Raw genomic sequence first — 807,346 nt, forward strand, 5'->3', positions numbered from 1 at the left:
TGCACCTCACGGGAGCGGCTGCGCTCCTCGAGGGGCTCCATGGCGAAAGCGCCGGAGTAGTAGTCCGACATCGTCTCGAGGTCGCCGACCCGCAGGGTGACCGCGCCCATCGAGGTATCGGCGTTGAGGCTCAGCTCGTTCAGGTCGACACTCATGATTTGGCTCCCGGTTGTGGTGGATGAAGGTATTGCTTGTAACTACAACCATATCAGAGATGCTTGTAGCTGCAATCAATAACGTCGGCGGCTGGCGTTCGCCCGGAATAGGGCGCGGCCGAGGGTGGTTGTCTTGATACGAACGCATGCAGTTCAACGCTGTGCGAAGTACATCTATACAGATCAGATTGGAAGTGGTTGTCATGACCAGGTTCGAGAACAAGGTAGCGATCGTCACCGGCGGCGGAAGCGGTATCGGCGCGGAAATCTCCCGGGAGCTTGCCGCCGAGGGTGCCTCGGTCGTGGTCACCGACATCAACCTCGAGGCCGCGCAGACCGTCGTCGATGAGATCATCGCGGCCGGCGGCACCGCCGCCGCGTTCACTCAGAACACCGCGAAGTGGGAAGACTCGGAAGCGGCCGTCCTGTTCGCCCAGGAGAAGTTCGGCGCCCTGCACCTGGCCGTGAACAACGCCGGCATCGGGGCCGCTCCGCAGAAGATCGGCGACTACGACATCGCCGCGTGGGACCGCGTGCGTGCGGTGGACCTCGACGGCGTCTTCTATGGACTCAAGTTCCAGCTCCCCGCCATCGTGGCCGCCGGCGGCGGCGCCGTGGTGAACATGGCCTCGGTGCTCGGCTCGGTCGGCATCGCCGAGAACGCTGCCTATGTCACCAGCAAGCACGCCCTGATCGGCCTCACCAAGGTCGCCGCGCTCGAGTACACGGCGGATGGCGTGCGCACGAACGCCGTCGGACCCGGCTTCATCGACACCCCGCTGGTGCGTTCGAGCCTGTCCCCCGAGGCCCTGACCGCGCTCGAGGCCCAGCACGCCTCCCGCCGCCTCGGCACCGACAAGGAGGTCGCCGCGCTCACCCTGTTCCTGCTCAGCGACGCCGCGTCGTTTATCTCCGGCAGCTACCACCTCGTCGACGGCGGCTACTCCGCGCAGTAGTCCCCGGCGCGAGTCCCCGTTGCGGACGAGTTGCCCCACCACGGCGGGGCAACTCGTTCGCACAGCGTCTATCGGTTGTCATAACCCGCGGCGCAGGATCAGGTTCATCATCACCTGGGACATGACCGGCTCACCGGCCTGGTTGTGCACCTCGATCCGAGTGCGCACGAGGCCCTGATCGGGCTTGGACGCCGACACCCGCGCCGACAGTACGGTGAACCGGGCCGAAAGCATGTCGCCAGAGCGCACCGGACGAAGCCAGCGCAGGTCGTCCACTCCCGGCGATCCCAGACTCGTTCGTTCATTCAGGTAGTTGTTCACCATGATCCGCATCATCACGGCAGTGGTATGCCAGCCGCTGGCGATGAGACCGCCGAACGGGCCGGCGAGCGCGGCGACGGGATCTACATGCATCAGGTGGGGATCGAACGCGGCGGCGAAGGCCACGATGCTCGCTTCGCTGACCTCGACCGTGCCGTATTCCACCACAACGCCGGGCTGATAGTCCTCGAAATAGCGGTCGGCAAGCGGTACGGCCAAGAAATCATCCATAGGCTGCCACTGTACGCACCGAGCCGAGTCCCGCGGTTCACGGCGTCGACCGCAATGAGGGCACCCCTGCCCATCGTGCCCGACGGCACCTCTGTCGTACCGTGAACCATGATCGTCTGGACCCGCTGGGGCATTCTCGTCTTCGTCTTCTTCGGCCTGTCGGTGGGGCTCGGATTCGCCCTCAAGGGCGTGTTCGCCCCTGCCGTCGGTTCGAACGAGCCGGCCACGAACACGTTCCTTGGCACCGGCTTCGTTCTCGGCGCAGCGGCCTTGTGGGCCTTCTCGACGTACGTGTTGCCGCGCCTCGACAGGGCCCGGCCGTCGTTCGTCTACCAGCAGCTGCCCGAACCCGCGCTCAACGAGCGTGGTGTGAAAGTCACCCACCGACCGGTGGCCGTGGTGAACCAGGAGACCGGCCAGCAGATCTGGACGCGTCCGTCATCGACATTCTTCTTCATCCCAATGCGCTTCTGGCCTTACCCGATCGCCGCGATCGGGGTCGTCAACCTGATCATCGGCATGATCGGACGGGGCTGAGCTAACCGCTCATCGGTTCCGCGAGGGTTACTCGGCGTCGATGGGGAGCAGGATGCCCTTCACTGTGGGATCGGTGGCCAGGAACTCCTGCACCGCCGGGTCCCTGAAAGCGGCGACGAGGTTCTTGATGTTCTCGGTGTCGGCGAAGTCGCTGCCGATGGTGAGCTGGCCGGCGAACTCGTCGGGCGCGGCCGGGGCGAAGATCTGCTGTTCGATCGGGATGCTCGCGGCCAGGTAGTACTCGGTGTAGCCGGCCGCGAGGTCGAGGTCGGGCAGGGCGCGGGACTGCGCCGCGAAATCGAGCAGCGTGAACGTCAGGTTCTTCGGGTTGGTGGCGATGTCGTCCTGGGTGGCGGTGCCGGCGGTGGTGCCGTCCTTCAACGTGATGAGTCCGGCCTCCTGCAGCAGCCACAGCCCTTGGGCCTCGTTGGCGGGATCGGAGTACAGCGACACGGTGCCGCCGTCGGGCACCTGGTCGACGCTGGTGTACTTGTCGCTCCACAGCCCGAAGCCCCAGCGGAACACCGGGGTGGCGGCGGTCTCCTTGAAGTCGGGGTTGGACTCGAGAACCTGGCTGAGCCAGAGCTTGTGCTGGTAGACCGTGCCGGCCACCTCGCCCTCGCTCACGGCGCGGTTGATGGTGTTGCTGTCGGAGAGGCCCTTGAACTTCACGGTGATGCCGTACTTGGGAGCCACCTCCTCTGCGACGAAGTTGACCAGCGCCTGCTCGGCGGCGTTGCCCTCGGCGGTGGCCACGATGAGGGTGGCACCCTCGGTGGCGTTGGCGGAGGTGGGCGGGTTCAGCAGCGGGACGGTGATCGCCGCGGCGGCGCCGACGACCACAACGGCGATACCGGCGACCCAGGGCCAGCGGCGGCGCTTCTTGAGAGCAAAGCCGTGCGGCTCGGCGGCGGGCGTAGAGGAGGTGGAAGTAGACATGGGGTTCCTTCGGAGTGGTCTGCGTGCTGTGCAGGGGTGCGGGGTGGGGAAAACGGGTGAGGAAAGCGCGGGCGGGTGCGGGAAGCGCGCGCAGGCGAGCGCCGGCCCACGGGGTGGCGCGGGTCAGCTGAGAGCGGGCGAGTCGGGCCGGTTGCTCAGAAAAAGTGCATCAGGCCGGACAGCTCGCCCCGGGCATTCGGTGCGGCGAGACGGCGGGCATCCGCGGCGTCACGGCAGCCGGCCGGGTCATACCAGGCTCGCTTCGCGGCGGGCGGCCCGCGGGGCGCGGGGCGCGGTGCGGGCGTGCGGGGTGGTCAGGCGTACCAGGCGGTCGCCGATCAGCTGCACCGACGCCACCGTGGCCACGAGGATCACGATCGTGGCGAGCATCACGGTGTTGTCGAAGCGCTGGTAGCCGTAGGTGACCGCGACGTAGCCGATGCCGCCGGCGCCGATGGTGCCGGCGATCGCGGAGTACTCGATCATGGCGATGGTGTTGATGGTGAGGCCGCCGATGATCGACGGCAGGGCCTCGCTGAGCTGGGCGGTGCGGATGATCTGCAGCGGCGAGGCCCCTGAGGCCTTGGCCACCCGCACCAGGGTGGGCGGCACGCCGCGCAGGGAGTTCTCCACGATGCGGGTGAAGAACGCGATTCCGGCGATCGACATGGGTACGACGGCTGCCATGATGCCGATGTTGGTGCCGGTGATGAACCGCGTGAACGGCACGATCGCGGCCATCAGGATGAGGAACGGCAGTGACCGGCCGATGCTCACGATCCAGCTGAGGGCGGTGTGCAGGGCGGGATTCTCGAACAGGCCGCCGGGAGCGAGGTTGTGCACCAGGGCGCCGAGCGGGATGCCGACGAGCACGACGATCGCCATGACGATGCCGACCATGATCAGGGTGTCGAGCAGCGCGGGGAAGACCAGCGCGGGGATCTCGGCCAGCGGCACGTTGTTGTTCAGGTGCACGCTGTTCAGGTGCACGGCAGCGTTCAGGATGCTCATGCGACCTGCTCCAGGAGCTCCGCCGGGCGAGACTCCCCGGCCGGCCCCGGGCGGGCGTCGAGCCCCAGGCTGCGAGCCACCGTGATGAGGTGCTCCCGGTCGGCGCCGGTGACGCCGATGCTGGCGTGCCCCACCGTGGCGCCGTCGACGGTCTCGATGGAGGCGCCGAGCAGCGACACTGTGGTGCCGAGCTGGTCGGCGAGCCGGGTGAGCCAGTCGGCCGGCACGTGCGCGGAGGTGTAGCTGACGAACCACTCGGTGGCGTCGGCGGCCGCGCTCTCGTGCGAGCGCGCCGGGCGCAGGGCCCGGCCGAGCCCCGACGCTGGATCGCGCAGCAGCTCGACGATGCGACCGCTCTCCACGATGCGGCCGTGGTCGAGGCGCGCGACGGAGTCGGCGACCTGCAGCACGGTGTCCATCTCGTGGGTGATGAAGAGGATGGACAGGCCCAGGTCGTCGCGGAGCTCCTTGAGCAACGCCACGATCGACCGGGTGGAGTCGGGGTCGAGGCCCGAGGTGGCTTCGTCGCTGAGCAGCACACTGGGGCGGAGGGCCAATGCGCGGGCGATGCCCACCCGCTGCCGTTGGCCGCCGGAGAGCTGGTGCGGGTAGTGCTCGGCCTTGTTCGAGAGCCCGACGCGGTCGAGCAGTTCGGCCACCCGGGCGCGGGTCTCCGCGGCGGTCACACCGAGGTACTCCAACGGCAGCGACACGTTCGCAGCGGCGGTGCGCCGCGAGTAGAGGCCATCCGACTGGAAGATGGTGCCAATGCGGCGGCGCGCCACCCGCAGCGCCTTCTCACTGAGCTGGGAGAGGTTCTCGCCGTTCACCAGCACCGACCCGCTGGTGGGCCGTTCGAGCAGGTTGACGCACTGTGCCAGGGTGCTCTTGCCGGCCCCGCTCGGGCCGACGACGGCGAAGATCTCGCCGGCGTCGACGCTGAAGTCGAGGCGGTCGAGCACCACGGTTTTCAGCGTCCCGTGGCCGTAGACCTTGGTCAGCTGTTCGAGGCTGATCATGCGGGGCTCCTGTCGAGCGGTTGGGTGGGCTGGCGGAAGGGACGGTCAGACGACGGGCACGCCGACGCGGTAGTTCGCGCCGCGGTGCTCGTCGGGGAGGCGGTCGCCGCGGCCGTGCAGCTTCTGCCGCAGCGTGCCCTCGGTGTACTCGGTGGGGTACACGCCGCGCTTCTGCAGCTCGGGCACCACCCAGGTGACCACGTCTTCAAAGGTGCCGGGCGTGATGGCGTAGGCCAGATTGAACCCGTCCACATCGGTCTCCTCGGCCCACTCCTCGAGCTGGTCGGCGATCTCGCTGCCGGAGCCGACGATGAACGGTCCGAGCCCGCCGATGGCGCCGGCCCGGGCGATGTCCCCCACCGTCCACTCGGAGCCGTCGTGGTTCGCGGCCTGGAAGTTGGCAACGGTGGACTGGATGGCGTTGCTCTTGACGTTGCCGATCGGCTCGTCGAGCGCGTAGCCGGAGAGGTCAACGCCCATCCAGCCGGACATGAAGACCAGGGCGCCTTCTTCGCTGGCGTAGCTGAGGTAGTCGTGGTACTTGGCCGCAGCCTTCTCGCTGGTCTCGTCGGTGATGATCGTGAGCAACGTGTAGATCTTGGCCGAGTAGCGGTCGCGACCGGCTGCTTCGAGGGCGTCGCGCAGCTTGGTGACGGTGTCCTTGAGCACGTGTTTGGTCGACGCGGCCACGAAGATCGCCTCGGCGTTGCCGGCGGCGAACGCGATGCCGCGGCTGGAGGCGCCGGCCTGGTAGATCACGGGCGAGCGCTGCGGCGAGGGCTCGGAGAGGTGGATGCCGGGCACCTGGAAGTGCTTGCCGGAGTGGCCGATGGAGTGCACCTTGCTCGGGTCGGTGAAGACACCGGTCTCGGTGTCGCGCACCACGGCGTCGTCTTCCCAGGAGCCTTCCCACAGCTTGTAGAGCACCTCGAGGTATTCGTCGGCGTAGTCGTAGCGGTCGTCGTGCTCGAGTTGGTCGTCTTGGCCCATGTTGCGCGCGGCGGAGGGCAGGTAGCCGGTCACGACGTTCCAGCCGACCCGGCCCTTGGTGAGGTGGTCGAGCGTGGACATGCGCCGGGCGAACGGGTACGGGTGCTCGTAGGCGGTGCCGGCGGTGACGCCGAACCCGAGGTGCTCGGTGACGTAGGCCATCGCGGGAATGACGAGGAGCGGGTCGGCGACGGGGATCTGCGCACCGTTGCGGATCGCCGCCTCGTTGGTACCGCCGTAGACGTCGTAGGTGCCCAGCACGTCGGCGAGGAAGATGCCGTCGAAGAGGCCCTTCTCGAGCAGCTTGGCGAGTTCGGTCCAGTAGGCGAGGTCGGTGTAGCTCTGCGACCTGTCGTCGGGGTGGCGCCACAGACCGGAGGACTGGTGGGCGACGCAGTTCATGTCGAAGGCATTGAAGCGGATCTGTCTGGGCATGCAACCTATGCTCACGTTTTCCGGCCGCGGGCACATCCCCTCATGAAACACGGCGTCACACACGCTGCGTCGAAGCATCTGCGTTCAACCACAGTTCGAGAGCCAACGGATGCAAGATCCTACGGAATCGAGCTGCAGGCACCCCCCTGCGGCACCTGCCTTTTTGCCCGGCCAGGTGCCATACTGGCCGAGAAATGTCTCGCCTGCGGTGCTGCGGGGAACCGCTTCACCGGCACGAGTCCGTGTACAGAAGAGGAACCAGATGACTTTCCATCCGCTCGACCCGCTCAGTTCCGCCGAGTTCACCCAGGCCGCCGCCATTCTCGCCCGGGAGCACGGAGTGGGCGAGGGCTGGCGCTTCGCCTCCATCGAACTCGTCGAACCCACCAAGGCCGCCGTGGCCGCGTTCGAGGCGACGGGGGTGACGCCCGAGCGGCGCGCGCGCCTCGTGGTGTTGAACCGCGCGGAGAACCGAACCTGGGTGGCCGTGGTCTCGCTGGACACCGATGCGCTTCTGGACTGGGCGGATGTTCCCGGCGTGCAGGCCAACTTCACGGTCGACGAGTGGGAGGAGGCGGATGCCGCACTGCGGGCGCATCCGGAGGTCGTGGCGGCCCTGGCCAAACGCGGCATCACCGACCTCACCAACGTCTTCATCGACACCTGGACCTACGGCGACGCCGTGATCCCCGAGGTCTACCGGGGGCTGCGGCTCGGCTGGGCGGATGTCTGGGTGCGCGCCCAGGCGGGGGCCAACCCCTACGCCGGACCGGTCAGCGGGCTGCACTTCGTGATCGATGTCAACACCATGAACCTGCTCGAGATCGAGGACACCTTCGCGGTTGATCCGCCGAACGGGATGGGCGAGTACGTGCCCCACCTGGTGCCCGAACGCATCCGCCAGGCGAGTACCCGGCCGAAGCTGTTGCCGCTGGACATCGTGCAACCCGAGGGTCCGAGCTTCACCGTGGACGGCAACCTGGTGCGCTGGCAGAACTGGTCGCTGCGGGTGGGCTTCAACTACCGCGAGGGCATGACGCTGCACCGGGTGTCCTACACGGATGCCGGCCGCGAGCGCACGGTCGCCAACCGGTTGTCGTTCGCCGAGATGGTGGTGCCGTACCGCGACCCGAGCGTCGACCACTTCCGCCGCACGGCGTTCGATATCGGCGAGTGGGGCCTGGGCTTCATGACCACCTCGCTTGAGCTCGGCTGCGACTGCCTGGGCGAGATCCGGTACCTCGACGCCGTGCTGCACAACAGCGCCGGAGAGCCGTACTCGATCCCCAACGCGTTCTGCATCCACGAGGAGGACAACGCGGTGCTGTGGAAGCACGTCGACCACGACGGCGGTGCCGAGGTGCGCCGGATGCGGCGGCTGGTGGTGTCCTTCCACGTGACGGTGGCCAACTACGAGTACCTCGTCTATTGGCGGTTCTACCAGGACGGCAACATCGAGTGCGAGGTGCGCGCCACCGGGATCATGGTGGTCACCCACCTCGAACCCGGCCAGCCGCATCCCCACGGCACCCTGGTCGACGAGCGCACCTATGCGCCGTTCCACCAGCACTTCATCGTGGCGCGGATGGACCTGGACATCGACGGCCCGGCCAACACGGTGTACCGCAGCGAGACCCGCGTCGAACCCATCGACGCCGGCAACCCGCTCGGGCTGGCGCTCACCCAGCAGAACACCCCGATCGAGACCGAGGGCTTCGACGACTTCGACTGGAACACCCAGCGGGCCTGGAAGGTGGTGAACGAGCAGACCCTGAACGGGCTCGGCACCCCGGTGTCGTACAAGCTCGTGCCGGGCGGCGCGATCCCCTCGTTCTTCCACCCCACGGCGCCCGCGCTGCTCCGCGCGCAGGTGATCGGCCACACGGTGTGGGTCACCCCCAACGATGAGAGCGAACGCTGGCCCTGCGGCGAGTTCGTCAACCAGAGCGGCGTCGACCACGGCCTGCCCGAGTGGATCACGGCGGGCCGGTCGGTGCGTGACACCGATGTGGTGCTCTGGTACACCTTCGGCATCCACCACATCACCCGGCCAGAGGAGTGGCCGGTGATGCCGGCCGACATCGTGTCGTTCTGGCTGAAGCCCGTGGGTTTCTTCGACCGCAACCCGTCGCTCGACGTGGAGCCGAGCCCGGCGCACTGCGCACCGGGAATGGAGCACGCCGGGCATGAGCACGGCGAACACGAGCACGCCGGGCACGAGCACGCCGAGCACGAGCACGGCGAGCACAAGCACGGCAGCCATGAGCCGGATGCGCCCGGCACCGAACCGAGGAGAACAGCGTGACCCGCACACCGAACTACGTGGTGGCCTACGAGGCCACCGCCCACGGCCGCGACGCCCTCGAGCTGGGCATCGCCATGGCCCGGCTCACCGCGGCGGAGTTGCGCATCTGCCTGGTGCTGCAACGGGTCACTGTCGCTCCGGCGAAGATCCACGCCGCGAGCAGCGACTACGAGGTGCTGCTGACCAATCAGGCACAGGAGTGGTTGGCAGAGGCCGCCGGCTGGGTTCCCGGTGACGTCACCGCGAGCACCCACCTACTCTGGGCGGACTCCACCTCGGAGGGCCTGATCCAGGCCGCCGACGACCTCGACTCCGACCGGATCGTGGTGGGCGCCGCCCGCGGCGGCATCCTGAACCGGTTCACCATCGGCAGTGTCGCGAACGCGCTGCTGCACGCCTCCCCGGTACCCGTCGCGCTCGCCCCCTACGGTTACCGCGCCCCCGCGCGGCTCAGCCGGATCACCTGCGCCATCGGCACCCGGCCCGGCTGGGAGGCGCTGCTGGACTCGCTCGTGTCATTCACCGAGAACCTCGACGTGAGCCTGCGGTTCGTCACCCTGGTGGAGGTGGACGCCAGCCGCGAGAAGCAGTCCCCGGCCGCGGCCGGCAGCACCGCTCACCTCGACGCCGTTCTGGCGTACTACGAACGGCACTCCCGCAGCCACGGCACCATCACCACCGAGGTCGGCACCGGCAAGAACGTGGAGGACGCCGTGGAGGCGCTGGACTGGCGCACCGACGAGATCGCCTTCGTGGGCTCCAGCCGGTTGGCGGCGCCGCGCACGATCTTCCTCGGCATCACCGCGCACCGCATGCTGCATGCCCTGCCGGTTCCGCTCGTCGTCGTTCCGACTGCGCTGCGCAGCTGACCCGAACCCCTTCGATCCGAACAAAGGACGAGACCATGGCCCAGTCATCCGCTTCGAATGCCACGCCCGCGGCGGCTCAGAGCGCCGGCGGTCTCTCCGCCAAGGGGCTCAGCGCCGGTTCGGTGGGTCTGCTCGGCGCCACCGTCATCGGCATCTCCTGCATTGCCCCGGCCTACACTCTCACGGCCTCGCTCGGCCCAACTGTCGCGGCGGTGGGCACCCAGATGCCGGGCATCTTCATGGTCGGGTTCATCCCGATGCTGCTCGTGGCGCTCGGCTACCGAGAGCTCAACAACGCCATGCCGGATGCCGGCACCTCCTTCACCTGGGCGACCCGCGCGTTCGGCCCCTGGCTGGGCTGGATGGGCGGCTGGGGCCTGATCGTGGCGACCGTGGTGGTGCTCTCCAACCTGGCCGGGGTGGCGGTGGACTTCTTCTACCTCATGCTCGCCCAGCTGTTCGGCAACCCGGGTCTGGCCGATCTGGCCGCGAACGTGTGGATCAACATCTTCACCTGTCTGGTCTTCATGGTGTTGGCCTGTTATGTCTCCTATCGCGGCATGGAGACCACCAAGATGGTGCAGTACGTGCTGGTGGCGTTCCAACTGATCGTGCTGATCTGGTTCAGCGTGGCCGCGTTGGTGCATTTCGCCGACGGCACCGCCTTCGACGCGCTCGGCTTCAGCGCCAGCTGGTTCAACCCGTTCCTCACCCCGTCGTTCTCGGCGTTCGCCGCCGGGGTGTCGCTGTCGATCTTCATCTACTGGGGCTGGGACGTGACCCTCACCATGAACGAGGAGACCAAGGACCCGGAGCGCACCCCTGGACGGGCGGCCACCCTCACGGTGGGCATCATCTTCGTGCTGTACATCCTGGTCTCGGTCTCGGCGCTGATGTTCTCCGGCGTCGGAACCGGCGAGCTGGGCCTCGGGAACGAGGACATCCAGGGCAACGTCTTCGCGGCGCTGGCCGGGCCGGTGATGGGCCCGTTCGCGATCCTGATGTCTCTGGCCGTGCTGTCCAGCTCGGCCGCGTCGCTGCAGTCCACCTTCGTGGGGCCGGCGCGCACCATGCTCTCGATGGGCCACTACCGGGCATTCCCCAAGCGCTTCGCGGCGATCAGCCCGCGGTTCAAGTCGCCGGGCTTCGCCACGGTGATCGCCGGGGTCGTGGCGTGGGCCTTCTACGCGGTGATGCGGGTGCTCAGCACCGATGTGCTCACCGACACCATCCTCACCCTGGGCATCATGATCTGCTTCTACTACGGCGTCACGGCGTTCGCCTGCGTCTGGTTCTTCCGTCGCGAGGTGTTCTCCAGCACCCGGGCATTCCTGCTCAAACTGCTTGCGCCGCTCATCGGCGGTGTCATTCTGGCCGTGATCTTCGCGACCACCCTGATCGACAGCACCAACCCCGAGTACGGCAGCGGCTCGGAGATCGGCGGCGTCGGCCTGGTCTTCATCCTGGCGATGGTCCTGTTCATCGCCGGTATCGTGCTGATGTTCATCATGCGGGCCGTCGACCCCGCGTTCTTCCAGGGCAAGACTCTCACCAAGGGCACCTCCCGCGACACCTAGTGTGGCCCGCCGGCAGCCTCGACCATGACGGCGGCCTGAATGCACTCTCAGGCGCAAAACCCATCCGGACAGCTTCTCGTCGTTTCGCTTTCACCTGAAGTTCGTACACTCCGAAGTGATCCGCCCCATGCGGGTCGACATGTCGAGCCTCCTCGGCTGGGAAAGCGACGTCCAGAATGTCCTACTTTGTAGAGCTTGTCGATCAACGGCTGATCACCCACCTCACCCCGGCTCGACGGGCCTGGTTGCGGAGCCCGCGCACGCTCCTCCTCGGCTTCCTCGGCCTGCACACGCTCTTCCTCTTCGCCCTGCTGCCCACGATCCTCACGGGTCGGGTACTCGGCGACCTCCCCCTGTACCGGGTCTGGGCGGAGCAGGCCCTGCGGAACGGGGTCTGGCAGGGCATCGACGTGGAATGGGTCTATCCCATCGGCGCGCTCGTGCCCGTGGTGCTGGCGGATGTCGCGGGCCCGCTGCTGTATCAACTGCTCTGGTTCCTGATGACGATGGCGCTCAACGCCACAGCCATCGGCATCCTCACCGACTGGGGCCGCAACCGCGGCGGCTACAAGGCGGCCTGGTTCTGGCTGGCCTTCAGCCTGGTGCTCAGCCCCGTGGGGCTGCTGCGGTTGGAGGGGCTCAGCGCCCCACTGGTGATCATGGGGCTGGTCCTGCTGGCCCGGCGCCCAGTGATCGCGGCGGCGCTGCTCACCGTTGCCACCTGGATCAAGGTCTGGCCTGCCGCGGTGTTCCTCGCTGTCGTGGCGGTCAGCCGCCGCCGGATCACCGTGATCGTCACGGGCGCCGCTCTCTCGGCGGGTATCGCCGTGGCCGTCTGGGCGGCGGGCGGGCTGCGGTACCTCACGGGATTCGTCACCATGCAGTCCGACCGAGCGCTGCAGCTCGAGGCACCCGTGACGACCCCGTGGGTGTGGCTGGCGGCCATGGGGCAGCACGGCACCACCATCTACCAGAACCATGCCATCGCCACCCGCGAGGTGAGCGGGCCCGGCACGACCCTCATGGCCGCGCTCATGACACCCGCGATGTTCCTGGTGATGGCGGCCATTTCCGTGCTCCTGCTGCTCGCTCTGCGACGTAGCCGCGACAACGCCCAGCTTGTACTGATGGGCGCACTGGCCCTGGTCAGCACGTTCGTGGTGCTCAACAAGGTGGGCTCTCCGCAATACATGCTCTGGATCGCGCCGGTCGTGGCTGTGGGTGTGGCGCACGACTGGGCCAGGTGGCGGGTTCCGGCCTACCTGATGCTCGGAATCGGTGGGCTGACCACGCTGATCTTCCCCATCTTCTACCTCCCGCTCGTGCACGGTGACGCGGGGGCCCTACTGCTGCTCACCCTGCGCAACGGGCTTCTCGTGGTGATGCTCGGCTGGTCGGTGCTGGGGCTGTGGCGGACGGCCAGGGCGGGCTCGCCCGCATCCGTTTCGGTGCGGCATACCGCCGCATCGCGCGGCCTGGCGGCCAACTGACACCCCCTCACGTGGGGTGGCCCGGCCGCGCACGGCAGAATAGGGGAGTGACTGCTACAACGACCTTCGCCCTCGTCCGCCACGGCCAGACCGATTGGAACGCCGCCGGGCGCATCCAGGGGGCAACTGACGTGCCCCTCAACGACGTGGGCCGGGGCCAGGCGACGGATGCCGTCGCACCGCTCTCCGACTACGCCTGGGACTTCGTCGTGTCGTCGCCGCTGTCGCGCGCCGCCGAGACCGCCGACATCATCGCGACCGATCTGGGCCTCGAGGTCACGCGCCACCTGCCCGGCCTGGTGGAGCGCAACTACGGTCCGGCCGAGGGACTCTCCGCTGGTCCGAAGCTCGAGGCCCTGCGGGTGGACGGCAGCTACGGCAGCTTCCGCGGGTCCGAGTCCGAGGTGAGCGTGGCGACCCGTGGGCTCGGCGCTCTCCTGCAGCTGGCCGAGGACTACCCGGGCGCCCGCATCATCGTGGTCTGCCACGGCACCCTGATTCGGCTGAGCCTGTCGGCCGCCCTCGAGGTGGAGATCCCCCCGATCCTGAACGCCGCGATCTCGGTGGTGCAGTTCAGCCCGGAGGCCGGCTGGACCGCGTCGGTGATCAACAACGAGGCGCTCGAAGACGACGCCCTGGACGCCGTCGCCGCCCTCTAAGCCCACACGCTGGTTGAGCCTGTGGAAACCAACTGACCTGCGTCGAGAAACCGGGTCAGCGGCGGGTGGAGACCGTCACGGTGAACTTCGTGTTGCGGGCCACCTGGTGGGTCGGCCCCACGAGGCGGGTGAGCGCCGGGCGGTAGCCGAGGTGCGTGTTCCACACCGTCCAGAGCTCCCCGCCGGGGCACAGCACCCGGGCGGCGTCCTCGAAGAGCTTGAGCGCGATGCCCGCGTGCACCGACGAGCCGATGTGGAACGGCGGGTTGAGCACGATCAGCTCGGCCGACGCATCCGGCTGGGCGTTCAGCGCGTCATCGCGCCGCACCCGCACCCGGTCGGCGACCCCGTTGGCCCGCATGGTGGCCGTGGCGGATGCGACGGCGGCGGCAGACTGGTCGGTCGCCAGCACCTGCAGCCCGGGCCGGCGCTGGGCGAGGGCCGCGGCGAGCACTCCGGTGCCGCAGCCGAGGTCGATCGCGGTGGTCGCATCCGGCTTCATCCGGTCGACGAAGTCGAGCAGGAACCGGGTGCCGATGTCAATGGTGGTGCCGGCGAACGCGGCGCCGTGCGCGCAGACGGTGAGGCCCAGGTCGGGGTGCACGACCGACCGGGGCCAGGTCTCCGCGGAGGCGTCGCCCTGGAGCGGCCGGCTGGCTACCAGCACCCGGGACTTCTGCCGGGCCGGGGTCACGGTGAGCTCGCCGAAGTGCCGGCGCACGACCTCGTTCATGGCCACGGTCATGTGCTTGATTCGGCCGCCGGCCACGAGGGTCACGTCCGGTGCGGCGAAACGGGCGATGGTGCCGGTCAGCTCATCGAGGGCGGCGAGGCTCCGCGGCAGCTGAAGCAGCACGAGACGGGCGCCGGTGAGAAGCTCAGCCCCGAGCGGCAGGTGCCGGTACGACCCGACGATGTCCACGAGCTCGGGCACCGAACCGGCCAGGTCGGCCGCGTTGAGATCGAGCGCCGTCTCGCCGGAGAGCGCGTCCTGATACACGCGGATGTCCGCCCAGGCGCCCACCCGGGCGGCGGCGGCGAGCGTCAACGCGCCGTAGTGGTCCTCGAGGACCACCACCTCGCCGGGCGCGGCCACGGCCAGCGCCGCGGCGGCCTCGTCGAGGATCAACCGGTCGCTGGCATCGACCGCGAAGAGGTTGGCGGCCTCCACGTCGGGCCGGCGGCGCAGGCTCTCGAACGGAAACTCAGGCATCCGCTCAGAATAGCCGTCCGGCGGCCGGGAACTCGCGCGGCTCGGGGAGGTCGGTGCGGCGTGGGACAATGAGAGACCCCTGTTCACCGAACCGTCACGGACACCGCACCTTATGGCCCACAACCTCAGCGATCTGCAGATCGCGCGCCTCGTCGGGCCACAGGCGTACTCGCGCGGGGTGCGCTACGCCAAGGAGGGCCGGGTCGAGGATCAGGTCTGGCAGCTGGGCGGAAGCCGTCTGCTGGGAACCGTGGGTGGTACTCAGGCGCGACCCTACGACGTGGTGGTCACCTTCCAGCAGGACGCAAGCGGCACCGTCGTACGCGCGTCCGGCACCTGCAGCTGCCCGATGGCCATCAACTGCAAACACGTCGTGGCCCTGCTCCTGGCCAGCCGGTCCAGCGCCGCCGACCTGGCCCGCGCGCCGCGTGCGGCGGATTCCCAGCGAAGCGTCACGGCCGCGCCCGCGACCTGGCAGAGCGCCCTGGCCCCGCTCACCCGGGCCCCGGAGGCCGAACCGAGTACGGGCACCGCCCTCGCGCTGCAATTCGAGTTGCTACCGCCGCCCCGGGCCACCCGGATCGCCGCCCCCGCCGTGTCGCTGGCCCGCCTGGGCGTGCGCCCGATGGTGCGCGGCAAGAAGGGCAAGTGGATCCGCGGCAACCTCACCTGGGACAACCTCGCCTACTCCCGCGGCATGCTCAACCGCACCCAGCTGCGCGTGCTCACGGCCCTGTTCGAGCTGTACTCCGCCGGCCAGCGCTACCATGTGGTCACCGACCCCTGGCTGCACCTGGACGGCTTCGCCAACCGGGCGCTCTGGGGGTTGCTCGGCGAAGCGCGCGAGGCCGGCATCCCGTTCATCGGCACCACCTCGGCCCAGCATGCGGTGACCGTGTCGACGGAGGCCGCCGAACTCGCCCTCGACATCAGCCGCGACGACGACGGCCTCACCCTCTCCCCCACCGTTTCCCTCGACGGCCGCGTGCTCGACCGGGCCGCGCTCGGCTACATCGGCGACCCGGCGCACGGCCTGTTCACCTGGACCACGCACGGCACCGAGGTGCGCCTCACCGTTGCGCCGCTGGCCCGCCAGCTCGGCCGGGACCTGCGGGTGCTCGCGTCGGCGCACGAACCCATCACCGTGCCGCCCGACGAAGAGAACGTCTTCCTGGCCGACTTCTACCCGTTCCTGCGCGGCCAGCTCACTCTCACCAGTACCGACGAGTCGTTCGACCTGCCCGACACCGCCCGGCCGGTGCTCGCACTGTCGATCAGCGCCCAGGCGGATGCGCGCATCACGCTGCACTGGGACTGGCACTACACGGGTGGACCCGGCACCGCAGGCCCGGCCGTCGCGCCGCTGCGCGGACCGGCCACCGAGGACGCCCCGGCCGGCTACCGGGACACCGCCGACGAGGGCCGCATCCTGCATGCCCTGAATGGCATATTCGCGGCGTTCCCCGCACACCTACCGTCGTTGTACGCGGCGAACCCGTCCGACACGGCCCAGATGCCCGACCCCGCCGGCTCCCCGGGCACCCTCCGCGCCGACGCCACGCTCGACGGCGCCCGCATGATCGAGTTCCTCGACACCGTGCTTCCAGTGCTGGAACAGGCCGACGACATCCTCGTGCAGTTCGTCGGTGACGCCCCGGAGTACCGGGAGGCCGCCGAGCCGCCCACGCTCACCTTCGCCACCACGGCGCGTGCCGAGAGCCGGGACTGGTTCGACCTGTCGGTGCGGGTCACGGTCGACGGCGAAGACGTGCCCTTCGACGAGGTCTTCCGTGCCCTGGCCACCGGGCAGGAGCTGATGATCCTCGCCGACGGCACCTACTTCAGCCTGGACCGGCCCGAGTTGCAGCAACTGCGCAACCTCATCGAGGAGGCGCGCGGCCTGCAAGACTCCCCGAACGACTCCCTGCGCATCAACCGCGCCCAGTCCGACCTCTGGGAAGAGCTGCAGGACCTCGGCAGCGCCGAGGCCGAAGCCGCCGCCTGGCGGGACACCCTCGCCGGACTCGCCGAGGGCGCCGAGATCGCGCACCGGGCACTGCCCGGCGCGGTCAACGCCTCGCTGCGGCCCTACCAGCAGACCGGTTACGACTGGCTCGGCTTCCTCTTCGACACCGGCCTGGGTGGCGTCCTCGCCGACGATATGGGACTCGGCAAGACCCTGCAGGCCATCGCTCTCATCGTCGATGCCCGGGAACGCCAGACCGACCGCAAACCGTTCCTCGTCGTGGCGCCCACCAGTGTTGTGCACAACTGGGCCACCGAGTGCGCCCGGTTCGCGCCCGGCCTCAACGTGGCGGCGATCACCGAGACCACGGCCAAACGCGGCGCCTCCCTCTCGCACGCCGTGGCCACGGCGGATGTCGTGATCACCTCGTACACGCTGTTCCGGCTTGACTTCGACGAGTACGACGCCGTCAGCTGGGCCGGGCTGCTGCTCGACGAGGCCCAGTTCGTGAAGAACCACAAGTCCCGCGCCCACCACTGCGCCAAGCGGTTGCAGGCCCCGTTCAAGCTCGCTATCACCGGCACCCCGCTCGAGAACAACCTGATGGAACTGTGGTCGCTGCTCTCGATCACCGCCCCGGGTCTGTTCCCCAGCGCCGCCCGGTTCGCCGAGTACTACCAACGGCCCATCGAGACCCAGGCCGACGGCGACCGGCTCAGCCAGCTGCGACGACGCATCCGCCCGTTCATGCTCCGCCGCACCAAGGACCAGGTGGCCAGCGACCTGCCGGCCAAGCAGGAGCAGGTGCTGCAGCTCGAACTGCACCCCCGGCACCGCAGGGTCTACCAGACCCACCTGCAGCGGGAGCGCCAGAAGGTGCTCGGCCTGCTCGGCGACCTCAACCAGAACCGGTTCGAGATCTTCCGGTCGATCACCATGCTGCGCCAGCTCAGCCTGGATGCCTCGCTCTACGACGACAAGTACGCCGACATCCCCTCGAGCAAGCTGGATGTGCTCATGGAGCTGCTCGAAGACGTGGTCGCCGAGGGGCACCGCACCCTGATCTTCAGCCAGTTCACCGGCTACCTCGCCAAGGTGCGCGCCCGCCTCGACGGCGCCGGGGTGAGCTACTCCTACCTCGACGGGCGCACCCGCAACCGGGCGGCGGCCATCGACGGGTTCAAGAACGGCGACACCTCGGTGTTCCTGATCAGCCTCAAGGCCGGCGGGTTCGGCCTCAACCTCACCGAGGCCGACTACTGCATCCTGCTCGACCCGTGGTGGAACCCGGCCGCCGAGGCGCAGGCCGTGGACCGCGCACACCGGATCGGGCAGACCAAGAACGTCATGGTGTACCGGCTGGTGGCCACCGACACCATCGAGGAGAAGGTGATGGCGCTCAAGGCCGTCAAGGCCAAACTCTTCGACAACGTGATGACCGACGGCGGCGGTGCCCAGGGCGCCGGCCAGGGGCTCACGGCGTCCGACATCCGCGAACTGCTCGAGTAAGCGGTGACCGACCTGTCCGCCGAACCGGCGGCGGACCGTGCCGACGAGGCCCGCGAGCGCGTGAAGCAGGCCGCTCAACGCGCCCACCGCAACCGGTCGGTGCGCGCCTCCGCGCGACTCGGCCTGTTGGCCAACGGCCTGGTGCACGCCCTCATCGGCGGCACCGCCCTGGGGGTCGCGAACGGCGGCACCGGCGAGGCCGACCAGCTCGGCGCCCTCACGGCCATCTCCACCGGGCCCGGCGGCATCGTGGTGCTCTGGCTGTCCACCATCGCCCTGTGGGGCCTGGCGCTCTGGCAGGGCACCAACGCCGCGTTCAGCGTCGCGCCCAACCGGCGGGTCCTGGTGTTCCGCCGCTCCCTCAACGTGGGCAAGGCGCTGGGCTTCGCGCTGCTCGGCCTGGTCACCTTCGCCGTGGCGCTCGGCGCGCGCACCGGAGGTAGCGAGGTGGTGCGGGAGGCCGATGCCGCCATTGTCGAGAGCCCCGTGGGCCTGTTCCTACTGCTCGTGGTGGGCACCACGGTGGGCATCATCGGCGGCGGACTGGTCTGGCGCGGTGTGCGGCGCAACTTCCGTGAGGAGCTGCGCTACCTCTGGGGTCCGACCAAGATTGTGGTGCTCACCCTCGGCGTCTTCGGGCACGTCGCCAAGGGCGTGGCGTTCCTCGTCACCGGCGCCTTGCTGGTGGCCGCGGCCGTGTTCGCCGACTCCCGCTGGGTGGGCGGGCTCGACGCCGGGTTGCGTTACCTGCTCACCCTGCAGTCCGGCCCGGTACTGCTGAACGTGGTGGCCGCCGGCCTCATCGCGTTCGGCCTCTACCTGGTGGCCAGGGCGGCGTTCCTCCGGCACTGACGTGCCCGCTCGACCCGCCAACCGGTGTAGCTCCTGCTCAGGCTGGGAGTTGGATGCGGACCGGGCCATCTGCTTCAATTTCGAAGTACTCTGTGGGCATGAACATTCGCGAGATCCCGCTCACCGCCGCCGACGGCTCCACCACGTCGCTGGCCGCGTACGCCGACAAGGTGGTGCTCGTCGTCAACGTGGCCTCCCGCTGCGGCCTCACCCCTCAGTACGAGACCCTCGAGCAGTTGCAGCGCACCTACGCCGACCAGGGCTTCACCGTCCTGGGCTTCCCGTGCAACCAGTTCGGCCTCGGTGAAACCGGCAGCGCCGAGAAGATCGAAGCGTTCTGCTCCACCACCTACGGCGTGACCTTTCCGTTGATGGAGAAGACGAAGGTGAACGGCGGCTCGCAGCATCCGCTCTACGCCGAGCTCACCCAGACGCCGGATGGCGCGGGCAAGGCCGGCAAGGTCAAGTGGAACTTCGAGAAGTTCGTTATCTCGCCCGCTGGCGCGGTCTCTCGCTTCCGCCCGACCACGCTGCCCGACTCCCCCGAGGTCATCGCCGCCATCGAGTCCGGCCTGGCCGAGCTCAACCCCGCCGCCTAACGGGTCCCCGAGCGGACATCTGCACCCGGCACACCGGGTGCAGATGTCCGCTTCGGCACCAGTTGGCGCCGCTGCCGGCAGCTCGCTACCAGCCCACCTCCACGCCGGGCACGGAGGTGATCTCGATGTCGAACCCCGGATACAATTCGGGTCGGATGCGGTCCTCCAGCCGCTTGATGGCCGCGGCATCCAACTCGGTGGAATCGGTGCCGGCGTCCGACCCGGGGTAGAGCTCAACCTCGACGGTGACCGTGAAGACATTCGCAGCGGCCATGAAGCTCTGCTTCCCGACCGCATCCTTGATGATCGCGCTCACCCTCTCGAGCTGCGGTTGGATGTTGACCTCGGTGAAGCCGACATTCTCGTGCAGGTCATAGGGGCGACCGGCGGCGTCCAGGATCGCCAGCGCCTCGGGAGGCGCCGTGCCCATGAAGCTGATGCCGAAGCCCTCATCGGTGATGTAGCCATAGGCGTAGTCGTCGGGAAACGTCGTGCGGACCGCGTCGACGGCACTGCCCCACGGGCCCTCCCTCTGGCCGATCTCCATTTCGTGCTCCACCGAGTAATCCCCCGCCCAGGCATCGCGGGGAGGAGGCTCCGGGACCGGGGTAGCGGAAACAACCGGTGTGGCGGAAGCTCCGGGTGTGGGGGCGTCGGCGGCGCCAGCTTCGGCCGAGGCCAGCAGCAGCGGCACTGCGACCACGGCGATCCCCACCACTCCCAGCACGAGGGCTGCCGTGATCAGCAGGTGCATCCGCGTCCTGCCTGCCATCCGAACCCCCATCGTCTGAAGCCGACGCTACTCCAGGATCGCCGAACATCGCTGGCCCCCGTTCCCTCCCCCGCACCATCGACCAACTGGTCCCGATGCGGACTTCTGCACCCGGCGCACCGGGTGCAGAAGTCCGCGCGGGGAACAGTTGCGCCAGAACCAACGGGGTTGAGCCTGTCGAAACCGGGACCCGCTCGACCCGCGAGAGACGGCGGGTCAGTCGGCGAAGGCCAGGGAGGCGCCGGCGTACGTGGCGGCCACGGTCGTGACCTCGGTGACGGCCTTGGGCGGGGCCGTGGGGCCGGCCGGAACGCTGTCGTAGCGGATCACCGGCTGGGCGCCAACGGGCTCGCCGGCGGTCCAGGCCGGCCAGGCGGGGTCTTCGCCGCCGATGAACGCCACCGCGGAACCGTGCACCTCGTCGGCCAGGCGCTGCGACGGCGCGGGGCCGGTGAGCACCTGGACCCGTGGGGCGTCGAGCGCGTCGAAGAAGAACGGCAGGTCGAGGCAGTGCAGCGCCCCGCCGAGCGTGGGCGAGCGCCAGGCGAACGCCCAGAGCCAGGTGGGGGCGGCCCCGGCTGCGGCCGAAGCGGCCCTCGCCTCGGCGACCCGCAGCATCACGCCGCGGATGGCGCGGTCGGAGGCGAACTGGCCGAGGAGGTCGGCGGTGCCGCGCTGGTCGTGCGCCGCGGTGTAGGCGCTCGCGGCCGTGGCGGGGACGCCGAGCCGGGCGAGCATCTCGGCGGCGTCCTCCCCGGCGAGCTCGTCGGTGAGGTCGTTCATGGCGAAGTTGAACTCGTGGTCGGTGCTGCCCAGCATCAGCGGCTTGTCGGCGCCGATCCCGGCGCGCACGGCATCGAGGGTGGCCAGCGGCACGAGGTCCCCGTCGATCACCGGCCCGAATGGCAGCCCGCCGACGAGGGTGTTCGCGATCTCGCCGAGCGGCCCGGCCGGGCTGCCGGCGGGCAACGCCGTGGCCAGTGGCTGCTGGGCCAGGATCTGGTGTTCGGTCAGCGCTCCGAGACCTGCCCGCGTCGGCGCCACCCCGGCCAGCTCGGCGACGCGCCGACCGGTCTGCTCGGCCCGGTCCGCGGTGAGATGGGTGGCCACCCCGGAGATGCTGATCGCCCGGGCGAACAGCGGCTGCGCCCGCGGCGAGCCGAGCAGGGTGAGCACCGCACCGCCGCCGGCGGACTGCCCCGCGATGGTGACCCGGGCCGGGTCGCCGCCGAAGAAGCGGATGTTGTCGCGCACCCACTCGAGCGCCAGCAGCCAGTCGAGCACGCCCCGGTTCAGCGGCGCATCCTCGATCCAGCCGAAGCCGTCGAAGCCGAGCCGGTACGACACGTTCACGGTGACCACACCGTGCCGGTTGAAACCCGCCCCGTCGTACCACGGGCTAGCGGCCGATCCGGAGGTGTAGCCGCCGCCGTGGATGTAGACCAGCACCGGCAGCCCGGCACCGGCCGGCGCAGGGGCCGGGTCGGGCGTGAACACGCTCACGTTCAGCGTGGACTCACCGGGGAAGCTGGGCTCGGGCACCAGGGTGGTGTCGCCGCCGTCGATGCGCTGCGGGGTGGCGCCGGGGCTGCCCGCATCCAGCACGCCCGACCACGGCGGATGCGGCACGGGAGCCGCGAAGCGCAGCTCGCCCACCGGCGCGGCCGCGTACGGGATACCGAGGAAGGCCGCGGAGCCGGGCCTCCGGCGGCCGCGGACGACCCCGGCTGTGGTGCTGACGTCGACGGTGTCCATCGGTGGCCTTCCTGCGGAGGAGTGGAGTGTGCTGTGCTGTGCTGTGCTGTGCTGTGCGAAGGCGACCAGATTACCCGAGGCAGGCACGCCATTCATGAGTAGGTCCCCGAAACCAGACGGGGCTGGCCTCAGCGGGGGCACGGCGAGCAGAATGGATGCGCCACGCCGCGGTGAGCACCTCACCGGGGTCGGCATCACCGCGGGAGGAGCACACGCATGGGCGTTCTGATCTGCACGGGCATCACCTCACTCGACGGCTACGTGGCCGACGAGTCGGGCAACTTCGACTGGAGCGTGCCCAGCGAGGAGGTGCACACCTTCGTCAACGACCTGGAGCGGTCGGTCGGCACCTACCTCTACGGGCGGCGGCTGTACGAGGTGATGGTGGCGTGGGAGAGCATGCACCTCAACGACGACGACCAGCCCGCCGTGATGCGCGACTACACCGCGATCTGGCAGGCCGCCGACAAGATCGTCTACTCCAGCACTCTGGCCGAGGCGTCCAGCCGACGCACCCGGATCGAGCGCAGCTTCGACCCTGAGGAGGTGCGGGAGCTCAAACGCACCGCATCCGGCAACCTGTCGGTGGGCGGTTCGAACCTGGCCGCGCAGGCGTTCGCGGCGGGGCTGGTCGACGAGGTGCAGCTGTTCGTGTCGCCCGTGGTGGTGGGCGGTGGCACGAGGTTCCTGCCCGACCATCTGTCGCTGTCGCTCGAGTTGAAGGACGACTACACCTTCCGCAACGGCGTGGTGTACCTCGGCTACCGGGTGCGCCGGTAGCGCCGGGCGCTATCCTGGGGCTCCCGCCGAAGCCCCGGCGTCCCGGCCCCGCACACAGCACCGCCCCGCAGACCACCGACAGGACCAGCCGATGACGCCTGACCGTTCGCTCCCCGCCACCACCCGCGCCCTCGTGATCGGGGAGGCCCTGATCGACATCGTGCGGCGGCCCGGCGCCGAGCCGGTGAGCCACGCCGGCGGCAGTCCGATGAACGTGGCGTACGGGCTCGGCCGGCTGGGCGTGCCCACCACCCTGGTCACCCAGATCGGCGCCGACGCGTTCGGCGACCTCATCGCCGAGCACCTGCGCGCCGCCGGCGTCGACCTACTGCCCGGGTCGGTCACGGCGAGCGCCACCTCCAGCGCCACCGCCATCCTCGACGCCACCGGTGCCGCCACGTACGACTTCGACCTGCGCTGGGAACTGCCGGAGGTGGCGCTGCCGGCTCCGTATACCCTCATCCACACCGGTTCGATCGCCGCGATCCTGCAGCCCGGCTCCCGGGCGGTGCTCAGCGCGTTCACGAGCGCCCCGGCCGGCACCCTGCTCAGCTACGACCCCAATGTGCGGCCGGGCATCATGGGCAGCCGCGACGAGGTGATGCGGGCCGTCGAGGAGCTGGCCGCCGCCGCCCACGTGGTGAAGATGAGCGACGAGGATGCCGCGTGGCTGTACCCGGGCCGCGACCTGGACCAGATCACGCGGGACTACGTGGCGGCGGGGGTGGCCCTGGTCGCCATCACCCGCGGCGGCGACGGGGCGATGCTACGCGCCGGCGGGGCCACGGCCGAGCTGGCGGCGCATCCGGTGGCCGTGATCGACACTATCGGTGCGGGTGACTCGTTCATGTCGGGCCTGCTCTACGCGATTCTCGCCGGCGGGGCCACCGAGGCCGTGCTGCAGAACGCGCTGGGTGCCAGCGACCTCGGCCAGCTGGGCCAGACCGCCCTGGCCAGCGCCGCGGTCACGGTCTCACGCGCCGGCGCGAACCCGCCCACAGTGGCGGAGCTCGCGGCACGCTGACCGGACTGCCACCGGACTTCCGCAGCAGACCGTACCGGGCAAGTCAATCCCCTTGAACGTGGGGCGAAGCCTGGCTTTACTGTGCGTACGTTGTCCCAGTCTTACGGGTCTCTGCTCGTGGCGGGTCTCTGACAGCGGGACACAGGAAGTCTGGTGCGACATGGCGGTCACAACAACCGACACCGCGGTGCAAGTCTCGGTCGAACTCACCCCCACGGATGGTGTGGTGATCGAAGGCAATTCGCTGGGGGTCACAATCCGGATCACCGCGCTCCGCTCCGCGATGATCGACCACGCCGAGATCTCGCTGATCCGCAAGGTCAACTACACCTACGGCCGCGGCAACATCTACGGCGGCGTCTTCCCCGCCCGGGAACGCAACACCGAGGTGCTCGCGACGATCTCGGTGCCGGCGCCCGGCGCGATCCCGGCCGGCCAGTCTCGGGTGCTCACCGGCAGGCTCAACATCCCCAGCGACGGCCCGGCCTCCGTGCGCGGCGACCTCATCGACGTGGGCTGGTCCGTGCGGTGCGTGCTTCGGGCCGCCGGCGGGCAGATCATCAAGCGCGAGCGCCTCATCGACGTGCAGTCCTGGGGCCAGACCAGCGCCGCCGACATCGGCCACCCGCCGGTCGGAAAGAACTTGGGCCACGTCGCCCTCGAGTTCATCGCGCTCTCCTCCCGCGTGCTCGAACCCGGCACCCCACTCACCGGGGTCCTGCGTCTCCGTGCCCACGACGCCATCGCCACCCGGGGCGTACGGGTGCATCTCGTGCGCTGCGAGGAGGTCTGGGGCGGGCCCGGCCAGGACGCGAACCCGGACGCGAGCGCATCCGAGGGATACCGGCACTCCGAGGCGGTGATGGCCGCCGTCGCGCTGGCTCCCGCGGGGCCCCTGGCCCCCGGCACCGTGGTGGACCTGCCCTTCGCGGTCGAGACGCCCGTCGGGCTGCCGGCCCCGTCGCTTTCGATCGGCAACCTGCACGTGCGCTGGGAGATTCGGTCGGTCGTCGACCTGCCGCTGCGGCTGGACCCGCGGCTGTCGCTGGACCTGCTCGCGGTCACGGCCACCCGCCAACCCACCGCACACCCCACCGCACACCCCGCCGAACACCCGCGATCGGGCAGCCTCGACACCGACTGACCGGCCCACCCCCGCACCACGTCGTGCCCGATTCGTCCGATTGAGAAGCCGGACTGCTGGATGGCATCCGGTTCTCCTGTTGGACAGCGACGCGGCGCGAGGAGCAGCCTGAGGGTATGGAATACACACACCTCGGCCGTTCCGGCCTGTCGGTCTCGCGTCTCTGCCTGGGCACCATGAACTTCGGACCGGAGACCGACGAGCCCACCTCGTTCGGCATCATGGACGCCGCCCGCGCGGCGGGCATCAACTTCTTCGACACCGCCAACGTCTACGGCTCCAAGCTGGGCCGCGGCGCCACCGAGAGCATCCTCGGCCGGTGGTTCGCGCAGGGCGGCGCGCGCCGCGAGGACACCGTGCTGGCCACGAAGGTCTACGGCACCATGTCCGACCGTCCCAACGACGGCAAACTGTCGGCGCTCAACATCCGCCGTTCGCTCGATGAGAGCCTGAAGCGGCTGCAGACCGACCACATCGACCTGTTCCAGTTCCACCACGTGGACCGGGACACCCCCTGGGACGAGATCTGGCAGGCCATGGAAACCGCCGTGGCACAGGGCAAGATCCTCTACGCCGGCAGCAGCAACTTCGCCGGCTGGCACATCGCCACCGCTCAGGCCGAGGCCCGCAAGCGCAATTTCACCGGGCTGGTCAGCGAGCAGTCGCTGTACAACCTGCTCAAGCGCGACATCGAACGTGAGGTCATCCCGGCGGCGCAGGCCAACGGAATGGGCATCCTGCCCTGGTCGCCGCTGGAAGGCGGCCTGCTCGGCGGGGTGCTGCGCAAAGAGCGCGACGGCAGCCGTCGGGCCTCTGGTGCCAACGCGGAGAAGCTCGAGAAGAACCGGGACGCCATCGGCGCCTACGAGGACTTCGCCGCCGAACTCGGCACCGAGCCCGGCGATCTCGGCCTGGCCTGGCTGATGCACCAGAAGGCCGTGACCGCACCGATCATCGGCCCGCGCACCATGGACCAGCTCGAGGCCGGCCTGCGCGCCGTGGACGTGAAGCTCGACCAGGCCGCGCTGACCCGGCTCGATGAGATCTTCCCCGGTTACAAGACCGCGCCGGAAGACTACGCCTGGTGAGCGTCGCACTGACCGTTCTATTCATCGGCGGCAGCGGCGTCATCAGCGCCGCCGCCGCGGAGCTGGCCGTGGCCCGTGGGAACCGGCTCACCGTGCTCAACCGGGGCCAGTCCGACCTGCGGGCCGTGCCCGCCGCCGCCGAGCTGCTGACCGCGGACGTGCGGGATGCCGCCGCAGTGCGGGCCGCCCTCGGCGAGCGCCACTTCGACGTGGTCGTGGACTTCGTCGCGTTCACCCCCGAGCACGTGCGGGCCGACATCGACCAGTTCACCGATCGATGCGGCCAGTACGTCTTCATCAGCTCGGCCTCGGCGTATCAGAAGCCGCCGGCCGCCCTACCGATCCGGGAGTCCACACCGCTGCAGAACCCCTTCTGGCAGTACTCCCGCGACAAGATCGCCTGCGAAGACGTGCTGCTGGACGCCTACCGCGATCAGGGTTTCCCGGTCACGATCATCCGCCCGTCGCACACCTACGACCGCACCCAGATCACGCTGCTGAACGGCTGGACCGACATCCACCGGATGCGCACCGGGCAGCCGGTGGTGGTGCACGGCGACGGCACCTCGCTCTGGACGCTCACGCACAGCACCGACTTCGCCAAGGCCCTGGTCGGCCTGTTCGGCCGCTCGCAGGCGATGGGCGACAGCTTCACGATCACCTCGGACGAGTACCTGCCGTGGGATGCCCTCTACGCGGAGTATGCGCGCGCCGCCGGCGCCCCCGCGCCCGAGATCGTGCACGTGGCCAGCGACACCATGGCCGCCGAGAACCCGGAGTGGAGCGGGCCGCTGCTGGGCGACCGCTCGCACTCGGTGATCTTCGACAACACCAAGGTGAAGGCGCTCGTGCCCGACTTCGTCTGCACCACCCCCGTCGCCCTCGGCTTCCGCGAGGCGATCGCCTGGTACGACGCGCATCCGGAGCAGCAGGTGGTGGACGCCGACCTGAACGCCACCCTCGACAGGCTCGCCGCGACGCACTCCACCCGTTCCTAGACTCAGTGACCGCTCGGGCCGACGCTGCCTGAGCATCCGTTCCCCCAGATTGGACACCCTATGAAGACCCGCCAGCTCGGCGACCGCACCGTCAGCTCCATCGGCCTGGGCGGCATGCCCATGTCGATCGAGGGCCGGCCAGATGAGGCCCGCTCCATCGCCACCATCCACGCCGCCCTCGAGGAGGGCGTGACCTTGATCGACACGGCGGATGCGTACCACCTGCACGCCGATGAGGTCGGCCACAACGAGTCGCTCATCGCGAAGGCCCTCGCTTCCTGGGGCGGCGACACCTCCCAGGTTGTCGTGGCCACCAAGGGCGGACACCTGCGCCCCGGCGACGGCAGCTGGTACGTCGACGGCCGTCCCGAGTACCTCAAGGAGGCCGCGAAGGCGTCCCTGCAGCGGCTCGGCGGCGACGCCATCGACCTGTACCACCACCACCGGCCCGACCCCGCTGTGCCCTACGCGGACTCCATCGGCGCCATCCGCGACCTGCTCGACGAGGGTGTCATCCGTCTGGCCGGCATCTCCAACGCCACCCCGGAGCAGATCCGCGAGGCCTACGAGATCCTCGGCGGCCGGCTCGCCAGCGTGCAGAACCAGTACTCGCCGGCGTTCCGCAGCAGCCAGCCCGAGCTCGATCTGTGCACCGAACTCGGTGTGGCGTTCCTGTCCTGGAGCCCGCTGGGCGGGATCAAGTCGGCCGCCGACCTGGGCACCCGGTTCGCGCCGTTCCAGCAGGTAGCGGATGCCCGCGGCGTGAGCCCGCAGGTCGTCACGCTGGCCTGGCACCTGGCCGCTTCCCCCCGGGTGATCCCCATCCCGGGGGCGAGCCGGCCGGAGAGCATCCGCGATTCGGCCCAGGCAACCGACCTCACCCTGTCGGCCGAGGAACTGGCCGCGCTCAACGCCGCCTGAGCCGCATCCTCGCGCTCTCACCGCACGACCAACACGGCGGCCGGGAATTCTCTCCCGGCCGCCGTGTTGTCTGTCAGTACAACCGAAACTGGAGCACCCATGACCGCCACCGTTCACCTCGCCCTGCAGCTCGACCCGAACGCGCTCGATCGCGCCGCGGCGGTGCTCACCGAGACCCTCACCGCCACCCGCGCCTGGCCCGGCAACGAGGGACTCGAGGTGATCGTCGACGACGCCGACCCGACACACGTGATGGTGGTCGAGTCCTGGGCCACCGCGGCCGACCACGCCGCCTACGCCGAGTGGCGCACCACCCCGGAAGGCGTCAGCCGGCTCGGCGAGATCCTCGCGGCCCCGCCCGTGAAGACGGTCTTCTCCGAGCGGATCCCGCTGGGCCTTTAGCCCCAGCCGTTGGCTCAGGCCGCCGTGCCCACCCGGTCGCCTGCTGCACCGAGAACCTCGGCACCGGTCCGCGCGGCGGCGACGTCTTCGAGCAGTTGCTCGAGGAACGCCGACGCGGCCGGGCTCGGCTCGTCGGCCACCGCGACGGCCACGGTCCACTCGGGAACGCTGGCCGGCAGCGGCACGGCCACGAGGTCGTCGGGCCGCTTCTGCGCGAAGCTCGTGGGCACGATGGCCACGCCGAGGTTGTAGCCCACCAGGTCGAGCAGCGGATGCACGTCGTTGACCTCCAGCGCCGCCCGGTACTCGAAGCCGGCCGCGGCGAACGCGCGCCGGGCGAGCATGTGCGCGCCCCAGCCAGCCTGGAAGCCGACCAACGGCTCGGCCCGGAGGGTCTCCAGGTCCACCTCGGCGAGGGACGCAACGGGGTGATCGGGGTGGCAGAGCACCACCATCTTCTGGCTGCTCAACGGGTGCAGGCGCACCCCGGGCGGGGTGTCCCCGGTGACCACAACCAGGGCCACGTCGGTCGTGCCACTTGCCACTCCCTCGATGAGCTCAACGGAGCCCACCTGACGCAGCCGCACCTCCACACCTTGGTTGGAGGTACGGAAGCGGGCGAGCTCGGCGGGCAGGTCCACGGAGCCCAGGCACGGCTCGGCGCCCACGGTGAGGCGGCCGCGCATCAGGCCGCGCACCGCGGCGACAGCGTTCTGGGCCGCGGCGGCACTCGCGAGCGTGCGCAGCGCATCCGCCAGCAGGGCCTGGCCGGCGGCCGTGAGCTCGACCCGACGGGTGCTGCGGATGAACAGCGAGGTGCCCAGCTCGATCTCGAGCGCCCGAATGGACGCGGAGAGCCCCGACTGGGAGATGTGCAGCAGCTCGGCTGCCCGGGTGAAGTGACGTTCGTCGGCGACCGTCACGAAGTGCTCAAGCTGGCGCAATTCCATTGTGCAAGTCTATGACTGAGTCCCTCTCTGCTCAGAACCTCCCGCTCTGACCCCACGCGGGCCCACCCCATCCGCGAACCGTGAGAAAAGCACCCAAAAACGCCCCCGGGAGGTGCTTAACTCACAGTTCGCGGGCCTGGAGAGGGCCTCAGTAGTCGATGCGACCGGCTCTGTTATGGAACTCGCCGGTGGGGCCGGACGGGCTCACGAGGGCTAGCGCCACCGTCGCATCCGTGCCCTCGGTGACGGTTTGGTGCCCACCGTGGTTATTGAAGTCCGTAGCGGTGTACCCGGGGTCGCTCACGTTGATACGGAAGGAGGGCAGGTTCTTCGCATACTGCACGGTGAGCGCGATGACGGCGGCCTTTGAGGCCGCGTACGGGATGGCGGGCACCGGGAACTCGTCATGTCCCTCGGTGGAGAGAAAACGCGGCCACCCGACTCCCGACGCGACATTAACGATCACCGGATGCGCCGAGCGGCGGAGCGCGGGCAGCGCGGCCTGGGTGACGCGCACGATCCCCAGCACGTTCGTGTCGAACACGTCGGCCATCTTCTCGGTCGTGAGGTCGTCGACACCGAAGGAAGTGCCCAGGATGCCGGCGTTGTTGACCAGCACGTCCAGGTCGGGCAGGGAGGCGAACAGGGCGTCGACGCTCGCCTGGTCGGTAACGTCCAGCTGAACGGGGTGGGCGCCCAGGTCGCGGGCGGCATCCCCGTTCGCGAGGTCTCGCATGCCGGCGTAGACGGTGTGACCGGCCTCGACGAGGCGGCGGGCGGTTTCGAGGCCGAGGCTTTTGTTTGCCCCGGTGATGAGTGTGAGTGTCATAGGTCAATGCTCTTGCCCGCACCGGGTTTCTCCCAGGCCCCACTCGACGGTGGGACTGCGAGTACCACGATGAATCACCCGGCCGCGGGCAGAATGGGGCCATGAGTGAATTCGCCGAGGTACTGCGAGCGTGGCGCGACCGGGTGCGGCCGGCGGATGTCGGGTTACCGTCCGGCGCGGGCCGGCGAACCACCGGGCTCCGCCGCGAAGAGCTCGCCGCCCTTGCCGGCGTGAGCGTGGACTACATAGTGCGACTGGAGCAGGGCCGGGCAGTCAATCCCAGCCCGCAGATGCTGGGTGCCCTGGCCCTCGCCCTGCGCGTGACCCCGACCGAACGCGATCACCTCTTCAGAGTCGCCGGCGTCGCGCCGCCTGCCCGCGGAACCGTTCCTCAGCACGTGACCGCCGGTGTGCAACGGATCATCGACAGGCTCGGGGACGTGCCGATGGCCGTGTTCACCGCGTCGCACGACATCCTGCTGTGGAATCCGCTCTGGGCAGCGCTGACCGGTGATCCGTCGCGTTACGTGGGTATCGAACGCAATCTGGTCTGGCGGCATTTCATGTGGGGCCACGAGGGAGTCGAGTTCGACGCCCAACACGAAGAGGACTTCGCCAGCGACCTCGCCGCTGACCTGCGCACGGCGGTGGGCCGGTACCCGCACGACGGCGCTCTGGCGCAGCTGGTGGCCCGGCTGCGCGCCGCGTCGGACGAGTTTGAACACCGCTGGGGCGAGGCGCGGGTGGCCGAGCATCGCTCGAGCCGGAAGACCGTGACCCGCACAGCGGTCGGCCCGATCAGCGTCGACTGCGACGTGCTGACGGTTCCCGGCGGCGACCTGCGCATCGTCGTCTACACCGTCGTTCCCGGCAGCGTAGACGAGCAGAAACTCGACCTACTACGGGTCACCGGCCTGCAATCGCTCACCACAGCCCCGCTGAGCGGGTAAGCGGATGGGCCGCGAAGCGAGCGCGCCCACCCGACCACGAACCGTGAGAAAAGCACCCAAAACACCCCCGGGAGGTGCTTAACTCACAGTTCGCGGGATCGGGAGGGGCTACCTGTCGAGGGGGCGCCAGATCACGATCTGGTTGGAGCGGCGGGTGCGGGTTCCCGCGCGCATCGAGATGACCTCACCGGCTGAACCGGCCGCGAAGACCCGGCGGCCCGGCCGGTTGAGCAGTTCATCGGCCAGGGCAGCTTCGAGGTTGCCGACGCGGTTTTGCAGTGAGCGCACGGTGTCCTCGAGCGCGAGAATGCGGCGGATGCCCTCCAGGCTCACGCCCTCTGCACCCAGGTCGGCGATCTCCCGCAGCCGGGCCACGTCGCGCATGGAATAGCGGCGCGAGCGGCCCGGCGTGCGGTCGGGGCTGACGAGGCCCAGGCGGTCGTATTGCCGCAGGGTTTGCGGGTGCATCCCGGCAAGCTCTGCGGCGGTACTGATCACGAAGACCCGGGTGTTCTCATCCATCGACGTTCATTACCCCTTGGCCCGGGCGATGAGCTCGTCGCGCGGGTTCTCCTTGGGCAGGGCCTCGTTGAAGGCGAGGAGTTTCTCCTCGGCGTCCTTCGACAGGTGTGACGGCACGGCCACCTGCACCACGGCGAGCAAGTCGCCGGTGCCCTTCTGGGTGACAACACCGCGGCCCTTGACGCGGAGAACGCGGCCGCTGGGGGTGCCGGGTGCCACGCGCAGCTTCACCGGGGGTCCGCCCAGGGTGGGCACCTCGATGGTGGCGCCCAGAGCGGCTTCGACGAAGGTCACCGGCACGTTCACGCGCAGGTTGAGACCCTCGCGCTCGAAGACCGGATGCTTGCGCACGGTCACGGTGAGCACGATGTCGCCGGGCTCGCCGCCATCCGGGCTGGGTTGCCCCTGCCCGCGCAGCTTGATCTTCTGGCCGTCGGCAACGCCCGCGGGGATCTTGACCTTGATCGGCCGGCCCTCCTGCGTCTGCAGGGTGATCTGATCGCCGTGGGTGGCCGTGATGAAGTCGACCGTGGTGGACGCGATGACGTCGCGGCCCTTACTGGGGCCGCCGAAACCACGGTAGCCGCCGCTCGGCGTGCCGAACCGGCCGCCGGCAGCGCCGGCGCCCTGTCCGCCACGGCCGAACATGCCACCGAGGATGTCGTCGAATCCGGCCTGCTCATAGGAGTAGCCCTGTTGCCGGGCTCCCCCGCCGAACATGCCGCCGAAGACGTCGTCGAACCCACCCTGCTGGCCGCCCTGGCCAGGGGCGGTGAAGCGAGCTCCACCGCCCATGGCACGCACGGCGTCGTACTCCTTGCGCTGTTCAGGGTCGCCGATCACCGAGTGGGCCTCGCTGATCTCCTTGAACTTCGCCTCCGCTGCGGGGTTACCCGGGTTGGAGTCGGGGTGGTACTTCCGCGCGAGCTTGCGGTACGCCTTCTTCAGGTCGGCGGCGGAGACGTCTTTCGAGACCCCGAGAACCTTGTAGAAGTCCTTGTCGAACCAGTCCTGGCTAGCCATCGCTCGGTACCTGCACGACGACCTTGGCTGCCCGCAGGAGCGAGGAACCGAGGTAGTAGCCGGTCTCGACGACATCGCCGACGGTTTCCACCTCGACGTCCGGGCTGGGCTGCTGGAAGATGGCCTCGTGCACGGTGGGATCGAAGACGTCGCCGACCGAACCGTACGGCTTGAGGCCGATGCGCTCGGTGCTGGCGCGCAGCTTCGCGGCGATGGTCGCGAAGGCGGTGTCGCCCTCGAGGTCGCCGTGCTTCTCCGCCCGGTACAGGTCGTCGAGCACCGGCAGCAACACCTTGACGACCTCTCCGGTGACGCGCTCGCGCTCGATCTCGCGGTTCGCCTCGGTGCGCTTGCGGTAGTTCGCGTACTCGGCGGTGACCCGCTTGAGGTCGGCGAGGTGCTCGTTCGAGGGGTCGTTGGCTTCGAGGGTGGCCGCATCCAGGATGTCCTGCACGGTCAACTCGTCCTCTTCGATGCCCTCGGCACTCGCGGCGTCAGGGGTTTCGCCCTGCTTCACCTCGGATGCCTCGGTCGCGCCGACCGCGGCGGCCAGCTCGGCCTCCGCGTCCGTTGCGGCATAGGACCCGCCCGCCGCGGGGGCGCCCGATTCGGGCGCTCCCGCAGCAGAGGCGGATTCTTCTTCGGGACGGTTCTCGTCCGGGCGCTTGGAGTCGCCCATTACTTCTTCGCTTCGTCCTCGTCGTCGACAACCTCGGCGTCGACAACGTCTTCGTCGGTCTTGCCGGCGTCGGCGGGCTCAGCGTTCTCGGACGCGCCGGACGCGGCATCCGCCTGGCTGGAGGCGTAGATGGCCTCGCCGAGCTTGCCCTGGCTCTCGTTGAGCTTGTCGAACGCGGTCTTCACCGCGTCGTCGTCGTCACCGGCGAGAGCCGACTTGAGAGCGTCGACGTCGCCCTGCACCTCGGTCTTGACCTCCTCGGGAAGCTTGTCGTCGTTCTCCTTGATCAGCTTCTCGATCGAGTAGGCGAGCTGCTCGGCCGTGTTGCGGGTCTCGGCGGCCTCGCGGCGGCGCTTGTCCTCTGCCGCGTGCTCTTCACCCTCACGAACCATGCGCTCGATGTCTTCCTTGCCGAGCGCCGTGCCGCCGGTGATGGTCATCGACTGCTCCTTGCCGGTGCCCTTGTCCTTGGCGGACACGTGCACGATGCCGTTGGCGTCGAGGTCGAAGGTGACCTCCACCTGCGGGACGCCGCGCGGCGCCGGCGCAATGCCGGTGAGCTCGAAGGTGCCCAGGTTCTTGTTGTCGCGGGTGAACTCGCGCTCGCCCTGGAAGACCTGGATGGCCACGGACGGCTGGTTGTCATCGGCCGTGGTGAAGGTCTCACTGCGCTTGGTGGGGATGGCCGTGTTGCGCTCGATGAGGCGCGTCATGATGCCGCCCTTGGTCTCGATGCCGAGGCTCAGCGGGGTGACGTCGATGAGCAGAACGTCCTTGCGCTCGCCCTTCAGCACGCCGGCCTGCAGCGCGGCGCCGACGGCGACGACCTCGTCGGGGTTGACACCCTTGTTCGGGTCCTTGCCACCGGTCTCGGCCTTGACGAGCTCGTACACGGCGGGCATACGGGTGGAGCCACCGACGAGAACGACGTGCGCGATGTCTTCGACCTTAACGCCGGCCTCACGGATGACGTCCTGGAACGGCTTCTTGGTGCGGTCGAGCAGGTCCTCGGTCATCTTCTCGAACTGGGCGCGGGTGAGCGTCTCGTCGAGGTTGGCCGGGCCGTTCTCCGTGAGGGAGAGGTAGGGCAGCTGGATGCTGGTGGACATGCTCGAGGACAGTTCCTTCTTGGCCTGCTCCGCGGCTTCCTTGAGGCGCTGCTTGGCGATCTTGTCCTTGGAGACGTCGACGCCGGTGGTTTCCTTGAACTTCTTGATCAGGTGGTCCACGATGCGCTGGTCCCAGTCGTCGCCGCCGAGGCGGTTGTCACCGGCGGTCGAACGCACCTGGATGGTGGAGAACTCGTCGTCCTTGCCCACTTCGAGGAGGGACACGTCGAAGGTTCCGCCACCGAGGTCGAAGACCAGGATGAGCTCGTCTTCCTTACCGCGGTCCAGGCCGTAGGCCAGGGCGGCCGCGGTGGGCTCGTTGATGATGCGCAGCACGTTGAGGCCGGCGATCTCGCCGGCTTCCTTCGTGGCCTGACGCTCGGCGTCGTTGAAGTAGGCGGGAACGGTGATGACGGCATCCGTCACCTTGTCGCCCAGGTACTGCTCGGCGTCGCGCTTGAGCTTGGCCAGGATGCGGGCGGAGATCTCCTGCGGGGTGTACTTCTTGTCGTCGATGCCGACGGTCCAGTTGGTGCCGACGTGGCGCTTGACCGACGAAATGGTGCGGTCAACGTTGGTGACTGCCTGGCGCTTGGCGGTCTCACCGACGAGTACCTCGCCGTCCTTGGTGAATGCGACCACCGAAGGGGTGGTGCGGAAACCTTCAGCGTTTGCGATGACGGTGGGTTCTCCACCCTCGAGAACGGCCACCACCGAGTTAGTGGTTCCGAGGTCAATGCCGACTGCACGAGCCATGTGAGAGTATCTCCTTCAAAAGATGGGGTTCAAGGCGTATTTCTAAGACTTGAGTGTTGCTGACTCAAGTGTGGCACCGGCGGAAAATCTCGTCAAGTTGATGCGGTCAAACTTGAGTCACAGAGGCTCAACTCTCAGCATCTTCACAACCTCAGGACCCCGGATGCCCCCGTGGGAGGCACTCCCAGGCGAATCCTGAGACAATATCGTGTGCCAGCCTTGCCCCCGCCCGACCCGATTGCGGACTCCGTGCGCCGGCGCGCCGTGCTCGCCAAGCTTCCGCGCATCTCCCGGCTCGACGGAACGGCCATCCGGGTTCTGCTCGTCGATGACGAAGACACCCTCACCACACTGGTGAGCCTTGCGCTCAGTTATGAGGGCTGGTTGGTGGATGTGGCGCACACCGGTCAGGATGCGCTGCGCGCGTACCGCGCCAACCGGCCGGACGTGATCATCCTCGACATCATGCTGCCGGACACCGACGGGCTGAGCGTGCTGCGGCACCTGCGCGACAATGGATCGAGCACTCCCACCCTCTTCTTGACCGCTCGGGACTCCGTGGACGACCGCATCATCGGTCTCACGGCCGGCGGCGACGATTACATGACCAAGCCGTTCAACCTGGAGGAGCTCGTGGCCCGGCTGCGCGGGCTGCTGCGCCGCGCCGTGCAGGCCGCGCCCGACGACGGCTCCCGGCTCGTGGTCGGCGATCTCAGCCTCGACGAGACCAGCTACCAGGTGCGGCGCGGCGAAACCGACATCATGCTCACCACGACGGAGTTCGACCTGCTGCGCTACTTCATGCGCAATCCGATGCGGGTGCTCAGCCGCGCGCAGATCCTCGACGAGGTGTGGAACTACGACTTCGCCGGCAAGGCGAGCATCGTGGACCTCTACGTGTCCTACCTGCGCAAGAAGATCGACGCCGACCGCGCGCCGATGCTGCAGACCGTACGCGGCGTGGGGTACCTGCTGCGGGCCGCCGAGTGACCACCCGCTGGAGCCTCCGGCGCCGCCTCGTGGTGGGCATCGCGGGTGTCGTGGCCAGCATGATGCTCGCCTCGGGCATCCTGAGCATTGTGGCGCTGGGTACCTCGACGATCACGGTGGCGGATGCGCAACTGACGGCCTCGATCTCGGCGTTGAGCCGTTCGGTCGACAAGTTCGGTCACAGCCCTGGCGCCGCCACGGATGGGATCGACCACAGCCGGGCGGGGCACAGCGGGGACGGTGACGCCGGAGGCGGCTACACCGACAAGGGCTACACCGGCGTCAGCCCGGGCGCCGATCAGCCGGACACCGCCGCCCGCGAGACCGGCGAGGTGCGTACCAAATCCCTCGTCGACTTCGTCGGGCACGGGCGCGGCAGCGTCATCGCCATCCTCTGGCGTGGCGATGTGGTCGACTCCGCCCTGTTCTCCGATACCGGAGCCGTGGTGCTCACCACGGATGTGGCCGCAGACATCGCTCGGTCGGTCGAGGCCTCAGGCGGCACGGCACCCAACCGCACCCTGGAGTTGGGCGAGCTGGGTCGCTACCGACTGGCCACGGTGGTCAACGACGGCGACGTGCTCGTGGCCGCCGTGCCCCTGGCCGCGGCCGACCAGGCGCAGCTGCGCCAGGGTGTGGCCATCGCCATTCTGACCGTGCTCGCCCTGATCGGAACCATCGTGGGCACGATCGTGGTGGTGCGACTGGCGCTCCGCCCGCTCGGCCGGGTGGTCGACACGGCCGTGGCGGTCACTTCGCTCAAGCTCGACGCGGGCGACCACGGCATCGCGCCCCGTGTCGCGCCCGCCGACACCGACCCCCGCACCGAGGCTGGCCAGGTGGGTGAAGCCCTCAACCAACTGCTCGACCACGTCGACACGGCGCTGAGTGTGCGGGCGGCGACCGACCGGCGCATGCGCCGGTTCGTCACAGATGCCTCGCACGAACTGCGCACTCCGCTCGCCGCCATCCAGGGCTATGCCGAGCTCACCCGGCAGGACAGCGCGGAGCTGCCCGAGGTGACCGAGTACTCACTCGCGCGCATCGAGTCAGAGGCCCGGCGGATGAGCTCGCTCGTGGCCGACCTGCTGCTGCTCGCCCGCCTGGACGAGGGACAGGACCTCCACGTCGACGACGTTGACCTCGCTGACCTGCTCCTCACCGCGGTCAACGACGCCCGCGCCTCTGCACCGGGGCACACCTGGATCGCAGAGGTGCCGGACATGGCGGTCGTCGTGCGCGGCGACCGGGAACGGCTGCACCAGCTGCTGGTGAACCTGCTCTCCAACGCGCAGGGGCACACTCCGGCGGGCAGCATCGTGACCACCGCGCTGCGCGTGGGCGACCCGGGTCTGCCGGTGCAGCTGAGCGTGCGGGACAATGGCCCGGGCATCGACGCCGATCTGCTCCCGGTGATCTTCGAGCGGTTCGCCCGCGGCGACGCCTCACGGACCACGGGGTCGGTCGGCATCCGCAGCACGGGCCTCGGCCTGGCAATCGCCCAGTCGATCGCCGAGGCGCACGGTGGCACCATCCGGGCGTTCTCCTCCCCCGCCGGCACCACCTTCACGGTCGCTCTCCCCCTCCCGCCCGCGCCCTCCCGCCCCTCCCGCCCCTCCCGCGAACTGTGAGCTAAGCCCCGAAAATCCCCGGATTTTGGGGCTTAAGTCACAGCTCGCGTAACGTTTGGGCATGCCTCGCCTCGTTGTCGTGCTCCCGCTGGCGCCGCTGACGGTCGGCGCGAGCTTCGCCGTGGCCGAGTGGCCGCTGCACGTCACGGTCCTGGCGCCCTTCCAGACGGATGCCGCCCCCGCCGCCATCGGCGACGCCCTCCGTGCGGCCGTGGTCGGCCGGCCACCCCTCGCCCTCGTCGCCGGAGCCGACGAGCTGTTCGGGCGGAGCCACAACATCCCCGTCACGCTGCTCCTGGCGCACGCCGGGCTCGTCCGGCTGCGCGGCGCCGTGGTCGACGCCATCCGCCCGTTCGCCGCGGACCCCGACGAACCGGCCTTCGCCGGCCCGGACTTCCGCGCCCACGTGACGCACAAACCTCCTGCCAGGCTGCACCCCGGCGACACGCTCACGCTGAGCCAGATCGCCCTGGTCGACATGCTCCCGCGCGCGCACGCCGCCGGCCGCACGGTCCTGGCCGCCCACCCCCTCCGCGCCCCCACCATCACCCCTCGCGAACTGTGACTTAAGCACCTATAAACGCGGTTCTCCGGGGCTTAAGTCACAGTTCGCGGTGGACGGGTACCTCAGACCAGCCAGGCCTCCCGCCCGGTCAACGGCACCGGCTCGGGCCGCTCTGCAGTGGTCGTCAGGTCGATCCGTCGCCCCTCGGCAGCCGACTGCAGCAGGGCCGTCATCACGTCGAGGGAGTGCAGGGCCAGCTCGCCGGTGGCGCGGGCCGGCCGCATCGGGCTGGCCGTGACGAAGTCCAGCAGGCCCACCCCGCGGGCGCCCTCCCGGTAGCCGGCCGCGGCGGGCAGTGCGCGCCACTCGGTGGCACCCACCTCGAAGAGCCCGGTCTCGCCGTCGAACCGGTTGGGGTCGGGCACCGAGAGGGTGCCGGTCTCGCCGTGCACCTCGATCGGCGCCGAGCGGGTGGCCACCACATCGAAACTCGTCGTGATCGTGGACAGCACCCCGCTCTCGTGCTCCAGCACCCCCGACACATGCGTGTCGATGGTGACCGGGATCACCGTGCCGGCCCGCGGGCCGCTCTCAATGGTGCGTTCAGGGCGCAGCCGGCTGGACGCCCCGGTCACCGACCGCACCGGCCCGAGCAGGTGCACGAGTGCGGCCACGTAGTACGGGCCCATGTCCAGCAGCGGCCCGCCGCCGGCCTGGTAGTAGAAGTCGGGGTTGGGGTGCCAGCGCTCGTGACCGGGGGTCATCATGACGGCGGATGCGGCGAGCGGGCGGCCGATCAGACCGGCGTCCACGGCGTGCCGTGCGGTCTGTAGCCCCTCCCCGAGCACGGTGTCGGGCGCGCTGCCCAGGCGGACGCCGGCGGCGAGCGCGGCGGTCACCATGGCGCGGGCATCCGTCATCGTTGCGGCCAAGGGTTTCTCGCCGTAGACGTTCTTGCCCGCCTTGATGGCGGCCAGAGCGATCTCGGCGTGCGCGGCCGGGATGGTGAGGTTGAGCACGGTATCGACCTCGTCGCTGGCCAGAAGCTCTGCCACGGTGAGCGCCCGCGCGTGCGGCAGGGTTCCCGCGACAGCCCGGGCACGCTCGGCGTCGAGGTCGGCGACCGCCGTGATCTGCAACTGCGAGCTGCCCACGAGAGTCTCGAGGTAGGCGGTCGAGATGTTGCCGAGTCCGACGATTCCTAGGCGGTGCGGGTGGCCCACAGCATGCCCCTCTCGATGATGGTGCGCACGGACGGGTCGGCGAGAATATCCGGGCTGTGCCCAGGTGTCGTGACGACCAGGCGGCCTGCTCCCCAGAGCCGCGTCCACACCGCGGGTGAGGTGATCGGGCGGTGCCAGGGTTCCCAGGCGGGCGCCGGATGCGTGGTGGTGGCGAGCACGTCGATGAGATCGTCGTGCAGCACCCAGTACTGCTCCGTGGTGAGGTCGAAGTCGGCCAGCCCCGCGGTGATCGGGTGTTCGCGGCCGAGCGGGGTGATCTCCACGGTGTAGTCGAGGTAGTTGTTCTCCTGGGCGCCGTCGACGCGTTCCGCCGGCGGACGGCCCGGATGCGTGGCGAACTGGCCGCCGATCAGCTGCAGGTAGTCGGCCGAGGCGCGGAAGGAGTCGGCGATGCCGCCGTGCCAGCCGGTCAGGCCCGTTCCGGCCTCGACGGCGGCGCGGAGGCCGGCGACCTGTTCCCCCGTGATCTCGGACATGGTCACGCTCTGCACGATGAGGTCGACGCCGGCCATGGTGGCGGCGTCGGCGTAGACCTCTGGGGACTCCTCGATCTGCACGGCGTAGCCGTTGTCGGCCAGGAACGGCAGGAACATCTCGGTGGCGGCGACGGGATGGTGGCCGTCCCAGCCTCCGCGCACGATCAGGGCGCTCTTGTCGGTCATGATGCCTTCCGTTCCACTGTGGTCATTCGGGATGCGGCGCCCGCGCTGGCCTCGACGGCGTCGAGCACCCGCTGCACGTCCAGCGCCTCGCCGAAGCTCGGCGACGGCGCGGTTCCGGCGCCGATGGCGGTGACGAAGTCCACCACCTGGTGGGTGAACAGGTGCTCGTAGCCCAGCCCGTGCCCGGTCGGCCACCAGTTGGCGACGTACGGGTGCACCGGGTCGGTCACGACGATGCGGCGAAATCCCTCCGCCTCGGGGTCGGTGCCACGGCCGTCGAAGTACTCGAGTTCATTCATCCGTTCGAAGTCGAACGCGATCGACCCGGTCTCACCGTTGATCTCGATGCGGTTGGCGTTGCGGCGCCCGGTGGCCATGCGGGTGGCCTCGAAGACGCCCAGGGCGCCGCCGGAGAAGGCGGCGGTGAACGCCACGGCGTCGTCCACCGTGACCGGCCCACGGGCGGCCTGCTCGTCGGCGACGCCGCCGAGCCCGGCCGCGGCAGCGCGTTGCGGCCGTTCGGTGACGAAGGTGCGCATGGTCGCGGAGACCGAGGTGATGCTCTCGCCGATGAGCCACTGCGCGGTGTCGATGCTGTGCGCCCCGATGTCGCCCAACGCTCCCGAACCGGCCAGGGCTTTGTCGAGCCGCCAGCTGAGCGGGGCGTCGGGGTCGCGCAGCCAGTCCTGCAGGTAGCTGGCGCGCACATGACGGATGCCGCCCAACCGCCCCTCGGCGATGAACCGCCGCGCCAGGGCCAGCGCCGGTGTGCGCCGGTAGCTGAACCCGCACATCGAGAGCACCCCGTCGGCGGCGGCCTGCTCGGCGGCGGCGGTCATCCGTTCGGCGTCGGCCACCGAATTGGCCAGCGGCTTCTCGCAGAGCACGTGCTTGCCGGCCGCGAGGGCGGCCAGTGCGATCTCGGCGTGGCTGTCGCCCGGGGTGCAGATGTCGATCACGTCGATGTCGTCGCGGGCCACCGCCTCGCGCCAATCGGTGGACCAGTCCTGCCAGCCCAGGGTACCGGCGCGCGCGGCGGTGGTCTCCGGCGAGCGGCCCACCAACAGGGCAAGCTCGGGCTCGCACGGCAGGTCGAAGAACCGCGGCGCCGTGCGCCAGGCCTGCGAATGGGCCGCGCCCATGAACGCCGTTCCGATCAACGCCACCCGCAAGGGGTTCTTCCCGGCCATGCGCGCTCCTTCATTCGACAGCATCGTCCAACGGTTGTTCCCATCGAGAATGCCAGGGCGCCGCGCCGGAGGCATCTTTTTGCGCAAAAATAGGCACTGGAGAGGTGGTGCGGATGGCCGACACGACGAGGGTGACCCTTGGCGACGTTGCGGGGCGGGCGGGCGTCTCGATCACCACGGCGTCCCGCGCCCTGGCCGGCCGCGGCGACCTGGGCCGAGCCACCCGGGAACGGGTGCTCGCCGCAGCCGTTGCGCTCGGCTACGACCGGCGCACCTCGGCCCGAGGTAGGCCCAGCACGCACGACCCGCGCCTGATCGAGCTGGTGCTCGGGTCCTTCGGCAACGATGCGTGGACCGATGAGGTCACCGCCGGCGCCCGGCGCAGTGCCTTCGAGCACGGCTACGACCTCGTGCTCACCCTCGAGCGCGACAATCCAGCCGACGACTGGCCCGCCCGGGTCGCCACCCGACGACCCTCGGGGTGGTGCTCGGTCTGATCCGGCCCACCCGCCGGCAGCTCACCGAGCTCCGGGGACTCAGCATCCCGCTCGTGCTGCTCGACCCGCGCTCGGATCCGGGCGGCGAGCTGGCCAGCGTGGGCACCACCGACGACCAGGGCGGCTACGACGCCGGCGCACACCTGGCCGGCACGGGCCTGGGCCGGTTCGCCGTGATCAGGGGCACGCCGCGGTTCCGGTTCGGCAAGGCCCGTGAGGAGGGGTTCCGCCGGGCGATCGCCGAGCACGCACCCGGTGCCCCGGTCACCCGGCTGGACCTCGGCTGGGGCGGCGGGGACCTCAACGCCACGATCGCCGAGCTGTTTGCCACCGACCGGGCGCCGTTGGGCGTCTTCGCGTGCAACGACGCCATGGCCCTCTCCGTCTACCCTGCGGCGCGGCGGGCCGGTTTGCGCATCCCCCACGACATCAGCGTGGTGGGCTTCGACGATGACCCGCGCGCGGCCGTAGCCTCACCGCCGCTGACCAGCGTGCACCAACCGTTGGGCCAGATGGCCGCCCGCGCCGTGGCCCTGGTGCAGGAGCTGCGGGCCAGAGGCGGCGAGCACTTCGACCGCGTAGAGCTCCCCACCCGCCTCGTCGTGCGAAACTCCACCCTCCCCTCCCCCTCCCCCCTCCCCCCTCCGCGAACTGTGACTTAAGCCCCAAAAATCCCCGAATTTCGGGGCTTAACTCACAGTTCGCGAGCCGAAACGTCCCGCCGAAGACGGACTCGTTGTGCGGCTGCCGAGCTCGACCTTCTGGCATTGACCTGCTCCCAGCTCCACCCCGCCTGGGCAGGACCAGGAGGAGCATGACAATCCCCGGCGCGGCAACCGAACCGTCACCGTCTGGCGCGCAGGGGCTCGCCCACGGCGGGGCTCAGCCGGAGGTGGTCGCCTGTGGTTGTGGCAATCCCTCGAACGGTTCAATCCGATCGAGGAAGGCGGCTCGGTCCTCCGACCCCAAGGTCGTGGCACCGTACGAGATCTGGACCGACCGAGCGTTCCAGCCATTGTCGACCCCTATCTCACCTGCCGCTTTGCCGGACCGATCCCGGTCGATGTCGTTCATGGACACCGACACCCACTGCGAATCCCCGAATGCGGTGCCGAACCATTGCCATTGTGCGGCCGGGTCGTCTGATCCAGACCGCTCGGCGCTCTCGGCCGAACGGTCGGGATCGATGCTTTCACGCTCCAGTGCGCCCAGGCCGTACGCGCTGGTGACATCGGAGATGAGCTGCATGATGCGAGTCCAGTCCTCCGCACGTGAGGGGATGCTCAAGCTCTCGCGTCCGGCCGAGTTGAACGTGACGTACAACGAATCCCCGCCGTAGCCGTTGCCCTCCTGCGGGAAAAACGTGCCCTCGCCGCCAGAGGGCCCGTCTTCCCATTCGAGCCTGAATTCATCGCTGAGGCGAGCCTCGATCTCCCCCAGGATGCTGGCCGACACCGTCCTGATCTCCTCGGCAGGGGGAGCTCGCAGCACGTCCTCGGCATCCATACCGTCGTGTCCCGGATAGTCGGACCAGTCCACAGTGACCGTTTCCCCGCTGTCGGCCCGGTAGGTCGTCGTCGGCGACGGGGCGCAGGAGGTCAGGGTGATCGCGAGGGTCAGCGCCGCAAGCATGCCGGCAACGGCACGTCCTGCGACGGATGGTCTACCCATAGTGACAACGTATCGTGCGCTCGGTGCAGCAACCCACCGCCGTCGCGACCTGTGACCTAAGCACCCAAAATCCCCGAATTTCGGGGCTTAACTCACAGATCGCGAGGTGACGTGGCCCTGTCGACCGACCGAGAACGCCTTGCCGCGGGAGTCAGGTGCCCTGGGCCCTGCCGGCCGGCTCGCCGGCTCCGCAGCGGACCGGTAAGCCATAAAGACCCGGTGGCGACGCCGTCGCTTTCGTAACCGCAGGTATCAAGGGTGCACTCCGACTGACACTCGGGGCGGTACGGTGCCGTTGTTCGAGGGACCGGCCCCACGCGGTGCCGGCGAGGATGAGGGCGATGCCGAGGACACCGGCAAGGCCCACGGCGTCACGAGCGAGCGTGATTCCCGCGATGGCGGCCCAGATCGGCTCGGTGCCGAGGAGCAGGCTCACCCGCGAGGGTGAGGTGCGCCGCACCGCCCAGGTTTGCACGAGGAACGCGAACACCGTGCAGGCCAGGACCAGATAGAGGAACAGGCCCCAGCGCCCCGGGTCGAGATGGCCAAGGAAGTGCGGGATGGAGTCGCCGTAGAACAGGGACGCCACCGAGAAGAGCACCGCGCAGGTGGCCAGCTGCACAGTGGTGAGGTGCAGCGAGTTCATCGGCCTCGTGCCGGATAGGGCGAACATCGAGGTGACGTGTACAGCACGGATGATCGCTGCGATCAGGATGAGCGCATCCCCCAGACTCGGCGCCTGGAAGACGCCGTTACTGGCCAGCAGCGCGACGCCCAGGATGGCGATCGTGGCAGCGACCAAGAACCGGCCGGGCAGTCGGCGCCCGGACACCGCCGAGTCGAGGAGCGGGGTGAACACGATAGTCAGGCTGATGATCAGCCCGGCGTTCGTGGCCGAGGTGTGGGCGATCCCGAAGGTTTCGAACACGAACACGGCAGCCAGCACCACGCCGAGAAGCATTCCCACCCGCAGTTCGCTCGCGGTGATGCGGCGCCGCTGCCCGGCCACGATTGCGGCCATGACCGCGGCGGCCAACAGCATCCGGACCGCGAGGAGTGCGACCACGGATTGGGGTGTGACGAGTTCTTTGCCGACGAGGTACGTCGATCCCCAGCTGGCGGCGACCAGGAGCAGGAGCAGGTCGACGCGGAATCGGCTGAGAAGGGCGGGCATGTCACCATCGTCGGGGATGAACTCAACTAAGACAAGACAGGGGTTTTGTGCTTAATACGTTAGTTTGACCTTATGGAACTGGGTCAGTTGCGAGCGTTGCGAGAGTTGGGCGACCGCGGCAGCATTGCCGCCGTCGCCGCGGCGTTGTACGTGACACCCTCGTCGGTATCGCAACAGATCAGCGCCCTGCAGCGCACCTCGGCCGTTCCGTTGACGGCCAGAGACGGTCGCCGCACGGTGCTCACCGACGCCGGGCGGGCGCTGGCGCTGGCGGCGATCGACGTGGAAGTGGCGTTGGAACGCGCCGGACAGGCAGTGGCTCGCTTCCAGGGTGACCAGCTGGGCACGGTATCGGTGGCGGCCTTCCACAGCGTGGGGCTGGCCGTCTTCGCACCGTTGATCGCCGCCAGCCTGAGCCACGACCGGCCCGATGTGCAGGTGAGCGACTTCGACGTGGCCCAGGAGGACTTCCCCCTCCTCACCACCGATCACGATCTGGTTCTCGCCCACCGGATGGTCGGCAGCCCGCGGTGGCCGACATCGGTGCGGGTCGAGCCGCTCCTGTACGAGCCGCTCGATATCGCTGTCCGCCGCGATCACCCACTCGCCGCCAGGGCCGCGATCGAGCCCGCGGATCTCCACGACGAGGCCTGGGTTGCCGTGCACGAAGGGTTCCCGCTCCGGCAAGCCCTGTCGGTGATCGCGGGCATCGGCGGCCGCGAGGCACGCGTGCTGCACCAGATCAACGAGTTCGCCGTTGCGGCCTCGGTGGTCGAGACGAGCGGATGCGTCGCACTGATGCCCCGATACACGACCGACCTGCGCGACCATCCGAACCTGGTTCTTCGCCCGCTCGCCCGCACCGACCTAGGCCGGCACATCGACTGCCTGGCGCGACCGGAAACCTTGGAGCGTGCCAACGCGAAGGCGGTCCTGTCGCAGATCAGGACCATCGCCGAGGCCCTCGCCCGATGATTATTCGATCTGTTTTCGTTGGCTCTCTGGCGGGCCCTTCCTCTATGTCGACCAGTCAACGAACCAATGGTCAGCTCAGTGGATCGGAACCGCAAGGCGAGGAGGGCCGGCCGGATCTCAACGTGGCCAAAGGGGTCGAACCAACCGCGACCCCTCCCGCACAGGCTCGGCATCGAAACGCGTGACCGTCTCCGCGATCCCCCGCTCGGCCCATTCGACGCCGATCAGGAGTTCGCCCTGAGGCGGCGTCGGCCAGATCCAGAAGTCTCGCGACCAGGAGTCCATGAACACCTGAGGACGGTCGGTGCCCTCGATCACGGGGCCCTCTCCGGCGAGCGTCTCGATCTCCCCGGTACCGGCCCACGGTGACTCACTCTGGGTGGAAACCATCCGCCCGTCACTGTATTGGATGCCCCACCGCAGCCCATCGGGCTGGAACTGCTGATCCATGTGGCCGCGACCGTGTGCCCGGTTCAGGTACGCGAAGACTCGTTGACGCGCCTGCACTCCGACCTCATTGATACGGATGTTCAGCCGCAGCAGGAATCCCTCGCTGAAGCAGCGGAGCCCGTCGACCAGTATCACCGTGGAGTCGGACCGGCCCAGCTCTTCCGGCGTTCCGACGGACACGGGCATCTCGTGCCAGCCCGGCCCCATCCACCCGGCAACATCGAACGGTGTCAAGTCGTCGTCGTCGGTATACGAACGGGCGGGAATCTCGGGAAAGAACGAGTCGGTCATCTGTGAACCTCTGGTCTCGACGGAGCTGTGCGGAGCAGGTGCGTTTGCGGGAGGGATATGCGCGTTCGTGCGTCACCCGAGGCTATCGAGCGAACGTTTCTTGGGACAACGGAAGCAAAACAGGATGCGGAGAGCGCTTCTATCCTTCTCAAGTCACTTTTTCCCAAGAACGAGCTCGCGCAACGGATGTCGCGTGGTCGCCCCGTTTACCGGCCGATCTCGTCGAGCTCGGCGAGGTCTTCGGCAGACAACGCCAGGGCCGCGCCGGCCACGTTCTCGCGCAGGTGCGCGACCGAGGAGGTGCCGGGGATCAGCAGGATGTTCGGTGAGCGCTGCAGCAGCCAGGCCAGTGCCACCGACATCGGCGTGGCCTCGAGCCGTGCGGCCACTGCGGAGAGCGCCGTGGACTGCAGCGGCGTGAAGCCGCCGAGCGGGAAGAACGGCACATACGCGATGCCCGCCGCGGCCAGGGTGTCGATCAGCTCGTCGTCGTGCCGGAACGCCAGGTTGTACATGTTCTGCACGCTCACGATGGGGGCGATCGCTCGAGCCTCGGCCACCTGCTCCCCCGTCGCGTTGCTCACCCCGAGCTGACGGATCAGCCCCTCGTGCTGGAGCTCGACCAAGGCGCCGAACGCCTCGGCGATCGATTCGGCCACAGGGCCCTCGGCGTTGCCCAGCCGCAGGTTGACGACATCGAGAACCTCGAGCCCCAGGGTCTCCAGGTTCTCGTGCACGGAACGACGCAGGTCGCCGGGCTGACGGGCCGTGGGCCATCCGCCCTCTGCATCGCGGTTGGCGCCGACCTTGGTGACGACGTGCAGCGACTCCGCATAGGGGTGCAGCGCCTCGCGGATCAGTTGGTTGGTGATGTGCGGGCCATAGGCCTGGCTGGTGTCGATGTGGGTGATGCCCAGGTCGACGGCTTCCCGGAGCACCGCGATGGCGCCGTCGTGGTCGGCGGGCGGGCCCATGACCCAGGGTCCGGCGAGCTGCATGGCGCCATAGCCGAACCGGGTGACGGTGAGGTCGCCCAAGTTCCAGGTGGCTCCGGGAAGCGAGATGGTGGACGTGTTCATGGGGTGGCCTTCCGATCAGGTTGGTTGGGTGCTGGTGGTTCCCAACGGATACTTGCCCCAGTATTGTGAAGTAACTTCCCGCTGAGAAGACGGCACTTTGGAGTGCCTAAGTCACCCGAACTGTCCCAGACACCCACTGAAGGAGCGCCGAATGTCGACGTCGACCGCCGCGCAACGCCGAGAAGAAGCCCGGGCCAGGTACAACGCCTTCCTGGCGGTGTGCCCCAGCCGAAAGCTGCTGGATCGGATTTCCGACAAATGGGTGACGCTGATCCTCGCCGCACTCGGCAGCGGCCCCGACTGCGACGGTGACCCGCGTCCCATGCGCTTTTCAGAACTCTCCCGGCTTCTGGCTGGGGTCAGCCAGAAGATGCTCACCCAGACGCTGCGATCCCTCGAGCGCGATGGCCTGATCACCCGCACCGCCACCGCCACGGTGCCCGTCACGGTCACCTACGAGCTGACCGCCCTGGGCCTTTCCCTGCACGAGCTGATGCGCGGCCTCAAGTCCTGGGCGGAAATGAACATGGATGACGTCCTCACCAACCGCGCCGCACACGACACCCAGGTCGCCTGAGCCGAGCTCGCGGCCGCTGCGCCACTGGCTTCTCGACGTGGCGGCCCCAGCGACCCGGTAATTTAGGGGGATGGAAATTCGGGAAGCACGCGCGGACGACTGGGTCCAGATCTGGCCGTTCCTGCGCGACGTCGTGGCGGCCGGCGAGACGTACTGCTGGCCGCGCGACACCACCGAGGAGGCTGCCCACACCTGGTGGATGGCCAAGCCGGGCGGGCGCGTGTTCGTGGCTGACGACAACGGCCAGGTGCTCGGCACCGCCGAGCTGCACCCCAACCAGCCCGCGGCCGGCGGCCATGTCTCCAACGCCGGCTTCATGGTGGCCCCGCAGGCCGCCGGCCGCGGCATCGGCCGAGCCCTGGCCGAGCACGTGCTGGTGCAGGCCGCTAACGCGGGCTTCCACGCCATGCAGTTCAACGCCGTGGTCGAAACCAACCACAACGCGGTGAGCCTGTGGAAGTCGCTGGGTTTCACCGTGCTGGCCACGGTTCCCGCCGCATTCCGGCACCCGGTCAACGGCCCGGTGGGCCTGCACGTGATGTACCGCTCCCTCGAGACGCCCCCGCCGGTCTGAGCCCGGCCGGAATCTGATCGTGGGCGCGGGCACATCCGTCGCCCGCTGTTCACCGTGCGGCCTTAGTCTGGCCTCATGACCGAGACACTCGACGGCGCCACCTCCAGCCCGGCCGGCCCCACCCCCACCCGCGCCGCCGTGCTCGCCTGGAGCCTGTGGGACTGGGGGTCGGCCGCGTTCAACGCCGTGGTCACCACCTTCGTCTTCGCCGTGTACCTCACCGGCTCGTCGTTCGGCGACAAAGACGTCATCGCCGCCCAGCTGGGCTGGGCGCTGGCCATCGCGGGCTTCCTCATCGCGGTACTGGCCCCCGTCACCGGCGCCCGCTCGGACTCCTCCGGCCGGCGCAAGTACTGGCTCGGCGTGAACACCTTCATCGTGGTCGCCCTCACCGCCGCCATGTTCTTCGTGCAAGCCTCCCCCGACTACCTGCTCCTGGGCCTGGTGCTGCTCGCCGCGGGCAATGTGTTCTTCGAGCTGGCCGGGGTGAGTTACAACGCCATGCTCGCCCAGGTATCCACCCCGCGCACCATCGGCAAGGTCAGCGGCTTCGGCTGGGGCATGGGCTACATCGGCGGCATCGTGCTGCTGCTCATCGTGTACTTCGGCTTCATCAACCCCGAGGTGGGCCTGTTCGGCGTCACCAGCGAGAACGGTCTGTCGGTGCGGGTGACCATGCTCATCGCCGCGGCCTGGTTCGGCCTGTTCGCGCTGCCGCTGCTGCTACGGGTGCCCGAGTACCAGGCTCCGGATGCCGAACGGCGCGCCAAGGTGGGCTTCCTGCAGTCCTACGTGGAGCTCGGCCACGACGTGGCCCGGCTCTGGCGCACCAGCCGCCAGACCGTGTACTTCCTCGTGGCGAGCGCCGTGTTCCGGGACGGCCTGGCCGGGGTGTTCACGTTCGGCGGGGTGCTCGCCGCCTCGGCGTTCGGATTCTCGCCCGGCGAGGTGATCATCTTCGCCATCGCCGCCAACGTGGTCGCCGGCATCGCCACCATCAGCGTGGGTGTGCTCGACGACAAGCTCGGCGCCAAGCCCGTGATCATCACGGCCCTGGTCGGCCTGATCGTCAGCGGCAGCCTGGTGTTCCTACTGCACGACGGCGGCCAGATCGTCTTCTGGACGGCCGGACTCGCCCTCTGCCTGTTCGTCGGCCCGGCCCAGTCCGCCAGCCGCACGTTCCTGGCCCGCATCATCCCGGCCGGCCGGGAGGGCGAGGTGTTCGGCCTGTACGCCACCACCGGCCGGGCCGCCAGCTTCCTGGCGCCCACCGCGTTCGCGCTCATGGTGACGCTGTTCGGCGAAACCTATTGGGGCATCCTGGGCATCGTGCTCGTGCTGCTGGTGGGGCTGCTCCTGCTGCTGCCGGTGCGTGCCAAGCCCAGCCGGATGGCCTGAGCCGATCTAGCCGCCGGGGAGGGTCGCGATGACGGCGGCCCAGAGCACCGGATCGGTTCCGGTGCCGACCGAATTCAGCGTGGCCCCCGTATTGACCATGGTGAAGGGCACCGACTGTATGGTCTCGTCGCAAGACGCGGTGACCTCGGTGGGTTCGACACCCGGGGATGACGCGGTGATGGTGATCGAGTTGTCGTCGCCGCCCTGACAGGCCAGTCGCAGTTCGTAGCTGCCCGGAGCGACGTCGGCCGCGACGCCGGACCCGCTGTCCTGGGCGGCCGTGACCTGGCTGTTCGTGTAGAAGACGTACTGGTCGGTTCCGGTGATCGGGAATACCTCGCCAGCGAATTTCGCCGACGCGTCGGCGTTCCAGGTAGCGACTGGTGTCGGGGTGGGTGCTGCCGTCGGGGTGCGTGCTGCCGTCGGAGTGGCCGAGGCACTGGGAACCGACGCGGGGGTGCCGCCGGCCGCCGGTCCGCCGGCGCTGCTGCACGCCGTCAGTCCCACCGTCGCGGTCAGAATTCCCAGGGCGCCGATGAGGGTGCGCGAACGTCTCTGCGCGCGACTCATGGCATCACCCTTCCGCACCGGGCAGCAACTCGGTGACAGCGAGAGCCCATTCCACGGGCGCTTCGCTGTCGCTGAGCAGGGTGAATTCCGTACCATCGCTGGTGGTGGAGAACGTCATGCCCGAGGACACGTCGGAGCATCCGCTGGTCAGCGTCGTGCCGACGTCGTTGTTCGCGCTGAGGGTCACGGTGGTGTCCGCGTCGCCTCGGCACGCCAGATACACCGAGTAGCTGCCGGCCGGCAGGGTCGACGCCGTGAGGGAGAACGACCCCGGCGCATCACCCTGGAATCGTCCGTTCTGGGCCAGCTTGAATCCGTCCGAACCGCTGGTGGGCACGGCGCCGGCGGCCCAGGCGGCGGTTTCGGCTGGATCGATGAAGGCCGTCGGAGTGGGCGTGGCCGTCACGGCGGGAGAGGCGCTGGACGCGTCCGGAGCGCTGGCGGTGGGCTCGGGTTGACCGGGCGTGCAGGCGGCCAATCCAGCCGCGAGGGTGATTCCCCCCAGAGCGATCAAGACGGTTCGACAGGTGTTCCGCGTGTTCCCCATCGATTCAGTCAACCGCAGTCGAGGCCCCGATGACAGGCACGATCGCTCCCGGGCGTGTTGAATCGGGGCCGGTCCGGCCGGATTTCGACAGGCCCGGGCGCCGGCTGTCGACCCGATCGAACCCTCGTGCGTGGGGCCGAATTGCATACTATTTCGGCGAAAGGGTGAATGTCAGTACTCGAGGTCATCCGCGGCGAGCCACGGAAAGTCGACCTCACCTGTCACGGCGGCCGCCAGTTCCACGTCGTGGATTTCCAGCACCACGCACACGCCCGGCGACACGAGAACCGCCACCGCGACGTCTCCGGCAACGGGCAGCGAGACCATTCCGCCGCCGTCTCGCACCGCGCTGGTGAGTGCCGTCGCGAGTTCGGCCACATCGCACGACCTCTGCAACCGGAACGGGCGATCGCCGACCGTGAGGGTATACACCTGCATCACGCCTCCTCGATCGACACCTCAGAGTAGGCCCCTGGGAACGAACGTGTATACCGCTTGACAGGCCCGGCCGCGCGTGGGTGAACCGGGCGGCTCGCGGGTGCGGTCTCGCAGGTACGGTGGAGCGATGGAACATCTCACGGGCTTGCAGCTGGCGACGCGGGACTTTTTCGCCCGCGACTCGCTCGAGGTGGGGCCCGCGCTGTTGGGCTGTGTGCTGCAACGGTCGGATGCGCACGGCACCGTAGCCATCCGCCTCACCGAGGTGGAGGCGTACGGCGGCGAGCGCGACCCGGGTGCCCACGCCTACCGGGGCAAGACGGCCCGCACCGCGAGCATGTTCGGCGAGCCTGGGCACCTCTACTGCTATTTCACCTACGGGATGCACCACGCGATCAACCTCGTCACCGGCCAGGCCGGTCAACCCTATGGCTGCCTGATCCGCGCCGGTGAGGTGATGGCGGGTGTCGACCTCGCCCGCGCCCGGCGCCTGAAGAAGCCGCGCAGCAGCCTGCTCCGCGACTGGGAGCTGGCCCGCGGCCCGGCGTGCGTGGCGCAGAGTCTGGCGGCCACCCGGGAGAACGACGGCGACGACCTGTTCGGCGGGCAGTGGAGCGTCTGGGTGCCCGAGCATCCGGTCGCCGTGCCGCACCTCACCGGGCCACGCGTGGGCCTCAGCGGCCCGAGCGGCACCGAGAACTTCCCCTGGCGGTACTGGCTGCCCGGCGAGCCATCTGTCTCCGCCTACAAGAAGGCCCGCCCTCCGCGGCATCCTGACGGTTCGCTGAACGAAGCCTGACCATTGCGTCTCGGTCCGAAATCCACCGGCACCGGCGCGGGCGGTCGGGGCAGACTGGTGCGATGACCAACTCACTCATCCAGAAGGCCGAACTCCTCAACGCTCTGCACGTGCCCGGCACGCCGCTCGTCGTGACCAACGTGTGGGACGCCATCACGGCGAAGATCGTCTCCGAAGCCCCCGGCGTGAAGGCCCTGGCCAGCGCCTCGCACTCCGTGTCCAACGTACGCGGACTGCAGGATGGCGAGGGCCTGAGCGTGGACGAGGCCATCATCGCCGCCCGCATCATCACGGGTGCCACCGATCTGCCGGTCTCGATCGACTTCGAGAAGGGCTACGCAGCGGATACCGCTGGCGTGACCCGGAATGTGCGTCGCCTCATCGAGGAGGCGGGTGCCGCGGGCATCAACCTCGAGGACTCGGTCGGTGCGCCGAAGGCTCCGCAGTTCGATATCGCCACCGCCGCAGCGCGCGTGGCAGCCGCCCGCGCGGGTGCCGAGGAGGCCGGCGTTCCCCTGGTGATCAACGCCCGGGTGGACACCCTGGCCGGCGGCGGCGAGTGGGCCGAAGCCGTTCAGCGCGCCAACGCCTACCTCGATGCCGGCGCCGACGTGGTCTTCTTCCTCGGCCTCGGCGATGAAGACAAGGTCAAGCGCGCCCTCGACGAGGTGAACGGGCGCCTCTCGGTGATCGGCCACCCCGGCGCCGTGCCGCTACCCCGGCTGGCCGAACTCGGCGTCTCCCGGGTGAGCTTCGGCCCCGGCACCCTGGGCCTCGCCCTCGCCGCGCTGCAGAGGGCCGCCACCCAGCTCACGGCCCTCGGCGACTACCCCGACGACCTCGGCTTCCCCTTCGAGATCTAACCGGTGCCGCCTCCCCCGGCCGACGCGCGACGCGGCCGGGGCTGGGCGGCCCGTTTCCCTCGTGACCGGTCGGTGTCAGGATGCTGCTGCCTGGTCCGTCTCGTGCACCTCGGTTCGAGCGGCGGGCATGCCGATCTCTCGAGGGGGAAGCATGACGACCTTTGGTGTGGAGGAGGAGTACTTCCTCATCGACCCGCACACCCTCCGGCCGGTCGGTGCGGCGGACGCGGTTCTGGGCGAGCTGGAACCGGAGACGACCACGACCGGCCTCGTCACACACGAGTTCCTCACCTCGCAGGTGGAACGGGCCACCCCCGTCTTCACCGGTCTCGACGAGGCCGAGGCCGACCTGGCCCGGTTTCGCGGCCGCCTCACCTCCGCGGCCCGATCGCACGGTGTGCTGGCCGTCGCAACGGGCACCCCGTTCGACGCCGAGGCCGAGGCCGACCTGGCCCGGTTTCGCGGCCGCCTCACCTCCGCGGCCCGATCGCACGGTGTGCTGGCCGTCGCAACGGGCACCCCGTTCGACGCCGAGGCCGTGACGGCCGTCACGCGGTCGAGCCGGTACCAGCAGATCCGGGCCGGCCTGGGCGATATCGTGCGGGACCACCAGATCTGCGCCACCCATGTGCACGTGGGCGTGCCCGACCGGGAGGCCGGGGTGCAGGCACTCAACCACGTGCGGGTCTGGCTGCCCACCCTGATGGCACTCAGCGGCAACTCGCCCTTCTGGCGGGGCCGTGACACCGGGTTCGAGTCCTGGCGGGCCGTGATCATGCGGCGGTGGGCCACGACCGGATGCCCGCCCGCGTTCGCGGATGCGGCCGACTACGACCGGCGCATCCGTCGGCTGGTCGGCGTGGCCGGCACCGTGGACACGGCCACCGTGGCCTGGTACGCCCGGTTGTCGGAACGGTATCCCACCCTGGAGGTGCGGGTCGCCGACGCCCAGCTCGACCCCGGCTCAGCGGCGCTCCTGGCGGCGCTTGTTCGGGGCCTGGTCATCACCGGCCTGGCCAGCGCCGTCCGGGGTGCGCCGCCGCCGGAGCTGGAGCCGGAGTTGCTGGACGCGTCGCTCTTTCACGCCTCCAGGGACGGTATCGGCGGCCGGCTGCTCCATCCCGTAACCCGGGAGCTGGCACCGGCACGCACGGTGGTGGACGGCCTGCTGCACCAGGTGGATGATGCCCTGACCATCGCCGGGGACCAGCTGCGGGTCGCCGCACTGCTCGATCGGCTCTGGGTGTCGGGCACCGGCGCCCAAGCGCAGCGACACGCACTGCAGAGCGATGGTCTCGCCGGGCTGCGCGGGCTGTACGACCCGGCGCGCACCTGATGCGGGGTGCCTACCCGGCGGCCAGGACCTCGGACACGAACCCGGCCGAGCGGGTGCGGAGCATGGCCATACGCTCCAGGCGGGCGGCGTCCACGTCGAAGCCGATATAGGCCATCGAGGGCAGCTTGCGCACGTTGACGGAACACTGGAACTCGGCGCAGACCCAGGTGGCGATGGTGTTGCCGTTGCGGCCGGAGGACCCGGCGCGTTGAGCGCTGAAGAGCACCACCTCGTTGGGTAGCTTCACGTCCCGGCACCAGGAGCACTGGGCGCGGCGGGCCGGCGATGCATCCGCCTGCCGGAGCACGATGCCGACGGGCTCGCCGTCGTCGACGGGAACGACCACGTAGGCGCGGCGTTTCATCTTGGGATCGGTCCAGCCGAGGAAGTCCTGAGCGGGCCAGTCGATCTCGTCGAAACTCTTCGGCAGGGTGATGTCCGCGACGACCTTGCGGGAGGCGTTCACGAAGGAGGCCTTGATGGCGGTGGGGGTGAGGGGGAACATGCGGATCTCAATCAATGGTGGGGTCGAGGGAGTGTGCGGGCCAGTTGCGGAGCGACGTATCGACGGCGTCGAGCACTCGCGCCCAGCTCTCGGCGGCCGGCGGGGTCGAGTGCTCGAAGCCGCCGCCGGCCTCGAGCGCGACGAAACCGTTGATGGCGCTGCCGATGAGGCGCACGGCGTGCACCTCGTCGTCGGGCGTCAGGCCGTAGCCGCTCACGATTCCGCGGGCCGCCCGGGCGATCCGGCCGCCGGCGGCGGCGGCCACGGTATCGGGGGCGGCGCGGCGTTGCGCGACCTGCCACCGGCCGGGGTGGGCGCGGGCGTAGTCGCGGTGCGCGTCGGCGAACGCGAAGAGGGCGTCCCGGCCGGCCTTTCCCGGCAGGGTCTCGGCCAGCCGGTCGCCGAGCTCTCCGAGCGCGAAGGCCGCGGTCGCATCAAGTAGGGCGTCGAGCCCTGCGGTGTGCGAGTAGACGCTGGCCGGCCGCACGTCGAACCGGCGGGCGAGTGCCGACACCGTCACCGCCGGCAGCCCGCTGGCGTCCGCCAGCTCGGCGGCGGCCTCGACGAGTCGCGCTTCGGTCAGTCCCGGTCGTTGCATACCGAACTCCTATGGGGTGTAGTGGATTAACTACACCCTATAGGAACGGTTGCGGTTCAGTCGAGTTTCGCGTCGCCGACTTCCGCCAGCAGCCGGAACTGAGCGCGGCCCGAGGCCACCCCGTTCACCTGAATCTCGAGCGCGTGCTCGCCCGGGTAGTAGCGCCGGGTGGTGATGGCTCGGAACGAGTGGGTGCGCCGGAGTTCCACCCGCTCGCCCGGCGCCAGGGTCACCGTGGTGAGCTTGAAGGTCTTGCCGGCCAGCGTGCCGTTGGCCTTCTGGTGGTGCACGACGTAGTCCACCGCGAGTCGGGACGACTCTGCGCCGGCGTTGCGGATGCTCACGGTGAATCCGATTGTGCCGCCGAAGTCCACGTCCGTGGCATCCAACTCCGGCCCGTGCACCTCCACCTCGGCGGGGTGGAAGCCGAGCTGGGCCAACGCCTGCGGGTTGCCCGTCTTGACCAGGGTGCGCAGCGCGTGCCGCACGAGCTGCGCGGTGTTCTCGTCTGGGGCGGCCAGCCAGGCGGCCGTGGTGGCGGTGACCAGGTCGGGCTGGTGCCGGCTGAGGTCGTTGAGGTGGTTGGCCACCGACCGGCGCACCACCTCGTCGTCGTCCCGGTAGAGCGCGTGCAGCACGGGCAGGGTGGCGGTGGGGTCGTTCAGCAGGGCCGGCACCCGGACGGCCCAGGGCAGGAACGGCCGGGTGCCCTCGGAGGCCAGCCGGCGCACGGCCGGGTCGGCGGAACCTGTCCAGTCGAGCACGATCGGCAGGGCCCGGGCGAGGTCGTGGGCGAGCAGCAAGCGAATGGCGAACTCGGCCGTGAGCCGCGGGGTGAGGGCGGCGAGCATCCGCATGCCGTCGTCGAACGCCACCCCGGTGCCGGCGTCGATGGCCTTTCGGGCGATGGCGGTGGTGACCGGCCAGATCAGCCAGCCATCGAAGGGCAGCGGGCCGGCGGCCGCGCCGCGGATGGTGCCGGCAAAGCTGTCGTAATCGCCGGGCAGGTCAGCCAGCAGGGCATCACGCAGCAGGTCACTGCGCTCCCGCAGCGACAGTGGCCCGAGCGCGTCGGCCGCGTCGTGCAGGGTGGGCAGCTCGGCGCGCGGGGCGGCGGCCTGGATCGCCGCGGCGAGCGCCCGGGCGGTGGAGACTCCGATGAGTTCGTCGGCGAAGGGCATGCGGCTCCATTTGGGGACGGGGTTGCCCCTATGTTTTTGTCGAGCGGTGAGTCGGTGGTCGGTTTTGTAGAGGGTACCGTTTCGGAGCATGGTGTGGAGGAACGTCGCAGCGTCCTCGGGTGAGGGCGATTGGAGCCTGGTTGTGGGCGTTTACGTTGGGCCGTTTTGCGCTCGGGTATGGTGAGCACACGAGGACGAGGTGCATCGTCGGGAGGAGCAGGCGCGGGTGACCGACACTCACTCATTTCGATTGGCCGGCAAGGTACGAGTCTTTCAGGTTCTCTGGATTGTTGGCTTCCTGATCGGCACCAGCACACACGCCGCCGACTTGCTGTTGGGCGGTGCGAACGTCTATGAGTCCTTCCCCGCTCCGCTTCGCCTGTTCTGGATCTCGTTGGCGGTGGTGGATCCCCTCGTCGTTGTTCTCCTCCTGTTGAAGAAGCAGGCCGGCGTCATCCTCGGTGTCGTCGTCATTGTGATCGATGTCGGCGTGAATTCCACGGTCTATGCCACGATAGGCGGCCTTTCGCTCTGTGGCGTGGTGAGCCAGACGCTCTTCGGCGTTCTGATTCTCCTCACGACTCGACCGCTGTCCGTCTGGTTCACCGCCATCAAACGCTCACGATAGTTGCCACGTCAGTGCCACCCTCTGGTCAATCAGAGGGCCGCGAGGCGGTTGCCGTCACGGGGCTCACGCCCAGGTCGACGCTGGAGAGTGGGCCCGGTCCCACCGACTGCCGCTCCGGCCGGCGCAGCCGAAAACGTCGGCTAGATGAACCCTTCGGTGCACCATGCCCCGCCCAACGAGGCATCCCACAACAGAGCCTCCCTCTGGCCCGGCCGGGGTTCTACGGTGGAGTCATGACTGATTTCATCACTCTCAACAACGACGTCCGGATGCCTGCCCTCGGGCTCGGTGTCTTCCAAAGTTCCGCAGAGGACACGGCCGCGGCCGTCGAGTCCGCCCTGCGCACGGGGTACCGGCACATCGACACGGCGGCGGCCTACCTGAATGAGCGGCAGGTCGGCGAGGGGATCCGCGCATCCGGGGTGAACCGCGACGAGATCTTTATCGAAACAAAGGTGTGGATCAGCCAGTACGGCTATGACGAGACCCTGCACGCGTTCGACGTGAGCACCCGCAAGCTCGGCGTCGACACCCTCGACCTGCTGATCCTGCACCAGCCGGCCCCGTGGCAGTTCGACAGCACCCTCGCGGCCTACCGGGCGCTCGAGACCCTGCTGGGCGACGGCCGGGTGCGTGCGATCGGGGTCAGCAACTTCACCGGGACCCACCTGGAGCGGTTGATGGCGGAGCGCACCGTGGTGCCGGCCGTGAACCAGATCGAGTTGCACCCCTACTTCGCCCAGCAGGAGAACGAGGCGGCGAACACCGCCCTCGGCATCGTCACGCAGGCGTGGTCCCCTATCGGCGGCATCACCTTCTACCCGGGCAACTGGAACGACGGAACGGCCAAGAACCCGCTCAACGACCCGGTGATCAAAGCGATCGGCGGAGAACACGGCAAGAGCAACGCCCAGGTAATGCTGCGCTGGCACGTGCAGCAGGGGCGCAGCGCCATCCCCAAGTCCGTGCGTCCCGAGCGCATCGCTGAGAACTTCGACATTTTCGACTTCGAACTCAGCACCGACCAACTCGCACAGATCGATGCGCTGGACCTGGGCGTGCGCAGCGGCCCCGACCCTGACGCGGTGCGCCCGCCCGGCCAGTTCAGCATCCCCGAGAACTGAGCCGTCCATCAGCGTGCCCGACACGCTGATGATTTGGCAGCCGATTAACGAGAGATAGTGAGCTTTCTAGGACGCAATTGCCGAAAGCATCCTTGCAATCTCACTTTTGCCTTTTTGGGTGCGAGCCCGGGCAGTCGTTCCAGGCGACCTCGTGCCCGCCTACGCGCGGCGGCTGCCCGCCTGAGTCGGCGCTGCGGCCCCTCTTGCGGGCGGGCTGCACGCTAGTAGCGTGACAACAGACACTGCTGGCACGGAAGGGAAACGCCAATGGACACGTTCCGGGAACTCCACAACGCTGACGCCCCGCTGCTGCTGCCCAATGCCTGGGATGTCGGTTCCGCCCTGGCCTTCGAGGCGGCAGGTTTTCCTGCCATCGGCACCACCAGCTTCGGCATCGCGGCCAGCACCGGCCTGCCCGACGGCGGTGGGTCCACCCGTGCTGCAACCATGGCCCTCGCGGCGCTCCTGTGCCGCCTTCCGGTGCACATCACCGCCGACATCGAAGACGGCTATTCCGACGATCCGACCGAGGTCGTGGACGTCGTGTCCGACCTGGCCGACCTGGGGGTTGTCGGAGTCAATCTGGAGGACAGCAGGGACGGGCACCTGGTCGATCCCGCGGTGCTTGCGGCCAAGGTCGCCGCGATCAAGCGACACCGCCCCGACGTGTTCGTGAATGCCCGGGTGGACAACTTCTGGTTCGACGAGGAGGCCACGGTGCAGGCTGTCCTGCTCCGCGCGCTTGCCTACGCCGACGCAGGCGCCGACGGGATCTTCGTGCCCGGCGTGACGGACCCGGTGGACATTCGCAGCATCACCGCCGGCATCGACCTGCCGGTCAACGTACTGGCCCACCCCACCCTGACGGTGGCCGAACTCGGCGCCCTGGGCATCCGCCGGGTGAGTTCGGGCTCACTGCCCTACCGCGCAGCCGTGGATGCTGCGGTGAACGTCGCCACGGCGCTCCGCGACAACCAGCGGACGCCGGCCGCGACGTCCTACTGGGAGATGCAGTCGCGCCTCGAGGCATTCAGCGACTGACGAAGCGTTACCGCATAGGGTCGAGGAAATCGGAATCTCGACGTTTGGAGTCCCAGTGAGCACGGTTACCGGCCCGATGCACTTTTCCTTCACCGCTCCCATCGGGGTGCTGGTGAAGGGCGATCTGTGGTCCTGCGTCGAGATTCCGGGCTCCGTGAAGCTGTTCGGTACCGGGAAGGCCGTCCGCGTGGTCGCCCAGGTGGACGAGGAGCCGGTGACGGCCGGGTTGATGCCCACGGGGTCGGGTGGACACATGCTCTCGATCAGCGCCAAACTGCGCAAGAAGCTGGGCAAGGATCTCGGGGACAACGTGACCGTGCTGCTGTCGGAACGCTTGACCTGACCGGGCCCGACCGGTGTAGCGTGAGCAACTGAGGTAAAAACGCATCCCAGCCGTGCTGGCCTTGCGCATACACGCGGCATCGAACGAGTCGCCACTTCTTCACTAAGAAGGAGTGTGCACCTTGACGCCCGACCAGCCACGACTCGACGCACGAGCGTCCACGGCCGAATCCGACCCGGCCCGAACATTGCGGGGCGCCTGGCTTGCCCTCGCCGGTCTGTCGGCCGTGTTCCTCATCGAGATGCTCGACAACTCGATCCTCAATGTGGCGCTGCCCACCATCGGCAGAGAGCTGCACGCGTCGACGACGGCCCTGCAGTGGGTCACCGGCGCGTACGCCGTCGTGTTCGGTGGGTTGATGTTGGTGTTCGGCGCGATCGCCGACCGGTTCGGCCGCCGCCGGATCATGCTCATCGGGCTGGTCCTGCTGGGAGCGGCGAGTCTGGCCACCGGGTTCGTCACGACCGCGGACCAGCTGATCTGGGTGCGAGCGGCCATGGGTGTTGCCGCAGCCATGACGACCCCCGGGTCGATGGCATTGGCCTTCCGGCTGTTCGACACGGATGACCTGCGCGTCCGCGCGCTCACGCTCATTTCCACCGCCGGGCTTGTCGGGCTCGCGGTCGGCCCGACCGTGGGTGGGTTGGCGCTCGCGGTCGCTCCCTGGCAGGTGCTGCTCCTGGTGAACGTGCCCATCGCCGCGCTCGCCTTCGTCGGCATCCGCCTCGGTATCGCTGCCGACCTGGCGGCGGAGCTCCACCACGATCCGATCGACAGTGTGGGAGCCGTTCTCGGCACGGCGACGATAGTGCTCGCTCTCGTCACTCCGACTCTGTACGTCGACGAGGGGTCCGGCTCCTGGGTGCCGTGGACCGGCGCCGGCGCCACGGTCGTTCTGGCGATCGCCTTCGTGGTGCGGGAACGTTCCGCCCGGGCACCACTACTCGATCTGCGTCTCCTCGCGTTGCCGCTGGTCTCCACCGGACTCGCGTACAAGGCGGCGGCCGGGCTGGCGGTGGCCGGCCTCGGCTACCTGGTGACCCTGCAGCTGCAGTTCGCCTGGGGCTGGTCGCCGGCCCTGGCGGCGGTGGGGATGCTGCCGCAGGTGGTGGTGCTGCTCGCCGGCGGTCGGTTCGTGGGGCCGGTGGTGCAGAGGCTCGGCCTGGGCCGTGCCGCGTGGATCAGCGCCGCCGCAGTGGTGCTCGGTCTCGCCGTCTTCGCCCTGTTCGGCCGGCTCGGGTACGGCGGGGTATTCATCGCGCTCGTACTTGTCGCCGCGGGGATGCGCGTGGTCGGTGTGGTCGCAGGCACCAGCGTGCTGCAGGGGCTGCCGGTCAGCCGCACCTCGATGGGCGCGGCACTGGTGGACACCTCGAGTGAGCTCGCCACGGCTATGGGCATCACCATCACCGGCACGATCCTCGCCGCGCTCTTCACCGGGAGCATCGCTACGGTGAACTGGTCCGCCGACCAGAGCTCCCAATTCCAGACGGCGGTCACCGTGGCGGGCCTCACACTCACCATCATCGCCGCGGCGCTCGTCGCCGTCGCCGGCACCCGTTCCCGGAAGACGGCAGTCAACCCGGCCCGGTGATGCTCGCACCCGCCGGCGTTGTGGGGCTAACCCGACTCAGCTGGCGATGGCGGGGATGATGGCGCCGGAGAACACCTGCCAGGCCAGCGCAGTCTTGGCCACGAGGCTCAGCGTGATGTACGTGCGTTCGCCCTGCAGATAGCTCTTCCACTTGCCCACCTGCTTGTACTGCAGCCACTGGTTGATAGCGAAGGTGTTGAAGAACACGAACAGCGAGATCACGATGCCGACAACGAAGCCGGGGGCCGCAACGTCGCTGGCGCTGCCCGGGCGCAGGAAGTAGATCAGGATCAGGATCCACGGAACGATGCCGACCATAGAACCGAAGATGAAGGGCAACAACCGGCCAGTACCGGGCTGTTCGTACTTCTCCTGAAGTGCGCCGAACATGATCATGGCCGCGTTGACGGCGAAGACGGCGCACAGCGCGCCGATGTCGGTGACACCGTTGATCGCCAGGATCAGCCAGATCATGATGGACGAGCTCAGGGAGTACTCGACCCACCGGAAGTAGTTGTGATTGTTCAGCAGCCCGGTCTTGTAGCGGTCGAAGAACCAAGGACTCGAGATGAGGAAGTGGAAAAGAGCGCTCAGCGCGAGGAAGGCGACGACACCGACACCGATGTTCACCTCGAAGAGCGTGACTCGCTCCGGCGGGATCGGGACCCCGGGCGGGCCGGCCAGGTAGTCCGCCGTCACGGAGAACAGAACCTGCGAGCTCAGCAGTGTGAGGATCACCGCAAAACCAATTGCCTGAACCAGGTGCAGGCTCCCGGCGACGACGTTGTAGATACGCAGCCGATCGATCTGCTGGTCCGGTGTGTAGTCCTTCTTGGCCATGGGCCGACTCCTTTGCATCCGGCGGGCGTGAGCCGCCCGTGTGGTCATCTTGGCAGTTCCCTGGGGCTAGCGGGGCCGCCGGGCGAGCACCGGGCTGAGGCTGGCCACCTCGTCCGGTGTGGCATCGCGGAACATCTGGGCTCCGGTCGGCTCAACAGCTCGCCGCCCTTGCCCGCGGGTGGCGATGAGACTGGCGCCTACCGCGGCGGCGAGGATCACAATGATGACGGCCAGCGAGACGGTGGTGGGGACCTTGACCAGGTCGTGCAGCGCCATTTTGACGCCAACCCAGATAAGGATGGCCGCCAACCCGATCTTGAGGTAAATGAAGCGGTGGATCAGATCGGCCAGGAGGAAGTACATGGCGCGCAACCCCAGGATAGCGAAGGCGTTCGCGGTGAACACCAGGAACGCCTCGTCGGTGACGGCGAAGATCGCGGGGATCGAGTCGATGGCGAAAATGATGTCGGTGAACTCGATGAGCACCAGCACCGCCAAGAGGGGTGTCGCCACGAGTACCCCGCCGGCTCGCACGACGAGCCGCTGCCCGTAGAAGACGTCGGTCGTAGGGACGACGCGGCGGAAGGCGCGGTAGATGCGCGATTGGGTGGGGTCGGCGTGTTCGTTGCGGCGGCGCAGCATCTGGATGCCTGTGACCACCAGGAGGGCGGCGAAGACGTAGAGAATCCATCCGAACCTCTCGATGAGCGTGGCGCCCGCGGCGATGAAGATGCCACGGAACACCAACGCACCCACTACGCCGAGGAAGAGGATGCGGTGCTGGTACTTGGCCGGCACACCGAAGCTGGCGAAGATGATGGCCCATACGAACACGTTGTCGATGGCCAGAGACTTCTCGATGAGGAAGCCGGCGAAATACTGCTGACCCAGCTCGCCGCCGAAGAGCCGCCAGATGATCACGCCGAAGCTGATCCCCGAGGCAACCCAGAAGATCGACCACCCGGCCGCTTCCCTCACACCGATCACATGGGCGGTGCGGTGGGCCACGAGGTCGATGGCCAGCATGACGACGATGACGGCACAGACGGACAGCCACGCCCAGAGCGGAACGTTCACGGTAAGCACCCTTCCGAGAGGACGCACGGTGCGTCGTCTCGGAGGTCTTTCCCGCTCGGGTCGAGCCCACATCACCGAGCCGTGGGGCCGTACTGGCGACGATGCGATTGGGGGATACTCCCCTCCTGGCAACTATCAGATCATGGGATTTGCCGACCCGTCAAGAGGTCAAGATCAGAGTTTGCCGAGCGCCGCCGGCACCGTGTCCAGCCTGACGGTCACGGAACCGGCACCGGCCTCCAGGTCCACCTCCGCAGACCCGGCCGGGGTGTCGATGAGGTACCGGCCGGCGAAGCCCCGCACCAACACGACACCGTCGGCATCCGTCGCCGTGCGCGTCTCGGGGTGCCACCACTCGCCGCGCACCAGCGCGTGCAGGGCATCGTAGGCGGGCTTCCTGGTGCCGTCCCGCCGGATCAGCCCAGACGGTGCGCCGAGCCAGGCCCCGTGATCGGTGATCCCCCAGTAGGTCAGCGACTCCACCGCGGGGTGCGACACCACAGTTCGGTAGTGGCGCACGATCTCGTCAGCCTGGCGGGCCTCCCCTGCGGGAGTCGACGGCCACGACTCCGGCTGGTAGTCGTTGAGGTCCACGATGTGTGCGGGCATCAAATCGCCCGACAGCAGCGTCGTTTCGGTCAGCTGCAGCGGCAGCCCGAACCGGGCGAACCGTTCCAGGATCCCCCACACCTGCTCCTCGCCCCGGTACCCCTGGTGCATGTGGGTCTGCAGTCCGATCGCGTCGATCCGGATGCCCGCCGACAGGCAGTCGTCGATCAGCCTCTCGTAATCGGCGGAGAGGTCGAAGTCGTTGAGTACCAGCCGGGCGTCCGGGTTCGCGGCCCGCGCCTCCTCGAACGCCAACCGCACCATTCCCACTCGGCCCAGGCGCTGGGCGAGCCGGGTCACGGCGTTGTCCTCCGCGGTGAAGACCGGCAAGATCACCACCTCGTTGATCGCGTCCCACAGGTCCACAACACCCGCGAAGTCGGTGACCTCGCGGCGGATTCGCTCACGGATAGCCTCTTCGACCCCCGTGTCGCTGAGCTCGAGCAGCCACTCCGGGGCCAGGGTGTGCCAGAGCAGCGGGTGCCCCTTGACGGTGACCCCGCGCGCAGCGAACCACTCGGCCGTGCGGCGGAGACGCTCGGTGTCAGGCCGGCCGCGTTCCGGCTCGAAGCCGCGCCAGTAGAAGGGCAGCGTCATGGTGTTGAACAGGCCCAGCCAGTCTTCAGCCAGGGCGGCCGGGTCCGGCGCCGGCTGGCCACCGAACACGTCCGACGGCCGTGCCTGACCAGAACGCGAGGGTCCGCCGAGCCAGTCGATGAAGTCGAAGCCGATGTTGCCGAATCCGAACGCCTGCCGGGTCTGTTCGACCGAAACCGTGCTGTCGGCAACAGGCCGACCCCACGAATCGAGCAGGCGAACGCGTGCATCCGCACAGCGGTGGGTGAGTTCAGGCACGACGGTGTCCTTCGATACGGGGCGATCTCCCTGAAACCTACCGGCCGGTGCCCGAGCAGCCCAGGCTTTTCGGCGCACTTTCGAGGTGTGGGTGCTGTCTCGGGCGACTACCGGCGCACCGGGCGCGAGCGCTAGATCAGCGGGCGCTTCTCCACCTGCTCGTAGCTCCGGCTGGCGTCGACCCGGGCCGCCCAGAGCACGGTCTGCCCGGTGGCTAAGGACTTCTGTACGTCGATGATGCGCTGGTTGCTGCTGCCCCGGAACTGCAGGCGCAGGTCCTTCCGCGCCTCATCGAAGGGCCCGTCCACGAGTACGTCGATCAGGCCGAGCAGCTCGAGCTTGTCGGGGCTGTCGAGCAGCAGCTCCTCGAAGACGTACCCCGTCCACGACCAGATGTCCTTGGCACCGCCGAACTCTGCGCGCACCCTGCGCACGAGCGACAGGCACACCCGGTGTTCAGGAACGGCTCGCCGCCGAGCAGGGTGAGGCCCTGCACGTACGGCTGGGCCAGGTCGGAGAGGATCCGGTCTTCGAGCTCGGCCGTGTACGGGGTGCCGTAGCGAAAATTCCAGGTGGCCCGGTTGAAGCAGCCCTCGCAGGCGAACAGGCATCCGCTCACGTAGAGGCTGCAGCGCACACCCTCGCCGTCGACGAACATGAACGGTTTGTAGTCGCCGACGAAGCCCTGGCTGAGCTTGTCGGCGAGCCATTCCCCGGGCTGCGGATGCCGCATCCTAGAGCGAGCCGCTTGACCCGGTGGCGCCGGCCATGTGCTTGACCCTGGAGACGATCTCCTGGTGGCGGCCGTGCACCATCGGGCGGGCCTGCGGGTTGCCGAGGTAGCCGCAGGTGCGCTTGACCACATCGCAGCTGGCCGGGTCGTCGTTACCGCAGTCGGGGCAGGCGAAACCACGATCGGTCGGGGTGAAGTCGCCGGCGAAATCGCATTTGTAGCAGCGGTCGATGGGGGTATTGGTGCCCAGGTAACCCACCCGGTCGTAGGCGTAGTCCCAGACCGCCTCGAGGGCCTTGGGGTTCTGCTGCAGCACCGGGTACTCGCAGTAGTGGATGAAGCCGCCGGAGGAGAACACCGGGTAGTCCTTCTCGAAGTCGAGCTTCTCGAACGGGGTCGGGTTCTTGCGCACGTCGTAGTGGAAGCTGTTCGTGTAGTAATCCTTGTCGGTGATGTTCTCCACCGAACCGAACTTGGCCTTGTCGAGGCGGGAGAACCGGTCGGTCAGGCTCTCACTCGGAGTCGAATAGACGCTGAACTGGTAGCCGTACTCGGCGGTCCACGCCTTGGTGTGCGCGTCGAGGGACTTGAGGATGTCAAGCGTGAACGCCTTCGCCTCGGCGTCGCCCTCCCAGGCGCCGCCGAAGAAGGCCGCGGCCACCTCGTAGAGGCCGATGTAGCCCAGCGAGACCGTGGAGCGGCCGTCCTTGAAGAGGGTGTCGACCGAGTCGGTGCGGGCCAACTGCTGGCCGAACGCTCCGTAGACGTAGAGGATCGGGGCGTTGGCGGGGGTCGCCTGCTTGCACCGTTCGATGCGGTAGACGAGCGCGTCACGGGTGATGGCCAGGCGCTCCTCGAGGATACTCCAGAACTTCGCTTGGTCGCCGGCGGCCTCCAGGGCGATGCGGGGCAGGTTCACCGTGACCACGCCCAGGTTCATCCGCCCCTCGGAGACGTCGTTGCCGTCGGCGTCTCTCCAGCCCTGCAGGAAGGAGCGGCAGCCCATCGGCACCTTGAAGCTGCCGGTGATGTCGATGAGCTTGTCGTAGCTGAGCACATCCGGGTACATGCGTTTGGTCGAGCACTCCAGGGCGAGCTGTTTGATGTCGTAGTTCGGGTCGCCCTCGGCGAGGTTGAGGCCGCGTTTAAGGGTGAAGATGAGCTTGGGGAAGATGGCGGTGCGCTTCTCGCTGCCGAGCCCGTCGATGCGGATCTGCAGGATCGCCCGCTGGATCTCCCGCTCGAACCAGTCGGTTCCCAGCCCGAAACCGAGAGAGACGAACGGGGTCTGTCCGTTGGAGGTGAACAGGGTGTTGATCTCGTACTCGAGGCTCTGCATCGCGTCGTAGATGTCCTTGCGGGTCTTCTCCTCGGCGTAGGCGGTGTGCTGGGACTCGTCGGCGATCCACGTGTGGGCGTCGGCGAGGTGCTTGGCGTAGTTGGCCCGGGCGTAGGGGGCCAGGAGTTCGTCGGTGCGGTTGGCGGAGCATCCGCCGTACTGGCTGGACGCCACGTTGGCGATGATCTGCGAGATCTGCGCGGTAGCGGTCTGGATGGAGCGGGGCGGCTCAACGTCGGCGTTGCCGATCCGGAAACCACGGCTGAGCATGCCCGTGAAGTCGATCAGGCAGCAGTTGGTCATGGGCGCGTAGGGGCTGTAGTCCAGGTCGTGAAAGTGGATGTCGCCCTTCTGGTGCGCGTTGGAGACGTGGGAGGGCAGCATCTTGTGGCCGATGGCCTTGCCCACAGCGCCGGCGGTGAGGTCGCGCTGGGTGTTGAAGACGTCGCTGTCTTTGTTGGCGTTCTCGTTCACCACGCTCGAGTCTTTGCTGAGCAGGTTGATGATCGAGTGGTTGATGTCGGTGGACTTGCTGCGGGCGAAATCACGCTGGGTGCGGTAACCGATGTACTTCTCGGCCAGGTCGTATTCGTGGCTTTCGAGCAGCGCGTGCTCCACGATGTTCTGCACCTCGTAGATCTTGATGTCGGTGGTGAACCGGCCAGCGATCTCCCGGTCGACCGCGGCGACGATGTCGACGATCGCCCGGTGCACCAGCGGGTTCATGTCACGGTGGATCTCCACGGCCGCCTTGACCAGGGCCTCGTACACCTTGGTGTTGTCGAAGGGCACCCGGCGACCGTCGCGTTTGACGACCTGGATGGCGTTCAGCACCGGCGCGGCGAGCGTGTGGGCGACGGCGTCGTCGCGGGTGGCAGTGGTCTGGGCCGGGGCGCTGATGGGTGAATTCACGCTCTCAGCATAGGGACGGCGACGCCGCAAAATCACTATATTTGGGTGCCGTTGGTCCCTAGCGCCGCTACATGTAGTGGTCGGGTTGTCGAGATGGCCGGAAACACGCCGTGCGATCCGGCCGCGGATTCCGGTGCACATGTGTGCATCTCACACGCCTCGGCGTGTCTCGAATCCGCAAACATTGAGGGTTCGATAAACGCGTCTTCCGGCGCAGGAGCGGCAAGGATGGAAGGGGCGGATGCTGGCCGCACAACTCACCGTGGCCGACGCATCCCGCACCACCGGCTGAACGGAAAGGAACCGATCCCATGACCCGCACCACCCCGGCTGTGATCGTCTTCGATGTCAACGAAACGCTTTCGGATATGTCGGCCATGAAGGCCCGGTTCGTGCAGGTCGGCGCGCCCGCTCACCTCGCCTCGGCGTGGTTCGCGGCGCTGCTGCGGGACGGTTTCGCCCTCGCTGCGGCGGGCGGCACGGCGCCGTTCTCGGTGATCGGGTCCGAGCTGCTGCGCCAGGTGCTGCGCGATGTGCCTCTCATGCGCGAGCCCGACGAGGCTGTGGAGCACATCATGGCCGGGTTCGGTCTGCTCAAGCTGCACTCCGATGTGCCCGAGGGTGTGCGCGCGTTGACGGGCACCGGGATGCGCCTGGTGACGCTGTCGAACGGGTCCGCCGAGGTCGCCAGGTCGCTGCTGGCCGCGGCCGGGCTCGAGGGCCACTTCGACGCGCTGCTCAGCGTCGAGGAGGCCGGGGCGTGGAAGCCGATGCGGGCCGCGTACGACTACGCGGCCGAAGCCTGCGGCGTGCGCCCGGCCGAGCTGTTGCTCGTGGCGGTGCACCCGTGGGACATCCATGGGGCCGCCGAGGCCGGCCTGGCCACCGCCTGGCTGAACCGCGGCGGCGACACCTACCCGAGCTACTTCACGGCCCCCGACTATACGGTCACCCGCCTGGCGGAGCTGGCCACAGTGCTGGCGGATGCGCCGGACGCGGCAGGCGCGGACCCGTCTCCGGACACCGCCCCCGACGCGCCCGACTCGCCTGCCGAGGCCGACCCGGCCGCTTCAGCCGACCCGACCGAGGGCCTCGTCGTCGTGACCGAGAGCGGCACGGGCGGCTACGCCCAGCAGATCACAGTTGGCCCGCACCGGCTCACCGCCGATGAGCCCAGGCCCATCGGCACCGACACCGGGCCGTCCCCCTACGACCTGGTGCTGGCCGGCCTCGGCGCCTGCACCTCGATGACGGTGCGCATGTACGCCGAACGCAAGAAGTGGCCGTTGGCGAAGGTAACGGTCACCCTTCGGCACACGCGGGTGCACGCGAAAGACTGCGCCGACTGCGAGACCGTGGTCGGTCAGATCGACCACATCGAGCGCCTCCTCCATTTCGAGGGCGACCTCGACGCCGAGCAGCGTCAGAAACTGGCCGAGATCGCCGACAAATGCCCCGTGCACCGCACTCTGCACTCGGAGATCATCGTGCACACCACGGTGCAGGACGCGGCCCCCGCACGGCCCTGAGGAGTCACGCGCGTGCGGACTCGAGTCGCCTCACGGTGTCGGTCAGTACCGATGTGACCGTGGGGGTGGTGGCGACGGCCGCGAGACGTTCGGCCAGTCCGAGCGCAGCCCTGACCACCAGTGGATGGTCCAAGCCGTACGTTTCCACGCCACCGAAAACATCTCCGATCAGGTCCTCCGGCGTGGGCCAGTGCAGCAGCACGCGTAGGTGTCCGGCGTCGTCCGTGAGGCCGGTCGCGGCCGGCTCGCGACTGAGCACGGGCACGAGTGCGGTGGCGGCCAAGTCCAGAGCGGTCACGGCCGTGTAGGGGTCGTTGGAGCCGGAGGCCAGTCCGCGCACCGCCACCTCGACCAGCTGCTGCATGGCGAACCGCACGTCCTGATGCGGGGTGCGCGCGACCCCGAGGGTGAAGGCGGCGCGCACGGCGTCGGCCATCTCCTCGGCGGGACGGCCCGGTGACACGCGCACGAGATCCTCGCCGGCGATCCTGTGCACACCCGGCATGGCGACGACATCGATCACGCAGTCGTGGGCCCGAGCGATCTCGCAGAGAGCAGCCAGGTCGACCCTCTCCACGTAGCCGTGGGTCGAGGCCGGCACGGCCTCCGGCGACAGCACGGGCGGCACGGCGGCCTGCACACTGCTCGCCGCGGGATCCGCGGGATAGATCAGGTCGACCGCTCGGGTGAGGTCGGTTTGCACCCGACGCTGCAGGGTGGTGATCTGCACCGAGTCGGCGATGTGGTGGATGAAGAACACCAGAACCGCCACATTGAGGATGCCCAACAACACCGCGACATTGGTCGAGATCACGGGCACGAAGTCGTTGCCGCCGTCTTCGACGGTTCGCACCGAGCGAAGAACCACGAGAGCGTAAAGGAAGGTGGCGGTGAAAGACGCCAGCACCAGCTGGTTCGCCCGGTCGGCGAGAAAATTGCGCACCAGGCGCGGCCCGTACGTCGACGACGTCGTTGCCAAGACCGAAATGGTGATCGAGAACGATGTCGCGGCCACCGTCAGCATGGAGGTGCCGATGATCTCGAGGATGGCCCGGCCACCGCTGGCGCTGAGCACGTCGAGGAAGAGGACCTGACCGTCCCCCTCGGCGAGCAAGAACCTGTCGAGCGCCACGAGGGCTTCGGCCAGCACGATCGCGGTGAGGCCGAGCACACCCGGTAGAAACCAGAAGGACTCCCGGCTGCGGAGTATGAAGGAGCGCATCAGGGCCACGACTTTCTTGACGGACGAATGAGGTCCGTTCAGGTTAGCCGAGCGCTACCTCGCCGGGCTCAGTGCACGCGCACGGCCTCGTTGTGTTCCACGAGGTGCCAGGTGGCGCCTTCGTCGTCGCTGACCCAGCCTTCCCAGGTGTAGCCGTCTTCGGTGATCGAGGTGAAGTTCCAGCGCACCGGGCGGCCGTCGGTGCCGGTGCCGTCCTGTCGCAGGCCGTTACGGTACGGGGTGGCGATGAGGTGGCAGTACTCGCCGAGGGTCGGGGCGAAGTAGCTCACCCGCCAGGCACCGGCCAACTGGTCGTAGACCCGAACGGCGGTCGCCACGGTCTCAAAGCCCGACGGATGCGTGTCGCTGGCCACGACCTCCACGTCCTGCACGGCGCGGCCGTCGAGGATGAACTGCACGATCCAGGTGAAGTCCCGTTCGGTCCACTCTCCCGTGGCCTCGTCGAGCCGGCTGCCGTGCGCCGCCCAGGTGCCCACGAGCTGGCCGAAGCGGCGCATACGCCCGGGGTATTCCGGGGTCGGACCGTCGGCGATCAGCGCCTCGGCAAAACGGGACTCTGAGTCGGTCATGCCCCCGATTTTACTGCCCCGCCCAACACCCCGCCCAACCCACCATGTAACGCCCGCGTGAACAGCACGTTCCACCACCCGCGAACTGTGACTTAAGCACCCAAAACGCCCCCGGAAGGGGCTTTTCTCTCAGTTCGCGAGGGGGTTCGCGAGGGGTTTAGCCGCCGAGGCTGCCGGCATCCGTTGCGGTGGTGTCGGTGCGGTGAAAGTTGAGGTGCGAGCGGGACGCGGTCGGGCCGCGCTGGCCCTGATACCGGGAGAGGTAGGAGGCCGAGCCGTAGGGCTTCTCGGCCGGTGAGCTGAGCTGGAAGAAGCACAGCTGGCCGATCTTCATGCCCGGCCAGAGCTTGATCGGCAGGGTGGCCACGTTGCTGAGTTCGAGGGTGACGTGCCCGGTGAACCCGGGGTCGATGAACCCGGCGGTGGAGTGGGTGAGCAGGCCCAACCTGCCCAGCGAGCTCTTGCCCTCGAGCCGGGCGGCCACGTCGTCGGGCAGGGTGACGGACTCGAAGGTGGCGCCGAGCACGAATTCGCCCGGGTGCAGGATGAAGGGTTCGTCGCCCTTGGCTTCGATCAGCCGGGTGAGTTCGGGCTGGTCTTCGGCCGGGTCGATGAACGGATACTTGTGGTTATCGAAGAGCCGGAAGAACCGGTCCAGCCGCACGTCGATGCTCGACGGCTGGATCATGTCCGGGTCGTAGGGGGCGAGCGCGATTCGTTCCGCGTCGATCTGGGCCTTGATGTCACGATCCGAGAGAAGCACGCTGCCAGCCTATCGGCACAAGTCTTGATAGGCTGGCACGGTTCCATGCGGCTTCGGCGGCCTGGACGCGCGGATGTAGTTCAATGGTAGAACTTCAGCTTCCCAAGCTGATAGCGCGGGTTCGATTCCCGTCATCCGCTCCATCGCACGAACCTGATCCGCAGTCGGCTGTCACCACCGCTTGATGTTGTACCAAGCACCCCGATCTTAATCATCAACAGTCCAGCGGGAGCGAGGACGTAGCTCATAGTGACAGGTCGCCTGCCTGTCGTCGCCATGGGGGATGATCGGAACCATGACACCACCCCTGCAATCCAGCACCGTCAACCATGACGGCTAGCGGAACCGAGCGCCTGCTGCTGAGGACGTGGCAGAGCGGCGACGCCGCGTTTCACCGTCAGCTCTGGGCGGAGCGGGACCCTCGCGTCCCCGCTCACCGTCGACTCACTCACGATGGCCATCCGAGCCTCACCGAGATGGAGGATTGGATACGCAGCTACGAGCACGAGCCGGCGCCCGGACTGCTCGTCGTGCAGCGCAGAGGGTCTGGAACTGTTCTCGGGTACTGCGGCCTCATCGAGAACAGCGTCAGCAGCACTGAGGATCCTGAGCTCGCGTTCGACTTCCTCCGCGCGTTCTGGAATCACGGGTACGCGACCGAGGCGGCCAGCGAGGTCATCAATCGCTCACGAGCGCTTGGCTACCGGCACCTTTCGTCGACCGTCCGGGCGTGGAACACGGCGTCGCTGCGAGTCCTCGCGAAACTGGGCTTCGTAGATACAGGCGAGCAGGAGAACGACGACGTGCACGGAGATTTGCTTCTGCTGAGAAAGACGCTCTGACGGATGTGGAACCCGGCCTTGACGGTCGGCGCTCATACCCCTGGTCATGTCAGAACTCCTTTCCGGACAGTGATCCTGACCAGTTGCGTCGGCGGCGGACGAACGACAGCGACCGGGTTGCGGCCCCGATGAGCGGTATCGCTAGCATGGGCCGATGATCGTATGGCTGAATGGCACCCATGGTGTGGGAAAGACGACCACAGCCGCCCTCGTGCAGCAGTTGATACCCAATTCCCGAGTGTTCGACGCTGAGAAGGTCGGCGAAACACTTATGGACGTCAGCCCCGGGCTACCGAAAACAGATAACTTCCAGCACTGGCCTCCGTGGCGGCCGCTCGTCGTCGAGACGGCTCGCCGCATCCTCGACTACACCGGCGGCATCCTTGTGATGCCGATGACTGTGCTGCTCGAGCCGTACTGGCGGGAAATCAGCCACGGCTTCGCCTCCTTCGACGTTCTCGTGCACCACTTCGTGCTCCACGCCGATCAAGAAACCCTCAGGGGACGAATTCAGAACGACTCCGTGATGGGTCCCTCCTCATTTCGGTTCGGCCATCTCCTGCCCTACGCCGAGGCCTTCCAATCTTGGTTGGGGACAGAAGCGCACGTCATTGAAACCTCGGCGCTCACGCCTGCTCAGGCCGCGTCGGAGATCGCGCAGAAGGTCAACAACTACCCGCATCCGTTCTCTGAGTGACCATTCAGCCAGGAATTCCGCGCCGCGGAAGGGCGTTCCCACTAGACACGCGATCGAAAGGAACATGCCATGGCTAAGACCTGGTTCATCACCGGAGCATCGAAGGGCTTCGGCCGCGAATGGGCGGAAGCGGCCTTGGAGCGCGGAGACTCCGTCGCCGGGACCGCACGGAAGCTGGAAACGCTTGACCATCTGCGGGATGCGTACCCTGAGACGTTCCTGCCACTCCGTCTGGACGTGACGGACAGGGATGCCGATTTCGCGGCGGTCCAGCGGGCCGCCGAGCACTTCGGGCGGCTCGACGTTGTTGTCAACAATGCCGGCTATGGCCATTTCGGCATGGTGGAAGAACTGGCAGAGGGCGAGGCGCGCGCCCAGCTTGAAACCAATCTGTTCGGTGCGCTCTGGGTCACCCAGGCCGCGGTTCCCATCATGCGTGAGCAAGGCTCCGGGCACATCATCCAGGTGTCCAGCATCGGCGGAATCAGCGCCTTCCCCTCCGTGGGGATCTATCACGCATCCAAGTGGGCGCTTGAGGGCCTCTCTCAGGCGCTCGCCCAGGAAGTCGCGGGTTTCGGCATCCACGTGACTCTGGTGGAACCCGGTGGGTTCTCCACCGATTGGTCTGGACCGTCGGCCTCCCACAGCGAACAGCTGCCCGAGTACGCCGAGGTGCGGAAGGCTGCCGCGAGTCGTCCGTCCGCGATGGACCCCGGCGACCCCACGGCCACCCGAAGCGCGATCCTCAAAGTCGTCGACGCCGAGACACCGCCCCTGCGCATCTTTTTCGGGCGCGCACCGCTTGCGATTGCGACGAAGGACTACGAATCCCGCCTGGCCACGTGGAATGAATGGCAGCCGGTCTCCATCGAGGCTCACGGCAACTGAGCACCCGGGTGCGGGTCTCACGGATCGGCCGCGGTGGGCTGAACCCGCACCCCTGCGACGAGGTGCCTCCGTCCCTGCTATCGAGAGCGACCAGGGATGCTACCGATAGTGGCGTCAGCCGTTCCAGGCGCGCAGGAACGCGGCGTCGCGGGCGTAGTCCTCGGCTTCGTCCAGCAGGTGTGGCTTGCCCAACTCGTCGGCCTTCACCCTCGACATGTCGGCCAGGTCGTGCAGGCGGATGACCGCGACCCGCAGCACATCCGCCCACGACGCATCCGACCCGTAGGCATCGAGGATCAGCTGGGTGCGCCGCCGGGCGTGCTCCATGCCGGGCGCGCTCGGCGGGGTGACCCCGGTGAGCGGCACCGCCCGCGTGGCGAAGTACGCGATGTCCCAGAGGCGCGGTCCGGGTGAGCACATGTCGAAGTCAATCGCGCCGGTGAGGTGGCCGTCGGTGAACGCGAGGTTGTGCGGGGCGAAGTCGTTGTGGCAGATCACCTCGCTGGGCACCTTCGCGCGGGACTGCCACACACGGTCGTCCAGGGCGAAGCCGATGCTCGCGTCGTGCAGCTGGCGGAGCAACCGGGCGCCATCGGTGAGCACGCTCTCCGCCCACACCCAGTCGGGCAGCGGGTACACCGGAACATCGCCATCGATGAAAGTCAACCGCTCGCGGTCGCCCTCGACGCCGAGGGGCCTCGGCGCCCAGTCCACACCCGCCATGGCGAGGTAGTCGAGGTACGCGTGCACGGTCGGGGTCCACGGGCCGCCGGTGCGCAGCACAGTATCGCCGTCGCGGTGGACCTCGTTCATGTTGCCGCCGGCCAGAACTGTGGTCGAAGGCTCCGGGTTCATTGGCGCAGGGTTCATCCGCTCAGGCTACGCGACGGCACGCCCGCGTCGCGGCGTGAGCCGACTCACTCGGCGCGGAGCGTGTCCGGTGCGGGAGAGGGCCGCCGGTAGCGGTCGCTGTCGGCGCCCACCGCGGACGCGGCGCCGTACTCGTCGGCCACCACGGCGATCCCGTCACCACTCGCTTCACGGATGCGCACGGGTCGTTCGGTGCCGTCCGGCAGCGACGGGTACCGATCGGCCAGGAAGCCGATCCCCAGGTCCTCCAGAATCTCCTCAGCCTCCAGCCAGTCGACCGGCCCCGCAGTCACCCAACGCCCCAGGCGATCCGGGCACAGCCCCCTCGTGCGCTCAGGCCGCTGGCGCAGGTCCGGCCGAGGGAGTGGCATCGGGTATCGGCAGCAAGCCGAGCCTCTCGAGTGCGTCGTTGGTCAGACCCTCCTCGAAGGCATCTTCAGCACCTTCCAGGCGATCAGCAGCGGATTCGGCAGACGCCTCGGACACGCGCACGTTCGAGCCGTTCGACGCCGTCGACATGGCAGGAACCAGAAAACTGCTGTCGTGGCGTTTTTGGCCTGGTTGCGCGTCCTTCCAGCTCGGCTTTCTGAACTGGTAGATCAACAGCGCCGCCCCCACGAAGACCACGAGTCCGCCGGCCACCAGGCTGACGTAGGTGACGGGGTTGCCGATGGGCAGCTGGGTGGGCGGGAAGAACGAGACAAGCAGCGAAAATGCCACCGCGATGAATCCGATTCCCGCGACGATCCACATGCCTGCGTTCCCACCGGGGATCTTGAAGTCGCGCGGGAGGTTGGGCTGGGTGTAGCGCAACCGGATCGCGGCGGCGTACATGAATAGATACATCACGATGTACAGGCTGACGGTCACCGTGGAGATCAGGAAGAACGCTGCGCTGACATCGGCTGTGAACAGGTAAATCGATGAGACAACCGTGACGATGATGGCCTGCAGAATCAGGATGTTCCGCTGGATACCCACACTGTTGGTCTTCTGCAGAATCGGCGGCAGCAGCCCGTCGTGTGCGGTGGCGAGCATCGCCCGGCTGGGCGCCGAGATCCAGGCCAGGGCGCCGCTGAGCGCCCCGTAGCAGACCAGTGCTGCCAGGATCTGCAGGAGCCAACTCATGTTCCACAGCCCGACGATCACAGTGCCCATCGCGTCGAAAACACCCGTCTGCAGCACGATGTCGTCGTACGGCACCAGACCGGCGACGGCGATGGATCCGAAGAGGAACACGACGACCGCGATCAATGAGGCGAGAAGCATCGCCAGGGGGAATCCACGTCGCGGGCTCTTCATTTCACGCACATGCACCGCCTGCACCTCGACGCCGGCGAAGAGCAACATGATGTTGCCGAGAAATGCGAGCGAACCGAGGCCCGTCAGCAGGGGAAGAACTCGGGGTGTGGTTTCTCCGCCGGCGGTGATGGCGACTGCCGGGTCGGTGGCTCCCGACCATCCCATGGCGTGGCCGGTTGCCGCCCAATAGATGAACAGTCCGAGCAGCACAGCGCCGGGAACAACGGTTCCGACCAGGAAGCCGTATTTGGCGACCTTCGCCAGGACCGCGTTTCCGCGGAAGGCGAGCAGGGTGGCCAACCAGTAGGTGGCGATGCAGAACAGCCCCACATAGATGTGCGCATCCGCCAGGCCAGCGCTGTTCAGGGCATAGGCCGCGGCCGCGGCGGCGAAGGCCAGGCCGGTGGGGTACCAGACGACGTTCTGGGCCCACTGCAACCAGATTCCGACGAAGCCCCAACGCTGTCCGAATGCCTCGCCGATCCAGGTGTAGACGCCGCCCCGGCGGTCGGCGAAGGCGCTTCCGAGTTCCGCGGAGATCAGTGCGGCGGGAACAAGGAAGAGAATCGTGGCGAAGCCGATGTAGACGAACATCGTGAGTTCTTCTTTGGCCATGATCGGCAGGCCTCGAAGACTGGTCACCACGGCGGCCGCGGTGAGAAATGCCACTGTCGGCACAGTCATCACGGCCGCCGGGCCCTTCGTCTTCACGGTGGCTCTGGTGCCGAGTTTGTCGGTCATGAGCGCGCACCGACCACAGGGACTGCCGCGCTGCCGGAGTGGTTGAAACTTGTGGCTTCTGCATCGGTGAGCGGGCGGGACGGCGGCCGGTTGTCGAGCTTAGCGATGGCGTTGCCGAGGTCGGTCAGCAGAAGATCTGCCATATCGATGCTCACGCCGTGGCGCACGATGATGCGCTGCACGGTCACTATCTCCTGCGCCGGCGGTAGCGTGTAGGCGGGAACGAGCCAGCCGCGAGTGCGCAGCTCTTCGGCCAGATCAAAGAGATTGAACCCGGAGGCGGTGTCGTTCAGCTTCCAGGTGACGGCCGGGATGCCGTGCTGGGGATCTCCATCGAAGACAATGTCAAAACGGCCTGTGGCACGAATCCCCTCGCTGAGGTGCTTCGCTACCGAGTACGTCGCCGACTGGACTTTCCGGTAGCCCTCTTTTCCGAGCCGGAGGAAGTTGTAGTACGAACACACAACTTGACCGCCCGGACGGGAGAAGTTCAGGTTGAAGGTCGGCATCTGCCCGCCCAGGTAGTTGACGTTGAAGATCAGCTCTTGGGGCAGGTCAGCGGCTTCCCGCCAGATCACCCATCCGCTTCCCAGCGGAGCGAGCCCAGTCTTGTGGCCGGACACGTTCAGCGACTTCACTCGAGGAAGGAGAAAGTCCCACCGAATGTTCGGGGCGCAAAACGGTGCGACAAAGCCGCCACTGGCAGCATCCACGTGGATGTCGATGTCGAGCCCGGTTCTGCTCTGCAGTTCGTCCAGCGCCGCGCTGATCGCGTCGACGTCTTCGAACTTGCCCGTGAACGTCTGGCCGAAGGTGACCACGACACCGATGGTGTTCTCGTCGCACAGGGCCACGGCTTCCGCCGGCGTCATGATGTTGCCGGCGTTCATTGGCGCCTGCCGCAGTTCTACATCGAAGTAGCGGGCGAACTTGTCCCAGCACACCTGCACCGGCCCGCATACCAGGTTCGGCCGGGTGGTGTCCTGGCCCGCGGCACGTCGGCGAGCTAGCCATCGCCACTTCGCCGCCAGACCGCCGAGCATCGCTGCCTCACTCGAGCCCGTGGTGGAAGTGCCGACCGTGGTTGCGGCCTCCGGCGAGTGGAAGAGATCGGCGAGCATGTGGATGCATCGTGATTCGAGCTCGGCAGTCTGCGGGTATTCGTCCTTGTCGATGATGTTCTTGTCGATGGAGTCGTCCATCAACTGGCGCACCTCCGGCTCTACCCAGGTGGTGCAGAACGTGGCGAGGTTCATGCGTGCGACACCGTCGAGCATGAGTTCGTCTTTCACCAGCTGGTACACATCCCTCGGTTCCTGTTCGATCTCCGGGAAGCGGGTTCTGGGCGCGCGGGTCGTCATCGGCGTTGTGGCGAAGATGTCGTCCATCTCGTTGTTGACGACCGCAGCGGGCCTGGTGAGTGTCATTGGATTCTCTTTTCGATTGTTCAGTTGTGAAATGTGGGGGTCGGTTGAGCGACATGGATGGCGGGCGGCCACCTGCGTGCGAGGCGGCCAAGCCGGGAGCGCCGACGCTCGAACGTCGGCTCTGCAGAGGCCGATGGGTGCGCCAACCGAACCAGCGGCGCGGACCCGTCACAGTGCTCGCGGAAACACATCACGCGGAGCTGGAGACGGGGAGAAGTCATTGCGGTCCTTGGTGTCAACGGAGTGAATTCCGTTACCGAGGATCAGAGCAACAACTCGAGCGTAGCACCGCGCATGGCCTGCCCAGCCGCGGGCCGGCGGCATCCGACCGGTCGAAGGCAGATTGAACCTGGGAGCCCGCTGAGAGAACTGTCAGAGGCGCACGCACAGGAATATGGTTCAAACAGTTGCTCCAATCCTCGGCAGCGGAATCATCTCCGCCCAGACCAAGGATCTCGATGACCAACCTCCCCGTCGCACTCCCCCTCGAGGCGTGCCCGAGCGGCCCACCGGGCGCAGCTCGTCAGCGGGCCGGCTTGCCCAGGACTGTGCCGAACCCTTCGGCCGGCCTCCGGCGGCCTCAGCGCCCCGACCCCGATGAGCAAGCTCCCGGCACCTGAATCGCCGAATCGCTTTTCGCTGAGCGCAACCCGCGTTCATCATTGAACAGAAAGAGCTGACCAGATGACAATAACCACAGCAGTTCGCAAGGATCACGAACTCCAAACTTCCGTTCAGGACGAGCTTGAGTGGGATCCGTCGCTCAACGCCGCCCGCATCGGCGTCGCTGTCGATGACGGCGCCGTGTTGCTCTCGGGCCAAGTCGGCAATTACCTCGAAAAGGTTCAGGCCAACCGGGCGGCGCTCCGAGTGCGTGGGGTCGGCACGGTTGTCAACGACCTGGTCGTTCACAATCCGTCCACAGCACCCACCGAGATCGACCTGGCCAAATCGATCACGGAAGCTCTTCGCTGGTCGGCCAACGTGCCCGACAGCGTGAAGGCCGAAGTGCACGGGAACACCGTGACATTGCTCGGCGACGTTCAGTGGAACTTCGAACGCAATGGCGCGCGCCGCGCGATCGAGTGGGTACACGGCGTCGACCACATCGACAACCGGATCACCCTTCGCGCTCGTCCCACAGCGGATGACGCCGCAGCCCGTATCCGTGCGGCGCTGGTGCGGAACGCAGCGCTCGACGCCGACAAGATCCAGGTGCAGATCGAGGGCAATCACGCCACGTTGACCGGCAGCGTGCAGTCGTGGGCCGAACGTCATGAAGCCGAGGCCGCCGCGTGGTCCTCCCCCCACATCACTCAGCTGAAGAACGAGATCCTGGTCAAGCCCCTCCGAGGCTGACTGTTCCGAACGGCTCGTCGTCTACCGGCGAGCCGCTCCGCTCGCCCGGGTCAAGCAGAGCGGAGAAACGGCGACGCGACCTCGTCGACGCTCACCCGAAGGTGGCTCACGCTCTCGGCCACAGCGCCAATGGTCAGATTGCGATCTCTCGCGTATTTCCGGAGCAGGATGAACGCGTCGTCCATACTGAGCGACAGCTGGTTGGCGATCATGCCTTTGGCTTGCTCGATCAGAATGCGGCTCTCCAGCGCCCTGCGCAGCTGATCCTCCATCTGGTGGCCTTCGCGAAGCGCCCGCTCGTGCATAATCCCAATGGTTGCGACGTCGGCAAGGGCCTGGGCCAGCGCCTCATCACGCACGCTGACGTCCACCGGCGCCGCCCGGAACAGATTCATCGTGCCGATCACGGTGCCGCGCAGCTTCATCGGCGTGGCCACCGCCGAGTGGAAACCACGGTCCAGGGCAGCCCGCCTGAACGCCGGCCACGATTCAGATCGCCCTATGTCGTTGACGGCCACGGACCTGCCCGTGCGAAATGAATCGATGCACGGGCCCGCCCCAGCATCGAGCTGGACAGTCTCCACAAACCCCACTGCCTCGCTGATTGACGTCATGACCCGGAGACTTCCCGTGCCATCGACCAACACCAGCCCTCCGGCCTGCATGTCGAGAATCTCGGTGCAGCCGTGCACGAGAGTGTGGATGAGGTCGATCATGTGGTGCGTGGTGGTCAATGCGTCTGAGACCGCCACGAACGCGGCACTGATCTGCGCTTCCCGAGACATGCCATTCATGGGTTTCTGTTTCTATCGGATGATCTGGCGGCGGAGGATCTGGCAACCCAAAACAGGTTCCCCGTAGAGGCCACGGACAACGTGAGATGAAGATAGGCGGCAGCCCCACTCTGGGCGAGAATCGCAGCGTCTCACTGGCTCGGAGGACGAGGCCTACGGGCACAGCATGCGGTTGTTCTGAAGCCTATCTAGTCAAGGTCACCTGGTGCGGGTATCTGGAAGTCGGATACCCCCGGCGCCGTGACACTACCGACCAGTCCTGACTGCTCCCGACCGTCTAACCGGCGGCGTTCGGCAGTTGCTCGGGGCAGTCCCCGCCCGGCTCCGTTGCAAGTTCGAAGTGCCACATCTCGTTGGCGTAGGTCTGACAGAGCCCGTAGTCAGCACCGTGCTGGCTCAGCCAGCTGTCCGCATCCGTTCGCCCGATGTCGACGGCCTCGCCGGTGACGTGCCTGGACTGCTCGGGCGAGAGCACGAACTCCCCCGCCGCCTCCAGGCTGCCGTACTCGATCACCGCGGCGTCGAGCAGGGACTGCTGGTACGCGGCGCTCCGCCATCCGCTGGTCACGACGAAATCGATCTCGTCGGCGATGGCGTCGCGGGCGGCATTCTGCATGGCAGCGCGTAGATCGGGGTCGAGATTGGTGATCGCGGGCAGATCGTCGGCAAAGGGCGACACCGCCTCACCTTCCTCGATCAGGCCGTCTGCGGCGCCCATGACGTGGGTGTCCGCGGTCCACTGCCCCCCACTGGCGGAGGCGCCATCACGCGGCAGTACTGCCAGAACCGCCCCTGCGGCCGCCAAGGCGCCGACCACCACCAGGCTCAGAATCGTGAGTGTTTTCGTCTTCGACGCGGATGCGTCTCCTTCTTATCGATCGGAGACATCAGTCCACCAGCGCAGCCGTTGCCGCTGCGTTGCGGAAAGCGCATACGCTCCCGATACACCGCCAGTCATCAGCACCGGTCGGCAGCCGGTCACCCTCCGGCGTTGGTAGCGGTGGGCCCCGGGAACCGCACTGTCACGGTGAGTCCGCCAGAGGGGCGCGCCGCGATGTCGAGCCCCGCGTTGTGCACGTCGACCACCCGGGCGACGAGGGCGAGGCCGAGGCCGCTGCCCACCGGCGCACGGCCCGGCCCTGCCGAGCGCGTGCCGACGCGGGCGACCCCACGAACGAACGGCTCGGTGAGGCTGCCAAGCAGCTCGGCGGCCACGGCCGGGCCGGAGTTGCTCACCGTGAGCTGAACGGACCCGTCGGCCACGGTCTCGGTGCGTACCTCGAGCCAGCCGGGCGGCACCGTGTTGTGGCGGATGCCGTTGAGGATCAGGTTCGCCGTCACCTGCCGCACGAGCGTGCCGCTGCCGTCGAAGTCCCCCTCGCCGAGCTCGCTGCTCAGGGAGACACCGGCTTCGTCGGCCAACGGGCGGAGTTCCCTGATCACGTCGCCCGCGATCTCGGCCAGGTCGAGCGGGGTGCGGGTGATCGCGCGACCCTCGTCGATGGTCGCCAGGGCCAGCAGCGCCTCCACCACCTCGATGCCGCGCCGGTTCGTCTCGTCCAGCCGACGCAGCAGCTTGTCGATGTCGAGGCCGGTCGGGTCGGCCAGCGCGACATCGAGCATCGACCGTTCGATCGCGTAGGGGGTGCGCAGCTCGTGCGCGGCGTTCGCGGCGGACCGGCGCTGGTCGTCGAATGAGGCCTGCAGTCGGTCGAGCATCGAGTCGAACGTGTCGGCGAGTTCGTGGAACTCGTCCTGCGCGCCGCCCAGGTGCACCCGGTGGTCGAACGAGCCCGCGGCGACGCGCCGGGCGACCCCGTTGATCTGCTGAAGCGGGCGCAGCATCCGCCCGGCCAGGAACCAGCCGCCGCCGAACCCGATCACCAGGAGCACAATGAGCACCTGCCAGGTGCGCGGCCAGAGCGCGGCGAGCAGGTCGCTGCGACTGGGCACGAATGGGCCGCCGTTGTCGATGTTGCCGTCGGGCACGAAGCGGAGGATGTAGAACACCAGCGCCAAGAGTGCGATGCCCGCCACGAGCAGAAAGCCGGCGTAACTCAGGGTGAGTCGCAGCCGGGCGCTCACGAGTGTCCCTGAGCGGCATCCGCGGCGTCAAGCCGGTACCCGACACCGGCGACGGTGTGGATGAGCCAGGGGTCGCCGAGCCGTTTGCGCAGCGACGAGATGGTGATGCGCACCGCGTTCGTGAACGGGTCGGCGTTTTCGTCCCAGGCTCGTTCGAGCAGAGTTTCGGCGCTGATCACTCCGCCGCGGGCGGCCAGGAGAACCTCGAGCACGGCGAACTGCTTGCGGGTGAGGGCTACGTAGCGCCCGTCGCGGTAGACCTCCCGCCGAAGGGTGTCGAGTCTGAGCCCGGCGTACTCCTGTACCGGAGGCGCACCCTCGGCCGGGCGCCGGCCCAGGGCCCGCAGGCGCATGACGAGCTCCCGCAGTTCGAACGGCTTGGTGACGTAGTCGTCGGCGCCGATCTCGAAGCCGCGGATCTTCTCGTCGAGCAGGTCGGCCGCAGTCAGCATGAGGATGCGGCAGGGCAGCCCGGTCGTGATGATCCAGCGAGCGACGTCGTCGCCGTGGGTGCCGGGAATGTCCCGATCGAGGATGACGGCGTCGTACTCGTTCACGGCCAGGTACTCGAGCGCGGTGTCGCCGTCGCCGACGATGTCCGAGGCAATGGCCTCCAGTCGGAGACCGTCGCGGATCGCCTCGGCCAGATAGGGCTCGTCTTCGACGATCAGTACGCGCATCCCCTCATCGTAGGCAACGGAGGTTATCGTCCGCGTATGCGGGCGCGCCGGTTGAGGCTGGGACGGCGAGGCCGATGAGGTGCACGGCCCTACGACGCCTGAACGTCCAGCGCTACTACGGACTCGGCGAGGAACTCCATCCCTCCCGGCTCTCGCAGGTCGACGAAGAGTGGTACCGGTAGCGCCGCCGGCCGGCCGCCGTTCTAGCCGCTGCAGGAAACGGAAGTCGCCAGGGTCAGCCGCGGACGGCCGGAGCGGGAGATCCGGCGGCCTGCCACTCCTGCAGGGTGACGGGGCGGTTCATGCCGGGGCCGGCGTACCAGATCGTGGAGTTGCCGCGGTAGGAGTAGAAGGTGTCTCCGGGCATCCGCTGCACCGACCGGGGTGTGGGAAAGGCCTCCGCCTGCCATTCGGCGTAACCGAGCGGGCGGCCGGCGCCGGTCCTCAGGTCGAGCATACGGGCGAACTCGGGAGCCCAGCTCAGCTTGAGATAACCCTCGTTGCTTCGCTGCACCGGGGTGCGGAAGCCGGAAGCGGCCCACTCGTTGTAACTGAGCTTGTGGTTCACGCCGTCGGCGCCTTCCACGAAGATCTCCGCTGAGGTGCCCCACTGGTAGTAGTAGCTGTCCTTGATCCACCCGGCGGTGCGCGGGGCCGGTTGGCCTGCGGTGAGCCACTGCGGGAAGGACAGCGGCGTCCACATCCACGTGCTCTCGCCGCCGGGCCAGAACGTGACCGCGTACACGGTCGGCGACCACGGATACTTCACGAAGTCGGTCGACGCCGGTGTCGGCGTGCGAAGCCTGTAGACGTCGCGCCACTTGGCGAAGCTCAGGGGGACCGCCGTCTCGCTGCCGTCGGCGCCGGTCACGATCTCGAAGATCGTCGAGTCGTAGACGACTTTGGAGAGCGTGACAGCGTCGGCCGCCGCGGTGTCTCCAGCGGGGGCGGGCGGGGTCGCCGTGCGGTCGGCGGGGTAACCGGCGAAGATCTGCACCCAGAGGTTCTGGCTGGGGTCGTAGCCCACGCCGATGCGGGTGTAGCGGTCGTTCACGATGTTCGCGTAGTGGCCGGGGGATGCGATCCACCCCGCCGTCACCTGGCTGGCATCACGGTAGCCCTGGGCGATGTTCTCGCCGTTGGTGTCCCAGCCGGGCGTCAGGCGATCCGAGCGCCAGGTGTTGTCGCTATGCCTGTAGCCCGACACGGCCATCTCGTCGGCCCAGGCCTGAGCCACCCGGTTGAGTTCGTCGCTCTCGACGAGCGGGACGCCACCGTCGCGTGTGCGGGTCTCGTTGGTGAGCCGCACCACCGCGGACCGTTCGTCGGCGGGGGCCGCGTTCGCCGCTCCCGCTCCCCCAGCAAGAATCGACAGGGCAACAAGCACGGCGCCGAGCTTCAGCGTGAGTCTGGTGCGCATGATTCTCCCAGGGCTTCATGCCTGGACACCATCGCGGCACCGGGCCCCCGAGCTTGACACAGTACGGGTCGGCCACGCCAGGAAGCGGCGGGAACCGGGCTAGGTCGCGTTGACCACATCGACGCTGTCGACGGCGGCAGTCATCGACTCCAGGAATTCACGCACAAGGGCGGCGTCTTCGGGCCCGAGGGCTTTGACAGCGTCGATCATGCGCGCATGCATGCCACCGAGGGTCTGGCGCACCTCGTCCTCGGAACCGACTGTGGCGGTGACCATATTGCTGCGCCGGTTGGTCGGGTGCGGGGTGCGCTGCACGTGCCCGCTCTTCGTCAACCTGTCGAGCAAAGCGGTGACGGATGCGCTGGTCATGCCCAGATGATCGGCCAGAACCCGGCCGGAGACGATGCGCTGCTCGCTTTCGGCCTTGATGAGGAACCGGAGAGCCTGGAGATCTCTCGTGCCCATGTGCAGGGCATCCCGGGTGCGCACACTCATGGCCTGTTCTGCTGCGCGATACTCCAGCAGGGAGGCGATCACTTCGTCGGCGTGTGGCGTGATCACCGGTTCAGCTACGCCCTCCGATGGGGAGGGTACGTTTTCCATCCTGTCAGCCTATGGCTTGACGGGCCCGGACCGAGCTGGTGGGACCTCCGTGCCCACCTGGGCATCGATCTCGTCCACGGCCGCACGCATGCTCTTCAGGAAATCGATGACGACCTTCGCCTGCGCGGGGTTCAGTCGATTGGCCACCTCGACCATGCGTTCCGGCACGTCGCCGAGGGCGGCCTGCATCTCGGCATCCGTCGTGGCGGTCGGAATCAGAATGAGCGCACGACGATCGAACGGGCTGTGCTCCCGGCGTACCTGCCCGGAGCGCTCGAGACGGTCGAGCAGGGCTGTGGTGGACGCGCTCGTGATCCCCAGATACGCAGTCAGTTCCTTGGGGCCGATGGAGCGGCCCTGCTGCTTCGCGGTCACCAGATACCGCAGGGCGAGGAGGTCGTTCTCTCCCAAGCCCATGGAGCGCTGAGTCCGGCTGCGCATGGCAGACTCCGCCGCTCGATAGGTTCTCATCGCCTCGAGAACTGCCACACTTCGCTCGCGCTGGGCGTCGTCGGAGTACGAGTAATGCGTTGCCGCGTCCTGCACCGAATAAACCATCTATAAATACTAGGTCAACTAACAAGATCCTGGCTGAGCATCTCCCGGGTGAATCCGGGCCCCGCCGATAGTGGCGAAACAGGTGATTTGCGAAATGTTTTCCTTCGTGTACTTTATTACTAGGTAGACGAACTAATAGAACTCCTAGCTAAAGGCACTGTCATGACGATCCCCTTCACCCGGTCCCGCACGGATGCGCCGACCGTCGACATTGCCTGGTACAACCCCGAAATCAACCTGTGGGTCGCCGCGGCCAACGGTGAGCACGCGGGCATGGTCGAGTTCGTCGACGGGCACTTCACGGTGCGCAGCAGCACCGGTTCCATCATCGCGGAAGCAAGCAGCATCCCGGCCGCCCAGGCGGCCCTCGCTCGGCACATCGAGACCCCCACCGCTGTGGAGCCACGCCCCTTCAACAAGCGCGACCCGCGCCCCTTCTACCTGCGCCACGCGGCCTGACCCTCTTCTTTTCTTCCCCCCTTATCAGCACCACCCTTTCCCGCACCACCGCCACCAGTTCCCTCATCAGAAAGTAGACACACTCATGGGCTTTTTCGGATTCCTCCTCCTCGGCCTCCTCGCCGGAGCCATCGCCAAGCTCATCCTCCCCGGTAAGAACGGCGGCGGATGGCTGATCACCCTCGTGCTCGGCGTCGTCGGCGCACTGCTCGGCGGATTCCTCGGCAGCCTCCTCTTCAACGCTCCGCTGGAGGACTTCTTCTCCATCCAGACCTGGCTCCTGGCCATCGGTGGCTCGATCATCGTGCTCGTGATCTACGGCGCGCTCACCGGACGCCGCCGCTAGGCAGCACCCCGCAACCACGCACTGCACGACGCGGCACCGGCCCCACGGGGTCGGTGCCGCGTCAGTTAACCTGCACGCCCGCGCTGGCCACCGCACTGCCCCTGCCCGCTCCCCGGCACTGGAGCTGACCCGAGCCCGCTCACGGCACCCATTGCCGGTTGCCGTTTCCTGGTTACTATCGAGGGGCAGGTTGGGGCCATCGCCCGCCCCCGGCGAGCATCCTGAGCGGGAGAGCATAAGGAGCCCCCATGTCTCGCACCTATCTCGTCACCGGCGCCGCTTCCGGCATCGGCCAGGCCACCGCCGAACGCCTCCGCAGCCAGGGTGACCGCGTCATCGGCGCCGACCTCCACGACGCCGATATCCAGGTCGATCTGTCCACCGCGGCGGGCCGGGAGGAGCTCATCGCCCGGGCCGGCGAGCTGAGCGGCGGCACCCTCGACGGCGTCGCGGCGATCGCCGGTCTCGCCGCCCCTATCGCGGCCACCGTGGCGGTGAACTATTTCGGCGCCATCGGCACCCTCACGGGCGCCCGGCCGCTACTGGCCACCTCCTCGGCGCCGCGGGCGGTCGCCGTCTCCTCGATCTCCTCACTGCAGCCGGCCGATACCGTCCTGGTGGACCTGATGCTGGCCGGAGACGAACCCCGCGCCCTGGCGCGGGCCGAAGAGCTGGCCGCGGGCACGGATGCGCATCAGATCTACGCGTCCTCCAAGCAGGCCCTCTCCCGATGGCTGCGCCGCACGGCCCCGACAGCGAATTGGGCCGGCGCCAAAATAGCGCTGAACGCAGTGGGCCCCGGCGTGGTGATCACGCCGATGACCCGCGAGCTGATGGCGACCCCGGAGTCCGTCGCCGGCCTGCTGGAGATGGTGCCGATGCCGCTGAATGGTCCGGTGCAGCCGACCGAGGTCGCCGACCTGCTCTGCTGGCTGCTCAGCGAGGGCAACTCCCACGTGACCGGGCAGATCGTCTTCATCGACGGCGGCTATGACGCGATGACCCGCTCCGACACGGTCTGGTAACCGACCTTCGGGCGCATCCGGGACGCCCGTCGAAGGCTGGCCGGCGGGCCTCGGATGCAACCGGTTGACTCCAACCGGACACCGGACGTTCACGTCCAGGCAGTTCACTCGTGGGTGTCATGGAATTTCGTCACCTTGAAGCCTTTCGCGTCATCGCCGAGGAGTTGCACTTCGGTCGTGCGGCGCAGCGGCTCTTCCTCGCCCAACCCTCGGTGAGCCAGATGCTGCAGAAGCTGGAAGGCGATGTCGGCGTCCTTCTTGTGCATCGCAGCTCCCGGAGCGTGCAGCTGACCCCGGCCGGAACGGTGTTCCTGGCCGAGATCGACAGGGTCTTCACCGCAGCCGACCGGGCCGTGGCGCTGGCCCAACAAGCCGCGGGGCGGGGCGGGGCCCTGCGAATCGCCACCAATTACCCGGCCAGCCGGCTGCTGCTTCTGCCGCTTCTGGAAGACCTGCGCAAGCGCGAGCCCGACACCACCACAATCCTGCGGGAGATGGGCTCCCCCGCGCAGCTGCACGCTCTGGCCCGCGGCGACCTCGATCTGGGCCTGGTCTACGGGCCCATCACCGAGCCGGGGATCACGAGCAGGTACCTTCTCAGCGTGCCCGTTGTCGCGCTGGTGCGTAAGGGGCATCTGCTCGCCGGAACCGCTGAGGTCAGCTTCGAACAGATCGCCCGCTTTCCCTACCTGACCGGCATAGTGTCGGCCAGCCCGATTGTCGAGGGGTCGATTCTGGCGGCGGCGCGAGCCCAGGGTGTGCCGCTGCGGGCGGCCAACTCAAGCACCGATCACGCCAGCTATCAACTTGAGGTGGAAACCACCGACAGCATCGGCTTCAGCTCGCTGCCGCGAGCGGAACAGAGCAAAGCCAACGGGCTGCACATTCTGCGCCTTACCCCGGTCGAACCCGTCGTGGAGATCCACGTGGCGTGGAACCAACTGAATCGTGAAGCCTCGGTGAACTCTGTCATCGAGAGCCTCATCGAGCTTGCCGAGACGCTGCGTTTTGCCCAATAGTGCCCCCTTTCAGCGATTGTGCAGAGCAATCGAACGTTCGGATTCTGGTCGTTGATGCCCGTCGCCGCAGCAGACACGATGGTGCACGACCGGCCCTGAGATCCTGCGGCCGCCAACGAAAGTGACCCATGCAACTCACCCCACTCGGCGTCCTTGCGGGAATGCCCAGCTCCGGCCAGGGCAGCTCCGGCTACCTCGTGCAGACCTCCGCTTCATCGCTGCTACTGGATGCCGGACCCGGCACCGCACTCACGCTCAGCAGCCACCTCGATGACCGGCCGCTCGACGCGGTGTTCATCAGCCACCAGCACAGCGACCACATCTACGACCTGCTGCCACTGGGCAAGATGCTGCTCGGCCGGCGCCTGCACCGCGACGAGCGCACCGGCGAGCTCACGGTCAACGAGGCCGTCGCCGCCGTGCCGCTGTTCGTGCCGCGCGGCGCACTCGCGGCCCTGGTCACCTTGGCGCAGTTGTTCCCGGTGACGACGCATCCGCTGCTGGACCGCTCCTTCGACCTGGCGTTCGACGTGCACGAGTACGAGCCGGGCGAGACGCACACCGTCAACGACCTGGCGCTGCGTTTCGAGCTGCTGCAGCATGTCACGCCCAACTGCGGCATCCGCGTCGAGGCCGGCGACGACAGCCTCGTCTACACCGGCGACACCGGCGTCACGGATGCGCTGCCCGCCCTGGCCGAGGGCGCCGGCACCCTGCTCAGCGAGAGCACGCTGCGCGAAACCGACCGGAGCGGCCACGGCCACCTCACCGCTACCGAAGCCGCGGACGCCGCGCGCGCCGCCGGCGTGGCAGAGCTGGTGCTCACCCATTTCAGCAGCACCGACCCCGCCGACCACGCCTGGCACCGCGACCGGGCCGCCGGTATCTTCGCCGGTCCAGTTGCCATCGCCCAGCCCACCATTCCCCTCACCGTCGCCCCCACCCAGAAGAAGGTTTCCGCATGAACGTGTTCCGCCCGTCCCGCTCAGCGCCGTCGTTCTCAGCGCCGTCGTCACACCCAGCTCGTCGCCGGCTCGCCGCCCTCCTCGCGGTCGGCTCGGTGCTGACTGTCACCGGATGCGCCGCCGCCGCCGAGGCCGGCCCCGCCGAAGACGTCACCATCACCTTCAGTTCCTACAACTACGGCACCGCCGGTGCGGCCGGTGAGGGCACCCAGGCCCTGCTCGACGCGTTCGCCGACCAACACCCGAACATCACCGTGGTCCCCGAAGCCGTTCCGGTGGCGGATGTTCTCACCAAGACCAAGACCGCCGTGGCGGCAGGCATCGCGCCGGACGTGGTGCAGCTGGGCTATAGCAAGCTCGCCGAGGCGCTGGAGACCCTGCCGATCCAGTCGATCGAAGACATCGCCGGCGACGAGTGGACCGAACACGCCGAGGGCATCAACCAGGCCCTGATCGAGACCGGCGAACGCGACGGTACCGCGCATGCCCTGCCCTACACGGTGTCGATCCCCACGGTGTTCTATAACGCCGACCTCTTTCGGGCCGCCGGGCTCGACCCCGAATCGCCGCCCACAAGCATCGAGGAGGTAGCGGCGGCCGCCGAAGCCATCACCTCCACGGACCACTACGGTGTCTACTTCGGCGCCGTCGACACCGGCAAGTCCGACTACCTCACCCAGTCGGTCATCAACAGCGCCGGCGGTGCGATCGTGAACGCCGACGGCGACATCACCCTCGATTCCCGCGAGGCCATCGCGGGCCTCACCGCCGTGCAGGACCTCACCATGCAGGGCCTGCAGCCCGCCGTGGCCGTAGATGATGCGGTCGCCGCGTTCTCCTCCGGTGACCTGGGCATGCTCGTGATGACCACGGCGGTGCTCGGAAACATCAGTGCGGCAGCCGAGGGCAACTTCGAGCTGCGCACGAGCGGCTTCCCCACCTTCTCCGACGATCAGGAGGCCCGACCCACGCATTCCGGCGCGAGCCTCGTGGTCCTCAGCGACGACGCAGCCAAGCAGCAGGCCGCCTGGGAGTTCGTGAAGTTCCTCACCAGCAAGGAGGGCTACACGATGATCACCGAGAACATCGGCTACCTCCCCTTGCGCGCTGACCTCGCTGACGACCCCGAGTACCTGGCCGACTACTTCGCCGAGAACAAGCTGCTGGTGCCCGCCCTCGACCAGCTGGCCACCCTGGCGCCATACCTGTCCTTCCCCTCAAACAAGGCCAACCAGGCCACCGTGCTCTTCCAGGACAACGCGGTCTCACCCATCGTGTTGCGCGACGCCGACGTGAAGACAACGCTCACCGAGGTGGCCGACCGCATCCGCGATCTCGTCGGCGCTCCGTGACGGTAATGCTCTCTCCGGCCCCGGGAGCGGTCTCCGCCGCGCCCCGGGGCCGCGGGCCCCACCGCCCCAGCCCGCGAGCCGGCCGCGCCTGGCCGTACCTCACTCCGTTGCTGGTACTGCTGTTCGCCTGGGTGTACGGGCCGGCTCTGTTCACCGGCGTCCTGTCGTTCCTGGAGTGGAACCTCACGGGTGCTCCCGGCGGGTTCGTGGGCCTGGAGAACTACGCCCGCCTGCTGCGCGAGCCCGAGTTCGGGCGGGCGGCGGGCCAGACCATGCTCTACGCGGTGGCCCTCCTGCCGTTCTCCACCATCGTTCCGATGTTCCTGGCGATCATGCTGTGGCAGCGGCCCGGCCGGGCCAGCACCGTTTATCGTTCGTTGCTCTTCCTGCCCGTCATGGTCGCTCCGGTTGCGGTGGCGGTGTCCTGGCGATTCCTCCTCAATCCGCTGCAGGGCCTGGTCAACGAGGTCATCGGTGTCGTCGGTCTGCCGCCGATGAACTGGCTGGGCAACCCGGCGAGCGCCCTCATAGTGATCGTGCTGGTGACCGCGGCCAAGGTCACCGCGTTCAACATGCTGCTCTACAGCGCCGCCCTCTCTACGCTGGACCGGCGCACCCTGCAGGCCGCCCGGCTCGAATCCGCCAGCGCCTGGGAGACGACGCGGTTCATCGTGATTCCGCAGCTGCACAAGACCACGATTCTGCTGGGCCTACTCAGCATCGTTCTGGCCGGGCAATGGGTCTTCACCAATGTCTCGGTGCTCACCCAGGGCGGTCCAGACGGGGTCACCGACAACGTCTACTACCGCATCTACACCCTCGGGTTTGAATTCTTCGAGACCGGGATGGCGTCGGCCGCGGCAGCGATCGTGCTGCTGTTCTTCGCACTCGCCAGCCTCGGCTGGGTACTGCTGACTCGATCGAACCTGAGGAGATCCAGTGCCAACCGCTGACCGCGCGCGTACCGGCGCCTGGCATGTCGTGCTCATCGGGGTGATCCTGATCATGACCTTCCCGGTGCTCTGGGGCATCCTCACCTCGTTCAAACCGGCGAACGACATCCACTCCCTCTCCCCGTTCTCGGCCCACCCCACCCTCGACCACTACGTGCACGCGATCACGGCCTGGCCGGTGGGGCTGCTGCTCGGCAACACCTTCGTGATGGCGGCCGGTGTGGTGATCGGACAGGTTCTCATTGCCGTTCTCGGGGCGTTCGCCCTGGCCTACTTCGCACCCCGGTACCGCAATCTGGTGCTCACCCTGCTCACCATCTCGCTCGCCATCCCGCCGCAGGCGCTGATCATTCCGCAGTTCCTCATGACGGCCAAGCTCGGCTGGCTGAACACCGACGTGGGCCTGATCGTGCCGCAACTGGGCTCATCCGCCCTGGCCGTGCTCCTTCTCCTGCAGCACGTGGACGGGCTCCCCGGTTCGCTGCTGAACGCGGCCAAGCTCGACGGCGCCCGCCCTGTCGAGGTGCTGTGGAGCATCGTGCTGCCGGCGCTGCGCCCGGCGATCGCGGCGGTCAGCATCCTGGTGTTCATCACCACCTGGAACGAGTACCTCTGGCCGTTGCTCGTAGCACCCCGCCAGATCGATACCACCGTGCAGATCGGCCTGCGGCAGTTCGAGACCGCGGAAGGCACCAACTTCGGCGGTCTGCTCGCGGCCGCCACCCTCACCAGCCTGCCCATCCTCATCGTCTACCTCGTCGCGTCGCGGCGCATCACGGACGCCTTCCTCCAGTCGGGACTCAAATGACCCTCAGCACCCTCGCCGGCGACATTCAACTCGTCGGCCTCAGCAAAACCTACGGGAGTGCCACCGCGCTCGACGCCATCGACCTGCACATCCCCGCCGGCTCTCTCACCGTCATTGTCGGACCATCGGGGTGCGGCAAGTCCACCCTGCTGCGGGTGCTGTCCGGGCTGGAGACCGCGAGCACCGGCGACCTACTCCTCGGTGGCGTTGCCCTCACCGACCAACGCGCCGGTGACCGCGACGTGGCCATGGTCTTCCAGGACTACGCCCTGTACCCGCACATGTCTGTCGCCGCGAACCTGTCGTTCGGCCTCCGCCTGCAGGCCCGACATGACCGCCGCACCGGACCGTCCAAGGACGAGATCACCCGCCGCGTGTCGGATGTCGCCAGCCTGCTCGGGCTCGACGCCCTGCTTGAGCGCAAGCCGTCCCAGCTCAGCGGCGGGCAGCGGCAACGGGTGGCTCTGGGCCGGGCGATCATCCGCCGGCCCCAGGTGCTTCTTCTGGACGAACCGCTCTCTGCGCTCGATTCGCAGCTGCGCGCCAGTGCTCGGGCGGAGATCCTGCGGCTGCACCGCGAGATCGGCGCCACTCTGGTGCTTGTCACGCACGACCAGCATGAGGCCTTGTCCATGGCCACGCACCTCGTGGTGATTGACGCCGGCCGGGTGGCGCAGTCCGGTACGGCAGAAGAGCTGTTTCACCGGCCGGCGACGGAGTTCGTCGCGACCTTCGTCGGCTCCCCTGCCATGAATCTGCAGCCGGAGCAGAACGACGATGGCCGCGTCGGCTGGCGTGCCACCGATGCCGCCGTGCTTGGGGATGTGCGTCACTCGGCGTCGGTGACGGCATCCGGCGATCTGGTGGTCTCCGGAACCACCGAGCTCTGTGAATTCACCGGGGACGGCCAACAGGTGCTCGTGCGAAACGACGAGCGCAGCTTCACCATCACCCAGCTGGAGGGCGACTCCTGGCTCCGCCCGGGCGAACCCATGCACGCCATCATTCCCGCCTCCCGCCTGCACCACTTCGATTCGAACGGACGCCGTCGTAATGCCAGTTGACCTCTCCCCCTCCCTACCCGCTTCGACCACCCTCGACATCGTCTGGTGCGACTTCGGCGGCGTGCTCACCCCCCACCTCGACGGGGCCGTCGGGCACATCGTCGACGCCAGCGGCGTGGCCTGGAGCGTGCTGATGGATGCGGCGGCACACGTGGCGGAAGACCTCGGCGTCACCGGGCTTGGCCCGCTGGAGCTCGGCCTGATCAGCCAGGCGGAATGGGGCGCCCGCATGGAGGACGCGCTGCCGGCGGATGTGGCGAGCCTGGTAAACCTCGGCCGCTGGGACGAGTACTGGTACCGGAATCGCCCGGTGAACACCGAACTCCTCGCCGAACTGAACCGGCTGAGCGCCGCCGGCGTGCGCATCGGCATGCTCACCAACAGCGTCGCCGAGTGGGAACCGCACCGGGCGCGGATGCTGGCCGGCGTCGACGTCTTCGACGCCTTCGTGCGCTCGCACGAAATCGGGCTCGCCAAGCCCGAACCGCGGATCTTCGCGCACGCCGACCTCCAGCTGCACCCGGAAGGTGGTCGGGTGGTGCTCATCGACGACATCGTCGCGAACTGCGAGGCGGCAGACGCTCACGGCTGGACGGGCATTCACCATGTGTCGACGAAGGCCACCGTCGCCACCCTGCGCGCACTGATACCGATGGAGTGAAGCCGACGTAGTGAGGTCTGTGGTGACGACGGCCCCCATCGTGGGGCAGAATGGGCAGACGAGTTCCAATGGAGGACAGCATGAGCGGCGACACCCAGGACGAACCGATTCAGGACCAGCACAGCTTCACCGATGACGACATGGTGGCGGGTATTCTGGTGCAGCACGAGGCCGACTTGGCCGGCCACGACGAGGCCGAGGTTCTGGATGCGCTGCGCGAACGTCTCGCCGACGGCGGTCACGACATGACCAACGAGGTTCTCAGCGAGCACGCGCATCGCATTGCCGGGCTCACTCCGAACAAGTTCTCCCAGCAGTAACCCGCGCGTTCCCGTCTCGGTGCGAGGGCTTCCTCAGACGGCGCAGCCGGTGGCGATGTACAGCGCGCTCAGGGCGCCCCGCGCGGTGATGGCAACGTTCTGCGGGTAGTCACTGAGAACCGGAGGCCGGCGCAACCCGTCTTTCGGGCTCCAGCCCCAGACCGAGTGCCGACCGATGTCGAGCAGCATGGCCGCGGTCGCCTCAGAGACGGATGCCCACAGGTCGGTCACGACGAAGTACACCTTCCACGGCTTTCCGCGGGCCACAACCGCCTCCAACGTTGGGCACGGGCGGGCGCCCCTGAGCATCGTGTGGTGGTCTGTGCGGCATCGATCAGGGAAGTCGGGGTGGGTCGGTGGCGCCGGCCTATGTCGTTTCGCGGGCACGGGCGGTTGCCACCAAAAGCTGGGGCAGCGAGGGCACCCCGGCCGCACGGAAAACCTCGCGGCCGTCGGCATCACGGATGATGGTCGTCGGGGTGTGCTCGATGTTCAGCGACTCGGCACGTTGCGGGTCGCCGGCCACATCGAATTCGACCAGCGTCGACCCCGGTACGAGTTGGAGGATCCGGTTCAGGGCCATCCGTGTGGTGCGGCAGGCGCCGCAGAACGAGGTGGAGAACAACTCGAAGTGCACGGCTGGGTCCGCGGTGAGCGGGCGTGGAGCTGTGGGCATTGCGGGCTTCCTGCCGCAGCGAAATCGGCATCACCGCGGTACTGGATGCAACGCCTCGACACCTCGCCTATTCCGCCTCTCGGTCACTCCTCAGCGTGCCTCGGGCGGCCCGGCCGAGCGCCAGATCGAAGATCAACAGCCCGATGCCCGCGACCGTGACGGCAACCCCGGCCAGCGTGACCTCCACGAAGCGGTTGGACCGCAACTGGAACACCGCTGCCAGCAGGAAGCCCGTAAGAATCTGGGAACCGGCCTGGATGACGCGCACCTCCTGCAGCAACTCGTTCCAGTTGCGGTCCAACCGTTCGGTGACGGTTTCGTCGCGGCCGTCGTGGGCCGCGTCAGGCTCCTCCGGAAGCGGAGAAAGGGAATCGGTCATCGGTGAACCCCTTCCGAGGCGGCGCTTCGCGTTGGGGAGAATCGACCTAGCGTCACCCGATCGAATTCACCATACCCAGGGCCCGCACCAACGGCCCGGCCAGAATCTGGAGTTTTCATGCCCCAGATTTCGTCCACGGCGCGGTTTGTTGCCGGGTCGCGCATCCGCCACATTTTCGAGATCGCCGCCGACCTGCTCGACTTCGCCGCCCGGCACGACCTCTGGGTGCTCAGCGCCGTGGGCCGAGGAGTTTGTGCTCAACCCTCGGGGTGGCGGTGGCGCCCGGCTCGGCCTTCGGCGCCTGCGGGGAGGGCTGGATCAGGATCTGCGCCGCCGGCCAGCGGAAACCGCTGCTCACCGCGCTGTCCCGGCTGCCCGCCGTCTAGGCACCAGAGTGGACATCCGCCCCGAAAGCCGCCCCGTATGGCGGGCGATCAGACGGTCGGCACCACGTCGGCGCGGGTGCGTGCGAACACCGTCTTCAGCGACACCCGGCTGGTGTACTGGATCGACCCGTACCGGAAGAGCCGCACGGCCAGCTGGAGCACGAGCGCGGCGAGCAGGAACAGCTCGACGATGATCACTGCCGCCTCCCACCCGTTCAGGGTGCCGAACGCGTTCCGCAGCATCGCGGTGAGCGGCGCCGAATAGGGGAAGTAGGTGAACACCTGCACCACGAAGCTGTGCGGACTCGAGACGATCGAGGAGACCGCGTACAACGGCATGACCAGCAGGATGATCAGCACCGCGGACAGGCTGCCCGCGTCTTTGGCCGTGGGCATGATCGCCCCGATGGCCACCAGCGTGCCGGTGAACAGGGCGAACCCGCCGATGGCCAGCAACGCTCCCACGATCATCTGCACCGGGTCGAAGGTGAGCGCCGAGAAGTCCAGCTCCGGGATGTTGAGCGAGTCGCGGAAAAAGACGTAGGCGATGGCGACGGGCGCGAGGAACACGAGCACTTGGGTGAACCCCACGATGAAGAGCGAGATGATCTTGCCCGTGATCAGCGTGGTGGGGTTGAGGGTGGTGAGGATCATCTCGGTGACCCGATTCTCCTTCTCCTCCAGCGTGCTCGTGAGCATCTGGTTCGAGAGCAGAGTGAACACGAGGAAGAAGACCACCACGTAGATCAGCGGCGGGATCACGCCCATGAAACCGGCGGCCTTTTCACCGTCGGCGTATGTGGTGGCGTCCACCGAGACGTTGCCCCGGGCCAGCTCGGCCAACGCCGGATCCCCAATCTCGTTCTGTGCGCTCAGGACGAGCAGCTGCGTGGCCACGGCGTCGTAGGCGCCGTTGCCGAAGAGTCCCTTGTCGACGCCGGACACCTGCACAGCGGCGGTACTCGGGTCGGCCGGGTACACGAAGTGGGCGTCTTCGGTGCCCGCCTTCACGGCGGCGATCGCGGCCGCGTCATCCGTCACGGCCGTGCCGCCCATCTTCGACGCCACGGCCGGGTCGACATAGCCGGATGCGTCGCTGTAGGTGAACGTGATCGCGGCGTCGGCCTGGGCATCCACGGTGCTCGCGGCCGACGTATTGCCGATGATCATGAGGGCCATCACGATGGCGATACCGACCGGCACCAGCAGGGTGGTGATCCAGAACCGTCGTTTGCTGAGCGTGCGGCCGACCTCGAATCCGATGACCGTTTGGAGGTTGTGCCGGGCCATTAGCGTGCCGCCATTTCGTTCTGTTCGCCGTAGACGCTCACGAAGATCTCGTCCAGCGAGAGCTTGCTGGTGGCGAAGCTGCGCACCAGCACTCCGGCGTCGACCAGGTCGCGCAGGATCAGGGCTTCGTCGGTGCTGTCGGTGAGGGTGAGTTCGGCGTAGTTGCGGTCACGGGTGCTGACCTCGTAGTGCGCCGATGGCGGGATATCACCGGAGTAGCTCATCCGGATCATGGTTCCGCCGTACTGGTTCTGCACCTCGGGGATCGTGCCGTAGGCCTCCGCGCGCCCGTTCTTGAGCAGGATTACGCGGTCGCAGAGGCGCTCCACCTCCTCCATCTGGTGCGTGACCATGAGCACGGTGGCACCGTTACGTTTCTGTTCCTCGATGATGTCCATGAGCAGACGCCGGTTGACCGGATCGAACCCCTTGGTGGGTTCGTCGAGGATGAGCAGTTCGGGGTCGTTCATGATCGTGACGCCCAACTGCACCTTCTGCTGTTGCCCGCCCGAGAGCTTGTCGACCCGGGTCTTGGCCTTGTCGGCCAGACCGACCCGCTCGAGGTAGTCCATCGACCAGGCGGTCGCCGCCTTCTTGCTCAGGCCTTTGAGAGCGCCGAAGTACGCCATCACGGCGATCACGGACTCCTTCTTATACAGTCCGCGTTCCTCGGGGAGGTAGCCCAGTCGACTGCCGGCCTCCGGGGTGAACGGGCGGCCGTCGATGTGCAGCACCCCTGCACTGGGGAGATAGATTCCGAGCAGCGCACGCAGGGTGGTCGTCTTTCCCGACCCGTTGGAGCCGAGAAACCCGAACGTCTCGCCGCGGCGCACATCGAAGGAGAGGTCCTCGATGACAGTGGTGCTGGCGAAGTCCATCCGAAAATGCTCGATGTGAACAAGAGGCTCTTCATGAAGCGTCATGCCCACACCCTAACGCTGTGGTGGATGCGGCCGACACGAGCGTGCGAGCCAACGCTGGTGCGGTTTAGACTTCCGCACGTCAACCAGGAAGGGGAATCATGAGTGCTGAACCGATACCGTTCGAGGTGCACGAGTCCGGTGCGCTGTTCCACGGCACCAAGGCAGAGCTGGCGGTGGGTGACCTCCTGCAGCCGGGCCGGCAGTCGAATTTCGGCGTGGGGCGCATCGCGAATCACGTCTATGTGACCGGGACCCTGGATGCGGCGACCTGGGGCGCCGAACTGGCCGCCGGTGAGGGCCGCGGCCACATCTATATCGTCGAACCGCTCGGCGCCGTCGAAGACGACCCCAATGTGACCGACAAGAAGTTTCCCGGCAACCCGACGCGGTCCTACCGCACCCGCGAGCCCGTGAAGGTGATCGGCGAGCTCACGGACTGGGTGGGACACACACCCGCTCAGCTGCAGGCGATGCGGGACGGCCTCGCCGCGCTCGCGCGCAACGGCGGCGCGGTCATCTACGACTGACTCCCCGGACTAACCTGCAATGATCGCCATCCCTTCCACCGAGGAGTTCCAGATGCCTACCGAGAGCACTGTGCGAGCGCGGCTGCTCCTTCTGGAAGATGACCCGAAGCTCGGTCCCCTGATCTCCCAGGTGCTGTCGGAAACCTACGATGTCACCGCGGCGGTGGATGGTGCCGCCGGGCTCCGCGTGGGCCTGGAGGGCGAGTTCGAGGTCATGGTCATCGACCGGCGGTTACCGTCCTTGGATGGTCTTGCCGTGGTCGAGGCGCTCCGCGCTCACCGGATCACGACTCCGATTCTGCTGCTGACGGCCCTGGGCACCACGAGAGACAAGGTCGATGGACTCGACATCGGTGCGAACGACTACCTCGTGAAGCCGTTCGAGTTCGACGAACTCCTTGCCAGGCTCAGGGCTATCCGCCGGGTCTTCACGGGTGAGGGCCGCGCACTGCCGATAGGAGATTGGGAGTATTACCCCGACAGCCGTACCATTTACTCTCCCTACGATGATCGGGTGCTGCTGACAGCGAAAGAGAACGAGCTGCTCTCGCTTCTGGCCCAGGCACCGCAGCGCACGTTCACCCGCCAACAGATTCTCAACGTCGTATTCAACGCCGATGACACCGCCGGAACGGTGGATACCTACGTGCACTACCTGCGACGCAAGACCGATACCGGCATCGTGCTCACCGTGCGCGGCGAGGGTTATCGCCTCGGCCAACTATGACCAAGCCCGTCGACAGCGACGCCCTCGCCATCCGCCGTGCCTCGCGACTGGTCGGCACTCGCATTGCGCTGGCCTGCGCAGGGGTAGTGATCGCCGTCATCCTGGGGATGTTCCTCTACATCCTGTCGGAGATCTCTCCCGCCGAGCTGTTCGAGCCCGTGCCGGATACCGACAACCTCAGGGTCAGCGCCGTCAACCTGCTGCGCGCCGCCTCGGTTCTCGGGGCCGTCCTGATCTTCCTGGCCGGTGGGCTGAGCTGGCTGGTCACGCGTGGAGCAGTGCGGCCGCTCGGCGACGCCCTGCGCATCCAACGCTCCTTCGTCGCGGATGCCAGCCATGAGCTGCGCACACCGCTGGCCGTGCTCGATGCACGACTGCAGATTCTGCAGCGCACCCTGCCCGCCGGCGATCCATCTGCCGAGGTCGTCGCCGAACTTCGCGGCGACGCCGCCGACCTGATCCGGATTGTCAATGATCTACTCGAGTCGGCCGAGGCCGGCGGTGCGGCCGCCACCGCCGAGGTCGTTGAGATGACCGGCGCCGTCCGTGCCGCAGTGGAGTCGATGCGGCTCATTGCGGAGGCGAAGAACATCACTATCGCTCTGGATACCTCATCGGAGGCGGCCACACGCGTGCCCGCCACGAGTCTCACGCGCTGCGTCGTGGCCCTTCTCGACAACGCGCTGCGTTTCGCTCCTCCGGGATCGACCGTCTCGGTGACCGTGACGGCCACCAAGAAGACCGTGGCGCTCACCGTGCGCGATCAGGGTCAGGGCATCCAGGGCATCGACCCGGCCCGCATCTTCGATCGGTTCGCACACGCCGGGCCCGCCGTCGGTGGCGGCGGCGATACCCGCACGGGCTTCGGCATCGGCCTGTCCCTGGTGCGCGACATCGCGGTGCGGCACGGCGGCTCGGTCACCGTGGTCGAGAGCAGCGGCGCGGGCACCGCCATCCGGTTCGAGGTCCCCCGCGACACCCGGCCCCCGGCGGAATCGGCTGCGGCAGTCTGAGAGAAGTCTTAGACCCGGTGCGGTGGGCTGGGATTTCCCCAGCCCAGCAGAACCCCGTCGAAGGAGCACCGTCTCATGGCCTCATCCCGACCAGCCCCCGCGTCGCGCTCCAGGCACATGCTCAACAAGGTGCCAGAGGCAACCCTCGTCTTTTGGGTGATCAAGGTGCTCGCCACGACGGTAGGAGAGACGGCCGCCGATTTCCTGAACGCCGACCTCGGGCTGGGTCTCCTCCTGACGTCCCTGGTCATGGCGGTGCTGCTGTGTGCCGCGCTCGCGGTTCAGGTCCGGCTGCGCCGTTACCTCCCGGCCGTGTACTGGCTGGCCGTTGTGCTGATCAGTGTGGTGGGCACCCTCATCACCGACAACCTCACCGACAACCTCGGGGTGCCCCTCTGGCTCACCACGCTCGTGTTCGCCGTGGCTTTGGTGCTCACCTTCGCCGTGTGGGCGGCGTCGGAGAAGACGCTTTCCATTCACTCGATCGTCACGACCCGCCGGGAGGCTTTCTACTGGCTGGCCGTGCTGTTCACCTTCGCACTGGGTACCGCGGCGGGTGACCTCGTGGCGGAGGGACTGGGTCTCGGCTTCCTGGTGGCGCTGCTGGTCTTCGCCGGGATGATCGCCCTGGTCGCCGTCGCCTACCGTCTATTCCACCTCAACGCCGTCTTCGCCTTCTGGACCGCCTACGTGCTCACCCGGCCGCTCGGCGCCTCCCTGGGCGATCTGCTCTCCCAGCCCACCGCTGACGGAGGCCTAGGACTCGGTACCACGGCGACCAGCGCACTTTTCCTGGCGGTGATCCTCACTCTGGTGATCGTGCTCAGCCTGCGCGCGACCGATCCGGCCGAGCCGAAGGATGAAGCGGCATCGGTTCGATTCTCGGCGATTTCTTAGAACCGAGCGCGCAGACTCGGCACCATGCTTCTCACCGCCTTATCCGCTCCCGCCGTGCATGCTGCCGGCGTGCTCGATCCGCAGTCGATCATCGCCGGCGCCGGACTCTGGGGACTGGCCGTGGTGTGCGCCATCGTGTTTGTGGAGACCGGCCTGTTGGTCGGCTTCTTCCTTCCGGGCGACACTCTGCTGTTCTTCACCGGCGTGCTGGCGCTCAGCGGTGTCATCAGCCAGCCGCTGTGGGTCGTCATCCCTGCCATTGCCGTGTCGGCGGCGCTGGGCGATCAGGTGGGCTATCTCATCGGTCGCACGACCGGCCCCCGGATCTTCGATCGGCGCGAGTCCGGCCTGTTCAGTCGCCGTAGTGTCGCGAGGACCCAGGGTTTCTTCGATCGATTCGGTCCCGCGGCCGTCACGGTCGCCCGTTTCGTTCCCGTCGTGCGCACCTTCGCGCCCGTCGCCGCCGGTGTGGGGAGGATGCCGCGGCGCCTCTTCACGATCTTCAACGCCGTGGGCGCAATCCTGTGGTGCACGGCCATCGTGTTGCTCGGTTTCGGGCTGGCTCACATTCCCGGCGTCGCCGATTTCGCTGCCCGGTACATCGACCTGGTGCTCCTGGGGATTGTCGTGTTGTCCGTCGTCCCCCTGCTCATCCGGGCCGTGGCCAGTCGACGGCGCACGCCGGAAGCCAGTTCGGACACCGCCGGATAGCGCAAACGCGGACGAGTCACCCGAGAACATCGAGCAACTCGTCCGCGTTCAGACGCCGTGCGCCGGGTTAGGCCTGCTGGCGACGACGCAGGAACAGGGCGCCGGCTCCCGCGGCCAGTAGCGCCAAGGCGCCGCCCAGCATCGGGGTGAGGAATCCGACGCCGGTACTGGCCAGGGTCGCCCCTGAGCCAGCCGCGACCACCGTGAAGGCGATCTCGGCGCTGTCACCGTTGGCGGCGGTCACCACGATGCGGTGCGCGCCGGCTTCCGTGTTCGCCGGGATGGTGACCTGGCTGGCGTAGGCGCCATCCGCAGCGCTCGTGATCGTGGCGAGGCGCAGCGGGGTGGAGTGCAGCGTCACCGTGAGTGCGGTGTTGGCCGCGAAGCCGCGCCCGGAGATGCCGACGGCGCTGCCCGCGGTGACCCGCAGGTCGGCGTCGCCCAGCACCACGGAAGGTGCGGTGCCGGTGTTGGTCGGTGCGGGGGACGGTACGGCTGTGCCGGTCGGGGTGGGGGTCGGCGACACGGTCGGAGTTGCCGTCGGGGTCGCGGTCGGCACGGTGGTCGGGGTCGCGGTCGGCACGGTGGTGGGCGTCGCGGTGGGCGTCGCGGTCGGCTCCGCAGTCGGCGGAACGGTCGGCTCGGTCGTGGGCGGGACGGTGGGAGTGCCGGTCGGAGTGCCGGTCGGCGTCGGGTCCGGCGTCGGTGCCACGAGACCGAAGACATCAGCCGCCGTGCCCAGCTTGAGGAACACGGTCTCGCCGGTGGCGTCCTTCAGGCCGTCGTTGTCGGTGACCGCGTAGACGTTCTTGTCGGCGCCGATGGTGAGGCCCTCGAGCTTCTCCTGGGTCCAGCCGTTGGTGGCCTGGAGGTCGGGCAGCACGTCGTAGGCCAGCTTCTTGGGCAGGATCGGCAGCGTGCCTGCAGCCGGGTCGGTAGACGGCACGGTGACCGTGTAGATGCGCTTGACGGCCGCGGCCGGGCCGTTGAGCTTGTCCCGCTCGATCACGGCGAGGGTGTTCTCGTCCACGGCCACGATTTCGGACAGGCCCATCCAGTCGCTTCCTCCGGCGTCGGCCTCCAGCTGGTAACCGAACCAGGTCCAGGTCTTCTCGGTCACGTCGTACCGGCCGATGCGGGTCACGCCATTGCCGTCCACCGTGGCGGTGGGGTCGGCCGGGTCGGTCCACAGCGGGCGCTGGATCGCGACATAGAGCTGCTCGTTTCCGGCCGCATCCGTCGTCGCGGTGACGCCCTCGTAACCCCACTTGGAGATGTGCGCGGAGATGTCGGAGGGCAGGGCCACGGTCTCCTGAACGGCACCGGCGGCATCCGTGCGGTACAGCAGGTTGCCGGCACCGGTGACGCCCTCGGCGGCGAGCCAGAAGCCGCCCTGCTCGCGGGCGTGCAGGCCCTCGATGTCGAAGACGGCCGGCTTGCCGTTCTCGGTGACGACCAGGCTGGAGTCGATGCGCGCGGGGGTTTTCGTGACGTCGACCGTGAAGATGGTGCTGGGCGAGAGGGCCGAGTCGCTGGCCGTGTAGATTCGCTCGGTGTCGCCGGGCTTGGCGCTCAGCGCGCCGAGCGCCTGCCAGCCGATCGGCAGGCCCGCGACGTCGTTGGAGACGATGCTCGGCTGGCCCGCCGTGCTGCCGCCGTCGCCGAGCTCGTATAGGGCGACGGATGCGCGCACGCCGACGCTCGCGTCGTCGGTCTCGCTCGAGGCGACCAGCAGGTTGCGGCTGGGCACGGCGAGCAGGCCCTCGGGCCCGTTGGTGGCGAAGACCATCTGCTGGTAGACCGGGTTCACCGGGTCGGTGAGGTCGTAGACGGCCACGAAGTTGCTGCGCTCGGAGGCGACGAATCCGTAGCGGGTGCCGTCGATGGTGGAGACCATCAGGCCCTCGGGTTCGCTGCCCTTCTTGTCGGCACGGCTGTCGGCGTAGAGGCCGCCGGCCACGGCGAGGTGCTCGAAGGAGTTGCCGGCATCCCAAGCCACGGCGCCCGTCGTGGCGTCGAAGATGGTCCAGCCTCGGCTGCCGCCCTTCCAGTCGCCCTCGTTGGCGGTGGCCAGGTGAGTGTCGTCCACCCAGGCGATGGAGTCGGGTTCGCGCGGAACGTTGGTGATCGTGCCGGTGAGGTTGATCACCTTGTCTTTCTTGGTGTCGATACCGGTCACGGTGGCGGTGCCGGCGCTGAAGACCTTGGTGATGGCCTTGCTGGGCAGGTCGACGAGCACGATGCCGTTGTTCTCCTGCAGGGTGACCGCCAGCTGGTTCGCGCTGTTGATGGTCACGTATTCGGGCTCGGGGTCCGTGGGCGAGTCGAGGCCGGCCGCCGTGAACGAGGGCAGCGCCGAGCCGTCGGAGGCCACGAAAGGAACCGGGGTGCTCACCCAGGTGGTGGGGTCGGCGTTGAGGTCGATCACCTGAACGAACCCGGCGGGCAGCTGGGGCAGGTCGCCCTTCTTGCCGCCGGTCGGGGTGGCCGACTCGTCGCGCTGGTTCTCGATGGCGATGGCCGCGTAGGCGTGGTCTTTGCTGATGGCGATCGAGTCGGGCTGGCCGGCCAGGTCGATGCTCGTGACCAGGGTGCGGTCGCTGATGCGGATGACGTCGAGGCGGCCGGAGGGCGAGACGAAGTCGCCGCCGCTCTCGTCGATGACGACGAGCACGAAGTCGCCGTACACGGCGACCGAGGTGGGCTGGTCGTCGGCGTGGCCGAGGTCGGCCAGGGAGATGCTGCCGGCGCCGACGGGCTTGTTCACATCGGAGATGTCGAGGAAGCCGATGCGCTTGCCCGGGGCATCCGTGTAGATGACGGTCTTGCCGTCGTCGGTGACGCCGGAGATCTCGGCGGCGGTGGTGTCGGCCGGGCTGACGCCGGCGGGCGCGTTGAGGTAGACCGGGTACGTGGCGGTGCGGTGGAACGCCGAGGTGGTCGGGGCAGGAGCCGCGGCGAGCGCCGGGGCGACGACCACGCAGCTGGCCATGACAGCGGCCGCGGCGATGAAGGTGATGCGGCGGGCTGGTCTCGAAAATGTCATGGGTTCCCTTGTCGCGAGCGTTACCTGTGCGAGTTCACAGGTACTCGTCGAGCGTGCTGGTCGCCGGGAACGTCGGGGTGGCCTGGGAGGGTCCGAGAGGCGACGGCAAGATGTACGACAGGCAAACGGGTCTGCGCAGCGGCTATTCCGGTGCGCTGTTCGATGTGGCAGGATTCCTGCCGTGACCACTCAACCCCCACGCCGGATGCTGCTCGATACCGCCGCCCTCTATTTCCGTGCTTTCCACGGGGTGCCCGACACCGTCGTCGCGCCGGGCGGCGAGCCCGTGAACGCCGTGCGCGGACTGCTCGACATGATCGCCCGGCTCACCACCGAGTTCCAGCCCACCGAGATCGTGGCCTGCTGGGACGACGACTGGCGCCCCCAGTGGCGGGTCGATCTGATCCCCACCTACAAGACCCACCGGGTGGCCGCTGCGCCCGCCGATGCCGATCCGGCGACGGATGCCGCCACCGCGATCGAGACCGTGCCCGACCTGCTCAGCCCGCAGGTGCCGGTCATCCGTGAGGTGCTCGCCGCGCTCGGCATCCCGGTGGTCGGCGCCGCGCACCACGAGGCCGATGACGTGATCGGCACTCTGGCCTCGCACTCCGAGATCCCGGTGGATGTGGTCACCGGCGACCGCGACCTGTTCCAGCTCGTCGATGACAGCCGCGACGTGCGGGTGATCTACACCGGCCGTGGCATGGCCCGGCTGGAGCTTCTCACGGATGCGTCGTTGACGGCCAAGACCGGGGTCACCCCGGCGCAGTACGCCGACTTCGCGGCCATGCGCGGCGACGCGTCCGATGGGCTGCCCGGTGTGGCCGGGGTGGGCGAGAAGACCGCGGCGACGCTGCTGGCCGAGTTCGGTGACCTCGACGGTATCGTCGCGGCGGCGGCAGACCCCGAGGTGAAGCTGAGCGCGTCGGTGCGGGCGAAGATCGTGGCGGCCGCGGACTACCTGCTTGTGGCACCGAAGGTCGTGAATGTGGTGCGCGACCTGGAGTTGCCGGCGTTCGACGCCCGCATCCGCCCGGCGACGCCCGAGCAACTGGCCGACCTCGAGCGCCTCGACGCCCGCTGGGGCCTGGGTTCCTCCCTCACCCGAGCCCGCGAGGCCCTCGCCGCCTCCTCCTCCTCCTCCTCCCGCGAACTGTGACTTAAGCACCGGAATTCCGGGATTTTCGGGGCTTTACTCACAGTTCGCGGATGCGTGTGCCGGGTGTACCCGGCGGCGGGAGACACCGCGGGAGACATATCGGGACCGTCTCGAAAACTCTCTACGGTGTCGCAACAGCCACGCCGGTTGGCTGGTGTGTACCGGCGATGTGAACGCCGTTTCTCACCAGAAGGACACCACCATGAAACTGCTTCCCACCCACCTGTCCCGTACTCTGGCCGGCTTCGCGGCCACGGCAGCGATTCTGGTCACCCTTGCGGGATGCTCCGCGCCGGCCGAAACCAACGGTCCTACCAGCGCATCCGGCGGAGACGGAGCGGTCAGCGACGCAGCGTTCCAGGCCGCTCGTGACGCCTACGACCTCAAGCTGGCGCAGTGCCTGCGCGACAAGGGGCTGGACGTGAAGGATCCGGAGCCCGGTCAGGGGATCCAGGAGAGCAGCCCCGAGATCAACGAGGCCGCTTCCACCTGCATGACGGAGATCGGCGATCCGCCCACCTTCGCATCGTCGATGAGTGACGCTGAGGCCCTCACTCTTCACCTCAAGTGGGCGGACTGCTTCCGGAAGGCCGGTTTCGGCGTCACCGAGCCCACCAGCGGCCAGGCCTTCGTGATCCCCAACGACGCCTCGGACGAGGTCGTGGCGGCCTGCACGGATCTGACCCTGTGAACGACATCTCCGATGAGAACGCTGCTCCCGTGCCAAACGCACCGGTGACGACTCGCCGCGGCAGGCGCCGCTGGGGAGTCGCAACCGCCGGCGTCGCCTTCGCCGCCCTCGTCGCCGGATACGCCATCTGGGCTCCCGGCGAAAAGGACCAAGCTCCTCCGCCTCTCGCGGTATCCACGGCAGCGGTCACCACGGGCAGCATGGCATCCGAGACGAAGGTCGCCGGCGCTGTGCAGTACGCGAGCACTCTGCCGATCACCTCCGGACTGGCCGGCGTGGTCACGGAACTACCCGCTCCTGGTGCAACTCTCGGCACTGGTGCGGTCGTCTACCGAGTGGACACCCGCCCGGTCATCATGCTCTCCGGCACCGTGCCGGCCTGGCGCGACTTCTCCTCGGACATGTCCGACGGGGAGGACGTGCGCCAATTGGAGCAGAACCTCCGCGCCCTGGGTGTCTTCAGCGGCGAACCGGACAACCGTTTCACCTGGGACACGACTGTCGCCATCCGCGCCTGGCAGAAGTCTCTCGGCGTGGAGCGCACCGGCACGCTGGAGCGGTCCATGGTCCTGATCTCGGACCAGGATCTGCGGGTGGACACCGTGGAGAGCCGCGTCGGCGCGCAGGTGGACGCGGGATCCTCGCTGTACCGGGCCACGACCCGGCAACTGGTCGTGGAGGTCAACGTCAAGTCGCCCGACCGGCAGGTCGCCGTCGTCGGCGGCACCGTCACGGTGGCCCTGCCGACGGGGGTGACCGCCGACGGCATCATCGAATCCGTCGCCGCGCCGGTGAACAAGCCGGATGCCGACGGCTCGGGAAGCAGCATCGTCGTGCCCGTGCGCATCACGGTGGCCGATCAGGCCGCGGTGGCCGACCTGGCCCTGTCCGGTGTCACCGTGAGCTTTGCCGGCGCGGTGACAGACGACGTGCTCACGGTTCCGGTGGATGCCCTCGTTCCGATCAGCGACACCCAGTTCGCCGTCGAGGTGCCCCGGAAGAATCCCGATGCCGAACGCACGCTCATCCCCGTCACCGTGGGTGAGTTCGCATCGGGGCTGGTGGAAATCTCCGGCGCGAAGATCGTCGACGGGCTGTCCGTCGTGGTGCCCGCGCGATGACGGCGCTGATCCAGCTCACGGATGTGGTTCGCAGCTACGGCTCCCCGCCCGTCACGGCCCTCGCGGGCGTGAACCTGACCATCGAGGAGGGTGAGTTCGTCGCCATCGTCGGGGCCAGCGGGTCGGGTAAGTCGACGCTTCTCAACCTCATCGGCACTCTTGACCGGCCCACCGCGGGCAGCATCCGTATCGGCGGCCTGGACACCGGCACTCTCTCCGACGCCGAGCTCTCCGCACTGCGCTCGAGGCGCATCGGGTTCGTCTTCCAGCAGTTCCACCTGCGGGACGGCGTCACCGCTCTGGAGAATGTCGCCGACGGCCTCCTCTATACCGGCACCCCGCGTGAAGAACGCCGGGAGCGCGCCCGGACCGCACTGGAGCGGGTGGGGTTGAGCCACCGGCTCACTCATCTGCCGCACCAACTGTCCGGCGGTGAACGGCAACGCGTGGCGATCGCCCGAGCGGTGATCGGCGATCCGCCGCTCCTGCTGGCCGACGAGCCCACCGGCAACCTCGACTCAAGTTCCGGCGAGAGCATCGTCGAACTCCTGCATTCCCTTCACACCCTGGGCACCAGCATCGTCGTGATCACCCACGACGTGGCTCTCGCGGCCCGCCTGCCTCGACGGGTAGCGATCCGCGATGGCGTTGTCCTCTCCGATTCCAGTTCCGGAGCCCTCGTATGAGCGCGTCACGCTTTCGCCGGTCCACCCACCAACCGCCTGCCACCGCCCGCTCCCGGCTGCGCCCGGCCGACCTGCTCGCACTCGGCTCGTCGGGGCTGCGCGCCAAGCCGGCACGCGCCATCCTCTCGGCGTTGGGGATCGCCATCGGTGTGGCCGCCATGGTGGCCGTTCTCGGCATCTCGGCTTCCAGCCAGGCCGGCCTGAACGCCCGGCTCACCGCCCTCGGCACCAACCTGTTGACCGCCACCGTCGCCCCTCCATCGTCGGGCGATCCGATCCCGCTGCCGGTGAACGCAACCGCCCGTCTCGCCCGTCTGCCCGGGATCGAGGACACATCCGCTATCGCCGATCTGCCGGACGTGCACGTATACCGCAGCTCGTACAGCGATCCCGACCGCACCGGCGGGCTCACGGTCACCGCCGCCGAACTGAATCTGCTCGACACCGTCGCCGGCAGCGTGCGGGCCGGGGGCTGGTTGAATCGCACCACCGCCGCGTTCCCCACCACGGTGCTGGGCGCCACCGCGGCCATGCGCCTCGGGGTCACCGAACCCGGCACCCTCGTCTGGCTCGGCGGGCAGAACACCACTGTCGTCGGCATCCTCGATCCCGTTTCTCTGGCGCCCGAGCTGGATGTCGCAGCCCTCATCGGCGTACCCGTCGCCACCGTCGAGCACGCGTTTGCGGGCAACCCGACGAAGCTCTATCAACGAGTTGATGACTCCGCCGTCGAGCAGGTGCGCGCGCTCATCGGCCCCGCGGTGCAACCGGCCGCACCGGCCGCCGTGGCGGTGTCACGCCCCTCGGATGCCCTCGCCGCCATAAACGCCGTCGACGAGAGCTTCACCGGCATGCTGGTCGGCATCGGATCGATTGCCCTCCTCGTGGGCGCCATCGGGGTGGCCAACACCATGGTCATCTCGGTTATCGAACGACGACGTGAGATCGGCCTCCGGCGCGCCCTCGGGGCCACCCGCCGCCACATTAGGCTGCAGTTCCTCACCGAGGCCCTCGTGCTCTCCGCGATGGGCGGGGTCGCCGGCGCCGGAATCGGGTACATCGTGACCTGGGGTGTCGCCCTGGCGAGCGGCTGGCCACCGGTCGTGCCGCCCCTGGTGCTGATCGTCGGTGCCGCATCCACTCTCGTGGTCGGGGCCGTCGCGGGGCTCTACCCGGCCATCCGTGCTGCCCGAACCCCGCCGACGGCCGCCCTGAACAGCTGACCCGCCCCTCCCCCTCGCGAACTGTGACTTAAGCACCTAAATCCCGGGATTTCCGGGGCTTAACTCACGGTTCGCGGGACCTCCTGGGCCCGACGAGACGGGGTTCCGTACACTCGGATGCATGTCCCCGATGAACGCAGAGTACGAGATCCGTCGGTTTGAGCCGGCAGCACCCGGCGAGCCCGGATACCCCGAAGCGACAGCCTGGGATAGCGCGGTGTCGTTCGGCTTCCATGAGGAACGCAGCACCGACGAGCGCGTTCAGGAGTCCATCGCCAGGAGCCGTGTGGACGGCGCCGTCTACACGGGTGCCTACCAAACCGGGCAGCCGGCCCCGTACTCGCTGGGCAGCGAGGTGCCGGTGGCCACGTTCGGGTCCCAGCCGAGCACACTCAACATCGGCTTCGGCAGGTTGCTGGATGCGCATCTCATCACCGGCGTCACCGTGCGCACCTCGCACCGGCGTCGCGGGCTGCTCCGCCGGATGATGACCGAGGATCTCACCCTGGCCAAGGGCAACGGCATCGCGATCGCCGCACTTACAGCGTCGGAAGCCTCGATCTACGGTCGGTTCGGCTTCGGCGTGGCCACCACGGAGCAGAGCATCACGGTCGACACCTCCGCGAAGTTCCAGCTCAACAACACTCCGGTGGGAACCGTGGAGGTCGCCGACCCCACAGTGCTTCTGGAGCTGGCCCCGCAGGTCTTCGCCCGGCTGCACAACGAACAGCCGGGGTCCATCGGTCGGCAGGAGTTCTACCGTCAGCTGGCCGCCGGGGCGACGAGCCGCGAGGGCGGCCCCGACGCCAAGGTGAAAGCGGCGCTGCACTATGCGCTTGATGGCACCGTCGACGGCTACGTGTCCTACCGATTCGGCGGCTGGGACAAGACGCCCGCAACCATGGAGATCGTTGATCTGGTGGCGGCCACCCCGGCCGCTTACCTGGAGCTCTGGCAGTATCTGGCTGCCATCGACCTGGTGGAGCGCATCACCTGGAACGAGGCGCCGGTGGACAACCCGCTCACCTGGGCCCTGACCGACCCGCGCTGCGTCGCCGCGGCCAACCCCCGAGACCTACTCTGGCTGCGCATCCTCGATGTGCGTCAGGCGTTGGAAGCGCGCGCCTTCGCCGCCGACGGCACGCTGGTGCTCCGGGTCGCAGACGGCCTGGGGCTCACCGCGGGCACGTTCACGATCGAGGTGCGCGATGGAGCCGCACAGGTGAGCGCATCCACCGCGGCACCCGACCTCGAACTGGATATCACCGCGCTGTCGTCGATCTACCTGGGCGCGGTGAACCCGGTCTCGCTGGCGGCGGCGGGCCGGGTGCAGGAGCACACCGAGGGCGCGGCGTTCCTGGCCGCGAGGCTCTTCGCCCTCGAGCGCCCCGCGCACTGCCTGACGCACTTCTAGAACGGCGCTGCGGCGCTGGTGGGACGGAAAAATCGGGGATTCGTCACGCCTCTGACGCAAGCCTGGAGATACGTCCAGGGTGCTTGAAATCCGTGTTCTGCTGCATAAGGCTGGTCAGATTCGCCCCAGCCGGGCACGCCTGACAATCCGGCCCGAACGCACCAAGAAGAGGACCCCGTGAAAGCACTTACCTGGCAGAACACCAAAAAGGTCGAGGTCAAGACCGTCGCCGATCCCGTCATCCAGAAGCCCACGGATGTGGTCATCCGCGTCACCTCCGCCGCCATTTGTGGTTCTGACCTGCACCTGTTCAACGTGATGGGGCCTTTCCTGGCCCAGGATGACGTGCTCGGCCACGAGACCATGGGCGTCGTGGAGCAGGTCGGCGGCGAGGTCAGCAAGCTGAGCGTGGGCGACCGCGTGGTCATCCCCTTCGTGATTGCCTGCGGCGACTGCTTCATGTGCAACCAGGGACTCACCTCCCAGTGCGAGACCACCCAGAACCGTGACTCCGGTACCGGAGCAAGCCTCTACGGATTCAGCGAGCTCTACGGCTCGGTTCCCGGTGGCCAGGCCGAGAAGCTGCGCGTGCCGTACGCCGACTTCAACGCGGTCAAGGTCGGCGCCGACCTGCCCGACGAGCGCTACCTGTTCCTCAGCGACATCCTGCCCACGGCCTGGCAGGGGGTGCAGTACGCGGACGTGCCCGAGGGTGGAACCCTTGCCGTTCTGGGTCTCGGCCCGGTCGGTCAGTTCGCCAGCCGCATCGGCGTGCACCTGGGCTTCCGCGTGCTCGGCGTCGACCCGGAGCCCGAGCGCCGCGAAATGGCGGCCCGCCACGGCGTGGAGGTCTTCGACCTCGACGACGACCTGCTCGCCACCCTGCGCGAAGCCACCGATGGCCGCGGACCGGATTCCGTGGTCGACGCCGTCGGCATGGAGGCACACGGAAACCCTGGAGCATCCTTCGTGCAGCAGGCGGCCGGTCTGTTGCCGGATGCCGTGGCCAAGAAGGTCTTCACCACGGTGGGCGTCGACCGCCTCGCCGCCCTGCACATGGCGCTCGACCTCGTGCGCCGCGGCGGAACCGTCTCTGTGAGCGGCGTGTACTCGGGGGTCGCCGACCCGATGCCGCTGATGAACATGTTCGACAAGCAGATCCAGCTGCGGATGGGCCAGTGCAACGTGCAGCGCTGGATCGACGACCTGCTCCCCCTGGTCGAGGACCCGGCCGACCCGCTCGGTGTCGAAGACCTCGTCACCCACGAGGTGCCGTTGGACCGCGCCCCGGAGATGTACGAGACCTTCAGCGCCAAGGACGACGGCTGTATCAAGGTCGTACTCAAGCCCTAGCGGCACTTTGCCCCTGATGCCGAGCGGCCTCAGAATCCCGAGACCGCTCGGCATTTCCCTCCCGCGAACTGTGACTTAAGCACCGGTAAATCGGGATTTTGGGTGCTTAACTCACAGTTCGCGGATGCGTGTGTCGGGTGCCTTTGTGGACCGCTCGAATGTCAGTGGTAGGTGAGACGATCTCACTATGAGTAGCCCAGACCAGGCACCACCGCCCACCCCGGACGATGACGACTACTCTCCGGAGTCCGCTCCACCTGGCACCGCCCCGACCGCCGTGACCCCAACCGCTGCAACCCCGACCGCACCCGCCGCGCCAGCATCGCCCGACGATGGGCCAGCTGAGCCCGACGCACCGCCCAAGCCCGCCGCGGCTGCCGACCTGCCCGTGCCGGCACATCCGGCCGACCTCGTCGAGCTGGCTGAGGGCGCCACTCCGGCCCCTCCCGGCGAGCCCACCGAGTCTGCCGAGCCCACCGAGGGCAGCAAGGCCACCGACCGAGCCGAGCCCGTCGAGCCGACGCCGCCCGATGAACCGGCGGTGCCAGACGAGGACGAGCCCTACGCGCCTAACGTGGCTCGGGATGAGTTCGTGCGCACCGAGTTGACCCGCCGCACCGAACTGGTCGCGGCCGAGGCGCGCCTCATCGCCCAAGCGCAGGCCCGGCAGGCCGAGCACCTCGCTGACCTGCAGTGCTGGAGCGAGGACCCGCACGTCTCCTCCCGCCTGCACAACGACCCGGACAGCATCCGGACGGCCGACCGGAACACGGCGACCCTGACCGTGTACCAAGCCCGCGCCGCCGCGTACTCCCGGTGGGAGGACGGGGAGGTGGCCCGCCGCACCATCGTGAGCGAACTCGCCTGCCTGCTCAAGCTCGCCGAACGGGCCGTGGAGCGACTGCTGGACCAGTCCCTCTGGTTGCTCTCGACCCCTGCCGCGTTTCAGGCTCTCTCCGCCGGTGAGATCAGCTACCGCCACGCGACCGTGCTCATCGACCAGATGCGCACCCTCCCGGACGAGGACCAGGCCGCGTTTGTGGAAGCGGTCCTCCCGGCCGCGAGGGCATTGCCCGTGGGACGCTTCAACGACAGAGCCCGCCGGGTGCGGGAGCGACAGCACCCGGAGTCGATCGCGACACGCAACAAGAACGCTTTCGCCGACCGCCGCAGCTACTGGGAAGCCGCACCCGACGGGATGGGCTGGCTGCACTGGTACGGCACCGCCCACGACACCAAAGCCGCCTACGACCGCATCGACTCGATGGCCGTCAGCTTGAAAAGACCGACAACTCAACCGCAGCGGATGCGACAGCAGGCGCGAACACGGGCCCGGGCATTAGTTTGGGCACGGCCGCGATGAGGGACGAGGAAGAGAAACGGCGCACTCGCGACCAGTTGCGCGCCGACATCACCCGTGCCCTGCTGTTGGACGGCATCACCCCCGACGGGATGGGCGCCGGGATCCGCGGCAAGGTCATGATCACCGTTCCCGTCCTCACCCTCCTGGGCCTGGACGACGAACCCGCCACCCTCGAAGGCTACGGACCCATCTCACCCGAGACCGCCCGCGAGATCGCCGGAAACGCACCGGGCTTCACCCGGCTGCTCACCCACCCGGAGTCCGGGGTCGTGCTCTCCTTGGGCAAAACCCAGTACAAGAAAACCAAAGCCATGGGCAAGTGGCTCCGGATACGCGACGAAACCTGCCGCTTCCCCGGCTGCTCCCGCCCCGCGGTCAAGAGCGACGTGGACCACACCGACCCCTGGGCCGGCGACGGACTCACCGACAGCGACAACCTCGCTCACCTCTGTGAACCCCACCACCGACTCAAACACCTCTCCCAGTGGCGAGTCACCCAGGAGCCCGGCGGGATTCTGCTCTGGACATCCCCCGGACAACGCAGCTACCGCACCGACCCCGCCAACCCCGTGGCACCACCGCGGCCCCTGCCCCCGACCACCGGCACGAAGACCCGGACACGCCCCGCCGGCGACAGCTACCTGCAACCCACGCGCCGCCCCGCAGCCCCGGTCCCCGAAAACCCACCGTTCTGACAGGGACTGAAGGTGAGCGCGGCAACGTGAACACGAAGGCGCGAGGGCGCAAGAGCGGCCAAGTGGTCACCTCAGAATAGTGAGGTGACCAAAAGACCGCCTTCGCGAGAATGTGCGGTGCGATTACTCGCTCCTGGAAAGCTCCCACGAGTCGGCATCCCGTGGGTGGCGCCACTCCTGACGTGTTGCCGCATCGTGAGTGACCTCACACAGCCAGTGGGTGGCGTCCGGGTCCCATCCGGCGAGCACGGTTGACCGCTCGTCGTCGACGGGAATGGCGACGCCGGCCGTGGCGAGGTAACCCGCGACCGACAGATGTACGGCATCGAAGTCGCGCTGCACCTGCGCCCAGTTGGGGAGAACCCATGTGCCCGCACGCCCCGTCGTGAGGTACCAGACCTGCCGCCGGGCTGCCGTGACCTGCAGCGGGTATCGACGGTTCAGCTCTGCCCACGCGTCGGGACCGTCGATCTCGTAGACCCGGGCGCCGTCGGGCACACGCACCCGCTGGGTCGTGGCGTCCTCCCAGCCAAGCCCGTCCTCCACGAACGACAGTCCCACGGGAACCCCGCCGGGCAGCATCCCGGGTCGATTTCGTCAGCGCGTTAGGCGGTTTCGACCACCAAGGACCGCCGAAATTAGCCGCGGGATCCGCCGGCCAGTCTCGCTGTGCCAGCGCTTCCTCCACAGTCTGAGCGGTCTCCCACGCCCCGAGGGCCTCCCGGGCGGTGCGCACAGGCACAGGTGCCGAGCCGGTCGTATCGACGAAGCTGACCGCCCACTGCTCGCGCCGGTCCACGGGCTCCGCCCACCAGGCGGCTGCGGGCAGAGCGGCAACGGATGCGGCCACTCGCGCGAGCCCCGCGCGCATCTCCGGCGAAGCGGCCAGCACATCCTCCCCATCCGGATCCTGCCAATACATGGCCCGGTCGACGGCAGTCTGGAGCGCGAGCAACAGGGTGCGTTCGTCGCAGGAGGGCAACGGCACGTCATCGAGCAACCGCGCCACCTCCTGCGGCGACGGCGCGGGCGGCGGCCCGGTCCGTTCATCCACGCCCGGCCCAAAGAGCACCCGCGACGTCCCGCGCCCCGGGTCGAGGCCGTAGACGGCGTAAAACGCGGCCGACCGGAGCGCCTCGGTAGCCGCGCTCTCGGAGGTGCGCTGGCTGAGCGCCAGCTCGAGACACAACCGCCGCCCGCGCGGGCCGCCCAGCAGGTCGTCGGCGCTCAGCCCCATGGGCTCAGGCCTGCCGGTCGAGCACCACGTAGGTGTACGCGGCGATCGTCGCCGCATCCACAATCTCGCCTTCGCGGATCATGCGCACGAAGTCGGCCTCGCTGAACCAGCGGTGCACCATGTCCTGCTCGGTGCTCTCACGCTCCGGGGCGCCCTCGGTGAGCGAGGTGGCCAGGTAGAGATCGCACCCCTGGCTGCTGTGGCCGTAGGCACTGTAGAAGTGCGCAAGGTGGCGCACATCCGCGGCCCGCAAACCGGTCTCCTCCTGCAGCTCCGCCCGGGCCAAGTCCTCCTGGCTGCCGCCCTTGTCGTCCGGCCACGAACCCTGCGGAAACTCCCACGCCCGGCGCCCCACCGGGTAGCGGAACTGCTCCACCAGCCAGAAGCCGCCGTCGGAATACGGCACGACAATGGCGAAGTCGGGCTTGTCGACCACCCCGTAGAGACCCGTCGAGCCGTCCTCCCTGCGCACGACGTCCTCGCGCACGGTCATCCAGGCATTGCGGTAAGCCTCCCGCGTTGACAGGGCTTCGATCATGGGCACCGCCTTTCGGTCCCATCCAACCACGCCCCGCTGGCGCGCTACTCGGAACGCAGCCCGTAACTGAGGATGGTGTTGCCCGCGCTGGTCACCCGGGAGTTCTGCAGGCTGAGCCGGGTGACGGGGTCGGTGGGTTCGAAGAGATGCCGGCCCTGCCCCGCGATCACCGGGTGCATCATGAGGGTCAGCGAGTCCAGCAGCCCGGCGAACAGAAGTTGCCGCACCAGCGAGATACTGGCCATGACGCTGATCTCGCCGCCCTCGGTCTGCTTGAGCGCGGTGACGAAGTCTTCCAGCGGCGCATCCATCAGCCGGGAGTTCTGCCACTCGAGATCGCCGGTGAGCGTGCGGGACGCGACGAACTTCTGCACCGGGTTGATGAAACCGCCGAACGCATCGTCGACACCGGCGCTCGGCCAGTAGCCCGACCACTCCTGATAGCCCGTTCGCCCGAGCAAGACCGTGTCGACGCGACTCATCACCGCGCCCATCTCCTCGCCCATCTCGGCATCGAAGCTGTCGAACTGCCAGAAGTTCGGCGACTCCACCACTCCGTCAACGGAGTAGAAGAGGCCTGCAGTGAGTGTGCGCATAACGGACTCCAATTCGGCGAGGCTGATCGGTTCACCCTCCCATCGAACCGTGTGGGAGACAAGACATCCCGGGTCTCAAGACGTTCGCTCTTGCCGATTTAGCAAGTCAACTCGCCTCTCGCGCATTGCTCTGCCATGCTCGGCCAAGACCGCACTGCCCCGGACGCGTGGCCGACCAAGAAAGAGACCCGCAACTATGCACTCGTTCGACAAGGCCTACTGGGAAGAGCACTGGGACCAGGCTTCTCCGCTCAGCGGCAGCACGCCCGCGAATCCGTACGTGCTCGCTCAGACCCACGATCTGCCCCGGGGCCGAGCGCTGGATGCCGGCTGCGGCACGGGCGCCGAGGCACTGGTACTGGCCGCCGACGGGTGGCAGGTCACCGGCGCCGACATCTCCGCCGCCGCTCTGGCGGTGGCCGCCGACCGCACCCACGTGGAAGACCTGTCGGGCTCGGTGACCTGGCTCGAGGCGGATCTGACCCACTGGACCCCGATGGAGAGCTGGGATCTGGTCATGACCAACTACGCGCATCCGGCCATGCCTCAGCTCGCGTTCTACGACCACATCGCCACCTGGGTGGCTCCCGGAGGAACCCTCCTTATCGTCGGGCACCTGCACGAACCCGCTCCTGCTCCGAGCGCCGCCGCAGCCGAGCACGACCACCACCCGCCCCACGAGGCCACGGTCACCCTCGCGGACATCATCGCCGGCTTTGACACCGCCCTCTGGACCGTCGACGCGGGCGAAACCCACACCCGCTCGATGGGCGGTCACGGCGTGCAGTTGCGGGATGTCGTCGTGCGCGCCACCCGCCGTGCTGTCACCATTCTCGCGTCGCCGCCAGCTCATCCATGAGCGCATAGCTCCCCGCACCCAGCCAGGAGTCGATCTGGACGGGGAATGCGCCTGCCCGCTCAGCCGGCCGCTCGACGCCAGCCGAGCTCGTCGACGCCGAGTCGAAGCACGTCTGATCGAGCAGCTTCGAGCGCCGCGGACACCGCACCAGTCGCAACCGCGGATGCGCCCAGCAGCGACTGCCTCAGATCAGGAGTCGGGAGGTCCAACTCCGTCGGCAGGCGCGTACGCGCCACCTCGAGAACCTCGGCGAGCCCATCCGCTACGGCGCCCGAAACGATCACACGTTCGGGATCGTAGAGGCTGACGAAGACCGCCGTGACGCGGGCCAACAAGGCGCCGGCCCGTTCAACGAGCCCTCTCGACCACGCGTCTCCCTCCCGGGCCAGATCAAGCACGGCACGCCCATCGAGACGGTCGGCGGGCACCTCGGTCAGGGGATGCCCCGGTGGGATCTGCCCCGACTCGGCGGCCTGCACCACCCAGTCGGTGAGTTTCAGGCCGATCCCCGTGGCCGACTCGACGCCGAAAACAAAGTCGAACGCCTTCATCTCACCGACACCGCCGTGAGCGCCCCGCAGCAGATGCCCGTCGATCACAACGCCGGCGCCCAAGCGGTCTCCGGCCAGCAGAACCACGAAATTCTCCAGCCCCACGGCTGCTCCTGTCGCACCCTCCGCCACCGCGGCGAGGGAGGCATCGTTTTCCAGGCGCACAATCGGCACCCACTGCTCAAGCAGCTCGCGCAGGTCCGGGTTCATTCGGCGCCAGAAGCCGTCGCGTTGCTCGGGGATCTGCCGCGTGAGTCCACCGGGGCCGGCACCCCGATACACGCGGCGAGCACCTCGGTGCGAGAACGCCCCGCTGCCAGCAGGGCGGAGTCGATGGCCGCAACCACGGCAGCTCGGCGCACCTGTGGGTCTTCCTTCTGGGCGCCCAGCTCAACGATTTCTTGAGCGAGCACCTTTCCTCGCAGGTCGGCCACCGTTGTGGTGAGGTGCGATCGACCGGCATCCATACCGATGACCACGGCGGCTTCGGGCCGCAGCTCGAATCGGCGCGCCGGGCGCCCCTTGCTGTATTGGCCGACGGCGCGGGCGTTCGGTAGCTCGCGCAGCAGACCGAAATTGATGAGTTCGTCGAGGGCGGCGATGGCTGTCGATCGAGTGAGTCCGGTCGCCTCCATGGCATCGGTACTCACGAATGCCTCTGCGTCCCAGGCGAAGTCGAGCATGGCGTGCAAACTGGCGCGTGACTCGGGGACTGCGTTCAACATTCTGAGTAGACCTCTTGACTCTCATATTCCTTTGTTGCATTATTGTCGCAGTTCAATTGATTTGATAGCTAAATCTAATAGTCGAACTAATTCCTCATAACCAATGACGGTTTTTGAAAGGACGATGACGTGCCCCGAACCACTCGCCGCACACCCCGGATGCTGGCGGCCTCCCTCAGTCTCCTGTTGGCCGGTGCCGCGCTCACCGGTTGCGCGGCAGGCGATGCTCCAGCGACTGTGAGCTTTCACCTCAGCAAACCCGAGGCGATCCCGTACTTCCGGGAACTCATCACGGAGTACAACGCCTCCCAGGACGACGTCAGAGTTGTGCTCGATTCGTCGTCGAATCTGCAGGCCGGATTCCTTCGTGGCAACCCGCCCGACCTGGGGCTGCTCAACTACAACATGGAGATGGCCCGCTTCATGGAGCGTGGCGCTCTGAGCGACCTATCCGACATGCCCGAGGCCGACCGCATCCTTCCCGAGGTGCAAGATCTTGTCGGCCAGTACGCCAACTATCCCGGCCGCACCAGCGTGCTGCCGTACTCCGTGATGGCGGCATCCGTCATTTACAACACGGAGATGTTCGAGGAGCAGGGCCTGGAGGTGCCCGAGACCTACGACGAGCTGATCGCCGTGTGCGACCAGCTCGTGGCCGCTGGGATCACGCCGTTCTACGGCACCTTCAAGGATCCGTGGACCGTGGCGCAGGGCTGGTTCGATTACACGGTCGGCGGCGAGGTCGACGTGGCCGACTTCTACGCCCAGATGAACGACTTAGGCACCGAGGTAGGCCCCGACTCCCCGGTCTCGTTCCAGAGGACGTTCGCTGACCCGGTGGATCGCATGAAGCTACTCATCGACAACTATGCGAATGCGGATGCGGCGAGCAAGGGATACGGCGACGGCAACCTCGCCTTCGCCAATGGAGAAGCGGCCATGTACTTGCAGGGCCCGTGGGCGCTCGGCGAGATCGCGAAGACCTCCCCCGACCTGGAACTCGGCACCTTCCCGCTGCCCATGACCGACGACCCGGACGACCTCGAGGTGCGGGTGAACATCGACCTCGCCGCGTGGATCCCGGAGGCATCCGACCAGAAGGAAGGCGCCCGCGAATTCCTGAGCTACCTCTTTCAACAAGACGTGATGGATGCCTACAACTCGGCTCAGCTCGGCTACGGCACCACGACCGATGCTGCGCCGGTCACCGACCCGCGCATCGTCGGCATGAAGGAGTACTACGAGGCCGCCGACTTCTACCAGGGCGCGTCACGAGCGATCCCACTCACCATTCCCACTGAGAACTACCTGCAGGGCATCGCCCTGGGCAGCAGCGTGGAGAGCACCCTCAAAACCCTCGACGCCGACTGGGCGCGACTAGCGCTCCGCCGCTAGCCGACAGATAAGGAACTGGCCATGACAACGACGACTGTGCCCCGCCGCCCGAGGCGCAAGGTTGAAGGCATCTACTACGCCTTCCTGGTGCCGAGCCTTCTGCTCTTCACTCTCGCTATCACGGTGCCGGCCATCATCGGCATTTTCTTCAGCTTCACCAACTCGATCGGTTTCGGCGAGTGGGAGATCGTTGGGCTGATCAACTACATCGCGATGTTCTCCGATCCCGCCATCCTGTCGAGCTACCTCTTCACCTTCGGCTTCGCCGCCGTCACCGTGGTGCTCGTGAATGCGATCGCTTTTCTCCTCGCGGTCGGCCTGACGGCGAAGATCAGGCTGAAGACAGCGCTCCGCACGGTATTCGTGATCCCCATGGTGGTGTCGGGCATCATCATCGCCTACGTCTTCAACTTTCTCTTCTCCAATTCGCTCCCGGCGTTCGGGCAAGCGACCGGAATCGGCGTGCTGAGCGAGAGCATCCTCGCCAACCCGGACCTGGCCTGGATCGGTATCGTCATCGTCACCGCCTGGCAGGCGATCCCCGGCACACTGCTCATCTACATCGCGGGGCTTCTGGCCGTGCCCGGGGACGTCTACGAGGCCGCCGATCTGGACGGCGCGACCAAGTGGCAGCAGCTGCTGCGGATCACCCTTCCGCTCGTGGTGGGGTACGTGATCATCAACGTGCTGCTTGGCTTCAAGAACTTTCTCAACGCCTACGACGTGATTGTCGGCCTCACCAACGGCGGTCCGGGAACCGCCACCCGCAGCATCCCGATGACCATCGTCACGGGCTTCACCGGAGGTGACTACGCCTACCAGATGGCCAACGCAACGATGTTCTTCGTCATCGTCGTGGTCATCTCACTGCTCCAGCTCCGGATCACGCGTGGAAGGAACGCAATCTAATGTCAATGCAACCGGCCCTCATCGTCGAGGGCGCCGACGCCACCGCCACACTCGAGACCGGCCAAGCACGCCGCCAGCCGGCCCGCACTTCCCGGAGCCGCGGCAACAAGCCCAGCATGTCCCTCATGATCGTGCTGCTTCTGTGCGCCATCACGGTCGTCGTGCCGCTCTACGTGACCATCTCGATGGCGTTCAAGACCCAGGCACAAGCGGTCGACGGCAATGCCTTCTCGCTTCCTGCCCCGTTCAGTGTGGAGGGATTCGTCACCGCCTGGAACCTCACGAACTTCCCCGCAGCATTCGGCGTTTCCGTGATGATCACGGCGGGGACCGTCATCGGAACGGTCATCCTCGGCGCTCTGGCCTCGTACGCGATCTCCCGCAACTGGGAACGCAAACTGTTTCGCTATTCGTTCTTCTACCTCCTGGCGGCGATGTTCATCCCTTTCCCGGTGGTGGCGCTTCCGCAGATTCAGTTGACCGGGTTGCTCGGGCTCGACAACCCCGTCGGGGTCACGATCCTGCACATCATGTTCCAGCTGAGCTTCAGCATCCTGCTGTTCACGGCGTTCCTCCGCTCGATCCCCGCCGAACTGGAAGAAAGCGCTCGCCTGGACGGCGCCACCACCTGGCAGACCTTCTGGCGACTGATCTTCCCCCTGCTGGCACCGATGAGTGCCACGGTCGGCATCTTCGCCTTCCTGGCCTCCTGGAACGACTTCATGATGCCGTCGCTGATCACCTCCAACCCTGCGCTGCAGACGCTGCCGGTGGTGCAGAGCATCTTCCAGACCCAGTTCAGCAACAACTACAACGTGTCCTTCGCCTCGTACCTGATGGCGATGGCTCCCGCCATCATCGTCTACCTCTTCACCCAGCGCTGGGTGATGGAAGGCGTCACCCAGGGCGCGGTGAAGGGCTGACGGCCCGCGCTGAACAATCCCCATCAGTCCTCGACCACCCCTCGACCACAAGGAGATCCATTCCCGTGAGCATTGTCGACGTTGCACAGGCGCCCGCCCAGCATCCGATCACCGAACCAGCACCCTGGTGGCGCCAGGCCGCCGTTTACCAGATCTATCCCCGCAGCTTTGCCGACGCCAACGGCGACGGCCTGGGTGACATCCCCGGCATCACCGCCAAGGCCGACTACCTGCAGGAGCTCGGCATCGACGCGGTGTGGCTGAGCCCGTTCTACCCGTCGGCGCTGGCGGACGGCGGATACGACGTGGCCGATTACCGAGACGTCGATCCGCGACTGGGCACCCTGGCCGACTTCGACCGGATGCTCGACGCCCTGCACGCGCGCGGCATCCGTGTCGTCGTCGACATCGTGCCCAATCACACCTCTGATCAGCACGTCTGGTTCCAGGAAGCACTGGCCGCAGGCCGCGCATCAGCCGCCCGCGAACGCTACATCTTCCGCGAGGGCAGCGGACCGGACGGCTCGCTTCCGCCCACGGACTGGGTCGCCGCGTTCGGCGGGTCGTCCTGGGAACGAGTCGCCGACGGCCAGTGGTACCTGCACAACTTCGCCATCGAGCAGCCGGACCTCAACTGGGCCAACCCCGAGGTGCACGCGGACTTCCTGGCCACCCTGCGGTTCTGGTCGGACCGCGGTGTGGACGGGTTCCGGATCGATGTGGCCCACATGCTCACCAAGGACCTCACCGAGCCGTTGCCGTCGCAGGCGCAGCTGGATGCGCTCCCCAAGGACGGCATGCATCCCATGATCGACCGTGACGATGTGCACGAGATCTACGCCGAGTGGCGCACGGTGTTCAACTCTTACGACCCGCCGCGCACGGCGGTGGCGGAGGCCTGGGTGGACAAGGCGCGGGTGCCGCTCTATGCCAGCCCCACGGGCCTCGGCCAGGCCTTCAACTTCGACCTGCTCGAGGCGGACTTCGACGCCGGCCAGTTTGAGACCGTGGTGCGCGACAACCTCACCCTGGCCGAGACCTCGGGTTCGTCGAGCACCTGGGTGCTGTCGAACCACGATGTCGTGCGGCACGCGACCCGGTACGGGCTCCCGCAGCCCGAGCGTGACGCCTCGGGGCGTCCGGCCCGCAAGCACGGTGTGGACTGGGTGATCTCCGGCGGGGTATCGCCGGTGCTCGATCGGCCGGCCGGTGAGCGCCGCGCGCGCGCCGCGACCCTGTTCATGCTGGGCCTGCCTGGCTCCAGCTACCTGTACCAGGGCGAGGAACTGAGCCTGCACGAAGTCGCCGAGATCCCGGCCGACCAGAGGCAGGACCCCACCTTCTTCCGCAGCGCCGGCACCGACCTCGGGCGCGACGGCTGCCGCGTTCCCCTCCCGTGGGAATCCGGAGCCGCATCCGCGTTCGGCTTCGGCGCCGGCGGGTCGCACCTGCCCCAGCCGGCGTGGTTCGCGGACTACTCGGTGGCCGCCCAGAGCGACGACCCGACCTCGTCGCTCGAGCTCTACCGCCAAGCCCTCGCGCTGCGGCGCACCCTGCAGACCGACGAACACCTGGAGTGGGTTCCCACCGGCCGTGCCGATGTTCTGCACTACCGTCGGCCCAGCGGGTGGGAGATCGTGACCAACTTCGGCACCGAGCCGTACCCACTCGACCGCTCCGATGTGATGCTGGCCAGCCGCACGCTCGAGGCGGGAGCGCTGCCGGGCGAGGCCACGGTGTGGCTCGGGGGTCACGGGGTGGAGTGACCCCACCGTCTAGGTGATCGTGCGGGCAGGCGGTGCTCACCGTCTGCCCGCACGGTCATCGTTGGAGTGACCCTGGATGACCCGATCCGCACCCCGCCGCACCCCGCCGGGTGGCGCTGATCGCCGAGGTGCTGCAGTGGATGGAGCGCGACACCACCACCGCGGCCTGCTCGCCGCCGCCGGCGCCGCCTGGCACCTGATGGCCTTGCTCGCCTCCGACCGCGCCGCCGAAGACCTGCACACCCACATCGACGACCAAGTGAGCGTCGCCGAACTCGCCGCCATGTCGCGCTTGAGCGGCTCCCACTTCGCCGCCCTCTTCAAGAGCCGCATCGGCTACCCCGCCCTGCAATACCAAACCCAGCTCCGGATGGCCCGGGCCCGCGAACTCCTGGACACCACCGACCGATCCATCGCCCCGGTCGCCGCCGCCACCGGCTACCCCGACAGCTTCTACTTCGCCCGCCAATTCAAGAAGGTGCACGGGGTGACGCCGTTCGGGTACCGGGGGCAGCGGAAGGGGTGACCGCTTTTAGCGAGCAACACCTCGGAGGCACCAAGACATGTAAAGAATTGGGCGATTTCTTTAAACGTCACGAGATTGTGTAAGCCTGCTTAACACGTCTTCTCCCACCTTCACCATGTATCTCGCAGGCGGTGATCATCGTGTGCGCCAAGGGCAGCGGATGGCGCGAAACCCCGGCAGGCCGGTTTCCGGTGACCGCCGGCCAGGTGATCATTCTGCCGCCAGGGCAACCGCACTCATACGGCTCCAACGAAGACACCCCATGGACGCTCTGGCGGCTGCACGTGACCGGCCGCGACCTGCGCGAGTTTCTCAGTTCCTGAGCGGTCAAAGCTGTCGCCGAGTGCATGACACGCTGGCGCATGAGTCAGCCTCAAAATCAGACTCGAGGCATGGCAGCTTGATCGCTCATGGCCGAGCTCCGGTCATTGACCACGCGCAAACACATTTGACAGAAATTACCCCCGGGGTGGTTTTGCCTCTATAGTGGCATGGTGACCAACGAAGAAGCCGAGACGGCTAATAGATACGGAGACTACGCGAGTGGCCTCCGCGTCGAACGCACGCTCGCATACCTAGACTCCATTCCGGACCCCCGTCAGCGAATCCGAGAATGTGAAATTGCGTCTGAGCAAGCACGTTCCATCCAAAGCAAAATCGCCACCATTCGGCGGAAGGCCGTGTATGAATTGACGCTGCGCCCTGGCTCATCTGGTGAGTCCGTGGCCGTGGAACTAGGCGTGAGTCCAAAAGCAGTCTCGGCTGCAATCAGCGAGGCACGAAAAACAGACCTACATCTTCTTCGCGCGGCGTTGGAACTGTACCAATCCATAGCCTGGACTGACCTCTCGGGCCAGGAGATCGCCGCTGCTCATTCCACTCGAGATGTACTGTTCGCAGCTCGTACTGTTCTTCGTGCCGGGGCCACTCGACATCTGGACAACGAGTCGAATGCGACGTTCGAAATCTTGGAGGATGCCCAACGGCGCGCCACCGCTCTTGCCTCAGCGGGAAAGGTGGAAGTCCCTTCACCGCTATGGGTGCGCCGTCCCATCGGTCAGACGCCTCCCGATTACAGCAGCGTGCCATCGAAGTATCTGCCGCTAGCGCGAGTACTGAACGCCCTCCCGCAGGTGATCGGTTGGGTGGCTGACAGCAAGCTCGACGAGAGCTGGATGCTGTCCTGGCAAATTCGACCCGCAGAGCCCTACTCGACAGTATTTGACGCCGGCCCTCATCGGGATGGATGGGCCACGTCAGAATGGCTGGTTTGGCTTCTGCGTGACTACGAACGCAGTGGTTACGCCATGCACCACTACATGGCCAGCCCTCCCCCGTTCCTGAACGAACCCGGAGAATCCTTGAGTTTCGTGGTCACTTTTCCCAAACACAGCGACGAGAAAATCGTTGACCCCAACGCCCTGGCCGCCTGGGTGAAAACAACTTGGGACAAGACGGGCTACGCAACCATCACATGGCCCGAAGAGGAACACTCATGACGTTTGTCGCCTTCGTCGATGAGTCAGAGTCTCGACAAGATATTGACGCAGGCACATATATCCTCTGCGCGACAATCATGGATGAAAGGGACACCGCTTGGCGAGTAGCCCGAGTAGGTACCTCTAGTCCGTCGAAGTGGTATCGGTTTCTGGCTAGGTGGTACTGGCGGCGAGTTGTGGCCCGCCGCCAGCACGGCCGGGTGCGTTTACTCCCAGTGGTCTTTGTCGGCGCGGGCGTGATCGTCACGGAGCTTGCGCATGTCGACTCGGCCGAGGTTGATCGTTCTGGAATGGTTCGCGAGTCGGTTCACGATGGAGTCTGCTGCAACGCGGTCCGGGAGTGCTTCGACCCAGTAGCTGGGCCCGGATTGAGACGCGATTACGGTGGGCAGGCGGTGTTCTCGGTTCGCGAGGACGGCGAACAGATCGCTTGCGGCGTCGCTGTCGATGCCGACGGTGAGGAAGTCATCGATGATGAGCAGATCGACGTCGGAGAGCTCGTTGAGCAGTTTCTGGTGGGCGATGCCGTCGCTGCGGGTGATGATCAGACGCCGGGCGAGGTCGTCCATCCGCGTGTAGGTCACGGTGTGTTCGGTCAGGCAGGCGCTGATCCCGATCGCGCAGGCGAGGTAGGTTTTCCCGCCGCCGGTGGGCGAGATGATCAGCAGATTCGTAGGGTCGGTCCGCCAGGCGTGGGCGGCGTAGCGGCGCATTCGGACTCCGGTGATGCCGCGGCCGTCGCGGTAGTCGAGTTCAGCGATTGACGCGTGTGGGATCGGGAATCTGGCCTGTCGGATCAGTTTCTCGACCCGGCTGTGACGGCGCTGCTCGAGCGCGTCGTCGACCGCAGTCAGGAACAGTTGTTCCGGGGTGAGGGTGTCGTTGGTTTCGTCTTGGATGAGTTCTTCGAACCGGGTGGCGACGTGGGTCACGCGCAGGGCCCGGAACTTGTCGTAGTCGATGCCGGTGAACATCACTTGGCCTCCTCGTCGCGGGCGTAGTGGGAGGCGTCACGGACGTAAACGTCCGGGATGGTGTCGTGGAAAGTGACGGTGCTGACTCGTTTGCGCGTCGAAGCTGCCGGGGTGAGCGGGCGGGGCCGCTTGCTGTCGGTGTCGATCGCGGCCATCGTGCGTTTCAGTGTCGTATAGGTCGCGTGACCGCGCTGGTTGATCAGCTCCTGGCAGGTGGCCTCCAACCGGCCGCGGTTTCTTTTCCCGAGCCCGTCGAGGATGTTCTGGCAGTCCAAATATCCCTGCGCCTCGATGGAGTGCCGGTCGAGGATCTGCTCAATCACGCTCACTGTCGCCGGGCCGAAGGACCGCGCCCGGTCCACGAACCACCGCCTCGACCACAACCCGTCAACGTCGCGGTATTGAGCGGGAACGTGCTCGGGCAGGGTGGAGTATTGGCCCTTCCGGCCTCGCAGGCGAGCATGTTCGCAGAGGATCGTTTGACCGTCGAAGACCGTCACCCGCGACGACGTCAGCCGAACCCGCAGCAGTTGGCCCGCATAGCCAAACGGGACGGAGTACTGCTGGGAGTCGCAGCTGAGATGGTAGTTGCGGCCGACCTTGAGCTCTTTCCACTCGACTTCCTCGAACCGGTCTGCTGGCAGCGGCGCGAGGTGGGCTGCTTCTTCGGCTTCGAAGAGTTCCCACCTGGTCGTGTCGTTGGCTCGGCGGATGTCGTGGTTAATCTCCCGCACCCGCAGGATGATCTCAGCGTTGAGCTCGCTGATGCTGGTGAAGACGTCCTCGGCGAGGTAGCCGATCACGCGTTTGTTCACAACATTCACTGCTGATTCCACCGCCGCTTTATCTCGGGGCTTGCGCACCCGGGCGGGAACAACGGCCGTCCCGTAGTGGTCGGCGAGCTGCTGGTAGCGGGCGTTGACGATCCGTTCTCCATCGCCGGCGGTGCGCCGGTGGGTGGAGGTGGTGGGATTGTCGGGCACGAGGATCTGGGTCACGCCGCCAAAGAACGAGAACGCACGAACGTGAGCGTCAAGCCACGCCTCGGACTTCATATTCGTCGTGGCATGACAAAACAGGGCGCCCGAGAACGGCAACACCGCGACGAACAAATACGCCCGCGTGATCTGGCCCGTGATCGCGTCGGCCAAGTCGATCGTGTCGCCGGCCCAGTCGATCAGCATCGCCCGGCCAGGCTCGTGCTGCAGGGTCGCGACCAAATCATTCACCCGTAAGTGTTCGCCGAAGAGGTGGCAGTACTGCGCGTACCCATACTTCTTGGCCCGCCCGCCGGCGCTGACATACTTCCGCCAGCCCTGCTGCAAAGTGAAGTGCCGGTTGGCTTTCATCGACCTCAGCACCGCAGCAAAATCCGGCGCTTCGTACTCATCAGACACCCGTTTGCGACCGTCCGGGAACAACGTCTGAACGTCGGTATCGGTCATCGACTCGACGGTCCCGGCCGTGATGCCTCTCGCTGTGATCGTCTTCTTCACCGTCGACACGTCGCGCCGGGAACACCCCACGGTCTGAACGATGTCGTTATAGCTGCGGCCATCGAGCACCAGCTCCATGATCTTCCGGTAGTTGGCCATACCCACTCCTTCTAGTTCGAAGCAGTGACACCCACGTGCCACCGCTGCGTCTAGAAAAGCGGAGACTTCACACCAGTACCAACAACCCAGAACAAGGGGTACCAAGTACGTGGTGTGTAATCGCATCACGTTGTTTACACACGTTCTCACCTCCTTGTTTACAACCGCTCTCACGACGTTGTTTACAACCGGTGTCGCCACGTTGTTTACAACCAATCGCACGACGTTGATTACAGCCGGCGGAACTGGTTAGCCGACGAAGTCGGCATGGACGTGTAGTCACGATCTGGCGGAAAATGCTCCTTCTCGTAGGTTTGATGTTTGTGAAGCCAGGCCGGTTTCGGGTCGCGGATTTTCGCTCCCGCGATTTGCCAGAGCGGGAAGGGTTCTTGGGCGGCGTCGGTGCGCATGGGCAGTGGAAAGTAGATGCTCTCGACTCCACTGAGCGCGTCGAACATGGCGAATTCGGTCTCGGTGGTCACGACCTGGTAGGTCCCAACCAGCGTCGTCGGGACCTTGATTCGGAGGCCGTGGAAGTAGAACTGCGGGTTGGCTCGCGTGATGACGACGTGGTCCGAGGAATCGCGCAGCCGGCCGCCATGCGGCACCCGCTGCGCGCCAGGCTCGGCGGGAATCGTGGTCTGCCTCAGATCGACAGCTCCGCCCGACTGATCGGCGAGGGATTTGTCCCGGTACGAGTCCGCTCGCGCCTGAAGCACGTCGTGGCTGATCGGGGTGCCATCGGCGGGGCGGTGTTCCGCGGCGCCCCAGGCCTGCCCGGGTGTCATCGATCCGGGCAGCGCCTGGTGCCGTCGGCGGTAGTTGTAATAGGCGCGGTAATCAATGATCAGGGCGGTGAGCTGCTCCAGGGTATCGGGGGCGTTGGCATCGAGGAACCGCAAGATCGTTTGGTGGCTGCGTTCGTTCTTCCCCTGGGTCTGGGGGTGGCTGCCGCGCCCGGTGATGCCCAGACAGCCCCGGTCGGCGAGGAACCGTTCGGTGGCGGAGATGTTGCCGCGTCGGGCCTGGTTGAACGCGGTCCCGTTGTCGCTGAGCAGCTCTTTCGGTACCCCGTGGTCGGTGAAGGCGGAACGGAGCGTGGTGATGGCGTCGGTGCCGTTCTCCGGAGTGGCGAAGCACATCGTGCCGACGTCGAAGCGGGTGGAGTCATCCAGCAGCTGGTAGACGGTGACCTTGGTGCCCAGCACATTCGGGTCCCGCGCGTCGGCGAGACGGTACTCGAACGCGTCCAGCTGCCACATCTCCATCGCCGCGGCACGGGAGAACCGAAGCCAGGCCGCCCGTGGACGTTTCCGCGGGTTCGCGATCGTGACGCCGGATGAAGCGAGGATGCGGGCGATCGTCGCCACCGACGGGATGGGAGAAACGAATTCGCCGGTATCGATCCCGGTGAACCAGATTGATTTGGGCCCGTTGTCCCAACCTTCCTTCTTCAGCCGGGCGCGGATCCTCAGAACGATCTCGGTAGTCTTCTGGTCAAAGGTCCGTACCGGGTTCAGTGGCGCTGACGAGCGCGGATTCAGCGCCGTGTTGCCCTCGCGGAGGAATCGTCGCCGGATGTTGTAAAACGACGGCCGGCTGATGTTCAGTCGTTGGCAGAACTCGGTAACGCTGGGCCCGTCGGCGGCAAGCGGGTCGTATTCAATGATCTGGCGGCGGACGGAGGGAGAAAGGGATCTAGGCACCCCCAATTATCAAAACCGCGATCAGGGCGTGCTTCCTTGAACGCCGAACCTGTAATCAGGGTCGTGAGACATCCCGTAAACAAGGTGCTGAGACATGGTGACAACAACGTCGTGAGACAGGTCGTAAACACAGAGCTGAGACAGCACAGTACCAAGTACGTGGACTAGAGGTACCAACACCGGCTACTCGCCAACCGCTCTCGCCCGAGAGCAAATGGTTGTTCTCAAACCAGCCTCCCGAAAGAAGCTCCACTGGCATGACAACAACACACCTGCAGGCCGCACGAAGCTCGTTGGGCACGTGTCAGGCATCGGCGCCGAGCACCTTGTCGTGATCCGATTAGGAAGCACCCATGCACCTGCAGAACGTCGACGGCGAATGTGCATCGAACGGCTGACATTCGAGCTGCAGCTGCTGGGAGTTACTCGCGTGATCTTCGAATCACGGGGACCCGGAGACAAGTCTGATCTTGCACTCCTCCAGGGACTTCGCTCTAAACGGATCATCGATCCTTCGCTGCGTTTCTACCACCTGCCCGGTCCAGCCGAGCCCCTCTTGTGGATCTCAGACATTGTCTGCGGAGCTGTCACACAAGACCGGATCGGAAACCCTGCGATGCTGGACCCCATCCGGGATTCCATTACGTTTCACGAAATCCACCAAGGTTAAAACGCAAAACCCTGGGCCCCGCCATGCGAGATCTCCCAGGGTTTACTTTCACAGTTACCGCGATAACTGGACAATTCAAGTGTGACACAAAGCGGCCGGCAATGGTAACCCCCGCAATCATTCCCTGAATATCCTGCCTCATGTCCCATCGCAACAACACTGAGGCTCGCGGGTGCTGCTCCAATACATTATTCGAATTCGGTTCCGGTGAGCGGGGTCATGTGAGGCTACCCACCTGAGGGAGGTGCTGATCGGTTGGGCGCGGGTGTCCACGAATTCTCAGGGCCTAATGGCGCAGCGCGACGCACTGCCCGGCCTAGGAAGGGACAAACCCGCGGCCTCACGTCTCCGCGGGTTCGTATTCAGACCTTGACATCCACAAAAACGTTTATGTAAGCTCTCACCCACATCAACAAAAACGTTTTTGGGAATGGGTTCAATGATGAGCAAGCGTGTGGGTATTCGAGAGGTCGCGGCCGCGGCCGGCGTCTCCGTGACGACCGTGTCGCACTCGCTCAGCGGTGGCGGACAGCTCAGCGACGCCACCCGGGAACGCGTCAAGTCAGTGGCCGAGGGCCTCAACTACGCACCCAACCGGCTCGCCAGCGGCCTGCGCAGCAAGCGCTCGCAGATCATCGGCTTCGTCAGCGACGAGATCTCCACCACTCCCTATGCCGGCAACGTGCTGCTCGGAGCGCAGGAGGCTGCCGCCGCCAACGACCAGGTGCTCATGGTCGTCAACTCCAACCGCAACTCCAAGGTCGAAGACCTCGGCATCGAAGCGCTGCTGCAGCATCGTGTGGATGGGATCATCTACGCCCGTATGTACCACCAGGCTGTTGAGCTTCCCGCGGCATTGAGTGGCATCCCCACCGTGCTGCTCGACGCATCCAGCGACCGCACCGACCTGTCCTCGGTGGTGCCCGACGAAGAGGGCGCCGCCCGCACCGCGATGGCGCACCTGCTCGAGGCCGGACACCGGCGCATCGGCTACCTGGGCAACATCGACGACATCCCCGCCACCCGCGGCCGCCTGGCCGGGTACCGTGCCGCTCTGGCCGAACAGGGCATCGCCTACGACGAGTCCCTCGTCACCGCGAGCGAGTCGATGACCGGGCCGGGCCGCGACGCCGCCAGCCGGCTGCTGGCCCTGGCCGACCGGCCCACCGCGCTGTTCTGCTTCAACGACCGCATCGCCATGGGCGCCTACCAGGCGGCACACCTGGCCGGCCTGGAGATCCCCGGGGACCTGAGCATCGTGAGCATCGACAACTTCGAGGTGCTGGCCGACGCGCTGCTGCCCGGGCTCACCTCTATCGCACTGCCGCACTACGAGATGGGCCGCTGGGCCATCGAGCGGCTCGCCGCCGAACTGGCCGACGACGCCGATTCGGCACCGCAGCAGATTCAGATGCCCTGCCCGCTGGTGCTACGGCAGTCAGTCGGCCCGCCTCCGCGCTAACGCGGCGACGAGCCAACCCACACACTTCGCGTCCGCTGGAACGAACGCGACGATCGGCGCCTCCGCCGAGAAACTCTCCACCCAACCGAATAGAAGGAATGAAGATGAGACACGCAAAGAAGCGCCTGATCGTTGCGAGTTTACTTGCCACGAGTCTCGTTGCCAGCATGGCTGGCTGCGCCAACGGCACCGCCGCCGCCGGCTCCGACGGCAAGAACGGTGAACTGACCATTTGGACCCACAACGGCGGCAACACCGAAGAGCTCGCCGCCGTACAAGCCATCGTGGACGGTTACAACTCCAGCCAGGACAAGACCACGGTGAAGCTGCAGGCGTTCCCGCAGGCCTCCTACAACGACTCGGTGATCGCGGCCGCGGCATCCGGCAAGCTGCCCTGCATCGTCGACATCGACGGCCCCAACGTGCCCAACTGGGCCTGGGCCAAGTACCTCACCCCGCTGGATCTCAGCGTGGACCTGGGCGAGAACCTGCCCAGCACGCTGGGCATCTGGAACGGCCAGACCTACTCGGTGGGCTACTACGACGTGGCGCTGGCGATGTTCGCCCGCAAGTCCGTGCTCGCCGAGAACGGCATCCGCCAGGCCACCATCGACCAGCCGTGGACGCAGGCCGAGTTCGACGACGCGCTCGCGAAGCTCAAGGCGACCGGCACCTGGAAGAACCCGCTCGACATCGGCACGGGTGACGTGGGCGAGTGGTACCCCTACGCGTACTCGCCGCTGCTGCAGTCCTTCGGCGGCGACCTCATCGACCGCAGCGACTACCAGTCGGCCGAGGGCGCGCTCAACGGACCCGATGCCCTCAAGTGGGCAGAGTGGATGCAGTCCCTGGCAGCCGACGGTTACATCGCCACCAAGAGCGGCGCGGACTCGGCCCTCGACTTCCAGAACAACGTCACCGCCATCCAGTACGGCGGCAGCTGGGCGGCCGCCAACAACGCCGCCGCTCTCGGCGACGACCTGGCCGTGATGCCCTCCGTCGACCTCGGCGAAGGCACCAAGATCGGCGGCGGCTCCTGGCAGTGGGGCGTGACCACCGGCTGCGCCAACCCCGAAGCAGCCATGGACTACCTCTCCTACTCGCTCTCCCCGAGAACATCGCCGCGGTCGCGGTGGCCACGGCCACCATCCCCGCCACGGATGCCGCCGCCGCCCTGGTGCCCGGCTTCGAGGAGGGCGGCAACCTCGCCATCTTCCGCGAGTTCTCGGCGAACAGTGCGGTGCTTCGCCCCGAGACCCCGGCGTACCCGTTCATCGCGACGGAGTTCACCAAGGCCACGCAGGACATCATCAACGGCGGTGACCCGCAGGGCACCCTCGACGCGGCGGTCAAGGCCATCGACGCCAACATCAAGTCCAACGGCGGTTACACGCAGAAGTAGTCGACCGCGGGGGTGCGGTCTCAGCGTCACAGCTGACGGCCGCACCCCCGCCCTCGCTCAGGGAGACTCTCATGACCACCACGATCGAACGACCCCCGGCGGCACCCGCCGCCGGCGGCCCGGCTCGGCCCGGCCGCACCAAGCGCGACCGCACCAGCAAGAGCGAGGAACGCGCAGGGCTGGCCATGCTGGCCCCCGCCGTGCTGTTGCTGGCCCTCTTCATCTTCGTCCCGGCGATCCTCGCGTTCGGGCTCGCCTTCACCAACGCCCGGCTCATCTCGCCCTACCCGGCGGTGTTCGTCGGCCTCGACAACTTCGTGCGACTGTTCGCGGATGCCGCCTTCTTCCGCGCGCTTCTCAACGTGGGCTATTTTGCCGTGGTCGTCGTGCCACTCCAGGCCGGCCTCGCCCTGGTGATGGCGATCCTGGTGAACAAGAAGGTGCGGGGCACCACCTTCTTCCGCACGGTGTACTTCCTGCCGGTGGTCACCTCCATGGTGGTCGTCTCGCTGCTCTGGCTGTTCATGTACCGCCAAGACGGCCTGATCAACGTGATCATCGAACGGGTCACGATGGGCCTGGTCACCGGACCGGACTGGCTGAACAACACCGCCACCTCGATGCCGGCGATCATCCTCATGTCCGTCTGGCAGGGCGTGGGCTTCCACATGATCATCTGGCTCTCCGGGCTGCAGACCATCCCCGCCGACCTTTACGAAGCCGCCGACCTCGACGGCGTCACCGCCTGGCAGCGCTTCCGCTACATCACCTGGCCGGGCCTATCTGCCACCCGCAGCCTCATTCTGGTGACCATCACCATCCAGGCGCTCAGCCTCTTCACCCAGATCAGCGTGATGACCCAGGGCGGCCCGCTGAACTCCACCACCACCGTGGTCTACGAAGCCGTGCGCAGCGGCTTCGCCCAACAGGAGACCGGCTACGCCTCGGCGATCTCCCTCGTATTCTTCGTCATCGTGCTGCTGATCTCGGTCGTGCAGCGCTTCCTCAGCAGAGAGAAGGCCTGATCATGGCGATCTCAGATGTGGCTGTCGCAACGACCGCCCCGCACGTCGTGCTCGGTGCGACGAGGGCCAAGAAGAAGCGCGTCATCGGCGTCGGCGGCTGGATCCTCCGCATTGCCCTGACCGTGCTGTTCCTCTTCCCGATCCTGTTCATGTTCGTGTCGTCGCTGAAGCCCGACCAGCAGATCTTCGGCGACCTGTCGTCGATCGCCGCGTTCCTGCCCATCGGCAACATCTCGATGGACAACTACGCGGCGGTGTTCGACCGGGTGCCGGCCGCCCGGTTCCTGGTCAACTCCATCGGCATCTCGGCCATCACCGTGGTCGCCGGCATCCTGGTGAACAGCCTGGCCGCGTTCGCGCTCTCGCGGATGCGCATCCGCGGCAAGACAGTCATCCTCACCCTCATCATCGCCACCCTGATCGTGCCGTTCGAGACCCTCGCGCTGCCGCTGGTGTGGTGGGTCAACCAGCTGCCCTCCTTCGAGCTGACCGACATGGGGTTCCTCTTCACCAAGGGCTGGATCGACACCTACCAGGTGCAGATCATCCCGTTCGTGGCCAACGCCTTCTCGATCTACCTGTTCCACCAGTACTTCGAGTCGATCCCCAAGGAGCTCGACGAGGCCGCCCGCATGGACGGCGCCGGCTGGTTCCGCATCTACCGCCAGGTGGTCATGCCGCTCTCCGGCCCGGCCATCGCCACCGTCGCCATCCTCACGTTCCTACCCGCCTGGAACTCCTACCTCTGGCCACTCATGGTGGTGCAAACCGAGGAGCTCCGCCCGGTCATGGTGGGCGTGCAGTACTTCTTCCAGCTCAACGTCTCCTGGGGCGAGGTGATGGCGTACTCCACGCTGATCACCCTGCCCGTGGTGGCCCTGTTCATCGCGTTCCAACGCTCATTCGTCAACAGCATCGCGTCCAGCGGTGTGAAAGGTTAGGCCCGGTTATGTCGCTCCAACTGCCCGATAAGTGGATCTGGGACTCCTGGTACGTACAGGTCGACGGCGTCACCCACGCCTTCTACCTGCACGCCAGCAAGGCCCTCGGCAACCCCGACCGGCGGCACCGGCATCCGATCGTGGGTCACGCCGTGAGCACCGATCTGACCAACTGGACGGTCGTGCAGGATGCCCTGATCATCTCGGATGCGCCCGCCTTCGACGACGGCACCACTTGGACCGGTTCGGTGGTGCAGGATGACGACGGCCTCTGGTGGATGTTCTACACCGGCACCTCCCGCGCCGAGGACACCATGGTGCAGCGGGTGGGTGCGGCCACCTCGCCCGACCTGCTCACCTGGACCAAGGTCTCGACCGAACCGCTCGTGGAGGCGGACCCCGCCTGGTACGAGAAGCTCGATCTCTCGGTCTGGCACGACGAGGCCTGGCGCGACCCGTGGGTGTTCCGGTTCCCCGGCGAGAGCACCTGGCAGATGCTGATCACCGCCCGCGCCGCGACCGGCGACCCGCGGGTGCGTGGTGTGCTCGGCCACGCCACCAGCGACGACCTGCGCAACTGGACGGTGCAGCCGCCGCTCAGCCAGCCCGGCCAGGGCTTCGGCCAGCTGGAGGTGTTCCAGTTCGAGATCGTCGACGGCGTACCCGTGTTGTTGTTCTGCTGCGGCGTGAGCGAGCTCTCCCCCGAACGCCAAGCGTTGGGCGAGGTGGGCGGCGTGTACAGCGTGGCCGTGGACGCCCGGCTGGAGCAGGTGGACTTCACCGGCGCGGTGCTCTTCGACCGCACCGACCTCTACGCCTCCCGACTGCTGAAGGATGCCGACGGGGGCTGGGTGCTGCTCGGCTTCATCAACATCGTCGACGGCGAGTTCGTCGGCACACTGAGCGACCCGATTCCGGTCACGGCGGATCCGGTGCGGGGGCTCGTGCATCGCACGGGCGCAGTTTCCGCTGTCGCCGACCACGCTCTCGCCGCAGCCGCACTGTGAGCGGGGATGAGCGTGGCCAGCGCCAGGTACTCGTGGTGGGCGAAGCGCTGGTGGATCTCGTACAGCGGACCGACGGCTCCCGGCACGAGGCGCCCGGCGGCAGCCCGGCCAACGTTGCGCTGACGCTGGGGCGGTTGGGGCGGCATCCGCAGCTGCTCACGCACCTGGGTGACGACGACCGCGGCCGAGTTGTCCGCGGCTGGCTGGAGGAGTCGCATGTGCGGGTCACGGCGAGCGCCGCCGGGTCGACCTCCACGGCCACCGCGGTGCTGGATGCGACCGGTGCCGCCAGCTATGAGTTCGATCTGGCCTGGTCGGTGGATGCCTCACTGGCCGGCCCGGCCGATCTGGTGCACATCGGGTCGGTCGCCACGGTGATCGAGCCGGGCGCCTCCGAGGTGGCCCGTCTCGTTGCAGACCGGCGCGCGACGGCCACGATCAGCTTCGACCCGAACGTGCGCCCGGCGCTGATCGACGATGCCGACGCGGCCCGCGCCCAAGTGGAACATCTCGTGGGGCTGGCCGATGTGGTGAAGGTCAGCGATGAGGACCTGCGCTGGCTGCAGCCCGACCTGAGCCTGACCGACGCAGCGGCCGCGTGGCTGGCGGCCGGGCCATCCGTTGTGGTGGTCACCCTCGGCGGCAACGGTGCCTTTGCGCTCACGCCTGCCGGCCGGGTTGCGATCGTCGCGCCGCTCGTGAGAGTGGTCGACACCGTCGGCGCCGGCGACACCTTCATGGGCGCGCTCATCGACGGGCTGCTCGAGGCCGACCTCGTGGGCGCCGACCGCCGCGACGCCCTGCGCGAGCTGCCCCTCGGGCTGCTCGAGCAGATCATGCGGAAAAGCGCGGATGCGGCGGCCATCACGGTCTCCCGCCCCGGCGCCGACCCGCCCACCCGGAGGGAGCTGGCGGCCGCCTGACCCACACGCGGGATGGTGACTTGCCAGTTGAGGCCCCTTCGCAGCATGCCAATGGGCCCCAACTGCCATCTCACCCGCGAGCAGCGCTGCGAGATGGCAGCTGACGCCCATTGCGAGCCCGGGAGAGGGCGTCAAGTGGCAACTCGGTGCGCGCTCGGCGTCAGGATCGGCCCACAGCACTCGCGCGGTCGAACCGCTATGCACGCCTGCCCAGCGGAGTCACTGACGGGCGGAGTTACTGACGGGGGAGTTGCTCACTTGCTCACTTGCTGAGTTGCTGACTTGCCAGTTGAGGCCCCTCCGCAGCACGCCAATGGGCCCCACCTGGCAACTCACCCACCGACAGCGGCGTGAGATGGCAGTTGAGGCCCATTGCGAGCCCGGGAGAGGGCGTCAAGTGGCAACTCAGTCCTAGCATCAGCATCAGCCCGCAACACTTGCGCAGCCGGGCCGCCCGCCCGACCGCCGTGGGGCTACCCGCCCGGCGGCCCTCAGGGGATTACTCGGTGAGGCTGTCGACCCACTCGCGGTTGTCCGCGATCCAGGCGGCGACGGGCTTGTCGTAGTCGTCACCGGTGTAGTCCACCAGCAGAGCGGACTCGAGCGAGGTCAGCGTGGGCAGGTCGATCTCGAACTTCGAGAGCCACTCGGCCGCCTGCGGGGAGTCCTTCTCGAAGTCCATCCGCGAGAAGCTGGTCATGTCCTCGCTGCCACCCATGGCGCCCTTGGGGTCGTCGAGGTTCTTCAGGTCGAAGGAGTCGTAGGCCCAGTGCGGCTGCCACAGGGTGACAACGATGTTCTCGCCGGCATCCGTCGCCGCCTGCAACTGGGTGAGCATGGCCGGTGACGATGAGATGACGAAGTCCATGTCCTCCAGCCCGTACTGCGGAATCGCGTTCTCCTCGGTCATCTTGGTCAGACCCGCGCCGGGGTCGGTGCCCACAATGCGGTTGTCGAAGAGGTCGGCGTTCGCGGCGAGTTCCTCGAGCGAGTCGATCGGGGCATCCGCGTTCACCGCGATGGTGTTGCGGCCCTCGGAGTTCCAGACGCCCAGCTCGGTGATGTCGTCGCCGTACTGCTCGATGTAGGCCTCGTGGGTGTTGGGCAGCCACGAGTCCATGAAGACATCGAAGTCTCCGGTCGAAAGCCCCACGAAGGCTGGCCCGATATCGGCGTAGTCGAGGGAGACGTCGTAGCCCTTTTCCTCCAGGATCGCCTCCCAGAGAACGGAGACGGCGATGCCCTCGTCCCAACCGTAGACGACGGCGATGGAAAGGTCTTTGGCTTCGCCGTCTGCTCCTGAGGAGCCGTCGGAACCGGAGTCGGCGCTGCATCCGGCGAGAACCAGGCTGCCGACAGCGGCGATGGAGAGCGCGGCGATATGTCGTGACTTCATGTGATTGGTGTCCGTTTCTGGCCGCACGGGTGCGTGCGGCCGAGAAAGCACCCCGCGGGCAAGCCCGGGCGCGGCGCTCTCTTCGTGGACGGGTGGATCGCGTGGGCCGCTCCCCCGGTCACGCGTGGAGAGGGTCCCGATTCGGAGCCCGAATGGCCCCGATTGCCACCGCACCGTACGCGTTCAGGCGGGGGCTGTGAGGCCCCGTCCTGCACTCGCGTCCTAGCTGTGTTGGCCATTTCGACCTGTGCAACCGTAGCCAAGCGCGCGGGCGCGGCGCGAATTCGACCAATGGTGCGACTACCGCTACAGGCGGGAGGCCGTGGATTGGCGGCCCCCGCATCCTGCGGCGTCGGCGACCTGCTCCATACTTGGATGGATGGGCAGCCGCCCGCCACGATTCACGAAAGATGAGACCGGTGTCTGACCCCAGCCTTCGCCTGCCCAACACGCAGTTCTGCGCGGTGCTCAACCTGGGCATTCTTCCCCTGGTGGCGCCTCCCCTGCCGCCCCGCTTCGCGTACCCGGTGCTGGATGCGCAGTGGCTGGAAGACGGCGCCGCGGTCTACATCGGCTTCGAAGAGGGCGAGCTGCACTTCGATGTGACCGAGCGGGGCATCGAGCACCACTTCCACAACGCCGACGGCGTCGACAGCGACATCAGCCCGTGGCCGCGCGCCGACACCGCGAAGCTGCTGGCCTGGGCCGTGCCGTTCGTCAACCATGTAAGCGAACTGCTCGAAGAACTCACCATGGATGCCGCCGAAGCCGCCGAGTGGAGCGCCCTGGGCCTCACCGTCTACGCGACCAGCCCGGAGGAACCCGTGCAGCTGGAGGTCGTGGACCTCGAGCTGGAGGGCGAACAGCTGATGCTGCCGTGGCTCGGCGCCGGACACGTGGGCCACGACCACATCGACGGACCCAACCACCCGATCGCGCTGCTCTGGAACGCCGAGCACGATGAGCCCGACCTGCCCCTGGCCTCCGCCTGGACCGACCCGACCAATGGCCAGCCTGCCGTGCTCGCCCGGCCCGGGGTGGACTGGGACGCCGTTGGACTGCCTGAGGCCGAGGTACTCGAGTGGCTGGAGGGGCTCTACCTCAACCACCACCTGCTCGCCGACCCCGAGGAGCTCATCCTGCGTGCCGGCCTGGAGCGCATCGCCGGCATCCGCTAGCCGGGTCCCGTTTCGCCTCATCGAGAAGGAGCTTTCATGACAAACCGCCGCTACGCACACGAATCCGCAGCACACGCATCCACCCCGCCCGCAGCCAAGGCACGCACCGCGGCCCGAATCGTGCTCGGCGCGATCCTCGTGCTGGCCGGCACGAGCCACCTCACCTTTGCGCGGGACGACTTTCGCGCCCAGGTGCCCGAGTTCGTGCCACTGAAGGAAGACACCACGGTGTTGCTCTCCGGCGTGGCCGAGATCTCGCTCGGGAGCGCACTGCTGTTCGCCCCGACCAGCCTGCGCGGCAAGGTGGGGCTGCTCGCCGCCACCTTCTTCACCGCGATCTTCCCCGGCAACATCGCCCAGGCCGTGCACCACAAGGATGCGTTCGGGCTGGACACCGACGCCAAGCGCATCGGCCGCTTGTTCGGCCAGCCGCTGCTGGTGGCCTGGGCGCTGTGGAGCACCGCGGCCCTGGTGCGGCGCGCGAAATAGCGGCGGAAGCCACGCTGATTGAGCCTGCCGAAACCAAGCGACACGACCCACGAATCGAGGCCAGCTCACGGGGTCTGGGCAAGCTCGACCAACGAACTGGTCCCACCCACACGCTGGTTGAGCCTGCCGAAACCAGGCGACCCAACCTCGGGATCTGGGCGAAGCCGGAGACGGGAACGGCTAGGAGGCGGACACGCCCTGGCGGGGACGGCTCCAGGTGACGAGCGGATGCAGCAGTGAGATCAGCTGGAGGCCGGACGGGGTCAGGTTGTAGCTGATCGACACCGGGGTGGTGGGCCGAACATCGCGTTCGATCAGGCCCTCCTGCTCCAGCTCCTTGAGCCGGGCGGCGAGCAACCGATCGGAGATACCCTCCACGAGGGCGCGGTACTCCGAGAACCGGCGAGCGCCGCGGGCGCCGGCCATGAGGATCGCGGCGCTCCACTTGCGGCCAGCCAACTCCACGGAGATCTGGAACCGGCGGCACTCTTCCTCGTCGAGGGCGAAGGTCGAGTCGCTCACGCTGCCGGTGACATCACGGTCTGCGACGGCGTGCTCCGCGGGCTGGATCACAACAATCTCCTACTCACTAACTATTGATTAGCAGCTTACCACCGGTTGGCGCTCAGCCGCGAGGTTTGCCATCGTTGAATATCGGCGTTCGCACTCGGGCGCAAGCGTTCCTGCAGAAAGGCCCCCATGGTCACCACGATCGGCATACTCGGAGCGGGCCGCGTCGGCTCCGCTATCGCCCGCACCGCCCTGGCCTCCGGCTACGTCGCGCACATCGCCGGCTCCGGCCCCGCCGCCGACATCCAGCTGATCGTCGACATCGTCACCCCGGGCGCCGTGGCAATGACCGCCGCCGAGGTCGCCGCTACCTCCGACCTGGTGGTGCTCGCCGTACCGATGCACAAGTTCCGCAGCGTCGACCCAGCCACCCTCGTGGGTAAGATCGTGCTCGACACCATGAACTACTGGCAGCCCATCGACGGCCAGCTCGACGAGTTCGCGGGCGACCCGCGCGGTAGCAGCGAGATCGTCGCCGAGTACTTCGCCGGCACCCGCCTGGTGAAGACGCTCAACCACATCGGGTACCACGACCTGGAGACCGACGCCCGGCCCGCCGGCGCCGCCGACCGGCACGCGCTGGCCATCGCCGGTGACGCGGATGCCGCATCCGTCGTCGCCGGGGTCATCGAACGCTTCGGCTTCGACGCCGTCTACGCCGGCCCGCTCGAGGCCGGCGTGGCGTTCGAGCCGGGCTCGCCGGTCTTCGGCGGCAGGCACACCGCGGCCGAACTCACCGCCGAGCTGGAGCTCTCCGCTGGACCGGCGCTGGCCGCCCGGGAGACAACCGAAGCCGCCTAACTGGCCCCGATCCGGACAATTGCACCCGGCACATCGGGACCAGTTGTCCGGTTCGAGAGCAGTTACACGGGTGTTCGCGCACATCACGCTCCAACCGGACCAGCTCCGCCACATCACGCTCCGCTACAGACACACTCCGCCACAGACACACTCCACAGACAGAGGACAGACTCATGGAAATCGGCGCCTACAGCTTCGGCGACACCCCGTTGAACCCCGACGGCAGCCCGCGGAGCACGGCAGAGGGCATCCGCAATCTCTTCGGTGCCATCGTGGCGGCTGACCGGACCGGATTGGACTACTTCGGCATCGGCGAGCACCACACCGTGAGCATGCCGGCATCCTCCCCCGGCGCCGTGATCGCCGCGGCGGCCGCGGCCACCAGTCAGATCATCCTGGGCAGTGCGGCGAGCATCATCAGCACGGATGACCCGGTGCGGGTGTTCCAGCAGCTCGCCACCGCCGACGCCATCTCCGGCGGCGGCCGGGTGGAGATCACCGCGGGCCGGGGCTCCTCCGTCGAGACGTTCCCCCTGTTCGGCTATGACCTGGCCGAGTACGACCGGCTCTACGCGGAGAAGCTAGACCTGCTGATGACCATAAACAACAGCCCCACCGAGACGGTGAGCTGGTCGGGCACCGTGCGCCCCACGCTCGACGAGTTGGCCGTGGTGCCCCGTCCGGTCGCCGGCCGGCTACCGATCTGGCTGGCCACCGGCGGCAACGCGGCATCGTCGGCCCGGGCCGGCAAGCTGGGGCTACCGGTGTCGTACGGCATCATCGGCGGCGAGCCGCACCGGTTCGCTCCGCTGACCGAGCTATACCGACGGTCGGCCGCGCAGGCCGGGCACACCGAGAACCTCAAGGTGTCGGTGGCCACCTCCGGCCTGGTCGCGCCGACGAAGCAGGAGGCGCTGGACCGGTTCTACCCGGGCTGGTACAACCTCAACGTGGAGATGGGCCGACTGCGCGGCTGGGGTGCCCCCGACCGCCGGCAGTACCTGGCCCAGAGCCACGCACCGGGCGCGTACTACGTGGGCGACCCCGACGACGTCGCGGAGCGCATCGTGCACCTGCACGGCTACCTCGGCCACATGCGGCACTTCCTGCAGGGTGACCTGGGCGGCCTACCGCACGAGCACCTGCTGGAGTCGATCACCCTGCTCGCCACAGAGGTAAAGCCCCGCGTGGCCCGGCTGCTCGCCGCGAAATAGGCCTACGGCCTCCGCGAACCGTGAGTTAGGCCCCGAAAAGTCGCTCATCCTGGTGCTTTTGTCTCAGTTCGGTAGCGTGGAGTGCATGGCGGATGCAGCACTGATCGGCAGGGTGACCGCACCCGATCTGCACGTGATGACCTTCAACATCCGTCGCCGGCTGCCCACCCTGCGACCGGGCAGCCCCGACCGGTGGGACGGCCGCAAGGCACTGGTGGGGCGCCTGCTCACGACAGAGCAGCCCAGCCTGATCGGTGTGCAGGAGGCGCTGCCCGACCAGGTCGAGTTCCTCTCCGACGTCCTCGGGGCCGGCTATGACTGGGTGGGCCGAGGCCGGCACCCCGCCGGACACGACGAGCACAACCCGATCTTCTACGACTCCGCACGTCTGCACCTGAACGAGTGGCGCCAGCACGCACTCTCGGACACTCCCAACGAGCACGGGTCACGCTCGTGGGGCAACCTCGTGCGACGCATCGCCGTGTCGGCCGCCTTCACCGACACCGCCACCGGGGCCTCCGTGCTGGCGATCAACACGCACTTCGACCACCTCTCCCGCCGCTCCCGGCTGCGCTCGGCCGGGTTCATCCTCACCCTGGTGCGCGACGCGTACCGCCTCGACCCCGCCACCACGGTCGCGGTCACCGGCGATCTCAACACCTCGGTGAACTCGGAGGTCTACCGTCGGTTGACCGCGCCGGGCCGGCTCCGGGACAGCTGGGCTGCGGCATCCGATCGGCTGACGCCGGAGTGGGGTACCTTCTCGAACTACCGGCAGCCGCGTCCGGGCGGCACCCGCATCGACTTCGTCCTGGTGGGACCCGGCGTCGACGTGCTGAGCGCGGGCATCAACGCCGCCCGGTTCGACGGCCGAGCGGCGTCCGACCACGAACCAGTGCAGGCCGTGCTGCGCTCCGCGGCCGCCGCGGATCGACCCCACGCCGTTCGGCCCCACATCGACTAGTGCGCTGCCCATGATCCAGACATTGCTTCGGCGCCCGTCGGGAATCGCAGAGACAACGGCCGATGTGCTGCGCTCGCTGGCCGTGGTGGGCATCGTCGTGGCGAGCGTCGGGTGGGGCCCGCTTTCCGGGGTGAGTCTGACCGTCGTGGCGGTGGGGATGCTGGTGCCGCGGCTGCTGGGGCTGCGGCCGAGCGTGGACATCGCGTTCGGTATCGTCGTGCTCGTGGCCGTGTGGAGCAGCGTCCTAGACATCTACATCACCACCCGCTGGTGGGATCTGCCGGTGCACTTCGTCACCAACGGCCTCTGCGCCGCGCTGCTCTACATCGTGCTGGTGCAGCTGCGGATCGTCGCCGACCCGGACACCCTGCCCCGGCCGATGCTGTCGACCGTCGTGGTGACCACGGCGCTCGGGCTCGGCCTCGGCGTGATCTGGGAGGTGTTCGAGTGGATCGGCCACACCTTCATCAACCAGGCCATTTTCGTGGGCTACACCGACTCGATCGGCGACTTGGTCTGGGGCGGCGCCGGGGCGCTCGTCGCCGGCTGCTGCATGACCTACCTCACCGACGGGGCCGTCAGCGTGACGACCCCGCACGACAGCCTCACCGACTCCGGGGCGTGACCGGCCGGTCGAACCGCCCCGGGCGGCGCATCCGCTCGTCTAGCTGCGCACCGGCTCTTCGTCGCGGGAGAGCTCGATACCGGCGAAGGTGGGGTCGTCGTCGAAGGACTTCATGCGGGCCACCTGGTAGATGATCAGCCCGTAGACGGCCTTGGCGAGGATGTCGGCCACGGAGTACCCCACCTGCTTGTAGACCCAGGCGTCGGATCCGGCGATGTTGAGCAGCGGCAGCAGGTAGGCGATCGGGTAGACGCCCCAGCTCAGCAGCAGCAGATAACGCAGCCGCCCCAGCGTGGCGCGCACGCTCTTCGGCTGCCGGTCGAGCGACTTGCTCAGCTGCACGAACAGAACGTAGAGGATGTAGAGGAACGGGATGGTGGACAACAGGCCGAACAGCCCGCGCACCCCGTTATCTCCGCTGATCTCACCCGGGTAGCCGAGGATGATCATGAGCGCGGCGGCCGGAACCAGCCCGCGCAAGAGCCGGGTCTGCACCGAGCGTGCGAGCGCCAGCACGGCGATCAGCTCCACAAGCAGCAGCGGCACGGTGAGCAACCAGTCCACGTACCGGTAGCCCTCGTTGAACCCCACACCGGCTGCCTGCGCGTAGTCGCCCTGCCCGCCGGCCGCCTCGGTGACGAACGCCGCCTTGAACGAGTCGAAGATGCGGAAGTAGTGATACGCGGCGATGCCGCAGACCACGATGGCCACCGTGATCGCGGCCCGGTAGCGCGGCAGGATGCGAGGCAGGGAGATAAGCAGGAACACCGCGGTGAAGAGCTGCGCAGCAATCACCAGGGACAGGAAGTTGTAGACGGTGTCGTATTGCCCGGGGGACAGGATGTCGGGAATCATGATGCACTCCTTTGTGAGGAACTGCGTGAGTTATGTGAGGAACTGCGTGAGAGAAACGGGTGCAGGAACAGGTGACAACCACCCGCAAAATGCGATGGCAGGATCATTGAACCGTTAAGTGACTTACTAAGTCAACTATTAAGTGAACTTCTTTGCCGGGAGTGTCGATAGACTGCTTTCACCCGCCGCGACCCAGCAGGCTCGCCGCTCCAGCCGGAGGAGACATGCACAATCCCGATCGGGCGTCGCACACGCTCACCGGCTTTCCGGCCGCAGCATCCGCTTTCGTCAGCGCCCTCGAGGGCAATCGGCGCCGAATCGCGGAGGACGCCGGCCTGTCCGGAACCGAGCTTCGCGCGCTGTTCCGGGTGGCCCAGGCCGTGAGCATCACGCCCAAGGATCTGGCCGCCCACCTCGGCCTCACAACTGGCGCCGTCACCGCGATCGCCCGGCGCCTCGTCGACGCCGGTTTCGTCACCCGCACCGACCATCCCGGCGACCGCCGCAGCCTCTACCTGGAGCTCACGCCGGACGGTCATGCGATCATGGGGCAGATCCACCACGACTTCGCGGAGATGCTCTCGGACTCCACCTCGAGCCTGAGCGCCGACCAGCTGGCGGACTTCACCGCTGCGCTCACCTCGGTCGCTGCCGAGGTGCGCACCCGCTCCGGGCGCCCCTGACCCACCCTCCCGGAGTTCACCCATTGCCACGCGGTTATATATCTGATAGATATATGAAGGACAGAACGGAGCTGACGATGTCGGTGTCAGATCAAACCCAGATGGCCGTGCTCGGTGGGCTCAGCCTTGCTCCGATGACCGGGTACGCCCTGCGGGAACAGATCCGCGACACCCTCGGACAGTTCTGGTCCGAGAGCTTCGGTCAGATCTATCCCGCACTCACGCTCCTGGAACGCGACGGCCTGATCGAGCGCCGGGAGTCGCTGCGCTCCGGGTCGTCCATCTTCGCCGTGACACCCAGCGGAGTGCAGCGGCTGCGCGAGCTGCTGGCCGAGGCCCCTGCCCGGGAAAAGCCACGTAATGGCCTGTTGCTCCGGCTGTTCTTCGGGCGCCAGCTGGGCCCGGACGCATGCCGGCGCCTCGTGCAGGACGCCCGGAGTCGAGCCGAAGCCGAACTGGCCGGGCTGAGCGCCATCCGCGCCGAGGTCGAGGCCGACGACAGCGCGGATGCCCCCTACATCCTGCTCACGGTCATGGCCGGCGAGCACGCTGCCCGGGCCACCCTCGCCTGGGCCCACGACGCGTTGGACGTTCTCGACGGCCAGGCCACAGCCGCCCAGAGGTCGCAATGAGCGCGGGCCTGGTGACGGGAGCGGCCCTGCTCTTCAGCGCGCTGATGGCCGGGCTGATCGTCTTCCAGACCGCGCTGATCGCCGGCGCCCGCTCGGCCACTTCGCTTGGGGAGGGCAGGACCGGGTGCTGCCCGTGCAGAAGCGGCTGGGCAGCGCCATCTCGATCGGGCTCTACCTCATCTTCGCGGTGCTGGTGCTGCAGCGGGCCGGCCTGGCCACCGTGCTGCCCTGGCCGGTGTGGTGGCCGTGGCGGTCTGGGTGCTGGCGGGGTACTTCGCGCTCGGGATCGTGATGAACGCGGCCTCCCGGTCGCGGCCGGAGCGGTGGACCATGGCGCCGCTCTGCGCGCTGCTCGCGGCGCTCACCGTGGTGGTCGCGCTGGGCTGAGCCCGGCGAGGTTCACCGCGAGGGACGAGCTGGTCGTGACTAATACGTTGATCGAGCTTGTCGAGATCCCGGGAGGCGAATGCGTTGGCGACATCACACAGGGGGCTCCATTCCGCGACATGGTCGACCTCGCCGTGCAGGCCGAGAACCCGGCGTGTTCAGGAAATTTCCGGGCCGGCCGGATTAGGGTTTTTTCATGGGTTTCACCGCGCCGCAGCCGCCGAGTGGCGCCGCCGAGACGTTCGCCGACGCCCTCAGGGCTCTCGCACTCGTGGGAATCGTGGTTGCCGGGGTGGGCTGGGGGCCGGTAGCCGGGGTGAGCGTGTCTCTCGTGGCCGGCGGCATGGTGCTGTCCCGTCTGGCACAGGTGCGTCCGAGCGTCGACATCGCCTTCGGTGTGGTGCTGCTCGTGGCCGTGTGGAGCAGCGTGCTTGACCTCTATGTCACCGTGCGCTGGTGGGACATCCCCATGCATTTCCTCACGAACGGCCTCTGCGCCGTCCTGCTGTACCTCGTACTCGTGCGCCTCGGGGTGTTGTCCGACACCTCGGCCCTCCCCCGCCCCGTCGCATCCGCCGTGACCATGACCACGGCGCTCGGCTTCTCCCTCGGATTCGTGTGGGAGATTTTCGAGTGGCTCGGGCATACCTTCGTCGACGACGCCATCTATGTGGGCTACACCGACACCATCGGCGACCTCGTCTGGGGCGGTGCCGGCTCGATGCTCGCGGGCTTCACCCTGGTGTACCTCGCGGCGACGCCGCGGCGGCCGGCTGGCGACAGTTCTCCACACGCCGTCGAGGCACTCGAGCGGCGCTGAATCGCCGCGGCCGCGTCGGTTTGGTAGTCCGAGACATGCCGGGGCACAGACCTGCAGTACGGTGAAACACATCCGCACGCCCCGTCGAGAGGTCACCGCATGACCGGGTCCGCCGTCGTCACGCCGATCGCACCGCGCCTCCAGGCCGACCGCTACCTCGTGCCCGATGTGGCGCGCGGCGTCGCGATCATGGCGATGCTCGTCGCGCACGCGGGGCCGGTCATGGCCACCCAACCGGCCGCCACCCTCTTCCTGCAGGGGCAGCTCAATGACGTCGCCTCGCCGCTGTTCGCCACCACGATGGGCGCCGCGGCGGCGATCGTGCTGGCCAAGGCTGGAAACAGTCGCGGGGCGGTGCGTTCCGTACTCGTACAGAACATCATCCGCGGCGCCATCCTGGTGGGGCTGGGCCTGTGGCTGGCCAGTTGGGGCAGCTGGATCGCGGTCGTGTTGTCGTTTCTGGGCATCGTGCTCGCCATCGGCACTCCGCTGGTGCTGCTCCGCACCCGGGCGTTGATCGCCGCGTTGGCGGTGGTCCTGGTTTTGGGCGCCCCGCTCAACGACCTGATGCTGGCCGCCACCGGCCCGCTCATCACGGTGGGCGAGCGCACCCCGGCGAGCTTCCTGCTCGAGTGGGTCTTCCTCAGCCCGCACTACCGGGTGACCAACCTGCTGCCCTGGTTCCTGTTCGGTGCGCTGCTGTTCCGCATCCGTTTCGGCGGCCGCACCGCCGGGTGGGTGCTGCTGGCGATCGCCGTGCCCGCGTGGTTCGCCGACCCGCTGATCCGAAGCGTCACCGGAGCCGAGTTCAGCCCCACAGGCAGCTACCTCGACACCCTGCACGACACCGGGCTGGTGCTGCTGGCGCTCGGCCTCATCATGCTGCTCAACTCGATCCGCCAGAGACCCGCCGCGACCGTCGTGCGCGCGGTCTTCCTGCCTCTACGGGCGATCGGCTCGATCTCGCTGTCGCTCTATGTGTTCCAGGTGGGGTGGTGGCGCTGATGTACAAGAACGGCATCCGCTTCGGCAGCACCGACCCGGTGGCTTGGCTGGTTCTCGTCGTGGGCGTGCCCATCGTAGGCATCCTCTGGTGGCGGTTCGTGGGCCGTGGGCCGATCGAATGGCTAATCGGCGTGGTCAGCGGCCGGTACCACCCCGGCTTCTTCCGGCGCCCGCGAGAACGGTGAAAGTGCCGCTTCACGGCGCTGATGTAGCCACCCCCTCGCTCTCGCGGAGCGTTATGGCGCGTGCTACCGTCGGGGCATGACCCCGCAGGAGCTCGAGAATCTGGTGTGCCTGCGCCGCGCGCGTGACCTCATCGACCGGGACTACGCCCAACCGCTGGACGTGCCCACCATCGCCCGGCGCGCGCTGATGTCGCCCGCGCATTTCTCCCGGCAGTTCCGTGCGGCCTACGGCGAAACGCCCTACAACTACCTGATGACCCGCCGCATCGAGCGGGCGATGCAGCTGTTGCGGGCCGGTGCGACCGTGACGGATGCGTGCATGGCGGTCGGCTGCACCTCGCTCGGCTCGTTCAGTTCCCGGTTCACCGAGATCGTGGGCGAGAGCCCGAGCGCGTACCGCCGCCATGAGCACGGCGCGGTCAAGGCCATGCCGGCCTGTGTGGCGATGGCACACACGCGTCCGGCACGCACTGGCGCATCCGGCTCGTCGAGCGGTCCCGTGTCGAGCCGTCCCGCTTCGAGCAGGATCGAAGAAGCCGGCTGCGCGGCGGCGGCCTAAAGTCGCCGGTATGACAATCTCACTGCAGTACTGCAACATCACCGTGAACGACGTCGATGAGGCCATCGCCTTCTACAGCGGCGCCCTCGGCCTGCAGGTGCGAAGCGATGTGCCTTCGGGCAGGTACCGCTGGGTCACCCTGGGCAGCGACGCGCAGCCTGGGCTCGAGATCGTGCTCTCCGAACCGCACGCCGGACGCTCGCCGGCCGACGGCGACGCGATGCAGGAGCTGCTCACCAAGGGCGTGCTGCCGATGCTCGTCTTCCGCTCCGACGACGTCGACGCGACCTTCGAGACCCTCCGCGCCTCGGGCGCCGAGGTGCTGCAGGAACCGATCGACCAGCCCTGGGGCCCGCGCGACTGCGCCTTCCGCGACCCGTCGGGCAACACCGTGCGCATCGCTCAGGCGCCGGCCGACTAGGCATCGCGCTGTCGGCGAGACCCTAGGCGTCGGCGGGCGGCGAGGACGGAACCCGGCGGTCGGCGAGGGCCGCCTGGTGCAGCGGCTCCAGCGCGGAGTCGAGGGCCGCTTCGAGCGGCCAGGCCGAGTGCATCGGCTGGCTGAGCACGAGCCCGCCCTGGATGGCGGCGAGGATCACCACGGCAATGCGCTGGGGGTCGACCTCCCGGTCGATCTGACCGGCGGCCTGCATTTTTGTCACGCCCACTGCCAGCAAGTCCCGCCAGTCAGCCATGCTGGCGCCCAGGAATGCCTCCAGGTCGGGATCGGTCATGGCGGCCTGCGTGGCCAGCGACCCGATCGGGCACGCCCAGCGCCCCAGGCCCAGGTAGTACTCCACCAGGGCGGCACGCCACTGGTTCCAGGACTCCCAGGTGCTCAGGTCGTGGACGAATGGCTCCTGGGCCTCGAGGAGCTGCTGACCCTCCCAGGTTGCGACCTCGCGCACGAGCTCGGTCTTGCCGCCGGGAAAGTAGTGGAAGAGCTGGCTCTTGCTAGTGAGCGTGGCCGCACGCACGGTGTCCAGAGTGGTGCCGCCGATCCCCGCGGCGAGGATCTGCTCGCCGGTGGCCTCGATGATCCGCTGCCGAGTGGCCCGGCCGCGGGCTGTGATCTTCTTCTCCTCCATTTTTCGATCGTAGCTCACTGGACCGCTTGGTCCATACTGTGGTACGAATGGACCATGAAGTCCACTCCTGAAGATCGCCGGTCCCTCGTCGCCGACTCCCATCGCGCCGCCTTCGGGGCCGAGTCGACCGCCCTCGAGGTGGTGGAGGGGGTCGACCTGACCGGTCGCTCCGCTCTCGTCACCGGGGCGAGCTCCGGCATCGGGGTGGAGACCGCCCGAGCTCTGGCCGCCGCCGGTGCGGGCGTCACTCTCGCCGTTCGGGACCTCGCGGCCGGCGCCCGCACGGCCGCGGACATCCGTGCGACTACCGGAAGCGACATCGTGCGGGTGGTCCACCTCGACCTGGCCGACCTCGGCTCGGTGCGAGACTTGGCCGCGAGCTGGACCGGGCCGCTGCACATCCTGGTGAACAACGCGGGGATCATGCACACCCCCGAACTGCGCACCCCGGCCGGTTGGGAGCTGCAGTTCGCGGTGAACCACCTGGGCCACTTCGCCCTCGCGACGGCGCTGCATCCGGCCCTCTCCGCGGCCGGCAACGCCCGGATCGTGGCGGTGAGTTCGAGCGGGCACGGGTCCAGCGGTATCCGGTTCGACGACCTGTTCTTCGAGCGGGATGCCTACGACTCGGGCCTCGCGTACGGCCAGTCGAAGACCGCGAACGTGCTGTTCGCCCTCGAGGCCACCCGGCGGTGGGCGGACGACGGCATCACCGCGGCCGCCCTGATGCCCGGAGGTATCTGGACGAACCTGCAGCGGCACTGGGATCCGGAGATGCTGGCCGGGATGAAGCGCCGCTATCCGGGGAAGAGTGCGGCGCAGGGGGCCGCGACCTCGGTGTTCGTGGCCACCCGGGCGACGCTCGGCGTGGGGACGCCCGGGTACTACGAAGATTGCCACCCGGCCCAGGTAGTGCCGGCGATCGAGGACGGGATCCACGGTGTGGTGCCGCACGCGCTCGATGCGCAGGCCGCCCGCCGGTTGTGGGAGGTCTCGGCCGGGTTGGTCACCTCGGCCTGACGGCTCACGGGGACTCGACAGGCTCGACCAGCGCGTGGTCGCGACCATCAGACCGACTCACGGGGACTCGACAGGCTCGACCGACGGACGGGCGCGACCTGCGAACCAGGTCACCGGGTCTCGACGAGCTCGACCGACGACGGGGGCGCGACCGACGATGGGGGCGGACGGGCCGCCCGGCCGCGGATGAGCCGGGGCATACTGGCGGCAAGCGCGCGACGCTCCTCGACCTCCGGCTGCGGGGCAGCGCGCATCGGGAGGGACCAGCGTGAGCTTCTGGATCTGCGCGACCTGCGGCGTCGAGCACGCCGACAACGCCGGGGTGTGCGCCATCTGCGCCGACGAACGACAGTGGGTACCGGCGGCGGGCCAGCAGTGGACGACCCTGTACGACCTGCACGAGGCCGGCACCCAGGCCAGGCTGCTCGACCTCGAGCCGGATCTGTTCGGCATCGAGAGCACGCCCGCCGTGGGCATCGGCCAGCAGGCCAAACTACTCTGCACGCCCTCCGGCACGGTGCTCTGGGACCCGATCGGGTTCGTCGACAACGACATCGCCACCCAGGTGCTCGAGCACGGGCCGGTGCGGGCGGTCGTGGCGAGTCACCCGCACATGTTCGGCGTTCAGGTGGAGTGGAGCCGGGCGCTCGGGCATCCTCCGGTGCTCGTGGCCGAAGTCGACCTGGCCTGGTTGGCCCGGCGCGACCCGGTCATCCAGCCCTGGTCCAGCGAGGTGCACCTACTGCCGGGCGTGACGCTCGTGCAGGTGGGCGGGCATTTCCCCGGCAGCGCCGTCATCCACTGGGCAGACGGCGCCGGCGGCCGGGGAGTGCTGCTCAGCGGCGACACCGTGTTCGCCAACCCCGACCGCAGCTCGGTGAGTTTCATGCGCAGCTACCCCAACCGGCTGCCCCTCTCGGGCCCGGTCGTGGAGCGCATCGCGCGCACGCTGGAGCGATTCGAGTTCGACCGGCTGTACGGCAACTTCGACAACATGATCGCGGCGGATGCCCGGGCGATCGTGCGCCGGTCGGCCGACCGGCACTGGGACTGGGTGCGCGGCGACTTCGACCACCTCACCTGAGGCGCGGCTCGACACAGCAGGCGGCCCGGGCCACACAGCCCGGCCAGGCAGCGGGGTCAGGTAGCCGGGCCCAGTAGCCGAGTCACGTGGTCCGCAGGGGCCGGTCGGGCGGTTCGGGCAGCATACGTAGACCCACGGGCGTGTTGGCCACCTGCACGAGTTCGTCGATCCAGGCCGCGGTCAGGTCGCCGGGCGCGCCCCCAGGGCCCGCTCTGCTGCCGACCCCTCGGGCAGCACGAGGTCGAAGGTCGCCTCGCCCAGCCGCACGGTGACCACCACGGCAGCGAGGTATTTCGGATGCGGCGCCACGGTGACCCGGTCGATCGCACCGAGCGGAATCGTGCTGTGCGAGCGGGACAGATCGGGGGTGTTGCCGCGCACCAGCCAGGCCTTCCGCCCCAGGATGTGCAGCTCGGTTTCGGTGCGGCAGAGCACGGCGCCGTGCAGCGTCATCGGGTAGAGGGCGTGCACGGCCCGGGTGAGCAGGCCGCCGCGCGGGATGAGCCCCGCACGCCCGTGGGCGGCGAGCAGGCTCGCACCGAAGTGGTGGCGCAACAGGTCGAAGTACGAGGTGACCAGGCCCACGTCCTGCTTGCCGAGGTCGAGCAGGTCGAGCGCCGGCGGCGCATCCGTTGCGGGCAGGGTCGCGGCGCCGGCTCGCGGGGCCGCGCGGGTCAGCTCGCCCAGCACGTCGATGAGTCGGGTGATCACTTCCTGGGACGACCCGTTGTACGGCACGGCGAGCGTGTCGCCCGCGCGCGTGAGGATGCTCAGCCGGCCGTCGACGAGGTCGACGGTGTCGGTGATCGCCACGATGTCGGCGTAGCCGAGGGCGCGCTCGGTGAAGCTGCCGCCCGTGCGGCTGAGCACGATGAGCGCGGCCGGGGCCACGATGATGAGGTGGTCGTAGAGGTCCATCGTGGGCAGCGCGTCCCGGCGGCTGATGTTGCGGGGCACCTTGAGCACTAGGCGACTGACAGCGAAGTCCACCGGGTAGTCCCGGTAGAGGCCGGGCACCTCGGCGGCATTTCGCACCTGGTCCACCCAGGGGCCGAACGCGTCGAACTCCGCCGATCGGGTCATATCCGTCGCACTCACTGGCTGCCTTCTGCGAGCCCGCTCCGGTGCGCGCCCGCTCACGGCCGCTGTGCCGCTGATGATCAGGCTAGACCGTGAGGACCGTACGGGCCGACCGGTCAGAGCGGTGTGCGAACCGAACGGATGAGCCGACGAAGCCATCTTCGATACTGTTAGCACGATCGGGCCCGCCACCGGTCGCGCCGCGCCGACGCCCTCACGACAGACTGCACAGCGCTGTCCCCAGGTTATCCACATGACAATCCACAGCCTGTGAGTAGTCAGGGCGGGGATTTCCACACCCTGTGCACAGATTTATCCACAGGTGTGAACACGAATGCAGGTTCGAAACTCTGCGGCCTGCCCTCGGGATGGGCCTAGAGCGTTGAAGGGATGCGGGCTACGCTCCCCCGCATGCAGACCCAACATTATGAACTCACGGTGCACGCGCCGGCCGAGGTGGTGTGGGAAACGATGCTGGACGATGCGACCTACCGCCTCTGGGCGAGCGCGTTCCATCCCGGCTCCTACTTCGAGGGCTCCTGGCTGCAGGGCAGCGAGATCCTCTTCCTGGGGGACAACGAAGACGGCACGGCGAGCGGCATGGTGGGGGTGATCGCCGAACACCGCCCGCACGAGTTCGTCTCGATCGAATACCGCGGGCAGATCGTGAACGGCGTCGAGGACACCACGAGCGACGGTGCCCGCGCCATCGCCGGCACACACGAGAATTACACCTTCATCGAAGCCGATGGGGTCACCACCGTCACGGTGGACATCGACGTGGACGACCAGTACGCCGACATGTTCGCCGAGATGTGGCCCCGTGCCCTCATCGCGCTCCGGGATCTCTCCGAGGCCGAGGCCCACACCCGCGGGCAGCATCCGGCCGACCGGGAGGGCTGACCGGGGTGCGGGCATCCGTCACCCCGTCTCGGGCCCTGGAGACAGGGGGATGCCGGAGCTACACTCACGCCATGGAATCCCAGCAATTCTTGATCCAGGTGCACGCGTCGGCGGTCGTCGTCTGGCAGACCATGTTCGACGACACGACCTACCGCCAGTGGACGAGTGTGTTCAACCCGGGTTCCAACTTCGAGGGCAACTGGTTGCCCGGCAGCGAGATCCGATTCCTGGGCAGCAACCCGGATGGTACCCACGGCGGCCTGACCGGGATGTTCGGCGTGATCACCGAGAACCGCCCCTACGAATTCGTTCTCATCGAGTATCAGGGTCAAATCGTCAACGATGTCGACGACACCACCAGTCGCGAGGCACGGCAGCTGATCGGAGCTCGGGAGTCCTACTCTCTCAACGAGGTCGATGGGGTCACGACCGTCACCGTCGACGTGGACACGGCGGATACCTACGCCGAACTCTTCGGCGAGCTATGGCCGCAGGGACTGGCCAAGCTCAAGGAACTGGCCGAGGACCGGTCGAATCGTCAACAACGTCGATGACACCAGCAGCCGCGAGGCATGGCAGCTGATTAGGGCCCGCAAGAACCGATACGCCCTAGGGACGCCGGGCGCGAATGGCGCCATAGCCGCGCATGAGTTGGGGCACGACGAGGTACACGGCGACAGGCACCACCACGACGGACAGCACGAAGGCGCGCAGTACCGGGTTCCAGTCGCCGGCGAAGGGAGCGATGGCGAAGAATCCGAGGGTGACCAGCGGGAAAATCGCGATCCAGGTGATGACGGCACGGACATGCACCGACGGCGGCCCAACGGTGGCGCGGGGAGGGTGAGAAAACGACATGGAGTGATCCTTTCGACTGGCGGGACGGCTGTCCCGGCGGGTACGAACCGCGAGCGGCCCGTCTGCCTCTACGGTGCCGTGATCTCCCTCCCTACTGAAACAATCATTGCCAAAATTGGGACAGAGTGCTTGGCTGATTTCATGAGCAGCGCACCCCGGATCGTTGAAGAACTCACCCAGATCGCTCCGCGCCTGCGACGTGCCAGGGAGAAGAAGAACGTGACCCTGGCGGAGCTCGCCGCGGCGACCGGGATCTCCAAGAGCACGCTCTCCCGGCTCGAGTCCGGGCAGCGCAAGCCCAATCTCGAACTCCTCTTGCCCATCGTGGCGGCGCTGGCGGTACCGTTCGAAGACATCGTCAACCCGCCGCGGGTGGAGGACCCGCGGGTGCCGCAGAAATCGACCCGATCCGACGGACGCACCCTCACCCCGCTGTCGCAGCATCAGGGGGAGCCGCAGGCGTTCAAGATCGTCATCCCCGCCACCGACCGGGAACCAGCACCACGCAGCCACACCGGCTACGAGTGGATCTACGTGCTCTCCGGACGGCTACGGCTGATTCTTGGCGAACACGACGTCGTCCTCGGCACGGGTGAGGCCGCGGAGTTCGACACCCGCAATCCGCACTGGTTCGGCTCCGCCGGCACGGATTCGGTGGAGATCCTGAGCATGTTCGGCAAACAGGGCGAGCGCATCCACCTGCGCGCCCGGTCCACGCCGGCCACATCGAGCTGACCGATCATGACGATGCCGGTACTGGCCACAAAACTGTTCGTCCCCGTTCCCAGACCCCACGCCATCGCCCGGCGCCGGCTCATCGACAAGCTGAACGACGGGCTCCACTGCGGCCGCAAGCTGACGCTGGTGTCGGCGCCAGCCGGGTTCGGCAAGACCACTCTGCTCAGCGGGTGGCTGGCCGATGCCCGCCGGCAGAACGCCCTGCTGCGAGTGGCCTGGATTTCGCTCGACGAAGGCGACAACGACCCGACCCGGTTTCTCGAGTACCTCATCAGCGCCCTGCATCAGGCGGACCCCACGCTCGACGTGGAGGCGGCGGGCCTGCTGGGATCTGTCGAGCTGACGTTGACGGCACTCATCAACGCCGTCGCGACGACTAGCCACCCGATAGTCCTGGTGCTCGACGATTTCCAGGCCATCGAGGCGCAACCCGTCCGTGATGCCGTCTTGTTCCTGATCGACCACCAGCCGTCCACTCTGCACGTGGCCCTGGCCAGCCGATCCGATCCGCTCCTCCCGGTGGCACGGCTGCGCGCCGGCGGCGAACTCACCGAGATGCGGGCAGCCGACCTGCGCTTCGCCCCGGCCGAGGCGGCCGAATTCCTCAACGAGATGATGGGGCTGAACCTGTCCGCCACGGATGTCGCGGTGCTCGACGCCCGCACGGAGGGATGGATCGTCGGGCTCCAGCTGGCCGCCCTGTCGCTGCGGGAGCGTGACGACGTGTCGGGTTTCATCTCGGGCTTCGCCGGCAGCAACCGGTTCGTCCTCGACTATCTCGTGGAGGAGGTGCTGCAGCGCCAACCCGCGACGGTGCGCGACTTCCTGCTGCGGACCTCCGTCCTGGACGGTCTGAACGGCGCGCTCTGCGACGCGGTCACCGGACTCACCGGCGGCAGCGAGATGCTGTCCGCCTTGGAACGGGACAACCTGTTCGTGGTTCCGCTGGACGACCGGCGGGAGTGGTACCGCTACCACCCCCTGTTCGCCGACGTGCTCCGGGCCCGGCTGGCCGGCCAGGATCCCGGCCCGCGTGTTCTGCATACCCGCGCGAGCGAGTGGTACGAACGCCACGACCTCATCGAGAACGCCGTGACACACGCGCTGGCGGCCGACGACGTCGAGCGGGCGGCCCGGCTGATCGAGCTCGCCGTTCCGGCCGTGCGGCTGAGCCGGCACGACGCCACCCTGCTGCGCTGGCTGGCGCTGTTGCCGGCACCCGTCATCCGTCGCCGGCCGGTTCTGGGCGTCTATCGCGCGTGGTCTTCGCTCGTCGCCGGCGATGTGGAGGCCGTTGAACCACAGCTGGCCGCCGCGGAAAGCTCCCTGGCCACCCGGGATGCCGCGGGGCGGCCGGCGCACGACTCGGCGCCGAGCGAAGAACTGCGCACCCTGCCCGTGACGATCGCCGTGTACCGGGCCGCGGTGGCGCAGGCCCGCGGAGACCTGGCCGGCATGAGAACCCACGCGCAACGGGCCCTGGACCTCACCGAACCCGGCGACCATCTGGGCCGGGGTGCGGCGGCGGGGTTCCTCGGCTCGCCGCGTGGGCCACCGGCGACCTCGACGCCGGGGTGCGGGCGTTCGGCGAGGTCCGCATCAGCCTGCGGCGGGCCGGCAACCTGGCGGATGCGCTCAGCACGACCATCCCCACCGCCGACATGCTTCTGGGCCAAGGCCGACTGCGGGATGCCCAGCGTCTCTATGAGGACGCACTCGGGGAGGCGCTCCGGCTGACCGTCGCGGACGGTACTCCCCCGCAGTCCACCGGCGACCTGGAGGTGGGGCTCAGCGAGATCCTGCGGGAGCAGAACGACCTGCCCGCTGCCCTGGCCCACCTGGCCGCGAGCGAGGCGCTGGGCGAACCGGCTCATTCGCACGAGAATCGGTACCGCTGGTTCGTGTCGATGGCACGCATCCGGCAGGCGGAGGGAGACCCCGAGGCCGCGCTCGAGCTGCTCGGCACGGCGGAGCAGGACTACCGACGCGGGTTCCTGCCGGAACTGCGCCCGATCGACGCGCAGACGGCTCGAGTCTGGATCGGCCAGGGACGCCTGGACGAGGCTACCGCGTGGGTGACCGCGCGGGGCCTGTCGAGCACGGATGCCCCGGTCTACCTGCGCGAATTCGAGCACCTCACCCTGGCCCGGCTGCTGATCGCCGCACACCGGGCCGCCCCCGGCACGGGCCGGCTCCGCGAGGCCCTGCACCTGCTGGGCCGGCTGCTCGCGACCGCCGAGACCGGGCACCGCTGGGGCAGCGTGACCGAGATCCAGCTACTGCAGGCGCTCGCGCACGCGGCGAACGGCGACACCATCCGGGCGCTCGAATCCCTGGAGCAGGCCCTCCGGCGCGCGGAGCCGGAGGGGTACTGCCGGCTGTTCCTCGACGAGGGCGAACCGCTGGTGGCACTGCTGCGGAACGCCTCGGCAGCCGGCATCAGTCCCGCGGTCGTCCAACGCCTGAGCAACACCATCGCGCCGGATGAGGGTGCGCTGCCGTTGGGTGAGAGCGCGGCCCCGGCGGGCGGGCTCGCCGAGCCGCTGAGCGAGCGCGAACGGCAGGTGCTGCGGTTGCTGGCCAGCGAACTGAGCGGACCCGACATCGCCCGGGAGCTTTACATCTCGCTGAACACCCTGCGCACCCACACCCGGCACATCTTCGGCAAGCTCGACGTGAACAGCCGCCCCGCGGCCGTGCGCCGGGCCGAGGCGCTGGGCCTGCTCTAGCCGTTGAGTTGCAGCCGCGGAGCTGCACAATCACCATCTCGATCACCATGCCGGGTGATGCCGCGTCACCAGGTCCCTCCGTAGATTCGCCAGCATCCTCAGGTTTCCGCCGAGGTGTACCCGGATCAAGGAGAACAGCCATGAGCATCTCGACCACCACACTGACCCGCGCCGCCGGCGCATCCGCCGCCCTGGCCGGACTGATCTATATCGTCATTCAGTTCATCCATCCCCGTGACGTCATCGCCTCGATCACCACCCCGATGTGGCTGGTCGTGCACCTGCTCAGTATGAGCATGGCCGTGCTGGCGCTGATCGGGCTGGCGGGCCTGTACCTCAGCCAGGTGCGCCGGCTCGGGGTGCTCGGCCTGATCGGCTACCTCATGTTCAGCCTCTTCTTCATCCTGCAGTCGGCCTTCAACTTCGCCGAGGCGCTCATCGCACCCCTGCTCACGGATGCCGCGCCCCAGTTCGCCACGGACTTCGTCGGCCTGTTCGGCCGTTACGCCAGCACGACCGATCTCGGGCCGCTGGCCCTGGTGGTGCCCGTGGGCAGCGCCCTCTATATCGTCGGCGCCCTCATGTTCGGCATCGCGCTCCTCCGTGCCCGGGTCCTGTCCCGCGGGGCGAGCATCCTGCTCATCGTCGCGGCCGCGCTGACGCCCGTGGCCGGTCTGCTTCCGCACACCGTCGAACGGATGGCCGCGATTCCGATGGGTCTGGCGCTGATCTGGCTCGGCTACTCGCTGTGGTCGACCCAGCGCCGGGCGGTGCAGCAGCCCACCGAAGGTGCCGAGGGCACCACGGGCACCGAACGAGGCATCCGCCGTGCCACCCAGACTCGCTGACCCGCACCGCTTCGAGATCCGCATCCAGGGACAGCTGGATGTGGGCTGGAGCGATTGGTTCGACGGCTTCGAGCTGACCGATTGCCGAGACGGAACCACCATCCTGACCGGCGCGGTCACCGACCAGGCCGCCCTGCACGGGATCCTGCGGCGCATCGGCGACGTGGGACTCACCCTCCTCTCGGTCAACCCAATGCCGTCCCGTCCCTAGGAGCTCACGCAGATGAACGACGCACAGATCACCCACCCGCTCCCCAACCTGCGCTCGCGCCCCCGCTCGTCGTGGCTGGTGCCGGCCGGGCTGATTCTGCTCAGCCTCATCCCGGTGCTCGCCGGCGCCGCCCGGCTCGGCGAACTGACCGGAGGAGCCGTGCCGACCGTGCACAACGCCCGGTTCCTCGATTCCCCGGTTCCGGTGCTGGCACATATCGTGGGTGCCACGATCTTCAGCCTGATCGGAGCCTTCCAGTTCGTACCGGCCCTGCGCCGCGGCCGCGGCGGCTGGCACCGGGTCGCGGGCCGCATCCTCCTCCTTCCGGCCGGGCTAGTCGCGGCCCTGTCCGGCATGTGGATGGCGGCGTTCTACCCGCATCCGCCCGGCGACGGCCTGATCATGTCGCTGCTTCGCCTCTTCTTCGGGGCCGCGATGGTGGCCAGCCTCGCCCTGGGCATCCGCGCAATTTCGAGCCGCGACCTCGTCGGCCACGGCAGCTGGATGACCCGGGCTTACGCGATCGGGGTGGCAGCCGGCACCCAGGCGCTCCTGCTCATCCCCGGAGCCATCCTGTTCGGGCCCACCGATGAGCCCTCCCGAACGGTGATCATGGGCGCGGCCTGGTTGCTGAACCTGGCGGTGGCCGAAGTGATCATCCGGCGCCGCGCCCGGCCCGGCGCTCGGCCGGTTCGCACGGTTCGGTGAGCACGGTTCGGTGAGCACGGTTCGGTGAGCACGGTTCGGCCCCGTCAGTGCGGGTCGCTGGATCTGGCGGCCTCCCGGGCAGTCCGGTCGGGCGGTCGAGTCCGGCCGGCACCCCGCGCGAGCCGGGGCGCTGCGACCAGCAGCAGCGCGAGCGCGATGACCGCTGCGACGAGGAAACCGAGCTGCGGATCGGCCACGTCGACCACGGCGCCGACCGCGATAGCGGCCCCCGCCGCACACGCATTGACGGCCGTGTTGATCCAGCTGGAGGCCTCGGTGCGCACCTCGACCGCCGTGAGTTCGTCGGCGGTGAGGTAGCCCGCGATCAGCGCGGGCGCCAGGAAAAAGCCGACCAGGGCGAGCACGGCGGCGAAGGCGAGCAGCCCGGACACCAACGCGAGGGCCGCGCACAGCACACTTATCGTCGTGCCGGTGACCAGCAGCCGCACTCCGAGGGAGGCCCGCCAGACGCGTTGCCCGTAGAGCAGCCCGCCGATCGCACTGCCCGCTGCGAAGGCGGCCAGCAGCATCCCCGCCACCTGTACCGAATCGACCTGCACCCAGCCCACCTGTACCGAATCGACCTGCACCCAGCCGACCTGCACCGACCCCGCCTGCACCGAACCCGCCCGCTCGGCCACGGCCGGGGCGGCCACCTCGACGGTGCCGAGCACGCATCCCACCGCCACGAGGGCCATCAGCACCAGGGCGAAGCCGGGTTGCCGCAGCGGACGCAGGGCCGGCGGCGCCGGGGTGCGGCGGGCGCCGCGCTGCCGGGAGGCGCTGCCACCGGTCATGCCGAGGGTGCCGAGCACCGCGATACCGCCCGTCGCCAGCAGCGCCGTCGCGGGGCTGGTCAGCGCGATGATCGCCGCGGCGATCAACGGCCCGGTGGTGAACAGCACCTCTTCGCACACGGCGTCGATGCTGTACGCGCGGGTGCGCTGCGGGCCCGAAGCGGTGAGAGACCCCCGGATCACCCGCATGGCGGCGCCGAGCGGAGGCGGGAAGAGGCCGGTGATGGCGGCGATGCCGACCACGAGCCCGACGGGTATGTCGGGCCGGGTCGTCGCCCACGCCACGCCGCCGAGGCCGAGCGCGAACAGGATGCTCATGGCGCCCAGCGCCACGCGTTGGCCGACCCGGTCGACGATCCGCGCGCGGTAGGGCGAGGCGATCACGTTGGCCAGCCCGAACGCCCCCGTGGCGGCGCCGGCCGCGGCGAAGGATCCGGTGCTGGTCTGCACGCTGTAAAGCAGGGCGAGCGTCACCATGGCGAATGACAGCCGCCCCAGGAGGGCGGGTAGGAAGACCCGGAGAGCTCCCGGTGTGCGGAGCGCCTGCAGGTAGCCGGCGATCACTCCGCGCCGGGATCGGAGGAGAGCGGGGCTTGAGCGGCCGGCGCGTCGGAGGCCGGGGCTTCAGAGGCCGGGGGCACGGGGCTGAGGGTCGCAGGGGTGAGGGGCGCGCGGCTGAGGGTCGCAGGGGTGAGGGGCGCGGGGCTGACGGGCGCAGGGGTGAGGGGCGCGGAGACAGGGGTCTCGGTGGCCGGGGTCGCGGGGCTCGGGGCCGCGAGGGCCGGGGCGACCGGGAAGAGGGCCACCATGGCGGCCACGCGCACGGCACCGGGAGTGCCGGCGGCCACGGCCTCGTCGTGGAGGAGCCGGCCCAGTTCACGCCCGAGGTCGCGCACCCGCTGCCACGCCTCGGCGGGCAGCGAAACCTCGGCGTCGGTGAAGACGATCGGCGCCCCCGGTTCGTAGCGGGCACTGCGCTGCACCAGCTCGGCCGCCATGGCCGACATCAACGCCCGGTGTTCGTCCGCGTCCCCGCTGGCGAGGGCCTCGCCCGACGCCGGATCGTGCCGGTAGCGCTTGGCGACACCGCCACGCACCCGGGCCTCCTCGACCAGCTGCACGAGACCCGCCTGGGCCAACCGGCGCAGGTGGTAGCTCACGTTCGCCTGGCTCTCGCCGAGAACCCGGGCGGCCTCGGCGGCGCTCAGGCTCTCGGCCGTGAGCAGGGAGAGCAGTTTGAGCCGGAGAGGATGGGCCACCACACGCAGGCCCTCGAGGTCGTGGGGAGTGGGCATGGGTCCAGGCTAGACATCCGTTCACCCACTGTCAAACATCTCTTTGAGGGTCTGTGCCGGGGCAACTGGTGCCGCACCGGACAAATGGTCCCGGCGCACCGGGTGCATTTGTCCGCTGCGGGTGCACTTGAGTGCGGGCCAGCGCGCCGGTGAGGCAACGCAGGGCCTCAGAGCAGACCCGTCAGCGCCGCCCACTGCAGCAGGATGACGGTCTTGCCGTCGACGATGCGGCCGTCGGCAACCATAAGCAGAGCGTCGTCGGTCGGGATCTCGAGCACCTCGATGTCCTCGCCCTCCTCGGCCAGGCCACCGCCCGGAGCAACCCGATCGGCGGGCGCGTAGGCGGCCACGTAGAAGTGCACCCGCTCGGTGACGGACCCGGGGCTCATATAGAGGTCGAAGACGTGCCGCAGCTCCCCCACGTCGACGCCGAGCTCCTCGCCCGTCTCGCGGCGGATCGCCACCTCGGGGGCCTCGTCGTCAAGCAGCCCGGCGGCGGTCTCGATGAGCATGCCGTCGGGGTGCCCGTTGGCGTAGGCGGGGTAGCGGAACTGGCGCGTGAGCAACACCGTGCGGCGCACCGGGTCGTAGAGCAGGATGGTCGCTCCGTTGCCGCGGTCATAGGTCTCGCGCTGCTCCCGCACCACGCGGCCGTCGCGGCGCCGGTAGTCGAACGTGGTGCGACGCAGCACGTGCCAACCGTCGCTGGTCACCTCGACCTGGCCCACCGTGACGTCCGGATTGCCGTGCGGCCCGGTCGCGGCCAGGTGCAGCCCGGTGCGGCCGCGGCCGTCGGGCCGGTCCATGCCGGGCCGGCCGGTGGGGGTGCTGCCGACTGCGGCGGTCACGACTGCGGCAGGGGCGCACCGACGCCGGGCACCTCGTCCAGGCTCGTGTACACGGGGATGCCCAGGCGGCGGGCGATGACCACATCCTGGTCGGCCCCCTGGGACTCGCCGGGGAGCCTCAGCACGCCGTCGCACCGCTCGAGCAGGCGCTCGGCGGTGGGGTACATGACGTCGGCGGCCAACGGATGCGCGACATCCGTCACCCCGGCGCTGGCGAGCACGGGCAGCGCCACCCACTCGCCGATCATCGGCAGGTGGCCGGCGCGGAAGATCGGCCAGGCCGCCTCCTCGAGCCGGTCAAGGTTCTGGCGGAGCAGCACGGGGTCGTCGCCCGTGCCCGAGCGGTACGGGCCGGCGATCAGGATCATCAGGGATGCGGCCATATCCGCTAGAGTAATACAACGTGCATAAACATGCACAACTCGGAAGGAACGCGCAATGCTGGCAGCGGAACGACAGGCCCTCCTCCTCGCTCGACTGGCCCGCGACGGCAAGGTGGTGGCCAAGGAGATCGCGGCCGAACTGGGCCTGTCCGACGACAGCGTGCGCCGCGACCTGCGCGAACTCGCGGCCGCTGGCCTCTGCCAGCGCGTCTACGGCGGGGCGCTGCCCGTGTCGGCGGCCCTCGCGCAGTACGCGGACCGCACCCTCGTGCAGCCAGCCAGCAAGGACCGGATCGCCACACGCGCGGCCCAACTGATCACTCCGGGCAGCACCGTCATCCTCGACGGCGGCACGACAACCCTCGCCGTGGTGCGCGCGCTCCCCGCCGAGCTGGTCTGCACCGTCATCACCCACAGCCCCACCATTGCCGCCGCCCTGGTGCCGCACGCGGGCGTGGAGGTCTACCTGATCGGCGGGCGCCTGTTCAAGCACTCGGCGGTCGCCTGCGGAGCCGCCGCGGTCGAGGCCGCCCAGGCGGTGTCGGCCGACCTCTTCCTCCTCGGCGTGACGGGCGTGCACGCCACCGCGGGGCTCACCACCGGAGACGTGGAGGAAGCCGCGATGAAGCGCGCGCTTGCCGGGCGGGCCGCCGACACCTATGTGCTGGCGAGCGCGGAGAAGGTCGGCGCAGCCTCCCCCTACCGGGTGCTGCCGCTCGGCGACGTCGCGGGCATCGTCACCGACACCGCCGCGGACCACCCGGCGCTGGTCGACCTGCGCGACGCCGGCGTCGCCATCCTGGCTGCCTGACTGCCTGCCCTGTTCCCGCGCGCTGTTCCCGCCCGTTCCACGCCCCCGCGCGGCACAACTATGCCCGAAACGGACATTTGCACCCGGTAGGCGGGGTGCAATTGTCCGCTTTGGGCGCAGTTACGGCACCTGGGACGGGGCGGGCCGCTATGGCGGCTACTCGCGCAGGCCGAAGCGGGCGTGGATGGGCGCGGTCCAGCGCGGCGCCCACCAGAGGATGCGCTCGAGCGAGGTCATCACCGCCGGCACCAGCACGATGCGCACCAGCGTCGCATCCAGCAGCACCGCCACCGCCAGGGCCGTGCCGATCTGCTTCATCTGCATGAGCTCGCCCGTGGCGAAGCCCGCGAAGACCAGCACGATGATCAGCGCCGCCGAAGTGATGATGCGCCCCGAACTCTGCAGTCCGGTCTCGATCGCCCTCCGGGTGCTCTCGCCCCTGTCGTGGTGTTCCTTGATCCGGGCCAGCAGGAACATCTCGTAGTCCATCGCCAGTCCGAACCCGAAGGTGAGCACGAGGGTGAGCACGAGCGCGTCGACTCCGGAGATGGTGTCGGGGTCGAAATTCAGCACCCCCGACAGGTTGCCCTCCTGGAACCCCCAGACCAGCACCCCGGCCGCAGCCCCCAACGAGATGGCGCTGATCACCAGGGCGGTCAGCGGGATGACGGCCGACCCGGTCATGAGGAACAGCAAGACGAAGGTGGCCACGGCGATGATGAGCACCGCCAAGGGCGCTCCCTGCGCGAGGGAATCGAGGTAGTCGACGGCCTGCGCTTCGACCCCGCCGACCCAATTCTCGAAGTCCGGCCGGTCACCCCGGATCTCCCGCACCACCTCGGCGCCCTGATGGGTCTCTACCTCGACCCGGGACACCCAGTAGCCGTTCTGGTCGACCGGCGGCGAGACATCCGTCACCCCGGGCAGAGCGGCGACGTCGTCGGCCCACCCGACCGCGGCCGCCTGGTCGGTGCGCGACACCAGGTGCACCCGCGGCGCGGTGGCGAGCGGGAACTCCTCGGAAAGCGTGGTGAGGAAGTCGTATTGGGTGGACGACGGCGGGATGGCGTCGTCGGCACTGTTCGACACCGTCATCGACAGCACCGGGCTGCCGAGCAACAGCAGCACGGCGGAGGCGGCCAGCGCGATCAGCACCGGGGCCCGCTGCACGCCGCGGGCCAGCCGGGAGAACACGCCGTCCTCGGGGGCGATGTCGCCGAACCGGGTGAGCCAGCGGCCCAGGCCCGGGATGCGGGTGAGCAGGCCGGGTTGCAACAAACGGTCGCCCAGGTAGCCGAGCAGGGCCGGCACCAGAACCAGAGCGGTGAGGATGGCGATGAGCACCACGCAGATGGCGCCGATCGCGATGGCCCGGATGATGGACGGTTCGAACACGAGCAGGCCCGCCGTGGCGATCGCAAAGGTCAACCCCGAGTAGAGCACCGTGCGCCCGGCCGTGTTCACCGTGCCGCCCACCGCCTGCAGCATGAGCTCGTGCCGGCTGTGCCGGTGGTGCGTCAGGGTCAACAGCTCGCCGGTGGCCAGCTCGGTTGCCTCGGCGACCGGCGGGCCCGGCCGTCCTGCCGGGGCACCCGGACCCTCGCCACCCACCCGGGCCCGAAACTCCTCCCGAAACCGGCTGACCATGAGCAGGCCGTAGTCGATCGACAGGCCCAGCCCGATCACGGTGATCACGTTCATCACGGTGATGCCGATGTCCATCACGAAGGTGAAGGCGTAGAGCATCCCGAGCGCCCCGATGATCGACGCGATGGCGCCCACGAGCGGGATGCCGGCAGCGAGGAAGCCGCCGAAGATCACCAGCATCACGAGTAGCGCGATGGGCAGGGCGATCAGTTCGCCCTTCTGCAGGTCGGACTCGGCCACGGCGACGAGCGACTCGACCACGAGGGGGGCCCCGCCCACCTCCACCTGGGCGTTGGGATCGAGCTGGCTGACCTCATCGGCCGCCACGTCGAGCCTTTGTTCCACCGAGGTGAGCAGCGCGTCGCTGACGGTGCCGTTGGTGGACTCCATTTCCGCGGTGAAAAGGAGGCCCTCGCCGTCGGCGGAGAGCAGCGGCGCGGCAGCCGGGTTGGGTGTGCCGTCAGGCAGCGGCGGGATGGCGAGGGGGTTGATCACCTGGGTCACCCCGTCGACCTGCTGGAGCCGCAGGGTGGCGGAGTCGAGGATGGCCGCCAGGTCGGGCGAGCTGAGATCGGTGGGGTGCACGAGCAGGGACAGCGACTCGGTCTGCTGTCCGGATGGGCCGGCGAGGCGGTCGGCAGCGTCCTGCGCCTCGCCCTGCACCGAGGGCCCGGCGCTGGAGAGGCGCTGGAAGAGGCTGTCCCCGGTGACGCCGAACAGGGCCGTGGCCGCGCAGGCGGCGAGCGCCACCGCCCAACAGAGCACTGAGATGAGCCGGTGCCGGGCGACGCTCACGCCCCATTTACGCAACATGACGGGTCATCCCTCGGTGTCCCTCCTCGGTGTCCCTCGGCATCCCCTGGCCTTCCTCGGCTGGTGAACGCGTATCCCCACGTTCCCGCTGACCGTCGTACCGCGGCCAAACTACTCCCGTCGGCGCACTCCCGCCCGGCATCGGGTCGACCGGGCTACCCTGCTGCACATGACCACCGTCAGCAAACCCATCCCGCTCGAGCAGTTCTTCGCGGGGCGCGATCCGCTGGCCCGCCCGCTTTTCGACGCCGTGCGCTCGGCCATCCTCCGGATCGGGCCGACCGAGATGCGCGTCACCAAGAGTCAAGTGGCGTTCCGCCGCAACCGGTCGTTCGCCTGGACCTGGTTGCCCGGTCAGTACCTTTCCGGCGCGGTCGCCCCGCTCGTGCTCACCATCGACCTGGACCGGTTCGACACATCACCGCGCTGGAAGGAAGTGGTGGAACCTACCCTCAACCACTTCATGCACCACCTCGAGCTGCGCCGGATGTCGGACCTCGAACCGGGCGTGCTGGGCTGCCTGCGGGAGGCCTGGGCCTCGGCCGGCTGATCCGCGTCGCATTCACCACGCCGTGCGGTGCCGACGCTACAACGTGGTGGCGCCGGGATTCACCAGGAGGAATTCGGTGAGCTGCACCCAACCGTCTGAGGCGGGGTAGGTCACCGTGTCGGCGGAGATGCGGGCACTGCCGATCCCGATGCCGGAGATCGCCAGGCCGCTCTCGTTGCCGGTGCACGAGGCCACGAAGTAGTCGACCTGATCAACAGTTCCGACGAGCCGGCTCGAGCCAGCGTCGATCTCGATGTCTGCGGCGCCTGCGGGCCACGCGTCCTCCGCCTCCCGGGGAGTGTCCAGCACGGCACCGATATGGGGATTGGCAGCGCCTGCGGCACATCCCGAGAGCGCCACGGCCACTCCGGCGATCAGCAGCCCCGCCACCCAGGCCGGTCCGATCTTGGTCCTGCGTTGCATGAGAGCCCCCGCTCGTCGCCACCCGTGGTCGTGGCCGAAATCTAGCACGCACGAGTGCCCGGCTCGCAGCTGACGGCCGTCTCAGCGCAGGATGCGTCCTCGCCGGTGACGCGCGTGAGCACAGTCTGGACCCGGGCGGCAGCCGCCGTTTGTCAGGAGATCGGTCGAAAAAGAGGACGTTTTGGCTAATTCCGTCCCTGTAAAGTCACTTTCTCCCCTTAACGAGGTGCGGCACAGGAAAAGGGGCCGCACAGTGTGCGGCCCCTTTCCGATATGCGCGTGCGACTAGATCTGCACCTCGCCGCGCCAGCCGTCGTTCTGGTTGGCCGGGTTCTCAACGAACTCCTTGAAGTTCTTGAGGTCCTTCTTGATCACGTGGTCGTCCACGCCGAAGACGGCGCCGACCTTCTCGAGAAAGCCCTCCGCCTCCCAGTCCAGCTGCACGGTGACCCTGGAGGTCGTGTCGCTGAGCTTGTGGAAGGTGACCACGCCGGCGTGGTTCTCCTCGCCGGAGGTGCTGTTCCAGGCCACCCGCTCATCGGGGTGCTGCTCGGTGATCACGGCGTCGAACTCTCGTTCGGCTCCGGCGATCTTCACCACCCAGTGCGTGTGCGTGTCGTCGACCTGCTTGATCGACTGCACGAAGTCCAGGAAGTGCGGGAACGACTCGAACTGGGTCCACTGGTTGTACGCGGTGCGTACGGGAACGTCGACGTCGATGGTTTCGATTACTTGGGTCATCGTCTTCCTCTGTCCTCTTCGAGCGGCGGATATTCGCCGCAAGGGAGATTCCGCGATGTCACGGTCTCAGCCATTGGGTGCGCAGCTATTGGAATCACAGTTGCTGCGTTCGTAGTTGTGACGGTCGCACGAGGCGATTCGTCATGCTGACCGGCCGAATTGGTGCGAAATCGCCCAATCGCTTACGCCGTGGCCTTGCCGGTCGGCCTCGTGGAGTCCTTCGCGGTGGGCTTCCGGGGCTTCCGGTCTTCCGCACTGACCATCCAGATGTACTGTTCGAGCTTCAGAATGAAGCCGTTCAGGATGTCGGCGCTGGCCGGGTCCGCCTCGTCGACGGACTCGTGAATCTCGCGGATGTTGTCCACCGTTGCGGTCAGCATCGCCGTGACCAAGGTCACGGTTTCGGTGGTGTCGACCTCGCCGGCGGGGAACTTGGCGAGGTGGGTGGTCTTGGTGACCGTCTCGGTGCGTCCGTCGGGCAGGGCGTCGAGCGCACGCATCCGCTCGGCCAGCTCATCGGTGAAGAGGCGGGCGTCGTCGATGATCTCGTCGAGCTGCAGGTGCAGGTCACGGAAGTTATGCCCTACGACGCTCCAGTGGGCCTGCTTGCCCTGAATGTGAAGCTCGATCAAGTCGACGAGCACGGACTGGAGGTTGCTGCCGAGCTCTGCGGATGCCTTCATGGGATTCCCTTCGTCACCAGCGGGAACGGTGACGGCCGAGGGTTCAGCCGACGTCCCGCCTGTTTCAGACAGCACATTAGCAGCGTCCCCCGACAGGGAAGGGACTCAGGTTTTTCTCAGTTTCGCCGCCGACCCGCCGGATATCGTTTCCACTCTCTCGCACCTTCGTGCGAATAATTTCAGACCGAAAGAGCATCATGACCACCGCCGCGCCCCGTTCCCTGCCCTACCCGTTGGGTGCCACCCTCGTCGATGGAGGCGTCGACATGGCGGTGTACTCCGAGACGGCCGACAGCATCGAGTTCTGCGTTTTCGACGAGAACGGCACCGAGACGCGCACGACGCTGGACCAGCGCACCGGCCACGTTTTCCACGGCATCGTGCCCGGCGCCGGGTGGGCACCCGGTACGGCCTGCGGGTGCACGGACCCTGGGATCCCGCCAACGGCCTGCGGCACAACCCGAACAAACTGCTGCTCGACCCGCACGCCACCGCCGTCTCAGGTGAGTACACCTGGGGCCAAGAAGTTTTCGGCCACGACCAGCAAAATCCTGAGCAGCTGGACGAGAGCGACTCCGCCGGCCGCACCCCGCTGTGTGTGATCACCGACCCGGCATTCGACTGGGCCGACGACACCGCCCCGGCGACCCCGCTGGCCGACTCGGTCATCTACGAGGTACACGTCAAGGGCTTCACCAAGACCCACCCCGACGTGCCCGAGGACATCCGCGGCACCTACGCCGGGCTGGCCAGCCCGGCCGCCATCAAGCACTTCACCGACCTCGGCGTGACCGCCGTGGAGCTCATCCCGGTGCAGCAGTTCGTGCAGGACAGCCACCTCGAAGAAAAGGGCCTGCGCAACTACTGGGGCTACAACACCATCGGGTTCTTCGCCCCGCACGGCGACTACGCCGCGGCCGGTGACACCGGCGCCCAGGTGAACGAATTCAAGGAGATGGTCAAGGCGCTGCACGCCGCCGGCCTCGAGGTGATCCTCGACGTGGTCTACAACCACACCGCCGAGGGCAACCACATGGGCCCCACCCTCTCGTTCAAGGGCATCGACAACGAGGCCTACTACCGCCTGGTCGAGGGTGACCGGGGCAACTACTTCGACACCACCGGCACCGGCAACAGCGTGAACGTGAGCCACCCGGCCGCGCTCGGCCTGATCATGGATTCACTGCGCTACTGGGTCACCGAGATGCACGTCGACGGTTTCCGCTTCGACCTGGCCACCACCCTCACCCGGCAAGGCGGCGACGCCGACCTGCACAGCGCCTTCCTCACCCTCATCCAGCAAGACCCGGTGCTCGCGCCGGTCAAGATGATCGCTGAGCCCTGGGACACCGCCGGGTACCAGGTCGGCGGCTTCCCGGCCGACTGGTCGGAGTGGAACGGCAAGTTCCGCGACGACGTGCGCGGCTTCTGGCACGGTAACGCCTCCCTGCTCAGCACCCTGTCGCAGCGAGTGCTCGGCAGCCCCGACGTCTACGAGGCCGACCGCCGCTCGCCGCTGTCCAGCGTCAACTTCGTGACCGCGCACGACGGCTTCACCCTGGCCGACCTCACCATGTACGACGAGAAGCACAACGAGGCCAACGGCGAAGACAACAACGACGGCGAGAGCGACAACCAGTCCACCAACAACGGCATCGAGGGTCCCACCGACGACGCCGAGGTGAACGAGCGCCGCGACCGGATGCGCCGCAACCTCATGGCCACCCTGCTGCTGTCCGCGGGTGTGCCGATGATCCTCGGCGGCGACGAACTCGGCCGCAGCCAGGGCGGCAACAACAACGCCTACTGCCAGGACGACGAGATCTCCTGGTTCGACTGGGCCAACACCGATGACGATCTGCTGGACTTCACCCGCACGCTGCTCGAGCTGCGCCGCGAGAACCCAGCGCTCCGCCCCGACTGGTTCCGGCAGGCACCCAGTGCCCAGTCGACAGACACCGTGCGGGTGCTACGGGCGGATGCCGAGGAGTTCACCGACGAGGACTGGACCGACGACGACGCCCACGCCATCACCTTCGTGCTGGAACATGCCGGGGAGGACGCGTTCGCCCTGCTGCTGAACGCGGCCGCGAACGGGGTGGAATTCAGCATCCCCGCCGCGCCGAACACCGAGTGGGAACTAGCGGCGTCAAGCGACCCCGGCCAGCAGGTGACGGCACCCGTGAGCACCCTCATCGTGCGGGACGGCTCGTTCACGCTGCTGCGGTCGCGCCGCTGAGCCGGCGGCGGCCGGCCTGAGGCCGGCCGCCGCTCAGGCGCCCTCAGGCGCTTGCGCTTTTGTTTCGAATTCGGCCAATATAGAAACGCCGCCAGCGCCAATTTTTGGGGTTCGAGCGCCGGCGTGCAGTTCTCAGCACCGTCTCGGCACGCCTGGACCCGCGTGCCGTCGATAGCGCCCGCATCCATTCGAAAGGCACTTCCATGTCCCGCACCACGTCCCGTTTGAGGGTCATCATCGCCGCCGCCGTCTTCTCGGTGGGCGCCCTCACCCTGTCGGGCTGCAGCGCGATCACCGACCTGTTCCCCAAGGAAGCCGCCCGCGACGCCGAGACCCAGGAGATCAGCGAGGCCGGTAAGGCCGACGTCTTCACCCTGGCCGTCGGCGACTGCTTCAACGACCAGGATGCCGAGCAGATCGACAGCGTCCAGGCGATTCCCTGCACCGACGCCCACGACTACGAGGCCTACTTCGCCTTCGACGTGAGCGACGACGAGGCTTACCCCGGTGAGGACGCCATCACGACCGTGGCGGAGGAGCGTTGTATGACCGAGTTCGAGACCTTCGTGGGCTCGGACTACGAGGCGTCCACCCTGGACTTCAACTACCTTTCCCCCACCGAGGGCAGCTGGGAGAACGGCGACCACGAGATCCTCTGCATCGTGATGGGCCCCGACAAGACCACCGGTTCACTGGCCGGGGTGGCTCTCTGAGCCTCGCCCGCCACACCACGGCGCAGGACACAATGTGTCGGATCACAAACACATAGAGGATTCTTAGAGTCTGAACACCCTCTTCGCAGGTCTGAGGGCGTACCGTAGTACTCGGAGTTCCCCCACTCCAAACATCGGCCCCGGCGCCCGCTCCCTTTCCCCCAAAGCGTGAGCGGCACCGGGGCTTTTCGCTGCTCTGAACCGGCTGGCGCAGCGGCGCTCCATCCAGTGATCGGGTGCGGCCACGGTGTCGAAACCGAACTTGGCGTAGAGCCCGTGGGCGGTGGAGGTGGCCAGCGCCACGCGCCGGAGGTTCAGCCCGTCGAGCACCGCGGCGACATTCTCGATAAGCACCACGCCTACGCCGTTGCCGCGTTCGGCCGGGTCCACGAACACATCGCAGAGCCAGGCGAAGGTGACCGAGTCGGTGACCAGGCGCGCGTAGGCGACCTGGCGGCCCGTGAGCGCGTCGAACATGCCGAAGTTCACGGATGCGTCCATCGCGGCATCCTGCACGGCTCGCGTGCGACCCAGCGCCCAGTACGCCTCGGTGCTCAGCCAGGCGTGCACGAGGGCGCGGTCCATCTCGGCGGTGTCTGAAGAAAAGCGGTAGTCGGCATCCGTCATGCGATCACTCAACCGGACCCGACCGCGCAAGCGCAAACCCGCTCCCGCGAACCGCGTCGGATGGGAGGCGTTAGGGGTTCGTGAGGATTCCGGTGACCGGTTCACGGCGGGTGTTTACTCAGTTCGTGCTCGTGCGGAGCACACGTGCCGGCCGCCAGAACGACGGCCCATGAATGGAGTGAACGCATGCTCGACATCGTCTACGTGCTCGGCGTCATCGCCGTGTTCGCGCTCATCGGCCTGGTGGCCTGGGGGGTGGCCAAACTGTGATCGTCTTCAACGTCGTCGCCGCGGTGCTCGCCGTAGCCGCCATCGGCTACCTGGTCTTCGCCCTCGTGAAGCCGGAGCGGTTCTAGTGCCGGTCTGGCTGGGCATCCTGCAGGCCCTCACTCTCGTGGCCGTGCTCGCGGTCATCTACCGTCCGCTCGGTGACTACATGGCCACCATCTACTCCTCACGCAAGCACCTCGCCGTCGAGCGCGGTTTCTATCGGCTGATCGGGGTGGATCCCCGCGGCGAGCAGACCTGGTCTGCCTACCTGCGCGGCGTTCTCGCGTTCTCGCTCGTGGGGGTGCTGGTCGTCTACGCGATCCAGCGCGCCCAGGCCGTCCTGCCGTATTCGCTGGGGTTCCCCGCGGTGCCTGAGGGGCTCTCGTTCAACACCGCGGCGTCGTTCGTCACCAACACCAACTGGCAGTCGTACTCCCCCGATGTGACCCTGGGCTACACGGTGCAGCTCACCGGGCTCGCGGTGCAGAACTTCGTCTCGGCCGCCGTGGGCCTGGCCGTGGCCATCGCCCTCGTGCGCGGCCTGATGCTGCGCCGCTCCGGCACCATCGGCAACTTCTGGGTGGACCTCACCCGTGGGGTGCTGCGCCTGCTCCTGCCGCTGGCGGTCATCGGCGCGATCGTGCTGCTGGCCGGCGGGGTGATCCAGAACGTCACCGGATTCACCGATGTGAGCACCCTCACCGGTGCCACCCAGTCGATCCCGGGCGGTCCGGTGGCCTCCCAGGAGGCGATCAAGGAGCTCGGCACCAACGGTGGCGGTTTCTTCAACGCCAACTCGTCGCATCCATTCGAGAACCCGACCGCCTGGACCAGCCTGTTCCAGATCGTGCTGATGCTGGCGATCCCGTTCAGCCTGCCGCGCACCTTCGGCACCCTGGTGGGCGACAAACGTCAGGGCTACGCGATCCTGGCCACCATGGTCACGATCTTCGTGGTCTCACTCACGGCGCTCACTCTTTTCGAACTGGGCGGGGCCGGCACCGCGCCGGGCCTGGCCGGCGGCGCCATGGAGGGCAAGGAGACCCGGTTCGGCATCTGGGGGTCGACCCTGTTCGCCACGACCTCCACCCTCACCTCCACCGGAGCGGTCAACTCCATGCACGACTCCTACACGGCGCTGGGCGGCATGATGCCGATGCTCAACATGATGCTCGGCGAGGTCGCCCCCGGCGGCGTCGGCTCCGGCCTCTACGGCATGCTGATCCTGGCCGTGATCGCGGTCTTCGTGGCCGGCCTGCTGGTGGGCCGCACCCCGGAGTACCTGGGCAAGAAGATCGGCCCGCGCGAGATCAAGCTCGCCAGCCTGTACATCCTGATCACACCGACCCTGGTGCTGCTCGGCACCGCGCTGTCCTTCGCCATTCCGGCGATCCGAGCGGATGTGGAGACCACGTCGATCTGGAATCCCGGCCTGCACGGCTTCTCCGAGGTGTTGTACGCCTTCACCTCCGCGGCCAACAACAACGGCTCGGCGTTCGCCGGGCTCACCGCCAACACGCCCTGGCTCAACACGGCGCTCGGTGTGGTGATGCTGCTCGGCCGATTCCTGCCGATGGTGTTCGTGCTGGCCCTGGCCGGCTCCTTCGCCGCACAGGACCGGGTGCCGGCCACCGTGGGCACCCTGCCCACCAACCGGCCCCAGTTCGTGGGCCTGCTCATCGGCGTGACGCTCATCATCACCGCCCTCACCTATTTCCCCGTACTCGCGCTGGGTCCCCTGGCGGAAGGGCTGCAGTAAGCCATGACCACTCTCGTTGACACTCCCACCGCCCCCACCGGCGGCCACCGCCCGCAACCGGCGAAGACGATCAGCGCCGCGCAACTGCTGGCCGCGCTGCCCGGCGCCGCGCAGAAGCTCGACCCACGCCTGATGTGGCGCAACCCTGTGATGTTCATCGTCGAGATCGGGGCGGTGCTCACCACCCTGCTCGCCGTGGCCGAGCCGTTCCTCGGCGGCCCGGGCGAGTCCGGCGGCTCCGCCGTGCCCGGCTCGTTCACCGTGGGCATCGCGGTGTGGCTCTGGCTCACCGTCATCTTCGCCAACCTGGCCGAGTCCGTGGCCGAGGGGCGCGGCAAGGCCCAGGCCGACAGCCTGCGCCAGACCCGCACGAGCACCAGCGCCACCCAGGTGCTCGACTACCAGGCCGAGACCAACCCCGGCGCGGAAGGCGCGTCGGTGCGCACGATCTCCTCGGCCGACCTCACCCTGGGCGACACGGTCATCGTCGTCGCCGGTGAACTGGTCCCCGGCGACGGGGACATCGTCTGGGGCATCGCCTCGATCGACGAATCCGCGATCACGGGCGAATCCGCCCCCGTCTTGCGGGAGTCCGGCGGCGACCGCAGTGCCGTCACCGGCGGCACCCGGGTGCTCTCCGACCGCATCGTGGTGCGCATCACGAGCAAACCCGGCGAAACCTTCGTCGACCGCATGATCGCCCTCGTCGAGGGAGCCGCCCGGCAGAAGACCCCCAACGAGTTGGCGCTGAACATCCTGCTGGCCAGCCTGTCGATCGTCTTCCTCGTCGTGGTGCTCACCCTCAACCCGATCGCCAGCTACTCCGCGGCGACGGTGAGCCTGCCCGTGCTCGTGGCCCTGCTGGTCTGCCTGATCCCCACCACGATCGGTGCGCTGCTCTCGGCCATCGGTATCGCCGGCATGGACCGGCTCGTGCAGCGGAACGTGCTGGCCATGTCGGGACGCGCGGTCGAGGCGGCCGGTGACGTCACCATCCTGCTGCTCGACAAGACCGGCACCATCACTTACGGCAACCGGCAGGCCCGCGAATTCGCCCCGCTGGCCGGCGTGACCGAGGCCGAGCTGGTGCGCGCCGCGGCGCTCTCGTCGCTGAGCGACCCCACCCCGGAAGGCAAGTCCATCGTGGACCTGGCCGCGGAGCGGGGCTTCCACCGGCCCGACAGCCTGGCCGGCGACATCGTGCCGTTCACCGCGCAGACCCGCATGAGCGGCATCGAGCTGGCCGCAGGCGGCCAGATCCGCAAGGGAGCCGGCTCGGCCGTGCTGGCCTGGGTCGGCGAGACGGGGCCCGTGGCCGACACCGTGCTGACCGAGCTCACCGCCGAGGTGGAACGCATCTCCCGGCTGGGCGGCACGCCGCTGGTCGTGGCGACCGGCACGTCCGTTGCGGCCGGCACGGATGCCGCCGACCTCGGTGAGCGCACCGTGCTCGGCGTGGTCTACCTCAAGGACATCGTCAAGGAGGGCATCAAGGAGCGCTTCGCCGAGCTCCGCTCGATGGGCATCCGCACGATCATGGTCACCGGCGACAACGCCCTCACCGCCACCACCATCGCGGCCGAGGCCGGTGTCGACGACTTCCTCGCCGAGGCCACCCCGGAGGACAAGCTCGCGCTGATCCGCCGGGAACAGGAGGGCGGCAACCTCGTGGCGATGACCGGCGACGGCACCAACGATGCCCCGGCGCTGGCGCAGGCCGACGTGGGGGTGGCGATGAACACCGGCACCTCCGCCGCCAAGGAGGCCGGCAACATGGTCGACCTCGACTCCGACCCCACCAAGCTCATCGACATCGTGCGGATCGGCAAGCAACTGCTGATCACCCGCGGGGCGCTCACCACGTTCTCGATCGCCAACGACGTGGCCAAGTACTTCGCCATCATCCCGGCCATGTTCGCCGGGGTGTTCCCCGGGCTCGCGGTGCTCAACATCATGCAGCTGAACTCACCGGCGTCGGCGATCCTCTCGGCGATCATCTTCAACGCCATCATCATCGTGGCGCTGATCCCGCTGGCCCTGCGCGGGGTGCGCTATCGCCCGGCGAGCGCGTCGAGCATCCTGGGCCGCAACCTGCTCATCTACGGTCTCGGCGGGGTGATCGCCCCGTTCCTGGGCATCAAGCTCATCGACCTCGTCGTGTCGCTGATCCCCGGGTTCTAGGGCCATGACCTCCTTCCCGCTTCCTCTCCCCGTGCGCACACCCCTCGAACGCCACACAGAACGGACCCTGCTCCCATGAACGCCTCCCGCCCCCGCACCGGCCCCCTCACCCGGCCCTACTGGGTGGCCCTCAAGGCCATGCTGGTCTTCACGGTCGTGCTCGGCATCGCCTACCCGCTGGTCATCACGGTGGTGGGCCAGGTGGCCCTGCCCGCGCAGGCCAACGGGTCCCTCGTGCAGAGCGCCGACGGCACGGTCGTGGGCTCGAGCCTGATCGGGCAGTCTTTCACGGATGCCGACGGGAACGCCCTGCCCGAGTGGTTCCAGTCCCGTCCCTCCGCGGCCGGCGACGGCTATGACGCCGCGGCGTCCAGCGGCAGCAACTGGGGGCCGGAGAACCCCGACCTGATCCAGGCCATCGGCGACCGGCAGGCCGCGATCGAGAAGCTCGACGGCGTCAGCCGGTCGGAGATCCCCGCCGACGGGGTCACCGCATCCGCCTCGGGCCTCGACCCGCAGATCAGCCCGGAGTACGCCCGCCTGCAGGTGGCCAGGGTCGCGGCAGCCCGCGACCTGCCCGAGGCCGAGGTGAGCGCACTCGTCGACTCGCTCGTTCAGGGACGCGACCTCGGTTATCTCGGCGAACCGACCGTGAATGTGCTCAACTTGAACCTCGAGCTGGCCAGGCTCGACTCCACGGTGAGGTAACCCATGAAACGCGGTCGATTGCGTGTGCTGCTCGGCGCCGCCCCCGGCGTCGGCAAGACCTACAGCATGCTCGAGGAGGGCCGCCGGCTGCGGGACGAGGGCAAGGACGTGGTCGTCGCGGTGGTGGAGACCCACGGCCGCGCCGCCACCGCGCTCATGTCGGAGGGTCTCGAGCTGGTGCCACGGATGCGGGTACAACACCGCGGCATCGAGCTGAGCGAACTCGACCTCGCGGCCGTGCTGGACCGCCGCCCCCAGATCGCGCTGGTAGACGAACTCGCGCACAGCAACGCCCCCGGGTCGACGCACACCAAGCGCTACCAGGACGTGGAGGCGCTGCTCGCGGCGGGCATCGACGTCATCTCCACCGTCAACATCCAGCACATCGACTCGCTGGCCGACGTGGTGCGGCAGATCACCGGGGTGCCCCAGCGGGAGACACTGCCGGATGCCGTGCTGCGCGGCGCCGACCAGGTGGAGGTCGTGGACCTGGCCCCGCAGGCGCTGAGGGATCGGCTCGCCGAGGGCAACGTCTACCCGGCGGCGCGCATCGACGCGGCGCTGTCGAACTACTTTCGCCTGGGCAACCTCACGGCGCTGCGCGAGCTGGCGCTGCTCTGGCTGGCCGACGAGGTCGACACGGCGCTGCAGACCTACCGGGCCGAGCACGGCATCCAGGACAAATGGGAGGCCAGGGAACGCGTGGTCGTGGCGCTCACCGGCGGCCCGGAGGGCGACACCTTGATTCGCCGGGGCGCCCGCATCGCGGCCCGGTCGGCCGGAGGCGAGCTCATCGCGGCGCACGTGATCAGCCAGGACGGCCTGGCCACGCCGCATCCGGGCGCCCTGGCCGCGCAGCGGGCGCTCGTGGAGGAACTCGGCGGCAGCTACCACCAGGTCGTCGGCGACGACATCCCGCGGGCGCTCGTGGACTTCGCCCGCGCCGCCAACGCCACCCAACTCGTGATCGGCGTCAGCCGGCGCAACCGGTTCACCGCCGCGCTGTCCGGGCCGGGGATCGGCAACACCATCACGCGCGAGTCCGGCGACATCGACGTGCATATCGTCACGCACTCCGCGGCTGGCGGCGGCCTCGCGTTGCCCCGGCTGGGCGGAGCGCTCACGGTACGCCGCCGGCTCGCCGGCTTCGCACTCGCCCTGGCCGGCGGCCCACTGCTCACTTGGCTTCTCGTCACCTTCCGAAGCGAGGAGTCCATCACCAGCGATGTGCTCAGCTACCAGCTTCTCGTGGTGGTGGTCGCGCTCGTCGGCGGCCTCTGGCCGGCGGTGTTCGCGGCCCTCTTGTCCGGACTCACCCTGGACTATTTCCTGGTGCAGCCGCTCTACACGATCACCGTGGCCGAGCCGCTGCACCTCTTCGCGCTCACGCTCTACCTGGTGAATGCGGTGCTGGTGAGCTATGTCGTGGACCAGGCGGCCCGGCGCAGCCGCTCGGCCCGCCGCGCTGCGGCCGAGTCCGAACTGCTGGCCACCACCGCCGGCAGCGTGCTGCGCGGCGAGGACGCCCTGCAGGCCCTCGTCGCCCGCACCCGCGAGGCGTTCGGGCTGAGCCGGGTGCGACTCGTCTCTGCGGGCGCCGTGCTGGTCGAGGCGGATGCGGGCGAAGCGGGCGCCGGACAAGCGGGCGCGGGTGAAGCGGGCGCGCCCAACCCCGGCACGACCATCTCGATCGGCAGCCGCGCCACCCTGGAGCTGTACGGACCGGTTCTGGCCGCATCCGAGCGCCGGCTGCTCACCGTGATCGTGAGCCAGATCGACGCGGCCCTTGAGCACAGCGCCCTGGAGCAGACCGCCAGCGAAATTGGCCCGCTCGCCGAGGCCGACCGCATGCGCAGCGCGCTGCTCGCCGCCGTCGGCCACGACCTGCGCCGCCCGCTGGCCGCCGCGACCACCGCGATCAGCGGCCTGCGCTCCCCCGACATCACCCTCTCTCCGGCCGACCGCACCGAACTTCTCGCCACCGCCGGCGAGAGCCTCGACACCCTCTCCGACCTGGTGACGAACCTGCTCGATGTGAGCCGCCTGCAGGCCGGTGCCCTCGCGGTGGCGCTCGGCCCCGTGGACCTGGCCGACGTGGTGCTGCCCGCCCTGGACGAACTCGGCCTGGGGCCGGCCGCCGTCGAGCTCGACCTGCCGGGTGAGTTGTCCCCGGTGCTTGCCGACCCCGGGCTGCTGCAACGCGCCGTGGTGAACCTGCTCAGCAACGCCATCCGCTTCTCGCCGCACGCCGAGCGGGTGCGGGTATCGGCCAGTCTGTTCGCCGGAACCGTGCAGCTGCGCATCATGGACCGCGGCCCGGGCATTCCGCCCGACCGCCGCGAGGACGTCTTCGTGCCGTTCCAACGGTTGGGCGACACCGACAACACCACCGGGCTCGGCCTCGGGTTGGCCCTGTCGAAGGGCTTCGTAGAGGGGATGGGCGGCACGCTCGAGGCCGAGGACACCCCGGGCGGCGGGCTCACCATGGTCGTGTCGCTGGACGCGGTCACGGACGGCGCCGATGGTGCGGGCTCCGCCGTCGAGGATTTCGCTGTCCAAGACCCCGCGGCCCACGTCCCGCCCTCGAAGACACCGCCCTCGAGGACACCGCCGCAGAGGGCCCCGCCACCCCCAGCACACGCCGGGCCGCCAACCCGGGCACCGATGAGGACACCGTATGAGAATCCTGATCGCCGACGACGACCCGCAGATTCTGCGCGCCCTGCGCATCACCCTGGGCGCTCGCGGCTACGAGATCATCACCGCGCACGACGGCGTCAGCGCCCTGGCCGCGGTGGTGGAGTACCACCCGGACCTGGTCATGCTCGACCTCGGCATGCCCAACCTCGACGGGCTCACCGTCATCGACTCCCTGCGCGCCTGGAACAGCGTGCCGATCCTGGTGGTGAGCGGGCGAAGCGGAGCCTCCGACAAGGTGGAGGCACTGGACCGCGGCGCCGACGACTACGTCACCAAGCCGTTCTCGATCGACGAGCTGCTGGCACGCATCCGGGCGCTCACCCGCCGGTTGTCCGGGCCTGGGGACGAACCCGTCATCACGTTCGGCGACCTCACGGTTGACCTGCCGGCCAAGACCGTGGTGCGCGCCGGGCCGGCCGGGCCGCAGCCCGTGCGGCTGACCCCCACCGAATGGCAGATCCTGGAGCTTTTGCTGCGCAGCCGGGAAAGCTGGTGAGCCGGCAGGCCCTCTACGCGGAGGTGTGGGGACAGGTGCGGATGACCGACACGGGCTACCTGCGGCTCTACCTCGCCCAGTTGCGCAAGAAGCTCGAGGCAGACCCCTCGCACCCGCGCTACCTGCTCACCGAGGCCGGCATGGGCTACCGTTTCGCACCCGACCCGCCCGCCGCGCCCGCCGCGCCCGCCTGACCCGACCGGATGCGCGTTGCGCGGGTCACACGCCGGTGCGCGCCCGGCGCGCCACTCGCGAAGCGGCGCCGCGCCCGCGCAACCCGCCCGCCCGAGCCGCTACTCGGCCAGGGCGGGTTCCTCGGCGAGTGCCGGCTCTTCGGGCCGGGCCCGCACGGGAAAGAGCGGGCTGAGCAGCAGGAACACCACGATGAGGCCACCCTGCACGAGCAGCGCGGTGCGGAAGCCCTGGCCGGGGTCGCCCGCATCCAGGCCGGCGAAGAAGACCGACCCGAGAACGGCCACGCTCACTGCGCCGCCTGATCGTGGCCGCCACGGATGACTCGGTGCGACTCGCGTACGGCCACGTGCTGCCCCTGATCAACGGGCTCGAAGCGGTGGTCGCGTCGATGGCCGACGACGAGCGCGCGGCGGCGAGCGCCTTTCTCGACAAAGTGATCGCCGCCTACGACGACGCCATGGCCTGATTCCGTCACTCGGATGCCCGGATCGACCGTCACTGCGCCCCCTGTGGCTGGATGCGCCACCTATAGCGGGCGCATCCAGCCATACGGGGCGGGGCGAACGGCCCGTCGGGCCAGCGGGGGGCGGCGGAGCTAGGCCACGGCCACCCGAGGCGCGTCATAGCGTGCGGGGTGCGCGAGCAGGGCGCTGACATCGCCGTCGATTTCGCGCGGCAACTGTCCGCGCTCGAACAGGATGGCCGGCCGATCGGAGAGCGGATTGGCCGGCGCCCCGCCGATCACGGCCAGGGCGCAGGCGTCGGTGGACGTAATGCTGAGGTGCGCGCCTTCGCGCAACCCCACCACAAGCACGTCGTTCTCATCGAGGAACTCGGTGATGCGAGTGGCCCGGGATTCGCCTTTGTGCACACAGGCCGGGTCGGCGTCGAGGTAGTGCGGGTTGATCTGGAACGGCACCAGCCCCAGCGCCTCGAACGACTCCGGCTGCACGATGGGCATGTCGTTGGTCGTGCGGATGCTGGGCGCCGTGATGTTCGTGCCGGCGCTGGCGCCCAGGTAGGGCAGGCCGCTCTGCACCCGGGCGCGGATGACCGGCACCAGGCCGCGACGCTGCAGGGTGGCCAGCAGCCGGAAGGTGTTGCCGCCGCCGACGAAGAGCGCCTGCGCGGAGGCCACCGCGGCCACCGGGTCGACAGCCTCGTGCAGGCCGCGCACGGCGATGCCGTGCGGCGCGAAGGCGTCGCGCACCGAGGCCGTGTACGCGTCGTGGTCACCGCCCGCGAAAGGCACGAAGGTGAGTTCGGTCACCCCGTCGAGGAACGCGAGCACCTCGGGGAGGGCGTGTTCGAGGTAACCCCGGCCGTGGTTGGTGGAGTTGGACAACAGGAGCAGGTGCATGGCGATCCTTCGGGTCTGCTGGAGGGGCTGGGCGCTGGTGCGCGTGGGGCGGGTGGTTCTGGTGGGGCGGTTAGGCGGTGGGGGCACGGTAAGTGTGGCCCCTGCGGACTAATGCACCCGGCGCGCCGGGTGCATATGTCCGATTGGGGAACAGTCCGCCCATTTTGTGACACGAACGGGACGGGCGGAAGGGGCGTTGGGCCTGGAGTCAGGACTTGGGCGCGATGGACAGGCCCGACGCCCCAGCGTGGCCGCCCTGGCACAGGCTTCCTAGGATGGGAGTACGTCCATCGATCCTGGAGGCACCATGTCCGCCGTTCCCAGCACGCTCGAGCTTCCGTCCTCCGTCGAACTCGGCCAGGGGCAGGGCGGCCTGGCCATCGCTCGGGTCTTCGCCCCCACCGGCACCGCCGAGGTGTACCTGCGCGGCGCGCACGTGAGCGCCTGGACACCCGCCGGGGGCACCCCCGTGATCTGGATGAGCGAGCAGAGCGAGTACGCGACCGGCGTCCCGCTGCGCGGCGGCGTGCCGATCTGCTTCCCCTGGTTCGCCGCCCACCCCACGGATGCCACGGCCCCGTCACACGGATTCGCCCGCCTGGCCGACTGGCAGCTGGTCGAGGCACACGAGGCCGGCGACGACGTCGCTCTCGTCTTCGTACTCACCGACACCGACGCCAGCCGGGCCTCGGCCTGGCCGCACCGGTTCGAGGCGCGCTACACGGTCACCGTGGGAGCCCGGCTCACCCTCGCGCTCGAGGTGACGAACCGCGACACCGAAACGGTGAGCTTCGAGGAGGCCCTGCACACCTACCTTGCCGTCGCCGATATCTGCCAGACCGAGGTCGCCGGTCTCGAGGGCGCTCCGTTCACCGACCGGCTATCCGGCCCGCGCCCCGCGGAGAGCACGCCGGTGCGCTTCGACGCCGAGACCGACCGCATCTACCTGAACACCCCGGCCACCACCACAGTGACGGATGCGTCCACGGGCCGGGTCATCACCGTCGCCAAGCAGGGCTCCGCCAGCACCGTCGTCTGGAACCCCTGGATCGACAAGGCCGCCGCCATGGCGGACTTCGGCGACACCGAGTACACCGGCATGGTGTGCGTGGAGACCTGCAACATCCGGGACAACACGATCACCCTGGCGCCCGGGGAAAGCCACGAGATCAGCGCGAGCTACTCGGTGGCCTGACCTGCGCAGTGGCGTGATCTGCGCGGTGGGCTGAGCTCCGCAGCGGGCCCGGGCCCGGATGCGACGCGCGGGTCAGGCGCCGCTACGCGCGTGGCGCGCCAGCAGCGAAACGGCGCGGCACCCGCGCACCTCCTCGCGACCGTAAGCACGGCCCGGCGCTCAACCCAAGCGGGCCCAAGCGGGCCCAAGCGAGGCCATGCGGGTCAGCCCTTGCGCCGCCCAGGCGTGGCGTAGCCGCCGGCGCTGGCCGGACCGCCGAAGGCGATCGCCACCCCGATCATGAAGCCGAAGTTGTACCAGTTGCCGTCGTTGTGCACCTCGTAGATGTTCACGTCCGGGTTGAACAACGACACGAGGAACGTGATCGGGCTGATGAAGCCCTGCCACAGCCCGAGCCAGAACCCGGCCTGCGCCTCGGGCGGTGTGATCGCCCCCACGTCGTTGGGTCCGGGGGCGCATCCAGTGAGCACGAGGGCCGTGAGCACTGCCACGACCGCGAGCGTCGCGACTCCGACCTGCCGGTCCTCGGCCCGCCCGTCCTCGACCTGCGCATGGTTCCTCCGCTCCACCCGGTGGCACATTCAGCGGTCACGGTAGGCGGGCCGTGCAGCGCGCGCACGGGCACCTAAAATCGGAGGATCGCCGCCTCCACCCCCACCACCATGACGGAGGACTACCTCAAGGTCATCTGGAAATCGCACGAGTGGTCCGACGAGGGCATCACCACCAACGAGATCGCCGCCACGCTCGGCGTGGCCGCATCCTCGGTGTCGGGCAACCTCAACAAGCTCGCGCGTGACGGCTACATCCTGCACGAGCCGTATGACCGCATCCTGCTCAGCGACGCCGGGCGCAGCATCGCCGTGCAGATGGTGCGCCGACACCGCATCATCGAGACCTACCTCGTGGAACAGTGCGGTTACGGCTGGGACGAGGCGCACGAGGAGGCCGAGGTGCTCGAGCACGCGGTGTCCGACCGGCTGCTGGAGATCTGGGACGACGAGCTCGGCAACCCGCTGCAGGACCCGCACGGCGACCCCATCCCCCGCAAAGACGGCACGGTCGCCCGTCCCGACGGTCGCCGTCTGCACGAGCTTGCCGAGCACGAGACCGGCACCGTGCTGCGGGTCTCCGACCACGACCCCGCGCTGCTGCGCTACCTGCACTCGCTGGGCATCACCGTGGGCAGCACCCTGCGCGTGCACGCCCGCCGCGACTACGCCGGGTCGATGGCGATCAGCCTGGTCGACGACAGTGCGACAACGGATGCCGCCACCGCGGTCGAACCCGCCATGGTCGAACTGGCCACGGTGGCCGCCAACGCGATCTGGGTCACCACGGCCTGATCCCGCGGGGCAGCCGGGCCAGCCGGTCTGGACCGCCATCGCGGCAAAGCACAACCTCGTCGAAGCGGACCTCTCCCGGCTGGCGTCCTGGTGGCACACCGACGCCGACCTCGGCCGCACCATGGAGGTCTTCGCCGACATGGGCCGCAGCCGCGCCGCGGGTTTCACGGGCTACCGCAACACGGAGCAGGCCTTCCTCGACCTGTTCGAGCGCTACCGGGCCGAGCGGCTCACCCCGTAGCCCGATAGTCTCCAGGCATGCTCATCTCCGCACTAGTCCTGATGGTCGCCGGAATCCTGGTCGTGGTGGTCAGCGAGCGAGCGGCCAGCGGGCGCCTGGGAATCAACTCGCTGGCGGGCATCCGTACCAGCGCGCTGATGGCCTCCGAGGCGGCCTGGACCGCCGGACACCGGGCCGCCCGGATCCCCATGGACCTGGCCGGACTCGTGCTGTTCCTGGCTGGAGCCGTCGCTGTGGCGTTTCGCCTGGGCGAGCCCGCCACCGGAGCGATCGTGCTGTCGGCAGCCGTCGCCTCGGTGGTTCTCATCGTGATCGGGGCCGTCGTTGCGACCCCGGCCGCCACCCGCGCCCTGGTGCTCGAACTGGACGACTCGCCCTCCTGACAGCGACACGCGGCCGGACCGACTCACATCACTGCGCCCGCAGCAGCTCCAGGAACTCGTCGGCCATGGCAAGCTGACTGCGCAGTTTCTCCCGGCGTTCGGCCGCCTCCGCGACGAAGACATCCAGCCTCCGGTGCAGGTCGGCTGCCGCCTCGGTGTCGGGCTTCGCTGCCAGCGCGTCGATGATGCTCAGCAGGTCCGCCATCTCTTCGAGGCTGAACCCGAGGGGTTTCATGCGCCGGATGAGGATCAGACGGTCATGATCGGCTTGGGTGTAGAGCCTGAAGCCGCCTTCGGTGCGTCCCGATGCGGAGACCAGCCCCACTTCGTCGTAGTGCCGCAGGGTGCGCAGCGACAGGCCGGTCTTCTCGGCGAGCTCGCCGATATGCATCGTGTCCGCATCCGTCATGTCACACCACTCTCGTCTTAACCCTTACGTTAGGGTAGAGTTAATCGGGTCGGTCGGGTAACCCGCCGACACAACTCCTACCCACCATTCTCCCCGCTGTAGAGCGGGTCGCACGATGGCGAGCGCCGCGGCGCCGGGTCCCCCCTTCTTTTCCCACCGGATCGCCCAGCGCGCGGTCCCTTCCCTCGAGGAGCCTTCATTGGCCACTGCCGACAAGACCGCCCACGCCGGTCGCTACGCCGCGGACCCGTCCATGCTCACCGCTCTCCGCACCCCGAAACTGCTCACCCGGGAGGTGCTGGCCGGCCTCGTCGTGGCGCTGGCGCTCATCCCCGAGGCCATCTCCTTCTCGATCATCGCCGGCGTCGACCCGCGGGTCGGACTGTTCTCCTCGTTCGTGATGGCCGTCTCCATCGCGTTCCTGGGCGGGCGACCGGCGATGATCACCGCAGCCACGGGCGCCATCGCCCTGGTCATCGCACCCGTCGCCCGCGATTACGGCCTGGACTACTTCATCGCCACCGTCATCCTCGGTGGTGTTTTCCAGGTGATTCTCGCCATCCTCGGCGTCGCCAAGATGATGCGCTTCATCCCCCGAAGCGTGATGGTGGGCTTCGTGAACGCGCTGGCCATCTTGATCTTCACCGCCCAGCTGCCACACCTCATCGGGGTGCCGTGGCTGGTCTACCCGCTCGTGGCCGCCGGCGTCATCGTCATGGTTCTGATGCCTCGGCTCACCAAAATCGTTCCCGCGCCCCTGGTGGCCATCGTGCTGCTCACCGCGGTGACCATCGTCACCGCGCTGAATGTGCCCACCGTGGGCGACCAGGGCGAACTGCCGCGGAGCCTGCCCGAACTGTTCTTCCCGCAGGTTCCGCTCACCTGGGAGACCTTGCAGATCATCGCCCCGTACGCCCTGGCGATGGCCCTGGTGGGCCTGCTCGAATCGCTCATGACGGCCAAACTGGTCGATGAGATCACCGACACCCACTCCCGCAAGACCCGCGAGGCCTGGGCTCAGGGCGCGGCCAACATGCTCTCGGGCTTCTTCGGCGGCATGGGCGGCTGCGCCATGATCGGCCAGACGATGATCAACGTGAAGGCCTCCGGCGCCCGCACCCGCATCTCCACCTTCCTCGCCGGCGTCTTCCTGCTGGTGCTCGTCGTGGGCCTGGGTGACCTCGTCTCGATCATCCCCATGGCGGCACTGGTCGCGGTCATGATCATGGTGTCGGTCGCCACGTTCGACTGGCACAGCATCCGCCCCGCCACCCTCAAACGGATGCCGGTGGGCGAGACCATTGTCATGGTCGCCACGGTCGCCGTGGTCGTGGCCACCCACAACCTGGCCATCGGCGTGATCGTGGGGGTGCTCGCCGCCATGATCGTCTTCACGCGCCGGGTGGCCCACTTCGCCACTGTGGAGCGCACGCTCGATCTGGACGCCCCCGCGCCCACGGCTTTCTACACAGTGACCGGCGAGTTGTTCTTCGCTTCGAGCAACGACCTCACCACTCAGTTCGAGTACGCCGACGACCCCGAGCGCATCGTGATCGACCTCACGGGATCGCACGTGTGGGATGCGTCGACCGTCGCAGCGCTGGACTCGATTGCCACCAAGTACCACCGGCTGGGCAAGCACGTCGTCATCGAGGGCATGAACGAGGCCAGCACCCGCATGCACGGCCGACTGGCCGGCACCCTCGGCGGCGGGCACTAGGCGGTCACTGGTCGGCGCGAGGTGAAGGCCGGGGCTGCTGTCGCGGCAGCACCCACCGTGCCACGCCCATGACACGGTCAGGCGCCTCCGGTAGAATTACGTCAAGGTGAGCTGGGAAGTCTGGTCAGCACTCGTACGACCGACCCCAAACCTCAGGAGTGCCATGTCCGGCGACACCCCTCTTTCCCCCTCCCCACACACCTCATCCGCGCAGAGCGTTCCCTCCAGAGGCAGCTACCGCGAGAAACTCCGCATCGGCGAGATCCTCCGTCGTGAGACCGTCGGCGGGTTCTTGCTGGTCTTTGCCGCTGCTGTGGCGCTGATCTGGGCCAACTCACCCGCATCGGAGAGCTACTTCGCCCTGCGCGACTTCCGCATCGGCTACGAACCGTGGCACCTGGAGCTGAGCCTGGGCGCCTGGGCGGCCGACGGGCTGCTGGCGATCTTCTTCTTCCTGGTGGGCCTGGAGCTCAAGAAGGAGTTCGTGGCCGGGGACCTGCGCAACCCCTCCCGGGCGATCGTGCCGGTGGCCGCCGCCATGGGTGGCGTGGCCGTGCCCGCCCTGTTCTACGCGGGCGTCAACCTGGTCAGCCCCGAGACCCTGCGCGGCTGGGCCATCCCCACCGCCACCGACATCGCGTTCGCGGTCGCGGTGCTCGCCATCGTGGGCTCGCACCTGCCCAGCGCCCTGCGCATCTTCCTACTCACCCTGGCCGTGGTCGACGACCTGCTCGCCATCTCGATCATCGCGATCTTCTACTCCGACGACGTGCAGTTCAGCCCGCTGCTACTGGCGCTGATCCCCCTGGCGCTGTACACGTTCCTGGCGCAGAAGTACCGGCGCTTCTTCGCCGAGTCGGCGTGGGCCGCCTGGCTGATCCTGCTACCCCTGGGCTTCGCGGTGTGGGCGCTTGTGCACGCCGGCGGCATCCACGCTACCGTCGCGGGGGTGCTACTCGGCTTCGCCGTGCCGGTTCTGCACGGTCGCAACCGCCCGGATGCGCCCCCGGTAGCCGGGCCGGGCCTGTCGGAGAACTTCGAGCACCGGTTCCGCCCGCTCTCGGCCGGCTTCGCCGTGCCGGTCTTCGCGTTCTTCTCCGCCGGCGTCACCGTGGGCGGCTGGAACGGCCTGATCGGCGCAATCACCGACCCCGTCGCGATCGGCATCATCGTGGGGCTGGTGCTCGGCAAGCCCGTCGGCATCGTGGGCACCACCTGGCTGATGACCAAGCTCACCCCACTACGCCTGGACCCGACGCTGCGCTGGATCGACCTGATCGGCGTCGCGATCCTCGCCGGCATCGGTTTCACGGTGTCGCTACTCATCGCCGACCTCAGCTTCGGCGCCGGGTCGCTGGCCAATGACCACGCCAAGGTGGGCATCCTGGTGGCATCGCTCACGGCGGCGCTGCTCGCCTCGGTGATCCTGCGCACCCGCAACCGGCTCTACCGCCGCATCGAGCAGGCCGATGCGGTGGATGCCGACGGTGACGGCATCCCCGACGTCTACCAGCAGCAGGACACCCGGCAGACTCCCGTGGGCGGGGCCGAGATGACGCCCGGAGCCTGACCGGCGCCTGCCCGGCGCCTGACCGGCCTGAGCGGCCTCAGCAACACCTCCCCGCGCTCTCCTGTCACGGCACCTCCCCGCGCATTCCCCTCGTGGCGCAGGTTGAACCTCGTGGCGCAGGAAAGAGTGCCACCTTTCCTGCGCCACGACACTTTTCCCGCGCCGCGGCGCTCGCCCCCGCTCAGGCATCCGTCACAGTGCATACCCGGATGCCGCGCGGCACGCGAGAACACTCGGGGCACGCGCAAGTGCTCGCGGCACGCGAAGATGCTCGCGGCACGCGCAAGTGCTCGCGGCGGGTGATAGTGCGCTGCTTTCCGCACGCCGCGAGCCTTTTTGCACGCTGCGAGCACGAACCCCCGCGACGAGACCAAGGGTTCGCACGCACGAGGGCCCTACGTGTCAGGGTTGGGTGAGGCCAGTAGCTCAGAGCAAGTCCGCCGTTTGATGTAGGGCGAGAACCAGGAAGTCCCCGATCATGTCCAGCCCATCGTTGATCGTCGTGCGCGACGATAGTTCCATGAGTAACCGAAGTCCCGGCCCAAGGTCCGGCGGTCCCACGCCCCGCCGGTCCTACACGCCCGCGCAGAAGCTTGAGCATCTAGCCGCCTATGACGATGCCATCACCCGTAACGAGGGCGGCGCGTATTTGCGCGAGCAGGGCATCTATTCCTCGCAGATCACGGAGTGGCGAAAGCTCCGCGACGCGGGCGTTCTTGAGGGTAAACAGCCGGGCGAGAAGATCGGCCGGTTGAGCGCGGAGCAAGCCGAGATCGCGAAGTTGCGCCGGCAACTGTCGCAGGCTGAGCAGCGGTTGGCGACCACGGAAGTAGCGCTGACGATCATGGGAAAAGCACACGAGCTCTTGGAGCAGTTGTCCAAGAGCTCGCGGGACGAACCCCCGCACACGAAATCCTGATGGCCGCCTACCGCGACCTCACCGCCGCAAACGTCCCGACCCGCACCGCGGCCCGGCTGGCCGGAGTATCTCGGGCCACCGCAACGCGAACACCGGTCCAAACCCCGACACGGCGGGTCTCGGCGGTGCCAGTGAACAAGCTCAGCGAGGCCGAGCGAGCCCAGATCCTGACGTTGGTTCTATCGCCCGAGCTGGTGGATCTGGCGCCGATCCAGATCTATGCCCGCCTGCTGGATCAGGGCGTGTATCTGGCGTCGATCTCCACGATTTACCGGGTGTTGGCGACGAACAAGCTCGTCAAGGAACGCCGCCGTCTGGCCCGCCACCCTGCCCGGGCGATCCCGGAACTGGTCGCGACCGGGCCCGGCCAGGTCTACTCGTGGGACATCACCAAGCTCGCCGGGCCCGTCAAAGGCCGCTACTTCGACTGCTACGTCATGATCGATATCTACTCCCGCTACATCGTCGGCGCCTACGTTCACGCCTCAGAATCCGGCCAGCTCGCGGTCGAGATGATGAAGGAAACCTTCGGCATCCACGGCGTTCCCCACGTCGTTCACGCCGACCGCGGCACGTCGATGACATCGAAAACCGTGGCCGCGCTGCTCTCGACCTGGAGGTCACGAAGTCGCATTCGCGGCCTCGGGTCAGCAACGACAACCCGTACTCCGAGGCGTGGTTCAAGACGCTGAAGTTCGCCCCGGTGTTCCCGGAACGCTTCGGCACTCTCGGCGAAGCACGCCTCTTCATGAACCGATTCGTCGAGGACTACAACCACACCCACCACCACACCGGCATCGGGTTGAACACGCCCGCCGACGTCCACTACGGCCTCGCCGCCGGCCGCGCCATCGAACGCGGCAAGGTCCTCGCCGCCGCCCGAGCACAGAACCCGGAACGCTTCAGCAGCAGTGCCCCACCGAAGATCCTCGCCCTACCCGGGCCAGCCTGGATCAACCAACCAGCCGAACCAGCCGTCGTGGAGGCCGAACGGAAACTAGCCGCCTAAACTCACGCTGGCCTCATTCGGGACTGCCCCGAGTTCAGTTGACTCAATGGGTTAGTGGTTTCACGCGGCTTTGAGGGCCACGTTTATTGTCTCAAACTCGATGGGGGTGAGCTTGCCAAGGCGGCGTTGCCGGCGCTTGCGGTGGTAGGTCCGCTCGATCCAGACAACGATCGCGAGGCGTAGTTCATCCCTCGTCGCCCATCGCTGCCGATCGAGGACGTTCTTCTGTAGCAGCGCGAAGAATGACTCCATCGCGGCGTTGTCACCGCATGCGCCGACGCGGCCCATCGAGCCGGTGATGCCGTTGTTCTTCAGCACCCGCACGAAGGCGTTCGAGCGGAATTGAGAGCCACGATCGGAGTGCAGGATCGTGCCTGCGATGGTGCGCTGGCCGATCGCATTGCGGGCAGCGGCGACGGCCAGAGAGGCTTTCATTCTGGAGTCGATGGAGTAGCCGACGATCTTGTTCGAGTAGACGTCCTTGATCGCGCAGAGGTAGAGCTTGCCCTCGTCCGTGCGGTGCTCGGTGATGTCGGTCAGCCAAAGCTGGTTCGGGCGTGTCGCGGTGAATTTCCGCTCGACGAGATCGTCGTGCACGGGCGGGCCCGCCTTGCGCGTGAGGCCACGTTTCTTCGCAAACACGCTCCAGAGCCGCTGCTGGGAGCAGATCCGCCAGACCCGGTTCTCGCCCGCGGTGAGGCCGGCTTGGTGGAGTTCGTCGGCGATGAAGCGGTAGCCGAACGCGGGGTCATCGTGGTGGGCGTCCCAGGCAGCGTTGGTGAGGTGGGCGTCGTCCCAATCGCGCTGCGAGACGGGGTTGCGCTTCCATTGGTAGAACGCTTGTTTAGAGAAGCGCAAGACCCGGCAGGTCACCGTGACGGGAACACCGTCGACGGCCAGTTCGAGGACCAGCGGGTACATCATTTTGGGTTGACGTCCCGGGACAGGTAGGCCACAGCGCGGCGCATGACCTCGGCTTCCTGCTCGAGCAGTCGAATGCGTTTCTTCGCTTCTCGCAGCTCGGCGGATTCCTTCTCGGTCACGCCCGGCTTGACGCCTTCTTCGACGTCGGCTTTCTTCAGCCAGTTCGCCAGGCAGGATTCGGAGATTCCGAAGTCCTTCGCGATCTGTTTCAGCGGTGCTTCGTTCTTCCGGGCGACCGCAACGACGTCACGGCGGAACTCGGGTGGGTAGGGCTTGGGCATGTTGACATCTTTCCAGCGAAGACGAATCTCCACAGGTTAGGAGTCAACTAAACCGGGGGCAGTCCCTTCACCTTGACAAATTCCGGGGCGAGCCGCACACACATACACGCACACGCACACACACACACACACCCGTATACACGAAACAGAGGGTGCGCCACCGGCACACCCTCTGTCAGAACCGGCCCGGAAGGCCAGCGGAACTACTCGTAGCGGAGCGACTCGATCGGGTCCTGGCGGGCGGCGCGCAGGGCCGGGATGGTGCCGGCCAGGAAGGCCAGTCCCATCACGGTGAGCACGATCGTGGCCAGGGCCGCCGGATCGAAGGCCACCAGGGTGAGCCCCGGCAGATCGGCCAGCAGGGTGTCGGCAAGCAGGGCGTTGGCAGCCGTGCCGGCCAGCATGCCCACGGCCACACCGATGGCGCTACCGAGGAATCCGATGAAGACGGCCTCGAGGCTGAACAGGCCGAAGATCTTGCCGCCGCCCAAGCCCATGGCCTTCATCAGGCCGATCTCCCGGGTACGTTCCTGCACGCTCATCAGCAGAGTGTTGACGATGCCGAAGCCGGCGGCCAGCAGGGCGATCACGGCGAAGGCGTTGAGGACCAGCACGATGCCGTCGATGACGGCCTTGAAGGCGCCGATCGCGTCCTGCACGGTGGTGCCGGTGTAGCCCAGGTCACTCAGCGACGTCTTGAGGGCGCTGAGGTCCGCATCCGTACCGGTGGGGTCGAACCGCACGATGGCCTGCGCGTAGCTGTCCTTGCCCGCGTCGGAGAGGCCGATGCTCTGGGTGTCGTAGAGGGTCTGGGTCAGTGCCTCGTTCGCGGTGAACGCGGTCGAACCCACCAGGCCCTCCTCCGCTACGCCCACGATGGTGGCGGTGACCTGCGACTGCGTGCCCTGCACATCCGTCACGCCGAAGGTCAGCGTCTGTCCAACCGCGGCATCCGCATCGGAGAACCCGAGGGCGTCGACGTAGGAGACCGGGATGGCGACCTCGTTGGCGGTGCTGGCAGAGTCGGGTTCGGCGCCGGCGGCCAGGTCCAGGGCCATGCCGGGAATGAAGCTGCCGACGGTGGCCTCATAGGCGGTGCCGTCGCCGACCTGCACGTAGTCCGGGCTCACCCGCAGCTGCGGTTCGACCGAGAGCACACCGTCGACACCTTCGATGGCGGTGAGGTCGGTGGAGGTGAGGGCCACGACGGTGGAGCCGGGGCGGCCCGTCGCGGCGGCGACGGCCTTGGCGTCGGGGTCGTACTCGACCGGGCCATCCGTCGTGTCTTCGGCGGCCTTGGTGACCGTGATCACGTCGTCGGCGCCGATCGAGGCCACCGTGGTGTCGATGTACTGGTTGATGCCGGTGCCGACCCCGCTGGTGAGGGTGAGGGTGAACGCGCCGATGAAGATGGCGAGCACGGTGAGGGTGGTGCGGGTCTTGCTGCGCAGGCTGTTCTTCACGGCCGTGCGGATCAGGTCGAAGACGTTCACGCGCGTGCCTCCCCGGTGATCGGTGCGGACGTCGGGGCCGCGACCGCGGTCGGCTCCCCGTGCAGACTGTCGGTGATGAGACCGTCGCGGATGTACACCCGGCGGTCGCACCGGGCGGCGAGGTCCTCGTCGTGGGTCACGATGATCAGCGTGATGCCCTTCTCCTTCTGCAGCGAGAAGAGGATGTCCTCCACGACCTTGCCGGTGGCGGAGTCGAGGTTGCCCGTGGGCTCGTCGGCGAAGATCACGCTGGGGTTGTTCACCAGCGCCCGGGCGATCACCACACGCTGCTTCTGGCCGCCGGAGAGGTCGGTGGCCTTGTTCTTCGCCTTGTCGGCCAGTTCCAGCTGCTCCAGCGCCGCCATGCCGCGGCGCTTGCGTTCGGCCCCGCTCACGCCGGCGATCTGCAGCGGCAGCGTCACGTTGTCGAGCACGCTCGTATTGGGGGTGAGGAAGAACTGCTGGAAGACGAACCCGAAGGTCTCGTTGCGGGTCTGGTTGACGACGCGGCCGCTCAGCGAGCCGGCATCGCGTCCACTCAGCTCCACGGCCCCGGTGGTGGGGTTGTCGAGCAGCGCGAGCAGGTGCATGAGCGTGGACTTGCCCGATCCGCTCTTGCCCACGATGGCGATGGACTCGCCCTGCTGAATGTCGAGGGAGACGCCCTTGAGGGCGTCGAACCGGGTGGCGCCGCGACCGTACGACTTGTGAATGTCGCGGGCGGCGAGAATGGGCACGGTCATGGGGTGGCTCTCCTGAAAAATGCGTCGGTGATGCGGATGCGGATGGTGCGACTGCGGCCGGTGCAAGTCAGCGTGTGCGGCGGTTCGGCTGCGGTCTGGGCTGCGTTGGCGTGCCTGCCGGGCCGGCCCACCAACGAACCGGCCCAACGGCACTCCCCAGTCTCGCGGGGCGGGCCGAGCCGGGCGTCCTCCCGGCGTAGCAACCTGGCCTACCGCCAACGGTGTCGGCGGAGCATGGTTCGGCGGCAGCGTACCGCGATCGTGGTACGCCCAGCACCCACGCCCGCGGGCAGACGCGGCCCCGGTTCGGTTGGCACAATGGGACGAGCCCGATTACCGGGCGGGAGGACAGCATGCCGAACTCGCGCGAAACCGCCGCATCGCAGCATCCTTCCCGCGCGCCTTTTCGCCGGCCGACGCCTGCGGTGACCGATCCCGAACCGTTCGAGCGGTCCTTTTCGCCGCTGTCCCGGTTGCCCGCCTGGCTGCGGGACCTCATCGTGGCGCTGTTCGTGCTCGGCCCGAGCCTTGCCCCGCACAGCCTCGGCGGCGCGGCCACCTCGAGCGTCGCCGCCGCCATTCTGGTGTTGGTCTCGGCCGGCTCGGTACTGTTGCGCCGCCGCGCACCGCTGGTGGGGGCATCCGCGGCCGTCGTCGCCTGCGTGCTGGGGCTCGCCGTCGACGGACCGATCGTGTCGTACCTGATTGCGGTGTTGATCGGGATTTTCGCGGTGGCCCGCTGGCAGCCGCGACGCACCTCGCTGCTGTTCTCCGCCGCCACGGTGGTTCTCCTGGCCGCCGCCACCGTCGCGTTCCTCGAGACCCCGTGGAACGACGCCCGGGCGATGTTGCAGCTGGCGGCCTTTGTCGGCTTCGCGACCGCGGCCGGTGACGCCAACAAGTCGCATTCCGCCTATATCCGCGGCATCACCGAGCGCGCCCGCCGCGCCGAGGAGACCAAGGAGTCCGAGGCGCTGCGCCGGGTGGCCGAGGAACGCCTGCGGATCGCCCGCGACCTGCACGACCTCCTCGCGCACCAGATCGCGGTGATCAATCTGCACTCGAGCGTCGCCTCCCAGGCGCTGCCCGACCGGCCCGCCGACGCCGAGAAGTCGCTGGCCACCATCCGTGAGGCCGCACGCACCGTGCTCGGCGAGATCGGCAGCCTGCTCAACGTGCTGCGGGCGCCGGATGCCGCCGCCCTCGACGAGTCCACGGCGCCCGTCGCCGGGCTCGCCGACCTCGAGCCGCTTCTGCTGGACTTCGAACGGAGTGGCCTGCGGGTGGAACACCGGGTGGTCGGCATGCCCCGGCCGCTGCCCGGCGCCGTCGACAGTGTCGCTTTCCGCGTCGCGCAGGAGGCGCTCACCAACGCGCACAAGCACGGCGCGGACCGCTCCTGCCTGCTGCACCTGGACTACCAGCCAACGGGCATCGAGATCACGGTGACCAACACCGTTACGACACCGCAGCGCGCAGCAGCGGCGGGCACGGATGCGGCGAGCGCCACGGCCGGCGCCGCCGGGCACGGGCTGCTCGGCGCGCGCGAACGGGTGAGCGCTGTGGACGGCACCCTCACCGCCGTGCGGGGTCCGGGGCCGGTGTTCCGGTTCACCGCGTGGCTCCCCACCGACCTGCCCGCCTCCTCCCGACCGAATGGTGCCTCATGATCTCCGTGGTCCTCGCCGATGACCAGACTCTGATCCGCACGGCCGTGGCCGAACTCGTCTCGCACGAAGACGGGTTCACCGTGGCCGGGCAGGCCGCCAACGGGCGCGAAGCCGTCGACCTGGTTCGCGAGACGCGTCCGGACATCGTGCTCATGGACATCCGGATACCCGTCATGGACGGCATCCAGGCCACCGCGGCCATCTGCGCCGACCCGCTGCTGGCGGCGACCCGGATCATCGTGCTCACCACGTTCGAGGAGGACGAGTACGTGCTGCAGGCCCTGCGCGCCGGGGCAAGTGGTTTCGTGGGTAAGGGCACGGAGGCGCCCGACCTGATGAACGCCATCCGCACCGTGCACGGCGGCGACGCGCTGCTGTCACCGCGCGCCACCAAGGCCCTGATCGACCGCTACACCGCCCCCGACGCGCCGACCGCCCTCGTGGTGCCGGCCGCTCTGGCGTCGCTCACCGAGCGGGAGCGCGAGATTCTGCTGCTGGTGGGCAGCGGCCACGCCAACGGTGACATCGCCGCCGAACTGGTGATCAGCCCGCACACCGCCAAGACCCACGTGAACCGCATGATGACCAAGCTCGGCGCCCACGACCGGGCCCAGCTGGTGATCATCGCCTACGAGTCCGGCCTGTTGGTTCCCGGCGCCCAAGCCTGACGGGGGCGTCGGTCCTCCAGGCCTCAGCGGTAGTGCAGCTCGCCCCGCGCGGCCTTCTCCACCACGTCACGGATGCGCGCCGCCCGCACCGCGGGCGTCTTGATGCTGCCGAGCCTGAAGTAGATGCGGAAGCGCTCCACCTTCGTCAGCCCGGCCAGGAACGCGGCGGCGGCCGGGTCGGCGTCCAGTGCTGCCTGCAGGTCATCCGGGGGCACGGCATCCTTCTGCCGGTAGGCCGCGTCCCACCGTCCGTCGGCCTGGGCGCGTTCCACCTCGGCGAGCCCGGCCGGCTGCATCCGCCCCTGGGCGATGAGCCGGGCCACGTGCTCCCGGTTCACCTGGGACCAGGGGCTGTTCGTGCGGCGCGGGGAGAAGCCTGTGAGCGTGTAGTCCTCATCGAGCCGGTTGGTCTGGCCGTCGATCCAGCCGTAGCAGAGCGCCACATCCAGGGCCTCTGACCAGGTCATCCCCGCAGCCGACGAGTTCTTCTTGCGCAGCTTCAGGCGCACCCCACCGTGGTCGGGCGTGCCGCGCAGGTAGGCCTCCCATTCCGCGACGGTGACGTCAAGCGTCACCCTGTCCTTCATGCCCACCATGGGGCCATTTTACGGTGGGTGCGGTTGCCGGCCGAGGCTCGTCAGGACACCGTTTCCAGCGCTCCGCCCGCGGCTGCCGTGCCGCAACACCGTGACGAATCGGCCTCGGGCTCCGACATAGCTGTACCACCCATCCAGCTCAGCCAAGAAAACCGGGAGACCCATGTTCCTCAGATATCTCATGCCCCTCCTGCTCGGCTTCGCCGCCAAGCAGCTCAAGAAGAAGAACTCCGCATCCACCAGCCGAACCCGTCGGCGCTAGTCGTCCGACCGCGACGGATCCCGGGCAGAACCGAGGTCAGATCGTGACGATACTGATGCGGCTCGAACCGTGTGCCAGCACGTTGCACAGGGTGTGCACCGCCACCGGCTGACCGGTGGTGAGCCGTGCGCTGTGGTCGGCGTGGTTCCAGACCCACAGCGTCTCCGGGAGGGCGTCGTAGGGCAGAGCGTCGTTCGGGTCGGCCTGGTCGGCCGGCCCGAGCAGCGCGATCCCGATCCATCCGCCGGTGGTCGCGCGCACCACGATGCCGTCGCTCCACTGGCTCGGGGTGGCGTATATCAGCCGCGCCTGCATGGGGCGGATCTCGTGTCCGGCACCCGTGGTTCACACAGTTGTCCTGGCCCGTGTGATTACAGCGCAGCATGTGCAGCGGTTGGGTGATCATGTCAACGTCCTCCACGGGGGATGCTTGGTCGGGTTCACCGAGTCTAGATAGGCCGTTTCGGCGCTGTCGCCGCGTCCCGTCACAGTGTGAAACAGTGCTCGCCTGCATAGCGGGCGCCTCAGCGGCGGATTCCGGGCACCAACCGGGGCAACAGTCGCACCAGGATCACCATGCCCAGCAGCTCGACGAGGGTCTGGGTCACCACGGCCAGCGGGGCGAGCTGCAGCGAGGCCGGCAAGGCGAGGGCCAGCGGCAGCACCACCAGCGAGTTGCGGGTGGCGCCGCTGAACACCAGGGCGCGGGCCGCCGGGGCGTCGAGGCGCCAGACCTGGGCCGCGAGCACCCCGACGGCCACCATGACCACCAGGAAGGCCAGGTAGACCGGCACCAGTCCCACCAGCGCCGCCGCCTGGGCGCCCACGGCGGAGACCTGCGAGCCGACGACCACCGCGAGGGTGATCATCATCAGCGGCACCATGAGCGCGCTCATGAGTGACGCCGTGGCGCGCGCGGCGCCCGCGGTGCGCGGTATCCGGGAGCCCGTCTGCACCAACCCGGCGGCGGCCACGGGCAGCACGATGAGCAGCAGGAACGCCCGGGCGAAGGGGCCCACCTCGATCAGCCCGGTGGCCGCCGGGCCGGCGAAGAGCAGCAGGTAGACCGGCAGCAGCAGGATCTGCAGCAGCATCAGCACGGGCGTCGCGGCAAGCAGCCGGTCGCGGGCTCCCCCGGCGAGGCCGGTGAACACGATCACGTAGTCCACACAGGGCGTGAGGAGCACGAGCAGCGCGCCGAGCAGCAGGGCACGGTCACCGGCGATGACCCGGGTCAGGGCGAACGCCACCACCGGCACGATCGCGAAGTTCAGCACGAGCACGGCGCCGAGAAAGCGGATGTCGCGCACGGACCGGCGCATGTCCGCCAGTGGAACGCCCAGGAAGGTGGCGAACAGCAGTAGGCCGAGTGCCGGGGTGATCATGGTGGTGAACACCGGCGCGACGGCCGGAACCAGCCACCCGGCGAGCGCCCCGGCGGCGATGGCGGCCAGGTACAGCACAACCTGCAGGCGCTCCAGCCGCTGCACGATGCCCGTCATCGTCCCACCTTACGGGCGCACGGAGGCCGCCCGTCGAGCCTGTCGGACGTTGGTCGAGCCTGTCGAACGTTGGTCGAGCCTGTCGAGACCCGGTGCGCGGATCTCGAGACACGTCACCAGGTCTACTTCGACAGGCTCAGCACGGCGTCGACAGGCTCGACCAACGACGGGGCGCGACATGCACGCACGTCACGAGGTCAGCTCCCGGGGTCCTGGGGCTTGGCGTTCCGCCGCAGGTGCACATCCGTGATCGTCACGTTCACCGCCACGATGTTCAGCTCGGTGTGGTGCAACAGCGACGTGGTGATGGCGTCGCGCAGCCGCTGCGCGGTCTGCGGCATCCGCTCGCCCCAGAACACGCTGGCCTCGACGTTGACGGTGACCGGGCTGCCCGGCGTCGCCACATCGCCCTCGAGCCGGCACTTGCCGATGAAGGTACCGGCCACGCCGTCACCGGCCGAGCGGATCAGGCCTCTGACGGCGCCTTCGGTGAGGCTGAGGCTGGCCTTCGGTGACGGGTGCGACACCGGGATGGTGCGCCCGGCGCGTGCTTCCCGGTGGATGTTGTTGAGGATCCCGGTCACCCAGCTGTCGTCCCTGGCCGGTTCGGCCGAGACGTCGTCGGCCAGAATGTTGCCGGCCAGGGTGCGGAAGCGGGTGAGCGCGTCGTAGGCGATCCGGTGCTCCGGAGCCTCGCTGAGGAAGTCGTCCGGCGGGGTCTGGCCGCGGTCGAGGTAGTCGCTGAGGTGGGCGATGAGGTCGCGGCTCGCGTCGTCGTGAGGGAGTGTCATCGCCATTCCTCCATCTCTTGCATGAGCTTCTGCCTGGCCCGGGCGAGGAGCCCCCGCACCGTAGACGGCGGCACGTCAAGCTCCTCGGCGATCTCGGCATAACTATGCCCGCCGATCTCCCGTAACGTCCAGCATTGCCGCTGCGATTCGCTCAGAGTACCGAGTGCACGTGTGAGTCGCTCCCTTTGTGACGCAGCTTCGGCCTGATGGTGGGGAGATTCTGATTCTGGCGCAGCCACATCCCAGTCCGCCAGAGGCTGATCCTGGCGCCGTGAACGGATGCGGTCGATCGCCTTGCGACTGGTGATCCGCATGAGCCACGCCTTCGTCGCCGCGGGGTCCTGCAGCTCGGGCAGGCGCTCCCACGCTGTGATGAAGGTTTCCTGCACCACGTCGTCGGAATCGCTGGTCGAACCCAAAATACGGGTGGCGTAGGCACGCATCAACGGACCATGCCGTCGCACGATCACCTCGAACGCTCGCACATCACCGTCGGCTGCACGTGCGGCGAGGATCGCGTCGGTGGCGTCGCCGAGCGGCGACCGCTCATCTGACCCCGTGGTTGTCACCGGAGACCTCTCTCTACTCAAGCCCGCTCTCGTGGCAAATACTCGGAGTTCGTGACGAACAGTCCGCGAGACGCGTCTGAACAGTATCAATGAGTTTCGGAGAGAAAAAATCACCCGCCGCCCCCGCTGCGTGCAGCATAGTGGCTAACTGGATATCCCACAGGCCCTCACTGCTTTTCTCCGAACTACCGACACAGGAGTACGACTCATGACGAACCTCACCCCGGACAGCACCGTCCTCGGCTCCAGCCCGATTCTTCCTGATGGCACCAGCGCTCCCAAGAAGACCACGGGCGGCGAGTCGCGCGGCAGGACCGTGATCAACGACGCTGTCGTGGCCAAGATCGCCGGACTCGCGCTGCGCGATGTGGCCGGACTGCACGCGCTCGGTGGCGGGGCCGCACGCGCGCTCGGCGCCATCCGTGACGCTCTCAAGAGCACCGATCACACGCAGGGCGTCAGCGTGGAGGTGGGTGAGGGCCAGGTCGCCATCGACGTCACGCTCGTCGCCGCCTACCCCGTGCCGCTGCAGCAGGTCGCCGAAGACGCCCGCACCGCCATCATCGAAGCCATCGAGAGCCTCGTGGGCCTGCACGTCACCGAGGTGAATGTCACCATCGCCGACGTCCACCTGCCCGAGGAGACCGACGAAGCCGACGAGGCAGACGCCCTGTGACCCCCGCCACGGTGATTCCGCACCCACGCGGGAGCACCCGCATCACCACACGGGCCATGACCCGGGTGGTCTCGGCGGTGGCGGCGGATGCGCTCGGCGTGCGACCCAGCCAGGTCTCCGTGCGCCTGGCCGACGCCGACGGCGGGCTCAACCTCACGGTGCGCGCCCCGATCCGGGTCGTCCCCCTTCACGACTCCCCCCTCGACACCGCAGCTGACACCCCTGCGGACGGCACCATCCTCGCCCGCACCGACCGGGCCCAGCACCAGATCCGGGGAATGGTGGCCGACCTCACCGGGGCCCAGATCGCCGGGGTGGTCGTGCGGCTGACCGGCGCACGCATCCGCCGCCCCGACCGGGTCGACTGACCTTCTCACCACCAGTTCCACCTAACGAACGGCACACCATGAACGGCAGCAGCACCACATCGGCACCGGGCACCCTGCCCCGGCGCCAGGCCGTCACGGTGCCACATCTGCGCCCCGCCAGCCGGGCGCACCGGTCGACCTACAAACGGCTGCTGCGACGCGAGACACACTCACCGCGCACGGTGGCCGCCGTCTCGGTGGCCTCGGTGATCATTGCCGGATGCCTGTACGGCGGCACCGAAGTGGTGCTCGCGCTGCTCGACCGGCCGGCTCTGCTCGTCGCGCCCGCCGATGCAGTGGCGTACGTCAGCCAGGTCAACCGGCTCGCGCCGGCCATCCTGCTCACGGTCGGCATCCTCGCCGGGCTTGCCGGCATCGCGCTCGTCCTGGTGGCCCTGCTGCCTGGCCGCCGGGCCCGGCACGAGGTCGACTCCGACCGCGCCGCCGTCGTGGTGGACGACGACGTGATCGCGGCGTCGCTGGAGCGTCGGGCATCCATCGCGGCCCACGTCGCCCCCGACAAGGTGGACGTCACTGTGTCCAGGCGGAGCGCAACCGTGCGCCTCACCCCCGAGCCCGGCGTGCTGCCCAACCGGTTCACCGCGGAGAAGGCCATCGCTGAGGCGATCGCCTACGACGCGTTGCGACCGGCCATCGAGCCCACCGTGGTGATCACCCCGGCCGGACGGGTGGACGCATGAACGGCACGAACCGGCTTCTCAACCGGGCCTTGGTTCTGGTGATCGGACTGCTGGCCGTGGCTCTGGGTGCCGCCGCGGTGGCCCTGGTCGCCGTTCCCGACTTCATGCGGGCCTGGGCCCGAACCGCCCCCGACGTCACCGCCGGGCTCACCGAGCTCCTCGCCGGCACCGCCGTCGGCGACACGGGCGCCAGCTGGGTGCCGTTCGCGGCCCTGCTCATCGCCGTGCTCGTCACCGCGGGGCTGGTCCTGTTCATCGCGAGGCAGGGCCGCGGCCACACCGAACGGCTGATCGAAGCGGACCCGACCGCGGACGGGGCCACCATCGTGGACGCCGCGGTGGCCGAAGAGATGCTCACCGCGGCCCTGCATGACCGCCCCGAGTTCAGGGCGGTGACCGTCTCGACCTACCCCGTGCACGGCTCGCCCGTGCTCAAGATCTCGGCCACCGTGCGACGCGGAGTCTCCCCACGGGATGCGATCACGGTGATCGAGACCGCCGTGCACGGACTCGACACGGTCCTCGGCGCCGAGGTTCCGGTGCTCGTTCGGCTCGGCGGCGGACTGCAGAGCCGGCTCACCGGCCGCGCCCGACTGCGACCCACCGGCACGGCCCGGCCGGCACCCGGCCCCCAGACCCATCCGACGACCCACAACCACCCCCTAGAGAAAGAGAGAACACCATGAGTGGATCCGACAAGATCGAGAACGCCGGCCAGGACCTCGCTGGTAAGGCGAAGGAAGCCTTCGGCAAGGCCACCAACGACGACTCCAAGGTCGCCGAGGGCAAGTCCGACCAGGCTCAGGCAGACCTCAAGAAGGCCGGCGAGAACGTCAAGGACGCGTTCAAGAAGTAACCCGACAGGTCACCCGGCCGGCGCTGCCTGATCCGCGGCGCCGGCCGGGCAGACCGCCGCGGCACGCACATCCGTCTCGGCCTCCCGCGCCGTCCAGGGCAGCGTCACCGCGGTCGTTGTGCCGTCGGCGGGCTGGGCACCCTCGGCTTGTGCAGAGGCTTGTGCAGCAGCCTGGGCATCGGCCTGGGCATCGGCGGCGAGCACGGCCAACCACCGGGCCAGGGCCAGGATGAATTCCTCCCCGCCGCTGGAATTGTTGACCGAAACCACCACCACCAGCCCGCTCACCGGATCGGCGAGCGCGGCCGACAGAAACCCGGGAATCTTTCCAGCACCGCCCCGCAGCGGGCCAATCTGCTCAGCCCCCAGCCCCTGCCTGCGCCACCTGGACGCACCATCCTCCGGCACGCTCGTCCACAGCTCTCCCGCCGTGTCCGGCTCCAGCAGGCTCCCCGTGGCCAGCGCCACTGACCAGGTCCTGAGGTCCTCAAGGGTGGAGACCACCCCACCAGCCACCCCGGTCATCGACGGCGACAGCTGCGTCACGTCCTGCATCGTGGCGCAGTCGGGCGAGCCGTCCGGCCCGCCCGCGGCGGCCCATCCGTGCGGGTGGTCGAGCGCCGGCTCGAGGTCGGCCGGCCCGGGGTACGCCGTGGAATCGAGCCCCAACGGGTCGAAGATGTAGCGCCGGTAGAGGTCCGCCCACTGCTCACCCGTCGCCGCCTGCAGGGCCTGACCGAGCAGCTGGACACCCACATCGGAACGGTTCCACTCCCGGCCGGGTTGACCGGCCCGCACAGAGCCCATTCCCCCCGAAATCAGCTCCATCGGAGCCCACTGCCGGGTCGGGTTGGCGATGAACTGCGGGTCGAGCGTGGGTTGACCGAGCCCGGAGGTGTGCTGGCACAGCTGCCGCAGCGTGATGCCGTCCAGCCCCGGCGGGCGCGTCAGGTAGGTGGCGACCGGGTCATCCAGGCCTACCCGGCCCTCGTCGACAAGGCGGAGTAGAACCGTGCAGGTCATGGCGGTGGTCAGGGTGCCGATCCGGAACTGCATGCCGGCGTTCACCGCGGCACCGCCGGCCGGTCGGCCGGTGGCGACCTCGAGCTGCGTGCCGATCCGGCCCGGGCTGGCCAGCCAACGCCCCACCCCCGGCACCCAGACGCCGGCGATCGCCCCGGATGCGCCGGCCAGCAGAAGGCCCTCGGCCAGCGCCTCATCGAGGTCGGCGGCCGTGGCCGGCGCCAGGGTCCCGGATGACTGCTCGGGCCCGATCGGAATCGAGCTCCGGGTCTCGGCGCATCCGTTGAGGAGAAGCGCCAGACTTGCCAGGGCCAGAGCCGCTGCCGTTGTCCACCGGCGCCGCGCCCGCGCGTGCGTTCGCGCCTCGGGAGGTGTCGGCAGGGGGCCCATGCCGCGCAGTGTACCCAGAGTGCAGTGGACCGTGGCCGGGGCATCCGCCGTTCGTCGCCGCCCTGTTCCCCGGCTCGGGCGGTGCAATACTGTGCACATGATCCACTCCACGCAGGGTCGCCCGCGGCGATCGGCGGCGTCTCGGCTGTGCGGCACACTTCTGGTGATGGCCGCCGGCACGCTCACGCTGTCCGCCTGCGGAGTGCCGCTGATCCCGACCCTCGAGCCCTCTGCCACGCCGTCGGGAAGTAGCCCTGCCACACCCACGCCCACGGCGGCTCCCCCCACCGCGCCGCCCACGGGCCCCTCCTCCGGTCCCGCCCCCCAGCCCTCGCAGACGACCACTCCCCAACCGTCGAGCAAACCCCCGCCGCCGACACCGGCCGCCTGCAGCACCGACCAACTCACCTTCGGGCTGCAAAGCCGCCCGTTCGACAGCGGCATGAGCAGCTTCTTCTGGGATCTGAGCGCCACCAACGCCGGGACGCAACCCTGCACGGTGAACGGATACCCCACGGTGCTGCTGGTCTCGTCCGGACAGCCCGTCGGGGCCGCCTCCGGGTTGGAGCCCCGCGCACAGCCCTCGCTCGTGCGACTGGACCCGGGCCAGTCGGCCTTCAGTCTCCTGCACCTCACTCAGGCCGGTGCCCACGGCTGCCCGATCGTGCCCGTCACCGAACTGGCCGTGACCCCGCCCAACAACGACCAGTCCACCCGAGTGGCCACCCCCAACCCCATCGACGGCTGCAACGACGCCACCACCCAGCTCGTGAGCACCGGAGCCTTCGCCCCCGCCCCCGTAGCCTTCTAGCCCGCCCCGTCCCTCTCCTCTCCTCCCGCGAACTGTGACTTAAGCACCGAAAAAGCCCCAAATCCGGGGCTTTTCTCACAGTTCGCGGAGGGGGAGGGGGGTGCCCCTAGGAGACTGCTGATTTAGATGGCTGCGGTGGGCCCGGCGAGTCGGGGGCCCGTTTTTTGAGTCGGGTGTGGTCGTGTTTGGGCTGCTTGCGGGATCGATTCGGTGTCGCGAGTCTGGCCAGTAGAAGGTGGTCGTCGGGGTCGGTGTGAGGGCTGGGGTGTCTGCCCTGCCTGGGGTCTTCAGCCAAGTGCCCAAACCCCGTTCTGGCTGGTGAGGCCAAGGCTCAGGAGTCGTTTCAGGTTGATCGCGGCGGCGCGGTTGTTCCACCAGGCGTGGTTCTTCACGACGCCGCGGTAAGGGACTCGTCTCGCGCCGCGAGTCATCCATGCGATCGAGCGTTCAACCATCGGCCGGTGCTGCCGGTAGACGGCTTGAAAGTCAGGGTCCAGCGCGCGTGCGCGGTGCTCGCGTTGGATCTGCTGCTGCGGATGCAAAACCATTTTGCGACCGTCGACGGCGCTCGTGCACTGGGCTCGGAGCGGGCAGCTCGCGCAAACGGCGCCAAATGTGACATTACGTTTCACGGTGATCGGTCGGGTGTTCCCCGCAGGACACGTCACCGTGCGCTTAGCTTCGTCGATGCTGAAGTCATCGATTGTGAATCCGCCCGGAACCGCCCGACTCAACGGCATCGGTTTGATGATCGGAACATGCCCGGCCGCGGTGACCTCGGCGAGGAGGTCCCCGCTGCCGTAGGCAGAATCACCGAGGACCTCGACCGTGTCCGAGCCGATGCTCGTGTCAGCGGCCACCAGGGCCGCGCCGCGGGCCGCGTCACTGTTCTTGGGCCCGGACGCTTTCGTCAACACGGCCGCGGTCACCAGACCCGTATCGGGCTCGATCGCGATGTGGGCTTTGAAACCGTCTTGCTTCTTCTCCCGGCTCTTGTGCGCGTGGCGGGCGTCCGGGTCAACGGTCGAGATCACCCGGTCCGGCGCGACCTTCCGCGCGATCCGCCACCGCCCATCCGAGCCATCGGACCCCTCAGCCGGCTCGACGTCCTGGCCCGCGACGAGGGCGAGCAACGCGACCGTCTCCTGCTGCGAGTCGGTCAATGACGTCGTGTCGATTGCCGCAAGCAACGCCAGGGCGTCGGTCACGAGGCGGGAAACGAGTTCGTCCCTGGCCGCCTTGTCGTCCCAGGCGATGTCGGGCTTGCCGGGCTTCTCGTAGTCATGGCCGGGCAGGCCGGCCACGATCATGTCGGCGCCGGGGATCTCCCGACCGACCCGGCGGATCTGCGCGACCAACTGCGTCACCGTGTCCTGGCGGGCGACCGCGTCATCCAAAATCGTGGAGTCCAACGCCCGCCGCTTCCGACCCGACAACGCCCCAGAACCGGCAATAACCTCGGCGACGGCGTCGAAAATTCGGTGCGGGCGGGTGCTTGCCGCGAGGCGGCGTCGCCAATACGTCAACACCGTCGGGTGGAACGATGTTTCCGTCAACCCGAACCCGCAGGCCGCTTTCCACCGCAGATCAAACGTGACGGCTTCCGCGGTTTCCCGGTCCGATAACGAGTGCAGGGTCTGCAGCACCATCACCGATGCGATCACGTCCGCGGGCGTCGAGGGCCGGCCACGACCCGACGGAAACAGGTCCGCGAACGCGTCATCCGGGAACAACTCGTGCCGGTGCTCAGCGAGAAAAGCGAACACCGACCCCGCCGGCAACATGTGCCCAGCGAACACACCGACATCCAACAACTGACGCTGACCATCATCACGACCCTGCATGAATCAAGTCTTAAACACCTCCGCCGAAACCAACAAAGGCGCGCCTTAAACGCCCCGATAAATCAGCAGTCTCCTAGCGCTCGATGGGGGCGTGACGCGCAGGCCCTCCATGAAACGGAGGACGTTCTCGTCCACGATGATGTCACTGGGACGCAGAGGCCGGGTGAGGTAGAGCCCGTTCAGGCTGGTGAGCCGGCTCAGGGCCACGTAGGTCTGCCCCGGGCTGAACACCCGCGTGCCCAGGTCCACGATTGCCCGCTCGTAGGTGGCGCCCTGGGACTTGTGAATGGTGACCGCCCAGGCCAGCCGAAGCGGGAACTGGGTGAACTCGGCCACGACATCCTTGCTGAGTTTTTTCGTGGCCGCGTTGTAGGTGTATTTGAACTTCTCCCACACCGTGGGCTCCACCTCGTGGGTGGTGCCGTCGATGTCCACGTAGACGGTGGAATCGACCCGTGTCACGGTGCCGATGGTGCCGTTCACCCAACGCGGACCGCCGTCCAGCGGGTTGTCGTTACGCAGGAACATCACCTGGGCGCCCACCTTGAGCTCGAGGACCTCGTCGGCCGGGTAGGTACGCCCGCCGAAGTCGCCGGTCACCTCGGCCTTGGCCGAGAGCGACTTGCCGGAGAGTCGTTTGAGCGCGGCCGCGTTGATGCGGTTCACCGCATCGTTGCGGGTCGCCAGCGTGATGACGCCCTCGGACGGCGGCGTGCGGGCCCCCGCGCCGTTGAGCGCGCCGCCGATCTCAGGGGTCACCTGGCCGTATCGCACGGCATTGAGCATGGTCTTGAATCCGGCGTCGTGCTGGCGGTGGATCTCGGTGAGCTCGAAGATCTTCAACTCGGCGCTCTGCCACACCTTCGCGTCGAAGAACCACATCGAACGGTAGGTGTCGGCGAAGTAGGCGCGCTCCTCCGGGTCGCCCGGCACCGGCGCCAGCTGGTACGGGTCACCGAAGAGCACGATCTGCACGCCGCCGAAGGTGTCGTGCGGGCGCTGTCTTGCCTGCCGCAGGCTGCGGTCGATGGCGTCCATCAGGTCGGCGTTGACCATGGAGACCTCGTCGATCACCACGGTGTCGATGGTGTTGAGGAGCTTCCGCAGCTGGTCGTTCTGGTCGATGGCGTGGTCGGCGATCACACCGATCGGCAACCGGAACAGCGAGTGCAGGGTCTGACCGCCCACGTTGAGCGCGGCGACACCGGTGGGCGCCGCGATGACGATCTGCTTGCTGGTGTTCCAGGAGAGGTGGTTGAGCAGCGTCGACTTACCGGTTCCGGCGCGGCCGGTGACGAAGACGTTCTGTTTTGTGCCCTCGATGGCAGCGAATACCTCGGCCTGTTCGCGTGAAAGCGGAATCTCGTTCGGAAGCGCGGTCACGGGGTACTTTCGGTGGGATGGGGAGGCGGTGCGAGGGATGGCTCGAGGGCGGTCGATGAGCACTTCCACTGTAACCGCCCGGCCGCGGCCGCCCCACTCCCCGCCCGGCCAGTGGATAACTTCGGTTGCCGCCGCTCATTGCACCAGCAACTGCACCGGGAAGTCGTACTGTTCGCTGCCGTCCTTCAGGCTGTTGTCGAAGCCGACCAGGTCGTAGAACCCGGCGGAGAGTCCGGCCGGAATATCCAGCGTGGCGCTGAAGTCCGACTCCTGGGTCCCGTCCGCCGCCATCACGTCCTGGGTGAGCACCGCGGCACCGGACGCGTCGCGCAGCTCCAGGGTGAACTGTGCCTCCGGCACCAGGGCCCGGCCCACCACGGTCAGCGTGCCGCCCGGAGCGACGGTGTCGCCGCATCCGGGTGAGGTGATGATGATCGGCGGGCGCTCCGCGGTGAGGGTGAGCGGACGCTCGACGATGTTTTCAGCGCTGCCATCGGCGGCGCTCTGCGTATAGGCCCGCAGCGTGACGTCCTGCTCCGCATCCGGAGGCTCGAACGCCAGGTCGGTCTGCCAGGTGGCGGAGGAGCCGGAACCCGGCGTGGCGGTGATGTGCCGCACACAGAGGGGCTGACCGTCGGCATCCAGCAGGTCGACCACGAGCTTCGAGTCGGCGGTGCTCGCAGTGCCCTTGATCGTGACGGGAACGGTCACCGGGGCGTCGGCCATGGGGCTGTCCAGGGTGATGGTCGCTGCCGGTGCGGGCGTGCCGGCGGCCGTCGTGGACGGCGTCGATGTGGCGGATGCGCTCCCCGACGATTCCGGTCGGGGGCCGGGCGCACAGGCGGCCAGCACACAAACCAGCAGGGCGGCCACGGCGAGAACCCGCCGCTTCCGCCCGGCTCGCGGGGCCGATCGAGCGCTGCGCAGAACCATTTTCCACTCCTCTCGATGAGGGGAGCATAGCCTGGCCGTCCGCCGCCGGGCAGCCCGAGTCGAACGCCGCCACGGCCGGTGTGAGCCCATGCCGCGAAGCCTCCCCGTAGGATATGGAGGTGAGCTATGGGGTCGGGAACGCGGTACCACGGGGGCGCTATCTGCGTGCCGTGATCGCCGTCTGCCTGGTTGTAGTGCTTCTCGCCGCCGCCCTGGTCGCCACCATCGGTTCGCTCAACCGCGATCTGTACAGCGCCGGCGGGTTTGTGCGCCAGTACCTCTCCGCCCTGGCCGCGCACGACACCGACGCTGCCCTGGCCCTGCCGGGCACCGAACCCACGGATGCCGAACTCGAGGCCGCCGGCCTGCCCCAGGACCTGCCGCGCACGTTGCTGCGGCCCTCGGTGCTCGGGTCGATCACCGACATCGAACTGGTCAGCGACAAGCCCAGCGCCGCCGCAACCGGCGAGGCCCAGAAGAGCCAGCACACCGTCGTGTACGACTTCACCCTCGACGGCGCCACGACGTCGATGGAGTTCACGGTCAAGCGCCTCGGCACCGTCGCGGGCCTCTTCACCACCTGGGGATTCGCCACCAGCCCGCTGGCGGTGCTGCAGGTGACCGTGCTGCACGATGCCGGGTTCACGGTGAACGGCCTCACCCTCGACACCCGGGCGCACGCCGCCGCCGCCGCGCCGGCCACCTTCTCCAACCAGGGCGCCTACCTGGCCTTCGCCCCCACCGTCTACGACGTCTCCCACGATTCGTCGCTGCTGACGGCTCCCGTGCAGAGTGTGCCCGTCGTCACGTCCGGCGCCACCGACATCACGGTGGATGCGATGCCGAACGACACCTTCACCGAGCAGGTGCAGACCAAGCTCAACGAATACCTCGACGAGTGCGCCACCCAGCAGGTGCTGCAGCCGTCCAGCTGCCCCTTCGGGATCGAGATCGATGACAGGGTCACCTCGGCCCCGGTCTGGTCGATCGCCGAATACCCCGAGGTGGCCCTCACCGGCGGCGACAGCTCGTTCGACATGCCGGACACCATCGGCCAGGCCCATATCGTGGTCGACGTGCAGTCCCTCTATGACGGCGACCGCACCACCCGTGACGAGGACGTGCCGTTCTCCCTGGGTATCAGCGTCACGATCCAGCCGGACGGCGCCCTGGCCATTCAGCTGCGCTGACCCAGCCGCCGATCCAGCCTCGCGTCGGAGATGCGGCCGGCTGATCAGCGGTCGTGCGCAGCCAGCCGGGCCAGGCGGTCGTTGTACTCGTTGAGTTCGGCTTCATTCGTGCGGTCCGCGTTGCGGTCGCGACGTTTGGTTTCCTTGTCGTCGCTGCGGCCCCACTGGATGGCCACGATGATGGCCAGAGCGATGGTGGGGATCTCGCCCACGCTCCAGGCGATGCCACCGCCGGCCTGCTGGTCGGCCAGGGCGCTGATGCCCCAGTCCCGGCCCATGGCGCCGTACCAGTCCGCCAGGAGCAGGCCGGTGCCGGTCATCAGGGCCAGGCCGAAGAACGCGTGGAAGGCCATGGTGCCCAGCAGCAGCAGCAGCCGGAAGGTGTACGGCAGGCGGTACGGCACCGGGTCGATGCCGATCAGCGACTGCACGAACAGGTACCCGGTGATCAGGAAGTGCACGATCATCCACTGGTGGCCGATGTGGTCGGTCGTCGCCCAGCTGAACAGGGAGGTGTAGTAGAACACCCAGAGCGAGCCGGCGAAGAGCACCGCGGCCACGAGTGGGTTGGAGATGATGCCGGCGAACTTGGAGTGCACGGCCAGCAGGATCCACTCGCGTGGGCCTCGGCTGCCGTCGCGGCGCATCCGGATGGCGCGGGCCGCGAGAGTGACCGGAGCGCCAGGCACCAGCAGCACCGGCACGAGCATCGTCAGGGCCATGTGGGCGAGCATGTGCGTGGAGAAGAGGTACTTCTCGTACACGTTGACGCCGCCGTTGGTGATGTAGAACAGGGTGATCAGCCCGGCCACCCAGAGGATGGTGCGGTGCAGGGGCCACGTGTCGCCACGCCGACGCAGCCGCACCACACCGGCGAGATAGAAGAAGATGCCGAAGGCGCAGAACAACACCCAGGCGAGGTCGAAATTCCACTCGGTGAAGTACCGGGCGAACGTGAGCTCGGGCGGCAGCACCTCACCCGTGAGGATCTGTGCGGGCGTGGCCGTGGGGATGGCCGTGGTGACCACCTGCGCCACCGGGGTGGCGGTCTTGGCCAGGGCGGCGGCGACCCCGCTGGCCAGGCCCATAAACGCGATCTCGCCCACCACGAGCCACCAGAACCAGGGGTCGACGGTGCCGGTGACGGTGCGCATCCGGCGGAGTAGGTAGCGGCGCTGCAGAACGCCGAAGCCGCCCAGCACCAGCAGCACGGCGACCTTGGCCAGCACCAGGACGCCGTAGCCGGTGAGCAGTTTGTCCCAGCTGCCCACGCGCAGTTCGGCGCTGACGTATCCGGACGCCGCAACGACGACGAAGCTCACCAGGGCGAGGGTGGAGTAGCGGCCCATGACTTCGCGCAGGCGCACTGGGCTCAGCTGACGCTGCAGCAGGATGACCGTGAGCAGGCCACCCAGCCAGACGGCGGCGAAGACCAGGTGCAGTCCGAGCGCCGTGATCGCGGCGTCGTGGCCCTCCGCGCCCGCGGAGTGGCCCTGCTGGGCCATCGGCAGCAACGACAGCAACGCCAGCACCGTGACGAAGACCAGGGCGGTCTGGTTGCGCACGGCGAAGCACAGCACGGTCACGGCCGCGGCGATGAGCGTGGTGGTGAGCCAAGCCTGTCCAATGGCGATCTGGCTGAAGAATTGGCCCACCGTGGCGCTGAACCTGTCGTCGAGGCTCACGGTGACGTTGGTCACCTGCAGGAAGGTGAGGAAGCCGGTGAGCGCGGAAGCGATGGTGAGGAACGCGGCCGACGCGGCGGCAAGGTCGATCGCGGTGCCGAACTCCCGTTCCCGCGGGCTCAGGGCGAAACAGGTGAGCACCAGGGCGCCGATGGTGCCGGCCGCGCCGAGGTTGACCAGGAGCTTGGCCACCGGCAGCCCCCAGCGCACGACGGCGCCTGGGTCGGCGAGGAGTTGGGCGTCCGCCCCACCGCCGTAGGCGAGTCCCGCCAGAGTCGCCAGAATGGCGACCAGCAGCAGCGCTGCCGGCCCGATGATACGAACGTAACGGGGCACCACTCCAGCTTAACCGGCGGCGGATGCCTATCGGTCCGGCGGCCCGGCCCTGCCAGGGTTCGGGGAGCAGGAACACCAGGGCACAGACAATGGGCGCCGACCGAAGTCGACGCCCATTGGTACTACGAAGCTTGCAACCTACTTGGCGGCAGCCTTGAGCTTGCTGCCAGCGGTCAGCTTGACGCGGTGGCCGGCAGCAATGGCGATCTCTTCGCCGGTCTGCGGGTTGCGGCCGGTGCGAGCAGCCGTCGCGGTGCGCTCGACGCCGAGCCATCCCGGGATGGTGACCTTGCCGTCGTTAGCAACGGTGTCGGCGAGGGTTGCAAAGAAAGCGTTCAGAACGCCGTCGACAGCAGCCTGGCTCTGGCCAGAGTCTGCGGCAACCTTGGCAACGAGCTCGGTCTTGTTCAGCGACTTGTCAGCCATTGAGTGTCCTCCTCGGACCTTCGTCTGTAAAAAACAGGTATTCACGTGAAGCGGGCGACGTTGTGACAACGCCTCCGTTGGTCGGTTCGACCGCGTTGAATCTAGCATTGATCCGCGGAAATCCGCGGATTTACGGCGTTTCGAGCCGCTTTGCCCGGCTAATTGACTGCCTTTGCGCTGTGCGCGAACCGATGTGGGGTCCCGGGCCCCCCGATCAGGGTGGAGGGCCGAGCGGCACGCCCGGGTACGCGACAGGGGATGCCCGACCGAAGTCGGGCATCCCCTGTGGTGTGCCTGGATCGCTGACGCGATCAGGAGCTGGTTACCAGCTGGACTTGGTGATGCCGGGCAGCTCGCCGCGGTGCGCCATGTCGCGGAAACGTACGCGCGAGATGCCGAACTTGGAGAGGTGGCCACGGGGACGACCGTCAACCGCGTCGCGGTTGCGCAGGCGAACCGGCGAGGCGTTGCGGGGCAGCTTCTGGAGGCCCTTGCGAGCCTCTTCGCGGGACTCGTCGGTGCCGGCCGGGTCGACAAGAGCCTTCTTCAGCTCGAGGCGCTTCGCGGCGTAACGCTCAACGATGACCTTGCGCTGGTTGTTCTTGGCAATCATGCTCTTCTTCGCCATTTTTAGCGCTCCTCACGGAAGTCAACGTGCTTGCGCACTACGGGGTCGTACTTCTTGAGCACGAGTCGGTCGGGGTTGTTGCGACGGTTCTTCTTGGTCACGTAGGTGTAACCGGTTCCTGCCGTCGAACGCAGCTTGATGATCGGACGTACGTCCTGAGCCTTAGCCATTAGATTTTCTCCCCACGTGCGAGCAGGTCCTTGACAACCGACTCGATGCCGCGAGCATCAATAACCTTGATGCCCTTTGCCGAGAGGGTCAGCGTGACGTTGCGGCGAAGCGACGGCACGAAGTACTTCTTGGTCTGCACGTTCGGGTCGAAGCGACGCTTGGTGCGCCGGTGCGAGTGCGAAATGTTGTGTCCAAAGCCGGGAACGGCTCCGGTCACCTGGCAGGTTGCTGCCATGGTTTTCCTCCAATACCGAAGGGCGAATGCCCTTCCCAAGATCTCTTGTCGGCCGGCTCGCGTTGGATTCCGCCCGGAAACGGCCGGCCGAAACGTGAGTTCCGGCGGCTGATTCGATGGGAGGAAAAGACACGAACAAGCAATGCACGCACAGATATGCGCAGCAGCTACCTAGCCTACGGGTTCGGGCGCACCGATGCAAGCGCAGTGCAGGCGGCGCAGAGGCCGAAGACATCCACGACGTGCGCGGCCTCGGTGAAGCCGTGTTCGGCGGCCACAGCGGTGGCCCAGTTCTCGATGGCGTCCACCTCGATCTCGACCGTGAGCCCGCAGTTGCGGCAGATCAGGTGGTGGTGGTGCTCGGTGGTGGTGCAGGCCCGGTAGAGGCTCTCGCCGTCGGGGGATTGCAGGGAGTCGGCGTCGCCCTCCACGGCGAGGTCGCCCAGGGCGCGGTAGACCGTGGCGAGGCCGATCGGAGATCCGGTGGCGTGCAGGGCGGCGTGTAGACCCTGGGCGCTGACGAAGCCCTCGGCCCGGCCGAGCTCGGTGCGCACGGCCTCTCGCTGCCAGGTGTTTCGCTTCATGAGTCCAACCGTAGCCCGGCCCGGGCCGGCTGGTGAACTCCGCTGCGCCGCGTGACCAGTGCGCGGGCCCCCAGGGCAAGGAGGAAGCACGCGGCCGCGGTGAGTGCGATGGCCGGGCCGGCGGCCACGTCCAGGGCCCGGGAGAGCAGCACTCCGACGATGCCTGAGCCGGCGCCGATGACCGGGGCCAGCAGCGCAATGTGCGCGGCACTGTGCACCAGAAGGCGGGCCGCAGCGGCGGGGGCGGCGATCAGCGCGATAGCCAGGATGGCGCCGACGGCGGGCATCACCGAGACCACGGTGGCCGCGATCAGCACCAGGGCGAGCGCCTCGATGGCCCATTCCCGGTACCCGGCCGCCCGGTAGCCGGTGCGGTCGAAGGTCGAGAAGAGGATCTCCTTGCCCAGGAACACCGCCGCGAGAACGGCCACGGCCAGCACGGTTCCGGCGAGGATCACATCGCCGTCGGTCACGGTGAGGATCGAGCCCACCAGGTAGGACTCCACGTGCACGGGCAGCGACGGATTGAGTGCCTGCAGCAGCACGCCGAGCGCGAAGCCGGCGGTGAGCATGATCCCGGAGGCCACCTGGCTGCCCTGGCGGCGCACCCGGCCGAGCGCGGTCATGATGCCCACGATGAGGGCGCTGGCCACCGCGGCACCGAGGGGGATGCTGATGCCCAGCATCGCCGCGGCGACCGCTCCGGGGAAGGTGGCGTGGGTGAGCGCCTGGGCGAAGAACGTGCGTCGGCGCAGCACCACGAGAGTGCCGACGAGGCCGCTGAGCGCGCCGATGAGCACGGCGGCGAGGAGGGCCTTCTCGAAGTAGCCCATCAGGCGCGCACCGTCTGGGGCGCTGACTCGGCGGCATCGGCGTCGGCGGGGCGTCGCATCCGGTCGGCCAGGACCCGCACCAGCAGCACCAGCAGGTACCCGGCCACGAGGACCAGCACGACGGTGGCGCCGCTGGGCAGGTCGATGCCGGCGGCGACCGAGGCTTCGAAGCCGAGCGCCAGGCCCACCCAGGAGCACAGCGCGGCGAAGCCCGCCGCGAGCGGGAAGAGCAGCCAGAGCCGCACGGTGATCAGCCGGGCCACGGCGCCGGGCACGATGAGCACGGCGAGCACCAGGAGGTTACCGACGGCGCTGGAGGCGGCCACGACGACCAGGGCGATGGCGACGTTGAGCAGCAGGTCGAGCAGCAGCGGCCGGTAGCCCGCCGCGGCCACGGCGGTGGGGTCGAAGGCGCGGTAGACCTGCTGCTTGAGGGTGAGGCCCACCAGGAGCAGGGCGAGCGCGCAGATCACCAGAGTCTGCGTGACCTCGGTGGGGGTGACCGTGAGCAGCCGGCCGAAGAGCAGTTGTTCCAGCTGGCCGGCGTAATTGGTCTGCCGGGAGACCACGAGGATGCCGATGCTGAACATCGCCGTGAACACGATCGCGATGGCGGCGTCGCCGGAGACCGCGCGCCGGGTGATCAGGGTGAGCACCACGGCCGCGAGGATCGCGGCGATCATGGCCCCGAGGAACAGACCGTCGCGGCCGCCCCAGACGAAGCCGATCGCGATGCCGGGGAAGATCGAGTGGGTGAGCCCGTCGCTGATGAACTCGAGGCTGCGCAGGTTGACCAGCACCCCCACGATGCCGGCTACGAGGCTGAGTGCGAGCAGCACCACGAGCGCCCGCGCCATGAACGGGAGCGAGAACGCGGTGAAAAGCGGGCCGAGCAGGTCGATCATTCAGTGACCCTCGTGGCCGGGGATGACCAGGGTGTGCTGGTCCATTTCGACGCCCACCTCGTGGAAGGTGCGCTGCACGTTCTCGAGGGTGAGAACGCTCTCGCGCGGTCCGAACGCCACCTGAGTTCCGTTGAGCAGCAGCACGCGTTCGCAGACCGCACGGGCGAGTTCGAGGTCGTGGGTGGAGACCAGCACTGCCACGCCGTCGGCCTTGAGCCTCTCGACGGTGCCCACGAGGGCGTCACGGTTGGACTGGTCGAGCCCGTTGAACGGCTCGTCGAGCAGCAACAGCCGGGGGCCGGCGGCCACGGCGCGGGCGAGCAGTCCACGCTGCTGCTGACCGCCGGAGAGTTCCCCGAACCGGGTCTTGGCGCGATGGGCCAGCCCCACGGTCTCCAGCGCGGCGGCCACGGCTGTGCGGTCTTTCTTTCCCGGTAGCCGCAGCCAGCCGAGTTGGCGGTAGCGGCCCATCATGACGACCTGCTCGAGCGTCACCGGGAACTCCGGGTCCAGTTCGTCGGTCTGCGGCACGTAGCCGATGCTGCCGGCCGGCGCGGTGTCCTGGCCGAGCACCTCGACGGTGCCGCTGGTGCGGTGGATCAGGCCCAGGATGCCCTTGAGCAGCGTGGACTTGCCCGACCCGTTCGGGCCGATCAGAGCGATGGCCTCACCGGCAATCAGGTCGAAGTCCAGGCCGGTGAGGGCGGGAGTATGCGCGTACGCGAACGAGGCCCCGGAGACTCGGAGGGCGAGCGGAGCGGGCATCCGCTGCTGAGAAGGGTTCTCGTTCACTCGTCAACTATTGCAGGTCGGCGGGCACGGCGGTGGGCGTCACACCCCAGGATTCGAGGATCAGGCGCACATTGTGCAGCTGAGAGGTGATGTAGGTGGCGCCGTCGCTGTCCGCAGGGCCGAGGGAGTCACCGTAGAGCGCGTCGTCACCGGAGTAGACCGTGACGCCGGCCTCGCTCGCGATGGTGTCAGCGGCCTTGGGGTTGATGGAGGCCTCGGAGAAGACGGCCTTGACGCCGGTGGCCTTGATCGCGGCCACCAGGGTGTCGATCTCGGCGGCGCTCGGTTCGGCGTTGTCGTCGAAGCTCGGGATGACACTGCCGACGTAGGTGATGCCGTAGGCGGCGGTGAAGTAGCCGAACGCGTCGTGGTTGCTCACGAGCAGGCGCTCGGCGGCGGGCACCGCGTCGATGTTCTCCCGGATCCAGCCGTCCAGCTCGGCGAGCTGCCCGGTGTAGGCGGTCGCGTTGGTTTCGAACGCGGCGGCGTGGGTGCTGCTGGCGGCAGCGAGACCGTTGGCGATGGTGCCGGCCATGGCCTCGGCGTTGCTCACGTCGGTCCAAATGTGCGGATTGCCGCCGGCGTGGTCGTGCTCGGCATCGTCGCTGGGAGCCGCGGTGGACCCCTCGTCCTCGTGGCCGGCCTCGCCGTCGAGGATGCTGATGCCCTCGTCGGAATCGATGGTCACGCCGTCGAAGCCGGACGCGGCAATAGCGTCATCGAGCCATTCCTCCAGTCCCACTCCGTTGATCACGAGCACGTCGGCAGCGCCGAGGGCCGTGAGGTCGGCGACCGACGGGTCGTAGCTGTGCGCGCTCTGGTTGGGCTGGATCAGCTGCGTGACCGTGACACCGTCGGTGTCGCCGACGATGTTGCGGGTGAGGTCGGCGATCTGGGTCGTGGTAGCGACGACCTTGAGGTCGCCGTCCGCCCCGGCGGAGGCTGCGGGGGTCGAGGCGGAGCAGCCGGCCAGCACGAGGACGGCCGAGACGGCCAGGGCGGGGAGGAGGAGTTTGGGGGTCTTCACGTGGGAAACGGTACGCCTAATGATAATGATTGTCAAAACCAATAGAGCTGGTCAGAGATGCCGCAGATACCGCTCCGGCGCGTCGAGGAAGCTGGCCCAGTTGCTGACCAGATCGAGGTCCCGCCAGGCCGTCTCGCGCAGCCCCCAGTCGCCCACCTCGAGAATCCGTGCGCCGGGCAAGGCGGCGAGCAGCGGAGAGTGGGTCGACATGATCACCTGCGATCCGCCCGCCGCGAGCAGGTCCTTCAGGTGCCCGAGCAGGGCGAGGCAGCCCGAGAAGGAGAGGGCGGACTCGGGTTCGTCGAGCACCCAGAGGCCACGGCCGCGGAACCTGTCGATGGCCAGCTCGAGGAACGATTCACCGTGAGAGATCTCGTGGAAGCGCGGTTCCGGCCGGCCGCCCGGATTCTGCTCGAGATAGGTGAAGAAGCCGTGCATCGTCTCGGCGCGCAGGAAGTAGCCGTGTCGGGTGGCGCCGCCGGTGCGCACCAGGCGCAGGTGGTCGTGCAGGGCAGACTCGCTCGGCCGGGTGGAGTTGCGGGCCCCGGTGGAGCCGCCCTCCGGTGAGAGTCCCCAGGCTAGTGCGATGGCCTCCACGAGGGTGGACTTGCCGGCGCCGTTCTCGCCCACGAAGACCGTGGCCGCGCCCAAGTCGAGGCCGTCCGCCAGCAGCTGAGTGACGGGCGGCAGCGTGGCCGGCCACACCGTCCGGTCCAGCGGATGCTGTGGATCCTCCTCGACCCGGCGCAGCGGGGTTGTCTCAAAGGCCATGCCCCATCCTCCCGCGCCGGGCGGCGATCCGGGCCGTGAGTTGCCATTTGAGGCCCATTGCCCGCCGCTGAGAGGGCTCCAACAGGCAATTCGCAGTCACACACTGTGCCGACTTGCCACTTCGAGCCGCTTCGTGCCGCCTGAAGCGGCGCCAACTGGCGACTCGCGGTGGCCAGGCGCGGGCTCTACTCTGTTGCAATGGGAGTACGGGCCGGGAAGGCCGGCACCACGTGGGCCGGGTGCCTGCCCACGCCCGCCGGCTCGGGTCTCGCCCGCAAGGCCAGGCAAATGGCGCAAGCCGCTCCGGCGGCGGTGCTGCGACCGTGGCGCATCGATGACGCCGTCGACCTGCAACGGGCCTTCGTCGTCAGCGGCGACCTCGCCGCGCAACTCGGCGCCGTCGAGCTGTCCACCCTGGCCCGCTGCCAGAGCTTCATCGCCGACAACCTCGCCACCGGCACGGTGTCCCGGCAGAACTTCGCCATCACCCTCGACGGCATCGCGGTGGGCAATGTCGGGGTCGGCAGCATGGAGCACCGGCACGGCACCGGCTGGGTCTACTACTGGGTCTCCGCCGAGGCGCGCGGGCGGGGCCTGGCGACCCTCGCGCTGGTGTCCATCGCCGACTGGGCCTTCACCGAGCAGGGATTGCACCGGCTCGAGCTGGGCCACCGCACCAACAACCCGGCGTCCTGCCGGGTTGCCACCAAGGCCGGGTTCGCTACCGAGGGCATCGAGCGGCAGAAGCTGAAATACGGCACCGAACGCTTCGACGTCGAGACCCACGCCAGGCTCCGCACGGATGCGCCCCCACAGCTGCGCCCGCTGCCCACGTACACGACCTAGGACGGGTCCATGCCGCTCGACTCCCGCGCCGCCCCGGCACGCCGGCCGCACACCCTGGCGGACTGACCGATGGCGCGACGCGTGGCACCTCCTGCCGACATCGTCGACCGGCTGCGGACGGCCGGCTGCGTGTTCGCCGAGGAGGAGGCCGGGCTCCTCGCGGCGGCGGCCGGCACGCCCGCCGAACTGGACGCGCTGGTGGCGAGACGGGTGTCGGGCCTGCCACTCGAACAGGTGCTCGGCTGGGCGGAGTTCTCCGGGCTCCGCATCATCCTGCGCCCCGGGGTGTTCGTGCCGCGGCGTCGAACGGGCCTGCTGGTACGGGAAGCGGCCCGGCTGGCGCGCCCACACGGCCTGGTGCTCGACGTCTGTTGTGGATCCGGCGCCGTCGGCGCCGCCCTGCTCGCCGGCGAGCCGTCACTGCGGCTGTTCGCGGTCGACATCGACCCGGCCGCCACCGCCTGCGCCCGCCTGAACGTGACCCCGCGGGGCGGTGAGGTGCTCACCGGCGACCTGTTCGACCCGCTCCCGGCCGAGTTACGCGGCCAAGTCGACCTCGTCGTGGCCAACGCGCCGTACGTGCCCACCGAGGCCATCGAGCGGATGCCGCCGGAGGCCCGCCTGCACGAGCCGCGGGGCGCGCTGGACGGCGGGGCCGACGGCCTCGAGGTGCAGGGCCGGATCGCCGCTGCCGCGCCCGACTGGCTGGCACCCGGCGGCCACCTGCTCGTGGAGACCAGTGCCGCCCAGGCGCCGCACACCGCGGCGCTGATCAGCCGGCACGGCTTGCGAGCGCGGATCCGCCGGTCGGCGGCGCTGGACGCCACCGTCGTGATCGGCACGACGCCCGCCTGAGACCGGCGCGACCGGTGGGCGCTGGCCCCCAGTCGAGGACCGTACAGTCCAACCCGCGGAACAAACCAGAGTCCTCGACGCCGCGCCGAACCCCGTCAGGGAGCGGGGGTGCGGGCCGCCACCGTGCTCTGCACCAGGGCCAGGACCGCAGCCTCGCCGACCGGCTCGTAGAGCAACTGGCCGGCCAGCCCCGCGGCGAATACCACTACCGCCCGGGCCAGGCTCTCGCCGTCGACCCGGGGTGCAGCCCGCCCTCGTGCCGGGCCCGACCGGCCGGTCTCGCGAGGTTGCCGCGCTGGCGTCCACCGGCGGCGCGCACTCCACCCGCGACGGTCCCCGCGCATCACTGCACCTCGGATGGCCGGATGCGCCAGCTATAGCTGGTGCACGACGCCATACGAGGGGCATCGAGCGTTCCGGGGGCTACTCCAGGAGCAGCGCCGGCTCTTCGATGATGCTCGCCACGTCGGCGAGGAACCGACTGGCCACATCCCCGTCGACGACGCGGTGGTCGAAGCTCGCGCCGATGGTGGTCACGAAGCGCGGGCGCACCTCACCGTCGACCACCCAGGGCTTCTGCTTGATCGTGCCCAGAGCCACGATGCCGGCCTCGCCGGCGTTGAGGATCGGGGTGCCGGTGTCCATGCCGAAGACGCCGATGTTGGTGATCGTGATGGTGCCGTTGGACATCTCGGCGGGGCTGGTCTTGCCGTCTCGAGCCGTGATGGTGAGCTTCTCGAGGGCGCCGGCCAGCTCGAGCAGGCTCATGTCCTGGGCCTCCTTGATGTTCGGCACGATGAGGCCGCGCGGGGTGGCCGCCGCGATGCCGAGGTTCACGTAGTGCTTGATCACGATCTCCTCGTCGGTGAAAACCGAGTTGACCGTGGGGTTGCGCCGCACGGCCCAGATCATGGCCTTCGCCATGATGAGCAGCGGCGACACCTTGACGCCGGCGAAGTCCGTGGAGACCTTCAGCCGCTTGACGAACTCCATGGTGCGGGTGGCATCCACGTCGACGAACAGGCTCACGTGCGGCGCGGTGAAGGCGCTCTTCACCATGGTCTGCGCGATGACCTTGCGCACGCCCTTGACCGGGATGTGCTCCTCGCGGTCGGTGGGCCACTCCGGGGTCTGGATGTTGCGGAACACGCTGGCCTGGGTGGCCTCGCGCAGCACGTCCTCCCGGGTGACGTCACCGAACCGTCCGGTCGGCTCCACCTGGGTGAGGTCCACGCCAAGGTCCTTGGCCAGCTTGCGGATCGGCGGCTTGGTGATGACGGGACCGGTCGCTCGGGGCGACGCGGCAGGCTGGGCGGATGCGGCGGGCGCGCCTACGCCTGCGCCACGCGTGGGCGGGGCGGGCGGGGCGGTGCGGGCCGGGCCGGTCGACGCGGTGTTCGTGCGCGGACCGGACGCTGCGGGTCCGCTCTGCGGGGGCGCGGTGGGGGCCGAGGCGAGGACCTCGTGCGCGGCGGCGGGCACCACGTGGCGGCGACGGCGAGTGGGCATGGACGCCGCGGCGCCCCGGCCGACCAGCACCTGCGGGGACTCCTCTGCGGGTTCCTGCGAAATAGTGCCGCCGGCATCCTGCGCGGCCGCGACGAGTTCATCGTCGGCCGGGGCGGCGGCATTCGGTGCGGCGGGCGCGTCGACCGGGGCGGCGTCGGTGGCGCCGGCCTCGGAGAGGATGGTGATGATGACCGTGCCCACATCGACCGTGGTGCCTGGTTCGATCAGGATCTCACCGACCACGCCAACGTACGGCGAGGGCAGTTCGACGAGGGACTTGGCCGTTTCGATCTCGACGAGCACCTGGTTGATAGCGATGGTGTCGCCGGGGGCGACCTTCCACTCGACGATCTCGGCCTCGGTCAGGCCCTCGCCCACATCGGGGAGGGTGAATCGGGAGACGCTCATGGGGTGCCTTTCGCAGCAGGGGGACGGTTAGTAGGCGAGGGAGCGGTCGACGGCTTCGAGAACCCGGTCGGGGCTGGGCAGGAAGTGCGTCTCCACCGCGGCGGGCGGGAACGGGGTGTCGAAGCCGGACACCCGCAACACCGGCGCCTCGAGCGAGTAGAACGCCCGCTCGGTGACGGTGGCGGCGATCTCGGAGCCGACGCTGACGAAGCCGGCGGCCTCCTGCGCCACAACGAGGTGGCCGGTCTTGTGCACGGATTCGAGAATCGGCGCGTAGTCGATCGGCGAGATCGAGCGCAGGTCGATGACCTCGAGGTGGATGCCCTCGACGGCGGCCAGGTCGGCAGCCTGCAGCAGCACGCTCACCATGGCGCCGTGCCCGACGACCGTGACGCTCGTTCCGGTGCGCACCACCTTGGCGGCGTGCAGCGCTGTGCCGGCGCCGGTGAAGTCCACCTCGCTCTTGGGCCAGTAGCGGCTCTTGGGTTCGAAGAAGATCACCGGGTCGTTCGAGGCGATCGCTTCGCGCATCATCCAGTACGCGTCGTGCGAGTTGGACGGGCTCACCACGCGCAGACCCGGGGTGTGCGCGAAGTACGCCTCGGGACTCTCCTGGTGGTGTTCGATCGAACCGATGTGGCCGCCGTAGGGGATCCGCACGACGACGGGCATGGTGACGCCGCCCTCGTGGCGGTTGCGCATCCGGGCCAGCTGGCTGGTGATCTGGTCGAAGCCGGGGAAGACGAAACCGTCGAACTGGATCTCGCAGACCGGCCGGTAGCCGCGCAGGGCCAGGCCGATGGCGGTGCCGATGATGCCGGATTCGGCCAGCGGGGTGTCGAGCACCCGCTTCTCGCCGAATTCGGCGTGCAGCCCCTCGGTGACCCGGAAGACGCCGCCGAGCGGGCCGATGTCCTCACCCATCATGAGCACCTTGGGGTCGTCGAGCATCGCCTGGCGCAGGCCCTGGTTCAGGGCCTTCGCCATCGGCAGGTTCGCGCTCGTGGGCGCGGCAGTGGTGACAGTGTCCTGCGTGGTCATCAGGACTCACTCCCGTCGAACGAGGTTTCGTAGGCGTCGAGCCAGGCCTTCTGCTCGACCACCAGCGGATGCGGTTCGGCGTAGACATTGTCGAAGATCACCGAGCGGTCGGGAGCGGTGATCTCGAGGGCGCGACGGCGCACATCCGCGGCGTAGTCTGCGGCTTCTTCGTCGACGGAGTCGAGGAACTCCTGCTCGACGCCGAGGCCCTGCAGGTAGCTGCGGAAGCGCACGATCGGGTCGCGGGCGACCCAGTAGGCGAGTTCTTCGGGGTCGCGGTACTTGGTGGGGTCGTCGGCCGTGGTGTGCGCGCCGACGCGGTAGGTGAGCGCCTCGATGAGTGACGGGCCGTGGCCGGCGCGGGCGTCGTCCATGGCTTTGGCGGTGACGGCGTAGCTGGCCAGCACGTCGTTGCCGTCGACCTGCACGCCGGGCATGCCGAAGCCGCCGGCCCGCAGGTAGAGCGGGGAACGGGACTGGCGGGAGACCGGCACCGAGATGGCCCAGTGGTTGTTCTGCATGAAGAACACCTGCGGGGTCTGGTAGCTCGCCGCGAAGACCAGGGCCTCGTTGGCGTCGCCCTGCGAGGAGGCGCCGTCGCCGTAGTACACGATCACGGCCGCATCGGTCTCGGGGTTGCCGGTGGCCGTGGCGCCGTCGAGCTGCATGCCCATGGCGTAGCCGGTGGCGTGCAGGGTCTGCGAGGCGAGCACGAGCGTATAGAGGTGGAAGTTGCCGTGCTCCTCTGGGGTCCAGCCGCCGAGCGTCACACCGCGCAGCATCCGCAGAATGTCGACCATGTCGAGACCGCGGATCATGCCCACGACGTGCTCGCGGTAGGAGGGGAACACGTGGTCCTGCGCGCGGGTGGCGTAGGCGGAGCCGACCTGGGCGGCCTCCTGGCCGTGGCTGGGCACCCACAGGGCCAGCTGGCCCTGACGTTGCAGGTTGGCCGCTTCGGTGTCGAACTTCCGCACGACGACCATGTCGCGGTAGAACTTCCGGTAGTCGGCCTCGGTCAGCCGCTCGAAGTAGGGCAGGAATTCCGCCGCGGAATCGGACGGGGAGAAGGTCCCGTCGGCGGAGAGGAGTTGCACGGTGGGAGACGCAGCGGTGAGTACGGGTGCGTCGTTCGAGGTCACTGGCACCGTACTAACCTAGCCGCCGGGCCGGATGCCCCGTTGGTAGATCCTGCACAATCTCAGCGCTGATCCGTAGGAGTGTCGCCACAGATTCCTCCTCGCCAATCGAGACCCGGATGCCCTCCGGGTGGAAGGGCCGGACGACGAGCCCGGCATCGGTGAAACGTTCGGTGGCCGCCGCGGTGGCCTCGCCCAGGGGAAGCCAGACGAAGTTCGCCTGTGACGACGGGCTGCGCAGACCGGCAACGGCCAGGGCCTGCTGGATGCCGTCGCGACGGGCGGCGATGACGCCCACGCGGGCCAGCAGTTCGGCTTCGGCGTCGAGCGAGGCCAGCGCCGCAGCGGAGGCCTGACCGGTGACGGAGAGCGGGATGGCGGTGGCGCGGGCCGCGTCGAGGATGCCGACCGGGCCGATGCCGTAGCCGACCCGGAGTCCGGCCAGGCCGTAGGCCTTGGAGAAGGTGCGCAGCACCACGAGGTTGGGGTAGCGGCCCAGCAGTGTGGTGCCGTCGACGGCGGTCGGGTCGGTGACGAATTCGGCGTATGCCTCATCGAGAATGACCAGTAGGTCGGCGGGGACCTGGTCCATGAAGGCCGCGAACTCGTCGGCCGTGACGACCACCCCGGTGGGGTTGTTCGGGCTGCAGACGAGCACGACGCGGGTGCGCGGGGTGATCATGGCGGCCATCGCGGGCAGGTCGTGGCCGTGGTCGGCGCGGTTCGGCACCGTCACGCTCGTGGCTCCGGACACCGTGACAAGGCTCGGGTAGGCCTCGAAGGAGCGCCAGGAGTAGAGCACCTCGTCGCCGGGACCGGCGGCGGCCGTGATCAGCTGGGCCAGCAGGGCGACCGAGCCGGCGCCGATGTGCACCTCGTCGGAGGCCACGCCGTAGCGGGCGGCCAGCCGTTCGCGCAGGGCGAGGGCGGACGCATCCGGGTACCGGTTGAAGGCGGAGACGGCGTTGACGGCGTCGACGACCCCGGGCAGCGGGTCGAACGGGTTCTCATTGCTCGACAGCTTGAAGGCAGATGCGTTGGCCGCCTTGCCCTGCCGGTACGCCGGCAGCGCAACGATCTCGGGGCGCAGGCGGACTGATGGCTGGTCAGAAGGGCTCACTCCGCGAGTCTACGCCGCGACATATTCGCACTGCCGCATGCTCCATACGACCGGCTTGGCCCGGATCGGCCGGGCCTGACCGCAAAACGCGCCGCTTCGACTGTCATAGTGGAGGTATGGGACGCTTCCTGCTCAAGCTCATTGTCAACGCCGTCGCCCTCTGGCTGACCACGCTCATCGTCGCGGGGGTTCGGGTCGATCCCTATGCGCCTGACACCACGGCCGTGGTGCTCACCTACCTGCTCATCTCGCTGATCTTCGGCTTCGTCAACGGCTTCATCGGCGGTTTCGTGCGCATCGTCGCCTTCCCGCTCTACGTGCTCACGCTCGGACTGCTCTCGTTCATCGTGAACGGCCTGCTCCTGATGCTGGTGGCCTGGTTCTCCGGACTGCTCGGCTTCGGCCTGGTTGTCGACTCGTTCTGGTGGGGAGTGCTCGGCGCGTTCGTGCTGGGCATCTTCAGTTGGCTGTTCGGTGTGCTCGTGCGGCCGCTGAACAACTCAAGCTCCTAGCCGGAAGCGCCCTAGTGCCGGAGGCGGCCCGGTGCACCTCCTATGTGCCACCGCGCCCGCTATAGCGGGCGCGGCCACCGATAAGAGGTGCAGCGAACGACTGACCCGGCTCAGCCGACCCGTTCGGCGTGCCAGACGGTCTGCGCGCCCGGCTCGGTGCCCACCAGGTCGGCGAGGGTCTTCCGGAACGCCAACAGCCGGGGCTCCTCCGACTCGTCGACGAGCCGGGCGGTGTCCTGGTAGGCCGTCATCTGGTGTGCCGGCAGGGTTGCGTCCGCGGGCACCGGCTGGTTCGCGAAGAGCTCCCGGCGCACGTACAGCCGCCCGTCGTCGTCGGCCGGGGCGCCACCGGTGGAGGGGATGATGTCGTCGGAGTGCTCGATCGCGATCGCCGGAAGGCCCTCGGGCAGCGCGGCCGGCACCGCCGGCGCCCCGAAGGTGACCAGGCCCACCACGTTCGCATCGCCGCGTGCGGCCAGCTCCACCGCGAGGAGCCCGCCCTGGGAGTGCGCCACGGGCAGCACCGGGTCTGACGGTGCCACGCCCGCCGCCTGCATCGCCTGAAGCACCGCCGCGTAGGAACCGGACTCCTGGCCGGCCACCGCGGTGACGTTCGAGGTCATGTCCCACGGCTCGGTGGAGCCGGTCGGGCTCCACTCCAGGGTGCCGCCGAGGTAGACGACCCACGACGGATGCGCCGCATCGCCGTACCGCTCCACCCGCACCTGGCCGCCGTCGCCCCTGGTGGGGATGCGGTCGGCGAGATCGGCGAACCCCGTGGGCGGCCGAGGCGCGGCCAGTACGGCACGAGGAACCGCGACCGGCACCGGGCCTGCCGTCGGTGAGCCTGTCGCCGCGGCTCCCCGCAGCGGCACAGCCAGCGGACCCGCCGGAGGGCCGCCCACCGGGCTCCGCACCTTGCTCGTCCACGGCGCCGAGAACGGGAGCCCGGGCGCACCCGGCCGCCCCGCCCGGCCACCGGCCGCAGCACCGGCGCCGGCCACACCCGCCTCCCCGGCCACATCCTTCTCCGGAAACGCCCGGGTCGTCGCAGTGCTCGGTATCCCGGCGCCCGCCGACGCGCCCACCGGGGTCACCCGCACCGGTGTGTCGCGCAGCATCCCGGCCGCCCGGCCCGCCACGAGCAGCCCCAGGGCCGAGGACGCCGCGCCGAGCAGACCGGCCCCGCCGTCGCCCAACAGTGCGGCCACCGGGAACGGCACCCCGGCCCGGCCCAGCGCCGCATCGTCGGCCGAGGAGGCCAGGGTGCGCACCAGTGCCACGGTGAGCGGGCTGGTGAGCAGCTGCGGGTTCGCGCTCATCCAGTCCGTGAGCGCGGGCGGGACCACCGTGGGCGTGCGGCCGGACAGGGTGCTGGTCAGGAGTGACCCCAGGGCCAGGTACGCCAGCGGCGTGGCGGCCGACAGGGCGATCAGCGGTCCAAGCGCGCCCAGCGTGTAGCCGAGCCAGGAGCCCGTGATCCGCAGCATCCCCGCCAGGCCGCCCTCGAGACGGCCATAGTCCTCGGCGGTCGCGGCCAGCGCGTCGGCGAGGGCGCGGCTGCGCTCGGCGACGTCGTCGATCGCCGCCAGCGCCCCGAAGACACATGCCCCCAGGTCGTTCGGCCGCCAGCCCGGCGCCGGGCCCACGCCGAGCGCCGACACCCGCCCGAGCCGGGCGTGCCAGCCTTCGGCGTCATCCTGCACGAGCCGCAGCGCCGCCATCTCGGCGAAAACCACATCCGTGGCCACCAGGGTGCTACCGCCGCCGGAGATGGTGAGGTCACCGGGCCGGTCGTCCGGGCCGGTCTGGCCGCCCGCACCCGTCACAGCGACGCCTTCACCCGGGAGATGGCCTCGTCCACGGCCCACAACGCGTCGTCCAGGGCCCGCCAGGCGCCTTGCAGCGTTCCGGCCAGCTCGGTCAGGCGGTCCTCGAACGCCCGCTGAGCCGGCGATCGCCAGCCGGAAACGGCCGGCCGGGCCGTCAACCGGCGCCCCGTCGCCTCCACGCCGTCACGCACCTGCCGCAGCTGCCAGCGCTGTTCGCGCAACCGGGCCAACGCTTCAGCGGCCGGCTGGCCGTCCACGTTCGGCAGGATGCTGCCACCCGCACTATTCATCACACCTCCTCGTCGAGCCCCAGACTGTGCCACCCTGAAGGGCGCTGTCGAACGGGAGCGGGAACCGGGAGAAGTCGCCGAACCGGGCGGGTGTGGAGGAGGGGAATGTGGAACACAATGGACTCATGAATTTCGCCGCGCTCAGTCCAGATGAGGCGACGCCGTTCCGGATCATCTTCGTCTGCACCGGAAACATCTGCCGGTCTCCCATGGCCGAGGTGATGCTGCGCGACCTGGTGACCCGTTCCGGCCTCGGCCGACTCATCACGACCAGTTCGGCGGGCACCGGGGACTGGCATGTGGGCGAGCAGGCCGACACCCGCGCCATCGCCGCCATGGCCAAGCGCGGCTACGACGGCAGCCACCACCGGGCCCGGCAGTTCGATGCCGGCTGGTTCGACGACCTCGACCTCGTGGTGGTGCTGGACCGCTCGCAGGAACGCATCCTGCGTAACTGGGCGCCCACCGAACGTGACCGTAACAAGGTGCGCCTGCTGCTCAGCTTCGACCGGGACCAGGCCGCCCTGCGCGATGTGCCCGACCCGTACTATTCCGACGATGCACTGTTTGACTCCGTTTTAGGCATGATTGAGAGAGCAAATATCGCGCTGTTCGCGCAGCTCGCACCCGCAATCAGACAGGGAGTCCGATGAGTCCACTACCCCCGCAGGTCCTCAGTCCACTAGACGGCCGCTACCGCGCCGCCGTCACCGAACTGGGCGAGCACCTGTCTGAGGCCGGACTCAACCGGGCACGGGTCAAGGTCGAGGTGGAGTGGCTGATCACCCTCACCGATCGCAGCCTGTTCGGCTCCGTCCCGCTCAGCTCCGAGCAGAAGAGCGGACTCCGCGCCCTGGTCACCGACTTCGGCCAGGCCGAGATCGATGAGCTCGCCACCCTGGAGGCCGTGACCCGGCACGACGTGAAGGCCGTGGAGTACCTCGTACGCCGACGCCTGGTTCCGCTGGGCCTCGAGTCGATCAGCGAGCTCACCCACTTCGCCGCCACCAGCGAAGACATCAACAACCTCGCCTACGCCCTCACTGTCTCGGAGGCCGTGCGCGAGGTGTGGCTGCCCAAGCTGCGCGCGCTCATCGGAGTGCTCCGCGGCCTGGCCACCGACTACCGGGCCGACGCCATGCTCGCCCGCACGCACGGTCAGCCGGCCACGCCCACCACCATGGGCAAGGAGCTGGCGGTCTTCGTCTACCGGCTCGAGCGCATCCAGAAGCAGGTCGAGGCCAACGAGTTCCTCGGTAAGTTCAGCGGCGCCACCGGCACTTTCGCCGCGCACGTCGCCGCCGACCCCGATGTGGACTGGCCCGCGGTATCGCGCGAGTTCGTCGAGGGTCTCGGTCTGGGCTGGAACCCGCTGACCACGCAGATCGAGTCGCACGACTGGCAGGCCGAGCTGTACGGCAAGGTCTCGCACGCCAACCGGGTGCTGCACAACCTCGCCACCGACATCTGGACCTACATCTCGATCGGCTACTTCCGCCAGGTTCCGCAGGCCGGCGCCACCGGCTCGTCGACCATGCCGCACAAGATCAACCCGATCCGGTTCGAGAACGCTGAGGCGAACCTCGAGCTCTCCAGCGCCATCCTGGACTCGCTGGCCGCCACCCTGGTCACCTCTCGGTTGCAGCGCGACCTCACCGACTCCACCACCCAGCGCAACATCGGCGTCGGCTTCGGCCACTCGCTTCTCGCGCTGGACAACCTGCTGCGCGGGCTCGGCGAGATCGACCTGGACCGGGACCTTCTCGCGCACGACCTGGACACCAACTGGGAGATCCTCGGCGAGGCCATCCAGACCGTCATCCGTTCCGAGGTCAGCGCCGGTCGCTCGACGATCGCCGACCCGTACGCCCTGCTCAAGGAACTCACCCGCGGCAAGCGCATCAACCGCGCCGACCTGGTGGCGTTCGTGCAGGAGCTCGAGATCGGCGACGCAGCCAAGGAGCGCCTGCTCGGGCTCACCCCGGCCGGCTATGTCGGTCTGGCCGACCCGCTGGTCGACTACCTGGGCTGATCCCGCGCTGCGCCGGTTCGGGCTGAACCGGCGCGGCACCACCCTGAGTGGGGTGCGCAGCTGCTGCAATACCCACCAAGCGAGGTACCGGACGCCGCACTATCGCGAAAGTATGCCCGTCCGGACGAATTCTGCAGGAGTTGCGGCCGCCGCAGCCGGGCCGGCCGGCCGCTCGGAGGGGTGCCGTGGCCGACGTCCGGGGTGGGCGACGGTCTGCTCTAGTGCCCCGGGCCCTTGCTGCCCTTGTTCTGCTCGTCCAGGTCGTCTTTCTCGGCCGGGGTGGGCTTCATGCCCAGCGCGAGCATGGCGATGACCACGAGGGCCACGATGAACGTGATACCCAGCGCGATCGAGGACAGCACCAGGTTGCGAGTGGCCAGCAGGATCGTCAGTCCCACGAAAAGCGCCATGACGGCGGAGATGCCCACGAGCTCGACGGGCTTGAGGATCTCGGACCTGGTGGGCTTGTGCGGGGTGTTCTGGGTCACTGGGTGTCCGAATCTGTGGAGGAGTGGGCCAGGCCGCGCTGCGCATCCGTGTGCGCCCACGACAGGGAAAGACCCGCGATGACGAGGTAGACGCCGACGATCACCAGGTAGGCGCCGAACAGCCCCACCGAGACAACCGCGTGCGGCGGGAGAAGCAGGAAGGCCAGCGACAGTACGGCGGTGAACACTCCGACGATCAGCCAGTCCCTCGTGACCGGGCCGCGACCGCGCACCCGGATGCCCGTGTAAAGCTCCAGGACTCCCGTGACAGCCGCCCAGACAGTGACGAGGTAGAGGAAGAAACCCAGCCCACCGGCGTGCAGGGCCAGGGCGAGGGCTCCGGCGACGACGCCCACCGCGCCCTGCACGACGAAGAGCGTGCGGTCGCGGGGGTCGAGTACGGTGCGCCAGCTGAGCAGTGCGGTGACCAGGCCCGTGGCGAGGGCGAAGGCGCCGAAGACGAGCAGTCCGAATCGGGCGGAGTGGTCGGCGTTGAACGTGATCACGGCCGCCGGCACGAACGCCACCACGGCGCGCGCGATGGGTACGGTCCAGTACCGGGTGCCGATGACGGCTGCTGCCGGGGCGTTCGCCACGCGGGGACCTCTTTCGTCGCAGGGAGTGGGTCCAGTCTACGCGGCGCACCCGGGCCCGGTCGGTGCCGCCGGCACCCACGGCCCGGCACGGCGTTGCGCCAGGGCGGCGGGGAGACTACGGTCGGCGAAATAGGGGGTCATCATGGGCGATCCACGCACACCGGCCAGCGCTGCGGCCAACGCAGCACCGGGCACCGCCGCACGCCCAGACCCGGCCGACCACCTCGCGACGCTGAGCGAGTTGTTCGCCCGCGACCCGGATGCCGTTCCCGGCTACCTGAACAGCCGGTCCGGACTGCCGGGCCCGCGGGCCAACCTGCCGCTCGCCGACGCCTTCGCCGCAACGGCCCCCGCCGACCTGATCTGGCGCCTGGCCGATTCGGCCGAGGAGTACCTCGCCTTCTGCGGAACGGAGGGACTCGGCCGGCTGGCCCTCGACCCAGCGGACCGCCCCGGCGCCCTCGCCGCCCTCCGCCGTGCCGCCGCCGACGAACGCTGGCGGGTGCGGGAAGGTGCGGCCAGGGCCCTGCAGCTGGTCGGTGACGCCGACCCGGAGGTGATGCACGGGGTCGTCGACGAGTGGTCGAACGCGGCGGATGCCTGGCTCGCGCGCGCCGCCCTGGCCTCGATCTGCGAACCTCGGCTGCTACAGACCGGCCCGGCCCAGGAACTGGCGCTGCGCACCTGCGACCGTGCCACCGCCCTGCTGCTCGGCAGCGGGCCGATCGTGACCGACCCGACCAGGGCCAGGGAGGCGTACCGGGTGCTGCGCCAGGCGCTCGGCTACGGCTGGAGCGTGGCCATCGCGGCCAGCCCCGAGGAGGGCCTCGCCGCATTCCGCACGCTGTCCGTCAGCGAGAACCCGGATGCCCGCTGGATCGTACGCTCCAACCTCACCAAGGCCCGGCTGCGCACGGTGCTCGCCGAACACAACCTCTGGGGCGCCCTGGGTTGAGTGCCCTCAGCGTGACGTGCCGGGTTAGAGGGCGTTGACGGCGCCGAGCACCTTGGTGAGGGAGTCCTTGGCGTCACCGAAGAGAAGCGTGGTCTTCGGGTCGAAGAGCAGCTCGTTCTCGATGCCCGCGAACCCGGGGCGCATGGACCGCTTGAGGAAGACGATCTGGCGGGCGTCCTCCACCTCGAGGATCGGCATCCCGTAGATGGGCGAACCCGGCGAGGTCTTGGCGGCCGGGTTGACCACGTCGTTGGCACCCACAACGAGCACCACGTCGGTGTTCTTGAACTCGGGGTTGACCTCGGCCATCTCTTTGAGCGACTCGTAGGGCACATTGGCCTCGGCGAGCAGCACGTTCATGTGCCCGGGCATGCGGCCGGCCACCGGATGGATCGCGAAGGCCACATCCACACCGCGTGCCTCGAGGGTCGTCGCGAGCTCGGCGATGGTGTGCTGGCCCTGCGCCACGGCCAGGCCGTAGCCGGGCACGATCACGACGCGCTGGGCGTAGGCGAGCATCACGGCCACGTCCTCGGCGTTGGAGGAGCGCACCGGCCGGTTGGACTGCACGGTGGAGCCGGCGGTGGAGCCGCCGCGGAACGCGCCGAACATGATGCCACTCACGCCGCGGCCCATGGCGGAGGCCATAGCGCGGGTGAGGATGGTGCCGCTGGCTCCCACGAGGGTGCCGGCGACCACGAGCAGCACGTTGTCCAGCACCACGCCGGAGGCGGCGACCGCGAGGCCGGTGAAGGCGTTGAGCAGGGAGATGACGATGGGCACATCCGCACCGCCCACCGGGAGCACCAGCAGCAACCCGACGGCCAGGCCGATCACGAGCAGCAGCAGCGCCCAACCGGTGGACCCGGTGGCCACGACGACCCCGCCGATGACGACGGCCGCGACGGCCGCGAGGCTCATGACCCACTTCATGCCGGGGAAGACCACCGGGCGGGTGGTGATGAGTTCCTGCAGCTTGGCCACCGTGATCGCGGAGCCGGCGAACGACACCGCGCCGACGAGCATGGTGAAGACCACCGCGACGAGCACCCAGGGGCCGTCACTGTGACCCAGTTCGAGCATCGCCACGAGCGCGGCGGCGCCGCCGCCGACGCCGTTGAACAGCGCCACCAGTTGCGGCATCTGGGTCATCTGCACCCGGCGGGAGATCGGGGCCGCGATCGCCGAGCCCACGGCGATGGCGAGCAGGATGTACGGGATGTTGTCGAGCTTGGCGGAGAGGAACACCGTGATCACGGCGACCGTGGCACCGGCGGCGCCGATCAGGTTGCCCCGGCGTGCGGTCTTCGGCGAGCTCAGGCCCTTGAGGGCGAGGATGAAGCAGACGGCGGCGGCCAGGTAGAGCAGAGCGGTCCACTCGGCGGACAGGAGGCTCATTTGGTGGTGTCCTTCGTGGTGGCGGCGGGCTTGCGGCCGCGGAACATGCCCAGCATGCGGTCGGTGACGACGAAGCCGCCCACGAGGTTCGCGGTGGCCAGGGCCACGGCGAGGAGCGCGACGGCCAGTAGCCACGGGTCGTCGAGCTGGCCGGCGACGATGATCGCGCCGATCAGGATGATGCCGTGGATGGCGTTGGCGCCGCTCATCAGCGGGGTGTGCAGGGTGCTGGACACCTTGGAAACCACCTCGAAGCCGACGAAGACGGTCAACACAATGACCGTCAGGAGGGTGATCGGATCCATCAGTTCTTTCCTTCCAACGCGGCCGCGGTGGGTGCGTGACGCACCTCGCCGCCGGAGGTGAGACAGGCGCCTGCGACGACCTCGTCGGCGAAGTCGGGAACGACCTGGCCGTCGGTCGTCATGAGCGCGAGCAGGTTGGCGACGTTCTTGGCGTACAGCCGGGATGCGTCGGACGCCATCGCACTGGCGGCGTCCCGCATTCCCACCAGGGTGACGACCCCGTCGCCGGCACTGGTGGGAACCAGCTGGTCCTCGCCGGGCAGCACGCCCTCGACGTTGCCGCCGGTTTCTGCGGCCAGGTCGACCACAACGGAGCCGGCCGGCATGGCGGCGACCATCTCCCGGGTGACCAGGAGCGGGGCAGGCCGGCCGGGGATCGCGGCGGTGGTGATGAGCACATCCGCCTTGGCGACGAAGGGGGCGAGCAGCTCGCGCTGACGCACGGCCCGGTCCTCCGCGAGTTCGGTGGCGTAACCGCCGGCGCCCTCCACGGCATCCAGGTCGAGGGAGATGAAGGTTCCGCCCATCGAGGTGACCTCGTCGGCCGAGGCCGGGCGCACGTCGTAGGCGGAGACCCGGGCGCCGAGCCGCTTGGCGGTTCCGATGGCCTGCAGCCCGGCCACGCCGGCGCCGAGCACAAGCACCCGGGCCGGCGGGATGGTGCCGGCCGCCGTCATGTAGAGCGGGAAGAAGCGGGGGAAGCGGATGGTGGCCTCGAGCACCGCTCGATAGCCGGCGACGAGGGCTTGGGAGGTGAGGGCATCCATCGACTGGGCGCGGGAGATGCGCGGCACCAGCTCGAGGGCGAAGGAGGTGACCTGGGCGGCGGCGAGGGCGGCCACGGTGGGCAGCTCGGATGCCGGGGAGGCCAGCCCCACGGTGATGGTGCCGGCGGGCAGGGTGGCGGCGAGTTCGGGGCTCAGCGGACGCACGTGGCAGAGCACGTCGAACGTGGCGGCATCGAAGACGGGTGCGAGGTGCGCCCCGGCCTTCTCGTAGGCGGCGTCGGAGTAGCCGGAGGCCAGTCCGGCGCCGGACTCGACGGTGACGTCCACACCCAGCGCGGTGAGTTGGAGCACCGTTTCCGGTGTCGCTGCGACACGTTTTTCGCCGTCTCGGCGTTCACGCCCAATGCCAACCTTCACGAGCAACCACTCCTTTGACGCATCTGCCACCGGACGAGCGTAAACGGGGTCGTTCGCTTGTCCCAGGGCGATCTCACTTCGTAGCGTACCGTCGTCGATTCCCCGCTCACGGCGATTTTCCGGGCCCTAAGACCCTGCCCATGGACCTGCCCGGTTAGCCAAGGACCGCTCGCACGATCTAAGGTGGAGGGTTGGCCGCGCCGTATTCGGCGCCCGCCCCTTCTCGAATCGCACGATCTTCCCGCACTGCCGCCGGCGCCCCCGCCCGAGCAGCGCTCGGTCCCGGGACGCCCCGACTCGATTGGTTGCCCGTTATCAGTTCCACCGAACCCGACGCCGACGCGCGCACTCCCAGCGCGACTCCGGCCCCGTTGATCCCTCCCACTTCAGCCGCTTCGACAACCCGGCGCCGCCGTTTCGGCGTGCATGTGGCCGCGCCGAGAATCTTCTTTCCCGCGCTGGCCATCATCGTCGCAGTGGTTCTCATCAGCATCCTCTTCCCTGTCCGCACAGGCGCCGTTCTGGCGCAACTGCAGACCCTGGTCGTTGCGGGCCTCGGCCCGTACTACGTGGTGCTGGTCGCATTCTTCGTCATCTTCGCGGTGTGGATGGGCCTCAGCCGGTTCGGTGACATCAAGCTCGGCCAAGACGACGACGCGCCGGAGTTCGGGCTGATGTCCTGGTTCGCGATGCTCTTCGCTGCCGGAATGGGCATCGGCCTGGTCTTCTGGGGCGCCGCCGAGCCGCTCACCTACTTCTTGGAGCCCAAGCCCGGCGTACACGGCAGCAAGCCGGAGCTGGCGGCGGCGGCCATGTCGCAGACGTTCCTGCACTGGGGCTTCCACGCCTGGGCGGTCTACGCCGTTGTCGGACTCTCGCTGGCCTACGCGATTCACCGCAAGGGCCGACCGGTGTCGATCCGGTGGGCCCTGGAGCCGTTGCTCGGCGACAAGGTCAAGGGTCGTCTCGGCGACGCGATCGACGTCACCGCGATCGTGGGCACCCTGTTCGGTGTGGCCACCTCGCTCGGGCTCGGCGTCAAGCAGATTGCCGCGGGGCTGCGCCATCTGGGCGTCGTCGACTCGGTCAGCAACACCCTGCTCGTGGTCCTGATCGTGATCATCACCCTGATCGCCATCGCCAGCGTCGTCAGCGGCGTGGGCAAGGGCATCAAGTGGCTCTCCAACATCAACCTCGGTGCTGCTGCGCTATTCCTCGTCGCCGTTCTGCTGCTCGGACCCACGATGTACCTGCTGCGCGTCTTCGTGCAGTCCCTCGGCGGGTACTTCCAGAACATCGTCGGTCTCACCTTCGATGCGAGCGCCTTCACCGGTTCGGCCGGACTGGACTGGCAGGGCAGTTGGACCGTCTTCTACTGGGGCTGGTGGATCTCCTGGGCACCGTTCGTCGGGGTGTTCATCGCCCGTATCTCCCGTGGCCGCACCGTGCGGGAGTTCGTCGCCGGTGTGCTCCTGGTTCCCACGCTCGTCACCTTCCTCTGGTTCGCCGTCATGGGTGGCAGCGTGATCAAGCAGGTCTGGGAGAACCCCGCCGCCCTCGTCGACCCCGAGGTGGGGATCGTGCCGGAGAACGTGCTCTTCGATTTCCTGGCCCAGCTTCCCCTCGGCCCGGTCCTGGCGGTGCTGGCCGTGGCCATCGTGGCGATCTTCTTCATCACCTCGGCGGACTCGGGCTCCCTCGTCATCGACATGCTCGCCTCCGGCGGCGAGACGGATCCGCCCAAGTGGAGCCGTATTCTGTGGGCGAGCATGGTTGGCGTCGTCGCGATCGCGCTGCTGCTGGCCGGCGGGCTGAGCGCGCTGCAAACCGGTGCCATCCTCACGGCGATCCCCGTCAGTGTGGTGATGATCGGTATGTGCATCGCCACCTACCGCGCGTTCCGCGCCGAACACCAGGTGCTGGTCCAGGTGGAACGCCGGGTGCGCCGGGAAGAGATGGCTCGCCGGATCAGCAAGAGCGTCACCAACCATTTGGAGAGCAACTTCGACGAGCACTTCGGCGACCAGATGGACGGCCGAATCACCGCCGCGATCACCGATGCAGCCGGCAACGTGTCCCTGCAGACGCGAGAACGGCGCTCCTTCTGGCCGCGCCGGGGGCGCGCAGCCACGCTCCCGGACGATAGCCCGGACCTGGGCGACCTGACCCCGCAGGATGTGGAGGGCATGCAGGACCTGGGCGACCTGATGCCGCAGGATGCGCCCACCACGGCCCACGCGTCTCCGTCGGAGGAGCCGCTGGCAGCGGAACCCGCTGAGCCAGCGCATGAGGGTACGTCGAATGCGTCGGACGCAGACGAGGACCCCACGCGCACGCAGTGATTCGTCGCCGGCAGCAGGCCGGCCGGGCGGATGCCCCGCGCAACGAGAGGGCCTGACGGCCGGGGATGAGCCCCGCTGTCAGGCCCTGTGGCGTCCTGGCTGGCGTCGCGGCTGGCGTCGGGGTATCAGGCCCCCGGCACCATGTCCGCGAAGCGGGAGTAGTGGCCGTGGAAGGCCACCGTCACGGTGCGGGTGGGACCGTTGCGGTGCTTGGCCACGATCAGGTCGGCCTCGCCGGCGCGCGGGTTGTCCTTTTCGTAGGCGCTCTCACGGTGCAGCAGGATGACCATGTCGGCGTCCTGCTCCAGCGAACCGGATTCCCGGAGGTCGGAGATGGCCGGCATCTTATCGGCGCGCTGCTCGGGACCACGGTTCAGCTGGGACAGCGCGATCACGGGGACCTGCAGTTCCTTGGCCAGGAGCTTGAGCGCCCGGGAGAACTCACTGACCTCCTGCTGGCGGGATTCGACCTTCTTACCCGAGGTCATCAGCTGCAGGTAGTCGATCACGACGAGCTTGAGACCGACGCGCTGCTTGAGTCGGCGGCACTTTGCACGGATCTCGACCAGCGTCATGTTGGGGCTGTCGTCAATGTAGAGCGGCGCGTCGTTGATGCGTCCGCGGGTGGCGGCGATGGTGGTCCAGTCGCGGGCCTCGACGTTGCCCTTGCGCATGCTCTGCAGGGGCACGGAGGCCTCGGCGGCGAGTAGGCGCATGGCGATCTCGCTGCGTCCCATTTCCAAGGAGAAGAAGATGCTGGGCATGTCGTGGTGGATGGACGCGGCGCGGGCGAAGTCGAGCGCGAGGGTGGACTTACCCAAAGCGGGTCGCGCGGCCACGATGATGAGCTGGCCGCCGTGGAACCCGTTGGTGAGCTCGTCGAGGTCGGCGAAGCCCGTGGGTACACCGGTGAACTGACCGTCTTTGAGCTTGGCCGCTTCGATGTCCTCGATGGCCGCCGTCACGGCGTCGGTGAGGGGAACGTAGTCTTCGGTCTCGGTGCTGCCGGTGATGGAGTAGATCTCGGCCTGCGCCGTGTTGACCAGGTCGAGCACCTCGCCTTCACCCGCGTAGCCCATCTGGGCGATCCGTGTGCCGGCATCCACGAGCTTTCGCAGCATGGACCGTTCGGCGACGATGGTGGCGTAAAAACCGGCGTTGGCGGCCGTGGGCACCAGGCTGGTGAGCGTGTGCAGGTAGTCGGCGCCGCCGGCCCGGGAGATCTCGCCGAGCTTGGTCAGTTCGTCGGTGACCGTGATGACGTCGGTGGGCTCACCCTGCGCGTACAACGAGAGGATGGCGTCGAAGATGATCTCGTGCTTGGGCACATAGAAGTCGGCAGCGCGCACCGTCTCGACGACGTCGGCGACGGCATCCTTGCTCAGCATCATGCCGCCGAGGGCGCTCTGCTCGGCCAGCAGGTCATGCGGCGGGGTGCGCTCGGAGTGGCGAGGTTCGGAGGTGCTCCGGTACTCGGAGCCGCGGTCGGATCCGCGCTGATCGGATCCGCGCTGGTCTGCGTAACCCAGGTGAGCTATCGACACGCCGGGCCTCCTCTGTTGGTTGGTTCAGGTCTATCAGGAGCCGCTGACACCAGCCGCCCGGCACGCAGGCGCATCCGGTGATCGACCCGCTTGCCTACCCTAGAGAGGCTTGCCTCACCAGCCAAACCGCCCTGTGGATAACCCTGTGGGGAATCTGCGTGAAACGCCGCCACGCTTGTGCACAAGCTGTGCACTCACCTGTGGACAACTCACGAGTATTAAATCAAAAATCGAATTTGATCAGGTATTTATTCTATTCACAGATGTGTGGAAAAACTTGTTTCAACGGTCCCTTGAATGTTGATGAAATAGGTGGGCGCCTGTGCACAAAGGGGTGGAAAACACGGCCGGAATTGTGCCACCAACGGGGGAAGGGTGGCGGCGTTAAAGAGGTGTAGCGGTGGCCCCCGAAGGAACCACCGCTACACCCGTACAGACGCTTACTTAGCGGCTACCACCTGAAGGGTGATGGTCGCGCTGAGCTCGTCGCGCAGACGAACCGTCGCGGTGTGCTCGCCGGTCGCCTTGATCGGGCTGAGCTCAATCTTGCGCTTGTCGACGGCACCGAGACCGGCAGCGGCAACCGCTTCGGCCACGTCGGTGGTCTTGACGGAGCCGAAGAGGCGTCCGCCGGCGCCGGCCTTGACGACCAGCTTGACCTTGGTGCTCTCAAGGGCGACCTTGAGGGCCTGGGCCTCTTCGAGGGTGGCGTGCTCGCGGGCTACGCGGGCGGCCTTGATCTGCTCGATCTGCTTTTCGCCACCGCGGGTCCACGCAACAGCGAAGCCCTGGGGGAGAAGGTAGTTGCGAGCGAACCCGTTCTTGACATCAACGATGTCACCGGGGGTGCCGAGGCCGGAGACCTCGTGCGTCAGAATCAGTTTCGACATGTGAGGGCTCCTTACCGGCCTGAGCCGGCGTAGGGCAGCAAGGCCATTTCGCGGGCGTTCTTGACGGCACGCGCGATCAGGCGCTGCTCCTGGACGGAGACGCCGGTGATGCGGCGGGCGCGGATCTTTCCACGCTCTGAGATGAACTTCCGAAGAGTGGGGACATCTTTGTAATCGATGACACCAACCCGGATCGACTTCGCGGGGGCGGCGTTCTTGCCACCCTTAGCACCGCGGAGCGGCTTGCGGCGGTCGCCGCTCGACTTTCCAGCCATGATTTCCTTACTTTCTTAAACGTGTGTGCAGCCGTCAACCGTGAGGTTCGGCTTAGAAGGGGGTCTCGTCGCTGAAGTTGCCCGGGGTGTTCCAGACATCTCCGCCGCCGGTGTTGGCGGCGGGGGCGCTGGGTGCCCAGGGCTCGTCGTTGCCCTGCTGCTGCGCGACAGGCGCGCCGCCGCGAGGAGCGGACGAGGACTGCGCACGCGTGAGAGAGGCGGTGGCGTAGCGCAGCGAAGGACCGATTTCGTCGATCTCGAGCTCCATGCTCGTGCGCTTTTCACCTTCCTTGGTCTCATACGAACGCTGCTTGAGACGCCCGGAAGCGATGACACGGGAACCCTTGGTCAGTGAACCGGCCACGTGTTCGGCGAATTCACGCCAAACGCTCGCGCGCAGGAACAGTGCCTCGCCATCTTTCCACTCGTTGGCCGCGCGATCGAAATTGCGCGGAGTGGAGGCAATGGTGAAGTTGGCTACCGCCAGCCCGTTCTGCGTGTAACGCAGTTCCGGATCGCTGGTGAGGTTGCCCACCACGGTGATTACGGTCTCGCCGGCCATGGGCTACTTGTCGCTTGCCTTGTCGGCGTCTGCCTCGGCAGGAGCGTCCACGGCGACCGGAGCTGCCGGGGCAGCTGCGGGCTTCGCGGAAGCGGCGACCTTGGCAGCGGGAGCTGCGGCAGGAGCGTCGGCCTTGACCGGAGCAGCAGCAGCCTTCGGGTTGGCAGCCTTGCGGGCGGCCTTCTCGGCGGCAAGCTTGCTTGCGACGGCAACCTGGGCGATGCCCTCTTCGGCGCGGAGAACCTTGGTGCGCATGACGGCTTCCGACAGCTTCAGCTGGCGGTCGAGCTCGGCAGTTGCTGAAGCGTTCGCGGTGAAGTCGACGACGGCGTAGATGCCCTCGGCCTTCTTGTTGATCTCGTATGCGAGACGGCGGCGACCCCAAACGTCAACCTTGTCAATGGTTCCACCATCGTTGCGAACAACGTTGAGGAACTTGTCAAGGCTGGGAGCTACGGTGCGCTCATCGATCTCGGGATCGAGGATAACCATCAACTCGTACTGATGCATGACTAACCCACCTCCTTCGGACTAAAACGGCTGCAGTATTTCTGCAACAGGAGGGTTGTGCATGTGTTGAAGGTGGAGGCCGGGACTCCGGCACACAGACAACCTGCCAAGACTACCCGAACGGCGAGCCAAGCGCCACCGTTCGGGTTCGGTGCCCTCCACACCGCGATTCCGGCCCATCGCCGGGTGCCCGGCGGCCCGCGGCCGAGCATCAGGGCTCCGGCCTGAGCCCCGCGCCCTCCAGGACCTCGCGCAACCGGCCCGGGTGCAGGGCATCCGCCCAGCGCCACCGGGCCAGGATGCGCCCGGATGCCTGCAGTCGCGCCTCGCGCGACCGGTCGCCGGGCCGGTTCACCTCACAGTCGAATTCGCCGAGCAGCGTGCGACGTTTCACGTGGAACCTGGCGTCCCAGCGGAAGTCGATCTGCTCCTCTCCTTCTGGGTGAGGGCAGGCCGCGCGCAACTCGGGCAGCGGGACCCGGGCGAGGTACATGCTCGCCCGGCTGAGCGATTGCCCCCTCGAACCGGACCGCGGGTCGGCGAACCGGGCCGCCAGCCGGGCGCGCGCGGCACCGCGCTCCGCGCCCAGGCCCAGCACGCGCTCGAGTAGGCGGTCGCGGGAGACGGCGGGGGCCAGCGTGCCCGGCGGCAGCACGAACCGGGGCTGCAACCCCGCGTCGAGGCTGATCACCGCCGAGCGGAACGGCTGGCTGCGGGCCAGGTCCACCATCGTGCGGAGCCGTGTTGTGGCGAGCAGGCCGCCGATCTCGGTGATGTCCGCGTCGGCAAGGTACTCCCGGTGCCAGGTGATGCCCGGCGCGTCGGCCAAGTCGCGCCGGCCGCCCTGCAGGTGCACGGTCCGCGGCCAGGGTCCGAGGATCGGCAACCCCCAGACCCGCGCCGCGGACAGGTGGGTCAGCACCGGGCGGGAGCGTCGGCCCAGCGCGGTGGCGTAGATCCGCATCAGGTAGCGCGCATCCCGGTCTGCCCGCAGCCAGACATCGGTAGAGAGGTCCGGGTGGCTGCCCGGTTCGAGTTCGGTGAGGAGCGCTTGGGTGGTTTCCATGCCCCGACAGTGACCGACTGCGGCGCCGATGCCGCCCGCGCGGGCACGGGTGTGCAGATCGGCACCACGGGACGGGGCTGTGGAGGAGGGGCTCAGTCTGGGAGGGTCAGGCCTCGCGCGCGGCCCACCAGGCCAGGAGCCGTCGGGTGGCTTCCTCGGTGCCGAGCGGGCCGTCGTCCAGGCGCTGCTCCAGTAGGTAACGGTAGGCCTCGCCGACCTCGCGTCCGGGCGTGAGAGCGAGCACCGCCATGATCTCCTCACCGTCGAGGTCGGGGCGCACCGCTTCCATCTCTTCCTGCGCGGCGAGCTCGCTGATGCGCTGCTCGAGGTCGTCGTAGGCGAAGCCCAGCCGGTCGGCCTTGCGGCGGTTACGGGTGGTCACGTCGGCGCGCGTGAGGATGTGCAGCCGTTCCAGCTGGTCCCCGGCGTCGCGCACGTACCGGCGCACCGCCGAGTCGGTCCAGGCGCCCTCGGTGTAGCCGAAGAACCGCAGATGCAGTTCGACCAGCCGGGAGACGGCCGAGATCGTGTCGTTGTCGAAGCGCAGCGCGCGCAGTCGCTTCTTAGCCAGCTTCGAACCGACCACATCGTGGTGGTAGAAGCTCACCACGCCGCCGGGCTCGAGGCGGCGGGTCGCCGGCTTGCCGATGTCGTGCAGCAGCGCAGCCAGCCGTACCACGAGGTCTGGCTCGGCAAGGTTCTTGCGCGATCTCTCGTATCCGATGGCCTGGTCGAGCACCGTGAGGGTGTGCTGATAGACATCCTTGTGATGGTGATGCTCATCCACCTCGAGGCGCAGGTCGGGGATCTCGGGCAACACGATCGCGGCCAGGCCCGACTCCACGAGCAGCTCGATGCCGGCCCGCGGATTGTGCGCCCGCAGCAGTTTGCCGAGCTCGTCGCCGACCCGTTCCGCCGAGATGATGTCGATGCTCGACGCCATGGCCGCCATGGCGACGGCCGTCTCCAGCTCCAGGGTGAAGCCGAGCTGCGCGGTGAACCGCGCGGCCCGCATCATCCGCAGCGGGTCGTCACCGAAGGAGATCTCGGGCGAAGTGGGCGTGCGCAGCACTGCGTTGAGGAGGTCATCGATCCCGTTGGACGGGTCGACGAGAACCACCTGCGGCAGCCGCAACGCCAGGGCGTTGACCGTGAAGTCGCGGCGCAACAGGTCGTCTTCGAGGCTGGAGCCGAACACCACGTCGGGGCGACGGGTCTGACCGTCGTAGCTGTCGGCGCGGTAAGTGGTGATCTCCACCTTCTCGCCGGCGATCTGGGCGCCGATGGTGCCGAAGGCCCGGCCGATGTCCCAGTGCGCCTCGGCGATCGGCTTCACGATCGCGAGGATCTGGTCCGGGGTGGCGTCAGTGGTGAAGTCGAGGTCGTTGGTGACCCTGTCCAGGAACGCGTCGCGCACGGGGCCGCCGACCAGGGCCAGCTCGAAGCCGGCGTCGGCGAACGCATCCGCCAGTCGGGAAATGGTGGGGGAGGCAGCCAGGTCGCCCAGTCTTGCGAGGGCTGCCGCGACGCTCTGCATGCCCCCATGGTACTGGCTCGCCCCGCGCCGCCGCGTGCCGCCCAGCCCACGCGGAGGGTTCTGCGCTGCGTACGCCGTAGAATCCCGTACATGGTGGCCGATCGGAATAACGCGCGTCGGCCCGCGCTCCCCAGAACACGGCGCCGTCTTCTCGCCCTGCTGCTCTCTGCCCCCCTGGTGTTGTTTCCCGCCCTGGCAGCGGGCCAGTCCGCTGTGGCCGCGCCGGCTCTGGTCGCCACGGCGGCAACGAATACGGTTCCCCTGGCGACGGAAGACGACTCCGTCACCCTGTCTCTCTCGCCGAGCGCCTCGTCGATCCTGCACATCAACGAGGATCTGCGCCTGACCGTCAGCGTCACCAACGATTCGGCCTCCCCGCTGTCCTCCGCAACGGTCGAGGTCTACCTGGCCGAGCGCGCCCTCACCACACGCACCGCCCTGAACGACTGGCTCGAGCCCGACGACGACCGCGACTCCGGCGAGCTGATGCTGAGCGTGCCGCTGACCGCGCCGGTGCAACCGCACAGCACAGTCAATCTCGACGTCACCGTGCCCAACGCATCGCTCGGGCTGTTCGAGTGGAGCCCGTGGGGACCACGCGGCATCGCCGCGACGCTGAGCACTGACGACACCGTGCGGGCGGCCGGCCAGTCCACCTTCGTCTGGTACCCGGACACGTCGACGACCCAGGTCCCCACGGTCACCCCGGTCAACCTCGCCGTGGCGATGCCCATCACCACACCGGCCGGAAGCACCGGCATCATCGGTTCGGACGACCTTGCCGCGTACACCGCATCCTCGGGGATCCTCACCCGGCAGCTCGACGGCGTCCTCAACAAGCCCGTCGCCATAGCCATCGACCCCATGATCATCGCGTCCATCCGCCTGCTGGGCAGCGCCGCGCCGCCCACCGCGGTCGACTGGCTGTCCCGCCTCGACCAGGCCGAGAACGATATATTCCCGCTCGGGTATGCGGATGCCGACCCGTCACTGGCCGTGCAAGCCGGCGCGTCGGGCGTGCCGGCGCCGATCTCGCTGGACTTCGCCCTCGACCCGAACCTGTTCGCCGCGACCGATCAGGTGACTCCGCCGGCTGGGCAGTCCGAGACCACGGATCCCGCCACCCCCGTGCCGACGGCCACCCCCGAGTCGCCGACGAGCACAGTACCCACCCTGGAGCAGCTGCTCGCCTGGGACTACACCTCCACGACGATCGCCTGGCCCGCCGACAACGTCGTCGCGCAGGGCGACCTGGCCGCCTTCGCCGCCGCGGGGCTGTCCACCACGATCCTCGCCGCCGGCAACGTCACGCAGTCCGACGAGGACGCCACGGCAAGCACCACCGCCGCTCTGGGCTCGGACGAGCTCGGCCTGGTCGCCGACGCCGGTATCTCGGCGGCGCTGCGCACCGCAGCGACCGCCACGACCGACGACGCCTGGCGCGCCGCGATGGCCGAGGTCTCCTCACAGATCGCCGTGGTCGCCGCCGCCAACCCCACCGCAGCGCGCACCCTCCTCGCCACCATGGACCGGGGCTGGCCGCCTACCGCCGCACGCCTCGCGCAGACCATCCAGGCCCTGAACGAGCTGCCCTGGTACACGCCCACCACCCTGACCACGGCCACCGCCACCCCCGTCTCGACAGGCGTCAGCTTCGCCGCGCAGGCCGAACCCACCGGAACCCTGGACCTGGCCGCCCGCCTCATCGACCGGGAGACCGAAATCAACGACTTCTCCACGGCCCTCGCCGACCCCGTCGCCGTCACGGCACCGAACCGGCTCGCTCTGCTCGCCCTCCTGGCGCCCGCCTGGCAGTCCGACACCACCGCGTGGCGCACCGCCGTTGGAGACAATCTGGCGGCCTCCCACGAGGTGCTGCGGTCGATCACGGTCACGACCACCGGGCCCATCAACGTCGTCGGCAGCAAGGTCGACATCCCCATCACCCTCAACAACGCCCTCGGCCAGGCCGTCACTGTGCGCGTGCAGGTGGTGCCGTCGAACGGCCGCCTGGTGGTGGGCAACGACGTCGAGGCCGTCCTCGACGCCAGCTCCGCCAAGACCGTCTCCATCCCGGTCACGGCCGCGGTCGGGAACGGTGCGGTGTCCCTGCGGGTCTCGCTCTTCACCCCGTCCGGCGCCGCGATAGACCAGCCGTCGCTGATCTCCGTGAACGTCCGCGCCGACTGGGAAGGCATCGGATCGCGGATCTTCGCCGCACTCGTGGTGCTGTTCTTCGGCTTCGGCGTCTGGCGCAACATCGTGCACCGTCGCCGCGACCGGGCCCTCACTGCCCGCACCGAGGCCGACCCGGATGCCGAGTCCGGCGCCGACGCCGCGCCCCTCGCCTCCGCTGAGCCGGCCACCGACTCGGCGCCCGCCGTCGACCCTGAGCCGACCACCGAGCCCGACGACCTGCCGACGGCTCCCCGTGGCTAATACGGGCGGCATTGGCCGCGCCAGCGCGATCCTGGCCTCCGGCACCATGGTCTCCCGGCTCCTCGGGTTCCTCAAGGTGATCGTGTTCGCCCGCGTGATCGGGCAGTTCGGCCAGAGCGCCGACGCCTTCGCCCTGGCCAACCAGCTGCCCAACACGGTCTACACGATCGTGGCCGGTGGCGTGCTCACCGCGGTGCTCGTTCCGCAGATCGTGCGCGCCAGCCTGCACGACGACGGCGGCACGGCCTATATCAACAAGCTCGTCACCCTCGCCCTGGGCATCCTGGCCATCACGACCCTGGTCGCCAGTCTGCTGGCGCCCGTCATCACCCGCTTCATCGGGCCGGGCTACTCCCCAGAACAGCTGTCCCTGGCCATCGCTTTCGCCTACTGGTGCCTGCCACAGATCTTCTTCTACGGCCTGTACACGGTGCTGGGCGAGGTGCTCAACGCCCGCAAGTCCTTCGGCCCGTTCACCTGGGTCCCGGTTCTCAACAACATCATCGCAATCGCCGGATTGCTCGTCTTCATGGCCCTGTTCGGCGCCGACCCGCTGGGCCAGCGACTGGCCACCGACTTCAGCCCCGGCATGATCGCCCTGCTGGCCGGCAGCGCCACGCTGGGCGTCGTGTTGCAGGCCGTGGTGCTCTACTACTTCTGGCACCGCATCGGCTTGCGTTACCGGCCCGACTTCACGTTCCGTGGCGTCGGCCTCGGCGCGGCCGGCAAGATGGCCAGTTGGACCTTCGGCATGCTGTTGCTCACCACCGCAGCCGGAATCGTCGAGACCCAGGTCGTGTCCGGCGCCTCCGGTGAGGACGCCTCGACGGCCGTGCTCAGCACCGCCTGGCTGATCTTCATGCTGCCGCACTCGATCATCACGGTCTCGGTCGCCACCGCATACTTCACCCGGATGAGCGAGCACGCCTCCCGCGGCGACACCGCCCGGCTCCGAACGGATGCGTCCTCCGCCATCCGCGGCACCACCCTGCTGATCGTGCTCGCCAGCGCCGTCATCATGGTGTGCGCGTACCCGTTCGCGGCCGTGTTCGTGCACCAGAGCTTCAGCCAGACCCAGGCCATCGGCAACGTCATCATCGCCTACCTGCTTGGCCTGGTGGCCTTCTGCGTGCTCTTCGTCGTGCAGCGCACCTTCTACGCCCTCGGCGACACCCGCACGCCGTTCTTCTTCACGCTCTTCCAGGTCGTCCTCGTCGTGGTCGGCGTGCTCGGCTGCCTTCTGCTCCCCCGGGAATGGACCGCGTTCGGGATCGCCCTCGTCGTGACGGTGTCCGGTACGCTGCAGGCCCTCCTGGCCGCCTGGCTGCTGCGTAAACGCCTCGGCGGTATCGACGGTCGCCGGATTCTCCGCAGCCTGGTGACGTACCTCGTCGCGGCCGTCGTGCCCGTGGCCGCGGGGCTTGCCCTCCTCGTGACGCTCGGCGGCACCCGCGCCGACGGTTTCGCCGTGTCGGGCATCGCCCCGGCGATCATCAGCATGGTCATCATCGGAATGGTCATGTCCGGTCTCTACTTCGGGCTGCTGCTGCTCATGCGCAGCAGCGAGCTGCATGGTTTCGTGGCCCCGTTGAAGGCCCGTTTCCGCCGCTGATGCGGTGACCGGTTTACTGAGCGCCTGCTGTGCGCTGGGGCTCCAGGCCGGACGGCGCGGAATAGCATCCGATTAGGATGTGTTGTACCCGAAAGTGAGGCGCCGAAGGGCGTCTCTCCCACTGATTTCAAGGAGTCTACGCGTGCGTCAGATCATCATCATCGGTTCGGGCCCTGCCGGGTTCACGGCCGCCATTTACGCTGCGCGGGCGAACATGAAGCCGCTCCTGATCGCTAGCTCAGTCGAGGCCGGCGGTGAACTGATGAACACCACCGACGTGGAGAACTTCCCCGGCTTCGCCGACGGCATCCAGGGTCCCGAGCTGATGGCCAAGATGCAGGAGCAGGCCGAGAAGTTCGGCACCGAGGTCATCTACGACGACGTCACCAAGCTGGAATTCGGCGACACCGTGAAGTCGGTGACCCTGGGCAACGGCGAGACGCACGAGGCCCTCTCGGTGATCTTCGCCACCGGCTCCGCCTACCGCAAGTTGGGCATCCACGATGAAGAGCGTCTGAGCGGCCGGGGTGTCTCCTGGTGCGCCACCTGCGACGGGTTCTTCTTCAAGGAGAAGGTCATCGCCGTCGTCGGCGGCGGCGACTCCGCCATGGAGGAGGCCACCTTCCTCACCCGCTTCGCCAGCAAGGTCTACATCATCCACCGCAAGGACACCCTGCGGGCGTCCAAGATCATGCAGGAGCGCGCCAAGTCGCACCCGAAGATCGAGTTCGTCTGGAACACCGAGGTCGTCGGCATCGATGGTGAAGACGCCGTGGAGGGCCTGCGCCTGCGCGACACCGTCACGGGCGCCGAAAGCAACCTCCCGATCGGCGGCCTGTTCGTGGCGATCGGCAACGACCCGCGTACCCACCTCGTGCACAACCTGCTCGACCTCACCAGCGACGGCACCATCGCGGTCGCCGGACGGTCCTCCAAGACCAGCCAGGCGGGCGTGTTCGCCGCGGGAGACGTCATTGACCCCACGTACCGCCAGGCCGTCACCGCGGCCGCCAGCGGCACCGTGGCGGCTCTGGACGCCGAACACTACCTGGCTACCCTTCCCGAGGATCTGCTGGCTCAGGCCGGCGACCCCGAATTTGCAAGCGTCACCAACTAAGGAGCACCACATGTCAGCACGCGCCGTTACCGACGCCACCTTCGAGTCGGAAGTCATCAACAACGAGAAGACCGTCCTGGTGGACTTCTGGGCCGAGTGGTGTGGCCCGTGTCGCGCCGTCAGCCCGATCCTCGACCAGATCGCCGCTGAGAACTCCGACAAGATCGACATCGTCAAGCTGAACGTCGACGACCACCCAGCCCTCGCCGCGAAGTACATGATCACCTCCATCCCCGCGATGAAGGTCTTCCAGAAGGGCGAGGTCGTCAAGACCGTCATCGGCGCCAAGCCGAAGCCCGCCCTCGAAGCCGACCTGGCCGCCTACCTCAAGTAGCCGCCGGACGGTTCCTCGCGAACCCCACCACCCGCCCGGCACACGCCGGGCGGGTGTTTTTGCGTATTCACGCGGGCATCCGTCGGCTTATGCGGACACCGCGCGTGGCACCCCATACGATTAAGGCCTCACCAGAACGGACATGACGTGACAGCGATAGGCACCCCCCAGGCCGGCAACAACCTCGACCCGTGGTACCACCACTACGCCGAGCGAGCCGCCGCCCTGCGCGCCTCCGAGGTGCGCGCCCTGTTCGCCGTCGCGTCCCGCCCCGAGGTCGTCTCCCTGGCCGGCGGCATGCCCTACGTTGCCGCACTGCCGCACGACCTCGTCATGAGCGCGCTCGAGAACGTTATGCGCAAACAAGGTCCCGTGGCCCTGCAATATGGCTCTGGTCAGGGATTTCCCTTGTTCCGTGAGCAGATTCTCGAGGTGATGGCCCTCGAGGGAATCCGGGCGAATGCCGACGATGTCGTGGTCACCACGGGGTCGCAGCACGCCCTCGAACTGGTCAGCAAGCTCTTCCTCGACCCGGGTGACGTCGTCATCTCGGAGGGGCCGAGCTACGTCACCGCGATGGTGATCTTCAAGTCATACCAGGCGGACGTGGACCACGTTCCGATGGACGACCAGGGCATGATCCCTGAGGCCCTGCGCGAGCACATCGCCCGACTGAAGGCCGCCGGCCGCACCATCAAGTTCCTCTACACGATTCCCAGCTTTCACAATCCTGCTGGTGTCACGCTCAGCTGGGCGCGTCGCCTGGAGATCCTCGAGATCGCCAGGGAGAACCAGATCCTGGTTCTCGAGGACAACCCCTACGGGCTGCTCTACTTCGACCAGAAGGCACCGGATGCGATGCGTTCGGTCGAACGGGACGGCGTCATCTATCTTGGCACCTTCTCCAAGACCCTGGCACCCGGGTTCCGGGTGGGCTGGGCCCTGGCGCCGCACGCCATCCGCGAGAAGCTGGTGCTGGCCAATGAAGCCGCCGTGCTCTCCCCCAGCTCGTTCAGCCAGCTCGTCATCTCCGAGTACCTGGCCACGGCAGACTGGAAAGGCCAGATCAACACCTTCCGCGGGGTCTACCGGGAACGCAAGAACGCCATGCTCTCCGCCCTCGCTGAATACCTGCCGGAGCTCACCTGGACCAACCCCAACGGTGGCTTCTACGTGTGGCTGAACCTGCCCGAGACCCTGGACTCCAAGGCAATGCTGCCCCGTGCGGTGAAGGAGCTGGTGGCTTACACCCCCGGCACCGCGTTCTTCGCCGACGGCCAGGGCCGCCAGAACATCCGGTTGTCGTTCTGCTATCCGACACCCGAACACATCCGTCTCGGCATCCGCCGCTTGGCCACCGTCGTGCGCGACGAACTGGAGCTGCTCGACACCTTCGCCGGCACCGGCTCTCTGTCGCCCGCCCACGACGGTCGCCGTTTCGGCGCCCCGCCGCCCGACATCAACTGACGCGACACACCTGACCCGCTGTCACCCAACCACAGTGATACCAACCACAGTGACATCACCCGCAGAGACCGGCCCAACAAAAGGAAAAACCCAGATCATGAGCGAATCCGAGTTCCTTGACGTAGTGGTTCTCGCGGGCGGCATCTCGCACGAGCGTGACGTCTCCATCCGCAGTGGCCGACGCGTCGCCGACGAGTTGACCAATCTGGGCCACCGGGTCACCCTGCTCGACCCGCAAGCCGGACTGCTCACCGAACTCGCCGAGCGCCGGCCGGACGTCATTTGGCCAGTGCTCCACGGTGCCACCGGCGAAGACGGCGCCCTGCTGTCTCTGCTGGAGACCACCGGGATCCCGCACGTGGGACCTCGGGGAACCGCGGCCGGCCTGGCCTGGTCCAAGCCCACCGCTAAGGAACTCGTGCGCCGGGCCGGGTACTCCACTCCGGCCTGGATCGCCCTCTCCCGCGAGACCTTCCGCGACCTGGGTGCGGCCAGCGTACTCGAACACCTCGTCACCGCGCTCGGCACCCCGCTGGTGGTCAAGCCGGCCCAGGGCGGCTCGGCCCAGGGTGTCACCATAGTCGAGACCGCCGCAGGTCTTCCCCGCGCCATGGTGGATGCCTACACGTACGCCGACACCGCGCTCGTGGAGGCCAAGATCGAAGGAACCGAGCTCGCGGTGACCGTCATCGATACCGGCGACGGCCCCCAGGCCCTTCCGGCGGTGGAGATCGTGCCCGTCAGCGGTGTTTTCAGCTTCGAGGCACGCTATAACGCCGGTGAGACGCTGTTTTTCACTCCCGCACGCATCGCGCCGGAGGTTGCCGCCACGGTCGCGGACACCGCGGTGGCGATCCACCGTCTGCTCGGCCTGGCCCAGCTGTCCCGTATCGACCTGATGGTGGATGCCGATGGTGTCGCTTGGTTCCTGGAAGCGAATGTTCTCCCCGGCCTCACCGAGACGTCGCTCGCACCCCAGTCGATCGAGGCATCCGGCGAGACACTCGGAGCCGTGTACGCCGCCCTGGCCCGAGCCGCCTCGGTCAGCCTGCGCTGAATGCATCCGTGTTTCACGTGAAACACTGAACCTGGCGTACGGACCGACCCCTCCCCCGCTCCTGAAGACCACGCCGGCCGTCGGGGTCGCCGGCCGCTGGCAGCTCTGGTCGATCCCAAGCCAGCACGCTCGTCAGCCCTTCAGAGATTGGTTGCGAGCGAAAAGATGATCACCCACCCGGACCTCGGACCGTTTCACGTGAAACATTGACCTCGGCGCGCTGGGCTGGTGCACGTCGTCTCGATCGGACGCTGGTTGAGCCTGTCGAAACCAGGCTCGTGCACATTCCCACGGTTAGACCTTAGGTGGAGTGAGACCTGGCTCGAGGTCACGGGCGATGCTTGCACCGCAAGTACCAGCTCCACTCAGATCACGTTCGACAGTTTCACGTGAAACATCGACGAACAACGCCAATCTCAGCTCCTCATCTGTGCCAGCGGCGAGGTCAACCCAACCGCATCGGCGGACTCAAGCGAAATGATCCACATGTTTCACGTGAAACGGTCAATTTCGACGCAGCGAGAGGCATTCTACGCTCGCGTTTTCGACAGGGTTCCGCTGCCGATCCGGCTATTTCGGTGCAGAGGCACGCCCAGAGCGTCCGAATTTCGACGAAGACAGTGGTCCATATGAGGATTTGGTTCGGAATTCGAGCGCGCCCTTGGTCCCGACGAGCTCGATCACCGGGTGAATACGTGTCTTGGCCGTCACGCGACGCGAGCAGTAGGTCAGAAAAGTCGTCATAATATCTGGCCCGTTTCACGTGAAACACACCTATATGCACGGGCGGGGTCTCTTCGGTGTCGAGTACTTCGACGAGTACGCAGGTGTTTGGCCGAAGTGGTCTCGACAGGCTCGACCAACGGATCTGGTTTTGACAGACTCGACCGACGGATCTGGTTTCGACGGGCTCGACCACCGTGTTGTTGCGGGTCTCCACTCGTCACGATCTGCACGGGATTTGCATGGAGGTGGCGCGCCTCGTCAGCCTGACCGAACGAGAACGTTTCACGTGAAACATTCACATTGCAACAGAATCCGAGCAGCTCGATAGGCTTTGACAGCAGGATTCAACTCGGCAGATGCGCTTGAAGCGCGGATGTTTCACGTGAAACGTCTGAAAATCAATTCGATCCGAAGCCGGGTTCACCGAGGACACCGAGGATGCGGTTCAGGTCACCAATTGTCGCAAAATCTACTGTGATCTGGCCTTTTCTTGCTCCCAGGCTGATCTTCACGCGGGTATCCAGGCGATCACCGAGGTGTTCGGCGATCTCATTGAGGTGTCCCTGGCGCTTTCCGGACGACGGCTTCACGACCACGGGCTTCGGACCCGCCGCCGCCGCGGCCTCAGCCGCTCGCACTGACAGGTCCTCGTTCACGATCTTGTCAGCCAAGCGCAGCATGCCGTCGTGGTCCCCCACCGACAGCACAGCACGTGCGTGACCGGCCGACAGAACGCCGGCCGCCACGCGCAGCTGAACCGCTTCGGGTAGCTTGAGCAGCCGGAGGGTGTTCGTGATCTGGGGGCGTGACCGTCCGATTCGGCTGGCCAGTTCTTCCTGAGTGATCTCGAAATCGGACAGCAGTTGCTGGTACGCCGACGCCTCTTCCAACGGGTTAAGCTGGGCTCGGTGCAGGTTCTCCAGCAGTGCATCGCGGAGCATGTCGATGTCGGCGGTGTCGCGCACGATGGCCGGAATACTGTCGAGACCGACCTCTTTGGTGGCACGCAGGCGGCGCTCACCCATGACGAGCTCGTATTTGCCGGGCTGTTCGGCCAGCGGACGCACCACGATCGGCTGAAGTACGCCGACCTCACGGATGCTGTGCACCAGCTCGGCCAGGTCATCTTCATCGAAGACGCTGCGTGGCTGCACCGCGTTCGGCACGATATCAGCCGGGTTGAGGTGCGCGAGGCGGGCACCGGGTACCGGGAGCAAATCGTTGTCCGAGTCATTCCCTGCTTCGACGCTCTCACTGGGCGACGTTGCGATGGCCACATCCACGGCCAGAGCCTGCGTAGATACGGTCACGGGGGAGGCACCGGCGGTTCCCTCGGCATGGGGATTCTCGTTGTACGGGAAGAAGACGTCGACCGGACGCACCTGGGACGGGTTGTCCTGTACGGGAATCAACGAACCGATGCCACGACCAAGCCCTGTGCGTTTTGCCATTACTGCTCATCTCCTGATGTTGGAACGCCCCGACGGGCCATTTCTGCCGCTGCTTCGAGGTAGGAGAGCGATCCTGCGGAGTTCAGATCGTAACTGATGACGCTCTGACCGTAGCTGGGCGCCTCAGAAACGCGCACAGAGCGCGGAATCAGGGTATCCAGCACCTGTTTCGGGAAATGATCGCGCACATCCTGGGCCACCTGATTGGCCAGATTGGTGCGGCTGTCGTACATCGTGAGCAGGATCGTGGACACAACGAGCTGCGGGTTGAGGTGCTTCTCAATCAGCTCGATGTTCTTGAGCAACTGACTCAACCCTTCGAGCGCGTAGTACTCGCACTGGATGGGGATGAGAACCTCGCGCGCGGCGACGAACGCGTTGATCGTGAGCAGACCGAGCGACGGGGGACAGTCGATGAAGACGTAATCGTACGGGTCCGTCATCTCCCTGATGTGCAGGTCGAGGGCGCGGCGAAGACGCTGCTCCCGAGCGACGAGCGAAACCAGTTCGATCTCGGCCCCGGCCAGGTGGATGGTGGCGGGAACACAGTAGAGAGCCCCGAACTCCGGACTCTTCTGCACGACGTCCACCATAGGCAGGTCGTTGATGATGACGTCGTAGACGCTGGGGGTCTCCGCGCGGTGTTCCACACCAAGAGCGGTCGACGCGTTACCCTGCGGATCCAGGTCGATCACGAGCACGCGGGCGCCTTGCCTGGCCAGTGCCGCGGCCAGGTTCACGGCCGTCGTGGTCTTCCCGACCCCACCCTTCTGGTTGGAGATCGTGATCACACGGGTGCTGGCCGGCTTCGGCAGCCGTTCGGCCGCGATCACCTGCCGCCGACGGGTCAGGTCCGAAATCTCCCGGGCCAAGGGGGTGCTGTTGTCGAGGCCGGGGCCGGGGGAGCCGGCCTGCTGGTCTTCGCCAGGATGTTTCACGTGAAACCTTTGCGTTCGACGGTTGATGAGCCACCCGAGAGTGAGCCACAGCGGATGCCCGTTCGCAAAGAACGGGCGCTGCCGGGACTAGTCCACTGTAGCCCTTATGACCCGGGTGACGTCCGGCAGCACGCCCTCACCGAGGGTGAGGACTTCGACATTTCGCAACCGGAAGCGGGCGATGACCTTGGCCGCGTTGGCGATCTCGCCCGCAGCACCGGCGCCCTTCATGACGACGAGCTCCCCGCCCGGTCGCAGCAGCGGCGCGGTCAGGGGAATCAACGTTTTCAGGGCACTCACGGCCCGTGCGGTGACCTGATCGAGCGGGGCATCCAGGCGGATGTCTTCTGCCCGGGCACGCAACACTGTCGCGTTGGTCAGGCCCAGTTCCTCGATCTGCCCGGTCAACCAGGCCACGCGACGTTCCATGGGCTCGATGAGCACGAAGGACACGTCGGGACGGGCGATCGCGAGCACCAGGCCGGGCAGTCCGGCGCCGGAGCCGACATCGCCGACCAGACCCGGACGCAGCAACGGAGCCACCAGGACACAGTTCACGATGTGTCGACTCCACAATCGGGGGAGTTCAAGCGGCCCGATCAGGCCGAGTTCCTCACCCTGCTCGGCAAGGTGGCGGGTGAAATCGCGCGCCACGTCGATGGGGTCGCCGAAAAGCTCGGCGGCAACGGCCGGCTCGGCCTCGAGATTAAGGGTCACTGTTTCACGTGAAACTACGCGGCGGTGATGACCGTGTGACGGTCACGGCCTTCGCCCAGCGACTCGGACACGAAGCCACGCTCCGACACGATGTCGTGCACGAGCTTGCGTTCGTACGACGACATTGGGGGGAGGGAAGCCTCCGTTGCGCCGCCCTCGATACGTTCGATCGCCCGGCCGACGAGGTCGGTGAGCTCAGCCTGGCGCGCCTCACGCGAACCGCCGACGTCCAGGATCAGACGCGAGAACGAGCCGGTCTTGTTCTGCACGGCCAAGCGGGTGAGCTCCTGCAGAGCGTTCACGGTGTCGGGCTTGGACAGCAGACGCAGGTTGGTCGCGTCCGACGAGTTCACCGAGAGGTAGGCACGTCCGTTGCGGGCATCGATATCGATGTCGCCGTCAAGGTCGCAGATATCCAGGAATTCCTCGATGTAGTCGGCGGCGATGTCGCCTTCCTGTTCCAACTGGCCGATGGTCGGCAGCGCGTCGGGAGCGTCGGCAGCAGCATCCGCGTTGATCACGTCGGTGTTCTCAGTCACGTTGTTGTCCATCCCTGTTACTTCTTGGGGCCGGTCTGCTTCTTGGCCCGGTTCTTGCCAACGGGCTGCTGACGCTGGGCCGGCTTCTTGGCCTCTTCTACGACGATGATGTCGCCGTCGGTGGCGATGAGCTTGCCCTTGCGGGCCATGCGCTCTTCGCGCGCCTTGGCGGCTTCACTGCCGGGGGTGGGCATGTTGCGGATGACCAGGAACTGCTGGGCCATGGTCCAGATGTTCGAGGTGAGCCAGTAGAACATGACGCCGAGCGGGAAGGCCACACCAGAGAAGGCGAACACCAGCGGCAGCAGGTACAACATGATCTTCTGCTGGCGGAACATCGGGCTCGCCTTGGTCTCCGGCGACATGTTCTTGGAGACGATCTGCAGCTGGGTGATGAACTGCGAGGCGGTCATGAGGATCACCATGGTGGCCGCGATGATCATGACGGAGAGGTTGAAGTCCGCGCCGCCGGTCATCAGGGTCCATTGCTGCGCGAACGTGTCGTGCAGCGGGGCCCGGCCGAAGAGGGTGGCGTTACCGAAGCTCGTCGCAAGCTCCTGGTTGAGCGGGCCGACCCCGGCGTTGGACTTCTGGGCGTCATTGAGCACCGAGAAGAGGGCGAAGAAGATCGGCATCTGCAGCAGCAGTGGCAGGCAGGAGGCCAGCGGGTTGGTGCCCGTGCGCTTGTACAGCTCCATGGTCTCGCGGGACATGGCCTCGCGGGAGAACTGGTCCTTCTTGCCCTTGTACTTGTCCTGGATCTTCTTGAGCTGCGGGGCAACCTCGAGCATCTTGCGCTGGCTCTTGATCTGCCGCACGAAGATGGGGATCAGTGCCGCACGCACCACGAGCACGAGGCCCACGATGGAGAGCACCCAGGTGAGGCCGTCGTTCGGGTCGAGCCCCACATTGGAGAACACCCAGTGCCAGGCGACGAGCAGAAGCTCAACGGCCCATTTCAGCGGCCAGAGAATAGTACCTAAGAGGTCCATGCGTGCGAGTCAGCCCTTTCCGTGGCTAAAGGAACTACAAATCCAAACGACGTCACGGTGTAGCGACGGTGTCGTTTCAGGGGAACATCATCGATTCCGCCCTCAGCCCAAGGATGACAACGCAAGACCCGGCGTGCGGCGAAGAAAGCGCCGACGATCAGGCCATATTCCTGAACGGCGCCAAGGGCATACGCCGAGCACGAGGGGTAATACCGGCAAACATCGCCGTACAACGGTGAGATTACCGCGCGATAGACACGCAGGAGCACCACCCCGACATTGCGGGGGAGCAGCACCAGCGTGAGGATCGCCCTGTTCATCGTCCGCGCTGGCCCTTGACCAAGGCGGTCGACAGCTCGGCCACGAGTTCGGGCCAGCTGGCGTCCACTGATGTGGGTAGTGCGCGAAAAACGACCTCCGTCCCGGCGGGAACGCCAGGAAGGAGATCGAAACTTACGGCCTTCATGCGACGACGGATGCGGTTACGCACCACCGCACCGCCAACGTTCTTGGCCACGATGAACCCGAACCGCACCGGAGTGGGTTCGGGGGTACGGCGAAGATACGTCACGGTGTGCGGGCCAACGACCCGCATACCTCGTCGAACGACAGCTTTGTAGTCGCTCCCGCTCGTAATGCGATTGGCGTGAGCGAGCACGGGATCGCTTACGCGGAGAGTTCGGTGCGACCCTTGCGACGACGAGCACCGAGGATGGCGCGTCCGGCGCGGGTGCGCATACGAAGACGGAAACCGTGCACCTTGGCGCGACGACGGTTGTTCGGCTGGAACGTTCTCTTGCTCATTGTTCAATCTCCACGTATTGGATCTCCGCAGGCCTAAACGAGCGGCCGGGAAAGAGTGAGGTAGCCCACGGGCTGGGGTCAACTGATTAAAACTACGGCTTCGCTCGCCCGCGGTCAAACTGACGAGGCCCAAACGTACGATTCTGCCCATTGATTTCCCATTTCTGGTACAGACACGCTGAGGTTCTTCGAGCTAATTTGGCCTGACCGCCGGTCATTGACTACCGTGAGGACAAGTTATCCACAGGTTGTGGGTAAAGCCTGAGAATCCAGTCGTTGTTTACCCACAGGCGGTGGATAACGTTGTGGATGAATCGTCCGATGAGACATTCTGTGTCGACTGACGGATGCCCGCCACGCGGCGGCTGAGCGTAAAGATCAAGATTGTGGGGAACCATGCCAGACGGGGAACAGCCCATCAGCGAAACATGGCGGTCGGTTCTGACCATTCTGGAGTCGGATGAGTCCATCACGCCGATGCTGTACGGCTTTCTGAATCTGGTCGAACCCAAGGGCATCGCCGCCGGCACCTTCTACCTCGAGGTGCCCAACGAGTTCACCGCGAGCATGCTCAACCAGCGCATGCGGGTGCCACTGCTCACCGCGATGGGACAGCTGAGTGAATCCGTCGCCGTCACGACCTTCTATGTGGTGGTCAACCCGGAACTGGAGCAGGAGTCCCTGCGCCCGGTGCAGGAGCCGATCGTGCACCAACCCGACATCGAAACTCCCGCGACACCGCAGTCGGTGTTCGAGAACACCTCGCCCGAACGGCCCCACGACACCCGGCTGAACTCCAAGTACAGCTTCGACAACTTCGTGATCGGCCAGTCCAACCGGTTCGCGCACGCCGCCGCCGTTGCCGTGGCCGAGGCGCCGGCCAAGGCCTACAACCCCCTCTTCATCTACGGTTCCTCCGGACTGGGCAAGACGCACCTCCTGCACGCCATCGGTCACTACGCGATGAGCCTGTATCCCGGCATCCGAGTTCGCTATGTGAGTTCGGAAGAGTTCACCAACGACTTCATCAACTCGATCGCGAACAACCGCGGCTCGGCGTTCCAGAACCGTTACCGCAACATCGACATCCTGATGATCGACGACATCCAGTTTCTGCAGGGCAAGGCGGAAACCCAGGAAGCGTTCTTCCACACCTTCAACACCCTGCACGACCACAACAAGCAGGTCGTGATCACCAGCGACCTGCCGCCCAAGGCCCTGACCGGCTTCGAAGACCGGATGCGCTCCCGGTTCGAGTGGGGCCTGATCACCGATGTGCAGGCCCCGACCTCGAAACCCGCATCGCGATCCTCCGCAAGAAGGCGCAGAGCGAAAAACTCCAGGTACCGCACGACATCCTCGAGTTCATGGCGTCGAAGGTGTCCTCCAACATCCGTGAACTCGAGGGCACCCTGATCCGGGTCACGGCGTTCGCGAGCCTGAACCGCACCCCGGTCGACATGAACCTGGTCCAGACCGTGCTCAAGGACGTCATCACCCTTGATGAGGACAACGTCATCGCGCCGGTGGACATCATCACCAACACCGCCGACTACTTCAAACTCACCGTCGACGATCTGTACGGATCTTCTCGCTCGCAGGCCGTCGCCACAGCGCGGCAGATCGCGATGTACCTGTGCCGGGAACTGACGAATCTGTCGCTTCCCAAGATCGGCCAGCTGTTCGGCAACCGCGACCACACCACGGTGATGTATGCGAACAAGAAGATCAGCGAACTCATGAAGGAGCGGCGGTCCATCTACAACCAGGTCACCGAGCTCACCAACCGCATCAAGCAGGATCACCGCTACAAGTAAAGAAAATTTTTTGTGTTTCATACCTGTGGATAACCCTGTGGAAACTGCCGGGACAACCGGGCACAACCTGTAGAAACGCATCGTCCGCTTGTGAAAACTGTGAATTACACAAAGTGATTCGTGTCATTCATTGGGCTTAACGCTCACAGGCGCTCCACAAGTTACAAGTTTGTAGTTCCCTGTCGTTCAGCACTATCCACCGAGTTATCCACAGTTTCCACAACGGTTAAGAAGATTAACGTTTAACTTCATTAGCTCCAGGTCCAACAACCTTTACTCGCCACGGCTCACAAGAAATGGGCCGTCGAGAAACCCGACTAGCATTGAGGCCGTATCCAGGTCTCCATCGACAGGAGTGACTTCGTGAGATTTCAGGCCAACCGGGACGTCTTCAGCGAAGCCGTATCTTTCGCTGTAAAACTCCTTCCCCAGCGCACCACCCTGCCCATCTTGAGCGGTGTGTTGATTGAGGCGACCGAAACCGGCCTGATCCTGTCGTCGTTCGACTACGAGGTGTCCGCCCAGACCGAAATCGCCGCCGATGTCGAAGAGACCGGCCGGGTTCTCGTCTCCGGTCGCCTCCTGGCCGAGATCGCGAGCCGGATGCCCAACGCACCCGTGCGCTTCTCCACCAACGAGTCCCGCATCAGTGTCAGCTGTGGGAGCGCTAACTTCACCCTGCTGTCTATGCCGGTAGAGGAATATCCAAGCATTCCCCAGGTCAGCGCCCAATCCGGGCTCGTACCTGCCGAAGAATTCGCCGCAGCCGTATCCCAGGTAGCCGTCGCCGCCTCGCGGGACGACGTCACCCCGGTGATCACCGGCGTGCAGCTGCAGATCACCGAGAACAGCATCAGCCTGGTCGCCACCGACCGCTACCGGGTCGCCGTACGCGAGATCGACTGGGACCCGGGGGCCAACCAGGCCCAGGAACCAATCACCGCCCTCGTACCCGCCCGCACCCTGCAGGAGGTCGGCAAGACCTTCGGCCACAGCGGGACCATCTCGGTGGCCATCACCAACACCGACGACCGGGAGCTCATCGCTTTCACGGCCGACAAGAAGACCGTCACATCGCTGCTGATCAAGGGCAACTACCCGCCCGTGCGCCGGCTCTTCCCCGACAACGTCGACAACTACGCCGTGATGAACACCGCCGAGCTCATCGAGGCCACCCGCCGGGTGCAGCTGGTACTCGAACGCGAAGCGGCCCTCCGGTTCAGCTTCACGGCCGACGGGCTCACCCTCGAGGCCATCGGCTCCGAGCAGGCCCAGGCCTCCGAGACCATCGATGCGATCCTCTCCGGCGGCGACACAGTGGTCTCGCTCAAGCCGCAGTTCCTGCTCGACGGTCTGGGCGCCGTGCACTCGGAGTTCGTGCGCATCTCGTTCACCAAGACCGAGAACCCCAACAAGCCCGGCCCGGTGCTGATCACCAGCCAGACGTCGCGGGAGCAGGCCGGAGCCGACAGCTACCGGTACCTGCTGCAGCCCAACCTGCTGCTCCGCTGACGAACGCCCCACCCGCACGACAAGAATCACCAGAACCACGAAGGACAGCCATGCACATCGGAATCGTCGGCCTCGGAAAAATGGGCGCGAATATGCGCGACAGGCTTCGCGCGGCGGACCTCACGGTCACCGGGTACGACCGTAACCCCGACGTCTCAGACGTGGCGTCGACCGCCGATTTGATCGCGGCTCTACCCACTCCCCGCCTGGTCTGGGTCATGGTTCCGGCCGGCGCCATCACCACCTCGGTGATCGCCGACCTCGCCACCAAGCTCTCCCCTGGCGACCTGGTCATCGACGGCGGCAACTCCCGGTTCACCGATGACTTCACCCACGCGGCCCTCCTGGCCGAGCAGGGCGTGCACTACGTCGATGCCGGCGTCTCCGGCGGCGTGTGGGGACTCCAGAACGGCTTCGGCCTGATGGTCGGCGGCGATGCGGCCGACATCGAGCGGGCCATGCCGGTCTTCGACGCGCTGCGCCCGGCCGGCCCCCGCGAAGAGGGCTTCGTGCACGCCGGCAAGGTCGGCGCGGGCCACTACGCCAAGATGGTGCACAACGGCATCGAATACGCGCTCATGCAGGCCTACGCCGAGGGTTTCGAATTGCTCGAGAAGCGCGACGACCTGGTGCACGACGTGCCCGGGATCTTCACCGCCTGGCAGCGCGGCACCGTCGTGCGCTCCTGGCTGCTCGAACTGCTGGTGCTCGCGCTCAAGGACGACCCGAAGCTGGCCGACATCGAAGGCTACGTCGAAGACTCCGGTGAAGGCCGCTGGACCATCGAAGAGGCCATCAACAACGCCGTGCCGGTGCCCGCGATCAGCGCGTCGATCTTCGCCCGGTTCACCTCCCGCCAGGAAGACTCACCGGCCATGAAGGCCGTCGCCGCGCTGCGCAACCAGTTCGGTGGCCATGCCATAAAGAAGGCAGACTGATCCGCTGTGCGGGTCACCCACCTTTCCCTGACCGACTTCCGCAATTATGCAGAAGCCGAGGTTCCGTTTCGGGCAGGCGCCAACCTCATCGTGGGGCGCAACGGCCAGGGTAAGACCAACCTGGTCGAAGCCCTCGGCTTCCTCAGCACACTGAGCTCGCACCGGGTCTCCCAGACCGGAGCCATGGTGCGCTCCGGCCAGGACGCCGCGATCATCCGGGCCCGGCTCGAGCACAACGGCCGGGACATCCTCGCCGAGGTGCAGATCAACCGGTCCGGGCTCAACCGGGCGCAGATCAACCGGTCGGTCATCAAGACCCGAGACCTGCCACGATATTTCTCCAGCGTGCTCTTCGCCCCCGAAGACCTGGCCCTCGTGCGCGGCGATCCGTCCGGTCGCCGCCGGTTCCTCGACCAGCTGCTGGTTCTCCGGAGCCCCCGGATGTCCGGGGTGCTCACCGACTACGACCGGGTGCTCAAGCAGCGCAACACCCTGCTCAAGTCCGCACGGGCCTCCGGGTTGAAGACCACCCAACTGGGCACCCTCGACATCTGGGACGAACGACTCGTCGCCCTCGGGTCCGAGATCATCGACGCGCGCGCCGATCTGGTGGCCGAATTGCTGCCGCCGCTGCACGACGCCTATAAAGCGGTGGCCGGCGCCGACCACGGCCCCACCCTTGTCGCGTCGCTGAGCATCCTCGGCGCCGACGAAGAGTCCGACGAGGCGGCCTCCCCCGCCGCCCAGGCCGGCACCGGGTCGGAGACCGCCGACACCTTCCGCACCGCCCTGGCCGGGCTCCGGCGCAAGGAACTGGACCGCGGGATGACCCTGGCCGGCCCACACCGGGATGACCTGGTCTTCGAACTCAACGCCCTGCCGGCCAAGGGGTACGCCAGCCACGGCGAATCCTGGTCGTTCGCGCTCGCCCTCAAGCTGGCCTCCGCGGAGTTGCTGCGCCGGGAATCCTCCAGTGGCGATCCGGTGCTGATCCTCGACGATGTGTTCGCCGAGCTGGACCAGTCCCGGCGCCGGCGCCTGGCCGAAGCGGTGACCGGGTTCGAGCAGGTGCTGATCACCGCCGCCGTGTACGAGGATGTGCCCGCCGTCCTCGCCGCGCACACCATCCACATCACCGCCGGAGCCGTCGTGGACGGGCCCACCGGACCGGACGGCGCCTCCGATGGCTGAGCAGAGCGAGGCCGCCAAGGTCTACCTGCGCTTCAAGGACGTCTTCGGCGACCCGAACGCCAAACGGATGCGCGCCCGCCGCAAGCCCAGCGCCCAGATCGGGTCCAGTGTTCCGTTCGGCGCCGGCCGGGACCCCAAGGGACTGGGCGAGACCATCAACTCCCTCACCGCCCAGCTGGGTGGAACTCGCCGATGGCCCAGTCCGACCTACTCGCCTCGTGGATCGAACTAGCCGGTGAGGAGACCGCCAAACACTCCACCCCGGCCGGGATCGACGAGGGCATTCTGACCGTGCATTGCGAGTCCACCGCCTGGGCGACGCAGCTGCGAATGATGCGCGTGGAAATCATGACTCAGATCATGCAGAAGTTCCCCGACGCCGGTATCGCCGCAATTCGTTTTCAAGGGCCCAACGCGCCCTCCTGGAAAAAGGGTCCCAGATCAATCCCAGGGCGGGGTCCACGCGATACCTATGGCTAGGTAGCCAAAACAGGTCAACCATGCGAAATAAACGCGTCAAACGGCCGATTTGGCCTCTGGGGTGCGGGGTGTTTGGTAGGCTGAAGGGTCGCCTGTGCGACGGTCAGGAGCCCAATTTCACATGACAATTGAACCGAAAACCGAGCCGGAGCAGCACGCTTACGGCGCGGAAGACATCCAGGTTCTCGAAGGCCTTGAAGCTGTTCGCAAGCGACCCGGAATGTACATCGGTTCGACCGGTCCACGCGGTCTGCACCACCTGGTCTACGAGATCGTCGACAACTCCGTCGACGAGGCCCTCGCCGGATATTGCGACACCATCGACATCCGCATTCTCGCCGACGGCGCCGTGCGCGTGCAGGACAACGGCCGCGGTATCCCCGTCGACATCCACAAGGCCGAGGGCAAGTCCACGGTCGAGGTCGTCCTCACCGTGCTGCACGCCGGCGGAAAGTTCGGCGGCGGCGGTTACGCGGTCTCCGGTGGTCTCCACGGCGTGGGCAGTTCTGTCGTGAACGCCCTCTCCAGCCGCCTCGAGGTCGAGGTACGCCGGCAGGGCTATGTGTGGCGGCAGAGCTTCCACAACGGTGTGCCCAACGAATCTCTGCACCAGGACGAGGTCTCGGACGAGACCGGCACCACAATCACCTTCTGGCCGAGCAGCGAGACGTTCGAGACGATCGAGTTCGACTACGAGACGCTGCGCGCCCGCTTCCAGCAGATGGCGTTCCTGAACAAGGGCCTGCGGCTCACGCTCACCGACGAACGTCCGGAGAGCCGCGACGCCGAGGACAAGCCGATCACCAACTCGTTCCTCTACGAGCAGGGCCTGATGGACTACGTGGCCTACCTCAACCGGGCCAAGAAGGCCGAACTGGTCAACGAGGAGATCATCTCGTTCGAGTTCGAGGACACCGAGAAGAAGATCGCCCTCGAAGTGGCCATGCAGTGGACAACCGCATACACCGAGAGCGTGCACACCTATGCGAACACCATCAACACCCACGAGGGTGGCACGCACGAAGAGGGCTTCCGCGCCGCACTGACCACACTGGTCAACAAGTACGCACGCGAAAAGGGCATCCTCAAGGAGAAGGACGACAACCTCTCCGGTGACGACGTGCGCGAGGGCCTGACCGCCGTCGTGTCGATCAAGCTCGCTGAGCCGCAGTTCGAGGGCCAGACCAAGACCAAGCTCGGTAACACCGAGGCCAAGGCGTTCGTGCAGCGCGTGGTCGGCGACCAGCTCTCCGACTGGTTCAACCGCAACCCGGTGCAGGCTCGCGAGATCATCCGGAAGTCGCTGCAGGCCGCCACGGCCCGCATGGCAGCCCGGAAGGCCAGGGAAACCGCCCGCCGCAAGGGCCTGCTCGAGGGCGGCGGCATGCCCGGCAAGCTCAAGGACTGCCAGAGCAAGGATCCCGCCGCATCCGAGATCTTCATCGTCGAGGGTGACTCGGCCGGCGGCTCCGCCGTTCAGGGCCGCAACCCCGAGACCCAGGCGATCCTGCCGCTGCGCGGCAAGATCCTCAACGTGGAGAAGGCCCGGCTCGACCGCGCCCTCGCCAACGCCGAGGTGCAGGCCATGATCACCGCGTTCGGTGCGGGCATCGGCGAGGACTTCAACCCGGACAAGGTGCGGTACCACAAGATCGTGCTGATGGCCGATGCCGACGTCGACGGCCAGCACATCACAACCCTGCTGCTCACCCTGCTGTTCCGCTACATGCGCCCGCTGATCGACCTCGGTTACGTGTACCTCGCCCAGCCGCCGCTGTACCGGCTCAAGTGGGCCAACTCGGCCCACGAGTACGTCTACTCCGACGCGGAGCGGGACGCCCTGCTCGCCGACGGCGCCGCCGCCGGCAAGCGGATCCCGAAGGACAACGGCATCCAGCGCTACAAGGGTCTGGGCGAGATGGACTACAAGGAGCTGTGGGAAACCACGATGGCCCCCGAGTCCCGCACCCTGCTCCAGGTGACCCTGGACGACGCGGCAGCCGCCGACGAAATTTTCTCCACCCTGATGGGCGAAGACGTCGAATCCCGACGCAACTTCATCCAGAAGAATGCGAAGGACGTGCGTTTCCTTGACATCTGACGACACCACCGGCGGCGTGCCCGTCGAACCGGGCAACACCGTGGAAGCGGCCGACGCCGCTGCGGCAGCCAAGCACCTCACGCAGCACGGCAAGATCGACCAGGTCGACCTGCAGCTGGAAATGCAGCGCTCCTACCTCGACTACGCGATGAGCGTCATCGTCGGACGTGCGCTGCCGGACGTGCGCGACGGCATGAAGCCCGTGCACCGCCGCGTGATCTACGCCATGTACGACGGCGGCTACCGCCCCGACAAGGCGTTCTCCAAGTGCGCCCGCGTCGTCGGCGACGTGATGGGCCAGTTCCACCCGCACGGTGACTCCTCCATCTACGACGCCCTCGTGCGCCTCGTCCAGCCGTGGAGCCTCCGCTACCCGCTGGCGCTGGGCCAGGGCAACTTCGGCTCCCCCGGCAACGACGGCGCCGCCGCCCCGCGATACACCGAAACGAAGATGGCCCCGCTGGCCCTCGAGATGGTGCGCGACATCGACGAGGACACCGTCGACTTCCAGGACAACTACGACGGCCGCACCCTCGAGCCCACCGTGCTGCCCAGCCGCTTCCCGAACCTGTTGGTGAACGGCTCCGTCGGCATCGCCGTGGGCATGGCCACCAACATCCCGCCGCACAACCTGCGCGAGGTGGCCGCCGGCGCCCTCTGGTACCTTCAGAACCCCGACGCCACCCGTGAAGAACTGCTCGAAGCGCTGATCCAGCGCATCAAGGGCCCGGACTTCCCGACCGGTGCGCAGATCCTGGGCATCAAGGGTATCCAGGACGCCTACCGCACCGGCCGCGGTTCGATCACGATGCGCGCCGTGGTGAGCATCGAAGAACTCCAGGGCCGCACCTGCCTGGTCATCACCGAGCTGCCGTACCAGGTGAACCCCGACAACCTGGCGATCAAGATCGCCGACCTGGTCAAGGACGCCAAGATCACCGGCATCGCCGACATCCGTGACGAGACCAGCGGCCGTACCGGCCAGCGCCTGGTCATCGTGCTCAAGCGCGACGCGGTGGCCAAGGTCGTGCTCAACAACCTCTACAAGCACACCCCGCTGCAGGAGAACTTCGGCGCGAACATGCTCGCGATCGTCGACGGTATCCCGCGCACCCTCGCCCTGGACGGCTTCATCAGCGCCTGGGTCGCCCACCAGATCGACGTCATCGTCCGCCGTACGCAGTTCCGGTTGAACAAGGCCGAGGCGGATGCCCACATCCTGCGCGGTTACCTCAAGGCGCTCGACGCGCTCGACGAGGTCATCGCCTTGATCCGCCGCTCCCCCACCGTGGACGACGCCCGCGAGGGCCTGATGGAGCTACTCACGGTCGACAAGCTCCAGGCCGACGCGATCCTCACCATGCAGCTGCGTCGCCTGGCCGCTCTCGAGCGCCAGAAGATCATCGACCAGGCCGCCGAACTCGAACTGCAGATCGTCGAATTCAAGTCGATCCTGGCCAGCCCCGAGCGCCAGCGCAGCATTGTCAGCGACGAACTGACCGAGATCACCGCGAAGTTCGGAGACGACCGTCGCACCGAAATCATGTTCGGTTTCGACGGCGACATGTCGGTCGAAGACCTCATCCCCGAAGAGGAGATGGTGGTCACCGTCACGCGCGGCGGCTACATCAAGCGCACCCGCAGCGACAACTACCGTAACCAGCACCGCGGCGGCAAGGGCGTCAAGGGCGCGCAGCTGCGCGCCGATGACGTGGTCGAACACTTCTTCGTCACCACCACCCACCACTGGCTGTTGTTCTTCACCAACACCGGTCGGGTCTACCGGGCGAAGGCGTATGAGGCTGTCGAAGCCGGCCGTGACGCCAAGGGCCAGCACGTCGCGAACCTGCTCGCGCTGCAGCCCGGCGAGGAGATCGCCCAGATCCTGGACATCCGGGACTACGGTGTGGCCCAGTACCTCACCCTGGCCACCCGCGAAGGCCTGATCAAGAAGACCGCGCTCAGCGAGTACGACACCAACCGCACCGGCGGCATCATCGCGATCAAGCTGCGCGAGGGTGACGAACTCGTCTCCGCACTGCTCGTCGACGAAGACTCCGACCTGCTGCTGGTGTCGAAGAAGGGCATGTCGATCCGGTTCACCGCGTCCGACGAGGCCCTGCGCCCCATGGGACGCAGCACCTCCGGTGTGATCGGCATGCACTTCCGCGGCCAGGACAGCCTGCTCGACGCCTCCGTGGTCGCCGATGACGGTTTCGTCTTCGTCGTCACCGAGGGTGGTTACGCCAAGCGCACCTCGGCCGATCAGTACCGTCTGCAGAACCGCGGCGGCCTGGGCATCAAGGTCGCCAAGCTCAACGACGACCGCGGCGACCTGGTCGGCGCGCTCATCGTCGACGAGGAAGACGAGGTGCTCGTGGTCCTTGCCAGCGGCAAGGTGGTACGCTCTGACGTCGCCGAAGTGCCGGCCAAGGGCCGGGACACCATGGGTGTCGTTTTTGCAAAATTCGCGGACGAAGACAGGATCATCGCCATCGCGAAGAACACCGAACGCAATCTGGTCGCCGAAATTGAGGCTGCGCCGGAGAGTGAACCGGGGAAAGTAGAATCAGCAGATGAGTAGTGTTGCCGAGAAACTGGCCAAGAAGTCGAGTCGAGGTGCAATGTCGTCCAAGCAGGTACGTCTGAAGCTCGTCTACATCGATTTCTGGTCCAGCGTGAAGCTGTCTTTCCTGATCGCTGTGTGCCTGGCCGTCGTGACCATTGTCGCGACGTTCCTGACCTTCACTGTGCTCAACGGCACGGGCATCTTCACCGAGATCGACGCGCTGTACACGGATATCGCCGGGAGCGCGTCTGAGCTCACGACCATCCTGTCGATCGGTAACGTCATGGGCTTCGCCGTGGTTGTGGCCGTCATCAACACCGTCGTGATCACCGCCCTGGGCGCGATCTTCGCGGTTCTGTACAACCTGAGCGTCAAGGTCACCGGTGGCCTGCTCGTCGGATTCACCAACAACTGACCGTCGGATGCCCGATCGGGGCCGGTAACGGCCTCGATTGGGACTTTTCGCCGGTTTCCGGTAGTCTCAAATCTGCCCAATAGGGGGATATAGCTCAGTTGGTTAGAGCGCTTCGCTGATAACGAAGAGGTCCCAGGTTCAAATCCCGGTATCCCCACGTAGTACTCACGTAGCCTTACATCTCCGCCAGTTCCCTCCTCGTGAGGAACCGGTTCGGGGCCATAGCTCAATTGGTAGAGCGCCTGCTTTGCAAGCAGGAGGTCCGGGGTTCGATTCCCCGTGGCTCCACAGTTCGATCTCCACTCGGAATTCGGTGGGTTGCTCACCACATATCGGGATCTACCCTGATCAAGAGCCATTTCCTGAACAGGAGATGGCTTTTTTGCTTGGCTAGAGCTTGTCAGAGGCAACACGCTCACTGGTAGCACTTCGGTGATTCTGGGTAGCAATGCGTGTGTTGTCGCGTGCGCCTCGTGTGCCCCGCAATCTCGCGGGACTCAATCGCCCAATTCTGCCGGTGCGCCCTGAGTGCGCCCCGTGGTGACTTTGGGCTCGGGCGCTGGTGGCGGTTGCACTCAAGTCCCGCTCAGCGTTGCTATAAGTGCCAGGAATATATGAAAACCTCCGCGCCGGCCCTGGGAGCGGTGAATTGAGTATTTGGGAGGGCCCAGGCGAAGGGGAGTCTTACGCTTTGCGCCGAGGTGCTCATCACTGATGGATTGCCGCGTCTGTCAGGTTAGAGATTGCTTCGGCCCTGCCATGGAGAGCCGCAGGTTCGCGGGGTCGGATGTCGCTGGGGTGGGGGTCCCAAATTATGGGTGTCCGACCCTGGGAATAGTCCACCATCACTCGTAGCCTTTCACTAGCGTTCGTAGCCAAACGGATCAACCACGGTGTGCACGCAGTGCCTGGCACACACGAACGACATTCTGAATCCGCCCTCGCCTCAGGAATGCAATCATGCGCGCACTCGGCGCCTGTCCTATCCTCGCCCTCGGGTCACCGAGCGTGATCTCGACGTTGTCGGGGATTGCTATGTGGCCGTCATGATCAGGAGAGGAGTTGCCGACGCAGGTCACGTCCCGATCTCCGCCAGTTTGACGTAGCTTCCAAAACCGCTCAGCGCCGCGTAGAGCGTCTGAAGGGACGCCCCGATCCTTGCGGGCCACTTTGGCCTTCGAGACCTCTACAGCAACCCTCTGGCTCGCCTCTGAGGCTTGGTCTGCCGTGAGCTCAGGCGTCCGGTCGTAGACGCCCTTGATTTTGGAGATGGCAATATCCTCGGCCTGACACCCCCGGATCGTCTTTCGTTCGAGCTCGGCAATCGCGACGATGACGGTCATCATGAACTCTCCCTGAGGCGTTTCGGTATTCCGGGCCGGGTTGTTGACGAACTCCAGCGTGACGCCCTTGACATGAGCGTCGCGACTAGTGCAAACAGATCTGTGTTCGATCGGGCGAGTCGGTCGAGGGGACTGCACGCGCACAGTGTCGCCATCGTGAACTGAGCATTTCGTGGAGCTAAGCACGATTGAGGGAACTCTTACCCAAGATCTTCACCGAGAGGAGGCAATCCACGTCGCCGAGGGCGATGAGTTGCCGGACTTCATTCTGTTCGTCGGCACTTTCACGGCGTAACCTGTGGAGTTTGGCGCAACCCGGCGGTGTTCTTTCATCGCTTTGTGTCGCTGGTTGCCGATGGCGATGACGCTGGCGCCCGCTTCGATGACGTAATAGAAGCCGGCCTGGTTCACGCGTCTAGGACCGAAGGATTCGTAGTGGTTCGAGATCCGACGAGTTACCCCCGTTACTTTCTTCGTAGCCCTTGATCGTGTAGTTATGTGAGGGTGTTGGCCTGTCAGGCCCGGCATGGTTCTTGCCCCCAGTCGCCCATGATCCGGGGGGTGTTGTCACCGGGCCTGACTGGTATCAGGTGATCGCTGATAGGGGCTGGACCGGGACATGTCCCAGGCCGTTCGTAACGTGGATGCCGAGACTTGATGCCGCGATTCAGGCCAACTTTGTCGAACCTGAGACGGAGGATTCATGATCGAGAACTACGACAGCGTCGACGTCTTCATCGGCGTGGACGTCGGCAAGGGAGAACACCACGCGGTCGCCCTCGACCGGGCCGGCCAGCAACTTTTCGACAAGGCGCTGCCCAACGATGAGACCAAGCTGCGCGAGCTGATCGGGCAGCTGAAACGACACGGCCAAGTCTTGTTCGTCGTCGATCAGCCCGCGACCATCGGCGCCTTACCGATCGCCGTCGCCCAGGCCGAAGACGTGCTCGTGGGCTACCTACCTGGCCTGGCCATGCGACGCATCGCGGACCTGCACGCCGGCGAAGCCAAGACCGACGCCCGCGATGCCGCGATCATCGCCCAGGCCGCCCGGAGCCTCCCGCACGCGCTCCGGTCGCTGCAGCTCGCCGACGAGCAGGTCGCGGAGCTCTCGATGCTCTGCGGCTTTGACGACGATGTAGTTGGCCAGATCACCGCCACGAGCAACCGCATCCGCGGTCTCCTCACCCAGATCCACCCAGCGTTGGAGCGGGTTCTCGGCCCGCACTTGGATCACCCAGCGGTTCTGGATCTGTTGCAGCGCTACCCGACGCCAGCGGCGATGAAAACGGCCGGCACGGCCCGCCTCGGCAACCGGCTAGTGAAGCTGGCGCCACGCATGGGCCGCCGCCTCGCAGACGAAATCACCCGGGCGCTCAGCGAGCAGACCGTCGTGGTCACTGGCACGAACGCCAGCAGCATCGTGCTGCCCAGACTCGCCGAACAGCTCGCAGCGCTCCGCCGGCAACGGGACGAGATCGCGGTCGAAGTAGAACGGCTCGTGGAGGCTCACCCTCTTCACCCCGTCCTGATCAGCATGCCCGGAGTCGGGATCAGGACCGCCGCCAGACTCCTCACCGAAGTCTCGGGCAAGGACTTCGCCACCGCCGGCCACCTCGCCGCCTACGCCGGCCTCGCACCGGTCACCCGCCGCTCCGGCAGCTCCATCCGCGGCGAGCACCCCTCCCGACGCGGGAACAAGATCCTCAAACGAGCCCTGTTCCTCTCCGCCTTCGCCGCGCTTCGCGACCCGCTCTCACGCGCCTACTACGACCGCAAAATCGCCCAAGGCAAACGCCACAACCAAGCCCTCATCGCCCTCGCCCGCAGACGCTGCGACGTTCTCTACGCCATGCTCCGAGACGGCACCCTCTACCAAGCCGACCATCAACTCGCCGCTTGACAAAAACATAGGGGCACCCCCCCGCCCGGGCGAAGACCCGCCCACCACGCATTACCTCATCGGTCCGGAGCTATTTGTCCACGCTGTTTCGGCATGCGCCAATGGATCGCCGAGGACGCCGAGGCCGACGTACCACGGCTGGCCGAATTCCGCAGTCCTCAAAAGGCCGACGTGCGCGTGCCAATGGGCATCCATAGGTTTTAAACCGCACGGAAAAGGGCGCTGGCGAGATAGAGGGATTGCGATCGCAGCATTCTGCGTACACGCCATGATCGTCTGTCCCGAGTCGTCGCCAGACTATCTGGGGCTGGTTCCGGGGGTGACCTTTTGGGGGCGCACGCCCACTGAGTACGTGGCTTCCGACGGTAAATATGCAATCGGATGAGTGAAAGATTCTGAATTGGGGGATTCGAATGATGAAAAAAGCGATAAGCGCATTCTCGATTGGTGCATGCGTGACCGTTGTACTCGGGGTGGTGTTTTGACTGCCCCAGCGTACGGAGCAGAGCCCCGCGGTAGTGATATTCCAGACGCGACATCGGCTCTAGACGGCACGTTTCAGACCCAGGATGGTGCTGCGGTCGAGATCGTGTCAGACGACCTGGACCAAGGCGAACGCGTTGTCCAGGGGCTAACAAGCAACGGCGTTGCAGTGCGCTTCCTGGTCCAATCGACAAGCGTTTCAGATGCCGATCGAGACGCTATCAAACAAGACCTGGCCGGTCCAACGGACCCTCAAACAGCTACTGACTTTGGCGAAACGACCAAGGGTGTCGAAACGTTCAATGTCACCGCGGAGCCACTGTCGCCGGACTTGATATGGGAACCAGTTAGCGTGATCGCCAGTACGCCATCGGCTGCGTCAATCGCATGGACAGCAGGCGAATTCACCGCCAAGGTGCCAGAAGTCGGCAGCGAGCAGAGCCGCGGGGGCGAAGTAATTCTGGAGGAGCTTGAGCCCGGAAGCCCCTACTCGGCGGAGCTCGAGTCATCGGAGACCGAGCTCGTCGACGAGCAACTTGCGACACGAACTCGCACTGTCGAGTTCCAGACTCTGCCAGAACAAGCCACACGCGACGACATGTCTCTATTCACATATCAAAACTGGACAACGGCGTACATCCACAAGACGTTTATTCCGGACGCCACAGTCGATGCGATTTATTGTGGACAACCTTCTAATACCTTCGGCGGCGACAATCGCTCTTACAGAACCCCCTCCTTTGATGCCCCGAACGAAGATCCGGACTATCGAACGATGATGTTTGGGAATGTTAACTGGGACAACCCAGCTCCCTACGACTTCATCTGGACACGTGGAATCGGCGCGTCGAAGATCTACAATTCCGGCGGTGGGCTAGTAACCACACTCTATGCAGGCGCAGATGACATGGTGGTGAAGGAAATTTCGGTGGGTTCTTCGTATGCCAAGGCCTACTTTGATCACTCGTCTTCAAACCCTCACTGCTCGTTTTTCGACGTGAACTACGGTGGAGTTATTCGCTACGCCGAGTGGGTAGAGTTCTACCGAAGCGGGACTGTTGCCGTAGACGGGTACCGGTTTAAAGCTCCGGCTCACGAAATGTACGCTCGATTCAATACAGCTTCCGGTTCTGATGTCTGGCGTACCATTTCTCACCGTCCGAACGAAGGCTTCCAGTGCTTGCTTGGCAATGGCGCTTGCGGGATGGATTTCTACCAAGCGAGCGCATCCTATTAACGATTTGACTGCATCTTCTCCTCGATATGCCAGCGTCGTCTCGGCGGCGCTGGCATTTCACTTCGGCGCGTTCCTGATTTTCCTCATCTGGATTCCCGCAGTCGGGGTGGGAGCCGTGTACCGGACGATTACTTCTACACCGACTCTGCACATGCGCTTGCGTTTCTCGCGTTTGGAGCGGTCTGCAGAATCCTGAGCAGCTCGGTTCTTCGTACCCGCACTTCGGCCTCCCGAGTCGTCCTCGGCGACCTCTGCGTCCTGCTGCTCGCCGTCGTGGTAATCGCCGCAATTGTCCTTCCCCTCGATAGTGCCAAGGTTGGGGTATTTGCAATCATGGTAATTCTCCTGTGGGGCATCCCCTTCACAGCCATAGTCAGTGGACTATCGCTCCTCGTCGAGCAGTATGCCTGGGTGCGGATTGTACTTATCGTTGTGTTAGTCGTGCACGTCGCTTCGTATGTCGTGGGACTGGCTTTCAAGATGACGAGTTGAGTGAATTCCTCAACTGACACGCTGAACGGCGGGCATACCGATGGAGCCCTGTCTGCGATTTTCTCTGCCCTGTACGTCTATTTGGGGTTCACCCCAATTGACACAGGACAATCAACGTTCTATTCGTGATCGAACGCAAAACTCTCGATCCATCGGACGAATACCCTGCAAGTATGGAACGTGCTGATCGCCTACCTCGACGAGTCCTACAACAAGGACTTCTACTACATTGCCGCTGCGGTCGCTCCCGTCGAGGCTTGGGAAGAGCTTGAAATATCCTTCGCTGAGATCAAGCGGAAGACATCGGACGCTCATGGCACTCCGATTGATGCCGAGCTTCACGGTCACGAAATTATGGGTGGCGAAGGCGAGTGGGCCCCTCTCCGGGGGAAGCATCGTGAAGCAGCCGGCATTTATATAGCCGCTCTGCGCCAAGCACGCGCGGCTGGCATTTCTTACCTCTTCAGAGGTGTGGACATCAACAGGCTCAATGCTCGCTACAAGTATCCAGAGCAGCCACACAGCGTCGTACTTGGACACCTGCTGGAACGAATTGACGACCATGCGCACAAGTGTAGGGAAACCGATCAAGTGATCGTCGTCGCGGACCAAGTTGCAACACAGGACGTCCACAAGAAGCAATTTGAGGGCTATCAGCTGACGGGGACGCCCGGCTATCGTTCGAACAAGCTTGCTCGCATATCGACGCCGATCAACTTTGCATCTTCACGTCATAGCGCCGGCCTACAGGCCGCGGATCTGGCGGCATACCTGCACCATCGCCGCAACACGGTTGTCGAAAATCACCCTGCTGCGCGATCAGCGATGCGCCGGCTGGTCAAAGAAGTTCTTCCCTCGACCGTTCATGATTGGACGTGGATCCCTTAAAAAACGAAGACCCCGCAATGCGAGGTCTTCGGCTGGCAACGTCCCGGTAGCCGGTCCGTTGTAAGACCCAATATAACGCCATATGGCTCAAGTTGGGACATTTGCCCACGGCGATCCTATCTACGCGCGCTGAGCCCCAAGCACCAACTCCAAACTGCCTATCGGTAGTTTGCCGCAAGATGTCTGGGTGGGCTTTCTGAGGGCACTGCGGCCGGAAAGAGGGGTGATTTAGCACCCATACTTGACACTATTCCGACTGAATCGAGGACAACCATGGGTAAGGCTAGCCGCAGGAAGCACGAGCAGAGGGCCGATGCTAGCTCTGCTGTTAACGCCGACCCAAAACAGGGCCAATAGTGCCGTTTGAAAACAGGACCACTATGTGTGTTTCTACTATGCCGTACCGGGCGCGGGCTGGTGGCTTTTGAGCCGGTAGCTGGTGCCTTTGAGGCTGATGACGTCGGCGTGGTGCACGATGCGGTCGATCATCGCGGAGGCGACGGTCGGGTCGCCGAACACTTCGCCCCAGAGCCCGAAAGACAGGTTGCTCGTCATGATCAGCGACGCGTGTTCGTATCGGCTCGCGACGAGCTGGAAGAACAAGTTCGCCGCGTCCTGATCGAACGGAATGTAGCCGACTTCGTCGCAGATTAGGACGCTGTAGCGGCGCAGCCGGGTCAGTTCCGCGGCGAGCTTGCCGCGGGAGTGGGCCTCTTGCAGGCGGGCGACCCAGCCCGTTGCGGTGTCGAAGAGGACCCGGTGGCCGTGCTTGGCGGCTTGAACGCCCAGTGCGACGGCGAGGTGGGTCTTGCCGGTGCCGGGCGGGCCGAGCAGGACCACGTTCTTCGCTTCGGTCACGAACGTGCTCGTGCCCAGGTGCGCGATCAGGTTCCGGTCCGCCGACGGTTGGTGATCAAAGTTGAAGTCCTCCAACGTCTTGTGGCCCGGGAACCGGGCGGCCTTGATCCGCAGGGCGGCGCCGGAGGCTTCGCGTTCGGAGACCTCGCGGGAGAGGACCGCGGCGAGGTATTCCTCGTGCGACCAGCCGGCGTCGCGGGCCTGGTCGCCGAGTCGCCGGAACGCGTCGCCGATCCTGGGTGCGCGCAGCGCGCGGGCGTAGTACTCGATCTGAGATGCCGTGGCGCTCATGCGATCAGGCCCAGATCACTCAGGCCGCGACCGGTATCAACACCGAACACGTCGTCGTAGGACGAGAGGCTGGCCGTCTCGACGAACGCGACGTGAGCTTGTGGGCGTTGATGGCGGTGCAGCGTCTGGAACTGGCGCCGCAGCACGGCCGCTTGGGCGACGTGGTCGGGGTCGGTGACGGTCAGCTGCCGGGCCCAGGCCCGCTCGTGAGTGGTCACGGTGACGCCGTTGTGAGAGACGTGGATGTGCTCGAGGTCAGCGGTCACGTCCACGAGCCGGCCGATTAACGCCGGTGCGACGGAGTAGTCGTTCGAGTGCACCCGAACGTAGTAATCCCGGGGCAACCTCACCGTGTTGCGGAACAAAACGTCCGGGACCACGGGCGAGAGCGGCCGCATCGCAGCCCGGTCCTGGCCGATCAGGTCGATCGGCCGCGCCCGCCTCGACCGGGAATGCCGCGAATTCGCGATCGGCAGCCAGGCTGTCATCTGCTCGTTGAAGTCCTGCGGTGACGCGAAGTCGCGGCCGGGCATGAACGACGACCGGAAGAACCGGTTTCGCCGCTCGACCATGCCCTTGGACTCCGGATCCCGTGCCTTGAGTAGCTTGACCTCCGTGCCCAGCGTCCCCGCGAACGCTGCCGTCGGCTCGGTCAGCTTGCCGCGGCCGATGCCCGTCTCGTTGTCCCAAACGAGCCGCTTCGGCACCGCCTGCGCAGCCTGCAACAGAGACCACATCCCGCCGAGCAGATCCGGTGTTTTCCGCGACGGCAACATCAACGCTTGGAAGAACCCCGAGAACGTCGACGTCATCACCAGCACCGGCGGCGTGCCCTCCTGCCCGTGGCCCAACGGCAGCGGCTCGTGCGGGAACCACAAGTCGCACTGGACCTGCTCCCCGGGCTCGTGAACGAGACGGTCCGCGGGATCCGGCGGCAGGTACTCGGGTCGGATCCCAGCGACCTTGTCGCGGAACACCGACGCCGAACCGGGCCAACCGACGCGCTCGGCCAACGTCGACGCGGGCATCGTCGGCGTGACAGCCAACAACGCCCGAACCCGCGGCGCGAACGCGTCGAAACTCGACCTGATTGCGGGCCGCTGGTACTTCGGCAGCCGGTCTGTCTCCAGCGCCCGCTCCACCGTTCCCCGCGAGACGCCGACGAGCCGGCCGATCTCCCGCTTCGAGTGCTCGCCCGTTGAAAACAGTTGGCGTATCGTCGCCCAATCGTCCATATTGATCACCTTCCATACTGGTCGGTGGCCCTGTTTTCAATCGGCGTTAATGGTCCTGTTTTCGGTCGGCGTTAACATCTGCACCTGCAGGCCAGCACGTCGCGGTAGCGATCACTGACGAGGACCAGGACGAGTGCATCGAGGTCACAATCTACGATGTTCGCCATTACTTACACACGACAACTGCCGAAGCGCTTCGCACTATCCTGCGTGGTTGTCTTGCGGAGTGGAGTGGCACACCTCGTACTGTCGGCACTGCACTGGGACGCGACCTCGGAATTTGTCAAGGTGAATGAGGCCAGCTTGAGTTTAGGCGGCTAGTTTCCGTTCGGCCTCCGCGACGGCGGGTTCGGCGGGTTGGTTGATCCAGGCTGGCCCGGGCAAAGCGAGGATCTTCGGGGCAGTGTTGCTGCTGAAGCGTTCCGGGTTTTGTGCGCGGGCTGCGGCGAGGACTTTGCCGCGTTCGATGGCGCGGCCGGCGGCGAGTCCGTAGTGGACGTCTGCGGGCGTGTTCAAGCCGATGCCGGTGTGGTGGTGGGTGTGGTTGTAGTCCTCGACGAATCGGTTCATGAAGAGGCGTGCTTCGCCGAGAGTGCCGAAGCGTTCCGGGAACACCGGCGCGAACTTGAGCGTCTTGAACCACGCCTCGGAGTACGGGTTGTCGTTGCTGACCCGAGGCCGCGAATGCGACTTCGTGACCTCCAGGTCGGAGAGCAGCGCGGCCACGGTTTTCGAGGTCATCGAGGTGCCGCGGTCGGCGTGAACGACGTGGGGAACGCCGTGGATGCCGAAGGTTTCCTTCATCATCTCGACCGCGAGCTGGCCGGATTCTGAGGCGTGAACGTAGGCGCCGACGATGTAGCGGGAGTAGATATCGATCATGACGTAGCAGTCGAAGTAGCGGCCTTTGACGGGCCCGGCGAGCTTGGTGATGTCCCACGAGTAGACCTGGCCGGGCCCGGTCGCGACCAGTTCCGGGATCGCCCGGGCAGGGTGGCGGGCCAGGCGGCGGCGTTCCTTGACGAGCTTGTTCGCCGCCAGAACCCGGTAAATCGTGGAGATCGATGCCAGATACACGCCCTGATCCAACAGCCGGGCATAGATCTGAATCGGCGCCAGATCCACCAGCGGCGGCGAGGTCACCAGGGTCAGGATCCGCGCCCGCTCAGCCTGACTGAGTTTGTTCACCGGCACCACTGCGGCCCGCAGTATCGGGGTTTGGACCGGTGTTCGCGTCGCGGTGGCCCGAGACACTCCGGCCAGCCGGGCCGCAGCACGGGTGGGGACATTTGCGGCGGTGAGGTCGCGGTAGACATTCATCAGGATCTCGTGTGCGGGGGTTCGTCCCGCGAGCTCTTGGACAACTGCTCCAAGAGCTCGTGTGCTTTTCCCATGATCGTCAGCGCTACTTCCGTGGTCGCTAACCGCTGCTCCGACTTCGCCAACTGCCGGCGCAACTTCGCGATCTCGGCTTGCTCAGCGCTGAGCCGGCCGATCTTCTCACCGGGCTGTTTACCCTCAAGAACGCCCGCGTCGCGAAGCTTTCGCCACTCGGTGATCTGCGACGAGTAGATGCCCTGCTCCCGCAAATACGCGCCGCCCTCGTTACGGGTGATGGCGTCGTCATACGCGGCTAAATGCTCAAGCTTTTGCGCGGGCGTGTAGGACCGGCGGGGTGTGGGACCACCGGACCTGGGGCCGGGACTTCGGTTACTCATGGAACTATCGTCGCGCACGACGATCAACGATGGGCTGGACATGATCGGGGACTTCCTGGTTCTCGCCCTACATCAAACGGCGGACTTGCTCTGAGCTACTGGCCTCACCCAACCCTGACACGTAGGGGCGGGCCTATGGGAATGGCGTTTTCCTACAACTCCCTTAAGCCTTCCAACGCGGGCCTTCGGGGGGAGTACTTTGATGCGGTGTCGCCCGGAGCGACCACGGCGACGTTCGACTTTGACAACAAGCCCACACGTTTGGTGAGGACCGACGCGAATATCCAATTCAACTGGGACCAGGGCTCGCCTGGGCCCGGTGTCAACGTAGATCATTTCTTGGCCCGCTGGACCGGCTATATCAAGGCCCCCGTAGGACAATCCGGTAACTATCAGTTCGGCTACGTCCGTGACAACGGAATCAGGGCATGGGTAGGTACAACCCAAGTCATAAACAATGCCTGGGACAATGCTGCACCACCCCTGACCTGGGCAGGTTCCACGGCGTTGACCGAAACTCCCCAACCAATCAAGGTCGAGTACTTCGACGACGCCGATGTGGCACAAATCCAGCTCTGGGCCCGCAAAGACGGAACCGGCGCGGGGTTCGTCGTCCCCGCAAGTTGGTTCAGCCGCTCTACGGACACGCTGCCAGCCGGCTGGTCGAGCTCCACACCGCTTGCAGGATCAGCCAGCTACTACTCCAGCGTCCAGAAAAACGAGAATTCGCTCGTTTTCACCGACACAACCGGCGGAGTGCACACGTACACACGGAAGGCGGCGGGCAGCTACGCTGCACCAGCCGGTGAAGCTGGCGTCGTTGCGGTCGACACGACAGGTCAAGTCTCTCTGACTGATGACGCGGGGACCACAACGATCTTCAATGCCCTGGGCAAAGTGGCAGCTGCAACCAGCCCCGCAGAAGCGCTCAAGCCCGCCGCACCCGTCGTGTCGTACCGGTCGGACACCGGAACGGTGGACCGGATCTCAGATCGGCTATCCGTTGTATCTGGTTCTTCTCCGGCGTCATACTCGCGCGAAGTGCGCTTCGTGTACTCCGGTGACGACGCCAACCAGACCGGGCTCGCAGGGGCTGACCTCGCGAACGGTGTTTGCAACGTCACCAGTCCGTTCTCCGCCCCACCGGCTGGGATGCTCTGCCGCATCGTCTACCCCGGGCACGTTGCGGGCTCCAACGATCTGACGACGTTGTTGTACAACGCCAATGGCCAGTTGGCGCGCATCGTGGATCCGGGTAACGAGATCAGCACGTTCTCCTATGGTGCCAATGGTCTGCTCGCCACCATTCAGGACAGCCTTGCCAGCGACTGGTTACTTAATGATTCCTCCCGCGTGTCAGGGGAGGCGAACCGCACGAACATCGCATACGACGCCTCCAATCGGGCCATCTCCGTCGCGCTGCCCGCACCAGACGGCGTCACCCTCGGTACCCAACCAATGAGGAACTACGCCTACGCCGGAGGAACAACCTACGTCGACTCTGCGGGACTCATCGTCCCGGCCACAGCTCCCTCTAATGGCCACGCCCTGACCGTGACCTATGACAGCGCATACCGGACACTATCTTCCACCTCTGCGTTGGGACTAACAGCCCGGACCGAGTGGAATACCAATGACCAACAGCTGTCGACCACGGATGCCCAGGGACTCAAGTCCACCGTGCTCTATGACGTTCGGAATCGTGTTACTGACAGCTACGGTCCAGCGCCGGCGAGCTGTTACAACGCTGATCGAACCGTCACCGCGGCGTGCTCCAGCACCACGGCCCACACCACAACGAGCTATGACCAATTCATGCAGAGTCTCAACGTGGCCTACTACGAGAACGCCACGCTCACCGGGGCGCCCAAGAGGTACGGCTTGGGTATCGGATCTGCAGATGGCACCATCGCGGCGAATTGGGGGAGCGGATACCCGGCCTTCATCTCCACTGACGCCTTCTCGGCCCGCCTCACAGGCACCATAACTTTCCCCGCCGCAGGACAATACGATTTCGAGACGTTCGCTGATGACGGCACCCGGGTCTGGGTTGACAACCTGCTAGTCGTTGATAACTTCGTAAACCAACCCGAACATTGGTCCACAGCTGGTACGTTCACGGCCACAGCGGGCCAAACCGTGCCCATACGCGTCGACTATACCGACCAAGGCGACCTCGCTCGACTTGAGCTCTACTGGAAAGCCCCTGGGCAGTCCAGGTCCCTCATCCCAGCCTCGGCACTCAAACCCGATTATGGCCTCGCCACCAGCACCACGACTGAAGACGGAGCACCAGCATCGGACGCCACCGTCACCTCTGCCCAGGCTCCCGACCTCACGGTCAGAACCGAGTTCGGAGACTCTCCCTGGCTCAGCCTGCAGACTGCCACAACGGTGGATCCCACCGGCGAGGGACTAACGACACAAACCACCTATGAAGACGGGACTGCCCCCGGTTTAGTTGACTCCTAACCTGTGGAGATTCGTCTTCGCTGGAAAGATGTCAACATGCCCAAGCCCTACCCACCCGAGTTCCGCCGTGACGTCGTTGCGGTCGCCCGGAAGAACGAAGCACCGCTGAAACAGATCGCGAAGGACTTCGGAATCTCCGAATCCTGCCTGGCGAACTGGCTGAAGAAAGCCGACGTCGAAGAAGGCGTCAAGCCGGGCGTGACCGAGAAGGAATCCGCCGAGCTGCGAGAAGCGAAGAAACGCATTCGACTGCTCGAGCAGGAAGCCGAGGTCATGCGCCGCGCTGTGGCCTACCTGTCCCGGGACGTCAACCCAAAATGATGTACCCGCTGGTCCTCGAACTGGCCGTCGACGGTGTTCCCGTCACGGTGACCTGCCGGGTCTTGCGCTTCTCTAAACAAGCGTTCTACCAATGGAAGCGCAACCCCGTCTCGCAGCGCGATTGGGACGACGCCCACCTCACCAACGCTGCCTGGGACGCCCACCACGATGACCCCGCGTTCGGCTACCGCTTCATCGCCGACGAACTCCACCAAGCCGGCCTCACCGCGGGCGAGAACCGGGTCTGGCGGATCTGCTCCCAGCAGCGGCTCTGGAGCGTGTTTGCGAAGAAACGTGGCCTCACGCGCAAGGCGGGCCCGCCCGTGCACGACGATCTCGTCGAGCGGAAATTCACCGCGACACGCCCGAACCAGCTTTGGCTGACCGACATCACCGAGCACCGCACGGACGAGGGCAAGCTCTACCTCTGCGCGATCAAGGACGTCTACTCGAACAAGATCGTCGGCTACTCCATCGACTCCAGAATGAAAGCCTCTCTGGCCGTCGCCGCTGCCCGCAATGCGATCGGCCAGCGCACCATCGCAGGCACGATCCTGCACTCCGATCGTGGCTCTCAATTCCGCTCGAACGCCTTCGTGCGGGTGCTGAAGAACAACGGCATCACCGGCTCGATGGGCCGCGTCGGCGCATGCGGTGACAACGCCGCGATGGAGTCATTCTTCGCGCTGCTACAGAAGAACGTCCTCGATCGGCAGCGATGGGCGACGAGGGATGAACTACGCCTCGCGATCGTTGTCTGGATCGAGCGGACCTACCACCGCAAGCGCCGGCAACGCCGCCTTGGCAAGCTCACCCCCATCGAGTTTGAGACAATAAACGTGGCCCTCAAAGCCGCGTGAAACCACTAACCCATTGAGTCAACTGAACTCGGGGCAGTCCCGACCCAGGAACGGGGTACCTTCGCAGAACTTCAAAAAAGCTCCCCGCAGCAGTCGCCGGTTCCAAACAGTTCGCCACGACCGGATACAACTACTCGTACTATGGCCCAGCACAGGGCTATAACGATTCAGGGTTTGAAGCCGGAATTGCGATCTGTGGGCTGCCCCTGAACTCACCCCAGTCGGGACTGCTGCGGAAAATCGACACTCCTTCGTCCTCAGCCACAAACGCACCGATAAGCACCTGGTTCGTCTACGACATCATGGGCCGCACCGTGGCAACGAAACGAACCGGCGATTCCGGTTGGTCTTGCATGGCCTATGACCTACGAGGCAGGATCACCTCCACCGCACTCCCCTCCAACGACACCTACGCAGCACGCAACACCATCGCCAAATACACCTCGGACGGCACCGCAACTGGTAACCCACTCGTCTCCTCGACCACGGATGGCGCCGTAAACGGATCACCCAACGGCAGCACCATCACCACGACCATTAACCTGCTCGGTCAGGTCGTGAGCTACCGCGACGTCTGGGACACCGTGACAACAGCTACCTACAACCGAATTCAGCAAGTCACCAAGTCGGAAACAGCCTCCGCGGGGACCACCAACAATCAAACGTTCGCTTACAACCTTGACGGCCAAGTTAACAAGGTGTCCGACAACAGCAACGTCCTTGCTGTCCCGGTCTATACGAACGGGTTGCTCTCCTCCGTCTCTTACCCGTCGGGAACAGGCAACGCCGGAAACGGTTCAGCCCTCACCGCCATCAACCGCAACAGCGCTGGCGCCACCACCGGCCTGAGCTGGTCCTTCCCCGGCCAGAACACCGTCACAGATTCTGTCACTCGATCACAGGCCGGCCGAGTGCTCCGCAACGTAGTCGGAGACGGAACCGCACAGAATGCGTCCGCGTACTCGTACGATGGCGCCGGACGACTAGTCAGCGCCGTTATACCCGGGCACACACTGCACTACACGTTTGATTCCCTGGCAGGCTGCGCCGCCGCCCCTTACGCCGCGATGGACGGAAACCGGACCTCAACGACAGATACCTATAGTTCCGTCACCACGACCACACAATATTGCTACGACCAGGCAGACCGGCTCCTTTCCACCACCGTCGCGAATCCAGTCGTGGGTGCAAACCCAGTCGCTGACGGTATCCCTGCAACAGGGATCGCATACGACGCCCACGGAAACACGACCAAGCTCGAGGACCAAACTCTGTCCTACGACGTGGCGGACAGACACCGCCGCACCGTACTAACCGACGGCACTGCGATCTCCTACATCAGGGACGCGACCGGTCGCGTCGCGTCCCGCACCACCACCCCACCAGCTGGCGCCGCCGTCACGATCTACTACCTATACGCCGGTGGGGGAGACACTCCCACCATCGTGCGAGAAGCATCCAACGGAGCAGGGCAGCGGATGTTGAACCTGCCTGGCGGCGTCTCTTTGGTGATGCCCGCAACCGGCGATCAGGTTTGGTCTTACCCAAACATCCACGGCGACATCGTCGTCACCGCAAACCAAGCTGCGATCAGGTCCGGCCAGTTCACATATGACCCGTTTGGCCAAGCCGTCGCGGGATCGACCGGCACTTCGACCAGCGATGACGCCGTGCCGAATGATCTTCCTGGAGACGCCGATTTCGGCTGGCTGGGAAGCAACGCCCGACTTTACGAACACCAAGGCACTGTTGCCACTATTGAAATGGGAGCTCGGCAGTTTGTATCCGCCTTGGGACGGTTCCTTTCTGTTGACCCTGTTGAAGGTGGTGTCAGCAATGCATACGACTACCCCGCTGACCCAGTCAACAATATGGATCTGAGCGGACAACGCCAAGACTGTGGGACGACAGCCTGCAACAACGCGTTCTACTCATCGCCTAAGAATCCGGCTCGGGGGCAACTGAAGGTTCCTCGTAGCGTTCCGCAAGGAAACGGCGTCCCGTCAAGCTACCGAACCGGTGCGCAATCGAGGTGGGATGACGCTGCTCACCGGCTTGACGGAGCATCGTTGGGTTGGGCTGGGGCATCCTTTGCACTGAGGGCCCTCCCTCCCATTTCTCTGACACTCGCCATTGGATCAGCCGCTACTGGCGCAGTGGCAACTGGGATCTACTGCATAGACGGAAACGGCACTGGGTGTGCTTTCGGTGTCATTTCCCTGGCGATCCCCGCCGCCGGAGTCGGCGTGACATCTGGCCTGCGTTACGCGGGCCGCGAAGCATGGACTATTGCGGCGGCCCAAGGGGCATTCAATGCTCTCGACAAATCCTGGCTAGGCTTCTCGGGTGCCTCGTATCAGTGGTGACCGCCGTGACGACCGTTCGACGACGCGCACGGAGATAGCATGAGAAGCCCGAAAGTACCCAGCGCTGCGTTCCCGCGACAGCGGCTCCGTTGGGGACGAGTCCTTGCCGCGGCCGCATTCCCGGCGGCGATCGCTATTCGTTCTTTGCTGATTCCGAGCTCTGACTTACTTGGCAATTTCATTGGTCCGATGCTTGGGGCGTTCACCTTTGCAATGGCCCTTGGAGCCATCGGTTACGGCTGGAACTTGATTGCCAAACGCAAGATGTTGAAGTCCATCGAGGAGCAAACAAGCAGTGGCGCAGAAGTTTTTGTCGTTCGAAAGTCTCGCGAGTTAGCCGGCCATCTTTCAGAGGTGGATGAATTCGCGGGAGCCCAGATAAAACAGCGATTTTGTAACTATGCGGCACTCACCGTCGAAGAAGATGGAATGGCGCTCTGGGACTGCCAGAGCGATGCCACATTGCTACTGTTTTGGGACTGGGCCGACGTTTCGAGTGTGGCACCAGTTCTTTCCGAGACCACCTTCGAATTCACCCGCGCCATGCAGATAACTCTGGCAAACGGGCTGAGTTTTCCACTAGTACTTCTGGACGGCGCGTTCCTGAACCTGAACCGACCGCTCAACGACGCTGCGTACGACGACTTGCTTCATCGACTTGAGGCCAAGACAGAGGGCACGAGCGAACGGAGTGGCGAGCGTGATGACCGTTAGGTTGCTCTCCCCTGGCTGTCACTGACGACCCAACTGCTCTGGCAGTCGCACGCCCGGCAGACGATCCCCAATTGGGCAATGGCAATTGCAACCGAGCCATCTCGAACCCCATCGTCGTGGACGGCTAACGTTAGCGCTTGTCAATGGCCATTGAGAACTGCCCGTAGGCGGCCAGCAGAATTGCCCGCTGGTGGCCAGGGAAACTGCCCACTCATGGCCAACAGATCTGCCCACCTGGGTGTTGGTGGCGTTGGCCATGAGCGGTCGGTTTTGATCTAACTCATCGTCGTGACGCCCTTTCCGGCGAGGGCCTGGGTGAGGCGGATGGAGTCGCCCGAGGTTCGGCAGACGTGGGCGTGGTGCAGGAGCCGGTCAACGGTCACCGTGGCGAGGGTCTTGGGCATGAGCTCGTCAAAGCCCGCGGGGTGCAGGTTCGACGAGATCGCGATGGACCGTTTCTCGTAGGCGGCATCGACGAGTCGATAGAGGCCCTCGGCGGCGTCAGCACCGACTTCGAGCAGACCGATGTCGTCGATCACGATCAGGTCTGAGCGCAGGATCCGGGCCACGACCCGGCCGACGGAGTCGTCGGCGCGGTGCGCCCTGACGAGGGCGCCGAGGTCTTCGAGGCGGAACCACGCGACTCGCATGCCGGCCTCGACGACTTGCTGGCCGAGGGCTTCGAGGAAGAACGTCTTCCCGGTCCCGGACGGCCCGCAAACGACGACGTTCTCCTTCCGCCCGATCCACTCCAACGTGCGCAGGGCCTGCTGGGTGGGCACCGGGATCGAGGACGCCGACTCGTCCCAGGTGTCGAACGTCTTCCCCGTCGGGAACCCTGCCGCCTTGCGCCGGGTCGCGAGCATTGACCGGGACCGGCCGGTGACCTCCTCAACGAACAGTGCCTTGATGATCTCGGTCGGCTCCCATCGTTGCACCCGGGCGGTCGCGATGAGCTCGGGGGCCAGGGCGCGGGCGTAGGGCATCTTCAACTGCCGCATCAATGCCTCCAGCTCAGCCGGCAGCGCGGGCGCGGCGGCCTGGGTGACGCTCATGCGCTTTGCTCCAGCTCGTCGCCGGCGGTCTGCCCGATCGCAGCCCACCCGGCGGTGCCCTGCGCGAGGGAACTGGTCTCCGTCGCTGTCCGGGCCGGCGGTCGGGCGCCGCCAGCGTTCAGGAGAGAGGCGAGGTCACCGGTCGCGAAACGACCGTAAGTGGCCGCTTGGCCCAGGGCCGTGTCGACTCGGGTGGTGCCGCTGATCTTGGCCAGCGCGACGGCTTCGGCCATCTTCACGTTCATCCGGGCGGTGCCGGCAGCGGCGGCTTCGAGTAGCCAGGCGTGCGCGCCGGCGCCGATGGCCAGGAACTCGGTTTCCGCGCTGCTGCGCGGGGTGATCGTGTAGTCGCCCGGGATCTTCTCCCGGTGGTCCGGGAAGTGGGCGTCGTCGAGGCGTGGGCTGCCGGGCCGGGCCCGGTGGTGCCGGGCGACTTCGACGGGTCCGTCAGTGCCGACGTGGACGATGACGACCTGCTCGTCGGCGCCAACGCCGTGGCTGCGAACGAACACGCGGGCGCCGAGCAGGTGCGCCGGGACGGAGTACTGGCCGGTCTCGAACGTGACCATCGGCGTGTTCTCCGGAACGGCCCTGGTCAGACCGAGCGCGACGGTGTGCGCAGTGTCGGGGACCCGGTGCAAGCGGGGACGTTCCTCCTCGAGCATCGCCGAGGGCTTGCGCTTGGTAGCTCGGTGCTCCCGGTTGTTGACCAGGGCCATGAACGCGTCGCAGGCCGCTTCAACCTCGGCGAACGAGGCGTATTCGGGCGCAGGTTGGTGTCTTTGGGCACGATGTCAGCCTTGGCGAGCTTCACCGACGACTCCACCCCGCCCTTGGAAGCCGGGTCTGCGGGCTGGCAGGTAAGCACCGTCACGCCATAGTGCCGGGCGAAGTCGACCGTCTGCGGGTTGCGCACCGGAACGCCGGCAACATGCGAGACGGTGACGGTCTTCTCGTTGTCGGTCAGGACGTAAGTTGGGGCTCCGCCGAGAAGCCGGAACGAGCGATCCAACGCGGCGAACACGCTTGGCGCCGTCCGATCGCGCAGCGCGATCACGATGCGGAACCTGGCCCAGGCCAGCCAGGCGACGAACAACACGGTCTTCTTGCCGTCGATGACGGGGCCGTCGCCGAAGTCATACTGCAACCACATGCCCGGCTCGGTGATCCAGGGCCGGTGCACTCGCACCTGGCCCAGCCGGAACGCGGCGCGGACCTGCGCGACCGCCCGCCGAGTCGAGCGCTCCGACCCGTCATAGCCCAGTGCGCCGAGCTTCTCGTGGGCTTTGTCGGCGCGGATCTTGCCCTGGGACTTCTCAACCCACTCCTCGATCTTGGGCATAAACGGGTCCGTGACCCGGCCCCGGAACGCGGGCTCGGCGATCGGCCGGCCCGCGTCGCGGGCCGCGACGTGCCGGGCAACGGTGTGGTGCGAGCAGCCGGTGATCTCGGCTGTGGCGCGCAACGACCCGGTCAGGTCGTAGGCAGCGAGTATTTCCATGATTTCTCCGTCAAACTTCATTCAGGGCCTCTTCCTGGGCGACTTTGATGCGACTAGACACCGTCATCAAAACCCAGGAAGGGGCTCCCGCCGTGTAACCGGGCGGGGGTTCAGAAATAGAAGTGGGCAGATCTCATGGCCACCAGCGGGCAGTTCTACTGGCCGTCAGTGGGCACTTCCGTGGCCGCCTATGGGCAGTTTGTCATGGCCGCTAACATGGTGCGTCCAGGTTGTGGACACGCGGGTGGGCCGTGACGAATCCGCACGTCAGCGACCAGGAACCTCTGGAGTGGTTCTGGCCGCCCACGGCTCCGATCCTTTATGGCGGAGTACCGGCCCCGATCGATGAAGAAACCCGGCAGCGCCCGCACATGCTCATCCCGGTGCAGACGCCATGGAAGAAGCCCACCCGGATCACCAGGACCGGTACGACCTGGACCGTGCGTTACGGTACGGCGCCGGCCCAGAAACCCGCTCGCGTCCGAAAGTATCCGGACGACGCTGCGTTGATGAATGATCTCGAGCGTCTCGAGTGCTGGCCGATGACGATCGAAGAGACCAGACAGATTCGTGCGGTTCGGGTTATCCAGGTACTCAACGCGAACGCGCAGGATGACTTCTACCCAGCGATGTTCGTGACGGAACCGTACGCGAGTCGAATGAATGCCCTTCAGGCTCACCAGACCTCTGAAGCCACGCGTGCGCCCCTGCCTGCCGCAGACACCTGGCGGCCCCCACGGGCGCCGGGCGATCTCAGGTCACAGCTGATTCTCCTGGAAGCCGAAGCATGGGCATCCGCGGTGCGTACCGTGCGTGCCGGTGGCACGGGATGGAACATGGACGGGCCCGTCGTCTCGTGAGGTCGGCGGCCTGAGCTCTGCAGCCTCGACGCCGATGACATCGAGCCCCACACGCAACAAGACCCCCGTCAGAGACGAGGGTCTTGTGTGCGAAACGAGCGAACTAGACGTCCGTGGACTTCTCGATCGGCGAGTCCAGGAGCGACTCGTCTTCGGAGACCCACAGCTCGTCGTCGGCGCGGAACGTCTGCCAGATGGCGTACGCGACACCGGCTGCGGCAGCGATGCCCACGCCGATGGCGATGTACGTGCCGGCGCCCGGGCCCTGCTTCTGAACGACGACCGGCTTCTGGAAACGAATCCGGTCCAGCGTGGCGGAGCGGGCCTCCTTGGCGATGTCGCCGACCGACATGACTGCGCCCAAGGCAGTGCCGATGCCCGGCAGAACCTTGTCAACGACCTGGTGGCGTACGCCACCGGCTAAATCCTGGGTGGCGTGCACGCCGGGGAGCAGGTAGTGCTCGTATCCCTGGCGAACGCGCGGGACTACTTCTTCACGAGTGAGCACACCAGCCTGGCGGCCGGCTTCGCGTGCAATCTCGTTTGCGCGGTCGAGAACTTCCTGCTGGTGACTCCACAGTTCGTCCGCGCTCTTGCGCAGACGCGTGAGTTCCTTTCGGCGCTTGCGTGACAGGCTCATCTGGACCCTCCATCGATTCTTGTGGTGATTAGTGACCATCTTGCCACTGAATAGCCTGTGAGCGCTCTGGGTGCCTAGCACCCAGTCGGATTCGCTCAATGCTGCTGTGCAAGAATTATGCCTATGTCTAAGCACACTGCCGTCGCAACGCTCAATACAACCCTCGGACCGATCAAGGTCAACCTCTTCGGTAACCACGCCCCGAAGACCGTCAAGAACTTCGTCGGTCTCGCAACCGGCGAAATCGAGTGGAAGCACCCGGCCACGGGCAAGACCTCCAACGACCCGCTGTACAACGGCACCGTCTTCCACCGCATCATCAAGGACTTCATGATCCAGGCCGGCGACCCGCTGGGCCAGGGCACCGGCGGACCCGGCTTCCAGTTCGACGATGAGATCAGCCCCGAGCTGGACTTCACCCAGCCGTACGTCCTCGCCATGGCGAACGCCGGCATCCAGGGTGGCCGCGGCACCAACGGGTCGCAGTTCTTCATCACCGTCGTGCCGACCACCTGGCTGCAGGGCAAGCACAGCATCTTCGGCGCCGTCGAAGACGAGGCGTCCCGTGCGATCGTCGACCAGCTCGCCGTGGTGCCCACCGACGGTCGCGACCGTCCGCTCACCGATGTCGTCATCGAGAGCATCACCGTCGAGCAGGTCTAGGACCTCCAGCTATGACCAGCCTGCCCGGAACCGCCGCCAACTTCTGTTACCGGCATCCGGGCAGGCAGAGTTTCATCCTCTGTCAGCGGTGCGGGCGCACGATCTGCCCCGAATGCCAGACCCAGGCCGCGGTCGGCGTCATCTGCCCCGAGTGCATGCGCGAGCAGCGCCAGAGCGCGCCGCGCACCAAGTCCGCCGCCCGCACCCGACTGGGCCGCATGACCGCCCCCGGCGAACCCGTGGTCACGTACTCGATCATCGCGCTGACCCTGGTGATCTTCGTGCTCCAGCTCATCCCCGGACTGGGCGTGACCGACCGGCTGCTGTACGCCGGCGTGTATTCCTACCCCGGCGCCTTCGAACCATGGCGCATGCTGACCAGCGTCTTCGTGCACTCCACCGGGTTCATCTTCCATGTGCTGCTGAACATGTACACACTGTGGATCTTCGGTCAGATCCTCGAGCGGATGCTCGGCCGCAGCCGGTTCCTCACCCTCTACCTGATGAGTGGGCTCGCCGGGTCTCTCGGCGTTCTGTTCCTGGCGGACCCGCGGGTCGCCGTCGTCGGCGCATCCGGAGCCATCTTCGGTCTCATGGGCGCGTTCCTGGTGATCCAGCGGAAGCTCGGCGGCAACGCCACCCAACTTCTCGTCCTGGTGGGCATCAACCTGGTGATCGGGTTCCTGCCCGGACTCAACGTGGCCTGGCAGGCACACGTGGGCGGCCTTATCGGCGGCGCCGTCATCGGCCTGATCTTCGTACAGACCCGCCAGCGCAGCAAGCGCACGCTGCAGTTCGTGCTGCTCGGCGCCTTCGGCCTGCTGCTGGTGGCGCTGAGCCTCAGCAAGTTCTTCGTCTGAGCCCGGCCACGGTCGGCCGCGACGGGCAATGACCGGCGGACTTCGGGTGTGTCCGGGCGTTTGGCGACTTTCCACAGGACTTATCCACACCCGGTGGGAAAGTTATCCACAGGAGTTTCCACACTGGGGATAATTACACGGCTGTAATTGACTACCCGAACGGGTGGTTATCGCAGGCGGAACAGTCCGTGAATTATGGGTGCGTCAGCGCCAGCGGGTGGTCATCAGGAAGCCGATGAACGCGATCCCGAATCCGACCAGGATGTTCCACGAACCCAACGACGCAACCGGGAATGCGCCCTGGCTGACGTAGAAAACGATGATCCAGGCGAGCCCGATCAGCATGAATCCGAACATCACCGGCTTGAACCAGACGGCGTTGGGGGCGTCCTCGCCCGAGCGGGCCTCGGGGCGGGCGGGCTTGGTGCGGGGATTTGTGCGTGCCATGCCTGAGATTCTAGCGTCCCCGCCTGCGCGGGCCTGCCGGAGTACGGCAGATGCGCATTCAGGGCCGATTAGAATCGACTGCATGACCGAGCCTGCCCCGTCCGCAGTACCGGCCCAACGCGGGCGGCGAGCCCAGCGCGCCGCATCAACGCCGGCCCGCCGACGCGTGAGTGTGATCGGTGTGCTCGGCGAAGTGCTCATCACCGGCGGGGTGCTCGTGCTGCTCTTCCTCGCCTGGCAGCTCTGGTGGAACGACGCCGTCATGGCGGCGTCCCAGTCCCGTGCCGCCGAGTCGATCAGCAAGGGCTGGATCGAGAACGCTGGGCCGGACCCGAAGCCGGCGCCCGTGACCGAGGAGGGCTACGGCGACCCTGTGGTGGCCGCCGCGCCCGACAACGCCACCGCGTTCGCGGTGCTCTACGTGCCGCGCTTCGGCGCGACCTACCAACGCACCGTCGCACAGGGCACCGGAACGGATGTGCTCAACAGCCCGGACCTGGGCATCGGGCACTACCCGGGCACCCAGATGCCCGGCGAGGTGGGCAACTTCGCCATCGCGTCGCATCGCAGCGCGAACGGCGGCGGGATGCACGTCATCAACGAGCTGCAGCTGAACGACGCGATCTACGTGCAGACCGCCGACGGCTACTACACCTACCGGTTCCGCGACTTCGAGTACGTGCCGCCGAGCGCGATCGACGCCATCGCCCCGGTGCCGCACGACCCCTCGGCCACCGCGGTCGACCGGCTGATCACCCTCACCACGTGCAACCCGCTCTTCTCGACAGCCGAGCGGATCATCGCCTACGGTGTATTCGAATCCTGGCAACCGATCTCGGCCGGTCCGCCCGCCGAGCTGGCGGCCATGATCCCCGCGGCCTGACCTGCCGGCCGCCCCACCCATCCAGCAACACGAAGATCGAGGACCAACCCATGTATGCAGCCTTCTGGCGGATCCTGCCCGGACCGGTGTGGGTGCGCATCCTGCTCGTGCTGGTGCTCGTCGGCGCCGTGCTTTACAGCCTCGCCACCTGGGTGTACCCCTGGGTGAACACGTTCGTTGACAACCAGGAAGTGACGGTGGGCGCCCCATGACCCGCATTCTCGTGATCGACAACTACGACAGCTTCGTCTATACGCTCAACGGCTACCTGCGCGAGCTCGGCGCTGAGACCGAGGTGGTGCGGAACGACGCGTTCGCCGCCAGCGAGGTCGCGGAGCGCATCGCGGAGTTCGACGGGGTGCTTGTCTCGCCCGGGCCGGGCAAGCCTTCAGACGCCGGCATCTCGATCGCCGCTGTGGAGGCCGCTGTGGCCACCAACCTGCCGCTGTTCGGGGTCTGCCTGGGCCACCAGGCCATCGCCGAGGCGTTCGGTGCCACTGTGACCAATGCCGAGGAACTCATGCACGGCAAGACTTCGCAGATCAGCCACGACGGCAGCGAGCTCTACGAGGGGGTGCCGCAGCCGTTCACGGCCACCCGGTACCACTCGTTGGCCGTCGTGAACGGCACGGTGCCCAGCGACCTCGTGGTGACCTCCCGCACTCAGGGCGGAGTCATCATGGGCCTGCGGCACGTCTCGGCGCCAATCCTCGGGGTGCAGTTCCACCCGGAGTCGGTTCTGACCGAGGGCGGTTACCTGATGGTGGGCAACTGGCTGGCCCTGGCCGGGCTGCCGGAGGCTCGCGAGACCGCAAAGCACCTCACGCCCATGCTCAAGCTCGGCTGACGCGGGTAGTCCGGGCGCCGTGGCGCCCGGTGGTCGAGCCTGTCGAGCTGTGGGGGCGCTTCGCGCCCGGGTGGTCGGCGGAAGCGCACTTCCTTAGGAGACCTGGAGGCATGGTTACCAGGTCTCGACAAGCTCGACCAACGACGCGGGCTCGACCGACGACGCGGGCTCGACCGACGACGCGGGCTCGACCGACGACGCGGGCTCGACCCACGAGGCGGGGCGGGCGACGAGGCGGCGTCAGCCGGCGCAGTAGGTGAGCGTGATCTCGGACTCCTGGGGCGCGTCGCCCGGCGGCAGTGACTGTTTGGTGATCGGCGACCCGGCGACGATGTCGCAGGCGTAGTCGGGCTTCAGCTTGGGCACCAGCTGCAGGTCTGAGGCCTGCAGCAGGGAGTTCGCGGCAGTGAGCGCCTGCCCGAGCACATCGGGCACGGTGACCTGTCCGGTGGAGACCGTGAAGTCCACGGTGGTTCCCACCGGTGTCATCTCGCGCGGCTCCGGGCTGGTGGCGATGACCACGCCCTCCGGCACATCCGCGGAGTTCTCCGTCGTCACCGAACCGGACACGAAGCCGCGGTCGACCAGGAACGGTTCGGCAGCCGAGAAGGGCTGCTTGGTGGTGTCCGGCATCTCGACGAGTTCCTTGCCGGTGGACACGTACACCTTGATCACCGTGGCAGGCTGGGCGATGGTGCCCGACGGCGGATCGGTGCGGATGACCTCATCCTTGGCGACGGTGTCGCTGCTCTCCTCCGCCATGGTCGCGGCGAGGTCCAGCTCGAGAAGCGCATCCTGGGCGTCGGTATAGCTGAAGCCCACCAGAACCGGAACTCGGCGGGAGGAGTCGGGCAGTTCGTTGTTGGGGGTCAGACTCAGGGCCCAGAACATTACCGCGATCACGATGACGACGACGCTGACGATGCCGGCCCAGATCCAGATCACCGGTGGGCGCCGCTGGGTGCGGGCCATGGTCTGGTCCTCGGCGAGCTGCTTGAGGGCGAGCTCGGAGGTGGATTCCACCTCGGGCGGTGCACCGAACAGACCGGCCGCGACGTCGTCGACCGGGCGGTGCACCGGGATGTGCCCGGCGCCGGCGGTCTCGACGTCGTTGCGGAACTCGACCGCGCTCTGGTACCGGTCGAACCGGTCCTTCGCCAGGGCGTGCAGCACCACGATGTCCAGGGCCGGGGAGACCTTGGGGTTGACCGAGCTGGGCTTCACCGGGGCTTCGCTGACGTGCTGGTACGCCACGGCCACCGGGGTGTCGCCCCGGAACGGCGGGCGTCCGGTGAGCATTTCGAAGAGTACGACGCCGCTGGAGTACAGGTCGGTACGGGCATCCACCGACTCACCCTTGGCCTGCTCGGGCGAGAAATAGGAGGCGGTGCCGAGGATCGCGGTAGTCTGCGCGACCGTGGTGGCTGAGTCTGAGATCGCTCGGGCGATGCCGAAGTCCATGACCTTGACCTGACCGGCCTTGGTGATCATGATGTTGCCCGGCTTGATGTCGCGGTGCACGACGCCGGCGCGGTGCGAGTACTCGAGGGCGGTCAGCACCCCGTCGATGATGCGGACGGCCTCGACCGAGTCGATCGGACCTTCCTTGATGATGTCCTTGAGCAGGCGCCCGTCGACGAACTCCATGATGATGAAGGGGATCTGGGCTTCGGTGCCGTCGTCTTCGGTGATGGTCTCTTCACCGGCGTCGAACACCCGCACGATCGTGGGGTGCGCCATGCGGGCGGCTGCCTGGGCTTCCTGCCGGAACCGGGTGCGGAAGGCCGGGTCGACGGCGAGCGAGGACTTGAGCAGCTTGATGGCCACGGTGCGGCCGAGTCTGGAGTCGGTGCCGATGTGGACATCGGACATTCCGCCTCGGCCGATCGACGCGCCGACGCGGTAGCGACCTGCTAGCAGACGGCCCTCATCAGTCAATGCAAAACTCCCTGCTCGCGACACTGTTGGTCATTTTAGTCAAGATCCGTCGCGCGGCCCCCGGGACGCGCGACGGGTGACACCCCTAGCCGACGGGTGCGGTGGGTGCCGTGGTCGGTGGCGTGGTGGCGGGTGCGGTCACGGTGACGGAAGTCGCCGCGGAGTAGTCGGACTCGACCTGGCCGCAGAAGTACCGGAACTTCACCGTGAAGTTGTTCGCGCCGGCCGTGACCGTTGCGGTGGTGGTGTCCGCGCCGGTCGGGCTCGGTGACGTCGCACCCTCGGCGAGCAGTTCATAGCCGGAGAGCTCCTGGCCCGTTGGGCAGGACTGGGCGGGCCAGGTGACCGTCACGGTGCCGCCCGGGGCCACCGTGGAGGGGGTGGCGGTCGGCGTGCCGGACGGAGCCGACGGGGTGGCCACGTCGCCGTACACACTCACCGTGATGGTGGTGCCGAGCGTGACCTTGCCGGTGGGGTTGATGCCGTAGACGGTGTCGACCTGCTCCGCCGTGGTGGCGGGCTTGTCGGGCACCACGTTGGCGCTGAGGCCCATCTCGCTGAGCATGTCCCGGGCCTCGGAGCTGGTCTTGCCCAGGAAGTCCGCCTGGGTAACCTGCACCGTGGTGGCTGACGGGGTGGGGGTGGACGTGGGGGTCGGCTTGGGCGCCGGCGGGGTGCTCGACGTCACGGTGGGTGCCGGGGCGGGCGTTTCGGCGGCCGTGGTGTTGAACAGGGTCACCAGGGTGCCGATGAGAACCAGGCCCAGGATGGAGATGAGCGCGACGAGCGGCCAGGTCCAGGGGCTGCGCTTCTTCTTCTTTTTCTGGGGATCGTTGGCCGCCGCGGCCGCGGCCGCTTCGGCGCGCGTGCCCGGTTGCACCGGTCCGCCGGAGGCCGGCATCAGCTGGGTGGTCTGGTCGTTGCCGGCACCGGGCATGAGCATGGTGGCGGCCGTGGGCGTGATGCCCGACATAACGGCGGGTACGGATGCCGCCGCGGCCGCGACATCGCCGCGGCGCAGGGCGATGGCGGCACGCGCGAGGTGTGCAGCGGAGGCGGGACGGTCGGCCGGGTTCTTGGCCAGGCAGGAGATCACCAGGTTGCGGACCGGCTCCGAGATGGTGTCGGGGAGGTCCGGCGGCTGCTCGTTGATCTGCGCCATGGCGATGGCCACCTGCGACTCGCCCGTGAACGGGCGACGGCCGGCGAGGCTCTCGTAGGCGACGATGCCCAGGGAGTAGATGTCGGTGGTGGGTGAGGCGGAGCGTCCGCTGGCCTGTTCCGGCGAGAGGTACTGCACCGTGCCCATCACCTGGCCGGTTGCGGTGAGCGGAACCTGGTCGGCGATGCGGGCGATGCCGAAGTCGGTGATCTTGACGCGGCCTTCGGGCGTGATCAGTAGGTTGCCCGGCTTGATGTCCCGGTGCACGAGACCTGCGGCGTGCGCGGCATGCAGCGCGGCGGCGGTCTGGGCCACGATGTCGAGGACCTTGTCGGCGGGCAGGGTGTGCTCGCGTTCGAGGATCGTGGACAGCGCCTCTCCTGGCACCAGCTCCATGACGAGGAAGGCGCTGCCGTCTTCTTCGCCGTAGTCGAACACGTTGGCGATGCCTTCGTGGTTGACGAGCGCGGCGTGCCGGGCCTCAGCGCGGAAGCGCTCGAGGAAACCGGGGTCGCCGAGGTATTCGTCCTTGAGGATCTTGATTGCGACGGTGCGCCCGATCACCAGGTCGACGGACTGCCAAACCTCGCCCATACCGCCGATGGCGATGCGCGACTGCAGTTCGTATCGTCCCCCGAAGGTGAGCCCTGCTGTGGGTCTCATTTATTCAGCACCGCCTCTAGTACCTGTTTCGCTATCGGTGCGGCAAGCAAGTTGCCGTACCCCGTCTGACCGAGTCCCCCGCCATCTTCGATGAGAACGGTGATCGCGTATTGCGGGTCTGCCGCGGGGGCGAATCCGGTGAACCACAGGGTGTATGGATCATCAGCGCCGTTCTCCGCAGTCCCCGTTTTTCCCGCCACGTCGACTCCGTCTATTCTTGCATTGCTCGCGGCCCCGTCCTGGACCCCGTTGACCATCATCTGCGTCATCGTGGCCGCGGTCGCGGCGCTGATCACACGGTCCGCCGCGACGGGTTGGAACGTCTGCAGGGGGCTGAGGTCTGGCGCCAGAATCTGGTCGACGAGGTTGGGTTTCATTTCGATCCCTCCGTTGGCGATGGTGGCCGAGACCAGGGCCATCTGCAGCGGGGTCGCCCGAACGCTGGTCTGGCCGAATGCCGACAGGGCGGTCTGCGCGTCGTCGGGATCGTCGGGGTACGTGCTGGCCGTGACCGACAGCGGGATGCTGAATTCCGAGTTGAAGCCGAACTTCTCGGCCATCGCACGGATGGCGTCGTCGCCCAGCTGCAGGCCCAGCTCGGCCATCGGGATGTTGCAGGAGAGCCGCAGTGCGGTGGCGATGGTGACGGTGTCGCCGGAACCGCAGGTGCCGCCGCCGGAGTTGATGACCACCGAGCTCGAGCTCGGCAGGGTGAACGTGGGCGGGTTGGGGAAGGTGCTGTCGGGGGTGTACTGGCCCGATTCGAGAGCTGCGGCCACCACGACGAGCTTGAAGACCGACCCGGGCGGGTTGAGCGAGTTGATGGCGCGGTTGATCAGCGGGTCGCCGGGGGCGTTGACCAGGGAGTCGTAGGTGTCGTTCACCGCTGCGCTGTCGTGAACGGCGAGGGTGTTCGGGTCGTAGCTGGGCTTGGAAACCATGGCCAACACCCGGCCGGTCTTGGGCTCGGTGACGACCACGGACCCCTGGAGGTCCCCGAGCGCATCCCAGGCAGCCTGCTGCGCGACCGGGTCGACGGTGGTCTCCACGGCGGCGCCCTTGGGGTCCTGACCGGTGACGAGGCTGGAGATCTGGTCGAAGAACTGCGAGTTGGAGGTGCCGCTGAGTTCGCCGTTGAGCGCCTGCTCGAGCCCGGTAGGGGCGCCGTTGACCGGGATGAAGCCGGTGATCGGTGCGTAGAGCAGGCCGTTGCTGTAGGTGCGCTGGAACTTGTAGTTGTCGTCGACAGGCAGTGACTGGGCGATGGGCTCGCCGCCGGCGAGGATGGCGCCGCGCTCGACCGAGTAGCTGTCCAGCAGGGTGCGGGTGTTGCGGTCGTCGGCCGACAGGTTGTCCGACTGGAAGACCTGCACGATGGACGTGGAGGTCAGCAGGGCGGCGAACATGAGCATCACGACGATGCTCACGCGCTTGAGTTCACGATTCATTCAGACCACCAGCCGAGGTTGGTTGCGCACTGTGTCACTCAATCGCAGCAGGAGGGCGACGATGATCCAGTTGGCGACAAGGGAGGAGCCACCGGCGGCCAGGAAGGGGGTGGTGAGGCCGGTCAGCGGGATGACGCGGGTGACACCGCCGATCACGATGAAGCACTGCAGCGCGATGACGAAGGAGAGACCGACACCGAGGAGCTTGCCGAAGTCGTCCTGACCGGCGAAGCCGATGCGGAAGCCACGGGCGACCAGGAGCAGGTAGAGGGCCAGGATGGCGAAGATGCCGGCCAGGCCGAGCTCCTCGCCGAGGCTGGCGATGATGTAGTCGCTCTGCGGGACCGGGGTCAGTTCGGGGCGCCCCTGGCCGAGACCCGTGCCGATCAGCCCGCCCTTGGCAAGGCCGAACAGTCCCTGCACCAGCTGGTAGCTGCCGCCGTCGGCGTCGTAGACGGCCGGGTTGAGCGCATCCAGCCAGTTGGTGAACCGGCCGTTGACGTAGTCGAGGGTCTGGCTGGCGATGACGGCGCCGCCGAGGAACAGCGACATGCCCAGCAGCACCCAGCTGAGCCGTCCGGTGGCGAGGTAGAGCATCACCAGGAAGAGGCCGAAGTAGAGCAGCGCGGTGCCGAGGTCGCGCTGGAAGATGATGACCGACATCGACAGGGCCCAGACTACGAGGATCGGGCCCAGGTCGCGCAGGCGCGGGAACCGCAGCCCGAGGAACTTCTTGCCCACCATGGAGAGGCTGTCGCGGTTGCGCACGAGGTATCCGGCGAAGAACACGGCCAGGGCGATCTTCGCGATCTCGCCGGGCTGGAAGGTGGCGAAGTCGCCGAAACCGATCCACACCCGGGCGCCGCTGACCTCGCGGCCGAGGCCGGGGACCAGGGGCAGCAGCAGCAGGGCCACACCGACGAAACCGGCCACATAGGTGTACCGGAACAGCACCCGGTGGTTGCGGATCACCAGGATCACGGTGATCGCGCAGGCGATGGCCAAGCCGCTCCACACGGTCTGCCGCACGGCGGCACTGGCCCAGCCGGCCTCGTTGTTGGCGATATCGATGCGGTAGATCATGGCGATGCCGATGCCGTTGAGCAGAGTGGCGATCGGCAGGATGAACGGGTCGGCTTCGCGGGCCACGAAGCGCAGCATGATGTGCAGGGCGAAGACCAGGCCGGACAGGCTGGCGCCGAGCAGCACCAGGGTGGTGTCGATCTGGCCGAGCGCGCCCAACTGCACGAGCACGACGGCGCCGAGGTTGATGCCGCAGGCGATGATCAGCAGGAACAGTTCGAGGTTGCGCAGCTTCTGCGGCAGGTGCAGGCGCCGGATCTTGCCGGTCTGCGGTGCCGACTCGCGGGCATCCGTGGCCGGGTTACTCTGCCGGGGCATTGCTCAACCGTTCCACGATGAGTTGGGCGTCCTCCAGGGACGACGCGCTGATGGTGCGCTCCACCTGCTGGCGGTCGTACACGCGCAGCTGGTTCAGCTCCAGGTCGGTGTCTTCGAAGACGCTGGAGAGCTTGAGGGGGCCCAGATCCTGCTGGATGCCCTGGTAGATGGCGACGGTGCTGCCCTCAACGCCCACGTAGTAGCGGCTCTGCGTCCACTGGTAGCCGAGCAGGGCGGCGCCGGCGATGGCCACGATGAGCAGCACGATGCCAGCCAGCCAGGTGACCTTGCGGCGGAGCGCCCGGCGGGCGTCTTCCTCGATGAGCTCGGAGAGGTAGTCCTGCGAGTCGGGCTCGAAGTGGGTCTCGCGCACCGGGTGCAGTCGCAGTGACGGGATGCGCGGGGCGCGGGTGCGTACCGGCTCTTCCCCGAAAGCGAGCGGGGCGGAGGCGGAGCCAACCACGACGGGGTCGCCCTGGCGTTCACCGCCGTCGCTGATGTCGACGACCACGATCGTGACGTTGTCGGGGGCGCCGCCGTCCAGGCTCTCCTTGACGAGGCGGTCGGCGACGGCCTGGGCATCCAGCGGGCTCGTGAGGGCGTTTCCGATGCCGGTGTTGGACACCACTCCGCTCAGCCCGTCTGAGCAGATCAGCCAGCGGTCGCCCGCGCGGGTGGCCAGGATCGACGTGTCGATCTCCGGGGAGGACTCGACGTCGCCGAGCACCCGCATCAGGACCGAGCGGCGCGGGTGCACCATGGCCTCGGCCTCGGTGATGCGGCCGCTGTCGACCAGGCGCTGCACGAAGGTGTGGTCGGTGGTGATCTGGGACAGTTCGCCGTCGCGGAACAGGTAGATGCGGGAGTCGCCGATGTGCGCGATCGCGACCTGGTCGTCGAGCACCACGAGGGCGCTCACGGTGGTGCCCATGCCGGTGAGTTCAGCGTGCTCGAAGACGGTTTCGGCCAACTGGGAGTTCGCCGCGATGAGCGCGGCCTGCAGCGCGAACTCGGCGTCCTGCGCCGAGTGGTAGGCCTTGTCGGCCTCCATGATGCGCTTGGTGGCGATGGCGGATGCCACGTCGCCGCCCGCGTGTCCGCCCATACCGTCGGCGACGACGAACAGGGTGTGCCCGGCGTAGCCGGAGTCCTGGTTGTTGGCCCGAATCTTGCCAACGTTGGACACGGCGGCGCTGTGACTAACCGATGCCATGCACTACCGCCGAAGCTCGAAGCTGGTCGCGCCGATCTTGACGGTGGTGTTCAGCGGCACCGAAGTGGGCACCGCCACGCGTTTTCCGTCGAGGAAGGTGCCGTTGGTGGAGTCGAGGTCCTGCACCATCCAGTCGTCGTGCCAGAGCATCAGGCGCGCGTGGTGGGTGGAGGTGTAGTCGTCACGGATGACGAGACTCGAGTCGCTGGACCGGCCGATGGTGATGGGCTCGGAGCCGAGCGGGAACTCGGTGCCGGCCTTGGGCCCTGAGGTGATCACCAGGCTGGTCGCGGTCTGGGTGGTCGCCTTGTCCGGCCCGGCGGCGGGCTGGGCCGGCTTGGGCCGGGAGAGCTGCTCGGTGGGGGCCGACGCGGAAGCGGCGGGTGCCTGCGCGAACGCTCCGGCGGGAACCGGGGCGGGCGGCGGGGTGGCGAAGGGCACCGCGGCCGCGGCCGGCGTGTCGGTGGAGAGCTTGCGCACCCGTTGGCCGAACAGGTCGCTGCGCAGCGCATAGACGATGCCGAAGATGAACAGCCAGAGCACCAGCAGGAACGCCAGGCGCAGGACAAGCAGGGTCAGTTCACTGGGATTCATGTGTTCGGCCCCCAGAATCCGCCCATGTCGTGCCGCTGGGTGGCATCGTCGGTGCGCCGGGGCGCCGGATCGGAGCCGGCCTGGGCGACGACCCGGAAGACGATGCGGGTGCGGCCGATGGTGATCACCGAGTCGGGTTCGAGGATTGCCTGTTTGACGGGGGCGCCATTCAGCTGAGAGCCATTGGTGGAGCCGAGGTCGCGCACCTGGGCGCGGGCGCCGTCCCAGATGATCTCGACGTGTCGGCGGGAGGTACCGGTGTCGTCGATGGTGATGTCGGCATCCGACCCGCGGCCGATCACAGTGCGGGACTTGACCAGGGCGTGCCGGTGGCCGTTGATGTCAAGAACCGGGGTCCAGGCGACGGTGCCCTTGACGCTGGTGGAATCCACCTGCACCATGCCCTCACTCAGTCCCGGGTCGTTTTCGAAGTCGATCGTCACGGCGCCGGTGAACTGATACCCCTGCGAGGCGGCGTGCTGTTGCACCAACTGGATGAGTTCGTCGACCAGAGCCGGGCCCAGATCGGTGATGCGGCGGAAATCGGCCTGGGCCAGTCGCACGGTGAAGCGGTTGGGCGCCAGGATGCGGTCGCGGGCCACGACGGCGGCTTTGGTGTCGAGCTCACGACGCAGCGCTGAGGTGATCTCCACCGGCTGCACGCCCGACTTGAAGGTCTTGGCGAAGGCACCGTTTACGGCGCGCTCAAGACCTTTCTCAAAGCTATCCAGTATGCCCACAGGTCTCCCGATCCGGTCCGTTTGGCTATCAGCATGTTACTTGCCTCACGTGTTAACTCGCCCAACGGGCGGGTCAGGGCACGGGAAGTCATCCTACGGGGGTAGACGGGCTGAACCACTAATAGGGGGTATTGCGACACCAGTTTGCGCACTGCGCACGGGCCTGCGGGCGCACAAATGTGCCGAATGGTGTTTGAGCCCTCGGGAATGCTAGGATTTCAAAGTTCGCGCGAGTGGCGGAATTGGCAGACGCGCTGGCTTCAGGTGCCAGTATTCGAAAGGATGTGGGGGTTCAAGTCCCCCCTCGCGCACACTCGTAAGAAGTGCACGAAGGATGAAAATCCGCGCGAACGGAAAGGCCCCCGGGAAACCGGGGGCCTTTCCTCATGTCCGGGGACGACAACCCGCCGATCGACCGGGTCGGCGATTCAGCGCTCACAGCTCTCAGTGGCATCGGCGTTAGTTGTTTTACATGTGTCTTGCGGCTCCTTACGGTGGAGAGACCGTCTCGAAAGGACCACTTGTGAAGACATTCACCATGCCCGGAACCGACATCGTCGCGCCCAACGTGCTGCTCGGCCTGATGCGCATCGCCGACAAGACCGACGACGAGGTGCGGGAGCTCGTACGCACAGCTCGGGACTCCGGTATCGATTTCCTCGACCACGCCGACGTGTACGGGAACGAGCTGCACGGCTGTGAGCGCCGGTTCGCCGAGGCGATGAAGCTGACGCCGTCCCAGCGTGACGAGCTCACCATCCAGACCAAGACCGGGATCGTGGGAGAGAACGGGCCGTATTTCGACTTCTCCTATGAGCACATCATCGAGTCGGTGCACGGCTCCCTGGCGGCGCTGGACACCGACCACATCGACATCCTGCTTCTGCACCGGCCCGACGCGCTGGTGGAGCCGGAGGAAGTCGCCCGAGCCTTCGACGAGCTCGAAGCCGCCGGCAAGGTGCGCGCGTTCGGGGTCTCCAACCACACCCCGCGCCAGATCGACCTGCTGCGGAAGTACGTGCGCCAGCCGATCGTGGCCAACCAGCTGCAGCTCTCGATCACCCACTCGCCGATCATCGCGCAGGGGGTGTCGGCGAATATGGCCGACGAGGAGCAGTCGGTGACCCTCGACGGCGGCGGGATCCTGGACTACTGCCGGCTGAACGACATCACCGTGCAGGCCTGGTCGCCGTTCCAGGCGGGCTTCTTCAACGGGGTCTTCCTCGGAAACGAGAAGTACCCGGAGCTCAACGCGGTCATCGACCGCCTCGCCGCCGCCTATGCAGTGCCGCCGATCGCCATCGCCACGGCGTGGATCACCCGGCACCCCGCCCAGATGCAGGTGGTGCTCGGCACCACCAGCCCCGAGCGGGTCTCGGGCGCCGCGCAGGGCTCCGACCTGCGGCTGAGCCGGGCCGAGTGGTACGAGCTCTTCCGGGCCGCCGGCAAGATCGTTCCCTAAGCGACTCGGTCTGAGACGTCGAGTCGAGGCGGCCCGGAGGAGTGGGTGACTACTGCTCGGGACTGCCCGACGCGACGTCTTCTTCGGTTTCGGAGTCGCCGTCGGTCTGCGAACCGTCGGGCAGCGCGTCGAGCCTGGCCTTCTCCGCCTCGCTGATGTTTGTGGAGCCGTCCGGGGTGTTCTGGTCGTTCGTCTGGTCGGAATTCATGCCATCAACTATAGGAGAAGACATGGTGCGGTGACCATGATCGAGATCCCCTCGGCGGTTCCGCGGATCGACAGGGTGTCCAGGCTGCCATCCGGCACCGACCAGAAGTCCCGGCCCATGGCGCGGTCCGACCGGATGTAGCCCTCGACCTCCCACTCGGTCGTGATCGCGTCGAAGGCCTCGTCCGCGCTGTCGGCGATCTCGAAGATCGGGATGACGACCGTGCCTTGCACCTGTTGGTCTTCGCCGGCCTCGCAGGTCTCGGTGGTCACGGATGTCGGGCCGCGGATTCCCGCGGCGTCACCGGCGGCATCCAGCAGGGCAGTCACGAGCGCCCGGTCGAGCTCGAGCCGGGCTGCTGCGGCGGCCGGGTCAACGGCGGCCGGGGGAACGGCGCCGGGGAGTCCGGTCATCCGGTCGTCGGGCTCGGCCGAGCCGAGGGGAAGCCCGAGATAGCCGCGGAGGTCCTGGGAGGCGTCGGCACCGCCGGTCGAGGCAGTGAAGGAAGCTCGCGGCAGGCCGTTTGACGGCACGTCAGACTCGTTCAGCCCCGTGAGTCGTGCCGCGACAAGGCCACGGGCACTCCGGGTGTCGACAGCGACCCGGAGGGACGGCCGCCAGGCGGAGAATTCCCTCCTCGTGTCGACGCCGTCGAACGCCACCGATGTCACTCCCGTGGCTGCGGCGAGCTCGCTGAGTACGGGGACCAGCTCGGCGGCCGGCGACCGGGGGTCGAACGTCAGCGTCGATGATTCGCCGGTGTCGTGCTGGGTGACCAGGGTGACGGCGGACAGGGCACCGCTGCCGAAGCCGGGGATGGCGCGGATCGTCGGCGTCAGATCGGTCCAGAGCGCGGGCGATTCCACGGTGACGGACACCGGGTCCCCGTGCTGCGACACCGATACGGAGCTGATGCCGGGCAGGTCGCGCAGCGCCAGGGCGGCGTCGGCCATCTCCTCGGGTTCAACGCTCGTGAGGACGCCGTTCGGAAGGGGTGAGAACTGCAGGTGCACGTCCGCGGTGCCCGGCTCGCCGGGAATCTGCAGGACGGTGGTCAGTGAGACATAGCCGTCCTGACCGTCGGCGGCCACGGATGCGGCGAGGGAACGCGGGTCCAGGCCCGACGCATCGGCTTGCACAGTGAGGAGGGCAGACCACGCAGCCACCTCGGACAACGGCCCGCCGTCCTTATAGTCACGCACCCTGATATCCGTCGTGACCGAAGCCACTCCCGGCGTGCTCCGGATCGTCGCTGCGGCGTCGTCAACCACCGCCGTGACCTCCGCAGGCGGGCGCGGAAACCCGGTGCACCCCGCCAAACCCAGTGCCAGCAGCAGGACCCCCGCTCCGGCCCACCCTCGAACGAACCCCCGTGTCTGCATCCGGCAAGTATCCCGCACATGGCTGACGGCATCCGTCGTGTGGTGACACTCTCGCGGCCCGTTCACGGCTTGCCTGTTACTGTCGATGGGTCATCCCGAACGGGCCGGCACCACAGTTTTCAGGGAGCACCAGTGAACCAGCCTCGTATGAACGTCGAGTCGTTCAACCTCGACCACCGCACCGTCGCCGCGCCCTACGTGCGCCTGGCCGACACCAAGGTCCTGCCGCAGGGCGACACCATCGTGAAGTACGACGTGCGCTTCACCCAGCCCAACGTCGCCCACCTGGACATGAAGGCGGTGCACTCGATCGAGCACCTCTTCGCCGAGCACTCCCGCAACCACTCGGCGCGGGTCATCGACTTCTCGCCGATGGGCTGCCAGACCGGTTTCTACCTGATTCTGCAGGGGCAGCCGGAGTACGCCGAGGTACTCGAGCTCATCGAGGCCACCATGACCGACATCCTCGGCGCCACCGAGGTACCCGCCGCGAACGAGGTGCAGTGCGGGTGGGGCGCGAACCACTCGCTCACCGCGGCGCAGGATGCGGTGACGGTATTCCTCGCCGCCCGCGCGGACTGGCCCACCGTCACCGCATGAGCATCGACGCGATCATCCTGGTGGCCATGGAGGAGGAGGCGGCCCCGTTCCTCGCCGCCGCCTCGGCCGCAGCCGACCCCCTGACCATCGGCAACGCCCGCCAGCACAGCCTCACGCTGGCCGGCCGCGAGGTGCTCCTGGTGCAGAGCGGCATCGGCCTGGTCAACGCGGCCGGCGCGGCGACCGCGGCGATCCTCTTCGCACGCGCCACGGCACCGGCCGCCGCGCCGCTCGTGATCAGCGCGGGCTCGGCCGGCGGGGTGGCCGTGCACGTGCGGGTAGGCGAGGTCGTCATCGGCAGCGACTACCTCAACAGCGGGGCGGATGCCCGGGCCTTCGGCTACCTGCTCGGCCAGGTGCCCGGCATGCCCGCCAGCTACCCTGGCACGGCGGCCGCACTCACCGCGGCCGAATCCCCGGTGCAGATGCCCGACGGGTCGGCCGTCGTGGTGCACCGGGGGACCATGGTCTCCAGCGACACCTTCGTCGGCGGCGACATCGTGGAGCGCATTCGCATCGAGTTCCCCGGGGTGCTGGCCACCGACATGGAATCCGTCGCGATCGCCCAGACCGCCCACGTGCACGGGGTGCCGTTCCTGGCCGTGCGGGGCATCTCCGACCTGTGCGGGCCCGTGGCCGGCTCCGACTTCCTCACCCACGTCGACGACGCGGCCGACCGCTCCGCCGTGGTGGTGCTGGAGATCCTGCGGCGGCTCACGGACTGACTCCGCCCGGTCGCCTCTGCCGCCCGGCGCCCGCGCAACTGTTGCCGCTCCGGACATCTGCACCCGGTGCGCCGGGTGCAATTGTCCGCAGGGGAGCAGTTGGGCGGGGCGGAGGGCGCCGTGGCGGCGCATCCGTTCTAGGGTGAGCACATGGACACTTTGATTGAGATTCTGCACATCGTTGCCGCCGTCTTCATCATCGGACCGATGGCCATCCTGCCGATGACGGGGCTGCGTGCCCTGCGCGCGCGGGAGGCCGGACAGATCACGGTGCTGGCGAAGTCGGTGAACATCTTCACGCTGCTGTCGTTGGTCGTGGCGCTATTCGGGTTCGGCGCCCTGGGCATGAGCGACCGGGCTTCCTTCGCCTCGACCTGGATCTGGCTCTCGATCGTGCTCTACGCGCTCGCGCTGGCGATCAACCTGTTCCTGGTGGTTCCGGCGCTGCGCGCCTCGGCCGAGGAGGTTACGGCAAACCCGTCGGGCACCGCCCGGGTGGCCGGCTACCCGCGCATCGCGGCCGGTTCCGGCATCGTGACCCTGCTGCTGGTCGCCGTGACCGTGCTCATGGTCTGGAAGCCGTAGGCCGACCCCTCGGGCCGCGTCGTGCGTCAGGCGCGCAGGCGGAGCCAACTGTTGCCGAAGCGGACTTTTGCGCCTGGCGCACTGGACGCAGAAGTCCGCACGGGGACCAGTTTTTGCTGGGCGCTGCGGGAGGCGGGGGAACGACGGAGGGCCGCGCATCCGCCCACTGCTGACGCAGTGGGGAAGGCGCGGCCCTGGCCGGTACGAACGCTAGTCGAGCTTGGGCATCTGCTCGGTGATGTGCGCGATCGTGGGGATCGACGATGTGATCACGGTGCCGTCGGCGCGACGGTTGCCCTCGATGAGCGCCACCGTGGGTGCACCGGGGTCGCGTGCGCCCTGGTGCGACAGCGGGATCGTCTCGGGAGTGCCGGCCGTGACGACGACCTGCAGGCCGCGCACGGTGAGCCGGGCCTCCGTGCCCTCCTCGATACTGAGGTGCACGCTGGTCTGTGAGACCGCGACGCGCAGGCGGGTGCCCTTGAGCGTGACCCGGAAGATCAGCTCGTCCCAGTCCTCGGGCAGGCGCGGGTCGAGGGTGATGCGCCCGCTGTGATCGCGGAGCCCTCCGAAACCCATCACCAACGCGCTCCACACGCCACCGGCGGATGCGACGTGCACGCCGTCGGCCGCATTGTGGTGCAGATCGGCGAGGTCGACGAACAGCCCGGAGGTGAAGTACTTGAGCGCGAGCTCGTGGTAGCCCACCTCGGCGGCGATGATCGACTGCACGACGTCCGACAGCGTGGAGTCACCCGTGGTCAGCGGGTCGTAGTAGTCGAAGTCGGCCCGTTTCTCCTCGGAGGTGAACTGGTCGCCCTGCAGGAGCAACGCCAGCACCACGTCGGCCTGCTTGAGAACCTGGAAACGGTAGATCACCAGCGGGTGGTAATGCAGCAGCAGCGGCCGGTTCTCCGGCGGCGTGGCGGCGAGGTCCCAGCGTTCCTTCTCCAGGAACTGGGCGTCCTGCGGGTGGATACCGAGGTTGCGGTCGAACGGGATGTGCATGGCCTCCGCGGCGAAGGACCATTCCATCACCTCGGCCTCGTCCAGCTTCAGCCGGGCGCACATGGAGTCGAATGCCGCCCGGTCGACCGAGTACAGCCGGCGCACGCTCTTCACCGCGGCGCGTAGGTTAGAGCGCGCCATGATGTTCGTGTACAGGTTGTCGTTGACGACGGTGGTGTACTCGTCGGGTCCGGTGACGCCGTGGATGTGGAACACGTCGTTGCCGTTGCCGCGCCAGAAGCCCAGGTCGGCCCACATCCGCGCGGTCTCCACCAGGATGTCGATGGCCTCGCGGGCGAGGAAGTCCTCGTCACCGGTGGCCGCCACGTACTGGCTGAGCGCATAGGAGATGTCGGCGTCGATGTGGTACTGCGCCGTGCCGGCCGCGTAGTACGCGCTGGACTCGAGACCATTGATGGTGCGCCACGGGAACAGCGCGCCGAGCTGGTTGAGCTCGGTGGCACGGGCGCGGGCGTGGTCGAGCAGGCCGTGCCGGAACCGCAGGGCGTTCCGGGCCGCGTTCGGCGACGTGTAGGTGAGGAACGGCAGAACGTAGATCTCGGTGTCCCAGAAGTAGTGGCCGCCGTAGCCGGAACCGGACACCCCCTTCGCCGAGACGCCCTGGCCGTCGGCGCGCATGGACGCCTGGGCCAGTTGGAAGAAGTTCCACCGGGTGGCCTGCTGCAGGGCCGGCTGACCGGGCAGTTCGACATCCGTGCGAGCCCAGAACGCGTCGAGCCAGTCGCGCTGTTCCTGGATGATCGCGGCGACGCCGGTCTCCTTGGCGCGGTCGAGAGTGCGGTCGCACCGGTCGGCGAGCTCGTGCGTGGGCACCCCGGCGGAGGTGTGGTAGCTGAGCAGCTTGGTGATGCGGATGGGGTTGCCCATCTTGGCCTTGACCTTGTACACGTGCTTGGCGAGGTCGTCACCGAGTTGTGAGGACTCGTCGAAGTCGTTGATGGTGTCGATCGAGTGGTCGGAAGCCGTGGCGACCGTCATACCCGAATTCGTGCAGCGGAAGCCGAGGATGTAGCGGCCGTTGTTGGCACGCTTGAACCGGGGCTGCAGCACCCGCTCGGTGAAGGACTCGGCGCGGCGGGGGTCCCAGTCATTGGCCGACCCGGACTTGGGCCGGTCGTACTCGCCGATGCCGTCCTGCCGGTTGAGTGTCTGGCTGGAGATGACGACCGACGCGTCGGCGTCGAGCATGGTCACCTCGTATTCGAGCACGGCCAGGTGGCGTTCGGTGAACGAGACCAGGCGGCGCGAGCGGATGAGCACCTGCTTGCCCGACGGCGTGCGCCAGACCAACGAGCGCGACAGGATGCCGTCGGCGAAGTCCAGTCGGCGCTCGTAGCTGAGCAGCTCGGCGAGGGTGAGCACGAGGGGTTCGTCGTCGACGTAGATGCGGATGATCTTCGCATCCGGGGCGTTGACGATGGTCTGGCCGACCCGGGCGAAGCCGAATGCCTCTTCGGCGTGCCGGATGGGCCAGGTCTCGTGGAACCCGTTGATGAATGTTCCGTGCACGTGGCCGTCGCGGCCCTCGTCGACGTTGCCGCGAAGTCCGAGGTAGCCGTTGCCGACGGCGAACAGCGTCTCGGTGCGGCCCATGTCGTCGCCGGAGAAGTCGGTCTCCACCAGTGCCCACTCGTCGAGCGGGAACCGGCTGCGGTCGAGCGGGTCGGTGAGTTCCTGGATGGCGGCATCGATGGTCATACGTGGACTCCGCTTCCGGTCGAGGGGATGGTGCTGCCGATCAGGGGCAGCAACTCGGACAGGTCGGCGACGACGGTGTCGGCTCCGGCCTCGAGCAGAACCTGAGGGCCGACGCCGCGGTCGACGCCGAGGACGAGACCGAAGTCGCCGGCTCGGCCGGACTGGATGCCGGATTCGGCATCTTCGACGACGACGCACTCGGCCGCCGTGAGGCCGAGCAGCCCGGCGGCGAACGCATAGGTGTCGTGCGCGGGCTTGCCGGCGAGGTTCTCGGCGCGGGCGCGCACCCCGTCCACGACGATCTCGAACCGGTCGCGGAGGCCCGCGGCCGTGAGCACCATCTCACCGTTCAGCGAACTGGTGACGACGGCGACCTCAAGGCCCGCCGCGACCACGGCGTCGAGGAACCGGAGCGAGCCGGGGTACGGGCTGACGCCGTCTTCGGCGAGGGTCTCGTTGAAGGCCTTGTTCTTGCGGTTGCCGAGCCCGCAGACGGTTTCCTGCTCCGGCGCATCCGTGGGCTGGCCGTCGGGCAGTGACAGTCCGCGCGACGCCAGAAGGGACCGGACGCCGTCGTACCGGGGTTTGCCGTCGATGTAGGCGAAGTAGTCGGCGTCGGTGTACGGCTTCACGTCGTGTCCGGCAAGGAACGGCGTGAACAACCGCGACCAGGCACTCATGTGCACCTCTGCCGTGGGAGTGAGCACGCCGTCGAGGTCGAACAAGACGCCGCGCGCGCTGAGAACCCGGTCGCGGGTCTCAGCGGGCGTAAGGGGGGAGTGGGGGGAAGTCAATATGGTGCCCTGCTTGGTAGTTGCTATAATAAGGTGGCTAAAACCGGGTAGTCGAGCTTGTCACTTGCCCCGCGGATCACGAAATTCTCCGCGGGCACACCAACGGCCGGATCGGCGGCCATCGTGGGTGCACATCGATCCTAGAACTTCGACCCGTCGCAGGTGTCGTCTCCGTGTTAACGTTCTGTTGCCATTGGGTGTGACGGCTCCCAGTTTTGCCGGCCCGGTCAGTGCGCCATCGGGGCGGGCGTGTGCGGGTCGCTGACGGAGACGGCCGGCTTGCGGATGAAGAAGGCCAGCGGAATCGCGAAGAGCGAGATGATCGCGCCGTAGAGGAACGCGCTCTGGGTGCCCGCCGCGGTGGCGGCGACCTCGCCGGCCCCGTTGGCGATCTGGGTTGCCGCCGTCGAGGACATCACCGTGACGAACAGGGCCGTTCCGGCCGCACCGGCCAACTGCTGGGCGGTACCGACGACGGCGCTGCCGTGTGAGTACAGCTTGGGCTTGAGCGAGGCCAGCCCGGAGGTGAACAGCGGGGTGAACAGGAACGCCAGGCCGAAGCTCAGCGCCACGTGGGCAACAAGTACGTACCAGAACGGGGTGCCCGCGGTGAGCATGGTGAGGAACCAGAACGCGCCGCTGACGATGATCGAGCCCGGGACCAGAAGAACGGTGGGGCCAAACCGGTCGTAGAACCGGCCGACGAAGGGGGCGAGCAGACCCATGGTGAGACCGCCAGGAAGCAGCAGCAGGCCGGTGGTGAGCGCATCCAGGCCCAGCACGGTCTGCATGTAGATGGGCAGCAGGATGAGCGTGCCGAACAGGGCCATCATGCTCACCGCGAGCATGACGATGGCGAAGGTGAAGGTGCGCGACGTGAAGGTGCGCAGGTCGAGCAGGGCCCGGTCGGTTCTCTGCAGGGCGACCTGGCGCCAGACGAACAGGGCGATCGCCACGAGACCGATGCCCAGCGGTACCAGGCCGGCTGCTGCACTGCCGGTGGCGGATTCGCCGAGGTTGCTCAGCCCGTAAACCAAGCCGCCGAAACCGAACGCGGAGAGGATCACCGAGACCACGTCGAGCGGCACCTTGGTGGGAGTGGTCACGTTCTTGATACGGGCGGCGCCGAGGGCGAGCGAGCCGAGCGCGATGGGCAGCACGAGGATGAACATCCAGCGCCAGTCGAGCACGCTGAGGATCAGGCCGGAGATGGTGGGGCCGATGGCCGGGGCGACCGAGATGACAATGGAGATGTTGCCCATGGTCTTGCCGCGGGCGGCGGGCGCCACCAGGGTCATCACGGTGGTCATCAGCAGCGGCATCATGATCGCGGTGCCCATGGCCTGCACCACGCGGCCCACGATGAGCACCTCGAAGCCCGGGGCGATCGCGGCGATGAGGGTGCCGGTGCTGAACAGGGTCATCGCGGCGAGGAACACCGGACGGGTGTTGAACCGCTGCAGCAGGAAGCCCGTGATGGGGATGACGACGGCCATGGTGAGCATGAACGCGGTGGTCAGCCACTGGGCGGCGCTGGCCGTGATGTTGAGGTCCTTCATGAGGTGCGGCAGCGCCACACCCATGATGGTTTCGTTGAGGATGACGACGAAGGCTGACACCAGCAGCAGCGAGATGACGAGCTTGGTGCCCGCGGCATCCGGGGCATTGCCGGTGCTGACGGGAGATGTGCTGGTGGGGGCGGTGCTGGTGGCGACACTGGAGTCGGTCATCGGGGTCCTAACGAAACGGGCACTGGTGCGACCTCAGTATGAGGTACCCATGTTTCAACCAGAATGCGCCGGTTATGTTCCCGAATCGGACAAATGCGCCCGGTGTGCCGGGGCCACTTGTCCGCAGCGGCCACAGATGGGGCCAGTGCCGGCGGATGGCCGTGTCGTCGCGTCTTTTAGACTGAGAGCATGGGGGACTGGCTGGCAAACAATTGGACCGAGGTGCTGGGATTCGCCACCGGGGCTGCCTGCGTGTTTTTGGCCGCGCGCCGCAACATGTGGACGTTTCCAGTCGGCATTGCCAACAATCTGGTCTTCATCGTGCTGTTCTTCGGCGCCGCGCTCTACGCCGACCTCGGTCTGCAGATCGTCTACCTGCTGCTCGGTGTGACGGGCTGGTACGGCTGGTCCCGGCACCGCGCGGCCGACGACCGCGCGCTGATCACGCGGATGCCGCGCCGCAGCATCCTTCCGCTGGTGCTGGTCGCGGTGGTCGGCACCGCGATCATCGCCCTCGTCCTGCACTCGTACACGGACTCCACCACCGAGATCGCGGACGCCGCGACCACGTCCGTGAGCCTGGTGGCGCAGTACATGCTCAACCGGCGTTGGCTGGAGAACTGGTTCGTCTGGATCGCTGTGGACGTGGCGTATGTCGGGCTGTTCCTCGTCAAGGGACTGAACATCACCGCGGCTCTGTACCTGTTGTTCATCGGCCTGTGCGCCTGGGGTCTGCGCGGCTGGCTGCGTGCCCGCGCAGAGCAGGCCCGGCCACCGGCGGCCGGCGTCGCTGACCGCCAGCCCGTTGCTGCCGGCACGACAAGTGTCTGACGTGGGGGCGGGCCCGGCTGACGCGACCCGGTTCCGCCACGGCCTCGTGCTCGGCAAGTTCTACCCGCTGCACGCCGGGCACTCGAGCCTGATTCGCACGGCGCTCACCCGCTGCAACCGGGTCACCGTGCAGCTTCTCGGGGCCAGCCAGGAGTCCATTCCGCTCAGCGTGCGCGAGGAATGGCTGCGCGAGGAACACCCCACCGCCCGCATCGTGAGCGCCATCGACGACGCCCCGGTCGACTTCGACTCCCCCGATGCCTGGGAGGAGCATATGGTGCCGATCCGGGCGCTGCTCGACTCCCCGGTCGACGCCGTGTTCTCCAGCGACCCGTACGGTGCCGAACTCGCCGCACGCCTGGACGCCCGGTGGGTGCAGGTCGACCCCGGCCGCCGGCACACCCCGGTCTCCGGCACCGCGATCCGGGCGGATGTGCCCGGGCACTGGTGGGCGCTGGCTCCAGCCGTGCGCGCCTGGCTGACCCCGCGGGTTGTGGTGCTCGGCGCCGAATCCACCGGCTCCACCACCCTCGCCGCGGCCCTTGCCGCGCACTACGACACCGCCTGGGTACCGGAGTACGGCCGCGAGCACAGCGGAACGCGGACCGGCGGCCTCGACACACCCTGGCGCAGCGACGAATTCGACCTCATCGTGGACCGGCAAATCGCACTCGAAGACGCCTCCAGGCGCCGGGTTCCGCGCCCGTTGCTGATCTGCGACACCGACGTGCTGGCCACCACGCTCTGGCACGAGCGCTACGTGGGGCCGATACCGGCCGCGCTTGCGGCGCGGGCCACGGCGCATCCGCCCGCGCTGTACATCCTCACGGGCGACGAGATCCCGTTCGTGCAAGACGGCATGCGCGACGGCGAGCACATCCGGCACGGCATGCAGCAGCGGTTTCGCGAGGCTCTGGCCGGGCAACCGGTGCCGTGGCTCGAGACCACCGGGTCGGTGTGCCACCGGGTCGCGCAGGCATCCGTCGCCATCGACCGGATGCTCGCTGGCGCGTTCATGTTCGCGCTGCCGCTCGAGCAGCAGGCCGCGCTCGACGCCGACGCCGCCCACGGTGTTGCCGAACCTGCCCGGTAGGCTGCCGTCATGGGGCAGGGGAATCGTTGGACCAAGGTATCCGCATCACCGACACGTACTGACGGTGCCGCTCTGGCGGAGGAGCTGACCGCAGAGGACCTGTTCACCGAGGCGCCGGCGGTGGCCGACACCGCGCTGGACGAGAAGCTGCGGCAGGCGTACTTCTGGCTGGTGAACAGCGCCGTGATCTCCCCGTTCTACGACGTCGAGTTCTCCACCGGCTCACCCGTGAGCTTCGCGCTCGGCGATGCCGGTGCCGAACTGCACCTGCCCACCGACCAGTCCTACTCCTCGAACGTGCTGCTGCCGCTGCTGACCTTCGCGGTGGGCGGCAAGTGCCTGCTCGTGGGCGGGCCGGGCCGCGGAAAGACCACCCTGGCGATCCTGATGGGTGTGCTCGCCGGGTCGAGCGCCCGTGACGTGCGCCGCAACGTGCAGCAGGGCCAGCCGCAGATCACAGTGACCGACCTGGTGGGCATGCCGCTGCCGCGCGACCTCGTCAGCGCCGGGAGCCTGGCCGAGATCGAGATCGCCTGGCGCGACTGGCTCACCCAGCCGGTGAAGATCATCGACGAGTACAACCGGATCCCCACCAGGACCCAGTCGGCGCTGCTCACCATGGTGGCGGAGGGCTACGTGGAGAGCCACGACCAGATGCGCTCCACATCGCCGCCCTCCGGGGTGGAGAGCTGGTTCTTCACTGCCAACGACGACGCCGGCGGCGGCACCTTCCCGGTGATCCAGGCGCTTCGCGACCGGATGGACGTGACCGTCGCCGCTTTGGGCTTCAACAACCGCTTCTTCGACGAACTAGTGGCCAGGGTCGAGGCCGGCGAGAGGCCAGAGGACCACCTGCCCGCCGAGCTCGTCTTCGACGCCGACGAACAGCGGCTGCTCGAGGCGGCCATCCGTGCCGTGCCGCTGCCCGGCGCTGTGCGCCGCCAGTTGGAGTTCTTCGCCAGCCACTTCGAGTTCGTGCAGCACGGCGGCCGCCGGTTCGAGTACCGCACCAAAGACACCGTGCGTACCGGCGGGGGTGAGGTGGCCGAGGTGATCGAGGCCAATTCCGGCGCCGACTTGCAGGTGGACCTGGGCTCGCAGACCAGCAACAGCCTGTCGGTGCGGTCGTTGCAGACCCTGATCCGCTACGCAAAGGCCATGGCCTACTTCCGAGGCCGGCCGGTGGTGGGCCTGGACGACGTGGCCGCGGTGCTGCCGTTCGCGCTGCGCGGCAAGCTGCTGCCGAATGAGCTGCACCCGCGCTTCGATGTGGGCGCCGACCGGGAGCTGGCCACGGACTCGATCAGCTGGCTCGCCGACCTCTTCGCCGAGTCCCGCCGGCAGTTCACCGCCCTCGGGCTGGCAGCCCACGACCCGATCAGCGACGCCCTCGACCTGTTCAACCAGGGGCTGGACGGCGTCACCTCCGCGCAGGCCGCCCAACGGCTCACCGCAATCGAGTCGTTGATCAGCGGAATCGCTAAGCAGGGCAAGCTGTACGGTCGGCACTTCGACGACCTTCTCGCCCTCAAGTACCTGCACCAGCGCTACACCAACTACGTCAGCTGGCTGGGGTTCGGCGGGTGACCCAGCGCCCCCACCACGTCGTGAACGACGACGTGGTCGTCACCGACCCGGCCCTGCCCGAGGTCATCGAGGTCGATCTCGCCCTCTCCTCCAGCCGGATCGAGTCGTTGCACGGCACGACGGCCGGAGCCCGATACCGGCACTTCGTCGCCGAGGCTCTCGCCGTCGACCCCGGCGCCGATCGAGACGGCGTGCTCACGCTTGCCGCCCTCGCCGCGTGGCGGTGCGGTGCACCCGCTTTTCGCACGGATGCGCTCCGCCGGCTCGACCTGGCCCTGGCCGCCGGCAGCCCCGCCCTGCCGGCCCTCGCCGCTGCACTCGGCCTCCCCGAGGGTGACGTCGCCCCGTTCACCGCCCTCCAGCAGCACTCCAGATTCGGCTGGCCCGAACTCCAGGCGCCCGGGGATCTCCTGGCGGTGATGGGCGGTTTCCGCGGCCTTTTCGGGCCCTGGCTGGCACCGCCAGTGGCCGTGTCGGCCACGGACCGGCCGGGCATCTTCCTGATCCGTACCAGCGCCGACGGATCCACCACGGAGGACTGGCAGCTCACCGTGGATGTCTTCGGCCACACGTTGGTCCGGCTCCCGGTCGACGAGCGCGAGCCGGGCGTCTCGGAACCGCACGAAACGGTCGAGTCCGGCGCCGCTGAGGTCTCGGCGACCGGCGCCGTGCTGCGCATCCGCGGCTACACGGTTCAGCTGCGGGTGCCGGAGACCATCGGATGAGGAAGGCACCCGCCCTCAGTCCCGACCAGCGGGCGGCCTGGCAGAGCGCCCAGGCACTGTGGGGTGTCGAGCTGCACGACCCGGAACTCAAGCCCGACGCCCAGGCCCCGTCGTTCGCCTGGTTCAGCTTCCCGCCCCAGGTGACCTTCGACCTTCCGCTGGCCGAACGGATGGGCGTCGGCTCGTTTCTGGAGAGTATCTTCGCGCACGAGATCGGCCACCACGCCCTCTCACCCTCGACCCGCCTGATCGGCCTGAAGATTCAGCACCAGCTGGCGCGTGCCTTCACGGCCACCGACGCCGCACGCATCCCGAACGTGCAGGACGAGGTGCATAACTTCTCGAATCTGTGGTCGGACATGCTCATCAACGTGCGCGTGGCCGAGTTGCAGCGCCGCCGAGACGGCCAGGCGACACCGCCGGAGATGGTGCGGATGTGGACGGTTCTGGGGCTCACGGGCACTGCCGACAGGATGTGGTGGGTGATTCTGCGCGCCTACGAGATCCTCTGGGTGCTCGCCGCCGGCTCGCTTTGTGCGGCCGAGCCGCCGCTGGCGCCTATCAACCCTGTGCAGGAGAAACTGCGCGCGAGGGCCCAGTACTCAACGGCCGTGCATCGCAAGATCGTGCTGGACAAGCTCAGGGCCACCGGGACAGCACACAATCTCGCCGAACAGGAACAGGAATTCCAGGCCCAGGACGCCGCCGACGACGTGCAACGCGAGTTCGACGCGTTGGCGCTCACCGACCCCCGGGTTGATGCCGGCCTGCTCGCCGAGACCGTGCGCACCTTCGGCGACGATCCCGTGAGCGGCGCGCTGCGATTCGGGATGCTGCTGGCACCGTACCTGGTGACGCCGAACCCGGGGGCACAGGGACGGGCGAAGCGGGGTTCGGTTCCGGTTCGGCGGGCCGGCCTCTGCGACGGCGAGTCCGGTGCGACCCCGGCGACCGCCGGAGAGCTCGTCGCCGTGCTGGGGGACGCTCGCCTCCGGGACATCCCGGAGCATCCGGCCGTGCTCAAGGCCCGCACCCTGGCCGCGAAGTCCACTGCGGCTGACGGGATCAGGCCGGCCGTGCCGGGCGCGACAGCGGGCGCATCCGTCGACTCGAACGATCAGGGCTACGGTCTGGCCCGCACTCTCGAGCTCTACCGCGACAGTGGGGCGAACGCCGTGATCGCCGCCTGGTACCAGACCCGGGCGCGCAGTTACGTGCGCCCGCTGCTGCAGAGGTCCCCGGCCGCGCCTCCGGCCGGCACCGAGATTCCCGGGGCGCTGGAATCGTGGCAGCTCGGCGACGACCTGGCCGACCTCGACTGGGCGGCGTCGATGGCGCAGAACCCCACCATCGTGCCCGGGGTCACCACCGTGCACCGGGAGTACCTTCCCGATCTACCCCCGGTCGCCACGGTGAGCCTCGACCTCGACCTGTACATCGACTCGTCGGGCTCGATGCGGAGCCCGCTGCTCGAGTCCCCGGCCGTCCTGGCCGGCAGCATCCTCATCCTCTCGGTGCTGCGCGGCGGCGGCCGGGTGCGGGTGACATCGTTCTCGGCGGCCGGTCAGGTGGCAGGCGGCGCGAGGTTCACGCGCGAGCGTCTGGAGGCGCTACGGGATCTCACCACCTACTTCGGCGGCGGCACAGTGTTTCCGCTCGACCTCTATCGGGACCGTTACCGTGGCCTCGGCCGCACCAGTGCGACGGTGCGGCGACACGTGGTGGTGCTCTCCGACGAGGGCCTGCTCTCGATGTTCGGCACCGGCCAGCCTGAGTTCGCCGATGTGGCGGCACGGGTGCGGAGGGGGCTGGACACCGCCACGCTGATCCTGCAGGACTCGCGCCGGTTGGTGGCCGCGCCGGCCGCCGCGGCCGGCTACGACGTTGAATACATCGAGCGGATGGACGACGCCCCGGACGCCTGCGCCCGCCTGGCGCGGAGACTGGCGACCAGCGCACCGCGCAGCCCCAACGCCGTTCGAGGAGGATTCCGTGGCTGACCAACCTGTCCCGTTCTGGCGGAGGCTCGCGGAGGCGGTCGGGCTGACCGAACCTGGCCTGCCGGTGCCGATCCCACAGACCGGATCGAGCACGCCTGCCCCGACGCCCGCAGTTCCGGCTGCCACTCCTGCTGCCGTGACTCCCGCAGCGCCCTCTGTTGCCACGGCTCGCCCCTCTCGCGCCCCCGCCCCCTCCCGCGCCCCCGGCACGGGCACGGATACTGCCGGAGAGACGGATGGGGTCGGTGCGCGGCGATTCCCCACCGCAGCCGATGCCGAGGCGCTGCTCGACCTATGGTTTGCGCGTGCCGAAGACGACCTCGTCGCTTGGCGGCACTGTGTCCCCGGGCCCAGTGCCGCCGAAATCGGCACGCGGCTCTCGCTGGTTCCGGCGGCGTTCCTCAGCGACGGGGTGGCGATCCTGCCCCTTGCCGAGTACATTCTGGAAGCGGAATATAGCGGATCGCGAGCCGATGCCGCTTCCCGGCGGGCGCAGGACGTGCTGGCCGTCGTCGAACAGGTGCGTGCCACCGGATCGAGCGCCGCCCGCCGCGGCGCAGCCCTGGTGCTCTGGCTCTGGGCGAGCGACGAACTGCACGGCCCGTCGTCGGTGCCGCTGACGGTGTTGCACCACGACCGGGCACTGGCCGCACTGGCCTTCCGGCTGGCATCGGTGGTCGACCCGGCGGAGTGGGTCGGCGACGCCGACCGGCGCGACGAGGCGGCCCGCCAGTTCCTGTTCTGGTCCGGGCATCTCCCGGCCGGTGAAGACGAAGCCACCGCTCGGTCGATCCTCAGCACGCGTGACTCGCTGCAGCAGAACGCCGCCCTCGCCCAGTCCCTCGTCGAGCACGAACACCGCCTCGAGGTGACCCGTCGCCTCCAGGCGGCGCGGGCTCGGGAAGCCGCCGCCCGGTACTCGAATGAGTAGCAGCGCACGCCCCGGCGCTCCGGCCGCCGACCCGGACGACCCCCTGGCGCTGGCCGAATACGCCCCCGGCCTCGCGGTCGCGCTCACCGACGCGGAACGTTGGCCCACCCTCGACGCGGCCGGCGCCGCGCGTCTCGACGCCGTGCAGCGGCATCCGCTCGCGCCGGTCTGGGTGCACCGCACCGGCGACAGGCTCACCGCCCAAGGCGTGCAGCGGGCGCAGACACCCGTGCCCGTGGAGGGCTGGCTGGACGAGCACCTCAGCACGGCCCGGCGCTTGCCCGCCTACCGTCGGGTTGCCGACAGCCTCGGCGATTTGGACACCTGGCCCACCGTGACCCGCGACGACCTGCTCGAGGACGTCTCCGCGTTCGTGCCGCTGGACGCCGACCTCGATCGCATGATCGAGGGCTCCAGCTCGGGCACCACCGGCCGGGCACTGCAGATCCCCGACGACATCGAGGAGGTCGCCCGCACCTTCCACCTACTCGTGGCACTCGTGGCCGCCCGGGGCATCGAGTGGCGGCCTGATCCGGAACGGATGGCCCTGGCCTACGTGGTGCACCAGCGGCAGGCGTTCACCTACGCCTCGGCGATCAGCAGCTTCGGCCAGTCCACGATGGCCAGGCTCAACCTGCATCCCTCACAGTGGCCGGCCGCCGGCCAGCGCACCGGGTTCCTGCTGGCGCAGCAGCCCCAGGTGATCACCGGCAATCCCACCAGCCTGGCCGAACTGCTGCACCCCGACCTGATGGCCAGTTTGCGGCCGCTCGCGCTTTTCAGCGGGGCGATGGCGTTGAGCCTGGGCCTCCGCCATGACCTTGAGCGGGCCTACGGCTGCCCGGTGATCGACGTCTACGGGCTGCACGAGACGCGGCCGATCGCCGCCAGTGCCGACGGCGGACCCTTCGTGGTGCTGGACCGTCGAGTGCACGTGGAGGTCCTCGACGTGGACGGTCGGCCGGCGCCGACGGGGCAACGCGGTGAGATCGTGGTGACGGCGGGGGAGAACCCGCTGCTTCCCCTGGTGCGCTACCGCACCGGCGATTTCGGCCGACTGGTCGAGGTGGGCGGGCGACCCGCGCTGGCCGACCTCGAGGGCCGGGAGGCCACCCGGTTCCTGGCCGGCGACGGCACCCTGGTCCCCAGTGTGGACCTCACCCAACAGTTGCAGGCCGGCGGGGCGCGCGGATGGGCCGTGCGCCAGGCCGTCGACGGCACGGTGACCGCCACGGTCGTGGGCGGCGATCCCGGCCGGATCGGCACGGCGCTCGGGCTGCTGCTGCACCGCCCGGTGACGGTGACCGCGGCCGCGACCCTGCTCGAACTCGGCGAGGGCAAGCCCCGGCGCTACGAGTCCGCGGCCACCTGAACGCAACTGGTCCCGAAGCGGACAACTGGTCCCGGTGTGCCGGGGCCACTTGTCCGGATCGGTAATAGTTGCGCCTTGTGTGAGCGGCCGGGGCGCCGGGGATGGCAGGAGATACCCGAGTATTGGCAGTCGTCGGCACGCCCGGGCGGCGCGGGCATCCCTACGCTGGAGGCATGCCGATCACACCCGACACCAAAGACTGGACCTGGGTGCTCGAGCGCCCCTGCCCCGAGTGCGGATTCTCCTCCGCCGAGGTGGACTATGACGATGTTCCCGGCCTCATCCGGGCGAACGCGGCGGCCTGGGCGCCCGTTCTGCAGCGCCCTAATGTGGCGGTACGGCCCGACGACACGACCTGGTCGGCGCTGGAGTACGCCGCTCACGTGCGCGACGTGTTCCGCATCTTCGCCTTGCGCCTACGCCTGATGCTCACCGAGGACGACCCGCTGTTCGCGAATTGGGATCAGGACGTCACGGCCGTGGCGGAGAGGTACAACGAGCAGGACCCACACACCGTGGCGGCGGAGCTGGCCGCCGCCGCGGCATCCGTTGCTGACGCCTTCGCCGCGGTGCCGGCCGCCGACCGCGACCGCACCGGGCGGCGCAGCGACGGCGCCCGGTTCACCGTGACCACGCTGGCCCAGTACTTCGTCCACGACCCCACCCACCACCTGCACGACGTCGTCGCCTGATCCGCGCCGGCCCGACACGGCCGGCCGGGCCGGTGATGGTGCCGCGCCGCGGGGGCGGACGTGGCGTCTGTTCCCGGATCGGACTTCTGCACCCGGTGCGCCGGGACCTTGTGTCCGTCTGGGGAACAGTCGCAGGCGGTACAGGGCGCGGGACGCGCGAGCATCATGGATATCGGCGCCAGCCTCACGCGCTAGCGTCGAAGGATACGTCTACACCCTTGGGTGGTCTCCGGGATGCTGTTGGCCTGGAGACCACCTCGTTTGGAGCTCCACATGATTTCTCCCCGCATCGCGTTTCTCGACGTCGACGGCACCCTCATCGACTCGGGTGAGGTGATCGCAGACTCCACCATCGAGGCGGTGCAGACCGCCAGGGCGAACGGGCACCTGGTGTACCTCTGCACCGGCCGGGCGAGCGTGGAGATCTACGCCAAGATCCGCGACATCGGCTTCGACGGTGCGATCAGCGCCGGCGGCGGGTTCGCCGAGATCGGCGACGAACTCGTGATCAGCCGCACCATGCCCGAAGAGGCCGTGGCGCGGATGGTCGCCTTCTACGAGGAGTCCGGCTACGACTTCTACCTGCAGGCATTCGCCGAGCTGTACCCGAGCCCCGGCGTGCGGAGCCGTTTCGCCAGCTACCTCCAGGACGACCAGGACCGCAGGGGCGAAACCCGCACCGACCTCGAATCGGTCACAGGCGAGCACGAACACCCGGCCCTCAAGGCGTTTGCCGATGTGCGCCCGCTCAGCTTCACCGGCATCGCGAAGTCGGTCTTCCTGGCCGGCGACCTGTCGGCGTTCGACCGGGTCACCGCGGCGCTCAGCGGCGATTTCCACGTGATCACCGGCACCATCCCGCACATGGGCAAGGGCAGCGGAGAGGTCACCCTCGGCGGGGTCAACAAGGGCTCGACGATTCTGCAGCTGCTCGACAAGCTCGGCCTGGATGCTTCACGCGCCATCGGTGTGGGCGACAGCAACAACGACATCGAGATGCTGCAGGTCTGCGGTGTGGGCATCGCCATGGGCAACGCCACGGATGCCGTGAAGGCGCACGCCGACGAGGTCACCACGAGCGTTCTCGACGATGGAGTCTGGAATGCGTTCCGCCGCCACGGCCTGATCTGACGGACGTTTCCAACTCGACCCCGTCAGTCGAGCGTGTCGAGACCCGGTGAGCAGACCAGCGGGGTCTACTTCGACAAGCTCAGGACGGCGTCGACAAGCTCGACCAGCGTTCGGGCGCGATCCGCAGACCGCCTCGATCGGCGATCGGGGCGTTTCCGAGGCTGGTCAGAGGGCCTCGAGCACGCTGACGTAGTTGGCCACGCCGACGCCACCCATGTTCTGCACCAGGGCGCGCCGGGCGCCGGGCAGCTGCATCTCGCCGGCCGTGCCGGTGAGCTGCATGGCCGAGACCACGTGCTGCGACACTCCGGTGGCGCCCACCGGGTGCCCCTTGGCCTTGAGGCCACCGGACAGGTTCACCGGCAGGCGTCCGCCCGGCTGCACCCAGCCCTCCTCGATCGCGCGGCGGCCCTGGCCGGCCGTGGTGAGGCCCATGGCCTCGTAAAGCACGAGTTCGGCGATGGTGAAGCAGTCGTGCAACTCGGCGAAGTCCACGTCGGCCAGGCCCACTCCGGCCATGCCCAGGGCGCGTTCGAACGAGACCCGGGTGGCCGCGAACGCCGTGGGGTCGCGCCGGGACGCCGGCAGGAAGTCGTTGGCCTGGCCGAACCCGGTCAGGCGCACCGGGTCGGTGGCCGCGCCGGCGCTGCGGCGGGCATCCGTGCTGAGGATCACCGCGGCCGCGCCGTCGGAGACCGGAGAGCAGTCGGTGCGGCGCAGTTGCCCGGCCACGATCGGGTTCTTCTCCGACACCGTGCGACAGAACTCCTCGCCGAGGTCTCGGCGCAGCTGTGCGTACGGGTTGGCGACGCCGTTGCGGTGGTTCTTCGCGGCGATCGAACCGAGCACGTCGCCGATCGCGCCGTAGCGCTGGGCATAGGCATCGGCCACGACGGCGAACAGGCCGGCAAACCCGGTGCTCGATGGGGTGCCGGCCAGGTCGTAGTCGGCGCCGAGTAGCGCCGCGCCCACCTGGTCGGCGCTGGCGTGGGTCATCTTCTCCGCGCCGATCACCAGCACGGTCTTCGCTGTGCCGGCCAGCAGCGATTTCACGCCCTGTTGGATCGCGGCGGACCCTGACGCGCAGGCGTTCTCCACCCGGGTGGCCGGCACGTTCGCCAGCACCGGGTCGGCCTGCAGCACGAGCGACGACGGGAACGCCAGCGGCACCAGGGCCGAGTTGAACTGGCCCAGGAAGACCTCGTCGATCTCGGCGGCATCGATGCCTGCACCCGCGATGGCCTCCCGGGTGACCTGCACGATGAGGGACTCGAGAGTGTCGTCGGTGAGCTTGCCGAACCGGCTGTGTCCCCAGCCGGTGAGCAAGACGTTGAGGCCGTTGCGGGTGGCGAGGCTCATGCGACCACCTCAGCCCGAGCATCCGTGAACTCGGCGTCGGTGCAGTCACGCAGCCGGTCCACGGTGACGCCGGGGGCGAGGCGCACAAGCTGCAGGCCGACATCCGTGATGTCGAACACGGCGAGATCGGAGATGATGCGGTCGACCACGGCCACCCCGGTGAGCGGCAGGGTGCACTCGGTGACGATCTTGGGCGAGCCGTCGCGGGCAACGTGCTCGGTGAGCACCACCACGCGGGGGGTGCCGGCGACGAGGTCCATGGCGCCGCCCATGCCCTTGACCATCTTGCCGGGGATGGTCCAGTTGGCCAGGTCGCCGCGGCCGGAGACTTGCATGGCGCCGAGGATGGCGACCTTGACGTGGCCGCCGCGGATCATGCCGAACGAGGTGGCGGAGTCGAACACCGACCCGCCCGGCAGCACCGTGACGGTCTGCTTGCCGGCGTTGATGAGGTCGGCGTCCTCGTCGCCCTCGAACGGGAACGGGCCCATGCCCAGCAGCCCGTTCTCGCTCTGCAGCGTCACGCTCACCCCGGCCGGGAGGTTGTTGGCCACCAGGGTGGGGATGCCGATGCCGAGGTTGACGTAGTCACCGTCTTCCAGTTCGGCGGCCGCGATGGCGGCCATCTCGTCGCGGGTCCAGGTCATCGGAATGCTCCTTCGGGGCTGACTGTGGCGCGGGCGGTGTCGCGCCGGCGCACCGTGCGCTGTTCGATCGGCTTCTCGCGGGCCGTGGCCGGCACCAGGCGTTGCACGTAGACGCCGGGGGTGACGACGTTGTCTGGATCGAGTTCCCCGGCCAGCACGATGTGCTCGGCCTCCGCGATGGTGACCCGGCCGGCGGTGGCGACCACCGGGTTGAAGTTGCGGGCGGTGTAGCGGTAGGTGAGATTGCCCGCGGTGTCGGCCCGGTGGGCGCGCACGAGCGAGACGTCGGCGACGATGGCGCGTTCCTGCACGTAGCGTTCGCCGTCGAAGTCGGCGTGCGGCTTACCGTCGGCGACCAGGGTGCCGACCCCGGTCTTGGTAAAGAACGCAGGGATGCCAGAGCCCCCGGCCCGCAGCCGCTCGGCGAGGGTGCCCTGGGGGCTGAACTCGACCTCCAGACGTCCGTCGAGGAACTGCTCGGCGAAGAGCCTGTTCTCGCCCACGTAGGAAGCGATGACCTTTCGCACCTGGCCGGCTTCGAGCAGCAGGCCGAGGCCCAGGCCATCGACGCCCATGTTGTTCGAGACCACGGTGAGACCTCCCACACCGGAGTCGCGCACGGCTTCGATCAGGTCGGCGGGGATTCCGCTGAGGCCGAATCCCCCAACCGCGAGCACGCAGCCGTCGGTGAGGGTGCCGGCGAGGGCCTCGGCGGCGCTGAGGTGCAGTGTTGTCATCGGGTTCTCCTCGTGATCACGGTGCGGGGTGGATGCGCCGGGCCGCTCACGCGGTCCAGCCGCCGTCCATCAGGTACGACGAGCCGGTGACCATGGCCGCCTCGCGGGAGGCGAGGAACACGACCAGGGCCGCCACCTCCTCGGGTTCGACGAGCCGTTTGATGGCGTTCTTGGCCAGGATCACCTCGTGCATCACCTCTTCGGCGGGGATGCCGTGCGCGTCGGCCTGTGCCGAGATCTGGCTCTCGAGCAGGGGCGTGCGCACATATCCGGGGTTCACGCAGTTGCTCGTGACACCGTGTTCGCCCCCTTCGAGCGCGGTCACCTTGGACAGGCCCTCGAGACCGTGTTTGGCGGTGACGTACGCCGACTTGAAGGCGGAGGCACGCAGCCCGTGCACCGACGAGACGTTGATGATCCGCCCGTGCCCGTTCTTGTACATGTTCGGCAGGGCGGCCCGGATGAGCAGGAACGGCACCTCGACCATGAGCGTCTGCATCCGGCGGAACTCCGCCGGGTCGAAACTCTCCAGGGGGCTGATGGTCTGGTAACCGGCGTTGTTGACCAGGATGTCGGCGGACAGCGTGAGCGTTTCGAGTGCCGCGGTGTCGAGCAGGTCGACGGCCCAGGCCTCGCCGCGCACCTGGCCGGCCACTCGTTCGGCGGCCTCGGCGTCCCGGTCGGCGACGATCACGTGGGCGCCCTGGGCGGCCAGGGCCGCCGCACACGCAGCCCCGATGCCGCCGGCGCCGCCGGTGATGAGGGCGCTCTGGCCGGAGAGGTCGCTGACCATCAGAGGCTGCCGACGGGGGTCAGACCGTGCTTCTCGGCATCCACCTTGTCGACCTCGCGCAGGGAGATGCCGCGGGTCTCCTTGAGGGTCACCACGGCCACCAGCGTGACGGCGCAGGCCGCGGCCACGTAGAAGGCCACCGGCAGCCAGGAGTCGTACTTCTGCAGCAGGGCCGTGGCGATGATCGGGGCCATCGACCCGGCCAGGATCGAGGTGACCTGGTAACCGAGCGAGACGCCGGAGTAGCGCATCCGGGTGGGGAACATCTCGGCCATGATGGCGGGCTGGCCGGCGTACATCAGCGAGTGGAAGCAGAGCCCGATGGTGATGGCGAGCACGATCAGCGCAGGGTTCTGGGTGTCGAACATCGGGAAGGCGAAGAACGCCCAGGTGGAGCCGAGGACGGCGCCGGCGAGGTAGACGGGCTTGCGACCGATGCGGTCGGAGAGTCGGCCGACCTGCGGGATCACCAGGAAGTGCACGACGTGGGCGATCAGCAGAGCGAGCAGCAGGCTGCTGGTGTTGTACTGGTGCACGGTGACCAGGTACACGATCGAGAAGCTCACGATGATGTAATACAGGATGTTCTCGGCGAAGCGCAGGCCCATGGCGCCGAGGATGCCCTTCGGGTACTTGCGCACCACCTCGAGCACACCGTAGTTGGCGGCCTTGTCGGCCTCCACCTGGGCGCGGGCCTCGAGGAAGATCGGCGCCTCGCTGACGTGGGTGCGGATGTAGTACCCGACGACGACGATGATCGCGGAGAGCCAGAACGCCACGCGCCAACCCCAGCTGAGGAACTGGTCGGCGGGCAGGGTCCAGGACATGGTCAGCAGCACCAGGGTGGCGAGCAGGTTGCCCACCGGCACGGCGGACTGCGGCCAGCTGGACCAGAACCCGCGCGACTGGTTCGGGCTGTGCTCGGCCACGAGCAGCACGGCGCCGCCCCACTCCCCGCCTACCGCGAAGCCCTGGATGAATCGCAGGGCCACCAGCAGGGCGGGCGCCCAGTAGCCGATGGTGTCGAAGCCGGGCAGGCAGCCCATCAGGAAGGTCGCGACACCGACCAGCACGATGGTGAGCTGCAGGGTGTGCTTTCGACCGAGCCGGTCGCCGATCTGGCCGAAGACGATGCCGCCGAGCGGCCGGGCGATGAAGCCCACCGCATAGGTGAGGAACGCGGCGATGATGCCGTCGAGCTGGCTGCCCGCGTTGGGGAAGAAGACCGTGGCGAAGACCAGGCTCGCCGCCGTGGCGTAGAGGAAGAATTCATACCACTCGACGACGGTGCCGACCATGGAGGCGGCGACGACCTTCTTCAGGCCGGAGGTTTCGCTGGTGGAGGGTAGGCCGCTCGTGGCGGCGGTGACACGCGAATTCGCGCTCATGGGGATCTCCTTGAGTATCGGCATTGACACTGGGTGGGGGAAAGGCTCGTCGTTCTGCGCCGGGGGCGGTGAACGACTCCCCTGAGTATTCCCGCTCGCCGATGCTGCGACAATGACCACTTCACCACTCCCGATGTGCATAATTGCAGATATGAGTGAATCGCCCGTCACCGGTTCGGCGAACCCCGACGACCTGCTGGTGCTGCTTGCCGTCGCGAGGACCGGCCGCTTCACCACCGCCGCCGAATCCCTCGGCCTCAACCACACCACAATCTCCCGGCGCATCGCGGCCCTGGAGACGGCGCTGGCCGGCCGGGTGCTCTCGCGCACGGCGGGCGGCTGGGAGCTCACCGACCTCGGCACCCGCGCGGTGCGCGCGGCCGAGAACGTGGAAGCGGCCCTGGACCTGTTGGGCGGGCAGGCGGACGGCCGGGAGCTCTCCGGGGTGGTGCGGCTGAGCGCGACGGATGGCTTCAGCGCCTTCATCGCGGCCCCGGCGGTGGCCGAGTTGCAGCAGACGCATCCGCTGCTGCGGGTGGAGATCGTCACGGTGACCCGGCAGGCGCTGCAGCACCGCTCGGGCCTTGACATCGAGGTGGTGGTGGGCCGGCCGACGGCGCACCGGGCGGAGGCGTTCGAGCTGGGCCGCTACACGCTGGGCATGTACGCGTCGCGGGAGTACCTGGACCGAAACGGTACGCCGGGCAGTGTGGCCGCGCTGGTGGAACATCCGCTGGTCTACTTCGTGGACTCGATGCTGCAGGTGGACGACCTGGACGCCCCGCGCCGACTGGTGCCGACCATGCGGGGCTCGCTGAGTTCGACGAACGTGTTCGTGCAGATCGAGGCCACCCGGGTGGGCGGCGGCATCGGGCTGCTGCCCTGCTTCATGGCCGACCGGCACGACGACCTCGTGCGGGTGCTGCCGGCCGAGTTCGCCGAGGAGCTTCCCTATTGGATGGTGCTGCGCCCGGAGGCCAGACGCCAACCGGTCATCGCGGCGGTGGTGGAGGCCCTCCGCGCCCAAATGCTGACGCTGGCCGCGGCCCTACGCGGCTAACGCCCCGCGTCCCTCCCGCGAACCGTGAGTTAAGCCCCAAAACCCCGGGTTTTTCGGCTCTTCTGACATATCCGTGGGTGGTTTCCGCGTGGCTTAACGAGCGCACGCCGCTTTCTGTCTAGGTTTCTGACTGTCAAAGGTTGGAAACTGAAGAACGGAAAACGGCGTGCGTACTGCAAGGATATGGCGGACTCTGCTCGGTGTCGAAAAGACCATCGTTGACGACGTCGATTACGACGACGATGCGGGCGTTTTGGTCGTCGCGGTCCGGCCGATGAAAGCGGCCCGGAACCGGTGTGGGCTGTGCCACCGGCGCAGCCCAGGCTACGACCGTGGTGAGGGTCGACGACGCTGGCGGAGCCTGGATGCTGGCATCATCCAGGTCGTTCTCGAGGCAGACGCCCGCCGGGTGGCGTGCCGTGAGCATGGCGTCACGGTCGCGTCGGTGCCGTGGGCTCGGCACCAGGCCGGACATACCTACCTCTTCGACGACCACGTCGCGTGGCTGGCTACGCAGTCTTCCAAGACCGCGGTTACCGCGTTGATGCGCATCGCTTGGCGCACCGTCGGCGCGATCGTCACCCGGGTCTGGGACGACGCCGCGACCCTGCACGACCCGTTCGATGGCCTCACCCGCATCGGGATCGATGAGATCTCCTACAAGCGTGGCCACAAGTTCCTCACCATCGTCGTGGACCACGACACCGGCCGTCTCGTCTGGGCTGCACCGGGCCAAGACAAAGCCACCCTCGGCACGTTCTTCGACGCCCTCGGCCCCGAGCGTTCCGCACAGATCACGCATGTTTCCGCGGACGGTGCGGCCTGGATCGCCAACGTTGTCGCGGCCCGCTGCCCGAACGCGGTGCGCTGCGCGGACCCGTTCCACGTCGTCAAATGGGCCACCGAAGCCCTCGACGAAGTCCGCCGCGCAGCCTGGAACGACGCCCGCAAAGCCGCCCGCATCAATGACGCCGCGCGGGGCCGCGGCCGACCCCGGAACGGAGCCCCCGAACGCCCCGACAGCGCTCGCGCGGCCGGCATCAGAAACAGCCGTTATGCGCTCTGGAAAAACCCCGAGAACCTCACCGAGAAACAACAAACCAAGCTGGCCTGGATCGTCCAAACCGACCCCCGACTGGCCCGCGCCTACTACCTCAAAGAAGGCCTCAGAGTCATCTTCAAACTCCCGCTCGACCAGGCCAAGGAAGCCCTCGACAAATGGGTCGCCTGGGCTCGCCGCTGCCGCATCCCCGCGTTCGTGAAGCTGCAACGAAGCATCGTGAAGCACCGCGTCGCGATCCTCGCCTCGATAGAACACAACCTCTCCAACGGCCGCATCGAATCCATGAACACCAAAATCAGACTCCTCACCAGAATCGCGTTCGGCTTCGCCTCACCTGACGCCCTCATCAGCCTCGCCATGCTCAGCCTCGGCGGCCACCGACCAGCCCTCCCGGGCCGGAAATGACCCACGGAAGAGTCAGGAGAGCCGGTTTTTCGGGGCTTTTCTCACAGTTCGCGGGCGGGAGGAGAATGGGATGCGCTGTACCAGTGCACCAACCGAGAGGCACAACCCGTCATGCCCCAGCGCACAGCCCCCGACGCATGAGCGCCCGGATCCACTTCGTCCGCCACGCCGAAACCCTCTTCAACGTCAACGGCATGCTGCAGGGCTGGTGCGACGCCCCGCTGACCGAACGCGGCGAAGGCCAGGTCGCCGCCCTCGGTGAGCGGATGCGCGACGTGCCGTTGGCCGCCGCGTTCATGAGCGATCTCACCCGCACCCGCACCACCATGGCGGGCGCCCTCGCCGGGCATCCACACCTCGTGCCCACCCCGATGCGGGACCTGCGCGAATGGCACTTCGGCGGCTGGGAGGGCCAGCCCACCGCGTCGCTCTGGAACCCGGTGTTCGCCGAACACGACGCCACCTACGCGCCGGGGACTTTCGCCACGATCACCGCGAACGGATTCGACAGCGTGATCGACGCCATCCACCGCAACGACCCGAGCGGCCGCGCCGACTCGGCAGCGGATGTGCGCACCCGCGTCGACGCGGCGCTGGAGACCGTGGTGGCCGCCGCCGAACTGGCGGCACTGGAGGACACAGGGGATGTGCTCGTCGTGACCCACGGGTCCGTCCTCGGCAGCATCCTGCACACCCTCGTTCCCGCGACGCGACCGCGCACGGGCTTCCCGAACTGCGGAATCGTCACCGTGACCTGGACCGAGGGGCAGGCGATCGCCGGCAAGATCGACGCATCCTGCGCCTGACGCACGCGACCGGGGCGGCTCGGGAAAAGTCCGGTCGAATTTCCAGCATCGGAGCGTAGTCTCGGGGTACGTAGTGCGACACTGGAGGTTGCTCGTCATGTCCCGTACCTGGCTGAAGTGGATGCCCGCCGCGGTAGTGCCCGCCGTCATCGCCGTGGGAGTGCTGGCTGTTCCGCTGCAGGCCGGCGCCGCCGTGGACCTGCCGGACAAGACGCCGCAGGAGGTTCTGCAACTGGCGGCCGGCAGCACTGTCGACACGTTCTCCGGAACCATCGAGCAAACCTCCGACCTGGGGCTGCCCGAGGTACCCAGCAGCGGAGATTCCGCCGCCGGTGATCTCTCCGATGCCCTCGACCTGCTCACCGGGGACCACACCGTACGGGTGTACCAGTCCGGCGCCGACCAGAGCCGCGTGCAGGTGCAGGACACCATGTCGGAGCGCAACCTGATCCGCAACGGCACCGACCTCTGGGTCTACGACTCGGCCGACAACACCGCAACGCACGCCACCCTGCCCGCCCACACGGATGCCGCCGGTGAGACCCCCGGCGCCAGGTACACGCCCGCGGAGATGGCCGACACATTCCTCGCCGAGGTGACCCCGAGCACCGGGGTGAGCCTGTCCGAGAACACCCAGGTCGCCGGCCGCGACGCCTACGAGCTGGTGCTGACGCCCAACACCGAGACCACCCTCGTTGGCTCAGTGTCCATCGCGGTGGACGCCGAGACCGGCCTGCCACTGCGGGTGCAGGTCGAAGCCACGGGCGCCAGCGAGCCCGCCCTCAGCCTGGCCTTCACCTCGCTCAGCCTCGACACCCCGTCGGCTGACCTCTTCACCTTCAGCCCGCCGGCCGGGGCCGACGTGTCCGAGCAGGCGCTGCCCGCGAAGGGCGACGCCGAGCACCCCGAGGGCGACGGAAGCGGCGCCACCGTGATCGGCACCGGCTGGGATGCCGTGGTGGCCGTGCCGGCCGGAGCGGATGCCCAGGCGATGGCCGACCTCACCGCCTCACCGCTGTACACCCAGGTGACCGACGCCGTGGACGGCGGGCGGGCCCTGAGCACGACGCTCGTGAGCGTGCTGATCACCGACGACGGCCGGATCTTCGCCGGTTCGGTGCCCGTGGAGCGGCTGCAGGCCGCCGCCGCCCAGGAGTGACACCGCCCACCTGGGCCGCCGGCGACCTCGCCATCGAGACCCGGGCACTCACCAAACGATTCGGCCAGCAGACCGCCGTCGACGCCATCGACCTGGCGGTGCCGATGGGCTCCGTGTTCGGGTTCCTCGGCCCGAACGGCTCGGGCAAGACCACGAGCATCCGGGTGATGCTGGGACTGGCCGCCGCGACGAGCGGCGAGGTCAGCCTGCTCGGCGAGTCGATGCCGGGCCGGCTCGCCCGGGTGTTGCCCCAGGTGGGCGCGCTGGTGGAGGGGCCGGCGTTCTATCCGTTCCTATCGGGGCGGCGAACCTGCGCCGCCTCGACACCGCCGACCGGGCCGCCCCCGGCCGCACCCGCCGCGCAAGGGTGGACCGCGCGCTCGACCGGGTCGGGCTGTCGAACGCGGCCGGCAAGAAGGTGTCGGCGTACTCGCTGGGCATGAAGCAGCGCCTCGGCATCGCCAACGCCCTGCTGATGCCGCGCCGCCTGCTGGTGCTCGACGAACCCACCAACGGGCTCGACCCGCAGGGCACCCGCGAGGTGCGCGCCCTGGTGCGTTCCCTCGCCGGTGAGGGCACCACGGTCTTCGTCTCAAGCCACCTGCTCGCCGAGGTGGAACACATGTGCACCCACGCGGCCATCATGAGCGCCGGACGCCTGCTGGTGCAGGGCACCCTCGACGAGCTGCGCGCCGGCGAGTCCCGGGTGCGGGTGCGCACCCCGGATGCCGATGCCGCGATCCGCGTGCTGGCCGTCGCCGGTCTCACGGCCGGCCTGGAGACGCCCGAGGTGCCCGCCGGGCCGGGCGCCGACCCGTGGGTGAGCGCGCCCCTGGACGCGGATCCCCAACCGGCCGAGTCCCTCGTGGCCGCGCTCGTGGCCGCCGGAGTGCGGGTGCGCGGCTTCCAGATCGACGACACCAGCCTCGAAGAACGGTTCGTGGCGCTCACCGGGGAGGGTTTTGATGTCGTCCGCTGAACCGGTACTGCCGGCCGCCGAATCCAAGTCGGCTGACACCCCTCCCGCCGAGGCTCGGGCCGGCGGCGCCTGGGCACTGCTCGTTTCTGAGCTCACGGTGCTCTTCCGCCGCCGGCGCACCTGGGCCTTGCTGCTCGCGCTGGCCGCGATCCCCGTGCTCATCGCCGTGGCCGTGCGGCTCTCTTCGCAGGAACCGACTCCCGGCCGGGGACCGCCGTTCCTCGACCAGGTCACCCAGAACGGCCTCTTCGTGGCCTTCACGGGCCTGATCGTGTCGATCCCCCTATTCCTGCCGCTCACGGTGGGGGTCGTGGCGGGTGACACCATCGCCGGCGAGGCCAGCCTGGGCACCCTGCGCTACCTTCTCGTCGCCCCGGCCGGCCGGGTGTGGCTACTCGTGGTCAAGTACGTCGGCGCCGCCGTGTTCGCTCTGGCGGCCACCCTCACGGTGGTCACCGCTGGCGTGCTCTCCGGGCTGGCCCTGTTCCCCGTCGGCCCGCTCACCCTGCTCTCGGGCGACACGATCAGCCTCGGCGAATCGTTTCTGCGCGCCCTGCTCATCGCCGGGTATGTCACGGTGTCGCTGCTCGGCCTCTCGATGATCGGCCTCTTCTTCTCCACCCTCACCGTGGTGCCCGTCGGGGCCATGGCCGCCACGATCGTGCTGTCGGTGGTGGCGCAGGTGCTGGACTCGCTGCCGCAACTGGATTGGCTGCATCCGTGGCTGTTCAGCCACTACTGGCTGGACTTCGCCGACCTGCTGCGCCAGCCGGTCGACCTGAGCTCCTTCGGCGCGAACGCCCTACTGCAGGGCGGCTACCTGCTCGTCTTCGGGGCACTCGCCTACGGGCGTTTCGTGACCAAGGACATCCTGAGCTGACGCCGCGGGCCGGGAATCGCCGGTTTATATGACCTTGATATGAGAATGCCATTTCAGGCATGTATCCCAGGGTCCCTTGATGCCCAGCCGCTTACCGTTATATTGTGCCCTCACTTGGGGGTCATATCCGGAGGCAGCTGTTTTGGCGATCGAGAGTACCCCACCCGTCGTACGACCTGACACCCTGCCGCGGGTGCGCCTGGAGGCGGTCGCCGAGAGGGCTGAGGCCTGGTGCGATCCTGCTGACGCTGCCACGGTCGTGACGGGCATCGCCCTGTCGACGCAGTCGGTGCAGCCCGGGGATCTGTTCGTTGCCTTGCCCGGCAAGAACGGCCACGGCGCCCAGTACGCGGCACAGGCTGTGCAGGCGGGGGCCGCCGCGGTGCTCACCGACGCGGCCGGTGAGGCGGAGGCGCGGTCCGCCGGGGTGCCCTGCATCATCAGCGACAACCTGCGTGACCGGCTCGGCGAGCTGAGCGCGTTCATCTACGACACCGCCGACAGCGACCTCGTGATCTTCGGCATCACCGGAACGAACGGTAAAACCACCACCGCCCATGTGCTCGAGGCGGTGCTCGGCCAGATGGGACTGGTCACGGGCCTGTCGACCACGGCCGAGCGGCACATCGCCGGCGAGGTCTTCGTCTCCAAGCTCACCACGCCAGAGGCCACCGATGTGCACGCGCTCCTGGCCCGGATGAAGGAGCAGAGCGTGCAGGCCGTGGTGCTCGAGGTGAGCGCCCAGGGTCTCACGCACGGCCGGGTGGACGGCATCGTTTTCGACTGCGCGGGCTTCACCAACCTCTCGATCGACCACCTCGACGACTACGGCACGATGGAGAACTACTTCCAGGCCAAGGAGATCCTGTTCCGCCCGGAGCGGGCGCGCACCGGTGTGGTGAGCATGGAGACCCCGTGGGGCCTCCGGTTGCTCAGTGAGCCCACGATCCCGGTGTCGTCGATCTCAGCGGATGCCGACGCCGACCCGGACTGGCGACTGGAGATTCTCGAGTCCCTGCCCCAGTCGACCCGATTCCGGGTGCAGAACCGGGCCGGTGACCGCGTGGAGACGACCGTGGCACTGCTCGGCGACCACCTGGTGGCCGACGCGGGCCTGGCCATCGCGATGATCGTCGAGGCCGGCTACCCGGCCGCGCAGGTGCAGGCCGCCGTGCACGACGGCATCCGGGTGTACATCCCCGGGCGCACCGAGAGCGTCTCCGGGCCGACCGGTCCGCGCGTGTACGTGGACTTCGGTCACAGCTCCGACGCGTTCGAAAAGACCCTGCGGGCCGTGCGCACGGTCACCCCTGGCCGGGTCATCATGCTCTTCGGCGCCGACGGCGACCGGGACCCGGTCAAGCGCCCCGAGATGGCCAGGGTCGCGGCGGCCGGCTCCGACATCGTGGTGGTCACCGACCACCACCCGCGGTTCGAAGACCCGGCCAGCATCCGGCGGATGCTCGTCGACGCCGCCCGCGAGGCGTTCCCCGGCAAGCAGATCGTGGAGGTGTCGCCGCCCGAGGCCGCCATCGACTACGCGGTGGACCTGGCGCGGGACGGCGACGCCATTCTCTGGGCCGGGCCCGGACACCAGGACTACCGGGACATCCGCGGGGTGCGCACGCCCTACTCGGCGCGGGAGCTGGCCCGGGAGGCCCTCACCCGGCACGGCTGGCCGGCCCAGCAGCCCTCCGAACCCGCCGTCCCCTCCCGCGAACTGTGACTTAAGCACCAAAAACTCGGGTTTTCAGGTGCTTAGCTCACAGTTCGCGGTGGGCGGGGGCGGCGCGGATGCCCTCGGTCCAGGTGGCCACGCAGAGCGGCACGCCCGGCCGGTAGGCGAGATGGGCCACGGCGGGGGCATCCAGCACCTGCAGGTCGGCCCGGCCGCCGACCCGCAGCGAGCCCACCGCATCCGGCCCGTGCTCGCGACCGAGCGCCCGGGCCGCGCCCCGGGTGGCCGCCCAGACCGCCTCGCGCACGGTGAGGCCCATCTGCAGCACCGCTGTGGCCACGCAGAACGGCATCGATGTGGTGTACGAGGTGCCCGGGTTGCAGTTGCTGGCCAGGGCGATGTGCGCGCCGGCGTCGAGCAGCCGCCGAGCCGGCGGGAACGGTTCGCGGGTGGACAGGTCGCAGGCCGGCAGCAGTGTGGCCACGGTGTTCGACCCGGCCAGGGCGTCGATGTCGGCGTCGTCGAGGTGGTTGCAGTGGTCCACGCTGGCGCAGCCGAGCTCCACGGCCAGGCGCACCCCGCCGCTGGAGCCGAGTTGGTTGCCGTGTAGCCGGAGACCGAGTCCGGCCGCCCGGCCGGCGAGCAAGACTTCCCGGCACTCGTCCACATCGAACGCTCCGGTCTCGCAGAAGGCGTCGATGAAGTCCACGTGCGGGGCCACGGCGGCCAGCATCGGGCCGGTGACCAGGTCGAGATAGGCGCGCCGGTCGATGCCGGGCGGCACCACGTGGGCACCGAGGAAGCTGACGATGTCGGCCACGTCGGCGGCTGCCCGCGCGCTGCGGAGTTCGCCGTCCACGTCGAGGCCGTAGCCGGTCTTGGTTTCCAGGAACGTCGTGCCCTGGGCCTCGGCCTCACGGCGAAGACGCCTGGCGTTGGCGACCAAGGCGGCCTCGCTCGCGGCCCGGGTGGCCGTCATCGTGGCGAGGATGCCGCCGGCCGCGTAGCGCTGACCGGCCATCCGGGCCTCGAACTCCGCGGCGCGGTCCCCGGCGAAGACCAGGTGGGTGTGGCTGTCCACCCAGCCGGGCAGCACGGCCCGGCCGCCGACATCCACTCTGCTGTCGGATGGCGGGGCGTCGGCGGCGGGTCCGATCCAGGCAATCCGGCCGTTCTCGATCACGAGCGCGGCGTCCGTGAGCCTGTCGTCGTCGTGGCTGAACTCGGCGGACTGGGTGGTCAGCTCGCCGATTCCGGTGAGCAATTCGGCGGTCATCGGGGAGCCTTCCGGGTGGGGTGCGCGAGGGGAGCGGAGTGGGCGGAGGAAGGGAAGGATGCCGGACCGGCTGGCAGTACGAACGCCCGCTTATCGCCGACAACTGCGCCTGTTTCGGACAACTGTTGCCGGCGCGCCGGGTGCACGTGTCCGGAAGGGGAACAGAAGGCCCGGGGCGGGGTCATGCGGAGGCCGATGCGGATGCGGATGCGGCGTCGAGGGCGGCCAGCGCATCACGGAGGAGCGCGGCGGGCGAGCCATCGGACGAGCCGGCGGTGGGCGCGCTGGTGGTAGTGGGGCTGACATCGGCGGTGACCGAGAGGGTGGCGGCGGGGGTGCCCACGAGGCGTCCGGTGTCGGCCACGAGGCGGCCGCCCACGATCACCCGGCGCACGTCCGCGGCCGTGGCGGCGAGCACGAGCTGGCCGGGGTCGGCGCCGACGGTGCGGATGCTGTGCGCGTCGACCTCGACGAGGTCGGCCGGGTCACCCGGCGCCAGGCCGGCCCGGCCCAGGCCGAGCGAGGCGTACCCGTCGGCGCCGGCCGCCCGCAGGAGCTGCGCCGGGCTGAACCGGCCCCGGGAACCGGAGGCCAGCCGTTCGCCCATTTCCAGGCCGCGCATCTCGAGGAACGGGTCGATTACGGCGTTCTGGTCGGAGCCGAGGGCTATCGGCGTGCCCGCGGCGGCCAGCGCGTGCGCGGGGCCGATGCCGTCGCCGAGGTCGGCCTCGGTGCTCGGGCACATCACCACCGTGACGCCGTGGGCGCCGAGCAGCGCCACATCGTCGGAGCTGAGATGGGTGGCGTGCACGACGCTCAGCCGTGGGCTCAGCGCACCGAGTCCGGCCAGCACTCCAGTGGGGGTCACGCCGTACGCGGCCTGGCAGTCGACGTTCTCCCGGGGCTGCTCCGAGAGGTGGATGTGCAGCGGCACGTCAGTGGGCAGCCCGGCCAGGATCTCGCGCATGGCGTCCTGCGGCACGGCTCGCACGGAGTGCAGCGCCGCGCCGAGGGTGACGAGCGTGGGGTCGGTGGGCCTGGTCGCGGCATCCGTCTCGATCACCGAGCGGAGCGCTGCCCAGCGGCCCAACCAGCCGGCCGCGGACCCGTCGCCGAAGCGGCGCTGCTCCGCCATCAGCGGGGCGTCGAAGGCGCCGGCGAGGTAGCTGGTGTCGAGCAGCACCAGACGGATGCCGACCTCGCGAGCCGCCGTCGCCAACGCGAGTTCCATCGCATGCGCCTGCGGGTATGCAGTGCCGTCTGCCCGATGGTGCAGGTAGTGGAATTCACCCACGGCGGTGTAGCCGCTGACCAGCATCTCGGCGAAGACGGCCCGGGCGAGCTCGAGGTAGAGCTCGGGGGTCAGCGTCTGGGCGACCGTGTACATGGACTGCCGCCACCGCCAGAAGTCGCCGCCCTGAGCGTGGGTGCGGCCGCGGAGCGCCCGGTGGAAGGCGTGCGAGTGCGCGTTGGCCAGGCCGGGCAGCACGGTGCCCAGGCGGATGTCGCGGGTTTCGGCCGCAACACCGTCGGCCCGGTCGATGATGAGGCCGTTCTCGCCCACAGTGAGGCGCACTCCTGCGCTGGGAATTCCGTCGGCCAGCAGCGTCTCGCACCAGTAGCTGGTCGGGGCCCCGGCTGCGGCGCTCACAACAGTTCCCGGAGCAGGGTGTCGAGCGCATCGACGCCGGCGATGCAGTCCGCCAGGGTGGCGAATTCCTCGGGCGAGTGCGAGATTCCGGTGGGGTTGCGTACGAACAGCATGGCGGTGGGCACTCGGGCGGCGAGAACGCCCGCGTCGTGGCCGGCGCCCGTGGAGAGGGCGGGAAGGCCGCCGAGGGTCAGGGCCAACCGGGCGGCCAGCTCGGGGTCGAAGGTGACGGTGCCGGTCCAGGACTCCTCCACGACAGTGGCGGCGCAGCCGGTGTGCAAGGCCTGCAGCCGACCGGTGATGTCGGCAACGACGGCGCGGGCCTCGACGTCGGTCTCGGCACGGGCGTCGAGCCAGGCGGTCACTGCAGACGGGATGACATTGGTGCCGCCGGGCACCGCCTCGATGCGACCGACCGTGGCGCGGGCGCCCGGGCTGGCCAGCGCCGCCTCCTGCACGGCCAGGATGGCGTGCGCTGCGGCGACCATCGGGTCCCGGCGGCCGGTCATCAAGGTGGCTCCGGCGTGGTTGCCCTGGCCGGTGAAGCTCATGCGCCAGCGGCCGTGCGCGAGGATCGAGGAGGCCACCGCCAGCGGGGCGCCGAGGTCGATCAGGCCGCGGCCCTGTTCTACATGCAGCTCCAGGAATATGCCGATGCGGTCGAGAGCGTCCTGGTCGCGGCCGAGATGTGCCGGGTCGAGTCCGGCGGTCACGGCGGCCTCCGCGAGGGTGATTCCGGAGCGGTCGGTGAGGTTCCGGGCGACGTCGGCATCGATTGCGCCCGAGAGTAGTCGAGAGCCCAGGCAGGCGACGCCGAACCTCGAGCCTTCCTCTTCAGCGAAGACCAGCACCGCGCACGGCCGGCCGGGCACGAAGCCGGCGGCCTGCAGCCGGGCGACGGCCTCGAGTGCGGAGACCACTCCGAGCGGCCCATCGTAGGCGCCGCCGCCCGGCACGGAGTCGAGGTGACTGCCCAGCACCACGGCGTCCGGCCCCGCCGCCCCCCACCAGGCCCAGGTGTTGGAGTTGCGGTCCACCTCCACGGCCAGGCCGAGCCGCTCGGCGCGTTCGGTGAACCAGGCGCGCAGCTCGAGTTCGGCTCCCTGCCAGAGATGCCGCGAGTAGCCGCCGGCGCGCAGGTCGCGGCCGGTTCCGGCGATCTCGTCGAGACCGGCGAGCACGCCGTGGGCGACGAGGTCAGGCATCGAGCGCATCCGCGGGCGCCTCTGGGGCCGCGGGCGCATTCGTGGTGGCCGCACCCGCATCCGTCTCCCACATCGGTACTCGCAAGCCGCGCTCGCGGGCTACCTCCTCGGCGCGCTCGTAGCCGGCATCGACGTGGCGCATCACGCCGGTCCCGGGGTCGTTGACCAGGACCCTGGAGATCTTCTCTGCCGCCAGCGGGGTGCCGTCGGCCACGATCACCTGGCCGGCGTGGATGCTGCGGCCCATGCCGACCCCGCCGCCGTGGTGGATCGAGACCCAGGTGGCGCCGGACGCGGTGTTCAGCAGCGCGTTCAGCAACGGCCAGTCGGCGATGGCATCCGAGCCGTCCTTCATGGCCTCGGTCTCGCGGTAGGGCGAGGCCACCGAGCCGGAGTCGAGGTGATCGCGGCCGATCACGATCGGGGCGCTGAGTTCACCGGAGGCGACCATCTCATTGAACTTGAGGCCGGCGAGATGCCGCTCCTGGTAACCGAGCCAGCAAATGCGGGCGGGCAGGCCCTCGAAGTGCACCTTCTCGCCGGCCGCGGTGATCCAGCGGCGCAGGTGCTCGTCGTCGGGGAACAACTCGACGATGGCCTTGTCGGTGGCCGCGATATCGGCCGGGTCGCCGGAGAGCGCCGCCCAGCGGAACGGGCCCTTGCCCTCGGCGAAGAGCGGGCGGATGTAGGCGGGCACGAAGCCGGGGAAATCGAACGCGCGCTCACAGCCGCCGAGCAACGCCTCGGCGCGGATGGAGTTGCCGTAGTCGAAGACCTCGGCGCCGGCCTCCTGGAAATCGACCATGGCCTGCACCTGCTTGGCCATCGAGGCCCGGGCCCGCTCGGTGAACTCCGCAGGGCTGGCGGCGGCGTAGGCGTGCCACTCGGCAAGAGTCACCCCCTCGGGCAGGTAGGCGAGCGGGTCGTGTGCGCTGGTCTGGTCGGTGACGATATCGATGGGTACCTCGCGGGCGCGGAGCTCGGCGAAGACCGTGGCGGCGTTGCCGACCAGGCCCACCGAGAGCGGCCGGCGTTCGGCCTTGGCGGCGAGCACCCGGGTGAGCGCGTCGTCGATGTCGTCGGTCATCTCGTCGAGGTAGCCGTGTTCCACCCGGCGGGCCAGGCGGGACGGGTCCACGTCGACGATGAGCACGACGCCCTCGTTGAGGGTGACCGCCATGGGCTGGGCGCCGCCCATGCCGCCGGCGCCGCCGGTAAGGGTGAGGGTGCCGGCCAGTGTGCCAGTGAACCTCTTGGCGGCCACGGCGGCGAAGGTCTCGTAGGTGCCCTGCAGGATGCCCTGGGTTCCGATGTAGATCCAGGAGCCGGCGGTCATCTGGCCGTACATGGTGAGGCCGAGGGCCTCGAGCTTGCGGAACTCCGGCCAGGTGGCCCAGTCCCCGACCAGGTTGGAGTTGGCGATCAGCACGCGCGGCGCCCACTCGTGGGTGCGGAACACCCCGACGGGCTTGCCGGACTGCACAAGCAGGGTCTCGTCCTTCTCGAGCGTGGTGAGGGTGCGCACGATGGCGTCGTAGGCCTCCCAGTTGCGGGCGGCCTTGCCGGTGCCTCCGTAGACGACGAGCTTCTCGGGGTGCTCGGCCACCTCCGGGTCGAGGTTGTTCATCAGCATCCGCAGCGGGCCCTCGGTCTGCCAACTCTTCGCGGTGAGGGTGGTGCCGCGGGCGGCGCGCACGACGCGGGGCGGATGAGCGTCGGTGGGCGTCGCATCCGTCACCGGGGTGGTGGCGCCGGTCTCGGTCAGGTCGGGCATGAGCGGGGTCTGCTTTCTCGAGAGCTGCGGGGAGAGGACGGGTCAGTACAGCGAGCCGGTGACGCTTTGGGCGGCGGCGAGCACGGCGCCGCTTCGCACGGAGGCGGCGACGGATTCGATATCGGGGGAGAGGAACCGGTCGGGTCCGGGGCCGGCGACCTCACGGCGCACCTCGGCCAGCACGGCGCCGGTGGCCGGTCCCGGCGTGAGCGGCGCGCGCAGGTCGAGGGCGCGGCTCGCGGTCATGATCTCGATGCCGAGCACCCGGGCGAGACCGTCGATGCCGGTGCGGAGCTTGCGGGCGGCGTGCCAGCCCATTGACACGTGGTCCTCCTGCATGGCCGAGGACGGGATCGAGTCGACCGAGGCGGGCACCGCGAGGCGCTTGAGCTCGGAGACGATGCCCGCTGCGGTGTACTGGGCGATCATCAGGCCGGAGTCGACCCCCACGTCGTGGGCGAGGAACGCGGGTAGGCCGTTGCTGCGGGCCGGGTCGAGCATCCGGTCGGTGCGGCGTTCGGACATGCTGGCCACGTCGGCCACGGCGATGGCGAGGAAGTCGAGAACGTAGGCGACCGGGGCCCCGTGGAAGTTGCCGTTGGACTCGACGCGGCCGTCGATCGTGACGACGGGGTTGTCGATGGCGCTGGCCAGTTCGCGTTCGGCGATACGGCCGGCGTGGTCGACGGTGTCGCGCGCGGCTCCGTGCACCTGCGGGGCGCAGCGCAGCGAGTAGGCGTCCTGCACGCGGGTGCATTCCGGACCCTTGTGGCTGGCCACGATGGGGGAGTCGGCGAGCAGGTGGCGGAGGTTCGTGGCGGCGGCCTGCTGGCCCAGCTGCGGGCGGAGGCCGGCGAGGTCGGCGGCGAAGGTGGCATCCGTGCCGAGCAGCGCCTCGATGCTCATCGCGGCGGCCACATCGGCGGTGGCGAGCAGCGTGTGCAGGTCGTGCAGGGCGAGGCTGAGCTGGCCGAGCATGCCGTCGGTGCCGTTGATGAGGGCCAGGCCCTCCTTCTCGGCCAGCAGCACGGGCTCGAGGCCTGCGGCGGCGAGAGCGGCGGCGGCGGGCAGCTCGACTCCGGTGCGGTCGCGCACGGTGCCCTCGCCCATGAGTGCGAGGGCGCAGTGGGCCAGCGGGGCCAGGTCGCCGGAGCAACCGAGCGAACCGTACTCCCGCACGATCGGGGTGATGCCGGCGTTGAGCAGTCCGGCGTAGGCCTCGGCCGTCGACAGGCGGATGCCCGTGCGGCCGGTGAGTAGGGTCGACAAGCGCAGCAGCATGAGCGCGCGCACCGTTTCCCGTTCCACCTCAGCGCCGGAACCGGCCGCGTGGGAACGCACCAGGCTCTGCTGCAGCCGGGTGCGGTCGGCCGCGGTGATGAAGGTCGTGGCCAGGGCGCCGAACCCTGTGGAGATGCCATAGTGCGGCTGCACGTCGGTGGCGAGGATCTCGATGGTGGCCCGACTGGCGGCCACGGCGGCGCGGGCATCGTCGCCGAGGAGTACCGGGGCGTCGTGGCGGGCTACGGCCACGACATCCGCCACCGAGACCGGGCCGGTGCCCACGGTGACGGGCGTTGCGGCGGCAATGTGGGTGGGCAGGACGGTGTCGACGGTGTGCATGGTCCTATCTGACTCCTGCGCGCGGCCCGGCGCAGCGGCTTTCACCCGTTTGGTGTCTCGTATACGAGACAGCGGCGGCCAGGCTGGCCGGGTGCACCCGGTGTTGGACGACGCGCGGGAGCGGCGCCGATGCGCGCGTGGCGTGCCACCCGCGTACCGGCGCTGTGCCCGCGCAGCTCCGATCAGACCTCGTCGGACTAGGGTGGCATCAATCCATTGGAGGTACCGAATGCTGTCGACCGATCTGATGACGGATGCTTTCGGCCGGGTGCAGGAGGCGGTGCATGCCGTGCTCGTGGGCGCCGGGTCCGATCTGCTCGAGTTCCGCGCCGACCCCGAGGCGAACACCATCGCCTGGCTGGTCTGGCATCTCACCCGGGTGCAGGACGACCACGTCGCCGACCTCATGGGCGAGCCCCAGCTGTGGACGACCGGCGGCTGGCAGAAGCGCTTCGACCTGCCCTTCGCGGTCGGTGCCACCGGGTACCGCCAGAGCGCGGGTGAGGTCGCGGCCGTGCGGGCGGGGTCCGACCTGCTCCACGGCTACTTCGACGCCGTGCACGATCGCACGATCGCCTACCTGGGCACCCTGCGCGAAGACGACTTCAGCCGCGTGGTCGACACCCGCTGGACGCCACCGGTGACCGTGGCCGTGCGGCTGGTCAGTGTGATCGGCGATGACCTGGAGCATGCCGGCCAGGCCGCGTTCGTGCGCGGGCTGGCGCAGCGGGCCGGCCTGCACTGAGTCGTGCCGGGCGCCCGGCTAGGCTCGGGGGCAGTACCTCGACCCTGGAGATCCTGTGGCCCACTCGTACCCGCTGTATCTGAATGTGCTGGCGCAGTGCTTCTGCTGCCAGTCGCTGCAGCCGTTCCACTTCACCTCGGCGACCGATCAGGTGGTGTGCGGCCACTGCCTGCGCCACCTCGGCGCCGAGAAGGCCGAGCAGCGCGACGCCGACCACATCGCGCTCTGGCTCGGGCAGTTCGCCGCGCAGCAGGAGACACTGCATGAGCTCGAGGCCACCAGCACCGCCACGATCGCCGAACGTGATGCCGAGATCGCCGCGCTCGCCGCGCAGGTGGCCGACCTCACCGGCATCGTGGCCGGCCGCTTCGACCGCGGCCCTGATGCAGCCTTGCGCGGCCTGCTCGAAACCGAGGTGCTCAAGCGCGCCGAACGCAAGGCCGAGCTGGGCCAGCGACGCACGGATGCCGCGATGGCCGTGCTCTGGCAGATCGACCGGCTGCATACCGTGAACCCCGCCGACCCCCAGCACTGCGGCTGCGGAAAGTCGGTCGTCGCCTGCCCGGAGACCCGGGCGTTGGGTCCGGTGCGGCAGACGCTGGGCGACTGGGAGGCGAAGAACCTCAAGCTCCACTCCGCCGGTCAGCGCCATGCGTTGCCCGCCGGGCATCCCGCCCTGGCCTGAGCGGGCCGCGCCGCCCCGCACGCAACTGTTGCCCGAACGGACAATTGCACCCGGCGTGCCGGGTGCAATTGTCCGCAGCGGGACCAGATGCGGGTGAGCGGGCGCGCGCGTCAGACCGCGGGGCGCACCACCGAGGACTGGCCGGGGGCTGGGGCGCCGAGGGTCGAGGAGCCGGGGCTGGGCGTGAGACCCAGGCGGCGGACGATCTCGGCGGCCTCCTCGGCGGGCTTCCGGCCGGCGTCGATGGTGATCGCGTTCTCGTCGGACTCCGGCGGCTCGAGTGCCTCCACCTGCGAGTCGAGCAGCGAGGTGGGCATGTAGTGGTCGTGCCGCGTGGCCAGGCGCCGTCCGATCAGGTCTTTCGATCCGGTCAGGTGCACGAAGATCACGTTGTGCTCCCGCAGCACGTCCCGGTAGCGACGCTTGAGCGCCGAGCAGGTGATGATGCCGGGCACGCCCGCCATGGTGTGCTCGATGATCCACGACGAGATCGTGTCGAGCCACGGGGCGCGGTCCTCGTCGTTGAGCGGCTCGCCCGAGGACATCTTGTCGATGTTCTCCTGCGGGTGCAGGTCGTCGCCCTCCTCGAGGTCCCAGCCGAGCTGGCCGGCCAGGATGCCCGCGACGGTGGACTTGCCTGACCCGGAGATGCCCATGATCACGAGGACGGGGTTCTGAGTGTCAATCATGGCTAGATCACAATGTTCAGCAGGAGGACACCGGCAAGCCCGGTGACGGAGATGAGGCATTCCATGACGGTCCAGGTCTTGAGGGTCTGCGGCACGCTCGTGCCCAGGTACTCCTTGACCAGCCAGAAGCCCGCGTCGTTGACGTGGGAGAGGAACAGCGAACCGGCGCCGATGGCCAGAACCATGAGCGACACATCCGTGGCACCGAGGCTGGCGGCGACCGGTGCGAGGATGCCCGCTGCGGTGACGGTGGCGACGGTGGCAGACCCCGTGGCGACGCGCACGAGCGCGGCGACGACCCAGGCCAGGATCAGCACTGAGATGCTCGAGCCGTTCACCGCGTCGGCGATGACGGTTCCGATGCCGGTGTCGATGAGCACCTGCTTGAAGCCGCCGCCGGCGCCGACGATGAGCAGGATGCCGGCGATCGGGGGCAGCGCGTCGGCGAGCGACTTCGAGACGGCCGCGCGGTCCATGCCGCCGCCGCGGCCGTAGACGATCATGGCGTAGATCACGGCGATGCCGAGGGCGATCATCGGGGTGCCGAGGAAGTCCAGGGCGGAATTGAGCGGGTCGGTGGAGCCGGGGTTGATGGCGTCGGCGATCGAGCGGGCCAGCATCAGCACGACCGGGAGCAGGATGCCCGAGATCGTGGCGAGGAAGCCGGGGCGCTTGACGTTCTCGTCGAGGCCCTGATCGGCGGCCGTGATGAACATCTCGGGCACGGGCACCGTGACCCAGCGAGCCGCGAACTTGCTGAACAGCGGGCCGGAGATGATGACGGTGGGGATGGCGATGAGAACGCCGATGGCCAGCGTGAGGCCGAGGTTGGCGTTGAGGGTGGTGACGGCGACGAGCGGGCCGGGGTGCGGCGGCACGAGACCGTGCATGACCGACAGGCCGGCCAGCGCCGGGATCGCGATGCGGATGAGCGACTGGCCGCTGCGGCGCGCGACCAGGATGATCACGGGGATGAGGAGCACCAGGCCGACCTCGAAGAACATCGGCAGGCCGATCAGCCCGCCGATCAGTGCCATGGTCCACGGCAGGGTACGCACGCTTGACCTGGTCACCAGGGCGTCGACGATGCGGTCGGCTCCACCGGAGTCGGCCAGCAGCTTGCCGAACATGGCTCCGAAGCCCACGAGCACACCCACGCCGGCCATGGTGGCGCCGAAGCCGGCGCCGAAGCTCGTCACCGCGGCATTCGGGGCCATGCCGGCGCCCACGCCCACGCCGACGGCGCCGATGGACAGCGCCAGGAACGGGTGCACCTTGAGCCAGGTGATCAGCACGATGATCACGGCGACGCCGATGATCGCCGCGAGGATGAGTTGCAGAGTGCTGCCGGCCGGAACCACGGGTTCCACCGCCTGAATCGCGCGGGTCACATTCATCTCGTCAATCCTTCTCCGAGACCGCGTCCCTGCGACCTCTTCGTCATGGTGGTGAGCACATGGGTCCTTCACAGCACGAATGCGGCATAGTGAAGGAAGAAACACGTGATCTGATTAATCTGATTAATCGGATTTATGAAGTGTTACACAACGACGGCGATGTGGTCAAGATCGCCGCACGAACGGCACGCGACGTCGCGCGCCGAGACGAAACGGCGCGGCGGGACCGGGCCGAGTGAATGGGGTTTACACGGATGGCTGCAGTGGGCGACGAAACCTGGCGCGACCGGGGATTGCACGCACGGGTGGTGAACGCGCTCGGACAGGAGATCGTCGACGGCGCCTGGGCGACGGGCGACATCCTGAACCTCGACAAACTGAGTGAACGCTTCTCCGTGTCGCGGTCCGTGCTGCGCGAGGCCCTCCGGGTGCTGCAGTCCGTGGGCATGGTCGAACCCCGGCAGCGGGTGGGCACGCAGGTGCGGCCCCGGGAGTCCTGGGACCTGCTCAATCCGCAGATCATCCAGTGGCGCGGGCAGGGTGACTACTTCGCCCAGATGCGCGAGATGCTGCAGCTGCGATTGGGTATCGAGCCCGTCGCCGCCCGGCTCAGCGCGCGCCTGATGACGCCGGAGCAGCGTGCCGCCGTGGCCCGCGCCGCCGACGTGATGGTGGCGGCCGACCACGACAACGACGGGAGGCGCTTCCTCGAGGCCGACGTCGAGTTCCACACCCTGATCCTGCAGGGGTCCGGCAACGCCGTGATGAGCCACTTCGCCAACACCGTGGCGGCGCTCCTGCGCACCCGCGAGCAGGAGAAGCGCTTCACGATCACCGACTACACCCCCGCATCCGCGCACCGCCACAACGACCTGGCCGCGGCGATCGTGGCCGGCGAAGAGGATGCCGCCTACGCCTGTGCGTATGCCACCCTCGACGCCACCCTCGCCGAGTTCGTGCAGGAGTCGGCCGGCGCGGGTTCGACGGCGGGTTCGACCGCGGGTTAGGCCGGAAGCACCCCTTCCGTCGTTGCGCCCAGTGGGGGTGCGGCGATGGTCGCTGCGTTCCTCACCCGGGTCAGAGTCGGGCGAGCCGGTTGATGTCCTCGAGAAACTCCGCGGCTACCTGCGCCGAGACCGTCGTGCGAGTGCCGCGGATGCCGGCCAGATAGTCCGAGGTTGTCGGCCCGCCGGTCACCGACTCGTCCGCACCGCCACCAGCGCCTCCTCCAACGCCTGTTGGGAGGCCCGCCGGGCGGCGTACTCGATGTCGGCGGGCGAGAAACCGTCGCTGGCCGCGACGAGGGCGTCGAGGTCGACGATTCCGGATACGTCGTCGGGAATGTAGCGCTCCCAGATTGCCTGCCGTGCTGCGGCATCCGGCAACCCGATCGGTACGACGTAATCGAACCGACCGTGGCGCAGGAAGGCCGAGTCGAGCGTGCGGATGAAGTTGGTGGCACAGACCAGCAGGCGCCCCGGCCGCTCGCGGAAGGCCGGGATGAGCTTGAGTAGCTCGTTGGTCACTCCCTGCAGCGGTGAGGGCGGTTCGCCGCCGCGCTGGGCGGCGATCTCCTCGACCTCGTCGATGAAGACCACCACATGGTCCAGGTCGTCGATCTTGCCGAAGGTCTCCCGGAGCGCCCCGGCCAGCCCCTGCGGGTCGCTCGCCAGCCGGGAGGGGAACACCTCGACGAACGGCCAGTCCAGCCGGGATGCAATGGCCTTGGCGAACGTGGTCTTGCCCGTGCCGGGCGGACCGAAGAGCACCACGGCCTTGGGCGGCACCACGCCGTAGCGTTCGGCCATCTCGGGCCGGGCCAGAGGCATCACCAGGCGGCGCTCGAGCAGGTCTTTCTCCCGCACCATCCCGCCCACACCCGCCCAGAGATCCCGGGGCAGGATGCGACCACCGAGGTCGGCCAGCACCCGGATCTCGTGGCCCTGCACCGGGATGCGTCGCTCGAAGTAGCTGAGATGGTTCTTGATCTCGAAGCCGCGGTTGACGAACGCGTCGACCCGGGTGGCGCTCTCCGGCATCAATGCGGAGAGCTTGGTCAGGCCGTGCGGCGCCATTCGTCTCTCCAATTCGGCCAGCAGGGCCGAGCCGACGCCGCGCTTCTGCCACGGTTTTGTGGTGGCCAGGAACACGATCCACCCCTGCGCATGCGCGGCCCGGCCCACCGCCGCACCGACTACCTCGTCGCCGTGTACCGCCACTACTGCGTCGTCCTTCTGGCAGGAGGCAAGCACCTCGGAGAGGGCATAGACGGGGTCCGTGCTGGTCGCGGTGACCTCCTCCCAGAGGCGCAGGATGCCGTCGAGGTCGTCGGCCTGAAAATCGCGGATGCGCCACTCGGTCATCGGTCTCCTTCGCTCGCTGGGTGTGTGAGCACTATGGCACCGGTGTGGTGTCAACGATGGGTCTGGTCGAGAAGTCCGCAGCTTTCGGCGTCGGCAGGCCGGCCGCCTTTGCGAGAATGCTCACATGCCCAACATTCATGCCGGCCAGACCGACCTCGTCGACCACACCCCGTTTGTCGACCTGACGCCGCCCACCGATCCGGTCGCCCACCGATACGGCGAATCGGGCGGCGCCGGTGGGGCTGTCCTGCCGCCGACGATCGAACTGCAGCTGAATCACCGCTCGGTGCGCAAATTCCTGACCGATCCGGTCAGCGACGCCCAGATCGATCTCGTCATCACGGCCGCGCAATCCGCCTCTCAGTCGTCCAACCTTCAGGTGTGGAGCGTCGTGGCCATTCGGGACGACGACCGGAAACGGCGGATCTCAGCGTTCATCGGCCGCCAGTCGTACGTCGAGGACAGCTCGGTCTTCTTGGTCTGGGTCGCGGACTTTCGTCGTGCGGCGAATGTCGCCCAAGCCCAGGGCGCTAGCGCTGAGACCCTCGGCTACATGGAAAACACCCTCGTCACCGCCGTCGATTCAGGGATCGCAGCCCAGAACGCCCTTCTGGCGGCCGAGTCGCTGGGCCTGGGTGGGGTGTTCGTCGGTGCGCTGCGCAGCAACCCGGCGGCCATCATCGATGAGCTCGGCCTGCCCGAGTACACCTTCCCCATGTTCGGGATGGCACTCGGTTATCCCGACCCGTCGGAACACGCCGGAGTCAAGCCTCGCCTGCCCCGGGCGGCGGTGCTGCACAGGGAGCACTACGACCCTACGGCCTGGCTCCCAGCCGCCGAGGTGTACGAAGACCGAATCCAGGAGTATTTCGCTGAACACGGTCGAGACAATTACAGCTGGGCAGACACCCTGACCAAGCGGATCAGCACTGTCGACGGCCTGCACGGCCGCGAGTCCATCCGCGGGGCTCTTGAGGCGCAAGGCTTCGCGTCTGAGTAGACCTACGCAGGCGCGACGGGAGGACTAGCCGGCGCTCACCCAGCCGTGCTCGACGAGCCAGGCCTCGCACAGCGCACTCCAGGCCTGGAGCGGCCCGAGGCCGTGGCCGAGGCCCTTGCCGTGGTCGCCGCGCTCGAAGACATGCAGGTCGAAGGGCACATTGTGGGCGGCGAGGGCGCTGGCGTAGCGCAGCGAGTGGCTCACCGGCACGCCACCGTCATCCGCGGTGTGCCAGAGGAACGTCGGCGGGGTGTGCGCATCCACCAGGGTGTCGGCGCTGAGCGCGCGCCGGTTGTCGAGGGTGTCCCGGTCGCCGAGGAGGCTCGCGAGCGACTCGGAGTGCGGCTCGTGGGTCATCGAGATGACCGGGTAGGCGAGGATCGACAGGTCGACCCGGCCTTCGGGTGGCACGGGGGCCGAGGCGACGCCCGTGGAGAGCAGCGCGGCCACGTGGCCGCCGGCCGAGAAGCCGACCACGCCGATGCGGCTGCGGTCGACGTCCAGCTCCAGCGCACCAGTCCGGACGGCGAGGAGCACGTCCTGCACCCGGACGAGGCCGCTCGGGTACCGGTGCGGATCCACCGGATAACGCACCACCAGCGCGTTGAGGCCGATCCCGGAGAGCCAGTCGGCGATCACGGTTCCCTCGTGGTCGGCATGCTCGCGGTACGAGCCACCCGGCAGGACCAGCAGCAGCGGCGCGGGTGCGGCCGGCACCGACGGATCGGTTCCCTGCGGCCGGGCGGCGGCCCGGAACGTGAGGTCGGTATCCGCCAGTGACGGCGGGGAATCGGTGCGGGAGTGCGCGGGGGTGGCACGAATGGAGCGGGGGAGCGTGTCGGTCATGCCGCCATCGTAGTGAGCGCCGGCGGCGCTGAGATCGCTCTCACGGGAAGATGCTGGCCAGCGCCCGAATAAGTTGCAGATCACCACAAACGGGTTGCGCGAAGCGCTTCGATGACTTACGGTAAAGCGTCACGGTTGATCCAAACGCGGCGCATCCTGCAGAGACGACGGAGTTCTTATGGCCAACATCACCGACGTAGCCCGCGTCGCCGGTGTGTCCATCAGCACCGTGTCCTACGCCCTCTCCGGCAAGCGACCGATCGCGACCGCCACCAAGACCCGGATCGCCCAGGCCGTGAACGAGCTCGGCTACCGGCCCAACGCCGGCGCCCGGATGCTGGCCGGCTCCCGTACCAACATCTTCGCGCTCACCGCCCCGATGCACGAGGACACCCATCCACCGGCGCTGATGTCCTTCGTGCTGTCGGTCGTCACCGCGGCCCGCAGCTACGACTACGACGTGCTGCTGCTCACCGAGGGCGAGGCGACGACGGGCCTGCGCCGGGTGGCCTCGAGCTCCCTGGTCGACGGCATCATCATGCTCGACGTCACCGTGGAAGACGAACGGATCGACGTCATCCGCCAACTCGGCCTGCCCACCACCCTGATCGGCATCCCGCACGACACCGAGGGGCTCACCTGTGTCGACCTTGACTTCGAGGGGGCGGCGCGACTGGCCGTCGGCCGCCTCGTGGCGCTCGGGCACACCTCGATCGGCCTGATGGGCCACGCGGAGGCGCTCTATGAACGGGGCTCCAATTACGCCCCGCGCTTCCGCGATGCGTTCCTGGCTGCCGGGAGCGATGCGGGGATCCAGACCGCGTTCCACACCACAGTGGCGAGCCGGGCCGGCGTCGAGGACTCCCTGGACGGCCTGCGGGCCCAGCTGCCGGGCATGACCGCCCTGGTGCTCAACTGCAACGAGAACATCCACGGCATCCTGCTGGAGGTGCTGCGCGAGCGCGAGGTGGCCGTGCCGGAGGCGCTCTCGATCGTCTCGGCCTGCTCCAGCTTCTCCACCGACCACTTCCTTCCACCCATGGATGTCATCCCCCTGCCCTCCCAGGAATCCGGGCGGCGGGCCGTCGAGCTCGCCATCCAGCAGATCGCCGGATTCACCGACCCCCACGTCGAACTGATTGCTCCGGTGTACCACCGGAAGAGTTCGACGGCCCCGCCGGCCGCATCCGCGACCGCGTAGCCCTTCACCCTCCCAGAGCCGACAGACCCGGAAAGGACCCGCCTCAATTATCGAAGCGCTTCGACAGCCTCGCGATAGGCGTGCGACGCATCCTGCACAGCCCAGATTCACCAGACGACCACGCCCCAGGGCGTGTGCCTACAAGGAAGTAGTGACATGAAGAAAAGCAAGATCCTCTCCGCGGTTGCGGCCATCGGCGTGAGTGCCGTCCTACTCAGCGGATGCTCTGCCGGCGGTGGCGGGACCGGCGACAGCGGTGGCGGGAAGGTGACCCTGGACTTCTGGTCGTGGGCCCCCAATACCCAGAGCCTCGTCGACACCTGGAACGCCGCCAACCCCGATATCCAGGTCAACTACACCGATGCCGGCGGCGGAAAAGACTCCTCCGCGAAGCTGCTCACGGCCAGTCGGGCCGGAAACGCCCCGGACGTTGCCGCCGTCGAATACCCGACCCTGCCGTCCCTCATCGTGGCCGATGTGCCGCTGGACATCACCGACCTCGTCTCCGACGTGACCGACAAGTACGACCAGGGCACCCTCTCGCAGACCACGTTCGACGGCCACATCTTCGGACTCCCGCAGGACATCGGCCCGATGGCGTTCTTCTACCGGTCCGACCTGCTCGAGCAGTGGGGCATCCCGGTTCCCACCACCTGGGCCGAGTTCAAGACCGCCGCCGCGGCCGTGCGCGCGGCCGACCCGAGCGCCTACCTCGCCTCGCTGCCGGCCGACCAGTGGGCGTTCTACGCCGGCGTCGCCAACCAGGCCGGCTCCAAGTGGTGGTCGGTGAAGGACAACACCTGGACCGTCGGCATCGCCGACGACGCCTCCCTCGAGGTCGCAGACTTCTTCCAGGGCCTCGTCGACGAAGACCTGATCTCGACCGACCCCATCCTCACCCCGGAGTGGAACGCCAAGGCCAACAGCGGCACCATGCTCTCCTGGCCGGCCGGCCTGTGGGCGCCCGGAGTGATCGAGGGTGTCGCTCCCGACACCGTCGGCAAGTGGTCCATGTCCGCCTTCCCCGAGTGGACCCCCGGAGACCCCGCGGTCGCCTACCAGGGCGGCTCCTCGGTCATCGTCACCAAGGACTCGGACCACCCCGACGAAGCCGCGAAGTTCATCAAGTGGCTCAACGCCAGCGAGGAAGGCGCCAACCTGCTGCTGACCGTGCAGAACGCCTACCCGGCAGCCATCTCCGGCCAGGAAGACGCCAAGGCCAGCGCCCCGCCGGCCCTGATGCCGCAGCAGACCGACTTCTACGAGCTCGCCGCGACGGTCTCGGCCAACGCCATCCCCGTCACCTGGGGCCCCAATGTGAACGTCGCCGAAAGCGCGTTCACCGATGAGCTGAACAAGGCCATCAATGCGGGAACCCCGTGGCGTGACGCGTTCACCGCGGTGCAGAAGATCGTCGTGGCCGACATGACGAAGGCCGGCTTCGAGATCAGCAACAAGTAGCACCACCCAGCACCACACTCGCGGCGTCAGCCGCACCGAGAGGGTCGGCGAGGAGCCGACCTCGCGCTCCACCGGGTCGACCCGCAGGCGCCGACCCTCTCCATGAGGAAAAGGACATTTCGATGACGCTCACTCCCGCCCCGCCGGCGGCGGTGGTCGCGCAGACGCGCACCGAACCGCCGCGCAAGAGGTCGCGCTCCCGGACCCGCTTCGCCCCCTACCTGTTCGTCGGTCCGGCGGTCGTGTTGTTCGTGCTGTTCATGCTGGTGCCGATCATCTACGCGGCCTACCTGAGCTTCACGTCCTACAAGATCCAGGGCGGCGGCATCCTCGGAACCAAGTCGCTGGTCTTCGCCGGGTTCGACAACTATGTCTCTGTGCTCACCGACCCCGCCCTGGCCAGTGGCTTCTGGCACCTGGGGCTCTACTCGGCCATCGCGGTGCCGCTCACCCTCGGGCTCGCGCTGCTCTTCGCCCTGCTGCTGGACACCCCTGGTGTGCGGGCGACCCGGTTCGGGCAGACCGCCATCTTCATCCCCTACGCGGTTCCCGGCGTGATCGCCGCACTGCTCTGGGGCTTCATGTACCTACCCTCCACGAGCCCCTTCTCGTACATCACCAAGGCCCTGGGCTGGGGGCCGATCCCGTTCCTCGAGTCCTCGGGCATCTTCGGCTCCATCGCCAACATCGCCGTGTGGGGCGGGGTGGGATTCAACATGATCATCATCTACACGTCACTCCGCAGCATCCCCGCCGAGATCTACGAGGCCGCCCGCATCGACGGCGCCAATGAGCGCCAGATCGCGCTGCGCGTGAAGATCCCGCTGGTCATCCCGGCGCTCCTGCTCACCGGGATCTTCTCGGTGATCGGCGCCCTGCAGCTCTACAGCGAACCCACCACGCTCAAACCGATGACCGACATCATCAGCCAGACCTGGGTTCCGCTGATGACCATCTATCGCAACGCCTTCCTGACCGATGACCTGCCCGGCGCGGCCGCACTGTCCGTGCTGCTGGCCGTCGGCACGGTCGCGCTGTCCGGCCTGGTGCTGTGGATCAGCAACCGCCGCACCAAGGGAGCACAGTCATGACCGCCATCGCCACCCGCGAGAAGGCCAAACTCGCCTCCAACCGCGGCAAGGTCTGGCCCACCATCATCCTGATGATCGGCGCGATCTACTGCCTGATCCCGGTGCTCTGGGTGTTCACCGCCACCTCCAAGTCGCCCAGTGAGCTGTTCACCACGTTCTCCTTCCTGCCCGGTAGCGGCCTGATGGAGAACCTGTCCGACCTGTTCAGCTACGGCGGCGGGCAGTACGGGCTCTGGGCGGCGAACTCGATCCTCTACGCCGGCGTCGGCGGCCTCCTGTCGACATTCGTGTCGACCATGGCCGGTTACGGCCTGGCCAAGTACGAGTTCAAGGGTCGCAACCTGATCTTCTACTCGATCCTCGGCGGCGTGCTGATCCCCGGAATCACCCTGGCGATTCCGCAGTACCTGCTGCTCTCGCAGGCCGGCCTGGCCGGGGGAGTGATGTCGGTGCTGCTGCCGTTGATCATCAGCCCGTTCGGGATCTACCTCTCCAGGGTCTACGCGTCGGCCGCCGTACCGCAGGACACCATCGAGGCGGCGCGCCTGGACGGTGCCAACGAGTGGCGGATCTTCCTGCGCATCGGCCTGCCGATGATGCTGCCCGGCATGGTCACGGTCTTCATGCTGCAGTTCGTGGGCATCTGGAACAACTTCCTGCTGCCGTTCATCATGCTCAGCAACCAGAACAGCTACCCGCTCACGGTCGGCCTGTACACCCTGCTGTCCAAGGGATCCGGAACCCCGGCGCTGTACTCCGTGGCCATCACCGGCGCGGCGGTGTCGATCATTCCGCTGATCGCCCTGATGCTGTTCCTGCAGCGCTTCTGGCGACTCGACCTGCTCTCCGGCGCCGTCAAGGGATAGGACACCACAGCATGAGCACTCCCATCGAGAACGGCAGCGCCACTGCCGATCCGGCGCCGCGCACCCTGGGCACGGGAGGCCCCGAGGTCTCCAGGCTCTGCCTCGGCACCTCCTCCTGGTCGCGCGCCCGCTTCGGCGCGGGCCCCGTCGAGGCCCTCGAGACCGTGCTCGATGCGGGCGGGGTGCCATCCGCCGGTCCGGCGATCACGTTCATCGACACCTCGAACGAATATGGCGGCGGCGCGAGCGAGAGCTACCTCGGCGACGCGATCCGGCGCCGCGGTGCTCTCCCTGCTGGCATGGTGCTGCAGACCAAGCTCGACCGCGACCCCGACACCGGCTCGTTCTCCGGTGAACGGATGCGCGCCAGCCTGGCCGAGAGCCTCGGCAAGCTGGGCCTGGAGCGGGTTCCGATGCTCTACCTGCACGACCCCGAGCTGATCGGCTGGGACGAGGCCTTCGCGGCCGACGGGCCGGTACGCGCGCTGGTGGAGATGCAGGAGCGCGGGCTGGTCGACGCGATCGGCATCTCCGGCGGACCCGCGCCCATGCTCACCCGTTACGTGGAGACCGGGCTGTTCAGCGCCGTGATCACGCACAACCGGTACACCCTGGTGGACCGGTCAGCGGAACAACTGGTCGACGAAGCCGTCTGGCGCGGCGTGAGCGTCATCAACGCCGCCGTCTACGGCGGTGGTGCCCTCGCACGCTGGCCCGAGGCGGCCCGCAGCTATGCCTACCGCCCCGCACCGGCGGCCATGGCCAACGCGATCGCCGACATGGGCCTGGCCTGCCAGCGCGCCGGAGTGAGCCTGGCCGCCGCGGCCCTGCAGTTCAGCACCCGGGACCCCCGGATCACCTCCACGATCGTCGGCGGCAACTCGATCGCCCAGGTGCAGGAGGCGATCGCGGCCGACGCCGTCGAGATCCCGGCCGGGCTGTGGGCCGAGCTCGAGGCCCTGGCGCCCGACCCGGCCGTGTGGCAGGACCCGCCGGGTTCGTCCTGGCCCTGACCGGCCGGTCCACAGCATCCGCACCATCTGCTCCGCCCCGCGGCGCCGCCCACGCACACGCAGCATCCCAGTAGAGAGAATGTGACCCGCCCATGACGGACTTCGTTTCCCGTTCGGCCGATCTGCCCACCGGCAGCCGGTTCCCCTGGATCGCGGACGGTTTCGCGCTCGGCGGCGACTACAGCCCGGAGCAGTGGCCGGAGTCGGTGTGGATCGAGGACATCGCGCTGATGCGGCAGGCCGGGGTGAACTCGCTCAACGTCGGCGTGTTCTCCTGGGGGCTGCTGGAGACCGCCGACGGCGTCTTCGACTGGGGCTGGCTCGACCGGATCATGGACCTGCTCGCCGACGCCGGGATCGGCGTCAACCTCGCCACCCCCACGGCCGCGCCGCCCATCTGGCTGCTACAGGCTCATCCGGAGATCGCCCCGGTCACCCAGCACGGGGTGCGCCACGCCCAGGGCGGCCGGCTCGGCTGGCACCCCAGCTCGGCCGTGTTCCGCCGCTACGCGCTGCGGATGGTGGAGGCTCTCGCCACCCGGTACGCCACCCACCCGGCCCTGAAGCTCTGGCACGTGAGCAACGAGCTCGGCAACGAGAACGCGCACAGCTACGACGACGAGACCGGCCGTGCCTGGCAGGTCTGGCTGGAGCGGAAGTTCGGCAGCATCGACCTGCTCAACGACGCCTGGGGCTCCGCCTTCTGGGGGCACCACTACACCTCGTTCGACCAGCTGCAGCCGCCGCGGTTCACGAGCACCAGCCACAACCCCGCCTTGCTGCTCGACTTCGAGCGGTTCACCTCCGACGCCCTGCTCGGCCACTACCAGGCCGAGCGGGAGGTGCTGCGCCGGATCACTCCCGGCATCCCGGTCACCACCAACTTCATGGTGCAGAACCACCCCAACGGGCTGGACTACGCCCGCTGGGCGGACGAGGTCGACCTCGTTGCCAACGATCACTACACGATGGGTACCGACCCGGAAACCTACGGTGAACTGGCCTTCTCCGCCGACCGGGTGCGCGGGATGTCCGGCGGTGCGCCCTGGCTCCTGATCGAGCACTCCACCTCGGCGGTGAACTGGCAGCCCCGCAACCGGGCCAAGGCCGTCGGCGAACTGGCCCGCAACAGCCTCGCGCACATCGCCAGGGGTGCCGACGGGGCCCTGTTCTTCCAGTGGCGCCAGTCCACCGCCGGCAGCGAGCAGTTCCACTCTTCCGTCGTGCCGCATGCCGGGGCCGACACCAAGATCTTCCGGGAGGTGACCGCGCTCGGTGCGACCCTGCGGAACATCCGTGAGGTCGTGGGCAGCCGGGTGCAGACCTCGCAGCTGGCGATCCTGTTCGACTACGACGCGGCCATGGCGCTGCGAAGCGGAGCCAAGCCCAGCGTCGACGTGAACTCCCTCGACGTGGCGCTCACGATGCACCGAGAGCTGACCGCGCGGGGCATCCAGGTGGACATCGTGCACCCCTCCGTCGATCTCACCGGCTACCGGGCCGTGCTCGCCCCGACGCTGTTCCTGCTCACCGAGGCGGATGCGGCGCGCCTGACCGCCTACGTCACCGGCGGCGGCCACCTGGTCGTCACGAGTTTCTCCGGCATCGTCACCGAGCACAACCGGGTGATCGAGGGCGGCTACCCCGGGGCGCTACGCGATCTGCTCGGCGTGCGCGTCGAGGAGTTCTTCCCCCTGTTCGCCGGCGACACGGTCACCGTGACCGGCGAGATCACCGCCGGGCCCTGGACGGGATCGGTGTGGAGCGAACTGCTGCAGACCAGCGACCAGCCGGACGGCTCCGCCGCGGCCGTGGTCGCCCGGTACGCCGACGGCGAGCTGGCCGGGCTGCCGGCGATCACGCTCCGGCCGGTCGGCGCCGGAACCGCCCAGTACGTGTCCACCCACCTGGACCGGCCGGCCACCGGTGCGCTGCTGGAGTTGCTCATCGAGCGGGCCGGCATCACCCCGGTCGCGCCCGCCGACCGGGGACTCGAACTGGTGCGCCGGGTCGCGGTCGCACCGGAGGGCGCCACCGAGGCCGCCCGCTGGCTCTTCGCCATCAACCATTCGGCCGGGCCGCTCCGGCTCGATGCGAGCGGACTCGACCTGGTGACGGGTGAGAGGTTCGCCCCCGGGGCATCCGTTGCCGCGGGAGCCGTCGCCGTGATCCGGGAGGACCCGTCCGCATGAAGTTCACCGATGGTTTCTGGCAAACCCGCCCCGGCGTGAGCGCCGTCTACGCCCAGGAGGCGTACGACATCATTGACGACGGGGACACCCTGCGGGTCTACGCGCCCACCAAGGTCATCGCCCGGCGCGGCGACATCCTCAACCGGCCGATGCTGACCGTGACGCTGTCCTCGCCGTTGGAGGGCGTCATCCGGGTGCGGATCGAACACCACCAGGGCCGACGTCCGTCCGCGGGGTTCGACCTCGTCGGTGCGACGGAGGGCGTGGGCGTTGCCGCCACCGAGGAGGCCGGCGGAACCGTCACCTCCGGCACCCTGACCAGCGGCGGCCTCACCGCCCGGGTCAGCGCCGGAGCGCCGTGGAACCTCAGCTTCGAGTCCGACGGGCGGGTGCTCACCTCCAGCCGGCACAAGTCGGTGGGCTACGTCACCCTCGCCGACAACGCGCCGGTGCCCAGCGAACCGGTCGGAGAGGTGGGCATCAGCCGCACGGGTCTGGCCGCGGCCGGCAGCTACGTGCACGAGCAGCTCAGCCTCGGCGTGGGCGAGCTCGTCTACGGGCTGGGCGAACGTTTCGGAGCGCTGGTGAAGAACGGGCAGACCGTCGACATCTGGAACTCCGACGGCGGCACCTCCAGTGAGCAGTCCTACAAGAACATCCCCTTCTACCTGACCAACCGCGGCTACGGTGTGCTGGTCAACCAGAGCGAGCACGTCTCCTTCGAGGTCGCCTCAGAGTCGGTCGAGCGGGTGCAGTTCTCCACCGCCGGCGAGGCGCTGGAGTACTTCGTGTTCCAGGGCCCCACCCAGAAGGACGTCCTCGAGCGCTACACGGCCCTGACCGGCCGCCCCGCGAAGGTGCCCGCCTGGTCGTACGGGCTCTGGCTCTCCACGAGCTTCACCACCGACTACGACGAAGCCACCGTCACGAGCTTCATCGACGGGATGCGCGAGCGCGACCTGCCGCTGTCGGTGTTCCACTTCGACTGCTTCTGGATGCGTGAATTCAACTGGACCGACCTGGAGTGGGACGCCAGGGTCTTCCCTGACCCCGAGGGGATGCTGGCCCGACTGCACGAACGCGAACTTCGGCTGAGCGCCTGGATCAACCCGTACATCGCCCAGCGGTCCAAGCTGTTCGCCGAGGCCGCCGACGCCGGGTACCTGGTGCGCCGCGCGGACGGGAGCGTGTGGCAGTGGGACCAGTGGCAGGCCGGCATGGCCCTGATCGACTTCACCAGTCCGGCGGCGACCCGCTGGTTCCAGGACAAGCTGCGCCAGTTGCTGGAACAAGGCATCGACGCGCTCAAGACCGACTTCGGCGAACGCATCCCCACCGATGTCGTCTGGCACGACGGCTCGTCGCCCGAGGCCATGCACAACTGGTACACCCAGCTGTACAACCAGGCCGTCTTCGAGGTGCTCGAGGAGCACCGCGGTCAGGGCGAGGCCGTGCTCTTCGCCCGGTCGGCCACCACGGGCGGCCAGCGGATGCCGATCCACTGGGGCGGCGACAACTCCTCGTCGTTCGAGTCGATGGCCGAGACCCTCCGCGGCGGGCTCTCGCTGGCCTTCAGCGGCTTCGGCTTCTGGAGCCACGACATCGGCGGTTTCGAGGGCAAACCCGACCCCGAGGTCTTCAAACGCTGGGTCGCCTTCGGCATGTTCTCCAGCCACTCCCGCCTGCACGGCTCCTCGAGCTACCGGGTGCCGTGGGCCTTCGACGAGGAGGCCGTCGAGGTGACCCGCCTCTTCTCGAAACTCAAACTCGAGCTGATGCCCTACCTGTACGGCGTGGGCCTGGAGGCGCACGAGCGGGGCCTGCCGTTCATGCGACCGATGCAGTTGGAGTTTCCGGACGACCCCACCTGCGCCTACCTCGATCGTCAGTACCTGCTCGGCAGCGACCTTCTCGTGGCGCCGGTGTTCAGTGCCGACGGCACCGTGGAGTACTACCTGCCGGCCGGCACCTGGACGAACTACCTCACCGGCCAGAGGGTCGAGGGACCGGCCTGGCGCCGCGAGACCCACAGCGTGTTGAGCCTGCCGCTCTGGATCCGCGCCGGCGCCGTCCTGGCCACGGGCAACCGCACCGACCGCCCGGACTACGACTATCTGGAGGGCCTGCTCGTCACCGTCTACCCGGGCGCACCCGAGGACAGCGCGACCACCACCCTGGTGACCAGCCCCGAAACCGGCGCCCGGCTGCAGGTCACGGTCACCCGCCGCAGCGGCACCGTGACGGTCACAACGGATGGCGAGGACATCCGTGTGCGCCTGGCCGGCGGCGACAGCGTGGCCACGACGGGAGGAACGGCCGTTCTCACCACCTAGCCCCTCGGAGCGGTTCCGCGCCTCTCCGGGCGCACTCAATCCGGTGTAGCCGGAATAATCCGGTGCCCGGGAAAGCTGTCACGTGTCATGGGACGACACGCGATTGTGTCGCGCCCTCCGTGCCAGGAGAAAATGAGATCGTCATGACCGTCCCTTCCGCCCGTCCCACCGCTTCGGATGCCGCCGCCTCCCTGGGCCGCTGGCATGCCGCCCGGCGACGGTCCGTGACGGCAGCGACGGGCAACCTCGCCCTCATCGAAACCCGGTGGCTGGCGGAGGGGACCGACCCGGACGCCGCGTTCGCCGACGCCACGGCCGAGGCCGCCGCCACGGTCACGGTGACGCGCCTGACCCGACGCAACCTCGACAGCGATGAGCCCGAGCACGGTCTGCGGTTCTGGGACTCCGCGAGCCCCGCGATCGCGGCGTTCGAGCAGATTTCGGCCTTCGACCACAACCCCGAGTGGGTCATCGACGCCGAGTTCACCCGGTCGCGGCGGAACGTACCATCCCGTTCGAGCACATCCGCGACAACGGCGGCAGCCGCCAGCTCCCGGTGCCGGGCGACATCACCTTCAGCCGCGACGGCGTCGACTACTCGCTGAGCGCCTTCGACGACGACGGCACCCTGCTGCTGGTCTTCGGCGACGCGACCAACCGGCAGACCGGCGACACCGCCACGTACTCGTCGGGTCGCTTCCTGTTCGTGCGGCGCCCCGAGACGGCGGATGGTCTGGGCTTCGGCGACGCCGGACCGGTCACGCTGGACTTCAACCGGGCCTTCGTGCCGCCCTGCGGATTCTCGGTGCAGTACAACTGTCCGCTGCCGCCGGCGCAGAACCGCTTCACCGGGCCCATCGAGGCGGGCGAGCGCGAGGTCGTCTTCGGCGGCGACTTCGACATCTACACCCTCTAGCCCGGCCCGCCGGCCGCCGGCATCTCACCATCCCCCAGCACGTCACCCCCGCATCACGCACCCCGCACACAGCACCCAGGAGCACCATGAAAAAGAACATCGCGTTCGTCGCGCTCGGCCTCGCAACCACCCTGTTGCTGGCCGGCTGCGCCAGCGGCACCGACGCGTCCACCGCATCCGCCGGCGACGCGACGATCGAAATCGGATCGCTGTACGAGCCGCAGAACCTGAGCAACTTCGGCGGCGGCGGCCAGGGCGTCACCGAGGCGTTCAACGGCAACGTCTACGAGGGTCTCTTCACGCTCACCGACGACGGCAGCGTCGAACCCCTGCTCGCCGCGAGCAATACCGTGAGCGACGACGGCCTCACCTACACCTTCACGCTGCAGGACGGCGTGACGTTCCACTCCGGCAAGGCGCTCACCTCGGCCGACGTGAAGGCCAGCATCGACGCCGTGCTCGCCGACGACTCGCAGTCCGCGCGCAAGAGCAGCTTCGGCGCGATCACGAGTATCGAGACGCCGGATGATGCGACGGTCGTCGTGACGCTCGCCGAGCGCTCGATCTCCTTCATCTACAACCTCAGCTACGTCTGGATCATCAACGCCGACGCCACCGACCTCGAGAGCACGGAGGACGGAACCGGCCCGTACACGCTGGGTGACTGGAAGCGCGGCAGCTCGCTCGGCCTGACCCGCTTCGACGGCTACTGGGGCGACGCGGCCGTGAACAGCGAGGTCGTGTTCAACTACTTCACCGACGCCACCGCGCTGAGCAACGCCCTGCTCACCGGCGAGGTCGACATCGTCACGAGCGTGCAGAGCCCGGATGCGCTCAGCCAGTTCACCGACAACGCCGACTATGTCGTGAGCGACGGCGACTCCACCACCAAGGAGATCCTGGTCTTCAACGACCGCGTCGCCCCCTTCGACAACGCGGACGTGCGGAAGGCGCTCTACTCGGCCATCGACACCAAGAAGCTGCTGAACTCCATCTGGGGCCACTACGGCACTCTGATCGGGTCGATGGTGCCCCCGACCGACCCCTGGTACGAGGACCTCACCCAGGTGAACCCCTACGACCCCGACCTGGCCAAGCAGCTGCTGGCCTCTGGCGGAGCGCCGGACGGCTTCGAGTTCACCCTGGACACCCCCAGCTACGACCCGCACCCCGTGGTGGCCGAGTTCGTCAAGAGCGAGCTGGCCAAGGTGGGCGTGACCGTGAACATCAACACCATCAGCGCCGACGAGTGGTACACCAAGGTCTACAAGGCCCAGGACTTCACCGCGACGCTGCAGGAACACGTCAACGACCGCGACGTGGTCTGGTACGGCAACCCCGACTTCTACTGGGGCTACAACAACCCGCAGGTGACCCAGTGGGTTGCCGACGCCGAGGCGTCCACCACGACGGACGAACAGACCGCCAAGCTCACACTCGTCAACGAGCAGATCGCCCAGGATGCCGCGAGCGTCTGGCTGTACCTCTACCCGCAGATCGTCGTGGCCGCGAGTGATGTGAGCGGATACCCGGTCAACGGGCTCAACTCGCAGTTCTTCGTCTACGACATCGCCCTGAACTAACCGGCACGGCTGGCCCCGTTCGCGGGGCTAGCCTTGAGGTCGCATGATTTCCTATCTACTGCGCCGGAGCGCCTTCCTCCTGGTGTCTTTTGTCATCGCCATGGTGGCCATCTTCGTGCTGCTGAGGCTGCTGCCGGGGGACCCAGCGAACGCGCTGCTCTCGGTCACGGCCACGCCCGAGCAGATCGCGGCCGCGCAGGCCCAGGTGGGCGCCGACCGCCCGGTGCTCGAACAGTTCGCGACCTGGTTCGGTCAGCTCGCCCGGTTCGACCTCGGCGAGTCGTTCATCAGCTCGCTGCCCGTGGGCCCGGAGATCTCGGCGCGGCTTGCGGTCACGGTGCCGCTCACCCTGCTGGCCTTCGTGCTGGCCCTGGTGATCTCGCTGGTGGCCGGCTTCATCGCCGCCACCAGGGCCGACCGTTGGTACGGCATCCTCATCTCAGGGATCTCGCAGCTCGGGGTGGCCGTGCCCGTGTTCTGGGTGGGCATCCTGCTGGTCAGCGTGTTCTCCGTGGGCCTGCGCTGGTTGCCCTCCGGCGGCTTTCCCCGTGACGACTGGGCCGATCCGGCCGATGCGCTGCGGTCGCTGGCCTTGCCCGTGATCACCGTGGCCGTGGTGATGAGCGCCTCGCTCACCCGGTACGTGCGGTCGGCCACGCTCGATGTGTTGGGCAGCGACTATCTTCGCTCGGCCCGCGCCCAGGGTTCCGGCCGCGGCGAGGCGCTCTGGCGGCACGGACTGCGGAACGGGGCCGTGCCGGTGATCGCGATCCTCGGCATCGAGCTGGCCACGACGTTCCTCGGCGCCGTGGTCGTGGAGAGCGTCTTCAGCCTGCCGGGCCTGGGCAGCATGCTGCTCACGGCGATCCAGCAGCACGACTACCCGAACATCCAGGGCGTGCTCTTCGTGAGCACCCTCGTGGTGCTCGTGATCGGTTTCCTCGGTGATGTCGCGCAGCGACTGGTCGACCCGCGCCTGCGCGTGAGCATTTCGGGTAACCGATGAGCGCGCCCGTACTGGCCGAGACCATCGTCGTCGCCCCGCGCCGGCGCCGCTCCTGGACCCTCGGGGTGGGGCTGGTGCTCGTGGGCGTGGTCGTGGCGATCGCCCTGCTCTCGCTGGTCTGGCTGCCCTACGCCCCGGCGGACACAACCGGGAGCCGGCTGGAGGGGGCCAACCCCGTGCACTGGCTCGGCACCGACAAGCTCGGCCGGGACCTCGCGACCCAGCTCATGATCGGGGCCCGCATCGCCCTCGTGGTGGGCCTGGGCGCCGTCGCCGTCGGCGCCCTGCTGGGCGTCACCGTCGGTCTGCTGGCCGCGTTCGCGGCGGCCTGGCTCGACGACACCATCTCGGCCGCGCTCGACGTGGTGATCGCCTTCCCCGTGCTGTTGCTGGCGATGCTCATCGTGGCCGCGCAGGGTGCCTCGCTCGTCTCGGTGATCGTCGCGATCGGCCTGGCGATGTCGGCCGTGGTGGCCCGGCTCACCCGGGTGCTCACCAAACGGGTCCTCTCCGAGCAGTACGTCACGGCTGCCCGCACCTCGGGTACCCGCTGGCCCGGCATCGTGCTCCGGCACATCCTGCCCAACATCTGGCCGACACTGAGCGTGAACCTCGCCCTGCAGTTCGGTGTGGCGGTGCTCGCGGAGGCCAGCCTGTCGTACCTGGGACTCGGTGCCCCGCCGCCCAACGCCTCCTGGGGCCGCCTGCTGCAGGAGGCGCAGGGCACGGTCGTGACCGCCCCGCTTGGCGCCGTAGCCCCGGGCATCGCGCTGATCATGCTCGTGATCGGCGTCAACTTCATTGCCGACGGCCTGCGCGATGTGGCCGACCCCTCCCGACGGGACAGCCGATGACCCTGCTCTCTGTGACGAATCTCGGCGTGCATACCTCCACAGGGCGGGCACTCGTGCACGACCTCAGCTTCGACCTGGCCGCCGGCGCCCGCCTGGGGCTCATCGGTGAATCCGGCTCCGGCAAGTCGGTGACCTCGCTGGCCGTGACCGGGCTGCTCGCCCCGGGCCTCACGGCCAGCGGCAGTGTTCGACTGGACGGCGTGGAGGTCGTGGGAGCCGCCGAACGCACGCTCGTCCCGCTCCGCGGCCGGGTGGCCTCCGTCGTGTTCCAGGAGCCGCTCACCGCACTCGACCCGTTGATGCGCATCGGTCGGCAGGTGGCCGAACCCCTCCGGCGGCACCGCGGCCTCACCGGCAGTGCCCTCCGCGCGGGCGTCGCCGAGGCACTCGCCGAGGTGAGCCTCGCCGACGCGCGTCTCAGCCGCGCCTACCCGCACGAGATCTCCGGCGGTCAGCGGCAACGGGCCGCCATCGCGATCGCCCTGGCCAGCCGCCCGCAGCTGCTCATCGCCGACGAACCGACCACGGCTCTGGACGTGACGGTGCAGGCGCAGGTGCTGCGCCTCCTCGGTGACCTCGTCGAGGCGCGCGGCATGGCGTTGCTGTTCATCAGCCACGACCTCGCGGTGGTCTCGGCGATGACCAACGACGTCATTGTCATGTCGGCGGGCAGCGCCGTGGAACGCGGAGCGATCGGCGACGTGTTGCGCGCGCCGCAGCATCCGTACACCGCCGAACTCGTGCGGAGCGCCCGGTCACTCGACGAGATGCTGGGGGAGCGCGCATGATCCTGGAACTCCGCAATGTCTCCTACCGGTACCGGGCGGGCGCGCTCGCCCTCGATGATGTGTCGATCGGCGTGGCCGCAGGTCAGAGCGTGGGCCTGGTCGGCGAATCGGGCAGCGGCAAGTCCACCATCGTGCGGCTCATGCTCGCGCTGGCCCGGCCCACCACCGGGTCGGTGCTCTTCGAGGGGCAGCCGATCGCTCCGGCGTCGCTCCGGCGCTTCCGGTCCGCCGTGCAGACGGTCTTCCAAGACCCGTATTCGTCGCTGGACCCCCGCCAGAACATCGAGAGCATCGTGGCCGAGCCGCTGCGCTCACTCGGGCTGGCCCGCGGTGCCGAGGCGCGAGCGCAGGTGACGGCGGCGCTCGCCGCGGTGGGTCTGCCCGCCGACGCACTCGGCCGGTACCCGCTCGAGTTCTCCGGCGGCCAACGCCAGCGCATCGCCATCGCCCGGGCCACCGTGTGCCACCCGCGGCTGCTGCTCGCGGACGAGCCGGTGAGCGCGCTCGACGTGACCACTCGCATCCAGGTGATCGACCTGCTCGCCGAACTGCGGGCCTCCACGGGCCTGGCGATCCTGATGGTCTCGCACGACCTCAGCGCCATCGCGGCGCTCTGCGACGAGACCGTGGTGCTCAACCAGGGCCGGGTGGTGGAGTTCGGGCCGACCGCGAGCATCCTGAACGAGCCCCGCGAGGACTACACCCGGCGCCTCGTCGCGGCCGTGCCGCGCCTGCCAGCCCCCTGAGCCGCACCCGACTCGACGTCGAGTGCGCCCCACGCATCGGTCGAGCCTGTCGGGACCTCGTGGGCGGATAGGTTCACGTCGGTCACGACCGCGGGCACGTCACCGGGTCTCGACGAGCTCGACCGCCGAGGCGGGTGCGACACGCACGCATCCGACGGAACTCGACTGCCCTACGCGACCCGCGCGTTGGTCGAGCCTGTCGAGCTGTGGGGGCGCTTCGCGCCCGGGTGGTCGGCGGAAGCGCACTTCCTTAGGAGACCTCGTGGGCCGACGGTCGGACTTGGCGTGCGTCTTGAGTTCGGGTCGCCGGATCTCGACAGGCTCGATCGACGAGGTGGGGACGAACGCAGACCGGGTTACCGGGTCTCGACAGGCTTGACCAGCGACGGCGCTTGATCTGCGGCTCAGCTCGACCTGCGGGTGCGGCTACTGCAGGCCGTCGACCGAGACCAGGCCGTCGTGGCGGCGGCCGTCGAAGATGATCGTGGGGATCTTCACGGTGGCGATCTTCTCTTCGACCAGGGTCTTGTTGGCTGCGATGATTCCCGTCACCTTCGCCGAGCCGGCCTCGGCCACGACCACATCGATCTGATCGGCGCTCAGACCGAACTCGTCGAGCCAGCCCACCAGCGTGGAGGTGGCCTCCTGGGAGTCCATCGAGTTGATCGCACCCTGCCAGGGCAGGCCGGCATCCGTCTTCTCGGTGAAGATGCGCTTGAGCATCTGCCAGTCGACCGGGGTGTCGGCGCCATCCAGCGGGTGCAGCCGCACGGCCTCGAGGTACTGCGTCACGAGCAGGGAGTTGGGGAACTTGTAGCCGTCGGTGCCCGCGATCGGGTACGCGATGTACGTGAGGTTGTGGGTGGACTCGAAGCCGGACTCCTCGATGTTCGCGAAGAGCGCCTTGCAGAAGGTGCAGCCCGGGTCGATGACCTCGACCGCGATCGGGTTCGCGTCGCCCTCGGTGAGGTACGTGGCGTTGGCCGGCAGGTAGTCCTCGGCGGTCCAGGTCTGGAAACGGGCCGGAATGGCCGCGAAGGTCTCGCCGAGGCTGGCGAACTCGTTGCCGAACGCGCCGAGCACGTCGAACGCACCCAGCGACTCCATGAAGCCGGGCGTCTCATCGGGGATCGAGCAGGCCTCGGCGCCCAGCGTGCAGGATGCCGAGTCCTGCTTGTTGCAGGTGCCGTAGACGTAGAGGTTGACGGCGCTCTTGACCACCGTGTAGCCCGACCAGATGGTGGTGACGAGAACGAGCACCGCCAGGATCTCGAGGCCGATGCTGGCCGGGCGCACCAGGGCGGGGCGGCGGGCGGCGATGGGGGCGAGCAGGTGGTCCTTGATGTCCTGCTTGAAGGTCGTGTCGCAGGGCCGGAACGTGACCCGCCGCCAGGTGCAGTTCCAGGCCTTGCCCACATAACGCCGGTACCGCGCGGAGAAGGCGGCCATGATGACCAGGATGATGAATGCGGCGATACAGAACACTTAGGAGAGGCCTTTCATCAGCCGAGTGAGGGCCCCGGTTGCGGCGTCGACGTCCGACTCCGTCGAGTGCAGGCCGAGGGAGAATCGCAGCAGCGGGGGGAGGCCGAGCTGCTCCTTGAGGTGGTGGTGCGCACAGAAATAGCCGCTGCGCACGGAGATCCGTGAGTGCGAGAGGAACACCGCCAGCCGGTGCGAGTCCTGCGCGGGCGCATACACGCTGATCACCGGGCTGGGCGCGTCGTTCAGCAGGGTGAGCCCGGGCACCGCGGCAAGCCTCTCGAAGAGGCGGGTGGAGAGGGCGCTGATGTGCTCGGCCGGGCTGAGCCCGCCGGGGCGGATGCTGCCGAGCCAGTCGATCGCCCGGCCCAGCGCGATGATCTCCCCCCAGGCCTGCAGGCCAGGTTCGAGCAGAGCACCCGGGTCGCCCTGCACGAGGTCGAAATCGTCTTCGCGCACATCCTGCACCATGCCGCCGCCCACGAAGCTGAGCTCGAGCGAGGCGAGCAGCTCGTGTCGGGCCACGACGACGCCGAGGCTCGCGCCGTACATCTTGTGGGCGGAGAAGCAGAGCGCATCCGCGTCGGTCTTTTGCAGCAGTGCCCGCGAGTGCCCCATGGCCTGCGCGGCGTCGACGATGACGATGCCGCCGCGGGCGTGGGTGTCGCGCACAAGGTCGCTGAGGTTGGTGAGCAGCCGGCCGTCGATGTTGGATGCGGCGTTGACGACCACCACGGCTTTCTCGAGCTGCGCCGGCTCGTAGACCAGGGCGCCGTCCGCGGCGCGATCCAGCACCAGGCGCTCAACACCCAGCCGGCGGGCGGCCGTGATGGTGGGCAGGAACACCGAGTTGTGCTCGATGTGGCTGGTGACGACGCGGTCGAAACGCCCCAGCGGCAGCTGGTTCAGCAGCAGGTTCAGGCCGTAGGTGGTGTTGAGAGTGAACGAGACGGCGTGGTTCCTGGCCGAGAGTCCCAGCAGGCCAAGCACCGCCTGGCGGGTGTCGGCCACCTGGGCGTCCACCTTCTGTCCCCAGGCATACTTCACCCGGCCGCCGCAGGCGTTATAGGTCGTGTAGTAGTCGGTGAGGGCGTCGATGACGCTCTGCGGCCGCAGGCTCTGGCAGGCGGCATCGAGGTAGACCTCGCCGGGTTGCAGATAGCCGAAGTCGCCGGTGCGGCTCGTCTCGAGTGGGCCGGGCGAGCGGCGGAACAGCGTGCTGCGCTTCATTTTCTCAACTCCCGGCTCAGCTTAGAATTGCCGCCGAACCGGGAGTGGGGACCAAAGTCCCGTTTGACCGGGTGAGAGCCCCTTTACACAGCTGGCTCCAAGCCTTGGCTACCGCGAGACCACGGCAACCGCCGTCCATACGCCGCTGCCATGTGCGGGGACTAGGGTGGCCGCACACGTGACACGACTGGGGGTAACGCGGATGACCAACATTGGCGGCAATGGCCACTGGGTTCGAACTCGGACTGAGGCCGGCCAAAAGGCGTTCCTCCTGGAGCGCAAGATGGAAGCGAAGCGGCAGGAGGACGCCCGACTCCGCAGTCGAGATTTCTGGCGTGCCGTCGGCCGCCGCATCCGAGCAGTCTGGCGGCGGGTGCGCAACTAGGGGATGAGCGTGCGGTGTGACCGGGTGAGACGCGCTTTACCCAGCTAGCTCCAAGCGTCGGGCGAGGTAGGGGGCGGTACGGCTGTGCGGATGCGCCGCCACGGCCGCCGGGGTGCCCTCGGCCACGATGCGCCCGCCCGCGGTTCCGCCGGACGGCCCCAGGTCGATGACCCAGTCCGCGGCCGACACCACGCCCATGTCGTGCTCCACCACGACCACGGTGTCTCCGGCGTCGACGAGGCGGCCGAGCTGTGTCATCAGGAGGTCCACATCGGCCGGGTGCAACCCGGTGGTGGGCTCGTCGAGGAGGAACAGCGTGTGCCCGCGGCGGGCGCGCTGCAGTTCCGTGGCCAGCTTGATGCGCTGCGCCTCGCCGCCGGAGAGCTCGGTGGCGGGCTGGCCGAGCCGCAGGTAGCCCAGGCCCACCTCGCGCAGGGTCTCCAGGCTGCGGGAGGCGCTGGGCACGTCGGCGAGGAACACGGCGGCGGCCTCCACCGTGAGGCCGAGCACATCCGCGACGGACTTGCCGTTGTAGGTCACCGCGAGGGTCTCGGCGTTGTAGCGCGCGCCGCCGCAGGCGGGGCAGGGAGCGTAGCTGCCGGGCAGGAAGAGCAGCTCGACGGCCACGAAGCCCTCGCCCAGGCAGGTGTCGCAGCGGCCGCCGGCCACGTTGAAGGAGAACCGGCTCGCGGTGAACCCGGCCGTCTTGGCCGCCGCGGTGGCCGCGAAGGTGGCCCGCACGGCGTCGAAGAGGCCCGTGTATGTGGCCAGATTGGACCGAGGGGTGCGGCCGATGGGCTTCTGGTCCACCCGCACCAGCCGGTCGATGGCCCCGGCCCCGGTGACGGCATCGACGATCGTCGTGGCCCCGTCGGTACCGGCCTCGTCCTCGTCGGTCGACTCGTCGTCGTCAACGGCCGCGGCAGCGCCGGCGGGCACGGCGTCGACTGAGCCCTGGCGGAGCTCCCGGCCCACGGCATCCGCGAGCACCGTGCTGACCAGGGTCGATTTGCCCGATCCGGAGACCCCGGTCACAGCGGTGAGTACGCCCAGGGGCACCTGAACGTCCAGATCCACCAGGTTATGGCGGGTCACGCCCGTCAGGCCCAGCCAGGCGGCGGCCTCGCGCGGTGCAGCCGCCGCCTCGCCCGGGCTGGTCGGGAACAGGTAGTCGCGGGTGACCGAGGTCTCCACCTCGGCCAGGCCGGCCACCGGCCCGCTGTACAGCACCTCGCCCCCGCCGTCGCCGGCTCGCGGCCCCACGTCCACGAGCCAGTCGGCGCGGCGTACGACATCCATATTGTGTTCGACCACGAAGACCGAATTGCCGGATGCCTTGAGCTGTTCGAGCACCACCAGCAGCGGTTCGGCGTCGGCCGGGTGCAGGCCGGCGGAGGGTTCGTCGAGCACGTAGATCACGCCGAACAGGCCGCTGCGCAACTGGGTGGCGATGCGTAGGCGCTGCATCTCGCCCGGGGAGAGTGTGGGGGTGGCACGGCTGAGGCTGAGGTAGCCCAGCCCCAAGTCGATGAGCACCGTCAGCCGGCGCACCAGGTCGCCGGCCACGGTGACGGCCACCTCGGTGACCTCGCCGGACTGGATGGAGCGGTGTGAGCCGGCTGCACCGGTGAGTTCCGCTGTCGGGCGGAGAACGTCGGCGAGCTCGCTGAGGGTGAGGGCGTTGAGCTCGTTGATCGGTCGACCGGCGAACGTCACCGCGAGAGCCTCGGCGCGCAGGCCGCTGCCGCCGCAGAGTTCGCACGGACCGGTCTGCACGAAGGCGAGCACACGCTGGCGCATCTGGGCGCTCTTCGAGTCGGCCAGGGTGTGCATCACGTAGCTCTTCGCGCTCCAGAACCGGCCCTTATACGGCTTGGCGACCCTGTCGCGCTGCGGGGTGACCTCCACGACGGGCTGCTCCTCGGTGTAAAGAAGCCAGTCGCGGTCCTCCCGGCTGAGCGACGCCCAGGGCGCATCGATGTCGTAGCCCAGCCCCGCGGTCACATCCCGCAGATTCTTGCCCTGCCAGGCGCCGGGCCAGGCCGCGATCGCGCCGTCCCGGATGCTCAGGGTCGCGTCAGGCACCAGAAGTGGCTCGGTCACGGTGTGCGAGATGCCCAGACCGTGGCACACCGGGCAGGCGCCCGTGGCCGTATTGGGGGAGAAGGCGTCGGAGTCCAGGCGCAGGTCCGACCCGGCCGGGTAGGTACCGGCGCGGGAGTACAGCATCCGCATCGAGTTGGACAGTGTGGTGACGGTGCCGACGCTGGAGCGAGAACTGGGCGCGCCGCGGCGTTGCTGCAGCGCCACGGCCGGCGGCAACCCGGTGATGAGGTCCACGTGCGGAGTGTGGCCCTGCTGGATGAGCCGGCGTGCGTACGGCGCCACGGACTCGAAGAAGCGGCGCTGGGCCTCGGCGAAGATGGTGCCGAACGCGAGCGACGACTTGCCGGAGCCCGAGACCCCCGTGAACGCGACGATGGCGTCACGGGGAACGTCGACGTTCACGTCTCGCAGGTTGTTCTCTCTGGCGCCGCGCACGCGCACGAAGCCGTCGGCGCCGGGATTCTCGGGGGAATCGAGGGGGATGGCCGGAGTGGTTTCGGGAGAGTGAGGCATTCGACCGACTCTAGTTCGACCCACTGACAGAGAGCCGGGACAGGTGCCCTGGGCTGAGCCCGTGGCCCGCACCCGACGGCCCCCGCACGGAGGGCGTATCGTGGAGAGGTTGATCCGGAAAGGCCCCGCTCCCATGCGCCGCACCATGTTCAAGTCCAAGATCCACCGCGCCACCGTGACGCACTCCGCCCTGCACTATGTCGGGTCGCTGACGGTCGACCTCGATCTGCTGGATGCCGCCGACCTGCTTCCCGGCGAGCTCGTCAGTATCGTCAACGTCAACAACGGTGCCCGCTTCGAGACCTACCTGATCGCCGGGGAACGCGGCAGCGGCGTGATCGGCGTCAACGGCGCCGCGGCGCGGATGGCGCACGAGGGCGACCTGGTCATCATCATCTCCTACGCCCAGATGGGCGACAAGAAGGCCAGGGTGTACGTGCCCACCGTCGTGCACGTCGATGCCCAGAATCACATCCTTGCCGTCGGAAGCGACCCTGCTGAAGCGCTCGGCGACGACGTAGAGCGGCCGCCGTCGGCAGTCTGAGCCTTCGTTCCCGCACCCCCTGGGGCACCGGGGCCTCGCCGTAGATAAACCCCTGTCCAGCGGGGTTTTTGTCGCGCCAAGAAAACTTATCCACAATGGACAGATTCGACACACAAAAGTGCGATATCGAGCTATTCTCACTGTATGTCCACCATCGCAGATACCTTCGTCGTCGGCACCTCGCCGGAGGCCCTCGTGCCTGCAGTTCCGACTGCCGACACAGGAGCCGATTCGCTGGTGGCCGCCGCCGGCGCGGTCACCCGATTCGGGGCCTGCAGCGCCGACTTCGACGCCCTGCCAGACGCTGAGCTGCTCGCCGCGCAACGCGAGATCACCCGTCTGCAAGCCCTCACGTCTACCCGATCGGTGTGGGTGGCCAAAGCCGTCGCGCACCGCTCCCGCCCCGAGCTGGGCCAGTCTGGCCTGGCCTCGCAACAGGGCTTCCTCAACCCGGGCGACCTGATGCAGAACCTCACCGGGGCCAGCAAAGCCGACGCCCGAAAACTCGCCGATGTCGGCCGGATGCTCGCCGACAGTGACGCCGCGGAAGCCGCAGCCGCCCGCGCCCAGGCCGACGCCGACGCCCAGATCGAGGCCGACGCCGATGCCGACTCGGGCGACGGAGGGGACGCATCGCCGGCCCTGGCACCGCTGGGTATTCCGGCGCTGCCCTGGCACACGCCGATCGCTCACGCGGTCACCGATGGGAGCCTCTCCGCCGCGCAGGCGCACGCGATCCGCACCGGACTGGGCGATATCGATACGGTCGTCACCGCGGACATCCTCGCCGACAACCTGGCCACCCTGCTCGAAGAAGCCCGCACCCTCACCATCGACCAATTGATCCGCCGTGCCAGGCGGATGCGGGACCGTCTCGACGAAGCCGGCATCAGCAAGCGCGAACAGAAAGCCTGGGATGACCGGTATCTGCGCATCTGGACCCTGGAAACCGGGCAGGTCCGCATCAACGGGGTCTTCCCACCCGAGCAGGGCGAGTACATTCGCTCCGTCTCAGACAGCCTCACCGGGCCCCGCCGCGGCGGCGTGCACTTCGTCGACCCCGACCGGGCCGCCTGGGCCAAAGCCGTGCAGGACGACCCCCGCAGCGTCGACCAGCTCACCGCCGACGGGTTCATCGACCTGATCAGAGCCGGCAGCGCCGTCAACCCCCGCCGCATGCTCGGCGGTCGCACCCCCGCCGTCCGCATCCTCAAGACGCAGCGCCCCACCGGGCCCGCCGCAAGTGGTTCTGCACCAGAGCAGTCGAGGCAGGTCGGAGAATCCACGACAGGCGACGCCACACCAGGAAGAGGACTACCGCCAGAGCCGGCCGATGTCCTCGTTCCCCTCCCCGACGGCACGGGACACGGCTACATCGAAGGCAATCCAGCCCCGGTCTCCCAGGCAACCGTCGACCGGTTGATCTGCGACTCCGGCACTCTGGAGATCACCTTCGACCCATCGGGCCAACCGCTTGATGTCGGCCGGGAGGAGCGGCTGTTCACGATGGCGCAACGCATCGCCCTGGCCGCCCGCGACGGCGGCTGCATGTGGGGGGACTGCGCCAAACCGCCCTCCCAAACCGAGGCCCACCACATCGACCACTGGAAACGCGACGACGGCCGCACCGACATCCGCGTCGGTATCCTGCTGTGCAACCCGCATCACCGGCTGCTGCACAACCAGGGCTGGCAGATCCTCGACCACCAGGGCCGGTATTGGTTGCGACCGCCCGTCACCGTTGATCCCGGGCAACGCCTGATCGACCTCCACAGCAAGAGCCCCGCAGCACTCGACCAGCAGGAACGCGGCGAGCACTGACACGGTGAGCACTGACACGGCGTGCACTGACACACAGGTCGGCGAGGGCCCAGGTCAGTGGCCACCGTCAACGAGCTTGAGGCCGATGACGCAGCCGACCAGGCCCAGTATGAGGAGCACCTTGAGCAGGGAGGCCGGCTCGCCGCCGAACACCATCGCGTAGAGCACCGTGAGCGCCGCTCCGATGCCCACCCACACGGCGTAGGCCGTGCCGATCGGGATCGAGCGCATCGCCACCGCGAGGCCGGCCATGCTGAGCACCAGTCCAACACCGAAAATCACGGTGGGCCAGAACTTGGTGAAGCTTTCGGACTTGCCGAGGGCCGTGGCCCAGACGGCTTCGAGAACTCCGGAGACGATCAAGATCAGCCAGGACATCAGACACCACTCCCGTGGCCAGTCTTGTCGCTTACCGGGTACTGATCCGTCGTCCGGAACCGCAGGAAGCGATCTATTACACAGAATAGCCGGGCACCCTGTGCAGTCGCTGCGCAGAGTGCCCGGCCGGGGGCGTGCGGGTCTTAGGCGGTCGCGAGGATGTCTACGACGAAGACCAGGGTGTCGGTGCCGCTGATGCCGGCCTGGTCGTTACCCGTGTCGCCGTACCCCTGTGCGGGCGGGATGACGATGACAACCTGGGAGCCGACGGTCTGGCCGACCAGGCCCTGACCGAAGCCGGGGATGACCTCGGAGGTGGAGAAGGAGGTCGGGCCGCCCGCACCCCAGCTCTGGTCGAACACCTTGCCGGTGCCCCAGATGACGCCGGTGTACTGCACGGTGACGGTTCCGCCATCCGCCACGGTCGCACCGTCGCCCTTCTTGAGCACCTCGACCGCGAGGTCGGTGGGCGGATCGTCCTGCGGCACCGTCACGGTGGGGGCACCGTCATCGGCGAGCTCCACGGTGGGGAAGCCGTCCTGCGGCTCCTGGTCGGTTCCGGTGGCGCGGGTGGGCACCTTGTCCTTGATGTCGATCACGAAGAGCATCTGGTCGGTCGCGGCGACGCCCAGGTCGGTGTTGCCGGTGTCGCCGAAGCCGTCGGCCGGCGGGATGACCACGGCGACGCGGTCGCCGACGTTGGAGCAGGCGACACCCTTGAGGATGCCGGGGATCACGCTCTGGTTGTTGACCACGTTCACCGTGAGCCCGGCTTCCTCGCCGTAGCCGGCGGAGCTCAGCTTGGCCCCGGTGGTGGCGTTGTACGCGGCGTAGGAGATGGACACGGAGTCGCCCTCCTCGACGGCGTCACCGCTGCCCTCGGTCACGACGGTGCGTTCGGTCGCCTTGGCGGCCAACGGCGTGTCGAAGGTGACGGTCGGTTCGACGCCGGCATCGCCGGCGACGGTCACCGCATCCGAGGTGCTGCCGGGATCCGTGCACTCAAGCGCGGCGGCGGCCGTCGCCGAGGGCGTCGCCGCCGTGTCCGGCGATGCCGCGCAGCCCGTGAGGGCGAGGGCGGCGACTGCCGTCATGGTCAGGAAGGTAGGAAGTGTGCGCACGCAGAAGTCTCCAGTCAGGGTCGGGCCTCGTACAGTCTGGACCCTGGACCTATGGATGTGCTGAATCGAGGGTTTCCACGAGTGGGTGCAGCCCCGTAAGACGGGACTTTGGTCCTCTGGTGGAGCCCGATCGGAGTTCTAGACTGGCTTCACGGCCTCCAGAATCGCTGAGGCCGAGCTGGTCGATGGTGACCGAACCCACCGACAGTGGCGCCAGATTCATCTCGGCACCTTCGCTTGATTGACGCCCTGCCTCACGCAGTCGAAAGCCGCTCGATTTTCGTGAATGTGCATCAAGAGAAAGAGTCCCTCGTGTCCGACCAAAAGTCGACCTCGGCCAACGCCGTCACCACCGACCGCTGGGAGAGCCTGAAGCGCGAGTACTACATGCGTACCCACCGCTCGGCGCCCATCGGCTACCTGCCGTCCGCCGGTCCGGCCCCCACCGTGGCCGACCCGAACGCCGAATAACCGCCACCTCAGCGGTAGTGCGTGCTGGCCCGGAAACAGGTGCGGCTGGCGGCGTCGTAGATGTACTGCAGTTCCCGCGGCAGGTCATTCCGTGTCGGAGAGCACCTTCTCCCTGAGGATCAGCGGCGCACCCGGCAACAGGCCCAACGCCGCACAGGTGTCGGGTCGCCGTGCAGATCCTCCACCGACGTCCGACTCCGCGCGGGAGGCCCACGGAGACCTCGACCCGACTATGAACCGGGCGATCAGGAGCCCGCTGTCGGGACCAAGGTCCGCTCGCCTGCCACGGGTGCGCGATATGATGAATTTATGGAACCGCTGAGTCAGGCCCCGAACGACACCTTCACGGACGCCAACCGCCCGCTCTACGAGGTCAAGGCCAACCTCTTCAAGGGGCTGGCGCATCCGGTGCGGGTGCGGGTGCTCGAGGTTCTTGCGAACGCCACCGTCGACCTGTCGGTTACCGACCTGCTCACCGACACCGGGCTGGAGGCCTCGCACCTCTCCCAGCACCTCTCGGTGCTGCGCCGGCACAACCTGGTGCTGGCGGAGCGCCGCGGCAGCCTCGTCTTCTACCGGCTGGCCTATCCGCAGGTGGCCGACCTGCTCGCGGTGGCCCGGCAGCTGCTCGTCGAGATCCTCGAGACCACCCAGCAGAACCTGGCCAACACGGTGGGGTTGCCCAGCCTGGTTCCCGCCGGCGCCGCGTCCAGCGACGCGGTGACCCGATGAGTGCCATCGGCACCGCCGCGGGCCGCACCGGCCGCTACCTGCGGGCCCTGCTGCCGAGCTGGCAGGACTACCGCGATGTGAAGCGCACCTGGCGCGGCGACATCGTGGCCGGTCTCACCGTGGGCATCATCGCCTTGCCGCTCGCGCTGGCCTTCGGGGTCAGCTCCGGCGCTGGGGCCGAGAGCGGCCTCATCACGGCTATCGTGGCCGGCGTCATCGCCGCCGTCTTCGGCGGGTCCAACATCCAGGTCTCCGGTCCCACCGGCGCCATGGTCGTCGTGCTCGGACCCGTCGTGGCCGCCCACGGCGTGGGGGTCGTGGCGGTACTCAGCCTCATGGCGGGTCTCATCGTGATCGCCGCGGGCGCCCTCAAGCTCGGCCGCGCCGTCACCTTCATCCCCTGGCCGGTGATCGAAGGGTTCACCCTCGGCATCGCCGTCATCATCTTCCTGCAGCAGGTGCCCGCCGCGATCGGGTCGAAGGCCGGGGCGAGCAGCAACGCCTTCGTCGCCGCAGTGCAGTCCTTCCAGACCGTCGACTGGTCCACCGTGATCGTGCCCGTTGGCATGGTGCTCCTCGTCGCGGCGATCATGCTGCTTGCCCCGCTGGCGCACAAGAAGCTGCCCGGCTCGATCGTGGCCATCATCGTGGTCACCGTCATCGCCAACCTCGCCGACCTGCCGCTGGCCCGCATCGGCGAGCTGCCGAGCTCGCTGCCCTCGCCCATGCTGCCGCAGTTCGACCTGGGCACCCTGGGCTCGCTGGTGGGGCCCGCGCTCACCATCGCCGCACTGGCCGCCATCGAATCGCTGCTCTCGGCCCGCGTCGCCGTGACGCTCTCCGATACCGGCCCGTACGACGCCGACCGCGAGCTCGTCGGCCAGGGGCTGGCCTCCATCGCCTCGGGCTTCTTCGGCGGCATGCCGGCAACGGGCGCGATCGCGCGCACCGCGGTGAACATCCGTTCGGGCGGCCGTACCCGGCTGGCAGCCATCGTGCACTCGATCGTGCTGATCGGCGTGGTCTATCTGGCCACCGGGGTCGTCTCGCAGATCCCGCTCGCGGCACTGTCCGGGGTGCTCATGATGACCGCGGCACGGATGATCTCGGTCGCCACGGTGCGCAGCATCATCGGCTCAACCGGCTCCGACGCCACGGTCTTCGTGATCACCGCTCTCGTGACGGTGTCGGTCGACCTCATCGTGGCCGTGGGTATCGGCATCCTGGTGGCGGGCTTCTTCGCGCTGCGCTCGGTGTCGGCCTCCAGCGGCGTGCACCGCGAGGAATTGCCCGGCGAGCCCCAACCCGGGGACGAGCGCATCGCCCTGTTCCGGCTCGACGGCGCCCTGTTCTTCGGGGCGGCCGAGCGGATGCTCGAACGCGTCAATCAGACCAGTCACATCACCGTCGTGATCATCCGCATGTCGCAGCTGCAGATCCTCGATGCCACCGGGGCCCGGGTGATCACCGAGATGATCCAGGCGCTCGAACGCCGCGGCATCACCGTGCTCGTCAAGGGCATCCAGCCGCGGCACCTCAAGCTCGTCACCCGGGTGGGCGTGATCACGAGCCTGCGGCACCGCAACCATCTCTTCACCGACCTCGACGCGGCGATCGAGCACGCCCGCAGCCACGTCAGCCGGGCCGCTGTGGCCGGCGGCGGCACGGATGCGGCCGACTTCGGTTGGACCTCGACCATCCGGTTGCCCCGGGACTAGGACGTCCGCCGCGGCCCGCCCGCCCGGGCCGGGGGCCGCCCGTCTTGGGGGAAAAAGTGCGTTTATCAGGACGGGATTGGGGATTGCTTCCTTTTTTGCTGCCGTCATCCCTTTAATCTGCCGTCGCTTCAGGCGCGATGACGTACCTCGCGCGGTCAGCGCGCCAGCGAGGCCAACTCGGAGCGGGTGGACGCACCCACCTTGCGGAGCAGGTTGGCCACGTGGAACTTCACGGTGTTCTCGCTGATCACCAGTTCGGCCGCGATGGCCTTGTTGCGGGCGCCGGAGGCCACCAGGGCCAGGACGCCCTGCTCGCGCGGGCTCAGACCCCACTCCGCGGCGGGGCTGAGCGGTGCCAGGGGCGCATCCAACGGCAGTGAGACCGTCAGCTCCGAGCCCCAGCCGGCCGTGGCCTGCACATCGAAGCTACCGCCGAGCGCGGCCACCCGGGCCGTGAGCGGGCTGACGCCGGGGGAGTCGGCCGTGAGCGCGCCGGCGCCGTCGTCGCGGATCTGGATGAGCAGGTTGCTGCCGTCGCAGTCCCACTGCACCCGCACCCGACTCACCCCGGACTGCTCGACCAGCGCGAGCACGGCGCCGCGCACGATGGCCCGGCCGGCGTGCGCCACCTCGCCGGGCAGGGCGCGCCCGTTCGCGGGCGGCTCGATGAACTGCACGTCGAGGTCGCCGAACCGCACGAGAGGCCGTAGGTCGTCGCGCAGCCGTGCGAAGGCCTGCGCCACCGGTTCCTCGGCCAGCGAGCGGTCCCGGTCGGACACCGCGCGCAGGCTGACCATAGCGCTGGCCGCCAGTTCGATCGCGGTCTGGCGGGCGGCCTCGGCGCTCACACTGGGCGCGCGGAGCACCGCCAGCAGTGACTCGAGGGTGGTCGAGTGGGCATCCGTGAGGTCGGCGATGAGCTTGGCCCGCTCGGCCGACGCCGCCCGGGAGTCCTGCAGGTAGGCGGGGGCGGCCGCCGCGACCTGCTGGCGGATGCTCGTGGCCACGAGCTGCCAGAGCCGACCGATCATATCGAGGGTCGACTCGGGATCCGCGGCGCCGGCCGCCGTGAGCTCGGGGTCGGTGAGCACCAGCAGGGCGCCCGTCGACGCGGTCCACGCCGTGATCGGGCGGTCGGAACCGCCGATCACGGCCCGCCGGCCCCACGGGTCGGAGTCGTCCGCGGCCAGGGCGCGACGCACGGCGTCCAGCTCGGGCAGCGTCACCTCGTCGATGATCGCCTGGTCGCCGGCCTTCTTCTGCGGCCGGCCGGTGCAGTCTTCGGTGAAGATCACCAGGGCGCTGTGGCCGAGGAGGGGCCGCAACAGCTCGGAGAAGCGGCCCGCGATCTCGGGCAGGGGGCTGGCGACCACGGTCTGCAGGGAACCGAGCAGTTCGATCGAACGGGACGTTCCGAGCGCTTTCATCCGATCAGCCTATCCGGAATCCGGGCCAGCTCCCGCCTCGCCCTACCCGTCCGGGTAGGGCGGCTCTCCGTTCGACGGGCCGCATGCCCACCCGCCGACGGCAACCATAGAGGGATGGCCCGCACCGAACCTCTCCACCCTCCCGTTGCCGGCGTGCTCTCGTCGCTCCAGACGATCCTGGCCGAGAACACGGCGCTGTCCGCACGCCTGGCCCCGCCGGCCCACACCGCCGAGAACAGCGCCGACGCCGCGAATCTGAACGCCGACAACCTCGACGCCGTGGCGGACAGCCTGCGCACCGCCGACCGGATCTTCGTGCTCGGCGCCGGCCGGTCGGGACTGGCGCTCCAGATGACCGCCATGCGCCTGATGCACCTCGGCCTGCGCGTGCACGTGGTCGGCGACGTCACCACCCCCGCGATCACGGCCACCGATGTGCTCCTGGTCGCCAGCGGCTCCGGCAGCACGGCCGGCATCGTGCGGGCGGCCGAGACTGCGCACGACGTGGGCGCAACTGTGCTGGCCCTCACGACCGCCGCATCCTCCCCGCTGGCCGGGCTGGCCGACGTCACCGTGCTCGTTCCTGCTGCCGAGAAGCAGGACCACGGCGGCACCCGGTCCCAGCAGTACTCCGGCGGACTGTTCGAGCAGGCCGTGCTCCTTCTCGGCGACGCCGTCTTCCACACGCTGTGGCACGCATCGGGCATCTCTGCCGCCGAGCTCTGGCCACGGCACGCCAACCTCGAGTAGCCCCGCGTCCTCACTTTTCCGCACGACCCACCGATAGACAGAAAGCAGATCCCCATGAAGCTTCAGGTTGCAATGGATGTTCTCACCACCGCCGACGCGCTGACTCTGGCCGGCCAGGTCGCCCCGCACGTCGACATCATCGAGCTCGGCACGCCCCTCATCAAGGCCGAGGGCATGCGCGCCGTCACGGCCATCAAGCAGGCGCACCCCGACAAGATCGTGTTCGCCGATCTCAAGACCATGGATGCCGGTGAGCTCGAAGCCGACCTCGCCTTCACGGCCGGCGCCGACCTCGTCACCGTCCTCGGCACGGCCGGCGACAGCACGATCGCCGGCGCGGTCGCGGCCGCGACCAAGCACAACAAGGGCATCGTCGTGGACCTGATCGGCGTGGCCGACAAGGTCACCCGCGCCCGCGAGGTCACCGCCCTCGGCGCTGTCTTCGTGGAGATGCACGCCGGTCTGGACGAGCAGGCCGAGGACGGCTTCTCGCTGGACACCCTGCTCGAAGCCGGCGAGACGGCCAAGGTTCCGTTCTCCCTGGCCGGCGGGGTGTCCGCGTCGACCATCGCCTCGGTGCAGCGCGCCGGAGCATCCGTCGCCGTTGCGGGCAGCGCCATCTACAGCGCCGCCGACCCGGCCGCCGCGGCCGCTGAGTTGCGCGCAGCCATCGCCTAACCGCATCCGCGAGTCGCGCCGAATCGCCCCTTCAGCGTTGCTGAGAGGGCAGGATGCGGCAACTCAGCGGCGACGAACTCGCTGAAGTGCGAAAAAGTGCCCCTTCACGACGCGTGAAGGGGCACTGTGCGGAAACGGGGTCTGGTCAGCCGAGTAGTAGCTTGCCGAGCTGATCGGTGGAGTGCACGACGGCAGTGGCCAGCGCGGCCTCCGCGGGGGAGCCGTAGCCCCACTCGACGAGGATCGTGGGGACTCCGTTGGCCGCGGCGCCCTCGGCGTCGTAGCTGCGGTCGCCCACCATGACGACCGCGGAGGTGTCCACACCGGCCGCGGCGAAGCGCACGAGGGCCTCCGCGACGATGTCGGCCTTGGCGCTGCGGGCCTCGTTCTCGGTGGCGCCGACCATGACGGTGAAGTACTGGGCCAGTTCGAAGTGCTCGAGAATCGCGATGGCGGTGTGCTCGGGCTTGCTCGTGGCCAGCCCCAGCGGGATGCCGGCCTCGTGGATGCGCTCGAGCAGGCCGGCGACTCCCGGGTACACCGCAGTGTCCAGCGAGGCGGGGCCCTGGTAGTCGGCGCGGTACACGGCGAGGGCCTCGAGGGCCTCGTCGGGGGTCATGCCGGCGTACTCTCCGAAGGCCGCGAGCAGAGGCGGGCCGACGTAGGCCATCAGCTCGGTGTCGGAGGGAACCGGGCGGCCGAGCAGGGAGAAGGTGCGGGCCAGCGAGTTCGTGATGGCCGGGGCGGAGTCCGTGATGGTTCCGTCGAGGTCGAAGAGGATGGCGCTCCAGGTGCGCGTCAAGGTGGGGTTCACTCGCAACATCTTAGGGCCGTAAGGAGCAAACCCTTGCATGTGAGGCTTGATCACGGTATGAGCGACACGCCATTCCCAGCCGTCTCCCGCCCGCGACCTGGGGTATTTGTTGCCAATCCGGACTTTTCCGCCCGGTGCGCCGGGCGCAGGTGTCCGCACGGGTAACAGGTGGCGCTAGAAGAGCTTCGAGGCCGTGTCGTCCAGGCCGCGCATGGCGTCATAGTCGAGCACCAGGCAGCGGATGCCACGGTCCTCGGCCAGCATCCGCGCCTGCGGTTTGATCTGCTGCGCGGCGAACACGCCCACCACGGGCGCCAGGTGCGGGTCGCGGTTCATCAACTCGAGGTAGCGGGTGAGCTGTTCGACACCGTCGATGTCGCCGCGGCGCTTGAGCTCCACGGCCACCGAGGCGCCCGAGGCATCCCGGGCGAGGATGTCGACCGGCCCGATCGCGGTCATGTACTCGCGGCGCACCAGGGTGTGGCCGTCGCCGAGCAGGTGGATGTGCTCGGCGAGCAGCTTCTGCAGGTGCGCCTCGACGCCGTCCTTGATCAGGCCGGGGTCGACGCCGAGCTCGTGCGCGGAGTCGTGCTGCACCTCATAGATGCTCACGATGAGCTGGTCGGCGGTCTTGGCGTGCGTCACCGTCCACAGTTCGGTGATGCCGGCCTCCACCTGCAGCTCGTCGGGCTGCGAGACTGCCAGGCTGCACGGCGGGCTCATCCAGTTCAACGGCTTGTAGGAGCCGCCGTCGGAGTGTACGAGCAGGCTGCCGTCGGACTTGAGCATGAGCAGGCGGGTGGCCAGCGGCAAATGCGCGCTGAGCCGTCCGGCGTAGTCAACTGAACACTGGGCTATTACGAGGCGCACTGAACGAGCTTAACCGGCGGCGCGGGTGCTCGCGCGCTCGCGGGCCGCCGGGGCGGCCAGTCCGGCCACCGCCATGAGCAGCACGATCACGTACAGGGCGTTCAGGATGCCCCACTGCTCTCCGATCAGGCCCAGCACGGGTGGCCCGACCAGGAAGGCGAAATACCCGATCATGGCGACGGCGCTCACCCGCGCAGCCGCGTTGGCGGTGTCGTCGGCCGCGGCCGACATGCCGACAGGGAAACCCAGCGACGCGCCAAGGCCCCAGAGCACGGTGCCCACGATGAGCAGCGGCGTGGAGGGGGCGAGGATCACCAGCAGCAGCCCAACGACGCCCAGCGCCGAGCAGGCCCGCAGCACCGGTACCCGGCCCAGCCGGTCGAGCACCGGTCCACCGGCCACCCGGCCCACGGTCATGGCCGTCACGAAAACGCCGAAGACCAGGGCCCCGGTCGCGTCATTCTGGCCGTGGCCGTCCACCACGGCCAGAGCCAGCCAGTCGCTGGCCGACCCCTCGGCGAAGGTCATGCCGAGCACGATCACCCCGATCAGCAGGATGCTCGAGTCGCGCCAGACGGCCAGGCTCGTGCGCATCCGCTCACGCCAGTTCGGCCGCACCACGGCGTGGTCGTCGGGGGAGGCGGCGTCACCGAGGGTGGGCCGGAGCGGCACGAACCGCACCGCGATCGCCGCCGTCGCCACCGCGAGCACGGCGATCAGGCCGAGATGACCGGCCACGGGCACACCCACGGCCGCGGCTCCCGCGCCGAGCAGCGCGCCGGCGACGGTGCCCAGGCTGAAGCAGGCGTGCAGCAGCGGCATCAGGGTGACGCCGAGCTCGCGTTCGACCGCGGCGCCCTCCACGTTCATCATCACGTCGAGCGACCCCAGGCCGAAGCCCACCAAGGCCAGGCCGGCGAAGGCGAGCGGCGCCGACCCCCAGAGGGTGGCGGCGGTGCCGACGACCACCAGACCGGTCGATGAGACGGCGACGCAGAGCACCATGGCCCGGCGGGCGCCCAGGGCCGCCAACAGCCAGACGGCCGAGACGAGGCCGATGACCGAACCGGCCGAGAGCCCGAAGATGAGCAGTCCCACCTGGTCGGTGCGGAGCGCCAGGTCGTCGCGCACGGTGGGGATGCGGGATACCCATGAGGCCAGGCCGAGTCCGCTCACGAAAAACAGCGCGAACACGCTGGTGCGCCACCGGGCCAGTGTCTCCGTCATTCCCCCACGCTACAACGCCGCGAACCGTGAGCTGAGCCCCGAAAATTCCGGGTTTTCGGGGCTTTACTCACAGTTCGCGGGGCATTACCGGGCGCCGAGGCGCACCCAGCGGCTGCCGCGGGCGCGCAGGGAGAGGGTCACCGCGCGGGCGCCGAGGAAACCGAAGACGAAGGCGGTCATCAGCCAGGCCAACCCGGCCGCCCCGCTGGGCGCCCAGAGCAGCACGGCCCCCGCCATCGGCAGGAAGGCGGCGAGATTGACCAGGCCGCTGAGGGCGAGATAGCGCGCATCGCCCGCGCCGATCAGCACGCCGTCGAGCACGAAGACCAGGCCGCCCAGTGGCACAGACAGGCCCAGCACGATCAGGGTCGGCGGCAGCAGCTCGGTGACCTCGGTGGCACCGGTGAAGACGCCGCCGAGCACGCCGCTCACGGCGATCACGATAAGGCCGAGAAGCACCCCGCCGCCGATGCCCCACTCCAGGCACCGGCGCAGCACCCGGCGAACCTGCTCGACGTCTCCGGCGCCAAGGCCGCGGCCCACCAGTGCCTGGGCGGCGATGGCGAGAGCGTCGAGGGCGAATGCCAGCGTCGCGAAGAGGGTCATCGCGATCTGGAACGCCGCGAGCTCCGGCGAGCCCAGGCTCGTGGCCACGAACACGGCCAGCAGCATGGCCGCGCGCAGGCTTGCGGTGCGCAGGAACAGCCAGCCTCCGCTCGACGCCCCGCGGAGCAGACCCGCGCGGTGCGGCCGGAGCGGCGCGCGCTCCCGGCTGGCATGCCGCCCGACCACGACGAGGTAGACGGCCACCATGCCCCACTGGGCGATCACGGTGCCCAGCGCCGAGCCGACCAGGCCCAGGCCCAGACCGTAGATGAACCAGAGATTGAGCAGGATGTTGACCAGGAAGCCCAGGCCCGCGACCCAGAGCGGCGTGCGGGTGTCCTGTAGCCCGCGCAGCAGACCGGTGGCGGCGAAGACCAGCAGCATGGCCGGCACCCCGAGCATCGACAGCCTCAGGTAGTCCGCGGCAGCGGCGGTGACCGCGGGTTCGGCGCCGAACAGGGCGACGAGTCCGGGGGCCGCGAACCAGCCCGCCGCGGCCAGCGCGAGCCCCAGGCCCAACGCCAGCCAGAGCCCGTCGATGCCCACGGCCACCGCGCGGCGCCGGTCGCCCGCGCCCAGCCAGCGGGCCACGGCGGGGGTGGTGCTGTACGCGAGGAACACCATCAGCCCGATGATCGTCTGCAGCACCGCGCTGGCCAGCCCGAGCCCGGCCAGCGGCACGGCGCCCAGGTGCCCGACCATGGCCGAGTCGGCCAGCAGGAACATCGGTTCGGCCACGAGGGCGCCGAGGGCAGGCACGGCCAGCCGGAGGATGTCCCGGTCGATGGGCCGGGGACGCAGAAGGAGGGCTCGGGGGCGTAGAGGTTCGATGCGTCCACTCTAGTTTCGCCCGCGCGCACCCCACCCCATCCCGCGAACCGTGAGAAAAGCCCCAAAAACTCGGGGTTTTTGGGGCTTAACTCACGGTTCGCGGAGGGGGAGAGGGGGCTAGGGAGGATGACGAGCTTGCCGCGGGCTCCGTCGCTGAAGGCCTCGAAGGCGTCGGCCACATCGGCCAGCGCGTAGCTGCCCTGCACGGTCACAGAGGTGCGGCCGGCGGCCAGGCTGTCGGCCAGGCGGCCGAGCACAACGGGGGTGGGGTCGGCGTAGATCGGCACCACGACGGCGTCGACGACGCTCAGTTGCTCGGGCGAGGCGATCAGGGTGGAGACGAACCGGCCGCCGGAGCGGAGCGCCGGCAGCACGGTGGCCGCGTCGCCCGCGAAGTGCAGCACCACGTCCACGCCGTCGGTGTGCAGGGTGCGCACCGCCTGGGAGATGTTCTGGGTGTGGTCCACGATCTCGGTTGCGCCGAGCATGCGCACCTGGGCGATGCCCAAAGCGGTGCGGGCGGTGGCGATCACGGTGGCGCCGGCTGCGACGGCCAACTGCACGGCCTGGTTGCCCACTCCACCGGTGGCGCCCACGATCAGCACGGTGCTTCCCTCGGTCAGCTCGGCGGCATCCACCGCGGCCTGGGCGGCGGTGCCGGCCAGGCCGAGCGCGGCGCCCCGGGCGAAGTCGACCTCGACCGGCAGCTTGGCCAGCCCGGTCGCGGTGGGCACGGTCACGAACTCGCCGAACGAGCCGTCGCCGACGTGTGTCTTGGTGACCACGCCGAAGACCCGGTCGCCCACCTCGTAGTCGGTGACGCCCTCGCCGAGCGCGTCCACGACGCCGGCGAAGTCCTTGCCGAGCACCACGGGGAAGCGGTGCTCGAGCAGGCCGTCGAGGGACCCAGCGGCCACGGCCAGGTCGAAACCGTTGACGGATGCGGCGTGCACCCGCACGCGGACCTCGCCGGCGAGCGGCTGGGGGGTGTCGATTTCGATCAGTTCGAGAGCGGAGCCGAACTCGGGCAGTGTGATGACGCGCATGGGAATCTCCTGGGTCGGTTCGATGGCGACCCGTCTGGAGCGCCGTCCTGGCTCATGGTCCCACGCCCGCCGAACCCGCCACTATGGCCGATGGTCCCACTCCGGGGGAAATACCCAGCACGAGGTTTAGGCTGGTGCGATGACTGATCAGGCGACTGCATCCGGAATCGACACCGACGAACTCGACCCGGGCGTGCGCCCGCAGGACGACCTCTTCCGCCACGTGAACGGCAAGTGGATCGCCCGCACCGAGATCCCCGCGGACAAGGCCCGCTGGGGCTCCTTCTACCTCCTGGCCGAAGAGGCGGAGAAGGCCGTGCAGGAGATCATCCTCGAGGCCCAGACCGCCGAGCCGGGAACAGAAGAGCGCAAGTTCGGCGACCTCTACGCCAGCTTCATGGACGAGGAACACATCGAGAAGCTCGGGTCGACGCCCCTCGCGGCCGACCTCGCCACCGTCGACGGCATCAGCAGCGTGCCGGTGTTCCTGGCCACTCTGGGCCGCCTCGAACGTGCGGGCGTCGCCGGCACCTTCCAGCTCTACGTCGACAACGACCCGGGCAACCCCGAGCGTTACCTGGTCTTCGTCGAGCAGGCGGGCCTCGGCCTGCCCGACGAGTCCTACTACCGTGACGAGAAGTTCGCGAGCGTGCGCGAGGCCTACCTGGCCTTCGTCGAACGGATGCTCACCCTCGCCGGCGTCGACGACGCCCCGGCCCGCGCAGCGCGCATCTTCGCCCTTGAAACCGAGCTGGCCAGTCACCACTGGGACAACGTGCGCACCCGCGACAGCGAGAAGACCTACAACCTCAAGACCTGGGACCAGCTCTCCGCGCTCGCCGCGGGGGCCGACCTCGACCTCTGGCTCGAGGGTCTGGACGCACCGACCGCGGCCTTCGCCGAGGTCGTCGTGCGCGAGCCCAGCTTCGTCGTGGGCCTGGCCGAGATGCTCACCGAGGACCGCCTGGACGCCTGGCGTGACTGGCTGCGCTGGCAGGTCATCCGCTCCAGCGCCTCCTACCTCTCGAGCGATTTCGTCGAGGCCAACTTCGACTTCTACGGCCGCACCCTCACCGGAACCCCGCAGATGCGGGCCCGTTGGAAGCGCGGCGTCTCCCTGGTGGAGGGTTCCCTCGGCGAAGCCGTGGGACGGATCTACGTCGAGCGGCACTTCTCGCCCGACGCCAAGACCAGCATGGACGTGCTGGTCGGCTACCTCGTCGAGGCCTACCGGGCCAGCATCACCGGCCTGGACTGGATGACCGCCCAGACCCGCCAGCGGGCGCTGGAAAAGCTCGACAAGTTCACCCCCAAGATCGGCTACCCGGTCAAGTGGCGCGACTACTCCACCCTGGCGATCGACCCGGGCGACCTGATCAAGAACGCGCGCGCCGCGGGCGAGTTCGAGTTCCACCGCGAACTCGGCAAGATCGGCAACCCGCTCGACCGGGACGAGTGGTTCATGACCCCGCAGACCATCAACGCGTACTACAACCCGGGCTTCAACGAGATCGTCTTCCCCGCCGCGATCCTGCAGGTGCCGTTCTTCGACGTGAACCGGGATGCCGCCGCCAACTACGGCGCCATCGGCGCCGTGATCGGGCACGAGATCGGCCACGGCTTCGACGACCAGGGCTCCAAGTACGACGGCGACGGCCGGCTCACCGACTGGTGGACCGAGACCGACCGCACCGCGTTCGAGCAGCGCACCGCCTCGCTCATCGAGCAGTACGACGCCCTCGCGCCCGCGCAGGTCCCCGACCACCACGTGAACGGCGCCCTCACCATCGGCGAGAACATCGGCGACCTCGGCGGCCTCTCCATCGCCTGGAAGGCCTACCTGCTCTCCCTCGAGGGTGCCGAACCTCCCGTGATCGACGGCCTCACCGGAGCCCAGCGCTTCTTCCTCTCCTGGGCTCAGGCCTGGCAGATGAAGCTGCGCGACGAAGAAGCCATCCGCCTGCTCGCGATCGACCCGCACTCGCCCAACGAATTCCGCTGCAACCAGATCGTGCGCAACATCGACGAGTACTACACGGCGTTCGGCGTGACCGAGGCGGATGCCGCGTGGCTGGCCCCGAAGAAGCGCGTCACGATCTGGTAGCACCAAGGACCCGGCCCGCAGCCGGTGGACTAGTGTGTTCGCGGGGGCTCAACAGCACCGACAGGCGGAGGACAGAGCAGCAGTGGTCGTGCCAGCACAGGAATCCGAACGCCGTTCGCGGCACGCCGTCGAACGCGTGGGCAGGCACCGGGAATCATCGGTACCGTCCAGTTTCGAGCGCGGTTTCCATTCGCTCGGTGAGCTCGCGATGGGCGGTGCCCAGGTCTCGGCCCGGGCCACCGATCTGGCCACCGGCCGGGTGCTGTTCTCCGTCGACGACCACGTCGTCATGCCCACCGCCGGTGTCGGCACTGTGCTCCTGCTCATCGAGGTCGCCTCGCGTCTGCGCGACGCCGACTTCGGTGCGTACACGATTCTCGACCGCACGGTCCGCGACTCGGTGGACGGCTCCGGGCTGTGGCAGCACCTGCAGGCCCCCTCGCTTCCGGTCGCCGACCTCGCCGCGCTCGTCGGCGCCACCAACGACAACCTGGCCATCAATGTGCTGCTGCGCGCCGTAGGCCTGGAGAGCGTGCGCCGCCGCACCGAGGAGCTCGGCCTGTCTGGCACCGGCCTGCTCGACCTGGTGCGGGATAGCCGCGGACCCGACGACGCCCCCAACCTCTCGGTCGGCAGTGCCCGCGAGCTCACCTGGCTGTTCACGGCGCTGGCCCGCGGCGAGATCCTGGACGAGGAGGGCAGCGAGAAGATTCTCGGCTGGCTGTCGCTGAACTCCGACCTCTCCATGGTCGCCAGCGCGTTCGGCTTCTCGCCGCACGCGCACAGGGAACCCTCGCACGGCGTGCTGCTGGTGAACAAGACCGGCACCGACAACGGGGTACGCAGCGAGGTGGGGGTGCTGCGCGGCCCCCGCGCCGGCGTGGCCTACGCCGTGTCGATCTTCTTCGACGACCACTCGCTCTCCTCGCGCCTCTCGGTGCTCGACGGCATGCGCTCGTTCGGCATCGACCTGCTCGAATACGTGCACTGACCCCTCCGCGAGCTGTGACTTAAGCCCCGGAATCCGGGGATTTCTGGGGCTTAACTCACGGTTCGCGGGGGTTGGGTGACCAGCCGCACGCAGTCTGCCACCGTGTGGTTCCGCTGCAGCCAGGCCCGCCAGTCCGCGCGGCCCGCCGGATGCACCCGCTCGGCTTCCGCGCTCACGTCGCCGAGCACACCCGCGGCCGCCGCTCGCCGAGTAGTGTCGTCGCATGAGCGACCAGAGCACAGCGCTGAGTGTGGAGCAGAACGGCATCAACTCGATCGACCAGAGCGAGCACCGCGGACGGCCCCGGGACCTGTTCTGGCCCTGGTTCGCGGCCAATGTGTCGGTTCTCGGCGTGAGCTACGGATCCTTTCTGCTGGGGTTCGGGATCTCGTTCTGGCAGGCCACGATCGTGGGCCTGGTCGGCATCGTCGTCTCGTTCCTGTTCTGCGGGTTCATCGCCCTGGCGGGCAAGCGCGGGCATGCGCCCACCATGACTCTGACCAGGGCCGCATTCGGCGTCACCGGCAGCCGGGTTCCCTCCGCACTGTCCTGGTTGCTCACCGTGGGGTGGGAGACGGTCCTTGCATCCCTGGCCGTACTGGCCACCGCCACGGTCTTGCGCGAACTCGGCTGGGAGGGCGGGGATACGACCAAGATCGTGGCGCTGCTGGTGGTGGCTGCCCTCATCGTGACCGGCGGCATCATCGGCTTCGACTTCATCATGCGGCTGCAGATGTGGATCACCGTCGTCACCGGGGTGCTCACCGTGGTGTACATCGTGCTCACCGTCGGCCAGATCGACGGCGCCGCCCTGGCGGCGATCCCGGCCGGGTCCACGCCGCAGGTGATCGGGGCGCTGGTGCTCATGATGACCGGATTCGGGCTGGGCTGGGTCAACGCGGCCGCCGACTACTCCCGATACCTGCCGCGATCGGCGTCCAGCGCCGGCGTGGTCGGCTGGACCACCTTCGGCGCCTCGCTGGCCCCGGTCATCCTGTTGCTGTTCGGCCTCCTCCTGGCCGGATCCTCTCCCGAACTGAGCGCGGCCATCGCGATCGACCCGATCGGCGCGCTCACCACGATTCTGCCGGTGTGGTTCCTGATCCCCTTCGCCCTCACCGCTGTGCTCGGCCTCGTCGGCGGGGCCGTGCTCGACATCTACTCCTCGGGGTTGGCGCTGCTCAGCGCGGGCATCCGGGTGCCCCGCCCGGTGGCGGCCGGCATCGACGGCGTGCTCATGGTGCTCGGCTCGATCTACGTGGTCTTCTTCGCGGCCGACTTTCTCGGCCCGTTCCAGGGCTTCCTGATCACCCTGGGAGTACCCGTCGCCGCCTGGTGCGGCATCTTCATGGCCGACGTGCTGATGCGCCGCACCGGGTATTCGGCCGCCGACCTGTTCAACCCGGCCGGCCGCTACGGAAACGTGCGGGCGCTGGCGATCGTGCTCATCGCCCTCGGCTCGGTCGTGGGCTGGGGGATGGTCACCAACGGGTTCGCCGGCTGGCTGGCCTGGCAGGGCTATCTGCTCGAACCCCTCGGCCTCGGCGGCCGGGACGGCGACTGGGCGTTCGCCAACCTCGGTGTGCTCGCGGCGCTCGTGATCGGTTTCGTCGGCACCCTGCTGTTCGGCCGTGCGGCCGTGCGCCGACAGGAAGCGGAGCCGCTGGCCGGTGGTGACCACTTGACCGACGTGGCGTCGCCAGCCCCGTCCCGCCGAGCGTGACCGTGCGAGGGCACGGGATCCCGCACTGCTGAGTACACGTCGGCCATGAGGTGGGCGTTCCCCGGTCGCGCAGGCCGGCGGACTCCGGCGTTCGCCGAGCCGTGACGTCAGGCCGGGACACCGAAACCATGACGTTTCCCGCTGCCGTTCCGTCTTATTCGTAGTGAACCCTGCCCGACGCAGATGAGGGACACACCGATGTCATTCAAGGAGCCCAGCATGACTCACAACCAAGACCCCACGACCAAGTATTTCTCCGGCGGATTCCCCAATCAGGAGCAGGAGCAGCCCGGCCTCACCGCGGTGACCGAGCCGCGACCCGATCACGGCGAAGAGACCTACCGGGGCAGCGGCAAGCTCACCGGCAAGCGGGCGCTGATCACCGGGGGCGACTCCGGTATCGGCCGGGCCGTGGCCATCGCGTACGCCAGGGAGGGCGCCGACGTCGCCATCTCCTACCTGCCCGCCGAGCAGGCGGATGCCGAGGAGACCGCCGCCCTGATCCGCGACGCCGGGCGCACAGTACTCCTGCTCCCCGGCGACATCCGCGAGGAGGGGCACTGCATCTCGATCGTCAATCAGACCGTGACCGAGCTCGGCGGCCTCGACATCCTCGTGCTGAACGCCGCCTACCAGCAGAACCGCGACGGTCTGGAGAATCTCTCGACCCAGGAGTTCGACAGGGTGTTCAAGACCAATCTCTATGCCACCCTGTGGATTGCACGCACGGCCATTCCGCACCTGGCGCCGGGCTCGTCGATCATCTCGACGTCGTCCATCCAGGCGTCCAGCCCGTCGCCCGAGCTCATCGACTACGCGATGACCAAGGCCGCCCTGGTGGCCTTCACCCAGGCGCTCGCCCAACAGCTGGGTTCCACGGGTGTGCGGGTGAACGCCGTGGCGCCGGGCCCGATCTGGACGCCGCTGATCCCGGCGACGTCCTGGCCGGACAAGCTGCCCACCTTCGGCCAGGAGACCCCGCTGGGCCGCGCCGGCCAGCCGGCCGAACTGGCCGCCGCGTATGTGTTCCTGGCCTCGCCGGACGCCTCCTACATCTCGGGCGCCGTCGTGCCCGTGACGGGCGGCCGCGGCTTCTGACCAGGGCGGCCAGACGTCGGCGGCTGGGGAAGTTCTCTTCCCGGTCGCCCGGGGGAGAATCCTGGGCCGACGTCGAGTTCGTCCTTCAGATACCGGCGCTTTTGGCCGAGCCGGGCCAGCGGGCGTGAGGCATGACCCGGGAACGACCGAGTCAGGGAATTAAGGAGTCAGATCATCGGAAAGCTCATCTACGACGGTATCGAGGTCGAATTTGACGACCGCGCGCTCGTCCACCTCCAGGTTGTCATCGGGTCAAAGCTGCGCCGCGGAGAGAGTTTCTTCCTGTCCTGGAACGACGCGCCCTCCGTCGGGGCGGGGCGGTCGAGCGTGTGGCTGCACCCCGGCATCCCCCTGTACTTCAAGTACTTCGGCGGCAAGACCCCCCGGCTCAACCGGGCCTGGGTCGAGGCGCTGACCACCTCGGCCAACAGCGGGCATGGCCTGCTGCTCAGCGCCGAGCCGCCGACGGCCTGAGCCGGCACCACCGGGGCGGATGCCTGCCGGTCACAACTCAGGGCACCGACCTTCTCTACTCAACGGTTCCTCGTCCAGGAGCGAGGCAGCTCCCGTGAGGTCGTCGGGGACGAGGGAACCACGCCGCTGGGTTTCTCGATGACGGGGTCCGGCATCAGCTCGATCGTCACCCGCCGCCATCTCCATCTGAGCGGTGGCCTGGATCAGAGCGCGACAGGGCTTTGCAGCCGGTCCGCGGATAACCATCGACTGGAACAGGTACTGCATCCTGGTGCGCATCTCGCCGAACCGGCCACCCAGACCTTCTTGCAGAGCGTTGGCCGCGGCGGGATCCGGCTCGTCCTAGACGATGTCGTGGATGAGGCGCTGAACGTGGACGTACATGGCGGTCCGTTCGTCGGGTGAGGTGGGGCCAGGAGCACGTCGGCGCGTCACTTCTTGGCGCGCCTGGCGCCCTCTTCGCGCAGCCGTCGGCCGTCGGCCACATCTGCGCGTTCTTTGTCGGCGGCCTTGTCGCTCTTGCGGGTATCCCGTGGCGGCAACTGGATGTCTTCTTCGGCGGCGATACCGGCCTGGAGCTGTCGGCCTCGCTCAAGTTCGGCGTCGAACTCGGCGCCGAAGAGCAGGGCGAGGTTCGCGATCCAGAGCCACAGCAGGAACACCACGACTCCGGCCAGGGAGCCGTAGGTGCGGTCGTAGTTGGAGAAGTTCGTCACGTAGAGCCCGAACAGGAACGAGGCGACGACCAGGGTCACTAACGCGATCAACGCGCCCATGCTGATCCAACGGAACTTGGGTTGCTTGGCGTTCGGGGTGGCGTAATAGAGGATGGCGATGATCAACACCGCGGTGAGGGCCACTACCGGCCATTTGACGATGGACCAGACGATCTGCACGGTCTCACCGAGGCCGAGGGCGCTGCCGACCGCATCCGTGACCGGTCCGGAGACGATGAGAATCACGACCATCACCAGGATCAGCAGAATGCTCACAATCGTCACACCCAGCTGCACCGGGCGCAGCTTCCAGAACGGTCGACCCTCCTCGATCTCGTAAATACGGTTCATTGCGCGGCTGAACGCGCCGACGTAGCCGGAGGCCGACCAGATGGCCAGCACGATGCCGAAGACCAGGGCGAACCCGGCGGCCGGTGAGGAACTGAACTGCTCGAGCGGATCGCGCAGCACATCGGCCGTGCCGCCGGGAGCCACCTGGTTGATGAGCGAGAGCACGGTGTCGGTGGAACGCTCGCCCTGACCGACCACGCCCAGGAGCGAGATGATCGCGATCAACGCCGGGAAGATCGCCAGCACGGCGTAGTAGGTCAGGGCCGCGGCGAGGTCGGTGCACTGATCAGCAGTGAACTCCCGGACAGTCTTACGCAGGGCGTATTTCCAGGACGGCTTGGCGACCTCTCCCGGCGAGTCCGGCTTACGCGGATCGTCGGGAGACGGCGCCTGGTCCTGCTTGTCACTCGTGTCGTTGCGGGCCACCGGGAATTCTCCTCATCTCAGACGGTGCGGGACGGGCTGTGGGCTACTTCGCGCTGCCCTGTCCGGCGTGCTTGGCTTCGTTCTTCACGTCATCGGCGGACGAGGTGGTCTCGGCCTTTACGGTGCCGGCGGCATCCGTGGCGGTCCCCTTCACGGAGTCTGCCGCGTCGGCCAGCGGCTGCTTGAGGTTCTCGCCGACCTCCTTGGCCGCGTCGGTCACCTCGTGGACGAGAGGCTCTGCGGCCTCCTTGACGTTGCGCCCGATCCTCTTCTCCGCCGTGCTCGCTGGGATGAGCGAGGAGGCCAGCCAGCCGACCCCGAAGGCGATCAGGCCGACGGCCAGGGGGTTGCCCTTGGCCTGTTCGGCGACGTTTCGGACCGCACCGGATGCGTCGTCGGCGGTCCCGCTGAGCGAGGACCCGGCGTCGGAAGCCGATCCCATCACCCTGTCCCTCATCGATCCGAGGGCGCCTGTGACCTTGTCGGTCTGGCGCTGCATGATCTTGCCGGGGGTGACCTTGTCGGCCAGGGCGTCGACGTCGGCACCCAGTTCGCGACGGGTGTTTTCGATCTGGGCCCGCAGGACCTCAGGGTCCTCGGATGCGGGGGTGGAGGTGTTGTAGGAGCTCATCGGTTTTCCTCGTTTCTTTTCAGTGCGTCTGGGAGATGCTTCAGTGAGTCGACGGTTTCGGGTGCGCCCCGCACGGCCGTGAATTCCCGGCGACCCAGGACGAAGAGCACAGCGGCCACGATGGCCCACACGAGGGCCACGATCACGGCCGCCCAGGCGATGTCGATGACGTGCCCGAGACCCCACCAGGCCGCTAGGGACAGGAAGAGCACCGTGAGGTGTCCGGCGTAGCCGGCCCCGCCGAAGAGGCCGGCACCCTTGCCGGCCTTGGTGGCTGACTGGCGGATCTCGGCCTTGGCCAGCGCGACCTCCTGACGCATCAGGTCGGATACGTCGCGGGTGACCTCGCCGAGGAGGTCGCCCAGGGAGGTGTCGGCGGCCTTGCGCTCAGAGGGGGTGGGGAAGTCGCTCATCGCGGTTCCCCGCCGAATTCAGGGGCGGCGGTGACGGGCGGGCCGCCGATCGGGGGAACCGGCGCCGCGGGGATGCCCGTGGCGGCGGCGGGCCCAGTCAGTGGGGGAACGGTTCTGCCGCCGACGCCCGTGCCGGTCAGCCGGTCGGCGTCGACCTGGGTATCGGACTTCACATCCCGGCGGACAGCGCCCGACGTGCCCTCGTCGGAGGAATCCTTCGACTCTGCGATCACCGAGCGCGTGAGGCGGCCGGCCACGACCCCGGCGACGGCCGCGATCGCGATGAAGGTTCCCGGCCGACGGCGGGCGAAGCCCTTCAGTTCGTCCACGAGCGAGCCCGGGTCGCGCTGGTCGAGCCAGCTGGCGATTCCCGAGGCACGCGTGGCGGCCTGGTGCACGAGGTCGGAGGCAACGCCCTGCTCCTGCGAGGAGTCGGCCATGGAGCCGAGTTCGTCGCCGAGGGAGCGGAGGCCTGAGGCCACCCTCTTCTGCTGGGATGCGGCCTGGTCGCGCAGTTCGCTCTGCGTCTGCCGGTAGAGGTCCTTGGCCTGCCGCTTCGTCTCGGAGCCCACACGGTGAAGCTCCTCCTTGGCGACGCCCGCGACGTGCTGGCCGGCCTCGGCCGCGCTGTCCTTCACGTCGGATGCGCGCTGCCGGGTGCCGTGGTCGTCGGGCGTGCCGCCCGTTCCGGTGCCGAAGTCAGCGCTCGGGGTCGTGGTTCCTGGGGTGGTGTTCGACATGATTCTCCTTGAGAAATCGATGATCATGAGGCTCGGGCGTCGGGCGCCCTTCTCTGGATTGGACCATCGTCATGCGTCCTTCGGACAGGCTCAAGGGAAAGCGTCGAATTGCGGGAATCGAGTTTTGGGCGTGACGAAATCGCGGTTGGACCGTCCCCGCGCCAGTACTGGTCAAGATGGGACTCGGTACTGCGACTTCCCACAGGGACCCCTGAGGGGGTGGCGCGGGCCGGGCTTGCGAGGCTATAGTGCGCCGTCAGGCGGGCTCGGAGTCGTCGTCGAGTTCGTCGGCCGGGCCGGTGGGCGGATCTTCCGGATCCGGGCGGTGCTCCAGCAGATCGTCACGGGGCTTCTCCGATTGAGTGGGCATGTGATCGACCACCTCTATCTCCTGAACGGTCTGTCGTGTGACCGTCCTGCTGCTCGGTTGCCGGTTCACCCAGCGGTGTCGTAGGCGAACTTGAGCCAAGCGGCGACCTCTGAATCAACCTGGCCGGCCGAGGTGAGGGGAATGCTGGCCGGGAAGTCGGCCCCGAGGTGTGTGGCCGGCTGCAGCCGGGTATCCGGCGCGTCGTCAGGTACCTCGATGCGCAGGCCCAGGTCCACCCGCTCCTGGGTGGTCGGCTGCACTACGGCGAAAGTGCGGTTGGGACCGGTCAGGGCCACGTGGGTGCTGCGGGTCAGGATGCCCACATTGTCGAGGTCGCCCGCGTAGAGCAGCACAGCGTCCAGGATCGGCCGGAGGATCGGCCGGTCGGCGTACTGGGCGTCGAGCAGCTCGTCCGCGGCCCGCACGGTGGAGTTCGGGTAGCCGAACGTCTCGTGTACCAGCAGCGCGCGTGAGTAGCCGCTCACCCCTTCCTGGGTGAGCCACTCGCGCAGGTCCGCTTCGGTCGCCGGCGCGGCATCCTGGATGCGCGCGAGCCAGTGCTCGAGGCCCAGCCCGGTGTCGGTCTGCAGCTGCCCGATCTCCCAGAGCCGGATATGGTTCCAGGGCATCGGCACGTGGTCGGTCATGCAGGCAGGGTACGCCCGCCCGTCTCAACCCGCGTCCCCTCCCGCGAACTGTGAGCTAAGCCCCCAAAATGCCCGAATTCTGGGGCTTAACTCACGGTTCGCGAGGCGGGCGGGTCAGTCGATGAGGCCTCCGGCGTGCAGGCGGCGCAGCACCTCGATGCCGGCGGGCGGGCAGCGGCCCTCGTCGGCGCTGGAGGCCCAGTGCACGGCGCTCACCTCGGCGCTCGCCGCGGGGTCGTCGGCGGTCTCGGCGCCGAACACGGCCATCCGCACGAGCCGGCCGTCCGGTTCGCCGTGCGCCTGGATCAGCACGGTGAACAGCGGCACGAGGGCGGCCGGGTCCAGTCGCACGGCAACCTCTTCCCACGCCTCGCGGGCCGCGGCATCCGCCTCGGTCTCACCGGGGTCGATCTTGCCGCCGGGCATGAACCAGACCTCACGACCGCGGGCGGTGACCATGAGCACCCGGCGGTCGCGGATGAGCGCGATTGCGGCCACGAGAATGTCCGGATGCGCCGGGCCGCCGTTCACCGGGCCACCGTGCGGCGTGCCGGTAGGGCCGCTCATGCGCGGGCGACGACCGCGGCCGCGTGCACCTGCTCGGGCGTGGGCCGCACGCCGGTGTAGCGCTCGAACTGCTCGGCGGCCTGCAGAGCGATCACCTCGGCGCCGGTGATCACGGTCTTGCCCATGCTGCGGGCCGCCAGGATCAGCGGGGTCTCGGCAGGCAGCGCCACGACGTCGAAGACGGTGTCGGCGGCCGCGATGGCCACATCAGAGAACGCCGACTCGGCCGCCTGGACGCCGCCGGCCATGCCGATCGGGGTGACGTTCACAAGCAGCGACGCCGTGCTGTCACCGGGCTCGGCCTGCCAGCCGTAGCCGAGCTCGTCGGCCAGGGCCCGGCCGCGGGTCTCGTTGCGGGCCACGATGATTCCGTGGGCGAAGCCGGTGTCGCGCAGCGCAGAACCGACGGCCTTGGCCATGCCGCCTGAGCCACGCAGCAGGAACGGCGTGGACGGGTCGAGCGCGTTGCTTCGCAGCAGGTCGGCCGCGGCGATGTAGTCGGTGTTGTAGGCGCGCAGGTAGCCGTCGTCGTTGACGACGGTGTTCACCGACTGGATCGCTGTGGCCGAGGCGTCGAGTTCGTCGACGAGGGCGATGACATCTTCCTTGAACGGCATCGACACCGAGCAACCGCGGATGCCCAGGGCGCGCACCCCGGCGATGGCGCCGGTCAGGTCGGTGGTGGTGAAGGCCTTGTAGACGAAGTCCAGCCCGAACTGCTCGTAGAGGTAGTTGTGGAACCGGGTGCCGAAGTTGCTCGGCCGCGCGGCCAGCGAGATGCAGAGCCGGGTGTCCTTGTTCAGGGCGGGCTTGGTCACGGGGGGAGTTGAATCAGTCATCGCCTCAATGCTACGGCCCGCCCGGATTCACATCCGGGCGGGCCGTGGGTCTCAGAGTGGGCAGTAGGTCAGCAGCAGCGGCCCTGCGGGTTGGTGTCCTGCCGGTCGGTGCGGTCGCGCCAGAACTCCCGCTCGGTGAGCATCGGTGCAGCGTCGCCGGGGCCGTGCACCGACTCGTGGTGCGCCCGGTATTTGTCGTAGGCATCCTCACCCGACACCGCCCGGATGTACCAGGCGAGCCGGGCCAGAACGGTGCGAACCGTTCCGGCCAGGCCCGGCGCCGCGGCGCTCTGAGTGCCGGACATCAGTGCTCGCGCGCCTTGCGCTTGGTGCTGGGGAGGGCATCCCACAGCGCCTGGGTGGCTTTCTCGGCCGGCGTGGCCATGATGCCGGACGGCGCGAAGATGCGAGACGGCACGGCGAGGTCTTCGTTCGTCGCGCTCGAGTGCGTCTTCCATGCGTTCCAGGTGGCTTGCAACGCCGTGAAGATCACGATCACGGCCAGCGTCACGAAGATGATCGACAGGATGCCCTGCACCATGGTGTTGCGCACCACGGCCTCCATCGCCTCGACCGAGGTAGCCGTGCCGAAGCTCGTTTCGCCGGCCGCCAGCGCCTTGGAGAACGCGGCGTTCTGGGCGAAGTAGCCCACCGACGGCACGCTCGAGAAGATCTTCAGGATCGACGCCGTGATGGTGACCACGGCCGCGAAGGCCAGCGGCACCGCGACGATCCAGAGGTACGTGAACATGCCGCGCTTGGCCACGATGGCCATGCACACGGCCAGGGCGATCGCGGCGAGCAGCTGGTTGGCGATGCCGAAAAGCGGGAACAGCGTGTTGATGCCGCCGAGCGGGTCGGTGACGCCCATCACGAGCACAGCACCCCAGGCCGCCACCATGATGCCGGTGGTGAGCCAGGCGCCGGTGCGCCAGGAGGTGTCCTTGAACTTCGGGAAGAAGTTGCCCAGGCTGTCCTGCAGCATGAACCGGGCAACGCGGGTGCCGGCATCCACTGCGGTGAGGATGAACAGTGCCTCGAACATGATGGCGAAGTGGTACCAGAACGCCATCATGCCGCTGCCGCCGGCCACCTGCTGCATGATGTGCGCCAGGCCCACCGACAGGGTGGGGGCGCCGCCGGTGCGGGAGACGATGGAGGCCTCGCCGACGTCCTTGGCTGTCTGGGTGAGCATGTCCGGGGTGAGGTTCACGCCGGTCAGGCCCAGGCTGTTGACGAAGGTCACGGCACCCTCGACCGTGCCGCCGGTGAGGGCGGGCGAGGAGTTCATGGCGAAGTAGATGCCGCGGTCGATCGACAGGGCGGCCACGAGGGCCATGATCGCCACGAACGATTCCATCAGCATGCCGCCGTAGCCGATGAACCGGGTCTGGCGTTCCTTCTCGATGAGCTTGGGTGTGGTGCCCGAGGCGATCAACGCATGGAAGCCGGAGAGGGCGCCGCAGGCGATGGTGACGAAGAGGAACGGGAAGAGCTGGCCGCTGACCACGGGGCCGGTGCCGCTGGTGGCGAACTCGCTGACCGCGGGCACCGTGATCTCGGGCCGCACGATGACGATCGCCAGGGCGAGCATGCCGATCGTGCCGATCTTCATGAAGGTGGAGAGGTAGTCGCGCGGGGCCAGCAGCAGCCAGACCGGCAGGATCGCCGCGACGAAACCGTAGACGATGATGCCGATGGCCAGGGGCAGCTTGTCGATGTGGAACATCGCCGCACCCCACTCGGTGCCGGCGATGGCGCCGCCGCCGACGATCGCGGCGATAAGCAGCACGAAGCCGATGATCGAGATCTCGGTGACCTTGCCCGGCCGGAAGAAGCGCAGGTAGCAGCCCATGAACAGGGCGATCGGGATGGTCATGCCGACCGAGAAGACGCCCCAGGCGCTTTCGGCGAGGGCGTTCACCACGACGAGGGCGAGGATGGCGACGATGATGACCATGATCGTGAGGGTGGCGATGAGGGCGGCCGTGCCGCCGACCCGGCCGAGCTCGTCGCGGGCCATCTGGCCCAGCGACCGGCCGCCGCGGCGCATCGAGAAGAACAGCACCAGGTAGTCCTGCACGGCGCCGGCGAACACGACGCCCACGATGATCCAGATCGTGCCGGGCAGGTAGCCCATCTGCGCGGCGAGCACCGGGCCCACCAGGGGGCCGGCGCCGGCGATGGCGGCGAAGTGGTGGCCGAAGAGCACCCGGCGGTCGGTGGCGGCGTAGTCCTTGCCGTCGGCCTTGTACTCCGCTGGCGTGGCCCGGCGGTCATCCGGCCGGAGCAGGTGCTTCTGGATGTAATTGGAGTAGAACCGGTAGCCGATCAGGTACGTGCAGAGCGCGGCGAAGACGAACCAGATGGCGTTCACCGTCTCGCCGCGCACCACGGCCAGCATCACCCAGCTCAGCCCGCCGAGCAGCGCGATGGCCACCCAGATGCCGATCTTCAGCGGGGTCCAGTGGGCCTCCTCGGCCTCGTGGATGGTCGGATCCAAGGCCACCGGCGGCAGCGCCGGGTCCTGGGTGAGGTCTGGTTCGTCGGTTGCGCCTTGCGGAATGCTGGACGTCGCGCCCATTGGTTCTCCCCTTTGAGATACGTGCTGAAACTCACAGCAAATTGCCGGGTTACCCGGCAACCGTAACAGCCGGCTGCCACGCTGATGGGGGCTTTGGTCCCGCGCGTGTCGCCGGAGCGGCTCGTCGACCGCTCGTTTTTCAGGGATGCGCCGCGCTGGTGAACACGTCGTTGAGGGTCACCGTGGTGAGCCCACGGTCGTGCACGAGGGCCTGCAGTTGCGGGAAGACGTTGGTGACCGGTTCGAAGTTGAGGTGGCCGATCACGATGTGTTCGGGCAGGAACCAGGTGGTCGCGAAGTCGATCACCTGCTGTTCGGTTTCCAACCCGGAATCCGAGAGCGAGCCGTACCAGGTGGTCGGCACCGAGTAGCCCAGGTCGGCGGCCAGCGCATCCACCCTTCCGTCGTGCGCGCCGTACGGCGGGCGGAAATAGGGCCGGGCATCCGTGCCGAAGGTATCCGTGATGAAGTCGTGGTTGCGGCCGAGTTCGAGGCTGACGTCGGCATCCGACAGCGTGGTGAGGTCGGGGTGCGACCAGGTGTGGTTGCCCAGCTGGATCTGCCCGGTGGCCACCAGGGGCCGCAGCAGCGCCGCGTTGTCGGTCCACGCGTCGTAGGAGCCGGTGACGAAGAAGGTGAGGCGGATGCCCGTGTCGGCGGCGAATCGCACGTACCGGGCGACCACCTCGCTGCTGGAGCCGTCGTCCACGGTCCAGGCGAGCAGGGCGCGCTCGCCGGGCAGATCGGACAGCGTGCCCGATGGCACGGGGACCCGGGCCAGGTTCGGCGCCGGCAGCAGAGCGGGCACGGGCGCGGGCACCACGGCGGGCACCGGCCGGGGGAGCGGGCTCGGCGGCGTGACGACGGCGGCCCGGGTGGCCACTGGAGGGGCCTCGGGGGCCAGGGCGGAGCATCCGGCCAGAGCCAGCGACAGGCCAAGGGAGACCAGCACGGCACGGCGGCTCAGGGCGAGGTCGGGGAGGCCCTGACCTGGCGCGCCTCGATCAGCATCCTGCGGCACGCGGTCCTCCCCCCGGAGCCGGTCGATGGCGACGACGGAAGAGCGGGAAAATGCGCTGCGTCGGGCGAACGTCTCCGAATGTACGGGTGCGGCGTGCGGCTGGCAATGCCCGTGATCGGGGGTGGTGCCCGCCTGGCTAAAATGGATCCATCCGCATTCCGGGCCCTCGCCCGCATTTTGACCATCCTTTTGGACCATTGGAGCCACCGTGGCCGCACTTTCCCGTCTTGATTCCGTTATCGCCCTCGCCCGCCACCGCGGGTTCGTCTTCCAGGCCGGTGAGATCTACGGCGGTAGCCGGTCGGCCTGGGACTACGGGCCCCTCGGTGTGGAGCTGAAGGAAAACATCAAGAAGCAGTGGTGGCGCTTCATGGTCACCAGCCGCGACGACGTTGTGGGCCTGGACTCCTCCGTCATCCTGCCGCGCAAGGTCTGGGAGGCCTCCGGCCACGTCGAGGTCTTCTCCGACCCGCTGGTGGAGTGCACCAGCTGCCACAAGCGCTTCCGGGAGGACCACCTCGTCGAGGAGTTCGAGGAGAAGAAGGGCCGCGCCCCCGAGGGCGGCATCGACGGCATCGCCTGCCCCAACTGCGGCAACCGGCACACCTGGACCGAGCCGCGAGCGTTCTCCGGCCTGCTCAAAACCTTCCTCGGCCCGGTCGACGAAGAAGCCGGCATGGTGTACCTCCGCCCCGAGACCGCGCAGGGCATCTTCGTGAACTTCGCGAACGTGCTGCAGGCCGCCCGCATGAAGCCCCCGTTCGGCATCGGCCAGATCGGCAAGAGCTTCCGCAACGAGATCACCCCCGGAAACTTCATCTTCCGCACCCGTGAGTTCGAGCAGATGGAGATGGAGTTCTTTGTCGAGCCCGGCACCGACGAGGAATGGCACCAGTACTGGATCGACCAGCGGATGGGGTGGTACACGGGCCTGGGCATCGACCCGGAGAACCTGCGCCTCTACGAGCACGCCCAGGAGAAGCTTTCGCACTACTCCAAGCGCACCGTCGACATCGAGTACCGCTTCGGCTTCTCCGGCAGCGAATTCGGCGAGCTCGAGGGCGTGGCCAACCGCACCGACTTCGACCTCAAGACGCACTCCGAGGCCAGCGGCAAGGACCTCTCCTACTTCGACCAGACCAAGAACGAGCGCTGGATCCCCTACGTGATCGAGCCCGCGGCCGGCCTCACCCGCTCGCTGATGGCATTCCTGGTGGATGCCTACCACGAGGAGGAAGTGCCCAACGCGAAGGGCGGCGTCGACAAGCGCACCGTGCTCAAGCTCGACCCGCGCCTGGCCCCGATCAAGGCCGCCGTGCTGCCGCTCTCGCGCAACGAGGCCCTCTCGCCGATGGCCCGCTCGCTGGCCGCACGCCTGCGTGAATCGTGGAACGTGGACTTCGACGACGCCGGCGCCATCGGCCGTCGGTACCGCCGCCAGGACGAGATCGGCACCCCGTACTGCATCACGGTGGACTTCGACTCGCTCGAGGACCAGGCCGTGACCGTGCGCGACCGCGACACCATGGCGCAGGAGCGCGTGCCCCTGGCCGAGCTGGACGCCTACCTGGCCGTGCGCCTGCGCGGAGCGTAGCCGCCCCGCCGCATCCGCCTGCCGGACGCCCGCGCAACGGCGCTTGACCCGCACTTCACACAGCGCGGGTCGGGCGCCGTTTCGCGTGTGGCGTGCCAGCGGCGCAGCGGCGTGGTGCCCGCGCACCTCGTGGCCGAGCTCGTGGCCGAGCACCGTGGCCGAGCACCGGGCCGAGCACCGGGGCGGGGAGTGCGGCTAGGGCAGGGTGAGGTCGATCAGGGTGACGCCGGCCGCGGGCTCGGGCGCCGACATTGCGGCGAGGGCCGCCGGGGCGTCGGCCAACGGGATGCGACGGCTGATCAGGTCCTGCGGGCGCAGCCGGCCGCTGGTCACCAGCGCCAGCAGCTCGGGGTAGTCGCCGGCGGCCATGCCATGGCTGCCGAGCACCGCGAGCTCCCGGCCGATCACCAGACCCAGCGGCACGCGCGGGTCCTCGGCGAGCAGCCCGATCTGCACGTGGCGGCCGCGGGTGGCCAGTGAGCGGATGGCGATGCCCACCGTATTCTCCCGCCCGAGCGCCTCCACCGACACGTGGGCGCCTCCGTCGGAGAGCAAGCGCACCCGGTCCACCACCGCGGCATCGGGCATCCCGCTGGAGTTGACCGTGTACGCGGCACCGGCGCGGGCCGCAGCGGCCAGGGCGTCCACGCTGATGTCCACCGCGATCACCCGGGCTCCCAGGGCCGCGCCGATCATCACCGCGGACAGGCCCACCCCGCCGCAGCCGATCACCACGAGGGTCTCGCCGGCGAGCAGCTTGGCCTGGTGGACGAGCCCGCGGTAGGAGGTGGCGAACCGGCAGCCGAGTAGTGCCGCGGCGCCGGCGTCGAGGTCGTCCGGCACTGCGATGAGGTTGACGTCGGCGTTGTGCAACGCCACCTTCTCGGCGTAGGAACCCCAGTGGGTGAAACCGGGCTGGGTCTGGTTGCGGCAGACCTGCGCGTTGCCGGTGGCGCATTCCGGGCAGTCGCCGCATGCACAGACGAAGGGCACGGTGACACGCTGCCCCACGGCGAAGCGGGTGACGAGAGGCCCGGAGGCTTCGATCACGCCGACAAGCTCATGCCCTGGGACGTGCGGCAGGGCGATGCCGTCGTCGTGGCCGAGCCAGCCGTGCCAGTCGCTGCGGCAGAGCCCGGTGGCCTCCACCCGCACCACGACGCCGGCGGCGCTGGGCTCAGGGTTGGGCACCTCGCGCAGTTCGGGCAGGGCGCCGAACCGGTCGAACCAGACCGCGAGCACGCTAGGAGGCGGCGCTGGAGATGTCGGTGACGCCGGCAACGCCGGGGGCCGTCGGCAGGCCGGCGACACCAGCTTCAGGCATTGTCACATCGATGCCGAAGAGGGCATCGAGCCCGCCCAAGAACGCCTCCTGCTCGCCAGCCCGGGCGAGTTCGCGCGAGCGCACCATGGGGGTGTGCAGCAGCACTCCGGCCAGGTGCCGCAACGCCGACTCGGTCTGCTCGCTGCTGTCGCCGCGGGCGTGGGCGCGTTCGATCTCGGCGTCGAGGATATCGAAGACGTAGGAGCGCAGGGCCACGACAGCGGGGGCCAGGCTCTGCTCCTCGGCCACAGCCGAGAACTTGCGGGCGGCCCGGTCGACCAGGCGGCGGGCCTCGCTGGTGGCGTTGAGTTCTTCGAGCGGCGCGTGGATGCGGATGGTCTCCAGGTCGAGAAGCTCGACGCCGGCGACCTCGCTCACATCCGGGTCCACGTTGCGCGGCAGGCCGAGGTCGATGACCAGCTGGCGCGTGGCCTCCACATCGGCGCCCACCGGGCAGGAGCGCACGGGAGCGATCGCCGGGGCCTCGGCGTCCTCGCCCTTCCGGGCTGCCACGAGCGCGCGGCCTGCGAGCAGGATGCCTGCATCGATGACGTGGTGCTCCACCGTGGTACAGGTAAGGATCAAGTCGACCAGCGCGGTCTCGGCGGCCAGCGCGTCGGCATCCGTGGCCAAGGCCTGGATGTCGTGCGAGGCGGCGAAGCGCTCGGCGCGGCCGGAGGGGGAGTAGACGCGCACATCGGTGACGCCGAGGTCGCGGAGCGCGGCCAGCGAGGCGCCGGCGTACCGGCCGGTGCCTACCAGCAGCACGCGGGTCTGCGCCCAGTCGGTGACCCGGCTCTCGGCCAGTTCGAGCGACAGGCGCACGAGCGAGCGCCCGGCGGCGCCGATGCCGGTGCGGTTCTTCACGCCGCGGGAGGTCTGTGAGGCCCGCTGGAAGAGGCGCTCGAGTTCGGGGCTGGTGGTGCCGGCCGCGCGGGCCTCTTCAAGGGCGCGGCGCACTTGGCCGGCGATCTCGCCCTCGCCGACGACCACGGACTCGAGTCCGCTGGTGACCGCGAAGAGATGCTCGGCCACACCGTTGCCGTGCACGAGGTCGAGGGTGTCGCGCAGCAGTGCGGCGCTCACGCCGGTGCTCGCGCTCACGGCGTCGATCGCGGCATACACGGCGGGAAGGGGGGAGACGCCGAAGGGCTCGTCCAGGTCGAGGTAGGCCTCGAAGCGGTTGCAGGTGGCCACCACCACGGCGCCGCTGAGCGCGTCATGCCCGGTGAGCATTCCGCCCGCTGCCTCGTCCGCGCCGACAGAGAGCTTTTCGAGCACGTCGAAGCTGGAGTTCTTGTGGTTCGCGGACAGACAAATCAACACCGGACAATTCTACGTTGTGTAGTGCGGCACTTCGAATCGTTCCCGGAGCGGATGTAGGGGAGAATCGAAGGTGATGAATCTCGACGCGACGCACCCACTCTCTTCCGGCCTCACTTCCGACTCCCGGCTCGTGCGGGCGTACCAGGGCACCCGTCCGGACGTCACTCCGGTCTGGTTCATGCGCCAGGCCGGCCGTTCGCTGCCCGAATACCGGGAATTGCGGGTGGGCACCCGCATGCTCGACGCCTGCCTCGACCCGGAGATGGCCAGCGAGATCACCCTGCAGCCGGTGCGCCGGCACGGCGTGGACGCCGGCATCCTGTTCAGTGACATCGTCGTACCGCTCAAGCTCGTGGGCGTCGAGGTCGAGATCGTCGCCGGCAAGGGCCCGGTGCTCGCCCAGGCTGTGCGCACCGCGGCGGATGTCGAACGCCTCACCGCGCTCGACCCGGCCGTGCTCGACACGGCTCTCGCCCCCATCAGCCAGGCCGTCGCCCGCACGGTGGCCGAGCTGGGCTCCACCCCGCTGATCGGCTTCGCCGGGGCGCCGTTCACCCTGGCCGCCTACATCGTCGAGGGCGGCCCGTCCAAGGACCACATCCACGCGCGCACCCTCATGCACTCCGACCCCGACGCGTGGGCCGCCCTGATGGCCTGGACCGCGGATGTCACCGGCCGGTTCCTGCGCGCCCAGGTGCTCGCCGGAGCCAGTGCCGCCCAACTCTTCGACTCCTGGGCCGGCGCGCTCTCGCTCGACGACTACACGAGCTTCGTCGCCCCCGCTTCCACCGCCGCGATCGCCCACGTCCGCGACCTCACCTTCGTGGAGAACCTCGGCGACCTGGCCGCTGACCCCGAGTCGGTGCGCCGCAACGTGCCCGTCGTGCACTTCGGTGTCGGCACCGGCGAACTGCTCAAGGCCATGCACGGCATCGGCGCCGACGTCGTGGGCGTGGACTACCGGGTGCCGCTCGACGAGGCCAGCCGTCGCCTCGGCGGGGTCGTGCCCGTGCAGGGCAATATCGACCCTGCCCTGCTCAACGCCCCGTGGCCGGTGCTCGAGGCGCACGTACTCGACGTGCTCGAGCGCGGCCGCACGGCGCCCAGCCACGTGCTCAACCTCGGCCACGGTGTGCCACCCGAGACCGACCCGGATGTGCTCACCCGGCTCGTCAAGTTCGTGCACGAGACCGGCTCCACCCCCACACTCGCGCTCTAGCGCACAGCTCTCACACGCACAGTGCCGGCGGCGCGGACGCCGCGGGCGGAAAGCAAGGACATGTTGGACGTCATCGTCATCGGCGGAGGTGTCGCCGGCCTGGTGGCGGCCCGCGAGTGTGCCCATCTCGGGCTCAACGTGCTCGTCCTGGAGGCCGCTGACGTCGTCGGCGGCGCCGTGGCCGGCCACGAGGTCGCCGGTCTTCCGCTGGACGCCGGGGCCGAGAGCTTCGCCGTGCGCGGCAACACCGTGGCGGCGTTCGTGGCCAACCTCGGCCTCGCCGACCAGATCGTCGAGCCCAACCCGGCCGGCGCCTGGCTGCACCTGCCGCCACTGCGCCCGGCGGCGCCCCGGTGTCGGTGCCGCTGCCGAAGGCCGGGGTGCTCGGCATCCCCGGCTCGCCGTTGGCCGACGATGTGCGCCGCGCGATCGGCTGGTCCGGCGCCCTGCGCGCCTACGCCGACCGGCTGATGCCGGTACTCAAGATCGGCCGGGAGCACAGCCTCGGCGAGCTCGTGCAGAAGCGGATGGGCAGCAAGGTGCTCGACCGCCTGGTCAACCCGGTGGCCGGCGGGGTTTACGCCACCAACGCGGTCGACCTCGAGGTCGACGTGGTCGCGCCGGGCCTTAACCGCACCCTCACGACGGCCGGGTCGCTCTCCGGCGCCGTCACGGCCATGCGCATCGCCGCGCCGGCCGGGTCCGCTGTGCGCGGGCTCCGCGGCGGCATGCACCGCCTCGTCGACACCCTCGTCGAGGACCTCGAGCGGTTCGACGTCGAGATCCGCACCGGCGCCGTCGTGGTCTCCTTCCGTCCCGTCGACACGTCGACCGTCGCCGAGGACGGCACCGACACGGCCGTGCGCAGCTGGTTCGTCGAGTGCGCCCCTGAGGTTCCGGCCGCCGACGACGTCGTCGCTTCGGATGCCGAGCCCGCCGCCGCACCGGCCCCGGCCGAGCCGCTCACCCTCGAGGCCCGTCACGTGATCCTGGCCGCGCCAGCGGCATCCGCCCTGGCCCTGCTGGCCCCGCTCGGCGCCGAGTACGCCGCCCTGGCCGCACTCGACTGGCCGGCCCCGGCCGCCGTCGAGCTGGCGACGCTGGTGCTCGACGCGCCCGCCCTGGACGCGCAGCCGCGCGGCACCGGCGTTCTCGTCGCTGTCGGCACCCCCGGCGTCACGGCCAAGGCGCTCACCCACATCACCGCCAAATGGGAATGGATCGACGCTCTCACGCCGCAGGGCCGGCACGTGGTGCGGCTCTCCTACGGGCGCGCCGGTGCGCCGGTGCCCACCCTCGACCTCTCCGACGACGAGTTCATGCGCCTCGCCGTCCGCGATGCCGCCGCCATCCTCGGCGTCGACCTGGCACCGGAGCAGGTGCGCGGATTTGCACGCACGCTCTGGAGCGACGGACTCTCGCCGGCCACGATCGGCGCGCCGGAGCGCATCCGCCAGGTTCGCGCTGTGATCGAGGGCACGCCGGGCCTGGATGTCACGGGCGCATGGCTGTCCGGCACCGGGCTGGCCTCGGTGATCCCGGACGCCCTCGCTGCGGGTATCCGCGCCCGGCGGGCAGTGCTAGACCTCTGATCAGAGGCCGATCGCCTGCGCAGTGCACATGTTCCTCTCTCGATCGGGGGGTTACGCTGGGAATACATGAACGTAACGGAATGGAGTCACAATGCGGGGCAAGCTACTTTTCATCACCGGTGGGCTCGTCGGTTACGTGCTGGGCGCCCGCGCCGGTCGTAAGCGCTACGACCAGATCGCCACGGCCGCATCCAACCTGTGGAACCGTCCGCCGGTGCAGCGCCGCGTGAACGAGGTACGCGACTTCGCCCTCGAGCGCGTCGGCGACGTGCCCGGCGTGTTGTTCCAGGCAGGCAAGAAGGTCGTCTCCGCGGTGCAGAACAAGACCGACAAGGGCCAGGATGCCGCAGGCGGCCAGGCCGGCAGCGCCACCGCCGCCACCAAGGCCGCGGCCTCCGCCACGAAGTCGGCCAAGGCGGCCGCGAGCTCGGCCACCTCGGCGGCCGCGTCCGCGAAGGACGCCGCGACCGAGCCGACCGCGCAGTAATCTCACGACGACAGTCCAGGAAGGATGCCAGTGAGTACCAGCGGGTATAACCCCAAGAGCAAGCAGTCCCTGTTCACGCTCCTCAGCGAGCTTCCGGGCCAGATCACGGCGCTGGTCAAGGCGGAGATCGATGCCTTCAAGGCCGACATCTCCGGCAAGGCCAAGAATGTCGGCATCGGCCTCGGCCTGTTCATCGGCGCGGCCGTCTTCGCGTTTCTGGCGGTCATCGTGTTCATCGCGCTGGCTGTCATCGCCCTCGACTTGGTGCTGCCGCTGTGGTTGTCCGCGCTCATCGTGGCGGTCGCCCTGCTTCTGATAGCGGTGATCCTGGCCCTGATCGGGCTGAACCGGGTCAAGAAGGGCACCAGCCACGACCCGGAGGGCGTGACGGCGAGCATCCAGAAGGACGTCGACGCATTCAAGGGAGTTGGCCAGTATGACCACCGATAACACCGCGCCCCGGTCCGGCTCCGCCCAGGCCGTCGAGGCCAAGCCCGAGCACCTCAGCACGGGCGAGTTGCGGGCCGAAGCCGCCCGCGCCCGGGCCGAACTGGCCGGGACCCTGGACGCCATCGAGTACAAGCTCAACGTGCCCAAGCAGATCAAGATCAACACCCGGCGGTTCACTCTGGGCCTGCACCGCCTCGGCGACGATAACCCGACCGCCCTGGCGGGCATCGCCCTCGGCGCCGCCGCCGCCGTGGGAACCGTGGTCTGGTGGGGCGTGAAGACGGTTCTCGACCGCCGCTGACCGGTAACTGACCGGTAACTGACCGGGAAGAATTCCGGGATCGGATCACGTCGATCCGGAGGGAGGGTGCTGAGCTTCGGCCAGCACCCTCCTTTTCTTTGCGCGGGGGACTCCATCCGGCAACGATTCCGGCCTACTTTTGGCTCTCCGAGCAAAGCGGTGGAGACTAGTACACATGACTCACCCGGCTGCCGGAGAGGCAGTAGACATGACCGTGCCCACACCCGATTCCCACACCTCGACAGAGGCTGAACCCACCGAGGCTTCCCCCTCCGGATTCACCCTCTTCACCGTGCTGCGCAAGGACCCGCGCAACCCCGACGACCTCGATGGCCGTGACGTTCCCCGTTTCGTAGACGAACTCGACGGTATCGTCGCCCTGGTCGAAGCCGAGGGCGTGACCGTTCGCGGTTTCTACGACGTCTCCGGCCTCCGCGCCGACGCCGACGTGATGATCTGGACGCATGCCGACGAAGCCCAGACCCTGCAGTGGGCCAACCGGGAGCTCCGCCGCAGCCGCCTGCTCAAGAGCTTGCTGCCGACGTGGAACGCCATGGGCGTGCACCGCGACGCCGAGTTCAACAAAAGCCACGTCCCCGGCTTTTTGCGAGGCATCGAACCCAAGGGGTGGCTCACCGTCTACCCGTTCGTGCGCAGCTACGAGTGGTACCTGCTCCCGGAGGCCGAGCGCGGCAGGATGCTCGCCGACCATGGCCGCAAGGGCGCCGCATTCCGCGGGGCCATCGCCAACACCGTCTCCTCGTTCGCCCTCGGCGATTACGAGTGGCTGCTGCCCATCGAGTCCGACGAGCTCACCGAGCTCGTTGACCTGATGCGTGAACTCCGCGCCACCGACGCCCGCATGCACGTGCGCGAAGAGGTGCCGTTCTACACCGGCCGTCGTATCACCACCGCCGAACTCGTGGAGGTGCTGCAGTAATGACGAACTACGACGCCATCCTCCTGGCCGGTTTCGGCGGACCGGAGGGCCAGGACGACGTGATCCCGTTCCTGCGCAACGTCACGCGCGGCCGCGGCATCCCCGAGGAACGCCTCGAAGAGGTCGCGGTGCACTACCGCCACTTCGGCGGAATCAGCCCGATCAACCAGCAGAACCGCGTCCTGCGTGCGGCCCTGCAGGCCGAACTGGACCGCCGGGGCATCGAGATCCCGGTGATCTGGGGAAACCGCAACTGGGCGCCCTATCTGCCCGACACGATCGCCGAGGCGCACGCCAACGGCCAGGACCGCCTGCTCGCCATCGCGACCAGCGCCTACAGCTCGTACTCCGGCTGCCGCCAGTACCGCGAGGACTTCGCCCAGGCGCTGGACACGACCGGGCTCACCGGCACCGTGCAGATCGACAAGATCCGCCAGTTCTTCGACCACCCCGGCTTCGTCACCCCCTTCATCACGGGTGTGCGCCAGGGTCTGGCCGACATCGAGGCCCAGATCCCCGGGATCGACCTCGCCACCGAGGTCGAGGTGCTGTTCTCCACGCATTCGATTCCGTCGACGGATGCCGCCAAGAGCGGACCGGCCGAGCGTGGCTTCGGCCCCGACGGCGCCTATGCCGCCCAGCACTTGGCCGTGGCCGATGTGATCATGCAGGGCCTCACCAGCACGTGGCAGCTGGTGTACCAGTCCCGCAGCGGACCCCCCAGCATGCCGTGGCTCGAGCCCGACATCAACGACGCGATCGCGCTGCTGCCTGCGCGCGGCATCCGTGCCGTCGTCATCGTGCCGCTCGGCTTTGTGAGCGACCACATGGAGGTCATGTGGGACCTCGACAACGAGGCCACCGAAACGGCCAAGGAACACGGCCTGGTCTCGGTGCGCGTGCCCACGCCCGGCGCGGACCCGGTCTACGTGTCCGGCCTGATCGACCTGGTCGAGGAGCGGTTGAACGATGTGCCGCCCGCCGACCGGCCCGCCCTGACTGATCTCGGCCCCTGGTACGACGTGTGCCGGCCGGGCTGTTGCGAGAACGTTCGCCTCGGCTTCAAGCCGGCGGTCGCTGGTATGGCACCGTGAGCGTCATTCGCGTCGGTACCCGCGGCAGCGCCCTGGCGATGGCGCAGACCACCGCTGTGGCCAACCGCATCCAGGCGGTGACCAACGGCGAGGTGGAGATCATCCCGATCACCACGCACGGCGACGTGTCCCGGGAGTCGCTGTCCAGCCTCGGCGGCACGGGCGTCTTCGCCAGTGCCCTGCGCGAGGCGCTGTTGAACGATGAGTGCGATGTTGTGGTGCACTCCTTCAAGGACCTGCCCACCGACCCGTACGCCGGCCTCGCCATCGGTGCGACGCCCAAGCGGGCCGACGCCCGCGACGTTCTGTGTGCCCGCGCCGGCTTCACCCTGTCCACCCTGCCGGAGGGTGCCCGGGTGGGCACCGGTTCACCGCGACGGGCCGCCCAGCTGCGGGAGCTGCGCCCCGACCTCGAGGTCGTCGACATCCGCGGCAACGTGGACACCCGGCTGGCGCTCGTCGCCGACGAGAAGCTGCACGCCGTGGTACTCGCCGCGGCGGGCCTTGGCCGTCTGGGCCTGCTCGAGAACATGGCCACCGAGTACCTCGAGCTCTCCGACTGGCCCACAGCGCCCGGACAGGGCGCACTGGCGATCGAGGTGCGCGACGGCAAGCCCGAGCGTCTGCTCGCCAAGGCCCTTGCCGTGCTCAACCATGCCACCACCCAGGCCACCGTCACGGCCGAGCGCCAGGTGCTCGCCCGGCTCGAGGCCGGTTGTGCCGCGCCGATCGGCGCCACCGCCGTTCTCGATGACGGCCTGCTCTTCCTCACCGCCACCGTGTACAGCCCCGACGGCACCCGCCGCATCACGGCATCGCACGCTGCGACGCCCGAATCGCACGCTGTGGCCGACCTGCAGGATGCCGCCCTCGACGTGGCCGACCGCGCCGCCCGGGAGCTCTTGGCCGGCGGCGCCGCCGAAATCGCCCCCCTGACGGTGATCTCGTGAGTGGCGCCCGGCCCAACGCCGACAAGCCCCTGGCCGGCTGGCGTGTCCTCGTGCCCCGGGGCGGGCCTTGGGGCGACCAGGTGGCCGCAAACCTGCGCTCCCGCGGGGCCCTCCCCGTCGTGGCACCCATGATCAACTTTGCTCCGACCGATGACGCGTCGGCCCTCGAGGCCGCCCTGGGCAAGCTCGCCGTCGGCGAGTTCGACTGGATGACCGTCACCAGCGCCACCACGGTGGACGTGCTGTCGTCGCACCGGGCCGTCGTGGCACCCGGCACCCGCATCGCCGCGGTGGGCGAGACCACCGCTGCCGCACTCGTGGCCGCCGGCTACCACGTCGACATCGTGCCGTCGGAGGATAACTCCGCCAAGGGCCTGCTCGAGGACTGGGAGGCCGCCACCCACGGCGTCATCCCATTGCGCGTGCTCGCTTTGCGCTCCGAGATCGCCAAACCGCTGCTGACCGAGGGCTTGCGCCGCATCGGCCACGAGGTTGAATCGGTCGTGGCCTACCGCACCGTCGGCGTTCCGGTCTCCGACCGGGTCGTTGCCGACGTCAAAGCCGGCCGGGTGCATGCCGTTCTCGTGACCAGCGGCAGCGTCGCCCAGCAAGTGCAGGAGCAGCTCGGACCCATCCCCGAGACCACCCTGATCGCCTGCATCGGCCCGCGCACGGCGAAGGATGCGGCGGCCATCGGCCTCCGCGTCGACGTGATCGCGGACGAGCGCAGCGCCGAGTCCCTCATCGAGGCCCTCGTGCGCCTCGCCCCCCGCGACCTCTAACTCTCCCCACCGCCCGGTCGTTGCGCATCACTCCGGCAATTCCCGGGTCACCGGGCAGCGGATGCCGGACTTCCTCGGACGTCCAACCCGCCGCCTGAATTCTGCGTCAGTTGTGCTCCCCGCAGCCGGGTAGGGCGGCCGGGGCGGGTTCGGCGTGCAGTGCCGGTGCTCAGGCGGGAGGCCTAGGCTGGTCGGGTGATAAACCCCATCATCCGCCCGCGACGTCTGCGCAGCACCCCCGCACTCCGCCGCCTGGCCAGCGAAACCCGTGTCTACCCCGCCGAGCTGGTGTTGCCGCTCTTCGTGCGTGAGGGCAGCGAATCCACCCCGATCTCCTCGATGCCCGGCATCGTGCAGCACAGCATCGACGGCGCCCGCCGCGCCGTGGCCGAGGCCGCAGCGGCCGGCATCGGCGGCGTGATGCTCTTCGGCGTGCCCGCGGTACGCGACGCCACCGGCAGTGGGGCCACCGATCCCGACGGCATCCTGAACGCCGCCACCCGCGCCGTCGTCGCCGAGGTGGGCGACGCCCTGGTCGTGCAGACCGATCTGTGCCTGGACGAATTCACCGATCACGGCCACTGCGGCGTGCTCGCCGCTGATGGCTCCGTCGACAACGACGCCACCCTCCTGCGCTACAACGACATGGCCCTCGCCCAGGCCCAGGCCGGCTCGGCCCTGCTCGGCCTGTCCGGCATGATGGACGGCCAGGTCGCCTCCGTGCGCGCCACCCTCGACGCCGCCGGTTACGCCGACACCGCCGTGCTCGCCTATTCGGCCAAGTACGCCTCCGCCTACTACGGCCCGTTCCGCGAGGCCGTGCAGTCCACCCTGGTCGGCGACCGCCGCACCTACCAGCTCGACCCCGCCAACCGCCGCGAGGGCGTGCGCGAAGCCCGCATCGACATCGACGAGGGCGCTGACGTTGTCATGGTCAAGCCGGCCGGCAGCTACCTCGACGTGCTCGCCGAGGTCGCCGCCATGAGCGAGGTTCCCGTCTGGGCGTACCAGGTCTCCGGCGAGTACGCCATGATCGAGGCCGCCGCCGCGCAGGGCTGGATCGACCGCCGCCGCGCCATCGAGGAGTCGGTGCTCAGCATCCGCCGTGCTGGGGCCGACGCGATTCTCACCTACTGGGCTGTCGAACTCGCCGCCTGGCTCACCGAAACGGATGCCCGATGACCCGCACCACCCACAACGACGAGCTGTTCGCCCGCGCCCAGCTCTCCATCCCCGGCGGCGTCAACTCGCCGGTGCGGGCCTTCCGCTCGGTCGGCGGCACCCCGCTGTTCCTGGTCAAGGCCGCCGGTGCCTACGTGTTCGACTCCGACGGCCGCGACTACGTCGACCTGGTCAGCTCCTGGGGCCCGGCGATCCTCGGCCACGCACACCCCGCCGTGGTCGCCGCCGTACAGGAGGCCGCCGCGCTCGGACTCTCCTTCGGCGCCTCCACCCCCGGCGAGACCGTGCTGGCCGAGCTGATCAAGAGCCGCGTCGGTGCGATCGAGAAGCTCCGGCTGGTCTCCACCGGCACCGAGGCCACCATGACGGCCATCCGCCTTGCCCGTGGCTTCACACAGCGCGACCTGCTGATCAAGTTCGCCGGGCACTACCACGGCCACTCCGACGGTCTGCTGGCCGAGGCCGGCTCCGGCCTGGCCACGCTCTCGCTGCCCGGCTCCGCCGGCGTCACAGCGGCCACCGCCGGCCAGACCCTGGTGCTGCCGTACAACGACCTCGACGCCGTGCGCGCCGCCTTCGAGGCGTACCCCGGGCAGATCGCCGCGGTGATCACCGAGGCCGCCGCCGCCAACATGGGTGTCGTCGCCCCGGATGCCGGATTCAACGCCGCGCTGTGCGACCTCGCCCACGAGCACGGTGCGCTGCTCATCGTCGACGAGGTCCTCACCGGGTTCCGGGTGAACCCGGGCGGCTACTGGGCATTGCAGGCCGACGAGGGCGAAACGTACACGCCCGACCTGTTCACCTACGGCAAGGTCATCGGCGGCGGCCTGCCGGTCGCCGCGCTCGGCGGACGGGCCGACGTGATGGACTTCCTGGCCCCGGCCGGGCCGGTCTACCAGGCCGGAACGCTCTCGGGTAACCCGGTGGCCGTGGCCGCCGGCATCGCCACCCTCACCGCGGCCGATGCCGCCGTGTACGCCCGGCTCGACGAGACCGCTGAGCTGCTCTCGGAGGCCGTCTCGAGCGCACTCTTCGCCGAGGGTGTGGCGCACAGCGTGCAGCACGCCGGCAACCTGTTCAGCTTCGTCTTCGGCCAGGAGGCCGCGGTCACTCCGCCACGCAGCTACGCCGAGGTGCAGCGCCAGGAGGCGTACCGCTACGCGCCGTTCTTCCACTCGATGCTCGACCAGGGTGTGTCCCTGCCGCCGTCGGTGTTCGAGGCCTGGTTCGTATCCGCCGCGCACGACGGCGACGCGATCGGACGCATCCTGGAGGCCCTGCCGGCCGCCGCGAAGGCCGCAGCCGCGGCAAGTCCGGCCGCCTAGCCCGCCCCTAAGCCCGGCCGCCGCCCCCGCCTCCCGCCCCGCCCGGTTGCACCGCCGCCACTGACTGTTGCCGCAACGGACAATTGCACCCGGCGTACGGTATTTGTCAACCTGTTTGAGACAGGTTGGGTTTGGGTTTTTGGCGGGGGTCGTTGATGCATACCCGGCCCGGTAGGGCCGGGGGCTTGGGGTGTTGGGCGTAGCGTTCTGGATGCGTTCGGAATGCGGTGTTGAGGACTTGGCTTCTGCGGCGGGTCACTCGGTCGGTGCGGCCGTAGTGAACGTCGTTGGGGGTGTTCCAGGCGATGCCGGAGTGGCGGTGGTTCTGGTTGTATTCGTGGAAGAACCAGTCGAAGTAGGCGCGGGCGTCATCGGTCGTGTCGAAGATCTCAGGGAACGCGAGATCGTATTTCGCGGTCTTGAATAACGCTTCGCTGTAGGGGTTGTCGTTGGAGACTTTGGGCCGGGAGAAGGACTTATCGACGCCGAGTTTCTCCAGCAGTAAGGACACCGGTGTGCTCACCATCGCAGCACCGTTATCCGAGTGCAGAGAGTTCGGCGCGACGCCGTGGTTCGCGGTGACCGCTTCTTGGATCAGTTCTTCGGCGAGGTCACCATCCTCGTAGGCCTCCAGCCGCCAGCCCACGACGCGACGCGAGTAGATGTCCATGATCACGTAGAGGTGGAAGTAGCGGCCCCGGATCGTGGTCTTGAGCTTGGTGATGTCCCAGGACCACACCTGTGACGGGGCGGTCGCGACCAGCTCGGGGATCTTCTTCGGCGACCCCTCAGCCTGCCGGCGGCGCTCGTGGACCTGCCCGGCCGCGCGGGCGACGCGGTACCAGGAAGACTTCGACGCCAGGTAAACACCCGCATCCCAGGCCCGGTAAAAGGCTTGGCAGATCGAGAAGCCCTCATACTCAGGGGTGTTGATCAGCGCCAGGATCTGCGCGCTCTCCGCAGTGGAGAGCGTGGCCGGCTGGTGCCGGTCCTTCTGCGGGATCGGCGCGGCCAGGCGGGCGCGGGGGCTGCGGTGCCGATAGAACGATGCCCGCGAGTAGCCGACCAACGCGCAGGCCCGCACCACCGGCATCCCCACCGCAGTCAGGTCGACGACTGTTTCGAACGCTACTCGGTGGGTTTCGGCTTCCGAAACGCGGCCGGGATCGCTGGCTCGTCCGGCAGCGGCGGGGTGCGGATTTGTGAGCTCTTGGCCAGCGCGGACAAGAGCTCTGAGGCTTTTCCCAACACTTCCACCGCGCTCTCGGACTGCTCCAACTGGGCTTTGAGGATCGCGTTTTCCTTCTGCAATCGCAGAAATTCGATCCGTTCCTGTTTCGTCAACACGTACTTAGTCTGCCGCTGTTCCGTCTCGACCAGCAGGCCCTGCCGCTTCTCCTGACTCCACCGCGACAGCGACCTAACGTCGATGCCGACTCGGCGACAGAACGCGGACTTCGCGCCGATCTCCGCGCCCGTCGACGCGTACTGCTCCCACTGCGCAAGAATCGCGAGGCGCTCAGCAGACGTGAAATGATGCTTCCGAGTAAGCCGGGTTTGGACTTCTGACATTTCCATTTGGATGTCCTCTTCCCCGCCCTCAGCCGGCCCGTGATGAAACGATGAGGTCACGTCCCGCTGAGTGGTGGAGTTTCTCAACACCGTGCGGGTCAGTTGTTTTAGTTTAGGCGGCGGCTAGTTCTGGGAGGATCACCGCCTCGTCGATTACCTCGGTGGGGTTGTTCATGGTGGCCAGCTCGAGCATGGATGCTTCGGAGAAGTAGCGGCGTTCGCCGGCTTCCCACTCGTCGTGCTGCTCGATCAGAACCGACCCGGCCAGGCGCAGCAGCGCGGCTGCGTTGGGGAAGACACCGACCACGTCGGTGCGGCGTTTGATCTCTTTGTTCACCCGTTCGAGCGGGTTGGTGGACCAGATCTGGCGCCAGTGCCGCCGGGGAAACCCGGCGAACGCGAGCAGGTCGGGTTGCGCGTCGACGAGCATCGCGGCGACCTTCGGGTGCGAGCGGCCCAGCATGGTGGTGACCTCGCGGAACTGTTTCTCGATGTGCTCTTGGTCGGGCTGGGCGAAGATGGTGCGGATGATCGAGGCGACCATGTCCTGGGAGCCCTTCGGGATCACGGCGAGGACGTTGCGCATGAAATGCACCCGGCATCTCTGCCAGCCGGCGCCCTGGAAGACGGTGCCGATGGCCTTCTTCAGCCCGGTGTGAGCGTCAGACATGACGAGCTTGACCCCGTCCAGGCCTCGGGTCTTCAACGACCGCAAGAAGCTAGTCCAGAAGCCCTCGTTCTCGCTGTCACCCACGTCAAAGCCCAGCACTTCCCGGCGCCCGTCCGCGGCGACCCCGACCGCGACGACGATGGCCTGGGACACGATCCGGTGCCCAACCCGGGCTTTGCAGTAGGTGGCGTCCAGGAACACGTAGGGGAAGTCTTGGGCCGCGAGGGTGCGGTCGCGGAACTCGGCGACCTCGGCGTCTAGGCCCGCGCAGATCCGGGATACCTCGGACTTGGAGATCCCGGTGTCAGCGCCGAGCGCTTTGACGAGGTCGTCGACTTTGCGGGTCGAGACGCCGTGCACGTAGGCCTCCATCACGACCGCGAACAACGCCTGATCGACCCGGCGACGCCGCTCAAGCAGAGCCGGGAAGAACGACCCAGCGCGTAGCTTCGGGATCTTCAGATCGAGGTCGCCGGCGGTGGTCGACAAGGTCCTCGGTCGGGTGCCGTTGCGGTGGGTGGTGCGGTCGCCGGTGCGCTCAAACGGGGCGGCACCGATGAACGCGGTCGCTTCCGCATCGATGAGTTCTTGGTAAAGAGTTTCCGTCGCGACCCGAATTCGGTCGGTGACGTCGGTGAGTTTGAGTTCTCCCAGCAGGTCGAGCAGGGCAGACTGGTCTAGAGCCATCGTGGTTTGTGTCTTTCTGTGAGTTGCTTTAGTCGGTACTCACTGACCCTCCCACGGTGGCTCTTTACGTTGACGAAGCAACGCTCAAGAGCGGGAAACCACACCACTCACAGGGACGCAACCAACGATGATTTGTCTCACCACAGGCTGACACTCAGGGCGTACCGGGTGCAGATGTCCGCATCGGCAACAGTTGGCGGCGCGGTGCTTCTGGGCCGATCCCACCGCGGCGGCGTTACGCCTTTGTGAGATTGCGACAGGGGGATTGTCAGCCGGACCGGGCAGACTGGGCACATGGCTTCCTTGCGAGTGCACCCCGACCGGCTGGAGATTCACCTGACGCCCGCTGAGAAGACGCTGGCTCTCCGCCGAGAGGACCTGGTGATCTCCCGGGACACAATCCGCTCGGTGACGATCACGGATGATCCGTGGATCTGGGTGCGCGGCATCCGTGCCCCGGGGGCCCTCGTTCCGCTGGTGCTCGCGGTCGGCGTCTGGAAGTTCCACGGCGGCAAGGACTTCCTGGCCATCAAGCGCAAGCGCCAGGCCGTCGTGATCGACCTGAGCGGCGACGACTTCGCCCGGGTGATCCTGTCGACCAACCACGCGCCCGACCTCATCGCCTCGCTCAAGCTCGAGCCCACCGAAGCCGCCGCTGTGGCGGACGAAACGGTGACGGATGCCGCAGCCTCGGACGCGACCGGACCCGCCGGACCCGCCGGTGCGGCCGTCGAGCCGAGCACCCCGGCCGAGCCGGCCAAGCGAGTGCGGACGCCGAAGGCTCCGAAGCCCGCCGTACCCTCTGAGGCGGCCGCCACGGCCGAGACACCCGCCCCGGCAGCGCCCGTCAAACGCGCCCGCACCGCGAAGCCCGCCAGGGTCACCAAGGCCGTCACGCCGACCGAAGGGGCCAAGCCCGCCAAGGTGGTCGCACCGACCGAGTCCGCCAAGCCTGCGAAGCCCGCCAAGGTGATCGCACCGACGGAGTCCGCAAAGCCCGCCAAGCCCGCCGAGGCCGTCAAACCGGCCAAGGTCGCCAAGCCCACCAAGCCTGCCCCGGCGGATGCAGTCGCAGCCGTCGCCCCGGAGGCGAGCGCGTAGCTCGTCCCGACCGGCACCGGGGCACAGGTAGGAACCGAGCCCGGGTCAGCGCACCGTGCTGGCGCGCACGTGGATGCGTTCGCCCTGGTGGCCGAACAGGCTGAGGATCTCCGCCGGCTCCGGGCCTGCGCTGCCGAAGGCGTGCGGCACCCGGGTGTCGAATTCCGCGACCTCGCCCACCCCGAGGATCATGTCGTGCTCGCCCAGCACGAGCCGCAGCCGGCCACTGAGCACGTAGAACCAGTCGAAGCCCTCGTGGGTGCGCTGCTCGAGCACGTCGGTGCTCGTGCGTCCGGGCAGGATCTGCTTGTACGCCTGCAGCCCGCCCTTCTCCCGGCTCAGCGGGATGAACGTCGTGCCGTGCCGCGTGAACGGCCGCTGGTCGAGCCGCGGGTCGTCGTCGGCGGGGGCGCGCACGAGATCGTCGATGGTCACGTCGTGAGCGCCCGACAGCGCGAGCAGTAGCTCCAGCGTGGGGGTGCGCTGTCCGGACTCGAGCCTGGAAAGGGTGCTCTCCGAAATGCCCGTCGCGGCGGAGAGTTGCGCCTGGGTGCGCCCGCTCTGCAGCCTGAGCTCGCGCAGCCTCGCGCCAACGGTCTTCAGAACGGATGCCGGTTCGCTGGTCATGCCCCCATCATGCCACTTCAGCAACCCTGCTTGCCATTTCGACGGGTCTCGACGTTCCCTCACTCGTTGGTTGAGCTTGTCGAAACCTGGTGACCCGGCCTTCAGCGGCCGCGTCCCAAGACCGGCTCGCGGGGTCGACCGCCGGGACCGCCGGGACCGACGACACCACCGAGGCAGGGCGGGAGGTCAGCCCAGCCGGTCGAGGAATTGGATGGAGCGCTCGAGTATCAACTCGGCAAGTTCCTCGTCGTACTCCTCGAGGCTGGAGTCGGCGATGAGGTGGCCGCCGGTCGGGTAGATGAACAGCTCGGCCGCCCCGGCCTCGTCGACGAGTTCCTCGGCATCCTCGAGTTCTACCCACTCGTCTCCGCTTCCCACGTGCACCTGCAACGCCACGGTCCCCGGCCAGTTCGACGCGAACGAGCCCGCCGGCACACCGCCGTGGTAGAGCAACGCCCCAAGGGCCCCCGGGCGGGTCTGGGCGAGCTTCTGCGCCGGCAGTGAGCCCAGCGAGAACCCGGCGTAGACGGTGTCCGGCGGCAGCGCATCCGCGGCTAGCGTGCCTCGCTCGATGATGGTCTCGAAGCCCAGCTTCTCCGCGTGGGCGACCCCGGCATCGATCGAGTCGAAGGTGAGGCCGTCGTAGAGGTCGGGCACGACCACGTCGTGGCCGGCGTCCCGCAGCCGCTGGGCGAATTCCGCGACGCCGTCGGTGAGGCCCTGGGCGTGGTGGAAGAGGATGACGTGGGTCACAACGGTCCTTTCGGCAGGGCGGCCGAGCGGCGCGGCCAGAGCCCCGCGCGCTAGGCGGCCAGGAACAGGATGAATCCGATCAGCGGCAGCGTACCCTGGGTCAGCGCCGACCGGACCTTGCCCGGGCCCGTCGTGGTGAGCACAATCGCGGCCGTGAACATCGACGCGGTGCTGAAGAGGATCAACGCGGTGCCGGCGTCCTGGGGGCCACCGAAGTAGAGGAACAGGCCGATGGCCGCACCCACCGCCAGGAACAGGTTGTAGAAGCCCTGGTTGTACGCGAGCACCTTGGTCGTCTCGGCGTCGGCTTGGTTGGCCAGGCCGAAACGCTGCCAGATCTTCGGCCGGGTCCACCACGCGCTCTCCATGAGGAAGATGTACACGTGCAGGACTGCCGCGAGGGCGACGAAAACTGAAGCGAAGATGGCCATATTTGCAGCCTAGCCTCCCGGTTCCGGTATCAGCGGCGTACGTCCACCACCGTGCGGCCGTGGATGCGGCCGGCCAGGATGCGTTCGGCGGCTGCGAAGGATTCGTCCAGCGTGATGACCTCGGTGAGGCCGTCGAGCAGCCCGAGGTCGAGGTCGGTGGCGAGGCGCCCCCAGGCCTCGTCACGGAGGGCGAGCGGTGCTTCGACCGAGTTGATTCCGGCGAGCGTGACGGCGCGCAGGATGAACGGCATCACGGTCGTGGGCAGGTCGGCGCCCTGGGCCAGGCCGCAGGAGGCCACGACCCCGCCCTGATGTGTCTGGGCCAGCACGTTGGCCAGGGTGTGGCTGCCGACGGAGTCGACGGCGCCGGCCCAGCGCTGGGTCTGTAGCGGCTTCCCGGGCTCGCCCAGGGTATGCCGGTCGAGGATCTCCGCTGCGCCGAGGCTCCGCAGATAGTCACCGAGTTCGTCGCCTCGGCCAGTGGAGGCGACGACGCGGTACCCGCGCGCGGCGAGCAGGGCGATTGCGATGGATCCGACGCCGCCGGCCGCGCCGGTCACGAGCACGTCGCCCGATTCGGGCTGCACTCCGCCGCGCTCGAGTGCGAGCACCGCGAGCATCGCGGTGAACCCGGCCGTGCCGATGGCGGCGGCACGCACGGGGCTCAGGGCATCCGGCAGCCGCACCAGCGAGGCGCCCGAGACCCTGGCACGTTCGGCCAGGCCACCGTGGTGGCTCTCACCGATGCCCGACCCGTTCAGGATCACCCGGTCGCCGGCGCTCCAGCGCGGGTCGCTGCTCGCCTCCACGGTGCCCACGAGGTCGATGCCGGCGATCAGCGGCCACACCCGGGCCACACCGGGCCGGCCCATCAGCGCCAGGCCGTCCTTGTAGTTGATGCTGGAGAACTCGACGGCCACGGTGACGTCGCCGTCCATGAGAACGTCGTCGGTGACCGTGGTCAGCGCAGCTGACTGGGTGCGCTTACCCGATTCATCCTCGGTACGGTCGACGACGATGGCGCGGAACTCGGGAGCAGACATGCCTTCACCCTAGACCTGGCACGGTGCTGCCGGCCGGATCAGGTCACGTCCCGCTTCCAGCTCACCAGGTAGCCGAAGCCCGTGGCGAGCAGACCGTACGCCAGTAGGACGAGACCGCCCTGCCAGCTCGCCAACACGGCCCCACCCGGGCTGGCGAGGGTGAAGAAACTCGCCCCCACGAGCGCGTCGGAGGCGGCGCCTGGCAGGAACTTGCCCACATCCGCCGTCACCTGCGTGAACGACGACGCGAAGCGGAGCAGCGGTTCGACGAACTGGGTGAACGCGAGCACGATCACGATCGACGCGACCTGGCTGGGCACAAGAACGCCCAGGCCCACGCCGATGACGGCCCAGAGCGCCATGGCCACCACGGTGCGGCCGATCAGCGCCCAGGTCGCCGAGTCGGCGAGCAGCGGGTCGATGCCGAAGCCGTTGAAGACCAGGGCGCCGACGCCCACGGATGCAGCCAGCGCGACGACGCCGAAGGCCGCACCCACCACGAACAGGGCGATGGTCTTGGCGCCGAGCACCCGGGCGCGCCGGGGTGTGGCCAGAAAGGTAGGCGTGAGGGTCTGGTGGCGGAACTCGCCGGTGCTGGCCAGGGCGCCCAGCAGCACCGGGAAGACGTAACCGACCGAGGCGGCGAAGCTGTAGATGAGCGGGGGCAGGCTCCCGAGCCCGGCCAGGCTGCCGCCACCACCGGTGTTCACGGAGTCCGAGCTGATGGCGCCGCTGTCGATGCCGCCGAACAGGGCGGCGAGCCCGCCGGCCAGGAGGGCGATGTAGCCGAACAGCACCAGCGCGAGGATCCACCACATCCGGGTGGTGAGGATCTTGCTGAATTCGGCGGCCACGGGGCGCAGGATCAGGTTCACAGCGATTCGCCTCCATCGACGAGGGCGAGGAAGGAGTCTTCCAGGCCGGCCTTCTGCCTGTGCAGCACGTTCAGTTCCACGCCGGCGGTGAAGGCTATGTGGCCCACCAGGCCGGGGTCGGGCACGGCCACGATCAGGCCCGTGCGGCCGGAGGTGAACTGCAGGTCCGCCGCCGTGAGCGCGGCCGCGAGGGCGTCCCGGTCGGGGGAGTCCACGATGACCTGCGGGGCGATGTTGGTGTCCAGGCTGGAGAGCGGGCCGGAGTGCACGAGTTCGCCCTTGGCGATGATGATCACGTCGTCGACGCTCTGCTGCACCTCGCTGAGCAGGTGCGAGCTCACCAGCACGGTGCGGCCCTCCGCGGCCATGCTGCTGAGGAACCCCCGGATCCACTTGATGCCCTCAGGGTCCAGGCCGTTGATCGGCTCGTCGAGCACGAGCACGCCGGGGTCGCCCAGCAGCGAGTAGGCCAGGCCCAGACGTTGGCGCATACCCAGGGAGTAGCCGCCGACGCGCTGGTCGGCGTGCTCGGCCAGGCCCACCTGGTGCAGCACCTCGCCGACCCGGGTGCGGGGCAGCCCGGCGGCGATCGTGTACACGCCGAGGTGGTTGGCGGCCGTGCGGCCGGGGTGGAAGCTGGCGGCTTCGAGGGCCGCTCCCACGGTGGCCAGAGGCCGTGGCAGGTCCCGGTATCGCACCCCGCCGAAGGTGGCAGTGCCGGACGTGGGGGCCACCAGGCCCAGCAGCATCCGGAGGGTTGTGGTCTTGCCGGCGCCGTTCGGTCCCAGGAATCCGGTCACCCGGCCGGGCTCGACCGTGAAGGAGAGGTCGTTGACGGCCGTGACCTGCCCGAACCTCTTGGTGATATTGCTGAATTCGATGACCGAGCCGATTGGCATCAGTGTCCCCTCTGTCGCTAGCGTCAGTTTATGGGGAAAACGGGCCGGTCCGCCCGGGTTTTTTGCACGGATGCCGGCCCAGCGCGGCCAAAGTCGGCTACGCGCGCAGGAATTCGGCGATCGCGACCAGCAGGGTGTCGATCTCCGCGGCCGTGCTGTACGGGGCCAGGCCCACCCGCAGGCCGCCCGCATCACCGAGGTCGAGGTGACGGGACGCCTCGAGAGCGTAGAACGACCCGGCCGGAGCCAGAATCCGCCTTTCGCTGAGGAACTGGGCCGCGTCGGCGGCGGTGCGCTCGGCGAAGCCGACCAGAACCGTGGGCGTGCGATCGGCGGCCTGCGAGTACAGGGTCACCCCGGGCAGCGCGGCCAGTCCGGCTTCGAGCCGTGCGCGGAGGGAATCCTCGTGCGCCTCCACCTGCCGGAGCGACGCGCGCAGGCGTTCCCGGCGGCTGACGCTGGGGCGTGAGGTGCTGCCGCTGGCCAGGTCGCCGAGGCCCGCGAGGAAGTCCACGGCGGCCGTGACGCCCGCGAGGGTCTCGTAGGGCAGGGTGCCGAGCTCGAAGCGCTCCGGCACCACATCCGTGGAGGGCAGCAGCTTGTCGGGATGGATCCCCTCGAGCAGGGCGGGGTCGGCGGCCAGGACGCCGCAGTGCGGGCCGAAGAACTTGTACGGGGAGCAGACGAAGAAGTCGGCGCCGAGCGCGGCCAGGTCCACGAAGGCATGCGGAACGTAGTGCACCCCATCAACGAACAACCGGGCGCCGGCCGCATGCACCACCTCGGCGATCTCCGCGATGGCCGGTCGGGTTCCGATCAGGTTGGATGCGGCGGTGACCGCGACCAGGCGCGTGCGGTCGGTGAGCACCGCGGCGACGGCGGATGCGGGCAGCTCGCCCGTGCTCGGATCGAAGTCCACCCACACCACGGTGGCGCCGACGTGTGCGGCGGCCTGCACCCACGGGCGGATGTTGGCGTCGTGGTCGAGGCGGGAGACCACGATCTCGTCGCCCGGCGCCCAGTGCCGGGCGAGGTGCCGGGAGAAGTCGTAGGTGAGCTGGGTGGCGCTGCGGCCGTAGACGATGCCGAGCGGGTCGGCGCCGAGCAGGTCGGCCATCGCGGTGCGGAAGCCGGTGACGGCATCGTCGGCGTTGCGTTCGGAGGGGCTGCGCCGGCCGCGAATCGACAGCGGGCCGGTGAGGGTGTCCATGATCGCCTGGCCGACGCTCACGGGGGTCTGCGTGCCGCCCGGGCTGTCGAAGTGCACGGAACCGGCGGACAGGGCGGGAAAGTGGGCGCGGATCGTTTCGACGTCGTAGGTCACCCTGCCATCCAAGCATTGATCGGCCGGTCCCTCCGCGCGTGGGGCGACCGAACTAGCATGGGCGCATGCCAGAGACCACGGCGGGGCCCTCCGTGCGGCGGCGTGTGTCATTCGGGGCGGTGCTGGACTCGTTCTTCTTCGTCCTCGCCGGCTTCGCGGCGGTCTGGCTCGCCGTACTCCTGGCCACCGAGAGCCTGGGGCTGGGCTGGGGATTGCTCTGGTTCGCGGTGCTGTTCTGGGCGTTGCTGGCCTACCTGGTGCTGCCGCGCCTGCACCGCATCCTCACCCGGCTCTACGTGCCCGACTACTTCATTGGCCGCACCCGCACGAGCGACGGCCTGCTCGGCGACCCGGTCAACCTCGCCCTCACCGGCAGCGCCGACCAGGTGCACGCGGCGCTTGCTGCGGCGGGGTGGACCCGGGCGGATGACGTGACCCTCGCCTCCAGCTGGCGCATCGTGACCTCGACCGTGCGTCGGCGCAGCTACCTGCAGGCACCGGTGAGTCCGCTCTTGCTCTTCGACCGGATCCAGGACTTCGCCTACCAGCAGGAGGTCGAGAACAACCCGGCCAAGCGTCATCACGTGCGGTTCTGGCGCTGCCCGGACGGCTGGATGCTGCCCGGCGGTCACCGCGTGGACTGGCTGGCCGCCGGCACCTTCGACCGGGCCGTGGGGCTCAGCCTGTTCACACTGCAAGTCACCCACAAGATCGACGAGCACACCGATGTGGAGCGGGACCACATCGTGGCCAGCATCCGCGCCGCTATGCCGCAGACCCGGATCGTGCTGCTGCGCGATTTCGCCAGCGGCTATCACTCCCGCAACGGCGGCGGTGACAGCATCCAGACCGACGGCGACCTGCCGGTGATCGACCTGCGCGGCCTGCCCGTGGCCGGAAGGCCCAGCGGTGAGGCCGTGGGCGAAGCCGGATCGGTGGTCGAAGTGACCGGGCTGTCATGAGTGACATCCGCTCCCCGCGCGGCAAGCGCCCGGCGTCGGTAGTCGGCGGGGCGCTACTGATGGCGGTGCGCGCGTTGTCCGGCGCCGCCGTGATCGTCACCGTGCTGGCATCCTGGGACACCTATGCCGCCACGATCGTGATCAACGGCGAGCGGGTCGGCGGCGTCAACCCGCAGGCCGCGGGCGCCGTCCTGGGCTGGCTGCTCGGTGCCTACGCGGTCTACCTCGTGCTCTACCTCGGCCTGGCCGCGCTGGTGCTCATCGGTCACAACTGGGCCAGGGTGGTGGCCATGTCGTTCGCATCGCTGAGCATCCTGCTCTCCTTCGCCGACTACGCCCTCAACGGTGCCGAGATCACGCTGCGCACCTCGCTGGCGGGTGTCACGGTCGACATCCTCATCCTGCTCGCACTGTCCAGCGCGAACGCCCGGCACTTCGCCCGGGCCCGGGGTGAGGCCCGGTCCGGGCGCTGAGCCTCAGGCGACGGGCGCGTCGGCCGTGATGAGGCCGGCGCTCGCCGGGGCGAGCGCGCTGCGGCGGGTGGCGGCCACGATCATCACGATCACGGCGGCTGCGGTGATGACGGCGCCGGTCCAGATCGGGGAGGTGTAGCCCAGGCCGACGCTGATGGTGATGCCACCGATCCAGGCGCCGAGGGCGTTGCCCACGTTGAACGCGGCGATGTTGGCGCTGGAGGCCAGGGTGGGCGCGGTGTCGGCGTAGAGCATGATGCGCGTCTGCAGGCCGGGAACGGTGCCGAAACCGAAACCGCCCATCAGCACGAGCGCGACGACGGTGGCCACGGGGTTGGCGGCGGTGAGGGCGAAGAGCACCATCACCACGGTGAGGCCGGACAGCAACACGATCAGGGTGGGGTCGAGGCGCCGGTCGGCCGCCTTGCCGCCCAGGATGTTGCCGACGAAGAGTCCGGCACCGAACACCACGAGCAGCCACGGCACGGCGGCGCTGGCGAAGCCGCTGACCTCGGTGAGGGTGAAGGCGATGTAGGTGAAGGCACCGAACATGCCGCCGAAGCCGAGCACCGTCACCACGAGTGAGAGCCACACCTGGCCCGACCGGAACGCTCGGAGTTCGCCGCGCAGGTTGCTCACGTGCGCGGTGTCGTCGGTGGCGCGGGGCACGAGTGCCACAATTCCGGCCAGCGCGATGGCGCCGATCACGGTGATCGCCCAGAAGGTGGCCCGCCAGCCGAAGCTCTGGCCGATGAAGGTGCCGAACGGCACCCCGAGCACATTGGCGAGGGTGAGGCCGGTGAACATGATGGCGATGGCGCCGGACTTCTTGCTCTGTGGCACCAGGCTGGCCGCGACGACAGAGCCGATGCCGAAGAAGGCGCCGTGGCAGAGGGCCGCGATGATGCGGCCGAGCAGCATGACCGAGTAGGTCGGGGCGAGAGCGGAGACCAGGTTGCCGATGATGAAGAGCACCATCAGCCCCACCAGAACGTGTTTGCGGGGCAGCCGGGTCACGGCGGCGGTGAGCAGGACGGCACCGGCGGCGACACTGAGGGCGTAGCCGGAGATAAGCCAGCCGGCGGCCGCCTCTGAGACAGCGAAGTCGGCGGCCACCTCGGGCAGGAGGCCGGCGATGACGAATTCGGTCAGGCCGATCCCGAAACCGCCAAGGGCGAGTGCGATCAATCCAATGGGCATGAAAATCCTTCGGTGTGTGCGGGGTACGCGCCCGTCCCCATCGCTGATCGGTCCCGGTGGTCGAGCGAGTCGAGACCTAGGGAGGTACTTGCAGGCGCGTGATAAATAATTGCACACGCTAGGTAACTGCGCAAGCAACTACTTTCACCGTGTGGCGTCGCGCCGTGAATGCGCCCGCGCTCAGGCGCCGTGCGGACTACGCCGCGTGCGCCGTGCAGGCCGGCGCGGCCAAGGCCACGCAGTCCGGGCACACCACAAGCTGCTCCCGGCACGACAGGTCGCGGCAGTTGAGCATGTTCTTGGTGGGGTCGCCGCAGACCCGGCAGTTTCCGAGCACGGCCGCGTGGTCGCTGAAGTCCACCGACATCCGCTGGTCGAACACGTACAACGAGCCGTCCCACAGGCCGTCGTCGCCGTAGGCCTCGCCGTACCGCACGATGCCGCCCTCGAGCTGGTAGACCTCGCCGAAGCCACGGTCCTTCATGAGCGACGAGAGCACCTCGCAACGGATGCCGCCGGTGCAGTAGGTCACGACGGGCTGGCCCTTGAGGTGGTCGTACTTGCCGCTGTCCAGCTCGGCTGCGAACTCACGGGTGTTGGCCACATCCGGCACCACCGCGCCCCGGAAGCGGCCGATCTCGGCCTCGAAGGCGTTGCGGCCGTCAAAGAACACCACGTCGTCACCGCGCTCGGCCACCAGGGCGTGCAATTCGGCGGGGGCCAGGCGGGTGCCGCCACCCACCACGCCGCCAGCCTGCACCGTGAGTGAGGCGGGGGAGCCGAAGCTGACGATCTCGTCGCGCACCTTCACCACCAGGCGGGGGAAGTCGAGGCTTGCGCCGTTCTCGTCGAGCCCCGTGCCCTCGCTCCACTTGAAGTCGATGTCGGCGAACGCCGCGTACTGCCGGGTCTTGCGCACGTAACGTTTGAGGGCCGGCAGATCGCCACCCACCGTGCCGTTGAGACCGTCCTTGGAGATCAGGATGCGCCCGCGCAGACCCAGGGATTCGCAGAGGTCTCGCTGCCACAGCCGGATGGCCTCGGGGTCGGCGAGCGGGGTGAAGACGTAGTAGAGAAGGATCTTCGGAATGGCCACCTCCATATTTTAGGCGTCGGTGCTTTTGAGGCAGCAGCCACGTAGGCTGAAACACCAGACCACCAGCCGAACCCTTGGAGCGTGTATGCCCAGCACCGATCCCTTCGCCCGTTTCGGCGAGGTGCCACTGTTCAGCCTGACCAGTTCCGTGATGATCGACGGCGGGTCCCTCGCGGCTGCGCAGTACGGCGCCGGCGCGGGTGGACAGGATGTGTCCCCCGACCTGCACTGGACGGGCTTCCCCGCCGAGACCAAGAGTTTCGCTCTCACCGTCTATGACCCGGATGCGCCCACCGGCTCGGGCTTCTGGCACTGGGCGCTGTTCAACATCCCCGCCGAGACCACCAGCCTGCCCACCGGAGCCGGGGCCGAGAACTCGGTGCTGCTGCCCGCGGGCGCCGTCGTCATGCCCAACGAGGGCCGCGCACCCACGTTCATCGGCGCCGGCCCGCCGCCCGGAACGGGTACCCACCGCTACCAATTCGTGCTGCACGCGCTCGACGTGGCCGACCTCGGCGTCGACCCGCAGGCCACGCCGGCGGTGATGGGCTTCAACGTGCATTTCCACACCCTGGCGCGCGCCGTTCTCGAGGCCACGGGAGTCGCCGGAGGCGCTGACGCCTGAGCCGGGGAACCGCCGGATCCATGCACATGAATGATTCTCAGGTTATCTCAGGGTGTGACAACTATCGTCATCAGGCGGCAAAATTCTGATCCACGCGCCTCCAGGGCGACATCGGTTTGACCCTGCCGCTCTCGGCAGAGCCACACCGGCAGTAAGGCACCATGTTCCGCATCTCCCCCCTCACCAGCAGTGCATTCGATTCCACCGCGGGTCCCGCCAGGGACTCCCACCTCACCCACCGGGAGACCGGACTGGCGCGGGTGCCGGTCTGGCTCTGGCGTGCGTTGATGACGCGACTCGCGCCCGGTGAGCTGCACAAGTTCAACGCCGACCCCATCGACGCCGTCGACTACCACTTCGACCTCGACTACGTGGGCGACGGCATCCGCGACCACCGACTCGATGTTCTGGTGCCGCACGATGCCGTCGACGGGGCAGCGGCCCCGGCCCCGCTGCCGGTCTACGTGTACTTCCACGGCGGCGGCTGGACCTCCGGTGACAAGGCCCCGCTCACCAAGTACGCCGCCAGCCAGGCCGTCGAGGGCATGGTGGTGGTCAACGCGAACTACCGCATGGCCACGCGGTTCGGTATCACGCACATGCTGCACGACGCCAATGACGTGCTCACCTGGGTCAAGCGCAACATCCTCGAGTACGGCGGCGACCCCACCCGCATCGTGATCGGCGGCGACTCCGCCGGCGGTCACATCGCGGCGCTGCTCACCGCCGCGGCGAATGACGAGGCCCTCGCCGCGCACCACGACATCGACCTGCAGATCGAGCCTGGTCATCTGCGTGGTCTCGTGCAGCACTGCAGCATCGCCGATTTCTCGGTGATGTTCGAGCGCGGCTTCGTGCTCAGCCTCAATTTCCTGCGGATGTTGCTCCCCGAGCGCGGTCGTGGCCAATCGCTGCGCGATGCCGCCCGCTTCCTGTCGCCGATCGAGTGGCTGGGCAAGGGATTCCCGCCGGTGTTCATCACGACTTCAGAGCGGGACTATTTCTACCGCGCCAACCTCAATTTCATCGAGGCCCTTCGGCGTCGCTCGGTCCTTGTCGACACCGTGATCTACGGCCGGCACCGCACCAACACCCGGCACACCTGGCAGCAGGATGCGAGCCACCCCGAATCGCAGGAGGTCTACCGCCGCTTGGGTACCTTCGTGCGCAAGGTGGCCGACCTGCCCACCCAGGCCGCGCACGCGCTCGCCCGCTCGGCTCCGGCCGAACCCGCCCTGGCCTGATTCCCGCGCCGGCCCCGGTACGGCGCGTGGTAGACAGGGTCGACCTGCCGCACACCCGGGCAGGGCCACGCCGGCTCCGAGGGAAGACATGAACCAGGCCCACCCGTTCCCGCCCGCCGGCCGGCCAACCGCCGGCCTCCCGTTCACCGGCCTGCCCCGAACCGGGCTGCCGCCGCGGGCCCTGACGGTCGACGACCCTCAGCTCGCCGAGCACATCACGCACCGGCTCACCGACGTGCGCGAGGTGGCCGGGCACCGCGAATACCGCGCGTTCGCCGGCGCCTGGAACGACACCGAGATCGTCGTCGCCTGCCACGGCGCCGGGGCCCCTGGCGCCATTCGGCTCTATCAGGAGCTGATGGATGCCGGTGCGGACACCATCATCAAACTCGGCTCCGCCGCAGCCCTGCTGCGCGGCATCGGCCCGGGCGATCTCATCATGGCGGAGTCCTGCGTGCGCGACGACGGCGTGACCGGGCAACTCGTGCCCGCGGGCTACCCGGCGGCCGCCGGCCCCGAGGTGGTGCTGGCGCTGGCCGCATCCGCTCACCGGCAGGACGCACCGCACCACCGCGGCATCGTCTGGAGCCGGGCCGCATCCTTCCCCGGCATCGTCGACCTCAACCAGGCCGGCTACGTGTCGGTCGGGGTGCTCGCCCTCGAGATGGACCTCGCGGCGCTTCTCGTGCTGGCGTCCACCCGCGGCGTGCGGGCCGGCGGCTGCCTGGTGATCGAGGGTGCCGGCGCCGTCGCCGACCCCGCGCACCTCGCCCGTGGAGCCTCCGTGGCTCTTGACGCGCTCGTCGGCCTGCCCGACGCCTGAGCCCGAACCATCGGGAGTCTCTGCCGATTGCCCCGCCAGCGGCCGCCGGCGGCTAGCATCGTCGGGTGCACATGTTCTTTCGAACCCTGCTCCACTCGCTGCTGTCGCGCTTCGGCCCTCGGCTCGGGCACTATGACGTGGCCCGCACCCGCTTCATCACGCTGCCCACCGACCAGGACATCCTGCGGCACATGAACAACGGCGTGTACCTGTCGATCATGGACATCGCCCGATTCGACATGCTGCACCGCACCGGCATCTGGGCGATCTTCCAAGCCAAGGGCTGGTACCCGGTCGTGGTGTCCGAGACCATCAGCTTCCGCAAGTCACTCACCCTCGGCCAGCGTTTCACGGTGGAGTCCCGCATCCTGGGCTTCGACGAGAAGGCAGTCTATGTGGAGCAACGCTTCGTGCGACCCAGCGCGGATGCCGACGGTTCCGTCGAGGTCTACGCCCGCGGCTTCATCCGCGGCCGGTTCCTCAAGCGCTCGGGCGGTGTCGTGACCATCGACGAACTCATCGACGCCGTCGGTGCCGTGCCCGACGACCTGACGGTGCCCGCCTGGCTGCTCGACTGGAGCGCCGACGTCGCCATGCCGGCCACCCGCGCGGCGGCCCCCAGTATCTGGGAGTAGCCGGTCAGACCGAGTCGGTGCTCCCCAGTTCGATGTCCACCGGCGCGGTGGCTGCCTGCTGGATGCGCTTGAGCACGATCAGCTCTTGGTAGTGCTTCTTCAGGGCGGGGTAGTACCTGCTGAACGGCGGCAATGCGTGGTGCGTGCGGGAGGCGACCAGGCGATCGAGGTAGTAGTCCCAGACCGGTCCGAAGGTGGCTGCTTCCGCCGGGGATTGCAGCCGCAGCCCGAAGGTGAGCACGGTCTTTCCTGAGCCCTCGCTGAGATGGGCGAGGACTCGCCAGGTATCCTCGCCCTCACCGATGTCGAGTGCCAGGCGGGTGGGCGGTGTGCACTCGAGAATGCTCACGAACTCCCACTGTGAATCGTTCTGGGACTCCATGCGAAAACGCACGGCCCCGGTGAGGGGAGAACCGGTGTACGTGCCGATCCAGCCGTGCAGGGCCTCGGGCTTCGTCAGCCCCTCCCAGATGTACTCGGGGGCCGCGGTGAAGATCCGGTCGAAGAGCAGGTAGAGCCCGTCGTCCCTGTGGGCGAAACGTCCGGTGGCATGAGCGACGTCCGGCGGACCAGGCAGGGGCTGGGTGGGCATAGTGACCTCCACGGTGAGTGAAACACGAGCCTTCTCTCTGAGGCTATGCCTAGTTCGGGGCCGCCGCCAGAGCGCGCCCTACGCCGCAGCCCCTTCTGCGACTTCGGCTTCGAGCACCGCCATGGCGGCATTGTGACCGCCGAGCCCGCTCACGCCGCCGCCGCGCCGAGCGCCGGCCCCGCAGAGCAGGATCCGCTGGTGCCGCGTGGCCACACCCCAGCGCTCGGCCGCCGTGTCTCGCGGCGCGTCGTCCTCCAGGAAGGGCCAGGACAGCAGGCCGTGGAAGATGTCCCCTCCAGGCAGGTTGAGTGCCTCCTCGAGGTCCGCGGTGGTCTTCGTTTCGATGCAGGGGGCGCCGGTGGCATCTCTCAGCAACAGGCTCTCGATCGGTTCGGCGAGAACCGAGTTGAGCGAGGCCAGCACGGCCGCCTGCAGTCGAGCGCGCAGGCCGGCGTTGTCCTCGTGGGCGAGCCGGTCGGGCGTGTGCAGGCCGAAAACCGTGAGGGTGTGCGCGCCGGCCGCGACGAGGTCCGGCGAGAGGATGCTCGGATCGGTCAGCGAGTGACAGTAGATCTCGCAGGAGACCAGCTCGGGCACCGTGCCGGCGCTGGCCTGCCGGTAGGCCGTCTCCAACTGGCTGAGCGTCTCGTTGATGTGGAAGGTGCCGCCGAACGCGGCCTCCGCGGACACCGCCGGGTCGAGCAGCCGGGGGAGCCGGGACAGCAGCAGATTCACCTTCACCTGGGCGCCCTCCGGTTTCGCCGTGTCGGCCGGCCTGTCGCCCAGGAGCCCGTCCAAGACCCACGGCGCCACATTGGCCAGCACCCGGGAGCCGATGACGGCCTGGTCAGCACCGTCCTGGCGATACCGCACGGTGCCGTCTGCATCGATGCCGGTCACCTCTGCGCCGGTCAGAATGCGCGCTCCCGCCTGCCTGGCGACCCGTTCGAGTTCGCCGGTCACCGCGCCCATGCCGCCGATCGGCACATCCCAGTCACCCGTGCCGTTGCCGATCGAGTGGTACAGGTAACACCGGTTGGCGTCGAGGGAGTCATCGTGCACCGACGTGAACGTGCCGATGAGGCCGTCGGTCGCCACGACCCCGCGCACCAGGTCGTTGCTGAAGCGTCGGGTCAGCATGTCGCCGAGCGGACGCTCGATCAGCTCGGTCCACAGATCGTCGTTGCCGACCAACCGGCGAGCCTCCGAACGGGTGGGCAACGGTTCGCACACCGTGGGGAACAGCGCCCGGGCCACGTGCCCGAGGTCGTCGCCCAGCTGTTGCCAGGCGGCCGCATCAGACTCGGCCCCGATGCGACTGAACGACGCGCGGGTCTCGTCCGGGTCCCCGGCGTCCACGAGTAGTCCGGCCGACGGACGCGCCGGATCAGGGGTGTACGACGAATAGCGGCGGCGGGCCAGGTGGATGTCGAGGCCGAGTTCGTCGACGATGCGCCGGGGGAGGAGGCTCACCAAGTAGGAGTACCGGGAGAGCCGGGCGTCCACGCCCGCAAACGCGGCCGCCGATACGGCTGCCCCACCCACGTGGTCGTCGCGTTCGAGCAGTAGAACCCGGCGTCCGGCACGGGCCAAATACGCCGCCGCGGTGAGCCCGTTGTGGCCGCCGCCGACGATGACGATGTCGTGTGTGTTGTCCATGGAGAGGCCTTCCGTCCGCGCCGATGCTGGTGCATCGACACTAACGCCATCGGGCGACACGCCCGGGATGCAAATGCGATTTGCGACCCCCTCCGAAACCCCCGTATAGTCATCTCTCGTCACCCCACAGGTTCGGAAAGCCGCAGAGCTTCCGGCCTCAAGCGGGACCAACTCCAAGCAGAAAAGAAAGCGATTCTTCGCTTTGTACAGCTTGATGAAGTTCGCTTCGAATCCAGTAAATGGAAACCAAGCGGGCAACAAGAACAACATCGAAGTGCCCCGGAGCGACAGCCTTTCAGGCCTGAAGTCGGGTGCGTCCGATCCTTGAGAACTCAACAGCGTGCACAATGTCAAATGCCAAAAACCTCGGTCGTAGGGCTCCTTTCTAGGGAGTACCGCGGAAGAGATTCCTTTGGAAAACATTTAAACAACAAAGCAAGTCAGTAATGATTTGTTCTGTCAGTTTCAAACTTGCATCGTTGTCGCCTATTCCGGCGGCTCGGTGCACTAGATGTGACGCCAGCTTGCTGGTTAGTCAGCTAAACATTTACGGAGAGTTTGATCCTGGCTCAGGACGAACGCTGGCGGCGTGCTTAACACATGCAAGTCGAACGGTGAAGAGGAGCTTGCTTCTTGGATCAGTGGCGAACGGGTGAGTAACACGTGAGTAACCTGCCCCAAACTCTGGGATAAGCACTGGAAACGGTGTCTAATACCGGATACGAGCTTCAGCCGCATGGCTAGGAGTTGGAAAGAATTTCGGTTTGGGATGGACTCGCGGCCTATCAGCTAGTTGGTGAGGTAATGGCTCACCAAGGCGACGACGGGTAGCCGGCCTGAGAGGGTGACCGGCCACACTGGGACTGAGACACGGCCCAGACTCCTACGGGAGGCAGCAGTGGGGAATATTGCACAATGGGCGCAAGCCTGATGCAGCAACGCCGCGTGAGGGACGACGGCCTTCGGGTTGTAAACCTCTTTTAGTAGGGAAGAAGCGAAAGTGACGGTACCTGCAGAAAAAGCACCGGCTAACTACGTGCCAGCAGCCGCGGTAATACGTAGGGTGCAAGCGTTGTCCGGAATTATTGGGCGTAAAGAGCTCGTAGGCGGTTTGTCGCGTCTGCTGTGAAAACCCGAGGCTCAACCTCGGGCCTGCAGTGGGTACGGGCAGACTAGAGTGCGGTAGGGGAGATTGGAATTCCTGGTGTAGCGGTGGAATGCGCAGATATCAGGAGGAACACCAATGGCGAAGGCAGATCTCTGGGCCGTAACTGACGCTGAGGAGCGAAAGCATGGGGAGCGAACAGGATTAGATACCCTGGTAGTCCATGCCGTAAACGTTGGGAACTAGATGTGGGGACCATTCCACGGTCTCCGTGTCGCAGCTAACGCATTAAGTTCCCCGCCTGGGGAGTACGGCCGCAAGGCTAAAACTCAAAGGAATTGACGGGGGCCCGCACAAGCGGCGGAGCATGCGGATTAATTCGATGCAACGCGAAGAACCTTACCAAGGCTTGACATATAGAGGAAACGGCTGGAAACAGTCGCCCCGCAAGGTCTCTATACAGGTGGTGCATGGTTGTCGTCAGCTCGTGTCGTGAGATGTTGGGTTAAGTCCCGCAACGAGCGCAACCCTCGTCCTATGTTGCCAGCACGTAATGGTGGGAACTCATGGGATACTGCCGGGGTCAACTCGGAGGAAGGTGGGGATGACGTCAAATCATCATGCCCCTTATGTCTTGGGCTTCACGCATGCTACAATGGCCGGTACAAAGGGCTGCAATACCGCGAGGTGGAGCGAATCCCAAAAAGCCGGTCTCAGTTCGGATTGAGGTCTGCAACTCGACCTCATGAAGTCGGAGTCGCTAGTAATCGCAGATCAGCAACGCTGCGGTGAATACGTTCCCGGGCCTTGTACACACCGCCCGTCAAGTCATGAAAGTCGGTAACACCCGAAGCCAGTGGCCAAACCCGCAAGGGATGGAGCTGTCGAAGGTGGGATCGGTGATTAGGACTAAGTCGTAACAAGGTAGCCGTACCGGAAGGTGCGGCTGGATCACCTCCTTTCTAAGGAGCACAGCAGTGCCGTCTGTATACAGCGGAGTAACACTGCCAAGTCATACGAAGACGAATGTTCTTCGATGGCGCTCATGGGTGGAACATTGACATTGATGCAGAACCAAATGGTTTGATCTCAGTACTTCACTTCGGTGAATGGAAAGGGTTGGGTCAGGCGGGTTTGCATGACGCACGCTGTTGGGTCCTGAGGGACCGGAACAATCGGTGATCGAGCTTGTCTTGATCGCGGTTGAACTTTTCCTCTGGACCTTTTTCGGTCAACAGTCGTACCTTTCGGGGTCGTTGGTCGTAAGGGGTACCGCCCGTACTTTGAGAACTACACAGTGGACGCGAGCATCTTAAATTTGAACCCTTCGGGGTCAAATTACAAAGATCAACACACTCTTTGAGTGTGTGATCATTGGTCAATTTCGGTCACGGACTTTGTTCGTGACACTTAATCGATTCAAACTCATGTGATTTCAAATTTTCAAGAGCAAACGGTGAATGCCTTGGCATGTAGAGCCGAAGAAGGACGTAGTAATCTGCGATAAGCCTCGGGGAGTTGATAAACGAACTGTGATCCGAGGATGTCCGAATGGGGAAACCCCGCCAGGCCCGCAAGGTGACCTGGTGACTCCCGCCTGAATATATAGGGCGGGTAGAGGGAACGTGGGGAAGTGAAACATCTCAGTACCCACAGGAAGAGAAAACAATAGTGATTCCGTTAGTAGTGGCGAGCGAACCCGGAAGAGGCTAAACCGATCATGTGTGATAGCCGGCAGGCGTTGCATGGTCGGGGTTGCGGGACTTTTCTGCTGCTTCTGCCGAACAGTGAGGGTTAGAACGTTGTATAGACGAACAGGATTGAAAGCCTGGTCATAGAGGGTGCGAACCCCGTAGTCGAAATGCAGCAATCGCCCGAAGAGTATCCCAAGTAGCACGGGGCCCGAGAAATCCCGTGTGAATCTGTCAGGACCACCTGATAAGCCTAAATACTCCTACATGACCGATAGTGAACAAGTACCGTGAGGGAAAGGTGAAAAGTACCCCGGGAGGGGAGTGAAATAGTACCTGAAACCGTTTGCTTACAAACCGTTGGAGCACCCTTTGTTGGTGTGACAGCGTGCCTTTTGAAGAATGAGCCTGCGAGTTAGTGATATGTGGCGAGCTTAACCCGAGAGGGGAATGCGTAGCGAAAGCGAGTCTGAATAGGGCGATTCAGTCGCATGTCCTAGACCCGAAGCGAAGTGATCTATCCATGGCCAGGTTGAAGCGACGGTAAGACGTCGTGGAGGACCGAACCCACTTCAGTTGAAAATGGAGGGGATGAGCTGTGGATAGGGGTGAAAGGCCAATCAAACTTCGTGATAGCTGGTTCTCTCCGAAATGCATTTAGGTGCAGCGTTGCGTGTTTCTTGCCGGAGGTAGAGCTACTGGATAGCCGATGGGCCCTAAAAGGTTACTGACGTTAGCCAAACTCCGAATGCCGGTAAGTGAGAGCGCAGCAGTGAGACGGTGGGGGATAAGCTTCATCGTCGAGAGGGAAACAACCCAGACCACCATCTAAGGTCCCAAAGCGCGTGCTAAGTGGGAAAGGATGTGGAGTTGCATAGACAACCAGGAGGTTGGCTTAGAAGCAGCCACCCTTGAAAGAGTGCGTAATAGCTCACTGGTCAAGTGATTCCGCGCCGACAATGTAACGGGGCTCAAGCACGCCACCGAAGTTGTGGCATTGATATTTTTGGTAAGCCGCACCCTTGTGGTGTTGGTTCAGCCGTGTTGATGGGTAGGAGAGCGTCGTGTGGCCAGCGAAGCGGCGGTGTAAACCAGCCGTGGAGGCTACACGAGTGAGAATGCAGGCATGAGTAGCGAAAGACGGGTGAGAAACCCGTCCTCCGAAAGATCAAGGTTTCCAGGGCCAGGCTAATCCGCCCTGGGTAAGTCGGGACCTAAGGCGAGGCCGACAGGCGTAGTCGATGGACAACGGGTTTATATTCCCGTACTGATGAAAAACCGTCCAAGCTAATCCAGTAATGCTAAGCATCTGAATCCTCTAGATGGATCCCTTCGGGGTGAAGCGTGAGGCCTAGCGTGCGACCCTATGCTGGTGCGGTTAGCGTATTAACAGGTGTGACGCAGGAAGGTAGCTGAGCCGGGCGATGGTTGTCCCGGTCTAAGGATGTAGGCCGAGAGATAGGCAAATCCGTCTCTCATATAAGGCTGAGACCCGATGGGTAGCCCGTAAGGGTGAAATCAGTGATCCTATGCTGCCAAGAAAAGCATCGACGCGAGGTTTTAGTCACCCGTACCCCAAACCGACTCAGGTGATCAGGTAGAGAATACTAAGGAGATCGAGAGAATCGTGGTTAAGGAACTCGGCAAAATGCCCCCGTAACTTCGGGAGAAGGGGGGCCTGAGGCGTGAAGGGATTTACTCCTGGAGCGTTCGAAGGCCGCAGAGACCAGTGGGAAGCGACTGTTTACTAAAAACACAGGTCCGTGCCAAGTCGCAAGACGATGTATACGGACTGACGCCTGCCCGGTGCTGGAAGGTTAAGAGGAACGGTTAGCCGTAAGGCGAAGCTGAGAATTTAAGCCCCAGTAAACGGCGGTGGTAACTATAACCATCCTAAGGTAGCGAAATTCCTTGTCGGGTAAGTTCCGACCTGCACGAATGGCGTAACGACTTCCCAGCTGTCTCAACCGCGAACTCGGCGAAATTGCATTACGAGTAAAGATGCTCGTTACGCGCAGCAGGACGGAAAGACCCCGTGACCTTTACTACAGCTTGGTATTGGTGTTCGGTGTGGCTTGTGTAGGATAGGTGGGAGACTGTGAAGCTTGGACGCTAGTTCAGGTGGAGTCATCGTTGAAATACCACTCTGGTCATATTGGATACCTAACTTCGAACCGTGATCCGGTTCAGGGACAGTGCCTGGTGGGTAGTTTAACTGGGGCGGTTGCCTCCTAAAAAGTAACGGAGGCGCCCAAAGGTTCCCTCAACCTGGTTGGCAATCAGGTGTCGAGTGTAAGTGCACAAGGGAGCTTGACTGTGAGACTGACAAGTCGAGCAGGGACGAAAGTCGGGACTAGTGATCCGGCAGTGGCTTGTGGAAGCGCTGTCGCTCAACGGATAAAAGGTACCTCGGGGATAACAGGCTGATCTTGCCCAAGAGTCCATATCGACGGCATGGTTTGGCACCTCGATGTCGGCTCGTCGCATCCTGGGGCTGGAGTAGGTCCCAAGGGTTGGGCTGTTCGCCCATTAAAGCGGTACGCGAGCTGGGTTTAGAACGTCGTGAGACAGTTCGGTCCCTATCCGCTGCGCGCGCAGGAAATTTGAGAAGATCTATCCCTAGTACGAGAGGACCGGGATGGACGAACCTCTGGTGTGTCAGTTGTTCCGCCAGGAGCACCGCTGATTAGCTACGTTCGGAACGGATAACCGCTGAAAGCATCTAAGCGGGAAGCCGGCTTCGAGATGAGATTTCCATCCCTTAGGGGGAGAGGCTCGCAGCTAGACTACTGCGTTGATAGGCCGGATGTGGAAGAGAGGACTAAAGACTCTTGGAGCTGACCGGTACTAATAAGCCGATAATTTGATAACACTCAGTTTGAATAAGCTGCTATGCGTCCACTATGTGGTTCTCGATGTACGGTCGAGAACAACGCCCACGCCACAGCGTGTGGGCTCTATAACTAAAAATATAGGTTCGATTCATCGAAAGATGTTTCGGCGGCTATAGCAAGAGGGAAACGCCCGGTCACATTCCGAACCCGGAAGCTAAGACTCTTTGCGCCGATGGTACTGCAGGGGGGACCCTGTGGGAGAGTAGGACACCGCCGGACTTAACTTAGAAACACCAGAAAAGCCACCCCGACCGGGGTGGCTTTTCTGCGTTTAACCCCCACGCCGCTGCCCTCCGCGACCACGTCCCGGCTGCCTCACCCCACCCCGGTCGAACCCGTCAAGACCCCGTAGGTCGGCCTCCAAACCCCACCACACCCGTCCCGTCACCAGGTCTCGACGAGCTCGACCAGCGAGGCGGGAGCGTCCCGCAGGCATCCGCGACCACGCCCTGGATGCCCCACCACACGTCGGTCGAGCCTGTCGAGACCCCGTAGGCCGACCTTCGAACCGCACTGAGTATTAGCGCTCCTGGGGGCCACCGTTATCGACTTTGGGGGCCACCGGGTGGTGTGGCCGGTAGCGTGCTCGGGGGCCACCGAATATTGCTGTTGGGGGCCATCTGCTTAGCTCCTTCCGCCGCGTGTATAGGCACGCGGCAGAAGGAGTAATCAACAATGGTACGAAGGATCAACGCGAAGCTCGTGCTTCAGCTCAGAGCCGAAGGCATGACGGGGCGCGCGATCGCGATCGCGCAGGGCATGTCGCGCAAGAGTGTGCTGGCGGTGTTCGATGCCGCCGAGAAGGCTGTCATTGGCAGTGACGGTCTTGCCGGTCGTAGCGAGGCCGAGGTGTATGCGCTGCTGTTCCCGGGTCGGGGCGAGCACGAGAGTGTATTCGTGCAGCCTGATTGGGACGGGGTGCACAAAGAGCTCGCCAAGGTCGGGGTGACGCTGAAGCTGCTCCATGGCGAGTACGTCGACCGGTGCACAGTGGCGGGGCAGCCGGCGATGGGTTACGACCGGTTCTGCAAGTCTTACGGGGCACATGCGTTGGTCACTGGGGCGGCGTCTCGGGTGGACCACAAGGCCGGGCGGACGGTCGAGGTCGACTGGTCGGGGCCGACGATGCAGCTCACTGACCCGGTCACCGGGGAGATGTCTCGGGTGTATTTGTTCGTCGCGTGCCTGCCGTTCTCTCGGTATTCGTTCGTCGAGCCGGCGCTGGATATGCGGCAAGACACCTGGCTGCTGGCCAACGTGGCAATATTCGAGTGGTTTGGTGGAACGGTTCCTAGGATCGTGCCCGACAACCTGAAGACCGGCGTGATCAAGCACCCTCGCGAGGGTGAGGTCGTGTTGAACGACGCATACCGCGAAATGGCGGCGCACTACTCGGCCGCAGTGCTGCCGGGCCGCCCCCGGTCACCAAAAGACAAACCATCAGTGGAAAACACGGTCTCCCACGTCGCCACCTGGGTGATCGCCGGGCTGCGTCATCGGCGTTTCGGAACGCTTCCCGAACTGCGCACCGCGATCCACGAACGCATCGATGCCTACAACCGGGAGCCGTTTCAGAAACGCGCCGGCTCGCGCCTGAGCGTGTTCGATAGCGAGGAGAAGGCGTTGCTGCGGCCGTTGCCATCAGCTCCGTATGAGATCAGCCGGTGGATCATGGGGCGCCGGGTGCAGAAGAACGGGCATGTGGTCTGGGAAAAGAACTTCTACTCCGCCCCCTACGCCCAGATCGGCCAGGCCGTCGATCTGCGCATCACCAGCCAAGTGTTAGAGGTTTACCGGAATCATGAGCGGCTCACCAGCCACCTGTTGTTCGGCGAGCATGTCGTGAACGAATACCGCACCAACGATGCCGACCAGCCCCAGGGCGAGAAATATCGGGAGTGGGACACCGTGAGGATCCGGGCCTGGGCGGAGCGGGTCGGCCCGAACATGGTGACCGTGGTGAACAGGATCTTCGAGGCCGTGCCGGTGGAGGAACAGGGGTTCGACGCTGCCCTGGCAGTGCTGCGGCTCAGCCGCCGCTACTCCAGCGCGCGAGTGGAAAGAGCGTGTCAGATCGCATTGGAGGGTCGTGTTCGCTCTCCCCGGTATGCGCACTTACAGCCGATCCTGGAGACCGGGCAAGACAAGACAGGCACCCGCAGGATTCCGCGTTTCGAGCCCACCGAGCCCGAATCTGGCGGATACGTCCGCGGCGCCGACTACTACGCAGGAAGCGGTGCACGATGAGCCGGATCGACATCGAGACCAAACGCAAACTCCGCGAAATGGGAGTGACCACCCTGTTGGACGCGTTCGACGCCCAAGACGACGTCCTGACGCTGGGTTTGGCGTTCGAGGAAAAGATCAAACTGGCCGTCGATGACGCCCACTCCGTCTTCACCCAAACCAAGGTGGAGGGGCTGATCCGCCGAGCGAACCTGCGCTATCCGAACGCGGACCTGCGCCGCCTGGACCTCGTCGAGGAACGCGGCCTCGACCGGTCGATGATCGCCGGCCTGGGCACCTGCTCGTTCATCGACCGGCAGCAGAACGTCGTGTTCCAGGGCTTCACCGGGTCAGGGAAATCGTATCTGGGCTGCGCACTGGCGAAGGCAGCATGCATGCACCGGGTGCGAGCACACTACATCCGGATGCCAGAACTCGAAGAGGCCTGGCAGCTTGCCCGAGACAAGCCGTCTGGGACCACGAAGTTCCTGAACAAGTACGCCGCGTTCTCGCTGCTGGTAATCGACGAGTGGCTCCTGGACGAGCCCGACGAGAGCACCAGGAGCATGCTTCTGGAGCTCCTCGAGCGGCGCTACGACCACGCATCAACGGTGTTCTGCACCCAGTACGCCCAGAAGGATTGGCACCAGCGCCTCGGTTCTGGGGTTCACGCCGACGCGATCATGGACCGCATCGTGCACAACACCATCTGGGTCGAGACCGGCGGCCACAACATGAGAGAACACACCGCCGGCCAGGTCACGGCATAGACACTCGCGCGGTCGGGCGCCACTGGCCCCCGACCGCGCGACTGCACGGCCCCCAAAGGCGATACCGGTGGCCCCCGAAGGCAATATTCACTGGCCCCCAAACCCGCAAATACTCAGCACCATGCCCGTCCCGTTGGCGGGTCTCGACGGGCTCGACGAGCGTCGGGGGAGACACAGCGACCGGAGGCGCTAGCGTGGGGATTTCACTCTGACGATCGCCCTGAGGCGATCGAAGCCTGAACGAGCGGGAGACGAATTGAAGACCGACGCCGCCTGGCCCGTCGCGGAACTGCACGTGCACATCGAGGGCACCCTCGAGACCGAGCTGCTGGTCACGCTCGCTCGGCGGAACGGCGTCGAACTGCCCAGCTACGACCCGGAGGCGCTCCGGGAGCTCTACAGGTTCACCGACCTGCAGTCGTTCCTCGATATCTACTACGCCAACCTGGCTGTGCTGCGCACCGAAGCCGACTTCTACGATCTCGGAATGGCTTACCTCACCCGGGCCACGGCGGCCGGCGTGCGCCGGGCGGAGATCTTCTTCGACCCGCAGACCCACCTGGCCAACGGCATCGCGCTCGACGTGGTGTTCGCCGGGCTCACCCGCGCCCTCACCGAGGCCCGCGCCACTCTGGGCCTCTCCGCCGACCTGATCCTCTGCTTCCTCCGCCACCTCGGCGGTGCGGCTGCCCTGGAGACCCTCGACGCGGCCGTCCCCTACCTCGACCAATTCATCGGTGTGGGGCTCGACTCTGCGGAGGTCGGCTTCCCGCCCTCGTTGTTCACCGAGGTCTTCGCCAAGGCCGCCGCGCTGGGCCTGCACCGCGTCGCCCACGCCGGCGAGGAGGGCGGACCGGATTACGTGCACGAAGCCCTCGACCTGCTCGGCGTGGAACGGGTCGACCACGGCATCCGCGCCATCGAAGACCCCGACCTCATCGAACACCTCCGCAAGTGGCAGATCCCGCTCACGGTGTGCCCGCTCTCGAACGTCTGCCTGCAGGCGGTTCCGGAGCTCGGCGTGCATCCGCTGCCCGCGATGCTCGCAGAGGGTCTGCTCGTGACGATCAGCAGCGACGACCCGGCCTACTTCGGCGGCTACGTCGACGACAACCTCAACGCGGTGCAGAGCGAGTTTGCCCTGTCGCCGCAGCAGATGGCTACCCTGGCCCGCAATTCCTTCCGGGCGTCCTTCCTGCCCGAAGCCGAAAAACTCCGGCACATCGCCGCCGTGGACGAGCATCTCGAGGGCCTGCTGCGACTAACCTCGGGAGCATGAGCAATCCCCTTCCTCACGTGCAGCAGGACCTCGGTGCGGAGGCGGTAGCCCTCGTCACCAAGTGGCTGGCCGACAGCGCGACAATCCCGGCGGATGTGTCGGCGGAACGTTTGGCCGGGGTGCTGAAGGATCCGAACGGGCTCGACTTCACCGTGGGCTTCGTTGACGGAGTGATGCGGCCCGAGGACGTGATGGTCGCCGGGTACAACCTGCAGCGGGTGGCCAGGCTCGCGCCCGCCTTCCTGCCGCCGGCCCTGCGCGGCGCCATCAGCGTGGGCGGTGTGATGGGACCGGTGCTGCCCTGGGTGGTCATCCCCGCGGCCCGCAAGGTGCTGCGCCAGATGGTGGGTCACCTGGTTGTCGACGCCAGTCCCGACAAACTCGGTCCGGCGATCGAACACCTGCGCGCATCGGGCAACCGGCTCAACATCAACCTGCTCGGCGAGGCCGTGCTCGGCGAGAAGGAGGCGCTCCGCCGCCTCGAGGGCACCCGGGCGCTACTGGCTCGCGACGACGTGGACTACGTGTCCATCAAGGTCTCCTCGATCGCCAGCCAGCTGTCGATGTGGGCGTTCGACGAAGCCGTCGACCGGGTCGTCGCCCGGCTCACCCCGCTCTACGAACTGGCCGCGGCCTCGCCGACCCCCAAGTTCATCAACCTCGACATGGAGGAGTACCGCGACCTCGACCTCACCATCGCGGTCTTCGAACGCATCCTCGATCAGCCCCGCCTGATGAACCTCGAGGCCGGCATCGTGCTGCAGGCCTACCTGCCCGAAGCCCTCGGCGCACTGCAGGGGCTCACCCAGTGGGCGCATGCCCGCCGGGCCGGCGGCGGCGCGCCCATCAAGGTGCGGGTCGTCAAGGGCGCCAATCTCGCCATGGAGCACGTGGACGCTGTCGTACACGGCTGGCCGCTGGCCACCTACTCCAGCAAGCAAGACACCGACACCAACTACAAGCGAGTGCTGAGCTGGGCGCTGACCCCGCAGAACACGGATGCTGTGCGCATCGGCGTCGCCGGGCACAACCTCTTCGATGTGGCCTATGCCCACCTGCTGGCGCAGTCGCGGGGCGTGGACGACCGCATCGAGTTTGAGATGCTCCTGGGCATGGCCACCAGCCAGGCCGAGGCCGTGAAGAAGGACGTCGGCCGGCTGCTGCTCTACACCCCGGTCGTGAACCCCGCCGAATTCGACGTGGCCATCAGCTACCTCATCCGCCGCCTCGAAGAGAACGCGAGCGAGGAGAACTTCATGTCGGCGGTCTTCGAGCTCGTCGACACCCCGGCCCTATTCGACCGGGAGAAGGAACGCTTTCTCGCCTCCCTGGCGAACCTTCAGTCCGGCTCCGACGCGCGACGGGGCAGCATCCAGGCCTCGCCGCCCAACCGCGGCCAGGACCGGTCGGTGGTCGTCCCCCTCGAACCGCTGCCCGCGGCCGACGAGCCTGCCCTCACCATGCCGCCGCCCGAAGCGGATGACCCCAACCTCACCGCTCTGGTGCTCGGGCTCACCCGCGGATCGGTTTCGCGCAGCAGGTCGGTGCTCGGCGGGTTCCGCAACGAACCCGACACCGACCCGTCCCTGCCTGCCAACCGTGACTGGGGCCGGGCCATCCTGGCCCGCGTGGAGACGTCCGCCCTCGGCCGCGACGGCATCCGTGCCGCCCGTATCGCCGACGCCGACACGCTCGACGAGGTCATCGGAACCGTCACCCGGGCCGCCGCCGACTGGGCCCGGAAGTCCGGCGCCGAACGGGCGATCATCCTGCACCGGGCCGGGGTGGCCCTGGCCGCACACCGTGCCGACCTGATCGAGGTGATGGCGAGCGAGACCGGCAAGACCATCGCCGAGGGCGACCCCGAAGTGAGCGAGGCCGTCGACTTCGCGCACTACTACGCCGAACGCGCCCGCGACCTCGACGCCGTGCAGGGCGCCATTTTCGTTCCCTCCCGGCTCACCGTGGTCACCCCGCCGTGGAACTTCCCGGTGGCGATCCCGGCCGGTGGGGTGCTCGCCGCCCTGGCCGCGGGCTCCGGCGTGATCCTCAAGCCGGCCACCCTGGCCCAGCGCACCGGCGCCGTCCTCGCCGAGGCCCTGTGGGAGGCCGGAGTTCCCCGTGATCTGCTCGCCCTTGTCGACCTGCCCGATCGGGCGCTCGGCAGCCGGCTGCTCGCTCACCCCGACGTCGATCGGGTCATCCTCACGGGAGCGTACGAGACCGCGAAACTCTTCCGGGGCCTGCGCGAAGACCTTCCGCTGCTGGCCGAGACCAGCGGTAAGAACGCGATCATCGTGACTCCGGCCGCCGACCTCGACCTCGCGGCCGCCGACGTGATCAGGAGCGCCTTCGGTCATGCCGGCCAGAAGTGCTCGGCCGCGAGCCTGGTGATCCTGGTCGGCTCGGTCGCCCGCTCCACCCGGTTCCTCGGTCAGCTCGTGGATGCGGCGACCTCGCTGCGCGTAGGCCGACCCGCCGATCCCGACAGCCAAATGGGGCCCATCATCGAGCCCGCGAGCGGCAAACTGCTGCACGCCCTCACCGAGCTCGGCGCCGGCGAGAAGTGGCTGGTGGAGCCGAAGCTGCTCGATGACACCCTGGAGACCGGAGTCGGCCAGCTCTGGTCGCCCGGGATCCGCACCGGTGTGGCCGCCGGGTCGTACTTCCACCTCACCGAGTTCTTCGGCCCGGTGCTCGGCGTCATGCACGCGCGCACGCTCGAGGAAGCCATCCGCTACCAGAACGCCGTCGACTACGGACTGACGGCCGGGCTGCACTCCCTCGATGCCGACGAGATCGCCCCGTGGGTCGACACCGTGCAGGCGGGCAACCTCTACGTGAACCGCGGCATCACCGGCGCGATCGTGCAACGGCAGCCGTTCGGTGGCTGGAAGCGCTCGGCCGTCGGCGCCGGCAGCAAGGCCGGCGGACCGAACTACCTGTTCGGACTCGGCGGCTGGGTGACCGACCCCGGCAAGAACAGCTCCACCCTGCACCTGCGTGGGCTCGAACAGCGCATCACCGACCTTATCGAGGCCTCGCAGCCGTCCTTGCCCTATGAGGACTTCGACGTGTTGCGGCGCTCGGCGCTCAGCGACGCCCTGGCCTGGCGTGAGGAGTTCGGCACCGTCACCGACGTGTCGGAGCTCGGCCTGGAGCGCAACCTGTTCCGCTACTGCGCGCTGCCCGTCACAGTGCGGCTCGGCGACGACGGCAATCTGGCCCTGCTCTTGAGGGTCATCGCGGCCGGTTTGGTGTCCAAGTCCCGGTTCGTGGTCTCCAGCGCGATCCCGGTGCCGCCCAAGGTGCGCGCCGTGCTCGCGCCGCGCGACATCCCCGTGATCATCGAGAGCGACGACGAGTGGCTGGCCCGCGTGGCCGCCGGGGGCGTGACCACGAGCCGGGTGCGCCTGATCGGCAGCGACCCGGTGACCGGCGCGGCCGCGGATGCGTCGGCGTTCGCCGCCGCGGTCGACGGCAGCCCCGACATCGCCGTGTACGCGCATCCGGTGACCCAGTCCGGGCGGGTCGAACTGCTCCCGTTCCTGCGCGAGCAGGCCATCTCCATCACCAACCACCGCTTCGGCAACCCGAGCACCCTCACGGACGAGGTCGTCTAGCGCCATAATGGCTGCGGCCGGAGGCCGGAGGCGAGGTGACGCAGTGAGGGCACCACGATGGCTGCGTCTGCGGCGTGAAGCCTGGGGCTTCATCGTCGGATCGGCGTTGTTCATCCTCGGCGCCCTGCCCGGCTACCTCGGCGCGGTCGGGCCCGTCGTGGACAACCTCACCTTCTTCATCGGGGCGCTGTTCTTCACCCTCGCGGCGTTCATCCAACTCAATCTCAGCGGTCGGCGGCCACCGCGCAGCACGACCAACCGGCCCGACAGGTTCGACTGGTGGGCGGCGGCCATCCAGTTCGCCGGCACGCTCTTCTTCAATCTCAGCACCGCTACGGCGCTCTCGGCGAGCCTGGGCGGCACCCGCACCGGCTGGCGACCGGATGCGTTCGGCTCGGTCTGCTTCCTCGTCGCCAGCGTCCTCGCGGTCGTGGCCACCACCGGACGGGACTCGCTCTGGGACCCGAGGGCGCGCACCTGGCGGAGCACCTGGCTCAACCTGCTCGGATCGGTGGCCTTCGGCCTCGCGGCCATCGGCGCGTATCCGGTTCCCGGCACCGGGGCGGAGTTTCTGGCCGGCTGGGCCGCGGCGGGCACCATCGCCGGTGGTGTCTGTTTTCTCGTGGCCGCGGTTCTGACCCGCCCGGGCACTCCGCGGCTGACGTGAGCCGGAGGAGGCGGGGCCGTGCCGGGTAACGGCAACACGAACGGAAAGGCTGATAATGGAGGGTAGCCATCTCGACGGCCGCCATTTTCCGGCGACCAGCGCAGGCCTCAGCCTACGCACGGTTGCCACTCAGACTACTGGGAGAAAATCGATAGGACATGATTTGTCGCCACTCATAACTCGACAGGGGAACCCGTTGGACGGAAACGCAACAACGATGCACCGCAATGTCGCGTTGTTGTCGGTCGCCACCACTATCGCTCCCCGCATCACGACCTCGGAGGAGATCGACCGGCGCCTGCAGCCCGCGCTCAAGCGCCTCCGCCTGCCCAAGGGGCTCCTCCAGCGGGTCGCCGGTGTGCACGAGCGACGCAACTGGGCCGAAGGCCAGGCGTTCGACGACGCCGCTGTCGAGGCCGGCAAGCGCGCCCTGGCCCAGGCTGGGGTCGACCCAAGCGAGGTCGGGTTGATGATCAACACCTCGGTGACCCGCAAGCACCTCGAACCCTCCGTGGCGGTGCGCATCCACCACGGTCTCGGCCTGCCGTCCTCGGCGACGAACTTCGACATCGCCAACGCCTGCCTGGGCTTCGTCAATGGCATGACCCTGGCGGCGCAGCTCATCGACTCTGGCCAGATCAAGTACGCGGTGATCATCGACGGTGAGGACGCCGACGAGATCCAGACCAACACCATCGAACGTCTCGGCCGGCCCGACATCGGCCGCAAGGACTTCATGAGCGAGTTCGCCAGCCTCACCCTCGGCTCCGGTGCGGCCGCGGCCGTGCTCGGCCGTGCGGATGCGCACCCAGAGGGGCACCGCATCCTCGGTGGCGTCACCCGCGCCGCGACCCAGTTCAACGACCTCTGCGTCGGCAGCGTGGACGGCATGTTCACCGACGCCAAGGCCCTGCTCAAAGGCGGCATGGAACTGGTCGTCTCGGCCTGGACCGAAGCCAAACGAGACTGGAGCTGGTCGAACATGGACCGCTACATCCTGCACCAGGTCTCGGATGTGCACACCAACGCCATTGTGAAGGCCACCGGCCTGGACCGCAGCCGGGTGCCGCTGACGTACCCGACCTACGGCAACGTGGGCCCCGCGTCCATCCCGATCACGCTCTCCCAGGAGGCGGCCAAGCTCGAACCCGGCAACCGGGTGCTCTTGATGGGCGTCGGCTCCGGCCTCAACACGGCCATGATGGAGATCCAGTGGTGAGGTACCGGCTGCCGCGTGTCGCGTCGGCCCTTGTTCCGGCGAGCGTTCCGCCGAGCGGCCTCCCCGGGCTCGAGGCGGCCTGGTCCCGCATCGTGGATGTGCGCGAGAGCGGCCTCGACAACGGTCTCGCCGGCGGCCCTACCGGGGACAGCCACGCCTGGCACCTGCTCGACAATGGGGAGCGGCTGGCCGAACTGGGCCTCGAGCCGGTCGGCACGGTGCTCTGCGTGCACGGCAACCCCACCTGGTCCTATCTCTGGCGTGACCTGGTGGCGCAGGCCACGGCATCCGCAGCCGCCGGCGGAGAGGCCTGGCGGGTTATCGCGGTCGACCAGCTCGACATGGGCTACTCCGAACGCACCGGCGTCGCCCGGCCGCTGGCCCGACGGGTGCAAGACCTCGACGACCTCACCCGCACCCTCGCCCTCACAGGCCCCGTCGTCACCTTCGGGCACGACTGGGGCGGCGTCGTCTCCCTCGGCTGGGCAGTCGACCATCCGGAGCTGCTGGCCGGCGTGATGCTGCTGAACACCGCAATCCACCAGAGCGAGACCGAGGCGATCCCCGCCCCGCTGCGCCTCGCCCTGGCCCGGGGGATGCTCAGTGCAGGCACCGTGCTCACCCCGGCGTTCCTGGACACCACCCTGGCCCTCGGGCACCCGGCCCTGCCCGCTGCTGTGAAGAACGCCTACCGGGCGCCCTACCGCGGCCCCGCGCGACGCGGCGGCATCGGCGGATTCGTCGCCGACATCCCCGTGGACGCCGGGCACGACAGCTATGCCGAGCTCGACCGCATCGCCGAGGCCCTGCGGCAGCTCACCGTGCCCGCCCTCATGCTCTGGGGCCCGCGAGACCCGATCTTCAGCGACCGCTACCTCGACGACCTCATCGACCGGCTGCCGCACGCCGACGTTCACCGCTTCGAAGGTGCCGGGCACCTCATCGCCGAGGACGTCGACTACGCCGGAGCGGCACTGACCTGGCTCCGGACATCCGCGCCGGTTGCGCCGGTTGCGCCGGTCGTGCCTGTCTCGTCGGTCGTGCCTGTCCCGTCGGTCGAGCCTGTCTCGTCGGTCGAGCCTGTCGAGACCCCGCTTGCGCAGAACGACTCGCCGGGTCTCGACAAGCTCGACCAGCGTGTAGGGCTCGACCAGCGTATGGGGCTCGACGAGCGTGTGGGGCTCGACGAGGGCACGGCGCCCGACTACCGTCCGCTCTGGCACTACCTCGACGAACTTCACGACAGCGACGAGACCGCGCTCATCGACATGGCCCCCACCGGCGGCCACGGCCCCCGCGTGGTCAGCTGGCGACTACTCTCCCTCCGGGTGCGCCAGATAGCAGCCGGCCTGCACCAGGTGGGCGTGCGCCGCGGCGACCGTGTCTCACTACTCGTGCCGCCCAGCGCCGACCTCACCGCCGTGCTCTACGCCTGTGTCCGGCTCGGTGCCGTCGTCGTCGTGGCCGACGCCGGCCTCGGCCTCACCGGCCTCACCCGGGCCGTTCGCGGTGCCCGCCCCGACCACGTCATCGGCGCGCTGCCCGGCTTGATGGCCGCCCGCGCGCTCCGCTGGCCCGGCCAGAAGATCTCGACCAGCCGGCTCCCGACCGTCAGCCGCCGTGCCCTCGGCGTCTCCTACGCCCTCGCGGACCTCATCTCGCTGGGCCGTGACGAGGAGCTCCCCGAGCAGCCTCAGGCCGACGACGTGGCCGCGGTGCTCTTCACCTCCGGCTCGACCGGGCCGGCGAAGGGCGTGGTCTACACGCACGGCCAGCTCTCCGCCGTGAGCCAGGCGCTGAACGGCCAATACGGCGTGGGTCGCGGCACCGGCCTGGTGGCCGGCTTCGCGCCGTTCGCCCTGCTCGGTCCGGCCCTCGGGGCCCGGTCGGTGACGCCCGACATGGACGTCACCGCGCCCAAGACCCTCACCGCCACCGCCGTGGCCGCCGCGGTGGCCGCCATCGACGCCACCGTCGTGTTCCTCTCCCCGGCCGCGCTGGCGAACGTCGTGGCTACCCAGGCGGCCCTCACCGGCGCCGACCGCGACGCGCTGGCCGGTGTGCGCAGCTTCCTCTCCGCCGGCGCCCCCGTGTCGGAGCCGCTCCTCGCCTCGGCCGCGGCGCTCATGCCTGGAGCCACGGCCCACACTCCCTACGGCATGACCGAGGGCCTGTTGATGACCGACATCACCCTCGACGGTATCCGTGAGGCCGCCCGCGACGACGTCGCACGCCGGCCAGGTGGCGTGTGCGTCGGCCGACCCACCGCCACCACCCGGGTGCGCATCAGCGCCCTCGACGAGACCGGGCCGCTGTCGGCGAGATCTCCGAAACTCCGCAGGTCACCGGGGAGATCGTGGTCTCCGCCCCGCACGTGAAGGACCACTACGACAGGCTCTGGCTCACCGACCTCGCCGCCACCCGTTCCGTGGCAGCCGGCGAACGCTGGCACCGCACGGGAGACGTGGGCCACCTCGACTCCGCCGGACGGCTCTGGGTCGAGGGCCGCCTGCCGCACGTCATCACCACCGCGCACGGCGTCGTTACCCCGGTCGGACCGGAGCTGGCGGTGTCGGCGCTGACCGATGTGAGCCGCGCCGCGGCCGTGGGAGTCGGCCCGGCCGGCAGCCAGCAGGTCGTCATCGTCGTCGAGACCGTCCCTGCCGCCGCCCGTGTCGGCCTGGCCGGACCCGGTCTCGCGGAGGACGTGCGGATGGTCGCCGGCCAGCCCATCGCGGCCGTTCTCGTGGTGCCGCACTTGCCCACCGACATCCGCCACAACTCGAAGATCGACCGCACCCGCCTGGCCGGCTGGGCGCAGGGAATCCTCACGGGTGCCAGGCTGACCCAGCCATGAGGGTCCTGGTCACCGGGGCCAGCGGCTTCCTCGGCCGTGCCGTCGCGGCCGCGATCGTGGCCGCCGGCCACGAGGTGCGATGCTTCCAGCGTCGGCCCAGCGGTGTGACCGGCGCCACGGATGCCTTGGGCTCGATCACCGAGCCATCGGACGTGGCTGCCGCGGTAGCCGGCGTCGACGCCATCGTGCACCTGGCCGCGAAGGTCTCGCTGGCCGGCTCGCACGCCGAGTTCGACGCCGTCAACGTGGACGGCACCCGCAGCCTGATCGCCGCGGCCCGCGCCTCGGGCGTGCAACGCATGGTGTTCGTGTCATCGCCGTCGGTCGCGCACTCCGGCAGCTCCATCACGGGCGACGATGCACTGCCCGCCGACCCCGAGCACGCCCGTGGTGACTACGCGCGCACCAAGGCCGCCGCGGAGCTGCTGGCGCTCGCCGCCGACTCCGAAGACCTGCGGGTCGTGGTGGTGCGGCCCCACCTCGTCTGGGGCCCCGGCGACACCCAGCTGATCGCCCGCATTGTGGAGCGTGCCCGCGCCGGCCGGCTGCCGATACTCGGCCACGGTGCCGCCCTGATCGACTCCACCTACATCGACAACGCCGCCGACGCCATCGCCGCCGCCCTCGAGCGAGTGGATGCCGTGCACGGCAACGCCTATGTGATCACCAACGGCGAGCCCCGGCCGGTGGCCGAGTTGCTGGCCGGCATCTGCCAGGCGGCCGGCGTGGCCACGCCCGCCTGGAGCGTTCCGGCCGGTGTCGCCCGCGCGGCCGGATCCGTCATTGAGGCCGCGTGGCGGGTGTTCCCCGGCGCCGACGAGCCGCCGATGACCCGGTTCCTGGCCGAGCAGCTGTCCACGGCGCACTGGTTCGATCAGCGCCGCACCCGCGCCGACCTCCGCTGGACGCCCGCGGTCACCCTCGACGAGGGCCTGGCCCGACTGGCCGCCTCCTACGCATCCGCGGCCCCGCCCGAAGCCTGACGCCCGCCCGCCGCACCGCCCGCCCTGCGCCGCCCGCCCGTGACTTGCCAGTTGAGGCCGCTATTTGTGCGCGGAAGGGGCCTCAAATGCCATGTCGCGGGGGAGGGCGGCGGCGAGTTGCCAGTTGGAGCCCATTGCGGCCCGTCGAGTGGGCCTCAAGTGTCTTGTCAGAGGCGGGAGGGCCCGGAAATGCACCAACGGAGCACGTCACGAGCGCGCCCCGACCCAGTTTGGGATGCGTACGCGCTGGCTGCCCGGGCACGCTTGCTGCCCGAGCGGGTGGGCGGCATACTCGGGCTATGGAATTTCGAACCGTGATCGAGCAATCCGGTGCCACCGCAACCGGCATTCCGGTTCCCGACGACGTGGTCGCGTCGCTCGGCCCTGGCAAGCGGCACGCCATCACCGTCACGGTCAACGGGCACAGCTACCGAAGCTCGGTCGCGCCCTACCGGGGCAAGTACATGATCGCCCTGAGCGCTGACAACCGCGACAAGGCCGGTGTGGTGGGCGGCGACGAGGTGGAGGTCACCATCGAGCTCGACGACCAACCGCGCACCGTTGAGGAACCGGCAGCTCTCACCGCCGCGCTCGCCGCGGACCCGGCCGCCCGCACGGCTTTCGACGGGCTCTCATACTCCAACCAGCGCCGGCACGTGCTGGCGATTGACGGCGCCAAGACCGAAGCCACCCGGCAGAGGAGCCTCGACGCCGTGCTCTCGGAGCTGCGCGGGGCCTGACGCGGGTGTCTGACTGGGGGCAGCCTCAACCCGCCGCTCCGAGCGCCGCCCGCACGATCGCCAGCGCCTGGTCGGTGCCGACCCCGAGGGATTTTGCCCGTTCGGCGTAGGTGACCGCGGCCAGTTGCATCTGCCGCTGCGTCGCATCCCCTGTCGCAGCCACGAAGGAGCCGAGCCGCCCGCGGGTCTCGATCACCTCGTCCTGCTCCAGCGCACGGTAGCTGCGCGCCACCGTGTTCGGGGCCAGGCCCAGGTCCTCCGCCAGGCGGCGCACCGTGGGCAGCTTGTCGCCGGGCGTCAGGGCGCCGGTGCGCACGGCCTCGATGACCTGCATCCGGATCTGCTCGAAGGGCGGGGTGGTGGAGCTTGGGTCGATGAGCAGTCTCATGGCCGGGCCTGATCTGGCGAGGCAGTGACGGCCTGTGCCGAAGCCCGCAGCTGTGCCGCCACCGCGGGCCACAGTCGCGTGAGGTAGTGCGGAATCGGGTTCGCGAACGCCAACCACAGGGCTAACCAGACGAGAGCCAGCGCGAAGACAAGGAGGGCCACCGAGGCGGCCAGGGAGATGATTCGCCCGGCGCCCTGTGCGTCGGCCGACGCGGCGCTCATGGTTTGCAAGACCGTAATGACGCTGCAGACCGCTCCGACCGCCGGTGCCTGCGCGAAGGCACGCAAGGTCAGGCTCCGAAGCGCGTCGGACCACGCCAGCTCTATGTCGTCCCTGGCCGGCTGCCCTGTCTGGAGGACGCGCATGGTCAGAATCCGGCCTGTCACCGCTGACGTGAGCGCGATGAGCCAGATCGCAGCACCGGGCCACCACAGGGCCCCAAGGTCGGCGCCTGCGAAGGCTGCGTCCGGGTTTGCGAGGATCACAACGGCCATGCCGACCAGAGCGACGCCGCTGAAGCCGAGAAGCGCAGGGCCGCACCAGCGATCTACGGTGGAAAGGTAGTCCGCGCGCGTGGGCGTGGGGGTTCGAGCCAGGCGAGGACGATTGCCGAGTGAGACAAGTGCCGATCTGGATTCCGCCACGGCAGCACCGAGCGCGGCGCCCAGGCCCGTGAGCACGACGAGCAGCAGGGGCGCGGAGGCGGCGCCGTCCGCCGTGACGGGCAGCGTCAGAAGCACGGCCGCGGCAACGATCAGCGCGATGACTGTGCCGATCAATATTGAGCGAGTACGGGCTCGGATGCGGGCGACCAAGACGGGTTCAACCTCGGGAGTGATTGCCAGTCCGGCTCGGCGAGCCGTCTCACGTAACGCGCGAGCGCTCACTTTCGTCGTGCGGAGAGCCAGCCAACCGAACACGATCAGCATCACGCCACAGACGACAAGCACGGTGATCTTGTAGTAGTCCACGGGATCCTCTTTTGTTTGACGTTTGTACCAAGCTAACAAGCCGGGTCAGAGGCGTCAAGGGCCCGTGGCGCTACTCCGCGCCGCGGTGGATCAGCCGGGTGAGCACTATCGCGCTGCGGGTGTGATCGACGTTGGGCGCCAGGCGCACCTTCTCCAGTGCAGCCTCGAGCCCCGGGATATCCCGGGCCCGGATGTGCACAATGGCATCGGCGCTGCCGGTCACCGTGCCGGCGTCCACGACCTCCGGAACACCGGAGAGGATGCGCAGTAGCTCGTCGGGAGCGACGGTTCCGCGGCAGAACAGCTCCACATAGGCCTCGGTGCTCATCCCGTCGATCGACGGATCGACCTGGATCGTGAAGCCGCGGATCACCTTGTCGGCGACGAGCTTGTCCACCCGGCGCTTGACGGCCGAGGCGGACAGCCCCACCACGGAGCCGATATCGCCGTAGCCGGCCCGCGCGTTCTGGCGGAGGAGGTCGAGAATGCCGCGATCGAGGTTGTCCATCCCTCGAGTCTACGCGTCGAACTTGCGCCCTTTCCCTGCGAAACGCGTGTTACATGCGCGGATTCGCAGGAAACGTCGATTCATGCTGTGTGAGACTGGAACCGGCGTCCCTGCATGACCGGTCCCACCGGTCGCGCCGGGCTCTCGAGAGCGACCTGGTCCGCCACCCACCCGCGTTCCGTCCAGGCCTGGCCGACGGACCGCCAACAGAGGAGCTCCCGTGTCACTTGATGTCGCATCCGCTACCCCGAACGAGTCTGTGCTGCCCGCGCCTGTGACTCGCACGCCGGTCACCCGCACGATCCTGATGTGTAAGCCCGACTACTTCACCGTGGTCTACCGGATCAATCCGTGGATGGACCCGGCGCTGCCCACCGACACGAGCCTCGCCGTCGCCCAGTGGCAGACCCTGTACGACACCTACGTCGGCCTCGGCTTCGACGTGCACCTGATCGACCCGATCGACGGGCTGCCCGACATGGTCTACGCGGCCAACGGAGGCTTCGTCATCGACGGCATCGCCTACGGCGCCAAGTTCACCTACCCCCAGCGGCAGCCCGAAGGCCCGGCCTATATGGACTGGTTCGGCGCCAACGGCTTCGACGTGCGCGAGCCCGTCGAGATCAACGAGGGCGAGGGTGACTTCCTGCTCGTCGGCGATGTGATCCTGGCCGGAACCGGATTCCGCAGTGCGTCGAACAGCCACGAAGAGGTCTCGGCCATTTACGGTCGCCCGGTGATCACCCTCAAGCTGGTCAACCCGAGTTTCTACCACCTCGACACCGCCGTGGCCGTGCTCGATGACACCAACATCGCCTACCTGCCCAGCGCCTTCGACGAGCCGAGCCTGGCGATCCTGCGCGAGCGCTTCCCCGATGCGATCATCGTCACCGAAGAGGATGCCGCCATCCTCGGCCTCAATTCCTACTCCGACGGGTACAACGTCGTGATCGCCGCCCGGGCCAAGGACTTCGAACGTCAACTACGTGAACGCGGTTACAACCCGATCGGTGTGGACCTGTCCGAGTTGCTGCTCGGCGGCGGAGGCGTGAAGTGCTGCACTCTGGAGCTGCGCCGATGAGCGCCCTGACCGACCAGACCGGCCTCACCGCCCAGGTCGGCCTGACCGACCAGTCCGCGGCCATCGCGCTGGAGAACGCCCACGCGGCGCACAACTACCACCCGCTGCCCGTGGTCGTCGCTTCCGGTGATGGCGCCTGGGTCACCGACATCAACGGCAAGCGCTACCTGGACTGCCTCGCGGCGTACTCCGCGGTCAACTTCGGCCACTCCAACCCCGTCCTGCTGGATGCCGCGCGCGCCCAACTCGGGCGCATCACGCTCACCAGCCGCGCCTTCCACAACGACCAGCTGGGCCCCTTCGTCACTGCGCTGGCCAAGCTGGCCGGCAAGGACATGGTGCTGCCGATGAACACCGGCGCCGAAGCCGTGGAATCCGGCATCAAGGTGGCCCGCGCCTGGGGCTACCGGGTGAAGGGCGTTGCGGCGGGGATGGCCAACATCATCGTCGCCGGCGGCAACTTCCACGGCCGCACCACCACCATCATCAGCTTCTCCGACGACGACTCGGCCCGCGCCGACTTCGGCCCGTTCACACCGGGCTTCCGCACGGTGCCCTACGGGGACGCCGCCGCGCTCGAGGCGGCCATCGACGAGAACACCGTGGCCGTGCTGATCGAGCCCATCCAGGGCGAGGCCGGCATCGTGGTGCCACCGGCGGACTACCTGCCCGCGGTGCGGGAGATCACCACCCGGCACAACGTGCTGTTCATCGCCGATGAGATCCAGTCCGGCCTCGGCCGCACCGGCGCCACTTTCGCGGTGGAACTCGCCGGCGTCGTGCCCGACCTCTACCTGCTCGGCAAGGCCCTCGGCGGCGGCATCGTGCCGGTCTCGGCCGTCGTCGGCAACGCCGACATCCTCGGCGTGCTGCGCCCGGGCGAACACGGGTCCACCTTCGGCGGCAACCCGTTGGCCGCGGCCGTCGGCCTGGCCGTGGTGAACCTGCTCGCTACCGGCGAATACCAGCAGCGGGCGCAGGACCTCGGCGCCCACCTGCACGAGCGCCTGCTCGGACTGGTCGGCCACGGGGTGCTCGAGGTGCGCGGCGCCGGGCTCTGGGCCGGCATCGACATCGACCCGGCCCTGGCGAGTGGCCGCGCGGTCTGCGAGGCCCTGATGGAGCGTGGTGTGCTCGCGAAGGACACCCACGGCTCCACCATCCGCCTCGCCCCGCCGCTGGTGGTCTCGGCCGAGGACCTGGACTGGGCCGTCGACCAGCTCGCGGCCGTACTCGAGGAATTCGCCGCCTGATCGCCCGTTAAAAGCGGCCGGGCAGGGCCTCCACGGCCTGCGCGGCCAGCGGGTCGATCCGGCCCAGCCGGGTGAGCTGGGTGACGTGCGCGGGCTCGAGCTCCTCGAGCGAGTTCACGCCCAGTAGCCGCATGGTGCGGGCCACCTGGTCGGACAGGATCTGGATGGCCCGGTCCACGCCGGCCTCACCGCCGGCCATCAGGCCGTAGAGGTAGGCGCGGCCGATCATGGTGAAGCGGGCGCCGAGCGCCACGGAGGCCACGATGTCGGCGCCGCTCATGATGCCCGTGTCCAGGTGCACCTCGAGGTCGTTGCCCACCTCGCGGGCCACGCTGGGCAGCAGGTGGAACGGGATCGGCGCCCGGTCCAGCTGCCGGCCGCCGTGGTTGGACAGGGTGATGCCGTCCACGCCGAGGTCGGCGAGCTTCTTCGCGTCGGCGAGGTTCTGCACGCCCTTGACCACAACCTTGCCCGGCCACTGCGCCTTGATCCAGGCGAGGTCCTCGAAGGTCACGGTGGGGTCGAACATGGTGTCGAGCAGTTCGCCCACGGTGCCGCTCCAGCGGTCGAGGCTGGCGAAGGCGAGCGGTTCGGTGGTGAGGAAGTTGATCCACCACTCCGGCCGCGGCAGCGCGTTGACCACGGTGCCCAGAGTGAGCTGCGGCGGGATGGAGAAGCCGTTGCGCTTGTCACGCAGGCGCGCACCGGCAACCGGCACGTCCACCGTCACGAGCAGGGTGTCGAAGCCCGCGGCGGCGGCCCGCTCCACCAGTGCCATCGACCGGTCGCGGTCCTTCCACATGTAGAGCTGGAACCAGTTGCGACCGTGCGGGTTGGCCTTCTTGACGTCCTCGATGGCCGTGGTACCCATGGTCGACAGTGAGAACGGGATGCCCGCCTTCGCGGCCGCATGGGCGCCGGCGATCTCGCCCTCCGTCTGCATCATGCGGGTGAAGCCGGTGGGCGCGATGCCGAACGGCTGCGCCACTGGGGCGCCGAGCACGTCCCATCCGGTGGACACCGTTGACACATCGCGCAGGATCGACGGCTGGAACTCGATGTCCTCGAAGGCCTGCCGGGCGCGCTGCAGCGAGATCTCCCCCTCCGCGGCGCCCTCGGTGTAGTCGAACGCGGCCTTGGGGGTTCGCTTCTTCGCGATAGCCCGCAGGTCGTGGATGGTGAGCGCAGCGTCGAGACGGCGCTTCTTGGCGTTGAGCTCTGGCACCTTGAACTGCATGAGCGGGGCAAGGTCTTTGAACTTGGGAATGCGGCGGTCAACCATGGACGGGTCCTGTCTCAGCGGGGATGGGCGGGTCTGCGGGAAGGGCGGAGAAGCTGTGGGCCGGGGTGAGCCGGGTCTCGGCGTAGTAGCCGGAGATGTGGGCGTGCACGAGGCTGTGGGCCGAGGCCGGGTCGGCGGCTTCGATGGCCGCCAGGATGCCGCGGTGCTCGGCGCGCAGCCGGGCGCTGGTGTCGGGCCACGAGGCCAGCCGGGCCACGCCGGCGCGCACATAGCCCTCGATGGCGTCCCGCAACCCGGACATGGTGGCGATCACCACCTGGTTGCCGCAGGCTTCGGCCAGCGACAGGTGGAAGGCCGCGTCGAGGGCGAGGAATTCGTCTTCGGTCAGGCCATCGGCATCCATCGCGGCGAGCAGTTGGACACATCGGCTCAGGTCGGGGGTAGACCGGTCGGGGTGCAACCGGTCGGGATGCAGCAGGGCCGCCGACAGCACGGCCTCGGCGAGTTCGGCGGCCACGGCCGTTTCCAGAACGAGCCGGGTCTTCACGATGTCGGCCACCGGGAAGCCCTGCGCCGCGACCTGGAGGCGCATCAGGGCGCTCATGCCGCCGCCGGGCAACGCCACGATGATCGCACCGGCGGTGGGACCTGACCCCACGTTGGTGCGCACGAGTCCGAGAACCTCCAGCACCCGGATGGCTTCACGCACGCTCGAGCGGCCCACACCCAGGTCGGTGGCCAGGGCGCGCTCGCCGGGCAGGCGGTCGCCGGGCTTCAGCCGACCGCCGAGCAGGTCGTCCTCGATATGGGCGAGCACGATCTCCCAGGCACGGCGTTCGTCGACGGTCACGGTGTCCTCCTCCATTGGCGGGCTGTGGGTCTGGCGTGCTGTGTGTTGGTGCGTGGTGCTCTGGCATGCGGTGTGCCGATACTCGGCGCGGTCCCTGCGCCGACCATGTGGTCTGACCACACAGCCTAGCCAGCCGACGCGCGAAAATCCACCCCGGGTACCCGGCCCGTTATGCCGGGAAGAGAGCGGCGATGCCGGTGGAGGCGACGTTGTATCAGGCGCGTTCGAACTCGACGTGCGAGGTCAGCCGGCCGTCATCCGGCCGACCGCGCGGACGGCGGCGAGGTCGCTCAGCCGCGTCCGCTTGTCCTCGATGGGGTCAGCGGGACTGGCGTCGCTTGCCCGGCGCGGACTGGCCCTTGACGGCGGGCGCGCGACCGCGACCCTTTGAGGCTTTGGCCTTACCGCCGCCGGATCCACTGCTGTTGCCCGAGCCCTGGGAGGGGCCGCCGGCCGGTGGCATGTGGGCCAGCAGCCCCTTCGACTCGGCTAGCAGGGCGATCCCGGCTTCGGTGAGGAAGGGGTTGTCGGCGGCAGGTTCGAAAAGCGGCACACCGAGCTCGGCCTCCAGGGAGGCGACCGACTTCATCAGCGTCGTACGCGAGACGTTGAGGTTCTTCGCGGCGCGAGCGATGTCCAGTTCCTCGGCGACGGCGACAAAACGCCGGAGCAGTGTGGTGTCCACGGGCATCCTCTCTGCCGCACGCGCGAATCGCGTACCTGCATACAGGCTACGCGGTGGCGGCGGCCTCCACGGGCCGGGTCCGCACCCGGGCGTCGTCGAGCAGCTTCATGAATTCGCGCATCCATTCGGGGTGGTCGGGCCAGGCTCGGCCGGACACCAGGTTGCCGTCGACGACGGCCGCACCGTTCTCGAAGGTGCCGCCGCCCAGTTCCACGTCCAGTTTGAGGGCGGGATACGCCGAGGAGGTGCGCCCCTGCAGCACTCCGGCCGCGGCCAGCAGCATCGGCCCGTGGCAGAGCGCGGCGACCGGCGCGTTGGTCTCGAAGAAGTGCCGCACGATGCGCTTGGCGTCCTCATCGTTGCGGATGTACTCCGGCGCCCGGCCGCCCGGAACCACCACGGCCAGATAGTCGGACGGATTCACATCCTTGAACGCGATATCGGCATCCCACATGTGGCCGAGTTTCTCGGTGTAGGTGTCGAAGCCGTCGACGAAGTCGTGCACCACGAATTGCAGTTTCTTCTTCTCCGGGGCGGCGATGTGCACCTCGTAGCCGGCCTCGCGCAGGCGCTGGTACGGGTAGAACACCTCGAGCGTCTCGGCGGCGTCTCCGGTGAGAATGATGATCTTGTCCATGGCATACCTCTCTGTATGGAGATTCTGGATATGGTTCTGGACGCCAGCATCCGTCGGCGCGGGTCTCACGGCAACCCCTCTCGCATGCCGCCGCGACCGCCGGGTCGTGACGAGCAGGTCGAACGGCTAGAAGAAGAGCAGGACGACGCCCAGGATCGCCGAGGCGACACCGAGGACGAGCAAGATCAGGCCGGTCAGCCGCAGGGCCTTGCCGTCGTGGTCGGGCGAATGGGTTCGGCAGCGCTGGGGGGACCGGGCGCTGAACCACACCGTGACGTCGTCGCCGGGATCCAGGTGCACCGTCTCGTGGCTGTCGGCCAGGGCCTCGTGCACCTCGCCGGTGCTGTCGAACCAGCGAATCACCGGGCCAGAGGCCGTGGCCGCGACGACGCCGTCGGTCTGCACCCAACGACCGCCGAAACCACGCACGGACAGGCCGGCGATGTAGAGCGGAAGACCGACGAGCAGGCCCACGATGGTGAAGATCTCGCTGAGCATCGAGATGATCGCGTGAAGGTCCACCCGTGCCCGCCGTTTCCGTGTCGCTCTGCCTAGTCTGAAATGTTATCGTGCGCGACCAGGCCCCGCGGTGTCGGCGAGTAGACGCGGGGCGGATGCGCCTGGTGCACGAGCGCCCGCAGGCTTTCCAAGCTGCCGGTGGCGAAGCCTTGCGCGCGGGCCTGCACCAGCACGTTCCCGATCGCCGTGGCCTCCACCGGACCGGCCAGCACCGGCAGCCCGGTGTAATCGGCCGTGAGCTGGCAGAGCAGCTCGTTCTGGGAGCCGCCGCCCACGAGATGCACCGTGCGCACGGGCTGTCCCGAGAGCTCGGTGATCGTGCGGAGGGTGCGGGCGTAGGCAGCCGCGAGGCTCTCCACGATGCTGCGCACCAGCTCTGCCCTGCTGCCGGGTGGGCGGATGCCGTGCTCCCGGCAGTACTCGTCGATGCGGTCGGGGATGTTTCCCGGCGCCAGGAAGCGGGTGTCGTCGACGTCGAAGACATCGGTCGGCCCGGGCAGTGCGGCGGCCTGGGCGAGCAGGGCCGGCAGTTCGACGGTGTCGCCGTCGCGTGCCCAGCTGCGGATCGACTCGCTGAGCAGCCACAGGCCCATCACGTTGCGGAGGTAGCGCACGCGACCGTCCACGCCGCCCTCGTTGGTGAAGTTCGCCGCACGGCTGGCCTCCGAGAGCACCGGCGCCGAGAGCTCGACCCCCACGAGCGACCAGGTGCCGCTGGAGATATAGGCGCAGTCGTCGGTGAGCATCGGCACGCCCACCACGGCGGACGCGGTGTCGTGCGATCCCACAGCCACCAGCTCGAGCCGGCTCACACCGACATCGGCGGCCACGGAAGGCAGCAGCGGCCCGATGGCTTCGCCCGCGGCTACCAGGTCGGGAAACAGCGTGCGCGGCAGGCCCAGCCGGTGCATCAGCTCGGTGTCCCACTCGGCGGCGGTGCCCCCGACGGCGCGCAGCAGCCCGGTGGTCGAGGCGTTGCTGCGCTCGGCGACCCGCCGGCCGGTCAGCCAGAACCCGAGCAGATCGGGGATCAGCAGCAGGCCATCGGCGACCGCGAGGTCCCCGCTGGCTCTGTCCGCCGCCAGCTGGTACAGGGTGTTGAAGGACAGCACCTGCAGGCCGTTCCGCGCGTAGAGCTCGATCGGTGGCACCAGGGCGTGGGTGGTCTGCACCCCCGCTGCGGTCCGGTCGTCCCGGTAGTGGAAGGGGGTGCCGAGCATCCGGTCGCCGCGCAGGAGCGCGTAGTCGACGGCCCAGGAGTCGATCCCGACGCTGGCCAGCTCCGGAGCCTCCCGCACAGCGGCCCGCAGACCTTCGAGTGAGTTGCGGTACAGCTCCAGGATGTTCCAGTGCAGGCCGTCGATGGTGCGCACGGGGTTGTTGGGGAACCGGGCCACCGAATGTAGGTCGAGCCGGTTCGGGCCGACCTGCCCGAGCATCACCCGGCCGCTCGATGCGCCCAGGTCCACGGCCGCGACCGTGCCCCCGGCGCCCCGCCCCGTGCTCACGACGCCCCCGCCCATCCAACTGCGCCCCCAGCGGACAAGTGCACCCGGCACACCGGGTGCACTTGTCCGGAACGGGAACAGTTGGCGGTTGAGGCTGGCAACGCTGGGCCGTTCACCGCAAAAACGCGGCGGCGACGCCGGCGTCGACCGGGATGTGCAGGCCAGTGGTGTGGCTGAGGTCGCTCGTGCAGAGCACGAAGACGGCATTGGCCACGTTCTCGGGCAGCACCTCGCGCTTGAGCAGGGTGCGCTGGGCGTAGTACTTGCCCAGATCGTCTTCCGCCACCCCGTACACCGCGGCGCGCTTGGCGCCCCAGCCGCCGGCGAAGATGCCCGAGCCGCGCACGACGCCGTCGGGGTTGATACCGTTGACCTTCACGCCGTACTCGCCGAGCTCGGCCGCCAGCAACCGCACCTGGTGTGCCTGGTCGGCCTTGGTCGCCGAGTACGCGATGTTGTTGGGCCCGGCGAACACCGAGTTCTTCGACGAGATGTAGATGATATCGCCGCCGAGCTTCTGCTCGATGAGCACCTTCGCCGCAGCCCTCGACACCAGAAACGAGCCCTTGGCCATCACGTTGTGCTGCAGGTCCCAGTCGGCCACGGTCGTCTCCAGCAGCGACTTCGACAGCGACAGCCCGGCGTTGTTCACGACCAGGTCGAGGCCGCCGAACGCGAGCACGGCGGCATCGACGGATGCCTGCACCTGCGCCTCGTCGGTGACGTTCGCCTGCACGCCGATCGCCACGTCCTCGCCGCCGATCTCGGCGGCGGCGGCCTGCGCCTTCGCCAGGTCGAGGTCGGCGATCACGACGCAGGCGCCCTCTGCGGCCAGGCGAATGGCGATGGCCTTGCCGATGCCGGAGGCCGCGCCGGTGACGAGCGCCACGCGGGTGGCCAGCGGTTTGGCCCTCGGCATCCGCTGCAGCTTGGCCTCTTCGAGTGCCCAGTACTCGATCGCGAACTTCTCGGCCTCGTTGATGGGCTCGTAGCTGGAGAGGCCCTCGGCGCCGCGCATCACGTTGATGGCGTTGAGGTAGAACTCGCCGGCTACTCGGGCGGTCTGCTTGTTCGCGCCGTAGCTGAACATGCCCACGCCGGGAATCAGCACGATCAGCGGGTCGGCGCCGCGGATCGCGGGGGAGCCCTCGACCGCGTTCCGGTCGTAATAGGCCTGGTAGTCGGCCCGGTAGGCCTCGTGCAGCTCCTGCAGGCGCGCGATCGAGTCCTCCACGGATGCCTCGGCCGGCAGGTCGAGCAGCATCGGCTTGACCTTGGTGCGCAGGAAGTGGTCCGGGCAGCTGGTACCGAGCGCCGCCAGCCTGGGGTGTTCGGTGCGGGAGAGGAAGTCCAGGACCTCGGGAGCATCCGTGAAGTGACCCACCTTGGCGCTGTCGGTGGAGAACAGGCCGCGCAGGGTGGGGGCGAGGGCCGCCGCCTTGGCGCGGCGGTCGGCCTCGGCCAGGGCGCCGAAGCCGGTCAGCTCGGCGCCGAACGGTTCGGGCGAGGAGTGCTCGGCGATGTAGGCGGTGGCGGTGTCGATGATCCACAGCGAGTTGGCCTCGCAGGCCGCGCTGGTGTCGCCCCAGGCCGTGATGCCGTGGCCGCCGAGGATGCAGCCGATGGCATGCGGATTGGCGTCCTTGATGACCGCGATGTCCAGGCCCAGCTGGAAGCCGGGTCGGCGCCAGGGCACCCAGACCACCCGGTCGCCGAAGATGGCGCCGGTGAGGGCCTCGCCGTCGGCGGCGGTCGCGATGGCGATGCCGGCATCCGGGTGCAGGTGGTCGACGTGCGCCGCATCCACCAGCCCGTGCATCGGGGTGTCGATCGACGGCGCCGCGCCGCCCTTGCCGTGCAGGGTGTAATCGAGGGCCGCGACCATCTCGTCCTCGCGGTCGACGCCGGGATAGACGTTCGTGAGGGCACGCATCCGGTCCAGCCGCAGCACGGCCAGCCCGGGCTCGGTGAGGGTGCCGAGGTCGCCACCGGAGCCCTTGACCCAGAGCAGCTGGATCTCCTCTCCGGTGACCGGGTCGATTTCGGTGCCCTTGGCCGAGGTGTTTCCGCCGGCGTAGTTGGTGTTCTTCGGGTCGGCGCCGAGCCGGTTGGAGCGGCTGATGAGCTCCAGAGCGGTGGGGTTGGTCATGACGAGCTTCTTTCGAGGTCAGAGTGAGGTGGAGAGGGGGGACCGCGAGCCAACGCGGCCCAACTGGTGCCGATCCGGACAGGTGCACCCGGCACGCGGGGCGCACCTGTCCGCACTGGCACCAGTTGCGGGCGTCAGGCGCCCCAACCGGCCTGTTGGCCACCGGCGCGGTCGGCGGCGATCTTCGCCTGGTAGCCGGATGCCGCGTAGGCGGCCATGGGGTCGGCGGGCAGCCCGCGGGTCTCACGCCAGGCGGCGAGGTCACCGCGCACGTCGGTGTAGAAGGCGTCCATCAGGATGCCGTTGGCGCCGAGCACGTCGCTGGCGTCCTGCGCCGCGCGGAGAGCCGTGCCGTCCACGAGCAGCGCCCGGGCGGTCATCTCCTGCACGTTGAGCACCGAGCGGATCTGGCCGGGGATCTTGTCTTCGACGTTGTGGCACTGGTCGAGCATGAAGGCGACGGGGGAGTCCGGCCCGAAGCCTGCGCCGCGGATGACCTCGTAGAGGATCCGGAACAGCTGGAACGGATCGGCCGCGCCGACGATGAGGTCGTCGTCGGCGTAGAAGCGGGAATTGAAGTCGAAGGAGCCGAGCTTGCCCAGCCGCAACAGCTGGGCGACGATGAACTCGATGTTGGTGCCGGGGGCGTGGTGGCCGGTGTCCAGACAGACCAGCGCGCGGTCGCCGAGGGCCGACACCTGGGCGTAGGACGTTCCCCAGTCGGGCACGTCGGTGTGGTAAAAAGCCGGCTCGAAGAACTTGTACTCGAGCACGAGTCGCTGCTCGGCCCCGATCCGCTCGTAGATCGCGGCGAGGGAGTCGGCGAGCCGGTCCTGGCGGCCGCGGATGTCACCCTGGCCCGGGTAGTTGGTGCCGTCGGCGAGCCAGATCTTGAGGTCCTGCGACCCGGTGGCGTGCATGATGTCGATGCAGTCGAAGTGGTGGTCGATGGCCTTCTGGCGCACGGCGGCATCCGTGTGGGTGAGGCTGCCGAACTTGTAGGCGTCGTCCTGGAAGGTGTTGGAGTTGACCGTGCCGAGCGCCAGGCCGTGGTCGCCGGCGAAGGCGCGGAGGGCCGCGTAGTCGTCCACCTTGTCCCAGGGGATGTGCAGGGCCACGGTGGGTGCCAGCCCGGTGTGGGTGTGTACCGTGGCGGCATCCGCGATCTTCTCTTGGATGGTGCGGGGCGTGCCGGGAGTGGAGAAGACCTTGAACCGGGTGCCGGAGTTGCCGAATGCCCAGGAGGGCAGTTCGATGGCCTGGGCGGCCAGCTGGGCGGTGATGGAGTCGAACGTCGTCATGGGGAAATCACTTCTCTGTGAGAGCCGGGAGTGGTGTCTGCGAGTCTAAATGAATCGTTTCAATCAAGTCAAGCGGATGGGGTCAAGTCGGCGGATTCAGACCGGTGCGGTCAGGCATCGAGTCAGGCCGAGCGGGCGCGGCGCAGCTGGTCCTCCAGGTTGAAGACTTCGTGCAGCTGCAGGAAGCCCCGGTCGGGCGCGCCCTCGAGTCCGACGAAGAAGTGGGCCATCTCCGCCTGCCAGCGGGCGTTCACTGTGGTGGCGGCCATGCCGGCCTGAGCGGCCGCGAGAGACTCAGTCTCGAAATACCCGATGAGGAGTCCGTCCTCGCGCAGGAACAGCGAGTAGTTCGTCCAGCCGGTGTCGCGCAGCGCCTCGAGCATCTCCGGCCATACCGCGGCGTGGCGTGCGGTGTACTCATTGAGTCGTTCGGGCTTCACCTGGAGCTGGAAGCAGACGCGCTGCACGGCGGGACCTTTCGTCAGGGATGCACGGCGGGGAAGTACGCGGGCAGGGGTGGGTCGCCACAGGCTCGGCGACCCATCCCGCCGGGCCGACTAGAAGTCGAAGTCGCCGATGTTGTCCGCGTTGAAGACGAACGGGTCGCCGAGAAGCACGACGCCGTCGGCGCCGACGGTGAACTCGCCGAGGTCACCCGCTTCGAAGCTGTCGCCCTCTGCGCCGGTGATGTCGCCCTCGATCAGAGCCTTCGCCGCGTAGGCGGCCAGGAAGCCGAGGTCGGCGGGGTTCCACAGGGCGAATGCGGTGACGGTGCCGTCGTCGACGTAGTCGCGCATCTGGTTCGGAGTGCCGAGACCGGTTAGCGCGACCTTGCCCTTGTACTCGGAGGTCTGCAGGTACCGGGCGGCTGCCGCGATACCGACCGTCGTCGGCGACATGATGCCCTTGAGGTTCGGGTGGCTCTGCAGGAGTGCCGCCGTCTTGTCGAACGAGGTCTGGTCGTCGTCATCGCCGTACACGGTCTCCACCAGGGTGATGTTCGGGTGGTTGGTGGTGAGGTCGGCTTTCATCAGCTCGATCCAGGCGTTCTGGTTGGTCGCGTTGGCGGATGCCGAGAGGATGGCTACTTCCCCGGCGTCTTCGATCTGCTCGGCGATGAGGTCCACCTGTACCTTGGCGATGCCTTCGGCGTCGGCCTGGTTGATGAACACGTCGCGGTACTCGGGGTCGGTGTCCGAGTCGAAAGTGACCACCTTGACGCCGGCGGCGCGAGCCTCGTTGAGGGCCCCACCGATGGCCTTGGGGTCGTTGGCCGAGATCACGATGGCACCGACGCCCTGCTGGGTGAGCGTGTTGATGTAGCTGACCTGGCCGTCCGGGGTGGCTTCGACGGGGCCGACTTCGGCATAGGTGCCGCCGAACTCCTCAATGGCCTTCTTGCCGCCGTTGTCCGAGGTGTCGAAGTACGGGTTGCCCAGGTTCTTGGGCAGGAACGTGATAGCGAGATTCGCGTCGTCGCCGCCGCCGGTTCCGCCCGAGGTGCTGGTCTCGGCCGCGCAACCGGTGGCGACGAGAGCGATGCTCAGGGCGACGGCGGCGATGGCTGCTGTGCGGGTCTTGCCCGTGCCGGGTGTGTGAAACAACATCATTGTTCTTCCTTTCAATGCGGTGAGTGTGGAGCGATGTGAGTGCGGGCCTACGCCGAGGGGGCGGTGGTGCGGCCTTTTCTGGATCTTCCGGCTCGCTGCAGGGTGTTCTGCAGCCAGACCAGAAAGCTCGTGGACACCACCGAGAGCACGAGGAGCACCCCGGTGATGATGTTGATGACGTCCGCGGTGACGTTGGCGAGCCGGAGCGCGCTGCCCAGCACTCCGATGAGCAGCACACCGGCGATGACTCCGTGCAGGGCGCCCCGGCCGCCGAAGATGGACACGCCGCCCAGAAGCACGGCCGCGATGACCTGCAGCTCCAGCCCCGTGGCGTTGTCGCCCCTGGCGCTGCCGAAGCGCAGTGTGTAGTAGATGCCGGCCAGAGCCGAGACGCCGCCCGCGAGCACGAAGAGGATGAACTTGGTGCGGTTCACGTGAACCCCGGAGAAGGTTGCCGCCTCCGGGCTCAGGCCGATCGAGTAGATGCCCCGGCCGAACGGCGTGAAGTGCAGCAGGAGCGCGAACACCACGAGCAGGATGAGGAAGGGGATCATGACGGTCGGCAGGGCGGTGGCCCCGATCTTCGACTTTGCCAGGTCGGTCCAGAACTGCGGGAAATCCGTGACGGCGGTCGTACCGAGCAGCCCGACGGCCAGACCGCGGTACAGCGCCAGTGATCCGATGGTGACCGCCAGGGACGGCAGGCCGACGACGGTGACCAGGAACCCGTTGATCGCCCCGCCGATGCAGCCGACCACGATGGCCAGAAGCCCGGCGACGGGGATGCTGAGGCCGCCCTGGTGCAGGATGCCCACCAGGACGCTGCTCAGCCCGACCATGCTGGCGACCGACAGATCGATCTCGCCGGTGATGATGATGAGGGTCATCGGCAGGGCGATCAGCAGGATCGGGGCCACATCCAGGAGTAGGTAGGTGAGGGTGAGGGGGCTGCCGAAGTTGTTCACCCGCAGCGTCGCGATCCCGATCACGATCAGCAGGAGCACGATGACGGCGCTCTCCCTGGTCAGCAGGAGCCGACGCCAGAGGGGGTGTCCATAGTCGCGGTAGGTTCGCGTAGCGGCAGCGCCGTGGACCGTCGTGTCACTCATTGACGTCTCTTTCTTCGAGAAGCTTGCGCGATTGGCGCAGGGCGAGAATCCGGTCGAGGACGATGGCGCCGATGATGAGCGCTCCCACCACGGCTCGCTGCCAGAAATCCGGAACCCCCAGGATCGGCAAGGCCCGGTTGATGGTGAGCAGCAGGGCGGCGCCCAGGGCGGCTCCCCAGACCGTTCCGCTGCCGCCGAAGATGGCGACGCCGCCGATCACCGCCGCGCCGACGGCATCCAGTTCGAAGCCGCTGCCGGCCTGGGAGTTGATGGTGCCGTACCGGGCTGCGTAGAGCACTCCGGCCAGGCCGGCCAGGCTGCCGCAGACGATGAAGGCGATCAGGATGCGCCTGGTCACCTTGAGTCCGTAGAGCTCGGCAGCAGCCGGCTCCGACCCGATCGCATAGAACTCGCGACCGCCCCTGGTGTTGCGCATGTACCAGGCGGCGATGACCAAGACGACGAGGGCGATGATGGTGAGGAGGGGAATCCCCAGGACGGCGCCCGTGCCGAGGGCGAGGAAGTCCTTCGGCATGTCAGAGGCGTTGATCCGGTCGCTGCCGGCCCACAAGACGTTGATGCCGCGATAGGCGTAGAGCGTGCCCAGGGTGATCACTAGGGCGGGAACCCGGGCGAATGCGACAAGGGCTCCGTTGATCAGCCCGAGGAGGGCGCCCATCGCGATGCCGGCGAGGAAGACCACCGCGATCGGGATGCCCGGAATGTCGATGAACAGCCGGCCGGTGAGGTAAGCGCTCAATCCGAGCACCGACCCGACCGACAGGTCGACACTGCGGGTGATGATCACGATCGCCTGGCCGATCGCCACCAGGATCAGGATGGACGGGGTCAGGAGCAGGTCGCGCCAGCCATCCGAGCTGAAGATGAAGTTGGGGTTCACGGCGGTCGCGGCCACGATCACCAGGACCAGGGCGAGCAGGATGCTGGTCTCCCGGGCTCCGGCGAAGGATTTCAGGGCATGCAGGGCATGCAGGGCAGGTTGGGCCTTTGGAGGCGTCACTGTGGTCACTTGGCGTGCTCCGTTGCGTGGGTTGCGGCGTACATGACGGTTTCGCTGCTGGCGTCGGCCCGGTCGATGTCGGCGGTGATGCGTCCCTCGCACATGACCAGAACCCGATCGGCCATGCCGAGGACCTCCGGCAGCTCTGACGAGATCATCAGGATCGCCATGCCCCGGCCGGCCAATTCGCTCAGCAGACGGTGCACCTCGGCCTTGGTGCCGACGTCGATGCCGCGGGTGGGCTCGTCGATGATCAGCACCCGAGGGTTCGTGGCCAGCCATTTGGCCAGCACGACCTTCTGCTGATTCCCGCCGCTGAGAGTGCCGGCGACGGTGTCGAGGGCATTGGTCTTCACCTCGAGGCGGCTGGCCCAGATGCGTGCTGCCGCGTTCTCGGCGGAGGACCGCAGCAGGCCCGCAGTGGTGAGAGTGCGTTGGATCGACATCGTGGTGTTGCGGGCCACGCTGGAGTCGATCACCAGGCCCTGCTTGCGCCGGTCCTCCGGCACCAGGGCGAGACCCAGGTTCATCGCGGCGACGGGGTTCCGCCGTGGCACCCGCCGGCCCGCCATGGTCACGGAGCCGGAATCGTACGTGTCCACACCGAAGATCGCGCGGGCGACCTCGCTGCGGCCCGCGCCCACCAGCCCGGCCAGGCCCACGATCTCGCCGCTGCGCACCGAGAAGGTGATGTCGTGGAAGACGCCGGCAGAGCTGAGCCCGGCCACCTCGAGGATGGTCTCACCGACAGCGGCCTCCTGCTTGGGGAAGAGGTCGGTGATGTCGCGGCCAACCATCCGCCGAACGATCTCATTCACGCTGGTGTCTTCGATACGGTCGGTGGAGATGTATCGGCCGTCTCGCATTACGGTGATGGTGTCGCAGAGGGCGAACACCTCGTCGAAACGGTGGGAGATGAACACGATCGCCCGGCCCTCATCTCGCAGGCTTCTGGCCACGGCGAAGAGGCGGTCCACCTCCACCCCGCTGAGCGCCGCGGTCGGCTCGTCCATGATGAGCACCCGGGCGTCCAGGGAGATGGCCTTGGAGATCTCAATGATCTGCTGGTCCGCGATCGACAGGCCCTCGGCCGGGCGGTCCGGGCCCATGCGCACCGAGAGCCGGGCGAAGAGCTGCTCTACTTCGGCACGCATCCGCTTGCGGTCGATGCGGCCGAAGCGGTTCGTGGGCTGGCGGCCCATGAAGATGTTCTCGGTCACCGACAGGTCGGGGAAGAGGGTGGGTTCCTGATAGATCACCGCGATGCCCGCGGCCTTGGACTGCGCCGTGGAGGTGAAGTCCACACTCTGGCCGCGCAGCAGGAACTCGCCAGCATCGCGCTGGTAGAGCCCCGCAATGATCTTCACGAGGGTGGACTTGCCCGCGCCGTTCTCACCGACCAGCGCGTGGATCGAGTTCATCTGCACGCTGAGATCGGCCGAGGCGAGGGCGACGACCGGGCCGAAGGACTTGGCCACGCTTCGGAGTTCGAGGGCGGCGGGACCGGACAAGCCGGGGTTGATCGTCATAGACAGGACCTATTCTTCGACGCTGAAGGAGGAAAGTTGAATCGTTTTAATCGACTGGGGAGAAATCTATGTCGACGGCGAGATACTGTCAAGCAATCTTGGTGATTCGTTTCAATCTGACGCTAAACTGCAATCCATCCATCCGCGGGTGAAGGAGAGTCGGTGACATCAATCAGCGTGCGCGATGTGGCCGCGGAGGCCGGCGTCTCCGTGGGGACCGTGTCCAATGTGCTCAACCGGCCGGACAAGGTCTCTGCCGGAACAGTCTCCCGGGTTCACGCCGCCATCGAGCTGCTCGGATTCGTGCGCAACGACGCGGCCCGCCAACTCAGGGCAGGCCGCAGCCGCAGCATCGGCCTCGTCGTCCTCGATGTGGGCAACCCGTTCTTCACCGACCTCGCCCGGGGTGCGGAGGACCGTGCCGCGCAGGCTGGGTTGACCGTGCTGCTCGGCAACAGTGACGAGACGGCCGCGCGCGAGAGCGCCTACCTGGACCTGTTCGAGGAGCAGAGGGTGCATGGTGTGCTCATTTCGCCGCTCGGTGACAGCGGTGAGCAGCTCAGCCGGCTGCGGCGCCGAGGCACGCCCACCGTGCTGGTGGACCGCCAGACCGAGGACCGCAGCTTCTCGTCGGTGGCCGTGGACGATGTGGCCGGGGGTCACCTCGCCGCACGTCACCTCATCGAAGTGGGGCGTTCCCGCCTCGCCTTCGTCGGCGGGCCCCGCGGCATCCGTCAGGTCAGCGATCGACTGGACGGCGCCCGCGCTGCCGTGGCCGAGAACGCCGGGGTGTCCCTGGAAACCGTCGAGACGGGATCGCTCACGGTGCTGGAAGGCCGTCGAGTGGGACAGGCGCTGCTGGCGCGCCGGCCGGAGGACCGGCCGGACGCGATCTTCGCGGCCAATGATCTCCTGGCACTGGGCCTGCTGCAGGCCCTGAACATGTCCGGCGACATCCGCGTGCCCGACGAAATCGCCCTCATCGGGTACGACGATATCGCGTTCGCCTCGGCGGCCGTGGTGCCGCTCTCGTCGATCCGCCAGCCCAGCGCCCTGATCGGTTTCACGGCCGTGGACCTGCTCCTGCGTGAGGCCGAGGCCGGCGACTCGTTCGTGCCCGAGCAGATCGTCTTCCAGCCCGAGCTTGTCGTGCGGGCGTCGACCGCGGGCTGATCCGCTCAGCGGAGCGTTTCAGCGCGGAGTTGTCGCCTCGATGACGGCGATCTCCCGCGTCGCGGTCTCTCGATCACGGTCGCGTTCCGCGGCTGCGGCCTTCTCCGACACGACGCGGATGGCCGAGGTGAGCGGATGCCCGTCGCCCCGGTGCCGCACATGGAACCGTGCCGTGCGGGGTGAGGTGCGCGGCCGGATGCGCACGCGCAGGCGCTGATATTTGATCATCCAGAACAGCACGACGGCGGCCGCGAGCAGCCCCGACACTGCGGCGACGCCGATCGACCACCGCGGACCGTACTGGTCGGCCACCCAGCCCACCAGCGGGGCGCCGAGGGGCGTGCCGCCGGCGAAGATCGCCATGTACAGCGCCATCACCCGGCCGCGCATGGCGGGCTCGGTGGTGGTCTGCACATAGGCGTTCGCCGTGGTCATCAGGGTGAGCGAGGCGAGCCCCACGAACGCGAGCGAGATCGCGAAGGTGAGGTAGGTGGGCATCAGCGCTGCGACCGTGCAGGAGAGGCCGAAGAAAAACGCCCCGCCGATCACCAGGCGCATCCGCGGGCGGTTCCGCCGCGCGGACAGCAGGGCACCGGCCACGCTGCCCACCGCCATGATCGAGCTCAGCATGCCGAACTCGCTGGCACCCATGCCGAACTCCACGGTGGCCATGGTGGAGGTGAAGATCGCGAAGTTGAACCCGAAGGTGCCCACCAGGAACACCGTGATCAGCACGGCGACGATGTCGGGTCGGTGCCACACGTAGCGGAAGCCGGCCATCAGTTGGCCCCGCTCGCGAGGCGCGCGCGGTTGCTTGCGGAGTTGTTTGGTGCGGAGGAGGGTCATGGCGAACACCGTGAAGGCGAAGGTCACGGCGTTGATCAGGAAAACCCAGCCGGCGCCGACCGCCACCGTGAGCACACCGGCTACGGCCGGGCCGATCAGCCGGGCGCCGTTGAACGAAGCCGAGTTGAGCGCCACGGCGTTCGAGAGGTTGTCGTCGGGAACCAGCTCGGAGACGAAGGTCTGCCGGGCGGGGGCGTCGATGGCGGCCACCACGCCCAGACCAAGGGCGAAGAGGTAGACGTGCCACAGCTCGACTACGCCCGTGACGGTGATGATGCCCAGGCCAAGGGCCAGCATGCCCATCAGGGTCTGCGTGAGCATCAGCAGCTTGCGCCGGTCGAACCTGTCCGCGATGAGGCCCGACCACGGCATCAGCACGAGTTGCGGCCCGAATTGCAGGGCCATCACGATGCCCACTGCGGTGGCGTTGTAATCGGTGAGCTGGGTCAGCACGATCCAGTCCTGGGCCGTGCGCTGCATCCAGGTGCCCACATTGGACACCAGGGCACCGGCGAACCAGATCCTGTAATTGACGACGCTCAGAGAGCGGAACATTGCACTCAACTGTCGGTGAGCTCCTTCATGATGTCGGTGGCGGCGGCCAGAACCTGGCGCTGCTCGGGGGTGAGCCGCAGGATGCGCTTGGCGATCCAGTCATCGCGGCGTCGGCGAGTCTCCTTCACAAGGGCCAGCCCGGCCGGGGTGGCGGTGAGGATGACCTTGCGGCCGTCCTCGGCCGAGCCGGCCCGATCGACCAGGCCCGCTTGCACCAGTGCATTCACGGTGCGATTCATCGAGGGCGGGGTGACCCGTTCCTCGTCGCTGAGCGCGCTGAGGGTCATCGGCCCCAGCCGGAAGACGGCGCCGAGGGCCGAGAACTGGCCGCCGGTGAGTTCGTTTTCGGCCTGTTCCTGGCGCACTCGCCGGGCAAGCCGGCCGTTGGCCAGCCGGAAGTCGTGGCTCAGTTCGGCGACGGTGCGGCGCTTGGTGTGCGCCGCCGCGGCAGGGTGAGTCGGAGGAAGGAGAATCATGATTACTTAGCCTAACAAATTAGCCATGCTAATGATTCCCGCGCCCCTGCTGTGGTCCCAACTGGTCCCGCTTCAGACAATTGCACCCGGTGTGCCGGGTGCAGATGTCCGGATGGGCACCAGTTACGGCAGAATGAGCCCGTGCCCACCTTCATTGACGAATACGGCGTCCCCATCGTGTACTACGCCTGGCCGGTCGACCATCCCCGCGGCATCGTGCAGCTCGTGCACGGGGTGGGTGAACATGCCCTGCGCTACCGCGAGGTGGCGCGCGCGCTGAACCTGGCCGGGTACACCGTTTACGCCGACGATCACCGCGGCCACGGGCAGACCGGGATGCGCCAGCACGGCGGCGACGCCGACATGCTCGGCCGGCTCGGCCCGGGCGGTCTGCGTGCGGCTGTTGCCGCCGTGCACGGCTTCACCGCCGAGATCCGCCGTCTCGCGCGGGCCGAGCCTGGAGTTCCGCCCTTGCCGCTGGTGCTGGTCGGGCACAGCTGGGGGTCGTTCATGGCCCAGATGCTCGTGAACCAGCATCCCGACGACTACCAGGCCGTCGTTCTCACCGGCACTGCCTACCGCTGGCCCGGCTATCTCGACAGCGGTGACCTCAACCGCAAGCACAAGCATCTGGGCTCGACCGGCGCCGAGTGGCTCAGCCGGGACCCGGCCGTGGCGGCGGCGTTCGTGGCCGATCCGCTCACGACGAGTGTGCCGTTGGCCAGGCTGTTCGGGCTGCGGGATGCCGCCCGCATCCTCGGCCGCCCGGCTCGCGGCCTCCCCGCCGGGCTGCCCCTGCTCATTCAGGTCGGCGGTGACGACCCGGTCGGCGGGGAGCGCAGCGCGCAGAAGCTTGCCCAGGTCTACCAGCGCCGGTCGGGGCTGACGGATGTGCGGGTGATCGTCTACCCCGGCGCCCGGCACGAGGTGTTCAACGAGACCAACCGCGACGAGGTGCTCGCCGACCTGGTGTCCTGGCTGGACGCACACCTCCCCGAGCCCGCCGGATCGAGCGCGACCGACGATTAGGCTGTGCTCATGCATGGTGAATACAAGGTTCCTGGCGGCAAGCTCGTTGTGGTCGACCTCGAGGTCGTCGACAACGTCATCAGCGGTTTCCGGCTCGCCGGCGACTTCTTCCTCGAACCCGACGACGCTCTCGAGGACATCAACGACGCGGTGAACGGGCTCTCCGCCGACAGCGACGCGGCCACCATCGCCGCGGCAGTGCGGGCCGCGTTGCCGGCGGGCGCCACTCTTCTCGGCTTCTCACCCGAATCCGTGGCAGTGGCCGTGCGGCGCTCGCTGGCCCACGCCAGCAGCTGGCGCGACTACGACTGGCAGCTCATCCACACCAAGGCAGTGCCGCCGGTGATGCAGATGGCGCTCGACGAGGTTCTGGCCGTCGAGGTGGGCGAAGGACGGCGCCAGCCCACTCTGCGTATCTGGGAATGGAACGAGCCGGCCGTCGTGATCGGCAGCTTCCAGTCGCTGAAGAACGAGGTCGACGCTGTCAACGCCGAGAAGCACGGCTTCACCGTGGTGCGCCGGGTGAGCGGTGGCGGCGCCATGTTCATGGAAGCCGGCTCCGTGATCACCTACTCGATCTACGTGCCCACCGAGCTCGTGCACGGCATGACCTTCGCCGACTCCTACGCCTTCCTCGACGAGTGGGTCATCACGGCCCTCAAATCACTCGGCATTGATGCCCACTACCAGCCGCTCAACGACATCACGAGCCCCACAGGCAAGATCGGTGGCGCCGCGCAGAAGCGGCTCGGCAGCGGCGCCGTGCTGCACCACGTGACCATGAGCTACGACATGGACGGCGAGAAGATGGTGCAGGTGCTGCGCATCGGCCGGGAGAAGCTCAGCGACAAGGGCATCACCAGTGCCGCGAAGCGCGTCGATCCGTTGCGCAGCCAGACCGGCCTCAGCCGGGCCGAGATCATCGACCGCATGAAGCAGACGTTCACAAGCCTCTATGGGGCCACGCCGGGAGACATCACCGACGAGGAATATGCCAAGGCCGCCGGCCTCGTCGAGAGCAAGTTCAGCACCGCCGAGTGGATCGGGCGCGTTCCCTAGCCGAGAGCGCCTGCTACCGACCGCGGCTCAGCAGGTCCTGATACTCAGCGTGCGAGTCGATCCATTCGGCGACGAACGGGCATTCGGCCACCACCGTGAAGTCGGTGCGGGTGCGCACGTCGTCCAGGGCGCCCTCCACCAGGATGCTCGCCAAGCCGTGGTCACGCCGGGCCGGGTCCACCTCGGTGTGGGTGAAGCGCAGTTCCTCGCCCTCGATGCGGTAGTCGGCCAGGCCGACGGGCTCGCCGTCCTGCCAGAGGGTGTAGCGAGAGACCTCGGGCTCGTGCTCCACCCGAGCGCCGGATCCGTCTGTCGTCAATTCGTCGGTCGTCATCGGAACAGCGTAGGCCGACTGACAGAATGAGGGAATGCCAAACGCATGGACTCAGGCCTCTCCCAGCAGGGTCATCGAGGCCGACAACCTCGAGGTGCTGCCGACGCTTCCCGACGGCGCGTTCACGCTCATCTACCTCGACCCGCCGTTCAACACCGGCCGGTCGCAGAAGCGGCAGGCCACCACGTCGGTGCGCAGCACTCAGGCCAGCGGCGCGCACGCGGCCGGCACGATCACGGGTTTCAAGGGCCAGCGGTACGAGCGCATCAAGGGTGACCTGCTCGGCTACGACGACCAGTTCGAGGATTACTGGGCGTTCCTCGAGCCCCGGCTGATCGAGGCCTGGCGGCTGCTCGCCGACGACGGCACGCTCTACCTGCACCTCGACTACCGCGAGGCGCACTACGCCAAGGTGCTGCTCGACGCCCTCTTCGGCCGGGAGTGCTTCCTCAACGAGCTCATCTGGGCCTACGACTACGGCGCCAAGTCGAAGAACCGCTGGCCCACCAAGCACGACACGATCCTGGTCTACGTGAAGAACCCCAAGAGCTACTACTTCGACTCCAGCACGGTCGACCGCGAGCCGTACATGGCCCCGGGCCTGGTGACGCCCGAGAAGGTGGCCAAGGGCAAGCTGCCCACGGATGTCTGGTGGCACACCATCGTCTCGCCCACGGGCAAGGAGAAGACCGGGTATCCCACGCAGAAGCCCGTGGGCATCCTGCGCCGCATGATCCAGGCGTCCAGCCGGGAGGGCGACTGGGTGCTGGACTTCTTTGCCGGCAGCGGCACCACGGGCGCCGTCGCCGCCGCGCTCGGCCGCCGCTTCCTCCTCATCGACCAGAACCCCGAGTCCCTTGCCGTGATGCACGAGCGGCTCGGCGGGCTACCCGAGGTCGATTTCGTCGACGCCGAGCGGGAGACAAGACTGGGAGCATGAGACTCCGCATTTTCACCGAGCCCCAGCAGGGTGCCAGCTACGATGACATCCTCGCGGTCGCGCAGGCCACCGAGACGCTCGGCTTCGACGCCTTCTTCCGCTCCGACCACTACCTCGCGATGGGCGATCACGTCTCGGGGCTGCCGGGGCCGACGGATGCCTGGACCACGCTGGCGGGTCTCGCCCGCGAGACCGAGCGCATCCGGCTCGGCACCCTGGTGTCGTCGGTCACCTACCGGCCGCCGGGGATCCTGGCGATCCAGGTGGCCCAGGTGGACCAGATGTCGAAGGGCCGTGTGGAGCTGGGCCTGGGCACCGGCTGGTTCGAACAGGAACACCTGGCCTACGGGATCCCGTTCCCGGCGAAACGGTTCGGCATGCTCGAGGAGCAGCTCGAGATCGTGACCGGCCTCTGGGAGACCCCGGTGGGCCAGACCTACAGCTTCGCCGGCGAGCACTACACACTCGCCGACTCGCCCGCCCTGCCCAAGCCCAGCCAAGCCCGCGTGCCGGTGATCGTGGGCGGCGGCGGCGCCAAGCGCACCCCGGCGCTGGCCGCGCGCTTCGCCACCGAGTTCAACCTGCCGTTCCCAGAGTTCGCCGACATCCCGGGCAAGTTCGCCGGGGTGCGCCGCGCCTGCGAAGCGGTGGGCCGGGACCCCCGCGAGCTGGTGTACTCGACCGCGCTCATCGCGGTCGCCGGTGCGGACGAGGCCGAGTTCGCGCGCCGGGCCGCCGCCGTTGGCCGCGAGCCCGGGGAGCTGCGCGAGCACGGGATCGCCGGAACCACGAGCGAGATCGTCGATCGGCTCGGCGCGCTCGCCGAGGACGGCGTGGAGTGCGTCTATCTGCAGATCATGGATCTGGCCGACCTCGATCATCTGGACTTCATCGCGCGCGAGGTCGTGCCGCAGCTGGGCTGACCCGCTTCAGGCCGGCCCGTTTCAGCGCGGCCCGCATGAGGCTGGGTCGCGTCAGGCTGAGTCGCGCAGCACCAGACGGGTCGGCATGATGTTGTGGTGCGGTACGGCGTCGTCGCCGGCCAGCAGGCGCAGCAGCAGGTCGGCCATGGCGAAGCCCATCTCCTTGGACGGCTGGCTCACCGTGGTGAGCGAGATCGGGCCGGACAGCGCGGCCGGGCTGTCGTCGAAGGCCACCACCGCGATGTCCCGCGGAACGGCTCGGCCCAGTTCGGCCAGCACGGCCATGGAGCCCACGGCCATCAGGTCGCTGGCCACGAAGAGTGCGTCGATGTCGGGGCTGTGCTCGAGCAGGCGGCGGGTGGCGGCGGCGGCGCCGGCGGCCGTGAAGTCACCGTGCTCCACGGCATCCGCCGGCAGCCCGGCCTGGCCCAGCGCGTGGCGGAACCCGTTGAGGCGGTCGATACCGGCGGGCATGTCGACGGGGCCGGTGACGGTGCCGACCCGGTGCCGGCCGATGTCGATGAGGTGCTGCACGCCGCTGATCGCACCCGCGACGTTGTCGACGTCGACGAAGTAGTTGTCGGCTCCGGAGTGATTGGTGGGCCGACCACCGAAGACGACGGGCATGGTGGACTCGAGGTTGGCCACAAAATTGTCCCCGGTGTGGTGCGAGATGACCAGGGCGCCGTCGACGTTGCCCGAGCGCAGGTAGCGCATGGTCTTGTGCCGGGGGTCGCTCGAGGCGACGAGCAGGTTGAGCGTGTAGTCGCTCTCGTCGAGGCGCTGCGTGATGCCCTGCACGACAGCGGCGAAGTAGGGGTCGCCGAAGAACTTCGTCATGTCTTCGGGCACGACCAGGGCCACGGACTGCGTCTGGTGGCTGGCCAGCGATCGGGCGGCCCGGTTGGGCACGTAGTTGAGCTGCTCGATGGCCGCCTGCACCGACTCCACGACCTCGGGCCGCACCTTCGGCGAGCCGTTGACGACCCGGCTGACCGTGGCTCGGGACACGCCCGCGGCGGCGGCCACCATCTCGAGGGTTGGCGCGGGAGGCCGCGCACTCCGGGTTCCCAATGTCATGGGGTCATTCTATTTCGCAAGTTCGTCTGGGGCGCACAGCGCGCTGTGCGGTCTTCGCCACGCCGGTTCGCGACCGGCGACCGAGTCGCCTTGACAAGCGCTCCGATGGTGTCCTAAGGTGGCGGTGATCAATGAGAGCGCTCTCACGCAGTTGATGAGAGCGCTCTCATCTATGGTCGGTGAGCGTGTCCCCGGAGGCGTTCGCCGGTACGACAACTGTTCCCGCACACACGTTCCGCATTCGCACACGCACACGCACACGCACACAAAGGAGTGAAAGTGAAGTTCTCACAACGCACCAAGGTTGGGGCCGCAGTAGCCTGCGCCGCATCCTTCGCCCTGATCGCGACCGGCTGTTCCTCGGCCGGCACCGACAACGCATCAGGCGACAACCCCATCGAGCTGACCGTCACCACGTTCGGCAGCATGGGTATGGCCGACTTGTACGCACAGTACGAGAAGGAAAACCCGGGCATCACGATCAAGGCCAACAACATCGACACGGGTGGCAACGCTCGTACGGATGCGTTCACCAAGATCGCCGCCCGAAGCGGACTGTCCGACGTCACCGCCGTGGAAGAGGGCTGGCTCGGCTCGATCATGGACGTGTCAGACCAGTTCGTCGATCTCTCCGACTATGGCGCAGACAAGATCAAGGACCGGTGGGTTCCGTGGAAGCTCGCCCAGGGCACCGACGCGGACGGCCGCATCATCGGCTACGGCACCGACATCGGCCCGGAGGGCCTGTGCTACAACAGCAAGGCTTTCGCCGCAGCGGGGCTCCCGACCGACCGCGCCGACGTTGCCGCAGCACTCGGCGGCAACGACGCAACCTGGGACAGCTACTTCGCACTCGGAGAGCAGTACCAGAAGGCAACCGGCAAGGCGTGGTTCGACCAGTCCGGCTTCATCTGGAACTCCATGGTGAACCAGATGGACGAGGGTTACTACACCTCGGATGGCGAGCTCAACGTCGTTGACAACGCCGACCTCAAGGCGGCCTGGACGAAGCTGGCAACGGCTGACAGCAAGGGCCTCTCCGCCGCGCAGTCGCAGTGGGATTGGAACAAGGGTGCGTCGTTCACCGACGGAACCTTCGCGACCTTCATGTGCCCGGGCTGGATGCTCGGAGTCGTCCAGGGCCAGGTTGAGACCGCCGGCGGCGACGCCACCGGCGCGACCGCAGGCTGGGACTTCGCCGACGTCTTCCCCGGCGGTGCAACCAACTGGGGTGGAACCTTCCTGACCGTTCCGACGCAGTCCAAGCACCCGCAGGAAGCCGCTGACCTGGCCGCCTGGTTGACCGACGCTGACCAGCAGGTCGCCGAGTTCAAGGCTCAGGGCCCGTTCCCGAGCGTCACCGCAGCTCAGACGGATCCCGCTCTTGCTGAAGCGACCGGCGTCTCCGCGTTCTTCAACGACGCACCGATCGCTGAGATCCTCACCAAGCGTGCCGACGGAGTCAAGGCCCAGTTCAAGGGTCCGGACGACTCGACGATCCAGGAGCAGGTCTTCGGCCCGTCCGCGATCTCGCTCGACCAGGGTGTTTCAGGCGACAAGGCCTGGGATGACGCCATGACGCTGTTCGACCAGCTCATCACCAACAAGTAGTAGCAAGAATCCGCTCGACCGGGCTCCCCGACGCCGAATCCAGGCGTCGGGGAGCCCGACTTGAAGGCAGAAAGTCACATGACACGAACACTCGAACCAGAGATCAGCGCTCCCGCTCCTCTCAAGCGCCCCGGTCGCGCGAGCGCCCTCACCTATAAGCACAAGCTGAGCCGTCTCGACGTCAAGCTCTCGCCGTACCTGTACATCTCGCCGTTCTTCGTGCTGTTCGGTCTTGTGGGACTGTTCCCGCTGATTTACACCTTTGTGGTGTCCCTCAACAACTGGAACCTGCTCAGCGGGCCGGGGGAGTGGGTCGGCTTCGACAACTACTCCGCGGAACTCGCTGACCCGTTGTTCTGGAACTCCCTGTTCAACACCATGAGCATCTTCCTGCTCTCGAGCATCCCGCAGCTCGTTGTCGCCACGGCCATCGCCGCCATCCTCGACCAGAACCTGCGCGCCAAGACCTTCTGGCGTATGAGCGTTCTCATCCCCTACGTCGTCACGCCGGTCGCCGTCGCCCTGATCTTCTCCAGCATGTTCAGCGAGCAGAGCGGACTGGTGAACCACCTGCTCAGCTTCGTCGGCGTGGACCCGATCGGATGGAAGACGGATGTGCTGCCCAGCCACCTGGCCATCGCCGGAATGGTGAACTGGCGGTGGACCGGGTACAACGCCCTGATCCTTCTCGCCGCGATGCAGTCGGTTCCGCGTGACATTCACGAATCCGCCGCCCTCGACGGCGCCGGCTTCGTGCGCCGGTTCTTCTCCATCACGCTGCCCAGCATCCGCCCCACCATGATCTTCGTGATCATCACCGCCACCATCGGCGGACTGCAGATCTTCACCGAGCCGCGCCTCTATGACGCAACAAGCACCACCGCGGGAGGAGCGCACCGGCAATTCCAAACCACGGTGCTCTACCTGTGGGAGATGGCATTCCAGAGGCAGAACTTCGGCAAGGCATCAGCCGTGGCCTTCATCCTCTTCCTCATCATCGTGGCGTTCGGCCTGCTCAACTTCCTGATCTCGCAGCGGATCGCGACGACGGACAGTCGCTCCGATGTCAAAAAAGCCAAACGCGAGCTCGCCCGAACGCTCCGAGACAGCGCAAAGGAGCCCCGCGCATGACCGACACAATTACCCGCCCCGAGACCTCGTCCGGCAGCGGATCCGCGTCCGCGGCACCCAAGAAGATCAAGCACAAGGGCCTCGGCATCGACCGCCGGCCTGGTTTCCTCACCTATGGCATCCTGATCGCGCTGTTCGCCGGCGGCACCTACCCGCTGTGGTGGTCCGTGGTGGTGGGCGCGAGCCCGTCATCGGTGCTGTCGCAGGATTGGCCGCCGCTGCTGCCCGGAGGGCAGTTCTGGGAGAACGCGGCCGTGGTCTTCGACACCGTGCCGTTCTGGCAGGCGCTGCTGAACAGCGTGATCGTGTCGACCATCATCACCGTTTCGGTGGTGTCGTTCTCCACTCTCGCCGGCTACGCGTTCGCGAAGCTCCGGTTCCGCGGCAGCAACGGGCTGATGGTGTTCGTCGTCGCGACGATGGCCATTCCCACCCAGCTCGGCATCATCCCGCTGTTCATCCTGATGCGTCAGTTCGGTTGGACCGGATCCATCGGTGCGATCATCATCCCCACCCTCGTCACGGCGTTCGGCGTGTTCTTCATGCGCCAGTACCTCGTCGACGTGATTCCGGACGAACTGATCGAAGCCGCCCGAGTGGACGGAGCCAACATGATCACCACGTTCTGGAACGTGGCCGTGCCGGCGGCGCACCCCGCGATGGCTATCCTGTCGCTCTTCACCTTCATGATGGCCTGGACCGACTTCCTCTGGCCGATGATCGTGTCACCGCAGAACCCGACGCTCCAGGTGGCACTCAGCCAGCTGCAGTCGGCTCGGTACATCGACTACTCGGTTGTGCTCGCCGGTGCCGTGCTGGCCACCCTCCCGCTGCTGATCCTGTTCGTGCTCGCGGGTAAGCAGCTCATCTCCGGAATCATGGCGGGGGCCGTCAAGGGCTAAGCCCCGCAACGCATCCTCGGAAGCCGACTGGCCAACCGCTTACGACGGGCGCACCACAGGGGAACTATCGGGTGCGCTTCGTCGGGGCCGGGGCCGGGGCCGGGGCCGGGGCTGCGGCCGGGGGCTGGCCGGTCGATGCGTTCGCCGCACCCGGGCGGGAGTGCCCGGGCGTCAGAACGGTGGAGGATCGACGTCCGGACCCGCGCGCCCAGACGCTGGCCCGCGCGCTTCGCCCGGCGGCTGGGGCCTCGCCGGTTGCGCGGAGCGAGGTGAAGCGTCCCCGTTCGTCCGTGGGTTCAGGGCGGCGCGCGTGAGGTCCTGCGCTCGGATGTTGGTGTAGGTCTTGCCGCCGGGGGTGGTCCAGGTGAGGGTGCCGTCGGGGGCTGAAGCTGCTTTGGTGTTTCAACCGGTGGCCGCTTCGGCAGAGGGCGACGAGGTTGTCGGCGCTGGTGTCACCGCCGCCGGACCAGGCCTGGGTGTGGTCGATGTCGCTGGTCACGGCCCGGCGGTTGCAGCCCGGCTCCTGACAGGTTTGGTCGCGGATCTGAACGTAGCGCCGCAGGTCCGCGGGCGGGTCGTGAGCGGTGCGCCCAATGGAGAGGGTGCAGCCGGTGTGCGGGTGGGTGAGGACGCTGATGAAACTCGTCGCCGTTCCCGCGAGCCGGCGGGCGGTGTCCACGTCGATGGGCCCGTAACCGTCCAGGATCGCGGGCTGGTCGCCCTGGTCGAGGAGGGTGAGGACGGGAATGGTGATGTGGACGGTGCCGCGGATACCCCGGCCAAGCTTCCCGTCAGCGCCGACTCCGTCTAGGAGCAGGTCGCGGTAGGCGTCGGCCCGACGCTGGTCGCGGGTACGGCTGACGATCGGTGCCGGTTCAGGTGCGGTGAAGACGGCGCCGGATGCAGCAGCAACAGCAGCGTCGTCATCGTCGAGGGTCTTAGCGATTTGGGTGAGGCGCTCGTAGATCGCTTGGGCTTCGTCGGCTTTGAGGTAGGCGCTTAGCCAGGACATGCCGTTGATGTCGGGGCGGAGGACCACCCGGCGTTCCTTCACCCCGGCGTTGACACGCTCCTGGAGAGGGATCGGGTGCAGCGACTCCATGATCTCCCGAGCGACCTTGACGAACTTGCTGGCGGTGAGTTTCTCCGCCGCCGGCAACACCATCTCCTCCAGTTTGGGCAGCACGTGTTCAGGTAGGTCCACCGGCAGGGCCGCGGTGACCTCGAGCATCCTCAGCGCGTGACCCCAGCCGATCCGGCCCTCGGTCAACGCCCGGTGAAACACAGGCAGCTGGGCCACAAACCGGGCGGCGTCGAAGATCATCATGCCCGCCGTCTGCGAGTTCAGTCGCAGGGCGAAGCCGACCTCGGCGGCCATGCTCCGGCGGGCCAGCTCCTCGTCATCCCACGCGGGACCGTGGTTTTGGGTGTCGATGTCGTTCCGACCGGACTCCAACGGGTCACCGCACAGCCCGGCGATGATCCACCGGTCATGGCCGAGCCCATCCAGCTGCGCCAACAACCGGGTGCGTTCCGCGTATCCGGCCGCGATGAGTTTCTCGTTCTCCACAAGCGGGTCGATGACCGCGCTGATCGCTTCCGCGACAGGATCGACGTAGTCCTCGGAGAACCCGTCGGAGGTGTCGTCCGGAGAGTCATCCGGGGTGTTCCCTGGTGTGGCATTCGAAGTGGCCATGGGAACAGTGAAGCACCAGCCACCGACACCGCGGATCCCAATGAATCAGCGGTGGAGAACCCCACCGGAACCCTCCCTGTGGAGGAGGGACCCTCGGTGATCAGGCGAAGATCGCGACCGCTTCTGAGACGCTTGCTGGACCCGAAATGAGGTGCAGGGTCGCGCGCGCGCCAGCACCGGTACGGATCAGTTCGGCCAGCACGGCTGCAACATCGGCGCGCGGAATGCTGCCCTGAGTCTCCGGGTGCACGGTGCCGCTCTCATCGGGGCCCGTGCGCTCAAGACGCACCTGCCCGGTGGGGGTGTCGTCCGTGAGGCTTCCCGGCCGCACGATGGTCCACGCGAGTTCGCGGCGCACCAGGTCCTGCTCGGCGCCGAGCTTGGCGCGGAGGTACGCGACGAAGTCGTCGGGGACGTCTGACGGGGTGGCACCATCGCGCACGAGGTCGGCACCTGTCGACGAGATCTGCACCAGCCGAGGCACACCGGCGGACTCTGCGGCGTCCGCGAGAAGAACCGCTGCGCCCAGGTCGACTGAACTCTTGCGCGCGTCACCGCTTCCGGCTCCTGCTCCGGCCGCGAAGACCGCGACGTCGGCCCCGGCGAGAACCTCGGCGAGCTTCTCGACGGTGGTGTTCTCGAGATCGATCACCACCGGTTGGCCTCCGTCCAGCAGAAGATCGGCGCTCTGTTCCTCCGAACGGATCAGGCCGACGACGGTGTGCCCGTCACGGCTCAGCTCCCGGGTGAGGGCTCGAGCGATCTTTCCATGGCCACCTGCTATAACAATTCGCATACCTAGGGGAACACTCACCGGTTCGTCGGAATTCCCTCACGATGGAGAAGCAGCGCGCCGAGGCGGCACATCCGCAGACTAGGCTCGGCAACGTGACAGGAGAATCGCGCCGGGGGGCGTCACCGAAAGTACGCCGTAGACGCGCTCTGGTGGGAGCAGTTGCGGTGCTCCTTGTCGCGGCCGGGGTCACGGCCGTTGTCGTGGGCGGAGTCACCGGGCGCGCGGCATCGTCGACCTCCACGGGCCAGGCCCAGCCGGCCACGCCGTCCGGCACTCCCACGCCGGCCGCACCTGCCGAGCCGGTGCGGCCGTCACCGTCGGCCGCTCCCGAGGCCGCTCCGGCGCCCACCTTCGACCGCGCGGCCCACTCGATCGACGACCCCAACAGCATCTGGGTGGTCGTGGACAAGCTCAGGCCGTTGAACCCGGTGGACTACAGCCCGGACGACCTCGTCGACGTGCCGATTCCCTACGCCAACGAGCCGACGATGCGCCACGAAGCCTCCGACGCCGTCGTCGCGCTCTTCACCGCCTTCACCGCCGAGACCGGGCTGGCGCTGCAATCGCAGAGCGCCTACCGCAGCTTCGACACGCAGACCAACGTCTATAACAAGGACATCGCCAACCTCGGCCAGGCCGGCGCCGACCTCAGCACGGCCCGCCCGGGAACCAGCGAGCACCAGACCGGGCTCACCATCGACATCAGCGCCCAGCCCGGCCAGTGCTCCCTCGCGGCCTGCTTCGGCGACACCCCGCACGGGCAGTGGCTCGCCGCCAACGCCTGGCGTTTCGGTTTCCTCCTGCGCTACCCGGCCGACAAGGTCGACGTGACCGGCTACGAGTACGAACCCTGGCATTTCCGGTACATCGGCATCGACCTGGCCACCGAGATGCACAACACCGGTGTCACCACGCTCGAGGAGTTCTTCGGCCTGCCGGCGGCACCCAACTACAACTGATCAGCGGGGCCGTGCGGCGGTTTACGAGGCTCCGCACAGGTTTCACTCACGTGGGCATGTTTTCCTAACGGGTCCCCACCCAGCCGACGAGAAACGACTTCGTGCGCCCCGCTCCTTCGCCAGACTCCCGTAAATCCACCCGCAGACAACTCAAACGCCAACTGAAGAAGGCGCAGCGAAAGCGCCACCTGGTGATCGTCGCAAGCGTCACCGCCGGCTGCACGGTCGTCGCGATCGTCGGCAGCCTCGTCGTCGACAGCGGAGCCTTCAGCGCCGTGGCGACAGCGCCCGTCGCGGCCAGCACTGCCGTCACCACGGCAACGCCCACCCCCTCGGCCACCATCACCGTGCCCACGGTGATCGAGCCGGCCCAGCCGATCATCCGCAGCGCCGTCGTCGCGGCTGACGGAACCCCGGCCGGCCCGGTCACCGGCGGCACCCTGGTGACTGTCACCGGCACCGACCTCGCCGCCGTGACCAGCGCCAGCTTCGGCGGAAACCCCGCCACGGTGGTCTCGGCGACCGACGACACCGTGACCCTGCAGACCCCCGCCGCCACCGACCTCACGACGGGCTCGGTCACCGTGAACCTCTTCGCTGGTACGGATGCGCCGGTGCAGGTGGTCGGCGGAGCAAGCGTCAGCACCGCCGAGGGCACGCCAGCCGGAGCGTCGACGGACGGCACCTCGGCCGACCACAGCTCGGTCGCCGCCGCCGCCCTCACCCAGGCCATCGAACCCACCGCCGGCAGCGCCATCGCCGCGGCGACCGCCACCGACGCGGCCGCGACCATCGCCCCCGTGACGCCGGAACTCACTTTCACCTACGTGCCCGACCCGCGGATCACCGCCCAGATCGATTACGTCCTCGCCCACTGGCAGGTCTACAACTCCTCCGTCTACGGCGCCATCCCGGGCAATGACTGTGTCAACTTCACCAGCCAGTCCCTCATCGCGCGCGGCTGGACCATGGACGCCGAGTGGTCGTTCATCGGCGGCCAGTACAGCCCGGCCTGGGCCAGCTCCACGGCCTTCGCCGCCTATCTCGCCGCCCACCCGGAGCGGGCCACGCCCCTTCGCGCCGACCAGCGCGCCGAGGTCAAGGTAGGTGACATCGTGCAGTTCGACTGGGACGATTCCGGCGACAAGGACCACACCGGCATCGTCACGCGGGTCGAGCACACCGCCACCGGAACCGAGATCTACTACGCCGGTCACACCAACAACACCGACTACCGTTCGGTGGACGAATCGTTGGCCCGCTCGGGCGGCAGCGTCAGCTACTGGAGCGTCGTCTAGGCCGAAGCCGTGCGCAGTCGACCTCACCGGAAGTCTCATGGATCTGTCCCAGACTCTTCAAACAAACCTGTGGTTCGCTTGATGATTCTCCCCCCGAATAGAGGTAGTTGTGGCTTTAGCTCGACCAGCACGGATCGGCGTTGTCGCCTTGGTACTCAGCGGAATCGTCGTCGGGTCGGTGGCTTTGGCCTCGGGTGCCCGCCAGGGAGACTCCACGCAGGCCTCCACCGCAGCGGATGCCGCCAGCACCGCCGTGCAGGAATCCGAGCCGCGTGAGACCCCCGCGACCACGGCCTCCCCGGTCGACGTGGACCCCGCGGTGCAGGCCCAGCTGAGCTACGCGCTCACCTACTGGAGCGACTACAACACCGACGAATACGGTGTGGTCGACGGCAACGACTGCGTGAACTTCACCAGCCAGTCGCTTGTCGCCCGCGGCTGGGCGATGGACGAGGACTGGTGGACCAGCGGCACCGGTTCGGACTTCGACTTCTCGTCACCGTGGGTGAGCTCGACGGCGTTCATGAACTACATCGCCGACTCCGGCCGGGCCACCGCGCTCACCGACGACCAGCGCGACCAGGTGAAGCTCGGTGACGTTGTGCAGTTCGACTGGGACAACTCCGGCGACCGCGACCACACCGCCGTCGTGTCGCGCATCGAGGGCAGCGGCGACGACATCGAGATCTTCTACGCCGGGCACACCGACGACACCGACTACCTCTCGGTGGACTTCGCCATCACCGAGAAGCACCCGGGCGGCACCGCGTACTACTGGAGCATCCCGTAGCTCGCCAGGCCAACACCGGCACGCCCACTTGCGAAAAAATGCCCCTTCACGGCTCGTGAAGGGGCATTTTCGCGCAACTCGCGCTGGGCGCTAGCTGATCGCGGCGTCGACGATGGCCTTGGCCTCGATCTGCACCAGCTTGAGGTGCTCCGGGCCCTTGAACGACTCGGCGTAGATCTTGTAGACGTCTTCGGTGCCGCTGGGCCGGGCGGCGAACCAGGCGTACTCGGTGAAGACCTTCACGCCGCCGATGGCCGCGCCATTGCCCGGGGCGTGGCTGAGCGCACCGATGATCTTGTCGCCGGCGAGCTCGGTGGCGGTGATGGCGTCTCCGTCGAGCTTGCTGAGCGCCGCCTTCTGGGCCGGGGTGGCCACGGCGTCGATGCGCTCGTAGGCCGGGGCACCGAAGTGCTCGGCCAGTTCGGCGTAGCGCACGCTGGGCGACTTGCCGGTCACGGCGACGATCTCCGAGGCGAGCAGGGCCAGCAGGATGCCGTCCTTGTCGGTGGTCCAGACGGTGCCGTCGAAGCGCACGAAGCTCGCTCCGGCGCTCTCCTCACCGCCGAACGCGACCGAGCCGTCGATGAGGCCGGGCACGAACCACTTGAAGCCCACCGGGACCTCCCACAGCTCGCGGCCGAGGAACCCGGCGACGCGGTCGATCATGGTGGAGGAGACCAGCGTCTTGCCGATCGCGGCATCCGCCCGCCAGGCGTCGCGGTGGCTGTAGAGGTATTCGATGGCCACGGCCAGGAAGTGGTTCGGGTTCATCAGGCCGGCGTCCGGCGTGACGATGCCGTGCCGGTCTGCGTCGGCGTCGTTGCCGGTGAGGATGTCGAACTCGTCCTTGTGCGCCAGCACAGAGGCCATCGCGGAGGGGCTGGACGGGTCCATCCGGATCTTGCCGTCCCAGTCGAGCGTCATGAACGCCCAGGTGGGGTCGACGTGCGGGTTGACCACGGTGAGGTCGAGCTCGTAGCGGTCGCGGATCGCGCCCCAGTAGCCCACGCTCGCCCCGCCCAGCGGGTCGGCGCCGATGCGGATGCCGCTGGCCTTGATGGCCTTCATGTCGATGATGTTCTCGAGGTCGTCGACATAGTGGCCGCGGAAGTCGTAGGTCTCGACGGCGCTGGGCTCACTCATGCGCACATCGCGCATGCCGCCCTCGATGATCTCGTTGGCGCGGTTGGCGATCCACGAGGTGGCGTCGCTGTCGGCGGGTCCACCGTGCGGCGGGTTGTACTTGAAGCCACCGTCCATGGGCGGGTTGTGGCTCGGGGTGACGACGATACCGTCCGCCTGGTCGTCGTGGCCGGCGCGGTTGTAGGCGAGGATTGCGTGCGAGAGCGCCGGGGTGGGCACGTAGTCGTCGAACTCATCGACCAGCACACGCACGTCGTTGCCCACGAGCACCTCGAGGGCCGTCGTGGTTGCGGGGCCGCTGAGCGCGTGGGTGTCGGCGCCGATGAACAGCGGTCCCGTGATGCCCTGGCCGGCGCGGTATTCCACGATGGCCTGGGTGGTGGCGAGGATGTGGTTCTCGTTGAACGCGGTGTTCAGCGAGCTGCCCCGGTGGCCGGAGGTGCCGAAGACGACCCGCTGAGCCGGAACCGAGACATCCGGCTTCAGGTCGTAATACGCCCTGATGAGGGCTTCGACGTCGATCAGATCGGATTTCTGGGCCGGGGTGCCTGCGCGTTCGTTCATGCCCCCAGTCTTGCACTCCAACTAGGCTGTGAGCCATGCCAGAGACTCCCGATGTGCACTACAGCTTCCTGGGGCCGGCGGGAACCTTCACCGAGGCCGCCCTCGCCCAGGTTCCGGAGGCCCAGGGCCTGCCGTGGCGGGCCGTCAACAATGTGGGCGAGGCCTTCGCCGACGTCGTGAGCGGGCGCAGCGTGGCCGCCATGATCGCCATCGAAAACTCCGTCGACGGCGGCGTCAGCGCCACCCAGGACGCCCTCGCGAGCGTGCCCAATCTGCGGATCATCGGGGAGTACCTGGTGCCCGTGAACTTCGTGCTCGTGGCCCGGCCCGGCACCGCCCTCGAGGACGTCAAGATCGTGAACGCCCACCCGGTGGCGTACGCGCAATGCCGCAGCTGGCTGGAAGGCACCCTGCCCAAGCACGGTCACATCCCCTCCTCGAGCAATGTGGCCGCCGCGGCCGCCCTGTTCGAGCCCGGACCTGCCGATGCCGCCGTGGCTCCGCCGGGCATCGAGAAGCACCACGACCTGGTCGTGCTCGCCCGCAACATCGGCGACAACCCCAACGCCGTCACCCGGTTCGTGCTCGTGGGCCGCACCACGGTCATCCCCGCCCCCACCGGCGCCGACAAGACCAGCGTGATCGTGGAACTGCCCGAGGACCGCGCCGGCGCACTGCTCGACATGCTCGAGCAGTTCGCCACCCGCGGGGTCAATCTCAGCCTCATTCAATCCCGGCCGATCGGCGATGCCATGGGTCGATACAGATTCGTCATCGACGCCGACGGGCACATCTTCGACGAGCGGGTGGCGGATGCCCTGTTGGGCCTTCGCCGCTTCAGCCCCAAGGTGCTCTTCCTGGGTTCCTACCCGCGGGCCGACAAACAGCCCAATGTGTTCACCTCCCGCTACAACGACGAGGTCTTCATCGAGGCCAGGGACTGGCTGCGCGGCCTGATCTCGGGGGAGCCGGGCGCGTGAGCACCCCGGGAGGAACCGACCGGCCGGCGTTCGACCCGCGCCACGATGCCATCTACCAACGTGGCTACCAGGCCGGTGACTCCCAGGCGGCCCAGCCGGCTGCGGCTCCGGTCGGCACCTCCCGAGGTGGTGCCGTACGCGGTAATGCTGCACGGATCGGCCCCCCGCCGGCCGGGCCCAGCTCGCCGACCGCCGCCGTATTCGCCGGCACCGGCACAGCCGACGAGATCGGTGACCTCGACCCGTTGGGCTTCGACTCGGATGTCTTCCACGACGAACTGGAACGGCCGCGGTGGAACCCGTTCATCGCGCTGCTCTGGGTGCTCGCGTTAGTGCTCGTCGGTGGCGCGACCGCCCTGCAGCTGTCGTCGGCGACTTTTGGGTTTGCAAACTATTCCTACAGCGGCACCGGGCCGATGCCGTTCGGCATGTTGGTGCAGCAGGTGGCTTACTCGGTGGCGCCGTCTGCGCTGACGGCTGGCCTGATCATCCTGGCCGGGCTGCTGTTCTGGCACGCGGCCGCCTGGCGGGCCCGTCGGCGCATCACCGGCTGAGAACGGCCGGCACCCGCACCAGCAGCGCCCCGGCATCCGCGCGCAGGAAGACGCTGCGGACCAGCCCGAACTCGTCGCCGTCCAGCTCGAACTCCTGCGGCTTGTCGGGCACAATGCGGATGTCGGTGGCGCGCAGCACGGTCATGGCCCGCTCGTCGTCGGTCTCGGTGAGTTCGATGATGCGCCGCCCCACGGCGAAGCGGCGCAGCACGCCGTTCTGCCAGGTGACGCGGCGCCAGATCTTCAACCAGCCGAGCACCCCACGCGGCTGCAGCACGGCGATGTCCAGGATCCCGTCGTCGACCAGCGCCTCGGGCAGGAACTGGATGTTGCCCGGCAGCACACCACAATTGGCGATCAGGATGGTGCTCACGAGCGCCTGATGCTCGCTGCGGGTGCCCAGGTTGTACCGGATGCGGAACTGCTCGGCCTTGGGCAGAGCGCGCATGCCCGCGTCCACATAGGCCAGCCAGCCCACCTGCTTCTTGAGGTCTGGGCGGGTGGCTGCGATCATCTGGGCGTCGAGGCCGAGGCCGGCCATGACCAGGAAGGCGTGGTCCTCGATGCGGTTGTCCGCGTAGGTCACTGAAGCGATGCCCAGGTCGATCGCCCGATTCTCGCCGGTGAAGGCGATCACGATGGCGTCGTCGAGGCTGTTCAGGGGTAGCTGCAGATTGCGCGCCAGCAGGTTCCCGGTGCCCACCGGCAGCACGCCCAATGGAACCTCAGCGGAGCGCAGCGACTCCGCGACGGCGCGCACCGTGCCGTCGCCGCCCGCGACGAGAACCAGGTCCACACCCAGGCGTAACGCCTGACGGGTGACCCTCTGCCCGGGGTCCTGCACGCTGGTCTCGAACCACAGCGTCTCGCCCCACTCCGCAGCGGCGGCAGCGGCGGTGACCCCGGCGCGCAACCGCACGACATCCGTCTTCACCGGGTTGTAGACCACAGCGGCCCGACGAACGACGGATGCGGCCTCACGCGGGGCGGAACTGGGAGCGGCCATTCGCTCAGGCTAGCAACAGGCCACCGGGCGGGGCATGCGGCGCTTGTAGACTGACCGAGTGATTGATCCGGTGCTGCTACGCGAAAATCCCGACCTCGTCAAGCGATCGCAGGAGGCGCGGGGTGACTCCGTCGCGGCCGTCGACGAGGCGCTCGCCGCCGACGCCGACCGTCGGGCGTCCATCACGAGCTTCGAGGCCCTGCGGGCGTCGCAGAATGCCTTCGGCAAGACCGTGGCCCAGGCCCCGCCGGCCGAGAAGAAGGCCCTCGTCGCCCAGGCGCAGAGCCTCGCCGCCGAGGTCAAGGCGGCCGGCGTCGTCGCCGCGGAGGCCGAGGCCCGCTTCACGAGTGTGATGCGCACCATCGCCAACCCGATCATCGACGGCGTACCCGCAGGCGGCGAAGACAACTTCGCCACCCTGCGCACTCACGGTGAGATCCCGACCTTCGACGTCGAGGCCCGGGACCACCTCGAGATCGGTGAGCTGCTCGGCGCCATCGACATGGGCCGCGGCGCCAAGGTCTCCGGCGCCCGCTTCTACTTCCTGCGCGGCATCGGCGCTCGGCTCGAGATCGCCCTGATGAACATGGCCCTCGATCACGCGCTCGCGGCCGACTTCATCCCGATGATCACGCCCACCCTGGTGCGCCCCGAGATCATGGACGGCACGGGCTTCCTCGGCGAGCACGCCGACGAGATCTACCACCTGCCCGCCGACGACCTGTACCTCACCGGCACCAGCGAGGTGGCCCTGGCCGGCTACCACAGTGACGAGATCCTCGATCTCACCGACGGGCCGCTGCGTTACGCCGGCTGGTCCACCTGCTACCGCCGCGAGGCCGGGTCGGGCGGCAAGGACACCCGCGGCATCATCCGCGTGCACCAGTTCAACAAGCTCGAGATGTTCACCTACGTGCTGCCGGAGAACGCCGAAGCCGAGCACCTGCGCCTCGTGGCGCTGCAGGAGAACATGCTGCAGGCCCTGGGTCTGAGCTACCGCGTGATCGACGTCGCCGCCGGCGACCTCGGCTCCAGCGCCGCCCGCAAGTACGACATCGAGGCCTGGGTGCCCACCCAGAACGCTTACCGCGAGCTCACCAGCACGAGCAACTGCACCACCTATCAGGCGCGCCGCCTGGATATCCGCTACCGCACGGAGACCGGCAAGACCGCCCCGGTCGCCACCCTGAACGGCACCCTGGCGACCACCCGCTGGATCGTCGCCATCCTGGAAACCCACCAGCAGGCCGACGGTTCGGTGCGCGTCCCCGAAGCTCTGCAGCCCTATCTCGGCGGGCTCGAAGTCCTCACGCCTATCCGATGACCGTCACCACCGACGCGCCCTGGCTCGTCGCCCTCGATATCGACGGCACCACCCTGCACGAGGACGGCACCATCAGCGAGGCCGTCGTGAGGCAGGTGCGCCGGGTGGCTGCCGCCGGCCACCAGATCATGCTCGCCACCGGGCGGAGCGCCGCGGCGACCCTCCCGGTTCTGGACCGCCTGGAGATCACTCCGCGATTCGTGGTGTGCTCCAACGGCGCCATCACCCTGCACCGCGACCCGGATGCCCCGATGGGCTACCGCAGGGAATGGGTCGAGACCTTCAACCCCAGCGACGTGCTCCTCTCCATCCGCTCGCACCTCACTGACGCCCGCTACGCCGTCGAGGACGAGCACGGCTTCTACCGGTACACCGAGGCGTTCCCCGATTCCACCATCGGCCTGGACAGCGAGCACGTTCCCTTCGAGGAGCTGCTGCTGCACGACGCCACCCGCGTCGTGGTTGTTTCGCCCGACCACGACATGGACGACTTCCTCCAGGTGGTCGAACAGATGGGGCTGAACCAGGTCAGCTACGCGATCGGCTGGACCGCCTGGCTCGACATCGCACCGGACGGCGTGAACAAGGCCACCGCCATGGAGCGGGTGCGTGCCGAGTTCGGCATCCCACGCAGCCGGGTGATGGCCGTGGGCGACGGCCGCAATGACATCGACATGCTGCTCTGGGCCGGCTCAGAGGGCCGTGGCGTGGCCATGGGCCAGTCACCCGACGAGGTGCTCGAGGCGGCCAGCGAACTCACCGTGAGCGTGCAGGACGACGGCCTGGCCGTGGTTCTGAGCAGCCTCTAACCCCCAGAACGGGCGCGTGCAGTCGCTTGTCAGCCTCGCGTGTCAGGCTGCACATTCTGCTATCGGCTAAGATCGGGCGCAGTTCGTAGTTCGACCGTGCCCGTTGTGGCACGGCCCGGTACCCGAACTTGGAGGGCTGTCCGAGCGGCCGATGGAGCCAGTCTTGAAAACTGGTGGGCAGAAATGTCTCGTGGGTTCGAATCCCACGCCCTCCGCCATCAGGCGGCCGAACCTGCAGCACGACGAAAGGAAATGAGTGAGCGACCAGTTGCGCCCCCGCTCCAGACGATCGACGCAGATCAGCACGATCGCCCGGCACGGACGGCTCAAGCGCTCCAACGCGTTCGCCAACGTCGCCAAGGTCCTCGCCGCCGCCCTCGCCGTGGTGATGGTGAGCGGCGTGTCCGTCGCCGCCCTCGCCACCCTCAACGTGGCTGCGAGCGTGAAGCCCGGCGTCACGCTGGACAACGAGACCGACGGCCCCATTCCCTCCATCAGCTCGATCGACGGCGGTGCCAACCTGCTCCTCGTCGGTAGCGACAGCCGTGCGGGCCAGGGGGATGGCTACGGCGACCCCGACGAGGAAACGTCTGTGCTCAACGACGTGACCATGTTGCTGCACATCGCTGAAGACCACAGCAGCGCCACCGTGGTCAGCTTCCCCCGGGACACCTTCGTGCCCATTCCGGAGTGCCCGGACCCCAATGGCGGCACCTTCAGTGCCATGAGCAGCCAGAAGATCAACACCACTCTGAACTACGGCGGCCTGGCCTGCACGGTCAAGACCGTGGAGGCGCTCACCGGCCTGTCCATCCCCTACGCCGCACTCGTGCAGTTCAACGGTGTCGCGGCCATGTCCGAGGCCGTCGGCGGGGTGCCCGTGTGTATCGCCGAGCCCATCGTCGACTCGTACACCGACCTCAACATCCCCGCCGGTCTGCATGAGCTGAAGGGCCTCGAGGCCCTGCAGTTCCTGCGCACCCGCCACGGTGTCGGCGACGGCAGCGACCTGGGCCGTATCAGCAACCAGCAGGTGTTCCTTTCCGCCTTGGCGCGCACCTTGAAGAGCTCCGACACGCTCAGCGACCCGATCAAGCTCTACTCGATCGCCAAGGCCGCGGTCGACAACATGGAGTTGTCGAACACCTTGAAGAGCATGGACACCATGGTGTCCATCGCCATGGCGCTCAAGGACATCCCGCTGGACAAGGTCGTGTTCGTGCAGTACCCGATCAACTACGTCGACGGCGGCGTCGAGCCCGATGAGACGGCAGCCGCCGACCTCATCGCGGCCATCAACGCGGACGTCTCGCCCACCCTCGCGCCCGGTGAGGCCGACTTCCTGTCGGTGCCCGACCCCTCCGCCAGCGCCACACCGACCGACCCGGCGACGGAGGACCCCGCGGCCACCGACGCCCCGGTGACCACCGACCCGGCACCGACCGCGACGGCGCTGCCCAGCAACGTCTACGGTCAGGATGCCTCGCAGCAGACCTGTTCGTCCGGTCGCCCCGTCGAAGACCAGTAGCCGCGGCGCGGCATCCGGTGAGCCCATGTTCAATCGGATGCCGCGGTGCCGTTAGGATGGTGCATGTGCGTTTGCGAAAGCTCTCGCTCAGGAGACGTCGCATAGTCCGGCTTAGTGCACCACCCTGCTAAGGTGGAGTGCCCTTCACGGGGCACCGAGGGTTCAAATCCCTCCGTCTCCGCACTTCACGAAAACCCGCTGGATCCTCGAGATCCAGCGGGTTTTTCGGTTTTCCGGGCGTTCATCGCCCCGGAGTCACGGCCACCCGCGAGCTTGTCTGTGAGAACTCTCAGACAGTAGGCTGGTCCGAGGAGGACGGTACTTGAACATCCGATGAACATCTCACCGGCTGAGCGATAAGCGGCCGCACTGAGATGAAGCTCGATTTGACCGAACCTGCCCTCGAGCTCGAGGGCGACGACGCCCGCGCCATCGAGGTGCGGGTCTCCGGTCGCCGGGTGCTCACTCTCGCCGCCGAACTGGCCGAGACGGCCGCGAACGGCGTGATCCGGTACCGGCTGCCGCCCGCCTTCGGCCTCACGCTGCGCGGCTCAGGGGAGGTCGTGGTGCACGCCGTCGACACCGGGGCTGAGCTCGCACGCACGCCGGTGCGATCCGTCGTCGACCCCGACGGCGGGCTGCGCTTCACCGACGCCTCCGGCACCCCGGTGGTGCTGAACAAGTGGGGGCACCAGTCGATGACCTTCGCGGACGCCGCCGACGAGATCATCGCCGACCTGCTGCGGCGCACCAGCGAAGTGTTCGCCGTCCTCACCCGCTTCGGCCTGACGCCGTGGATCATGGGCGGAACCCTGCTCGTCCGGTGCGCTCCGGCGCGCTTCTGCCGCACGACGATGACGCCGACGTCGGCTACGTCAGCACCCACGAACACCCGGTCGATGTGGCCCTGGAGAGCTTCGCGCTGCAGCGCTTCCTCGAAGAGGCCGGCTACACGGTCATCCGGTACGGCGCCACCCAGATGCAGGTGCTCTTCCCGGAGGAGGCCGGGTCGGCCTTCCACGTCGACATCTTCGGCGGGTTCTACCGCGACGACGTATTCATGCAACCGTTCCACGTGCGCGCTCCGATACCCCGGGACACCTTCGAGAACCTCACCGAGATCACTATCGAGGGCTGGTCGTTCGCGGCCCCGAACCCGCCCGAACGCTGGCTCGAGGCGAATTACGGACCCACCTGGCGCATCCGGATGCCGGTCACCGGTTCGTCACCCCGCCCGAGGCCGCCCGGCGGTACGGCAACTGGTTCGGCAACACCAACCAGCACCTGCACTTCTGGGAGGAATTCAACGCCGCCCGAGCGGGCATCCACGAGGAGCCGGCCGCCGCCGCGCAAGCGTTCCTCGACCGGGTGCCGGTCGGTGCGACGATCTACGAGCTGGCCTACGGCGGCGGCGATGACCTGGTGCACCTGGCCGGCCGAGGCCACCGGGTCGTGGGCGTGGACTACTCGGCATCGGCCGAAGCCGCCGTGCGCGCCCGGCTGGCCGACGACCACCCCACCGTGGAACTCCGTCGCGTCGACCTGGGCGACACCCGGCAGACCCTCGCGCTGGCCGCCGCCGAGTTGAGCGTCCCTGGCACCGCCCACATCTACTCCGCCGGCATCGTGCAGGCCCTCACCATGGAGGCGCGCCAGACTCTGCCCACCCTGGCGGAGCTCCTGCTGCGCCGCGGCGGCGAATGGGTCGCCAGTTTTCCCACGGTGCCCGCACCCGGACTGAGCGTGGACGACCCCACCACCTGGCACCTCACCGTGAGCCAGTTCCGGCAGCTGCTGGCATCCGCCCCCGCCCTGGAGATTCGCTCCGTCGAGGTGGACATCGAAACCGACAGACGCATCGCCACGGTTGGCGTTGCCCGGAAAGGAACGTAGCAGTGAGCAGAGTGAAGACGTTGGTCGGGAGGGTCGTGCGCAAGCTGGCCCCCGAGACCATGCGCACCCTGGAATACGCCGGCGATCTCCGGAGGCTGGATGAGCGCCTGCCGGGGGTCGTGCGCCGAGTCGACGATCTGCAGACACGGATGGAGGGGGTCGAGCAGCGGTTGGCCGAGCTGGATGGTGTGCCGCTCGCGGTGGACGAGCTGCGCCGCGATTCCCTGCGGGTCGCGGAACTGACCGATTTGGTCGTCACGGCACTCGGCGCACTGCCCCGGCCCGCTGGCGACCGGCGGCCACCGCAGTAGCGCCCTCCCTGCGTATCCGATCACCGTTTGCCGTTCAGCGGCACGAGAGTGACAGGGGAGAGGTCCACGGTGACCCGGTCGGGATTGAGGCCTGCTGCCGCCAGCGCCGCCTCGAGATCTGAGGTGTCGGGATTCGGCGGAGCACCCTGCACCTGAAGGATCACCTCGGTGCCGCGCGTGGAGACACCGGTGACGGCCCACCCTGCCCGGGCCGCCCACTTCTGCCCGACGGACTGCACGGTGCCTTCGGTATTGCTGCGCTGGGTGATGTCCACGCTCGTGAGAGTGAGCGGGATGCCGATGAGCAACAGCATGCCGACGAGAACGGTGACCGGGCCGAGCAGATTCGGTGCGTTCTGGTCACCCGGTGCCCGGTGCCGGGTGAGCCGACTCACGCCGTAGACCGACATCACCACGATGCCGGTGCCGAGGATTGCGACCACGTTGGTGACGAAGAGCAGGAGGGCGCCCAGGAACTGCGCCAGCGACCCTGACTCGAGCACGAGGCCGGCAACCGCCAGCGGCGGCACCAGGGAGATGGCAATGGCCACGCCCGGAAGGGTGTCGGAGATGTCCCGCCGCACGAGAGCCACCGACCCCACCACGCCGGTGCCCAAGGCGGCGAGCAGATCGATCAGGCGCGGTGTCACCCGGCTGGCGACCTGCGCATTGGTGACGGCCAGGACCGGCGTCTGCACGAGCAGCCCCACCGCGAAACCGATCGGCGTCGCGGCCGCGGCGCCGGAAAGAACCAGGAGGAGAGATCGGGTGAGATTGGCTCGGTCGCCCAGCACGGTGGCCAGCATTGTGCCCAGTATCGGCGTCATCAGGGGTGCCACGATCATGGCGCCGATGACCGTGGCGGTGGAATCCCCGACGATGCCGGCCGAGGCGATGATCGACGCGAGCACCAGCAGCATCCAGAACCGCGAATAACGTGCCCCGGCAGCGGGGCCGTCGAAGAAGACGGCCTTGTGCATATCTGCGGTGCTATTGAACCGGTCGCTCATGCTGCGAACCTAGCCCCGGTGCGCACACGCCGGTAGCCGGGACAGAATGGGACATGGCCACCCGACTGCTCCTGATCTCCGACACCCATGTTCCCCAGCGGGCCCGGCGTCTGCCGGACCAGGTCTGGCAAGCCGTCGAGCAGGCGGACCTGGTGCTGCACGCCGGTGACTGGGTGGACCTCAGCCTGTTCGAGGAACTGTCCGAGCGCGCCCGCGACCTCCGCGGCGTGTACGGCAACAACGACGGCGACGCGCTGCGCCGGGTGCTGCCCGAGGTGATGCACGAGACGATCGAGGGCATCCGCTTCGCCATGGTGCACGAGACCGGCGACGCCAGCTCACGCCACCGACGCATGGACGCAGCCTTTCCCGACACGGATGTGCTCGTGTTCGGGCACAGTCACATCCCGTGGGACACCGTGACGCCTGCCGGCATGCGGCTGCTCAACCCCGGCTCGCCCACCGACCGGCGCCGGCAACCGGCGCACACGTATCTCACCGCGGTCGCCTCAGCTGGTCAGCTCAGCGAGGTGGTTCTCGTTCCGATCGCGCCGAATTAAGAGGTCGAGCGCTCATCGACGAACTCGGCCACAAACGAGCCGGCAGACAGAGGCGGGGAGTACAGGTACCCCTGCGCGAACGTGCAGCCCCGGTCGCGTAGCCATCGAGCTTGCGTCTCGGTCTCCACTCCCTCGGCGATCACGTCGAGGCCGAGAGCGGCGGCCAGCTTGATCGCCAGTTCGGCGACGGGCGACTGGGTGTCGGTGTCGATCACGCCCACAAAAGACCGGTCGATCTTGATGACGTCCAGATCGATTTCGGTCAGCCGCGACAGACTCGAGTGCCCGGTGCCGAAGTCGTCCATCGAGATGAGCACGCCGGCGCCGCGTAGCAGTCGGATGTTGTCGCGCACGGCGGCCGTATCGCTGCCGAATTCCGTCTCGGTCACCTCGATGCGCACCAGGCCGGGCGGGAACCCCACGGCGGCGCACTCGGCAAGAACGTACGCCGCGTACCCGCTGGATGCCAGCTCCCTGGCCGACGCATTGATCGACACGCTCAGCGGGTTGCCCTCGGGGCTGCGTACCCGGCGCCAGTGCTCGGCGACCGCAATTGACTCCCGCACGATCCACTGGCCCAGCACCTGGATCGAGCCGCTCGCCTCGCAGAGCGGAATGAACTCGGCCGGTGGGACCAATCCCCGGGTCGGATGCTGCCAGCGAACGAGCGCCTCCGCGCCGACAGCGTGGCCGCCGGCCAACTCGATCACCGGCTGGAAAGAGAGGAAGAACTCCCCGTTCGCCAGGCCGTCTCGCACCGCAGTCGGTGAGGCGTAGTACCCGCCGTGGGTGACGATCTTTCCCCGGCCCACCCGTTGAGCCTCGAAAAGCGCTTTGCCGGCCCGGCCGAAGAACTCGCTCTCCGATTCGTTGCCTTCCCGCACGGCGATCCCGGCCGAGAACCCGGCTACCTGCCCGTGCAGGCCTTCCAGCAGGTCGCGTGCCCGGGCGGCGGTGAAGCCGGGCAGCAGGATGGCGAACGCGTCGCCTTCCACGCGGGCCATCACGGCCGCGGCCGGCAGTGCGTCCGAGACGCCGGCCACGAATGCCACCATCGCCGCGTCGCCGGCCTCCTGTCCCGCCCGCCGGTTGACCAGGGCGAACTCGTTGATGTCCAGGCGCACCAGGGCCAGCGACTCATCCGGGCCGGCGTCACGCATGGCGGCCGAGAGCACCTGCTCGAAGCCGGCGAAGTTGGGGATGCCGGTGAGGTCGTCGGTCTCTGCCAGGAGGGCGCTGCGGGCGAACCAGGTGAGGCCCAGGCCGGTGGCCAGCATGAGCAGCGTTGCCATGGCGACGTCGGCCGGCGCGGTGCCTGGGCTCACAGCTAAGGTGACCAGCGCGAGCGGGATGAAGACGATCGGGTACAGCAACGACTGCGCAGCGGGGATCACCGCGAAAGCGATCAGGGCCAGGAGGCTCGGGGTCCAGGCGAAGGTGAACGAGACGGGCTGGCCGCCCGTGGCGACCTGGCAGAGCAATCCTGCCGCGCCCATCCAACAGAGCACGATGTGGCGCAGCGGTAGCCGCATCCGGTTGCGAAACCCGGCGGTGAGGATGCCGGTGCATAGGAGGGCCACTCCGACGCCGAGAAGTACGGCATCGGGGGTTCCGCTGGCCAGAGAGGTGTACCCGGCATAGAGGAACAGTGGCAGGCCAAAGCCTACTTGGGCGAGGCCGAGCAGAGCCCCAGCCGAGCCGGCCGCGGTGAAGAGTCCCGGGTGGTACCCCACCCCCAGGCGCTGAACGCTGCGTGCCATGTGCGCCCCCTGCCCACTCGTCTTTCGTGTCGGCGCCTGCATCGCCGACCTGTGCTCAATCTAGCGTTGTCACCCCCCCCCGAGTGCGTGCCACGCCCCTCGTGGCTCACTCGGCGGGTTTGAGCACCTCGCTCGTGAACCCCTCCAAGCGGGCGAGCAGCCCAGCGCCCCGGGTCACGACCATCTCGGCGGGGTTCGGCTGCATCTGTGACGGCGGCGGCAGGATACGGATGAGCGTGGAGCAGGCCAGATCGGAACAAATGTACGTGCCGACGGTATTGCCGTCGCGGCCGGCCTGACCGGCCTTGGGCACGCTGAACAGGCTCACCTGGTGGGCCGGCTGTTGGGTGCGGCACAGCGAGCAGAAGGCGGACATCGACCGGCCCGGTCCGCGGGTCGCGGCGCGCAACACCATGCCGAGGGGAGAGTCGCCCCGCCAGAAGACGATGTAGCCGCGCTGGGCGTGTTGCGGATCGCGCCAACCCAGGTATTCGCGTTCATCCCAGATGGTCTCGTGCAGGCCGGGCAGCGGCATCCGGGCGATCTCCTCGGCCGTTGCGTTCACGATGGAGCTGCGGATCTCGGCAGCGGAAAGTGGTTTCATGATCTCCCTTCCGATATTTCGTACAGCGTAGTCGAGGCCCCCGGCCGCCTCAATGCCCGCCAACCACATCCGCCCCCGGCGTCGAACGGGCCGGGGGCGGAAGGAGAGGTTACGAGATCAGGCGACCGAGCGCAGCCCATCGATCAGCGGGGTGGTCGGGCGGCCGATCAGGGTGGCGAGGTCGTTCGTGCCTCCGGCCAGCAGGCCGTCGCGGGTGTTGGCGTCGAGCGCGACGACGAAGCCGACGGTTCCGCCGTCCAGGCCGGCGCCGGTGAGGATGGCGCTGTGCTCCTCGGGTGTGACCGAGCTGAAGACCACCGGGCTGCCGACGACCTCGGTGAGGGCGGCGGCCATATCGGTGCCGGTCCAAGCCACGTCGCCGGCGAGTTCGTAGGTGACGTTCTCGTGGCCGGGGGTGGTGAGTACCACGGCGGCGGCCTCGGCGTAGTCGGTGCGCGAGGCGCTGGCGACCCGGCCCTCGCCTGCGCTGGTGAGGTAGACGCCGTTCTCGCGGGCCTGCTGCACAGCGGAGGCGTAGTTCTCGGTGTACCAGCCGTTGCGGAGGATAGTGACGGGAAGGCCCGACGCGTGTAGTGCCTCCTCGGTGGCCTTGTGCTCGGGGGCGAGGATCAGCGCGGAGGTGTCTGCCTTGGGGGCGCTCGTGTAGACGATGCGGCCCACGCCGGCGGCGACGGCGGCGGTGATGGCATTGGTGTGCTGCGCGACGCGCTGGCCCACCTCGCTGCCGGAGACGAGCATCAGCGCGTCGGCGCCGGCGAACGCGGCCTCGAGGCTGGCCGGGTCGGTGTAGTCGATGACGGCGGTGCCCACGCCCGACGCGGCCAGCTCGGCGAGACGAACGGTGTTACGGCCGACGGCGGTGATCTCGGCGGGGGCGACGCCGCGGTTGAGGAGGTGCGCGACGATGAGGCGGCCGAGCTGACCGGTGGCTCCGGTGACGACGATAGACATGGGGTTTCCTTCCGTAGCACGCAGTCGCGCGCCTTCTGGGGGATGTAACCAGCGACTTCTCGCTTTACTTCCCAGGCGCAGGTACCCACCTTTTGGTAAGTTGCTTTTTATGATGACCACATTGCCCGCCGCGCGTGCGGTTGCTCCGCCTGCGCCTGCGCCTCTGTCTGCTGTCGCTGCCATGCCGCCTGCGGAGCTCGCGGTTCGAGACCGTCTGGCCCGGCTGGTCGGCGACCCGGCGCCCACCTCCGACGGAGCGACGGCACCGAACGTGTTCGCGGCGGGATGCGCCAGCCGGGTGGTCCTCGACCATGTGAGCAGCAAGTGGGGCGTTCTGGTGATCGTGGCGCTCGCCGAGACCAGCCTGCGCTGGGGTGAGTTGCGCCGCGGTATCGAGGGCATCAGCGAGAAGATGCTGGCGCAGACTCTGCGCATCCTCGAGGCCGACGGCTTGGTGCATCGGGCGGCCCAGCCGACCATCCCGCCGCGGGTGGACTACAGCCTGACTGAGCGCGGGCAGGAGCTGGCCGGGCACCTCATTCCGCTGGTGCGCTGGGTGGGGTCGAACGCCGGCGACATCATGGGCGGGCGCTGAGCGGGCGCTGAGCGGGCGCTCAGTCGCCTACGTCAGAAGCCGGCCCGTCAGAGATCGGGCAGGAACTCCAGCCACGCCATCCGGCGCTCGCCGCGGGGATCGGACTCCACCCGGTCGGCCTCGTCGATAATCAGGGTGAGTCGGTCCACCTCGGTGTAGACCGGCCAGTCCGCCCCGGCCTGCCCCGAAGCGGCGAATCGCAGCCAGTGCGCCCGCATCCGCTCGCCGGTGCTGAGGAAGCTGTGACGGCCGCCCAGCGCGGTGAGGGTGCGCACGCGCCGGTCGGTGCCCGACCCGGAGAGGGCCAGCAGCTCAAGCCCGTGGGTGGCGTCGTAGCCCATGAGGCGCAGCAACCGGGGAGCCAGGTCGAAACGGTAGAGGTAGACCGGGGCCATGCGGGAGTGCAGGTCGGCGACCTGGACGCTGGGAAACCAGAACGCATAGTCGCCGCCGAAGTCCATTTCGGCGCGGATGGGCGGCAACGCGGAATACACCGCCCGTATGCCCTCGTGGGAGTGCGGCGGGGCCGCGTCGAAGAGCGATTGGATGCGACGGATCGACCGCGGCAGGATGTCGATCCGGCCACGGAACATCGAGCCCTCACGGTCGTTGGTGCCGATGATCAGGGGCACCGGGTGGGCGTGCCCCCGCCGGAAGGCGTCCAGGGGGCGTTCGGGCAGGAAATCCCCGTCCACGACGGGGGCCATACAGAACGTGCCGGGGTCGACATCCGGCGTGTTCCGCTGCAAGACCAGGGCGGCCCGCACCAATTCCGGCCAGGTCGCGGTGTTGAGAAGTTCACCGGCCGGGCGCCGCCCGCCGGCCAACTCGGGCGCCCGGCCTTGGCGCAGCGCCTCGATGAAATCGACGGCCCAACGGCCGGCCAGCGTGCGTGAGTAGGCGGCGTTCGACGGGGGCTCTGGGCGATGGCCTGGGCGAACAGACCGTCTGCGGCCGGCGTGGCCAGCAGCGTCACCACGGCGTTGCCGCCGGCGGACTCACCGATCACCGTGACCTTGCGCGGGTCACCGCCGAACGCCCGGATGTTCTCCTGCACCCACTCGAGGGCGGCAACCTGGTCGCGCAACCCGAGATTGCTCTCGAAGAGGCGGCTGCGGGTGCTGAACCGGCTGAAGTCGAGGTAGCCGAGGGCACCCAGCCGGTAGTTGATCGCGACGTAGATGGCGCCGCCGGAGCGCACGATGGCCTGGCTGCGCTCCGTGAAGTCATTCGAGGAGCCGGAGGTGTAACCGCCTCCGTGGATGTACACCATCACGGGCAGGTTGTCGGCCTCCGGCCGGTCGGTGGGGCGTTGCACGTTGAGGGTGAGGCAGTCCTCGCCCATGCGGGTGCGACGGTCGACACCCTTGAACTGGGTGCCCCGGTCCTGCGCGGCGACGAGGCCGTATCGGCTGGCGTCCCGCACACCCCTCCAGGGGATGACGGGCTCGGGGGCGCGGAACCGCAGTGCCCCCACCGGCGGCGCCGCGTAGGGGATTCCGCGCCAGGTCTGCACGCCGGCGACGGGCCGGCTGCCGCGAACCAGGCCGCCGGTGACGTGCAGCTCGGCCGGCCAGGACCGGGTGCTGGACGGCGACGGCGCCACGGCGTTCTCGGACAGGGGGCGGAACATCGTGCGTCCTTCCCGCCCCGGTTCGAGTGCTCGGGGCCTTGCGTCTCCTAGCGGTACTCCGGATTCGGTTCGAACCCGAAGCGTTCGCCGGCGTCCCACTCCTGGCGCAGATTGCCGTAGGCGGGGATGCCCCGGTTGGCCTTGAGGATGGCCGCCAGGTGCATAAGGTTCCAGGTCATGAACGTGGTGTTGCGGTTGGTGAACTCGTTCTCGGGGCCGCCGGAGCCGGCATCCAGGTAGCTGGGGCCTGGTCCGATCTCGCCGATCCAGCCGCTGTCGGCCGCGGGAGGGATCGTGTAACCGATGTGCTGCAGGCTGTAGAGGATGTTGGAGGCGCAGTGCTTCACGCCGTCTTCGTTGCCCGTGATGATGGCGCCGCCGACCTTGCCGTAGTAGACGTACTGGCCCTTGCCGTTGTACTCGCCGGACATCGCGTAGAGCCGTTCGATGATCCGCTTGGTGACCGAGCCGTTGTCGCCGAGCCAGATCGGACCGCCGATCACCAGGATGTCGGCCGCGGCGACCTTGTCGAACAGCGCCGGCCAGGCATCCGTCGCCCACCCGTGCTCGGTCATGTCGGGGTACACGCCCGTGGCGATGTCGTGGTCGATGGCGCGAATGACCTCGACGTGCACGCCCTGCTCACGCATCAGGTGTGCGCTGAGCGTGATCACGCCCTGCGTGTTGCTGATCTCCGGGCTGCGCTTGAGGGTGCAGTTGATGAACAGGGCGCGAAGGCCCTGGTACTCAAACGAAGCCTGGGTGTTGCGTGTGCTGTGCGCCATGCCCGTAGTCAAGCACCCGCGTCAGAGATCGGCTAGGCCGGTGCCGGGTAGGCGTTCAGGTGGAAGTGGGCCGGCGACCGTTGCGGCGCGCGGTCAAAGCCGCACACAGTGTGGTGGCGATCAGGGCGATCAGGCCGACGAGGGCTGCGGTGCTGACAAGATAGAGCACCCCAGCCCACGGGGCGTAGGTGGCCCCCGAAATTCCGTAGCCGTCGGCCAATGACAGGCCAGCGCCAAAGGCTACGGCCCAGTGGGACGGCGCCCCAAGTCCGACCAGCCAGAGAACAGCGGCGAGGATGGCCGTCGGCGGGGTGGCCGGCAGCCGACGGGCGAGGGCGAGCACGATCCCCGCGAGCACCACGCCGATGGCCGCCCAGGCGAGAACCACGGGTTGCCCGAGCGACCCACCGGTGCTCCCCAGTCGCCGATGGATATCGTCAAGTGACGCGCCGGGCACCGCCGCGAGTGGATTCCACACGAGTATCTGCATGGTGCCGGCCACCGCATACGTGGTAACCGTCACCAGCCCGATCAGGCCGATGACGGTGCTCTGGCGCGACCTGTGCGCTTCCGGAATCCCCATGCCGTGAGCTTAGTCAGGCGGCGGAGAGCGTTCATTCCGTTCACTTCCGAAGCCACCGACTGAAACGGCTCAGACTGTGGGCGTCGACTCTGGAAGGTGCTGCGGGCGCGGTCCGAAGCGGTGGGCGAGGAACAGCACCGGGATGAGCAGCGCCATCGGCAGCAGGAAGGCGTGCGCGAGGCCGGTGGAATCGGCGAGCAGACCCACCAAAACGGCGCCGAGCACCGCGCCGGCGTAGTTGAACAGGTTGACGCGGGCGATCACTTCGTCGCTGCGGGCCTCGTGCAGCTCGCCGGCCGCGCTGAACGCGAGCGGTACCAGGGCGCCCACCCCGAAGCCGGCCAGAGCGAAGCCGGCCACGGCGGCCCAGGTGACGGGAACCATGGCCACGAGCAGGCAGCCCAGGATCGCCAGCACCGTGGTGACCACGGCCAGAATCACCCGGCCGAAGCGGCGCACGAGCACATCCGCTCCGATACGGGTAACCAGGATGGCGGCCTGGTATGCGGCATAGCCGAGTGGGGCGATCGCGGCACCGGTGAGCAGCACGTCGTGCAGGTAGACGGTGCTCCAGGTACTCACCGCTGAGTCGACCACGAACGCGGCCAGCACCACCGTGCCGAACAGGGCGATGCCGCGGTGGGGCAGCTTGCCGTGCGGCGCCGCATCCAGCGCCGGGGCCAGCTTGGTCAGCCGAGCGTCGAAGCCTCGCACCCCCACTAAGGCGACAACGAGGGCCACGACGGCGCCGGCCACCAGGGCGATGCTCGCGTTGGCCGCGGTGCCCGCCACGGCCGACATCAGCAGGGCGCCAAGGATGGCGGCGCCGGTGTACCAGGCGAAGAAGCCGGCCATGACCGAGACGCCCACGCGTTGCTGCACGAGCACGCCCTGCATGGCCCCGGATGCGTCGACGATGCCCAGGCCAGCGCCGTAGATCGCGAACGCGGCGATGAACGCCGGCAGCCCGATCGGGGAGGCGATCAGCGGAAGCGCAACAGCCTCGAGCAGGAGCCCCACCACGAGGGCGACGCGGCTACCCCAGCGCAGGGCGAGCCGGTCGGCCGCAAGCGACCCGACGGCCGCCGCGAGGCAGACCAGCAGCACGATCAGCGACACGACCGTGTCGTCGATGCCGTACCGGGTCTTCAGGTTGGGCAGCGAGGTGACCACGACCGCGTAGCCGAAGCCCTGGGCGGCATAACTGGCGCTGACCGCCACCCGGGAGCGCCGCACGCTGACCGGGGGTGGATCATCGTGGGTGCGCTCATGCGGTCGGCTCCAATTCGGGGTGGTGGGCCCGCACGACGCCGAAGGCTTCGTGCGCGATCTCGAGAGTGCGGGTCATGTCGGCGGAGGTGAGAGCCGCGTTGAGGAAGTGGTTGTGGTGCGAGGTGAGGAACACCCCGCGCCGCACACATTCGGCCACCCACTCCTGGTGCAGCATGAGCGAGTCGTCGTCCGCGATGCGGAGGTAGAAGAGAGCAGGTGCCCCGGAGGCTATCAGGGTGAAGCCCTTCTCCGCCGTTCCCGTGGTCAATCCGGTGGTGAGCTCGGTGCCGAGCCGGGCGAACTGGGCCGGCGCATCCAGCTGCTTGAGCTTGGTGAGGGTGGTGCTCGTAGATGCCCGACGGGATGAGTTGCAGTTTGCGTTCGAACGCGGCGCGGCTTTTCTCGAGGGTGTACGGGACGGTGGGCGCGGGGCGCGCGGGAACGAGGCTCATTCTCGCCGACGATCGGGCTGCACCCTGCCGGAGAAGCCCCCACTTGAGGTTGACTAGGGGAATGACTCCCGCGCAGCGACGCATCCTGATCGTCGCCATCCTGTCGTCCTTCGTGGCGTTCCTGGACGGCTCGATCATCAATGTGGCGTTACCGGCGATTTCCCGGGAGCTCGGCGGTGGGCTGCCGCTGCAACAGTGGGTGGTCGACGGCTACCTGCTCAGTCTGGGCGCGCTGATTCTGGTGGCCGGGTCTCTCTCCGACACCTTCGGACGGGTGCGGGTGCTGCGCGCCGGGCTGATCTGGTTCGGCATCACCTCGCTCGCCTGCGGTCTGGCTCCCACCGGTCTCTTCCTGGTCATCGCCCGCGTGCTACAGGGTGTCGCCGCCGCGTTGCTGGTGCCCAGCTCGCTCGCCCTGATCACCTCCAGGTTCAGCGGGATCGCGCAGGGCAAGGCCATCGGCGCCTGGACCGGCTGGACCGGCGTGGCCGGCATCGCCGGGCCGCTGCTGGGCGGGCTTCTGGTGGATGCGGCGACCTGGCGGTTGGTGTTCTTCATCAACGTGATCCCGATCGCTCTCACCTTGGTCCTGCTGCGCCGGGTGGAGGAACCCCTGCGGCCCACCGCCGGCGCCCGCGTGGATGTGCTCGGCGCCGGCCTGGCCGTGGTGGGGTTGGGCGGCCCGGTCTTCGCGCTCATCGAGCAGGGCCGGTTCGGCTGGACGAGCCCGGTGGCCTACCTGCCCCTGCTGGTGGGCCTGGCCTCGTTCGGCGCGTTCCTGTGGTGGGAGGCGCGGGCCCCGCATCCGATGATGCCCCTCGGCCTGTTCCGGGTGCGTAATTTCGCCGTGGGCAACATCGCCACGGTCGGCATCTACGCGGCACTCAATCTCGGATTCTTCCTCTTCGCGCTCTACCTGCAGGAGGTCGGCGGGTTCTCGGCCACGCTGGCCGGGTTGGCCGGCATTCCAGCCACCGTGATGATGCTGATTTTCGCCACACTCTTCGGCACTTTGGCGGGAAAATACGGTCCGCGACTGTTCATGACCTTCGGGCCGATCGTGGCCGGCAGCGGGTTCCTGTTGGTGACCACGGCGGTGCCGCCGATCAACTTCGCCCTGCACGTGCTGCCGGGAATCGTGCTGGTGGGCCTGGGCCTGTCCATCACGGTCGCGCCGCTCACAGCGGCCGTCCTCGGCTCCATTCACCCCGGTCAGGCCGGTATCGGGTCGGCGATCAACAACGCGGTCGCCCGGGTGGCCGGCTTGATCGCGATCGCCATGACCGGCACCATCGTCGGCTCCACCCTCGATGTGGCCGGTTTCCAGCGGGCGATGGTGGTTGTGGCGGCGCTGATGTTCCTGGGCGGAATCGTGTCTTGGTTGGGCATCCGCCGGGTCGCGCCGGTGGCGGATGCGCCGCCCTCGGCCATCGGAGAGCCGGCCTAGTGGCCGCACGCGCACATGGGTGCCGCAAATAACTGTTATAGTTTCTAAGTTGTCTTCGAGCGTTTCGCTGCAGAAGTCACCACTGCGCCCGTAGCTCAACGGATAGAGCATCTGACTACGGATCAGAAGGTTGGGGGTTCGAATCCCTTCGGGCGCACAGATGGAAAGCGGTTCACTCAGGTGGGCCGCTTTCGTCGTTTCTGGTGTCTGCTGAGACGACCGTGTCAGGATGGAGCGATGCGCCGCGCTTCCGATCCCCGCACCTACGACCTCGATGCCCTCCGCGACCGGCTGCTCCCCGAGGACGGGGGCACGGTGAATGACAGCATCCCGCAGCTCGCCGACGCGGATCCCGGGCTCTGCGGAATCGCGCTCGTCCTCCCTGACGGCAGCATCCGGACCAGCGCCCAGGCCGACCTGCCCTTCAGCGTGCAGTCGGCGGTGAAACCGTTCCTCTTTGCACTCGCCCTGCAGGACACCGACGGAGCCGCGCTCGACCGCATCGGCATCGAACCGACCGGGGAGGCCTTCGACGCCATCAAGCTCGAAAGCGGCACCGGCCGGCCGCCGAACCCCATGGTCAACGCCGGGGCTCTGCTCACGGCCGCCCTGGTCGACGGGGACGACGTCGAGGCCCGCACTGACCGCATCCTGCGCGGGCTGTCGGCCTTCGCGGCCCGGCCGCTTGAGGTGGACGAGGAGATCGCCCGCGACGAGCACCTGATGGGCGACCGCAACCACGCCCTGGCGCACCTGATGCGCTCGGAGGGCACCCTCGGTGTCAGCGCCGACGACGCCGTGGCCGTGTATGCCCGGGCGTGCGCGGTCCTTGTGGACGCCACGGCGCTGGCCGTCATGGGCGCCACCCTCGCCTGCGACGGGGTGAACCCCGTGACGGGCGAGCGTGTGATCGCCTCGGCGGTGGCCCGTGACGTCATGTCGGTCATGGCCACCTGCGGGGTCTACGACGGGTCCGGCCGGTGGATGCGAACGGTCGGCGTCCCTGCCAAATCGAGCGTCTCCGGGGCCATCGTGCTCGCCGCACCGGGCCGTCTGGGTGCGGCCATCGTGAGTCCGCCCCTCGACGCACAGGGCACCAGCGTGCGCGGGCGCATCGCGAGCGAGCGGCTCAGCGCCGACCTTAGCCTGCACGCCTTCGGGCCGCACGCGGGCTGAGGGCGCCCGGTCGTCAGTCGAGGCGGTGGGCCAGCTCCGCGAGAACGCCGGCCAGCCGGCGGTCGAAGTGCGGGGGAACGTTCTCTGGCAGCGCATCCACCGGCCACCAGGCCACGTCGTCGCTCTCGTCGCTGGCCACAGGGGCCGCCTCCGGGCGGGCCACGGCCGCGAAGCCCACGTCCCAGTGCGCGCTGCAACTGAAGCCGCCGCCCAGGCTGTGCCGATCGACGTCGAGGATGCCGGGTTCGAGCGGCACGAGGTCGGCGATGCCGCACTCTTCGCGCGCCTCCCGGTAGGCGGCGTCGGCCACTGACACATCCGCGGACTCGACGTGGCCGCCGAGCTGCACCCAGAACTGGCCCTTGCGGTGGAAACACAGCAGCACCTGGGCGAGGTCGGGGGTGAAGACGAAGCAGCTGCCCGTGACGTGCTCCGGACCGCCGTCGCGGTGCAGCGCCGCACCGGGCGAGTCGGCGAGGAAGTCGAGGTACTCGTCCCGCAGCATCGCCTGACCGGGTGCGAGCGGTACCCAGGCCCGGAGCCGGTCGATCAGGTCATCGGTGGGAGAGCGTAGAGCGGAATCGGGCACATCCGAGGTTAGCCGCCCGCAGTTGTTACCCGATCGGACGATTGGTCCCGGTATGCCGGGTGCATTTGTCCGCTGTGGGACGACTCGGGGTCAGCGGGTGTGCTCGACTACAAAATCGGTGCCGGGGAACACCAGCGTCTCGTGGCCGTCGTCGAACGACACCAGGTAGGGCGGCTCCCCTTCGGGGCCGCGCACCTCACGGATGGTCCCGTGTCGGTCGGGCGTCGAATCGGTCTTTCCTCGAATGATGATCCGGTCGTTCTCAGTTGCGCGCATAACGCTCACCTCCTGCCGGGCAGGTTACGCTCGCGCCCGGCGCCTGCACAGGGGCGCGACCAGTGTGCGCATCCGCGGGGCGGGTCAGGCGGGCTGGTCCGGTCCCAGCCGCAGCCGGTCGCAGAGGGCCGTGAGCTGCGCGAGTTCGTCGTCGCTCAGGCTGTCGCCCACACGGGTGGTGATCGAGCCCATATGATCGAGCGCCACCCGGCGGAACAGCGCGTAGCCGGCCTCGGTGAGCTCGACGATGGCGCCGCGGCCGTCATCCGGGTCCGGATGCTTGGCCACGTACCCGCGGGACGCCAGGCGGTCCACGAGCCGGCTCACGCTCGGCTGGGTGAGCAGCACATGCTTGTTCAGGTCGCGCAGACGGATGCTGCGGTCCTCCTGCCGGGACAGGTTGAACATCACGTCGTACTCGTTGAAGGAGATTTCCCGTGACGGGAACTCCTCGGCCAGGCTGCGCATAATGGCGACCTGGGCGCGGAACAACGACTCCCAGGCGGCAACTGCCACCGCTCGATCGACCATGCTGCTTCCTCACCGGCCCCCAGGGCATCTTTTGTTCAACACTATGGGACTGGTGCGGTGCCCCGCGGCAGCCTAGCGCATCCATTCAGAGGTCCCGATGGTTGAAAACGGTCAGGGCCGCGCCGAGCAATACCGTGGCCCACGCCGCCGTGACCAGCGCTCCGGCAACCGGGTCCAGCAGGCCCAGTCCAGGGACCGGCGAAATGAGCTGCAGCCCGGCGACGGGCACCAGAACGGATCTGGCCAGCACGGTCGACGCGGTCGAGATCAGGCCCATGAGCGTCCAGTTGAGAGCGACGGCAAGCTGGTTGCCCGCCAGGGTGAGCACCCCGTGGCGCAGGATAACGGCTGTGCCGATGGAGACGACGGCCAGAGCCCCACGGTTCTCGCGCGCTTGGTCGCTCACTGTGTCAGCGGTGCTCCCCGGGAACTCCGTCGCTCGCCCGCTTCGGGGCTGGCGGCCCGCCTGACCGGCCGTGAAGTCGAGGTGCCTGGTGAGCCCAAGGGTGCGGCCATAGCGTCGTCCAAGGGAACACTGGGTGAACTCGCAGGAAAATAACGATCCGATAACTGGCGCTCCGTTATCCGTTCGTTATATATTCGTAGTGCATCAACCGTTTGCTGTGGCGGAAGATGCGAATGTGATTGCAGGACACTCTTGGTGCAAGGGAAGAGGGTCGGTCGTTTGCCTCTACGACCGGCCCTCAATCACGTTAACGGGCGGTAGCCGCCGCGCCGCTTTGCGCACACCCATTCGTCGGTCGAGCTTGTCGAGACCTGGTGACGTGCGCTGGGTCGTGGGGTTGTCGAGGTCGTCTTGCGGGGTCTCGACAGGCTCGACCAGCGCATGCGCGCGTGGTCGAGGTCGCCCAGCTGGGCGGGCGCTACCTAGAAGCGGTCGGGGCTGGGCGTGCTGGCCTGGCGGATCGACACATCCGCGTGGCGGTCGAAGCGGTAGCCCACGCCGCGCACGGTGCGCACGATGTCTTCGTAGCGGCCGAGCTTGGAGCGCAGGCGGCGCACGTGAACGTCGATGGTGCGCTCGTTCGGGGCATCTTCTTCGCTCTCGGCGTCCCAGAGCTTGGCGATCAGCTCGGCGCGCTCGATGGTGCGGCCTTCACGCAGCACCAGGTACTGCAGCAGCTCGAACTCCTTGTAGGTGAGCGCCGCGGTCTCGTTGTCGAGGATCACACGCTTGCGGGAGATGTCGACGACCACGCCGCCGGGCGCGCGGTCGGCATCCTCGGTGGTGTTGCGGTGCTTGGCTAGGGCGGCCGGGTCCTGCAGGGCCAGGCGCACGACGTCCACATCGCGGCCGCCGACGCCCTCCGGCGCCAGGGCGACGGCGGCGTGGGTCTCGGCGGAGGGGGCGATGGCCTGGGTGAGCTTCTTCAGCTCCTCGACGATGCGGTGCAGGCTCGTGCCGGCCGCGGCCGCCTTGGCCTCGTCGATGCCCACGTAGAGCACGAAGCCGCGAGCCTGGGTGCCCTCCGGCACGGCGCGGATGCGCGGCGCGGCCGGAGCCGGCGCGGGGGCCAGGGTGAGCTCGGGGCGGAAGGAGTGGACGGAACGGGCGGTGTCGATGTGTGCGAGTGACATTGGAGAAATCCTTGGGGTGTGATGATGCGCAAAACCCGGCGCGTCAGCGCTCGTGGGTTCGAAAAAGATCGGCCGCAGTGGCCGGGGGAGCGGGCGGCCCCTGTGAGGAGGGCCCTGGAGTCGATCCGCCGTGACGGTGGCGACCTCAGCGGCTGCGGGACAGCGGGTGAGGGCTGATCGACTCGGCGCTATTGCCTGTCTGGGTTAGCGGCACATTCGGCAACACGCCATCACGCTGCTGCCGGGCATCATCATGCCGGCAGTCCCCAAAGCCTCGAAGGAGGTCGGGATGCGTGTGGTGGAAGTCATGACTGTGAGTAAAGCCGACTGTGACGAGTTGTGTCAATTCAGTTACGCGGAATCTCGCCCGTGCGGCTGCATCACGTTCACGGGGAATCTGCGAAATCGGAGGATCTCGCACAAAGGGCCGCTTTCTCAAAGAAAGCGGCCCTCAAATCAAGTTTTTCAAAGTTTTGTGAATCTAACTGCAGTCGGCGCGTCGCCCGTCGCAGGATCTGCGGTGTGCTGGGTCAGACCAAGCCGTAGAGGCGGTCGCCGGCGTCGCCGAGGCCCGGAACGATGTAGCCGTGCTCGTCGAGGCGTTCGTCCACCGCGCCGAGCACGATGGTGACCTCGCGGCCGGCCAGCGCCTTTTCGACGGCGGCGAGGCCCTCGGGGGCGGCGAGGATGCAGATGGCCGTGACGTCGACGGCGCCGCGGTCGAAGAGGAACTCGATCGCGGCGATCAGGGAGCCGCCGGTGGCGAGCATCGGGTCGAGCACGAAACACTGGCGGTCGGAGAGGTCGTCGGGCAGGCGCTCGGCGTAGGTGGTGGGCTGCAGAGTCTCTTCGTTGCGAGCCATGCCCAGGAAGCCGACCTCGGCCGTGGGGAGCAGCTTGACCATGCCCTCGAGCATGCCGAGCCCGGCGCGCAGGATCGGAACGACCAGCGGCTTGGGGTCGCTGATCTTCACACCGCGGGCGAGCGACACGGGCGTCTGCACGGTCACCTCGTCCACACGAACGCCCCGGGTGCCCTCGTACGCCAGCAGCGTCATCAGTTCTTCCACCAGCGCGCGGAACATCGGCGACGAGGTGCTCTGGTCACGCAACACCGTGAGCTTGTGGGTGATGAGCGGATGGTCGGCTACGTGGACTCGCATAGGCTCAATCTACTAGTTCACGCGGGTCCGCGGCTCTAGTCGGGCGCCGGGGAAGAGGTGATGTGGTGCGGCACAGCGACGAACATGAAGCGTGGATGCGCCTGGCCCTCGACGAGGCACAGGGCGCCCTGGCCGGCGGCGACGTTCCGGTCGGCGCGGTGGTGCTGGATCCGGCCGGCCGGGTGATCGGCCGCGGGCGCAACGAGCGAGAGCTGCACCAGGATCCCACCCTGCACGCCGAGGTGGTGGCCATCCGTGAGGCGGCAGCTGCGCTGGGGGACTGGCACCTCACCGACTGCACCCTGGTGGTGACCCTGGAGCCCTGTGTGATGTGCGCGGGCGCGATCGTGGCGGCCCGGGTGGCCCGGGTGGTTTTCGGCGCGTGGGACGAGAAGGCCGGCGCCGCCGGATCGCTCTACGACGTGCTGCGCGACCGCCGGCTCAACCACCGGGTCGAGGTCGTGTCCGGGGTGGCGGACGCCGAGTGCTCTCGGGTGCTCAGAGAGTTCTTCGAGGATCCGCTGCGCCGCCCGGCTGCGCCCCGCCCGGCAACGCCGCCAGCCACTCACTGAACAGGGCCCGGGAGGCCGCCTGCATCGCGTCGGAGTATTCGGCGCGGTCCCGCCGCAGGGCGTCGGGGTCCAGCCCCTCCGCGTCGAGCTCCGCGGTGGAGGAGGCCAGCCAGGTCTCGTGCATCTCGGCGGTCAGCTCGGGGTGGAACTGCACAGCCAGCGCCCAGCCCTCGATGGCGAAGGCCTCGTTGCCGTACGCATCCGACCCGGCCAGCCGGGTGACACCCGGGGGCAGGTCGAAGGTGTCGCTGTGCCACTGCATCACCGGGATACCGCTGACATGCCGTAGGGGCGAGTCGAGCCCGGCCTCGGTGGGCTGCACCAGGCGGAAGCCGATCTCGTTGCTCGGACCCCGGTAGACGGGCGAGCCGAGGGCGTTGGCCATCAGCTGGGCACCCAGGCACACGCCGAAGACCGGGCGCCGGGCGGCCAGCCGGTCGGCGATGAGGCCCACTTCGTCGGCCAGCACCGGGAACTGCTCGGTCTGGTACGCGCCCATCTCACCACCGAGCACCACGAGCAGGTCTGCCTCGGCCGGGTCGATCTGCCGCACGCCGTCGGTGAGGGTGTCGACGTAACGCACGGTGTAGCCGTGCTCGATCAGCACCGGCTCCAGGTTGCCTAGGTGGATGTCGTCGGCGTGCCGCAGGACCAGGGCGACGGGGCCCGCGCTCATTCGCGGCCCTTGATGAAGATCGCGTCGGTGGGTGGGTTGACCGTGGCCGGGTCGATGTAGAGATCGGGTTCGAGGTAGATGACGCGGGCACTGGGCACGGCCTCCCGGATGCGCGCTTCGATGGTGTCGATCCCCGCGGCGACCTCGGAGAACCGTTGCCCGGAATCAAAGGAGAGCTTGGCGGCGACGAGCAGCTCGTCCGGGCCGAGGTAGAGCGTCTTGAGGTGGATGAGGTTCTTCGTCTCAGGACCGGCCAGGATGGCGGACTTGATGGCGTCGACATCCTTGACACTGGCGCCTTCGCCCACCAGCAGGCTCTTGGTCTCGATGCCGAGCACGATGGCGACCAGCACGAGCAGCACACCGATGCCGAGGGTGCCGATGGCGTCCCAGGTTGCATCACCGGTGATGACGGTGAGGCCCACACCGCCGAGAGCCAGCGTGAGGCCGGTGAGGGCCGCGACGTCTTCGAGCAGCACAACGGGGAGTTCGGGGGCTTTGGCGTGCCGGATGAACTGCACCCAGCTCTCGTTCTTACGGGTGTGGTTGGACTCCTTCACCGCGGTGCGCAGCGAGAACGACTCCAGGCCGATCGCCACGAACAGCACCAGGATCGGCAGCCAGGCATTCTCGAGCTCGTGCGGGTTCTGCAACTTCTCGATGCCCTCGTAGATCGAGAACACGCCGCCGACGGAAAACAGAATGATCGACACCACGAAGGCGTAGACGTAGCGTTCGCGGCCATAGCCGAACGGATGCTCGGTGTCGGCCGCCTTCTTCGACTTGCGTCCGCCGATCAGCAGCAGAATCTGGTTGCCCGAGTCGGCGAGCGAGTGCACACCCTCGGCCAGCATCGAGGACGACCCCGACACGAACCAGGCGATGAACTTGGTGATCGCGATGCCGAGGTTGGCGAGCAATGCCGCCACAATCGCCTTGTTTCCGCCTGATGCGCTCATGCGACCAATCCTAGAACTGTCGCCCGACCCCGAGAGCCGCGGAAACCGTGCCGAAAACTACACTGGGGAGATGACTTCGACCGCACCCGTCACCCTGCCCGCCATCGCCTTCCTGGGCGCCGGATCGATGGCCAGGGCGGTCCTCGCTGGCCTGCTCAAGCCCACGGTCACGGTGACCGGCGGCATCCGCACCACCAACCGGTCGGCAGCCAAGGCCGCCGAACTGGCCGGCACCGCGGGTGTGACGGCGTGGGCCACCGAGACGGAGCCCGACGCCAACCGGCTCGCCGTGGCCGGTGCCGGCATCGTTATCGTGGCGGTCAAGCCCGCCATGGTTCCCGACCTGCTCGCGGAGATCGCCGACAGCCTGGAGCCGGGCACCCTTGTCGTGAGCGTCGCGGCCGGCGTAACCATCGCCACCTTCGAGAAGCACCTGCCCGCGACCGTGGCCGTGATCCGGTCGATGCCGAATACACCCGCCGTGGTGGGCATGGCCGTCACCGGGCTGAGCGCCGGCACCCGGTCCACGGCCGAGCAGATGGCGCTGGCGACGGCGTTGTTCGCGACGGTGGGGGAGGTGCTGGTGGTGTCCGAAGACAAGATCGACGCGCTGAGCACCATTTCCGGGTCCGGTCCGGCATATGTCTTCTATCTCATCGAGCAGCTCACGCTGACGGCCATCGACAAGGGGTTCACCCCGGCCGAAGCGGCCACCATGGTCAACGGCACGTTCCTCGGCGCGAGCGCGCTGCTGGCCGTGTCCGATCTCACGCCCTCCGAGCTGCGCCGCCAGGTGACCAGCCCTAAGGGCACGACCGAGCGGGCCGTGCAGCAACTCGAGACCGGGGGCCTCAAGGAGCTGTTCGACCGGGCCACGGATGCTGCGCTCGCGCGGGCCCGGGAGCTCGCCGCGTCCTAGGCGTCGCCTCGCCAGGTTTCGACAGGCTCAACCAGCGTGTGGTTAGGAGCCGAGGGCCGCGAAACGCTCGATGTCGCCCTCGGTGCCGGCGACGATGATGAGGTCGTGATTGGACACGACGGTCTCGGCCGTGGCGTAGGTGAACGGGCGCCCGGGGCTCTTCACGCCCACGACGGTGACCTTGTGTTTGGTGCGTACGCCGGACTCGGTGAGGTTGAGCCCGCGGATCGGCTTGGGCGGGTACATCTTCACGAGCGCGAAGTCGTCATCGAACTCGATGAAGTCCAGCATTCGCCCCGACACCAGGTGAGCGACCCGCTCACCGGAGTCGGCCTCGGGATAGATCACATGGTTGGCACCGATGCGTTCGAGGATCTTGCCGTGTGACTGCGAAATCGCCTTGGCCCAGATCTGCGGGATCTTGAGGTCGACGAGGTTCGCGACGATCAGCACGCTGGCCTCGATCGAGGACCCCACGGCGCACACCGCCACGGAGAAATCCTGGGCGCCGATCTGGCGCAGCGCGTCGATGGACTTCGCGTCGGCCTGCACGGCGTGGGTGACACGCTCCGACCACTTCTGCACGAGCGCCTCGCTGTTGTCCACAGCGAGGACCTCACGGCCCAAACGGTCGAGCTTGCCGGCCGTCGCGGCACCGAAGCGGCCCAGTCCGATGACGAGCACGGGGGCGTCGTGTTTGATCCGGTCAACCAACGATGGGCCTTTCCTCGGGGCGTTTGAACAACTGTCTGCTTTGGCTCGCTGCCAGCGCCGCTGCGAGAGTCACTGTACCAACCCGGCCCATGAACATCGTGGCGGCCAACACGTAGACCCCTTCCGGCGGCAGTTCGGCCGTCAACCCCGTCGACAGCCCCACGGTCGCAAACGCCGAGATCACATCGAAAAGCACGACGTCGAGCGCCTGCTTGGAGATATGCAGGATCAGAATGCTCGATACGGCGACCGTGGTCGCGCCCCACAGCACCACGCTCACGGCCAGGCGCAGGATATCGCTGGGGATGCGGCGGCCGAAGGCTTCCATCTGCTCCTTGCCCTGCGCCTCGGCGAAGGCGGCCAGGAACAGCACCGCGAGGGTGGTCACCTTGATGCCGCCGGCGGTGGAGGCCGAGCCGCCGCCGATGAACATGAGCATGTCGCTGAGCAGCATGCTGGAGCCGTGCAGGTCAGCGATGTCTATGGTGGCGAAGCCGCCCGACCGGGTCATCACCGACATGAAGAGGGACTGGAAGATCGTGTCGCCGGCGTTCAGCGACCCGAAGGTCAGCGGGTTGTCGAATTCCAGAATGATGTAGAAGATCATGCCGATGACCATCAGCGCCGTCGTGGTCCACAGGGTGAGCTTCACGTGCACCGACCAGCGCCGGGGCGTGCGCCAGTGGCGGGCTAAGGTCATCAACACCGGAAAGCCCAGGCTGCCCAGGAACACACCGGTCATCAGGGCGCCGAGGAACCAGTAATCGTTGGCGAACTGGCCGATGCCCTCCGCATTCGGGCTGAACCCGGTGTTGGTGAAGGCCATTGCGGCGTAGTAGATGCTCTGCCAGAGGGCCTCGCCAGCGGGCACGCCGTCGATGAGCATCCGCGGGAACAGGAGCAGGGCGACGGCCGCCTCGATGGTCAGGGTGCTGATGGCCACGGTGAGCAGTAGGCTGCCGACCTCACCGAGCCGTACGGCCTGGCCCTCGTTGACCGGGCCGATGTGGATGCGGGACGGGTTCGAGTCGCTGGCCGCCATGAGCTTGGCGCGCAGGCCGAGTCGGCGGGAGATGACCAGGCCCATCAGGGACGCCAGGGTCAGCACCCCCATGCCGCCGATATTGACGCCGACGACGACGAGAACGTTGCCGAACGCCGACCAGTGCGTGGCCATGTTCACCGTGCTCAGGCCGGTGACGCAAATCACCGACACGGCAGTGAAAACGGCATCGTGCAGTGGGGTTTCCGTATCCCCGGCGGAGGCGATCGGTAAGGAGAACAGCAGGGTGAAGAGCAGGATCAGTGCGGTGAACACGAACAGCGCGAACCGGGACGGCGACTTGCGCACGATCCCGTCGACAGAATCCCGGATGCGTCCGTACCAGGTGTCGGAATGGCTGCTGAACCGGGCGTTAGGGGTCTGCGTCTTCACTCGAAGCCCCCTGCCTGAATGGTGGTCGATGACAAGTTGTCATGGTACCCGCACCGGGAATGACTAGCCTTGGGGCATGGCAGACATCTTTGGCGTGGTGGCGGACTCGACCCGACGCGATATCTTACGCATTCTCCTCGAGCGCTACAACCAGTCCAGCGCTGCCCAGGGGGAATTGAGCGTTTCCGACATCGTCAATTCGCTCGGCCTGAGCCAGCCGACGGTCTCCAAGCACCTCAAGGTGCTCCGTGAGGCCGGCCTGGTCGGCGTGCGCGAAGAGGGGCAGCACCGCTACTACCACCTCGACTACGCGCCGCTCGAGGAGATCGAGGATTGGCTGATCCCGTTCCTCAGCATCGACGTCGATACCGCCGCCGCCGACGAGACCGAGGTGCTCAAGGACGAGCAGCGTGCCTTTGCCGCCGCCATCGGCAAGGCGTTCGCTGACACGTCCTTCCAGATGTCGCACGCCGTCAAGGACTCGACGGTGACCAAGAGCGTCAAGAAGTGGCGTAAGAACGACTAGCGAGCCCACGGGGTTCGTTCTACAGTGACGACACCAGCCCCGCCGAGCCTCGAGGGAGCCGCCCATGTCACGCGAGCTTCCCGACCCGCGGTTGGATGACCTGCGCTTCCTCACCGTCGCCGAGGTCGCGGGCGTCATGAGGGTCTCCCGGATGACCGTGTACCGCCTGGTGCACGCCGGACAGTTGCCCGCCGTGCGCTTCGGGCGGTCGTTCCGGGTGCCCGAAGCGGCCGTTCTGAAGGCCATCGAACCCACTCGTGGGGGAAGTGAGTCGGACGGGACTTTCTTTATCCGTTAGAATGGGGTTTTCGTGTCGGTCGCGAATCCCGCGACTAAACCAAATCTTTGTGAGGTCCGTGTGGGTTCTGTAATCAAGAAGCGACGCAAGCGTATGGCGAAGAAGAAGCACCGCAAGCTGCTTCGTAAGACTCGCCACCAGCGTCGTAACAAGAAGTAGACGGTCTCGGCCGTTTTTATGAGCTGAGCGCTAGGTCTGTGACCTAGCGCTTTTTGCTTGCGCCAGCGGCCTTGAGCTGTGCCACCTTCATGCGCATGACGGGCCACCCGCGGGCGACCGCATAGCGGCGTAGCGTCGCATCCGGGTTGACCGCCACCGGGTTGCCGACGAGCTCGAGTAGCGGGATGTCGTTGTGCGAGTCGGAGTACGCCCAGCAGTGGGCCAGGTCGATCTCGCGCGCCTGGGCGATCTCGCGTGCCACATCGGCTTTGCGGCTGCCGTGGCAGATGCCGTCGACGAGTTGTCCCGTGAAGATGCCGTCGACGGTCGCGAGCCGGGTGCCGAGCGCGCCCGTCAGCTCCAGGCGCTCCGCGATCACGTCGGCGACTTCTTGCGCCGTCGCGGTGACCAGCCACACCTCGCGGCCCGCCGTCAGGTGGGCGCGGGCGACGGCCACGGTCTCCGGCCAGAGCCGCTGGATGAGTCGGCTGTCGAAGATCTCCTGACTGAGGGTGACGAGTTCGTCACGGGTTCGCCCGGTCATGATGTCCATCGCACGCAGCCGGAGCCGGGAGATGTTCACGCCGTCCTCGCCGACCGCCAGGAAGCGGGTCTGGCTCCAGCCGAACGCGACGACATCGGCCAGCGAGATGAACCGCATCCGCCAGGCGCCCACGCCCATGTGATACAGGCTGGCGCCGCGGAGCAGCGTGTTGTCCACGTCGAAGAACGCGATTGCGCGGGGGCCGGATTCTTCGGACATTGCGGTCGAGTCTACCCAAGGTGCAGTCGCCGCTGCGGCTTAGGCTGGAGCCATGTCCACCGCGCATCTCACCCTGATCGGCAAGCCCGGCTGCCACCTCTGCGACGACGCCCGCGTGGTGGTGACCACGGTGCTGGCCGAGCTGGAGACCGAGGCAGGCGCGCCCACCGTGCTGCTCGAGGAGAAGTCGATCCTCGACGACGCCGAGTTGCACGACCGGTTCGTCGAGGATATCCCGGTGCTGCTCATCAACGGCCGGGTGCACAACTACTGGCGCATCGATCCGGTGCGCCTGCACACCGCTCTCCTGGAGGTTCGATGACCATTCTGCATATCGTCTCGTGGCGGCTGGCGGCCACCGACCCCACCGAGAAGGCCGAGCACGCGGCGCAGATGGTGGCCAGGCTCGGTGGTCTCGTCGGTGTGATCCAGGAGATCCGTTCCCTGCGCATCGGCCCGGATGTGCTGGGTGGCGCCAATTGGGACATCGCCCTCGTGGCGGAGTACGACGATGAGGCGGCCTTGGGCCGCTACCAGGTGCATCCGGCCCACGTCGAGGCGGGCGCTTACGTGAAATCGGTCACCGCCGAACGGATGGCCGTCGACTTCGTCGTGTAAAGGCACGGGCGCACCTCGTCGTTCAAGCGTGCCGAGACCCCGTGACCTGTGGGTTGGTGGCGCCCACGCGTTGGTCGAGCGTGTCGAGACCCCGCGACCCGCGGGCTGTTCGCGCCCACGCGTTGGTCGAGCGTGTCGAGACCCCGTGACGTGCGTGTGTGTTGTGCTGTGACGCAGAAGAACGGCCGAGCGTGTGCTCGGCCGTTCTTGTGTATTGCGGTGTTGCGGGGTGTTACTTGGTGGCGACGGTGATGGTCGCGATGCCGACGAGGAGCTGGTCGGCGATGGCGTCGGTGCCGAACGTGGTGTTCAGCAGGCCGGCGGCGTCGGCGGAGATGTGCACGGTGGTGCCGGTGAGGATGGCGTTGTCGCCGTCCATCTGGAGGGGCTTGAGGGTTCCGCCGTAGAGGTCGAAGAGCTTGACCTGGGTGGCGGCGGACTCGCCGTTGGCGGTGACGTCGCCGAAGAGTTCGCTGGTGCCGGGGTCGATGGTGAAGTTGGTCAGTTCGACGACGGTGTCGCCGGCGGTGAGGGAGAAGCCGCTTCCTTCGTGCTCGATGTTGCCCTGGACGTAGGGGCGGTAGTCTTCGGCCGGGTCGTAGTAGTCCACGTTTCCGCCGGTGATGGGGAAGTGCAGGCTGCCTTCTTCGAGGGTGGCGGTGCCGACGGTGCCGGGGGTGAGGCCGAGGCTGGTGAGGGCGGCGGCGAAGTCGGCGTCCAGGAGGACGGCGGTGTCGACGCCGGTGAGGGCGGGGATCGAGGCGACCGGGGTGGGGGTGGCTTCGGCGGAGCTGCTGCTCGAGGAGGAGCTGGAGGACGGCGTCGAGGACGTGCCTTCGTCGGTGGAGCAGGCGGCGAGGCCGGCGACGAGGAGGCCGGCGGTGGTCAGTCCGAGTGCGGTCTTGGTGAAGCTGCGCATGATGTGTTCCTTTGCTGTGGGATGGTCTGCGGGGTGTTGCTGGTAGTGCTGGTGTTGCTTGGTATGCAGGTGGTTCGGCCCCCGGCAGAAAAGGTTTGGTCAATTTGAGAAACTTTTCCGCGATCGCCTGTCGCGGCCAACTCACGGGTCTGTTTCGCCTAGATAAGCCCCCGACGTGCGGGTGCGTGTGTGTCGCGCCCCGACGCTGGTCGAGCTCGTCGAGACCTCGTGATCAGCATCTCATCGAGCGCACCCGCTAGTCGGCCTTCGGCGCGCTCAAACCAGGAAGCTCATGAGGCCGCCCCTCGATGAGCGCAATACGCTTGGCCCTGCCCCAACATGTAGGGCAGGGGGAGAGCGTGGCGCGGGCCGTGTTGAAGCACGGCGCCAGCGGCAGGTCTGTGCGAGTCCACCAACGGATGACGGTTGGCGAGGGCGGGCATCCCGTGGGGGTCTACTTCGACAGGCTCAGCACAAGTCGACGGGCTCGACCAGCGTGGGGCGGGTCGGTGAGGTTGTCTTGGGGGTTGACGCGAAATCGCGCCTGTCCAGCGGACAGGCGCGATTTGTGAAGCAGGAGTTGCGGGTTACGGTTCCAGGCGGGTCGGGCCACGGAACAGGTAGGTGACCTCGCGGATGGACGCCTGGTGCAGCATCAGCATCAGCACGCGCGCCAGGCCCATGCCGAAACCACCGTGCGACGGCACGCCGTAGCGGAAGAAGTCGAGGTAACCGGCGATCTCGGCCGGGTCGACGCCCTTCTCGATGGCCTGCTCCGTGAGCACGTCGATGCGGTGCTCACGCTGAGCGCCGGTGGAGATCTCGGTGCCGTTGAAGATCAGGTCGTAGCTGTTGGTCAGGCTCGCGTCGCCCTCGTGGCGCATGTGATAAAACGGGCGGATGCTCGACGCGTAGTCGGTGAGGAACACGAACTCGTGCCCATACGTCTCAGCGACGTACGCTGCGATCTGGCGCTCGCCCTCCGGGTCCATGTCGTCGTCGTCGCGAGGAACCTCGTAGCCGCGGCTCTTCACGATCTCCTTGGCCTCGGCCAGCGGGATGCGCGGGAACGGCGTGGTCGGCACGGTGACCTCGACGCCGAACAGCGCGAGCACCTCTTCGCCGTGCTTGGCCTTGACCGCGGTGAAAGCGGCCACGAGAAGGTCCTCGTGCAGCTGCATGACATCTTCGTGGTTGTCGATCCAGCTGATCTCGGAGTCGACGCTGGTGAACTCGGTGGCGTGCCGGCTGGTGAAGGACGGGTCGGCCCGGAACGCCGGCCCCACCTCGAAGATCTTGCCAAAACCGGAAGACTGCGCCATCTGCTTGAAGAACTGCGGGCTCTGCGCGAGGTAGGCCTTGGTGTCGAAGTACTCCACCTCGAACAGCTCGGCGCGGGACTCGCTCGCGCTGGCCATCAGCTTCGGGGTGTGCAGCTCGATGAAGTCGTGCTCGATCCAGTACGTGCGCAACGCGTGCTCGAACGTGGTCTGGATGCGGAAGATGAGGTTCGACTTGGGCTGGCGCAGGTCGAGGAAGCGCCAGTCCATGCGCTTGTCCAGGCTGGAGTCGGCCGCGATCGGGGTCTCCGGGATGGCGTGCGTGACAACCTCGAGCGACTCGAGCTTGATCTCGATGCCGCCGAGCTTGACCCGCTCGTCGTGCTTGAGCTGTCCGGTGACGGTGACGAAGCTGCCCTGGGACAGGCCGGAGATGGTGGTGGCGGGCTCGTCGTCGACGACGACACCCTCGGCATCCGTGGTACGCGGATTGACCAACTGCACCGCGCCCGATTCGTCGCGCAGAACGACGAATTGCACCTTCTTCTGGTCCCGGACGGTTTCGACCCACCCGGACACGGAAACGAGACCGTCGTCGAGGGCGGCAAGGTTCTTTATCAGTACGCGAGCATTCACCCCTGAAGTTTAGCCGCACAGCTCTCGGCGAATTCGCGGGTGACCCCTCCGTAGACTGGACTGCGTGGTAGCTAGCCAGGTACATATCGTGCGTCACGGTGAGGTTTTCAACCCCGAACGCGTGCTTTACGGCAGACTTCCCGGCTTCAAGCTGTCCGATCTGGGACAGCAGATGGCCGAGGCGGCTGCCGCAGACCTCGTCGCGCGTGCGCGCCCGGTCGCGCGGGTGATCGCGTCGCCGCTGCAGCGCACCCAGGAGTCCGCGGCGCCGATCATGGCGGCCTTCGACCTGCCCATCCACCTCGACGAGCGCCTCATCGAACCTGCCAACCGGTTCGAGGGCAAACGGATGCGCGGCCCCGGCGGTGCCCTTCGGGACCCGCGCAACTGGCCCAGCCTGGTGAACCCGTCCCGGCCCAGCTGGGGCGAACCGTTCCGCTCCATCTCCACCCGGATGCTCGCAGCGATCGACGACGCCTTCCACTGCGTGGACGACGGTGACGTGGTGCTGGTCAGCCATCAACTGCCGATCTGGATGGTGCACCGCAGCCTGGCCGGGGAGCGTCTCGCGCACGACCCGCGCAAGCGCCGCTGCGACCTCTCCAGCATCACGACCCTGACCCTGCGCGGCAACAGGCCCGCCGAGATCGCCTACTCGAGCCCGGCCGCCGGCCTCCTGGTGCCCGCCAACGACGTGGGTGCAGTGTGAACCGCCGACCGCGCCGAATTCCTGCGATCCTGGCCGGCTTCGCGGCGCTTGCCCTCGCCCTCAGCGGCTGCAGCAGCGACGACTCCCTCGCCAGGCAGTACACAGACGGAACCAACAAGGGCTACATCGCCGGGGACGGCAGCGTTACGGAGATCCCCGCTGACGAGCGAGGCGAGTCCGTGGAGTTCAACGGCACCCTCGAAGACGGCTCCACGGTCACCTCCGCCGACTACGCCGGTGAGGTTCTCGTGGTCAATTTCTGGTACGCCAGCTGCGCCCCCTGCCGCGCCGAGGCCCCCGACCTCAAGGCCATCAGCGAGCAGTTCGCCGACAACGGCGCCAGCTTCCTCGGCGTCAACGTGCGTGACCAGGCTGCCAGCGCCATCGCCTTCAACGAGGCCTACGAGATCAGCTACCCGTCGGTGATGGACGTCGACAACGGCGGGATGCAGCTGGCCTTCAGCGGCAACATCCCCCCGAACGCCGTGCCGACCACGCTGGTGCTGGACTCGTCCGGCCGGGTCGCCGCGCGCATCCTGGGCCAGGTGAACTCGCCGGGCATCCTGAAAACCTTGATCTCCGACACGATTGCCGAGGACGGCTAGGCGTGGGGAATCCCTTCGGCGAGATCGTCTTCAGCGGGCAACTGTTCCTGGCGATCCCGATCGCAGTGCTGGCTGGCCTGGTCTCGTTCGCGTCACCCTGCATCCTGCCGCTCGTGCCCGGGTACCTCGCCTACATCGGCGGTTTCGCCGACGGTAGCGCGGGGTCGAAGTTGTCCGCCCGCCGCGGTCGCAACCGGCTCCTGCTCGGTGTGTCCCTGTTCATCCTCGGTTTCACCCTGGTGTTTGTGCTCACCGGGGTGGTGTTCGGCTTCGCCGGCTTCTGGCTCAACCAGTACCGCGACCTGATCACCCGCATCGCCGGCGCCATCGTGATCCTGCTCGGCCTGGTCTTCGTGGGCCAGTTCGGTGCGATGCAGCGCACCATCAAGACCTCGTGGCGCCCCAGGATGGGCCTGGCCGGCGCCCCAGTGCTCGGCGCGGTCTTCGCGGTCGGCTGGACCCCGTGCACCGGCCCCACGCTCACGGCCATCAACTCGCTGAGCCTGAGCACCGGATCGCCCTGGCAGGGCGGCCTGCTTGCACTGTTCTACGCCCTCGGCCTGGGCATCCCGTTCCTGCTGATCGCCCTGGGTCTGAACTGGGCCACCGGGGCCGTAGCCTTTCTCAAGCGCCACATCCGAGCGATCAACCTGTTCGGTGGCGTGCTCCTGATCGTTATCGGGGTGCTCATGGTGAGCGGCGTGTGGAACGTCTGGCTCCTGAACCTGCAAGGGGTGATTGGCAGCTATGTCCCGGCCATCTGACCACATCGATTCGGCACCGGCTCCGTCCGGCGACGGAATCACCCAACCGAAGCTCGGCTTCGTGGGCACCCTGCGCTGGTTCTGGCGTCAGCTCACCAGCATGCGCACCGCCCTGTTCCTGCTGCTCCTGCTCGCCATCGCGGCCGTGCCCGGTTCGCTGGTGCCCCAGCGCAGCTCCGACCCGAACGGTGTCACGCAGTATTTCACCGACAACCCCGACCTCGCGCCGGTGCTGGACAAGATCCAGGCGTTCGACGTCTACTCCTCGGCCTGGTTCTCCTCGATCTACCTGTTGCTGTTCATCTCGCTGATCGGCTGCGTGATCCCGCGCACCAAGCACCACCTGCAGGCGCTCCGCGCCAAGCCGCCCAAGACGCCGGCCCGGCTGGCGAGGCTGGCGGGCTTCACCGCCCGCACCGCTCCGGCGGGCACGGATGCGGCCACCGCCGTCGCATCCGCCCGCACCCTGCTCAAGCAGGGGCGTTACCGGGTGGCCCTGTTCGACGGCCCGAAGGAGTTCTCGGCGTCGGCGGAGCGAGGCTACATGCGCGAGACCGGCAACCTGGTCTTCCACTCCGCCCTGGTGGGACTGCTCGTGGTCGTCGGCTTCGGCAGCGGCTTCGGCTTCAGCGGTCAACGGGTGCTCGTGGAGGGACAGACCTTCGTGAACACCCTGCTGGCCTACGACTCGTTCAACCCCGGCCGGTTCTTCAACGACACCAGACTCGACCCGTACAAGCTCACGCTGGATGACTTCAAGGTGAGCTACGAGACCAAAAACCTCGACGCGTTCGGTCAGCCACTCGACTTCACCGCCGGGGTCACGGTGACCCCGCGCGGCGGCGAGGCTCAGCCGGGCGAGGTGCGGGTCAACGACCCGCTGCGCACGGGCGGCACCAGCATCTACCTGCTCGGCAACGGGTACGCGCCCACCATCACCGTGAAGGACCCGAACGGCACCGTGGTGTTCACGGACTCCGTGCCGTTCCTCCCGCAGGATGCCAACCTCACGTCCTTGGGCATCGTCAAGGTGCCAGACGGCCTGGCCGAGCAGATCGGCCTGGTCGGGTTCTTCTACCCGACCCAGGCCGAGACCACCACCGGCTCCTACTTCTCGAGCTTCCCCGACCTCACGTACCCGGTGCTGACGCTCAACGTGTACGCGGGCGACCTCGGACTGAACGACGGCGTGCCCACCTCGGTTTACGCCCTGGACACCGACACCATGGAGCCGCTGGCTACTCGCACGAGCGACATCAAACCGCTCGAGCTCAAGCCAGGCGAGACGCAGGAGCTGCCCAATGGGCTGGGCTCGGTGACCTTCGAGAACGCCACCCCGGATGCCGCCGCCGGCGACTACGCCGGTTCGGTTCCGCGGTTCGCGTCGTTCGACATCCACCACGACCCCACCCAGGGCTGGGTGCTGCTCTTCGCCGTGCTCGTGCTCGGCGGCCTGCTCACCTCGCTGTTCGTACCCCGTCGTCGCCTCTGGGTGAAGGCGATCGAACAGGCGGATGGCTCGGTGCGGCTCGAATACGCCGGGCTCGCCCGCGGTGAGGACCCCGGACTGGAATCGGCGGTGACGTCTTTCGCCGACCGGCATGCCGCACTCATGGAACGCTCCGCCCCGGTCCTAAAACCGGCCGATCCCGCTTAGGCTGTAAAACGTGAATCTGAACGAGCTCTCGATCCTCAGCCTCTACTCGGCCATGGCCGTGTACGCGCTGGCGTTCATCGCCTTTGCGATCGATCTGGCCAAGCGCAGTTCCGCCGTCGACTCGGCGGCTGTGGCCGCCGCATCCGGTGCTTCCGGTGAATCCTCGGTGGCCGGGGCGGTGGCGGGTGGCACCACGACGCTCACCCGCATCAGCGCGCGCATCGCCAACGACGCCGTCACGCCGTACGGTCGCTCCGCGAGCCTCCGGGTGGGCGTCTCGCTCACCGTGCTGGCCTGGGGCCTGCACGTCGTGGCCGCGGTGCTCCGCGGCATCGCCGCCGAGCGGGTGCCGTGGGCCAACATGTACGAGTTCGCCATGACGGGCACGCTGCTCATCGTCACGGTCTTCCTCATCGTGCTCACCCGCACTGACCTGCGCTTCCTCGGCACCTTCGTCACGGGCCTGATCCTGATCCTGCTCGGCATCGCCGCCCTGCAGTTCTACGTCGAGGTGGCACCGCTGCCGCCGGCGTTGCAGTCGGTGTGGCTGGTCATCCACGTGTTCGTTGCGTCGCTCGGCACGGGTTTCTTCGCCCTCGGCTTCGCGCTCTCCTTCGTGCAGCTGCTGCAGTCGCGGCGCGAAGAGCAGGCCGGCACCGACAAGCCCGGCCGGCTCAAGTTCCTGAAGACGCTGCCCACGGCGTTCACGCTGGAGAACCTGGCCTACCGCGTCAACATCATCGGCTTCATCCTGTGGACGTTCACCCTGATGGCCGGGTCGATCTGGGCCGAACGCGCCTGGGGTCGGTACTGGGGTTGGGACACCAAAGAGGTGTGGACCTTCATCATCTGGGTGATCTACGCCGGGTACATCCATGCGCGGGCCACCCGCGGTTGGCGCGGCTCGCGCTCGGCCTGGCTGGCCATCATCGGCTTCGCCGCCGTGATGTTCAACTTCGGCATCGTGAACGTGTTCTTCAAGGGTCTGCACGCCTACTCCGGCCTCTAACCCACAGCCGCACACATCCGCGAACTGTGAGCAAAGCCCCGAAAACGGGCCCGTTCCGGTGCTTAGCTCACAGTTCGCGGACGTCGGCGAGGAGGGCGTGCACTCGGGTGATCCGGGCGAGCCACCAGTCGCGGCGCTCGGCGCTCGCGGCGTAGGTGTCCAGCAGGTCCGCATCCGGCACCACGCGTCGAACCGGGATGCTGCCATCGACCGGCAGCAGCGGGTCGTGGGTGACATCGGCGGCCAACAACGACGCCGTGGCGAGGCCGCAGTCGTAGTCCAGCTCGGGTAACCCCCCGGCCAGGAACGCACCCATGGAGATGCCCACCGAGGTGTCGAGGGCGCTGGAGACGATGAGGGGCAGGCCGGTCTCGGCCTGAATGGCCAGCACCGCACGGATGCCGCCGAGCGGTTGCACCTTCACCACGAGCAGGTCCGCGGCGCCAGAGCGTGACACCAGGAGCGGGTCGGCCTGCTTGCGCACACTCTCGTCGGCCGCGATCGGCAGATCGAGGTAGTCGGTGCGGCGGCGGATCTCGGCGAGTTCATCGATCGACGCGCAGGGCTGCTCCACGTACTCGAGGTCGAACTCGGCCAAAGCGTGAATGGCGTGTTCGGCTTCGTCGAGGTTCCACAGGCCGTTCGCGTCCACACGGATGCGTCCCTCCGGGCCGAGTACCCGGCGCACAGCGCGGACGCGCTCCACGTCTTCGGCGAGGGTCTGGCCGGGATCGGCGACCTTCACCTTGGCGGTGCGGCAGCCGGGGAAGCGGGCCAATAGGGCGGGGACGGCGTCGGCGTCGATGGCCGGCACCGTCGCGTTGACGGGCACCCGGTCGCGGAGGAGCGCCGGGGTCTCCTGCCACCCGAACTCCAGTGCGGCCCGCAACCAGGCGGCGGCCTCCTCGTCGTCGTATTCCACGAAGGGGGAGAACTCGCACCAGCCGGCCGGTCCCTCGATCAGCACGGCTTCCCGGCTGGTGAGGCCGCGAAAACGGGTGACAAGGGGGAGGTCGACCACGCGGGCGGTGGCGAGCACATCGTGCAGTGAGGGGAGCATGGCTCTAGTGTGCCAGCATCCGCTTGAGCGGTCTGGACCGGCTCATTCGGTGGAATCGGCGATGAAGGTCTGCTCATCTGTCAGGATGACGTCCGGCGCATTGGGCTGCACATCCACGATCGCGATCGCGGTGCCTGCAGAAATGAGCAGGTAGGCATCCTGATAGCGCCCGGCCCCGCTGTTGACGCGGAGCCAACTGGGCACCCCGCTGGTCACGGCCGCGGTGATCTCGGCGCGCAGCGACTCGAGGGTGCGATCGCCGAGGGTGTACGGTTTGCCGCCGTAGACGATGTCGATGCGACTCACGAGTCATCCTTCACTACCGACGTGGATCCGAGTCGGTGCGGTTCGGGCACGATCTGCAGGCCGCCGGACGAGTTCGCGGTCAACATCAGGGCTTCGATCCAGTCACGGTTCAGGCTCGGCGAACGACCCCCAAAGTACTTGTAGGCCAGTGGAATGCTCGGATGCATCCAGATGGTGCTCCGGCCGTCACCACCCTGGGGGTCATCACGCCACGTGAAATAGAAGGCCTCACCCCGGCGCAGTTTCGCGCCGATCACAACCTGGAGATGGGCGAGGACCCGATCATCGAAGTCCGCCGTGAGGCTCGAATCGTACGTCAGCTTGCCCATTGCACCACTCCGTTATTTGGGGTTGCTGACACGGTACGCCGGTTTCTGCTTCTAGTCCCTCAGATACCTCTCAAGTCGTGGCACCTTTAGGAGGGCCAAAGCGCGCTTCTCGATCTGACGCACACGCTCCCTGGTCACCCCCTGGATGACCGCTATCTGGTCGAGGGTGCGCGGTTCCTCCCCGGTGAGCCCGAAGCGGGCCGTGAGGATGGAACGCTCCCTGTCCGGAAGAGCATCGAGGTAGAAGGTGATGTCGGCCGCTCGCAGAGTGATCGTGGCGCATTCGTCAGGCTGTGGCAGGTCGTCGTCGATGATCAGCTCGGCGATGTCGCCGATGCCGTCACCGACGGGGGCGTGCAGCGAGATCGGCTCGTTGTCGTACTGCAACAGCCGCGAGACGTCCCGCACCGCGATCTGGGACAGCTCGGCGATCTCTCTGAGGGTGGGTTCCCGGTCGAGGGTGCTGGTGAGGTCCCGGCGGATGCGCTTGATCTTGTTGAGCTTTTCGGCGGTGTGCACCGGAATGCGGATCATGCGCGACTTGTCGGCCATGCCGCGGTGGATGGCTTGACGGATCCACCACGTGGCATAGGTGGAGAACTTGAAACCGGTCATGAAGTCGTACTTCTCGACGGCACGGACCAGGCCGATGTTGCCGTCCTGCACGAGGTCCATGATCGGGACCCCGCGGCCGGAATAGTGCTTGGCGATGCTCACCACCAGGCGCAGATTGGCCTCGATGAAGTGGTTCTTCGCACGCCTGCCCTCGAAGACCAGGCAGGTGAGCTCCCGCTTGAACTCGGCGGACAGGTTCACCCCGTCGGCCGCGGCGCGGGACATCTTCTCCTCGGCGAACAGGCCGACCTCGATCTTGCGGGCCAAATCCACCTCGTCCTCGGCCGAGAGCAGGGGGCCCTTGCCGATGCGGCGCAGGTAGTCGCCGAACGCATCCGTCGACGCCCGGCTGTACCGGGAGGTGGCGGAGGCGCTGGCGGCGGCCGACGGGGTGTAGCCGGTGCTGGGTTCGGCGGCCGGCCGACGGGTGGGCGCTGACTGGCGGGTGGGCGCCGCAGCGGTGGCTGCGGTCCGGGCGATTGTGGACGTAGCGGGTGTATGGACGATGGTCGTCATGCGAGTACCTCCCGGGTCAGAAGACTTGCGGTGGCGCGGTCGAAGGAGGAGGAGTAGGCGCGTTCGCGGGGTCGGCCGAGATTGGTGACCTCGAAGGCGCTGCCCACGATCTGGATGAAACCGAGAAGGGCCGAAGGGTCGTCCTGGGTGATCAGATGATCGGCGACGCGCCATTCGGTGGGTGACAGTGGAGTGATGTCCACATCGGTGTAGTCGGGCTCTGGCGCGGTACGGGCGCTCGGCAGGGACTGGGGCGTCTGATGCTGTGTCGGGTGAGGCAGGACAGGGGGCGTGGTTTCGGCGCTGATGACGGGTGCGTGTTCGGGTAACGCGGTGTCGGGTGCCGAGGGGCTGTTATCAAACATGACCACCTCCGGGTCGTTCGGGTGAGATAAGTACACAGCCGGGGATTCAAGCCGTTCAAGGGGTTGACGTGATGCCCTCGGAGGAGGTACACCTGAAAAGCCCTCAACTCTCTCAGCCCACTCGCCATCGACCCCGCCGCGTAGGCTGATCCCATGCCCGAACTCGTTTCTGAGATCTTCGATCCTTCCCAGTGGCGTTCGGTGGACGGCTTCGCCTCCATCACCGACATCACCTACCACCACGACATCACCGGACGCATCGCCCGGGTGGCCTTCAACCGGCCCGAGGTTCGGAATGCTTTCAGGCCGCAAACCGTTGACGAGCTCTACGCCGCGTTGGAGGACGCCCGCACCAACCCGCAGATCGGCGTGGTGCTGCTCACCGGCAACGGCCCGAGCCCGCGCGATGGCGGCTGGGCGTTCTGCTCGGGCGGTGACCAGCGCATCCGTGGACGGGACGGCTATAAGTATGCGGAGGGTGAGACCGCCACGGGCATCGACAAGGCCAGGGGTGGCCGGCTGCACATTCTCGAGGTGCAGCGCCTGATCCGTTTCATGCCCAAGGTCGTCATCGCGGTCATCCCGGGCTGGGCGGCCGGTGGCGGGCACTCGCTGCACGTGGTCTGCGACCTCAGCATCGCCAGCGCCGAGCACGGCAAGTTCAAACAGACGGATGCCGACGTCGGCTCCTTCGACGGCGGCTACGGCAGCGCCTACTTCGCCCGCCAGGTGGGCCAGAAGGCCGCGCGCGAGGTCTTCTTCCTCGCCCGCGAGTACTCCGCCCAGCGCGCGCTCGAGATGGGGGCGATCAACGCCGTGGTGCCGCACGCCGAGCTGGAGAACGAGGCACTGGACTGGGCGCGCACCATTCTGACCAAGTCGCCCACGGCCATCCGCATGCTCAAGTTCGCCTTCAACGCCGTCGACGACGGCATGGTCGGCCAGCAGGTCTTCGCCGGGGAGGCCACCCGGCTCGCCTACGGCACCGACGAGGCCGTCGAGGGGCGGGACTCGTTCCTTCAGAAGCGCGAACCGGACTGGTCGCCGTACCCCTGGCAGTTTTAGCGGTGTCGCGGTGATCGCATCGTGAGGGACCTCCGTGTCGTGCCCGTCGGCGATCCGATGCGCTTCCTGGCCGAGCTGCGCAGGGTGCTCGCGAACGACGGCCCGGCACTGCTGCCGGTGCCCGATGAGCCCGGCGCGGTGCCGAGTCGCGGCGACCTGGGCCGTGTGCCGCGGAACGTGGCCGTGGTGATCGAGACCTCGGGGTCGACCGGGCGGCCGAAACGGGTCATGCTCAGCACTGACGCGCTCCTGGCATCCGCCGCGGCATCGGGGGTGCACCTGGGCGGCGACGGCCAGTGGCTGCTGGCCCTGCCCGCGCACTACATCGCCGGGGTGCAGGTGCTCGTGCGGTCCATCGCTGCCGGAACCGAACCCGTACTGCTGCCACCGGGACACTTCGACCCCGCCGTCTTCGCCGCCCACGCCGGCCGGCTCACCGAGCCGCTGCGGTTCACCTCGCTGGTGCCCGTGCAGCTGGCTCGGTTGCTGGATGCCGCGCCGGGCGACTCGGCGCTGCTGACCGTGCTGCGCCGGTTCACCGGCATCCTCGTGGGCGGCCAGGCTGTGTCGGCCGAGCTCATCGGCCGGGCCGAAGCGCTCGGGGTGCGGGTGGTGCGCACCTACGGCTCGTCCGAGACCGCCGGAGGCTGCGTGTACGACGGGGCGCCGATCGGCAATGCCGTGGTGCGCACCGTCGACGGACAACTGGAGATCAGCGGCTCGATGCTCGCGGAGGGCTACCTGGGCGACGAGGACCTCACCGGGGAGCGCTTCGTGGAGCACGACGGGGTGCGGTGGTACCGCACCGGCGACCTGGGCGCGGTCGCCCCGGACGGCACCGTGAGCGTGACCGGCCGGGCCGACAACGTGATCATTTCCGGCGGGGAGAAGGTGTCTCTGGACGCTGTCGAACGCCTGGTGCGCACCCTGCCGGGCCTTGGTGATGCCTGCGTGGTGCGTGCAGCGGATGCGGTGTGGGGCGAGGTGCCCATCGTCGTGGTCGCTGCCGGGCTACCGGGGGCCGGCGTGCGCGGTGCTGTCGTTCCGGAGCTCGAGACCGTGCGGGGCTCCGTGGCGGCGGGGCTCGGACCGGCCGCCCGGCCGGCGCGGATCGTGACGGTGCCGGCCGTTCCCCTGCTCGCCTCCGGAAAGCCGGACCGCCGGGCGTTGCAGGCACTCGTGGGAGCCGCCGCGCTGGACTCCGGGCAGGCTCCGACGGCGGACTGAGTCGCTCGCAGCCGGGGCCACTAACATGAGTGCGTGGCAAACGGAGCTCGGCCCTCGCGGCCCAATCAGCAGAAATCATCCCAGCCGTCGCGGCCGGCCGCGAACCGGCCGAAGAACCCGGCCAAGTCGGGCAACCCGGCTCGGAAGAGCGGTGTCGTGACCGGCGCCGTGCGCACCGGCCCGGCCACGGCCGGCGACTGGATCTCCGGCGCACGCCTGCGCACCCTACCCCTGGCCATCGCGCCCGTGGCGCTGGGCACCGGCGCGGCCGTCGTGGCCGCCGGCAACGGCGAGTTCCACTGGGTACGCGCCCTGCTCGCCCTGGTGGTGGCGGTGTGCCTGCAGATCGGCGTGAACTACGCGAACGACTACTCCGACGGCATCCGCGGCACCGACAACCACAGGGTCGGCCCGGCCCGGCTCACCGGCGGGGGAGCGGCCAAGCCGCGCACGGTGCTCGCCGTTGCCCTGGTCTTCTTCGGCCTGGCCGCCGTTGCCGGCCTCGTGCTCGTGATCGTGAGCCAGTACTGGTGGCTGCTGGCCGTGGGTGCGGCCGCGATCGTGGCGGCATGGTTCTACACCGGTGGCAAGAAGCCCTACGGGTACCTGGGCCTGGGGGAACTGTTCGTCTTCGTGTTCTTCGGCCTCGTGGCCACGACGGGCACCACTTACGTGCAGGCGGGCACGGTCAACCTGGAGAGTTGGCTGAGCGCCGTGGCCATCGGCCTGATCGCCTGTGCCGTGCTGATGGTGAACAACCTGCGCGACATCAAGCCCGACAAGGTGGCCGGCAAGCGCACCCTCGCCGTGTGGATCGGCGCTAAGGCGTCCCGCGTCGTGTTCTGCGTGTTCCTGCTGGTGCCGTTCGCGATCGCCGGGTTCTTCGCCCTGTTCTACCCGCTGGCCTGGTACACCTTCTTCGTGCTGCTGCTGGCCCTGCCGGCCGCCCTCATCGTGGCCACGGCCACCACGGCGAAGGAACTGATCCTGGCGCTCAAGCTCACCAGCCTGGCCGCGCTGCTCTACGGCATCCTGCTCGGGCTGGCCTTCGCGCTCTAATCGTCGCCAAGCACCCGTCGCGCAGCACCCGTCGCGCACCCGGGCCGCACGCACGCTGCGGGCCTCTGCCTCTAGCCGAGGCCAACTGTGCCCCGTGCGGACTTATGCACCCGGTGCGCCGGGGCCTTTTGTCCGCACGGGGGCCAGTTGGCGGATGCCGCCGCCGCAGGACACGGCGCAGGGTCAGAGCAGCGCGTCGGTGAGGTGGTTCGGGGTGCCGAAACGGTGCGCCGTGATGCTCACGGCCTGCTCGCGGAGGAACGGGAGCAGTTCCACCCGGCCCGCCTCGGTGACCGGCTGAGCCCAGACTGCCAGGTCGGGGCGGCCGTCGGTGACCTCAACGAGCGAGCCGTAAACGGCTGAGCCCGCCGGGGCGCCGAGCAGCCGGAGTCGCCCGCCGCCCTGGCGGGCTATTCCGGTCAGCCAGGCGGCGTCGTCTTCCACCGTGAGCGGTGCGCTGAGGGCCGGCGCGAGCGCATCCGCCAGCGCCGACGGCAGGGCCAAGGCCGTCGACACCGTCACGGGCGCGCCCGTGAGCGCGGCGGCGGCCACGACGCGCACCAGCGACACCAGCGGTTCGCCGGCGGACAGGCGGATGGCGACGGGGGCCGCCGGCGCCCGGTACCGGAACACGTTGCGTTCGGCCGCGAGGCCCGACACGTCGGCGGCCCCGCCGAAGCGCTCGGCCCAGGCCAGGGCGTCGCTCCGCAGCGCGCGGTGCAGCAGCGCGGCGTCGGCGGCGCTCAGCCCAGGCGTCGCCGCCGCGAGGATGCCCTCGACGACCGGATGTGTGACGGCCGTGCCCGTCGTGGCCGGGGCGGGGGTCCACGACCCCAGGCCGACCAGGTAGTTCGGTCCTCCCGCCTTGGTGCCGGGCCCCACGGCCGACTTCTTCCAACCGCCGAACGGCTGCCGGCGCACGATGGCACCGGTGGTGCCGCGGTTCACGTAGAGGTTGCCGGCCTGGATGCTGTTCAGCCAGGTTCCGATCTCGGCCGGGTCGAGGGCGTGCAGGCCGGTGGTGAGGCCGTAGTCGACCACATTGGCCAGCTCGATCGCCTCCTCGAGGGTGGCCGCGGTCATGATGCCCAGGATCGGACCGAAGTACTCGGTGAGGTGGAAGGCCGACCCGGCCCGCACGCCGTCGCGCAGGCCCGGGCTCCACAGCCGGCCGGACTCGTCGAGCCGGCGCGGCTCGAGCAGCCAGCTCTCCCCGGCGCCCAGCACGGTGAGCCCGTCGAGCAGCTTGCCCGTGGCGGGTTCGATCACCGGGCCCATCTGGGTGGCCGGGTTCTCCGGGTAGCCGACGGTGAGGGAGGCGACGGCATCCTGCAGCTGAGTGCGGAATCGGCGCGAGGTGGCGACGGAGCCGACCAGGATGACAAGGGACGCGGCCGAGCATTTCTGGCCGGCGTGGCCGAACGCTGAGGAGACGACGTCCTTGACGGCCAGGTCGAGGTCGGCGCTGGGCGTGACGATGATCGCGTTCTTACCGCTGGTCTCGGCCAGCAGCGGCAGGTCGGGCCGGAAGCTGCGAAAGAGCTCGGCGGTCTCGTAGGCGCCGGTGAGGATCACCCGGTCGACAGCGGGGTGCGCGATCAGGTGGGCGCCCAGGCTGTCTTCGGGCACCTGCACCAGGCGCAGCACGTCGCGGGGCACACCGGCCTGCCAGAGGATGTCGGCGATCACGGCACCGCAGCGTTCGGCCGGACCGGCGGGCTTGAGCACCACGGCGGAGCCCGACGCCAGGGCCGCGAGTACCGACCCGGCCGGGATCGCGACGGGGAAGTTCCACGGCGGGGTGACCAGGGTGATCGACGCCGGTGTGAACCGGGCACCGTCGACGTCCTCGAGCTCCCGGGCGAGGCCGGCGTAGTAGTGCGCGAAGTCGACTGCCTCCGACACCTCGGGGTCGGCCTGGTCGATGGTCTTGCCCGCTTCGGCCGCCATCACCTCGAGCAGGTCGCCACGGCGGGCCTCGAGGGCCTCGCCGGCGCGATGCAGCACAGCCGCCCGGCCGGCGGCACCGAGCGCGGCCCAGCCGGACGCAGCGGCGACGGTGTCGGCGAGCACGGCGTCCAGGGCCACCGCATCCGTCACCCGGGCCGCCTCGATGGTGTCGACGCCCAGGCTGGAGCCGGGCACCCGGCCCAGGATCTGCAGCGCCCAGTCGCGGTTGGCGGCCACGGAAGGATCGGTGTCTGCGGTGTTCTCGAAGGCGTCCGCTGACGGCGCCCGCACGGCCGCGTAGCGGTCGGCGACACGGTGCGGGGCGGGCACCGCCGTGTCGAGCGCGGCCAGGGAGGCCAGGAAACGCGCCTGTTCGCGGGCGAACAGTGCCTCGTTGTCGTGCAGTTCGAACACGGCCGACATGAAGTTGTCGCTGGACGCGCCCTCCTCGAGCCGGCGGATCAGGTAGGCGATGGCCACGTCGAACTCGGCGGGCGAGACGACCGGCGTGTAGAGCAGCAGGCTGCCGACGTCGCGACGCACGGCCTCGGCCTGGCCCTGCGCCATGCCGAGCAGCATCTCGTATTCGATGCCGCCCTGCACCCCGCGCTGCCCGGCCAGCAGCCACGACCAGGCGATGTCGAAGAGGTTGTGGCCGGCCACGCCCAGGCGCACATTGCGGATGCGCTCGGGGGTGAGCGCGTAGTCCACGACTCGCTTGTAGTTGGTGTCCGACTCCTGCTTGGTGTGCCACGTGGCCAGAGGCCAGCCGTGCACCTCGGCCTCCACCTGTTCCATCGGCAGGTTGGCGCCCTTGACGAGTCGCACCTTAATTCCCGCGCCGCCGCGGGCCCGGCGGGCCGCCGCCCACTCCTGCAGACGGATCATGGCCCCGAGCGCGTCGGGCAGGTAGGCCTGCAGCACGATGCCGGCCTCCAGCGACACGAATTCGGGCCGGTCGAGCAGTTCGGTGAAGACCGCGATGGTGAGGTCGAGGTCCTTGTACTCCTCCATATCGAGGTTGATGAACTTGGGCCGTGGGGCCGCCGCCGCGCGGGAGAAGAGCGGCGTCAGGTGCTCCACGATGCCGGCCACGGCGGCGTCGAACGCCCAGTGGCTGTGCGGCGCGACGGTGGAAGAGACCTTGATCGACACGTAGTCCACGTCGTCGCGGGCCAGCAGCCGGTGTGTGCCGGCCAGGCGGCGGGCGGCCTCGCCCTCACCGAGCACGGCCTCGCCGAGCAGGTTGACGTTGAGCCGGATGGCCTCGCCGCGGATCTTGGCGATGGCCGGGCCGAGCTTGGCATCCGTGGCATCGATGATGAGGTGGCCCACCATGTGGCGCAGCACCCGCCGGGCGATCGGCACGACGACCCCGGGCAGCAGCGGTGCCATCAGGCCGCCGAGTCGCACGGCGGCGCGCATCGGCGCGGGCAGGAAGGCTGGCACGTCTGGCGCGATCCGGGCCAGCGTGCGCGCGGCGACCCGCAGGTCTTCTGGGCGCACGACTCCGTCGACGAAGCCGACCGTGAAGGCGAGGCCCTGGGGGTCGCGCAGCACCCCGGCGAGCTGCGCGGCCGATCCGTCCACCGGGAACCCGGACGCCTCGGCCAGCCAGCGGCGTACGAGAGCGATCGTCTCGGCGGCGTTCAGGTCGGACGGGATGCCGGTTGTCTGCTCGCCGTGCGGCCGGGGTGCGAGGTCGGTCATGGTACTCCAGGGGGTCGGCCGCGGCGGGGGAGTGCGCGGCATCCACTCAGTATCTGCAGCCGAACGCTTTAGAAGAAGTAGCGAATACTGATTGATAAGCTTCAGCTCAGCTGATGCTTTGGAGGCCCCTGATGCTCGATGTGCGTCGCCTGATCCTGCTCCGCGAGCTGTCCATCCGCGGCACCATCGCCGCCGTCGCCGAGGCCATGCTGCTCAGCCCGTCGGCCGTGTCGCAGCAACTCAGCCAGCTGGAGAAGGAGGCCGGGGCGCAGCTCACCCGTAAGGCCGGGCGTCGCTTGCGGCTCACCCCGCAGGGCGAGCTGTTGGTGGCATCGGCCGGGGAGGTGCTCGACACCCTGGAGCGGGCGGAGGCGGCGCTGCGCACCTCGCACACGACAGTGCGCGGAACCGTGCGGGTAGCGGTCTTCCAGTCCGCGGCGCTGGCGCTCATGCCCGCGGCCCTGGCGATGATGACCCGGCAGCACCCCGATGTGCGGGTGGAGATGGTGCAGCGGGAACCCGAGCAGGCCCTGCACGAGACCTGGGCCCGCGACTTCGACCTGGTCATCGCCGAGCAGTACCCCGCGCACTCGACGCCGTGGCTGCCGGGTCTGCACCGGCGCGAGCTGACGACCGACGCCATCCATCTGGCGCTGCCGGCCACGGATGCCGCACTCTGGCCGGTCGGCTCGCTGGCCGAAGCGGGGCGGCTGGCGTGGGTGATGGAACCGCGCGGCACGGCCTCCCGGCACTTCGCCGAGCAGCTCTGTCGCAGCGCCGGTTTCGAACCCGACGTGCGCTACGAGACCGCAGACCTGCAGGCGCAGATCCGGTTGATCGAGTCGGGCAACGCCGTGGGCCTGATGCCCGACCTGGTCTGGACCGGGCGCAGCACCACCTGCCGGCTCGAGCGGCTGCCCGGCGACCCACGTCGTACGATCTTCACGGCCCAACGCGAGGCCGGGTTGGAGGCGCCGGCGTTGCGGGCGTTCCGGGAGATGCTGGCGGGTACGGCCGAACTGCAGGCCGGTAGCGGTCGGGGAGACCCGGCCGGCGGTTAGGCCAGGTTGGAGCGCTGGTCGGTGGGCGGCTGGTCCGGGAGCTCCTGCTCGGCTCGCGCCTGCTGCTCGCTCTCCTGCACGCGTTCCTGCTCGGACTCGGCCCGGTCGACCGCGGCGTCCTCGGATTCGGCATCGGGGTGCACGGGTTCCTGTGCGCGGTGCCGCACCTCGTAGAGGTCGCGGGCGACGCTGTTGCGCGGGTTGCGCAGGAAGATATACGACAGGCACAGGCCGATGATCGCGGCCAGAACGGCGGCCAACCAGCCCTCGATTCCCAGCACGAGCAGGATCACGAACGGCACCGCGAACATCAGGACGCGGAGCACGGTGAACAACACCCAGGCTGGAACAGCTTTCATGAATCCAGCTTAGAACGTGCTCCTGACCGGCACTCACCGATCTCTCGGGCGACCGGCCTACAATTGGGGCATGTTCCGCCTGTTGTTCGGCCTCGGAGTCGTCGTCGTCATTCTCACCATCTATGCGCTGGTGGATTGCGCGGTGTTCGACCGCAATCGCATACGCGGTCTTCCACGCTGGGTGTGGGTCTTCGTCATAGTCCTCATCCCGGTGATCGGTGCCGTACTGTGGCTGCTGATCGGCCGCGGACGCCGCAGCAGCGCGGCGGGCCCAGGCGCCCGGGTGACGCGCTCGATGGCTCCGGACGACGACCCCGACTTCCTGCGCGGCCTGGACCGCGCGAAGGACCAGGAACAGCGCATCCGCGACCTCGAGCAGGAGCTCGCCGACTTCGACAAGATGGACCCGCCCGCCGCCGGGCCGGCCTCGCACCCCGGCACCGCCGGGGTCGACCCGAAGAACACCGACCCCAGTGACGGTGACCAGCCGGGCCGACGGGATGCCTGAGGCGGCAGCTCAGACCGGATCGACACCCGAGGCGCCCGCCACCCTGCCGGCTGAGGCCGCACCGCGTTTGGCGCCTGTTGCGCCCAGCGGTAGCCCGGCGACCGACTTCAGCGTGGCCCTGCTGGCCGAGTTCGTGCGCCTGGGCGTGAGTGATCTCGTGCTCAGCCCCGGATCGCGCTCGCAGGCCCTGGCTCTGGCCGCCGCAGAGTTCGAGCGGCTCGGCCTGCTGCGTCTGCACGTGCGGATCGACGAGCGCGGCGCCGGCTTCCTGGCGCTCGGGCTCGCGATCGAGAGCGGACGCCCGGCGCTCGTGGTCTGCACCTCCGGCACCGCCGTGGCCAACCTGCACCCCGCCGTGCTCGAGGCGCACCACTCAATGGTGCCGATGATCCTGCTCACGGCGGACCGGCCCGGCGAGCTCCGCGGCATCCGATCGAATCAGACCACCGTGCAGCCCGGCATCTTCGCGGGCGCCGTGCGGCTGAGCGACGACGTGGACGCCCCCGACGGCAGCGCCGGCGAGGGCGAGATCGCCGTGCGCCTGGCCGGCCGGGCGTACAGGGTGTCCCTCGGCACCGACACGCTCAACCCCGGAGCGGTGCACCTGAACCTGGCGTTCCGGGAGCCGTTGTCGGCCGCGGTCGAGCTCGCGGTTGCCGGTCCGGAGGCTGACCTCGCCGGGGCCCTCGACGGCGCCGGCCTCGCCGATACCACTGAGGCAACCGCCTCCGACGACCTCGCCGATTATGCCGACCTCGTCGCCCACGCTGACGAGGCTGGGGGTGCCGGCGCAGTCATCGCCGCATCCGTGCTGCTCGAAGCCGGGCCCCGCACCGTCGTGGTAGCCGGCGCCGGTGCCGGGCCGGCGGCGGAAGAACTCGCCCGCACGGCCGGTTGGCCGCTGCTGGCCGAGGTGTCCAGCGGCTCACGGTTCGGGCCCAACCTCGTGGTGGCCTACCGGGAGCTGATCCGCGACGCCGATTTCGGCGGCCAGGTGCAACGCGTGATCGTCTTCGGCCACCCCACCCTGAGTCGCGAGGTGCCGACGCTTGTGCAGCGAGACGGGGTGGAGACCGTCGTCGTGGCTCCGGCCGGAGCCGAGCGGTACAACCCGGGCCACCGGGTGTCCAGCTTCGCCCGCACCGCCACGGCCTCGGCCGCTGCCGTCACCGCGGCGGGAACCCGCGACGCACGCGCCTGGACGGGCCGCTGGGTGATGACGAGCCGGGCCATCCTGGCCGCCGACACGCAGCTGGATACGCCCGCCTTCGGAACGCACGGCATGACCAAGGCCGAGTTCGCGGCCATGAAGGCCCCGGTGACCCGGGCTATGCTCGCCGACGCGGTGTGGCGGGCCTCCTGGCCGCACGACCGGCTGGTGCTGGGCGCGTCCCGGCTGATCCGCGAGCTGGACACCCGGGTCACGGGCAAGAAGATCCCCGTGCACGCCAACCGCGGCCTGGCCGGCATCGACGGCACCGTCGCCACGGCCGTGGGTATCGCGCTGGCCAGCCAGGCGGGTGAGCATCCGCTCTCGAGCGGCACGACCCGGCTGCTGGTGGGCGATGTGACCCTGTTGCACGACGCCGGGTCGCTGCTCATCGCGCCCGGGGAGACGCGCCCGCGGGTGCAGGTGGTCGTGGGCAACGACGGCGGCGGCACCATCTTCGACGGCCTCGAGGTGGCCGCAACGGCCAACCCCACGGCCGTGGACCGGGTGCTCTTCACCCCGCAGCAGGTGGACCTTCAGTCCCTGGCGGCCGCCTACGGCTGGTCCTACGTGCGCGCCGCCACCCGCAGTGCCCTTGAGACCGCCCTCACGGCGCCGGTCGCGGGCCCCACCCTCGTCGAGGTCCCCCTCCAGCGCTAGCGCCCCCACCGCGAGCTGTGAGAAAAGCCCCAGAATTCGGGAAATTTCGGGGCTTTACTCACAGTTCGCGGATGGTTAGACGACTCTCTCGAGGAGGGCGGCCTGGTCGCCGCCACCACCAGGTCGGCTACAGCCTCTTCGCCCTCGATACCGTGCCGCCCAAGCCCGACCTGGTGCGCGTGGCCGAGGGGAAGGGGGCACCGATCGAGGTCGAACTCCGGGCGCTGGACGCGGCATCCTTTGGCCGGTTTGTGGCCGCGCTGCCGCAGCCGATGGTCATCGGGCGAGTGGCGCTGGCCGACGGCAGCCAGGTGGAGGGGTTCCTCTGCGAGCCGATGAGCGCCGCTGGTGCCGCCGACATCACGGCCACCGGCGGCTGTCGGGCACACCTGGCCGGCTGAGCGCCGGCGACTGTTGCCCGCGCGGACAATTGCGCCCGTTATGCCCTGAGTGTCAGCCTGTGGTGAGACAAATCATCGTTTCATCACGGGCCGGCTGAGGGCGGGGAAGAGGACATCCAAATGGAAATGTCAGAAGTCCAAACCCGGCTTACTCGGAAGCATCATTTCACGTCTGCTGAGCGCCTCGCGATTCTTGCGCAGTGGGAGCAGTACGCGTCGACGGGCGCGGAGATCGGCGCGAAGTCCGCGTTCTGTCGCCGAGTCGGCATCGACGTTAGGTCGCTGTCGCGGTGGAGTCAGGAGAAGCGGCAGGGCCTGCTGGTCGAGACGGAACAGCGGCAGACTAAGTACGTGTTGACGAAACAGGAACGGATCGAATTTCTGCGATTGCAGAAGGAAAACGCGATCCTCAAAGCCCAGTTGGAGCAGTCCGAGAGCGCGGTGGAAGTGTTGGGAAAAGCCTCAGAGCTCTTGTCCGCGCTGGCCAAGAGCTCACAAATCCGCACCCCGCCGCTGCCGGACGAGCCAGCGATCCCGGCCGCGTTTCGGAAGCCGAAACCCACCGAGTAGCGTTCGAAACAGTCGTCGACCTGACTGCGGTGGGGATGCCGGTGGTGCGGGCCTGCGCGTTGGTCGGCTACTCGCGGGCATCGTTCTATCGGCACCGCAGCCCCCGCGCCCGCCTGGCCGCGCCGATCCCGCAGAAGGACCGGCACCAGCCGGCCACGCTCTCCACTGCGGAGAGCGCGCAGATCCTGGCGCTGATCAACACCCCTGAGTATGAGGGCTTCTCGATCTGCCAAGCCTTTTACCGGGCCTGGGATGCGGGTGTTTACCTGGCGTCGAAGTCTTCCTGGTACCGCGTCGCCCGCGCGGCCGGGCAGGTCCACGAGCGCCGCCGGCAGGCTGAGGGGTCGCCGAAGAAGATCCCCGAGCTGGTCGCGACCGCCCCGTCACAGGTGTGGTCCTGGGACATCACCAAGCTCAAGACCACGATCCGGGGCCGCTACTTCCACCTCTACGTGATCATGGACATCTACTCGCGTCGCGTCGTGGGCTGGCGGCTGGAGGCCTACGAGGATGGTGACCTCGCCGAAGAACTGATCCAAGAAGCGGTCACCGCGAACCACGGCGTCGCGCCGAACTCTCTGCACTCGGATAACGGTGCTGCGATGGTGAGCACACCGGTGTCCTTACTGCTGGAGAAACTCGGCGTCGATAAGTCCTTCTCCCGGCCCAAAGTCTCCAACGACAACCCCTACAGCGAAGCGTTATTCAAGACCGCGAAATACGATCTCGCGTTCCCTGAGATCTTCGACACGACCGATGACGCCCGCGCCTACTTCGACTGGTTCTTCCACGAATACAACCAGAACCACCGCCACTCCGGCATCGCCTGGAACACCCCCAACGACGTTCACTACGGCCGCACCGACCGAGTGACCCGCCGCAGAAGCCAAGTCCTCAACACCGCATTCCGAACGCATCCAGAACGCTACGCCCAACACCCCAAGCCCCCGGCCCTACCGGGCCGGGTATGCATCAACGACCCCCGCCAAAAACCCAAACCCAACCTGTCTCAAACAGGTTGACAAATACCGCGTACCGGGCGCATTTGTCCGGAGCGGGCACTTACCGGGGTGCGAGGTCGCGTGGCGCGAGCCGGCTCTAGCCGAACGCCTCCACCACGGGGCGGAACTTCATCTTGGTCTCGGCCAGCTCGCGGTCGGGGTCGGAGTCCAGCACGATGCCGCAGCCGGCGTACGCGGTGACGTCCCCGGCCGGGGTGACCTGCGCGCAGCGCAGCGCGATGGCCCACTCGCCGTCGCCGTCGGCGCCCACCCAGCCCACCGGACCGGCGTAGCGGCCGCGGTCGAAGGGCTCAAGCTCGCGGATGAGCGCGAGCGCGTCCTGCGTCGGGGTGCCGGCCACCGCGGCGGTCGGGTGCATTGCCGCAATGAGGTCGAGCGAGGTGGACCCGTCGCTCAGGGTGCCCTCGACGTCGGTGGCCAGGTGCCAGAGGTTGGGCAGCTTGACCGTGAACGGGATCTCGCTCGTGGTGAGCACCGAGGTGTGCGGGCGGAGCGCGGCCAGCACGCTCTGCACGGCGAACTCGTGCTCGTCGCCGTCCTTGCTGGAGGTGGCCAGGGTGAGGGCTGCCTCGAGGTCCGCCGCGGCATCCGACCCGCGGGAGATGGTGCCGGCGAGCACCCGGGCATTGACCTCGTTGTGGTCGGCGCGGATCAGGGTCTCGGGGCTCGAGCCGACGAGGCCGTCGACGGCGTAGGTCCAGCAGTCCGGGTAGCCCAGGGCGAGCTCGGTCAGCAGTCGGCGCAGGTCGGACTCGGCCGGCAGGTGCCCGACCAGGTCGCGGGCCAGCACGACCTTGCTCAGGTCCCGGTCGCCGATGTGGGTGACGGCGGCGGAGACGGCAGCGCGGTAGCCGGCCGGCGTCAGCGCACCGGGAAGCAGCGAGATGCGGTACTCGTCGCCGAGCGGCTGCAGTGCCAGCGGGATTTCAGGGGCGGCCTGTCCGGTGGGCCAGATGCGGGTAACCCAACACTGGCCGTCCTCGCGGCCCACGATCACCTCGGGCACGATCAGCACACTGGTCTGGCTGGACGAGTCGTCGAAGGCGAAGGTGCCGAACGCGAGCAGGCCGGTGCCGGTGCGCGCCAACGGGTCGGTCACGGTGGCCGCCGCGACGACATCGCGCCAGGCGGCTGCGGCATCCTGCATGCGGGTAGGGCCGGAGAACTCGAGCCGCAGTGCCGTGCCGATGCCGGCGAGACCCTGGTTGCGGCGCATCCAGAGCAACGGCGTGCGCTGGTCGAGCAGGAGGATCAATTGGCGAATGTCGGCAATCGGGGACGTTTCAACCGTTAGAGCAGGCGCATTCACTCGTCTACCCTACGCCTGCGCCCGGGCACCCGGCCGCGCCGTATCCCAGGCGCCGCAATCTAGACTGGACCGGTGAGTAGAGCAGATCTTAATAAGCAGCCAGCGCAGGTCGCCGCCATGTTCGATCTGGTCTCGACACACTATGACCGCACGAACGCACTGCTCTCCGTGGGCAACGCCTCGCTGTGGCGTGTCGCGACCACACGGGCCGTGAACCCGAAGCGTGGCGAGCGCATCCTCGATATCGCCGCGGGAACGGGTACCTCGAGCGTCGCCCTGTCGCACACGGGCGCGCACGTCGTGGCCGCCGATTTCTCCGAGGGCATGATCAAGGTGGGCCGTGAGCGGCACTCCGGCAACCCGAACGTCGAGTTCGTGCAGGCGGATGCGACGGCGCTGCCGTTCGCGGACGGCGAGTTCGACGCCGTCACCATCTCCTTCGGCCTGCGCAATGTCGTGGAGCCCAAGAAGGCCATCGCCGAGTTCTACCGCGTCACCAAGCCCGGCGGCCGTGTCGTCATCTGCGAGTTCTCCACCCCGCCGTTCACCCCGATCCGGGTGGGCTACTTCGCCTACCTCAACCACGTGATGCCCCGCATCGTGAAGCTGGCCTCCTCCAACGCCGAGGCCTACGACTACCTGGGCGAATCGATCGCCGCCTGGCCCGACCAGCCCACGCTCAGCGCCTGGCTGCGTGATGCCGGATACGACGCCGTGGCCTATCGCAACCTCAGTCTCGGTATCGTGGCTCTGCACCGCGGAATCAAGACGGCCGCTGCAGCGTCCACAACCTCCTGAAACTCCCAGATCCGATCGTTAGGCTGACAGAGTGAAATTGACCGCCCCCGTGGCCCGCCGGAGCCCGTCGGTAACGTCGCAGCTGGGCCTGAGCGATCGGATCTTCTCCACGGCCGCCGACCGTGGCCTCGCCGCCAGCATCGAGACCGGACTCGACGACGTGACGACGAGCCTGCTCGGCGAACTCGTCTTCGCCGATGAGATCGCCAACGTCACCAGCCGATACCTGCTCAACGCCGGCGGCAAGCGCGTGCGCCCGATGCTCGCGCTGCTCACCGCGCACCTGGGCGATGGCACCGTGCCCGACGTCATCCGTGCCGCCACCGCGATCGAGATCACTCACCTGGCGTCGCTGTACCACGACGACGTCATGGACGACGCCGACAAGCGCCGCGGCGTGCCCAGCGCGCAGGTGGTCTGGGGAAACTCCATCGCCATCCTGGCCGGTGACCTGCTCTTCTCCCGCGCCAACCAGCTGATGGGCCGGCTCGGCGAACGCGCCGTGCGCCTGCAGGGCGACACCTTCGAACGCCTGGTGCTCGGCCAGCTGCACGAGACCGTGGGCCCCGCCGACGACCAGGACCCGATCGACCACTACATCCAGGTGCTCGCCGACAAGACCGGGTCGCTCATCGCCGCCGCCGCCCAGTCCGGCATTATCTTCTCCAACGCGCCCGCCGAGTTCGAAGAGCCCGTCGTGCTGTTCGGCGAGCGGATCGGCGTGGCCTTCCAGCTCATCGACGACGTCCTCGACCTGTCGCCGCAGCCGCAGGAGACCGGCAAGGTGCCCGGCACCGACCTCCGCGCCGGCGTCGCGACGCTGCCGCTGCTGCGCCTGCGCGAACGCGCCGCAACGGATGCGCGGGCCGCCGACCTCGTCGCCCGCCTCGAGGCCGATGTGATGAACAGCAAGGGCGCCACCACCGAGGCCGCCGACTCCGCCATCAGCGCGCTGCGCGAACATGACGTGACCACCCAGACCCTCGCGGAGGCCCACGGTTGGGCCCGTGACGCCGTCGACGCCCTCAAGCCCCTGCCGCAAGGCTCGGTCAAGAAGGCGCTCACCCGTTTCGCCGACACCATCGTCGAGCGATCCAGCTAGAAAGGCTCCCATGACCAAGTTGCGATTGGCCATAGTCGGTGCGGGCCCCGCCGGCATCTACGCCGCAGATATCCTCCTGAAGGCCGAGCGGAATTTCGATGTCTCCATCGACCTGTTCGACCACCTTCCGGCCCCGTATGGGCTCGTGCGCTACGGCGTCGCGCCCGACCACCCCCGCATCAAGGGCATCATCACGGCGCTCCGGGACGTGCTCGACCGCGGCGATATCCGCCTGTTCGGCAACGTCCGCTACGGCACCGATATCACCCTCGACGACCTCAAGAAGCACTACAACGCGGTCATCTTCGCCACCGGGGCCGTGCACGACGCCGACCTGGCCATCCCGGGCATCGAGCTCGAGGGCTCCTACGGTGCCGCCCGGTTCGTGAGCTGGTTCGACGGCCACCCCGACGTGCCGCGCACCTGGCCGCTCGAGGCTAAGTCGGTCGCCGTGATCGGCAACGGCAACGTCGCCCTCGACGTCTCCCGCATCCTCGCCAAGCACGCCGACGACCTGCTGCCCACCGAGATCCCGGCGAACGTCTACGAGGGCCTCAAGGCGTCCCCGGTCACCGACGTGCACGTGTTCGGCCGCCGCGGCCCCACCTCGGTGAAGTTCACCCCGCTGGAGCTGCGCGAACTCGGCGAACTCAACGACGTGGACATCATCGTGCACGACGAGGACTTCGACTACGACGATGCGGCCCGTGCGGCCGTGGCCAGCAACAAGCAGGTCTTCGTGATCGACAAAGTGCTCAACCAGTGGCGGAACCGCGAGACCGGGAGCGCCTCACGCCGGCTGCACCTGCATTTCTTCGCCCGCCCGGTGGAGGTGACCGACGACGGCAACGGCCACGTCGGCGGCTTCAAGTACGAGCGCACCGCACCGGATGGCCACGGCGGCGTGGTGGGCACCGGCGAGATCCGCGAGGTGCCGATCCAGGCCATCTACCGGGCCGTCGGCTACTACGGGTCCTCGCTTCCGGGCATCCCGTTCGACAAGAAGCGCGGCGTGATCCCCAATCGCGAGGGCCAGGTGCTCTGGAAGGGCGAGCCGGGCTTCGAGTCCAGCACCGCCAGCCAGCAGATGTACGGCGTGTACGCCACCGGCTGGATCAAGCGTGGGCCGGTGGGCCTGATCGGGCACACCAAGTCCGACGCCATGGAGACCGTGCGGCACCTGATCAACGATGTCGGCAATTGGTGGCGCCCCGAGTCGCCCTCTGAGGAGAGCATCCTCGAGCTGCTCGACGAGCGCGGCGTGGCGTACACCGACCTCGACGGCTGGCACCGCCTCGACCAGCACGAGCTCGCGCTCGGCGCCGAACAGGGTCGCGTGCGCGTCAAGGTGGTTCCCCGCCACGAGATGGTCGAGATCTCGCGGGCCCAGGTTCCCGCCGAGCTCTAGCCCCGACTCTCGCTCCTCGCCCCCGCGAACTGTGAGTTAAGCCCCAAAAAACGCGAGTTTTCGGGGCTTAGCTCACAGTTCGCGTTCTAGGGTGGGGGGATGGTGGAACTCGTGTGGCGGGAGGACCTGCTCGGGGAGCGCTTCCAGCAGGCCACGTTGCCTCTCGGCAGCGACGGCGAGGGCGATGTGGTCGCCACCCTGGTTCGCCACCGCCCGGCGCCGACCGAACTCGTCTCACCCTTCGCGCCGGCGCACGGTATCGACGTGCTCTACGTGCACGGATGGTCGGACTACTTCTTCCAAACCGGCCTAGCCGAACACTGGCACCGGGTGGGCGCCCGTTTCTACGCCCTGGACCTGCGCAAGTACGGGCGCAGCCTGCGCGAGCACCAGACCCCTGGGTACGTGGCCGACCTGGCCACCTACGACGCCGACATCGACGCCGCCCTCACCGCGATGGGCCACGGGGAGAACTCAGAGCGGCCGTCCCGCCGCCGCCTGGTGTTGATGGGCCACTCCACCGGCGGACTCACGCTGAGCCTGTGGGCGTCCAGACACCCGGGCCGGGCCCACGCGCTCGTGCTGAACAGCCCGTGGCTGGAGTTTCAGGCCGGCGGTGTGGGTCGGGCCTTCATTGCGCCCCTTGTGCAGCTGGGCGCCCGCGTGCAGCCGCTGGGTACTCTTCCTCAAGTGGACCTGGGCTTCTACAGCCGTTCGGTCTCGGCCGAGTTCGACGGCGAATGGTCCTACGAATCGCGCTGGCGCCCGCCGCGTGGCTTCCCGCCGCCCAGGGCCTGGCTGAATGCGGTGCTCGAGGGACACGCAGCCGTGGCGGCCGGACTGGGCATCGAGGTGCCCATCCTCACCCTGCTTTCGGCGCGGTCCACGATCCTGCCGCGCTGGAGCGATCAGATGCGGCACAGCGACAGCGTCCTGGTGGTGAACGACATCGCCAGGGCCGCCGTACGGCTGGGCTCGACGGTGACGGTGGCGCGCATCGAGGGCGCCCTGCACGACGTCGTTCTCTCGGCTCCGGCTCCCCGGGCGGCGGCGTATGCGGCGCTCACCCGGTGGCTGCGCGCCTACGCCTCCTAACCATCCGCGAACTGTGAGTTAAGCCCCTAAAAACGCGAGATTCTGGGCTTATCTCACAGTTCGCGAGAGGGGGTTAGCGGAAATTGACGAACTGGAGGGCCACGTCGAGGTCCTTGCCTTTGAGGAGGGCCATTGTGGACTGCAGGTCGTCGCGGCTCTTCGAGGAAACCCGCAGCTCGTCGCCCTGGATCTGACTCTTGACACCCTTGGGTCCCTCGTCGCGGATGATCTTGTTGATCTTCTTCGCGTTCTCCTGGTCGATGCCGGCCTTCATGCTGGCCTCGATGCGGTACTCCTTGCCCGACGCGTATGGCTCGCCGGCGTCGAGGCTGCGCAGCGAGATGCCGCGCTTGATCAGCTTCGACTCGAACACCTCGAGGATCGCCTTGACGCGCTCCTCGGTGTTTGCCTTCATGAGCACCTTCTCGCCGCTCATCTCGATGGATGCGCCCACGTTCTTGAAGTCGTAGCGCTGAGCCACCTCTTTGTGAGCCTGGTTGAGCGCGTTGTCGACCTCCATGGGGTCGACCTTGCTGACGATGTCGAACGTTGAATCTGCCATGGGAGCCATGTTACCGAGAAGGGCCGGATGCTGCCCGTTCCCGCCGCGCTCCCGCTCAGCCGCCGGGGCGGGCGGTGCTCGAACGCACGATCAACTCGAACGGCATCGGAGTGTTCAACGCCGCCTGATCGTGCTGGCCCGGGTGCAACTGGTCCATCAGGATCTCCACGGCCTTGGCGCCCTGGCCCTGGGGGAATTGCGCGATGGTGCTCAGGCCGAAGAAGTCCGCCAGCTCGTGGTCGTCGATGCCGATCACCGAGACGTCCCGTGGCACCACCAGGCCCAGGTCGCGGGCGGCCAGGATGCTGCCGATCGCCATCTCGTCGGAGGCCGCGAAGATCGCCGTTGGGCGGTCGTGCGGGCTGCCGAGCAGCTGTTTGGCGGCCTGGTAGCCGCCGCGGATGGTGAAGTCGGCCGGCTGGAAGAGCTCGGCGGACAGCCCGATCCCGGCGTTCTCCAGGGCCGCCTCGTAGCCGAAGCGCCGGTTCGTGGGCAGGTGGAAGTCCAGGTCGAAGTCCTTGTTGCCGCCGATGTGGGCGATGCGGGTGTGGCCGAGCGCGAGCAGGTGCTCTGTGGCGAGCCTGGCCACCGCTACATCGTCGATCGTGAGGGTGCGCACACCGGAGATCGGGCCGCCCACGCCCACCAGCGGCTTGCCCAGGGCGTGCAGCCTGGCCACCTCGCTCTCGGTGAGTTCGAGGGAGATCGCGATGACGGCATCCACTCGCTGGCGCAACAGGAAGTGCTCGAACACGCTGCGTCGTTCGTCCCCGCCGCCGGTGAGGTTGTAGAGGGTGAGGTCGTAGCCGTTCTGCAGCAACGCCTTCTGGGCGCCCTCGACGACGCTGGAGAAGAACCAGCGGTTGAGGAACGGTACGACGACGCCGATGTTCTTCATCCGACCCGACGCCAGGCTCGACGCGTTGGACGAGACCACATAACCCAGCTCGAGAGCGGCGGCCTTGACCTTCAACCGGGTGGCCGGAGAAACGTGGCCGTTGCCGCTCAGGGCGCGCGAAACCGTGGCGGTGGAGACGCCCGCGCGGCGGGCGACCTCGTCGATGCCGACCATTCGGGTTCCTTACCGACGTGCAAGAAGGGGTATTAGGTGATCATATCCACCGCCCGGGCGGCGGGTCGCCCACCCTGATTTCGCACTTGGGCCCTCTGGCTTGTATTCTGTCTGAGCGTCTCCGGTCACGTGGTCACATATGGTCGGGTATGCACTGGCGAGTTACCCAAGCGGCCAAAGGGATCTGACTGTAAATCAGACGGCGTAGCCTTCGTGAGTTCGAATCTCGCACTCGCCACAGCAAGAACTGCACAAACACAGCACAACGAACGCGCCGGACCTCCGGCGCGTTCGTGCGTTAACCCGCCGGATGCCCAGCCGCCCTGTCGGCGTCTGGTGCCCGTGGCGTACCGTGGGCGGATGACCACTGCAGCCACCGCCGAACTGCTCGCCCTCGCCCAGGAGACCGCCACGGTCGCCGGGGAGCTGGCGCGCCTCCGCCGCGCCGAGGGCGTGGAGATCGCCGCATCCAAGTCGTCCCCGGAGGACGTGGTGACCCTGGCCGACCGCGAGACCGAGGCCCTGATCCGCGGGCTGCTGTCGGATGCGCGCCCCGACGACGGCTTCTACGGGGAGGAGTCCACCGCCACCGCTGGCACCTCGGGCCTCACCTGGGTCGTCGACCCTATCGACGGCACCGTCAACTACCTCTACGGCATCCCGTTCTATGGTGTGAGTATCGCCGTGGTCGAGGGCGACGCCGACCCGGCCACCTGGACCGCCCTGGCCGGCGCGGTGCGCAACCCCGCCATCGACGAGCTGTTCTCGGCGCGCGCCGGCCACGGTGCTCACCTCAACGGACGCCGCCTCCAGGTGGCCAGCGGAGTGCCACTGTCGCTGGCCCTGTTCGGAACAGGCTTCTCCTACGACTCGGCCCGACGCACCCGCCAGGCGCGGGTTCTGCAGGGCCTCATCCACGAGGTGCGCGACGTGCGCCGGATGGGCGCCGCCTCCCTCGATCTGTGCGGGGTGGCGGCCGGCCGGCTCGACCTCTATTACGAGCGCGGGCTGAAGCCATGGGACCACGCCGCCGGCGCTCTCGTCGCCGCAGAGGCCGGCGCCCGGGTCGGTGCGTTCGGTGACGACCGTGAAGGCCAGAGCCTTCTCATCGCGGCCTCCCCGGACCTCTACCGCACGGCCGAACCGCTGCTGACGAAACTTTTCCAGGAATTTATGGCCGACGACGACATATGAGGATTCCCCGGCGGCGCCACCGGCGCGTCCCTTGCGCTGCCGGGTCACACGCCGGTTCTCGTCCCGCGATCGACGCGGCCCGGGTCGGCCCGACGGGGTGCGCCCCACCCCGTTTTCGGGTGTGATTCGCCGTCGCGAAATGGAATTTTCGCGGCTCGCAAGCTAGCCTTTATCTATTCGTTACTTTGGCTAGAGCCAAATCACCCGCTTTTTCCCTGTCCTTACGCGCTGAAAGTTCCCGCCCTTGTCACGTCACTCCCCGTTTTCGGATGCCTCCGCACCCGACTCGAGTGACCCCTCACAAGACGACGAATTGTCGCCGTTTCCGGCTCTGTCGAACACCCCGCAGCCGGTACTGACCCGCCGCGAACAGCGCGAACTCGAGCGCCGGCTCGTCGAAGACGCCGCCCCCGCACAGGATGCCCCGGCCGCAGGCCACCATTCCCCCGACTTTGTTGCCGCCCCCGCCGTCGAGCTCACGCCCGAGGCGCTTCTCGTCGTGGACACCGAGCTGGACGAGCCGCATGTCGAGTCCGTCGCCGTGCGCGAATCGAATCTCGCCCTCCCCGCGGAGCCGGCCTACGAGCAGCTCCCCACCGACGTGTCGCCGAACACCACGACGACCTCGATCCCGCTGCCCTCCCGCGCGGCCCTGCGCGCCCAACTGCGCGCCGCGCAGGCGACGGATGAGGCCACGCCCGCCGTCACCGCCGCTCCGGCCGCACAGGCCCCCCAGGACTCACCCGAGGCCGAGCGGGTGCTGCCCGAGTTCGTGCCGCGCACGCGTGCGCTGCCGGCCCCGGCTAAGCGCACTCCGGTGTCCACGCGTTCCGGGCACCACCGCATGCGCATGCTCGCCGCCCGCAGCGGATCGATCGTCGCCATGACGTTCGTGGCGCTGATGGCCGTGGCCACCTCGATCCCCGCTGACGCCCTGCTGTCCTCCAGCGATGTGCAGGCCGCGGCGCACCAGGCGCAGAAGCCCGCCGATGGCGGCCCTGCCCAGGTCATCAACCTTGCCAGCGGTACGGACACCATCACGGTGGAGCAGGACAGCTTCGAATCCAAGTCCATCGCCGAGGTGGCTGCGGCCAGCGGCATCCGCCTCGAGGCTGACTTCACCAACAACCCGAACGGCACCATCCAGTGGCCGTTCGCGGTCGGTGTGCACGTCGGCGACCAGTTCGGCTACCGCAACTGCGCCGGCTGCTCGGTCAACCACGGCGGCCAGGACTTCAACCCCGGCCTCGGGGCTCCCATCCAGTCGATCGCCGACGGCGTCGTCAGCTACGCCGAAGACGGCGAAGGCAGCCTCGGCGTGCACATGGTCATCGACCACATGATCAACGGCGAACTGGTGTCCAGCGTCTACGCGCACATGATCCACGGGTCGATGCTGTTGAAGGCCGGCGACGTCGTGAAGGTCGGCCAGGTCATCGGCCAGGTTGGCTCCACGGGCATGTCGACCGGCCCGCACCTGCACTTCGAGATCCGCCTCGGCGGCCTCAACGGCACCAAGGTGGACCCGCTGGTCTGGCTCCGCGCCAACACCAACTAGGCCACCGCCAGCAGCCCAGCCCGCGGCCTCTGCGCGCGGCGCTCCCACACGGTGGTTGAGCTTGTCGAAACCTGGTGAGCCGCCCTGGGGATGCCGCGCTGGGTCTCGACAGGCTCGACCGGCGAGAGGGGCGGCTTCAGAGGTCGGCCTGCGGGGTCTCGACGGGCTCGACCGGCGAGAGGGGCGGCTGCAGGAGGAGGCCGCCGGGGCCTCGACGGGCTCGACCGGCGAGAGGGGCGGCTGCAGGAGGAGGCCGCCGGGGCCTCGACAGGCTCGACCGACGAGAGGGGCGGCTCAGACGGCCTTGGCCAGGAAAGCCTCCAGCAGCGAGCGGGGCAGCGGGAACGGCATGCCGTCGGCTCCGTTCGGCGTGGACTGCAGCTCGCGCTGCGCCACGGGCTCGCCGCCGGTGCCCAGCGACACCACCTGGTCGTGCAGGCGCTCCATGTCCACGTCCAGCCGGTGCGCCACATCCGCGGCCTGTTTGAGCTCGCCCACGAGGGCGGCCGGCACGGCCCCGTCGTACTTGTAGAAGATCTTGTGTTCCAGGCTGGCCCAGAAGTCCATCGCCACGGTGCGGATCTGCACCTCGACGGTCACGGGCTGCACCCGGTCGGACATGAACACCGGGATCGCCACGATCAGGTGCAGGCTCTTGTAGCCGTTCGGCTTCGGGTCCTTGATGTAGTCCTTGACCTGCAGCACGGTGATGTCCTGCTGGCTTGTCAGCATCTCCAGCACCCGATAGGTGTCTGAGATGAAGCTGCAGGTGATGCGGATGCCCGCGATGTCTTGGATGTTCTCCCGAATGCCCTCGAGGTGCAGGGGGTAGCCCTTGCGGGTGGCCTTCTTGAGGATGCCCTCTGGTGACTTCAGTCGGTGGCTGACGTGCTCGATCGGGCTGTAGTCATGGATCGCACTGAACTCTTCCTTGAGGATGTTGACCTTGGTCATCATCTCGTCGGTCGCGAACTTGTACGACATCATGAAGCGCGTCAGCTCGGTCCGGAGTGCTCGGAGGTCGGTCGGCCATTCGGCGTCCAGGTCCGTCACGAGTTCTCCCTCATCCACCAACGCCGTCATCCACCGTGTTGCGATCACACGGTGCGGCTCTCCAACGATGCCGCGCGCACAGAGCGGCGACCACCCCAGTCTGGCATCCCGCACATCGACACTCGCTGGGAGCAGGATGTGTGCGCTCGATGCGAAGGCGTTGTGCGGGATGCGGGGCGGTCGCCGCCGTGCGGCCGGGATCAGGCCTGCAGCCAGGCGGTGGTGTCGCCGGGGAGAGTGCGTCCCTCGAGGAGTTCGCTGCTGAGCAGCAGGGCGCCATCGGGCAGCTCCACGGGCTGGTCGCCGGTGTTCGCCACGACGATGACATTCCCGTTGCGGAATACGAGCACACTGTCGCTGGGCGACGGCAGCCAGTCGACCGAACCGAGTCCGAGACCGTGTTCGCGGCGCAGCTTGAGTGCGAGTGTGTAGAGCTCCAGCGTCGATCCCTCGACGCCCTCCTGCGCATCCCGGGCCAGCGTGGCCCACTCGGCCGGCTGGGGCAACCAGCTGGCCGGGCTGGGTCCGAAGCCGTAAGACGGCGAGGCCGCCTCCCAGGGGATCGGCACTCGGCAGCCGTCGCGGCCGTAGCGCTCCCCGTTGGTGCGGAACCAGGTGGGGTCTTCGCGGGAGGAGTCCGGTAGGTGGATGACCTCGGGCAGGCCGAGTTCCTCGCCCTGGTAGATGTAGCTTGAACCGGGCAGCGACAGCATCAGCGCGGATGCTGCCCGGGCTCGGCGCAGGCCAACCTTGGTGTCGGGCAGCCCGACGGTGTTCGGGCCGATGCCGTGGCCCTGCAGGTTGTCCGCGGTCAGGGCCAGCCGGGAGGCGTGGCGCACCACGTCGTGGTTGGAGAGCACCCAGGTGCTCGGAGCGCCGACGGCGCTGAACGCGGCCAGGGAATCGTCGATCACGCGCTTGAGCGGTGCGGCCTCCCACGGGGTCTCGAGGTAGGCGAAGTTGAAGGCTTGGTGCATCTCGTCGGAGCGCACCCACTGGGCCACCCGCTCGAGCGGGTCCACCCAGGCCTCGGCGGCGAGGATCCGGTCGCCCTCGTACTCGTCGAGCACCAGGCGCCAGTCGCGGTAGATGTCGTGCACGCCGTCCTGCGCCCAGTAGGGCGCGCCGGCCACGGGCTCAGCCACCACCCCGGGCTCGAGCGAGGTGGCCCCGCCCATGCTGCCGCCGTCGACCGGCGGGGTGTAGTCGGGCAGGCCCTTAGCCTTGATCATGCCGTGGGCCACGTCCACCCGGAAGCCGTCGACGCCACGGTCGAGCCAGAAGCGCAGCACGTCCCGGAACTGAATGCGCACCCACTCGTTGTCCCAGTCGAAGTCGGGCTGGGTGGTGTCGAAGAGGTGCAGGTACCACTGGCCCGGTGTGCCGTCGGGGTCCACGGTGCGGGTCCAGGCGTTGCCTCCGAAGACGGACTCCCAGTTGTTCGGGGGGAGTTCGCCGTTCTCGCCGCGGCCGTCACGGAAGATGTAGTGCCCGCGCTCCTCGCTGCCGGGCCCGGCGGCCAGTGCCGCCTGGAACCAGGGGTGGTCGCTGGAGGAGTGGTTGGGCACGATGTCCACGATCACCCGGATGCCCAGCGCGTGCGCGGCATCCTGCATGGCGTCATAGTCGGCGAGCGTGCCGAAGAGCGGATCGACGTCGCAGTAGTCGGAAACGTCGTAGCCCGCGTCGCGCTGCGGCGACCGGTAGAACGGCGATAGCCAGATGGCATCCACCCCGAGCTCCGCCAGCTGGGGCAGGCGGGAACGGATGCCCGCGAGGTCGCCCATGCCGTCGCCGTTCGCGTCAGCGAACGACCGTGGGTAGATCTGATAAATAACGGCGGTACGCCACCACTCTGTGCCTGTCATGACGGACAGACTACGGCATTCCGAGCAACATGCAAGCGCTTCCACTAATCCGCAACAGCAAATCGACCTGAGCACTGTAGATAACCACACACTGGGTTGCTAATCGAGAAAATGACAGGTATACATGTAACCGCTTGCACAAATGTCAATGTTGATTACGAAAGGCACACCAATGATGGTGAAGAAGAATGGCCTGCTCGCCGCGGGCGCGATAGCCGTCGCGGCGTCCCTGGCCCTGGCCGGATGCTCGGCTGGATCCGACTCGAGCGGCGCCACCTCGGACGCCGATTCCAGCACGTTGACCGTGTGGGTCGACGCCGACCGCGCCGCAGTGCTGAAGGACGCCGCCGCGGCCTTCACCAAGGAATCCGGCGTCAAGGTCAAGCTCGTCCAGAAGGACTTCGCCAAGATCCAGGAAGAGTTCATCGCGCAGGTTCCCACCGGTAAGGGCCCCGACATCACGATCGCCGCCCACGACTGGCTCGGCAACTTCGTGAGCAACGGCGTCGTACAGCCCGTGGAGCTCGGCGACACCGCGGCCGACTACCAGCAGGTCGCCGTCACCGCCATGAGCTACGAGGGCAAGACCTACGGCGTGCCGTACTCGATCGAGAACATCGCGCTGCTGCGCAACACGGCCCTCGCCCCCACGGCCCCGGCCACGTTCGACGACATGGTCGCCGCCGGCACCGCCGCGGGCACCGAGTTCCCCTACCTCGTGCAGATCGGCCCCGAGGCCGACCCGTACCACCTCTACCCGTTCCAGACCTCGTTCGGCGCCCCGGTGTTCGGCACCAACGCCGACGGCAGCTACAACCCCGACGACCTCACCGTGGGCAACGCCGGTGGCGAGGCCTTCGCCACCTGGCTCGCCGCCGAGGGTGCGGCCGGGCGGATGAGCGTCAACCTCACCGGCGACATCGCCAAGGAGAAGTTCTACGCCGGCGCCTCCCCGTTCCTGCTCACCGGACCGTGGAACGTGCCGGACGCCCAGGCCGCCGGCATCGACGTGTCCGTCGACGCCGTTCCCTCGGCCGGCGGCCAGCCCGCCCAGCCGTTCGTCGGCGTGCAGGGCTTCATGGTCAGCGCCAAGACCAAGAACGCCATCGCCGCCAACGAGTTCCTGGTGAACTACATCGGCAGTGAAGACGTGCAGACCGCGCTCTACGAGGTCGGCGGGCGCCCGCCGGCGCTCACCGCCGCGTTCGAAGCCGCTAGCTCCGACCCGATCACCGCCGGCTTCGGCGCCGTCGGCGCGACGGCCGTGCCGATGCCCAACATCCCGCAGATGGGCAAGGTCTGGCAGTTCTGGGGCGTCACCGAGGCCGCGATCATCAGCAACCAGGGTGACCCCGTGCAGCTGTGGCAGAAGATGACCGCGGACATCGCCGCGGCCATCCAGTAACAACCGGCTCCTCCCGGGTGCGCCCGGCCTCTTCGGGGCCGGGCGCACCCGAGCACCGCATCACCGCTACGCCGCACCACCCGCGGAAGCGCAGAACTCGCAGCATCCGCACCTCACATCGAGAGCAGACAATGATGACTACCCCCGGAACCGGGCACGACCGGGCCCAGATCGTCGCCGCCAAGAGGCAGCGGCAGGCGAGCCGCATCGCGGAGGCCGCGTCCGCCGGCATCAAGGTGTTGCTGGTCAAGGTGCTGGTGCTGGGCATCGTCGACGCGATCAGCGTCTACGCCCTCTTCGTGCTGTTCGCCAAGCAGGACTGGCTTGTTTTCGCACTGGTCCTCGTCGTCACCGTGGTGGTCAACTGGATCTACTTCCGGGTCAAGGGCCTGCCGGCCAAGTACCTGACCCCCGGCCTGATCTTCCTGCTCATCTTCCAGATCTTCGTGGTGGGGTACTCCGGCTATATCGCCTTCACCAACTACGGCACCGGACACAACAGCACCAAGGACGATGCGGTCTCCTCACTCATCCTGTCGGCGCAGGAGCGCGTGCCCGATTCGCCCACCTACGCCCTCACCGTGCTCGAACAGGCCGGCGTCTACAGCTTCCTGGTCACCGATCCAGACGGCGACATCAGCGTCGGCAACGCCGAGACCCCGCTCAAGACCGTGACGGATGCCGAGACGGACGGCTCCGGCCAGGCCGTGGGCCTGCCCGGCTACACCACCCTCAACTTCGCGGACATCGTGTCCAACCAGGAGGCCATCGCGGCCGTGGCCGTGCCCCTCTCCGACGACCCGAACGACGGAAGCCTGCGCACCCCGGACGGCTCCGCCGCCTACCTCTACCTCTCCGACCTCGTCTACGACGAGGCCGCCGGCACCATGACGAACACCGGCACCGGCGTGGTCTACACCGAGGACCCGTCGCAGGGCTCCTTCGTCGCCGCCGACGGCAGCGAACTCCAGCCCGGCTGGAAGGTGGAGGTGGGCCTGGCCAACTTCGCCAAGGCCTTCGGCACGGACTCCATCCGCGGCCCGCTGATCAGCGTCACCCTGTGGACCTTCGCCTTCGCCTTCCTCTCGGTGGCCACGACCTTCGCGCTGGGCCTGTTCCTGGCCATCGTCTTCAACGACCTCAGGATGCGTGGCCGCAACGTCTACCGCGTGGTGATGATCCTGCCGTACGCCTTTCCCGCGTTCCTCTCCGCCCTGGTCTGGGCCGGCATGCTCAATCCGCAGTTCGGCTTCATCAACCAGGTGCTCTTCGGCGGCGCGGAGATCCCGTGGCTCACCAACGAGTGGCTGGCGAAGTTCAGCATCATCTTCGTCAACCTCTGGCTGGGCTTCCCCTACATGTTCCTGGTGTGCACGGGCGCGCTGCAGTCGATCCCCGGCGAGCTGCAGGAGGCCGCAACGGTGGACGGCGCGAAGCCCTGGCAGGTCTTCCGGCTGATCAAACTGCCGCTCCTGCTGGTGTCGGTGTCGCCGCTGTTGATCGCCTCGTTCGCGTTCAACTTCAACAACTTCAACCTCATCTACATGCTCACCAACGGCGGCCCACGCGACGTCACGGCCGGGGTGAACGTCGGCGCCACCGACATCCTCATCTCGATGGTCTACAAGGTCGCCTTCGTCGGCGCCAACCGTGACTACGGGCTGGCGAGCGCTTTCTCCATCCTGATCTTCGTGCTTGTGGCCCTCGTGTCGATCATCAGCTTCAGACAGACCAAGGCACTAGAGGAGTTGAACTGAGATGGCCATCGCACCGAGCATCGCAGCCCCGAGCGACACCGACTACATCCCGGTGAAGCGCCCCTTCAGCTTCGGCCGCTGGTTCCGCGCCACCGGCTGGCGCCACCTCATCGGCGCCGTCATGGTGATCTTCTCCGCTTTCCCGCTTCTCTACGTGCTGTCGGCGTCGCTGCACCCTGGCGGCACCCTGATCACCGCCAACGGCCTGTTCAGCCAGATCGACATCGGCAGCTACATCACCCTGTTCAACCTGCCGCAGCAGCCTTACGCCGACTGGTACGCCAACACCCTGCTGATCGGTGGCATCACCTCGGCCGGCACCGTGTTCCTGGGCGCCCTGGCGGCGTACTCCTTCTCCCGGATGCGCTTCACCGGCCGCCGGGCGGGCCTGCTGATGCTCGTGCTCGTGCAGATGTTCCCGCAACTGCTGGCCGTCGTGGCCATCTTCCTGCTACTCAACGGAATCTCGGACATCTTCCCCGCCATCGGCCTCGACACCCAGATCGGCCTGATCATGGTCTACCTCGGCGGCGCGCTCGGTGTGAACACCTACCTGATGTACGGCTTCTTCAACACGATCCCGGCGTCCATCGACGAGGCAGCCAAGCTCGACGGCGCCGGCCACGCGCGCATCTTCTTCACCATCATCCTGCGCCTGGTCGCGCCCATCCTCGCGGTGGTCGGGCTGCTCTCGTTCGTGGGCACCACCAACGAGTTCGTGATCGCGAGCATCGTGCTGATCACCCCCGAGAAGCAGACCCTCGCGGTGGGCCTCTACCAGTTCGTGTCGCAGGAGTTCTCGAGCAACTACTCGGTCTTCGCGGCCGGCGCCGTGCTCGCGGCCCTGCCGGTGATGGCCCTGTTCCTCTGGCTGCAGAAGTACATCGTGGGCGGCCTCACGGCCGGCTCCGTCAAGTAAGCGCCGGATGCCGCTCCGCCCGCTGCCGGTGCTCGTCCTTCCGCACCACGACGGCTCCCCGCTCTACGTCTCGACCCCGGAGCCCGCGATAGGCGACGTCGTCACGGTGAGGCTGCGCATCCCGCTCGCCTTCGGCGCCGTGGCCCTCGTGCGCACCCGGTCCAACCCCGACCAGGAACCGCGATTCGACGATGCCCGGCTGCTCGGCTCCGCCGCCACCGGCGATGACGGATACGCCTGGTGGGCCGCGGACCTCGTGGTGGAAAACCCCGTGCACGGCTACCGGTTCCTGATCAGCATGGCCGATGGCGGCCATTGGTGGCTGAACGCCAGCGGGCTGCACGACATCGAAACCCTCGACTCCGAGGACTTCAAGCTCGTCGCCCACCCGGCCCCGCCGGCCTGGGCCGCCACCAGCGTGATGTACCAGATCTTCCCCGACCGGTTCGGTCGCTCCGCCGCCGCCGACACGCGCGAGGCGCCGGACTGGGCCATGCCCGCGCAGTGGGGCGACGCCGTCGACCAGCTGCCACCGGGACGTTCGCACCAGTTCTACGGCGGCGACCTCGACGGCATCACCGAGCACCTCGACCACCTCGAACGGCTCGGCGTCACCCTGCTCTACCTCACCCCGGTTTTCCCGGGCCGCTCCAACCACCGCTACGACGCCGCTGCCTTCACCGAGGTCGATCCGCTGCTCGGCGGCGACAAAGCGCTGATCCGGCTCGTCGAGGCTGCCCATGCGCGCGGGTTCCGGGTGATCGGCGACCTCACGGCCAACCACTCCGGTGACGGTCACGAGTGGTTCCAGGCGGCCCACGGCGCCCCGGCGGCACCCGAAAGCGCCTTCTACTACTGGCTCGACGCGGAGCAGCGCGACTACATGTCCTGGCTCGGCGTGCCCGAGCTACCCAAGTTCAACTGGACCTCCCCGGAGCTCCGACGCCGGTTCATCGAGGGTGCGGATTCGGTGGTGGCGAAGTGGCTGGAACCGCCGTTCAACCTGGACGGCTGGCGCATCGACGTCGCGAACATGACCGGCCGGCTCGGCGACGAAGACCTCAACGCCGAGGTGCGCCAGGCCATCCGGCAGACCATGATCGACGTGAACCCCGACACCATCCTGCTCGGCGAATTCACCAACGACGCCGCGGCCGATTTCCAGGGCGACGCCTGGCACGGCGCGATGACCTACGCGAACTTCACCAAGCCGCTCTGGTCGTGGCTCTGCCGGCCCGACCCGGTGCCGTCGTTCTTCGGGGTGCCGCTGGGCAGCATCCCAGCGCACACCGGCGTCCAGTTCCACCGGGCGCACACCCGCTTCGCCGCCGGATTCCCCTGGCGCACCCGGCTGGCCACCATGAACGCCCTGGACACCCATGACACCGCCCGCTTCCGCACCCACGCCGACGCCGAGGCGGTGCCGGTAGCCGTGGGGCTGTCGGTGACCCTGCCGGGTATCCCGGTGGTGTTCGCCGGCGACGAGTTCGGCCTTGCCGGCATCGACGGCGAGCATTCCCGCACCCCGATGCCGTGGTCCAGCGTGACCGACCCGGATGTGGCCGCCACCATCGACCTGTACACGGCGCTGATCGGCCTGCGCCGGCGCATGAGGCGCTGAGCACCGGCGGCCTGCGCTGGCTGCACGTGGGCGACGACGCGCTCGTCTACGTGCGCGAGAGCGCGGAGGAGACCGTGTTACTGCTCGCCACCCGGGCCGCGGCTGACGTGACCCTGCCGGTCTGGATGGTGCCGTTCGGCGGCGGCGTCGGCATCCTGCCGGCCGAGCTGGGGCCGGCCGTCTTTTCTTCCGGTCCGGAGGGGCTGCACCTGGCCGCCACCGGCGCATCCTTCACCGCCTGGGTGCTGCCCGGCGTCACAATCGCGGCGGATGAGCACCCTGTGTCGCAGAGAGGTCTCGCGAGGTGATAATGTTTACCGGTTGCCAAAAGCACGGTTCAGCTTCAGAACTATGAAGTTTTGCCCCCTTAGCTCATTGGTAGAGCACTTCCTTGGTAAGGAAGAGGTAGTGGGTCCGATTCCCACAGGGGGCTCAGGCTTGGGAGCTAAGCTCTGAAGGCCTAAGGCGGGGTAGCTCAGTTGGTTAGAGCACACGGCTCATAATCGTGGTGTCGCGGGTTCAATTCCCGCTCCCGCTACACACAAAGGCCCTTTGATCTGGTGTTTACCGGTCATGGGGCCTTTCTCTTATGGGTCAGCATCCCCGCGGCTCCGTTCTAGCTCCGAAGTTCAGGGGGCGGCACCCGCGGAACGCGAGAGACTGGTGAAGTGATTTCTGCGCTGTTCGACCCGGCGAGACTCGGTCGCGGGCTCTCGTTCGCCTCCGCGATCGATGATCTGAGCGCCGCGTTGGATCGGAGCCCCACCGTCGTCGTCAGCGCGCCGCCGGGCACGGGAAAGACCACGCTCGTCCCGCCGTTTCTCGCCGATCGTGTTCAGGGTCGTGTGATCGTCACTCAGCCCCGCCGGGTCGCTGCCCGCGCAGCCGCCCGGCGACTCGCGCAGTTGGACGGATCCCCGCTCGGCTCCCGCGTCGGATTCACCGTCCGCGGCGCACATCAGGTGAGTCCATCCACCCTGATCGAGTTCGTCACCGCCGGCGTGCTCCTTCGCCGACTCCTCGATGACCCTGGTCTCGACGGGATCGGCGCGGTCATCATCGACGAAGTGCACGAACGTGCCTTGGAGACGGATCTGCTGATCGGGCTGCTCGGCGAGGTCCGCGAGCTGCGTGAGGACCTCGTCCTCATCGCGATGTCCGCGACACTGGACGCCGAGAGGTTCGCGACGATTCTCGGCACGGATGCGTCGCCGGCGCCGATCGTGACCCAGGTGGCACCGGCGCATCCGCTCGAGGTGCACTGGGCGCCCTCTCCCACACCGCGACAAGATGAACGCGGGGTGACCTGGGCTTTCCTTGACCACGTCGCGAGCACCGCGGTTGCCGCGCACCGCACTCTCGTGCGCACCGATCCGGCAGCCGATGCTCTCGTCTTTGCGCCGGGTGCGCGGGAGGTCTCCGAGATCGCCGGACGCATCCGTGGTCTCGCGGCGGAGTTCGACGTCCGCGAACTGCACGGCCAGATCCCCGCCGCAGAGCAGGATGCGGTGATCGGTGGGCGGAGCCTCGGTGGTGCCGCGCGAATCATCGTCACGACGTCGCTCGCTGAATCCTCTCTGACCATCCCCGGCGTGCGCCTGGTCGTTGACACCTGCTTGTCTCGTGCTCCGCAGCGGGATGCAGTGCGCGGGATGAGCGGTCTCGTCACCGGTCCCACGCCCAAGGCCTCCGCCATTCAGCGCTCTGGGCGCGCCACCCGGCAGGGGCCGGGCGTCGTGGTCCGCTGCGTCGACGAGCGAACCTTCGCCACGGCGCCGTCGCACGCTGCCCCGAGATCCAGGTGGCCGACCTCACCGACGCAGCCCTGCTCCTCGCCTGTTGGGGCGCTCCTGGCGGGGTGGGCCTCCGACTGGTCGATCCGCTTCCCTCGGGCAGCCTGGGGGAGGCCCTCGCCGTACTGCGGGGGCTCGGCGCGATCGATGCCGATGGCCGCGCCACCGACGAAGGACGAGCACTCGCCCGCGTCCCGACGGCTCCTCGCCTCGCTCGCGCACTGCGCGCAGGGGGTGACCTGGTCGGCGGGCGCACGGCGGCCGAGGTCATCGCGCTGCTCAGCGGTGATCTCCGCGTTGCAGACGGAGACGCCCAGGCTGCGCTCACCGTGCTGCGAAACGGACGAAGCCCGGATGCCCGCCGATGGGAGCGGGAAGTCCGGCGTCTCCGGCGCTTCGCCGGGGCGAGAGACACGGTGCGAGGAGGCGCTGATCAGACCGGACTCATTATCGCGCTCGCGTTTCCCGAGTGGATCGCTCGCCGCGTCGATCAGTCGCCGCACGGCGCAACCTTCCTTCTCGCCTCCGGCACCCGTGCCGGGATCACGGGTCCGCTCGCGAGTGCCGACTGGTTGGCGGTGGCGGACGTCACTCGCGCGGAGGGGCGAGCGGCCGCAGGAACGGGGGCAATCATCCGCTCTGCCGCCATCATCTCCGAGAACCAGGCGGAGCAGGTGGCGCCCCATCTCTGCACCGACAGGGTCGACGCTCAATTCGTGGACGGGCGCGTCGTCGCGCGCCGTGAACGTCGGATCGGCGCGATCATCCGCTCGTCTGTACCGGTGCGCGTTCAGGCGGACGATGGCGGACGGGATGCCGTGCGCCTCGCTGTCATAGAGCACGGACTCGGAGTGTTCACCTGGTCAGACGCCGCGGACGCTCTGCGGCGTCGCCTCGCACTGCTGCACCGTGAGCTCGGTTCGCCTTGGCCGGATGTCTCGGACACCGTTCTGCTCAGCACGCTCGATTCCTGGCTCGGCCCCGAGCTGTCAGACCTCGCCGCCGGCACTCCGGCCGCGCGCATCGACCTGGTCCCGGCGCTCCGTCGTCTCTTGCCGTGGCCAGCCGCGGTCGACCTCGATGCTCTGGTTCCCGAGCGCCTCCAGGTGCCCAGCGGCTCGCAGGTCCGACTCAGCTACCCACCCGCCGATGATTCCGCCGCCCATCCCGTCGTGGCTGTGAAACTTCAGGAATGCTTCGGATGGGGCCAGACTCCGCGAATCATCGGAGGACGAGTGCCGGTATTGTTCCATTTACTTTCCCCCGCCGGGCATCCCCTTGCCGTGACCGACGACCTCGCATCCTTCTGGGCAGGCCCGTACTCGCAGGTGCGCGCAGAGATGCGCGGCCGCTATCCCAAGCACCCCTGGCCAGAGGACCCCTGGTCCGCCACACCCACCCGGCACACCACACGCCGCGCTGCCCGCGAACCGTGAGTAAAGCACCCAAAACCGGAGGTTTTGGGTGCTTTACTCACGGTTCGCGGTACTGGGAGGGCCCGTTGTGGCCCGGCGTACCAGGCCCGTCGGCAGCCGGATGTGGTTTTGCGGCAGGGTGTCGCCGTTCAGCAGGGAGACGAGCATCCCGGCGGCGGTGGCGCCGAGTCTTTTCATCGGCTGCCGGATGGTGGTCAGCGCCGGGTTCATCTGTGACGCCTCCGGAATATCGTCGAAGCCGATCACCGAGATGTCGCCGGGCACCTCGAGGCCGATCTCGGCGGCGACCTGGATGATCGCGATGGCCGACAGGTCGTTCGCGGCGAACACAGCGGTGGGGCGGTCCGTCATGCCCAGCAGGGATGCGGCGGGACCCTTGGCTGTCTCGCGCTTGTAGAGGCCGACCCGCACCAGCGCCGGGTTGAACGGGATGCCAGCATCCGTGAGGGCCTGCCGGTAGCCGGCTTCGCGGAGGGTGGCACTGCGCAGGTCCGGCCGGCCGCCGAGGAAGCCGATCCGCCGGTGGCCGAGTTCGATCAGGTAACGCGTGGCCTGCAGGGCGCCGCCGAAGCTGTCCGACTCGACCGTGGGGAGGTCGGCGCGGCCGGTGTGCGGGTCGATGGCCACGACGGGAATCTCGGTGGAGGTGGTGTCCACCGTGGGCGTGACCATGATCGCGCCGTCGATCAGCGTGCCGCTGAGCCGGCTCAGCGACCGCCGCTCCCAGCCGTTGGTCTCCCGCTGCCGGGAGCCGCTGTAGGCGAGCAGGTCATAACCGGAATCCTGCAGCGCGACGCCGACACCCTTGAGGATCTCGGCGCTGAAGGGCTCGAAATCCGCCACCAGGATGCCGATGACGCTGGTGCGACGGGAGCGCATGCTGCTGGCGACCAGGCTTGACTCGTAGCCGAGCTGTTGAACCACGTCGAGCACCCGCGCCGTGGTCGCGGCCGAGATACCGTACCGGCCGTTGACCGCCTTGGAGACCGTGGCGACGGACACGCCGGCGGCGGCGGCGACGTCGTGGATCGTGGCGCGGGGAGACATGGGATCAGCATAGGACGTTTGGAAACTGTTTTCGAAAACGTTTGACACTATTTTTTCTGGCTGTGACACTGAGGCCATTCGGATGTCGGACGGGCCATCACAGTGGGCGTGCCGAAGGCCGAAAATACAGCACTGCCCGACAGGGCGCGGCTCTACACCAAGACCATCGATGACCGATGGCGTCCCTCAATGAAGAGAAAAGGTTGAACCAATGAAGGTGAACCACACCACAGCGAAGAGAATCTTCGCGGGAACCATGGTCCTGGGCCTCGGCGCCCTGGGCCTGACGGCCTGTAGCGGCGACTCAACGGGTGACGGGTCGTCATCCGGCGGCGACGTCACGATGAGCCTCTGGCAGAACTCCACCACCGGCCCCGGCCAGGCGTTCTGGGACAAGACCGTTGCCGACTTCGAGACCGACAACCCCGGCGTGACCATCAAGGTCCAGTCCATCCAGAACGAAGACCTCGACGGCAAGCTGCAGACCGCCCTCAACTCCGGCGACGCACCCGACATCTTCCTGCAGCGCGGCGGCGGCAAGATGGCGGCCATGGTCGCGGCCGGCCAGCTGATGGACATCACCGGGGGTATCTCCGACCAGGTCAAGAACGAGATCCCCGAGGGCTCGTTCATCGCGAACAGCCTCGAGGACAAGATCTACGCCATGCCCGTCGCGGTTCTGCCCGGCGGCATCTTCTACAGCCAGGATCTCTTCACGGCGGCCGGGATCACCGAGACCCCCACCACGATCGACGAGCTCGAGGCCGACGCCGCGAAGCTCAAGACCACCGGCGTCGCACCGATCGCGCTCGGCGCCAAGGATGCCTGGCCCGCCGCGCACTGGTTCTACTTCTTCGCCCTCCGCGAATGCAGCCCGGCCGTTCTGGCCGAGGCCGCAGACACCAAGGACTTCAGCGACGACTGCTGGATCAAGGCCGGCGAAGACCTGCAGAGCTTCGCCGACACCAAGCCCTTCAACGACGGCTTCCTCACCACCGCCGCTCAGCAGGGCGCCGGCAGCTCCGCGGGCCTCGTCGCCAACCACCAGGCGGCCATGGAACTCATGGGAGCCTGGAACCCGGGCGTCATCGCCTCCCTCACCCCCGACACGAAGCCGCTGGCCGACCTGGCCTGGTTCCCGTTCCCCGAGGTGTCCGGCGGCGACGGCAAGCCCGGCTCCATCCTCGGTGGCGTCGACGGCTACTCCTGCTCGGCCGGAGCTCCGCCGGAGTGTGTCGACTTCCTCAACTACATCGGCAGCGCCGATGTGCAGAAGGAGTACTACGCGGCCTTCAACGCCCCGCCCGTGAACACCGTGGCGCAGGAAGCCGTCACCGAGCCCTACCTCAAGCAGATCATCGAGGCCTACAACAAGGCCCCGTACGTCTCGCAGTGGCTCGACACCGTCTACGGCCAGAACGTCGGAAACGCGCTCAACGTGGGCGTCGTCGACCTCCTCGCCGGCAAGGGCAGCCCCGAACTGTTGATCCAGGCGGTCAACGACGCGGCCAAGAAGGCCTAGGCAGCTCATGTCAGTTCGCGAGAATACTTCGACGCGATTAGAGGTGGATCTCGCGAGCGGCGGGAACTCGGGCACCACGCCCGGGTTCCCGCCCGTGCGGCGCCCCCGCCGTGTCGACTGGGGGGCCCGGGTAGAGATCGCGGTCCTCGTTGGACCGGCGCTGATCGTCTTCCTCGGCTTCGTGATCTTCCCCGTGGTGATGGCCGCGTACTACGGCTTCTTCAGCTGGCAGGGCTACGGCCCGCCGACCGACTTCGTCGGGTTCCGCAACTACATCACCATCATCCAGGACCCCACTTTTCAGGAGGCCCTGACCCACAACGGCATCATCGTCGTCCTCTCCCTGGTGCTCCAGGGGCCGGTGGCGATCCTCCTCGCCCTGCTGTTGAACCGGAAGCTGCGCGGGCAATCCCTCATCCGCGTTCTCATTTTCGTTCCCTATGTCATCTCCGAGGTCGTCGTCGGCACCGGCTGGAGCCTCATGCTGCAGACCAACGGCGCCGTGAACGGGCTCCTGGAGAAGGTCGGCCTGGGTGCGTTCACGCAGGACTGGCTGTCGAACCCCGACATCGCCATCTGGACCCTCATGGTGATCATCACCTGGAAGTACGTCGGCTTCGCCGTCATCCTCTTCCTCGCCGGGCTCCAGGGCATCCCCGAAGAACTGCCGGAAGCGGCGGCCATCGACGGAGCGTCGTTCTGGCAGATCCAACGCCACATCACGCTTCCGCTGCTGGCGCCCACCCTGCGTATCTGGGCGTTCCTCTCCATCATCGGGGCGCTGCAGCTGTTCGACCTCGTCTACATCATCTGGGGCCAGTACATCGCCTCCACCGCCGGCACCTCGACCATGGCGACGTACCTCGTCACCAACGGGCGGAACGCCGGCAACTACGGCTACGGAAACGCCGTGGCCGTCGTGCTCTTCCTGATCTCCCTGATCGTTGCGCTGATCTACCAGCGCTACGTGCTGCGCAGGGACACCGAAGGCGCCATCACTGGAAAGGGGACGGGCAAATGACCGTGCTCACTACGCCCGCCGTAGCGCTGCCTCCGGCCAAACGACCGGCCGAGATCAAGGTTGCCAGGCGCTGGGGAACCCCGGTCGCCTACGTTGTCGCCGTGCTCGTGATCGGCCTGATGCTCGCCCCGGTGCTATTCATCATCATCGGCGGGTTCCGCACCAACGCGCAGATCACCACGGACCCGTCCGGCTGGCCGAGCGTGTGGAACATCGGCAACTACCTCGATGTCCTCACGGGAGGCACGTTCTGGCGACTGGTGGGCAACTCCCTCATCGCCGGGCTCGCCACCACCTTCGGCGTCGTGCTGCTCGGCCTGATGGCCAGCTACGTGCTGGCCCGGTACTCGTTCCGCGGCCGGGGCATCCTCTACGCCTTGTTCGCGGCCGGGCTGATGTTCCCGATGACCGTGGCCATCACCCCGCTGTACCTGGTGGTGAAGAACCTGGGCCTGATGAACTCGCTCGGCGGTGTCATCCTGCCGCAGATCGCGTTCGCGTTGCCCACGACGATCATCATCCTGGTGCCGTTCCTCAAGGCCATCCCCGATGAGATCCAGGAGGCAGCCTTCATCGACGGTTGCAGCCGGCTCGGTTTCTTCTGGCGGATGATCGTGCCGCTGGCCATGCCCGGCGTCATCACGGTGGGTATCCTGGCCTTCATCGCCAGCTGGAACAGTTACCTGCTACCGCTGTTCATCCTGAACAACGACGCCGTGTTCACCCTGCCGTTGGGTGTGCAATCGTTCGCCTCGCAGTACTCCGTGGACACCGCGAAGGTTCTCGCGTTCACCTCCCTGTCCATGATTCCCGCCCTGGTATTCTTCGCCCTGTTCGAGCGCCGCATCGTCGGCGGGCTCACGGGCGCGGTCAAGGGCTGATCTGCCGCCCGCGTGTGGCGTCAGTGTTTTTGTCGAAGTAGAAAGAGAACGTTGTGACCAACCCCGAAATGCCGCCGGTGTCCGAACGCGTGCGCGCCCTGCACGCGCAGATGACCCTGGAGGAGAAGCTTGCGCAGCTCGTCGGATACTGGGTCGACCAGGGCGGTGAGGTCGTCGCTCCGCTTGCGGGGGAGATGGCCACCTCGACCCGGTACGACGACGCGACGACCCACGGGCTCGGCCATCTCACCCGGGTCTACGGCACCCGCCCGGTCGACCCGGTCGAGCGCGCCGAATGGCTGTGGGCGGAGCAACGCCGACTGAAGACCGAGACCCGGCTGGGCATCCCGGCCATCGTGCACGAGGAGTGCCTGACCGGGCTCGCCGCGTGGAAGGCCGCAACCTTCCCCACGCCGCTGGCCTGGGGGGCCGCGTTCGACCCCGACCTGGTCGAGGAAATGGGCCGGCTGATCGGCGGCTCGATGCGGCAGCTTGGCATCCACCAGGGCCTGGCGCCCGTGCTGGACGTCATCCGCGACCCGCGCTGGGGTCGGGTGGACGAGTGCATCGCCGAGGACCCCTACGTGGTCGGCACCATCGGAACCGCGTATGTGCGGGGGCTGCAGGCCGAGGGTGTGCACGCGACCCTCAAGCACTTCGTCGGGTATTCGGCGTCGCAGGCCGGTCGCAACCACGCCCCGGTGCACGCCGGCCGGCGCGAGATCAACGACGTGTTCCTGCCGCCGTTCGAGATGGCGGTGCTGGACGGCGGGGTGCGGAGCGTGATGAACTCCTACGCCGAGATCGACGGCGCGCCCGTGGGCGCCACCCCCGAGTACCTCACCGGGATCCTTCGGGACCGCTGGGGCTTCGACGGTGTGGTCGTGTCCGACTACTTCTCGGTGGCGTTCCTGCAGCTGATGCACGCCGTCGCGGCCGACCGCGGTGAGGCCGCCGAGCTGGCGCTGTCCGCCGGGATCGATGTGGAGCTGCCGACCGGAGACGCCTTCCTCGCGCCCCTGATGGACCGGGTGCGGGCCGGCCTGACCGATGAGACGCTGATCGACCGTGCGGTGTTGCGGGTGCTCACGCAGAAGGAGGACCTGGGCCTTCTGGACGAGGCCTTCACCATGGCGCCCACCGAGATCGACCTGGACTCGCCCGAGCACCGCCGGGTGGCGCGAGTGCTGGCCGAGGAATCCCTGGTGCTGCTCACCAACCAGGGTGTGCTGCCGCTTCGCGGGTCGGCCGGACAGGGGCCCCGCAGCATCGCCGTGCTGGGACCGAACGCGGATTCCACCGAAGCGTTGATGGGCTGCTATTCGTTCGTGAACCACGTTCTCGCCCACCACCCCGACGTGCCCGCGGAGCTGTCGATGCCCACTGTGCTCGAGTCGCTGCGGGAGGAATTCCCCGGCGCCGAGATCCGGTACGCCGTCGGCTGCGCCGTGGAGGGCGACGACGACTCGCTCCTGTCCGCCGCGGTGGACGCCGCCCGGCAGTCCGACGTGGCCGTGGTCGTCGTCGGCGACCGGGCCGGGCTGTTCGGCCGCGGAACCGTGGGCGAGGGCAACGATGTGGAGAGCCTGGAGCTCCCGGGTCTGCAGCGTCGGCTGGTGGAAGCCGTCACGGCGACCGGTACCCCGGTGGTCATGGTCTTGATGACGGGCCGCCCCTACGCCGTGGCATGGGCGGTCGACGGGACGGATGCCCCGGCGGCGGTTCTGCAGGCCTTCTTCCCCGGCGAGGCCGGCGGCGCCGCCATCGCGGCTGTGCTGTCTGGCGCCGTCGCGCCGACCGGCCATCTGCCCGTGTCGTTGCCGCGGGCGGCGGGGGCCCAGCCATACTCCTACCTGCACCCGATCCTCGGCGGGCCGAGCGACGTGACCAGCGTGGACAGCACCCCGGTGTTGCCCTTCGGGCACGGGCTGACCTATACGACGTTCGAGCGCACCGCGTTTGAATCGGATGCAACGGTGGAAGCCGGCGGCACCTTCACGGCGAGCGTGCGCATCCGCAATACCGGTGAGAACCCCGGCACCGACCTGGTGCAGTTCTACGCCAGAGACGTGTACGCCAGCGTGACCCGGCCGGTGGCCCAGTTGCTGGGCTACCAGCGGGTCACCCTGGAGCCGGGCGAGGAGGCCGTGGTGCGCTTCCAGGTGCCAACGGCACGGCTGGCCTTCACCGGCCTGACCTTTGAGCGCATCGTGGAACCCGGCGAGGTGGAACTGTGGGTGGGACCGTCCTGCGCCGTCAAGGAGACCACCGGGAGCATCCGCATCACCGGAGCCGTGCATCGCGTGACGGTGGAGGACACCCGGCTGGTGGCCACCGCGGTCGAGCCGTTGGCCGAACGTACGCGCGGCACCGAGGCGGTGCCCGCCTGACGCGAGGGACTAGTTGCCGCCTTCGGGTGCCGGCACCCAGGCCGGGGTCGAATCGATCGTGGTCGCGATCCGTCCGCTGATATCCGCAAGCTGGCGCACTTGCGCTGCGGTGAGGGATTCGAAGACGAGCTCTTCGACGAGGGCGTGATGGGCGGGCGTGGATGCGGTCACGAGGGCGTGCCCGTCGTGGCTGAGGATGGCCAGGGTGAACCGACCGTCGGTCGGGTCGACCTCACGCCGCACCCAGCCCTTCTTCTCGAGCCGCGAGATCGCCCGGGAGAGCCGGGAGAGCGTGCTGCTGGCGTAGCCGGCGAGCACGCTCATCCGAAGGCTGCGGCCCGGCGCGCTGTCCAACGCGAAGAGCAGGCCGTGCTCGTAGTGCGTCAGTCCACTGTCGCGCTGCAACTGGGCATCAAGCGCCGCGGGGAGGCGCTCGAGCAGGGTGGCGATGGAGGCCCAGGCAGCCAGCCGGTCGCCACTGAGGCCTGACGGGTTGAGGGACGGCGTCATGAATCCACTGTAGCCAACTTGCTCAAGCAAGTGAAAGGCCTAGCCTGACTTGCTCAAGCAAGTAAAATCGCGCGGTGGTTACCGCCGGATGGAGACGACATGGAACTGCAGCTGCGTGGCAAGACGGCGTTCGTCAGCGGGTCGACACGCGGAATCGGCTTCGCCGTGGCCTCGACGCTCGCCGAAGAAGGCGCGCGCGTGATCGTGAACGGCCGCCACGAGGACGCGGTCGACGCGGCCGTGGCCGATCTTCGGCGGACTCATCCCGGTGCTGCTCACGCCGGGCTCGTCGCCGACTTCGCCGACCCCGCATCCGTCGGGCGGCTGATCGCCGAACTCGGCGACGTCGACATCCTCGTCAACAACGTCGGCCTCTTCGGCCTCGCCGAATTCGAGTCCATCACCGATGACGAGTGGGTGCACTACTTCGAAGTCAACCTGATGAGCGGCGTCCGTCTGTCCAGGCATGCGCTGCCCGGCATGCTGAAGCGGGGCTGGGGCCGCATCCTCTTCGTGAGCAGCGAGTCAGGCGTCAGCATCCCCGCCGACATGATCCACTACGGAGTCACCAAAGCCGCGATGATAGCCCTGAGCAACGGCCTCGCCAAGCGCACCCGTGGCACCGCAGTGACGGTCAACACGATCCTCGGCGGCCCAACCTACTCGGACGGCGTCGCCAGCACGATTGAATCCATCGCCGCCGCTCAGTCTGCCCCGGTGGACGCTGTGAAGGCCGGGATTATCGGACGGAACCACACCACGTTGCTCGAGCGGTTCATCAAGCCAGAGGAGATCGCATCTCTGGTGGCCTATCTGGCGAGCCCGCTCGCATCGGCCACGAACGGCGCGGCAGTGCGGGTGGATGGTGGGGTGCTGACGGGAACACTCTAGGCCGAGCCACCCCGCGCCGGCGGGGCCGAGGTCAGGCGAGGATGCGGGTGACCGACTCGACCGCGACGAGACCGGTGTGACTCAGGGCACTGTCCGGCACGGCGGCTCGCGCGTACGATCTGACCAATGAGCTTCGACGACCGGCACCGGCAGATGTACAGCGGGGGTCGCCCCGGCCGTGCGGCCCTGCGATCAAACCGTTTCATGGGACGGCTCGCGGCGTCCGGCCTGTTGGGCTGGTGGCTGGTCCGGCTGGACACCGTGAACCCGAAGTCGGGCACGCCCCTGCGCCTGCCACTGGTGACCGCGCGGGTGGACCGGCGTCGCTACGTCGTCTCGATGCTCGGCCAGGGCGCACGATGGGTGCGCAACGTGCGGTCCGCCGACGGGCGTGTGTCGATCCGGGCGGGCATGAGCCGGGACGTGCAACTCACCGAGGTGGAGGTGGCCCGCCGGCCTGCCATCATCAAGAACTATCTCCAGCGTGCTCCCGGCGCCCGCCCGCACATCCCGGTCGACAAGGATGCGCCGCTGGCGGACTTCGCGGCGATCGCGGCCGACTACCCGGTCTTCGAGATCGGCCGGGTGCGCTGACCGAGCCGCGAGTCGGACGGGCGGCCGGGCGGCCGGACGGGCGGATGGGCGGCCGGTCAGAAGGAAGAGGCGGGCCACCCCGATGACGACCCACCCCAAGCGGGGATGCTTCTGGTGTGACCTCGGCCAGGCCCTATCAACGGTGCCTCAGGGCCACACTTCGGGGAACACCCCCGTTCGGGGGCAGTGTATCCCCGAATTCACCGGTTCGTAAGGCCTGGAGGGCGACGGATCTGGCCGGGTCGCCGGTTGTTTTGGCAAGATATTCTGACAGGTGTCGCAGCGTTCGGGGAGCCGGCGCCGCGGAGTGGATGGCGCGGTTGGCGCACCGGAGGAGAACAATGGCAACGCAGTCAGGCGCGGCAACGCAGGGTGCACCCGGGGCGCCGGTGGCCGCAGCTCCGGCGGCGGATGCTGCGGTGTCGGCACCGGTCTGGGTGCGGGGCGTCCGACGCCGACCCGAATCCGCGGTCGGAGCGGCCGGCGTGATGGCCGCGGAGCTGCACGAGCCGGGCAGCCCTGCCGCCGTGGCCGCTGCCGCGTGGGCGGTGGACGGCGACGCGGGCCGCGCCATCCGGTTCGCCGTGGACACGGCGCGCCTGTTGCCGCCGCCCGGTGCGGGGCAGACCCTGCTCCTCTTCGATGCTCTGGCCAGCGCGGCGGCGGCCGACCTCACCGCGGCACGAGTGCTGGAGGCGCACACCGATGCGTTGACCATCCTTCGCCAGGCTCACGGGGACACGGCGGCGCCCGGCTCGACCGGCGCCGGCACGCAGAGCTGGGGGGTCTTCGCCGCCGAGGGACCCGGAGTGCGGCTGTCCGCCACCCGCAGCGATGGCGCGCCCGGCGATTCCGGCTGGCAGCTCGACGGCACCAAGCCGTGGTGCTCGCTGGCGGGCTCGCTCAGTCACGCCCTGGTGACCGCCCACACCACCCCCGCTGGCGCCGAACCCCGGCACCGCCGACTGTTCGCGGTCGACCTCGGCGACCCCGGGGTGCGGGTGCACGAGGGCAGCTGGGTCGCTACCGGGCTGACCCAGGTGCCCAGCGGCCCCGTGGACTTCAGCGCGGTTCCCGCCGTGCCGGTAGGCGACGACGACTGGTATCTGAGCCGGCCCGGGTTCAGTTGGGGCGGCATCCAGGTGGCGGCCTGCTGGTGGGGCGGTGCCGTGGGTGTGGCCCGGCAGCTGCGCCGGGCCGCAGAGGGCCGTGCGCCCGACCAGATCATGCGGGCCCATCTCGGCGCGGTCGACCTGGCGCTGCTCGGCGCCGGGGCTGCCCTCTGTGATGCCGCGACCGCGATCGACGCGGGCGAGGCCGTGGGGTCCGATGGTGTGCTGCTCGCCGCGCGGGTGCGCGGGCTGGTGGCCCGCACGGTCGACGAGGTGCTGACCCGGGTGGGACACGCGCTCGGCCCGGCGCCGCTCGCGCTCGACGCCCGACACGCCCGACGGGTCGCCGACCTGACCCTGTACGTGCGGCAGCACCATGCCGAGCGTGACGACGCGGCGCTCGGCGACCGCGTGCTCGGCAAGGAGCTCCCGGCATGGTGACCTTCACTCACAACGGCGGCGGAACCAGCGAAGAGGTCTGGCAGGGTGCCGACTGGGCGGTGCGCGCCCGGCCGCTTACCCTGTCCGGTTGTGACCGGCTCGTGGTCGTCGCGGCGCACCCCGACGACGAGTCCCTCGGTGCCGGCGGCCTGATCGTCGCGGCCGCGGCCCAGGGGATCCCGGTCACCGTGATCGTGGCCAGCAACGGAGAGGCCTCGCATCCACACTCGCCCACCACCACACCCGCCGGCCTCGCGGTGGTGCGCCGTGCCGAGGTGGTGGCCGCCGTGCGCGCGCTGACGCCGGCGGCGCGCATCCGACTGCTCGACCTGCCCGACGGCAGGCTCGCGGCGCACCGTGCCGAGCTGGCCGACGCGCTCGTGGCCGAGGCTGGGGCGGATGCGCCTGTGGATGCACCCGCGGATGCCCGTGGGGTGTGGCTGGTCGCCCCGTGGCGGAAGGATGGTCACCCCGACCACACCGCGGCCGGCGAGGCAGCGGCGCTCGTGGCCGCCCGCATCGGCGCCCGGCTGTTGGAGTACCCCATCTGGGCCTGGCACTGGTCGACCCCGGCGGATGATGTCTGGCCGGCCGGCGACGGCGCCGAGGTGCTGTATTCGATCGCCCTGGGCGCGGCGGGTCATGCTCGCAAGGGCACCGCGATGGCCGCGCACGTCAGCCAGGTACGTCCGCTCTCGGCCTGTCCCGGCGATGAGGCCATCGTGCAGCCGGGCTTCGCCGCACACTTCGAACGACCCTGGGAGATGTTCCTGGAGGCGACGCCCCCGCTCGGGCGTGCATCCGACGCCGCGGAGGCGCCCGGCAGGCCGGTGCCCGACGCGCCCACAGCCGACCGCTCCGTGCCCGATACGCCGGCGCCCGGCAGCCTGACCGCCGAGTTCTTCGACGACTTCTACGCCGGCTCGGATGACCCGTGGGGCTTCGAGACCCGGTGGTACGAGTCGCGCAAGCGCGCCGCCACCCTGGCCGCGCTGCCACTCAAACGATACGGTGCGGCGCTCGAGCTGGGCTGCTCCATCGGGGTGCTCAGCCGCGACCTCGCGGACCGCTGCGACACCCTCCTCGCCACCGACCTCGCCGAGCGGGCGCTCGACGTGGCCCGCCGCCGGCTGGCTGGGCTCCCCGGGGTCACCGTTGAACAACGCATCCTGCCCGCCGAGTGGCCGGAAGGCAGCTTCGATCTGGTCGTGCTGTCAGAGATCGGCTACTACTGCTCTTCGGCCGACCTGGACGTGCTCCTCACCCGCTGCCGGGACAGCCTCGCGCCCGGCGGATCGCTCGTGGCCTGCCACTGGCGGCACCCGGTGGGCGAATACCCGCTCGGCGGCGACGACGTGCACGCCGCACTGGCCGCACTGCCGGGCCTGGAGCGCACCGTGCTGCATCTGGAGCGCGACTTCGTGCTCGAGGTCTACGAACCGGCGCCGGCCCGCTCTGTCGCCCAGCGTGAGGGCTTGGCGCCGTGACCAGGCCACCCGACACCCCGCACCGTGAGACCGCACGGATCGATGCCGTGCTCGTGGTGGTGCCCGCCCGCAACGAGGAGAGCCGGCTGCCGCGCTGCCTGGCCGCCCTGGCCGAGGCCGTGGCTGTGGTGCGGGAGGAGTTCGGTGCCGACGCCCCGGCCATCTCGGTGCTTGTCGTGCTCGACCGGTGCACCGACGGCTCAGCCGATGTCGTAGCCGAGCGGCCCCGATTCCTCACAATGGAGAGCGACGCCGGCTCGGTCGGCACGGCCCGGCGCCTCGGGGTCGACCGGCTGCTGGCCGGCGCCGTCCCGGAGCACACCTGGGTGGCCACGACGGATGCCGACTCCGCCGTCCCCAGCCGCTGGCTGGCCGTGCAGCTGGCGCTCGCCGAGGCCGGCACCGAGCTGATGCTGGGCACGGTGCTGCCCGACGCCGACCTCCCCACCGCGGAGCGCGCCCGCTGGCACGACGAGCACAGCCTGGTGGACGGGCATCCACACGTGCACGGCGCCAACCTGGGCGTGCGGGCGGACCGGTACCTCGCCGCCGGGGGCTTCAGCGACGTCGACTCCGACGAGGACGTGCTGCTGGTGGGGGAGCTGCGCCGTCTGGGCGTGCACGAGTGCCGCACGGCCCTCATCCCGGTGCTCACCTCGGGCCGCCTGAACGGCCGGGCGCCTGGTGGATTCGGCGGCTACCTGACCGATCAGGTGGCCGCCAACCGCTAGGGCCTAAGCGGACGGGACGACAACCTCGGTGAGCTCAGGGCGCTTGGGCGGGCGACCGTCGCCGGAGGACCGGCCGGTGAGCCGGCGCCCGATCCAGGGCAACACGTAGGCGGCGTAGTACGCGGCGGTGTCCTGGATGAGCTCGCGTGGCGGGGCCTCGCCGGCCTCACCCTGCGCCCAACCGGCCGGCACCGGGACGCCGAGAGCGGTGAGAACGTGGGTGGCCACCCGGGTGTGCCCGCAGGCATTGAGGTGCAGCTTGTCGGCCGACCAGAACCGGCTCTGCATGAGTTCGGTGTCGATCCAGTTGTCGACCAGGGTGACGCCGGGCTTGCCGAAGGTGTCCCTGGCGGCCTCGGCGAGCCTGTCGCCGCGCTTCTGCATGAGCGAGCCGAGCGGCAGATGCCGGGACGGGTTGCCGCCGCTGAGCACCACCACATGGATGCCGTCGGCCACCGCCTTGTCGACGACCCGGTCGAGCAGGTCCACAACGTAGGAGATCTCCACCCGGGGCCGCATCATGTCGTTGCCGCCGCCGCACACCGTGAGCAGGTCGGGCTTCAACGCGAGGGCCGGCTCCAACTGGTCGTTCACGATGGGGCCGAGCAGCTTGCCACGGACGGCGAGATTGGCATACGAGACCGGCTCGGGGCTCGCCGCCGCCAGTCCAAGCGCAACCAAGTCGGCCCATCCGCGCACCTGGCCGTCGGGCAGGTCGTCGCCGACGCCTTCGGTGAAGCTGTCGCCGATGGCCACGTACCGCCGGTACGGCTGCAGGGTCGACGGCGACGAGTGGGGCTCCTGGATGGCGTTCGTGGTTACTCCTTGGGCAGGTTCAGACGGCTGACGATGGCGTCGCGGGCCTGCTGGGCGGCGCGGCGAACGTCCTTGTCGGGGTCGCGCAGTCGCACGGTGATGGTGGGGATGTCCTGCTCGCGACCCTGCAGGGCGAGGGCGTTGAGGGCGGCGACGCGAACGCGGGGGACCTCGTCGGTGGTCGCCTTCACGAGCTTGGGCGCGACATCCAATTTGCGGAGCATGACGACCTTCGCGCACATTTCGCGGATGCGCCACGCCTCGTTGTTGAGGCCGACGACGACATACGGTGCCGCGGAGTCGTTCCACACGTGCAGCAGCGCGCGGGCGCCCCACAGCTCGGGCCAGTACAGCGCCGGGGCACCCTCGAGGATGCCGAGCGCGTGCCGGCCACCCACGTAGAGGAGGAAGTCCTTGCCGGCGTTCTTGCCGCGCATGAGGGCGACGGAGTGGTCGACGACGGTGGACTCGCCATAGTGTTCGACGGCCTTGGCGAGGCGCTCGGCCGTGGGCAGGTCGATCGGAAGATCGGGGTGGGGGTCAATTTGTTATGCATAACGTGTCCACGTTATCCCTCTACGGGGGTCGACGCGGCAAGGAAAGGCCACCCGACACATTCCTTCACACTGATTTGGCCCGCGGCGTTGCGGTTGACAGACTCGGAAGGACTGGGGTAGAAGCCGCCAGAACGCACCACCCGACCGTGCAGCCCTAACCTCAGGACCACCGTGATCTCCGTTCAGCACGTCTCCAAGACCTTCCGCTCCGGCGGCACGGTCACCGCCGCCCTGCAGGACGTCTCTCTCGAGGTGGCGGAGGGCGAGATCTTCGGCGTGATCGGCCAGAGCGGTGCCGGCAAGAGCACCCTGATCCGGGCGGTCAATCTGCTCGAACGTCCCGATTCCGGCACCGTCACGGTGGACGGTGACGAGCTCACCGCCCTCGCGCCCGCCGAGCTTCGCCGGGCACGCCGCAAGATCGGCATGGTCTTCCAGCACTTCAACCTTCTCGCCGGGCGCACCGTGCGCGGCAACGTCGAACTGGGCCTGGAGATCAGTGGAGTGGACGGTGACGAGCGCCGCCGCCGGGCCCTGGAGATCCTCGACCTCGTCGGACTCGACGACAAGGCCGGCGCCTACCCCGCCGAACTCTCCGGCGGGCAGAAGCAGCGCGTGGGCATCGCCCGGGCGCTGGCCGGCAACCCCAAGGTGCTGCTCTCCGACGAGGCCACCAGCGCGCTCGACCCGGAGACCACCCGGTCGATCCTCGACCTGGTCAAGAAGATCAACACCGACCTGGGCCTCACTGTGCTGCTGATCACCCACGAGATGGATGTCGTCAAGCGCATCTGCGACTCCGCCGCGCTCATCGAGGGTGGCCGCATCGTCGAACAGGGCCGCATCGTCTCGCTCATCTCCACCGCCGGCTCCCGGCTGGCGCACGAACTCTTCCCGCTCGGCGACGCCCCGTCGCTGCCGGGGACACGGTGATCGACATCACCTTCAGCGGCGGATCGGCCGACCGGCCGGTGATCGCCCAGCTGGCGCGCACCTACGGGCTGGATGTGTCCATCCTCGGCGCGGCCATCGAGACCATCGGCGGCAACCAGGCCGGGCGCACCCGCCTGGCCCTGCCGGGGAGTCCGGCGGGCAACGCCGGGCCCATCGAGGACCTGCGCAGCCAGGGCATGCTCGTCGAAATCGTGGGGGAGTAACCGTGCTTCTGGATCCATCACTGCCGCAGTTCTGGTCGGACCTGTTCCAGGTTCTGCTCATCGGCACCGGTCAGACCCTCTATATGGTGGGCGTCTCGCTGCTCATCACGGTCATCGTGGGGCTGCCGTTGGGCATCCTGCTCGTCGGCACCGAACCCGGTGGCCTGTTCGAGAGTCCGTTCGGCTCGCGCCGGGCCGGCCGGGTGATCAACCGGGTGCTCGATTTCATCGTGAACCTCGGCCGCAGCGTGCCGTTCATCATCCTCATGGTCGCGCTGATCCCGTTCACCCGTCTTGTGGTGGGCACCTTCATCGGCCCCACCGCCGCCATCGTTCCGCTGGCGGTGGTGGCGATCCCGTTCTTCGCCCGCATGGTGGAGATCGCGATCAAGGAGGTGGACACGGGCCTGATCGAGGCGGCCGAGTCGTTGGGCGCCACCCGCTGGCAGATCGTGTCGAAGGTGCTCGTGCCCGAGGCGCTCGCCCCGATGATCCTGGGGCTCTCCACCACGGTGACGTCCATCATCAACTTCTCCGCCATGGTCGGCACCGTCGCCGGCGGTGGCCTGGGCGATGTCGCCGTGCGGTACGGCTACCAGCGTTACAGCACCATCCACATGGTCGCCGTGATCATCGTGATCTTCGTGATCGTGATGCTGTTGCAGGGGCTGGCGACGATGCTGGCCAAGCGTTTCGCGCACCGCTCCCGGCCGAGCCGCGCGGAGAAGGCCGTGCCGGCCCTCCGCGCCGGCGTCGTCACCGGCGTCTGAGCTGCCCCCTTCCCACCCCCTGTCTCACCCGGTCGCGTCGAAGTCAGCATGACGGCGCGGCTCTCACCACCCGCCACCCACGAGAAGAGTCCTCCCATGCAGTTCACCTCACGCAGCACGCGCCTTGCTGGTGCCGCCGTTGCCATCTCCGCCCTGTTCGCCCTCACGGCCTGCGCCGGCTCCTCCGACGCGCCGGCCGCCAGCGGCGGAGCCGATGACCTCGGCACCGTCACCGTGGGCGCCCTGGCCACCCCGGCCGGCGACATCCTCAAGTTCGTGCAGGACAACCTCGCCGCCGACGCGGGCCTGGAAATCACCTTCCAGGACTTCACCGACTACAACACCCCCAACGTGGCCCTGTCCGACGGCTCGATCGACGCGAACCTGTTCCAGAACGCCACGTTCCTCAAGACCTACAACGAGCAGGCCGGCGGCAGCCTGGTCAGCGTCGGCGAGATCTACCTGCCCAGCGCCGCGTTCTACAGCAACACCGTGAAGTCGCTCGACGACCTCAAGGACGGCGCTACCATCGCCATTCCGAACGACCCGACCAACGAGGGCCGCGCCCTCAAGATCCTGGCCGGCGAAGGCCTGATCGAGACGACGGATGAGCCCACCTCGCTCGCCGACATCACCGAGAACCCGAACAAGTACGAGTTCCGCGAGATCGAGAACGCCACCCTGCCGCAGGCCGTGCAGGACGTCGACGCGGCGTTCGTGACAATCTCGTTCGCCCTGCCGGCCGGCCTCACCGCCGACCAGGCGATCCTGATCGAGGGCTCCGACAGCCCCTACGCCAACGTGCTGGCCACCACGCCCGAGCTCGAGAACGATCCGCGCATCGTCAAGCTCAAGGAACTGCTGCTCTCCCCGGAGACCCAGAAGTACATGCTCGACACCTGGGGCGGCTTGGTCATCCCGTCCGTCTAGGTTCGCGAACTGTGAGTTAAGCACCTAAAACTTGCGAATTCTGGTGCTTTTCTCACAGTTCGCGGGCTCGCGCCGAGTGGCGGGGCGTCGTCGTGACGGCGTCGACACCGAACTCGAACGCGGCGGCGTGCTCGTAGGGGCCGTAGCTGTCGATCTCGGTGAAGCCGAGGCCGCGGTACAGGGCGAGAGCCTCGGGCTGGGCGTGCCCGGTCTCCAGACGCACGGTCGTGTAGCCGAGCTGCCCGGCCAGGCCGGCCAGCTCGCGCAGCAGCCGCAGGGCATGGCCCTGGCGGCGGTAGTCCGGGTTGGTCCACATCCGCTTGATCTCAACGGTCTCATCGTCGATCCGGCGGAGGCCGCCGCCTGCGACGGTGCGGTCCCCATCCATCAGCACCACGAAGGCGCCGGTGGGGGCCTCGAACTCCTGCGGCTCGACATCCAGCACCGAGTCGCCGGCGCCGGCGCCATAGCGTGCTTCATACTCCTGACGGAGGCCGGTGAGCAGGGGTTCGACCTCGGGGGCGGTCAGGGCCACTTGTTGGTAATCCACTGGGCCAATCCTGCCCTAACGCCCAGCTTCCGACAATTCCTCAGCGGGGGCCGGCGCGCGGGCCTCCCGGCGCCCGGCGCAAGTACACTCGGTACGTGTCTGTGAATCCAGCAATCCAGGGCCGGGTCTTTCCCGCTGTGCCGCCGTATCTCGTGGGTCGAGAGAAGGTGCGCGAGTTTTCGCGGGCCGTTTTCGCGACCAACCCGATCAACTTCGACCCCGAGGCCGCGCAGGCCGCCGGCTATGCCGACGTCGTGGCGCCGCCCACGTTCGCCGTGGTCGTGCAGGAGGCCACCCTGGCCCAGCTGCTCGCCGAACCCGACGCGGGCATCGACTTCACCCGGGTGGTGCACGGCGACCAGCGCTTCAGCTTCAGCCGGCCGATCGTGGCCGGTGACGAGCTCACCGCCACGCTCACCGTCGCCAGCGTGAAGAGCCTCGGCGGCCACTCGATGGTCACCGCGGAGTCGACGATCCTCGACGCATCCGGCGCCCACGTGGTCACCGCCACCTCCACCCTCGTCGTCAGGGGAGACGAATGACCGACAAGACAGTGCCCGCCACGCCCAGCCTCGACTCCCTCTCGGTCGGCGACATCGTCGCCGAGAGCCGCTTCCCGCTCACCAGGGATTCCCTGGTGCGTTACGCGGGTGCCTCGGGCGACTTCAACCCGATCCACTACCGTGACGACGTCGCGGAGTCGGTTGGGCTGCCCGGTGTGCTCGCCCACGGCATGCTGACCATGGGTCTGGGCATCCAGCCCGTCGTCGACTGGGCCGGCGACCCGGCGCGCGTCGTGGACTACCAGGTGCGGTTCACCCGCCCGGTGCCCGTCGACCCCGACCTCGGCGCGGTCGTGACCGTTCTGGCCAAGGTCGGCGCCCTCGACGCCGAGGCCGGCGTCGCCCGCATCGACCTCACGGTCACCTTCAACAACACCACCGTCCTGGGTAAGGCGCAGGCGCGCGTCAGCCTCGTCTGATCCGCCATGACCGAGCCTGTGCCCGTGAACCTGTCTGAGCTGACCACGCTGCGCGTCGGCGGCGCCCCCACGCAGCTGGTGGCCCCGACCGACGAGGCCGGTCTGATCGCGGCGGCCCGGGACGCTTGGGCGGGTGACGAACCATGGGTTCTCGTCGGCGGCGGCTCCAACACCGTGGCGGCGGATGCGGGCTTCGACGGCGTGGTCATCCTGGTGCGCACGCGCGGCATCGAGCGGCTCGACCTGGTGCCGGAGTCGGCAACCGACGACGACCTCGACGGGCGGCCCCTGCGCATCCGGGTGCAGGCCGGCGAACCGTGGGATGAGCTGGTGGCCCACACCGTCGCGAACGGCTGGGCGGGCATCGAAGCGCTGTCCGGCATCCCGGGCACCAGTGGTGCGGCGCCCGTGCAGAACATCGGTGCGTATGGTCAGGAGCTCTCCAGCAGCCTGGCGGCCATCGACTTCCTGGACTACGAGTCCGGCGAGGTGGAACGGCTCAGCGCCGCCGATCTCCGGCTGGACTACCGCACCTCGGTGCTCAAGCAGGGCCGCCGCGGCGTGGTGCTCGCCATCGAACTCGAGCTGCGCGACATGACCCCGCAGGCCGAGGTGCTCGGCACGCCGCTGAGCCGGCCGGTGGGGTACCCGCAGCTGGCCCAGGCCCTCGGCGTGCAGGTGGGTGACAGGGTGCCGCTGATCGATCTGCGCCAGAGCGTGCTGGGCCTGCGCGCCGGCAAGGGCATGGTGCTCGACGACGCCGACCCCGACACCTACAGCGCCGGGTCTTTCTTCACCAACCCGATCGTGACCGAGAGTTTTGCCCGTACCCTGCCCACGGATGCGCCGCGCTGGAAACAGGCCGAGATCGAGCTGCCCGACCGTGTGATCCCGCTCGATGAGTACGCCGGCGTCGGGCCCATGCCCGGCAGCCAGGTGTTGCGCACTGTGAAGCTCAGCGCGGCCTGGCTGATCGAGAACTCCGGCATCCACCGCGGGTTCCGGCTACCCGGGTCGCGGGCCGCGATCTCGAGCAAGCACACCCTGGCGATCACCAACACCGGCGGGGCTACCGCCGACGAGATCGGGCAGCTCGCCCGCTTCGTACAGCAGCGCGTGCAGAGCGACTTCGGTGTGATCCTGCAGCCCGAACCGGTGTTCGTCGGTTTCTCGCTGCTCTAGCCCGCCCGCCCGCCGCAAGCGCGATTCGGAGCGGTGCGCCCGCCCCTTGCGGCAAAAATCCCTCTGGGGGCACCGAATCGGCAGCGTGCGGCGCCTCGGGGGAGGAGCGTCGATGTGAGTTGCCAGTTGGAGCCCCCTCCGGCGCGCTGAATGGGCCCGAACTGGCAACTCACGACGGCCGTATCCGGTGAGTTGCCAGTTGAGGCCGCTTCGGGTGCATGGAGCGGGCCTCAACCGGCACGTCACGACACCTGCTCCCGCTGGTGGCACGAGTCCCGCGGGCGGGAATGGGGTGACGTGTGGCGAGTCGATTCCGGCCGCGAAACGGGCTAGAGCAGGCGTAGCTCCATGGCGAGGGTGACCGCGCGCGTGCGGTCGCTCACGCCGAGCTTCTCGAACACGTGCAGCAGATGGGTCTTCACGGTGGCCTCGCCGATGAAGAGCGACCGGGCGATCTGCGGGTTGCTCTCGCCCGTCGCCACGAGGCGGAGCACCTGGAGTTCGCGGGCCGACAGCCGGGGCGCCGGCGCGGCATCCGCCCGCACCCGCTGCACCAGCCTGGCGGCGATCACGGGCGCGAGCACGGTTTGGCCGCCGGCGACAGAGCGCACACCCTCGATGATCTCGGCCTGCGGTGCGGCCTTGAGCAGGTAGCCGCTGGCCCCGGCCGCGATGGCGCCGAGGATCTGGTCGTCGGTCTCGTAGGTGGTGAGCACCAGCACCCGGGTGTCCGGGTTGTGCGCAAGGATCTGGGCGGTGGCCGCCGCGCCGTCCAGCTGGGGCATCCGCAGGTCCATCAGCACCAGGTCGGGCCGCAGCTCAGCGGCCAGGAGCACGGCTGCGGCACCATCGGACGCTTCGCCGACCACTTCGATGTCGCCGGCGGTGCCGAGCAGGCCGACGATGCCTCCGCGCACGATCGGATGGTCGTCGGCCACCAGCACCCGGATCATCCGCGGGCCCCCGCACCGGTGGGCAATGCCGGCACAGCCGGCGCGGAGACGGGCAGGGTCACCCGAAGGGTCGTGCCGTGCCCGCCGGCGGCGCCCTCGGCCGCACTGTCGGTGACCTCGAGTCTCCCGCCGACCAGGGCGAGCCTGTCGCGCATCCCGGCCAGGCCGAAGCCGTGCTCGGTGTCGGGGGTGTAGTCGCCCAGCCCCCTGCCGCTGTCGGACACGGTGAGGACGATGTCGTGGCCGGCCCGCGCGACACCCACATGGGCGGCTCCCGCGCCGGAGTGCTTGCGTACGTTGGCCAGGCCCTCCTGGGCGCACCGCAGCAAAACCACTTCGAGGGCCCGGTCGAGTGCGGGCGCAGTGCCGTCGCCGTCGCTGCCGAGCCCGGCGAGGTCGACGCCCACCCGAATCCCGGTCTCACGTTCGAAGCGTTCGGCCAAGCGGGCCAGGGTGTGGGCGAGGTCGCCGTCACCCACCCGGGCCGGCGCCATGGATGCCACCAGCGCGCGCGCCTCGGCTAGGAGACTGCTGATTTATCGGGGCGTTTAAGGCGCGCCTTTGTTGGTTTCGGCGGAGGTGTTTAAGACTTGATTCATGCAGGGTCGTGATGATGGTCAGCGTCAGTTGTTGGATGTCGGTGTGTTCGCTGGGCACATGTTGCCGGCGGGGTCGGTGTTCGCTTTTCTCGCTGAGCACCGGCACGAGTTGTTCCCGGATGACGCGTTCGCGGACCTGTTTCCGTCGGGTCGTGGCCGGCCCTCGACGCCCGCGGACGTGATCGCATCGGTGATGGTGCTGCAGACCCTGCACTCGTTATCGGACCGGGAAACCGCGGAAGCCGTCACGTTTGATCTGCGGTGGAAAGCGGCCTGCGGGTTCGGGTTGACGGAAACATCGTTCCACCCGACGGTGTTGACGTATTGGCGACGCCGCCTCGCGGCAAGCACCCGCCCGCACCGAATTTTCGACGCCGTCGCCGAGGTTATTGCCGGTTCTGGGGCGTTGTCGGGTCGGAAGCGGCGGGCGTTGGACTCCACGATTTTGGATGACGCGGTCGCCCGCCAGGACACGGTGACGCAGTTGGTCGCGCAGATCCGCCGGGTCGGTCGGGAGATCCCCGGCGCCGACATGATCGTGGCCGGCCTGCCCGGCCATGACTACGAGAAGCCCGGCAAGCCCGACATCGCCTGGGACGACAAGGCGGCCAGGGACGAACTCGTTTCCCGCCTCGTGACCGACGCCCTGGCGTTGCTTGCGGCAATCGACACGACGTCATTGACCGACTCGCAGCAGGAGACGGTCGCGTTGCTCGCCCTCGTCGCGGGCCAGGACGTCGAGCCGGCTGAGGGGTCCGATGGCTCGGATGGGCGGTGGCGGATCGCGCGGAAGGTCGCGCCGGACCGGGTGATCTCGACCGTTGACCCGGACGCCCGCCACGCGCACAAGAGCCGGGAGAAGAAGCAAGACGGTTTCAAAGCCCACATCGCGATCGAGCCCGATACGGGTCTGGTGACCGCGGCCGTGTTGACGAAAGCGTCCGGGCCCAAGAACAGTGACGCGGCCCGCGGCGCGGCCCTGGTGGCCGCTGACACGAGCATCGGCTCGGACACGGTCGAGGTCCTCGGTGATTCTGCCTACGGCAGCGGGGACCTCCTCGCCGAGGTCACCGCGGCCGGGCATGTTCCGATCATCAAACCGATGCCGTTGAGTCGGGCGGTTCCGGGCGGATTCACAATCGATGACTTCAGCATCGACGAAGCTAAGCGCACGGTGACGTGTCCTGCGGGGAACACCCGACCGATCACCGTGAAACGTAATGTCACATTTGGCGCCGTTTGCGCGAGCTGCCCGCTCCGAGCCCAGTGCACGAGCGCCGTCGACGGTCGCAAAATGGTTTTGCATCCGCAGCAGCAGATCCAACGCGAGCACCGCGCACGCGCGCTGGACCCTGACTTTCAAGCCGTCTACCGGCAGCACCGGCCGATGGTTGAACGCTCGATCGCATGGATGACTCGCGGCGCGAGACGAGTCCCTTACCGCGGCGTCGTGAAGAACCACGCCTGGTGGAACAACCGCGCCGCCGCGATCAACCTGAAACGACTCCTGAGCCTTGGCCTCACCAGCCAGAACGGGGTTTGGGCACTTGGCTGAAGACCCCAGGCAGGGCAGACACCCCAGCCCTCACACCGACCCCGACGACCACCTTCTACTGGCCAGACTCGCGACACCGAATCGATCCCGCAAGCAGCCCAAACACGACCACACCCGACTCAAAAAACGGGCCCCCGACTCGCCGGGCCCACCGCAGCCATCTAAATCAGCAGTCTCCTAGGGCGTCGCGGCCGGTGGCCTCGATGAGGTCGACGCTGTCCGCGGCGACGGATGTGTCGACCGGCAGGGCGTCGAGCTCGCGGCGAGTGCGCTGGGCGAGCATCACCAGGCTGGTGAGGCTCTGCGCGATGGTGTCGTGGATCTCGCGGGCGAGGCGCTCCCGCTCGCTCGCGCTGCCGGCATCCCGGTGCAGCACGGCAAGCTCGTCCTGGGCCAGGGTGAGCTTCTCCACCAGCCGGCGCTGCTCGGCACCGGCGGTGGCGATCCGCGTGATCCAGGTGCCCATGGCCAGGGCGAACACGAGTGAGATCGTCTCGATGGCCAGGGCTTGGGCAGCGGCGTCGGGTGTGCGCCCGCCACTGACCCAGAGGCCAAGGCCGCACATGGCAGTCAGCGCCGTGCTGAGCAGGACGGCGTGGCGGAACGACTCAGCCAGGGCCCAGATCAGCGGGAACACCAGCGTCTGGAGGGTGGCCATGCTGGGATCGAATGCCGTGGCCGCTCCGCAGCCGACGATGAGAGTGACGCGCAGCAGCCGGGCGGAACCGGGGTACGTCACATGATCGAAGCCGGAAGACCCGCGGTCGCCGGACACGGGTTGGGGTCGCAGCATGCGCCGGCCCCAGACGATGTAGGCCAGCCCGACCGCCGCCAGCGACAGCACCGCTCCGGCGGCGCTCACGGCGTGCGTGTCCGAGCCTTCCAACGCGATGGCGGCCAGGACGATCAGGGATCCGGCGACGATCAGGTCCCACCACCGTCTGGCATTCATGCGCCAAGCATCCCATGCCGCAGCGGGGACCTGCGGCAGGGACGGGCGGTGCACTACGCGTCCTTGCGGATCCACCGGAAGGTGAGCCGGCTGCCGACCAGGCCAACGACCAGCCAGATCAGCAGCGCCAGCGCCACCAGACCGAGCTCCCAGGCGCCGTTCTGCTCCTGCGCCGCGAAGGAGTCGGGCAGGAAGACGGACCGCATGCCCTGCGCCATCCACTTGAGCGGGAACAGGCCGGCGACGTTCTGCATCCACTCGGGCAGCGCGTTGAACTGCAGGTACACCCCCGAGATGAACTGCAGCACCAGAACGATGGGAATCACGACCGCGGAGGCGCTGCGTCCCGACCGCGGCAGGGCCGAGAGGGCGATGCCCAGGAAGGCGCAGGTGATGACGCCGAGAACGAAAACCCAGACGAAGGTGAGCCATTTCTCCGGCTCGGTGGGCAGGGCGATGTCGAAGGCGAACCGGGCCACGAGCAGGAGCAGTGCGGCCTGTAGCGAGCCAGTGACGAACACCTGCCCGATCTTGCCGATGAAATAGCTCAGCGGTGACAGCGGGGTGCCGCCGAGGCGTTTGAGGGTGCCATCGCCCTTCTCGCCGGCGATGTCGATCGCGAGGTTCTGCAGGCCGGAGAGCAGCATGCCCGCGGCGAGCATGCCGGGCAGGTAGTACGCGCCCACGCTGATGCCGCCGGAGCCGTCGGGGTTGGTGCCGATGTTGCCCTGGGCGCTGAACGCGGCAGTGAAGATGCCGAGCATGATGAACGGGAACAGGAACGTGAAGAACACGGTGTCGGTGGAGCGGAAGTACAGGCGGATCTCGAAGCCGATGCGCGCCACACCGAGTGTGAATAGCCCGTGCCTGGCGGTGCGCGCCGGCGCGGTAGAGGTGGTCAGGGTCGCGCTCATGCGAGCACCTCCGTGCTGTCGGTCGTGGAGCTCGCTGTCGTGGGGGACTTGGCCGTGCTGGCGTTGCCGGCCGCGTGAGCGCGCACCAGGCCCAGGTAGATGTCTTCGAGGCTGGGGCGGATGACCTGCAGCTCAGCTGGTTCACCGCCCGCGGCACCGGCCAGTTCGGCCACTAGTCGTGCCGGGGTGTCGGTGCGCACCTCCTGCAGGGTGCCGGAGGCGTCGCGCCAGCGCACCTTCGGGGTGCGGGCGGCCGGACCGCCGAGTTCGCCGATCGCACCGATGTCGATGAGACGGCCGCCCACGATGATGCCGGCCCGGTCGCTGAGCTCCGCGGCTTCGTCGAGATTGTGGGTGGTGAGCAGGATGGTGGTGCCCTCGGCCTTGAGCTGCCGAATGAGGTCCCAGAACTGGTGCCGGGCCTCGGGGTCGAAGCCCGTGGTGGGTTCGTCCAGGAACAGTAGTTCCGGCCGTCCGATGATGCCGAGCGCAACATCCACCCGGCGCTGCTGCCCGCCGGAGAGCCGGTGGATGCGAGTCTTGGCCTTCTCCTCGAGGCCGACCGCGGCCAGCACCTCGTCGACCGACCGGGGATTCGGGTACAGGCGTGCGAAGTGCTTGAGCTGCTCGAGCACGGTGGCGTTGCCGCTCTCCCCGCTGGACTGCAGCACGATGCCGATCCGGGCCTTCCAGTCCAGCCCGGCGTGTTGCGGGTCCTCGCCGAGCACCGTGACGTCACCCTCGGAGCGGTCCCGGTAGCCCTCGAGGATCTCGATGGTGCTGCTCTTGCCCGCACCGTTGGGGCCGAGCAGGGCGAAGGTTTCGCCCGATCGGATGTCGAAGTTGATGTCGGTGACGGCGTCGAACGGCCCGTAGGACTTGCTCAGCCGCGCCACGCGCACGGCAGGAGGGGAAGTTGTCATGCCTCCACACTCGTCCCAGAACCGGCCCCGGGCAACACCCGTCTGGCCGACCTGGGCATCCACCGACCGGTGGACCCCGCGAACTGTGAGAAAAGCCCCAGAAATCCCGGATTTCTGGGCTCTTCTGACATATCCGTGGGTGGTTTCCGCGTGGCTTAACGAGCGCACGCCGCTTTCTGTCTAGGTTTCTGACTGTCAAAGGTTGGAAACTGAAGAACGGAAAACGGCGTGCGTACTGCAAGGATATGGCGGACTCTGCTCGGTGTCGAAAAGACCATCGTTGACGACGTCGATTACGACGACGATGCGGGCGTTTTGGTCGTCGCGGTCCGGCCGATGAAAGCGGCCCGGAACCGGTGTGGGCTGTGCCACCGGCGCAGCCCAGGCTACGACCGTGGTGAGGGTCGACGACGCTGGCGGAGCCTGGATGCTGGCATCATCCAGGTCGTTCTCGAGGCAGACGCCCGCCGGGTGGCGTGCCGTGAGCATGGCGTCACGGTCGCGTCGGTGCCGTGGGCTCGGCACCAGGCCGGACATACCTACCTCTTCGACGACCACGTCGCGTGGCTGGCTACGCAGTCTTCCAAGACCGCGGTTACCGCGTTGATGCGCATCGCTTGGCGCACCGTCGGCGCGATCGTCACCCGGGTCTGGGACGACGCCGCGACCCTGCACGACCCGTTCGATGGCCTCACCCGCATCGGGATCGATGAGATCTCCTACAAGCGTGGCCACAAGTTCCTCACCATCGTCGTGGACCACGACACCGGTCGTCTCGTCTGGGCTGCACCGGGCCAAGACAAAGCCACCCTCGGCACGTTCTTCGACGCCCTCGGCCCCGAGCGTTCCGCACAGATCACGCATGTTTCCGCGGACGGTGCGGCCTGGATCGCCAACGTTGTCGCGGCCCGCTGCCCGAACGCGGTGCGCTGCGCGGACCCGTTCCACGTCGTCAAATGGGCCACCGAAGCCCTCGACGAAGTCCGCCGCGCAGCCTGGAACGACGCCCGCAAAGCCGCCCGCATCAATGACGCCGCGCGGGGCCGCGGCCGACCCCGGAACGGAGCCCCCGAACGCCCCGACAGCGCTCGCGCGGCCGGCATCAGAAACAGCCGTTATGCGCTCTGGAAAAACCCCGAGAACCTCACCGAGAAACAACAAACCAAGCTGGCCTGGATCGTCCAAACCGACCCCCGACTGGCCCGCGCCTACTACCTCAAAGAAGGCCTCAGAGTCATCTTCAAACTCCCGCTCGACCAGGCCAAGGAAGCCCTCGACAAATGGGTCGCCTGGGCTCGCCGCTGCCGCATCCCCGCGTTCGTGAAGCTGCAACGAAGCATCGTGAAGCACCGCGTCGCGATCCTCGCCTCGATAGAACACAACCTCTCCAACGGCCGCATCGAATCCATGAACACCAAAATCAGACTCCTCACCAGAATCGCGTTCGGCTTCGCCTCACCTGACGCCCTCATCAGCCTCGCCATGCTCAGCCTCGGCGGCCACCGACCAGCCCTCCCGGGCCGGAAATGACCCACGGAAGAGTCAGGAGAGCCGATTTCTGGGGCTTAAGTCACAGTTCGCGGACTAGGCGAAGAGGGTTTGCAGGCGGCGGATGCCCTCGAGGAGCGCGTCGTCGCCCAGCGCGTAGGACAGGCGCAGGAAGCCGCTCGGGCCGAAGGCCTCGCCGGGCACTGCCGCGACCTCTGCCTGGTCGAGGATGAGGTCGGCCAGCTCGAGCGACGTCGTGGGGGTCACGCCTCCCCAGGTGCGGCCGAGCAGACCCGTCACGTCGGGTAGACGTAGAACGCCCCCTGCGGGGTGGGCGTGAGAATGCCCGGGATCTTGTTCAGCTCGGCGACGATGAGCTTGCGGCGGCGGTCGAAGGCGACCCGCATGGCCTCGGCGTCATCCTGCGGGCCGTTCAACGCGGCGATACCGGCGCGCTGAGAGATGTTCGACACGTTCGAGGTGAGGTGCGACTGCAGGTTTGCCGCGGCGGTGATCGCATCCTGCGGTCCCACCATCCAGCCCAGCCGCCAGCCGGTCATGGCGTAGGTCTTCGCGACGCCGTTGACCAGGATGGTGCGGTCGGCGAGGGCCGGACGGCCTCGACGATGGAAACCGCGCGCACACCGTCATAGGTGAGGTTCTGGTAGATCTCATCGCTGATCACCCAGAGGCCGTGTTCCTCGGCCCATTCGCCGATGGCCCGGGTCTGCTCCTCGGAGTAGACCGCGCCGGTGGGGTTGGACGGGGAGACGAAGAGGAGCACCTTGGTCTTCTCGGTGCGGGCGGCCTCGAGCTGCTCCACCGTGACGAGGTACCCCTGGTCGCTGCCGGCGAAGACGTCGACGGGTACGCCGCCGGCCAGGCGGATGGCCTCGGGGTAGGTGGTCCAGTACGGGGTGGGCAGCAGAACCTCGTCGCCCGGGTCGAGCAGGGTGGCGAAGGCCTGGTAGACGGCCTGCTTGCCGCCGTTGGTGACGAGCACCCGCGAGGGGCCGACCTCGAGGCCGCTGTCCCGGAGCGTCTTGGCGGCGATGGCCTCGCGGAGGTCCGGGAGGCCGGCCGCCGGCGTATAGCGGTGATTGCGCGGATCCTTCACGGCCGCCAGGGCCGCCTCCACGATGTGCGCGGGAGTGGGGAAGTCAGCTCACCCGCCGCGAAGCTGATGACCGGCCGGCCGGCCGCTTGCAGCGCCTTGGCCTTGCCGTCGACCTTGAGGGTCGCGGACTCCGCAATGGAGCCGATTCTGGTGGAGATCCGTTTGATGTCGTGTGCCACGCTTCGAGCATACGGGGGCGGCCATGCCCTGGGAACAGGCGCTGGCTTTACAGGGCACCCGACGTGACCTAGACTTGGTCCGGTAGTTGAAATCTGCCAAGCTTTTTTGCGCCTATTTTGGTCGTTTGACCGAAAGAAGCACACAGGAAGCCGACGGGTTTCGCTTCATAGGGTGGTGGCTCAATTGGTAGAGCAGCGGTCTCCAAAACCGCAGGTTGCAGGTTCGAGTCCTGTCCGCCCTGCAAGTCGGTGGTCTTTCCGCCGGCCCACGAAAGGTGTAACAGGTGGCCCGAAAAGTTATCGACGAACCCAGCGAGGAAATCGTCGCGAACGCCAGAGTGGCCCGCGAAACCAAGCGCGGTCCGTTCGCTCGGGTGTCCCTGTTTATCAAGCAGGTCCTGGCCGAACTCCGTAAGGTCGTCACCCCGACCCGCAAGGAACTGCTCAGCTACACCGGAGTGGTTCTGATTTTCGTGGTGATCATGATGGCGCTGGTATCGGCACTCGACTGGGTGTTCGCGCTCGTCGTCACGTACGTATTCGGCACTCCCAGTTGAGCCGTGCCGCAGAAGCGGCACCCCGACTGATCATGAACGCAGGATCGGTGAGTGAGCACCACGGTGCAGCCTCACGCCCGCGCAATAGAAGAAGGATTGATATTTAGTGACTGAGACCAATCGCGACGACGTCGACTGGGCCACCGCCGCAGAACAGTCCTCCAACGACGATGAGGCGCAGGAGGGCAACACCCTCGCCGCCGACGAGACGTCGGTCGAAGCCGCCGAGCAGGTCGCCCTGCACGTAGAAGACGAGAACGCCGACATCGAAGACGATCTCGACGCCGCACTGGATGCCCTCGCCGAGTCGACCGATCCCGAAGCCGACGCCATCGTCGAAGACGCCCTCGACATCGACTCCGCCGACGAGGCCGAGGCTGCCGCTGAGGCCGTCGAGGACGAAGAAGAGGTCGAGGCCGAGGCCGAAGACGAGGACCCGTACGAAGCCTTCCGCAAGGAACTGCGCTTCCAGCCCGGCAAGTGGTTCGTCATCCACTCCTACGCCGGCTTCGAACGTCGTGTGAAGTCCAACATCGAGAACCGCAAGCAGTCGATGGCCATGGAAGATTTCATCTACCAGGTCGAGGTTCCGATGGAAGACGTCGTCGAGATCAAGAACGGCCAGCGCAAGATGGTCACCCGTGTGCGCATCCCCGGCTACGTCCTGGTGCGCATGGACCTCAACGAAGACAGCTGGTCTGTTGTGCGTCACACCCCCGGAGTCACCGGCTTCGTGGGCAACGCGCACAACCCGACCCCGCTGCGTTTCGAAGAAGCTTTCGGCATGCTCAAGGGCCTCGTCGAGATCAAGGATGTTCCGGTCACCAAGTCCGGCGCTCCCGGCAAGGCCGCCCAGCGTGTTCTGCCCGCCGAGATCGACTACGAAATCGGCGAGACCATCACGATCAAGGAAGGCTCGTTCGCGGGCCTGCCCGGTTCGATCAGCGAGATCAAGCCCGAGAGCGGCAAGCTCATCGTGCTCGTGTCGCTCTTCGAGCGTGAGACCCCGGTCGAGCTCAGCTTCGACCAGGTCACCAAGCTTTAACCTCCCCCAACCACCGCCCCCCGGAAATGCCGGGGACGCGGGAGAACCTCGATCTCGACAAGCTCGATCAGCGTAGTTTGCTCGAACAGCGAGATCTGGGTTCGATCACTGAAAAGGAATAGAACATGGCACCGAAGAAGAAGGTTACTGGTCTGATCAAGCTTCAGATCAAGGCCGGCGCCGCCAACCCCGCACCCCCCATCGGGCCGGCGCTGGGTCAGCACGGCGTGAACATCATGGAATTCTGCAAGGCCTACAACGCCCAGACCGAATCCCAGCGCGGCAACGTCATCCCGGTTGAGATCACCGTGTACGACGACCGTTCCTTCACGTTCATCTTGAAGACCCCGCCCGCAGCGGAGCTCATCAAGAAGGCCGCAGGAGTTGCCAAGGGCAGCGGAACCCCGCACACCGTCAAGGTTGCCAAGCTCACCAAGGCGCAGGTTCGCGAAATCGCCGAGGCCAAGATGGTTGACCTCAACGCCAATGACCTCGACGCCGCGTCGAAGATCATCGCCGGAACCGCTCGCTCCATGGGCATCACGGTCGAGGGCTAACACCCTTTCGTTCGATTCGTCGAACACCCGCCGACTGCGCAGGCCTCTGGGCCCGCCAACAGGCACCAAGTGGAAGAGCCAGCCAGGCTCACGAAAACCACGCTCTCAGCACATGCATCTACAGGAGATTCAAAATGGCACCCAAGTCAAAGGCCTACCGCGCTGCGGTCGAGAAGATCGAAGCCGATAAGTTCTACACCCCCACCGAAGCCGTGACCCTCGCTCGCGAGACCGGCTCCGCCAAGTTCAACTCCACCGTCGAGGTCGCGCTCAAGCTCGGCGTCGACCCGCGCAAGGCTGACCAGATGGTCCGCGGTACCGTGATTCTTCCCCACGGCACCGGTAAGACCGCCCGCGTCATCGTCTTCGCAACGGGCCCCGCGGCTGAGGCAGCCATCGCTGCCGGCGCCGACGAGGTCGGTGGCGACGAGCTCATCGAGAAGGTAGCCGCCGGCTACACCTCGTTTGACTCGGCCGTCTCGACCCCCGAGCTCATGGGCAAGGTCGGTCGTCTCGGTAAGGTCCTCGGCCCGCGCGGTCTCATGCCCAACCCGAAGACCGGAACCGTGACGCCTGACGTCGCCAAGGCCGTGTCCGACATCAAGGGCGGAAAGATCGAATTCCGCGTCGACAAGCACTCCAACGTGCACTTCGTCGTGGGCAAGGCTTCGTTCTCGGCCGAGCAGCTCAACGAGAACATCGGAGCCGCGCTCGAGGAGATCGTTCGCCTTAAGCCGAGTTCCTCCAAGGGCCGCTACATCACCAAGGGCGCCGTCTCGACCACGTTCGGTCCCGGCATCCCGCTCGATGTGAACAGCATCTAAGCATTTGTAGTATCCGCTTCGCGAGAAGCACCTGAAAGGGCCCGTCGAAAGACGGGCCCTTTTTGTGCGCCCGGTACCCCCGCTGGTCGGCGCGAACCGGTGCCCGCTTTCCTCGGGAATTCCCATTGACGTGAGGATTGTGTAAAGCTCGGTGGTACGGGAGGGGTGCGCCCGGAGTGGAGGGAGGGCACTGTGGTCTCCACCGGCGGTGAAAAGGTCTACCTGGCGTTGCGTGCGCGGATTCTCTCGGGCGAGCTGGGCCCGCACTCGACGCTCCGCGAACAGGCACTCGCCCAGGAACTCGGCGTGAGCCGTACGCCCGTGCGGGAGGCGTTGCGGCGGCTGGATGAGGCCGGCCTGGTGACGTTTGTGCCCAATCGCGGAGCGACGGTCGTGGCCTGGACCATCGAGCAGGTGCGCGAGACGTATTTCGTGCGGGCTTCACTGGAAAGCCGGGCCGCGGGCCTGGCAGCAACCCGGATCTCGGTGGCCGAGCTCGACCTCCTCGCCGAGCTGATCGACGCCATGGAGCCCGTGCTCACGGCGGACGACGACGCGGGTCTGGCCGAACTCGGCCGGTTGAACGCCGAGTTCCACCGCATCGTCGTGGCGGCCTCCCGCAGCCCCCAACTCGCGGCTCTGACCTCGTCCGTTTCGCGGGTTCCGCTCATGGCCGCGGCGTTCCGGCGGGGCGGCGGGGAGTACCGCGCTCGCAGTAACCACCAGCACCGGGACATCCTGACCGCCCTGCGCACCGGCGACACCGTGTGGGCGGAAGTGGCGATGCGCTCGCATGTGCTCGGCGCCCGCAATGCGGTAACCGAGGACTGAACACCTGGCCTGAACTGCCGCGGGCGCGAACGCACCGCGGTCAGCGACCGGTCGGCGCCGGCCCCGAGGTGCTGCCGTCGAACAACCGGCGGGTATGCGGATGCTGCGGCGCGGTCAGGATCTCACCGGCCGAGGCATGCTCGATAACGGTTCCGGCCTGCAGTACGGCGACGCGGTCGCACCGAGTGACAACGATGGGCCGGGCCGAGGCGACTATCAGCGTGAGTTCGCGTTCGCGTTGTAGGTCGTGCAGCAGGTCCAGGAGTCCGGCCTCGTCGTGCGGATCGAACCCGGCGGCCGGGTCGAGTGCGATGAGGAGGTGTGGGTTGCGCGCCAGCGCGCAGGCCAACAGCACCCGTTGCAGGGTGACCGCGCTCAGGTCTCGTGGCCGCGCATCCAGGACGGCCTCGGGGGTCTCGACGCCCACCCGCTGCAGCAGGTCGAGAGTGCTGCGGCGCGTGCGGCGGGTGTCCGCCGGGGCGATCACAGAGCTCAGCTGCCGGGCGATGCGCCAGTCGTGGGCGAAGCGGTCGGGGGCTGGGCGGTCGAAGAAGCCGATTCTCCGTCCGCGCAGCTTCCGGAAATGCTGTTCGGGCAGTCCGACGAGTTCCGTGCCCTCGAAGAGAACCGACCCCGACGTGATGACCGTGGCGGGGGGCAGGAGCCCGGCGATGGCCAGGCAGAGGGCCATGGCGCCCGAGCCCTCGTCGCCGATCACGGCGAGCGCCTGGCCCCGGGACACGGTGAGGCTGATTCCGGCGCCGGATGCGTGCTCGCTCCCGGCACCGTGCGGCCGAAGTCTCAGGTCGCGGATGTCCAGGACGTCCGAGGCCCGGAAGGTTGTCGATGCGCGTGTGGGGCCGGTGGAGGGGGAGCTGGTGTCGGACAGGATCACAGCCAGGCTTCCACTGGCGCCCGCGCGGTGGCGAGGGGCGGGCGAGTGTGGTTCGAGGGTGGGGGCGCCCGGCGCGACCGTGGCGATCATCACTCCGCCGATGACGATGGCGACCGTGACGAAGAGGGCGGCACCGAGCACAGCCGGCAGGCTCTCGGGTGCAAGCAGCGGAGGCAGCTGCGCGCTGAGCGCGGGCCGGGTCAACACCGCCTGCAGGAGGAGGGCGCAGCCGTAGACCAACACCACTTCGGCGACCAGCACGCTGAGAATCGCGGCGAGGGCACGGCGGAGCGCCGTGCGGACCACCAGGCGCGAGATCGGCAGGCCGCGGCTGCGAGCGGTCTGAACGAAGGGCTCACGGGCCACCCGTCGGGTGGCCTCGTGCACGTGCACGGCCACGGCCACGGCGGCGCCGAAGACCACCGCGGTACCCGGCAGGACGAGAGTGCTCAACACGCCCAGACCCGCCCGAGCAAGCGGTTCATCCGTGAACACGGGCATCACCTCGGCCTGCACGGCGAACCAGAAGGCGCCCGCCAGCGCGACCCACGCCGCGCACAGGGCGCTACCGATAACAGCCAGGGCACGTAGGGAGCGAGCGGCCCACGGGCTCCGTTGGGCGGCGAGGAGGCCGAGCCCCACCCCGAGGGTTGCCGACAGGACCGGCGCCGCCGCTGCGGCCGCCGTGGAGAGCGGCAGGCGAGCGGACAGGATGGACAGGAGCGCGTCGGCGGGACCGGCCAGGCGGGCCACCAGGAGCACGGCGCTGATCAGCAACGACGCCGGAATCAGAAAACCCAGCCATCGGGGCCCTGCAACTGCTCGCATGCGTGCTCACATCTGGTCGGTGCGGTCGATGAAGCCTGACGGTGTCGTCAGCGTCGAACTGGACTAACTGTATGCAAAAAACCGAATGCCTCGCAGCGGTTCGGCAATATTGTCTGGTCACTGGGAAAATGTGCCTGGAGGTTGTATGCATTTTCACGGCTTCGGTCCTTGATTGCCCGCGGGTCGCCGGGCCGCGCGGCGGCTCCGGCCGATCGGGTCGCCACGCCGGAGCCAGGAAACAATCCGGCAACACCCCTCGACTAACATCCAGTCATGGTTGACCTATTCAGTGGCTACGGCGCTACCTCCGCACCACCGCGCGAACGAGGACAGGCCTCGGCCTGGGACGAGATGTTCCCCGATCCGTCGTCGTTGTCGCCCTCCGAGGCCCGTGCGGCCTACAAGGATGTCTATGGCGCGCTCGCCCGGATGACCCAGGAGGAGCTGCGCGGTCGGACCGACGCTCTGGCGAGCTCGTACCTGGCGCAGGGCGTGACGTTCGACTTCGCCGGCGAGGAGCGCCCGTTCCCCCTCGACGCGGTGCCCGGGTGATCGAACAGCCCGAGTGGGTGACCGTGGAGGCCGGGATCAAGCAGCGGGTGCTGGCGCTCGAGGCGTTCCTGGCCGACATCTACGGCCCGCAGGCGGCCGTGCGGGATGGAGTCATCCCGGCCGGCCTGATCACCTCCTCCAAGCACTTCCACCGCCAGGCGGCCGGAATCGTGTCGGCGAACAACGTGCGCATCCAGGTGTCCGGGATCGACCTCATCCGCGACGAAGTGGGCGCCTGGCGGGTGCTCGAAGACAATGTGCGGGTGCCCAGCGGCGTCAGCTACGTCATCTCGAACCGGCGCGTGATGGCGCAGACCCTGCCGGAGCTCTTCGTCTCGATGCGGGTGCGCCCGGTGGGCGACTACCCCAACAAGTTGTTGCAGGCCCTGCGGGCGTCCGCGCCGGCCGGGGTCGACGACCCGAACATCGTGGTGCTCACGCCGGGCGTGTTCAACTCGGCCTACTTCGAGCACACCCTGCTGGCCCGGCTGATGGGCGTCGAGCTCGTCGAGGGTCGCGACCTGTTCTGCTCCGGCGGCCGAGTGTGGATGCGCACCACGGCGGGCCCGACCCGGGTCGACGTGATCTACCGCCGGGTCGACGACGAGTTCCTGGACCCGCTGCAGTTCCGCGCCGATTCCCAGCTGGGCTCACCGGGCATCCTGATGGCGGCACGCCTGGGCAACGTCACGATCGCCAACGCCGTGGGCAACGGCGTCGCGGACGACAAGCTCGTCTACACCTACCTGCCCGAGCTGATCAAGTACTACCTGGGCGAGGAGGCGATCATCCCGAACGTCGACACCTGGCGTCTGGAGGACCCGCTCGCGCTCGAGGAGGTGCTCGACCGGCTCGACCAGCTCGTGGTCAAGCCCGTGGATGGTTCCGGCGGCAAGGGCCTCGTGGTGGGCCCGGCCGCGTCGAAGGCCGAGCTGGAGACCCTGCGGCAGCAGCTGCTCAAGGACCCGCGTGGCTGGATCGCGCAGCCCGTGGTGCAGTTGTCCACCATCCCGACCCTCGTCGACGACGGCATGCGGCCGCGGCACGCGGATCTCCGCCCGTTCGCCGTGAATGACGGCACGGATGTCTGGGTGCTGCCCGGCGGCCTCACCCGGGTGGCGCTGCCCGAGGGCGAGCTCGTGGTCAACTCCAGCCAGGGCGGCGGGTCCAAAGACACCTGGGTGATCGGGTTGGAGCCTGACTTCCACACCCGAACCTCGGCCCACGACATCCAGGGACTCGTCGCCGACCAGGCCGCGAACACCCAGTCGATCTCGATCATCCCCACCCGGAGCGTCGACCACAACCCGCAGGACACCCCGCCGGGCGGCGACCAGGACCAGGAACAGCAGCAACAACAGCAACGCACCACGCCCACTACCACCGAGGGGACCCTCGAATGCTGAGCCGCATCGCCGAGAGCCTGTTCTGGATCGGCCGCTACATCGAACGCAGTGACGGCACCGCGCGCATCCTGGATGTGCACCTGCAGTTGCTGCTCGAGGACCCGTGGATCGAGGAGAACCTCGCCTGCCGGTCACTGCTACACCTGATGGGCAGTCCGGTGCCGCCGGACAAGGACCTCACCCGCAAGGACGTGCTGGCGATCCTGGCGGCCGACCGCACGCATCCGGCCTCGATCGCCTACTCGCTCGGCGCCGCCCGGGAGAATGCCCGGCGGGCCAGGGAGATCGTCTCGACCGAGCTGTGGGAGTGCCTGAACACCACCTACACGAAGATGCCCAAGAATATCGCCAGCGCTAAGACGCACGATTTCTTCGGCTGGGTGCGCGAGCGTGCCGCGCTGGCCGTGGGCATCGTCGAGTCCAGCGCCAGCCGGGACGACGCCTGGCATTTCTTCACCCTCGGCCGCAGCCTCGAGCAGGCCGATATGACCGCCCGGCTGCTCGCGACCCGCTCGCTGACCGAGAACAGCGGGCCGTCGTGGACCACGATCCTGCGCTCGTGCGGGGCCTACGAGTCGTACCTGCGCACCTACCGTGGGGTGCCGTCGGCTCGGAACGCCGCCGAATTCCTGTTGCTGGACCGGCTGTTCCCCCGGTCGATCGTCTTCTCGATCTCCCGGGCCGAGCAGTGCCTGCAGGAGCTCGAGCCGCGCACCGACCGGGTGGGCGTGTCCGACTCGTCCCAGCGCATCCTCGGCCAGATCCGCAGCCAGCTGGAGTACCGGCCGATCATGGAAATCCTGGGGGACCTGCCGAAACACATGGACATGGTCCTGGACGCCACCAGCACCGCCAGCGAATCGATCGGGCAACGCTACTTCCCGACCAGCGCGGTGCCGACCTGGACAGGAGAGGCCTCATGAAGCGCCTGCGCATTCGCCACACCACCGGCTACCGCTACAACGGCGAGGTGGCCACCTCCTACAACGAGGCCCGGATGCTGCCGGTCACCTCTCCGGACCAGTTCGTGCTCTACTCCAACCTCGACATCAGCCCGGTGTCGAGCAACCACAACTACCTGGACTACTGGGGCACCCGGGTGTCGTCGTTCGAGGTGCTCACCCCGCACGCCGAACTCACCCTCACCGCCAACAGTCTCGTGGAGGTGTCGCCGCGGGAGCACCCGGCGCATCCGGTGAGCTGGGACGACCTGGCCACCGCGGTCGCCCGGTCGACCTCGTCGGTCGAGCACTCCTGGCAGACGCCGCTGACCGAGCCGCCGGCGGATGTGGTCGCGAGCGCCCAGGAGATCGCCGGGCGCCTGGATCCGTGCGAGGCCGCCCTGGCGATCTGCCGGTTCGTGGGCGAGAACATGGCGTACGTGCAGGGTGTCACCGGGGTGAAGACCAATGCCAGGGAGGCCTGGGCCGACAGGCGTGGGGTCTGCCAGGACATCACCCATGTGGCGCTCGGGGCGCTGCGCGCGGTGGGCATCCCCGCCCGGTACGTCTCGGGCTACCTGCATCCCAAGCCGTTGGCCGAGATCGGCGAGACCGTGACGGGCGAATCGCACGCCTGGGTGGAGTGGTTCTGCGGCGACTGGCGCGGCTACGACCCCACCAACCTCATCGACATCGGCGACCGGCACGTGGGTGTCGGGCGCGGCCGCGACTACAACGACATCGCGCCGCTGCGCGGGGTGTACGCCGGCACCGGCGGGTCGCAGCTGTTCGTGAAGGTGGAGATCACCCGGGAGTCCTGACACTGCGCAGCACCGGGCCGACGCGCTGCCTAGACTGGTAGTTGCAAGCGCGTTGTACGTGCATCTTTCACGAGTGACCAGGGCAGGGGAGCTGTACAGATGAGCATCGAAGACGACGCCGTCGAGATTCGCGCCCAGGGCTGGCGCACGCTGGCGGCTCTGCACGGCCGCATCGAGACCGTTCTGGAGCGCGCCCTACAGGGTGGGTTCGACCTCTCGGTGGTCGAGTTCACGGTGCTCGACGCGCTCAGCCGCCAGCACGGGTGGCACATGCGGATGCAGCAGCTCGCCCGTGCCGCCGCACTCTCCAGCAGCGCCACGACCCGCCTGGTGAACCGGCTGGAGGACCGGGCGCTACTCACCCGCATCCTCTGCGCCGACGACCGCCGCGGCATCTACACCGAACTCACCGAGGCCGGCAAGGCCCTGCTCGCCCGCGCTCGCCCGGTCTATGACGAGGCCCTGGCGGATGCGCTGGCCGACGCCGAGGAAGAGCCGGAACTCGGCCCGCTTGTCGACGCCCTGCACCGCCTGCCCGACCTGGCACGCGCGACCGCCTGACCCCGCGCGGTCGTTCGCGACTTGCCGCAAGAAACCTTTTCGGATGCGCTGAGGGGGCACTTTGCGGCACGTCGGCGACGAGGCAGGGGCATACGGGCGGCTCGGAATCGTGGGTGCGTCAGTCGGGGGCGTGCGCCTCGAGGAATTGGTAGACCTCGGTGGGGTCCACTCCGGGGAAGGTGCCAGTGGGCAGCGCCGCGAGCAGGCTCGTGGGGTACGGGCCACGGGCCAGGACTGGCCTTCCCAGCGGCCGGACAACTCGTCCGGCGCGCGCCGGCAGCAGGACTCGTCGGGGCAGCGGGACACGGCGCGGTTGGTGGTCTCCCGGCCGCGGAACCAGTTGACGTGGGTGAACGGCACCCCGACGCTTACGGAATAGTCGCCCTCCTTGGCCTTCTCGATGCGGGAGGTGCACCAGAAGGTGCCGGCCGGCGTATCCGTGTACTGGTACCAGGGGCTGAACCGGTCGGGTACATCGAAGACCGTGCGCGCGGTCCAGCTGCGGCAGACCGTGCTGCCCTCAACCGCGCCCAGGGCATCGCTGGGGAATTGCACGTCGTCGTTCTCGTAGGCCTTGATGATGGTGCCCGACTCGTGCACCTTCATGAAATGCACCGGGATGCCCAGGCGTGCGGTGGCCAGGTTGGTGAAGCGGTGCGCCGCCGTCTCGTAGGAGACCGAGAAGGCATCCCGCAGGTCTTCGAGCGAGATGCGGCGGGCGGCCTTGGCGTCGCTGAGCATCCGCAGGGTGTCGGTTTCGGGCAACAGGATGGCCGCGGTGAGGTAATTGGTTTCCACCCGCTGTCGCAGAAAATCGGCGTAATTTCCGGGTTCGGAGTGGCCGCAGAGGTGGCTGGCGAAGGCTTGCAGGATCGGCGAGCGGCTGTCGCGGGAGGCGGCCTGCTCGGTAGGCAGATAAATTCGGCCGTTGCGCTTGTCGGTGACCGACCGGGTGGAGTGCGGCAGGTCGCCCACGTAGTGCAGGGTGAAGCCGAGGTGGGCGGCCATATCGGCCACCACCTGGTGCGACACCGGGCCGCCGGAATGCCCCACCGCGGTGAGCAGCTCGAGAGCCTGGGCCTCGAGCTCGGGGAAGTAGTTGTCGCGCGCCCGCATCTCGGCGCGTAGCTGGGCGTTGGCCCGCCTGGCTTCCTCGGGCGTGGCGGCGCGCTCGCGGTGCAGCCGCTCGATCTCGTTGTGCAGGGTGAGGATGGTCTGCAGCGTCTCGTCGGGCTGGCCGGGGCCGACCCGGAAGCGGGGCAGGCCCAACGCCGTGAACACCGGCCCGCGCTGGGCGCGCTCCACGGCGATCTCCAGGGCTGCCCGCGGGCTGGGCGCGTCGGCGCGCAACAGTTCGTCGACAGTGGTGTCGAGCGCGGCGGCGATCAGCCGCAGCATCGACAGCCGGGGCTCGCGCTTGCCGTTCTCGATCATGGAGATCTGCGACGGCGCCCGGTCGACGGCCGCGGCCAGGGTGTCCAGGGTGAGGCCGAGCCGGTGCCGGCGGTCCCGCACCCTGCGGCCCAGGGTGAGCGCGTCGATCCCGGCGTCAGCGTCTGTGCTGCCGGCCGGCCCCGCGGGCAGGTCGGCTGAGGGAACGGTTGGGTGAGCGGCGCGATCGACGGTGACCATGTGCTCATGCTCACACGCGGTGATTGTTCACACAACCGGAAGAACTCAGTTTCTTCTTTCGTGTGGGCAGTCGATGAGCCTCCGATCGGGACTCAGAGTGGGTGCAGGCAGCAACCGGGAAGGACTTTCCCGGGGGGAGCCACCGATCCGCAATCCGTGAATCCGCAATCCGTAAATCCGCAATGTCGCAGACCGAGGAGAACACCATGACGAACCCCACCACAACCGGGCCCACATCCGGCCGCCCCGCATCCCGCCCCGGCGACCAGACTCAGACGGCCGCCGAGCTCGCACTGGAATGGGCCGCCGACCCCCGCTGGGAGGGCGTGCGCCGGGACTACACCGCCGACGACGTGATCACCCTGCGCGGTGCCGTACGGGAGGAGCGCACCCTGGCCCGCCGCGGCGCCGAGAAGCTCTGGGACCTCATCCACGAGAACGGCACCCCGGAGAACCCCGAGTGGGTGGCCGCGCTCGGCGCCCTCACTGGCAACCAGGCCGTGCAGCAGGTGCGGGCCGGGCTCAAGGCCATCTACCTGTCCGGCTGGCAGGTCGCCGCCGACGCCAACCTCTCCGGCCAGACCTACCCCGACCAGTCGCTCTACCCGGCGAACTCGGTGCCGGCTGTGGTGCGGCGGATCAACAACGCGCTGCTGCGGGCCGGCCAGATCGAGGGTGCGGAGGCCTGCGCATCCGGTACCGACGCCACGAACAACGGCACCGGCATCGACTGGATGGCGCCGATCGTCGCCGATGCAGAGGCCGGCTTCGGCGGCCCGCTGAACGCCTACGAGCTGATGGCCTCGATGATCGAGGCCGGCGCCGCGGGCGTGCACTGGGAAGACCAGCTGGCCAGCGAGAAGAAGTGCGGCCACATGGGCGGCAAGGTGCTTGTGCCCACCGGCCAGCACATCCGCACCCTGAACGCGGCCCGGCTGGCGGCGGATGTCGCCGGTGTGCCGACCGTCATCATCGCGCGCACCGACTCGCTCGCGGCCACCCTCATCACGAGCGACATCGACGAGCGTGACCAGAGGTTCCTCACCGGTTCCCGCACTGCCGAGGGGTTCTACGACACCGCCAACGGTGCCGACGTGGTGATCATGCGCGGCCTGGCCTACGCGCCGTACGCCGACCTGCTCTGGGTGGAAAGCAGCGAGCCCGACCTCGAACTCGCCCAGCGCTTCGCCAGAGAGATCCACGCGCAATTCCCCGGCAAGAAGCTCGCCTACAACTGCTCGCCGTCGTTCAACTGGAAATCCCACCTCGACGACGACCAGATCGCCGCGTTCCAGCGCGAACTGGCGGCATGCGGTTACGCCTTCCAGTTCATCACCCTGGCCGGTTTCCACGCCCTCAACCACTCCATGTTCACCCTGGCCAAGGACTACTCCGAGCGTCAGATGAGCGCCTACGTCGATCTGCAGGAGGCCGAATTCGCCTCCGAAGCCGACGGATACACCGCCACCCGCCACCAGCGGGAGGTGGGCACCGGCTACTTCGACCGGATCGCCACAGCGCTCAACCCCACCAGCGCCACCCTCGCGCTGGCCGGATCCACCGAGGCCGAGCAGTTCTAGCCGGCCCCGCCCGACATTCGCATCGTTTCGAAGGAGAAACCGATCATGACCACACCACCGCTATCCACCGCTCCCGGGACTGTGCACCGGGTCTCGACAGGCTCGACCACCGCGACTGGCTCGACCACCGCGACTGGCTCGACCACCGGGCCCCGCACACCGAGCGCACCCCGGCCCGCCCGGGCGTTCGGGGAGACCAGCACCGGGAGTTTCGCCACCATCCGCCCGCACTTGGAGATCACCGGGGAGCTGGGCGACCGCTATGACGAGATCCTCACGCCGGCCGCCCTGGAGTTCCTCGCCGAACTGCACGACAGGTTCGCCGGCACCCGGCACGACCTGCTGGCCGCCCGGCTGCAGACCCGGGTGGATGCCGCGAACGGCCGGGACCCCCGATTCCTGCCGGAGACGGCGCACATCCGGGACGACCCGTCCTGGCGGGTGGCCGGCCCCGGCCCCGGCCTGCAGAATCGGCGGGTGGAGATCACCGGCCCGACCGATCGCAAGATGGCCATCAACGCACTCAACTCGGGTGCCAATGTGTGGCTGGCCGACCAGGAGGATGCGACCAGCCCCACCTGGGCGAACGTCATCGAGGGGCAGCTCACGCTGGTCGACGCCATCCGCGGCACCCTCACCTACGACGGCCCCGACGGCAAGGCGTACCGGGTGACCGGCGCACCGTCCGACCGGGTGGACGGCGCCCGGCCGGGGACGACACCGACCATCGTCATGCGGCCACGCGGGTGGCACCTGGTGGAGAAGAACCTCACCTTCGTCGACCGGGCCAACCGACGGATGCCGGCTTCCGGCAGCCTGGTGGACTTCGGCCTGTACGCGTTCCACAACGCGCACCGGCTGATCGAACAGGGCAGCGGGCCGTACTTCTACCTGCCCAAGCTGGAGAGCCACCTCGAGGCGCGGCTGTGGAACGACATCTTCAGCCACACCGAGGACCACCTGGACCTCGGCCACGGCAGCATCCGGGCCACGGTGCTGATCGAGACCATCCAGGCCGCGTTCGAGATGGAGGAGATCCTCTACGAGCTGCGCGACCATTGCGCGGGCCTGAACGCCGGGCGTTGGGACTACATTTTCAGCATCATCAAGACGTTCCGCGCCCGGGGCCGCCGGTTCGTGCTGCCCGACCGCCGGGAGATCACCATGACGGTGCCGTTCATGCGCTCGTACACCGAGCTGCTCGTGGCCACCTGTCACCGGCGCGGCGCCTACGCGATCGGCGGGATGAGCGCGTTCATCCCCAATCGGCGGGACCCGGCCGTGACCCAGCGGGCGCTGGAACAGGTTGCCGCCGACAAACGCCGGGAGGCCGGCGACGGCTTTGACGGCACCTGGGTGGCGCATCCGGACCTCATCCCCACCGCCAGGGCCGAGTTCGATGCCGTGCTCGGCGACCGGCCCAACCAGCTGGACCGCACGCGGGACGACGTGCAGGTCACCGCGGCCGACCTGCTGGACGTGGCGTCGGCCGGCGGCCAGATCACCGAGGCCGGGGTGCGCGACAACGTGCGCATTGCCCTTCGCTACATCGAATCCTGGCTGCGAGGGGTGGGCGCGGCGGCCATCGACAACCTGATGGAGGACGCCGCCACGGCGGAGATCTCCCGGTCCCAGGTCTGGCAGTGGATCCACGAGAACTCCGCGCTCGCCGACGGCCGCCGGATCGACGCCGAGTGGGTCGCCGGGCTGGTCACGGAGGAGATGGCGGCGCTGCCGCGCACGCCGGGAGACCGCTTCGACGACGCGCTCGAGGTCTTCCGGGCTTCGGCGCTCGAGCCGGAGTTCCCGACCTTCCTCACCGTCGCCGCGTACGCCCGCTACCTGTAGGCGTCCGGCACCCGCACCCGCACCCGCACCCGGCCCCGTCGGCACCCGCGACGGGGCCGTTTGCGCGCCGGGAAACCTGCTGCGAAGCTGGGATCGTGACCGACACCACCCCAACAGAAGCCGCCCAGCCCGCCGCGCAGCCCACTGCCACCCCGGCCGCTGCCGGGGTGCGCATTCGCTCCGCCCGGCCGGATGAGGCCGCCGCGCTCGCCGAGCTGGCCGCCGCGACGTTCGCGTTGGCCTGCCCGCCGCACACCAGCGCCGACGCGATCGCCGCGTTCCTGGGCGACGTCCTCGCCCCGGCTAACTTCGAGGCCTTCCTCGCCGACCCCGACCGGCTCCTGCTCGTCGCCGAAACCGGCGCGGGCACGTTGGTGGGGTACACGATGCTCGTCTTCGGCGAACCACACGACGCGGATGCGGCCGGTGCGATCCGCATCCGCCCCACCGCCGAACTGAGCAAGTGTTACGTGCGCGCCGAGGCGCACGGCAGCGGCACGGCAGCCGCCCTGATGGCGGCCACGCTCGACGCCGCCCGCCAGCGTGGGGCGGCCGGCTCCTGGCTCGGCGTGAACCAGGAGAACGTGCGGGCCCTGCGCTTTTACGGCAAGCACGGCTTCGAACGGGTGGGCGTCAAACGGTTCCTCGTGGGTGAGCGCTACGAGGACGACTACGTCCTCGAGCGCCCCCTCTAGCCCCGTTCTCCTCCCGCGAACTGTGAGTTAAGCCCCAAATCCGGCTCTCCTGACTCTTCCGTGGGTCATTTCCGGCCCGGGAGGGCTGGTCGGTGGCCGCCGAGGCTGAGCATGGCGAGGCTGATGAGGGCGTCAGGTGAGGCGAAGCCGAACGCGATTCTGGTGAGGAGTCTGATTTTGGTGTTCATGGATTCGATGCGGCCGTTGGAGAGGTTGTGTTCTATCGAGGCGAGGATCGCGACGCGGTGCTTCACGATGCTTCGTTGCAGCTTCACGAACGCGGGGATGCGGCAGCGGCGAGCCCAGGCGACCCATTTGTCGAGGGCTTCCTTGGCCTGGTCGAGCGGGAGTTTGAAGATGACTCTGAGGCCTTCTTTGAGGTAGTAGGCGCGGGCCAGTCGGGGGTCGGTTTGGACGATCCAGGCCAGCTTGGTTTGTTGTTTCTCGGTGAGGTTCTCGGGGTTTTTCCAGAGCGCATAACGGCTGTTTCTGATGCCGGCCGCGCGAGCGCTGTCGGGGCGTTCGGGGGCTCCGTTCCGGGGTCGGCCGCGGCCCCGCGCGGCGTCATTGATGCGGGCGGCTTTGCGGGCGTCGTTCCAGGCTGCGCGGCGGACTTCGTCGAGGGCTTCGGTGGCCCATTTGACGACGTGGAACGGGTCCGCGCAGCGCACCGCGTTCGGGCAGCGGGCCGCGACAACGTTGGCGATCCAGGCCGCACCGTCCGCGGAAACATGCGTGATCTGTGCGGAACGCTCGGGGCCGAGGGCGTCGAAGAACGTGCCGAGGGTGGCTTTGTCTTGGCCCGGTGCAGCCCAGACGAGACGACCGGTGTCGTGGTCCACGACGATGGTGAGGAACTTGTGGCCACGCTTGTAGGAGATCTCATCGATCCCGATGCGGGTGAGGCCATCGAACGGGTCGTGCAGGGTCGCGGCGTCGTCCCAGACCCGGGTGACGATCGCGCCGACGGTGCGCCAAGCGATGCGCATCAACGCGGTAACCGCGGTCTTGGAAGACTGCGTAGCCAGCCACGCGACGTGGTCGTCGAAGAGGTAGGTATGTCCGGCCTGGTGCCGAGCCCACGGCACCGACGCGACCGTGACGCCATGCTCACGGCACGCCACCCGGCGGGCGTCTGCCTCGAGAACGACCTGGATGATGCCAGCATCCAGGCTCCGCCAGCGTCGTCGACCCTCACCACGGTCGTAGCCTGGGCTGCGCCGGTGGCACAGCCCACACCGGTTCCGGGCCGCTTTCATCGGCCGGACCGCGACGACCAAAACGCCCGCATCGTCGTCGTAATCGACGTCGTCAACGATGGTCTTTTCGACACCGAGCAGAGTCCGCCATATCCTTGCAGTACGCACGCCGTTTTCCGTTCTTCAGTTTCCAACCTTTGACAGTCAGAAACCTAGACAGAAAGCGGCGTGCGCTCGTTAAGCCACGCGGAAACCACCCACGGATATGTCAGAAGAGCCCCAAATCCGGGGATTTTGGGTGCTTAAGTCACAGTTCGCGGGATTGGGGGCGGGCGGACTTGACCTGCTCGTAGGCGGCCAGGGCGGCGCGGCGGGTCTCGCCGAGGTCCACGATCGGGTCGGGGTAGGCATCCGTGCCCCACTCGGGCACGTTCTGGCGCACGTACTCGTTGTGCGGGTCGAACTTGGTCGCCTGCAGCTCGGGGTTGAACACCCTGAAGTACGGCGCCGCATCCGCGCCCGAACCGGCCACCCACTGCCAGTTGAACGGGTTGCTGGCCTGGTCGGCATCGACCAGGGTGTCCCAGAACCATTGTTCGCCGAGCCGCCAGTCGATGAGCAGGTTCTTGATCAGGAACGACGCCGTGACCATGCGCACCCGGTTGTGCATGGTGCCGGTGCGCCACAGCTCACGCATACCGGCGTCGACCAGACGGATGCCGGTGCGCCCCTGCTGCCAGGCGGCCAGGGCCTGCTCGTCCAGCGGCGGCCAGGGGAACGCGTCGAAGCCGGGGCGCAGGTTGGCCGTGGCCAGATCCGGCGCGTGGAAGAGCACGTGGTGTGCGAACTCCCGCCAGCCCACCTCGGTGAGGAACCGGGTGGCGCTGGTGGCGGCCGCGCCGGTGAGCCCGCGGCGGGCAACGTCGGTGGTGTGCCAGATCTGGTGCGGGCTGATTTCGCCCCAGCGCAGGTGCGGCGACAGCCGCGAGGTGACCTGCTGGGCGGGGATGTCGCGATCGGTGCCGTACGCCGGAAGGGACTCGTCGAGGAAGTCCGCCAGCAGCTCCTGCGCCGCGCTCTCGCCGGGCGTCCACGCCTCGCGCAGCCCGCCCGCCCAGTCGGGACGGCTGGGCTCCAGTCCCCAGGATGCGAGATCGTCGCTGGGGACGTCGGCACCGGCACCGGCATCGTCGAGGCCGTCCGGCGCGGGGTAAGGCGCCCGGGGCGGCGGAGAGTTAGTGCACGCCCGCCAGAACGGGGTGAACACCGTGTAGGGAGTGCCACCCCGGTTTTGATGGTCCACGGTTCGAAGAGCAACGAACCCGCGAAGCTGTGCGCCACGATGCCGGCATCGGTGAGCCGGGTCTTGACCGCGGTGTCGACGTCGCGTTCCGCCTGGCCGTATCGCCGGTTCCAGAACACCGCACCGGCCCCGAGCTCGTCGACCAGGCCGTCGATCACATCGCCGCCCGGGCCCCGGCGCAGCACGAGCCGCCCGCCGAGCGCGGCAGTGTCGGCCGCCAGCGAGGTGAGGCTCTGGTGCAGCCACCACTTCGAGGCTCCGCCGAGAGGGCGGATGCCGGGCGACACCTCGTCGAGCACGTAGACCAGAACCAGGGGACGACCGCGTTTCACCGCGGCGGTGAGGGCCGGGTTGTCGCCGAGGCGGAGGTCGTCGCGCAGCCAGACCAGCGAGGGCCCGTCGGGCCGGGCCGGGCCGGGCGCTGCGGCGGCGTCCGTGCCGCTCACGCGGCGCTCTCGTCGGCGTCGGACACCCGGAGCACGATCTTGCCGCGGGTGTGCCCACCCTCGAGGGCCCGGTGCGCGGCGGCGCCGTCGGCCAGGTCGAAGACCTGATCGATGTTGACCCGCACTGTGCCGTTGTCGATCAGGGTGGTGATGTTCTCGAGCGCCCGGGCGTCGGCGGCGACCTTGTAGCCGGTGACACGCACGCCGACGGCAGCGGCTTCGGCCTGCATGGTCGGCCAGCTGCCGGTGGGCGCGTTCACGAGCAGCCCGTCCGGCCGGAGTACCGTCAACGATCGCGTACCGGTCTGATCGTGCACGTTGCCGATCAGGTCGATCACGCTGTCGATGTCCCGCAGTTCGTCGTCGAACCGGGTGGTGCTGTAGTCGATCACGGCGTGGGCGCCCAGGCGGTGCAGAAACTCGACCGACGCCGTGGACCCCGTGGCGGTGACGTGGGCGCCCAGGTGCCGGGCGAATTGCACCGCGAAGTGGCCCACGCCGCCGCTGCCGGCGTGCACGAGCATCCGCTGACCGGGAGCCGCGCCGGCGAGGGTCACCATGCCCCACGCGGTCAGGGCGGCGAGGGGGATGCCCGCGGCCTCCACATGGCTCACCGCGGCGGGTTTGCGGGCCACCGACATACTCGACACGACCACGTACTCGGCGTAGGTTCCGTCGATGCGCGGCGGCCGGGCCATGCCGTAGACCGCGTCACCGGGCTGTAAAGGGAAGGTGTCATAGGGGGAGCGCACGACGATGCCGCTGAAGTCGTTGCCGAGCACCACGGGGAAACCCGGGATCGCGGCGGCGGCGCCCGACCCGGCCCGGGTCTTGGCGTCGATGGGGTTGATGCCGGCGGCGAGCACCCGGATGAGCAGCTCGTCGCTGACCGGGACGGGCACGGGCAGCTCGGTGAGGTGCAGTTCCTCCGCACCACCGGTGCGGTCGATCACGAGGGCGCGCATGTGCGGGGGCAAGGCCGGGGAATAAGGCATGGTCCTATTCTGCGTCACGGACGGGTCGGTGCGCAGGGGCCGCCGCTCGCTCAGGCGGCCAAACGGGGGGTGGCTGCGGGCGCAACGATCGGCCGGTCTTGATCGGCCTAGTCAACACCGTGCTGACCGGCCCGGTGAAGGCCTGGGCCGTGCCGCTCGCCGCGCTCGGACTCTTCGGCTATGCGGGAGTGATGGTCGTCGGTGGCCTCATCGAGGCGCGTGCCCGGCGCGCAGCGCGGCCGGGCGGGTCGGACCGGGCCGCTCAGCGACCGTAGTCGTAGGGCGGCGGGGCGTCGGCGCGCTCACGCTCACGCTGGTGGTTGAGCAGGTCGATCAGCTGGTCGGCGAACCGCACCAGGATGCTGATCTGGTCGTCGTCCCGGTCGATCCACCGGCACTCGGGTACGGCGGAACGCGGCACGAAGTTGTCGTGTTCCTCCCAGACCAGCAGGGTGCGGTCGGCGCCCAGGACGTACTGCTGCCACCAGATCTGACGCAGGTACGAGCGCGGGATGCTGCGCCACGGCTTGCTCGTGGTCTTGATCTCGGCGAGCTCGAAAACCCCGTTTCCGCCCAGTCCCAGACCGTCGGGCGTGGCCAGGTGGCGCGGCTGTCCCGCCGCGTGGAAGAGGTTGGTACTCGGTTCGATGCCATAGTTCGCCAGCACCCAGGCCGCGATCTCGGGCTCCCGGGCTCGCCCGTGGTCGGTGTACGGGTTGCCGCCGAAGCCGCTGCCGTTGATCTTCTCCCTGGCCGCGGCGTGCACCGATTTCTCGGTGGCGAGCTTGGCGACATCCGTTGCGGTGATGCCCTGGCTGCGCGCCCGGAGCCACGCGACCCGGTTGGTGGAGTCGGCGACGATGCGGGTGAGATGGGTCAGGCCCGGTGCGGTGACCGCCGGTGCGGGGGCCGTGACGGATGCGCCGGCCGGGACGCCCGTGCGATGCAGCGAGAGGGGGATCTGCTCGTCCAGCTCGAAGAGGGACAGCAGGGCATCGGACACGTCTTCCATTCTGCTCCGTGCGGGAGGCGACGGCGGACACCCCGCCGCGCTTGGACGCCACAACTGGGCAAACCCGCCGGATCCACGGGGGATCCGGCGGGTTCGCGCGCGACTCGACCGGGATGCGCCGGTCGGGTCAGCCGATCTCCGTGACCACGCCCTGCTTGATCAGGAGGCGGCGCTCGGCCCGCTTCGCCACCGCGGTGTCGTGGGTGACCACGATCAGGGTGAGGCCACGGTCGCGCCAGAGCCCCACGAGCAACTCCATGATCTCGTCGCGCGTCTGCTCGTCGAGGTTGCCGGTGGGCTCGTCGGCCAGCAGCACGGCCGGTTCCTTCACCAGGGCGCGCGCGATGGCGACGCGCTGCTGCTGGCCTCCGGAGAGCTCGGCCGGCAGGTGGCTGCCGCGCTCGCCGAGTCCCACCGACGCGAGCGCCGCGCTGGCCCGGGACGTGCGTTCGGCCGCGGGGACGCCCAACGGGGCGAGGGCGGTTTCCACGTTCTCCTGCGCCGTGAGGGTGGGGATCAGGTTGAAGCCCTGGAACACGAAGCCGATCTCCTGCGCCCGAATCTTGCCGAGGGGGCCGTCACCGAGCTTGGAGAGGTTCGAGGTGCCGAGCTCCACGGTTCCGTCGGTGGGCCGGTCGAGTGCCCCGAGCATTTGCAGGAGTGTGGACTTACCGCCGCCGGTGGGGCCCTGGATGGCGACCATCTGAGCGTCGGGAATGGACAGGGTGACATTGTTGAGGGCTGTCACGGAGCGTTTGCCCTGGTCGTACTTCTTGGTGACGTTGGTCAGTTGATACATGGCTACGAGGTTCCTTCTCTGGGTTCAGAAAACGTGGGCAGGCGCATCAGGCGATGCTGCGGAGGGCTTCGGCCGGTCGCAGCCGTGAGGCGCGCCAGCCGCCGATGGCGCCGGCCAACAGGCCGCCGCCCACGGCCAGCCCCACGGCGAGGAGGATGACCGAGAGGGTCACCGGAACCTGCAGGACGATATCGCTGGTCACGGTTTCCGCGGCCTGCTGGCCGAAGCCGCCGCCGCCCGGCATCCCCCTGGTGCCGGCCTCGGTGGCCGCCGCCCCGGCGGTCAGTGTGGGAGCGACCAAATTGATAACGAAGATGCCGATCAGGCCGATAACGATGCCGACGACGCCGCCGATCAGACCTTGCACGAGGGACTCGCCGGCCACCTGCCGCACGATCCTGCCGTTCGACCAGCCGATGGCCTTGAGGGTGCCGAACTCACGGGTGCGCCGGGTGACGCCGGAGATGGTGAAGAGGATGGCAATCAGGAATGCGGCGGCCAACACGATGAGCGACAGCCACAGGCCGAGGTTCTTCACCAGGTCTGAAGCGCTGGAGAGCGAACCGGACACGCTCGACGCGAGATCGGACTGGGTCTGCACGGTGGCGTCCGGGAGGGCGGTCTCGATGTCGGTCTGGATCTGGTCGATGTCGGTGGACGATGCGGCCTGCACGTAGACGTCGGTCACCTGGCCGTCGAGTCCAGAGAGCGACTGGGCCACGTCGAGGGGAATGTAGACGTTGGAGGCCGTGGCGGCATCCGCGCTGGACGCGCTGACCAGGCCGACGACGGTGAAGTCGGTGCCCGCAATGGCGACGGTATCGCCCACGACGAGCTCGGCCGTGGTGGCGTAGCTGGCGTCGAGCACGGCGACATTGGTACCCGCATCGGTGCTTTCGAGGCTACGGCCGTCGGTGAGGCTCACGGCGGACAGCGGGCCGACGGCCTCATCGGCCGGGTCGAGGCCGAGAACGGTGAACGAGTCGACGCTGAACGAGCTGCCGCCGGCGCCGTCCGGGCCGCCGCTGGGCGGGGTGCCGCCGGCCGCCACGTCGCCGCCGGTGGACATGCCGCCGCTTTCGGAGAATTCGGGCAGGGCGCCGTCGAAGGTCGTGTTGCTCAGGGACAGAGTGGCCGCCGCTGCGGTGACGTTGTCGATGCCGCTCACGGTGTCGAGGGCTGTGGAGTCGAAGGAGGTGGTGCCGCGGTCGACCGAGAGTCGGGCCTGGCTGACGGTGGTGGTGCCGTCGGTGGTGGCACCGTCCTCCGCGCCGAAGTCGAAGTTCTGCGGTCCGCCCGTGCCGGCCTCACCCTCGGTGGGCGCCGTGGGGGTCTGGCTCACAGTGATGTCGGTGCCCACACCGTAGACCGAGGCGAGCACGGTGGACTGGGCCAGTTGCACGCCGCTCGAGACGGCGTTGACGATAATGACCAGGGCGATGGCGAGCGCCATGCCGATGGCGACGATGGCGGTCTGCTTGCGGCGACCCGCCAGTTCTCGGCGCAAATAGGTGACAAACATCGATTCTCCAGTCCGGGCGGGGAGGGTCCCGCCGTCATGGGTTCGAAGTTAGGCAACGTCGTTATGGCCGGACTATGGCGCGACTATGAATCAGCCCAGGGAATCGCCCGGCTCGGGGGGGCGCGCGCATCCGTTCGGCGCGTGCACAGAGTCACCGTATGCATCCCATAGCCGGTTCATAGGAAAGCCAGGGATACTTCTTCCCATGACACCACGAGCGAACGAACAGTCGGCCCACGGACCGCGCCTACGCAAGGCCGACGGCTCACCCATCCGCGTGCTCGTCGTCGACGACGAGCCCACGCTCACCGATCTGCTCTCGATGGCGCTGCGCTACGAGGGCTGGGAGGTGCGCACCGCGGGTGAGGGCCGGGCGGCGATCACCCTCGCTCGCGAGTTCAGGCCCGACGCCATAGTTCTCGACATCATGCTGCCCGACATCGACGGTCTGCAGGTGCTGCAGCGGGTGCGGGCGGATGGCTACGAGACGCCGGTGCTCTTCCTCACCGCCAAGGACTCCCTCGACGACCGCATCGCGGGCCTCACCGCAGGCGGCGACGACTACGTCACCAAGCCGTTCAGCCTGGAAGAGGTCGTGGCCAGGTTGCGCGGACTCATCCGCCGGTCGACCCTCGCGGTCTCCGACTCCACAGACCCCGGATTACCGTGGGCGACCTCACCCTCGACGAGGACAGCTACGAGGTGTTCAGGGCCGGCGAGCAGATCGAGCTGACGGCCACGGAGTTCGAACTGCTGAGGTTTCTGATGCGCAACCCTCGCCGGGTGCTCAGCAAGGCCCAGATCCTCGACAGGGTCTGGAGCTACGACTTCGGCGGCAGGTCGTCGGTGGTCGAGATCTACATCTCCTATCTGCGCAAGAAGGTGGATGCCGGGCGGGAACCGATGATCCATACCGTGCGCGGCGCCGGATACATGCTGAAGATCGCCGGATGAGTCCGCGGTCCGCCCGGCCGCCGGCCCCGGTCATCGCCACCCGCAGCGGCCGGGCACCCTGGACCCTGCGCCGCCGCCTGGTCGTGGCCGTGGTGGGACTGCTCGCCCTGGTCAGCCTGGTGATCGGTGTCGTGAGCGTCGCCATCCTGAGCGCGAACCTGATGGACGGGCTGGACAGCCAACTCGAGAACACCGCGGAGCGCTCGAGCGCCCTGTTCGTCCGCGGCCCGGGCGGTTCTGCCAGCGACGTTCTGAACGGACCCTCGCAGCAGTCGGGCACGCTCGCGCTGGTCTACGACGGCAGCACCGTCACGGCCGGGTACACCGACCAGAGCGGCACCGTCGTAGGGCTCACCAACGACCAGGTCACTCAGCTGGTGACCGAGCTGGACACGGCCGTGCGGAACGGGCAGACCTCGGAGCCGTTCACCGTGGACCTCGGCGGCGATGTGGGGGAGTACCGGGTGATGGCCGAAACCGCCCGCACCGGACCGCTCTTCCTGGTGGGTCTGCCGGTGTCCTCGGTCACGGGAACGGCCACCCAACTGGCCGTCATCATCGCCCTGGTCTCCCTGGCCGGCATCGTGCTGGTGGCTTTCCTGGCCACCGCCATCGTGCGGCTGGCCCTGCGCCCGCTGCAGCGGGTGACCGAGACCGCGACACGGGTCTCGGAACTGCCGCTGGACCGCGGCGAGGTGCTCCTGGTGGAGCGCGTGCCCGCCGCCGACACCGATCCGCGCACCGAGGTGGGCCGGGTGGGCTCGGCGCTGAACCGCATGCTCGACCATGTCGACATCGCCCTGGAGACCCGGCAGGCCAGCGAGAACAAGGTGCGCCAGTTCGTTGCGGATGCCAGCCACGAGCTGCGCACCCCGCTCGCGTCGATCCGCGGCTACTCGGAGCTCACCCGGCGTAGCGGCCAGGATCTGCCGGACGACACCAAGCACGCCATCGGCCGCATCGAGAGCGAGTCCATCCGGATGACCGGCCTCGTAGAAGACCTGCTGCTGCTCGCCCGGCTCGACGAGGGCCGAGAGCTGGAGCGCGAACCCGTCGACCTCACGAGCCTGCTCGTGGACGTGGTGAGCGACGCCCACGCGGCCGGCCGCGACCATGTCTGGGACCTGGACCTGCCCGAAGAGCCCGTGCTGGCGGCCGGCGACGGCCCGCGCCTGCACCAGGTCTTCGCGAACCTGCTCGCCAACGCCCGCGTGCATAACGAGCCCGGCACCCGGGTGGAGGTTGCGCTCGCCACCGAGGGCGACCGGGCCGTGGTGACGGTGACGGATAACGGCCCCGGCATCCCCGAGAACCTGCGGGCCACCCTGTTCGAGCGGTTCGCCCGCGGTGACAGCTCCCGGTTCCGGGGCACCGGCGGCAGCACGGGCCTCGGCCTCGCGATCGTGCAGGCCGTCGTTCAGGCCCACCACGGTGACGTCACGGTGGACAGCCGGCCGGGCCGCACAAATTTCCGGGTGGAGCTGCCGCTGGCCTGAGCCGGTCTGGCCGGTCCGGGCGCTGGCCGGGTCCGGCCGCACACCGCTCAGAACCGTGGCGGCTCACTCCGGCGGCGGTTCAATGGTGTGCCCGGCGTGCTCCCGGTCGATGATCGCGCGGAGCCGCGCCAGCGGCGCCTTGGGCGTGCGGGACTCGTCGACCAGTCCGTTGGTCTCCTGCAGCGTGTCGGTCAGTTGCGTGTAACAGAAGCCCGCCAGAACCGTGCTCGCCTCCACGGCGGCGAACAGGTTGTCGAGCCGTGCGAGGAAATCATCCGTCGTCGTGGCGGTGGAGTAGCCCCAGCCGGCCGCGTCGGCGTGCTCGTCGGTGCCGTCGGCGGTGCGGTGCCCGGCACAGGAGATGCCGCCGAACTCGGTGAGCATCACGGGCGGGCCCGACGCCTCCGTGCCCGACACCTCGGTTGTCGGGTCGGCGCCCGGCCCCGCCTGGCCCGGCAGCACGAGGCGTCGCCCGGCCGGCCCGGGCCCGGCGACCAGGCGAGCTACGGCCGCGGCGTCGTGATAGCGGGCGTGCAGGGTGGCGCCGTCGTCGGCGTAGTCGTGCACCGTGAGGATGTCGGAGCCCACGTGCTCCCAGCCATCGTTGGACACGACCGGACGGGACGGATCGAGCGCCCGGGTGAGCTCCGCCAGGGACCGGGCGAAGGCGGCCTGGGCCGGATCCCGGGCGATCTGTGGCACACCCCAGCTCTCGTTCACCGGCACCCAGGTGACGATCGACGGATGCGAGTGGTCCCGCTCCAGCGCCGCCGTCCACTCCGAGAGCGTGCGCCGCATGGCCGTTCTGCTGAACTCGAATGCGCCGGGCGCCTCGCCCCAGATGAGGAGGCCCAGCCGGTCGGCCCAGTACAGGAACCGAGGATCCTCGATCTTCTGATGCACCCGGGCGGCCGTGAAACCGAGCTGTTTGATCAGCTCCACCTCGTGCCGGAGGGCCGCCGGCGCCGGACTGGCCAGGTGCGACTCGGGCCAGTAGCCCTGCTGCAGTACCGAGCGCACGAAATAGGGGTGCCCGTTCAATAGGAAACGGCCCTGGCCGACCCCGGCGGAACGGAGGCCCAGGTAGGAGTGCACCTCGTCCAGGGTCTGGTCATCTGCGCTGAGCGTCACGGTGGCGTCCAGCAGCCGAGGCTCCTCCGGGCTCCAGTACAACTCGTGAGCGGCCTGGCCATTCCCTTGGGCGGGCAGGGTGAGGATGCTGGTGCAGGAGCTGTCCGAAACAGTGTGGCTGGCCTCCATCACCGGTTCGCCCTCGAAGCTCAGGGCATAACTGAGCCTGCTGCCGGCCGGCGGGCGGCGGCTGAGGTCGACCCGCACCGTGACGGTGCCGGCCACCAGGTCCGGTGTCCAGTGCAGCACAATCACGCTGGTGCGGCCGGTCACCTCCAGCCAGACGGGCTGCCAGATGCCGCTGGTGCGGTGGTACCAGATGGAGTGCGGGTCGAGCCGCCAGTCCTGCTTGCCGCGCGGTTGGGCGGCGTCGAGTGGATCGTCGGCCGCGCGCACGACCACGGTGTGTTCTGGTGCAGTGTGGTCGGCAGCGGCGAGGTGGAGCACATCCGTGATGTCGAACGAGAACGGGGTCTGCCCGCCCTGGTGTTCACCGACGAACCGGCCGTCGATCCACACCCTGGCCCGGTAGTCCACGGCGCCGAAATGCAGGTGCACCCGCTGCCCGGCACCCGTCGACGCGTCGAGGCCGGCCGCACGCAGCGCCGCACCCCCGAACCGGCGCGAGTACCAGACCACGGGGTGGAACCCGGTGTCGTGGATGCCCGAGGCCGCCGATTCGAACGGGAAGGGGACCTGGATGGTGTGCGCGAAACCCGACTCGGCGTACCATCGGGCGGCCTCGCCAGAATCACTGTCGTCGAAGGCGAAGTCCCATGCGCCGGCCAGCTCGTGCCAGTGTGGGCGCACGAGCTGGGGCCGGGGGTAGTCACCGTTCTGACGGCTGGCCCGGAAACCCGGCGTGTCACCCTCTCGGCCGCTGGTCATTCCTCCATCATGCCGGAAGGTCCTGGACCGAGGCTAGGCTCCGACGGGGAGCTCTCCGTCGGAGGAATTCAGCTTCTCGAGGAGCCGGGCGAACTCGTGAAGCTCGTCCTGCGGCCAGGCTGCCAGCCTGGCGTGCAGAAAGCTCTTGTCGCCGTCGGGCACCTCGTTCATGCGCTGCATGGCGAGCGGGGTGGCCGCGAGGAACCTGGCGCGCCCGTCGGCCGGGTCGGCCGTGAGCTCGAGCAGACCGAGATCCTGCAGCAGGCGGGCCTGCCGGCTGATCACGCTGCGGTCCACATCGAGTGACTCGGCCAGAGCGCTGGCGTGCGTGGGGCCGCAGCGCCGCAGCAGCCGCAGGATCTTGAGGCCGAAGGGTTGCAGAGCCGGGTCGAGGCGAGTGGCCGCCTCGCGAATGGCGCCGCGCACGTAGGCCGCCAGCTCCATCATCTGCTCCTCCACCGCGGCCAGCGCCTCGGCGACGTCGGCCGCGGGGCCGCGTCGCCGGGGGCACCGGTGACCGAGGGGAGTTCGCGGTGGTCGATCATGACCATCACACTAGCGACCTGTGCCGTGCTGTCCGAGCGTCTCGTCTGCGCCTGGCTGCACGCGAATCGAGCCCGTCGGGTGGGCCAGGCCCACCGGGGTCAGGCCGGCGGATGCCGCGCCCACCTCGATGAGGATGTCTTCGGCGTCTTCCAGCTCGCGCAGGTCGGCGTCTTCGAGGCTCTCGACAGCGGCGCTGTCCGTTTCGGTGCGGTCCGTTCCGGTGCCGGTCGCTCCGGCGGCGGTCGGTGCTGACGAGTCGATCTCGGCCTTGGCCTTGGCCAGCGAGATCGCATTCTGGGTGCCGAGCGAGGCGTTGGGCATCAGGCTCACCATCAGGAGGGTGATGAGGGCCAGCGGAACACCGAGCAGGAACACGGTGCCGACGCCCGAGCCGTAGGCGGACTCGACCACGACGCGGATCGCACCGGGCAGGTCGCTGATGTGGGGGATGGCGCCGGAGCCCAGCGTCTGCACGGCGACGGCCTGGTCGGCCGGGGCGAGGTCCGCGATGCCGTCCTTGATGTGCTGAGACACGAGAGTGCCCAGCACCGATCCGAGCACGGAGACGCCCACGGTGCCGCCGAGGCTGCGGAAGAACGTGACGGCGCTCGTGGCCACGCCGAGGTTCTGCACCTCGATCGAGTTCTGCACCACGAGAACGAGGTTCTGCATGAGCATGCCCAGGCCCGCGCCGAGGATGGCCATGAAGATGCCCACCAGTACCAGGTTGGTGTCGTACTGCAGGGTGCCGAGGAGCAGCAGGCCGGCGACCACGAGCACGGCGCCGGAGACCATGATGGCCTTCCACTTACCGGTGCGGCTGATCACGGTGCCGAACAGGGTCGAGGCGATGAGCAGGCCACCCATCATCGGGATGGTCAGCAGGCCGGACTGGGTGGGCGTGGCGCCACGGGCCAGCTGCATGTACTGGCTGAGGAACACCGAGGTGCCGAACATCGACACACCCACCGAGATGCTGGCGATCGTGGCCAGGGTGAAGGTGCGGTTCTTGAACAGGGTGAGCGGGATGATGGGCTCGGGTACCTTGAACTCCACGATCACGGCCGCGATGAGCAGCAGGGCGGCGGCGGCGACCATGATGAACGAGGTGACGGATGCCCACTCGAAGTCGTTGCCGGCCAGGGTGACCCAGATCATCAGCAGCGACACGCCGCCGGCGATGAGTGCAGCGCCCAGGTAGTCGATCTTCACCACGCGCTTGACGCGGGCGGGGAGGTGCAGTGTGCGCTGCAGCAGCACGATCGCCACGATGGCGATGGGCAGGGCGATGAAGAAGTTCCAGCGCCAGCCGAACGCATCCGTCACGACGCCGCCGAGCAGCGGACCGCCGACGGTGCCGAGGGCCATGACGCCGCCGAAGAGGCCGGCGTACTTGCCACGGTCACGCGGGCTGATGATATCGGCCATGATGATCTGGCTGAGTGCGGCGAGTCCACCGGCGCCGAGGCCCTGCAGCACGCGGAAGCCGATGAGCGTGCCGGTGTCCTGCGAGAAGCCGGCCAGGGCCGAGCCGATCACGAACGTGGCCAGGGCCAGCTGGATGAGCAGCTTGCGGTTGAAGAGGTCGGCGAACTTGCCCCAGATGGGCGTGGAAACCGTGGTGGCCAGCAGGGTGGCGGTAATGACCCAGGTGTAGGCGGACTGGTCGCCCTTGAGGTCGGAGATGATGATCGGCAGCGAGGTGCTGACCACGGTTCCGGCCAGGATCGAGACGAACATGCCCAGGAGCAGACCGGAAAGTGCTTCCAGCACCTGGCGCTTGGACATCGAACCGTCGGCCGAGATGGCACGTTTCGGTGTGGGGGTGGGGCGTGAACGGCGAGGCATGAATCTCCATAGATCTAATTGACAGATGTCAACTATAAATACATAGTGGACTTCTGTCAACTAGTTTGAACAATTTGTCGGACCGACGCCTCGATTTGCGCCGGGCGCCGCGCATCCCGTAGGGTGGGGAACAGCCAAAGACCGCCGGTTGTCGCTGCCCAGAAATGGAAAAGCGATCGAAGGTTCATTCACGTGAACGGCCCGCGCAGGTGTTCGAAGTTAGCCAGTCCAACTGGCCTCAGCTCCGGCGCTTGCGCTGGGGCTTTTTTCATGTCTGCGCCCCGGGCTACCGGCACATGAATATTTAGAGGAGCGCCATGGCGAACAAGGAAGCAACGGTCGCCGAGCTGCAGGACAAGTTCCAGAGCTCGACCGCCGTTCTGCTCACCGAGTACCGCGGTCTCACTGTTGCGAAGCTCAAGGAGCTGCGCACGTCCATCAGTGAGGACGCCACGTACGCCGTGGTAAAGAACACGCTGACCAAGATTGCGGCCAACAACGCCGGCATCACGTCTTTTGACGAGGAGCTCGTTGGCCCGTCCGCAATCGCTTTCGTGCACGGTGACCCTGTCGCCGTCGCAAAGAAGCTGCGTGCCTTTACCAAGGCAAACCCTCTCCTGGTTGTCAAGGGTGGTTACTTCGACGGTAACCCCCTGACCGCCGCAGAGGTAGGCAAGCTCGCCGACCTCGAGTCCCGTGAAGTTCTGCTCGGCAAGCTTGCCGGCGCCTTCAAGGCCTCGCTGTTCGGAGCCGCATATCTGTTCAACGCACCGCTGTCGAAGGCTGTTCGCACCATCGACGCGCTGCGTGAAAAGCAGGAGTCCGCGAACTAGGCATCTGCCTGTACCGCGGTGAGTAACTTTAGAAACTAATAGGAGAAAAATCATGGCAAAGCTTTCCACTGAAGAGCTGCTCGAGCAGTTCAAGGGCCTCACCCTCATCGAGCTCTCCGAGTTCGTCAAGGCATTCGAGGAGACCTTCGAGGTCACCGCCGCTGCCCCCGTCGCCGTCGCCGGAGCCGCTGGCCCCGCCGCCGCTGCCGAAGAGGTCGAAGAGCAGAGCGCGTTCGACGTCATCCTCGACGCCGTTGGCGACAAGAAGATCCAGGTCATCAAGGTTGTGCGCGAGCTCACCAGCCTGGGCCTCGGCGAGGCCAAGGCCGTTGTCGATGGCGCGCCGAAGGCCGTCCTCGAGGGCGTTGCGAAGGAAGCTGCCGAGAAGGCAAAGGCTTCCCTCGAGGCCGCTGGCGCTACCGTCACCCTCAAGTAATCACGCCCCGCAAGGGGGTGTTACAACGGGCGTAACGGCATAGCCGCACACTCGCGAAACGGGCGTCGCATCCACACGGATGCGGCGCCCGTTTCCGTTCCCCTCCCCCTTCCGCGAACTGTGAGAAAAGCCCCAAAAATCGCGAGTTTTCGGGGCTTTACTCACGGTTCGCGGGGGAGGCGGGCTAGATATATAGCTTGGCTATGTATATAGTTGGCGGATGCCTGCTGATCTACATGCCATCCTCGGGGACCTGGTCTCCGTCAACCACCGTCTCACCCGGGTCGCAGCCCGCGCCGCCCGCGGCACCGAGTCACCCGCCCTCTGGCGCACGCTCAGCGTGTTGCTCACGAGCGGCCCCATCCGCCTCGGCGAACTGGCCGAGTTGAGCCGCGTCTCGCAGCCCACCGTCACCAAGCTCGTGGGAGGCCTGCTGGCCCGTGGCTGGATCGCGCGGACCAGCGACGCCGCCGACGCGCGCGTCAGCCTCATCGCGATCACCCCGGACGGCGAGGCTGCTCTGCTCAACTGGCGCACCGAGCTGGCCGCAGCCCTGCTGCCCTACTTCGCCGACCTTCCCGCAGCCGATGTCGACACGCTCGAGCGGGCCGTCGCCATTCTCCGCGATCGGGTCGAGGCAACCGAGCGCCAGGCGGCGCCTGGGCGCCTCGCTGCGACGGTGTCGGAGGTCGCCCGATGAGCCGCCGTTCGTCAGTCTCCACCCCGGCCTCGACTGCATCCGGTGCGTCGGCTTCAGCCGCGGGCGCTTTCCCCTCGACTGCCTTCACCGGAGCCGCTTCGGCCATCGGCTCGGGCGGCCACGGTTCCAGCGGCGGCGCCGCTGGTGCGAGCATCCTGCACCAGCCCAAGGCGGTCTGGGCTGTCGCCTTCGCCTGCGTGATCGCGTTCATGGGTATCGGCCTGGTCGACCCGATCCTGCCGGCCATCGCCGCCGACCTTGCCGCGACGCCGACCGAGACCGAGATGCTCTTCACGAGCTACTTGCTCATCACGGGTGTGGCCATGTTCTTCACCAGCTGGATCTCCAGCCGCATCGGCGCCAAGCGCACCCTGTTGATCGGCCTGGCCCTGATCGTGGTCTTCGCCGTCGCTGCCGGCCTCTCCCAGGACGTCGAGTCGATCATCGGCTTCCGCGCCGGCTGGGGGCTGGGCAATGCCCTGTTCATCTCCACCGCGTTGGCCACCATTGTGGGCGCCGCGGCCGGCGGCACCTCCTCCGCGATCATCCTCTATGAGGCCGCGCTGGGCCTGGGCATCGCCATCGGCCCGCTGCTGGGCGGACTGCTGGGCAGCATCAGCTGGCGCGGACCGTTCTTCGGCAGTGCCACCCTCATGGCCGTCGGCTTCATCGCCATCGTCGTGCTGCTCAAGACCGAAGGCCCGCGGCCCGTGCCCACTCGCCTGTCCGCCTCGTTCCGGGCGCTCGCCCGGCCTGGCCTGGGCATCCTCGCCGGCGCCGCCCTGTTCTACAACATCGGCTTCTTCGTGCTGTTGGCCTACACGCCGTTCGCCCTGGTTCCGCTGGGCCTGGGCAGCGCCGTCAGCCTCGGCCTGGTCTTCTTCGGCTGGGGACTCTCGCTCGCCATCACCTCGGTGTGGGTCGCCCCGCTGCTCACTCGCCGGATGCGCCGCAGCCGGGTGCTCTGGCTCGTGCTGCCCCTGCTCGCCCTCGACCTGGTCGCGGCCGGACTGCTGATCGGCTCGGCCGTGGGCCTGGTGCTCTGCGTGATCGTGGGTGGTCTGCTGCTCGGTGTGCTCAACACCGTGCTGACCGAGAGCGTGATGGAGGCCACCGACCTGCCCCGCAGCGTGGCGTCCTCGGCGTACTCCGGGGTCCGGTTCCTCGGCGGCGCGATCGCACCCCCTGCGGCCACCCTGCTGGCCGACGGGTTCACCTCGGCTACACCGTTCTTCGCCGCGGGCGCATCCGTTCTGCTGGCCCTGCTCGTGATCGTGCTGGGCCGGCACCACCTGGCCCGCGCCGACGGCGGCGTCGAGAATGCCCTCGAAGAGGCCGAGGCCATCGGCGCCGGCGACAGCTGACCGCCGCCGGCGACAGCCGGTGTGCTGGTGGCCAAGATGTGCATTCGTGGCGCAGGTGTGACCTCGTGGCGCAGGTTACGCGGCCGCTTCACCTGCGCCGCGACACTTTTCCTGCGCCGCGAGCTCTTCCCTGCGCCGCGAGCCACTTCCTCGCCACGAAGCAGCCGTGGCGTGGCGGGGGCGAAACGCGCGTAGTGGTCGGAGCGTGCGTTAGTGCTCGCGGCGTGCGGTAGTGCTCGCAGCGTGCGCTATTCGCCCGAATAACCCACGCCGCGAGCATTTTCCCACGCTGCGAGCACGTTCCCACGCTGCGAGCACGTTCCCGCGCCGCGAGCACTGTCCCGCGCCGCGAGCACTGTCCCGCGCTGCGAGCACGTTCCCACGCCGCGACCGTCAGTGCCGGCGGTGGTCCTGGATGGTCATCTTGGGGCCGTGGCGGGGTTTCCTGTAGCCGCTGCCGAGAATGAGCCGCACCACCCGTTGCCGGTGGCCGAGGAAGGGCTCGAGCAGTTCGAGCATGCCATCGTCGTCAACGGGGGAGCCGGTGAGCGCCCAGCCCACCTGGGCGGCGAGGTGGTAGTCGCCCACGCTCACGGCATCCGGGTCGCCGTGCGAGCGCTGGGTGACTTCAGCGGCGGTCCACCGACCGACGCCCGGCAGGGACTGCAGCCGGCGCCCGGCGGTGACGGCGTCGACCGGGCGGTCGAGGGATGCCGCGACGGCGGCGACCGTGACGGCCGTGCGCGAGCGCCTCGGGTCGACGCCGGCGCGGTGCCAGTCCCACGACGGCACGAGCCGCCAGCGCTCGGGTCCAGGCGAGACCATCATGCCCGTTGGGGCCGGTCCCGGAGCAGGTTCGCCGTGCTGCCGGATGAGCCGGTACCAGGCTCGATGCGCCTCCAGTACCGTGACCTTCTGCTCGATGATCGCCGGGATGAGGGACTCGAACACGAGCCCAGAGCTGCCCAGCCACACGCCGGGCGCCCGGCGGCGCACCTCCGCGATGGCCGGATGCGCGCCGAGGTCGAGGCCGCTCCAGTCGTCCTTTGCGCCGAGTAGGGCCGGCACCTGGTCGATGCACCACTCCGCGCCCGGCCCCCACGCCCTGGCATCGATGACGCCACCGCCACCCTGCCGGAGCAGCAGGGTCGCCGGGCCCGACGGGGTGCGCTGGGTGCGCCAGATGCCGGCGTCATCGGTGCGGCAGGTGGGGTCACCGCGTCCACGGTAGTGCGGGGCCATCGTGGCGGCCAGGTCCACGGGGCGCGCGGGCGCGTACAGCGTGGCCGCGGCTTCCGCGGGGCGGTCGCGCTCTGGCGCATCCGCGTGCTCGATGGTGTGGTCGGGAATCATCCCCCCGAGGCTAACCCGAGGCGGCGACACTGCGCACGCGGTCGTGCATCCGGTCAGCGCGGCGCGCTCGTGCTGGAGCGCATCACCAGGTTCGTCGGCACCCGGGTCAGCTGCGCCGTGCCAACGGTCGACGGCTGTTCGAGTGCGCTGAGCAGCCAGTCGACGGCCATCCGGGCCTGGTTGCGCGGATGCTGTTCGATAGTGGTGAGCCGGAACATCTCGGCATACGGGTGCCCGTCGATGCCGATCACCGAGAGCTCGGTGGGGATCTGGATTCCCAGTTCCCTGGCGGCGATGATGAGCCCGACGGCGATCTCGTCGCTCGCGGCGAACACGGCCGTCGGCCGGCGGCGCGGGTCGCCGAACAGGGCGAGTCCCGCCTCGTATCCGCCCGGAACCGTGAAAGCGCAGGCGGAGAATCCGTCGTCGGTCGAGTGGCCGGCGGCCCGCATGGCCGCATTGAAGCCGGTCAGCCGCTTGGTGTGCACGGCGAAGTCCATCTGGTCGATCTGGTCGCCGCCGACGTGGCGGATGTCGGTATGCCCGAGGCTGAGCAGGTGTTCCGTAGCCAGGCGTGCGGTGGCGACATCGTCGATGGCGATGGTGTGCACGCCCGGGATCTCGCCGCCGATACCCACCAGCGGGCGGCCGAGGCGGTGCAGCTGAGTCACCTCGTCGTCACTGAGCTCGACGCCCACCGAGATGACGCCGTCGAACCGCTTGCGGGCGAGGAAGAAATCGAAGACCCGTTCCCGCTCGACGGAGTGCGTGGGCAGGTTGTAGAGCGTCATGTCGTAGCCCTGGGCGAGCAGCGACTGCTCGAGGCTCTCCAGGATCTCGGAGAAGAACCAGCGGCTGATGAACGGGATGATCACCCCCACGCTCTGCGTACGACCGGTGACGAGGCTCGCGGCGTTGGGGGAGGCGACGTAGCCGATGAGGGCCGCGGCGGCGACGACCTTCTGCCGGGTTTCGTCCGAGACGTAGCCCCGGCCGCTGAGGGCGCGGGACGCCGTGGCCTTGGCAACTCCCGCGAGGCGCGCGACATCGGCTATTGCGCTCATCTCAGCCTCCGTCCTTGGAAACGCTAGTGCACACCCTAGCGGTTCCCTCCTGCCAGTGGAACCGGTTCCATAAAGTCGGGACCGGAGCGTGATGCTCGTCTGCGCGATTTACCGTGAGAGCGCGATCTTTGCCAATCCGTAATCATTTTGGGCTTGTGGCGAAGCAGTCAGTGCCGTACTTTGTGGTGTGGAACCGGTTCCTTATGCAACCGTTTCCAGATGTGTCACCCAGAGCACCTGCAGTACACATTCGGTCGGTTCGGAGAAGCCGGAGCGACCACAAGCAACACTCAACGAGGAGGATTTGCATGAGCGTGAAACAGCATCGCCGGCTTTTCGTCCCGGTCGCTGCAGCTGCAGTGATGGGACTGGCCCTGACCGGCTGTACCGGCGACATCGCCGCACAGGACGCGGCCGACACCGACTGCTCCGCCTACACCGACTACGGAACCTTCGAGGGCAACCCCGAGGTCAGCATCGGTGGAACCATTCAGGACGTCGAGGCCGACCGCCTCGTGCAGTCCTGGGCCGACTTCCAGGCCTGCACCGGTATCACCGTGAACTACACCGGCACCAAGGAGTTCGAGGCGCAGATCGCCGTTCTCGCCGAGGGTGGCAGCGCGCCGGACATCGGGATCATCCCGCAGCCGGGCCTGTTCAACAAGCTCGCCGACGCCGGCTTCCTCAAGCCCGCACCCGAGGCCGTCGAGGCCAACGTTGACAAATGGTGGTCGACGGACTGGAAGGGCTACGGCACCGCGTCCGACGGCACCTTCTACGCCGCACCGCTGATGGCCAGCGTCAAGGGCTACGTCTGGTACTCGCCGTCGATGTTCAAGGAGAAGGGATACGAAATCCCCACCTCGCTCGACGAGATGATGACCCTCACCGCCAAGATCGCCGCAGACGGCACAGTGCCGTGGTGTGCCGGTGTCGGATCGGGTGACGCTACGGGTTGGCCGGGAACGGACTGGGTTGAGGACTACGTCCTCCGCCAGGCCGGAGCGGACACCTACGACAAGTGGGTCAAGCACGAGATCCCGTTCAACGACCCAGCCATCGTCACCGCGTTCAACTCGGTCGGCGACATCCTGAAGAACCCGGAGTACGTCAACGGCGGACTCGGCGACGTGTCCTCGATCATCTCCACGGAGTTCGGCGACGCCGGCCTTCCGATCCTTGACGGCACCTGCGCCCTGCACCACCAGGCCTCGTTCTACGAGGGCTTCTGGAAGAAGGCCGACGGTTCCGCCGTCACGGTCGCGCCCGACGGCGACGTCTACGCGTTCCTGCTGCCGCCCGCCGAGGCCGGCGGAGAGCAGGCCGTCACCGGTGGTGGCGAGCTGGTCAGCGCGTTCAACGAGAGCGACGAGATCACCGCAGTGCTCAGCTACCTCTCCAGTGACACCTGGGCGAACAACCGCGTCGAGCTGGGCGGCGTCATCAGCGCCAACACCGGCCTGGACGCCTCGCTCGCATCCAGCGACATCCTGAAGCAGAGCGTCGAGATCCTGCAGAACCCGAACACGGTCTTCCGTTTCGACGGCTCTGACCTGATGCCGGGTGCCGTGGGCACCGACTCCTTCTGGAAGGGCATCGTGAACTGGCTCAGTGGCGACGACACCCAGAAGGTTGTCGACACCATCGAGTCCAGCTGGCCGAAGAGCTAGCACCAGCGTGACCGGGTGGGTCCGCCGTGAGGCGGACCCACCCGCATACCTCCCACTCTTCGCAGCTTCTTCCTCGACACCATAGAAGGGTCCGGCCAATGACGACCGCGGATCTACTCGGCAAGATAATTCAGGTGGTGGCAGCTCTCGCCGCCTTCTCGCTCGTCATCGGGCTCATCCTCTTTCTGATCGACAAAGCGCCCAAACGTGGGCGCGACTACTGGCAACTCGCCTTCTTTCTGCTTCCGGCCCTGATCCTGCTGGCGGTGGGGCTGATTTACCCGGCCTTCCGCACGTCGCTGCTGGCCTTCAGCAATAGCAAGGGAGACTGGGTCGGCGGCGAGAACTTCGTCTGGATGTTCACCCAGCCGGCCGCTCTGGTCACCCTGGGCAACACCGTGATCTGGGTCGTCGTGGTTCCGATCCTCTCCACCGCGATCGGCCTGGCGTACGCCATGTTCATCGACAAGTCCCGCGGTGAAAAGTACTTCAAGGCCCTGGTGTTCATGCCCATGGCCATCTCCTTCGTGGGCGCCGGCATCATCTGGCGGTTCGTCTACGACTACAAGTCGGGCGGCAACGCCCAGATCGGGCTGCTCAACCAGATCCTGGTCTGGTTCGGCGCCGAACCCGTGCAGTGGTTGCAGACCTCGCCCATCAACACCTTCCTGTTGATCGTCGTGATGATCTGGATCCAGACCGGTTTCGCCATGGTCATCTGCTCCGCCGCGATCAAGGGCGTGCCCACCGAGCAGATCGAGGCCGCTCAGCTCGACGGCACCAACCCCTGGCAGCGGTTCACCAACGTGACGCTGCCGGGCATCCGTGGCTCGCTGGTCGTGGTCATCACCACGATCTCGATCGCCACCCTCAAGGTGTTCGACATCGTGCGCACCATGACCGCCGGTAACTTCAACACCAGCGTCATTGCCAACGAGATGTACACCCAGGCCTTCCGGGCCGGCGAGCAGGGCCGTGGCGCCGCGCTCGCGATCGTGTTGTTCCTCCTGGTGCTGCCGATCGTCATCTACAACGTACGAATCCTGCGTCAGCAGAGGGAGATCCGATGAGCGACAACGTAGTCGACCTGCCCATCCCGGGTGCCACCACGTCGAAGGCGAACACGACCGCCGAGGTTGTCGGCAAGTCCGAGCGGGTCAAGCGCCGGCTCACCTCGCGCACCGCAACGGTGGTGGCCCTCGTCATCGCCGTGCTGTGGACCCTGCCCACCTTCGGCCTGTTCATCTCGTCGTTCCGTCCGGCCGGGCTGATCAGCACCACCGGTTGGTGGACGATCTTCCAAAACCCCGGCTTCACCCTGGACAACTACAAGGAGGTGCTGTTCAGCACCTCGCAGTCGTCGCCGCAGCTGGGTGCCTACTTCGTCAACTCGCTGGCTATCGCGATCCCGGCCACCCTGTTCCCGCTCGTGATCGCCGCGATGGCCGCGTACGCCTTCGCTTGGATCAAGTTCAAGTGGAGCGGCGCCCTCTTCGTGTTGATCTTCGCCCTGCAGATCGTGCCGCTGCAGCTGGCCCTGATCCCGCTGCTGCAGATGTTCACCCAGTTCCTGCGCCCCGGCCAAGCCTGGGTGCACGACCTGATCCCGATGATCCCCGAGCAGGGCTACCTGCCGGTCTGGATCGCGCACACGATCTTCGCGCTGCCACTGGCGATCTTCCTGCTGCACAACTTCATCTCCGAGATCCCCGGCGAGGTCATCGAGGCGGCGCGAGTGGATGGCGCCACCCACGGCCAGGTCTTCTTCCGCATCGTGCTGCCGCTGGCCGTTCCGGCGCTGGCGTCCTTCGCGATCTTCCAGTTCCTCTGGGTCTGGAACGACCTGCTCGTAGCGCTGATCTTCTCCGGCGGCACACAAGACGTGGCGCCGCTCACCCAGAGGCTGGCGGAGCTCACCGGTACCAGAGGACAGGACTGGCAGAGGCTGACGGCAGCGGCGTTCGTGTCGCTCGTGGTGCCGCTGATCGTGTTCTTCAGCCTGCAGCGCTACTTCGTGCGCGGCCTGCTGGCGGGCTCGACCAAGGGATAGACCCCTGGCCAGGCCAGAGGTTATGCTCTGAGTCACCTTCCAGACGTGGCTGATGCCGGCACTGGCATCACCGCGACGGACCGACCCCGAGTCTTCGGGGTCGGTCCGCTGACTTAGAGTGAAGCAATGAGCGGAATGCACGGCGGGGGAGCACGCCCCGCAGAACAATTCCGGGGGCGCCGCACTCGCGTCAGCGGCGACGACCCGCAGGCACAGAAGGCTGAGAACGCCGAAGCGCCCGTGATCCCGAACCTGTTTGGACGCATCCGGGCCCTGTTCGCGCCGCACGGCCGCAAGCTCACCGTCACGGTGATCCTGGTGTTGCTCTCCGCCGGCCTGTCGGTGCTGCCGCCGTTGCTAATCCAGCGGGCGTTCGACCAGGGCCTCTTCCCCGAATCCGGCGGACCCGACCTGCAGCGGTTGACCGTGCTCGTGGTCCTCATGATCGCCGCGTACGTGACCACGGCCCTGCTGGGGGTCTGGCAGACCTGGCTCACCGCCACGGTGGGTAACTCGGTGATGGGCGAGCTGCGGGTGCGGCTGTTCAGCCACCTGCAGGCGATGGAGCTCAGCTTCTTCACCCGCACCAAGACCGGCGTGATCCAGTCCAGGCTGCAGAACGACGTCGGCGGGGTGGCCGGCGTGCTCACCAACACGGTTTCCAGCGTGCTCGGCAACGCCGTCACCGTGATCGCGGCGTTCGTGGCCATGCTCCTGCTCAACTGGCAGCTGGCGATCGTCGCGGTGATCCTGATGCCGATCCTGGTGTTCGCTCAGCGCCGGGTCGGCCAGGTGCGCGCCCGCATCGCGTCGAAGACGCAGGAGTCGCTCTCCGACATGACCGCGATCACGCAGGAGACCCTGAGCGTGTCGGGCATCCTGTTGTCCAAGAGCTTCACCCGGCAGAATGCCGAGATCGCGCGGTACTCGCACGAGAACGACAATCAGGTGCGGCTGCAGGTCAGCCAGCAGATGAGCGGCCAGTGGTTCTTCGCCATGGTCAGCATCTTCCTGTCCAGCATCCCGGCCATCGTCTACCTGGTGGCCGGGTTACTGCTCACCAACGGCGCCACCGACATCACCGCGGGCACCGTCGTGGCATTCACCACCGTGCAGGCGCGGCTGCTCTTTCCCCTGCTCGGCCTCATGCGCGTGGCCCTGGACCTGCAGACCTCCAGCGCGCTCTTCGCGCGCATCTTCCAGTACCTCGACCTCACCCCGGCCATCAGTGACGCCCCGGACGCCAAGCCGGTGCCCGCGGTGACCGGGCGGGTGCAGTTCGACGCCGTGACCTTCGCGTACCCGGATGCGTCCGCCGAATCGAGACCGACCCTTGATGCGGTCTCCTTCACGATCGAGCCCGGCGCGTTCGCCGCCTTCGTGGGGCCCAGCGGGGCGGGCAAGACCACGGTCTCGTACCTGATCCCACGGTTCTACGAGGCCACCGGGGGCCGGGTGTTGTTCTCCGGCGTGGACGTGCGCGACCTGGAGCAGGAATCCCTCGTCTCCCACATCGGCATCGTCAGCCAGGAGACCTACCTCTTCCACGCCACCATCGCCGAGAACCTGCGGTATGCCAAACCCGACGCGACGGATGCCGAACTCGAGACGGCGGCGCGGGCCGCGAATATCCACGACACCATCGCGTCGTTCCCGGACGGGTACGACACTGTCGTCGGCGAACGCGGCTACCGGCTCTCCGGCGGCGAGAAGCAGCGGGTCGCGATCGCCCGGGTGCTGCTCAAGGACCCGGAAGTGCTGATCCTTGACGAGGCCACGAGCGCCCTCGACGCGATCTCGGAGCGCGTCGTGCAGGCCGCCCTGGACACCGCGTCCCGCGGACGCACCACCATCGCCATCGCGCACCGCCTGTCGACCATCGTGACAGCCGACGTGATCTTCGTGGTTGACGCGGGCCGGGTGGTCGAGTCGGGCACCCATCAGGAGTTGCTCGCCGCCGGCGGCACCTACGCCGAGCTCTACGCCGAGCAGGCCCCCGAACGGCTTTCCGAACTGTGAGCTAAGCCCCGAAAAACCCGGGTTTGTGGGGCTTAAGTCACAGTTCGCGGGCGGCGAGCATGGACTCCATGAGGTTGATCTCGGACTCCTGGGAGACGATGACCGAGTTGGAGAAGCCGAGGATCGACGGGTTGTTGGCGCGGTCCTGCACGGCCTCGGCCATGTCGACGGCGCCCCTGTGGTGCGCGATCATCAGGGTGAGGAACATCCGCTCGGCGTTCGCACCTGTGGACGCGGTGAGGGCGGCGATCTGGTCGTCGGTGGCCAGTCCGGGCATCCGCTGCCCAGGGGTGTGCGCCCCGCCGGTGTGGCCGTGGCCTGAGTCGGAGCGGCCGGGTCGGGTCATCCAGGTCATCGACGGCTCGGGGCCGGCCTGGGTGAGGTTCCACTCGGTGAGCCAGCCGTAGAGCTGGCCGGCCTGCTGGGACTGGGTGAGGGCGATGTCGTAGGCGAGCCGGCGCACCTCCTCGTCGGCGGTGCGGTCACGGATGATCATGGCCAGCTCGGCCCCCTGCAGGTGGTGCACCTGCATATCGCGGGCGAATCCGGCCTCGGCACTCGTCGCGGTGGGAGCGGGGCTGTCGATCGCGCTCAAACGGCCCACGGAGTAGCCGACCAGCGCGACCATCGCGACCGCGATCGCGGCGGCGATGATCAGGGTGACGCGCCTGGCGCCGACGCTACGCCTTGCCGGGGCCATCGATACCGCCGGTGCACGGGGAACCGGGCTCCGGAACCGAGGTGCTCTGCCAGTACTCCTGGATGAAGGTCGGGATGCGCTCGTCGTCGACCGAGTCGACCGCCAGCTGTGTGTTCCAGCCGCTGAGCACGATGGGGGAGTCGAGTCCCTCGAACGGCGACAGGATCACATAGGTGGAGGGCAGCAGGCCGCGCAGCGTGGCCAGGTCGTCGTCGCTGAGCGAGGAGTCGTAGGTGATCCACAGAGCCCCGTGCTCCTGGGAGTGCACGGCGTTCTCCGACGGAACCTGCTCGGTGTACACGCCGCAGTTCAGCCAGGCCGGGTTGTGTTCGCCGCCGGCGGGCGGGGTCTGCGGGTAGGTCACGGCGGTCTGCACGTGGGCGGCCGTGTTCTGGAACGTCTGCACGCCCTCGATCTCGGCGCCCGTGCCACCGCCGGCGGTGTAGCTGGCGCTCTTGGGGGTGAGGACCACGGACGTGATGACCAGGCCCACCACGGCGACCACGGCCGTGATGCCCGCGATCAGGCCGATGCGCCGGTTGCGAGCAGTGCGCTTCTGCTCGCGGTGGTACTGCTCGAGCTTGGCGGACCGTTGCGCCGCGCGCTGAGCCTTGACGCCGGGCTTGGGGGTGGATGATCCGGCTGAGGAGCCGTTGGGCGGGGCAGGGGTCACGAGGGCCTCTTTCGGTTGCTGTTCTCTCATTCGAACGTATGGACCGCCGCCCGCGCTTCCCGAGTAGGGCATCTCACAGTTGGTTCACAGTCTGGTCGGGACTCCCGGGCGGCGACTAGAGTGAAACCGTGATCATCCTGACGTCGTGTCCCTGTTGCTGCTTTCGCTAGCCGACTCGCACACCCGTATTCACCGGTTTCAGACCGCCACCAGGCCAGCGGCCACGCCGGCATCGCTCCGCGCCACGTCACTCACGTTCGAAGGATCCCTTCATGAAAATCGCTGACACCATCCTCGACCTCATCGGCAACACGCCCCTGGTCAAGCTGCACAAGGTCACGACGGGCATCTCCGCCACCGTGCTCGTCAAACTCGAATACCTGAACCCCGGCGGGTCTGCGAAGGACCGCATCGCCACCCGCATCATCGACGCCGCCGAGCGTGACGGGCACCTGTTGCCCGGTGGCACCATCGTGGAGCCCACCTCCGGTAACACCGGGGTCGGCCTGGCCCTGGTGGCTCAGCAGCGCGGGTACAAGTGCATCTTCGTGCTGCCCGACAAGGTGGGCGAGGACAAGCGCAATGTGCTCACCGCGTACGGCGCCGAGATCGTCGTGACCCCGACATCCGTGGCGCCGGACGACCCGGAGTCCTACTACAGCGTCTCCGACCGGCTCGCCCGCGAGACCCCGGGCGCCTTCAAGCCCAACCAGTACTCCAACCCGAACGGTCCGCTCAGCCACTACGAGTCCACCGGACCCGAGATCTGGCGCGACACCGACGGTACCGTCACCCACTTCGTTGCCGGCGTGGGCACCGGTGGCACCATCACCGGCACCGGACGGTACCTTCGTGAGGTGTCGGACGACACCGTGCGCATCATCGGCGCCGACCCGGAGGGCTCGGTGTACTCCGGCGGCAGCGGCCGGCCCTACCTGGTCGAAGGTGTTGGCGAGGACTTCTGGCCGGGCGCATACGACCCGGCCGTTCCGCACGAGATCATCGCGGTCTCGGATGCCGACTCCTTCGCGATGACCCGCCGGCTCGCCCTCGAAGAGGGCATCCTGGTCGGTGGCTCCAGCGGCATGGCCGTCGTCGCGGCGCTCCGCGCGGCGAAGGACCTCCCCGCCGATGCCGTTGTGGTCGTGCTGCTGCCCGACGGCGGCCGCGGCTACCTGGGCAAGATCTTCAACGACGGCTGGATGCGCAGCTACGGCTTCTCCAACGCTCCCGCCGGTCACACCGTGGCCGACCTGCTGCGCTCGAAGACCGGCACCCTGCCGGCGTTCGTGTACGTGCACCCGAACGACACCGTGCGCGACGCGATCGAGACCATGACCTCCTCGAGTGTGTCCCAGGTGCTTGTCCTCGCGGCCAAGCCGCCTGTCGTGATGGGCGAGGTCGTCGGCTCCGTCGACGAACGCAGCCTGATGGCCCGGGTCTTCTCCGGGGAGTCGCAGCTCACCGACAAGGTGGGCTCGATCGTGGGTGACGCCTTGCCGTTGATCGGTGTGAACGAACCGGTGGGGTCGGCCCGGGCCGCGTTCGCCGAACACGACGCCCTCCTCGTCACCGACGGCGGCAAGCCGCTCGGTGTCATCACCCGGCACGACCTCCTGACCTACCTCAGCGTCTAGCTTCGTGCGGGTCCGTCCCGCCAGCCGAGCGTAGACATCCGACTTTCTTCGAAAAGAGACCCACCATGAGCCACTCCGTGAACCAGAAGTTCAGCACCATCGCCATCCACGCCGGCCAGGAATTCGACCCCACCACCGGAGCCGTCATCCCGCCGATCTACCAGACCTCCACCTACGTGCAGGACGGCATCGGGGGCCTCCGCGGCGGCTACGAGTACAGCCGCGGCGGCAACCCCACCCGCACCTCGCTCGAGACCATGCTCGCGGCGCTCGAGGGCGGCAAGCACGGCCTCTCGTTCGCCAGCGGCCTCGCCGCCGAAGACAGCCTGCTGCGCGCCGTGCTCGTGCCCGGCGACCACGTGGTGCTCGGCAACGACGTCTACGGCGGCACCCACCGGCTGATCAACCGGGTGCACGGCGCCTGGGGTGTGCGCAACACCACGGTGGAGATGAGCGACCTCGCCGCCGTCGAGGCCGCCATCATCCCCGGCGAGACCAAGATCCTCTGGGTGGAGACGCCCAGCAACCCGCTCATGAAGATCAGTGACATCGCCGGCCTGGTCGAGGTCGGCCACCGCCACGGTGTGGTCGTTGTCGTCGACAACACCTTCGCCTCGCCCGCCCTTCAGCAGCCGCTCGCATTCGGCGCCGACGTGGTCGTGCACTCCACCACCAAGTACCTCGGCGGTCACTCCGACGTGATCGGCGGCGGCCTCGTCATCAACGACGACGAGCTCGCCGAGAAGACCAAGTTCATCCAGTTCGCTGCCGGCCCCGTCTCGGCGCCCCTGGACGCCTGGCTCACCGTGCGCGGCATCAAAACCCTCGCGGTGCGGATGGAGCGGCACAGCAGCAACGCCCTGGCCATCGCCCGGTACCTGGAGACGCACCCCGCGATCGAGAAGGTCTACTACCCGGGCCTGGAGAGCCACCCCGGCCACGAGCTCGCCGCGTCGCAGATGAGCGCCTTCGGCGGGATGCTCTCGCTGGCGTTCCGCGGAGGCGAGCAGGCGGCCCGGCTCTTCGCCGAGTCGATGCACCTCTTCCAGCTGGCCGAATCCCTCGGCGGCGTCGAATCCCTGGTCAACTACCCGTCCGAGATGACCCACGCCTCGGTGCGCGGTACCGAACTTGAGGTGGCGACCAACATCGTGCGGCTGTCCGTCGGCATCGAGGACCTCGACGACCTGCTGGCCGACCTCGCGCAGGCTCTGCCTGCCAGCTGACCGGCCCTACATCGCGGCCCAACTGCAGCCGCGTCGGTCAAATGCACCCGGCACGCCGGGTGCATTTGACCGTTCGGGTAACAGTTAGGAATGGGATCGGCGCCCGCACCTACCGAGGGCTGCGCACCACCCGGGTGAGTCCGGCCGGCACCAGCACGGTACCGAGGACCTGCGTGTTTGTGATCAGCTCGGTGCCGGCGGCCTCGATGGCCTGGTCGGCATCCGTGTGGTTGATCAGGAACCTGAAATCGTCGGTTGCCGACGACCGGGTGATCGACTCCACACCGTCGACGCCGCGGGCCGCCTCGATACCGGCGCTGTTGAGTACGTCGAGCAGCAGGGAGTCGAGGTCGGCACCGTCGAGCTTCGTCGACACGTACCAGGCCGCACCCGCACCGAAGCTGTTGCGGGTGATCGCCGGGCCGCCGGAGGCAGGGCCGTCCACGTAGCGGGCCAGCACCTCGGCGCTGGAGACGACGATGTCGTCGGTCCAGGCCGTGCCGGTGCGTGAATCGCTCAGCGTGACAGTCTCCGTCTCGTGTAAGGGCAGGAATTCCGGGATGGTGAGGCCGAGGACCTCGCGGAGGGCTCCGGGGGCGGCGCCGGCGTAGACGGTGTCGTTCTCGTCGACGATGCCGGAGAAGTACGACACCAGGAGGGTCCCGCCGCCGCGAACGTAGCCGGTGATGTTCTCCGACGCGGCCGGCCCGGCGAGGTAGAGGCTCGGCGCAATCACGAGCGCGTACGAGTCGAGGTCCGCGGCGGGGTGCACGAAGTCAACCGTGACATTGCGCTTCCAGAGCGCGCTGTAGAACGCTTCGATGCGTTCACGGTGGCCCAATTCCACACTCGGTCGCCACTCGAAGTCCTGGGCCCAGAAGGACTCGGTGTCCCAGATCAGCGCCACCCGCGCGTGCACGCGGGACGAGCGCACATCGGCCAGCGCTCCCAGCGACTGCCCGAGGGCGACCACCTCGCGCCAGATCCGGGTGTCGGCGCCGGCGTGCGGCAGCATCGCCGAGTGGAACTTCTCGACCCCGAAGCGGGAGGCTCGGAACTGAAAGAACAGGATCCCGTCGGCGCCTCTGGCGAGGTGTGACAGTGAATTGCGGGCCAGCTCGCCTGCGCGCTTGGCGATGTTGCGCGGCTGCCAGTTGACGGCCCCGGTGGAGTGCTCCATCAGGATCCAGGGCGCCCCGCCGGCCAGCGACCGGGTCAGGTCGGCATCCATCGCCAGCAGGATGTGGTTGTCGGCACGCTCGGCGACCAGGTAGTGGTCGTTGGCGACGACGTCCACCTCCCTGCTCCACTTCCAGTAGTCGGCGGAGAGGCAGTTGGTGGCCATGAAGTTCGTGGTCACGGGGATGTCCGGGGTGAAGCGGCGGATGACGTCGCGCTCGTTGATGTAGCACTCGAGCAGCGCATCCGAGGTGAAGCGGTGGAAGTCCAGTCGCTGGGCCTGGTTGCTCACCGACGCGGACTGGCGGGGCGCATCGATCTCGTCCCATTCACCGTAGACCTGGCCCCAGAAGGTGGTGCCCCACTTCTCGTTGAGCACCTCGAGGGTGCCGTAACGGGCCTGCAGCCAGGCCCGGAAGGCCAAGACGGAGTGCTCGTCGTAGGAGTCACTGATCGGTGCGCCGTATTCGTTGTGTACGTGCCAGAGCACGAGCGCGGGGTGGTTCGCATACCGTCGGGCCAGCTGCTCCGTGATGGCCGCGGCGGCGCGGCGGTAGTCGGGGCTGGACGGGCTGACCATACCCCGGGAGCCGTTGCCCAGGGTGATGCCGTCCCGGGTGACCGGACGTGAATCCGGATACTTCTTCCAGAACCAGGCCGGCGGTGCGGCTGTGGGGGTCGCCAGATCAACGTCGATACCGGCCTCGTGCAGCAGGTCGATGATGTCATCGAGCTGGGTGAAGTTGTACTCGCCCTCGCGCGGTTCCAGGATGCCCCAGGCGAAGATGGCGACGCTGACCAGGTTGATGCCCGCCTCCTTCATCAGCTCGATGTCCTCGAGCCAGGTGGCCCGTGGCCACTGTTCCGGGTTGTAGTCGCCGCCGTAGCGGATGCCGGTCGCACCGTGCAGCAGGCGCTGCATGGCGGGGGAGCTGACGGGGGTGGGGGTATCGATCGGCATGGGCCTGGGGCTCCTTCTACTGTGTGCGCTCCCAGTTCTAGCACAGCAAATGCGCTAAGACCAGATGACATTCCCACGTTGACAACGCTGGAATTGTGTGAATTACTAGTACCGCTCCCAGCCGCTGGCGAAAATCACCGGCGATATTCCCGGGCGCCACTCACAGCACCAGCTTTCATCAAGGAGGACGAATGCGCACGTCAATTCGGGTCGGGGCCGTGGCCATGGCCACAGCGGCAACGCTGCTCATGTCAGGTTGTTCGGCGAACACGGGTGGCGGTGACGACGGGCCGGTTGAACTCAACTACTGGGCGTGGGCGCCGAACCTGGAGCAGGTCGTGGACATCTGGAACGAAGACAACCCCGACATCCAGGTGACCGTGCAGAAGCAGGATGGCGGCGACCCCGCGATCACCAAACTGCTCACGGCCATCAAGGCCGGCAGCGGTGCACCCGACCTGATCCAGGCGGAATACCAGAAGATCCCCACCCTGGTGTCCTCCGATGCGCTTGCGGACCTGAGCGAGTACGGCGCCGGCGACATTGAAGACTCCTTCGCCGACGGCGTGTGGGACTCCGTCACACTGGGCTCTGACGCCATCTACGCGATCCCGCAGGACAGCGGCCCCATGATGTTCTTCTACCGCGCCGACATCTTCGAACAGCTCGGCCTGAGCGTTCCGACCACCTGGGACGAGTACGCCGAGGTCGCGCGCGCCGTGCACGCCGCCGACCCCGCCACGTACCTCGGAACCTTCTCGTCCAACGACGCCGGCTGGTTCACCGGCATGGCCCAGCAGGCGGGTGCCTCCTGGTGGGGTATCGACGGCGAGTCCTGGAGCGTCGACATCGACAAGACGCCGACCGAAACCGTGGCCGGATATTGGGGCGGCCTCGTCGAAGAGGGCGCCATCGACAACAAGCCGATGTACACGCCGGAGTGGAACGCCGGGCTCAACAACGGCAACCAGGTCGGCTGGCTGAGCGCAGTCTGGGCCCCCGGCGTGCTCGGCGGCAACGCGGCCGACACGGCCGGGCTCTGGAAGGCGGCCCCCATGCCACAGTGGGACGCCGACGCACCCGCCACCGGCAACTGGGGTGGCTCGTCCACGGCAGTCACCACGCAGTCCACGCACCAGGAGGCGGCCACGAAGTTCGCGACTTGGTTGAACACCGACGCGGAGGCCGTTCAGGCACTCGTCACGACCTCGGGCATCTACCCGGCCGACGCCGCCCAGGCCAAGGCGGCCCTGACCGCGCCTCCGGAGTTCTTCTCCAACCAGCCTGACTTCTACGACGTCGCCGCCGACGTGGCCGCCACCGTGAGCCCGTTCACCTACGGGCCCAACGTGAACGTGGCCTACAGCGCCTACAACGACGAGTTCGCGAAGGCGGCCGACGCCAAGACCCAGAGCGCATTCCTGGATGCCGTCGCCGCGATGCAGAAGATCACGACCGACGACATGAAGAAGAGCGGCTTCACCGTCAAATAGCAGGGCACATAGCCCCGTATCCCCGGGTCCGCCGACGATCGTCGGCGGACCCGGACCCCCCCCATCCACGACCCCACGATTGAGGACAACTCGTGTCAGTGACAGAGGCCCCCGCGGCCGCCAGGACCAGCACGCCCCCGGTGCGTCGAGGCCGAGGCACCTTCCGATCCCGAGTGCTCGTGCCGTACGCGATGCTCGCCCCCGGTATCATCCTGTTCGTGGCCTTCATGGCCGCGCCCATCGTCTACACCCTGTTCCTGAGCTTCCAGAAGACCAAGGTCTCGGGGCTCGGGCTCGGCTCCGGTGCGCGCACCGCGGTCTTCGCCGGGATCGACAACTATGTGACCACGCTCACGAACACGGAGTTCGGGGCCAGCGTCGGCCGGGTGCTGCTCTACGGCTTCATCCTGATCCCGCTGATGCTGGGTCTGGCATTGCTCTTCGCACTGCTGCTGGACTCGCGCCGCACCCGCGCGGCCGGCTTCTCCCGCACCGCCATTTTCCTTCCCTACGCCGTCCCCGCCGTGATCAGCTCGCTGCTCTGGGGCTTCCTCTATCTGCCCGCGGTGAGCCCGTTCTACTTCGTGTTCGACAAGCTGGGCTGGGACGTGCCGTCCCTGCTCTCCGCCGGCGGCGTGACCTTCGCTATCGCCAACATCGCACTCTGGGGCGGTGTGGGCTTCAACATGATCGTCATGTACACCTCGCTCAAGTCGGTGCCCTCCGACATCTACGAGGCGGCCAAGCTGGATGGCGCGAGCGAGATCCAGATCGCGCTGCGCATCAAGATCCCGATCATCGCCCCGGCCATCGTGATGACCGCGCTGTTCTCCATGGTCGCCACGCTGCAGGTCTTCGCCGAGCCCACCACGCTCCGCCCGCTCACCAACTCCCTCTCCACAAGTTGGTCGCCGCTGATGTTGGTCTACCGGGATGCTTTCACCCGCGACGACATCTACTCCGCCGCCGCCACCTCGATCGTCATCGCCCTGGTGACCTTCGCCTTCTCGTTCCTGTTCCTGCGCGTCGTGCAGAAGCGTGCCTTCGGCCAGGAGGACTGACCATGACCACCTCATCCACCCTCGTCCGGCCCGACCGTGCAGAGCGCAAAGCCCAACGTGACTCGGCGCGCACCTTCCGGCAGAAGGCCAGCCCGGTCTCCACCGGCATCCTCATCATCGGCGCGATCTACTGCCTGTTCCCGGTTTTCTGGGTGCTGATGGCATCGAGCAAGGACAGCTCCGAGCTGTTCTCCACCTTCACCCTGATGCCCAGCAGCCACCTGTGGGACAACATCGTGGAGCTCAGCCAGTACCGCAACGGCTTGTTCTGGCGGTGGGTGCTCAACACGGCCATCTACGCCGGCGTCGGCGCACTGGCGTCCACCTGGATCTCGGCGATCTCCGGTTACGTCCTGGCCAAGTTCGAGTTCCCCGGCAAGAAGGTGGTCTTCTCGATCCTGCTGATGGGTGTGCTCGTGCCGGGTGTGATCCTGGCGATCCCGCAGTACTTCCTGCTCGCCGAAGTGGGGCTGACCAACACCATGTGGTCGGTGCTGCTGCCCCAGATCATCAGCCCTTACGGCATCTACCTGGCCCGGATCTATGCGGCGGCCTCGGTGCCGACCGAGGTCATCGAAGCCTCCAGAACCGAGGGGGCCGGTGAGCTGTACATCTTCAACCGCATCGCCCTGCCGATGATGGGCCCGGGTCTGGTGACGATCTTCCTGTTCCAGTTCGTGGCCGTGTGGAACAACTTCATGCTGCCGTACATCATGCTCGGCGACGACAAGCTGTTCCCGGTCACCGTCGGCCTCAGTGGCCTGCTCAACCAGGGCGCCTCTGCGCCGTCGATGTACACCCTGGTGATCACCGGAGCGCTGCTGTCCATCATCCCGCTCATCATTCTGTTCCTGGTCTTGCAGCGCTACTGGAAGGTGGATCTTGCCGCCGGCGCGGTCAAGGCCTGACGATCGCTAGGATTCACACGTGACCCCGCCCCCCGCGAAGCGCCGCCCGACCATCGACGATGTGGCCGCGGCCGCCGGCGTGTCCCGCGGCACGGTGTCCCGGGTGCTCAACGGCGGTCACTGGGTGAGCCCGGATTCCCTCGCCTCGGTCAACGCCGCGATCAAGAAGACCGGCTACCGGGTCAACCCGCACGCCCGGAGCCTCGCCACGAGCCGCGCCAACTCCGTGGCGTTCCTCCTCACCGAAGCCCACGAGCGCCTGTTCGAAGACCCCAACTTCGCCGTCCTGATGCGGGGCGCCTCCAAGGCCCTGTCTGCCCACGATATTTCGCTGGTGCTGATCATGGCGGGCAACGAAGACGAACAGCGCCGCGCCACCGAGTTCATCACGGCGGGCCATGTCGACGGGGTGCTGCTGGTCTCTTCGCACAGCAGTCGTCGCGGCCTGATCTCCGAGATCATTGCCGCCGGTGTTCCGGCGATCGCGTGTGGCGTGCCGTTGGGTTTCGAAAAGAAGATGGGTTACGTGGCCGCCGACGACTACGACGGTGCTGGCGAAATGGTGCGTTACCTCGCCGGCCTCGGACGCACGCGGATCGCCACGATCGCCGGCCCTGAAGATACCTCGGGCGGCATACGTCGGTACGACGCCTACGTCGATGAACTCGGCGACGCCTTCGACGCCTCGCTGGTGGCGCGCGGCGACTACAGTCGGGCCAGCGGGGCGCTGGCCATGACCGAGCTCTTGCTGCGCAACCCCGACCTGGACGCGGTCTTCGCCGCCAACGACGTGATGGCCGCCGGCGCCATCGACGTGCTTCTCGCCCAGGGCCGGCGAGTGCCCGAGGACGTCGCCGTCGGCGGGTTCGACGATGCCCCGATCGCCACCATGACCACGCCCGCCCTCACCACGATGCACCAGCCGTTCGAACGGATCAGCGAGGAGATGGTGCGTCTGCTGCTCCGCGTCATCGACGGAGAGCGACCGGCGGCCATCGTCCTGCCCACCGACCTGGTGGTGCGCGCGAGCGCGTAGACCGCCTCCGACGGGCCAGTTTGCAATTGTGACTGTCACATTTGCCGTGCCACCCCTCATGTGACTGTCACATCGTGGCTGCCGTGCGGGTCCGACCCGTGCATAATTGGGGTGCGTTCACATTTGTGACCGTGCACATTCGAACGAGGCCTGTCCCGTGTCAGCTGAATTGCCCAAGAGTCGCGCACCCAGCATCCGGGATGTCGCGCGCCTTGCCGGTGTCTCGCACCAAACGGTCTCGCGAGTGCTGAACAACCATCCGAGCATCCGCGATTCCACCAAGGCCCGGGTGCAGCAGGTCATGGAGGATCTGCAATACCGACCCAACCGTGCCGCTCGGGCGCTCTCCCGTGGCACCTCGCGAACGATCGGTGTTCTGTCGGCGTCCAGCTCGCAGTACGGACCGGCCAGCAGTATCGCGGCCATCCAGGATGCTGCCAGGGACGCCGGGTACTACGTGAACACGGCCAACCTCACCTCGGTCGATCCAGAGTCGATCGAGGCGGCCCTCGACCACCTGATGCTGCAGTCCGTGGAGGGGATCGTCGTGATCGCCCCGCAGATGCGGGTCTTCGACGTGCTCGAGCAACTCTCGATCGCGGTGCCCTACGTCACCCTGCAGTCCACCGGGCGGCTGAACGACCACGGACTCTCCGTCGACCAGATCTACGGTGCCCGCTTGGCCACCCGGCACCTCATCGACCTCGGGCACCGCAACATCTACCACCTCGCCGGCCCGCAGGACTGGATCGAGGCGGAGGCGCGCATGCGCGGTTTCCTGGACGAGATGGGAGCAATGGACGTGCCGACAACGGCACCGATCCTGGGCGACTGGACGGCAGACTTCGGTTACTACGCCGGCCGGGAACTCCTGCGGGTGCGCGATTTCACGGCCATCTTCTCCTCGAACGACCAGATGGCGCTCGGCCTCATGCACGCCATCCGCGACGCCGGGCTCGATATCCCGGGCGACGTCAGCGTGATCGGTTTTGATGATATTCCGGAAGCGGCACACTTCTGGCCGCCGCTCACCACCGTTCGCCAGGACTTCTCCGAGCTCGGCCGGCGCTGTATGGCCCTGCTGCTCGACGACATCACGGACGGGCCCGCAGAGCAGCGCAGCGCCATCATCCCGGAGCTCATCGTGCGCGCGTCCACAGGCCCGCCCGCTTTCTGACCGGCCGGCGACTCAGCGGCCGCGACCCCGATTCGGGACCCCGGGACCGGGCGTTACGCAAAAGTGACCAACCGAACTTGACAGATGATTCCCAGATGCGGCTAACATGAGGTCAGCAATGTGACCGTTCACATTTGGTGTCACATTCGCATCACCAGCACCACCTCAGACAAGGGAGTCGATTCTGTGAGCACGTCCACCGCTCAGCACGCCGCACCGGCAGCCGCTGCAGACGAGTCTTACGTCACCGGAATCGACCACGAACCTTCTTCGGACCGGTCCATCGCCGTCGACATCGAGTCGGTGTTCGCATGAGCACTTTTGGACCGCAGATTGAGGTGGCGATTGCCCGGGTGCGGGCGGATATCGCTCGGTTGCACGGGGAGCTGACCGCGAATGGCTTGGTCGTGTGGACTGGCGGGAATGTGTCGGGTCGGGTGCCGGGTGCTGACCTGTTCGTGATCAAGCCCAGCGGGGTGGATTACGCGGATTTGGCGCCGGAGAACATGATCCTGTGTGATCTGGATGGCGTTGTCGTTCCGGAGACGCCGGGTTCGGACCGGTCGCCGTCCAGTGACACGGCCGCGCACGCGTACGTGTATCGGAACATGCCCGAGGTCGGTGGTGTGGTGCACACGCATTCGACCTATGCGACGGCGTGGGCGGCTCGGGGTGAGGAGATCCCGTGTGTGATCACGGCGATGGCTGATGAGTTCGGCGGTCCCATTCCGGTGGGTCGGTTCGCGATCATCGGTGACGACACCATTGGGCAGGGCATCGTCGAGGCCCTCGCCGGGCACCGCTCGCGTGCGGTGTTGATGCAGAACCATGGCCCGTTCACGATCGGCAAGGATGCCCGCGATGCGGTCAAGGCCGCTGTAATGGTCGAGGACGTCGCCCGTACGGTGCATCTGGCCCGTCAGGGCGGGGACCTCATCCCGATCCCGCAGGCCGCGATCGATTCTCTTTTCAACCGTTATCAGAACGTCTACGGACAAGCACCGCAAGGAGCACTCAAGTAATGTCACTCTCCACCCCCACCGCCTTGGCCACGACCCTGGATTCCTATGAGGTGTGGTTTCTCACGGGAGCCAGAACCTCTACGGCGAAGAAACCCTGCGGCAGGTCGCCGAGCAGTCGAAGGCGATCTCGGACGCGTTGAACGCGTCGAGCGCTGTGCCGGTCACGGTGGTGTGGAAGCCGGTGCTGAAGGACGCCGAGTCCATTCGCCGGGCCGCTCTGGACGCCAACAGTGATGACAACGTGATCGGGTTGATCGCGTGGATGCACACGTTCTCGCCGGCGAAGATGTGGATCGGTGGTCTCGACGCGCTCCGCAAGCCCCTGCTGCACCTGCACACGCAGGCCAACGTGGAACTGCCCTGGAGCGAGATCGACTTCGACTTCATGAACCTGAACCAAGCCGCGCACGGCGACCGGGAATTCGGCTACATCCAAACCCGTCTCGGTGTGTCGCGGAAGACCGTCGTGGGCCACGTGTCGAACCCGGCCGTGACCGCGTCGATCGGCACCTGGACCCGCGCTGCGGCCGGGTGGGCGGCATCACGGAGCATGAAGCTGGCCCGGTTCGGCGACAACATGCGTTACGTCGCCGTCACCGAGGGCGACAAGACCGAAGCCGAACTGCGGTTCGGCGTGCAGGTGAACACCTGGTCGGTCAACGAACTCGCCGACGCCGTGCACGCCGCCTCGGATGCCGACATCGACGCTCTCGTGGCCGAGTACGAGACCCTCTACGACGTGGTCCCGGAGCTTCGGAAGGGCGGGGACCGGCACGAGTCGCTGCGTTACGGCGCCGCGATCGAACTGGGCTTGAAGTCGTTCCTGGAAGCGGGCGGGTTCAGCGCCTTCACCACGAGCTTTGAAGACCTGGGTGCGCTCAAGCAGCTGCCCGGCCTGGCCGTGCAGCGCCTCATGGAGCAGGGCTACGGCTTCGGCGCCGAGGGCGACTGGAAGACCGCGATCCTCGTGCGCGTGGCCAGCGTCATGGGCGCGGGCCTGCCCGGCGGGGCGAGCCTGATGGAGGACTACACCTACGACCTCACCCCGGGAGCCGAGCTCATCCTCGGCGCCCACATGCTCGAGGTCAACCCCGCCCTGTCCACCACCAAGCCGACCCTGGAGATCCACCCGTTGGGCATCGGTGGCCGCGAAGACCCGGTGCGCCTGGTCTTCAACGCCGACCCCGGCCCCGCCGTGGTCGTCGCGATGAGCGACATGCGCGACAGGTTCCGCCTCGTCGCCAACGTCGTCGAGGTCGTCGAACCCACCGAAGCCCTACCCAAGCTCCCCGTGGGCCGCGCCGTCTGGTCGCCGAACCCGACTTCGCGACCTCCGCCGCAGCCTGGCTCACCGCCGGCGCCGCCCACCACACCGTCATGTCGACAGCCGTCGGCATCGAGGTGTTCCACGATTTCTCCGAGATAGCCCGCACCGAGCTCCTCGTGATCGATAAAACCACCACCCTGCGGGACTTCACCCGCGAGGTGCGCTGGAACCAGGCCTACTACCGCCTCGCGCAAGGCCTGTAACACCACTGCATCACCAACACACAGCACCATCAGCTTTTTACGTATTGACATCAATGTCGATTGACAACACGAAAGGAAACACCCAGTGAAGTTCAAATCACTCCTCGGCGTCCTGGCGACTGGAGCCATGGTCGTATCCCTCGCAGCCTGTTCAGGCGGAGGCTCCGGCTCTGACGCGGGCGCCGGCGACGGCGGTCTCGTGGGCGTCGCGATGCCCACGAAGTCCTCTGAGCGCTGGATCAACGACGGCAACGCCGTCAAGGAACAGCTCGAAGCCAAGGGCTTCAAGGTCGACCTGCAGTACGCAGAAGACGACATCCCCACCCAGGTCTCCCAGATCGAGAACATGATCACCAAGGGTGCAAAGGCCCTGATCGTGGCCTCCATCGACGGCACCACGCTCACCAGCGTGCTCCAGGACGCCGCAGACGCCGACATCCCCGTCATCGCCTACGACCGACTGATCCGCGACACCGACAACGTCAGCTACTACGCCTCCTTCGACAACTTCAAGGTCGGTCAGCAGCAGGCGTGGTCCATGCTCAACGGCCTCGGCCTCGTTGGGCTCGATGGAACGCCCACCGACGGTGCCCCCGCCGGACCGTTCAACGTTGAGCTCTTCGCCGGTAGCCCGGATGACAACAACGCCACGTTCTTCTACAACGGTGCGATGGACGTCCTCCAGCCGCTCATCGATGACAAGACCATCATCGTCAAGAGCGGCCAGACCGACTTCAACACGGCGGCGACGCTGCGTTGGGACGGCGAAGAGGCACAGAGCCGCATGGAGAACATCCTGACGTCGACGTACTCCGACGGCAGCAAGGTCAACGGCATCCTCTCCCCGTACGACGGCATCTCGCGAGGCATCATCTCTGCTCTCGAGGGTGCCGGCTACTCGACGGGTGCCGAATGGCCCGTCATCTCCGGCCAGGACGCCGAGCTCGACTCGGTCAAGGCCATCGTCTCCGGTGAGCAGTACGCCACCATCTTCAAGGACACCCGCAAGCTGGCCGAGGTCGCCGTCTCGATGACCCTCGCCCTGCTGAACGGTGACACCCCGGAGATCAACAACACCACCGACTACGACAACGGCGTGAAGGTTGTGGACTCCTACCTCCTCGACTCCGCAATCGTGGTCAAGGACAACATCACGGAGCAGCTGGTTGACAGCGGCTACTGGACCCAGGCCGAGATCGACGGCTAAGAGTCACGTGTTCTGACCGGCCGGCGGGGCTCACGCCCCGCCGGCCGGTCACCACAAAGCATTAGACCTCAGAAAGGAACGCACGTGACCACCAACATCCTCGAGATGCGCGGTATTACCAAGACCTTCCCCGGCGTCAAGGCGCTACAGGACGTGACGCTCAATGTCGCTCGCGGCGAAGTTCACGCCATCTGTGGTGAGAACGGCGCGGGCAAGTCCACGCTTATGAAGGTGCTCAGCGGCGTCTACCCGCACGGCACCTACACCGGCGACATCGTCTTCGAAGACGAAGTCGTGGAATTCAAAGACATTCGGGACAGCGAAGCCAAGGGCATCGTCATCATCCACCAGGAACTCGCCCTGAGTCCCTACCTCTCCATCGCGGAGAACATCTTCCTCAACAACGAACAGCGCGGCGCTCTCGGCCTGATCGACTGGAACAAGACCAACAGCGAGGCCGTCAAGTTGCTCGCCCGCGTGGGCCTGCGCGAGAACCCGACCACCAAGATCATGGACATCGGTGTTGGCAAGCAGCAGCTCGTGGAGATCGCCAAGGCCCTCTCCAAGCGCGTGAAGCTTCTCATCCTGGACGAGCCGACGGCCGCCCTCAATGACGAGGACTCCGACCACCTGCTCAACCTGATGCTGCACCTCAAGGGCCAGGGGATCACCTCGATCATCATCAGCCACAAGCTGAACGAGATCAAGAAGGTCTCCGACGCCGTCACGGTCATCCGCGATGGCAAGGCCATCGAGACGATCGCAAAGCAGGAGGTCACCGAAGACCGCATCATCAAGGACATGGTCGGCCGCGACCTCGAACACCGCTACCCGGACCACACGCCCAACATCGGCGAGGAGATCCTGCGGGTCGAGGATTGGACCGCCCACCATCCCCAGGACCCCAACCGGGTCATGGTCGACAACGTGAACTTGAACGTGCGCCGCGGCGAGATCGTCGGCATTGCCGGCCTCATGGGCGCCGGACGCACCGAGTTCGCGATGAGCCTGTTCGGTCGTACGTATGGCAGCCGCATCAGCGGCAAGGTCTTCAAGGCGGGCAAGGAGATCAAGACCCGCACGGTGACCGAGGCGATCGACAACGGTATCGCCTACGCCACCGAGGACCGCAAGACCTACGGCCTCAACCTCATCGAGGACATCAAGCGCAACATCTCGATGGCATCCCTCGGCAAGCTCGTCAAGGGTGGGCTCGTCGACGACAACGAAGAATTCAAGATCGCCAACGAGTACCGCACGAGCATGAACATCAAGGCACCGACCGTGCTGGCCAAGACCGGGAAGCTCTCCGGTGGCAACCAGCAGAAGGTCGTGCTGTCGAAGTGGATCTACTCGAACCCCGATGTGCTGATCCTGGATGAGCCCACCCGCGGTATCGACGTCGGTGCCAAGTACGAGATCTACGCGATCATCAACGCCCTCGCTGCCCAGGGCAAGGGCGTCATCGTGATCTCGTCCGAGTTGCCGGAACTGATCGGCATCTGCGACCGCATCTACACCCTTTCCGAAGGACGCATCACGGGAGAATTCCCCATCGACGATGCCACCCCGGAAACCCTCATCAAGCACATGACCATGGAAAAGGCCCGTTAGCGTCGGCGCTATCGGAATAGGAGAAACGTCAAAATGAGTGATCTCGACACCAAGCCGGCGAGCAACACGGCCGCAGGCGCACAAGTCAATCCCAGCAACTCCAAGGTGGGGGCCTGGCTCAGCCACGTCGTCACCGACCTCGGTAAGAACGGTATCTTCATCGCGCTGATCGTGGTGGTCGTGCTGTTCAGCTTCCTGACCGACGGCATCCTGCTGCGGCCGCAGAACATCTCGAACCTGATCGTGCAGAACGGTTACATCCTCGTTCTCGCGGTGGGTATGGTGATGGTCATCATCGCCGGCCACATCGACCTGTCGGTCGGATCGGTCGCCGCCTTCGTCGGTGCCGTGTCCGGTGTGTTCGCGGTGAACTGGGGTCTGCCCTGGTGGCTGTCCGTCATCCTGTCGCTTTTGGTCGGCGCCCTCGTGGGTGTCTGGCAGGGCTTCTGGATCGCGTTCGTGGGCATCCCCGCCTTCATCGTGACCTTGGCCGGCATGTTGATCTTCCGCGGGCTCGCGCTCGTGGTGCTCGGCAACGCCAACATCGGTTCCTTCCCGGCCGAGTACCGCGCGCTGGGTAACGGCTTCCTCACGGACATCTTCGGCGAGTTCGAGCTGGACCCGCTGACCTTGGGTGTGGCAGCACTGGCGGTCATCGCCCTGATCGTGCAGCAGGTGCGCACCCGTCGCGGCCGTGCCTCGTACGGCCAGGAGGTCGAGCCGCTCGCCTGGTTCATCGCCAAGCTCGTTCTGATCACCGCCGGTATCGGTCTGTTCGCCTACGCCCTCGCCTCCTACAAGGGCATCCCGGTCACCCTGATCGTGCTGGCCGTGCTGGTGCTGGTCTACGGCATCATCATGAACCGCAGCGTCTTCGGCCGTCATATCTACGCCATCGGTGGCAACCTGCACGCCGCTGAGCTTTCCGGTGTGAAGACCCGCAACGTGACGTTCTGGCTGTTCGTGAACATGGGCGTGCTCGCTGCCCTCGCAGGCCTGATCTTCACCGCCCGGCTCAACCTGGCCGGCCCGAAGGCCGGTGACGGCTTCGAGCTCGAGGCCATCTCCGCCGCCTTCATCGGTGGCGCGGCTGTTCAGGGTGGTGTCGGCACCATCGGTGGCGCCATCATCGGTGGTCTGATCATTGGTGTGCTGAACAACGGCATGTCGATCATGGGCATCGGCATCGAGTGGCAGCAGGCCGTCAAGGGCCTCGTGCTGCTCCTCGCCGTGGCCTTCGACGTCTACAACAAGCGTCGCGCCGGCGGCCGCTAACTGCCCCGCCCCATCCGGCCGCTGGCCCCGCATCCTCTCTACGGACGCGGGGCCAGCGGTTTCTCTGCGCCCGTCCCGCCCCGCCCCGCCTGTGCGTACGCTCGCTCGCAGCAGATGAAAGTGCTCGCGGCAGGTGTTAATGCTCGCAGCACGTGTTAATGCGCCACTTTTCGCACGCTGCGAGCACTTTTGCACGCTGCGAGCACTTCCACACGCCGGGAGGAGGGACCGCGTGCCGGGTAGACCTCCACAGGGGCGGATGTGCACGGGTTGTGCACCGAGCGTGGGTGGGGCCCGCGCCGCGGCGGCGGGGGAGTGACGCTGGCAGCATGGTCACTTCCCAGCGTCCCACCCCATCTCACCCGGTTCTCCGTCTCACCGAAGTCGTGGCACTGCGTTTTGACGGATTGCTTCCGTCCGCGGCCCTGCGGGAAGCCGGGGTTCCGCCGCACAGTTTCCAACGCCTCTGCGTCGAGGGCGTGCTGCACTGCATCCGCCGCGGCGTCTATGTGACGGAGGAGCGTTGGCGACGAGCGGATGCCGGCGAGCGGTACCGGCTTCTGGTTCGGGCGACCGCCCTGGCGGCACACAGCCAGCCCGTTTTCTCGCACCAGTCCGCGGCGGTGCTGCACGGCCTCCCGATCATCGGCGGATGGCCCGACACGGTGCACACCATCACCTCCGGTGCCAGCGGAGGCAGTAGAAACCGATTCACCACCGGACATCAGGGGCCTTCTCCGGAGGTCGTGGAGACCACATCAGGCTGCCAGCTCACATCGCTAGCGCGCACGCTCGTCGACGTGGCGGCGTCATCCTCGCTGCTGGTCGGGGTGACAATGCTGGACCATGCGCTGCGAGTGGGGCAGGAACGAGCCGCGCGGGCACGGGGCCCACGTGACGGCGGCCTCGCGGAGTCGACCCTGCCGGGGGTGACCAAGGAGGAACTGTACCGCGAGCTGGACGCCGTGAATCCTCGGACGGGGCGGCGTCGGGCGGAGCAGGCGATTGCGTTTGCGAGCCCGCTTGCGGCGAACCCGGGGGAGACGCTCAGCCGGGTGCGGATCTTCGAGCTGGGCTTCGAGGTGCCGGAACTGCAGGTGCGGTTCCCCGACATCCTGGGCGGTGACGCCTGGGTGGACTTCTTCTGGCGCCGGGTGCGCAAGATCGGCGAGTTCGACGGGTTCCTCAAGTACGGATCGGGACCGGTGCTCGGCGACCGCGACCCGAGCTCGGTGGTGTGGGCGGAGAAGCAACGCGAGGATGCCCTGCGGGCCCGCGTGGACAGTTTCGACCGGTGGGGTTGGGAGGTGGCTTTCTCGTCGGCTCGGTTCTTCGCGTTCCTGACGGAGCGGGGTGTGCCCCGGGCGTGAGCAGGTGGCAGGTGGCAGGTGGCAGGTGGCAGGTGGCAGGTGAGCAGGTGGCAGGCGGCCGCGGGGCTGCCAGACGCCGGCCTCCGAATCGTCCGATCCACGGGCGATCTGCCGGCGCGATCCGTCAGCGCGATCCGTCAGCGCGGGCGGTCACGCGGTGGCTGACCGGCGTGCACTGGCCGTAGGCCGGAGGTCGTCGTGGGGGTCGGGCGGGTAACTCTGGGTAGATGCGCGCTCGATCAGTTCGGGGACCGACTGGCGAATGATCGAGTCGGCGCCGTTGATCCGGTCGAGGAGGGCGCTGAGCAGGTCCCGGCCGATGCGCTCGAAGTCCTGCCTCACGGTGGTGAGCGGGGGAGCCAGGTATTCGGCCTCTGGGACGTCGTCGAAACCGATCACGCTGATGTCGCCGGGAACCGATCGCCCCCGCACGGTCAACGCGTGCATGAGTCCTATCGCCATCTGGTCGTTCGCCACGAAGACCGCGCTGAGGGTGTCGAGGTCGCATTCCATGCCGAACCGGTACCCGGCCGACGGCGACCAGTCGCCCGTTCCGATCACTCGGGTCTCGAGGCCTCGGGAGGCCAGCTCGTCGCGCCAGCCCCGCTCGCGTTCTCGCGCATCGACGGAGTCCCGGGGCCCGGCCAGGTGCGAGATATGCCGGTGACCCAGTTCGGCCAGGTGGGCGACGGCGCTGCGGGCGCCGGTGTACTGATCGGCACCCACTGTGGTGATGCCGGTGCGCGGCGTGGCCTCCAGCGCGACAACCGGGATGGCCAGTTCCATGCCCGCGACGACGTCGACGATGCCCTGGTGGCTGGTGATCACGGCGATCCCCTCCACGTTCTGGCGCAGAAAAGCTTCGACCACAGCCCGGATGGACGCCGGCTCGCTGTCGATCATGCTGGCGGTGAACACCGACCAGGACGCATCCCGGGCCGCGGCGTTGAAGTAGAGCTGGGTGGATGAGGGGCCGAACTCCGGCACGCCCGTGGCCATCAGCCCGATCGTGCGCGAGCGCCGGGTGACGAGTGCGCGCGCGGCCGGGGAGGGCACGTACCGCAGTTTCTTGATCGCCTCTTCGACGCGCACCCGCGTGGAGGCCCGCACATTGGGCAGGTCGTTGAGCACCCGGGAGACCGTCTGGTGGGACACCCCGGCGAGACGGGCGACGTCGAAGATCGTCGCCTGACGAGGTGTGTCCTCTCTCACTGGGTTCCCTCTTCCGGCGGCCTGTATCGCCCCGCGACAGCGGGGCCGGACGACTCACGCCGGAGGTCGACAGCCCCCGCCGGATAGTGTCCTAAAACGAACTGTAGTCGAGTGCCCGCGCGGTCAAGTGTCCCGCGCCGACCGGTCAGCGTCCCGCCCTCCGATCTCTCGGCTCGGCGATGCCGGCCCCCTCGGCGCCATCCTCGCCACCGTCCGCGATGGCGGCGAGCAGCCGGCCGACGGTGAGGTCGTTATTGGTGAGATCGCCGACCTTCCGGCGGTCCCGGAGCACCGCGACTCGGTGGCTGATCCGCAGGACCTCCTCGAGCTCGGCCGAGATGAACACCACGGCCAGGCCGTTCTCGGCCAGGTCGGAGACGAGCTTCTGGATCTCGGCCTTGGCGCCCACATCGATGCCGCGGGTGGGTTCGTCGAGGATGAGCAGGCGCGGCGCGATGGCCAGCCAGCGGGCCAGGAGGACCTTCTGCTGGTTGCCGCCGGACAGGTTGCGTACCAGGGCGTTCGGGTCGTTCGGGCGGATGTTGAGCGCCTGGATGTAACTGGCCGCGAGTTCGTTCTGCCGCTTGCGGGGTATCCGCCGCGCCCAACCCAGGTCGGCCTGGAGGGCCAGTGCGATGTTGTCGCGGATGGTGAGATCGCCGATGATGCCCTCGGTGCGGCGGTCCTCCGACGCGTAGGCGATGCGCTGCCGCAGGGCGTTTCGCGGGCTGCGGAACCGCCGGACCCGCCCGTCGACGCGGATCTCGCCGGTGTCGGGCCGGTCGATGCCCGCGAGCAGCCGCGCAAGCTCGGTGCGACCCGAACCGAGCAGGCCGGCCACGCCGACGATCTCGCCCTCGTGTACCGACAGGTCCAGTGGGGTGATGCCGCCGTCGCGGCCCAACCCGATTGCGGTGAGCAGTGGCGGATCGACGAGCAGATTGTCTTCGAGGTCGCTCTCGCTGGTGCGGGCCTGGATGTCGACGAGCACCGAGAGGTCCTTGCCGATCATCTTGTGCACAAGGTCGATGCGGAGGAGTTCATCCGTGAGGTACTCGCCCACGAGCCGGCCGTCCCGCAGCACGGTGAGCCGGTCGGAGATTTCGTAGACCTGCTCCAGGAAGTGGGAGATGAAGAGGATGGCGACGCCGGACTCCTTGAAGCCGGCGATCACCCGGAACAGCTCGGTGACCTCGTCGTTGTCCAGGCTCGAGGTCGGTTCGTCGAGGATCAGCACCTTGGGTCGCACCACGATGGCCCGTGCGATGGCGACGAGCTGCTGCACGGCCGGGGAGTGGTCGGACAACCGCGACGACGGGTCGATGTCGAGGTTCATGGTCTGCAACAACTCGGCGGTGCGCCGCCGGGCGGCAGGCCAGTCGATGGTGCCCCACCGGCGTCGGGGTTCCCGGCCGAGCATGACGTTCTCGGTCACGCTCAGATTCGGCAGGAGGTTGACCTCCTGATAGACGGTGCTGACCCCTGCGCGCTGGGCGTCGGCAGGCCCGGTGAAATGCACCGGAGCACCATCGATCTCGATGGAGCCGTGGTCGATCGACTGAACGCCCGTCAGGGCCTTGATCAGGGTGCTCTTGCCCGCGCCGTTCTCGCCCATGAGCGAGTGCACCTCGCCGGGGAACATCCGGAAATCCACGTCGTCGAGAGCCCGTGCCCCGGGGAACTCCACCGTGATGCCGGTCATCCGCACCAGCGGTTCAGGCGCGCTCACGGCGCCCGCCCGGCCGCATTCGTGCGCCGGCAGGCAGCAGCGTCACTGCACGTGTGCACTCTCGCGAACCTCCTCGTCCACCTGAATGTTAGGGTTCACAACCGGATGCCGCAACTGCGCGGCCCCGCGCTCGGCCGCTGGAGAAAGGGCCTTGACAATCTGAAGGGCCCAGTTGTAGCCTCCGTGTGACGCAATTGTGAAGGCTAACAATTCGAAAATGACGACGAGGTCAGCGATGACCGACCTGCACACGTCGCCCAATTGTTAGCGATCACAGGACGCTTTGCACCGAAGCCAAGTCCAGTTGGACGCATTCACACTGTTGACACGTAGACCGTGTCGGCAGATCTCAAGGAGGAGATCCATGGCACACACAGCACGATTCCGGGCATTCGCGGGTTTGGCCCTCGCCGGAGCGATGGCATTGAGCATCACGGCCTGTTCTGCAGGCTCAAGCGACGAGGGGTCCGCCCCGGCTGGCGATGACATCGTCACCGTCGGTTTCGTCGCCGTCGGCCCCGAGGGCGGCTGGCGCACCGCGAACGAGAAGAACATCCAGGACTCGTTCTCCACGGAGAACGGCTTCGACCTCAAGTACGCACCGGCCACCAATGGAGACCAGAACTCGCAGATCACCGCGTTCACGTCGTTCATCGACGAGGGCGTCGACGTGATCCTGCTCTCCGCCACAGAGGCCACCGGCTGGGAGGACGTGCTCAAGCGGGCTCAGGAAGCCGAGATCCCCGTGGTGCTCCTCGACCGCGGCATCGAGCCGAACGACGAGAGCCTGTACACGAGCCGCATCGCACCGGACAACGTGGGCATCAGCGCGTCGGCCGCCGAATGGGCCAACTCGCAGTTCCCGGATGGCGCCAACTACGTGGTCCTCGAAGGCCCGCCCGGCCTGTCGGTTGTGAACGACCGCAATAAGGGTTGGGACGCGAACGTGGCCGACAACCTGGTCAAGCTCGAGAGCCAGTCCGCCAACTGGTCCACCGAAGAAGCCAAGAGCGTCTTCGAGACGATGCTCAAGGCCAACAACAACAACATCCAGCTCGTCTTCGCCCAGAACGACGAGATGGGCCTTGGCGCCGCCCTGGCCGTTGAGGAAGCCGGCCTCAAGCCCGGCACCGATGTGAAGATCATCACCATCGACGGCACCAAGGCCGCGCTCGAGGCACTCGCTGCCGGACGGCTCAGCTTCGTCGCCGAGTACAACCCGCTGTTCGGTGATGACGCCATCTCCGTGGTGAAGGCCGCACTGGCCGGCGACTCCGTCGAGTCCAGCATCGTCGTGCCGAGCACGACGTTCGACTCCCCTGAAGCGGCCACCACGGCGCTGCCCGACCGCCAGTACTAGCTCCGACAGTGCCCGTTCCCGTGGCCGGTGCCACGGGAACGGGCACGCCCCATCCGTGGCAGGTGCCACGCAACTCAACGACGAGGCCGGCCGACCGGCAGAACGACCAGGCAAACATGGCAGCGACAGAGCCGATCGTCGAGATGGAGAACATCTCGATCGAGTTCCCGGGGGTCAAAGCCCTCCAGGACGTGAACTTCCGACTCTTCCCCGGCGAGGTGCACACCCTGATGGGTGAGAACGGTGCGGGCAAGTCCACCCTCATCAAGGCCCTCACCGGCGTGTACAAGATCGACTCCGGCAGCATCAAGGTCGCCGGCGGGCCACGCCGGTTCACCGGAACGGCCGACGCGCAGAGCGCCGGCATCTCGACCGTGTATCAAGAGGTCAACCTCTGCGACAACCTCACCGTCGGCGAGAACGTGATGCTCGGCCACGAGGTGCACGGGCGGATGGGCATCAATTGGCACAAGACCAACCTCGCCGCTCACGATGCCCTGGTGCGGCTGGGCCTGGGCGGTCTGGACCCCAAGGCCCCGCTTTCCAGCATCTCCCTCGCGCTGCAGCAGCTCGTCGCGATCAGCCGCGCCATGGTCACCAATTCCAAGGTACTGATCCTCGACGAACCCACCTCGAGCCTCGACGCCAACGAGGTCGAAGGCCTCTTCGCCGTGATCCGGCGCCTGCGCGACGAGGGTGTCGCCATCCTCTTCGTCTCGCACTTTCTCGACCAGGTCTATGCCATCAGTGACCGGCTCACGGTGCTGCGGAACGGCGAATTCGTCGGCGAGCACATGACCCAGGACCTCGCCCGCGGCCAGCTCATCTCCATGATGATCGGCAAGGACGTCGATACCCTCAACTCCCTCGGTTCCAACCGCGGCCGGGCCGAGCATGCCGTGGGCGCGCCGTACTACAGCGCCAAGAACCTCGGCCGGCAGGGGTCCATCGAACCCGTCGATATTGACGTGCACGCCGGCGAAGTGGTCGGCCTGGCCGGACTGCTCGGCTCCGGCCGCACCGAACTCGGCCGCTTGATCTACGGCGCCGACCGGCCCGACTCCGGTGACGTCACGATCGACGGCGTCGCGACCGAGGTGCACACGCCGGTCGCCGCGCTGGCCCGCAAGATCGCCTTCTCCACCGAGAACCGCCGCGACGAGGGCATCATCGGCGACCTCACCGTGCGCGAGAACCTGATTCTGGCCGTCCAGGCCAGACGCGGATGGGCCCGGCCGCTGTCCCGTCGCGAACAGAACGAGATCTGCGCCAAGTACCTCGTAGAACTCAACGTGCGGCCCGCCGACCCCGAGCGCGCCATCCGCAATCTCTCCGGCGGCAACCAGCAGAAGGTCCTGCTGGGCCGCTGGCTCGCCACCAACCCTGAGTTGTTGATCCTCGACGAACCGACCCGGGGGATCGACGTGGGAGCCAAGGCCGAGATCCAGGAGACCATCGCCGCACTCGCCGAAGACGGCATGTCAGTGGTGTTCATCTCCTCGGAGCTCGAAGAGGTGGTGCGGCTGAGCGAACGCATCATCGTGTTGAAGGACCACCGTAAGATCGGCGAGATCACCAACGGACCACTCGTCACCGCCGAAACCATCGTCGACATCATCGCTTCCGAAGGGAGCAGCGAATGAGCGCCCCCGTGTCGCGTCAGCCGTCAGCCATGCAGTTCGTCACCCGGCTCTTCCACCAGCCGTACGTCTGGGCGATCGTGGCCCTGCTCCTGCTGCTGGTGATCAACCTGACCAAGAACCCCGGTTACCTGGGGGTGTCGGTCAACCCCGCCACCGGCAACCTGTCTGGAAACGTCATCGACATCCTGCGGGCGAGCGCGCCGATCATGATGATCGCCGTGGGCATGACCCTGGTGATCGCCACCCGCGGCATCGACCTGTCGGTGGGGTCGGTGATGGCCGTGGCCGGCGCCGTCTCGATGGAGTTCATGCAGAACGCCGGCACCGGCAGCTTCGGTACCGCAGCGATCGCCGTGATCCTGGCGCTGGGAATCAGCGCGGTGCTCGGCACCCTCAATGGCATCCTGGTGTCGATCGTGGGCCTGCAGCCGTTCATCACCACCCTGGTGATGATGCTCGCCGGGCGCGGCTTAGCCAAGGTGATCACCTCCGGCCAGAACACCTCCGCCACCAACGAGTCGTTCCGCTGGCTCGCCAACGGCACCGTGCTGGGCTTCCCGGTGGTGTTCGTGATCGCCGTCGTGATCGTCGCCGTGCTCGCGGCCCTGGTTCGCCGCACGGCCCTGGGGCTCATGATCGAATCCATCGGTATCAACCCGAAGGCCGCCCGGATGGCCGGTATTCGACCGGTGGGCATTCTGATCTCCGTATATATAGTGAGCGCCGTGCTCGCCGGTGTGGCCGGGATCTTCAGCACCGCCAGCGTCATGACCGTCGAGGTCGCCAAGACCGGCATGACCGCCGAGATGGATGCCATCCTGGCCGTCGTGATCGGCGGCACCTCGCTGGCCGGTGGCAAGTTCTCGCTGACCGGCAGCATCATCGGCGCCCTGCTCATCGCGACGCTCGACAAGACCATCGTCTACATGTCGATCCCGTCATCGGCCACGCCGGCGTTCAAGGCCATCGTGATCGTGGTGATCTGCCTGCTGCAGTCGCCGCGGGTGCGCGCACTGTTCAACCAACGAAAAGCCAGCACCACCAGACCCCACACCCGGAAGGAAGCCGTGTCGGCATGACCACCACGCTGATCGACAAGCCGGCTGCGCCGTCACGATTCTCACGCCTCAAGCCCAACCTGGAAACGCTGCCGACCCTCGCGGCCGTGGCGATCTTCATCGGCATGCTCATCTACGGTGAGATCGCCTACGGCCGGATCATGCAGTTCAGCACCATTTCCAACCTGCTGATCAACAATGCCTACCTCATCATCCTGGCGGTGGGACTCACCTTCGTGATCCTCACCGGCGGCATCGATCTCTCGGTGGGTGCGGTGATTGCCATCAGCAGCCTCGTGGGGGTGATGCTGGCCAATGCCGGCTGGAATCCCATCGTCGTGATCGTGCTGATGATCCTGATCGGGTCCACCTTCGGTCTGGCCTCGGGTGTGCTGATCCAGTACTTCAATGTGCAACCCTTCATCGCGACGCTCGCGATGATGTTCCTGGCCCGGGGCCTTGCGGCTATCCTGAGCACCACCCCGCAGCGACTGGAAGACGACTCGCCCATCCGTACCCTCTCCACGGAGTGGAAGGTCTACGACGGGCCCAAGATCAATGACCTCGTCACGACCCCCAACGTGCTCATCGCGGCCGTCGTCGTGATCGTGGCGTTCTTCCTGCTGCACCGCACCCGGTTCGGCCGCACCGTCTACGCGATCGGTGGCTCCGAGCAGTCCGCGCTGCTGATGGGCCTGCCCGTGGTGCGCACCAAACTGCTGATCTACGTCATCAGCGGCTCCCTCGCTGGACTGGCCGCCGTGGTGTACACGTCCAAGCTCGGCATCGCGCAGAACATCACCGGCGTCGGCTGGGAGCTCGACGCCATCGCCGCGGTGATCATCGGCGGAACGCTGCTGACCGGCGGCGCGGGTTTCGTGCTCGGCTCGGTGATCGGCGCCCTCGTGCTCGGACTGATGAACGTGCTCGTCACCCGCGACGGCGGCATCCCGCCGGAAGCCACCACGATCATCACCGGTGGCATCCTGCTGGCCTTCGTGCTGCTGCAGAGAGTGGTCGTGTCGCGCAAGCGCAAGACCTGAGCCGCTGAGGGGAGAGGAATGAGGCCCCGCGGGCCCCGCGGTAGACACCGCCGCAGGGCCCGCGGGGCCTCTGTCGTTGCCGGGGTAGCAGAGGCATTCACGTTGCAGCCCAGGGCGGGGGACGGATCCGCTGGTGACGCGCCCGACGCGCCCGACGCGCGCGAAGCCGGATTCCACAGGGTGAAATCCCCACTTCCCCGAACCTGTGGATAACTTGGCCGTCGGCCGCGTAATCCTGCGGTGTCAGACGGTCGCGCCCTGTTGACAACCGGTGGAATGTCGGTGGATAAGTACATAATTGTAATTCCCGCATGTAGTGGCCGTTCCCATTGTGGATCACTAGATGTAGTATTGAAGTCCAAGCAATCGCACAACGCCTGAAACTGAACTTCGCACCCCGCGGGTGCATTTCCACCGCATATTTCCACCACATTTCCATCACGTCTTCACCACGGTTTTTGCTCAGCTTTGCCCACGGTCCTGAACGACGAGAACGATACGAGAGGCCTCTCCATGGCAATCACCGTTTACACCAAGCCGTCCTGCGTGCAGTGCACCGCCACCTACCGCGCCCTGGACAACAAGGGCATCGAGTACAACATCCTCGACCTGTCGGCCGACGAGAACGCACTCGAAGCCGTCAAGGCGCTCGGGTACCTGCAGGCGCCCGTCGTCATCACTGACGAGGACCACTGGTCGGGCTTCCGCCCCGACAAGATCAACGAGCTCGCCGCCCGCCTGGCGTAGCGATCACCGCGCCTGGGGGGCGCCGCCCGCCGCATGCCCGATGAGGGCGTTCGCACAACTTGCACGAAAAGGGGACCCATGCTGCTTCAGGCTGATTCCACTCGCGAGTCCACCGCCGAGAGCGCCGGAAGCGCCGAGGTTGACATCATCTATTTCTCGAGCCTCTCCGGCAACACCAAACGGTTCGTCGAGAAGCTCGGGCGGCCTGCCGCTCGCATCCCGCTGTACCCCAAGGATGCGCCGCTCGTCGCCGAGCAGCCCTATGTGCTCGTCGTGCCCACCTATGGCGGCGGCATCGAGGGGTCTGCGGTACCCAAGCAGGTCATCCGTTTTCTGAACGACGAACGGAACCGCTCGCTCATCCGCGGCGTCATCGGCGCCGGGAACACAAATTTCGGTGAGGCCTACTGCCTCGCCGGGGACATCATCGCCCAGAAGTGCGGTGTGCCCCATCTGTATCGCTTTGAAGTATTCGGCACACCGGACGACGTAGCCACCGTTCACGAGGGATTGGAAGAATTTTGGAAGCAACAGCCGTGAAGGTCAGCCCGATCAGCCCGCCGTCAGGCCTGGACATGGACTATCACTCCCTGAACGCCATGCTCAACCTGTACGGACCGAGCGGGGAGATCCAGTTCGACAAGGACCGCGAGGCTGCCCGGGAGTTCTTCCTGCAGCACGTGAACCAGAACACGGTGTTCTTCCACTCCCTGCGCGAGCGCCTCGACTACCTGGTCGAGAAGGAGTACTACGAGAAGGCCGTTCTCGACATGTACAGCTTCGAGTTCATCACGCGCCTGAACGACCTCGCGTACTCGAAGAAGTTCCGCTTCCAGACCTTCCTCGGCGCGTTCAAGTACTACACCTCGTACACGCTGAAGACTTTCGACGGCAAGCGTTACCTCGAGCGCTTCGAAGACCGCGTCGTCATGAGCGCTCTCGGTCTCGCCCAGGGCGACGAGAAGCTCGCTGTGGCCCTCGTCGAGGAGATCATCGCCGGCCGTTTCCAGCCTGCCACCCCCACCTTCCTCAACTCCGGCAAGGCCCAGCGCGGCGAGCTGGTCTCCTGCTTCCTGCTCCGCATCGAAGACAACATGGAGTCCATCTCCCGCGGCATCAACTCGTCGCTGCAGCTGTCCAAGCGCGGCGGCGGCGTGGCCCTGCTGCTCTCGAACATCCGTGAGTCCGGCGCCCCGATCAAGCAGATCGAGAACCAGTCCAGCGGCATCATCCCCGTGATGAAACTGCTCGAAGACTCCTTCAGCTACGCCAACCAGCTCGGTGCCCGCCAGGGTGCCGGTGCGGTGTACCTGCAGGCGCACCACCCCGACATCATGCGCTTCCTCGACACCAAGCGCGAGAACGCCGACGAGAAGATCCGCATCAAGACCCTCTCCCTCGGTGTGGTCATCCCCGACATCACCTTCGAGCTGGCCAAGAACAACGAGGACATGTACCTGTTCTCCCCGTACGACGTCGAGCGCGTCTACGGTGTTCCGTTCGCCGACATCTCGGTCACCGAGAAGTACCACGAGATGGTCGACGACCCGCGCATCAAGAAGTCCAAGATGAAGGCGCGTGACTTCTTCCAGACGCTCGCCGAGATCCAGTTCGAGTCCGGCTACCCGTACATCATGTTCGAAGACACCGTGAACGAGGCGAACCCCATCCAGGGCCGCGTCAACATGTCGAACCTGTGCTCGGAGATCCTCCAGGTCAACACCCCGACCACGTACAACGAGGACCTCTCCTACGACACCATCGGCAAGGACATCTCCTGCAACCTGGGCTCGATGAACATCGCGCTGGCCATGGATGCGCCCGACTTCGGCCGGGTCGTCGACACCGCCATCCGGGGCCTGAGCGCCGTCTCCGACCAGAGCCACATCGCGTCGGTGCGCTCGATCGAGAGCGGTAACGACAAGTCGCACGCTATCGGCCTGGGCCAGATGAACCTGCACGGCTACCTCGCCCGTGAGCGGGTGTACTACGGCAGCGAAGAGGGCATCGACTTCACCAACATCTACTTCTACACGGTGCTGTTCCACGCCCTGCGCGCCTCGAACAAGATCGCCATCGAGCGCGGCGTCACGTTCGAGGGGTTCGAGAACTCCACCTACGCCTCTGGCACCTTCTTCGACAAGTACACCGACCAGGTCTGGGAGCCGGCCACCGCCCGCGGCGCCGAGCTGTTCGCGAACTCCAACGTCGAGATCCCCACGCAGGCCGACTGGGCCGAGCTCAAGGCATCCGTCATGGAACACGGCATCTACAACCAGAACCTGCAGGCCGTGCCGCCGACCGGGTCGATCTCGTACATCAACAACTCGACAGCGTCGATCCACCCGATCGCCTCGAAGATCGAGATCCGCAAGGAAGGCAAGCTCGGCCGCGTCTACTACCCGGCGCCGTTCATGACGAACGACAACACCGAGTTCTACCAGGATGCCTACGAAATCGGCTACGAGAAGGTCATCGACACCTACGCCGCCGCCACCCAGCACGTGGACCAGGGCCTCTCACTGACGCTGTTCTTCAAGGACACCGCCACGACCCGCGACATCAACCGCGCGCAGATCTACGCGTGGAAAAAGGGCATCAAGACGATCTACTACATCCGTCTGCGCCAGATGGCCCTCGAGGGCACGGAGGTCGAGGGTTGCGTTTCCTGTGCGTTATGAGTGAGTTTGCTGTGAGCGCCACTAGTACCACCCCTTCTGTGACTGGCCTAAAAAGGACAACAAATGATTGACAAGCTCAAGCTCGTCTCCCACGTTGACGCGATCAACTGGAACAAGATCGAAGACGAAAAAGACGTCGAGGTCTGGAACCGCCTCGTGAACAACTTCTGGCTGCCAGAGAAGATCCCGCTCTCCAACGACGTGCAGTCCTGGAACACCCTCACGCCGGTGGAGCAGCAGCTCACCATGCGCGTGTTCACCGGCCTGACCCTGCTGGACACCATCCAGGGCACCGTCGGCGCCGTGTCGCTGATCCCGGACGCGATCACCCCGCACGAAGAGGCCGTCTACACCAACATCGCGTTCATGGAGTCCGTGCACGCCAAGAGCTACTCGTCGATCTTCTCGACCCTGTGCTCGACGAAGGAGATCGACGAAGCCTTCCGCTGGTCGACCGAGAACGTCAACCTGCAGAAGAAGGCGTCCATCGTTATGGACTACTACCAGGGCGACGACCCGCTCAAGCGCAAGGTCGCCTCGACCCTGCTCGAGTCGTTCCTGTTCTACTCGGGCTTCTACCTGCCGATGTACTGGTCCAGCCGCGCCAAGCTCACGAACACGGCCGACCTCATCCGTCTGATCATTCGGGATGAAGCGGTGCACGGCTACTACATCGGCTACAAGTTCCAGAAGGGCCTCGAGAAGGAGACCCAGGAGCGCCGCGATGAGATCAAGGACTACACCTTCAATCTCATGTTCGAGCTCTACGAGAACGAGATCCAGTACACGCAGGACCTCTACGACGAGGTCGGTCTGACCGAAGACGTCAAGAAGTTCCTGCACTACAACGCCAACAAGGCCCTGATGAACCTCGGCTACGAGCCGATGTTCCCCAAGGCCGTCACCGACGTGAACCCGGCGATCCTCTCGGCGCTCTCGCCGAACGCCGACGAGAACCACGACTTCTTCTCCGGGTCTGGTTCCTCGTACGTCATCGGCAAGGCCGTCAACACCGAAGACGACGACTGGGACTTCTAGCCCCGACTTCTGTCTGAGCGCAGTCCGTTTCGGAAGAAAGCACCCTCGATCACATGATCGAGGGTGCTTTTTGCCGTAATGAGTGGCGGATGCCCCGCCGCTGCCACGAGACGCGGAGGAGGGTGGACCAGTCGTGGGAGGCGAGGGAGACGGCCAGCACGGACGCGAGAACCAGAGCCCCGGCCGGGGCCAGGACCGCCCACGGGGCACGCTCGGCGTAGCCGCTGCCCTCGGCGAGGATGAGCCCCCACTCCGGCGTGGGCTGGTCGCTGCCCAGGCCGAGGAAGCCCAGGGCCGCGAGGGTGAGCGCGATGCCGGGCAGACGCAGCATCGCGTGCCGGAAGACCGGCCCCACGACGGCGGGGAGAATGAACCGGAGCATGGTGCGCCTGCGCCCCACTCCGAGGACGGGCAGGATGCGAATGTGCGGTTGGGCCTTCGCCTCGGTGACGAGGGCCCCGGTGTGCGCAGCCAGGGGCGCCCAGCTCACCAGGGCCACCGCGATCGCGGCGCCCTCGATCGATGGACCCCAGAGTGCGGTCACGATGATGCCGGCCAGAATGGGTGGGGCGGCGTTGGCTACCTCGAGCGGGCCGATGGAGGCGTTCGGGAACAGCCCGATGACGATGCCAAGCACCAGGCAGACCAGCACGACCAGGAGGGCCACGCCGATAGTGGTGAGGGCGCCATGGCCGACTCGCCCGAGCAGGTCGCGACCGCTGGCGTCCGCACCGAACGGCAGAGCCCAGGACGGGCTCTGCAGCCGCTGGTGCGCTGAGGTGAAGGGGTCGCGGAAGAGTCCGGCGACGACGATCACGGCGAGCAGCGTCGCCGATACCACCGGCACCGTGAGGTCGCGGGGTCTGGAGGGCACACGGGCGTCCGGCACCGGCAGGGAGCCGAGGCGGAGGGCGGGGCCGAGCAGGAGGCGTCGGCCGAGCGCCACCGCGAGCCCCACGATCACGGCCACGACGAGCAGCGCGAGGATGCCGGCCTGCAGGGCCGGGATGTCCTGGCTGCTCGCGGCCCCGAGGGTGGCGCGGCCGAGGCCGGGGATCGCGAAAATCTGCTCCGCCGCCACCGCGCCACCGGTGAGCCCGATGAGCACCAGACCGATCTGGCTGAGTACCGACGGGAGCGCCCGCCGCAGCACCGCGACAACCGTGCGTGCACGTGAGAGCCCCGCCATGGCCCAGGTGGACACCCACCGTTCGGCGAAGGTGGCGGTGATCGCGTCCGACAACAGCCGGCCGATCAGGCCGCCGGCCGGGATGCCGAGCGAGAGGGCAGGCAAGACCGCGTACTCCCGGCCGGCCCAACCGTAGGGCGGGAACCAGCCCAACCACACCGCGCAGACGATGAGCAAGGTCGACGCGAGCAAGAACTCCGGCAGGGCGGTGAAGGTGGCCCCCACGACCCCCGAACCGCGAGTGGGTCGCCCCCGCATCCCCGCGCCCAGGGCGGGCATGCAGAGCACGACGGCGATGATGATCGCGACGATGATCGCGAATCCCATCAGCGTCACCGAGACGCCGAGGGCGCTCAGCGTGCCCGGCAGCACCGGTCGGTTGCTGATCCAGGACGTGCCCAGGTCGCCGCGGAAGATCCCGGCGACCCAGTCGACGAAGACAACGACCGGTCCGCGGTCGAGGCCGAGTTCCGTGCGCACAGCCGCCAGGGCTTGGGGGGTCGCCTCCAGATCGGCATACCGCGCGCGCAGGATCGTGTACTCGGGGCTCCGCCCGCTCAGCCAGGGCAGCATGCCCACCAGGAGCACCACCGCCGAGATCGCCGCTATGCGGGAGAGCGCGACGAGGGTGGCGGCCCACCCGCGAATCACTCGCGGTCCACGCTGGTCTTGTTGGTGATCAGCGTGCGTTCGCGGGGGTCCCGCGCCGCGTTGGTGACGCCGGCGGCCTCACCCTGGATCACACGCTCGTGCAGCATCGGGATGGCGGCATCGGCGGCGAGGATGAGCGCTTCGGCGTGCAGGATCGCCTCGCGACGGTCTTCGCCGGCCGGTAGTTCACCGGCGGCGGTGATCGCGGCGTCAACGGCCGGGTCGCAGAACTGCGAGATGTTGAACGAGCCGTCGCAGGCGAAGTCGCTGTACAGGTAGGCAACGGGGTCGCCGGAGTCGAGGACCGTGGCGCGGGAGAGGATGAAGGCGTCGAAGGCACCGTTCAGGGCATCGGCCTCGATGTACTGGTATTCCCGTACGTCCTGGGTCACGACGAACCCGGCGGCCTCGAGCTGCTGCTCGATGAGCACGGCCACCTCGGGCAGTTCGGCCCGGTCGGTGAACGTGCCGAGACTGATCGGCACGCCGTCGACCTGGGCTGCGGGCGCGCGGGTGCTGAGGGCATCCGTGTAGGTCTCGTCGTCACGGAGGTCGGCGGCCCAGTCGATGGCCGGCCCGAGCAGCCCGGCGGCTTCATCGGCGCGGGACTCGTAGACGAGCTCCACGATCGCCGCGCGGTCGATGGCGTCGCGGGCGGCGGCGCGCACGGCCGGGTCGCTGAACGGCCCAGTCTCGGTGTTCAGGTAAAGCGTGTTGGTGCGGGGCATTGGCACCTCGTAGATCAGGTCCTCGTCGATCTGCGCGGCCTGGCCCACCGGGATCGCCTCGACGATGTCGGCCGTGCCGGTGCGAAGCGCCGCAGCCCTGGCGGTGCCGTCGGGCACGAACTCCACGTCGATGCCGCTGGAGACGGCCCTCTCGCCCCAGTAATCGTCGTACCGGTCCAGGGTGGCCGAGGAGGTGCCGTTCACGGCGACGAGTTCGAACGGACCGGTGCCGGTGCCGATCGGGTCGACGACGCCGTCGCTGCCGTACGCCGAGGCGGCGAGGATGGCCAGCTGCGGGCTGGACAGGCGCTGCGCGATCAACGGATCGGGGGCATCCGTGCCGACGAGCACCGAATCACCGTCGGCGGTGGCCGTGAGTTCCACGCCATCGAGGATGCGCGGCTTGGGGCTGGCGGTGCTGGCGGCGGTCAACGAGGCCGCGACCTGCTCGGCCGTCAGCGCGGTGCCGTCGTGGAAGGTCACATCCTTTCGCACGTCGAACTCCCAGGTGAGGTCGCCGACCTGGGTCCACCCGGTGGCCAGTGCCGCCTGCGGGTCGCCGAGCGCATCCAACGTCACCAGGGTCTCGGCGGTGCTCCACCGGGACAGCTTGAAGGCATCATCGCTGAGCGGGGACAGCCCGGATCGGGGCGGCTGAAGCATGGCGAGGCTGATGCGGCTGTCAGTGCCCTGGGCCTGCGGGGCACCGGCGGAGAAGCAGCCGGTGAGGGCTACGGCCAGGCCAGCAGCCACTGCGGTGGCGGCCAATGGGCGGATCGATCTGTGAGTCATGGGTCCTCTTAGCTGTGGTGGGGGTGAATCGGAAGAAATCGGGGCAGGGTGAGGCCGCTCACCAGCGCGAGCCCGGCGAGCAGGCCCCAGCCCACGGCGGGGGAGCTGTCGAACAACGAGCCGAGCAGCACGCTGCCGAGCAGCACCGCCACGCCGCCGCAGGTGGCGAGCAGGCCGTAGAAGGAACCCAGCCGGGCGCCGCCGGCGAAGAGCGGCACGAGGTCCAGGGCCACGGGGAGCACGAGCATGTGCCCGAGGGCGAGGCAGGTCACCAGCGCCGCGGCGGGCAGGGTGTCTAGGACGCTGCCGGTGAGCGGCATGCTGCCGGCGGCGCCGACCGCGAGGAACCCGACCGCCATGACGGTGAATCCGGCCGCCAGCGCACGGGCTGCGCCGACGCGGCGGGCCAGGGCGGCGACCGGCCACTGTAGCGCCACGGTGAGCAGCGACACCAGGAGGAAGAGCGCGCCGAGGGTGCCGGTGCCACCGTCGGTGCGTTCTACCTCGAAGGACAGACCGAGGTAGAGCTGGTTGTACGCGAGCAGGTTGATGCTGGAGAGAGCCGCGAAGACGACAAATCGCCGATTGCGGATGCTTGCCCACGGGTCGGCGGGCTCCGGCGCGGCCCGGTCGGCGGCGGAGCCCTGCTCGGTGTGCGGCTGCTCGGCGGGGATGAGTCGCCACAGCACAATGCCGACGACCGTGAACACGGCGGCACCGGCCAGCACCGCGGCGGAGAAACTCAGGCCAAGCAGCAGGGCGCCGGCGACGGGACCGACCGCTGCGCCGAGCTCGCCCACGACGATCAGCGCGGCGAACAGCGAGGGCCGGCCGGCGGGCCGGGTCGGGCGGGTACGCGCATCCGCGGCGGCGACCAGGGTCTCCAGCGCCGGCGAGAACAGGGCGCCGCCGAGGCCGGTGAGCACGGCGCCGGCCAGGAATCCGGCGAACCCGTCGGCGGACGCCAGCAGGAGGTAGCCGGCCACGCGGACCGCGCAGCCGAGGGCGATCAGGGCCCGCGCACCGAAGCGATCGGTCAGGATCCCACCGGCCAGGAACAGGCCCTGCTGGAAGAAGGTGCGGGCGCCGAGCACCAGGCCGATCGCGGTTCCGCTGAGCAGGAAATCGGTGCGCATGGTCGACGCAAGAAAGGGGATGACGGCGTAGAAGCCGAGATTGAAGATCAACTGGCTCACCAGGAGCGTCGAGGCGTGCGGAGCCCCGGGGGTGCGCAGCAGGGTTGCCGAGGTCATGCCGCGGGCCCCTCGGCGAGCCGGGGAATGGCGTCCACGAGCTCCCGGGTGGCCGGATGCCGGGGATCGCTGAGCAGACGGCTGGTGGCCCCGTCCTCCACGATGCGTCCGTTGGCGAGCACCACGCTGCGCCGGCACAGGCGCACGACGGCATCCAGGTCGTGGGAGACGAAGACCAGTCCGAGCGAGCGGTGCTCGGCGAGACCGGCCAGCAGCTCGATGACGTGGTTGCGGAGCGGCAGATCTAGGCCGCTGATCGGCTCGTCGGCGAGCAGAAAATCCGGCGCGGTCACGATGGCGCGCGCAATGGCCACCCGCTGCGCCTGCCCGCCGGAGAGTTCTCGGGGGCGTCTGCCGGCCAGGGCGGAGACCAGGCCGACATCGTCCAGCGCCGCGGCGACCAGGGTGCGGTGATCGCCGGCCGCCCCCAGGCGCTTGAGCGGCTCAGCCACCGACTGGGCCACGGTCATCCGTGGGTCCAGGCTCGCGGCCGGGTCCTGGGGAACGTACTGCACCCGGCGCCGGTACCAGCGGAGCGACCGGGCACTGCCCGAGGTCACCTCGCGCTCGCCGAGATGAACCCGGCCTTCGTCGGGGCGGGTCAGGGCGAGCAGCGTGGTCAGCAGGGTGGACTTGCCCGACCCGGACCGACCGACGATCCCGACGGTCTCACCGCGCGAGACCTGAAAACTCACGTCGACCAGGGCTGGGGCCTGGTCGGGGGAGAGGGGCTGGCGGGATCGCGGGTAGCGGTGGGTCAGCCCGACGGCGCCCAGCACGTCGGTCACCGCGCGACTCCGCTCGTGGCCCGGGCCGGCGATGCCGCGGCCACCAGTGCGCGCGAGTACGGATGCTGCGGTCGGCTGATCAGGTCGGCCATCGTCGCTGACTCCACAAGACGCCCGCGCTCCAGAACCAGCGCGCGATCGCACAGCGACGCGGCCACCGCCAGGTCGTGGGTGATGAACAGGATTGCCGCCGAGGAGACGCGTGCGTAGTCGCGGAGGACCTCCACGACCCTGGCCTGGTTGACGACGTCGAGAGCCGTGGTCGGCTCGTCGGCGATCAGCAGCTTGGCTCGGCAGAGCAGGGCGAGCGCGATGCAGACGCGCTGGCGTTGGCCACCGGAGAGCTCGGCGGGATATCCTCGCAGGGTGCGCTCGGGGTCATCGATCCCCACCGAGGTCAGCAGGTCGACCACCGTGCGTCGTGCGTCTCGCACTGTGGACCCGCCGCTGGTGCGCCGGGCCTCCGCGCGCAAAACGGCGATCAGCTGGCCGCCCACGGTCACCAGCGGGTTCAACGCCGACAGTGAGTCCTGGTAGATCGCCGCAACGCTCCCGCCGCGGCCCCGCCCGAAACCTGACTCGTGGGGCGAACCGAACAGGGAGATCTCACCGGTGACGGCGAGGCCAGGGGCAAGGGAGCCGAGGATGGTCGCGGCGGTCAGGGACTTGCCGGAGCCGGAGGCGCCCAGCAGGGCGACTCGTTCGCCGGGGGCCACCTGAAAACTCAGGTTGTTCACGAGGGGCTCGGCGCCGACCGTGACGGACAAGCTCTTCACTGCTAGTGCGGGATACACGTGGACTTCCGTTCAGGGTGTTCCGCTTGCTCAGAACGACACGCATCACGTTACTGATAAGCGTTATCATTATCAAATTGGAGAGGTTGGCGCACTAGTTCTCCTCGGCACGGGAAGGTCGGCTCCGGTCTAAATGCTCAGGCGGCGAAGTCTGGTGAGTCGACGGAGGCCGACACCGAGTGCTCCGGTCGGTCCGGGGCTGACGGCTCGCTCCAGGTGTTCGCTCACGCCCTCCCTGTCTAGCTGGATGCCGATCGCGACGAGGCCGTCATCGCCCCGGTCAACCGGGTGCGGGGCGAGATGGATGTGCCGGCCGACGACGTTGACGGCGTACCGGCGGCGGCGTGCCCCCGCGTCGATGGTGACCGCGCCCTTGAGCCGATAGACCCCGGCGGGCGGTCGCTCGAGCAGGTCGGCGAGTCGGCCGGGGTCGACCGGGCGCCGGGTTGACACCGTCACGGCATCCGCGGGGGGATGGTGGTGGTCATGATCCGGGTCGGCGTCGGTGAGGGCGGCGAATGACAGCTCGCCATCCGGAGCCGGTTCGAGCGCGGCGTCGAACACCAGCAGCGGATCGATGCGACCCCGGGTGGTGGTGATGACCCGGGCGCGCGGATTGCGCTCCCGAATCCGCTGCACCATCCGCTCGATCACGGCCTCCCGCCGCGGTGGCGGGAGGCGGTCGATCTTGTTGATCACGATCAGGCCCGCGGCCGAATACCGGGCGGGGGCCAGACCGCCGCGGTCGATGGTGGCGAAGTGCTCCACGGCATCCACCACGTCGATGAGGCCGCCCGGGCGCACCCGGGCCACGGCGCTGTAGCGGATGAGTTGGGCCAGGGCCGACGGCTCGGCGACGCCGCTGGCCTCGACGATCACGGCGTCCAGCCGGAGCCGCGGCTCGGTGAGCCTCTCGAGTGCCGCGCCAAGGCCGCCGGAGTCGGGTAGGCAGCACACGCATCCGCCGCTGATGCCGGCCACCTCGTCGACCTGGCCGATTGCCAGGCCGGCGTCGACATTGAGGTCGCCGAAGTCATTGATGACCACGCCCAGGCGGGCACCGGGCGTCTGCAGCAGGTGGTTGAGCAGGGTGGTCTTGCCCGCGCCGAGGTGGCCGGTCAGGGCAATCACCGGAATCTGTCGCACAGAGCGGACCCTCCCCGTCAAGCGGTCAGGTCGGGGCGGGCACCCGCACCCGTCTCGGTGTCGGCGCCGCGCGCTCGAATGGGATGACCGATGCCGAGGATGGCCTCGCGCAGGGTGGTGGGCGCGTCGCGGGCGGGCAGGTCGGTGCTCGACGGTCCGCCGGAGTCGACCCACCCGAGCAGGGCGGCCAGGGTCGCCGGTCGGTCCACGCCGCCCAGCCAGACGGATGGCCCTGTCGTGCCGGTGCCGCCATCGCGGCGGGCCACGGCGGCGACAGCCCCGCTGGCGCAGGCTCCCAGGCAGGGGGTGCTGACGAGCACGGCGCCTCGGCTGCGGGATACGGTGGCGCGCAGTCGCTCAGTGCCGGTCTGGTCATCCGCCAGCCTGTGCAGAGCCTCGCAGCGGTGGCCCGCGCAGAGCGCGACGAGGGGGCCGCTCGCTTCGGGGGCTGGCGGCGTGCGCTTCGGGGTGCGAGTCATGGGGGTCTCCCTGGGTCGGTGGCGGGCGGCCTAGTCGGTGTCGAGGTCCCAGGCCGGGAATGGATCGGCCAGGGCGCGCCACTCGATCGGGCCGCCGATGAACTCGCGGTCGTCGAGCAGGCAGGCGTTGAGGTTCGCGGTGAGCCGGGCGCTGTCGAGGTCTCGGCCGAAGAAGGCGATCTCCTGGCCCCACGGTGACTCGGGGTCGTGGCTGCCCATGCCGGTCGGCTCGAATTCGATGCTCGGGCCGGCACTGTTCCACGAGCCGACGACGTGCGGGCGCGATGCCAGCCGGAAGAGCCCGCGGGACCGCAGGATCTCGCCCGAGTCGGTGGACCTGTCGCTGAGGAACTCGGCCAGCCGACCCGGATGGAAGGGGCGGGGATCCCGGTAGACCACACAGCCGAGGCCGGTGCGGCTCGCACCGAGCAGTCCCTCGCCGTTGAGCTGCCGAATCCAGCCGGGGCTCTGCTGCAGCCAGGCCAGCATGTCTTCCCGAGGCGGCAGCCATCCGCCCACCGAGCTGCGCCTGTGCCGAGCGAAGACCACCTGGCACGAGGGGTTCAGCAGTCGAACGAAATCACGCAGGTCCGCGCACTCGGCGGCGGTGGCGAGGTCGGTCTTGTTGATTACCACCACACTGGCCCACTCGATCTGTTGCACGAGGGCATCGGCCACGGTGCGGTCGTGCTCGCCGTGGGTGGCGCAGGGCACCGGGGGTTCGGGGGCGAGAGCGTCGCTGCGGATGTCGCGCCAGAATGTGGACGCGTCGAGCACGCTCACAAAATTGCCCAGCCGGATGGGGCCGGTGCCGGGATGCCGTGCCGGGTCACGGCCGGCGGCCATGACCGAGATCGCCACCTCGAGGGGCACGGCGGACGGGTGGATCTCCAGCATCACCTCACCCCGGGTGCCCGTGCCGGCGATGGCGCCGCTCACGGCGTCGTGATCGGCGCCGACCAGGCCGATGCTGGTGCGGCCGCTCGCGCGGGCGATCGAGGACTTGCCGGCGCCGGGGAGGCCGCTGACCAGATTCACGGTGAGGAAGGGCGGTGGTGTCATGCTGTTACTCTAATTGATATTCATTCTCAATAAGGAAGTCGTGGCCATGAAAGTACGCAATTCACTCAAAGCGCTCAAGAGGCTCCCCGGGGCCCAGATCGTGCACCGGCGCGGCCGGGTGTTCGTGATCAACAAGAAGAACCCGCGCCTGAAGGCCCGACAGGGTTAACGTGTCGGAGCAGACAGCGGTGCTCGACACCCTCGTGATCGGGGCCGGCCCGGCCAGCATCGGCACCGCCGTGGCCCTGCAGGCCGTGCACGGACTGGTGCACGGGGTCGTCGAACGAGGCCAGCTCGGCCAGAGCTTCCTCGATTGGCCGGAGCAGATGACCTTTCTGACGCCCTCCTTCACGGGCAACGGCTTTGGGGCGACCGACCTCAACTCGGTGCATCCGCAGACCTCGCCGGCCTTCAGCCTGGGGGTCGACTACCCCTCCGGCGCCCAGTACGCCAGGTACCTGCGCGGCGTGGCCCGGCACTTCGCGGTGCCGATCATGGCCGAGACCGAGGTCACCGGCATTCGGCCGACGACGGATGGTTTCGCCGTCGACACCAGCAGTGGTGCGGTCGCCGCCCGTACCGTGGTGTGGGCGGGCGGCGAGTTCCACACTCCCCGCCAGCCGAGCCTGGCCGGCGTCGACCACTCTGATCACTCCTCGGCGGCCGCGGCCTGGGGGCCCCGCTCCGGCCGGGTCGTCATCGTGGGCGGCTATGAGTCCGGCCTCGATCTGGCCTGCCACCACGTGGCCGAGGGCGCCAGCGTCACCGTCGTCGACCCTGGGCATCCGTGGGAGGCCGGCACCGGATCCGACCCCTCCTTTCGTTTGGCCCCACGCACCCGAGCCCGGATGAAGGCGGCTCTGGCCACCGGTCGGCTCACCCTGTCGTCGGCCGGGGCGGTCACCGGAATTCGGGCGGGCAGCACCGGGGCGTACACCGTGGCCATCGCCGGGGCTATGGCGCTCGTGGCGGACTCCCGGCCGATCCTGGCCACCGGGTTCGGCGCGGGTCTGGGGCCGGCCGCGGATCTCTTCGAGGACCGCGGCGACGGCTGGCCACTGCTGGACGAGAACGACGAATCCACTCTGACCCCCGGGCTGTTCCTGGTCGGCGCGGCGCTCCGCCATGGTGGGCTCACGTTCTGCTTCGTCTACAAGTACCGGCAGCGCTTCGCGCACGTGGCCGGGGTGATCGGGCGGCGCCTGGGCAAGGACTGTGCGGCGCTCGAAGAGTGGCGCACCGCCGGCATGCTGACCGACGACCTGAGCTGCTGCGGTGTGGAATGCGCCTGCTGACCCGCTGGGCGGCGCCCCGGGCATCCGCCCTGCCCGCCGTGGAGGCGGGGTCACGACCGTGGCTGCTCACGGCGCTTCTCCTGGGCGCGATCGTGGCCGGCTCCCTGTTGGGTACCTGGCGGCCCGGATCGGCGGCGGTGCTCTCCGCGTGGGTCGATCCCACGGTGCTCACGCTGCTGGTGCTTTTGTTCTTCGAGGTACGCTTTCTGGACGTGCGACGGCTGCGGGCGGCACCCCGTTTTCTGCTGTTGGCCTGGTGCGCCAATTTCCTCGTGGTGCCGCTGATCGGGGTCGGCGTCGCGTCGCTGTTCCTGTCGGGGGAGCCGCTGCTGTTCACCGGGCTGCTGATCTACTTCGTCGCCCCGTGCACCGATTGGTTCCTCGGCTTCACGCGGTTGGCCGGCGGCAACATCACGCTCGGCTCGGTGCTGCTTCCCCTGAACCTGCTGACCCAGCTGGCGCTGTTTCCGGTGTTCCTGGCGCTGTTCGCGCGCATCCCGGCCGGTCTGGACGTGCCCTCACTGCTGCAGACCCTCGGTCAGTGGTTCCTCGCGCCCATAGTGCTGGCAGCCGGCCTGCGCGCCCTGCTCGCCTGGGCGCTGCCTGCCGCGGTCTGCACGCGGCTGCTCGGTCTGGTCGGGCGCATGATTCCGGGGGTGATCGCCCTGCTGATCGTCGAGATCTTCACCGCCCACATCGGCACCATCCTCAATCGTGTGGACGCGTTCCTGGTCATCCTCGTTGCGGTCATGCTGTTCTTCCTCCTCACTTATCTGGTTGGCGACCTGCTGTCGCGCCTGTTCGGGTTGGACTACCCGGAGCACGCCCTGCTGACCATGACGACGGCAGCCAGAAACGCCCCGCTGATGCTCGGACTGACCACGGTGGCGCTGCCCGGTCAGCCCCTCGTGTACGCCGCGATCATCATCGGAATGCTCGTGGAGTTCCCGCACCTGACCGTCATCCGGGCGCTGCTGCTGCGCCGGCGGCTTAGGGTGGGGGAATGTCCCGAAGTGCGCGCCTGAAACCCCACGAACTGGTTGCGGCGTGGCCGGACGGGCCCGCCAGCGACGCTCTCGGGGAGGTAGCCCGGGTGTTTGCGGGTAACCTGCGCGAGGCCATCGGCGAGAAGAGCATCCGCTCCGCCGCCGAGGCCTGCGGCATGAACCACGCCACCCTGATCGGCATCCTGGACGGCAGGGCCTGGCCGGACATGGAGACCATCGCCAAACTCGAACGCGGCCTGGACGTTGCGCTCTGGCCCGCCCACACCCCCTCCACCTGACTCCGTTCGTTGATCGAGCCTGTCGAGATTCGGTGACGTGCGTTCAGAGGTCGGGTCGCGGGGTCTCGATGCTCCTATAGATGTCAAGCCGCGATGGGGTGTGTTTTTCGAGTTCGTGGCGGTGGCGGATGCTGATGAGGATTTGGAAGATCTCGCGGGCGACGTAGCGTTTGAGCATGCGCATGGCTTCGCGTTTGGTCTTGCCGCGGGCGAGGGATTTCGCGATGTAGTCGCGGGTTTGTTCGTGGGTTTTCATTCGGACCATCACGATCCGGTAGGCCGCTGAGTTGCCTTGCCGGTTACCGCCCCGGTTGAGGCGATGTCGGTTCGTTTTGCCCGACGATGCCGGTATCGGTGCTGTTCCGATCAGGTGCGCGAACGCGGACTCGCTCTCAAGTCGGTCAACGTTCTCACCAGCGACGATCAACATCGTCGCGGCCACGTCAGGTCCAACACCGTGCACTGCGAGCAGTTCCGGGGCGTGTTCTTTCACGATCGCGGCCAGGCGTTTCATGAGGCTGTCTGCCTCGACCAACAGCTCCAAGTAGCGTTTGCCGAGGCAACGGAGAACGTTCTCGTTTCCGTCATCACGAGGTCATCAGCAGCCCGTCTGGGCAGTTTTGAGCACAGCGTGGCCAACTTCTTTGCCTTCACGTTTGCCAGGCCCAGTCGTAGCTCCGCGGGCGCGCTCACGATCAGGCCCTGGAGCTGGTTCAGGCTCTCCGTGCGCTGCTTGACCAGTAACCGCCTGGAAGTACTCACCACACGTAACGCTTCAACGAAGCCGTCCTGAACCTTCGGGACCGCGGTCGCGACCTCGTTCAACACCGCACGGGCAGCGTTGTAAGCATCGATCGTGTCGGTCTTGCCCCGCAGACGACGCAGTTGCTTATCCGGGGCGATCACATCGATCACCGGGATCCCGCGCCGCGTGAGCTCACGGGTCAATCCCGCGCCGTAAGACCCGGTCCCTTCAACGCCAGCGCGACCAATCCGGCCAACGTCAGTGGCCCAACCAATGAGCTCGCGGTAGCCGGCAGGGGTGGCGTCGAACTTCCGGTCGGTGATCTTCTTCCCAACGTGATTGATCACCGCCGCGTGGTGAAAATCTTTGTGCGTATCGATGCCGAGGACAAGCTCTTTCGTGGAATACGTCATGCTGAATACAGCCCTTCTAACTAAGGGTCAGTGTTCAGGGGCGCCGTCAGACAAGTCAGTGAAGAGGCTGGAGCCAAGCTCCTATTAGGTCATGGTGACGTCCCTGAACACGACCAAACCATCGTGCGTTCAGGGGGCTGGACACCGGGCGACGCATCGAGACAAAGACAACCGCAGCGTCAGACAGGCTCAGAGTCAGACCAGACCAACCCCCTACAACCATCATCACTGACAGGCTCGACCAGCGGGGCGGGGGCGACCTGCGGGACAAGTCAGCGGTGGTTCTCGGTCTGCTCGACCTGGTCGGCGAGGTCGTCGGGGCTCAGCTCCGCGTTCTTGAACTCCGCCGTGAGCGGCAGCTCGAGGTGCAGATCGGTGCCGATGCAGATCTCGATGGTGCCAGAGAGCAGCCTGAAGTCGAGAACGTGGCCGCCGTGTCCGCGATCGGCGTCGATGTAGTGCACGTGCCCGCCCGGCACCCCAATGCCCTGCCCATAGAGCGGGGTGCGGAAGCCCGCGACGACGCCGGTGGAGCTGCCGAACTCGATCGTCTTCTCGCCGCGGATGGCCTCGGACATGGGCTGGTACGGCTTCTCTTGCCGCTCAACGGCCCGCACCCGCACCCACTCGAACTCCCCGGTGAGACGCACGGCATAGAGGTAGTTGGAGCTCTGCAGGGTGTCGGTGATCAGACAAACGGCCTCATCACGGGTCGCCGGCGCGGTGACCGGGATGCTCACCGTTGGACGGAACGCGGTGACGACGGCGAACGGCGTGCGCTCGTCACCCCCGGCCGGCGTCACCGTGCCATCGGCGCGCATCCGATAGCAGACGCCGTCGAGGATCAGCATTTCGCCGTCGAGCGCGTTGAAGGTGCCGAGCCCGAAATCCCCGTGTTCGAGCAGCGTGGCCACGGTGGTCTCGCCGTCGTAGATGCCGTCGAGCAGGGCGCTCATCAGGCTGGTCTGGTAGATCAGGTGGCGGCCGGCGGGTACGTCCACGATGGTTCCTCCTGTGTGGGTCTGCGGCTTAGAGCGAGGGAATCAGTTCGGGCACCCGGCAGGGCTGGCCGTGCGCAAGGTTGAGGCAGGCGTCGAAGACGTCGGGGTACGGGTCGGTTCCGCCGGGGCCGAACCAGGCCGTGTAGAACAGCCAGAAGTTGAGATTGCCGTGCGTGGAGCATCCGTCGCCGTCACTGTCGGGATCGGCCAGGGCGGCCTCGTTCGGCTGGTACGGCGTGTAGTTGTACAGGTTGGCGGTGGCCTGATTCTGGATGTCGACGGTGCTGGCACCGCACTCGGCGTCGGGGTTGAAGCCCACGTCGACGGCGCCGATCTTGTAGGCGCGATCGGGCTCCTGGGTGTACTGCCGGAACTGCCAGGCCGCGTTGTAGACCTGGTTGAAGAAACCGAAATAGTCCGCGTTGCAGTCGGCGGTGTCCGGGCAGCCGTAGCCGGTGGCGCGCAGGTAACCGGACTCGGTGGGGCGGCTGAGCAGGGACTGCTCCTTCTGCAGCAGCACCAGCAGCACACGGGGGCTGATCCCGCAGGCCTCGGCGACCTTGCTGAGGATGCGGCTGGCGTGCTCGTGGGCGGCGCCGGTATACGCGGCGCAGTGGCCGGCCCCTGCGGCGGGCTCGTCGGTGGTGGTCTCGCGATACTCCCAGAGGCACGGGGAGGAATCGGTGCGGATGCAGCTGCGCGATTGCAGGAAGGTCTGGATCTCGGCTTCGGTCATGGCCGCGGCGTTGTAGAAGCTGAAGTCGCTGAGGATGCGGCCCGGCTCGAAGCCGGCGAGGTCGATCGTGTCGGTGGCGACCGGAACGGCCGGCACGGCATCTGCCGTGGCCGGTTCGGCGCGGACGGCCGAGGTGACCAGCGCGGCACCGCCCAGCGTGACGATGAGAAGCGCGGCGGTGGCGAGCGCGGACAAACGGTGGCGCTCGAAGAAGCTCATCCCGCCACACTATCGAAGGCTCACGGACCCGTGATGGGAGGAGGCTGCGAGGTGGGTTCAGCTGGGCGGCCAGCACGTGTATTACGGGCGTCTAACGATGCGTGGGGCACCCCTAGGGGTGTGCTGGGCGGCGCATCCGCTCGGATATGATTACTCGTCAGGAAAGGCGGAAACCGTGCCGAATGGTACATCGACAGGCCTCCTGCGTGGGCGATACCGGCTGCTGGAGTTGATCGGCCAGGGCGGTATGGGTGCCGTCTACAAGGCCACCGACGAGTTCCTGGGCCGCAACGTGGCGATCAAGATCTTCCTGGCCAACGCCACGGCTCCGGCCGATGTGCGCCGCCAGGAGGACGAGGTCAACATCCTCGCCTCGCTCAGCCATCACAGCCTCGTCACCCTGCTCGACGCGGCCGTCGACCGCAGCGACCCCATCCGGCCGCGCATCTACCTCGTCATGGAACTCGTCGAGGGCGCTGATCTGCAACGCAGACTCGACCACGGTCCGCTTCCCGTGCGGCAGATCGCCCAGCTGGCCTACGACCTCGCCGAGGGCCTCGAATACATCCACTCCCGCGGGGTGGTGCACCGCGACATCAAGCCAGCCAATGTGCTGCTCGTGGACTACAACGGCGACAACTCCCGCACCCGAGCCAAGCTCACCGACTTCGGCATCGCACTGCTCGCTGAGTCGGAGCGGTTCACCGCGGAGGGTTCCGCCACGGGCAGCGCCCACTACATGAGCCCGGAGCAGGCCAAGGGCGACCCGGTCGGCCCGGCCAGCGACGTCTACGCCCTGGGCCTCGTGCTGCTGGAGTGCTTCACCGGTGTGGTCGCGTTCCCCGGTGCCGCCGTGCCCTCCGCACTGGCCCGGTTGATGAACGACCCGGAGATCCCCGCCACCGTGCCCGCCGCCTGGGCCGGGCTGATCGGAGCCATGACGGCCCGCGACCCGCGCGACCGCCCGCTGGTGCACGACCTGGTGCTGGCCCTGCGCCAGCTGATCATCGGTGCCTCGGGTCGCCACCGCGCCGGTGCCCCCGTGCAGCTGGCGGCCACCCGGCCCATAGTCCGCCCCGGCGCCCCCGAATCCTCCGACGAGGAGGGGCGGATGACGGCGGTGCGGCGGTACGATCTGCTGGACACTCCACCGGACGGTGCCTTCGATCGCATCACCGCCCTGGCGGCCCGGATCTTCCAGGTGCCGATCGCGCTCGTGAGCGTGGTGGATTACGACCGGATCTGGTTCAAGTCCCGGCACGGCCTCACCGTGGAACAGATCGACCGCGACGCGGGCCTCTGCGCCTCGGCCATTCTGCAGGCCGCACCGTGGGTGGTCACCGACGCCCGGAGCGACGCACGAGCTCTGGCGAACCCGCTGGTGGCCGGGGAGATGGGCCTGCAGTTCTACGCCGGTGTGCCGTTGACCTCCAGGGACGGCCACAACCTCGGCGCACTCTGCCTGATCGACGTCGTGCCGCGCGAGTTCTCACCAGCCGAGCAGGCCACCCTCGTGGATCTCGCGGCGATGGTGATGAGCGAACTCGAGTTGCGGCTGGACAGCCGCCAGGCCCTCCTCGACGGCCACTCGCTGCTGGGCTGACCGCTCCGACGGCTGGCCGCGACGCACCGTCACCCGGGCGGCGGGAACGGCTATGCCGGTCGGGACGGAAAACTGTGGCCGGAAAGACGCCGTGCTCTTCCGGCGCACGGCGCCGAGCGGTTGAATGGAAACACCACCGGAAGTCGGAGCGACCGCCTTCTGCGTGCGGGAGGTCATCATGGCTGCTGACACGGGTATGAACGACAGCGCTGCCGAGCGAGAGCCACGGGCGCAGGCGGCAACCGGGGACGCGGCCGATGTGCACGCCGAGGCCGCCGCGCAACCGGCCCAGGAGCCCGGTCCCCGCGCGGGCATCGTGGTTGGGCACGACGGCTCGGCCGATGCCGATCGTTCCCTGGCGGTGGCCCTCGACCTCGCCGCCGGGCTCGCAGCGCCCGTGACCATCGTGCGGGCCTGGTCCATTGACACCGCACCCCGGCCGGCCAACTGGGAGTTCGGTTACGTCTCGTCGTACTCCGACTATGCGGACGCGGTGCGGAGCCGGCTCACGGCGGATACCCGGGCGGCGGTTGCGGCGCATCCGGGCCTCGACGTGGAGTACCGGGTGGCGTTGGGCGCGCCGGCCAAAACTCTCATCGAGGTGTCCAGGGGGTCGCGGATGCTCGTGGTGGGCTCGCGGGGGCGCGGCGGGCTGGCCGGGATGCTGCTGGGCTCGGTGAGCGAGCAGTGCGTACGACACGCGGAGTGCCCGGTGCTCGTGGTGCGCCCGCGGGCGTGACGTCCGAGCGGCCGTCAGCCCATCTGCAGGCGGTTGCCCACGGCAAACCAGGCCAACGCGCCGAAAACGGGGGCGAAGACCACGGCAAGCACCCAGCGTGAGCGGGCCGGTTCGCTCAGGTGCACGGCCTGGGCCACCTGCACGAGGGCGGCCGCGACGAGCACGATCGCGCCCAGCGCCGCCAGAACCAGGAGGGTGAGGCCGATCAGTGCCCCGAGCTGGGCCCCGTCGACCCCGGCGCCGTCGAGCACGTTCTCCCGCTCGGTGAGTGCCCCCGCGATTTCGATAAACGTCTTGGTCACTGTCATTCGTCGGTTTCCCCTCGATCCCGGCAGATGGTGCCCGGCGTCATCGCGGGGCGGTCGTGCGGTGTTGCATGCGTGCGGTGTTGGATGCTGTCGGCCGGGAGAACAGGTTCCCCCCGGAATATTCGCCCGGCCTCCCGAAAGCATACCAAACGGTATGATTCAATGTCGGACGATGACGATATCGGTCCTGGCGTCTCCCCCCGGATGCCCGTCCCGACGCGAGGAGCATCATGACCAGGCAGGCCCGCGCCGTGGAAACCCGTGCGGTCATCATCCGTGCCGCCGCCGACGTCTTCGGTGTGCACGGCTACGGTGGCGCCTCCATGGCCGACATCTGTGAGGCCGCCGGCCTGACCAAGGGCGCGCTGTACTTCCACTTCGACTCCAAAGAGGCGCTGGCCTGGGGGGTCATCGACGCCCAACACGAGAAGGCGCTCGCGCTGGGCGCCGACCTGTTGCACAGCGACAAGCCCGGGCTGCATGTCTTGATGCGCCTGACCTTCGAACTGGGCAAGCTGGTGCGCGAGGACGCGGTCTCGCGTGCCGGCATCCGGCTGACCATGGAGTCGAGCAGTCTGTCGACGCCGGTCGTGACGCCCTACGAGGACTGGATGGCCGCCTGCGAGCTGCTGCTGCGCCGGGCGATTCTCGACGGTGACGTGCGTGCCGACCTCGACGTGGTCGCCGCCGCGCACTTCATCAGCCCGGCGTTCACCGGGGTTCAGGTGGTCTCCGGGGTGCTCACCGGGCGCGCCGACCTCATGCAGCGACTGGTGGAGATGTGGTCGTTCCTGCTGCCGAGCCTGGTCGTGCCCGAGCGCTGGGAGCAGTTGCGCCCCCTGGCCCAGGAAATGGCGGATGTCTGGGGCGGGTGAGGTTTCGGCGGATCAGCCGCTGAAGGCCTGGGCGCAGGACTGGTCCTCGGCAGTGCGGCCGGTGAGCCCGTTCAGCACCTCGGGTGCGGCCTCCACGACCGGTGCGTCGGATTGCACGGGAGTCTCGGTCGCTGTCGTCGGCTCCTCGGTGGGCTCCGGCTCATCGGTGGCGAGGGCGAACGGTTCGTCGGCCAGGATCTTGGCGAACATGGTGTCGGCGAGGTCCTGCAGCGGAACTACCTTGTTCGGGAAGTCCGGGTCCTCGGTGGTGCCCGGGTACTGCACGAACACCAGGCGAGACAGGTCGATGTCCTTGAGCGCCAGGGCCATCGACACCATGGTGTCGGTGTGGGCCAGGTTTGTGGACAGCTTGATGTTGGTGGCCGCCGCGGTGGCGAGCGAGAACAGCTTGGGCAGATCGGTGAAGGTGCCGTCGCCCTGCACGGTACGCATCAGGGAGGCCAGGTAGATCTGCTGCGATGAGATGCGCGACAGGTCGCTGCCGTCGCCCACGCCGTGGCGGCTGCGGAGGAAGGCCAGGGCGGTCGAGCCCGAGACGACGCTCGTGCCGGCGGGCAGGGTGAGGTTGGCGAGCGGGTCGTCGATGGCTTCGGAGAGGCAGATCGGCACGCCGCCGACGGCGTCGCTCATGCGCACGACCCCGTCGAATGAGGCCACGCCCGCGAAGGGGATCTCCAGCCCGGTGAGGTTTTCGATCGTGCTCACGACGCAGGGCAGTCCGCCGCGGGACATGGCCTCGTTGACGGGGCGGGCCGACATCGAGCTGTATTCCTCGCCCGTGTTCATGTCGGTGCAGCTGGGGTGCGCCACGATGAGGTCGCGCGGGATACTCACGACGACGGCGTTGGTGTGGTCGGCCGAGACGTGCACCAGGATGTTGACGTCGTTGAGGGTGGAGTCACGTTCGCCGTAGGCGCCGCCCTGCTCCGAGTCGTTGTCGACCCCGACGATGAGGATGTTGAAGCCGGTCTCGTAGCTGCCGATCGAGGGAGCCGCGTCGGGCACATCCGCGCCGTTGAGGTCGATGGAGTTCGCGGTGACGGTGCTGCTGAACTGCCAGAAGGCCAGCCCGGCCACCGTCACGCCGCTGACCAGGACCACGGCCAGGCTCAAGGCCACGAACGCCAGCGCGGTGCGTACCGGCCGAGCGGGTTTCAACCGGCCGTGCCGCGCGATCCCGGTGTGCTGCTGCCGTGGTCTGGCCATGGTCGGCCCCCTCTTTTCCCCGAACCCGGAGGCTAGCATCCCCTCTCTGGGGAAATGCCCGGTGGGAGCGCTGAAGTTGGCCTTGAGTGCTAGGGGATGGATGCCGGCAGTGGCGGGGTGACCCGGAACCGGGAGCCCGGATGCTCGCCGGCCAAGTGCGGGTCGTCGGTGCCGGTGAGTTGCTCGCGCAGGGTGCCTGTGCCCGGCGCCGCGGGCATCCGGCCCCGGCGGCGGAGCTCCGGCACGACGAGGGCCGCGAAGTCCTCGAGGTCGGCGGGGTCGAAGATCGGCTCAAGGAGGAAGCCGTCGAGATCGGTGTCGTCCATCAGCTGCTCGAGTTGGTCGGCGACCTCGGTGGGGCTGCCGATTACCTGGAAACCGCGGGTGCCGCGGCCGCGGAGTGCATCGAGGATCTCCCGCACGGTGGGCGCCGGACGCCCGTCGGCGCCGAGGAACCTGTCGATGTTGCTCTGGCCCATCTGGCCGGCCGGCCCCGCGCCATCCTGCAGCTGGCTGAGCGGCAGGGCCGGGTCGAGGGAGAGCAGGTCGATGCCCGTGTTGCCGGCGTAGAGCACGGCCACGACCTCGTCGGTCTGCAGCTCGTCGAACTCCCGCCGGAGTGCCACGGCCGCCTCGTGGGTGGCGGCCACGGTGACCGTGACGCCCACCATCACCCGGATGCCCTGCGGGTCGCGGTTGTTCTCGGCCGCCCGGGCTCGGATGTCGGCGACATTCGCCCTGGTCTGCAGGGCCGTGGTGCCCTGCACGAACACGCACTCGGCGTTACGCGCGGCGTAAGCCCGGCCGCGGGCCGAGGTGCCGGCCTGGAAGAGCACCGGGGTGCGCTGCGGAGAGGGGTCGACAGTGAAGTAGCCGGACGAGCGGAAGTGCGTGCCCTCGTAGCTGATGCGGTGCAGCTTGGTCGGGTCGGCGAAGACGCCGGCCGCCTTGTCGCCGATCAGGGCGTCGTCTTCCCAGCAGCCCTCCCACAGCGTGAGCGCCAGGTCGACGTACTCGTCGGCCTGGTCGTAGCGGGCGTCGTGCCCGGTCATCTCGCTGTGCCCGAAGAGCTCCGCGACGGTGTTTTGCGATGCGCCGGTGACGATGTTCCAGCCGATGCGCCCGCCGGTGAGGTGGTCGAGGGTGGCGAAGCGGCGGGCCGTCTGCACGGGGTGGTCGAGGCCAGTCGAGGAGGTGACGACGAAGCCGAGCCGTTCGGTGAGGTGGGCGAGGGTGGGGATGATCAGTGCCGGGTCGAGGGCCGGGAAGTTGATGCCGCCGCGCACCGCGAGGTCGGGCAGGTCGCCATCGATGGACGGGAAGCCGTACCCGTCGGCGAAGAACAGGAAGTCGAACCCGGCCCGGTCGAGCACCTGCGCGATGTGAATCCAGTGCTCCAGTTCGTGGAAGCGCAGCGAGTCGCTGCGCGGGTGCGGCCAGCTTAGGGTGCCGCCGACCTGCGGCCCGGCGACCTCGAAGACGCCCAGGTGCATCTGCTTCATGGTGGGATCCCGTCTCGTCCGGGCCCGTGTGACCCGCTGCACCGATTGAACCAAATGGTTCACAGTGCTGTCCAGCCACGAAACAGACTCTTAACATAGGCCGGGGAGCAGCCGCTGCGGCTCGCTGTGGGGGTGCGTGTGCCGGCTGCCGGCGAGGCTCAGCGCAGGCTGGTCTGTGGGTGCTGCTCAGTGCGCTGCAGCGACACGGATGCGGGCGAGCAGGGCGAGCGTGCCGGCCTGCGCGGCGTGGTTGACCGCGGTTCCGTCGCCCCCGCCGATGAGGGTGGCCTGCAGCCCGCGCCAGAGGGCGACGGTCTCGTGGGAGAACGACAGTGCCTCGTCGGCGGGCACGCCCTCCGCCGCTATTGCAGCGGCGACGTGGTCGACCCACTCGGTGCCGATGGTGCCGAGTAGGTCCGCGTAACGGTCGCGTTCGAACCCGGCCAGGCCGAAGACCTGGAAGAAGAGCCGGTGGAAGGGCAGGTTCGCCGGGTCGGCGATGGTGGCCCAGGCGGCGGGGAGGCGGTCGCCGAGCGGCGTGGCCGGGTCGTCGAGCCGTACCAGGATCTGCTGCATGCCGGGAAAACGGGCCTCGGCCGCGGTGAGCGCGGCGACGATGATCTCCTCCCGGCTACCGAAGTAGTAGAGCAGCATCCGGTTGTTCGAGCTCACGGCGTCCGCCAGGCGGCGCAGCGTGAGGTCGGCGATGCCGTTCTCAAGCACGTAATCGACCACGCGGTCCAGAAGTCGCTCACGGCGGTCGGCGCCCCCGCTGCCGGGTGCCGCGCCGCCCGTGGTGCCGGCGGAGCTGGGGTGCTCGGGGGTGCGCGTGGTGCCGGACGCGCTCGCGCGCCCGGTGCTGCTCGCGCGCCCGGTGCTGCTCTCGGTGCCGGGCGGACTCACTGTCATGCCTGTGACGCTAGGCCCTTCGCGGCCGGCGTGCCAACCGGCGCCCCGGGCCGCCCGCATCCGCCCCGCCGGGAGAACTGGTGCCGCAACGGACAAATGCACCCGGCGTACCGGGTGCATTTGTCCGGATGGGGACCAGCTGGGGAGGGTTAGTCCTCGTCGGTGACGACGCTCAGCACCACGTTGATGTTGCCGCGGGTGGCGCGCGAGTACGGGCACACGGCGTGTGCCGCCTCCATGGCGGCCTGGGCGGTGACCGGGTCGGCGCCCGGGATCTGCGCCTCGATGGTGACCTCGAAGTCGAGGCCGGCGGCCATGCTGCCGACCAGGTTCACCGTGAGGGTCACTGCTGACTCAGAGACGTCGATCTTGCTCTGGCGCGCGGTGGCCTTGAGGGCGTTGTGGAAGCAGGCGGCCCATCCGCTGGCGAAGAGCTGCTCGGGGTTGGTGCCCGGCCCGCCGTCGCCGCCCATGTCCTTGGGGATCGACAGGTCGAGGTCGAGCTTGTTGTCGCTGGTGACGACCTTGCCGGTACGTCCGCCCCAGGAGGTGGCGGATGCGGTGTAGATGGCGGTGGTCATGATTGTCTTCTTTCGGGTTGATCGGAGGACACTGGAGTCAGTGCTCGAATCGAGCACCTCTCCAAAGTGCTTCGTATTCGAAACAACTATACGCCCGCCAGCCGAAGGACCGACCATGGGAACTCCCGAACCCTCCATCTCCGCCGATGAGATGCGTGCCTGGGCGGCCCTCTTCGAGACCTCGAACATCGTGCAGTACGCGGCGGACCGGAATCTGCGCGACTCGGTGGGGTTGACGTTGGCGCAGTTCGAGATCCTGCTGCGCATCGGCGAGGTCGGCTCGGATGGCCGGCGCATGACGGATGTCGCCGACGCCCTCACGGTCTCCCGCAGCGGCCTCACCTATCAGGTGGGCCAGCTCGAGAAGAAGGGGCTGGTGCGGCGCGAACCGGCCCCCGACGATGAGCGGTCGGTGATCGCCCAGATCACGCCGGCCGGACTGGACCTGTTGCGGGCGGGCATCCCCGGCTATGTCACCCTGGTGCGCGAAATGCTCTTCGACCGACTCAGCCATGCCGACCTGATGACCGTCACCGAGATCCTCGACGATGTGCGCAAACAGCTCAAGGAGCAGCCCAAACGCTCCACATTCCGCCGGGCCTCGCGCAAGACCGCCTCGGCCGTCGGCGGCGCGTCCGGGGCGGATGCCCTCGGCTGAGCCGGGCCCGAACCGCCCGGCGCGACGGCGGCACTTGCATCCCTTGCCGTGACGGGCACACTGGGGGAATGAGCATGCCAACACAACCCGAGGGCGGCGCCGGCGGCGAGGTGCGCACGGTGGAACTGGTCGAGGACGAACGGCGCTACGTGTTGCTGCTCGACGGTGAACGGGCGGGCTCCACGACGTATGTGGACCACGGCGCCCAGAGGGTCTTCGTGCACACCGAGATCGACATGAATCAGTCGGGCAAGGGCCTGGGTTCGACGTTGGTCGCCGGGGCGCTCGCGGACGTGCGCGCCCGCCAGCTGCGGGCGGTGGCGATCTGCCCGTTCACGGCCGCATACCTGCGCGGCCACCGCGAGTACGACGACATCGTCGACCCGGTCACTCCGCGGCTGAAGGCCGACCTGCGCGAGGCGCACCTGCTCTGAGCGGCCACCTGCGTGGGCCGGAGGGCGGGGGTACTGTGTGCAGCGACAACCGGACCCGACTCAAGGAGATGCATCATGGCTGGTGGAGTAGCGCGCCGCGATCGATTCGACCTGCCCGACTCGGTGCGACGCTTTTCGAGGGCGACTGGGACGCCGCCGCGATGCGTGTGGAGGAATATCGGGAGGGCAGCACCCTTGTGGTGAAGGCCGAGATGCCGGGCATCGACCCGGAGAAGGACGTGGACATCACGGTGTCCGACGGAGTGCTGCACATCCAGGCCGAGCGCCAGGAGACTGCCGAGCACAAGGAGAAGGGCGGCTACCGTACTGAATTCCGGTACGGCTCGTTTGCCCGCGATGTGCCGCTGCCCAGCGGGACCAAGGACTCGGATGTCTCGGCGAGCTACCGCGACGGAGTGCTCGAGGTGCGGGTGCCCGTGGACGAGCAGCCCGCCACCAAGGCGAAGGTCCCGGTCACCCGCGGCTGACCGGCCGGGAGAGTGTTGGCGCCCGCTCAGACGGTGGCCGGGAGGATCTCGGCGAGCAGCTTCTCGATGCGCGCCTTGATGTCGTCACGGATCGGGCGGACCGCCTCGATGCCCTGGCCGGCCGGATCGGCCAGTTCCCAGTCCTCGTACCGCTTGCCGGGGAAGATCGGGCAGGCGTCGCCGCAGCCCATCGTGATCACGACGTCAGAGTCTTTGACGGCCTCGACCGTGAGGATCGTCGGCACGTTGTCGGCGATGTCGATGCCGTCCTCGGCCATGGCCGCGATGGCGACGGGGTTGATCTGCTCCTTGGGCTCGGAGCCCGCGGAGAGCACCTCGACCTGCCCGTTGGAGAGCGCGGCCAGGTAGCCCGCGGCCATCTGGGAGCGGCCGGCGTTGTGCACGCAGACGAACAGGACCGTGGGCTTGGCGGCGGGCGTCGTGTCGGTGGCAGGCATGGGTGCTTCCTTCGAATGGGGATTGATCGATAACTGTCAATATAGGCGATGCGCGACCCAACCGGAATCGGCGCCGGGCGCCCACCGGCACTTCCGGAGTATTCGTCACCGATCCGTCACCCGTCGTTCAGTTCCGTTTCACCCCGGGGTGGCCTGGGCTAAATCGATGCACATCGATATACTGGTGGGGCCGGACTCGTCGACACCGTGTCGCGCCACACCGGCGGACTCTGAGGCACTCATGACGACCATTCAGATCTTCGAACCTGGCCTCTGCTGCGGCACCGGTATCTGTGGGGTCGACGTAGACCAGCAGCTCGTGACTGTATCCGCCGACATCGACTGGGCCGCATCCCTCGGCGGCGTCGTGCGCCGGTTCAACCTGGCTCAGGAGCCCCTCGCCTTCGCGGAGAATGACACCGTGCGCCGTTTCCTGCACGCCGTGGGACAGGACGGGCTCCCCGTGACGCTCGTGGACGGAGACACGGTGCTCACCGGCCGCTATCCGTCCCGCGCCGAGCTGGCCACGTGGGCCGGGCTGGGCGCCCCGGCAGCCGAGGACCGGCCGTCGTTGCTCGCGGCCTCTGCGGTCGCGGGCGCCGCGGCGCCGGATGCCTCAGCCGCCAGCTGTTGCGGCGGTGCCGCCGGAAGCTGCTGCTGATGACCCTCGGCAGCGGCACTCGTGCCGGTGCCGGCGCCCGCGCAGACCCGGCCTTCCTGGCCCGTGCCCCGCGGTTCCTCTTCTTCACCGGGAAGGGTGGCGTGGGCAAGACCTCCATCGCCTGCGCGAGTGCGATCCGTCTGGCCGAAGGCGGCGCATCCGTGCTGCTTGTGAGCACCGACCCGGCCTCGAACGTGGGCCAGGTGCTCGGAGTGGACATCGGCAACACGGTCACGACGATCGACGCCGTTCCCGGACTCTCTGCCCTGGAGATCGACCCCGAGCAGGCCGTTCAGCAGTACCGGGAACGGATCGTCGGGCCCGTGCGCGGGCTCTTGCCTGCCGCGGAGATCGCCTCGATCGAGGAGCAGCTCTCCGGCGCCTGCACCACCGAGATCGCCTCGTTCAACGAGTTCACCGACCTGCTCACGGATGCCGCCTGGACCGCCGCGTATGACCACATAGTCTTCGACACCGCTCCGACCGGGCATACCATCCGGCTGCTGCAGCTTCCCGGCGACTGGACGGAATTCCTCACCGCCGGCACGGGCGACCCCTCCTGCCTCGGACCGCTGTCGGGCCTGGAGAAACAGCGCGCCGTCTACGCGCAGGCTGTGGCGGCGCTGGGAGATCCCGAGCGCACCCGGCTGGTGCTCGTGACCCGCGCCCAGCAATCCACCTTGGCAGAGGCCGAACGCACCCACGCCGAACTGGGCGCCATCGGCATGTCCCGGCAATACCTCGTGGTGAACGGGATGCTGCCGGACGCCGAGGGAGGGCTCGAAGAGGACGACCCGCTCGCCGTGGCCATCCGTCGTCGCGAGCGCCGGGCGCTCGAGGCCCGTGGCCCGGCTCTGGCGGGGCTGACCACCGACTACCTGCCACTGCTGGCCGTCAACATGGTGGGTCTGCCTGCCTTGCGCGGCCTGTTGCCGGCCGCGGGGTCATCCGCAGCCGACCTGGTCGGCCCGGAGCTCCACGGCCCGGGCGCAGCGGGGAACGGCGCCGACACCGCCGCCTTGGAGTTGGGCGGCACGGACCTCTGCTCGCTCGTGGACGCGATCGCCGCAGACGGTCACGGTCTGGTCATGCTGATGGGGAAGGGCGGGGTGGGTAAGACCACCCTCGCCGCCGCCGTCGCGGTCGCACTCGCCGAACGCGGATTTCCCGTGCACCTCAGCACGACAGACCCCGCCGCACACCTGGTGGAGACCGTTGCGGGTGCTCTGGATACCCTCCAGGTCTCCCGGATCGACCCGTCCGTGGAGGTCGAGCGGTACACCGAGCACGTGCTGCGCACCAAGGGTGCCCACCTCGACGAGCAGGGCCTGGCCATGCTGCGGGAGGACCTGCGCTCACCGTGCACCGAGGAGATCGCCGTCTTCCAGGCCTTCTCCCGGGTGACCCGTGAGGCCAAGCACCGGTTCGTGGTGCTGGACACCGCCCCGACCGGACACACGCTGCTGCTGCTGGATGCGACGGGGTCGTACCATCGCGAGATCGAACGCCAGATGGGCGCCAGCCTGCACTTCGTCACTCCGATGATGAAGCTGCAGGACCCGGCGCAGACCAAGGTGATTTTGGTGACCCTCGCCGAGACCACCCCGGTGCTCGAGGCGGCGGGGCTGCAGGATGACCTGCGCCGCGCCGGTATCGAACCCTGGGCCTGGATCGTGAACAGCTCGATAGCGGCCGCGGCTCCGGCATCCGCCCTGCTGCGACGACGGGCGGTCAACGAGCTCACCGAGATCGACGCGGTGCGCACCAGGTACGCCGCCCGCACGGCCGTCGTGCCGCTTCTGGCTATCGAGCCGGTCGGTATCCCGGCGCTCGCGGCGCTGGCTGACCCGCCAGCGCGGGCGCAGGCCGGGCTGGGCCGAACAGGCGTGGCCGCAACCACAGCGCCACGTAGACCAAGGCGATGAGCGCCGGTACCTCGATGAGCGGGCCGACGATGCCGGCCAGGGCCTGGCCGCTGGTTGCGCCGAAGGTGCCGATGGCCACGGCGATGGCCAGCTCGAAGTTGTTGCCCGCCGCCGTGAAGGCCAGCGTGGCGGTGCGGGCATAGGGCAGGCCCACCAGGAGGCCGGTGAGCATCCCCACCCCGAACATCAACGCGAAGTACACGAGCAGCGGCAGGGCGATGCGCAGCACGTCGAGGGGCTGGTCGATGACCTGGCGGCCCTGCAGGGCGAAGAGCAGCACGATCGTGAACAGCAGGCCGTAGAGGGCGAACGGACCGACCCTGGGCAGGAAGCGGCCCTCGTACCAGGCTCGGCCGCGGGTGGCTTCGCCGATACGACGCGAGAGGTAGCCGGCCACGAGCGGGATGCCGAGGAAGACCAGGACGCTGCCGGTGATCGCCCCGACCGAGAACTCAGCGCTCGTGGTGGCCAGGCCGAGCCACGCGGGCAGCACCTGCAGGTAGAACCAGCCAAGGGCGGCGAACGCGAGCACCTGGAAGACCGAGTTGACCGCCACCAGGAACGCGGCCGCCTCCCGGTCACCGCAGGCGAGGTCGTTCCAGATCAGCACCATGGCGATGCAGCGGGCCAGGCCCACGATGATCAGACCGGTGCGGTATTCGGGCAGGTCCGGCAGGAACGCCCAGGCCAGGGCGAACATCAGCGCCGGACCGACCAGCCAGTTGAGCACGAGGGAGGAGACCAGCAGGCGACGGTCGCCGGCGACGGCGCGCGCATCCGAATAGCGCACCTTGGCCAGCACCGGGTACATCATCACCAGCAGGCCGACGGCGATCGGAACGCTCACGGAGCCGATGGAGAACGCGTGCAGTAGGTCGCCCACGCCGGGAGCGACGACGGCGAGCAGCAGCCCGACACCCATCGCGAGGAGGATTCAGACCGGCAACAGCCGGTCGGTGCTGCCGAGCCGCGCGGGGGCGGATGCAGGCTGGTCGTCGGTGGTCATGGAGCCCCATCAGAATGCGCCGAGAAATAGATGAACGTCGATATTGAGTGTGTCGATCACATCGATCGGTGTCAATTCACGTGGCAGACTGGAGCCATGGCGAACGTCAAACTTCTGCAGGACCCCGCGAGCGCGGCCATCGACGCCGGCGCGGAGTGCTGTGCGCCGCCGGTGCGCGAGGCGCTCGCCGCCGAGGGCGCGGAGAAACTGGCAAAGACCCTCAAGGCCATCGCGGATCCGGCCCGGCTGCGACTGATCTCGATGGTGGCCTCGCACGACGACGCCGAGGCGTGCGTGTGTGATCTCACCGAGCCGCTCGGCCTGAGTCAGCCCACAGTGTCGCACCACCTCAAGGTGCTGGTGGATGCGGGAATCCTGTCGCGAGACAAGCGCGGCACCTGGGCGTACTACCGCCTGGTGCCCGGGGCGCTTGATGCCCTGGCGCACTCTGTCGTCACGGTCTGAGGCCTTCCAGAGTGCCGTGAACATGCGCCTCTAGGGTGGACCCATCGTTGCCGACGGATCCGCCTGCCCGCGTAGCTCACCCGCCCCGAAGGGTGAGGCGCCCCCGACGGCGCGCCCGGATGCGTGCATATGCATGGATGCACACGGTTTACCCAGAAAAGTGACGTAACGTCACTTTCCTGTACCCGGAGCCGATGGCGTCACCGTGGTGCTGGATCCGCCCTTCGGCGGGGTCGTGATCGATCCTGCCCCTGCCCCGCTTTGCCGGGTGGTGCGCCGTGCCGTGACCCCGCCGGCGACTGAACCCTGAAGGTTGTGTGGATCCGCGTCCTGATCCCGCTCCGACAGAAAGCTTCGCCATGTCTGCAGTTCTCGCGCCCACTCGCGCCCGCTTCTCCCTCGGGGAGGCTCATGCGTAGGCGCACCGGATTCATCGCCCCGCCCGCCCGCCGCACCGCATCCGCCGGCCGTGGGGTGACCGCCGTGACGGCTATGACCGTCGTCGCCCTGCTCACGACCATGGGCGCCCTGCCCGCTCAGGCCGCGTACGTCGACGCCGATGGTGTTCCGGCGCGCTCCGTGGGGTCGGCCGCTGCCAGCACACGACTCGCGGCCGAGCAGAGTCTCACGGTCACCGCCGAGGCGCCCATCGCCGTCGAGGTCGACACCTACTCGGCCGAGGTGCCGCCGCCGCCCGTGGTGACCGCCCCCGCGGCCGCGGCCGCTCCCACCCCTGTGGCGGTGCCCGCTCCCGTCTCCGCCGGTGTGGTCTGGCCGTTCGCCGGAGTCACTCGCATCTCCGACGGCTACGGCCCACGGACAGCGCCGTGTAGCGGATGCTCGACCTTCCACGACGGTCTCGACATGAACCCCGGCGAGGGAACCCCGATCGGCTCCATCGCCGACGGCGTCGTGAGCTCGGTCACCTCCTTCGACGACGGTGGCCTGGGCGTACACGTCTCCGTCGACCACGTCGCGGACGGCCAGAACGTCACGAGCACCTACGGGCACATGCAGTCCGGGTCCGTCGCCGTAAGCGAGGGGCAGTCCGTTTCGGCGGGCCAGAAGTTGGGCAACGTGGGCAGCACTGGTCAGAGCACCGGTCCGCACATGCACCTGGAGTTGCACCTCGACGGTGTCACCGCGATCGACCCCTATGGCTGGCTGGTTCAGCACGCGGGGCCGATGTAGCCGTCCGGCGCAGCCCGCCCGCCGCCTCAGGCGGTGGGCGGCGGAACCTCGAAGTACAGGTGGGCGTGCAGGCGGCATCCGTCGTTGAAGGCCGCCGCGCAGCTCGGGCAACCCGAGACCGACCGGTACTCGTCGATCGCGAGCGTGTGCCCGCAGGCGCCGCAGAGGATCGCCCGCTCCGCCCACTGCTCGGGCGCCCACCGCTCGAGCGGATGCGTTTCGGCGTCGGCATGGCACTGGAAGCAGGGGTAGAAGCGTCCGCAGCAGCGGAACTCGATCGCCACGATGTCGGTGGGCCCGTTGTAGTGCACGCACCGGGTGGCGTCGTCGACCACGGCGCCGTACACGCGCGGCCGATCGACGCGCAGGTCCCCGGCCCGCTCGGGGTGCCGTTCCCCGGGACGCTCGGCGTGCTGCATGGGTTCTCCTCCGGGGGCCTGGACCCCCCACGTGACTGTTGCCGGTGCGGACAAGTGCACCCGGAGTACCGGGCCCAGATGTCCGCACCGGCAACAGTAGTCGAGCCGGATGCGCAGCCGGCGGGCTACTCGCCGGTGTCGGTTCCGCCGTCGCCGGTCGCGGTGGCCTGCTCCATGACGAAGGACTCGAAGGCCGCGGCGTCGTCGAGCGCACCGGTGTACTGCACACCCTGCACGAGCACCGTCGGCGTGCCGGCCACGTTCTTCACGTCGGTGTTGGGCAGCGGGCCGGCCAGGGCGCGGTCGGTGGCGTCGCCCACCCAGGAGCCGAACTCCTGGTCGGTGATGCACGTGGCTACGGAGGCGTCGGTGACGCCGGCCGTCTCGACCAGGCTCACCAGCTCCGCGTTGGTGAGGCCGTCTGTGCCCTCGGTGGGTTGGTTCGCGAACAGTGCGGCGTTCACGTCGAGGAAGCTGTCCGGCTGGTAGTTCGCCACGCAGGCCGCCGCGTTGGCCGAGCGGGTGGAGTACTTGGTGCCGTTTGAGGACTGGTCGAGAATCGAGATCGGGTGCGTCTCGAGCGTGATGGTGCCCGCCGTGAGCCAGCTGGTCAGCTGGGCGCCGTTGGTGGTCTCGAACTGGCCGCAATAGGGGCACAGGTAGTCCAGGTAGACCGTGATGTTCACCGTGTTGGTGAGCGCGCTCAGGTCGGTGGGGGTGGGGTCGGCATCCGCAGCGGTGGCCGCGGTCGGCGCGGCGGTGATGCTCGTGCCGTCGCCCTGCATCAGCACGCCGTCGCTGGCCATGTTCAACGGGCCGGGAGACGGCGGCTTGACGCTGCCCACCACGACCATCGCCACGATGACGGCCACGGCGATCAGGCCCACCCCGATGCCGCCACGCCAGTACCACCGCCGGCGGGCCTCGCGCTTCTTCTGTTCCTCGCGCATCAGGCGGGCGCTCTCGCGTGCCACCTCGCGTCGATCCTTCTTGGGAGGGAGCGGCTGACCGGGGGTTCTAGCATTCATGGACTGTGTGCCGTTTCGTCGGGAGTGATTCGAGCCCGACGCTAGCGACCGCGCCTATGAAGTCGATTGCCGGGTGCTGTGAGGCTGCTGAGAAGAGCCGGGACGGCGGGGCTGCCGTGCCGTATGCCCGGGACGAGCCTATTCGCACTCCCGGGCACGCCGGACCGCCGTTGGACCGGTCCGGCTGCCCCGAACGGGCCTAGAACCAGGTGCTCAGGTGCGGCGCGTAGGCAGAGTGCAGCGCCGTGTCCAGCCTCATGGCGGCATCCGGGCTCTGCTCGGTGATGCGGCCGGCGCGGGCGAGATCGACCGCGCTGGTGCCGCCCAGGTACAGCGAGGCGAGGTCGGCCGCGGAGAGCGACACCTCCACGGCCCCCGCAGGTGCAGCGGCATCGGCGAGCGGATGCGCCTGCCCCGACCCGTCGGCCGCCACCGTGAGCAGGAACCGGCCGGCGGCGAAGCCGAGGTCGTCGCTGACGTCGAGCAGGTAGTGCCCCGGGGCCGTGTACCGGCGTGCGGCCAGGGCGGCCGGCACGTCGAGGATCCGCAGCCAGAGGTGGTCGCGCTCGCCGGTCTTGCGCACGGCGCGGTGGTCGGCCACCTGCCAGGCCACGGGTTCGGAGACGCTGCGCAGCGGCGCGGCGATCTCGTCGACCATGTCCATCTCGACCAGGAATCGCCAGAGCGCCGCATAGGCGTCGTCGGTTGCGGCGACGAGGTCGACCAGGGTGAGCTTGCCGGGGTGGCTCACGTTCTGCAGGGCGATCTCGTAGAGCGCGAAGCCGGCCATAGCACCGTCGGCGTCGTCGTACCGCACCGCGCGGATGCCGCGCTTACGGGCCTCCGGTTCGTTGGGCAACAGGCCCAGGACGCGCTTCCACCAGATCTCGCGGCGGTCGACCTCGCCGGGGGAGCGGTCGCGGGTGCGTTCGAACACGGCGGGGCCGTCGGTCAGGAGCGATTCCGGGCTGACGAACTGTACCCGGCCGGCCGGTGTGCGTCCGGTCCAGCGGGCTCGGGCGGTGTCGACGCTGTAGGACGACTGCCGCGCGGACGGACCGAAGCCGTACCGGCCGTAGATGGTGGCCTCCGACACGGTGAGCATCGCCATCGGCAGCCCGAGGCGCACGGCCGTGCGCAGTTCCGCCGTGAGCATGGCCCGGGCGATGCCCTGGCGGCGATGGGTGGGCGAGACCGTCACCGAACTGATCGCGTAGGTGCTCAGGGCGGTGCCGCCGGGCACGGTGAGGTCCATCTGCCAGGACCGCACGGTAGCGACCGGGGTCTCGGGGTCGGCCTGGGAGGCATCCCAGACACCGGTGACCCGGTCGCTGGCGATGTCTTCGACCTGCACCTCGAGGGTGCCTTCCGAGGGGGTGATCTCGTGGAAGCCGCGGGCATCCGCCAGGAGCCAGCGCTTGAGGCCCGCCTCGTCGACGGCGTCGAGCACGGCCAGGCGGAGGCCGCGCTCCTGCAGGGCTGCGGCGGAATCGGGGTCGATGGGCACGGACGTGTAAGCATTCACGATTCCAGCCTAGTCACGCCTCCCCGGCCCTGCCTGGGCGTTCCGGACCGGCTAGGACGACCGTGCTTGACAGCCGGACCGGGCGGCGGTCAGGCTGGCCGGGGAGAGGCTTCGACGATGACACGCACGCGGGTGGTGATAGCGCCGGACTCCTTCAAGGGCACCGCCGGCGCCGCCGAGGTGGCGCGGGCGCTCGCCGCGGGCTGGGCCTCGGTGCGGCCGGACGACGAACTGGTGCTGCTGCCCATGGCCGACGGCGGGGAGGGCACCCTCGACGCCTTCGAACTGGCCGTGCCCGGCGCCCGACGGATGCCCGTGATCGTTCCCGGCCCCGACGACCGCCCGGTGGTGGCCTCCTGGCTGCTGCTGCCGGACGGCACCGGCGTGGTGGAGCTGGCCTGCACCAGCGGAATCACCCTGCTCGATCCGCTGCGCCCCCTCGACGCCCACTCGGCGGGCTTCGGCACGGCGCTCGCGGCCGCCCTGGCGCACGGCGTCTGGCGGCTCTATCTGGCGCTCGGCGGGAGCGCCTCCACCGACGGGGGAACCGGGGCGCTCACCGCGCTGGGCGCGATGTTCCTCGATGCCGCGGGGCGGCCGATCCGGCCCGGCGGCGGCTACCTGGTCGATCTGGCCACGATCGACCTGGACGGCTTGCCCGCCCTGCCGCCGGGCGGCGCGGTGATCCTCGGCGACGTCACCAACCCCCTGCTCGGCGCCGGCGGCGCGGCGGCGGTGTTCGGTCCGCAGAAGGGGGCGGATGCGGCAGAGATCGGCCGGCTCGACGCCGGACTGGCCCGGCTGGCCGCGCTGCTGCCCGCCGACCCGCAGACGCCGGGAGCGGGCGCGGCCGGCGGAACCGCGTTCGGCCTGCTGGCCTGGGGCGCCAACCTCGAGGCGGGCTCGGCCGCGGTGGGCCAGGCGCTCGGTGTCCCAGCCGCGGTGAGCGTCGCATCCGTCGTGATCACCGGTGAGGGACGCTACGACAGTCAGTCCGCCGCGGGCAAGGTGCCGTCGTATCTGGCCGGGCTCGCGGCGGCCGTCGGTGCCCCGGCGCTGCTCGTGGCCGGCGGCATCGACGCCGGTGCCCTGGCGACCGCTCCCGCGCCGTTCGCCCAGGCCGTGGCGCTCACCGATCTCGCCGGCGAAACCGCGGCCGCCCTGGCCGATCCGCTGGTGTGGCTCGAGGTCGCCGGCGCGCGGTTGGCGGGCTCGTTCTGAGGTTCTCTGCCGCATCCACTGACGCCACACCGGTGCCACCCCCGCGTGTGGGCTGCAACGTTGTAAACGACGCGGTAAGTTCACAGGTAGGAACGACGAGCGCGCGCCGCGGTGCGGCCTGCGTTCCCGGCGCCGAATGACCGACCAGGGGAGAGAAATGGCCGCAACACTGCGCGATGTGGCGGCGCTGGCCGGGGTGTCGATCAAGACCGTCTCCAACGTCGTCCACGACTTCGAACACATTCGCCCGTCAACCCGACAGCGCGTGCTCGCGGCCATCGACGAGCTCGGCTACAAGCCCAACATCTCGGCGCGCAGCCTGCGCTCCGGCCGCACCGGCGTGATCGGCCTGGCCCTGCCCGAGCTCAGCCTGAGCTACTTCGCCGAACTGGCGGATGCCATCATCCAGGCTGCCGAGCGTCGCGGCACCTCCGTGCTCATCGAGCAGACCGGCGGTGACCGGCAGCGCGAGATTCAGCTGCTGACCAGCCCGCACCGGCAGTTCACCGACGGCCTGATCTTCAGCCCACTGGGCATGGGCAATGACGACGCCGGCTACCTCAACGTGGACTATCCCCTGGTTCTGCTCGGCGAACGGATCTTCAACGGGCCCACCGACCACGTCACGATGCGCAACATCGAGGCGGCCAGGACGGCCACCGAGCACCTGCTCGCCTCCGGTCGACGACGCATCGCCGTGATCGGAGCGCACGAGGACGAGGTGATCGGCTCGGCCGGCTTGCGCCTCCGCGGCTACCGCGAAGCCCTTGACGCGGCCGGAATCGCGGTGGACCCGGCATTGATCGGCCACACGACGCTGTGGCACCGCGCCAACGGCGCGACCGCCATGCGAGCCCTGCTCGATACCGGCGTGCAGTTCGACGCCGTGTTCGCGCTCAATGACACCCTGGCGCTGGGGGCGATGCGGGTGCTCCAGGAATCGGGGCGGCGCATCCCGCTGGATGTCGCGGTCGTCGGCTTTGACGACCTCGACGAATCCAGTTACTGCCTGCCGGCCCTGTCCACGATCAATCCCGGTCGGGACGAGATCGCCGACACGGCCGTACGGATCCTGCTCGAGCGCATCTCCGGAGGAGCTGCCGAGCAGGGGCCGCGCGAAATCGAGACGGAGTTCCGGCTGGTCCAGCGCGAATCGACCGACCCGGCCTCATCGCCGGCCTCCGCCGGGTAGCGGTCGGTCGCCCGCCGCCTGCGTCGTGCCGTCCGGCAGCCGAGCTCCGGCGCGCCCGCGGCGGTAGGGAAATTGTTATGCAGCACTTCGTGCGGATCGCTTGACAGCGGAGGACGCGGCTCGGCATGATGCATTTACAACGTTTACCTATAACGTTGTAATTATTGAAATCGGATACCGCCACGTCTCTTCGCCTCGAGCGAATCGACCGGCTGCAGCCGACTCGATGACGATTCGAATCAAGGAGGATTCGTGAAGGCCCTGTTCACTCACTGCGCATCGCCCTCGTCGCGAACCTTCTCGCACCTAACCCACAGCACCCGCTCCGACTTGGTCGCCGCCGGCGCCGGGTCGTGCACTGACACAACGGTGTTCCCACACCAGCGAGAGGAAGCAATTCAATGAAGACCAAATTCCTGGCATCGGTCGGCATCATCGCCGTCGCCGCGGCCGCGCTCACCGGATGCTCGGCCGGTTCGGAGTCGAGCGGCAGCAGCAAGGCATCCTGCACGAACAAGATCGTCAACGCCGACGCCCCGCAGGTCAGCGTGTGGGCCTGGTATCCGGCGTTCGAAGAGGTCGTCGACGTCTTCAACAACAGCCATGACGACGTTCAGGTCTGCTGGACCAACGCCGGCCAGGGCAACGACGAGTACACCAAGTTCTCCACCTCGATCGAGTCGAAGTCGGGCGCCCCCGACGTCATCCAGCTCGAATCCGAGGTGCTCTCCAGCTTCAGCATCCGCAACGCCCTCGTCGACCTCACCGAGTTCGGTGCCAACGATGTCAAGGACAAGTACACCGAGGGCTCGTGGAAGGACGCCTCCAGCGGCGACGCCGTGTACGCCATTCCCGTCGACGGCGGGCCGATGGGCATGCTCTACCGCCAGGACCTCTTCGAGGCCGCCGGCATCGCCGTTCCGACCACGTGGGCCGAGTTCGCCACCGCCGCCGCCGCGCTCAAGGCGTCCGGCTCCGATGGCGTGCTGGTGAACTTCCCCACCAACGGCCGGGCCTTCAACCAGGCCCTGTTCGCCCAGGCCGGGTCGGTGCCGTTCGTCTACGACTCCACCAAGCCCACCGACATCGGCATCGATGTGAACGACCAGGGTGCAAAGGACGTGCTGGATTACTGGAACGGCCTCGTGCAGGACGGCCTCGTCACGACCGACGACGCCTTCACCGCCGACTACAACACCAGCCTCGTCGACGGCACCTACGCCGTCTACCTGGCCGCCGCGTGGGGCCCCGGCTACCTGCAGGGCCTCTCGGATGCCGACGAGAACGCCGTCTGGGCTGTCGCCCCGCTGCCGCAGTGGGACGCGGCCAACCCCGTGCAGGTCAACTGGGGCGGCTCGACCTTCGCCGTGACCAGCCAGGCCGGCGACAAGGACCTGTCCGCCGAGGTGGCCATGGGCCTGTTCGGCACCGACGAGTCCTGGAAGATCGGGGTGGAAAAGGGCGCCCTGTTCCCGTCGTACAAGCCCATGCTCGACTCTGACTACTTCGCCAACCTCGAATACCCGTTCTTCGGCGGCCAGCAGATCAACAAGGACGTGTTCCTCAACGCGGCCGCCGGCTACGCCGGAGCCACCTTCAGCCCGTTCCAGAACTACGCCTACGACCAGCTGACCGAGGAGCTCTACTCCATGGTGCAGGGCGAACAGGATGGCAGCCAGGCCCTGGACGACCTGCAGGACAGCCTCGTCACCTACGCCACCGAACAGGGCTTCACCGTCACCAAGTAGCGACACCGGATCGCCGCCCGCGGCATCCGTTGACACCGTCGGCCGGTCTCCGGCCGGCCGGCGGTGCCCTTTCGCTGATCGCGCCAGGCGCGACAGAAGAGCAGAACCGTACGAAGGACACAGATATGGCACTCACTGAACTGGCACCGCCACCGGCGCCGGCTAAGCCGCGGCCCACTCGCCGGCCGCGCAGGCAGATCGACCGGATGGACCGCAAGCGCCAGCGCTGGGGCTGGCTCTTCGTGGCCCCGTTCGCCCTCGTCTTCGTCACCTTCCTGGTGGCGCCCCTCGCCTACGCCTTCTGGATGAGCCTGCAGACCAGCACCCTCGCCACGGGCACCTCGTTCACCTGGTTCGCCAACTACGCCAAGGCGTTCACCGACCCGATCTTCCTCGAGGGACTCGGCCGGGTCGCCTCGTTCGCGCTCATCATGATCCCCGCGCAGATGATCGTGGCCCTGGTCGCGGCGCTGGTTCTCGACAACCTCTCCACCGCGCTGTCGAAGTTCTCCCGGCTGATGATCTTCGTGCCCTATGCGATCCCGGTCGTCATCGGTGCGCTGATGTGGGGGTTCCTCTACAGCCCCCGGTTCGGACCGGCCACCGACATCTTCGGCCTGGTCGGCCTCGCCGCCCCCGACTTCCTGTCGCAGGGCACCATCTTCGCCAGCCTGGTCAATATCGTCACCTGGCAATGGGCGGGCTACTACATGATCATCATCTACGCAGCCCTCCGCGGCATCGACCCCGCCATCTACGAGGCTGCGCGCCTCGACGGTGCCAACGGTCGCCAGATCGCCCTGCGGGTCAAGGTACCCATGATCTCGTCCTCCATGGTGATGGTGCTGATCTTCGCCCTTATCGGCACCCTGCAGTTCTTCACCGAGCCGCAGGTGTTGCGTGCGGTGGCGCAGGGCGCCATCCCCGTCTCGTACACGCCCAATATGTACGCCTACTCGCTGGCGTTCTCCTACAGCCAGTTCAACTACGCCTCGGCCATCTCGTTTGCGCTCGGCATCGTGGTCTTCGCCGGCTCGTACCTGTTCCTCTTCCTCACCCGCAAGCAGAGCGGACTCAAGTAATGGCCATTCTCACTCCCGGTGCCCCGGTCCCGGTCGACGCCCCCGACGACTCCAGCCCCCGCCGTCCCGCCCGCCGCGGCAATGCCGGCCGTGACGGCGGCCGCAAGATCGGCTCCCACGTGCTGCTGATCATCCTGGTCATCTACTTCATCACCCCGCTGTGGTGGCTCACCGTCGCAGCGACCAAGGACACCGCCGGCCTGTTCAGCGGCAGCGGCGGACCGCTCTGGTTCGACGGCGAGTTCAACCTGTTCAACAACATCGCCGGGCTCTTCGAGCACCAGGGCGGCATCTACTGGCGGTGGCTGGGCAACTCGTTCTTCTATGCCCTCTCCGGCGGAGTCGGCGCCACCATCCTGGCCGTGCTGGCCGGCTACGGCTTCGCCAAGTACCGGTTCCGCGGCCGCAACGCTTTCTTCTCGGTGCTGCTGGGCGCCGTGATGGTGCCGATGACAGCCCTGGTGATTCCCACCTTCGTGCTGCTGAGCAACATGGGACTGGTCAACACCATCTGGGCGGTCATCCTGCCGTCACTGCTCAGCCCGTTCGGCGTCTACCTGATGCGGGTCTACACGCAGGACGCCGTTCCCGACGAGCTCCTCGACGCGGCCCGCGTCGACGGCGCGGGAGAGCTTCGCACCTTCTTCCAGGTGTCGTTGCCGCTGTTGCGCCCCGCGATCGTGACGGTGCTGCTCCTGTCCGTCGTGGGCACCTGGAACAACTTCTTCCTGCCGCTGGCAGTGCTCAGCGACCCGAACCTGCTCCCCGTCACGGTGGGACTGAACAACTGGCAGGCACTCTCTAACGCCGGGGCCGGAGGCGAGCAGGTCTGGAACCTCATCGTCACGGGCGCCTTCGTGTCGGTGCTGCCGTTGATCATCGCCTTCCTGTCCCTGCAGAAGTACTGGCAGGGCGGCCTCTCGCTCGGAGCCCTGAAGTAACCGTGTTGCCGCCAGAGCCACCACGGCGGCCCCTGGCGAAACGCATCTCCTCTCCACTTGTCTAGAAAAGAAAAGAAAGACTTCCAATGAGCACCGCACGCATCGACATTGACCGCACGAACGTGGTCGCCCCGCTGAACCGGCGTATCTTCGGCTCCTTTGTGGAGCACTTGGGTCGCTGTGTCTACGACGGCATCTACGAACCCGGCCACCCCACCGCCAATGAGGACGGTTTTCGCCTCGACGTGGTCGAGTTGGTCAAGGAGTTGGGCTCCACCACCATCCGTTACCCCGGCGGTAACTTCGTCTCGGGGTACAAGTGGGAAGACGGTGTGGGTCCGCGCGACCGCCGTCCGGTGCGGCGCGATCTGGCCTGGCACTCGTTGGAGACCAACCAGGTGGGCCTGGAGGAGTTCGGCCGTTGGTGTGAGCTCACCGGCTCCGAATTGATGATGGCCGTGAACCTTGGCACCCGGGGCATCGAGAATGCCCTGGACCTGCTCGAGTACGCCAACGGCGAGGCCGGCACGGAACTGGCCGACGAGCGTATCCGTAACGGCCGCACCGAGCCGTACGACATCCGCATGTGGTGCCTGGGCAACGAGATGGACGGCCCGTGGCAGATCGGCCACATGTCCAGCGCCGACTACGGCAAGATCGCCGCCCGCACCGCCTCGGCCATGAAGACCGCCGACAAGGACCTCGAGCTCGTCGTCTGCGGCTCCTCGGGCTCGGCCATGCCCACCTTCGGCGAGTGGGAGCGGGTGGTGCTTGAGGAGAGCTACGACTACGTCGACTACATCTCCTGCCACGCCTACTACCAAGAGCGTAAGGGCGATCTGGGCTCCTACCTGGCGTCGTCGGTGGAGATGAAGTACTTCATCGACACCGTCGTCGCCACGGCCGACCACGTCAAGCACAAGCTGCGCAGTAAGAAGACCATCCAGCTCTCCTTCGACGAGTGGAACATCTGGTACCTCGACGAGCACCAGGCCTCGGAGGAGGTCAACGACGAGTGGCGCATCGCGCCCCGCCAGCTCGAAGACGTCTACTCGGTGGCGGATGCGGTGGTGCTGGGCAACCTGCTGATCACCCTGCTGCAAAACCACGACAGGGTCACCTCGGCCTCGCTCGCGCAGCTGGTGAACGTGATCGCGCCGATCATGACCGAACCCGGAGGCGACTCCTGGCGCCAGACCACGTTCTTCCCCTTCTCGGTCACCTCGCGGCTGGCCCGCGGCGAGGTCGTGCGCGCCCGGATCGACGCGGGCACCTACGACACCGCCGTGTACGGTGCCGCCCCGCTGATCGACTCCGTCGTCACCGCGGATGCCGAGACCGGCGACTCGGCCGTGTTCCTGGTCAACCGCAGTCAGACCGAGTCGATCGAGGTGACCATCGACGTCTCCGGCCTGGGCGCCACCCGCATCGTCGAAGCCGTCACCCTGCACGACGCCGACCCCTACGCCAAGAACACCCTCTCCGACCAGAACCGCGTGGGCCTGTCGCCACTGGCCGGGGCAGTGCTCGCCGACGGCATCCTCACCGTGACACTGCCGCCGGTGTCTTGGTCGGCCGTCGCCTGCGCTTGATCTCAGCTCGACAGGCGCGAGGGTTGCGACAGGCGCGACCCGAACGCTGATCGAGCCTGTCGAGATCCCGGGAGCCGAACACGTTCGCGACAACACTCACCTGGTCTCCTAAGGAAGTGCGCTTCCGCCGACCACCCGGGCGCGAAGCGCCCCCACAGCTCGACAGGCTCGACCGACGAGACGGGAACGACCGCAGACAAGGTCACGAGGTCTCGACAAACTCGACCGGCGCGAGGGTTGCGACAGACGCGACCCGGGCACGCGCACCGACCGAGCGAGCCCCGGATCAGGCGCGGTGCGCTGCGTACTGGGCGCGGATCACCGGGTGGAAGTCCGGCGTGGGCTGCGTGGCGATGGCCACCGACCAGGCCGGGCGGGTGCCCGTGAGCGACCAGGCGGCCTGCGTCGCTCCGCCGTCGGCCACGTATTCGCCCGGCGTCGGCACGGCCACGGGCACCTCGAACACCTGCGCGGCGATGAGCTGCACGGCCTCGTTCTGGGCGGCCCCGCCGATCAGTAGGATCCGCTCGACCGTGACGCCCTGGGCGCGCACCGCGTCCAGGCCGTCGGCCAGACCGCAGAGCAGCCCCTCGATCGCGGCGCGGGCGAGGTTGGGTCGGGTGGTCGAACCGAGGGTCATCCCGAACAGCGAGGCGGTGGCATCCGGCAGGTTGGGGGTGCGTTCACCCTCGAAGTACGGCTGGAGCACGAGACCGTCGGCGCCCGGCTGCGCCTCGAGCGCCAGCGTGCCGAGCTCCGTGTGGTCCACACCGAGCAGGCCCGCGATCGAGTCCAGGATGCGCGCGGCATTGAGGGTGGCGATCAGCGGCAGGTGCAGCCCGCTGGCGTCGGCGAACCCGGCCACGGTGCCCGAGGCGTCCTCACTGGGCTGCTCGGTCACGGCGAACACAGTGCCGCTGGTGCCGATGGAGACGATGACGTCGCCGGCCGCGGCGCCGAGGCCGAGGGCCGCACCGGCGTTGTCGCCGGCGCCGACGCCCACGACGAGCCCGGCGGGAACGCCGGGCAGCGCCACCGTGGTGCCTGCGGTGTCGCCCGGGCCGAGCACCCGGGGGAGCACGGCGTCGTGGCCGAGCCCCAAGGCGAGCAGCTCGCGGTCGTACTCGCCGAGCGCGGCCGAGTAGTAGCCGGTGCCGCTGGCATCCGACCGGTCGGTGCTGAGCTGGTCGAGCTGCGGGCCCAACTCGCTCTCGCCGGCGGGGCCGTAGCCGCGCAGGCGCCAGCTGAGCCAGTCGTGCGGCAGGGCCACCGCGGCGACCCGGGCGGCGTTGGCCGGTTCGGCGTCGCGCAGCCAGCGCAGTTTGGTGACGGTGAACGAGGCCACCGGCACAACGCCGGTGCGACGGGCGTATTCGGCGGCGCCGACCTCGTCGATCAGGTCGGTCGCGGCCTGGGCGCTGCGGGTGTCGTTCCAGAGCAGGGCGGGGCGGATGACGCGGCCGTCCTCGTCGAGCACGACCATGCCGTGCTGCTGCGCGGCCACCGAGACGGCGGACACGTCGTCCAGTCCGCCCGCTTCGCGGATCGCGACGAGCAACGCATCCCACCAGGCGGCCGGGTCGACTTCGGTGCCGGCCGGGTGGCTGGCCTTGCCGGTGCGCACGAGCGCTCCTGTCTCGGCGTCCCGAACGACCACCTTGCAACTCTGTGTCGACGAGTCGACTCCGGCAACCAGCATGATGAACTCCAAACTAGAAAAAGCGGCGGTGGGTGGACATAACTCCTGCAATTTCTGCCCGGGCCGGATGCCTGCCCCGGTTGTGCGGGGAGGGGCAGCGCGGGTGGAGGAAAGTGCAGGAGTCATGCCACCACCCACGGGCTGGGCGGCGTCTTCGCCGCCGGTGCCCGGGGTGGTTCACAATAAAATGTTCTGGGTCTAAACATATTCGGTCGGGGGTGGATGTTCAAACCTTCCGATGGTCGTTTCGCCGCGGATTCCCGGTGCAGCGGGGCCGGCCCGGCGGCGCCCTGCCTGCCGCATCGGCTGGTCCGCAGACGCGGCGCCCGGAGTTCCAGCGGTACCGCTCCCGCATAGTGTGAGGGCCCGCTGGCCGATTGTCGTTTAATTTATGAGGTACTTTCTCCTTTTGTCACCCGTTCTGGGGTAGCTTGGCGTGACGGGGAACACGGGGGGGTGCCCCTATGTTCTTGTCAAGCGGCGAGCTGATGGTCGGCTTGGTAGAGGGTGCCGTCGCGGAGCATGGCGTAGAGAACGTCGCAGCGTCGGCGAGCGAGGGCGATGAGGGCTTGGTTGTGGCGTTTGCCTTGGGCGATTTTGCGGTCGTAGTAGGCGCGTGAGAGCGGGTCGCGGAGCGCGGCGAAGGCGGAGAGGAACAGGGCTCGTTTCAGGATCTTGTTCCCGCGTCGGGAGGGGTGCTCGCCGCGGATGGAGCTGCCGGAGCGGCGGGTGACCGGTGCGAGGCCGGCGTAGGCGGCGAGGTGGCCGGCGGTGGCGAAGTCCTTGCCCGAGACTTCGGTGAGGAGTCTGGCGGCGGTCCTGATCCCGACTCCGGGCATGCTGATCAGGACGGGGTGAAGAGGGTGAGCCTCCACGAGCCGTTCTACTTCGACCGCGATCTCGTCCCGTTGCCGGCGGAGTGCTGCGAGTTGTTCGGCGAGTCTGGGGAGCACAATGCTGCTGGCATTCGTGCCAGTGACCACGACGGTCTGCTCGCTCAGGGCCCGGGTGATTTCGTCTGCGAGGCGGCGGCCCATGCGTGGTGCCAGCTTCACGAGCCGGTTGCCAAGGCGGGTCGTGCCGGCCGCTTTCATCGCAGCTGGCGTGGGGTAGCGCTGCAGCAAGTCCAACACCGCGGGATGGTCCAAGTGCGGGCCGAGAACACGCTCCAACGCGGGGTGGATCTGGGTGAGGAGGCCCCGGATGCGGTTACTCGTGGCGGTGATCTGGCCGACAACGTCGTCGTCGAAGCCGCAGAGCATCGAGAGCTCAGCAACCTGCTCATCAGCCAGCTGTAGCGACCGCAGGGCGTGCGGGAGGCTCCTCGCGGCTTGGGCGATGATTGCCGCGTCGCGGGCATCGGTCTTGGCTTCACCGGCGTGCAGGTCCGCGATGCGGCGCATTGCCAGACCGGGCAGGTAGCCCACGAGCACGCCTTCGGCCTGGGCCACGGCGATCGGTAAGGCACCAATAGTCGCCGGCTGATCAACGACGAACAAGACTTGGCCGTGTCGTTTCAGCTGCCCGATCAGCTCGCGCAGCTTCGCCTCATCGTTGGGTAAAGCCTTGTCGAAGAGTTGCTTGCCGGCCCGGTTGAGGGCGACCGCGTGGTGTTCTCCCTTGCCGACGTCCACGCCGATGAAGACGTCGACGCTGTCGTAGTTCTCGATCATGAATCCTCCGTCTCAGGTTCGACAAAGTTGGCCTGAATCGCGGCATCAAGTCTCGGCATCCACGTTACGAACGGCCTGGGACATGTCCCGGTCCAGCCCCTATCAGCGATCACCTGATACCAGTCAGGCCCGGTGACAACACCCCCCGGATCATGGGCGACTGGGGGCAAGAACCATGCCGGGCCTGACAGGCCAACACCCTCACATAACTACACGATCAAGGGCTACGAAGAAAGTAACGGGGGCGTCGACGTCCCAGCGAGTGGCTCTCCCTCGCAGTCAGGCACCTCAATGGCCATAACGTCCCCTCGACGCTCCCTGGTGCGAACGGTGAGTGGCCTCGGCCTCACCGCAGCCCTCGTCTTCGGCGCCGCTTCGTCAGCGTCCGCGGCCGTCACCACCGACGGGCCGATCAACCTGGGCACCGCGGCCAGCTACGGCGTCCTCGCCGCCAGTGCCGTCACCAACACCGGCCCGACGGTCGTCAACGGCGACCTGGGTATCTCGCCCGGCACCGCTATCACCGGGTTCGGCGCCGCGCCCAACGGCATCGTCAACGGCACCGTGCACGCCACCGATGCCGCGGCGCTCCAGGCTCAACGCGATACCACCACGGCCTACAATGTCGCCGCAGCGCTCACGCCCACCACCACGGGCATCAGCGAGCTGACCGGCCTCTCCCTGACCCCCGGTGTCTACACCGGCGGCGCACTGGCGCTGTCGAACAACGGCTCCCTCACCCTGGCGGGCGCCGCGAACTCCGTCTGGGTCTTCCAGGCCGCCTCGACCCTCACCATCGGGTCGGCGACCCAAATCATCATCACCGGTGGCGCGAACGCCTGCAACGTCTTCTGGCAGGTAGGCAGCTCAGCCTCGATCGGCACCGGTGCCGCCTTCCAAGGCACCATCCTGGCCCAGCAATCGATCACCGCCACCACGAGCGCCACCGTTGTGGGCCGGTTGCTCGCCCGCTCCGCCGCGGTCACCCTCGACACCAACACCATCACCGCTCCCACGGGCTGCGCCGCCCCGGGCACACCGGTCGGCACGACGGCACCCACCATCACCTCGGGCGCACCGGCGAACGCGACGGAAGGCACGCCCTACTCGCACACCGTGACGGCCACGGGCATCCCGACGCCCACCTTCACCGTGACCGCCGGCACGCTGCCGGCCGGCCTCACGTTGGACGAAACCTCCGGCACCATCTCCGGCACCCCCACGACGCCAGGTTCGACGACCTTCACGGTCTCGGCCGGCAACGGCACCGCCCCGGATGCGACGGCCGACTACACCGTGACGACCACGCCGGCCGCCGTGGTCACGCCGACGCCAACGCCGACAGCAACGCCCACGGCGACGCCAACTCCGACTGCCACGCCGACTCCCACCAGCACCCAGCCCGCGCCCCTGGTGCCCACGCCCACCACCAGTGCCGCCCCCGGCGGCGGTGGCGGCCGCGGTGCCGGCCAGGGCATGCTGGCCGAGACCGGCGCCAATGTCACCCCGGTTCTGCTGGTCGGCGCACTGGTCGTTCTGGCCGGCATCGCCTTGGTGACGTTCGTCGGCCTGCGTCGCCGCCACGCACGCACGCACAACCAGTAGCGCACCGGGTGCCGCCGGCTCTCGGCGGCACCCGCATCCACTCTCATACGAGCGGGCCGTGAGGCGAGTTGCGTCCAACTCGCGACGTGGGCAGCCCCGGTGTGCTTCTATGAGTACCCTGCGGATGTTCATCGTTTATATCGGATGCTCGCGGACCCACTCGAAAGGTCCTCATGAGCGGCTCTTCATCCGCCGTCGAATCCGGCGATATCCAGTCGGCACCCGTGCCCAACGGTGTCATCGACGCGTTCTACCTGCTGCAGAACGCCGAGGCGCTGCACCAGTCCCGACTGCGGGAGCGGCTCAACCTCGGTGCCAATGAGCTCGGCGCTCTGCAGTTCATCTCCCGCCTGGCAATTCTCGGCCGGGACGTGCGCGCCCTGGACGTCGCGCACAGTCTGGGCGTGACGAGTGGTGCCACCTCGGTCATCCTGTCGCACCTGGTGAAGCTGGGCTATCTCACCCGCACGGCCAACCCTCGGGACGGCCGGGGCAAGCTGCTGCACCTCAGCCCCGCGGCCACGATCGCCGTGAGTCACACCCTGGACGACAGCAAGTCCGTGCTCAGCCTGCTGGTGTCCGGGATGTCGCTGCGCGAGGCCAAGCGGGTCGTGGTGCTGCTCACGGCGGTGACATCCGCGCTCGACGACAGCGCGCGCCCCGCCGCGTAGCTGCCCTCACTCTTCGCGCGGGTCGGGCGCCGCTGCGCCCCTGGCGTGCCACCCGCGTTGTGGCGCGGTCCCCGCGCGTCGTGGATGGGGCGGCCGGGTCGCCCGCGGAGCGGCGTCTTGCCTGCGAAGCGGCGTCTTGCCCGCCCTGTCGCCCGTATTGTGACCGGTGAGACTCCTTCGCGCGGGTCGGGCGCCGCTGCGCCCGTGGCGTGCCGCCCGCGTTGTGGCGCGGTGCCCGCGCGTCGTGGATGGGGCGGCCGGGTCGCCCGCGTTGAGGCGTGCTGCCCGCGCGTCGGGGACGCGGCATCCGTCGGATGCGGCGGCCGGCCCGCACGCCGGTGCCGCACACGAAGAACCTCGGCGCCGCACACGCAGAACGCCGGTGCCGCACACGAAGAACCTCGGCACCGCATACGCCAAACCCCGGCCAGGGAAACCTGGCCGGGGTGGTGGTGTGAGTGATGGAGCGGGTGCGGTTAGCGGGCGCCCAGCAGGTGCTCGAGGGCGAGCTGCTGCAGGCGCACGAAGCCGAAGCCCTTGCCGCCGAAGTACTCCTCGGGGGCGAAGTCCTCGTAGGCGCTGGTGTCGGCGAGGAAGTCGTCGTAGCTCTCACCCTCGGACAGGGTCGGCACCGACAGTTCCGGAACGCGCGAGGCGGCGAGCTGCTCCTGCACCTCGGGGTCGGCGCGGAAGGCCGCGGCGCGTTCCTTGAGGAGGAGGTAGGTGCGCATGTTCGCGGCGGCGGAGTCCCAGACGCCCGTGATGTCCTCGGTGCGGCTCGGCTTGTAGTCGAAGTGGCGCGGGCCGTCGTAGGACGGTCCACCGTTCGGGCCGCCGTTTTCGAGCAGGTCGACGAGGGAGAACGCGTTCTGCAGGTCGCCGTGGCCGAAGACCAGGTCCTGGTCGTACTTGATGCCGCGCTGGCCGTTGAGGTCGATGTGGAACAGCTTGCCCTGGTAGAGCGCCTGGGCGATGCCGGCCGTGAAGTTGAGCCCGGCCATCTGCTCGTGGCCGACCTCGGGGTTGACACCGACGAGTTCGGGGCGCTCGAGGGTGGTGATGAACGCCATCGCGTGGCCGACCGTGGGCAGCAGGATGTCGCCGCGGGGTTCGTTGGGCTTGGGCTCGATGGCGAAGCGGATGTCGTAGCCCTTGTCGGTGACGTAGTCTCCGAGCAGGTTGACGGCCTCGCGGTAGCGGTCGAGGGCCGAACGGATGTCCTTGGCTGCGTCGTACTCGGCGCCCTCGCGGCCGCCCCACATGACGAAGGTCTTGGCGCCGAGCTCGGCGGCGAGGTCGAGGTTGCGCAGCACCTTGCGGAGGGCGAACCGGCGCACGGAGCGGTCGTTGGAGGTGAAGCCGCCGTCCTTGAAGACGGGAGCGCTGAAGAGGTTGGTGGTGATCATCGGAACGATCACGCCGGTGTCGGCGAGAACCTGCTTGAGACGGTCGATCTCTTTCTGGCGGGCGGCATCCGTGGAGCCGAAGGCGAAGAGGTCGTCGTCGTGGAAGGTGAGGCCGTACGCGCCCAGCTCGGCCAGTCGGGTGACGGCCTCGACGGTGTCCAGGTGCGGGCGGGTGGGCCCGCCGAACGGGTCAGCCCCGTTGTAGCCGATGGTCCACAGGCCGAACGAGAACTTGTCGGCGGGGGTGGGGGTGAGGGACATGGTCGGTGCTCCGATTCAGCTTCATTGGCGATTTGTTGCAATTACCAACATATTACACACGGCGAGAGCATTCGTACAGACGCTCGTCTGCATCGTTGGAAAATGCCCGGCCACAACTTATTCGCCCAAACGCCGAGTGTCCCTCAGGAATGGCCATCGAGCCGTCGAACGGTTTCGACGATTAACACCACTAATAGACCGGGAGGCCAGGGAGGCAGTGTTTCACACCCCCCAAAGGTGGGCATTTCAGATTTGCCCCTTGTGAAACAACGGTGGCCTGAGATAAGTTCTGTCCGTCAACAAAGGCCGCTTTAGCGGTGGGTCAATCACAGCGATGTCCCGTTACAAGGAGGTAACCCTGACACGCGTTTTTCCCAATGCCGGGGGAGCGCGGGACAAGATTTCCTCCTCTGGCAGGTACCGGTCTACCGGTGTCTGTGGTGACTGGCAGCTCTCAGAGAGGAAAGCTCCAACAATGTCCAAGACCAAGAAAATTCTCGCCCTCGCGGCGGCCGGCGTCTTCGCGCTGACGCTCGCATCCTGTTCAAGCAGTGGATCCACGTCGGGAAGCTCCGACGCTGCCGGCGCCGGAGGGGCCGACTGCAACGTCGGTATCTCGATGCCCACCCGTTCACTCGAACGCTGGATCAACGACGGCGACCAGCTCAAGAAGCTGCTCGAAGACGCCGGCTGCACGGTCGACCTGCAGTACGCAGACAACAAGACCGACCAGCAGATCAGCCAGATCCAGAACCAGGTCGCCGGCGGATCGAAGATCCTCGTCGTGGCCGCCGTCGACGGCAAGGTGCTGGCCCCCGTGCTCGCCGAGGCCAAGAAGCAGGACGCGACCGTCATCGCCTACGACCGCCTGATCAACGGCACCCCGGACGTCGACTACTACGCGACCTTCGACAACTACAAGGTGGGGCAGCTGCAGGGCCAGTTCATCGAGAAGGAACTCGACCTCGCCAACGCGACCGGGCCGATCAACCTCGAACCGTTCGCCGGCAGCCCCGACGACAACAACGCCAAGTTCTTCTTCTCCGGCGCGTGGGATGTTCTGCTGCCCTACGTCGAGAAGGGCGTGCTCGTGGTTCCGAGCGGCCAGTCGCCCGCCTCCGACGACGACTGGGCCTCGATCGGCATCCAGGGCTGGGCCAGCGACAAGGCACAGTCCGAGATGGACAACCGTCTGTCGTCCTTCTACACCGGCGGCGACAAGGTCGACGTGGTGCTCTCCCCGAACGACAGCCTGGCCATCGGCATCGAGGCCTCGCTGAAGTCCGCCGGATACGCACCGGGCGCCGACTACCCGATCATCACCGGACAGGACGCCGACAAGGCCAACGTTAAGGCGATCCTCGACGGTGAGCAGTCCATGACTGTGTGGAAGGACACCCGCACGCTCGGCAAGCAGGTCTTCGACATGATCCAGGAGATCGTGGCCGGCAATGACGTCACCGTCAACGACACCAAGACCTACGACAACGGCGACCACGTGGTGCCGTCGTACCTGCTCGACCCCGAGGTCGTCGTCAAGGACGATGTGCAGTCCAAGCTCATCGACTCCGGCTTCATCAAGGCATCGGACGTCGGCCTCTAACGAGCCGATCGGGGCCGGCTCGTCCAGCCAGGGCGGGCCGGCCCATCCGACGGGCACCCGGGAAACCGGGTGCCCGGTCCATCAGCAAACCAGGAGAGCGTAGTGGAGCATTCGATCATCCTCAGGATGAACAACATCGTGAAGGACTTCAATGGGGTGAAGGCCCTCGACGGCGTGTCCCTCGAGGTCACGAGGGGGCAGGTGCACGGCATCTGTGGGGAGAACGGCGCGGGCAAGTCCACGCTGATGAAGGTGCTCAGCGGCGTATACCCGGTCGGGAGCTTCGACGGGACCATCGAGTTCGAGGACCACGAGGTGGCTTACAAGTCAATCAACGACAGCGAACACGACGGCATCGTCATCATCCACCAGGAACTGGCGCTGAGCCCGTACCTGTCCATCGCCGAGAACATCTTCCTCGGCAACGAGAACGCCACCCGCGGGGTGATCGACTGGAACAAAACCAACCGTGAGGCCGCCCTGCTGCTGGCCCGGGTGGGCCTGGACGAGAACCCGGCCACCAAGATCCTCGAGCTCGGTGTGGGCAAGCAGCAGCTCGTGGAGATCGCTAAGGCGCTCTCCAAACGGGTCAAGCTGCTCATCCTCGACGAGCCCACCGCCGCCCTGAACGACGAAGACTCCACGCACCTGCTGGGCCTGATCGATCACCTGCGCACGCAGGGCATCACGTGCATCATCATTTCCCACAAGCTCAAGGAGATCAAACGCATCGCCGACACCGTCACGGTGATCCGGGACGGCAAGACCATCGAGACCATCCCGATGGACGGACCGGATGCGACCGAGGCGCACATCATCCGCGCCATGGTCGGCCGCGACCTCAATAACCTGTTCCCGCCGCGGGAACCCGCCATCGGCGCCGAGGTGCTGCGGGTGGAGAACTGGACCGTGCACCACCCGGTCGACGTGGCCCGCAAGGTCGTCGACGGCGCATCCTTCACCGTCAACGCCGGTGAGATCGTCGGGTTCGCCGGCCTCATGGGCGCCGGGCGCACCGAACTGGCGATGAGCCTGTTCGGCCACTCCTACGGCACCAACATCTCCGGCCAGGTCTTCAAGGACGGCACTGAGATCCACATGCGCACGGTGGGGGAGGCTATCGAGCACGGCTTCGCTTACGCCACCGAGGACCGTAAGCGCTACGGCCTCAACCTCATCGGCGACATCACCGTGAACGTGTCGGCTGCGGCCCTGGCCAAGCTCGCCAAGTACGGCGTGATCGACCGGCACCGCGAGTACAAGGTCGCCGACTCGTACCGCCAGAAGATGAACATCAAGGCGCCGTCGGTCGGATCGATCACCGGCAAGCTCTCCGGCGGAAACCAGCAGAAGGTGGTGCTGTCGAAGTGGATCTTCTCCGGCCCCGACGTGCTGATCCTCGATGAGCCCACCCGCGGCATCGACGTGGGCGCCAAGTACGAGATCTACGGCATCATCAACGAACTCGCGGCGCAGGGCAAGGCGGTCATCGTGATCTCCTCCGAGCTGCCCGAGCTGATCGGCATCTGCGATCGCATCTACGCGATCTCGGAAGGAAAACTCACCGGCGAGGTCGCCAAGGCCGACGCGTCGCAGGAAACCCTCATGCATTACATGACCGCAGGAAAGGACTGAGCGCGATGACCACCACCACGCCAGCGAGCAGCAAGGCGCCCACAGAACCACCCGTGAAGCGACGGATGCCCAAGCTCTCGATCAACCTTCGCCAGTACGGCATCGTCGCGGCCCTAGCCGTGATCGTCATCCTGTTCCAGATCCTCACCGACGGGCGCCTCCTGCTGCCCGGCAACGTGAACAACCTCATCCAGCAGAACGCCTACGTGCTGATCCTCGCGATCGGCATGGTCATCGTGATCATCGCCGGGCACATCGACCTCTCGGTCGGATCCGTCGTGGCCATGGTCGGCGCCGTCGCCGCGATCAGCATGAACAACTGGGGCCTGCCCTGGTGGGCCGCGGTCATCGTGTCGCTGCTGGTCGGCGCCCTGGTCGGCGCCTGGCAGGGCTACTGGGTGGCCTTCGTGGGCATCCCGGCGTTCATCGTCACCCTGGCGGGCATGCTCATCTTCCGCGGGCTCACCCTCGTGCTGCTCACCGGTGGCACCATCAGCGGCCTGCCGCCGGAGTTCACCGCGATCGGCGCCGGCTGGCTGCCGTCGTACCTGGGCGAACTGGGCGGGCGCGACGTGCTCACCCTGGCGCTGGGCATCCTCACCGCCGTGGCCCTGATCGTCTTCCAGCTGCGCACCCGGGCCACGCTGGCCCGGCTCGACCTGCCGCGCGAACCTGCCGCATCGATGTGGACCAAGAACGGCATCGCCGCGGTGGCGATCATCTGGTTCGCCTGGTTGCTCAGCGACTACAGCGGCACCCCGATCATCCTGATCGTGCTGGCCGCGCTCATCCTGATCTACAACTTCGTGCTCAACCGCACGGTGTTCGGCCGTCACGTCTACGCCATGGGTGGCAACCTCTTCGCCGCCGTGATGAGCGGTGTGAAGACCAAGTGGGTCAACTTCTACATCTTCGTCAACATGGGCGTGCTCGCGGGCCTGGCCGGAGTGGTCTCGACCGCCCGGGCCGGCGGCGCCGTCGCCTCGGCCGGACAGAACTACGAGCTCGACGCCATCGCGGCCGTCTTCATCGGCGGCGCGGCAGTGCAGGGCGGCGTGGGCACCGTGGTCGGCGCCGTGGTCGGTGGCCTGGTGATGGGCGTGCTCAACATGGGCCTGTCCATCCTCTCGGTGGATGCCGCCTGGCAGATGACGATCAAGGGGCTGGTGCTGCTGCTGGCCGTGGCGTTTGATATCTTCAACAAGCGGCGCGCTGGGGGACGATAGTACTGAACCCGTCGGGAGTGCCTGTCGACGCAGCCACCCGGCAGGCTTCCACCCGAGAGGACAGTGACCCACCCGTGACCTATGCGCCACCCACCCTCGGCACGCGGGGTGGCACCAGCAACGACCAGCTCCGGCGGTACAACCTGTCGATGGTGATGACGATGTTGCACCACGCCGGCGGATGCTCACGGGCCGAGCTGACCCGCCGCACCGGGCTGAACCGTTCCACGATCGCGGCCCTCGTGGCCGAGCTCGTGGAGCTGGGCATGGCGTTCGAGGTGGAACCCGAGAGCGTGGTGGGCCGGGTGGGCCGGCCGAGCCCGCAGGTGGTGCCGAACCCGGGGCTGGCCGCGATCGCGGTCAACCCCGACATCGACGCCATCACGGTGGGGCTGGTGGGGCTCGGCGGCGAGGTGATCCGGCGCATCCGGTTCGACACCACCCGAGTGCCCACGGTGGCCGAGGCCATCAACGCCGTCAAGGCCATCGTCGACGGCATGCGCGGCGAGATCGATCAGAGCTACAGCATCGCCGGCGTGGGGGTGGCGGTGCCGGCGCTGGTGAACTCGGCCGACGGCCGGGTGCTGATCGCCCCGCACCTGGGCTGGCGGGACGCCAACCTGGCCCGCGACCTGGCTCGGGTGCTGGACTACCCGGTCTTCGCCGGCAACGACGCGAGCCTCGGCGCCATCGCCGAAAGCATGTTCGGCGCGGCCCGCGGCATCAACGACCTCGTCTACCTCAACGGCAGCGCCAGCGGCATCGGCGGCGGCCTCATCATCGGCGGCTCGCCGCTACGCGGCACGAGCGGCTACGCGGGGGAGCTCGGCCACACCCTGGTGAACAGTCAGGGGGTGCGCTGCCACTGCGGCCGCATCGGCTGCCTGGAGACCGAGGTGAGCATGGGCCGGCTGCTCGCGGTGCTGGGGCTGCCCCGCGCCGACCAGGACGAACTCGACATCGCCCTCGGCGTCTCCCGCGACCCGGCCGTGCTGGCCGAGGTGCGCCGGCAGATCGAGCTGCTCTCCGAGGCCATCTCCAACTTCGTGAACATGTTCGACCCCGAGATGGTCGTGCTCGGCGGGTTCCTCGGCTCCCTGCTCTCGGTGGGCCGCGAGCAGCTCACGGCGGCCATGATCGTGCGCTCGATGAGCAGCATCGGCCACACCGTCGCCATCGAACGCGCCAGCCTGGGCTCGCGCCTGATGATGGTGGGCGCCGCAGAGCTGGCGTTCGCCGGCCTGCTCGACGACCCCGCCGGCTTCGTGCGCGGCCGCGCCGGCCGCCGCTGACCCCGTCACGTCGGTCGAGGCCCCCGGTGACCCGGATCCTGCCTCGGCGGTCGAGCTTGTCGAGAGCTGGTGACGTGGGTGGGTCGGCTCGCGGGGTCTCGACAGGCTGGATCGACGAACGGGTCGCGGTGCGTCGACGAGTTCCGCCGGAGCCGCTGGCGCCCCTGATCGGGCATTTGTAGACAATCACCACAAATTACTTGCGGAACCGTGGATGCGTGTCGTAGGCTCCTAGAGCAGCAGTCGAAACGTTTAGCCGAACGGCCGCTGAATGGGTGCACCACCGCATCCCACCGCGCTTGAACCGATACGACGATGGAGTCCCGATGGCCAACATTCACGACGTTGCCCGCGTCGCCGGGGTGTCCATCAGCACGGTCTCCTACGCCCTGAGCGGCAAGCGCTCCATCGCCGCCTCCACCAAGCAGCGCATCGACGAGGCCGTTCTCGAGCTCGACTACCGGGCCAACGCCGGTGCGCGGATGCTCAAGGGCGCGCGCACCAACATCCTCGCGTTGAGTGCCCCGCTGCACGCCGGAACCCACGCTCCGGCGCACATGACCTTCGTGCTCTCGGTGGTCACGGCCGCCCGCAAGTACGACTACGACGTGCTGCTGCTCACCCAGGACGAAGCCACCAGCGGCCTCCGCCGGGTGGTGCGCAGCTCCCTGGTGGATGGCATCGTGCTGCTGGACGTCTCCACCGCCGATCCCCGCACCGACCTGGTTCGCGAGCTCGGCCTGCCGGCCACGGTGATCGGCATCCCCACCGACACCGACGGCCTCACCTGCGTCGACCTCGACTTCGAGCAGGCTGCCGTGATGGCCGTGCGTCGGCTGGTCGACCTCGGCCACCGCGAGATCGGCCTGATCGGCCAGGCCCCGCTGATCTACGAGCGCGGATCGAACTTCCCGCCGCGTTTCCGCGACGCCTTCCTGGCCGAGGCCGCCCGCCTCGGCGTCACCACGGCCTTCACCCCCGCTGCCGAGGAATCGGCCGGGGTGCGCGCCGCGCTGGACGGCCTCACCGCGTCGCTGCCCGGCATGACCGGCCTGGTGCTGCACTGCAACGAACCCGTGCAGTCCATGGTGCTCGACCTGCTCACCCAGCGCGGCATCAGCGTGCCGAACGACCTGTCGGTCGTCTCGGCCTGCTCCAGCTTCTCCACCGACCATCTCAATCCGCCCCTCGACGTGATCCCCCTGCCTGCTGACCAGTCCTGCACTCGCGCAATCGAGCTCACGATGGCCCAGCTGAGCGGGAACGCCGAGCCGCACGTCGAGTTCATCGAACCGACGTACGTCGAGCTAGGCTCGACGACCGCCCGCCGCCGCCACTAGGACCCGGAAAGGAAGTTTTTTCGCGGGCCAACTATCGAAACGTTTCGAAAGTTGCCCGCCGCCCAACGTTCCACCGCACCGTGCTCCACCGCACCACAGCCCCATCACCCCGTGCATCATCACCCGTGCATCACTACAAGGAAGTAGAACAGTGAAGAAAACCAAGAGAAGCCTCGCCGGCATTGCCGTGCTGGGCGTCAGCGCCCTCCTCCTCTCCGGCTGCTCGGCCGGCGGATCCGGTGGGGGCGACGAGAACACCCTCAAGCTCTGGCACTTCGAGAGCGACACCAGCGCCATGGGCATCGCCTGGGACGAAGCCATCAAGGTCTTCGAGGAAGAGACCGGCGCCACGGTCGAATTCGAGGAGAAGAGCTTCGAACAGATCCGCTCCACGGCCAGCCAGGTGCTCAACTCCGACCAGGCGCCCGACATCCTCGAGTACAACAAGGGCAACGCCACCGCCGGCCTGCTTGCGAGCCAGGGCCTGTTGACCGACCTCGACGACGCCTACGCCGAATACGGCTGGGACGACGCGCTCGCCCCGTCACTGCAGACCACCGCCCGGTATGACGAAGACGGCATCATGGGCTCCGGCGCGTTCTACGGGGTGCCCAACTACGGCGAGTTCGTGGAGATGTACTACAACAAGGACATGTTCGCGGCTGCCGGCCTCGAGGTGCCCACCACGGTCGCCGAACTCGAGAGCGTCATGAAGGCGTTCACCGACCAGGGCATCACCCCGCTGGCCGAGTCGGCCGCGGAATACCCGCTTGGCCAGCTCTGGTACCAGCTCGCGCTGACCAAGGCCGACCGCAGCTTCGTCGACGACTACCAGCTCTACACCGGCGACGTCGACTGGAGCGGCCCCGAGCTGAGCTACGCGACCGAGACCATCAAGGACTGGACCGACGCCGGCTACATCTCCACCGACGCCAGCGGCTTCAAGGCAGAGGATGCCGGCACCGCGTTCATCAACGGCACCTACCCGATCTTCTTCTCGGGTTCGTGGTGGCACAACCGGTTCACCACCGAGGCCACCGGCTTCGACTGGGGCACGTTCCTCTTCCCCGAGGCCGAAATGTCGCCCGGCTCCGCCGGCAACATGTGGGTTATCCCGGAGAAGGCCAAGAACAAGGACCTCGCCACCCAGTTCATCGACATCACGATGCGCCCGGAGATCCAGGCCCTCATCGGCAACAACGGCGGTATCCCCGTCGCGGCGAACACCGCAGACATCACCGACCCGAAGAGCCAGGAACTGATCGGCAACTTCAACGCGCTGACCGAGAAGGACGGCATCGCGTTCTACCCCGACTGGCCCACCGCCACCTTCTACGACCAGCTGAACGCCGGCCTGCAGGAGCTCATCAACGGCACCAAGTCGCCGGCTGACGTCAACGAACAGCTCGGCGGTCAGTACCAGTCTGGCGTCGACGACATCGTCGGCTAACACTCCACCGAGCCCGGCTCGACCGGTACCACCCCCCCCGGTACCACCCCGCAGTACCCGGCCGGGGGCCTCACGGCCCCCGGCCACCACTGACAGACAGAGACAGAAGAGAAGGAAAGCGCATGACGACAGCATCCGTGCTCCATGCACCCGGCGATGCATCCGGCGATGCTCCGTCGACAGGCAACCGCCCTGTCCGGCAGAGCCTCATCCCGGGAAGCAACCCCCAGAAATTCTGGATCTATCTCATTCCGGGACTGGCGCTGCTCACGCTGATCATCGTGATCCCGCTGGTGTGGAACGTGTACCTCACCTTCACCGACTACCGCGGCATCAAACCGCCGGAATGGGTGGGCCTGAAGAACTGGGCCAAGCTCGCCGGCGACACCACCTTCTGGACCTCGTTCGGCAACTCGATCGCCATGATCGTAGCCATGGTCGTCGTGCCCACCCTGCTCGGCCTGGTGCTTGCCGCCATGCTCTTCGACCTGATCGGCAAGAAGTTCGGCGGCAAGATCGCCAGCTTCCTGCGCGCCACCTACTACCTTCCGCAGATCCTGCCCGGCGTCGTCGCCGCGATCGTGATCGGCTGGATCCTGCGCCCGCAGAACGGCGCCCTCAACCAGGTGCTCGAGGGTGTGGGCCTGGGCGGCCTCACCCACAACTGGCTCGGCAGTCCCGACACCGCTCTGCCCAGCATCATGGTCATCATGATCTGGGTGCAGCTGGGCTACCCGATCGTCATCTTCATGGCCGCCCTGCAGCGGGTCGACCCCGAGCTCTATGAGGCGGCGGAACTCGACGGCGCCAACTGGATCCAACGATTCCGCGCCATCACGGTCAGCATCATCCGCCCCGAGATCTTCGTGGTCACCCTCACCTGCACGATCGCGGCACTCAAGGTCTTCGGCCCGATCTACACCCTCACCGGCGGCGGGCCCGGAACCTCCACCATCGTGCCCGCGTACTACGCGTACAGCGAGTTCTTCCAGTCCCAGCAGGTGGGCTACGGCGCGACCATCGCGACCGCCCTCACCATCGTCATCGCCGCCGTCTCGGTCGTCTTCCTCCTCGCCCAGACCCGACTCGAGCGTAAAGAAGAGGAACGCTAATGTCACACTCCACCATCCTCGAGGACGCCGTTCCGGCCAGTGGCACTGTCGTGCGATCCGTGCGTCCCCCGGCCAAGCGGAAGAACCGCAGCAGCACCACCCGCAAGACCCTCGGCGACTGGATGATCCTGCTCGTCGCCATCCTGATCGGCCTGCTCATCGCCGTGCCGTTCTTCCTGATCCTGATCAACTCGTTCAAGTCGCCGGCCGACTACAACGCCGCGGGCCCCCTCACCCTGCCCACCAATCTCTACTTCGACGGCATGGTCAACTTCTGGGAGCGGGTGAACTTTCCGGAGAAGCTCTGGAACAGCTTCTTCATCTCCAGCATCGTGGCCATCCTCGCCGTGGTGATCTCGCTGCTGAACGCGTTCGCGCTGGGCATCGGGCGGGTGCGTGGCCGCACCTGGATCGTGCTGTTGATCCTGCTCGCCAACATGCTGCCGCAGGAAGTGCTGCTCTACCCGCTCTACTTCATGTTCAAGTCGGTGGGCCTCTACGACAACCAGTGGGCCGTCATCATCATCTTCGTGGTGATCCAGAGCGCCTTCGGCACCTACCTGCTGGCCAGCGTGCTGGGCACGTTCCCCAAGGAGATCCTCGAGGCCGCGTCGCTCGACGGCGCGAGCCGCTGGACGATCCTTTACCGGGTGGTCTACCCGATCACCAAGCCCACCCTGAGCGTTCTGGTGATCTTCTTCTTCATCTGGACCTGGAACGAGTTCCTCATCCCGCTGACCTTCCTGGTCAGCAACGCCAGCCAGACCGTGCCCGTTTCCATCGCGGTGCTGCAGGGTGACCGGCTCATGGACGTCACCACCACGAGCGCGTCGGCCCTGCTGGGCCTGCTGCCCACCCTGATCTTCTTCCTCATCTTCCAACGCACCCTCACCAGAGGCATCACCGCAGGAGCAGTCAAGTAGTCATGAAATTCACCGACGGTTTTTGGCACACCCGCCCCGGCGTCACCGCGCTGTACGCGCAGGAGGCGTACGACATCGAGCAGGTCGGCTCCGCCCTGCGGGTGTCGGCGCCGACCAAGACGATCGAACGCCGCGGCGACGTGCTCAACCGGGCCCTGCTCACGGTGACGCTGTCCTCGCCGTTGGAGGGCATCATCCGGGTGCGGGTCGAACAGCACACCGGCGGCACGGCCAACCCGGGTTTCGACCTGGTCGGCGCCGAGCCGGATGCCGGCACGATCGTGATCGACGAGACCGGCGGCACCCTCACGGCCGGTGCGCTCACCGCCCGGATCGAACAGGGCAGCCCGTGGAACCTCTCCTTCGAGGCCGACGGACGCACCCTCACCTCGAGCGGACACAAGTCGATCGGGCACATGGACCTCGCCCCGCACGCGCCGATCGCCGCCGAACCGGCCGGAGTGGCCGGGGTCACGACCACGGGCCTGGCACCGGCCTGCGCCTACACGCACGCGCAGCTCTCGCTCGGCGTGGGCGAACTCGTGTACGGGCTCGGCGAGCGTTTCGGCCCGCTGACCAAGAACGGCCAGACCGTCGACATCTGGAACGCCGACGGCGGCACCTCCAGCGAGCAGTCCTACAAGAACGTGCCGTTCTACCTCACCAACCGCGGCTACGGCGTGCTCGTCAACCATCCCGAGCACGTCTCCTTCGAGCTGGGCACCGAGGCCGTGGAGCGCGTGCAGTTCTCCGTCGCCGGACCGGCCATCGAATACCTGGTGATCTACGGTCCGACCCCCAAGGACGTGCTCGAGCGCTACACCCGGCTCACCGGCCGCCCCGCCAAGGTGCCGGCCTGGTCGTACGGCCTCTGGCTGTCGACCTCGTTCACCACCCAGTACGACGAAGCCACCGTCAACAGCTTCATCGACGGCATGGCCGAGCGCGACCTGCCGCTGTCCGTCTTCCACTTCGACTGCTTCTGGATGCGCGAATTCAACTGGACCGACTTCGAATGGGACCCGCGGGTGTTCCCCGACCCCGAGGGCATGCTCGCCCGGCTGCACGAGAAGAACTTGCACGTGAGCGCCTGGATCAATCCGTACATCGCCCAGCGGGCCGGCATCTTCGCCGAGGCCGCCGAGGCCGGCTACCTGGTGAAGAAGGCCAACGGCGCAATCTGGCAGTGGGACCTCTGGCAGGCCGGCATGGCCCTGGTCGACTTCACCAACCCGGCGGCCACCCGCTGGTTCCAGGACAAGCTGCGCGGCCTCTTCGCTCAGGGGGTCGACGCCATCAAGACCGACTTCGGCGAACGCATCCCCACGGATGTGGTCTGGCACGACGGCTCCTCGCCCGACGTGATGCACAACTGGTACACCCAGCTCTACAACAAGGCCGTCTTCGAGGTGCTCCAGGAGCACCGCGGCGAGGGCGATGCCGTGCTCTTCGCCCGGTCGGCCACTGTGGGCGGGCAGATGCAGCCCGTGCACTGGGGCGGAGACAACTCCTCGTCGTTCGAGTCGATGGCCGAGACCTTGCGCGGCGGGCTCTCGCTGGCCTTCAGCGGCTTCGGTTACTGGAGCCACGACATCGGCGGCTTCGAAGGCATGCCGGATGCCGCCGTGTTCAAGCGCTGGCTGGCCTTCGGTCTGCTCTCCAGCCACTCCCGGCTGCACGGCTCCACCAGCTACCGGGTGCCGTGGCTCTTCGACGACGGCACGGAGGAACCCGGCCAGAGCGCCGTGGACGTGACCCGGTTCTTCACCAAGCTCAAGCTCGCCCTGATGCCCTACCTCTATCGGGTGGGCCTGGAGGCGCACGCCACCGGCACGCCGTTCATGCGGCCCATGCAACTCGAATTCCCCGACGACCCCGCCGTGGACTATCTCGACAAGCAGTACCTGCTCGGCGGCGACCTGCTGGTGGCACCGGTGTTCAGCGCCACGGGTGACGTGCAGTACTACCTGCCCGCCGGCACCTGGACCAACTACCTGACCGACGAAGTCGTCACCGGCCCTCTCTGGCGCCGGGAGACCCACGCCTTCGACAGCATCCCGCTGTGGGTGCGCGAAGGCGCCGTGCTCGTCACCGGATCCCGCGACGACCGGCCCGACTACGACTACACCGACGAGCCCCTCATCACCGTTTATCCGGGCGGCGACGGAGCGGACCGGGTTGTGTTCATCGACAACCCGCTGGACGGCAGCCACCGCACTGTCCACATCAGCACCGAACTCGACCAGACTGTCCTTACCGGCGATTCGGCGGTGCCGTTCCGCGCCCGCCTGGCCGGTGGCACTACCGTGGTCGCTACCGACCGAAAGGCACTTCTCCGATGACCAGCACCACCGCCCCCTCCGCGTCCGCGGGCAACCCCGACTACCGCGACTCCGGGCTCGTGTTCCCCGAGTCGTTCCTGTTCGGTTCCGCCACCGCCAGCTACCAGATCGAGGGCGCCTTCGACGAGGACGGTCGCGGGCCCTCCATCTGGGACACCTTCAGCCACACCCCCGGCAAGGTCTGGAACGGTGACACGGGCGATGTCGCCGCCGACCACTACCACCGGCTCGAGGAGGACCTCGACCTGATGACATCGCTGGGCCTGGCCGCGTACCGTTTCTCGATCGCCTGGTCGCGCATCCAGCCCACCGGCCGCGGCCCGGCCAACCAGGCCGGACTCGACTTCTACGGGCGTCTGATCGACGGCCTGATCGCCCGCGGCATCCGCCCGATCGTCACCATGTACCACTGGGACCTGCCGCAGGCGCTCGAGGATGAGGGCGGCTGGACCAACCGGGCCACGGCCTACGCGTTCGCGGACTACGCGCGGATTCTTGGGCTCGCCTTCGGCGACCGGGTCGACACCTGGACCACGCTGAACGAGCCCTGGTGCTCCGCCTACCTGGGCTACGGCTCCGGCGCGCACGCGCCCGGCCGCACCGACGGCGCCGAGGCGCTCACCGCCGTGCACCACCTCAACCTGGCCCACGGCCTGGCGATTCAGGCGTTGAAGCCCGTGGTGACCAACGACCCCGACTTCTCGATCACGCTCAACTTGCACGTCATCCGCGGCGAGGGCGAGACCGGGCCCGAGGCCGTGCGCCAGATCGACGCGCTGGCCAACCGGGTGTTCCTCGGCCCGCTGCTGACCGGCGAGTACCCGGCGGATGTCTTCGAAGACACCGCGGGCATCACCGACTGGGCGTTCGTCCTGCCCGGCGACACCGAGATCATCCACCAGCCGCTGGACGTACTCGGGTGAACTACTACTCCACCACCCTGGTGCGCATGTGGGACGGAGTCTCGCCCCGCGAGAACTCCGACGGACACAAGGACGTCGGCGCATCACCGTGGCCCGGCGCCGACCAGGTCGAGTTCCTCGCCCAGCCCGGCCCGTATACCGAGATGGGCTGGAACATCGAACCGTCCGGCCTCGAGGACCTGCTCGTGGCGTTGCACGAGGAGTTCCCGAACCAGCCGCTGATGGTCACCGAGAACGGTGCCGCATTCGCGGATGAGGTTGTGCCGACCGAGGACGGCCCCCGCGTGCACGACGTGGAGCGCACCGACTACCTGCGCCGGCACTTCACCGCCGCGCACCGGGCGATGGCCCGCGGCGTGGACCTGCGCGGCTACCAGGTGTGGTCGCTGATGGACAACTTCGAGTGGGGCTACGGCTACTCCAAGCGGTTCGGCATCATCCACGTGGACTACGACACCCTGGTGCGCACCCCCAAGGACAGCGCGCACTGGTACGCCGCCCTGGTCGCCACCCACACCCTCCCCGCCTAACCCCCTCCCGTTCCGCGAACTGTGAGTTAAGCCCCAAAAATCCCCGGATTTTGGGGCTTTTCTCACAGTTCGCGGGAGGGTCAGCGGGGGTCTTGCCAGGAGTGGGCGGGGGAGAAGCCCAGGAGGCGGCGGGCCTTGTCGATGCCGAGCAGTGTCTCGGTCCCGGTGACCTCGCGGGTGAGCTGCACATCCGGGAACACCTCGGAGGCCAGCTCGGCGCTCGGCCGCCGCATCACGGTGTCGGCGGCGGCGATGATGAAGCGCTCGAAGCCGGGCGGAGCGGTCTGCAGGGCCTTGAGCACCGCCTGCGCGCCGTCGCGGCCGTCGATGTAGCCCCAGAGGTTCCACTTGCGCAGCGTCGCATCCGCCTGGAACGCCTCGAAACCGTCGTAGTCCTCCGGGTCCATCACGTTGGAGAAGCGCAGCGCCGTGATCGAAAGCGTCGGGTCCCAGCGCACCAGCTCAATGGCCATCTGCTCCTCGAGGTGCTTCACCAGTGAGTAGGTGCTCTCCGGGCGGGCCGGGTACTCCTCGTCGACCGGGATATAGGGCGGGTCGGTGTCGAACGGCAGACCGAGCACGGTCTCGCTCGACGCGTAGACGATGCGACGGATGCCCGCACGGCGGGCCGCCTGGAACACGTTGTAGCTGGAGAGCATGTTGTTGTGGAAGGTGGCGACGTCGGGAGCCAGTCCCGGTGCGGGGATCGCGCCGAGATGCACGACGGCGTCGAAGCCGTCGATCTGGTCGTTGACGCCCGTGAACGCGTCGGCCACCTGACCGTAATCGGTCAGGTCGATGCGCACGAAGCCCGGTCCGCGACTGCCGGCCAGGTCGAAGTTGATCACCTGGTGGCCCTCGGCCCTGAGCCGGGCGAGGACGGTCTTGCCGAGTTTGCCGCTGCCGCCGGTGAGGGCGATTCTCATGCTGGGGGATTCCATGGACATCCTTGTCGTCGATCGGGTGTGCCGGAAGCGGCCCTGGCTGAGCCAGGTTGCGCTCCCGGGTTTCTCCGCTTAATTGTGCCCGTGTCGAAAAGGACTCCGGGCCATTTGTGGCGATGTGCAACGTATCACGCCGCCCCGGGAGTTCTGCCGGGTATTCTGAGGTCCACGGCGAAGGACGCCCGGCGCGCGGGGGAGCACCCTGCCGCAGCCAGTCGGTCGCCCGCGGGCATCGACTGGGAACCAGTCAGACGGAGGAAGCGTGCAGGGCAGCAGCCATGACGACGTGCGCCGGCACAACCTGTCGGTGGTGCTGCGACTCGTGCACCGCAGCGGCGCCGCCTCCCGGTCTCAGCTCACCAAGGTGACGGGGCTGAACCGTTCCACCATCGCCGCCCTCGTGTCCGAACTGGCCGAGCGCGGACTGGTCGTCGAGAGCGAGCCGAGCGCGACCAACCAGGTCGGCCGGCCCAGCCCCATCGTGAGCGTGAGCGAGCGGGTCGTGGCGCTCGCCGTGAACCCCGAGATCGACGCCGTGACGATCGGTATCGTGGGCCTGGACGGCCAGGTGCACCGCCGGGTGCGCTACCCCACCGACCAGTCACCGAGCGTGCTCGAGGCCGTCAACATCGCCGCCGCCGTGATCGACGGAATGCGCGGCGAACTGGACGCCAAGTTCACCGTCGTGGGCGTCGGTGTGGCCGTGCCTGGACTCGTGCGCGCGCACGACGGCCTGGTGCGGCACGCGCCGCACCTCGGCTGGGTCGACGAGCCGCTGGCCGAGATGCTCGAGGCGGCCACCGGCTACCCGGTGCTGGCCGCCAACGACGCCAGCCTTGGTGCCATGGCCGAGCGCTTCTTCGGGGCCGGCAAGGGCATCACCGACCTCATCTACCTCAACGGCGGCGCCAGCGGTATCGGCGGCGGCATGATCGTGGGCGGGGCACCCGCAGGAGGCATCGCCGGCTACGCGGGCGAGTTCGGCCACACCCGGGTCAGCGACAGTGACCGGGTCGACTCGGCGGGCATCCGCGGCACCCTCGAGGCCGAGGTGACCCGGCGCGAGCTGCTCGAGGTGCTCGACCTGGCCGGGGCGGATGCCGACGAGCTCGAGCAGGCGCTGCTGGCCTCCACGTCGCCGGCCGTGCGCGCGGAGGTAAACCGCCAGATCGACCACCTCGCGGTGGCGCTGGCCGGGGCCATCAATATCCTGAACCCCCAGGTGGTGGTGCTCGGCGGTTTCCTCGCGGCGCTGCTGGCGGTGGATGCCGAACGGTTGCGTTCGGCCGTTGCCGCGCTGTCGCTCGGGGCCGCGTTCGGCAGCGTGCGGCTCAGTGCCGCCGAACTGGGCTCGAACCTGCTCATGATCGGTGCCGCCGAACTGGCCTTCGAGGGCCTGCTCGACGACCCGGCCGCATTGCCCACCGGGGTGGCCGGCCCGTCAGTCTGACGCCCGCCGCGCCCCGGTTACGGCCCGCGACCCGGCTCCTGGGCGGCAAGTTGCAGGAATTCACGCATCCGCGCAATCTTTGCCCGGATGCCCCGGCGGGGGAATAGAACCGGGTCCGGAACGCTTTTCGCAATTGGGCCCGCGCGCCCACCCCTCCCCACCGTACGATTCCGACCGAGGACTCTTTCACGTGACTACCGCCGTCATCCCCGTCATCACCGATGCACAGTTGCACTCGACCGCCCGGCACCCGGGTGACGCGCTCTCCCGGGGACAGCGCATCGTCTACATCATCATCCTGGGCGCGCTGACCGCACTCGGCCCGTTCACGATCGACCTGTACCTGCCGGCGTTCCCCATCCTGGAAAGCGAACTCGGGGTCTCCGCCGCAGCTATCCAGCTCACCCTCACCGGAACCATGATCGGCTTCGGCTTCGGCCAGCTCATCGTCGGACCGTGGAGCGACAAGATCGGCCGCCGGCTTCCGTTGCTGCTGGCCACCGGGTTCCACGTGCTGGCGTGTGTCGGTGCGGCGTTGTCCAGCGACATCGTCACGCTCGGGATCTTCCGGGTGCTGCAGGGCTTCGGCGCCGCGGCCGGTGCCGTCGTGGCCATGGCCATGGTGCGCGACCTGTTCGGCGGCAAGCCGCTGGTGAAGATGCTCTCCCGCCTCGCCCTGGTCAGCGGCCTCGCGCCCGTGCTCGCGCCGGTGATCGGCTCGCAGCTGCTGCTCGTGATGCCCTGGCGCGGCATCTTCTGGGTGCTCGCCGGTTACGGCATCGTCGTCATGGTCGCCGTCGCCATCTGGATCGTGGAAACCCTGCCCAAGGAGCGCCGCACGGTTCCCGGCCACTCCAGCCTCGGCCAGCGCTACCGCGCGGTGCTGGGCGACCGCACCTTCGTGGGCGTCGCCATCATCGGCGCCATGACCTTCACCGGGCTGTTCTCCTACCTCTCCTCGTCGCCGTTCCTGTTCCAGCAGGTCTACGACTTCAGCGCCCAGCAGTACGGCGTGCTCTTCGCGATCAACTCCCTCGGCATTGTCGTGGGGGTGCAGACCAGCTCCCGGCTGATGCACCGCTACAACGTGGGCCCGCAGAACATCCTGATCGGCGCCACGGCCGTGCTGGTGCTCACCTCGGCCGCCATCTTCACTCTCGATCTGCTGGGCGCCGGCCTGTGGGGCACGCTCATCCCGCTCTGGTTCTTCATCGCCGGCTGTGGATTCACCTTCCCCACCGTGCAGGTCATCGCCCTCAACTCACACGGCAGCGAGGCCGGCACCGCCGCCTCGCTCTTGGGCGCGGCCAACTTCGGCATCGCCGGCCTGATCTCCCCGGTCGTGGGCCTGCTCGGCGTGGGAACCGCCGTTCCGATGGCCTCGGTGATGGGCGTGTGCGCGATCATCTCCGTGCTCAGCCTCTGGCTCATCGTGCGCCCGCGCACAGTGGCCGCGCTCGGCCACTGACCCGGTGAACACACCGGCGCGGCCGGGGCGGCGCCGGACCGGGCGATTCTCGTCACCTCTGCGACGCCCCGGTATGGAAGAATCTCGAACGTGACATCCACTCAGCCCGACGACTCGACCATCCGCGAGAGTTCGTCGGTCGACGTGCTCACCCGCAACGGAGTAACGGTGTTGGGCGACCCGGCCGGGCAGCCCGTGGTCTTCGGACCCGGCTACGGCACCAGCCAGAACATGTGGCGCCTGGTGGCGCCGCAATTCGCCGACGAACTCCGCGTGGTGCGCTTCGACCACGTCGGCTCGGGCGACTCCGACGTCTCGGCCTACGACCGGCGCAAATACGATTCGCTGCGCGGCTACGCGGCCGACCTGCTCGAGATCCTGCGCGCTCTCGATCTGCACGATGTGGTTTTCGTGGGCCACTCGGTGAGCGCCATGATCGGTGCCCTCGCCGCCGTGGAGGAGCCGGAGCGCTTCGCCCGGCTGATCATGCTCGGTCCGTCTCCGCGCTACCTCAACGACGAGGGCTACCTGGGCGGCTTCGAACGCGCAGACGTCGACGCCCTCCTCGACGCCCTCGAGGTCAACCATGTGAGCTGGGCCGCCGAGATGGCGCCGACGCTGATGAAGAACGCCGACCGCCCCGAGCTGGCCGCCGAGCTGGCCGAGAGCATCGCCCGCACCAACACCATGGTCGCGCAGCACTTCGCCCGGGTCACCTTCCTCTCGGACTGGCGGCGCTTGCTCAAGAACATCACGACACCCACGCTGATCTTGCAGTCCTCCGACGACCTCATCGCCCCGCTCGAGGTGGGCGCGTACCTGCACAAGCACATTTCCGGCAGCGAACTCGTGGTGCTCAACGCCGCCGGGCACTACGCCCACCTGTCCGATCCCGGCGAGATCGAACGCCAGATCCGGCGCTTTCTGTGACGGATGCGGGCGGCACGACGGACCACATCACCCGCGCCCTCTTTCACCATGCGCCGGCCGGCCTGTTCGCCATGACGGCGGACGGGGTCATCCGTTCGGCCAACGACACGTTCTGCGAGTGGACCGGCTACCCCCGGGAGGACGTGGTGGGCCGGTACTTCCTGGCCCTGCTCTCCCGCGGCAGCAAGCTCATCTTCGAGACCCGGTACATGCCGCTGCTGCAGACGCAGAGCCGGTTGAACGAGATGATGCTCACCCTCACCACCAGCGCCGGCGGCACCCGCGACGTGCTGGTCAGCTCGGTGCTGGACGACTCCGGCACCGAGCCGCTGGTCTACGCCGCGGTCTTCGCCGCCGGGATCCGGCTCAAGTACGAGCGCGACCTGTTGGACGCCCGGCGCACGGCCGAGACCGCCGTGGCCCGGGTGCGCATCCTGCAGGCCGCCGCGGCCGGCCTGGCACCCGCATCAACCCTCGCCGCGTTCGGTTCGGCCTTGCGGGTCTCGGCCGAGATGGCCACGGATGCCGCGCACGTCTCGGTGATCGTCATCGGCCCCGGCGGCACCCTGGAGCTGGTCTCCGGGGCCCGGCCGCTCGAGAAAACCGTCGCGCTGGCCGACCTGCTGCCCGTGGGCGCGGCGTTGGCCTCCGGCCTGCCGGTGCTGTGCCGGAGCGCCGCCGACATCGCGGAGAGCTTTCCGGGGCTGGCGGCCTCGCTCGATGCGGAGGGCGTCGAGTCGCTCTGCGTCGTGCCCATCATCGACAACGGCACCGTCAGCGGAGCCATCGCCTGCTGGTTCCAGCGGCAGCGGGTGCTCGACGAGAACCTGCTCGACCTGCTCGGAGCGCTCGCCACGCAGGCGGCGCCGGTGCTCGAACGCATCCACCTCCAGCACCAGATGGAGCACCAGTCCCTGCACGATTCGCTCACCGGCCTGCCGAACCGGCGAGCGCTGCAGAACCGGCTGCGGCGGCTGCTCGGCGACGCGGAGCGCCACGGGCGAGCGGTCGTGGTGCTGTTCCTCGACCTCGACGGTTTCAAGGCGATCAACGACGACTTCGGCCACGAGGCCGGTGACCAGGTGCTGCAGCAGGTCGCGCTGCGGCTGCGACGGGTTCTGCGAGAGGATGACACTCCGAGCCGGTTCGGCGGTGACGAGTTCGTGATCGCGTCGGACCGCATCGACCAGACGAGCGCCCTCGAGGTCGCCCAGCGCATCCGCCAGGCTGTGCGGGAACCGCTCGACGGGCTCGCGCAGGGCCAACGTGTCTCGGCCAGCATCGGCATCAGCGTGTACACCCCGGGCAGCACCACCCCGCTGACCCCGGACGACCTGATCGCCCTCGCCGACGAGGCCATGCTCACCTCTAAGCGGGCCGGCAAGGGCCGCGACACGCTGCTCACCGCCTGAACGGGTGCTGTCGGGTTCCGCGGGTCCAAGCCTGTTCCTATCCGCGCCGATCTAGCATGGGCTGATGGACCCCTCCCGATCAGACGAGACTGAGCCCACCAGACCCGATTCGCCCACCCCGGCCACAGCGGAAGCCGCGGCGGATGCACCGTCGCGCCGCATCGCCCGCCGCTGGCCGCTGATCAGCGGGGCGATCGCGGTCCTCTTCGCCTTCCTGCTCGGCGCCCTGATCCTCACGCGAGGCAGCGGGCGCCCGATTGAGGCCGATCTGGAGTGGATGGAAGAGATCCTCGAGCACCGGTCGCCGGTCTGGGAGGTCCCGGCACTGGTGATGAACTTCCTCGGCGCCGGTATCGCCGGGGTGGTCGTGATCCCGATCGCGATCGTCGTGACCTTGTTCGTGCTGAGGCGCCCGTGGGCGGCGCTGTACTTCGTGCTCGCCACCGTCGCCAGTGCCGGCCTGGTGCAGCTGCTGAAGACCCTGTTCGGTCGCGCCCGCCCCGAAGACATGCTGGTCACCTCCGACTTCGGGTCGTTCCCATCCGGCCATGTGGCGAACGCGGCAACCATGGCGGTGCTGCTGGGCATCATCTTCCCCCGGCTGTGGGTCTGGATCGCCGGCGCGGTGTACACGGTGGCGATGATGGTCAGCCGCACCTACCTCGGCGCGCACTGGCTCACCGACACCATCGGTGGCCTGCTGCTCGGTGTGGGTGTGGCCGTGGTCTTGTGGGCGCCGCTGGCGGCCAAGCTCGACGGTGAGAACACCCTCGCCAGACGCCGGGCGGTGTCGAAGGCCGCCGAAACCGCAAAACGAGGATGACAGCGCACGGATGTCGGCTTCGGGGCTGACATTCGCGGCGGCCGCGCGCTAGCGTCGGGTCATGAGAATTCTCCTCGTAGGTGCTGGTGGCGTCGGTGACGCCTTTGCGAAGATCGTTGCCCGCCGTTCGTTTTTCGAGCAGGTGGTGGTGAGTGACTACGACCTGAGCCGGGCGGAGCGCACCATCGAGGCGATCAAGGCCCGGCACGGCGCCGAGACCGCCGACCGGTTCACGGCGGCGCAGATCGACGCATCCGACCCGGAGGTGGTGGCCCGGGTGGCGCGCGAGCACGGTGCCAGCCACGTGATGAACGCCGTGGAGCCCAAGTTCGTGCAGAGCATCTTCGCGGGAGCGCTCGCCGCGGGCGCCGACTACCTCGACATGGCGATGAGCCTGAGCGAACCGCATCCGACCGACCCGCACTCGAAGACCGGCATCAAGCTCGGCGACGACCAGTTCGAGCAGGCGCCCGATTGGGAGACCAGCGGAAGCCTGGCTCTCGTGGGGATGGGTGTGGAGCCCGGGCTCTCCGACGTGTTCGCCCGGTACGCCGCCGACCACCTGTTCAGTGAGATCGACGAGCTGGGCACAAGGGACGGCGCCAACCTGGTCGTGCGCGACGAGGCCGGCAACGAGATCTTCGCGCCGTCGTTCAGTATTTGGACCACCATCGAGGAGTGCCTGAATCCGCCGGTGATCTTCGAGAAGGATCGCGGCTGGTTCACGACGCCGCCGTTCAGCGAGCCGGAAGTGTTCGACTTCCCCGAGGGCATCGGCCCGGTGGAGTGCGTGAACGTGGAACACGAAGAGGTGCTGCTGATGCCGCGCTGGCTGGACGCGAAGCGGGTCACCTTCAAGTACGGCCTCGGCGAGGAGTTCATCGGGGTGCTGAAGACCCTGCACCTGCTCGGCCTGGACAGCACCAACCCGGTGAAGGTGCGCACCGCGGACGGCCCGGCGATGGTTGCGCCGCGGGATGTGGTGGCCGCGAGCCTGCCCGACCCGGCCACGATCGGGCCGCGCATGACGGGCAAGACCTGTGCGGGCGTGTGGGTGACCGGCACCGGCACGGATGGGGCGCCCCGCGAGGTCTACCTGTATCACGTGAGTGACAACGAGTGGACGATGGCCGAGTACGACGCCCAGTGTGTGGTCTGGCAGACCGCCCTCAACCCCGCGATCGCCCTGGAGCTGCTCGCCACCGGCGTGTGGACCGGCACCGGGGTGCTCGGCCCGGAGGCCTTCGACGCCAAACCCTACCTCGACCTGATGGCCGCCCCCGAGCCCGCCGGCTACGGCCAGCCCTGGGGCCTTCAGGAGCGCACCCCCGCTGCCCGACCCTCCTAGGTCGTCTCGCGGGGTCTCGACAGGCTCGACCAGCGTGTCGATCGCGCCCCGCACGTCGGTCGAGCCTGTCGAGACCGGGTGGGCCGGCCTCGGGTTCGCGCCCCCACGGTGGTCGAGCTTGTCGAGACCGGGTGGGCCGGTCTCGCGATCGCGCCCCCACGGTGGTCGAGCTTGTCGAGACCGGCTGACGTGCGGGTGTGTCGGAGCGGCGCGCGTTCGTTGGTCGTCTCGCGTGGTCTTGACCGGCTCGACCGCTGAGCACGACTGGCACGCACAGCCCGCTCCCTAGCCGCTTCGATAGAGTCGCCCCATGCATGACTACGACGACTACGACGGCCGCCCAGTGGGATTCATGGGCAAGCTCCGCGGGATTAAGGGACTCACCTGGATCCTGATCCTGTCGTTGGTCGCTATCACCGTCGGAGCCACGACCCTGCTGTTTCTTTTCCAGAGCTAGGAGCCGCGCCGGAATCGTCGCGCCGGGACCGCGCCGCCGGGCGGCGCCGCACCCGGACCCGGTAGCCTGATCGCGGGGGTGCACGGCCTCCGTCGGCCTGCGCCGACTCACCAGAGCCGACGAAAGAGGCCCCATGCTGACCCCCACCGCGGCCATCGCATCCGTTTTTCGCAAGTACGCCGACTTCAGCGGGCGGGCATCCCGCAGCGAGTACTGGTGGTTCGCCCTGCTGCTCTGGGTGGTACTCGGAGGGCTCCAGCTGCTGCAGCTGATCCCGACCGGAACAACGAGCTACGGTTACACCTCGTACAACTTCTCGATCGTCACGATGATCGTGGCCCCGCTCTTCGCGATCGGCGTGCTGCTGCCCAGCCTCGCGGTGCTCGTGCGCCGGCTGCACGACGCGAACTTCTCCGGCTGGTTCGTCTTCCTGGCCCTCATCCCGGGCGTGGGCGCGATCATCCTGCTCGTCTTCACGCTGCTGCCGAGCAACCCCGCGGGCACCCGGTTCGATGTCACCCGGCTGCCGAAGGCGCCCGGACTGTCGTTCCAGGGATCCAACCTGGGCTGAAGGCTTCGCAACCCGGGCCCGGATGCGCCATGATCGCGATACGGCGATCGACATGGGAAGCGGTGCGGGCATGATCAACGGGGACGTCTCCTTCTGGTGGAACCAGGTCGGCCGCCCCGCTCCGCGCCCGGCGCTGCCCGGTTCCACCCGCGCCGACGTCTGCATCGTGGGCGCCGGCTACACCGGCCTGTGGGCCGCCTACTACCTTAAGAAGGCGGCGCCCCAGCTGCGCGTGGTCATCCTCGAGCAGCGGTTCGCCGGCTACGGCGCCTCCGGGCGCAACGGCGGCTGGCTCACCAACTCGGTCACCGGCGGGCGCGACCAGTACGTCCGCAGCCACGGCCGAGACGCCGCCAGCGCCTTCCAGCTGGCCATGAACGACACCGTCGACGAGGTCATCCGGGTCGCCGCGCTCGAGGGCATCGACGCCGACATCGTCAAGGGTGGCGAGTTCACCGTCGCCTACGACCGGCCGCAGCAGCGCCGGCTCGAGGAAGCGGTGCGGGGCGAGCAGGCCTGGCCGCACACGGATGTGGAGCTGCTGAGGGCCGCCGACGCCACCGCGCAGATCAACGTGGTCGGCTCGACCGGGGCGATGTGGCACCCGCACTGCGCGCGCATCCAGCCGGCCAAGCTCGTGGCCGGGCTTGCCCGGGCGGTGCTGGCGCTCGGCGTGGAGATCTACGACGACACCCGGGTGACCGAGATCACCCCGCACGCCGCCCGCACCGCGCGCGGCACGGTGGAGGCCGAGTTCATCGTGCGCGCCACCGAGGGATTCACCGCGGGCCTGGCGGGCCTGCACCGGGCCTGGCTGCCGATGAACTCGTCGCTGATCGTCACCGAACCGCTCGGCGCCGACGCATGGGCCGGCATCGGCTGGGCCAATCGCGCCACCCTGGGCGACATGGCGCACGCCTACATGTACGCGCAGCGCACCGCCGATGACCGCATCGCCATCGGCGGCCGCGGGGTGCCGTACCGGTTCGGGTCGCAGACCGACTCCGACGGGCACACTCCAGCGAGCACTGTCGAGGCGCTCCGCAACATCCTGCACCGGTTCTTTCCGGGCACGACGGATACCGCCATCGCGCACGCCTGGAGCGGCGTGCTGGGCGTGCCCCGCGACTGGGCCGCAACCGTGGGCCTCGACCGGCGAACCGGGCTCGCCTGGGCCGGCGGGTACGTGGGCACCGGGGTGGCCACCACCAACCTGGCCGGCCGCACCCTGACCGACCTGATCCTCGGCCGGGCGAGCCTGCTCACTGAACTGCCCTGGGTGAACCACCGGGTGCGCAACTGGGAGCCGGAACCGCTGCGCTGGCTGGCCGTGACCGCCCTGTACCAGGCGTACACCCGCGCCGACCGCGCCGAGCTCACCCGGCGCGAGCGCACCTCGCCGCTGGCGACCCTCGCCGACCGCGTCTCGGGTCGAGGCCACTAGAAGCGCCTCGCCCGCCTGCGGAACACACGTTTCTGAGGACATCGGCGGCAAAAAAGGACCCTATGTGCGATTCCGTCCTAGCAAACTCACTTTTTCCCTCTAACCCGGCTACGGCCGCGACATCCGTGTGGCCGGATCGCACTCTCGATCTCGGGCCCCCGGTGTGGTTCACTCGTCCCATGAGCGTTGATCCAGCGGCCGTGGCCGAGGCCTACCGGAGGTACGACGAGGCCGCCCTGGCGGCCGGCGTAAGCGTGCGGATGGCCGAACCGCGCGACCTGGCCAGCATCATCGGGCTGTTCGAACGCACCTGGGGTGTCGGCCGCAGCCCGGACCGGGCCATGCTGCTGGCGCTCGACTACGCGGGCAACACCGTGCTGCTCGCCACCCAGAAGGGCAAACCGGTCGGGGCGACACTGGGGTTCCTGGGCTGGACCAACGGTGTGCACCTGCACTCGCACATGGCCGCGGTGGTGCCGTGGCAACGCGGCGGCGGGGTGGGCTTCGCGCTCAAGCTCTTCCAGCGCGCCGTCTGCCTGGAGCAGGGCGTCACCGAGATGCGCTGGACCTTCGACCCGCTGATTCGCCGCAACGCGCACTTCAACCTGGCCAAGCTCGGCGCCGAGGTGACCGGGTTCCTGCCGGACTTCTACGGCCGGCTGGACGACGTGATCTCGGGGGCCGACCGCAGCGACAGGTTCGAGGCGCGGTGGGCGCTGGGCTCCGCGCGAGTGCGGCGCGCGCTCGACGGTCGACCGGCGCCGCACTGGCGGGCCGAGGGCTCCTGGGCGCTCGACGCGGACTTCGAACGGCTGCGCGGCGATGATCCGGCCGCGGCCACGGTGCGCCGTGAGGAGTCCCGGGCCGTGTTCGCCGACGCGTTCCGGCGGGGGCTCCGGCCCGAGGTGACCGGCCACCACGACTACGTGTTCACGGCGGATCCGGGCGACCGGGAGCCGACCGACGCAGGCATCGGGCGCCGCGACGGCGACGCATCCGTCTAACGCGCGAGACTAACTACCCAGGTCAGCGCTCAGATCCGCATCGGGCATCGGCTGCCGGGTGCGCCCGGTGAGCCGGCGTTCGAACCAGTAGAGCAGCTCGGGGCGCAGCCGGTTGAGCTCGGACAGCGTCATCGGGTCCGGCACGCGTACGATCGGCACGCCCAGCTCGTCGGCGACGATGTCCATGGCGCCGCGAGAATAGAACTGGCCGCGCATCCGCACCAGCAGCTCACCGCTCTGGCCGGTGACGAAGAGCTGCGGTTGGCTGTCGACCGTGCCGCTCTGGTAGAGCTCGAGCAGCACAACGCTGGAGATCTGTTCGGACGGAAAGCTGGTGTTCCGGCCGAAGAACCCGCGCTCGGAGACGCCGGTGTCGTCGACCCAGATGCAGGTGCGGAGGAATCCGATGATCCCGACCAAGGCGGTGAGCATGACCGCCAGCTGGGCGGCGGCCACGGGAAGCCATTCGCCGATGGGGATCGTGAGCCAATAGAGAACCGCGAAGACGGGCGCGAAGAAGGCGATGATCGAGAGGGTCGTCTGGCGCAGCAGATGGCCGTGCGGCCGCAGCACCTGCGCGCGCACAGGTCGGCCCGTGATTTTCCCCACCCTTGTTCCCCCTCGCCGGTGTCTTGTTGAGTATGCCCCATGACCCGGCACCCCAGTAGACACCGTTCGGGGGGCATTCGGGGCCGCGACAAGCCGCAGTCGGTCGGGCTCCCTCTCAACCGCGCGGCCCGTAGAGTGTCAGAGTGAACCAGCAGATGACGAATGGCCGGCGCCCAGCCCGGCCCCGATTCCGTCTGCATCCGGCCCAGGCCGTGGCAACCGGCTTCGCACTGACCGTGCTCATCGGGTCCGGGCTGTTGTCCTTGCCCGTCGCCAAGGCGGGTCCAGGCGGTGCGTCCTTCGCTGAAGCGATCTTCACGGCCACGTCGGCCGTGTGCGTGACGGGTCTCACTGTGGTGGACACCGCCACGTATTGGACCCCCTTCGGCCAGGTTGTGATCCTGCTGCTCATTCAGGTGGGCGGGTTCGGCGTGATGACGTTCGCGTCGGTGATCGGGTTGGCCGTGGTGCGCCGCCTGTCCCTGCGCTCCCGTGTGACCGCGGCATCCGAGGTGCGCAGTGTGGGCCTGGAGGACGTGAAGGGCCTGGTCCTGGGCGTGGTCACGATCTCCCTGGCGGTCGAGCTGGTGGTCGCGGTTCTGCTCAGCCTGCGGTTCCTCGTCGGATACGGCGAGCCGATCGGCCGGGCAGTGTGGCTCGGGGTGTTCCACGCGGTGTCGTCGTTCAACAACGCCGGGTTTGCGCTGTTCGCCGACAATCTGATGGGCTACGCCGTCGACCCGTTCATCTGCCTGCCGATCGCAGCTGCCGTGATCCTGGGCGGGTTGGGATTCCCTGTCATCGTGCAGCTGCGCAAGCACTTCCGGTCTCCGCGGCAGTGGACCATGAACACCCGCATCGTGCTGGCCGGCACGGTGACCCTGTTGGTTGCGGGCACCGTGTACATCACGGCCGTTGAGTGGTCGAACCCCGCCACGCTCGGTCCGCTCGACTGGCCGGCGAAGGTGTTGGTCGGGTTCTTCCAGTCGGTGCAAACCCGCACGGCCGGATTCAACAGCATTGACGTCGGAGCGATGGACTCGGCCAGTCTGCTCGGCATGGACGTGCTCATGTTCATCGGTGGCGGCCCCGCCGGCACCGCTGGCGGTATCAAGGTGACGACGTTCGCCGTGCTGTACTTCATCCTGGTTGCCGAGATCCGCGGCGATGGGGTCGTGAACGTCTTCGGCAAGCGGCTCTCCCGGGCCGTACACCGGCAGGCCATCACCCTGGTGCTCCTGGCCGTTTTTGTCGTCACGGCGTCCACGGCGGCACTGATGCTGATCACCGACATCGGCCTGGACGCCCTGCTGTTCGAGGCCATCTCGGCCTTTGGCACCGTCGGCCTGTCGACGGGGATCACGGCCGGGCTACCGCCGGCCGGTCAGGCGATCCTGATCCTGCTGATGTTCATCGGACGGCTCGGCCCCATCACCTTCGCCTCGGCGCTCGCCCTGCGTGAGCGCCCACCCGCGTACGAACTTCCCAAGGAGAGGCCGATCATTGGCTAAATTCAGATCGTCAGCGTTCTCAATGTTCAACCAACGCCAACCGGCGCGGATGGCGGAGGAAGACTCCGTTGTCGTGATCGGCCTCGGCCGGTTCGGCAGCGCACTCGCCCTCGAGCTCATGGCCAGCGGCACCGAGGTGCTCGGCATTGATGGCAACGAGGAGATCGTGCAGGCGCACAACCGCCTCCTCACCCACGTCGTGCGCGCCGACTCCACCAAGGAGGAGACGCTACGGCAACTCTCCGTCCCTGAATTCAGCAGCGTGGTGGTCGCTATCGGTGGCGATATCCAGGCGAACATCCTCACGGCGTCGCTGCTGCTCAAGCTCGGCATCCCCAACATCTGGGCCAAGTCGGTGAGCGAGCCGCACGGTGAGATCTTGCGCCAGTTGGGGGTGAACCACGTGATCTACCCGGAGAAGGACATGGGCAAGCGCGTCGCGCACCTGGTGCGCGGGGTGATGCAGGACTACATCGACATCGGCGAGGATTTCGCCCTGGTGAAAACGGCTCCGCCACGGGAGATCCTCGGTCTGCCGCTCAGCCAGACCAAGGTGCGCACCGTCCACGGGGTCACCGTCACCGCGTATCACCGCCAGGGCCAGGGCTGGAGCTACACCACCATGGAGACCGTGATCGAGGAGGGCGACATCATCCTGGTCGCCGGGTCCACCGAGCGGGTCGAGTCATTCAGCCGGTTGCGATGACGATCCCCGCCTGCGACTTCCTGGCCGGCGCCGACCTCGGCACCCGCGTCGTCGTGCGGACGCGCATCGAGGGCGGGTACACGGATGCGCTCGGCTACCTGCGTTCCTGCGACCTCACACACTGCACCGTGGAGACCAAGCGGGGTACGGTGTCGCTCGCGCTCGCCGATGTCGTCGCGGCCAAAGAGGTTCCGCCGCCTCCCGCGCCGCGCCCGCGCCGCCACGTCGGCGAGTAGCCCTACTCAGCCACGACTGGTCCCATTGCGGACATATGCACCCGGCGCACCGGGACCAGTTGTCCGCCTGGGGTGCAGTTGGGCGTGGGGTCAGGCGGGAGCGGCCTCGGTGGCGGGAGCGTCGAGCGCGGGGGTGTCGCGACCGACCCGGCCGGACAGGAGCAGGCCACCGATCGCCAGCAGCGCGGAGAGGGTGAACGAGGCCGTGTAGGTGGCCGTGCCGCCCAGCGGGGTGACCGCCACGAACACCACGGCGGTGGCCGCGAGCGCCAGCGCGGCGCCGATCGAGTCCGCGATGAGCAGCGCGGAGGAGTTGAAGCCCTGCTGGTCGGGCGCCGAGAGCCGCAGCACCCGCCCGCTCTGCCGGGGCACGAGCGTGCCCATCCCCGCTCCGGCGACGGCCCAGCCGCCGATGGCCAGCGCCGGCGGCAGGCCGAACGCCGCCGTCAGCGCGGATGCCACGATCGCCACAAGCAGCAAAGCGCTCCCCAGCCGCATACTGCCCTGGTCGCTCAGCACCGTGGCGTAGCGGCCCTGGAGCCACGACGCGGTGGCCCAGCTGAGGCCTGCGCAGCTCAGCGCGAGTCCGGCCAGCACGGGGGAGAGCCGGTACTCCCCGGTCAGCAGTGCCGGTAGGTACACCTCGGTGGAGAGGAACGCCCCCGAGACCAGGCCCCGGATGCTCATCACGACGGGCAGGCCGCGGCGGCCGCTCAAGGTTCCAGCGGGCAGCAGCGGCCGGAGCGCCACCCCCGCGAGCACAAACGCCAGCCCGGTTCCCGCCCAAAGCAGGGCGCCGGGCAGCTGAGCCGCCAGGGATGCACAGAGCACCGCCGCCGCCGCGCCGAGCGACCATAGCGTGCGGGACAGGCGCCAGGGCGCCCGCACCGTCGTCGGCCGCTCCCGTTCGGCCGCCGCGACGGCGACCAGGCCGGGCCGCAGCATCACCAGGGCGGCCAGGACGAGCACCACCACGCCCAGGAACACCCAGCGCCAACTGGTGAACTCGACCACCACGCCCGCAATGAACGGGCCGATCAACGACGGAATCACCCAGGCCCCGGCGAAGGCGCCGAAGATGGCCGGATGCATCCGCTGCGGGTAGACCCGCGCCACGACGACGTACAGCGACACGCTCAGGGCGCCGCCGCCGAGGCCGTGCACCAGCCGGCCCACGATGAGGGCGGGCATGGATGCGGCGGTGCCGGCGATCACCAGGCCCACGACGAACAGCGCCACGGCCGTGATCACCACGGGCACCGGCCCGGAGCGGTCGGCCCAGTTGCCCGCGGCGACCATGCCCACGACCCCGACGGCGAGCGGGCCGGAGAACGCCAGGGCGTAGAGGGATTCGCCGTCGAGAGCGGCGCTGATGGTTGGCATCACCGTGGTCACCGCGAGGGCCTCGAAGGCGGCGAGGAAGATCAGCGCGAGGATTCCGACGGTGACCCAGATGAACTCCCGGCCGAAGATGGAGGGCGTTCGCGGCAGCGCGGAGGGGCTCGGTCGGGGAAGTGGCACGAGTGTGATCGTAGAACCTCAACCGCCCTTGAGGTCAACCCGGGCGGATGCCGCCTCCTGCCCCGCTCCCCGCCGCCGCCCGCCCGCGGTAGCTGTTGCCCGTCCGGACAATTGCGCCCGGCGTACCGGGACCATTTGTCCGTTTCGGCAACAAGTGGCGGGTTAAAGCGGAAACGCCCGCACGGTGGCGGGCGTTTCACTGGCGGAGAATGGGGGATTCGAACCCCCGAGGGCTTTCACCCAACACGCTTTCCAAGCGTGCGCCATAGGCCACTAGGCGAATTCTCCTGAACCGGTCGATTCGTCAAGACAACGACCAGGGAAAATCTTACCTGCTTCTGCGAGCTCCCGCTGACACGTCGATCGGCAGCCGGGTTTGGGCGCTGGCCCGAGACGCCCTAAACTGGCAATGGCTCCTCGCGTGGCGCTATCTCAGCCAACTCCCCCAGGACGGAAACGTAGCAAGGGTAACTGGGCTCTGGTGGGTGCGCGAGGAGTTTTACTTTGCCCGCAGCGGGCACCTCGGTGGGCACCGCAGCCGGGCCCCATCCGGCCCCGCAACCCGCCCACCGCGCAGGCCGCAGGCGAATCGCTCAGCCTAGCCCTCTCCAGCCTCCTCATGCGGGACTAACGTCCCCTGCGCGGCATCCGGGCGCTTCCTAGACTTGAACAGCGCCAGTGGCGCCCATAGAGCACCTGGAGTCCGTGATGGTTCAGTCGTCCAACGCCACCTCATCATTCACCTGGCCCAGCCGCCTTCCGCACAGCCTGAGCGCCGAAGCTCTCGCCAGTGTGGATGCCTGGTGGCGCGCAGCCAACTACCTCTCGGTCGGGCAGATCTATCTGCTCGACAACCCGCTACTGCGCGAACCCCTCACCCGGGAGCACATCAAGCCGCGCCTGCTCGGCCACTGGGGCACCACCCCGGGCCTCAACTTCCTCTACGCGCACCTGAACCGGGTCATCCGCGAACGCGAGATCAGCACCCTCTACATCACCGGCCCCGGCCACGGCGGGCCCGGCATGGTCGCCAACGCCTACCTCGACGGCACCTACTCCGAGATCTACTCCGGCATCGACCAGTCCGTCGACGGCGTCAAGGGCCTGTTCCGCCAGTTCTCCTTCCCGGGCGGCATCCCCAGCCACGCCTCACCCGAGACCCCCGGTTCCATCCACGAGGGCGGCGAGCTCGGCTACGCCCTCAGCCACGCCTACGGCGCCGCGTTCGACAACCCCGACCTGCTCGTCGCGGCCGTCATCGGCGACGGCGAGGCCGAGACCGGCCCGCTGGCCACCAGCTGGCACTCCAACAAGTTCGTCAACCCGCTCGAAGACGGCGTCGTGCTGCCGATCCTGCACCTCAACGGGTACAAGATCGCCAACCCCACCGTGCTCGCCCGCATCCCCGAGCACGAACTGCTCGACCTCATGCGCGGCTACGGCCACAACCCGCACATCGTCTCCGGCGGTTTCGACGGCGAAGACCCCCTGGCCGTGCACCAGCGCATGGCGCAGACCCTCGACGAGGTGCTCAACGAGATCGCCGCGATCAAGCGCGCCGCCCTCGCCGGCAGCACCGACCGGCCGCGCTGGCCGATGATCATCCTGAAGACCCCCAAGGGCTGGACCTGCCCGCCGGTCATCGACGGTGTGCAGGTGGAGGACTCCTGGCGCTCGCACCAGGTGCCGCTCGTGAACGCCCGCGACACCCAGTCGCACACCGATGTGCTCGAGTTCTGGCTCAAGTCGTACCGGCCCGAGGAACTCTTCGACGAGGCCGGTGCCCCGGTGGGCATCATCTCCGCCCTCGCCCCGCACGGCGACCTGCGCATGAGCGCCAACCCGGTCGCCAACGGCGGGCTGCTGCGCCGCGATCTCAAGCTGCCCAACTTCCGCGAGTACGCGGTGGATGTGCCGTCCCCCGGCGCCACCGTCGACGAGGCCACCAAGGTGCTCGGCACCTGGCTGGCCGACGTCATCCGCGACAACCCCGACAACTTCCGCATCTTCGGACCCGACGAGACCGCATCCAACCGGCTCGCGCCGGCCGTCTACGCCGCCACCGACAAGCAGTGGAACGCTGAATACATCCCCGAAGACACCAACCTCGCCCGCGCCGGCCGGGTCATGGAGATGCTCAGCGAGCACCAGTGCCAGGGCTGGCTGGAGGGCTATCTGCTCACCGGGCGCCACGGCCTGTTCAACTGCTACGAGGCGTTCATCCACATCATCGACTCGATGTTCAACCAGCACGCCAAGTGGCTCAAGGTCACCCGGGAGATCCCGTGGCGCCGCTCGATCTCGAGCCTGAACTACCTGCTCTCCTCTCACGTCTGGCGCCAGGACCACAACGGCTTCAGCCACCAGGACCCGGGGTTCATCGACCATGTCGTGAATAAGAGCGCGGATGTCGTGCGGGTGTACCTGCCGTTCGATGCGAACACGCTGCTGTCGATCTACGACCACTGCCTGCGCAGCGTGGACTACGTCAACGTGGTGGTGGCCGGCAAGCAGCCGGCCCCGAACTGGCTCACCATGGACCAGGCCGTCGCGCACTGCGAGCGGGGCCTGGGTATCTTCGAGTGGGCCGGCACCGAAGAGCCCGGCACCGAACCCGATGTGGTGCTCGCCGCCGCCGGCGAGGTGCCCACCCTCGAGGTGCTCGCCGCCGCCAAGATCCTGCGCGAGGCCATGCCCGACCTCAGCGTGCGCGTGGTCAACGTGGTCGACCTGATGCGCCTGCAGTCCGAGGACGACCACCCGCACGGGCTGAGCGACCGCGAGTTCGACGCCTACTTCACCGCCGACAAGCCCATCGTGTTCGCATACCACGGGTACCCGTGGCTGATCCACCGGCTCACCTACAAGCGCCACGGCCACTCCAACCTGCACGCCCGCGGGTACAAAGAGAACGGGACGACGACGACGCCGTTCGACATGGTCATGCTCAACGACCTCGACCGGTACCACCTGGTGATGGATGTCATCGACCGGGTGCCCGGACTCGGAGCCCGTGCCGGACTGCTTCGCCAGCAGATGCAGGATGCCCGCCTGCGTGCCCGGCAGTACACCCGCGACCACGGGGAAGACATTCCCGAGGTCACCGACTGGGTATGGGCTGGGAACGATGCCGCGGCAGCCGCCGCGCGCGCACTAGACACCACCGGCGGGGATAACGTATAACCGTGGCTCGAAGCATTTACATCACCTCCGCCGAGGGAAATACCGGCAAATCTACTATCGCGCTCGGCGTTCTCGACACCCTGTTGCACTCCATCGAGCGCGTGGGCGTCTTCCGCCCCATCGCCCGGTCCAAGCACAAGCCCGACTACGTTCTCGAGCTGTTGCTGAACCACCTGCAGGCCGGTAAGCCCGCAGGAACCAACCCGGCCGCCCAGCCGGCGCTCACCTACGACGAGTGCGTCGGCGTCACCTACGACGACGTGCACGCCGACCCGGATGCCGCACTCGCCCGCATCGTGGCCCGCTACAAGGCCGTCGAAGCGCAGTGCGACGCCGTCGTGGTGATCGGCAGCGACTTCACCGACGTCGGCAGCCCCACCGAACTGGCCTACAACGCCCGCATCGCCGCCAACCTCGGTGTTCCGGTGCTGCTCGTGCTCGCCGGCCGGGTGGGCTTCGGCCAGGGTGAAGGCCTCAGCCAGAGCGATCAGCTCGGCCAGAGCGAACCGCGCACCAGCGACGACATCCGTCAGCTCACCGATGTGGCGCTGACCGAACTGCAGTCCGAGCATGTGTCGCTGCTCGGCGTCGTGGTCAACCGCGCCGACCCCGCCAACCTCAACGGCCTCATCGCCGCGGTGCGCGAGGGCGTCGACAACCTGCCCGACGCACCGGATGCGATGCACGCTGCCGTCGTGCCCGTCTGGGCGATCCCCGAAGACGCGTTCCTCGTGGCCCCGAGCATGAAGACGATCCTCGAAGCCACCCACGGCACCCTGGTGCAGGGTGACCCGGAGCTGCTCTCCCGCGAGGCGCTCAGCGTGGTCGTTGCCGCCATGTCGATGGTCAACGTGCTGCCCCGTCTCACCGAGGGCGCCGTCGTCGTGATCCCCAGCGACCGCCCCGAGGTGCTGCTGGCCGCCCTGATGGCCAACTCCTCCGCGACCTTCCCGTCGCTGGCCGGTGTTGTGCTCGTCGGCGGTTTCCCGCTGCCCGAGTCGATCGAACAGCTCATGAAGGGCCTCGCCCCGTCGGTGCCGATCATCCGCACCGACCTGGCCTCCTACGAGGCGGCGCTGCGCATCACGCACACTCGCGGCCGCCTGGCCGCCGACTCGCAGCGCAAGCACGACACCGCCCTGGCGCTGTTCGAGCAGCACGTCGACGGCGGCGCCCTGCTCGACCGTCTCAAGGTGAGCCGCGCCGACGTGGTCACCCCGCTCATGTTCGAGTACACCCTGCTCGAGCGCGCCCGCCAGAACCGCATGCGCATCGTGCTGCCCGAGGGGGACGACGATCGCGTGCTCCGCGCCGCCGCCACCCTACTGGCCCGCGACGTGGCCGACCTGATCATCCTCGGCGAGGAATTCGAGGTGCGTTCGCGCGCCATCGGCCTGGGCCTGGATATCGCCAAGGCCACCGTCGTTAGCCCGTTCGACGACGTGCTGCGGATGCGTTTCGCCGAGGAATACGCGCGCCTTCGCGCCCACAAGGGCGTCACCATCGATCAGGCCCGCGACGTCGTCACCGACGTCTCGTACTTCGGCACGATGATGGTGCAGCTGGGCCTGGCCGACGGCATGGTCTCCGGCGCGTCGCACACCACGGCGCACACCATCCGCCCGAGCTTCGAGATCATCAAGACCCGCCCCGGCGTGTCCGTGGTCTCCAGCGTGTTCCTGATGGCCCTGGCCGACCGGGTGCTCGTCTACGGTGACTGCGCGGTCAACCCCGACCCCACCGCCGCGCAGCTGGCCGACATCGCCATCTCGGCATCGGAGACGGCTGTCGAGTTCGGCATCGAGCCGCGTATCGCGATGCTGTCGTACTCCACCGGCGGCTCCGGCAGCGGTGCGGATGTCGAAAAGGTGCGGGAGGCCACCGCCATCGTGCGCGAACGGCGCCCCGACCTGGCCGTGGAGGGCCCGATCCAGTACGACGCCGCCGCTGACGCAGCCGTGGCCGCGGCGAAGATGCCAGACTCCGCCGTGGCGGGCAAGGCGAACGTGTTCATCTTCCCCGACCTCAACACCGGCAACAACACCTACAAGGCGGTCCAGCGCAGCGCTGGCGCCGTGGCGATCGGCCCCGTCCTGCAGGGCCTGCGCAAACCCATCAACGACCTTTCCAGAGGAGCACTCGTGCAGGACATCGTGAACACCGTGGCGATCACCGCCATCCAGGCCGCATCGCTGGCCGCAGTGGAGGCAGCCGTATGACCGCCATCCTCGTCATCAACAGCGGTTCGTCCTCGTTCAAGTACCAGCTGATCGACATCGACACCGAGACCGAACTGGCCGGCGGACTCGTCGAGCGCATCGGCGAGGGCACCGGACACGCCCGCCACACCAACACCGCCTCGGACGCGGGCCGCCAGGAGCAGAACCTGCCGATCCCCGACCACACCGCGGGCTTCGCGCTCATGGTCGCCGCGTTCGCCGAGCACGGCCCGCAGCTGGCCGACGCCAACCTCATCGCCGTGGGCCACCGCGTCGTGCAGGGCGGCAGCATCTTCACCGGTCCCACCGTGATCGACGATGTCGTTCAGCAGCAGATCACCGACCTGGCCGACCTCGCCCCGCTGCACAACCCCGCGCACGTGCAGGGCATCATCGCGGCTCGCTCGAACTTCCCCGACGTGCCGCACGTGGCCGTCTTCGACACCTCGTTCCACCAAAGCATGCCGGCCGCCGCGTACACCTACGCGATCAACACGGCCCTCGCCGCGGAGCACAGCATCCGCCGGTACGGCTTCCACGGCAGCTCGCACAAGTTCGTCTCCGAGGCCGCAGCCGAGTTCCTCGGCCGCCCCCTCGCCGAGCTGAAGACCATCGTGCTGCACCTCGGCAACGGTGCGTCGGTCTGCGCCGTCGACGGCGGCAAGTCCATCGACACGTCGATGGGCCTCACCCCGCTGCAGGGCCTGGTGATGGGCACCCGCTCCGGCGACATCGACCCCGCGGTGCTGTTCCACCTGCACCGCAAGGCGGGTATGTCGATCGAACAGCTCGACACCATGCTCAATAAGGAGAGCGGCATGCTCGGCCTCACCGGCAACGGTGACATGCGCGACGTCGAAGACGCCGCCGTGGCCGGCGACGCTGTGGCTCAGGCCGCGCTCGACGTGTACTACCACCGCATCAAGGGCTACGTGGGCAACTACATCGCCCAGCTCGGTGGCCTCGACGTGATCGTCTTCACCGCCGGTGTCGGCGAGAACTCCGGCATCATCCGCGAGGGTGCCTTGCGCGGCCTCGAGGGTCTCGGCATCGAGATCGACCCGGCCAAGAACGACCCGTTCTCCCGGGTCGCCCGCGTCGTGTCGACGGATGCCTCGCGTGTCACCGTGCTCGTCATCCCCACCAACGAGGAGCTCGAGATCGCCCGCGAAACCCGCGCGGTCATCTAACTCCCTCGCAGCAGTACCTCATTTGCGGACATCCCGCCTTCGCGACACAAGCGCAGGCCGGATGTCCGCATTTCAGTACCAGGGCCGCCGTGTGTGTCGCCCCCACGCCGGTCGTGACCGCGGTCGCGAGCGGCGTCCACGGGTCGTCTCGCGGGGTCTCGACAGGCTCGACCAGCGAATGGGTTGCGTCGCGCTGTCGGGTTCGGGTGGGTGCGTGTGTGTCGTGCCCCCCGCGGTGGTCGAGCTTGTCGAGACCGGGTTCGTGAACACAGGAGCACCCCGAGCACCGCGAGTAGAATTCCGGCGTGCGCACCCTTCTGAACATCATCTGGCTCGTGCTGTCGGGTTTCTGGCTGTTCCTCGGCTACCTGGCCGCCGGTGTTGTGCTCTGCATCCTGATCATCACGATTCCGTGGGGCATCGCCTCCTTCCGCATCGGCGCCTACGCGCTCTGGCCATTCGGCCGCACCGTGGTCGCCAAGCCCACCAGCGGCGCCTTCTCGTTCCTCGGCAACGTGATCTGGGTCATTCTCGCGGGCTGGTGGCTGGCCCTGGCGCACATCGTCTCGGGTATCGCGCTGTGCGTCACGATCATCGGCATCCCGATGGGCATCGCCGACTTCAAGCTGGTCCCGGTCTCGCTGGCCCCGCTGGGCAAGGTGATCGGGCCGACCGGCGGCGGCGAGTTCGACCAGGCCCGCGCCGCTCGGTCCTGACCGCCGTTTCGCCAATCGGGGCCGCGCTGCCCTGGGCAGAGACGAAAACGGCTGCAAACGTGACATTTCCGCGCGCCGACTCGTCTTAGGTGCAAGTCGGCGGACAGACTGCCCACTTCGACTATTTCTCAGTGTGGAGGAAAAATGTCCAGAGTAGCTGTTCGCGGGCCGACCCTCGGGGTGACGAGATGATGCCCAGTCTTCGAACAATCATGTCCACCGGGGCTGAGCACGAAGACGCCCAGATCTCCGCGTTGGCGCGTCAGATCGGACAACTCGCCGCGGCCGACCGAATGACTGTCGTTGTCGCGGAATCCCTCACCGCCGGCCGGATAGCCCAGGCTCTGAGCGCGGCACCGGAGTCCTCTGGCTGGTTCGGTGGCGGCGTGGTCGCGTACCAGCCCCACACCAGGTATCGGCTGCTGAACGTGCATCCGGGGCCGGTCGTGTCGGCGGAATGTGCGGAGCAGATGGCCAAGGGCGTGCTGGAAAACGTGGGTGCAGACGTGAGCGTGGCAGTGACGGGTGTGGTGGGCCCCGCCCCCGAAGAGGGCCACCCGGCCGGCACCGTGTTCATCAGCGTCGCTACCCGGTGTTCGGTGCGGTCCTTCCCTACCGGTTCGACGCGTCGCCGGAAGACGTCATCGCCCTCAGCACGAGTCGTGCCCTGGCGCACCTCAAGGATGTGCTCCTGGACTAGGGCGTTGTTGCGTCCAGTCGCGAAAGCGCGCACGTTGTTGCTTCGCGAGCGTTCAGGCAGACGTATGACCGATTTCGTGGGAGGGACACCGGGGCGCCGGGGTCGTCGGTCAGCGCGCGGGCGGGGGAGCGGTGCTAGCGCGCACCACGAGGTGGGTGGGCACGATCGTGGTGCCGGGGCCCACGGCGGCGGGGGAGTCGATCTGGCGCAGCAGCTTCTCGATGCAGAGCCGTCCGACCTGGCCGAAGTCCTGGTGCACGGTGGTCAGCGGCGGCCAGAAGGCATCCGCCTCGCGCATGTCGTCGAAGCCGACCACGCTCACATCGGCCGGCACCGAGCGCCCGGCCTCGTGCACGGCGCGCATGACGCCGAGGGCCATCTGGTCGTTCGAGGCGAAGATCGCGGTGACCGACGGGTCGGCGGCCAGCGCCACGCCGTGCCGGTAGCCGCTTTCGGCGTTCCAGTCGCCCTCGAGCACGGGCGGCACCGGCGCGCCGGCCGCCTTGAGGGTGGCGCGCCAGGATGCCGTGCGGCGCCCGGCCGAGAATGACGACTCGGGTCCGGCGATGTGCCAGACCGTCTTGTGCCCGAGGTCCAGCAGATGCTGGGTCGCCAGCCGGGCGCCCTCGGTCTGGTCGGTGTCGACCACCGTGTAGCGCTCGCCCGCGTCGGAGTCGACGATCACGACCGGCAGCCCGGTGGGCACGGTCACGTCGATGCGATCCAGGATGTGCGCCTCCATGATGATCACGATGCCGTCGACCGCCTGCTCGGCGAGCCGATTCACCGCTCCGGCGACCGCGCCCTGGGTGGGCAGCGCCACGGGGATCAGGGTGATCGAGTAGCCGGCCTGGGCGGCGGCCGTGGCGACGGCGTCGAGGGTACGCATGTTGCCGAAGCTGGAGAGGGTGAACATGATCACGCCGATGGTGCTGAACTTGCCCGACTTGAGCGCGCGGGCGGCGCTGTTGGGCCGGTAACCGATCTCTTCCATGGCCGCGAGCACCCGGTCCCGGGTGTCGGCGTCGACGTTGCTGCGGGCGTTGACCACCCGGGAGACGGTCTGGGAGGAGACGCCGGCCAGCGCCGCCACATCCGCCATCGACGGCAACCGAACCGCCCGCGCGGGCGAGGCCTGGCGCACGTCGTCGGAACCCGTGCCGGCGGTGGGGCGGATCGTTGCCACGTGCTCTCCAGAGTCCCGGAAAAATTTCCGTATGTTTACGTAAACATGCTAGCGTGCTTACACGTTATGTTTACGTAAACATGATTCCCGAGTTTCACCATCCACCGCATCACCTCCCGAGTCAGAGAAACAGGCATGACGACGCTGTCAACACTCCCCCCTAGTGGCCAGACACTGCAGAGTTCCCGCAAGCACGTGCAGAAGCGCGACTGGACCGGCTGGAAGTTCATCGGCCCGTTCATGATCGTCTTCGCCCTCGTGCTCATCGCCCCGGTGCTCTACTCGATCTACCTCAGCTTCTTCAAGGACCAGCTCGTCGGCGGCAACTCCTTCGTCGGCTTCGAGAACTACGGCCAGGCGCTGTCGGACCCCAAGTTCTGGGAGTCCATGGGCCGGGTCACCCTGTTCTTCGTCGTGCAGGTGCCGATCATGCTCGGCATCGCCCTGTTCGCCGCCCTCGCCATCGACAGTGCCCGCCTGCACCTGTCCAGCTTCTTCCGCATCGCGATCTTCCTGCCCTACGCGGTTCCCGCCGTGGTCGCCACCCTCATGTGGGGTTTCATGTACGGCACCAAGTTCGGCCTGGTCGGCAACCTCAACGACTTCTTCAGCCTGTCCATCCCCGACCCGCTCTCCGGCAGCTGGGTGCTCGCGTCGATCGGCAACATCGTCACGTGGGAGTTCATCGGCTACAACATGATCCTGTTCTATGCGGCCCTCCGGGTGATCCCCACCGACCTCTACGAGGCCGCGTCTCTCGACGGCGCCAACGCGTTCCGCATCATCCGCAGCATCAAGATGCCGGCCCTGCGCCCCGCGATCGTGATCGGCGGCATCTTCAGCGTCATCGGCAGCTTCCAGCTCTTCAACGAGCCGAGCATCCTGCAGTCGCTGGCCCCCAACACCATCTCCACCTACTTCTCGCCAAACATGTACGCGTACAACCTGTCCTTCTCCGGCCAGCAGTACAACTACTCGGCAACCATCGCGATCATCGTCGGCCTCATCACCGCTGTCATCGCCTACATCGTGCAGAACTCCGGTTCCAGGAAGGAGGCCTGAGATGTCGACGACTGACCAGACCCACGCACCCGTCGAGAAGGCGAAAGCCCCGCGGATGTCGCGCTACACCAGCGAGAAGAAGGCCGGCAAGTCCAACCAGGGCCTGCACACCAAGAAGTCGATCCTGCTCACGGTGATCATGGGCGCGCTGCTCATCTACAGCCTGCTGCCGCTGTTCTGGCTGTTCGTGAACTCCACCAAGACCCAGGCCGAGCTGCTCAGCTCGTTCGGACTCTGGTTCTCCGGCCCGAACGCGCTGTGGGACAATATCGTCGCCACGCTGACCTACAACGACGGCGTTTTTGTGCGCTGGTTCGGCAACACTCTGCTCTATGTCGTCGTCGGCGCCGGCGGAGCCACTTTCCTGGCCGCCCTCGGCGGTTACGGCCTGGCCAAGTTCAACTTCCCGGGTAAGAAGGCGGTTTTCGCGGTCGTCCTCGGCGCCGTCGCCATCCCCGGTACGGCCCTTGCGGTGCCGACCTTCCTCATGTTCAGCCAGATGGGCCTCACGAACACCCCGTGGGCGGTCATCCTGCCGTCGCTGATCAGCCCGTTCGGTCTCTACCTGATCTGGACCTACGCGCTCGACGCCGTGCCCACCGAGGTTCTCGAGGCCGCCCGAATGGATGGCGCGGGCGAGTTCCGCACCTTCTTCACCATCTCCCTCAAGCTGTTGGCCCCCGGCCTCGTCACGGTGCTGCTCTTCACGCTCGTGGCGACCTGGAACAACTACTTCCTGCCCCTTATCATGCTCAGCGAACCCACCTGGTACCCGCTCACCGTGGGGCTCAAGCAGTGGAGCGCGCAGGCCCAGACCGTGGGCGGTGACGTCATCTACAACCTCGTCATCACCGGGTCGCTGCTCACGATCGTTCCGATCATCGTGGCGTTCCTGTTCCTGCAGCGCTACTGGCAGTCCGGACTCGCCTCCGGCAGCGTCAAGGCGTAACCCCAGACTTCTCCGACCGCATCACCGCTTACCCGCACCACCCGCTCCACCACCCGCACCATCCGTACCCGCATCACCGAACACCCATTTACAAGGAAGTGAAAGGCATCCCATGAAAGCAACACACAGCACCCTGCGCCGCACCGCGGTCGCCGTGGCCACCGGCCTCGCCCTCAGCCTGTCCCTCGCCGCGTGCTCCGCGGCCGGCGGCGGCTCGGCCGAGACCGGCACCGCCGACGACATCGCCGCGGCGCTCAAGGAGAAGTCGACCATCACCGTTTGGGCCTGGGCCCCTGCGGTGGAAGACATCGCCAAGGCGTTCGAGAAGGAAAACCCGAACGTGACAGTCAAGGTCGTCAACGCCGGAACCGGCAACGACCAGTACATCAAGCTGCAGAACGCGATCAAGGCAGGCTCCGGCGCTCCGGACGTCGCCCAGATCGAGTACTACGCCCTCCCGCAGTTCGCGCTCTCCGACGCACTGGCCGACCTTACCGACTTCGGGTTCGACCAGTACGCCTCCGAGTACACCGACAGCACCTGGGGTTCCGTCAACCTCGGCGACGGCATCTACGCGCTGCCGCAGGACTCCGGCCCCATGGCCATGTTCTACAACAAGGCCGTCTTCGACCAGTACGGCATCGAGGTGCCGACCACGTGGGACGAGTACGTCGCCGCCGCCGAGAAGCTGCACACCGCCAACCCGAACGCCTACATCACCAACGACACCGGCGACGCGGGCTTCACCACCAGCATGATCTGGCAGGCCGGCGGCCAGCCGTACACCACCAAGGACTCGACCGACGTCACGCTGAACCTGCAGGACGAGGGCTCGAAGAAGTTCGCCGACACCTGGAACCAGCTGCTCGACAACGACCTCCTCGCCCCCACCCCGAGCTGGAGCGACGAGTGGTACAAGGGCCTGGGCGACGGCACCATCGCCACCCTCAACATCGGCGCCTGGATGCCCGGCAACCTGGAGTCCGGCGTGCCGGAAGCCTCCGGTGACTGGCGTGTAGCGCCGCTGCCCACCTACACGGCCGGCGTCACCGCCAGCGCCGAGAACGGTGGTGGTGGCGACGCCATCCTCAAGCAGAGCAAGAACAAGCTCGTTGCTGCCGGCTTCCTGCAGTACATGAACGAGGGCAAAGGCACCCAGATCTCCATCGACGCCGGCGGCTTCCCGTCCACCGTCGCCGACCTCGACTCCGACGAATTCCTCGGCTACGAGAGCGAGTACTTCGGCGGCCAGAAGATCAACGAGGTGCTCGTGCAGTCGGCCAAGGACGTTGTTCCCGGCTGGAGCTACCTGCCGTTCCAGGTCTACTCGAACAGCATCTTCTCCGACACCGTCGGCCAGGCGTACGCCAGCAAGGGCGACATCAACGAGGGCCTGACCGCGTGGCAGAAGGCCACCGCCAGCTACGGCAACGAGCAGGGCTTCACCGTCACCGAGAAGTAAACACCCGCACCACCACCGAAGGAGGGTGGGTCTAGGCAGACCCACCCTCCTGCTGTACCTATCTACTTAAAGAGGATCTCTCCCGTGTTGCACGCCCGGCTCAGCATCTCCCGCGACGACGTGGTCGCCCCCGTCTCGCCCCGGCTCTTCGGCTCGTTTGTCGAGCACATGGGCCGCGCCGTGTACACCGGGATCTACGAGCCCGGCCACCCCACCGCCGACGCGGACGGCTTCCGCCAGGACGTGCTCGACCTCGTGCGCGAGCTGAACCCCAGCCTGATCCGCTACCCGGGCGGCAACTTCGTCTCCGGCTTCCGCTGGGAAGACAGCGTCGGCCCGCGCGAGGAACGCCCCACCCGGCTCGACGTGGCCTGGCACTCCGTGGAGACCAACGAGGTGGGCCTGCACGAATTCGCCGGCTGGGCCGAAAAAGCCAACGTCGAGGTGATGCAGGCCGTGAACCTGGGCACGCGCGGCATCGCGGATGCCGCGGCCCTGCTCGAATACAGCAACCACCCGACCGGCACTGCTCTTAGCGACCAGCGCCGAGCCAACGGACAGACCGAGCCGTTCGGCATCCGGGTCTGGTGCCTGGGCAACGAGATGGACGGCCCGTGGCAGATCGGCCACAAGACCGCCGAGGAGTACGGCCGGCTCGCCGCCGAGACCGCCCGCGTGATGAAGTGGGTCGACCCCACCATCGAGCTCGTCGTGGCCGGCAGTTCCAACGCCGAGATGCCCACCTTCGGCAGCTGGGAGCGCACCGTGCTCGAGCACACCATCGAGCTCGTCGACCACATCTCGCTGCACGCGTACTACGAAGAGAAGCCCGGCGATCTGGGCAGCTTCCTCGCCTCCGGCGTGGGCCTGGACCGGTTCATCGGCGACGTCGCCGCGGTCATCGACGAGGTGGCCGTGAGCCAGGGCGTCGACCGGTTCATCGGCATCAGCGTCGACGAATGGAACGTCTGGTACCAAACCCGGTTCAACGAGGTCGACAAGGACCCCCTGTTCAGCGGCGAGTGGAACACGCATCCGCGTCTGATCGAAGACGAATACAACGTAAGCGATGCCGTGGTGGTGGGCTCGCTGCTCATCGCGCTGCTGCGCAACAGCGACCGCGTCTCGATGGCCAACCTCGCCCAGCTCGTGAACGTGATCGCGCCCATCCGCTCCGAGCCGAACGGCCCGGCCTGGCGGCAGACCACCTTCTTCCCCTTCGCCCGCACCGCCGCCGCCGCACGCGGCGAGGTGCTGGCCGCCACGATCCACTCCGACAGTTACGAGAGCGCCCAATACGGCACCGTCGACCTAGTGGATGCCGCGGTGACCGCCACCGACGACGAGATCGTGTTGTTCCTGGTCAACCGGTCCGCCAACGACCCGCTGACCCTCGAGGTGGACCTGGCCGGCGCCCCCGCCGGCTCGGTGCTCTCGGCCGAGAGCCTGTTCGCGCCGGAGGACGGCGACCGATTCTCGACGAACGCCGTGGATCACCAGGACACCGTGCATCCGGTGCCGCTCACGGAGGTGACGCTCGCCGCCGACGGCGAGCTGGCCGCTGTTGTGCTGCCCGCGCTGTCGTGGTCCATCGTGCGCCTGGCCGCGAAGGCCACAGCATGAGCGCCGGCGTCTCGAACAGCGGAGTGGGCGCGACCGATCGTTGGTCGGGCGAGCGGGCACCTCACGAGGTCTCGACAAGCTCGACCACCGACGCGCCCCGCTGGGTGCGCTGGCCCGCGGCGCACACCCTCGCCGACGGCACCGAAAGCCTGCCCGCCGACGCCGCCCGCATCGGCTACGGCGCCGACTACAACCCCGAGCAGTGGCCCGAAGAGGTCTGGGCCGACGACATGCGCCTCATGCGCGAGGCCGGCGTCAACATCGTCTCCGTCGGCATCTTCTCCTGGGCGCTGCTGCAGCCCACGCCTGACAGCTGGGATTTCGGCTGGCTCGACCGTGCCATCGACCTGCTGCACGCCAACGGCATCGCCGTGGACCTGGCCACCGCCACCGCCAGCCCGCCGCCGTGGCTCACCGAACTGCACCCCGAGGTGCTGCCGGTGAACCGCCTCGGCGAGACCATCTGGCCCGGCGGCCGCCAGCAGTGGCGCCCCACCTCGCCCGTCTTCCGTCGGTACGCGCTCGCGCTGGTCGAGAAAATGGCCGAGCGCTACGCCGACCACCCGGCCCTGTCGATGTGGCATATCAGCAACGAGCTCGGCTGCCACAACGTCTACGACTATTCGGATGACGCCGCGCGCGCCTTCCGCACGTGGCTCGAAGCCCGCTACGGCACACTCACCGAACTCAACCGGGCCTGGGGAACGGCGTTCTGGTCGCAGAACTACTCGTCCTGGAACCAAATTCTGCCGCCACGGCTGGCCGCGACACATCCCAACCCCACCCAGCAGCTCGACTTCGCCCGGTTCTCCAGCGACGCGCTCAAGGATTACCTTGTCGCCGAGCGGGAGATCCTGCGCCGGGCGACCCCGGAGGTGCCGATCACCACGAACTTCATGGTGATGGGCGAGACCCGCGGCATGGACTACGCCGACTGGGCCGCCGAGGTGGACCTGGTCTCCAACGACCACTACCTGCTCGTGGCCGACCCGACCGCGTTCGAAGAACTCTCCTTCTCGGCCAACCTCACCGGCCAGATTGCCGGGCGGGAACCGTGGTTCCTCATGGAGCACTCCACCAGCGCCGTCAACTGGCAGCCGGTGAACCAGGCCAAGACCCCGGGGCAACTGCGCCGCGACAGCCTGACCCACCTGGCGCACGGCGCCGACGCGATCTGCTTCTTCCAGTGGCGCCAGTCCCTGGCCGGCGCCGAGAAGTTCCACTCCGCGATGCTGCCGCACGCGGGGGAGGACAGCTCGGTGTTCCGGAGCGTGTCCCGCTTCGGCGGCGAGCTCGGGCGGTTGGCCGAGGTGGCGGGCAGTCGCACGAAGCAGGCGCGCATCGGCATCCTCTTCGACTGGGACTCCTGGTGGGCGTCCGAGCTCGACTCGCACCCCACCGAGCTGCTCCGCTACAAGGCCGAGGCCATGGCCTGGTACACCGCGGCGCTGGCCAACGGCCTGCAGGCCGACATCGTGCCGGCCCGCTCGGTGCTTAACGGCCAAGGGCTCTCCGGTTACGACCTGGTGATCGCGCCGATGCTCTACATCGTGCCGCAGCCGCTGGCGGATGCGCTGGCCGACTACACCCGTACCGGCGGCCACCTCGTGGTCGGCGTGTTCTCCGGCATCGCCGACGCCGACGACCACATCCACCGCGGCGGCTACCCGGGCGCGTTCCGCGACCTGCTCGGCGTGCGCGCCGAGGAATTCGGCGGACTGCTCGCCGGCCAGACCGTGGCCCTGTCCGGCGACCTGCCGGCCGGCTCCACCGGATCGCTGCTCACCCACGACGTGTCTGTCGCCGCGGACGTCGACGTGCTCGCCCGCTTCGACGACGGCCCGTTCCCCGGCGTGCCCGCCATCACCGGCCGCACCGCGGGCGCCGGCCGCGCCAGCTTCGTCGCCACGGTGCCCGACCGCGCCGCGCTGGTGGCGCTCGTGGGCCGGTTCGCCACGGATGCCGGCATCCACTCCCCGTTGCCGGAGGAGGTGCACGGCACCGTGCAGCTCGCCGTGCGCCAGAGCGACACCCGGGAGTACCTCTTCTATATCAACCACTCGGCGCTGGCCGTGACCGTGCCCCTCGGCGCGGCCGACGGCGACGTCACCGCGGTGGACCTCGGCGGCAGCACCCTGGCCGCCGATTCCCTCACGCTCCCGGCCACCGGCGTCGCCGTGCTGAGCCGAGCCCGAACGGAGACCTGATCATGGGTGACCTCACTCTGTCCGCACCCGCGGCCCCGACCCCGGGTGATTTTGCGATCGGTGACACGGACTTCCTCCTGAACGGGGAACCGTTCCGGATCCTGGCCGGCGCCATCCACTATTTCCGGGTGCACCCCGATCATTGGGCCGACCGCATCCGCAAGGCGAAGCTGATGGGCCTGAACACCATCGAGACCTACGTGGCCTGGAACGCGCACTCGCCCGTGCGCGGCACCTTCAATACCGTCGGGCAGCTCGACCTGGCCCGGTTCCTCGACCTGATCGCCGCCGAGGGCATGTACGCCATCGTGCGGCCCGGGCCGTTCATCTGCGCCGAGTGGGACAACGGGGGACTGCCCGGCTGGCTGTTCGCCGACCCCGCCGTGGGCGTGCGCCGCAACGAACCGCTCTACATGACGGCCGTCGCCGAGTATTTCGACCGGCTGCTGCCCATCGTGGCGTCCCGGCAGATCGACCGCGGCGGGCCCGTGATCCTGGTGCAGATCGAGAACGAGTACGGCGCCTACGGCGACGACAAGGACTACCTGCGCGCGCTCGTGGAGCTCAACCGAGCCGGCGGCATCACCGTGCCGCTCACCACGATCGACCAGCCCACCGACCAGATGCTCGACGACGGCAGCCTGCCCGAGCTGCACAAGACCGGCTCCTTCGGCTCCCGCGCCACCGAACGCCTGGCCGTGCTCCGCCGGCACCAACCCACGGGTCCGCTCATGTGCGCCGAGTTCTGGAACGGCTGGTTCGACCACTGGGGCGCGCACCACCACACCACCTCGGCGGAGGATTCCGCGCGCGAGCTGGACGACCTTCTCGCCACCGGCGCATCCGTGTCGCTCTACATGTTCACCGGCGGCACCAACTTCGGCTTCACCAACGGTGCCAACGACAAGGGCGTGTTCCAGCCCACCGTCACCTCCTACGACTACGACGCCCCGCTGTCCGAGAGCGGCGAGGTCACGGCCAAGTACCTCGCCTTCCGTGAGGTGTTGACCCGGTATGCGCCGGTTGCCGCGGATGCCGCGCTGCCGCCGCTGCCCGAACCCGCGAACCACGCTCCGGCCTTCGACGTGGTGCTCGACGAATCCGTGTCGCTCTGGGACGCCCTGCCCGAGCTGGCTGACACGAGTGCCGCCTGGGCCGCTGAGCTGCCCAGCATGGATGCGCTCGGCCAGTACACCGGGTTTGCCCTGTACCGCAGCCGGCTCACGCCCGGCACCCGGGTGCTCTCCTTCGGCGAGGTGCGCGACCGCGCGCAGGTTTTCGTCGACGGCACCGCCGTTGGTGTGCTGCAGCGCGACCACCACGACCGGTCGCTCAGCCTGCCGCCGGGGGACCGCCTCGACCTGCTCGTGGAGGACCAGGGCCGGGTCAACTACGGCCCCCGCATCGGCGAGGACAAGGGCCTGATCGGCCCGGCCGCCCTCGACGGCGTCGGTCTCGCCCACTGGCAGGTGCTTCCGCTCGACGTGGACGGGTTCGTGCGCTCCGGAAGCGCCCTCTTCGCCCCGCAGCACGGGCGCCACGGTGTCACGACCGCCGTGTCATCGCATCACGCTCCGGCCGGCGCGGTCGACCTCGACCTCGACGTGGAACTCGACCTCGCCCTCAACCTCACCCCGACGCCGCGGCTGAGCTCCTCGGCGACACTGTCGGCGGCGACCACACCCGCGTCGGCCGCCACCGTGCCGATGTCGCTCGCGGCCTCGTCCGGGTCGACGCCGACTCTGGCGCTGGTCCCGGAGGCCGAGGTTGCCGGATCGCTCAGCGGCCCGGCGTTCGCGCGCGGCCGATTCGGCGCCGAGCCCGGCGTCGACCTGTTCCTCAGCACCGCCGGATGGGGCAAGGGGCAGGCCTGGATCAACGGGTTCAACCTGGGCCGATTCTGGGACCGCGGCCCGCAGACCACGCTGTACGTGCCCGGCCCGGTGCTCCGGGCCGAGAACGAGCTGGTCATCCTGTGCCTGCACGGCACCGAGAACACCCGGATCAGCTTCGTGGCCCGCCCCGAGCTCGGCCACACCGACTTGTAGGGGACACCTCACCGGGTCTCGACGGGCTCGACCGACGTGTGGGTCGCGCCCGTCCCGCTGGTTGAGCTTGTCGAAACCTGGTGACCAGTCTCGCTGGTCGAGCTTGTCGAAACCTCGTGACCAGTCTCGGTGGTCGAGCTTGTGGAGCTGTGGGGGCGCTTCGCGCCCGGTTGGTCGGCGGAAGCGCACTTCCTTAGGAGACCTCGTGGCGTGCCTCGAGTTCCGCTCACCGGGTCTCGACGGGCTCGACCGACGTGTGGGTCGTTCCCGTCTCGGTGGTTGAGCTTGTCGAAACCAGTGGGAGCTGTGGCCCGCGCGCGCGGGAGGGGGCAGGCCGCGTGGTGCGCGACCTGCCCCCTCCGTTCGTGCGCTAGCTGCGGCGCTGCCGCACCTTGAGCAACACGGCCCCGGCGAGCATCAGCGCGAGTGACAGCGAGAGCAGCAGCCCCAGCGGAAGCTCGACGCCGGTGTTCGACAGCTGGCCGGTCGCAGCATCGGCAGCGGATGCATCAGCCACCAGGGTGACCGCGATGCTCGACACCTCGGTGCCGTCCACCACCAGCACCAGGTGGTGCTGCCCGAGCGCCGCATCCGCGGGGATGCTGCCGGACAGGGTGAGCGCGCCGGTGCCGGGCACAACGCCGGAGGCGAGGACCGCCACCGTGGAGTGCAGCTCGAAGCTCACGGTGGCGCCGGGTGTGGCGTCCGTCAGCGACACCGTGAGGCGCTGCCCGCGGGCAAGTACGGCGCCGTCCGAGTAGACCCCGCCAGAGGCGTTGGAGAACTCGACGTTCGTCGAGGCCGCTCCGGTGCCGGGCAGTGGCAGCCCCGGATTCGGCAGTCCGGGTACCTGGCCGCCGGGAGTCCCGGTGCCGGGTTCCGTACCGGGCATCTCGCCACCGGGCGTGCCGGGGGTTTCGCCGCCCGGAGTCCCCGGCGTTTCGCCACCGGGTGTGCCCGGAGTCTCCCCGCCCGGAGTCCCGGGAGTCTCCCCGCCGGGCGTCCCAGGCGTTTCGCCACCGGGCGTGCCGGGCACCTCATCGGCCGCCAGCACAACCACCGGCGCGGAGTCGGCCGTCGCCGAGGCATAGCCCGGCGCGCTGGCCGTCACGGTGACCGCGAGGGATGCCCCGAGGTCGGCCGCGACCGGCGTGTAGCTCGCCGAGGTGGCGCCGTCGATGGCGGTTCCGTTCCGCGTCCAGCTGTAGCCGAGTGCGGCATCCGCGGGGTCGGCGTTGGTGCTCGCGGTCAGGGGCAGCCCCACCTTGGGCGTGCCGGTGACCACGGGAACGGTCATCGCCGCGGTGCGCTCGAAGGTGAGCTCGTACACCGAGGTGGTGGACCCATCCGCGGCCGTCACGGTCACCGTGGCCCCGGTCAGGCCGGTCGGCACGACCTCGACCGTGGCCGCCGTGTCGATGGCGGATGCGGTGACAACGGCGGCCGCCGACCCCGTCAGCGGAACGGTGTACGCGGTGGTGTCGGCGTCGAAGCCCTGCACCGGGGTGCCGTTGACCGTGAGCCGGGCGAGCCCGGACACGTCAGCGACGCCCGCCGTCTTGCCGAACACCTGCACCTCGGAGACGACCATGTGCGTGTTCGGATAGGCGGTCATCACGACACGCAGCTGGCTGGTGCTCACGCCGGCCAGCGGCACGTCGATCACCGGGCCGGAGTTGTCCGTGGGCGTGGCGACGGCGATCGGGCCGCCGGGTACGTCCTGCCACCCGCCGGACCCGTCCAGGGCCTGCACGGTGACCGAGCTCGGCCAGCTCGTCGTGCCGTCCCTGTAGAAGTACAGCTTCGCCCGTGTCAGCGGCTGGGTCGACCCGAAGTTGTACGTCAGGGTGTCGGCGGCCGGCTTGTTGTCGCTCCGCCAGTTCGACCAGCCCTTGTCGTTGGTCACCCCGTTGCGGGTGCGGTCCACCGGGTAACCGGACTCCGTGGATGTCGCCGACGCCGAGGTGGTGCCGAGCACGGAGAGGTTCTGCTCGCCGGCAACCGTGAGGATGACCGACAGGGTCGCGTCGAGCGCAGCCGCCCCGGGTCGTTCGAGGTGGCGCTACCGGAGACCGTCAGCACACCGGGGTCGGCCAACGCGTCCGCGTCCACTCCGTCCCACTCCCACGTGACGGCGGCGTCGAACCTGTTCGTGCTGGCGCCGATCTGGGCCGGCACCGTGGTGGGCGCCGCGGCGACGAGATCGTCGACCGTGATGCCTGCGTAGGTGGTGAGCGAAACCGGGTCAGTGGATGCGAACCCACCGATTTCGATCGTCGCGCTCGCCGAGTCGAAGGCCGTGCCGAACACATCCGTGCCCGAGCCCGTCACCGTGATGGTGCCCAGGCTGTCCCAGTCGGCTCCCTCGGTGTTCCAGGTGACCGGGATCGGGGCACCCAGGCCCGTGCTGTAGCGCGGCACGACGGTGGCCGGCAAGGTCGCCGGCACCCCCGCGACGGAGTTGGCCAGCACCGGCTCGAACGAGACCAGAGCGGTGTCCTGGAACGACCAGGTCTGGTTCGCACCCCCGTTGGAGGCGTAGACGTTCACCGCCGCGCCCTCGGTGGTCGACTGGCCGGGAACCTCAAGGGCCACCGGCAGGGCGCCGTTCACCAGGCTCCAGGTGGAGCCGTCGGTCGTGGTCGGGATCCACTGTTGGGCGGGGTCCGCGGCGGCGGCCTCCCGGGTCGACTCGACCAGCAGGGTGCCGGAACCGTTGGCGGCCAGCGCCGTTCCGGCAGCGCTTCGCAGCACGAAGCGTTCGGTGTTGCTGTCGCCGGCGGTCACCTTCTCGGCGGTCCACAGCTGCGCACCGACCGTGCCAGCGGAGGTGGCGAGGGTGGTGATGGCGGCGGCGGGGTTGCTGCCGGTGGTGGCCTTGGCGGTGAGTGCCTTGCCACTCTGCGCTCCCACGACCCGGTAGGTGTGGGCATCCGTGAGCGGGGCGGCGGTGTCGGCGACGCCGCTCACGCCGTCGATCACGAAGGTGGTCACCGACTTCGCCGGCACGGTGACCACGGCGGTCTTCGTGTCGGCGTCGATGGCGACAGCCGTCCCGGTCACCAGGGCGTTCTGGGTGACGTCGTCGGCGGGGGACTCGGTGGTGACAACCGGGGTGACGGTGGCCCCGGCGTCGATGGTGCCGAACTTGGCCAGGTCCACCGTGATGGTGCGGGCGGCGGTCTCGCTGTTGGCGTGCACCATGGTCAGGCCGGTGCCGTCGGCCGTGACGGCCGAGGTGGTCTGCGCGTTGGTCGAGGGGATGATGTGGTCACCCGGCTGGATGTAGTGGGTGAAGTTGCGCAGGGTGTTGTACTTCGCGTTGGTGAGCACCCGGCAGGACGGGTCGGCGTCGCCGTCCTTGAGACGGCGCACCGAGTCGCCGTCGGCGTTGCAGTCGAAGTCGATCAGTACGCTGCCCCAGTTGAGCTTTTCCACCTTTTCCATGTTGTAGCGGTCCTCCACCGGCTGCCACAGCACCCAGGCGGATGGTTCGAGCTCGCGCAGGTCGTCCATGACGCGGGTGGCGATGCCGATGCCGTTGTCCATGTTGGTCTGGTTGTGCACGCCGGAGCTGTCCCAGTTGCCTTCGATCTCGCTCATCCAGAGCGGCTTCTCGGCGGACTTGGCGATGTCGCGCACCTTGAGCCGGTCGCTGGTGCCGTAGGTGTGCACGTTCAGCTGCTTCACCTCGGCCTTGGCCGCAGTGGTCCAGCCATTCCAGTTGGTCACGAAGGTGCCCGGGTTGGTCTCGTCCATCGCCGAGATCGTGGCCTCGGTGGTGGTGTCGGACTCGGCCAGTTCGGCGGCCAGAGCCTTGATCACGGTGTCCTGCAGGGCCGGGCCGATGTGGGCGCCCTCCTGGCCGCCCTGCTTGGGCCAGCCGGTCTTGGAGTCGATGTTCGTGCCCCAGTAGTTGGTGTTGGGTTCGTTGAACGGGGCGATGGTGTCGAAGCTGATGCCCTCCTGCTCCTCCACCGACTGGGCCACGGTCTTCAGGTAGGCCACGTAGTCAGCCACACTGGACTTCTTGAGTTGGTCGGTGCTCGAGTTGAAGCCGCCGGAGACGTAGCCGCTCTCGGTCATGAAGTACGGCGGCGAGTTGTTGAACGCCTCCCACTTGGTGATCTTGTCCTTGAGCGCGTTCACCCACCAGCGCTGGGTCTCGTCGGCGTCGAAGTTGTACGACGCGGGGTCGTCGGGGTCCCAGGCGGCGGCGTACCGGTCGCGGTCCGCGTAGTCCGAGCTGATCACACCGTTGCTGTCGCTGGCGACCAGGTCGGGGTTCCACCAGCCGTCCACGGCGCCGCCGGCACGCAGGTACGGCGGAACGTCGCTGGCGTTGCCGCCGCCTATGTTGTACCGGGCGATGTTGAGGTTGAGGCCGTCCGCGCCGAAGACCTTGTCGAAGAGGTCCTGGCGCACGTCTTCGGGGTAGCCGCCGGTGGCGTTTGCGAACCAGACCAGGCTGGTCCCCCAGCCCTCGAACTCCTCGTTCTGGTACGCGGGGTTGGGGGTGATGGTGAGTGGGGTGGCGGCGGGTGCGGCGACGGCCGGGGCCGCTGCGACCCCTGTTCCGATCCCGGTGGCACCGAGCGCCAGCACTACGGTGATGGCAAGTGCGCGTCTGCGCCCTGACGACTTTGTCATGGGTGGACCTTTCCTCCATTGGAAATGCGGTCAGCGATTACTGCCGTCCACAGGGGCTGTTAGCGTAAACAATCCTGTACGGACGCACATGTTTACGCAAACATGGTTGCGAGTATGACGAACCCACGGGCACCTTGTCAACCATTCGGGGGTTTCCGTGCCGTCTGAACTGTTCCCGAAGCGAACATCTGCGCCCAGTGCGCGGTATTTGTCAACCTGTTTGAGACAGGTTGGGTTTGGGTTTTTGGCGGGGGTCGTTGATGCATACCCGGCCCGGTAGGGCCGGGGGCTTGGGGTGTTGGGCGTAGCGTTCTGGATGCGTTCGGAATGCGGTGTTGAGGACTTGGCTTCTGCGGCGGGTCACTCGGTCGGTGCGGCCGTAGTGAACGTCGTTGGGGGTGTTCCAGGCGATGCCGGAGTGGCGGTGGTTCTGGTTGTATTCGTGGAAGAACCAGTCGAAGTAGGCGCGGGCGTCATCGGTCGTGTCGAAGATCTCAGGGAACGCGAGATCGTATTTCGCGGTCTTGAATAACGCTTCGCTGTAGGGGTTGTCGTTGGAGACTTTGGGCCGGGAGAAGGACTTATCGACGCCGAGTTTCTCCAGCAGTAAGGACACCGGTGTGCTCACCATCGCAGCACCGTTATCCGAGTGCAGAGAGTTCGGCGCGACGCCGTGGTTCGCGGTGACCGCTTCTTGGATCAGTTCTTCGGCGAGGTCACCATCCTCGTAGGCCTCCAGCCGCCAGCCCACGACGCGACGGGAGTAGATGTCCATGATCACGTAGAGGTGGAAGTAGCGGCCCCGGATCGTGGTCTTGAGCTTGGTGATGTCCCAGGACCACACCTGTGACGGGGCGGTCGCGACCAGCTCGGGGATCTTCTTCGGCGACCCCTCAGCCTGCCGGCGGCGCTCGTGGACCTGCCCGGCCGCGCGGGCGACGCGGTACCAGGAAGACTTCGACGCCAGGTAAACACCCGCATCCCAGGCCCGGTAAAAGGCTTGGCAGATCGAGAAGCCCTCATACTCAGGGGTGTTGATCAGCGCCAGGATCTGCGCGCTCTCCGCAGTGGAGAGCGTGGCCGGCTGGTGCCGGTCCTTCTGCGGGATCGGCGCGGCCAGGCGGGCGCGGGGGCTGCGGTGCCGATAGAACGATGCCCGCGAGTAGCCGACCAACGCGCAGGCCCGCACCACCGGCATCCCCACCGCAGTCAGGTCGACGACTGTTTCGAACGCTACTCGGTGGGTTTCGGCTTCCGAAACGCGGCCGGGATCGCTGGCTCGTCCGGCAGCGGCGGGGTGCGGATTTGTGAGCTCTTGGCCAGCGCGGACAAGAGCTCTGAGGCTTTTCCCAACACTTCCACCGCGCTCTCGGACTGCTCCAACTGGGCTTTGAGGATCGCGTTTTCCTTCTGCAATCGCAGAAATTCGATCCGTTCCTGTTTCGTCAACACGTACTTAGTCTGCCGCTGTTCCGTCTCGACCAGCAGGCCCTGCCGCTTCTCCTGACTCCACCGCGACAGCGACCTAACGTCGATGCCGACTCGGCGACAGAACGCGGACTTCGCGCCGATCTCCGCGCCCGTCGACGCGTACTGCTCCCACTGCGCAAGAATCGCGAGGCGCTCAGCAGACGTGAAATGATGCTTCCGAGTAAGCCGGGTTTGGACTTCTGACATTTCCATTTGGATGTCCTCTTCCCCGCCCTCAGCCGGCCCGTGATGAAACGATGATTTGTCTCACCACAGGCTGACACTCAGGGTGCGCCGGCACCATTTGTCCGCTTCGGGCACAGTCGCCCGCGCCAGCTCGCGCACTGCACCACCGCGCACGGCGGATGCCCGCGACCGGCCGGACGCGCCCCCGCGCGCATCCGCCGCCTGTGCATGGACCGACCGGCGTGTCAGTGGCACCAAGTACGATTGAACTCGTGGTTACCGCCCTGTATCGCCGTTACCGGCCAGAGACTTTTGCCGAAATGATCGGTCAGTCTCAGGTGACCGATCCGCTCATGACCGCCCTGCGCACCAACCGGGTCAATCATGCCTACCTCTTCAGCGGACCCCGCGGCTGTGGCAAGACCACATCCGCGCGCATCCTGGCCCGCTGTCTCAACTGCGCCGAGGGCCCCACCGACACTCCGTGCGGTGTTTGCCCCAGTTGTGTCGAGCTCTCCCGTGACGGCAGTGGCTCGCTCGACGTGGTCGAGATTGACGCGGCCAGCCACAACGGTGTCGACGACGCCCGCGACATCCGCGAACGCGCCATCTTCGCGCCGGCCCGCGACCGCTACAAGATCTTCATCCTCGACGAGGCGCACATGGTCACGCCGCAGGGGTTCAACGCGCTGCTCAAGATCGTGGAAGAGCCGCCGGAACACGTGAAGTTCATCTTCGCCACCACCGAGCCCGAGAAGGTCATCGGCACCATCCGCTCGCGCACCCACCACTACCCGTTCCGGCTGGTGCCGCCGGCGCCCATGCTCGACTACGTGCAGCAGCTCTGCGACAGCGAACACATGACCGTCGCTCCCGGCGTGCTCCCGCTCGTCGTGCGCGCCGGTGGCGGCTCGCCCCGCGACACCCTGTCGCTGCTCGACCAGCTCATGGCCGGCTCCGACACCGAAGCCATCGAGTACGAACGCGCCGTTGCTCTGCTCGGCTACACCCACGCGACCCTGCTCGACGACGCCGTCGACGCCATTGCCGCCCGCAATTCCTCCGCCGCGTTCGACGCCGTCGACCGGGTCATCCAGACCGGCCAGGATCCGCGCCGCTTCGTCGAAGACCTGCTCGAGCGCATGCGCGACCTCATCATCGTGGCCGCCACGAGCGCGGCCGGCGCCGCAGCGGTGCTCCGCGGTGTGCCGCAGGACGAACTCGACCGGATGCAGGTGCAGGCCGCCAAGTTCGGCCCGGCCGAGCTGAGCCGCACCGCCGACATCCTCAACGCTGCCCTCACCGAGATGACCGGCGCCACCTCTCCGCGCCTGCACCTCGAGCTCATGATCGCACGTGTGCTCATCCCCGCCGCCGACGACACCACCCGCGGCGCTCTCGCCCGCGTCGAGCGCCTCGAGCGGCGCATCGGCGTCGACGGCGGCAGCACGGATGCGCCCGCCGCGGCCGAATCCGCCACCTCCGCTCCCGCCGGCTCGGCTTCGCGTCCTCCTGTCGCAGCTCCGTCGGCCACCGCACCCTCGGCCACCGCACCCTCGGCAGGCCGGGGGGCCGCCGCCTCGGCTGGCAGCCCTGCGGCCGAGGCGCCGTCTGCGCCCGCGCCCGCACCGGCCGGCGCGGGCTGGGCCACTCGCGTACCCGGATCCCCGGCCGCCACCCCGGCCGAGACCGCCGCCGCTGCCCGTGCAGCAACCGGCGCCACCCCGTCCACCGACTCGGCTCCGGCGGCAGAGGCTGCCCCCGGCCCGCTCTCCGACGACGCCGGGGGCGGCGCGCCCGCCGCCGAGCCGGCCGCGCCAAACGTCCGCGCGGCCGAACCCGCCGCGGAGCCGGCGCCCGCCCCGGCGCCGGCTGTTCCCGTCGGACCGGTGACGCTGGCCCAGATCAAGGACGCCTGGCCGCAGATCCTCGACGCCGTCAAGGAGGTCAAGCTCAGCGCCTGGCTCGTGGTCTACACCGCCCGCGTGCTGGACCTGCGTGGCGAAGATGTTCTCGTGCTGTCCTTTCCCAGCGAGCAGGACATGCAGGGGTTCAAGGCCCAGCAGGCGCCCGGCCAGGGCGTGAGCGAGTTCCTGCGCGGCGCCATCGTCAAGGTGCTCGGCCTGCGCGTGAAGTTCATCGCCCGCGCCGATTCCGAGACCTTCGCCGCGGCGGGCGCCGGCCACCCGGCAGGTGCGACACCCGCCGGCCCTACCGCCGGCACCGGGGCGGCCCCCTCCGCTCCCGCTGCGGGTTCCGGCGCCTCTCCGTCGGTTCCCGCCGCAGCCCGCAGCGCGAGCGCAGGCTCCACTCCTCCGGCCTCGTCTGGCCCATCCGCGTCCAGTGCGGCTGCGGCCACACCGATGGCATCCGCCGGGTCGTCGGCGTTCGGCGAACCGTCGACCGGCGAGTTCTCGAGCGATGCCGCGTTCGGTACCGGCTCGAGAGCAGGAGCAGGCGCAGCCGGAGCCGCCACCGCAACAGCGACTCGCGCGGCCACGGCCACCCTTGCGCCGCCGACCACGTCCACCGGATGGGCCACCGTCGTCATCCCCGGATCCGCTGCCGCCCTGGCTGCCGCGGAAACCCTGGCCGACGAACCCGTGGTGGCCCCGCCGACCCACGGCGCATCCGCCGCTGTCGCAGCGCCGGCGCCCACCACCAGCGTCGGTAACGCAGCCGATGCCGCCGCCAGCGCACCGGCCGGTGTCCCGGCGTCAGCGCCCGCCGCTTCTCCGCAAGCGTCGGCCTCGACGGCGCCAGGTTACGACTTCGCACCCGAGCCCGACTTCGAGCCGCCGTTCGACGAAGAGCCGCCGCCCTACGACGACCTCCCGCCCGACCCTCAGCAATTCTCCGCGCCCGCGGATCCCGCTCGCGGCGGCCGGCCGAACGCTCAGCAGTCCGCGGCACCACAGCAGCCTCGAGCCCAGCAGGCGCCGGCTGCCGGAGCGTCCGCACCCGGTGCGCCCGCCGCATCCGCCCCCGCCAGCCAGCGCGGGGCCCCGGCCCGACGCGCGCCCGCGTTCGCGGAGAAGCAGCGGTACGGCGAGGCCGTGGTGCGCGAAATTCTCGGCGCCACCTTCATCGAGGAGCAGCCGCACGACCCGATCTCGCGACAGAGGAACGACAACTAAATGTACGAAGGCATCGTTCAGGAACTCATCGACGAGCTCGGTCGTCTGCCCGGCATCGGCCCGAAGTCCGCGCAGCGCATCGCGTTCCACATCCTGCAGACCAAGAACTTCGATGTGTCGCACCTGGCGAACGTGCTGCTCGAGGTGCGTGACAAGGTGAAGTTCTGCGAGATCTGCGGCAATGTCTCCGAGCAGGAGACCTGCATGATCTGCCGCGATCCTCGTCGCAACCCCACCTCGATTTGCGTGGTCGAGGAGGCCAAGGATGTCGTCGCCATCGAGCGCACCCGGGAGTTCAAGGGCCTCTACCACGTGCTCGGTGGGGCGATCAGCCCCATCGACGGCATCGGACCCGACGACCTGCGCATCCGTCAACTGATGACGCGCCTGGCCGACAACACCGTGCAAGAGGTGATCATCGCCACCGACCCCAACCTCGAGGGCGAGGCCACCGCCACGTACCTGTCGCGCCTGCTCACCACTCTCGATATCAAGGTCAGCCGGCTGGCCTCTGGCCTGCCCGTGGGTGGCGACCTCGAGTACGCCGACGAGGTCACCCTCGGCCGTGCCTTCGAGGGCCGCCGCACCGTCACCTCCTAGCCACTCAGGCTCCTGGCGGCCGCTCTCACCGCCCTCCCTCGGGGCCAATTGTTGCTCATGCGGACTTCTGCACCCGGTGCGCCGGGACCATTCGTCCGCACCGGCAACAGTTGCTCCCCGCTTAGCGGTTGCATTTACGGAATTACGTACATAGTCGTCCGATAAGTACGTAATACTGGATTCATGACGTCGCTCGGTGATCACACGCACGAACTCGCCGAGTTGCGCGAGCGGGTCGAGGCGCTCGAACGGGCCGTGCACGCCACCCTCGGCGCCGAAGCTGCCCCCGGTCAAACCGACGCGGATGCCGAGACCGACGGAACGGAGCGGGCGAGCAGTCCGGCGACGTCGAGCCCCGGTACCGATGTCTTCTGGGCGCTGAACGGCCTCAAGGCGATGGCCCCGGCACCCGGCGCCGTGCTCTACACCGGCAACGTCACCCTGCCCGGCGGGGGACCGGTCGACTGGCAGTACGCCCTCACCACCGACGACATCCTCGCCCGCGACTGGAGCCGGCCGGCCTCGACATCCGCCCTGACCGCCCTCGGCCACCCGGTGCGACTGCGACTGTTGCAGGCCATCGCGACCGGCACCGTCGCGGTAGCCGAGCTCGCCGCTCTCGAGGGCGTCGGCACCACCGGGCAGGTCTATCACCACGTCAACCAGCTGATCGCGGCGGGCTGGGTGTACTCGACGTCCCGCGGCCACTACGGCATCCCGCCCGAACGCGTGGTGCCGCTGCTCACCGTGATCCTCGCGGCCGGCGGCGTCTGATGCCCGCCGATACGGCTGAGGCGCGACTGTCGCCCGCACGGACAAATGCTCCCGGTGCGCCGGGTGCACATGTCCGGAGTGGTGACAGTTGCGCCTCGCCAGCCCCCGCAGGCAGCCCGCGCAACTCGTACTTGCACCCGTACAGCTCGCACTCTCACCCGTACAGCTCGCACTCGCGCCCGCGCAGCCACCATGCGCACCCACCGACCCTGCCTGCTTCACCGGGCGCACTCGCGCCGCACACCCGCCCGCCATTCGACGGAGGTCTCCCATGAAACGCCCCACCCGCATCTGTCTGATCGCCGCCGGCGCCGCCCTCGCGGTACTCGTCGGGGGAGTGCTGGCCGCACCCCGACCGCCCACCCTGTCGACGTCGGCAACCGGTGACGCGGCCCTTGCCCAGAGTCTCGCCGACAATGCCGGCCGGGAGGCGGGCGCCCGTGACACCCTCGCGAGCGCCGTCATCGACGCCGACGGCGTCACGTACGGCGGCCTCGGCGCCGACGAGACCACCGTGTTCGAGATCGGCTCGATCACCAAGACCTTCACCGCGTTGCTGCTGGCCCAAGCGGTCGAGCGCGGCGAAGTCACCCTCACCGACCCGGTCGGGGACTACCTCGACCTCGGCGACAGCGCCGCGGCCGGCGCCACCCTGGCCGATCTCAGCAGCCACCGCTCCGGGCTGCCACGCCTCGCGGTCACGGTGCCGGCCGTGGCCACGAGCCTCTGGAGCAGCTACCGCGCTAACGACCCCTACCCGTATGACCTCGACGCGCTCGAAGAGCACGCCAGAGCCGCCGAGCTCACCGACCCGGGCACCGTCGACTATTCGAACCTCGGCGTCGCCCTGCTCGGCCAGGCCCTGGCTGCCGCGGCCGGCACCGACTATCCCGAGCTGCTGCAGACCCGCATCCTCGAGCCCCTCGGCATGACCGGCACGTCGATCGCCGTCACGGCGGATGCCCTGCCCGCCGGCGCCCGCACCGGCTATACCGTCGCGGGCCGCCCGGCCGCAGCCTGGACCATGGGCGCCTACGCCCCGGCCGGCGCCATCCGCTCCACCCTCGCCGACATGACGCTCTACGCCCAGGCGCTGCTCTCGGCGAACCTGGCGCTTGGTGTCGACCCCGCCGCGGTGCTCGACCCGCAAGGCGCCTCCGGCGCCGGCCCGCTCATCGGCCTGGCCTGGTTCACCCAGGCGCCCGAGGAAGGCACCGCCACCTGGCACAACGGTGGCACCGGTGGCTTCGCAAGCATGATGGCGCTCGACCGGGCCGCCAACCGGGCGGTGATCGTGCTGGGCAACACCGCCACCAGCGTCGATGCCGTCGCCATGTCGATTCTGGAGGAGAACTCGTGATGGCCTGGATCCCACTCATCGTCGTTGTCGCCTTTGTCGGCGGCTTCGCCGTGTCCGCCTGGTCACCGCGCTTCGGTGCCGCCCGCGACCGGCTGGCCCTGGGCACGGATGGCTTGGCCGCTGCCGGCATCCTCTTCGCCAGCCGAGTGCTCGTGGACTGGACCACGGCCACCGTCTTCGCCTGGTACGCCCTGGTGCTGCTCCTCGCCGCCGCCGTTGTGGGCGCGGTGCTCCGCTGGCGGAGCCTGCCGCCGCTCAAGGATCCGGCCAAACGCGCCCGCCGCGCCGTCGGCGCAAGCTTTGGCGCGGCCGTGATCCTCGGCCTCGTGGCGGTCACGAGCCTGTAGCCGCTCATCCCGGCAGGGCCGCGCGGCACAACTGTGGCCCATGCGGACGTTTGCGCCCGGTGCGCGGTATTTGTCAACCTGTTTGAGACAGGTTGGGTTTGGGTTTTTGGCGGGGGTCGTTGATGCATACCCGGCCCGGTAGGGCCGGGGGCTTGGGGTGTTGGGCGTAGCGTTCTGGATGCGTTCGGAATGCGGTGTTGAGGACTTGGCTTCTGCGGCGGGTCACTCGGTCGGTGCGGCCGTAGTGAACGTCGTTGGGGGTGTTCCAGGCGATGCCGGAGTGGCGGTGGTTCTGGTTGTATTCGTGGAAGAACCAGTCGAAGTAGGCGCGGGCGTCATCGGTCGTGTCGAAGATCTCAGGGAACGCGAGATCGTATTTCGCGGTCTTGAATAACGCTTCGCTGTAGGGGTTGTCGTTGGAGACTTTGGGCCGGGAGAAGGACTTATCGACGCCGAGTTTCTCCAGCAGTAAGGACACCGGTGTGCTCACCATCGCAGCACCGTTATCCGAGTGCAGAGAGTTCGGCGCGACGCCGTGGTTCGCGGTGACCGCTTCTTGGATCAGTTCTTCGGCGAGGTCACCATCCTCGTAGGCCTCCAGCCGCCAGCCCACGACGCGACGCGAGTAGATGTCCATGATCACGTAGAGGTGGAAGTAGCGGCCCCGGATCGTGGTCTTGAGCTTGGTGATGTCCCAGGACCACACCTGTGACGGGGCGGTCGCGACCAGCTCGGGGATCTTCTTCGGCGACCCCTCAGCCTGCCGGCGGCGCTCGTGGACCTGCCCGGCCGCGCGGGCGACGCGGTACCAGGAAGACTTCGACGCCAGGTAAACACCCGCATCCCAGGCCCGGTAAAAGGCTTGGCAGATCGAGAAGCCCTCATACTCAGGGGTGTTGATCAGCGCCAGGATCTGCGCGCTCTCCGCAGTGGAGAGCGTGGCCGGCTGGTGCCGGTCCTTCTGCGGGATCGGCGCGGCCAGGCGGGCGCGGGGGCTGCGGTGCCGATAGAACGATGCCCGCGAGTAGCCGACCAACGCGCAGGCCCGCACCACCGGCATCCCCACCGCAGTCAGGTCGACGACTGTTTCGAACGCTACTCGGTGGGTTTCGGCTTCCGAAACGCGGCCGGGATCGCTGGCTCGTCCGGCAGCGGCGGGGTGCGGATTTGTGAGCTCTTGGCCAGCGCGGACAAGAGCTCTGAGGCTTTTCCCAACACTTCCACCGCGCTCTCGGACTGCTCCAACTGGGCTTTGAGGATCGCGTTTTCCTTCTGCAATCGCAGAAATTCGATCCGTTCCTGTTTCGTCAACACGTACTTAGTCTGCCGCTGTTCCGTCTCGACCAGCAGGCCCTGCCGCTTCTCCTGACTCCACCGCGACAGCGACCTAACGTCGATGCCGACTCGGCGACAGAACGCGGACTTCGCGCCGATCTCCGCGCCCGTCGACGCGTACTGCTCCCACTGCGCAAGAATCGCGAGGCGCTCAGCAGACGTGAAATGATGCTTCCGAGTAAGCCGGGTTTGGACTTCTGACATTTCCATTTGGATGTCCTCTTCCCCGCCCTCAGCCGGCCCGTGATGAAACGATGATTTGTCTCACCACAGGCTGACACTCAGGGTGCGCCGGTAACTCTTGTCCGCATGAGCAACAGTCGTGCCCGACACCTCCCGCAGCCGGGCCGCGGGGCGTCACATGAACGTCCGAGAATACGAACGCATTTAGGATGGGAGCGCGGGTTGTCTCCGCGTACCCGGAAGCCAGGAGTGCCCACGTGAGCCTGATCGTGCAGAAGTTCGGCGGATCATCCGTCGCCGACGCCGAGAGCATCAAACGAGTTGCCAAGCGCATCGTCGACACCAAGAAGGCCGGAAACGACATCGTCGTGGCCGTGTCAGCCATGGGCGACTCCACCGACGAGCTGCTCGACCTGGCCCACCAGGTCACGCCGATCCCGGCGCCGCGCGAGCTCGACATGCTGCTCACCGCGGGGGAGCGCATCTCCATGGCGCTGCTGGCCATGGCGATCAAGAGCATGGGCTACGACGCCCGCTCGTTCACCGGCAGCCAGGCCGGCATGATCACGGATGCCCAGCACGGCGCCGCCCGCATTGTCGACGTCACCCCCGGACGCCTGCGTGACGCCCTCGACGAGGGCGCCATCGCCATCGTCGCCGGCTTCCAGGGCTTCAACCGCGACACCAAGGACATCACCACCCTCGGCCGCGGAGGTTCCGACACCACGGCCGTGGCGCTGGCCGCCGCGCTCGGCGCCGACATCTGCGAGATCTACACGGATGTCGACGGCATCTTCAGCGCCGACCCCCGCGTCGTTCCCCGCGCGCACAAGCTCGACCGGGTCTCCAGCGAAGAGATGCTCGAACTGGCCGCCGCGGGCGCCAAGGTGCTCTATATCCGCGCCGTGGAATACGCTCGCCGTCACGGTGTGACCCTGCACGTGCGGTCGTCGTTCAACAACAACACCGGCACCATCGTCTACAACCCGGGCGCCATCAGCCCGTACGCCGAAGCAGTATTGAATGGAGAGACAGTGGAAGAGCCCATCATCGCGGGGGTCGCCGCCGACCTCAGTGAGGCCAAGGTCACCGTCGTCGGTGTTCCCGACATTCCCGGCAAGGCCGCGCAGATCTTCAAGATCGTCGCCAAGACCAACGCCAACGTCGACATGATCGTGCAGAACGTCTCGGCCGCGTCCACGGGACTCACCGACATCTCGTTCACCCTGCCCAAATCCGAGGGCCAGCAGGTGCTGACCGCGCTCACCAACGAACAGCAGAACGTCGGTTTCGCCGGCCTGCAGTACGACGACCAGATCGGCAAGCTCGCCCTGGTCGGCGCCGGCATGCGCACCAACACGGGTGTCTCCGCCAAGCTGTTCGAGGCCCTGTTCGAGGCCGGCATCAACATCGAGATGATCTCCACCAGCGAGATCCGCATCTCGGTCGTCACCCGCGCCGACACCATCAACCAGGCCCTGCGCGTGGTGCACACGGCCTTCGGCCTGGACGCCGACAACGAGGCCGTGGTGCACGGCGGCACCGGCCGCTAACCCGGTCCACAGCCCGCAACTGTTCCCCGAGCGGACATCTGCACCCGGTGCGCCGGGACCAGTTGTCCGCATCGGGACCAGTTGCACGTTCCGAGCGGCCGCCCGCCCCGCCCCAGACCTCCGCCCCCGCGCCAGAACTTCGCCCCGCACCCCGACATAACTCCTGCAATTTCTGCCAAAAACAGCCCAACCGGCCCGATTCGGGTTGGTTCGGGGAGAATTGCAGGAGTTGTGCACACCACCCCGCTTTTGAGCCCCGCATGAGATTTGACTGAGTAAGGACCACACCGTGACCAGCACCGCAGCCACCAGCACCGCACCCAGCAGCACCCGCGCCGGCATCAACATCGGCGTCGTGGGCGCCACGGGCCAGGTCGGCGCCGTGGTGCGTCGTCTGCTTGAGGAGCGCGACTTCCCCGTCGCCAGCATCCGTTACTTCGCCTCGGCGCGGTCCGCGGGCACCACGCTGCCCTGGAAGCAGGAGCAGATCGTGGTGGAAGACGCCTCAACCGCCGACCCCTCCGGCCTGGACGTGGCCATCTTCTCCGCCGGCGCCACGCTGTCCAAGAGCCAGGCACCGCGTTTCGCCGCCGCCGGCGTGACCGTGGTCGACAACTCGTCGGGCTGGCGGATGGACCCCGACGTGCCGTTGGTCGTCAGCGAGGTCAACCCGGAGGCCATCGACCGGGCCGTCAAGGGCATCATCGCCAACCCCAACTGCACCACCATGGCCGCCATGCCCGTGCTCAAGGTGCTGCACGACGAGGCCGGCCTCGAACGCCTCATCGTGAGCACCTACCAGGCGGTCTCCGGCAGCGGCCTGGCCGGCGCGCAGGAGCTCGCCACCCAGATCCGCGCCGCGGCCAGCGACGACAACCTCTTCCAGCTCGTGCACGACGGTTCCTCGGTGAGCATGCCCGAACCCACCGTGTACAAGCGGCCCATCGCATTCGACGTCATCCCGCTCGCCGGGTCGATCGTCGACGACGGCCTGTTCGAGACCGACGAGGAGAAGAAGCTCCGCAACGAGAGCCGCAAGATCCTCGAGCTGCCCGACCTGCTCGTCTCCGGTACCTGCGTGCGCGTGCCGGTGTTCACCGGTCACTCGCTCTCCATCAACGTGGAGTTCGCCCGACCCATCTCGGTCGCCCGCGCCACCGAGCTGCTCAGCGACGCCCCGGGTGTGCAGCTCACCGATATCCCCACGCCGCTGCAGGCCGCCGGCGCCGACCCCAGCTTCGTCGGTCGGATCCGCCAGGACCCCGGAGTGCCGAACGGCCGTGGTCTGGCCCTGTTCATCAGCAACGACAACCTGCGCAAGGGCGCGGCGCTCAACGCCGTGCAGATCGCCGAACTCCTGGCCGCGAAACTCACTGTCGGATAGTCCCTCCCGGGCACGTCACCCCGGCGGGGCTCCAGTAGTGTCAGACCTTGTGGAGACAATTAAAGGAGCAGCGGCGGCCGGTCGGGTGGTTTTCGGCCTGTTCGCGGCCACGGCGCTCTTTCTCATCTCCTCCTCGTTGGTAGAACTGGTCCTCGCCGGCAACGTCGAGCACCTCTTCATCGCCGCGTGGGCGGTGGTGTGCGCGGGTGTGTTCGAGATCCCGCGCTTCCGCCTGGGCGCGCTCCGGTTCCGCAGCCCGGTGATCGGCCTGCCTATCCTCGTGGTGCTCGCCCTGGAGCCCGTCCTCGCCCCCCGTGTCGCCCTCGGCCTGGTCTGCCTCGGGGTGCTGCTCGTAGTCGCACTCACGGCCCGGCGGATTGAGGTGGCCGTCTACGCGGCCGGTCTCACGGGAGTCGGTGGCGTCGCCTTCATGGCCATGCTCGCCCTGCTCCACGCCGTCGGCTCCTCGGAGCCTGTCGTGGCCGCCGGTGGGGCGATCGCCTACATCGTCACGGTGATTGTGGTGGAGGCACTCCGCCGCCGGTTCTCCGGCGCCCCGCCTGAGCCCACCACCGAACAGGCCTACTCGGCCGTACGCCTGGTGCTTGTCGCCGGGGGGTACGCGGTGTCCTGTGCCCTCCTGGCCATGTGGACGCATCCGTTCGTCGACCTGCGCACCGACACCCTCGCCGTGGCCGTCACCCTCGTGCCCCTCAGCGTCGCGGCGGTGGGCACCGTCCTCATCCAGCGGGGAACCGCGATGCGCCGCCGGCTGGCCGGCGTGGTCGCGGGCGTCATCGACCTGAACGCCACCAACCACTTCACCAAGACCGGCGGGCAGATCACGCCCATCACCCTCAGCCCGGTCAACCCCACCGCCGACCTCGCCACCGTGCTGCTGCGCGCCGTGCACGACACCATCGGCGTCGAATCCGCGAGCATCCGCCATGAGCCCGCCGGCCGCGGTGAGATCGACACTCCGGTGGCCATCACCGCGCTCGGTGGCCAGTATCTGGTGGCCCGGCGCGATGTGATGGACTTCCCGTTCACCAACGACGACCGGCGCGCCCTCGCGGCGCTCGCGCACACCGCCGACGTGGTCTTCAGCGCCCGGGAGAGCATCGGCGGCCTCACCATCCGCGCCAACACCGACCCGCTCACCGGCCTGCCCAACTACGGCGCCTTCCAGGACGCCCTCGCGAACATCAACGACCACCGCGACTACTCCGAGGCACTCGCGGTGCTGTTCATCGACCTCGACGACTTCAAACGGATGAACGACCGTTACGGCCACCAATCCGGCGACGAGATCCTCAGCGAACTCGGCAGCCGGCTCAGCGGTGTGGTGCGCCCGTACGACGTCGTCGCCCGGGTCGGCGGCGACGAATTCGTCGTGATCCTCACCCGGCTGTCCTCCCTCGCCGAGGCCAAGCTTCTTGCCGAACGCATCATGGAGGCCACCGGCGAACCGCTCGCGGTGGGCGGCACCAGCATCAACCCCATCCTCAGCATCGGCCTGGCCTACTCAGCGCACCGGGAGACGGATGTCAACCAGCTGCTCCGCGACGCCGACCGCAGCATGCTCGCCATCAAGAAGTCCCGCCGCCGCGGCGGCCCCGCCAACGAGAGCAGCATCAACATCTCCGGGCACCGCTCCTCCCAGATGAACGACATCGTGGCCCGTGCCATCGACGAAGACCTTCTCGAACTGGCCTTCCAGCCCATCGTGAGCCTCGTCACCGGCCAGATCTGGGCGTTCGAGGCCCTCGTGCGTTACACCGACCCGGAGCTGGGCCCGCTGTCGCCGCCCTCCCTGGTGGAGAAGGCCAAGAGCCTTGGCCGGCTCGACGCGCTCACCCGTCAGGTCGCGGTCAAGGCCATGGCCGCGGCGGCCGACTTCCGGCTCATCGAGCCGCGCATCGTCTGCATGACCATCAACGTCGAGGCCGGCCAGATCCTGCCGCAACGCGTCGGCTCGTTCGTCGAAGACCTGGCCGAACGCTACCCCGGCATCTCGCTCTGCCTGGAGCTGAACGAGCGGTCCGTCGCCCGGGTGTCCACCGCGGTGCGGGCCCAGGCCGACCACCTGCGCGATATCGGTATCATGATCGCACTGGACGACTACGGCTCCCAGGACTCCTCGGTCGACGCCCTCGTGCGGATGCCCATGGACATTCTCAAGATCGATAAGAGCCTCGTGGACGACCTCGACGATGTGCGCCAGCGTGAGGTCCTCACGGCGCTGCAGGGCTTCGGCGACAACCTCGAGTACTCGATGATCGTGGAGGGCGTCGAGAACGAGACGATGGCCGCGCACCTGTCGTCGCTCGGCATCCGCAGCGCCCAGGGATTCCACTACGGGGTACCGCGCAGTTTTGAGAAGACCCTTGCCCGCCTGGAGGAATACGGAGCGGCCGCCGTGCTGCCCGTGCGCGCCGTATCTGGGTTGTCGCTGTAAACGTTAGGGTCGCAGTATGGTCGAGCAGATATTGAGGATGCCGCGCGGCGGCGTGCGGGAGCGCGTGGAACGCAGCGTCTTCCTCTCCCAGCTGCTTCTGGCCGCGGCCACCCTGCTGCTGGTGGCTGTCACCGTGGTCAACAATGCGGCCATGTTCGCGGCCCCGCTGTACTTCCTCGGCGTCATGATCATCTTCGCCGCGACAGGTTTGGCCGCTGCCGTGCCGTGGCGGCTGTTCCCCAAATCGTGGATCGTGATCCTCCCGCTGCTCGACATCGTCGGTCTCACCCTCGCCCGGGAGGCCCAGCCGCAGCTGGGTGTCAGCTTCCTGCTCGTCTTCCCGGTGATCTGGATGTCCACCCACTTCGGGTATGTCGGCGCAACCGGCAGCGTGCTGTTCTCGGCCATCCTGCTCTGGGCGGGCCTGCCGTTGAAATTCTTTACCGATCCGCTCAACGCCACGGGCTACGCCTCCAGCCAAGCGCCGCTGCTGGCCGTCGTGACAATCATGCTCGCGTTCGTCGCCTCGGTCACCTACACCTCCAACCGGCGCGCGCAGGCGCAACGCGTGCTGCTCACCCAGCAGGCCGGCCTGTTCGAGGCGGCGCTGCAACGCTCCCGCCGCCAGGAACAGACCCTCGATGAGATCTTCAACACCGTGGACTTCGGGGTGGTCGGTTACAACAGCGACTCCACCGTCAACTTCATCAACCGCGCCCAACGCTCCCTGCTCGCCCGCTTCGGGGTGAGTGACGGGGTCGGCCTGTCCGGCATCGCCTACAAGGAAGACGGGGTGACCCTCTTCGAAGGCTCGGACCGGCCCACAGCGCGTGCCATGCGGGGCGAAACCGTCGACCGGGTGACGGTGTGGCTGGGCTCGCCCGATCAGCAGCAGGCCGCCGTGCTCGTGTCGGCCCGGCCCATCCTCGACCAGGCCGGCCGGTTCGACGGCGGCGTTCTCGTGACCAGGGACGTCACCGCCGAAGTGCGGGCGGTACAGGCCAGAGACGACCTCGTCGCCTCGGTCTCCCACGAACTGCGCACCCCGCTCACCTCGATCCTGGGCTACCTCGAGCTGGCGCTGGACGACGAACGGGTCGACCCCGACACGCGGCGGATGCTGGAGATCGCGTCCAAGAACTCCGACCGGCTGCTCGAGATCGTCTCCGGGCTGCTCACCGCGGCCAGCGAGTCCAAGGAGGGGTTGGCGCTGAACGTGGCCCCGTGCGACCTGACGGCGATCATCAGGGATGCGACTGAATCGGCCGAACCCCTGGCCTCGCAGCGCGACATCCGGTTCGAGCTCGTGGACCTGCCCGAGATCATCGTGATCGCCGACGCCTTCCGATTGCGTCAGGTCATCGACAACATCTTTTCCAACGCCATCAAGTACAACGTGGAGTCGGGCAAGGTCACCGTGTCGGCGCACGAAGTGGACTGCGGCATCGAGCTGCGCGTCGCCGACACCGGCCGGGGCATGAGCGAGGACGAACAGGGCAACCTGTTCGACCGGTTCTACCGGGCCGACTCGGTGCGCGGCTCCAGCGTGCACGGCACGGGCCTGGGCCTCAGTATCAGCCGGGAGATCATGCGCGAGCACGGCGGCGACCTGAGACTGGAATCGATCAAAGGCAAGGGGACAACGGCGATCGCCACGCTCCCGGTGAACAGAGGGTGAGCGTGGCCTGCCACGCCCACCGGGGGATGACATGGAACTAGACGGACCAACACTGCAGATGATCAGCGGGCTGATGGTGATCCTCTGCGGGGTGTCATTTATCTTCAACACCGCGCTGAACCGCAACGACCCGCCAGGGCGGCTGTGGAGCCTGGCCTTCGTGGCCGGCATCATGGTCGCTGTCGGGTACGGCGCGTACCTGGTCAGCGACACCGCCTGGTGGGCGATCGCCCTGGCCAACACCGCCCTGGTGATCTCCATCGGCGCCCTCTGGTCAGGCACACGGGTCTACAACGGTCGGTCCTCCGCCTTCCTCATCGTCGGTGGCGTGGCCCTGCTCGTCGGCGTGGTCACCATGGTTCCCGGCGAGGCCGGCGGCGAATGGGCCGGCGCCGGCCTGCTCTGGGTGTGCGTAGCGGTGCTGGGGGTTTTCGGCGGTGCCGAGGCGATGCGCGGCCGGCTGCGCCGCAACGTGAACGGCCGTATCTTGGCAATCGTGCTGTTCCTCGCCGCCGTGTTCTACGCCGGCCGGGCCATCGCATTCCAGATTGACGGCGCCGAGAGCGCCACCTTCATCACCTACTTCGGGTCGGGCACGACCTCGATCTTCAACATGGCGCTCATCGTCACCGCCTGCATCGCGGTGTCGATCCTGCGCGCCGAGCGGGTGGGCAGCAATGCCGTCGGCGACATCGCCGTGGGCATCCATTCGGCGGCCGGTGTGCTCTCCGGGCCGGCGTTCCGTCAGGCCGCGGCCGACCACCTGCAGCGGGCCGAGATGTCCGAGCGTGGCCTGGCCGTGATCGGCGCGGACATCGACAACCTCCCCGAGATCAACACGGCGTTCGGCCGCACGGCGGGGGACGAGGCCATTTCCCGGTTCGCGGACACACTCCGCGGCAGTGCCCCGATGATGGCCCAGATCGGGCACCTGGCCGCAGGCCGGTTCTTCATCCTGGCCGGGGTGTCCTCGGCCACCGAGGCGCGTGCGATCACCGAGCGGGTGCAAAACGCCCTCGTCGACGGCCCGCTGGGGGAGTCCTACCAGATCCGGCTCACGGCGAGTTTCGGCATCGCCGACACCTTCGACCACGGCTACGACCTCGGTGAGCTCAGCGAGGCGGTCAACCGGGCGATCGACATCGTCAAGCGCGGCGGCGGCAACGACATCGCCGTGGCCGTGGATGCGGCCCCCGCCCCCCGCGACCTCTGACCCGGGTCCGTCGCGCGCTCAACCATCCGCGAACCGTGAGCTAAGCCCCACAAAACTCGAGTTTTGCGTGCTTAACTCACGGTTCGCGAGTCACTTGGCGATGGCGATGGTGAGCTGGTCGCTCGCGGTCTGCTTGGCGAACGTGGTCGACGTGGGCGTCGTCTGGATGAGCAGCTCGTAGGTGAACGAAAGGGTGACACTCGTGGCGGCGGGATCGATGGCCGAGAGCACGAACGTCTGCCCGTAGCTGTACGGCGCCTTCATGACGTACCCGGTGGGTAGGGAGGACTGGTCGACGAACGCTGCCGGGGCATCCAGCGCTCCGGTGGGGCCGCTGACGGCCGTAACGATGCTCACCTTGGACAGATAGACACCCTGGCCGTCGTCGGTGCCCAGCGCGGCGCTGACCGAGAAGCTCACGGGTTTGTTCGCCTCGGCGGTCCACTGGTCCATGCTCAGCGACGACGAGTAGTCCACCGTGAGGGCCGCATCGCCCGCGACGAGCTCATGCCGGGCCGAGCCGGCCGACAGGTCGTTGACGATCGGGGTGATGGTCGCCTTCGCCGTGGGCGTGGGGGTGCTGCCCGCGGTATCCAGGCCGGCCCACGGCGCCTGCCCGCAGGCGGCCAGGGTGAGCGTGAGGGCGGCGGCCAAAGTGAGCGCCGCGAGGCGCGTGCGGGTCGTCGTCGGCATGTGGTCCCCCCGGTGATCGTGTGCGCGCGCTGCTGCTGCGCCGTTCTTGAGCTTATCTTGAGAAAACCTTGACACATCCACGGGACAAACCAGCAGTTGACCTGACAGAGTTGCAAATGTGAACGAGAGAAACCGCTACGCCAAGCCCGAGCCCATCGACCCGAGGCTCGCCGTCTATGCCAACGAATTCAACGAGATGGTCGAGGGCCTGCCCACCTTCCGCCCCACCATCGGATGCATCGTGCCGGCGTACAACGAAGCCGACTCCATCGGCGGCGTGCTCGACTCCCTGCTCGCCCAGACTCGACTGCCCGACGTGATCCACGTGGTGGTGAACAACACCACCGACGACACCGTCAAGATCGCCAGCGAGTACGCCGGCCCGCACGAGGTCGTCACCGACGGCGTCATGCAGTTCACCGAGGTGTTCGTGCACGACATCGGCGAGAACCCCGACAAGAAGGTCGGCGCGCTCAACTACGGCTACTCGCTCATCGAGGGCTGCGACTTCCTGCTCGGTGTCGACGGTGACACCACCGCGGCCACGAACGCCGTGGAGCAGCTCGAGGCCGAGATCGCCTCGGACACCCGCGTCGGCGGCATCTCGGCCATTTACAGCATCGACGACACCGTGATCAAGGGTGTCGTACCGAGCTTCCTCATCGCCGGCCAGCGCGCCCAGTTCGCCGCGTTCAACATGCAGAACATGCTGCGCGGCCGCAACATGGCCGTGCTCGGCGGCCAGTTCTCGATCTTCTCCACCAAGGCGCTGCGCGAGGTGATGGTGGACAGCCACCAGGCCACCCCGTGGGTGAAGGACAGCGAGGTGGAAGACTCCCTGCTCTCCCTGCAGATCAAGAGCGCCGGCTATCTCACCAAGATCAGCGCCCAGGCCCGCGCCAACGTGGGCGGCATGACCACCCTGCGCGGCCTGGATGCCCAGCAGGTCAAGTGGAACTTCGGCGCCATCGAACTCATGTGGCCCGGTCAGCGCGGCGACACGAAGGGCCAGCCCTTCCACCCCAACCTCCGCCTGCGCTGGATCGAGAACTTCTCGATGGTGGTCAACGTGCTCACCCGGGTGATGTTCTTCATCTTGCTGTTCGCCTCGCTGTCGATCGGCGCGTTCGTGTTCAGCCCGATCTGGTTGATCCCGCCGGCCGTGGCGCTGCTGCTGAACCTTCGTACGGCGATGTCGATGAAGAATCGCAACGGCAAGGACATTTTCTTCGCCATCGCCTTCTTGCCCGCAGAGATCTACATGTGGGTGCGCATCGGCCACTTCGTGCGCGCCTGGACCAAGTTCGCCAGCAACAAGCAGGTCGACAACTGGGCGGAGCAGGCCAAGGCCGAGCGCGGCTCCGGTAACGCCTACCTCGTGCCGCTGCTCGTCGGCGTCGCCGCTGCCGCCGCGATGGTGTTCATCTGGCTGCAGCTGCCCGTCGTCATCCAGTCGACCATCCTCTGGATCGGCTGGCCGATCCTCGGTGTCACCACCGTGCTGCAGACCCTCACGATGTTCTTCACCCTGATCAAGCGCCACCACGGCTACAAGGCGTGAGTGCCCACATCGAAGCCACGGCGTTACGGACCCTGCTCACCCAGATGGGCGGGGACCGGGAAATGCAGCGCCGTTTCGTGCACGACTTCGTACACCTGTGGCGCAGTCGCTCGCAGCGCCTTGCCACGGCGCTGGCATTTCCGGATGCCGAGGAAGCTCACGTCGTGTTGCTCAGCATCCGCTCGAGCAGCACCATGGTGGGCGCAGTGACGGTCGAGGCCACCGCCGCGATGATGCACGACGCACTCCGCGACGGTGACATCGCCGGCTCGGTCCGGCACATCGACCGGCTCAACGAGGTGGGCGAACAGGCCTGCCACGACCTCGCCACGATGTTCGCCCTGCAGCGCTAGCAACACTACGTCGGTCACCCACCCCGTCGGTCGAGCCTGTCGAGACCCCGCGACCCGTCGCGGGAACCCGCGCTAGTACGACTCGCGCCCGGCCTCGTCCGACGCGGCGAGCCGGTAGCCCACCCCGCGCACGGTCTCCAGCCAGCGCGGCGCGGTGAGGCTGTCACCGAGCTTGCGGCGCAGGTTGCTCAGGTGCGCCTCGACGGCCCGCTTGTCGGCCTCGTTGACGTAGTACGAGGTGACGTAGCTCTCGCCGCGTAGCAGTAGCGCCAGGTCGGCCTTGCTGCGCACCCGGCGCTTGGACTCGAGCAGCGCGGCGAGCAGGTCGAACTCGGTGCGGGTGAGGTCCAGCTCGGTCGAGCCGAGCATCGCCAGGCGCATGTCGTTGCTCAAGCGCAGACCGTTGTGCTCGATCCAGTCGTCGGCACGCTCGTCGGACACGGCGCTGTCGCTCGGCGTGGTGATCGTGGGTGCCGCGGCCGGCACCTGCTCCACCGATACCGGCACCGGGGCCAGCGTCGGGATGGTCTGGGCCGGGGGAGTGGCCGCCGGTGCCGGCGGCACGTAGGCAGGCGTGTAGGGCATCTCGGTTGGCGCGGCCTGCTGGGCGGCGACCGGAGCGACGGGCGCGGCCGGGGCATCCGTCGGGTCGCCAGCTGTGGCCGGTGCGGCGGCCAGCCGGGGGCGGCGCAGCATGGCGTCGATGCGGGCGCGTAGCTCGCGGGGACGGAATGGCTTGGTGAGGTAATCGTCGGCGCCGGCCTCGAGGCCCTGCAGCGTGTCGATCTCTTCGTCGCGCGCGGTGAGCATCACCAGATAGGTCGAGCTGAACGCCCGGATGCGCTTGGCGGTTTCGAATCCGTCCATGCCGGGCATGCTCACATCGAGCGTCGTGACAATGGGGTCGTAGGCGCGAACGGCACGCACGCCGTCGAGGCCGTTGCTCGTTGCGATGGCGTCGAATCCGGCCTGGGTGAGGACCGCTTCGAGCAGATGGCGGATATCCGCGTCATCCTCGATGATCACCGCTACCCTGCGTGTTTCTCCAGACGATGACATACCTGAGGATCTTACTCGCCCTGAGCGCCCCTCAGCACCTAACTGGGGGTCACCAGCCTGCGGCGTTGGCCAGCTCCAGGGCCCGCTCCGGCCACCACTCGCCGGCGGCTGGGCCGTTGTTGCAGGTGCCGTCGCTCTCCCCGGGTTCCTTCACCCAGAGGTTGGCGTCGCGCAGGCCGTCGTCCGACGTGGCTTCGGGGGTCGCGCCGAGCGCCCGGCCGGTGGGGTTGCACCACTCGCCGTTGCTGCCCACACCGTTGCGGGACGTGTCGACAATGAAGTGGGCGCCGTTGGTGAGCGCCGAAACGGCCTCGCCGAAGGCCTGCTCGGCGGCGGAGTCGTTGTAGTTCGACACGTTGGTGGCGAAGCCGCGCACGTTCTGCACGCCGGCCTGGTTGAGCAGATTGGCCGCGGTGGCCGCGTCGAGCCAGTCGGAGTGACCCGCGTCGAGGTATACCGTGGCGAGGGTGCCCTGCAGGGCGGCAACGCCCTGCTGGATCTGCGCCACCCGCTGGGGCACGTTGCCGCACTGCTGGGCGAGGGCGAGCGCATCCGGTTCGAGGATGACGACGGCCGCACGGGTGTCGAGGGCCGTGGCGATCGACTCGACCCAGATCGGGTAGTCGCTCTCGGACAGCCCACCAGTTGAGAAGTTGCCGCAGTCGCGGTCGGGGATGCCGTAGATCACGAACACGGGCAGCTGACCGGCGGCCGCGGCGGCATCCGCGATCGCGGCGACGTCGGCACGCACGGTGTCCATGGGGTACTTCTCCGGCAACAGCCAGGTCGCGGCCGGCTGATCGGCCAGGCGGGTCAGAGTGGCGGCATCTGCGGACCCCGGGTCGGCCTCGGCGGCCGCGGCGGCGGCCTTCCGGGCTGTCGAATCCGGGTTGGTATAGAAGGTCGCGCCGGCCAGAGGATTGCTGCGCGCCGCCTCGACGGCGGTGATCGCGAAGCTGCCGATGAACAGGCCCAACGCGACGATCGGAGCGGCGAGGGCGATGATGCCCAAGGAGAGGCCGAGACGGCTTCCGGTGGATTCCATTTGGCAACCCTATACGCCGACATGAGCCCCGGCGTACGCATGGACCGGCCGGGGGAGCCCGAGCCTGCCGCGCGCTCCGGCTGACCCGCCCAACCAGCGGGTTAGAGTTAGAGCGTGAATTCAGAAAAGGTCGATGTCGCCCTGATTGGCGGGGGCATCATGAGTGCCACCCTGGCCACCCTGCTCGCCGAGCTACAGCCCGACTGGAACATCCAGGTCTATGAGCGCCTTGGCGAGCTTGCCCAGGAGAGCTCCAACCCCTGGAACAACGCCGGCACCGGGCACGCCGCGCTCTGCGAGCTCAACTACATGCCGCAGGCCGCCGACGGCACTGTCACCGCCGAGAAGGCCGTGGCGATCAACGAGCAGTTCCAGATCAGCCGCCAGCTCTGGTCGCACCTTGTGGAGACGGGCGTGCTGCCCGAGCCCGAGAAGTTCATCAACTCCACCCCGCACATGACCTTCGTGCACGGCTCCTCCAGCGTGGACTACCTGCGGAAGCGTCGCGACGCGCTCGCCGACCAGCCCCTTTTCGCCGGCCTGGAGTACAGCGAGGACCCCGCCGTCATCGGCCAGTGGACGCCGCTGCTCACCAAGAAGCGTGACGCCGCCCAGAAGATCGCCGCGACCCGCATCGACTCCGGCACCGACGTGGACTTCGGCGCGGTCACCCGGTACCTCTTCGACTCGCTCAAGAAGCGCGGTGTGAAGGTGCACCTCAACCAGCAGGTCACCACCCTCAAGCAGCAGGATGACGGTTCCTGGAAGCTCAACCTGCTCAGCCTCGTGGGCCGGTACACCAACACGGTCGACGCCAAGTTCGTCTTCGTCGGCGCCGGCGGGGGAGCGCTCGCGCTGCTGCAGAAGAGCGGCATCCCCGAGATCAAGGGCTTCGGCGGATTCCCCATCAGCGGCCAGTTCCTGCGCACCAGCAACCCTGCCATCGTGGCGCAACACCAGGCCAAGGTGTACGGCAAGGCCGCCGTGGGCGCCCCGCCGATGTCGGTGCCGCACCTCGACACCCGGGTAGTGGATGGCGAGACCTCCTTGCTCTTCGGCCCGTTCGCCGGGTTCAGCCCCAAGTTCCTCAAGCGCAGCACCTGGTTCGACCTCCCCTTCTCCGTGCGACCGCACAACCTCGTGCCCATGCTGGCCGTGGCCAAGAACAACTTCGGCCTGATGAAGTACCTGATCGGTGAGGTTTTCGCCTCGCGTAAGGCCAAGCTCGAGGCGCTGCGGGAGTTCATGCCCACGGCCCAGGCCAAGGACTGGGAACTCATCACCGCCGGGCAGCGCGTGCAGGTGATGAAGAAGGACGCCAAGCTCGGCGGCGTGTTGCAGTTCGGCACCGAGGTCATCACCTCCGCCGACGGCAGCATCGCGGGCCTGCTCGGGGCGTCGCCCGGCGCATCCACGGCCGCGCCCATCATGGTGGACCTGCTCAAGCGCTGCTTCCCCAGCGACTACTCCCGTTGGGAGCCGCAGCTGCGCGAGATGATCCCGAGCCTGGGCACCAAGCTCTCCGACGACCCCGCCGCCGCGGCAGCCTCGCTGGCCGCCACCGCCAAGACCCTGCATCTCACCGCGTAGCCCGCGCCGGTCGGCGCGACCCAGCCGTTGGTCGAGCTCGTCGAGACCTGGCGACCCGATCTCGACAGGCTCGATCAGCGTGTGGTCGAGTCCGCCACACCGGCGAGCGTCCGCGACCGATGCGTTGGTCGAGCTTGTCGAGGCCTCGCGACCCGATTTCGACAGGCTCGATCTGCGTGTGGCCGCGACCGCCACCCGGGCGAGCTTGTCGAGGCCTCGCGACCCGATTTCGACGCGCTCGATCTGCGAGTGGCCGGAATACTTCGCCCAGCTCGACGCTTGGGTCCATGGTGACCACTAGAAACGACACCCGGGCCCTGTTCAACGGATGAGTGTAGATAGACGAGACGTCGGCTTCCGGTCCGAACGCGGGCCCATCCTCATCGCCCTGATGCTGACGACCGGGCTCGTCGCCATCGAATCGACCATCCTCGCCACCGCGGTGCCCTCCATCGTCAAAGACATCGGCGGCTTCTCGCAGTTCCCGTGGCTGTTCTCCATCTACCTGCTCAGCCAAGCCGTGTCGGTGCCGGTCTACGCGAAGCTCTCCGACGTCATCGGTCGGAAGCCCATCCTGCTCTTCGGCATCGGCATCTTCCTGCTCGGCTCGATCCTCTGCGGATTCGCCTGGAGCATGCCCGCCCTGATCGCGTTCCGGGCCGTCCAGGGCCTGGGCGCCGGCGCGATCCTGCCGATGTCGGTCACCATCGCCGGCGACATTTACACCGTGGCCGAGCGCGCCAAGACCCAGGGCTACCTCGCCAGTGTGTGGGCCATCTCCTCCGTCGTCGGGCCCACCCTCGGCGGGGTATTCGCCGAGTTCTCGTCGTGGCGCTGGATCTTCTTCATCAACATTCCCCTGTGCCTTCTGGCCGCCGGGATGCTCATGCGCACCTTCCACGAGACCGTCCAGCACCGCAAGCACAAGGTGGACTACCTCGGCGCCACCCTGCTGATGCTCGCACTGAGCGCCCTGCTCCTGGCGGTGCTCGAGGGCGGGCAGGCGTGGGCGTGGGGCTCGTTGCAGAGCATCGGCATTTTCGCCGCCGGCGCGCTGCTGCTGATCGCCTTCGTGTTCGCCGAACGCCGGGCGGCCGAACCGGTGCTGCCCATGTGGGTGTTCTCGCGGCGGGTGGTGCTGACCAGTTCGCTGATCGGGCTGGGTGTCGGCGCCATCATGCTGGGGCTCACCTCGTTCGTGCCGACCTACCTGGAGGGCTCGCTCGGCGTCACTCCCATCCTCGGCGGCCTGGCCGTCGCGGCCCTGACCATCGGCTGGCCGATCTCGGCCTCCCAGTCCGGGCGGCTCTACCTCCGGATCGGCTTCCGCCCCACGGTGCTGATCGGCCTGGCCATCACCGTGCTCGGCACGGTGACCCTGGCCCTCACGGCCGCCACCCCTGCCGTCGCCACCGTGGCCATCTCCTGCTTCGTGATCGGCCTCGGGTTGGGACTCGTGGCCACCCCGTCGATGATCGCCGCCCAGTCCAGCGTCGAGTGGGACGAACGCGGCGTCGTCACCGGAACGAACATGTTCTCCCGCTCGATCGGCAGCGCCGTCGGCGTGGCGATCTTCGGCGCCCTTGCCAACGCGATCTACGCCCTGCCCGGCAACACCGACCACGGCCCCGCGGCCATCACGGCCGCGTCATCCGCTGTGTTCGTGGCCCTCGCGATCACGGCGGTAGCCACCGTGGCGGCGGCTTTCTACATGCCCCGCACCAAGCCGCTCGGCTTCGACCCCGAGCCGGCCACCCCCTAGCCGCGAGCCCGACGGGGCGAGCTGGCCCAGCGCAAACACTGTGCATAACTCCTGCAGCTTTCTTGAAATGGCCCGAAACTGGCCGTGTGAGCTGGTTTTCGCGACGATTGCAGGAGTTATGCCATGACCGCGCCCCTTACGGCGTGGGCGGATGAACGGTCCGCCTGCGCTTGCATCCGAATCGAACGTGTGTTCGACTAG

General features: G+C 68.0%; 742 protein-coding genes, 12 tRNA genes, 3 rRNA genes, 1 other RNA gene, 25 pseudogenes and 1 riboswitch (1 of these 784 running past the window's edge). Of the genes and pseudogenes, 453 read left to right on the top strand and 330 right to left on the bottom strand.

The annotated features are described in order from the left end of the window. A protein-coding gene (locus KY500_RS15185) for a VOC family protein (RefSeq protein ID WP_219901252.1) crosses the window boundary here: on the bottom strand, positions 1-155 show its 5' portion. 760 nt of this gene lie to the left of the window's left edge; 155 of the gene's 915 nt are visible here — the first part of the coding sequence; the start codon lies at positions 153-155; its stop codon lies beyond the left edge, outside the window. A gap of 203 nt (positions 156-358) precedes the next feature. Here KY500_RS15185 and KY500_RS15190 point away from each other — a divergent pair, with 203 nt between their 5' ends. After that, positions 359-1,111: an SDR family NAD(P)-dependent oxidoreductase gene (locus tag KY500_RS15190; RefSeq protein ID WP_219901253.1), complete on the top strand. Its 753-nt coding sequence runs from the start codon at positions 359-361 to the stop codon at positions 1,109-1,111. 78 nt (positions 1,112-1,189) lie between these two features. Here KY500_RS15190 and KY500_RS15195 read toward each other — a convergent pair whose 3' ends face one another. Beyond that, positions 1,190-1,663 carry a MaoC family dehydratase gene (locus KY500_RS15195; protein WP_219901254.1) on the bottom strand — a complete coding sequence of 158 codons (474 nt, stop codon included), beginning with the start codon at positions 1,661-1,663 and terminating at the stop codon, positions 1,190-1,192. Positions 1,664-1,771: 108 nt separating this feature from the next. On the opposite strand from KY500_RS15195, the gene KY500_RS15200 reads away from it, so the two are divergent. Beyond that, the gene (locus KY500_RS15200) at positions 1,772-2,200 is read left to right on the top strand and encodes a hypothetical protein (RefSeq protein WP_219901255.1); all 429 of its coding nucleotides are present in this window, start codon (positions 1,772-1,774) and stop codon (positions 2,198-2,200) included. Positions 2,201-2,227: 27 nt separating this feature from the next. Here the strand turns inward: KY500_RS15200 and KY500_RS15205 are convergent, their stop codons facing one another. The 4 genes from KY500_RS15205 to KY500_RS15220 all read right to left on the bottom strand — a co-directional run bounded on the left by KY500_RS15205 (position 2,228) and on the right by KY500_RS15220 (position 6,594). Then, entirely contained in the window at positions 2,228-3,139 is a 912-nt protein-coding gene (locus KY500_RS15205; protein ID WP_219901256.1) for a MetQ/NlpA family ABC transporter substrate-binding protein, read from the bottom strand. A 246-nt stretch (positions 3,140-3,385) separates the two neighbouring features. Next, positions 3,386-4,150, bottom strand: coding sequence for a methionine ABC transporter permease (locus tag KY500_RS15210; protein ID WP_219901257.1), 765 nt, complete (start codon positions 4,148-4,150; stop codon positions 3,386-3,388). Beyond that, on the bottom strand, positions 4,147-5,169 hold the full coding sequence (locus tag KY500_RS15215) for a methionine ABC transporter ATP-binding protein (RefSeq protein WP_219901258.1): 1,023 nt from the start codon (positions 5,167-5,169) through the stop codon (positions 4,147-4,149). The genes KY500_RS15210 and KY500_RS15215 overlap by 4 nt, the downstream gene beginning before the upstream one ends. A 45-nt stretch (positions 5,170-5,214) precedes the next feature. Beyond that, a complete protein-coding gene (locus KY500_RS15220; RefSeq protein WP_219901259.1) occupies positions 5,215-6,594 on the bottom strand; it encodes an LLM class flavin-dependent oxidoreductase in 1,380 nt (459 codons plus the stop codon). Positions 6,595-6,802: 208 nt separating this feature from the next. On the opposite strand from KY500_RS15220, the gene KY500_RS15225 reads away from it, so the two are divergent. The 5 genes from KY500_RS15225 to KY500_RS15245 all read left to right on the top strand — a co-directional run bounded on the left by KY500_RS15225 (position 6,803) and on the right by KY500_RS15245 (position 13,494). After that, entirely contained in the window at positions 6,803-8,899 is a 2,097-nt protein-coding gene (locus tag KY500_RS15225) for a primary-amine oxidase (protein ID WP_370626821.1), read from the top strand. After that, positions 8,896-9,768: a universal stress protein gene (locus KY500_RS15230; RefSeq protein WP_255579412.1), complete on the top strand. Its 873-nt coding sequence runs from the start codon at positions 8,896-8,898 to the stop codon at positions 9,766-9,768. The genes KY500_RS15225 and KY500_RS15230 overlap by 4 nt, the downstream gene beginning before the upstream one ends. A 35-nt stretch (positions 9,769-9,803) precedes the next feature. Next, complete coding sequence (locus tag KY500_RS15235; protein ID WP_219901261.1) at positions 9,804-11,345, top strand: APC family permease; 1,542 nt, start codon at positions 9,804-9,806, stop codon at positions 11,343-11,345. Positions 11,346-11,521: 176 nt separating this feature from the next. Continuing rightward, positions 11,522-12,835, top strand: coding sequence for a glycosyltransferase 87 family protein (locus KY500_RS15240; protein WP_219901262.1), 1,314 nt, complete (start codon positions 11,522-11,524; stop codon positions 12,833-12,835). A 47-nt stretch (positions 12,836-12,882) separates the two neighbouring features. Next, positions 12,883-13,494 (top strand): histidine phosphatase family protein, encoded by a 612-nt coding sequence (locus KY500_RS15245; protein WP_219901263.1) that lies wholly within the window; start codon positions 12,883-12,885, stop codon positions 13,492-13,494. A gap of 55 nt (positions 13,495-13,549) precedes the next feature. Here KY500_RS15245 and KY500_RS15250 read toward each other — a convergent pair whose 3' ends face one another. Further along, positions 13,550-14,707: a class I SAM-dependent methyltransferase gene (locus KY500_RS15250; RefSeq protein ID WP_219901264.1), complete on the bottom strand. Its 1,158-nt coding sequence runs from the start codon at positions 14,705-14,707 to the stop codon at positions 13,550-13,552. A gap of 112 nt (positions 14,708-14,819) precedes the next feature. Here KY500_RS15250 and KY500_RS15255 point away from each other — a divergent pair, with 112 nt between their 5' ends. From KY500_RS15255 to KY500_RS15265, 3 genes are all read left to right on the top strand, one after another. Then, complete coding sequence (locus tag KY500_RS15255; RefSeq protein WP_219901265.1) at positions 14,820-18,182, top strand: DEAD/DEAH box helicase; 3,363 nt, start codon at positions 14,820-14,822, stop codon at positions 18,180-18,182. Between the two features lie 3 nt (positions 18,183-18,185). Then, positions 18,186-19,034 carry a DUF1206 domain-containing protein gene (locus KY500_RS15260; protein ID WP_219901266.1) on the top strand — a complete coding sequence of 283 codons (849 nt, stop codon included), beginning with the start codon at positions 18,186-18,188 and terminating at the stop codon, positions 19,032-19,034. Positions 19,035-19,132: 98 nt separating this feature from the next. Further along, positions 19,133-19,633, top strand: a complete 501-nt coding sequence (locus KY500_RS15265) for a glutathione peroxidase (RefSeq protein WP_219901267.1) — start codon at positions 19,133-19,135, stop codon at positions 19,631-19,633. Between the two features lie 85 nt (positions 19,634-19,718). Here the strand turns inward: KY500_RS15265 and KY500_RS15270 are convergent, their stop codons facing one another. Together KY500_RS15270 and KY500_RS15275 are read right to left on the bottom strand one after the other, a co-directional pair. Next, positions 19,719-20,405, bottom strand: coding sequence for a hypothetical protein (locus KY500_RS15270; RefSeq protein WP_219901268.1), 687 nt, complete (start codon positions 20,403-20,405; stop codon positions 19,719-19,721). 216 nt (positions 20,406-20,621) lie between these two features. Then, complete coding sequence (locus KY500_RS15275) at positions 20,622-22,160, bottom strand: carboxylesterase/lipase family protein (protein WP_219901269.1); 1,539 nt, start codon at positions 22,158-22,160, stop codon at positions 20,622-20,624. Positions 22,161-22,376: 216 nt separating this feature from the next. Here KY500_RS15275 and KY500_RS15280 point away from each other — a divergent pair, with 216 nt between their 5' ends. The 7 genes from KY500_RS15280 to KY500_RS15310 all read left to right on the top strand — a co-directional run bounded on the left by KY500_RS15280 (position 22,377) and on the right by KY500_RS15310 (position 28,517). Then, complete coding sequence (locus KY500_RS15280) at positions 22,377-22,940, top strand: dihydrofolate reductase family protein (protein ID WP_219901270.1); 564 nt, start codon at positions 22,377-22,379, stop codon at positions 22,938-22,940. 91 nt (positions 22,941-23,031) lie between these two features. Further along, positions 23,032-23,964 carry a carbohydrate kinase gene (locus tag KY500_RS15285; RefSeq protein ID WP_219901271.1) on the top strand — a complete coding sequence of 311 codons (933 nt, stop codon included), beginning with the start codon at positions 23,032-23,034 and terminating at the stop codon, positions 23,962-23,964. A gap of 160 nt (positions 23,965-24,124) precedes the next feature. Further along, positions 24,125-25,108 (top strand): hypothetical protein, encoded by a 984-nt coding sequence (locus KY500_RS15290; RefSeq protein ID WP_219901272.1) that lies wholly within the window; start codon positions 24,125-24,127, stop codon positions 25,106-25,108. Between the two features lie 116 nt (positions 25,109-25,224). Continuing rightward, complete coding sequence (locus KY500_RS15295; protein WP_219901273.1) at positions 25,225-26,196, top strand: aldo/keto reductase; 972 nt, start codon at positions 25,225-25,227, stop codon at positions 26,194-26,196. Next, positions 26,193-27,194: an NAD-dependent epimerase/dehydratase family protein gene (locus tag KY500_RS15300; RefSeq protein ID WP_255579414.1), complete on the top strand. Its 1,002-nt coding sequence runs from the start codon at positions 26,193-26,195 to the stop codon at positions 27,192-27,194. The genes KY500_RS15295 and KY500_RS15300 overlap by 4 nt, the downstream gene beginning before the upstream one ends. Before the next feature lie 60 nt (positions 27,195-27,254). After that, positions 27,255-28,115: an aldo/keto reductase gene (locus KY500_RS15305; protein ID WP_219901274.1), complete on the top strand. Its 861-nt coding sequence runs from the start codon at positions 27,255-27,257 to the stop codon at positions 28,113-28,115. A gap of 99 nt (positions 28,116-28,214) precedes the next feature. Next, positions 28,215-28,517 carry a putative quinol monooxygenase gene (locus KY500_RS15310; protein WP_219901275.1) on the top strand — a complete coding sequence of 101 codons (303 nt, stop codon included), beginning with the start codon at positions 28,215-28,217 and terminating at the stop codon, positions 28,515-28,517. 14 nt (positions 28,518-28,531) lie between these two features. Here the strand turns inward: KY500_RS15310 and KY500_RS15315 are convergent, their stop codons facing one another. Beyond that, positions 28,532-29,467, bottom strand: coding sequence for a LysR family transcriptional regulator (locus KY500_RS15315; RefSeq protein WP_219901276.1), 936 nt, complete (start codon positions 29,465-29,467; stop codon positions 28,532-28,534). A 148-nt stretch (positions 29,468-29,615) separates the two neighbouring features. After that, entirely contained in the window at positions 29,616-30,296 is a 681-nt protein-coding gene (locus KY500_RS15320) for an SDR family NAD(P)-dependent oxidoreductase (protein ID WP_219901277.1), read from the bottom strand. A gap of 101 nt (positions 30,297-30,397) precedes the next feature. Here KY500_RS15320 and KY500_RS15325 point away from each other — a divergent pair, with 101 nt between their 5' ends. Beyond that, positions 30,398-31,246 (top strand): helix-turn-helix domain-containing protein, encoded by an 849-nt coding sequence (locus KY500_RS15325; protein ID WP_219901278.1) that lies wholly within the window; start codon positions 30,398-30,400, stop codon positions 31,244-31,246. 108 nt (positions 31,247-31,354) lie between these two features. Here the strand turns inward: KY500_RS15325 and KY500_RS15330 are convergent, their stop codons facing one another. From KY500_RS15330 to dnaK, 4 genes are read right to left on the bottom strand one after another with little or no spacing between them, the layout of a single operon-like run. After that, on the bottom strand, positions 31,355-31,768 hold the full coding sequence (locus KY500_RS15330; protein WP_219901279.1) for a heat shock protein transcriptional repressor HspR: 414 nt from the start codon (positions 31,766-31,768) through the stop codon (positions 31,355-31,357). A 9-nt stretch (positions 31,769-31,777) separates the two neighbouring features. Further along, positions 31,778-32,791, bottom strand: a complete 1,014-nt coding sequence (locus tag KY500_RS15335; protein ID WP_219901280.1) for a DnaJ C-terminal domain-containing protein — start codon at positions 32,789-32,791, stop codon at positions 31,778-31,780. Beyond that, positions 32,784-33,470, bottom strand: coding sequence for a nucleotide exchange factor GrpE (locus KY500_RS15340; RefSeq protein WP_219901281.1), 687 nt, complete (start codon positions 33,468-33,470; stop codon positions 32,784-32,786). The genes KY500_RS15335 and KY500_RS15340 overlap by 8 nt, the downstream gene beginning before the upstream one ends. Further along, complete coding sequence (dnaK, locus tag KY500_RS15345) at positions 33,470-35,335, bottom strand: molecular chaperone DnaK (RefSeq protein ID WP_219901282.1); 1,866 nt, start codon at positions 35,333-35,335, stop codon at positions 33,470-33,472. Before dnaK ends, KY500_RS15340 begins: the two co-directional genes overlap by 1 nt. A gap of 264 nt (positions 35,336-35,599) precedes the next feature. Here dnaK and KY500_RS15350 point away from each other — a divergent pair, with 264 nt between their 5' ends. From KY500_RS15350 to KY500_RS15360, 3 genes are all read left to right on the top strand, one after another. Beyond that, complete coding sequence (locus KY500_RS15350; protein ID WP_370626937.1) at positions 35,600-36,325, top strand: response regulator transcription factor; 726 nt, start codon at positions 35,600-35,602, stop codon at positions 36,323-36,325. Further along, a complete protein-coding gene (locus KY500_RS15355; protein WP_219901283.1) occupies positions 36,322-37,956 on the top strand; it encodes a cell wall metabolism sensor histidine kinase WalK in 1,635 nt (544 codons plus the stop codon). The genes KY500_RS15350 and KY500_RS15355 overlap by 4 nt, the downstream gene beginning before the upstream one ends. Positions 37,957-38,017: 61 nt before the next feature. Then, positions 38,018-38,521, top strand: coding sequence for a 2'-5' RNA ligase family protein (locus tag KY500_RS15360; protein ID WP_219901284.1), 504 nt, complete (start codon positions 38,018-38,020; stop codon positions 38,519-38,521). Positions 38,522-38,583: 62 nt separating this feature from the next. Here KY500_RS15360 and KY500_RS15365 read toward each other — a convergent pair whose 3' ends face one another. Genes KY500_RS15365 through KY500_RS15375 form a run of 3 tightly spaced genes read right to left on the bottom strand, consistent with a single transcriptional unit; the run spans position 38,584 to position 41,557 of the window. Then, the gene (locus KY500_RS15365) at positions 38,584-39,684 is read right to left on the bottom strand and encodes a Gfo/Idh/MocA family protein (protein WP_219901285.1); all 1,101 of its coding nucleotides are present in this window, start codon (positions 39,682-39,684) and stop codon (positions 38,584-38,586) included. After that, positions 39,663-40,367 carry a ThuA domain-containing protein gene (locus tag KY500_RS15370; RefSeq protein WP_219901286.1) on the bottom strand — a complete coding sequence of 235 codons (705 nt, stop codon included), beginning with the start codon at positions 40,365-40,367 and terminating at the stop codon, positions 39,663-39,665. The genes KY500_RS15365 and KY500_RS15370 overlap by 22 nt, the downstream gene beginning before the upstream one ends. Then, on the bottom strand, positions 40,364-41,557 hold the full coding sequence (locus tag KY500_RS15375; protein ID WP_219901287.1) for a Gfo/Idh/MocA family protein: 1,194 nt from the start codon (positions 41,555-41,557) through the stop codon (positions 40,364-40,366). The genes KY500_RS15370 and KY500_RS15375 overlap by 4 nt, the downstream gene beginning before the upstream one ends. A gap of 113 nt (positions 41,558-41,670) precedes the next feature. On the opposite strand from KY500_RS15375, the gene KY500_RS15380 reads away from it, so the two are divergent. After that, entirely contained in the window at positions 41,671-42,054 is a 384-nt protein-coding gene (locus KY500_RS15380; protein WP_219901288.1) for a LacI family DNA-binding transcriptional regulator, read from the top strand. Then, the gene (locus tag KY500_RS15385; RefSeq protein ID WP_219901289.1) at positions 42,042-42,716 is read left to right on the top strand and encodes a substrate-binding domain-containing protein; all 675 of its coding nucleotides are present in this window, start codon (positions 42,042-42,044) and stop codon (positions 42,714-42,716) included. Before KY500_RS15380 ends, KY500_RS15385 begins: the two co-directional genes overlap by 13 nt. A gap of 220 nt (positions 42,717-42,936) precedes the next feature. Here KY500_RS15385 and KY500_RS15390 read toward each other — a convergent pair whose 3' ends face one another. Both KY500_RS15390 and KY500_RS15395 read right to left on the bottom strand, forming a co-directional pair. After that, entirely contained in the window at positions 42,937-43,725 is a 789-nt protein-coding gene (locus KY500_RS15390) for a hypothetical protein (protein ID WP_219901290.1), read from the bottom strand. A gap of 151 nt (positions 43,726-43,876) precedes the next feature. Further along, a complete protein-coding gene (locus KY500_RS15395) occupies positions 43,877-44,899 on the bottom strand; it encodes a DMT family transporter (protein ID WP_219901291.1) in 1,023 nt (340 codons plus the stop codon). 72 nt (positions 44,900-44,971) lie between these two features. Here KY500_RS15395 and KY500_RS15400 point away from each other — a divergent pair, with 72 nt between their 5' ends. Continuing rightward, positions 44,972-45,874, top strand: a complete 903-nt coding sequence (locus KY500_RS15400) for a LysR family transcriptional regulator (RefSeq protein WP_219901292.1) — start codon at positions 44,972-44,974, stop codon at positions 45,872-45,874. Between the two features lie 117 nt (positions 45,875-45,991). Here KY500_RS15400 and KY500_RS15405 read toward each other — a convergent pair whose 3' ends face one another. Together KY500_RS15405 and KY500_RS15410 are read right to left on the bottom strand one after the other, a co-directional pair. Beyond that, complete coding sequence (locus KY500_RS15405; protein WP_219901293.1) at positions 45,992-46,615, bottom strand: hypothetical protein; 624 nt, start codon at positions 46,613-46,615, stop codon at positions 45,992-45,994. A 206-nt stretch (positions 46,616-46,821) separates the two neighbouring features. Beyond that, positions 46,822-47,694, bottom strand: a complete 873-nt coding sequence (locus KY500_RS15410; protein ID WP_219901294.1) for an aldo/keto reductase family oxidoreductase — start codon at positions 47,692-47,694, stop codon at positions 46,822-46,824. A 151-nt stretch (positions 47,695-47,845) separates the two neighbouring features. On the opposite strand from KY500_RS15410, the gene KY500_RS15415 reads away from it, so the two are divergent. From KY500_RS15415 to KY500_RS15425, 3 genes are all read left to right on the top strand, one after another. After that, positions 47,846-48,271 carry a helix-turn-helix domain-containing protein gene (locus KY500_RS15415; RefSeq protein ID WP_219901295.1) on the top strand — a complete coding sequence of 142 codons (426 nt, stop codon included), beginning with the start codon at positions 47,846-47,848 and terminating at the stop codon, positions 48,269-48,271. Between the two features lie 70 nt (positions 48,272-48,341). Continuing rightward, complete coding sequence (locus KY500_RS15420; protein ID WP_219901296.1) at positions 48,342-48,845, top strand: GNAT family N-acetyltransferase; 504 nt, start codon at positions 48,342-48,344, stop codon at positions 48,843-48,845. Positions 48,846-48,920: 75 nt separating this feature from the next. Next, positions 48,921-50,243: an MFS transporter gene (locus tag KY500_RS15425; protein WP_219901297.1), complete on the top strand. Its 1,323-nt coding sequence runs from the start codon at positions 48,921-48,923 to the stop codon at positions 50,241-50,243. Positions 50,244-50,249: 6 nt separating this feature from the next. On the opposite strand, the gene KY500_RS15430 is transcribed toward KY500_RS15425, so the two are convergent. The 3 genes from KY500_RS15430 to KY500_RS15440 form a co-directional block, all read right to left on the bottom strand. Continuing rightward, positions 50,250-50,813, bottom strand: coding sequence for a hypothetical protein (locus KY500_RS15430; RefSeq protein ID WP_219901298.1), 564 nt, complete (start codon positions 50,811-50,813; stop codon positions 50,250-50,252). A gap of 4 nt (positions 50,814-50,817) precedes the next feature. Beyond that, positions 50,818-51,360 carry a hypothetical protein gene (locus tag KY500_RS15435; protein WP_219901299.1) on the bottom strand — a complete coding sequence of 181 codons (543 nt, stop codon included), beginning with the start codon at positions 51,358-51,360 and terminating at the stop codon, positions 50,818-50,820. Between the two features lie 171 nt (positions 51,361-51,531). Beyond that, positions 51,532-51,798 (bottom strand): hypothetical protein, encoded by a 267-nt coding sequence (locus tag KY500_RS15440; protein ID WP_219901300.1) that lies wholly within the window; start codon positions 51,796-51,798, stop codon positions 51,532-51,534. Positions 51,799-51,925: 127 nt separating this feature from the next. Between KY500_RS15440 and KY500_RS15445 the strand changes: the two genes are divergently transcribed. From KY500_RS15445 to KY500_RS15455, 3 genes are all read left to right on the top strand, one after another. Beyond that, positions 51,926-52,597, top strand: coding sequence for a DNA-3-methyladenine glycosylase (locus KY500_RS15445; RefSeq protein ID WP_219901301.1), 672 nt, complete (start codon positions 51,926-51,928; stop codon positions 52,595-52,597). A 62-nt stretch (positions 52,598-52,659) separates the two neighbouring features. Further along, the gene (locus KY500_RS15450; RefSeq protein ID WP_219901302.1) at positions 52,660-53,460 is read left to right on the top strand and encodes an isocitrate lyase/phosphoenolpyruvate mutase family protein; all 801 of its coding nucleotides are present in this window, start codon (positions 52,660-52,662) and stop codon (positions 53,458-53,460) included. Between the two features lie 151 nt (positions 53,461-53,611). Then, entirely contained in the window at positions 53,612-54,796 is a 1,185-nt protein-coding gene (locus KY500_RS15455; RefSeq protein ID WP_219901303.1) for a YbdK family carboxylate-amine ligase, read from the top strand. A gap of 10 nt (positions 54,797-54,806) precedes the next feature. On the opposite strand, the gene KY500_RS15460 is transcribed toward KY500_RS15455, so the two are convergent. The 3 genes from KY500_RS15460 to KY500_RS15470 are packed head-to-tail and all read right to left on the bottom strand — an operon-like array spanning position 54,807 to position 57,080. Further along, the gene (locus KY500_RS15460; protein WP_219901304.1) at positions 54,807-55,301 is read right to left on the bottom strand and encodes an FBP domain-containing protein; all 495 of its coding nucleotides are present in this window, start codon (positions 55,299-55,301) and stop codon (positions 54,807-54,809) included. Between the two features lie 7 nt (positions 55,302-55,308). Next, on the bottom strand, positions 55,309-55,899 hold the full coding sequence (locus KY500_RS15465; RefSeq protein WP_219901305.1) for a TetR/AcrR family transcriptional regulator: 591 nt from the start codon (positions 55,897-55,899) through the stop codon (positions 55,309-55,311). Between the two features lie 56 nt (positions 55,900-55,955). Beyond that, complete coding sequence (locus KY500_RS15470; protein ID WP_219901306.1) at positions 55,956-57,080, bottom strand: DNA alkylation repair protein; 1,125 nt, start codon at positions 57,078-57,080, stop codon at positions 55,956-55,958. A 226-nt stretch (positions 57,081-57,306) separates the two neighbouring features. Here KY500_RS15470 and KY500_RS15475 point away from each other — a divergent pair, with 226 nt between their 5' ends. From KY500_RS15475 to KY500_RS15495, 5 genes are all read left to right on the top strand, one after another. Then, positions 57,307-57,708, top strand: a complete 402-nt coding sequence (locus KY500_RS15475) for a hypothetical protein (protein ID WP_219901307.1) — start codon at positions 57,307-57,309, stop codon at positions 57,706-57,708. Between the two features lie 233 nt (positions 57,709-57,941). Next, positions 57,942-58,832 (top strand): aldo/keto reductase, encoded by an 891-nt coding sequence (locus KY500_RS15480; RefSeq protein WP_255579420.1) that lies wholly within the window; start codon positions 57,942-57,944, stop codon positions 58,830-58,832. Between the two features lie 267 nt (positions 58,833-59,099). After that, positions 59,100-59,873, top strand: coding sequence for an isocitrate lyase/phosphoenolpyruvate mutase family protein (locus tag KY500_RS15485; protein WP_219901308.1), 774 nt, complete (start codon positions 59,100-59,102; stop codon positions 59,871-59,873). 55 nt (positions 59,874-59,928) lie between these two features. Continuing rightward, positions 59,929-60,216 (top strand): DUF1905 domain-containing protein, encoded by a 288-nt coding sequence (locus KY500_RS15490; protein WP_255579421.1) that lies wholly within the window; start codon positions 59,929-59,931, stop codon positions 60,214-60,216. Positions 60,217-60,337: 121 nt separating this feature from the next. Next, positions 60,338-61,810 carry an MFS transporter gene (locus KY500_RS15495; RefSeq protein ID WP_370626822.1) on the top strand — a complete coding sequence of 491 codons (1,473 nt, stop codon included), beginning with the start codon at positions 60,338-60,340 and terminating at the stop codon, positions 61,808-61,810. Between the two features lie 36 nt (positions 61,811-61,846). Here the strand turns inward: KY500_RS15495 and heR are convergent, their stop codons facing one another. The 5 genes and pseudogenes from heR to nrdD all read right to left on the bottom strand — a co-directional run bounded on the left by heR (position 61,847) and on the right by nrdD (position 68,175). Further along, a complete protein-coding gene (gene heR / locus KY500_RS15500) occupies positions 61,847-62,650 on the bottom strand; it encodes a heliorhodopsin HeR (RefSeq protein ID WP_219901309.1) in 804 nt (267 codons plus the stop codon). Between the two features lie 66 nt (positions 62,651-62,716). Continuing rightward, positions 62,717-63,727 carry a TerC family protein gene (locus tag KY500_RS15505; RefSeq protein ID WP_219901310.1) on the bottom strand — a complete coding sequence of 337 codons (1,011 nt, stop codon included), beginning with the start codon at positions 63,725-63,727 and terminating at the stop codon, positions 62,717-62,719. A gap of 174 nt (positions 63,728-63,901) precedes the next feature. Beyond that, on the bottom strand, positions 63,902-65,191 hold the full coding sequence (locus KY500_RS15510; protein ID WP_219901311.1) for an endo-1,4-beta-xylanase: 1,290 nt from the start codon (positions 65,189-65,191) through the stop codon (positions 63,902-63,904). A 131-nt stretch (positions 65,192-65,322) separates the two neighbouring features. Next, positions 65,323-65,924: pseudogene (gene nrdG / locus KY500_RS15515) on the bottom strand (anaerobic ribonucleoside-triphosphate reductase activating protein). Between the two features lies 1 nt (position 65,925). Continuing rightward, positions 65,926-68,175 carry an anaerobic ribonucleoside-triphosphate reductase gene (gene nrdD / locus KY500_RS15520; protein WP_255579422.1) on the bottom strand — a complete coding sequence of 750 codons (2,250 nt, stop codon included), beginning with the start codon at positions 68,173-68,175 and terminating at the stop codon, positions 65,926-65,928. 311 nt (positions 68,176-68,486) lie between these two features. Between nrdD and KY500_RS19480 the strand changes: the two genes are divergently transcribed. Beyond that, positions 68,487-69,704: a haloacid dehalogenase type II gene (locus KY500_RS19480; RefSeq protein WP_255579423.1), complete on the top strand. Its 1,218-nt coding sequence runs from the start codon at positions 68,487-68,489 to the stop codon at positions 69,702-69,704. Between the two features lie 4 nt (positions 69,705-69,708). On the opposite strand, the gene KY500_RS15530 is transcribed toward KY500_RS19480, so the two are convergent. The 3 genes from KY500_RS15530 to dcd all read right to left on the bottom strand — a co-directional run bounded on the left by KY500_RS15530 (position 69,709) and on the right by dcd (position 72,279). Next, positions 69,709-70,926 (bottom strand): DUF2254 domain-containing protein, encoded by a 1,218-nt coding sequence (locus KY500_RS15530; RefSeq protein ID WP_219901313.1) that lies wholly within the window; start codon positions 70,924-70,926, stop codon positions 69,709-69,711. A gap of 68 nt (positions 70,927-70,994) precedes the next feature. Then, positions 70,995-71,516: a hypothetical protein gene (locus tag KY500_RS15535; RefSeq protein WP_219901314.1), complete on the bottom strand. Its 522-nt coding sequence runs from the start codon at positions 71,514-71,516 to the stop codon at positions 70,995-70,997. A gap of 157 nt (positions 71,517-71,673) precedes the next feature. After that, positions 71,674-72,279, bottom strand: coding sequence for a dCTP deaminase (gene dcd / locus KY500_RS15540; RefSeq protein ID WP_219901315.1), 606 nt, complete (start codon positions 72,277-72,279; stop codon positions 71,674-71,676). Positions 72,280-72,348: 69 nt separating this feature from the next. On the opposite strand from dcd, the gene KY500_RS15545 reads away from it, so the two are divergent. From KY500_RS15545 to KY500_RS15560, 4 genes are all read left to right on the top strand, one after another. After that, positions 72,349-72,422 (top strand) — tRNA-Gly (locus KY500_RS15545). Positions 72,423-72,608: 186 nt separating this feature from the next. Then, the gene (locus KY500_RS15550; RefSeq protein WP_219901316.1) at positions 72,609-73,121 is read left to right on the top strand and encodes a GNAT family N-acetyltransferase; all 513 of its coding nucleotides are present in this window, start codon (positions 72,609-72,611) and stop codon (positions 73,119-73,121) included. 154 nt (positions 73,122-73,275) lie between these two features. Further along, positions 73,276-73,818 (top strand): AAA family ATPase, encoded by a 543-nt coding sequence (locus tag KY500_RS15555; RefSeq protein WP_219901317.1) that lies wholly within the window; start codon positions 73,276-73,278, stop codon positions 73,816-73,818. Between the two features lie 69 nt (positions 73,819-73,887). Next, positions 73,888-74,706, top strand: a complete 819-nt coding sequence (locus KY500_RS15560; RefSeq protein ID WP_219901318.1) for an SDR family oxidoreductase — start codon at positions 73,888-73,890, stop codon at positions 74,704-74,706. A 114-nt stretch (positions 74,707-74,820) separates the two neighbouring features. On the opposite strand, the gene KY500_RS15565 is transcribed toward KY500_RS15560, so the two are convergent. From KY500_RS15565 to KY500_RS15580, 4 genes are all read right to left on the bottom strand, one after another. Further along, positions 74,821-75,561 carry an aminoglycoside phosphotransferase family protein gene (locus KY500_RS15565; RefSeq protein ID WP_219901319.1) on the bottom strand — a complete coding sequence of 247 codons (741 nt, stop codon included), beginning with the start codon at positions 75,559-75,561 and terminating at the stop codon, positions 74,821-74,823. Between the two features lie 62 nt (positions 75,562-75,623). Further along, on the bottom strand, positions 75,624-75,869 hold the full coding sequence (locus KY500_RS15570; RefSeq protein ID WP_219901320.1) for a hypothetical protein: 246 nt from the start codon (positions 75,867-75,869) through the stop codon (positions 75,624-75,626). 40 nt (positions 75,870-75,909) lie between these two features. Further along, positions 75,910-77,619, bottom strand: a complete 1,710-nt coding sequence (locus tag KY500_RS15575; protein WP_219901321.1) for an amino acid permease — start codon at positions 77,617-77,619, stop codon at positions 75,910-75,912. Then, a complete protein-coding gene (locus tag KY500_RS15580; RefSeq protein ID WP_255579425.1) occupies positions 77,616-79,118 on the bottom strand; it encodes a glutamate decarboxylase in 1,503 nt (500 codons plus the stop codon). Before KY500_RS15580 ends, KY500_RS15575 begins: the two co-directional genes overlap by 4 nt. A 612-nt stretch (positions 79,119-79,730) precedes the next feature. On the opposite strand from KY500_RS15580, the gene KY500_RS15585 reads away from it, so the two are divergent. Beyond that, on the top strand, positions 79,731-80,405 hold the full coding sequence (locus KY500_RS15585) for a BON domain-containing protein (RefSeq protein ID WP_219901322.1): 675 nt from the start codon (positions 79,731-79,733) through the stop codon (positions 80,403-80,405). A 50-nt stretch (positions 80,406-80,455) separates the two neighbouring features. Here KY500_RS15585 and KY500_RS15590 read toward each other — a convergent pair whose 3' ends face one another. The 7 genes from KY500_RS15590 to KY500_RS15620 all read right to left on the bottom strand — a co-directional run bounded on the left by KY500_RS15590 (position 80,456) and on the right by KY500_RS15620 (position 86,545). Next, positions 80,456-81,199 carry a GAF and ANTAR domain-containing protein gene (locus KY500_RS15590; RefSeq protein ID WP_219901323.1) on the bottom strand — a complete coding sequence of 248 codons (744 nt, stop codon included), beginning with the start codon at positions 81,197-81,199 and terminating at the stop codon, positions 80,456-80,458. Between the two features lie 277 nt (positions 81,200-81,476). Further along, positions 81,477-81,917, bottom strand: coding sequence for a M15 family metallopeptidase (locus KY500_RS15595; protein WP_219901324.1), 441 nt, complete (start codon positions 81,915-81,917; stop codon positions 81,477-81,479). 260 nt (positions 81,918-82,177) lie between these two features. Then, positions 82,178-83,284, bottom strand: coding sequence for a HAMP domain-containing sensor histidine kinase (locus KY500_RS15600; RefSeq protein WP_219901325.1), 1,107 nt, complete (start codon positions 83,282-83,284; stop codon positions 82,178-82,180). After that, a complete protein-coding gene (locus KY500_RS15605) occupies positions 83,281-83,964 on the bottom strand; it encodes a response regulator transcription factor (protein WP_219901326.1) in 684 nt (227 codons plus the stop codon). Before KY500_RS15605 ends, KY500_RS15600 begins: the two co-directional genes overlap by 4 nt. Before the next feature lie 235 nt (positions 83,965-84,199). After that, positions 84,200-85,384 carry a CAP domain-containing protein gene (locus tag KY500_RS15610; protein WP_219901327.1) on the bottom strand — a complete coding sequence of 395 codons (1,185 nt, stop codon included), beginning with the start codon at positions 85,382-85,384 and terminating at the stop codon, positions 84,200-84,202. A gap of 99 nt (positions 85,385-85,483) precedes the next feature. After that, positions 85,484-85,987: a MarR family winged helix-turn-helix transcriptional regulator gene (locus KY500_RS15615; protein ID WP_219901328.1), complete on the bottom strand. Its 504-nt coding sequence runs from the start codon at positions 85,985-85,987 to the stop codon at positions 85,484-85,486. A gap of 9 nt (positions 85,988-85,996) precedes the next feature. Further along, positions 85,997-86,545 (bottom strand): MarR family winged helix-turn-helix transcriptional regulator, encoded by a 549-nt coding sequence (locus KY500_RS15620; RefSeq protein WP_219901329.1) that lies wholly within the window; start codon positions 86,543-86,545, stop codon positions 85,997-85,999. Between the two features lie 162 nt (positions 86,546-86,707). On the opposite strand from KY500_RS15620, the gene KY500_RS15625 reads away from it, so the two are divergent. The 11 genes from KY500_RS15625 (at position 86,708) to KY500_RS15675 (ending at position 95,517) form a co-directional block, all read left to right on the top strand. Beyond that, on the top strand, positions 86,708-87,004 hold the full coding sequence (locus KY500_RS15625; RefSeq protein ID WP_219901330.1) for a hypothetical protein: 297 nt from the start codon (positions 86,708-86,710) through the stop codon (positions 87,002-87,004). 85 nt (positions 87,005-87,089) lie between these two features. After that, positions 87,090-87,350, top strand: a complete 261-nt coding sequence (locus KY500_RS15630; protein WP_219901331.1) for a GlsB/YeaQ/YmgE family stress response membrane protein — start codon at positions 87,090-87,092, stop codon at positions 87,348-87,350. 248 nt (positions 87,351-87,598) lie between these two features. Continuing rightward, positions 87,599-88,375: an SDR family oxidoreductase gene (locus KY500_RS15635; protein ID WP_219901332.1), complete on the top strand. Its 777-nt coding sequence runs from the start codon at positions 87,599-87,601 to the stop codon at positions 88,373-88,375. A gap of 119 nt (positions 88,376-88,494) precedes the next feature. After that, the gene (locus KY500_RS15640) at positions 88,495-89,394 is read left to right on the top strand and encodes a LysR substrate-binding domain-containing protein (protein ID WP_219901333.1); all 900 of its coding nucleotides are present in this window, start codon (positions 88,495-88,497) and stop codon (positions 89,392-89,394) included. Between the two features lie 128 nt (positions 89,395-89,522). Continuing rightward, complete coding sequence (locus KY500_RS15645; RefSeq protein ID WP_219901334.1) at positions 89,523-90,359, top strand: MBL fold metallo-hydrolase; 837 nt, start codon at positions 89,523-89,525, stop codon at positions 90,357-90,359. Next, on the top strand, positions 90,356-91,711 hold the full coding sequence (locus KY500_RS15650) for an ABC transporter substrate-binding protein (protein WP_219901335.1): 1,356 nt from the start codon (positions 90,356-90,358) through the stop codon (positions 91,709-91,711). The genes KY500_RS15645 and KY500_RS15650 overlap by 4 nt, the downstream gene beginning before the upstream one ends. Before the next feature lie 5 nt (positions 91,712-91,716). Further along, entirely contained in the window at positions 91,717-92,664 is a 948-nt protein-coding gene (locus KY500_RS15655; RefSeq protein ID WP_219901336.1) for a carbohydrate ABC transporter permease, read from the top strand. After that, positions 92,651-93,472, top strand: a complete 822-nt coding sequence (locus tag KY500_RS15660) for a carbohydrate ABC transporter permease (RefSeq protein WP_219901337.1) — start codon at positions 92,651-92,653, stop codon at positions 93,470-93,472. The genes KY500_RS15655 and KY500_RS15660 overlap by 14 nt, the downstream gene beginning before the upstream one ends. Next, a complete protein-coding gene (locus tag KY500_RS15665; RefSeq protein ID WP_219901338.1) occupies positions 93,469-94,536 on the top strand; it encodes an ABC transporter ATP-binding protein in 1,068 nt (355 codons plus the stop codon). The genes KY500_RS15660 and KY500_RS15665 overlap by 4 nt, the downstream gene beginning before the upstream one ends. Continuing rightward, on the top strand, positions 94,526-95,197 hold the full coding sequence (locus KY500_RS15670; RefSeq protein WP_219901339.1) for an HAD-IA family hydrolase: 672 nt from the start codon (positions 94,526-94,528) through the stop codon (positions 95,195-95,197). The genes KY500_RS15665 and KY500_RS15670 overlap by 11 nt, the downstream gene beginning before the upstream one ends. Before the next feature lie 80 nt (positions 95,198-95,277). Then, positions 95,278-95,517, top strand: coding sequence for a hypothetical protein (locus KY500_RS15675; protein ID WP_219901340.1), 240 nt, complete (start codon positions 95,278-95,280; stop codon positions 95,515-95,517). A 33-nt stretch (positions 95,518-95,550) separates the two neighbouring features. Here the strand turns inward: KY500_RS15675 and KY500_RS15680 are convergent, their stop codons facing one another. The 5 genes from KY500_RS15680 to KY500_RS15700 form a co-directional block, all read right to left on the bottom strand. Then, positions 95,551-95,784 carry a hypothetical protein gene (locus tag KY500_RS15680; RefSeq protein WP_219901341.1) on the bottom strand — a complete coding sequence of 78 codons (234 nt, stop codon included), beginning with the start codon at positions 95,782-95,784 and terminating at the stop codon, positions 95,551-95,553. A 100-nt stretch (positions 95,785-95,884) separates the two neighbouring features. Continuing rightward, entirely contained in the window at positions 95,885-96,193 is a 309-nt protein-coding gene (locus tag KY500_RS15685) for a thioredoxin family protein (RefSeq protein WP_255579430.1), read from the bottom strand. A gap of 67 nt (positions 96,194-96,260) precedes the next feature. Further along, entirely contained in the window at positions 96,261-96,572 is a 312-nt protein-coding gene (locus KY500_RS19830; RefSeq protein WP_219901342.1) for a DUF6328 family protein, read from the bottom strand. Between the two features lie 434 nt (positions 96,573-97,006). Next, positions 97,007-98,248: an ABC transporter permease gene (locus KY500_RS15695; protein ID WP_219901343.1), complete on the bottom strand. Its 1,242-nt coding sequence runs from the start codon at positions 98,246-98,248 to the stop codon at positions 97,007-97,009. Further along, on the bottom strand, positions 98,248-99,126 hold the full coding sequence (locus KY500_RS15700) for an ABC transporter ATP-binding protein (protein ID WP_219901344.1): 879 nt from the start codon (positions 99,124-99,126) through the stop codon (positions 98,248-98,250). Before KY500_RS15700 ends, KY500_RS15695 begins: the two co-directional genes overlap by 1 nt. Before the next feature lie 143 nt (positions 99,127-99,269). Between KY500_RS15700 and arr the strand changes: the two genes are divergently transcribed. From arr to KY500_RS15725, 5 genes are all read left to right on the top strand, one after another. Beyond that, positions 99,270-99,698 carry an NAD(+)--rifampin ADP-ribosyltransferase gene (gene arr / locus KY500_RS15705; protein ID WP_219901345.1) on the top strand — a complete coding sequence of 143 codons (429 nt, stop codon included), beginning with the start codon at positions 99,270-99,272 and terminating at the stop codon, positions 99,696-99,698. A gap of 52 nt (positions 99,699-99,750) precedes the next feature. Continuing rightward, positions 99,751-100,425: a response regulator transcription factor gene (locus KY500_RS15710; protein WP_219901346.1), complete on the top strand. Its 675-nt coding sequence runs from the start codon at positions 99,751-99,753 to the stop codon at positions 100,423-100,425. Then, a complete protein-coding gene (locus KY500_RS15715; protein WP_219901347.1) occupies positions 100,422-101,438 on the top strand; it encodes a HAMP domain-containing sensor histidine kinase in 1,017 nt (338 codons plus the stop codon). The genes KY500_RS15710 and KY500_RS15715 overlap by 4 nt, the downstream gene beginning before the upstream one ends. 75 nt (positions 101,439-101,513) lie before the next feature. Further along, entirely contained in the window at positions 101,514-102,335 is an 822-nt protein-coding gene (locus tag KY500_RS15720; RefSeq protein ID WP_255579431.1) for a hypothetical protein, read from the top strand. A gap of 24 nt (positions 102,336-102,359) precedes the next feature. Continuing rightward, on the top strand, positions 102,360-103,046 hold the full coding sequence (locus KY500_RS15725) for a DedA family protein (RefSeq protein ID WP_219901348.1): 687 nt from the start codon (positions 102,360-102,362) through the stop codon (positions 103,044-103,046). A gap of 67 nt (positions 103,047-103,113) precedes the next feature. Here the strand turns inward: KY500_RS15725 and KY500_RS15730 are convergent, their stop codons facing one another. Next, positions 103,114-106,092 carry an esterase-like activity of phytase family protein gene (locus KY500_RS15730; RefSeq protein WP_219901349.1) on the bottom strand — a complete coding sequence of 993 codons (2,979 nt, stop codon included), beginning with the start codon at positions 106,090-106,092 and terminating at the stop codon, positions 103,114-103,116. A gap of 205 nt (positions 106,093-106,297) precedes the next feature. Here KY500_RS15730 and KY500_RS15735 point away from each other — a divergent pair, with 205 nt between their 5' ends. The 9 genes from KY500_RS15735 (at position 106,298) to KY500_RS15775 (ending at position 115,800) form a co-directional block, all read left to right on the top strand. Beyond that, the gene (locus tag KY500_RS15735) at positions 106,298-107,254 is read left to right on the top strand and encodes a 5'-3' exonuclease (protein ID WP_219903482.1); all 957 of its coding nucleotides are present in this window, start codon (positions 106,298-106,300) and stop codon (positions 107,252-107,254) included. A 202-nt stretch (positions 107,255-107,456) separates the two neighbouring features. Continuing rightward, on the top strand, positions 107,457-107,945 hold the full coding sequence (locus KY500_RS15740) for a hypothetical protein (RefSeq protein WP_219901350.1): 489 nt from the start codon (positions 107,457-107,459) through the stop codon (positions 107,943-107,945). Between the two features lie 29 nt (positions 107,946-107,974). Then, positions 107,975-109,066: a peptidoglycan-binding domain-containing protein gene (locus KY500_RS15745; protein WP_219901351.1), complete on the top strand. Its 1,092-nt coding sequence runs from the start codon at positions 107,975-107,977 to the stop codon at positions 109,064-109,066. Continuing rightward, positions 109,063-109,752 (top strand): ABC transporter ATP-binding protein, encoded by a 690-nt coding sequence (locus KY500_RS15750; protein ID WP_219901352.1) that lies wholly within the window; start codon positions 109,063-109,065, stop codon positions 109,750-109,752. Before KY500_RS15745 ends, KY500_RS15750 begins: the two co-directional genes overlap by 4 nt. Then, complete coding sequence (locus KY500_RS15755) at positions 109,749-110,975, top strand: ABC transporter permease (protein ID WP_219901353.1); 1,227 nt, start codon at positions 109,749-109,751, stop codon at positions 110,973-110,975. Before KY500_RS15750 ends, KY500_RS15755 begins: the two co-directional genes overlap by 4 nt. Positions 110,976-111,105: 130 nt before the next feature. Beyond that, entirely contained in the window at positions 111,106-112,389 is a 1,284-nt protein-coding gene (locus tag KY500_RS15760) for a GNAT family N-acetyltransferase (protein ID WP_219903483.1), read from the top strand. Between the two features lie 177 nt (positions 112,390-112,566). Continuing rightward, positions 112,567-113,742, top strand: a complete 1,176-nt coding sequence (locus KY500_RS15765) for an alcohol dehydrogenase catalytic domain-containing protein (RefSeq protein ID WP_219901354.1) — start codon at positions 112,567-112,569, stop codon at positions 113,740-113,742. Between the two features lie 187 nt (positions 113,743-113,929). Further along, complete coding sequence (locus tag KY500_RS15770) at positions 113,930-115,105, top strand: DUF222 domain-containing protein (RefSeq protein ID WP_219901355.1); 1,176 nt, start codon at positions 113,930-113,932, stop codon at positions 115,103-115,105. Then, positions 115,102-115,800: an HNH endonuclease signature motif containing protein gene (locus KY500_RS15775; protein WP_219901356.1), complete on the top strand. Its 699-nt coding sequence runs from the start codon at positions 115,102-115,104 to the stop codon at positions 115,798-115,800. The genes KY500_RS15770 and KY500_RS15775 overlap by 4 nt, the downstream gene beginning before the upstream one ends. Positions 115,801-115,923: 123 nt before the next feature. Here KY500_RS15775 and KY500_RS15780 read toward each other — a convergent pair whose 3' ends face one another. The 3 genes from KY500_RS15780 to KY500_RS15790 all read right to left on the bottom strand — a co-directional run bounded on the left by KY500_RS15780 (position 115,924) and on the right by KY500_RS15790 (position 118,171). Next, the gene (locus tag KY500_RS15780) at positions 115,924-116,382 is read right to left on the bottom strand and encodes a hypothetical protein (RefSeq protein WP_219901357.1); all 459 of its coding nucleotides are present in this window, start codon (positions 116,380-116,382) and stop codon (positions 115,924-115,926) included. A gap of 659 nt (positions 116,383-117,041) precedes the next feature. Further along, on the bottom strand, positions 117,042-117,575 hold the full coding sequence (locus tag KY500_RS15785) for an NUDIX hydrolase (protein ID WP_255579433.1): 534 nt from the start codon (positions 117,573-117,575) through the stop codon (positions 117,042-117,044). A 44-nt stretch (positions 117,576-117,619) separates the two neighbouring features. Beyond that, positions 117,620-118,171, bottom strand: a complete 552-nt coding sequence (locus KY500_RS15790) for a dihydrofolate reductase family protein (protein ID WP_219901359.1) — start codon at positions 118,169-118,171, stop codon at positions 117,620-117,622. Between the two features lie 196 nt (positions 118,172-118,367). Here KY500_RS15790 and KY500_RS15795 point away from each other — a divergent pair, with 196 nt between their 5' ends. Next, complete coding sequence (locus KY500_RS15795; RefSeq protein WP_219901360.1) at positions 118,368-119,030, top strand: trans-aconitate 2-methyltransferase; 663 nt, start codon at positions 118,368-118,370, stop codon at positions 119,028-119,030. Positions 119,031-119,089: 59 nt separating this feature from the next. Here KY500_RS15795 and KY500_RS19495 read toward each other — a convergent pair whose 3' ends face one another. After that, positions 119,090-119,791: an ROK family protein gene (locus tag KY500_RS19495; RefSeq protein WP_255579436.1), complete on the bottom strand. Its 702-nt coding sequence runs from the start codon at positions 119,789-119,791 to the stop codon at positions 119,090-119,092. Then, on the bottom strand, positions 119,788-120,306 hold the full coding sequence (locus KY500_RS19500) for a hypothetical protein (protein WP_255579438.1): 519 nt from the start codon (positions 120,304-120,306) through the stop codon (positions 119,788-119,790). Before KY500_RS19500 ends, KY500_RS19495 begins: the two co-directional genes overlap by 4 nt. A 159-nt stretch (positions 120,307-120,465) precedes the next feature. On the opposite strand from KY500_RS19500, the gene KY500_RS15805 reads away from it, so the two are divergent. The 7 genes from KY500_RS15805 to KY500_RS15835 all read left to right on the top strand — a co-directional run bounded on the left by KY500_RS15805 (position 120,466) and on the right by KY500_RS15835 (position 127,324). Beyond that, the gene (locus KY500_RS15805) at positions 120,466-121,701 is read left to right on the top strand and encodes an ABC transporter substrate-binding protein (RefSeq protein ID WP_219903484.1); all 1,236 of its coding nucleotides are present in this window, start codon (positions 120,466-120,468) and stop codon (positions 121,699-121,701) included. Positions 121,702-121,722: 21 nt separating this feature from the next. Next, positions 121,723-122,610: a carbohydrate ABC transporter permease gene (locus KY500_RS15810; RefSeq protein ID WP_219901361.1), complete on the top strand. Its 888-nt coding sequence runs from the start codon at positions 121,723-121,725 to the stop codon at positions 122,608-122,610. After that, positions 122,610-123,533, top strand: coding sequence for a carbohydrate ABC transporter permease (locus KY500_RS15815; RefSeq protein WP_219901362.1), 924 nt, complete (start codon positions 122,610-122,612; stop codon positions 123,531-123,533). Before KY500_RS15810 ends, KY500_RS15815 begins: the two co-directional genes overlap by 1 nt. Before the next feature lie 65 nt (positions 123,534-123,598). Beyond that, complete coding sequence (locus KY500_RS15820; protein ID WP_255579439.1) at positions 123,599-125,299, top strand: alpha-amylase family glycosyl hydrolase; 1,701 nt, start codon at positions 123,599-123,601, stop codon at positions 125,297-125,299. A gap of 136 nt (positions 125,300-125,435) precedes the next feature. Then, the gene (locus KY500_RS15825) at positions 125,436-125,825 is read left to right on the top strand and encodes a helix-turn-helix domain-containing protein (protein WP_219901363.1); all 390 of its coding nucleotides are present in this window, start codon (positions 125,436-125,438) and stop codon (positions 125,823-125,825) included. Positions 125,826-125,956: 131 nt separating this feature from the next. Further along, positions 125,957-126,148, top strand: coding sequence for an AraC family ligand binding domain-containing protein (locus KY500_RS15830; protein ID WP_219901364.1), 192 nt, complete (start codon positions 125,957-125,959; stop codon positions 126,146-126,148). Positions 126,149-126,319: 171 nt separating this feature from the next. Beyond that, positions 126,320-127,324 carry a hypothetical protein gene (locus KY500_RS15835; protein WP_219901365.1) on the top strand — a complete coding sequence of 335 codons (1,005 nt, stop codon included), beginning with the start codon at positions 126,320-126,322 and terminating at the stop codon, positions 127,322-127,324. Positions 127,325-127,530: 206 nt separating this feature from the next. Here KY500_RS15835 and KY500_RS15840 read toward each other — a convergent pair whose 3' ends face one another. The 3 genes from KY500_RS15840 to KY500_RS15850 form a co-directional block, all read right to left on the bottom strand. After that, on the bottom strand, positions 127,531-128,298 hold the full coding sequence (locus KY500_RS15840) for an ATP-binding protein (RefSeq protein WP_219903281.1): 768 nt from the start codon (positions 128,296-128,298) through the stop codon (positions 127,531-127,533). Further along, the gene (gene istA / locus KY500_RS15845; protein WP_255579440.1) at positions 128,298-129,893 is read right to left on the bottom strand and encodes an IS21 family transposase; all 1,596 of its coding nucleotides are present in this window, start codon (positions 129,891-129,893) and stop codon (positions 128,298-128,300) included. The genes KY500_RS15840 and istA (KY500_RS15845) overlap by 1 nt, the downstream gene beginning before the upstream one ends. 230 nt (positions 129,894-130,123) lie before the next feature. Beyond that, a complete protein-coding gene (locus KY500_RS15850) occupies positions 130,124-131,599 on the bottom strand; it encodes an integrase core domain-containing protein (protein ID WP_255579442.1) in 1,476 nt (491 codons plus the stop codon). Between the two features lie 1,112 nt (positions 131,600-132,711). Between KY500_RS15850 and KY500_RS15855 the strand changes: the two genes are divergently transcribed. The 7 genes and pseudogenes from KY500_RS15855 (at position 132,712) to KY500_RS15880 (ending at position 139,029) form a co-directional block, all read left to right on the top strand. Next, positions 132,712-133,731: a LacI family DNA-binding transcriptional regulator gene (locus tag KY500_RS15855; RefSeq protein ID WP_255579444.1), complete on the top strand. Its 1,020-nt coding sequence runs from the start codon at positions 132,712-132,714 to the stop codon at positions 133,729-133,731. Between the two features lie 167 nt (positions 133,732-133,898). After that, positions 133,899-134,786, top strand: a pseudogene (locus KY500_RS15860) (ABC transporter substrate-binding protein); the annotation flags it as partial. A 77-nt stretch (positions 134,787-134,863) separates the two neighbouring features. Next, positions 134,864-135,133 (top strand): hypothetical protein, encoded by a 270-nt coding sequence (locus KY500_RS19505; protein WP_255579445.1) that lies wholly within the window; start codon positions 134,864-134,866, stop codon positions 135,131-135,133. A gap of 71 nt (positions 135,134-135,204) precedes the next feature. Continuing rightward, positions 135,205-136,158 (top strand): carbohydrate ABC transporter permease, encoded by a 954-nt coding sequence (locus tag KY500_RS15865; protein WP_219901367.1) that lies wholly within the window; start codon positions 135,205-135,207, stop codon positions 136,156-136,158. Positions 136,159-136,160: 2 nt separating this feature from the next. Then, positions 136,161-137,099, top strand: coding sequence for a carbohydrate ABC transporter permease (locus KY500_RS15870; protein WP_219901368.1), 939 nt, complete (start codon positions 136,161-136,163; stop codon positions 137,097-137,099). Positions 137,100-137,107: 8 nt separating this feature from the next. Continuing rightward, on the top strand, positions 137,108-138,106 hold the full coding sequence (locus KY500_RS15875; protein WP_219901369.1) for a glycosyl hydrolase family 32: 999 nt from the start codon (positions 137,108-137,110) through the stop codon (positions 138,104-138,106). Then, entirely contained in the window at positions 138,103-139,029 is a 927-nt protein-coding gene (locus tag KY500_RS15880; protein ID WP_219901370.1) for a carbohydrate kinase, read from the top strand. Before KY500_RS15875 ends, KY500_RS15880 begins: the two co-directional genes overlap by 4 nt. Before the next feature lie 499 nt (positions 139,030-139,528). On the opposite strand, the gene KY500_RS15885 is transcribed toward KY500_RS15880, so the two are convergent. Continuing rightward, positions 139,529-140,425, bottom strand: coding sequence for a glycine betaine ABC transporter substrate-binding protein (locus KY500_RS15885; RefSeq protein ID WP_219901371.1), 897 nt, complete (start codon positions 140,423-140,425; stop codon positions 139,529-139,531). 419 nt (positions 140,426-140,844) lie between these two features. On the opposite strand from KY500_RS15885, the gene KY500_RS15890 reads away from it, so the two are divergent. Together KY500_RS15890 and KY500_RS15895 are read left to right on the top strand one after the other, a co-directional pair. Then, the gene (locus KY500_RS15890; RefSeq protein WP_219901372.1) at positions 140,845-141,603 is read left to right on the top strand and encodes a hypothetical protein; all 759 of its coding nucleotides are present in this window, start codon (positions 140,845-140,847) and stop codon (positions 141,601-141,603) included. 36 nt (positions 141,604-141,639) lie between these two features. Beyond that, positions 141,640-142,092 (top strand): hypothetical protein, encoded by a 453-nt coding sequence (locus tag KY500_RS15895; protein ID WP_255579446.1) that lies wholly within the window; start codon positions 141,640-141,642, stop codon positions 142,090-142,092. 180 nt (positions 142,093-142,272) lie between these two features. Here the strand turns inward: KY500_RS15895 and KY500_RS19510 are convergent, their stop codons facing one another. After that, on the bottom strand, positions 142,273-142,665 hold the full coding sequence (locus KY500_RS19510) for a helix-turn-helix domain-containing protein (protein WP_255579447.1): 393 nt from the start codon (positions 142,663-142,665) through the stop codon (positions 142,273-142,275). A 126-nt stretch (positions 142,666-142,791) separates the two neighbouring features. Here KY500_RS19510 and KY500_RS15905 point away from each other — a divergent pair, with 126 nt between their 5' ends. The 4 genes from KY500_RS15905 (at position 142,792) to KY500_RS15920 (ending at position 146,266) form a co-directional block, all read left to right on the top strand. After that, positions 142,792-143,463, top strand: a complete 672-nt coding sequence (locus tag KY500_RS15905) for an NADPH-dependent F420 reductase (RefSeq protein WP_219901373.1) — start codon at positions 142,792-142,794, stop codon at positions 143,461-143,463. Between the two features lie 173 nt (positions 143,464-143,636). Beyond that, complete coding sequence (locus KY500_RS15910; RefSeq protein ID WP_219901374.1) at positions 143,637-144,677, top strand: LLM class flavin-dependent oxidoreductase; 1,041 nt, start codon at positions 143,637-143,639, stop codon at positions 144,675-144,677. Between the two features lie 85 nt (positions 144,678-144,762). Then, positions 144,763-145,641 carry an endonuclease/exonuclease/phosphatase family protein gene (locus KY500_RS15915; RefSeq protein WP_219901375.1) on the top strand — a complete coding sequence of 293 codons (879 nt, stop codon included), beginning with the start codon at positions 144,763-144,765 and terminating at the stop codon, positions 145,639-145,641. Between the two features lie 10 nt (positions 145,642-145,651). Next, positions 145,652-146,266 (top strand): hypothetical protein, encoded by a 615-nt coding sequence (locus KY500_RS15920; RefSeq protein WP_219901376.1) that lies wholly within the window; start codon positions 145,652-145,654, stop codon positions 146,264-146,266. Between the two features lie 39 nt (positions 146,267-146,305). Here KY500_RS15920 and KY500_RS15925 read toward each other — a convergent pair whose 3' ends face one another. Then, a complete protein-coding gene (locus KY500_RS15925) occupies positions 146,306-147,121 on the bottom strand; it encodes a bacteriorhodopsin-like (RefSeq protein WP_219901377.1) in 816 nt (271 codons plus the stop codon). Positions 147,122-147,345: 224 nt separating this feature from the next. Between KY500_RS15925 and KY500_RS15930 the strand changes: the two genes are divergently transcribed. The 8 genes from KY500_RS15930 to KY500_RS15965 all read left to right on the top strand — a co-directional run bounded on the left by KY500_RS15930 (position 147,346) and on the right by KY500_RS15965 (position 151,813). Next, positions 147,346-147,804, top strand: coding sequence for a MarR family winged helix-turn-helix transcriptional regulator (locus KY500_RS15930; RefSeq protein ID WP_219901378.1), 459 nt, complete (start codon positions 147,346-147,348; stop codon positions 147,802-147,804). A 77-nt stretch (positions 147,805-147,881) separates the two neighbouring features. Then, complete coding sequence (locus tag KY500_RS15935) at positions 147,882-148,436, top strand: PadR family transcriptional regulator (RefSeq protein WP_219901379.1); 555 nt, start codon at positions 147,882-147,884, stop codon at positions 148,434-148,436. A gap of 133 nt (positions 148,437-148,569) precedes the next feature. Next, positions 148,570-148,728, top strand: coding sequence for a hypothetical protein (locus tag KY500_RS19515; RefSeq protein ID WP_255579448.1), 159 nt, complete (start codon positions 148,570-148,572; stop codon positions 148,726-148,728). Positions 148,729-149,019: 291 nt separating this feature from the next. After that, the gene (locus KY500_RS15945; RefSeq protein WP_219901380.1) at positions 149,020-149,643 is read left to right on the top strand and encodes a hypothetical protein; all 624 of its coding nucleotides are present in this window, start codon (positions 149,020-149,022) and stop codon (positions 149,641-149,643) included. A 99-nt stretch (positions 149,644-149,742) separates the two neighbouring features. Further along, positions 149,743-150,648: a heparan-alpha-glucosaminide N-acetyltransferase domain-containing protein gene (locus tag KY500_RS15950; RefSeq protein WP_219901381.1), complete on the top strand. Its 906-nt coding sequence runs from the start codon at positions 149,743-149,745 to the stop codon at positions 150,646-150,648. Continuing rightward, the gene (locus tag KY500_RS15955) at positions 150,648-150,833 is read left to right on the top strand and encodes a hypothetical protein (protein ID WP_219901382.1); all 186 of its coding nucleotides are present in this window, start codon (positions 150,648-150,650) and stop codon (positions 150,831-150,833) included. Before KY500_RS15950 ends, KY500_RS15955 begins: the two co-directional genes overlap by 1 nt. A gap of 76 nt (positions 150,834-150,909) precedes the next feature. Further along, positions 150,910-151,392 carry a helix-turn-helix transcriptional regulator gene (locus KY500_RS15960; RefSeq protein ID WP_219901383.1) on the top strand — a complete coding sequence of 161 codons (483 nt, stop codon included), beginning with the start codon at positions 150,910-150,912 and terminating at the stop codon, positions 151,390-151,392. Positions 151,393-151,402: 10 nt separating this feature from the next. Further along, positions 151,403-151,813: a VOC family protein gene (locus KY500_RS15965; RefSeq protein WP_219901384.1), complete on the top strand. Its 411-nt coding sequence runs from the start codon at positions 151,403-151,405 to the stop codon at positions 151,811-151,813. A 22-nt stretch (positions 151,814-151,835) separates the two neighbouring features. Here KY500_RS15965 and KY500_RS15970 read toward each other — a convergent pair whose 3' ends face one another. Continuing rightward, positions 151,836-152,480: a TetR/AcrR family transcriptional regulator gene (locus tag KY500_RS15970; protein ID WP_219901385.1), complete on the bottom strand. Its 645-nt coding sequence runs from the start codon at positions 152,478-152,480 to the stop codon at positions 151,836-151,838. A 54-nt stretch (positions 152,481-152,534) separates the two neighbouring features. Between KY500_RS15970 and KY500_RS15975 the strand changes: the two genes are divergently transcribed. Beyond that, positions 152,535-153,500, top strand: coding sequence for an SDR family NAD(P)-dependent oxidoreductase (locus KY500_RS15975; protein WP_219901386.1), 966 nt, complete (start codon positions 152,535-152,537; stop codon positions 153,498-153,500). Positions 153,501-153,768: 268 nt separating this feature from the next. Further along, positions 153,769-154,584, top strand: a complete 816-nt coding sequence (locus tag KY500_RS15980; RefSeq protein ID WP_219901387.1) for an MBL fold metallo-hydrolase — start codon at positions 153,769-153,771, stop codon at positions 154,582-154,584. Positions 154,585-154,764: 180 nt separating this feature from the next. Here KY500_RS15980 and KY500_RS15985 read toward each other — a convergent pair whose 3' ends face one another. Then, entirely contained in the window at positions 154,765-155,667 is a 903-nt protein-coding gene (locus tag KY500_RS15985) for a hypothetical protein (protein ID WP_219901388.1), read from the bottom strand. Between the two features lie 408 nt (positions 155,668-156,075). On the opposite strand from KY500_RS15985, the gene KY500_RS15990 reads away from it, so the two are divergent. Next, positions 156,076-156,567, top strand: a complete 492-nt coding sequence (locus KY500_RS15990; protein WP_219901389.1) for an SRPBCC domain-containing protein — start codon at positions 156,076-156,078, stop codon at positions 156,565-156,567. A 71-nt stretch (positions 156,568-156,638) separates the two neighbouring features. Further along, positions 156,639-157,121 carry a hypothetical protein gene (locus KY500_RS15995; protein WP_219901390.1) on the top strand — a complete coding sequence of 161 codons (483 nt, stop codon included), beginning with the start codon at positions 156,639-156,641 and terminating at the stop codon, positions 157,119-157,121. Between the two features lie 55 nt (positions 157,122-157,176). On the opposite strand, the gene KY500_RS16000 is transcribed toward KY500_RS15995, so the two are convergent. Continuing rightward, positions 157,177-157,425 (bottom strand): hypothetical protein, encoded by a 249-nt coding sequence (locus tag KY500_RS16000; RefSeq protein WP_219903550.1) that lies wholly within the window; start codon positions 157,423-157,425, stop codon positions 157,177-157,179. A gap of 141 nt (positions 157,426-157,566) precedes the next feature. Between KY500_RS16000 and KY500_RS16005 the strand changes: the two genes are divergently transcribed. The 6 genes and pseudogenes from KY500_RS16005 (at position 157,567) to KY500_RS16025 (ending at position 162,659) form a co-directional block, all read left to right on the top strand. Next, positions 157,567-158,160: a helix-turn-helix domain-containing protein gene (locus KY500_RS16005; protein WP_219901391.1), complete on the top strand. Its 594-nt coding sequence runs from the start codon at positions 157,567-157,569 to the stop codon at positions 158,158-158,160. Between the two features lie 12 nt (positions 158,161-158,172). Beyond that, positions 158,173-158,637: pseudogene (locus tag KY500_RS19520) on the top strand (AAA family ATPase); the annotation flags it as partial. 1,100 nt (positions 158,638-159,737) lie between these two features. Beyond that, positions 159,738-160,892 (top strand): LuxR C-terminal-related transcriptional regulator, encoded by a 1,155-nt coding sequence (locus KY500_RS16010; protein WP_219901392.1) that lies wholly within the window; start codon positions 159,738-159,740, stop codon positions 160,890-160,892. Between the two features lie 140 nt (positions 160,893-161,032). Continuing rightward, the gene (locus tag KY500_RS16015; protein ID WP_219901393.1) at positions 161,033-161,740 is read left to right on the top strand and encodes a hypothetical protein; all 708 of its coding nucleotides are present in this window, start codon (positions 161,033-161,035) and stop codon (positions 161,738-161,740) included. Next, positions 161,721-161,951, top strand: a complete 231-nt coding sequence (locus KY500_RS16020) for a hypothetical protein (protein ID WP_219901394.1) — start codon at positions 161,721-161,723, stop codon at positions 161,949-161,951. The genes KY500_RS16015 and KY500_RS16020 overlap by 20 nt, the downstream gene beginning before the upstream one ends. A 12-nt stretch (positions 161,952-161,963) precedes the next feature. Then, entirely contained in the window at positions 161,964-162,659 is a 696-nt protein-coding gene (locus KY500_RS16025; RefSeq protein ID WP_219901395.1) for a DUF2306 domain-containing protein, read from the top strand. 44 nt (positions 162,660-162,703) lie between these two features. Here KY500_RS16025 and KY500_RS16030 read toward each other — a convergent pair whose 3' ends face one another. The 4 genes from KY500_RS16030 to KY500_RS16045 all read right to left on the bottom strand — a co-directional run bounded on the left by KY500_RS16030 (position 162,704) and on the right by KY500_RS16045 (position 165,982). After that, positions 162,704-164,020: an MFS transporter gene (locus KY500_RS16030; RefSeq protein ID WP_219901396.1), complete on the bottom strand. Its 1,317-nt coding sequence runs from the start codon at positions 164,018-164,020 to the stop codon at positions 162,704-162,706. Continuing rightward, the gene (locus tag KY500_RS16035) at positions 164,017-164,751 is read right to left on the bottom strand and encodes a helix-turn-helix domain-containing protein (protein WP_219901397.1); all 735 of its coding nucleotides are present in this window, start codon (positions 164,749-164,751) and stop codon (positions 164,017-164,019) included. The genes KY500_RS16030 and KY500_RS16035 overlap by 4 nt, the downstream gene beginning before the upstream one ends. Positions 164,752-164,918: 167 nt before the next feature. Continuing rightward, complete coding sequence (locus tag KY500_RS16040; RefSeq protein ID WP_219903488.1) at positions 164,919-165,557, bottom strand: NUDIX domain-containing protein; 639 nt, start codon at positions 165,555-165,557, stop codon at positions 164,919-164,921. Positions 165,558-165,595: 38 nt separating this feature from the next. After that, positions 165,596-165,982 (bottom strand): DUF4406 domain-containing protein, encoded by a 387-nt coding sequence (locus tag KY500_RS16045; RefSeq protein WP_255579452.1) that lies wholly within the window; start codon positions 165,980-165,982, stop codon positions 165,596-165,598. Positions 165,983-166,037: 55 nt separating this feature from the next. On the opposite strand from KY500_RS16045, the gene KY500_RS16050 reads away from it, so the two are divergent. Continuing rightward, complete coding sequence (locus KY500_RS16050; RefSeq protein ID WP_219901398.1) at positions 166,038-166,793, top strand: DeoR/GlpR family DNA-binding transcription regulator; 756 nt, start codon at positions 166,038-166,040, stop codon at positions 166,791-166,793. Between the two features lie 156 nt (positions 166,794-166,949). Here the strand turns inward: KY500_RS16050 and KY500_RS16055 are convergent, their stop codons facing one another. Beyond that, on the bottom strand, positions 166,950-169,253 hold the full coding sequence (locus KY500_RS16055) for an MMPL family transporter (protein WP_219901399.1): 2,304 nt from the start codon (positions 169,251-169,253) through the stop codon (positions 166,950-166,952). 169 nt (positions 169,254-169,422) lie between these two features. On the opposite strand from KY500_RS16055, the gene KY500_RS16060 reads away from it, so the two are divergent. Further along, on the top strand, positions 169,423-169,803 hold the full coding sequence (locus tag KY500_RS16060) for a DUF5655 domain-containing protein (protein WP_219901400.1): 381 nt from the start codon (positions 169,423-169,425) through the stop codon (positions 169,801-169,803). Between the two features lie 36 nt (positions 169,804-169,839). Here KY500_RS16060 and KY500_RS16065 read toward each other — a convergent pair whose 3' ends face one another. The 3 genes from KY500_RS16065 to KY500_RS16075 all read right to left on the bottom strand — a co-directional run bounded on the left by KY500_RS16065 (position 169,840) and on the right by KY500_RS16075 (position 171,650). Beyond that, entirely contained in the window at positions 169,840-170,226 is a 387-nt protein-coding gene (locus KY500_RS16065) for a hypothetical protein (RefSeq protein ID WP_219901401.1), read from the bottom strand. Positions 170,227-170,511: 285 nt separating this feature from the next. Continuing rightward, positions 170,512-170,967: an SRPBCC family protein gene (locus KY500_RS16070; RefSeq protein WP_219901402.1), complete on the bottom strand. Its 456-nt coding sequence runs from the start codon at positions 170,965-170,967 to the stop codon at positions 170,512-170,514. A gap of 182 nt (positions 170,968-171,149) precedes the next feature. Continuing rightward, positions 171,150-171,650 (bottom strand): Dps family protein, encoded by a 501-nt coding sequence (locus KY500_RS16075; protein ID WP_219901403.1) that lies wholly within the window; start codon positions 171,648-171,650, stop codon positions 171,150-171,152. Positions 171,651-171,916: 266 nt separating this feature from the next. Between KY500_RS16075 and KY500_RS19835 the strand changes: the two are divergent. The 3 genes and pseudogenes from KY500_RS19835 to KY500_RS16085 all read left to right on the top strand — a co-directional run. Next, a pseudogene (locus KY500_RS19835) lies at positions 171,917-171,991 on the top strand (hypothetical protein); the annotation flags it as partial. 77 nt (positions 171,992-172,068) lie between these two features. Continuing rightward, a complete protein-coding gene (gene glgX, locus KY500_RS16080) occupies positions 172,069-173,889 on the top strand; it encodes a glycogen debranching protein GlgX (protein WP_370626825.1) in 1,821 nt (606 codons plus the stop codon). A 203-nt stretch (positions 173,890-174,092) separates the two neighbouring features. Then, entirely contained in the window at positions 174,093-174,602 is a 510-nt protein-coding gene (locus tag KY500_RS16085; RefSeq protein WP_066598566.1) for a septum formation family protein, read from the top strand. A gap of 63 nt (positions 174,603-174,665) precedes the next feature. On the opposite strand, the gene KY500_RS16090 is transcribed toward KY500_RS16085, so the two are convergent. Next, complete coding sequence (locus KY500_RS16090; protein WP_219901404.1) at positions 174,666-175,229, bottom strand: GNAT family N-acetyltransferase; 564 nt, start codon at positions 175,227-175,229, stop codon at positions 174,666-174,668. 144 nt (positions 175,230-175,373) lie between these two features. Here KY500_RS16090 and KY500_RS19525 point away from each other — a divergent pair, with 144 nt between their 5' ends. From KY500_RS19525 to KY500_RS19840, 8 genes and pseudogenes are all read left to right on the top strand, one after another. Next, positions 175,374-175,499, top strand: coding sequence for a hypothetical protein (locus tag KY500_RS19525; protein WP_255579453.1), 126 nt, complete (start codon positions 175,374-175,376; stop codon positions 175,497-175,499). Further along, entirely contained in the window at positions 175,496-175,585 is a 90-nt protein-coding gene (gene kdpF / locus KY500_RS16095; RefSeq protein ID WP_219901405.1) for a K(+)-transporting ATPase subunit F, read from the top strand. The genes KY500_RS19525 and kdpF overlap by 4 nt, the downstream gene beginning before the upstream one ends. Beyond that, positions 175,585-177,258, top strand: a complete 1,674-nt coding sequence (kdpA, locus tag KY500_RS16100; RefSeq protein WP_219901406.1) for a potassium-transporting ATPase subunit KdpA — start codon at positions 175,585-175,587, stop codon at positions 177,256-177,258. Before kdpF ends, kdpA begins: the two co-directional genes overlap by 1 nt. 3 nt (positions 177,259-177,261) lie before the next feature. Continuing rightward, entirely contained in the window at positions 177,262-179,439 is a 2,178-nt protein-coding gene (gene kdpB, locus KY500_RS16105) for a potassium-transporting ATPase subunit KdpB (RefSeq protein ID WP_219901407.1), read from the top strand. 75 nt (positions 179,440-179,514) lie between these two features. Continuing rightward, positions 179,515-180,147 (top strand): potassium-transporting ATPase subunit KdpC, encoded by a 633-nt coding sequence (gene kdpC / locus KY500_RS16110; protein ID WP_219901408.1) that lies wholly within the window; start codon positions 179,515-179,517, stop codon positions 180,145-180,147. Positions 180,148-180,150: 3 nt separating this feature from the next. Beyond that, positions 180,151-182,661, top strand: a pseudogene (locus KY500_RS16115) (ATP-binding protein); the annotation flags it as partial. Positions 182,662-182,824: 163 nt separating this feature from the next. Continuing rightward, positions 182,825-183,343: a response regulator transcription factor gene (locus KY500_RS16120; RefSeq protein WP_370626826.1), complete on the top strand. Its 519-nt coding sequence runs from the start codon at positions 182,825-182,827 to the stop codon at positions 183,341-183,343. Beyond that, positions 183,340-183,537 carry a helix-turn-helix domain-containing protein gene (locus tag KY500_RS19840; protein ID WP_370626827.1) on the top strand — a complete coding sequence of 66 codons (198 nt, stop codon included), beginning with the start codon at positions 183,340-183,342 and terminating at the stop codon, positions 183,535-183,537. Before KY500_RS16120 ends, KY500_RS19840 begins: the two co-directional genes overlap by 4 nt. 99 nt (positions 183,538-183,636) lie before the next feature. Here KY500_RS19840 and KY500_RS16125 read toward each other — a convergent pair whose 3' ends face one another. Then, complete coding sequence (locus tag KY500_RS16125; protein WP_219901409.1) at positions 183,637-183,828, bottom strand: hypothetical protein; 192 nt, start codon at positions 183,826-183,828, stop codon at positions 183,637-183,639. 35 nt (positions 183,829-183,863) lie between these two features. Between KY500_RS16125 and KY500_RS16130 the strand changes: the two genes are divergently transcribed. After that, on the top strand, positions 183,864-184,004 hold the full coding sequence (locus KY500_RS16130; RefSeq protein WP_219901410.1) for a hypothetical protein: 141 nt from the start codon (positions 183,864-183,866) through the stop codon (positions 184,002-184,004). A gap of 129 nt (positions 184,005-184,133) precedes the next feature. Here KY500_RS16130 and pepE read toward each other — a convergent pair whose 3' ends face one another. Next, on the bottom strand, positions 184,134-184,898 hold the full coding sequence (gene pepE / locus KY500_RS16135) for a dipeptidase PepE (protein WP_219901411.1): 765 nt from the start codon (positions 184,896-184,898) through the stop codon (positions 184,134-184,136). Between the two features lie 307 nt (positions 184,899-185,205). Between pepE and KY500_RS16140 the strand changes: the two genes are divergently transcribed. Beyond that, positions 185,206-186,093 (top strand): D-hexose-6-phosphate mutarotase, encoded by an 888-nt coding sequence (locus KY500_RS16140; RefSeq protein WP_219901412.1) that lies wholly within the window; start codon positions 185,206-185,208, stop codon positions 186,091-186,093. A 203-nt stretch (positions 186,094-186,296) separates the two neighbouring features. Here KY500_RS16140 and KY500_RS16145 read toward each other — a convergent pair whose 3' ends face one another. Continuing rightward, positions 186,297-186,584 carry a hypothetical protein gene (locus tag KY500_RS16145; protein WP_219901413.1) on the bottom strand — a complete coding sequence of 96 codons (288 nt, stop codon included), beginning with the start codon at positions 186,582-186,584 and terminating at the stop codon, positions 186,297-186,299. Between the two features lie 171 nt (positions 186,585-186,755). Here KY500_RS16145 and KY500_RS16150 point away from each other — a divergent pair, with 171 nt between their 5' ends. Together KY500_RS16150 and KY500_RS16155 are read left to right on the top strand one after the other, a co-directional pair. Continuing rightward, the gene (locus KY500_RS16150) at positions 186,756-187,439 is read left to right on the top strand and encodes a metal-dependent transcriptional regulator (RefSeq protein WP_219901414.1); all 684 of its coding nucleotides are present in this window, start codon (positions 186,756-186,758) and stop codon (positions 187,437-187,439) included. 258 nt (positions 187,440-187,697) lie between these two features. Further along, on the top strand, positions 187,698-188,063 hold the full coding sequence (locus KY500_RS16155) for an SdpI family protein (RefSeq protein WP_219901415.1): 366 nt from the start codon (positions 187,698-187,700) through the stop codon (positions 188,061-188,063). Between the two features lie 28 nt (positions 188,064-188,091). Here the strand turns inward: KY500_RS16155 and KY500_RS16160 are convergent, their stop codons facing one another. Next, positions 188,092-188,472, bottom strand: coding sequence for a MerR family transcriptional regulator (locus KY500_RS16160; RefSeq protein WP_219901416.1), 381 nt, complete (start codon positions 188,470-188,472; stop codon positions 188,092-188,094). A gap of 253 nt (positions 188,473-188,725) precedes the next feature. Here KY500_RS16160 and KY500_RS16165 point away from each other — a divergent pair, with 253 nt between their 5' ends. The 3 genes and pseudogenes from KY500_RS16165 (at position 188,726) to KY500_RS16175 (ending at position 193,690) form a co-directional block, all read left to right on the top strand. Beyond that, positions 188,726-190,192: a SulP family inorganic anion transporter gene (locus tag KY500_RS16165; RefSeq protein ID WP_219903490.1), complete on the top strand. Its 1,467-nt coding sequence runs from the start codon at positions 188,726-188,728 to the stop codon at positions 190,190-190,192. Positions 190,193-190,355: 163 nt separating this feature from the next. Then, entirely contained in the window at positions 190,356-191,762 is a 1,407-nt protein-coding gene (gene nhaA / locus KY500_RS16170) for a Na+/H+ antiporter NhaA (protein ID WP_219901417.1), read from the top strand. A 520-nt stretch (positions 191,763-192,282) separates the two neighbouring features. Continuing rightward, a pseudogene (locus KY500_RS16175) lies at positions 192,283-193,690 on the top strand (IS3 family transposase). A gap of 60 nt (positions 193,691-193,750) precedes the next feature. On the opposite strand, the gene KY500_RS16180 reads toward KY500_RS16175, so the two are convergent. The 3 genes from KY500_RS16180 to KY500_RS16190 all read right to left on the bottom strand — a co-directional run bounded on the left by KY500_RS16180 (position 193,751) and on the right by KY500_RS16190 (position 197,131). Next, positions 193,751-194,895, bottom strand: a protein-coding gene (locus KY500_RS16180; protein WP_219901418.1) for an IS3 family transposase whose coding sequence is annotated in 2 segments (ribosomal slippage) — positions 193,751-194,616 and positions 194,616-194,895 — 1,146 coding nt in all. Because the reading frame shifts where the segments join, the coding sequence is not laid out codon by codon here. Between the two features lie 203 nt (positions 194,896-195,098). After that, positions 195,099-196,388, bottom strand: coding sequence for an ABC transporter permease (locus KY500_RS16185; protein WP_219901419.1), 1,290 nt, complete (start codon positions 196,386-196,388; stop codon positions 195,099-195,101). Further along, positions 196,385-197,131, bottom strand: coding sequence for an ABC transporter ATP-binding protein (locus KY500_RS16190; RefSeq protein ID WP_219901420.1), 747 nt, complete (start codon positions 197,129-197,131; stop codon positions 196,385-196,387). The genes KY500_RS16185 and KY500_RS16190 overlap by 4 nt, the downstream gene beginning before the upstream one ends. 425 nt (positions 197,132-197,556) lie before the next feature. Between KY500_RS16190 and KY500_RS16195 the strand changes: the two genes are divergently transcribed. Beyond that, positions 197,557-198,801 (top strand): sensor histidine kinase, encoded by a 1,245-nt coding sequence (locus KY500_RS16195; protein ID WP_219901421.1) that lies wholly within the window; start codon positions 197,557-197,559, stop codon positions 198,799-198,801. Beyond that, entirely contained in the window at positions 198,798-199,469 is a 672-nt protein-coding gene (locus KY500_RS16200; RefSeq protein ID WP_219901422.1) for a response regulator transcription factor, read from the top strand. The genes KY500_RS16195 and KY500_RS16200 overlap by 4 nt, the downstream gene beginning before the upstream one ends. Positions 199,470-199,492: 23 nt before the next feature. Here KY500_RS16200 and KY500_RS16205 read toward each other — a convergent pair whose 3' ends face one another. The 5 genes from KY500_RS16205 to KY500_RS16225 form a co-directional block, all read right to left on the bottom strand. Beyond that, a complete protein-coding gene (locus tag KY500_RS16205) occupies positions 199,493-200,065 on the bottom strand; it encodes a YdeI family protein (protein WP_219901423.1) in 573 nt (190 codons plus the stop codon). A 298-nt stretch (positions 200,066-200,363) separates the two neighbouring features. Further along, complete coding sequence (locus tag KY500_RS16210; RefSeq protein ID WP_219901424.1) at positions 200,364-200,642, bottom strand: hypothetical protein; 279 nt, start codon at positions 200,640-200,642, stop codon at positions 200,364-200,366. A 209-nt stretch (positions 200,643-200,851) separates the two neighbouring features. Next, positions 200,852-201,829: an arsenic resistance protein gene (locus tag KY500_RS16215; protein WP_219901425.1), complete on the bottom strand. Its 978-nt coding sequence runs from the start codon at positions 201,827-201,829 to the stop codon at positions 200,852-200,854. A gap of 197 nt (positions 201,830-202,026) precedes the next feature. Continuing rightward, positions 202,027-202,620 carry an Asp23/Gls24 family envelope stress response protein gene (locus tag KY500_RS16220; protein ID WP_219901426.1) on the bottom strand — a complete coding sequence of 198 codons (594 nt, stop codon included), beginning with the start codon at positions 202,618-202,620 and terminating at the stop codon, positions 202,027-202,029. Further along, positions 202,617-203,189, bottom strand: coding sequence for an RNA polymerase sigma factor (locus KY500_RS16225; protein WP_219901427.1), 573 nt, complete (start codon positions 203,187-203,189; stop codon positions 202,617-202,619). The genes KY500_RS16220 and KY500_RS16225 overlap by 4 nt, the downstream gene beginning before the upstream one ends. Positions 203,190-203,397: 208 nt before the next feature. On the opposite strand from KY500_RS16225, the gene KY500_RS16230 reads away from it, so the two are divergent. The 5 genes from KY500_RS16230 to KY500_RS16250 are packed head-to-tail and all read left to right on the top strand — an operon-like array spanning position 203,398 to position 205,790. Then, complete coding sequence (locus tag KY500_RS16230; RefSeq protein ID WP_219901428.1) at positions 203,398-203,865, top strand: Asp23/Gls24 family envelope stress response protein; 468 nt, start codon at positions 203,398-203,400, stop codon at positions 203,863-203,865. After that, a complete protein-coding gene (locus tag KY500_RS16235; protein ID WP_219901429.1) occupies positions 203,862-204,233 on the top strand; it encodes a hypothetical protein in 372 nt (123 codons plus the stop codon). The genes KY500_RS16230 and KY500_RS16235 overlap by 4 nt, the downstream gene beginning before the upstream one ends. 38 nt (positions 204,234-204,271) lie before the next feature. Then, on the top strand, positions 204,272-204,934 hold the full coding sequence (locus tag KY500_RS16240; protein ID WP_219901430.1) for a hypothetical protein: 663 nt from the start codon (positions 204,272-204,274) through the stop codon (positions 204,932-204,934). Continuing rightward, positions 204,931-205,620, top strand: a complete 690-nt coding sequence (locus KY500_RS16245; protein ID WP_219901431.1) for a hypothetical protein — start codon at positions 204,931-204,933, stop codon at positions 205,618-205,620. The genes KY500_RS16240 and KY500_RS16245 overlap by 4 nt, the downstream gene beginning before the upstream one ends. Beyond that, entirely contained in the window at positions 205,617-205,790 is a 174-nt protein-coding gene (locus KY500_RS16250; protein ID WP_219901432.1) for a CsbD family protein, read from the top strand. The genes KY500_RS16245 and KY500_RS16250 overlap by 4 nt, the downstream gene beginning before the upstream one ends. 9 nt (positions 205,791-205,799) lie before the next feature. On the opposite strand, the gene KY500_RS16255 is transcribed toward KY500_RS16250, so the two are convergent. Then, positions 205,800-207,203 (bottom strand): serine hydrolase, encoded by a 1,404-nt coding sequence (locus tag KY500_RS16255; RefSeq protein WP_219901433.1) that lies wholly within the window; start codon positions 207,201-207,203, stop codon positions 205,800-205,802. Positions 207,204-207,300: 97 nt separating this feature from the next. Between KY500_RS16255 and KY500_RS16260 the strand changes: the two genes are divergently transcribed. Beyond that, positions 207,301-208,014: a DUF4232 domain-containing protein gene (locus KY500_RS16260; protein WP_219901434.1), complete on the top strand. Its 714-nt coding sequence runs from the start codon at positions 207,301-207,303 to the stop codon at positions 208,012-208,014. 287 nt (positions 208,015-208,301) lie between these two features. Here KY500_RS16260 and KY500_RS16265 read toward each other — a convergent pair whose 3' ends face one another. The 3 genes from KY500_RS16265 to KY500_RS16275 form a co-directional block, all read right to left on the bottom strand. Further along, positions 208,302-209,858 carry an IS1182 family transposase gene (locus KY500_RS16265; RefSeq protein ID WP_219900421.1) on the bottom strand — a complete coding sequence of 519 codons (1,557 nt, stop codon included), beginning with the start codon at positions 209,856-209,858 and terminating at the stop codon, positions 208,302-208,304. 45 nt (positions 209,859-209,903) lie between these two features. Beyond that, positions 209,904-211,241, bottom strand: a complete 1,338-nt coding sequence (locus KY500_RS16270) for an ATP-dependent RecD-like DNA helicase (protein WP_219901435.1) — start codon at positions 211,239-211,241, stop codon at positions 209,904-209,906. A gap of 135 nt (positions 211,242-211,376) precedes the next feature. Further along, on the bottom strand, positions 211,377-212,174 hold the full coding sequence (locus KY500_RS16275) for a Gmad2 immunoglobulin-like domain-containing protein (RefSeq protein WP_219901436.1): 798 nt from the start codon (positions 212,172-212,174) through the stop codon (positions 211,377-211,379). A 119-nt stretch (positions 212,175-212,293) separates the two neighbouring features. Between KY500_RS16275 and KY500_RS16280 the strand changes: the two genes are divergently transcribed. Continuing rightward, complete coding sequence (locus KY500_RS16280; RefSeq protein ID WP_219901437.1) at positions 212,294-213,364, top strand: hypothetical protein; 1,071 nt, start codon at positions 212,294-212,296, stop codon at positions 213,362-213,364. A gap of 44 nt (positions 213,365-213,408) precedes the next feature. Here the strand turns inward: KY500_RS16280 and KY500_RS16285 are convergent, their stop codons facing one another. The 11 genes from KY500_RS16285 to KY500_RS16335 all read right to left on the bottom strand — a co-directional run bounded on the left by KY500_RS16285 (position 213,409) and on the right by KY500_RS16335 (position 221,757). Continuing rightward, entirely contained in the window at positions 213,409-215,385 is a 1,977-nt protein-coding gene (locus KY500_RS16285; protein ID WP_219901438.1) for a cytochrome c oxidase assembly protein, read from the bottom strand. Positions 215,386-215,523: 138 nt separating this feature from the next. Beyond that, positions 215,524-215,811 carry an HU family DNA-binding protein gene (locus tag KY500_RS16290; RefSeq protein WP_066598601.1) on the bottom strand — a complete coding sequence of 96 codons (288 nt, stop codon included), beginning with the start codon at positions 215,809-215,811 and terminating at the stop codon, positions 215,524-215,526. Between the two features lie 322 nt (positions 215,812-216,133). Then, positions 216,134-216,439 (bottom strand): 30S ribosomal protein S14, encoded by a 306-nt coding sequence (rpsN, locus tag KY500_RS16295; RefSeq protein ID WP_035835254.1) that lies wholly within the window; start codon positions 216,437-216,439, stop codon positions 216,134-216,136. Between the two features lie 2 nt (positions 216,440-216,441). Continuing rightward, on the bottom strand, positions 216,442-216,609 hold the full coding sequence (gene rpmG, locus KY500_RS16300) for a 50S ribosomal protein L33 (RefSeq protein ID WP_066598602.1): 168 nt from the start codon (positions 216,607-216,609) through the stop codon (positions 216,442-216,444). Then, positions 216,609-216,845, bottom strand: a complete 237-nt coding sequence (gene rpmB, locus KY500_RS16305) for a 50S ribosomal protein L28 (RefSeq protein ID WP_066598603.1) — start codon at positions 216,843-216,845, stop codon at positions 216,609-216,611. The genes rpmG and rpmB overlap by 1 nt, the downstream gene beginning before the upstream one ends. 176 nt (positions 216,846-217,021) lie before the next feature. After that, entirely contained in the window at positions 217,022-217,429 is a 408-nt protein-coding gene (locus KY500_RS16310) for a Fur family transcriptional regulator (protein WP_219901439.1), read from the bottom strand. Then, a complete protein-coding gene (locus KY500_RS16315) occupies positions 217,426-218,262 on the bottom strand; it encodes a metal ABC transporter permease (RefSeq protein WP_219901440.1) in 837 nt (278 codons plus the stop codon). Before KY500_RS16315 ends, KY500_RS16310 begins: the two co-directional genes overlap by 4 nt. After that, complete coding sequence (locus KY500_RS16320; RefSeq protein ID WP_219901441.1) at positions 218,262-219,167, bottom strand: metal ABC transporter permease; 906 nt, start codon at positions 219,165-219,167, stop codon at positions 218,262-218,264. Before KY500_RS16320 ends, KY500_RS16315 begins: the two co-directional genes overlap by 1 nt. After that, entirely contained in the window at positions 219,168-219,959 is a 792-nt protein-coding gene (locus tag KY500_RS16325; protein ID WP_255579459.1) for a metal ABC transporter ATP-binding protein, read from the bottom strand. It lies immediately after the preceding gene. 7 nt (positions 219,960-219,966) lie between these two features. After that, entirely contained in the window at positions 219,967-220,986 is a 1,020-nt protein-coding gene (locus tag KY500_RS16330; RefSeq protein ID WP_219901442.1) for a metal ABC transporter substrate-binding protein, read from the bottom strand. A 51-nt stretch (positions 220,987-221,037) separates the two neighbouring features. Beyond that, on the bottom strand, positions 221,038-221,757 hold the full coding sequence (locus tag KY500_RS16335; RefSeq protein ID WP_219901443.1) for an AAA family ATPase: 720 nt from the start codon (positions 221,755-221,757) through the stop codon (positions 221,038-221,040). Between the two features lie 198 nt (positions 221,758-221,955). On the opposite strand from KY500_RS16335, the gene KY500_RS16340 reads away from it, so the two are divergent. Beyond that, complete coding sequence (locus tag KY500_RS16340) at positions 221,956-222,603, top strand: GNAT family N-acetyltransferase (protein WP_255579460.1); 648 nt, start codon at positions 221,956-221,958, stop codon at positions 222,601-222,603. A gap of 81 nt (positions 222,604-222,684) precedes the next feature. Next, positions 222,685-223,458 carry a putative protein N(5)-glutamine methyltransferase gene (locus KY500_RS16345; protein ID WP_370626829.1) on the top strand — a complete coding sequence of 258 codons (774 nt, stop codon included), beginning with the start codon at positions 222,685-222,687 and terminating at the stop codon, positions 223,456-223,458. A gap of 423 nt (positions 223,459-223,881) precedes the next feature. Here the strand turns inward: KY500_RS16345 and KY500_RS16350 are convergent, their stop codons facing one another. From KY500_RS16350 to KY500_RS16365, 4 genes are read right to left on the bottom strand one after another with little or no spacing between them, the layout of a single operon-like run. Beyond that, entirely contained in the window at positions 223,882-225,375 is a 1,494-nt protein-coding gene (locus KY500_RS16350; protein WP_219901445.1) for a dihydrolipoamide acetyltransferase family protein, read from the bottom strand. Between the two features lie 27 nt (positions 225,376-225,402). Next, positions 225,403-226,416, bottom strand: a complete 1,014-nt coding sequence (locus KY500_RS16355; protein ID WP_219901446.1) for an alpha-ketoacid dehydrogenase subunit beta — start codon at positions 226,414-226,416, stop codon at positions 225,403-225,405. Further along, positions 226,416-227,558, bottom strand: coding sequence for a thiamine pyrophosphate-dependent dehydrogenase E1 component subunit alpha (locus tag KY500_RS16360; RefSeq protein WP_370626939.1), 1,143 nt, complete (start codon positions 227,556-227,558; stop codon positions 226,416-226,418). The genes KY500_RS16355 and KY500_RS16360 overlap by 1 nt, the downstream gene beginning before the upstream one ends. A 10-nt stretch (positions 227,559-227,568) precedes the next feature. Continuing rightward, a complete protein-coding gene (locus KY500_RS16365; protein WP_219901447.1) occupies positions 227,569-228,675 on the bottom strand; it encodes a histidinol-phosphate transaminase in 1,107 nt (368 codons plus the stop codon). Positions 228,676-228,791: 116 nt separating this feature from the next. Between KY500_RS16365 and KY500_RS16370 the strand changes: the two genes are divergently transcribed. Continuing rightward, a complete protein-coding gene (locus KY500_RS16370) occupies positions 228,792-229,187 on the top strand; it encodes a phage holin family protein (RefSeq protein ID WP_219901448.1) in 396 nt (131 codons plus the stop codon). Positions 229,188-229,297: 110 nt separating this feature from the next. Here the strand turns inward: KY500_RS16370 and KY500_RS16375 are convergent, their stop codons facing one another. Beyond that, positions 229,298-231,016 carry a hypothetical protein gene (locus KY500_RS16375; RefSeq protein WP_219901449.1) on the bottom strand — a complete coding sequence of 573 codons (1,719 nt, stop codon included), beginning with the start codon at positions 231,014-231,016 and terminating at the stop codon, positions 229,298-229,300. Beyond that, a complete protein-coding gene (locus KY500_RS16380; protein ID WP_219901450.1) occupies positions 231,013-231,309 on the bottom strand; it encodes a hypothetical protein in 297 nt (98 codons plus the stop codon). The genes KY500_RS16375 and KY500_RS16380 overlap by 4 nt, the downstream gene beginning before the upstream one ends. Before the next feature lie 125 nt (positions 231,310-231,434). On the opposite strand from KY500_RS16380, the gene KY500_RS16385 reads away from it, so the two are divergent. Further along, a complete protein-coding gene (locus tag KY500_RS16385; RefSeq protein ID WP_066598633.1) occupies positions 231,435-231,962 on the top strand; it encodes a low molecular weight protein-tyrosine-phosphatase in 528 nt (175 codons plus the stop codon). Beyond that, entirely contained in the window at positions 231,959-233,341 is a 1,383-nt protein-coding gene (gene purB / locus KY500_RS16390) for an adenylosuccinate lyase (RefSeq protein WP_219901451.1), read from the top strand. The genes KY500_RS16385 and purB overlap by 4 nt, the downstream gene beginning before the upstream one ends. Before the next feature lie 218 nt (positions 233,342-233,559). Here the strand turns inward: purB and KY500_RS16395 are convergent, their stop codons facing one another. Next, positions 233,560-233,829, bottom strand: a complete 270-nt coding sequence (locus KY500_RS16395; RefSeq protein ID WP_120338594.1) for a hypothetical protein — start codon at positions 233,827-233,829, stop codon at positions 233,560-233,562. Next, a complete protein-coding gene (locus KY500_RS16400; RefSeq protein WP_219901452.1) occupies positions 233,826-234,425 on the bottom strand; it encodes a DUF308 domain-containing protein in 600 nt (199 codons plus the stop codon). The genes KY500_RS16395 and KY500_RS16400 overlap by 4 nt, the downstream gene beginning before the upstream one ends. Before the next feature lie 142 nt (positions 234,426-234,567). Here KY500_RS16400 and KY500_RS16405 point away from each other — a divergent pair, with 142 nt between their 5' ends. Next, positions 234,568-235,380 carry a HEAT repeat domain-containing protein gene (locus KY500_RS16405; RefSeq protein WP_255579465.1) on the top strand — a complete coding sequence of 271 codons (813 nt, stop codon included), beginning with the start codon at positions 234,568-234,570 and terminating at the stop codon, positions 235,378-235,380. A gap of 24 nt (positions 235,381-235,404) precedes the next feature. On the opposite strand, the gene KY500_RS16410 is transcribed toward KY500_RS16405, so the two are convergent. Genes KY500_RS16410 through KY500_RS16420 form a run of 3 tightly spaced genes read right to left on the bottom strand, consistent with a single transcriptional unit; the run spans position 235,405 to position 238,228 of the window. Next, positions 235,405-236,778, bottom strand: coding sequence for an NAD(P)(+) transhydrogenase (Re/Si-specific) subunit beta (locus KY500_RS16410; protein ID WP_219901453.1), 1,374 nt, complete (start codon positions 236,776-236,778; stop codon positions 235,405-235,407). Then, the gene (locus KY500_RS16415; RefSeq protein ID WP_066598649.1) at positions 236,775-237,083 is read right to left on the bottom strand and encodes an NAD(P) transhydrogenase subunit alpha; all 309 of its coding nucleotides are present in this window, start codon (positions 237,081-237,083) and stop codon (positions 236,775-236,777) included. Before KY500_RS16415 ends, KY500_RS16410 begins: the two co-directional genes overlap by 4 nt. Continuing rightward, the gene (locus tag KY500_RS16420) at positions 237,083-238,228 is read right to left on the bottom strand and encodes a Re/Si-specific NAD(P)(+) transhydrogenase subunit alpha (protein WP_219903495.1); all 1,146 of its coding nucleotides are present in this window, start codon (positions 238,226-238,228) and stop codon (positions 237,083-237,085) included. The genes KY500_RS16415 and KY500_RS16420 overlap by 1 nt, the downstream gene beginning before the upstream one ends. Positions 238,229-238,656: 428 nt before the next feature. Here KY500_RS16420 and KY500_RS16425 point away from each other — a divergent pair, with 428 nt between their 5' ends. Further along, complete coding sequence (locus KY500_RS16425; protein WP_255579466.1) at positions 238,657-240,570, top strand: BCCT family transporter; 1,914 nt, start codon at positions 238,657-238,659, stop codon at positions 240,568-240,570. 125 nt (positions 240,571-240,695) lie between these two features. Here the strand turns inward: KY500_RS16425 and dnaB are convergent, their stop codons facing one another. The 7 genes and pseudogenes from dnaB to KY500_RS16460 form a co-directional block, all read right to left on the bottom strand. Then, positions 240,696-242,114 (bottom strand): replicative DNA helicase, encoded by a 1,419-nt coding sequence (gene dnaB, locus KY500_RS16430; protein ID WP_066598657.1) that lies wholly within the window; start codon positions 242,112-242,114, stop codon positions 240,696-240,698. A 440-nt stretch (positions 242,115-242,554) separates the two neighbouring features. Beyond that, positions 242,555-243,004 carry a 50S ribosomal protein L9 gene (gene rplI, locus KY500_RS16435; RefSeq protein WP_066598659.1) on the bottom strand — a complete coding sequence of 150 codons (450 nt, stop codon included), beginning with the start codon at positions 243,002-243,004 and terminating at the stop codon, positions 242,555-242,557. An 11-nt stretch (positions 243,005-243,015) separates the two neighbouring features. Beyond that, a complete protein-coding gene (gene rpsR / locus KY500_RS16440; RefSeq protein ID WP_035835236.1) occupies positions 243,016-243,279 on the bottom strand; it encodes a 30S ribosomal protein S18 in 264 nt (87 codons plus the stop codon). Between the two features lie 52 nt (positions 243,280-243,331). Further along, the gene (locus KY500_RS16445; protein WP_066598661.1) at positions 243,332-243,841 is read right to left on the bottom strand and encodes a single-stranded DNA-binding protein; all 510 of its coding nucleotides are present in this window, start codon (positions 243,839-243,841) and stop codon (positions 243,332-243,334) included. Positions 243,842-243,982: 141 nt separating this feature from the next. Continuing rightward, positions 243,983-244,351, bottom strand: a pseudogene (gene rpsF / locus KY500_RS16450) (30S ribosomal protein S6); the annotation flags it as partial. Between the two features lie 211 nt (positions 244,352-244,562). Then, positions 244,563-245,417, bottom strand: coding sequence for a hypothetical protein (locus tag KY500_RS16455; RefSeq protein WP_219901455.1), 855 nt, complete (start codon positions 245,415-245,417; stop codon positions 244,563-244,565). Between the two features lie 106 nt (positions 245,418-245,523). Beyond that, positions 245,524-246,954: a CCA tRNA nucleotidyltransferase gene (locus KY500_RS16460; protein ID WP_219901456.1), complete on the bottom strand. Its 1,431-nt coding sequence runs from the start codon at positions 246,952-246,954 to the stop codon at positions 245,524-245,526. Positions 246,955-247,044: 90 nt separating this feature from the next. On the opposite strand from KY500_RS16460, the gene KY500_RS19530 reads away from it, so the two are divergent. The 6 genes from KY500_RS19530 (at position 247,045) to KY500_RS16485 (ending at position 254,980) form a co-directional block, all read left to right on the top strand. Further along, on the top strand, positions 247,045-249,393 hold the full coding sequence (locus KY500_RS19530; RefSeq protein ID WP_255579470.1) for a DUF6049 family protein: 2,349 nt from the start codon (positions 247,045-247,047) through the stop codon (positions 249,391-249,393). Then, entirely contained in the window at positions 249,386-251,005 is a 1,620-nt protein-coding gene (gene murJ, locus KY500_RS16465) for a murein biosynthesis integral membrane protein MurJ (protein WP_255579471.1), read from the top strand. Before KY500_RS19530 ends, murJ begins: the two co-directional genes overlap by 8 nt. A 142-nt stretch (positions 251,006-251,147) precedes the next feature. Next, entirely contained in the window at positions 251,148-252,122 is a 975-nt protein-coding gene (trxB, locus tag KY500_RS16470) for a thioredoxin-disulfide reductase (protein ID WP_219901458.1), read from the top strand. A 10-nt stretch (positions 252,123-252,132) separates the two neighbouring features. Further along, on the top strand, positions 252,133-252,456 hold the full coding sequence (gene trxA, locus KY500_RS16475; protein ID WP_130177653.1) for a thioredoxin: 324 nt from the start codon (positions 252,133-252,135) through the stop codon (positions 252,454-252,456). A gap of 147 nt (positions 252,457-252,603) precedes the next feature. Then, positions 252,604-253,923, top strand: coding sequence for a PLP-dependent aminotransferase family protein (locus KY500_RS16480; RefSeq protein ID WP_219901459.1), 1,320 nt, complete (start codon positions 252,604-252,606; stop codon positions 253,921-253,923). A gap of 97 nt (positions 253,924-254,020) precedes the next feature. After that, a complete protein-coding gene (locus tag KY500_RS16485) occupies positions 254,021-254,980 on the top strand; it encodes a D-alanine--D-alanine ligase (protein ID WP_219901460.1) in 960 nt (319 codons plus the stop codon). 1,124 nt (positions 254,981-256,104) lie between these two features. Here KY500_RS16485 and KY500_RS16490 read toward each other — a convergent pair. From KY500_RS16490 to rpmH, 8 genes are all read right to left on the bottom strand, one after another. After that, positions 256,105-257,157 (bottom strand): ParB/RepB/Spo0J family partition protein, encoded by a 1,053-nt coding sequence (locus KY500_RS16490; RefSeq protein ID WP_219901461.1) that lies wholly within the window; start codon positions 257,155-257,157, stop codon positions 256,105-256,107. After that, complete coding sequence (locus KY500_RS16495) at positions 257,157-258,095, bottom strand: ParA family protein (protein WP_304505685.1); 939 nt, start codon at positions 258,093-258,095, stop codon at positions 257,157-257,159. Before KY500_RS16495 ends, KY500_RS16490 begins: the two co-directional genes overlap by 1 nt. 87 nt (positions 258,096-258,182) lie before the next feature. Beyond that, positions 258,183-258,812: a 16S rRNA (guanine(527)-N(7))-methyltransferase RsmG gene (gene rsmG / locus KY500_RS16500; RefSeq protein WP_219901462.1), complete on the bottom strand. Its 630-nt coding sequence runs from the start codon at positions 258,810-258,812 to the stop codon at positions 258,183-258,185. Positions 258,813-258,826: 14 nt separating this feature from the next. Next, positions 258,827-259,363 (bottom strand): R3H domain-containing nucleic acid-binding protein, encoded by a 537-nt coding sequence (locus tag KY500_RS16505; RefSeq protein ID WP_084021325.1) that lies wholly within the window; start codon positions 259,361-259,363, stop codon positions 258,827-258,829. A 5-nt stretch (positions 259,364-259,368) separates the two neighbouring features. Next, entirely contained in the window at positions 259,369-260,343 is a 975-nt protein-coding gene (yidC, locus tag KY500_RS16510) for a membrane protein insertase YidC (protein WP_219901463.1), read from the bottom strand. Further along, positions 260,331-260,663, bottom strand: a complete 333-nt coding sequence (gene yidD / locus KY500_RS16515) for a membrane protein insertion efficiency factor YidD (RefSeq protein WP_084021326.1) — start codon at positions 260,661-260,663, stop codon at positions 260,331-260,333. The genes yidC and yidD overlap by 13 nt, the downstream gene beginning before the upstream one ends. After that, complete coding sequence (gene rnpA, locus KY500_RS16520; protein WP_219901464.1) at positions 260,660-261,001, bottom strand: ribonuclease P protein component; 342 nt, start codon at positions 260,999-261,001, stop codon at positions 260,660-260,662. Before rnpA ends, yidD begins: the two co-directional genes overlap by 4 nt. An 8-nt stretch (positions 261,002-261,009) precedes the next feature. Then, positions 261,010-261,147, bottom strand: a complete 138-nt coding sequence (gene rpmH, locus KY500_RS16525; RefSeq protein ID WP_010204566.1) for a 50S ribosomal protein L34 — start codon at positions 261,145-261,147, stop codon at positions 261,010-261,012. A gap of 396 nt (positions 261,148-261,543) precedes the next feature. Between rpmH and dnaA the strand changes: the two are divergent. The 11 genes and pseudogenes from dnaA (at position 261,544) to KY500_RS16575 (ending at position 272,458) form a co-directional block, all read left to right on the top strand. Further along, positions 261,544-262,964 (top strand): annotated as a pseudogene (gene dnaA, locus KY500_RS16530) (chromosomal replication initiator protein DnaA). 363 nt (positions 262,965-263,327) lie between these two features. Then, positions 263,328-264,476, top strand: a complete 1,149-nt coding sequence (dnaN, locus tag KY500_RS16535) for a DNA polymerase III subunit beta (RefSeq protein ID WP_066591438.1) — start codon at positions 263,328-263,330, stop codon at positions 264,474-264,476. A gap of 50 nt (positions 264,477-264,526) precedes the next feature. Beyond that, positions 264,527-265,414 (top strand): phosphogluconate dehydrogenase (NAD(+)-dependent, decarboxylating), encoded by an 888-nt coding sequence (gene gnd / locus KY500_RS16540; RefSeq protein ID WP_219901465.1) that lies wholly within the window; start codon positions 264,527-264,529, stop codon positions 265,412-265,414. A gap of 6 nt (positions 265,415-265,420) precedes the next feature. Beyond that, positions 265,421-266,605, top strand: a complete 1,185-nt coding sequence (gene recF, locus KY500_RS16545; protein WP_219901466.1) for a DNA replication/repair protein RecF — start codon at positions 265,421-265,423, stop codon at positions 266,603-266,605. Beyond that, on the top strand, positions 266,598-266,837 hold the full coding sequence (locus tag KY500_RS19535; RefSeq protein WP_255579477.1) for a hypothetical protein: 240 nt from the start codon (positions 266,598-266,600) through the stop codon (positions 266,835-266,837). Before recF ends, KY500_RS19535 begins: the two co-directional genes overlap by 8 nt. Continuing rightward, a complete protein-coding gene (locus KY500_RS19540; protein WP_255579478.1) occupies positions 266,798-267,085 on the top strand; it encodes a DUF721 domain-containing protein in 288 nt (95 codons plus the stop codon). Before KY500_RS19535 ends, KY500_RS19540 begins: the two co-directional genes overlap by 40 nt. Before the next feature lie 121 nt (positions 267,086-267,206). Then, positions 267,207-269,186: a DNA topoisomerase (ATP-hydrolyzing) subunit B gene (gyrB, locus tag KY500_RS16555; RefSeq protein WP_219901467.1), complete on the top strand. Its 1,980-nt coding sequence runs from the start codon at positions 267,207-267,209 to the stop codon at positions 269,184-269,186. A gap of 40 nt (positions 269,187-269,226) precedes the next feature. Next, the gene (gyrA, locus tag KY500_RS16560; protein ID WP_255579956.1) at positions 269,227-271,770 is read left to right on the top strand and encodes a DNA gyrase subunit A; all 2,544 of its coding nucleotides are present in this window, start codon (positions 269,227-269,229) and stop codon (positions 271,768-271,770) included. Continuing rightward, positions 271,763-272,170: a DUF3566 domain-containing protein gene (locus tag KY500_RS16565; protein ID WP_066591452.1), complete on the top strand. Its 408-nt coding sequence runs from the start codon at positions 271,763-271,765 to the stop codon at positions 272,168-272,170. Before gyrA ends, KY500_RS16565 begins: the two co-directional genes overlap by 8 nt. 83 nt (positions 272,171-272,253) lie before the next feature. Next, positions 272,254-272,327, top strand: a tRNA-Ile gene (locus KY500_RS16570). 58 nt (positions 272,328-272,385) lie between these two features. Next, positions 272,386-272,458 (top strand) — tRNA-Ala (locus KY500_RS16575). A gap of 596 nt (positions 272,459-273,054) precedes the next feature. On the opposite strand, the gene KY500_RS16580 is transcribed toward KY500_RS16575, so the two are convergent. After that, entirely contained in the window at positions 273,055-273,699 is a 645-nt protein-coding gene (locus KY500_RS16580) for a recombinase family protein (protein ID WP_370626831.1), read from the bottom strand. A gap of 517 nt (positions 273,700-274,216) precedes the next feature. On the opposite strand from KY500_RS16580, the gene KY500_RS16585 reads away from it, so the two are divergent. From KY500_RS16585 to KY500_RS16595, 3 genes are all read left to right on the top strand, one after another. Beyond that, on the top strand, positions 274,217-275,416 hold the full coding sequence (locus KY500_RS16585; protein WP_219901470.1) for an IS110 family transposase: 1,200 nt from the start codon (positions 274,217-274,219) through the stop codon (positions 275,414-275,416). Between the two features lie 385 nt (positions 275,417-275,801). Then, positions 275,802-277,136 carry a hypothetical protein gene (locus KY500_RS16590; protein ID WP_219901471.1) on the top strand — a complete coding sequence of 445 codons (1,335 nt, stop codon included), beginning with the start codon at positions 275,802-275,804 and terminating at the stop codon, positions 277,134-277,136. A 672-nt stretch (positions 277,137-277,808) separates the two neighbouring features. After that, complete coding sequence (locus tag KY500_RS16595) at positions 277,809-278,516, top strand: DUF3800 domain-containing protein (RefSeq protein WP_219901472.1); 708 nt, start codon at positions 277,809-277,811, stop codon at positions 278,514-278,516. 393 nt (positions 278,517-278,909) lie between these two features. On the opposite strand, the gene istB (KY500_RS16600) is transcribed toward KY500_RS16595, so the two are convergent. The 3 genes from istB (KY500_RS16600) to KY500_RS16610 form a co-directional block, all read right to left on the bottom strand. Beyond that, positions 278,910-279,665 (bottom strand): IS21-like element helper ATPase IstB, encoded by a 756-nt coding sequence (gene istB, locus KY500_RS16600; RefSeq protein ID WP_219901473.1) that lies wholly within the window; start codon positions 279,663-279,665, stop codon positions 278,910-278,912. Then, positions 279,662-280,900: an IS21 family transposase gene (gene istA / locus KY500_RS16605; protein ID WP_255579479.1), complete on the bottom strand. Its 1,239-nt coding sequence runs from the start codon at positions 280,898-280,900 to the stop codon at positions 279,662-279,664. Before istA (KY500_RS16605) ends, istB (KY500_RS16600) begins: the two co-directional genes overlap by 4 nt. Positions 280,901-281,209: 309 nt before the next feature. After that, positions 281,210-282,618 (bottom strand): IS3 family transposase gene (locus tag KY500_RS16610; RefSeq protein ID WP_219901474.1). Its coding sequence is split into 2 segments (ribosomal slippage): positions 281,210-282,261 and positions 282,261-282,618, totalling 1,410 coding nucleotides; the frame shifts between segments, so codons are not numbered across the junction. Positions 282,619-282,759: 141 nt separating this feature from the next. Here KY500_RS16610 and KY500_RS16615 point away from each other — a divergent pair. The 4 genes from KY500_RS16615 (at position 282,760) to KY500_RS16630 (ending at position 289,351) form a co-directional block, all read left to right on the top strand. Beyond that, positions 282,760-285,090 carry a PA14 domain-containing protein gene (locus KY500_RS16615; RefSeq protein WP_219901475.1) on the top strand — a complete coding sequence of 777 codons (2,331 nt, stop codon included), beginning with the start codon at positions 282,760-282,762 and terminating at the stop codon, positions 285,088-285,090. Positions 285,091-285,126: 36 nt separating this feature from the next. Beyond that, positions 285,127-286,271 (top strand): IS3 family transposase gene (locus tag KY500_RS16620; RefSeq protein ID WP_219901418.1). Its coding sequence is split into 2 segments (ribosomal slippage): positions 285,127-285,406 and positions 285,406-286,271, totalling 1,146 coding nucleotides; the frame shifts between segments, so codons are not numbered across the junction. A 302-nt stretch (positions 286,272-286,573) separates the two neighbouring features. After that, entirely contained in the window at positions 286,574-288,637 is a 2,064-nt protein-coding gene (locus KY500_RS16625) for an RHS repeat-associated core domain-containing protein (RefSeq protein WP_219901476.1), read from the top strand. Positions 288,638-288,676: 39 nt separating this feature from the next. Next, complete coding sequence (locus KY500_RS16630; RefSeq protein WP_219901477.1) at positions 288,677-289,351, top strand: hypothetical protein; 675 nt, start codon at positions 288,677-288,679, stop codon at positions 289,349-289,351. A 275-nt stretch (positions 289,352-289,626) separates the two neighbouring features. Here KY500_RS16630 and istB (KY500_RS16635) read toward each other — a convergent pair whose 3' ends face one another. After that, a complete protein-coding gene (gene istB / locus KY500_RS16635) occupies positions 289,627-290,406 on the bottom strand; it encodes an IS21-like element helper ATPase IstB (RefSeq protein WP_219901478.1) in 780 nt (259 codons plus the stop codon). Beyond that, positions 290,403-291,928, bottom strand: a pseudogene (istA, locus tag KY500_RS19635) (IS21 family transposase). The gene istB (KY500_RS16635) and the pseudogene istA (KY500_RS19635) overlap by 4 nt, the downstream one beginning before the upstream one ends. Before the next feature lie 230 nt (positions 291,929-292,158). Between istA (KY500_RS19635) and KY500_RS16645 the strand changes: the two are divergent. After that, entirely contained in the window at positions 292,159-292,767 is a 609-nt protein-coding gene (locus KY500_RS16645; protein WP_219901479.1) for a hypothetical protein, read from the top strand. A 103-nt stretch (positions 292,768-292,870) separates the two neighbouring features. Here KY500_RS16645 and KY500_RS16650 read toward each other — a convergent pair whose 3' ends face one another. Continuing rightward, positions 292,871-293,407 carry a hypothetical protein gene (locus KY500_RS16650; RefSeq protein ID WP_219901480.1) on the bottom strand — a complete coding sequence of 179 codons (537 nt, stop codon included), beginning with the start codon at positions 293,405-293,407 and terminating at the stop codon, positions 292,871-292,873. A 123-nt stretch (positions 293,408-293,530) separates the two neighbouring features. Here KY500_RS16650 and KY500_RS16655 point away from each other — a divergent pair, with 123 nt between their 5' ends. Then, positions 293,531-294,070, top strand: a complete 540-nt coding sequence (locus KY500_RS16655; RefSeq protein ID WP_066591458.1) for a peptidylprolyl isomerase — start codon at positions 293,531-293,533, stop codon at positions 294,068-294,070. An 11-nt stretch (positions 294,071-294,081) separates the two neighbouring features. Further along, complete coding sequence (locus KY500_RS16660) at positions 294,082-294,930, top strand: rhomboid family intramembrane serine protease (RefSeq protein ID WP_219901481.1); 849 nt, start codon at positions 294,082-294,084, stop codon at positions 294,928-294,930. Between the two features lie 204 nt (positions 294,931-295,134). On the opposite strand, the gene KY500_RS16665 is transcribed toward KY500_RS16660, so the two are convergent. Continuing rightward, a complete protein-coding gene (locus KY500_RS16665) occupies positions 295,135-295,377 on the bottom strand; it encodes a cell division protein CrgA (RefSeq protein ID WP_066591464.1) in 243 nt (80 codons plus the stop codon). An 82-nt stretch (positions 295,378-295,459) separates the two neighbouring features. Between KY500_RS16665 and KY500_RS16670 the strand changes: the two genes are divergently transcribed. The 3 genes from KY500_RS16670 to KY500_RS16680 are packed head-to-tail and all read left to right on the top strand — an operon-like array spanning position 295,460 to position 297,107. After that, the gene (locus KY500_RS16670; RefSeq protein WP_255579486.1) at positions 295,460-296,260 is read left to right on the top strand and encodes a class E sortase; all 801 of its coding nucleotides are present in this window, start codon (positions 295,460-295,462) and stop codon (positions 296,258-296,260) included. 50 nt (positions 296,261-296,310) lie between these two features. After that, positions 296,311-296,472: a hypothetical protein gene (locus KY500_RS16675; protein ID WP_167550805.1), complete on the top strand. Its 162-nt coding sequence runs from the start codon at positions 296,311-296,313 to the stop codon at positions 296,470-296,472. After that, positions 296,469-297,107 (top strand): aminodeoxychorismate/anthranilate synthase component II, encoded by a 639-nt coding sequence (locus KY500_RS16680; RefSeq protein ID WP_219901482.1) that lies wholly within the window; start codon positions 296,469-296,471, stop codon positions 297,105-297,107. Before KY500_RS16675 ends, KY500_RS16680 begins: the two co-directional genes overlap by 4 nt. Before the next feature lie 240 nt (positions 297,108-297,347). Here KY500_RS16680 and pknB read toward each other — a convergent pair whose 3' ends face one another. The 7 genes from pknB to KY500_RS16715 form a co-directional block, all read right to left on the bottom strand. Continuing rightward, the gene (gene pknB, locus KY500_RS16685) at positions 297,348-298,979 is read right to left on the bottom strand and encodes a Stk1 family PASTA domain-containing Ser/Thr kinase (RefSeq protein WP_370626833.1); all 1,632 of its coding nucleotides are present in this window, start codon (positions 298,977-298,979) and stop codon (positions 297,348-297,350) included. Between the two features lie 151 nt (positions 298,980-299,130). Further along, positions 299,131-300,870, bottom strand: coding sequence for a protein kinase (locus KY500_RS16690; RefSeq protein ID WP_219901484.1), 1,740 nt, complete (start codon positions 300,868-300,870; stop codon positions 299,131-299,133). Next, positions 300,867-302,318, bottom strand: a complete 1,452-nt coding sequence (locus KY500_RS16695; protein WP_219901485.1) for a penicillin-binding protein 2 — start codon at positions 302,316-302,318, stop codon at positions 300,867-300,869. The genes KY500_RS16690 and KY500_RS16695 overlap by 4 nt, the downstream gene beginning before the upstream one ends. After that, the gene (locus KY500_RS16700) at positions 302,319-303,719 is read right to left on the bottom strand and encodes an FtsW/RodA/SpoVE family cell cycle protein (RefSeq protein WP_219901486.1); all 1,401 of its coding nucleotides are present in this window, start codon (positions 303,717-303,719) and stop codon (positions 302,319-302,321) included. Then, entirely contained in the window at positions 303,703-304,932 is a 1,230-nt protein-coding gene (locus KY500_RS16705; protein WP_219901487.1) for a PP2C family serine/threonine-protein phosphatase, read from the bottom strand. The genes KY500_RS16700 and KY500_RS16705 overlap by 17 nt, the downstream gene beginning before the upstream one ends. Positions 304,933-304,935: 3 nt before the next feature. After that, positions 304,936-305,526: an FHA domain-containing protein gene (locus tag KY500_RS16710; protein ID WP_219901488.1), complete on the bottom strand. Its 591-nt coding sequence runs from the start codon at positions 305,524-305,526 to the stop codon at positions 304,936-304,938. After that, complete coding sequence (locus KY500_RS16715; protein ID WP_219901489.1) at positions 305,523-306,266, bottom strand: DUF3662 and FHA domain-containing protein; 744 nt, start codon at positions 306,264-306,266, stop codon at positions 305,523-305,525. The genes KY500_RS16710 and KY500_RS16715 overlap by 4 nt, the downstream gene beginning before the upstream one ends. Positions 306,267-306,493: 227 nt before the next feature. On the opposite strand from KY500_RS16715, the gene KY500_RS16720 reads away from it, so the two are divergent. Further along, a tRNA-Leu gene (locus KY500_RS16720) sits at positions 306,494-306,577 on the top strand. A gap of 212 nt (positions 306,578-306,789) precedes the next feature. Continuing rightward, positions 306,790-307,728 carry an aldo/keto reductase family oxidoreductase gene (locus KY500_RS16725; RefSeq protein ID WP_219901490.1) on the top strand — a complete coding sequence of 313 codons (939 nt, stop codon included), beginning with the start codon at positions 306,790-306,792 and terminating at the stop codon, positions 307,726-307,728. A 49-nt stretch (positions 307,729-307,777) separates the two neighbouring features. On the opposite strand, the gene KY500_RS16730 is transcribed toward KY500_RS16725, so the two are convergent. Beyond that, positions 307,778-307,936 carry a hypothetical protein gene (locus KY500_RS16730; protein ID WP_219901491.1) on the bottom strand — a complete coding sequence of 53 codons (159 nt, stop codon included), beginning with the start codon at positions 307,934-307,936 and terminating at the stop codon, positions 307,778-307,780. 8 nt (positions 307,937-307,944) lie between these two features. Then, on the bottom strand, positions 307,945-309,138 hold the full coding sequence (locus KY500_RS16735) for a hypothetical protein (RefSeq protein WP_219901492.1): 1,194 nt from the start codon (positions 309,136-309,138) through the stop codon (positions 307,945-307,947). A 327-nt stretch (positions 309,139-309,465) separates the two neighbouring features. Between KY500_RS16735 and KY500_RS16740 the strand changes: the two genes are divergently transcribed. From KY500_RS16740 to KY500_RS16750, 3 genes are all read left to right on the top strand, one after another. Further along, a complete protein-coding gene (locus KY500_RS16740; protein ID WP_219903498.1) occupies positions 309,466-309,918 on the top strand; it encodes an S-ribosylhomocysteine lyase in 453 nt (150 codons plus the stop codon). Then, positions 309,915-310,643: a 5'-methylthioadenosine/S-adenosylhomocysteine nucleosidase gene (gene mtnN / locus KY500_RS16745; RefSeq protein WP_219901493.1), complete on the top strand. Its 729-nt coding sequence runs from the start codon at positions 309,915-309,917 to the stop codon at positions 310,641-310,643. The genes KY500_RS16740 and mtnN overlap by 4 nt, the downstream gene beginning before the upstream one ends. Positions 310,644-310,793: 150 nt before the next feature. Next, entirely contained in the window at positions 310,794-311,228 is a 435-nt protein-coding gene (locus KY500_RS16750) for a DUF2269 family protein (RefSeq protein ID WP_219901494.1), read from the top strand. A 210-nt stretch (positions 311,229-311,438) separates the two neighbouring features. Here KY500_RS16750 and KY500_RS16755 read toward each other — a convergent pair whose 3' ends face one another. From KY500_RS16755 to KY500_RS16765, 3 genes are all read right to left on the bottom strand, one after another. Beyond that, positions 311,439-313,955, bottom strand: coding sequence for a glycoside hydrolase family 65 protein (locus KY500_RS16755; protein ID WP_219901495.1), 2,517 nt, complete (start codon positions 313,953-313,955; stop codon positions 311,439-311,441). Further along, entirely contained in the window at positions 313,952-314,749 is a 798-nt protein-coding gene (locus tag KY500_RS16760; protein ID WP_219901496.1) for an HAD family phosphatase, read from the bottom strand. The genes KY500_RS16755 and KY500_RS16760 overlap by 4 nt, the downstream gene beginning before the upstream one ends. 227 nt (positions 314,750-314,976) lie before the next feature. Continuing rightward, on the bottom strand, positions 314,977-316,479 hold the full coding sequence (locus KY500_RS16765; RefSeq protein WP_219901497.1) for an MDR family MFS transporter: 1,503 nt from the start codon (positions 316,477-316,479) through the stop codon (positions 314,977-314,979). 189 nt (positions 316,480-316,668) lie between these two features. On the opposite strand from KY500_RS16765, the gene pnuC reads away from it, so the two are divergent. The 9 genes from pnuC (at position 316,669) to KY500_RS16810 (ending at position 326,841) form a co-directional block, all read left to right on the top strand. Beyond that, positions 316,669-317,310, top strand: a complete 642-nt coding sequence (gene pnuC, locus KY500_RS16770) for a nicotinamide riboside transporter PnuC (protein ID WP_219901498.1) — start codon at positions 316,669-316,671, stop codon at positions 317,308-317,310. Further along, positions 317,303-318,403 (top strand): AAA family ATPase, encoded by a 1,101-nt coding sequence (locus tag KY500_RS16775; RefSeq protein WP_255579492.1) that lies wholly within the window; start codon positions 317,303-317,305, stop codon positions 318,401-318,403. The genes pnuC and KY500_RS16775 overlap by 8 nt, the downstream gene beginning before the upstream one ends. A 9-nt stretch (positions 318,404-318,412) precedes the next feature. Beyond that, entirely contained in the window at positions 318,413-319,990 is a 1,578-nt protein-coding gene (locus KY500_RS16780; protein WP_219901499.1) for a MoxR family ATPase, read from the top strand. Then, positions 319,987-320,715, top strand: a complete 729-nt coding sequence (locus KY500_RS16785) for a hypothetical protein (protein WP_219901500.1) — start codon at positions 319,987-319,989, stop codon at positions 320,713-320,715. The genes KY500_RS16780 and KY500_RS16785 overlap by 4 nt, the downstream gene beginning before the upstream one ends. Further along, complete coding sequence (locus KY500_RS16790) at positions 320,712-322,715, top strand: VWA domain-containing protein (RefSeq protein WP_219901501.1); 2,004 nt, start codon at positions 320,712-320,714, stop codon at positions 322,713-322,715. Before KY500_RS16785 ends, KY500_RS16790 begins: the two co-directional genes overlap by 4 nt. Then, on the top strand, positions 322,708-323,646 hold the full coding sequence (locus tag KY500_RS16795; protein WP_255579494.1) for a hypothetical protein: 939 nt from the start codon (positions 322,708-322,710) through the stop codon (positions 323,644-323,646). Before KY500_RS16790 ends, KY500_RS16795 begins: the two co-directional genes overlap by 8 nt. Next, positions 323,639-325,018, top strand: coding sequence for an AMP-binding protein (locus KY500_RS16800; protein WP_219901502.1), 1,380 nt, complete (start codon positions 323,639-323,641; stop codon positions 325,016-325,018). The genes KY500_RS16795 and KY500_RS16800 overlap by 8 nt, the downstream gene beginning before the upstream one ends. 173 nt (positions 325,019-325,191) lie before the next feature. Next, positions 325,192-325,710, top strand: a complete 519-nt coding sequence (locus tag KY500_RS16805) for a DinB family protein (protein WP_219901503.1) — start codon at positions 325,192-325,194, stop codon at positions 325,708-325,710. A 273-nt stretch (positions 325,711-325,983) separates the two neighbouring features. Beyond that, positions 325,984-326,841, top strand: coding sequence for an HAD family hydrolase (locus KY500_RS16810; protein WP_219901504.1), 858 nt, complete (start codon positions 325,984-325,986; stop codon positions 326,839-326,841). Between the two features lie 165 nt (positions 326,842-327,006). On the opposite strand, the gene KY500_RS16815 is transcribed toward KY500_RS16810, so the two are convergent. Genes KY500_RS16815 through KY500_RS16835 form a run of 5 tightly spaced genes read right to left on the bottom strand, consistent with a single transcriptional unit; the run spans position 327,007 to position 331,765 of the window. Then, complete coding sequence (locus KY500_RS16815) at positions 327,007-328,200, bottom strand: acetyl-CoA acetyltransferase (protein WP_219901505.1); 1,194 nt, start codon at positions 328,198-328,200, stop codon at positions 327,007-327,009. Next, entirely contained in the window at positions 328,197-328,847 is a 651-nt protein-coding gene (locus tag KY500_RS16820; RefSeq protein ID WP_219901506.1) for a 3-oxoacid CoA-transferase subunit B, read from the bottom strand. Before KY500_RS16820 ends, KY500_RS16815 begins: the two co-directional genes overlap by 4 nt. Further along, on the bottom strand, positions 328,844-329,584 hold the full coding sequence (locus KY500_RS16825) for a CoA transferase subunit A (RefSeq protein WP_219901507.1): 741 nt from the start codon (positions 329,582-329,584) through the stop codon (positions 328,844-328,846). The genes KY500_RS16820 and KY500_RS16825 overlap by 4 nt, the downstream gene beginning before the upstream one ends. A gap of 46 nt (positions 329,585-329,630) precedes the next feature. After that, positions 329,631-330,377 carry a 3-hydroxybutyrate dehydrogenase gene (locus tag KY500_RS16830; protein ID WP_219901508.1) on the bottom strand — a complete coding sequence of 249 codons (747 nt, stop codon included), beginning with the start codon at positions 330,375-330,377 and terminating at the stop codon, positions 329,631-329,633. Continuing rightward, positions 330,377-331,765, bottom strand: coding sequence for an MFS transporter (locus tag KY500_RS16835; protein ID WP_219901509.1), 1,389 nt, complete (start codon positions 331,763-331,765; stop codon positions 330,377-330,379). Before KY500_RS16835 ends, KY500_RS16830 begins: the two co-directional genes overlap by 1 nt. A gap of 151 nt (positions 331,766-331,916) precedes the next feature. Here KY500_RS16835 and KY500_RS16840 point away from each other — a divergent pair, with 151 nt between their 5' ends. From KY500_RS16840 to KY500_RS16870, 7 genes and pseudogenes are all read left to right on the top strand, one after another. Next, positions 331,917-332,825: a LysR family transcriptional regulator gene (locus KY500_RS16840; protein WP_255579495.1), complete on the top strand. Its 909-nt coding sequence runs from the start codon at positions 331,917-331,919 to the stop codon at positions 332,823-332,825. 166 nt (positions 332,826-332,991) lie between these two features. After that, positions 332,992-334,293, top strand: a complete 1,302-nt coding sequence (locus KY500_RS16845) for an ISL3 family transposase (RefSeq protein ID WP_219901511.1) — start codon at positions 332,992-332,994, stop codon at positions 334,291-334,293. Positions 334,294-334,430: 137 nt separating this feature from the next. After that, the gene (locus KY500_RS16850) at positions 334,431-335,099 is read left to right on the top strand and encodes a histidine phosphatase family protein (RefSeq protein WP_219901512.1); all 669 of its coding nucleotides are present in this window, start codon (positions 334,431-334,433) and stop codon (positions 335,097-335,099) included. Between the two features lie 97 nt (positions 335,100-335,196). Next, complete coding sequence (locus tag KY500_RS16855; protein WP_219901513.1) at positions 335,197-336,258, top strand: DUF2092 domain-containing protein; 1,062 nt, start codon at positions 335,197-335,199, stop codon at positions 336,256-336,258. Continuing rightward, positions 336,255-337,237: pseudogene (locus tag KY500_RS16860) on the top strand (ABC transporter ATP-binding protein). The gene KY500_RS16855 and the pseudogene KY500_RS16860 overlap by 4 nt, the downstream one beginning before the upstream one ends. Next, the gene (locus KY500_RS16865; RefSeq protein ID WP_219901514.1) at positions 337,224-338,117 is read left to right on the top strand and encodes an ABC transporter permease; all 894 of its coding nucleotides are present in this window, start codon (positions 337,224-337,226) and stop codon (positions 338,115-338,117) included. Before KY500_RS16860 ends, KY500_RS16865 begins: the two are co-directional and overlap by 14 nt. 142 nt (positions 338,118-338,259) lie before the next feature. After that, positions 338,260-339,843 carry a Mur ligase family protein gene (locus KY500_RS16870; RefSeq protein WP_255579497.1) on the top strand — a complete coding sequence of 528 codons (1,584 nt, stop codon included), beginning with the start codon at positions 338,260-338,262 and terminating at the stop codon, positions 339,841-339,843. 37 nt (positions 339,844-339,880) lie between these two features. Here KY500_RS16870 and hutI read toward each other — a convergent pair whose 3' ends face one another. The 5 genes from hutI to hutH form a co-directional block, all read right to left on the bottom strand. Then, positions 339,881-341,071 carry an imidazolonepropionase gene (gene hutI, locus KY500_RS16875; protein ID WP_219901516.1) on the bottom strand — a complete coding sequence of 397 codons (1,191 nt, stop codon included), beginning with the start codon at positions 341,069-341,071 and terminating at the stop codon, positions 339,881-339,883. Positions 341,072-341,252: 181 nt separating this feature from the next. Then, positions 341,253-342,722: a formimidoylglutamate deiminase gene (locus KY500_RS16880; RefSeq protein WP_219901517.1), complete on the bottom strand. Its 1,470-nt coding sequence runs from the start codon at positions 342,720-342,722 to the stop codon at positions 341,253-341,255. Beyond that, on the bottom strand, positions 342,719-343,927 hold the full coding sequence (locus KY500_RS16885) for an allantoate amidohydrolase (protein WP_219901518.1): 1,209 nt from the start codon (positions 343,925-343,927) through the stop codon (positions 342,719-342,721). The genes KY500_RS16880 and KY500_RS16885 overlap by 4 nt, the downstream gene beginning before the upstream one ends. Next, entirely contained in the window at positions 343,920-345,701 is a 1,782-nt protein-coding gene (gene hutU / locus KY500_RS16890) for a urocanate hydratase (protein WP_219901519.1), read from the bottom strand. The genes KY500_RS16885 and hutU overlap by 8 nt, the downstream gene beginning before the upstream one ends. Positions 345,702-345,743: 42 nt before the next feature. Then, a complete protein-coding gene (gene hutH / locus KY500_RS16895) occupies positions 345,744-347,324 on the bottom strand; it encodes a histidine ammonia-lyase (protein ID WP_219901520.1) in 1,581 nt (526 codons plus the stop codon). Positions 347,325-347,553: 229 nt separating this feature from the next. Between hutH and KY500_RS16900 the strand changes: the two genes are divergently transcribed. Next, on the top strand, positions 347,554-348,069 hold the full coding sequence (locus KY500_RS16900; protein ID WP_219901521.1) for a DUF664 domain-containing protein: 516 nt from the start codon (positions 347,554-347,556) through the stop codon (positions 348,067-348,069). A gap of 55 nt (positions 348,070-348,124) precedes the next feature. Beyond that, a complete protein-coding gene (locus KY500_RS16905; protein ID WP_219901522.1) occupies positions 348,125-348,754 on the top strand; it encodes a hypothetical protein in 630 nt (209 codons plus the stop codon). Between the two features lie 110 nt (positions 348,755-348,864). Here KY500_RS16905 and KY500_RS16910 read toward each other — a convergent pair whose 3' ends face one another. Continuing rightward, positions 348,865-349,443, bottom strand: coding sequence for a gluconokinase (locus KY500_RS16910; protein ID WP_219901523.1), 579 nt, complete (start codon positions 349,441-349,443; stop codon positions 348,865-348,867). 2 nt (positions 349,444-349,445) lie between these two features. Further along, the gene (locus KY500_RS16915) at positions 349,446-350,840 is read right to left on the bottom strand and encodes a GntP family permease (RefSeq protein WP_219901524.1); all 1,395 of its coding nucleotides are present in this window, start codon (positions 350,838-350,840) and stop codon (positions 349,446-349,448) included. Positions 350,841-350,899: 59 nt separating this feature from the next. Between KY500_RS16915 and KY500_RS16920 the strand changes: the two genes are divergently transcribed. Both KY500_RS16920 and KY500_RS16925 read left to right on the top strand, forming a co-directional pair. Next, positions 350,900-351,079, top strand: coding sequence for a hypothetical protein (locus KY500_RS16920; protein WP_219901525.1), 180 nt, complete (start codon positions 350,900-350,902; stop codon positions 351,077-351,079). A gap of 15 nt (positions 351,080-351,094) precedes the next feature. Further along, positions 351,095-351,847 carry a FadR/GntR family transcriptional regulator gene (locus KY500_RS16925; protein ID WP_219901526.1) on the top strand — a complete coding sequence of 251 codons (753 nt, stop codon included), beginning with the start codon at positions 351,095-351,097 and terminating at the stop codon, positions 351,845-351,847. A 70-nt stretch (positions 351,848-351,917) separates the two neighbouring features. On the opposite strand, the pseudogene KY500_RS16930 reads toward KY500_RS16925, so the two are convergent. After that, positions 351,918-353,203, bottom strand: a pseudogene (locus KY500_RS16930) (ATP-binding protein). 124 nt (positions 353,204-353,327) lie between these two features. Between KY500_RS16930 and KY500_RS16935 the strand changes: the two are divergent. Beyond that, a complete protein-coding gene (locus KY500_RS16935; protein ID WP_219901527.1) occupies positions 353,328-354,203 on the top strand; it encodes an NADPH-dependent oxidoreductase in 876 nt (291 codons plus the stop codon). Positions 354,204-354,227: 24 nt separating this feature from the next. On the opposite strand, the gene KY500_RS16940 is transcribed toward KY500_RS16935, so the two are convergent. After that, entirely contained in the window at positions 354,228-355,049 is an 822-nt protein-coding gene (locus KY500_RS16940) for an alpha/beta hydrolase (RefSeq protein ID WP_219901528.1), read from the bottom strand. 178 nt (positions 355,050-355,227) lie between these two features. Here KY500_RS16940 and KY500_RS16945 point away from each other — a divergent pair, with 178 nt between their 5' ends. The 14 genes from KY500_RS16945 to KY500_RS17005 all read left to right on the top strand — a co-directional run bounded on the left by KY500_RS16945 (position 355,228) and on the right by KY500_RS17005 (position 371,099). Beyond that, positions 355,228-356,250 carry a LacI family DNA-binding transcriptional regulator gene (locus KY500_RS16945; protein WP_219901529.1) on the top strand — a complete coding sequence of 341 codons (1,023 nt, stop codon included), beginning with the start codon at positions 355,228-355,230 and terminating at the stop codon, positions 356,248-356,250. 156 nt (positions 356,251-356,406) lie between these two features. Next, the gene (locus KY500_RS16950) at positions 356,407-357,711 is read left to right on the top strand and encodes an ABC transporter substrate-binding protein (RefSeq protein WP_219901530.1); all 1,305 of its coding nucleotides are present in this window, start codon (positions 356,407-356,409) and stop codon (positions 357,709-357,711) included. A 122-nt stretch (positions 357,712-357,833) separates the two neighbouring features. Next, positions 357,834-358,802 (top strand): carbohydrate ABC transporter permease, encoded by a 969-nt coding sequence (locus KY500_RS16955; protein WP_219901531.1) that lies wholly within the window; start codon positions 357,834-357,836, stop codon positions 358,800-358,802. Beyond that, on the top strand, positions 358,799-359,668 hold the full coding sequence (locus KY500_RS16960; RefSeq protein ID WP_219901532.1) for a carbohydrate ABC transporter permease: 870 nt from the start codon (positions 358,799-358,801) through the stop codon (positions 359,666-359,668). The genes KY500_RS16955 and KY500_RS16960 overlap by 4 nt, the downstream gene beginning before the upstream one ends. 11 nt (positions 359,669-359,679) lie before the next feature. Then, positions 359,680-360,681, top strand: a complete 1,002-nt coding sequence (locus KY500_RS16965; RefSeq protein WP_219901533.1) for an aldo/keto reductase — start codon at positions 359,680-359,682, stop codon at positions 360,679-360,681. Between the two features lie 92 nt (positions 360,682-360,773). Continuing rightward, positions 360,774-362,873 (top strand): beta-galactosidase, encoded by a 2,100-nt coding sequence (locus tag KY500_RS16970; RefSeq protein ID WP_219901534.1) that lies wholly within the window; start codon positions 360,774-360,776, stop codon positions 362,871-362,873. Then, the gene (gene yicI / locus KY500_RS16975) at positions 362,870-365,206 is read left to right on the top strand and encodes an alpha-xylosidase (protein ID WP_219901535.1); all 2,337 of its coding nucleotides are present in this window, start codon (positions 362,870-362,872) and stop codon (positions 365,204-365,206) included. The genes KY500_RS16970 and yicI (KY500_RS16975) overlap by 4 nt, the downstream gene beginning before the upstream one ends. A gap of 143 nt (positions 365,207-365,349) precedes the next feature. After that, positions 365,350-365,811 carry a hypothetical protein gene (locus tag KY500_RS19555; protein ID WP_255579966.1) on the top strand — a complete coding sequence of 154 codons (462 nt, stop codon included), beginning with the start codon at positions 365,350-365,352 and terminating at the stop codon, positions 365,809-365,811. After that, complete coding sequence (locus KY500_RS19560) at positions 365,715-366,122, top strand: DUF1684 domain-containing protein (RefSeq protein WP_370626940.1); 408 nt, start codon at positions 365,715-365,717, stop codon at positions 366,120-366,122. The genes KY500_RS19555 and KY500_RS19560 overlap by 97 nt, the downstream gene beginning before the upstream one ends. An 86-nt stretch (positions 366,123-366,208) precedes the next feature. Next, positions 366,209-367,705, top strand: coding sequence for an ABC transporter substrate-binding protein (locus KY500_RS16985; RefSeq protein WP_219901536.1), 1,497 nt, complete (start codon positions 366,209-366,211; stop codon positions 367,703-367,705). A gap of 43 nt (positions 367,706-367,748) precedes the next feature. Continuing rightward, positions 367,749-368,711, top strand: coding sequence for an ABC transporter permease (locus KY500_RS16990; protein WP_219901537.1), 963 nt, complete (start codon positions 367,749-367,751; stop codon positions 368,709-368,711). Then, positions 368,708-369,565: an ABC transporter permease gene (locus tag KY500_RS16995; RefSeq protein WP_219901538.1), complete on the top strand. Its 858-nt coding sequence runs from the start codon at positions 368,708-368,710 to the stop codon at positions 369,563-369,565. Before KY500_RS16990 ends, KY500_RS16995 begins: the two co-directional genes overlap by 4 nt. Beyond that, positions 369,562-370,353, top strand: a complete 792-nt coding sequence (locus KY500_RS17000) for an ABC transporter ATP-binding protein (RefSeq protein ID WP_219901539.1) — start codon at positions 369,562-369,564, stop codon at positions 370,351-370,353. Before KY500_RS16995 ends, KY500_RS17000 begins: the two co-directional genes overlap by 4 nt. Then, positions 370,350-371,099 carry an ABC transporter ATP-binding protein gene (locus KY500_RS17005; RefSeq protein ID WP_219901540.1) on the top strand — a complete coding sequence of 250 codons (750 nt, stop codon included), beginning with the start codon at positions 370,350-370,352 and terminating at the stop codon, positions 371,097-371,099. Before KY500_RS17000 ends, KY500_RS17005 begins: the two co-directional genes overlap by 4 nt. 426 nt (positions 371,100-371,525) lie before the next feature. Here KY500_RS17005 and KY500_RS17010 read toward each other — a convergent pair whose 3' ends face one another. The 3 genes from KY500_RS17010 to KY500_RS17020 form a co-directional block, all read right to left on the bottom strand. Next, positions 371,526-372,584 carry a hypothetical protein gene (locus tag KY500_RS17010; protein ID WP_219901541.1) on the bottom strand — a complete coding sequence of 353 codons (1,059 nt, stop codon included), beginning with the start codon at positions 372,582-372,584 and terminating at the stop codon, positions 371,526-371,528. Continuing rightward, the gene (locus KY500_RS17015) at positions 372,585-373,811 is read right to left on the bottom strand and encodes an aminotransferase class V-fold PLP-dependent enzyme (protein ID WP_219901542.1); all 1,227 of its coding nucleotides are present in this window, start codon (positions 373,809-373,811) and stop codon (positions 372,585-372,587) included. It lies immediately after the preceding gene. 421 nt (positions 373,812-374,232) lie between these two features. Then, positions 374,233-376,815: an excinuclease ABC subunit UvrA gene (locus KY500_RS17020; protein ID WP_219901543.1), complete on the bottom strand. Its 2,583-nt coding sequence runs from the start codon at positions 376,813-376,815 to the stop codon at positions 374,233-374,235. A gap of 133 nt (positions 376,816-376,948) precedes the next feature. Here KY500_RS17020 and panD point away from each other — a divergent pair, with 133 nt between their 5' ends. Together panD and KY500_RS17030 are read left to right on the top strand one after the other, a co-directional pair. Next, on the top strand, positions 376,949-377,359 hold the full coding sequence (panD, locus tag KY500_RS17025) for an aspartate 1-decarboxylase (protein ID WP_219901544.1): 411 nt from the start codon (positions 376,949-376,951) through the stop codon (positions 377,357-377,359). A 144-nt stretch (positions 377,360-377,503) separates the two neighbouring features. Beyond that, positions 377,504-379,180 (top strand): HNH endonuclease signature motif containing protein, encoded by a 1,677-nt coding sequence (locus KY500_RS17030; RefSeq protein WP_219901545.1) that lies wholly within the window; start codon positions 377,504-377,506, stop codon positions 379,178-379,180. Positions 379,181-379,234: 54 nt separating this feature from the next. Here KY500_RS17030 and KY500_RS17035 read toward each other — a convergent pair whose 3' ends face one another. Then, positions 379,235-379,558, bottom strand: coding sequence for a multidrug efflux SMR transporter (locus tag KY500_RS17035; RefSeq protein WP_219901546.1), 324 nt, complete (start codon positions 379,556-379,558; stop codon positions 379,235-379,237). Between the two features lie 13 nt (positions 379,559-379,571). Then, positions 379,572-379,635, bottom strand: a riboswitch (guanidine-III (ykkC-III) riboswitch). Between the two features lie 66 nt (positions 379,636-379,701). Continuing rightward, entirely contained in the window at positions 379,702-380,652 is a 951-nt protein-coding gene (locus tag KY500_RS17040; RefSeq protein ID WP_219901547.1) for an FKBP-type peptidyl-prolyl cis-trans isomerase, read from the bottom strand. Between the two features lie 339 nt (positions 380,653-380,991). On the opposite strand from KY500_RS17040, the gene KY500_RS17045 reads away from it, so the two are divergent. From KY500_RS17045 to KY500_RS17055, 3 genes are all read left to right on the top strand, one after another. Then, complete coding sequence (locus tag KY500_RS17045; protein ID WP_219901548.1) at positions 380,992-381,150, top strand: hypothetical protein; 159 nt, start codon at positions 380,992-380,994, stop codon at positions 381,148-381,150. Positions 381,151-381,459: 309 nt separating this feature from the next. Further along, the gene (locus KY500_RS17050) at positions 381,460-381,882 is read left to right on the top strand and encodes a metalloregulator ArsR/SmtB family transcription factor (protein ID WP_219901549.1); all 423 of its coding nucleotides are present in this window, start codon (positions 381,460-381,462) and stop codon (positions 381,880-381,882) included. After that, positions 381,879-383,600, top strand: coding sequence for a SulP family inorganic anion transporter (locus tag KY500_RS17055; RefSeq protein WP_219901550.1), 1,722 nt, complete (start codon positions 381,879-381,881; stop codon positions 383,598-383,600). Before KY500_RS17050 ends, KY500_RS17055 begins: the two co-directional genes overlap by 4 nt. Before the next feature lie 155 nt (positions 383,601-383,755). On the opposite strand, the gene KY500_RS17060 is transcribed toward KY500_RS17055, so the two are convergent. Continuing rightward, positions 383,756-385,027 carry a LuxR C-terminal-related transcriptional regulator gene (locus KY500_RS17060; protein WP_219901551.1) on the bottom strand — a complete coding sequence of 424 codons (1,272 nt, stop codon included), beginning with the start codon at positions 385,025-385,027 and terminating at the stop codon, positions 383,756-383,758. Positions 385,028-385,141: 114 nt separating this feature from the next. Between KY500_RS17060 and hxlB the strand changes: the two genes are divergently transcribed. Beyond that, a complete protein-coding gene (gene hxlB / locus KY500_RS17065) occupies positions 385,142-385,777 on the top strand; it encodes a 6-phospho-3-hexuloisomerase (RefSeq protein ID WP_219901552.1) in 636 nt (211 codons plus the stop codon). Between the two features lie 54 nt (positions 385,778-385,831). After that, the gene (gene hxlA, locus KY500_RS17070) at positions 385,832-386,455 is read left to right on the top strand and encodes a 3-hexulose-6-phosphate synthase (RefSeq protein WP_219901553.1); all 624 of its coding nucleotides are present in this window, start codon (positions 385,832-385,834) and stop codon (positions 386,453-386,455) included. Between the two features lie 145 nt (positions 386,456-386,600). On the opposite strand, the gene KY500_RS17075 is transcribed toward hxlA, so the two are convergent. The 5 genes from KY500_RS17075 to KY500_RS17095 all read right to left on the bottom strand — a co-directional run bounded on the left by KY500_RS17075 (position 386,601) and on the right by KY500_RS17095 (position 391,849). Beyond that, positions 386,601-387,278, bottom strand: coding sequence for an HAD hydrolase-like protein (locus KY500_RS17075; protein ID WP_219901554.1), 678 nt, complete (start codon positions 387,276-387,278; stop codon positions 386,601-386,603). 165 nt (positions 387,279-387,443) lie between these two features. Next, positions 387,444-388,139: an endonuclease NucS gene (gene nucS, locus KY500_RS17080; RefSeq protein ID WP_066591693.1), complete on the bottom strand. Its 696-nt coding sequence runs from the start codon at positions 388,137-388,139 to the stop codon at positions 387,444-387,446. 9 nt (positions 388,140-388,148) lie between these two features. Continuing rightward, on the bottom strand, positions 388,149-389,366 hold the full coding sequence (locus tag KY500_RS17085) for an MFS transporter (RefSeq protein ID WP_219901555.1): 1,218 nt from the start codon (positions 389,364-389,366) through the stop codon (positions 388,149-388,151). An 84-nt stretch (positions 389,367-389,450) separates the two neighbouring features. After that, the gene (locus KY500_RS17090) at positions 389,451-390,698 is read right to left on the bottom strand and encodes an MATE family efflux transporter (RefSeq protein WP_219903501.1); all 1,248 of its coding nucleotides are present in this window, start codon (positions 390,696-390,698) and stop codon (positions 389,451-389,453) included. Beyond that, positions 390,596-391,849, bottom strand: coding sequence for an NADP-dependent oxidoreductase (locus tag KY500_RS17095; RefSeq protein ID WP_255579503.1), 1,254 nt, complete (start codon positions 391,847-391,849; stop codon positions 390,596-390,598). The genes KY500_RS17090 and KY500_RS17095 overlap by 103 nt, the downstream gene beginning before the upstream one ends. A gap of 139 nt (positions 391,850-391,988) precedes the next feature. On the opposite strand from KY500_RS17095, the gene KY500_RS17100 reads away from it, so the two are divergent. The 5 genes from KY500_RS17100 to KY500_RS19845 all read left to right on the top strand — a co-directional run bounded on the left by KY500_RS17100 (position 391,989) and on the right by KY500_RS19845 (position 398,239). Then, complete coding sequence (locus KY500_RS17100) at positions 391,989-393,953, top strand: M13 family metallopeptidase (protein ID WP_219901556.1); 1,965 nt, start codon at positions 391,989-391,991, stop codon at positions 393,951-393,953. Positions 393,954-394,035: 82 nt separating this feature from the next. After that, complete coding sequence (locus KY500_RS17105; protein WP_219901557.1) at positions 394,036-394,944, top strand: serine hydrolase; 909 nt, start codon at positions 394,036-394,038, stop codon at positions 394,942-394,944. A gap of 223 nt (positions 394,945-395,167) precedes the next feature. Beyond that, positions 395,168-396,667, top strand: a complete 1,500-nt coding sequence (locus tag KY500_RS17110) for a cytosine permease (protein ID WP_219901558.1) — start codon at positions 395,168-395,170, stop codon at positions 396,665-396,667. 219 nt (positions 396,668-396,886) lie between these two features. Beyond that, entirely contained in the window at positions 396,887-397,765 is an 879-nt protein-coding gene (locus tag KY500_RS17115; RefSeq protein ID WP_219901559.1) for an SDR family oxidoreductase, read from the top strand. 327 nt (positions 397,766-398,092) lie between these two features. Beyond that, the gene (locus KY500_RS19845; RefSeq protein WP_370626836.1) at positions 398,093-398,239 is read left to right on the top strand and encodes a hypothetical protein; all 147 of its coding nucleotides are present in this window, start codon (positions 398,093-398,095) and stop codon (positions 398,237-398,239) included. A 174-nt stretch (positions 398,240-398,413) separates the two neighbouring features. On the opposite strand, the pseudogene KY500_RS17125 reads toward KY500_RS19845, so the two are convergent. The 11 genes and pseudogenes from KY500_RS17125 to KY500_RS17175 all read right to left on the bottom strand — a co-directional run. Further along, a pseudogene (locus KY500_RS17125) lies at positions 398,414-398,623 on the bottom strand (manganese catalase family protein); the annotation flags it as partial. Positions 398,624-398,670: 47 nt separating this feature from the next. Continuing rightward, positions 398,671-399,732: a YihY/virulence factor BrkB family protein gene (locus tag KY500_RS17130; RefSeq protein ID WP_219901560.1), complete on the bottom strand. Its 1,062-nt coding sequence runs from the start codon at positions 399,730-399,732 to the stop codon at positions 398,671-398,673. 43 nt (positions 399,733-399,775) lie between these two features. After that, positions 399,776-400,363: a DUF3618 domain-containing protein gene (locus KY500_RS17135; protein ID WP_219901561.1), complete on the bottom strand. Its 588-nt coding sequence runs from the start codon at positions 400,361-400,363 to the stop codon at positions 399,776-399,778. Next, positions 400,360-400,776: a phage holin family protein gene (locus tag KY500_RS17140; protein ID WP_219901562.1), complete on the bottom strand. Its 417-nt coding sequence runs from the start codon at positions 400,774-400,776 to the stop codon at positions 400,360-400,362. Before KY500_RS17140 ends, KY500_RS17135 begins: the two co-directional genes overlap by 4 nt. After that, positions 400,773-401,516, bottom strand: a complete 744-nt coding sequence (locus KY500_RS17145) for a hypothetical protein (protein WP_219901563.1) — start codon at positions 401,514-401,516, stop codon at positions 400,773-400,775. Before KY500_RS17145 ends, KY500_RS17140 begins: the two co-directional genes overlap by 4 nt. Before the next feature lie 435 nt (positions 401,517-401,951). Further along, the gene (locus KY500_RS17150) at positions 401,952-402,533 is read right to left on the bottom strand and encodes a hypothetical protein (protein ID WP_219901564.1); all 582 of its coding nucleotides are present in this window, start codon (positions 402,531-402,533) and stop codon (positions 401,952-401,954) included. Positions 402,534-402,647: 114 nt separating this feature from the next. Then, positions 402,648-403,100, bottom strand: a complete 453-nt coding sequence (locus KY500_RS17155) for an NUDIX domain-containing protein (RefSeq protein ID WP_219901565.1) — start codon at positions 403,098-403,100, stop codon at positions 402,648-402,650. Beyond that, positions 403,097-403,939 (bottom strand): shikimate 5-dehydrogenase, encoded by an 843-nt coding sequence (locus tag KY500_RS17160; RefSeq protein ID WP_219901566.1) that lies wholly within the window; start codon positions 403,937-403,939, stop codon positions 403,097-403,099. The genes KY500_RS17155 and KY500_RS17160 overlap by 4 nt, the downstream gene beginning before the upstream one ends. A 68-nt stretch (positions 403,940-404,007) precedes the next feature. Beyond that, the gene (locus KY500_RS17165) at positions 404,008-404,244 is read right to left on the bottom strand and encodes a YbdD/YjiX family protein (RefSeq protein ID WP_219901567.1); all 237 of its coding nucleotides are present in this window, start codon (positions 404,242-404,244) and stop codon (positions 404,008-404,010) included. Then, a complete protein-coding gene (locus KY500_RS17170; RefSeq protein WP_219901568.1) occupies positions 404,244-406,523 on the bottom strand; it encodes a carbon starvation CstA family protein in 2,280 nt (759 codons plus the stop codon). The genes KY500_RS17165 and KY500_RS17170 overlap by 1 nt, the downstream gene beginning before the upstream one ends. A 139-nt stretch (positions 406,524-406,662) precedes the next feature. Beyond that, a complete protein-coding gene (locus tag KY500_RS17175; RefSeq protein WP_219901569.1) occupies positions 406,663-407,544 on the bottom strand; it encodes a polysaccharide deacetylase family protein in 882 nt (293 codons plus the stop codon). Between the two features lie 208 nt (positions 407,545-407,752). Here KY500_RS17175 and KY500_RS17180 point away from each other — a divergent pair, with 208 nt between their 5' ends. Beyond that, positions 407,753-409,138: a glycine--tRNA ligase gene (locus tag KY500_RS17180; RefSeq protein ID WP_219901570.1), complete on the top strand. Its 1,386-nt coding sequence runs from the start codon at positions 407,753-407,755 to the stop codon at positions 409,136-409,138. A 195-nt stretch (positions 409,139-409,333) separates the two neighbouring features. Here KY500_RS17180 and KY500_RS17185 read toward each other — a convergent pair whose 3' ends face one another. Both KY500_RS17185 and KY500_RS17190 read right to left on the bottom strand, forming a co-directional pair. After that, positions 409,334-410,380: an alcohol dehydrogenase catalytic domain-containing protein gene (locus KY500_RS17185; protein WP_219901571.1), complete on the bottom strand. Its 1,047-nt coding sequence runs from the start codon at positions 410,378-410,380 to the stop codon at positions 409,334-409,336. 1 nt (position 410,381) lies between these two features. Next, positions 410,382-411,788 (bottom strand): glutamyl-tRNA reductase, encoded by a 1,407-nt coding sequence (locus KY500_RS17190; RefSeq protein ID WP_219901572.1) that lies wholly within the window; start codon positions 411,786-411,788, stop codon positions 410,382-410,384. Positions 411,789-411,861: 73 nt separating this feature from the next. Between KY500_RS17190 and hemE the strand changes: the two genes are divergently transcribed. The 12 genes from hemE (at position 411,862) to hemL (ending at position 422,113) form a co-directional block, all read left to right on the top strand. Then, a complete protein-coding gene (gene hemE, locus KY500_RS17195) occupies positions 411,862-413,007 on the top strand; it encodes a uroporphyrinogen decarboxylase (RefSeq protein ID WP_219903503.1) in 1,146 nt (381 codons plus the stop codon). Positions 413,008-413,067: 60 nt separating this feature from the next. Beyond that, positions 413,068-413,478 carry an FAD-dependent oxidoreductase gene (locus tag KY500_RS19565; protein ID WP_255579506.1) on the top strand — a complete coding sequence of 137 codons (411 nt, stop codon included), beginning with the start codon at positions 413,068-413,070 and terminating at the stop codon, positions 413,476-413,478. Continuing rightward, positions 413,361-414,599: an NAD(P)/FAD-dependent oxidoreductase gene (locus tag KY500_RS17200; protein WP_255579507.1), complete on the top strand. Its 1,239-nt coding sequence runs from the start codon at positions 413,361-413,363 to the stop codon at positions 414,597-414,599. Before KY500_RS19565 ends, KY500_RS17200 begins: the two co-directional genes overlap by 118 nt. 91 nt (positions 414,600-414,690) lie before the next feature. Beyond that, a complete protein-coding gene (locus KY500_RS17205) occupies positions 414,691-415,086 on the top strand; it encodes a hypothetical protein (protein ID WP_219901573.1) in 396 nt (131 codons plus the stop codon). A 30-nt stretch (positions 415,087-415,116) separates the two neighbouring features. Further along, positions 415,117-415,536, top strand: coding sequence for a phage holin family protein (locus KY500_RS17210; RefSeq protein ID WP_167550808.1), 420 nt, complete (start codon positions 415,117-415,119; stop codon positions 415,534-415,536). After that, positions 415,523-415,837, top strand: coding sequence for a DUF3618 domain-containing protein (locus tag KY500_RS17215; protein WP_219901574.1), 315 nt, complete (start codon positions 415,523-415,525; stop codon positions 415,835-415,837). Before KY500_RS17210 ends, KY500_RS17215 begins: the two co-directional genes overlap by 14 nt. 208 nt (positions 415,838-416,045) lie before the next feature. After that, complete coding sequence (gene hemQ / locus KY500_RS17220; protein ID WP_219901575.1) at positions 416,046-416,777, top strand: hydrogen peroxide-dependent heme synthase; 732 nt, start codon at positions 416,046-416,048, stop codon at positions 416,775-416,777. Next, complete coding sequence (locus KY500_RS17225; protein WP_219901576.1) at positions 416,777-417,871, top strand: ferrochelatase; 1,095 nt, start codon at positions 416,777-416,779, stop codon at positions 417,869-417,871. Before hemQ ends, KY500_RS17225 begins: the two co-directional genes overlap by 1 nt. Beyond that, positions 417,868-418,821 (top strand): hydroxymethylbilane synthase, encoded by a 954-nt coding sequence (gene hemC, locus KY500_RS17230; RefSeq protein WP_219901577.1) that lies wholly within the window; start codon positions 417,868-417,870, stop codon positions 418,819-418,821. Before KY500_RS17225 ends, hemC begins: the two co-directional genes overlap by 4 nt. Further along, a complete protein-coding gene (locus KY500_RS17235; RefSeq protein ID WP_219901578.1) occupies positions 418,818-419,603 on the top strand; it encodes a uroporphyrinogen-III synthase in 786 nt (261 codons plus the stop codon). Before hemC ends, KY500_RS17235 begins: the two co-directional genes overlap by 4 nt. A gap of 198 nt (positions 419,604-419,801) precedes the next feature. Then, on the top strand, positions 419,802-420,785 hold the full coding sequence (gene hemB, locus KY500_RS17240) for a porphobilinogen synthase (RefSeq protein ID WP_370626942.1): 984 nt from the start codon (positions 419,802-419,804) through the stop codon (positions 420,783-420,785). Beyond that, positions 420,782-422,113 carry a glutamate-1-semialdehyde 2,1-aminomutase gene (hemL, locus tag KY500_RS17245; RefSeq protein WP_219901580.1) on the top strand — a complete coding sequence of 444 codons (1,332 nt, stop codon included), beginning with the start codon at positions 420,782-420,784 and terminating at the stop codon, positions 422,111-422,113. Before hemB ends, hemL begins: the two co-directional genes overlap by 4 nt. Before the next feature lie 106 nt (positions 422,114-422,219). On the opposite strand, the gene KY500_RS17250 is transcribed toward hemL, so the two are convergent. From KY500_RS17250 to KY500_RS17260, 3 genes are all read right to left on the bottom strand, one after another. Continuing rightward, entirely contained in the window at positions 422,220-423,206 is a 987-nt protein-coding gene (locus KY500_RS17250) for a DDE-type integrase/transposase/recombinase (RefSeq protein WP_255579195.1), read from the bottom strand. A 35-nt stretch (positions 423,207-423,241) separates the two neighbouring features. After that, positions 423,242-423,691, bottom strand: a complete 450-nt coding sequence (locus KY500_RS17255) for a hypothetical protein (RefSeq protein WP_219900606.1) — start codon at positions 423,689-423,691, stop codon at positions 423,242-423,244. 106 nt (positions 423,692-423,797) lie between these two features. Beyond that, on the bottom strand, positions 423,798-425,042 hold the full coding sequence (locus KY500_RS17260) for an IS256 family transposase (protein ID WP_219901179.1): 1,245 nt from the start codon (positions 425,040-425,042) through the stop codon (positions 423,798-423,800). A 294-nt stretch (positions 425,043-425,336) separates the two neighbouring features. On the opposite strand from KY500_RS17260, the gene KY500_RS17265 reads away from it, so the two are divergent. Continuing rightward, complete coding sequence (locus KY500_RS17265; RefSeq protein WP_219901581.1) at positions 425,337-426,143, top strand: hypothetical protein; 807 nt, start codon at positions 425,337-425,339, stop codon at positions 426,141-426,143. Between the two features lie 45 nt (positions 426,144-426,188). On the opposite strand, the gene KY500_RS17270 is transcribed toward KY500_RS17265, so the two are convergent. From KY500_RS17270 to KY500_RS17300, 7 genes are all read right to left on the bottom strand, one after another. After that, positions 426,189-426,770, bottom strand: coding sequence for a helix-turn-helix domain-containing protein (locus KY500_RS17270; RefSeq protein WP_219901582.1), 582 nt, complete (start codon positions 426,768-426,770; stop codon positions 426,189-426,191). Positions 426,771-426,956: 186 nt separating this feature from the next. Continuing rightward, positions 426,957-427,598: a dienelactone hydrolase family protein gene (locus KY500_RS17275; protein WP_255579958.1), complete on the bottom strand. Its 642-nt coding sequence runs from the start codon at positions 427,596-427,598 to the stop codon at positions 426,957-426,959. Next, positions 427,574-427,954, bottom strand: coding sequence for a DUF1304 domain-containing protein (locus KY500_RS17280; RefSeq protein ID WP_219901583.1), 381 nt, complete (start codon positions 427,952-427,954; stop codon positions 427,574-427,576). The genes KY500_RS17275 and KY500_RS17280 overlap by 25 nt, the downstream gene beginning before the upstream one ends. Positions 427,955-427,983: 29 nt before the next feature. After that, positions 427,984-428,997 carry an MDR family oxidoreductase gene (locus KY500_RS17285; RefSeq protein WP_219901584.1) on the bottom strand — a complete coding sequence of 338 codons (1,014 nt, stop codon included), beginning with the start codon at positions 428,995-428,997 and terminating at the stop codon, positions 427,984-427,986. Positions 428,998-429,035: 38 nt separating this feature from the next. Next, the gene (locus tag KY500_RS17290) at positions 429,036-429,872 is read right to left on the bottom strand and encodes an ABC transporter permease (RefSeq protein WP_255579509.1); all 837 of its coding nucleotides are present in this window, start codon (positions 429,870-429,872) and stop codon (positions 429,036-429,038) included. Continuing rightward, a complete protein-coding gene (locus KY500_RS17295; RefSeq protein WP_219901585.1) occupies positions 429,869-430,771 on the bottom strand; it encodes an ATP-binding cassette domain-containing protein in 903 nt (300 codons plus the stop codon). Before KY500_RS17295 ends, KY500_RS17290 begins: the two co-directional genes overlap by 4 nt. Positions 430,772-430,868: 97 nt before the next feature. After that, complete coding sequence (locus KY500_RS17300; RefSeq protein ID WP_219901586.1) at positions 430,869-432,095, bottom strand: cysteine desulfurase-like protein; 1,227 nt, start codon at positions 432,093-432,095, stop codon at positions 430,869-430,871. Positions 432,096-432,160: 65 nt separating this feature from the next. Between KY500_RS17300 and KY500_RS17305 the strand changes: the two genes are divergently transcribed. Together KY500_RS17305 and KY500_RS17310 are read left to right on the top strand one after the other, a co-directional pair. Then, positions 432,161-433,057 carry an LssY C-terminal domain-containing protein gene (locus KY500_RS17305; RefSeq protein WP_219901587.1) on the top strand — a complete coding sequence of 299 codons (897 nt, stop codon included), beginning with the start codon at positions 432,161-432,163 and terminating at the stop codon, positions 433,055-433,057. Beyond that, positions 433,054-433,530 (top strand): hypothetical protein, encoded by a 477-nt coding sequence (locus tag KY500_RS17310; protein WP_219901588.1) that lies wholly within the window; start codon positions 433,054-433,056, stop codon positions 433,528-433,530. The genes KY500_RS17305 and KY500_RS17310 overlap by 4 nt, the downstream gene beginning before the upstream one ends. 3 nt (positions 433,531-433,533) lie before the next feature. Here the strand turns inward: KY500_RS17310 and KY500_RS17315 are convergent, their stop codons facing one another. After that, a complete protein-coding gene (locus KY500_RS17315) occupies positions 433,534-434,730 on the bottom strand; it encodes an MFS transporter (protein WP_219901589.1) in 1,197 nt (398 codons plus the stop codon). 196 nt (positions 434,731-434,926) lie between these two features. Beyond that, a complete protein-coding gene (locus tag KY500_RS17320; RefSeq protein ID WP_219901590.1) occupies positions 434,927-435,826 on the bottom strand; it encodes a rhodanese-related sulfurtransferase in 900 nt (299 codons plus the stop codon). Between the two features lie 85 nt (positions 435,827-435,911). Between KY500_RS17320 and KY500_RS17325 the strand changes: the two genes are divergently transcribed. The 4 genes from KY500_RS17325 (at position 435,912) to KY500_RS17340 (ending at position 439,153) form a co-directional block, all read left to right on the top strand. Then, complete coding sequence (locus tag KY500_RS17325; RefSeq protein WP_219901591.1) at positions 435,912-436,451, top strand: YbhB/YbcL family Raf kinase inhibitor-like protein; 540 nt, start codon at positions 435,912-435,914, stop codon at positions 436,449-436,451. 161 nt (positions 436,452-436,612) lie between these two features. Further along, positions 436,613-437,695: an alpha/beta hydrolase gene (locus tag KY500_RS17330; RefSeq protein WP_255579512.1), complete on the top strand. Its 1,083-nt coding sequence runs from the start codon at positions 436,613-436,615 to the stop codon at positions 437,693-437,695. Between the two features lie 88 nt (positions 437,696-437,783). Beyond that, on the top strand, positions 437,784-438,518 hold the full coding sequence (locus tag KY500_RS17335; RefSeq protein ID WP_219901592.1) for a nucleoside phosphorylase: 735 nt from the start codon (positions 437,784-437,786) through the stop codon (positions 438,516-438,518). A 65-nt stretch (positions 438,519-438,583) separates the two neighbouring features. Continuing rightward, entirely contained in the window at positions 438,584-439,153 is a 570-nt protein-coding gene (locus KY500_RS17340; protein WP_219901593.1) for a thioesterase family protein, read from the top strand. A gap of 4 nt (positions 439,154-439,157) precedes the next feature. On the opposite strand, the gene KY500_RS17345 is transcribed toward KY500_RS17340, so the two are convergent. Both KY500_RS17345 and KY500_RS17350 read right to left on the bottom strand, forming a co-directional pair. Then, positions 439,158-439,745, bottom strand: coding sequence for an SRPBCC domain-containing protein (locus KY500_RS17345; RefSeq protein ID WP_219901594.1), 588 nt, complete (start codon positions 439,743-439,745; stop codon positions 439,158-439,160). Between the two features lie 78 nt (positions 439,746-439,823). Next, positions 439,824-441,404 carry an NAD(P)/FAD-dependent oxidoreductase gene (locus KY500_RS17350; protein ID WP_219901595.1) on the bottom strand — a complete coding sequence of 527 codons (1,581 nt, stop codon included), beginning with the start codon at positions 441,402-441,404 and terminating at the stop codon, positions 439,824-439,826. Positions 441,405-441,950: 546 nt separating this feature from the next. Between KY500_RS17350 and KY500_RS17355 the strand changes: the two genes are divergently transcribed. From KY500_RS17355 to KY500_RS17415, 12 genes and pseudogenes are all read left to right on the top strand, one after another. Further along, positions 441,951-443,471 (top strand): 16S ribosomal RNA (locus KY500_RS17355). A gap of 471 nt (positions 443,472-443,942) precedes the next feature. Further along, positions 443,943-447,071: ribosomal RNA gene (locus tag KY500_RS17360) — 23S ribosomal RNA — on the top strand. 125 nt (positions 447,072-447,196) lie between these two features. After that, positions 447,197-447,313 (top strand): 5S ribosomal RNA (gene rrf, locus KY500_RS17365). The 16S, 23S and 5S rRNA genes sit together here, the layout of an rRNA operon. 456 nt (positions 447,314-447,769) lie before the next feature. Beyond that, positions 447,770-449,341, top strand: a complete 1,572-nt coding sequence (istA, locus tag KY500_RS17370) for an IS21 family transposase (protein ID WP_219901596.1) — start codon at positions 447,770-447,772, stop codon at positions 449,339-449,341. Then, entirely contained in the window at positions 449,338-450,090 is a 753-nt protein-coding gene (locus tag KY500_RS17375) for an ATP-binding protein (RefSeq protein WP_219901597.1), read from the top strand. The genes istA (KY500_RS17370) and KY500_RS17375 overlap by 4 nt, the downstream gene beginning before the upstream one ends. A 256-nt stretch (positions 450,091-450,346) precedes the next feature. After that, entirely contained in the window at positions 450,347-451,369 is a 1,023-nt protein-coding gene (locus KY500_RS17380; RefSeq protein ID WP_219901598.1) for an adenosine deaminase, read from the top strand. Then, the gene (locus KY500_RS17385; RefSeq protein ID WP_219901599.1) at positions 451,366-454,992 is read left to right on the top strand and encodes a bifunctional proline dehydrogenase/L-glutamate gamma-semialdehyde dehydrogenase; all 3,627 of its coding nucleotides are present in this window, start codon (positions 451,366-451,368) and stop codon (positions 454,990-454,992) included. The genes KY500_RS17380 and KY500_RS17385 overlap by 4 nt, the downstream gene beginning before the upstream one ends. Positions 454,993-455,035: 43 nt before the next feature. Continuing rightward, on the top strand, positions 455,036-455,659 hold the full coding sequence (locus tag KY500_RS17390; protein WP_219901600.1) for a YrhK family protein: 624 nt from the start codon (positions 455,036-455,038) through the stop codon (positions 455,657-455,659). Positions 455,660-455,876: 217 nt separating this feature from the next. Further along, positions 455,877-456,878, top strand: coding sequence for a 3-oxoacyl-ACP synthase III (locus KY500_RS17395; RefSeq protein ID WP_066591820.1), 1,002 nt, complete (start codon positions 455,877-455,879; stop codon positions 456,876-456,878). Then, positions 456,875-459,735 (top strand): annotated as a pseudogene (locus KY500_RS17400) (alpha/beta fold hydrolase). The gene KY500_RS17395 and the pseudogene KY500_RS17400 overlap by 4 nt, the downstream one beginning before the upstream one ends. Next, positions 459,732-460,718 carry an NAD-dependent epimerase/dehydratase family protein gene (locus KY500_RS17410; protein WP_219901602.1) on the top strand — a complete coding sequence of 329 codons (987 nt, stop codon included), beginning with the start codon at positions 459,732-459,734 and terminating at the stop codon, positions 460,716-460,718. The pseudogene KY500_RS17400 and the gene KY500_RS17410 overlap by 4 nt, the downstream one beginning before the upstream one ends. 299 nt (positions 460,719-461,017) lie before the next feature. Beyond that, on the top strand, positions 461,018-461,458 hold the full coding sequence (locus KY500_RS17415) for a YdeI/OmpD-associated family protein (RefSeq protein WP_219901603.1): 441 nt from the start codon (positions 461,018-461,020) through the stop codon (positions 461,456-461,458). A 25-nt stretch (positions 461,459-461,483) separates the two neighbouring features. Here the strand turns inward: KY500_RS17415 and KY500_RS17420 are convergent, their stop codons facing one another. The 3 genes from KY500_RS17420 to KY500_RS17430 all read right to left on the bottom strand — a co-directional run bounded on the left by KY500_RS17420 (position 461,484) and on the right by KY500_RS17430 (position 463,325). Beyond that, on the bottom strand, positions 461,484-461,846 hold the full coding sequence (locus KY500_RS17420; protein WP_219901604.1) for a GntR family transcriptional regulator: 363 nt from the start codon (positions 461,844-461,846) through the stop codon (positions 461,484-461,486). Continuing rightward, entirely contained in the window at positions 461,843-462,817 is a 975-nt protein-coding gene (locus KY500_RS17425; protein ID WP_219901605.1) for a hypothetical protein, read from the bottom strand. The genes KY500_RS17420 and KY500_RS17425 overlap by 4 nt, the downstream gene beginning before the upstream one ends. A gap of 70 nt (positions 462,818-462,887) precedes the next feature. Beyond that, on the bottom strand, positions 462,888-463,325 hold the full coding sequence (locus KY500_RS17430) for an Lrp/AsnC family transcriptional regulator (protein WP_120338460.1): 438 nt from the start codon (positions 463,323-463,325) through the stop codon (positions 462,888-462,890). 307 nt (positions 463,326-463,632) lie between these two features. On the opposite strand from KY500_RS17430, the gene ddaH reads away from it, so the two are divergent. After that, the gene (gene ddaH / locus KY500_RS17435) at positions 463,633-464,406 is read left to right on the top strand and encodes a dimethylargininase (protein WP_219903508.1); all 774 of its coding nucleotides are present in this window, start codon (positions 463,633-463,635) and stop codon (positions 464,404-464,406) included. After that, the gene (gene rocD / locus KY500_RS17440; protein WP_219901606.1) at positions 464,403-465,659 is read left to right on the top strand and encodes an ornithine--oxo-acid transaminase; all 1,257 of its coding nucleotides are present in this window, start codon (positions 464,403-464,405) and stop codon (positions 465,657-465,659) included. The genes ddaH and rocD overlap by 4 nt, the downstream gene beginning before the upstream one ends. A 7-nt stretch (positions 465,660-465,666) precedes the next feature. Here rocD and KY500_RS17445 read toward each other — a convergent pair whose 3' ends face one another. The 13 genes from KY500_RS17445 to KY500_RS17505 form a co-directional block, all read right to left on the bottom strand. After that, entirely contained in the window at positions 465,667-466,941 is a 1,275-nt protein-coding gene (locus KY500_RS17445) for an alpha-hydroxy acid oxidase (RefSeq protein WP_219901607.1), read from the bottom strand. Then, positions 466,934-467,752 (bottom strand): FadR/GntR family transcriptional regulator, encoded by an 819-nt coding sequence (locus KY500_RS17450; protein WP_255579518.1) that lies wholly within the window; start codon positions 467,750-467,752, stop codon positions 466,934-466,936. Before KY500_RS17450 ends, KY500_RS17445 begins: the two co-directional genes overlap by 8 nt. A gap of 319 nt (positions 467,753-468,071) precedes the next feature. Continuing rightward, positions 468,072-468,437: a LysR family transcriptional regulator gene (locus KY500_RS17455; protein WP_066591852.1), complete on the bottom strand. Its 366-nt coding sequence runs from the start codon at positions 468,435-468,437 to the stop codon at positions 468,072-468,074. Positions 468,438-468,483: 46 nt separating this feature from the next. Next, positions 468,484-469,074: a DJ-1/PfpI family protein gene (locus KY500_RS17460; protein WP_219901609.1), complete on the bottom strand. Its 591-nt coding sequence runs from the start codon at positions 469,072-469,074 to the stop codon at positions 468,484-468,486. A 126-nt stretch (positions 469,075-469,200) separates the two neighbouring features. Then, entirely contained in the window at positions 469,201-469,596 is a 396-nt protein-coding gene (locus tag KY500_RS17465; protein ID WP_255579519.1) for a DUF3592 domain-containing protein, read from the bottom strand. Positions 469,597-469,625: 29 nt separating this feature from the next. Beyond that, the gene (locus KY500_RS17470; protein WP_255579520.1) at positions 469,626-471,101 is read right to left on the bottom strand and encodes a rhamnulokinase family protein; all 1,476 of its coding nucleotides are present in this window, start codon (positions 471,099-471,101) and stop codon (positions 469,626-469,628) included. Positions 471,102-471,213: 112 nt separating this feature from the next. After that, complete coding sequence (locus tag KY500_RS17475; RefSeq protein ID WP_219901611.1) at positions 471,214-473,250, bottom strand: bifunctional aldolase/short-chain dehydrogenase; 2,037 nt, start codon at positions 473,248-473,250, stop codon at positions 471,214-471,216. Between the two features lie 134 nt (positions 473,251-473,384). Then, positions 473,385-474,551, bottom strand: coding sequence for an L-rhamnose isomerase (gene rhaI, locus KY500_RS17480; RefSeq protein ID WP_219901612.1), 1,167 nt, complete (start codon positions 474,549-474,551; stop codon positions 473,385-473,387). A 122-nt stretch (positions 474,552-474,673) separates the two neighbouring features. Continuing rightward, positions 474,674-475,018 (bottom strand): L-rhamnose mutarotase, encoded by a 345-nt coding sequence (locus KY500_RS17485; protein WP_219901613.1) that lies wholly within the window; start codon positions 475,016-475,018, stop codon positions 474,674-474,676. A gap of 90 nt (positions 475,019-475,108) precedes the next feature. Continuing rightward, entirely contained in the window at positions 475,109-476,161 is a 1,053-nt protein-coding gene (gene rhaS, locus KY500_RS17490) for a rhamnose ABC transporter substrate-binding protein (RefSeq protein ID WP_255579522.1), read from the bottom strand. A gap of 47 nt (positions 476,162-476,208) precedes the next feature. Then, positions 476,209-477,270: an ABC transporter permease gene (locus KY500_RS17495; RefSeq protein WP_219901614.1), complete on the bottom strand. Its 1,062-nt coding sequence runs from the start codon at positions 477,268-477,270 to the stop codon at positions 476,209-476,211. Then, a complete protein-coding gene (locus tag KY500_RS17500; protein ID WP_370626838.1) occupies positions 477,263-478,300 on the bottom strand; it encodes an ABC transporter permease in 1,038 nt (345 codons plus the stop codon). Before KY500_RS17500 ends, KY500_RS17495 begins: the two co-directional genes overlap by 8 nt. Then, a complete protein-coding gene (locus KY500_RS17505; RefSeq protein WP_219901616.1) occupies positions 478,297-479,820 on the bottom strand; it encodes a sugar ABC transporter ATP-binding protein in 1,524 nt (507 codons plus the stop codon). The genes KY500_RS17500 and KY500_RS17505 overlap by 4 nt, the downstream gene beginning before the upstream one ends. Positions 479,821-479,982: 162 nt before the next feature. On the opposite strand from KY500_RS17505, the gene KY500_RS17510 reads away from it, so the two are divergent. Further along, entirely contained in the window at positions 479,983-480,993 is a 1,011-nt protein-coding gene (locus tag KY500_RS17510; RefSeq protein WP_219901617.1) for a LacI family DNA-binding transcriptional regulator, read from the top strand. A gap of 18 nt (positions 480,994-481,011) precedes the next feature. Here the strand turns inward: KY500_RS17510 and KY500_RS17515 are convergent, their stop codons facing one another. Then, on the bottom strand, positions 481,012-482,394 hold the full coding sequence (locus tag KY500_RS17515; RefSeq protein ID WP_219901618.1) for an MFS transporter: 1,383 nt from the start codon (positions 482,392-482,394) through the stop codon (positions 481,012-481,014). Between the two features lie 5 nt (positions 482,395-482,399). Beyond that, positions 482,400-482,870 (bottom strand): MarR family winged helix-turn-helix transcriptional regulator, encoded by a 471-nt coding sequence (locus tag KY500_RS17520; protein WP_219901619.1) that lies wholly within the window; start codon positions 482,868-482,870, stop codon positions 482,400-482,402. A gap of 141 nt (positions 482,871-483,011) precedes the next feature. On the opposite strand from KY500_RS17520, the gene KY500_RS17525 reads away from it, so the two are divergent. Beyond that, positions 483,012-483,899 (top strand): alpha/beta fold hydrolase, encoded by an 888-nt coding sequence (locus tag KY500_RS17525; protein ID WP_219901620.1) that lies wholly within the window; start codon positions 483,012-483,014, stop codon positions 483,897-483,899. A 9-nt stretch (positions 483,900-483,908) separates the two neighbouring features. After that, on the top strand, positions 483,909-484,958 hold the full coding sequence (locus tag KY500_RS17530) for a biotin/lipoate A/B protein ligase family protein (protein WP_219901621.1): 1,050 nt from the start codon (positions 483,909-483,911) through the stop codon (positions 484,956-484,958). Positions 484,959-484,971: 13 nt separating this feature from the next. Here KY500_RS17530 and KY500_RS17535 read toward each other — a convergent pair whose 3' ends face one another. After that, positions 484,972-485,292 carry a GNAT family N-acetyltransferase gene (locus KY500_RS17535; RefSeq protein ID WP_219901622.1) on the bottom strand — a complete coding sequence of 107 codons (321 nt, stop codon included), beginning with the start codon at positions 485,290-485,292 and terminating at the stop codon, positions 484,972-484,974. A gap of 34 nt (positions 485,293-485,326) precedes the next feature. On the opposite strand from KY500_RS17535, the gene KY500_RS17540 reads away from it, so the two are divergent. Further along, positions 485,327-486,232: a site-specific DNA-methyltransferase gene (locus KY500_RS17540; protein WP_066591889.1), complete on the top strand. Its 906-nt coding sequence runs from the start codon at positions 485,327-485,329 to the stop codon at positions 486,230-486,232. Further along, complete coding sequence (locus KY500_RS17545) at positions 486,229-487,155, top strand: LLM class F420-dependent oxidoreductase (protein WP_219901623.1); 927 nt, start codon at positions 486,229-486,231, stop codon at positions 487,153-487,155. Before KY500_RS17540 ends, KY500_RS17545 begins: the two co-directional genes overlap by 4 nt. A gap of 51 nt (positions 487,156-487,206) precedes the next feature. On the opposite strand, the gene KY500_RS17550 is transcribed toward KY500_RS17545, so the two are convergent. Continuing rightward, positions 487,207-488,235 carry a LacI family DNA-binding transcriptional regulator gene (locus tag KY500_RS17550; RefSeq protein WP_219901624.1) on the bottom strand — a complete coding sequence of 343 codons (1,029 nt, stop codon included), beginning with the start codon at positions 488,233-488,235 and terminating at the stop codon, positions 487,207-487,209. Between the two features lie 279 nt (positions 488,236-488,514). Between KY500_RS17550 and KY500_RS17555 the strand changes: the two genes are divergently transcribed. From KY500_RS17555 to KY500_RS17565, 3 genes are all read left to right on the top strand, one after another. Beyond that, entirely contained in the window at positions 488,515-489,846 is a 1,332-nt protein-coding gene (locus KY500_RS17555; RefSeq protein WP_219901625.1) for an ABC transporter substrate-binding protein, read from the top strand. A 78-nt stretch (positions 489,847-489,924) separates the two neighbouring features. Beyond that, on the top strand, positions 489,925-490,977 hold the full coding sequence (locus KY500_RS17560; protein WP_219901626.1) for a carbohydrate ABC transporter permease: 1,053 nt from the start codon (positions 489,925-489,927) through the stop codon (positions 490,975-490,977). Next, on the top strand, positions 490,974-491,879 hold the full coding sequence (locus tag KY500_RS17565) for a carbohydrate ABC transporter permease (RefSeq protein ID WP_219901627.1): 906 nt from the start codon (positions 490,974-490,976) through the stop codon (positions 491,877-491,879). The genes KY500_RS17560 and KY500_RS17565 overlap by 4 nt, the downstream gene beginning before the upstream one ends. Positions 491,880-491,943: 64 nt before the next feature. Here KY500_RS17565 and KY500_RS17570 read toward each other — a convergent pair whose 3' ends face one another. Together KY500_RS17570 and KY500_RS17575 are read right to left on the bottom strand one after the other, a co-directional pair. Further along, on the bottom strand, positions 491,944-493,575 hold the full coding sequence (locus tag KY500_RS17570) for an HNH endonuclease signature motif containing protein (RefSeq protein ID WP_219901628.1): 1,632 nt from the start codon (positions 493,573-493,575) through the stop codon (positions 491,944-491,946). Between the two features lie 100 nt (positions 493,576-493,675). Further along, positions 493,676-494,371: an NAD(P)H-binding protein gene (locus KY500_RS17575; protein ID WP_219901629.1), complete on the bottom strand. Its 696-nt coding sequence runs from the start codon at positions 494,369-494,371 to the stop codon at positions 493,676-493,678. Positions 494,372-494,520: 149 nt separating this feature from the next. Here KY500_RS17575 and KY500_RS17580 point away from each other — a divergent pair, with 149 nt between their 5' ends. The 3 genes from KY500_RS17580 (at position 494,521) to KY500_RS17590 (ending at position 497,418) form a co-directional block, all read left to right on the top strand. Next, entirely contained in the window at positions 494,521-495,330 is an 810-nt protein-coding gene (locus KY500_RS17580) for a M15 family metallopeptidase (protein WP_255579526.1), read from the top strand. A gap of 191 nt (positions 495,331-495,521) precedes the next feature. Then, positions 495,522-496,628, top strand: a complete 1,107-nt coding sequence (locus tag KY500_RS17585) for an amidase domain-containing protein (protein ID WP_219901631.1) — start codon at positions 495,522-495,524, stop codon at positions 496,626-496,628. 109 nt (positions 496,629-496,737) lie between these two features. Next, positions 496,738-497,418: an amidase domain-containing protein gene (locus KY500_RS17590; RefSeq protein WP_219901632.1), complete on the top strand. Its 681-nt coding sequence runs from the start codon at positions 496,738-496,740 to the stop codon at positions 497,416-497,418. Positions 497,419-497,508: 90 nt separating this feature from the next. Here the strand turns inward: KY500_RS17590 and pgm are convergent, their stop codons facing one another. Continuing rightward, on the bottom strand, positions 497,509-499,125 hold the full coding sequence (gene pgm / locus KY500_RS17595; RefSeq protein WP_219901633.1) for a phosphoglucomutase (alpha-D-glucose-1,6-bisphosphate-dependent): 1,617 nt from the start codon (positions 499,123-499,125) through the stop codon (positions 497,509-497,511). Positions 499,126-499,160: 35 nt separating this feature from the next. Between pgm and pheA the strand changes: the two genes are divergently transcribed. Further along, on the top strand, positions 499,161-500,105 hold the full coding sequence (gene pheA / locus KY500_RS17600) for a prephenate dehydratase (protein WP_066591938.1): 945 nt from the start codon (positions 499,161-499,163) through the stop codon (positions 500,103-500,105). After that, on the top strand, positions 500,102-500,659 hold the full coding sequence (locus KY500_RS17605) for a hypothetical protein (protein ID WP_219901634.1): 558 nt from the start codon (positions 500,102-500,104) through the stop codon (positions 500,657-500,659). The genes pheA and KY500_RS17605 overlap by 4 nt, the downstream gene beginning before the upstream one ends. Here the strand turns inward: KY500_RS17605 and KY500_RS17610 are convergent. Next, positions 500,649-501,665 (bottom strand): diacylglycerol kinase family protein, encoded by a 1,017-nt coding sequence (locus KY500_RS17610; RefSeq protein WP_219901635.1) that lies wholly within the window; start codon positions 501,663-501,665, stop codon positions 500,649-500,651. The genes KY500_RS17605 and KY500_RS17610 overlap by 11 nt on opposite strands. A gap of 58 nt (positions 501,666-501,723) precedes the next feature. On the opposite strand from KY500_RS17610, the gene serS reads away from it, so the two are divergent. The 5 genes from serS to KY500_RS17635 all read left to right on the top strand — a co-directional run bounded on the left by serS (position 501,724) and on the right by KY500_RS17635 (position 505,507). Continuing rightward, the gene (gene serS, locus KY500_RS17615) at positions 501,724-502,989 is read left to right on the top strand and encodes a serine--tRNA ligase (RefSeq protein WP_219901636.1); all 1,266 of its coding nucleotides are present in this window, start codon (positions 501,724-501,726) and stop codon (positions 502,987-502,989) included. After that, positions 502,986-503,798: an HAD family hydrolase gene (locus KY500_RS17620; protein WP_219901637.1), complete on the top strand. Its 813-nt coding sequence runs from the start codon at positions 502,986-502,988 to the stop codon at positions 503,796-503,798. The genes serS and KY500_RS17620 overlap by 4 nt, the downstream gene beginning before the upstream one ends. 130 nt (positions 503,799-503,928) lie before the next feature. Beyond that, positions 503,929-504,016 (top strand) — tRNA-Ser (locus KY500_RS17625). A gap of 38 nt (positions 504,017-504,054) precedes the next feature. After that, positions 504,055-505,326 (top strand): LCP family protein, encoded by a 1,272-nt coding sequence (locus tag KY500_RS17630; protein WP_219901638.1) that lies wholly within the window; start codon positions 504,055-504,057, stop codon positions 505,324-505,326. Between the two features lie 90 nt (positions 505,327-505,416). Continuing rightward, positions 505,417-505,507 (top strand) — tRNA-Ser (locus KY500_RS17635). A gap of 108 nt (positions 505,508-505,615) precedes the next feature. Here the strand turns inward: KY500_RS17635 and KY500_RS17640 are convergent. Continuing rightward, positions 505,616-506,401 (bottom strand): hypothetical protein, encoded by a 786-nt coding sequence (locus KY500_RS17640; RefSeq protein ID WP_219901639.1) that lies wholly within the window; start codon positions 506,399-506,401, stop codon positions 505,616-505,618. 293 nt (positions 506,402-506,694) lie between these two features. Between KY500_RS17640 and KY500_RS17645 the strand changes: the two genes are divergently transcribed. Both KY500_RS17645 and KY500_RS17650 read left to right on the top strand, forming a co-directional pair. After that, on the top strand, positions 506,695-507,219 hold the full coding sequence (locus KY500_RS17645) for a bifunctional 2-polyprenyl-6-hydroxyphenol methylase/3-demethylubiquinol 3-O-methyltransferase UbiG (protein WP_219901640.1): 525 nt from the start codon (positions 506,695-506,697) through the stop codon (positions 507,217-507,219). A gap of 2 nt (positions 507,220-507,221) precedes the next feature. Beyond that, complete coding sequence (locus KY500_RS17650; RefSeq protein WP_219901641.1) at positions 507,222-507,530, top strand: hypothetical protein; 309 nt, start codon at positions 507,222-507,224, stop codon at positions 507,528-507,530. A gap of 20 nt (positions 507,531-507,550) precedes the next feature. On the opposite strand, the gene KY500_RS17655 is transcribed toward KY500_RS17650, so the two are convergent. Continuing rightward, positions 507,551-508,540, bottom strand: a complete 990-nt coding sequence (locus KY500_RS17655) for a DUF389 domain-containing protein (RefSeq protein ID WP_219901642.1) — start codon at positions 508,538-508,540, stop codon at positions 507,551-507,553. A gap of 53 nt (positions 508,541-508,593) precedes the next feature. Here KY500_RS17655 and KY500_RS17660 point away from each other — a divergent pair, with 53 nt between their 5' ends. Beyond that, positions 508,594-509,100 (top strand): metallophosphoesterase, encoded by a 507-nt coding sequence (locus KY500_RS17660; protein ID WP_219901643.1) that lies wholly within the window; start codon positions 508,594-508,596, stop codon positions 509,098-509,100. Here the strand turns inward: KY500_RS17660 and KY500_RS17665 are convergent. From KY500_RS17665 to KY500_RS17675, 3 genes are all read right to left on the bottom strand, one after another. Further along, positions 509,097-510,860 carry a bifunctional diguanylate cyclase/phosphodiesterase gene (locus KY500_RS17665; protein WP_219901644.1) on the bottom strand — a complete coding sequence of 588 codons (1,764 nt, stop codon included), beginning with the start codon at positions 510,858-510,860 and terminating at the stop codon, positions 509,097-509,099. The two genes, KY500_RS17660 and KY500_RS17665, sit on opposite strands and share 4 nt — an antisense overlap. A 106-nt stretch (positions 510,861-510,966) precedes the next feature. Then, the gene (locus KY500_RS17670; RefSeq protein WP_219901645.1) at positions 510,967-511,464 is read right to left on the bottom strand and encodes an FBP domain-containing protein; all 498 of its coding nucleotides are present in this window, start codon (positions 511,462-511,464) and stop codon (positions 510,967-510,969) included. Between the two features lie 117 nt (positions 511,465-511,581). Then, positions 511,582-512,436, bottom strand: a complete 855-nt coding sequence (locus tag KY500_RS17675) for an SDR family oxidoreductase (protein ID WP_219901646.1) — start codon at positions 512,434-512,436, stop codon at positions 511,582-511,584. A 181-nt stretch (positions 512,437-512,617) separates the two neighbouring features. On the opposite strand from KY500_RS17675, the gene KY500_RS17680 reads away from it, so the two are divergent. After that, entirely contained in the window at positions 512,618-513,031 is a 414-nt protein-coding gene (locus KY500_RS17680; RefSeq protein WP_219901647.1) for a helix-turn-helix domain-containing protein, read from the top strand. A gap of 47 nt (positions 513,032-513,078) precedes the next feature. On the opposite strand, the gene KY500_RS19570 is transcribed toward KY500_RS17680, so the two are convergent. The 7 genes and pseudogenes from KY500_RS19570 to KY500_RS17705 all read right to left on the bottom strand — a co-directional run bounded on the left by KY500_RS19570 (position 513,079) and on the right by KY500_RS17705 (position 517,572). Then, positions 513,079-513,663, bottom strand: coding sequence for a hypothetical protein (locus tag KY500_RS19570; protein ID WP_370626947.1), 585 nt, complete (start codon positions 513,661-513,663; stop codon positions 513,079-513,081). 9 nt (positions 513,664-513,672) lie between these two features. Further along, positions 513,673-513,798: pseudogene (locus KY500_RS19850) on the bottom strand (hypothetical protein); the annotation flags it as partial. Between the two features lie 200 nt (positions 513,799-513,998). Continuing rightward, positions 513,999-514,664, bottom strand: a pseudogene (locus KY500_RS19575) (carboxylesterase family protein); the annotation flags it as partial. Positions 514,665-514,711: 47 nt separating this feature from the next. Then, entirely contained in the window at positions 514,712-515,449 is a 738-nt protein-coding gene (locus tag KY500_RS17690; protein ID WP_219901648.1) for a flavodoxin family protein, read from the bottom strand. Positions 515,450-515,504: 55 nt separating this feature from the next. Next, the gene (locus KY500_RS17695; RefSeq protein WP_219901649.1) at positions 515,505-516,032 is read right to left on the bottom strand and encodes a hypothetical protein; all 528 of its coding nucleotides are present in this window, start codon (positions 516,030-516,032) and stop codon (positions 515,505-515,507) included. A 69-nt stretch (positions 516,033-516,101) separates the two neighbouring features. Next, positions 516,102-517,268 (bottom strand): MFS transporter, encoded by a 1,167-nt coding sequence (locus KY500_RS17700; RefSeq protein WP_255579531.1) that lies wholly within the window; start codon positions 517,266-517,268, stop codon positions 516,102-516,104. Positions 517,269-517,299: 31 nt separating this feature from the next. Continuing rightward, positions 517,300-517,572, bottom strand: a complete 273-nt coding sequence (locus KY500_RS17705) for a hypothetical protein (RefSeq protein WP_219901651.1) — start codon at positions 517,570-517,572, stop codon at positions 517,300-517,302. A gap of 245 nt (positions 517,573-517,817) precedes the next feature. Here KY500_RS17705 and KY500_RS17710 point away from each other — a divergent pair, with 245 nt between their 5' ends. The 3 genes from KY500_RS17710 (at position 517,818) to glsA (ending at position 520,379) form a co-directional block, all read left to right on the top strand. Further along, entirely contained in the window at positions 517,818-519,203 is a 1,386-nt protein-coding gene (locus KY500_RS17710; protein ID WP_219901652.1) for an MFS transporter, read from the top strand. Between the two features lie 84 nt (positions 519,204-519,287). Then, positions 519,288-519,360, top strand: a tRNA-Arg gene (locus KY500_RS17715). A gap of 80 nt (positions 519,361-519,440) precedes the next feature. Next, positions 519,441-520,379: a glutaminase A gene (gene glsA, locus KY500_RS17720; RefSeq protein ID WP_219901653.1), complete on the top strand. Its 939-nt coding sequence runs from the start codon at positions 519,441-519,443 to the stop codon at positions 520,377-520,379. Positions 520,380-520,392: 13 nt separating this feature from the next. On the opposite strand, the gene KY500_RS17725 is transcribed toward glsA, so the two are convergent. The 6 genes from KY500_RS17725 to upp form a co-directional block, all read right to left on the bottom strand. Further along, on the bottom strand, positions 520,393-520,968 hold the full coding sequence (locus KY500_RS17725; protein ID WP_255579532.1) for an NUDIX hydrolase: 576 nt from the start codon (positions 520,966-520,968) through the stop codon (positions 520,393-520,395). Positions 520,969-521,058: 90 nt separating this feature from the next. Then, on the bottom strand, positions 521,059-521,244 hold the full coding sequence (locus tag KY500_RS17730; protein WP_219901654.1) for a DUF1918 domain-containing protein: 186 nt from the start codon (positions 521,242-521,244) through the stop codon (positions 521,059-521,061). 84 nt (positions 521,245-521,328) lie between these two features. Further along, a complete protein-coding gene (locus tag KY500_RS17735; protein WP_219901655.1) occupies positions 521,329-521,775 on the bottom strand; it encodes a MarR family winged helix-turn-helix transcriptional regulator in 447 nt (148 codons plus the stop codon). A gap of 85 nt (positions 521,776-521,860) precedes the next feature. Further along, positions 521,861-522,181 carry a hypothetical protein gene (locus tag KY500_RS17740; protein ID WP_219901656.1) on the bottom strand — a complete coding sequence of 107 codons (321 nt, stop codon included), beginning with the start codon at positions 522,179-522,181 and terminating at the stop codon, positions 521,861-521,863. A 482-nt stretch (positions 522,182-522,663) separates the two neighbouring features. Then, positions 522,664-523,374, bottom strand: a complete 711-nt coding sequence (locus tag KY500_RS17745; protein WP_219901657.1) for a winged helix-turn-helix domain-containing protein — start codon at positions 523,372-523,374, stop codon at positions 522,664-522,666. A 530-nt stretch (positions 523,375-523,904) separates the two neighbouring features. Next, positions 523,905-524,537 carry a uracil phosphoribosyltransferase gene (gene upp, locus KY500_RS17750; protein WP_066592016.1) on the bottom strand — a complete coding sequence of 211 codons (633 nt, stop codon included), beginning with the start codon at positions 524,535-524,537 and terminating at the stop codon, positions 523,905-523,907. A gap of 62 nt (positions 524,538-524,599) precedes the next feature. Here upp and tadA point away from each other — a divergent pair, with 62 nt between their 5' ends. Next, positions 524,600-525,109: a tRNA adenosine(34) deaminase TadA gene (gene tadA, locus KY500_RS17755; protein ID WP_370626841.1), complete on the top strand. Its 510-nt coding sequence runs from the start codon at positions 524,600-524,602 to the stop codon at positions 525,107-525,109. On the opposite strand, the gene KY500_RS17760 is transcribed toward tadA, so the two are convergent. Together KY500_RS17760 and KY500_RS17765 are read right to left on the bottom strand one after the other, a co-directional pair. Beyond that, positions 525,036-525,785, bottom strand: coding sequence for a gamma-glutamyl-gamma-aminobutyrate hydrolase family protein (locus KY500_RS17760; protein WP_219901658.1), 750 nt, complete (start codon positions 525,783-525,785; stop codon positions 525,036-525,038). The genes tadA and KY500_RS17760 overlap by 74 nt on opposite strands. Beyond that, positions 525,782-526,744 carry a cation diffusion facilitator family transporter gene (locus KY500_RS17765; RefSeq protein ID WP_219901659.1) on the bottom strand — a complete coding sequence of 321 codons (963 nt, stop codon included), beginning with the start codon at positions 526,742-526,744 and terminating at the stop codon, positions 525,782-525,784. The genes KY500_RS17760 and KY500_RS17765 overlap by 4 nt, the downstream gene beginning before the upstream one ends. A 70-nt stretch (positions 526,745-526,814) precedes the next feature. Between KY500_RS17765 and proC the strand changes: the two genes are divergently transcribed. Next, positions 526,815-527,663 carry a pyrroline-5-carboxylate reductase gene (gene proC / locus KY500_RS17770; RefSeq protein WP_219901660.1) on the top strand — a complete coding sequence of 283 codons (849 nt, stop codon included), beginning with the start codon at positions 526,815-526,817 and terminating at the stop codon, positions 527,661-527,663. 42 nt (positions 527,664-527,705) lie between these two features. On the opposite strand, the gene KY500_RS17775 is transcribed toward proC, so the two are convergent. Together KY500_RS17775 and KY500_RS17780 are read right to left on the bottom strand one after the other, a co-directional pair. Next, positions 527,706-528,377: a TrkA family potassium uptake protein gene (locus KY500_RS17775; RefSeq protein ID WP_219901661.1), complete on the bottom strand. Its 672-nt coding sequence runs from the start codon at positions 528,375-528,377 to the stop codon at positions 527,706-527,708. Further along, positions 528,370-529,812: a TrkH family potassium uptake protein gene (locus tag KY500_RS17780; RefSeq protein WP_219901662.1), complete on the bottom strand. Its 1,443-nt coding sequence runs from the start codon at positions 529,810-529,812 to the stop codon at positions 528,370-528,372. Before KY500_RS17780 ends, KY500_RS17775 begins: the two co-directional genes overlap by 8 nt. Positions 529,813-529,888: 76 nt before the next feature. On the opposite strand from KY500_RS17780, the gene KY500_RS17785 reads away from it, so the two are divergent. The 3 genes from KY500_RS17785 to KY500_RS17795 all read left to right on the top strand — a co-directional run bounded on the left by KY500_RS17785 (position 529,889) and on the right by KY500_RS17795 (position 530,795). Then, on the top strand, positions 529,889-530,338 hold the full coding sequence (locus tag KY500_RS17785; RefSeq protein ID WP_219901663.1) for a helix-turn-helix transcriptional regulator: 450 nt from the start codon (positions 529,889-529,891) through the stop codon (positions 530,336-530,338). Positions 530,339-530,402: 64 nt separating this feature from the next. Beyond that, on the top strand, positions 530,403-530,636 hold the full coding sequence (locus tag KY500_RS17790) for a helix-turn-helix domain-containing protein (protein WP_219901664.1): 234 nt from the start codon (positions 530,403-530,405) through the stop codon (positions 530,634-530,636). Positions 530,637-530,696: 60 nt separating this feature from the next. Further along, positions 530,697-530,795 carry a 30S ribosomal protein bS22 gene (locus KY500_RS17795; protein ID WP_003792170.1) on the top strand — a complete coding sequence of 33 codons (99 nt, stop codon included), beginning with the start codon at positions 530,697-530,699 and terminating at the stop codon, positions 530,793-530,795. A 43-nt stretch (positions 530,796-530,838) separates the two neighbouring features. Here KY500_RS17795 and KY500_RS17800 read toward each other — a convergent pair whose 3' ends face one another. Continuing rightward, complete coding sequence (locus KY500_RS17800) at positions 530,839-531,558, bottom strand: HAD family phosphatase (RefSeq protein ID WP_219901665.1); 720 nt, start codon at positions 531,556-531,558, stop codon at positions 530,839-530,841. Positions 531,559-531,610: 52 nt separating this feature from the next. Here KY500_RS17800 and KY500_RS17805 point away from each other — a divergent pair, with 52 nt between their 5' ends. Beyond that, positions 531,611-531,880 carry a glutaredoxin family protein gene (locus tag KY500_RS17805; RefSeq protein ID WP_219901666.1) on the top strand — a complete coding sequence of 90 codons (270 nt, stop codon included), beginning with the start codon at positions 531,611-531,613 and terminating at the stop codon, positions 531,878-531,880. After that, the gene (locus KY500_RS17810; protein WP_219901667.1) at positions 531,877-532,176 is read left to right on the top strand and encodes a Dabb family protein; all 300 of its coding nucleotides are present in this window, start codon (positions 531,877-531,879) and stop codon (positions 532,174-532,176) included. Before KY500_RS17805 ends, KY500_RS17810 begins: the two co-directional genes overlap by 4 nt. Positions 532,177-532,408: 232 nt before the next feature. Here the strand turns inward: KY500_RS17810 and KY500_RS17815 are convergent, their stop codons facing one another. Next, positions 532,409-533,095, bottom strand: coding sequence for a hypothetical protein (locus KY500_RS17815; protein WP_219901668.1), 687 nt, complete (start codon positions 533,093-533,095; stop codon positions 532,409-532,411). 587 nt (positions 533,096-533,682) lie between these two features. After that, complete coding sequence (gene aspS, locus KY500_RS17820) at positions 533,683-534,996, bottom strand: aspartate--tRNA(Asn) ligase (protein WP_370626943.1); 1,314 nt, start codon at positions 534,994-534,996, stop codon at positions 533,683-533,685. A gap of 79 nt (positions 534,997-535,075) precedes the next feature. Here aspS and KY500_RS17825 point away from each other — a divergent pair, with 79 nt between their 5' ends. From KY500_RS17825 to ccsB, 5 genes are read left to right on the top strand one after another with little or no spacing between them, the layout of a single operon-like run. Continuing rightward, positions 535,076-535,720: a histidine phosphatase family protein gene (locus KY500_RS17825; protein ID WP_219901670.1), complete on the top strand. Its 645-nt coding sequence runs from the start codon at positions 535,076-535,078 to the stop codon at positions 535,718-535,720. Continuing rightward, positions 535,717-536,325, top strand: coding sequence for a TlpA disulfide reductase family protein (locus tag KY500_RS17830; RefSeq protein ID WP_219901671.1), 609 nt, complete (start codon positions 535,717-535,719; stop codon positions 536,323-536,325). Before KY500_RS17825 ends, KY500_RS17830 begins: the two co-directional genes overlap by 4 nt. A gap of 2 nt (positions 536,326-536,327) precedes the next feature. Next, positions 536,328-537,089 (top strand): cytochrome c biogenesis CcdA family protein, encoded by a 762-nt coding sequence (locus KY500_RS17835; RefSeq protein ID WP_219901672.1) that lies wholly within the window; start codon positions 536,328-536,330, stop codon positions 537,087-537,089. Continuing rightward, on the top strand, positions 537,073-538,746 hold the full coding sequence (locus KY500_RS17840; RefSeq protein ID WP_219901673.1) for a cytochrome c biogenesis protein ResB: 1,674 nt from the start codon (positions 537,073-537,075) through the stop codon (positions 538,744-538,746). The genes KY500_RS17835 and KY500_RS17840 overlap by 17 nt, the downstream gene beginning before the upstream one ends. Before the next feature lie 52 nt (positions 538,747-538,798). Then, positions 538,799-539,755 carry a c-type cytochrome biogenesis protein CcsB gene (ccsB, locus tag KY500_RS17845; RefSeq protein ID WP_219903513.1) on the top strand — a complete coding sequence of 319 codons (957 nt, stop codon included), beginning with the start codon at positions 538,799-538,801 and terminating at the stop codon, positions 539,753-539,755. 67 nt (positions 539,756-539,822) lie between these two features. Here ccsB and KY500_RS17850 read toward each other — a convergent pair whose 3' ends face one another. The 5 genes from KY500_RS17850 to KY500_RS17870 are packed head-to-tail and all read right to left on the bottom strand — an operon-like array spanning position 539,823 to position 542,946. Beyond that, the gene (locus tag KY500_RS17850) at positions 539,823-540,815 is read right to left on the bottom strand and encodes an o-succinylbenzoate synthase (protein ID WP_219901674.1); all 993 of its coding nucleotides are present in this window, start codon (positions 540,813-540,815) and stop codon (positions 539,823-539,825) included. A gap of 42 nt (positions 540,816-540,857) precedes the next feature. Next, on the bottom strand, positions 540,858-541,121 hold the full coding sequence (locus tag KY500_RS17855; RefSeq protein ID WP_219901675.1) for a hypothetical protein: 264 nt from the start codon (positions 541,119-541,121) through the stop codon (positions 540,858-540,860). Further along, positions 541,118-541,450, bottom strand: coding sequence for an ATP-dependent DNA ligase (locus KY500_RS17860; protein ID WP_066592088.1), 333 nt, complete (start codon positions 541,448-541,450; stop codon positions 541,118-541,120). Before KY500_RS17860 ends, KY500_RS17855 begins: the two co-directional genes overlap by 4 nt. Positions 541,451-541,501: 51 nt before the next feature. Then, complete coding sequence (locus tag KY500_RS17865; protein ID WP_219901676.1) at positions 541,502-542,581, bottom strand: RNA polymerase sigma factor RpoD/SigA; 1,080 nt, start codon at positions 542,579-542,581, stop codon at positions 541,502-541,504. Next, the gene (locus KY500_RS17870; RefSeq protein ID WP_219901677.1) at positions 542,578-542,946 is read right to left on the bottom strand and encodes a hypothetical protein; all 369 of its coding nucleotides are present in this window, start codon (positions 542,944-542,946) and stop codon (positions 542,578-542,580) included. Before KY500_RS17870 ends, KY500_RS17865 begins: the two co-directional genes overlap by 4 nt. Before the next feature lie 153 nt (positions 542,947-543,099). Here KY500_RS17870 and KY500_RS17875 point away from each other — a divergent pair, with 153 nt between their 5' ends. The 3 genes from KY500_RS17875 to KY500_RS17885 are packed head-to-tail and all read left to right on the top strand — an operon-like array spanning position 543,100 to position 546,297. After that, on the top strand, positions 543,100-544,011 hold the full coding sequence (locus KY500_RS17875; protein WP_219901678.1) for a 1,4-dihydroxy-2-naphthoyl-CoA synthase: 912 nt from the start codon (positions 543,100-543,102) through the stop codon (positions 544,009-544,011). 18 nt (positions 544,012-544,029) lie between these two features. Then, positions 544,030-545,238: an AMP-binding protein gene (locus KY500_RS17880; protein ID WP_370626944.1), complete on the top strand. Its 1,209-nt coding sequence runs from the start codon at positions 544,030-544,032 to the stop codon at positions 545,236-545,238. Between the two features lie 33 nt (positions 545,239-545,271). Then, positions 545,272-546,297, top strand: a complete 1,026-nt coding sequence (locus KY500_RS17885) for a 1,4-dihydroxy-2-naphthoate polyprenyltransferase (protein ID WP_219901679.1) — start codon at positions 545,272-545,274, stop codon at positions 546,295-546,297. A gap of 183 nt (positions 546,298-546,480) precedes the next feature. On the opposite strand, the gene KY500_RS17890 is transcribed toward KY500_RS17885, so the two are convergent. Then, positions 546,481-549,957 carry a bifunctional proline dehydrogenase/L-glutamate gamma-semialdehyde dehydrogenase gene (locus KY500_RS17890; RefSeq protein ID WP_219901680.1) on the bottom strand — a complete coding sequence of 1,159 codons (3,477 nt, stop codon included), beginning with the start codon at positions 549,955-549,957 and terminating at the stop codon, positions 546,481-546,483. Between the two features lie 131 nt (positions 549,958-550,088). Here KY500_RS17890 and KY500_RS17895 point away from each other — a divergent pair, with 131 nt between their 5' ends. After that, the gene (locus KY500_RS17895) at positions 550,089-551,018 is read left to right on the top strand and encodes a LysR family transcriptional regulator (protein WP_219903515.1); all 930 of its coding nucleotides are present in this window, start codon (positions 550,089-550,091) and stop codon (positions 551,016-551,018) included. On the opposite strand, the gene KY500_RS17900 is transcribed toward KY500_RS17895, so the two are convergent. Next, complete coding sequence (locus KY500_RS17900; RefSeq protein ID WP_255579541.1) at positions 551,015-551,377, bottom strand: DUF4229 domain-containing protein; 363 nt, start codon at positions 551,375-551,377, stop codon at positions 551,015-551,017. The two genes, KY500_RS17895 and KY500_RS17900, sit on opposite strands and share 4 nt — an antisense overlap. A gap of 70 nt (positions 551,378-551,447) precedes the next feature. On the opposite strand from KY500_RS17900, the gene KY500_RS17905 reads away from it, so the two are divergent. From KY500_RS17905 to KY500_RS17925, 5 genes are all read left to right on the top strand, one after another. Continuing rightward, complete coding sequence (locus KY500_RS17905; protein ID WP_219901681.1) at positions 551,448-551,885, top strand: PLD nuclease N-terminal domain-containing protein; 438 nt, start codon at positions 551,448-551,450, stop codon at positions 551,883-551,885. Continuing rightward, positions 551,878-553,755 (top strand): 2-succinyl-5-enolpyruvyl-6-hydroxy-3-cyclohexene-1-carboxylic-acid synthase, encoded by a 1,878-nt coding sequence (gene menD, locus KY500_RS17910; RefSeq protein ID WP_219903517.1) that lies wholly within the window; start codon positions 551,878-551,880, stop codon positions 553,753-553,755. The genes KY500_RS17905 and menD overlap by 8 nt, the downstream gene beginning before the upstream one ends. Positions 553,756-553,826: 71 nt before the next feature. Beyond that, the gene (locus KY500_RS17915) at positions 553,827-554,156 is read left to right on the top strand and encodes a hypothetical protein (RefSeq protein WP_219901682.1); all 330 of its coding nucleotides are present in this window, start codon (positions 553,827-553,829) and stop codon (positions 554,154-554,156) included. A gap of 120 nt (positions 554,157-554,276) precedes the next feature. After that, entirely contained in the window at positions 554,277-554,726 is a 450-nt protein-coding gene (locus KY500_RS17920; RefSeq protein WP_219900606.1) for a hypothetical protein, read from the top strand. A gap of 35 nt (positions 554,727-554,761) precedes the next feature. Continuing rightward, a complete protein-coding gene (locus KY500_RS17925; RefSeq protein WP_255579195.1) occupies positions 554,762-555,748 on the top strand; it encodes a DDE-type integrase/transposase/recombinase in 987 nt (328 codons plus the stop codon). A 76-nt stretch (positions 555,749-555,824) separates the two neighbouring features. On the opposite strand, the gene KY500_RS17930 is transcribed toward KY500_RS17925, so the two are convergent. Continuing rightward, positions 555,825-557,003, bottom strand: a complete 1,179-nt coding sequence (locus KY500_RS17930) for an isochorismate synthase MenF (RefSeq protein WP_255579544.1) — start codon at positions 557,001-557,003, stop codon at positions 555,825-555,827. Between the two features lie 171 nt (positions 557,004-557,174). Here KY500_RS17930 and KY500_RS17935 point away from each other — a divergent pair, with 171 nt between their 5' ends. The 4 genes from KY500_RS17935 to KY500_RS17950 all read left to right on the top strand — a co-directional run bounded on the left by KY500_RS17935 (position 557,175) and on the right by KY500_RS17950 (position 561,460). Then, entirely contained in the window at positions 557,175-557,855 is a 681-nt protein-coding gene (locus tag KY500_RS17935) for a class I SAM-dependent methyltransferase (RefSeq protein ID WP_219901683.1), read from the top strand. A 31-nt stretch (positions 557,856-557,886) separates the two neighbouring features. Then, positions 557,887-558,957, top strand: a complete 1,071-nt coding sequence (locus KY500_RS17940) for a polyprenyl synthetase family protein (protein WP_219901684.1) — start codon at positions 557,887-557,889, stop codon at positions 558,955-558,957. Between the two features lie 10 nt (positions 558,958-558,967). Further along, positions 558,968-560,365 (top strand): FAD-dependent oxidoreductase, encoded by a 1,398-nt coding sequence (locus tag KY500_RS17945; RefSeq protein WP_219901685.1) that lies wholly within the window; start codon positions 558,968-558,970, stop codon positions 560,363-560,365. Positions 560,366-560,464: 99 nt separating this feature from the next. Beyond that, positions 560,465-561,460, top strand: coding sequence for an alpha/beta hydrolase (locus KY500_RS17950; RefSeq protein WP_219901686.1), 996 nt, complete (start codon positions 560,465-560,467; stop codon positions 561,458-561,460). Positions 561,461-561,533: 73 nt separating this feature from the next. Here KY500_RS17950 and KY500_RS17955 read toward each other — a convergent pair whose 3' ends face one another. Together KY500_RS17955 and KY500_RS17960 are read right to left on the bottom strand one after the other, a co-directional pair. After that, positions 561,534-562,022, bottom strand: coding sequence for a YajQ family cyclic di-GMP-binding protein (locus KY500_RS17955; protein ID WP_066598753.1), 489 nt, complete (start codon positions 562,020-562,022; stop codon positions 561,534-561,536). Between the two features lie 55 nt (positions 562,023-562,077). Continuing rightward, positions 562,078-563,094 carry a LacI family DNA-binding transcriptional regulator gene (locus KY500_RS17960; protein ID WP_219901687.1) on the bottom strand — a complete coding sequence of 339 codons (1,017 nt, stop codon included), beginning with the start codon at positions 563,092-563,094 and terminating at the stop codon, positions 562,078-562,080. A 156-nt stretch (positions 563,095-563,250) separates the two neighbouring features. Between KY500_RS17960 and KY500_RS17965 the strand changes: the two genes are divergently transcribed. From KY500_RS17965 to KY500_RS19640, 3 genes are all read left to right on the top strand, one after another. Further along, positions 563,251-563,332: transfer RNA gene (locus KY500_RS17965), tRNA-Tyr, on the top strand. 122 nt (positions 563,333-563,454) lie between these two features. Beyond that, positions 563,455-564,288: an inositol monophosphatase family protein gene (locus tag KY500_RS17970; RefSeq protein WP_219901688.1), complete on the top strand. Its 834-nt coding sequence runs from the start codon at positions 563,455-563,457 to the stop codon at positions 564,286-564,288. A 313-nt stretch (positions 564,289-564,601) separates the two neighbouring features. Beyond that, complete coding sequence (locus KY500_RS19640; RefSeq protein WP_219901689.1) at positions 564,602-565,846, top strand: M23 family metallopeptidase; 1,245 nt, start codon at positions 564,602-564,604, stop codon at positions 565,844-565,846. Between the two features lie 294 nt (positions 565,847-566,140). On the opposite strand, the gene KY500_RS17980 is transcribed toward KY500_RS19640, so the two are convergent. Next, complete coding sequence (locus tag KY500_RS17980) at positions 566,141-566,899, bottom strand: GTP pyrophosphokinase family protein (protein ID WP_255579546.1); 759 nt, start codon at positions 566,897-566,899, stop codon at positions 566,141-566,143. Between the two features lie 200 nt (positions 566,900-567,099). Then, positions 567,100-568,767 (bottom strand): alpha-amylase family glycosyl hydrolase, encoded by a 1,668-nt coding sequence (locus KY500_RS17985; protein WP_219901690.1) that lies wholly within the window; start codon positions 568,765-568,767, stop codon positions 567,100-567,102. Between the two features lie 172 nt (positions 568,768-568,939). Here KY500_RS17985 and KY500_RS17990 point away from each other — a divergent pair, with 172 nt between their 5' ends. The 8 genes and pseudogenes from KY500_RS17990 (at position 568,940) to hrpB (ending at position 577,698) form a co-directional block, all read left to right on the top strand. Continuing rightward, positions 568,940-570,172, top strand: a complete 1,233-nt coding sequence (locus KY500_RS17990; RefSeq protein ID WP_066592187.1) for a maltose ABC transporter substrate-binding protein — start codon at positions 568,940-568,942, stop codon at positions 570,170-570,172. A gap of 131 nt (positions 570,173-570,303) precedes the next feature. Beyond that, complete coding sequence (locus tag KY500_RS17995; RefSeq protein ID WP_219901691.1) at positions 570,304-571,929, top strand: ABC transporter permease subunit; 1,626 nt, start codon at positions 570,304-570,306, stop codon at positions 571,927-571,929. Position 571,930: 1 nt separating this feature from the next. Beyond that, positions 571,931-572,848, top strand: a complete 918-nt coding sequence (locus tag KY500_RS18000) for a sugar ABC transporter permease (RefSeq protein ID WP_219901692.1) — start codon at positions 571,931-571,933, stop codon at positions 572,846-572,848. 7 nt (positions 572,849-572,855) lie between these two features. Then, positions 572,856-574,469 (top strand): glycoside hydrolase family 13 protein, encoded by a 1,614-nt coding sequence (locus KY500_RS18005; RefSeq protein WP_370626843.1) that lies wholly within the window; start codon positions 572,856-572,858, stop codon positions 574,467-574,469. Between the two features lie 26 nt (positions 574,470-574,495). Then, the gene (locus KY500_RS19855) at positions 574,496-574,777 is read left to right on the top strand and encodes a hypothetical protein (RefSeq protein WP_370626844.1); all 282 of its coding nucleotides are present in this window, start codon (positions 574,496-574,498) and stop codon (positions 574,775-574,777) included. A 53-nt stretch (positions 574,778-574,830) separates the two neighbouring features. Continuing rightward, a tRNA-Thr gene (locus KY500_RS18010) sits at positions 574,831-574,902 on the top strand. Positions 574,903-574,933: 31 nt separating this feature from the next. Beyond that, positions 574,934-575,007: transfer RNA gene (locus KY500_RS18015), tRNA-Met, on the top strand. A gap of 130 nt (positions 575,008-575,137) precedes the next feature. Next, positions 575,138-577,698, top strand: a pseudogene (hrpB, locus tag KY500_RS18020) (ATP-dependent helicase HrpB). Positions 577,699-577,731: 33 nt separating this feature from the next. On the opposite strand, the gene KY500_RS18025 reads toward hrpB, so the two are convergent. Next, positions 577,732-578,745: a LacI family DNA-binding transcriptional regulator gene (locus KY500_RS18025; protein ID WP_219901693.1), complete on the bottom strand. Its 1,014-nt coding sequence runs from the start codon at positions 578,743-578,745 to the stop codon at positions 577,732-577,734. A 211-nt stretch (positions 578,746-578,956) separates the two neighbouring features. On the opposite strand from KY500_RS18025, the gene KY500_RS18030 reads away from it, so the two are divergent. From KY500_RS18030 to KY500_RS18045, 4 genes are all read left to right on the top strand, one after another. Beyond that, positions 578,957-580,267 carry an ABC transporter substrate-binding protein gene (locus KY500_RS18030; protein ID WP_219901694.1) on the top strand — a complete coding sequence of 437 codons (1,311 nt, stop codon included), beginning with the start codon at positions 578,957-578,959 and terminating at the stop codon, positions 580,265-580,267. 7 nt (positions 580,268-580,274) lie between these two features. Next, positions 580,275-581,288 (top strand): carbohydrate ABC transporter permease, encoded by a 1,014-nt coding sequence (locus KY500_RS18035; RefSeq protein WP_219901695.1) that lies wholly within the window; start codon positions 580,275-580,277, stop codon positions 581,286-581,288. After that, positions 581,285-582,169: a carbohydrate ABC transporter permease gene (locus KY500_RS18040; protein WP_219901696.1), complete on the top strand. Its 885-nt coding sequence runs from the start codon at positions 581,285-581,287 to the stop codon at positions 582,167-582,169. The genes KY500_RS18035 and KY500_RS18040 overlap by 4 nt, the downstream gene beginning before the upstream one ends. 68 nt (positions 582,170-582,237) lie before the next feature. Further along, positions 582,238-584,559 (top strand): glycoside hydrolase family 3 N-terminal domain-containing protein, encoded by a 2,322-nt coding sequence (locus KY500_RS18045; protein WP_219903520.1) that lies wholly within the window; start codon positions 582,238-582,240, stop codon positions 584,557-584,559. A gap of 9 nt (positions 584,560-584,568) precedes the next feature. Here KY500_RS18045 and KY500_RS18050 read toward each other — a convergent pair whose 3' ends face one another. Further along, a complete protein-coding gene (locus KY500_RS18050; RefSeq protein WP_219901697.1) occupies positions 584,569-585,069 on the bottom strand; it encodes a MarR family winged helix-turn-helix transcriptional regulator in 501 nt (166 codons plus the stop codon). Between the two features lie 99 nt (positions 585,070-585,168). On the opposite strand from KY500_RS18050, the gene KY500_RS18055 reads away from it, so the two are divergent. The 5 genes from KY500_RS18055 to KY500_RS18075 all read left to right on the top strand — a co-directional run bounded on the left by KY500_RS18055 (position 585,169) and on the right by KY500_RS18075 (position 590,325). Continuing rightward, positions 585,169-585,960, top strand: coding sequence for an SDR family NAD(P)-dependent oxidoreductase (locus KY500_RS18055; protein WP_219901698.1), 792 nt, complete (start codon positions 585,169-585,171; stop codon positions 585,958-585,960). A 126-nt stretch (positions 585,961-586,086) separates the two neighbouring features. After that, positions 586,087-586,554, top strand: a complete 468-nt coding sequence (locus tag KY500_RS18060; RefSeq protein ID WP_219901699.1) for a nitroreductase/quinone reductase family protein — start codon at positions 586,087-586,089, stop codon at positions 586,552-586,554. Positions 586,555-586,895: 341 nt separating this feature from the next. Next, complete coding sequence (locus KY500_RS18065; RefSeq protein ID WP_255579551.1) at positions 586,896-588,107, top strand: acyl-CoA dehydrogenase; 1,212 nt, start codon at positions 586,896-586,898, stop codon at positions 588,105-588,107. After that, positions 588,101-589,594, top strand: a complete 1,494-nt coding sequence (locus tag KY500_RS18070) for a PIG-L family deacetylase (RefSeq protein ID WP_219901700.1) — start codon at positions 588,101-588,103, stop codon at positions 589,592-589,594. Before KY500_RS18065 ends, KY500_RS18070 begins: the two co-directional genes overlap by 7 nt. Continuing rightward, positions 589,591-590,325: a glycosyltransferase family 2 protein gene (locus KY500_RS18075; RefSeq protein ID WP_219901701.1), complete on the top strand. Its 735-nt coding sequence runs from the start codon at positions 589,591-589,593 to the stop codon at positions 590,323-590,325. Before KY500_RS18070 ends, KY500_RS18075 begins: the two co-directional genes overlap by 4 nt. Positions 590,326-590,328: 3 nt before the next feature. Here KY500_RS18075 and KY500_RS18080 read toward each other — a convergent pair whose 3' ends face one another. Next, positions 590,329-591,081, bottom strand: a complete 753-nt coding sequence (locus tag KY500_RS18080) for an SGNH/GDSL hydrolase family protein (protein ID WP_255579553.1) — start codon at positions 591,079-591,081, stop codon at positions 590,329-590,331. 62 nt (positions 591,082-591,143) lie between these two features. Then, on the bottom strand, positions 591,144-591,578 hold the full coding sequence (locus KY500_RS18085; protein WP_255579554.1) for a HEAT repeat domain-containing protein: 435 nt from the start codon (positions 591,576-591,578) through the stop codon (positions 591,144-591,146). 291 nt (positions 591,579-591,869) lie between these two features. Between KY500_RS18085 and KY500_RS18090 the strand changes: the two genes are divergently transcribed. The 4 genes from KY500_RS18090 (at position 591,870) to KY500_RS18100 (ending at position 594,555) form a co-directional block, all read left to right on the top strand. Beyond that, entirely contained in the window at positions 591,870-592,631 is a 762-nt protein-coding gene (locus KY500_RS18090) for a methionine ABC transporter ATP-binding protein (protein ID WP_255579555.1), read from the top strand. Further along, on the top strand, positions 592,628-592,855 hold the full coding sequence (locus KY500_RS19585; protein WP_255579556.1) for an NIL domain-containing protein: 228 nt from the start codon (positions 592,628-592,630) through the stop codon (positions 592,853-592,855). Before KY500_RS18090 ends, KY500_RS19585 begins: the two co-directional genes overlap by 4 nt. A gap of 2 nt (positions 592,856-592,857) precedes the next feature. Then, positions 592,858-593,625 (top strand): methionine ABC transporter permease, encoded by a 768-nt coding sequence (locus KY500_RS18095; protein WP_255579557.1) that lies wholly within the window; start codon positions 592,858-592,860, stop codon positions 593,623-593,625. Positions 593,626-593,721: 96 nt separating this feature from the next. Beyond that, complete coding sequence (locus tag KY500_RS18100; RefSeq protein WP_219901702.1) at positions 593,722-594,555, top strand: MetQ/NlpA family ABC transporter substrate-binding protein; 834 nt, start codon at positions 593,722-593,724, stop codon at positions 594,553-594,555. A 52-nt stretch (positions 594,556-594,607) separates the two neighbouring features. Here KY500_RS18100 and KY500_RS18105 read toward each other — a convergent pair whose 3' ends face one another. Then, the gene (locus tag KY500_RS18105; protein WP_219901703.1) at positions 594,608-595,105 is read right to left on the bottom strand and encodes a GNAT family N-acetyltransferase; all 498 of its coding nucleotides are present in this window, start codon (positions 595,103-595,105) and stop codon (positions 594,608-594,610) included. 95 nt (positions 595,106-595,200) lie between these two features. Here KY500_RS18105 and KY500_RS18110 point away from each other — a divergent pair, with 95 nt between their 5' ends. Genes KY500_RS18110 through KY500_RS18120 form a run of 3 tightly spaced genes read left to right on the top strand, consistent with a single transcriptional unit; the run spans position 595,201 to position 597,269 of the window. Then, complete coding sequence (locus KY500_RS18110) at positions 595,201-595,647, top strand: MaoC family dehydratase N-terminal domain-containing protein (RefSeq protein WP_219901704.1); 447 nt, start codon at positions 595,201-595,203, stop codon at positions 595,645-595,647. Beyond that, positions 595,644-596,087, top strand: a complete 444-nt coding sequence (locus KY500_RS18115) for a MaoC family dehydratase (RefSeq protein WP_219901705.1) — start codon at positions 595,644-595,646, stop codon at positions 596,085-596,087. Before KY500_RS18110 ends, KY500_RS18115 begins: the two co-directional genes overlap by 4 nt. Before the next feature lie 6 nt (positions 596,088-596,093). Then, positions 596,094-597,269: a UDP-N-acetylmuramate dehydrogenase gene (locus KY500_RS18120; protein WP_219901706.1), complete on the top strand. Its 1,176-nt coding sequence runs from the start codon at positions 596,094-596,096 to the stop codon at positions 597,267-597,269. Between the two features lie 329 nt (positions 597,270-597,598). Here KY500_RS18120 and KY500_RS18125 read toward each other — a convergent pair whose 3' ends face one another. Together KY500_RS18125 and KY500_RS18130 are read right to left on the bottom strand one after the other, a co-directional pair. Continuing rightward, positions 597,599-598,222 (bottom strand): response regulator transcription factor, encoded by a 624-nt coding sequence (locus KY500_RS18125; RefSeq protein ID WP_219901707.1) that lies wholly within the window; start codon positions 598,220-598,222, stop codon positions 597,599-597,601. Then, a complete protein-coding gene (locus tag KY500_RS18130) occupies positions 598,219-598,716 on the bottom strand; it encodes a sensor histidine kinase (RefSeq protein ID WP_370626945.1) in 498 nt (165 codons plus the stop codon). Before KY500_RS18130 ends, KY500_RS18125 begins: the two co-directional genes overlap by 4 nt. Before the next feature lie 103 nt (positions 598,717-598,819). On the opposite strand from KY500_RS18130, the gene KY500_RS18135 reads away from it, so the two are divergent. Further along, positions 598,820-600,376, top strand: coding sequence for an IS1182 family transposase (locus KY500_RS18135; RefSeq protein WP_219900421.1), 1,557 nt, complete (start codon positions 598,820-598,822; stop codon positions 600,374-600,376). Between the two features lie 166 nt (positions 600,377-600,542). Here the strand turns inward: KY500_RS18135 and KY500_RS18140 are convergent, their stop codons facing one another. The 3 genes from KY500_RS18140 to KY500_RS18150 are packed head-to-tail and all read right to left on the bottom strand — an operon-like array spanning position 600,543 to position 603,165. Further along, positions 600,543-601,328 (bottom strand): histidine kinase, encoded by a 786-nt coding sequence (locus KY500_RS18140; RefSeq protein WP_219901709.1) that lies wholly within the window; start codon positions 601,326-601,328, stop codon positions 600,543-600,545. 53 nt (positions 601,329-601,381) lie between these two features. Next, complete coding sequence (locus KY500_RS18145) at positions 601,382-602,242, bottom strand: ABC transporter permease (RefSeq protein WP_219901710.1); 861 nt, start codon at positions 602,240-602,242, stop codon at positions 601,382-601,384. After that, on the bottom strand, positions 602,239-603,165 hold the full coding sequence (locus tag KY500_RS18150) for an ABC transporter ATP-binding protein (protein ID WP_219901711.1): 927 nt from the start codon (positions 603,163-603,165) through the stop codon (positions 602,239-602,241). Before KY500_RS18150 ends, KY500_RS18145 begins: the two co-directional genes overlap by 4 nt. A gap of 228 nt (positions 603,166-603,393) precedes the next feature. On the opposite strand from KY500_RS18150, the gene KY500_RS18155 reads away from it, so the two are divergent. Continuing rightward, positions 603,394-604,695 (top strand): ISL3 family transposase, encoded by a 1,302-nt coding sequence (locus tag KY500_RS18155; protein WP_219901511.1) that lies wholly within the window; start codon positions 603,394-603,396, stop codon positions 604,693-604,695. A 54-nt stretch (positions 604,696-604,749) separates the two neighbouring features. Here the strand turns inward: KY500_RS18155 and KY500_RS18160 are convergent. Next, a pseudogene (locus KY500_RS18160) lies at positions 604,750-605,937 on the bottom strand (pyridoxal phosphate-dependent aminotransferase). 181 nt (positions 605,938-606,118) lie between these two features. On the opposite strand from KY500_RS18160, the gene KY500_RS18165 reads away from it, so the two are divergent. The 6 genes from KY500_RS18165 (at position 606,119) to KY500_RS18190 (ending at position 609,763) form a co-directional block, all read left to right on the top strand. Further along, a tRNA-Trp gene (locus KY500_RS18165) sits at positions 606,119-606,191 on the top strand. Positions 606,192-606,233: 42 nt separating this feature from the next. Continuing rightward, on the top strand, positions 606,234-606,506 hold the full coding sequence (gene secE, locus KY500_RS18170) for a preprotein translocase subunit SecE (RefSeq protein WP_066592261.1): 273 nt from the start codon (positions 606,234-606,236) through the stop codon (positions 606,504-606,506). Between the two features lie 106 nt (positions 606,507-606,612). Continuing rightward, the gene (gene nusG, locus KY500_RS18175; RefSeq protein WP_219901712.1) at positions 606,613-607,551 is read left to right on the top strand and encodes a transcription termination/antitermination protein NusG; all 939 of its coding nucleotides are present in this window, start codon (positions 606,613-606,615) and stop codon (positions 607,549-607,551) included. 125 nt (positions 607,552-607,676) lie between these two features. Then, positions 607,677-608,108 (top strand): 50S ribosomal protein L11, encoded by a 432-nt coding sequence (gene rplK / locus KY500_RS18180; protein WP_066592266.1) that lies wholly within the window; start codon positions 607,677-607,679, stop codon positions 608,106-608,108. 134 nt (positions 608,109-608,242) lie between these two features. Further along, on the top strand, positions 608,243-608,932 hold the full coding sequence (rplA, locus tag KY500_RS18185) for a 50S ribosomal protein L1 (protein WP_219901713.1): 690 nt from the start codon (positions 608,243-608,245) through the stop codon (positions 608,930-608,932). Positions 608,933-609,124: 192 nt separating this feature from the next. After that, entirely contained in the window at positions 609,125-609,763 is a 639-nt protein-coding gene (locus KY500_RS18190; RefSeq protein ID WP_219901714.1) for a GntR family transcriptional regulator, read from the top strand. Positions 609,764-609,803: 40 nt separating this feature from the next. Here the strand turns inward: KY500_RS18190 and KY500_RS18195 are convergent, their stop codons facing one another. Beyond that, a complete protein-coding gene (locus KY500_RS18195; protein WP_219901715.1) occupies positions 609,804-611,486 on the bottom strand; it encodes an ATP-binding cassette domain-containing protein in 1,683 nt (560 codons plus the stop codon). Positions 611,487-611,759: 273 nt separating this feature from the next. Here KY500_RS18195 and KY500_RS18200 point away from each other — a divergent pair. The 4 genes and pseudogenes from KY500_RS18200 to KY500_RS18215 all read left to right on the top strand — a co-directional run bounded on the left by KY500_RS18200 (position 611,760) and on the right by KY500_RS18215 (position 615,767). Continuing rightward, positions 611,760-613,444 (top strand): annotated as a pseudogene (locus KY500_RS18200) (circularly permuted type 2 ATP-grasp protein). Then, complete coding sequence (locus KY500_RS18205) at positions 613,438-614,367, top strand: alpha-E domain-containing protein (RefSeq protein WP_219901716.1); 930 nt, start codon at positions 613,438-613,440, stop codon at positions 614,365-614,367. Before KY500_RS18200 ends, KY500_RS18205 begins: the two are co-directional and overlap by 7 nt. Next, a complete protein-coding gene (locus KY500_RS18210; protein WP_219901717.1) occupies positions 614,364-615,206 on the top strand; it encodes a transglutaminase family protein in 843 nt (280 codons plus the stop codon). The genes KY500_RS18205 and KY500_RS18210 overlap by 4 nt, the downstream gene beginning before the upstream one ends. Positions 615,207-615,305: 99 nt before the next feature. Beyond that, positions 615,306-615,767: a MarR family winged helix-turn-helix transcriptional regulator gene (locus KY500_RS18215; protein WP_120338336.1), complete on the top strand. Its 462-nt coding sequence runs from the start codon at positions 615,306-615,308 to the stop codon at positions 615,765-615,767. Positions 615,768-615,885: 118 nt separating this feature from the next. Here KY500_RS18215 and KY500_RS18220 read toward each other — a convergent pair. Next, positions 615,886-617,399 (bottom strand): annotated as a pseudogene (locus KY500_RS18220) (helix-turn-helix domain-containing protein). A gap of 206 nt (positions 617,400-617,605) precedes the next feature. Here KY500_RS18220 and aceA point away from each other — a divergent pair. The 3 genes from aceA (at position 617,606) to KY500_RS18235 (ending at position 621,522) form a co-directional block, all read left to right on the top strand. Beyond that, positions 617,606-618,979 carry an isocitrate lyase gene (gene aceA / locus KY500_RS18225; protein WP_219901718.1) on the top strand — a complete coding sequence of 458 codons (1,374 nt, stop codon included), beginning with the start codon at positions 617,606-617,608 and terminating at the stop codon, positions 618,977-618,979. A gap of 45 nt (positions 618,980-619,024) precedes the next feature. Further along, entirely contained in the window at positions 619,025-620,827 is a 1,803-nt protein-coding gene (gene aceB / locus KY500_RS18230) for a malate synthase A (protein ID WP_219901719.1), read from the top strand. 95 nt (positions 620,828-620,922) lie between these two features. Then, positions 620,923-621,522 (top strand): N-acetyltransferase family protein, encoded by a 600-nt coding sequence (locus tag KY500_RS18235; RefSeq protein ID WP_370626847.1) that lies wholly within the window; start codon positions 620,923-620,925, stop codon positions 621,520-621,522. Positions 621,523-621,587: 65 nt separating this feature from the next. On the opposite strand, the gene KY500_RS18240 is transcribed toward KY500_RS18235, so the two are convergent. The 3 genes and pseudogenes from KY500_RS18240 to KY500_RS18250 all read right to left on the bottom strand — a co-directional run bounded on the left by KY500_RS18240 (position 621,588) and on the right by KY500_RS18250 (position 625,465). Beyond that, positions 621,588-622,889: an ISL3 family transposase gene (locus KY500_RS18240; protein WP_219901511.1), complete on the bottom strand. Its 1,302-nt coding sequence runs from the start codon at positions 622,887-622,889 to the stop codon at positions 621,588-621,590. Positions 622,890-623,028: 139 nt separating this feature from the next. Then, positions 623,029-624,470, bottom strand: a pseudogene (locus tag KY500_RS18245) (deoxyribodipyrimidine photo-lyase). Continuing rightward, positions 624,467-625,465, bottom strand: coding sequence for an NADP-dependent oxidoreductase (locus tag KY500_RS18250; protein ID WP_255579564.1), 999 nt, complete (start codon positions 625,463-625,465; stop codon positions 624,467-624,469). The pseudogene KY500_RS18245 and the gene KY500_RS18250 overlap by 4 nt, the downstream one beginning before the upstream one ends. A gap of 98 nt (positions 625,466-625,563) precedes the next feature. Here KY500_RS18250 and KY500_RS18255 point away from each other — a divergent pair, with 98 nt between their 5' ends. After that, entirely contained in the window at positions 625,564-625,740 is a 177-nt protein-coding gene (locus KY500_RS18255; protein WP_219901720.1) for a hypothetical protein, read from the top strand. Here the strand turns inward: KY500_RS18255 and KY500_RS18260 are convergent. The 3 genes from KY500_RS18260 to KY500_RS18270 all read right to left on the bottom strand — a co-directional run bounded on the left by KY500_RS18260 (position 625,728) and on the right by KY500_RS18270 (position 628,798). Further along, positions 625,728-626,477, bottom strand: a complete 750-nt coding sequence (locus tag KY500_RS18260) for a YqaJ viral recombinase family protein (RefSeq protein ID WP_219901721.1) — start codon at positions 626,475-626,477, stop codon at positions 625,728-625,730. The genes KY500_RS18255 and KY500_RS18260 overlap by 13 nt on opposite strands. Before the next feature lie 127 nt (positions 626,478-626,604). Beyond that, entirely contained in the window at positions 626,605-627,276 is a 672-nt protein-coding gene (locus KY500_RS18265; protein ID WP_219901722.1) for an ABC transporter ATP-binding protein, read from the bottom strand. 46 nt (positions 627,277-627,322) lie between these two features. Continuing rightward, positions 627,323-628,798: an ABC transporter permease gene (locus KY500_RS18270; protein ID WP_219901723.1), complete on the bottom strand. Its 1,476-nt coding sequence runs from the start codon at positions 628,796-628,798 to the stop codon at positions 627,323-627,325. A 205-nt stretch (positions 628,799-629,003) separates the two neighbouring features. On the opposite strand from KY500_RS18270, the pseudogene KY500_RS18275 reads away from it, so the two are divergent. Beyond that, positions 629,004-629,752, top strand: a pseudogene (locus tag KY500_RS18275) (response regulator transcription factor). Then, entirely contained in the window at positions 629,749-631,248 is a 1,500-nt protein-coding gene (locus KY500_RS18280) for a HAMP domain-containing sensor histidine kinase (RefSeq protein WP_219901724.1), read from the top strand. The pseudogene KY500_RS18275 and the gene KY500_RS18280 overlap by 4 nt, the downstream one beginning before the upstream one ends. Positions 631,249-631,311: 63 nt before the next feature. On the opposite strand, the gene KY500_RS18285 is transcribed toward KY500_RS18280, so the two are convergent. The 3 genes from KY500_RS18285 to KY500_RS18295 form a co-directional block, all read right to left on the bottom strand. Next, on the bottom strand, positions 631,312-633,267 hold the full coding sequence (locus KY500_RS18285) for a glycoside hydrolase family 2 protein (protein ID WP_219901725.1): 1,956 nt from the start codon (positions 633,265-633,267) through the stop codon (positions 631,312-631,314). 33 nt (positions 633,268-633,300) lie between these two features. Further along, positions 633,301-633,714 (bottom strand): MarR family winged helix-turn-helix transcriptional regulator, encoded by a 414-nt coding sequence (locus KY500_RS18290; RefSeq protein WP_219901726.1) that lies wholly within the window; start codon positions 633,712-633,714, stop codon positions 633,301-633,303. 108 nt (positions 633,715-633,822) lie between these two features. After that, positions 633,823-635,661: an MDR family MFS transporter gene (locus KY500_RS18295; protein WP_370626848.1), complete on the bottom strand. Its 1,839-nt coding sequence runs from the start codon at positions 635,659-635,661 to the stop codon at positions 633,823-633,825. 317 nt (positions 635,662-635,978) lie between these two features. Between KY500_RS18295 and rplJ the strand changes: the two genes are divergently transcribed. The 4 genes from rplJ (at position 635,979) to KY500_RS18315 (ending at position 638,994) form a co-directional block, all read left to right on the top strand. Further along, the gene (gene rplJ, locus KY500_RS18300; RefSeq protein ID WP_120338318.1) at positions 635,979-636,494 is read left to right on the top strand and encodes a 50S ribosomal protein L10; all 516 of its coding nucleotides are present in this window, start codon (positions 635,979-635,981) and stop codon (positions 636,492-636,494) included. 52 nt (positions 636,495-636,546) lie between these two features. Further along, the gene (rplL, locus tag KY500_RS18305) at positions 636,547-636,930 is read left to right on the top strand and encodes a 50S ribosomal protein L7/L12 (protein ID WP_066592329.1); all 384 of its coding nucleotides are present in this window, start codon (positions 636,547-636,549) and stop codon (positions 636,928-636,930) included. Between the two features lie 220 nt (positions 636,931-637,150). Beyond that, positions 637,151-637,630, top strand: coding sequence for a MarR family winged helix-turn-helix transcriptional regulator (locus KY500_RS18310; RefSeq protein ID WP_219901727.1), 480 nt, complete (start codon positions 637,151-637,153; stop codon positions 637,628-637,630). Next, positions 637,627-638,994, top strand: coding sequence for an MFS transporter (locus KY500_RS18315; protein WP_219901728.1), 1,368 nt, complete (start codon positions 637,627-637,629; stop codon positions 638,992-638,994). Before KY500_RS18310 ends, KY500_RS18315 begins: the two co-directional genes overlap by 4 nt. 393 nt (positions 638,995-639,387) lie before the next feature. On the opposite strand, the gene KY500_RS18320 is transcribed toward KY500_RS18315, so the two are convergent. Continuing rightward, positions 639,388-640,347: a DNA-3-methyladenine glycosylase gene (locus KY500_RS18320; RefSeq protein ID WP_255579565.1), complete on the bottom strand. Its 960-nt coding sequence runs from the start codon at positions 640,345-640,347 to the stop codon at positions 639,388-639,390. 53 nt (positions 640,348-640,400) lie between these two features. Then, positions 640,401-641,411 (bottom strand): LacI family DNA-binding transcriptional regulator, encoded by a 1,011-nt coding sequence (locus KY500_RS18325; RefSeq protein WP_219901729.1) that lies wholly within the window; start codon positions 641,409-641,411, stop codon positions 640,401-640,403. Between the two features lie 308 nt (positions 641,412-641,719). On the opposite strand from KY500_RS18325, the gene KY500_RS18330 reads away from it, so the two are divergent. The 4 genes from KY500_RS18330 to KY500_RS18345 all read left to right on the top strand — a co-directional run bounded on the left by KY500_RS18330 (position 641,720) and on the right by KY500_RS18345 (position 647,150). After that, a complete protein-coding gene (locus tag KY500_RS18330; RefSeq protein ID WP_219901730.1) occupies positions 641,720-643,081 on the top strand; it encodes an ABC transporter substrate-binding protein in 1,362 nt (453 codons plus the stop codon). A gap of 98 nt (positions 643,082-643,179) precedes the next feature. Beyond that, the gene (locus tag KY500_RS18335) at positions 643,180-644,151 is read left to right on the top strand and encodes a carbohydrate ABC transporter permease (protein WP_219901731.1); all 972 of its coding nucleotides are present in this window, start codon (positions 643,180-643,182) and stop codon (positions 644,149-644,151) included. Then, the gene (locus KY500_RS18340; RefSeq protein WP_066592350.1) at positions 644,148-645,131 is read left to right on the top strand and encodes a carbohydrate ABC transporter permease; all 984 of its coding nucleotides are present in this window, start codon (positions 644,148-644,150) and stop codon (positions 645,129-645,131) included. Before KY500_RS18335 ends, KY500_RS18340 begins: the two co-directional genes overlap by 4 nt. Positions 645,132-645,257: 126 nt before the next feature. Next, complete coding sequence (locus tag KY500_RS18345) at positions 645,258-647,150, top strand: ABC transporter ATP-binding protein (RefSeq protein WP_219901732.1); 1,893 nt, start codon at positions 645,258-645,260, stop codon at positions 647,148-647,150. A 37-nt stretch (positions 647,151-647,187) separates the two neighbouring features. Here the strand turns inward: KY500_RS18345 and KY500_RS18350 are convergent, their stop codons facing one another. Together KY500_RS18350 and KY500_RS18355 are read right to left on the bottom strand one after the other, a co-directional pair. Further along, on the bottom strand, positions 647,188-647,850 hold the full coding sequence (locus KY500_RS18350) for a DUF305 domain-containing protein (protein WP_219901733.1): 663 nt from the start codon (positions 647,848-647,850) through the stop codon (positions 647,188-647,190). Continuing rightward, positions 647,831-648,523 (bottom strand): DUF3105 domain-containing protein, encoded by a 693-nt coding sequence (locus KY500_RS18355; RefSeq protein WP_255579566.1) that lies wholly within the window; start codon positions 648,521-648,523, stop codon positions 647,831-647,833. The genes KY500_RS18350 and KY500_RS18355 overlap by 20 nt, the downstream gene beginning before the upstream one ends. A 272-nt stretch (positions 648,524-648,795) precedes the next feature. Here KY500_RS18355 and KY500_RS18360 point away from each other — a divergent pair, with 272 nt between their 5' ends. Together KY500_RS18360 and KY500_RS18365 are read left to right on the top strand one after the other, a co-directional pair. Then, positions 648,796-650,160 (top strand): cystathionine beta-synthase, encoded by a 1,365-nt coding sequence (locus KY500_RS18360; RefSeq protein ID WP_219901735.1) that lies wholly within the window; start codon positions 648,796-648,798, stop codon positions 650,158-650,160. Between the two features lie 65 nt (positions 650,161-650,225). Continuing rightward, positions 650,226-651,386, top strand: a complete 1,161-nt coding sequence (locus KY500_RS18365) for a cystathionine gamma-synthase (protein ID WP_219901736.1) — start codon at positions 650,226-650,228, stop codon at positions 651,384-651,386. 109 nt (positions 651,387-651,495) lie between these two features. Here the strand turns inward: KY500_RS18365 and KY500_RS18370 are convergent, their stop codons facing one another. Continuing rightward, positions 651,496-653,526, bottom strand: coding sequence for a beta-galactosidase (locus KY500_RS18370; RefSeq protein WP_370626849.1), 2,031 nt, complete (start codon positions 653,524-653,526; stop codon positions 651,496-651,498). Positions 653,527-653,717: 191 nt separating this feature from the next. On the opposite strand from KY500_RS18370, the gene KY500_RS18375 reads away from it, so the two are divergent. The 12 genes and pseudogenes from KY500_RS18375 (at position 653,718) to KY500_RS18425 (ending at position 667,219) form a co-directional block, all read left to right on the top strand. Then, positions 653,718-655,019 carry an ABC transporter substrate-binding protein gene (locus KY500_RS18375; RefSeq protein WP_219901737.1) on the top strand — a complete coding sequence of 434 codons (1,302 nt, stop codon included), beginning with the start codon at positions 653,718-653,720 and terminating at the stop codon, positions 655,017-655,019. Between the two features lie 98 nt (positions 655,020-655,117). Continuing rightward, positions 655,118-656,080 (top strand): carbohydrate ABC transporter permease, encoded by a 963-nt coding sequence (locus KY500_RS18380; protein WP_370626946.1) that lies wholly within the window; start codon positions 655,118-655,120, stop codon positions 656,078-656,080. A gap of 2 nt (positions 656,081-656,082) precedes the next feature. Then, entirely contained in the window at positions 656,083-656,988 is a 906-nt protein-coding gene (locus KY500_RS18385) for a carbohydrate ABC transporter permease (RefSeq protein ID WP_219901738.1), read from the top strand. 19 nt (positions 656,989-657,007) lie between these two features. After that, complete coding sequence (locus KY500_RS18390) at positions 657,008-658,024, top strand: LacI family DNA-binding transcriptional regulator (RefSeq protein ID WP_219901739.1); 1,017 nt, start codon at positions 657,008-657,010, stop codon at positions 658,022-658,024. Positions 658,025-658,181: 157 nt separating this feature from the next. Then, on the top strand, positions 658,182-659,201 hold the full coding sequence (locus tag KY500_RS18395; RefSeq protein WP_219901740.1) for a LacI family DNA-binding transcriptional regulator: 1,020 nt from the start codon (positions 658,182-658,184) through the stop codon (positions 659,199-659,201). 186 nt (positions 659,202-659,387) lie between these two features. Further along, positions 659,388-659,516: a hypothetical protein gene (locus KY500_RS19590; RefSeq protein ID WP_255579567.1), complete on the top strand. Its 129-nt coding sequence runs from the start codon at positions 659,388-659,390 to the stop codon at positions 659,514-659,516. Beyond that, on the top strand, positions 659,513-660,223 hold the full coding sequence (locus KY500_RS18400) for an L-ribulose-5-phosphate 4-epimerase (protein WP_219901741.1): 711 nt from the start codon (positions 659,513-659,515) through the stop codon (positions 660,221-660,223). Before KY500_RS19590 ends, KY500_RS18400 begins: the two co-directional genes overlap by 4 nt. Next, positions 660,223-661,753 (top strand): annotated as a pseudogene (araA, locus tag KY500_RS18405) (L-arabinose isomerase). The gene KY500_RS18400 and the pseudogene araA overlap by 1 nt, the downstream one beginning before the upstream one ends. A gap of 127 nt (positions 661,754-661,880) precedes the next feature. Beyond that, positions 661,881-662,960 (top strand): multiple monosaccharide ABC transporter substrate-binding protein, encoded by a 1,080-nt coding sequence (gene chvE / locus KY500_RS18410; protein WP_219903531.1) that lies wholly within the window; start codon positions 661,881-661,883, stop codon positions 662,958-662,960. An 84-nt stretch (positions 662,961-663,044) separates the two neighbouring features. After that, positions 663,045-664,574, top strand: coding sequence for a multiple monosaccharide ABC transporter ATP-binding protein (mmsA, locus tag KY500_RS18415; RefSeq protein WP_120338298.1), 1,530 nt, complete (start codon positions 663,045-663,047; stop codon positions 664,572-664,574). Positions 664,575-664,607: 33 nt separating this feature from the next. After that, positions 664,608-665,849, top strand: coding sequence for a multiple monosaccharide ABC transporter permease (gene mmsB / locus KY500_RS18420; protein WP_066592399.1), 1,242 nt, complete (start codon positions 664,608-664,610; stop codon positions 665,847-665,849). Between the two features lie 329 nt (positions 665,850-666,178). Then, on the top strand, positions 666,179-667,219 hold the full coding sequence (locus tag KY500_RS18425) for a hypothetical protein (RefSeq protein WP_219901742.1): 1,041 nt from the start codon (positions 666,179-666,181) through the stop codon (positions 667,217-667,219). A 150-nt stretch (positions 667,220-667,369) separates the two neighbouring features. On the opposite strand, the gene KY500_RS18430 is transcribed toward KY500_RS18425, so the two are convergent. Together KY500_RS18430 and KY500_RS18435 are read right to left on the bottom strand one after the other, a co-directional pair. Further along, the gene (locus KY500_RS18430) at positions 667,370-668,431 is read right to left on the bottom strand and encodes a LacI family DNA-binding transcriptional regulator (protein WP_219901743.1); all 1,062 of its coding nucleotides are present in this window, start codon (positions 668,429-668,431) and stop codon (positions 667,370-667,372) included. 145 nt (positions 668,432-668,576) lie between these two features. Next, positions 668,577-670,133 (bottom strand): sugar ABC transporter ATP-binding protein, encoded by a 1,557-nt coding sequence (locus tag KY500_RS18435; protein WP_219903532.1) that lies wholly within the window; start codon positions 670,131-670,133, stop codon positions 668,577-668,579. Positions 670,134-670,524: 391 nt separating this feature from the next. Here KY500_RS18435 and KY500_RS18440 point away from each other — a divergent pair, with 391 nt between their 5' ends. The 8 genes from KY500_RS18440 (at position 670,525) to nrdF (ending at position 679,730) form a co-directional block, all read left to right on the top strand. Continuing rightward, positions 670,525-671,520 carry an ABC transporter substrate-binding protein gene (locus tag KY500_RS18440; protein ID WP_219901744.1) on the top strand — a complete coding sequence of 332 codons (996 nt, stop codon included), beginning with the start codon at positions 670,525-670,527 and terminating at the stop codon, positions 671,518-671,520. A 116-nt stretch (positions 671,521-671,636) separates the two neighbouring features. After that, positions 671,637-673,163, top strand: coding sequence for a sugar ABC transporter ATP-binding protein (locus tag KY500_RS18445; RefSeq protein ID WP_219901745.1), 1,527 nt, complete (start codon positions 671,637-671,639; stop codon positions 673,161-673,163). Further along, positions 673,160-674,242 (top strand): ABC transporter permease, encoded by a 1,083-nt coding sequence (locus tag KY500_RS18450; protein WP_219901746.1) that lies wholly within the window; start codon positions 673,160-673,162, stop codon positions 674,240-674,242. The genes KY500_RS18445 and KY500_RS18450 overlap by 4 nt, the downstream gene beginning before the upstream one ends. Next, entirely contained in the window at positions 674,239-675,264 is a 1,026-nt protein-coding gene (locus tag KY500_RS18455) for an ABC transporter permease (protein WP_219901747.1), read from the top strand. The genes KY500_RS18450 and KY500_RS18455 overlap by 4 nt, the downstream gene beginning before the upstream one ends. Before the next feature lie 513 nt (positions 675,265-675,777). Next, positions 675,778-676,011 (top strand): glutaredoxin-like protein NrdH, encoded by a 234-nt coding sequence (gene nrdH, locus KY500_RS18460; protein ID WP_066592430.1) that lies wholly within the window; start codon positions 675,778-675,780, stop codon positions 676,009-676,011. A gap of 78 nt (positions 676,012-676,089) precedes the next feature. Beyond that, positions 676,090-676,551, top strand: coding sequence for a class Ib ribonucleoside-diphosphate reductase assembly flavoprotein NrdI (gene nrdI / locus KY500_RS18465; protein ID WP_219901748.1), 462 nt, complete (start codon positions 676,090-676,092; stop codon positions 676,549-676,551). A gap of 35 nt (positions 676,552-676,586) precedes the next feature. Beyond that, positions 676,587-678,692, top strand: coding sequence for a class 1b ribonucleoside-diphosphate reductase subunit alpha (nrdE, locus tag KY500_RS18470; protein ID WP_219903533.1), 2,106 nt, complete (start codon positions 676,587-676,589; stop codon positions 678,690-678,692). A gap of 63 nt (positions 678,693-678,755) precedes the next feature. Beyond that, on the top strand, positions 678,756-679,730 hold the full coding sequence (gene nrdF / locus KY500_RS18475) for a class 1b ribonucleoside-diphosphate reductase subunit beta (RefSeq protein WP_066592434.1): 975 nt from the start codon (positions 678,756-678,758) through the stop codon (positions 679,728-679,730). Positions 679,731-679,779: 49 nt separating this feature from the next. Here the strand turns inward: nrdF and KY500_RS18480 are convergent, their stop codons facing one another. The 8 genes from KY500_RS18480 to KY500_RS18515 all read right to left on the bottom strand — a co-directional run bounded on the left by KY500_RS18480 (position 679,780) and on the right by KY500_RS18515 (position 688,612). Then, complete coding sequence (locus KY500_RS18480) at positions 679,780-681,570, bottom strand: ABC transporter permease subunit (protein ID WP_255579568.1); 1,791 nt, start codon at positions 681,568-681,570, stop codon at positions 679,780-679,782. Continuing rightward, positions 681,567-683,090 carry an ABC transporter substrate-binding protein gene (locus tag KY500_RS18485; RefSeq protein ID WP_219901749.1) on the bottom strand — a complete coding sequence of 508 codons (1,524 nt, stop codon included), beginning with the start codon at positions 683,088-683,090 and terminating at the stop codon, positions 681,567-681,569. The genes KY500_RS18480 and KY500_RS18485 overlap by 4 nt, the downstream gene beginning before the upstream one ends. A gap of 8 nt (positions 683,091-683,098) precedes the next feature. Further along, on the bottom strand, positions 683,099-684,343 hold the full coding sequence (locus tag KY500_RS18490; RefSeq protein ID WP_219901750.1) for an MFS transporter: 1,245 nt from the start codon (positions 684,341-684,343) through the stop codon (positions 683,099-683,101). Further along, entirely contained in the window at positions 684,340-685,131 is a 792-nt protein-coding gene (locus KY500_RS18495) for an ABC transporter ATP-binding protein (RefSeq protein WP_219901751.1), read from the bottom strand. Before KY500_RS18495 ends, KY500_RS18490 begins: the two co-directional genes overlap by 4 nt. After that, the gene (locus KY500_RS18500) at positions 685,128-685,925 is read right to left on the bottom strand and encodes an ABC transporter ATP-binding protein (protein ID WP_219901752.1); all 798 of its coding nucleotides are present in this window, start codon (positions 685,923-685,925) and stop codon (positions 685,128-685,130) included. The genes KY500_RS18495 and KY500_RS18500 overlap by 4 nt, the downstream gene beginning before the upstream one ends. Before the next feature lie 129 nt (positions 685,926-686,054). Continuing rightward, positions 686,055-687,071 (bottom strand): GTP-binding protein, encoded by a 1,017-nt coding sequence (locus KY500_RS18505; protein WP_255579570.1) that lies wholly within the window; start codon positions 687,069-687,071, stop codon positions 686,055-686,057. Positions 687,072-687,088: 17 nt separating this feature from the next. Beyond that, positions 687,089-687,550, bottom strand: coding sequence for a hypothetical protein (locus KY500_RS18510; protein ID WP_219901753.1), 462 nt, complete (start codon positions 687,548-687,550; stop codon positions 687,089-687,091). 30 nt (positions 687,551-687,580) lie between these two features. Beyond that, positions 687,581-688,612 carry a GTP-binding protein gene (locus KY500_RS18515; protein ID WP_219901754.1) on the bottom strand — a complete coding sequence of 344 codons (1,032 nt, stop codon included), beginning with the start codon at positions 688,610-688,612 and terminating at the stop codon, positions 687,581-687,583. Between the two features lie 46 nt (positions 688,613-688,658). Between KY500_RS18515 and ykgO the strand changes: the two genes are divergently transcribed. Genes ykgO through KY500_RS18535 form a run of 4 tightly spaced genes read left to right on the top strand, consistent with a single transcriptional unit; the run spans position 688,659 to position 691,192 of the window. Then, positions 688,659-688,781, top strand: a complete 123-nt coding sequence (ykgO, locus tag KY500_RS18520) for a type B 50S ribosomal protein L36 (RefSeq protein ID WP_219901755.1) — start codon at positions 688,659-688,661, stop codon at positions 688,779-688,781. 1 nt (position 688,782) lies between these two features. Further along, complete coding sequence (locus KY500_RS18525) at positions 688,783-689,907, top strand: NAD(P)/FAD-dependent oxidoreductase (protein WP_255579572.1); 1,125 nt, start codon at positions 688,783-688,785, stop codon at positions 689,905-689,907. Further along, positions 689,895-690,932 carry an arsenic resistance protein gene (locus tag KY500_RS18530; protein ID WP_219901756.1) on the top strand — a complete coding sequence of 346 codons (1,038 nt, stop codon included), beginning with the start codon at positions 689,895-689,897 and terminating at the stop codon, positions 690,930-690,932. The genes KY500_RS18525 and KY500_RS18530 overlap by 13 nt, the downstream gene beginning before the upstream one ends. Next, the gene (locus KY500_RS18535; protein ID WP_219901757.1) at positions 690,911-691,192 is read left to right on the top strand and encodes a helix-turn-helix transcriptional regulator; all 282 of its coding nucleotides are present in this window, start codon (positions 690,911-690,913) and stop codon (positions 691,190-691,192) included. Before KY500_RS18530 ends, KY500_RS18535 begins: the two co-directional genes overlap by 22 nt. A gap of 43 nt (positions 691,193-691,235) precedes the next feature. Here the strand turns inward: KY500_RS18535 and KY500_RS18540 are convergent, their stop codons facing one another. From KY500_RS18540 to KY500_RS18555, 4 genes are all read right to left on the bottom strand, one after another. Continuing rightward, positions 691,236-691,706 (bottom strand): transposase, encoded by a 471-nt coding sequence (locus tag KY500_RS18540; protein WP_219901758.1) that lies wholly within the window; start codon positions 691,704-691,706, stop codon positions 691,236-691,238. Further along, positions 691,703-692,350, bottom strand: coding sequence for a transposase (locus KY500_RS18545; protein WP_219901759.1), 648 nt, complete (start codon positions 692,348-692,350; stop codon positions 691,703-691,705). The genes KY500_RS18540 and KY500_RS18545 overlap by 4 nt, the downstream gene beginning before the upstream one ends. 272 nt (positions 692,351-692,622) lie before the next feature. Then, entirely contained in the window at positions 692,623-693,351 is a 729-nt protein-coding gene (gene budA, locus KY500_RS18550; protein ID WP_255579575.1) for an acetolactate decarboxylase, read from the bottom strand. 28 nt (positions 693,352-693,379) lie between these two features. Continuing rightward, positions 693,380-694,306: a hypothetical protein gene (locus tag KY500_RS18555; RefSeq protein WP_219901760.1), complete on the bottom strand. Its 927-nt coding sequence runs from the start codon at positions 694,304-694,306 to the stop codon at positions 693,380-693,382. Between the two features lie 175 nt (positions 694,307-694,481). On the opposite strand from KY500_RS18555, the gene KY500_RS18560 reads away from it, so the two are divergent. Both KY500_RS18560 and KY500_RS18565 read left to right on the top strand, forming a co-directional pair. Then, positions 694,482-695,909, top strand: a complete 1,428-nt coding sequence (locus tag KY500_RS18560; protein ID WP_255579576.1) for a protein kinase — start codon at positions 694,482-694,484, stop codon at positions 695,907-695,909. 178 nt (positions 695,910-696,087) lie between these two features. Continuing rightward, entirely contained in the window at positions 696,088-696,648 is a 561-nt protein-coding gene (locus tag KY500_RS18565) for a universal stress protein (protein WP_255579578.1), read from the top strand. A gap of 14 nt (positions 696,649-696,662) precedes the next feature. Here the strand turns inward: KY500_RS18565 and KY500_RS18570 are convergent, their stop codons facing one another. After that, on the bottom strand, positions 696,663-696,950 hold the full coding sequence (locus KY500_RS18570) for a PLDc N-terminal domain-containing protein (RefSeq protein WP_219901762.1): 288 nt from the start codon (positions 696,948-696,950) through the stop codon (positions 696,663-696,665). 236 nt (positions 696,951-697,186) lie between these two features. Between KY500_RS18570 and KY500_RS18575 the strand changes: the two genes are divergently transcribed. Beyond that, a complete protein-coding gene (locus KY500_RS18575; RefSeq protein WP_219901763.1) occupies positions 697,187-697,831 on the top strand; it encodes a ScbR family autoregulator-binding transcription factor in 645 nt (214 codons plus the stop codon). Positions 697,832-697,843: 12 nt separating this feature from the next. On the opposite strand, the gene KY500_RS18580 is transcribed toward KY500_RS18575, so the two are convergent. From KY500_RS18580 to KY500_RS18595, 4 genes are all read right to left on the bottom strand, one after another. Then, a complete protein-coding gene (locus tag KY500_RS18580; RefSeq protein ID WP_219901764.1) occupies positions 697,844-699,058 on the bottom strand; it encodes an LCP family protein in 1,215 nt (404 codons plus the stop codon). A gap of 89 nt (positions 699,059-699,147) precedes the next feature. Next, positions 699,148-700,560: an NtaA/DmoA family FMN-dependent monooxygenase gene (locus tag KY500_RS18585; protein ID WP_219901765.1), complete on the bottom strand. Its 1,413-nt coding sequence runs from the start codon at positions 700,558-700,560 to the stop codon at positions 699,148-699,150. 186 nt (positions 700,561-700,746) lie between these two features. Further along, positions 700,747-701,469, bottom strand: coding sequence for a TetR/AcrR family transcriptional regulator (locus KY500_RS18590; protein ID WP_219901766.1), 723 nt, complete (start codon positions 701,467-701,469; stop codon positions 700,747-700,749). Positions 701,470-701,618: 149 nt separating this feature from the next. After that, on the bottom strand, positions 701,619-702,050 hold the full coding sequence (locus tag KY500_RS18595) for an organic hydroperoxide resistance protein (protein WP_219901767.1): 432 nt from the start codon (positions 702,048-702,050) through the stop codon (positions 701,619-701,621). Positions 702,051-702,165: 115 nt separating this feature from the next. Here KY500_RS18595 and KY500_RS18600 point away from each other — a divergent pair, with 115 nt between their 5' ends. The 3 genes from KY500_RS18600 to KY500_RS18610 all read left to right on the top strand — a co-directional run bounded on the left by KY500_RS18600 (position 702,166) and on the right by KY500_RS18610 (position 703,630). Next, positions 702,166-702,708: a MarR family winged helix-turn-helix transcriptional regulator gene (locus tag KY500_RS18600; RefSeq protein WP_219901768.1), complete on the top strand. Its 543-nt coding sequence runs from the start codon at positions 702,166-702,168 to the stop codon at positions 702,706-702,708. Between the two features lie 68 nt (positions 702,709-702,776). Next, on the top strand, positions 702,777-703,142 hold the full coding sequence (locus tag KY500_RS18605) for a GNAT family N-acetyltransferase (RefSeq protein ID WP_219901769.1): 366 nt from the start codon (positions 702,777-702,779) through the stop codon (positions 703,140-703,142). Positions 703,143-703,303: 161 nt separating this feature from the next. Further along, positions 703,304-703,630 carry an Hsp20/alpha crystallin family protein gene (locus KY500_RS18610; protein WP_255579579.1) on the top strand — a complete coding sequence of 109 codons (327 nt, stop codon included), beginning with the start codon at positions 703,304-703,306 and terminating at the stop codon, positions 703,628-703,630. A gap of 26 nt (positions 703,631-703,656) precedes the next feature. Here KY500_RS18610 and KY500_RS18615 read toward each other — a convergent pair whose 3' ends face one another. Continuing rightward, positions 703,657-704,088 (bottom strand): arsenate reductase ArsC, encoded by a 432-nt coding sequence (locus tag KY500_RS18615; protein WP_219901771.1) that lies wholly within the window; start codon positions 704,086-704,088, stop codon positions 703,657-703,659. Between the two features lie 241 nt (positions 704,089-704,329). On the opposite strand from KY500_RS18615, the gene arsD reads away from it, so the two are divergent. Next, on the top strand, positions 704,330-704,749 hold the full coding sequence (gene arsD / locus KY500_RS18620; RefSeq protein ID WP_219901772.1) for an arsenite efflux transporter metallochaperone ArsD: 420 nt from the start codon (positions 704,330-704,332) through the stop codon (positions 704,747-704,749). Then, the gene (gene arsA / locus KY500_RS18625; RefSeq protein ID WP_219901773.1) at positions 704,749-706,674 is read left to right on the top strand and encodes an arsenical pump-driving ATPase; all 1,926 of its coding nucleotides are present in this window, start codon (positions 704,749-704,751) and stop codon (positions 706,672-706,674) included. The genes arsD and arsA overlap by 1 nt, the downstream gene beginning before the upstream one ends. Here arsA and arsB read toward each other — a convergent pair. Further along, a pseudogene (gene arsB / locus KY500_RS19595) lies at positions 706,607-707,596 on the bottom strand (ACR3 family arsenite efflux transporter); the annotation flags it as partial. The gene arsA and the pseudogene arsB overlap by 68 nt on opposite strands. 180 nt (positions 707,597-707,776) lie before the next feature. Between arsB and KY500_RS18630 the strand changes: the two are divergent. Together KY500_RS18630 and KY500_RS18635 are read left to right on the top strand one after the other, a co-directional pair. Further along, positions 707,777-708,145 carry a metalloregulator ArsR/SmtB family transcription factor gene (locus KY500_RS18630; protein ID WP_219901774.1) on the top strand — a complete coding sequence of 123 codons (369 nt, stop codon included), beginning with the start codon at positions 707,777-707,779 and terminating at the stop codon, positions 708,143-708,145. A gap of 411 nt (positions 708,146-708,556) precedes the next feature. After that, on the top strand, positions 708,557-709,336 hold the full coding sequence (locus KY500_RS18635; RefSeq protein WP_219901775.1) for a M23 family metallopeptidase: 780 nt from the start codon (positions 708,557-708,559) through the stop codon (positions 709,334-709,336). A 26-nt stretch (positions 709,337-709,362) separates the two neighbouring features. Here KY500_RS18635 and KY500_RS18640 read toward each other — a convergent pair whose 3' ends face one another. The 3 genes from KY500_RS18640 to KY500_RS18650 form a co-directional block, all read right to left on the bottom strand. Next, positions 709,363-709,755 carry a CHY zinc finger protein gene (locus KY500_RS18640; protein WP_219901776.1) on the bottom strand — a complete coding sequence of 131 codons (393 nt, stop codon included), beginning with the start codon at positions 709,753-709,755 and terminating at the stop codon, positions 709,363-709,365. 125 nt (positions 709,756-709,880) lie between these two features. Beyond that, the gene (locus tag KY500_RS18645) at positions 709,881-710,729 is read right to left on the bottom strand and encodes a thioredoxin domain-containing protein (protein ID WP_219901777.1); all 849 of its coding nucleotides are present in this window, start codon (positions 710,727-710,729) and stop codon (positions 709,881-709,883) included. A gap of 253 nt (positions 710,730-710,982) precedes the next feature. Further along, complete coding sequence (locus tag KY500_RS18650) at positions 710,983-712,308, bottom strand: GNAT family N-acetyltransferase (RefSeq protein WP_219901778.1); 1,326 nt, start codon at positions 712,306-712,308, stop codon at positions 710,983-710,985. Between the two features lie 117 nt (positions 712,309-712,425). Between KY500_RS18650 and KY500_RS18655 the strand changes: the two genes are divergently transcribed. The 6 genes from KY500_RS18655 (at position 712,426) to KY500_RS18680 (ending at position 720,084) form a co-directional block, all read left to right on the top strand. Next, positions 712,426-713,529, top strand: coding sequence for a glycerate kinase (locus KY500_RS18655; protein ID WP_219901779.1), 1,104 nt, complete (start codon positions 712,426-712,428; stop codon positions 713,527-713,529). A 157-nt stretch (positions 713,530-713,686) separates the two neighbouring features. Further along, positions 713,687-714,721 carry a LacI family DNA-binding transcriptional regulator gene (locus tag KY500_RS18660; RefSeq protein WP_219901780.1) on the top strand — a complete coding sequence of 345 codons (1,035 nt, stop codon included), beginning with the start codon at positions 713,687-713,689 and terminating at the stop codon, positions 714,719-714,721. Between the two features lie 401 nt (positions 714,722-715,122). Further along, positions 715,123-716,469 (top strand): ABC transporter substrate-binding protein, encoded by a 1,347-nt coding sequence (locus KY500_RS18665; protein WP_219901781.1) that lies wholly within the window; start codon positions 715,123-715,125, stop codon positions 716,467-716,469. Between the two features lie 125 nt (positions 716,470-716,594). Further along, positions 716,595-717,551, top strand: coding sequence for a carbohydrate ABC transporter permease (locus KY500_RS18670; protein ID WP_219901782.1), 957 nt, complete (start codon positions 716,595-716,597; stop codon positions 717,549-717,551). Next, positions 717,551-718,492 carry a carbohydrate ABC transporter permease gene (locus tag KY500_RS18675; RefSeq protein WP_219901783.1) on the top strand — a complete coding sequence of 314 codons (942 nt, stop codon included), beginning with the start codon at positions 717,551-717,553 and terminating at the stop codon, positions 718,490-718,492. The genes KY500_RS18670 and KY500_RS18675 overlap by 1 nt, the downstream gene beginning before the upstream one ends. An 86-nt stretch (positions 718,493-718,578) precedes the next feature. Further along, positions 718,579-720,084: an alpha-N-arabinofuranosidase gene (locus KY500_RS18680; protein WP_219901784.1), complete on the top strand. Its 1,506-nt coding sequence runs from the start codon at positions 718,579-718,581 to the stop codon at positions 720,082-720,084. Positions 720,085-720,370: 286 nt separating this feature from the next. On the opposite strand, the gene xylB is transcribed toward KY500_RS18680, so the two are convergent. Together xylB and KY500_RS18690 are read right to left on the bottom strand one after the other, a co-directional pair. Next, positions 720,371-721,783, bottom strand: coding sequence for a xylulokinase (gene xylB, locus KY500_RS18685; protein ID WP_219901785.1), 1,413 nt, complete (start codon positions 721,781-721,783; stop codon positions 720,371-720,373). A 473-nt stretch (positions 721,784-722,256) separates the two neighbouring features. Beyond that, on the bottom strand, positions 722,257-723,456 hold the full coding sequence (locus KY500_RS18690) for an IS110 family transposase (protein WP_219900708.1): 1,200 nt from the start codon (positions 723,454-723,456) through the stop codon (positions 722,257-722,259). A gap of 330 nt (positions 723,457-723,786) precedes the next feature. Between KY500_RS18690 and KY500_RS18695 the strand changes: the two genes are divergently transcribed. Together KY500_RS18695 and KY500_RS18700 are read left to right on the top strand one after the other, a co-directional pair. Next, positions 723,787-725,061, top strand: a complete 1,275-nt coding sequence (locus tag KY500_RS18695; protein WP_219901786.1) for an ice-binding family protein — start codon at positions 723,787-723,789, stop codon at positions 725,059-725,061. Positions 725,062-725,234: 173 nt separating this feature from the next. Beyond that, positions 725,235-725,732, top strand: coding sequence for a MarR family winged helix-turn-helix transcriptional regulator (locus KY500_RS18700; protein WP_219901787.1), 498 nt, complete (start codon positions 725,235-725,237; stop codon positions 725,730-725,732). Between the two features lie 476 nt (positions 725,733-726,208). Here the strand turns inward: KY500_RS18700 and xylA are convergent, their stop codons facing one another. Further along, a complete protein-coding gene (xylA, locus tag KY500_RS18705) occupies positions 726,209-727,399 on the bottom strand; it encodes a xylose isomerase (protein WP_219901788.1) in 1,191 nt (396 codons plus the stop codon). 475 nt (positions 727,400-727,874) lie between these two features. On the opposite strand from xylA, the gene chvE (KY500_RS18710) reads away from it, so the two are divergent. The 10 genes and pseudogenes from chvE (KY500_RS18710) (at position 727,875) to KY500_RS18755 (ending at position 741,775) form a co-directional block, all read left to right on the top strand. Then, positions 727,875-729,002 carry a multiple monosaccharide ABC transporter substrate-binding protein gene (gene chvE, locus KY500_RS18710; RefSeq protein WP_219901789.1) on the top strand — a complete coding sequence of 376 codons (1,128 nt, stop codon included), beginning with the start codon at positions 727,875-727,877 and terminating at the stop codon, positions 729,000-729,002. 126 nt (positions 729,003-729,128) lie between these two features. Continuing rightward, complete coding sequence (gene mmsA / locus KY500_RS18715) at positions 729,129-730,637, top strand: multiple monosaccharide ABC transporter ATP-binding protein (protein WP_219903539.1); 1,509 nt, start codon at positions 729,129-729,131, stop codon at positions 730,635-730,637. A gap of 5 nt (positions 730,638-730,642) precedes the next feature. Next, on the top strand, positions 730,643-731,863 hold the full coding sequence (mmsB, locus tag KY500_RS18720) for a multiple monosaccharide ABC transporter permease (RefSeq protein WP_066592521.1): 1,221 nt from the start codon (positions 730,643-730,645) through the stop codon (positions 731,861-731,863). Positions 731,864-731,880: 17 nt separating this feature from the next. Beyond that, entirely contained in the window at positions 731,881-733,155 is a 1,275-nt protein-coding gene (locus KY500_RS18725) for an ROK family transcriptional regulator (protein ID WP_255579581.1), read from the top strand. 326 nt (positions 733,156-733,481) lie between these two features. Then, positions 733,482-734,495: a LacI family DNA-binding transcriptional regulator gene (locus KY500_RS18730; RefSeq protein WP_219901790.1), complete on the top strand. Its 1,014-nt coding sequence runs from the start codon at positions 733,482-733,484 to the stop codon at positions 734,493-734,495. Between the two features lie 151 nt (positions 734,496-734,646). After that, the gene (locus tag KY500_RS18735; RefSeq protein WP_219901791.1) at positions 734,647-735,945 is read left to right on the top strand and encodes an ABC transporter substrate-binding protein; all 1,299 of its coding nucleotides are present in this window, start codon (positions 734,647-734,649) and stop codon (positions 735,943-735,945) included. Positions 735,946-736,067: 122 nt separating this feature from the next. Beyond that, positions 736,068-737,057 carry a carbohydrate ABC transporter permease gene (locus KY500_RS18740; RefSeq protein WP_219901792.1) on the top strand — a complete coding sequence of 330 codons (990 nt, stop codon included), beginning with the start codon at positions 736,068-736,070 and terminating at the stop codon, positions 737,055-737,057. After that, positions 737,057-737,980, top strand: coding sequence for a carbohydrate ABC transporter permease (locus tag KY500_RS18745; protein WP_219901793.1), 924 nt, complete (start codon positions 737,057-737,059; stop codon positions 737,978-737,980). Before KY500_RS18740 ends, KY500_RS18745 begins: the two co-directional genes overlap by 1 nt. Before the next feature lie 2 nt (positions 737,981-737,982). Further along, positions 737,983-740,322, top strand: coding sequence for an alpha-xylosidase (gene yicI, locus KY500_RS18750; protein WP_219901794.1), 2,340 nt, complete (start codon positions 737,983-737,985; stop codon positions 740,320-740,322). Continuing rightward, a pseudogene (locus KY500_RS18755) lies at positions 740,319-741,775 on the top strand (GH1 family beta-glucosidase). The gene yicI (KY500_RS18750) and the pseudogene KY500_RS18755 overlap by 4 nt, the downstream one beginning before the upstream one ends. A gap of 80 nt (positions 741,776-741,855) precedes the next feature. Here KY500_RS18755 and KY500_RS18760 read toward each other — a convergent pair. Continuing rightward, positions 741,856-742,701, bottom strand: a complete 846-nt coding sequence (locus tag KY500_RS18760; RefSeq protein WP_219903541.1) for an NAD(P)-dependent oxidoreductase — start codon at positions 742,699-742,701, stop codon at positions 741,856-741,858. A gap of 280 nt (positions 742,702-742,981) precedes the next feature. Between KY500_RS18760 and KY500_RS18765 the strand changes: the two genes are divergently transcribed. The 10 genes from KY500_RS18765 (at position 742,982) to KY500_RS18810 (ending at position 753,626) form a co-directional block, all read left to right on the top strand. Continuing rightward, a complete protein-coding gene (locus KY500_RS18765) occupies positions 742,982-744,169 on the top strand; it encodes an ROK family transcriptional regulator (RefSeq protein WP_219901795.1) in 1,188 nt (395 codons plus the stop codon). A 190-nt stretch (positions 744,170-744,359) separates the two neighbouring features. Further along, positions 744,360-745,637 (top strand): multidrug effflux MFS transporter, encoded by a 1,278-nt coding sequence (locus KY500_RS18770; RefSeq protein ID WP_255579584.1) that lies wholly within the window; start codon positions 744,360-744,362, stop codon positions 745,635-745,637. A gap of 90 nt (positions 745,638-745,727) precedes the next feature. Continuing rightward, positions 745,728-746,567 (top strand): alpha/beta fold hydrolase, encoded by an 840-nt coding sequence (locus KY500_RS18775; RefSeq protein WP_255579586.1) that lies wholly within the window; start codon positions 745,728-745,730, stop codon positions 746,565-746,567. Next, positions 746,564-747,979, top strand: a complete 1,416-nt coding sequence (locus KY500_RS18780) for a diguanylate cyclase domain-containing protein (protein ID WP_219901796.1) — start codon at positions 746,564-746,566, stop codon at positions 747,977-747,979. Before KY500_RS18775 ends, KY500_RS18780 begins: the two co-directional genes overlap by 4 nt. A gap of 64 nt (positions 747,980-748,043) precedes the next feature. Then, positions 748,044-748,802 (top strand): phosphatase PAP2 family protein, encoded by a 759-nt coding sequence (locus KY500_RS18785; protein ID WP_255579587.1) that lies wholly within the window; start codon positions 748,044-748,046, stop codon positions 748,800-748,802. Between the two features lie 61 nt (positions 748,803-748,863). Continuing rightward, a complete protein-coding gene (locus tag KY500_RS18790; RefSeq protein ID WP_219901797.1) occupies positions 748,864-750,150 on the top strand; it encodes a saccharopine dehydrogenase family protein in 1,287 nt (428 codons plus the stop codon). A gap of 310 nt (positions 750,151-750,460) precedes the next feature. Next, positions 750,461-750,607: a hypothetical protein gene (locus KY500_RS18795; RefSeq protein WP_219901798.1), complete on the top strand. Its 147-nt coding sequence runs from the start codon at positions 750,461-750,463 to the stop codon at positions 750,605-750,607. A gap of 133 nt (positions 750,608-750,740) precedes the next feature. Further along, on the top strand, positions 750,741-751,178 hold the full coding sequence (locus KY500_RS18800; RefSeq protein WP_219901799.1) for a DUF805 domain-containing protein: 438 nt from the start codon (positions 750,741-750,743) through the stop codon (positions 751,176-751,178). Between the two features lie 70 nt (positions 751,179-751,248). Next, positions 751,249-752,622 (top strand): FAD-binding oxidoreductase, encoded by a 1,374-nt coding sequence (locus KY500_RS18805; RefSeq protein WP_219903545.1) that lies wholly within the window; start codon positions 751,249-751,251, stop codon positions 752,620-752,622. Positions 752,623-752,801: 179 nt separating this feature from the next. Continuing rightward, a complete protein-coding gene (locus KY500_RS18810; RefSeq protein WP_219901800.1) occupies positions 752,802-753,626 on the top strand; it encodes a hypothetical protein in 825 nt (274 codons plus the stop codon). 9 nt (positions 753,627-753,635) lie between these two features. Here KY500_RS18810 and KY500_RS18815 read toward each other — a convergent pair whose 3' ends face one another. Further along, a complete protein-coding gene (locus KY500_RS18815) occupies positions 753,636-754,235 on the bottom strand; it encodes a hypothetical protein (protein ID WP_219901801.1) in 600 nt (199 codons plus the stop codon). A 155-nt stretch (positions 754,236-754,390) separates the two neighbouring features. On the opposite strand from KY500_RS18815, the gene KY500_RS18820 reads away from it, so the two are divergent. Genes KY500_RS18820 through KY500_RS18830 form a run of 3 tightly spaced genes read left to right on the top strand, consistent with a single transcriptional unit; the run spans position 754,391 to position 756,688 of the window. Next, a complete protein-coding gene (locus tag KY500_RS18820) occupies positions 754,391-755,746 on the top strand; it encodes a TrkH family potassium uptake protein (protein WP_219903546.1) in 1,356 nt (451 codons plus the stop codon). Positions 755,747-755,768: 22 nt separating this feature from the next. Continuing rightward, positions 755,769-756,452 (top strand): TrkA family potassium uptake protein, encoded by a 684-nt coding sequence (locus tag KY500_RS18825; RefSeq protein WP_219901802.1) that lies wholly within the window; start codon positions 755,769-755,771, stop codon positions 756,450-756,452. Further along, complete coding sequence (locus KY500_RS18830; protein WP_219901803.1) at positions 756,449-756,688, top strand: hypothetical protein; 240 nt, start codon at positions 756,449-756,451, stop codon at positions 756,686-756,688. The genes KY500_RS18825 and KY500_RS18830 overlap by 4 nt, the downstream gene beginning before the upstream one ends. 90 nt (positions 756,689-756,778) lie before the next feature. Here KY500_RS18830 and KY500_RS18835 read toward each other — a convergent pair whose 3' ends face one another. Both KY500_RS18835 and KY500_RS18840 read right to left on the bottom strand, forming a co-directional pair. After that, positions 756,779-758,209, bottom strand: coding sequence for an MFS transporter (locus KY500_RS18835; RefSeq protein ID WP_255579588.1), 1,431 nt, complete (start codon positions 758,207-758,209; stop codon positions 756,779-756,781). 200 nt (positions 758,210-758,409) lie between these two features. After that, a tRNA-Ser gene (locus KY500_RS18840) sits at positions 758,410-758,497 on the bottom strand. Positions 758,498-758,617: 120 nt separating this feature from the next. On the opposite strand from KY500_RS18840, the gene ffs reads away from it, so the two are divergent. The 6 genes and pseudogenes from ffs to KY500_RS19860 form a co-directional block, all read left to right on the top strand. Further along, positions 758,618-758,714: signal recognition particle sRNA small type (ffs, locus tag KY500_RS18845), an RNA gene on the top strand. Positions 758,715-758,917: 203 nt separating this feature from the next. Continuing rightward, complete coding sequence (locus tag KY500_RS18850; RefSeq protein WP_219901804.1) at positions 758,918-761,392, top strand: phosphoketolase; 2,475 nt, start codon at positions 758,918-758,920, stop codon at positions 761,390-761,392. Between the two features lie 2 nt (positions 761,393-761,394). Beyond that, a complete protein-coding gene (gene pta, locus KY500_RS18855) occupies positions 761,395-763,611 on the top strand; it encodes a phosphate acetyltransferase (RefSeq protein ID WP_219901805.1) in 2,217 nt (738 codons plus the stop codon). Then, positions 763,608-764,801, top strand: coding sequence for an acetate/propionate family kinase (locus tag KY500_RS18860; RefSeq protein ID WP_219901806.1), 1,194 nt, complete (start codon positions 763,608-763,610; stop codon positions 764,799-764,801). The genes pta and KY500_RS18860 overlap by 4 nt, the downstream gene beginning before the upstream one ends. 305 nt (positions 764,802-765,106) lie before the next feature. Continuing rightward, the gene (locus KY500_RS18865) at positions 765,107-765,517 is read left to right on the top strand and encodes a YccF domain-containing protein (RefSeq protein WP_219901807.1); all 411 of its coding nucleotides are present in this window, start codon (positions 765,107-765,109) and stop codon (positions 765,515-765,517) included. 212 nt (positions 765,518-765,729) lie between these two features. Then, positions 765,730-766,095: pseudogene (locus tag KY500_RS19860) on the top strand (CinA family protein); the annotation flags it as partial. Positions 766,096-766,326: 231 nt separating this feature from the next. Here KY500_RS19860 and KY500_RS18875 read toward each other — a convergent pair. Beyond that, on the bottom strand, positions 766,327-767,319 hold the full coding sequence (locus KY500_RS18875) for a LacI family DNA-binding transcriptional regulator (protein ID WP_219903548.1): 993 nt from the start codon (positions 767,317-767,319) through the stop codon (positions 766,327-766,329). Positions 767,320-767,538: 219 nt separating this feature from the next. Here KY500_RS18875 and KY500_RS18880 point away from each other — a divergent pair, with 219 nt between their 5' ends. From KY500_RS18880 to KY500_RS18905, 6 genes are all read left to right on the top strand, one after another. Then, positions 767,539-768,465, top strand: a complete 927-nt coding sequence (locus KY500_RS18880) for a carbohydrate ABC transporter permease (RefSeq protein WP_066592606.1) — start codon at positions 767,539-767,541, stop codon at positions 768,463-768,465. Between the two features lie 55 nt (positions 768,466-768,520). Then, the gene (locus tag KY500_RS18885; RefSeq protein WP_255579964.1) at positions 768,521-769,414 is read left to right on the top strand and encodes a carbohydrate ABC transporter permease; all 894 of its coding nucleotides are present in this window, start codon (positions 768,521-768,523) and stop codon (positions 769,412-769,414) included. 112 nt (positions 769,415-769,526) lie between these two features. Beyond that, positions 769,527-770,876, top strand: a complete 1,350-nt coding sequence (locus KY500_RS18890) for an ABC transporter substrate-binding protein (protein WP_219901809.1) — start codon at positions 769,527-769,529, stop codon at positions 770,874-770,876. Positions 770,877-770,960: 84 nt separating this feature from the next. After that, positions 770,961-772,499 carry an alpha-N-arabinofuranosidase gene (locus KY500_RS18895; protein ID WP_219901810.1) on the top strand — a complete coding sequence of 513 codons (1,539 nt, stop codon included), beginning with the start codon at positions 770,961-770,963 and terminating at the stop codon, positions 772,497-772,499. Beyond that, the gene (locus KY500_RS18900; RefSeq protein ID WP_219901811.1) at positions 772,496-774,706 is read left to right on the top strand and encodes a beta-galactosidase; all 2,211 of its coding nucleotides are present in this window, start codon (positions 772,496-772,498) and stop codon (positions 774,704-774,706) included. Before KY500_RS18895 ends, KY500_RS18900 begins: the two co-directional genes overlap by 4 nt. Positions 774,707-774,708: 2 nt before the next feature. Next, complete coding sequence (locus KY500_RS18905) at positions 774,709-776,754, top strand: glycoside hydrolase family 35 protein (RefSeq protein WP_255579590.1); 2,046 nt, start codon at positions 774,709-774,711, stop codon at positions 776,752-776,754. Positions 776,755-777,124: 370 nt separating this feature from the next. Here the strand turns inward: KY500_RS18905 and KY500_RS18910 are convergent, their stop codons facing one another. From KY500_RS18910 to KY500_RS18925, 4 genes are all read right to left on the bottom strand, one after another. Then, positions 777,125-778,732 (bottom strand): discoidin domain-containing protein, encoded by a 1,608-nt coding sequence (locus tag KY500_RS18910; RefSeq protein WP_219901812.1) that lies wholly within the window; start codon positions 778,730-778,732, stop codon positions 777,125-777,127. Next, entirely contained in the window at positions 778,657-781,404 is a 2,748-nt protein-coding gene (locus KY500_RS18915) for a glycoside hydrolase (RefSeq protein ID WP_219901813.1), read from the bottom strand. The genes KY500_RS18910 and KY500_RS18915 overlap by 76 nt, the downstream gene beginning before the upstream one ends. Positions 781,405-781,615: 211 nt before the next feature. Beyond that, complete coding sequence (locus tag KY500_RS18920; protein ID WP_255579195.1) at positions 781,616-782,602, bottom strand: DDE-type integrase/transposase/recombinase; 987 nt, start codon at positions 782,600-782,602, stop codon at positions 781,616-781,618. A gap of 35 nt (positions 782,603-782,637) precedes the next feature. Continuing rightward, a complete protein-coding gene (locus KY500_RS18925; RefSeq protein ID WP_219900606.1) occupies positions 782,638-783,087 on the bottom strand; it encodes a hypothetical protein in 450 nt (149 codons plus the stop codon). Positions 783,088-783,380: 293 nt separating this feature from the next. Here KY500_RS18925 and KY500_RS18930 point away from each other — a divergent pair, with 293 nt between their 5' ends. The 5 genes from KY500_RS18930 (at position 783,381) to KY500_RS18950 (ending at position 789,278) form a co-directional block, all read left to right on the top strand. After that, a complete protein-coding gene (locus KY500_RS18930) occupies positions 783,381-786,197 on the top strand; it encodes a DNA polymerase III subunit gamma and tau (RefSeq protein ID WP_370626850.1) in 2,817 nt (938 codons plus the stop codon). Then, a complete protein-coding gene (recR, locus tag KY500_RS18935; RefSeq protein WP_066592631.1) occupies positions 786,198-786,797 on the top strand; it encodes a recombination mediator RecR in 600 nt (199 codons plus the stop codon). It abuts the gene before it with no gap. Positions 786,798-786,980: 183 nt separating this feature from the next. After that, positions 786,981-787,571: a helix-turn-helix transcriptional regulator gene (locus KY500_RS18940; protein ID WP_219901815.1), complete on the top strand. Its 591-nt coding sequence runs from the start codon at positions 786,981-786,983 to the stop codon at positions 787,569-787,571. 271 nt (positions 787,572-787,842) lie between these two features. Further along, entirely contained in the window at positions 787,843-788,931 is a 1,089-nt protein-coding gene (locus KY500_RS18945; protein WP_219901816.1) for a serine hydrolase, read from the top strand. Continuing rightward, positions 788,931-789,278: a hypothetical protein gene (locus KY500_RS18950; RefSeq protein WP_219901817.1), complete on the top strand. Its 348-nt coding sequence runs from the start codon at positions 788,931-788,933 to the stop codon at positions 789,276-789,278. The genes KY500_RS18945 and KY500_RS18950 overlap by 1 nt, the downstream gene beginning before the upstream one ends. Positions 789,279-789,351: 73 nt before the next feature. On the opposite strand, the gene KY500_RS18955 is transcribed toward KY500_RS18950, so the two are convergent. Continuing rightward, positions 789,352-790,338, bottom strand: coding sequence for a DDE-type integrase/transposase/recombinase (locus tag KY500_RS18955; RefSeq protein ID WP_255579195.1), 987 nt, complete (start codon positions 790,336-790,338; stop codon positions 789,352-789,354). Between the two features lie 35 nt (positions 790,339-790,373). Further along, a complete protein-coding gene (locus KY500_RS18960; RefSeq protein WP_219900606.1) occupies positions 790,374-790,823 on the bottom strand; it encodes a hypothetical protein in 450 nt (149 codons plus the stop codon). A gap of 230 nt (positions 790,824-791,053) precedes the next feature. On the opposite strand from KY500_RS18960, the gene KY500_RS18965 reads away from it, so the two are divergent. From KY500_RS18965 to KY500_RS18985, 5 genes are all read left to right on the top strand, one after another. Beyond that, positions 791,054-792,349, top strand: a complete 1,296-nt coding sequence (locus KY500_RS18965; RefSeq protein ID WP_219901818.1) for an aspartate kinase — start codon at positions 791,054-791,056, stop codon at positions 792,347-792,349. Positions 792,350-792,638: 289 nt separating this feature from the next. Beyond that, positions 792,639-793,733: an aspartate-semialdehyde dehydrogenase gene (locus KY500_RS18970; RefSeq protein ID WP_219901819.1), complete on the top strand. Its 1,095-nt coding sequence runs from the start codon at positions 792,639-792,641 to the stop codon at positions 793,731-793,733. A gap of 37 nt (positions 793,734-793,770) precedes the next feature. Next, positions 793,771-796,191 (top strand): bifunctional diguanylate cyclase/phosphodiesterase, encoded by a 2,421-nt coding sequence (locus tag KY500_RS18975; RefSeq protein WP_219901820.1) that lies wholly within the window; start codon positions 793,771-793,773, stop codon positions 796,189-796,191. Positions 796,192-796,207: 16 nt separating this feature from the next. Further along, entirely contained in the window at positions 796,208-797,869 is a 1,662-nt protein-coding gene (locus KY500_RS18980) for a cell wall metabolism sensor histidine kinase WalK (RefSeq protein WP_219901821.1), read from the top strand. Positions 797,870-797,900: 31 nt separating this feature from the next. Continuing rightward, complete coding sequence (locus KY500_RS18985; RefSeq protein ID WP_219901822.1) at positions 797,901-799,082, top strand: GGDEF domain-containing protein; 1,182 nt, start codon at positions 797,901-797,903, stop codon at positions 799,080-799,082. Between the two features lie 90 nt (positions 799,083-799,172). Here the strand turns inward: KY500_RS18985 and KY500_RS18990 are convergent, their stop codons facing one another. Then, positions 799,173-799,775 (bottom strand): hypothetical protein, encoded by a 603-nt coding sequence (locus KY500_RS18990; protein WP_219901823.1) that lies wholly within the window; start codon positions 799,773-799,775, stop codon positions 799,173-799,175. 118 nt (positions 799,776-799,893) lie between these two features. Here KY500_RS18990 and KY500_RS18995 point away from each other — a divergent pair, with 118 nt between their 5' ends. Both KY500_RS18995 and KY500_RS19000 read left to right on the top strand, forming a co-directional pair. Beyond that, positions 799,894-801,336, top strand: a complete 1,443-nt coding sequence (locus KY500_RS18995) for a glycosyltransferase (RefSeq protein ID WP_255579594.1) — start codon at positions 799,894-799,896, stop codon at positions 801,334-801,336. Then, on the top strand, positions 801,333-801,689 hold the full coding sequence (locus KY500_RS19000; protein ID WP_219901824.1) for a hypothetical protein: 357 nt from the start codon (positions 801,333-801,335) through the stop codon (positions 801,687-801,689). Before KY500_RS18995 ends, KY500_RS19000 begins: the two co-directional genes overlap by 4 nt. 72 nt (positions 801,690-801,761) lie before the next feature. On the opposite strand, the gene KY500_RS19005 is transcribed toward KY500_RS19000, so the two are convergent. Both KY500_RS19005 and KY500_RS19010 read right to left on the bottom strand, forming a co-directional pair. Beyond that, entirely contained in the window at positions 801,762-802,715 is a 954-nt protein-coding gene (locus KY500_RS19005; RefSeq protein WP_370626851.1) for a response regulator transcription factor, read from the bottom strand. 82 nt (positions 802,716-802,797) lie between these two features. After that, a complete protein-coding gene (locus tag KY500_RS19010; RefSeq protein ID WP_219901826.1) occupies positions 802,798-803,793 on the bottom strand; it encodes a glycoside hydrolase family 6 protein in 996 nt (331 codons plus the stop codon). A 114-nt stretch (positions 803,794-803,907) separates the two neighbouring features. On the opposite strand from KY500_RS19010, the gene KY500_RS19015 reads away from it, so the two are divergent. Beyond that, positions 803,908-805,383, top strand: coding sequence for a malate:quinone oxidoreductase (locus KY500_RS19015; RefSeq protein WP_219901827.1), 1,476 nt, complete (start codon positions 803,908-803,910; stop codon positions 805,381-805,383). A 328-nt stretch (positions 805,384-805,711) separates the two neighbouring features. Beyond that, complete coding sequence (locus KY500_RS19020; RefSeq protein WP_219901828.1) at positions 805,712-807,145, top strand: MDR family MFS transporter; 1,434 nt, start codon at positions 805,712-805,714, stop codon at positions 807,143-807,145. Positions 807,146-807,346: the final 201 nt, after the last annotated feature.

This window comes from Cryobacterium sp. PAMC25264, from assembly GCF_019443325.1.
In the GTDB taxonomy this organism is placed as follows: domain Bacteria; phylum Actinomycetota; class Actinomycetes; order Actinomycetales; family Microbacteriaceae; genus Cryobacterium.

Bases quoted from the DNA above. Each gene is read 5' to 3' on its own strand.
- KY500_RS15190 (WP_219901253.1), top strand. From the start codon at position 359: ATGACCAGGTTCGAGAACAAGGTAGCGATCGTCACCGGCGGCGGAAGC.
- KY500_RS15195 (WP_219901254.1), bottom strand. From the start codon at position 1,663: ATGGATGATTTCTTGGCCGTACCGCTTGCCGACCGCTATTTCGAGGAC.
- KY500_RS15200 (WP_219901255.1), top strand. From the start codon at position 1,772: ATGATCGTCTGGACCCGCTGGGGCATTCTCGTCTTCGTCTTCTTCGGC.
- KY500_RS15205 (WP_219901256.1), bottom strand. From the start codon at position 3,139: ATGTCTACTTCCACCTCCTCTACGCCCGCCGCCGAGCCGCACGGCTTT.
- KY500_RS15210 (WP_219901257.1), bottom strand. From the start codon at position 4,150: ATGAGCATCCTGAACGCTGCCGTGCACCTGAACAGCGTGCACCTGAAC.
- KY500_RS15215 (WP_219901258.1), bottom strand. From the start codon at position 5,169: ATGATCAGCCTCGAACAGCTGACCAAGGTCTACGGCCACGGGACGCTG.
- KY500_RS15220 (WP_219901259.1), bottom strand. From the start codon at position 6,594: ATGCCCAGACAGATCCGCTTCAATGCCTTCGACATGAACTGCGTCGCC.
- KY500_RS15235 (WP_219901261.1), top strand. From the start codon at position 9,804: ATGGCCCAGTCATCCGCTTCGAATGCCACGCCCGCGGCGGCTCAGAGC.
- KY500_RS15240 (WP_219901262.1), top strand. From the start codon at position 11,522: ATGTCCTACTTTGTAGAGCTTGTCGATCAACGGCTGATCACCCACCTC.
- KY500_RS15250 (WP_219901264.1), bottom strand. From the start codon at position 14,707: ATGCCTGAGTTTCCGTTCGAGAGCCTGCGCCGCCGGCCCGACGTGGAG.
- KY500_RS15255 (WP_219901265.1), top strand. From the start codon at position 14,820: ATGGCCCACAACCTCAGCGATCTGCAGATCGCGCGCCTCGTCGGGCCA.
- KY500_RS15265 (WP_219901267.1), top strand. From the start codon at position 19,133: ATGAACATTCGCGAGATCCCGCTCACCGCCGCCGACGGCTCCACCACG.
- KY500_RS15270 (WP_219901268.1), bottom strand. From the start codon at position 20,405: ATGGCAGGCAGGACGCGGATGCACCTGCTGATCACGGCAGCCCTCGTG.
- KY500_RS15275 (WP_219901269.1), bottom strand. From the start codon at position 22,160: ATGGACACCGTCGACGTCAGCACCACAGCCGGGGTCGTCCGCGGCCGC.
- KY500_RS15280 (WP_219901270.1), top strand. From the start codon at position 22,377: ATGGGCGTTCTGATCTGCACGGGCATCACCTCACTCGACGGCTACGTG.
- KY500_RS15285 (WP_219901271.1), top strand. From the start codon at position 23,032: ATGACGCCTGACCGTTCGCTCCCCGCCACCACCCGCGCCCTCGTGATC.
- KY500_RS15290 (WP_219901272.1), top strand. From the start codon at position 24,125: ATGGCGGTCACAACAACCGACACCGCGGTGCAAGTCTCGGTCGAACTC.
- KY500_RS15295 (WP_219901273.1), top strand. From the start codon at position 25,225: ATGGAATACACACACCTCGGCCGTTCCGGCCTGTCGGTCTCGCGTCTC.
- KY500_RS15305 (WP_219901274.1), top strand. From the start codon at position 27,255: ATGAAGACCCGCCAGCTCGGCGACCGCACCGTCAGCTCCATCGGCCTG.
- KY500_RS15310 (WP_219901275.1), top strand. From the start codon at position 28,215: ATGACCGCCACCGTTCACCTCGCCCTGCAGCTCGACCCGAACGCGCTC.
- KY500_RS15315 (WP_219901276.1), bottom strand. From the start codon at position 29,467: ATGGAATTGCGCCAGCTTGAGCACTTCGTGACGGTCGCCGACGAACGT.
- KY500_RS15320 (WP_219901277.1), bottom strand. From the start codon at position 30,296: ATGACACTCACACTCATCACCGGGGCAAACAAAAGCCTCGGCCTCGAA.
- KY500_RS15325 (WP_219901278.1), top strand. From the start codon at position 30,398: ATGAGTGAATTCGCCGAGGTACTGCGAGCGTGGCGCGACCGGGTGCGG.
- KY500_RS15330 (WP_219901279.1), bottom strand. From the start codon at position 31,768: ATGGATGAGAACACCCGGGTCTTCGTGATCAGTACCGCCGCAGAGCTT.
- KY500_RS15335 (WP_219901280.1), bottom strand. From the start codon at position 32,791: ATGGCTAGCCAGGACTGGTTCGACAAGGACTTCTACAAGGTTCTCGGG.
- KY500_RS15340 (WP_219901281.1), bottom strand. From the start codon at position 33,470: ATGGGCGACTCCAAGCGCCCGGACGAGAACCGTCCCGAAGAAGAATCC.
- dnaK (WP_219901282.1), bottom strand. From the start codon at position 35,335: ATGGCTCGTGCAGTCGGCATTGACCTCGGAACCACTAACTCGGTGGTG.
- KY500_RS15360 (WP_219901284.1), top strand. From the start codon at position 38,018: ATGCCTCGCCTCGTTGTCGTGCTCCCGCTGGCGCCGCTGACGGTCGGC.
- KY500_RS15370 (WP_219901286.1), bottom strand. From the start codon at position 40,367: ATGACCGACAAGAGCGCCCTGATCGTGCGCGGAGGCTGGGACGGCCAC.
- KY500_RS15375 (WP_219901287.1), bottom strand. From the start codon at position 41,557: ATGGCCGGGAAGAACCCCTTGCGGGTGGCGTTGATCGGAACGGCGTTC.
- KY500_RS15380 (WP_219901288.1), top strand. From the start codon at position 41,671: ATGGCCGACACGACGAGGGTGACCCTTGGCGACGTTGCGGGGCGGGCG.
- KY500_RS15390 (WP_219901290.1), bottom strand. From the start codon at position 43,725: ATGGGTAGACCATCCGTCGCAGGACGTGCCGTTGCCGGCATGCTTGCG.
- KY500_RS15395 (WP_219901291.1), bottom strand. From the start codon at position 44,899: ATGCCCGCCCTTCTCAGCCGATTCCGCGTCGACCTGCTCCTGCTCCTG.
- KY500_RS15400 (WP_219901292.1), top strand. From the start codon at position 44,972: ATGGAACTGGGTCAGTTGCGAGCGTTGCGAGAGTTGGGCGACCGCGGC.
- KY500_RS15405 (WP_219901293.1), bottom strand. From the start codon at position 46,615: ATGACCGACTCGTTCTTTCCCGAGATTCCCGCCCGTTCGTATACCGAC.
- KY500_RS15410 (WP_219901294.1), bottom strand. From the start codon at position 47,694: ATGAACACGTCCACCATCTCGCTTCCCGGAGCCACCTGGAACTTGGGC.
- KY500_RS15415 (WP_219901295.1), top strand. From the start codon at position 47,846: ATGTCGACGTCGACCGCCGCGCAACGCCGAGAAGAAGCCCGGGCCAGG.
- KY500_RS15420 (WP_219901296.1), top strand. From the start codon at position 48,342: ATGGAAATTCGGGAAGCACGCGCGGACGACTGGGTCCAGATCTGGCCG.
- KY500_RS15425 (WP_219901297.1), top strand. From the start codon at position 48,921: ATGACCGAGACACTCGACGGCGCCACCTCCAGCCCGGCCGGCCCCACC.
- KY500_RS15430 (WP_219901298.1), bottom strand. From the start codon at position 50,813: ATGAGTCGCGCGCAGAGACGTTCGCGCACCCTCATCGGCGCCCTGGGA.
- KY500_RS15435 (WP_219901299.1), bottom strand. From the start codon at position 51,360: ATGGGGAACACGCGGAACACCTGTCGAACCGTCTTGATCGCTCTGGGG.
- KY500_RS15440 (WP_219901300.1), bottom strand. From the start codon at position 51,798: ATGCAGGTGTATACCCTCACGGTCGGCGATCGCCCGTTCCGGTTGCAG.
- KY500_RS15445 (WP_219901301.1), top strand. From the start codon at position 51,926: ATGGAACATCTCACGGGCTTGCAGCTGGCGACGCGGGACTTTTTCGCC.
- KY500_RS15450 (WP_219901302.1), top strand. From the start codon at position 52,660: ATGACCAACTCACTCATCCAGAAGGCCGAACTCCTCAACGCTCTGCAC.
- KY500_RS15455 (WP_219901303.1), top strand. From the start codon at position 53,612: ATGACGACCTTTGGTGTGGAGGAGGAGTACTTCCTCATCGACCCGCAC.
- KY500_RS15460 (WP_219901304.1), bottom strand. From the start codon at position 55,301: ATGTTCCCCCTCACCCCCACCGCCATCAAGGCCTCCTTCGTGAACGCC.
- KY500_RS15465 (WP_219901305.1), bottom strand. From the start codon at position 55,899: ATGCAACGACCGGGACTGACCGAAGCGCGACTCGTCGAGGCCGCCGCC.
- KY500_RS15470 (WP_219901306.1), bottom strand. From the start codon at position 57,080: ATGCCCTTCGCCGACGAACTCATCGGAGTCTCCACCGCCCGGGCGCTC.
- KY500_RS15480 (WP_255579420.1), top strand. From the start codon at position 57,942: ATGACTGATTTCATCACTCTCAACAACGACGTCCGGATGCCTGCCCTC.
- KY500_RS15485 (WP_219901308.1), top strand. From the start codon at position 59,100: ATGGACACGTTCCGGGAACTCCACAACGCTGACGCCCCGCTGCTGCTG.
- heR (WP_219901309.1), bottom strand. From the start codon at position 62,650: ATGGCCAAGAAGGACTACACACCGGACCAGCAGATCGATCGGCTGCGT.
- KY500_RS19480 (WP_255579423.1), top strand. From the start codon at position 68,487: ATGACCCGCACCACCCCGGCTGTGATCGTCTTCGATGTCAACGAAACG.
- KY500_RS15530 (WP_219901313.1), bottom strand. From the start codon at position 70,926: ATGCGCTCCTTCATACTCCGCAGCCGGGAGTCCTTCTGGTTTCTACCG.
- KY500_RS15535 (WP_219901314.1), bottom strand. From the start codon at position 71,516: ATGACCGACTCAGAGTCCCGTTTTGCCGAGGCGCTGATCGCCGACGGT.
- KY500_RS15550 (WP_219901316.1), top strand. From the start codon at position 72,609: ATGACGGCTAGCGGAACCGAGCGCCTGCTGCTGAGGACGTGGCAGAGC.
- KY500_RS15555 (WP_219901317.1), top strand. From the start codon at position 73,276: ATGATCGTATGGCTGAATGGCACCCATGGTGTGGGAAAGACGACCACA.
- KY500_RS15560 (WP_219901318.1), top strand. From the start codon at position 73,888: ATGGCTAAGACCTGGTTCATCACCGGAGCATCGAAGGGCTTCGGCCGC.
- KY500_RS15565 (WP_219901319.1), bottom strand. From the start codon at position 75,561: ATGAACCCGGAGCCTTCGACCACAGTTCTGGCCGGCGGCAACATGAAC.
- KY500_RS15575 (WP_219901321.1), bottom strand. From the start codon at position 77,619: ATGACCGACAAACTCGGCACCAGAGCCACCGTGAAGACGAAGGGCCCG.
- KY500_RS15585 (WP_219901322.1), top strand. From the start codon at position 79,731: ATGACAATAACCACAGCAGTTCGCAAGGATCACGAACTCCAAACTTCC.
- KY500_RS15590 (WP_219901323.1), bottom strand. From the start codon at position 81,199: ATGAATGGCATGTCTCGGGAAGCGCAGATCAGTGCCGCGTTCGTGGCG.
- KY500_RS15595 (WP_219901324.1), bottom strand. From the start codon at position 81,917: ATGGGCGCCGCAGACGGCCTGATCGAGGAAGGTGAGGCGGTGTCGCCC.
- KY500_RS15605 (WP_219901326.1), bottom strand. From the start codon at position 83,964: ATGCGCGTACTGATCGTCGAAGACGAGCCCTATCTGGCCGAGGCGATC.
- KY500_RS15610 (WP_219901327.1), bottom strand. From the start codon at position 85,384: ATGCGCACCAGACTCACGCTGAAGCTCGGCGCCGTGCTTGTTGCCCTG.
- KY500_RS15615 (WP_219901328.1), bottom strand. From the start codon at position 85,987: ATGGAAAACGTACCCTCCCCATCGGAGGGCGTAGCTGAACCGGTGATC.
- KY500_RS15620 (WP_219901329.1), bottom strand. From the start codon at position 86,545: ATGGTTTATTCGGTGCAGGACGCGGCAACGCATTACTCGTACTCCGAC.
- KY500_RS15625 (WP_219901330.1), top strand. From the start codon at position 86,708: ATGACGATCCCCTTCACCCGGTCCCGCACGGATGCGCCGACCGTCGAC.
- KY500_RS15630 (WP_219901331.1), top strand. From the start codon at position 87,090: ATGGGCTTTTTCGGATTCCTCCTCCTCGGCCTCCTCGCCGGAGCCATC.
- KY500_RS15635 (WP_219901332.1), top strand. From the start codon at position 87,599: ATGTCTCGCACCTATCTCGTCACCGGCGCCGCTTCCGGCATCGGCCAG.
- KY500_RS15640 (WP_219901333.1), top strand. From the start codon at position 88,495: ATGGAATTTCGTCACCTTGAAGCCTTTCGCGTCATCGCCGAGGAGTTG.
- KY500_RS15645 (WP_219901334.1), top strand. From the start codon at position 89,523: ATGCAACTCACCCCACTCGGCGTCCTTGCGGGAATGCCCAGCTCCGGC.
- KY500_RS15650 (WP_219901335.1), top strand. From the start codon at position 90,356: ATGAACGTGTTCCGCCCGTCCCGCTCAGCGCCGTCGTTCTCAGCGCCG.
- KY500_RS15655 (WP_219901336.1), top strand. From the start codon at position 91,717: ATGCTCTCTCCGGCCCCGGGAGCGGTCTCCGCCGCGCCCCGGGGCCGC.
- KY500_RS15665 (WP_219901338.1), top strand. From the start codon at position 93,469: ATGACCCTCAGCACCCTCGCCGGCGACATTCAACTCGTCGGCCTCAGC.
- KY500_RS15670 (WP_219901339.1), top strand. From the start codon at position 94,526: ATGCCAGTTGACCTCTCCCCCTCCCTACCCGCTTCGACCACCCTCGAC.
- KY500_RS15675 (WP_219901340.1), top strand. From the start codon at position 95,278: ATGAGCGGCGACACCCAGGACGAACCGATTCAGGACCAGCACAGCTTC.
- KY500_RS15685 (WP_255579430.1), bottom strand. From the start codon at position 96,193: ATGCCCACAGCTCCACGCCCGCTCACCGCGGACCCAGCCGTGCACTTC.
- KY500_RS19830 (WP_219901342.1), bottom strand. From the start codon at position 96,572: ATGACCGATTCCCTTTCTCCGCTTCCGGAGGAGCCTGACGCGGCCCAC.
- KY500_RS15695 (WP_219901343.1), bottom strand. From the start codon at position 98,248: ATGGCCCGGCACAACCTCCAAACGGTCATCGGATTCGAGGTCGGCCGC.
- KY500_RS15700 (WP_219901344.1), bottom strand. From the start codon at position 99,126: ATGGACTTCGCCAGCACCACTGTCATCGAGGACCTCTCCTTCGATGTG.
- arr (WP_219901345.1), top strand. From the start codon at position 99,270: ATGAGTGCTGAACCGATACCGTTCGAGGTGCACGAGTCCGGTGCGCTG.
- KY500_RS15710 (WP_219901346.1), top strand. From the start codon at position 99,751: ATGCCTACCGAGAGCACTGTGCGAGCGCGGCTGCTCCTTCTGGAAGAT.
- KY500_RS15715 (WP_219901347.1), top strand. From the start codon at position 100,422: ATGACCAAGCCCGTCGACAGCGACGCCCTCGCCATCCGCCGTGCCTCG.
- KY500_RS15720 (WP_255579431.1), top strand. From the start codon at position 101,514: ATGGCCTCATCCCGACCAGCCCCCGCGTCGCGCTCCAGGCACATGCTC.
- KY500_RS15725 (WP_219901348.1), top strand. From the start codon at position 102,360: ATGCTTCTCACCGCCTTATCCGCTCCCGCCGTGCATGCTGCCGGCGTG.
- KY500_RS15730 (WP_219901349.1), bottom strand. From the start codon at position 106,092: ATGACATTTTCGAGACCAGCCCGCCGCATCACCTTCATCGCCGCGGCC.
- KY500_RS15735 (WP_219903482.1), top strand. From the start codon at position 106,298: ATGCTGCTCGATACCGCCGCCCTCTATTTCCGTGCTTTCCACGGGGTG.
- KY500_RS15740 (WP_219901350.1), top strand. From the start codon at position 107,457: ATGAAACTGCTTCCCACCCACCTGTCCCGTACTCTGGCCGGCTTCGCG.
- KY500_RS15750 (WP_219901352.1), top strand. From the start codon at position 109,063: ATGACGGCGCTGATCCAGCTCACGGATGTGGTTCGCAGCTACGGCTCC.
- KY500_RS15755 (WP_219901353.1), top strand. From the start codon at position 109,749: ATGAGCGCGTCACGCTTTCGCCGGTCCACCCACCAACCGCCTGCCACC.
- KY500_RS15760 (WP_219903483.1), top strand. From the start codon at position 111,106: ATGAACGCAGAGTACGAGATCCGTCGGTTTGAGCCGGCAGCACCCGGC.
- KY500_RS15770 (WP_219901355.1), top strand. From the start codon at position 113,930: ATGAGTAGCCCAGACCAGGCACCACCGCCCACCCCGGACGATGACGAC.
- KY500_RS15775 (WP_219901356.1), top strand. From the start codon at position 115,102: ATGAGGGACGAGGAAGAGAAACGGCGCACTCGCGACCAGTTGCGCGCC.
- KY500_RS15780 (WP_219901357.1), bottom strand. From the start codon at position 116,382: ATGCTGCCCGGCGGGGTTCCCGTGGGACTGTCGTTCGTGGAGGACGGG.
- KY500_RS15785 (WP_255579433.1), bottom strand. From the start codon at position 117,575: ATGATCGAAGCCCTGTCAACGCGGGAGGCTTACCGCAATGCCTGGATG.
- KY500_RS15790 (WP_219901359.1), bottom strand. From the start codon at position 118,171: ATGCGCACACTCACTGCAGGCCTCTTCTACTCCGTTGACGGAGTGGTG.
- KY500_RS15795 (WP_219901360.1), top strand. From the start codon at position 118,368: ATGCACTCGTTCGACAAGGCCTACTGGGAAGAGCACTGGGACCAGGCT.
- KY500_RS19495 (WP_255579436.1), bottom strand. From the start codon at position 119,791: ATGAACCCGGACCTGCGCGAGCTGCTTGAGCAGTGGGTGCCGATTGTG.
- KY500_RS19500 (WP_255579438.1), bottom strand. From the start codon at position 120,306: ATGTTGAACGCAGTCCCCGAGTCACGCGCCAGTTTGCACGCCATGCTC.
- KY500_RS15805 (WP_219903484.1), top strand. From the start codon at position 120,466: ATGCTGGCGGCCTCCCTCAGTCTCCTGTTGGCCGGTGCCGCGCTCACC.
- KY500_RS15810 (WP_219901361.1), top strand. From the start codon at position 121,723: ATGACAACGACGACTGTGCCCCGCCGCCCGAGGCGCAAGGTTGAAGGC.
- KY500_RS15815 (WP_219901362.1), top strand. From the start codon at position 122,610: ATGTCAATGCAACCGGCCCTCATCGTCGAGGGCGCCGACGCCACCGCC.
- KY500_RS15840 (WP_219903281.1), bottom strand. From the start codon at position 128,298: ATGTTCACCGGCATCGACTACGACAAGTTCCGGGCCCTGCGCGTGACC.
- istA (WP_255579440.1), bottom strand. From the start codon at position 129,893: ATGGCCAACTACCGGAAGATCATGGAGCTGGTGCTCGATGGCCGCAGC.
- KY500_RS15855 (WP_255579444.1), top strand. From the start codon at position 132,712: ATGAGCAAGCGTGTGGGTATTCGAGAGGTCGCGGCCGCGGCCGGCGTC.
- KY500_RS15865 (WP_219901367.1), top strand. From the start codon at position 135,205: ATGACCACCACGATCGAACGACCCCCGGCGGCACCCGCCGCCGGCGGC.
- KY500_RS15870 (WP_219901368.1), top strand. From the start codon at position 136,161: ATGGCGATCTCAGATGTGGCTGTCGCAACGACCGCCCCGCACGTCGTG.
- KY500_RS15875 (WP_219901369.1), top strand. From the start codon at position 137,108: ATGTCGCTCCAACTGCCCGATAAGTGGATCTGGGACTCCTGGTACGTA.
- KY500_RS15885 (WP_219901371.1), bottom strand. From the start codon at position 140,425: ATGAAGTCACGACATATCGCCGCGCTCTCCATCGCCGCTGTCGGCAGC.
- KY500_RS15895 (WP_255579446.1), top strand. From the start codon at position 141,640: ATGACAAACCGCCGCTACGCACACGAATCCGCAGCACACGCATCCACC.
- KY500_RS15905 (WP_219901373.1), top strand. From the start codon at position 142,792: ATGGTCACCACGATCGGCATACTCGGAGCGGGCCGCGTCGGCTCCGCT.
- KY500_RS15910 (WP_219901374.1), top strand. From the start codon at position 143,637: ATGGAAATCGGCGCCTACAGCTTCGGCGACACCCCGTTGAACCCCGAC.
- KY500_RS15915 (WP_219901375.1), top strand. From the start codon at position 144,763: ATGGCGGATGCAGCACTGATCGGCAGGGTGACCGCACCCGATCTGCAC.
- KY500_RS15920 (WP_219901376.1), top strand. From the start codon at position 145,652: ATGATCCAGACATTGCTTCGGCGCCCGTCGGGAATCGCAGAGACAACG.
- KY500_RS15925 (WP_219901377.1), bottom strand. From the start codon at position 147,121: ATGATTCCCGACATCCTGTCCCCCGGGCAATACGACACCGTCTACAAC.
- KY500_RS15930 (WP_219901378.1), top strand. From the start codon at position 147,346: ATGCACAATCCCGATCGGGCGTCGCACACGCTCACCGGCTTTCCGGCC.
- KY500_RS15935 (WP_219901379.1), top strand. From the start codon at position 147,882: ATGTCGGTGTCAGATCAAACCCAGATGGCCGTGCTCGGTGGGCTCAGC.
- KY500_RS15945 (WP_219901380.1), top strand. From the start codon at position 149,020: ATGGGTTTCACCGCGCCGCAGCCGCCGAGTGGCGCCGCCGAGACGTTC.
- KY500_RS15950 (WP_219901381.1), top strand. From the start codon at position 149,743: ATGACCGGGTCCGCCGTCGTCACGCCGATCGCACCGCGCCTCCAGGCC.
- KY500_RS15955 (WP_219901382.1), top strand. From the start codon at position 150,648: ATGTACAAGAACGGCATCCGCTTCGGCAGCACCGACCCGGTGGCTTGG.
- KY500_RS15960 (WP_219901383.1), top strand. From the start codon at position 150,910: ATGACCCCGCAGGAGCTCGAGAATCTGGTGTGCCTGCGCCGCGCGCGT.
- KY500_RS15965 (WP_219901384.1), top strand. From the start codon at position 151,403: ATGACAATCTCACTGCAGTACTGCAACATCACCGTGAACGACGTCGAT.
- KY500_RS15970 (WP_219901385.1), bottom strand. From the start codon at position 152,480: ATGGAGGAGAAGAAGATCACAGCCCGCGGCCGGGCCACTCGGCAGCGG.
- KY500_RS15975 (WP_219901386.1), top strand. From the start codon at position 152,535: ATGAAGTCCACTCCTGAAGATCGCCGGTCCCTCGTCGCCGACTCCCAT.
- KY500_RS15985 (WP_219901388.1), bottom strand. From the start codon at position 155,667: ATGACCCGATCGGCGGAGTTCGACGCGTTCGGCCCCTGGGTGGACCAG.
- KY500_RS15990 (WP_219901389.1), top strand. From the start codon at position 156,076: ATGCAGACCCAACATTATGAACTCACGGTGCACGCGCCGGCCGAGGTG.
- KY500_RS15995 (WP_219901390.1), top strand. From the start codon at position 156,639: ATGGAATCCCAGCAATTCTTGATCCAGGTGCACGCGTCGGCGGTCGTC.
- KY500_RS16000 (WP_219903550.1), bottom strand. From the start codon at position 157,425: ATGTCGTTTTCTCACCCTCCCCGCGCCACCGTTGGGCCGCCGTCGGTG.
- KY500_RS16005 (WP_219901391.1), top strand. From the start codon at position 157,567: ATGAGCAGCGCACCCCGGATCGTTGAAGAACTCACCCAGATCGCTCCG.
- KY500_RS16015 (WP_219901393.1), top strand. From the start codon at position 161,033: ATGAGCATCTCGACCACCACACTGACCCGCGCCGCCGGCGCATCCGCC.
- KY500_RS16025 (WP_219901395.1), top strand. From the start codon at position 161,964: ATGAACGACGCACAGATCACCCACCCGCTCCCCAACCTGCGCTCGCGC.
- KY500_RS16035 (WP_219901397.1), bottom strand. From the start codon at position 164,751: ATGCCCACTCCCCACGACCTCGAGGGCCTGCGTGTGGTGGCCCATCCT.
- KY500_RS16040 (WP_219903488.1), bottom strand. From the start codon at position 165,557: ATGGACCGGCCCGACGGCCGCGGCCGCACCGGGCTGCACCTGGCCGCG.
- KY500_RS16045 (WP_255579452.1), bottom strand. From the start codon at position 165,982: ATGGCCGCATCCCTGATGATCCTGATCGCCGGCCCGTACCGCTCGGGC.
- KY500_RS16050 (WP_219901398.1), top strand. From the start codon at position 166,038: ATGCTGGCAGCGGAACGACAGGCCCTCCTCCTCGCTCGACTGGCCCGC.
- KY500_RS16055 (WP_219901399.1), bottom strand. From the start codon at position 169,253: ATGTTGCGTAAATGGGGCGTGAGCGTCGCCCGGCACCGGCTCATCTCA.
- KY500_RS16060 (WP_219901400.1), top strand. From the start codon at position 169,423: ATGACCACCGTCAGCAAACCCATCCCGCTCGAGCAGTTCTTCGCGGGG.
- KY500_RS16065 (WP_219901401.1), bottom strand. From the start codon at position 170,226: ATGCAACGCAGGACCAAGATCGGACCGGCCTGGGTGGCGGGGCTGCTG.
- KY500_RS16070 (WP_219901402.1), bottom strand. From the start codon at position 170,967: ATGACCCAAGTAATCGAAACCATCGACGTCGACGTTCCCGTACGCACC.
- KY500_RS16075 (WP_219901403.1), bottom strand. From the start codon at position 171,650: ATGAAGGCATCCGCAGAGCTCGGCAGCAACCTCCAGTCCGTGCTCGTC.
- KY500_RS16085 (WP_066598566.1), top strand. From the start codon at position 174,093: ATGTCCCGCACCACGTCCCGTTTGAGGGTCATCATCGCCGCCGCCGTC.
- KY500_RS16090 (WP_219901404.1), bottom strand. From the start codon at position 175,229: ATGACGGATGCCGACTACCGCTTTTCTTCAGACACCGCCGAGATGGAC.
- kdpB (WP_219901407.1), top strand. From the start codon at position 177,262: ATGACCACTCTCGTTGACACTCCCACCGCCCCCACCGGCGGCCACCGC.
- kdpC (WP_219901408.1), top strand. From the start codon at position 179,515: ATGAACGCCTCCCGCCCCCGCACCGGCCCCCTCACCCGGCCCTACTGG.
- KY500_RS16120 (WP_370626826.1), top strand. From the start codon at position 182,825: ATGAGAATCCTGATCGCCGACGACGACCCGCAGATTCTGCGCGCCCTG.
- pepE (WP_219901411.1), bottom strand. From the start codon at position 184,898: ATGCACCTGCTCCTGTTGTCCAACTCCACCAACCACGGCCGGGGTTAC.
- KY500_RS16140 (WP_219901412.1), top strand. From the start codon at position 185,206: ATGTCCGCCGTTCCCAGCACGCTCGAGCTTCCGTCCTCCGTCGAACTC.
- KY500_RS16150 (WP_219901414.1), top strand. From the start codon at position 186,756: ATGACGGAGGACTACCTCAAGGTCATCTGGAAATCGCACGAGTGGTCC.
- KY500_RS16155 (WP_219901415.1), top strand. From the start codon at position 187,698: ATGCTCATCTCCGCACTAGTCCTGATGGTCGCCGGAATCCTGGTCGTG.
- KY500_RS16160 (WP_219901416.1), bottom strand. From the start codon at position 188,472: ATGACGGATGCGGACACGATGCATATCGGCGAGCTCGCCGAGAAGACC.
- KY500_RS16165 (WP_219903490.1), top strand. From the start codon at position 188,726: ATGCTCACCGCTCTCCGCACCCCGAAACTGCTCACCCGGGAGGTGCTG.
- nhaA (WP_219901417.1), top strand. From the start codon at position 190,356: ATGTCCGGCGACACCCCTCTTTCCCCCTCCCCACACACCTCATCCGCG.
- KY500_RS16190 (WP_219901420.1), bottom strand. From the start codon at position 197,131: ATGACCGTGCCCATTCTCGCCGCCCGCGACATTCACAAGTCGTACGGT.
- KY500_RS16200 (WP_219901422.1), top strand. From the start codon at position 198,798: ATGATCTCCGTGGTCCTCGCCGATGACCAGACTCTGATCCGCACGGCC.
- KY500_RS16205 (WP_219901423.1), bottom strand. From the start codon at position 200,065: ATGGTGGGCATGAAGGACAGGGTGACGCTTGACGTCACCGTCGCGGAA.
- KY500_RS16210 (WP_219901424.1), bottom strand. From the start codon at position 200,642: ATGCAGGCGCGGCTGATATACGCCACCCCGAGCCAGTGGAGCGACGGC.
- KY500_RS16215 (WP_219901425.1), bottom strand. From the start codon at position 201,829: ATGACGGGCATCGTGCAGCGGCTGGAGCGCCTGCAGGTTGTGCTGTAC.
- KY500_RS16220 (WP_219901426.1), bottom strand. From the start codon at position 202,620: ATGACACTCCCTCACGACGACGCGAGCCGCGACCTCATCGCCCACCTC.
- KY500_RS16230 (WP_219901428.1), top strand. From the start codon at position 203,398: ATGACGAACCTCACCCCGGACAGCACCGTCCTCGGCTCCAGCCCGATT.
- KY500_RS16240 (WP_219901430.1), top strand. From the start codon at position 204,272: ATGAACGGCAGCAGCACCACATCGGCACCGGGCACCCTGCCCCGGCGC.
- KY500_RS16245 (WP_219901431.1), top strand. From the start codon at position 204,931: ATGAACGGCACGAACCGGCTTCTCAACCGGGCCTTGGTTCTGGTGATC.
- KY500_RS16250 (WP_219901432.1), top strand. From the start codon at position 205,617: ATGAGTGGATCCGACAAGATCGAGAACGCCGGCCAGGACCTCGCTGGT.
- KY500_RS16255 (WP_219901433.1), bottom strand. From the start codon at position 207,203: ATGGGCCCCCTGCCGACACCTCCCGAGGCGCGAACGCACGCGCGGGCG.
- KY500_RS16260 (WP_219901434.1), top strand. From the start codon at position 207,301: ATGATCCACTCCACGCAGGGTCGCCCGCGGCGATCGGCGGCGTCTCGG.
- KY500_RS16265 (WP_219900421.1), bottom strand. From the start codon at position 209,858: ATGCAGGGTCGTGATGATGGTCAGCGTCAGTTGTTGGATGTCGGTGTG.
- KY500_RS16275 (WP_219901436.1), bottom strand. From the start codon at position 212,174: ATGGTTCTGCGCAGCGCTCGATCGGCCCCGCGAGCCGGGCGGAAGCGG.
- KY500_RS16290 (WP_066598601.1), bottom strand. From the start codon at position 215,811: ATGGCTGACAAGTCGCTGAACAAGACCGAGCTCGTTGCCAAGGTTGCC.
- rpsN (WP_035835254.1), bottom strand. From the start codon at position 216,439: ATGGCGAAGAAGAGCATGATTGCCAAGAACAACCAGCGCAAGGTCATC.
- rpmG (WP_066598602.1), bottom strand. From the start codon at position 216,609: ATGGCTAAGGCTCAGGACGTACGTCCGATCATCAAGCTGCGTTCGACG.
- rpmB (WP_066598603.1), bottom strand. From the start codon at position 216,845: ATGGCAGCAACCTGCCAGGTGACCGGAGCCGTTCCCGGCTTTGGACAC.
- KY500_RS16310 (WP_219901439.1), bottom strand. From the start codon at position 217,429: ATGAAGCGAAACACCTGGCAGCGAGAGGCCGTGCGCACCGAGCTCGGC.
- KY500_RS16315 (WP_219901440.1), bottom strand. From the start codon at position 218,262: ATGGGCTACTTCGAGAAGGCCCTCCTCGCCGCCGTGCTCATCGGCGCG.
- KY500_RS16320 (WP_219901441.1), bottom strand. From the start codon at position 219,167: ATGATCGACCTGCTCGGCCCGCTTTTCACCGCGTTCTCGCTCCCGTTC.
- KY500_RS16335 (WP_219901443.1), bottom strand. From the start codon at position 221,757: ATGGCCTTTGAGACAACCCCGCTGCGCCGGGTCGAGGAGGATCCACAG.
- KY500_RS16340 (WP_255579460.1), top strand. From the start codon at position 221,956: ATGGGAGTACGGGCCGGGAAGGCCGGCACCACGTGGGCCGGGTGCCTG.
- KY500_RS16350 (WP_219901445.1), bottom strand. From the start codon at position 225,375: ATGAGCGTCTCCCGATTCACCCTCCCCGATGTGGGCGAGGGCCTGACC.
- KY500_RS16355 (WP_219901446.1), bottom strand. From the start codon at position 226,416: ATGACCACGCAGGACACTGTCACCACTGCCGCGCCCACGAGCGCGAAC.
- KY500_RS16370 (WP_219901448.1), top strand. From the start codon at position 228,792: ATGGGACGCTTCCTGCTCAAGCTCATTGTCAACGCCGTCGCCCTCTGG.
- KY500_RS16380 (WP_219901450.1), bottom strand. From the start codon at position 231,309: ATGAATAGTGCGGGTGGCAGCATCCTGCCGAACGTGGACGGCCAGCCG.
- KY500_RS16385 (WP_066598633.1), top strand. From the start codon at position 231,435: ATGAATTTCGCCGCGCTCAGTCCAGATGAGGCGACGCCGTTCCGGATC.
- purB (WP_219901451.1), top strand. From the start codon at position 231,959: ATGAGTCCACTACCCCCGCAGGTCCTCAGTCCACTAGACGGCCGCTAC.
- KY500_RS16405 (WP_255579465.1), top strand. From the start codon at position 234,568: ATGGGCGATCCACGCACACCGGCCAGCGCTGCGGCCAACGCAGCACCG.
- KY500_RS16410 (WP_219901453.1), bottom strand. From the start codon at position 236,778: ATGAGCCTCCTGTCCGCCGAGTGGACCGCTCTGCTCTACCTGGCCGCC.
- KY500_RS16415 (WP_066598649.1), bottom strand. From the start codon at position 237,083: ATGGATCCGATCACCCTCCTGACGGTCATTGTGTTGACCGTCTTCGTC.
- rplI (WP_066598659.1), bottom strand. From the start codon at position 243,004: ATGTCGAAACTGATTCTGACGCACGAGGTCTCCGGCCTCGGCACCCCC.
- rpsR (WP_035835236.1), bottom strand. From the start codon at position 243,279: ATGGCTGGAAAGTCGAGCGGCGACCGCCGCAAGCCGCTCCGCGGTGCT.
- KY500_RS16445 (WP_066598661.1), bottom strand. From the start codon at position 243,841: ATGGCCGGCGAGACCGTAATCACCGTGGTGGGCAACCTCACCAGCGAT.
- KY500_RS16455 (WP_219901455.1), bottom strand. From the start codon at position 245,417: ATGGAAACCACCCAAGCGCTCCTCACCGAACTCGAACCGGGCAGCCAC.
- KY500_RS16460 (WP_219901456.1), bottom strand. From the start codon at position 246,954: ATGCAGAGCGTCGCGGCAGCCCTCGCAAGACTGGGCGACCTGGCTGCC.
- KY500_RS19530 (WP_255579470.1), top strand. From the start codon at position 247,045: ATGGTGGCCGATCGGAATAACGCGCGTCGGCCCGCGCTCCCCAGAACA.
- trxA (WP_130177653.1), top strand. From the start codon at position 252,133: ATGTCAGCACGCGCCGTTACCGACGCCACCTTCGAGTCGGAAGTCATC.
- KY500_RS16485 (WP_219901460.1), top strand. From the start codon at position 254,021: ATGAGCGAATCCGAGTTCCTTGACGTAGTGGTTCTCGCGGGCGGCATC.
- KY500_RS16490 (WP_219901461.1), bottom strand. From the start codon at position 257,157: ATGGCAAAACGCACAGGGCTTGGTCGTGGCATCGGTTCGTTGATTCCC.
- KY500_RS16505 (WP_084021325.1), bottom strand. From the start codon at position 259,363: ATGGACAACAACGTGACTGAGAACACCGACGTGATCAACGCGGATGCT.
- yidC (WP_219901463.1), bottom strand. From the start codon at position 260,343: ATGGACCTCTTAGGTACTATTCTCTGGCCGCTGAAATGGGCCGTTGAG.
- yidD (WP_084021326.1), bottom strand. From the start codon at position 260,663: ATGAACAGGGCGATCCTCACGCTGGTGCTGCTCCCCCGCAATGTCGGG.
- rpmH (WP_010204566.1), bottom strand. From the start codon at position 261,147: ATGAGCAAGAGAACGTTCCAGCCGAACAACCGTCGTCGCGCCAAGGTG.
- gnd (WP_219901465.1), top strand. From the start codon at position 264,527: ATGCACATCGGAATCGTCGGCCTCGGAAAAATGGGCGCGAATATGCGC.
- KY500_RS19535 (WP_255579477.1), top strand. From the start codon at position 266,598: ATGGCTGAGCAGAGCGAGGCCGCCAAGGTCTACCTGCGCTTCAAGGAC.
- KY500_RS19540 (WP_255579478.1), top strand. From the start codon at position 266,798: ATGGCCCAGTCCGACCTACTCGCCTCGTGGATCGAACTAGCCGGTGAG.
- gyrB (WP_219901467.1), top strand. From the start codon at position 267,207: ATGACAATTGAACCGAAAACCGAGCCGGAGCAGCACGCTTACGGCGCG.
- KY500_RS16565 (WP_066591452.1), top strand. From the start codon at position 271,763: ATGAGTAGTGTTGCCGAGAAACTGGCCAAGAAGTCGAGTCGAGGTGCA.
- KY500_RS16585 (WP_219901470.1), top strand. From the start codon at position 274,217: ATGATCGAGAACTACGACAGCGTCGACGTCTTCATCGGCGTGGACGTC.
- istB (WP_219901473.1), bottom strand. From the start codon at position 279,665: ATGAGCGCCACGGCATCTCAGATCGAGTACTACGCCCGCGCGCTGCGC.
- istA (WP_255579479.1), bottom strand. From the start codon at position 280,900: ATGGACGATTGGGCGACGATACGCCAACTGTTTTCAACGGGCGAGCAC.
- KY500_RS16615 (WP_219901475.1), top strand. From the start codon at position 282,760: ATGGCGTTTTCCTACAACTCCCTTAAGCCTTCCAACGCGGGCCTTCGG.
- KY500_RS16625 (WP_219901476.1), top strand. From the start codon at position 286,574: ATGGGCCGCACCGTGGCAACGAAACGAACCGGCGATTCCGGTTGGTCT.
- KY500_RS16630 (WP_219901477.1), top strand. From the start codon at position 288,677: ATGAGAAGCCCGAAAGTACCCAGCGCTGCGTTCCCGCGACAGCGGCTC.
- istB (WP_219901478.1), bottom strand. From the start codon at position 290,406: ATGAGCGTCACCCAGGCCGCCGCGCCCGCGCTGCCGGCTGAGCTGGAG.
- KY500_RS16650 (WP_219901480.1), bottom strand. From the start codon at position 293,407: ATGAGCCTGTCACGCAAGCGCCGAAAGGAACTCACGCGTCTGCGCAAG.
- KY500_RS16655 (WP_066591458.1), top strand. From the start codon at position 293,531: ATGTCTAAGCACACTGCCGTCGCAACGCTCAATACAACCCTCGGACCG.
- KY500_RS16660 (WP_219901481.1), top strand. From the start codon at position 294,082: ATGACCAGCCTGCCCGGAACCGCCGCCAACTTCTGTTACCGGCATCCG.
- KY500_RS16665 (WP_066591464.1), bottom strand. From the start codon at position 295,377: ATGGCACGCACAAATCCCCGCACCAAGCCCGCCCGCCCCGAGGCCCGC.
- KY500_RS16670 (WP_255579486.1), top strand. From the start codon at position 295,460: ATGACCGAGCCTGCCCCGTCCGCAGTACCGGCCCAACGCGGGCGGCGA.
- KY500_RS16675 (WP_167550805.1), top strand. From the start codon at position 296,311: ATGTATGCAGCCTTCTGGCGGATCCTGCCCGGACCGGTGTGGGTGCGC.
- KY500_RS16680 (WP_219901482.1), top strand. From the start codon at position 296,469: ATGACCCGCATTCTCGTGATCGACAACTACGACAGCTTCGTCTATACG.
- pknB (WP_370626833.1), bottom strand. From the start codon at position 298,979: ATGTCCGATGTCCACATCGGCACCGACTCCAGACTCGGCCGCACCGTG.
- KY500_RS16690 (WP_219901484.1), bottom strand. From the start codon at position 300,870: ATGAGACCCACAGCAGGGCTCACCTTCGGGGGACGATACGAACTGCAG.
- KY500_RS16695 (WP_219901485.1), bottom strand. From the start codon at position 302,318: ATGAATCGTGAACTCAAGCGCGTGAGCATCGTCGTGATGCTCATGTTC.
- KY500_RS16700 (WP_219901486.1), bottom strand. From the start codon at position 303,719: ATGCCCCGGCAGAGTAACCCGGCCACGGATGCCCGCGAGTCGGCACCG.
- KY500_RS16705 (WP_219901487.1), bottom strand. From the start codon at position 304,932: ATGGCATCGGTTAGTCACAGCGCCGCCGTGTCCAACGTTGGCAAGATT.
- KY500_RS16710 (WP_219901488.1), bottom strand. From the start codon at position 305,526: ATGAATCCCAGTGAACTGACCCTGCTTGTCCTGCGCCTGGCGTTCCTG.
- KY500_RS16730 (WP_219901491.1), bottom strand. From the start codon at position 307,936: ATGAATTCCGACCAGACGAACGACCAGAACACCCCGGACGGCTCCACA.
- KY500_RS16740 (WP_219903498.1), top strand. From the start codon at position 309,466: ATGAACGTCGAGTCGTTCAACCTCGACCACCGCACCGTCGCCGCGCCC.
- mtnN (WP_219901493.1), top strand. From the start codon at position 309,915: ATGAGCATCGACGCGATCATCCTGGTGGCCATGGAGGAGGAGGCGGCC.
- KY500_RS16750 (WP_219901494.1), top strand. From the start codon at position 310,794: ATGGACACTTTGATTGAGATTCTGCACATCGTTGCCGCCGTCTTCATC.
- KY500_RS16755 (WP_219901495.1), bottom strand. From the start codon at position 313,955: ATGACCATCGATGCCGCCATCCAGGAACTCACCGACCCGCTCGACCGC.
- KY500_RS16765 (WP_219901497.1), bottom strand. From the start codon at position 316,479: ATGACCGACTCCAGTGTCGCCACCAGCACCGCCCCCACCAGCACATCT.
- pnuC (WP_219901498.1), top strand. From the start codon at position 316,669: ATGGGGGACTGGCTGGCAAACAATTGGACCGAGGTGCTGGGATTCGCC.
- KY500_RS16780 (WP_219901499.1), top strand. From the start codon at position 318,413: ATGGGGCAGGGGAATCGTTGGACCAAGGTATCCGCATCACCGACACGT.
- KY500_RS16790 (WP_219901501.1), top strand. From the start codon at position 320,712: ATGAGGAAGGCACCCGCCCTCAGTCCCGACCAGCGGGCGGCCTGGCAG.
- KY500_RS16800 (WP_219901502.1), top strand. From the start codon at position 323,639: ATGAGTAGCAGCGCACGCCCCGGCGCTCCGGCCGCCGACCCGGACGAC.
- KY500_RS16805 (WP_219901503.1), top strand. From the start codon at position 325,192: ATGCCGATCACACCCGACACCAAAGACTGGACCTGGGTGCTCGAGCGC.
- KY500_RS16810 (WP_219901504.1), top strand. From the start codon at position 325,984: ATGATTTCTCCCCGCATCGCGTTTCTCGACGTCGACGGCACCCTCATC.
- KY500_RS16815 (WP_219901505.1), bottom strand. From the start codon at position 328,200: ATGAGCCTCGCCACCCGCAACGGCCTCAACGTCTTGCTCACCGGCTGG.
- KY500_RS16820 (WP_219901506.1), bottom strand. From the start codon at position 328,847: ATGACCTGGACCCGCGACGAGATGGCCGCCATCGCGGCCGCCGAACTG.
- KY500_RS16825 (WP_219901507.1), bottom strand. From the start codon at position 329,584: ATGACAACACTGCACCTCAGCGCCGCCGAGGCCCTCGCCGGCACCCTC.
- KY500_RS16830 (WP_219901508.1), bottom strand. From the start codon at position 330,377: ATGGTCAGCGACCTCTCCGGCCAGAGCGCCCTCATCACCGGCGGCGCC.
- KY500_RS16835 (WP_219901509.1), bottom strand. From the start codon at position 331,765: ATGAGCGCGAATTCGCGTGTCACCGCCGCCACGAGCGGCCTACCCTCC.
- KY500_RS16840 (WP_255579495.1), top strand. From the start codon at position 331,917: ATGAGTGAATCGCCCGTCACCGGTTCGGCGAACCCCGACGACCTGCTG.
- KY500_RS16850 (WP_219901512.1), top strand. From the start codon at position 334,431: ATGAGCGCCCGGATCCACTTCGTCCGCCACGCCGAAACCCTCTTCAAC.
- KY500_RS16855 (WP_219901513.1), top strand. From the start codon at position 335,197: ATGTCCCGTACCTGGCTGAAGTGGATGCCCGCCGCGGTAGTGCCCGCC.
- KY500_RS16865 (WP_219901514.1), top strand. From the start codon at position 337,224: ATGTCGTCCGCTGAACCGGTACTGCCGGCCGCCGAATCCAAGTCGGCT.
- hutI (WP_219901516.1), bottom strand. From the start codon at position 341,071: ATGACCGCCGAATTGCTCACCGGAATCGGCGAGCTGACCACCCAGTCC.
- KY500_RS16885 (WP_219901518.1), bottom strand. From the start codon at position 343,927: ATGCCTGACCTCGTCGCCCACGGCGTGCTCGCCGGTCTCGACGAGATC.
- hutU (WP_219901519.1), bottom strand. From the start codon at position 345,701: ATGCCCGACCTGACCGAGACCGGCGCCACCACCCCGGTGACGGATGCG.
- hutH (WP_219901520.1), bottom strand. From the start codon at position 347,324: ATGCACACCGTCGACACCGTCCTGCCCACCCACATTGCCGCCGCAACG.
- KY500_RS16900 (WP_219901521.1), top strand. From the start codon at position 347,554: ATGCTGTCGACCGATCTGATGACGGATGCTTTCGGCCGGGTGCAGGAG.
- KY500_RS16910 (WP_219901523.1), bottom strand. From the start codon at position 349,443: ATGATTGACACTCAGAACCCCGTCCTCGTGATCATGGGCATCTCCGGG.
- KY500_RS16915 (WP_219901524.1), bottom strand. From the start codon at position 350,840: ATGAATGTGACCCGCGCGATTCAGGCGGTGGAACCCGTGGTTCCGGCC.
- KY500_RS16920 (WP_219901525.1), top strand. From the start codon at position 350,900: ATGGGTCCTTCACAGCACGAATGCGGCATAGTGAAGGAAGAAACACGT.
- KY500_RS16925 (WP_219901526.1), top strand. From the start codon at position 351,095: ATGGCTGCAGTGGGCGACGAAACCTGGCGCGACCGGGGATTGCACGCA.
- KY500_RS16935 (WP_219901527.1), top strand. From the start codon at position 353,328: ATGCCCAACATTCATGCCGGCCAGACCGACCTCGTCGACCACACCCCG.
- KY500_RS16940 (WP_219901528.1), bottom strand. From the start codon at position 355,049: ATGACCGACACGCTCCCCCGCTCCATTCGTGCCACCCCCGCGCACTCC.
- KY500_RS16945 (WP_219901529.1), top strand. From the start codon at position 355,228: ATGGCCAACATCACCGACGTAGCCCGCGTCGCCGGTGTGTCCATCAGC.
- KY500_RS16950 (WP_219901530.1), top strand. From the start codon at position 356,407: ATGAAGAAAAGCAAGATCCTCTCCGCGGTTGCGGCCATCGGCGTGAGT.
- KY500_RS16955 (WP_219901531.1), top strand. From the start codon at position 357,834: ATGACGCTCACTCCCGCCCCGCCGGCGGCGGTGGTCGCGCAGACGCGC.
- KY500_RS16960 (WP_219901532.1), top strand. From the start codon at position 358,799: ATGACCGCCATCGCCACCCGCGAGAAGGCCAAACTCGCCTCCAACCGC.
- KY500_RS16965 (WP_219901533.1), top strand. From the start codon at position 359,680: ATGAGCACTCCCATCGAGAACGGCAGCGCCACTGCCGATCCGGCGCCG.
- KY500_RS16970 (WP_219901534.1), top strand. From the start codon at position 360,774: ATGACGGACTTCGTTTCCCGTTCGGCCGATCTGCCCACCGGCAGCCGG.
- yicI (WP_219901535.1), top strand. From the start codon at position 362,870: ATGAAGTTCACCGATGGTTTCTGGCAAACCCGCCCCGGCGTGAGCGCC.
- KY500_RS19555 (WP_255579966.1), top strand. From the start codon at position 365,350: ATGACCGTCCCTTCCGCCCGTCCCACCGCTTCGGATGCCGCCGCCTCC.
- KY500_RS16985 (WP_219901536.1), top strand. From the start codon at position 366,209: ATGAAAAAGAACATCGCGTTCGTCGCGCTCGGCCTCGCAACCACCCTG.
- KY500_RS16990 (WP_219901537.1), top strand. From the start codon at position 367,749: ATGATTTCCTATCTACTGCGCCGGAGCGCCTTCCTCCTGGTGTCTTTT.
- KY500_RS16995 (WP_219901538.1), top strand. From the start codon at position 368,708: ATGAGCGCGCCCGTACTGGCCGAGACCATCGTCGTCGCCCCGCGCCGG.
- KY500_RS17000 (WP_219901539.1), top strand. From the start codon at position 369,562: ATGACCCTGCTCTCTGTGACGAATCTCGGCGTGCATACCTCCACAGGG.
- KY500_RS17005 (WP_219901540.1), top strand. From the start codon at position 370,350: ATGATCCTGGAACTCCGCAATGTCTCCTACCGGTACCGGGCGGGCGCG.
- KY500_RS17015 (WP_219901542.1), bottom strand. From the start codon at position 373,811: ATGAAGCGCAGCACGCTGTTCCGCCGCTCGCCCGGCCCACTCGAGACG.
- KY500_RS17020 (WP_219901543.1), bottom strand. From the start codon at position 376,815: ATGCCTCACTCTCCCGAAACCACTCCGGCCATCCCCCTCGATTCCCCC.
- panD (WP_219901544.1), top strand. From the start codon at position 376,949: ATGCGCCGCACCATGTTCAAGTCCAAGATCCACCGCGCCACCGTGACG.
- KY500_RS17030 (WP_219901545.1), top strand. From the start codon at position 377,504: ATGTCCACCATCGCAGATACCTTCGTCGTCGGCACCTCGCCGGAGGCC.
- KY500_RS17035 (WP_219901546.1), bottom strand. From the start codon at position 379,558: ATGTCCTGGCTGATCTTGATCGTCTCCGGAGTTCTCGAAGCCGTCTGG.
- KY500_RS17040 (WP_219901547.1), bottom strand. From the start codon at position 380,652: ATGACGGCAGTCGCCGCCCTCGCCCTCACGGGCTGCGCGGCATCGCCG.
- KY500_RS17050 (WP_219901549.1), top strand. From the start codon at position 381,460: ATGGAACCGCTGAGTCAGGCCCCGAACGACACCTTCACGGACGCCAAC.
- KY500_RS17055 (WP_219901550.1), top strand. From the start codon at position 381,879: ATGAGTGCCATCGGCACCGCCGCGGGCCGCACCGGCCGCTACCTGCGG.
- KY500_RS17060 (WP_219901551.1), bottom strand. From the start codon at position 385,027: ATGAAAGCGCTCGGAACGTCCCGTTCGATCGAACTGCTCGGTTCCCTG.
- hxlB (WP_219901552.1), top strand. From the start codon at position 385,142: ATGGCCCGCACCGAACCTCTCCACCCTCCCGTTGCCGGCGTGCTCTCG.
- hxlA (WP_219901553.1), top strand. From the start codon at position 385,832: ATGAAGCTTCAGGTTGCAATGGATGTTCTCACCACCGCCGACGCGCTG.
- KY500_RS17075 (WP_219901554.1), bottom strand. From the start codon at position 387,278: ATGTTGCGAGTGAACCCCACCTTGACGCGCACCTGGAGCGCCATCCTC.
- KY500_RS17085 (WP_219901555.1), bottom strand. From the start codon at position 389,366: ATGACGGAGACACTGGCCCGGTGGCGCACCAGCGTGTTCGCGCTGTTT.
- KY500_RS17090 (WP_219903501.1), bottom strand. From the start codon at position 390,698: ATGTTCCTGCTGGCCGACTCGGCCATGGTCGGGCACCTGGGCGCCGTG.
- KY500_RS17095 (WP_255579503.1), bottom strand. From the start codon at position 391,849: ATGCGCGTCATCACACTGCCCGAGTTCGGCTCCGCTCTCGAACTGATC.
- KY500_RS17100 (WP_219901556.1), top strand. From the start codon at position 391,989: ATGACTGATCAGGCGACTGCATCCGGAATCGACACCGACGAACTCGAC.
- KY500_RS17110 (WP_219901558.1), top strand. From the start codon at position 395,168: ATGAGCGACCAGAGCACAGCGCTGAGTGTGGAGCAGAACGGCATCAAC.
- KY500_RS17115 (WP_219901559.1), top strand. From the start codon at position 396,887: ATGACTCACAACCAAGACCCCACGACCAAGTATTTCTCCGGCGGATTC.
- KY500_RS17135 (WP_219901561.1), bottom strand. From the start codon at position 400,363: ATGAGCTCCTACAACACCTCCACCCCCGCATCCGAGGACCCTGAGGTC.
- KY500_RS17140 (WP_219901562.1), bottom strand. From the start codon at position 400,776: ATGAGCGACTTCCCCACCCCCTCTGAGCGCAAGGCCGCCGACACCTCC.
- KY500_RS17145 (WP_219901563.1), bottom strand. From the start codon at position 401,516: ATGTCGAACACCACCCCAGGAACCACGACCCCGAGCGCTGACTTCGGC.
- KY500_RS17150 (WP_219901564.1), bottom strand. From the start codon at position 402,533: ATGACCGACCACGTGCCGATGCCCTGGAACCATATCCGGCTCTGGGAG.
- KY500_RS17155 (WP_219901565.1), bottom strand. From the start codon at position 403,100: ATGAGCGGCCCTACCGGCACGCCGCACGGTGGCCCGGTGAACGGCGGC.
- KY500_RS17160 (WP_219901566.1), bottom strand. From the start codon at position 403,939: ATGACTGATTCAACTCCCCCCGTGACCAAGCCCGCCCTGAACAAGGAC.
- KY500_RS17165 (WP_219901567.1), bottom strand. From the start codon at position 404,244: ATGTCCGGCACTCAGAGCGCCGCGGCGCCGGGCCTGGCCGGAACGGTT.
- KY500_RS17170 (WP_219901568.1), bottom strand. From the start codon at position 406,523: ATGGGCGCGACGTCCAGCATTCCGCAAGGCGCAACCGACGAACCAGAC.
- hemE (WP_219903503.1), top strand. From the start codon at position 411,862: ATGAATCTCGACGCGACGCACCCACTCTCTTCCGGCCTCACTTCCGAC.
- KY500_RS19565 (WP_255579506.1), top strand. From the start codon at position 413,068: ATGTTGGACGTCATCGTCATCGGCGGAGGTGTCGCCGGCCTGGTGGCG.
- KY500_RS17205 (WP_219901573.1), top strand. From the start codon at position 414,691: ATGCGGGGCAAGCTACTTTTCATCACCGGTGGGCTCGTCGGTTACGTG.
- KY500_RS17215 (WP_219901574.1), top strand. From the start codon at position 415,523: ATGACCACCGATAACACCGCGCCCCGGTCCGGCTCCGCCCAGGCCGTC.
- hemQ (WP_219901575.1), top strand. From the start codon at position 416,046: ATGACCGTGCCCACACCCGATTCCCACACCTCGACAGAGGCTGAACCC.
- KY500_RS17225 (WP_219901576.1), top strand. From the start codon at position 416,777: ATGACGAACTACGACGCCATCCTCCTGGCCGGTTTCGGCGGACCGGAG.
- hemL (WP_219901580.1), top strand. From the start codon at position 420,782: ATGACCCGCACCACCCACAACGACGAGCTGTTCGCCCGCGCCCAGCTC.
- KY500_RS17250 (WP_255579195.1), bottom strand. From the start codon at position 423,206: ATGCCGGTGGTGCGGGCCTGCGCGTTGGTCGGCTACTCGCGGGCATCG.
- KY500_RS17255 (WP_219900606.1), bottom strand. From the start codon at position 423,691: ATGGAAATGTCAGAAGTCCAAACCCGGCTTACTCGGAAGCATCATTTC.
- KY500_RS17260 (WP_219901179.1), bottom strand. From the start codon at position 425,042: ATGGCTCTAGACCAGTCTGCCCTGCTCGACCTGCTGGGAGAACTCAAA.
- KY500_RS17265 (WP_219901581.1), top strand. From the start codon at position 425,337: ATGGCTTCCTTGCGAGTGCACCCCGACCGGCTGGAGATTCACCTGACG.
- KY500_RS17270 (WP_219901582.1), bottom strand. From the start codon at position 426,770: ATGACCAGCGAACCGGCATCCGTTCTGAAGACCGTTGGCGCGAGGCTG.
- KY500_RS17280 (WP_219901583.1), bottom strand. From the start codon at position 427,954: ATGGCCATCTTCGCTTCAGTTTTCGTCGCCCTCGCGGCAGTCCTGCAC.
- KY500_RS17285 (WP_219901584.1), bottom strand. From the start codon at position 428,997: ATGTCTGCTCCCGAGTTCCGCGCCATCGTCGTCGACCGTACCGAGGAT.
- KY500_RS17295 (WP_219901585.1), bottom strand. From the start codon at position 430,771: ATGCCAATCGGCTCGGTCATCGAATTCAGCAATATCACCAAGAGGTTC.
- KY500_RS17305 (WP_219901587.1), top strand. From the start codon at position 432,161: ATGCCAGAGACCACGGCGGGGCCCTCCGTGCGGCGGCGTGTGTCATTC.
- KY500_RS17310 (WP_219901588.1), top strand. From the start codon at position 433,054: ATGAGTGACATCCGCTCCCCGCGCGGCAAGCGCCCGGCGTCGGTAGTC.
- KY500_RS17315 (WP_219901589.1), bottom strand. From the start codon at position 434,730: ATGCCCATTGGATTGATCGCACTCGCCCTTGGCGGTTTCGGGATCGGC.
- KY500_RS17325 (WP_219901591.1), top strand. From the start codon at position 435,912: ATGCCCAGCACCGATCCCTTCGCCCGTTTCGGCGAGGTGCCACTGTTC.
- KY500_RS17330 (WP_255579512.1), top strand. From the start codon at position 436,613: ATGTTCCGCATCTCCCCCCTCACCAGCAGTGCATTCGATTCCACCGCG.
- KY500_RS17335 (WP_219901592.1), top strand. From the start codon at position 437,784: ATGAACCAGGCCCACCCGTTCCCGCCCGCCGGCCGGCCAACCGCCGGC.
- KY500_RS17345 (WP_219901594.1), bottom strand. From the start codon at position 439,745: ATGCCCACCCAGCCCCTGCCTGGTCCGCCGGACGTCGCTCATGCCACC.
- KY500_RS17350 (WP_219901595.1), bottom strand. From the start codon at position 441,404: ATGGACAACACACACGACATCGTCATCGTCGGCGGCGGCCACAACGGG.
- istA (WP_219901596.1), top strand. From the start codon at position 447,770: ATGGTACGAAGGATCAACGCGAAGCTCGTGCTTCAGCTCAGAGCCGAA.
- KY500_RS17375 (WP_219901597.1), top strand. From the start codon at position 449,338: ATGAGCCGGATCGACATCGAGACCAAACGCAAACTCCGCGAAATGGGA.
- KY500_RS17385 (WP_219901599.1), top strand. From the start codon at position 451,366: ATGAGCAATCCCCTTCCTCACGTGCAGCAGGACCTCGGTGCGGAGGCG.
- KY500_RS17395 (WP_066591820.1), top strand. From the start codon at position 455,877: ATGCACCGCAATGTCGCGTTGTTGTCGGTCGCCACCACTATCGCTCCC.
- KY500_RS17410 (WP_219901602.1), top strand. From the start codon at position 459,732: ATGAGGGTCCTGGTCACCGGGGCCAGCGGCTTCCTCGGCCGTGCCGTC.
- KY500_RS17415 (WP_219901603.1), top strand. From the start codon at position 461,018: ATGGAATTTCGAACCGTGATCGAGCAATCCGGTGCCACCGCAACCGGC.
- KY500_RS17420 (WP_219901604.1), bottom strand. From the start codon at position 461,846: ATGAGACTGCTCATCGACCCAAGCTCCACCACCCCGCCCTTCGAGCAG.
- KY500_RS17430 (WP_120338460.1), bottom strand. From the start codon at position 463,325: ATGGACAACCTCGATCGCGGCATTCTCGACCTCCTCCGCCAGAACGCG.
- ddaH (WP_219903508.1), top strand. From the start codon at position 463,633: ATGTGTAAGCCCGACTACTTCACCGTGGTCTACCGGATCAATCCGTGG.
- rocD (WP_219901606.1), top strand. From the start codon at position 464,403: ATGAGCGCCCTGACCGACCAGACCGGCCTCACCGCCCAGGTCGGCCTG.
- KY500_RS17445 (WP_219901607.1), bottom strand. From the start codon at position 466,941: ATGGTTGACCGCCGCATTCCCAAGTTCAAAGACCTTGCCCCGCTCATG.
- KY500_RS17460 (WP_219901609.1), bottom strand. From the start codon at position 469,074: ATGGACAAGATCATCATTCTCACCGGAGACGCCGCCGAGACGCTCGAG.
- KY500_RS17475 (WP_219901611.1), bottom strand. From the start codon at position 473,250: ATGACCAACCCCACCGCTCTGGAGCTCATCAGCCGCTCCAACCGGCTC.
- rhaI (WP_219901612.1), bottom strand. From the start codon at position 474,551: ATGACGACGTTCGACTCCATCACCGCCCAGCTGGCCGCCCAGGCCATC.
- rhaS (WP_255579522.1), bottom strand. From the start codon at position 476,161: ATGATGTTGTTTCACACACCCGGCACGGGCAAGACCCGCACAGCAGCC.
- KY500_RS17495 (WP_219901614.1), bottom strand. From the start codon at position 477,270: ATGAGTGACACGACGGTCCACGGCGCTGCCGCTACGCGAACCTACCGC.
- KY500_RS17505 (WP_219901616.1), bottom strand. From the start codon at position 479,820: ATGACGATCAACCCCGGCTTGTCCGGTCCCGCCGCCCTCGAACTCCGA.
- KY500_RS17515 (WP_219901618.1), bottom strand. From the start codon at position 482,394: ATGTTCCGCTCTCTGAGCGTCGTCAATTACAGGATCTGGTTCGCCGGT.
- KY500_RS17520 (WP_219901619.1), bottom strand. From the start codon at position 482,870: ATGATTCTCCTTCCTCCGACTCACCCTGCCGCGGCGGCGCACACCAAG.
- KY500_RS17530 (WP_219901621.1), top strand. From the start codon at position 483,909: ATGCATGGTGAATACAAGGTTCCTGGCGGCAAGCTCGTTGTGGTCGAC.
- KY500_RS17535 (WP_219901622.1), bottom strand. From the start codon at position 485,292: ATGACGACCGACGAATTGACGACAGACGGATCCGGCGCTCGGGTGGAG.
- KY500_RS17540 (WP_066591889.1), top strand. From the start codon at position 485,327: ATGCCAAACGCATGGACTCAGGCCTCTCCCAGCAGGGTCATCGAGGCC.
- KY500_RS17545 (WP_219901623.1), top strand. From the start codon at position 486,229: ATGAGACTCCGCATTTTCACCGAGCCCCAGCAGGGTGCCAGCTACGAT.
- KY500_RS17550 (WP_219901624.1), bottom strand. From the start codon at position 488,235: ATGACATTGGGAACCCGGAGTGCGCGGCCTCCCGCGCCAACCCTCGAG.
- KY500_RS17560 (WP_219901626.1), top strand. From the start codon at position 489,925: ATGACACGAACACTCGAACCAGAGATCAGCGCTCCCGCTCCTCTCAAG.
- KY500_RS17565 (WP_219901627.1), top strand. From the start codon at position 490,974: ATGACCGACACAATTACCCGCCCCGAGACCTCGTCCGGCAGCGGATCC.
- KY500_RS17570 (WP_219901628.1), bottom strand. From the start codon at position 493,575: ATGGCCACTTCGAATGCCACACCAGGGAACACCCCGGATGACTCTCCG.
- KY500_RS17575 (WP_219901629.1), bottom strand. From the start codon at position 494,371: ATGCGAATTGTTATAGCAGGTGGCCATGGAAAGATCGCTCGAGCCCTC.
- pgm (WP_219901633.1), bottom strand. From the start codon at position 499,125: ATGAACGAACGCGCAGGCACCCCGGCCCAGAAATCCGATCTGATCGAC.
- pheA (WP_066591938.1), top strand. From the start codon at position 499,161: ATGCCAGAGACTCCCGATGTGCACTACAGCTTCCTGGGGCCGGCGGGA.
- KY500_RS17610 (WP_219901635.1), bottom strand. From the start codon at position 501,665: ATGGCCGCTCCCAGTTCCGCCCCGCGTGAGGCCGCATCCGTCGTTCGT.
- KY500_RS17620 (WP_219901637.1), top strand. From the start codon at position 502,986: ATGACCGTCACCACCGACGCGCCCTGGCTCGTCGCCCTCGATATCGAC.
- KY500_RS17655 (WP_219901642.1), bottom strand. From the start codon at position 508,540: ATGAGCGACCGGTTCAATAGCACCGCAGATATGCACAAGGCCGTCTTC.
- KY500_RS17660 (WP_219901643.1), top strand. From the start codon at position 508,594: ATGGCCACCCGACTGCTCCTGATCTCCGACACCCATGTTCCCCAGCGG.
- KY500_RS17665 (WP_219901644.1), bottom strand. From the start codon at position 510,860: ATGGCACGCAGCGTTCAGCGCCTGGGGGTGGGGTACCACCCGGGACTC.
- KY500_RS17670 (WP_219901645.1), bottom strand. From the start codon at position 511,464: ATGAAACCACTTTCCGCTGCCGAGATCCGCAGCTCCATCGTGAACGCA.
- KY500_RS17675 (WP_219901646.1), bottom strand. From the start codon at position 512,436: ATGTCTATCGTCGTCACCGGAGCCACCGGTCAGCTCGGCCGCCTCATC.
- KY500_RS17680 (WP_219901647.1), top strand. From the start codon at position 512,618: ATGCCGCCTGCGGAGCTCGCGGTTCGAGACCGTCTGGCCCGGCTGGTC.
- KY500_RS17690 (WP_219901648.1), bottom strand. From the start codon at position 515,449: ATGGCGCACAGCACACGCAACACCCAGGCTTCGTTTGAGTACCAGGGC.
- KY500_RS17695 (WP_219901649.1), bottom strand. From the start codon at position 516,032: ATGGGGATTCCGGAAGCGCACAGGTCGCGCCAGAGCACCGTCATCGGC.
- KY500_RS17710 (WP_219901652.1), top strand. From the start codon at position 517,818: ATGACTCCCGCGCAGCGACGCATCCTGATCGTCGCCATCCTGTCGTCC.
- glsA (WP_219901653.1), top strand. From the start codon at position 519,441: ATGCGCCGCGCTTCCGATCCCCGCACCTACGACCTCGATGCCCTCCGC.
- KY500_RS17730 (WP_219901654.1), bottom strand. From the start codon at position 521,244: ATGCGCGCAACTGAGAACGACCGGATCATCATTCGAGGAAAGACCGAT.
- KY500_RS17735 (WP_219901655.1), bottom strand. From the start codon at position 521,775: ATGGTCGATCGAGCGGTGGCAGTTGCCGCCTGGGAGTCGTTGTTCCGC.
- KY500_RS17745 (WP_219901657.1), bottom strand. From the start codon at position 523,374: ATGTCACTCGCACACATCGACACCGCCCGTTCCGTCCACTCCTTCCGC.
- upp (WP_066592016.1), bottom strand. From the start codon at position 524,537: ATGCGAGTCCACGTAGCCGACCATCCGCTCATCACCCACAAGCTCACG.
- KY500_RS17760 (WP_219901658.1), bottom strand. From the start codon at position 525,785: ATGAGCGCGGGCCCCGTCGCCCTGGTCCTGCGGCACGCCGACGACATC.
- KY500_RS17765 (WP_219901659.1), bottom strand. From the start codon at position 526,744: ATGAGCGCATCAGGCGGAAACAAGGCGATTGTGGCGGCATTGCTCGCC.
- proC (WP_219901660.1), top strand. From the start codon at position 526,815: ATGACTTCGACCGCACCCGTCACCCTGCCCGCCATCGCCTTCCTGGGC.
- KY500_RS17785 (WP_219901663.1), top strand. From the start codon at position 529,889: ATGGCAGACATCTTTGGCGTGGTGGCGGACTCGACCCGACGCGATATC.
- KY500_RS17790 (WP_219901664.1), top strand. From the start codon at position 530,403: ATGTCACGCGAGCTTCCCGACCCGCGGTTGGATGACCTGCGCTTCCTC.
- KY500_RS17800 (WP_219901665.1), bottom strand. From the start codon at position 531,558: ATGTCCGAAGAATCCGGCCCCCGCGCAATCGCGTTCTTCGACGTGGAC.
- KY500_RS17805 (WP_219901666.1), top strand. From the start codon at position 531,611: ATGTCCACCGCGCATCTCACCCTGATCGGCAAGCCCGGCTGCCACCTC.
- KY500_RS17810 (WP_219901667.1), top strand. From the start codon at position 531,877: ATGACCATTCTGCATATCGTCTCGTGGCGGCTGGCGGCCACCGACCCC.
- KY500_RS17815 (WP_219901668.1), bottom strand. From the start codon at position 533,095: ATGCGCAGCTTCACCAAGACCGCACTCGGACTGACCACCGCCGGCCTC.
- KY500_RS17840 (WP_219901673.1), top strand. From the start codon at position 537,073: ATGTCCCGGCCATCTGACCACATCGATTCGGCACCGGCTCCGTCCGGC.
- ccsB (WP_219903513.1), top strand. From the start codon at position 538,799: ATGGCCGTGTACGCGCTGGCGTTCATCGCCTTTGCGATCGATCTGGCC.
- KY500_RS17850 (WP_219901674.1), bottom strand. From the start codon at position 540,815: ATGCTCCCCTCACTGCACGATGTGCTCGCCACCGCCCGCGTGGTCGAC.
- KY500_RS17860 (WP_066592088.1), bottom strand. From the start codon at position 541,450: ATGGGCAAGCTGACGTACGATTCGAGCCTCACGGCGGACTTCGATGAT.
- KY500_RS17865 (WP_219901676.1), bottom strand. From the start codon at position 542,581: ATGACGACCATCGTCCATACACCCGCTACGTCCACAATCGCCCGGACC.
- KY500_RS17870 (WP_219901677.1), bottom strand. From the start codon at position 542,946: ATGTTTGATAACAGCCCCTCGGCACCCGACACCGCGTTACCCGAACAC.
- KY500_RS17875 (WP_219901678.1), top strand. From the start codon at position 543,100: ATGCCCGAACTCGTTTCTGAGATCTTCGATCCTTCCCAGTGGCGTTCG.
- KY500_RS17890 (WP_219901680.1), bottom strand. From the start codon at position 549,957: ATGACCGACCTCGCACCCCGGCCGCACGGCGAGCAGACAACCGGCATC.
- KY500_RS17895 (WP_219903515.1), top strand. From the start codon at position 550,089: ATGCTCGATGTGCGTCGCCTGATCCTGCTCCGCGAGCTGTCCATCCGC.
- KY500_RS17900 (WP_255579541.1), bottom strand. From the start codon at position 551,377: ATGAAAGCTGTTCCAGCCTGGGTGTTGTTCACCGTGCTCCGCGTCCTG.
- KY500_RS17905 (WP_219901681.1), top strand. From the start codon at position 551,448: ATGTTCCGCCTGTTGTTCGGCCTCGGAGTCGTCGTCGTCATTCTCACC.
- menD (WP_219903517.1), top strand. From the start codon at position 551,878: ATGCCTGAGGCGGCAGCTCAGACCGGATCGACACCCGAGGCGCCCGCC.
- KY500_RS17915 (WP_219901682.1), top strand. From the start codon at position 553,827: ATGGTTAGACGACTCTCTCGAGGAGGGCGGCCTGGTCGCCGCCACCAC.
- KY500_RS17920 (WP_219900606.1), top strand. From the start codon at position 554,277: ATGGAAATGTCAGAAGTCCAAACCCGGCTTACTCGGAAGCATCATTTC.
- KY500_RS17925 (WP_255579195.1), top strand. From the start codon at position 554,762: ATGCCGGTGGTGCGGGCCTGCGCGTTGGTCGGCTACTCGCGGGCATCG.
- KY500_RS17935 (WP_219901683.1), top strand. From the start codon at position 557,175: ATGTTCGATCTGGTCTCGACACACTATGACCGCACGAACGCACTGCTC.
- KY500_RS17945 (WP_219901685.1), top strand. From the start codon at position 558,968: ATGACCAAGTTGCGATTGGCCATAGTCGGTGCGGGCCCCGCCGGCATC.
- KY500_RS17950 (WP_219901686.1), top strand. From the start codon at position 560,465: ATGGTGGAACTCGTGTGGCGGGAGGACCTGCTCGGGGAGCGCTTCCAG.
- KY500_RS17955 (WP_066598753.1), bottom strand. From the start codon at position 562,022: ATGGCAGATTCAACGTTCGACATCGTCAGCAAGGTCGACCCCATGGAG.
- KY500_RS17960 (WP_219901687.1), bottom strand. From the start codon at position 563,094: ATGGTCGGCATCGACGAGGTCGCCCGCCGCGCGGGCGTCTCCACCGCC.
- KY500_RS17970 (WP_219901688.1), top strand. From the start codon at position 563,455: ATGACCACTGCAGCCACCGCCGAACTGCTCGCCCTCGCCCAGGAGACC.
- KY500_RS17985 (WP_219901690.1), bottom strand. From the start codon at position 568,767: ATGACAGGCACAGAGTGGTGGCGTACCGCCGTTATTTATCAGATCTAC.
- KY500_RS17990 (WP_066592187.1), top strand. From the start codon at position 568,940: ATGATGGTGAAGAAGAATGGCCTGCTCGCCGCGGGCGCGATAGCCGTC.
- KY500_RS17995 (WP_219901691.1), top strand. From the start codon at position 570,304: ATGATGACTACCCCCGGAACCGGGCACGACCGGGCCCAGATCGTCGCC.
- KY500_RS18000 (WP_219901692.1), top strand. From the start codon at position 571,931: ATGGCCATCGCACCGAGCATCGCAGCCCCGAGCGACACCGACTACATC.
- KY500_RS18005 (WP_370626843.1), top strand. From the start codon at position 572,856: ATGCCGCTCCGCCCGCTGCCGGTGCTCGTCCTTCCGCACCACGACGGC.
- KY500_RS18025 (WP_219901693.1), bottom strand. From the start codon at position 578,745: ATGTCTCCCCGCGCCACGATCCACGACGTCGCCGCCGCCGCCGGCGTG.
- KY500_RS18030 (WP_219901694.1), top strand. From the start codon at position 578,957: ATGAAGGTGAACCACACCACAGCGAAGAGAATCTTCGCGGGAACCATG.
- KY500_RS18035 (WP_219901695.1), top strand. From the start codon at position 580,275: ATGTCAGTTCGCGAGAATACTTCGACGCGATTAGAGGTGGATCTCGCG.
- KY500_RS18040 (WP_219901696.1), top strand. From the start codon at position 581,285: ATGACCGTGCTCACTACGCCCGCCGTAGCGCTGCCTCCGGCCAAACGA.
- KY500_RS18045 (WP_219903520.1), top strand. From the start codon at position 582,238: ATGCCGCCGGTGTCCGAACGCGTGCGCGCCCTGCACGCGCAGATGACC.
- KY500_RS18050 (WP_219901697.1), bottom strand. From the start codon at position 585,069: ATGACGCCGTCCCTCAACCCGTCAGGCCTCAGTGGCGACCGGCTGGCT.
- KY500_RS18055 (WP_219901698.1), top strand. From the start codon at position 585,169: ATGGAACTGCAGCTGCGTGGCAAGACGGCGTTCGTCAGCGGGTCGACA.
- KY500_RS18060 (WP_219901699.1), top strand. From the start codon at position 586,087: ATGAGCTTCGACGACCGGCACCGGCAGATGTACAGCGGGGGTCGCCCC.
- KY500_RS18065 (WP_255579551.1), top strand. From the start codon at position 586,896: ATGGCAACGCAGTCAGGCGCGGCAACGCAGGGTGCACCCGGGGCGCCG.
- KY500_RS18070 (WP_219901700.1), top strand. From the start codon at position 588,101: ATGGTGACCTTCACTCACAACGGCGGCGGAACCAGCGAAGAGGTCTGG.
- KY500_RS18085 (WP_255579554.1), bottom strand. From the start codon at position 591,578: ATGCGCGGCAAGAACGCCGGCAAGGACTTCCTCCTCTACGTGGGTGGC.
- KY500_RS18100 (WP_219901702.1), top strand. From the start codon at position 593,722: ATGCAGTTCACCTCACGCAGCACGCGCCTTGCTGGTGCCGCCGTTGCC.
- KY500_RS18115 (WP_219901705.1), top strand. From the start codon at position 595,644: ATGACCGACAAGACAGTGCCCGCCACGCCCAGCCTCGACTCCCTCTCG.
- KY500_RS18120 (WP_219901706.1), top strand. From the start codon at position 596,094: ATGACCGAGCCTGTGCCCGTGAACCTGTCTGAGCTGACCACGCTGCGC.
- KY500_RS18125 (WP_219901707.1), bottom strand. From the start codon at position 598,222: ATGATCCGGGTGCTGGTGGCCGACGACCATCCGATCGTGCGCGGAGGC.
- KY500_RS18130 (WP_370626945.1), bottom strand. From the start codon at position 598,716: ATGGCGCCGGCCCGGGTGGGTGACGGCGACCTCGCCCACACCCTGGCC.
- KY500_RS18135 (WP_219900421.1), top strand. From the start codon at position 598,820: ATGCAGGGTCGTGATGATGGTCAGCGTCAGTTGTTGGATGTCGGTGTG.
- KY500_RS18140 (WP_219901709.1), bottom strand. From the start codon at position 601,328: ATGAATGCCAGACGGTGGTGGGACCTGATCGTCGCCGGATCCCTGATC.
- KY500_RS18145 (WP_219901710.1), bottom strand. From the start codon at position 602,242: ATGAGCGCGACCCTGACCACCTCTACCGCGCCGGCGCGCACCGCCAGG.
- KY500_RS18150 (WP_219901711.1), bottom strand. From the start codon at position 603,165: ATGACAACTTCCCCTCCTGCCGTGCGCGTGGCGCGGCTGAGCAAGTCC.
- rplK (WP_066592266.1), top strand. From the start codon at position 607,677: ATGGCACCGAAGAAGAAGGTTACTGGTCTGATCAAGCTTCAGATCAAG.
- rplA (WP_219901713.1), top strand. From the start codon at position 608,243: ATGGCACCCAAGTCAAAGGCCTACCGCGCTGCGGTCGAGAAGATCGAA.
- KY500_RS18195 (WP_219901715.1), bottom strand. From the start codon at position 611,486: ATGCGAGCAGTTGCAGGGCCCCGATGGCTGGGTTTTCTGATTCCGGCG.
- KY500_RS18205 (WP_219901716.1), top strand. From the start codon at position 613,438: ATGCTGAGCCGCATCGCCGAGAGCCTGTTCTGGATCGGCCGCTACATC.
- KY500_RS18210 (WP_219901717.1), top strand. From the start codon at position 614,364: ATGAAGCGCCTGCGCATTCGCCACACCACCGGCTACCGCTACAACGGC.
- KY500_RS18215 (WP_120338336.1), top strand. From the start codon at position 615,306: ATGAGCATCGAAGACGACGCCGTCGAGATTCGCGCCCAGGGCTGGCGC.
- aceA (WP_219901718.1), top strand. From the start codon at position 617,606: ATGACGAACCCCACCACAACCGGGCCCACATCCGGCCGCCCCGCATCC.
- aceB (WP_219901719.1), top strand. From the start codon at position 619,025: ATGACCACACCACCGCTATCCACCGCTCCCGGGACTGTGCACCGGGTC.
- KY500_RS18250 (WP_255579564.1), bottom strand. From the start codon at position 625,465: ATGCCTTATTCCCCGGCCTTGCCCCCGCACATGCGCGCCCTCGTGATC.
- KY500_RS18260 (WP_219901721.1), bottom strand. From the start codon at position 626,477: ATGGAAGACGTGTCCGATGCCCTGCTGTCCCTCTTCGAGCTGGACGAG.
- KY500_RS18265 (WP_219901722.1), bottom strand. From the start codon at position 627,276: ATGTATCAACTGACCAACGTCACCAAGAAGTACGACCAGGGCAAACGC.
- KY500_RS18270 (WP_219901723.1), bottom strand. From the start codon at position 628,798: ATGTTTGTCACCTATTTGCGCCGAGAACTGGCGGGTCGCCGCAAGCAG.
- KY500_RS18280 (WP_219901724.1), top strand. From the start codon at position 629,749: ATGAGTCCGCGGTCCGCCCGGCCGCCGGCCCCGGTCATCGCCACCCGC.
- KY500_RS18285 (WP_219901725.1), bottom strand. From the start codon at position 633,267: ATGACCAGCGGCCGAGAGGGTGACACGCCGGGTTTCCGGGCCAGCCGT.
- KY500_RS18290 (WP_219901726.1), bottom strand. From the start codon at position 633,714: ATGATGGAGCTGGCGGCCTACGTGCGCGGCGCCATTCGCGAGGCGGCC.
- KY500_RS18295 (WP_370626848.1), bottom strand. From the start codon at position 635,661: ATGCCTCGCCGTTCACGCCCCACCCCCACACCGAAACGTGCCATCTCG.
- rplJ (WP_120338318.1), top strand. From the start codon at position 635,979: ATGGCGAACAAGGAAGCAACGGTCGCCGAGCTGCAGGACAAGTTCCAG.
- rplL (WP_066592329.1), top strand. From the start codon at position 636,547: ATGGCAAAGCTTTCCACTGAAGAGCTGCTCGAGCAGTTCAAGGGCCTC.
- KY500_RS18310 (WP_219901727.1), top strand. From the start codon at position 637,151: ATGCCTGCTGATCTACATGCCATCCTCGGGGACCTGGTCTCCGTCAAC.
- KY500_RS18315 (WP_219901728.1), top strand. From the start codon at position 637,627: ATGAGCCGCCGTTCGTCAGTCTCCACCCCGGCCTCGACTGCATCCGGT.
- KY500_RS18320 (WP_255579565.1), bottom strand. From the start codon at position 640,347: ATGATTCCCGACCACACCATCGAGCACGCGGATGCGCCAGAGCGCGAC.
- KY500_RS18325 (WP_219901729.1), bottom strand. From the start codon at position 641,411: ATGAGCGCAATAGCCGATGTCGCGCGCCTCGCGGGAGTTGCCAAGGCC.
- KY500_RS18330 (WP_219901730.1), top strand. From the start codon at position 641,720: ATGAGCGTGAAACAGCATCGCCGGCTTTTCGTCCCGGTCGCTGCAGCT.
- KY500_RS18335 (WP_219901731.1), top strand. From the start codon at position 643,180: ATGACGACCGCGGATCTACTCGGCAAGATAATTCAGGTGGTGGCAGCT.
- KY500_RS18340 (WP_066592350.1), top strand. From the start codon at position 644,148: ATGAGCGACAACGTAGTCGACCTGCCCATCCCGGGTGCCACCACGTCG.
- KY500_RS18345 (WP_219901732.1), top strand. From the start codon at position 645,258: ATGAGCGGAATGCACGGCGGGGGAGCACGCCCCGCAGAACAATTCCGG.
- KY500_RS18350 (WP_219901733.1), bottom strand. From the start codon at position 647,850: ATGGCCCCGGCAAGGCGTAGCGTCGGCGCCAGGCGCGTCACCCTGATC.
- KY500_RS18360 (WP_219901735.1), top strand. From the start codon at position 648,796: ATGAAAATCGCTGACACCATCCTCGACCTCATCGGCAACACGCCCCTG.
- KY500_RS18365 (WP_219901736.1), top strand. From the start codon at position 650,226: ATGAGCCACTCCGTGAACCAGAAGTTCAGCACCATCGCCATCCACGCC.
- KY500_RS18370 (WP_370626849.1), bottom strand. From the start codon at position 653,526: ATGCCGATCGATACCCCCACCCCCGTCAGCTCCCCCGCCATGCAGCGC.
- KY500_RS18375 (WP_219901737.1), top strand. From the start codon at position 653,718: ATGCGCACGTCAATTCGGGTCGGGGCCGTGGCCATGGCCACAGCGGCA.
- KY500_RS18385 (WP_219901738.1), top strand. From the start codon at position 656,083: ATGACCACCTCATCCACCCTCGTCCGGCCCGACCGTGCAGAGCGCAAA.
- KY500_RS18400 (WP_219901741.1), top strand. From the start codon at position 659,513: ATGAGCACTTTTGGACCGCAGATTGAGGTGGCGATTGCCCGGGTGCGG.
- chvE (WP_219903531.1), top strand. From the start codon at position 661,881: ATGGTCGTATCCCTCGCAGCCTGTTCAGGCGGAGGCTCCGGCTCTGAC.
- mmsB (WP_066592399.1), top strand. From the start codon at position 664,608: ATGAGTGATCTCGACACCAAGCCGGCGAGCAACACGGCCGCAGGCGCA.
- KY500_RS18425 (WP_219901742.1), top strand. From the start codon at position 666,179: ATGGTCACTTCCCAGCGTCCCACCCCATCTCACCCGGTTCTCCGTCTC.
- KY500_RS18435 (WP_219903532.1), bottom strand. From the start codon at position 670,133: ATGACCGGCATCACGGTGGAGTTCCCCGGGGCACGGGCTCTCGACGAC.
- KY500_RS18440 (WP_219901744.1), top strand. From the start codon at position 670,525: ATGGCACACACAGCACGATTCCGGGCATTCGCGGGTTTGGCCCTCGCC.
- KY500_RS18445 (WP_219901745.1), top strand. From the start codon at position 671,637: ATGGCAGCGACAGAGCCGATCGTCGAGATGGAGAACATCTCGATCGAG.
- KY500_RS18450 (WP_219901746.1), top strand. From the start codon at position 673,160: ATGAGCGCCCCCGTGTCGCGTCAGCCGTCAGCCATGCAGTTCGTCACC.
- KY500_RS18455 (WP_219901747.1), top strand. From the start codon at position 674,239: ATGACCACCACGCTGATCGACAAGCCGGCTGCGCCGTCACGATTCTCA.
- nrdH (WP_066592430.1), top strand. From the start codon at position 675,778: ATGGCAATCACCGTTTACACCAAGCCGTCCTGCGTGCAGTGCACCGCC.
- nrdI (WP_219901748.1), top strand. From the start codon at position 676,090: ATGCTGCTTCAGGCTGATTCCACTCGCGAGTCCACCGCCGAGAGCGCC.
- nrdE (WP_219903533.1), top strand. From the start codon at position 676,587: ATGGACTATCACTCCCTGAACGCCATGCTCAACCTGTACGGACCGAGC.
- nrdF (WP_066592434.1), top strand. From the start codon at position 678,756: ATGATTGACAAGCTCAAGCTCGTCTCCCACGTTGACGCGATCAACTGG.
- KY500_RS18485 (WP_219901749.1), bottom strand. From the start codon at position 683,090: ATGACTCACAGATCGATCCGCCCATTGGCCGCCACCGCAGTGGCTGCT.
- KY500_RS18490 (WP_219901750.1), bottom strand. From the start codon at position 684,343: ATGACCTCGGCAACCCTGCTGCGCACCCCCGGGGCTCCGCACGCCTCG.
- KY500_RS18510 (WP_219901753.1), bottom strand. From the start codon at position 687,550: ATGACTCGCACCCCGAAGCGCACGCCGCCAGCCCCCGAAGCGAGCGGC.
- KY500_RS18515 (WP_219901754.1), bottom strand. From the start codon at position 688,612: ATGACACCACCGCCCTTCCTCACCGTGAATCTGGTCAGCGGCCTCCCC.
- ykgO (WP_219901755.1), top strand. From the start codon at position 688,659: ATGAAAGTACGCAATTCACTCAAAGCGCTCAAGAGGCTCCCCGGGGCC.
- KY500_RS18530 (WP_219901756.1), top strand. From the start codon at position 689,895: ATGCGCCTGCTGACCCGCTGGGCGGCGCCCCGGGCATCCGCCCTGCCC.
- KY500_RS18535 (WP_219901757.1), top strand. From the start codon at position 690,911: ATGTCCCGAAGTGCGCGCCTGAAACCCCACGAACTGGTTGCGGCGTGG.
- KY500_RS18540 (WP_219901758.1), bottom strand. From the start codon at position 691,706: ATGAAACGCCTGGCCGCGATCGTGAAAGAACACGCCCCGGAACTGCTC.
- KY500_RS18545 (WP_219901759.1), bottom strand. From the start codon at position 692,350: ATGACGTATTCCACGAAAGAGCTTGTCCTCGGCATCGATACGCACAAA.
- KY500_RS18555 (WP_219901760.1), bottom strand. From the start codon at position 694,306: ATGAGCTTCTTCGAGCGCCACCGTTTGTCCGCGCTCGCCACCGCCGCG.
- KY500_RS18565 (WP_255579578.1), top strand. From the start codon at position 696,088: ATGGCTGCTGACACGGGTATGAACGACAGCGCTGCCGAGCGAGAGCCA.
- KY500_RS18575 (WP_219901763.1), top strand. From the start codon at position 697,187: ATGACCAGGCAGGCCCGCGCCGTGGAAACCCGTGCGGTCATCATCCGT.
- KY500_RS18580 (WP_219901764.1), bottom strand. From the start codon at position 699,058: ATGGCCAGACCACGGCAGCAGCACACCGGGATCGCGCGGCACGGCCGG.
- KY500_RS18585 (WP_219901765.1), bottom strand. From the start codon at position 700,560: ATGAAGCAGATGCACCTGGGCGTCTTCGAGGTCGCCGGGCCGCAGGTC.
- KY500_RS18590 (WP_219901766.1), bottom strand. From the start codon at position 701,469: ATGACAGTGAGTCCGCCCGGCACCGAGAGCAGCACCGGGCGCGCGAGC.
- KY500_RS18595 (WP_219901767.1), bottom strand. From the start codon at position 702,050: ATGACCACCGCCATCTACACCGCATCCGCCACCTCCTGGGGCGGACGT.
- KY500_RS18600 (WP_219901768.1), top strand. From the start codon at position 702,166: ATGGGAACTCCCGAACCCTCCATCTCCGCCGATGAGATGCGTGCCTGG.
- KY500_RS18605 (WP_219901769.1), top strand. From the start codon at position 702,777: ATGAGCATGCCAACACAACCCGAGGGCGGCGCCGGCGGCGAGGTGCGC.
- KY500_RS18610 (WP_255579579.1), top strand. From the start codon at position 703,304: ATGCGTGTGGAGGAATATCGGGAGGGCAGCACCCTTGTGGTGAAGGCC.
- KY500_RS18615 (WP_219901771.1), bottom strand. From the start codon at position 704,088: ATGCCTGCCACCGACACGACGCCCGCCGCCAAGCCCACGGTCCTGTTC.
- arsD (WP_219901772.1), top strand. From the start codon at position 704,330: ATGACGACCATTCAGATCTTCGAACCTGGCCTCTGCTGCGGCACCGGT.
- arsA (WP_219901773.1), top strand. From the start codon at position 704,749: ATGACCCTCGGCAGCGGCACTCGTGCCGGTGCCGGCGCCCGCGCAGAC.
- KY500_RS18630 (WP_219901774.1), top strand. From the start codon at position 707,777: ATGGCGAACGTCAAACTTCTGCAGGACCCCGCGAGCGCGGCCATCGAC.
- KY500_RS18635 (WP_219901775.1), top strand. From the start codon at position 708,557: ATGCGTAGGCGCACCGGATTCATCGCCCCGCCCGCCCGCCGCACCGCA.
- KY500_RS18640 (WP_219901776.1), bottom strand. From the start codon at position 709,755: ATGCAGCACGCCGAGCGTCCCGGGGAACGGCACCCCGAGCGGGCCGGG.
- KY500_RS18655 (WP_219901779.1), top strand. From the start codon at position 712,426: ATGACACGCACGCGGGTGGTGATAGCGCCGGACTCCTTCAAGGGCACC.
- KY500_RS18660 (WP_219901780.1), top strand. From the start codon at position 713,687: ATGGCCGCAACACTGCGCGATGTGGCGGCGCTGGCCGGGGTGTCGATC.
- KY500_RS18665 (WP_219901781.1), top strand. From the start codon at position 715,123: ATGAAGACCAAATTCCTGGCATCGGTCGGCATCATCGCCGTCGCCGCG.
- KY500_RS18670 (WP_219901782.1), top strand. From the start codon at position 716,595: ATGGCACTCACTGAACTGGCACCGCCACCGGCGCCGGCTAAGCCGCGG.
- KY500_RS18675 (WP_219901783.1), top strand. From the start codon at position 717,551: ATGGCCATTCTCACTCCCGGTGCCCCGGTCCCGGTCGACGCCCCCGAC.
- KY500_RS18680 (WP_219901784.1), top strand. From the start codon at position 718,579: ATGAGCACCGCACGCATCGACATTGACCGCACGAACGTGGTCGCCCCG.
- xylB (WP_219901785.1), bottom strand. From the start codon at position 721,783: ATGCTGGTTGCCGGAGTCGACTCGTCGACACAGAGTTGCAAGGTGGTC.
- KY500_RS18690 (WP_219900708.1), bottom strand. From the start codon at position 723,456: ATGATCGAGAACTACGACAGCGTCGACGTCTTCATCGGCGTGGACGTC.
- KY500_RS18700 (WP_219901787.1), top strand. From the start codon at position 725,235: ATGAGCGGCTCTTCATCCGCCGTCGAATCCGGCGATATCCAGTCGGCA.
- xylA (WP_219901788.1), bottom strand. From the start codon at position 727,399: ATGTCCCTCACCCCCACCCCCGCCGACAAGTTCTCGTTCGGCCTGTGG.
- chvE (WP_219901789.1), top strand. From the start codon at position 727,875: ATGTCCAAGACCAAGAAAATTCTCGCCCTCGCGGCGGCCGGCGTCTTC.
- mmsA (WP_219903539.1), top strand. From the start codon at position 729,129: ATGAACAACATCGTGAAGGACTTCAATGGGGTGAAGGCCCTCGACGGC.
- mmsB (WP_066592521.1), top strand. From the start codon at position 730,643: ATGACCACCACCACGCCAGCGAGCAGCAAGGCGCCCACAGAACCACCC.
- KY500_RS18730 (WP_219901790.1), top strand. From the start codon at position 733,482: ATGGCCAACATTCACGACGTTGCCCGCGTCGCCGGGGTGTCCATCAGC.
- KY500_RS18740 (WP_219901792.1), top strand. From the start codon at position 736,068: ATGACGACAGCATCCGTGCTCCATGCACCCGGCGATGCATCCGGCGAT.
- KY500_RS18745 (WP_219901793.1), top strand. From the start codon at position 737,057: ATGTCACACTCCACCATCCTCGAGGACGCCGTTCCGGCCAGTGGCACT.
- yicI (WP_219901794.1), top strand. From the start codon at position 737,983: ATGAAATTCACCGACGGTTTTTGGCACACCCGCCCCGGCGTCACCGCG.
- KY500_RS18760 (WP_219903541.1), bottom strand. From the start codon at position 742,701: ATGAGAATCGCCCTCACCGGCGGCAGCGGCAAACTCGGCAAGACCGTC.
- KY500_RS18785 (WP_255579587.1), top strand. From the start codon at position 748,044: ATGGACCCCTCCCGATCAGACGAGACTGAGCCCACCAGACCCGATTCG.
- KY500_RS18790 (WP_219901797.1), top strand. From the start codon at position 748,864: ATGAGAATTCTCCTCGTAGGTGCTGGTGGCGTCGGTGACGCCTTTGCG.
- KY500_RS18795 (WP_219901798.1), top strand. From the start codon at position 750,461: ATGCATGACTACGACGACTACGACGGCCGCCCAGTGGGATTCATGGGC.
- KY500_RS18800 (WP_219901799.1), top strand. From the start codon at position 750,741: ATGCTGACCCCCACCGCGGCCATCGCATCCGTTTTTCGCAAGTACGCC.
- KY500_RS18805 (WP_219903545.1), top strand. From the start codon at position 751,249: ATGATCAACGGGGACGTCTCCTTCTGGTGGAACCAGGTCGGCCGCCCC.
- KY500_RS18810 (WP_219901800.1), top strand. From the start codon at position 752,802: ATGAGCGTTGATCCAGCGGCCGTGGCCGAGGCCTACCGGAGGTACGAC.
- KY500_RS18820 (WP_219903546.1), top strand. From the start codon at position 754,391: ATGACGAATGGCCGGCGCCCAGCCCGGCCCCGATTCCGTCTGCATCCG.
- KY500_RS18825 (WP_219901802.1), top strand. From the start codon at position 755,769: ATGTTCAACCAACGCCAACCGGCGCGGATGGCGGAGGAAGACTCCGTT.
- KY500_RS18830 (WP_219901803.1), top strand. From the start codon at position 756,449: ATGACGATCCCCGCCTGCGACTTCCTGGCCGGCGCCGACCTCGGCACC.
- KY500_RS18850 (WP_219901804.1), top strand. From the start codon at position 758,918: ATGGTTCAGTCGTCCAACGCCACCTCATCATTCACCTGGCCCAGCCGC.
- KY500_RS18860 (WP_219901806.1), top strand. From the start codon at position 763,608: ATGACCGCCATCCTCGTCATCAACAGCGGTTCGTCCTCGTTCAAGTAC.
- KY500_RS18875 (WP_219903548.1), bottom strand. From the start codon at position 767,319: ATGGCGGATGTGGCGGCGCTGGCCGGCGTCTCCTCCCAGACCGTCTCC.
- KY500_RS18880 (WP_066592606.1), top strand. From the start codon at position 767,539: ATGACGACGCTGTCAACACTCCCCCCTAGTGGCCAGACACTGCAGAGT.
- KY500_RS18885 (WP_255579964.1), top strand. From the start codon at position 768,521: ATGTCGCGCTACACCAGCGAGAAGAAGGCCGGCAAGTCCAACCAGGGC.
- KY500_RS18890 (WP_219901809.1), top strand. From the start codon at position 769,527: ATGAAAGCAACACACAGCACCCTGCGCCGCACCGCGGTCGCCGTGGCC.
- KY500_RS18900 (WP_219901811.1), top strand. From the start codon at position 772,496: ATGAGCGCCGGCGTCTCGAACAGCGGAGTGGGCGCGACCGATCGTTGG.
- KY500_RS18905 (WP_255579590.1), top strand. From the start codon at position 774,709: ATGGGTGACCTCACTCTGTCCGCACCCGCGGCCCCGACCCCGGGTGAT.
- KY500_RS18915 (WP_219901813.1), bottom strand. From the start codon at position 781,404: ATGACAAAGTCGTCAGGGCGCAGACGCGCACTTGCCATCACCGTAGTG.
- KY500_RS18920 (WP_255579195.1), bottom strand. From the start codon at position 782,602: ATGCCGGTGGTGCGGGCCTGCGCGTTGGTCGGCTACTCGCGGGCATCG.
- KY500_RS18925 (WP_219900606.1), bottom strand. From the start codon at position 783,087: ATGGAAATGTCAGAAGTCCAAACCCGGCTTACTCGGAAGCATCATTTC.
- KY500_RS18930 (WP_370626850.1), top strand. From the start codon at position 783,381: ATGATCGGTCAGTCTCAGGTGACCGATCCGCTCATGACCGCCCTGCGC.
- recR (WP_066592631.1), top strand. From the start codon at position 786,198: ATGTACGAAGGCATCGTTCAGGAACTCATCGACGAGCTCGGTCGTCTG.
- KY500_RS18940 (WP_219901815.1), top strand. From the start codon at position 786,981: ATGACGTCGCTCGGTGATCACACGCACGAACTCGCCGAGTTGCGCGAG.
- KY500_RS18945 (WP_219901816.1), top strand. From the start codon at position 787,843: ATGAAACGCCCCACCCGCATCTGTCTGATCGCCGCCGGCGCCGCCCTC.
- KY500_RS18950 (WP_219901817.1), top strand. From the start codon at position 788,931: ATGGCCTGGATCCCACTCATCGTCGTTGTCGCCTTTGTCGGCGGCTTC.
- KY500_RS18955 (WP_255579195.1), bottom strand. From the start codon at position 790,338: ATGCCGGTGGTGCGGGCCTGCGCGTTGGTCGGCTACTCGCGGGCATCG.
- KY500_RS18960 (WP_219900606.1), bottom strand. From the start codon at position 790,823: ATGGAAATGTCAGAAGTCCAAACCCGGCTTACTCGGAAGCATCATTTC.
- KY500_RS18980 (WP_219901821.1), top strand. From the start codon at position 796,208: ATGGTCGAGCAGATATTGAGGATGCCGCGCGGCGGCGTGCGGGAGCGC.
- KY500_RS18985 (WP_219901822.1), top strand. From the start codon at position 797,901: ATGGAACTAGACGGACCAACACTGCAGATGATCAGCGGGCTGATGGTG.
- KY500_RS18990 (WP_219901823.1), bottom strand. From the start codon at position 799,775: ATGCCGACGACGACCCGCACGCGCCTCGCGGCGCTCACTTTGGCCGCC.
- KY500_RS19010 (WP_219901826.1), bottom strand. From the start codon at position 803,793: ATGGAATCCACCGGAAGCCGTCTCGGCCTCTCCTTGGGCATCATCGCC.
- KY500_RS19020 (WP_219901828.1), top strand. From the start codon at position 805,712: ATGAGTGTAGATAGACGAGACGTCGGCTTCCGGTCCGAACGCGGGCCC.